Annotated in this window: 806 protein-coding genes, 14 tRNA genes, 9 rRNA genes, 3 other RNA genes, 6 pseudogenes and 6 riboswitches (2 of these 844 only partly in view); of the genes and pseudogenes, 428 read left to right on the top strand and 410 right to left on the bottom strand. The window is 51.7% G+C overall.

Translation table 11 applies throughout. From position 1 onward, the window contains the following. Nucleotides 1-234: the end of a TetR/AcrR family transcriptional regulator gene (locus tag NYE33_RS06340; RefSeq protein WP_042140274.1), read on the top strand. 366 nt of this gene lie to the left of the window's left edge; 234 of the gene's 600 nt are visible here — the last part of the coding sequence; its start codon lies beyond the left edge, outside the window; it ends in the stop codon at nucleotides 232-234. A 192-nt stretch (nucleotides 235-426) separates the two neighbouring features. Here NYE33_RS06340 and tnpB (NYE33_RS06335) read toward each other — a convergent pair whose 3' ends face one another. Continuing rightward, entirely contained in the window at nucleotides 427-1566 is a 1140-nt protein-coding gene (gene tnpB, locus NYE33_RS06335; protein ID WP_042140275.1) for an IS200/IS605 family element RNA-guided endonuclease TnpB, read from the bottom strand. A 273-nt stretch (nucleotides 1567-1839) separates the two neighbouring features. Here tnpB (NYE33_RS06335) and NYE33_RS06330 point away from each other — a divergent pair, with 273 nt between their 5' ends. Further along, entirely contained in the window at nucleotides 1840-2583 is a 744-nt protein-coding gene (locus NYE33_RS06330) for an SDR family oxidoreductase (protein ID WP_076247587.1), read from the top strand. Here the strand turns inward: NYE33_RS06330 and NYE33_RS06325 are convergent. From NYE33_RS06325 to NYE33_RS06315, 3 genes are read right to left on the bottom strand one after another with little or no spacing between them, the layout of a single operon-like run. Further along, nucleotides 2576-3643, bottom strand: a complete 1068-nt coding sequence (locus NYE33_RS06325) for a sensor histidine kinase (RefSeq protein WP_076247589.1) — start codon at nucleotides 3641-3643, stop codon at nucleotides 2576-2578. The genes NYE33_RS06330 and NYE33_RS06325 overlap by 8 nt on opposite strands. A gap of 2 nt (nucleotides 3644-3645) precedes the next feature. Then, nucleotides 3646-4317 carry a response regulator transcription factor gene (locus NYE33_RS06320; RefSeq protein WP_042140278.1) on the bottom strand — a complete coding sequence of 224 codons (672 nt, stop codon included), beginning with the start codon at nucleotides 4315-4317 and terminating at the stop codon, nucleotides 3646-3648. Further along, nucleotides 4247-6112 carry an ABC transporter ATP-binding protein gene (locus NYE33_RS06315; RefSeq protein ID WP_042140279.1) on the bottom strand — a complete coding sequence of 622 codons (1866 nt, stop codon included), beginning with the start codon at nucleotides 6110-6112 and terminating at the stop codon, nucleotides 4247-4249. The genes NYE33_RS06320 and NYE33_RS06315 overlap by 71 nt, the downstream gene beginning before the upstream one ends. A gap of 236 nt (nucleotides 6113-6348) precedes the next feature. On the opposite strand from NYE33_RS06315, the gene NYE33_RS06310 reads away from it, so the two are divergent. Further along, a complete protein-coding gene (locus tag NYE33_RS06310; RefSeq protein WP_042140280.1) occupies nucleotides 6349-7566 on the top strand; it encodes an MFS transporter in 1218 nt (405 codons plus the stop codon). A 102-nt stretch (nucleotides 7567-7668) separates the two neighbouring features. Here the strand turns inward: NYE33_RS06310 and NYE33_RS06305 are convergent, their stop codons facing one another. Continuing rightward, on the bottom strand, nucleotides 7669-9381 hold the full coding sequence (locus NYE33_RS06305) for a glutamine--tRNA ligase/YqeY domain fusion protein (RefSeq protein WP_076247591.1): 1713 nt from the start codon (nucleotides 9379-9381) through the stop codon (nucleotides 7669-7671). A gap of 247 nt (nucleotides 9382-9628) precedes the next feature. On the opposite strand from NYE33_RS06305, the gene NYE33_RS06300 reads away from it, so the two are divergent. Both NYE33_RS06300 and NYE33_RS06295 read left to right on the top strand, forming a co-directional pair. After that, nucleotides 9629-9874 (top strand): DUF2164 domain-containing protein, encoded by a 246-nt coding sequence (locus tag NYE33_RS06300; protein WP_039309139.1) that lies wholly within the window; start codon nucleotides 9629-9631, stop codon nucleotides 9872-9874. 40 nt (nucleotides 9875-9914) lie between these two features. Beyond that, a complete protein-coding gene (locus NYE33_RS06295) occupies nucleotides 9915-10463 on the top strand; it encodes a GNAT family N-acetyltransferase (protein WP_039309141.1) in 549 nt (182 codons plus the stop codon). Between the two features lie 133 nt (nucleotides 10464-10596). On the opposite strand, the gene NYE33_RS06290 is transcribed toward NYE33_RS06295, so the two are convergent. From NYE33_RS06290 to NYE33_RS06195, 20 genes are all read right to left on the bottom strand, one after another. After that, on the bottom strand, nucleotides 10597-11241 hold the full coding sequence (locus NYE33_RS06290; protein ID WP_341065147.1) for an MOSC domain-containing protein: 645 nt from the start codon (nucleotides 11239-11241) through the stop codon (nucleotides 10597-10599). A gap of 11 nt (nucleotides 11242-11252) precedes the next feature. Further along, nucleotides 11253-11756: a GNAT family N-acetyltransferase gene (locus tag NYE33_RS06285; protein WP_039309145.1), complete on the bottom strand. Its 504-nt coding sequence runs from the start codon at nucleotides 11754-11756 to the stop codon at nucleotides 11253-11255. 61 nt (nucleotides 11757-11817) lie between these two features. Continuing rightward, nucleotides 11818-13035 (bottom strand): MFS transporter, encoded by a 1218-nt coding sequence (locus NYE33_RS06280; RefSeq protein WP_076247595.1) that lies wholly within the window; start codon nucleotides 13033-13035, stop codon nucleotides 11818-11820. A 466-nt stretch (nucleotides 13036-13501) separates the two neighbouring features. Further along, nucleotides 13502-14329 (bottom strand): formate/nitrite transporter family protein, encoded by an 828-nt coding sequence (locus NYE33_RS06275; RefSeq protein ID WP_039309150.1) that lies wholly within the window; start codon nucleotides 14327-14329, stop codon nucleotides 13502-13504. Between the two features lie 240 nt (nucleotides 14330-14569). Beyond that, nucleotides 14570-15934: an FAD-dependent oxidoreductase gene (locus tag NYE33_RS06270; protein WP_341065143.1), complete on the bottom strand. Its 1365-nt coding sequence runs from the start codon at nucleotides 15932-15934 to the stop codon at nucleotides 14570-14572. Between the two features lie 364 nt (nucleotides 15935-16298). Next, on the bottom strand, nucleotides 16299-17933 hold the full coding sequence (locus tag NYE33_RS06265) for a formate--tetrahydrofolate ligase (RefSeq protein WP_341065141.1): 1635 nt from the start codon (nucleotides 17931-17933) through the stop codon (nucleotides 16299-16301). Between the two features lie 254 nt (nucleotides 17934-18187). Beyond that, nucleotides 18188-18667, bottom strand: a complete 480-nt coding sequence (locus NYE33_RS06260) for a glutathione peroxidase (RefSeq protein WP_039309160.1) — start codon at nucleotides 18665-18667, stop codon at nucleotides 18188-18190. 580 nt (nucleotides 18668-19247) lie between these two features. Continuing rightward, entirely contained in the window at nucleotides 19248-20273 is a 1026-nt protein-coding gene (locus tag NYE33_RS06255) for an LLM class flavin-dependent oxidoreductase (protein WP_341065139.1), read from the bottom strand. 217 nt (nucleotides 20274-20490) lie between these two features. Continuing rightward, a complete protein-coding gene (locus NYE33_RS06250) occupies nucleotides 20491-20829 on the bottom strand; it encodes a DUF3243 domain-containing protein (RefSeq protein ID WP_042140287.1) in 339 nt (112 codons plus the stop codon). A 936-nt stretch (nucleotides 20830-21765) separates the two neighbouring features. Next, the gene (locus NYE33_RS06245; protein WP_042140288.1) at nucleotides 21766-22725 is read right to left on the bottom strand and encodes a M15 family metallopeptidase; all 960 of its coding nucleotides are present in this window, start codon (nucleotides 22723-22725) and stop codon (nucleotides 21766-21768) included. A 200-nt stretch (nucleotides 22726-22925) separates the two neighbouring features. Beyond that, nucleotides 22926-24842, bottom strand: a complete 1917-nt coding sequence (locus NYE33_RS06240; protein ID WP_445669775.1) for a DEAD/DEAH box helicase — start codon at nucleotides 24840-24842, stop codon at nucleotides 22926-22928. A gap of 425 nt (nucleotides 24843-25267) precedes the next feature. After that, nucleotides 25268-26938 (bottom strand): ABC1 kinase family protein, encoded by a 1671-nt coding sequence (locus NYE33_RS06235; RefSeq protein WP_042140289.1) that lies wholly within the window; start codon nucleotides 26936-26938, stop codon nucleotides 25268-25270. Further along, a complete protein-coding gene (locus NYE33_RS06230; protein WP_039305489.1) occupies nucleotides 26939-27295 on the bottom strand; it encodes a phasin family protein in 357 nt (118 codons plus the stop codon). Nucleotides 27296-27453: 158 nt separating this feature from the next. Then, nucleotides 27454-28086 carry a ThuA domain-containing protein gene (locus NYE33_RS06225; protein ID WP_042140290.1) on the bottom strand — a complete coding sequence of 211 codons (633 nt, stop codon included), beginning with the start codon at nucleotides 28084-28086 and terminating at the stop codon, nucleotides 27454-27456. A 200-nt stretch (nucleotides 28087-28286) separates the two neighbouring features. After that, a complete protein-coding gene (locus tag NYE33_RS06220; RefSeq protein WP_076247604.1) occupies nucleotides 28287-29099 on the bottom strand; it encodes a uroporphyrinogen-III synthase in 813 nt (270 codons plus the stop codon). 91 nt (nucleotides 29100-29190) lie between these two features. Next, a complete protein-coding gene (locus NYE33_RS06215; RefSeq protein ID WP_052422141.1) occupies nucleotides 29191-31245 on the bottom strand; it encodes a methyl-accepting chemotaxis protein in 2055 nt (684 codons plus the stop codon). Nucleotides 31246-31448: 203 nt separating this feature from the next. After that, on the bottom strand, nucleotides 31449-31844 hold the full coding sequence (locus tag NYE33_RS06210; protein ID WP_039305505.1) for a Fur family transcriptional regulator: 396 nt from the start codon (nucleotides 31842-31844) through the stop codon (nucleotides 31449-31451). 73 nt (nucleotides 31845-31917) lie between these two features. Then, nucleotides 31918-33024: a Ger(x)C family spore germination protein gene (locus tag NYE33_RS06205; protein WP_042140292.1), complete on the bottom strand. Its 1107-nt coding sequence runs from the start codon at nucleotides 33022-33024 to the stop codon at nucleotides 31918-31920. Beyond that, entirely contained in the window at nucleotides 33021-34118 is a 1098-nt protein-coding gene (locus tag NYE33_RS06200; RefSeq protein WP_076247606.1) for a GerAB/ArcD/ProY family transporter, read from the bottom strand. Before NYE33_RS06200 ends, NYE33_RS06205 begins: the two co-directional genes overlap by 4 nt. Next, entirely contained in the window at nucleotides 34118-35485 is a 1368-nt protein-coding gene (locus NYE33_RS06195; RefSeq protein ID WP_052422142.1) for a spore germination protein, read from the bottom strand. The genes NYE33_RS06200 and NYE33_RS06195 overlap by 1 nt, the downstream gene beginning before the upstream one ends. Before the next feature lie 156 nt (nucleotides 35486-35641). On the opposite strand from NYE33_RS06195, the gene NYE33_RS06190 reads away from it, so the two are divergent. The 3 genes from NYE33_RS06190 to NYE33_RS06180 all read left to right on the top strand — a co-directional run bounded on the left by NYE33_RS06190 (nucleotide 35642) and on the right by NYE33_RS06180 (nucleotide 38431). Then, nucleotides 35642-37195: an FAD-dependent oxidoreductase gene (locus NYE33_RS06190; protein WP_076247608.1), complete on the top strand. Its 1554-nt coding sequence runs from the start codon at nucleotides 35642-35644 to the stop codon at nucleotides 37193-37195. 163 nt (nucleotides 37196-37358) lie between these two features. Next, nucleotides 37359-38078, top strand: coding sequence for a 3-ketoacyl-ACP reductase (locus tag NYE33_RS06185; RefSeq protein ID WP_039305517.1), 720 nt, complete (start codon nucleotides 37359-37361; stop codon nucleotides 38076-38078). 41 nt (nucleotides 38079-38119) lie between these two features. Beyond that, nucleotides 38120-38431, top strand: a complete 312-nt coding sequence (locus NYE33_RS06180) for an antibiotic biosynthesis monooxygenase (RefSeq protein ID WP_042140295.1) — start codon at nucleotides 38120-38122, stop codon at nucleotides 38429-38431. Nucleotides 38432-38528: 97 nt separating this feature from the next. Here NYE33_RS06180 and NYE33_RS06175 read toward each other — a convergent pair whose 3' ends face one another. The 7 genes from NYE33_RS06175 to cidR form a co-directional block, all read right to left on the bottom strand. After that, a complete protein-coding gene (locus tag NYE33_RS06175; RefSeq protein WP_341065134.1) occupies nucleotides 38529-40754 on the bottom strand; it encodes an MMPL family transporter in 2226 nt (741 codons plus the stop codon). Between the two features lie 663 nt (nucleotides 40755-41417). Next, nucleotides 41418-43322: an ABC transporter ATP-binding protein gene (locus tag NYE33_RS06170; protein WP_076247616.1), complete on the bottom strand. Its 1905-nt coding sequence runs from the start codon at nucleotides 43320-43322 to the stop codon at nucleotides 41418-41420. Continuing rightward, nucleotides 43319-45088: an ABC transporter ATP-binding protein gene (locus NYE33_RS06165; RefSeq protein WP_445669774.1), complete on the bottom strand. Its 1770-nt coding sequence runs from the start codon at nucleotides 45086-45088 to the stop codon at nucleotides 43319-43321. The genes NYE33_RS06170 and NYE33_RS06165 overlap by 4 nt, the downstream gene beginning before the upstream one ends. Further along, entirely contained in the window at nucleotides 45072-45458 is a 387-nt protein-coding gene (locus NYE33_RS06160) for a MarR family winged helix-turn-helix transcriptional regulator (protein ID WP_052422143.1), read from the bottom strand. The genes NYE33_RS06165 and NYE33_RS06160 overlap by 17 nt, the downstream gene beginning before the upstream one ends. A 346-nt stretch (nucleotides 45459-45804) precedes the next feature. Further along, nucleotides 45805-47211: a hypothetical protein gene (locus NYE33_RS06155; RefSeq protein ID WP_052422144.1), complete on the bottom strand. Its 1407-nt coding sequence runs from the start codon at nucleotides 47209-47211 to the stop codon at nucleotides 45805-45807. A 141-nt stretch (nucleotides 47212-47352) separates the two neighbouring features. Beyond that, complete coding sequence (locus NYE33_RS06150) at nucleotides 47353-47637, bottom strand: aspartyl-phosphate phosphatase Spo0E family protein (protein WP_076247620.1); 285 nt, start codon at nucleotides 47635-47637, stop codon at nucleotides 47353-47355. Nucleotides 47638-47726: 89 nt separating this feature from the next. Further along, nucleotides 47727-48614 carry a cidABC operon transcriptional activator CidR gene (gene cidR / locus NYE33_RS06145; protein WP_076247622.1) on the bottom strand — a complete coding sequence of 296 codons (888 nt, stop codon included), beginning with the start codon at nucleotides 48612-48614 and terminating at the stop codon, nucleotides 47727-47729. 111 nt (nucleotides 48615-48725) lie between these two features. On the opposite strand from cidR, the gene NYE33_RS06140 reads away from it, so the two are divergent. Both NYE33_RS06140 and NYE33_RS06135 read left to right on the top strand, forming a co-directional pair. After that, nucleotides 48726-49097, top strand: a complete 372-nt coding sequence (locus NYE33_RS06140) for a CidA/LrgA family protein (protein ID WP_039305543.1) — start codon at nucleotides 48726-48728, stop codon at nucleotides 49095-49097. Next, nucleotides 49094-49777, top strand: coding sequence for a CidB/LrgB family autolysis modulator (locus NYE33_RS06135; protein ID WP_083705701.1), 684 nt, complete (start codon nucleotides 49094-49096; stop codon nucleotides 49775-49777). Before NYE33_RS06140 ends, NYE33_RS06135 begins: the two co-directional genes overlap by 4 nt. A gap of 84 nt (nucleotides 49778-49861) precedes the next feature. On the opposite strand, the gene NYE33_RS06130 is transcribed toward NYE33_RS06135, so the two are convergent. After that, nucleotides 49862-50830: a Gfo/Idh/MocA family protein gene (locus NYE33_RS06130; protein WP_042140302.1), complete on the bottom strand. Its 969-nt coding sequence runs from the start codon at nucleotides 50828-50830 to the stop codon at nucleotides 49862-49864. A gap of 51 nt (nucleotides 50831-50881) precedes the next feature. Further along, a complete protein-coding gene (locus NYE33_RS06125; protein ID WP_341068606.1) occupies nucleotides 50882-53194 on the bottom strand; it encodes an ATP-dependent DNA helicase in 2313 nt (770 codons plus the stop codon). Between the two features lie 252 nt (nucleotides 53195-53446). Here NYE33_RS06125 and NYE33_RS06120 point away from each other — a divergent pair, with 252 nt between their 5' ends. Next, nucleotides 53447-55339 (top strand): LTA synthase family protein, encoded by a 1893-nt coding sequence (locus NYE33_RS06120; RefSeq protein WP_341065132.1) that lies wholly within the window; start codon nucleotides 53447-53449, stop codon nucleotides 55337-55339. Nucleotides 55340-55439: 100 nt separating this feature from the next. Here NYE33_RS06120 and NYE33_RS06115 read toward each other — a convergent pair whose 3' ends face one another. Further along, a complete protein-coding gene (locus NYE33_RS06115) occupies nucleotides 55440-55871 on the bottom strand; it encodes a MarR family winged helix-turn-helix transcriptional regulator (RefSeq protein ID WP_336102008.1) in 432 nt (143 codons plus the stop codon). Nucleotides 55872-56105: 234 nt separating this feature from the next. On the opposite strand from NYE33_RS06115, the gene NYE33_RS06110 reads away from it, so the two are divergent. Then, entirely contained in the window at nucleotides 56106-57779 is a 1674-nt protein-coding gene (locus NYE33_RS06110; RefSeq protein WP_341065129.1) for a methyl-accepting chemotaxis protein, read from the top strand. A 142-nt stretch (nucleotides 57780-57921) separates the two neighbouring features. Here NYE33_RS06110 and NYE33_RS06105 read toward each other — a convergent pair whose 3' ends face one another. The 5 genes from NYE33_RS06105 to NYE33_RS06085 all read right to left on the bottom strand — a co-directional run bounded on the left by NYE33_RS06105 (nucleotide 57922) and on the right by NYE33_RS06085 (nucleotide 67526). Further along, on the bottom strand, nucleotides 57922-59931 hold the full coding sequence (locus NYE33_RS06105; protein ID WP_341065126.1) for a putative bifunctional diguanylate cyclase/phosphodiesterase: 2010 nt from the start codon (nucleotides 59929-59931) through the stop codon (nucleotides 57922-57924). A 226-nt stretch (nucleotides 59932-60157) separates the two neighbouring features. Beyond that, nucleotides 60158-61822 carry a hypothetical protein gene (locus tag NYE33_RS06100; protein ID WP_076247634.1) on the bottom strand — a complete coding sequence of 555 codons (1665 nt, stop codon included), beginning with the start codon at nucleotides 61820-61822 and terminating at the stop codon, nucleotides 60158-60160. Next, entirely contained in the window at nucleotides 61815-62570 is a 756-nt protein-coding gene (locus NYE33_RS06095) for an ABC transporter ATP-binding protein (RefSeq protein ID WP_231575454.1), read from the bottom strand. Before NYE33_RS06095 ends, NYE33_RS06100 begins: the two co-directional genes overlap by 8 nt. Before the next feature lie 307 nt (nucleotides 62571-62877). Then, nucleotides 62878-66606 (bottom strand): S-layer homology domain-containing protein, encoded by a 3729-nt coding sequence (locus NYE33_RS06090; protein WP_341065123.1) that lies wholly within the window; start codon nucleotides 66604-66606, stop codon nucleotides 62878-62880. Between the two features lie 77 nt (nucleotides 66607-66683). Then, complete coding sequence (locus NYE33_RS06085; RefSeq protein WP_076247638.1) at nucleotides 66684-67526, bottom strand: hypothetical protein; 843 nt, start codon at nucleotides 67524-67526, stop codon at nucleotides 66684-66686. Between the two features lie 440 nt (nucleotides 67527-67966). Here NYE33_RS06085 and NYE33_RS06080 point away from each other — a divergent pair, with 440 nt between their 5' ends. Further along, the gene (locus tag NYE33_RS06080) at nucleotides 67967-69334 is read left to right on the top strand and encodes a dicarboxylate/amino acid:cation symporter (protein ID WP_171720733.1); all 1368 of its coding nucleotides are present in this window, start codon (nucleotides 67967-67969) and stop codon (nucleotides 69332-69334) included. Between the two features lie 462 nt (nucleotides 69335-69796). On the opposite strand, the gene NYE33_RS06075 is transcribed toward NYE33_RS06080, so the two are convergent. The 4 genes from NYE33_RS06075 to NYE33_RS06060 all read right to left on the bottom strand — a co-directional run bounded on the left by NYE33_RS06075 (nucleotide 69797) and on the right by NYE33_RS06060 (nucleotide 73595). Further along, complete coding sequence (locus NYE33_RS06075; RefSeq protein WP_341065119.1) at nucleotides 69797-70795, bottom strand: Gfo/Idh/MocA family protein; 999 nt, start codon at nucleotides 70793-70795, stop codon at nucleotides 69797-69799. Nucleotides 70796-70869: 74 nt separating this feature from the next. Continuing rightward, a complete protein-coding gene (locus NYE33_RS06070) occupies nucleotides 70870-71829 on the bottom strand; it encodes a 1,4-dihydroxy-2-naphthoate polyprenyltransferase (protein WP_042140311.1) in 960 nt (319 codons plus the stop codon). Between the two features lie 33 nt (nucleotides 71830-71862). Continuing rightward, entirely contained in the window at nucleotides 71863-72636 is a 774-nt protein-coding gene (locus NYE33_RS06065) for a DUF6081 family protein (protein WP_042140312.1), read from the bottom strand. A gap of 38 nt (nucleotides 72637-72674) precedes the next feature. Next, entirely contained in the window at nucleotides 72675-73595 is a 921-nt protein-coding gene (locus NYE33_RS06060; RefSeq protein ID WP_231575246.1) for a prenyltransferase, read from the bottom strand. 172 nt (nucleotides 73596-73767) lie between these two features. Between NYE33_RS06060 and NYE33_RS06055 the strand changes: the two genes are divergently transcribed. From NYE33_RS06055 to NYE33_RS06035, 5 genes are all read left to right on the top strand, one after another. After that, on the top strand, nucleotides 73768-76134 hold the full coding sequence (locus tag NYE33_RS06055) for a bifunctional diguanylate cyclase/phosphodiesterase (RefSeq protein WP_076247644.1): 2367 nt from the start codon (nucleotides 73768-73770) through the stop codon (nucleotides 76132-76134). Between the two features lie 120 nt (nucleotides 76135-76254). Further along, entirely contained in the window at nucleotides 76255-76878 is a 624-nt protein-coding gene (locus NYE33_RS06050; RefSeq protein ID WP_042140313.1) for an acetate uptake transporter, read from the top strand. A 258-nt stretch (nucleotides 76879-77136) separates the two neighbouring features. Continuing rightward, nucleotides 77137-79281: a putative bifunctional diguanylate cyclase/phosphodiesterase gene (locus tag NYE33_RS06045; protein WP_052422147.1), complete on the top strand. Its 2145-nt coding sequence runs from the start codon at nucleotides 77137-77139 to the stop codon at nucleotides 79279-79281. 62 nt (nucleotides 79282-79343) lie between these two features. Beyond that, nucleotides 79344-79667, top strand: coding sequence for a hypothetical protein (locus tag NYE33_RS06040; protein ID WP_042140314.1), 324 nt, complete (start codon nucleotides 79344-79346; stop codon nucleotides 79665-79667). Nucleotides 79668-79823: 156 nt separating this feature from the next. Further along, nucleotides 79824-80708: a helix-turn-helix domain-containing protein gene (locus NYE33_RS06035; protein WP_042140315.1), complete on the top strand. Its 885-nt coding sequence runs from the start codon at nucleotides 79824-79826 to the stop codon at nucleotides 80706-80708. A 12-nt stretch (nucleotides 80709-80720) separates the two neighbouring features. Here the strand turns inward: NYE33_RS06035 and NYE33_RS06030 are convergent, their stop codons facing one another. The 5 genes from NYE33_RS06030 to NYE33_RS06010 all read right to left on the bottom strand — a co-directional run bounded on the left by NYE33_RS06030 (nucleotide 80721) and on the right by NYE33_RS06010 (nucleotide 85332). Then, entirely contained in the window at nucleotides 80721-80945 is a 225-nt protein-coding gene (locus NYE33_RS06030; RefSeq protein WP_042140316.1) for a hypothetical protein, read from the bottom strand. Between the two features lie 34 nt (nucleotides 80946-80979). Further along, entirely contained in the window at nucleotides 80980-82578 is a 1599-nt protein-coding gene (locus NYE33_RS06025) for a hypothetical protein (RefSeq protein WP_042140317.1), read from the bottom strand. Continuing rightward, nucleotides 82575-83453, bottom strand: a complete 879-nt coding sequence (locus NYE33_RS06020) for an ABC transporter ATP-binding protein (protein ID WP_042140318.1) — start codon at nucleotides 83451-83453, stop codon at nucleotides 82575-82577. Before NYE33_RS06020 ends, NYE33_RS06025 begins: the two co-directional genes overlap by 4 nt. 72 nt (nucleotides 83454-83525) lie before the next feature. Further along, entirely contained in the window at nucleotides 83526-84614 is a 1089-nt protein-coding gene (locus NYE33_RS06015) for a sensor histidine kinase (protein WP_052422148.1), read from the bottom strand. Further along, nucleotides 84604-85332, bottom strand: a complete 729-nt coding sequence (locus tag NYE33_RS06010) for a response regulator transcription factor (protein WP_042140319.1) — start codon at nucleotides 85330-85332, stop codon at nucleotides 84604-84606. The genes NYE33_RS06015 and NYE33_RS06010 overlap by 11 nt, the downstream gene beginning before the upstream one ends. 128 nt (nucleotides 85333-85460) lie before the next feature. On the opposite strand from NYE33_RS06010, the gene NYE33_RS06005 reads away from it, so the two are divergent. Both NYE33_RS06005 and NYE33_RS06000 read left to right on the top strand, forming a co-directional pair. After that, nucleotides 85461-85937: a DsrE/DsrF/DrsH-like family protein gene (locus NYE33_RS06005; RefSeq protein WP_042140320.1), complete on the top strand. Its 477-nt coding sequence runs from the start codon at nucleotides 85461-85463 to the stop codon at nucleotides 85935-85937. Nucleotides 85938-86107: 170 nt separating this feature from the next. Next, nucleotides 86108-87619 carry an aminotransferase class V-fold PLP-dependent enzyme gene (locus NYE33_RS06000; protein ID WP_042140321.1) on the top strand — a complete coding sequence of 504 codons (1512 nt, stop codon included), beginning with the start codon at nucleotides 86108-86110 and terminating at the stop codon, nucleotides 87617-87619. Here the strand turns inward: NYE33_RS06000 and NYE33_RS05995 are convergent. Continuing rightward, complete coding sequence (locus tag NYE33_RS05995; RefSeq protein WP_445669773.1) at nucleotides 87605-88222, bottom strand: TVP38/TMEM64 family protein; 618 nt, start codon at nucleotides 88220-88222, stop codon at nucleotides 87605-87607. The genes NYE33_RS06000 and NYE33_RS05995 overlap by 15 nt on opposite strands. A 238-nt stretch (nucleotides 88223-88460) precedes the next feature. Here NYE33_RS05995 and NYE33_RS05990 point away from each other — a divergent pair, with 238 nt between their 5' ends. The 4 genes from NYE33_RS05990 (at nucleotide 88461) to NYE33_RS05975 (ending at nucleotide 94200) form a co-directional block, all read left to right on the top strand. Continuing rightward, nucleotides 88461-91586 carry an ATP-binding protein gene (locus tag NYE33_RS05990; protein ID WP_042140323.1) on the top strand — a complete coding sequence of 1042 codons (3126 nt, stop codon included), beginning with the start codon at nucleotides 88461-88463 and terminating at the stop codon, nucleotides 91584-91586. Between the two features lie 11 nt (nucleotides 91587-91597). Next, the gene (locus tag NYE33_RS05985; RefSeq protein WP_341065114.1) at nucleotides 91598-92692 is read left to right on the top strand and encodes a response regulator; all 1095 of its coding nucleotides are present in this window, start codon (nucleotides 91598-91600) and stop codon (nucleotides 92690-92692) included. A gap of 231 nt (nucleotides 92693-92923) precedes the next feature. Continuing rightward, nucleotides 92924-93598 carry a hypothetical protein gene (locus NYE33_RS05980; protein ID WP_042140325.1) on the top strand — a complete coding sequence of 225 codons (675 nt, stop codon included), beginning with the start codon at nucleotides 92924-92926 and terminating at the stop codon, nucleotides 93596-93598. Nucleotides 93599-93708: 110 nt separating this feature from the next. Next, complete coding sequence (locus tag NYE33_RS05975; RefSeq protein ID WP_341065107.1) at nucleotides 93709-94200, top strand: GNAT family N-acetyltransferase; 492 nt, start codon at nucleotides 93709-93711, stop codon at nucleotides 94198-94200. Nucleotides 94201-94339: 139 nt separating this feature from the next. Here the strand turns inward: NYE33_RS05975 and NYE33_RS05970 are convergent, their stop codons facing one another. The 4 genes from NYE33_RS05970 to NYE33_RS05955 are packed head-to-tail and all read right to left on the bottom strand — an operon-like array spanning nucleotide 94340 to nucleotide 98715. Continuing rightward, a complete protein-coding gene (locus NYE33_RS05970; RefSeq protein ID WP_042140327.1) occupies nucleotides 94340-94579 on the bottom strand; it encodes a hypothetical protein in 240 nt (79 codons plus the stop codon). A 1-nt stretch (nucleotide 94580) separates the two neighbouring features. After that, on the bottom strand, nucleotides 94581-96008 hold the full coding sequence (gene hydA / locus NYE33_RS05965; RefSeq protein WP_341065105.1) for a dihydropyrimidinase: 1428 nt from the start codon (nucleotides 96006-96008) through the stop codon (nucleotides 94581-94583). Nucleotide 96009: 1 nt separating this feature from the next. Beyond that, nucleotides 96010-97299 (bottom strand): NAD-dependent dihydropyrimidine dehydrogenase subunit PreA, encoded by a 1290-nt coding sequence (gene preA / locus NYE33_RS05960; RefSeq protein WP_042140329.1) that lies wholly within the window; start codon nucleotides 97297-97299, stop codon nucleotides 96010-96012. 27 nt (nucleotides 97300-97326) lie between these two features. Then, complete coding sequence (locus NYE33_RS05955; RefSeq protein WP_341065104.1) at nucleotides 97327-98715, bottom strand: NAD(P)-dependent oxidoreductase; 1389 nt, start codon at nucleotides 98713-98715, stop codon at nucleotides 97327-97329. Between the two features lie 334 nt (nucleotides 98716-99049). Here NYE33_RS05955 and NYE33_RS05950 point away from each other — a divergent pair, with 334 nt between their 5' ends. Then, on the top strand, nucleotides 99050-100738 hold the full coding sequence (locus tag NYE33_RS05950; protein WP_341065101.1) for a PucR family transcriptional regulator: 1689 nt from the start codon (nucleotides 99050-99052) through the stop codon (nucleotides 100736-100738). Here the strand turns inward: NYE33_RS05950 and NYE33_RS05945 are convergent. The 6 genes from NYE33_RS05945 to NYE33_RS05920 form a co-directional block, all read right to left on the bottom strand. After that, a complete protein-coding gene (locus tag NYE33_RS05945; RefSeq protein WP_341065098.1) occupies nucleotides 100704-102071 on the bottom strand; it encodes an aspartate aminotransferase family protein in 1368 nt (455 codons plus the stop codon). The genes NYE33_RS05950 and NYE33_RS05945 overlap by 35 nt on opposite strands. Before the next feature lie 46 nt (nucleotides 102072-102117). Continuing rightward, nucleotides 102118-103584, bottom strand: a complete 1467-nt coding sequence (locus NYE33_RS05940) for a CoA-acylating methylmalonate-semialdehyde dehydrogenase (RefSeq protein ID WP_340948711.1) — start codon at nucleotides 103582-103584, stop codon at nucleotides 102118-102120. 146 nt (nucleotides 103585-103730) lie between these two features. Next, entirely contained in the window at nucleotides 103731-104834 is a 1104-nt protein-coding gene (locus NYE33_RS05935; protein ID WP_042140334.1) for an ABC transporter substrate-binding protein, read from the bottom strand. A gap of 194 nt (nucleotides 104835-105028) precedes the next feature. Next, nucleotides 105029-105928: an ABC transporter permease gene (locus NYE33_RS05930; RefSeq protein ID WP_336102027.1), complete on the bottom strand. Its 900-nt coding sequence runs from the start codon at nucleotides 105926-105928 to the stop codon at nucleotides 105029-105031. After that, nucleotides 105928-106740, bottom strand: coding sequence for an ABC transporter permease (locus NYE33_RS05925; protein ID WP_336102028.1), 813 nt, complete (start codon nucleotides 106738-106740; stop codon nucleotides 105928-105930). Before NYE33_RS05925 ends, NYE33_RS05930 begins: the two co-directional genes overlap by 1 nt. A 2-nt stretch (nucleotides 106741-106742) precedes the next feature. Beyond that, nucleotides 106743-107525, bottom strand: a complete 783-nt coding sequence (locus NYE33_RS05920) for an ABC transporter ATP-binding protein (RefSeq protein ID WP_039305637.1) — start codon at nucleotides 107523-107525, stop codon at nucleotides 106743-106745. 369 nt (nucleotides 107526-107894) lie between these two features. On the opposite strand from NYE33_RS05920, the gene NYE33_RS05915 reads away from it, so the two are divergent. Both NYE33_RS05915 and NYE33_RS05910 read left to right on the top strand, forming a co-directional pair. After that, nucleotides 107895-109487, top strand: a complete 1593-nt coding sequence (locus tag NYE33_RS05915; RefSeq protein WP_341065093.1) for a histidine kinase N-terminal 7TM domain-containing diguanylate cyclase — start codon at nucleotides 107895-107897, stop codon at nucleotides 109485-109487. A 105-nt stretch (nucleotides 109488-109592) separates the two neighbouring features. Beyond that, nucleotides 109593-109802 (top strand): hypothetical protein, encoded by a 210-nt coding sequence (locus NYE33_RS05910; RefSeq protein WP_340948707.1) that lies wholly within the window; start codon nucleotides 109593-109595, stop codon nucleotides 109800-109802. 22 nt (nucleotides 109803-109824) lie between these two features. Here NYE33_RS05910 and NYE33_RS05905 read toward each other — a convergent pair whose 3' ends face one another. Next, a complete protein-coding gene (locus tag NYE33_RS05905; protein WP_340948706.1) occupies nucleotides 109825-110679 on the bottom strand; it encodes an MBL fold metallo-hydrolase in 855 nt (284 codons plus the stop codon). Nucleotides 110680-110950: 271 nt separating this feature from the next. Here NYE33_RS05905 and NYE33_RS05900 point away from each other — a divergent pair, with 271 nt between their 5' ends. The 3 genes from NYE33_RS05900 (at nucleotide 110951) to NYE33_RS05890 (ending at nucleotide 114148) form a co-directional block, all read left to right on the top strand. Next, on the top strand, nucleotides 110951-111796 hold the full coding sequence (locus tag NYE33_RS05900; protein ID WP_042140339.1) for a DUF72 domain-containing protein: 846 nt from the start codon (nucleotides 110951-110953) through the stop codon (nucleotides 111794-111796). Nucleotides 111797-111894: 98 nt separating this feature from the next. Further along, the gene (locus NYE33_RS05895) at nucleotides 111895-113379 is read left to right on the top strand and encodes an alpha-amylase (RefSeq protein WP_042140340.1); all 1485 of its coding nucleotides are present in this window, start codon (nucleotides 111895-111897) and stop codon (nucleotides 113377-113379) included. Nucleotides 113380-113407: 28 nt separating this feature from the next. Beyond that, the gene (locus tag NYE33_RS05890; protein WP_341065091.1) at nucleotides 113408-114148 is read left to right on the top strand and encodes a hypothetical protein; all 741 of its coding nucleotides are present in this window, start codon (nucleotides 113408-113410) and stop codon (nucleotides 114146-114148) included. 259 nt (nucleotides 114149-114407) lie between these two features. Here the strand turns inward: NYE33_RS05890 and NYE33_RS05885 are convergent, their stop codons facing one another. Beyond that, complete coding sequence (locus NYE33_RS05885) at nucleotides 114408-115016, bottom strand: biotin transporter BioY (RefSeq protein ID WP_042140341.1); 609 nt, start codon at nucleotides 115014-115016, stop codon at nucleotides 114408-114410. Nucleotides 115017-115164: 148 nt separating this feature from the next. On the opposite strand from NYE33_RS05885, the gene NYE33_RS05880 reads away from it, so the two are divergent. Continuing rightward, complete coding sequence (locus NYE33_RS05880) at nucleotides 115165-115953, top strand: energy-coupling factor ABC transporter ATP-binding protein (protein WP_341065088.1); 789 nt, start codon at nucleotides 115165-115167, stop codon at nucleotides 115951-115953. Further along, nucleotides 115950-117869: an ATP-binding cassette domain-containing protein gene (locus NYE33_RS05875; RefSeq protein ID WP_341065085.1), complete on the top strand. Its 1920-nt coding sequence runs from the start codon at nucleotides 115950-115952 to the stop codon at nucleotides 117867-117869. The genes NYE33_RS05880 and NYE33_RS05875 overlap by 4 nt, the downstream gene beginning before the upstream one ends. Here NYE33_RS05875 and NYE33_RS05870 read toward each other — a convergent pair. From NYE33_RS05870 to NYE33_RS05830, 9 genes are all read right to left on the bottom strand, one after another. Then, nucleotides 117862-118725: a nitroreductase family protein gene (locus NYE33_RS05870; RefSeq protein ID WP_042140342.1), complete on the bottom strand. Its 864-nt coding sequence runs from the start codon at nucleotides 118723-118725 to the stop codon at nucleotides 117862-117864. The genes NYE33_RS05875 and NYE33_RS05870 overlap by 8 nt on opposite strands. Nucleotides 118726-118961: 236 nt before the next feature. After that, nucleotides 118962-121619 carry a bifunctional lysylphosphatidylglycerol flippase/synthetase MprF gene (gene mprF, locus NYE33_RS05865; protein WP_340948702.1) on the bottom strand — a complete coding sequence of 886 codons (2658 nt, stop codon included), beginning with the start codon at nucleotides 121617-121619 and terminating at the stop codon, nucleotides 118962-118964. Between the two features lie 384 nt (nucleotides 121620-122003). Further along, a complete protein-coding gene (locus NYE33_RS05860; RefSeq protein ID WP_336103411.1) occupies nucleotides 122004-122363 on the bottom strand; it encodes a FlxA-like family protein in 360 nt (119 codons plus the stop codon). Nucleotides 122364-122452: 89 nt separating this feature from the next. Then, nucleotides 122453-123319: a DMT family transporter gene (locus NYE33_RS05855; protein WP_336103412.1), complete on the bottom strand. Its 867-nt coding sequence runs from the start codon at nucleotides 123317-123319 to the stop codon at nucleotides 122453-122455. Beyond that, nucleotides 123316-124545 carry a multidrug effflux MFS transporter gene (locus tag NYE33_RS05850; RefSeq protein ID WP_042140346.1) on the bottom strand — a complete coding sequence of 410 codons (1230 nt, stop codon included), beginning with the start codon at nucleotides 124543-124545 and terminating at the stop codon, nucleotides 123316-123318. Before NYE33_RS05850 ends, NYE33_RS05855 begins: the two co-directional genes overlap by 4 nt. 261 nt (nucleotides 124546-124806) lie before the next feature. Continuing rightward, nucleotides 124807-125424, bottom strand: a complete 618-nt coding sequence (locus NYE33_RS05845) for an alpha/beta hydrolase (RefSeq protein WP_039308221.1) — start codon at nucleotides 125422-125424, stop codon at nucleotides 124807-124809. Between the two features lie 2 nt (nucleotides 125425-125426). Then, nucleotides 125427-126377 carry a ring-cleaving dioxygenase gene (locus NYE33_RS05840; protein WP_341065081.1) on the bottom strand — a complete coding sequence of 317 codons (951 nt, stop codon included), beginning with the start codon at nucleotides 126375-126377 and terminating at the stop codon, nucleotides 125427-125429. A gap of 127 nt (nucleotides 126378-126504) precedes the next feature. Continuing rightward, nucleotides 126505-126906 carry a DoxX family protein gene (locus NYE33_RS05835; protein ID WP_039308226.1) on the bottom strand — a complete coding sequence of 134 codons (402 nt, stop codon included), beginning with the start codon at nucleotides 126904-126906 and terminating at the stop codon, nucleotides 126505-126507. Between the two features lie 208 nt (nucleotides 126907-127114). Next, nucleotides 127115-127588, bottom strand: coding sequence for a MarR family winged helix-turn-helix transcriptional regulator (locus tag NYE33_RS05830; protein WP_042140349.1), 474 nt, complete (start codon nucleotides 127586-127588; stop codon nucleotides 127115-127117). A 1240-nt stretch (nucleotides 127589-128828) separates the two neighbouring features. On the opposite strand from NYE33_RS05830, the gene NYE33_RS05825 reads away from it, so the two are divergent. The 4 genes from NYE33_RS05825 (at nucleotide 128829) to NYE33_RS05810 (ending at nucleotide 132051) form a co-directional block, all read left to right on the top strand. Beyond that, a complete protein-coding gene (locus tag NYE33_RS05825; RefSeq protein WP_340949037.1) occupies nucleotides 128829-129512 on the top strand; it encodes a futalosine hydrolase in 684 nt (227 codons plus the stop codon). After that, nucleotides 129512-130363 carry a 1,4-dihydroxy-6-naphthoate synthase gene (locus tag NYE33_RS05820; RefSeq protein WP_341065080.1) on the top strand — a complete coding sequence of 284 codons (852 nt, stop codon included), beginning with the start codon at nucleotides 129512-129514 and terminating at the stop codon, nucleotides 130361-130363. Before NYE33_RS05825 ends, NYE33_RS05820 begins: the two co-directional genes overlap by 1 nt. Before the next feature lie 53 nt (nucleotides 130364-130416). Continuing rightward, nucleotides 130417-131241, top strand: coding sequence for a class I SAM-dependent methyltransferase (locus NYE33_RS05815; RefSeq protein ID WP_341065077.1), 825 nt, complete (start codon nucleotides 130417-130419; stop codon nucleotides 131239-131241). Nucleotides 131242-131376: 135 nt separating this feature from the next. Continuing rightward, entirely contained in the window at nucleotides 131377-132051 is a 675-nt protein-coding gene (locus NYE33_RS05810; protein ID WP_171720781.1) for a hypothetical protein, read from the top strand. A 766-nt stretch (nucleotides 132052-132817) separates the two neighbouring features. Here NYE33_RS05810 and NYE33_RS05805 read toward each other — a convergent pair. The 5 genes from NYE33_RS05805 to NYE33_RS05785 all read right to left on the bottom strand — a co-directional run bounded on the left by NYE33_RS05805 (nucleotide 132818) and on the right by NYE33_RS05785 (nucleotide 136864). Next, the gene (locus tag NYE33_RS05805) at nucleotides 132818-132949 is read right to left on the bottom strand and encodes a hypothetical protein (protein ID WP_269323201.1); all 132 of its coding nucleotides are present in this window, start codon (nucleotides 132947-132949) and stop codon (nucleotides 132818-132820) included. A 76-nt stretch (nucleotides 132950-133025) separates the two neighbouring features. Further along, nucleotides 133026-134099: an ABC transporter substrate-binding protein gene (locus NYE33_RS05800; RefSeq protein WP_340948693.1), complete on the bottom strand. Its 1074-nt coding sequence runs from the start codon at nucleotides 134097-134099 to the stop codon at nucleotides 133026-133028. Then, a complete protein-coding gene (locus NYE33_RS05795) occupies nucleotides 134096-134923 on the bottom strand; it encodes an ABC transporter permease (protein ID WP_336101085.1) in 828 nt (275 codons plus the stop codon). The genes NYE33_RS05800 and NYE33_RS05795 overlap by 4 nt, the downstream gene beginning before the upstream one ends. A gap of 20 nt (nucleotides 134924-134943) precedes the next feature. Beyond that, nucleotides 134944-135750: an ABC transporter permease gene (locus NYE33_RS05790; RefSeq protein ID WP_042140354.1), complete on the bottom strand. Its 807-nt coding sequence runs from the start codon at nucleotides 135748-135750 to the stop codon at nucleotides 134944-134946. Further along, nucleotides 135740-136864 carry an ABC transporter ATP-binding protein gene (locus NYE33_RS05785; RefSeq protein WP_171720783.1) on the bottom strand — a complete coding sequence of 375 codons (1125 nt, stop codon included), beginning with the start codon at nucleotides 136862-136864 and terminating at the stop codon, nucleotides 135740-135742. Before NYE33_RS05785 ends, NYE33_RS05790 begins: the two co-directional genes overlap by 11 nt. Nucleotides 136865-137149: 285 nt before the next feature. Here NYE33_RS05785 and NYE33_RS05780 point away from each other — a divergent pair, with 285 nt between their 5' ends. Next, on the top strand, nucleotides 137150-138259 hold the full coding sequence (locus NYE33_RS05780; protein WP_081970337.1) for an FUSC family protein: 1110 nt from the start codon (nucleotides 137150-137152) through the stop codon (nucleotides 138257-138259). Between the two features lie 471 nt (nucleotides 138260-138730). On the opposite strand, the gene atzF is transcribed toward NYE33_RS05780, so the two are convergent. The 8 genes from atzF to biuH are packed head-to-tail and all read right to left on the bottom strand — an operon-like array spanning nucleotide 138731 to nucleotide 147038. Continuing rightward, nucleotides 138731-140503 (bottom strand): allophanate hydrolase, encoded by a 1773-nt coding sequence (atzF, locus tag NYE33_RS05775; RefSeq protein ID WP_336101059.1) that lies wholly within the window; start codon nucleotides 140501-140503, stop codon nucleotides 138731-138733. 6 nt (nucleotides 140504-140509) lie between these two features. After that, on the bottom strand, nucleotides 140510-142147 hold the full coding sequence (locus NYE33_RS05770; RefSeq protein WP_042140357.1) for a PucR family transcriptional regulator: 1638 nt from the start codon (nucleotides 142145-142147) through the stop codon (nucleotides 140510-140512). Nucleotides 142148-142160: 13 nt separating this feature from the next. Further along, nucleotides 142161-142592, bottom strand: coding sequence for a cupin domain-containing protein (locus NYE33_RS05765; protein WP_341065069.1), 432 nt, complete (start codon nucleotides 142590-142592; stop codon nucleotides 142161-142163). A 52-nt stretch (nucleotides 142593-142644) separates the two neighbouring features. Further along, nucleotides 142645-143715, bottom strand: coding sequence for a ring-opening amidohydrolase (locus NYE33_RS05760; RefSeq protein ID WP_336101086.1), 1071 nt, complete (start codon nucleotides 143713-143715; stop codon nucleotides 142645-142647). Next, nucleotides 143715-144467: an ABC transporter permease gene (locus NYE33_RS05755; protein WP_042140360.1), complete on the bottom strand. Its 753-nt coding sequence runs from the start codon at nucleotides 144465-144467 to the stop codon at nucleotides 143715-143717. The genes NYE33_RS05760 and NYE33_RS05755 overlap by 1 nt, the downstream gene beginning before the upstream one ends. Next, complete coding sequence (locus NYE33_RS05750) at nucleotides 144464-145273, bottom strand: ABC transporter ATP-binding protein (protein WP_341065065.1); 810 nt, start codon at nucleotides 145271-145273, stop codon at nucleotides 144464-144466. The genes NYE33_RS05755 and NYE33_RS05750 overlap by 4 nt, the downstream gene beginning before the upstream one ends. A gap of 13 nt (nucleotides 145274-145286) precedes the next feature. Beyond that, nucleotides 145287-146300: an ABC transporter substrate-binding protein gene (locus NYE33_RS05745; RefSeq protein WP_340989552.1), complete on the bottom strand. Its 1014-nt coding sequence runs from the start codon at nucleotides 146298-146300 to the stop codon at nucleotides 145287-145289. 54 nt (nucleotides 146301-146354) lie between these two features. Further along, a complete protein-coding gene (gene biuH, locus NYE33_RS05740; protein ID WP_076243593.1) occupies nucleotides 146355-147038 on the bottom strand; it encodes a biuret amidohydrolase in 684 nt (227 codons plus the stop codon). Nucleotides 147039-147557: 519 nt separating this feature from the next. Next, nucleotides 147558-147651, top strand: a riboswitch (cyclic di-GMP riboswitch). A gap of 102 nt (nucleotides 147652-147753) precedes the next feature. Here biuH and NYE33_RS05735 point away from each other — a divergent pair. Continuing rightward, a complete protein-coding gene (locus NYE33_RS05735) occupies nucleotides 147754-149379 on the top strand; it encodes a flagellar assembly protein A (protein ID WP_042140363.1) in 1626 nt (541 codons plus the stop codon). A 67-nt stretch (nucleotides 149380-149446) separates the two neighbouring features. Here NYE33_RS05735 and NYE33_RS05730 read toward each other — a convergent pair whose 3' ends face one another. Further along, a complete protein-coding gene (locus NYE33_RS05730; protein WP_042140364.1) occupies nucleotides 149447-150364 on the bottom strand; it encodes a DMT family transporter in 918 nt (305 codons plus the stop codon). Between the two features lie 96 nt (nucleotides 150365-150460). On the opposite strand from NYE33_RS05730, the gene NYE33_RS05725 reads away from it, so the two are divergent. Continuing rightward, on the top strand, nucleotides 150461-151390 hold the full coding sequence (locus NYE33_RS05725; RefSeq protein WP_336101063.1) for a LysR family transcriptional regulator: 930 nt from the start codon (nucleotides 150461-150463) through the stop codon (nucleotides 151388-151390). 5 nt (nucleotides 151391-151395) lie between these two features. After that, nucleotides 151396-152364: an aldo/keto reductase gene (locus NYE33_RS05720; protein WP_340948685.1), complete on the top strand. Its 969-nt coding sequence runs from the start codon at nucleotides 151396-151398 to the stop codon at nucleotides 152362-152364. Between the two features lie 504 nt (nucleotides 152365-152868). On the opposite strand, the gene hcp is transcribed toward NYE33_RS05720, so the two are convergent. Beyond that, nucleotides 152869-154521 (bottom strand): hydroxylamine reductase, encoded by a 1653-nt coding sequence (gene hcp / locus NYE33_RS05715; RefSeq protein ID WP_340989561.1) that lies wholly within the window; start codon nucleotides 154519-154521, stop codon nucleotides 152869-152871. A gap of 142 nt (nucleotides 154522-154663) precedes the next feature. Between hcp and NYE33_RS05710 the strand changes: the two genes are divergently transcribed. After that, a complete protein-coding gene (locus tag NYE33_RS05710) occupies nucleotides 154664-155368 on the top strand; it encodes a Crp/Fnr family transcriptional regulator (protein ID WP_042140367.1) in 705 nt (234 codons plus the stop codon). 74 nt (nucleotides 155369-155442) lie between these two features. Beyond that, nucleotides 155443-156834, top strand: coding sequence for an aldehyde dehydrogenase (locus tag NYE33_RS05705; RefSeq protein WP_341065062.1), 1392 nt, complete (start codon nucleotides 155443-155445; stop codon nucleotides 156832-156834). Nucleotides 156835-156984: 150 nt separating this feature from the next. Here NYE33_RS05705 and NYE33_RS05700 read toward each other — a convergent pair whose 3' ends face one another. Continuing rightward, nucleotides 156985-159939, bottom strand: a complete 2955-nt coding sequence (locus NYE33_RS05700) for an ABC transporter substrate binding protein (protein WP_340989565.1) — start codon at nucleotides 159937-159939, stop codon at nucleotides 156985-156987. A 345-nt stretch (nucleotides 159940-160284) separates the two neighbouring features. Between NYE33_RS05700 and NYE33_RS05695 the strand changes: the two genes are divergently transcribed. Both NYE33_RS05695 and NYE33_RS05690 read left to right on the top strand, forming a co-directional pair. After that, a complete protein-coding gene (locus NYE33_RS05695) occupies nucleotides 160285-161262 on the top strand; it encodes a LacI family DNA-binding transcriptional regulator (RefSeq protein ID WP_042140369.1) in 978 nt (325 codons plus the stop codon). 699 nt (nucleotides 161263-161961) lie between these two features. After that, the gene (locus NYE33_RS05690; RefSeq protein WP_256703827.1) at nucleotides 161962-162471 is read left to right on the top strand and encodes a DinB family protein; all 510 of its coding nucleotides are present in this window, start codon (nucleotides 161962-161964) and stop codon (nucleotides 162469-162471) included. 255 nt (nucleotides 162472-162726) lie between these two features. Here NYE33_RS05690 and pgmB read toward each other — a convergent pair whose 3' ends face one another. The 5 genes from pgmB to NYE33_RS05665 form a co-directional block, all read right to left on the bottom strand. Continuing rightward, on the bottom strand, nucleotides 162727-165843 hold the full coding sequence (pgmB, locus tag NYE33_RS05685) for a beta-phosphoglucomutase (RefSeq protein WP_231575251.1): 3117 nt from the start codon (nucleotides 165841-165843) through the stop codon (nucleotides 162727-162729). A gap of 31 nt (nucleotides 165844-165874) precedes the next feature. Beyond that, nucleotides 165875-166966, bottom strand: coding sequence for a carbohydrate ABC transporter permease (locus NYE33_RS05680; protein WP_042140371.1), 1092 nt, complete (start codon nucleotides 166964-166966; stop codon nucleotides 165875-165877). Further along, entirely contained in the window at nucleotides 166966-168081 is a 1116-nt protein-coding gene (locus NYE33_RS05675) for a carbohydrate ABC transporter permease (protein ID WP_042140372.1), read from the bottom strand. Before NYE33_RS05675 ends, NYE33_RS05680 begins: the two co-directional genes overlap by 1 nt. Before the next feature lie 239 nt (nucleotides 168082-168320). Further along, complete coding sequence (locus tag NYE33_RS05670) at nucleotides 168321-169751, bottom strand: ABC transporter substrate-binding protein (RefSeq protein WP_445669772.1); 1431 nt, start codon at nucleotides 169749-169751, stop codon at nucleotides 168321-168323. A gap of 434 nt (nucleotides 169752-170185) precedes the next feature. Next, nucleotides 170186-171190 carry a LacI family DNA-binding transcriptional regulator gene (locus tag NYE33_RS05665; protein ID WP_042141790.1) on the bottom strand — a complete coding sequence of 335 codons (1005 nt, stop codon included), beginning with the start codon at nucleotides 171188-171190 and terminating at the stop codon, nucleotides 170186-170188. A gap of 1394 nt (nucleotides 171191-172584) precedes the next feature. Here NYE33_RS05665 and NYE33_RS05660 point away from each other — a divergent pair. The 4 genes from NYE33_RS05660 (at nucleotide 172585) to pepT (ending at nucleotide 177187) form a co-directional block, all read left to right on the top strand. Next, complete coding sequence (locus NYE33_RS05660; protein ID WP_341065055.1) at nucleotides 172585-173601, top strand: LLM class flavin-dependent oxidoreductase; 1017 nt, start codon at nucleotides 172585-172587, stop codon at nucleotides 173599-173601. A gap of 546 nt (nucleotides 173602-174147) precedes the next feature. Then, nucleotides 174148-175170 carry a hypothetical protein gene (locus NYE33_RS05655; RefSeq protein ID WP_341065052.1) on the top strand — a complete coding sequence of 341 codons (1023 nt, stop codon included), beginning with the start codon at nucleotides 174148-174150 and terminating at the stop codon, nucleotides 175168-175170. 28 nt (nucleotides 175171-175198) lie between these two features. Continuing rightward, complete coding sequence (locus NYE33_RS05650; RefSeq protein ID WP_341065050.1) at nucleotides 175199-175858, top strand: sortase; 660 nt, start codon at nucleotides 175199-175201, stop codon at nucleotides 175856-175858. 96 nt (nucleotides 175859-175954) lie between these two features. Next, on the top strand, nucleotides 175955-177187 hold the full coding sequence (pepT, locus tag NYE33_RS05645) for a peptidase T (RefSeq protein ID WP_341065048.1): 1233 nt from the start codon (nucleotides 175955-175957) through the stop codon (nucleotides 177185-177187). A gap of 45 nt (nucleotides 177188-177232) precedes the next feature. On the opposite strand, the gene NYE33_RS05640 is transcribed toward pepT, so the two are convergent. The 8 genes from NYE33_RS05640 to NYE33_RS05605 form a co-directional block, all read right to left on the bottom strand. After that, complete coding sequence (locus NYE33_RS05640) at nucleotides 177233-177640, bottom strand: winged helix-turn-helix transcriptional regulator (protein ID WP_063779850.1); 408 nt, start codon at nucleotides 177638-177640, stop codon at nucleotides 177233-177235. Between the two features lie 211 nt (nucleotides 177641-177851). Further along, the gene (locus NYE33_RS05635; protein ID WP_042141793.1) at nucleotides 177852-178985 is read right to left on the bottom strand and encodes an NADH-dependent flavin oxidoreductase; all 1134 of its coding nucleotides are present in this window, start codon (nucleotides 178983-178985) and stop codon (nucleotides 177852-177854) included. A 46-nt stretch (nucleotides 178986-179031) separates the two neighbouring features. Further along, nucleotides 179032-179415 carry a winged helix-turn-helix transcriptional regulator gene (locus NYE33_RS05630; RefSeq protein ID WP_042140377.1) on the bottom strand — a complete coding sequence of 128 codons (384 nt, stop codon included), beginning with the start codon at nucleotides 179413-179415 and terminating at the stop codon, nucleotides 179032-179034. A gap of 156 nt (nucleotides 179416-179571) precedes the next feature. Next, nucleotides 179572-180966 carry an ABC transporter substrate-binding protein gene (locus NYE33_RS05625; protein ID WP_341065046.1) on the bottom strand — a complete coding sequence of 465 codons (1395 nt, stop codon included), beginning with the start codon at nucleotides 180964-180966 and terminating at the stop codon, nucleotides 179572-179574. A gap of 91 nt (nucleotides 180967-181057) precedes the next feature. After that, entirely contained in the window at nucleotides 181058-182719 is a 1662-nt protein-coding gene (locus NYE33_RS05620) for a response regulator (RefSeq protein ID WP_341065044.1), read from the bottom strand. Next, complete coding sequence (locus tag NYE33_RS05615; protein WP_341065042.1) at nucleotides 182694-184457, bottom strand: sensor histidine kinase; 1764 nt, start codon at nucleotides 184455-184457, stop codon at nucleotides 182694-182696. Before NYE33_RS05615 ends, NYE33_RS05620 begins: the two co-directional genes overlap by 26 nt. 60 nt (nucleotides 184458-184517) lie before the next feature. Next, nucleotides 184518-185381 carry a carbohydrate ABC transporter permease gene (locus NYE33_RS05610; RefSeq protein ID WP_341068601.1) on the bottom strand — a complete coding sequence of 288 codons (864 nt, stop codon included), beginning with the start codon at nucleotides 185379-185381 and terminating at the stop codon, nucleotides 184518-184520. Between the two features lie 45 nt (nucleotides 185382-185426). After that, nucleotides 185427-186323 carry a carbohydrate ABC transporter permease gene (locus tag NYE33_RS05605; protein WP_042140380.1) on the bottom strand — a complete coding sequence of 299 codons (897 nt, stop codon included), beginning with the start codon at nucleotides 186321-186323 and terminating at the stop codon, nucleotides 185427-185429. 297 nt (nucleotides 186324-186620) lie between these two features. Here NYE33_RS05605 and NYE33_RS05600 point away from each other — a divergent pair, with 297 nt between their 5' ends. Further along, complete coding sequence (locus NYE33_RS05600; protein WP_341068598.1) at nucleotides 186621-189182, top strand: heparinase II/III domain-containing protein; 2562 nt, start codon at nucleotides 186621-186623, stop codon at nucleotides 189180-189182. Nucleotides 189183-189447: 265 nt separating this feature from the next. Then, nucleotides 189448-189768 (top strand): cupin domain-containing protein, encoded by a 321-nt coding sequence (locus NYE33_RS05595; protein WP_042140382.1) that lies wholly within the window; start codon nucleotides 189448-189450, stop codon nucleotides 189766-189768. A 167-nt stretch (nucleotides 189769-189935) separates the two neighbouring features. On the opposite strand, the gene hxlB is transcribed toward NYE33_RS05595, so the two are convergent. Together hxlB and hxlA are read right to left on the bottom strand one after the other, a co-directional pair. Beyond that, on the bottom strand, nucleotides 189936-190493 hold the full coding sequence (hxlB, locus tag NYE33_RS05590; protein WP_336101079.1) for a 6-phospho-3-hexuloisomerase: 558 nt from the start codon (nucleotides 190491-190493) through the stop codon (nucleotides 189936-189938). Nucleotides 190494-190499: 6 nt separating this feature from the next. After that, nucleotides 190500-191132, bottom strand: a complete 633-nt coding sequence (hxlA, locus tag NYE33_RS05585) for a 3-hexulose-6-phosphate synthase (protein ID WP_042140384.1) — start codon at nucleotides 191130-191132, stop codon at nucleotides 190500-190502. A gap of 288 nt (nucleotides 191133-191420) precedes the next feature. On the opposite strand from hxlA, the gene NYE33_RS05580 reads away from it, so the two are divergent. Then, complete coding sequence (locus NYE33_RS05580) at nucleotides 191421-192800, top strand: MATE family efflux transporter (protein WP_341065039.1); 1380 nt, start codon at nucleotides 191421-191423, stop codon at nucleotides 192798-192800. 103 nt (nucleotides 192801-192903) lie between these two features. Then, entirely contained in the window at nucleotides 192904-193515 is a 612-nt protein-coding gene (locus tag NYE33_RS05575; RefSeq protein ID WP_336101081.1) for a class I SAM-dependent methyltransferase, read from the top strand. A gap of 82 nt (nucleotides 193516-193597) precedes the next feature. On the opposite strand, the gene NYE33_RS05570 is transcribed toward NYE33_RS05575, so the two are convergent. The 11 genes from NYE33_RS05570 to NYE33_RS05520 form a co-directional block, all read right to left on the bottom strand. After that, the gene (locus tag NYE33_RS05570) at nucleotides 193598-194923 is read right to left on the bottom strand and encodes an extracellular solute-binding protein (protein WP_336101082.1); all 1326 of its coding nucleotides are present in this window, start codon (nucleotides 194921-194923) and stop codon (nucleotides 193598-193600) included. A gap of 112 nt (nucleotides 194924-195035) precedes the next feature. Then, a complete protein-coding gene (locus NYE33_RS05565) occupies nucleotides 195036-195836 on the bottom strand; it encodes a response regulator transcription factor (RefSeq protein WP_042140387.1) in 801 nt (266 codons plus the stop codon). Further along, nucleotides 195820-197595 carry a cache domain-containing sensor histidine kinase gene (locus NYE33_RS05560; protein ID WP_336101083.1) on the bottom strand — a complete coding sequence of 592 codons (1776 nt, stop codon included), beginning with the start codon at nucleotides 197593-197595 and terminating at the stop codon, nucleotides 195820-195822. The genes NYE33_RS05565 and NYE33_RS05560 overlap by 17 nt, the downstream gene beginning before the upstream one ends. 155 nt (nucleotides 197596-197750) lie before the next feature. Beyond that, a complete protein-coding gene (locus NYE33_RS05555) occupies nucleotides 197751-197999 on the bottom strand; it encodes a hypothetical protein (RefSeq protein ID WP_042140388.1) in 249 nt (82 codons plus the stop codon). A 207-nt stretch (nucleotides 198000-198206) separates the two neighbouring features. Further along, nucleotides 198207-198437: a cold-shock protein gene (locus tag NYE33_RS05550; protein WP_039304815.1), complete on the bottom strand. Its 231-nt coding sequence runs from the start codon at nucleotides 198435-198437 to the stop codon at nucleotides 198207-198209. A gap of 196 nt (nucleotides 198438-198633) precedes the next feature. Then, nucleotides 198634-198834, bottom strand: coding sequence for a cold-shock protein (locus tag NYE33_RS05545; RefSeq protein ID WP_019914790.1), 201 nt, complete (start codon nucleotides 198832-198834; stop codon nucleotides 198634-198636). Between the two features lie 280 nt (nucleotides 198835-199114). Continuing rightward, nucleotides 199115-199393 (bottom strand): hypothetical protein, encoded by a 279-nt coding sequence (locus NYE33_RS05540; protein WP_042140389.1) that lies wholly within the window; start codon nucleotides 199391-199393, stop codon nucleotides 199115-199117. Nucleotides 199394-199462: 69 nt separating this feature from the next. Next, on the bottom strand, nucleotides 199463-200575 hold the full coding sequence (locus NYE33_RS05535; RefSeq protein WP_042140390.1) for an MBL fold metallo-hydrolase: 1113 nt from the start codon (nucleotides 200573-200575) through the stop codon (nucleotides 199463-199465). Between the two features lie 30 nt (nucleotides 200576-200605). Continuing rightward, nucleotides 200606-201319 (bottom strand): HAD family hydrolase, encoded by a 714-nt coding sequence (locus NYE33_RS05530; RefSeq protein ID WP_042140391.1) that lies wholly within the window; start codon nucleotides 201317-201319, stop codon nucleotides 200606-200608. Nucleotides 201320-201336: 17 nt separating this feature from the next. After that, complete coding sequence (locus NYE33_RS05525; protein ID WP_341065036.1) at nucleotides 201337-202656, bottom strand: hypothetical protein; 1320 nt, start codon at nucleotides 202654-202656, stop codon at nucleotides 201337-201339. Beyond that, on the bottom strand, nucleotides 202622-205192 hold the full coding sequence (locus tag NYE33_RS05520) for a DUF2339 domain-containing protein (protein ID WP_341065033.1): 2571 nt from the start codon (nucleotides 205190-205192) through the stop codon (nucleotides 202622-202624). The genes NYE33_RS05525 and NYE33_RS05520 overlap by 35 nt, the downstream gene beginning before the upstream one ends. Nucleotides 205193-205339: 147 nt before the next feature. Between NYE33_RS05520 and NYE33_RS05515 the strand changes: the two genes are divergently transcribed. Next, nucleotides 205340-206377 carry a copper amine oxidase N-terminal domain-containing protein gene (locus NYE33_RS05515; protein WP_042140394.1) on the top strand — a complete coding sequence of 346 codons (1038 nt, stop codon included), beginning with the start codon at nucleotides 205340-205342 and terminating at the stop codon, nucleotides 206375-206377. Nucleotides 206378-206707: 330 nt separating this feature from the next. Here NYE33_RS05515 and NYE33_RS05510 read toward each other — a convergent pair whose 3' ends face one another. The 20 genes from NYE33_RS05510 to NYE33_RS05415 form a co-directional block, all read right to left on the bottom strand. Further along, entirely contained in the window at nucleotides 206708-208282 is a 1575-nt protein-coding gene (locus NYE33_RS05510; RefSeq protein WP_042140395.1) for a histidine kinase N-terminal 7TM domain-containing diguanylate cyclase, read from the bottom strand. Between the two features lie 476 nt (nucleotides 208283-208758). Then, entirely contained in the window at nucleotides 208759-209007 is a 249-nt protein-coding gene (locus NYE33_RS05505) for a type B 50S ribosomal protein L31 (RefSeq protein ID WP_039304788.1), read from the bottom strand. A 242-nt stretch (nucleotides 209008-209249) separates the two neighbouring features. Next, nucleotides 209250-210038, bottom strand: a complete 789-nt coding sequence (locus NYE33_RS05500) for an SDR family oxidoreductase (RefSeq protein WP_341065028.1) — start codon at nucleotides 210036-210038, stop codon at nucleotides 209250-209252. A 49-nt stretch (nucleotides 210039-210087) separates the two neighbouring features. Continuing rightward, the gene (locus NYE33_RS05495; RefSeq protein ID WP_042140397.1) at nucleotides 210088-210942 is read right to left on the bottom strand and encodes a diguanylate cyclase domain-containing protein; all 855 of its coding nucleotides are present in this window, start codon (nucleotides 210940-210942) and stop codon (nucleotides 210088-210090) included. After that, entirely contained in the window at nucleotides 210932-213028 is a 2097-nt protein-coding gene (locus NYE33_RS05490; protein ID WP_341065026.1) for a cellulose biosynthesis cyclic di-GMP-binding regulatory protein BcsB, read from the bottom strand. The genes NYE33_RS05495 and NYE33_RS05490 overlap by 11 nt, the downstream gene beginning before the upstream one ends. A 43-nt stretch (nucleotides 213029-213071) precedes the next feature. Next, nucleotides 213072-214322 carry a glycosyltransferase family 2 protein gene (locus NYE33_RS05485; RefSeq protein ID WP_076243612.1) on the bottom strand — a complete coding sequence of 417 codons (1251 nt, stop codon included), beginning with the start codon at nucleotides 214320-214322 and terminating at the stop codon, nucleotides 213072-213074. Between the two features lie 37 nt (nucleotides 214323-214359). Then, nucleotides 214360-215910 carry a hypothetical protein gene (locus tag NYE33_RS05480; protein WP_076243613.1) on the bottom strand — a complete coding sequence of 517 codons (1551 nt, stop codon included), beginning with the start codon at nucleotides 215908-215910 and terminating at the stop codon, nucleotides 214360-214362. Continuing rightward, entirely contained in the window at nucleotides 215907-217439 is a 1533-nt protein-coding gene (gene wsfD / locus NYE33_RS05475; protein WP_341065023.1) for a glycan biosynthesis hexose transferase WsfD, read from the bottom strand. Before wsfD ends, NYE33_RS05480 begins: the two co-directional genes overlap by 4 nt. Nucleotides 217440-217472: 33 nt before the next feature. Next, nucleotides 217473-218636, bottom strand: coding sequence for a glycosyl hydrolase family 8 (locus tag NYE33_RS05470; RefSeq protein ID WP_076243615.1), 1164 nt, complete (start codon nucleotides 218634-218636; stop codon nucleotides 217473-217475). A 184-nt stretch (nucleotides 218637-218820) separates the two neighbouring features. Next, nucleotides 218821-219837 (bottom strand): potassium channel protein, encoded by a 1017-nt coding sequence (locus tag NYE33_RS05465; protein WP_340989614.1) that lies wholly within the window; start codon nucleotides 219835-219837, stop codon nucleotides 218821-218823. 99 nt (nucleotides 219838-219936) lie between these two features. Continuing rightward, the gene (locus NYE33_RS05460; RefSeq protein ID WP_341065021.1) at nucleotides 219937-220329 is read right to left on the bottom strand and encodes a DUF350 domain-containing protein; all 393 of its coding nucleotides are present in this window, start codon (nucleotides 220327-220329) and stop codon (nucleotides 219937-219939) included. Next, nucleotides 220326-220979, bottom strand: coding sequence for a hypothetical protein (locus NYE33_RS05455; protein ID WP_042140403.1), 654 nt, complete (start codon nucleotides 220977-220979; stop codon nucleotides 220326-220328). Before NYE33_RS05455 ends, NYE33_RS05460 begins: the two co-directional genes overlap by 4 nt. Then, nucleotides 220966-222189: a glutathionylspermidine synthase family protein gene (locus NYE33_RS05450; protein WP_341065018.1), complete on the bottom strand. Its 1224-nt coding sequence runs from the start codon at nucleotides 222187-222189 to the stop codon at nucleotides 220966-220968. Before NYE33_RS05450 ends, NYE33_RS05455 begins: the two co-directional genes overlap by 14 nt. Continuing rightward, nucleotides 222186-222878, bottom strand: coding sequence for a hypothetical protein (locus NYE33_RS05445; RefSeq protein WP_341065015.1), 693 nt, complete (start codon nucleotides 222876-222878; stop codon nucleotides 222186-222188). Before NYE33_RS05445 ends, NYE33_RS05450 begins: the two co-directional genes overlap by 4 nt. A 29-nt stretch (nucleotides 222879-222907) precedes the next feature. Continuing rightward, nucleotides 222908-223114 (bottom strand): hypothetical protein, encoded by a 207-nt coding sequence (locus NYE33_RS05440; protein WP_042140406.1) that lies wholly within the window; start codon nucleotides 223112-223114, stop codon nucleotides 222908-222910. A gap of 38 nt (nucleotides 223115-223152) precedes the next feature. Beyond that, complete coding sequence (locus NYE33_RS05435; RefSeq protein ID WP_341065009.1) at nucleotides 223153-224502, bottom strand: MFS transporter; 1350 nt, start codon at nucleotides 224500-224502, stop codon at nucleotides 223153-223155. 99 nt (nucleotides 224503-224601) lie between these two features. Beyond that, the gene (locus NYE33_RS05430) at nucleotides 224602-225738 is read right to left on the bottom strand and encodes a response regulator (RefSeq protein WP_341065008.1); all 1137 of its coding nucleotides are present in this window, start codon (nucleotides 225736-225738) and stop codon (nucleotides 224602-224604) included. A gap of 40 nt (nucleotides 225739-225778) precedes the next feature. Further along, nucleotides 225779-228850: an ATP-binding protein gene (locus NYE33_RS05425; RefSeq protein WP_042140409.1), complete on the bottom strand. Its 3072-nt coding sequence runs from the start codon at nucleotides 228848-228850 to the stop codon at nucleotides 225779-225781. Nucleotides 228851-228990: 140 nt separating this feature from the next. Then, a complete protein-coding gene (locus tag NYE33_RS05420; RefSeq protein ID WP_039304744.1) occupies nucleotides 228991-230289 on the bottom strand; it encodes a nucleobase:cation symporter-2 family protein in 1299 nt (432 codons plus the stop codon). Beyond that, nucleotides 230283-230912 (bottom strand): xanthine phosphoribosyltransferase, encoded by a 630-nt coding sequence (locus tag NYE33_RS05415; protein WP_042140410.1) that lies wholly within the window; start codon nucleotides 230910-230912, stop codon nucleotides 230283-230285. The genes NYE33_RS05420 and NYE33_RS05415 overlap by 7 nt, the downstream gene beginning before the upstream one ends. 166 nt (nucleotides 230913-231078) lie before the next feature. Further along, a riboswitch (purine riboswitch) is annotated at nucleotides 231079-231182 on the bottom strand. Between the two features lie 233 nt (nucleotides 231183-231415). Here NYE33_RS05415 and NYE33_RS05410 point away from each other — a divergent pair. The 3 genes from NYE33_RS05410 (at nucleotide 231416) to NYE33_RS05400 (ending at nucleotide 236952) form a co-directional block, all read left to right on the top strand. Continuing rightward, nucleotides 231416-231991, top strand: a complete 576-nt coding sequence (locus NYE33_RS05410) for a hypothetical protein (protein WP_063779814.1) — start codon at nucleotides 231416-231418, stop codon at nucleotides 231989-231991. Nucleotides 231992-232162: 171 nt separating this feature from the next. Next, on the top strand, nucleotides 232163-235768 hold the full coding sequence (locus NYE33_RS05405; protein ID WP_341065003.1) for a response regulator: 3606 nt from the start codon (nucleotides 232163-232165) through the stop codon (nucleotides 235766-235768). 8 nt (nucleotides 235769-235776) lie between these two features. Continuing rightward, on the top strand, nucleotides 235777-236952 hold the full coding sequence (locus tag NYE33_RS05400) for an ATP-binding response regulator (protein WP_042140411.1): 1176 nt from the start codon (nucleotides 235777-235779) through the stop codon (nucleotides 236950-236952). A gap of 111 nt (nucleotides 236953-237063) precedes the next feature. Here the strand turns inward: NYE33_RS05400 and NYE33_RS05395 are convergent, their stop codons facing one another. After that, on the bottom strand, nucleotides 237064-237456 hold the full coding sequence (locus tag NYE33_RS05395) for a winged helix-turn-helix transcriptional regulator (protein WP_042140412.1): 393 nt from the start codon (nucleotides 237454-237456) through the stop codon (nucleotides 237064-237066). A gap of 170 nt (nucleotides 237457-237626) precedes the next feature. Here NYE33_RS05395 and NYE33_RS05390 point away from each other — a divergent pair, with 170 nt between their 5' ends. Further along, nucleotides 237627-238832, top strand: coding sequence for an MFS transporter (locus tag NYE33_RS05390; RefSeq protein WP_341065000.1), 1206 nt, complete (start codon nucleotides 237627-237629; stop codon nucleotides 238830-238832). 446 nt (nucleotides 238833-239278) lie between these two features. Next, a complete protein-coding gene (locus tag NYE33_RS05385; RefSeq protein WP_341064998.1) occupies nucleotides 239279-240121 on the top strand; it encodes an aldo/keto reductase in 843 nt (280 codons plus the stop codon). A 284-nt stretch (nucleotides 240122-240405) separates the two neighbouring features. Here NYE33_RS05385 and NYE33_RS05380 read toward each other — a convergent pair whose 3' ends face one another. Beyond that, nucleotides 240406-241332 (bottom strand): AEC family transporter, encoded by a 927-nt coding sequence (locus NYE33_RS05380; RefSeq protein WP_039294905.1) that lies wholly within the window; start codon nucleotides 241330-241332, stop codon nucleotides 240406-240408. A 568-nt stretch (nucleotides 241333-241900) separates the two neighbouring features. Next, complete coding sequence (greA, locus tag NYE33_RS05375) at nucleotides 241901-242383, bottom strand: transcription elongation factor GreA (protein WP_042140416.1); 483 nt, start codon at nucleotides 242381-242383, stop codon at nucleotides 241901-241903. Between the two features lie 179 nt (nucleotides 242384-242562). Here greA (NYE33_RS05375) and NYE33_RS05370 point away from each other — a divergent pair, with 179 nt between their 5' ends. Continuing rightward, complete coding sequence (locus NYE33_RS05370; RefSeq protein WP_076243626.1) at nucleotides 242563-244002, top strand: FAD-dependent oxidoreductase; 1440 nt, start codon at nucleotides 242563-242565, stop codon at nucleotides 244000-244002. A gap of 96 nt (nucleotides 244003-244098) precedes the next feature. Here the strand turns inward: NYE33_RS05370 and NYE33_RS05365 are convergent, their stop codons facing one another. Continuing rightward, complete coding sequence (locus NYE33_RS05365; protein WP_341064996.1) at nucleotides 244099-245583, bottom strand: MDR family MFS transporter; 1485 nt, start codon at nucleotides 245581-245583, stop codon at nucleotides 244099-244101. Nucleotides 245584-245841: 258 nt separating this feature from the next. On the opposite strand from NYE33_RS05365, the gene NYE33_RS05360 reads away from it, so the two are divergent. The 3 genes from NYE33_RS05360 (at nucleotide 245842) to NYE33_RS05350 (ending at nucleotide 248301) form a co-directional block, all read left to right on the top strand. Further along, entirely contained in the window at nucleotides 245842-246279 is a 438-nt protein-coding gene (locus NYE33_RS05360) for a MarR family winged helix-turn-helix transcriptional regulator (RefSeq protein ID WP_340989637.1), read from the top strand. Between the two features lie 89 nt (nucleotides 246280-246368). Beyond that, nucleotides 246369-247538, top strand: coding sequence for an ATP-grasp domain-containing protein (locus NYE33_RS05355; protein ID WP_042140420.1), 1170 nt, complete (start codon nucleotides 246369-246371; stop codon nucleotides 247536-247538). Between the two features lie 13 nt (nucleotides 247539-247551). Continuing rightward, nucleotides 247552-248301 (top strand): esterase family protein, encoded by a 750-nt coding sequence (locus NYE33_RS05350; protein WP_042140421.1) that lies wholly within the window; start codon nucleotides 247552-247554, stop codon nucleotides 248299-248301. 151 nt (nucleotides 248302-248452) lie between these two features. Here the strand turns inward: NYE33_RS05350 and NYE33_RS05345 are convergent, their stop codons facing one another. The 8 genes from NYE33_RS05345 to NYE33_RS05310 form a co-directional block, all read right to left on the bottom strand. Then, nucleotides 248453-248740 (bottom strand): DUF6509 family protein, encoded by a 288-nt coding sequence (locus NYE33_RS05345; protein ID WP_042140422.1) that lies wholly within the window; start codon nucleotides 248738-248740, stop codon nucleotides 248453-248455. Nucleotides 248741-248853: 113 nt separating this feature from the next. Further along, the gene (gene rlmN / locus NYE33_RS05340) at nucleotides 248854-249951 is read right to left on the bottom strand and encodes a 23S rRNA (adenine(2503)-C(2))-methyltransferase RlmN (protein WP_039294932.1); all 1098 of its coding nucleotides are present in this window, start codon (nucleotides 249949-249951) and stop codon (nucleotides 248854-248856) included. A gap of 192 nt (nucleotides 249952-250143) precedes the next feature. Further along, entirely contained in the window at nucleotides 250144-251421 is a 1278-nt protein-coding gene (locus NYE33_RS05335; RefSeq protein WP_052422156.1) for a polysaccharide deacetylase family protein, read from the bottom strand. Between the two features lie 35 nt (nucleotides 251422-251456). Beyond that, complete coding sequence (locus tag NYE33_RS05330) at nucleotides 251457-252179, bottom strand: hypothetical protein (RefSeq protein ID WP_042140423.1); 723 nt, start codon at nucleotides 252177-252179, stop codon at nucleotides 251457-251459. Between the two features lie 473 nt (nucleotides 252180-252652). Continuing rightward, nucleotides 252653-253009, bottom strand: coding sequence for a nucleotide excision repair endonuclease (locus NYE33_RS05325; RefSeq protein ID WP_042140424.1), 357 nt, complete (start codon nucleotides 253007-253009; stop codon nucleotides 252653-252655). A gap of 90 nt (nucleotides 253010-253099) precedes the next feature. Further along, the gene (locus NYE33_RS05320; RefSeq protein WP_042140425.1) at nucleotides 253100-254086 is read right to left on the bottom strand and encodes an NAD-dependent epimerase/dehydratase family protein; all 987 of its coding nucleotides are present in this window, start codon (nucleotides 254084-254086) and stop codon (nucleotides 253100-253102) included. Nucleotides 254087-254675: 589 nt separating this feature from the next. Beyond that, nucleotides 254676-255224: a TetR/AcrR family transcriptional regulator gene (locus NYE33_RS05315; protein ID WP_042140426.1), complete on the bottom strand. Its 549-nt coding sequence runs from the start codon at nucleotides 255222-255224 to the stop codon at nucleotides 254676-254678. Between the two features lie 451 nt (nucleotides 255225-255675). Beyond that, nucleotides 255676-256935, bottom strand: coding sequence for a nitric oxide synthase oxygenase (locus NYE33_RS05310; RefSeq protein WP_081970347.1), 1260 nt, complete (start codon nucleotides 256933-256935; stop codon nucleotides 255676-255678). 96 nt (nucleotides 256936-257031) lie between these two features. On the opposite strand from NYE33_RS05310, the gene NYE33_RS05305 reads away from it, so the two are divergent. Beyond that, nucleotides 257032-257340 carry a putative quinol monooxygenase gene (locus NYE33_RS05305; RefSeq protein WP_341064995.1) on the top strand — a complete coding sequence of 103 codons (309 nt, stop codon included), beginning with the start codon at nucleotides 257032-257034 and terminating at the stop codon, nucleotides 257338-257340. 141 nt (nucleotides 257341-257481) lie between these two features. Here NYE33_RS05305 and NYE33_RS05300 read toward each other — a convergent pair whose 3' ends face one another. The 7 genes from NYE33_RS05300 to NYE33_RS05270 form a co-directional block, all read right to left on the bottom strand. After that, complete coding sequence (locus NYE33_RS05300) at nucleotides 257482-258324, bottom strand: EcsC family protein (protein WP_042140427.1); 843 nt, start codon at nucleotides 258322-258324, stop codon at nucleotides 257482-257484. Between the two features lie 571 nt (nucleotides 258325-258895). Further along, nucleotides 258896-259177 (bottom strand): hypothetical protein, encoded by a 282-nt coding sequence (locus tag NYE33_RS05295; protein WP_042140428.1) that lies wholly within the window; start codon nucleotides 259175-259177, stop codon nucleotides 258896-258898. Between the two features lie 78 nt (nucleotides 259178-259255). After that, nucleotides 259256-260680 (bottom strand): hypothetical protein, encoded by a 1425-nt coding sequence (locus tag NYE33_RS05290; RefSeq protein WP_076243632.1) that lies wholly within the window; start codon nucleotides 260678-260680, stop codon nucleotides 259256-259258. A 170-nt stretch (nucleotides 260681-260850) separates the two neighbouring features. Then, entirely contained in the window at nucleotides 260851-261399 is a 549-nt protein-coding gene (locus NYE33_RS05285; RefSeq protein ID WP_336102725.1) for a hypothetical protein, read from the bottom strand. 74 nt (nucleotides 261400-261473) lie between these two features. Continuing rightward, a complete protein-coding gene (locus NYE33_RS05280; protein WP_341064994.1) occupies nucleotides 261474-263465 on the bottom strand; it encodes an FAD-dependent oxidoreductase in 1992 nt (663 codons plus the stop codon). A 123-nt stretch (nucleotides 263466-263588) separates the two neighbouring features. Further along, the gene (locus NYE33_RS05275) at nucleotides 263589-264431 is read right to left on the bottom strand and encodes a MerR family transcriptional regulator (protein WP_341064993.1); all 843 of its coding nucleotides are present in this window, start codon (nucleotides 264429-264431) and stop codon (nucleotides 263589-263591) included. 93 nt (nucleotides 264432-264524) lie between these two features. Further along, entirely contained in the window at nucleotides 264525-264974 is a 450-nt protein-coding gene (locus tag NYE33_RS05270; protein WP_340948645.1) for a YdeI/OmpD-associated family protein, read from the bottom strand. A gap of 140 nt (nucleotides 264975-265114) precedes the next feature. Between NYE33_RS05270 and NYE33_RS05265 the strand changes: the two genes are divergently transcribed. Beyond that, complete coding sequence (locus NYE33_RS05265) at nucleotides 265115-266206, top strand: GIY-YIG nuclease family protein (protein ID WP_042140434.1); 1092 nt, start codon at nucleotides 265115-265117, stop codon at nucleotides 266204-266206. A gap of 188 nt (nucleotides 266207-266394) precedes the next feature. Here the strand turns inward: NYE33_RS05265 and NYE33_RS05260 are convergent, their stop codons facing one another. Continuing rightward, nucleotides 266395-267129 carry an SDR family oxidoreductase gene (locus NYE33_RS05260; RefSeq protein WP_340948644.1) on the bottom strand — a complete coding sequence of 245 codons (735 nt, stop codon included), beginning with the start codon at nucleotides 267127-267129 and terminating at the stop codon, nucleotides 266395-266397. Between the two features lie 156 nt (nucleotides 267130-267285). Between NYE33_RS05260 and NYE33_RS05255 the strand changes: the two genes are divergently transcribed. Further along, complete coding sequence (locus tag NYE33_RS05255; RefSeq protein ID WP_341064991.1) at nucleotides 267286-268212, top strand: AraC family transcriptional regulator; 927 nt, start codon at nucleotides 267286-267288, stop codon at nucleotides 268210-268212. 379 nt (nucleotides 268213-268591) lie between these two features. On the opposite strand, the gene NYE33_RS05250 is transcribed toward NYE33_RS05255, so the two are convergent. Then, complete coding sequence (locus NYE33_RS05250; protein WP_341064989.1) at nucleotides 268592-269461, bottom strand: AraC family transcriptional regulator; 870 nt, start codon at nucleotides 269459-269461, stop codon at nucleotides 268592-268594. 224 nt (nucleotides 269462-269685) lie between these two features. On the opposite strand from NYE33_RS05250, the gene NYE33_RS05245 reads away from it, so the two are divergent. The 4 genes from NYE33_RS05245 to NYE33_RS36440 all read left to right on the top strand — a co-directional run bounded on the left by NYE33_RS05245 (nucleotide 269686) and on the right by NYE33_RS36440 (nucleotide 272061). Beyond that, nucleotides 269686-270288 carry an RNA polymerase sigma factor gene (locus tag NYE33_RS05245; RefSeq protein ID WP_256703832.1) on the top strand — a complete coding sequence of 201 codons (603 nt, stop codon included), beginning with the start codon at nucleotides 269686-269688 and terminating at the stop codon, nucleotides 270286-270288. Next, nucleotides 270245-271183, top strand: a complete 939-nt coding sequence (locus NYE33_RS05240) for a hypothetical protein (RefSeq protein WP_341064986.1) — start codon at nucleotides 270245-270247, stop codon at nucleotides 271181-271183. Before NYE33_RS05245 ends, NYE33_RS05240 begins: the two co-directional genes overlap by 44 nt. Before the next feature lie 151 nt (nucleotides 271184-271334). Beyond that, nucleotides 271335-271856, top strand: a complete 522-nt coding sequence (locus tag NYE33_RS05235; protein ID WP_340948640.1) for a hypothetical protein — start codon at nucleotides 271335-271337, stop codon at nucleotides 271854-271856. Beyond that, nucleotides 271774-272061 (top strand): GNAT family N-acetyltransferase, encoded by a 288-nt coding sequence (locus tag NYE33_RS36440; RefSeq protein ID WP_445669803.1) that lies wholly within the window; start codon nucleotides 271774-271776, stop codon nucleotides 272059-272061. The genes NYE33_RS05235 and NYE33_RS36440 overlap by 83 nt, the downstream gene beginning before the upstream one ends. A gap of 17 nt (nucleotides 272062-272078) precedes the next feature. Here the strand turns inward: NYE33_RS36440 and NYE33_RS05230 are convergent, their stop codons facing one another. From NYE33_RS05230 to NYE33_RS05190, 9 genes are all read right to left on the bottom strand, one after another. Then, on the bottom strand, nucleotides 272079-273314 hold the full coding sequence (locus NYE33_RS05230; protein WP_341064984.1) for an alpha/beta hydrolase family protein: 1236 nt from the start codon (nucleotides 273312-273314) through the stop codon (nucleotides 272079-272081). Nucleotides 273315-273455: 141 nt separating this feature from the next. Then, nucleotides 273456-273890: a DUF3021 family protein gene (locus NYE33_RS05225; RefSeq protein WP_341064981.1), complete on the bottom strand. Its 435-nt coding sequence runs from the start codon at nucleotides 273888-273890 to the stop codon at nucleotides 273456-273458. Nucleotides 273891-273906: 16 nt separating this feature from the next. Then, nucleotides 273907-274221 (bottom strand): LytTR family DNA-binding domain-containing protein, encoded by a 315-nt coding sequence (locus tag NYE33_RS05220; protein WP_340948638.1) that lies wholly within the window; start codon nucleotides 274219-274221, stop codon nucleotides 273907-273909. 299 nt (nucleotides 274222-274520) lie between these two features. Next, the gene (locus NYE33_RS05215; protein ID WP_336102729.1) at nucleotides 274521-275339 is read right to left on the bottom strand and encodes an ABC transporter ATP-binding protein; all 819 of its coding nucleotides are present in this window, start codon (nucleotides 275337-275339) and stop codon (nucleotides 274521-274523) included. Further along, nucleotides 275339-276370, bottom strand: a complete 1032-nt coding sequence (locus NYE33_RS05210; protein ID WP_341064979.1) for a FecCD family ABC transporter permease — start codon at nucleotides 276368-276370, stop codon at nucleotides 275339-275341. Before NYE33_RS05210 ends, NYE33_RS05215 begins: the two co-directional genes overlap by 1 nt. Then, nucleotides 276367-277407 (bottom strand): FecCD family ABC transporter permease, encoded by a 1041-nt coding sequence (locus NYE33_RS05205; RefSeq protein WP_042140445.1) that lies wholly within the window; start codon nucleotides 277405-277407, stop codon nucleotides 276367-276369. Before NYE33_RS05205 ends, NYE33_RS05210 begins: the two co-directional genes overlap by 4 nt. Then, nucleotides 277400-278494: an iron-siderophore ABC transporter substrate-binding protein gene (locus tag NYE33_RS05200; protein ID WP_042140446.1), complete on the bottom strand. Its 1095-nt coding sequence runs from the start codon at nucleotides 278492-278494 to the stop codon at nucleotides 277400-277402. Before NYE33_RS05200 ends, NYE33_RS05205 begins: the two co-directional genes overlap by 8 nt. Nucleotides 278495-278753: 259 nt before the next feature. Next, nucleotides 278754-280367 carry a copper amine oxidase N-terminal domain-containing protein gene (locus NYE33_RS05195; protein WP_341064978.1) on the bottom strand — a complete coding sequence of 538 codons (1614 nt, stop codon included), beginning with the start codon at nucleotides 280365-280367 and terminating at the stop codon, nucleotides 278754-278756. A 154-nt stretch (nucleotides 280368-280521) separates the two neighbouring features. Beyond that, complete coding sequence (locus NYE33_RS05190) at nucleotides 280522-281376, bottom strand: SDR family oxidoreductase (protein WP_042140448.1); 855 nt, start codon at nucleotides 281374-281376, stop codon at nucleotides 280522-280524. Between the two features lie 229 nt (nucleotides 281377-281605). Here NYE33_RS05190 and nudC point away from each other — a divergent pair, with 229 nt between their 5' ends. After that, nucleotides 281606-282508 carry an NAD(+) diphosphatase gene (gene nudC, locus NYE33_RS05185; protein ID WP_340948630.1) on the top strand — a complete coding sequence of 301 codons (903 nt, stop codon included), beginning with the start codon at nucleotides 281606-281608 and terminating at the stop codon, nucleotides 282506-282508. Here the strand turns inward: nudC and NYE33_RS05180 are convergent. Then, entirely contained in the window at nucleotides 282492-283076 is a 585-nt protein-coding gene (locus NYE33_RS05180; RefSeq protein ID WP_076243645.1) for an NAD(P)H-dependent oxidoreductase, read from the bottom strand. The genes nudC and NYE33_RS05180 overlap by 17 nt on opposite strands. Nucleotides 283077-283195: 119 nt before the next feature. Between NYE33_RS05180 and NYE33_RS05175 the strand changes: the two genes are divergently transcribed. Continuing rightward, nucleotides 283196-283624, top strand: coding sequence for a MarR family winged helix-turn-helix transcriptional regulator (locus NYE33_RS05175; RefSeq protein WP_042140450.1), 429 nt, complete (start codon nucleotides 283196-283198; stop codon nucleotides 283622-283624). Nucleotides 283625-283657: 33 nt separating this feature from the next. On the opposite strand, the gene NYE33_RS05170 is transcribed toward NYE33_RS05175, so the two are convergent. The 4 genes from NYE33_RS05170 to NYE33_RS05155 all read right to left on the bottom strand — a co-directional run bounded on the left by NYE33_RS05170 (nucleotide 283658) and on the right by NYE33_RS05155 (nucleotide 287551). After that, entirely contained in the window at nucleotides 283658-285076 is a 1419-nt protein-coding gene (locus NYE33_RS05170) for a DHA2 family efflux MFS transporter permease subunit (protein WP_341064976.1), read from the bottom strand. Nucleotides 285077-285129: 53 nt separating this feature from the next. Further along, a complete protein-coding gene (locus tag NYE33_RS05165) occupies nucleotides 285130-285879 on the bottom strand; it encodes an ABC transporter permease (protein WP_341064974.1) in 750 nt (249 codons plus the stop codon). Then, on the bottom strand, nucleotides 285876-286808 hold the full coding sequence (locus NYE33_RS05160; RefSeq protein WP_341068596.1) for an ABC transporter ATP-binding protein: 933 nt from the start codon (nucleotides 286806-286808) through the stop codon (nucleotides 285876-285878). The genes NYE33_RS05165 and NYE33_RS05160 overlap by 4 nt, the downstream gene beginning before the upstream one ends. Before the next feature lie 62 nt (nucleotides 286809-286870). Continuing rightward, complete coding sequence (locus NYE33_RS05155) at nucleotides 286871-287551, bottom strand: TetR/AcrR family transcriptional regulator (protein WP_341064973.1); 681 nt, start codon at nucleotides 287549-287551, stop codon at nucleotides 286871-286873. 181 nt (nucleotides 287552-287732) lie between these two features. Here NYE33_RS05155 and NYE33_RS05150 point away from each other — a divergent pair, with 181 nt between their 5' ends. Next, nucleotides 287733-288767 (top strand): C40 family peptidase, encoded by a 1035-nt coding sequence (locus NYE33_RS05150; RefSeq protein ID WP_340948624.1) that lies wholly within the window; start codon nucleotides 287733-287735, stop codon nucleotides 288765-288767. Nucleotides 288768-288926: 159 nt separating this feature from the next. On the opposite strand, the gene NYE33_RS05145 is transcribed toward NYE33_RS05150, so the two are convergent. Further along, complete coding sequence (locus NYE33_RS05145; RefSeq protein ID WP_042140457.1) at nucleotides 288927-289268, bottom strand: zinc ribbon domain-containing protein YjdM; 342 nt, start codon at nucleotides 289266-289268, stop codon at nucleotides 288927-288929. A 166-nt stretch (nucleotides 289269-289434) separates the two neighbouring features. Between NYE33_RS05145 and NYE33_RS05140 the strand changes: the two genes are divergently transcribed. The 3 genes from NYE33_RS05140 (at nucleotide 289435) to NYE33_RS05130 (ending at nucleotide 291962) form a co-directional block, all read left to right on the top strand. Continuing rightward, nucleotides 289435-289890 (top strand): GNAT family N-acetyltransferase, encoded by a 456-nt coding sequence (locus NYE33_RS05140; protein WP_341064970.1) that lies wholly within the window; start codon nucleotides 289435-289437, stop codon nucleotides 289888-289890. An 80-nt stretch (nucleotides 289891-289970) separates the two neighbouring features. Next, nucleotides 289971-290930: a catalase family peroxidase gene (locus tag NYE33_RS05135; RefSeq protein ID WP_341064968.1), complete on the top strand. Its 960-nt coding sequence runs from the start codon at nucleotides 289971-289973 to the stop codon at nucleotides 290928-290930. A gap of 144 nt (nucleotides 290931-291074) precedes the next feature. Then, nucleotides 291075-291962, top strand: coding sequence for a diacylglycerol/lipid kinase family protein (locus NYE33_RS05130; RefSeq protein ID WP_341064967.1), 888 nt, complete (start codon nucleotides 291075-291077; stop codon nucleotides 291960-291962). A gap of 12 nt (nucleotides 291963-291974) precedes the next feature. Here the strand turns inward: NYE33_RS05130 and NYE33_RS05125 are convergent, their stop codons facing one another. From NYE33_RS05125 to NYE33_RS05115, 3 genes are all read right to left on the bottom strand, one after another. Beyond that, complete coding sequence (locus NYE33_RS05125) at nucleotides 291975-292856, bottom strand: phosphotransferase family protein (RefSeq protein ID WP_042140461.1); 882 nt, start codon at nucleotides 292854-292856, stop codon at nucleotides 291975-291977. A gap of 244 nt (nucleotides 292857-293100) precedes the next feature. Beyond that, the gene (locus NYE33_RS05120; RefSeq protein ID WP_042140462.1) at nucleotides 293101-293577 is read right to left on the bottom strand and encodes a DinB family protein; all 477 of its coding nucleotides are present in this window, start codon (nucleotides 293575-293577) and stop codon (nucleotides 293101-293103) included. A 110-nt stretch (nucleotides 293578-293687) separates the two neighbouring features. Beyond that, nucleotides 293688-294233 (bottom strand): hypothetical protein, encoded by a 546-nt coding sequence (locus NYE33_RS05115; protein ID WP_039295040.1) that lies wholly within the window; start codon nucleotides 294231-294233, stop codon nucleotides 293688-293690. 391 nt (nucleotides 294234-294624) lie between these two features. On the opposite strand from NYE33_RS05115, the gene NYE33_RS05110 reads away from it, so the two are divergent. Continuing rightward, nucleotides 294625-295539, top strand: coding sequence for a phosphatidate cytidylyltransferase (locus NYE33_RS05110; RefSeq protein WP_042140464.1), 915 nt, complete (start codon nucleotides 294625-294627; stop codon nucleotides 295537-295539). Nucleotides 295540-295620: 81 nt separating this feature from the next. Here the strand turns inward: NYE33_RS05110 and NYE33_RS05105 are convergent, their stop codons facing one another. The 3 genes from NYE33_RS05105 to NYE33_RS05095 are packed head-to-tail and all read right to left on the bottom strand — an operon-like array spanning nucleotide 295621 to nucleotide 299335. Further along, entirely contained in the window at nucleotides 295621-297888 is a 2268-nt protein-coding gene (locus tag NYE33_RS05105) for a carbohydrate-binding domain-containing protein (protein WP_341064964.1), read from the bottom strand. A 27-nt stretch (nucleotides 297889-297915) separates the two neighbouring features. After that, nucleotides 297916-298599, bottom strand: coding sequence for a DUF4956 domain-containing protein (locus tag NYE33_RS05100; protein ID WP_042140465.1), 684 nt, complete (start codon nucleotides 298597-298599; stop codon nucleotides 297916-297918). Beyond that, the gene (locus NYE33_RS05095) at nucleotides 298592-299335 is read right to left on the bottom strand and encodes a polyphosphate polymerase domain-containing protein (RefSeq protein WP_076243652.1); all 744 of its coding nucleotides are present in this window, start codon (nucleotides 299333-299335) and stop codon (nucleotides 298592-298594) included. The genes NYE33_RS05100 and NYE33_RS05095 overlap by 8 nt, the downstream gene beginning before the upstream one ends. A 333-nt stretch (nucleotides 299336-299668) precedes the next feature. Between NYE33_RS05095 and NYE33_RS05090 the strand changes: the two genes are divergently transcribed. Together NYE33_RS05090 and NYE33_RS05085 are read left to right on the top strand one after the other, a co-directional pair. Further along, nucleotides 299669-300346: a response regulator transcription factor gene (locus NYE33_RS05090; protein ID WP_042140467.1), complete on the top strand. Its 678-nt coding sequence runs from the start codon at nucleotides 299669-299671 to the stop codon at nucleotides 300344-300346. Then, the gene (locus tag NYE33_RS05085; protein ID WP_076243653.1) at nucleotides 300346-301611 is read left to right on the top strand and encodes a sensor histidine kinase; all 1266 of its coding nucleotides are present in this window, start codon (nucleotides 300346-300348) and stop codon (nucleotides 301609-301611) included. The genes NYE33_RS05090 and NYE33_RS05085 overlap by 1 nt, the downstream gene beginning before the upstream one ends. A gap of 82 nt (nucleotides 301612-301693) precedes the next feature. Here the strand turns inward: NYE33_RS05085 and NYE33_RS05080 are convergent, their stop codons facing one another. Beyond that, nucleotides 301694-301915 carry a hypothetical protein gene (locus NYE33_RS05080; RefSeq protein ID WP_042140469.1) on the bottom strand — a complete coding sequence of 74 codons (222 nt, stop codon included), beginning with the start codon at nucleotides 301913-301915 and terminating at the stop codon, nucleotides 301694-301696. 33 nt (nucleotides 301916-301948) lie between these two features. Then, a complete protein-coding gene (locus tag NYE33_RS05075) occupies nucleotides 301949-303214 on the bottom strand; it encodes a YncE family protein (RefSeq protein WP_336102749.1) in 1266 nt (421 codons plus the stop codon). A 146-nt stretch (nucleotides 303215-303360) separates the two neighbouring features. Between NYE33_RS05075 and NYE33_RS05070 the strand changes: the two genes are divergently transcribed. After that, nucleotides 303361-304008, top strand: coding sequence for a Vat family streptogramin A O-acetyltransferase (locus NYE33_RS05070; RefSeq protein ID WP_340948617.1), 648 nt, complete (start codon nucleotides 303361-303363; stop codon nucleotides 304006-304008). A 90-nt stretch (nucleotides 304009-304098) separates the two neighbouring features. Here NYE33_RS05070 and NYE33_RS05065 read toward each other — a convergent pair whose 3' ends face one another. Together NYE33_RS05065 and NYE33_RS05060 are read right to left on the bottom strand one after the other, a co-directional pair. Beyond that, on the bottom strand, nucleotides 304099-304857 hold the full coding sequence (locus NYE33_RS05065; protein WP_341064961.1) for a nucleotidyltransferase family protein: 759 nt from the start codon (nucleotides 304855-304857) through the stop codon (nucleotides 304099-304101). After that, nucleotides 304854-305549: a TetR/AcrR family transcriptional regulator gene (locus NYE33_RS05060; RefSeq protein ID WP_340948615.1), complete on the bottom strand. Its 696-nt coding sequence runs from the start codon at nucleotides 305547-305549 to the stop codon at nucleotides 304854-304856. The genes NYE33_RS05065 and NYE33_RS05060 overlap by 4 nt, the downstream gene beginning before the upstream one ends. Nucleotides 305550-305847: 298 nt before the next feature. Here NYE33_RS05060 and NYE33_RS05055 point away from each other — a divergent pair, with 298 nt between their 5' ends. Beyond that, entirely contained in the window at nucleotides 305848-306648 is an 801-nt protein-coding gene (locus tag NYE33_RS05055; RefSeq protein ID WP_336102752.1) for an SDR family NAD(P)-dependent oxidoreductase, read from the top strand. Further along, nucleotides 306648-307781 (top strand): SMP-30/gluconolactonase/LRE family protein, encoded by a 1134-nt coding sequence (locus NYE33_RS05050; protein WP_336102753.1) that lies wholly within the window; start codon nucleotides 306648-306650, stop codon nucleotides 307779-307781. The genes NYE33_RS05055 and NYE33_RS05050 overlap by 1 nt, the downstream gene beginning before the upstream one ends. A 117-nt stretch (nucleotides 307782-307898) precedes the next feature. On the opposite strand, the gene NYE33_RS05045 is transcribed toward NYE33_RS05050, so the two are convergent. After that, nucleotides 307899-308270 carry a RidA family protein gene (locus NYE33_RS05045; protein WP_042140474.1) on the bottom strand — a complete coding sequence of 124 codons (372 nt, stop codon included), beginning with the start codon at nucleotides 308268-308270 and terminating at the stop codon, nucleotides 307899-307901. Nucleotides 308271-308411: 141 nt separating this feature from the next. Between NYE33_RS05045 and NYE33_RS05040 the strand changes: the two genes are divergently transcribed. Beyond that, nucleotides 308412-308615, top strand: a complete 204-nt coding sequence (locus NYE33_RS05040; RefSeq protein ID WP_039295077.1) for a hypothetical protein — start codon at nucleotides 308412-308414, stop codon at nucleotides 308613-308615. 2 nt (nucleotides 308616-308617) lie between these two features. On the opposite strand, the gene NYE33_RS05035 is transcribed toward NYE33_RS05040, so the two are convergent. Beyond that, entirely contained in the window at nucleotides 308618-308872 is a 255-nt protein-coding gene (locus NYE33_RS05035; RefSeq protein ID WP_336102755.1) for a hypothetical protein, read from the bottom strand. 157 nt (nucleotides 308873-309029) lie between these two features. Here NYE33_RS05035 and NYE33_RS05030 point away from each other — a divergent pair, with 157 nt between their 5' ends. Further along, a complete protein-coding gene (locus NYE33_RS05030) occupies nucleotides 309030-309377 on the top strand; it encodes a helix-turn-helix domain-containing protein (protein WP_336102756.1) in 348 nt (115 codons plus the stop codon). A 50-nt stretch (nucleotides 309378-309427) separates the two neighbouring features. Continuing rightward, nucleotides 309428-309532, top strand: a pseudogene (locus NYE33_RS05025) (helix-turn-helix domain-containing protein); the annotation flags it as partial. A gap of 469 nt (nucleotides 309533-310001) precedes the next feature. Here NYE33_RS05025 and NYE33_RS05020 read toward each other — a convergent pair. Further along, entirely contained in the window at nucleotides 310002-310358 is a 357-nt protein-coding gene (locus tag NYE33_RS05020; RefSeq protein WP_341064958.1) for a right-handed parallel beta-helix repeat-containing protein, read from the bottom strand. A gap of 321 nt (nucleotides 310359-310679) precedes the next feature. On the opposite strand from NYE33_RS05020, the gene NYE33_RS05015 reads away from it, so the two are divergent. Beyond that, nucleotides 310680-312125, top strand: coding sequence for an exosporium protein (locus NYE33_RS05015; RefSeq protein ID WP_341064957.1), 1446 nt, complete (start codon nucleotides 310680-310682; stop codon nucleotides 312123-312125). Nucleotides 312126-312212: 87 nt separating this feature from the next. On the opposite strand, the gene NYE33_RS05010 is transcribed toward NYE33_RS05015, so the two are convergent. From NYE33_RS05010 to NYE33_RS04980, 7 genes are all read right to left on the bottom strand, one after another. Next, nucleotides 312213-313943, bottom strand: a complete 1731-nt coding sequence (locus NYE33_RS05010; protein WP_341064955.1) for an Imm51 family immunity protein — start codon at nucleotides 313941-313943, stop codon at nucleotides 312213-312215. A gap of 251 nt (nucleotides 313944-314194) precedes the next feature. After that, nucleotides 314195-314704, bottom strand: a complete 510-nt coding sequence (locus tag NYE33_RS05005; RefSeq protein WP_042140480.1) for an SRPBCC domain-containing protein — start codon at nucleotides 314702-314704, stop codon at nucleotides 314195-314197. Nucleotides 314705-314723: 19 nt separating this feature from the next. Then, nucleotides 314724-315047 carry an ArsR/SmtB family transcription factor gene (locus tag NYE33_RS05000; RefSeq protein ID WP_042140481.1) on the bottom strand — a complete coding sequence of 108 codons (324 nt, stop codon included), beginning with the start codon at nucleotides 315045-315047 and terminating at the stop codon, nucleotides 314724-314726. A gap of 156 nt (nucleotides 315048-315203) precedes the next feature. Continuing rightward, nucleotides 315204-316586 carry a sensor histidine kinase gene (locus NYE33_RS04995; RefSeq protein ID WP_341064954.1) on the bottom strand — a complete coding sequence of 461 codons (1383 nt, stop codon included), beginning with the start codon at nucleotides 316584-316586 and terminating at the stop codon, nucleotides 315204-315206. 9 nt (nucleotides 316587-316595) lie between these two features. After that, the gene (locus NYE33_RS04990; RefSeq protein ID WP_081956746.1) at nucleotides 316596-317273 is read right to left on the bottom strand and encodes a response regulator transcription factor; all 678 of its coding nucleotides are present in this window, start codon (nucleotides 317271-317273) and stop codon (nucleotides 316596-316598) included. 24 nt (nucleotides 317274-317297) lie between these two features. Continuing rightward, nucleotides 317298-318344 (bottom strand): DUF4097 family beta strand repeat-containing protein, encoded by a 1047-nt coding sequence (locus NYE33_RS04985; protein WP_341064953.1) that lies wholly within the window; start codon nucleotides 318342-318344, stop codon nucleotides 317298-317300. A 138-nt stretch (nucleotides 318345-318482) separates the two neighbouring features. After that, on the bottom strand, nucleotides 318483-318941 hold the full coding sequence (locus tag NYE33_RS04980; RefSeq protein WP_340948602.1) for an Lrp/AsnC family transcriptional regulator: 459 nt from the start codon (nucleotides 318939-318941) through the stop codon (nucleotides 318483-318485). Between the two features lie 176 nt (nucleotides 318942-319117). On the opposite strand from NYE33_RS04980, the gene NYE33_RS04975 reads away from it, so the two are divergent. Together NYE33_RS04975 and NYE33_RS04970 are read left to right on the top strand one after the other, a co-directional pair. Next, the gene (locus NYE33_RS04975; RefSeq protein ID WP_341064951.1) at nucleotides 319118-320290 is read left to right on the top strand and encodes a serine hydrolase domain-containing protein; all 1173 of its coding nucleotides are present in this window, start codon (nucleotides 319118-319120) and stop codon (nucleotides 320288-320290) included. After that, nucleotides 320287-321537 (top strand): MFS transporter, encoded by a 1251-nt coding sequence (locus NYE33_RS04970; protein ID WP_341064948.1) that lies wholly within the window; start codon nucleotides 320287-320289, stop codon nucleotides 321535-321537. Before NYE33_RS04975 ends, NYE33_RS04970 begins: the two co-directional genes overlap by 4 nt. Before the next feature lie 198 nt (nucleotides 321538-321735). Here the strand turns inward: NYE33_RS04970 and NYE33_RS04965 are convergent, their stop codons facing one another. Further along, nucleotides 321736-322581: an anti-sigma factor gene (locus NYE33_RS04965; RefSeq protein ID WP_341064945.1), complete on the bottom strand. Its 846-nt coding sequence runs from the start codon at nucleotides 322579-322581 to the stop codon at nucleotides 321736-321738. Next, nucleotides 322574-323155 carry an RNA polymerase sigma factor gene (locus tag NYE33_RS04960; protein WP_039296179.1) on the bottom strand — a complete coding sequence of 194 codons (582 nt, stop codon included), beginning with the start codon at nucleotides 323153-323155 and terminating at the stop codon, nucleotides 322574-322576. The genes NYE33_RS04965 and NYE33_RS04960 overlap by 8 nt, the downstream gene beginning before the upstream one ends. Nucleotides 323156-323347: 192 nt before the next feature. Between NYE33_RS04960 and infC the strand changes: the two genes are divergently transcribed. Beyond that, entirely contained in the window at nucleotides 323348-323860 is a 513-nt protein-coding gene (infC, locus tag NYE33_RS04955) for a translation initiation factor IF-3 (RefSeq protein ID WP_341064943.1), read from the top strand. Between the two features lie 420 nt (nucleotides 323861-324280). On the opposite strand, the gene NYE33_RS04950 is transcribed toward infC, so the two are convergent. The 5 genes from NYE33_RS04950 to NYE33_RS04930 all read right to left on the bottom strand — a co-directional run bounded on the left by NYE33_RS04950 (nucleotide 324281) and on the right by NYE33_RS04930 (nucleotide 329518). Next, nucleotides 324281-324856 (bottom strand): GNAT family N-acetyltransferase, encoded by a 576-nt coding sequence (locus tag NYE33_RS04950; protein WP_341064940.1) that lies wholly within the window; start codon nucleotides 324854-324856, stop codon nucleotides 324281-324283. Between the two features lie 79 nt (nucleotides 324857-324935). Beyond that, complete coding sequence (locus tag NYE33_RS04945) at nucleotides 324936-326642, bottom strand: ABC transporter ATP-binding protein (RefSeq protein WP_341064937.1); 1707 nt, start codon at nucleotides 326640-326642, stop codon at nucleotides 324936-324938. A 289-nt stretch (nucleotides 326643-326931) separates the two neighbouring features. Next, complete coding sequence (locus NYE33_RS04940) at nucleotides 326932-327744, bottom strand: sugar phosphate isomerase/epimerase family protein (protein ID WP_341064935.1); 813 nt, start codon at nucleotides 327742-327744, stop codon at nucleotides 326932-326934. A gap of 20 nt (nucleotides 327745-327764) precedes the next feature. Continuing rightward, nucleotides 327765-328223 carry a tetratricopeptide repeat protein gene (locus NYE33_RS04935; RefSeq protein ID WP_341064932.1) on the bottom strand — a complete coding sequence of 153 codons (459 nt, stop codon included), beginning with the start codon at nucleotides 328221-328223 and terminating at the stop codon, nucleotides 327765-327767. A gap of 89 nt (nucleotides 328224-328312) precedes the next feature. After that, a complete protein-coding gene (locus NYE33_RS04930; protein WP_341064931.1) occupies nucleotides 328313-329518 on the bottom strand; it encodes an ATP-binding protein in 1206 nt (401 codons plus the stop codon). A gap of 249 nt (nucleotides 329519-329767) precedes the next feature. Between NYE33_RS04930 and NYE33_RS04925 the strand changes: the two genes are divergently transcribed. The 3 genes from NYE33_RS04925 to NYE33_RS04915 all read left to right on the top strand — a co-directional run bounded on the left by NYE33_RS04925 (nucleotide 329768) and on the right by NYE33_RS04915 (nucleotide 332732). Then, a complete protein-coding gene (locus NYE33_RS04925) occupies nucleotides 329768-330565 on the top strand; it encodes an AIM24 family protein (RefSeq protein ID WP_336100091.1) in 798 nt (265 codons plus the stop codon). A gap of 64 nt (nucleotides 330566-330629) precedes the next feature. Beyond that, nucleotides 330630-332129, top strand: a complete 1500-nt coding sequence (locus NYE33_RS04920; RefSeq protein WP_076243672.1) for a GNAT family N-acetyltransferase — start codon at nucleotides 330630-330632, stop codon at nucleotides 332127-332129. A 24-nt stretch (nucleotides 332130-332153) separates the two neighbouring features. Further along, nucleotides 332154-332732, top strand: a complete 579-nt coding sequence (locus NYE33_RS04915; protein ID WP_042140491.1) for a class I SAM-dependent methyltransferase — start codon at nucleotides 332154-332156, stop codon at nucleotides 332730-332732. 75 nt (nucleotides 332733-332807) lie between these two features. Here NYE33_RS04915 and NYE33_RS04910 read toward each other — a convergent pair whose 3' ends face one another. Both NYE33_RS04910 and hprK (NYE33_RS04905) read right to left on the bottom strand, forming a co-directional pair. Then, nucleotides 332808-333092, bottom strand: a complete 285-nt coding sequence (locus tag NYE33_RS04910) for an alpha/beta-type small acid-soluble spore protein (protein ID WP_039296148.1) — start codon at nucleotides 333090-333092, stop codon at nucleotides 332808-332810. 64 nt (nucleotides 333093-333156) lie between these two features. Beyond that, nucleotides 333157-334074 (bottom strand): HPr(Ser) kinase/phosphatase, encoded by a 918-nt coding sequence (gene hprK, locus NYE33_RS04905; protein WP_039296145.1) that lies wholly within the window; start codon nucleotides 334072-334074, stop codon nucleotides 333157-333159. Between the two features lie 176 nt (nucleotides 334075-334250). Here hprK (NYE33_RS04905) and NYE33_RS04900 point away from each other — a divergent pair, with 176 nt between their 5' ends. The 3 genes from NYE33_RS04900 (at nucleotide 334251) to NYE33_RS04890 (ending at nucleotide 338512) form a co-directional block, all read left to right on the top strand. After that, nucleotides 334251-335888 (top strand): histidine kinase N-terminal 7TM domain-containing diguanylate cyclase, encoded by a 1638-nt coding sequence (locus tag NYE33_RS04900; protein WP_341068594.1) that lies wholly within the window; start codon nucleotides 334251-334253, stop codon nucleotides 335886-335888. 169 nt (nucleotides 335889-336057) lie between these two features. After that, on the top strand, nucleotides 336058-336984 hold the full coding sequence (locus NYE33_RS04895) for a phosphotransferase enzyme family protein (RefSeq protein ID WP_341064929.1): 927 nt from the start codon (nucleotides 336058-336060) through the stop codon (nucleotides 336982-336984). Between the two features lie 121 nt (nucleotides 336985-337105). Beyond that, nucleotides 337106-338512 carry an S-layer homology domain-containing protein gene (locus NYE33_RS04890; protein WP_341064928.1) on the top strand — a complete coding sequence of 469 codons (1407 nt, stop codon included), beginning with the start codon at nucleotides 337106-337108 and terminating at the stop codon, nucleotides 338510-338512. A 118-nt stretch (nucleotides 338513-338630) separates the two neighbouring features. Here the strand turns inward: NYE33_RS04890 and NYE33_RS04885 are convergent, their stop codons facing one another. Further along, complete coding sequence (locus tag NYE33_RS04885; protein ID WP_076243673.1) at nucleotides 338631-339134, bottom strand: GNAT family N-acetyltransferase; 504 nt, start codon at nucleotides 339132-339134, stop codon at nucleotides 338631-338633. 146 nt (nucleotides 339135-339280) lie between these two features. Here NYE33_RS04885 and NYE33_RS04880 point away from each other — a divergent pair, with 146 nt between their 5' ends. After that, nucleotides 339281-339649, top strand: coding sequence for a DUF1304 domain-containing protein (locus NYE33_RS04880; protein WP_171717687.1), 369 nt, complete (start codon nucleotides 339281-339283; stop codon nucleotides 339647-339649). 23 nt (nucleotides 339650-339672) lie between these two features. On the opposite strand, the gene NYE33_RS04875 is transcribed toward NYE33_RS04880, so the two are convergent. Then, nucleotides 339673-340494, bottom strand: a complete 822-nt coding sequence (locus NYE33_RS04875) for a methyl-accepting chemotaxis protein (RefSeq protein ID WP_042140495.1) — start codon at nucleotides 340492-340494, stop codon at nucleotides 339673-339675. 219 nt (nucleotides 340495-340713) lie between these two features. On the opposite strand from NYE33_RS04875, the gene NYE33_RS04870 reads away from it, so the two are divergent. After that, on the top strand, nucleotides 340714-341421 hold the full coding sequence (locus tag NYE33_RS04870) for a DUF4386 domain-containing protein (RefSeq protein WP_341064925.1): 708 nt from the start codon (nucleotides 340714-340716) through the stop codon (nucleotides 341419-341421). On the opposite strand, the gene NYE33_RS04865 is transcribed toward NYE33_RS04870, so the two are convergent. From NYE33_RS04865 to NYE33_RS04845, 5 genes are all read right to left on the bottom strand, one after another. Beyond that, nucleotides 341378-341974 carry a Crp/Fnr family transcriptional regulator gene (locus NYE33_RS04865; protein WP_341064922.1) on the bottom strand — a complete coding sequence of 199 codons (597 nt, stop codon included), beginning with the start codon at nucleotides 341972-341974 and terminating at the stop codon, nucleotides 341378-341380. The genes NYE33_RS04870 and NYE33_RS04865 overlap by 44 nt on opposite strands. A gap of 63 nt (nucleotides 341975-342037) precedes the next feature. Next, nucleotides 342038-343414, bottom strand: a complete 1377-nt coding sequence (locus NYE33_RS04860; protein ID WP_336100080.1) for an amino acid permease — start codon at nucleotides 343412-343414, stop codon at nucleotides 342038-342040. A gap of 150 nt (nucleotides 343415-343564) precedes the next feature. Then, a riboswitch (glycine riboswitch) is annotated at nucleotides 343565-343644 on the bottom strand. Between the two features lie 413 nt (nucleotides 343645-344057). Beyond that, nucleotides 344058-345482: an L-arabinose isomerase gene (gene araA, locus NYE33_RS04855; RefSeq protein WP_039296120.1), complete on the bottom strand. Its 1425-nt coding sequence runs from the start codon at nucleotides 345480-345482 to the stop codon at nucleotides 344058-344060. A gap of 40 nt (nucleotides 345483-345522) precedes the next feature. Continuing rightward, nucleotides 345523-346218, bottom strand: a complete 696-nt coding sequence (locus NYE33_RS04850) for an L-ribulose-5-phosphate 4-epimerase (protein WP_042140499.1) — start codon at nucleotides 346216-346218, stop codon at nucleotides 345523-345525. Between the two features lie 3 nt (nucleotides 346219-346221). Continuing rightward, complete coding sequence (locus NYE33_RS04845) at nucleotides 346222-347835, bottom strand: xylulokinase (RefSeq protein ID WP_341064919.1); 1614 nt, start codon at nucleotides 347833-347835, stop codon at nucleotides 346222-346224. Nucleotides 347836-348116: 281 nt separating this feature from the next. Here NYE33_RS04845 and NYE33_RS04840 point away from each other — a divergent pair, with 281 nt between their 5' ends. Continuing rightward, nucleotides 348117-349202: a GntR family transcriptional regulator gene (locus tag NYE33_RS04840; protein WP_076243677.1), complete on the top strand. Its 1086-nt coding sequence runs from the start codon at nucleotides 348117-348119 to the stop codon at nucleotides 349200-349202. Between the two features lie 2 nt (nucleotides 349203-349204). On the opposite strand, the gene NYE33_RS04835 is transcribed toward NYE33_RS04840, so the two are convergent. The 3 genes from NYE33_RS04835 to NYE33_RS04825 form a co-directional block, all read right to left on the bottom strand. Next, nucleotides 349205-349927, bottom strand: coding sequence for a hypothetical protein (locus NYE33_RS04835; RefSeq protein ID WP_340948586.1), 723 nt, complete (start codon nucleotides 349925-349927; stop codon nucleotides 349205-349207). 95 nt (nucleotides 349928-350022) lie between these two features. Next, nucleotides 350023-351402: a sensor histidine kinase gene (locus NYE33_RS04830; protein WP_341064916.1), complete on the bottom strand. Its 1380-nt coding sequence runs from the start codon at nucleotides 351400-351402 to the stop codon at nucleotides 350023-350025. A 17-nt stretch (nucleotides 351403-351419) separates the two neighbouring features. Then, on the bottom strand, nucleotides 351420-352118 hold the full coding sequence (locus NYE33_RS04825) for a response regulator transcription factor (RefSeq protein WP_341064914.1): 699 nt from the start codon (nucleotides 352116-352118) through the stop codon (nucleotides 351420-351422). Between the two features lie 220 nt (nucleotides 352119-352338). Between NYE33_RS04825 and NYE33_RS04820 the strand changes: the two genes are divergently transcribed. The 6 genes from NYE33_RS04820 (at nucleotide 352339) to NYE33_RS04795 (ending at nucleotide 357019) form a co-directional block, all read left to right on the top strand. Beyond that, nucleotides 352339-352596, top strand: a complete 258-nt coding sequence (locus NYE33_RS04820) for a GlsB/YeaQ/YmgE family stress response membrane protein (RefSeq protein ID WP_039296107.1) — start codon at nucleotides 352339-352341, stop codon at nucleotides 352594-352596. Nucleotides 352597-352762: 166 nt separating this feature from the next. Next, nucleotides 352763-353479 carry a lantibiotic protection ABC transporter ATP-binding protein gene (locus NYE33_RS04815; RefSeq protein WP_076243680.1) on the top strand — a complete coding sequence of 239 codons (717 nt, stop codon included), beginning with the start codon at nucleotides 352763-352765 and terminating at the stop codon, nucleotides 353477-353479. Then, nucleotides 353472-354200, top strand: coding sequence for a lantibiotic immunity ABC transporter MutE/EpiE family permease subunit (locus NYE33_RS04810; protein WP_076243681.1), 729 nt, complete (start codon nucleotides 353472-353474; stop codon nucleotides 354198-354200). Before NYE33_RS04815 ends, NYE33_RS04810 begins: the two co-directional genes overlap by 8 nt. Nucleotide 354201: 1 nt before the next feature. Continuing rightward, nucleotides 354202-354960, top strand: a complete 759-nt coding sequence (locus NYE33_RS04805) for a lantibiotic immunity ABC transporter MutG family permease subunit (RefSeq protein WP_076243682.1) — start codon at nucleotides 354202-354204, stop codon at nucleotides 354958-354960. A gap of 29 nt (nucleotides 354961-354989) precedes the next feature. Beyond that, nucleotides 354990-355652: a response regulator transcription factor gene (locus NYE33_RS04800; RefSeq protein WP_336100069.1), complete on the top strand. Its 663-nt coding sequence runs from the start codon at nucleotides 354990-354992 to the stop codon at nucleotides 355650-355652. Continuing rightward, nucleotides 355640-357019, top strand: coding sequence for a sensor histidine kinase (locus NYE33_RS04795; RefSeq protein ID WP_341064912.1), 1380 nt, complete (start codon nucleotides 355640-355642; stop codon nucleotides 357017-357019). Before NYE33_RS04800 ends, NYE33_RS04795 begins: the two co-directional genes overlap by 13 nt. A 60-nt stretch (nucleotides 357020-357079) precedes the next feature. Here the strand turns inward: NYE33_RS04795 and NYE33_RS04790 are convergent, their stop codons facing one another. Beyond that, a complete protein-coding gene (locus NYE33_RS04790; RefSeq protein WP_336100067.1) occupies nucleotides 357080-357532 on the bottom strand; it encodes a TetR/AcrR family transcriptional regulator in 453 nt (150 codons plus the stop codon). 267 nt (nucleotides 357533-357799) lie between these two features. Here NYE33_RS04790 and NYE33_RS04785 point away from each other — a divergent pair, with 267 nt between their 5' ends. Then, nucleotides 357800-359275: a DHA2 family efflux MFS transporter permease subunit gene (locus NYE33_RS04785; protein ID WP_042140510.1), complete on the top strand. Its 1476-nt coding sequence runs from the start codon at nucleotides 357800-357802 to the stop codon at nucleotides 359273-359275. A gap of 64 nt (nucleotides 359276-359339) precedes the next feature. Here NYE33_RS04785 and NYE33_RS04780 read toward each other — a convergent pair whose 3' ends face one another. The 5 genes from NYE33_RS04780 to NYE33_RS04760 form a co-directional block, all read right to left on the bottom strand. Next, entirely contained in the window at nucleotides 359340-360230 is an 891-nt protein-coding gene (locus tag NYE33_RS04780) for an NUDIX hydrolase (RefSeq protein ID WP_341064910.1), read from the bottom strand. Nucleotides 360231-360257: 27 nt separating this feature from the next. After that, a complete protein-coding gene (locus NYE33_RS04775; RefSeq protein ID WP_341064909.1) occupies nucleotides 360258-361271 on the bottom strand; it encodes an AAA family ATPase in 1014 nt (337 codons plus the stop codon). Beyond that, nucleotides 361268-361945, bottom strand: a complete 678-nt coding sequence (pnuC, locus tag NYE33_RS04770) for a nicotinamide riboside transporter PnuC (protein WP_341064906.1) — start codon at nucleotides 361943-361945, stop codon at nucleotides 361268-361270. Before pnuC ends, NYE33_RS04775 begins: the two co-directional genes overlap by 4 nt. Nucleotides 361946-362145: 200 nt before the next feature. Then, entirely contained in the window at nucleotides 362146-362559 is a 414-nt protein-coding gene (locus NYE33_RS04765; RefSeq protein ID WP_341064904.1) for a VOC family protein, read from the bottom strand. Between the two features lie 45 nt (nucleotides 362560-362604). Beyond that, nucleotides 362605-363027 (bottom strand): Lrp/AsnC family transcriptional regulator, encoded by a 423-nt coding sequence (locus tag NYE33_RS04760; protein ID WP_042140515.1) that lies wholly within the window; start codon nucleotides 363025-363027, stop codon nucleotides 362605-362607. Between the two features lie 161 nt (nucleotides 363028-363188). On the opposite strand from NYE33_RS04760, the gene NYE33_RS04755 reads away from it, so the two are divergent. Next, entirely contained in the window at nucleotides 363189-363665 is a 477-nt protein-coding gene (locus tag NYE33_RS04755; protein WP_042140516.1) for a VOC family protein, read from the top strand. Here the strand turns inward: NYE33_RS04755 and NYE33_RS04750 are convergent. Next, a complete protein-coding gene (locus tag NYE33_RS04750) occupies nucleotides 363658-364164 on the bottom strand; it encodes a hypothetical protein (protein ID WP_341064902.1) in 507 nt (168 codons plus the stop codon). The two genes, NYE33_RS04755 and NYE33_RS04750, sit on opposite strands and share 8 nt — an antisense overlap. A 151-nt stretch (nucleotides 364165-364315) precedes the next feature. On the opposite strand from NYE33_RS04750, the gene NYE33_RS04745 reads away from it, so the two are divergent. Together NYE33_RS04745 and NYE33_RS04740 are read left to right on the top strand one after the other, a co-directional pair. Further along, nucleotides 364316-364963: a glycosyltransferase gene (locus NYE33_RS04745; protein ID WP_341064900.1), complete on the top strand. Its 648-nt coding sequence runs from the start codon at nucleotides 364316-364318 to the stop codon at nucleotides 364961-364963. A 309-nt stretch (nucleotides 364964-365272) separates the two neighbouring features. Then, entirely contained in the window at nucleotides 365273-365512 is a 240-nt protein-coding gene (locus tag NYE33_RS04740; protein ID WP_341064899.1) for a hypothetical protein, read from the top strand. Between the two features lie 25 nt (nucleotides 365513-365537). Here the strand turns inward: NYE33_RS04740 and NYE33_RS04735 are convergent, their stop codons facing one another. Further along, nucleotides 365538-366545, bottom strand: coding sequence for a phosphotransferase (locus tag NYE33_RS04735; protein ID WP_341064896.1), 1008 nt, complete (start codon nucleotides 366543-366545; stop codon nucleotides 365538-365540). Nucleotides 366546-366586: 41 nt separating this feature from the next. Continuing rightward, nucleotides 366587-367168 carry a TetR/AcrR family transcriptional regulator gene (locus NYE33_RS04730; protein ID WP_341068592.1) on the bottom strand — a complete coding sequence of 194 codons (582 nt, stop codon included), beginning with the start codon at nucleotides 367166-367168 and terminating at the stop codon, nucleotides 366587-366589. 246 nt (nucleotides 367169-367414) lie between these two features. Here NYE33_RS04730 and NYE33_RS04725 point away from each other — a divergent pair, with 246 nt between their 5' ends. Continuing rightward, nucleotides 367415-368569, top strand: coding sequence for an MFS transporter (locus NYE33_RS04725; RefSeq protein WP_081970592.1), 1155 nt, complete (start codon nucleotides 367415-367417; stop codon nucleotides 368567-368569). 63 nt (nucleotides 368570-368632) lie between these two features. On the opposite strand, the gene NYE33_RS04720 is transcribed toward NYE33_RS04725, so the two are convergent. After that, nucleotides 368633-369577 (bottom strand): hypothetical protein, encoded by a 945-nt coding sequence (locus tag NYE33_RS04720; protein WP_076243692.1) that lies wholly within the window; start codon nucleotides 369575-369577, stop codon nucleotides 368633-368635. Continuing rightward, nucleotides 369574-370131, bottom strand: coding sequence for an RNA polymerase sigma factor (locus tag NYE33_RS04715; protein WP_076243693.1), 558 nt, complete (start codon nucleotides 370129-370131; stop codon nucleotides 369574-369576). Before NYE33_RS04715 ends, NYE33_RS04720 begins: the two co-directional genes overlap by 4 nt. Before the next feature lie 461 nt (nucleotides 370132-370592). On the opposite strand from NYE33_RS04715, the gene NYE33_RS04710 reads away from it, so the two are divergent. Continuing rightward, nucleotides 370593-371138, top strand: coding sequence for a MerR family transcriptional regulator (locus NYE33_RS04710; RefSeq protein WP_042140524.1), 546 nt, complete (start codon nucleotides 370593-370595; stop codon nucleotides 371136-371138). Nucleotides 371139-371214: 76 nt separating this feature from the next. Here NYE33_RS04710 and NYE33_RS04705 read toward each other — a convergent pair whose 3' ends face one another. The 13 genes from NYE33_RS04705 to NYE33_RS04645 all read right to left on the bottom strand — a co-directional run bounded on the left by NYE33_RS04705 (nucleotide 371215) and on the right by NYE33_RS04645 (nucleotide 381277). Next, nucleotides 371215-371595, bottom strand: coding sequence for a hypothetical protein (locus NYE33_RS04705; protein ID WP_042140525.1), 381 nt, complete (start codon nucleotides 371593-371595; stop codon nucleotides 371215-371217). A 203-nt stretch (nucleotides 371596-371798) separates the two neighbouring features. After that, nucleotides 371799-372509, bottom strand: a complete 711-nt coding sequence (locus NYE33_RS04700) for an ABC transporter permease (protein WP_042140526.1) — start codon at nucleotides 372507-372509, stop codon at nucleotides 371799-371801. Beyond that, nucleotides 372506-373351: an ABC transporter ATP-binding protein gene (locus NYE33_RS04695; protein ID WP_042141821.1), complete on the bottom strand. Its 846-nt coding sequence runs from the start codon at nucleotides 373349-373351 to the stop codon at nucleotides 372506-372508. The genes NYE33_RS04700 and NYE33_RS04695 overlap by 4 nt, the downstream gene beginning before the upstream one ends. A 104-nt stretch (nucleotides 373352-373455) precedes the next feature. Beyond that, nucleotides 373456-374391 (bottom strand): LytTR family transcriptional regulator DNA-binding domain-containing protein, encoded by a 936-nt coding sequence (locus NYE33_RS04690; RefSeq protein ID WP_042140527.1) that lies wholly within the window; start codon nucleotides 374389-374391, stop codon nucleotides 373456-373458. 103 nt (nucleotides 374392-374494) lie between these two features. Beyond that, a complete protein-coding gene (locus tag NYE33_RS04685; protein WP_042140528.1) occupies nucleotides 374495-374884 on the bottom strand; it encodes a hypothetical protein in 390 nt (129 codons plus the stop codon). A gap of 177 nt (nucleotides 374885-375061) precedes the next feature. Continuing rightward, nucleotides 375062-375484, bottom strand: a complete 423-nt coding sequence (locus NYE33_RS04680) for a VOC family protein (protein WP_042140530.1) — start codon at nucleotides 375482-375484, stop codon at nucleotides 375062-375064. Nucleotides 375485-375560: 76 nt separating this feature from the next. Further along, nucleotides 375561-376613, bottom strand: a complete 1053-nt coding sequence (locus NYE33_RS04675; RefSeq protein ID WP_269323286.1) for a sigma-70 family RNA polymerase sigma factor — start codon at nucleotides 376611-376613, stop codon at nucleotides 375561-375563. Next, nucleotides 376589-377149, bottom strand: a complete 561-nt coding sequence (locus tag NYE33_RS04670; RefSeq protein WP_042140532.1) for a DUF4303 domain-containing protein — start codon at nucleotides 377147-377149, stop codon at nucleotides 376589-376591. The genes NYE33_RS04675 and NYE33_RS04670 overlap by 25 nt, the downstream gene beginning before the upstream one ends. A gap of 42 nt (nucleotides 377150-377191) precedes the next feature. Further along, on the bottom strand, nucleotides 377192-377938 hold the full coding sequence (locus NYE33_RS04665) for a hypothetical protein (RefSeq protein ID WP_042140533.1): 747 nt from the start codon (nucleotides 377936-377938) through the stop codon (nucleotides 377192-377194). A gap of 14 nt (nucleotides 377939-377952) precedes the next feature. Further along, entirely contained in the window at nucleotides 377953-378963 is a 1011-nt protein-coding gene (locus NYE33_RS04660) for a hypothetical protein (protein WP_042140534.1), read from the bottom strand. Between the two features lie 68 nt (nucleotides 378964-379031). Further along, complete coding sequence (locus NYE33_RS04655; protein ID WP_042140535.1) at nucleotides 379032-379604, bottom strand: hypothetical protein; 573 nt, start codon at nucleotides 379602-379604, stop codon at nucleotides 379032-379034. 31 nt (nucleotides 379605-379635) lie between these two features. Continuing rightward, nucleotides 379636-380844, bottom strand: coding sequence for a hypothetical protein (locus NYE33_RS04650; protein WP_341064889.1), 1209 nt, complete (start codon nucleotides 380842-380844; stop codon nucleotides 379636-379638). Next, complete coding sequence (locus tag NYE33_RS04645; RefSeq protein WP_042140537.1) at nucleotides 380834-381277, bottom strand: SMI1/KNR4 family protein; 444 nt, start codon at nucleotides 381275-381277, stop codon at nucleotides 380834-380836. Before NYE33_RS04645 ends, NYE33_RS04650 begins: the two co-directional genes overlap by 11 nt. 151 nt (nucleotides 381278-381428) lie before the next feature. Between NYE33_RS04645 and NYE33_RS04640 the strand changes: the two genes are divergently transcribed. Continuing rightward, nucleotides 381429-382058, top strand: coding sequence for a pentapeptide repeat-containing protein (locus tag NYE33_RS04640; protein WP_231575256.1), 630 nt, complete (start codon nucleotides 381429-381431; stop codon nucleotides 382056-382058). Nucleotides 382059-382239: 181 nt separating this feature from the next. Here NYE33_RS04640 and NYE33_RS04635 read toward each other — a convergent pair whose 3' ends face one another. The 6 genes from NYE33_RS04635 to NYE33_RS04610 form a co-directional block, all read right to left on the bottom strand. Next, nucleotides 382240-382605 (bottom strand): GntR family transcriptional regulator, encoded by a 366-nt coding sequence (locus NYE33_RS04635; RefSeq protein ID WP_042140539.1) that lies wholly within the window; start codon nucleotides 382603-382605, stop codon nucleotides 382240-382242. Beyond that, on the bottom strand, nucleotides 382602-383258 hold the full coding sequence (locus NYE33_RS04630; RefSeq protein ID WP_341064888.1) for an ABC-2 transporter permease: 657 nt from the start codon (nucleotides 383256-383258) through the stop codon (nucleotides 382602-382604). The genes NYE33_RS04635 and NYE33_RS04630 overlap by 4 nt, the downstream gene beginning before the upstream one ends. Then, nucleotides 383251-384105, bottom strand: a complete 855-nt coding sequence (locus tag NYE33_RS04625; protein ID WP_076243702.1) for an ABC transporter ATP-binding protein — start codon at nucleotides 384103-384105, stop codon at nucleotides 383251-383253. The genes NYE33_RS04630 and NYE33_RS04625 overlap by 8 nt, the downstream gene beginning before the upstream one ends. Before the next feature lie 104 nt (nucleotides 384106-384209). Next, entirely contained in the window at nucleotides 384210-385466 is a 1257-nt protein-coding gene (locus NYE33_RS04620) for an acyltransferase family protein (RefSeq protein WP_076243703.1), read from the bottom strand. Between the two features lie 146 nt (nucleotides 385467-385612). Further along, nucleotides 385613-387136, bottom strand: coding sequence for a malate dehydrogenase (quinone) (gene mqo / locus NYE33_RS04615; RefSeq protein WP_340989825.1), 1524 nt, complete (start codon nucleotides 387134-387136; stop codon nucleotides 385613-385615). A 187-nt stretch (nucleotides 387137-387323) separates the two neighbouring features. Continuing rightward, nucleotides 387324-388469, bottom strand: a complete 1146-nt coding sequence (locus NYE33_RS04610) for a hypothetical protein (protein ID WP_341064885.1) — start codon at nucleotides 388467-388469, stop codon at nucleotides 387324-387326. A 210-nt stretch (nucleotides 388470-388679) separates the two neighbouring features. Here NYE33_RS04610 and NYE33_RS04605 point away from each other — a divergent pair, with 210 nt between their 5' ends. After that, on the top strand, nucleotides 388680-389750 hold the full coding sequence (locus tag NYE33_RS04605; protein ID WP_179093502.1) for a bifunctional transcriptional activator/DNA repair enzyme AdaA: 1071 nt from the start codon (nucleotides 388680-388682) through the stop codon (nucleotides 389748-389750). Beyond that, a complete protein-coding gene (locus tag NYE33_RS04600; RefSeq protein ID WP_341064883.1) occupies nucleotides 389734-390510 on the top strand; it encodes an isocitrate lyase/PEP mutase family protein in 777 nt (258 codons plus the stop codon). Before NYE33_RS04605 ends, NYE33_RS04600 begins: the two co-directional genes overlap by 17 nt. 145 nt (nucleotides 390511-390655) lie before the next feature. On the opposite strand, the gene NYE33_RS04595 is transcribed toward NYE33_RS04600, so the two are convergent. Next, complete coding sequence (locus NYE33_RS04595) at nucleotides 390656-391831, bottom strand: discoidin domain-containing protein (RefSeq protein ID WP_341068588.1); 1176 nt, start codon at nucleotides 391829-391831, stop codon at nucleotides 390656-390658. A 287-nt stretch (nucleotides 391832-392118) separates the two neighbouring features. Between NYE33_RS04595 and NYE33_RS04590 the strand changes: the two genes are divergently transcribed. Further along, nucleotides 392119-392469, top strand: a complete 351-nt coding sequence (locus NYE33_RS04590) for an AbrB/MazE/SpoVT family DNA-binding domain-containing protein (protein WP_076243708.1) — start codon at nucleotides 392119-392121, stop codon at nucleotides 392467-392469. A gap of 50 nt (nucleotides 392470-392519) precedes the next feature. Then, on the top strand, nucleotides 392520-394175 hold the full coding sequence (locus tag NYE33_RS04585) for an ABC1 kinase family protein (protein ID WP_341064880.1): 1656 nt from the start codon (nucleotides 392520-392522) through the stop codon (nucleotides 394173-394175). A 108-nt stretch (nucleotides 394176-394283) separates the two neighbouring features. Here the strand turns inward: NYE33_RS04585 and NYE33_RS04580 are convergent, their stop codons facing one another. From NYE33_RS04580 to NYE33_RS04560, 5 genes are all read right to left on the bottom strand, one after another. Continuing rightward, entirely contained in the window at nucleotides 394284-394736 is a 453-nt protein-coding gene (locus NYE33_RS04580; protein WP_042140549.1) for a VOC family protein, read from the bottom strand. Nucleotides 394737-394849: 113 nt separating this feature from the next. Further along, nucleotides 394850-395527, bottom strand: coding sequence for an ABC transporter ATP-binding protein (locus NYE33_RS04575; protein ID WP_341064879.1), 678 nt, complete (start codon nucleotides 395525-395527; stop codon nucleotides 394850-394852). Next, on the bottom strand, nucleotides 395527-396648 hold the full coding sequence (locus NYE33_RS04570) for an ABC transporter permease (protein ID WP_341064877.1): 1122 nt from the start codon (nucleotides 396646-396648) through the stop codon (nucleotides 395527-395529). The genes NYE33_RS04575 and NYE33_RS04570 overlap by 1 nt, the downstream gene beginning before the upstream one ends. 120 nt (nucleotides 396649-396768) lie before the next feature. After that, complete coding sequence (locus tag NYE33_RS04565; RefSeq protein WP_336103696.1) at nucleotides 396769-397335, bottom strand: TetR/AcrR family transcriptional regulator; 567 nt, start codon at nucleotides 397333-397335, stop codon at nucleotides 396769-396771. Between the two features lie 573 nt (nucleotides 397336-397908). After that, nucleotides 397909-399189: an amidohydrolase family protein gene (locus NYE33_RS04560; RefSeq protein WP_042140553.1), complete on the bottom strand. Its 1281-nt coding sequence runs from the start codon at nucleotides 399187-399189 to the stop codon at nucleotides 397909-397911. A 184-nt stretch (nucleotides 399190-399373) separates the two neighbouring features. Between NYE33_RS04560 and NYE33_RS04555 the strand changes: the two genes are divergently transcribed. After that, the gene (locus NYE33_RS04555; protein ID WP_042140554.1) at nucleotides 399374-399805 is read left to right on the top strand and encodes a MarR family winged helix-turn-helix transcriptional regulator; all 432 of its coding nucleotides are present in this window, start codon (nucleotides 399374-399376) and stop codon (nucleotides 399803-399805) included. Between the two features lie 276 nt (nucleotides 399806-400081). Here NYE33_RS04555 and NYE33_RS04550 read toward each other — a convergent pair whose 3' ends face one another. The 3 genes from NYE33_RS04550 to NYE33_RS04540 form a co-directional block, all read right to left on the bottom strand. Further along, nucleotides 400082-400627, bottom strand: coding sequence for a nitroreductase family protein (locus tag NYE33_RS04550; protein ID WP_341064875.1), 546 nt, complete (start codon nucleotides 400625-400627; stop codon nucleotides 400082-400084). A 32-nt stretch (nucleotides 400628-400659) separates the two neighbouring features. Further along, on the bottom strand, nucleotides 400660-401667 hold the full coding sequence (locus NYE33_RS04545) for an ABC transporter substrate-binding protein (protein WP_076243710.1): 1008 nt from the start codon (nucleotides 401665-401667) through the stop codon (nucleotides 400660-400662). 85 nt (nucleotides 401668-401752) lie between these two features. Continuing rightward, nucleotides 401753-402955, bottom strand: a complete 1203-nt coding sequence (locus NYE33_RS04540) for an AraC family transcriptional regulator (RefSeq protein WP_076243711.1) — start codon at nucleotides 402953-402955, stop codon at nucleotides 401753-401755. 56 nt (nucleotides 402956-403011) lie between these two features. Here NYE33_RS04540 and NYE33_RS04535 point away from each other — a divergent pair, with 56 nt between their 5' ends. Further along, nucleotides 403012-403167 carry a hypothetical protein gene (locus NYE33_RS04535; protein WP_341064873.1) on the top strand — a complete coding sequence of 52 codons (156 nt, stop codon included), beginning with the start codon at nucleotides 403012-403014 and terminating at the stop codon, nucleotides 403165-403167. A gap of 98 nt (nucleotides 403168-403265) precedes the next feature. On the opposite strand, the gene NYE33_RS04530 is transcribed toward NYE33_RS04535, so the two are convergent. The 10 genes from NYE33_RS04530 to NYE33_RS04485 all read right to left on the bottom strand — a co-directional run bounded on the left by NYE33_RS04530 (nucleotide 403266) and on the right by NYE33_RS04485 (nucleotide 419086). Then, on the bottom strand, nucleotides 403266-408809 hold the full coding sequence (locus NYE33_RS04530) for an S-layer homology domain-containing protein (protein WP_341064869.1): 5544 nt from the start codon (nucleotides 408807-408809) through the stop codon (nucleotides 403266-403268). A gap of 322 nt (nucleotides 408810-409131) precedes the next feature. Further along, nucleotides 409132-409800, bottom strand: coding sequence for a cyanophycinase (locus tag NYE33_RS04525; RefSeq protein WP_341064867.1), 669 nt, complete (start codon nucleotides 409798-409800; stop codon nucleotides 409132-409134). 39 nt (nucleotides 409801-409839) lie between these two features. Further along, nucleotides 409840-410733, bottom strand: coding sequence for a DUF2785 domain-containing protein (locus tag NYE33_RS04520; RefSeq protein WP_336103698.1), 894 nt, complete (start codon nucleotides 410731-410733; stop codon nucleotides 409840-409842). A 94-nt stretch (nucleotides 410734-410827) separates the two neighbouring features. Further along, nucleotides 410828-411748, bottom strand: coding sequence for a helix-turn-helix transcriptional regulator (locus tag NYE33_RS04515; RefSeq protein ID WP_336103699.1), 921 nt, complete (start codon nucleotides 411746-411748; stop codon nucleotides 410828-410830). A 51-nt stretch (nucleotides 411749-411799) separates the two neighbouring features. Next, a complete protein-coding gene (locus NYE33_RS04510) occupies nucleotides 411800-414391 on the bottom strand; it encodes an FtsX-like permease family protein (RefSeq protein WP_341064866.1) in 2592 nt (863 codons plus the stop codon). After that, the gene (locus NYE33_RS04505; protein ID WP_042140563.1) at nucleotides 414388-415071 is read right to left on the bottom strand and encodes an ABC transporter ATP-binding protein; all 684 of its coding nucleotides are present in this window, start codon (nucleotides 415069-415071) and stop codon (nucleotides 414388-414390) included. The genes NYE33_RS04510 and NYE33_RS04505 overlap by 4 nt, the downstream gene beginning before the upstream one ends. A 23-nt stretch (nucleotides 415072-415094) precedes the next feature. Then, entirely contained in the window at nucleotides 415095-416033 is a 939-nt protein-coding gene (locus NYE33_RS04500) for a VanZ family protein (RefSeq protein ID WP_042140564.1), read from the bottom strand. Nucleotides 416034-416134: 101 nt separating this feature from the next. Further along, a complete protein-coding gene (locus tag NYE33_RS04495; RefSeq protein WP_042140565.1) occupies nucleotides 416135-417136 on the bottom strand; it encodes a sensor histidine kinase in 1002 nt (333 codons plus the stop codon). Continuing rightward, nucleotides 417137-417820: a response regulator transcription factor gene (locus NYE33_RS04490; RefSeq protein WP_042141824.1), complete on the bottom strand. Its 684-nt coding sequence runs from the start codon at nucleotides 417818-417820 to the stop codon at nucleotides 417137-417139. Nucleotides 417821-418096: 276 nt separating this feature from the next. Further along, the gene (locus NYE33_RS04485; protein WP_042140566.1) at nucleotides 418097-419086 is read right to left on the bottom strand and encodes a zinc-binding dehydrogenase; all 990 of its coding nucleotides are present in this window, start codon (nucleotides 419084-419086) and stop codon (nucleotides 418097-418099) included. A gap of 128 nt (nucleotides 419087-419214) precedes the next feature. Here NYE33_RS04485 and NYE33_RS04480 point away from each other — a divergent pair, with 128 nt between their 5' ends. Then, complete coding sequence (locus tag NYE33_RS04480) at nucleotides 419215-420069, top strand: LysR family transcriptional regulator (protein ID WP_042141825.1); 855 nt, start codon at nucleotides 419215-419217, stop codon at nucleotides 420067-420069. Nucleotides 420070-420162: 93 nt separating this feature from the next. Here the strand turns inward: NYE33_RS04480 and NYE33_RS04475 are convergent, their stop codons facing one another. Then, the gene (locus NYE33_RS04475) at nucleotides 420163-421107 is read right to left on the bottom strand and encodes an MBL fold metallo-hydrolase (protein WP_042140567.1); all 945 of its coding nucleotides are present in this window, start codon (nucleotides 421105-421107) and stop codon (nucleotides 420163-420165) included. A 138-nt stretch (nucleotides 421108-421245) separates the two neighbouring features. Here NYE33_RS04475 and NYE33_RS04470 point away from each other — a divergent pair, with 138 nt between their 5' ends. Continuing rightward, nucleotides 421246-421659: a MerR family transcriptional regulator gene (locus NYE33_RS04470; RefSeq protein WP_042140568.1), complete on the top strand. Its 414-nt coding sequence runs from the start codon at nucleotides 421246-421248 to the stop codon at nucleotides 421657-421659. 99 nt (nucleotides 421660-421758) lie between these two features. On the opposite strand, the gene NYE33_RS04465 is transcribed toward NYE33_RS04470, so the two are convergent. The 9 genes and pseudogenes from NYE33_RS04465 to NYE33_RS04430 form a co-directional block, all read right to left on the bottom strand. Then, nucleotides 421759-422163 (bottom strand): VOC family protein, encoded by a 405-nt coding sequence (locus NYE33_RS04465; RefSeq protein WP_341064861.1) that lies wholly within the window; start codon nucleotides 422161-422163, stop codon nucleotides 421759-421761. A 73-nt stretch (nucleotides 422164-422236) separates the two neighbouring features. Further along, entirely contained in the window at nucleotides 422237-422332 is a 96-nt protein-coding gene (locus NYE33_RS36435) for a hypothetical protein (protein WP_445669802.1), read from the bottom strand. A gap of 14 nt (nucleotides 422333-422346) precedes the next feature. Further along, nucleotides 422347-422509 (bottom strand): annotated as a pseudogene (locus tag NYE33_RS04460) (helix-turn-helix transcriptional regulator); the annotation flags it as partial. Between the two features lie 84 nt (nucleotides 422510-422593). Beyond that, entirely contained in the window at nucleotides 422594-423511 is a 918-nt protein-coding gene (locus tag NYE33_RS04455) for an NAD(P)-dependent alcohol dehydrogenase (RefSeq protein WP_341064857.1), read from the bottom strand. A gap of 23 nt (nucleotides 423512-423534) precedes the next feature. Then, entirely contained in the window at nucleotides 423535-423762 is a 228-nt protein-coding gene (locus NYE33_RS04450; protein ID WP_042140571.1) for a helix-turn-helix transcriptional regulator, read from the bottom strand. 1 nt (nucleotide 423763) lies between these two features. Further along, a complete protein-coding gene (locus tag NYE33_RS04445; RefSeq protein WP_042140572.1) occupies nucleotides 423764-424210 on the bottom strand; it encodes a hypothetical protein in 447 nt (148 codons plus the stop codon). A gap of 214 nt (nucleotides 424211-424424) precedes the next feature. Continuing rightward, nucleotides 424425-426668, bottom strand: coding sequence for a U32 family peptidase (locus NYE33_RS04440; protein WP_042140573.1), 2244 nt, complete (start codon nucleotides 426666-426668; stop codon nucleotides 424425-424427). A gap of 162 nt (nucleotides 426669-426830) precedes the next feature. Then, complete coding sequence (locus tag NYE33_RS04435) at nucleotides 426831-427166, bottom strand: helix-turn-helix domain-containing protein (RefSeq protein ID WP_042140574.1); 336 nt, start codon at nucleotides 427164-427166, stop codon at nucleotides 426831-426833. 5 nt (nucleotides 427167-427171) lie between these two features. After that, on the bottom strand, nucleotides 427172-427969 hold the full coding sequence (locus NYE33_RS04430) for a DNA-binding protein (RefSeq protein ID WP_341064854.1): 798 nt from the start codon (nucleotides 427967-427969) through the stop codon (nucleotides 427172-427174). 218 nt (nucleotides 427970-428187) lie between these two features. Here NYE33_RS04430 and NYE33_RS04425 point away from each other — a divergent pair, with 218 nt between their 5' ends. Next, nucleotides 428188-428445, top strand: coding sequence for a helix-turn-helix domain-containing protein (locus NYE33_RS04425; protein WP_081972309.1), 258 nt, complete (start codon nucleotides 428188-428190; stop codon nucleotides 428443-428445). Nucleotides 428446-428652: 207 nt separating this feature from the next. Here NYE33_RS04425 and rlmH read toward each other — a convergent pair whose 3' ends face one another. Continuing rightward, nucleotides 428653-429132: a 23S rRNA (pseudouridine(1915)-N(3))-methyltransferase RlmH gene (rlmH, locus tag NYE33_RS04420; protein WP_039295905.1), complete on the bottom strand. Its 480-nt coding sequence runs from the start codon at nucleotides 429130-429132 to the stop codon at nucleotides 428653-428655. Nucleotides 429133-429412: 280 nt separating this feature from the next. Next, nucleotides 429413-429772, bottom strand: coding sequence for an ArsR/SmtB family transcription factor (locus NYE33_RS04415; RefSeq protein WP_042140576.1), 360 nt, complete (start codon nucleotides 429770-429772; stop codon nucleotides 429413-429415). 197 nt (nucleotides 429773-429969) lie between these two features. Between NYE33_RS04415 and NYE33_RS04410 the strand changes: the two genes are divergently transcribed. Further along, nucleotides 429970-431382: an MFS transporter gene (locus NYE33_RS04410; protein ID WP_341064852.1), complete on the top strand. Its 1413-nt coding sequence runs from the start codon at nucleotides 429970-429972 to the stop codon at nucleotides 431380-431382. Nucleotides 431383-431462: 80 nt separating this feature from the next. Here NYE33_RS04410 and NYE33_RS04405 read toward each other — a convergent pair whose 3' ends face one another. Together NYE33_RS04405 and NYE33_RS04400 are read right to left on the bottom strand one after the other, a co-directional pair. After that, nucleotides 431463-431630: a CxxH/CxxC protein gene (locus tag NYE33_RS04405; RefSeq protein WP_063776434.1), complete on the bottom strand. Its 168-nt coding sequence runs from the start codon at nucleotides 431628-431630 to the stop codon at nucleotides 431463-431465. Nucleotides 431631-431733: 103 nt separating this feature from the next. Next, nucleotides 431734-433518 carry a M3 family oligoendopeptidase gene (locus NYE33_RS04400; protein ID WP_341064850.1) on the bottom strand — a complete coding sequence of 595 codons (1785 nt, stop codon included), beginning with the start codon at nucleotides 433516-433518 and terminating at the stop codon, nucleotides 431734-431736. A gap of 195 nt (nucleotides 433519-433713) precedes the next feature. On the opposite strand from NYE33_RS04400, the gene NYE33_RS04395 reads away from it, so the two are divergent. Then, entirely contained in the window at nucleotides 433714-435051 is a 1338-nt protein-coding gene (locus NYE33_RS04395) for a DUF2252 domain-containing protein (RefSeq protein WP_336101297.1), read from the top strand. A 430-nt stretch (nucleotides 435052-435481) separates the two neighbouring features. On the opposite strand, the gene cydC is transcribed toward NYE33_RS04395, so the two are convergent. The 7 genes from cydC to NYE33_RS04360 form a co-directional block, all read right to left on the bottom strand. Further along, nucleotides 435482-437266, bottom strand: coding sequence for a thiol reductant ABC exporter subunit CydC (gene cydC, locus NYE33_RS04390; protein ID WP_341064847.1), 1785 nt, complete (start codon nucleotides 437264-437266; stop codon nucleotides 435482-435484). Next, nucleotides 437263-439026 carry a thiol reductant ABC exporter subunit CydD gene (gene cydD, locus NYE33_RS04385; RefSeq protein WP_341064845.1) on the bottom strand — a complete coding sequence of 588 codons (1764 nt, stop codon included), beginning with the start codon at nucleotides 439024-439026 and terminating at the stop codon, nucleotides 437263-437265. Before cydD ends, cydC begins: the two co-directional genes overlap by 4 nt. Continuing rightward, nucleotides 439026-440039 carry a cytochrome d ubiquinol oxidase subunit II gene (gene cydB / locus NYE33_RS04380; RefSeq protein ID WP_039295886.1) on the bottom strand — a complete coding sequence of 338 codons (1014 nt, stop codon included), beginning with the start codon at nucleotides 440037-440039 and terminating at the stop codon, nucleotides 439026-439028. The genes cydD and cydB overlap by 1 nt, the downstream gene beginning before the upstream one ends. A 3-nt stretch (nucleotides 440040-440042) precedes the next feature. Beyond that, on the bottom strand, nucleotides 440043-441431 hold the full coding sequence (locus NYE33_RS04375) for a cytochrome ubiquinol oxidase subunit I (RefSeq protein WP_171717756.1): 1389 nt from the start codon (nucleotides 441429-441431) through the stop codon (nucleotides 440043-440045). Nucleotides 441432-441654: 223 nt separating this feature from the next. Further along, nucleotides 441655-441885: a cold-shock protein gene (locus NYE33_RS04370; protein ID WP_039295880.1), complete on the bottom strand. Its 231-nt coding sequence runs from the start codon at nucleotides 441883-441885 to the stop codon at nucleotides 441655-441657. A gap of 92 nt (nucleotides 441886-441977) precedes the next feature. Then, nucleotides 441978-442178 carry a cold-shock protein gene (locus NYE33_RS04365; protein ID WP_019914582.1) on the bottom strand — a complete coding sequence of 67 codons (201 nt, stop codon included), beginning with the start codon at nucleotides 442176-442178 and terminating at the stop codon, nucleotides 441978-441980. A gap of 394 nt (nucleotides 442179-442572) precedes the next feature. Continuing rightward, nucleotides 442573-443820 carry a S1C family serine protease gene (locus NYE33_RS04360; RefSeq protein WP_336101300.1) on the bottom strand — a complete coding sequence of 416 codons (1248 nt, stop codon included), beginning with the start codon at nucleotides 443818-443820 and terminating at the stop codon, nucleotides 442573-442575. Between the two features lie 383 nt (nucleotides 443821-444203). Here NYE33_RS04360 and NYE33_RS04355 point away from each other — a divergent pair, with 383 nt between their 5' ends. Continuing rightward, nucleotides 444204-444410 carry a hypothetical protein gene (locus tag NYE33_RS04355; RefSeq protein WP_039295868.1) on the top strand — a complete coding sequence of 69 codons (207 nt, stop codon included), beginning with the start codon at nucleotides 444204-444206 and terminating at the stop codon, nucleotides 444408-444410. Here NYE33_RS04355 and NYE33_RS04350 read toward each other — a convergent pair. From NYE33_RS04350 to rpsF, 21 genes are all read right to left on the bottom strand, one after another. After that, nucleotides 444379-445185 (bottom strand): MBL fold metallo-hydrolase, encoded by an 807-nt coding sequence (locus NYE33_RS04350; RefSeq protein WP_076243729.1) that lies wholly within the window; start codon nucleotides 445183-445185, stop codon nucleotides 444379-444381. The two genes, NYE33_RS04355 and NYE33_RS04350, sit on opposite strands and share 32 nt — an antisense overlap. 16 nt (nucleotides 445186-445201) lie before the next feature. Further along, nucleotides 445202-445942 carry a two-component system regulatory protein YycI gene (yycI, locus tag NYE33_RS04345; protein ID WP_336101302.1) on the bottom strand — a complete coding sequence of 247 codons (741 nt, stop codon included), beginning with the start codon at nucleotides 445940-445942 and terminating at the stop codon, nucleotides 445202-445204. A gap of 212 nt (nucleotides 445943-446154) precedes the next feature. Next, complete coding sequence (locus tag NYE33_RS04340; RefSeq protein ID WP_336101303.1) at nucleotides 446155-447447, bottom strand: YycH family regulatory protein; 1293 nt, start codon at nucleotides 447445-447447, stop codon at nucleotides 446155-446157. Beyond that, a complete protein-coding gene (walK, locus tag NYE33_RS04335) occupies nucleotides 447444-449276 on the bottom strand; it encodes a cell wall metabolism sensor histidine kinase WalK (RefSeq protein WP_336101304.1) in 1833 nt (610 codons plus the stop codon). Before walK ends, NYE33_RS04340 begins: the two co-directional genes overlap by 4 nt. Continuing rightward, nucleotides 449276-450007, bottom strand: a complete 732-nt coding sequence (gene yycF, locus NYE33_RS04330; protein ID WP_039295853.1) for a response regulator YycF — start codon at nucleotides 450005-450007, stop codon at nucleotides 449276-449278. Before yycF ends, walK begins: the two co-directional genes overlap by 1 nt. Before the next feature lie 149 nt (nucleotides 450008-450156). Continuing rightward, entirely contained in the window at nucleotides 450157-451701 is a 1545-nt protein-coding gene (locus tag NYE33_RS04325) for a M23 family metallopeptidase (protein ID WP_076243732.1), read from the bottom strand. Between the two features lie 297 nt (nucleotides 451702-451998). Continuing rightward, nucleotides 451999-452625, bottom strand: a complete 627-nt coding sequence (locus NYE33_RS04320) for a hypothetical protein (RefSeq protein WP_341064842.1) — start codon at nucleotides 452623-452625, stop codon at nucleotides 451999-452001. 234 nt (nucleotides 452626-452859) lie between these two features. Then, nucleotides 452860-454146 carry an adenylosuccinate synthase gene (locus NYE33_RS04315; protein ID WP_039295846.1) on the bottom strand — a complete coding sequence of 429 codons (1287 nt, stop codon included), beginning with the start codon at nucleotides 454144-454146 and terminating at the stop codon, nucleotides 452860-452862. A 332-nt stretch (nucleotides 454147-454478) separates the two neighbouring features. Continuing rightward, nucleotides 454479-455840, bottom strand: coding sequence for a replicative DNA helicase (dnaB, locus tag NYE33_RS04310; RefSeq protein WP_042140590.1), 1362 nt, complete (start codon nucleotides 455838-455840; stop codon nucleotides 454479-454481). A 1-nt stretch (nucleotide 455841) separates the two neighbouring features. Then, nucleotides 455842-456288, bottom strand: coding sequence for a 50S ribosomal protein L9 (gene rplI / locus NYE33_RS04305; RefSeq protein ID WP_039295840.1), 447 nt, complete (start codon nucleotides 456286-456288; stop codon nucleotides 455842-455844). Further along, nucleotides 456285-458288, bottom strand: a complete 2004-nt coding sequence (locus NYE33_RS04300) for a DHH family phosphoesterase (protein ID WP_171717762.1) — start codon at nucleotides 458286-458288, stop codon at nucleotides 456285-456287. Before NYE33_RS04300 ends, rplI begins: the two co-directional genes overlap by 4 nt. Nucleotides 458289-458299: 11 nt before the next feature. After that, nucleotides 458300-459217: a DUF2232 domain-containing protein gene (locus tag NYE33_RS04295; RefSeq protein ID WP_076243735.1), complete on the bottom strand. Its 918-nt coding sequence runs from the start codon at nucleotides 459215-459217 to the stop codon at nucleotides 458300-458302. 6 nt (nucleotides 459218-459223) lie between these two features. Further along, a complete protein-coding gene (locus NYE33_RS04290; protein WP_171717780.1) occupies nucleotides 459224-459526 on the bottom strand; it encodes a MazG-like family protein in 303 nt (100 codons plus the stop codon). A 248-nt stretch (nucleotides 459527-459774) separates the two neighbouring features. Further along, nucleotides 459775-460200, bottom strand: a complete 426-nt coding sequence (locus NYE33_RS04285) for a CBS domain-containing protein (protein ID WP_039295831.1) — start codon at nucleotides 460198-460200, stop codon at nucleotides 459775-459777. 188 nt (nucleotides 460201-460388) lie between these two features. After that, nucleotides 460389-461435: an LCP family protein gene (locus NYE33_RS04280; RefSeq protein ID WP_076243736.1), complete on the bottom strand. Its 1047-nt coding sequence runs from the start codon at nucleotides 461433-461435 to the stop codon at nucleotides 460389-460391. Nucleotides 461436-461839: 404 nt separating this feature from the next. Next, a complete protein-coding gene (gene opp4A, locus NYE33_RS04275) occupies nucleotides 461840-463561 on the bottom strand; it encodes an oligopeptide ABC transporter substrate-binding protein (RefSeq protein ID WP_076243737.1) in 1722 nt (573 codons plus the stop codon). A 229-nt stretch (nucleotides 463562-463790) separates the two neighbouring features. Then, nucleotides 463791-465764: an endonuclease MutS2 gene (locus tag NYE33_RS04270; protein ID WP_341064837.1), complete on the bottom strand. Its 1974-nt coding sequence runs from the start codon at nucleotides 465762-465764 to the stop codon at nucleotides 463791-463793. Between the two features lie 459 nt (nucleotides 465765-466223). Beyond that, complete coding sequence (locus NYE33_RS04265) at nucleotides 466224-466598, bottom strand: VOC family protein (RefSeq protein WP_042140595.1); 375 nt, start codon at nucleotides 466596-466598, stop codon at nucleotides 466224-466226. A 208-nt stretch (nucleotides 466599-466806) separates the two neighbouring features. After that, on the bottom strand, nucleotides 466807-467079 hold the full coding sequence (gene rpsR / locus NYE33_RS04260; RefSeq protein WP_036699837.1) for a 30S ribosomal protein S18: 273 nt from the start codon (nucleotides 467077-467079) through the stop codon (nucleotides 466807-466809). A gap of 21 nt (nucleotides 467080-467100) precedes the next feature. After that, the gene (gene ssb / locus NYE33_RS04255) at nucleotides 467101-467610 is read right to left on the bottom strand and encodes a single-stranded DNA-binding protein (RefSeq protein WP_039295814.1); all 510 of its coding nucleotides are present in this window, start codon (nucleotides 467608-467610) and stop codon (nucleotides 467101-467103) included. Between the two features lie 48 nt (nucleotides 467611-467658). Next, the gene (gene rpsF, locus NYE33_RS04250) at nucleotides 467659-467943 is read right to left on the bottom strand and encodes a 30S ribosomal protein S6 (RefSeq protein ID WP_038598251.1); all 285 of its coding nucleotides are present in this window, start codon (nucleotides 467941-467943) and stop codon (nucleotides 467659-467661) included. Between the two features lie 220 nt (nucleotides 467944-468163). Between rpsF and NYE33_RS04245 the strand changes: the two genes are divergently transcribed. Beyond that, a complete protein-coding gene (locus tag NYE33_RS04245) occupies nucleotides 468164-468361 on the top strand; it encodes a YjzC family protein (protein WP_039295806.1) in 198 nt (65 codons plus the stop codon). A gap of 346 nt (nucleotides 468362-468707) precedes the next feature. Here the strand turns inward: NYE33_RS04245 and NYE33_RS04240 are convergent. The 4 genes from NYE33_RS04240 to NYE33_RS04225 all read right to left on the bottom strand — a co-directional run bounded on the left by NYE33_RS04240 (nucleotide 468708) and on the right by NYE33_RS04225 (nucleotide 470395). Further along, nucleotides 468708-468798, bottom strand: a tRNA-Ser gene (locus tag NYE33_RS04240). Nucleotides 468799-468874: 76 nt separating this feature from the next. Continuing rightward, nucleotides 468875-469087, bottom strand: a complete 213-nt coding sequence (locus NYE33_RS04235) for a DUF951 domain-containing protein (RefSeq protein ID WP_039295799.1) — start codon at nucleotides 469085-469087, stop codon at nucleotides 468875-468877. Then, nucleotides 469087-470127, bottom strand: coding sequence for a mechanosensitive ion channel family protein (locus NYE33_RS04230; RefSeq protein ID WP_042140597.1), 1041 nt, complete (start codon nucleotides 470125-470127; stop codon nucleotides 469087-469089). Before NYE33_RS04230 ends, NYE33_RS04235 begins: the two co-directional genes overlap by 1 nt. Beyond that, a complete protein-coding gene (locus NYE33_RS04225) occupies nucleotides 470120-470395 on the bottom strand; it encodes a DUF3343 domain-containing protein (RefSeq protein ID WP_076243741.1) in 276 nt (91 codons plus the stop codon). The genes NYE33_RS04230 and NYE33_RS04225 overlap by 8 nt, the downstream gene beginning before the upstream one ends. A gap of 104 nt (nucleotides 470396-470499) precedes the next feature. Between NYE33_RS04225 and yyaC the strand changes: the two genes are divergently transcribed. Continuing rightward, nucleotides 470500-471108: a spore protease YyaC gene (yyaC, locus tag NYE33_RS04220; protein ID WP_039295795.1), complete on the top strand. Its 609-nt coding sequence runs from the start codon at nucleotides 470500-470502 to the stop codon at nucleotides 471106-471108. Here yyaC and NYE33_RS04215 read toward each other — a convergent pair. The 12 genes from NYE33_RS04215 to rpmH all read right to left on the bottom strand — a co-directional run bounded on the left by NYE33_RS04215 (nucleotide 471080) and on the right by rpmH (nucleotide 483039). After that, the gene (locus NYE33_RS04215; protein ID WP_076243742.1) at nucleotides 471080-471580 is read right to left on the bottom strand and encodes a DUF4446 family protein; all 501 of its coding nucleotides are present in this window, start codon (nucleotides 471578-471580) and stop codon (nucleotides 471080-471082) included. The genes yyaC and NYE33_RS04215 overlap by 29 nt on opposite strands. A gap of 119 nt (nucleotides 471581-471699) precedes the next feature. Continuing rightward, nucleotides 471700-472863, bottom strand: coding sequence for an aminotransferase class V-fold PLP-dependent enzyme (locus NYE33_RS04210; RefSeq protein WP_042140600.1), 1164 nt, complete (start codon nucleotides 472861-472863; stop codon nucleotides 471700-471702). A 93-nt stretch (nucleotides 472864-472956) separates the two neighbouring features. Beyond that, complete coding sequence (locus NYE33_RS04205) at nucleotides 472957-473799, bottom strand: ParB/RepB/Spo0J family partition protein (RefSeq protein ID WP_042140601.1); 843 nt, start codon at nucleotides 473797-473799, stop codon at nucleotides 472957-472959. Next, a complete protein-coding gene (locus NYE33_RS04200) occupies nucleotides 473792-474553 on the bottom strand; it encodes a ParA family protein (RefSeq protein ID WP_042140602.1) in 762 nt (253 codons plus the stop codon). Before NYE33_RS04200 ends, NYE33_RS04205 begins: the two co-directional genes overlap by 8 nt. Before the next feature lie 210 nt (nucleotides 474554-474763). Next, nucleotides 474764-475579: a nucleoid occlusion protein gene (noc, locus tag NYE33_RS04195; protein ID WP_039295780.1), complete on the bottom strand. Its 816-nt coding sequence runs from the start codon at nucleotides 475577-475579 to the stop codon at nucleotides 474764-474766. A gap of 505 nt (nucleotides 475580-476084) precedes the next feature. Then, a complete protein-coding gene (gene rsmG, locus NYE33_RS04190; RefSeq protein ID WP_042140603.1) occupies nucleotides 476085-476807 on the bottom strand; it encodes a 16S rRNA (guanine(527)-N(7))-methyltransferase RsmG in 723 nt (240 codons plus the stop codon). 3 nt (nucleotides 476808-476810) lie between these two features. Then, a complete protein-coding gene (gene mnmG, locus NYE33_RS04185) occupies nucleotides 476811-478697 on the bottom strand; it encodes a tRNA uridine-5-carboxymethylaminomethyl(34) synthesis enzyme MnmG (RefSeq protein WP_042140604.1) in 1887 nt (628 codons plus the stop codon). Between the two features lie 15 nt (nucleotides 478698-478712). Further along, nucleotides 478713-480089 (bottom strand): tRNA uridine-5-carboxymethylaminomethyl(34) synthesis GTPase MnmE, encoded by a 1377-nt coding sequence (mnmE, locus tag NYE33_RS04180; RefSeq protein ID WP_042140605.1) that lies wholly within the window; start codon nucleotides 480087-480089, stop codon nucleotides 478713-478715. A gap of 195 nt (nucleotides 480090-480284) precedes the next feature. Continuing rightward, the gene (gene jag / locus NYE33_RS04175; protein WP_039295766.1) at nucleotides 480285-481019 is read right to left on the bottom strand and encodes an RNA-binding cell elongation regulator Jag/EloR; all 735 of its coding nucleotides are present in this window, start codon (nucleotides 481017-481019) and stop codon (nucleotides 480285-480287) included. Then, a complete protein-coding gene (locus NYE33_RS04170; RefSeq protein ID WP_042140606.1) occupies nucleotides 481016-481963 on the bottom strand; it encodes a YidC/Oxa1 family membrane protein insertase in 948 nt (315 codons plus the stop codon). The genes jag and NYE33_RS04170 overlap by 4 nt, the downstream gene beginning before the upstream one ends. Before the next feature lie 86 nt (nucleotides 481964-482049). Continuing rightward, nucleotides 482050-482400 carry a ribonuclease P protein component gene (gene rnpA / locus NYE33_RS04165; protein WP_042140607.1) on the bottom strand — a complete coding sequence of 117 codons (351 nt, stop codon included), beginning with the start codon at nucleotides 482398-482400 and terminating at the stop codon, nucleotides 482050-482052. 504 nt (nucleotides 482401-482904) lie between these two features. Beyond that, nucleotides 482905-483039, bottom strand: coding sequence for a 50S ribosomal protein L34 (gene rpmH, locus NYE33_RS04160; RefSeq protein WP_039295761.1), 135 nt, complete (start codon nucleotides 483037-483039; stop codon nucleotides 482905-482907). A 742-nt stretch (nucleotides 483040-483781) separates the two neighbouring features. On the opposite strand from rpmH, the gene dnaA reads away from it, so the two are divergent. The 6 genes from dnaA to gyrB all read left to right on the top strand — a co-directional run bounded on the left by dnaA (nucleotide 483782) and on the right by gyrB (nucleotide 490105). Continuing rightward, nucleotides 483782-485128 (top strand): chromosomal replication initiator protein DnaA, encoded by a 1347-nt coding sequence (gene dnaA / locus NYE33_RS04155; RefSeq protein WP_042132666.1) that lies wholly within the window; start codon nucleotides 483782-483784, stop codon nucleotides 485126-485128. Nucleotides 485129-485324: 196 nt separating this feature from the next. Beyond that, nucleotides 485325-486467, top strand: coding sequence for a DNA polymerase III subunit beta (dnaN, locus tag NYE33_RS04150; protein ID WP_039295747.1), 1143 nt, complete (start codon nucleotides 485325-485327; stop codon nucleotides 486465-486467). A gap of 46 nt (nucleotides 486468-486513) precedes the next feature. Then, on the top strand, nucleotides 486514-486741 hold the full coding sequence (gene yaaA, locus NYE33_RS04145; protein WP_039295744.1) for a S4 domain-containing protein YaaA: 228 nt from the start codon (nucleotides 486514-486516) through the stop codon (nucleotides 486739-486741). A 23-nt stretch (nucleotides 486742-486764) separates the two neighbouring features. Continuing rightward, nucleotides 486765-487883, top strand: a complete 1119-nt coding sequence (gene recF, locus NYE33_RS04140) for a DNA replication/repair protein RecF (RefSeq protein ID WP_039295741.1) — start codon at nucleotides 486765-486767, stop codon at nucleotides 487881-487883. Between the two features lie 16 nt (nucleotides 487884-487899). Next, on the top strand, nucleotides 487900-488148 hold the full coding sequence (remB, locus tag NYE33_RS04135; protein WP_039295738.1) for an extracellular matrix regulator RemB: 249 nt from the start codon (nucleotides 487900-487902) through the stop codon (nucleotides 488146-488148). Between the two features lie 46 nt (nucleotides 488149-488194). Beyond that, complete coding sequence (gene gyrB / locus NYE33_RS04130; RefSeq protein WP_042132667.1) at nucleotides 488195-490105, top strand: DNA topoisomerase (ATP-hydrolyzing) subunit B; 1911 nt, start codon at nucleotides 488195-488197, stop codon at nucleotides 490103-490105. 90 nt (nucleotides 490106-490195) lie between these two features. Here the strand turns inward: gyrB and NYE33_RS04125 are convergent, their stop codons facing one another. Further along, a complete protein-coding gene (locus tag NYE33_RS04125) occupies nucleotides 490196-491083 on the bottom strand; it encodes a YheC/YheD family protein (RefSeq protein WP_042132668.1) in 888 nt (295 codons plus the stop codon). Between the two features lie 343 nt (nucleotides 491084-491426). Here NYE33_RS04125 and gyrA point away from each other — a divergent pair, with 343 nt between their 5' ends. The 6 genes from gyrA to NYE33_RS04095 all read left to right on the top strand — a co-directional run bounded on the left by gyrA (nucleotide 491427) and on the right by NYE33_RS04095 (nucleotide 501248). After that, on the top strand, nucleotides 491427-493973 hold the full coding sequence (gene gyrA / locus NYE33_RS04120) for a DNA gyrase subunit A (protein ID WP_042132669.1): 2547 nt from the start codon (nucleotides 491427-491429) through the stop codon (nucleotides 493971-493973). A 146-nt stretch (nucleotides 493974-494119) separates the two neighbouring features. Continuing rightward, nucleotides 494120-495220 (top strand): HD-GYP domain-containing protein, encoded by a 1101-nt coding sequence (locus NYE33_RS04115; RefSeq protein WP_042132672.1) that lies wholly within the window; start codon nucleotides 494120-494122, stop codon nucleotides 495218-495220. Between the two features lie 374 nt (nucleotides 495221-495594). Beyond that, nucleotides 495595-497152: ribosomal RNA gene (locus NYE33_RS04110) — 16S ribosomal RNA — on the top strand. 250 nt (nucleotides 497153-497402) lie between these two features. Then, nucleotides 497403-500331: ribosomal RNA gene (locus tag NYE33_RS04105) — 23S ribosomal RNA — on the top strand. Between the two features lie 127 nt (nucleotides 500332-500458). After that, nucleotides 500459-500575: ribosomal RNA gene (gene rrf / locus NYE33_RS04100) — 5S ribosomal RNA — on the top strand. The 16S, 23S and 5S rRNA genes sit together here, the layout of an rRNA operon. 259 nt (nucleotides 500576-500834) lie before the next feature. Further along, nucleotides 500835-501248, top strand: a complete 414-nt coding sequence (locus tag NYE33_RS04095) for a hypothetical protein (RefSeq protein WP_039305704.1) — start codon at nucleotides 500835-500837, stop codon at nucleotides 501246-501248. 84 nt (nucleotides 501249-501332) lie between these two features. Here NYE33_RS04095 and NYE33_RS04090 read toward each other — a convergent pair whose 3' ends face one another. Further along, a complete protein-coding gene (locus NYE33_RS04090; protein ID WP_042132673.1) occupies nucleotides 501333-501857 on the bottom strand; it encodes a hypothetical protein in 525 nt (174 codons plus the stop codon). A 209-nt stretch (nucleotides 501858-502066) separates the two neighbouring features. Here NYE33_RS04090 and NYE33_RS04085 point away from each other — a divergent pair, with 209 nt between their 5' ends. The 10 genes from NYE33_RS04085 to rsmI all read left to right on the top strand — a co-directional run bounded on the left by NYE33_RS04085 (nucleotide 502067) and on the right by rsmI (nucleotide 509866). Next, nucleotides 502067-502252, top strand: a complete 186-nt coding sequence (locus tag NYE33_RS04085) for a sigma factor G inhibitor Gin (protein WP_039305710.1) — start codon at nucleotides 502067-502069, stop codon at nucleotides 502250-502252. Between the two features lie 220 nt (nucleotides 502253-502472). Beyond that, nucleotides 502473-504221: an aminotransferase class I/II-fold pyridoxal phosphate-dependent enzyme gene (locus tag NYE33_RS04080; RefSeq protein WP_341064830.1), complete on the top strand. Its 1749-nt coding sequence runs from the start codon at nucleotides 502473-502475 to the stop codon at nucleotides 504219-504221. Continuing rightward, nucleotides 504222-504863 carry a dTMP kinase gene (gene tmk, locus NYE33_RS04075; RefSeq protein WP_076248539.1) on the top strand — a complete coding sequence of 214 codons (642 nt, stop codon included), beginning with the start codon at nucleotides 504222-504224 and terminating at the stop codon, nucleotides 504861-504863. 114 nt (nucleotides 504864-504977) lie between these two features. Further along, entirely contained in the window at nucleotides 504978-505307 is a 330-nt protein-coding gene (locus NYE33_RS04070; protein WP_036723983.1) for a cyclic-di-AMP receptor, read from the top strand. Between the two features lie 40 nt (nucleotides 505308-505347). After that, nucleotides 505348-505791, top strand: coding sequence for a YaaR family protein (locus tag NYE33_RS04065; RefSeq protein ID WP_039305718.1), 444 nt, complete (start codon nucleotides 505348-505350; stop codon nucleotides 505789-505791). 17 nt (nucleotides 505792-505808) lie between these two features. Continuing rightward, nucleotides 505809-506783, top strand: a complete 975-nt coding sequence (gene holB, locus NYE33_RS04060) for a DNA polymerase III subunit delta' (protein WP_042132675.1) — start codon at nucleotides 505809-505811, stop codon at nucleotides 506781-506783. 149 nt (nucleotides 506784-506932) lie between these two features. Beyond that, nucleotides 506933-507733, top strand: coding sequence for a PSP1 domain-containing protein (locus NYE33_RS04055; RefSeq protein ID WP_039305726.1), 801 nt, complete (start codon nucleotides 506933-506935; stop codon nucleotides 507731-507733). Between the two features lie 31 nt (nucleotides 507734-507764). After that, nucleotides 507765-508127: a DNA replication initiation control protein YabA gene (gene yabA / locus NYE33_RS04050; RefSeq protein WP_039305729.1), complete on the top strand. Its 363-nt coding sequence runs from the start codon at nucleotides 507765-507767 to the stop codon at nucleotides 508125-508127. A 60-nt stretch (nucleotides 508128-508187) separates the two neighbouring features. Next, nucleotides 508188-508964, top strand: a complete 777-nt coding sequence (locus tag NYE33_RS04045) for a tRNA1(Val) (adenine(37)-N6)-methyltransferase (RefSeq protein ID WP_340948494.1) — start codon at nucleotides 508188-508190, stop codon at nucleotides 508962-508964. Then, complete coding sequence (gene rsmI, locus NYE33_RS04040; protein ID WP_341064827.1) at nucleotides 508961-509866, top strand: 16S rRNA (cytidine(1402)-2'-O)-methyltransferase; 906 nt, start codon at nucleotides 508961-508963, stop codon at nucleotides 509864-509866. Before NYE33_RS04045 ends, rsmI begins: the two co-directional genes overlap by 4 nt. Nucleotides 509867-510779: 913 nt before the next feature. Here the strand turns inward: rsmI and NYE33_RS04035 are convergent. Further along, nucleotides 510780-511034, bottom strand: a complete 255-nt coding sequence (locus tag NYE33_RS04035) for an AbrB/MazE/SpoVT family DNA-binding domain-containing protein (RefSeq protein ID WP_019914502.1) — start codon at nucleotides 511032-511034, stop codon at nucleotides 510780-510782. Nucleotides 511035-511338: 304 nt separating this feature from the next. Here NYE33_RS04035 and NYE33_RS04030 point away from each other — a divergent pair, with 304 nt between their 5' ends. The 13 genes from NYE33_RS04030 (at nucleotide 511339) to NYE33_RS03970 (ending at nucleotide 523921) form a co-directional block, all read left to right on the top strand. Beyond that, complete coding sequence (locus NYE33_RS04030) at nucleotides 511339-512622, top strand: HD domain-containing protein (protein WP_341064826.1); 1284 nt, start codon at nucleotides 511339-511341, stop codon at nucleotides 512620-512622. 53 nt (nucleotides 512623-512675) lie between these two features. Next, a complete protein-coding gene (locus NYE33_RS04025) occupies nucleotides 512676-513446 on the top strand; it encodes a TatD family hydrolase (RefSeq protein ID WP_039305744.1) in 771 nt (256 codons plus the stop codon). 198 nt (nucleotides 513447-513644) lie between these two features. Next, nucleotides 513645-513874, top strand: a riboswitch (cyclic di-AMP (ydaO/yuaA leader). A 288-nt stretch (nucleotides 513875-514162) separates the two neighbouring features. Then, on the top strand, nucleotides 514163-515323 hold the full coding sequence (locus tag NYE33_RS04020) for a 3D domain-containing protein (protein WP_042132679.1): 1161 nt from the start codon (nucleotides 514163-514165) through the stop codon (nucleotides 515321-515323). 160 nt (nucleotides 515324-515483) lie between these two features. Beyond that, nucleotides 515484-516035 (top strand): ribonuclease M5, encoded by a 552-nt coding sequence (gene rnmV, locus NYE33_RS04015; protein ID WP_039305750.1) that lies wholly within the window; start codon nucleotides 515484-515486, stop codon nucleotides 516033-516035. Continuing rightward, entirely contained in the window at nucleotides 516032-516916 is an 885-nt protein-coding gene (gene rsmA / locus NYE33_RS04010) for a 16S rRNA (adenine(1518)-N(6)/adenine(1519)-N(6))-dimethyltransferase RsmA (protein ID WP_042132680.1), read from the top strand. The genes rnmV and rsmA overlap by 4 nt, the downstream gene beginning before the upstream one ends. 73 nt (nucleotides 516917-516989) lie before the next feature. Then, nucleotides 516990-517889: a sporulation peptidase YabG gene (gene yabG, locus NYE33_RS04005; RefSeq protein ID WP_042132681.1), complete on the top strand. Its 900-nt coding sequence runs from the start codon at nucleotides 516990-516992 to the stop codon at nucleotides 517887-517889. Nucleotides 517890-518115: 226 nt separating this feature from the next. Further along, nucleotides 518116-518391 carry a biofilm formation stimulator Veg gene (veg, locus tag NYE33_RS04000; protein ID WP_036696386.1) on the top strand — a complete coding sequence of 92 codons (276 nt, stop codon included), beginning with the start codon at nucleotides 518116-518118 and terminating at the stop codon, nucleotides 518389-518391. Between the two features lie 125 nt (nucleotides 518392-518516). Beyond that, nucleotides 518517-518693, top strand: a complete 177-nt coding sequence (locus tag NYE33_RS03995) for a small, acid-soluble spore protein, alpha/beta type (RefSeq protein WP_039305760.1) — start codon at nucleotides 518517-518519, stop codon at nucleotides 518691-518693. A 176-nt stretch (nucleotides 518694-518869) separates the two neighbouring features. Next, on the top strand, nucleotides 518870-519724 hold the full coding sequence (gene ispE / locus NYE33_RS03990) for a 4-(cytidine 5'-diphospho)-2-C-methyl-D-erythritol kinase (RefSeq protein WP_042132682.1): 855 nt from the start codon (nucleotides 518870-518872) through the stop codon (nucleotides 519722-519724). 170 nt (nucleotides 519725-519894) lie between these two features. Continuing rightward, nucleotides 519895-520722: a pur operon repressor gene (gene purR, locus NYE33_RS03985; RefSeq protein WP_042132683.1), complete on the top strand. Its 828-nt coding sequence runs from the start codon at nucleotides 519895-519897 to the stop codon at nucleotides 520720-520722. Between the two features lie 209 nt (nucleotides 520723-520931). Beyond that, on the top strand, nucleotides 520932-521219 hold the full coding sequence (gene spoVG, locus NYE33_RS03980; RefSeq protein ID WP_036696395.1) for a septation regulator SpoVG: 288 nt from the start codon (nucleotides 520932-520934) through the stop codon (nucleotides 521217-521219). Between the two features lie 257 nt (nucleotides 521220-521476). Then, entirely contained in the window at nucleotides 521477-522877 is a 1401-nt protein-coding gene (gene glmU, locus NYE33_RS03975; protein WP_341064824.1) for a bifunctional UDP-N-acetylglucosamine diphosphorylase/glucosamine-1-phosphate N-acetyltransferase GlmU, read from the top strand. 90 nt (nucleotides 522878-522967) lie between these two features. After that, nucleotides 522968-523921 carry a ribose-phosphate diphosphokinase gene (locus NYE33_RS03970; protein WP_019914487.1) on the top strand — a complete coding sequence of 318 codons (954 nt, stop codon included), beginning with the start codon at nucleotides 522968-522970 and terminating at the stop codon, nucleotides 523919-523921. Between the two features lie 92 nt (nucleotides 523922-524013). Here NYE33_RS03970 and NYE33_RS03965 read toward each other — a convergent pair whose 3' ends face one another. Further along, complete coding sequence (locus NYE33_RS03965) at nucleotides 524014-524214, bottom strand: hypothetical protein (RefSeq protein ID WP_341064821.1); 201 nt, start codon at nucleotides 524212-524214, stop codon at nucleotides 524014-524016. A gap of 92 nt (nucleotides 524215-524306) precedes the next feature. On the opposite strand from NYE33_RS03965, the gene pth reads away from it, so the two are divergent. The 48 genes from pth to NYE33_RS03725 all read left to right on the top strand — a co-directional run bounded on the left by pth (nucleotide 524307) and on the right by NYE33_RS03725 (nucleotide 576695). Then, the gene (gene pth, locus NYE33_RS03960; RefSeq protein WP_042132685.1) at nucleotides 524307-524867 is read left to right on the top strand and encodes an aminoacyl-tRNA hydrolase; all 561 of its coding nucleotides are present in this window, start codon (nucleotides 524307-524309) and stop codon (nucleotides 524865-524867) included. A gap of 89 nt (nucleotides 524868-524956) precedes the next feature. Beyond that, entirely contained in the window at nucleotides 524957-525187 is a 231-nt protein-coding gene (locus NYE33_RS03955; RefSeq protein WP_039305780.1) for an anti-sigma-F factor Fin family protein, read from the top strand. Between the two features lie 131 nt (nucleotides 525188-525318). Beyond that, nucleotides 525319-528843: a transcription-repair coupling factor gene (gene mfd / locus NYE33_RS03950; RefSeq protein WP_042140608.1), complete on the top strand. Its 3525-nt coding sequence runs from the start codon at nucleotides 525319-525321 to the stop codon at nucleotides 528841-528843. Further along, nucleotides 528830-529864 (top strand): peptidylprolyl isomerase, encoded by a 1035-nt coding sequence (locus tag NYE33_RS03945; RefSeq protein ID WP_042132686.1) that lies wholly within the window; start codon nucleotides 528830-528832, stop codon nucleotides 529862-529864. The genes mfd and NYE33_RS03945 overlap by 14 nt, the downstream gene beginning before the upstream one ends. A 283-nt stretch (nucleotides 529865-530147) precedes the next feature. Further along, nucleotides 530148-530690: a stage V sporulation protein T gene (spoVT, locus tag NYE33_RS03940; RefSeq protein WP_039305786.1), complete on the top strand. Its 543-nt coding sequence runs from the start codon at nucleotides 530148-530150 to the stop codon at nucleotides 530688-530690. Nucleotides 530691-530910: 220 nt separating this feature from the next. Then, nucleotides 530911-532566, top strand: coding sequence for a putative polysaccharide biosynthesis protein (locus NYE33_RS03935; protein WP_076248547.1), 1656 nt, complete (start codon nucleotides 530911-530913; stop codon nucleotides 532564-532566). 74 nt (nucleotides 532567-532640) lie between these two features. Beyond that, on the top strand, nucleotides 532641-534140 hold the full coding sequence (mazG, locus tag NYE33_RS03930) for a nucleoside triphosphate pyrophosphohydrolase (protein ID WP_076248549.1): 1500 nt from the start codon (nucleotides 532641-532643) through the stop codon (nucleotides 534138-534140). A 264-nt stretch (nucleotides 534141-534404) separates the two neighbouring features. After that, nucleotides 534405-534677 (top strand): HU family DNA-binding protein, encoded by a 273-nt coding sequence (locus tag NYE33_RS03925; protein WP_039309509.1) that lies wholly within the window; start codon nucleotides 534405-534407, stop codon nucleotides 534675-534677. Then, on the top strand, nucleotides 534677-534955 hold the full coding sequence (locus NYE33_RS03920) for an RNA-binding S4 domain-containing protein (RefSeq protein ID WP_036723951.1): 279 nt from the start codon (nucleotides 534677-534679) through the stop codon (nucleotides 534953-534955). Before NYE33_RS03925 ends, NYE33_RS03920 begins: the two co-directional genes overlap by 1 nt. A gap of 141 nt (nucleotides 534956-535096) precedes the next feature. Then, on the top strand, nucleotides 535097-535381 hold the full coding sequence (yabP, locus tag NYE33_RS03915; protein ID WP_039309510.1) for a sporulation protein YabP: 285 nt from the start codon (nucleotides 535097-535099) through the stop codon (nucleotides 535379-535381). Then, entirely contained in the window at nucleotides 535378-535941 is a 564-nt protein-coding gene (yabQ, locus tag NYE33_RS03910) for a spore cortex biosynthesis protein YabQ (protein WP_341064818.1), read from the top strand. Before yabP ends, yabQ begins: the two co-directional genes overlap by 4 nt. A 22-nt stretch (nucleotides 535942-535963) precedes the next feature. Next, nucleotides 535964-536296 (top strand): FtsB family cell division protein, encoded by a 333-nt coding sequence (locus NYE33_RS03905; RefSeq protein ID WP_039309513.1) that lies wholly within the window; start codon nucleotides 535964-535966, stop codon nucleotides 536294-536296. 128 nt (nucleotides 536297-536424) lie between these two features. After that, the gene (locus tag NYE33_RS03900; RefSeq protein ID WP_042132690.1) at nucleotides 536425-536928 is read left to right on the top strand and encodes a S1 domain-containing RNA-binding protein; all 504 of its coding nucleotides are present in this window, start codon (nucleotides 536425-536427) and stop codon (nucleotides 536926-536928) included. Nucleotides 536929-537371: 443 nt separating this feature from the next. Then, complete coding sequence (gene spoIIE, locus NYE33_RS03895; RefSeq protein WP_042132691.1) at nucleotides 537372-539879, top strand: stage II sporulation protein E; 2508 nt, start codon at nucleotides 537372-537374, stop codon at nucleotides 539877-539879. Between the two features lie 966 nt (nucleotides 539880-540845). Further along, complete coding sequence (locus NYE33_RS03890; RefSeq protein ID WP_042132692.1) at nucleotides 540846-541592, top strand: hypothetical protein; 747 nt, start codon at nucleotides 540846-540848, stop codon at nucleotides 541590-541592. Further along, nucleotides 541582-542520, top strand: a complete 939-nt coding sequence (locus tag NYE33_RS03885) for a serine/threonine protein kinase (protein WP_042132693.1) — start codon at nucleotides 541582-541584, stop codon at nucleotides 542518-542520. The genes NYE33_RS03890 and NYE33_RS03885 overlap by 11 nt, the downstream gene beginning before the upstream one ends. Nucleotides 542521-542594: 74 nt before the next feature. After that, a complete protein-coding gene (tilS, locus tag NYE33_RS03880) occupies nucleotides 542595-544037 on the top strand; it encodes a tRNA lysidine(34) synthetase TilS (RefSeq protein WP_341064816.1) in 1443 nt (480 codons plus the stop codon). A 45-nt stretch (nucleotides 544038-544082) separates the two neighbouring features. Beyond that, nucleotides 544083-544622, top strand: a complete 540-nt coding sequence (gene hpt / locus NYE33_RS03875) for a hypoxanthine phosphoribosyltransferase (protein ID WP_039309523.1) — start codon at nucleotides 544083-544085, stop codon at nucleotides 544620-544622. 111 nt (nucleotides 544623-544733) lie between these two features. Beyond that, a complete protein-coding gene (gene ftsH / locus NYE33_RS03870; protein WP_076248555.1) occupies nucleotides 544734-546785 on the top strand; it encodes an ATP-dependent zinc metalloprotease FtsH in 2052 nt (683 codons plus the stop codon). Between the two features lie 211 nt (nucleotides 546786-546996). Further along, nucleotides 546997-547935, top strand: coding sequence for a quinolinate synthase NadA (gene nadA, locus NYE33_RS03865; RefSeq protein WP_039309543.1), 939 nt, complete (start codon nucleotides 546997-546999; stop codon nucleotides 547933-547935). 39 nt (nucleotides 547936-547974) lie between these two features. Next, nucleotides 547975-549591: an L-aspartate oxidase gene (nadB, locus tag NYE33_RS03860; protein ID WP_039309525.1), complete on the top strand. Its 1617-nt coding sequence runs from the start codon at nucleotides 547975-547977 to the stop codon at nucleotides 549589-549591. Further along, on the top strand, nucleotides 549581-550453 hold the full coding sequence (gene nadC, locus NYE33_RS03855; protein ID WP_076248557.1) for a carboxylating nicotinate-nucleotide diphosphorylase: 873 nt from the start codon (nucleotides 549581-549583) through the stop codon (nucleotides 550451-550453). The genes nadB and nadC overlap by 11 nt, the downstream gene beginning before the upstream one ends. Then, nucleotides 550453-551220 (top strand): type III pantothenate kinase, encoded by a 768-nt coding sequence (locus tag NYE33_RS03850; protein ID WP_039309527.1) that lies wholly within the window; start codon nucleotides 550453-550455, stop codon nucleotides 551218-551220. The genes nadC and NYE33_RS03850 overlap by 1 nt, the downstream gene beginning before the upstream one ends. 47 nt (nucleotides 551221-551267) lie before the next feature. Next, nucleotides 551268-552152 (top strand): Hsp33 family molecular chaperone HslO, encoded by an 885-nt coding sequence (gene hslO / locus NYE33_RS03845; RefSeq protein WP_042132697.1) that lies wholly within the window; start codon nucleotides 551268-551270, stop codon nucleotides 552150-552152. A 9-nt stretch (nucleotides 552153-552161) separates the two neighbouring features. Beyond that, entirely contained in the window at nucleotides 552162-553106 is a 945-nt protein-coding gene (locus NYE33_RS03840) for a peptidylprolyl isomerase (protein ID WP_081969781.1), read from the top strand. A 126-nt stretch (nucleotides 553107-553232) separates the two neighbouring features. Next, nucleotides 553233-554171, top strand: a complete 939-nt coding sequence (cysK, locus tag NYE33_RS03835) for a cysteine synthase A (protein WP_042132698.1) — start codon at nucleotides 553233-553235, stop codon at nucleotides 554169-554171. 204 nt (nucleotides 554172-554375) lie between these two features. Continuing rightward, nucleotides 554376-556001 (top strand): anthranilate synthase component I family protein, encoded by a 1626-nt coding sequence (locus NYE33_RS03830; RefSeq protein ID WP_341064812.1) that lies wholly within the window; start codon nucleotides 554376-554378, stop codon nucleotides 555999-556001. After that, on the top strand, nucleotides 555998-556579 hold the full coding sequence (gene pabA, locus NYE33_RS03825) for an aminodeoxychorismate/anthranilate synthase component II (protein WP_039309532.1): 582 nt from the start codon (nucleotides 555998-556000) through the stop codon (nucleotides 556577-556579). The genes NYE33_RS03830 and pabA overlap by 4 nt, the downstream gene beginning before the upstream one ends. Next, on the top strand, nucleotides 556576-557457 hold the full coding sequence (locus tag NYE33_RS03820; RefSeq protein ID WP_341064810.1) for an aminotransferase class IV: 882 nt from the start codon (nucleotides 556576-556578) through the stop codon (nucleotides 557455-557457). The genes pabA and NYE33_RS03820 overlap by 4 nt, the downstream gene beginning before the upstream one ends. Then, nucleotides 557454-558311 (top strand): dihydropteroate synthase, encoded by an 858-nt coding sequence (folP, locus tag NYE33_RS03815; protein ID WP_341064808.1) that lies wholly within the window; start codon nucleotides 557454-557456, stop codon nucleotides 558309-558311. The genes NYE33_RS03820 and folP overlap by 4 nt, the downstream gene beginning before the upstream one ends. Nucleotides 558312-558341: 30 nt before the next feature. Then, a complete protein-coding gene (gene folB / locus NYE33_RS03810; protein ID WP_039309536.1) occupies nucleotides 558342-558704 on the top strand; it encodes a dihydroneopterin aldolase in 363 nt (120 codons plus the stop codon). 9 nt (nucleotides 558705-558713) lie between these two features. Continuing rightward, entirely contained in the window at nucleotides 558714-559265 is a 552-nt protein-coding gene (gene folK / locus NYE33_RS03805; RefSeq protein WP_039309538.1) for a 2-amino-4-hydroxy-6-hydroxymethyldihydropteridine diphosphokinase, read from the top strand. Beyond that, nucleotides 559232-559426 carry a helix-turn-helix domain-containing protein gene (locus tag NYE33_RS03800; RefSeq protein WP_331281725.1) on the top strand — a complete coding sequence of 65 codons (195 nt, stop codon included), beginning with the start codon at nucleotides 559232-559234 and terminating at the stop codon, nucleotides 559424-559426. The genes folK and NYE33_RS03800 overlap by 34 nt, the downstream gene beginning before the upstream one ends. A 39-nt stretch (nucleotides 559427-559465) precedes the next feature. Further along, nucleotides 559466-560482, top strand: a complete 1017-nt coding sequence (gene dusB, locus NYE33_RS03795) for a tRNA dihydrouridine synthase DusB (RefSeq protein WP_042132702.1) — start codon at nucleotides 559466-559468, stop codon at nucleotides 560480-560482. Nucleotides 560483-560706: 224 nt separating this feature from the next. Then, complete coding sequence (gene greA / locus NYE33_RS03790; RefSeq protein WP_039309541.1) at nucleotides 560707-561186, top strand: transcription elongation factor GreA; 480 nt, start codon at nucleotides 560707-560709, stop codon at nucleotides 561184-561186. Nucleotides 561187-561381: 195 nt separating this feature from the next. Then, nucleotides 561382-562896, top strand: a complete 1515-nt coding sequence (lysS, locus tag NYE33_RS03785; protein WP_042132703.1) for a lysine--tRNA ligase — start codon at nucleotides 561382-561384, stop codon at nucleotides 562894-562896. Nucleotides 562897-563262: 366 nt separating this feature from the next. Then, a 16S ribosomal RNA gene (locus NYE33_RS03780) occupies nucleotides 563263-564820 on the top strand. A 335-nt stretch (nucleotides 564821-565155) separates the two neighbouring features. Then, nucleotides 565156-568086 (top strand): 23S ribosomal RNA (locus tag NYE33_RS03775). A 127-nt stretch (nucleotides 568087-568213) separates the two neighbouring features. Continuing rightward, a 5S ribosomal RNA gene (gene rrf, locus NYE33_RS03770) occupies nucleotides 568214-568330 on the top strand. Nucleotides 568331-568719: 389 nt separating this feature from the next. Then, nucleotides 568720-570177 carry an IMP dehydrogenase gene (gene guaB, locus NYE33_RS03765; protein ID WP_039303893.1) on the top strand — a complete coding sequence of 486 codons (1458 nt, stop codon included), beginning with the start codon at nucleotides 568720-568722 and terminating at the stop codon, nucleotides 570175-570177. A 165-nt stretch (nucleotides 570178-570342) separates the two neighbouring features. Beyond that, complete coding sequence (locus NYE33_RS03760) at nucleotides 570343-571701, top strand: D-alanyl-D-alanine carboxypeptidase family protein (protein WP_341064805.1); 1359 nt, start codon at nucleotides 570343-570345, stop codon at nucleotides 571699-571701. A 118-nt stretch (nucleotides 571702-571819) separates the two neighbouring features. Beyond that, nucleotides 571820-572701, top strand: coding sequence for a pyridoxal 5'-phosphate synthase lyase subunit PdxS (gene pdxS / locus NYE33_RS03755; RefSeq protein ID WP_042132704.1), 882 nt, complete (start codon nucleotides 571820-571822; stop codon nucleotides 572699-572701). Nucleotides 572702-572719: 18 nt separating this feature from the next. Then, entirely contained in the window at nucleotides 572720-573304 is a 585-nt protein-coding gene (gene pdxT, locus NYE33_RS03750; RefSeq protein WP_076248773.1) for a pyridoxal 5'-phosphate synthase glutaminase subunit PdxT, read from the top strand. Nucleotides 573305-573393: 89 nt separating this feature from the next. Beyond that, entirely contained in the window at nucleotides 573394-574683 is a 1290-nt protein-coding gene (gene serS / locus NYE33_RS03745) for a serine--tRNA ligase (RefSeq protein ID WP_042132706.1), read from the top strand. A gap of 65 nt (nucleotides 574684-574748) precedes the next feature. Beyond that, nucleotides 574749-574837: transfer RNA gene (locus tag NYE33_RS03740), tRNA-Ser, on the top strand. 159 nt (nucleotides 574838-574996) lie between these two features. Next, a complete protein-coding gene (locus NYE33_RS03735; RefSeq protein WP_042132707.1) occupies nucleotides 574997-575338 on the top strand; it encodes a hypothetical protein in 342 nt (113 codons plus the stop codon). Between the two features lie 12 nt (nucleotides 575339-575350). After that, on the top strand, nucleotides 575351-575503 hold the full coding sequence (locus NYE33_RS03730; protein WP_042132708.1) for a small acid-soluble spore protein P: 153 nt from the start codon (nucleotides 575351-575353) through the stop codon (nucleotides 575501-575503). Between the two features lie 103 nt (nucleotides 575504-575606). Then, complete coding sequence (locus NYE33_RS03725; protein ID WP_042132709.1) at nucleotides 575607-576695, top strand: DUF6612 family protein; 1089 nt, start codon at nucleotides 575607-575609, stop codon at nucleotides 576693-576695. A gap of 92 nt (nucleotides 576696-576787) precedes the next feature. On the opposite strand, the gene NYE33_RS03720 is transcribed toward NYE33_RS03725, so the two are convergent. Both NYE33_RS03720 and tadA read right to left on the bottom strand, forming a co-directional pair. Further along, nucleotides 576788-577354: a GNAT family N-acetyltransferase gene (locus NYE33_RS03720; RefSeq protein WP_076248772.1), complete on the bottom strand. Its 567-nt coding sequence runs from the start codon at nucleotides 577352-577354 to the stop codon at nucleotides 576788-576790. 47 nt (nucleotides 577355-577401) lie between these two features. Then, nucleotides 577402-577905: a tRNA adenosine(34) deaminase TadA gene (tadA, locus tag NYE33_RS03715; RefSeq protein WP_256704065.1), complete on the bottom strand. Its 504-nt coding sequence runs from the start codon at nucleotides 577903-577905 to the stop codon at nucleotides 577402-577404. 308 nt (nucleotides 577906-578213) lie between these two features. Between tadA and NYE33_RS03710 the strand changes: the two genes are divergently transcribed. Both NYE33_RS03710 and rluF read left to right on the top strand, forming a co-directional pair. After that, nucleotides 578214-580526 (top strand): ATP-binding protein, encoded by a 2313-nt coding sequence (locus tag NYE33_RS03710; RefSeq protein WP_340948463.1) that lies wholly within the window; start codon nucleotides 578214-578216, stop codon nucleotides 580524-580526. 5 nt (nucleotides 580527-580531) lie between these two features. Then, nucleotides 580532-581233 (top strand): 23S rRNA pseudouridine(2604) synthase RluF, encoded by a 702-nt coding sequence (rluF, locus tag NYE33_RS03705; protein WP_042132713.1) that lies wholly within the window; start codon nucleotides 580532-580534, stop codon nucleotides 581231-581233. A gap of 99 nt (nucleotides 581234-581332) precedes the next feature. Here rluF and motB read toward each other — a convergent pair whose 3' ends face one another. Both motB and motA read right to left on the bottom strand, forming a co-directional pair. Further along, nucleotides 581333-582151, bottom strand: coding sequence for a flagellar motor protein MotB (motB, locus tag NYE33_RS03700; protein ID WP_042132714.1), 819 nt, complete (start codon nucleotides 582149-582151; stop codon nucleotides 581333-581335). Next, nucleotides 582135-582935 carry a flagellar motor stator protein MotA gene (gene motA / locus NYE33_RS03695; RefSeq protein ID WP_039303855.1) on the bottom strand — a complete coding sequence of 267 codons (801 nt, stop codon included), beginning with the start codon at nucleotides 582933-582935 and terminating at the stop codon, nucleotides 582135-582137. The genes motB and motA overlap by 17 nt, the downstream gene beginning before the upstream one ends. A gap of 205 nt (nucleotides 582936-583140) precedes the next feature. Between motA and NYE33_RS03690 the strand changes: the two genes are divergently transcribed. Beyond that, on the top strand, nucleotides 583141-583434 hold the full coding sequence (locus tag NYE33_RS03690; RefSeq protein ID WP_336101544.1) for a hypothetical protein: 294 nt from the start codon (nucleotides 583141-583143) through the stop codon (nucleotides 583432-583434). A gap of 212 nt (nucleotides 583435-583646) precedes the next feature. Continuing rightward, nucleotides 583647-583922 carry a 4a-hydroxytetrahydrobiopterin dehydratase gene (locus NYE33_RS03685; protein WP_042132716.1) on the top strand — a complete coding sequence of 92 codons (276 nt, stop codon included), beginning with the start codon at nucleotides 583647-583649 and terminating at the stop codon, nucleotides 583920-583922. Between the two features lie 106 nt (nucleotides 583923-584028). Here NYE33_RS03685 and NYE33_RS03680 read toward each other — a convergent pair whose 3' ends face one another. The 6 genes from NYE33_RS03680 to NYE33_RS03655 form a co-directional block, all read right to left on the bottom strand. Next, complete coding sequence (locus tag NYE33_RS03680) at nucleotides 584029-584385, bottom strand: c-type cytochrome (RefSeq protein ID WP_039303895.1); 357 nt, start codon at nucleotides 584383-584385, stop codon at nucleotides 584029-584031. A 126-nt stretch (nucleotides 584386-584511) separates the two neighbouring features. Beyond that, a complete protein-coding gene (locus tag NYE33_RS03675; RefSeq protein ID WP_042132717.1) occupies nucleotides 584512-584997 on the bottom strand; it encodes a GNAT family N-acetyltransferase in 486 nt (161 codons plus the stop codon). Between the two features lie 248 nt (nucleotides 584998-585245). Beyond that, nucleotides 585246-585737, bottom strand: a complete 492-nt coding sequence (locus tag NYE33_RS03670) for a C40 family peptidase (protein ID WP_042132718.1) — start codon at nucleotides 585735-585737, stop codon at nucleotides 585246-585248. A gap of 5 nt (nucleotides 585738-585742) precedes the next feature. Next, a riboswitch (cyclic di-AMP (ydaO/yuaA leader) is annotated at nucleotides 585743-585886 on the bottom strand. A 387-nt stretch (nucleotides 585887-586273) separates the two neighbouring features. Next, on the bottom strand, nucleotides 586274-586702 hold the full coding sequence (locus tag NYE33_RS03665) for a C40 family peptidase (protein WP_341068584.1): 429 nt from the start codon (nucleotides 586700-586702) through the stop codon (nucleotides 586274-586276). A gap of 57 nt (nucleotides 586703-586759) precedes the next feature. Then, a riboswitch (cyclic di-AMP (ydaO/yuaA leader) is annotated at nucleotides 586760-586898 on the bottom strand. Nucleotides 586899-587115: 217 nt separating this feature from the next. Next, nucleotides 587116-587913, bottom strand: a complete 798-nt coding sequence (locus tag NYE33_RS03660; protein ID WP_341064802.1) for a hypothetical protein — start codon at nucleotides 587911-587913, stop codon at nucleotides 587116-587118. A gap of 44 nt (nucleotides 587914-587957) precedes the next feature. Then, nucleotides 587958-589973: a M1 family metallopeptidase gene (locus NYE33_RS03655; protein WP_341064800.1), complete on the bottom strand. Its 2016-nt coding sequence runs from the start codon at nucleotides 589971-589973 to the stop codon at nucleotides 587958-587960. Nucleotides 589974-590077: 104 nt separating this feature from the next. Here NYE33_RS03655 and NYE33_RS03650 point away from each other — a divergent pair, with 104 nt between their 5' ends. Beyond that, a complete protein-coding gene (locus NYE33_RS03650; RefSeq protein ID WP_042132720.1) occupies nucleotides 590078-590584 on the top strand; it encodes a YwhD family protein in 507 nt (168 codons plus the stop codon). 93 nt (nucleotides 590585-590677) lie between these two features. Here NYE33_RS03650 and NYE33_RS03645 read toward each other — a convergent pair whose 3' ends face one another. From NYE33_RS03645 to NYE33_RS03635, 3 genes are all read right to left on the bottom strand, one after another. Next, nucleotides 590678-591157 carry an AbrB/MazE/SpoVT family DNA-binding domain-containing protein gene (locus tag NYE33_RS03645; protein WP_039303876.1) on the bottom strand — a complete coding sequence of 160 codons (480 nt, stop codon included), beginning with the start codon at nucleotides 591155-591157 and terminating at the stop codon, nucleotides 590678-590680. Between the two features lie 270 nt (nucleotides 591158-591427). After that, nucleotides 591428-592108 carry a DNA-3-methyladenine glycosylase gene (locus tag NYE33_RS03640; protein WP_336101548.1) on the bottom strand — a complete coding sequence of 227 codons (681 nt, stop codon included), beginning with the start codon at nucleotides 592106-592108 and terminating at the stop codon, nucleotides 591428-591430. Between the two features lie 99 nt (nucleotides 592109-592207). After that, nucleotides 592208-594280 (bottom strand): transglycosylase domain-containing protein, encoded by a 2073-nt coding sequence (locus NYE33_RS03635; protein WP_076248768.1) that lies wholly within the window; start codon nucleotides 594278-594280, stop codon nucleotides 592208-592210. A 222-nt stretch (nucleotides 594281-594502) separates the two neighbouring features. Here NYE33_RS03635 and NYE33_RS03630 point away from each other — a divergent pair, with 222 nt between their 5' ends. The 5 genes from NYE33_RS03630 (at nucleotide 594503) to argS (ending at nucleotide 599014) form a co-directional block, all read left to right on the top strand. After that, the gene (locus tag NYE33_RS03630) at nucleotides 594503-595360 is read left to right on the top strand and encodes a carbon-nitrogen hydrolase family protein (protein WP_341064797.1); all 858 of its coding nucleotides are present in this window, start codon (nucleotides 594503-594505) and stop codon (nucleotides 595358-595360) included. Between the two features lie 15 nt (nucleotides 595361-595375). After that, complete coding sequence (locus NYE33_RS03625) at nucleotides 595376-596044, top strand: GNAT family N-acetyltransferase (protein WP_076248767.1); 669 nt, start codon at nucleotides 595376-595378, stop codon at nucleotides 596042-596044. A 59-nt stretch (nucleotides 596045-596103) separates the two neighbouring features. Then, complete coding sequence (locus tag NYE33_RS03620) at nucleotides 596104-596772, top strand: GNAT family N-acetyltransferase (RefSeq protein WP_341064794.1); 669 nt, start codon at nucleotides 596104-596106, stop codon at nucleotides 596770-596772. Between the two features lie 116 nt (nucleotides 596773-596888). Beyond that, nucleotides 596889-597332 carry a DUF1934 domain-containing protein gene (locus tag NYE33_RS03615; RefSeq protein WP_042132726.1) on the top strand — a complete coding sequence of 148 codons (444 nt, stop codon included), beginning with the start codon at nucleotides 596889-596891 and terminating at the stop codon, nucleotides 597330-597332. Continuing rightward, nucleotides 597329-599014 carry an arginine--tRNA ligase gene (gene argS / locus NYE33_RS03610; RefSeq protein ID WP_076248762.1) on the top strand — a complete coding sequence of 562 codons (1686 nt, stop codon included), beginning with the start codon at nucleotides 597329-597331 and terminating at the stop codon, nucleotides 599012-599014. Before NYE33_RS03615 ends, argS begins: the two co-directional genes overlap by 4 nt. A 90-nt stretch (nucleotides 599015-599104) precedes the next feature. Here the strand turns inward: argS and NYE33_RS03605 are convergent, their stop codons facing one another. Next, nucleotides 599105-600304, bottom strand: coding sequence for a S8 family peptidase (locus NYE33_RS03605; RefSeq protein ID WP_042132728.1), 1200 nt, complete (start codon nucleotides 600302-600304; stop codon nucleotides 599105-599107). Nucleotides 600305-600724: 420 nt separating this feature from the next. On the opposite strand from NYE33_RS03605, the gene rpoE reads away from it, so the two are divergent. The 36 genes from rpoE to NYE33_RS03425 all read left to right on the top strand — a co-directional run bounded on the left by rpoE (nucleotide 600725) and on the right by NYE33_RS03425 (nucleotide 629833). Continuing rightward, the gene (rpoE, locus tag NYE33_RS03600) at nucleotides 600725-601288 is read left to right on the top strand and encodes a DNA-directed RNA polymerase subunit delta (protein WP_039309628.1); all 564 of its coding nucleotides are present in this window, start codon (nucleotides 600725-600727) and stop codon (nucleotides 601286-601288) included. A gap of 408 nt (nucleotides 601289-601696) precedes the next feature. Beyond that, nucleotides 601697-603304 (top strand): CTP synthase, encoded by a 1608-nt coding sequence (locus NYE33_RS03595; protein ID WP_039309630.1) that lies wholly within the window; start codon nucleotides 601697-601699, stop codon nucleotides 603302-603304. A 343-nt stretch (nucleotides 603305-603647) separates the two neighbouring features. After that, complete coding sequence (locus tag NYE33_RS03590) at nucleotides 603648-604034, top strand: response regulator (RefSeq protein WP_042132729.1); 387 nt, start codon at nucleotides 603648-603650, stop codon at nucleotides 604032-604034. 206 nt (nucleotides 604035-604240) lie between these two features. Beyond that, entirely contained in the window at nucleotides 604241-605095 is an 855-nt protein-coding gene (fba, locus tag NYE33_RS03585) for a class II fructose-1,6-bisphosphate aldolase (RefSeq protein ID WP_039309634.1), read from the top strand. Nucleotides 605096-605341: 246 nt separating this feature from the next. After that, nucleotides 605342-606595, top strand: coding sequence for a UDP-N-acetylglucosamine 1-carboxyvinyltransferase (locus NYE33_RS03580; protein ID WP_039309636.1), 1254 nt, complete (start codon nucleotides 605342-605344; stop codon nucleotides 606593-606595). A 166-nt stretch (nucleotides 606596-606761) separates the two neighbouring features. After that, nucleotides 606762-608120, top strand: coding sequence for a transcription termination factor Rho (gene rho, locus NYE33_RS03575; RefSeq protein WP_042132730.1), 1359 nt, complete (start codon nucleotides 606762-606764; stop codon nucleotides 608118-608120). 25 nt (nucleotides 608121-608145) lie between these two features. Further along, nucleotides 608146-609423 (top strand): radical SAM protein, encoded by a 1278-nt coding sequence (locus NYE33_RS03570; RefSeq protein WP_042132731.1) that lies wholly within the window; start codon nucleotides 608146-608148, stop codon nucleotides 609421-609423. A 123-nt stretch (nucleotides 609424-609546) separates the two neighbouring features. Continuing rightward, on the top strand, nucleotides 609547-609744 hold the full coding sequence (gene rpmE / locus NYE33_RS03565) for a 50S ribosomal protein L31 (protein WP_039309646.1): 198 nt from the start codon (nucleotides 609547-609549) through the stop codon (nucleotides 609742-609744). A gap of 60 nt (nucleotides 609745-609804) precedes the next feature. Beyond that, nucleotides 609805-610073, top strand: an RNA gene (gene ffs, locus NYE33_RS03560) — signal recognition particle sRNA large type. A gap of 269 nt (nucleotides 610074-610342) precedes the next feature. Then, entirely contained in the window at nucleotides 610343-612112 is a 1770-nt protein-coding gene (gene dnaX / locus NYE33_RS03555) for a DNA polymerase III subunit gamma/tau (RefSeq protein WP_042132732.1), read from the top strand. Between the two features lie 52 nt (nucleotides 612113-612164). Next, nucleotides 612165-612476: a YbaB/EbfC family nucleoid-associated protein gene (locus tag NYE33_RS03550; RefSeq protein WP_039309650.1), complete on the top strand. Its 312-nt coding sequence runs from the start codon at nucleotides 612165-612167 to the stop codon at nucleotides 612474-612476. Between the two features lie 36 nt (nucleotides 612477-612512). Continuing rightward, a complete protein-coding gene (recR, locus tag NYE33_RS03545) occupies nucleotides 612513-613112 on the top strand; it encodes a recombination mediator RecR (RefSeq protein ID WP_039309653.1) in 600 nt (199 codons plus the stop codon). Between the two features lie 204 nt (nucleotides 613113-613316). Beyond that, nucleotides 613317-613583 carry a DUF2508 family protein gene (locus NYE33_RS03540; RefSeq protein WP_052421604.1) on the top strand — a complete coding sequence of 89 codons (267 nt, stop codon included), beginning with the start codon at nucleotides 613317-613319 and terminating at the stop codon, nucleotides 613581-613583. 29 nt (nucleotides 613584-613612) lie between these two features. Next, a complete protein-coding gene (locus NYE33_RS03535; RefSeq protein WP_042132733.1) occupies nucleotides 613613-613879 on the top strand; it encodes a pro-sigmaK processing inhibitor BofA family protein in 267 nt (88 codons plus the stop codon). Between the two features lie 302 nt (nucleotides 613880-614181). Continuing rightward, nucleotides 614182-615739 (top strand): 16S ribosomal RNA (locus NYE33_RS03530). 124 nt (nucleotides 615740-615863) lie between these two features. Then, nucleotides 615864-615980 (top strand): 5S ribosomal RNA (rrf, locus tag NYE33_RS03525). Between the two features lie 44 nt (nucleotides 615981-616024). After that, a tRNA-Ile gene (locus NYE33_RS03520) sits at nucleotides 616025-616101 on the top strand. A gap of 29 nt (nucleotides 616102-616130) precedes the next feature. Next, nucleotides 616131-616206, top strand: a tRNA-Ala gene (locus tag NYE33_RS03515). A 155-nt stretch (nucleotides 616207-616361) separates the two neighbouring features. Then, nucleotides 616362-619292: ribosomal RNA gene (locus tag NYE33_RS03510) — 23S ribosomal RNA — on the top strand. A gap of 82 nt (nucleotides 619293-619374) precedes the next feature. Beyond that, nucleotides 619375-619466: transfer RNA gene (locus NYE33_RS03505), tRNA-Ser, on the top strand. Between the two features lie 24 nt (nucleotides 619467-619490). Then, nucleotides 619491-619567 (top strand) — tRNA-Met (locus NYE33_RS03500). Nucleotides 619568-619576: 9 nt separating this feature from the next. Continuing rightward, nucleotides 619577-619652 (top strand) — tRNA-Val (locus tag NYE33_RS03495). Between the two features lie 30 nt (nucleotides 619653-619682). After that, nucleotides 619683-619758: transfer RNA gene (locus NYE33_RS03490), tRNA-Thr, on the top strand. An 18-nt stretch (nucleotides 619759-619776) separates the two neighbouring features. Next, nucleotides 619777-619854: transfer RNA gene (locus NYE33_RS03485), tRNA-Asp, on the top strand. Between the two features lie 28 nt (nucleotides 619855-619882). Then, nucleotides 619883-619958 (top strand) — tRNA-Phe (locus NYE33_RS03480). Nucleotides 619959-619962: 4 nt separating this feature from the next. Next, a tRNA-Tyr gene (locus NYE33_RS03475) sits at nucleotides 619963-620045 on the top strand. 11 nt (nucleotides 620046-620056) lie between these two features. Beyond that, nucleotides 620057-620129, top strand: a tRNA-Lys gene (locus NYE33_RS03470). A gap of 153 nt (nucleotides 620130-620282) precedes the next feature. Continuing rightward, complete coding sequence (locus NYE33_RS03465; protein ID WP_341064790.1) at nucleotides 620283-621227, top strand: NAD(P)/FAD-dependent oxidoreductase; 945 nt, start codon at nucleotides 620283-620285, stop codon at nucleotides 621225-621227. Nucleotides 621228-621358: 131 nt separating this feature from the next. Beyond that, the gene (locus NYE33_RS03460; RefSeq protein WP_341064789.1) at nucleotides 621359-622441 is read left to right on the top strand and encodes a PucR family transcriptional regulator; all 1083 of its coding nucleotides are present in this window, start codon (nucleotides 621359-621361) and stop codon (nucleotides 622439-622441) included. 109 nt (nucleotides 622442-622550) lie between these two features. Then, nucleotides 622551-623672, top strand: coding sequence for an ABC transporter ATP-binding protein (locus NYE33_RS03455; protein WP_042132735.1), 1122 nt, complete (start codon nucleotides 622551-622553; stop codon nucleotides 623670-623672). A 287-nt stretch (nucleotides 623673-623959) separates the two neighbouring features. Beyond that, nucleotides 623960-624898, top strand: a complete 939-nt coding sequence (gene hprK / locus NYE33_RS03450) for an HPr(Ser) kinase/phosphatase (RefSeq protein ID WP_042132736.1) — start codon at nucleotides 623960-623962, stop codon at nucleotides 624896-624898. A gap of 12 nt (nucleotides 624899-624910) precedes the next feature. Beyond that, the gene (gene lgt, locus NYE33_RS03445) at nucleotides 624911-625942 is read left to right on the top strand and encodes a prolipoprotein diacylglyceryl transferase (protein WP_039302342.1); all 1032 of its coding nucleotides are present in this window, start codon (nucleotides 624911-624913) and stop codon (nucleotides 625940-625942) included. A gap of 8 nt (nucleotides 625943-625950) precedes the next feature. After that, on the top strand, nucleotides 625951-626604 hold the full coding sequence (gene ppaX / locus NYE33_RS03440; protein WP_076243412.1) for a pyrophosphatase PpaX: 654 nt from the start codon (nucleotides 625951-625953) through the stop codon (nucleotides 626602-626604). Continuing rightward, complete coding sequence (locus NYE33_RS03435) at nucleotides 626601-627110, top strand: acyltransferase (protein WP_076243413.1); 510 nt, start codon at nucleotides 626601-626603, stop codon at nucleotides 627108-627110. Before ppaX ends, NYE33_RS03435 begins: the two co-directional genes overlap by 4 nt. Before the next feature lie 294 nt (nucleotides 627111-627404). Further along, nucleotides 627405-628616, top strand: coding sequence for an acyltransferase (locus NYE33_RS03430; protein ID WP_042132738.1), 1212 nt, complete (start codon nucleotides 627405-627407; stop codon nucleotides 628614-628616). A 59-nt stretch (nucleotides 628617-628675) separates the two neighbouring features. After that, nucleotides 628676-629833, top strand: coding sequence for an acyltransferase (locus NYE33_RS03425; RefSeq protein WP_042132739.1), 1158 nt, complete (start codon nucleotides 628676-628678; stop codon nucleotides 629831-629833). A gap of 118 nt (nucleotides 629834-629951) precedes the next feature. Here the strand turns inward: NYE33_RS03425 and gntK are convergent, their stop codons facing one another. Then, a complete protein-coding gene (gene gntK / locus NYE33_RS03420) occupies nucleotides 629952-631481 on the bottom strand; it encodes a gluconokinase (protein ID WP_445669801.1) in 1530 nt (509 codons plus the stop codon). Between the two features lie 351 nt (nucleotides 631482-631832). Here gntK and NYE33_RS03415 point away from each other — a divergent pair, with 351 nt between their 5' ends. The 24 genes from NYE33_RS03415 to NYE33_RS03300 all read left to right on the top strand — a co-directional run bounded on the left by NYE33_RS03415 (nucleotide 631833) and on the right by NYE33_RS03300 (nucleotide 654512). Then, entirely contained in the window at nucleotides 631833-633050 is a 1218-nt protein-coding gene (locus NYE33_RS03415; RefSeq protein WP_042132740.1) for an ATP phosphoribosyltransferase regulatory subunit, read from the top strand. Nucleotides 633051-633184: 134 nt separating this feature from the next. Continuing rightward, the gene (hisG, locus tag NYE33_RS03410) at nucleotides 633185-633829 is read left to right on the top strand and encodes an ATP phosphoribosyltransferase (RefSeq protein WP_039302355.1); all 645 of its coding nucleotides are present in this window, start codon (nucleotides 633185-633187) and stop codon (nucleotides 633827-633829) included. Between the two features lie 145 nt (nucleotides 633830-633974). Further along, nucleotides 633975-635285 (top strand): histidinol dehydrogenase, encoded by a 1311-nt coding sequence (hisD, locus tag NYE33_RS03405; protein WP_042132741.1) that lies wholly within the window; start codon nucleotides 633975-633977, stop codon nucleotides 635283-635285. Beyond that, complete coding sequence (hisB, locus tag NYE33_RS03400) at nucleotides 635272-635883, top strand: imidazoleglycerol-phosphate dehydratase HisB (RefSeq protein WP_042132742.1); 612 nt, start codon at nucleotides 635272-635274, stop codon at nucleotides 635881-635883. Before hisD ends, hisB begins: the two co-directional genes overlap by 14 nt. 1 nt (nucleotide 635884) lies before the next feature. Continuing rightward, complete coding sequence (gene hisH, locus NYE33_RS03395) at nucleotides 635885-636508, top strand: imidazole glycerol phosphate synthase subunit HisH (protein WP_076243414.1); 624 nt, start codon at nucleotides 635885-635887, stop codon at nucleotides 636506-636508. A gap of 48 nt (nucleotides 636509-636556) precedes the next feature. Beyond that, nucleotides 636557-637294 carry a 1-(5-phosphoribosyl)-5-[(5-phosphoribosylamino)methylideneamino]imidazole-4-carboxamide isomerase gene (gene hisA, locus NYE33_RS03390; RefSeq protein WP_042132744.1) on the top strand — a complete coding sequence of 246 codons (738 nt, stop codon included), beginning with the start codon at nucleotides 636557-636559 and terminating at the stop codon, nucleotides 637292-637294. A 52-nt stretch (nucleotides 637295-637346) separates the two neighbouring features. Then, on the top strand, nucleotides 637347-638105 hold the full coding sequence (gene hisF, locus NYE33_RS03385) for an imidazole glycerol phosphate synthase subunit HisF (protein ID WP_039302370.1): 759 nt from the start codon (nucleotides 637347-637349) through the stop codon (nucleotides 638103-638105). Then, the gene (hisIE, locus tag NYE33_RS03380) at nucleotides 638102-638818 is read left to right on the top strand and encodes a bifunctional phosphoribosyl-AMP cyclohydrolase/phosphoribosyl-ATP diphosphatase HisIE (protein WP_076243415.1); all 717 of its coding nucleotides are present in this window, start codon (nucleotides 638102-638104) and stop codon (nucleotides 638816-638818) included. The genes hisF and hisIE overlap by 4 nt, the downstream gene beginning before the upstream one ends. Before the next feature lie 14 nt (nucleotides 638819-638832). Then, complete coding sequence (gene hisJ / locus NYE33_RS03375) at nucleotides 638833-639654, top strand: histidinol-phosphatase HisJ (RefSeq protein ID WP_076243416.1); 822 nt, start codon at nucleotides 638833-638835, stop codon at nucleotides 639652-639654. Between the two features lie 126 nt (nucleotides 639655-639780). Further along, a complete protein-coding gene (locus NYE33_RS03370) occupies nucleotides 639781-640728 on the top strand; it encodes a ribose-phosphate diphosphokinase (protein ID WP_039302378.1) in 948 nt (315 codons plus the stop codon). Nucleotides 640729-640972: 244 nt separating this feature from the next. After that, the gene (locus NYE33_RS03365) at nucleotides 640973-642721 is read left to right on the top strand and encodes a tetratricopeptide repeat protein (RefSeq protein WP_076243417.1); all 1749 of its coding nucleotides are present in this window, start codon (nucleotides 640973-640975) and stop codon (nucleotides 642719-642721) included. Nucleotides 642722-642866: 145 nt separating this feature from the next. Next, a complete protein-coding gene (gene trxB / locus NYE33_RS03360) occupies nucleotides 642867-643820 on the top strand; it encodes a thioredoxin-disulfide reductase (RefSeq protein ID WP_039302384.1) in 954 nt (317 codons plus the stop codon). 156 nt (nucleotides 643821-643976) lie between these two features. Next, nucleotides 643977-644774: a class I SAM-dependent methyltransferase gene (locus tag NYE33_RS03355; RefSeq protein WP_341064780.1), complete on the top strand. Its 798-nt coding sequence runs from the start codon at nucleotides 643977-643979 to the stop codon at nucleotides 644772-644774. A gap of 167 nt (nucleotides 644775-644941) precedes the next feature. Further along, nucleotides 644942-645169 (top strand): DUF1858 domain-containing protein, encoded by a 228-nt coding sequence (locus NYE33_RS03350; RefSeq protein ID WP_042231578.1) that lies wholly within the window; start codon nucleotides 644942-644944, stop codon nucleotides 645167-645169. 14 nt (nucleotides 645170-645183) lie between these two features. Then, nucleotides 645184-646443, top strand: coding sequence for a DUF438 domain-containing protein (locus NYE33_RS03345; RefSeq protein WP_171720821.1), 1260 nt, complete (start codon nucleotides 645184-645186; stop codon nucleotides 646441-646443). A 239-nt stretch (nucleotides 646444-646682) separates the two neighbouring features. Beyond that, nucleotides 646683-647633, top strand: coding sequence for an ROK family glucokinase (locus tag NYE33_RS03340; RefSeq protein ID WP_039302392.1), 951 nt, complete (start codon nucleotides 646683-646685; stop codon nucleotides 647631-647633). A gap of 46 nt (nucleotides 647634-647679) precedes the next feature. Then, entirely contained in the window at nucleotides 647680-648579 is a 900-nt protein-coding gene (gene rapZ / locus NYE33_RS03335) for an RNase adapter RapZ (RefSeq protein WP_039302396.1), read from the top strand. A gap of 57 nt (nucleotides 648580-648636) precedes the next feature. Further along, on the top strand, nucleotides 648637-649578 hold the full coding sequence (locus tag NYE33_RS03330; protein WP_042140618.1) for a gluconeogenesis factor YvcK family protein: 942 nt from the start codon (nucleotides 648637-648639) through the stop codon (nucleotides 649576-649578). A gap of 19 nt (nucleotides 649579-649597) precedes the next feature. Further along, the gene (gene whiA / locus NYE33_RS03325) at nucleotides 649598-650527 is read left to right on the top strand and encodes a DNA-binding protein WhiA (protein ID WP_039302402.1); all 930 of its coding nucleotides are present in this window, start codon (nucleotides 649598-649600) and stop codon (nucleotides 650525-650527) included. Nucleotides 650528-650624: 97 nt separating this feature from the next. After that, nucleotides 650625-650894: an HPr family phosphocarrier protein gene (locus tag NYE33_RS03320; RefSeq protein WP_036651317.1), complete on the top strand. Its 270-nt coding sequence runs from the start codon at nucleotides 650625-650627 to the stop codon at nucleotides 650892-650894. A 72-nt stretch (nucleotides 650895-650966) separates the two neighbouring features. Next, a complete protein-coding gene (locus tag NYE33_RS03315) occupies nucleotides 650967-651503 on the top strand; it encodes a GNAT family N-acetyltransferase (protein WP_076243421.1) in 537 nt (178 codons plus the stop codon). Nucleotides 651504-651598: 95 nt separating this feature from the next. Further along, on the top strand, nucleotides 651599-652357 hold the full coding sequence (locus tag NYE33_RS03310; RefSeq protein WP_076243422.1) for an SIMPL domain-containing protein: 759 nt from the start codon (nucleotides 651599-651601) through the stop codon (nucleotides 652355-652357). Nucleotides 652358-652610: 253 nt separating this feature from the next. After that, complete coding sequence (locus NYE33_RS03305) at nucleotides 652611-653717, top strand: PdaC/SigV domain-containing protein (protein ID WP_052421607.1); 1107 nt, start codon at nucleotides 652611-652613, stop codon at nucleotides 653715-653717. Nucleotides 653718-653873: 156 nt separating this feature from the next. After that, on the top strand, nucleotides 653874-654512 hold the full coding sequence (locus tag NYE33_RS03300) for a GDSL-type esterase/lipase family protein (RefSeq protein WP_042132752.1): 639 nt from the start codon (nucleotides 653874-653876) through the stop codon (nucleotides 654510-654512). Between the two features lie 86 nt (nucleotides 654513-654598). On the opposite strand, the gene clpP is transcribed toward NYE33_RS03300, so the two are convergent. Further along, nucleotides 654599-655195: an ATP-dependent Clp endopeptidase proteolytic subunit ClpP gene (gene clpP / locus NYE33_RS03295; RefSeq protein ID WP_042132753.1), complete on the bottom strand. Its 597-nt coding sequence runs from the start codon at nucleotides 655193-655195 to the stop codon at nucleotides 654599-654601. Nucleotides 655196-655388: 193 nt separating this feature from the next. Beyond that, nucleotides 655389-655463: transfer RNA gene (locus NYE33_RS03290), tRNA-Arg, on the bottom strand. Nucleotides 655464-655793: 330 nt separating this feature from the next. On the opposite strand from NYE33_RS03290, the gene NYE33_RS03285 reads away from it, so the two are divergent. The 13 genes and pseudogenes from NYE33_RS03285 (at nucleotide 655794) to ssrA (NYE33_RS36430) (ending at nucleotide 669338) form a co-directional block, all read left to right on the top strand. Continuing rightward, nucleotides 655794-656846, top strand: a complete 1053-nt coding sequence (locus NYE33_RS03285) for a sugar-binding transcriptional regulator (protein ID WP_042132754.1) — start codon at nucleotides 655794-655796, stop codon at nucleotides 656844-656846. Between the two features lie 116 nt (nucleotides 656847-656962). After that, nucleotides 656963-657973, top strand: coding sequence for a type I glyceraldehyde-3-phosphate dehydrogenase (gap, locus tag NYE33_RS03280; protein WP_039302421.1), 1011 nt, complete (start codon nucleotides 656963-656965; stop codon nucleotides 657971-657973). Nucleotides 657974-658090: 117 nt separating this feature from the next. Beyond that, entirely contained in the window at nucleotides 658091-659272 is a 1182-nt protein-coding gene (locus NYE33_RS03275; RefSeq protein ID WP_042132755.1) for a phosphoglycerate kinase, read from the top strand. 33 nt (nucleotides 659273-659305) lie between these two features. Then, complete coding sequence (gene tpiA / locus NYE33_RS03270) at nucleotides 659306-660061, top strand: triose-phosphate isomerase (RefSeq protein ID WP_039302428.1); 756 nt, start codon at nucleotides 659306-659308, stop codon at nucleotides 660059-660061. 2 nt (nucleotides 660062-660063) lie between these two features. Beyond that, the gene (gene gpmI / locus NYE33_RS03265) at nucleotides 660064-661608 is read left to right on the top strand and encodes a 2,3-bisphosphoglycerate-independent phosphoglycerate mutase (protein WP_042132756.1); all 1545 of its coding nucleotides are present in this window, start codon (nucleotides 660064-660066) and stop codon (nucleotides 661606-661608) included. A 59-nt stretch (nucleotides 661609-661667) separates the two neighbouring features. Next, on the top strand, nucleotides 661668-662954 hold the full coding sequence (gene eno / locus NYE33_RS03260; protein WP_039302434.1) for a phosphopyruvate hydratase: 1287 nt from the start codon (nucleotides 661668-661670) through the stop codon (nucleotides 662952-662954). A gap of 153 nt (nucleotides 662955-663107) precedes the next feature. Continuing rightward, the gene (locus NYE33_RS03255; protein ID WP_341064778.1) at nucleotides 663108-663371 is read left to right on the top strand and encodes a YesK family protein; all 264 of its coding nucleotides are present in this window, start codon (nucleotides 663108-663110) and stop codon (nucleotides 663369-663371) included. A gap of 145 nt (nucleotides 663372-663516) precedes the next feature. Further along, nucleotides 663517-663750, top strand: a complete 234-nt coding sequence (gene secG / locus NYE33_RS03250; RefSeq protein ID WP_042132758.1) for a preprotein translocase subunit SecG — start codon at nucleotides 663517-663519, stop codon at nucleotides 663748-663750. Between the two features lie 231 nt (nucleotides 663751-663981). Then, nucleotides 663982-666981, top strand: a complete 3000-nt coding sequence (gene rnr / locus NYE33_RS03245) for a ribonuclease R (RefSeq protein ID WP_341068582.1) — start codon at nucleotides 663982-663984, stop codon at nucleotides 666979-666981. 223 nt (nucleotides 666982-667204) lie between these two features. Then, nucleotides 667205-667684 carry an SsrA-binding protein SmpB gene (gene smpB, locus NYE33_RS03240; RefSeq protein WP_039296783.1) on the top strand — a complete coding sequence of 160 codons (480 nt, stop codon included), beginning with the start codon at nucleotides 667205-667207 and terminating at the stop codon, nucleotides 667682-667684. Nucleotides 667685-667885: 201 nt separating this feature from the next. Next, nucleotides 667886-668250, top strand: a transfer-messenger RNA (tmRNA) gene (ssrA, locus tag NYE33_RS03235). A 163-nt stretch (nucleotides 668251-668413) separates the two neighbouring features. Continuing rightward, a pseudogene (locus NYE33_RS03230) lies at nucleotides 668414-669037 on the top strand (Rpn family recombination-promoting nuclease/putative transposase); the annotation flags it as partial. After that, nucleotides 668995-669338, top strand: a transfer-messenger RNA (tmRNA) gene (gene ssrA / locus NYE33_RS36430). The pseudogene NYE33_RS03230 and the gene ssrA (NYE33_RS36430), both read left to right, overlap by 43 nt. A gap of 35 nt (nucleotides 669339-669373) precedes the next feature. On the opposite strand, the gene NYE33_RS03225 is transcribed toward ssrA (NYE33_RS36430), so the two are convergent. The 3 genes from NYE33_RS03225 to NYE33_RS03215 form a co-directional block, all read right to left on the bottom strand. Beyond that, nucleotides 669374-670261, bottom strand: a complete 888-nt coding sequence (locus NYE33_RS03225; protein WP_341068580.1) for a transposase — start codon at nucleotides 670259-670261, stop codon at nucleotides 669374-669376. Between the two features lie 8 nt (nucleotides 670262-670269). Beyond that, nucleotides 670270-670716, bottom strand: coding sequence for a hypothetical protein (locus NYE33_RS03220; RefSeq protein ID WP_341064776.1), 447 nt, complete (start codon nucleotides 670714-670716; stop codon nucleotides 670270-670272). Nucleotides 670717-671071: 355 nt separating this feature from the next. After that, nucleotides 671072-672409, bottom strand: a complete 1338-nt coding sequence (locus NYE33_RS03215; RefSeq protein WP_341064774.1) for a DEAD/DEAH box helicase family protein — start codon at nucleotides 672407-672409, stop codon at nucleotides 671072-671074. Nucleotides 672410-672413: 4 nt separating this feature from the next. Between NYE33_RS03215 and NYE33_RS03210 the strand changes: the two genes are divergently transcribed. Further along, nucleotides 672414-672839, top strand: a complete 426-nt coding sequence (locus NYE33_RS03210; RefSeq protein WP_341064772.1) for a hypothetical protein — start codon at nucleotides 672414-672416, stop codon at nucleotides 672837-672839. Nucleotides 672840-673160: 321 nt separating this feature from the next. Here NYE33_RS03210 and NYE33_RS03205 read toward each other — a convergent pair whose 3' ends face one another. Continuing rightward, nucleotides 673161-673472 (bottom strand): hypothetical protein, encoded by a 312-nt coding sequence (locus NYE33_RS03205; RefSeq protein WP_042132795.1) that lies wholly within the window; start codon nucleotides 673470-673472, stop codon nucleotides 673161-673163. A gap of 353 nt (nucleotides 673473-673825) precedes the next feature. Between NYE33_RS03205 and NYE33_RS03200 the strand changes: the two genes are divergently transcribed. Both NYE33_RS03200 and NYE33_RS03195 read left to right on the top strand, forming a co-directional pair. Next, entirely contained in the window at nucleotides 673826-674254 is a 429-nt protein-coding gene (locus tag NYE33_RS03200; RefSeq protein ID WP_042132796.1) for a VOC family protein, read from the top strand. Nucleotides 674255-674257: 3 nt separating this feature from the next. Further along, on the top strand, nucleotides 674258-675175 hold the full coding sequence (locus tag NYE33_RS03195; RefSeq protein ID WP_076243428.1) for a VOC family protein: 918 nt from the start codon (nucleotides 674258-674260) through the stop codon (nucleotides 675173-675175). A gap of 110 nt (nucleotides 675176-675285) precedes the next feature. Here the strand turns inward: NYE33_RS03195 and NYE33_RS03190 are convergent, their stop codons facing one another. Then, the gene (locus tag NYE33_RS03190; protein WP_076243429.1) at nucleotides 675286-677613 is read right to left on the bottom strand and encodes a helix-turn-helix transcriptional regulator; all 2328 of its coding nucleotides are present in this window, start codon (nucleotides 677611-677613) and stop codon (nucleotides 675286-675288) included. 325 nt (nucleotides 677614-677938) lie between these two features. Here NYE33_RS03190 and NYE33_RS03185 point away from each other — a divergent pair, with 325 nt between their 5' ends. From NYE33_RS03185 to NYE33_RS03150, 8 genes are all read left to right on the top strand, one after another. Further along, complete coding sequence (locus NYE33_RS03185) at nucleotides 677939-678805, top strand: ABC transporter permease (protein ID WP_341064769.1); 867 nt, start codon at nucleotides 677939-677941, stop codon at nucleotides 678803-678805. 10 nt (nucleotides 678806-678815) lie between these two features. Beyond that, the gene (locus NYE33_RS03180) at nucleotides 678816-679700 is read left to right on the top strand and encodes a carbohydrate ABC transporter permease (RefSeq protein WP_039296857.1); all 885 of its coding nucleotides are present in this window, start codon (nucleotides 678816-678818) and stop codon (nucleotides 679698-679700) included. Nucleotides 679701-679776: 76 nt separating this feature from the next. Then, complete coding sequence (locus NYE33_RS03175; RefSeq protein ID WP_341064766.1) at nucleotides 679777-681309, top strand: extracellular solute-binding protein; 1533 nt, start codon at nucleotides 679777-679779, stop codon at nucleotides 681307-681309. A gap of 31 nt (nucleotides 681310-681340) precedes the next feature. Further along, nucleotides 681341-682387: a glycoside hydrolase family 130 protein gene (locus NYE33_RS03170; protein WP_336102099.1), complete on the top strand. Its 1047-nt coding sequence runs from the start codon at nucleotides 681341-681343 to the stop codon at nucleotides 682385-682387. A gap of 246 nt (nucleotides 682388-682633) precedes the next feature. Then, the gene (locus tag NYE33_RS03165; RefSeq protein WP_341064764.1) at nucleotides 682634-687340 is read left to right on the top strand and encodes a polysaccharide lyase family 8 super-sandwich domain-containing protein; all 4707 of its coding nucleotides are present in this window, start codon (nucleotides 682634-682636) and stop codon (nucleotides 687338-687340) included. Nucleotides 687341-687437: 97 nt separating this feature from the next. Then, nucleotides 687438-687827, top strand: coding sequence for a DUF948 domain-containing protein (locus NYE33_RS03160; protein ID WP_052421618.1), 390 nt, complete (start codon nucleotides 687438-687440; stop codon nucleotides 687825-687827). A 336-nt stretch (nucleotides 687828-688163) separates the two neighbouring features. Then, complete coding sequence (locus NYE33_RS03155) at nucleotides 688164-690344, top strand: pectate lyase family protein (RefSeq protein ID WP_341064761.1); 2181 nt, start codon at nucleotides 688164-688166, stop codon at nucleotides 690342-690344. 182 nt (nucleotides 690345-690526) lie between these two features. Then, entirely contained in the window at nucleotides 690527-690796 is a 270-nt protein-coding gene (locus NYE33_RS03150; protein ID WP_341064759.1) for a DUF6809 family protein, read from the top strand. Between the two features lie 21 nt (nucleotides 690797-690817). Here NYE33_RS03150 and NYE33_RS03145 read toward each other — a convergent pair whose 3' ends face one another. Beyond that, complete coding sequence (locus NYE33_RS03145) at nucleotides 690818-691624, bottom strand: WYL domain-containing protein (protein WP_341064757.1); 807 nt, start codon at nucleotides 691622-691624, stop codon at nucleotides 690818-690820. Then, nucleotides 691611-692924: a helix-turn-helix transcriptional regulator gene (locus tag NYE33_RS03140; RefSeq protein ID WP_341064755.1), complete on the bottom strand. Its 1314-nt coding sequence runs from the start codon at nucleotides 692922-692924 to the stop codon at nucleotides 691611-691613. Before NYE33_RS03140 ends, NYE33_RS03145 begins: the two co-directional genes overlap by 14 nt. A gap of 177 nt (nucleotides 692925-693101) precedes the next feature. Between NYE33_RS03140 and NYE33_RS03135 the strand changes: the two genes are divergently transcribed. The 5 genes from NYE33_RS03135 to NYE33_RS03115 all read left to right on the top strand — a co-directional run bounded on the left by NYE33_RS03135 (nucleotide 693102) and on the right by NYE33_RS03115 (nucleotide 698814). Then, complete coding sequence (locus NYE33_RS03135; RefSeq protein ID WP_039296876.1) at nucleotides 693102-693890, top strand: nucleotidyltransferase domain-containing protein; 789 nt, start codon at nucleotides 693102-693104, stop codon at nucleotides 693888-693890. Nucleotides 693891-693924: 34 nt separating this feature from the next. After that, a complete protein-coding gene (locus NYE33_RS03130; protein WP_341064753.1) occupies nucleotides 693925-695190 on the top strand; it encodes a class I SAM-dependent methyltransferase in 1266 nt (421 codons plus the stop codon). 3 nt (nucleotides 695191-695193) lie between these two features. Further along, complete coding sequence (locus tag NYE33_RS03125) at nucleotides 695194-697791, top strand: metallophosphoesterase (protein WP_341064750.1); 2598 nt, start codon at nucleotides 695194-695196, stop codon at nucleotides 697789-697791. 170 nt (nucleotides 697792-697961) lie between these two features. Beyond that, nucleotides 697962-698411: a LytTR family DNA-binding domain-containing protein gene (locus NYE33_RS03120; RefSeq protein ID WP_076243439.1), complete on the top strand. Its 450-nt coding sequence runs from the start codon at nucleotides 697962-697964 to the stop codon at nucleotides 698409-698411. Next, complete coding sequence (locus NYE33_RS03115; protein WP_336102183.1) at nucleotides 698404-698814, top strand: hypothetical protein; 411 nt, start codon at nucleotides 698404-698406, stop codon at nucleotides 698812-698814. The genes NYE33_RS03120 and NYE33_RS03115 overlap by 8 nt, the downstream gene beginning before the upstream one ends. 115 nt (nucleotides 698815-698929) lie before the next feature. Here NYE33_RS03115 and NYE33_RS03110 read toward each other — a convergent pair whose 3' ends face one another. Then, on the bottom strand, nucleotides 698930-701311 hold the full coding sequence (locus tag NYE33_RS03110; RefSeq protein WP_341064747.1) for a GH36-type glycosyl hydrolase domain-containing protein: 2382 nt from the start codon (nucleotides 701309-701311) through the stop codon (nucleotides 698930-698932). A 280-nt stretch (nucleotides 701312-701591) separates the two neighbouring features. Continuing rightward, the gene (locus NYE33_RS03105) at nucleotides 701592-702530 is read right to left on the bottom strand and encodes a hypothetical protein (RefSeq protein ID WP_341064745.1); all 939 of its coding nucleotides are present in this window, start codon (nucleotides 702528-702530) and stop codon (nucleotides 701592-701594) included. 153 nt (nucleotides 702531-702683) lie between these two features. On the opposite strand from NYE33_RS03105, the gene NYE33_RS03100 reads away from it, so the two are divergent. After that, nucleotides 702684-703406, top strand: a complete 723-nt coding sequence (locus NYE33_RS03100; RefSeq protein ID WP_341064741.1) for a GntR family transcriptional regulator — start codon at nucleotides 702684-702686, stop codon at nucleotides 703404-703406. Between the two features lie 60 nt (nucleotides 703407-703466). Here the strand turns inward: NYE33_RS03100 and NYE33_RS03095 are convergent, their stop codons facing one another. Next, a complete protein-coding gene (locus NYE33_RS03095; protein ID WP_076243443.1) occupies nucleotides 703467-704552 on the bottom strand; it encodes a hypothetical protein in 1086 nt (361 codons plus the stop codon). Between the two features lie 343 nt (nucleotides 704553-704895). Here NYE33_RS03095 and NYE33_RS03090 point away from each other — a divergent pair, with 343 nt between their 5' ends. Continuing rightward, a complete protein-coding gene (locus NYE33_RS03090) occupies nucleotides 704896-707280 on the top strand; it encodes a phosphoketolase family protein (protein WP_341064737.1) in 2385 nt (794 codons plus the stop codon). Between the two features lie 155 nt (nucleotides 707281-707435). Then, on the top strand, nucleotides 707436-707744 hold the full coding sequence (locus NYE33_RS03085) for a hypothetical protein (protein WP_341064735.1): 309 nt from the start codon (nucleotides 707436-707438) through the stop codon (nucleotides 707742-707744). Here NYE33_RS03085 and NYE33_RS03080 read toward each other — a convergent pair. Together NYE33_RS03080 and NYE33_RS03075 are read right to left on the bottom strand one after the other, a co-directional pair. Beyond that, on the bottom strand, nucleotides 707719-708582 hold the full coding sequence (locus tag NYE33_RS03080) for a TIGR03915 family putative DNA repair protein (RefSeq protein ID WP_341064733.1): 864 nt from the start codon (nucleotides 708580-708582) through the stop codon (nucleotides 707719-707721). The two genes, NYE33_RS03085 and NYE33_RS03080, sit on opposite strands and share 26 nt — an antisense overlap. Further along, the gene (locus tag NYE33_RS03075) at nucleotides 708582-709895 is read right to left on the bottom strand and encodes a putative DNA modification/repair radical SAM protein (RefSeq protein WP_336102189.1); all 1314 of its coding nucleotides are present in this window, start codon (nucleotides 709893-709895) and stop codon (nucleotides 708582-708584) included. Before NYE33_RS03075 ends, NYE33_RS03080 begins: the two co-directional genes overlap by 1 nt. Before the next feature lie 194 nt (nucleotides 709896-710089). Here NYE33_RS03075 and NYE33_RS03070 point away from each other — a divergent pair, with 194 nt between their 5' ends. From NYE33_RS03070 to NYE33_RS03060, 3 genes are all read left to right on the top strand, one after another. After that, entirely contained in the window at nucleotides 710090-710281 is a 192-nt protein-coding gene (locus NYE33_RS03070) for a hypothetical protein (protein WP_039296893.1), read from the top strand. A gap of 692 nt (nucleotides 710282-710973) precedes the next feature. Beyond that, nucleotides 710974-713760 (top strand): glycoside hydrolase family 3 C-terminal domain-containing protein, encoded by a 2787-nt coding sequence (locus NYE33_RS03065; protein ID WP_341064731.1) that lies wholly within the window; start codon nucleotides 710974-710976, stop codon nucleotides 713758-713760. A gap of 113 nt (nucleotides 713761-713873) precedes the next feature. Beyond that, on the top strand, nucleotides 713874-715160 hold the full coding sequence (locus NYE33_RS03060; protein ID WP_341064729.1) for a glycoside hydrolase family 18 protein: 1287 nt from the start codon (nucleotides 713874-713876) through the stop codon (nucleotides 715158-715160). Between the two features lie 113 nt (nucleotides 715161-715273). Here the strand turns inward: NYE33_RS03060 and NYE33_RS03055 are convergent, their stop codons facing one another. Then, nucleotides 715274-715657: a hypothetical protein gene (locus tag NYE33_RS03055; RefSeq protein ID WP_042132815.1), complete on the bottom strand. Its 384-nt coding sequence runs from the start codon at nucleotides 715655-715657 to the stop codon at nucleotides 715274-715276. A gap of 188 nt (nucleotides 715658-715845) precedes the next feature. Between NYE33_RS03055 and NYE33_RS03050 the strand changes: the two genes are divergently transcribed. Then, the gene (locus NYE33_RS03050) at nucleotides 715846-716742 is read left to right on the top strand and encodes a GNAT family N-acetyltransferase (protein ID WP_341064728.1); all 897 of its coding nucleotides are present in this window, start codon (nucleotides 715846-715848) and stop codon (nucleotides 716740-716742) included. 73 nt (nucleotides 716743-716815) lie between these two features. Continuing rightward, on the top strand, nucleotides 716816-717721 hold the full coding sequence (locus NYE33_RS03045; RefSeq protein ID WP_171716343.1) for an AraC family transcriptional regulator: 906 nt from the start codon (nucleotides 716816-716818) through the stop codon (nucleotides 717719-717721). A gap of 61 nt (nucleotides 717722-717782) precedes the next feature. Here NYE33_RS03045 and NYE33_RS03040 read toward each other — a convergent pair whose 3' ends face one another. Then, nucleotides 717783-719579, bottom strand: a complete 1797-nt coding sequence (locus tag NYE33_RS03040; protein WP_341064727.1) for a helix-turn-helix domain-containing protein — start codon at nucleotides 719577-719579, stop codon at nucleotides 717783-717785. Nucleotides 719580-719875: 296 nt separating this feature from the next. Between NYE33_RS03040 and NYE33_RS03035 the strand changes: the two genes are divergently transcribed. Both NYE33_RS03035 and NYE33_RS03030 read left to right on the top strand, forming a co-directional pair. Beyond that, nucleotides 719876-719959: transfer RNA gene (locus NYE33_RS03035), tRNA-Leu, on the top strand. Nucleotides 719960-720068: 109 nt separating this feature from the next. Then, nucleotides 720069-721457 (top strand): MATE family efflux transporter, encoded by a 1389-nt coding sequence (locus NYE33_RS03030; protein WP_076243450.1) that lies wholly within the window; start codon nucleotides 720069-720071, stop codon nucleotides 721455-721457. Nucleotides 721458-721570: 113 nt separating this feature from the next. On the opposite strand, the gene NYE33_RS03025 is transcribed toward NYE33_RS03030, so the two are convergent. Further along, nucleotides 721571-722857, bottom strand: coding sequence for a Gfo/Idh/MocA family oxidoreductase (locus NYE33_RS03025; RefSeq protein WP_039296914.1), 1287 nt, complete (start codon nucleotides 722855-722857; stop codon nucleotides 721571-721573). Nucleotides 722858-722984: 127 nt separating this feature from the next. Here NYE33_RS03025 and NYE33_RS03020 point away from each other — a divergent pair, with 127 nt between their 5' ends. Together NYE33_RS03020 and NYE33_RS03015 are read left to right on the top strand one after the other, a co-directional pair. After that, the gene (locus NYE33_RS03020; protein ID WP_341064726.1) at nucleotides 722985-723800 is read left to right on the top strand and encodes an AraC family transcriptional regulator; all 816 of its coding nucleotides are present in this window, start codon (nucleotides 722985-722987) and stop codon (nucleotides 723798-723800) included. Between the two features lie 152 nt (nucleotides 723801-723952). Continuing rightward, on the top strand, nucleotides 723953-724348 hold the full coding sequence (locus NYE33_RS03015) for an HIT family protein (RefSeq protein ID WP_231575262.1): 396 nt from the start codon (nucleotides 723953-723955) through the stop codon (nucleotides 724346-724348). A 117-nt stretch (nucleotides 724349-724465) separates the two neighbouring features. On the opposite strand, the gene NYE33_RS03010 is transcribed toward NYE33_RS03015, so the two are convergent. From NYE33_RS03010 to udk, 8 genes are all read right to left on the bottom strand, one after another. Further along, nucleotides 724466-725281 carry a DUF2935 domain-containing protein gene (locus NYE33_RS03010; protein ID WP_042132818.1) on the bottom strand — a complete coding sequence of 272 codons (816 nt, stop codon included), beginning with the start codon at nucleotides 725279-725281 and terminating at the stop codon, nucleotides 724466-724468. Between the two features lie 103 nt (nucleotides 725282-725384). Beyond that, nucleotides 725385-726734 (bottom strand): 6-phospho-beta-glucosidase, encoded by a 1350-nt coding sequence (locus NYE33_RS03005; RefSeq protein ID WP_341064724.1) that lies wholly within the window; start codon nucleotides 726732-726734, stop codon nucleotides 725385-725387. Nucleotides 726735-726740: 6 nt separating this feature from the next. Next, the gene (locus NYE33_RS03000; protein WP_042132820.1) at nucleotides 726741-727736 is read right to left on the bottom strand and encodes an N-acetylglucosamine kinase; all 996 of its coding nucleotides are present in this window, start codon (nucleotides 727734-727736) and stop codon (nucleotides 726741-726743) included. A 101-nt stretch (nucleotides 727737-727837) separates the two neighbouring features. Beyond that, nucleotides 727838-728827, bottom strand: a complete 990-nt coding sequence (locus NYE33_RS02995; protein ID WP_076243454.1) for a LacI family DNA-binding transcriptional regulator — start codon at nucleotides 728825-728827, stop codon at nucleotides 727838-727840. A 108-nt stretch (nucleotides 728828-728935) separates the two neighbouring features. Beyond that, nucleotides 728936-730324, bottom strand: a complete 1389-nt coding sequence (locus NYE33_RS02990) for an ABC transporter substrate-binding protein (protein WP_081969789.1) — start codon at nucleotides 730322-730324, stop codon at nucleotides 728936-728938. A 40-nt stretch (nucleotides 730325-730364) separates the two neighbouring features. Then, a complete protein-coding gene (locus NYE33_RS02985; protein ID WP_052421623.1) occupies nucleotides 730365-731243 on the bottom strand; it encodes a carbohydrate ABC transporter permease in 879 nt (292 codons plus the stop codon). After that, nucleotides 731240-732097, bottom strand: a complete 858-nt coding sequence (locus tag NYE33_RS02980; RefSeq protein WP_445669800.1) for a carbohydrate ABC transporter permease — start codon at nucleotides 732095-732097, stop codon at nucleotides 731240-731242. Before NYE33_RS02980 ends, NYE33_RS02985 begins: the two co-directional genes overlap by 4 nt. Before the next feature lie 529 nt (nucleotides 732098-732626). Then, nucleotides 732627-733256 (bottom strand): uridine kinase, encoded by a 630-nt coding sequence (udk, locus tag NYE33_RS02975; RefSeq protein WP_039296931.1) that lies wholly within the window; start codon nucleotides 733254-733256, stop codon nucleotides 732627-732629. A 192-nt stretch (nucleotides 733257-733448) separates the two neighbouring features. On the opposite strand from udk, the gene NYE33_RS02970 reads away from it, so the two are divergent. After that, nucleotides 733449-734540, top strand: a complete 1092-nt coding sequence (locus NYE33_RS02970; protein ID WP_341064720.1) for a threonine aldolase family protein — start codon at nucleotides 733449-733451, stop codon at nucleotides 734538-734540. Between the two features lie 89 nt (nucleotides 734541-734629). Here the strand turns inward: NYE33_RS02970 and NYE33_RS02965 are convergent, their stop codons facing one another. The 5 genes from NYE33_RS02965 to NYE33_RS02945 all read right to left on the bottom strand — a co-directional run bounded on the left by NYE33_RS02965 (nucleotide 734630) and on the right by NYE33_RS02945 (nucleotide 740968). After that, a complete protein-coding gene (locus tag NYE33_RS02965) occupies nucleotides 734630-735949 on the bottom strand; it encodes a glycosyltransferase family 2 protein (protein WP_341064718.1) in 1320 nt (439 codons plus the stop codon). Nucleotides 735950-736318: 369 nt separating this feature from the next. Continuing rightward, nucleotides 736319-737857, bottom strand: a complete 1539-nt coding sequence (locus tag NYE33_RS02960; RefSeq protein ID WP_341064716.1) for a lipopolysaccharide biosynthesis protein — start codon at nucleotides 737855-737857, stop codon at nucleotides 736319-736321. Continuing rightward, complete coding sequence (locus NYE33_RS02955) at nucleotides 737847-738980, bottom strand: polysaccharide pyruvyl transferase family protein (RefSeq protein ID WP_076243458.1); 1134 nt, start codon at nucleotides 738978-738980, stop codon at nucleotides 737847-737849. The genes NYE33_RS02960 and NYE33_RS02955 overlap by 11 nt, the downstream gene beginning before the upstream one ends. Continuing rightward, the gene (locus NYE33_RS02950) at nucleotides 738977-740032 is read right to left on the bottom strand and encodes a glycosyltransferase family 2 protein (RefSeq protein ID WP_076243459.1); all 1056 of its coding nucleotides are present in this window, start codon (nucleotides 740030-740032) and stop codon (nucleotides 738977-738979) included. Before NYE33_RS02950 ends, NYE33_RS02955 begins: the two co-directional genes overlap by 4 nt. Nucleotides 740033-740062: 30 nt before the next feature. Then, nucleotides 740063-740968 (bottom strand): glycosyltransferase family A protein, encoded by a 906-nt coding sequence (locus NYE33_RS02945; RefSeq protein WP_039296997.1) that lies wholly within the window; start codon nucleotides 740966-740968, stop codon nucleotides 740063-740065. Nucleotides 740969-741573: 605 nt separating this feature from the next. Here NYE33_RS02945 and ltrA point away from each other — a divergent pair. Beyond that, nucleotides 741574-742965 (top strand): group II intron reverse transcriptase/maturase, encoded by a 1392-nt coding sequence (gene ltrA / locus NYE33_RS02940; protein WP_081969805.1) that lies wholly within the window; start codon nucleotides 741574-741576, stop codon nucleotides 742963-742965. A 109-nt stretch (nucleotides 742966-743074) separates the two neighbouring features. Here ltrA and NYE33_RS02935 read toward each other — a convergent pair whose 3' ends face one another. Then, nucleotides 743075-743950, bottom strand: a complete 876-nt coding sequence (locus tag NYE33_RS02935; RefSeq protein WP_076243460.1) for an aldose 1-epimerase family protein — start codon at nucleotides 743948-743950, stop codon at nucleotides 743075-743077. 191 nt (nucleotides 743951-744141) lie between these two features. Between NYE33_RS02935 and NYE33_RS02930 the strand changes: the two genes are divergently transcribed. From NYE33_RS02930 to NYE33_RS02905, 6 genes are all read left to right on the top strand, one after another. Beyond that, nucleotides 744142-745371 (top strand): Zn-dependent hydrolase, encoded by a 1230-nt coding sequence (locus tag NYE33_RS02930; RefSeq protein WP_341064714.1) that lies wholly within the window; start codon nucleotides 744142-744144, stop codon nucleotides 745369-745371. 671 nt (nucleotides 745372-746042) lie between these two features. Continuing rightward, nucleotides 746043-747632 (top strand): extracellular solute-binding protein, encoded by a 1590-nt coding sequence (locus NYE33_RS02925; protein ID WP_341064711.1) that lies wholly within the window; start codon nucleotides 746043-746045, stop codon nucleotides 747630-747632. Between the two features lie 82 nt (nucleotides 747633-747714). After that, nucleotides 747715-748632 (top strand): ABC transporter permease, encoded by a 918-nt coding sequence (locus NYE33_RS02920; protein WP_042132828.1) that lies wholly within the window; start codon nucleotides 747715-747717, stop codon nucleotides 748630-748632. 36 nt (nucleotides 748633-748668) lie between these two features. Further along, nucleotides 748669-749553 (top strand): carbohydrate ABC transporter permease, encoded by an 885-nt coding sequence (locus NYE33_RS02915; protein ID WP_341064708.1) that lies wholly within the window; start codon nucleotides 748669-748671, stop codon nucleotides 749551-749553. 52 nt (nucleotides 749554-749605) lie between these two features. After that, nucleotides 749606-751939 (top strand): helix-turn-helix domain-containing protein, encoded by a 2334-nt coding sequence (locus NYE33_RS02910; protein WP_336102166.1) that lies wholly within the window; start codon nucleotides 749606-749608, stop codon nucleotides 751937-751939. Nucleotides 751940-751957: 18 nt separating this feature from the next. Then, nucleotides 751958-753088, top strand: a complete 1131-nt coding sequence (locus NYE33_RS02905) for a glycoside hydrolase family 88 protein (protein ID WP_042132831.1) — start codon at nucleotides 751958-751960, stop codon at nucleotides 753086-753088. Between the two features lie 158 nt (nucleotides 753089-753246). Here the strand turns inward: NYE33_RS02905 and sigJ are convergent, their stop codons facing one another. After that, nucleotides 753247-754110: an RNA polymerase sigma factor SigJ gene (gene sigJ, locus NYE33_RS02900; protein ID WP_341064705.1), complete on the bottom strand. Its 864-nt coding sequence runs from the start codon at nucleotides 754108-754110 to the stop codon at nucleotides 753247-753249. Between the two features lie 293 nt (nucleotides 754111-754403). Between sigJ and NYE33_RS02895 the strand changes: the two genes are divergently transcribed. Further along, entirely contained in the window at nucleotides 754404-754883 is a 480-nt protein-coding gene (locus NYE33_RS02895; protein ID WP_042132833.1) for a carboxymuconolactone decarboxylase family protein, read from the top strand. 71 nt (nucleotides 754884-754954) lie between these two features. On the opposite strand, the gene NYE33_RS02890 is transcribed toward NYE33_RS02895, so the two are convergent. The 4 genes from NYE33_RS02890 to NYE33_RS02875 all read right to left on the bottom strand — a co-directional run bounded on the left by NYE33_RS02890 (nucleotide 754955) and on the right by NYE33_RS02875 (nucleotide 759511). Beyond that, a complete protein-coding gene (locus tag NYE33_RS02890) occupies nucleotides 754955-755782 on the bottom strand; it encodes a carbohydrate ABC transporter permease (RefSeq protein ID WP_042132834.1) in 828 nt (275 codons plus the stop codon). 12 nt (nucleotides 755783-755794) lie between these two features. Next, nucleotides 755795-756676: a carbohydrate ABC transporter permease gene (locus tag NYE33_RS02885; protein ID WP_042132835.1), complete on the bottom strand. Its 882-nt coding sequence runs from the start codon at nucleotides 756674-756676 to the stop codon at nucleotides 755795-755797. Nucleotides 756677-756910: 234 nt separating this feature from the next. After that, entirely contained in the window at nucleotides 756911-757711 is an 801-nt protein-coding gene (locus NYE33_RS02880) for a response regulator (protein ID WP_042132836.1), read from the bottom strand. Nucleotides 757712-757738: 27 nt separating this feature from the next. Further along, nucleotides 757739-759511: a sensor histidine kinase gene (locus NYE33_RS02875; RefSeq protein ID WP_156118504.1), complete on the bottom strand. Its 1773-nt coding sequence runs from the start codon at nucleotides 759509-759511 to the stop codon at nucleotides 757739-757741. Nucleotides 759512-760041: 530 nt separating this feature from the next. On the opposite strand from NYE33_RS02875, the gene NYE33_RS02870 reads away from it, so the two are divergent. After that, nucleotides 760042-761046, top strand: coding sequence for a DUF6241 domain-containing protein (locus NYE33_RS02870; RefSeq protein WP_336102162.1), 1005 nt, complete (start codon nucleotides 760042-760044; stop codon nucleotides 761044-761046). A 145-nt stretch (nucleotides 761047-761191) separates the two neighbouring features. On the opposite strand, the pseudogene NYE33_RS02865 reads toward NYE33_RS02870, so the two are convergent. Next, nucleotides 761192-761305, bottom strand: a pseudogene (locus NYE33_RS02865) (IS30 family transposase); the annotation flags it as partial. Nucleotides 761306-761375: 70 nt separating this feature from the next. Here NYE33_RS02865 and NYE33_RS02860 point away from each other — a divergent pair. Continuing rightward, nucleotides 761376-761966, top strand: a complete 591-nt coding sequence (locus tag NYE33_RS02860) for a hypothetical protein (RefSeq protein WP_341068763.1) — start codon at nucleotides 761376-761378, stop codon at nucleotides 761964-761966. A gap of 243 nt (nucleotides 761967-762209) precedes the next feature. Here the strand turns inward: NYE33_RS02860 and NYE33_RS02855 are convergent, their stop codons facing one another. Beyond that, on the bottom strand, nucleotides 762210-763541 hold the full coding sequence (locus NYE33_RS02855) for an ABC transporter substrate-binding protein (RefSeq protein ID WP_256703811.1): 1332 nt from the start codon (nucleotides 763539-763541) through the stop codon (nucleotides 762210-762212). A gap of 289 nt (nucleotides 763542-763830) precedes the next feature. Between NYE33_RS02855 and ald the strand changes: the two genes are divergently transcribed. From ald to NYE33_RS02840, 3 genes are all read left to right on the top strand, one after another. Then, nucleotides 763831-764964: an alanine dehydrogenase gene (ald, locus tag NYE33_RS02850; protein ID WP_076243467.1), complete on the top strand. Its 1134-nt coding sequence runs from the start codon at nucleotides 763831-763833 to the stop codon at nucleotides 764962-764964. Nucleotides 764965-765186: 222 nt separating this feature from the next. Continuing rightward, nucleotides 765187-766455 (top strand): PucR family transcriptional regulator, encoded by a 1269-nt coding sequence (locus NYE33_RS02845; RefSeq protein WP_341064703.1) that lies wholly within the window; start codon nucleotides 765187-765189, stop codon nucleotides 766453-766455. 959 nt (nucleotides 766456-767414) lie between these two features. After that, nucleotides 767415-767597: a hypothetical protein gene (locus tag NYE33_RS02840; RefSeq protein ID WP_042132838.1), complete on the top strand. Its 183-nt coding sequence runs from the start codon at nucleotides 767415-767417 to the stop codon at nucleotides 767595-767597. On the opposite strand, the gene NYE33_RS02835 is transcribed toward NYE33_RS02840, so the two are convergent. Then, nucleotides 767587-767814: a helix-turn-helix domain-containing protein gene (locus NYE33_RS02835; RefSeq protein WP_144026044.1), complete on the bottom strand. Its 228-nt coding sequence runs from the start codon at nucleotides 767812-767814 to the stop codon at nucleotides 767587-767589. The genes NYE33_RS02840 and NYE33_RS02835 overlap by 11 nt on opposite strands. Continuing rightward, nucleotides 767760-768104, bottom strand: a complete 345-nt coding sequence (locus NYE33_RS02830) for a sigma-70 family RNA polymerase sigma factor (protein ID WP_076243469.1) — start codon at nucleotides 768102-768104, stop codon at nucleotides 767760-767762. Before NYE33_RS02830 ends, NYE33_RS02835 begins: the two co-directional genes overlap by 55 nt. A gap of 239 nt (nucleotides 768105-768343) precedes the next feature. Between NYE33_RS02830 and NYE33_RS02825 the strand changes: the two genes are divergently transcribed. Next, on the top strand, nucleotides 768344-770065 hold the full coding sequence (locus NYE33_RS02825) for a DUF4127 family protein (RefSeq protein ID WP_341064700.1): 1722 nt from the start codon (nucleotides 768344-768346) through the stop codon (nucleotides 770063-770065). A 133-nt stretch (nucleotides 770066-770198) separates the two neighbouring features. Next, the gene (locus NYE33_RS02820) at nucleotides 770199-770924 is read left to right on the top strand and encodes a protein-glutamine gamma-glutamyltransferase (protein WP_341064698.1); all 726 of its coding nucleotides are present in this window, start codon (nucleotides 770199-770201) and stop codon (nucleotides 770922-770924) included. A 9-nt stretch (nucleotides 770925-770933) separates the two neighbouring features. Here the strand turns inward: NYE33_RS02820 and NYE33_RS02815 are convergent, their stop codons facing one another. Further along, nucleotides 770934-772553, bottom strand: a complete 1620-nt coding sequence (locus tag NYE33_RS02815; protein ID WP_341068574.1) for a response regulator — start codon at nucleotides 772551-772553, stop codon at nucleotides 770934-770936. Beyond that, entirely contained in the window at nucleotides 772528-774384 is a 1857-nt protein-coding gene (locus NYE33_RS02810; protein WP_341064697.1) for a cache domain-containing sensor histidine kinase, read from the bottom strand. The genes NYE33_RS02815 and NYE33_RS02810 overlap by 26 nt, the downstream gene beginning before the upstream one ends. A 130-nt stretch (nucleotides 774385-774514) precedes the next feature. On the opposite strand from NYE33_RS02810, the gene NYE33_RS02805 reads away from it, so the two are divergent. The 10 genes from NYE33_RS02805 (at nucleotide 774515) to NYE33_RS02760 (ending at nucleotide 791988) form a co-directional block, all read left to right on the top strand. Continuing rightward, a complete protein-coding gene (locus NYE33_RS02805; protein ID WP_341064695.1) occupies nucleotides 774515-775987 on the top strand; it encodes an ABC transporter substrate-binding protein in 1473 nt (490 codons plus the stop codon). Nucleotides 775988-776316: 329 nt separating this feature from the next. Continuing rightward, entirely contained in the window at nucleotides 776317-778410 is a 2094-nt protein-coding gene (locus NYE33_RS02800) for a YadA family autotransporter adhesin (protein WP_341064692.1), read from the top strand. 224 nt (nucleotides 778411-778634) lie between these two features. Beyond that, nucleotides 778635-779621, top strand: coding sequence for an ABC transporter permease (locus NYE33_RS02795; RefSeq protein ID WP_341064689.1), 987 nt, complete (start codon nucleotides 778635-778637; stop codon nucleotides 779619-779621). 16 nt (nucleotides 779622-779637) lie between these two features. Beyond that, the gene (locus tag NYE33_RS02790; protein ID WP_042132846.1) at nucleotides 779638-780531 is read left to right on the top strand and encodes a carbohydrate ABC transporter permease; all 894 of its coding nucleotides are present in this window, start codon (nucleotides 779638-779640) and stop codon (nucleotides 780529-780531) included. A gap of 54 nt (nucleotides 780532-780585) precedes the next feature. Further along, entirely contained in the window at nucleotides 780586-782139 is a 1554-nt protein-coding gene (locus NYE33_RS02785; RefSeq protein ID WP_336100658.1) for an ABC transporter substrate-binding protein, read from the top strand. 134 nt (nucleotides 782140-782273) lie between these two features. Further along, on the top strand, nucleotides 782274-785780 hold the full coding sequence (locus NYE33_RS02780; RefSeq protein WP_341064686.1) for a carbohydrate-binding domain-containing protein: 3507 nt from the start codon (nucleotides 782274-782276) through the stop codon (nucleotides 785778-785780). Nucleotides 785781-785998: 218 nt separating this feature from the next. Then, nucleotides 785999-786766, top strand: coding sequence for a hypothetical protein (locus tag NYE33_RS02775; protein WP_341064683.1), 768 nt, complete (start codon nucleotides 785999-786001; stop codon nucleotides 786764-786766). 667 nt (nucleotides 786767-787433) lie between these two features. Next, entirely contained in the window at nucleotides 787434-789155 is a 1722-nt protein-coding gene (locus NYE33_RS02770) for a glycoside hydrolase family 3 protein (protein WP_042132849.1), read from the top strand. Further along, nucleotides 789152-790246: a glycoside hydrolase family 88 protein gene (locus tag NYE33_RS02765; RefSeq protein ID WP_231575265.1), complete on the top strand. Its 1095-nt coding sequence runs from the start codon at nucleotides 789152-789154 to the stop codon at nucleotides 790244-790246. Before NYE33_RS02770 ends, NYE33_RS02765 begins: the two co-directional genes overlap by 4 nt. A 5-nt stretch (nucleotides 790247-790251) precedes the next feature. Continuing rightward, the gene (locus NYE33_RS02760) at nucleotides 790252-791988 is read left to right on the top strand and encodes a hypothetical protein (RefSeq protein ID WP_042132850.1); all 1737 of its coding nucleotides are present in this window, start codon (nucleotides 790252-790254) and stop codon (nucleotides 791986-791988) included. A gap of 141 nt (nucleotides 791989-792129) precedes the next feature. On the opposite strand, the gene hflX is transcribed toward NYE33_RS02760, so the two are convergent. Continuing rightward, nucleotides 792130-793407, bottom strand: a complete 1278-nt coding sequence (hflX, locus tag NYE33_RS02755) for a GTPase HflX (RefSeq protein ID WP_042132851.1) — start codon at nucleotides 793405-793407, stop codon at nucleotides 792130-792132. A gap of 681 nt (nucleotides 793408-794088) precedes the next feature. Here hflX and NYE33_RS02750 point away from each other — a divergent pair. Next, the gene (locus NYE33_RS02750) at nucleotides 794089-794862 is read left to right on the top strand and encodes a hypothetical protein (protein ID WP_156118507.1); all 774 of its coding nucleotides are present in this window, start codon (nucleotides 794089-794091) and stop codon (nucleotides 794860-794862) included. Nucleotides 794863-794868: 6 nt separating this feature from the next. On the opposite strand, the gene NYE33_RS02745 is transcribed toward NYE33_RS02750, so the two are convergent. After that, the gene (locus NYE33_RS02745) at nucleotides 794869-797901 is read right to left on the bottom strand and encodes a DEAD/DEAH box helicase (protein WP_076243480.1); all 3033 of its coding nucleotides are present in this window, start codon (nucleotides 797899-797901) and stop codon (nucleotides 794869-794871) included. Continuing rightward, nucleotides 797898-799535 (bottom strand): SWIM zinc finger family protein, encoded by a 1638-nt coding sequence (locus tag NYE33_RS02740; protein WP_042132854.1) that lies wholly within the window; start codon nucleotides 799533-799535, stop codon nucleotides 797898-797900. Before NYE33_RS02740 ends, NYE33_RS02745 begins: the two co-directional genes overlap by 4 nt. A 231-nt stretch (nucleotides 799536-799766) precedes the next feature. On the opposite strand from NYE33_RS02740, the gene NYE33_RS02735 reads away from it, so the two are divergent. From NYE33_RS02735 to kdgT, 3 genes are all read left to right on the top strand, one after another. Next, nucleotides 799767-802085: a helix-turn-helix domain-containing protein gene (locus NYE33_RS02735; RefSeq protein ID WP_341064678.1), complete on the top strand. Its 2319-nt coding sequence runs from the start codon at nucleotides 799767-799769 to the stop codon at nucleotides 802083-802085. A 171-nt stretch (nucleotides 802086-802256) separates the two neighbouring features. Then, nucleotides 802257-803270 carry a tripartite tricarboxylate transporter substrate binding protein gene (locus NYE33_RS02730; protein ID WP_042132856.1) on the top strand — a complete coding sequence of 338 codons (1014 nt, stop codon included), beginning with the start codon at nucleotides 802257-802259 and terminating at the stop codon, nucleotides 803268-803270. A gap of 182 nt (nucleotides 803271-803452) precedes the next feature. Then, on the top strand, nucleotides 803453-804457 hold the full coding sequence (gene kdgT / locus NYE33_RS02725; protein WP_042132857.1) for a 2-keto-3-deoxygluconate transporter: 1005 nt from the start codon (nucleotides 803453-803455) through the stop codon (nucleotides 804455-804457). Nucleotides 804458-804839: 382 nt separating this feature from the next. On the opposite strand, the gene NYE33_RS02720 is transcribed toward kdgT, so the two are convergent. From NYE33_RS02720 to NYE33_RS02705, 4 genes are all read right to left on the bottom strand, one after another. Next, nucleotides 804840-805826 carry a phosphotransferase enzyme family protein gene (locus NYE33_RS02720; RefSeq protein WP_042132858.1) on the bottom strand — a complete coding sequence of 329 codons (987 nt, stop codon included), beginning with the start codon at nucleotides 805824-805826 and terminating at the stop codon, nucleotides 804840-804842. A gap of 128 nt (nucleotides 805827-805954) precedes the next feature. Next, complete coding sequence (locus tag NYE33_RS02715) at nucleotides 805955-806833, bottom strand: AraC family transcriptional regulator (RefSeq protein WP_042132859.1); 879 nt, start codon at nucleotides 806831-806833, stop codon at nucleotides 805955-805957. 92 nt (nucleotides 806834-806925) lie between these two features. Beyond that, the gene (locus NYE33_RS02710; RefSeq protein WP_042132861.1) at nucleotides 806926-807321 is read right to left on the bottom strand and encodes a VOC family protein; all 396 of its coding nucleotides are present in this window, start codon (nucleotides 807319-807321) and stop codon (nucleotides 806926-806928) included. Nucleotides 807322-807476: 155 nt separating this feature from the next. Beyond that, nucleotides 807477-808334, bottom strand: a complete 858-nt coding sequence (locus tag NYE33_RS02705) for a GNAT family N-acetyltransferase (protein ID WP_076243487.1) — start codon at nucleotides 808332-808334, stop codon at nucleotides 807477-807479. Between the two features lie 546 nt (nucleotides 808335-808880). On the opposite strand from NYE33_RS02705, the gene NYE33_RS02700 reads away from it, so the two are divergent. Genes NYE33_RS02700 through NYE33_RS02690 form a run of 3 tightly spaced genes read left to right on the top strand, consistent with a single transcriptional unit; the run spans nucleotide 808881 to nucleotide 810910 of the window. Beyond that, on the top strand, nucleotides 808881-809450 hold the full coding sequence (locus tag NYE33_RS02700) for a bifunctional transcriptional activator/DNA repair enzyme AdaA (RefSeq protein WP_042132865.1): 570 nt from the start codon (nucleotides 808881-808883) through the stop codon (nucleotides 809448-809450). 1 nt (nucleotide 809451) lies between these two features. Beyond that, nucleotides 809452-810030, top strand: a complete 579-nt coding sequence (locus tag NYE33_RS02695) for a methylated-DNA--[protein]-cysteine S-methyltransferase (protein WP_256703812.1) — start codon at nucleotides 809452-809454, stop codon at nucleotides 810028-810030. Continuing rightward, on the top strand, nucleotides 810011-810910 hold the full coding sequence (locus tag NYE33_RS02690; RefSeq protein ID WP_042132866.1) for a DNA-3-methyladenine glycosylase family protein: 900 nt from the start codon (nucleotides 810011-810013) through the stop codon (nucleotides 810908-810910). The genes NYE33_RS02695 and NYE33_RS02690 overlap by 20 nt, the downstream gene beginning before the upstream one ends. A gap of 113 nt (nucleotides 810911-811023) precedes the next feature. Here NYE33_RS02690 and NYE33_RS02685 read toward each other — a convergent pair whose 3' ends face one another. Further along, nucleotides 811024-811449, bottom strand: coding sequence for a VOC family protein (locus NYE33_RS02685; protein WP_042132868.1), 426 nt, complete (start codon nucleotides 811447-811449; stop codon nucleotides 811024-811026). A 114-nt stretch (nucleotides 811450-811563) separates the two neighbouring features. Here NYE33_RS02685 and NYE33_RS02680 point away from each other — a divergent pair, with 114 nt between their 5' ends. Further along, nucleotides 811564-812523 (top strand): helix-turn-helix transcriptional regulator, encoded by a 960-nt coding sequence (locus NYE33_RS02680; protein WP_076243489.1) that lies wholly within the window; start codon nucleotides 811564-811566, stop codon nucleotides 812521-812523. Between the two features lie 74 nt (nucleotides 812524-812597). Here NYE33_RS02680 and NYE33_RS02675 read toward each other — a convergent pair whose 3' ends face one another. Next, a complete protein-coding gene (locus NYE33_RS02675) occupies nucleotides 812598-813134 on the bottom strand; it encodes a hypothetical protein (protein WP_341064674.1) in 537 nt (178 codons plus the stop codon). Nucleotides 813135-813177: 43 nt separating this feature from the next. Beyond that, nucleotides 813178-814599: a MocR-like pyridoxine biosynthesis transcription factor PdxR gene (gene pdxR, locus NYE33_RS02670; protein ID WP_341064672.1), complete on the bottom strand. Its 1422-nt coding sequence runs from the start codon at nucleotides 814597-814599 to the stop codon at nucleotides 813178-813180. A gap of 104 nt (nucleotides 814600-814703) precedes the next feature. Here pdxR and NYE33_RS02665 point away from each other — a divergent pair, with 104 nt between their 5' ends. Continuing rightward, entirely contained in the window at nucleotides 814704-815258 is a 555-nt protein-coding gene (locus tag NYE33_RS02665) for a GNAT family N-acetyltransferase (RefSeq protein WP_076243492.1), read from the top strand. 80 nt (nucleotides 815259-815338) lie between these two features. Here NYE33_RS02665 and NYE33_RS02660 read toward each other — a convergent pair whose 3' ends face one another. Next, a complete protein-coding gene (locus NYE33_RS02660; RefSeq protein ID WP_042132875.1) occupies nucleotides 815339-816046 on the bottom strand; it encodes a DUF2569 domain-containing protein in 708 nt (235 codons plus the stop codon). A 364-nt stretch (nucleotides 816047-816410) separates the two neighbouring features. Between NYE33_RS02660 and NYE33_RS02655 the strand changes: the two genes are divergently transcribed. The 4 genes from NYE33_RS02655 (at nucleotide 816411) to clpB (ending at nucleotide 821001) form a co-directional block, all read left to right on the top strand. After that, nucleotides 816411-816881: an Hsp20/alpha crystallin family protein gene (locus tag NYE33_RS02655; protein ID WP_042231820.1), complete on the top strand. Its 471-nt coding sequence runs from the start codon at nucleotides 816411-816413 to the stop codon at nucleotides 816879-816881. Further along, nucleotides 816835-817092 carry a hypothetical protein gene (locus tag NYE33_RS02650; protein ID WP_341064670.1) on the top strand — a complete coding sequence of 86 codons (258 nt, stop codon included), beginning with the start codon at nucleotides 816835-816837 and terminating at the stop codon, nucleotides 817090-817092. The genes NYE33_RS02655 and NYE33_RS02650 overlap by 47 nt, the downstream gene beginning before the upstream one ends. A 162-nt stretch (nucleotides 817093-817254) precedes the next feature. Further along, a complete protein-coding gene (locus NYE33_RS02645) occupies nucleotides 817255-818262 on the top strand; it encodes a DnaJ C-terminal domain-containing protein (RefSeq protein WP_341064668.1) in 1008 nt (335 codons plus the stop codon). 96 nt (nucleotides 818263-818358) lie between these two features. Beyond that, entirely contained in the window at nucleotides 818359-821001 is a 2643-nt protein-coding gene (gene clpB, locus NYE33_RS02640) for an ATP-dependent chaperone ClpB (RefSeq protein ID WP_341064666.1), read from the top strand. Between the two features lie 446 nt (nucleotides 821002-821447). Here the strand turns inward: clpB and NYE33_RS02635 are convergent, their stop codons facing one another. Beyond that, entirely contained in the window at nucleotides 821448-823610 is a 2163-nt protein-coding gene (locus NYE33_RS02635; RefSeq protein ID WP_341064663.1) for a glycosyltransferase family 2 protein, read from the bottom strand. 235 nt (nucleotides 823611-823845) lie between these two features. Here NYE33_RS02635 and NYE33_RS02630 point away from each other — a divergent pair, with 235 nt between their 5' ends. The 9 genes from NYE33_RS02630 to NYE33_RS02590 all read left to right on the top strand — a co-directional run bounded on the left by NYE33_RS02630 (nucleotide 823846) and on the right by NYE33_RS02590 (nucleotide 830847). After that, nucleotides 823846-824064, top strand: coding sequence for a hypothetical protein (locus NYE33_RS02630; RefSeq protein ID WP_042132881.1), 219 nt, complete (start codon nucleotides 823846-823848; stop codon nucleotides 824062-824064). After that, nucleotides 824061-824507, top strand: a complete 447-nt coding sequence (locus NYE33_RS02625; protein WP_042132882.1) for a peptidylprolyl isomerase — start codon at nucleotides 824061-824063, stop codon at nucleotides 824505-824507. Before NYE33_RS02630 ends, NYE33_RS02625 begins: the two co-directional genes overlap by 4 nt. 121 nt (nucleotides 824508-824628) lie before the next feature. Continuing rightward, nucleotides 824629-826248: an ABC transporter substrate-binding protein gene (locus NYE33_RS02620; protein WP_042132884.1), complete on the top strand. Its 1620-nt coding sequence runs from the start codon at nucleotides 824629-824631 to the stop codon at nucleotides 826246-826248. An 87-nt stretch (nucleotides 826249-826335) separates the two neighbouring features. Beyond that, entirely contained in the window at nucleotides 826336-827286 is a 951-nt protein-coding gene (locus tag NYE33_RS02615; protein WP_039300002.1) for an ABC transporter permease, read from the top strand. 4 nt (nucleotides 827287-827290) lie between these two features. After that, the gene (locus NYE33_RS02610; RefSeq protein WP_039300005.1) at nucleotides 827291-828136 is read left to right on the top strand and encodes an ABC transporter permease; all 846 of its coding nucleotides are present in this window, start codon (nucleotides 827291-827293) and stop codon (nucleotides 828134-828136) included. 14 nt (nucleotides 828137-828150) lie between these two features. Beyond that, nucleotides 828151-829164 (top strand): ABC transporter ATP-binding protein, encoded by a 1014-nt coding sequence (locus tag NYE33_RS02605; protein WP_042132887.1) that lies wholly within the window; start codon nucleotides 828151-828153, stop codon nucleotides 829162-829164. Then, nucleotides 829157-830074 carry an ABC transporter ATP-binding protein gene (locus tag NYE33_RS02600; RefSeq protein ID WP_341064661.1) on the top strand — a complete coding sequence of 306 codons (918 nt, stop codon included), beginning with the start codon at nucleotides 829157-829159 and terminating at the stop codon, nucleotides 830072-830074. The genes NYE33_RS02605 and NYE33_RS02600 overlap by 8 nt, the downstream gene beginning before the upstream one ends. A gap of 71 nt (nucleotides 830075-830145) precedes the next feature. Beyond that, the gene (locus tag NYE33_RS02595; protein ID WP_042132890.1) at nucleotides 830146-830595 is read left to right on the top strand and encodes a hypothetical protein; all 450 of its coding nucleotides are present in this window, start codon (nucleotides 830146-830148) and stop codon (nucleotides 830593-830595) included. A gap of 87 nt (nucleotides 830596-830682) precedes the next feature. Next, nucleotides 830683-830847, top strand: a complete 165-nt coding sequence (locus NYE33_RS02590; protein ID WP_156118508.1) for a hypothetical protein — start codon at nucleotides 830683-830685, stop codon at nucleotides 830845-830847. Here the strand turns inward: NYE33_RS02590 and NYE33_RS02585 are convergent. Together NYE33_RS02585 and NYE33_RS02580 are read right to left on the bottom strand one after the other, a co-directional pair. Then, on the bottom strand, nucleotides 830844-831047 hold the full coding sequence (locus NYE33_RS02585; RefSeq protein ID WP_341064658.1) for a hypothetical protein: 204 nt from the start codon (nucleotides 831045-831047) through the stop codon (nucleotides 830844-830846). The genes NYE33_RS02590 and NYE33_RS02585 overlap by 4 nt on opposite strands. A gap of 685 nt (nucleotides 831048-831732) precedes the next feature. Then, a complete protein-coding gene (locus NYE33_RS02580) occupies nucleotides 831733-832263 on the bottom strand; it encodes a hypothetical protein (protein ID WP_341064657.1) in 531 nt (176 codons plus the stop codon). Between the two features lie 435 nt (nucleotides 832264-832698). Between NYE33_RS02580 and NYE33_RS02575 the strand changes: the two genes are divergently transcribed. Next, nucleotides 832699-833532 carry an MBL fold metallo-hydrolase gene (locus NYE33_RS02575; RefSeq protein ID WP_076243498.1) on the top strand — a complete coding sequence of 278 codons (834 nt, stop codon included), beginning with the start codon at nucleotides 832699-832701 and terminating at the stop codon, nucleotides 833530-833532. A gap of 8 nt (nucleotides 833533-833540) precedes the next feature. Here the strand turns inward: NYE33_RS02575 and NYE33_RS02570 are convergent, their stop codons facing one another. Further along, nucleotides 833541-834380: an SDR family oxidoreductase gene (locus NYE33_RS02570; protein WP_336102917.1), complete on the bottom strand. Its 840-nt coding sequence runs from the start codon at nucleotides 834378-834380 to the stop codon at nucleotides 833541-833543. A gap of 217 nt (nucleotides 834381-834597) precedes the next feature. On the opposite strand from NYE33_RS02570, the gene NYE33_RS02565 reads away from it, so the two are divergent. The 3 genes from NYE33_RS02565 to NYE33_RS02555 all read left to right on the top strand — a co-directional run bounded on the left by NYE33_RS02565 (nucleotide 834598) and on the right by NYE33_RS02555 (nucleotide 837569). Next, nucleotides 834598-835626: an AI-2E family transporter gene (locus NYE33_RS02565; protein WP_042132898.1), complete on the top strand. Its 1029-nt coding sequence runs from the start codon at nucleotides 834598-834600 to the stop codon at nucleotides 835624-835626. 153 nt (nucleotides 835627-835779) lie between these two features. After that, nucleotides 835780-836796, top strand: a complete 1017-nt coding sequence (locus tag NYE33_RS02560; RefSeq protein ID WP_042132899.1) for a S66 family peptidase — start codon at nucleotides 835780-835782, stop codon at nucleotides 836794-836796. Between the two features lie 650 nt (nucleotides 836797-837446). Continuing rightward, nucleotides 837447-837569, top strand: a complete 123-nt coding sequence (locus NYE33_RS02555; protein WP_256703813.1) for a hypothetical protein — start codon at nucleotides 837447-837449, stop codon at nucleotides 837567-837569. A gap of 134 nt (nucleotides 837570-837703) precedes the next feature. Here NYE33_RS02555 and NYE33_RS36425 read toward each other — a convergent pair whose 3' ends face one another. Both NYE33_RS36425 and NYE33_RS02550 read right to left on the bottom strand, forming a co-directional pair. After that, nucleotides 837704-837904, bottom strand: coding sequence for an IS3 family transposase (locus NYE33_RS36425; protein ID WP_445669771.1), 201 nt, complete (start codon nucleotides 837902-837904; stop codon nucleotides 837704-837706). Next, the gene (locus NYE33_RS02550; RefSeq protein WP_052421631.1) at nucleotides 837876-838151 is read right to left on the bottom strand and encodes an IS3 family transposase; all 276 of its coding nucleotides are present in this window, start codon (nucleotides 838149-838151) and stop codon (nucleotides 837876-837878) included. The genes NYE33_RS36425 and NYE33_RS02550 overlap by 29 nt, the downstream gene beginning before the upstream one ends. Before the next feature lie 116 nt (nucleotides 838152-838267). Here NYE33_RS02550 and NYE33_RS02545 point away from each other — a divergent pair, with 116 nt between their 5' ends. The 5 genes and pseudogenes from NYE33_RS02545 (at nucleotide 838268) to NYE33_RS02525 (ending at nucleotide 842385) form a co-directional block, all read left to right on the top strand. After that, nucleotides 838268-838936: a hypothetical protein gene (locus NYE33_RS02545; protein ID WP_156118511.1), complete on the top strand. Its 669-nt coding sequence runs from the start codon at nucleotides 838268-838270 to the stop codon at nucleotides 838934-838936. Further along, nucleotides 838879-839822, top strand: a pseudogene (locus NYE33_RS02540) (5-methyltetrahydropteroyltriglutamate--homocysteine methyltransferase). Before NYE33_RS02545 ends, NYE33_RS02540 begins: the two are co-directional and overlap by 58 nt. Before the next feature lie 150 nt (nucleotides 839823-839972). Then, on the top strand, nucleotides 839973-840194 hold the full coding sequence (locus NYE33_RS02535) for a helix-turn-helix transcriptional regulator (RefSeq protein WP_052421632.1): 222 nt from the start codon (nucleotides 839973-839975) through the stop codon (nucleotides 840192-840194). A 329-nt stretch (nucleotides 840195-840523) separates the two neighbouring features. After that, complete coding sequence (locus NYE33_RS02530; RefSeq protein WP_231575267.1) at nucleotides 840524-841441, top strand: ABC transporter ATP-binding protein; 918 nt, start codon at nucleotides 840524-840526, stop codon at nucleotides 841439-841441. Beyond that, the gene (locus NYE33_RS02525) at nucleotides 841441-842385 is read left to right on the top strand and encodes an ABC transporter permease subunit (protein ID WP_042132904.1); all 945 of its coding nucleotides are present in this window, start codon (nucleotides 841441-841443) and stop codon (nucleotides 842383-842385) included. The genes NYE33_RS02530 and NYE33_RS02525 overlap by 1 nt, the downstream gene beginning before the upstream one ends. Nucleotides 842386-842488: 103 nt before the next feature. Here the strand turns inward: NYE33_RS02525 and NYE33_RS02520 are convergent, their stop codons facing one another. Both NYE33_RS02520 and NYE33_RS02515 read right to left on the bottom strand, forming a co-directional pair. After that, nucleotides 842489-845632: a type 2 lanthipeptide synthetase LanM family protein gene (locus NYE33_RS02520; RefSeq protein ID WP_042132906.1), complete on the bottom strand. Its 3144-nt coding sequence runs from the start codon at nucleotides 845630-845632 to the stop codon at nucleotides 842489-842491. 119 nt (nucleotides 845633-845751) lie between these two features. Further along, nucleotides 845752-845997, bottom strand: coding sequence for a plantaricin C family lantibiotic (locus NYE33_RS02515; protein WP_042132907.1), 246 nt, complete (start codon nucleotides 845995-845997; stop codon nucleotides 845752-845754). Nucleotides 845998-846134: 137 nt separating this feature from the next. Between NYE33_RS02515 and NYE33_RS02510 the strand changes: the two genes are divergently transcribed. The 8 genes and pseudogenes from NYE33_RS02510 to NYE33_RS02480 all read left to right on the top strand — a co-directional run bounded on the left by NYE33_RS02510 (nucleotide 846135) and on the right by NYE33_RS02480 (nucleotide 854641). After that, nucleotides 846135-846347, top strand: a complete 213-nt coding sequence (locus tag NYE33_RS02510; RefSeq protein ID WP_076243499.1) for a class II lanthipeptide, LchA2/BrtA2 family — start codon at nucleotides 846135-846137, stop codon at nucleotides 846345-846347. 226 nt (nucleotides 846348-846573) lie between these two features. Then, nucleotides 846574-849687 (top strand): type 2 lanthipeptide synthetase LanM family protein, encoded by a 3114-nt coding sequence (locus tag NYE33_RS02505; protein ID WP_081969793.1) that lies wholly within the window; start codon nucleotides 846574-846576, stop codon nucleotides 849685-849687. Continuing rightward, complete coding sequence (locus NYE33_RS02500; RefSeq protein ID WP_256703814.1) at nucleotides 849684-851849, top strand: peptidase domain-containing ABC transporter; 2166 nt, start codon at nucleotides 849684-849686, stop codon at nucleotides 851847-851849. Before NYE33_RS02505 ends, NYE33_RS02500 begins: the two co-directional genes overlap by 4 nt. After that, nucleotides 851846-853201, top strand: coding sequence for a S8 family peptidase (locus tag NYE33_RS02495; RefSeq protein ID WP_341064653.1), 1356 nt, complete (start codon nucleotides 851846-851848; stop codon nucleotides 853199-853201). The genes NYE33_RS02500 and NYE33_RS02495 overlap by 4 nt, the downstream gene beginning before the upstream one ends. A 3-nt stretch (nucleotides 853202-853204) precedes the next feature. After that, nucleotides 853205-853399 (top strand): DUF4177 domain-containing protein, encoded by a 195-nt coding sequence (locus NYE33_RS02490; protein WP_042132911.1) that lies wholly within the window; start codon nucleotides 853205-853207, stop codon nucleotides 853397-853399. Nucleotides 853400-853663: 264 nt separating this feature from the next. Then, a pseudogene (gene tnpA, locus NYE33_RS36420) lies at nucleotides 853664-853885 on the top strand (IS66 family insertion sequence element accessory protein TnpA); the annotation flags it as partial. Between the two features lie 82 nt (nucleotides 853886-853967). Next, nucleotides 853968-854315 (top strand): IS66 family insertion sequence element accessory protein TnpB, encoded by a 348-nt coding sequence (gene tnpB, locus NYE33_RS02485; protein WP_076243501.1) that lies wholly within the window; start codon nucleotides 853968-853970, stop codon nucleotides 854313-854315. 53 nt (nucleotides 854316-854368) lie between these two features. Beyond that, nucleotides 854369-854641 carry a hypothetical protein gene (locus NYE33_RS02480; protein WP_341064651.1) on the top strand — a complete coding sequence of 91 codons (273 nt, stop codon included), beginning with the start codon at nucleotides 854369-854371 and terminating at the stop codon, nucleotides 854639-854641. 245 nt (nucleotides 854642-854886) lie between these two features. On the opposite strand, the gene NYE33_RS02475 is transcribed toward NYE33_RS02480, so the two are convergent. After that, on the bottom strand, nucleotides 854887-855297 hold the full coding sequence (locus NYE33_RS02475) for a hypothetical protein (RefSeq protein ID WP_231575269.1): 411 nt from the start codon (nucleotides 855295-855297) through the stop codon (nucleotides 854887-854889). A gap of 333 nt (nucleotides 855298-855630) precedes the next feature. On the opposite strand from NYE33_RS02475, the gene NYE33_RS02470 reads away from it, so the two are divergent. From NYE33_RS02470 to NYE33_RS02435, 8 genes are all read left to right on the top strand, one after another. Beyond that, nucleotides 855631-856323, top strand: coding sequence for a response regulator transcription factor (locus NYE33_RS02470; RefSeq protein ID WP_042132918.1), 693 nt, complete (start codon nucleotides 855631-855633; stop codon nucleotides 856321-856323). Further along, a complete protein-coding gene (locus NYE33_RS02465; RefSeq protein ID WP_341064649.1) occupies nucleotides 856320-857786 on the top strand; it encodes a sensor histidine kinase in 1467 nt (488 codons plus the stop codon). The genes NYE33_RS02470 and NYE33_RS02465 overlap by 4 nt, the downstream gene beginning before the upstream one ends. A gap of 93 nt (nucleotides 857787-857879) precedes the next feature. Continuing rightward, a complete protein-coding gene (locus NYE33_RS02460; RefSeq protein WP_341064647.1) occupies nucleotides 857880-859001 on the top strand; it encodes a TolB family protein in 1122 nt (373 codons plus the stop codon). 576 nt (nucleotides 859002-859577) lie between these two features. Next, nucleotides 859578-860120 (top strand): MarR family winged helix-turn-helix transcriptional regulator, encoded by a 543-nt coding sequence (locus NYE33_RS02455; protein WP_039300070.1) that lies wholly within the window; start codon nucleotides 859578-859580, stop codon nucleotides 860118-860120. Nucleotides 860121-860224: 104 nt separating this feature from the next. Then, a complete protein-coding gene (locus NYE33_RS02450) occupies nucleotides 860225-861679 on the top strand; it encodes an aryl-sulfate sulfotransferase (RefSeq protein WP_340948263.1) in 1455 nt (484 codons plus the stop codon). Nucleotides 861680-861726: 47 nt separating this feature from the next. Next, nucleotides 861727-862755 (top strand): ABC transporter substrate-binding protein, encoded by a 1029-nt coding sequence (locus NYE33_RS02445; RefSeq protein WP_336102909.1) that lies wholly within the window; start codon nucleotides 861727-861729, stop codon nucleotides 862753-862755. Nucleotides 862756-862796: 41 nt separating this feature from the next. Then, complete coding sequence (locus NYE33_RS02440; RefSeq protein WP_341064643.1) at nucleotides 862797-863573, top strand: ABC transporter ATP-binding protein; 777 nt, start codon at nucleotides 862797-862799, stop codon at nucleotides 863571-863573. Nucleotides 863574-863590: 17 nt separating this feature from the next. Beyond that, nucleotides 863591-864370 (top strand): ABC transporter permease, encoded by a 780-nt coding sequence (locus NYE33_RS02435; protein ID WP_039300079.1) that lies wholly within the window; start codon nucleotides 863591-863593, stop codon nucleotides 864368-864370. Nucleotides 864371-864471: 101 nt separating this feature from the next. On the opposite strand, the gene NYE33_RS02430 is transcribed toward NYE33_RS02435, so the two are convergent. Beyond that, on the bottom strand, nucleotides 864472-865380 hold the full coding sequence (locus NYE33_RS02430) for a copper amine oxidase N-terminal domain-containing protein (protein ID WP_336102907.1): 909 nt from the start codon (nucleotides 865378-865380) through the stop codon (nucleotides 864472-864474). A gap of 181 nt (nucleotides 865381-865561) precedes the next feature. Here NYE33_RS02430 and NYE33_RS02425 point away from each other — a divergent pair, with 181 nt between their 5' ends. Further along, on the top strand, nucleotides 865562-865798 hold the full coding sequence (locus NYE33_RS02425) for a DUF6953 family protein (protein ID WP_039300082.1): 237 nt from the start codon (nucleotides 865562-865564) through the stop codon (nucleotides 865796-865798). Between the two features lie 193 nt (nucleotides 865799-865991). On the opposite strand, the gene NYE33_RS02420 is transcribed toward NYE33_RS02425, so the two are convergent. Genes NYE33_RS02420 through NYE33_RS02410 form a run of 3 tightly spaced genes read right to left on the bottom strand, consistent with a single transcriptional unit; the run spans nucleotide 865992 to nucleotide 869354 of the window. Further along, a complete protein-coding gene (locus tag NYE33_RS02420) occupies nucleotides 865992-867074 on the bottom strand; it encodes a mannose-1-phosphate guanylyltransferase (RefSeq protein ID WP_042132931.1) in 1083 nt (360 codons plus the stop codon). Further along, the gene (locus NYE33_RS02415) at nucleotides 867067-868173 is read right to left on the bottom strand and encodes a glycosyltransferase (protein WP_076243507.1); all 1107 of its coding nucleotides are present in this window, start codon (nucleotides 868171-868173) and stop codon (nucleotides 867067-867069) included. The genes NYE33_RS02420 and NYE33_RS02415 overlap by 8 nt, the downstream gene beginning before the upstream one ends. Continuing rightward, nucleotides 868173-869354, bottom strand: a complete 1182-nt coding sequence (locus NYE33_RS02410) for a glycosyltransferase family 4 protein (protein WP_341064639.1) — start codon at nucleotides 869352-869354, stop codon at nucleotides 868173-868175. Before NYE33_RS02410 ends, NYE33_RS02415 begins: the two co-directional genes overlap by 1 nt. 199 nt (nucleotides 869355-869553) lie before the next feature. Here NYE33_RS02410 and NYE33_RS02405 point away from each other — a divergent pair, with 199 nt between their 5' ends. From NYE33_RS02405 to NYE33_RS02395, 3 genes are all read left to right on the top strand, one after another. After that, nucleotides 869554-869850, top strand: a complete 297-nt coding sequence (locus tag NYE33_RS02405) for a helix-turn-helix domain-containing protein (RefSeq protein ID WP_042132936.1) — start codon at nucleotides 869554-869556, stop codon at nucleotides 869848-869850. Further along, on the top strand, nucleotides 869816-870763 hold the full coding sequence (locus NYE33_RS02400; RefSeq protein WP_042132938.1) for a DUF1861 family protein: 948 nt from the start codon (nucleotides 869816-869818) through the stop codon (nucleotides 870761-870763). The genes NYE33_RS02405 and NYE33_RS02400 overlap by 35 nt, the downstream gene beginning before the upstream one ends. 84 nt (nucleotides 870764-870847) lie before the next feature. Next, complete coding sequence (locus NYE33_RS02395) at nucleotides 870848-871435, top strand: 50S ribosomal protein L25 (protein WP_042132942.1); 588 nt, start codon at nucleotides 870848-870850, stop codon at nucleotides 871433-871435. 129 nt (nucleotides 871436-871564) lie between these two features. Here the strand turns inward: NYE33_RS02395 and NYE33_RS02390 are convergent, their stop codons facing one another. The 3 genes from NYE33_RS02390 to NYE33_RS02380 all read right to left on the bottom strand — a co-directional run bounded on the left by NYE33_RS02390 (nucleotide 871565) and on the right by NYE33_RS02380 (nucleotide 874823). Further along, entirely contained in the window at nucleotides 871565-872443 is an 879-nt protein-coding gene (locus tag NYE33_RS02390) for a carbohydrate ABC transporter permease (RefSeq protein ID WP_197074320.1), read from the bottom strand. Nucleotides 872444-872549: 106 nt separating this feature from the next. Continuing rightward, the gene (locus NYE33_RS02385; protein WP_042132944.1) at nucleotides 872550-873434 is read right to left on the bottom strand and encodes a carbohydrate ABC transporter permease; all 885 of its coding nucleotides are present in this window, start codon (nucleotides 873432-873434) and stop codon (nucleotides 872550-872552) included. A gap of 93 nt (nucleotides 873435-873527) precedes the next feature. Beyond that, nucleotides 873528-874823 carry an ABC transporter substrate-binding protein gene (locus NYE33_RS02380; RefSeq protein ID WP_042132945.1) on the bottom strand — a complete coding sequence of 432 codons (1296 nt, stop codon included), beginning with the start codon at nucleotides 874821-874823 and terminating at the stop codon, nucleotides 873528-873530. A gap of 730 nt (nucleotides 874824-875553) precedes the next feature. On the opposite strand from NYE33_RS02380, the gene NYE33_RS02375 reads away from it, so the two are divergent. Next, a complete protein-coding gene (locus tag NYE33_RS02375; protein ID WP_042132947.1) occupies nucleotides 875554-877554 on the top strand; it encodes an S-layer homology domain-containing protein in 2001 nt (666 codons plus the stop codon). Nucleotides 877555-877577: 23 nt separating this feature from the next. Beyond that, a complete protein-coding gene (locus NYE33_RS02370) occupies nucleotides 877578-880121 on the top strand; it encodes a hypothetical protein (RefSeq protein WP_341064637.1) in 2544 nt (847 codons plus the stop codon). Between the two features lie 84 nt (nucleotides 880122-880205). On the opposite strand, the gene NYE33_RS02365 is transcribed toward NYE33_RS02370, so the two are convergent. Next, complete coding sequence (locus NYE33_RS02365; RefSeq protein ID WP_042132950.1) at nucleotides 880206-880922, bottom strand: GntR family transcriptional regulator; 717 nt, start codon at nucleotides 880920-880922, stop codon at nucleotides 880206-880208. Nucleotides 880923-881207: 285 nt separating this feature from the next. Here NYE33_RS02365 and NYE33_RS02360 point away from each other — a divergent pair, with 285 nt between their 5' ends. Both NYE33_RS02360 and NYE33_RS02355 read left to right on the top strand, forming a co-directional pair. Next, the gene (locus NYE33_RS02360; protein WP_076243510.1) at nucleotides 881208-882188 is read left to right on the top strand and encodes a BadF/BadG/BcrA/BcrD ATPase family protein; all 981 of its coding nucleotides are present in this window, start codon (nucleotides 881208-881210) and stop codon (nucleotides 882186-882188) included. Next, nucleotides 882185-883513: a 6-phospho-beta-glucosidase gene (locus NYE33_RS02355; protein WP_336102899.1), complete on the top strand. Its 1329-nt coding sequence runs from the start codon at nucleotides 882185-882187 to the stop codon at nucleotides 883511-883513. The genes NYE33_RS02360 and NYE33_RS02355 overlap by 4 nt, the downstream gene beginning before the upstream one ends. Before the next feature lie 87 nt (nucleotides 883514-883600). Here NYE33_RS02355 and NYE33_RS02350 read toward each other — a convergent pair whose 3' ends face one another. Further along, on the bottom strand, nucleotides 883601-885937 hold the full coding sequence (locus NYE33_RS02350) for a UvrD-helicase domain-containing protein (protein WP_341064636.1): 2337 nt from the start codon (nucleotides 885935-885937) through the stop codon (nucleotides 883601-883603). A 483-nt stretch (nucleotides 885938-886420) separates the two neighbouring features. After that, on the bottom strand, nucleotides 886421-886876 hold the full coding sequence (locus NYE33_RS02345) for an Imm30 family immunity protein (RefSeq protein WP_042132955.1): 456 nt from the start codon (nucleotides 886874-886876) through the stop codon (nucleotides 886421-886423). Nucleotides 886877-887037: 161 nt separating this feature from the next. On the opposite strand from NYE33_RS02345, the gene NYE33_RS02340 reads away from it, so the two are divergent. After that, nucleotides 887038-887205, top strand: a complete 168-nt coding sequence (locus NYE33_RS02340; protein WP_076243512.1) for an aspartyl-phosphate phosphatase Spo0E family protein — start codon at nucleotides 887038-887040, stop codon at nucleotides 887203-887205. Between the two features lie 324 nt (nucleotides 887206-887529). On the opposite strand, the gene NYE33_RS02335 is transcribed toward NYE33_RS02340, so the two are convergent. Then, complete coding sequence (locus NYE33_RS02335) at nucleotides 887530-888393, bottom strand: Cof-type HAD-IIB family hydrolase (protein WP_341064633.1); 864 nt, start codon at nucleotides 888391-888393, stop codon at nucleotides 887530-887532. Nucleotides 888394-888705: 312 nt separating this feature from the next. Between NYE33_RS02335 and NYE33_RS02330 the strand changes: the two genes are divergently transcribed. Continuing rightward, the gene (locus NYE33_RS02330) at nucleotides 888706-889947 is read left to right on the top strand and encodes a DUF445 domain-containing protein (protein WP_042132959.1); all 1242 of its coding nucleotides are present in this window, start codon (nucleotides 888706-888708) and stop codon (nucleotides 889945-889947) included. 135 nt (nucleotides 889948-890082) lie between these two features. On the opposite strand, the gene NYE33_RS02325 is transcribed toward NYE33_RS02330, so the two are convergent. From NYE33_RS02325 to NYE33_RS02315, 3 genes are all read right to left on the bottom strand, one after another. Further along, on the bottom strand, nucleotides 890083-890409 hold the full coding sequence (locus NYE33_RS02325; RefSeq protein WP_039300108.1) for a P-II family nitrogen regulator: 327 nt from the start codon (nucleotides 890407-890409) through the stop codon (nucleotides 890083-890085). 240 nt (nucleotides 890410-890649) lie between these two features. After that, nucleotides 890650-891753: a glycosyltransferase family 4 protein gene (locus NYE33_RS02320; RefSeq protein ID WP_341064632.1), complete on the bottom strand. Its 1104-nt coding sequence runs from the start codon at nucleotides 891751-891753 to the stop codon at nucleotides 890650-890652. 89 nt (nucleotides 891754-891842) lie between these two features. After that, complete coding sequence (locus tag NYE33_RS02315; protein WP_341064631.1) at nucleotides 891843-892664, bottom strand: hypothetical protein; 822 nt, start codon at nucleotides 892662-892664, stop codon at nucleotides 891843-891845. 303 nt (nucleotides 892665-892967) lie between these two features. On the opposite strand from NYE33_RS02315, the gene NYE33_RS02310 reads away from it, so the two are divergent. The 27 genes from NYE33_RS02310 to NYE33_RS02180 all read left to right on the top strand — a co-directional run. Further along, on the top strand, nucleotides 892968-896519 hold the full coding sequence (locus NYE33_RS02310) for a PAS domain S-box protein (protein ID WP_341064629.1): 3552 nt from the start codon (nucleotides 892968-892970) through the stop codon (nucleotides 896517-896519). Next, the gene (locus NYE33_RS02305; RefSeq protein WP_042132965.1) at nucleotides 896516-897142 is read left to right on the top strand and encodes a C39 family peptidase; all 627 of its coding nucleotides are present in this window, start codon (nucleotides 896516-896518) and stop codon (nucleotides 897140-897142) included. The genes NYE33_RS02310 and NYE33_RS02305 overlap by 4 nt, the downstream gene beginning before the upstream one ends. Nucleotides 897143-897341: 199 nt before the next feature. Continuing rightward, nucleotides 897342-899297 carry a type I pullulanase gene (gene pulA / locus NYE33_RS02300; RefSeq protein WP_341064627.1) on the top strand — a complete coding sequence of 652 codons (1956 nt, stop codon included), beginning with the start codon at nucleotides 897342-897344 and terminating at the stop codon, nucleotides 899295-899297. A 156-nt stretch (nucleotides 899298-899453) separates the two neighbouring features. Further along, nucleotides 899454-899780 (top strand): PadR family transcriptional regulator, encoded by a 327-nt coding sequence (locus tag NYE33_RS02295; RefSeq protein WP_042132969.1) that lies wholly within the window; start codon nucleotides 899454-899456, stop codon nucleotides 899778-899780. 5 nt (nucleotides 899781-899785) lie between these two features. After that, the gene (locus tag NYE33_RS02290; RefSeq protein ID WP_341064626.1) at nucleotides 899786-900760 is read left to right on the top strand and encodes a permease prefix domain 1-containing protein; all 975 of its coding nucleotides are present in this window, start codon (nucleotides 899786-899788) and stop codon (nucleotides 900758-900760) included. 282 nt (nucleotides 900761-901042) lie between these two features. Further along, on the top strand, nucleotides 901043-902527 hold the full coding sequence (locus tag NYE33_RS02285; protein WP_341064623.1) for a glutamate synthase subunit beta: 1485 nt from the start codon (nucleotides 901043-901045) through the stop codon (nucleotides 902525-902527). Nucleotides 902528-903000: 473 nt separating this feature from the next. Further along, a complete protein-coding gene (gene yfcE / locus NYE33_RS02280; protein WP_042132974.1) occupies nucleotides 903001-903543 on the top strand; it encodes a phosphodiesterase in 543 nt (180 codons plus the stop codon). Nucleotides 903544-903690: 147 nt separating this feature from the next. After that, entirely contained in the window at nucleotides 903691-904722 is a 1032-nt protein-coding gene (locus NYE33_RS02275; RefSeq protein ID WP_341064620.1) for an agmatine deiminase family protein, read from the top strand. A gap of 160 nt (nucleotides 904723-904882) precedes the next feature. Further along, nucleotides 904883-905758 (top strand): N-carbamoylputrescine amidase, encoded by an 876-nt coding sequence (gene aguB, locus NYE33_RS02270; protein WP_042132978.1) that lies wholly within the window; start codon nucleotides 904883-904885, stop codon nucleotides 905756-905758. Between the two features lie 260 nt (nucleotides 905759-906018). Beyond that, nucleotides 906019-906834, top strand: a complete 816-nt coding sequence (locus NYE33_RS02265) for a transporter substrate-binding domain-containing protein (RefSeq protein WP_081969796.1) — start codon at nucleotides 906019-906021, stop codon at nucleotides 906832-906834. Nucleotides 906835-906944: 110 nt separating this feature from the next. Continuing rightward, a complete protein-coding gene (locus tag NYE33_RS02260) occupies nucleotides 906945-907592 on the top strand; it encodes an amino acid ABC transporter permease (RefSeq protein ID WP_039299378.1) in 648 nt (215 codons plus the stop codon). A gap of 15 nt (nucleotides 907593-907607) precedes the next feature. Continuing rightward, nucleotides 907608-908330 carry an amino acid ABC transporter ATP-binding protein gene (locus NYE33_RS02255; protein WP_042140674.1) on the top strand — a complete coding sequence of 241 codons (723 nt, stop codon included), beginning with the start codon at nucleotides 907608-907610 and terminating at the stop codon, nucleotides 908328-908330. A gap of 256 nt (nucleotides 908331-908586) precedes the next feature. Continuing rightward, a complete protein-coding gene (locus NYE33_RS02250; RefSeq protein ID WP_042132981.1) occupies nucleotides 908587-909033 on the top strand; it encodes a tellurite resistance TerB family protein in 447 nt (148 codons plus the stop codon). Nucleotides 909034-909156: 123 nt separating this feature from the next. Next, complete coding sequence (locus tag NYE33_RS02245) at nucleotides 909157-909753, top strand: TerD family protein (protein ID WP_341064618.1); 597 nt, start codon at nucleotides 909157-909159, stop codon at nucleotides 909751-909753. Nucleotides 909754-909782: 29 nt separating this feature from the next. Further along, nucleotides 909783-910358 carry a TerD family protein gene (locus NYE33_RS02240; RefSeq protein WP_042132985.1) on the top strand — a complete coding sequence of 192 codons (576 nt, stop codon included), beginning with the start codon at nucleotides 909783-909785 and terminating at the stop codon, nucleotides 910356-910358. A gap of 51 nt (nucleotides 910359-910409) precedes the next feature. Next, nucleotides 910410-910991, top strand: coding sequence for a TerD family protein (locus tag NYE33_RS02235; RefSeq protein ID WP_042132987.1), 582 nt, complete (start codon nucleotides 910410-910412; stop codon nucleotides 910989-910991). A gap of 93 nt (nucleotides 910992-911084) precedes the next feature. Continuing rightward, a complete protein-coding gene (locus tag NYE33_RS02230) occupies nucleotides 911085-912407 on the top strand; it encodes a TerD family protein (RefSeq protein ID WP_341064616.1) in 1323 nt (440 codons plus the stop codon). A gap of 27 nt (nucleotides 912408-912434) precedes the next feature. Next, nucleotides 912435-913178 (top strand): TerC family protein, encoded by a 744-nt coding sequence (locus tag NYE33_RS02225; protein WP_042132991.1) that lies wholly within the window; start codon nucleotides 912435-912437, stop codon nucleotides 913176-913178. A gap of 232 nt (nucleotides 913179-913410) precedes the next feature. After that, nucleotides 913411-914619, top strand: a complete 1209-nt coding sequence (locus NYE33_RS02220; RefSeq protein WP_341064615.1) for an HpcH/HpaI aldolase/citrate lyase family protein — start codon at nucleotides 913411-913413, stop codon at nucleotides 914617-914619. A 76-nt stretch (nucleotides 914620-914695) separates the two neighbouring features. Then, nucleotides 914696-915988 (top strand): phosphoribosyltransferase family protein, encoded by a 1293-nt coding sequence (locus tag NYE33_RS02215; RefSeq protein WP_341068571.1) that lies wholly within the window; start codon nucleotides 914696-914698, stop codon nucleotides 915986-915988. Further along, nucleotides 915985-917139: a cysteine protease StiP family protein gene (locus NYE33_RS02210; RefSeq protein WP_336102886.1), complete on the top strand. Its 1155-nt coding sequence runs from the start codon at nucleotides 915985-915987 to the stop codon at nucleotides 917137-917139. The genes NYE33_RS02215 and NYE33_RS02210 overlap by 4 nt, the downstream gene beginning before the upstream one ends. Further along, complete coding sequence (locus tag NYE33_RS02205) at nucleotides 917136-917969, top strand: HAD family hydrolase (RefSeq protein WP_341064613.1); 834 nt, start codon at nucleotides 917136-917138, stop codon at nucleotides 917967-917969. Before NYE33_RS02210 ends, NYE33_RS02205 begins: the two co-directional genes overlap by 4 nt. Beyond that, nucleotides 917966-919021 (top strand): ATP-grasp domain-containing protein, encoded by a 1056-nt coding sequence (locus NYE33_RS02200; RefSeq protein WP_341064610.1) that lies wholly within the window; start codon nucleotides 917966-917968, stop codon nucleotides 919019-919021. The genes NYE33_RS02205 and NYE33_RS02200 overlap by 4 nt, the downstream gene beginning before the upstream one ends. A gap of 36 nt (nucleotides 919022-919057) precedes the next feature. Continuing rightward, on the top strand, nucleotides 919058-919786 hold the full coding sequence (locus NYE33_RS02195; RefSeq protein ID WP_341064608.1) for a hypothetical protein: 729 nt from the start codon (nucleotides 919058-919060) through the stop codon (nucleotides 919784-919786). A gap of 13 nt (nucleotides 919787-919799) precedes the next feature. Then, nucleotides 919800-920894: a toxic anion resistance protein gene (locus NYE33_RS02190; RefSeq protein WP_039299403.1), complete on the top strand. Its 1095-nt coding sequence runs from the start codon at nucleotides 919800-919802 to the stop codon at nucleotides 920892-920894. Nucleotides 920895-921302: 408 nt separating this feature from the next. Beyond that, nucleotides 921303-922091, top strand: coding sequence for a formate/nitrite transporter family protein (locus tag NYE33_RS02185; RefSeq protein WP_039299406.1), 789 nt, complete (start codon nucleotides 921303-921305; stop codon nucleotides 922089-922091). 408 nt (nucleotides 922092-922499) lie between these two features. Further along, nucleotides 922500-922746: the 5' portion of a PA14 domain-containing protein gene (locus NYE33_RS02180; protein WP_341064606.1), read on the top strand. It continues 3398 nt past the right edge of the window; the window shows 247 of its 3645 coding nt (coding positions 1-247); the start codon lies at nucleotides 922500-922502; the stop codon falls past the right edge of the window.

The raw sequence follows: 922746 nt of genomic DNA, 5'->3' as shown, positions 1-922746 counted from the left end.
GTTGAAGTCCATATCCGGAAGCTTCTCGATCACATTGACCTTCTCATTGCCCAGGGCATGGAACAAGGTCTTATATCACGGAGTATCCCGGCGGCGGTACAGGCACGTTCAGTCCTCTATGGCACCGCACGCTTTCACCATCCGGCGCACGCCTATGAGTGGCGCAGCCCGGGCATCATGCAGGAATTCGCCCAGCTCTGGACACTGCTGGAAAGAGGATTATCCGTACAGTGAACTACCCCCACCTATAGAGGTGGCGGCTTCTTGGAAACAACCCGGACTTGCTCAAAACGGCGTACATCCGTGAGCAGCGGTCAGATTTATTGCGCGCTTAAGCAAATGGAGGGAGCGGCTTCTCCTCTCCCTTCGCATCTGCTCAGCGCCTTACCCAAGCGATCCCCGCAGTCCCTGCGGTTCGGGGTCCAGTTAACGCACTCCTGTGCCTTGCAGCAGGCGAAGCCCTTCGGTTCGAATGTTCAAGCTCGCATTGACGTCACGGTCATGGTGGACACCGCAGCTGGGGCAGCTCCATTCCCGGATGTGGAGCGCCTTCTTCCCGCCTGGATGCCCACAAGCCGAGCACAGCTGGCTCGAAGGAAACCAGCGGTCCACCTGTACGACTTGTTTGCCGTACCACGCCGCTTTATAGGTCAGTTTGGATAGAAAGCTTGACCACGAGACGTCATGAAGCGACCGGGCAAGTCTGCGATTCCGAACCAACCCTTTGACATTCAGCGACTCCACACTGATCACATCGTGGTTGTTGACGAGATCCGTGCTGAGTTTGTTCAGAAAGTCATTTCGTTGGTTGGCCACTTTTTCATGCAGCTTGGCGACCAGAATTCGCTGCTTCTGGTAGTTGCGGCTCTCGCTGAGCAGATGTCCGTCCTTCTTCGCCTGCTGCGCCCGGCGCGATAGTTTGCGCTGCGCTTTCGCTAGGGTAGCGGCGGTTTGGGCGAGAACTCTCGGATTCGGTACCTTTGTTCCATCCGAGAAAATTGCAAAATGCGCAAGACCGAGATCAATCCCGATCACCGAACCCGTTTGGGGTTTGGGCGGAATGTCCGTTTCGCACAGCAGGGAGACAAAGTACTTGCCGGATGCGGTGCGGGAGATCGTCGCTGACTTGATCACCCCTTCCGGTTGTCGATGTAGTTTGATACGTACCGGCTTCATTTTGGGCAGCTTCAGATAGCGACCCGCCTGAATTGCAATCGTTCCTTTTTGATTATTCGTGGTGTAGGATTGAACGGGATTTTTGCGGGATTTCCACTTGGGGAAACCAGAGGCGGGCTGCTGGAAAAAGTGGCGGTAGGCGGTATTCAGGTGGAGTTGCGCATTAGCCAGAGCCAAACTATCGACTTCTTTAAGAAAGGGAAATTCATTTTTGTATTGCGCGGGTGCCTTGAACTTGATTTTCTCACCAGTTTCTTGATGCTTTTGGTACGATTCGATGCGGTCATGGAGCATGAGATTGTAGACTTTGCGTACGCAGCCGAAGGTTTTGGCGAATAGTTCCGCCTGCTGTGTTGTGGGTTCCAGGCGATATTTGAATGTTTTGAGCACAAGAAGGCCTCCTATGTACGTGGTGCGCCTTCGATTTGCTGTTCAACCCGAAGGCGAGTCCGCAAAATAGAACAAAGTTCCGGCTGGCCAAATCAACCATGGACGCAATCCACGAACAAATCGGACAAGACCATTACAGGAACATACATTCGCTTTCCCTAGCATAACCGAAATCCCTTTAAAATCCAAGTCCAAACCGTTGTCATTCATCCAGCCACTTTAGAAGTGGGGGAATTCTGACAACTTTTTGTTAAATTCAAGGAGGAACTACTAATGACACAACCATTGCAAGGCAAGGTGGCTATTGTTACCGGATCATCAAGAGGAATCGGGCGGAGTGTCGCTGAGCGGCTGGCGGAGCAGGGGGCTTCCGTTATCATCAACTATTCGAGCAGTCCCGCCCAGGCAGATGACGTAGTGACGGCCATTCGGGCGGGCGGCGGAACAGCCGCTGCCCTGCAGGCAGACATCAGCAAGCCTGCCCAGATTGAACAGCTGTTCAAGGAGACCAAGGCTCTCTATGGAAAGATCGATATCGTGGTCAACAATGCGGGGATTATGATGAACTCCCTGATCGGAGAAGCTACTGAGGAGCAATTCGACAAGCAGTTCGCCATCAACGTCAAGGGCACCTACTTCTCCTGCCAGCAGGCCTTCTATCACCTCGAACAGGGCGGGCGGATTATTAATTTCTCCACTTCCGTCAACGGCCAGATGTTCCCGGCCTACAGTATTTATGCCGGCACCAAAGGTGCGGTTGAGCAATTCACCCGCCAGCTTGCCAAGGAATTCGGCAGCAAAGGCATCACCATCAATGCGGTGGCACCAGGACCAGTAGCCACAGAATTGTTCCTGGAGGGCAAATCAGAGGCCGTACTGGAAGGGCTGAAGAAGGGCAATGCCTTCGGACGTCTGGGCCAGCCGGAGGATATTGCCGGCGTGGTCAGCTTCCTGGCCGGAGAAGGCTCCGGGTGGATTACCGGCCAGACCCTCCGCGTCAATGGCGGATTCATCTGACTTGCAGAGGTATACGTACGACTGAAGCCGTCCCCTCACCGGGACGGCTTGTTATCTGTATGCTGCCTTCGTGAAGTTCAACGATTTTCTTCACCAGCGGCAGTCCCAGTCCGCTTCCGCCGCCCCCGCTGACGCTTCTGGATTTGTCCACTTTATAGAAGCGTTCGAAGATCCGCGGCAGCTCCTCTTCGGCAATGCCGATTCCGCTGTCCTTCACCTCCACTTCAATCTGCTCCTCTGAGATGCGCAAGGAGACGGTAATCCGTCCGCCCTGCGGGGTGAACTTGATGCTGTTATGCAGCAGGTTGGTCCACACCTGGCTGAGCAGGTCTTTTACCGCAACCACTGTGGTTTCTGCAAGATCTGCCTCTACCTCAATATCCTTGCCCAGCCACTGCGGCTCTGAGGCCAGGATCATCTCCTGCAGCTGCTTATCCAGCCTGTAGGGCTTCCGCTCGAACGGGAAGCTCTCTGCCTCCAGTGCCGACAGCTTCAGCAGATTGTCGCTCAGGCCGGACAGGCGGCGGCTCTCCGCTTCAATGATGTCCAGGTAATGCTTCCTGCTCTCAGTACTGAGGCTGTCATCCTGCAGGGCTGCGGCGAACCCGCGGATGGAGGTCAGCGGCGACTGGATCTCATGCGATACGTTAGAGATGAAGTCCTGGCGCATCGTCTCCATCCGGCTCAGCTCAGTGGCCATCTCGTTAATCCCCTCCACAATACCGCCAAACTGCCGGTACTGGCCGCTGTTCTCCAGTTCGATTTTGAAATCACCTTTGGAAATCTGCCGCATCGCCGTCAGGATCGGCACATAGAATCTCTGGTCCTGCCCGCGGGTAGCGAAAGCGATGGCGCCAGCCACGCAGAAGAAGATAATCACCTGCATGCCCATAATAAACAGATGATAGCCGTATTCGGAGAAGGACCAGCCGAAATGCCGGACCAGCAGCCTTGAGCCGAAATAGCTTCCGTTCCAGGAGATAAAGAGCATCGTCAATATGCCGGCTATAGGCGCAATCACATTGATTTTCTTCCATACTTTTCTGATTCTGTCCTGCATGCTTATCCCTCCAGCCGGTAGCCAAGGCCCCGGATCGTGCGGATGGCGAACCCGAATTTATCCCGGGGAAACCGCTCGCGCAGACGGCCCACATGCACATCCAGCGTCCGCTCATTCCCTTCAAAATCATAACCCCAGATCTCTTCAATCAGCCGGTCGCGTGTCAGCGTCTGACCCGGATAGCTGGCGAGCTTGAACAGCAGCTCAAATTCCTTAAGCGGCAGCGTAATATCGCCATGCTCGGATACAACCTCATATGTTCTGCGGTTCATCCGCAGGCTCCCTACGGTAACGCTCTGGGCGGCAGAAATTTGGTACCGCTTCAGCAGCGCCTTCACTCTGGCGATCAGTACGGGCGGCTCGAACGGCTTGACCAGATAGTCGTCAGTACCAAGCTCGAAGCCTTTGACAATCTGTGAGGTTTCACCTTTGGCTGTCAGCATCAGGATCGGGAAGTCATATTGCTTGCGCAGCTCCCGGCACAGCTCCCAGCCGTCCATATTCGGCATCATGACATCAATAATCGCCAGATCGGCCGGGGTCTCTTCGAGCAGCCGCAGCGCCTCCAGCCCATCGGAGGCACTCAGCACTTCTTCCATGCCTTCAGCTCTCAGAAAGACTCCCACCAATTCGCGGATGTGCGGATCGTCGTCCACTACCAGTATTTTGGCCATTTCCTGTAGAACCCTCCTCTATCACTCTGCCCTGAAGCTCCGGGGTATTCATCTGCAGCTGCTGCTCGGCAAATTCACGGTACAGCTCATGATCCCGCAGCAGCTCTTCATGTGTTCCCTTGCCGGTTATCCGGCCCTTCTCCATAAATATAATCTGGTCCGCATTGACGACTGTAGCCAGTCTGTGGGCAATGACAATCGTGGTCCTGCCCTGCATCAGATTGCCCAATGCCTTCTGTACAACGGCTTCCGACTGGCTGTCCAGACTGGACGTTGCCTCATCGAGCATGAGAATCTTCGGATCGCGCAGCAGCGCTCTGGCAATGGCGATCCGCTGCCGCTGTCCGCCGGACAGCTTCACTCCGCGTTCGCCGACGTCCGTATTGTACCCGTCCGGAAGCTCTGCAATGAAGCCGTCAGCATATGCCATGGCCGCAGCACGCTGCAGCTCCTCCTTACTGATCTCGCGGTCCAGTCCATATCCCAGATTCTCGGCAATCGTTCCGGCCAGCAGCGGACTTTCCTGCGAGACATAACCGATCCGCTTACGCCAGGATTTCAGGGAGAACATCGATACCGGCTTGCCGCCCATCCGGATAACACCGCTCTGCGGCTCATAGAATCGTTCCAGCAGCGAGAACAGCGTCGTTTTACCGCCGCCGCTTGGACCGACAATCGCTGTCACCTGGCCCGGCAGCATCGTGAAGCTTATCTTGTTCAGCACTTTGTCTCCCGTTTTGTATCCGAAGCTGAGGTCTTCCACATCGATTGGGCCTTCCTCGCTGCCAGCCTCTTCTACACCTTCATACACTTCTTCCTCTGCCGCAAGCGTCTCGATAATCCGCTCCGAGGCACCTTTGGCCTTCTGAAGCTGCGTGAAGAATTGAGTCAGCTGGGTCAGCGGCATAATAATCTGGATCAGATACAGAATGAAGGCCACCAGCTCACCGGCGGTCAGAACCCCCGAGGACACCTGCATTCCGCCATAACCGATAATCACCACAAGCAGCATCATGAAGACGAAGGAGACCAGCGGGCTGATCATCGCGCTGATTTTGCCCTCACGGATGCCGAAGGACAGCAGGTTCATAATTCCGCTGCGTCCGGCTTCATATTCCTTCTGCTCGGCTCCCGAGGATTTAACCAGCCGGATTTCAGACAATACACCGCTAAGTGTGGCGGTGAAGGAGGCTGTCTCATCTTGTGTGCCTTTTGATATTTTGTACATCTGCCGGCCCAGCGGTACCAGAATCAGCGCGGACAGCGGGAGGACGGTGAACAGTACCAGCGTCATTTTCCAGTTCAGGAAGAGCAGGACAGAGATTGAACCGACAATGGAGATCACGCCGGTAAAGAGGCTAGCCAGATGCTCCGAGATCAGTGTCTTGAGAATTCCCGTATCATTGGTCATCCGGCTGACGCTTTCACCTGTCCGGTTCTCATTGTAATAGGACACAGGCAGCACAAGGAATTTGCGCCACAGCCGGTCCCTAAGTCCGGCGACAATCTTCTGCCCGACCGCATTCAGCAGATATATCGAGACGCCGCCGGCAAGGGTCTGTGCGATGAAAGCTCCGGCAATTCCGGCAATCTGCAGCTTGCTGACGGAAGCCAGCGAGAAGCCGTCGACCAGGTTCTTCGTGAACATTGGAATAACAAGACCCACTAGGGTCGAAATCATACTAAGGCCAAGAGCCAGAGCCAGCAGCATGTAGGAGGGTTTAGTTTCGTGCAGCAGCTTCAGGAACGGCTTCATCGCGGCTCCCTGCTTTTGCGGTGCTTGAGTGTTCTTCATGGTTAATCCCCTTTTCCGGCGGATAGATGTCAGGAACAGCTGATGTTCCGCTTCCGCCTTCCAACCTAGAATAACTGTGCTTTGTAAACTGAAATTAAACTGTTAATTTACCATTGATTTGTAATTCCCTATATAAGTTGGTTTGTATCCCTTTTCAACAAATGTTACAGTGATAGAAGCGGCAGCTTCTGCCGTTCTAAGGATTCAAGGCATCTGGCGGGAAAGGAGTGCAAAGTTTGCGGGAGAACCTCGATAAGCAGCTGTCTTTCACCTCTCTTAAATGGTTCAACTTCTTCGTATATGGAACGGTCGTCCTGTTCACCAGCTTCTTTCCGCTATATCTTCAGATCATGGGAATGAATAAGCTGGAGATCGGGAGCCTGATGTCGGTAGGTGCGCTCGTCTCTATTATTGCCAATCCCTTCTGGGGTATCTGGAGTGACCGTTATCAGAATATCCGGCGGATTGTCCTGGTCATGCTGACCGGCACGCTGGTCTTGTCCCAGCTAGTCTTTCAGGCGAATACATACGAGATGATATATATTTCTATTCTGTTCTTCTACTTCTTCCAGGGGCCGCTGTTCGCCCAGAGCAATACCATGATCCTCAGCTATATCGACGGTACCAGCCAGCGGTTCAGCTCATACCGGCTCTGGGGATCGTTAGGCTGGGCGTTTACTGCCATACTGGCCGGACCCGTGATTGAATGGGCCGGTGTTTCCGTGCTGTCTTATCTCTTTGCAGCACTGCTGTGCGCAGCGATGATTGCTCTGATCGCTATGCCGAAGCTTGATCATTCGATCGGAATCGCCCCCTTGCCATTCAGGGGACTGCGTCAGATCTTCTATAACCCGTTCTTCCTCTGCTTCATCCTCTTCGGCATTCTGGTCTCTATCCCGAATACGATGAATAATACCTTTGTGTCACTGTACATCACAGAGCTGGGGGGAAGCAAGACCATGATTGGGCTGGCCGTGTTCCTCTCTTCCATTCTGGAGATGGGAGTGCTGCTCTTGTGCAATTATATTCTTAAACGTAAAATCTCTGTACTGCTGGCCTCTCTCACGTTCGTCAGCGCCCTGTTCTTCCTGCGCTGGTGGATGATGGCCGATGCGACCACTCCACTACAGGTTGCCCTCATTCAGGTGCTGCACTGCATTACCTTCGGCGGATTCTTCTATGTCGGCACCCAGCTTACTATGCTGCTTGTTCCAAGGGCTTACCGGTCCTCGGGACAAGCACTCTACACGCTTACGTGGAGCGGAATATCCGGCATCCTCGGCGGCGTGCTCGGCGGCTGGATGTATCAGAATCTCGGCGTGCAGACGATGTATCAGTCCGGTGCGCTTCTCGCCCTGTTCGGCACCATCGGCTTCGGCCTGATGTGGCTCTTCTTCATCCGCGGCGGCTACCGGCCTCCGGCTGATCCCGAAGACGGAGCGGCAGAGGAGTAGCGATGGGACCAGAGGTGGGCGGGACCGTTCGATTCACAGCACACAGCAAACAGGCTTGGCTTCCCGGACGGGAGGCCAAGCCTGTATTCATTCATGGAGAGTCTAGCCTTGTTTGGGCTGGAAAGAGCTCTTCAGGGAAACCACCAGATTGAATACCAGATGCTCCGGTGATGAATATTTGCTGTCTACATTAAAGTAACCATGGCGGAAGAATTGGAACTTGTCCTGCGGCACGCTGTCCTTCAGGCCCGGTTCGACGAAGCCCTGGATGATCTCGATCGATTTCGGGTTAAGCTGATCCAGGAACGTAGGCTCCGGCTTGCTCTCAGCAACTTCCAGTCCTTCGATTTCGGCTTCGGTCTCAGCCTCTTCGGCGGAGATCAGCGGCTCATAGAGGCGGAATTCTGCCGGTACCGCCTGGCTCGCATCGACCCAGTGCAGCGTTCCCTTGACCTTGCGTCCGGTGAATCCGCTGCCGCTCTTCGTTTCAGGATCATAGGTGCAGTGCAGCTCAATAACTTCTCCGTTCTCATCCTTGATGAACTCGTTGCACTTGATGAAGTAAGCATTCTTGAGCCGCACCTCGTTGCCGGGGAACAGGCGGAAATACTTATTCGGCGGAACTTCCATGAAGTCATCGCGTTCAATATAGATTTCCCGGGAGAACGGAATCTGGCGGTTACCCATTTCTGGGTTCTCCACATTGTTCTCAATCTCGAAATACTCGGTTTCGCCTTCAGGATAATTCGTAATAACTACCTTCAGCGGTCGCAGCACAGCCATGGTCCGGGGTACCGTCAGCTTGAGGTCTTCACGGATGAAATGCTCCAGCATCTGCAGGTCTACGAGGCCCTGGCTCTTGGAAATGCCTGTCTCATGCACGAAGCTGCGGATTGCTTCCGGGGTATACCCGCGGCGGCGCAGTCCTGATATCGTCGGCATGCGGGGATCATCCCAGCCGTCGACATGGCCTTCATCCACCAGCAGCTTCAGCTTGCGCTTACTGGTAACGGTCTGGGCCAGATTAAGGCGCCCGAATTCATATTGATGCGGCGCAGCCGGCATCTCGCATTCTGCTACAACCCAGTCATAGAACGGGCGCTGATCCTCGAACTCCAGCGAACAGAGAGAGTGGGTAACATGCTCGATCGCATCTTCGAGCGGATGCGCGAAGGTATACATCGGATAGATGCACCATTCATCGCCTGTATTGTGGTGATGAGAGTGAGAAATTCGGTAAATGACCGGATCACGCAAATTGATATTCGGAGAGGACATATCGATTTTGGCGCGCAGCACCTTCTCGCCGTCCTTGAATTCGCCTGCCCGCATGCGGTGGAACAAGTCCAGGTTCTCATCGATACCGCGTTCACGGTAAGGACTGTTCTGCCCCGGCTCCGTCAGCGTTCCCCGGAATTCACGGATCTGCTCTGCCGTGAGATCATCGACATAAGCTTTGCCCTTCTTGATCAGCAGTTCGGCCCGCTCATACATCTCCCCGAAATAATCCGAGGCGAAACGCAGCTCTTCCCATTCATATCCGAGCCACTTCACATCTTCCTGAATGGAGTTCACATACTCCGTGTCTTCCTTGACCGGATTGGTGTCATCGAATCTCAGATGGGTCTTGCCGCCGAATTCATCAGCCAGTGTAAAGTTAATCCAGATCGCCTTGGCATGTCCGATATGTAAATAACCGTTCGGCTCCGGCGGAAAGCGGGTGACCACTTCCTTAACCTTGCCCGAGCGGAGATCTTCGGTAATGACGTTCTTAATGAAATTGGAGGGTGTACCCTGGTTCTCCACAATGATCAACCTTTCGTTCTGTATTATTACTACTTCCTTGTATAAACATGTTTCCTATTAATATACCCGTTAGGCAGGGAATGTTCAATAAAAGTTAAACAGAAACGGCATTCCTGTCCCTGATGTACAACGTATCTGTCCCGGTGAAACTAAGGCGCCAATAAGATCCCGCAGCGATAAAACTGCATCTTTGACTTCTCTCCCGGCGATAGAGTAGCATGGATCATATAGGATTACCGAGAAGAGGAGGGTACCCATGAAACCGATCAAACTGCCCAAAGAGCAGCGGGAATTGATCACCGAGAATATCCGCGCATACTTCGAAGCCGAACGCGGGGAAACGATTGGCCATCTGGCAGCAGATAGTCTGCTGGAGTTCTTCCTGAACGAGCTTGGGCCGGCTGTCTACAACGGGGCACTGAGTGACTGCCGGACACTGGCCTCACAGCGCATGCAGGCGCTGGAGGAAGATATCTACGCTCTGGAGTGGAAAAAGCGTTAGGGCAGAAGCTTATACCTTACGCCGCAGAGGGGGAAGCCAAATGTTTAATTATGTCATTGATGAAGAGCTGAAGCTGAAGCTGCTTATGCCTGAGCATGCCCGCCATATGTACGCCCTGGTCGAGCGCTCGCGCCACCGGCTCAGGCAGTGGCTGCCTTGGGTGGACGGCGTAGCCGAGCAGGCCCACCTGACTACTTTCATCAAGAATGCCGTGAAGCAGGGCAGTGACAATGGCGGCTTCACGGCCGGACTGTGGGTCCGGGAGGAATTGGCCGGGATCATCGGGTATCACGAGATTGACTGGCATAACCGGTCTGTCGGTATCGGCTACTGGCTGGGTGAAGGCTATGAAGGCAACGGCTACATGACCAGCGCCTGCCGGGTATTCGTGGATTATGCCCTGCTGGAGCTGGAGCTCAACCGTGTAGAGATCCGCTGCGCCACGGGTAACACGGCAAGCAGGGCCATTCCCGAGCGGCTCGGATTCATCTTCGAAGGCGTGATCCGCGAGGCGGAGAAGCTGCCCGCAGGTTATGTGAACCACGCAGTCTACGGTCTGCTGCGCAGCGAATGGAAGCTGCTGGGCTGACAGCAAGGCAGCATCAGGCATTTGGCAGCATGTTATTATGCACATTTATACACAGCATAAGCCAGAACCCCCGGAGGCATAACATAAGCCCCGGGGGTTCTGGCGTACCGTCTTTCCATGGTATTGCTCCGGTCTAGTTCTCCGCTGCCGCAAGCCAGCCCCGGAATTTCTCCCGGATGCCGGCCGTGAGGCTGTCCAGCCCGGCTAGCTCGGCTAGTCCGGTCTTATCCTTGCGCCCGTGCTCCATCGAGTACAGCACCTGCTTCACAGGGAAATGGCCCGCTCCGCTCTCCCGCTTAATAATCCGGTCACCGGATGCAATCCTGCCTTCACGCAGCACGCGGAAATAGAACCCGCTGTAACCGGTGGACAGCACCCGCGCAGGCATATCCGCCGGTCCATGCTTCTGCGAGAGCTTGAAGCAGGGGAAGCGCGGCTGGCTTACCTGCAGCAGTGCCGTACCAATCTCAAAGACATCCCCGATGCACACCTCGGTCTCCAGAAGTCCGCTCACTGTGATATTCTCACCGAATGCGGAGTAGTCCAGCTTCCGGCCAAGCAGCTCTTCCCAGTAGGCATAATGCTCAACCGGATAGACGCAGACGGCCTTGTCGGGGCCCCCGTGGTTTACCAGATCCGCTTGCCCGTCCCCGTCGAAGCCTTCAGCATGAAGCACCAGCGGGCCGTGGACCGGCAGCTTGTAGATTCCCGTTTCCAGCGGTTTGCCGCGGTAATCCACGGTCTTCGGCTTGCCTACATTTAGTGAGACGACTTCCATCTTGATTCCTCCTAGTCCAGCATGCAGCTCATGAATACCTCATCTACATATCTTCCGCCCAGATAGAACTCCTCCCGCAGCCGTCCCTCCTCCTCGAATCCGCATTTGCGGTAGAACGAGAGTGCCGGTGTATTGCAGGAGAGCACACGCAGGCGCAGCTTACGGATTCCATTCTCTGCAGCATGGCGCTTGATCTCCGCGATCAGCCGGCTGCCTACACCCAGGCGCTGGAAGCGCGGATGTACGGCAATATTAACCTCGCATACATGGCGGTTGCTCTCCATTCCGCTGGGACAGCCGAAGCCGACATACCCGCATAGCTCCCCGTCCTGCAAGGCTACAAGCTGGGAGCCGGGCGGTGCATGCAGCAGATAATCCTCCCGGGAGCGCCACATCAGCGGACCGGGTGTTGTCTCCTCTGTCCAGATCATATTATCGAGAATGATCAGCTCACGGGCATCCCTGATTTCAGAGGGACGGATGGTGAAAGCCGAATCCCTGTTTAGTTGTTGCATAGCTTCTACACCCCTTGCCTTGCTAAGCAGATAATAAAAGGATTAGTTACAGCGCAGCCGTTTATGCAGCATTACCCCGGAGCTTCACGCTCCCGCGGTTAACGTAGGCATGGACCGCGAAGAATCCCACGGACAGAACCGCCATCCCGCAGGCCAGCCAGCCTGTCGGCGCAAGGCCGCCTCTGTCGAATTGAATCCCCATCAGATACGGGCCGATAACCCGGCCGACCGCGCCGATACCGCCGCTAAGCCCGAGATAGAAGGGCGCACTGCGCTGGGCATGCTCCGAGATGAAGGATGGCATGGCCGGAGAGATCAGCATCTCACCCAGTGTAGCCAGCACCATCGCCAGCAGCATGCCCGGGTAGCTCGGCATGAACAGTATAACCGCATACCCGCCCAGATAGAATACGGCGCTTGCTGTCATCTGCGCAGTAGAAGTCCCTGCGAACCAGCGTTTGATCAGACTGACCAGCGGCTGCGCGGCAAAGATAAGTACGCCGTTCAGCGTCCAGAGGAAGCCGTATAACTGCTTCGACCAGCCTTCTGAAATAATAAACGGCGATACTCCGGTATTCCAGATCGAATTGCCGATCAGCAGAAACATCGAACCAATAGCCATGTACAGATAAATCCGCGTATGCCCCAGCAGCTTCCAGCCTGACGCTTCCCCCTGCGGGTGTTTCTTCTGTATTGTCTCATGGGACGGCGACGGTGCTGTCCCCACCCTGCGCAGATAAACAAAGAAGAATCCGGCAAACACCGCCGAAGTCACACCGTTCAGCACAAAGCTCAGCATATAATTGCCCAGGAATCCGCTCAGTGCGGTACCCAGTGCTACCCCGATATTGTTCGAGACATAGACGATATTGAACAGCTCTCCGCGCTGCTCCGCGAACCGGAAGCCGATAAAGGCCTGAATAGCCGGCAGAGACAGAGAGTTGAACAACCCCATCAGGCCCATAACTATAATGAATATACTCCAGCTGCCGCTTGCCCAAGGAAGAGCAAACAGGGTCAGCGCGTTCATAGCCAGTGCTCCGACAATCAGGCGGTTTACCCCTACCTTGTGATACAAAGATCCGCCCAGCAATTGCCCGGCAATCCCCCCGAGGGATTGAACCAGCAGAACAATTCCCGCATCTTTCATACTGCGTCCCAGCTCATCAAATACATACATCGTAACCAGCGGCCACATCAGCGCACTGCCGGTTGCATTAATGAGACTGGCAATCAAGAACACTTTGACTTCCTTCGGATAGGCCTGCAAAAATCTCATAACTTGTCTTTCATCCCCTGTAACATAGGTGTCATTAATCCATCCAGTATCATCTGAAAACAGGATGACGGGCAAGTTCTCGCGTTAACGCTTTATCGCATAGCATCATTGAATTCACTGCTGCGAAATTCCCAATCACTTCCCGCCTGCCGTGCTATTTATATTCTATAACTGCAGCTTCTGCACGTAAAGAAAATAGGTGGAAATGACCTGATTCGTTCCCCGCAGGCCAGGGTAATAGTGCATATGAAACACTCCCTATTTATTCGCCGTGAATCCGATTTCGTTCCCCCGAGTCGGATATGCACGGCGAATTTTGTTTTGCCCTGAAGTTATTCCAGGCAGAGCCGGGCTAACAAAAAACACTCCCTTTCTCTCTGCGATTCCCAAAAACAGGGTGCCGAGAAGCCAGGAAGTGCTGGGGCCAAACTATTGAACATGCCGGTCATTACCGGCGGATTTTGAATTAAGCGTGTTTCTTCACACCTGCAGCGGAGATTCCTTCAACAGCCGTTACAGCTGCCGGCTCCTTACGCAGGTAAGCCATCCAGTAAGCCGCTGCGACGAAGATCGCGCCGCCCGTAAGATTGCCCAGCCATACCGGGGCAAAGTTGGCGAAATACTGCGCCCACGTGAAATGTCCTTCGAAGATGGCAGCAGGGATAAGGAACATGTTAGCTACAACGTGCTGGAAGCCGATGGCTACAAACGCCATTGTCGGGAACCAGATACCGAGGATTTTGCCGCTGAAATTATCTGCTCCATAGGAGAGCCACACTGCCAGCGCCACGAGCCAGTTACAGCCGATCCCGGAGATAAAGGCCTGCAGGAAGGTCGCATCAATCTTGTGCTCAGCCATACTCACCAGCTTCTCCAGATACACCCCGTCCGATGTAAGGCCAACGACATGACCGAAGAAATAAGCAACGAACAAGGCTCCTGCCAGGTTGCTGAGTGTAATCAGCACCAGGTTCTTAATCACTTCCCAGAACGAAATCTTCTTCGCAATAAAAGCAAGCGGCACCGCCATCATGTTGCCTGTCAGCAGCTCGCCTCCGGCAAGCAGCACCAGTATCAGCCCTACCGGGAATACCGCAGCTCCGATGAAGTTAGCGATGGACCCCCACTCGGCAGGCGCACCGGCAATGACACGAATATCCAGCAAAAATCCGAGCGCGATAAACGCTCCTCCCAGGAAACCAAGAATAAGTACAGTGCTGAGCGGATTGTGCGCTTTCTTGACTCCGTTCTCTACCGTTACTTCGGCGATCCCCTGCGGTTTGTTATAAGCCATGATTCCTATCCCCTTCTAATTACTTAAAATTTGTTCCTTTATGCCATTGTAACGTGATCACAATCACATTAACGTGATAAAAATCACTCTCAGAAAACCTAAGTGAAAGTTTTCACTGACATGTCAAATTTACCATAAAAGGTTAGGCGGCGGAATATTTTTCTCATTCGGACCCGGAATTAATAGTTAAAACCATAAAAAAAAGGAGCCCTTAACGGGCCCCGGCGAAATCAGGCGTGATTAGACATGCACTGGTTCTTTAACGGCAACTGCCTTGGGCAGTGCCTGAAGTCCTGCAGTGTTCAGGAAGTTCCAAGGCTTGTTGTAGTGCGGCTGGAAGAAGAAATCAATGAAGGCCAGCTGGTCCACGGTCATTTTATTCTGAATACAAACCGATACGGTATTGATCGACTGCGTCAGATCCATCTTGGACATAATCTGTGCCCCAAGAATGCGGCGGGTCGCACGTTCGAATACGACTTTTACCTGAACCTGCTCGAATGTCGGCATAAACTCCGGACGGTAGTTGTCAATCAGCATAACACTTTCAGCATCCATACCTTCGGCTTTGGCGGCATCCTCGGTAAGTCCGGTTCCGGCAATATTGTCTTCATAAATCTTGATGCCTGATGTTCCCTGCGTACCCATATAAGGAATCGTATTCGAGACCAGATTGCGGGCTACCAGTGTCCCCATGCGTACAGCGTTCGTGGCGAGCGGAATATAGGCATGTTTACCGGTCGGGTTGTAATGAATCGCACAGCTGTCACCAGCGGCATATACATCCGACAGGCTGGTCTGCATGTAATCGTTGACCATAATAGCGCCGTTCGGAAGCATATCGACTTGACCCTTGAGCAGCTCTGTATTCGGACGGAAGCCGATGCAGAGAATGACCAGATCGGTTTCATGCTCTCCCTTGCTTGTAATGACCTTAGTCACTTTGCCGTTCTCTCCGGCGAATGCTGCAACCTTCTCTCCAAGCGCAAGTCTGATGCCGTGCTCTTCAAGAGATTGTTGAATCGGAGCCGTGAATTCTTCATCGAGATATTTACTCAGAATGCGGTCTTCCCCGTCGATCAGGGTAACTTCCTTGCCGTTCATCTGAAAAGCTTCAACCAGCTCAACGCCGATATATCCGGCTCCGACTACTGTAATTCTTTTCACCTTCTGCGCTTGTTCAATAATGGTGTTGGAGTGATTATAATTCTTCGAGAGCAGAATCCCCTCCAGCTCTATACCTTCCAGCTTAGGCACAATCGGCCATGAGCCTGTTGTCATAATCAGCTTGTCGTACGTATCTTCAAATTCTTCACCTGTAGCGAGGTTGCGGGCCTTCAATGTTTTGCGGGCGGTATCCACATTCGTCACTTCATGGCGCATCTTCGTTTGCACACCCAGTGCTGCAAGCTGTTCCGGGGAAGAATAGAACAATCCCTGCGGGTCCTTGACGACTCCCCCTACGTAAAGCGCAATGCCGCAAGACAAGAACGATATGTTATCGTTGCGCTCGTAAACCGTAATCTGGGCATCCGGGTACAGCTGTGCGGTATTAACAATTGCGGCGGTTCCGGCGTGTGTACATCCAATGACTGCTACTTTCATGATTTCTTCCTCCTCCAATTTACAAGCCTGTTTCTCTGTAGTTGTGATTAATTTCACTTTATACACTGATTATATTGTGATATTTATCACATTACAAGCACTTTTGTGAATTTTCTCACATTGTTCACAATTTCAATTTTTAATTATCTGCTGAATTTCTTTTCTTCTTGCATTAGTTTTCCCCGCCAGTAGGACATTATGTCTGTCAGCAGCAGGAAGCAGCAGGAAGCAGCGTTAGGGTGTGAAACTGTATAAATTCTAATCTTTGCAGCAAAAAAAGCCCCACTACACCGCAAACCTTCTGCGGAACAAGTGAGGCTCTATCTAATGGATGGCTGCCGCCTGTATGCGGCCAAAAAACCGTTTATTCCAAACCGGAGATCACACCATCTTCATCGACCAGCAGCCCTTCTGCGGCCGGTTTGGCGGGAAGGCCCGGCATCGTGACAATGTTCCCTGTGATGACTACTGCAAAACCTGCGCCAAGAGACAATGTAATGTCCCTGACACCCATGGTGAAGCCTTCCGGTGCTCCAAGCAGCCTCGGCTGATCCGAGAAGGAATATGGCGTTTTGGCCATACAGACCTGAAGCTGGTGCAGGCCCAGCCTGTCAATAACAGCCAGACTGCGTTTGGCTGCCGGGGAGAAGGCCACTTCTGCGCCATGGTAGATTTCGGTGACGATTTTATTGATTTTGGACGGAATGTCCAGGTTGTCTTCATACAGCGGCGCGAACTTTACGGCCTCTTCCCGGTCCAGCAGCTTCTTCAGCTCCTGCGCCAGTTCCTGCCCGCCTGCGCTTCCTTCAGCCCATACCTTGGATACCGCAGCAGGCACACCCAGCCGGCGGCAGGCCTCCAGCACCTCGTTAATCTCCGCCGGGGCATCCCCTTCAAAGTGATTGAGGGCAACGAGTACAGGCACACCGAATTTACCGAGATTCTCAATATGGCGCTCCATATTGGATAATCCGGAGAGCAGCGCCGCCCGGTTGCCGGCATACAGCTCTTCCTTGCGGACACCTCCGTTATATTTCAGTGATTTCACTGTAACCACCAGTACTGCGGCAGAAGGGGTCAGGCCGGCCTGGCGGCATTTAATATCCATGAACTTCTCAGCACCAAGGTCTGCGCCAAAGCCCGCTTCAGTCACTACCACGTCTCCCAGCTTCAGAGCGTACCGGGTTCCGATTACACTGCTGCAGCCGTGGGCAATATTAGCGAAGGGTCCGCCATGCACAATCACGGGCGTGCCTTCAAGCGTCTGCACCAGATTAGGCTTAACCGCTTCCTTGAGCAGTGCAGTCATTGCTTCAACCGCTCCGATGTTCTTCGCGGTTATTGGCTGTCCCAGTTGGTCATATCCAACCAGCATCCGGCTCAGCCGTTTCTTCAGATCCGCGAGGTCATTGCAGAGGCACAGCACAGCCATAATCTCAGACGCCGTCGTGATCTGGAAGCCGCTCTCCCGCACCGTCCCGTTCCCGTCGCCAAGACCGGTCACTATATTCCGCAGACTGCGGTCATTCATATCCATCACACGTTTCCATACTATCCGCTGCGGGTCCAGGTTCAAGGCGTTGCCCTGAAAAATATGATTATCGATCATCGCGGAGAGCAGGTTATGCGCGGAGGTCACCGCATGGATATCCCCGGTGAAATGCAGATTAATCTCGTCTGCCGGAACAATCTGCGCCTTGCCTCCGCCGGTTGCGCCGCCCTTCATGCCCAGGCAGGGTCCAAGCGAAGGTTCACGCAATGCCGCTACCGTCTTGATCCCCGCCGCATTCAGCGCCTGGGCTAATCCGATGGTTGTCAAGGTTTTGCCTTCACCCGCCGGTGTAGGGTTAACTGCCGTAACCAGGACCAGCTTGCCGTCCGGTTTGTGCTTCAGCTCCGCCCACAGGGACGGCGACAGTTTGCTTTTATATTTACCGTACAACTCCAGATGCTCTTCATTGATCCCTGCTGCCGATGCTACCTCTGTTATTAACCTCATGCCTTTATGAAACCCTCCTGCCGTTATTATCCTGCATCCCATAATTCTTTATGCAATCTCCGTAGATGAGTGAAACATTCCTCTTCAAAGGATACAGTGTCTCTGAAAAGATTCAAGGATAATTTTCATACTGGGGATACTTCCGTCTCTACAGTCAAGCAGAAACCGCTTGCTTAGATATCAAAAAAACTCCCGGACAGGGTGCGGGTGCACCCCAATCCGGGAGCGGACTATTTTGTGACAGCTATCCTTACTTACTTCAGCAGCGATTCAATAAGGTCCTTCATGCTCTCCGGTGATTCCTTCGGCTCCACACGCGCCACCACATTGCCGCTGCGGTCTACCAGAAACTTCGTGAAGTTCCACTGGATATCGCTGCTCTCCCCGTCACCCGGCTGCTGACCCTTCAAATATTGGAACAGCAGGCTTGCCTCTGGCCCATTCACATCTACCTTGGCAAACACCGGGAAAGTAACGCCGTAATTGATCTGGCAGAAGGCTTCCGCTTCCTCACTTGTACCCGGCTCCTGGCCGGCAAACTGGTTGCAGGGGAATCCCAGCACAACAAGCCCTTGATCTCCGTATTGTTCGTACAGCTTCTGTAAATCTCCGTATTGCGGGGTAAGCCCGCACTTGCTGGCCGTATTGGCGATCAGCAGCACCTTGCCCTCATAGTCCTTAAACGGCACTTCTGTACCCGAAGGTGTGACTCCGGCAAAACTATAGATCGACATCCTGCTTCGCTTCCTTTCGGCTGTATATTCGTATTTACCCTGGCGGCTTATAGAGTCCATGCCCTTATGCAGCTTATGCATCACTGCGAGCATTCCTCTTTATTTTATCCTATTGGCAGCGTGATACAAAATTTCAGGCTCCGAATGCGGTGCGGGTGGCAGCTGCAGGGATAATCGTTAAGTGAGCAGCCCATTTGGGGCTACATTGTACTCGGTTTTTCGCATACGTTGGGCTCGTTAGCCTCCGCTGTGACACATTGTACTCGGTTTTTCGCATACATTGGGCTCGTTTGCCCCCGCAGTGACACATTGTACTCGGTTTTTCGCATACGTTGGGCTCGTTAGCCTCCGCAGTGACACATTGTACTCGTTTTTTCGCATACAGTGGGCTCGTCTACCTTCTCAGTGACACATTATAATCGGTTTTTCGCATACGTTGGGCTTGTTAGCCTCCGCAGTGACACATTGTACTCGTTTTTTCGCATACAGTGGGCTCGTTTAGGTTCGCAGCCAGCCCACTTTGGGCGGATTCAGGTACTTTTATGCCCTTCATCTTCATTTCTCAACGGGCCCTGGAAAGCTACCCTCTTCGCGTCAGCCCGCAGGCTTCAGCAATAAGCCGGAGAGATGTCAGCTTATCCTCAAAGCTGTGAATATGTGATGAAATCATCAGCTCCCCGCATCGATATTCTTCCGCCAGCGCCTGCAATTGCTCTCTGACTTCAATCGGCGATCCTACGACCATCCGCTTACGGTTATCCTTAATGGAGAACCTGTCATAAGGTGTATATGTATAATTCATAGCAGTTTCTACAGAAGGAGTGGCGGTGGAGAGATGCTCTTTCTCCAGCAGCACCAGCGACAGATCCATGCTGGCGGCCAGGCGGTCCGCTTCCTCAGAGGTCCCGGCACAGACGGCAAAAACTGCCACCAGCGATTGTGGCGTTGCAGCAGCACGGGATGGGGCGAAGCTATCCGCATACTCCCGCACCGCTTCCGCTCCCCCGTTCCCGTTGATAAACCGCGCGAAGGCATACCCGGTCCCCAGCCGGGCCGAGAGCGCCGCACTGGCACTGCTTGAACCCAGCAGCCAGATTTCCGGCGCTGTACTCACGGCAGGTGTAGCCTGCAGTCCGGCATAGCGGTGCGGAGGTTCCGCAGCCCCAGTCTCATCATTCAGATAAGCAATAAGTTCCTTAAGCTGCTGCTCATAACGGTCTATATCCTCAGGATTCACACGGTTATCCTGCAGCGCCCTGGCGGACAGCGCACCGCCGCCTGCTGCTCTGCCCACACCCAGATCGATCCGCCCGGGATACAAGGCCTCCAGGACGCGGAAGTTCTCAGCGACCTTGTAAGCACTGTAATGCGGGAGCAGCACAGCTCCTGAGCCGATGCGGATCTCCGAAGTTACAGCAGCCAGATGAGCCATCAGCACCTCCGGACTGGAGCCGGCCAGTCCGGGCGCCGCGTGATGCTCTGCAACCCAGAAGCGGTGATACCCGAGTCGCTCAGCTTCGCGGGCCAGCAATACTGTCTGGGCCAGTGCCTCCGCAGGCGTGCTCCCTTCAGACACCGGCGATTGATCCAGAATGCTTAATTTCATATAGGAGCAGCTCCAATGGGTTTGAATTTTCAACTTCGGCGGGAACATCTATATTGGTCCAGTCCATTATATCACCGGATATATCCCCGGAATCAGTCAATCTGAGCATCCGTCTGCATTGCCGACCATAAACAGATACAAGGCAGAAGGAGGGGCAGCAGATACAGAAACAACGGGCACTGGCCTCTTCAAGGCGGCACCCGTTGTCTGCTGCTTCTTAATGCTGTACCATCTTCACCAGCATATGCGCCAGCCGGTGGCGCTCTTCTTTGTTTCCGGCCTTCCACAGTTCCAGCAGCAGCTTCTCCTCACTGTTGCGGGGCTCTTCGTACGCCGCCAGATAATCGGCGATTTTCTCGGCAGCCACAGCCAGCTGCTCATCGCTGAGCCCGATTTTCTGCGCCAGTTGGATGCGCTTTCCCAAGTAGCTTTTGAAATCCTCGAAATTGTTCAGGATCAATTCCTTCTGCCCCGGCTCAATCCGGTCCAGCGCATCGTTCACCCGGTGCATCGTCACACTTCCGTCCTTGCTCACCACATGATTATGTTCAGACATACAGAACACCTCCCATTTATTAGTGTGCGGTTTCCCACTAATTAACCAGAGGTCCCGCGGGTGAACCAAACGAAGCCCGCCGAAGGATATAGGAGGATTGATCGTCATCCCGTGGACACACCGCTTTCCTGCGCAAACAGAAACCTGTCAGCACTCTCATGGCCCGGGCTGTCAGTGACGCGGACTGAGAATCCCTTATTCGGGAAGAACGGCCGTATTTGCAGATCAAGCGGACTCACAATCCCTTATATGTCCACAGATCCTCATTTCAGGCAAAAATACATAAGATAACGGAATCTCAGTCCTCTTCGGCGCCAATATGATGATTAACGGAGAAATAAGCGCTTCTCAGTCCGCTTACGTCAGGCTCAGCCATTCAACTATATAAACCGCAATTTAGCAACAACCCTACAAGAATAAACCGCAATACAGTAACAACCCTACAAACTACCATTCAGCCGCTGTGTGGGACTGGATGAATACATCAATTCCATAAACTTGATTCGTTGCCGGCAGAATGGAGAATCTTAGGAAGCACTGTAGGTGTAAATGTTGTACGTTCTGCAACTTTGATTCCTTGATAGCAGGGTGTTCGAGAGGATTGTTGTAGAAAATACAAGAATAATTCTGCTAAGCCGCTTGAACACAGTGAAATCCTGCCTTTTATACAACATTTCTGGATTTGCGCCGATAGAATGAGGGAAATGTTGTATTTTGGGCAGGATTTTGTATAAAAGTTTGTATAAAGCTACTCTGTTTCTGCCACAAATAGCTGATGAATCGAGGAATTCCAACGATTACCACGGAAAATACTGCAAATACTGCAAATACTCAAATACGTAAATGTGGCAACTACGGCAACAGCAGACGCCCGGAGGTCCAACTATTCACAAAAGACCCCGTGAACCACGGGGCCGGCTGTACATCGATTTCACATTAATTCGACACCGGAACGGCATCATAATATTCTTCGAGGGTAATTCCTCTCTCCGATACGGACGCGGCGATCTCCTTGCCTACATACCGGACATGCCAAGGCTCATAAATATATCCGGTGATCGCCTGCTTGCCTTCGAGGAACCGGATAATATATCCGTACTCAGCGGCATGATCCGCAAGCCATTCTGCTTCCTTCGTACCGGCAAAGCAGCTTTCGGCCGCACATTTGCCGTCACTGCCGGACAGATCAATCGCCAGACCCGTCTGATGCTCGCTGTGTCCGGGCAACGCACTGTAGGTACGGGCTTTCTCTTCGCCGTCCCGGGCTACATAGTTATTGAACAGCCTTCTCTGGGTCGCTTCCGAACGGTAGCCGGATACACCAGCCAGATAAATACCGTCCTTCTTCGCTCCGGCAAACATCTCCTCCAGCGCCGTGGCAGCTTCACGCCGCAGCATCCGCTTCTCGATCTTCTCCGAGAATATAAAAGGCACATCAGGGTAGACCAGATCGGCCGGCTTATATTTATCAGGCAGTCTGTACTGCTTATTAACCATAACCGCGATGCTCTCCGGTTCGGCGGCAACCATCTCTGCATCACCATTACTGCCGGAATCCGTAGCTGCGGGCTTATCCGTAGGGGCAGGCTTGTCCGTTGGTTCCGGAGTCCCGGCCGCATTATTCTCCCCGCTCGTTGAATCCGCAGGCGCCTCTGTTACAGCCGGTGTAGGCTCAGTCCCCGTATTGTTGCCGGAGCCCTGCTCCTGGCCGTCCGGCTCTGCGCTTGGCAGTGCCGAAGTCTCCGGCGCCGTACCCGGCCCGGCCCCGAGATCGGTACCTGTATTTATATTCGTTCCGTCTTCCCGGGAAGCGGACGGGCTAGTATACTTCCCGATTCCCCAGCCGACAGCAATGACAACGATGAACAAGATGACAATCTTGGTGGTTCTGGACATATGCGGTTTCGTTCCTCCTAGAAGTTCTGTATTCTTTCTAAAAGCTTAGTTACATTATTAGACAGGCTGAAGGGCCGAAATGTTTCAGTCCGGGCTGATAAATGTGCACCAGCCCCTAACACAAATATTACCATAGAACAATTAGCCGATACGCTAACTGCCCTATGGTAACAAGTTTCACTTATGAATGTAAAGCGCCTTTATCTGGATGAGCCGCGTCCGCCGCGTGAACCGCCGCCGGAGCCGCCACTGCGTCCGCCGCGCGATGAGGTTCCGCCGCTGCTGCGTCCGCCCGAGCTGAAGCCGCCTTTGCCGCCCTTGGAGCCGCCGCCGGCGCTATAACCGCCGCGTGAGCCGCCGCCTTTGGTAGCGGGCGCGCCTGAGCCGCCGCCTTCATTGCTTCGGGCTACATGCGCCCGGAATTTCGGGCTCGACTTCGCGCCGCCCGGGTTGTACCCGGCACCGGAGCCGGCGCCCTTCGAAGCACCATAGCTGAATCCGCCGGCATCCGCGCCTCTGGACACATTGGTGCTGTAGCCGCTGCTCGGGCCGCCGCTTCTGGCGCCGCCGCCCTTATTGCCGCCGCGTCCGCCTGCGGCATTCGCTCCAGCCACATAACCCGGAGCCGGGCTGCTGTCGCCGCCGCTGGCGAAGGCGCCGTAGCCGCCGCCCGGTCTTGGCTTCGCCGCGCTCTTGCCGGCGGAGTCGCCGCCCCGCGGAGCCGCAGCCGCGCTGTACGCGCTGCGCTTGCCGCCACCGCCTGCCGCGTCCTTACGGCTGCGGCTTCCGCCTTCCGCAGGCGCACCCCAGCCGCCTGCTTCCTTGCCGCCGCGTCCGCGTCCGCCCGGACGCCCTGCGGCTTCCGCGCGCGGAGCACCGCCGCTGCGTCCCTGCCCGCGGCCGCCGCGTCCAGCGCGCGCCGCTTCAGGCGCTGCGTTCTGCCGCCCGCCGCGCGGCGAGCCGCCGCCTTGCACAGAGGTGAATTCGCCAACGCCGAATTCATCCTTCTCGTACCGGCGGCGGTCCAGCCGCTGGGAGATGCCGTGCTCGATCAGTTCGAGCCCGGCGCGTTCACGCGGCGAAGAGAACGTGATCGCAAGGCCTTTGCCTCCGGCGCGGCCCGTGCGGCCGATCCGGTGAATATAGCTGTCCGCATCCAGCGGAAGATCGTAGTTGAAGATGTGGGTAATGCCTTCCACATCAAGCCCGCGGGCTGCCACATCCGTAGCAACCAGCAGCTGCAGCTTGGCATCGCGGAACCGCTTCATAACCGCTTCGCGTTTGCCCTGCGATAAGTCGCCGTGCAATTCGTCGCAGTCATACCCGGCCGCCTGCAGTGCTTCGTTCAGCTTGATGGCCCGGCGTTTGGTCCGGCAGAAGATGATCGCCAGGTACGGGCGGTCCCGCTCGATTAGGGAGATCAGCGCCTCTTCCTTATTGCGGTCAGAGCATTCCACTACCTGCTGGCGGATATTGTCCAGCGGAATTGGAGAGCCACTCTTGATAATGATATCCAGCGGTTCTTTCATATAATTCGCAGCCAGTCGTTTGATCGGGTCCGGCATTGTCGCAGAGAACAGCATCGTCTGGCGGCGGTAAGGCACAGCCGTAATGATCGTCTCTACATCCTCCAGGAAGCCCATGTGCAGCATCTGGTCCGCTTCATCCAGCACCAGCATCTTCACGCCGCCTAAGTCCAGCGTCTCCCGGCGCAGGTGATCCAGCAGCCGTCCCGGCGTTCCGATAATCAGATGTCTGCCGCCTTCCAGCTTGCGGAGCTGTTTCTCCACATCCTGTCCGCCATAGACTGCCAGAATCTTCACTCCCGTATGGCGCGCCAGCTTGCGCGCTTCTTCGGTAATCTGCAGCGCAAGTTCACGCGTCGGCGCGAGAATAAGCGCCTGCGGATAAGCCGCCTCTACCCGGATTTTGTCCATAATCGGCAGCAGGAAAGCCAGTGTCTTCCCTGTTCCCGTCTTGGCACGGGCGATAACATCGAGACCCTCTACCAGCGGCGGAATCGCCTCTTCCTGCACCGGCGTCGGCTTCACGATTCCCTGCCCCTTGAGCAGATCGTTTAGTACTTCTGAAACTCCTAATTCTTTAAAACCCGGCAATTGCTCCACCTCACTATTTTCCCTAAGTTTTCACTTCATAACTTATATTCATCCATTTATCGGAGTAATGTACGCATTCACAAGGCTTGGCCTGCGGCATAAGCCCGTTATCAGGCGGCAACGGCTGCACCGTCCTGCATAGTGTGCTGTGCCAGGACAGCCAGTCCAGATATCGCTCTCAGGTATCCGTATCAAACAAAAGCGGAAGAACCCCGTTGCCGGAGCCCTTCCGTTCCACTGGCCCGCAAGGCTGCAGTCGAAGTTCGGTTTCTGGGGCAGCAGCGATCCACCGGACATTCAGACGGCACTCCATTTGCGTTCCATTACACTTTAATTTTGGGCAAGTTATCTTTATATATTGTACTTGATTTCGCGCCGCTTGTGTGCATCTGCGGAAGAATAATTATTTCCCGGGACTTATCCCGCTAGAATCTTCCTGATTTGAATATCGAGAACAGCAGCCATATAATCATCAGCATAGCGATGACGGAGCCGATCTCCACGATGGGGAAATCCCAGAGCAGCGAAGGCTCACCGCGCAGAGAGGAAGCAACAATCAGACCGGCCATAATAATGCTGAAGGCCAGCAGTACGATACTGAAGGAGAGCCGGTTGCCGACCCGGCTGAACTTGTGCTCCAGATTCTGGAGCTCAGGTACCCCAATCTCCACCTTGAGCTTCCCCTTGCTGAGCAGTGCGGAGAGCTGCCGGGCCTGGGCAGGAAGCTCCACCAGACTCTCGGCAAGATCGGCTACTCCGCCGAGCAGCTTGCGCTGCAGCCGGCTTCCGCTGAAGCGCTGCTTCACCAGCTGCCTGCCGAACGGCTCGGCCATCTGCACTATGCTGAAGGCCGGGTCGAGGCTGGCGACCATGCCCTCCAGCGTCAGCATCGTCTTGCCCAGCATCGCGAGATCCGGCGGAATAACCAGCCGGTGCTTGCGGGCAATGCCGAACAGATCATTCAGCGCCTTGCCGATGCTGACCTGCTTGAACGGGATATCATAATACTGCTCCCGCAGCCGGTCCATATCATCATGCAGCGCCATCCGGTCGGCATCCTCCGGAATCACGCCCAGCCGCAGAATGGCCCGTACCATCGAATCGGTGTTCTTGCGCATCAGTGCGATCACGAGTGCGGACAGCCCGTCCTTCATTTCCTCGCTCAGCCGACCGACCATCCCGAAATCAATCAGAGCCAGCTTGCCGTCCTCCAGCACCATGACATTGCCCGGATGCGGATCGGCATGAAAGAAGCCATGGATGAAAATCTGGTTCAGCATCATCTCTACAAGCTGCTGGGCAATAGTCTTGAGCTTGACGCCCTTGTTCAGCAGCTCATCCCTGCGGTTCAGCGTAATTCCGTCCACGTATTCCATCGTCAGCACCCGTGTCGAGCTGAAATCCCAATAGATGGCCGGTATATATACATTATCCTGGGCAGTCAGATGCCCGGCTATACGTTCGGCATTGCGCCCTTCCTGGGCATAATCAAGCTCGGCCATCAGGGCGCGGGAGAACTCCTCGACCATCCGGGTTAATCCGTATTGCTTGGCCCAGTCCATCTTCCGCTCAGCCAGGACGCTTAGATCCAGCAGAATTTCAAGATCCCGGCTCATGGTCCGCATGACCCCGGGACGCTGAATCTTGACCGCTACACTCTGGCCGCCGTGCAGCACCGCCCGGTGCACCTGACCGATGGAAGCCGCAGCAAGCGGGTTGTTCTCGAAGTACTCAAAGACCGCATCCATATGCTGATCGAGTTCCTGCTCGATAATATTGCGGGCCGTCTCGGCCGAGAACGGCGGCACATTGTCCTGCAGCTTAATAAGCTCCTGTATAATCGAATCCGGCAGCAGATCGGAACGTGTACTGGCGAGCTGGCCCAATTTGACAAACGTTGGCCCCAGATCCTCCAGCACCCGGCGGATCCGCTCCCCGAGTGTTACGCTTTCGTGAACCTCCTGCGTAATAATCCGGCGCGGAAGGGACAGGAGATGATAGAGGCCCAGTTCCTCCACCATATAGCCGAAGCCATGACGCATCAGCGCCATGGCTATTGCCCGGTAACGGCCGGCATGTCTTATGCGGACTGCCATTTATTCCGTATGCGTTTCCGGCACGACATCCTCCTGGGTGCGGGGAGCCGTATTGCCCTCCAGCTCGGCCACGCGGCGTTCAAGCACAGCAATGCGCGATTCCAGTCCGGCAATGTCTCCTTGAACAGGCACCTTGAGCTCCTTCAGCACCTTCTGAACCTGCTCATGTACAGCTGCTTTGAAGGTACCGCGTTCTTCTTCACCGCGCTCCACCAGCCGGTCAACCAGTGCCTTGGATTCCGATGGCGCAAGCTCGCCCCGCTTGACGAGTTCATCTACGACCTTTTCAACCTTTTCCTTGCTGACAATGGTGAGGCCCACTCCTAAAGAGATTGCTTTCTTGAACAAATCACTCATGGTACTTCCCTCCCAAAGATTCCAGTTATGGTTAGAGTATACCCCTTAGCGGGCCAATTCACAAAATAACCCCACAAAGTGGGGCCAAATCTTCGATGATTACTCAGGTACTTTGCGGGGACCCCAAAATATATACTGTCTTTCACAAAAGTCCGGGTCTATCTGGGAATCCGTGCCGCCCAAGTGGCTGCGCCCAGAATCAGCTGGCGGACTGCCGGATGACGGAACGACGGCTCATGATGGCCGGGCATCAGATAGACAACCCGTCCCTGACCGTAGCTGTGGCACCAGGCCGCAGGCAGCATTTCCCCGTCCGCTTCATATTCAAGCAGAATCTTCTTATCGGTGAAGGGGTCGAATTCGAAACGGTACGGCTCTTCATCGAGCTGGAAATCCTCAATGCCTTCGGTAATATCATGTTCCCGCACCTTGAAATTCAGCGGTGCATAGGGAGGATGTCCGGTGAATCTGCCGCCGATCAGATGTGCCAGCTCATACCGCTTCGCCAGCGAAACACCGGTATGCAGGACAATCAGGCCGCCGCCCCCGCTTACATAACTCAGCAAACCCGCCGTCTGCTGGGGAGATACGGTTTCGTTCCATAATTCGTTATATGCAATGCAGAGATCATATCCTGCCAAATGCTCGCTTAACAGCAGCTTTTTATTCTCCGAGCACTGTACGGTCAGAAGATCATTCAGAATCTCGCTGACCTGCTTGTCTACGCCTTGCAGCGGGTGAAACCGCGGGTGGGTATAATCGCCAAGTAACAGGCATTTTCTCTTATCCATGGGTCTCCTCCTCCTTATTTCTTTATCTTTGTGGTGGAACGTTGCCTATTATTCTAAGTAAAACAGCCCCGGATGTCCATCGAATCGGCTGCTTTTATAGTAAGAAAACGCTAATCCGGGTTGTCCAAAAAGAATTCCCGTCCTGTACCGGACGGGAATTCCTGCTATGGGTGCCTGTGCAGCCCGGCTGGTGCTACCGGTTACCGGGAAGCCGCGATATAGCGGCCCAGCTCTACGAACATGCTGCCCATTCGTTCATGCTCCGGCATAATGATCCGTTTCACGCCCTCTTCCTTGAGGGCTTCGGAGGTAAGCCGGCCGACAGATACAGCCAGCACTTTATCCTCCAAAGCCTGAACGAGTTCTTCCAGCCTGCCCTGCTCCCGCGCATACTGCGCCAGGAAACGGAATTGCGGAGCACTTGTGAAGGCTACCGCGTTCACCCGGCCTTCTGTAATATCCGCCAGCAGCAGAGCCAGCGCTCCCGGCTCCGGCTGCGTGTACCGGTACGGCTGCACCCAGCTGACCTCTGCTCCCGCCTGCTCCAGCCACTGGACCAGATGCGGGGCAGACTCTCCGTGCAGCTGCAGTTTGACCCGCTTGCCCTGCAAATCCCAATCCTGCAAACCGCGGATCAGCCCTTTGGTGCTGCCGTCATCGTCGCGCACCACGGGCTCCAGCCCCCGCTTCTTCAAGGCATTGACTGTTTTATAGCCGCGCGCAGCAATAGGTGAAGCGAAGAGAACTTCCAGGAAGCGGTCCGCAAGCTCCAGCTTCGCGGCCATCTCGAATAATGCGTCGAGTCCCATTCCGGTCGTCAGAACTGCCAGGTCCGGCGGCTGGTCTGTCCAGGCCGTCAGCCCGTCACGCAGTGCAGCATCATCCAGAAATGAAGTCCCCTGGGCCGGACGGTGCAGCGCTGTCCCACCCATATTCTGTATCAGCTTGGCCATTTCTTCCGCCTTGCGCGGACCCGCCAGGGCAATGGTAATGCCCTTCAATTGCTCTGCCATGAATGCTTCTCTCCTTCGTCACCCCATATTATTGCTTATCAGTATACTTGCAAAAGGAGGTAAAAGGGAAGACCGCCGCGCACTTTCTGCTTCAGGAATTCCGCTGGTCTCCGGAACTACCGCTACTCTGCCGGACGGTATCCGCTGCACCCGGAGCCTGATTTCCCGGATATAATTTGAATTTGCCGACCAGCCGCTGCAGTTCATCGGCAAGATGGCTCAGATCTGCCGAGGAAGAAGCGATCTCTTCCACCGATGCCAGCTGCTGCTGGGCAGCAGCAGAGATGGTTTCGGTATTGCCTGCCGCCTCCTGGGTAATCCCTCGGATCTCTCCGATGGCCTTCTCCATACTATCCGCTTCTGCCGTCAGCGTATGCACTGCCCCATTCATCGCTTCAATCTTCTCCGCCGCCCCTTTAACCGCCCTGCGGATTCGTGAGAAGGAGCGTCCGGTCGTATCGACCGCCATAATACCTTCGGATACCCGGTTCTTCGCATACTCCATGGTAGCTGTAGCCTGGATCATCTCCGCATTAATGGAAGTAATCTGTTCGGAGATCATTCTTGCCGACTTCTCTGATTCTTCAGCCAGCTTGCGCACCTCTGAGGCGACAACCGCGAAACCGCGGCCCTGCTCGCCTGCTCTGGCCGCTTCAATGGAAGCATTCAGCGCCAGCAGATTGGTCTGCCGCGAGATCCCGGTAATTACACCGACAATCCCCTGGATCTGTCCGGTCCGCTCATTAAGCTTATCAATGACCCCGCCCAGCTCCTCTACCGTTTCATGAATCCCGTTGATCTTATCGACTACGCTGATTACAGATTCATTCCCCTCTGAAGCGGAGAGCGAGGTCTTGTCCATCATCGCCGATACCTGCTCCATGAATCCGGAAATATGCTCTACCTCGCTTGTAGTGGCAGCCGTACTTATCATTCCTTTATTGACACTGTTAACCTGGCGCTCTGTTCCGGCAGCTACCTCCTGGATCGCTATCGTAACATGCTCTATCGCTTTGGTAGTCTGCTCAGCCCCCGCTGTCAGTTCCTCGGCGGATGAGGAGACATTGTCGGTCATCTCCTGTACACCGGTAATCATCTGCCGCAGATTGCCGACCATCAGGCGGAAATTCTCAGCCAGCAGGCCAATCTCATCTCTGCGGAAGTCCCCGATATCCTGTGACAGGTCGCCCCCGGCGATTAGCTCTGTCGCTCTGCGCAGCCGCATCAGCGGCTTCAGGATCGACGAGACATTGAAGTAGATAAGCACCAGCGCCAGCAATACAGAAACAGAGATTACAATTAATACCGTCTCCCGGATATCACTTGTCGCACGGGTAATCTCATTCTTGCTGATGGTCCCCCCGATTCTCCAGCCCGTCAGCTCATTCACCATGAAGGTCATCTTCTTGGAGGAATCCTTATAGTCATAATCGAAGCTGCCGCTCTCACTTTCGAACATTTGCTTCACGAAATCAAGTGAGGACTCCTCGCCAATAGCTTCGGTCGGGTGAACCAGGAATTTCTTGCTGCTGTCGATAATCAGAATATAACCTTCCTCGCCTACCTTGATATCTGTCAGATCGGCCAGCGAAGACAGGTTCAGATCCAGACCCACTACCCCGTTCCCGCCTTCCAGCACTGCTGAAATGGCAATAGCCGACTCATTATTTACCGTCTGGAATACCGGTGAGATCACAATCCCGCTGCCATGCTTAAGCGCATTGATATAAGCGTTCTCCTTGCGCGGGTCATAGCCGTCCGGCAGCTGGATATCAGCCGCACGGATGCCCTTGCCTTTACTGGTTCCGGCATAAATATCAAGCACATCGGAATGCAGTTTGGCATACTCCTTAAGTCTGGCCTCCAGTGCAGGCGCCCCCGCCCCCGCCGCTTCATTGTTAATAGAATCCGCCGTGAGCTGCGCAGCGAAGTAGTTAATATCATCAATTTTGGATTGAATGTTTGCATCGATAATTTCGTTAACCGCCACTACACTTTCCGTGGCATTTTGGGTGAGCTGCTCCCCGACTTTACTGCTGGCCGATTGATAGGTCTGCCAGCCTATAATGATGCTGGGTACAAGCAAAACAAGCAAATATGTAAGAATTAGCTTCGTGCGGATGGTCAGACGCGCCTTTTTATTCATATGATGGGCTCACTCTCTCTTTCTTTATGGGTCTTAAGCACGATAAATCTGCAGCCTCAATATATAATTAAATATCGCCCCTGGAAATCCTCTTTTCTCCGGGAATTCATTATAATTCTCCTATATTGCTTAATAATTTTCATATATACACAGCAAAAAACCGTTTTTATGAAAACGGTCTTTTGTTATATTTATTCTTTTTTCTAGTGCGAATTCTTATTCCGGCAGGCTGGACATACGCCTCCAAATACAACATGTGTATGGGTGATGGAATAACCCGTATCCTCCGCTACCGTATCAATCCACGCCTGCGGAACCTGACTCATCACTTCATCCACTGCGCCGCAGATTTCACAGATAATATGCTGATGGTCGTCCAGACGGGCATCATATCTGCTGGCCGCCTCTCCGAGCTTCAGTTCACGGATCATTTGTTTATCCGAAAGATACCGCAGCGAATTATAGACAGTCCCATAGGCCAGGTTATGCCCCTGCTCTACAAGACGGTTCATTACTTCTGCAGCAGTAGGATGGTCATGGGAATTACGGACGATATCATACACGGCCTGACGTTGAGAGGTTAAGTTCAGCGTTCTCATCTTTATCATCCTCTAACTTGTTTTTAGATCAAGTATAAGTCCTAGTGCCGGAAGCGTCAATCCGGGCAGGACTCTATTTGATCATTCCCGAGTATTTCACATCCACATCCGTCTTAACCTGAAATTTCAGCCGGGGATAGAGCCTCTCCCATACCGCCATTTCTGTGTCATTATTCCAGTGCCGGGCCCCGTAATGCAGCCCCCAGCCCATAGGGTCCATCCCGCTGTCCCGGATTCTGATCAGCAATGCTGTAACTGCCTTGCTGAGTTCCGCTGCTCCTGACTCCCCGATCTCCTTCAGCATGTGGTGAGTTACCATATCCTCAGTACTATTTTCCTCCAGAATTGCCCGGATCTTAATGTTGTACCGGATGTACGGGTTATCCTCCTGCTGCGTCACAATCCGGTAGCTGGAGGAGCTGCTCTCTGTATAGTACTGGTACATCCCGCCGCCTATGTGAGCCGGAAAATTCGTCCGCAGATTGGACCGGGACAGCAGATTGAACAGTCTGGTCTCGTCAGGCGTGAGAACAAGCTTGATTTTATTCTTATCCAGCAAGGCAATCTTATCGATTAGGAACTGCTCTTCCCCCTGCGCTTCAATAATAGGCAGAATTGGATCGATACCATTCTCATAAATACTCCGCATCAGCTGATAGGAGAACACTCTGGAGATAAAGGGCGACTCTGTGCCTTGTCCGTTCATCGCCAGAATCAGCGAGTTGGACGGGATTCGCTCGGACGGCGGCTTCACCTGCAGTACTTCCAGCGCCCCCGGCCTTCCGATGGCAAAATTCAGGATCAGCTGGATATCTCTGCGCCGCACCGCCCAGTCCATCACATGCCTGATGTCTTTGGCAGCGATTTGTTCACCCAGGATCAGCGACTTGCAGTGGACATAGTCCAGCTCCTTCTCCACTTTGGACTTCATTCTGCGCAGTGCCTCGGAGATACTCTCCGATTCTTCGGTAAGGATCTGCATCTTCTCATCGATCTTGGTAACATCCCCTTGCGGGATTGCCAGCTTCAGGCTCACCTTGAATGTTCCTTCCACCTTGCCGGGATCGATCCCGATGGCGACCACAAATATTCTCCGGTCGATATCTTTGAAATTGCAGCCTGTCACTGTCATGCACATCAGCAACAGCAGAAGGCAGACTGCACTCCTTTTTGTTCTCATCCCCTCCGCCTCCTTACAATCCAGTAGCACCAGAACAGCAGGAGAATCAGCAGCAGCTCCCCGTACCAGCGGATATGCAGCAGGAATACCCCAAGCAAATTAAGGTCGTATTGATCCATACGCATAAGGGCGAAGGCTCCGGCAGCAAACAGGACCAGGATAACGATCTCCTGACGCAGTTTTTTCTTAGGCTTCTTAGCCGTGGAGGGCAACAGACTGAGCAGCAGCTCTTTGCCGACATGCCACTGGATAATGGCGCTGACCAGAGATAATGTAATGTAGGCGAAATAGAAGATATACAGCATGCGTTCGATCAAGAAGGCTTCGATGCGGATGCTGTCTGCCGTTGTAAACCACGTATACACATGCCGATCAACGCCAACGGTCCCGTGATATCCGATCGGCACAAAAAAGCATATGGCAAGCACCAGAAAACCTTCCAGACTTAGAATCCATATATGCCTCAGCTTCAGTCCATGAAATACCCGGTTGAATACCGCCAGATTGATATAACCGCTGAAGGTAAATGTTGCGGCCGCAATACTGTTCATATCCGGGGCATGCAGAGAGTGAGTCATCACCTGTAGCACGGCATCCCAGCTGAAATCCGGGTTAATAATCGCCTTGACTGTTGTATACAGAATTAAAGGCAGGGTAATCCCCAGCGTAAGCTCCAGTCCGTAGAGCAATGACAGCGAGTCTATCCGGGAACACAGGCAGACAACGGCCAGGAAGCCGAGTAATATTGCATACGGCCCTGTATCCGGGCTGATAAAACGCAGCGTAATGTCCACAAAGGACAGCAGGATCAGCGCCCCGGCCATATACCAGAGAACCGCATATACAAAAATCAGCGGAGCAGCCAGCTGCTTCGGCAAGGCCGACCCGAAGATTTCCGGCAGTCCCTGTCCGGGGAATTTATTGATGACTTTGGTGAACAGGTAGATAAACAGGGTGCCCGTAACCACCGCAACCAGAATGGAGGACTGCGCCCCGTCAAAGCGGGCATCGATCAGCTCCCGGGGGGCGAAATTAATGATGTTGATCAGGGTATTCATGAGAAAAAGACAATAGAAATAGCGGCTCTTAGCCATCACTCCCCACCGCTTTTCTTCCTCAGGGCCGTTCCCAGCGTATCGAGGAAAAACATCTTGAAATACGGCTGGCCGAAGCTGCGCTGGCTGCATAAATACATGGTGAAGCCCACCAGGCAGATGACAACACCGACAAGACCGAGCACTGCCGCAGCTATGACGAAGAAATATTTCAGCACACGGATGGAGAAGCTCATCATATTCAGCGGAATCAGGAAATTGGATATCGCCACAACGGAAACCAGAATAATCATAATGTTACCGATCAGTCCCGCCGCAGTAGCGGCTTGGCCCAGAATCAGACCGCCAACCGTAGTGGCCGTCGGACCAATAGCCCGGGGCAGCCGCAAGCTCGCTTCGGTCAGAAATTCCATCATGATCATCATAAGAATGACCTCGACAAAAGAAGGATAAGGCACCGTAGCACGGCTTCCCCCAATCAGCAGGGCAATCTGCACGCGCACAATCTCCGGATTATAGGAGGTGAAAGCAATGTACAGGGCAGGCAGCCACAGCGTCATGGCCACACCGAGAATGCGCAGCAGCTTTAAGAAACGTCCAACAAAGGGAAGATGGATTTTATCATCCATAGCTGTGAAGAAATCATTGAAAATAGACGGGAGCACAATCGCGTATCCGGTAGTGTCCAGCATTACAGCGACCTTGCCTTCAGCCAAATTGAACACCACCCGGTCCGGGCGCTCCGTAACAATCGTTTTGGGGAAAATGCGCAGCTTGTCGCTGCTGATATATTTCTCCAGCTCACCGGCAGCCTGCAGAACATCCAGCTTAAGAGAGTCCAGCTTCTCTTTTAATTCGGCCAGGACATTGTGATTCACTCTGCTCTCGTCATAGAGTATAGCCACCTTGGTCTTGGACACGTTGCCGATGATGGTGAACTCCATCTTCAGTGACGAGGACTGATAACGCCGCCGGATCAGGTTCAGATTAACCGCCAGACTCTCGCCCAGCGCATCTGACGGGCCTTGGCTGATACTCTCGGTTATCGTTTCTTTAACGCCGCTAACCTCAGCCTTGAGCGCATCGAAGAAGCAGAACCGGCCAGCCTGGCCTATACAGGCATAACCGCTAAGCAGAAGGTCCAGCGCGCGCTTCCCCTCTGTAACCTCCTCACTTCCGGGGTAATCCGCAATGTAGCTGTAGTAAGCTGCCGGATCGCCCATCTCGTAGAACGGCGCAACCACATTCCGGCTGATGGTCTGTCCATCCGTAACACTCTTGATATACAGCAGGCTGACCTCTCCAGAGGGAACGGCCATGATCTTGTCCTCAAGGTCACCGAAGCCGCTCAGCTGTTCCCTGATCCATTCGAGGGTCACTCCCTGCTTATGCATTTGTCCTGACATGGATCTTTCTCCCTCCAGGCCCGAATTTCCGGGGACTTCCCCTTATTTTGGCACTGTCGCCCTCTTTTCATGCACCTTCAGCCGGGCTAAGGCGTTTCTTTTACCGGAAGTGTGGTAATAAATGAAATGAATAATGACTAATGGAGGGATCAACTCATGAATTCACAGGATCACCGCTCGCAAGGTCTTCCGCAATTTCCGGAATCATTATGGAGGGGCAGCACGGAGCTGCCCTCTTTTCCGGAGCTTGCGGAAGATCATGTCACAGATGTAGCTATTGTCGGAGCAGGCATTACCGGCATTACGACAGCTTATTTACTGTCCAAGGCCGGGTATAAGGTCTCTCTGCTCGAAGCCGGAGAGATCCTCGGCGGCACCACCGGCTTCACCAGCGCCAAGATCACCGCCCAGCACGGAATGATCTACAGTGATCTGCTGAAGCACTTTGGGGAAGAACAGGCCCGGCTCTATTTCCAGTCAAACAGTGAAGCGCTGGAATGGATGATCGCTACGGCTGAAGAACTGGGGCTGTCCTGCGGGTTGACGCGGGAAGCTGCGTATCTGTATGCCGATATGGGAGATGAGAAGACGCTCAAGCAGCTGGCTGCTGAATTCGAGGCCTACCGCAAGCTTGGACTGCCCGGAGAATGGCTGGACCAGGTTTCGCTGCCACTGAGAGCCGGCGGTGCGATCAGGCTGCCCGGACAAGCCCGTTTTCATCCGCTGGAGTACCTGAAAGGGCTGCTGCAGGTCGTGCTGGACAACGGCGGCACGGTATACGAGCATACGATGATCGGCGAAAAGGTCGATACGGACGGGCATCTCACTCTCTATACCGAAGGGGAGAAGTTCAAAATTAAATGCCGCCATGCCGTGTCCGCCTCCCATTTTCCATTCTATGATGGAGGCTCCCTCTATTTCTCGCGGCTGCACGCGGAGCGGTCCTATTGTCTGGCTATTGAGCCGGAAGCAGATTATGAGGGCGGCATGTACCTGAGTGCCAGTGAACCTACCCGCTCGCTGCGCGCGGTGGAATGGGACGGGCGGAAACTGGTTATCGTCGGCGGTAATAACCACAAGACCGGACAGGGCATCTGCACCTTCGGCCACTATGAGAATCTGGAGAAGTTTGCGGGAGAATTGCTCGGCATCCGCAGCATTCCCTTCCGCTGGTCGGCGCAGGATCTGATTACCCTGGACCGGGTCCCCTACATCGGCAAGCGGGCGGAGGATGAAGAAGTCTATATTGCCACAGGCTTCGCCAAGTGGGGCATGACCAGCGGAACGCTGGCTGCACGCATGATTGCAGATGGAATTATGGGAAGCAGCAACCCTTATAAGGAGCTGTACGATCCGACACGCTTCAAGGCTAATCCGGGCATCAAAAATTTCATCGTGCAGAACTTCTCGGTCGCCAAAGAGCTTGTAGCCGGAAAAGTGGAGATTATCCATAAAAAAACAGACGAGCTTGCGCCGGACGAAGGGGCCGTTGTTTTCCATGACGGCAAACGGGTTGGCGGCTACCGCGACCCTGAGGGCAAGCTGCATCTCGTGGACAGAACCTGCACACATATGGGCTGTGAATGCGAGTGGAATGACGGGGAACGCTCCTGGGATTGCCCGTGCCACGGCTCCCGCTTCTCTTATGAGGGCGATGTGCTCGAAGGACCGGCCACAGTGCCGCTTAAGAACCTCACAGCCAAGCAGTGAGCCTGCTTCCTATACAGCAGTGTACAGAGACATTCAATTAGAATGAACTGTCTTGTCCCTCTCCGCCTGTCCCGGCGTGATTGTCTCTGTCCGCTCAGGTATAATAGCCTTATGTTCATCCAATATATAGAATTTCCTATCTTAAGGAGCGTGACGACAGGTTATGGATTTAAGAGGAACCAGTATTGTAATTACAGGTGCAGGTAAAGGCATCGGCAAAGCACTCGCGATGGCACTCGCTAAAGAAGGCGCCAACCTGGGGCTTATCTCCAGAACTTCAGCAGATCTGGAGGCACTGAAATCGGCATTGACTGAGGTATATGACATCAAGGTCAGCATTGCTGTAGCTGATATCGCGGTGCGTGAAGAAGCAGAGCGGGCTGTTGTCGCCCTGCAGAATGACCTTGGCCCGTTCGACGCGCTTATCAACAATGCCGGGATTGCCCAGTTTGGCACTTTCCTGGAGATGGACCCCGCTGACTGGGAGCGCCATATGCAGATCAATCTGTTCGGCACTTATTATGTAACCCGTGCGGCACTGCCTGCTATGATTGAGCGTTCCAGCGGCAACATCATTAATATCTCTTCTACAGCAGGAGAACGCGGCTTCGCTACAGGCTCAGCCTATTGTGCTTCCAAGTTTGCTCTGATGGGTATGACGGAAGCGCTGGCGATGGAGGTCCGCAAGCATAATATCCGTGTCGTGGCACTGACCCCCAGCACCGTCAACACAGGTCTGGCCACCGGTGCCGGCTTGAAGATCGGCGATGAAGACCGGATGATGCAGCCCGAGGATGTGGCCGAGCTGACGCTCGCTGCCCTGAAGCTTCCAGACCGCGTCTTCCTGAAGACCGCTGGCATCTGGACGACCAATCCGCAATAACTAAGGCAGATTTCACCCACACCCTATGAGGAGGACTTGGCATGCTGGTAGTCACCAACACGATTAAGATCAAAGAAGGACATGGGGAAGCACTCGCCTCGCGTTTCGGCGCAGACAATGGAGTGCAGAGCATGCCCGGATTTATCCGCATGGAGGTCTGGCAGGGCGCGCCCAAAGAAGGCGTGGAGGAACTGAAGATCTGTACTGTCTGGGAGAGCGAGGAAGCGCTGAGCGGCTGGACGTCCAGCCCCGCCTTCCGCGATTCGCACCGCGGGGCCGGCCGGAATGAAGCCATTATCGGCGCCTCACTCGACAAGTATGAGCTGGTACTCAGCCGAACTTCCGGTAACTGAATCTAGCCGTTATACGCATATACACAACAGGGATGCCCCGCAGCCTTTAAGGCTTGACGGGGCATCCCTGTTGTTGCTTCTGTAGTTCACAACCCGGTTATTCGCGGCCTGCTGCCGGAGACTCGCTCATGTCCTGATGCTTGCCCGGCCAGAAGGCCCGGCGGCCCAGAAGCACGGTGATGGCCGGAACCAGGAACGGCCGGACCACGAAGGTATCGAGCAGCACACCAATCGCGGTGATGATGCCGAATTGCACCAGCACCTGAATCGGCAGACTCGCCAATACGGCGAAGGTACCAGCCAGAATGAGTCCGGCGGAGGTGATTACCGATCCGGTTTCGTTCACACCTTCGGCGATGGCCTGCTTCAGCGGCATAGTTTTACGCTTTTTCCAGATATTCGAGATCATGAAGATGTTATAATCCTCGCCCAGCGCTACCAGGAAGACGAAGGAGTAGAGCGGAATTGCGCCTTGAATCGCATCTGCACCGAGCAGATAATGAATAATAATCCAGCCCAGGCCGAGTGCCGAGAAGAAGGAGAGAATTACTGTAGCCACCAGATAAATGGTCGCCACTACAGATCGGAGATAGATCAGCAGCAGCACTGTAATCATCCCGATAACCACCGGTATAATCAGATCGGTATCCCGTTCACCGAGCTCCTTGGTATCATGCTGGGTAGCGGTCTGTCCGCTAATCCATACCTTATCCTGCGCGTTCTCTATTCCCGACTCCGCCAGAGCCTGCTCTACAGTAGCCTGAAGTGCCGGAATGTGATTCATCGCCTCGATGGAATACGGATTAGCCTTGAATTCAATATCATATGCAGTGATGTTCTTATTGACGGCCCCCTGCTGCGGATCAGACACTACGTCCACATAGGACAGGCCTCCCAGGATGACCTTCAGATCCTCTCCGCCGCTCAGGCCCTCTGTATCCACCATCAGCTTAGCCGGCGCCAGCTCTCCGGGAGAGAACTGCTTGCCGATCAGGTCGAACCCTTCACGCGATTCCATATCTTTCGGGAAGGAGGACAGGATATCATAGGTGAATTTAATTCCGCTGGAGAACGAGGCCAGAATGCCCAATACCACCACGGTTACTCCCACGATCGCCCATGGCCGGGAAATGACAAGATACCCGATTCCTTTTTGGGACGAACGCTTCGGCTGCGGTACCGGCTTCCCCTTGGCCTTGGCCCGCTCAATCTCCATTTGCGGAGTGCGCGGAACAAACGGGAAGAACGAGGTTCGCCCGAAGATAGCCAATAGTGCCGGAACCAGCGTCAGACTGGCAATCCCCATAATCAGAATGGAGACACTGAACGGAACCGCAAAGCGTTGGTACGCCCCGTATTTGGCCAGCAGCAGCGCGAAGAGCGCAAGGACAACTGTGAATCCGCTCATGGCGATCGCTCCGGAGGAATGGGTGATTGCACTCAGCAGTGCACGTCCCTTGTTCTCCTCAACCTTCAGCATCTGGCGGAACCGGGAAATCATAAACAGGCAGTAGTCTGTCCCCGCCCCGAAGAGCAGCACCGTCATAATAGATACGGCCTGCGAATCCACCGTAATCCAGCCTTCCTCTGCCATCTTGCCAAGCAGCGGACTAGTCACGCCATAAGCAAAGCCGACGCCAATGAGCGGTATCAATGCCAGAATCGGCGATCGGTAGATCAGGAGCAGGAAGACCAGCACCAGAATTACCGTTGCAATCAGCAGTGAAACGTCGGCATTCTTGAACAGGCCTGTGGCATCTACCGATATCCCGACAGGGCCGGTAACCCGCAGGCTTAAGTCGCCGCTGTCTTGCTTCACTACAGAAGGGTCTGTGCCTGTTTCAGTACTCACCAGCTTCTTCATCTCAGTCAGCGATTCCCCGAGCTGGTCACTGTCTGCCTTCTTGTCAAACAGCACCGGTGTGACGAGTGTGCTTCTGTCCTCCGACAGTGAAGCCTGCAGCGCCTGCGGCGGCAGCTGACCAAGCGGCGGAACGAAGTTCTGATGCGCGAGCGGCTGCTGTTCAAGCTTGGAGTATACAGCAGTTATATGTAAGAGATCATCCTCTGATAATCCGCCTTCACGATGCCATACCAGCAAGGCCGGTACACCGCTTCCGGCAGGGAATTCTGCCTCTGCAAGGGCTGCTGCGCGGACAGATTGCGAATCCTCCGGCAGGTTGGGCGCGTTATTGACAACCTGCGAGTTCACCGAAGGCCAGATCATAGTCAAAGCCCCTACAACTGCAATCCACACCAGAAGGGTAATCCATTTTGTTTTGCCTCCTGCTACCCATTTACCGTAGCCTGACATTCCTTTCATCCTCTCTCCCATCCGCAAGCCTAAAATGAGCCGCGGGTCATTTTTACTATCCTTATCATATATACCCTAAAAATTTTAAGCAAACCTTTTTTCTAAAATAATAGATAGTTAGAGTTACAGTGGCCGACATTGCCTCAAGAACCCCCTGATTCATAGTGTCTATGACGGGTGAACTCCGTTGTCTTTATTTCTATTATTATCTGGAAACTAGTATATGATACCAAAGGAAAATAGATGGCTCTACTTAAGCCGCGCGGCATGATTCTGCCCGAAATGTTGCACAGAGTACAACTTTGCTCCTTAGATAAATGCGTACACAGGTGAATTATTGTATGATATACAACAATTACCACGTTATGTTACTTCAAAGACGGGAAATGTTGCCTTTTGTACAACAATTTTGATTTTAGGCTGATTTACCGGGGGGATTGTTGTATTTTATGCAGGATTTTTAAGCGAATAGTCCTTTACCGCCACCTAATTCCAGCTCAACTGACCGTATATAGTAAAAGCCCCGGCGTTCACGCAGACTGCCTGCAGTGAACGCCGGGGCTATGAGCTAAGCTGAGGGATACAGCCGATTGTTAAAATACATCTTCACAGTACATTTTAGAGCAGATGTTTGGAGTAAATCTCTACAGTTTACCCGCGGTCATATACCGTTTAGCCCACGTCCGGCAGATCATCCCCGGAAAACTGGCTGTTGTAGAGGTCGGCGTAGAAGCCGCCTGCTTCAAGCAGCTCCAGATGGGTGCCCTTCTCAATCACGCTGCCCTGATTCATAACCAGAATCAGATCCGCATCACGGATGGTGGACAGGCGGTGAGCGATAACGAAGCTGGTTCTGCCGTTCATCAGCGTATTCATAGCCTTCTGGATCTGCACCTCCGTGCGGGTATCGACGCTGCTGGTGGCTTCATCCAGAATCAGGATTGAAGGATCGGCCAGGATTGCCCGGGCAATAGTAAGCAGCTGCTTTTGCCCTTGGGAGATGTTCGAGGCTTCCTCGTTCAGGATCGTGTTATAGCCCAGCGGCAGCGTACGGATGAAGTGGTCGGCATGTGCAGCCTTGGCTGCCCGGACCACATCAGCCTCCGTAGCACCTTCCCGGCCGTAAGCGATATTGTCACGGATGGTGCCGTTGAACAGCCAGGTATCCTGGAGCACCATACCGAATTTGCTGCGCAGCTCGCTGCGCTTCATATTGGTGATGTTGACACCATCGATCACAATCTCCCCGCCGCTGATCTCATAGAAGCGCATCAGCAGGTTGATCAGGGTCGTTTTGCCGGCTCCGGTCGGACCTACAATGGCAATAGTCTGTCCCGGGCTGACCTCGATATTCATGTCTTCAATGAGGATAGCATCCTCTTTATAGCCGAACTTCACGTGGCGGAATTCCACGGAGCCCTCTTCTGCATCCGCTGGACGCTTCGCAAGTGAAGTCCCCACCTCAGGAACTTCCTCTTCTTCATCCAGCAGTTCAAATACACGTTCCGCCGAAGCGATGGTGGACTGGATGATGTTGGCGATATTGGCTGTCTGCGTAATCGGCATAGTGAATTGGCGCGAATACTGGATGAAGGCCTGGATATCCCCGACATCAATCGCTTTTTTGGTTACGAAGATCCCGCCGACCACACAGACGAGCACATAACCAAGGTTCCCGATAAACATCATCAGCGGCATAATAATCCCGGAGATAAACTGGGATCTCCAGCCGGAATTGTACAGGTCATCATTAATTTTGTTGAAGTCCTTCAAAGAGTTCTTCTCGCGTCCGAACGCTTTGATAATACGGTGTCCGGTATACATTTCCTCAACATGACCGTTCAGCTGTCCCAGCGACTTCTGCTGGCCGATGAAATAGGTCTGTGAGCGTTTGGTGATCAGCATAATGACCACGAAGCTCAGCGGCAGCGTTACTATGGTAATCAACGTCAGCCACGGGCTGATGGTAAGCATCATTACGATGACACCAATAATCGTCACAATGGACGTAATAAGCTGGGTCAAGCTCTGCTGCAGGGTAGTACTGATATTGTCTACATCATTGGTCGCCCGGCTTAATATTTCCCCGTGCGTCCGGGAATCGAAATACTTCAGCGGCAGCCGTTCAAGCTTGCTGTTGATCTGCTCACGCATATCATATACGACCTTCTGCGCCACACCGGCCATTACATACTGCTGTATATAACTGAACAGTGAGCTTAACAGATACAGTCCGGCCAGGAGAATCAGGATATCATTAATATAGCCAAAATCAATCTCCGCTCCAGGTACACCCATCAGCTTGCCATAGGCGCCTTCAAACAATTTGGTGGTAGCTCTACCCATTACTTTAGGGCTGAAAATGCTGAATATGGTACTGGCAATCGCCATCACAAACACAATAATCAGCTGAACCTGGCGCGGGCGCAAATACCGGGTCAGGCGCCGCAGCGTTCCCTTGAAGTCCTTGGCTTTCTCAGCCGGCATCCTCATGCCCGGACCGCCGGGTCCTCCGCCCGGTCCGAAGCCGCCACCTGAACGCCGGGGCGGTTTCATGTCTCTATTCTGCTCACTCATGCTATTTCCTCCTCTGACAACTGCGAGGATACGATCTCGCGGTACACCTCATTGTTATCCAGCAGCTCACGGTGTGTGCCCATTCCGACAATTTCACCGTCATCCAGTACGATAATCCGGTCTGCATCCATAACCGTACTTACACGCTGTGCGACAATAAGGACTGTAGATTCTGTAGTCTCCCCCTTCAGGGCAGCACGCAGCTTGGCATCGGTCTTGAAGTCAAGCGCCGAGAAGCTGTCATCAAACAGATACACTTCCGGTTTCCGTACCAGTGCACGGGCAATGGACAAACGCTGCTTCTGGCCGCCGGAGACATTACCTCCGCCCTGGGAGATTTCCGAATTGAAGCCGTCCTTCATAGCGGTTACGAAATCATAGGCCTGGGCCACCTTGGCGGCATGAAGGATTTCATCCTCCGTAGCGTCTTCCTTCCCGTAACGGATATTCTCGTTAATGGTACCGGTGAACAGCACGGCTTTTTGCGGGATATAGCCAATCTTGCTCCGCAGATCCTCCTGCGTCATCTGGCGTACATCCACTCCATCGACGCGGATCGCACCTTCAATAGCATCATAGAATCTTGGAATCATGCTTAGCAGCGTTGATTTCCCTGACCCGGTTCCGCCGATAATAGCTGTAATCTCGCCGGGGCGTGCACTGAAGGTAATTCCGGACAGCGCAGGCTGTTCAGCCCCCGGGTAAGAGAAGGATACATTGTCGAACTCCACAAAACCGCGCATTCCGTCACGGCCGTCCGCATGGGTAGCTGTAGCCGTAGTCTTCAGGTCTGCGGTTGTCGGATCCGTAATTTCAGGCTGCATATCGAGGACTTCATTGATACGCAGTGCAGAGGCAGAGGCTCTTGGAATCAGGACAAACATCATCGAAACCATGATGAGGGAGAACATAATCTGCATTGCATATTGAATGAAGGCCATTAGTGAACCTACCTGGAGATCGCCGTCGCCAATCCGGATTCCACCATAATAGAGGATAGCGATCATGGAGAAGTTCATCACGATCATCATCAGCGGCATCAGTCCGGCCATAACCTTATTCACTTTGATTGCAGTATCCGTCAGATCTGCATTGGCCAGACTAAACCGCTTATTCTCATGCTCAATCCGGTTGAACGAGCGGATTACGCGGATACCGGTCAGATGCTCACGCAGCACAAGGTTTAATTTATCCAGCTTGATCTGGATGGCTTTAAACAGCGGAAGCCCCTTCATTCCAATGAAGAAGATCGCTCCAACCAGCAGCGGAATGACCACTACAAAGATCAGCGAGAGCTTGGCATCCTCGGACACCGCCATAATGATCCCGCCGATCATCATCATCGGAGCACCAATCATCATGCGAAGCATCATAGTTAATACGGTCTGGACTTGTGTAATATCGTTGGTGGTACGTGTAATTAATGATGCCGTACCCAGCTTGTCGAATTCATGCAGCGTGAAGTTCTCGACATGGTTGAACATCCGTGACCGGGTGTTCTTACCGAAGCCGGCTGCAACCTTAGCCGACAGATAGCTGGCAATAATGGAGCAGACTGCACCGCCGGCCGCTACCAGCAGCATGAAGCCGCCGATTCTCCAGATATAAGGCTGATCGCCATCTACAATCCCCTTATCAATAATGTCACTCATCAGGGTCGGGAGATACAAATCCCCCATGGACTGCAGGAATACGAGAATCAGTACTGCGGCTATTGCCAATCGGAAGGGTCTCAAATGCTTTAGTAATTTAATCAAGTTTCTCATCTCCGTTCATTTGTAACCGGTCTAGATTAGGCGGAGGATTGTCTTTCATGAAGGCATGTACTTTAAGCAGCAGCTCTGCCAGCTGGTCAGACTCTTCCTCACCCAGATACTCCACCATTTTGTTAAGCGTGGTGTCCATGTGCTTCTTGGCCTTGCGGGTAATAATTTTCCCCTGTTCCGTCAACTTGATGCGTACCACTCTCCGGTCGGAGGCGTCGGCTTGCCGTTCCACCATCTGCTTAGCCTCCAGACTGTTGATCAGCTGGGTGACCGTGGGCGGAGTCAGCCCCAGAAAGCGGCTGATTTCAGAAACCTTGAGTCCTACATCAGATGAATGGGACGCCCGTGCAATACATATCAATAAAGTCATCTCACTTGGCTTATGACCCTCCACGGAATGATGCAGGTGGCCTTTGCGCAGCTTCCGGAGTGCGGAGAAAAGCTTGTGTCCGACTGAATTTTCATCTTCTCTATTTATCCCAATGTTCCCACCTCTTTTTTAGTTAGGTATACAAATAATTAAATACTATATTAATTAGGCTACCTAATTATATTTTCCGGGCAAACCTTTGTCAATTCCTGAATACGCTATCAATTATTACAGATTGAAGAACGCAGGTAGATAGATGTTTGTACTTTTTTTCACATAACCACGTACAAAAGCTCCCTCAGCACGGATGGCCGGGGAGTAATCCTTAGATAAAGTAATGATAAAGCTAAATAACGCCAAAACGCTGGCTCTCATGATCAGTAACTTCTTCACGCTGTCTTACCTCCCGCAGCAGCTCCCTGTAAGCGGTCTGCTGGGTGTCGGAGGAAGCATCTCTGTTCAATTCGAACAGCGTCACACAATTAATGAAGTCCTTTCCGCTATTCAGCCTGACGGTTAACCGCAGACATTGAATAATATAGTCAATTCCCTTGGAGTACTGTTTACGGGAGATATAATACATGGCGATTTGGTAATAAAGACGGTACACACGGTCCACATTAATCGGGTCCTGAAATTGTTCAAACCGCAGCATTTCCCTGGAAAAGCGTGACAGCACAGCGTCTGCAGAGAATCCGAAACGGTTGGCCGACTCCAGGATAATGACCATACCGGATAGGATCTCACCGGGATGCTCTGCCAAAAAAGCTATATATGCCGGCAGCACCGAAGTATTGCCCATTAATATCTCAAGAGTAAAGCCATTGGCTACAGCAAACAGCCGGAAGCTATCCACGGCACTGCGCCCTTCATCATCCAGCAGCTCAAACCATCCCAGATCCGCATAACCGGCGGTGTATTTCTTGGCCTGCTCATATTCTCCCCGCTTAGTAAGCGCCGAAGCCTTCAATAGATAACCATGGCCATAATAGACTACCAGCGGGCGTTCCGCCTGGAAAGCCTCCACCCGTTTCCCCTTGCTTCTGCGCAGCTCCTCACGGTAGATCCCATGGGCTAATGCCCTCAGCTCATCGGCATATTTCTCTACATCCTTCCAGCGGTGCAGGGCAAAGCATACCTTCGCCAGCTTAAGCAGCCCGTCGAGCTGCATGTCCTCGGGAAGCAGACCGCGAAACGGCTCGAAGCGGATTACCGCGCGCAGCTTCTGTTCCATATCCACATCAGGAGTAGACTGCAGGGATTTGAAAATACGGTACTGGCTGATGGCCAGCCGTTCTGAGTAGCTATCCGGCTCATTCTCTACAATAAGCCTGTAGAACACGACCGACTCCTGTGTCTTGCCGCTGCAGAACAGCCTCTCCGCAACCGTATAGACGATATCCAGCGGCCTAGGGTATTCCATAATTCTGCTCAACACTTCATCAATACACTGCTGCTTGCCAATTTCTGCACACCGGACCAAAAAAGGCTCCACACGGCGCCGGGAAATTCTGTCCTCACTAAAGCACTCTTCCACATATAGCGGATACAGCCAGCCCTCCGGGAATCCGAATGCCCGGGTCATCGCATCCATTTGTCCCAGAGAAATCGGCTTGGGCGGATTGCCATGAAGGATCGCACTGAGACTACCGCGGTTGAGTCCGGATATTTTGGCAAATGAGGCAAGATTATGGCCCGAGCGGGACAAATTTTTCTCAATTTCCGTTCGTAGCGTTGTCAGTTTCGCCTCCACCCGGCACCTCCTCAAGGATTCACTTGTAACCCTTCTATTTATTGCCATTATAGGTGATGACTATTGAAAGCACAACAAAATGGCCCCACATCGTGAGACCTCAACATCCAGACGCTAACTGGAGTTATTGTATAATTTAGACTACTGCTGCAAGGCTGCTTTATTTCTGATCCGCTGGTTTTTGGTGTTCTTGATGTACCCTGCTGCCCCGTTCTTGCGGCTGCGCAGACTCTCCATCATCAGATTCTGGGCCAGGACAATATATCCGTCCAGCCGCTGGCTGAGTTCCAGAACCGCATGATCACTCAGACTCCGCTCCTGAGCCACTTCCAGCAATTCACTTCTTAAGTTTTCTATAGTAAGAAAAAGCTCATCTTCTCTATAATCCCTGCTCTGGTTATGGGGAGAATTCTGGTAAAGGTTCACGGTTACTCACCTTCTCTCTATCAACTTCTCCCTTATCATAATTCATGATGCCAAAAAACATATTTTGAAAAAAAAGAAAAAAATGTCGTTTACAGTTCCCCGAGCACTTTCATCGCGAAGGCGATCCACTCCCGCGCCGCGAAGGACAGATAACGGTCTCTGCGCCAGATCATCCCCAGCTGCCAGGGAATCACAGGCTCGGTCAGGGGGATGACAGCGATCCGTGAACGGTCCATATCCCGGCATATGGTCTCCGGCAGCAGCGCAATGCCCATTCCGGCAGCTACCATCCGGCTGATCAGATCCCACTGAGAGCTCTCATAGACCACCTTGGGCTGGAAGCCTACTTTGACACATTCCGATATAATCCGGTCATGCAGGGCGAAGTCCTCCCGGAACAGCACGAATTCCTCTTCTGCCAGCTCTTTCAGCGGCACATTCTGCGCCCCGTCCAGACGGTGTCCTGCGGGAACCAGCAATTGCAGCTTCTCCTCCACAAAGGTGAAGCAGTGAAACTTGGCTCTGTTGACAGGCAGGACAATCGCCCCGATATCAAGCAGGCCGGACTCCACATCATCCTCTACCTTTTTGGCACCGTCTTCATGCAGCCTTATCGTCACTTCCGGGTAACGTCGGTGAAATTCCCCGATGACAGCAGGGAAGAAACTGGCTCCTACCATAGGAGGCAGCCCAATGCGGATATGCCCCTGCTTCAAATTGCGCAGACTGTCCAGCTCTGAGGAGAGGCTCGTGAAGGATTCCACAATATTCTGCGCCTTAACCAGCAGAAGCTCGCCGGCATCGGTCAGACGGATGCTTTTGCCCTCCCGGTAAAATAGATCCGCCCCCAGTTCAATCTCCAGATTGCGGATCATCTTGCTGATCGTGGGCTGGGTAATGTACAGCGATTCCGCCGCCCTGGAGAAGCTGTTCAGCCTGGCCGCCTGCACGAAATACTCCAGCTGTCTGATGTCCATAACGATAACCTCCATGTATAGATGAAAGGAATGTGAGATATTCAATCTATTCATTGTACCTATGAAAGAAAAGGTTGTAAACTTTCAGTAAGACGAAAGGAAGTAATCGCTATGAAAAAGATCGCCTTAGGCTTACTGCAGGTTGCCGGACTTACCGTCTTCTCCCTGCTGGTGAATACGTTAACCTCATTTCTGCATATTCCGCTTCCCGGAAGCATTATCGGGATGATTCTCTTATTTCTGCTGCTGGAGTCCGGTGTGATCCGGCTGAACTGGGTAGAGGTTGGCGCCTCGTGGCTGCTTGCCGAGCTGCTGCTCTTCTTCATCCCTTCCGCTATAGGTGTTATGAAATACTCGAAGCTGCTCGAGGCAGACGGTCTGCAGGTGCTGGCGGTTGTACTCGTGGGTACGTTTGCTGTAATGGCCGGCTCCGGGGTACTCACAGGTGCTATTTATAGAATAAAGGAGCGTAGAAGCTCATGATAACCGGATTATTATTTCTTGGACTCACCATCGCTGTCTACCTCCTGGCCAAACGCATCTATGCCTCCAGCGGCAAAATGTACACTTCACCGCTGATTATTACACCGCTGCTGATCATCGCCTTCCTGCTGATGACGGGCAGCTCCTATGAATCTTACAATGCGGGAGGCAAATGGCTATCGGACCTGCTTCAGCCGGCGACTATCGCCTTTGCGATCCCACTCCATAAAAACTTCAGGGTACTCAAAAAGCACGCCGCCGAAATTGCGGCAGGCGTGCTGTCAGGAACGGTTATTGCCGTGATCTCATCCATGCTGCTGGCCAAATGGCTGCATCTTAGCGGTGATCTGGCAACCAGTCTGGTGCCTCGCTCGGTGACCACACCGATCGCCATGAGCATCTCGCAAAGCATCGGCGGCGTTCCCAGCATTACAGCGGTCTTCGTCATTCTGACCGGTGTACTGGGAACGATGATGGGACCGTCCGTGCTCCGCCTTTTCCGCATTGACAATGAAATTGCGCGCGGGGTATCGCTGGGAACCGCAGCGCATGGTACAGGCACGTCCAAAGCCTTCGAGCTGAGTTCGCTGACCGGCACCATCTCCAGTATCGCGATGATTCTGACGGCGCTGTTCTCTATCGGGCTTGCGCCGGCACTAATCGCGGTTTTCCTCCACTAGGCCGTCCCGGCTTGGGCCATAGACCGGCTGCACACGGCGAAAGCCATGCTGCCGGTCTTTTTTCTACATAGTAACCGTACAAGCCTACAGCTTCACCGGCACTCCGCTCTGTGCGGAATCATAAGCTGCGCAGGTCACCTTCAAGGTCTTATATCCGTCCTCATAATCGCTGAGAATGCGGGAACGGTCTCCGGTCCGCACAGCATGCAGGAATGCTTCGCTCTCCACCGCATAGGGGTTACCAGTGTTCTTGAATTCCTTGCTGTCCCCGCTGCGGACTTCCAGCAGACGTTCCGGGTTCCAGTCGAGCATTCCGTTATCATTATAGAAGCTGATGCCCGCTTTACCCACTTCCCCTGGCAGCACACAGGTGTTGGAGATGCTGGCAATGATGCCGCTCTCCAGCTTCAGGGACACTGTACCCACATCGGACACAGTCACCCCTTCATGCTTCTCGTGCATAATCCGGTTGCCGAACATCCCATAGACTTCGGTTACCTCACCAGCCAGGTAACGCAGCAGGTCGACGATATGCGTAGTCTGCTCCGTGAATTGTCCGCCGGACTGCTCCTGGTTGCGCCACCAGGCCACGCCCGGCATCCCGCCCATCCATTCTCCGACGATCATCCCTACCTTGTCCGAACTTAGCGATTGCTTCAGCCGCTGGATGTTCTCCTGATACCGGAAATGATAGCCGACGGAAGTCAGCAGCTGATGCTCCTTAATATCCTGCAGCAGGCTGGCCGGAATGGCCGTGCTTGAGCCCAGCGGCTTCTCGACAAAGAAAGGGATATCTCTTCGGATCAGCGACCGTTCAATCGCCCCGTGTGACTGTGGAGGCACGCAGATATAGACGGCATCCAGCTTGTGCGCATCCAGCATCTCGATGATATCCCCATAGCCCTCGGCTCCGTAAGGACGGGCCATGTCCTCACCCTTTGACTTGCTGCTGCCGCAGACTGCCTTCAGTGATACATCCTCCATCCCTGCCAGCAAATCCGCATGTACCTTGGAGAACCACCCTGTTCCGACTATTCCGATATTTAGCGTCATGTCCTTACCTCCTGTTGTCTGATGAATGCCTTTTCATTCGATTATACCTGCTTATGCCATGACAAAGTAGTCCCGCCACTCCTCGGGGAGCAGCTGCCGGTAAGAATTCTGGAGAAAGCGGTCATCCGCCAGCACAATAATTCCACTGTCGTTCTCGCTGCGGATCAGCCGGCCCCCTGCCTGCTGCACCTTGCACATGCCCGGGTAGACATAGGCGTAATCGAACCCGTTCTTCCCCTGTGCCTGAAAGTAGCTCCGCAGCAGATTGCGCTCCAGCCCCACCTGCGGCAGGCCGACCCCAACCACCATTACACCATTCAGCCGGTCGCCCGGCAAATCCACCCCTTCGGAGAAAATGCCGCCCAGCACGGCAAAGCCGAGCAGGGTATCCGGATTGTCCGGGCGGAACGCCGCGAGGAAGTTCTCCCGCTCGGTCTCGCTCATCCCGCTGCCCTGCAGCAGGGTAGCGACTTCCGGGTATTTCTCAGTGAACACTTCATATACATTCTTCAAATAGAGATAAGAGGGGAAGAAGACCAGGTAATTGCCTTTCCTGGAGACCATCCCTTTCAGTGCATCGCTAAGCGGCTGTAAGGAGGCGTCCCGGTCATGGTAGCGGGTGGATACCGGAAGCACAGATACCTGCCACTGCTCTTTATGAAAAGGCGAGGACAGGCTCAGGCTGTAGTCCTCCTCATCTGCGCCGATCATATCCCTGTAATACGAGAGCGGCGAGAGTGTCGCCGAGAACAGGATCTGGCTGCGGAAGCTCTTAGCCATCTGCTGCAGCAAATGCGACGGATCGAGATTGAACAGCTTCAGGTACACATCACCGCTGCGCACTTCCGCGTAGGTAATGTAGCGCTCATCATAGGTCTTGAACGTACGAAGCATTCCCTGTACCGCATAGAACGTATCCAGCAGGCTGCCGGCTTCCCCCTCCTCCGCCGGCGGAGTAATCAGCGGGGAAGCATGCAGCAGCTCCAGTTCGGCTTCGGAAGCGAAAAGTTCGAGCAGCTCCGGCAGCTCTGCGGGATACTCCTTCCATTCTCCAGCCCCTTTGTCCCCGCAGCTCTTACGCAGCGCAATGAAGAAGGCATTTACGGCTTTCGCGGTGCTGCTTAGCCGCGGATTCACCGTTTTGTATTGCCGCTGAAGTCCCAGGAACGGCGCCTTGGTAAGCGAGGCGGAGTACATCTCCCGCCCCCGGTCCACCAGATTATGCGCTTCATCCACGAGCAGCACCGTTTTTTTCTTCCGCTCCTCGGACATCCGCTTCAGGCTGATCCGGGGGTCATAGATATAATTATAATCGCAGATGACAATGTCGCAGGCGTAGGCGGCATCCAGGGAGAATTCGAACGGGCAGACCTCATGCTTTCGGGCATAAGCGGCAATGGTCTCGCGCGTCATCAGCGTTTCGTGCTCCAGCATATCGAGCATGGCGGCATTGATCCGGTCATAGTAGCCTTCTGCAAAAGGACAGGAATCCGCACCGCAGCTTCCTTCCTCACGGAAACATGCCTTCTCCTTGGCCGTAAGCGTAATCACATGCAGATGCAGCCCCCGGCTGTTCAGCATCATCACCGCCTCCTGTGCCGCAATCCGTGTAACCGTCTTGGCGGTCAGATAGAAGATGCCGGACACCTTGTCCTCACCAAGTGCCTTGACCGCCGGGAACAGGGTGGACATCGTTTTGCCGATGCCTGTGGGGGCCTGCGCGAAGAGATTGGCCCCCTCTGCAATCGAAGTGTAGACTGCAGCAGCGAAATGACGCTGGCCGGGCCGGTAACCCGAGAACGGAAACGACAAGCTTTGGATGCTCTCTCCCCTCTTCGCCCTGTAGCGGACCATCATTTCAGCATACGGCGCATACTTGGCTACCGTCTCTTCAGCAAAGGCTGTCAGCTCTTCGCGGGTCATTTCCCGGTAAAGGCTATACTGCTCCTCACTTCCCCGCTGCACATAGGTTAACTTAACCTGTATTGCCGGGAGATCCAGATCCTGCGTGAGGATATAGGCATACATGAAAGCCTGCGCCCAGTGTACCTCACGTCCTTCCAAGGCAGAATCCGGCGTTCCGGCAATGGATTTGATCTCCTCCACAGTCAGGCTGCCGTCCCCGGCTGCAAGCAGGCCGTCGCAGCGCCCGTCGATGATGAACAGCAGATCCCCATGCGGAATCTCCGTTTTTAAATACACCTCTTTACGGTCCGCTTCCTTATATTGCTTCTGAATCAGCTGATGGCTGCGCGTACCCTCCACCATAGCCGCACCGCTGCGGAATCCCGGCTCCAGACTGCCGCTGCTGAAGGCATACTCGACCAGTGCCCTCACGGATAAAGCGATTTCTGCATAGCTCATCATGCATCACCTCCATTAATTCCCGGATTTTTCTTTTGGCTCAGACGTCATTTTCGTCCTTTATCACGGATATAAACCTGCCTGAGGGCGTTACCGGCCCTTGGATTCATTCAGGATTGATTTTACGCTTTCCCCAAAGGGTATGCGGCGGTTTCTGATTTTTGACATTCCTTGCCTGGCGCTGCATAATAGGCTTTATTGATAATGGTATTCTTTTGTCCTCATGCCGCTGTTTCCTTCCAGCCGGGAAACATGTTTATTCTTAAGAAAGAAGGCGAAGCTGTGTCATCCGTAACGATAAAACGATGGTTGCTCAAGCCATTTGTGTTCTTCTCAATTATTTTCGTCCTTAAAAGCCTTTTAGCCTGGGGTGTCATTTTTGAAGACCTGCAGTTCTGGAAATCGGTACTGACGGAGATCCCTTTTGTCTGGGCACTTTTCTTCCTGATTGAGCGTTTTGCCTCCAAACGGAAACTCGGATATTACATGACGGTTAATCTGCTGGTTACCGCCATCTTTTTTGCCGCTATTATGTACTTCAAATATTACGGGGTTATTGTCACTTACCATGCGGCAGAGCAGGTGAACCAGGTCACTGCGGTGCGCAACAGCGTATTCTCACTCATGGACCCTTATTATCTGCTGATCTTCACCGACATTATCGTCCTTGGCTTCTACTTCTTCATTAACAAGAACGGACGCAACTACAAGAAGGATAAAATTAACCGCCACAACGGAAGAATGCTGCATGTCGTCCTGTTCGCAGTTTCACTCGGACTCTGCCTGTTCAATATTCTTCCCAACAAAGCAAGCATGAATGAAATTAAGAAGGCCCAGGAAATGGGTATCCTTAATTATGAAGCATATACTATCTTTGCTCAAGATAAACCAGAGCTTGTAAATGCCAGCGAGATTACGCAGGATACCATTAATCAGCTTAAGGGAATCGATCCTTCTGCGGTATCCCCGTATGCCGGGGCTGCCAAGGGCAAGAATCTGATTATTATTCAGCTGGAATCCTTCCAGAACTTCCTGCTCGGTCTGAAGGTGGACGGCCAGGAAATCACACCTAACCTGAACCGCCTGATGGAGGACAGCCTGTATTTCAACAACTTCTATCAGATGGTCGGCCAGGGCAACACTTCAGACGCAGAATTCGTAGTTAATTCGTCCTTCTACATTCCACCGCAAGGCGCAGCTACAATGTCTTATGTGGATAAGGAAGTGCCAAGTCTGCCGCGTCTGCTGCAGGCCAGCGGGTACCAGTCAGCCACCTTCCATACCAATGATGTGGAATTCTGGAACCGCGGCGAGCTGTACAGCTCACTGGGCTGGGATCATTATTACGATCACAAATTCTTCGGGGACGAAGATACCTTCTTCTTCGGCGCTTCCGATGAAGTGCTCTACCGCAAAACTTCAGAGAAGCTGAAGGAAATGAGCGATGAAGGACAGCCGTTCTACGCACAGGTAATTTCAATGTCTGCCCACCATCCGTTCACCATCCCTGCAGAAAAGTATAAAATGAAGCTGCCTGAACGTTATGAAGGTACTTTCGTCGGAGATTATATCCGGTCGCAGAACTATGCCGACTATGCCTTCGGACAATTCGTGGATGAACTGAAGGCGGACGGAATATGGGATAACAGCCTGATTATGGTCTACGGAGACCATATGGGACTGCCTATCTACTCGCTTGATCACGACGACAAGGAATTAATGAAGGAAATCTACGGTTATGATTATGCCTATGCGAATATGCTGAATATTCCGCTGCTCGTTCACGGCAAGGGATTGGCGCCGCAGACACTTGAGCAGGTGGGCGGAGAAGTGGATATTATGCCTACTGCTGCCAGCCTGCTGGGCGTATCGATGGATAACAATATTCATTTCGGCCAGGATTTGCTCAGCCAGTCTTACAATCTGCTGCCTCAGCGGTATTACCTGCCTACCGGTTCGTTTATCGCCAGCTCCGGCCTGCTGATTCCCGGCAACAGCTTTGAGGATAATACACAATATCCGCTTGCGAGCGGCGGTCATACTCCGGCCGGCACCGAGGACGAATATACCCGTGCCTTACGGCTGCGCCAGTTGTCGGACAGCTATGTTACACAGCTGCCGGACAAAGAACCGGCTGAAGAATAGTTCTGAGACTGTCGTAGAATATACAGAAATAAGCCAGCCTCCCGAAATTAGGGGGCTGGCTTATTTTATATACTTCATGGCTGCTATCACTGTTCAAGGACTATCGTTCCTGCTTCTCAAGCAGCAAATAATAGTGTGCGAAATTCTCGAGCTCGTCTGGCTCAAGTATGGATAAATGCTCCTCCAGCAGCAGCATCGACCGGTGTTGCGCTTCTTCCAGAACTCCTTGCCCCTTACCCGTTATCGTCACGATTACCGCCCGGCGGTCGTTCTCATCGGGAACGCGCGCAATCAGCTCCAGCAGCTCCAGACGGTCCAGCATTACCGTGACCGCACTGGATTTCACCTCCATTTTATCAGCCAGATGAATAACCCGTGCCTGTTTCTCCTGAGCGATCATATGCAACAGTCCGAATTGCGGAACCGTTAACCCTAATTCCTTATGCAGGGACATCTGCGACATTATTTTGCGCTGCACCTTCCACATGGATATGCCCACACGTTCGATCAACGGATTGATATCTTGCGTCATCCCTTCAGCTCCCAGTCCGTTTGTCTTATTCCAAGCGTACCATTATCTTGGCTATAGATTCAATGTTTTTCGTTTACACAAATCATCATTCTCCGACACAAAAATACTTTATTCTGGCTAATGCCTTGGCAGCAGCGATGCGCTATAATCGTAGCAGTGATAAGAACTCACTTAATATACTTAGAGTCAGGGCTGGTGATCATTTTTATGAAATTGGCAACAAAATTAACTTGGATGATGCTGATTGTACTGCTTCTAGTCGGATCATCCATTGGCTTCTTCGGTTATAATGCTGCTTACAAGCAAATCGATGAAGCCGCAGGAATTGAACTGGTAGGCTGTGCCAATATAACTACCGGCCTTATTGATCCCGCCGATATAGCTGCTCTGGCTGCAGGCGATACGAGCAAGTTAAGCGCCATTGAAGACCGCATAGGCTGGATTAATGAACATAAACCTATTTTTAAAGAAGCGTTCATCCTCTCGCTCGACGGCAAAGTGCTAGCCGCTGACGCCCGGTTCAAAGAACGAGGTTATAAAGCAGGAGACCCCTTCTATTTCTCCGATGAAGATAAAGAAATGATTACCACCATGAAGCATTCCGCATACTCCAAAGTATATACATATCAAGGAACCTCGCTTAAAACCGGCTACGGCCCCATTTATCAGGACCATGACCCTACCAAACCAATCATTGCTTTGATGGCTATTAACTTTGACGGCCCGCTGATTCAGACACGGACAATGGAAATTATTACTCAGCCCTTCATTATCGGGAGCTCGATTCTGATTGTGGCCATAATTGCCGCATATCTGATGATTCGCCGTATGGTGAACCCGCTCACCAAACTGTCCGCTTCCGTAAACACAGTAGCCAAAGGTGATCTTAGCCGGGAACCTCTACTCTTCAAGAGCAGAGATGAGATCGGGAAGCTGTCGAGCGATTTCAATGACATGACCCTGAATCTGCGCAATCTGATTACACAGGTTAATGATACCTCGATGCTGGTCGCCTCCTCCTCCCAGGAGCTCTCCGCCAGTGCGCAGGAGACCAACCGCGCCGGGGAACACAGCGTCAATGTTACCCTCGAATTGGCAGACGGTGCACATACGCAATTACAGAACCTCGAAGGCAGCTACAAAGCCGTACAGGAAATGTCGCATTTCATTACCGAAATCGCCGACAATGCGGATAGCGCGATGAACAATGCCGCCATTAACGCCCAGAAAGCCCGGACAGGCCGGGAGTCTATGGATTTGACTACATCCCAGATGGGGATTGTGAGCGGAAGCATCTCCGATCTTTCCGGCATTATTCAAACGCTTGGCAGCCATTCCAAGGAGATCGAGAATATTGTCGGTACGATTGCCAGTATTGCCGAAGAAACGAATCTGTTATCCCTGAATGCAGCTATTGAAGCGGCGCGTGCCGGGGAAGAGGGCCGGGGATTCGCTGTTGTGGCAGGCTCTGTCCGCAAGCTGGCTGAACGTTCGGCGAGGTCTGCCGGCCAGATCGGTGAACTGGTCAGTCTGATTGTGAATCAGATGGACAAAGCCGGAGAGACTATGAAACGTTCCACAGAAGAGATGCATCAAGGCAAAGAGATGATCATCGCTGCCGGACATTCCTTCTCAGAGATCGAGACCTCCGTCTCCGATATGTCTTCGCAAAGCCAGCAGATCTCGGCAACCGTCCGTGAGCTTGCGCTGATCTCCGACGGCCTTGTAACTGCAATTCAGAAGATTGTAGATGTCTCTAACCAGACTGCTGAAGGTGCAGAGACCTTATCGGCCTCTTCGCAGGAACAGCTTGCCGCCATGGAGGAAGTAGAATCTTCCGCGGCATTCCTCTCTTCCCTCGCCGAGAAGCTGCAGGTATTGGTCGAGAACTTTAAAATCGCCTCATAAAGCGGGGCCTGGCTTCGAGGATTACTCAGGTACTATCCGGTGACCCCGGGCATATAAATCTTCTCTTTCAAAAAAAGGCTGTCCCGAACGTGGAATGATCCACGGCCGGGACAGCCTTTTATTTCGAATGAATCTGCATGCATTATGCCGTATTCTCTATGAACCATTGGCCCAGTTCATTGACCGGCATGGGCCGGCCGTAGTAGAAGCCCTGCATCACTCTGCAGCCCAGGGATTGCAGCAGTTCAATCTGCTCTGTAGTCTCTACGCCTTCGGCAACAACCTCCATATTGAGATTGCTGGCTATGGCAATGATATTACTGATAATTGCTTTCTTGGAGTGCATCTTGCTCTTACGGATGAATACCTGATCAATCTTCAGTGTATTGACCGGAATCTCATCCAGATTGCCCAGGGAAGAGAAGCCTGTCCCGAAATCATCCAGCGAGACTCTTACTCCGAGATTCCGCAGCTTGGAGAGCTGGGCAACCGTTTCTTCCATGTTGTTCATCGCAATGGACTCTGTAATCTCAAGCTCAAGGAAATGCGGCTCCAGGCCAGCACGCGACAGCGCTTCTTCCACCACATCGTACAGACTGCCGTTCTCAAACATCCGGGCTGACATGTTGATCGAAACCGCTACATTCGCCACCTTCGCCTTATGCCAGAGCATATTCTGTCCGCATACATCATGCAGCATCCAGTAGGTAATCGGCACAATCAGGCCTGTCTCCTCGGCAATCGGAATGAATTCAGCCGGAGAAATAATTCCGTGCTCCGGATGTCTCCAGCGCAGCAGCGCTTCAAGACCTACGGTAACATTCATGAGTGAATCCCACTTGGGCTGGTAGACAACCATGAACTCCGAGCGGGCCAGCGCCTTGCGCAGATCCTTCTCCAGCGACATCCGCCGTACCTGATGGCGGTTCATTTCCAGATCGAACACACTGAACTTGTTCTTGCCCGAGTCCTTGGAGGTATACAGCGCTGTATCTGCAGCCTTCATTAGCGCCGAACGGTCCGTTCCATGGGCGGGAGTCATGCTGATCCCTACACTGGCCGTTACATACAGCTCATTGCCTTCGATGCTATAAGACTTCTTAAGCTCCTGCAGAATATGCTGCGCTTCTTCCTCCGCTGCTCCAATCGTACAATCGGGCAGGGCAATCAGGAATTCATCGCCGCCCAGCCGGAAGACCTTGCCCTTCCCGCCCACACAGCGAGTCAGCCGTTCGGATACTTCCCGCAGCAGCAGGTCGCCGATATCATGTCCGAGCGTATCATTAATGGATTTGAAGCGGTCCAGGTCGACGAAGAACACGGCTCCCGAGATACCTCCGAAGAAATCATCCTTGAAATAACGCTCCAGTCCATGCCGGTTCGGTAGTTCAGTAAGCGGATCATGGTAAGCCATACGCTCCAGCACATGCCTGTCCAGAAAAACAGCTCCGCCGGAGAGTGCCAGCATAAACAGGGTAACCAGCGAAATGCCGGTCAGCAGAATGACATCTGCCTCCATGAGTACAGGTTTCGTGCCCAGCCAGTTGTCATACTGCAGATGGCTTGTTGTCAGACTGGTATAATGCATTCCGGTAACCGCAAGGGCGATGAACAGCGCCGAATACAGCCTCCAGCGGCTATAGCCTCTATAATCCTTGAATTTGCGAAACATAAATACTCCGATGTAGGAGGCCAGCAGAGCAATCAGAACGGACAAGGCCTGGTCCTTAATTTCGTAATGAACCTTTGCCTCCATCTCTATGGAGGACATTCCGATATAATGCATAAGTGAGATGCCGCCGCCCAGTATTACACCCCCAATAAGTAACCGCCACATTCTCTGGCGGGAAGCCGTCGCTATCTGGAGTGCCGCATAACAGGACAACATACTGACGAGCAGGGACAGAACGGCTGTACCCGGATGGTAGCTGACCTTGAAAGGGAGATGGCTGGCCATAATGCCTACAAAATGCATGGCCCAGATTCCGCTTCCCAGCACGCAGGCACCAGAGAGCAGCCAGAGACGCCTGACCCGGCCAGTGGAATGGGAAACCTGCGAAATCAGATTAAGCGCAGAGTATGCCGCTGTTGCAGCAAGCGCAAAAGATAGTAAAACAATCCAAATATTATAGTGGATTCCCATTTGATCCATAGTTGACCTCTTCACCGGTTTTATTATCATCGTCATTTGCAGTGTGAATCTCAAGTTAAAAATCAATATACGAATAGTAGATAAATGGAAGAGTGCATAGAGATTATAGGCGATCCCTGAAATATAACTTTAGCTGTATTTTACCTTGTATTTGGCAGACTGTCTAAGTAAATACTGGAACTTAGACCCTTTTTTTAGTGTCGGCAAAAAATGTCCATATTTGGCGTCAGCCCCCCGCGCGGAGGGTTGGAAGCCGGCTGCTGCCTGAATCCTCCGGCAGGAAGGCCCGGTGCCATATCCAGGCATTTGCAGCTGCCAGAATTACCAGATAGATGTATATTCCCGCGGGAATTAAGGTGAACACATAATGTATCCCGGCCAATCCCGCCAGAACAAACAGCTGCACAAAAGCACTGCCGGTGAATTCCTTCCGCCGCGCTGCCTCATACTTCTCCGAGAACGGCAGCGCCCTGGGGAACAGAAGAAAGCACAGCACCGAATACAGCAGCAACGCAAGCAATACGGCGGCCATATCAGCAATAATCCTGGACCCGAACAAGCCGATGAATACGGCTGCCTCCAGAGTAAACAAAGGCACCAGCAGCTTAAGCACCACTGCCTTCAGCATCCCGCGGTATACCATAGCCGTTCCCGGCAAGGGGATTACTTTATAGATCCATGCGCCTTTGTAGCTGGTGGAGTAGCGGAGCATCTGTACCGCCGTCATCATCAGGAGAGCACTGTAATAGATAAACAGAAACGATCTGGAGCCTCTGATGGCTGCCAGGTCCCCGCTCCACACCTGATTGAAGATAAAGATAAAGGGCAGCACGAGGGACAGGCCTACAGTTGGATATACCCTAAGCTTGAATTCGCGCTCATGCTTCATCATCGACCAGGTGAAACGGAAGAACATCGCCTCTACCTTGTTGCGGCATGTTATCTCTGACAGCCTGCGGGATATCCGCCCGGTGCCCTGTCCTGAAGCGCCTTGTTCAGCCAGCTTCTGGAGACTGCGTTCAAACAGCGGCATCAGCCGGATATAGGCTGCAAACAACACGACAGGAGCTGCGAGAGCGAGTACGGCCAGGATAGTTAGATGCCTGCCTTCCGCTCCCCCAACCAGCAGCTCAAACGGAGCCCCGAACCAGACGGGAGGCAGCGCGAAGTGCCACCAGGCAGGAGTGAAATTCAGGCCGAACTCTGTGATATTGAACAGGCGCGATACGAGCTGAGCACCGACAGTTACGCCAACTGACAGAATAATCTGCACATAATTGATGATGTCCTTAAGCTTTTCACCGTCAAAAAACCTTAAAATCAGCAGATAGACCAGCGCAGTAAACACCAGAATGAAGCCGTCCATCAGGATGATCTCCGCAGCATACAGGAAGAAGAACAGCGCTCCGTGCCGGAATAACGAGAACAGAAGCGAGGGGCCGGTGAAGGTCAGGGTCAACGTGAGCAGATAGATCAGAATATGTATGCTTTTGGCCATGTTTAGCGTCCGGCGGTCCACCGGCTTGGAGAAGAGAATGTTTTTGTCCCGCAAATCCAGCATGACTGTCGAGAAATCCGATATCAGCGTCGTTGTGATCATGAACATCACTATGCTGAACATCAGGCTCATGGTCAGAATATAATTGTCTGCAGGTGCAACCAGCGCGATCAGCATCAGCCCGAGCAGCAGATACAGCCACTGTACCCGGAACGGAGAGCCTTCCATATTCAGCTTGGGTTCCTGCGTTCCCGAGAATATCGTTGGTGTCCGCCGGCCGTCCATCGTGAGCTTAACCTGAAGAATGCGGCGCAGTACGGCATAATCGGCTCCGAGCGCCTTAAATATCCATTGCATCCGGTCCAGCAGCTTCAATACAAAGAAATCACGCATGCGGCGCACCCTCTCCAATCACAGCAACGAACTCACTGGCGATATCCCTGTACTTGTCAAATCCGGTCAGCTGATTGAAAATCTCCTCAAGCGAGCCCTCCCGGCTCTGCTCCCGCAGCTGTGCGAAGGTTCCGTCCGCAACGATATCGCCCCCGTCCAGCAGAATAATCCGGCTGCTGATCTTCTCCACCACGTCCATAATATGCGAGGAATAAAAGATTGTTTTGCCCCTGGCCGCAAGTGTTGCAAAAATCTCCTTCACCACCATTACACTGTTGGCATCCAGACCGCTGAGCGGCTCGTCCAGGAACAGAATATCCGGGTCATGCAGCATGCTGGCAATCAGCAGCACCTTCTGCTTCATCCCTTTGGAGTAGGAGGCAATCCGCATATCGTAGGCCTTATTCAGGTTCAGCAGTCCCATCAGCTTCTCCGCCTTGAGCTCAGCATCCGCCTTCTTCATGCCATACAGCTCTCCGATAAACGTAAGATATTCCCGGGCTGACAGGCTGTCATACAGCTCTGCCACCTCCGGCACATAGCCGATTCTTCTTTTGTAGGCCGTGTCCCCGTCTGAGATATCTCTGCCAAAAATACGCACCGACCCGCTATAGCCCTCCACGAGCCCCAGCATGATCTTGACCGTGGTACTTTTGCCGGCGCCATTGGGTCCGATGTATCCGATAATCTGTCCCCGGTATACCTCCAGGTCAATTCCCCGCAGCACCATTCTGTCACTGTAATTCATCCATAGTCCTTCAATTGAAATGACCGGTTCTTCTGTATTACCCACTACCCTCTCTCCCTTCTGCATGCACATCCATCATCTTCATATTACGTTTTAGCTGTTATCCCTATTTTAGCAAATTTTAACACCAGTTACCTATGAGTTATCGCAACAAGTGCAGTGTAGGGGTAAACGTCAAATAACCCCACAAAGTGGGGCTTAAGCTTCGATGATGATACAGATACTTTGCAGAGAAAACATATCAATTCTTATGTTTTCTCTAAGAGCAGCCCTCTGGCCGCCCTTAGAGAAAATGTTATCCTATCATTTACCGGGCAAGCAGGTTGTAGATCACCTGTGCCGCCTCGGCCCGTGTGGAGAATTCCAAAGGATGAATTCTGCCGTTGTCACCTTCTACTACACCGCGCTGCACCAGAGCCTGCAGAGCTTCTTGTGCGTAGCCGGCAACCTGCGGCGCATCGCTGTAGGTGGAGAGCGCCAGATCTGTCGTGGAGTCCGGCAGCTGACCCAGAACATTCAGCGCACGGTACAGCAGGGTGAACAGCTCCTGCCGTGTAATCTGGTTATCCGGCTTGAACTGGTTATCCCCGGAGCCCGTAGCAATTCCCAGACTCTTGGCAGCAGCCAGATAGCCGGAATAATAGACTGTTCCTGCATCTGTAAAGTTTGCTCCGTTGCTGTCCGGTGCTATTCCGTAGGCCTTGAGCAGCAGGACAATGAATTGTCCTCTGGTTACTAAGGCGTTCGGACTGTAGCTGCTATTGTCCGTGCCGGAAGTGATGCCTCTGGCTGCCAGGAAGCTTACAGCATTGTTGTACCAGGCAGTATCAGCAATGTCAGCAAATGCAACCTTATTGTAGGCAATGATATATTGCGAGAAATGAGTGGTCACAAATTCGACTGCTGCGGTAGCTGCCTTGTACTTGCCCTGAACAACATCCAGGCCGCCTTCCTTGTTGATGTTATATACGATAATAGAATGTGCCTGTTCACCCGCCAGCGGTGTATAAGGAAGACTGATGTGCACCTTCCCGCCGCCGAAGACAGACACCTCGCTATCTCCTGCCCGTACAGTCAGATCATATACCGGTCTGTCTCCAAGTACTGATTTGCCTTCCTCAGTTAAAGACACCTTGGCAATTCTAATGAGGATTGCCCCGCTATCCGCAGCAGCACTGATGCCGGCTACAGCAGTAGAATCGAACGTAATCTGCCCGACGTTCAGAATATTAATCTTAAGACTGGCATTCGTGGCAGAGGCTGCTTCATTAAATGCACTTCGTGGAATGCTGAGCTCCGCTGTCTTGGTATTGGCATCTGCGGCAACGCTGATTTCCAGGACAGCCTTCTTGCCTGCGGCTTCTGCAGCCTTGGCACTGTTCACAAGGCCTGCAGCGGCTTCGGCAGAAATAGAAGCTGTTGTTACGCCTGTAGCTGTATCCGTTGTAGCAGTGGCGGCCGCCACTACAGTTACGGTATCCCCGGATGTCGTAGCAGATGGGGATGGGGCCGGACTGGCGCTAGCTACCGGCACAACCGGAGCTGCGCCGCCATTGCCCCCTCCTCCACTATTCGAACCGGTTGCCGGTGCATATGCCGGTACGACAACACTGGTATCCGGGCTTGCCTTGTAGCCGAGCTTAGCCGCTGCTCTGACATTATAGGTTCCGGCGGACAAGCCCGTAATTTCCTTGTCCGGGGCCGGTGTGTACGCAGAGGCCGTGGACAACTTATATTCAAGCGCTGTGGTGGTGCCCGTAATGGCTCCGTTCTTATTCTCGGATGAGGTTGGGGCAACACCTTTAAGGCCGGTTGGGGCTGCCTGTTCCTGAATATTGCCCGGAACCACCACTTTTGCTACCGGACTGGCTGTGTAGCCTTCTTTTGCCGGATATCTCAGATCGTACACTCCCGGGATTAAGTCCGTGGTTTCTCCCTCTCCCGCATAGACATAGGCAGTAACCGTGGACAGCTTGATCTGTAATTGACCGGTAGTGCCTGTGATCTTCCCGTCCTTGTTCTCCCAGGTTGTCGGCTTCACTCCCGTAAGTCCGGCAGGTGCCGCCTGTCTCTCCGTGAAGGCAGGAATTGTAATATTCGCCTCAGGGCTTGCCGGAATCTCTTCCTGGGCAATATATCTTACCTGATAGCTACCAGGTGTAAGATGGATAGGAGGTATATCCTTGGCATACGTATATTCCGTTACCGTTGTCAGCTTGTACTCCAGCAATTGCAGCTCCTCAGTACTCAGCGCCCCTCTTGCACCGCTGATCTGCCCATCCGTATTCGCTGCGGAGGTCGGCGGGAGTCCCTTCAACCCTGCCGGGGCTGCCTGCTCTCCGGGCAGCGGTACAACAACCTCTACTGCTTCTCCCGCAGCATAAGGTATAACAGTGGTTCCTGCAGGTTTAATGATAGGTCCCTGCGAACCCGTAGTCGCTTTATACCGTACCAGGTAAGTCCCCGGAACCAGGCCAGAAATGGTATCACCTGCGGCCGGCTGATATTCATAGACCGAATCCTGTACAGTCTTGTACTTGTATTCCAGCTGGTCATTGGCTCCTCTGATGGTGCCGTCTGCACTTCCATACAGCCCTGCAGGCACAGCCTCTAATCTGGAATACAGCGTGTTTAAAGCCTGGATTGCATTAGTATATCTGGCACCATCGGAATATCCGCTGCTTACATACTCCGGCTGGATATTCGTCCAGGAGTACATCAGCTCCACATGCCCAAGAATAGGGGCGCTTTCTCCGGCAGCATCCTTGTTATCTTTGTTGTAAGTAAAGAGATACGGCACCTGAAGTCTGTCGCCGGTGACCGTTTCGTTCAGATCATTCACATAGCTGATCACAGAGGGCTTAGCTGCCTGATTGTTCTCTGTCTTGATATTGGTAAGGTAGGTATTAACCAGATCAACATACAGATTGGCATACGGATGATTGCTCGTTCTGATCTGCAGCTCATTGTTATTATGAGGGTTGGCCCGCCCGCTTGTTCCGGTGTTATTGCCGGACTCCGCTACCGTCAGACCCGCATCAAGCTTCGTATCAAAGAAATAGATCTTGCTTATGTTATGGGCTATCGCCTGTTCATTAATATATTTGATGATGGCCTGGGTATTCGGGCACCATGAGCCCCCGAACAGCAGTGCATAGTTCCCGTCACTGGCCAAAATCTGCTGCAGCTGATGATAGGTTACATGCTCCAGCACAAGGTCCTTATCCTCCGGAGTAAAAATAATATTCCCGTTGTTCTCTCCGGCATAGTTGCGGTTGAACGCTGTTTTAATATACTCGGACTCATTAATCACACTATAGGCGGAGGCTGCTTCAAACACCTGACGCACAGAGGCCTTATAATCATTAACCTTGGCTGAGTCAAGCTGGCCGTCTGTCAGGAATTGCTCCCAGGACTTTCCGTCCTTCAGGTAAGAAACAACAGGCGCGCTGTTGCCCTGCGCATCCTTATGATCCTTGTTGTACAAGAACAGGAATGGGGAATCAATCTTGTTGGCAGTAACCGTCTCGCCGGCCGCATTCACATAACTGACATTGTGCTGCGGGTCTGCCTTGTCATACAGCGAAAGATTCTTCAAATACTTATTGACCAGATCCACATATTTATAGGCATACGGATTATTGCTGTCTGCAATATCAAGAGTGGCCCCGTCCAGCCTGGTATCAAAATTATAGATCACCGGCACATTAATGCCTGTTTCCTTGGCAACCTCATTGATAAATCCGATGTCCGCCTGTGTGTTCCCGCTCCAAGTACCGCCAACCAGTACGGCATAGGTACCCTCACTCTCAAACAGATTGGCGATATCTTCATATGTAGCCGTCTTATATACATGGTTACGGTCATTCAGCTTTGGATAATTCTCATAAAAATAATTATATGTGCTGACTGCTCCAGCGCCGCCCGCTGGCAGGATTGGCTCTGCAGCCGCCTTGCCGGGGATACCCGGCAAGACAAGGAGAGCAGACGCCAGCAGCGGTGCGAGGATTTTATTAAGTTTTTGCTGTGTTTTCATTAGTTGCACCTCAACTTTATCTTTTTTCTGTACTTTGCAATACCAGCCTGCCCGTCAGTTAGTAAGACGCGAAAATCTTAAGGGCAAACTTCCTCTACAGCAGCCGGGGCAGGGGCAGGAGCAGGATTGCTCACAGCAGGCGCCGGGGCTGAGGTATCAGCAGCTTGAGATGCGGAATTGCCGGAGGCTTGCGATGAGGATGTGCTGGCAGCCGGGGCTGAGGCCGGGGCGCTTGCACTCGCTTTGACCACCTCGGTTGTAGAGAACGTCACCTTCTTCGGAGCGGGCTGTTCGGTGGCCTGTGCCGGCGCTGGAGCGGCCGGAGCCGGGGCGGCCGTTTTAACTGGTGCGGCAGATGGTTGCACAGTCTCAGTCTTCGGCGCGGATGCCGTCTGCGGAGCGGCAGTTGCCTGCGGAGCGGCTGTGGCTTTGGGAGCCGCAGCCGTTTGGGCTTGGGCAGCTACAGCAGCGGCTGCCGTCTTGGCTGTAGCCTGCGGCTGTGTCTCTTTAGCCGCAGGAGCAGCAGTCGCCTTGGCTTCGGCTTGGACAACCTCTGCCGTCCCGGCGGATGCTGCCGCAACCGTCTTGCCGGCCTCAGGTGCGTAATTCACTGAAGCCGGTGCGGCAGAGGCTGCTGCCGTGGCTGCAACAATCGGCGCGGCTGCCGTCTCAGCCGTGTCTGTTGTTGCAGCAGCTGCCGCTTCAGGCTTAACAGGCTCTGCTGCAGGGGCTGCAGCAGTATCAGCTGGCGCCGGGGTTTCCACAACATTTGTGATTGTGCCTGCAGCAGCTGCCACTTCCACAACTAGGGGTTTTGCGGCTGCTTCAGCCTTGTTGTCCTGCTTGGCTGATACTGCCGCATATGTCAGTACTGAGAACACTACGGCTGCAGTAATTACGGATATAGTAAGCTTTTTCATAGAGGTAACCCTTCCTTTCATTTCGCCCTAGGCAGTTTTTGGGGAACTCAATTACTCATCACAAAAAGACTCAACAAGACACACTGTTTGCGTGCTCATTGAATCTCTGGCGGTCCAGTCGATTCTTCTTACGAATTGCTCTCCTTACAGCAGCGGTATCCCATCCCCCCCTATAGAATCAAAAAAGAGACTCAACAAAACGCATGGTTATGCGCTTCTGTTGAATCTCTGGCAGTCCAGTCGATTCCTGAATGACTTGCGGATAAGTTCCATATTATTCATACTGACATCCCTTGTCAATTAAAATTTTATTTATCCTATTTGTTTTATCGGATTAAATAAAATTAACATATTTATACATTGACAATCATAAAATTTGTCTATACATTTGATCTCATTATTCACATCAAAAAACTAGGCTTAGGGGGTCTATAACGGGAATGAACAACATCGACAACAATCTATTATCAGCCATTGAGACAAACTGGTATGGCTTCGTGGTTTCTATTTTTGTGTTTGGCATCCTGTATTTCCTGGCACGCAAACGGGTCGGCTTCGGCACCCGGGTCCTGGTCGGGCTCGGAATCGGGCTGCTGGCCGGAATCTTTTTTCAATATTTCGAATTCGAAACCAATGCCATTACTACCTTCGGCAGTATTTATGTCAGTCTGATCCGCATGCTCGTTGTGCCGCTCGTATTCATTCTGGTGCTCAATAGCATATCCTCACTAACAAATCTTGAATACCTGCGCAAGATCGGAATCAAGACCTTCGCCTGGTTCCTCGGAACAACCGGGATTGCTTCGGTCATCGGATTATCCGTAGCCCTGCTGTTCAATCCCGGAAAGGGCATCCAGCAGGCTGTGCCGGAGGGCTTCACCGCCCGTGAAATCCCCACATTCTCACAGGTTATTCTTGATCTCGTCCCATCCAATCCCGTTAATGAAGCAGCTACCGGCAAGGTTGTGCCACTGCTTATTTTCGCCATCTTCCTGGCGGTGGCCATTATCAAAATCGGCTCCAAAAAACCGGAGGCCGTTAAGCCTGTACGCGATCTTATCGAATCCCTGACCCTGGTGCTGCACCAGGTAGTCAAATTTGTAATCCGGTTAACGCCTTACGGCGTGTTCGCGCTGATTGCCGGAATTACGGCACGATATGGCTGGGAGACCCTTCAGGAGCTGGGCAGTGTCATTGTAACCTCTTATGTCGCATTGATTCTGCACTTTGTGCTGGTCTTTGGCGGACTCGTGCTGCTCGTGGTCAAAGTAAATCCTATCCGCTTCTTCCGCAAGGTCTACCCGACGCTAACCGTTGCATTCACCACCAGAAGCAGCTATGCTACACTTCCGGTGAATCTTGAGGTTATTACGAAACGTCTGCATGTCTCACCGCGGATTGCCAGCTTCGTTGCTCCGCTCGGCGCCTCTGTCAACTTCAATGGATGCGGGGGCGTATGGCCTGCTATTGTGGCTGTGTTTACGGCTCAGGTCTATGGAATTCAGCTTACCGGAACCGACTATGTCACACTGGTGCTGGTCAGTATCATCTCCTCCATCGGGGTAGCAGGAGTACCCGGACCGGCTGTAATCTCAACAACCGTCGTATTAACGGCACTCGGCCTGCCGCTGGAGGGGATAGCCATTGTTGCAGGAGTAGAAGCGCTTATCGATATGGGACGTACCGCTGTCAATGCTACCGGAACTGCCGTTACTGCCCTGCTGGTCGCCAACTCTGAAGGTGAATTCGACCGCGAAGCCTTCAACCGGGGCGATAACGAGGATGAAATTCTTCTTAACACAATATAAGTACTCAAGCAGATATAGGATAGCGTCAGATTTAAACTAGTGAAAAAACACTTGTGTGCAGTGACCCGATTACGATATATGCGGTATGCTTAATTGTACTTTGTACAACTAAATCGTCTGATTTACAAGGTATTATCGGTTTAGTTGTACTTCGTACAATTAAACTGCCGTGTGCACCTTGGTTCTCACCATTCTCGCAGATTTAGTTGTACAGACTACAGTTATTAGATGCACGCCTGCCTTTTCGCTGTTTTTAATTGCACATTATACAACTATCACTGAGTCTCCACTTGGAACTGAATACATACATGGCTGCCTTGTTGAATGAATTCACTTCCTTAGTGCTGATATTGCACTAGAGCATAAAGACATACAGAAACGGATACCGCCCATGGGACGGTATCCGTTTCTCTTTGAAAGAATATTTTATTCATGAAGGGAGCTTATTATCTCCTGTGACGGCTACACCAGGCTGATTCTTTCCCGTTTCCGGGCAGATTCCAGGCAGCTCTCAATCAGCTTCATATTATGCACCGGGTCCTCTTCGGCGATCCAGGGCTTGCCGCTGAAGACCGCAATGGCGAAATGATCCGCCTGCTGCACGTAAGGATTGGCTCCGAAGGCTTCCACCTGCCGGGGCTCTCCGCTGCTGCTATACACGAAGAACTGTGCATCGTCGAACCTGGCGTTGAACGGCATCGGGATTTCGATCCGGCCTTCTGTGCCAAGCACCTCCAGCAGCTGGCGGTTATACGCCCACATGCCGCAATCGAAGATCAGGCTCCGCCCGCCGGGGAACTCCACCAGACCGGAGGCCATCATGTCTACGTTATCATGCTCCGGTGAGAAGAGCGCCTGCACAGTTACGGCTTCCGGCTCTGCACCGAACAGCAGCCGCGCCGCTGTGAGCGGGTAGCAGCCGACATCATAGAGCGATCCGCCTCCCCAGGCAGACTTGAAGCGGATATTGGAAGTATCCTTCGCATCGTTATAGGTAAACGTGCCGCGGATGGAGCGCAGCTCCCCGATCTCGCCGCCCGCTATGATCTCCTGAAGCTCAGTGATCCGCGGATGATGGCGGTACATATAAGCCTCCGCCAAGTGAACTCCCGCCTTCCGGCAAGCCTCCACCATCCCGGCTGCCTCGCGGCTGTCCAGGGCAATCGGCTTCTCGCACAGGACATGTTTGCCTGCCTCTGCCGCGCGGATCACCCATTCATAGTGCAGATGATTCGGAAGCGGAATATAGACCGCATCGACATCCGGATCGGCCAGCAGTTCTTCATAGCTGCCATAAGCCTTCTCAATACCGAACTCTGCCGCAGCAGCGCTGCTCTTCTCAAGCCCCCGGCTGGCAATCGCCGTAATCACTCCGGTCTCTGACTCCTGGATGGCCGGCATTACCGATCCTGTGGCGATCTGCGCGCAGCCCATAATTCCCCAACGAAGCTTCTGTGTCATAGTTATACACCTTCCTTATATAAGTTCTTCCGCGTATACCCTATAAACACAATATCATAGAATCGGGTATATCTCTAAGCAGGCCATATGGAGACCCATATAACAGCTATACCCAGCACTATGATTCTTGCCGCGCTCATGAGCATGAAATTCTTGACGGACAGAATGAAGGTCGTACCTTTATGCTGCTCCTGCTGGAACCTCGCGATATTGCGGCGCAGTGGAATCAGTGTCAGCAGGAGGAGAAGCACCAATACCGGATGAATGCCAAGCAGGACCAGCACGATCAGATCCACAAAAGAAACATAGTAGAGCAGCTTGAACAGCAGCAGCGCATTTTTGCGTCCGATATACACAGGCAGCGTATACCTGCGGTTATCCATATCATCCTCAATATCGCAGATGTTGTTAGCCAGCATGATGCCGGCAATCCCGAGGATGGCCGGTACTGAGAACCAGAACAAATACAGCACCTCAATGAAATTAATGTGCAGACTGATCCAGTTACCCTGAAGCAGGAGGGTCACCACCGCCTGATCTGAGTGAATGTAGGCCGAGATGAAGATAATGACGAAACCCATGAACAGGCCGGAGAACAGCTCCCCCAGCGGCATCCGCGAGATCGGAATCGGCCCGAAGGAATACAGGATGCCGATCAGGAAGGACAATCCGCCGAGCAGAAATACAATCAGTCCCGTCTGGGAGACCAGAGCGATCCCGCCGCCCGCCGCAAGTACAAGAAGAATGACGATCGTCGCCACCACCGTGCTTTCCTTCAGCTTGTAATGGACGACGGGATTATGGGTTTCATACCCGTAGCCGTGGGTTTTTGCCGCTTTTTTGTAATCATAATAGTTATTGATCGCCGTTGTTGCCATATCGAAGCTGAGGAGCGATACAAACATCAGCGCGAAGCGCAGGATATAGAAGTCCTCGAACCGGTATAACGCATAGAGTGTCCCCAGCAGCAGCGGCAGCATACTGGCTACCTTCGTTGGCAGCTCGACAAACTTGAAGAAGGTTTTTATATTCACGGCCATTCATCCTTATCTGTTAGATGCGCACTGTTACTTTGCAGAGGTTGTAACCGTCACCGGTGACCATTCTGCGATTACCGTCTGCCCGTGTGCGGATACGCTGCCCTCCGGCGTCAGATCCTTCTCGGTCATAATGCCCAAAGCGATAGTGAAGCTGTTGAATTTAACCGGCACATTCTGCTCACGGCGCACCTCTTGACCGTTCACAAAGAATACAGCCTCGTTTTTGCCCCGGTGGTAAGTGATTTTGTAAGTATTGAATTCACGCGCCTTGAAGCCGGTATCCTCTGTGAAGATGCAGAAGTATTTGGTTCCCCCGGTCTCGGGTACTGTTACACCCGGAAACGGCAGAATTCCATACACACTGGCATATTTATCGTTACCGGCAAAGAAATCGAGCGCAGCACCTGTTGTGAAATCAAGTAAATTCAGCGAAACATAGCCGTCATACAGATCGCCCGGCGCTGTCCCCTGCGTACGGGCACGGATCTGCAGCTCGAAGCTGATCTCCCCCTCTTCAGGCACTTCTACCGGCTGGGCCGAATAATACATATGCTTGGCATTATCAAGAATCTGCACATGGTCGTTCTGGCGGCTCAGCTGAGCCCGCACATACAGATATCCATTACGTACAATCACTACGGCTTCCGGTTCACGGTAAGCCCAGAACGAGCCGTCAGGCAGCGTGAAGCCGCCGGTTCTCCAGACCTTACCCTCAGTCAGAATGGTATGAAAATCTCCGATTACGGTTTGTTTGACCTCCGCCGGTTGCACTTCTTCACTAATTGGTTTGTTCTTGTCCATGGGTTCTCCCGCTTTCTGTAATGTAGTAAATTCCGGTTTCAGACCAGTCCCTGAATGAGCAGTGCCACCGCCATGATCATCCCGCAGCGCACAGAGGCCCGCTGTGAGGCGCCCATGAGCGGCAGATAAGCGGCGGATGCATTCTGCGGCTGCAGGTTGCGGTAGACATGCACCGGTGCAATGGCCGTCAGCAAGGCGAGCAGCGCATACACCGGCAGTACATCAAGCAGTACACAAACAATAAGGGATGCATATGAGATATAGAGCAGTACATGAGAGAAAATCAATGCTCTGCGTTCGCCCCATACTACAACAAGCGTACGCTTGCCGGCCTGCTGGTCAGCTCTCCAGTGCAGGAAGTGGTGGTTGAACAGCAGCAGCGTTGTCAGAAGCCCGATCGGCAGAGACAGCAGGACAGGCTTCAGGCTGAATTCCCCGGTCTGAACGAAATAGGCGCCCAGAACAGGCATTAATCCGAACGCAAGGAAGATCGCAAGCTCACTGTAGCCCTTGCCGCGGTAGCCGAAGCGCAGCGGCGGGGCGACATAGAAATAAGCGATCAGCGCACCGCCGGCGACAAACCATAGTATCTCCCAGCCGCTGTACAGGCTAAGCAGTAAGCCGCAGGCGACCGCAACGGCCAGCAGGCCCCAGGTCAGAAGCGCAAACAGCGACTCCCGCATCATTCCTCCGGACAGGAAACCGGAATTCGTAGAGATGGCCTCAGGTGTATTATGCGCCTCCGTGTCGGTTCCGTTGCGGAAGTCCCATAAATCATTCACCATATTGGAGAATAGGTGCGCCGCAGCTGCTCCGACAAAGGTTATAACAAACAAAAACGGATGGAATACTCCCTGCCATACATATGCCCCGACCGTTCCCAGGACAACCGGTATGAGCATAACGGGAATAACTCCAAACCGTGAGGCTTTCTTAAAAATCGTCCATTTTTCCATCATGCCAAGGATTATCTCCTTCAATTATTATTTGATAATAATTATCATTAAATTATTATACATCAAATTTCGACACTTTGGGGAGATTTACGCTGCAAAATATTCCCTAATCGTGGTACACTATTATAGATGGTACTTATTTCCTATTAAGTCTAAAATATTAAAGGGGAACACCATGAAACTCCGCAAAAAAATATTTATCTTCATTGGCTTTGTAGCCGTGCTCGGAATAGGCGCTACCTACCTGCTTCTTCACATGATTCTGCTTAACCGTTTCGAGAAGCTGGACGAGGCGCAGCTGCAGCGCAACTTGACCAAAGCTGTGGCTTCCTATAATGAAGAACTGCAGGACATGAAGACCGGACTTCTTAATTACTCCGTGTGGGATGAAACCTACAGGTTCATGGAATCCGTAAGAAATACCGGCCCGGCCTTATCCGGCGGTACTGCCCCCACCCCCAGCAGCTTTGACCAGACCACCTATGAAATCAACCGTTTCGATATGATCGCCCTGCTGGATTTGAACGGCAGTCCAATATATGGCGGCTCCTACGATCTGGCATTAGGAAATGTTACCCCCCTGACACAGGAACAGCTCACTCTTTTCAAGCTGATCCACAGCCGTCTGCCTGCTTTCACCGGAACCGAAGAGAGCAGGAGCGGCGTTGTTATTCTGGATAAGGGGCCTATGCTGATCACACTCACGCCCATTGCCGGCAGCAGCAGTGACAAGCCGGTGATTGGCACGGCCGTTGCCGGAAGAATGCTACACCCGGAAGAGATTTCGCATATCTGGAAGGACACCCTCTCCACTATTCATGTGTCCCGCGCCACCTCTGCGCTGCTTGCGGAGAGCGGAGGCCAGCCGACCTGGACCCATCCGGTCTCGGACGGTATGATGTCGATTCATACGGCGGTGAATGATTTGTTCGGTGATCCGGGCCTGATCATCTCCCTGAAAGAGCCCCGGCAGCTCTACAATAGCGGACTGAAGTCCATAAGCACCTTCCGCATGCTCTATTTCATCTCCATGCTGCTGCTGCTTGCCGCAAGCATGCTCTTCGTCAACCGGTTTATTCTGGACCGGATGTCATCACTGGTAAGAAATATCCGAGCTATTGGCAGCAGCAAGGATCTGTCTATCCGGATTCCCAGCACCGGGCGGGATGAATTCGGCGAAGTGGAGGTTGAATTCAACCGGATGATCGATTCACTGGAACAGGTGCAGGACGAGCTGCGGCAGCAATCCCTGCTGGACCCGTTGACCCAGCTGCCTAACCGCTCACTCTTTTTTGCCAAGCTGAATGAAGCCATCGCCGCGGCCAAAGGACTCAACCGGCAGATTGCCCTGGTATTTATTGATCTGGATCATTTCAAGACGGTGAACGACACTCTGGGCCATGATTTCGGGGATGCCATCTTGAAGGAGACGGCCTTCCGGATCTCACAGGTTGTCGGCAAACACGATGTGGTCTCCCGGCTTGGCGGGGATGAATTCACCATTCTGCTCTCCGATGTCCCCGATGCCGGGAGCATTCATACGCAGCTGTCGCGGATTCAGGAGGCCCTCTCCATGCCGCACCATATTAAGGGGCATCTTCTATATAATACGGCCAGTATCGGCATCAGTATTTATCCGCAGAACGGTGAAGATGCTGATTATCTGGTCAAACAGGCTGATCTGGCCATGTTCCATGTCAAGGAGACAGGCCGCAATAACATCTTTCTGTATTCAGAGGATCTTGAGGCAGGCATCCGGCGCAAGAAGGTCCTGGCCCAGCAGCTGCTCTCTGCCGCAGTGGCGAACGAGTTCGAGGTGCATTATCAGCCTATCCTTGGTGCAGGCACTTTACAGGTATCGAAGGTGGAGGCGCTGCTGCGCTGGACCAGTCCGAGCTACGGAAGTATCTCACCGGCCGAGTTCATCCCGCTCGCCGAGAGCAGCGGCTCGATTGTCGGCATTGGCGGCTGGGTACTGCGGCAGGTCTGCTCCGATATGCGTGAATTCCGCAGCCGGGGGCTGGAGGTTACCGCTGCGGTTAATATCTCTGCCCTGCAGCTGATGCAGCCCGGCCTCCTCGAACTACTGCTCGATCTGCTTCATGAATATGAACTGCCTGCTTCGAGTCTGGAGCTGGAGATCACAGAGAGTGTTCTGGTCTCCGGGGACAGCATCTTCCGGTCACTGCAGCAGCTTAGAGCCCACGGCTTCCGGATCTCGCTTGATGATTTCGGCACAGGCTTCTCTTCCTTAAGCTATCTGCGCCGTTTCCCTGTCGATGTCATTAAGATTGACCGTTCCTTCGTTTCCGAGATGTCTCCGGCCCCGCCGGGTGATGTGCTCGTCAAGGCGATTATTGAGCTAAGCCATAACCTTGGGCTGCGGGTCGTCTCCGAGGGCATAGAGCATCAGGAGCAGTTCGACATGCTGCGCGCGCTGGGCAGTGACGAGCTGCAGGGATACTATATTAGCAGGCCTCTTCAGGTCACGGCACTTTATTCTTTTTTAGCGCAGAAAAATTACTTTCCGGAGTCAAAATAAGCAGTAATTTTATAGGCAAGCTACCGGGTATATGATATGATAGGCAAGCTGATAACAGCACCCGCTCCGGGTGCTGTTATCCTATGCGAACAATTATGAAAATTGGAGGCTTTAATTGTTATGTCAGCGCAACCGCAAACAACTCAATCCGTCAAAATTGTCACCGCCGACCCCAGCGCCATCGGCTTGTTCGGATTGGCTATCGTCACCTTGGTCGCTTCTTCACAAAAGCTCGAAATTACAACAGGTCTAAGCTACGCTATTCCATGGGCTATCTTCCTCGGAGCCTTCGCCCAGCTGTTCGCATCCATTCAGGATGCCAAGCACAACAACACCTTTGGCATGACCGCCTTTGGTGCCTATGCATTCTTCTGGTTCGGCATGGGCGCAAGCTGGCTGATCAAGCTCGGGGTATTCGGTACGGTGCTGGCAGAAGGCGTTGATCCCAAGCAGCTCGGATTTGTTTTTGTAGGATATCTCGTGTTCACCCTGTTCATGACGCTCGGCGCCGTTGAAGCAAACCGCGTCCTGCTGGTCATCTTCATTCTCATCGACTTCCTGTTCCTCGGCCTCTCTATGGATGCCTTCGGAGTCGCTGCGGAATTCTTCCACAAGCTGGCTGCCGTTGCGGAAATGGCTATCGGAATTGTATCGCTCTACGGCTGCGGCGCATCTGTGCTCAATGCTCATTTCGGACGTACTTTCCTGCCGATCGGCGCACCGCTGGGCATCTTCAAGAAATAATTACAGGTTCAGGCTCAAGCTACTTGGGCTCCAATCTTAAGAGCAACGGATAAATACTTGCTGCCTTCGGGGCAGAAGGTGTTTATCCGTTTTGAATTTACACGGCTGTTTGTTAGGTTTTTCCTTGCGCAAAGACGATAAAAATGACATGCTATAGAAACACCTACGACATATCTCGACATTTTTCTGCGGTGCAGGAACCGCTTTTTATGAATAGCAAATCTACTGCTTTAATCTTTCGGGTATCGGAGGCAATCCATGGCTTTCATTAATAAAAAGCCTTTAACGATTATTGTCGGCTTCTTAGTCGTCCTGCAGCTCTCGCTGTTCTATTATTATTCCTTGTCCGTGAACCGGGAATACAGGGCTGAGAAGGCCGATCTGTCCTCACAGGCAGTCATGCTGGCCTCAAATATTGAGGAGAGAGTGGCAATTGTCAAAGGCGTAAGTTCCTTTATTCAAACGGTCGGCTTCGATGCTGATCCCGCACTCATTAATAACTATCTGGTAACGGCACACAACAACAACTCAAGCCATGTCACGAACATTATGATCGCTCCTGACGGTCTTATCCGCTACCTCTACCCTCTTGAAGGCAACACAGCGATTCTGGGCAAAAGCCTGCTGCTGGATGCCTCCCTGGCCTCCCCCGGCATGATCCAAGAAACGATACGCTCCCGCGGCATTACGGTAGACGGGCCCCGTACATTAGCCCAAGGCGGCTATGGAATGGTAATCCGGCAAGCTATTTACAAAGACAACTCTTTCGAGGGCATCGTCTCGGTTACAGTGAAGATTGATAACATTGTGAACCAGCTTGCACTCGAGGACAGCAATATATATGTTACAGCCGAGGACCACACGTTCCTCTTTGGCAATGAATCCCATGCTGATGACCTGCAGCTTACCGTTCCTGTTCAGGCCTATAATCAGCATTGGCTGATGGGAATATCCCTGCCTTCCTATAAGAAGTGGCAATTGTTCCGCAGCGTGCTGTGGATTGATATTGCCTTCCTGCTTGTAATTGCTTTCATTCTCTATGTCTCATGGCATCAGAGCCGGTTCAACCGTGAGCTGGAGCGTGTAGTCAGTCTCCGGACCCGTGATCTGAGCATCTCCAAGCGTTTATACGAGAAGCTCGCGCATTACGACAGTCTGACGGACATTCCGAACCGGCGTTATTTCATGGATGAATTCGAGCGGCTGCTGCAATGCTCTGACCCGACTCAGACTTATACCTTGTTCTTTTTCGACTTGAACCGGTTTAAGGAAATCAATGATACGCTTGGGCACTCTACAGGGGATCAGGTGATTAAGACACTGGCCGGCCGGCTGAAATCCGGTGAGCTGCCCTTCAAGCTGTTCGCGCGTACCGGCGGAGATGAATTCGTCATGATCTTCCCTGACCTGCCGCGTGAGCAAATCCCCGTGATTGCCGAACAGATTAGCTTATTAATCTCGCAGACGCTGCTGATCTCCGGAGCACATCTCAGCTTGTCCACCAGCATCGGCATCTCCCTGTACCCTGAGCATTCGAAGAATAAGGATGATCTGCTCAAATTCGCGGATATGTCCATGTACCAGGCCAAGACACAGGAAGACGCCAACTTCTTCATCTTCGACTGGGAGCTGCGCGAGAAGCTGGAGCAGAAGACGATGATCGCTAAGTATTTGCATTCTGCACTGGAGCGGGAAGAATTCGTGCTGTATTATCAGCCGCAGATCAATGCCGTCACAGGTAAAATGATCGGTATGGAGGCGCTGATCCGCTGGAACCATCCCGAGAAGGGTCTGATCGGGCCCGGCACCTTCATCGCCGCCGTGGAAGAGGCCGGTCTGATGATCCAGCTCACCGACTGGGTGCTGCGCGAGGTATGCCGCCAGCTCTGCGAGTGGCGGAACCTGGGAATGCCGCTGCTGCGGACATCGATTAATATCTCCAACAGCTGGTTCTACAACCGCAATCTGATCGAGAATCTGCTCTCTGTCCTTGACCAGTACGGACTGGATACCGATATGCTGGAATTCGAGATTACAGAGAGTACCGCACTGCTGGAAGAACACTATCCGCTGCTGCAGCAGATGCGCGATCACGGAATCATCGTTTCCATTGACGATTTCGGCACGAAATATTCCTCACTGAATTACCTGAAGCATTTTCCCGTGAACAAAATCAAAATTGACCGCACCTTCATCACCGGCATCGGAGTCAGCTCCATTGACGAGACCATCATCAAATCCATCGTCTTCGTCGCCTCGCAGCTCGGCTATGACCTGATTGCCGAAGGGGTAGAGACGCCGGAGCAGCTCGCCTTCCTGGTGAAGCATGATTGCCCGCATATCCAGGGATTCCTGTTCTTCCCTCCGCTGCCTGCCGACGAAATCCGCAAGCTGGCTTCATAAACGGAGGATCGTTCGTTATAATAAAGGTAAGACTGAAGTTAACCCGAAAGGATTATGAGAACATGAATGGATTAACTACCGGCGAAATTGCCGGAACCGTTATATTTGCGCTGATCCTGGCCATCCTTGCCTACCGCATTATCCGCGGCATGCCGAAGATGGCCGGAGATATTACAGCTTTCCGCAAACGCACACTCGTCTGGACCCAGGTGGCATTGGTACTTACAGTTCTCCAGTTGAACTTCAAAGCAGGAGACTGGCGTTTCGGAATTATTCTTGGACTGATCGTGCTCTTTACCGGAAGCATCTGGCTGTCCGCCCGCCGTTATGATAACGCCCGTCTGGCTGAGTCCGCAGCAGAGCCGCAGGACAGCACCAGAGAATAATACACTAATCTTTCAAGTGGAAACGGATACCGTCCTTTTGAAGGACGGTATCCGTTTCAGCGAGAAATAGAAGGACAATTTATAGCGTGTAACATATAAATTCTTATATTTGAATTTGAAGCTCCCGCATGGGGGCTTTTTTTAGGAGGAGTTGCTGTGGGCAGTACAAAAGCATTGGGCATCTACGGCTTCCGCTTCAGTGAGCCGGACCGGCTGCCGCTGCTGAATCTCTTTGCAGCCGGGCATTCGGTTGAGCTGAGCCCGGATTATCACTGGAACGGCCTGGAGCGCAGTGATGGTCCGCTGCTGCTCTTCCAGTACACCGTTTCGGGAAGCGGGATCTATGAGCTTGACGGGGAGAGCTTCAGCATCGGCCCCGGACAGGCCTTCATGGCTGAGATTCCCGGCAGCCACCGGTATTATCATCCCGGCGGCACGGAGCCGTGGGAGTTCTATTTCCTGCTCTTCCGGCCGGAGCCGCTGCTGCCGCTCTGGAATGATATCAAGTCCAGAATCGGGGCAACCCCGGCCCTGGATTCCGGAAGCCCGCCGGTCCGCATGCTGCGCGATATCGTCCGTGAAGCCCACGCCGGACGGATTACCGATCCCTACTCGGCTTCCTCGCTGCTTCACCAATTCATGATGGAGCTCGGCAGGCATACCTCCGGCGGTCCGCATGACGCGGCCGGCTGGCCGCCGGCCATCCGCGAATGCGTCCGGTTCATCGAAGCGAATTACAGCTCCATGATCGGCCAGGAGCAGCTCGCCGGGAAGCTGGGCCTCTCGAAATTCCATTTGCTGCGGACCTTCAGCAAGGCAGTGGGTGTTACCCCCAATGACTATTTGAACCGGGTCCGCATTGAGCATGCCGTGGAGCTGCTGAGAACAACAGACTGCAGCATCGAAGCCATTGCCGGTCAGGTCGGCTATTCCTCTGGCAGTTACTTCATTAAGGTATTCCATAAGCTTACCGGACAGACACCGGGTGCCTTCCGTTCAGGGAACGGCAGCCTGAATTACAGCCGGCTGTTCTTCAGCTGACACTTGAAAGTGTTACCTTTTCCGCACCCCGTAAAGGATCAGACCGAACAGGAGCAGCAGGACTGGAAAGCCGGTGAGCAGCAGAAGAGAAGAGGCCATTCCCTCGTATGAGGTTGTGCCGACTACAATCGGAATCTCAAACACTCCGGATTGGGTAAGTATGAACATTACCAGACCGATACCTAGTCCGATTAACGCCATTCTGGTCATGTGTCTGGAAAATGATGTTGATTTCATGTGGATTTCCTCCATTTTTCATGATTAATAGTGATTAATCTTGGTCCAGCCGTCTTCTTGACAGGTAAGCAGCCGTTAACAAGCCCATGCTGATTAATAGATAGACCATATTCGTAATGAGCAGATTACCCGCAGAAGTCTCTGAATTCCTTGTGCCCAAAAAGTTAAGATAAGGCATTCTGCTGAACGGACCGAGGTACCAGATGATCAGGTATACCAGCTCAAAGGTACGGCCTGTCCCGGTCAACACCCCGCATGCGAGGGCCAGACTGGGAATCAGAAATACCGCTGCAGTCCAATAGAGGATATGTTTACAATCTCCCTCGAGGAGCATTCGCAGGAGCAGACCTCCTCCCGTGATGCAGGTAAGCATAACTCCTGAAATCCACATCGCGGATAACTGACGGGTAGCGTAACGCGGGCTCGAAGCTACAAGGTATTGCGTCCCGCAGCGTGCGTCCCGGCTCCCCAGTCCGGACCAGAGCCTCAGCGGCCAGATCCAGACGGCAGGCCAGATCTTCCACTCGGCTGAGACGGAAATCGGAACCGCGAGTCCCAGGATGAACAGCACGGAGGCAATGACAAGCCAGCGTAGTGTAGCGGCGTCCTTCATCATTAAGCGCCATTCTGCATGGATTAAGGTCAGGAAGGAATCCCTGATGACTACAGGCGGCAGCATGGATACATACACCCCGGAAACGGGGTGCCCAATTTCCTTTTGCAAATCAAACACTGTGTTATCCGCATCCGCGAGCCCCGTTCCAGCCCTCTTAGGCTTTCTTATAGCGTAACCTGTCTCCCTGAATCCATGAAACAGCATAGACGCTGCAGCAATCAGCACAAAGGCTGCTAGCCCAATCGACAGTTGCTGCGACAGCAGCGGCCACGTCCAGTCCACACCTTGCCATTCGAACAGACGGAGCGGCTTCTCCGGAAAGAGAATTCCCATCCCATAGGAGCCCGAGGATTGCGGACTGATCGCCATCAGGTCCTTCTGCATCGCTGAAATAATGAGATCCGGCCCGAATGGCATAACACCCGATCCAGCAGTAAAGAGCAGATATAAAACGAAGTAGAGAACATTACCCAGCGTCCCCTTAAGGATACGGGTTGTCTCGAACCCTACAGCCAGAGCAGCCACAACAGACATGAATGGCAGCGTCAGGAACAGAAATGGAGATACAAGCGGCCACCATTCGATCACCCGTTCCTCTCCCCGGACCCATTGCATAATTACCGAGGCTGCCATGACAGCTACGGTGATAGCGGACAGAACAGCGAAGTTACTGATCCATTTGCCGAACAAATAATATAGCTTCTTCACGGAGGAGGAAGCTATAATCTGTCCGACTCCGGTGGTCTCATCCCGTTCAATGCTGTTCTTAACCAAATAGAAACCCAGCAGAGACAGCAGCAGTGTGGTGGAGATGGCTACGGAGCCGCCGATCCAGGCTGAATTATAAATCCCCCGGTACCCGTCCAGATCCAGAGTGACATAAGCAGCCTCTGCCGGAGGGACAAAGAAGTAAGCCGCCAGCAGGGTTAGGCCGAGGATGACCAGAAATGCGTATTGTCTGATCCTTTCGAGAAAATCCGCCCGCGCAATATAGGAAATAGTCCGGATGATCCTCACTTTACACCCTCCTCCTGTATGGCTCTGGCATACAGGTAGGCTTCTTCAAGACTTGGAGCTGCTTCCACCGCCTGTGGAAGCGGCCGCGCCTCCGAGACCATGCGCACCAGCATCCCGTTCTCCTGCCGGATCGTACCGCTGATCAGCCAGCCGTTACGTCCTACCTGATATTCTTCATCCGGGATGAGGACGGACCATACCTTCCCTTGCACCTTGCCTAAAAGTACAGCCGGATCAGAATAGGCCATAAGCTGCCCACGGGATAGGATGGCAATCTGACTGGCAACAGCTTCGACATCGGAAATTACATGGGTTGAAAGAATTATAATCCGCCCCCCGGACAAGTCTGTGAGCAGGCTGCGAAACCGCATCCGCTCTTCCGGGTCCAGACCTGTGGTCGGTTCGTCAATAATCAGCAGGCTTGGATCATTCAGCAGCGCCTGGGCAATGCCGATCCGCTGGCGCATCCCTCCGGAGAAGCTGCCTATTGGGCGCTTCAAGGTATGCTGGAGATTCAGCAGCTCCAGAATATCCATAATCCGCCTTCTCATCAGACGGCCGCCCAGACCTTTCAATGCGGCTGCGTATTCCAGGAACTCCAGCGGATTCAGATGGGGATATACGCCAAAGTCTTGGGGCAAATATCCCAAGACCCGGCGAAGTTCATCTGGCTTCTTCTGAATATCTGCCCCGTTCCAGGTGATCTTCCCGGCTGTTGGTTGTGAGACGGTCGCCAGAATCCTCATCAGTGTTGATTTACCCGCCCCATTAGGCCCCAGCAAACCTATAATTCCCGGCCTGAGCTGAAGGCTAATCTCCCGCAGTGCCCAGACCCCCTTCTTGTACTGCTTGCTAACCTGTTCTATCTCCAGCATACTCATTCCCCCTGTTGCTCTTATTGTAGGGTTCCAAAGTAAAATCGGAGTAAACGGCAGACAAATATCAGCCTAACTATGCAGCGGCAGCGTTACGCAGACCGAGGTTCCTTCGTTAAGACGGCTTGTCACGCTGATGTCTCCTGCGTGTGCCAGCACCAGCTGACGCGCAATCGCCATACCTAATCCGGTTCCTTCCGACAGGATATCAGTGGAGGTACCGCGGTAATATTTATCGAACAAACGGCTGACGTTCTCCTCGCTCATCCCTGCTCCATCATCTGCAATAACAATCTCCAGCCGGACATCCTGCCTAATGAGAATCTTAATACGGGTATCCGGAGGATTATGAAGAATGGCATTGAGGATTAAGTTATGCAGCGCCCGCCCAAGAAGCCGCGGGTCCAGCTCCGCTTCAATATGGGACTCTGCGGTTTCGAGGGTCAGGTTATATCGGGCAGCACGGGGATCATTAGTCACATCTGCCACAATCCGCCGCACGAATTCAACCAAATCCGTCCGTTCCCGCTGCAGGGGAGTCTGTTGCTCATCCAGCCTGAAGGATAAATTCAAATCACCGATAAGCTCCTGCATGTGATTGGCCTTTTGTTCAATTTCCGTCAGAAATTTAATGGTTTCTTCCTTCGTCCAATCATATTGGGGAGACAGCATCATCGAAGAATAACCTTTAATATAAGTAAGCGGGGTCTTGAGATCATGGGAGATCCCGGCGACCCACTCCATCCTCATCTCGTCCAGATGTCTCCTCTCTTGCTTGCTGTTCTCCAGTATGCCAGATAATGTCTGCAGCTGGACAATCAGCTCTTTGAACAAGCGGTACGGCCGCTTCAGCTTCTCCGATCTCCGGGTATAGATCTTCCGGTCACCCGCCCGATCGATGTATACTCCACCTGCCAGAAGGTCAATTCTGCGGATAATGTAATACAGCGGCTTCCCTAATGTCCAGCCGGCAACGATCATGAAGCAGAACAGGATGGCAGGCAAACTGATCAATACCGCGAGATCCTGTTCTGGCCCCTCGTGCGGCAGAATCTGCTCCGTTAGAAGGACTAGAACGCCACTTATAACCAGAGCAAGCAGAGGCAGACTCAGCATGAGATATAAGACAAGACGAAGACTCTGGCGCAGATTAATCTTCATGAATAGCCGCCGCCTTCCTGGCGGGAACGAATTTGTAGCCGATGCCGCGTAAATTCACTATGTATTTGGGATCTGCCGGATCTTCTCCAAGTCTTTTTCTAAGTCTGGAAATATGAATCACCACGGTCTTCTCATCTCCTGTCAGCGCCTGTCCCCAGACCTGTTCATATAACTGAAGCGCGGTGAACACCTGATTGGGATGCTCGCACAGAAAAACCAGCAGTTCGTATTCTTTCGCCGGACAAGGGGTATCCACTCCATGTACGGTCAGTACAGCAGCGCTTTTATCCACAGCAAACACACCGAAGTCCATAACCTGCGCTGCCGGCGCCGCCGGAGCACCGTACTGATTCTTCCGGCGCAACTGCGCCCGGATTCTCGCCACAACCTCCATCGGGTTGAACGGCTTTGTAATGTAGTCATCTCCTCCGATGCCAAGGCCCATTAATTTATCATAATCGCCCGAGCGTGCAGTCAGGAATAACACCGGAACCGTTGTATACCTGCGGATCTGCTGACACAGCCCGAATCCGTCTGTATCCGGGAGCATCACATCCAGCACAATGAGGTCGAAGGAAGCGCCTTCGACCAGCGCCATAGCTTCCTGCCCAGAAGCTGCTGTTGAAATATGCCTGAATCCCTCTTTATGGAGCAGCAGCTCAAGCATCGTCAGAATCCCTTTTTCGTCGTCTACCAGCAAAATGTGTTCATCCTGCAACCTTATCCCTGCCTTTATCCAGAATATTGAAAATCCTCACCTGTATGCTGTATTCGCCGGGCAGGCATACTTTACCTCCGTACAACCATACTAATGACATTCTATGGATACTGATGGAGGGTTAACGAATGGGTAAAAAATTAAATCTGCTGATGTTCAGCGGAGAATATGACAAAGCCATGGCGGGGCTGATTCTGGCGAATGCCGCAAGGGATATTGAGGTGGAGGTTACGATGTTCTTCTCATTCTGGGGGCTGTTCCTCATCCGGGACCCGGAGACAATGACGCTGGAGGACAAGAGTATCTACGAGAAGCTGATGGATGTTATCACGCCCAAAGGGCCGGAGCAGCTGCCGCTCTCGCGGATGAACTTCAGCGGCCTAGGCAAGCTGATGCTGGAGGAGATGATTGAGGATCAGGGGGCGCCGAAGCTGATTCATTTCCTGAAGGGGGCGCGCAAAAAGAACATCAAGTTCTATGCCTGCAAGCTCTCGGTGGAAATTATGGGCTTCAAGCCGGAGGAGCTGCTGCCGGAGGTGGAGATTATCGACGCTGCGGCATACCTGAAGGACGCACTGGAGAGCGATATTCAGCTCTTCATCTAAGCAGTATTGTGGTCCGGCATGGGCTTTAACCTAATTCCGGGCGCGGGCATATACTGAGGGCAAGCGGAAACGGATTTGCCGTCCTTCTATCAGGACGGTACCGCCATCCCTCCAAGGACGGTCCCCTTCCGTATCCGCGACAACAGATTCATTGTCTGGAGGGATTATCCGTGCTGAGTATCCGCCACGCCGGTGCAGTAGATGCGCCGTCATCACTGCAGGAGCATTTCGCGGCTTTTCGCGAGCATATCATAGGAAACCGTCATATGATTACTACCCCGTACGGCCGGCAGCCGCTGCTGTATGCCGACTGGACGGCCAGCGGGCGGCTGTACGAGCCGATCGAGCGCAGAATACAGGAGAGCTTCGGCCCCTATGTCAGCAATCCGCATACTGATTCCAATACCACAGGGCTAACGATGACCCTGGCTTATAATGAAGCCCGGCAGATCATCCGGCAGCATGTGAATGCCGGTCCCGGAGATGCGCTGCTCTTCTGCGGCAATGGCACTACCGGAGCGGTGAACAAGCTGCAGCGGATCATGGGCCTTAAGCTGCCGGAATGGCTGCAGCAGAACTACGTCTGCCCGCCGGAGGAACGCCCGGTTATCTTCGTGAGTCATATGGAGCATCATTCCAATCTGCTGCCCTGGCAGGAGGGCATCGGCGATGTGGTCACCGTTCCATCCGGGCCGGGCGGGCAGGTTGACCTTAAGCAGTTAGAGGAGCTCCTGCTGCGCTACCGGAACCGCCGCTTCAAAATCGGCTCCTTCACAGCCTGCTCCAATGTCACCGGCATCCAGACACCCTACCATCAGCTGGCCGCCGTCATGCACCGGCATGGCGGAATTTGCTTTGTCGATTTTGCCGCGAGCGCACCTTACGAACGGATCGACATGCATCCCGTATCTCCGCAGGAGAAGCTGGATGCCATCTTCTTCTCTCCGCACAAATTCCTCGGCGGCCCCGGAACCGGCGGAGTGCTGCTCTTTGACGCCGCACTTAGCACCGGCAGCGTGCCGGATGAACCCGGCGGAGGCACCGTGGTATGGGTCAACCGCTGGGGCGGGCGCCGCTATATTGCTGACGTGGAGGTACGCGAGGACGGAGGCACCCCCGGTTCCCTGCAGGCTATCCGCACAGCGCTGTGCATCAGACTGAAGGATCAGATGAACGGACCCGGACAATATATGGTGGTCCGGGAGCAGGAGCTATGCCGGAAGCTGCTCGCGGAGCTTGCGCAGATTCCAGGCTGCTCCGTACTGGCAGGCGCGCAGACTGAGCGCCACGGGATTATCTCCTTCACACTGAAGGAGATCCACTACAACCTCGCCGTCCGCCTGCTGAATGACCGCTTCGGCATTCAAGCGCGCGGAGGCTGCTCCTGCGCCGGCCCGTACGGCCATCAGCTGCTCGGACTGGACCCTGCGGATTCGCAGGCGTTCATCCAGGCGATCCACGCCGGCGACCAGTCACTGAAGCCGGGCTGGGTCCGCCTGTCCCTGCACCCGGTCATGACGGACCGGGAGGTGGAGCATATGGCCTTCGCCGTCCGTTCCATCGTCAGCCGCATCGGCGAATGGAGCAGCGATTACCGCTATAATTCTGCCACCAACAGCTGGCTTCACACCGGGGATACAGGAGAGCCCGGGGGCGAGATCCGCGAATTATTCTCTCTGTAGCGGTTTGCTGCTTGATTCCCGTTCCCGGGCCAGCCGGGCGAATCTGGACTCAATCGCCTTAACCCCCCAGAGCGACACTCCGATAAACAGCAGCACGTAGACAATCTCTCCCGGATGACGAATGAACCGGTCCACATCATTGCCGATGTAGGAGACCGCGAAGACCATAATGGCTTTGCCGGCGCATAGGGCAATCAGATAGGAACGAAGACGCATGGCGGCAAGCCCGGCAGCCATATTAATGACTACGAATGGCCCTACCGGAAACAGACTGAGCAGAAAAACATAGCTGAACCCGCTCTGGCGGACCCAGGTCATGCTTTTGGCGACCTTGGGCCGCTCCGCCCATTTGCGCAGGTAGCGGTGGCTGCCGATTTTACGGATAATCAGGAAGGTAGTTACACAGCCGGCTACAAGACCGATCCAGGAATACAGGAATCCGAGCCATAACCCGTATACCGCCCCGTTAAGCCCCACAATCGCAATGGTCGGCAGCGGCGGCACGAATGATTTCATGAAGGTAAGTCCAACTCCTGGCAGCGGCCCGAGCGAGCGGTACTGCTCCAGCAGAGTCCGCAGCCGCTCCTCGGTCAGCCATGACATTATATCTAAAAAGAACATTTCCTCAGCTCTCCTCATTACATTCTGGAATAGTTGCCGTTATACATAGCATTGAGTTTCAATTATACAATACTTCTGTCCGCCTGACGCCAAAACGTCAACTGACTAGACAAGCATAAGCTGCCGGAGATATGATGAAATCAACTAGTAACAGAGTCGGCGTTAACTTGGATATACTCTTATCTTGTCGAACCAACAGCCAGCCCGAAGTGAGGTCTTCATGAAACCATTTGATTATAGTCTGCTGGCCAAAAGAGCGCTCGCCCTGCTGTGCATCTGCCTGCTTGCCGCATCCGCACTGGTGCCGCTCCTGGGCACCTCTTCTTCCAAATGCTCCAGCCGGCAGAACGGTTATATAGATTTGTCCGCATGTACCTTTAATGATTCCTCTGTCTTCCCGCTGGACGGTGAATGGGAGTTCTATTGGCAACAGCTGCTGGACCCGCAAGACACACTCTCCGGTACCGCGAAGGCTCCGGCTTATATGGCTGTACCCGGAGCCTGGGGTCCGGGCACTGAGACTACCGGGTTCTCCCGTTACGGATATGCCACCTACCGCCTGCTCCTTCAGCTTCCGCCGGAGGTTCCTGCCTTTGCCCTTAAGGTGAACAATATCCGTAATGCCAGCCAGGTATTCGTGAATGGCGAGCTGCTGGGAGAAAGCGGACTTCCGGGGGTATCCCTTCAGAGCACGGAACCGCGCAACAACCCGTATTCCTTTACTTTCAGTGCCAAGGACAATCAGGCTGAAATCCTTATTCATACCTCCAACTTCACCTATGCGAACGGCGGCATTGCCGAATCCATCCGGATCGGCACACCTTCATCCATAGGGGCCATAGACCAGCGGAACAGTACCTACGATATTTTGCTGGTGGCCGGTTTTGCTTTTATCAGCTTCTACTTTCTGGGACAGGGATTCCAGCGCAAAGAGGACAACTCTTCCCTGCAGCTGGCTATGTATTGCTTCACCATCGCTCTTTATATGCTGACGCACAGCGAGAAGCTGTTGTTCCAATACCTTCCTTCCATTTCCTATGAAGCCTTCAGCAAATTACAGGTCATGTCCGGCGTAATCGGGTTCTACTTCGTATCCAGCTATACTTATTCCCTGTTTCCCGCACTCTATTCCCGGCTCTTCCGGCGGATCACCTTCGTATATTCGCTCGGCTTCTGCATTATTGTACTGATGAGTACGATCCTTATTTACTCACGGATCGCAAGTATACTGCTGGTCTTCAGCTTCATTTCGGTCTGCTATACCTTCTATGTTATGGCCAAGGCAACCTGGCGGCGTGAGATCGGCTCCTATTATTTGCTGATCGGTGTGATTGCGGCGATTATGTTCACCTTCTCCCTGGCGGGCAATCTGTTCCTGGGCACGGGACTTTATGCCATTCCGCCGGTATCCGGCCCGATCTTCATCCTTGCCGAGGGCCTCTTCCTGTCTGCACGCCATGCGTATGCTTATCAGACGATCAAGCAGCTCTCCCTTCAGCTCGAACGCAAGGACCGGGACAAGGATGAGTTCCTGCTCAAGACTTCGATCGAACTGCGTACACCGCTGAATGCTATCATCAATATCTCACTGTCTATGTATGAGGGCGCCGGCGGGCCGCTTACCCCTTCACAGCGTGAGGATATGCGGCTGATCCTCGGAACCGGAAGACGGCTTGCCTTCCTGGTCAGGGATATCCTTGATTATGAACAGATCAAGCGGCAGCGCATCACCCTGCACTGGGGTGCTGTGGATATTCAGGGCGTTGCAGAAATTGTAATTGAAGTCTTCCAGTTTCTGAATAAGAACGGCGAGATCCGCATCAAGAACCGCATTCCGCCGGGTGCGTTTCTGGTCCAGGCCGATGAGCAGCGGCTGATGCAGATCCTCTACAACCTGATGGACAATGCGCTGAAATTCACCGATCGCGGCAGCGTGATTATTGAGGCCGTTCAGCTGGATGATTCCATATCGGTAACGGTCACCGATACCGGCCGGGGCATTCCCCGGGAACAGCTGGAGAGCATCTTCCGTGATTATGAGCAGGTTAACGAAGCCGATTCGCTGGAGACTGGCGGACTGGGGCTGGGGCTGGCCATTACCCGCAAGCTTGTGGAATTGCACGGGGGAAGGATCACCGTGTCCTCCACGCTTGGCCGCGGAAGCAGCTTCACCTTCACACTCCCCGCCAGGCAGGCTGACGCAGCCGTTACGGAGGAGCCGGAAGACCGCCAGCTGCTGCTTACGCCGGTGCAGGCGCCTCCGGAAGCTGTGGATGAGGAATGGAAGTACAGAACCACTCCGGTAACGCACTCCACCGGACAGGCAGGCCCCTATGCTCCCCGCATTCTGATTGTGGATGACGATTATGCCAATCTGAAGGCGCTGGCCAACCTGCTGTCACTGGAGAATTATACGATCTCCAGTATGGGCAGCGGCAAGGACGCACTGGCCCTGCTTGCAGAGGACCGTGATTTCGACCTCTGCATCATCGATGTCATGATGCCGGGAATGTCGGGCCTTGAGCTGTGCAGGAGGATCCGCCAGACTTACACGCCGCTGGATCTGCCGATCCTGATGGCCACAGCCGGGCAGCAGCTTCACTTCAATGAGGCGGCCTTCCGTGCCGGAGCTAACGACTTCATCCATAAGCCTTATGCCTGGAGCGATCTCAAGGGACGCGTCAATACCCTGGTTCAGCTGAGACGATCGGTATCCGACCGGCTAAGTTCGGAGATCGCTATGCTGCGCGCGCAGATCAAACCGCATTTTCTCTACAATGCCATTAATACGATCATCTGGATGAGCACACGCGACAATGAGAAAACCCGGCATTTGCTGTACGATTTGAGCCATTTTCTGCGCGGCAGCTTCGATTTCAGCAATCAGGAAACGGCGATTCCGTTTGAGAAGGAGCTTGAACTGATTGAGGCTTATCTGTCACTGGAGCAGGCCCGTTTCGGGAAGCGGCTTAATGCCCAATATAATATTGAAGTCAGTGAATTTTCATTGCCGCCGCTGATTGTGCAGCCGATCGTGGAGAATGCCGTCCGCCACGGACTGATGGAGAAGATTGATGGAGGGACCGTAATCCTCTCCACAAGACAGGAGGGTAATGCCATCCTAATCACCGTCACCGATAACGGTAAGGGAATGAGCGATGAGCAGCTCTCCTCCTGGATGAACGAGGGCTACCGTTCTCCACATGGAGAAGGCACCGGAATCGGCCTGCGGAATATCAACCGCCGGCTGCTGACACAGTTCGGCTATCCGCTTGTTATTACACGCGGGAGCAACGGGGGCATCGAGGTACTTATAACAATCCCATGGAAGGATGAGGTCTCCTGAGTATATCTGTAATGGTTATTGATGACGAATGGCCGGCGCTGGAGCAGATGCGTGAGCTGCTGCTTCAGTGTGACGGCATTTCCTCTGTTCTTGTGTATGATAATCCGCGCGAAGCTTTTACGGCTGCCGTAGAACATAAGCCCGACATTCTATTTCTGGACATCCAGATGCCTGAGCTGTCCGGCTTGGCTTTTGCCGAGAAGCTGCTGCCCTTCTCACCGGACACGGATATCGTATTCGTGACAGCGTACCGGAATTATGCCGTTGAAGCCTTTGAGCTGTCGGCGGTGGATTATCTGCTGAAGCCCGTAGACCCCCCGCGCCTGCTCAAGACGTGGAACAAGATACTCTCCAAGCGTATGCTGCCCGGCGCCACCGGGACAAGAAGTGCGGAAACGGCCTTCCGGCTTCTTGGCGGTTATGAGCTGACCGGTCCGCAGGGCGCCGTGAAATGGAGCACTCATAAGGCGGAGGAATTATTCGCCTATCTATGGATTCACAGACAGGGCAGCGTAAGTGTAATTCTGAATGATGTGTTTCCGCAATGGAACTATGAGAAGGGCAAGCAATATCTGCACACCACTGTCTATCAGATCCGCAAAACCCTAAAGAAGGCTGCGCTGGGGGACAGTATTGAGCTGACCTTCGACAGGGAAAACTACCGGCTGGAATCCAGGGGAATCGAAGGCGATACCGAAAGGTTCATGGAGGCAGCCACGCTCGCACTGCAGGACAATCAGCCGGAGGAGATGCGTGATGCTGCCGCCCAGTACACAGGGGATCTGCTGCAATCGCTGGACAGCCTCTGGGTGTATTCCTCCCGCGACAAATACCGCCGGATCTATCTTAAGCTGCTGGAGCAGCTTGCCCTGGAGCTGATACAGTCCGGACGTCATTATGAAGCTGAAGATTACGCCGTACGCCTGGCCGAGCTGGAGCCGCTGGATGAGAGTTATGCCCTGCAATTGATCTCCATTTATTATGAAATCGGCAAACCTCTGAGAGCGCAGCGAAAATTCACCCAATTCAGGGACTCCTACAAAGCCGAGACGGGTGATGACCTGCCGGAATGGTTCATGGAGGTCTATCAGCGCCTGGGTAAATAAGTGCTGAAGCATGTTCAAAGATTAAAGCACACTAAAAAAGCAGCTCCGGCTTCCTTCCTCCTGCCCGGGCTGCTTTTTAGCGCAAATATGTATATTTTGTGCTCACCGTTTCGATATTTTATGTCATAGTTCGACGTTTATCAGCGTTTTATCAGTGACAATTGTTACCATTATCCTTACACAGGTTGATTCAGGCACAGGTTGTATGATTAGAGCTACGGAGGTTGAAGAATGAATACATGGACCGGATTCAAAAAAGTTGTCAAAACTACCCGATTGCTGCCGCTTATGATGTCGATGATTCGTGAGGTTACTGCAGATAGTACGGCTCCTGCGATGTCCGTAGAAGTTACCACGGATAAAAGCGCCTATTTACCCGGTGATGAAGTAACCGTGCAAGTCCTTTTGCGGGATTTCGCTCCCAATGACCAAGGCTACAGCTATTTCAACTTCATTGTGCAATATGACAGTCAGGTATTCGACAACGCTGAATACACGCAGCAGTCTGTCTATATGGATGCAGACTATACTCCCGGCGATGAAGTGAATAATATCTTTCAGTTCAACTTCCAGAACCCGGTTGACGGCAGCATCTATCTCGGAATGAACACCACTATGCGCGGAATCGATATTCAGGTCGAAGCGGCCAATAAACTAAGCTGCATTCCGGCTGTAGACCAGACGCTGGTAACCTTCAAGCTGCGGGTCAGAGAACAGACACTTGCATCCTCCTCGACCATCAGTCTTGCTAATGAATTCACCAGAATCCGAACCTCTGAAGCTGGCAACAGCTTTTATCTATACTCGCCCGATGTTACAGAGATCACTCCAGCCCCTGTTGAAATTACCAGTTCCCCGTCCGTATCTGTCTTCTCATCCCCGGAGTCAACCAACCGTCTGGCATAGCGGAGTACCCCTCAAATCCAGATCCAGCTTCATATTACACTGCAGATTGGCAGCCGTCTCTCCTTCCTGTACTATAGCTGTATACATACTCAGGAAGCAGGTGGATTGTTATGCTGCATTCAGAACTTATAAAGTTACGGGCAACAACCCTGGAAGATCTCGACTTTGTCCTGGATGCCGAAGGGGCTGAGCTAAACCGCCGGTTCATCGGCCAGTGGAGCAGGGATCAGCACACAGCAGCTTTGGATGACGGAGATATTATGCACCTGATTGTTCAAGACTCAGCCGGGGAACGGGCCGGTTACGTGATCCTTACAGGAATTCAGGACCGTAATCTCACGGTCTGTATCCAGCGGATTGTCATTCAGACCAAGGGCTGCGGCTATGGAACAATGACACTGAAGTTGCTGACCAACTGGGTCTTCACCCATACAGATACTCACCGGCTGTGGCTGGACGTCAAAGATTATAACGCCAGAGCACAGCATGTCTATGAAGGGGCCGGCTTTAAACTGGAAGGCACCTTACGCGAGTGTGTACGGACTGAGGAAGGCTTCGAATCGCTGCAGATCATGTCTATCCTGCGATACAGATACGAATAGTTACAGCAGAACAGCCGGTCAGCCCATGTTCAGGAGTGATCCGGCTGTCTTTATATTTAGAATGCCGGAACTACCGCCACGATAATATTGGCAAAAAGCCGCGATCCTAAGATCGCAGCTCTCTATCCGTATTGCTGATTTACGTATGGGTTTCAATCGGAGCCGCCGGCTTGCTGCCGCCAAAGATCAGCGTCGTCACATGCTTGCGCGCATCTGCTGTAAGCAGCAGCAGCTCTACCGGTTCTCCGGCCGGCTCCCTGCGGATAAATCGGACCTTCGCGCCGTCCAGATCCTCGAAGATGCCGGTAACCGTATATCCCTGCAGCAGGAGGCTGTCAATCGCCTGCCGCTCTTGGTCGAACTCGTCGAATGCCGACATCTCAGATCACTCCTCCGCTGATTTCCGCCTGGGCCGGACGGGGCGCTTCCGCCTCGAAACGCTTGCGGTGCAAATATTTGCCCGCACCGGCTGTACCGACGAACGCCTTGTCGCGGATAACGAATTCTCCGCGGCTAAGCACAGACACCGGCTCCCCCTTAATCTGCATACCTTCAAAAGCATTATAATCCACATTCATATGATGAGTCTCAGCGGAGAGCGTTCTTTCTACTGCAGGATCGAAGATGACGATATCTGCGTCACTGCCTACAGCGATTGTGCCTTTTTGCGGGAACAGGCCGAACAGCTTGGCACTGGAGGTGGAGATAATATCCACGAACTTGTTAAGTGAAATGCGGCCCTTCTGCACACCTTCAGAGTAGAGTACGCTGAACCGGTCTTCGATGGTTGGTCCGCCGTTCGGAATCTTCGAGAAATCACCCAGCCCCAGATCCTTCTGTCCCTTGAAGTTAAAAGAGCACTGATCAGACCCTATCGTCTGCAGCGTGCCGCTCCACAGCGCATCCCATAATACGTCCTGATTCCACTGCTCGCGCAGCGGAGGAGACCAGACATACTTCGCACCCTCGAAGTCCAGCTTCTCAAGCGCTGACTGGTCCAGCACCAGATACTGCGGGCAGGTCTCACCGTAGACGCGCAGTCCTTTCTTGCGGGCTTCTGCGATCTTCCAGGCGGCTTCGGCACAGGTCACATGCACTACATAGAGCTGCGAATCCGTCAGCCCGGTTAAATATGCAGCCCGGCCGGTGGCCTCGCCCTCAAGCTCAGGAGGACGGGTCAGTGCGTGATAGATCGGATCGGTGTTGCCGGCAGCCAGCGCCTGGTCGACCAGATACTCGATCACATCGCCGTTCTCGGCATGCACCATAACGAGTGCGCCTTCATGCTTGGCCGCCTGCAGCGTCTTGTACAGCACACCGTCATCGGCCTGGAACGTGTTCTTATAAGCCATGAACACCTTCAGCGAAGTGATGCCTTCCTTCTCAATAATCTGCGGCAGCTCGCCAAGCACCTTGTCATTCAGCTCCGACACCATGAGGTGGAAGCTGTAGTCAATCACTGCTTTATCCTGCGACTTGTTATGCCAGGTGTCTACCGCCTGCTGCAGCGGCTGGCCCTTGGTGGTCAGGCAGAAGTCGATAACCGTTGTGGTTCCGCCATAGGCGGCGGCCATCGTGCCGGTCTCGAAATCGTCAGCAGTGACGGTACCGCCAAAAGGCATATCCAGGTGCGTATGCGGGTCAATCCCCCCCGGAAATACGTAACAGCCGGAAGCGTCGACAATCTCGGCTCCCGGCGCTTCAAGGTTCAGGCCAATTCCGGTGATGATCCCATCTTCAATCAGGACATCCCCTGTATAAGTATCCGCTGCTGTGACGATAATGCCGTTCTTGATGATCTTCTTCATCTTAACCCACCTCCACTTCCGAATAAGAACCGTTTAATCCGCTAATGACCTGATTACGCTGATTCCAGGTCATCGGGGCCGCTCCGCTATCCAGTGCAACCATATCAATGGCACCCTCCGCCGGGCAGACAATCGAACACAGATTACAGCCTACACAGTCTTCCTCACGCACCTGCAGAATCGCCTTGCCTTCAGCATTCGTAAGCATGTCGATACATTGATGCGAAGCGTCCTCGCAGGCGATATGGCATTTATTGCAGTTGATGCAGTTATCCTCGTTAATCCGCGCAACCACTTTATAGTTGAGGTCGAGATCGCCCCAGTTGGAATACTTGGGCACCGACTTGCCAATCAGTTCCATGACGGAAGCCAGCCCTTTCTCATCCAGGTAATTATTCAGGCCGTCGATCATCTCCTCCACAATCCGGAAGCCATGATGCATAACCGCCGTACAGACCTGAATGCCGGTGGAGCCCATTAGCATGAACTCTACGACATCCTGCCAGGTGGAGATGCCGCCGATTCCGGAAATCGGAACACCAACCGCACGGTCACGGGCACATTCCGCCACCATGCTGAGGGCAATCGGCTTCACTGCCGGACCGCAGTAGCCGCCATGCGCACCCTGGCCGCCGACATTCGGGATCGTGTTCCAGCTGTGAATATCCACCCCGGCCAGGCTGTTGATCGTATTGATCAGGCTGATCGCATCCGCGCCGCCCTTGACGGCATGCCGGGCTACGACCGTAATGTCGGTGATATTCGGCGTCAGCTTCACAATGACCGGTGTTGTCGCCACTTCCTTGACCCAGGTGGTCTGCGCCTGCACCAGATCGGGCTGCTGGCCGGAGGCTGCGCCCATTCCGCGCTCGGCCATCCCGTGCGGACAGCCGAAGTTGAGCTCAAGGCCGTCTACGCCGACCGCTTCGACGCGCTTGACGATTTCATGCCATTTCTCCTGCTTGGGCTCAACCATCAGCGAAGCGATAATCGTATTGTTCGGGAATCTCTTCTTCGTCTCATAGATTTCCTTGAGGTTAACCTCCAGCGGACGGTCGGTAATGAGCTCGATATTGTTGAAGCCCGCTACACGCTGCCCGTTAAAATGAACGGCGGCAAACCGCGAGGAGGTGTTAATGACCGGCTCGCCCAGCGTTTTCCACACCGCGCCGCCCCAGCCTGCTTCGAATGCGCGCTGCACCTGATAACCTGTATTGGTAGGCGGCGCAGAGGCCAGCCAGAACGGATTCGGTGACTTGATTCCTGCAAAATCAATACTGAGATCTGCCATTGATATTCCCTCCCTGTCTTATGAAATCTATACCGCAGAGCCAACCACACTGTCCTGATGGCCCGACATTTGCTTCACAATTGCATAGGCGGCATCCTTGCCCTGCTGGGCGGCGGAGACGACCATCGCTTCACCTGCACCGGAACCGAAGACGATATCACCGGCAGCATAGATCTGCGGATCAGAGGTACGCCCGGTTGCCCCGTCAATCTTCACTACACCCCGGTGATGCTCCAGGCCCAGCGCTTCAATCAGATCTATCCGCCGCTTCTGCCCGATCGCCACTACGACCGCGTCCACGGGCAGGATGAATTCGGAGCCCTCCACCGGCATCGGAGCAAGGCGGCCGTCCGGACCGGTCTCGCCCGTCAGCTTCATCTGCACACATTCCAGCCCGGTTACATTGCCAAGCTCGTCCCCGACAATCCGCTTCGGCAGGGTCAGCCAGCTGAACTCCACGCCTTCCTGCTTGGCGAATTCATATTCGAAGTCATAGGCCGTCATCTCCGTACGGGTCCGGCGGTAGACCATCTTCACGTTCGCTGCGCCAAGCCGCACGGAACAGGTAGCCGCATCGATCGCCGTGTTGCCTGCGCCAATGACAGCAACGCGCCGGCCCATCAGCTCCAGGGTAGGAATCCCGGTCTTCGTGGTTTCCACCAGCTCTATCGCATCATAGACACCGGACAGCTTCTCGCCCTCGATGCCCAGCGGAGGGACATAGCCCATGCCTGCAGCCAGCACAATAGCGTCATATCCGGCCTTCAGCTCTTCTACAGAGATATCCACTCCGACCTTCATTCCGGTGCGGATCTCTACACCCAGCTTCTCTACCTGCTCTACTTCCCACAGGGAGATAGACTGCGGCAGCCGGAAAGATACGATCCCATGCGTATCGAGGCCTCCTGCCAGCTGCTTCGCTTCATAGATCACCACCTGGAAGCCTTCCCGCGCCAGCTCTCTGGCTGCAGACAGCCCTGCCGGTCCGCCGCCGATCACGGCAACTTTTTTGCCGTTGGGACTGCCAGCCTTGAATAACTGAACTCCGCTGCTGATCGCCCAGTCAGTAGCGTAACGCTGCAGCAGGCCAATCTGAATCGGCGCCGAAGCGTCATTCAGGACACAGGCACCCTCGCACAGCTCTTCGGTAGGGCATACGCGGGCGCAGCTGGCGCCTACCGGATTGGAATCCATAATCGTCTGCGCCGAACCCTTGAGGTTATCGGTGGCGATTCTTTTGATGAAGGAAGGGATATTAATGCTGGTCGGACAGGCCTTGATACAAGGGGCATCATAACAATACAGACAGCGGTTGGATTCCTCGATTGCACCTTTGCGGGTAAGTCCTGGCTCAGCCTCGGCAAAATTGCGCATGAACATATCAGGTGTGAATGTTAACGGTAAAGCCTTCTCCATCGGTTATCCCTCCTTCTGTATGATAGCTTCCGCTTTCGAATCAGGTTTGTGTTATATAATATAACATTATTACGATGATTGCCTTAATATTTTACTTACTTATCAGGATTATTGTAGTAAAATGAACTCTAAGCCAACATAAACACTGATTCATATTCAATATTGAGTCATATTTCCTGACATTCTATATTCAAACTATAGTCAATTCGATTTTTCGTTACATTAGACACATTGTCTAATTTCAAAAGTCTATTTTTTACCTGTGTGAATGTGCTGAGAATGGAGAAGCCGCGTAGGCGGGCTGCAAGGCATACGTTCAACGAGGGGGAAGCTTATGGATTGGGAACTTGTATTTACGATCCGCGATGCGCTGAAGAGACCGCTGTTTGCGGAAGCCGAGCTGATTGGAGGAAGAAACGGCCTGAACCGGGCGGTCCGCTGGGTGCATGTGCTGGAGAGCTCAAGCTTCGACAGCCTGATTCACGGAGAAGAGATGATTCTGACCACCGGGATGAGCGCAAGCACTGATTTGGCCGCTTCTTTATCTTTTATGCAGAATTTGATCGATAAGAACGCCGCCTGTTTGTGCATTGAGCTTGGAGCGTATTTCAGCTCGATTCCGCAGGAAATGATTGATCTGGCCAACCATCACGACTTCCCGCTGATACAGTTTACCCGCACTGTACGTTTTGTCGATATCACACTCGATCTGCATTCCCTCATCATCAACCGCCATCACCGCATGCTGCAGGAGCTGGAGAGCATCTCCCGCGAATTCCACCGTCTGACGCTGACCTCCCAGGGGACCCTTAAGGTATTGCAGTTACTATGCAAAAGCACCCGCACACAGATTGTCTATATGCAGCTTCAGGGTAAACCCCTGTTCTTCCCGGCCCTGCCGCCCGAGGAGCAGCAGCCGCTGCTGAGTTTCTTCGAGGCCTTCAGTGAAGAAATGGAGGGCGTTCAACCGGATGCCGCACCGCATATCCGTGAGTATGGCCATAAGACCATTGCCCTGAAGCCAGTCGGAGCCTTGGACCAGACCTGGGCCTATATCCTGATGGTCTGCAATCACAAGCCGCAGGAATTCGACTGCCTGCTGCTGGATTCCGCCTCCCTGTCGATCGCCCAGGAGCTGCTGCGCACGCGGTATATGGAGGAACGCAAGCTTTTCTCCGAGAATCTGTGGGTGGATGAGCTCGTTAGCGGCCGCGGCCAGGATGATAACCGCCTCAAAGGGCTGGTCGGACCCGACTTCAACGTGGTTAACGAGCTGCCGTACCGCGTATGCCTGATCGAGATTGAGAACCCGCGTGACGTCAAATGGAACAGCTCGGAGAATGACTGGGAATCGATCACCTTCCATCTCTCGCTCATTCTGCGCTCGATCTTCGAGAAGTACTCCCTGCGCCCGCTGATTACGCTGAAGAATAACCGGCTGACTGTCATTGCGCTGGATATCCAGTCCAAGCTGCCCGGCAAGCTGCGTCTGCAGCAGGCGCTCGATTCCCTGCAGCATATCCGCTCGGATGAGAAGCTGAAGGACCTGCAGCTCGTTACCGGAGTCAGCAAGTCCCATAAAGGTCTGAAACATGCCCATGCCGGATACCAGGAAGCCGTACAAGCGCTGTCTCTCTATTCTTGTTACCAGAAGTCCATTCTGTTCTATGAAGAGCTTGGCGTCTTTCAGCTGCTGCTGAGCCTGAACGACGGCAAGACGCTGGAGAATTTCATCCGCAGCTATCTCGGCCCGCTGATCGACCACGATGAGGCCAAGGGCAGCGAGCTGATGCTCACACTGCGCGTCTACCTCGACCATGACGGCTCGAAGCAGATTGCCGCGCGGAATCTGTTCATTGTACGGCAATCTCTCTACTACCGGCTGGACAAAATCACCGAGCTGCTCGGCGAGGACTTCATGCTTCCGGAGAACCGGATCTCCATTCAAGTGGCCCTGCGGGCTTACCAGTTCCTGTACCCGGAGAAGTTCAGTCTGCCCAGCTCCCGTTCAGCACAGCTTTGAAGGTGTCGATAATGAACTGAATGTCCTCATCGGTGGAGGATAAAGGGGGAGCGAACGTGAGGACATTATTGAAGCCCGCCACCGTATCCCCGTTCTTGCCGATGATCAGCCCCTTGGATTTGCATTCCGCGATAATACCCTTGACGATGCTGAGGTCAGCAGGCTGCTTGGTGGCTTTATCCGCTACCAGCTCGATGCCAAGCACCAGCCCGAAGCTGCGGATATCGCCTACCAGCTTATGATCCAGAAGAATAGCGAATTCATCGGCCAGCCGCTTGCCCAGAATGGCGGCGCGCTCCACCAGATTCTCCTGCTCCAGAATCTCCAGGTTGCGCAGCGCGAGCGCACAGGCAGCCGGATTGCCGCCGAAGGTATTCACATGGCGGAAGTGCCCATAGTCGTCGCTGTTATCCTTGAAGGCCTCATAGATCTCCTTGCGTACCGCCGTGGCCGACAAAGGCAGGTAGGCGCTCGTCAGCCCTTTGGCCATCGTGACAATATCCGGCTTGATACCGAAGTTGTGGTGGCCGAACTTGCGGCCGGACCGCCCGAAGCCGCAGATCACCTCATCGATGATCAGCAGCACGCCGTGGGTGTTGCAAATCTCCTGCACCCGGTCCAGGTAGACCTGATGCGGCACAATGACGCCGCCGCCGGTAATGACCGGCTCCATAATCACCGCCGCGACCGACTCCACGCCCTCCCAGATGATCATGTCCTCAATAGCCTGCGCACACTGGAGGTTAAACGCTTCTTCCGTCATGCCTTCAGGACGGCGGTAGCTGTCAGGCGGAGCCACATGCAGGAATCCGCCGCCCAGCGGTTCATATTTGTATTTGCGCTGCGCCTGGCCGGTCGCCGACAGGGAGCCCATCGAGCTTCCGTGATATCCGCGGTAGCGGGCAATGAATTTATGACGGTAAGGCTGGCCGGTCTGCTGCTGGTACTGGCGGGCGATTTTGAAGGCGGCTTCATTGGCTTCCGAACCGCTGTTGGAGAAGAAGATGACATAATCGTCCTCCAGCCATTCGTTCAGCTTCTCCGCCAGGGCGATCGCCGGCATATGACTCTGTGTCAGCGGGAAATACGGCAGGGTCAGCAGCTGATTGTACGCCGCTTCCGCCAGCTCCTTGCGCCCGTATCCAACATTCACACACCATAGCCCGGACATTCCGTCCAGAAATTTGTTGCCATCAATATCGGTAACCCATGAACCGCTTGCGGATGCGGCTATCATCGGCGGGTTCTGCTCGCTGTATGGTGTAATATTATGCCATAAATACTGCTGATCCTTCTTGAGCAACTGCTCGCTTTCTTTGCCCAGGCTCTGCACGACACTCTCTCCTCTCGGAATCCCATTTGATATTTGTATGAATCAACTAATAACGCGCGGTGACCATTTTCTTGCGGGTGTAGAATTCAACGCCGTCGCGGCCATTGGCATGCAGATCGCCATAGAACGACTTCTTGTAGCCTGAGAACGGGAAGAATGCCATCGGGGCCGGTACACCCAGATTAACCCCCAGCATCCCGGCATCGATCTCTTCGCGGAACTCGCGGATCGCCTTGGCGCTGTCCGTATAGATACAGGCCCCATTGGCAAAAGGCGACTCATTCGTGACGGCTATCGCCTCCGCCAGGTCCTTAACCCGCACTACAGACAGCAGGGGCGCGAAGATTTCATCACGCCAGATCGCCATGCCCGTCTGCACATGGTCAAAGATCGTCGGGCCGATGAAATAGCCGCTGCCAGCAGCAGCAGCCGCATCCTTCCTGCCGTCCCGCACCAATTCCGCCTGCTCGGCAAGCCCTGTCTCGATGTAGGCAATCGTCCGGTCCTTGTTCGACTGCCGGATGACCGGCCCCAGGAACACGCCGTCTTCCTTGCCGTCCCCGATCTTCAGTCCGTCGGCCGCCTCCTTCAGACGGTTCACCAGTTCGTCCGCGATTGTCTCATGCACCGCGACCACCGAGCAGGCCATACAGCGCTCACCCGCTGAGCCGAAGGCGGCGGAAATGATATTCTTCACTGCGTTGTCGAGATCCGCATCAGGCAGCACGATCGAATGGTTCTTGGCTCCGGCCAGCGCCTGGACCCGCTTGCCGTGCGCCGTACCCTGCTTATATACATATTCCGCCACCGGCTGTGAGCCGACGAAGGAAATCGCCTTCACCTCTTCATGTTCCAGCAGACCATTCACGACCTCATGTGCTCCATGCACGACATTCAGCACACCCGGAGGGAAGCCCGCCTCTGCGAACAGCTCCGCCAGCCGGTTCACCAGCAGCGGTGTACGCTCGGAAGGCTTCAGCACAAAGGTATTGCCGCAGGCAATCGCCAGCGGAAACATCCAGCAGGGCACCATCATCGGGAAGTTGAACGGGGCGATGCCGCCGATTACCCCCAGCGGGTAGCGGTACATCCCCGACTCCACGCCCGTGGCGATATCCGGCAGCTGGCTGCCCATCATCAGTGTGGGAATGCCGGCGGCAAATTCCACACATTCAATACCGCGCTGTACCTCGCCCAGCGCTTCCTCCAGGCTTTTGCCGTTCTCCAGCGTGATCAGCTCCGCCAGCTCATTCCAGTGCTGCACCAGCAGCTGCTGGTACTGGAAGAAATAGCGCGCCCGGCGCGGTACAGCTACTCTTTTCCACGATGCATAGGCCTCTGAAGCTGCCTGTACGGCAACGTTCAGCTCAGCACGGCTGGAGATCGGCACATAAGCAATCACTTCGCCCGTTGCCGGATTGAACACCTCCTCTTCCTGCCCGGATGAGGATTCCACCCAAGCACCATTCACATAGTTCTTCACTTTACCGGCCTGCCCCACGAGCAGAGACATAGTCTGCACCTCTTTCCATATTCTGGGATGTTTATTATAATAGATGACCGCCGTGCCCGGGCGGCCATCTATTATAGCTATATAAGCTGAACTTAAGAATGATGCCCTGCTGATTCTTAAACTCACTATATATAGAAGGAAATTGGTTATTTTGCCGCCATCTCGACAATTTCGTTCGTATAGGCTGCATTCACATCAGATGCCGTCTTGATTACACCGAATTTGAGCGCAATATCGGCTGTCTGCTGGAATGCCGCTGCATCCGTATAACCCATCTTGGAAGCATCGAAGCCCTCCGGCTGAATCAGCTTGGCAACTTCAGTCATCATCGTCAGCTGATGCTCGCGGGACGTGCTGCCTTCTTCCGCAAGCTTCATTACACTGTCAACAGCCGCTTCAGGATCGGCAATCGCATCTGCCCAGCCCTTGAGGGAAGCACGGACGAATTTGGCTGCCGTTTCTTTATTGGCATCCAGCCACTCCTTGTTGGCGAACAGGTTGTCTTCGAGCATCGCCACACCCTCGTCATTCATGTCGATTACGCTCAAATCCTCTGCCTTGATCCCTGATTCCAGCACCACCTGATATTCGTTGTAGGTCATGGCCGATGCCGCATCGATCTCACCGCCGAGGAACTGGTCCATGGTGAAGCCCTGCTTGGTGAAGTTCAGATCCTTATTAGAATCCAGTTTGTATTTATCAAAGAGGGCCAGAATTTCGAACTCGTTACCGCCCATCCAGTTGCCGACCTTCTTGCCCTTCAGGTCAGCCGGTGTAGCGATACCCGCATCCTTCTTGGATACCAGCACCAGGCCGCTCTTCTGGAAGATCTGGGCGATCTGCACCAGCGGCATTTCCTGCTCCTGGCTGGTCAGCAGACTCGCCACCCAGTCTACGCCGATATCCGCCGAACCGCCCGCCACCTGCTGCTCCGGCACGATATCCGGACCGCCGGGCAGAATCTCAACCTTCAGCCCTTCTTCGGCATAGTAACCTTTGTCCTGGGCTAAGAAGTAGCCGGCGAACTGCGCCTGCGGAACCCACTTGAGCTGCAGCTTCACAGTAACCGGATCAGCCGCCGGTTCTGTGGTTGCCGCCGCTTCCGGCGAAGCCGCAGCCGTATTGCCCGCTGTCGCCTCTGCCGCAGGAGCATTATTGTTGTTGCCGCCGCAGCCTGCCAGTAGTGAAATCATCATAATAACCGCCGCCATCATTAACCCGCCACGAAATTTGCTTTTTTTACCGTTCATCTCAGCAACTCCCCCTACCAAATTGAGTTTTGTAATCCGGCCAAACACAGCATGGTTGCCATCGTGATGCTCTATGCATACGGTCATGCGTTGACAGCTTCTCTATATCCCGTCAGCGCAGAAGCCGGATGTAACAGGTACAGGGTGTTACAGGGTGTTACAGGGTGTTACAGGGGGCTACAGGCATTACAGTGTTACGCACGCTGGGAGGGATGCCATTTGATGAATGCCTTCTCCAGCCGTTCAACGGCCAGGTAAAAGATGACTCCGGCAATGGCTGCCAGCACAATGCAGGACCAGCCCAGCGGCATTTTGGCCACCTTAATGGAGTTGGAGAGCAGATAGCCCAGTCCCCGCGAGGAGAAGAAGAACTCCCCGACAATGGCTCCGATCATACTCGCCGTAGCGTTGATCTTCAGCGCAGTGAATACATAGGGCAGGCTGTTCTGAATCCGCAGATAGCGGAATACTGCCGGTTTGGCCGCTGCATAGGAATGCATCAGGTCAAGGGCCAGCGGATCAACAGCCACCATACCCTTGTAGGCATTGATGGCCATGGCTGCCATCGTGGTTGCGGTAACAATAGCGGCCCGTGACCCGATGCCGTCACCAAACCACAGGTTCATGATCGGGGCAAGCGCCACGATCGGCACGGCATTCAGCGCAGCAACCATGGTCAGGCTGCCCCCGCCCCAGCGGGGCCAGGCCGTTGCGGCCAGCGCAATGAGGAAGCCGCAGGCTGAACCGATCAGCATGCCAAGGACGGCTTCAGTGAGGGTATATCCGGTGTAAGAGAGCAGCAGGCTGAAGTTGTCCCGCATAGCTTCCGCTATGGCCGAGGGCAACGGCAGCTGATATTTCTTCAAATCGAAGATTCGGTGAAATACTTGATATTCCCACAACACCAGGAATATCACCCCGGCCAGGAGGGGAAGGATGATTCCGGGATTCAGCCGCCGCAAGGGACGGCGGGGATTCTTTTGCTTCCCTGGTTCTGATGAAATTCCGTTGTTAGATGCCGGTTTTGGAGCAGAACCCGCCTCCGTGCCGGCAGAAGTAATGAATGGGATATCGCGTACAGAATTGCTTGCCATCAGCGGCTCCCTCCTTTGGGACGGAATTCCGGCTGCCAAGGCGCCACCAGACGTTCGGCCAGGCCCATCAGCCAGTAGCTTGCCATGCCGAGCAGGGCGCCGACCAGTACGGTGGACCAGAACATATACGTATGGGAAGGGCCATAGTAGAGATTGCGGAGCATAATTACACCGATGCCGTGCTGCGCACCCATCAGCTCAACGAGAATAGCGCCCGTTACAGCCAGCGGTGCAGCAATCTTCAGGCCGCTGAACAGACCCGGCAGCGATGCGGGGAAACGCAGCTTCCAATAGACTGCCCAAGGCTTAGCAGCATAGGAATGCATCAGCTCCAGCGCGGATAGATCCACACTGCGCAGTCCGCGCAGCATGTTAAGCGCCACCGGGAAAAAGGTGATATACCCGGATATAATAATCCGCGACACCTGCTCGTCGCGTACAATGCCGTAGATAATCGGCGCCAGGCCAAGGATTGGAATCATCTGCGAAGCAATGGCATAGGGGAAGGCAAGCTGTTCTATTGTCTTCGACAGGCTCATCAGCACTGCCAGAATGACCCCGGCCAGCGCTCCGATCAGAAATCCGACACCGGCGTTGCCGAAGGTGGCCCCGCCCTCCTTCAGGAGTGTCCCGCTATACTTCCAGAGGGTTGCGGCCACTTCATGAACATAAGGCAGCTTGGACTGGGCGAGCGGTGTCTTCGCTACATTCAGCAGCCACCATGAGACAGCCTCCCAGACCACCAGCAAACCAAAGATCCAGACGAACAGCGGCAGCACGCGCTCCCGCATAAACGCACTGTTCTGCTTCATGCCTACACCCCTTCGAAGCTGTCGCGGATGCGGGCGATCAGTTCAAAAAACTCAGGACTGTTTCTCATCTCCGCCGTCCGCGGGCGCGGCAGCGGAATATCAACAATCGCAGACAGTCTTCCCGGATGAGGGGATAACACGAATACTCTGTCTGACAGAAAGATGGATTCAGGGATGCTGTGAGTGACGAATACAATCGTGCTCTGGACCTTGCTCCAGACGGAGAGAAGCTCTTCATTCAGGCGTTCGCGGGTAAATTCGTCCAGCGCAGAGAAGGGTTCATCCATGAGCAGAATTTCCGGCTCCATCGAGAGTGCTCTGGCGATGGCTACGCGCTGCTGCATCCCTCCGCTCAGCTGCCAGGGATATTTATCAGCAAACCCCTGTAATCCCACGAGATCCAGCAGTTCCAGCGCCTTATCCTCACGGACCGATTTCTTAACGCCCATCAGCTCCAGCGGCAGCGTAATATTATGTTTGACCTTCCGCCAGTCATACAGCACCGGACTCTGAAAGACAATCCCATACTTTTGTGCCAGCCGCGCTTCCTTCGCCGTCTTTCCGGCCACCATAATATTTCCGGCTGTTGGTGTTATAAGATCTGCCATCAGTCTCAGCAGTGTGGTTTTACCGCATCCGGAAGGTCCCAGCAGGGACACGAACTCTCCTTTGGCAATATCAAGGCTTACCTGATGCAGCGCAAGCACGTCAGCCGTTTCCGTCTTATAACGCATCTCGACGCTCTCCAGCTGTATTTCAGGAATTTTCGTCGCTACTAATGACATTTCCAGCTCCCCCTTCATCCCTGAATCTATTATATGTTAAATAACATAACACATATGTTGTGAAAAAACGCCTTTTTCTCGTTACATGTTCGATTAACTAACATCTTACACTTTGCTCTGCAGACCCACATTAGACAAATCGTAAAATGGACGCTGAGAAATTCCGTCATTTTGTCCAGGAGCCCGTTTGCATTGTTAATAATCTGGAATTGTGCCGATAAAGTTAGTATGTATTCTCACCCTCTGTTGCCGGATTCCTGCCAACTGTTATCTATGCAGATGTGTGATATCATTTAACTATATCTACTCTTCTATAGGAGACCTTTAGCCAATGTTCAAAGCCTATTCCTACACATGGAGGCGCTACCCATGGAATCCATGATTTCCAACTATATAGTCATCGTCTCTATCTCAGGTGTGCTGAGCGCATTGCTGGCGCTGTTTGCCTATTATAGGAAGACAGATTTTTCCGGTCTAAAAGCTTTCATTGTAAGCTCAGCTGCTTCGGCGATATATACCTTCGGGTTCGCGCTGGAACTCTCCGGCAGCACCATGCAGGAAATCGCGTTGTGGGTTAAGGTGGAGTACCTCGGTATGCCTTATATCGCCCCCTCCAGCATGCTAATGATTATGCACTTCGTAGGTCTGGAGCGGCTGATTTCCAAAAAACTGCTGACCGTCCTGTATTCGGTGCCCGTGATCTCTACCGTGCTCGTATGGACCAACGATTCCCACCACCTGTTCTATCAATCCATGCATTTCCGGGAAGGTGCCCCTACACCGCTGATCGATATCGTCATGGGACCCTGGTATATTGTGCAAGGCAGTCTGACCTTCGGCTGCATGCTGGCCGGCATGTGCCTTATTCTCTGGCGCTGGAACCGGATGAAGCGGGTGTACCTCCGGCAGATGGTGATTATTTTCATCGGGCAGTTCCTGCCTGCGCTGGGCGCATTCCTCTACCTGATGGATGCGACTCCGTATGGAATGGACCCCGTGCCCGTAATCATGAGTGTAACGTCCACCCTGTATATATGGGCTATTCTCTCCCGGGGCATGCTTACCGCCGCACCCATTGCCCGCGAGAATCTGTTCGAGAGCATGCGGGACGGTGTGCTGGTCATGGACCTCTCGGACAAGCTTGTCGATTACAACCGGGCCGCAGCCGAGATGCTGCAGGATCTCGATGCCTCCGCAATCGGCAGGCCGCTGGCCCAACTGTTCCTTCCCGCCGGCAAGGAAGCTGTCGATTATGTGATGAATTCCAATCCCGGGGACAGCGAGGAGCAGGAGCTCGTCTGGAATATGGGGGAGGATGTCCGTTATTACCAGATCCGCTCCTCCCCTGTGCAGAAGCATGACGGGCATCTGGCCGGACGGATGATTATGCTGATCGATGTCACTGAACGGACACTGCTCCAGGAGAAGCTCCTGCAGCTGGCCACCATCGACAGCCTTACCGGTATATATAACCGGACGCATTTCATGGAACTGAGCCGGGGCTTGCTGGAGGAAGCGGCCGAACGCTCCGCCCCCTTTTCGATCATCCTGCTGGATATCGATTTCTTCAAAAGCATCAATGACCGGTACGGACACCAATATGGCGATATGGCATTGCAGCATGTAGTGGGTGTATGCAGCCGGCATGTGCGGGAAGAGGATATCTTCGGACGTTATGGAGGCGAGGAATTCGTCTTATGTCTGCCGGATACTCCCTTGAAGCAGGCGGCGGTCATCTCGGAGCAAATCCGCGGGGATATCGAGCGCAGCGCTTTCTACACGCTGTCAGGGTCCATTAATGTAACGGCAAGCTTCGGCGTGGTGGAAGCCTTCCGCAGTAATATATCGCTGGAGGAGCTGCTCTCCGAAGCCGATCATGCACTCTACACCTCCAAGCGGAACGGCCGCAATGCCGTTCATCTGTCCAGCGGCTCTGCGATCACGCATTTCAAGCCGGTATAATTTCATAACAGTACAACTACCCCCATGCCCGGACAGAATCCTGAGCACGGGGGTAGTGTTGTTTTTGGGAAAATTCTTATCGGGTACCAAAGGGGATGTAATGCCGTGGATAAGTTAACAGAAATATTAGAGGCCCAGCATGTGGGTTTGAAATCCTCCATCATGAACGACAGATTCGTACAGCGCAAGAAGGGGCAGAATTCTTCGGCATGCTATCCGTTTTTTTACGGCGGTACAGGTGTGCCGTCATCCACACTCAAGCTTAATCCGCATGACTTGGAGAAGCTGAACCGGGTGGTTGCTTTTTTGGATTAGTCTCGGCTTCGGCTGCGGAGTATCACCTTGCGCCCTCCAGGAAATATTCCACGCTCCGCAATAAGCCCGGCGGCAGCTCTTCCAGCTGAAGATACGTCTTCAGCTCCAGCAGCACCCGCTCGCGGTTATCCCCGAAGACATCTACAATCCGGGCAAGACGTTCCCAAGGTACCAGGTCTGCACGGAATTCCTGTTCCGTCATTGGTACTCCATGTGATTCTACAAGCAGGGCCGCCTTATAGCCGTAGATACGCTCCAGCAGCTTAAGGAAACCGGTACTGCTGTAGCGGCGCGGCCCGCCATATACGGACGGTCCCAGGGCATCTCCCAGTAAAAGAACTTTATCTTCTATAACATGCAGGACGCAGGAATCGGCTGAATGATCACCGCCCACATGGCTTAGCTCACAAGTGACCCCGCCCAGATCTACAGTAATACTCCCGTTAAATATAATATCAGGCGTATCCACGGTGATTACCCGCGGGGAGCCATATTCCAGGCGGATATGCGCTACACTCTCCTCACTGATTGTCCCCTCCTGCACAAGGCCTTCCAGCTCTTCATCACTTCCGTTCAGCCCTGCGAGCCGGTTAAGTACTAGCGCTGTTTCTTCATGGGCAATCACAGGGACGTTCCATGCTGTCATCCCGAAGGTATGGTCCCAATGCCAGTGCGTCAAGGCCAGCAGATCCGGCTGACGCCAGCCCCTTCTTGCCAACTCTTCCCGGAACAGCTCCGCATGGGCGGGGGAATTCCCCGCATCCATCAGCAGTGTCCGGCGTGAGCCGGAGACGGCCGCCAGGATCGGGCGGTCCGTGTCATGCTCCGCATGCATGATAAGAATATGCGGACTTAGCTCCTGAAACTTATGTTCCATACACAACTTCCTTTCTATTGCTATACCTTAAAGGGTAGGGTAAGCAGAATAAAAGGCATTCTGCCGGAGTATATCCTCTTCCTCTTTTGGTGATAACAGCACCATTGGCAGTTTTTCATTCACGGTATTCTGTTCCAAATCCTATCTTCATGTTGCCTGAGTTTCAGCTTTTAATCAAATGCCCTTGTTTGCCTTGACGGGTTTTCAGTTTAATAAGAGATAGCCAGTGTTGAAACTGGCATAGAGCAGACTGATACAAGGAGGGCGTTCTATGATTAAGATCGGGCTTACCGGCTTCGGAGACCACGAGGAGTTGTATGGCAAAATCAAACCTGCCGACCGGCTTCCTGCGTATAGCGCTTATTTTTCCATTGTGGAGATCGACAGTTCTTTCTATGCCGTGCAGCCGGTCAAGAATTATGTGAAGTGGGTTAACCAGACGCCGGAGCAGTTCAAGTTCATTGTGAAGGCTTACCAGGGGATGACCGGACATCTCCGTGATAAAAAAAATTATTACGATACGCCGGAGGAGATGTACCGCGCCTTCCATACCTCCATTGCCCCTGTGCGTTCGGCAGGCAAGCTGGCCATGACGCTGTTCCAGTTCCCGCCCTGGTTCGACTGCACCAAGGACAATGTGGAATTCCTGCGTGAGGCTAAGGAAAGAATGCTGGATGTGCCCTCCGCCATCGAGTTCCGCAACGATTCCTGGTACAGTCCTGAGCTGCGCAGCAGAACCCTGCAGTTCCTGGAGCAGGAGGGCTGGATTCATACCATAGCCGATGAGCCGCAGGCGGGTTCAGGCTCGATCCCGATTGTACCGGTCGCTACCACGCCGGACATCACCTATGTACGGCTGCACGGCCGCAATACCGGAGGCTGGAATCAGAGCAGTCATCCCGATTGGCGCAAGCTGCGCTATCTGTACCGTTACAGCACCGAAGAACTGGTGGAATGGAAGAACCGTCTGCTTACACTTACGCAGAGCTGCCGTGATATCTATGTAGTCTTTAATAATAATTCCGCCGGTGATGCCACCCCCAATGCGCAGGAGCTGCAGTCCCTGCTTGGGATTGACGGCGGTTTGGCCCCGCGCCAGCTGGACTTATTCACCTGAGGTTCGGAGGTCTACATAAATCTCTTCTACTCCTTGCTGAAGCAACAGACCCAAGAATTGTTCCATTCGTTTCACAACCCTTAAGGAGGCTACCAGGAATGAAGAGAAACCATACTATGATGCAATTTTTTGAATGGCATGTTGCCGCAGACGGAGAACACTGGAAACGCCTTGCCCAAATGGCCCCTGACCTGAAGGCGGCGGGAATTGATTCCGTATGGGTCCCTCCCGTAACCAAGGCGGTCTCTCCGGAGGATACCGGTTATGGAGTCTATGATCTATATGATCTGGGCGAATTTGATCAAAAGGGTGCCGTGCGCACGAAATACGGAACCAAGCAGGAACTGGTCGACGCGATTGCCGAATGTCTGAAGAACGGCATCGCGGTCTACGTAGATCTGGTCATGAACCATAAGGCCGGGGCGGATGAGACAGAGGTGTTTGAGGTCATTGAGGTCGATCCTAACGACCGCAATAAGGATATCTCCCAGCCGTTTGAGATTGAAGGCTGGACCAAGTTTGATTTTCCGGGGCGCGGGGATGAGTACTCCAGCTTCAAATGGAACCACACCCACTTCAACGGCACCGATTTCGATGCCAAGGCAAGCCGGAACGGCGTATTCCGGATCGATGGTACGAATAAAGGCTGGAATCAGAATGTGGATGATGAATTCGGCAATTACGACTATCTGATGTTCGCCAATATTGATTACAGTAATGAAGACGTGAAGAACGAAATGCTGAACTGGGGCAAATGGCTGGTCGACACCCTGCAGTGCAGCGGCTACCGCCTGGATGCCATTAAGCATATCAACCATGAGTTCGTTAAAGAATTTGCGGCGGAGATGAAAAAGAAACGCGGCGAAGACTTCTACATTGTCGGCGAATTCTGGAACTCCAATCTGGAGGCCTGCCGCGAATTCCTGAACACCGTTGACTATCAGATCGATCTGTTCGATGTATCGCTGCATTACAAGCTCTACTCGGCTGCGCTGGCGGGCAGGGACTTCGATCTGACGCATATCTTTGACGATACGCTGGTCCAGACGCATCCGGCCAATGCCGTCACCTTCGTCGACAACCATGACTCCCAGCCGCATGAGGCGCTGGAATCATGGGTCGGCGACTGGTTCAAGCAGAGTGCCTATGCCCTGATTCTACTGCGGAGGGACGGATACCCCGTTGTCTTCTACGGCGATTATTACGGTATCGGCGGCCCGGCGCCGGTGGAGGGCAAGAAGGACGCCATCGATCCTCTGCTCTGTGCCCGTTACAACAAGGCCTACGGCGACCAGGATGATTACTTCGACCATCCCAACACCATCGGCTGGGTGCGGCGCGGTGTTCCGGAGATCGAAGGCTCCGGCTGCGCCGTAGTGATCTCGAACGGGGACAACGGAGAGAAGCGGATGTTCGCCGGCGAAGCGCGCGGCGGGGAAGTATGGGAGGATCTGACCGGCAACCGCCAGGAGACTGTCACCATCGGAGAGGACGGCTGGGCAGTATTCCCGGTGAATGGCGGAAGCGTCTCGGTCTGGGCTCTGCCCGATCCGGAGCCGGAGGACGATTGCGTGAAAGAGTGAGCATTGGACTCCGGGCGGGCGGTGGGCGGTGGACAGCCGGGGCTGGCGGTGGACTGGCGAGGATAGTCGGCGGGCGGGCGACGGGCAGCCGAGGACAGGCGGGGAGCTTGCGGGGGCTGACGAGGACAGGCGGGGCTGGCGGTGGACTAGCGAGGATAGTCGGCGGGCTGGCGACGGGCAGACGAGGACAGGTGATGGACGGACGGGGACAGGCGGTGGACGGGCGAATGACGACGAGGACTGGCGGGGCGGGCGGGGGGCAGACGGACGAGGACAGGCGGTGAAATCAGGAGCACTTTTGCTCTTCACTTCCTCCTTTGGTCAACGTCCAGGTATGATTAGAGGGATTTATCCCTTTAATTTCACCATACAGCCTACTTTCAGCGGAATTAGAGGGATTTATCCCTTTGATTTCACCATACAGCCCACTTTCAACGGAATTAGAGGGATTTATCCCTTTAATTTCACCATACAGCCCACTTTCAGCGGAATTAGAGGGATTTATCCCTTTAATTTCACCATACAGCCCACTTTCAGCGGAATTAGAGGGATTTATCCCTTTGATTTCACCGTGCTGCCGACTTCCGGGGGAATTAGAGGGATTTATCCCTTTGATTTCACCGTGCTGCCGACTTCCGGGGGATTCGGTGGAATTCCTGATACAAGAACAAATTTGTCCTTCAACCGGATTGGCTCCAAGCTCCAAAGAAACGTAACCAGGACATCATGCACGTTCTATACACTACAGACGGATATCATAATTTTCTAAATAACAATAAAAGAGGCGACTCCCTGCCATACGGCAGCGAAATCGCCTCTTTGCTCCGTGCAGCCAGCCATTCGCCATCTCAGCCAGCCATTCGCCACCTCAGCTAGCCATTCGCCACCTCAGCCAGCCGTTCGCCACCTTAGCCAGCCATTAGCCACCTTAGCCAGCCATTCGCCACCTCAGTCAGCCACTAGCCAGCCTCAGCCAACCATTCGCTACCTCAGCCAGCCAACTAGCAGCCTCAACTAACCACAGCCAGCTAACGAATGACGGTTGACTTCTCCCCGTCTGCCCAGACGCCGGAATCACTGTTTAAAATACGGTCGATCGGATACACCTTCCACACAGCTGTCACTACGGCAGAGCACAGCACTGCCTTGGTCAGGTCGCCCGGAATGAACGGCCACATACCTGCAGTTAACGCCTTGGTCAGCGAGTCCATGCCGGTTGAGTGGGCCAGCCACCATACGCCGCCAGGATAGACAAGCAGCGCACCAAAAATAAAGTTAGCCGCAAGCAGCTTCACGAAAGTATATTTATCCTGCTTTATACGCTGGGCGAAGAAGCCGATCAGCCAGGCTACGAACGGCCAGGAGAATATATAGCCTGCGGTCGGGCCAACCAGCACCGCGAGTCCGCCGCTTCCGCCCATCACCGGGAAACCCGCTGCAGCAAGTCCGATCACGATCAGTACGGCGAGCGTGCCATAGCGTGCCCCCAGAATAGAACCGGCCAGCATGACAGCCAGGGTCTGCATTGTAATAGGTACAGTAGAAAAAGGCAGAGAGATCTTTAAATAACTCAGAGCGATCATAACTGCGGCGAATAGTGCACTGAATATCAGGCCGCGGGTCGTCCATTTCTTCATTGCCGGGAGTACCCCCTTTTTTTAGGATCACTATATCATCCCCCTCCGGATACATCAATCCTCAAATCTTTGTTATAATGGGGAGCGATTGTTGACTAGAACTGTAAGGAAAGCGGGCATGAGGATGATCAGGGCGCATAATTTGACCTTGTCTTTACGGGATGGCCAGCACAGGCGCCCGGTTCTGCAAGGGATTAGTATCCATATTGGACGGGGAGAATGGGTTGCACTCACAGGAGCCAACGGCTGCGGCAAAACATCGCTGGTCCGCATCTTCAACGGGCTGATTCCCCCGTCAGGAGGCAGTCTGTCCGTCGCCGGGCTGGATCTGCGCTCGCCTCAGAACCGCGCGGACGTGAAGCAGCAGGTCCAGCTTGTATTTCAGAATCCCGAGGCACAGACGGTGGGCTCTACGCCCTTCGAGGACATCGCTTTCGGGCTGGAGAACCGCGGGCTGGACCGGATTCTGATGGTTACGCGAATCCATGATATTCTGCAGCAGGTAGGACTGGCCCACAAAGCAGAAGCAGATGTCGCCAGTCTGTCCGGCGGAGAACGCCAGCGCCTGGCTGTCGGCTGCTGCCTTGCCCTGGATGCCGGCATGATCATCTTCGATGAGGCCACTTCCATGCTGGACCCGGCGGGAAGGCAGGATATTCTAGAGCTGGCCCGCCAGTTATGGAGGAGCGGCACAACCGTGCTCTGGGTCACGCAGCGGATGGAGGAACTGGCCGAGAGCCCGCGCATTGCCGTTATGGGCGATGGCCGGCTGCTCTATGACGGTGATCCGCGCACCCTGTTCTACGCCTCCGGCCTGCCGGATGCGCTCGGATGGGTTCCATCGCCCGTGGTCCGCATCGGGAGACTGCTGCAGAGACAGAACTGGCCGCTTCATCTGCTCCCGCTGACCGAGCCGCAGCTGGAGGCGATGCTATGAGGATTCAGGCAGAGCATCTCTCCTTCCATTACAACGGCAAGTACGCCGTGCAGGATATCTCCCTGAATATCCCCTCAGGCACACTGACCGTGCTCTGCGGAGTTAACGGAAGCGGCAAGTCCACTCTGCTGCGCCTGCTCGCCCGGCTGGAGCATCCGGCATCCGGCAATATCATTCATGAGGATACGAAGCCTGCGGACCACAAGGCCTGGGAGGCTGTCGCTATGGTATTTCAGCAGCCGGAGACCCAGCTGTTCGCAGACAGCGTCCATAAGGATATCGAATACGGCCTGACGCAGCGCGGTGTGCCTAAGGTGCAGCGGGACGGCATCATCCGCAGCGCCCTCGCGCGGACCGGGCTGCCTTATGATGAGTTCGCCGGACGTTCCCCTTTCCTGCTTAGCGGAGGCGAGAAGCGCCGGGTCTGTATTGCCGGAGCCATAGCCTCCCGGCCCGGGCTTCTCATTCTCGATGAGCCGACCGCAGGACTGGACCCGCAGGCGGCACAGTCGCTGCTGGAAATGGTGCAGGAGTTGCGGCAGAGCGGCCTGACTCTGATCATCGGCACGCATGATCTGGACAGCTTTCTGCCGGTTGCCGACGGGGTGATCGTGATGAAGCAGGGCGCGGTCCATTATGATGGCCCTGCTGCGGCACTGACAGCGGATCCCGGACTGCTGCGAGCCGCCGGACTTACGCCTCCGGCTTATGCCTCGATAGGCCGCAGGCTTGTAGAACGCGGCTGGCTTGAAGCATTGCCGGACAATCTGGAGGAGCTGCTCGCCGGACTGGATAAGCAGCCTCTGCCCGTTCCACAGTCTGTCAGCATTCCTGCGGCCGCCCACAAGGAGCCCAGCGAATGGAGAAGAAGCGTGACGGAATCTCCACCGGCAAGCGGAGACGCACCAGGTCTATCTGCCGCCACAATAGGCCCGGCAAGCGGAGACGCACCAGGTCTATCTGCCGCTACAATAGGCCCGGCAAGCGGAGACGCACCAGGTCTATCTGCCGCCACACCAGGCCCGGCAAGCGGAGACGCACCGGATCTATCTGCCGCCACGCCAGGCCCGGTAAGCGAGGCCCTGGCTTCAACGATTCCTCAGGGACTTTACGGGGAGCCCGCAACATCTGACCACTTATCAATCAAACAAGCCCCTGGCCGGTTACGCTGGCAGGGACTGGATCCCCGGGTCAAATGGCTGGGGATGATTATCGGATCACTAACCGTGCTGGGGATGGATACCTTCCTCCCGCTGCTGCTGGCTGCAAGCCTGCTGGCCGGACTCACGGTTTCGGCCGGAATTTCCTGGCGTAGGGTCTTCCGCTTCTTCCGCCCGTTCCTCCTCATGTTCCTGTTTCTCTGGCTGCTGTCCGGGCTCAGCTGGAACTCGCCCGGCTTCAGCATCGGCCCGCTCAGCTTCAGTTCTGCGGGACTTCAGCGCGGAGGGATCAGCGTGCTGCGGTTTCTGCTGCTGATCGTCCTCGGGTTTCTGTTCACAGAGACCACTACCGGCGCTCCGCTGCGTGAAGGGCTGGAATGGGGAATTGCTCCGCTGAGACATCTTGGAATCCGGACCCGCAACTGGTCGCTGGCTGTGTCCGTGACGCTGCAGTTCGTGCCCTGGATTCTCGGCAAGCTGACACAGCTGCAGCTGGCGCTAAGCTCGCGCGGCAGGCGGGCCCGCGGACTGGCGCGCTGGTCCCCGCGGCAGATTACCCTGATCATCGTACCCCTGCTGATCCTTGTCCTGGGCATGGGCGACGAGCTGGCTACAGCCGTTGAATCGCGCGGGTATGATCCCGCCAAGCAGCGGACTCCTGTCTATCAGCTGGCCTGGAACAAGCGCGATACATGGGTTGCGCTAGGTATCCTGACGGCAGCAGGCCTGCTGTGGTGGGTTGCCCGGATCAGCTAAGTGTATAGCTGAGCATGTATTCTGTATTCGGACTGCCGGCTTCTATTCCCGGATCATTAATGGTCCAGGTGCCTGCAATATCCAGCTCGCGGCAGGCCAGCTCGAAATTGCAGGCGGCAATGCCGATATCAATCCGCTGCATCTGGAACCCGAGCTTATTGCCGCTATAATTAGGCGTATGCTCCAAGTAGAAATGCAACTGCTGCCGGTCTGGAGACAAGACAAGTCTCCATGGCTGCTTGTTGGAGGCTGACGGGCCGATCCGGACCATCTCGATGGGGACGGCCAGCTTCCCGGCGGCTTCCGGTGTCAGCCGTTTGCTGAAATCACCGTCACAGAAGAGCTCCTGCCAAGGCTTCTTATTGTCGGCTCTGACCACATACCGCATCGTGGTATCCAGCAGCCGCTGCTTCTCCCGCGCGTAGCCGAGCGGCGTAATGCAGGGAATAATCTCCCCTTCGGCAAGCTCCAGCTCACGGGTAAAGGATTTGCGGTTAAAGGTTCCGCCAATCCAGCAGGTTCCAAGACCCAGCCCGGTCGCAAAAAGAATCAGCTTCTGGAAGGTATATCCGAACTCCAGCAGTGCCAGCTTCCCGTTACGCACGGAGCCTACCAGATAAGCCTGCGGATTCACAATGATCCCGTAAGCGCCCAGCTTCATGCCCTTGCCTTCCCCCGCCCCGCCTTTGGCCCAGATCCATTCAATCCCTGATATCCCGCCAAAAGGACCGCGCAAATTCTCTTCCTTATCCAGATACTCCATAATGGAGGCATGGGCTGCTGTATCAATTGGTGTGGTCTCATAAGTCCGCACAGACTTGCGTTTCTCCATAATTTCCATTACTGCATTCCCCATAACATCCGCCTCCTCAAATTATCCCGCAACCCTGCCCTGCCTTGCCTTGCCCTGACCTGAACTGCCCAGTCCTTACTGGCTGGCTCAGCCTTCCTGTTACAGCTTCAAGCCCAAAAAAGAGGGCTCCGCTAAGAACAGGAGCCCTCCCAAAATGATCTATACTCAATAGTTGCCTGTTCTGCGGTCCGGTTGCTGGTAAAATTAGTATCCCCTATTTCAGGAGAATCGTCCAGCTCTTATTCCTTATCTTCCGGACCCGGATGGCGGGAAACCAGTCTCACCAGATCGAGGGTTAAAAGGTAGAGGGTAAGCGATGCAGGATAGGCCAGATACCGCGGCTCCCACTGCGGCCCGAATTTCTCCTTATACCGCCGCAGGCCGGAGAATCCGTACCAGTGGCCGCCGCGTTCAAAGACCAGGCGGGCCACCTTCTCCTCGCGCAGCGCTCCGGTATTCCGGCCGGCACCAGGCTGCGGGGCATGACCCAGATTAAAGCTGCGGAACCCCCGCGACTTCGCCCACTCCAGCAGACACAGGAACAAGTAATCCATAGTCCCGTTTGGGGTATCCTTGCGGTGGCGCATGAGATCAATGGACACGGTCTTGTGTCCGTCATAGCCCGGGGCAACGGAGGCAAAAGCCATGAGTTGCCCGTCAGCTCCGCGCAGCAGCGCCAGCGGAGCGAGCTGCAGATACGGCTTGCTGAACCAGCCCAGCGAAAACCCTTTTTCCAGGCGCCCGTCCAGCCATTCCTCCGACAGCGCCCGGAGCTCCTGCAGCAGGTCTGCAGAATGCGCGGGCTCGGCAATCTTAAAGACATAGCCCTCACGTTCAAACCGGCTTGCCACACTGGGCAGATCGGCATTGCGGGGGCCGCTGGCCTTGAAGTTCTCAAGCGGCACCAACGCTTCCTCGCCCAGCTTGAAGAACCGGTAGCCTTGGCTCTGATACACCGGGAGGTAGGCTGGTGTAGCCTGGTAGAACACTACGGCGAGTCCATACAAATCCGCCGCCTGGCGGAACTCGCTGATTGCGTCATTGACCAGGCCCACCGGACCCAGAGGATCACCCAGTACCACCAGCTTGTCCCTTACTCTGGCAAAAGCGAATAACACTCTGCCCTCCCGGGCCCAGTAGAAGCTTTTGTCGCCCAGAAACAGCATATGGCTTAAGGCATTGCCCCAGCCTTCCGCCAGAAACTGCTCCAGCCGCGCCATATCCTTATCCGCGAAGAGCTCATCGGCCTTGCGCTGCGGCCGGAGAGCAACAAGCATAGTCAGCAGCAGCCAGGAGAAGATCAGTCCGCCAATAGCTGTAACCGCCACATTGCTGTGCTGCCGCAGCCATTCCGGCCGGATTCCGGATGGGAGATGCTTCAGGAAACCGTGATGCGAATAACTCCCCAGCCCATAATAACCGAGTGCTACAACTGAAGTCAGAGCCAGCCACCATACGGTGCTCCTTGTACTGAGCGGTACACTGATCCGGTAGAACCGGGTCCGCGAGATCCAGAGGATTAAGCCTACCAGCAGCAGGAACAGCGCCTCTTCATAATCAAACCCCTTCGTAAAAGCAAATACCGCCCCTCCGAGGAGCAGCAGACTCGTCCAGATATACGCTCTACGGACACGCAGGGAAATTCCCCGCGACAGCAGAATTAGCATGAAGCCGATCAGCACGGACAGATGATGGGAAATCTGCATCACCGGCAGGGACAGGAGATCCTCCGTGATCCGCAGCCGGTAGAGCAGCTCAGGTGTAGCTGCGGACAGCAGCAGAATCAGACCGCTGGCCAGCACCAGCTTGCCGAGTGCCCAGACCCCCAGGTCGCTGAGGAAGGTGTACTGGCCGGGCCAGCCCCATATCCTCTGCCATACGGTAACGGGAGTTTCAACTCTGTCTCCGCTGCGTTCAGTCCCCTTCTTACCCGGCAGCCCGATCTCCAGCGCCGCCAGCACCAGTCCGATCAGCCAGGGCACAATGTAATAGAATAATCTGTAGATGACGAGTACGGCCATGGCCTGATCGCTCCGGATTCCCAGCTGGGTAAGTCCAAGCAGGGCAATCAGGTCGAAGGCACCGATGCCTCCGGGAGCCATGCTTAGAATGCCGGCAATGGCGGCAACGACATAGATGCTGAAGACCGTTACAAACGGAGCACCGCCGAGCAGCTGACCGGCAATCATCCAGAAGGTCAGTCCGGCAAAGGTCCACTCCAGAAGGGAAGCTCCGACAGAAGCCGCTACCGTCAGCCAGGATGTCCTGCCCTGCCCCCGGTTAATCCACTTGGCGAATAGTGAGGAACGCTGGAGAATCACAAAAAACGGCAAATAAAGCGCCATTCCCCACACCGCGAATACCAGCCAGCGATGTTCATGCAGAAGGGCATCCGCCGGAAGGATTCCGGTAAGGGTGCACCAGGAGAGCAGCGACAGCCCTGTAATCATCAGCGGTGACAGAAATACGATTGCCGGTGCCAGCACGGACGAGGGCACACCGCTTTTTTTGTAGAGCAGCGTCCGGAGGCCCGCGCCAGCCAGACCGGCAAAGCCGATCAGGTTATTGAACGTATTAGCGATCCAGGCATAGCGGAAGGTGCTTAAGTAGCTGGTCTGCAAGCGGAAATGCCCGCGGATTAAATAATCATAAGTGCTCATGACCGCAACGGAGAGCAGGGAAATGCCCAGCATCTGCAGAATGGCCGGCGCGGGGACTGCTTTTAATTCATGAATGATCATCCCCAAATGAATCTGCTTCAGCTCATTCTGCCCTTCCCAATAGACAAGACCGATGATCAGCAGCGGAACAAGCGCCCTTACCGCCTTAATCCGGTAGATGGACAGAAGCAGCCTCACGAATCTGAAGCGTTCCAATCTTTGTTTCATTGAATGCATGACTTTGAATGCATGACTTCACCTGCCCTTACTGCTGAACTCACCCTTGGCTAAACAATATTCAGCATTTTCCATAGAACCTATTATAGCAATATCAGCAGCAGATGACCCGTATAACGGTTGTATGTTCACCAGAGTTAGACAGCAGGCAAAGTGTAAATCACTGCAGAGTCCGCAGTAACCGGAGAATTGCTTGAGTTTCAGCAGAAAACCGAAGGTTGATTGATCCTGTGATACAAAATACTGGGATACAAAAAATAGGCACCCGGACTGCGATCGGTCCGGACGCCTATTTCTTGCTGCACAAGGGTTACCATACCGCAATAGAGAACCAGTCACCACGGCAATGGCGGTCCTCTTCTCAGGCATGCTGTTTAGCCGGGGTTATACCCGAATGTCAAATCTGCCTTCGCTATCTGTAGTTGCCGTCGCGATTTCCTGTGCAGATGCCGCCATCAGCTTACTGCTGTCAGCAGGTTTCTCTGGAGGTGCAGCTGCACTTCCGGCCGAAGAGGAGCTGCTTGTCCCCTGTGACTTTTGGGCAATTTGCGCTTCGATCTGCTTGATCTGCTGCTCAAGCTGTTTGGTCTTGGTTTCTTTGGTCTTCTCGTCGTCTTTACTTGAACTTACCTTCTCAAGATCAGCTTCCAGCTTTGCCTTCTGCTTCTCAAGCGCGGCTGTGTCCGTTGCACTGGAGGACGTATACGAGGTGGACGTTGATGCGGATACGGATGAAATATTCATGCCTATCCCTCCTTTCACCTCTTCAATATAGCCCCTTCACCCCAGAAGAACGTTAAAATGCGCTGAAAGTTTGCTGAATGTCTGTTGTCCTAAGACTTGCGCAGCTTCCGGTTAACCAGTGTTACGCTCAGCAGGATGATAACCAGTCCGGCAAGGGTATTGGCATAGACCGGCTCATGCAGGAAGATGGCTCCCCACATCAGGCCGAATACAGGCACGAGAAATGTGACGCTGACGGTCTTAACCGGGCCGACGCTGGCGATCAGGCGGAAGTACAGCAGGTAAGCCACCGAGGTACAGATCAGCGACAAACCAAGTACGGAGTATACCGCAGCGGCCGAGGGCAGATGATCCGGGGCAAAAATAACCGCCAGCGGCAGCAGCACCACGCTTGCACCCAGCTGTTGTCCGGCAGCAAGCGCCAGCGGAGTGAGGCCGGAGCCTACACGGGAAGCATATAATCCTCCAAATGCATAGCACAATGCGGCGCAGAGCGAGTACCCTACTGACAAGAGAACTGTACTTGTGAGCGGTACCGGACTCCAGCCGACCAGAACAGCTACGCCAATTAGACCAATGACCAGGCCGGCCGACTTGGCCAGGCCCGGCTTCTCCTGCCGGGTTCCCCAGGCGGCCAGGGCCGCAAACATCGGGGTCGTGGCATTAAGGATTGCCGCCAGCGAAGCACTCAGATGCAGCTCAGCCATGCAGATCAGGGTGAACGGAAGCGCGGCATTAATGGCACCGAGCAGCAGGAACTGCTTCCAGTGCTTCAGGATACCCAGCTTGCGCCGGGTCACAAATGCATAGAGCAGCAGGGCTGCTCCGGCAAGCGTAACACGCAGCTCGGTCGTGAAGACCGGCCCCAATTCAGGAGAGGCGATCCGCATGAACAGGAAGGAGGCTCCCCAGGCGAAGGCAAGCAGCAGCAGGGTGGTGAGATCCTTGCGGCTCATGGCTTGTCCGCCCTTTTACAGAGCAGCAGGTAAGATAAAATGGACAGGATGCCTGCTCCCGCGATGACCAGCGCCATCGGCACAGCAGAGTCACTGCCGCCAAGTCCGACTAACGGAGCCGCACAGCTGCCCAGCAGCAAGGGAAGCAGACCCAGGAGTGCAGAGGCGCTGCCTGCGGTTTCTCCCTGATCCTGCATGGCAAGCGAGAAGCTGGTTGTACTCACCAGACCCACACTGGAGACCACGGCGAACAGGCAGACCAGAATCGGCAGCAGTCCGCCTCCGGCAAGGAGGGTAACCAGCAGCAGGACACCGCCGAAAGTACAGAGCAGAAGTCCGCTAATCAGCAGCTTGCGCTCCCCTACTCTTGCGGACAACCGGCCGGCAATCTGCCCGGAGATAATAATGCCGAGCCCGTTAACAGCGAAGATCAGGCTGTACATTTGCGGGGATACCCCGTAAATAATCTGCAATACGAAGGAAGAACCGGAAATATAAGCGAACATGGCTGCTGTAACGAAACCCTGGGAGAGGGCATAGCCCATAAACTTGGCATTGCCGAGCAGGATACGGAAGGTGAGCAGCGTTCCTTTGAGCCCGCTTTTGATCCGGCGTTCTTTGGGCAATGTCTCCGGCAGACGCAGCAGAATGATGGCCGCAAAGAGCAGTCCGAACACAAACAAAACTACAAACACACCCTGCCAGGTCGTTACTCTCAGCAGCTGTCCCCCGATGACAGGAGCGAAGATTGGCCCCAGCCCGTTGACAATCATCAGCAGCGAGAAGAACTTGGTTAATTCCGAGCCGCTGTACATATCACGGACCGCCGCCCGGGAGATGACCACGCCTACTGATCCGGCCAGGCCCTGGATGAAACGCAGAAACACCAGCAGGCCGATAGAAGGACTGAACGCACAGAGCAGTGAAGAAACCGCATAAATCACCATACCGATAAAGAGCGGAACACGGCGTCCATGCACATCGCTGAGCGGTCCGGCCACCAGCTGGCCCGAGGCCAGCCCCAGCAGGAAGAAGGTCAGGCTGAGCTGCACCATGGCCGGACTGGTGGCGAAATGGGTGCTAAGCGCAGGCAGAGCCGGCAGATACATATCAATCGACAGAGGGCCAATCGTGGCGATGGCTCCCAGAATGACCGCCAGCTGCAGCCGCTGTTTCTTCGAAGGCCCGCCCTCCGCAAGGCTTGAAATATGGTTTTGCTTAATCATAAATAGTGACGCAACCTTTCTTATGGTACCTCTTTAAAAGACGGCAAATCCGTTTTTGCTCAGGTCCGTTTTTTTATTCTTCATACTACCCGATCACAACCTGAATGTTCAATGCTTTTGTGCATTAACGGGGAATAGAACGGGGGAGCAATATATCTTGGACCTATAACCTATATATCGCAAAGAACCGCCTGCAGGAGCCGGCCGGCCGATCATATCACTGATCAGCAGCTACCGCAGGCGGTTGTCTGTATAGTTATATCATTCTCCGGAAGCTGTGAGTCCGGCCAGCCAATCCCTGGCAGCTTCAGCTTCGGCTGTGCTCAGGCGGTGTCCCTGATTGCCCCAGTGCGAGGTGACTTCGGCTCCCGCGCCGCTCAGCAGGGATTCCAGCTCACGTGTCTCTTCGGAGCGAATGATCGGATCATTGGTTCCTGCCCCGATAAAGACCGGAACCCCCTGCAGCGACGGAATCGCAAGGCCGCGCAGCGGCACCATCGGATGCAGCAGCACTGCCGCGCGGAAGATGCCTCCGTAATGGAAGAGCAGGCTGCCGGCGATGTTCGCACCGTTGGAGTAGCCTACTGCAACCAGATTGCCGGCATCAAATCCGTACTTCGCTGCAGCCTCGTCCAGGAACTGCTTCACCTCATGGGTGCGGAAGATCAGATCCTCCTCGTCGAATATTCCTTCAGCCAACCGCCGGAAAAAGCGCGGCATGCCATTCTCGAGTACATTCCCGCGGATGCCCAGTACCGAAGCGCCGGGAGCCAGCAGCCCGGCCAGCGGCAGCAGGTCATGCTCGTTGCCGCCTGTGCCGTGGAATAATACCAGCGTCGGCTGAGTTACATCCGTACCTTGATGGAATACATGCGTCATATTCATTTCTGCTTCACCCCGATTTCGCGGATTTCAAATGGGCTTAAGTTATCTTCTATTGCCGCACGCTGCGGTTCAAACCATGCCGGAAGCATCAGCTTCTCTCCCAGCGCGTCCGGCGCTTCATCACGGGCAAAGCCGGGAGGATCGGTCGCAATCTCGAACAGGATTCCGCCTTCTTCACGGAAGTAGATGGCATTGAAGTACTGGCGGTCCTGCACCGGAGTCGGCTGGTAGCCGTGGCTCTGTACGCGGCGGCCCCATTCCAGCTGCTCGGCATCATCTTTGGCGCGCCAGGCGATGTGGTGGACGGTACCTGTGCCGCCAGCCCCCTGCGGAACCGGAGTAGACTTCAGATCGATAATATTCCCGATATCACCGGCAGATCTGTACCGGATGTAGCCGTCACCTTCAGCAATCCGCTCCATTCCCAGCGTACGGGAGAGAGTGTCTGCTGTTCTGTCCGGGGCAGCGCTGTAGAGAACAGCACCTCCGAAGCCTTTGATCGCATGTTCTACAGGTACTCCGGCGAAGGACCAGGTGCTCAAGGAACCCTCTTCACGTTCCACCAGCTCAATCCGCAAACCGTCGAAGTCTGCGAAGGAGAGATAAGACTCGCCGATCCGGCTTACCTTGGTAACCGGAATCTGATAAGCGGCCAGCCGCTGCTCCCAGAACCCGATGGAGCCTGCCGGCACAGCATAAGTGGTTACGCCAACCTGACCGCCGCCGATTCTGCCCTTGCGTCCGGTAGACCAGGGGAAGAAGGTAATAATGGTGCCCGGTGCACCCTGCTCATTGCCGAAGTAGAGATGATAGACGTCGGGTGCGTCGAAGTTGATGGTTTTTTTGACAAGGCGCAGTCCGAGAATTCCGGCATAGAAATCAGCGTTACGCTGAGCGTCTCCTACAAAAGCGGTGATATGATGAATTCCTGCAGTTTGCATAGTCATGATTATTACCTCCTGAAATTGGGTGTGTTGTACAATCTGTTTTTTCGTAAAATGAGGATGCTATCTTGACGTCCGCCCTGGGCAGCCGCCCGCTGTCTGTGGAGCAGGCCGCCTGGCGTACCGGCTATTATTTAAAGAAAAGTGCATCAAGTGAAATCGAACCCGGACCCGCCAGAGCCACCCCGACCGCTACCACCAGTACCGTTAATGGAAACTCGATCCCGTTAGCCGTAGACCAGAACCCGTTAGGAGCATGGACTTTGACAATTGCGCCAAGCATGGTTGCGGCAATCAGCACAGCAGCTACCGGAGTCAGCAGACCGAGTGTGAACAGCAGTCCTCCGACCAGCTCCATCAGTCCTGCCAGCACCGCCATACGTACGCCGGGCTTAATGCCGATCGACTCCATCCAGCCGCCTGTACCTTTGGGGCCGTAGCCGCCGAACCAGCCGAACAGCTTCTGTGCACCATGCCCGATAAACGCTACACCAATTACCAATCTCATCAACAATAAACCTACACTAACCATTTTAAACACTCTCCATTCTCTCGATTTTAATTATCTTAACGTTAAGATATTAGGTAAAAATTTTTGGTCCTGCTGATCTATATATAATTACCGGTTACATCCGGGGACTTAGCTTGATCATCAATGCCTCATCCCGCTGCTAAAGCTGACTGTCATCTATCGGGCTCCGACCTGCTGTTCAGGTACCTGCTGTGCTATTCCCGGTCTTCTATACACCCTTGCCCAGCTTCTTCAGCAGTTGAGTGGCCTGAGCCTTCTCTTCACTGTCCAGCCCGCCCATTAGGCTGTGTATGGAACTGACATGACGGGGGAAAATATCATCGAACAGCTCGCGCCCCGCTTCCGTAATCTCGGCATAAGTCACACGGCGGTCGTCCTCGCATGGAACGCGCTTCAGTAGTCCGCGCTTCTCCAGCTTATCGATGTTGTAGGTGATACTGCCGCTGGTGACCAGAATCTTCTCGCCAATCTGCTGCAGTGGAATCCGCGTTCTATGATACAGGACTTCCAGCACCATGAACTCCGCCGATGCCAGCCCGTGGCTCTTCATATCCTTCACCGCCTGATCCATCAGGCTCTTGTAAGCCTTGGACAGAACAACGAATAATTTCAGTGATGCCGCCTGCTCCTGATCGATTGTACTGTCAGCTGCTGTACCTGCTGTGTCATTATTGCCGCTCATTATGTGCACCTCCTGTCGTGTTCGCGTTTATCTTTAAGTTAATTATCTTTAAGTTAAGATAAATATACAGCATGACGATTTCATTGTCAACTGATTAGGGGAAGATTTTTTATATACCAGAGTATATGGTGACTATATAGGAAGTTGTGTGAAAATACTCAGGGATTAACGGGGGATTACTGAGGGAAGGGATTGATGGAGTAACTTGGTGAGCGCTGGGGGAGTATTAATTGGAGTGCTGATGGAGTGCTGATGTAAGTATAGAGCGAGGTACTAAGGAAGGCTTAGGGGATTAATTTTCGATTAATAGCTTTCGGTCTCCCACCAGACGTCTTGGTTGAACTCCGAAATGCTGGTTGTATAGAGTGAGGCTATCGCTCAAATTTTAACTGTAGTTTGTACAACTAAAAAGACCTATTTCTGCGCAGGAGCAGTTTTAATTGCACTTTGTACACTTATAAAACGCTACTATGCCGTATAAGAGCAGTTTTCCTAATTATAATTGTACGGAATACAGTTATCCTTGCTGATATGGCTTTTCGCTGTCTTTTAACTGCACAAAATACAATTATCCGCTATGCGCTCCGCATTGCCTTCCCCAGATAACCCTCTGGCGCAATGGTCTGTCCCACATGCCAAGTACATTTAAAAGTTCCATCGGTAAAGTCTGTTGTATTTCATACAATTGATTTCCAGATTCCTGCTCAAAGCCGCCGGTTCCACAGTATTCTGCTGTACAGAGTGCTATAGATTCTAATTTCCGGCGGATTTTAGAGCCATCTGCTGTACATAGTGCAATAGGGAATAGAATCCAATCAGGATTGAGCTTAGGATGATTCAATTACAGTTGGATTAAACATCTGTTTCGGAAATTCCTTCAGATCAATCTAGATACAGCTTGAGTTCACTTGATAATGAAAGATTACAGCAAGGACTCGGTTTGACCTCACTCCCAAAACGGCGTATCCTTTTGGGTGCGAATGTAAGGAAGCAGTTCATTACATATAAAGGAGGCAACACCTGGATGGATTCAACGGAACTACCGGAATGGGATGCCCGGGGCCGCGATATAGCGGAAGGGAATTCTGCTGAACTGGGTACAGCTGAGCAGGATTTAGCAGTGCGGGATTCTGCGGAACGGGGTACAGCAGTGCGGGATTCTGCGGAACGGGGTACAGCAGTGCGGGATGGAGCGGTGCGGGATTTTGTTGAGCGGGATTCAGGCGTGCAGGACGGAACAATGCGGGACGCGTCCGGCAATGCTGCCCGGCTTATTCCGCCGGGCGCTAACGTGCTGATCGTGACCGCTGTCGCAGCCGAGCGGGATGCCGTCCTGCGCGGCCTGCAGGGCAGCCGCAGGTTCCATGTCATCGCAGCGGGCGCCGGCACCGCTGCGGCTGCGGCGGGCACCGCCGCCGCTCTGGCAGCCGGCTCCTACGGCTGTGTCATCAGCGCCGGGATCGGCGGCGGCTTCCCCGGCCGTGCACCCGTAGGCTCGCTGGTCGTCGCCAGCGAGATGCTTGACGCGGCCCTCGGCGCAGAGACGCCGGAGGGCTTCCGCAGCGCTGCCGAGCTTGGCTTCGGCAGCGTGTCCGTGCCTGCGCCGGGCGGCACGGTCCAGGCCCTTGCGGCCGCGCTGGCAGCGGCCGGGCTTGCGGTAAGCACGGGCACCGTGCTTACCGTGTCGACCGCGACCGGCACCGCCGGGACGGCCGCGGAGCTTGCCGCGCGCCATCCGCAGGCGGCGGCGGAAGCGATGGAAGGCCACGGGGTCGCCGTGGCCGCCAAGGCTCTGGGGATCGCAGCGCTGGAGCTGCGCGCGATCTCGAACCCGGTCGGCCCGCGCGACCGGGCCGCGTGGAAGATCAAAGAAGCCCTGGACGCCCTCACAGCGGCAGCGGCTATTCTACTGGAGGTGCTGTAATGACAACCGAACTTCATATTGCTTTTTCTCCATGTCCGAATGATACCTTCGTATTTCATGCCTGGGCGCACGGGCTGGTACCGGATGCACCCAAGCTGGAGGTGACCTTTGCCGATATTGATATCACCAACGGACTCACGGCAGACGGCGCCGGTCCGGAAGTGCTTAAGATCTCCTACGCCGCGCTTCCCTGGGTGCTGGATAAGTACAAGCTTCTGCCTTGCGGCGGTGCGCTTGGACGGGGCTGCGGCCCGCTCGTACTGACTCGTAAAGGTGCAGGTGCCATCAAACATCCGCGTCAGCTATCCGGCCGCAGAATAGCCGTGCCAAGCGAGCGCTCCACCGCCTATCTGCTCTTCCGGCTGTGGGCTGCGCAGCAGGTGCCGGACGGCCCGGCCGAGATCGTCGTCATGCCCTTCGATGAAATCATGCCTGCTGTACAGAGTGGCGCGATTGATGCCGGGCTGGTCATTCATGAAGCCCGCTTCACCTACCCGTCCTATAATCTTAACCTGCTGACTGACCTCGGCAGCTGGTGGGAAAGCGACACCGGCCTGCCTATTCCGCTCGGCGCGATCATCGCCCGCAGGGATCTGGACCACGAGTCCATTACCGGCTGGATCCGCAGCTCTTTGCAGTATGCCTGGGATCATCCCCTGGCCTGCCAGGAATATGTCCTGAGCCACGCCCAGGAGCTCTCCCCGGAAGTAGCCAAATCGCATATCGATCTTTATGTCAACGAGTTCACGATGAACCTGGGCGAGGACGGCTACGCAGCAATCTCTGCCCTGCTGACCCGTGCCGCTGCCGAGGGTCTCGTGCCTGTCATTGATCCGGAGCTGCTGCTCTAGCTTGGATTAATTAGATTAAGGAACAAACAAAACTCCTAAGGAGGCTGATTCCTATGATTCCTGCAGGCAACAGCAAGCCTAATATTGACCGCTTCTTGGGATATCAGGACGAATACGACCGTTACCGGCCCGAAGCGCCGCCGCTGGTTATTGAGCTGTTGAGTAATTACCTGGGCCGCCGTCCGTCCGCGGTGGCTGATATAGGCTGTGGCACCGGTCTGTCCACCTTCCTGTGGAAAGATGCCGCCGACTCCGTAACCGGAGTGGAGCCTAACCCGGATATGCTGGGCAAAGCCCAGGAGAAGCTGGACCGCCTGCACAGCGGGACTGAATCCGTATCTTTTGTCCAAGGCTACTCCAATGAGCTTCCCTTCGCCTCAGAGGGCGTCGACATCATCACCTGCTCGCAGTCATTCCACTGGATGGACCCGGCCAGCACACTTCAGGAAATCTCCCGCTGTCTGCGTCCGGGCGGAGTGTTCGCTGCCTATGACTGCGATTGGCCTCTGGTACTGAACCCTGCTATTGAAGCCCGTTACAATGGGCTGATCGCCACTTCGGATGACCTGCTCGCCGGGCTTCAGCCCGATGCCGAACAGGCCCGTAAATGGGACAAGGAAGGGCATCTCGGCCGGATCAAAGCCAGCGGATGTTTCACTTACGCGCGAGAAATTGTTTTTCACAACACAGAAGCCTGCGATGCAGAGCGCTATATCGGCCTGGCCCTCAGCCAAGGTGGAATGCAATCGGTTCTGAAGCTTAGCCCGGCCTCACTTGAGCAAGATATTGCCGAGTTCTCGGCAGAGGTTAAGAACTACTTCCGAGGCCGGACATTGCAGGTGCTGATTAGCTACCGGATGCGGATCGGCGTGAAATAGAAACTTTTCCTGCTATATTCTAGTTATAATCAAGCTTGTAGACTATACTTAATAACAGCGAGACGAAGAACGTCCCGGTTGCCCTCAGCGAGGGAGCCGGGGCGTTTTCTATTTTCACGGGGAGGTTGGAGCGTAATGATATTCGAAGAAGCACATCTGCAGTTTATCAACGGACATCTGGGCAGCAGGCCTGAGGGAGAACGGCGGGCACGATTGGATCGGGGGCACCGGCATGCAGAGGTTCTGTTCCTGAGGAACATCTGGTGGCCTCTGCGGGGCCACTTTGGCGGACTTCATCCGGAGTATGAAGTCATGGACTGGCGGGGAAGATCTTATTTTGCAGATTTCGCCTGGTTACCGGGATACGTGAAGCTGCTCATCGAGATCAAAGGCTATGCCTCACATGTACGCGATATGGACCGGACTAAATACTGCGGCGAACTTAACCGGGAAACGTTCCTGTACGCCATGGGCTATCATGTGATTTCATTCGCGTACGATGATGTTGAGCAGCGCCCTGAGCTTTGTATGACCCTACTGCGGCTCGTACTGGGCAGATATCAGCCTGCCGAGGCACCTGTGTCACGTGTACAGCTAATGGAGCAGGAGGTAATCCGGCTGATTATCCAGCTGGCCCGGCCCATCCGCCCGCAGGATGTGAAGGAACATTTCTCTGTCGATTACAGAACCGCAGTCCGGACGTTACACAATCTGGCTGACAAAGGCTGGCTCCTTCCCGTCCCCACCAGTAATCAGGAACGGACCGCACGGTATGAGCTGAAACGCAGTGTGCTTGAATATTTTAATTAGTCTCATAAGGAGCAATCTACTTGCGGTTCCGCAGCAGACCAAATTTAATGTAACGACTGCGGGCAGCGGACCAGCATTAATGCGATCCGTTGCGAGGCCGTAGACTGACGTAGATGAACATTGCAACATCAAGTGGATCACCACTATACTTTGTCCGCTCGACGTTTGCCCAGTAACATGTATCCGAAAAGTACGCTGAGCTTAAACCAGAACCGCCAGCAACGTTCAGGCGGATCGTTGAACCCGCTGCTGGCTGTAGGCTATAGTACCGCGAATCAACTGCTGTAACAGTAAGTGGAAAAAGGTATCTTAATTTATCGATTTCGTAGGATCGTGGCCAAGCAAGTGGAAAAACAGCAACTAATTTGGGTGATTTCAGCTACTTGGGGTGAAATGTAATAATTTAAGTGCTGTTTATCCAACTGCTGTATTCGCAGGGTTTATTTGTTCATCAGCAAGTGGAGAAAATCCAACTAACACTGCCTCCTATAGCTTCAGTAGCCAGTGATGGAGCCATGCAATTCTCCAACTAGTCATGTCCCTCACCTGTGCTCTGACCCTAACCTTCAGCTTCGCCCTTCTAGGCAACCCCTCTGACCCTCGCCTTTCAGCTTCATCCTTCTCCCCTTCCTCTAGCCTCAGCCCTCCAGCTAACTCTTTCTCTTCAATCCCTCTAGCCTTAGCCTCCCCCCTTTCTCTCCCTCCAACTTCACCCTTCTAGCCCAATCCCTCTAGCCTTATCCCTCCAGCTTCCCCCTTCTCTCCCTCAAGCCCTAGCCCCCAGCTTCACCCCTCTAGCCTTAGCCTTCCAGCCTCCCCCTTCTAGCCCAATCCCTCTAACCTTATCCCTCCAGCCTCTCCTTCTCTCCCTCCTTCTCACCTCCCCCTCCAGCCCCATCCTTCTAGCCCCTCCCTCCAGCAAAAAAACACCCGCATGCGAAACCTCCGCATGCGGGCACTCAATGACCGGCAACCTACTTCTTATTCATCTTAAACTTCAGGAACAGCTCGTTATAATGGGCAAGCATCCGCTTGCCAAGGTTGTCGTAGACCTCCAGCCGGTCCGTGATCTCGGCGGGCGGGTAGAAGCGCTCGTCGCCGGAGATGTCCTCCGGCAGCAGCTTCAGGGCAGGAACGTTCGGCGTAGAGTAGCCGACGTATTCCGTATTCTGCGCCGCCACATCCGGGCGGAGCATGAAGTTGATGAACTTATGTGCCCCTTCGATATTGGCTGCTCCGCGCGGAATGACCATGTTGTCAAACCATATGTTCGAGCCTTCCTCCGGCACAACGTAATCCAGCTTGTCGTTCTCATCCATAATCTCCGAAGCATCGCCGGACCAGACGATTCCAACAGCCGCCTCTTCGTTCGCCAGCAGCATCTTGATCTCGTCGCCGACGATCGCCTTCACATTCGGCGACAGCCGGTTCAGCTTGGTCAGCGCCTCCTGCAGATGCTCTTCATTCCTGTCATTGACGGAATAGTGCAGACTGTTCAGCGCCATGCCCATCACCTCGCGTGCTCCATCCACCAGAAAGATATTATTGTCCAGGCGCTTGTCCCACAACGAATCCCAACTGCTGAAATCAATGCCCTCCGTCATCTCGGGGTTGTAGATGATACCTACCGTCCCCCAGAAATAAGGCACCGAATACAGGTTGCCGGGATCAAAGGACAGATCCATGAATTTGGACCCGATATTGGCCAGATTCGGAAGCTTGCTGTGATCCAGCGGCAGCAGCAGGTTCTCTTCCCGCATCTTGGCAATGGCATAGTCGGAAGGGACCACGACATCGAAGACCGTACCGCCCTGCTCAACCTTGGTCAGCATCGCCTCATTGGAGTCAAAGGTCTGGTAGATCACCGTAATGCCGGTCTCCTCCTGGAACTGCTCCAGCAGCTCGGGATCGATGTAATCGCCCCAGTTGTAGATCGTCAGCGTATTGCCGCCGGAATAGCCTTCTGCCGAGTTCAGTCTGGAGGCCAGGAACATCAGCCCGAACGCTACGATCAGAATCGCCAGAAATGTATTTACCAGCTGTTTCATCTAGGCACCCCCGCTTCAGCAACCGGTTCTGCAATATGCGTAGCCGGGCGGCTCTTCCGCTGGTTAAGGTAGTAGTAGCCTATTACCAGCAGGATGGTGAAGAGGAAGATCAGGGTCGACAGTGCATTAATCGACAATGAGACCCCTTGGCGCGCCCTCGAATAGATCTCAACCGACAAGGTGGAATATCCGTTGCCTGTTACGAAGAAGGTTACCGCGAAATCATCCAGGGAATAGGTCAGGGCCATGAAGAACCCGCTGAAGATCCCCGGCTTGATGATCGGCAGAATCACCTTCGTGAGCACATCACGGCGCGTGGCCCCAAGATCCCGGGCAGCGTCAGTCAGTGTCGGGCTCATCTCCTGCAGATGCGGCAGGATCATGATAACGGCAATCGGAATACTGAACGCCACATGCGATAGCAGAACGGAGGTGAAGCCCAGCTTGATCCCGACAATCGTGAACAGGATCAGGAAGGAGGCTCCGATAATTACATCCGGGCTGACAATCAGCACATTATTCAGCGAGAGCAGCGTGTTCTTGGCCCGGCGGCTGCGGACATGCTGAATCGCCAGTGCTCCGATGATCGCAATCAGCGTTGCAATCGCCGAAGACAGCAGCGCAATGACCAGCGTATTAATCATAATAATCATCAGCCGGGTATCGGCCACGACTTCGCGGTAATAATCCAGCGTGAAGCCCTCGAATTCATGCATCGTGCCGCCGCTGTTGAACGAGTAGTACATCAGATAGAAAATCGGCGCGTACAGAACCAGGAAGACCAGCACCAGATAGATATTCGCGATTCCGTTTTTATTTTTGATTTTGTTTCTATTCTTGCTCTTCACGCGCGCCCTCCTTTCCGCGAGCTGCCCGTAAGAATCATGAACAGCGCCATAATGGCGATCAGGAATACCGCAACCGTGGAGCCCATGCCCCAATCCTGTGTGACCAGGAAATGCTGCTCAATGGCAGTGCCGAGTGTAATCACCCGGTTGCCGGCAATCAGACGCGTAATCATAAACAGCGACAGCGCGGGAATGAATACCGCCATGCAGCCGGAGCGGACCCCGGAGATCGTGAGCGGGAACACTACCCGCCGGAATGTCGTCCAGCCGGAGGCGCCCAAATCACGCGCAGCATCCACCAGCGACAGATTCATCTCATCCAGTGCACTGAAGATCGGCAGAATCATGAATGGAATGAAAATATAGACCGATACAAACACAAAGCTGAAGCCGGTGAACAGGATCTGCTGCTCCCCGAGCCCCACCAGATCAAAGAAATTATTGACCGGGCCGAAGGTGCCGAAGATACCGATGAAGGCATATGTCTTCAGCAGCAGATTGATCCATGTCGGCAGAATAATCAGCAGCAGCCACAGCTGCTTGTGCTTCGTGCGCGTCAGCAGATAAGCAGCCGGGTACGCCACCAAGAGCGAGAACAGTGTGATCAGAAAAGCATACCAGAAGGAATTCAGCATCATTCTCATATATACCGGCGTGAAGAAATTGACGTAGTTGTCCAACGTCAGCTTCCCGTCCAGATCGAACAGGGAATAATAGACAACCAGCAGCACCGGTGCAATAACAAACAACGCAATCCACAGGTAATACGGAATGAGGTAGTACGACTTGCCCTTACTCTTCATCGCTCTCCACCTCGCCGTAAGCCTCCAGACGTTTGTCGAACTCTTCCTCCGTTTCGCCGAAACGCATAACATGGATCGCTTCCGGATCAAAATACAGCCCGATTTCGCTGCCTACCTCCGCCTTGCGGGTGGAATGAACCAGCCATTCGTGGCCGGAGCCGTCATAGCAGCTGATCTCATAATGCACACCGCGGAACAGCTGGGAATCCACGCGCACCTTCAGTTTGCCCGCTTCTACGGTGGCAATCTCCAGATCCTCAGGGCGGATCACAATTTCCACGGCTTCATTCGGCTTCAGGCCGGCATCGACACACTCGAACCGGTGGCCGTTAAATTCAACCACATAGTCCTCAATCATTACGCCCGGCACGATATTCGACTCGCCGATGAAATCGGCCACGAAGCGGTTGATCGGTTCATCATAGATATCATTAGGCGTACCACTCTGCTCAATCTTTCCGCCGTTCATGACGAAGATCCAGTCGGACATCGCCAGCGCCTCTTCCTGGTCATGGGTAACGAAAATGAAGGTGATGCCCAGCCGCTGCTGCATTTCCCGCAGAATATACTGCATCTCCGTGCGCAGCTTAAGGTCCAGTGCCGATAACGGCTCGTCCAGCAGCAGAACCTGCGGCTCGTTGACAATCGCGCGTGCAATTGCGACCCGCTGTCTTTGTCCTCCGGACATTTCATTAATGGCCCGCTGGTCATACCCGACCAGGTTGACGAAGCGCAGCGCTTCCTGCACCTTTTGATTAATAACATCCTTCTTAAGCTTCTTAATCCGCAGTCCGAAAGCCACATTCTCGAATACGTTCAGGTGCGGAAACAGCGCATAGTCCTGGAATACCGTATTAACCTGCCGCTCGTTGGCGGGAATGTGGTTGATGATTTTACCGTTCAGATAAATAGAACCTTCAGTCGGCTCGGCGAAGCCGGCGATGAGTCGCAGAATGGTCGTTTTCCCGCAGCCCGAGGGGCCCAGCAGAGTATAGAATTTACCGCGTTCAATTTCGAAACTCACGCCTTTGAGTACAGCCTCTTCGTCGTCATATTGCTTAATAACCTGATCAAATGAAATAATAGTGCCTTCCGGGGTAGCTATAGCTAACAACCTCCCTTACCTTATGTAGTACAACCTATTTTACCCGCTTCTTGCGGGAGACAATCCAGAAACAGCATGCTCAGCGCGGATAAGCGACAATTCCTCCCTATGTTCGACAGACTTCAATATATATAGCATATAGGAATAATCCTATATATGCGATAGCTTACATTAATAAATGCATTGCAGAAACTTAACAAGTTCGTAAAAAATGGACCCGGCGGGGCCTGTTTTGAGGTGCTATAATGAAAACGGCTGAAAAACATAAAATTTTTCTTACATTTGCGAAAGAAGATGACTACCATGAACGAGGGGTTACAAGACCGCCTTGAGAAGTTCGGATTATCCCTTTATATGATACGTGTTACCCTTGCTGCATCACTATCCTGGCTCGCGGTACACAGCCTGTATGGCGACCGTTATCTGTACTTTGCGCCGCTGGCGGCGATTCTTATCACCCAGAGCAGTGTCAAAGCCTCCCTCGAAAAAGGGGTGTACCGGCTGCTCGGTATTGTGCTAGGCGGAATCGCCAGCCTGGTTGTGGGCCGCTTCTTCGATGTTGGTGCGCTCTCGATTCTGCTGATGCTGCTGCTCGGCATAGGCGTAGCCACCGCCTGCCGGATTAATATCCAGGCCGTTTCACAGGTTGGTGTCACTTCCGTCCTGGCGCTCACCTTCTATCATGACCAATATATCGTCTGGAGAGTCGCTGAGACCTTAATCGGTGTACTGATTGCCTTAATCATAAATATGATTATCGTTCCGCCCAAGGGGTTCGTCAAGGTCAAAGACTTGGCACTGAGGGGCAGCCTGACACTGTCCGATGCCTTAACCGGTCTAACTTCCGGGGGACGGGATGCCGCACAGGCGCTGACCGCACTTAAGCTTTCCGGTGAACTGCTGGGCAAGAGCAAGCAGCTGCAGAAGGAGCTGCACTTCACGCTCTCCCATTACCAGTGCCGCAAAGAGCTCGGTACGCTGTCACAGGCAACCTCCCATCTCAGCAGGGTGCATTCCTACGTCAAAGGAATTTCCGAAGAGCTCTCGCTGCTCCCTGCCCACTATGCCGCAGCCGACTGGATGACAGAGGTGGTAACGGCAACGGCAGACTGCATTGCCTTATATGGCACCCGGACACTGTCGGATGCGGAATGCGGGCGTTCGCTCCCCGAGAGCCTGCGCCGCGCCCGTGATGTACAGCTGGCCTGGTTCTCTGAGCTGCAGGGCCAATGCCCGCTCGCCGCATTCCGTGATCTTGGCGCGGTGTTCTCGCATCTGAACCGGATTCTTGAAGAGATTGAACGTGCCGATTATGCGGCAATCTCAGCCGCAGCACAACCAGCCAAGGCTGTACCGGCGCGCGCTATACGTTTCATACAAAAAGGACTCTCCCATAAGCTATAAGCTGGGGAGCGTCCTTTTTTTTGGGGTGGGGGCTAGTACAAGTGATTCATTCAACAATTCAACAATTCATCAATTATGTGAAGTTCAGATCGAAGTGAGCATTCCATGATAGTTGTATTCTGTACAATTAAAAACAGCAAAAAGGATGGCTTTCCTCTGATAACTGTATTCTGTACAACTAAATTTGCCCGAATGAGTGAAACCCAATCTATATAGAGCAGTTTAATTGTATGAAATACAACTAAACAGATGATCGGTTATAAATCAGAGGATTTAGTTGTACAAAGTGCAATTAAGTATACCGCATGTACCATAATCGGGGCACTGCGTAATTATTATCTTGCCTTCTTCCGGAATATCAAAAAAAACCATGAGCAGCCTGGAATCTACACCGCTTGTCAGGAATATCAAATCGCCCCGCAAGCCATACTTCTGCTTGCGGGGCGTTCGCGCGCTCCAACAGGACGTTATTCAATTCACAGGCAGATATCTCCAGCCCCCGTAGGCCGTAATGTTCTCGGCTCCGGCGGCAGCATAGCCTTCGCATATGAAGCCTGTCACTTCCCGGCCGTCTTCGAGCACCACCCGCCCCAGGCCCAGCGGAGCGGGTATGAGCGATGCGAACGCGCCCAGCGATGCCGCCGGCATCCGCCACAGCTCCAGCCCGACAGAGCCTCCGCCTGCCGATTGTCTGAGCAAGCCTGGCTTCGGCGGCACCGTCTGGAGCTTGACCAGCTCATAGCACGGGGCCGTCCGCGCCTCCTGCCAGAACCGGGCACCATGCTCCAGCATCTGCTTCTCCAGCGGGAAGCCGCGCATATGAAGACCGCAGACAGCCAGTGTCATCATACCCGGAGATGCCGTCTCATCAGCAGCACCTTCCGGCGGACCGCTCTCTCCGAGAAGCTGTGCGCCCGCTCCGGCCAGCAGATGCTCGCTGTCCGCCAGAGCGAACATCGTGATGCCGAACGGCAGGCCCTCCGCCGCATCCCCGGCAGGAACCGCCACGGCTGACAGATCAAGCAGGTTGCAGTGGTTGGTATAGCGCCCCATATCGGAGTTGGCCCCTACCGGATTACCGGCAACCTGCTCCCGGGTCCAGGTTCCGCCGCAGGTCGGGAGCACCAGCACGGCATCCTTCAGCAGCAGCTCCGCTTCCCGCTTATAGCGCTGCAGCCGGTGCATGGCCTGGAACAGGCTTGCGGCCGTATGGCGCCCGGCCGACCCGGAAGACAAGATGGACTCCGTCACCGGCAGCACAGCTTCACGGTGATTCTCCACGAACTCACCCAGACCGGCCCAGCGCTCGGCTACCCATGGACCTTCGTACAAGATAGCTGCCGCTTCGGAGAACAGCGTACAGTCCACCCGTTCAACCGGCAGCCCCAATGCCTGCACGGCTGCTTCGGCCCGTCCCCAGGCCTCCCGGTATTCTTCGGCATGGGGGCCATAGAACTCCGGCGGAGCCTCCGGAAGCAGCAGCTTCGCCGGAAGAGCGGCGGGCCCCAGCTTCACGGAACGCGACCAGGGGTCGGCTTCATCGAAGCCGCGCGCTGCGCGGTCCACCGCGAGGGCATCCTCCAGATTGTGCGCAAACACGGTGACGCAGTCCAGGCTGGCACAAGCGGGCACTACCCCGCGCACCGGCCAGGCGCCGAGGCTGGGCTTATAGCCGACCAGCCCGTTCAGCGAGGCAGGCACGCGGCCCGAGCCGGCGGTATCGGTGCCCAGGCTGAACACGGCCTGGCCACGGGCAACAGCCACGGCGGATCCGGCGCTGGAGCCTCCGCTGATATATTCCGGGCGCAGGGCGTTATGCGTCTCGCCGTAAGGGCTGCGTACACCGACGAGACCGGTGGCGAACTGGTCCAGATTGCTTTTGCCGAGAGGAATGGCTCCCGCAGCAACCAATCTTGCGACAACCGAAGAGTCATGATCCGGCTGATAAGCATATTCAGGACAAGCTGCCGTTGTGGGCAGTCCCTTAACATCGATGTTATCCTTAACGGCGAACGGAATGCCCCACAGCGGATGGCTCTGCGGGTCCAGCTCCCTGAGTCTCTCAAGAAAGGGACGGATATGCGCCTCGGCAGGCGGCTCAATCCAGATGTTCATTTCCTTGTCGCGTGCAGCGCGGCGGATGATCTCCCGGACCACCTCCTCCGGGTCCAGCACACCGCTTAAATATTGCCCGCGCAGCCAGCCTGCGGTCAGCTTGGCGGGAAATTCAGTTATTGCCGTCATGATGCTTCATCTCCTTCTCTGCGGATCCGTACGTACCCTGCGGCCGCTGCTCATCTCGTGCAGCTTAAGCGCAAGCTGCAGCTCCAGCATATCGTCACCGTCATTCTGGCTGAGTCCCAGCAGCTCGCAGGCCCGTTCTATCCGGTAAGTCACCGTATTATAATGGGTGAACAGCTCGGCTGAGGTCCGTTTGATGTTGCGGTTGCATTTGAAATACAGCTGGAGTGTCTGCACGAGAGACACGCCATGCTTGCTGTCATACTCCAGCAGCGGAACGATGTACTGGTCCCTGTACGCGCTGATCTCCGCAAGCTCCGGCAAATGGTACAGCAGCCTGAAGACACCCAGCTTCCGGTAATCCACATAAGCCCCGCTGTAACCGCTGACCTCGCAGATACGGGCGATTTTGCGGGCGGACTCATAGCTGAAGCGCACCTGGTCGGGACCTTCCGCAAGATCTCCGATGCAGAAGGCGCAGCTCTCCTTGGCAAACACCCGGTTCATCTCAGCCAGCAGTCGTCCCAGCGTTTCCTCCAATGGAATATCCGGCTGCTCCGGAACCGTCAGAACCAATTCTCCTTCAAGGATCGTAAGCTTCACATGCTGAAGATCTCCCCGGGCCCGCACCCGCTTCACCGCTTGCTGCAGCTGCTTAAGCTCCGGCTTCTCCTCCAGCCAGCCGACGGTTACGGCGCGCAGCGGACGCTCAGGAAGCGGGCAGCCGCAGGCCTCGGCCCGCAGCTTCAAATCCTCGGCTGCGGCAATCCGGCCGCTGATCCAGTCCTGCAGGAACTGGTCGACATACTTCAGTTCAACCTCCCGGCGGGCACCGGCGTTGATCATCTCCAGCCCGACCAGTACCCCCACCCGGTCAATGGTTAACTGATCTACAACCGCCAGCTCGCGGTTCCACTCCAGCAGCACCAGCAGGCATTGATCCACTCCCTTGTCATGGACGGACGATACATAGGCGCGGATCCGCCGCTCTCCGACCGTCAGGAAGGTTATCCCGAGACTGCCCTCCTGGCGCAGCTGCATCCATAACGGAAGCTGCTCTGCCAGCTCCAGCGCCTCTGCCTGCGGGGAACAGAGGACCTGATCGGTATCATCCAGCAGCACGACCGGATTATGCAGCATACCATCCAGCGTCAGCAGGAAATCCTCGATGCCGTCGCCATGCAGAAGCTGCTTGGACAGCTTCTGGAAGCGGCTCTGCAGCTGGGAGAGCTCCCTGGCCTCCTGCACGAGCACCCGTTCCATAATGTCACGTACAACGTCGGAGAAGGAGATAGCCGCCGGCAGCTCGAAGATCGGGAAATTAAGCTGATCCGCCAGCTCCAGCGCCCGTGCCGGAATTTCGTCAATATAACGTTTTGTCTTGATCCCAAGCGCGGATACGCCCTTCTGGTTCAGCTGGGGAATAATCTCGGTGATGAGCTCCGGCTGACCGTGGAAGGGGAAACCGCTGGTAATCAGAAATTCTCCCGGACGGACCCAGTCAATCACATCGGGAACCTCCATCACATTGACACGGTTAATGTAACGCCCAAGACCTCCGGCTCCCGCCAGGACCACCGCTTCCTTCAGATCGGGAATCAGCAGGATATCGCTGCAGTTCAATCCGGTGATTACATTGCTGCCCATAGCTCCGCCGCCTTTACTTTAGCTTGGAAGAATACACATCCTCGATCAGAGTGGTGCCAAAAAAATGGTTCGCAGGTACATTCGTCTCGGCCGGTACAAAAATACTGATCTGCTCAGACGGCGAATCCCCCGCATTCGCAACGGAGTGGACTACACCCGCAGGTACATGGAAGGTATCCCCGGCCCGGTAGCTGTACCATTCACCCTCGCACAGCAGCTTGACCTCCCCCACAGTGATATGAATAATCTCCACCACATCATGATAGTGTGGTAATACCTGACCGCCAACACCCAGCTTCTCCCACAGAATCGAGCTCATCCGGATGCCCAGACGGTCCGCCTGCGCTGCCGAGACGATCTCCCGGTGGTACAGCTCAATATGATTCGGCATTAACTCCCATGTCATGTCCGCCGCTGTCAGCACTTCCGTTTCCTGTGTATGCATAATCCATTCCTCCATGATGTATAAGTTATAGGTATAGGTTGAAAAAAGCCCGCTATCTGCGGCGGAATACAGCCGCTACCGGCCCTCCGCCCTTCGGGCCCTGGTGCTCGCCTCCGCCGGATACGTAGATCATCGGATCGCCGCCGACATAGGCCAGTACACCGCCGACCACAGCCCGCGCATGCCGGGTATGATTGATATCCGAATCATCCAGCATGATATGGCGCCGTCCGCGGATGACTCCGTCCGGATCAGCTTCAGCTTTGGCCAGCACCTGCACCAGCTCCTCACCGGGATACCGGTCCAGCAGGCCCTGCAGCGCTGCGCCGTCAATAGCATCCTTCATGACTGCATGGTCGATGTGATACGGGCCTTCCGCAGACAGCGAATTGCCGAACACAATCACTTCGCAGTAGGCAAGCTCACTTCCGGCTGAAGTAGACGCCACAGCGCTGAATTTATCCCAGTTCACGCATATATCTTCTTCACTTAATGTCGAGCGCTCCACTTCACCCAGGGCAACGGCAGTCCCCAGTGCGGATGCACCTCTGGAATATCCCATGGATTTATAGGTATCCTCTGTAACGAGCGATACCTGACGGCTGTGCGCGTCATACATCTGCTCTGCAGTGAGCAGCGGGCATTTAATCTGCACATAATGCACATCCGCTTCCGAGGTGATTCCGGCATCCAGGACCGCCCGGGCCACGGCATCCGCCACAGCGTCCACCTGGCTGAGCCGGCCCAGCTCCTCCGGCCGGAAGGTCCGTGTTCTGGCAGTACCGACTGCAAGTGACTTTAGACCATCAGCATTTACGCCCGTCTCTGCCTGGCCGCTGCGGCTAATGACCGTGAAATGCGGGCTGAGCACACCTTCCGTCCCTCCGGACATCACATAGGATATTTCTGCAGGCCGCTGTTCCTGGGATACCCCGGCGAAGAACGCCTTCAGCGCCATAACGGCATAGCCCCGCGTGAAATCATTGACACAGCCGTTCCCCTCGGTCTTTCCCAGTACAGCTGCAACCTCTTCGGGCCGGAACAGCCCCTCTTCTATCGCCGCCTGCAGGCCGGACATGTCATTCGGCGCACCAGCAGGGATTTTGATCACCGAGCATTTCATCACAGATCATCGCTCCTTGTCCAGAAAATAACCTTCTTCTCCAGCAGCCCGATACACCAGAACAGCAGCAGACCGCACAGCGCCGAAGCAATAATGGCCGAGAACATCACCGGAGTATCCATATGATAGGAAGAGACGAGCACCACATAACCCAGCCCCTTATTGGCCCCGACAAATTCGCCGACAATCGCTCCAACAATGGCAAGCGAGGTCGAGATTTTCAGTGCGGAGAAGATATAAGGCAGACTGGTCGGCAGCCGCAGCTTCCAGAAGATTTCGCTTTTGGTTCCTTTATAGGTGGAGAACAGCTCCCAGGCCTCGTATTCAATCGCCTTAAGACCTTTGACACTGTTCACCAGAATCGGGAAAAAGCAGATCAGCATCGAAGCGATGACCTTCGAGGTATATCCGGTCCCCAGCCACACGACAAGCAGCGGCGCCAGCGCAACCAGCGGTGTAGTCTTAAGGGCAATAGCGAGCGGGAACATCCCCTTCTCAATCGGCTTGGAATGAACAAAAATAACTGCAGTAATCAGGCCGAGTATGTTAGCGAGCATGAATCCGGTCAGGGATTCACCCAGGGTAACCAGCGTATGGGACCACAGCGAACCGTCGATGGCCGAGACCACCTGGGTTGGAGAAGGCAGCAAATACATCGGAACCGACAGGAGCCGTACGGCCAGCTCCCACAAGATCAGGAAGCCGAGTGCAAAGGTGACCGGGTACAGGCTGTCCTTGAGTTTGGCTGTCATAGATGCTTCACCCGCTTTCTCAATTCCTTGACGGTCCGGTGGAATTCCGGCAGCTCTTCCATTCCTGCTTGACGCGGTGAAGGCAGCGGTACCGGAATAATATCTGTCACCCCGGCCGGCCGGGGTGACATCATCACCACCCGGTCCGACAGAAGCACGGATTCCTGAATAGAATGGGTAACCATTACAATGCTGCTTAGACTTGTCTCCGGACTCTCCCACAGACGCAGCAGCTCAAAGTTCAGCTTCTCACGGGTCAGTTCATCCAGCGCACCGAACGGCTCATCCATCAGCAGCACGGTCGGATCGGCGGCCAAGGCTCTGGCAATCGCCGCCCTCTGCTGCATTCCGCCGCTCAGCTGATGCGGGAAGTGGTTCTGGAAATCCTGCAGGCCGACCAGCCGCAGGGCACTTTCCGCCTTTTCACGCGCTTCCTTTTTGCTGAATTTCTTCTTCGGGCCCAGCTCAAGGGGCAGCATGACATTCTGCAGGGCACTGAGCCATGGCATCAGTACAGGCTTTTGAAAGACCATGCCCAGCGACAGGTCCGGGGAGGAATAGGCAACCTCCCCGCCTCCTTCCGGGCTTAGCAGCCGCAGCATCAGCCGCAGTGTCGTTGATTTCCCGCAGCCGCTCGGTCCGAGAATGGAGATGAATTCATTGCGGTATACGTCAAGACTGACATTATCAAGCACAGGCACATTGCCGAAGGAAAGAGAGCAATTGCGCAAGGAGAGCATCGTGTCCCGGGTACCGGGATTCTTCACAGGGGCGGAATTCATCTGTTCTTTCATCGCTGTTGTCATACCGGTTCCCTCCTTAATTCAAGTACTCATTGGTGAACAATGAGCCGATGTCCTGCTGCTTTTTCACAAAGTCCAGATCGATAAGATTCTGCTGCAGCGTCTCCCACGCCGCCTCATCCATCGAGCCGAGCGGAAGCTTCTCCGGCTCCAGCAGCGGAATGCTGGCCTTCATCATGCTGACTTCATGCGCAAGATCAAGCTTTTCTCCGTATTTCAGGCCGAATTCTGCCGCTTCCTCAGGATGCTCCATCGCATAATCCCAGCCCTTCATGGAGGCCTGTACGAAACTCCGGACCATTTCCGGATCCTTCTCAATCACGGACTCCGTGGTAAACAGGGTGTCGGCATAGAAATTGATGCCATAGTCGTTCGGGTCGATAATATTGACTTCCTTGCCCTGCTCCTGCACAGCCAGCACCTCATTAATTACATATCCGGGCCATGCCTTGACCTGGCCGGTCAATAAGGGGCTGAGATCATATTTGATCGGCATCTCTTCGATTTGCGAGGTTTCGATGCCCGCGCTTTTCTCCATAGCACGGAAGGTCAGCTCTTCATTGCCGCCGAGCTTGATGCCCACCTTTTGGCCGACAAGATCTTCCATTGTGGTGATACCGGATTCTTTAAGCGTGAACATTACGAACGGGGTTTTGCGGTATATCGCAGATAACGCCTTAACCGGTACGCCTTTTTCTCTGGCAATAATGATCTGGTCAGCACCGGTTACCCCGAACTCCTCACTGCCCGAAGCGACCATCTGTACCGCCGGAAAATCCGAGCCTCCCGGCCGAATCTCCACATCCAGCCCCGCTTCCTTATAGAAGCCCTTTTCAACTGCGGTATAGAACCCGGCAAACTGCGCCTGATGAATCCACTTCAACCTCAGAACAACCTTCTTAAGCTCACCGGAGCCTTCCGCCCCCTGTCCCTCAGCCTTGCCGGTATCCGAATTGTTGCCGCAGGCTGTAATGAGCAGCATTAGTGAAGTGAGCAGGATAAGCGCTTTGGTTCTGGACTTGTTCCACATGGTGATTCCCCCGTTATGATGTTATTTGGAATACTGGTCATTCGTAATTCGTATTTAGAATTGCTCCAGCGCCTTCAGCACCGCTTGCGAATCACTCACACTGCCGAAGACACCGCCCTGCATTTTGACCATATTGAGCGCTGCCAGGTGATTGGCATAATCCGTAGCACCCGTGCAATCCTCCAGGATCAGACATTCATAACCGCGGTCATTGGCTTCGCGCATCGTCGTGTGTACACAGACATCCGTCGTGATTCCGGTCAGAATCAGATGGGTAATCCCTTTATTCTTCAATATTAAATCCAGGTCCGTAGCATAAAAGCTGCCTTTACCCGGCTTGTCAATAATGTGCTCTCCCGGTATAGGTGCCAGTTCATCAATGATCTGCCAGCCGCGCTCGCCCCGTACGAGAATCCGTCCCGCCGGTCCTTCCGAGCCGATCTCAGCACCGATCTGTCTGCTCCGCCACCGTTTATTCGCCGGCAGATCGGACAGATCCGGCTTATGGCCTTCCCGGGTATGGATAACGGTGAATCCGTTAATTTCCCGGATGCGTGCCAGTAGCCGCCCAATCGGCTGAATCGCTCTGGATGTTAATGAGAGGTCGTAGCCCATTCGCTCCACGTAACCGCCTTTGCCGCAAAAATCCGTCTGCATATCGATAATCATCAGTGCCGTCTTCGCCGGATCAAGGACGCCGTCATAGGGCCAGGTGTAAGGTGCTGCTGTAATCTGCATGGTTCATGCTCCCCTTCCAGAATTCAATGCATGTATTTAATGTTATGTTTATTAACATTAATTTTATATTTCCTGCTGTTTGTTAGATTATATTACAACAAATTTGCAATGTCTTCGTTTTTATTACGAAATAATGAGATAATTGTTTGTGTTATTCTACATATATAACATAAACATTACATATAAACCCCGGATTAACCCTATTCATATATTAAAAAAAGCCGCCCAACGCAGGCAGCCTCAGCAGCAGTCCGTTCTCCAGCTCAAAGATCCGGCTGTTCTTGCAGAGCAGACTCCTCCCATAAGCTGTAAGCGCTGGGAAACCAGTTTTTCAAGCAATATAGAGCTGCACATTTCAAGATTATTAATAAATTGGCAGAATACAGTTGAAAAATAGCTCCTTAAGTACTAGAATTAAGCTTGTTTGCAGAAGTTCCTGCAGCGCAGGAACCAGTTATGACCTTTTTTGTCGATTACAGTCGATTGAAATCGCCTCATGCTGAGTGTATATCATTGATCTATTTCTAAAGGCAAACTTCCTGAAAGGGTAGGACGCAAAGCAATGGGCCTAAGAATGCTGAGAATCCGCGTTTATGGTCGCCAGGCTGCCAATAGAGACCACGTAAGCCATCAGTCACCGGGAGATCCCCCAGGCTTTATGATGCTCTTTTCTGTACGAATGCCATTGATTATACGAAAAAGCGAGGTTAAGATAATGCCGCAGCAATTCATCGAACCAACCCGATATGATTTCGTGGAATCCTTGATGCTTGAACGGACCGGATTCCTGGATTCTTTCTCTGTGGAGGGCCGGACTTCCGGCGGGATGAATGGAGATAAGGATGGAATTATCCTTGTGCAGAATAATCAGATCTTCATTACTCCCCCGCTCTCTGGCGGCAAGCCCGCCCGGATCTCCGCTGTTCATCCTGTAGTGCTGAAGATCAACTGGAAGACCGTTACAGAGCCTACTGAGGTAACCTCAGCGGATCATATTACCTGGGAAATTTGCGAGAAGCCACAGTATCAGATTACGGTTTCACCTGACAAGCTCAAAGTGCATTTCACCTTGTACCGTGCAGAGAAGTACGCCTGGAATCTGGTCAATTGCCCGGCTTCCTTCGAAGCCGCAGTCCGGGCTGAGCCTAACCGGGCGATGCTGCTGTCCACGCTCACCATAGAACAGATTCTTTCTTCGCTGGATAACCGCTCCATTCTGCGGAATCTGAATATCCCGGCCCTATACGCCGAACTGAACAACCCTACATATCTCCCTGTCTGTATCGCAGAAGGGAGAGCCCCGCTGCCCGGCAAGAAATCAAGGCTGCAGCTATCCCTCCCGGAGCATACGCTCACAGGCAATGGAATGCTCCGGGAGGGACGAACTGCGGAAGCTGCAGATTCCTTAGATTATCTGCGGTTTCCGGGAGCCCCCTTCGCCAGAGAGGGAGAGGTATTCGCCCGCAAGCTGCCGCCCGAAGAGGGAATTCCCGGATTCGACGTAGAAGGAGGCATCTTGCCTCCACCTCCACCGCAGGATATTTATTTCGCAGCCGGAGACAATGCACGGCTGCTTCCAAACGGGGAGATCGCGGCTCTGCGTACGGGCAGACCCCGCATCTGCGGAGACTCCGGCAGCGTCACAACCTGCGATTTCCCGGACCTATGCCTCATCACCAAGGAAATGGCGGCAACAGCCCGTGAGATTATGTTTGCAGGTGACATCGTCGTACCCTCAGATATTGAAGGCCCTATGTGTATTGAGGCGTTAGGGAATGTGTATATCTACGGCAACGTCTGCCAATCTACAATTACGGCTACAGGCAGTATCTATATAAGCGGTCAAGTAACCGGCTGCAGCCTGCACACCGGACTTGCCGGGGTACACCAGCACCGCCTGCACCGCTTCTCCAGTCTTCTGCTGACTGAAGTTGGCGGACTGCGGGAAGCCGCCCGGCTGCTGGCCAAGAATGTAGAATCCCGCCAGCAATCCGTGAAATACGGTCTGGTGGTTATGCTGCTGCTGGAGGATAAGTACAGCCATATAGAGTGCCTGATCAGCGATCTTAAATCCGCACTGCTGTGCATGGAAGGGGCCCCCCAGCCCGGTACGGATCAGCTCAAGCAGATGCTGGAGGTTTTTACCCATCCGGGGCAGTTCACCGAGTTTATCACTGACAGTGTTCTGAACAGCTTCTCCCGGCTGCTGCGTAATCTGTGTGAAGACATTGAACTGCTCCAGGAGGAGCATGTCTTCATTAATATCGCCCGTTCCCATAACAGTATCCTGGAGTCCGGCGGAGAACTGATCCTGCGGGACGCGGACGCAGAAACGGTCTAAGCCTGCTGTAATGTAACCCCTGACAAACATAAACGGCTGCCCCTCTTCTGAGGGAGCAGCCGTTTGTTTATTCCTTACCCAGACCGGGTACCGGGGTCTGCAGGACACTCCCAGCATTCCGGCCCAGCCTGACATTCACCAGAATAATGCTGCTCACAATCAGCAGCATACCGATGACCAGATTCAACGTAATCTGTTCATGCAATAAGACTACACTGGAGCCGATGGAAATCAGCGGAATCAGAAAGGTGAACGAGCCTACCTTGCCGGCCTCTCCTTCATTGATCAGCTTGAAGTATACCAACCAGCCCAGCGCAATCACGAAGACCGCGATGAACAATGTATTTATTATAAAAGTACTACTCCAGCTAATATCCGCCCAGCTCTCCGAAGCTGAGCCTGCCGCCAGCAGGATTACCCCGCCGATCATGATCTGCATCGCGGTCATCCACAGCATATCTACTCTGGCTGCATTGCGTTTGGTATAGACCGTAGCCAGCGCCCAGCTGAGTGCACTGGCCAAGGCCAGCAGTACGCCTATAGGCGAGATACTTCCGGTTAATCCCCCAAGGCTTAACGAGGCTACCCCGAGGAAGCCGATTACGAGGCCGGCGATCTTAAGCCCGTACATCCGCTCGCCCAGCCAGATCCAGGCAAAGATTCCGAGCAGCACCGGCTGCAGGAATACAATGGCCGAGAATAATCCGGACGGCACATACTGCAGGCCAATCGTCTGGAAGCCATAGTAGAAGACGATACTGAGGAATGCTGACACCAGATAGACGGGCCAGAGCTGGCGCAAATGCAGCTGCTTCCGCTTCGGCAGCGCCGCGATGATTAGTATAATACCGGCAATGACCGTTCGGATTCCGGCGAACAGCAAGGGCGGGGCATACGTTAAGGCAATTTTGGAGAGCGGCCAGTTGATGCCCCAGACAATAACCAGGAACACTAATAAGCCAATGGTTTGCTTCCGCTTCTGCATGAGTTCACCTCTTGTTCTGATTTCTTCCCAAATGATACAATAGATTCAGTCATAATTGAAATGAATTATAATCATGAGGGGCATACCAGATTAGATATGAATAACACTCAAATTCGCCTATTTGTCTTAATCGCTGAGAGCCGCAGCTTCACCAAGGCAGGTCTTGAGCTGAATATGACCCAGCCCGCAGTCAGCCGCGCCATCTCCGCACTCGAAGCCGAGCTGGACGTGAAGCTGCTGCTGCGCGACCGGCGCAGCGGATTGATGCTGACGGATATCGGCAAGCGGATTCTGGTTATCTGCCGCGGAATTCTCAGCGGCCTCGATAAGATAGATCAGGAGATTGCCGCCGAGAAAGGCCTGGAGAAGGGCCTCATCCGCATCGGCGCCTTTCCGGTTGCCGCTGCCTATTTTGTCCCGAAGATTATCAGTGCCATCACTGCCAAATACCCCGGAATTGAGATCAGATTATATGAAGGTTCGGTCGCCGAGGTGAAGGACTGGCTGGCATCACGGTTCATTGACGCAGGCCTGATGATTCCGCCGGTCGAAGATTTCGCCTCCCTGCCGCTGTTCCGGGAGAAGCTCTACGCCGTATTGCCCGGGGATCACGAGCTTCGGCACAAGCAGATCATCTGCGTGAAGGATCTGGAAGCTCAGCCTATGCTGCTCTGCCGGTCGGGCTACGAGCCTCCGGTAGTGGACTTATTCAACCGGGCCGGAAGCAGGCTGAATGTGAAATACGAGGTCAACAGCTACATTACCGCACTGAATATGATTAAGGAGGGGCTCGCCGTCGGTGTGATGTCACAGCTCTCCCTCTTGTCGCTGCCGCCGAATGTCGTGGTCCGGGAGCTGGCGCCTGATGCTTACCGCGACATTCATATCGCCGTCCATTCCCTGGAGGAGACCTCTATTGCCGTTCAATTATTTATTGATACTGCACTGCAGCTGTTCTCCGGCAATGAAGCCGCTCCGCCGTCTCCGGCCGCAGCCGGCCTGATTAACGATACCGATAAGGAGTGATTAACATGGAATATAATCGTCTCGGAAATAGCGGCCTGCAGGTATCTGCGCTGGGCCTTGGAACTAACTCATTTGGCAAAAGGGCGGATCAGGAGACCTCGATCCGTATCATTCATGCCGCAATGGATCAGGGAATCAACTTCATCGATACCGCCAACATCTATGCCGGCTCCGAGTCGGAGAGGATTATCGGCCTCGCGCTTGAGGGCAGACGCCATGAGGCCGTCCTGGCTACCAAAGCGGGCCTTCCGAAGCATGACGGGCCTGACGGAAGCGGCTCTTCCCGCCGCCATCTGATGCAGGAGCTGGAAGGCAGCCTGCGGCGGCTGAAGACGGATCATGTAGATCTGTATCAGATTCACACCTTCGACCCCTACACCCCGCTGGAGGAGACGTTGCGCACCCTCGATGATATGATCTCTGCGGGCAAAGTACGTTATGTCGGGGCCTCCAATTATGCTGCCTGGGAGCTGATGAAGGCGCTGGGCATCAGCGAAGCGCGCAGCTGGGCCAAATACGTCTCGATCCAGTGCAGCTATTCGCTTGCCGACCGCACACCTGAAGCAGAGCTGCTTCCGCTGTGTCTGGATCAGGGACTGGGCATCATCCCGTACTTCCCGCTGGCCGGCGGCATTCTCACCGGCAAATATACCGGCAGTGCCCCTGCCGGTTCCAGAGCGGAAACCGACCCGAATTTCCGCCGCTTCCTTACCCCGGAACGCATCTCGCTCGGGGAGCAGGTTAGCAGTATAGCGGAAGAGCTGGACACTTCACCGGCGGCGCTGTCTCTGGCCTGGCTGATGAGCAGGCCGGCCGTCTCCACGGTGATTGTCGGCGCCACCCGGGTGGAGCAGGTGGAGCATAACCTGCAGAGTCTCTCCGTCCGGCCGGATGCGGCAACGCTTGAGCAGCTGGATCAGGCCAGCGCCGCCTTCCGCAGCGGGGAGCCGTTCGCCGTCTACCGGCTGCCGTAACCGCAGCCGGCTCATACCAAAAAAGCGGGTCCCCGGTATACCGTGGGCCCGCTTTTTTGTGCGTTACATAGACAAACCCCGCTTAAGTCACCACCAGACAAGTTACCGGCCCGCGGTGGGACTTGCAGAATACGGCATACATCAGATCCTCACACTTGTCTTGTTGCCGGCAGAATGAAGACTATGAAGTAAGCATTGCAGACATAAGTGTTGTACGTTCTACAACTTTGATTCATAGATAGCCGGTTGTGGCGGAGGATTGTTGTAGGAAATACAAGAATTGATCCTGCTAAGCGCCTGAAGCAGGAGAATTCATGCCTTTTATACAACAATTTTAGTTTTGGGCCGGTTTAACGGGCAAAATGTTGCATTCCGTGCAATATCTTAGAATATTACCGGATCTCTGTCACGGATAATGGATGAATCAGGAAATTCCCGGCAAAAGCGGCCATCCGATAGTCTTGTGAGACATAGTGCCGCAGGTTAGACGGTCAGCATTCTGTATTACACCGCTGCAATAAACCGCTCCATGTCTTCCTGTACGGTGGTGATACCGCCGATGCCAAAGCTGTCTACCAGCACCTTAGCTACATTAGGTGACAGGAATGCCGGAAGTGTAGGGCCGAGGTGAATGTTCTTCACGCCCAGATGCAGCAGCGCCAGCAGCACAATTACCGCCTTTTGTTCATACCAGGCAATATTGTAGGAGATCGGAAGATCGTTGATGTCGTCCAGGCCGAAGACTTCCTTCAGCTTCAGCGCTATGACCACAAGGGAGTAGGAATCATTGCACTGGCCGGCATCCAGCACGCGGGGAATTCCGCCGATATCGCCAAGCGCCAGCTTATTATATTTGTATTTGGCACAGCCTGCGGTGAGAATCACTGTATCCTCAGGCAGCTCCGCCGCGAAGTCTGTATAATAGCTTCGGCTCTTCATCCGTCCGTCGCAGCCCGCCATCACGAAGAATTGTTTGATTGCGCCGCTCTGGACGGCCCCGACTACCTGATCTGCCAGATTCATGACCGCCGCATGGGCAAAGCCGCCGATAATCTCACCCGTCTCGATTTCTACTGGAGCGCTGCAGCCTTTGGCCTGCTCAATCAGAGCGGAGAAATCCTTCACCCCGTCTGCTCCTGCTGCAATATGCTGAACTCCCGGATAACCTGTGTTGCCTGTGGTGTACAGCCGGTTCTTATAGCTTTCTTTTGGCGGTACGATACAGTTCGTAGTCATCAGAACCGGGCCGCCAAAGCTGTCAAATTCTTCAGTCTGCTTCCACCAGGCGTTACCGTAGTTGCCCACGAAGTGGCTGTATTTCTTGAAGGCCGGGTAATAGTGGGCGGGCAGCATCTCACTATGCGTGTACACATCGACTCCTGTACCCTCCGTCTGCTTCAGCAGCTCCTCCATATCCTTGAGGTCATGTCCGCTGATTAGAATGCCGGGGTTCGTGCCCACACCTATATTCACTTTGGTAATCTCCGGACTGCCGTAAGCCGCCGTGTTCGCACGGTCAAGCAGTGCCATCACATCCACACCGAATTTGCCGCATTCCAGGACCAGGGCAGTCAGCTCGCCCCCGCTTAGGGTATCATCCAGCACGGCCGTCAGGCCTTTTTCCATAAAAGCATGTGCACCCGCTTCATAGAATCCCAGTACCGCTGCATGCTCCATATAAGCTGCCATTCCCTTCAGACCATAGGTGAGCAGCTCACGCAGAGAGCGAATATCCTCATGCTCTGTAGCAAGCACACCCACGGTTGCCGCCTTGTCCGTCAGTTCCCCGTCCGTACTGGCGCTCCATAGCGCTGCGTCATGTTCTGACAGATACGCGATCACTCCGGCATCCGCAATTCTGCTGCGCCAGTTATCCCTCAGGGCAAGCCCCTCCCGGATCTTCGCAGTGAAGTATTCCGGAACAAAGTTAGCATTGGTAATTGTAGCGAACAGGCTCTCTATAATAAATTTCTCTGTCACCGGATCGGTAATGCCCAGCTCACGGCCGCTGCGTGCGAACACCGCAATACCTTTGAGCGTATACACCAGAAGATCCTGCAGATTGGCTACATCACTGGTCTTGCCGCATACTCCCTGAATCGTACAACCCGTCCCCTTGGCCGCCTCCTGGCACTGAAAACAAAACATGTCGCTCATTACACATTCACTCCTTATTATGAATTGGATAGCTGGACAGGACAGCTGCGTCCCGCCTTTACAGTTACCAGTAATTGTAGTAGACTTTCGTCTATCAATCGGTAACGGATGTTACCGATAATTATGAATTCGGAGGAAATGTATGAAACCGGAGCCTGCCGCGCTGCAAGCCTGCCTGTTATTCCGCGGGAAATCCGCAGAAGAGATCGAACTGCTGCTGCATACGCTGGCCTATACCGTCAGCACTTACCGCAGGAATGCCATCATCCTCGCCGAAGGCGATCCGGCTGACCGGCTGGGAATTCTGCTCTCCGGCCGGGTCGAGGTGCAGAAGACGCATTCCACCGGCAGCAGCGTTACCATCGCCCACCTCAAGGAAGGACAGACCATCGGGGAGGCCGTGTTATTCCGCAGGGATAATGTAGCCCCCGCCACGGTAACAGCAACGGGACCCTGCAAGGTGATGTTCATCGGCAAGCAGGAGCTGCTGCGAATATTCGCTGCGGACACAGATATCCTTACCCGCTTCATTGAGAATCTGTCCGAACGGCTGGTGCTTGTTAACCGGAAAATCGAGAACCTGTCCGCCGGGCCGCTGCGGCGCCGGATCATAGACTTCCTGCTGGAGCAGGGCACGCAGCAGGCCTCCGATACGCTGAAGCTTCCCTTCAGCCGCAAAGAATGGGCCGGGCATTTGAATACCGCCCGTCCTTCATTGTCCCGGGAGCTTGGATTCCTGCGCGATCAGGGCTGGATTGACTTCAAGGGCAGTGAAATCACACTGCTGGACCGCAGCCGGATGAATGATTACCTCCTGAGCCTGCCCTCTTCAGCAGGCAACCTGTGAAGAACGTCCCCGGTGCAGAGCAGACCGGGCTAGACTAGACGAACCCTATAGATTCACCCGAGGAGGATGCAAGCATGTTGCAGTTAACCGCCCCCCATATCGACCAGCTGCTGGCAGAGCATAGACAATGGTTCAGCAGCGGAATCACGAGAACCCCCGGCTTCCGGCTGGAGCAGCTGCAGAAGCTGAAGGACGCTATCAAGCGCAGCGAGCCCCGGATTATTGCCGCCTTGAATAAGGATCTGCGTAAGAGTGAATTCGAGGCGTACGCCACCGAGATTGGTTTTACGCTGGACAGCATCGGCTATATGATGAAGCATCTCCGGCGATGGATGAAGCCGGTTAAGGTAAGATCACCGCTGCACATGTTCCCGGCGAAGAGCAGCATTCTAGCAGAGCCTTATGGGACTGCACTCATCATCGGACCCTTCAATTATCCGTTCCAGCTCCTGATTGAGCCGCTGATCGGGGCCATTGCCGCCGGCAATTGCGCGGTATTGAAGCCTTCCGAGAGTACCCCGGCTACTTCGGCAGTCATTGAAGACATGATCCGGGAGACCTTTGACCCCGCATATATCCGGGTGGTGCAGGGTGAGAAAGAAACGACAAATCTGCTTATTCACGCGAAATTCGATTATATATTCTTCACCGGCAGCGTGCCTGTAGGCAGAATTGTCATGGAGGCGGCAGCGAAGAATCTGGTGCCTGTAACCCTTGAGCTGGGCGGTAAAAGTCCGGTCATTGTCGACAAGACCGCCAATCTGGAGGCCGCGGCCAAACGGATCGTATGGGGCAAGCTGATTAATGTCGGGCAGACCTGTATCGCCCCGGATTACCTGCTGGTCCATAGCGAAGTTGCAGCTGAGCTGATCGGGCGGATTAAACACAACATCACCGCATTCTACGGAACGGATATCCGGCATAACACAGACTACGGACGGATTGTGAATGAACGCCAGCTGCGGCGGATTGAAAAGATGCTTGAGCAGGACCGCGATAAGCTGATCCTGGGCGGCAGCGTTGTGCCGGAGGATCTCTACATCGAGCCGTCCCTGATCTACCCGGCTTCCTGGAGCGATGCCTCGATGGAGGATGAAATCTTCGGACCTGTGCTGCCGATTATGGAATACAGCCAGATTAGCGAAGCTATCCGGAGTATCAACGATCACCCCAAGCCGCTCGCCCTCTATCTGTTCACTGAGGATAAGCAGGTCGAGGAACAGGTGATGGGCAGCGTTTCCTTCGGGGGAGGTTGTGTGAATGATACAATCTCCCATGTAGCCAGCACTCATCTGCCGTTCGGCGGTGTGGGGAATTCCGGGATAGGCGGCTATCACGGCAAGCATAGCTTTGAGCTTTTATCCCACCGCAAGAGCATTGTTAAGCGAAGCACGAGACTGGATTTCGGGATTGTCTATCCGCCATACGGCAATAAGGTCAAGCTGGCCCGGAAGCTGCTGAAGTAGAGGATTAAGGAGACCGGATAGCCCTCTACCCCACTTTTGCGCAAAAGAAAAAACAAAAAGGAAGCCTCCCCTGCTAAAAGGAGCTTCCCTTTTTGTTGTTATATTACATACCCAGACTATCAACGGAGTACATTCCGTATACTTATTGCTTCAGCCCGCACGCCGTCCGGCAACCCAGCCCGCAACCTCTTTCTCCGGGATAGGCCTGCTGATATAATAGCCCTGAATCTTGTCACAGCTCGTCCGCTCCAGAAAAGCCAGCTGCTCCGGGGTCTCCACCCCTTCTGCGGTAACATTCAGGCCCATATCGTGGCCGATGGTCACAATGGAGCTGGCCAGCGACATGTTGTTCGGGGTATCGATACTGTCAATGAAGGACTTATCAATCTTCAGTGTGGTAATCGGCAGCTGCTTCAGATAGCTCAGTGAAGAATAACCCGTACCGAAGTCGTCCAGCGCGATGCCGATCCCCTTTTCCTTGAGCGCTTCCAGCTTGGAGCTGATGGCCTCGAAGGATTCCATGAAGATCGACTCTGTAATCTCCAGCTCCAGATATTCCGGGGCAAGTCCGGTATCCCGCAGCACCGTAAGCACCATGTTCGTGAAATCATCCAGCATCAGCTGAATGACCGAGATGTTAACCGAGATATGGTAGCCCGCATACCCCTGGCTCTGCAGATCCTTGATGAACTGACAGGCGGTGCGCAGCACCCATTCACCGATAGGCACAATCAGCCGGCAATCCTCAGCAATCTTAATGAAGGACAACGGCGATACGAAGCCCAGTACGGGATTGTTCCAGCGGATCAAGGCCTCGAAGCCCCAAATCTCGTTCGAACCGATATCCACCAGCGGCTGATAATGCAGCGAGAGCTCATTATTGGAGATGGCGTTTCTTAGATGCATCTCAATAATCATCCGCTCATCAAAATGCTGCTGCATCTCACGCCCGTAGATCACATAAATGCCTTTGCCCGCTTCCTTCGCTTTATACATGGCAATGTCGGCATTCTTCAGCAGTTCCTCCGCGTTCACGCCATTCTCCGGATATTGGGCAATCCCGATACTGGCCGAGATATGCACGACACTGGCACTCAGCTGAAACGGCTCCTTGAAGCCCTGAACCAACGAGTCCGCATAGCGGATCACTTCACTATACCCGTCTACATCCTTGAAAAGAATCACAAACTCATCACCGCCGAAGCGGAAATGCTTACTGCGCCCGTCGGACAGCTCCAGCAGCCGTTCGCCGACCTTCACCAGCAGCTCATCGCCGAAGGTATGGCCCATCGAATCATTGATATACTTGAAATTATCAATGTCCAGGAAGAACAGTGCCGCATGGCCGCCGGAGTGCTCCTGAATAAATTTCTTCAGCTCTTCGGACAGCGACAGCCGGTTCGGCAGGCCGCTCAGTACATCATTATAGGCAAGCAGGCGGTACTTCTCTTCACTGGTCTGCAGCAGCGCCTGGTTCTCCACCACCTTGTTATACTGCTCCAGCAGCTCATCCTGCAGTGCTGTCAGCTCCTCATAAGTAGACTCCAGCTCCTGATAGCTCATCTGCAGCTTGCTCTCATACCCTTTGCGGTCGGTGACATCGACCATCGACCCGGCAAACCGGATATATCCGCCGCCTGCATTACGCAGCACCTTGCCCCGGGCCTGGAACCACTTGTATTCCCCCGACTTGCTGCGCATCCGGTATTCAGCGTAGTAATACGAAGAACGACCCTCCAGATGCTGGGTCCGCAGCCGGTCCTCCTGCTCGGCATCCTCAGGATGCAGGAGGTCTCTCCAGCCGCCGCGGGTCTCATTGACCTCATCCCGTTCATACCCCAGCAGCTCGTACCAGCTGTCCGAGAAGTAATAGATCATCGTGGACATGTCCACGTCCCAGATGACCGCGTCCGCGCCATAGGTGGCCAGGCTGAAGCGTTCATTGCTTTTTTCCAGATTGCTTCTGATCCGTTTCACCAGCTGCACATAGAATAATAATACAAAGATAAAGGTCAGCAGCACGGCAAAAGCGGCAATAATGCTCAGTACCAGCACTTTGTAGGTCTGGTAGAAGGAGAACGGCTTGTTAATGATTTCGCTGCCCTCCGGCAACTTGTCCAGGGGTACGCTGAAATGCTGAAGCTCGTTGTAGTCAAATACATTGCGGACATTGCTGTCAGTCACAACAGGGATATTATCCGCACTCTCCCCCTGCAGGATGCGCAGCGCCAGCTCCGCTGAGGTCTGGCCCTGAATTCTGCCGCTGATCAGACTGCCGCCGAAGGCACCGTGGTTTAGTCCAAAATCATAAATATGGTACACCGGAACACTGCTGCTCTTGCCCAGTTCACTTGAGAACCTGTCAAACTCAACAATCCTTCCGGTCGAGTCACTATAGTATGTAGTCATCAGCACAATACTGTCCGGAGACAGGGCGGATGCCGTTGCTTTAATTTGTTCTATAGAAAAGCGGTTCATAGGGAGGATCTCCAGCCCCAGGTTCAGCGCGTCAATCTGATCCATGACCATTTTGCCGGTCGACAATCCGCTCTCCGAATTATCAAAAACAACATAAACCTTCTTCACGGAAGGGTTGATCTCCAGCGCCATTTGGATCGTACGCGTAGGATCAATTTTCTCGATAACGCCTGTGATGTTGTGAGTGTCCGGGATGCCGGCCACGCCCAGCTCATTGACACCGCTGAAGATGATCGGAGCATCATCCAGGATCTCCCGGCGGTACTTCATGGCAAAGCTCAGGGCTGCATCATCTGTGGTGAGAACCGCATCAATACGGATATTCTGATACTTGAATTTGATCGTTTCGTAGAAGTGTTCGAGGTTCTCCTGATTGGGATACCGTTTCCAATCCATATACTCGGTATAGATTACGGGCAGAGCGGCTGCGCTTTTGAGGCGTTCTTCAATTCCGGCACTCTGTTCATCGCTCCAGGCAAAGCCTTTCTGATAGGAATGCAGCACCAGCACATTCTGAGCGGGAAGTTCTTCGGCGTAGGCGTGTGTGCCTTCTGTCGTACACAGTAAGATAAACAGCGGCAAGAGCAAGCTTTTTAACAACCTGAGATGAATTTTATCTACACCCATTCGCACACTCCCGTTCATCTATCTCAAAGTCAGATTTCGATTATAAAACGAGGAATTTCGACATTATACTAAATACTAATTCGTTATACCCATTTCCCATCCCTCTTTTGAGTGAAAAAAGCACCCCATTCTGCACCGGCCGGTATCAGCGTAAAAGATAAGGATAATTTATTGCATAAAGCAAATGAATTCTTATCTTTTAAATTTGCCGCTTTCTTATAATTATAGGGGGAAACGATATTTTAATAAACAACAAATAGAGCGGAGCGGCGGCCTTTGTGGACAGAGAACAGCGCTCACGTTAGAATGAATTTGCAGTTGACTGCTTAGACAGGAGGCCAGGCCATGCCGACCATCAAGGACGTTGCGCTGAAGGCTGGCGTATCGGCAACTACCGTATCCCGGGTATTGAACAACAGGGGTTACTTAAGTGAAGAATTGAAGCAGAAGGTGCACCAGGCGATGGACGAGCTCAATTACCGCCCGAATGAACTGGCCCGCTCGCTCAGCCGCTCAAAATCAAACATTATCGGACTGATTATTCCGCATGTTTCCCTGCCCTTTTTCGGGGAATTGACCAGTCATATTGAAGAACATGCCTACCGGAAAGGCTACAAGCTGCTGCTGTGCAACTCGTGGCAGGACAAGCAGAAGGAACAGGAGTATATCAACATGCTGCGCGCAAGCCGGGTGGACGGCATTATTATGGGCAGCCACACGCTTGAAGTAGAGGATTACCGGCAGATGAACCTGCCTCTGGTTACCTTTGACCGGCAGATTTCGCCGGATATTCCGTATGTATGCTCGGATAATTACGCGGGAGGACGGCTGGCCACGACCCTGCTGATTCAAAAAGGCTGCCGCCGCCTGGCCCATATCGGCGGGCATCCCAAGCTGAATATCTTATCGCATCTGCGCTGCGTCGCCTTCGAAGAAACTGCGAAGCAGCACGGCGCCCAGTACGTTTCGCTGCATACGGACAACAACAGCTTCGACTTCGAAGCCTATGAGCTGCTGCTGGCCCAGCTGTTCCGCGAGCATCCTGAGGTGGACGGCATCTTCGCCGGCAGTGACATCATTGCCGCCTATGCCCTGAAGGCCTGCCAGATCAGAGGGCGGCGCGTTCCCGAAGATGTGCGGATTATCGGCTATGACGGCATCTCCCTCCGCAGCCTGCTGTATCCGGCCATCAGCTCTATCCGCCAGCCGATGGAGGCGATGGGCAAGCTGGCCGTCGATCTAATCCTGCGGCAGGTGCAGGGTGAGCATGTCGAATCAGCATACATCCTGCCCGTGGAGCTGGAGGAGGGCGCTACGACTTAGGGATAGATATAGATATAGGCAGAGGCATAGATATAGGCATTTCCTCCTTGGGCGCGTAACTGGCGAAATCAAGGGCACTTTTGCCCCTCATTTCCTCCTTGGGTGCACATCTGGGAAAATCAAGGGCACTTTTGCCCCTCATTTCCTCCTTGGGCCCACTTCTAGCGGGGATTAGAGGGATTTATCCCTTTCATTTTCCCATTCCACCCGCTTCCGGCGGGATTAGTGGGATTTATCCCTTTCATCCCCCCTTTCCGCCCACTTCCGGCGAGATTAGTGGGATTAATCCCTTTCTTTTCCCCATTTCGGCCACTTCCGGCGGGATTAGAGGGATTTATCCCTTTCTTTTACTCCTTCCGCCGACATCCGGCGAGATTAGTGGGATTAATCCCTTTCTTTTCCCCATTCCCCCCACTTTCGGCGGGGATTAGAGGGATTTATCCCTTTCTTTTCCCCATTCCGCCCACTTCCGGCGGGATTAGTGGGATTTTTCCCTTTCATTTACTCCTTCCGCCCACTTCCGGCGGAATTAGTGGGATTTTTCCCTTTCTTTTCCCCATTCCGCCCACTTCCGGCGGAATCAGAAATACAGCAATAGTTTCTCAATAGTTTCTATATAGTTTTTATATAGTTTTTATATAGTTTCTATATTTGAATTCAGGGATAAACTCCTTATCCAATCCTATTCACACTTTATAGTTGAAAGGCAGGGATGGTTCGATGCTAACGCCTACGATTGCTGAGCTGCAGCAGCTGCTGGCAGCAGTACCCGCTGCGTATAACCGTTTCACTCCAGAGGAAGCAGCCGCACCGCGTCCGGGAGGCAAATGGTCCTGTTTGCAACTACTTGGACATTTATGCGATTCGGCGATCAACAATCTCACCCGGTTTATCAAGGTCCAGTACGAACCGCAGCCTCTTCAGCTGGCTTATTACGACCAGAATGAATGGATGTCTGCCCAGCAGTATGCCTCGGCTCCGCATGATGAAATACTGACCCTGTGGATCAGCCTGAATCAGTCGGTCCTACGCGCAGTTTCACGCATGTCTGCTGAGCAGCTGGCACTCCTCTTCCTGCGGAATGATGGCACTACGGTCACCCTGCAATGGCTGGTTGAGGACTACGTGGATCACATGAAGCATCACTTGCGGCAAATGCTCCCGGACCAGGACTGGGATAGCCCAGCGAAAAATAACCCTGACCAGTAAGAAATAGCTTTGCCGTCCTTTAATAAAGACGGTCCATTCCAGCGGGAAATAGAAGGAGAAGCAACCGTGTGTACCTTATACATTCCTGAATTTCAACAAAGACGCCCGTGTTCCCCCACCTACTGAGGAGAACACGGGCGTCTAATATCTCACTTAAATGAAAAGCGGAGCACTACAGCATACTACGCCTCCCTTTTCTTGCCGTACTTCCGTACTTCCATCCTTTCCACCACCGCAGCCAAGCCTATCTGCCACTTATCTCGCACACAGCTCCAGCAGCTTCCCGGCATCCAGCGCCGAGGTAGACGGCAGCAGCAGGTCAGCCGCACCCAGCTGCGCCGCGTTGCCAATGCCTACGGCCTTCATGCCCGCCGCTTTGATCGCGGCGACCCCTGCGGCCGCATCCTCCACGCCGATGCAGTTGCCCGGCGCGGCCCCAAGCAGCTCCGCCGCCTTGAGGAAGATCTCCGGGTCGGGCTTGCCCTTCCGGAGCTCAGCCGGGTCGGCGACCGCCTGGAACCAATGGGCTGCGCCGAGGCGCTCCAGAATCAGCGGCGCATTCAGGCTGGCCGAGGCCAGCCCCGCAGAGATTCCCCGCTCGCGCAGGGAATCCAGCAGCTCAGGAATCCCCGGCAGCAGGTCAGCCGGGGTGATACGGCCGATCATCTGCTTGTAATGATCGTTCTTCTTCTCCGCCAGCCGGAGCTTCTCGGCTTCTGGCAGCAGCGCAAGTCCGCTGCCCTCCAGCACTATCTCCAGCGATTCCATCCGGCTGACCCCTTTCAGCCGTTCATTCTTCTCGCGGCTGAAGGGAATGCCCAGCTCATCGGCGAGTGCCTGCCAGGCCAGATAATGATATTCAGCCGAATCGGTAATGACGCCGTCCAGATCGAAGATTACCGCCTGAAGCCGGCCCGCAAGCGAAATCTTCACCGGCTCCTGCGGAAGCAGCCTCAGCGGCTGGTCCTTATGCAAGATCTCGAGACCTGTGCCGGCCAGTAGCGTATATACGGCATCCTCACGATCAATGAATATATCCAGAAGCTGCCCGCGCACGGTGATCTTGAAGCGGTAGCTCTCCCACTGCTCCGGCAGGGCCGGATCAAAGCTCAGCTTCCCTTCATACAGCCGCAACCCTCCAAAACCGTTCACGATCGACATCCACGAGCCGGCCATCGCCGCCATATGCAGCCCGTCCTTGGCGTTGCGGTTAATGTCATCAAGATCCATCCGCACGGTGCGGTCGAAATAGGCATATGCCCCGGTTAAATCGCCGATCTCAGCAGACATGATGCTGTGAATACAAGGCGACAAGGAGGAGTCGTGGGTGGTTAGCGGCTCATAATAATGATAGTTGCGGATTTTATCCGCCAGGCTGAACTTGTTCCCGAGCAGGAACATAGCCATCACGAGGTCCGCCTGTTTCAGCACCTGGTGGCGGTAGATCACCAGCGGATGATAATTCAGCAGCAGCGGATATTTATCCGGCGGAGTGTGCTCGAAATCCCATTTCTGCTTCGCCAGGAACGTATCATCCTGGGCATAGATGCCGAGATCATTGTCAAAAGGAATAAACATCCTCTCGGCGGCTTCCCTCCAGCCCTCTGCCTCTTCCATGGACAGTCCTATAGCCAGCTGCAGGCGTTCATAGTCAGCAGGATATTCCTCCTGCAGAAGCAGGGCGGTCTCATAGGCATACATGAATTGGTCCTGAACCATGAGATTGGTATAGGCATTGTTATTCACAATCGCCGTATATTCGTCCGGTCCAGTCACAGCATCAATGCAGAAGGCGCCTCTGCGCGCCGGGTTGTAGTGACCGAGATCGGCCCAGAAGCGCGAGGTCTCAAACAGAATCTCCGCCCCTTGGGCAACCAGAAATTCCGTGTCGCCCGTTGCCAGCACGTATTGCTTCAGCCCGTAGGCAATATCGGCATTGATATGGGCCTGGGCGGTCCCGGCAGGGAAGTAGGCGGAGTTCTCCTCGCCGTCTATCGTCCGCCATGGATACAGCGCCCCCTTCTGGGACATGACCGCCGCACGCTCCCGCGCCTTGCCGAGCGTAGCATAGCGGAATTCCAGCAGCGCCCGGCTGACTTCAGGCTGGGTGAAGGTGAAGAACGGCAGCATGTACATTTCCGTATCCCAGAAATAATGGCCTTCATAGCCTTCTCCGGTTAAGCCTTTGGCTCCGATATTGGTCGCGCCGTCCCGGCCTGCCGATTGCAGCAGCTGAAAAGCATTGAAGCGTATACCCTGCTGCAGCGCCGGGTCGCCCTTGATTTCGACATCCGTATGCGCCCAGAAGGTATCCAGATATTCCTGCTGCTCCCCGGCCAGACCGGTGAATCCAAGTTCTCCGGCCATCTCCAGCACCCTGTCACTCCGGCCCTGCAGCTCCTCCTCCACGTAATCCTTGGAGGTGTGATAGGTTATATATTTGGTGAGTCTTACGGTCTCACCGCTGCGCACTGCAGCAGCATAACACACCGATATCCGCTGTCCGATCAGCTGGTTGCTCATCTCGCGGCCGGACTTTGCCTGCAGCGCATGGCTGACTGCGGTCAGCAGCGCAAACCGCGTATGCCGTGTCCGCTGCTTCATCCACAGCTTTCGGGTGGCAGCATCGTAGCCGGTATCTTCCAGCAGCAGGCTGGGCTCGGCACTGCCTGCGCCCAGCCGCGGATCATCCGTGGCCTCCGGCCGCCGGATCTCGCCGTCCACGGCAGACTCAAACTTCAGCGTGCCGGAGAAGTTCAGCGCGGTCACTGCATAGTCGATTGCGGCCAGATGCTTGTGCGCAAGCGACACCATCCGGCGGATCTCCAGCAGCACCCGGTGGCCGGCAGGAGATTCCCACTCCACCTCCCGGTGCAGAATACCACTCTGCATATCCAGACGGCGTTCATACCGGTGAACCTTCCCTTGGTCCAGCCGGAAATCATGTCCTTCAATACTGAGTTCGATCATACGCGCATCAGTCACATTCAGCATCGCCTGATTCCGGGAAGGGAACCCGAAGGCCCCTTCGGGATAGACAATCGGCTCAGAATCATAGAATCCGTTCAGATAGTTCCCGGCTACGGAAGTGCCCGCCTTGCCGTGGTAGCCTTCCTCGAAATTACCGCGCATACCTATATATCCGTTGCCGAGCGCGAATACGCTCTCGCTCCGCTGATTATACTCATCCTCGTAGTGTTCCTCACCGAGACTCCACTCGCGGTAAGGATATAATGCCGGCGGATGTTCATAGGGCTTCATCTTCATCTCTATATTCTCCTCCTGATTGCGAATTTCTCCTGACCGCCGCATCGGATCTCCGGGGGACAGACCTCCGCTCTTTACATTGCCGCCGGAAATGGCGGTACTCATGCACACCCGGTACCTGCTCTGAGCCACAGGCTCAGCCTTTCACCGAGCCGCCCATCAGACCTCTGACGAAATACTTTTGCAGCAGGAAGAAGATTGCCAGCGGCATCAGCATTGAGATAAACGCAGCCGAAGTCAGCAGATGCCAGTCATTACCGCGTGAGCCGACCAGATCGGCGATCTTCATGGACATTACCTGCACCGACGGCTGGTTGCCGATGAAGATCAGCGACACCAGATAATCATTCCACACCCAGAGGAACTGGAAGATTCCGATGGAGGCGAGCGCAGGTACAGAGAGCGGCAGAATCAGCCTGCTGAAAATGGTAAAGTGGCTGGCCCCGTCAATGAAGGCTGATTCAAACAGATCCTTCGGCAGCTGGCTGATGAAGTTATACATAAAGTACGTAACCAGCGGCAGGCCGAAGGCCGTGTGCGCCAGCCAGATTCCGAGATAACTGCCGTTGAGTCCCAGCGACGTGTAATCCTTCAGTACCGGAATCAGCGCAACCTGTATCGGAATGACCAGCATCGCGATAATGATGACGAACAGTGTTTTGCGTCCAGGGAAGCGTAGCCAGGCGAAGGCGTATGCGGCAAAAGAGGCGATCAGCACCGGAATCACCGTAGCCGGTACAGCAATCGTCAGCGTATTCCAGAACGCCTGCGATAATCCGCTGCCCTTCTGCACCGTCTCACTGCCATCGGCTTCCTTAAGCTTGTATTCCTTGCCGGACAGTACATTCTTATAATTATCAAGCGTCAGGTCAGGCGTAGTCTTCCAGCCCTGTTCCTGCATATTGACCGTGCGCGCTCTGCGGTTCTCCCACATCAGGCGGCTGTCATCCGCCTTTACACCTGCTTTGAGCTGATCATCACTGTAGGTTTTACCGTTCACCTCAATCGGCTGCCGCAGATCCACATCCTTGGACAGCTGCAGCGTTTCGCCGGCCTTCCACTCCTGATGGGGGAAGACCTTCCACCAGCCGGTGTGCAGAATATCCGCAGCCGGACGGAAGGAGGAGGCAAAGAGCCCGAACGTCGGCAGAATCCAGATGAAGCAGATGACGCCCAGTATCAGGTTAACAACGGTTTTGCTGCTTTTTCTCTTCTTTTTGCCGACCATTAGAATCCCCCCTGCTTGCGGAACTGACGCAGATTAATAAGAATAACAGGCAATACCGCGATCAGGAGTACGATAGCCAGTGTCGAGCCGTAACCGAAGTTGCGGTACATGAAGAATTGCCGGTAGAACTGTGTCGCTACTACTTCTGTATCGTATTGACCTCCCGTCATCACCATGACGACGTCAAATATTTTCAATGTAAAGACAATAATGGTTGTGGTTACCGTCAGAATGGTCGAGGAGATAAACGGAATCATGATACCGAAAAAAATCTTCACCTCACCGGCGCCATCCACCCGTGCGGCTTCCAGAATATCGTCAGGAACACCTTTGATCGCTGCAGAGAAGATGACCATGGCAAACCCCGTCTGCATCCAGATCAGGATAATAATGAGGAAGAAATTATTCCAGGGCTGCAGCATACTCGTCCAGGCCTGCGGTTCGCCGCCGAAATAGGTTACGATCGCATTCAGCAGTCCGATCTGCTCATCGCCCGGCTGATAATAATAGACAAACTTCCAGATCACGCCTGCGGCAACAAAGGATATGGCCATCGGCATGAAAATAATCGATTTGGCGATACGTTCATAACTGCTGCGGTCGGCAAGGATGGCAATGAGCAGCCCGAAGCATACACAGGCCAGCGTCCCCACAAACACCCAGAGCAGATTGTTGCGCAGTGCGGTTGCCATCAGATGGTCGCTGAAGATTGCAGCATAGTTGCTGAGTCCGACGAACTTCTCCGAAGAAGCATTGAAGAAGCTTAAGTACAGGGTCCGCAGCGCAGGCAGGATTAGCAGCCAGCCGAGGATAATAACCGCGGGTCCGACGAATACGTAGGGCAGCACTTTCCTGCGGATACGGTCGGGATATTGCTCAACCGCCCAGGTCAGAGTGTAATAGATCAGATATACACCCAGTACACCCCATAGCACGGCAAGCACCGCAGTTAGCAGCGGATTAAGCGTAGAATCGCGGAAAAACAAGAAGATCAGCCCGTTGATCACAATGTTAGCGAGCAGCACCCCCAGCGATAAAAGCACCGCCCGGCCGCTGATTCTCTGCTTGACCTGCGTACCTGGGGCACCGGCCTCCGGCTTTATTTGTGCATCCATATCAGTTCCTCCTAATAAGTTTTGCGCAGCAAAACTCTCTACATAAGCATTCTTTAACAAGTGGAAACGGCTTTGCCGTCCTTATAAGGACGGTATCGTTTCAGCGAGAAATAGAAGGATAAATTATGGTGTGAAACATATAAATTCTTATATTTCAAGAAAAAGAGGGGCAGGATTCATCACTGCTGCCCTGCCCCTCTTCATCATTTGCGTCCCCCTAAGTCCCGCTTACACGCTCCTTAGTTGTTCCAGCCGGACTGGATCTGCTCCAGTGCCTGATCCAGAGTAGCCGTTCCGCTCACATAGTCGGTCATGCCTTTCCAGAACGTGCCTGCACCCACCTTGCCCGGCATCAGGTCAGAGCCGTCAAACCGCAGGGTTGAAGCATCCTGCACCAGCTGCGCCATCCGGCGGTCGGATTCGGACTGGTACCAGTCCAGCGGGGCATCATTCATTGGCGCCACTACACCGCCGGATTGTACCCAGCTCTTGATCGATTCACCGGTGGTGAAAAATTCCATGACTGCACGTACTTCAGGACGGTCATTGAACATCGCGTAGATATCGCCTGCTACAAGAACCGGCTTGCCGTATTGCTCATCAATCGGCGGGAGGTAGAACCAGTCATAATCTACATCAACCTTGGCGGTTTCCGGGAAGAAGCTCGTAATGAAGTTCCCCATCAGGTTGAACCAGGCTTTGGGAGGATTCTCGAACATTGGTTTCGGAGCATCCCCGAAAGCCGTGGTTACGATGGATTTAGCGCCGCCGTATACATAATCCTTGTTCAGCCAGATTTTGGACATCACATCTACTGCATTCTTCACTTCAGGAGAAGTGAACGGCAGTTCTCCGGCTACCCACTTGTCATAGTTCTCAGGAGTTGTGGTACGCAGCATAATGTTCTCTACCCAGTCGGTGGCTGCCCAGCCGGTAGCCGCGCCGCTCTCAATACCGATAGCCCAGGCAGGATCACCGTCTTTGGCAATTTGCTCTGTCAGCGCCATCATCTCATCCCAAGTCTGCGGAACCGTGTATCCGGCATCATCGAATTGCTTCTTCGGATACCAGACCAGACTCTTCACATTGCTGCGGTTCCAGATCCCGGCCATAATCTTGCCGTCTTTACCGTCCATGGTGGACATATCCAGCCAGCTCTTATTGTAATTGGCTGTCAGCTTCTCCTGATCCAGCACACCGGTCAGATCGACTACCTTGCCGGTCTTCGCAATGGAAGCCAGGAGACCCGGCTGCGGGAAGTCAGCGATATCCGGAGCATTGCCGCCGTCAACACGGATATTAATCGTAGCTTCGAATTCCTTGGAGCCTTCATATTGAATATCAATGCCGGTTTTTTCTTCAAACTCTTTGATGCTGCTCTCAAATTTCACCTGGTCGGCGTCCACAAACGGGCCGAACATCGTTACCTTAGTCCCTTTATATTCACCTTTCATCGCTAAGTCCAGCGGGCTGCCGTCAGCTGTAGCCTCTGCATTATTTGTCGATTCCTGGTTGTTATCAGCTGCCGTTGCTGCCGGAGCTTCTGTTGCCGCCGGTGCATCCGTCGGTGCCGCATTATTGTTATTCCCGCCGCATCCGCTGAGCATCATGGTGAAGGATAAACACAGCACCATAGCGAGTGACAGTTTACGTCCTGGAGCTTTCATCATTGTTTCATACATCCCCTTTAATTGTTTTTAGAGACTGCATTAGGTCAGCTTAATTCCCGGAATGGCTACCGGCTGAGCACTGGACCACCTCCTTGCAAAGCTTTTCAGAATATGATAATTGTACAGTTTAATGTCAGGGATTCTTGAGTCAGGAACATCGATATAGCGCTTACATTTCCATAATATCACATGCTGAATGCGTTTCCAATACTGCAAATTCATCTTTTCCTATGTTTTATTTTTAATTTGTGATATCCCTGCACCTTTCTACCTCTGGCAACCGTATTTATAGCGGATTCCCGTGTAAACTAACCATAATAACTTGCATTAATCTGCTGAACCCCTGTGAAAAGCTTTTCAAATTTAGAAAAAGAGACCGCTCTGCCCCTCCACAATCCAGGCAGCAGCGCTTCAACCCTGCCCGCAAGCAGATTTCATTTCTCACGTGAGGATTCTCTTACAACCAGCTTATGCTCCATCTTTTCTTTCATGACAGCCACAGAGCCGGTCGTTAATAACTCATGCAGCTTCTCTGCAGCCCGGTAACCCAGCTGATAAATCGGCTGGGCGATCGTCGTCAGCTTCGGAATGAACATGCCGGACATCCGCAGATTGTCGAAACCGATTACCGACACCTGACCCGGCACCAGAATATTGCGGTCCTTCAGATAAGAGATCGTTCCCATGGCGAACTCATCGGCTACGCAGAATACAGCAGTCAGCTCCGGATACTCACTGAACAGCTCATGCGATGCCTGATACGCCTGTTCAAAGCGGTGATTGGCGTATTTGACCTTCTCCACATTGCGCTCCAGACCGAATTCCTTGAGCGCTCTGACGAATCCGGCAACACGCGGCGGCCCGGACACCGAGTTATCATGATTGAAGCCGATCATTCCGATCTCCTGGTGACCCAGCTCAATCAGGAATTTCACCGCATCATACGCTGCCTTCTCATCATCGACCTCCACCGAAGCCACCTCATACTCATCGGAATGGGAGGAGACCAGCACGAAGGGAATTCTGCAGCCTACCAGCTTCTCATAATACTCCGGGTACAGCACATCACTGGCGAACACGACTCCGTCCACCTGCTTCTCATGGAACGTATCGATATAAGACAGCGTCCGCTCCTTGTCACGGTCTGTATTGCAGATCATCAGACTGTAGCCGAGCTTAATGCAGGCATCCTGCATCCCCCGGATCACCCCTGCGAAATACAGGTTCTCAATATCGGGAATAAGCAGGCCCAGTGTAAAAGACTTCTTGTAAATCAAACCGCGCGCAAACGCATTAGGCTGATACTTCAGCGCTTCTATGGCTTCTATCACCCGGCTGCGTTTACTCTCAACTACTGTGTCCGGCGCATTCATTACACGGGAAACCGTGCTGATGGATACACCGGCCATTCTGGCTACATCTCTGATTGTTGGCTTCATAGCTCTGACTTCCTTTTTATAAAGATAAGAGTTTATATGCTTACGCAATAAATGTTCCTTATCTTCCTCGCTGAAACGGATACCTGCGCCGATATGTAATAGCGCTGCTCCGGAAGCATCGGCTTCCTGAAGCACAGCGTAGCCGTTTTTATTTAGAAAAGCTTTTCAAAGCGATTATAGCAAGGCTCCCGTAAATTGGCAAGACCTTTGTTATGCGCTTACATTACGCTTTCCCCGGAAGGAATTTCTGATAATTAATCCCCATCATGCTATTCACCGGCTGCGGATTTTTCCTGTTTGGCTATTGGACAACGCCTCTTTTTTAATCACCTCCGTCCATCTGAAAAGCTTCTCAATACACTTTTGCACCTTACTCCTAACTCTGCAGAACATATGTAGCTATAACACATTAATCGCTGTACCTATATGGAGTGAACTTATGTATATGGATCTAACTTGCTGAACAACGCCTGCATATCTGTTGAGAGTAGCGAGTGTGGAATGCAGCACCGCAATGAGTGTTCGCTTTAGTTGCACAAAATACAGTTAGATAAACCGCACTTGATACAAGAACCATTCAAATTACCGGTCAGTCACTGCGGGACTGGCGGAGTACGTCAATGCCTTACACTTGATTCTCCAGCGGCAGAGTGGAGACTTCTGCGGTAGAGTGGAGACCTCTTAGGAAGCACTTTAGATACTGTAGACACTGCAGACACTGCAGAACTGCAGACAGAAATGTTGTACGTTTTACAACTTTGATTGATGGATAGCCGGGTGATCGGGCGGATTGTTGTAGGAAATACAACAATAATCCTGCTGAGCCGCTTGAACAAGGTGAAATGTTGCCTTTTGTACAACAATTTTGGATTAGGACCGATAGGAGAGGAGAAATGTTGTATTTGGTGCAGGATTTTGCAGGATTTTATAAAAAGTTACTGGATCTCTGCCCCAGAAAGCGGATAAAATCGGGAGATTCCTGCGTCATCAGTTGCCGCCTAGAAGTTCAATTCACAGAATAACGGATTAGCCAGGATTGGTTTTATGTTGGAGTTTTATGTTGGAGTTTTATGGTGAAATCTTGAGTTCAATCTAGACAATGCTTAGGATAAGGGGCCATCGCAGCCAGCCTGCAGATCAAGCAATGAGCCCGGTGCTAATCCTGTGCTGATCCTGTACTGATCCGGAAGAATACCGGATCAAGCGATATAGATTCTTCATCCGTAATATCCCTCTATCCGCAATATCCCTCCATCCGTAATATCCTCTCTTCATCCACACCGCTTACTTAAAGTGTGTAAATAATATTATTTCATGTTATAATTGGCGGGTAGATCAATCTATAGCTGCAAATACTGCTTACTGATGCTGAAGCATCCATTATAGGAGGGATTATGGTGAAGCAATTGCACGACATTCCGTTCTCCGTGCTGGATTTAGCCCCTATTCACGAGGGCGGAACAGCGGCGGATTCATTTCATAACACACTTGATTTAGCACGTCATGCCGAAGAATGGGGATACCACCGTTACTGGCTGGCGGAGCATCATAATATGCCCGGCATTGCCAGCTCTGCCACGTCCCTTGTGATTGGACATGTAGCTGGAGGAACCAAGCGTATCCGCGTCGGCTCGGGAGGCATCATGCTCTCCAACCATGCACCGCTTGTTATCGCCGAGCAGTTCGGCACGCTGGAGTCCTTATATCCCGGACGCATCGATCTTGGCCTCGGCCGGGCCCCCGGCTCCGACCAGGCGGCTGCCAGAGCGCTGCGCCGTGGTCTTGGCAGCGACGGCAGCGAATTCCCCGAGCAGCTCAGCGAGCTCCGGGCTTATTTCGACGCTAACGGGGCAGGCGGCCGCCCGCTCGGTGTACGCGCCGTTCCCGGCGAAGGACTGAAAATTCCGATCTGGCTGCTGGGCTCCAGCGGCTTCAGTGCCCAGCTTGCGGGCCAGCTCGGTCTTCCGTTTGCTTTTGCCAGCCACTTTGCACCGGATTACCTGCTGCCGGCACTGCATTTGTACCGCAGCAGCTTCAAGCCTTCCGCAGTGCTCGATAAGCCCCATGTCATGATCGGACTGGGAATAACCGCCGCAGATACGGTGGAGGAAGCGCGCAGACTGGCTACCTCACAGCAGCAGCAATTCCTGAATATCATCCGCGGCCGTACCGGCAAGCTCCAGCCTCCGGTGGACAGCCTGGATGGAATCTGGACACCGCAGGAGAAAGCCATGCTGCTAAGCAAACAACAATATTCCATTGCCGGCGATCCTTCGCTAATCAAAGAACGGCTGCTGGAGATTCTCGAGGAGACGGCTGCCGACGAGTGGATTATTGCATCACAGATTTATGATCACTCCGCACGCCTGCACTCTTATAAGCTGGTATCCGAGCTGCTGCAGGAGCAATAAACCGATACCGCCCATCAAATACCCGGCCCATTTAACTACACACGGAGAGATCCGTGCCTGTAGCTTAAATGGGCTATTTGTATGCAAGAAATACCGCTAGTCTCTTCATTTACATATTAACAATGAACCGTTCTCTATAAAATACTACGTATTTATTAATATACGGAGAAATAATGAGTGAACAGCAGTAAACTGTAGAAAACAAATTATAATGTGAATCAAACCTCCATTTATACCTCATTTAGACCGATTTGAATGTTTTTATTTATCTTTAAATTTGATTATACTGTAGTTATTCGTTATAACGAACAAATGCGCAATTGCATTCTTCAGGTTCGTTCTTTCGGGTACTATCGCCCTGTTTCGTAGTGGTTCTATTAAAAACCACTTTATTCGACATGACATGCGTAATAAGCATGAATTGCGGCGAATCGCGGCTGGAAACTGCAGAATTAGGCGGTTATAGGCTAGGAAATACGGGTTGTAGGCGGGCGAGTGAACTAGAAATAGAGTAAAGATGACTTCCCAGAAGAGAGGGGCGGGAATGTGAAAAAGAGCTATCGCGCGTCCTTGCTAGGCGCTTATATTCTAGTTGTTCTGGCTGGTGTCGTATGGCATGCCGGTGGGGCCAGCGCCGAGGACACGATTAAGCTGACCGTGAATTCGCATACGACCAGCACTGCGACCATGAACAACATGCAGCCGGGAGATACTATGGCTTCAGACTATACGGTGATCAACGACGGAAATGACCCGTTTGATTATTCTGTAGACTTCAAATTCCTCTCCGGGGACGCAGAATTGTACAAAATCCTGCAAATGACCCTGCAAAAAGAGGGAGTAATCATCTATACAGGGGTAATGAGCGAGGCAGAAGGCCGGGTGACTATCGGCTCGCTTGAGGGCGCTGCGCAAGAGGACATCCAGATGGATGTGTTATTCCCGCCTGAAGCCGGCAATGAATTTCAGGGGAAGACGGTGAGCGTAGCCTTTGAATTCACCGCCACGGCAGATCCTGCGCCGACAGCTGAGCCAACAGCAACGCCGATACCAACCGCTACACCAGACCCTACAGCTGAGCCAACAGCAACGCCGATACCGACTGCTACACCAGACCCTACAGCTGAGCCTACGGCAGCACCGACTGCAACGGCAACACCAGAGGGACCAGGCAGCACACCAACAGCAACACCGGCTCCGACGGATCTGCCATCCAGCAGCACGGCACCTGCCCTAACGCCATCTCCTTCACCAACCGCTACGGCAACACCGGCAGTTGATGAAGTGACTGTAAGTGAAGCACCGGTACCGCTGGGCGGCGGGGATAACAATGTAGGCAGCAGCCCGACTGCTACGCCAGACGCCGGAGCTGTCACCGCCGGCAGTACACCAGCGCCTTCACCGGATAACGGGGTAACCCTTACCGATGACGAGCTTCCGCTCGCCGGACCGGATGAGGACGGCAAGCTGCCGGATACCGCTGAACCTTGGTACAATCTGATTCTGGCCAGCATGGCCGTAGCCATCATTAGCTTGATCGCTATCCGCAAGCTCGGATCGAAGAAATAATATTTCACACAAGGCTGGAGGAGAGAGTATGAAGAAGCGTTCCGGTATGTCCTTAGCCGTGAAGCTGATCTTCATACTCTCTTTATGCGTCATGCTGTATTCGGCCGTCCAGATCTTCAAAGCGCCTGCAGAAGCCCGGAAAGCCCTGCAAACCTGGGAGAAAAAGAGGGAGGAAGCCCAGCCCTCCCCCGCAACAGAGGAAGAGACTCCGCTGCCTGACGGCATGATCAGCCCCCCAGCAGAACAAGGCGGCGTCAACCCCGCATATACGGAGGGGGAGGTTATTGGCGAGATCTATTTTCCCAAGCTGGACAAACGGGTGGCTATTCTGGAGGGGACGGGACGGGCCGCTCTAAAAAAAGGGGCAGGACATGACGAAGGAAGCGCAGCCATAGGCTCCCCCGGCAACAGCGTACTGGCAGGACATCGCGATACAGTGTTCCGGAGCCTCGGGAATCTGGAGGAGTCCGATATCATTGAGCTCGAGACGGCGGACGGGAAGTTCACCTATGAGATCACAGGGAGCAGGATTGTAGACGCAGAAGTGCGGGGAGCGATTAAGCCAAGCGCAGAGCCTGTCCTTACCCTGATCACCTGTTATCCCTTCTCCTACGTTGGTTCAGCTCCTGACCGCTATTTGCTCTCAGCCAAACTGATTGCAAGCAAGCCGCTGGTACGGCAGCCGTAAGCAGACATTTCTCTCTTCGGAAGTCCGCACGGGGATGAGACCTCTGGCGGATCGTGATAATATAGACATACGAAGATGAAGAGGAGATGACCTGAATTGAAACAAGAGCTGATCAAGCGTTTTATTTCTTATGCTGAAATGGATACCCAATCGAATGAGGACAGCGAGACCTGCCCTTCCACCCCCGGCCAAATGGTGCTTGCCCATAAGCTGGTAGAGGAGCTGCAGGAGATCGGGCTGACGGAAGTCACAGTGGACGAGCATGGGTATGTAATGGCTTCACTGCCGGCGAACACGGACAAGGATGTTCCGGTAATCGGCTTCCTGGCCCATTTGGATACGGCGACTGATTTCACCGGCACGGATGTGAAGCCGCAGATTATTGAGAACTATGACGGGAACGATATTGTGCTGAATGAGGCGCTGAACGTCGTCCTTACCACACAGAGCTTCCCGGAGCTGAGCGGCTACAAGGGGCATACCCTGATTACCACCGACGGCACTACCCTGCTGGGGGCAGATAACAAGGCTGGTATTGCGGAGATCGTTACGGCGATGGTGTATTTGCTCGCGCATCCGGAGATCAAACACGGCAAGATCAGAGTTGCTTTTACCCCGGATGAAGAAATCGGACGCGGCCCGCATAAGTTCGACGTTGCAGCATTCGGCGCTTCCTATGCCTATACCGTTGATGGCGGCCCGCTCGGAGAGCTGGAGTATGAGAGCTTCAATGCCGCTGCCGCCAAAATCAGCTTCCATGGGGTCAACGTACATCCCGGTACAGCCAAGGGCAAGATGATTCACTCTTCCAAAATCGCCATGGCCTTCCATCTCCGGCTTCCTGCCGGTGAAGCGCCTGAATTCACGGATGGGTACGAGGGCTTTTACCACCTGATCTCCATGCAGGGCAATGCCGAGCACAGCAAGCTGCAGTATATTATCCGTGACTTTGACCGCGAGAATTTCGAGAACCGCAAAGCCCATATCGCTGCCATTGTGGATGAATTCAAGTCTACTTACGGAGCAGACAATGTAGTGCTGGAGATGAATGACCAGTACTATAATATGCGTGAAAAAATCGAGCCGGTGCGCCACATCGTTGACATCGCCCGGGAAGCGATGGAGGGTCTGGGAATAGCTCCGGTGATCCGCCCGATCCGCGGAGGGACTGACGGCTCACAGCTGTCCTATATGGGCCTGCCGACACCGAATATCTTCACCGGCGGCGAGAATTTCCACGGCAAATTCGAATACGCCTCTGTAGACGTAATGCTGAAGGCTGTTCAGGTTATCGTAGAGATTGCCCGTCTGGCTGAGCAAAAAGCTTAACGCCTCCTGCATAGCACAAATACCCCCGGATAAAGCGCATCCCGCTTATCCGGGGGTATTTGTGCTGCGCGGAGCTGCTTCCACGGAGTCTTCTCCGGCCCGGCCGCCGGCAGCCTGCAGCTCAGGTTCACTCTGGGCCAGCACCTCCCTGTATCCTTCTCCCCAGTGTTTAATACTAAGCAGGCCGGATTCCAGGCCCCGGGCCCACTCGGTCAGAGAATACTCTACCTTCTGGGGCACCTGCGGGTACACCTCACGATGAACCAGACCGTCACGCTCCAGCTCCCGCAGCTGCATGGCCAGCATCCGCTGGGTAATTCCCGGACATAATCTGCGCAGTTCATTGAACCGCTTTGTACCGCTGATTAGATGGTAGAGCAGGACTCCTTTCCATTTACCGCCGATGACCTCGAGCGTCCGCTGAAAAGAATCCATTTCTTCATCACGCCTCATCTCTTCCGCATCGCCGCAACTATCGTTTCTCCCCTGTACATTCATATCTGCAAACTCCTCATTGTAGGATGTTCCGTTAATTAATACGATTGTATCATATATACATTTCCACGTTTATGCCAATATGGCAAAAAACCTCTGGAAGCCTTAAATATAGGCACCCAGAGGTCATGAATAGGTTACAGGCGCAGGACAGACGCCCTCCTGCTATTTACTGCTTCACCGGCAGCCAGCCCGGCGTATGAATCAGTGCATTCCAGAGCGGGTCCGGGATTACAAGCTCAGCTTGGGCGGAAGGGTCCAGCTCAGTCTTAATCTCAGCTGCACGCCCTTCGGCAACCTTCTGAACCCAGTCCGGTTCAATCAGGAGCGGACGGCCCAGAGCGACCAGGCTGATCCCGCTGTCCAGACCCTTCAGGGCATCAGCGGCGGTATAGAGCGAGCCTACTCCAATTACCGGAGCCTTGCCTCCCACGCGGTCTACAATCTGCTCGATCCGCGGACGGCTGTCCTCGGTACCCCGGCGCGGCTGCGACCACAGCTCCATCAGGGAAGCATGCAGATAATCAAGCCCTTCCCCTGTCAGTGCATCGATTAGCGCAAAGGTATCAGCCATCGTAATTCCCGGTGTTTCCGGCTCTTCAGGCGAGAAGCGGTACCCTACAAGGAATTCCCCCTGTGCATGCTGCTTCACCGCATCCTTGACACTGCGCAGAACAGCCAGCGGGAAGGTCAGACGCTTCTGCAGATCGCCGCCCCAGCGGTCTTCGCGCCGGTTCGAATGCGGGGAGAAGAACTGCTGCAGCAGATAGCCGTTGGCACCGTGAATTTCCACACCATCGAATCCGGCTTCGATCGCCCGGCGTGTAGCTTCTCCGAAATCAGCGATAATTCCGGTAATTTCTTCATCAGTCAGTGCGCGCGGAACCGGTCCTTGCCCGCCGCCCGGAAGCTCGGACGGCACATCACTTGCGCTGACCGTCTGTCCGTCAGGCAGCTGTGCCGGGGGGCATTGGCGCCCGCCATGGAAGATCTGCAGAACCGCCTTCGCCCCTTCACCCTTAATGGCCTCGGCCAGCCCGCGCAGGCTCGGAATCAGCCCGTCATGGTCAGCACCGAATTCACCCGGGAAGCCTTTCCCGCCGCGTGATACATATACACAGGCGGTAATAACCATTCCTGCCCCTTTGGATCGGCGGATGTAGTAATCAAGCTCCGGCTCTGAGACAGTTCCATCCTCATTCGAGGAGAAATTAGTCATCGGCGCCATCACCACACGGTTCTTCAGTTCAATGCCGTTCGCGAACTTAAACGTCTCCAGCAGCGGGCTATATTCTGTCTTCAGCAGCATAATTATCAATCTCCTCCATTTGTCTAAATCTATATGAATTTCATTTCATCGATCTGTCGCGGTCAGGGTCATCTTTCCAAATGACGTTCTCCCCGTAATTCTTGCCCCAGTCATACATCATGCGCAGCACAGGCATCAGCGTATGCCCATACTCCGTCATAGAGTATTCTACTCTCGGCGGGACTTCAGCATACACCCGCCTGAATACCAGCTGATCTTCCTCCAGCTCACGCAGCTGATTGGTCAGCATTTTCTGCGTAATATGCGGAATCAGCTTCTTCAGCTCGCTGAAGCGTTTGGTCCCTTCCAGACCCAGGTGCCACAATATGATAAGCTTCCATTTGCCGCCGATGACAGCAAGCGTAAGCTCCTTCTCGCAGTTGATTTCCTTCAGATTGATACGGTCTTTAATCTCAGTCGCCAATATAAGTCCCTCCTTTCGTTCTTTAATATCATACTACAATACACCCGGGGGCTGCACATCGCCAGCAGACGCCCTGGGGCAGACCCATATAACGTAACAGACCGCAGGGCTATGGCCTGCGGTCTGTATGCTGCATGTGGTATTATTCTTCCCTTGTTATTCCTTGACCAGGCTTCCCTGCAGGCTGACTGCACTGAAGTCCGGCTGGGCTTCAATCGTAGTGTCGCCTGCAGCTTTGGCTTTGTCCAGGGCGGCGTTATAACGCGTGTTCAGATCCTGAAGATCCTTGTCCAAATCTCCGCCGGTAAAGATATATCTGTTGAACACATCCATCTTCTTCGTTCCTTCCAGACGTCCTTCTGTAGCAGTGAACGGAGTTGCCGGATAGATTCCGTCATACTTGGTCGGCAGGAAGTCCTCGATTCCCGGGATATCCGGAGCTTTCGCTGCGGCAGCAACAGAAGGAATAACAGAAACCCCGTATCCGCCTTCCTGGTAAGCGATCTGCACCTCATCGCTGTACATCCACTCGATAAACTTCCAGGCGGCCTCTTTCTGCCCGGAGTCTTTGCTCATCGCCAGATAGCTGCCGGAGATGACCTGGCTGGCGCCGTTCTGCTGGCCGTCCACGGTTGGTGGCAGTGCTGCCGCCCAGCGGATTTCCGTCGGGAATTGAGTTTTGTACACACTAGGCTCAACAGAATGGTTGAAATACATCCCGATTTTACCTTGAGCGAACTGTGCCCGCAGCGGATCAATATCAAGCGACTCCGAACCCGGCATCATGCTGCCGTCCACTACGATCTGCCGCAGGGCTTCAAGCGATTCCTTGTACATGCCGAAGTCGAACTTAGCGGTCTGGAAGTTAAAACCTTCCGTTCCTTCTGTCTTACTGAGGGTTGTGATCGGATGGGCAATGCGTTCAAACCCGCTGCCGCTCTTGAAATTACCGGCGAAGCCGTAAGCACCGCTGTCTTTACCCGCCTCCGTAATCTTCTTGGCATCCTCCACCATTTCGGCAAGTGTAGCTGGGGGCTCTGTAATCCCGGCCTTCTCGAACAGATCCACGTTATAGATCAGGCGCCAGAACTGGCCAATATTCGGCAGGGTGTAGATTTTGCCGTCAACCATATTCTTCTCATTAATGAGCACGCTCTCGAACCGGCTCTTCATTTCCGGCGTGATATAGCTGTCGAACGATTCCAGATACCCTTTCTTGACCCAGGCCGGTACATTGCCTGTATCCACGCGCAGAATATCCGGCGCCTGTTTACTGGAGAAGGCGATATCCACCGACTGGGCGTAGTTGTCAGCCATCACTTTGAATTCAATATCCACATTAGGGTTAAGCCCCTCATACTCACTGATCTTCTGCTCAATGAAATCAGAATCATGACGGTCGATGGACCAGTAGACCAGCTTGGTTTGCTCAGCGGAGGTATCCCCGCCCTCTGCCTTTGTATTATTTGAAGCGGTTGACGAGGAGCATGCAGCCAGCGATCCCGCCAGCAGCAGCGAAGCTCCAGCCAGCATCCATTGATTTCTTTTCATCTTGAAACCCTCCCTTTTCTTTGTGTAATCGCATTCATTTCATATAAAAATTATAGAATGACTGCGCGTTTGTAAGTGAAGGAGAAAACAACTATTCAGGGGAGACGAAATCACTGTTTCCGCGCTGCACCTCCGAAGTGTATTTGGAGCGGAAGTCGGTCGGCGTCATGCCGGTATATTTCTTGAACAGTTCAGTGAAATAAGGACGGTCCTCGTAGCCCAGCGAGATGGCGATATCCTGAACCTGCATGCCCTCAAGCACCCGTTCCTTGGCCTTCTCCATTCTGCGGCTGATAATGTACTGGGCGAGTGTCATCCCCATTTCCTTCTTGAACAGATTGGAGAAATAGCTGGGGCTGAGATGAACCTCCCTCGCACAATCGGCAACCGCAAGGTTGCGGTGCAGATTCTCATTGATGTAGGCGATGGCACGCTCCACCAGCACACGCGCTTCACTGAACTGGCGGATTTGCACATAAGAGCAGCCCTGGCGGCAGAATTCCCGGATCTGACCCCGCAGCTCCTCGAATGAGGCGGAGGTATTCATATCGGCCAGCTTTTTCTCCAGCAGCTTGACCTCTGCGTCTGAAGCTTTGTCGGAGAAGACACGGTGGACCGAATGGGCCAGCTCCAGACACATCGTCTTGACGATCGCCGGATCGGGCAGCACGGGGGCACTTAGCCACTCATTCCAAATATTGTCCAGCTGCTCTTCCGCCTTAGCCAGATTAGCCGAACGCAGGCAATAGAGCAGCTCCTTCTCCTTGTCAAAAGAGTATCTGGGCAGCGCAGCATCCCTCTCCGGCGATTCCACATAGCGGTATACACTGTTCCCGCCGGTCAGGAACGTATTGGTCAGCGCAGACAAGGCCTGGGCGTAGGATACCGATAGCTGACCGGCCTCCTCCACTTCCCCGCCGAGTCCGATAGACACGGTCTGGTACGTATGCCGGCAGACATTCTCCCGGCATTGCTCGGCCAGCTGCTCCGCATCAAGCTCCGCCGGGGGATTCATCACGATAATGAACTGATTAACATGCTCGCGGAACACGAGACCCTGCGTGTACCCGCCAATCGTCTCCTCCAGAATGTTCTGCACCGCGAATCGGATCAGCTCAACCTCAGAGACCGCCAGCGCGGCCGTACGCTCGGCAAAAAAGTCGATCTCCGCCACCATTACACAGAAATCGCGGCTGTTCATTGTAATCGCATAGAAATCCCACTGCTGGCTGCGGTGCTGCTGCCTGCTGCCGTAACGGATCAGGAGACGCATATACTCCTGACGCAGATAAGGCATACTCTCCCGCAGCTTCTGCTCCATTCCCCGCATCTGTTCAGCCTGCGAGCGTTCACGCTCCAGCACCTCTTTGGCCTTCAGGACAGATTCAAGCACCTGCGGCTTGGTAAAGGGCTTGACGATCAGGTCAAAGGCCCCGAGCTTCACCGCCTCCTGGGCATAAGAGAAATCCGAATAACCCGTCAGGAAGATCAGCTTGATCCCCGGCTGCTCCGCCAGAATCAGCCTCATCATCTCCAGCCCGTCGGTGAATGGCATCCGGATATCGGTCAGAACAATATCCGGACGGTGTTTGCGGATCTGCAGCAGCCCTTCTTCTCCGTTGGCCGCCGTTGCAGCGACGACGATCCCGTGCTCCTCCCAGGGAATCCGCTGGGACAAGCCGCGGACCACAGCCGGAATATCATCTACAATGCATATTTTTACAGGTTCAGCGTGGCTCAGGATAAACTCCACCTTCCATTGGAATTGAGAGGACCGCTTCAGTCTCTATGTGCGGACGGCTGCGGAAGGTTAACGAGGCTTCCTTGCCGTAATATAACTGCAGACGGCTGCAGATATTGGTCAGGGCATAGCCCCCGCTGCCGGCCGGCTCTTTCAGCCGGGCATTCAGCTGCTCCGCATCCATGCCCGAGCCGTTATCAGCCGCCCGGATTACGAGATGCTGCGCCTCTATGGCCACAGAGATCGTAATCATGCCTTCGCCCCGAAGCTCCTTCAGCCCGTGCAGAATGGAATTCTCCACAAGAGGCTGAATGATAATTTTCAGGACAGGCAGCTCCAGCAGCTCCGCTCCTGCGGTTATCGTATATTCGAACAGTCCCTCATAACATTGCTGCTGGAGGTTCAGGTACTGGCGGACATGCTCCAGCTCCTTGCCCAGCGTTGTAATCTCCTGCCCGTTGTTCAGGCCCAGCTGGAACAGCGCGGACAGGGAAATCACCATCTGCTTCACATCTTCATATTCGTCCATTTCGCATTTCCATAAGATTGTATTGAGCGTGTTATATAAAAAATGGGGTTCAATCTGCGCCTGCAGCGCTTTGATCTCCGCTTTGCGTTTTTCCTTCTCCGTATCCCTGACCTCAAGAATCAGCCCGCCGATCCGGTCCAGCATCTGGTTGAATTTGCGGCCCGCTTCCCCGATCTCATCCTGGAACGGACTCTCGAAGCGGGCATCCAGATCCTCATGCTCCACCCGCGACATCGTCTTCTGCAGCTTCAGCAGCGGTCCGAGCAGCAGTGCCGAGAGGTATCTCGCCAGCAGCAGCGCGATGACAATGCACACGGCCATAATCATCAGCACCAGCCACTGAATGCTGCGTACAGGCTGAAGAAGCTCCTCCTTCGACTGGTAGCTGACCAGCAGCCAGTCCCCCGCATACCGCGAGTCTGCATAGCTGACCAGCATCGTCCCGCCGCCGGCAGCATATTCGAAATTGCCGCTGTCCGCCTGAAGCAGCTTGTTCATAAATAGCGCCGAGCGGGACCAATCCGGCCGTTCCTTATCTCCGAAGACACTGGCTCCGCCCTTGTTGATCAGCAGAAACTTCGCACTGCCGAGACTCGCGCCTCCGCTGACGGTATCCTCCAGAATGTCCTCCTTCACATTAACGGTCAGGAAGACATCGGGCACATAGCTCTCCGTCAGCGGCTGCAGCAGCAGAGAAATTACATCATGCTTGCCCGCGAACAGCTCGTCCTCATGGCTCTCCACCCAGTTCGATTCCGGATTATCCTTGATCCGCTGATACAGCAAAGACTCCATAAATGGAGTCGCTGTTCTGCGCAGATTGCCGGCGGAGTAGAAATCCCCGTCCGGTGTACTGACCAGGATCGATTCAATGGAGTTCTCTGTCAGCTCCGCCTGGGTGAAGGGGCCCTGCAATAAGGAGAAGTTCGCAAAGAACCGGTCGGTATTATCCGCTTGTATATCCCGCATCGTCTGCTTATACGCTTCACTCAGCATCATGGTGGAGGACGCCACAATGATCTGCTTCAGCTTCTGATCCAGCACGTTAACGGACTGGTTCAGCACATTGCGGTTCAGGTCGATGGAGTTGCGTTCCATGGCCCGCGAAGCAATCGAATAGGCCCACAGGCCGGTGACCGAGATACAAAAGACGGTCAGCCCGGTGAATGTCAGCCATATTCTTTTCTTCAGCGAGGTCCGGTACAGCCAGGCCTTCAGCATGATTCCACATCCTTCGTTAAGACTGGCTGCCGGTGGACCGCCGCGTTAGCCTTAGCCCGTTTAGCCCTTCACGGAGCCCGCTGTCATCTGCATGAATGATTTGTTGGCAAAAATATAGACAATGATCATCGGCAGCATCGACAGGCATGCGCCGGCAAGCATTAATTGGGGCTGTGCCGCATCACCAACACCATATTTCAATCCGGCCAGGCCTACGGTGAGCGTCTGTAATCCAGGCTGCGTCATCGTAAATACCAGCGGCAGAATGTATTCATTCCAGGCGCCGCGGAAGGTCCAGAGCGCTGTGACCCCAAGGGCCGGTGTCAGGAGCGGCAAGATAACACGAAAGTATACGCTATAGAAGTTGCAGCCGTCAATAAACGCTGCCTCGTCCAGTTCCTTCGGGATTGCCCGCACAAACCCGATCAGCATGAAGAATGCTGTAGCATGACCGCTGATCAGGATGATGATGACGCCCCAGAGCGATTTTTGCAGATTCAGTGAGACCATGAGATCAAACTGGGGACGCAGCACGACAGCACCGATCGAGATGAACAGGGTGCAGGACTGAATGACCACATACAGGCGTTTCCCGTAGAAATCCACCCTTGCTACCGCATAGGCAGCCATCGTTCCTATCAATAAAGTCCCTAACGTCGTAAAGGTGCTTATAAATACGCTGTTCCAGGTAAACCTTGCGAAATTAGCGGATGTCCAGGCCTGCGCATAGTTATCGAAGATCCATTCCTTCGGCAGCAGAGTAGTTCCTGTAGTCAGCTCCAGGTTAGATTTAAGCGATCCGAAGAACGCCAATATGATGGGGAATAACGCAAACGCTGCTACGATCAGCAGGAAAATCCACAACAGTACCCGGGACAGCAGCGTCTTGTTCTTTAAGGAACGGCTGGTCTGCGCCGAAGCCATTTTCGTTTCCGCATGCATTGTGCTCACTGTTCATTCTCCTCTCTTTTAGTAGATATCATTCAGTTTCTTGGAGACATAGAAGTAAATCAGGGTAATGATGCCGACGATAACCGCCGTAGCAAATCCGACCGCGCTGCCGTAACCGAACTGCTGGATGCTTGATCCTCCGCTGGATACCGGGAAGAACAATTTATAGAGATAGAGATACATAACTTCCGTCTTGCCGTAAGGACCGCCCTCGGTAAGTACCATGATGCTCTCGTAGCCCTTAAGCGATACAGTAATCGCCAGCATGATGATCATCTGCAGCACAGGTCCCAGCATCGGGACGGTAATACTCCACATTTTGCGCAGCGGCCCGGCACCGTCCAGGGAAGCGGCTTCATACAGATCCTCCGGAATATTCTGCAGCCCCGCGATAAAGAGCAGCATATAGTTGCCGACTGCGCCCCAGATCGCGATAATAATTGCCGTGACCAGGGCATGCTTGGCGCCCAGCCAGTCTATGGGAGCGGATACAATTCCGGCGCCCATCAGCAGCTGATTCACCATTCCGTTGTAGGAGTTGAAAATAACGTAGAACACAATCGCCATTACCGAAGCACTGATTACGGTAGGCAGGAAATAAATGGCCCGCAGCAGCTGGCGTCCCTTCAGGGCGCGGTTGAGCACTACAGCCAGTACAAAGGACAGCGGGATCGTAATGATCAGCTTGCCGCCTGCGTAAACGAAGGTGTTCACCACTGACTGCCAGAAATCCTTATCCCGGAACAACCGTTCGAAGTTATCGAGGCCGATGAAGAGCGGTGTACCGAAACCCTGATAATCATAGAACATGTACTTCAATGCCCAAAAGACGGGATACACTCCAAAAATCAGCGTCAGAATCAAACTGGGTGCTACAAAGGTCCAGGCGTTTATTTGCCGTTTCGTTCCATTCATTGATTGTTCCTCCTGTCTATTCGGCTCGCGTTTCTTTCCTTAATCATAAATCCCGCTGTGCAGACACAGTTAGGGAGAAAGCAACTGCTCTAAGGGGGAGAAATTCACTTTTTCATGAAATCCGGCTTCAAAGCCGGGGGCCCTGCCTTGAAGGGTGATTTCAGTTGCTTTGTCCCCTCTCCTCCCTCCGTTTACCCATCCCGGGTCCCGTCCCCGGGCAGCTATACTTATGGTAGAAAGAAATTAAGTTAGTTTAATTAATGAACTCGCATTCACAGGGAGGCCGCAAATTTGCCTATGCATTCATCTAATCATGGCACCGCCGGTACCGGCCCCTTCGGCGGCAAGGACCAGGAGCAGCAGAAGGGGCTCCGCGCCAGAATAGAGCAGTATCCGGCGATCTCGCAGGAATATGTAAGACAGCAGCAGCTGTCCGCACAATTCGCCGCACGCGAAGAAGCGGTTCCGCTTAGCCGTCTCGGTGTATTCCGGGTGGAGCCGTTCGTCTTCAAGGTGCCCGCCCAGGCCGCTTGTCTGCAGCTGTCCGTACAGGTCCGGGGGCAGGGCGTTGCCCGGATCGGCGGTGTACAGCTGACGCATTCCCAGCTCGGCTTGCCGGTGACGCTGATTAATGGAAGCTTCCGCCAGTCGCTGAAAGGCTGGACGCAGGAGCCGGGAAGCGGCAGCAGAGTGGCGCTTGAACGGCTGGCCGGAGGAGGAAGCGGACTGCAGCCTTCCGGTGTCACTCCGGCTGGAGGTGCGCAGGAGGAGGATGTGCTCTGTGTACGCATCAGCAATGAAGCGGAGGAAGGCATTACCGTGCTGCGTTACGAAGAACGCCTGCCGGTAACCGCAGGCGATTATTACGGCATCCAGATGGAGCTCAGCCTGGAAGCTCCGCTTGGCAGCGGCGGCGTATGCACTGGAGTTACGTTCCTGGACGAAGACGGACAGCCGCTCGGGCCGGAGCAGTCCGGAGCGCTTTTCAACCGGCCCACGCTGACCAACTGGGCTTATCTGCTGGAGGCTGCCGGTGCGGACGCCAATCTGTATAAGGTAAGCGGTGAAGATCATTATGCCGCCCGGGCGGGGCGCAAGCTGCAGTACATGCTGTCCGATATGCGGCAGGGCATGGATATCTTCCGCCGGGACGGCTGGCATGATGATGACACCTACGGCGCTGTGCATATCGGGCGCGGACTGGCTGCCGTCTCGGTCATCTATGACCAGATTGCCGGGAGCGGAGTGTTAACTGCCGGGGAAATAGAGGCATTGCTCTCCGATCTCCGCTATATTGCAGCGATGATGATGGACACCGCCTACTACCGGTTCGATCTGGAGACCTTCCCTGATGAGAAGGGCGGCAAACGCAGCAACTGGAATGCGGACCGGGCGACCGGGCTTGGTGTCTATGCGCTGCTCTTCCCGCAGGAGCCTGAGAGTGCTGGCTATCTGAAGCATGCCTGCTCCGTAGTAGACTGGCAGCTGGCGGAAGTAGTGGATCAGGAGGGGGCCTGGCCGGAGAATGTGCGTTATCACGGCGCCGTGCTGCACCGGTATTTCCTGTTCTTCGTGCTGCTGAAGCGGCTGCAGGGAATGGATTACTTCAGGCACCCCAAGGTAAAAGCGATGTACCGCTTCCTGATCGGCATCGTCACCGCAGAGGACATCATCCAGGACGGTCACGATGCCGGAACTGTTCTGCTGACTCCTGCCGTCGGCGATGCCAATGTACAGGAGAAATGGTTCCGCCTGCTCGGCTACGCGGCTCCATTCTATGCAGAGGAAGATCCGCAGCTGTCGGCGGAAATGGTCTGGACCTGGAAGCACGGCGGCGCACCGGTCCAGGATACCGGGGCTTTCCCGCTGCCGCTGGTCGCCCTGCTGTATCCGCGGCCGGATCTGCCTGAGCAACAGCCCGCCCTCCGCTCCGTCCATTATCCCGGCATCGGCTACGTCATCTTCCGTAGCGGGGAGCAGAACCTGCGGAACTATGCCATCTACGAGGCTTCGCCGCTGACCTATCACGCCCATCATGACGAAGGCCATTTCTCCATCTGGGCAGACGGGGTTCCGCTGACGCTTGATGCCGGAACCGGCGGTTATTACAACGGGGACCGGCACTGGTATGTATCAGGCGCGGCGCATAATATCGTTCAATTCGCTGATGGTTCAGGCGGCTATGCTGACGGTCCGCTGCAAAGCGTCTGCCGGGAGGTCATCTTCACAGACGAGCTGGATTATGCCAGAAGCCTGATCCCGGATACACGTGCCGGTGAGTATGAGCGGAATTTCCTGTATATCAAGGCAGGCTTTGACGCTTATCTGGTATGGGACCGGATTGAGGGCGGAGCAGACAGCGTATGGAATCTGCATACACTGAGTACAGAGGCTGAGATCACGGGGCAGAATATTGAGGTAGCAGCCTTAGGCGGCATGAGGCTGAGTGCGCATATTGCAGAGCCGTCCAGTCCGGTCATCACTGCCGGAGAAGGTGCCGTAGGCGGAGCCTACCCGCTGGCGGCGCAGCAGCATTTCCGTGCGCACGGCAAGGCGGGCGAAGACTATGTGGTGCTGCTGCATCCGCGCACAGCAGCAGCTCCCCCGCTGCGGCTGGAGCCGCTGCTGTGCGATGACGGAGGCAGAGGTGTGCGGGTATATAAGATTTCCCGCGCAGACGGTATATGGTGCGTTGCCGCCATCAACGGCTCAGGGCAAAGCCGCCGCGTCCGTATTCCCGGCGGCGTCCCGCTCCGGGTACTCGGCACGGAGGGTGCGGAAGCAGAGGGCGGCGGCCACGCGGCGGACGATACCCTGATTCTTAAGCCGGGAATGATTCAGATTGCCGTTCCGCAATAAGGAATTTCCCGATTCATCTGCTATTCACGGCAGAGCTCCAGTACCTTTTATAAAATCCTGCACGGAATACAACATTTTCCTGATAATATCTGCCCAAATCCAAAATTGTTGTATGAAAGGCAGTATTTCGTCCCGTTCACGCGGCTTGGCAGAATTATTCTTGCAGTTTCTACAACAATTGTCCCGAACACCCAGCTATCAAGGAAGCATTATTGCAAAACGTACAACATTTATGCCTATAACACTTACAAGGAGGAAATAAAGTATGAGTAATCTAGGAGTATGGGAACCGGCTGAGCCGGGCGTCAAACGCTGCATTCTGAATGCGGCAGCCAGTCTGATGATGATGGAGGTTCATTTCGAGGAAGGCGCCGAGGGCTACGAGCACAGCCATGTGCATGAGCAGATGAGCTACTGTCTGCGCGGCAGCTTCGTCTTCCGCATCGACGGCAAGGAATACGCCTTGTCCGCAGGCCAGAGCATAGCTATTCCGTCTAACGCCAAGCATGGGGTAACCGCACTTGAAGCCAATTCGGCGCTGCTGGATGTGTTCACACCGATCCGTGAGGATCTGCTTAAGCGTTAAGCTGAGTGCAAGGGCAAGGACAGGCACATCCCGCCTGCACCTGCCATAATAGACAGTGCTGCTGCCAATTCCGGCTGCAGCATTAGCATCAGCAGCGCCATCGCCTGGTACCCTTAGAATGCAGACAGCCTGCCCGGAAGTTCCGGACAGGCTGTCTTTACGTTACATTATTCCAGATTCGCATGTTTGCCGAACATCCTGCCCGTGGTCTGCCCCGTCTGCTCCATCATCCGCAGGATAACGGCATCGTAGAATACCAGCAGCGTCTGCTCAAACAAGGAGGCCATCGGCTGGATCGTAGCATAGCTCCCGTCTGTCTGATCCTTGGGCGAACCCGGCAGCTTGACGATATAATCAGCGAGACGCCCCAGTGACGAATCAGGGCTGATGGTCACGAGCACCACAGCTGCCCCGATCGCCTTGGCTTTCTCCGCCATGGATACCAGCCCCTTGGTCTCGCCGGAGCCGGAGCCCAGCACAAGCACATCACCGGGGCCGATCCCCGGGGTGACCGTCTCTCCGACGACAAACGCAGCCTGCCCGGCTTGCATCAGCCGCATTGCGAACGCCCGGCCCATCAGGCCGGAGCGGCCGGCACCGGCTACAAAGATCTGCCCGGAGCGCAGCAGCAGCTCCGCCATGGCTTCACCTTCTGCGGCGTTCAGCCCGGTGACTGAGCCCTGCAGCTCCTTCACAATTTCACGTGCGTAATCCAGCGTATCCATAGCTGCTTAGGCCTGGCTTACAAGGCGCTTCATTTCCGCCGCAGCCGCTCTCTGATCCGCTTCGCCGGTAATGCCGCCGCCCACGATTACCAGATCAGGATTCGCAGCAATCACTTCAGGCAGCGTGCCCAGTTTAATCCCGCCGGCAATCGCTGTTTTTGCTTTTGTAACCACACTCTTAATCGCTCTCAGATCCTCGAAGGAATTCTTGCCTTCTGCCTGATGATCATATCCCGAATGTACACAGACATAATCAACGCCAAGTGCGTCCACTTCCGCGGCTCTGGCCTTCAGATCCTTCACGTTGATCAGATCAACCAGGATTTCTGCACCGGTCTTCTTGGCCTCTTCCACCGCACCGCGGATCGTTGAATCATCGGACACGCCAAGCACGGTAACGATTCCCGCTCCCGCTTCTACAGCTTTCATCACTTCATAGCCGCCGGCATCCATGATTTTGAGATCGGCCAGGACCGTAAGTGCCGGAAAAGCGTCCTTGATCGCTTTTACCGCATGCAAACCTTCATTAATAACAACCGGTGTTCCAATCTCCACAATATCTATAAATTCGGCCACTTCCGCAACAATGGCCTTGGCTCCCGCAATATCCACCAGATCGAGTGCTAGCTGTAATTTCATAGGTTTAGAATCTCCTCGTCATTAATATATTTTAGTAAGTGATGTACTAAGTTTAGGGATATACTGCCGATAAGGGAAGTAGGCACTTTATTGTGATGTAGTTACCTGAAGGATACTATTGGGCGGGGGCCGGGCTGTCTGGTGCGTCTTTTTGAAAAGGAAGGTTGAATTTATTCAGGATTTTCTTAAATTTACTGCATTTTCACAAAAGCTGTGCTACCATACATTAGATTTACAAATTCTCCGGCGGCAATCCTATTTCAACAACAAGAAGGTGTACAGTTTATTATGGAAGCAAGCAAACCCAAAGAGTTCAATTTAATTAAGCTGACCTGGCCGATTTTCCTCGAGCTGTTCCTGTTTATGCTCATGGGGAGTGTAGATACATTCATGATCAGCTCCGTATCGGATGATGCAGTCTCCGGTGTCGGGGGGGCCAATCAGATTATTGCCATAGCCATTCTCGTGCTCAGTGTTATCGGGAACGGCGCGGCCATTGTCGTGTCGCAGTATCTCGGTTCCAGGCAGCCCAAAGAAGCAGCTAAGGTAACGGGCAATGCCATAACGCTCAATCTTGCGGTCGGAATTATTCTGAGTACAATTCTGCTGCTGTTCGGAGGCAGTCTGCTGAGCGCGCTGAACGTGACGGGCGAAATTCTCGTCTACGCCAAATCGTATATGCATATTGTCGGGGGCGGAATCTTCCTCCAGGCACTGCTGAACGCCCTGGCCACCACCATCCGGACGCACGGGTTCACGAAACAGACGATGGTAGTCTCTCTGCTGATGAACGTGATCCACGTCGGGGGCAATTATCTGCTGATCTTCGGACATTTCGGACTGCCGGCACTCGGTGTCGAAGGCGCAGCCATTTCAACGGTTGCCAGCCGCCTGATCTGTCTGGTCCTGTTCTTCCTGCTGCTCTACCGGATTATGGAGGTGCGGGTTAAATGGACCTATTACACTCATCTCTCCAAAAAATATGTGCTGCAGATTCTCAAAATCGGCATCCCGTCCGCTTTTGAATCGGTGATCTATCAGTGCTGCCAGCTGGTCTTCACTTTATACATCACTTATCTGGGTGCTGAAGCCATGGCTACCCGCCAATACGCGCTGAATATCTCCAGCTACATCTTCCTCTTCAGCGTAGCCGTATCCATGGGCACCTCAATCATTGTCGGCCATCTCGTGGGCGCAAGGCGGCCGAAGGAAGCTTACACGCGGGTATTCTCCAGTGTGAAATGGGCGCTGCTGGTCACAGTAATTATGGACGCGGTTGTTATTCTGTTCCGCGCACCGCTAATGGGCCTGTTCACGGATAATCAAACGATTATAACTATGGGCGCACAAGTGATCCTGCTCAGCTTCTTCCTTGAGACCGGACGCACCTGCAACCTGGTCATTATCAACTCGCTGCGCGCTTCCGGCGATGCCAAGTTCCCGGTCTACATGGGCCTGATCTCCATGGTCTGCATGAGTCTGCCGCTGGGCTATTTCCTTGTGTTCACGCTTGATCTCGGTCTGGCCGGAGTCTGGCTGGCCACTGCATTCGATGAATGGGTGCGGGCGGTCATTATGTACTTCCGCTGGAAGAGCAGAGCCTGGGAGAAGCACGGCCTGATCCAGCATGAACCTGCAGAACCGCTGAGCGCTGCGCCGGCGCATTAATCTGCGGCAACAAACAGGCGGTTCACCCTGATCTCTGCGACTCAGGCGGACCGCCTTTTGAATACATAATCCTATTCATTTGGCAGGAAGGATGAGGAAGACAATGACAACGAATCCGCACAAACAGGAAGACCTGGCACATTTCAGCGCAATGGCCCCAATATGGAGCAACAGCGAAGAGGATATGGCCATGGCCGGGAAGGCCCTGCAGATGCTTGGCATCCGCAGTGGCCAGAGCCTGCTGGATGTGGCCTCCGGCACAGGCGTTATCCCCGCAGCACTCCATAAGCTGGAGATAGACCCCAGCCGCTACCTTGCGCTCGATATCTCAGCGGCCATGCTGCAAGAACTGCACAAGAGCTTCCCGGATGCCGGGACCGCATGCGCGGATTTCGAGGAGCCATTCTCCGGCGGAACACCCTTCGATTATGTGCTGATCTACAACAGCATCCCCCATTTCTCCAATCTGGATATGCTGTTCGCCAATGCAGGGAAGAATCTGCAAGCCGGAGGAATCTTCATGATTGCCCACTCCAGAACCCGCCAGGGTCTGCGGGAGCATCATGCGCGGATCGGCCATACAAGTGAGCGTGAGCCGATCCCTGCGGATGCAGCGCTGGCCGCGCTTGCGGCTAAATATAATTTCGGACAGGCTGAATACAGCGATGAGGTATTCTTCTGCTTCTCCTGCCGCAGGAACGTCTGCCCCCCTTAATCATCCGCCTCCGCAAATAAGGGATGCCCCGGCCGTGTAATCCGGCTAATTGGCATCCCTTTGTGATAAGGCTGTACGCTTATCAAGTTCCTTTGGCTACTGCTTCTTTATGCTTGGCGGCGAACTGCTCTGGTGTAATCGCTTTGCCGAACAGCGCCTGAATCATATCCAGATGGACCTGGGCGGCGTTCGGCTTCATCTGGATATCAGCAAACAGGGTGATGCTGCTCGCATGGTTTAATTCATTCAGCAGTTCGACATACAGCTGCGGCAGCTCTTCATTCGTGGTATCCACTTTGGTCGCCGGAATTACACCTGCACTGGTTACAGAGGCCTCTCCCCATTTGTATACGAAATATTCGACAAATGCTTTTGCTTCTTCCTTAACCTCGGAAGCTTCGGCTACGAACAGTCCGACACCGGGACCGCCAACCCAGCTGTTGATATTGCCCTTTCCGCCTTCCACAGTCGGGAACTTGAAGAACCCTACCTTATCCTTGAAGTCTTGCGGAATCTCCGGATTCGTTGTGAAGTTGGGAAGCTCCCAGGTACCCGTCAGATACATTGCCGCCTTCTCATTCAAGAATTCCGATTTGCCCTCATCATTGGATAGCCCGTTGAAACCGCTGTTGAAGGTGTTCATATCCACCAGCGTCTGCACTTCAGCCGCAGCCCGGACCAGGCCGGGATTATCGAAGTAGCTTGTCCCCTTCGTTGCGCGCTTCAGTGTATCACTGCCGGCGATACGGTCAGCAAGGTACATATACCATAACGAGCCGGTCCAGCGGTCCTTGTTGCCAAGGGCAACCGGAGCCACGCCATGATGGGATAACGTTCTTACCACTTGCTTGAACTCCTCGTATGTAGCAGGCACCTGGAGATTATATTTCGCAAAAATATCCTTATTATAGTATATCGGTGAAATGTTCAGCTCAATCGGCAGTGCGTAGGTCTTATTATCGACCACATAGGCTTCGGTAGTGCCTGTTACGAATTTACCCTTTAACCGCGTACCATTCAGGATGTCATCCAGCGGAGCGAATAATCCGCCCTTTACATAAGGCTCCATGAAGCCCGCTGCCCAGGTGATTCCTACATCCGGCAGGTCATTCGAGGCAGAGAGCACCTTCAGCTTATTCTTGTACTGTTCATTCTCCAGCACGCCCTGCTGGATTATAATATTAGGATTCTCTTTCTCGTATTCCCCGATGATCTGGCTAACCAGCTTATTCTGCTGGGCGGAGAGGCCGGCCGGCCATAAGTGCATCATATGAATCGTTATTTTTGGGGCCGAAGCATTGGTGGCTGCCGCCGCACTACTATTATCCTGTGTGAAGCTGCAGCCTGTCAGAACAAGGGCCAATGTAAGTGTCAGGAACAGTCCCTTGATTATGTTATTCCTCAACATTGCTATAGCCTCCCATTTCACATTACGCGGCCTGATGTAATCGCTACCAATCAAATTTTAGCATCGTACCCGGAGGGATATAAGACTACACTTATTGGCTAAAATTCCACATTTAATGGATTTCCTGCGATCCGCCCTTCATCTTATGCCTATAGCGGCTTGGGCTTAACTGTTCCAGCGATTTAAACACCTTAATGAAGTACTTATCCGTCCTATAGCCTACACGCTCCCCGATCTCCCCTATAGACAGTGTGGTCTGCAGCAGTAATTCCTTAGCCCGCTGAATTCGCAGACGTGCCAAATATTCGCTGAAGGATACTCCGGCCTGCTCCTTGAACAATACGCTGAAGTAGCTGGCATTCAGATGGATGAGGCCCGCTACCTCTGCCATTGTCAGCTGTTCATGCAGGTGCTGCTCCACATAGGCGATCGCTTCTTTGACCGGCTGCCCCATTCGCGCCTGATCCGGGTCAATCTCCATCAGCTTATGATCCACCAGCTTCTCCAGCTTCACGTGGCGCTGCTGCTCTTCCTCCCGCTTCAGCGCATCCTCAACCACGGACAGCAGCTCGGACTTGTCCAGCGGCTTAAGCAGGTAGTTGACCGCCCCCAGCCGCATAGCCTGCTGCACATAATCAAATTCGGCATAGCCGGATATGACAATAATAACGGGCTTCCAGGCTGACTCCTGCAGGGAACGGATCAGATCCAGTCCGCTTACTTCTGGCATGCGCACATCTGTAATCAGCAGATGGACCCGCTCCTGCCGCAGCCGCTCGCGCGCCTCAACCCCGTTGTCACAGGTCTCCACGGCATACCGGCCGGCTGCCCATACTTCCAGCGTCTGCTTGATGCCCTGTCGTGTTCTCGGTTCATCATCCACGATTAGAATCGTCCTATTGCTCAGACTCATAGGTATATCCTCCATTGCTTGGAATTTCAAAAGTAATAACGGTCCCTTCGGATAATCTGCTCTCAATGATCAGACCCTCCGACTTGATGCCCTCTTGCCCGTAATACAGCTGGAGCCGCCGCTGCACATTCACCAGGCCGACCCCGTTGCCTTTGGCGGAGATCGGCGGGCCGCCCTCCAGTGTATTGCGCAGCGCCCGCAGAGTATCCTCATCCATGCCGGGACCATTGTCGGATACCTTCACCGAGGTCCAGCCGTCGCGTGGCGATGGGGTGATCGTAACCTCCACACTGCCGCTGCCGACACGGCTCTCCACTCCATGAAGAATGGCATTCTCCACAATCGGCTGAATCAGCAGCTTGGGTACCGGAACAGCCGCCTCGCGCGGGTCCAGCACAATATCCCAGGACAGGCGCTCGCCCATCCGCATCTCCATGATCTTCAGATAACGCCTGATCTGTTCAACCTCTTCACTAAGCGCAACCCACTCGTCTTTATTATTGGGACGGCCAATAATATAGCGGAACAGCCTGGACATTACTACGACCAATCCGGCCAATTCCTCCTCCCCCTTCTCCTCAAGCGACCAGTTAAAGGCTTCCAGGGTGTTGAACAGAAAATGAGGGTTGATCTGCGCCTGCAACGCCTTGAGCTCGGTCCGGCTCTGTAATACTTCCTTCTCGTAGACGACCCGGATCAAATCATTCATATTGGCCACCATGCCGTTATAGGTATAATTCAGCTCCCGCAGCTCCATCGTAGATACCTTCTGCGAGTTGGGCGTCAGCACGCCTAAGCGCGATTTGCGCATAGCCCGGATCAGATGAATAATCGGCCTCGTGATCATCGTTGACAATAGAAACGACATGATCAGGAAAAGCAGGGCTCCCAGCCCCCCTGACAGCAGCAGAACCGTCCGCAGCACAGATAACCCCTTGGTGACATAGCTGACAGGGGTCAGCACAAGCAGTGTCCAGCCGGTCTTGTCCGAGCGCAGCTTAACCTGTACATACTCCTTGCCGTGAAAGCTGACCGTCTGGTCCACACTTTCCAGCAGCGGCAGCAGGTCCGCCTCCGGTGTTCCGCTGCTGCCCAGGAGCCGGCCTTCATCATTCACCAGCAGCACAGACTCGCCTCCGTCACTGCCGGAGATCGGATCATCCAGCTGGAAGTAGCTGCGCTGGATGCGCGCCATCAGATACCCTCCCCGCGAGAACCAGCGGTCCATGAGGCTAACCTGGCGGATGGCCAGCAGGCTCTGGCTGTCATGCGGATCGACGCCGATCCAGACCAGCCGCCCTTTCTGGATATTAGCCTCGCTGATATATGGCTCGTTGATTCTCGTCCCCAGACTGCCGTCCTTAATCGGGAAGAGCAGCCGGTAATCGGCGGTATACAGCTCAAGAGACCCTACGCTCGGCATATACGCCTGATAGCTGGAGATAATCTGCAGCAGCGACTGCCGCTGATTGAATGACACTTCATTGCCGTTCAGCTCCTCCAGCAGCAGCTGCTGCACCGTAGGATGATTAGCCACCTGCTCCATCAGGCTGTCAATCTGGCCAATCAGCGCATTCAGCCGTCCGTTCGCCTGAACCGCCGTCTGCTGGATATGCCGCTCGGCATTATTTTTGAGCAGAATAGATACCCGGTCATATACAAACGCCCCTGAAACCAGAAGAATGATTAGCATAACCAGCACAAAGCCGATAAATATTTGATTGCGCAGCGTGTTGAGTTCTTTGAATCTCTGGAACATCGGAATTCCTTCTTTCCTTGGCAGCGTTTCCAACTCTATTCTCCAAAAGTCCCGGGGTTTGTCAAGAGAAATTAGTTGCCCGGCACAGGGCAGCAAAGAGCCCTTAAGCAGTGCTCCTTGTTCCAGGAGCTGTTTAAGGGCTGCAGCAGAAGGGACTAGATGAACATTAGCGGAGTGATCCACTCCCGGTCCAGGGCTATCCACAGTAAGGCCAGCAGGACGGCGCCGATGCTGTACATCAGTACCTTCCGGCGGGTGGGCTCCAGGTAAATATCCAGAATAAAGATTATAATTGCTATAGCAGGTACGGCAACAAGCAAAACCGGATTGCGATATTTAATATTTACTGTATTCAAGATAACCATAATCAGAAGAAGAAGCCTAAGATATTTGTTCATAGCCATACCACAACCTCCTTGCCGTTGAGACCATTTTCCAATTATGTATTCTTCATCCTCATCTCTAATATCCCTTGATTCCCCGCTATTGTCAACCCCGGACACCCATCCGCTGCCAAGACAAAAAAAATAGCCCGTTCCCCACAGGGAACTGACTGCTATGGTGTTACTGCTATAATCTGATTCTGTACAGAGCGTTCAGGAATTGGCAGATTACCGGATGGTAATGCCCTTCTTGATCGCCTTCATGTCAAAATTCGTATTCACAAGCATAGGCAGTATCTTCATGCTTCTGGTCATCGGCGAGTTGCATTGCCAGCAGGTAGGGACATATTGGAAAGCGAAGTTGTCGCGCATCCACCCGGAGCAATCTTCCTTAGTGCAGGACCAAATGGCTGTGTCTTCTTGGGGAAGATCCTCCAGCGCTTTTTTACGAAAATACATAAGTACCCCTCCTAATAGCTTTGTTAGCATATACTTCCTGAATCGGTTCGTACAAAGCCCGCTTCGGAAGCATACCCTTCGAATAAAGACATATTTCCAGCCCAACCGGACTGTTATGGCAGGATGGTAGCTTGTTCTGGCCTGTTCAAAAAAAAAGCTGCCCTCAACTTGTGTTAAGGGCAGTCTATTTTTAATACTACAGTTTTACAACGTTTTCGGCTTGTGGTCCACGAGCGCCTTGAGTTACGTTGAACTCAACGCGTTGGCCTTCGTCCAAAGATTTGAAGCCGTCGCCAGTGATTGCGGAGAAGTGTACGAATACGTCGCTTCCGCCTTCAACCTCGATAAAACCGAAACCTTTGTCTGCGTTGAACCATTTTACTGTACCTGTTTGCATGATATTACCTCCAAGTTTTATTTAACACATGTCCTTTTATTCCTACGTATTGTACGAACAAATAAAAATTCACACATTGGAAAAGGATTCATACGCACAAATGATAACCTTTTACAATATGTGAATTAAGGGTTAAATTTATGATTGACTTCATTGTAGCACACTATTTATCTAAAAGCAAAGGATTACTTAAAATTACTTAAAAACAAGTGGAATTATATCGTACCCGGCGCACGGTGCTCCATGAACAACCGCACCGCGCACCCGGCAGCTGCAGGGTTTAGTCGATATATCCGGCCAGTCCCTTGTCCATCAGATAGTCCATTTCCGCATCGAGAATAGTCTCTACAGTCAGCTCATCCAGCTTAACATCGCGCTGCGCAGTAACATAATCGACCAGATCATCATTATCAATATCAATCTCGCCCTTGGCATTGGCCTTGGCTTTGTTGATGAAGGCCTGCTCATGCTTCAGCACCAGCCGGATCACGGCTGCATCCACCTTCGTCTGTGCAGACAATACTTCCACCAGTTCCTGCTCGTTCACTTCGTTACTCATATTCGTTAGTCAGCTCCTTGGCATTTATGCACAATGATTGTACCACAAGTCCCTTCCGGCCGCGCAGCCTCATCTCCACCAGGGAAGAGCAGGATACTCCGCAGCTCCGGCCACTACAGTCTCCCCTATTCTTGGTGTAGCCAGCCGTACCCCTTTAGCTGCAGCCGCAGCTGCAATGCGCTCCACCGGATCGGTCCAGTCATGCATCGACAGGGTGAACGCCCCCCAATGAACCGGAATAAGCAGACCTCCCCGCACATCTATATGTGCTTCAACCGTCTGTTCCGGCAGCATATGGATATCGGCCCAGCGCGGATCGTATTGGCCGCATTCCATCAGCGTGAGATCGAATGGGCCATACTTGCGTCCAATCTCGGCAAAATGCGGCCCGTAGCCGCTGTCCCCGCTGAAGAAGAGCTTCGTATCCGCTCCTTGGATTATCCATGAACACCACAGTGTGGTGTTGCGGTCCAGCAGACTCCGGCCGGAGAAATGCCGGGCCGGCGCGCTGGTAAAGGTCAGGCCTGCATACGCAAGCTCGTCTCCCCAGTCATGCTCGCGGATCTTCTCTCCGCTTACCCCCCAGCGGCGCAGATGGGCGCCGACACCGAGCGGCACAATGAACAGGCCTACCTTATCCTTAAGCTTGCGGATGGTGCCGTAGTCCAGATGATCATAATGATCATGGGAGAGCACAACCGCATCAATCTGCGGAAGCTGGGAAATCTCCAGCGGCAGCTGCTTGCTGTAACGGCGGCCGCCGATGAACGGAAACGGAGACGGGGCGTTACCCAGCATAGGGTCCAGGAACAGTGTAACCCCGTCCATCTCCAGCAATACCGCAGAGTGGCCGAACCAGGTAACGCGGGTGCCCGGGCCTTGGCCGATGGATGCAGGCGGCAGCGGCAGCGGCTGCAGGGGCTCGGCCGGTCTGGACCGGGGATTGCCTTTAATGAAATCCTTCAGAATGGACAGGCCGCTACCGCCAGCTCTCTCGCCGATGAGTTCAGCCGTCTGCGGATAAGCGAATTTGCCCTTGCTATAATTAAGCGAGCGGCTGTTCAGCGCCTTTTCCTGCTTCCCCGCCCTCCGTCCAAACGCCGGATAGAGGGTCATAAGCAGATACGCCGCTGCAACAAGTATCACCAGTGAAGCTGCAATATCTAAAATAATCAGAGTCATGCGGTAAACCTTCTTTCTGCCAGTTCATTTCTACAGGCTCCAGCCCGGAATTTTGCGCAGATCCCCATCCCAGATCTGCACCGTGCTCTTCACCGGAACGTTATCCGGAGAGGAAGCTGTATGAATATAACACGAATCCATGCCGATCGTGTCCGCTCCGGCCATATCCGTACGCGGATCGTTACCGATCATAATTGCCGAACTTAGCTCGGCACCATAGTTATCTGCTAAATACCGGTAAAATAGCGGGTCCGGCTTGCTTACGCCGGCTTCGGAGGAAATGGCTATCCCATGGAATAAATGCAGAATGTTCAGCATGGTTAATTCTGCCTCAATGAAGGTCTTCTGGCCATTCGAGAGCAGATAGACCTTCTTGCCGTGCGACCGCAAGGTCCGGAGAATCTCCGGGACTCCGTCATAGAGCGCGATATGGTTCATGGATAAGGTCCGCAGCCAGCGGACAGTCTCATGCAGCCAGGCCTGCCCGGGATTCCCGCCTAAGTCACGGGCCACGGCACGGAAGACCTCTTCCATGACGAAATCGGGAAACTGGCATTTCTGTGCAGCAGCTTGAAGCTGACGGTCACGCTCGGCAAGGAAACGGGACTGCAGCTCCGCCCCTGCCGTGCGCAGCCCGTGATAGCTGAAATGAAGCGCCAGCCGCTCCCATACCTCCGGATGCTCTTCATCTGTCTCAATATCAATTAAGGTTCCGTATAGGTCAAAAATATAAGTCTGGTACATAGATCCGGCATCCCTTCCTATTTAGTCCGGCCCAGCTTACGGGCCACGATGAGAATAAGCAGCAGGGAGACCGCGATAATAATAAGGTTGAATCCCCATTCACTCTGAAACCATCCGCCTTGTGCCGGAGACTCTGACGGTGCTTCGGGTATCATATTCTCTGCACCAAGCGTAGCTGTAACCCGCTTGTCCCCGGCAATCTGGTCTTTGAAATTAATAATATCATACTGCGGAGCAAGTGCCAGGGCATTGCCGTAGATCAGCGAATACGTTCCCTGCTCCTGCTCTCCTCCTGCAAAGACAAGGCGGTCCACCAGATATTCTATTTTCAGGCCGGTAATTGATATCGGGGTATCATCCAGATTATAGATTATAATCCGCAGGGCAGCCGAAGAGGAGGCCTGAAGCGGCTGGATGTCCGTCCGCGAAATCCGGGTATCCTTGAAATCGAGCCGGTACAGCTCCCCGCTGCCCGCCACCGGCAGCCTTATACCGTCACTGTCATACAGCTCATACCGCCGCGAGAAATTCCCGGTGCTGCCGAGTGTCAGCCTGGCAATCTTCAGCCGGTCCTTGTTGCTGATGACGATCTCGGTGCGGTTCTCCACCTGGCGGATCTCATACTCCGGCGTCTTCTGCCTCATGAATCCGGCCATCTTCACCTCCCGGCTGCTGTCCACCAGGGTCAGGCCGGGAAAATCCAGCCTCTCCGGATTACTCTTTACCACGAGCCGGTAAAAGCTGAACTTGTAGCTGCCTTCCAGCTCAATGCTGTCCGCACTTAACCCGTTCGTAGCGTACAAATCCCCTGTGGCCAGCGGCTCCCAGGCATTCCCGTCATAACCTCCCCACACCTCCACATGCTTCAGGAAGGACTCATCCGGAAGCTCAAACACCAGCTTGTTTCCCTGAATATCCACATGCTCGGCAAGCGGTGTAATCCGGTAATCCAGCAGGGTGTCCGGCCCTTGATCTGCCCGGCGGATCAGAATTGATGAATAGGCGGTGCTGCGCTCCTCTACCGTTCCCTCTCCGCTCTCCAGATAATAAGGAACCGGCTTGCCGGCGCTGCCGGTAATACGCAGATCGCGCAAATCCTCTGCTGCCGAGCCATACACGCCTTCATCCAGATATACCTCATAATAAGGGGCCGGCTCCGGAATTCCGATGGCCCGCGAGAACTTCCACTGCCCGCTGTCAGCCTTCTCCGCCAAGCCACCTGCTGCCGCTGCCGTGCCCTCCGCCGGATAAGCGGAGGTGAACAGCAGAAATCCTCCCAGCCCCGCGAGCAGCACTGCCGCCCTAGCTCTCCGGCTGGTCTTTCTCTGCGAGCGCATAGGCTTCCTCCATTCTGGCCGATATCCGCTGATAGAGATACGAAATCCCCAGCAGGCAGAGTCCGAAGCTGAAATAAGCGATGATCTTGCTGCCCGTGTTCAGCAGGGTCAGATCATAGAGCAGCAGCTTGCCGGTTGCCAGCAGTGACAGACCCAGTCCGAAACGGCGGATGTACAGGTACCGCTTGCGGAAGCCGTATATAATGAACAGCACCGAGAGCAGCAGGTAGACCAGACTGAAAGCCAGCCCGCCATCATGCAGCCGGATCTGCACACCCAGGAATGCAGTAATCATCACCAGCAGATAGATGCCCATAGCGACCGGGACCAGCTCCATATTCTTGTAGTCGCGCAGGAGCGTTGTCCGCAGCAGTCTTCCGCCGCTGAACCACACGAACAGATTGAAGAGGATAAGCAGACCCAGCACCAGAAGATCTGCCCCGGAGCTTCCGGACAATCCGCCTTGCAGGCTGGGCAGACCCAGCGTGATGCCGATGCATATAGCATAAGTGATCCCGTACATCAGCATAACCATGTAGCCGACCACCGCATCATAGAGCACCTTAACCTTCGGCAGCACATAGGCAAGGCCGGCCGTGAGCAAGGCTGCCAGCAGCAGCTTGTAGAATGTACTGTGTGCCATATCTTCCGGGACTGCACGGTCGTACAGACGTAAGGCTTCATACACCAGATATACATAGAAATTCAGGATCGCCGCATATTTGAACCAGACTACACCCTGCACCTCAGCAGGTGAGCTGCGGAGCAGAATCTCCTCCCGGGAATGGCGGACTGCATAGAACAAGGCTACAGTAGCCATCCCCGCAGTAATAAAGGTATATTTCAGCTCAAAATACGGATTGCTGTAGTTGACCACAGGATTAAGCTCGGACACGCGCAGCAGCCCGTCGATGCCGAAGAACGTCCCCAGGCAGAGCAGGAGAATCCCCCAGCCCGAGCGTTCCACTGCCTTGAAGCGGTACAGCTGGCCGCAGACCGTCAGAAGCACTCCCTCAATCAGCCAGCCGATGGACCACCAGGCCGCTCCTAACTGGAACGGGATCATCAGTACGGCAAAGGTCAGAGAGGTGGCGTAGAAGAGCACTCTGCTCTCCCGTTCCTGCGGCATCCGCTTCTCGAGCAGAACGCCAAGCCCCAGGTACATCAGACAGAAGAACAAGGCAAGCGCGCCTTTGAACTCGCCCAGACCTGCATCCAGGAAAAGAATATACAAGGTTGCGCAGCTGATGGCCGTATTGCAGCCCAGCAGGCAGAAATCCAGCCAGGCGAGCTTCGACTTGTATTTGAACGGGTACCAGAGTGTGATGCCCAGATACATGACAAAGGTTAATATAGCGCAGAGCATGCCCGCTGCACTGCTGTCCGACAGATTAATCAGCAGCAGCATGGAGGGTATATTAAACAGGAAGCTGATGTAATTGACAATCACCCAGCGCTTGCGCAAGGAGACCAGCAGAATGAGCAGGTTCAGCACGAACAGATACCCCATAGCCGCGTACACTGCGCTGCCTTCCAGCCCGAACGCCCCTATATAAGAGAACAGCGGCAGATAACCGCCGACAAGCCCCATGGAACAGATCGTCCGCGACTCATAGCGCAGCGATAACAGCACAGCGGATAGAGTGACCAGTACGGATAGACCGATCCCGGCCCATAAACCGATAATCTCCAATAAAAAATAGCTGTAAAAGACCGAGCCGTAGAGTACGGATACCCCGCCTCCGATCAGACCCAGGGCAAAGGCTCCCCTGCCTTTGCGGAACAGCCACTCGCCGCCGCCCAGCATGATAGCGCCAAGCAGAAAGAAGGCGCTGCCCTTCATATAGTCATTGAACCAGGTGGAATAACTGTATCTGAACCCGGCCCCCACTGCCAGAATCAGCAGCAGAATCCCCAGGCGGTTGATCCAGTTCAGACCGATCTTCATTTCAATCCGGTTCTGCTTGCGGCGGCGCAGCAGCGTTTCCTCGCTGACCCCCTCAGCGGCAAAGACATCCATACGGCTGTCAAGCGCCCCTGTCAGTGACTGCTCCACCTCACGCTGCCGCTTTCTGCGCAGGAGAATACTCTCATTCAGCCTCCCTTGCACTTCTCCCAGCATGGCGGCTATCTGCGCCTGGTCTTGCCCCAGCTCAGCTTTGGCACGTCTGAACGTGACATCAATACGCTGCCTGGTCTCCAGCTCGAAGGAAGTCAGCCTGTCGAGGTAGGCATTATTCTGCGAGCCAAAGTAGGTCTGCAGCTTCTGCCGCGATACCCGCAGAATGCCCAGCTTCTCATCCAGAATCTGCTCCGTCAGTGCCGTCCGCAGCTCGGAGTTATCCTGCCGCAATATTGAAGCCTGAATTTTCAGTTCCCTGAGGATCAGCTTGTTCTCTTCATTCTCCTTCTTCAGCGCTTCATTCTCATGAACCAGATCGCTGCTCTCATATTCCTCAATCAAAGCCTGGTATTCTTTCAAAAGCCCGTCCTGCTGCTGCTGTACAGCCCTCAGCCGATCTCTGAAATCCTCCATAGCGCCCCCCAGTGCCTGCTATCAGCAATTGTTAATATTTTCATTTTACTATATCTGCCCAGGTATTCCAGTGCAACATAATGGGTCCAACCGGCGTTAGAGAAATAACACATACTTACCTACTAACATAACCAAAGGAGCTGTCCCATGAAAACTTCTCTCAGAACAAGCGCAGCGCTCCTGACGCTGTCGCTGGCCCTCACTACCGGAGTGGTCTCCGCTGCCCCTGCAGCAACCAGTTCAAACCAGACCAAGGCTGCCCAGAAAAAAGCCGGCGCCTCACTAAGCACGTACGCCATTGCCATTAACGGTACAGCCATCACAGAGACCGGCTTTCTGCCTTCCGGCACCAAGGAGCCGCTGATTCCGCTGCGTACCGTCGCTGAGTCACTGGGCTTCAAGATAACCTGGAACACGGCAACCAAAGCTGTCGACTTGAATAAAGGAAATATATACACAGCTGTGAAGAGCGGCGAAGACCGCTATGTGATCAATAAAATGTACACCTCACTCGGAACGGCTCCGCTGACTAAGGCAGACAAAATGTATGTCCCCGCATCCTTCGTAAGTGAGGTACTGCATCAGACCGTTAGTGTGGAGGGGAAGAATATCGTGATCACTTCAGCCGCAGAGCATGTCCTTGAGACCGGCGTCATCACCGCCATCCGGAATTCCGGCGGCACTTCCTCCATTCAGATCAAGGGTACCGGAACCGCAGGGCTCGTACTGAATGTCAGCGGAGATACGGTATATGAGAAGACCGACGGCACCAGGCTGGCCTTAGCCGATCTTCAGATCGGTATGACGGTAGAGGCCGAGCACGCAGTGTTCTCCACCCGCAGCCTGCCGCCGCAGACGCCCGCTTACCGGATAACGGTCCAGGATACCAAGGCTCAGGCTGATATGCTGGGTACGGAAGGCACTCTTGAAGAGATCATCAAGGCCGAAGACGGCTCACTCAGCCTCCGTATCAAGGGCAGCGCCCTCAGCGATCTGTCGCAAAGCGAGATCGTGCTTCGCCTGACGGAGGATACTCTGCTGGTGAACGCGAGCGGAGAAGCTGTAGAACAGTCTGCTCTGGTGCAGGGCGCTACGGTTATGGGCTTCTACTCCCCTGTAATGACCCGGAGTCTGCCGCCAATCGGAACCGCGCTCAAAGTTGTTGTGGAGACCGTTCAGCCTTAACTCAGCCACCGCACCTGTAAAACTAAGTGGATTTATGACATCTATTGCTCTCGCCGCAGCATCTTTTTGGATAACAAGTGGATTTATGGCACCTAATTCACCCCAAATGTCCACCTTAAGCTGATTAGGGCAGAATTAAATGTTCTTTTTCCAACTAAACCACCCAAATCAGACATTTCACATGAAATAGATGTCATTTATCCATCTGCTGCTTAACTGTATGGCAGAGGAACAGGCCTCTCGGGAGTGCGATCCATCGCAGTGACTAATCACAACAACAGAGCATCCCTCCAGCCTACGGAGAGATGCTCTGTTTGTATTTATCCCGAACTAACCCTTGGCCGCCTGCCGCACGACAGGCTGCCGGCCGAGGGTTACTCTGTTCTTGCCCTTAGCCTTGGACTGATACAGGGCTTCGTCCGCCTCGCGGTATAGATCCTCGAAGGTCACATCGCTGCGCTCAGTGAAGGCGATGCCAATGCTGACGGTCAGCTGGATGCTGTGCCCCCCGTCCAGCAGGACGATGTGCTCGCCCAGGGAAGCGCGGAAACTCTCCGCTTCTCTCAAGGCCTCGGCCTCGCTGCCGGCAAAGAAGCAGACCGCGAACTCCTCGCCCCCCACCCGGCCGGAAATCCCGTTATGTTCGTACACCTTCATAATCTTCCGGGACAAATCTACCAGCGCCTGATCACCGGCCAGATGTCCGTATGTATCATTAATTAACTTGAAATCATCGATATCGAACAGCAGCAGCGCCATTCCCGCCCCGTGCTGCGCAGAATAATTCTGCACCAGCCGCATGAAATGCCTGCGGTTGTACAGGCCGGTCAGATCATCAACGGTAGCCTGATGCAGCAGCTCGCGTTCATACCTCTTCTTCTCACTAAGATCACTGAAGACCATCAGCATGCCTGTGTTCTCTGTGCGGGTCCGCTCCGTGGCAATAAGTGCGACGCCGAAACAGGCACCGTCCTTGCCGGAAGGCTCGATCTCGAACTGGCCTTCCAACCGCTTGGCATAATGGTCCGAAATCTGCCCGTACTGCTTCAGCAGCAGATGTATGCTTCGGCCCCTCCAGGTGTCCGCCTTCTCTTCCAGCAGCCCGGAGAGCATCGCATCCGCAGCTTCATTGACATCAATGATATGGTCATAGCGGTCCGTCAGTACAATGCCGTCTTTCATATTCTCGAAGATTTTATTCTTGGCAAGCGGATACAAGGAGAGCCGTGGATCACGGAACAAGGAGAGGTACGCCACGATGATGGGCGGAAGATAGGTAAACGCTGTGAACCCGGTAATCGTAATTTTGAGCAGCGGAAGCAGAAGGACCGTCAGTACCGGAATTACCAGCCCGAGCAGCAGCATCAGATTACGGCGGAAATAATATGCAGGAGCATTCAGGAGGGAGATCGCCAGTAAATAGACTGCATACAACCCGAACAGCTGGTCATATGCAATAAGGATCATGCTTAACACTGTAGGCTTCACTGCAATTCCGGTAACATCTGCCACTGTTGCGAGCCCAACCTCACTGCGCATCAGATGATGATAGGAATCGGTGAAGATCAGCACAACATCGAGCACGACCGGAATACAAAAGAAAATAAGCCTCTTGGCCAAACCCTCAGAGGAACGGGAAACATACTCTTTAATAACGGCATAGGTAAAGATAGCACTCAAAAAAAGCGGGCCCTGCTGCAAGTTCTTCCACCATAGCTTGGCTTGAAAGGAATCCGACAGAATCTCTCCGGCCGTAGCCGCGAATATCAGGCTGACCAGCAGCATCAATATCCATAAATAGCATCTTCCCGGTGTGTGGCGGTGCTTGAAAGAACCGATGCCCATGTAGAGACTTAGAACGCTGCCCATTACTAAATAATAAGGATAACCCTGCATCCACGGCATGTCATATTTCTCCTATTTTTGAGATAACTTTGCCTTATTATATCCTACTCTTTCGTACAAATGAATCTTTCTTCCAAAAATACTATCTGTACCCAAGGTATAGGCGTCCGCCCGCCGTTCCATGGAGATGCCTGAACATACACGAAGACCCTACGGGCAGCCCGTAGAGTCTTCAAAAGGTGAGAAGCGAATTTATAGTTATGCAGGATTCCAGTTGCTAGGGTGCTAAACCGGAGTAGAATCGGCGTAATCTCGATCTTCTCCGTCTTTTCAAGTAGTACATGGGTTAATCAACTACCTTTCGGAAAACACGCAGGCATGCCCTTCCAAACGTCTAATTGATACCTTCCACTTCCCACCTAAGCATTAATACCCCCTGCGCAGGCCGCTTAAACAGGCGTGCATAAACAAAACAAAGAGGATACTCCTTCACCATCTGCATGGATGCGGGAATATCCTCTATAGTAGGAATACCATTATTTCTTCTGTGCCAACCGTTGTTTGAACTTGTCAACACGGCCGCCAGTTTCGGTATCTCTTTGTTTACCTGTGTAGAACGGGTGGGATGCGGAGCTGGAGTCTACACGGATCACTGGATAAGTGTTGCCGTCTTCCCATTCCATCGTTTCACCGGAAGACTTGGTGGACGAGCTCAGGAATTTGTAGCCTACGCTTGCATCGAAGAAGATAACCTGGTTGAACTTAGGGTGTATGCCTTCTTTCATTGTAATAACCTCCTTTCCGTACTAATACAACTTCTATGGTATTATGAAGCCATCTCTTGGTCTATTTAATAATTCCGGTTAGACGAAGGGAGATGCGTAAATCTTCCGATTTTTACACGCCATACTATCATACGTGAAAGCGGGCCTGGAGTCAACCTTTTGAGCCGGAAAAAAGGGGGTTTGTCACCCTGCATTCAGGCACCGCGGACCGGGTTGTCCTGCAATCGGCTTAGGGATGAACGTTAGAGCGATTTCACCATTCCGCCGTCGATAAGCAGGGATTGGCCGGTAATATAAGTATTGGCAAAAGAACCGAGAAATACTGCCGCTTTACCGAACTCCTCCGGGGTTCCCGTTCTGCCGAGCGGAATCCCCTTCAGCGCCTCCGCCTGGACCTGCTCAAGCGAAGTCCCCACCGCTTCCGCCCGTTTGCCGTCGAGCTGTAGAATCCGGTCTGTACCGATGCGTCCGGGCGCCAGACTGTTGATCAGAATGCCTTCGGGCGCAAGCTCCGTGGCCAGGCTCTTGTTCAGCGCGTTCACCCCTGCGCGGAACACATTCGAGAGAATCAGCCCCTGGATCGGCTGCTTGATCGAGACCGAGCTGATGCTGACAATCCGCCCTCCGCCAGCGCTGCGCATATGCGGCAGCGCTTCGCGGATCAGGCGGACCGTGCTCATCAGCGTAAGCTCGAAGCCGCCGCTCCAGTCCGCGTCGGCCATATCCCCGAAGCTGCCGCCCGGAGGCCCGCCGGCGTTCGTGACAAGCACATCGAGGCCGCCTCCATATTCGGCGGCCGTCCGGACCGCCCGTTCAATATCCTCCGGGCGGGTCACATCCATCTCCGCCACGGCAACCTCTTGCCCCGTGGCCTCCAGAATCGCCTGCCGCGCCGCCTCCAGCTGCGGCAGGCTCCGGCTCGCGATCGTCACGCGCGCGCCTTCACGCGCATATTCCAGTGCGGTTGCCAGCCCCAGCCCTTTGCTGGCGGCGGCTACGAGCACTGACTTTCCTCCAAGACCCATATCCATGATAATGTCCTCCTGTCAGATTGGATTGAAGCAAGAACCCTAATCTGCATTATACATCGTATTCAAGCTGATTTTTGGCTTGAACAATGAAATCGAGCGGATTCTCAATCTTGTCCGCCTCATACTCCACTGCCCCAATCTTCAGCCCCAGGTTCACTTTATACTTGCCGGAGAACTCGGTATCATTCAATTCCTGCAGCCGGAGCTTGATCCGCTCAATGACAATTTTGGCCCCTTCACGGTCCGTGAAGAGCAGGAGCCCCCAGGTGGCGTCCTCCTTGTCCAGCAGATACAGCGCGTCATTGGTGCGGATACTGGACTGGCTGAGCTGGGAGACATCATAGATCGCTTCGGACAGCTGCTCTTCCGGAATCAGACGGCGGATCTCATTCCAGTACTTCACCTTGACGACAAGCAGCGTCAGCGGAATATGATACCGTGTCGATATCCCGGTGAACAGGCTGGCATCCTTCTGAAAAGAAATACTGTTGCGCAGATCCGTATTCTCATCCACCGTGGCGAGATTGGCCGTCCGCTTCTGCAGGCGCTCATTCTCGGCCTGCAGCTCACGGCTGCTGGACGTGAACACCCAGAGGACGACTGTAATCAGCGGAGTCATAATCAGCCAGAAGTACGTATTAACGCCAATCGATGCCCCTTCGGACACCGTTTGATAGACCACGAAGAAGCCGTAGCCGAAGATAAACGCCAGATTCAGCGTCAGTCCCGCAGTTACCGTGGTGAAATACGTGACCAGCGCCAGCAGGAAGGCCACATTCAGAATAATGATGTTCTGGATATAGTGATCCGGAGAGCCGGCAATGAATACGGTGCAGGCAAACATCAGGACCAGGAAGGCCAGAAACCCGAGATCAGAGATTAGGCTGCTGCGGTTACGTCTCACGCTTATCACCACGTTTCTTCATATGTTTGCGGAGCAGGAGCAGCAGCGATACAATGACCAGCGTGATCATAAGAACAGCCGCAACCACAAAGCCCAGCACATCTGAACGCTCAATAATCTGCGCCACTGTTGATTCTTTCGCCGCGCCTGAGAGGGTTTTGAAGCGGTACGCGTTAACCTGGCCGTCTTTGTCTGCAACCACACCGTCCCCATAGACCTTCCAGCGGTCTTTCTCGCTGGCAATCAGCTTCGAGACCAGGTAGTAGCTCTCCGAGCTGACCGCTGTAACCGCAAGCAGGCCCCGTCCGCTCTCGTAGGGTGAGTCCAGCAGCTGCAGCGTACCGATGCCGGCACCGTACTGCTCCTCAATCGCTATTTTCTCATTGGACAGCAGGGTCGAGCCGTCTTTGTTGTATTTGAAGAAAAGCTTGTCGTTGTTGTCGCGGATCACCTTGTTGTTCTTATAAGTACCGATGGCAATGATATTGTTGTCCTTCAGATTATCCGAAGCTACATCATCGCTGTAATAATGGACATCCCCGGTGTTGCCTCCGGCATATTGGCCAAGCATGTTGAAGATATTGCCCAGACTCTGATAGGCATAGTCATCCATCTCCTGCGGGAGAACGACCGCCACACGGTTGAATATGCCGTCGCGCAGGAACGGGTACGGATAGTTGCTCAGCAGCAGCTCTGTGCGGTCCTTCGTGTTCAGGCGCATCATCGATTCCTTGCTGATATAAGCCCAGGGCATCTGCTCCGTATTAGGGGTACAGATGGCATTCGCCATCTCCAGGTCAAACGCCACCGTGACCGAGAAGTTGCCGGAGATGTTCAGGCTCTGCGGCACATCCAGAGTCAGCACATCACCGTTAGCCAGCTCCTTCGTCAGCTTCTTGCTGCCGACCGGCGTATTATTGATGCTCACCGTCACCAGTGAACGCTCAAAATCCAGATTCCCCGCATAGCGGAAATCGAGGCTGATTTTGCCGTCATCCGCAATCGAGCGGTTGGACGGCAGCGAAACGAAATAAGTCTGCTCCTGATGATTCGGTCCGGTCAGCTTATCCCCGGTCTCCGTGAACGTAACATTGGAGCTGATGGGCGGCGCCGGGTCTGCTACATCGGTAGCATCATCCACAAGCTTCAGGTCTTCGCGGATCTGGCTCAGCAGCTCCCCGCTGGCCATGAAGCGTCCGGCCTTGATCAGCAGGCTCTCATCCCTGGAGGTAACCACCAGCACCGGTGAGGAATCCTTGTTCACCAGCTGGATCACGGCATGGGTGCTGAGATCAGCTGTAGTGCTTACCAGATTCTTCAAGGTGGCCGGAAGATGGTCATACATCGCTACAAGCACCACTGCACGCTTGTCCTTCAGGGTATCCTCACGGTAGGGCAGCAGCGGAATCGTCTTATCGTTCAGCGTATTGCCTTTGGCGAAGCCCGACAGGGCGTAGGTCGCGCTCTCCAGTTCAGAGCCGGTGGCATTCTCCGGCACGGCCAGCAGGCTTTGTCCTCTTTTCACCGTATCCATTCCCGAGAATCTGGCACTGAAATCCGCAATCCCGCCCGTAATCGCCTTAGGCGCGTACTTCACGGATATATTGGAGGTATTGAACAGATGCAGCCAGCTGTCCTGCGTATTGTCTACACTGCAGAGCTGATAACCCTCCGTATCGGTCTTCAGATTCCCCTGGATACTCAGCGTGTTGCTGCCTTCCTTAAGGAAGCCCTTAGGCGCCGGAACGCTCAGGCTCTGCTCCCCGTTATTCTCAGCGGACGGTCTGAAGGAGTAGAACGGAATGCCGTTAAGCGACAGTGTCACACTTGACTGCTGTTCCGCATTAATCTGTGACACCTGAAAATGCAGCCTGATGTTCACCGCATCGACGTTCCAGTAATCCATGACTGTGAAATACTGCTGCTGGGAGCTTGTCCCCGTTAGAGAGATCTCGCTGCCCGTAAATGAAGTCTCGTAAGTCATCGTGGCGTCACCGGGAAGCACTGCTGCTGCCAGTGCCGCAGGAATTTGAACCAGGAAAAGGGAGAGGCAAATCAGCCCTATCATTATCTGTTTTTTCATCATGTTCCGTATCTCCTGTATCGCTTATTTCTTCTCCTCCGGCGCATCAGTAGCGCTCGGTTTTGTACCATTTGGCTTCCCGTTTGAAAATGACGTCTTTGAGATAGTTATACAGTCCGTAAGCGGCGACCACCATCCACAGCTGGCAGTACGAAACATACATCAGCAGAATGATCCACAGGTTCGACAGGCTCATCTCGCCTTTCTCCGTAGTCAGCGTAACGAAGATTCCGACCACGAACAGAACAATGGCGAGCAGCCACAGGAAGCTGCTGAGTCCGGCAATGGTCGTATGGACATACCCCATCGCATGGAGGACAAGCAGAACATCAGAGGTGACCAGCGAGATCAGGAGCAGGAAATAGATCGAGACATAATACAGGATATCGAAGCGGATCTTCGCCGCCTTCCGGTCGAAGAGGAGCGGAAGATTCTTCACAATGACATAGATATTCCCCTTCGCCCAGCGTGTCCGCTGCTTGAACCAGACCTTCACCGTCTGCGGCTCCTGCTCCCAGGTGACCGATTTCGGCTGGAACTTGATCCGGTACCCCATCATATAAATGCGGAAGCTAATCTCCGTATCCTCGGCAATTGCCTTGACATCCCAGCCGCCGATACTCTCTACAATCGACCTGCGCATAATGAAATTCGTTCCCGGAATCGTACATAGCTTAAACAGCTTCCAGCGGCCGGCCTGCGCCATCCATTGAAACGACAGGGTCTCAATATTAATAAACCGGGTCAGCAGGCTTGCATCGCGGTTGCGGGTTCTGAACTTGCCGATCACTGCTCCCAGGGTGGAGTCATTCATGATCTCAGCCACAAGATAGCGCAAAGCGGTGCGTTCCGGTGTATTGTCGGCATCGTAGATAGCAATGAGTTCCCCCCTGCTGCGGGTGAAGCCGATATTCAGCGCATTGGATTTGCCTTTGCCGCCGGTAACTGCATCCGTATTAATGATGATCAGATTGCGCTGCGGGTTCCTCCGCTGGATATCGCCCAGCAGCTCCGCGCTGTTATCCGAGGAATTATCGTTGATGACGATGATCTCATACCGGTCATGCGGGTAATCCAGCGCCAGCAGGGATTCCACCGTTTTGCTGATGACCACGCCCTCGTTATGCGCAGGAACCATAATCGTCACCATCGGATACTCACCCCTGATCTCCGGCACTGCCTTATTTTCAGTTTCAATATAGTACAGGTAGCCCGCTATAATCAGCGCTACATTCACCAGCAGCAGTGACCAGATGCAGATCACCGCAATGACCATCAGCACGTCTGAGACCGTCATATTTTTCTCCTAATGTTGTTTGATTTTTCCGGATTCCTTATTTCAAATATTTCCTCCGGTACAGCCGGTAACCGATGGTAAGCAGACCCCCGAACAGAAGCAGGGCAATCAGGATCACAATAATAAAAAACTGGTTCTGCACGCTGAACAGCCTGTTGAAGCTTGTAGCCTGCTTCTCCTGGTACTGGTAATCGGCTGCGACTGTCTGCGGGGTATAATCGACATTCAGATTGTTGCCGTTAATGTAAATTACCCCATCCGCTGATTCGATAGTGTTGATATCTGTAACAACGTTATGGGCCTCCCGTTTATAGTCGGCGAACGTATACCACTCTTCCTCCAGATTCTGCATCAGACTGTCCAGTGCAGCCTCATCCTCAGGCAAGTCGACAGTAACTGCCGCATTCAGCGGAAGCTCCGGCATCGCCTTGCCGGTCCTGCTGATCCCTTGCAGGAATTCCAGCGGCAGACTGTACAGGGTGGACGGGAAGGTCACCGAGGTGTCCGTCTGTTCCATATATCTGGTTTCTTCATCCGCGTAGAGTACCGCCGAGTCGAAGAAGCCCATACCCGCCGTAGAATACTCCTTGTCATACGTCCAGTAGCCTTCTGCAGCCATCCCCAGCGGGGCTACACCGGCCTCTGCCAGCACATTGATGAAGCTGTTCATCTTGACATGCAGCGACCGGTCACTAAGACTGATCGGCGGTCTGACCGCCGGAGCATTGACAACAATGCTCCCATTGCGGGCCTGCACCGTTCTCAGGGCTTCCAGATACCGCTTCATCGCCGGAAAATCGGTATTTCCGAACACCGGCCGGACACTGGCGATGAATGGAATTCCGCTCTGGTACAGCCTGTCTGCCGTTTGCTCAAGCAGCTCGAGATCGGAGAAGGGATAAATCTCCTTGAGCACCAGATACGTACGGGGCCGGGCGGAGGATTTCAGCCAATCCTTCAATACATAAGCCGCGGCCATGCTGCTTAAATCCCCCTGCTTCAGATAAGGCATATAAGTAAATTCGCCGAGGCTTACCGCGTAGGGCATTTGCACCCCGCCATCCTCAAAAGACCACCCGCCGTACGTACGGCCGCCCTGTGAAGCAGTAATATAAGGCATTTCTTCCACTTCCAGCGGAATGCCGGTGAACCCGCCGATGGAGAGGCTTGCGCTGGCTCCATGCCAGATGTCTGTCTTCAGCTGCAAGGCTTGCTGCACGCGGTCCAGCGGCCGGTATCCGACATACATCACAGATCCTTTATAGCCCGCTGCGTCCTGCAGATAAGCGCTATTCGTAATCTTCAGCTCCGCACTGTTAATGACGGTGATCATTCCGGAGTAGGCAGTCAGGCTGCCTTGCTCATAATCGGATATATTCTTAAGCGTAACCTGTGCACTGTAGGCGGCAAGCAGCCGCTGCAGCTCTGCCACATTCCCTTCCTTCCCCGTGCCTTTCGCCAGGCTGTCATAGAGCAGCAGAATATGCTGCGCAGCGGCAGGTGACGCGGCGGCGGAAGCCGCCGGGGCGGGCAGCAGGAGGTTCCCTGCCAGGAGCAGCAGCAGAACGATAATTCCTCCGCGTTTCAAATACTCACCCCATTATTCAGGGCAGCGTATTCTGGGGCCGGCACGGAAGGCGGTGCAGCCGGCATGGATTTCCGGGAGGAGATTCCGCGGCCAATGACGCTCGATATAACCTGGAAAGTGATCAGGTCAAAGGCTAAGGTAAACAGGAATTCATGCTTCGCAATATCGGCATCGCCTGCTCCGATAATGGAGACTACAATGCCGGACAATCCGACTAGCATTGTAGCCAGAATCACGAACAACCGCTGCATTCCCCGGTAGTCCCGCGCCCGGACCGCGCTCACGAAGGAAGGCATATAGACACCTGTAATCACAGCCATCCAGAGGAGGATGAAGGCAAAGGTGCGGGGAGCCAGCTTCTCCTTCAGCGTACTGTACACGTTGAAGAAATGACTCTGCGCCCGAAACTCCTTGCCAGCAGATTTCTCATAATTCCCCATCGCCGCCGGCTTGATCGTATAGGCGCTTTCGGCAGCCGTATCGAGAATCGAGCCCAGCTGGTCCGGATGCGTAACATAATATTTCAGAATCGAGACAAAACCGTATTGGCTGTAGAAATCCTTTTCCAGCAGATCCGATTTCACATCCACGGTCCCGTATTGGTCATAATAGGTATTCTCTTTGAGGATTGCGTACTGTTCATTAATCCCGAAGGATTGAAGCGCGGTCTCCGGATTCTCTGATTCCATCAGCACTCCGCGGGTCATGGCATGATACTGGTTAATATTCACGAATTCTTTGGAGATATTAAGATAGGTGGCAATACCGGCGAACATCATCAGGGCGGCGGACAGGAGAGTGACCCAGCGGAACAATTTATCCCGGCGGATCCAGACAAGTGAGATAGAGAGCAGGGAAATCACCATGCCCACAGGAGCATTTTGCTGCTTGGAGGTCGTTAGGATCAGCGTGCTGACCAGAAGTACCGCCAGCATGGCGTAATCGTTGTATCGTTTGCGGTACAGCAGCAGCCATGAAGCGAACACCAGAATCATCGTGACCATTACCAGGCTTTCGCCGAAGAACGAATTGAAGTAGGCGGTATACCCCGTGTCCCCGAAGATAAAAACTGCCAGAACCGCAACAATCATCCCCCGCTTCCGGGACATCTTGAACGTAACGGCTTCAATGAGCAGGTAGACAGCAGCCACATACAGGAGCGTATAGATCGCGGCCTGAAACCGGATATCGAACACTTCCCTGCTGAATACCAGCTTATTGACGAACAGCGCCAGCTTGATAAACAGGGACTGGGAGGAGACCAGCATCGAGCTGTTCTCGTTATAGTATTGGTAGATTCCAAACTGCTTGATGAAATACCCGAAATACTGGCTGTCATAATCCAGGAGGTTGAAGTACAGTCCATTGCTATATATAATCCGGAAAAAGTCACCGTTATCTGCCATTCCCACATAGGGAGCGGTAAAGAGCGCGATGACTGTTACGAGCAAGACGCCAAAAGCCGCGGCAAACGCCGGGGTAATCCGAAGGCTGGCAAGGGTTATGCCGGGCCGGGTTGATGTTTTCACTGGGTTGTCTATCATACCGATTCACCTTCGTTACTATAGTTGTTGGTTGGAATAGGAATAAGCGAGGAGCGCCATCAGATTGTCAAAAGAATATGCCTGCCCGGCAGCCTCATCACCGAATCCGCCATACAGCGGACTTGCAGCATTCACGGCTCTGAATTCATTCATCCGTTCAATACTGGCCGTATAGAGAGACTGATCGCCCAGCACAGCACCGATCATGGCCGTGAGCGCATAAATCGCCGTAGAACGGATATCATTCGTCCGCTGGCCGTCACGTGTATACTGCCCGTACAGTGTGCCCGCCGTAACCTGCTCTTTGATATAACGGATGCTCGCCGGCTTCTGCCGGTTGCTCTCGGCCAAATGAAGAATGGTCAGCAGCGACTCTACGGTGTTGATGTGTTCGGAGCTGTACTGGCCAGTCTTGTAATCGAACCTTGTCTCATAGAACGGGAAGGAGTCAGACAAATATCCGTCTTCCAGAATCCCGCCCATATTATTCAACAATATCCCGCTTAATTCGCTAGATATCGACAATTTTCGCAACACACTCAGATCAATATAACACAAAGTTACGAACCCGTTGGTGGTTTTGAAAATATTGTCATAAAAATCATACATGTATCCATCTTTTACATTATTATCATAGAATCTCCGGCTATATTTATCGGCTGCTTCCGTGTACTCCGGCTGATGAAATGCCTGTCCTGCTTCATACAGCGCGCCGATCAGCCGCAGGTCGTCTACCGCTGCGTTCACAGTGTATTGCTTCTGCTGCTTGGGACTGAACCGGTAGCTGAAACCGCCCTCCATATCGAAGGTATCGCGGGCCAGCGTCCACTGCTGGTCAAATCTCTCCTGATCGCCGTTAAGCACGGCCGCCCTCATCAGAAGCGAGGCCGATTCGCTCAGAACCTCATGGCCTGTAGCCATCTCCGCCGCTTCACCGGTTTCCTGCAAATTCGTATATACCCCATAGGGTCCCGTGAGCTGCGTATCTATGAATTTCAGTAATTGCTGTTCTTCGTCCGCTGTGTCAAGCAGCGGCTCCTCCGGCACGTTCGTTCCCGCAGGAGTAACTGCCGGAGAAGAAGTAGCCGCGGAAGGTACGGGCCGGGCCTGATTACTGCTGCATGAGGTGATTAGAAGCAGCGATATACCCACTGCAGCCGCCTTGCTGAGTGTACTCCCCAATTCATCACATCCTTAAAAGACAAGTCCTTATATTGGCCATAATAATATAACGGTAATTTATGTCACATTGTTTACTGTTTCTGCGAACATTATGTGTCTAATTCATAAATTATGCCATTTCTTCAAAAAAAGCAGAGCTGCCCGGATCATTCCGATCCGGGCAGCTCTGCTTATGGTATATAGTTCAGCCTCTTGTGATCCTGCGGTAAGTCTCCTCATCGGCGACGATATAAAGCCTGGCATCATCCGGGATCGGCTGCCCCAGCTTACGGTTAATGCCAAGGTCACCGCGGTCGGACAGCAGGGTAGCCCCCTGCCGCAGCAGATCCTGAAAGGCATCTCCATAGGTATTCCACGCACGGCTGCGCGGAATCTCATAGATATCATCACCATGCTGGCGGCTGAGCAGCTGGGTAATCACTTCAGAATTGCCTTCCTGCAGGGCAGATCTTACCGCGAGTCTGGAGATGGCATCATGGGAGAGCACGAACTCGTTCACCTGAACATGCTTGAAGTTCTGAATGTTCTTCTCCTGCATGATTTCTACGGTGGTATGTACTTGCGGGGCGATCCGCTCAATACTGGAGGCGATCAGCAGCGTCTTGCCGTCGCTCAGTGAGGCCTCGTCTATACGGGTATCGCCGAATACAATTGCCGCTCTGGCGCTCCCGATGTTCGCCTTCAGCAGGATATCATCACTGGAGGCATCACCGTTAATAAAGTGGACCTGCTCCAGCTGTTCCAGCGGATGACGGCCGTTCTCATCGATAATTACGATCTTGCAGTTCGCGTCATAACACAGAATTTCATCCACAGCCGCCTGTGTTTTGCGGTTCCAGTTAATCAGTACGACATGATTATGCCCGTGAAAGCTCAAGGTTCCGGCTCCTCTCCTGCGCTGCATCTCTCCCATGGCATCGATAATCTTACCGATAACCAAACTGAGCAGACCGATGCCAAAGATATATAAGAATATCGTAAATACCTTGCCGGTGACTGTTGTAGCGAAATAATCACCGTAGCCTACGGTAGCCATGGTGGTCATCACCCAATAAAAGGCGTTGAACCAGCTATGAAAAGTGTCCGGCTCCAGCAGGAAGGCAGTGGATGCACTCAGAATGACAAAGGCCAGGATGATCAGACCTATAGACTTCTTTTTTAGATGAAGCAGCTTACCGGAAATTCGGATTAGAAAGTGCAACGCTCATCCCTGCTTTCGGGTAGTTAGCTTAAACCGGCCGGGCAGCTGCTGCCAGAACATCCGAGGCACGGCAGCTGCCCTGCTGTCTGGCCGGTCCTTTTAAATAATCAGGCTGCTGACCGCAAACGCTGTTCCAATGAATAGCATGCAGAGTGTTACGCCTACTGCAACATTCCCCTTCTGCAGCTGTTCCGAAATCCGGAAGCCCGGAGTGAACAGCTCAAAAATCCAGTAAGAGGCAACCAGACAGACATAGCCTACCGCAAACCAGAGCATCATGAACCAGATGGAGGTATTGGTATATGCCGCTACGCCGAGAATGATCGCCGTGGCCAGGAACTTGCCGCCAAAGGCCAGCGATACAGCGACATTCCCCTTCTTCAGCTCTTCCATATCCTTAAAAGGAGTCATCAGGGTGAATATAACCATACCCAGCACCTGAAGCAGAACAATGGTCAGAATACTAACCACCAGATTAATAACGATCGTCAATTAGCCCACCCCCGGAATTTCGCATAGGCCGAATCATAGTCGGCGAAATCATGTACTTCCTCCAGCACCACGGAGGCTGTTTTTTGTTTCTCCAGCGCGGTATAGCGCTTGTCATCAATCGGCTGCTTAATCCGGTTGCCGGAAGGCAGCTCGAGTACGGCAAAGTTTCTGGTTTTGTCCTGATACTGGGTTTTGTACACCCCGACAAGATCCACATCCGTTGTGATGGACACCTTCAGATTCGCCAGATCCTCCGTTGCCGTCTTCTGGTCACCGTATGATTTCAGCGTGGTCCAGGAGGACAGCCGGATCTCATTCTTCTGATCAGCATCTGTTACCAGCTCCGCATCCATGAACTGCAGTGTCCATACGGTGTCGCCTGTAGCATAATTGCCGTCGTTCGGCAGCAGCTCGTTATCCGGCAGTACGGTCATGTCGCTGCCGATCAGATCACCCACCTTGCCTTCGACTACCCGGTAATCCCACGGCACCCGCGACACGCTGTCCGTTGTTTCGGTATCGGTGTGGAACACACTGTTACTGTTTCCCGAGCATGCGCTTAGCAGCATGACTGCCAGAAGCAGCATTGCAGTCAGCGCCCCGGCCCGGAATCTGCGTCCGGCGGCACGTCCCTCTCTACCCTTGTTCATCTTCAAGCCCCCTCACTCCTAGCGCGATAAAATGACTGGCATTGCCTGTAATCGGTCCGCCAGCCCGGCCGAGCAGCCCGCAGGGCTTCCCGTTAATCACGAACATACCGGTCAGCAGGTGAAGCTCCCCTTCGCTGGTCTGAATCCGGGCCATTTCGGCTCTTTTTTGATAGACCACCGGGAACAGCTGACTGCTGTCATACCCTTCCTCATCCTCTATTTCAAGCGTTCCGCTATCATCAAAAATCCGCACGGACCCGCCTTCCCGGCCGAAGACAGACTTGGACACAAAGCTTTCGGAGAATACCGCCTTATTGTACGTAGGCAGTATGTAACGGGAGATGACCTGGCGTTCCTCTTCGTTGAACAGCAGACCCAGCTCATACATCCCCCATACCGCAGCAATCAGCCCCTTGGATTGCAGGATAATACTATGCGGCCCGTTGAACAGCTGTAGCTTCCCGGTCTCGATGGCGTAAGCCAGGGCGTCGCCGCCTTCATCCACTGCCATCCACTCCTTCGGATAGAGCGCGAACATCCGCTCAATGATCCGGTCCTCTGCGTCCTTCACTACACCCTCATCAATCCACAGGTCCAGACAATCGACGCAGCGGATATCCAGTCCGCTATGCGCTGCCAGGGCATCTATCGTTCCGGTATCCTCCTGATGGCTGCCATAGGCAACACAGGCTGCCGTATCCGGACGTTCAGCGCCCCAGGCTGCTGCAAGCTGCTGCTTCATTGCGGCATTCGGATTCCCGATACCCGCCTCTGCGCAGATCCACGGCGTGGCGATAGAGGCCTCCACATAGCCGGTCGGTGTATCCGCATTCAGCTCCAGCAGCTTAATGGTTCCGTCGCCGGCTACAGCAAAGTCGAACCGGGCATACCGGCTGATCAGCCCCGGCTCAGGCACAGGGCAGTCGTCGAGCATCTGCCACAGCACCGGGGGAATTCCCAGCAGATCATACAGGTCATGCTTAAGATGGACGTAGCGGACCGCCTTATCCAGAATCATCCACAGTCCTGAAGAGGCTTCCTTCAGTTCCCGGTAGGTCTCGCCGCGCATCACAGCTATTGCATCCAGCCAATATTCCTCTTCCTCCAGGTCAGCCCAGGTGAAGCCCAGCTCATGCAGCTGCTGTACCCGGGGTGCCCGCTCCAGAGCGGACTGGTCCAGATATTCGAAGACGCTCTCTGCCGGGATCATCCGCCGAATCCGCTCTTGCTTGAGCTTTTGCCGGAGCTGGATTTGGACGTGGATGAGCTTGATTTGCCCGAGCCCAGCCCGCTGGAGGTGCCGCCGATTCCGCCTGATTTCGAAGAGGTTTTCCTTCTGGTGATGGAGCCGGTCGATGAAGTCGAGGTCTTCGGTTTCACTACCGATCCGGCTACAGGCTTGTTCTGGAAGCTGCCGCTGCTGTAGGTTGGCGGCTTATAGGCAGTGCGTGTGCCTCCGTAATAAGTCGGCCGGTCATTGTACCACCCTCTTGAAGAGTAGAACGAGCCGCTGTTGAACAGCATGTGGTACAGAAGCACATCATCCCAGCCGAATCCCGAGTTATAACCGCCATAGTTGTTGATAACCGTTGTCCCGCCTGAGGTTACCGCTCCCTGTCCTTCCTGGACAGTCTCTTCCTGATTCTCATCCGGATAGGGAATATTCCAGTCAACATTCTTGTCGAAATAATTCTTAACTTCCTCGGTAGACCAGGACACCAGCTTCGGTTCATCCCCTGTACCGCTGGTACTCCCGCTGGCACCAGCGCCTCCGGGAATAAATAACGCATTGGCCAGCAGGGCAATGCCGAGCGAGGTCGACAATACGCGGATCGGCTTGCCGTCAGGGGTGAACAGCCTGCTTACAGCAGGCTCTTTAACATTTTCGTCTTTTGCCAACTTGGGCCCTCCTTTCCTGATAATGTTCTTTAACCTTCGGTACGCATCGGAACCAGCAGAAGCTCAAGCTTCCCTTCGTCCACATTCAGCCGGCCCTCTACCGCCTCGAACTCACGGCCGCCTACGACTATATAATTCACATGCTCCAGGGCCGTAATCATGTTCATGCTCCAGACGCGCTCCTCAATAATCTGCAGCTCGCCTTCGGGCATCTTCTCAAACAGGATGACATTCATTCCATTATCCACTCCATACCAATCCCTTCTGAACAATCTTATGCTTCTGATACGCTGCCGCTATTATTTCGTTTCAACTCGCGCAGCCTGGAATACCTATACCACAGCACCAGGCTTAATGAACATAAACTCACCACAAACAGCAGAATGTAAACATGCTTGTAGGCGGCGGCAGGCGCCAGATTCCGCTTAGCATGCAGCAGCAAGCCTAGGGCGGCGACAGAAACGGAGCCGCCGAAGAACTGGATCAGCTGCAGCAGCCCCATTCCGGAGCCGATCCAGCTGCGGGGAAGAATGCCCGACGCCTCATTGTTCAGGGAAGCCATGGTCGCCGAGAATGACGGCGAGAAGCACAGATAACCCGCGAGCAGAATGAACGGGGAAACGGACAGCTTCATGGCAAAGACGGCCAGGACAGCGGCAAGCACCCCGTGGCCGATAATCAGGAACCGGAGGTTGCCGTAGCGGTCTATCCAGTGGCCGACGTAGCGGGTCAGAATCGCGGACAGAATCGCTCCGGGCGCAATGAACAAGCCGATGCTCAGCGCCGATTCATGGAATAGGCCCGCCAGGGCAAGCGGCATGAGGAACAGATTGCCGAGGTTCAGCACCAGAATGCAGAACCCGATCGCAGTCAGCTTCAGATACCCGGGCATGCGCAGCAGCTGAGGGTTAATGAAGGAGTTCTCCGCTTGGGCCAGATGGCGGGCATGAATAAGCAGCGACACTACACTGGCCGCAAGCCACAGGTAGGACTGGCTGGTGACCGCCAGCAGCAGGCTGCCTGCGTTAAGAACCGTCAGGGCCGCCCCCGTCACGTCAAAAGCGGCAGGCTGGGGCTGTTCCTTCGGCAGCAGATGCAGCAGCACAGGCAGAACGATCAGCACGAGGCAGGTGATGCCGAACAGGCCGTTCCAGCCGAAATACTGGCTGATCAGACCGCCGATAATCGGCCCGAGCCCGAATGCCATCGCGCTGCCTGCGGAGATCATGGCGATAGCTGCGCCGCGTCTCCCGACAGGAACATAGCGGCTGGCCAGCACAAGTCCGAGGCCTGCCATAACTCCTGCTCCTGCAGACTGCAGGATACGGGTCAACAGCAGGATGCTGAAGCTGTGCGCGAATAATCCGCAGACGGAGGCCAGACCCAGCGTAGTCAGGCCGATGGTCAGCAGTCTGCGGATCGGCACCAGGTCAGATAGCCTGCTGTAGATTACAGTTGACAGGGCATAACCGATGGAATAGCTCGATATGATCCACGAGCCCAGGTCCGCTGATATCTGCAGATCCTGAATAATTGTGGGCAGCGATACATTAAACATAGTGGTGTTCATAACAACGATAAACAGGCAAAAGGTCCATAGGGGCATTACAACTTTGTCGTTCATTACTCCATCCCTATCTATATTATCTGTTCAGGCTCAACTAAATTCTATGCCTAACAAATATTAATGGCAATGTCCTTAGGATGAATGCCCCCGGCTGATTTATAGCACCTTCTGGACCCAGCTGTCTATGACATGATCCGGCTGGATGCCTAAATCCCGCTGCAGCAGTTCCTTATATTTATCATAGTGTTTCCTAAACCCGATGAAATCTCCCAGGTCGGCGTAACTTCTCAGCACCAGCCGGCAGATTTGATCGGAATACGGGTCCAGTGCCTGCAGAACCAGCAGCCTGTCCAGTGCCTGCCGGGGAAGTACAGAGGATAATTCATATTCGGCCGAATGCAGCGACATGCGGATGAAGCGGACCTGCAATTCCTTGCGCCGCGTTTCTGCCCAGTCATAATGATGTTCTTCCAGATAATCTCCGCGGTACAGACTCAGCACCGCTTCTCTGCGCGCCCATTCCTCTTCCGATTCCACAGAGGTACTGCAGTATCCCTGCTCGAATTCTTCCAGATCAAGCAGCACATTCTCCTTGGTCAGCCTGTACCGCTCCTGCGAGAACTCAACCTGCACGTCCATATCCCAGGCCTTAAGCAGTTTACGGATATGGTACACCGTTGTATGCAGGTTGGTTACTGCCTTCTCCGGTTGGAAGTCCGGCCAGACCCAATCCACAATGGTATCCTTAAGAATCCATTGGCCGCGGTTATGGAGCAGCAGGGCGAACACTTCCTGCGCTTTGCTGGTTCTCCACTGCATCTTGCGCCCGGGCTCCGTGCTGTCCATGAACTCGAGACGTTTGAAGCAGAGAATCGAGAGCTGCTTGACGGCAGCTGCAGGCTCCGGGATCGTCTCCACACGCGCTTCATTCTGCTCTATGCGAATCTCCAGGCGTTCGAGCGTCTTGCTAAGGCGCTGGGAGGTTACCGGCTTCAGCAGATAGTCGGCGGCGTTCAGTTCAAAAGCCTCAATAGCATACTCACTGTATGCTGTGATATAGACAATCCGCGTGCTCCGGTCCAGACCGGCAATATATTCGCCGGCTTCCAGCCCGTTCATCTCCGGCATGCCTATATCCAGGAAGACGATATCCGCCTTCTCCTGCTCCAGATGCTCCAGTCCCCGTCTAGCCGACGTATACTTGCCGGTAATCTCCAGACGTCCGTCTTTCAGGAGCAGGCGCTCCAGATGCTGCAATGCAGGCTTTTCATCATCGATTAGTATCGCTTTCATTGAAAGGACTCACCTCATGTCATCGTTCTCGAGTTGTCAATTACCTGGGAATTGTATAAGATATCGCTGTCCCCTGGCCGGGCACACTGTGAATACTAAGGCCTGTTCCGTACATTTTGAGCAGCCGGCGCTGAATATTCCGCAATCCGATGCCGCCCTCTGTCCGCTCTTCTGACAGAACCTCCGCTATCCGCTGCGGAGACATCCCGACACCATCATCTTTGACGGCAACTACAAGCTGGCCGGGCAGCAGCTGAATCGACAGCCGCACTGTCCCTCCAGCCTCCTTCTGCATCAGCCCGTGGTTGACGGCATTCTCTACAATCGGCTGAATGCTGAGCGGCGGAACCAGCCCCATAATATCGTCCGGGACATCGAACTCGATATTCAGCCGCTCGTCAAACCGCGCCTGCTCGAGGGCAAGATAGGACTGAACCAGCCCCAGCTCCTTCTCAACAGGAACGGTCTGTCCCCGGTTCTGGAAGTCAAAGCTGCTCCGCAGGTACTGGCTGAGATCCAGCAGCAGATCAGTGGCCTTATCCGGGTCTACCGGACATACGGAGATGATCGCATTGAGCGCATTATACAAGAAATGCGGTTTGATCTGGGCCTGCAGGAAGGCAATCTCCGCCTGAACGGATATCCGGACAGACTTGCGCATATCGAGCAGTGTCTGCACACGCGCCCTGAACTCGCGCAGCTCCACCGGCTTACTCAGATAATCATTGGCTCCGGCCTCGAACGCAGCCTGGATATCCTCGGGACGGCTGCTCGCCATCAGCACCAGAATCGGCAGCTCCGACAGAACAAACCGTTCACGGATCGTTTTGCATAATAACAATCCGGGTATTTCCGGCATCACCCAGTCTGCAATGACAAGATCGAGTTCAGGGTACTGCTGTATTTTACTTATAGCTTCGGCCCCGCTGCTGGCCGTAATCACCGAATGATTCTCCAGCTGCAGCACATTAACCAGCACCTGAAGATTGACAGGATCATCATCCACAACCAGAATGAAGCAGCATTCCGCAGGCGGCGGAAGGACCGGCTCTTCTCCCGGCAGCTGGACTGCCGCTGCCGTCTCCCAGCCGGTAATTTCCAGATACTCCTGCTCCAGCAGAGCTTGGCTTCTCCGCAGGATGGGTTGCGTGAAGCGGAAGACAGAGCCTTGCCCCAGCTCCGAATGCACCTCTATCTCTCCTCCGGCCAGCTCAACCAGCCTCTGGGTAATGCTGAGACCGAGGCCGTTTTCCCGGTAGGCCTTCTGGGCTGCGGGTCCGCTTGGATCATAGGCATCAAAGATGGAATGCAAACGCTCAGGAGCAATCCCCTGCCCCGTATCCGTGATAAGAATGGCAACATACTCTTCTTTAACCTCTGCAGACAGCGTTATCACGCCCTGAGGCGTATAATTGACGGCATTTGCCAATAAATTATGCAGAATTTGAGCAAGGCGCTGTTCATCCGTCTCCAGCAGGGGAAGATTGCCGGGCAGGTCCAGGCGGAATTCAAGATTGTCCTTTCCGTATACCTGGCGCGTCACCTCCATAATGGAGACAGCCGCGGTGCGGAGATCCACCGCCTGCCGGCGCAGAAACAGCGAACCGTGATTCAGCTTCGCGAAGTCAGACATATCATTGATTAAGGCAGACAGCCGCTTGCCCGTCGAGACAATCATGAGCAACTGCTCACTCTGGGCACTGCTCACGGAACCTGCCGCACCCTGCGCCAGTGTCTGGGCCATGTTGACCATTCCCTGCAGCGGCTTGCGGAGCTCATGGGAAGTATCGGAGATGAAGTCGTCCTTCAAGCCATCCAGTGTCTGCAGCCTGCGTGACAGCTGCCCCACCTCAAGGAAAGACGACGCATATTGCCGGGTCATAACAATCGCCTGAACGAATCCGAACAGGACAATTTCATAAGAGATTATAAAATAGCTGAATGACAGGTTCATAAAACTGACCAGATAGCAGATAATAACGACGCTGAGACTCTCAATGCTGACCATCATCAGGAACATATTTTTCGGATTCCGTCTTGTCCCCTGAACCATAGAGTAGAGCACAAAGCCGATACTTACCGAGCCCCAGGTCAGCAGCAGGCCCTCCAGATAGCTGAACAGATAGGCCGGCATGAATATAGAGATCAGCAGCAGCACGCTCGTAATCATTTTAGAGGCCTTAATGACTGCAATAGACATCGGGTAATTCACGGAATTGGCGACATAGCGCAGCAGATAATAGTAGACCAGCGTGGAAGAAGCCAGCTGCAGCTTGAGCACAACTTCATACGGAAGCCCGGGAAGCCCAGCCGCGATCAGCTTCTCGCCGTGGGTCAGAATGTAGACAAAGGCCGCCATGCAGAATAGACCCAGATAGAGGGTGACCCCCCGGCTCTCTCTTACCTTGGAGAACATCAGCAGGAATAAAGAAAGAATAATAAATCCGAACAGCGCTCCGCCGTCTACAAACAGCGCAAATTCGCGGTGCTTCAGAATAGAGGCCTGATCACCGATGACAATCGGCAGAACGATACCGCCGGAGGAGTAACTGTAATTCGCCACCTGTACAATAATCTCCATGGTATCTCCGGTCACCGAAGCAAACCCCGTATAGGGTATATTATTCTGCCTCCCCTCAGAAGCCATGGGGGCGGGGCTGCCGCTGCTGCCAATCTCCTGCCCGTTCACGAAGACCCGGCTTGCCGTACGGATGTTGCTGGTGCGCAGACCGTATATTACGGCTTCCCCATAGGCAATCCTGGCCTGCAGACGGTAAGTGCCGTACCCTTTGGCTGCGGGTTCACCGGTGACGGATATATAAGGATTCCATTTCCCGGGAACATGAACCATTCCGGACACGGCAGGCATGACCGGGTTCCTCCGCTCCGGGGAGAACGCCTCAGGCATAAGCAGCGCACCGCGGTACAGCTCCCATTCCCCGTTCAGCTTCACAACACCGTCTTTGCGGAAGTCCCAGCTGCGCAGATCGATCATCCCTTGCCGGGCTTGCGGCATTCCGCGGTTTATATGGAGAGTCTGGAGGATAGAGAGCAATGGAATGATCAACACCAGCACCAGACTGCCTAGAATACTAAGCCAATATTTTTTCATGCCCCATGCCATTCCCTTCTAGCTGTCATTGTATAAATTATACATTAAATTCTGTTTATTTAAGTGCAATAAAAAAAGCCGATTCCCATTTATTTCGGAATCGGCTGCTTATCTTATTAGGTTAAAATTTTAGGAATATTTTACTTTACCTCCGGAGCGGCGACTGCGGAAGCTGTGCTCTCCTGGGTTTTGGACAGAAAGATATTAAGAATAATTGCTGTCAGAGATCCGGAGACGATCCCGTTCTGCAGCAGCATTCTGGCGAACTCCGGCAGCTGGTCGAACATAGACGGCAGCACAGCAGAGCCGAGACCGACAGCAATACTGCAGGCGGCAATCAGCAGATTGCCGTCCTTACGCAGGTCAACATCCGAGAGAATCGACATGCCGGATGCAGCAACCGATCCGAACATGACAATCATCGCCCCGCCAAGCACCGCGTTTGGCACGACTGTAGTCAGCGCTGCCAGCTTCGGCAGCAGCCCGAGCACGATCATAATTCCGCCGGCGGCAAAAATAACATTGCGCGTCTTCACCCGGGTCAGCGACAGCAAGCCGACATTCTGGGAGAACGCCGTATAAGGGAACGCATTAAACAATCCGCCGAGCATGATGGCAAGCCCTTCAGAACGCAGGCCGTTCACGATCTGCTTCTGTTCTACCTGCTGATCCGTTGCCTTGCCCACGGCAAAGTACACACCCGTCGATTCCACCATGGACACAATATTAACGATAATCATCGTGAAGATCGCCGTAATACTGAACTGCGGCCAGCCGAAGTAGAATGGCTGGGCCACACTCACCCAAGAGGCCGTAGTCACTGTAGAGAAATGTACGATGCCCATGGCATAGCCGATTACGGTTCCGACAACCAGACCTACCAGTACAGATACGGAACGCAGGAAACCTGTAGTCAGGCGGTTCACCGCCAGAATTACGAGCAGTGTAATCAGGGCCAGCAGCAGATTGCGGGGCTGGCCGAAATCAGCGCTGCCCTGTCCTCCGGCCACATTATTCATCGCTACCGGGATCAGCGAGAGCCCGATGATAGTTACTACGGAGCCGGTTACTACTGTAGGGAAGAATTTCAGCAGCTTCCCGTATATCGGGGCTGCCAGTACAACGAACAGACCGGAGATAATAATAGCCCCGTACGCTGTCGGGAGATTGGAGCCTGAAGCGATAGCGATAATCGGGCTGACTGCGGTAAAGGTACAGCCGAGTACAACGGGAAGGCCGCTTCCGAAATACTTGCTGCCCATAATCTGCAGCAGCGTTGCCAGTCCGCAGGTGAACAGATCCGCTGCGATCAGATACGCCATCTGCGTTCCGTTCAAATTCAGTGCCCCGCCGACCACCAGCGGCACAATCACAGCTCCGGCATACATAGCCAGCACATGCTGAAGCCCGAGGGCGAATATCTTCTGTTTGCTTAGCATCCTGCACTCTCCTTAATTAATTCTTCCGCACGGGCAGTGCCGGTGCAGGGATTATCTATAAAGTGAATTTCCCCCGGAGACATCGAAGCAATCCGCGCCAGGGCATGTACCGGAATTCCGCGCTGCTCCAGCAGGCTGCGTCCTTCCTGGAAGCTCTTCTCAATGACACAGCCGACTCCCATCAGCTGCGCCCCGGACTCCTCCACGATATCGCAAAGTCCTACAAGCGCTGCGCCGGTAGCCAGAAAGTCATCGACAATCAGCACGTTGTCGCCAGGTCCGAGATACTTCTGCGAGATGCTGATCAGGTAGTCTTCCTGACGGGTGAAGGAATGCACCGGTGCGGAATAGACTGCCTCGGAGAGGGTAACAGCCTTCTTTTTCTTGGCATAAATAAACGGCACACCCAGCGCAATGCCTGCAGCCATGGCGAACTGGATGCCGCTGGCCTCTACAGTCAGCACCTTGGTGATGGGCTGGTCTCCGAAGATAGCTTTGAATTCCTGCCCGATTTGCAGCGCAAGCTCCGTGTCCACCTGATGGTTCAGAAACGAATCTACCTTCAGCACAGTCTCCGATAGAATTAAGCCTTCTTGTCTAATGCGTTCCTCCAGTACTTTCATTACAGCGATTCTTCCTCCTTTAAAATAAAAAAGACAGATCCCCTTGAGTGTTTCTCTCAAGTGAATCTGTCCTTCTGGGTTTTTGTCCCTTAGTGGTGTAACACATAAGCGTGTCCGCATCGCTTGGACCAGTCCTTCCCCTGCCGCAGCACAAGAAACGGAACCCTAGATGCGCTATTTCACTCATAGTCGGATAATTACAGTGGTCATCCGGTAGAAACTTATGGGCCATATTCCCAAGATTATATGAGGTATTATGATAAGTCTGTTTTTAAAAACCTTCGTATATCTTACACGCTCTGTATGATCCTTACAAGCAAAATTTTAAGTATATTTGCTGTGAATTTCAAAGTGTTTCATGAAATACACGCGTATTTCATCATCGATTCTCCCTGCTCACTAGGCAACCGTTTGTTTATGGGGGGACAGCGCCTGTATTCCTCACCCTTCCTTCCTCTGCGCATTAATGATAAGGAAAACCTGTGCAGGGAGGCATGATACGGATGGCTAAGCAAAAAGACCGGATAACTGTCATTATTCAAAAAGGGAAGCAGCGGATTGTTACCCGCACCCCGCTGGCCGGCATCAGCCGGCTGGTGTTTGTTATCAATAACCAATATACCAACGCAGCCAATACCACACAGATTGCCAGCGGCGCCGGCCGGAGCAGCGCAGCGGGCAGCAATGCTGCCATTGCTTCGCCCTATACCCGCCAGCAGGAGAGTGTCGGAGCCGGGGGGACGGCGGCGAACATAGGCAGCAGGGGCAGTAAGGGCAATAAAGGCTGTAAGGGACAGCGTGGCAGACGACATCACGCCCCCCTGATTCATCCGCACGGCTGGGGGAAGGAGATTGTCATCGTCGTGAACAACCAGACCGTGAAGCTTCCGGGGGGCAGCAGAAGCTCCTCGGCCACACAGGTCGGCAGCGGCAGCGGAACCTACAGCTCGGGCGGAACCAATGCCGCCATCGAGAGTCCCGGATCCAAGCAGCAGCAGGCGGTCGGCGGCGGTGCAGGCGGCCTTGCTTCGAACCGGGCTGCTGCCCGGCGGCGTCAGGGCGGCAGGCGGCGGCGCTGACGCCGCCGCCTGCCGGGAAATGCAATCACGCTTAAACTGGCAAATAACACCGGAAACCTTGTAAAAACCAGGTTTTCCGGTGTTTTCTCTGTGTCCTCTATATCGCCGGGCGTCTATTAAAAGTATACTTATATATATTTAGTAGTATTAACTGAACAAAGGCGGCGAACTATGAGGATTAAACAACAGGTTTGGTTAGCAACATCGGTTACTATACTGCTGCTGGGCAGTATGATTATTATATCTTCACTCTATTTGGAAGGCATTCCGCGTATCTTCATTAATGGATTAAGCGGGGGCGGGATTCTGATTGGAATAGGCCTCATCTTCAGCATTCACCGGAATATTGACCACGGGCTGGACCGGATTACGAACATCTCCCGGGATATCGCCGACGGGACAATTAATCCTGCAGCCGCGGCAACCGTACGCAAGGATGAATTCGGACTGCTCGCAGCTTCTTACTACAAGCTGGCAGCCGATCTTCACCACAGGTCCGCTGAAGAACGCGAACTGCGCATGAAAGCGGAGGAGCAGGCCTGGATTAATACGCAAGTGTCAGAGATGGCAATGCAGCTTCAGGGATCGGTGCATCTGCAGACGGCAGCGCGTGTATTTATCGGCAGGCTGGCTGCCGCTGTCGGCGGAAGCTATGGAGCCGTATATTTGAAGCAGGGCGGTCAGCTAAACTTCGCAGCCGGCTATGCCTTTGACGAATCGGCAGGCCGCCGCGAACCCATTCAGCTGGGCAGCGGACTGGTCGGACAATGCGCGGCGGATCAGCAGACCCTCGTGCTGGAGGATCTTCCGGAGCATTATATCAAAGTCCATTCCGCGCTGGGTGAAGCTTCCCCATCTTCGCTTATCGTAGTTCCGATCATGCATGAGCGGGAAGTGGTCGCCGTAATGGAGCTGGCCGCTTTGCACCCGTTCGGTTATAAGGAGCATCAGCTGATCGAGCGGGCGGGTCAAAACATGGGGGTGCTGATCAATACTTTGGCCGGCGTGGCCAGAATTGAAGAGCTGCTGAGCGAAACCCGGCTGCAGAAGGACGAGCTGGAAGCGCAGACCGAGGAACTGACGGCACAGACCCAAGAGCTGGAGGCACAGACCGAAGAGCTTATGGCCCAAACCGAGGAGCTGCGGCTGCAGACGGATCAGCTGCAGGATCAGGGAGAAGAGCTGAAGATGCAGGCCGAGAGCCTGCTGTCCTCCAATGAAGAGCTTCAGGCGCAAATGGAGCTGACAGAGGAACAAAAAGCCGAGATTGAAGCCCAGGCCGATGAGCTGAGGCAGCAGACGGAAGAACTGTACGCCTCCAATCTGGAGCTCCAGCAGCAAATGGAGATTACCAGCCGGCAATCGACAGAGATCAAGGCACAAGCCGATGAATTATCGGCCGCGAACCGCGATATGCAGAAGCAGCTCCAGCTTACAGAACGCCAAAAAGCCGAGATTGCCGATCAGGCTGAAGAGCTTCAGGCCCAAACGAATGAACTTCTGGATCAGAAGGAAGAACTCCAGGCACAGACTGAGGAGCTTCAAGCTCAAACGGAAGAACTCCAGGCCCAGACCGACGAGCTCCAGGCTCAGGCCGACGAGCTTCTGACCCAGAAAGAAGAGCTAGCGGCCTCCAATGATCAGCTGCTGCTCCAAGTCCGGCTTACCGAGCAGCAGAAGGAGGAGATTCAGGCGCAGGCCCAGGAAATCTTCATGGCTGCCCAGTATAAATCGGAATTCCTCGCCAACGTATCGCATGAACTTCGCACACCGCTGAACAGCCTGCTGATTCTCTCGCAGATCCTCGCCGAGAACAAGGAAGGCAATCTTGAGAAGAAACAGCTGGAATATGTGCATACCATCTTCTCAGCAGGCAAGGATCTGCTGCAGCTAATCGACGAGATTCTCGATCTGGCCAAGCTGGAGGTCGGCAAAATGACTCCTGTTCTTGAACCGGTCTCTTTACAGGACCTCAGCAACCATATTTTCCGCCATTTTGAACAGCAGGCCAAGAAAAAGAATCTCCGGTTCGATGTCCATTCAGACAACAGGCTGCCTGACCATCTGATGACCGACGGCCACAGACTGCAGCAGATTATGAATAATCTGTTGTCCAATGCTATTAAGTTCACCCCGGAGCAAGGCTCCGTTTCCCTGTCCATCCGCACCAGCGGCGAAGAAGTAGTCTTCGCTGTCAGCGATACCGGCATCGGCATTGCCGCCTCCAAGCTGGGGAGCATCTTCGAAGCGTTCCAGCAGGCGGACGGCACCACCAGCCGCAAATACGGCGGCACCGGTCTTGGACTTACGATCTGCCGCGAGCTGGCTACCCTGCTGGGGGGAAGAATTGAAGTGGATTCCGTTGAAGGCAAAGGCAGTACCTTCTCGCTGATCATTCCTGCAGTTGAGCCGGGAGAGGACGCACAGGCGCTGGCTGCCGCTACCTTTGCAGCCGCAGCCACTGCGGATATGCCGGGTTCCGAGACCGGCAGCCGGGAGAATCCGGCTTTCCGGGAATCGTTCGTTCCCGATATTTCCATCACCAATCCGAAGCTGCTGCAATATGCCGAGATGGAGGATGACCGCGGCAATCTGCTCCCCGGCGACACTCTCCTGCTGATCATAGAGGAGGATGCGGAATTCGCCACTATGCTGCTTGAACTGGCGCGCAGCCGGGGCTTCAAGGCGATCGTTGCCTTCCAGGGCGATCAGGGTCTGGCGCTGGCACATGCCTACAAGCCCGATGCCATCCTGCTGGATCTGCATCTTCCCGTTCTGGACGGCTGGTCGATTATCAGCCGGCTGAAGAGCCGGCCGGAGCTGCGCCATATTCCGGTGCATGTCATCTCGACAGCCGAGGAGAATCAGCAGAGCCTGGCGATGGGCGCCTTGTCCTTCTGGAAGAAGCCAAGTGATTATGCCGAACTGGAGGCAGCCTTCCTGCAGATTGAGACGTATATCCGCCGTCCGGTGAAGAGCCTGCTGATTGTTGAAGACAACAAGATTCTGCGCAGCAGCCTTGTCGAATTCATCGCGCATCCCGATGTGAACATTATTGCGGTCGGCACAGGCAGGGAAGCTATGGAGCATCTGGCCAGTCATCATTTTGACTGCATGGTGCTGGACTTAGGCCTGTCGGATATTTCCGGCTTCGATCTGCTGGAGCAGGTCAAAACCAACCGTAAGCTGCAAACCCTGCCGGTCATTATCTATACAGGCAAGGATCTCAGCAAGACCGATGAGCAGCGCCTCAAGCACTACGCCGAGAGCATTGTTATCAAGAATGTACGGTCTATGGAACGGCTCTACGATGACACAGCCTTATACCTCCACCGCAAGCATGCTGACCTGCCGCTGGATAAGCAGCAGCTGATCGAGAATCTGCACAATCCGGAGTCGGCCTTTGCCGGAAAAAGCATTCTGCTTGTGGATGATGATATGCGTAATATTTTTGCGTTATCCAGTGTGCTCGAAGGTTATAATATGGAGATCAGCTTTGCCCAGAACGGTAAAGAAGCCCTGGAGCATCTGGAGACACACCCGGGCGTTGAGCTCGTATTCATGGATATTATGATGCCTGAGATGGATGGTTACGAGACCATGAAGCATATCCGGCTCAGACCGGAGTATGACCAGCTGGTAATTATCGCGCTGACCGCCCGCGCCCTGGAGGAAGACCGGGTCAAATGCCTGCAGGCCGGAGCGAACGATTATATATCCAAACCGATCAATACGACACAGCTGGTGAGTGTGCTGAAATTATGGTTGATTCAGTAGGAGGAATTATGGAGTACCCTATTAATATTTTACTTGTCGATGACCGGCCGGATGAGCTCCTGTCTATGCAGGCTTTGCTGGCCGACACACCTTATCAGCTGATTGGTGCAACCTCCGGCATGGAGGCCCTGAAATGTCTGCTGGAGCAGGAGTTCGCCCTGATTATTATGGATGTGCTCATGCCGGACATGGATGGATTCGAAACGGCGAAGCGGATCAAAGCGCGTCAAAAGTCACGTGACATCCCGATTATATTCCTCACCGCGCTGACTTCAGAGCTGGAGAACTATATGATGGCCTATTCAGCCGGAGCTATAGATTTCCTGACCAAGCCTTTCCATCCGATCGTGCTTAAGAGCAAAATTGACGGCTTCGTCCGCCTCTATCGGACCCGCAAAGAGCTGCAGCTTAAATCCCAGGAGCTGGAGGCGGCGAATAGTGTTCTGACCGAGCTGAAGGACACTGCCGAAGTCGCTCTAAGGATCAAAAGCGGCTTCCTCGCCATGATGAGCCATGAAATCCGCACACCGCTGAACGGAATTATTGCCATGTCGGATGTGCTGCGGACCTCTGAGCTGGCGGCGGATGATCTGGAAATGGCCGAAATCATTCATACAAGCGGCCACGCACTGGTGTCTGTCATTAATCATATCCTGGACTTCACCAAGATCGAATCCGGCAAAATGGAGCTGGACTATGAGCTGTTCAACCTCCACTCCTGCATCAAGGAAACCGTTGATCTCTTCCGGGCACTCGCCAAGGAACGCAATCTGGTCCTGGAGACCTTCATTGATCCAGCCATTCCCGCACTGCTCATAGGCGATCCCAACCGTCTGCGCCAGGTACTGAACAACCTGATCGGCAATGCAATCAAATTCACCTACTCGGGCGGCGTTAAGGTAGGGGTTCATCTCCGGCAAGCGATGGATAGGGTAATGGAGCTTGAGTTCATTATTGAAGATACCGGCATCGGCATTCCTGCGGACAAAATGAAATACCTGTTCCAGCCGTTCACCCAGATCGGCGCTACGATCAACCGTAAGTTCGGGGGTACCGGACTCGGGCTGTCCATCTGCAAAATGCTGGTCGATCTGATGGGCGGAACAATCTACGCTAAGCCGGATGTTGAGCAAGGGGCCGTCTTTATCTTCACGATTCAGGTCAGTGAAGGACAACCGGATTAGCGCCTTGTCCAGCTGTTTATCTCGGCAGCTGGCCGGACACCAGGCATATCAAAGAACCGCAAGCCTTCGGGGCTTGCGGTTCTTTGTGTACGGTCATAGGTCTGCTGCGCCTTATTCCACGCCGCCGGGCAGCAGCTCCACCTTCTTGTTATTCAGCACATTGTCCTCAAGCACGGCGAATTTATCGCCATACTCTTTAATAATATGCTGCTCTCCCCATGCGCACAGGGAGTCCAGAATGGAGCCGAGTGTCTGTCCGTATTCACTCAGCTCATATTCCACTTTGGGCGGAACCTGATTATAGCTGATCCGGTTGACAATGCCGTCCTGCTCCAGCTCGCGGAGCTGCTGGGTCAGCATTTTCTGCGTAATATTCGGCATATGGCGCTTCAGATCACTCGTCCGCAGCTTGCCATGCGTCAGATGGCAGAGAATAACGCATTTCCACTTCCCCCCGATGACCTCAAGCGTAGCCTCGACTGAAATATTATATTTTTTAGCCATTATAATGCCTCCTGTATGCTCACTTTACATCCCTGTATGTGTCTCCCAGCGGGTAGTTATGGGTACTTTTTGGTACCTATAGTACTTTAAAGTACGTACTATCCATTTGCGTATCTGTACTCCATAATAGCACTTACCGGCCGATGATTACCATAGTAGGAGTGAAGAACATGTCTCTGGACACAAAAAGAAGTACCCTCGCGCTGCTGGCTCTGGCGATCAGCGCCTTTGCGATAGGAACAACCGAGTTTATCAGTGTCGGGCTGCTGCCGCTCATAGCTGATGACCTGAATATATCCGTGACCACCGCCGGATTAACCGTAACTCTGTATGCGCTCGGCGTAACCTTCGGTGCGCCTGTGCTAACCTCGCTGACCACAAGAGTCTCCCGCAAAACACTGCTGCTCCTGCTGATGCTCGTATTCATCGCCGGTAACAGTCTTGCGGCCGCTGCTGGCGGAATCGGCACCCTGCTGGCCGCCCGGGTAATATCCGCCCTCTCGCATGGCTTGTTCATGTCGATCGCCTCCACCATCGCCGCCGACCTGGTGCCTAAGAACCGCAGGGCCAGCGCCATCTCCATTATGTTCACCGGCCTTACCGTAGCCACGGTCACCGGCGTGCCGCTCGGCACCTTCCTCGGACAGCAGCTGGGCTGGCGGGCTGCCTTCACCGCCATTGTGGTGATCGGCATCCTCGCGCTGATCGCCAATCTGATTCTAGTGCCCGCCGGACTCCGCAAGGGGACCCGCACGCCGCTGCGCGAGCAGGTCAAGCTGGTGACGAACGGCCGGCTGCTGCTGGCTTTTGCCATTACAGCCCTGGGCTACGGCGGAACGTTCGTCGTCTTCACTTATCTCTCCCCGCTGCTGCATGAGATCAGCGGCTTCCAGGAGAAGACGGTCGCTGTGATCCTGCTCGTCTATGGCATCGCCATTGCCATCGGCAATGTGATCGGCGGCAGAGCAGCGAACCGCAAGCCGATGAACGCCTTATTCTATATGTTCGCCCTGCAGGCCGCCGTGCTGCTGATCCTCACCTTCACGGCTCCGTTCAAAACCGCCGCCCTGATCACCATCTTCTTCATGGGGCTGCTCGCCTTCATGAACGTCCCCGGGCTGCAGGTCTATGTAGTAATGCTGGCTGACCGGTTCGCGCCCGGCGCCAGAGATGTCGCCTCTGCTGTCAACATTGCCGCGTTCAACGCAGGCATTGCCATCGGAGCCTACCTCGGCGGCCTGGTCACCGATCATATGGGACTGATTCACACCGCCTGGTTAGGCGCTGTCATGGTGTTCGGGGCCGTTCTGCTCACGGCTTGGAGCCGGGCGCTGGAGAACAGAGACGAACGTATGCAGCGGGCGGAAGCTGCTTAAGCCTAAGTGCTGTGTATACCGCAAAAGGCAGTGTGCGCAGTCAAGCGGTATGCATGGTCTGATTATAGGCTATAGCTGCCGCAATCCCTTTCTCGTAATACCTCGCTGGCTGTGACGGGGAGAGCATCTTGCTTCTAAAATTCCTGCCCATAATACAACATTTCCCTCTTTATTCCGGGCAAATTTTAAGATTGTTGTATGAAATGCAGCATTTCTTGTCTTCTAAGCGGCTTATCGAAGAAATTATTGTATTTAATACAACAATCCTTTAGTAAATCCGGATATCAAGGAATCAAAGCTGCACTACGTACAACATTTTGCCCTTACAGTGTGAAATTAAAGTCTTTATTCTGTCAACAGCGAATCAAATCTGCGGATTGAATGTTCCGCTTGTCTAATTATTATCTTAACTTTAACTACACTATTCCTTCAGGAGGTCATTCGATATGGCAGAGCATTTACAAGATAGAACAATACTTCAGGGCGGCGTGAGTATGCCGTGGGTTGGACTCGGAGTTTTTCAGGTAGAGGACGGCGACGGGCTGGTGCAGGCGGTGAAGTCCGCAATTGCCCACGGCTACCGCAGTATTGATACAGCCGCAGTCTATGCCAACGAGCGCGGGGTCGGGCAAGCAGTCAGGGAAGCTATGGCCGGAAACAAGCTGGCCCGCGAAGAGCTGTTCATAACCTCCAAGGTCTGGAATGCAGACCTTGGTTATGAAGAGACCCTTGCTGCTTACGAGGCCAGTCTTGAGAAGCTGGGTTTAGAATATTTGGATCTGTATCTCATTCACTGGCCGGTGAAGGGCAAATACAAGGAGTCCTGGAGAGCGCTCGAAGCCCTCTATAAAGCAGGCCGCGTCAAAGCCATCGGCGTCAGCAATTTCCAGATTCATCATCTGGAGGATATCCTGCAGGATGCGGAGATCAAGCCGATGGTCAATCAGGTTGAGCTGCATCCTTATCTATCCCAGCAGCCGCTGCGGAGCTTCGCTAAGACGCATGGCATCCAGATCGAAGCATGGGCTCCGCTGATGCAGGGCCAGTTGCTGGATCAGCCGGTGCTAACGGAAATCGCCGCCAGCCACGGCAAGTCCGTTGCCCAGATCATCCTGCGCTGGGATCTGCAGCATGGGATCGTCACCATTCCGAAATCAACCAGAGAGCAGCGGATCATCGAGAATGCCTCCCTATTCAATTTCGAGTTGAGTGACGCCGAAATGGACCGCATTGACAGCCTCAATCGTGATCAGCGGACCGGTCCCGATCCGGACAATTTCGATTTCTAAGCGGTTGGCGTTCCGCCTGGTGTCCAGCCTGGTGTCCAGCCTGATGTGCAGCATGCTGCATATCTGCTAATAGAAGAAGCTCCCGCCTTCACAGTTTGAAGGCGGGAGCTTCTTTTGCTCTTTACTCCTACTCTTTACTCCCACTCTTACTCCCACTCTTACTCCTACTCTTACTCCTACTCTTACTCCTACTCCTTACTGTCACTCTTTACTCTCAATCTTTACTCTTACTCCTTACTCTCACTCCTTGCCCCGTTTTCCCCTTCGTTGCCGTCTCTGCAACCCTAACCGCCCACCATAGCAATAAGCACAGGTAGAGCCAGGAAGGACGCCAGCGTAGTCCAGACAATACAGCGCGAGACCAGTGATGGCGAGCTGCCGAAGCGTTCGGCCAGCACCACGGAATTGACCGCTACCGGCATCGAGGCCAGAATCAGCAGCACCGAGAATAAGGTGCCCGTAATGTTCAGCGCGAGCAGCACCAGTGCAGCCAGCAGCGGAGCCAGCAGCAGCCGGACGGTAAGCCCCGTCCAGAATGCAAGCTGCACGTTGCGCTCCGTATGCGCAGCCCGGACCTTCACCATCTGCGCGCCGAGGATCGCCAGCACTACCGGCGAGTAGGCTCCTGCAGCCATCGATACGCCCGAAGCCAGCTCATGCGGCATATGCAGGCCGAGCGCCCGCAGCAGCAGGGCCAGAATGGCCGCATAGATTGCCGGCAGCGAGAAGACTGACTTCACGGCGCTGCGCACCGAGAACTGTGATCTGGCGGCAAAATACACGCCGATCGTATTCACAATCACCATCTGGGCGATGACATAGACCGATGCCTTGTCCAGGCCCAGCTGGCCGAAGGCCAGCAGCACCAGCGGCAGACCGTAATTGACGCTGTTCGTGAAGGTGGAGATGAGCGTCAGGCCGGCGGCTTCCGGCGGAGCCAGCTTCAGGATTTTACCGATCAGGGTAGCCAGCCCCCATAAGAGAAACAGATTCAGCAGCGAGAATGCGAGCGTCTTATAGACATCATCGAAGGAGATTTCAGCCGTAGCAAGCGTATCCAGGATAATTGCCGGACTGAGAAAATACAGGTACAGCGTCAGCAGGGGCTTCGTGTCAAGATTCTTATAACGTCCGAGCAGCGCCCCGGCGGCCACCGGAATGGACAGCGGCACAATAACCTCTACAAGTGTCGATAGTACAGTCTGAATCACAAGCCAGGACCCCTCTGTTCCTTAGTTACTCCCTACTATAACCTTTGGGGCAAAGAGCGTCTAAGACCGGGAATCAATATCCTTAATAGAAACTGCCTATGGCAGCCCGCCGCTTGCAGTCTTTGCAACAATTTCCGCCCGAAGGGCAGAATCGGCACCTTACCAAGGGATAGATTAGACCTCACTACCCTGCTCTGCCAAGGCGCATGACATTCACCTGGAATTGACGGCATAGGCATCCCACTCTGAGATAATAGTTGGAAAAACGTATCTTAATTCGGCTTTTTATGATCCTTTGCCGCAATTAAGTGGATTAACGTCATTTAATTTCCTGCCTTTTCTCTATTCTGATTTATATGCAGCCTATTAAGTGCTGATTTTACAACTATTGTCCGGCAGGTAATCTTCCGCTCATAAGCAAGTGGAGAAATTCCATCTATTTCGATCCACTGGCTCTACCTCCACCACCGGTTATCAGGCGCAGCGTATAAATTCTTATCTTTAGACAAAAAATCCTGTACCCTTATCAAAACAGGGTACAGGATTTAAGAATTACAGGATTTAAGATTTATAGCATTTTAATCTCAAGCAGCTCATATTTGATGACGCCCATTGGGGCATTAACGCTGATAATGTCGCCCACTTTTTTGCCGATCAGCTCTTTGCCGAGCGGACTTTCGTAAGAAATCTTGTTGTCCAGCACATCAGCCTCTGCGGGACCAACCACTCTATATTCAATCTTTTCGGAGTATTCCACATCATTCAGAATGACGATGCAGCCTACGCTGACTGTGCTCAGATCCATATTGCTTGAATCCACAATCTGCGCCTTGATCAGCATCTTCTCCAGAATCATGATCCGTGTCTCCATGAAGGATTGATCCTCCTTCGCGGAGTGGTATTCGCTGTTCTCCTTCAAATCGCCGTAGCTGATCGCCAGCTTAAGCCGGGCTGCAAGCTCCTTGCGCCCTGCTCCCTTAAGTTCTCTCAGCTCATCCTCGAGCTTGGCCAAGCCTTCTTTCGTCAAAAACACTTCGTCATTGTTGGACATGTATACAACTCCTATTATTTGCTCGCTTTATTGTATTCTAACTCATATTCGCCCAACATGCGAAGAGAAAGCGCTACAGCGGCAAATCGCCACAATTCCAGCACAGCAAAAATAACCCATTATCATTTACAATAGGGACAGATTCCAAATCCAACCACAGTCAGGAGCACTTAGAATTGATGTTTATGCAATCCTCTAAAGTATACCGCTTTACAATCTGCTTGGCCGCCGCACTGATTCTGCTCTCGGGTTCGAGCCTGTCCATTGCAGCTGCAGCAAAGCCATCGTCATCTTCACCAGCGGTTTCAAGCTATGATGTCGTTGTTATCGGAAGTGAAATTCAAGGCGTACTGCTCGCCAAGGAAGCCGTTAAGGCGGGCCTTAAGGTGCTGATGCTTGATCCCCGCAGCAAACCGGGCGGTGAATTGATCCAAGGACAAATGTTCTTCCTCGATGACGTGAATGACAATAAGCAGCGAAGTCTCGTACAAGGCGAAATCAAGAACCTGTTCAACGGATACAAAGCCGGAACCATCCGCAAGGCTGCGGATTTCCAGACGTATTTTGACAAGGTCATTCAAGGAATTCCGCTGAAAAGCGGGGTCGTTCTGGATCATGTAGACACTAAGACAGCAGGCAGCGGCAAAACACTTAGCTCGCTTACATACCACGGCAAGGACGGCAACAAAGTTACAATTCAGTCCCGTTACTGGGTGGAGAATACGGATTACAACGCCCTAAGCAGTCAGCTGAAGGAAGCCCGGATTCCGGGAATGGAAACTATATATAACGGTAAGAAACCGGATTATATGGCCGCTACCTATATGCTCAATTTCAAAAATGTAGATTGGAATCTGCTGCACCAGCGTATTCTGGAGGATTATCCGCTTACGAATGTGCGCAAGAAATATGGCCCCAATACCTATGTGGACTGGCATTTCGCTACCGGGTTCAGCAATATTACCAATACCTACATCACTAAGGACAAGCAGCTGAGGCTACGAGGATTGAATGCCACCTACCAAAAAAACGGCCAGGTAATCATCAACGGGCTGCTCATTTACGATGTAAACCCCTCAGACCCCAAATCCGTAGCGTCCGCAGTTCAGAGGGGGCAAGCTGAAGCACCTTTCATTCTAAGCTTCTTGCGCAAGAATATTCCCGGCTTCGCCAAAGCAGAGCTGAATGGCTTTCCGGAGTACCTCTATATTCGTGACTATAACCGGTATGAGACTAAATATGTCCTGGATTACCCGGATCTGATGAATAGCCGGATGTTCTGGGATAATGTAAGTATCGGCGGCTACTCCATAGATTTGCAGGGGACCCGGGCGATTCCGACCGGTATTGGCTACGGCAAGCCGGACCGTTATGGACTGCCGCTGCGCTCCTTCGAGTTGAAGTCTTATGACAATGTGCTGGTGACCGGAAAAAATGTCGGCGCCAGCATCAAGGCCTACGGCAGTGCACGAATCATGCCGACCACCGCACTGGCAGCACAGACCATCGGCATCATTCTTGGGCGGGAACGCAACAAGCCGCTGGCTAACCTTACGGAGGCGGATTTCAAGCGGATTCGAGCCTATCTGAAACAAGATTATCAGATTGTCCTACAGTAGAAACGTTCTATCTATATTATGTATACACAGCAAACCGCCACTCTGATCCGCGAGAATCTGGAGTGACGGTTGTTTGTATATCCAGCGGCAGCCCTTTTACCTGTTCGCCCTCTGCTTCCCGGCCCCGGCCTGCAGCACAGGAGCTGCTGCAGCCTTGCCGATTCCGCTTCTCAGCAGAAAGGTCAGCGGAATCGCCAGCAGGCCAACCAACGTAGCGATCAGGAAAATATCCTGTACGCCCAGGGTCATTCCCTGCGCCTTGATCAGCGCACCTGCCGCAGAAGCTCCGCCGCTGAGTTCCTGCTGATGGGCAAGCGACCTGGAGGCGAGCAAGGAGCTGAACACCGCAATGGACAACGCGCCTGTAGCCTGGCGGACCCAGTTCGTCACAGAAGAAGCATGCCCTGTGATCTGCTTGGGTACGGCTGACATCCCGGCATTCGTCACCGGCATGAAGGCCAGGGCAATGCCAACATTGCGCAGGGCCATCAGCATCGCCACACGGGTATGCGTAACGGCCAGCGTAATATGGCTAAGCTCCCAGGTTGAAGCGCTCAGCAGCAGAATACCGCTGAGTATGAGCCAGAACGGGCCGATCCGGGAATACAGCTTGCCGACGACCGGCGACATGACCGCCATCACGATTGAGCCCGGCAGCAGCACCAGCGCCGTCTTCAGCGGAGTGGACTGCTGAATATCCTGCAGGAAGACCGGAATTAAGAAGGTCCCCGAGTATAACGCAACGGTAATAATACAGTTGATGATCAGACTGTAGGTGAACCGGTTCTGCTTGAATACCCTAAGGTTCAGCAGCGGCTCCTGCAGAGACAGCTCCCGGCGGATGAAGTAGGTTAAGGCTACTGCGCCAATCAGCAGCAGGGATAAGGTCTTCCATGAGGTCCAGCCCCAGGCATTCCCCTTATTGAAGGCGAGAATAATAAAAGCGCTGCTCAGAATCACGGTCACGAATCCCGGCAGATCGAAGCTTCTGCTGCTGGCGGTTTGACGCTGGTACGGCAGGCATTTCAGCGCTACCACGATCGCGATGATGCCGATCGGCAGATTGATTATGAACAGCGATTTCCAGCCGAAGTAGCCGGTGAGCCAGCCGCCGAGCGTTGGCCCGAAGGCTGGAGCCAGCATGGAGGACAGGCTCCAGAGGCTCATGGCGAATGCCTGCTTCTCTTTCTCGATAAACTGATAAATCATCGTCATCGTCGTCGGGATAATCAGCCCGCCGAATATTCCCTGCAGGGTCCGGAAGATAATCAGGGAATGAATACTCCAGGCCACGGTACACAGCCCGGAGAACAAGGTGAAGCCCGACAGGGCAAACACATAGAGATATTTATAGCTCCACTTGTCGCCGAAATACCCTACGACCGGAGCAATTACGCCGGTAGCCAGCAGATAACCCGTAATCATCCATTGCACCGTGCTGATCTCGGCATGGAAGTCTTTCAGAAACACCGGGAACGCAACGTTAATCGTTGTTGTACTGAGAATGGCCATGAAATTACCGAAAAAGATGGCCAGAATAATAAGCCAGAATGATGAATTTTTTGCCGTCTGATTACCCAAGTATGCTCTCTCCTCTGCACTGCCACCACTATAAACATTAGCTTCACACTAATATAGGTGTATGATACAATCATTTCAATATACGTGTATTATACAACTATCATCCTGGAAGTCAATATGACTTATTTCATTAGAGTTTCATTATGCTTTCATAAATAACCGGCAGCTTTCGCTTAGGGCTGTATTATCACTTATAATATGGAGACATATAAGGCTGGACCTTAAGAATTACTCAATCATAAAGGACGGATACTAACTATGGCTGATGAACAGACTGATAAAAACCTCGAAACCCTGAACCATGAGCTCATTACGCTAATCCGCCTCGGCTCGCTGGATAAAAAACATGGCGGCCTGGACCGCTCCTCCTACACCCTGCTCCACCATCTGTCGAACCACGATAAGGTAGGCGTTAAAGCGCTCGCCGAAGAATTCGGCCTCGATACCTCTACCATCAGCAGGCAGACGAGCGTCCTTGAGGCGAAGGATTATGTGGTAAAGGTGCCTGATCCGCAGGATGGAAGATCGAGCTATTTTCAGATTACGGCGCTGGGTGCGCAGACGTTTGCCGAGGCCCGGGACATCCGGCTGCAGCGCTATGAGCAGATTTTTGAAGACTGGTCTCCCGTGGACTGCCAGACCTTCAGCGGGCTGCTGGCCAGGCTCAACCGGAAACTGCAGCAAAAGCCAGACTAAGGATTGACGAATAATGACGAAACTGGTAGATTGAATTAATCATACAGTTTAACTCGGAATTATATTTTAGCCAAAGGGGCTGGTTCTGCATGAATTTTATCTTCTTTTCCCCGCATTTCCCCAAGAACAGCGCTGATTTCTGTACCCAGCTGCAGCAGCAGGGGGCGACGGTGCTCGGGATTGGCGATGCCGAATATGACCAGCTGGAGGACAAGCTGAAGTCGGCACTGACGGAGTATTATAAAGTAAGCAATCTGGAGAGCTACGAGGAGATCCTGCGGGCCGTTGCTTTTTTCACCTATAAATACGGTAAGATTGACCGCTTCGAGTCGCTGAACGAATACTGGCTGGAGCAGGATGCCGCTATCCGCACGGATTTCAACATTTACGGCACCAAGTCCGATTTCGTCTCCAACCTGAAGCAGAAATCCAAGATGAAAGAATTCTTCCATAAAAGCGGTGTAAGCACCGTTCAGTTCTCCACCGGGACTACGCGTGAAAGCGTGGAGAGCTTCATCCAAAGCGCCGGCTTCCCGCTGGTGGTTAAGCCCGATCTCGGCTCCGGTGCCAGCAATACGTACAAGATTAATAACGAAGAGGAGCTGCAGCACTTTTTTGACACCAAGCCGGAGGATGTAGCCTTTATTATTGAGGAATTCATCGATGGCGTTATCCTCACCTATGACGGGCTGGTGGATATTGACGGTAATGTGCGGTTCGCGGTCAGCCACCTGTTCGAGAATAGTGTCATGGAGGTCGTCAACACGGATAACCACCTCTACTATTTCTGTCTGAGAGATATCAGCCCCGAGGTAGAAGAGGCCGGGAAGAATATTCTGAAGGCTTTTGACATCCGGGAACGGTTCTTCCATATCGAGCTGTTCAAATCACACAAGGATGGCCGGATCATTGCCCTGGAAGTGAATATGCGTCCCCCGGGCGCCTGGATGACCGATGCCATTAACTTCGCATACGATGTGGATGTCTATAAAGAATGGGCCAGCATGATCGTACACAATGAGGTCGGCGGTCCTTACGAAGGCAAATATTACACCGGCTATGCCAGCCGCAAGAATCATAAGCATTACGCTCACAGCCACGAGGACATCTACCGCACATTCGGCGGGCAGATTGTGAATTATGCCGAGATCGAAGAGGTCTTCAGCAGAGCGATGGGTAACAGCGCTTATCAGTTCCGTTCTCCCGAGCTTTCGGAGGTCAGGGACATCAGAGGTTATATTCACCAAGAAGAGGGATAGGATGTGTTAACGGATGAGGATAAGCTACCATAAGGAGTACAGCCACAACCTGGGCAGAGACATGGAATATAAAATATACGGCCACGCCGGCAAACCGATGCTCGTCTTCCCCACGTCGCTTGGACGCTTTTATCAATATGAGGATTCGGGCATGATTGACACGCTCTCCTCCTTCATTGAAGCGGGCAAGCTGCAGATATGGGCCTGCGACAGTATTGATGAAGAGACCTTCTTCTCCACTCACTGGAATAACGAGGACCGGGTGCACCGCCATGAGCAGTATGATAAATATATCGCGCATGAGCTGATTCCCGGCATCCTCCACCAGAGCAAGCAGAACAACGGCGGGACCGATCAGCGCATTCTGATCTCAGGCTGCTCTATGGGCGCTTATTACAGTGCCAGCTTCTTTTTCCGTTATCCGCAATATTTCGATACCTTAATCGCCCTGAGCGGCGTCTATTCCACCTATTATTTCTTCGGCGACTATATGAGTGAGCAGATCTACCTGAATTCACCGCTGCATTATCTGCCGGGACTGACGGATGATTATTATCTGAACCAGTACCGCAGCAGCAACATCATCGTCTGCGTCGGACAAGGCGCGTATGAGGATGAAATGCTGCATGAGACCCGGCTGCTTCAGGATGTGCTCGGACGCAAAGGCATTCCCGCACGGATCGACTACTGGGGGCATGATGCCGGTCATGACTGGCCGTGGTGGAACAAGCAGATTCATTATTATGTGGAAGGCTGCTTATAGCACGTTTATAGATAAAAAGAACGGGACTATCCAGCCATCATTGCAGATGACTGCGGCAGTCCCGTTTTTGGCATGCGTTCACCCGGTTCACGGCAATAAAAAAGGAAACCGCCAGGTTCAGCAGTTTCCTTCCAGCACTTACAGCCGAGTCTTATTCAGGCAAATGCTCTGAACAGAACAGAACCAGTGCTGCTTCCTCGTCCTCTTCCATATCGAAATCGAGCAGCTGGCCTGACGAGGTTTCCTGCAGATCGTAGCTGACAATGCTTGTCTGCTCTTCTTCCACTTTCACAATTACGCGGGCCGAAACACCGTTCTCTACGTATAGCTCATCATCTTCCGGCACATCCAGGTTAATGACGAACTCATATCGCTTGCCGCTTAGTATTCCAAAAGGATCTCTTACGTTCTCCACGGTGTAGCTTGTAAATGTCAACACGTCGCATTCCTCATTTCTCAAATCACTGCCAGATTATTGTAACACAAGTAGAAACGCCTTTGCTTCCTTTTACAAGACAGCATCGTACTTATGATGACAAACTGCTGCCTAATTTATCCGGGAAACTGCGCTGCCGGCACCTCTGCCTTGCCTTTGGTCTTCTTGATCTGCTTGCTGCGAAGCTGTCCGCAGGCCGCATCAATATCGACTCCGTGCTCCAGCCGGGTGCTGACGCTGACGCCCTGCTTCTTCAGCGTGTCGAAGAACGCACGTACGGATTCCCGCTCGCTCCGCTGATACTGGCTATGCTCATCTACCGGATTATAAGGGATCAGATTCACATTCGCCAGCTGACGCCGGTCTCCGATTAACTCGGCCAGCTCCAGGGCATGCTCCTCACGGTCATTGATATCCTTCAGCAGGATATACTCCAGGGTAATTCTCCGGTTGGTCTTCTCCAGGTAGTAATCAATCGCCGGCATTAGCTTCTCTATAGGAATGGCACGGTTGATCTTCATGATCTGTGTCCGCAGCTCATTATTCGGCGCATGCAGGGAGATCGCCAGATTGACCTGCATATTGGCGTCGGCGAATTCTCTGATTTTGTCAGCCAGACCGCTGGTGGATACGGTAATGCCTTTGCCGGCAATGGCCAGACCCTTGTGATCCTTGATCGTAATCAGGAAATTCAGCAGATGCCGGAAATTATCGAACGGCTCACCGATGCCCATTACGACTACATGGCTGACCTTTTGCCCAAGACCGGCCTGATCCAGATCAAGCTGAACCTTCATAATCTGCTCGACAATCTCGCCGCTGGTGAGATCGCGGCTCTTCGCCAGCAGCCCGCTTGCGCAGAAGCTGCAGCCGATATTGCAGCCGACCTGAGTGGTGACGCAGACGGACAGACCGTACTTTTGCCGCATAAGCACCGTTTCAATCAGGTTGCCGTCTTGTAAGCGGAACAGGAATTTGACAGTGCCGTCAGCCGATTCCTGCTTCACATGCTCTTCCATCGTCTGAAAGACATAATGCTCTTCCAGCAGCTGTACACAGTCCGGGTTCATCCCCGTCATTTCTGCAAAGCTGGTAACCCGCTTGCGGTATAGCCATTCCCAGACAGCGGATGCACGGGATTTCTTGTGCCCATGCTCCAGCAGCCAGGCGGTCAGTTGTTCCAAAGTCAATCCATAAATGGATTCTTTATTCATTTCATATCCTCTTTTCAAAACTTTAAAGTTCAATCAATCTATTCTACCTTGCGGGGGACATTAGCAACAACAATAACTTATTGTCTCAAATTTTGTTTATTAAAACAAGGGGAAACGCTGCCGATTCCGGGTCATTTCCGTGCACATACGCAGAAAAGCGCACCCCGCGATCCGGGATACGCTTCCTGCTTTTTATTTGAAGACGGCGAACTTCAGTCCCTGTGCCTGAAGATACTCAATGATCTCAGGAAGCGCCTGGACCGTAACTGCTTTTTCGTGCAGCAGATAGATGCCGCCGGACGGGTCCGTTGTATGGAAATAACGGAGAACCTGCGGGGCATTATCGGCTTTCCAATCCTCGGGGTCCCGGTTCCAGAGCAGCAGCTTCATATGCTGCCGCTTCGCCTCAGCGGCCAGCTCATCATTAACTGCACCATAAGGCGGACGGAAGATAGTTACCGCCGAGTTCATGTTCGACTCCAATTCCCGGCTGGCCCGCTCCAGATTCTTGCGGTTCTCCTCAGGGCTGTTCCGTGTCATATCACTGTGATCCCAGGAGTGGCTGCCTACTGGCATGCCATGCTCATTAGCATAGCTGACCTCTGCCGGGCGGCTGCTGGCGTTCTGTCCAATAAACAGGAAGTTCGCCGCCACACCATACTCGTCCAGAATATCTACAATCTGCCTTGTGTACTGCGAGGGCCCATCATCGAAGGATAAGGCCACATACCCCTGAGGCAGGCTGTATTCATAGCTGTTCCCGTCCAGTTCAATCTCTTCAACCGAAGTCTCCGGAGCCGCTGCAGACGTATCTTCCGGGGTATCTTCCAGGGGATCTTCCGGAGCCTCTTCCGGGACTGCCTGGACTTCGCTGCTCTGGTAGGCCGCCGTCTGGATCACCGGTATAACATTAATAAGGGGACTACTGCTGACGTCCGCAGCTACGGCCGCCTGCAACGGGTCCTCATGGGCTTCTGCGCTGTTGCTGAACAGCTTGCCGTCCATGCGCAGCAGGAACAATGCGATGAGGCAGCTGAACAGAATACCGCGCAGCAGTATGGCCCGGACAGGCCGCAGGCTGCGGCTGCGCTTCAGATGTCCAGGTCTGTGCTGCGGCAATTCAAGTGACGGTACCTGAGCAGCAGGCCCGGGCCCGGCTGGACGTTCTTCCTCCTGCCGCGCCTTTACAAGCTGCGAGGCATACTCCTCAGAGCAGGCATAATACAGCGTTTCGCTAAACGTCTGGTTCATTTTGATCAGGGAGCTGAAAAAGCTGCGGCGGAAGGGGTCCCATTTGGGATAGAGAGACAGACGCACACGCTGACCCGCGAAGGGGCCAAGCATACTCAATTGCACATATGTATATTCATCGATGATTAGTATATGGCGGGCGGAACCGCTGCTGTGGGTTAAACCTACCTCCATCTGATAGACGCCCTGCCTCTGCTCAAGGGACAGCAGCTCTACCATCCGAGCAGTGTTCGCCGGGTGTACTGGCATAAGTCCTATGTATCTCCGTTGCTGTCGTTACGCTCTGCCGGCGGAGTGCTTCCGCCAAAGGGTACGGTCATGCGGTTGGTGAAATCGCTGATCATGCTGGAGAGGTAGGTTTTCTCCTGCCGGACCGTATCGTATTTCTGTTTCAGGTGACTGTTCTCTGTCTCCAGGCGCCCGATCTTCTCTTCGAGCTCATTCATCCGCTTCAGCTTCTCCGAGATGGCATCATTATGTTTTTGTACAAGATTGGCATATTTCTGCTGCTCCAGATCAATGGTGCTCTTGAGCTCATCCATTTCTCCTGACAGGGTCGTGTGCAGCTCACGGTAATCCTCCAGTACCTGGTCCACCTTCAGATTCTTCTCCACCAGCTTATGCTCTAGCTCCAGGATGCTCTTCTCCCGCTCTTCAATTACCTTGTTCAGGTTCCTCAGATCCCGTCCCAGCCTCTCCACATGACTGCTGGAATGATTCAGCCGGTCCTGCAGCTCATGGTTGTTCGTTTCAGCATGCGCTCTGGCCTGAATCATCTGCTCTACTGCGAAGACCAGATCCAGCGACTTTTTATCCAGCTGCGCTTTGCCGACGGACACGAGGCCGGGGGCACTTTCAGCCTTCTCATAATTATCGCTATCTTCGGGCGGAGGTTCGGCCAGTTGAACCTTTTGAACCATACCCGGTTTGGCCGTTTTGTCCACAGCTTCTTTCTTCTTAAAAAACGGAGCCGCCATCTATATAATCACCTCATTATAAATGTCAAAATATGTCGAGCATGTACGAGTTTATTATAGTTGATTTAGCGGATGCGTTAGTGAGCCTTAGTATCTAACTTTACTAAATGTATCCAAAGGCCCAAGTTGCGCCAGCAAGCTGCTGCCTGGCCCATTTCAGGATGAATTACCCCTGCCATTTGTACTGGGCGTTCCCGAAAAACAAGGACCACAACGCGCCTGAAAATCCCGGATTACTCCTGCGTGTTGTCATAGCATCCTAAGGCCAGAGTAATACATCTCCCGGTTCAAATCCGGGATTTAACGCTTAACTGTACAGCAAACAGGCACCATCCTGACCGGACGGCACCTTCATGCATCATTATCCAAGTTACATCGGGAACCCCGCCTGCAAAAGGTCAAACAGCATAATTTCCTGAACAACAAAAAAACGCAGTCCGCAGAAGCAGGGACCACGCTTTTCATCCAAACCATTATTTATACAGTACTTTCTCCACATTGTATTTCGCCTTAAGCTTGTTCACAATGTAAGTCTCATAAATTTCTCTGTCGACCGGGTCTTCCACGAGGCAGACTTCAATCTTGGTAACTTCATCACGGTGAGGCTTCATGACCGATACGTTATCTTCGAAGTGCTTCTTGATCCGCGGTCTAAGCTTGCGTGCCTTGCCTACAAACAGCAGCTCATCCTTGTCATTGTAGAACATGAAGATGCCGCCGGCTTCGCGGGTAATCAGGTGAAAATCCGTAAATCCGTAAATATGGCTGAGCACAGGGTTCTCCTGCTTAAAAATAGTAACTTCCGGTGCCGGAATGGTAATGCTGATCATTAAGCTTCACTTCCTCATTGTATATAGAAATAAATAGTATCACAGATTGGGAAACCTGACTATTTCTATCTTCTGCAGATTACTCCTGTTTTATGAGGGGATTTGCACATTTTCAGCTGCACGGTTCTGGAGGGAATGGATCGTCGCTGTTATCCCCTGTTCAAAAGGCGTGGCCGGAACCGGCCCGGCTACCCGTTCGTACTTCGCACCGCTGAGCCGCAGCGGCTCCTTCGTCAGATACAGCATCTCGACAATCTCTTTCATTACCGGTACAAACAGGCCGAGCAGTGACAAGCCTGCTGCGCCTAAGGGGATAACCAGTTTCGAGCTTCCGGCGGCTTCGCGGGCAATCCGGACGATCTCTTTGCCGGAGATCACGCCGGCTCCAGGAATATTCCAGTTCTGCCCGTAGGCCTCCTCGCGGAGGGCAAGCTCCACCATCATCACTGCCGCATCCGGCAGATAGACGTATTCGCGCGGAACGTTCATATTGCCGATGAACACCGCAGGTCTACCGGCAGCTATGGCTTCCAGCGTCGATCCGAGGTAAGAGGCTTCATTGGCCGTGGGGCCGTAATAATCCGGCAGGCGGACAATCATTCCCTTCATGCCGCTCCAGCGCGGGCTGAAGAACATCCGCTCGAATTCCAGCTTTATTTTCCCCTTGCGGGTATGCGGATTCTTCGGATAGTTCTCGGCAATCGGCTGCTCATTCACTCTTCTGCCATACGGATAAATCCCGTCCACAGCCACTACCTTCGCCCCCAGCCGGTTCGCGGCCTCCATCACAGCTTCACCCATCGGCAGCAGCTTCGCGTCCATTTCGTGATAAGGCACCGATGCACTGTGAAAAATAACATCAGCCCCGCGCGCGGCCTTGAATACATCATCCGCACGGAACACATCTCCGGTCTGCAGGCTCAGCCCTGCCGGATTCCCGAGCTTGGCCGCGAGCTGTTCCAGCTTCGGCATGGAGCGCCCAAAGGCTACAGTCCCGATCCCTCTTCGAAGCAGCTCGGCAATAATCACCGTTCCTGTCCCTCCGGTTGCTCCCAGTACCATCGCTTTGTTTATCATTTGAAATTCCTCCTGGTATAATGAATTTTTATTTATTGTTAATTTTTATTAGTGATTGATCACTAACTAAATAATAAAAATAAAAATAAATGGTATATAGCCAAACTAAATTTAAGCTGTTAACTGAAATCCTGTACGAAATACAACATTCTACCCATGAAATCGGGCTAAATTGAAAATTGTTGCACAAAAGGCAGCATTTCCATCTGATTCAAGCCGCTAAGCGGAACAATTCATGTATTTCGTACAACAATAATTACGAATCCCACCATATTCATGAGCTCAAGTTGTAATACGTACAACATTATCTATTCATGGCCGATTACCTGCGTTCATAATGAAAATGATGGACACGTACCACTATTTCGTTTCGTTCAAGCTTTGCTTGTTCTTTGCTTAATTCTTTGCTAGTTATCCATTGCATTACTAAGTTATTGATCAGTCACTACTCGAAAACTGAAAAAATGATGATCCGGCTGGATCGGGAATTATGCAGCTGACTCTTGCCTGTGGCTGTAAATTTTGCTTAATCCTCCTCCCGCGCTTGTTGCACCGTTACTCCCGATCATCCTCCTGCCCGCACCGGTGCTTACAGATGCTTCGGTTTCAGCTCCGGCATTCCCAGCGTGAGGGCGATATTGCAGAGCATACCGTTAGCCATGAAGGTGCTCACCTCCACCTCCGGGTGCGCAAACCCTGCTGCCGAGAACTTGCTCTCCATCAGACGGGTTACCTCCAGAATACCAGCCTGCATCGACTGGCGGATAGCTTCATCCCGGATGCCGATGGCCTGCACCTGCAGAATAATCTCATTCGGATGGGTCTCCATCAGTTGCTCGTATAGCTGAATGGCCTCTGCAAGCAGCTGGTCTGCGGGAGCCTGAAGCCCTGAGAAGGTGCGGAGAATCCGTTCAAAAGCCCGCTCCAGCGCAGCAATGAACAGCTCTTCCTTATTCTTAAACAGCTTGAAGATATACGGCTGGGATATCCCCACCTTCTCGGCCACCTGCGCGGTTGTAGCCCGGTAATAGCCATGTTCTGCAAACACAACCACAGCCGACTCCAGAATCTGCTCCCTGCGGTTTACCGGAATGGTCTCCTCTCCTTTGGAACGGATAGTGCCCGATTGCTTGTTCATATAGGTCTCCCTTTCTGCCGGAATGTTAGGTGATCGTCTGGCTGTCTTTAGGTTATTGATCAATCACTCTCTTGTTTAGCAGTATATACTTCTATCTTTAAATAATCAACCACAGCCTGAAAAATAATAATTACTGAACAAAATCTCCCGGAAGGCGAATCAGCACGAATCAGCACCAATCAGCACCTCCCTAAGGTTAATTTAGACCTCACTCACCATTCCGGCTAAATTTCACTTTGGATTAGCAGCTGCAAAAATGAAAACAAAAGCAACTATTGCCGGCCGCCATACTGCCAAGCCCTTTCGCCTAGACAGCCGTGCCGCCTGAATCAAATCGCGCATCGCCGCACCAGCCCCCCTTTCAACCGCGTGCAGAGAGATTGCACGCGGCGCTAAGCCAATTATTTCCCATATAATTATTTATTTTGCCGGACCGGACGCCGGACCGGAGTTAGTGGAGGTGATGGAAAGGACATGTCATCGCTTCGGCAGCGCCCTGTTGCTCAGACTCTGCTGCCGGATCATCCGTCCCCGCATGCAACGAGGCAGAGCCGCCAGCTTCACTGGATGGACCGGCTGCTGCATCTAACCTGTCCGCGTACGCCTTCTGCTGGTACATGAAGCGCGGACTTAGATGCAAATCTCTCAAGGTGTTATCGTTCCAGATCGGCGTGGACGAAGGCGACATCGGGGGGATCAGCCAGCCCCATTTGCCTGATACTTCACGCCCCTGCCGCTTCTCCTGTTCCTGGAAGCGGACGAACTGATCTGCCGCTGTATGGTGATCGACAATACTGACCCCGGCCTGCTTGAAGGAATGCAGTACCGCGCGGTTCAGCTCCAGCAGCGCACGGTCCTTCCACAGCGAGGTATTAGTCGAACGGTCCAGGCCCAGCAGATCGGCCACTGCCGGCAGGCGGTTATAACGTTCTGTATCCCCCAGATTCCGGGAGCCGATCTCCGTTTCCATATACCAGCCGTTGAAGGGCGCCGCCGGGTAACGGATGCCGCCGATCTCCAGGCACATATCCGAGACAACCGGAACGGGGTACCAGCGCAGGCCCAGCTCTGGGAACCGTCCGATCTCCGGATGAGTGAGCGGAATCTCCTGCACAAGTCCCGGCGGGACGGGGAACCAGCGGGGTTCCTCCCCGCCGATGCTGATGACAAGCGGCAGAATATCGAAATCCCCGCCTGTCCCCTGCCAGCCCAGCTCCCGGCAGACCGCAGTGAACTCATCTGAAGCCGGATCACCGGCACGCGGCTGCTCCCCGTCCCCGGGATAGCCGGCATAACGGATCAGTTGGTGATTCCAGATCCGGATAGCTCTATCCGGCTGCTCTCCGCTGCGGAATACGGTTATGACCGGCCGGATCCTGCCGCCGTTATTCGCATGCTCCACATGCCGGAATAGCGCCTCGGCCACCTCCTCCGCAGTCTCTGCCCCGCGCGCGTCAAGCACTGTAAGCGAATGCCAGAACAGCCTTCCGATACAGCGGCTGTTATGACGCCAGGCCATCCTCGCCCCATGGGTTAGTTCTTCCTCCGTATGTATATAGGTGCCCGTAAGAATCACTTCTTCGCGTATATTTGCAAGACGCCGCTCCCGCTCACTCTCTGACTTGTCCAGCTCCTGGTAACATGCAGTGATGAAGGCTTCCGCCTGCCCGATTAATTCATCAATGTTAGGCTGCTGATCTATTCGATTCATTCTTTCCCTCCTTGTTTCTGGTAAAATAATGTTGATCAACTCCGCTATTGGAGCGGATAACTACATGCTGGGGTGATGAGGTTGAGCAAATTCGGAATGTACGCGAAATTCACCGCTAAACCGGGTGAACGGGAGGCATTGGCTGCCATTCTGCTGGAAGCCGCAGCGGCGGCTGAGCCTGTCCAAGAATGCGAGCTGTATATCGTGAACCTCTCGGAATCCGAGGCGGATATCCTCTGGGTCACAGAAGTATGGAGCAGTGCGGAAGCCCATGCTGCTTCCCTTGCCCTGGAGGCCACCCGTGCCACGATCCAGCGGGCCATGCCGCTGATTGCCGGAGTCGAGCCGGTCAAGCTAATACCTGTGGGCGGAAAAGGGCTGGCGTTCGGTTCAACTGCCCCATAGGCGGCTGAACCCTTATACCTTTCCTGAAATAGAGGCAAGGAATGCAGCCCCAGGGCAGTAATCCTTGCCTCTATCTCATGATGCCCGCCTTGCCGGCAGCCCCGCTGCCATCCATGCGCAGTTCCGCTTCAATCAGAGCACTTATTTCAGCTCCAGCTCAGCCAGCCTGGCGATAATCCGTCTTTTGCGGTATAGCATACGGGCAGCCTCCGTCACATCCTCCAGCGTCTTCCGGTTGAGATACGCGCCAAAGAACATGCCTGCAACCGGAACAGTCTGGAGCAGCTTTTTCCAGCCCCAATTGTCACGGTATACCATAACAACCTCTTTCCAGCCCTGAATCTTCGAGACTGCCGCGTTCGTTCCGGCAATGATGTTGCCATCCCCGCCGGCCTGCAAATTCAGCTCCCGCAGAATCGTCCGCTTGCCGACAATATCGGAGGATGCGAATTGCATCACCTTCACAGTGAATATCCGTTCCGCCTTATCTGTCGGATCGTAGCCATAGCATAGGCCAATCTCCTGGATGGCCTTCAATGAAAGGCCGAGCACAGCCGGAATATCGGCAGCAAGGGTGAAGATTCCGCCGAAGCCGGTAGTTGCCCCTTGGGCAGTTGCCGTATTCCGGCTCCTCTCTGAGAGCCGGAGCGCTGCCGCATCCATTACAGCCAGCGGATACGGCCCGTTGCCCGTCCCCCCGGCTGCCACGCTTGCCTCCCCGATCAGCGTGCCTACCTTGCGCCCGGCAACCAGATAGTTGCCGCCATTCTGGATGTAGCTGCCCAGCTCATCCAGCAGCTTGCCTACCTTCTCATGAATAATCTTCGGTGTGATTTTATCAAGCAGCTTGAACGGCAGACGGGTAATCCGGTCCCAGATCATCAGCTTATTCTGCTCTTTCTCCCACTTGGCAATCCGGGCAAGCTCGGCATGCAGTATCTCCGGTGTCTCCAGCGGTACCCGTGAATCATTAGCTTCCGGCATATTTATGCCTCCCTTGAATGATGGTCTTGTCATGTTTGTTGCGTCTGCGTCTTAGTGGTATTACTACGTAGCCTTCCCCTGATCCGGTTCACGTAAATTATAGATGTGCCTGATACCTTATAACCTTATTCACTCCGAATGATTGCACAAGTTTGTATATGCTGGCCCCGAATTAGATAAATATATAAGACGCACTTAAGATTTGAACGTGAAGCTTAGTCGTCACTGCGTGAACATTTGGACTTCCGGCCGCTGTTGTCCCCAGATTTCTTGATTATTACCGCTGTTCGCAGTGGAAATCCGGTGACTGGGTATGCTTCCGTAGCGAGCTTTCCTGCGGAAAGCTTTCAGGCGGGCGCTATCGCTCCTACAGTTCCAAATTTCCCCTCCGCTTCTTTCGCTTTTTGTTATTTTTTTAGTGCTTCTTATATAGCAAACAGGCATTCCCGGAGTAAATCCGGAAATGCCTGTTGCAGCAGTAACGCAGGTGCTTAATAGCCTGCCGAATTCAGGCCGGCTTCAGACTCGGTGCAGATCACGCTGGGCTATTGCTCAGGCTTTAGCTCTGGCTTTAGCTGCGGGCCTTGGCGCCAGGTTCGTCCAGTGAAGCGAGTCTGCGTTTCTCTTCGGCCAGCCTGTCTTCAGTCAAGTCTACACCGTGTCCGCCGACCGATCCTTCGGGAGCATGGCGAACGGCTTCCTCGGCATGCTCCAGGCTATTCTCCGCCTGGTCAATCATCTGCTCCGTTGGATGGCTTAACGCCTGAGTTACAGCGTTGTGCAGCTTGGTCACAGAATCCTGTGCCTGATCCACCGTGCTGTTCGTCCGCAGACTGGATTCGTAATGCTTCATAAGAATACTTCCCCCTCAATCACGGTTTCTGTTCTTCTCTAGGATGGATTGGGGGCGTGGATCTTATGCAGACATCTCCTACACCAGAAACATGGCGGTGAGAGTCATCGCCGCCAGACCCAGCAGGACCGGCTTCAGATTGCGCCGGGCCAGCTCGAAGGGGCTGACGCCGCAGATCGCCGCGGCGGGAATGAGCGCCCACGGGATCAGGGTGCCGCCGCCGACCCAGATGGCGGCTACCTGCCCAAGGGCAGTGAGGGTCGCCGCGCCGGAATGGATCGCGGCGGCGAACAGCCCGGCAATCGAGCCGGCCAGCGAGATGCCGGAGAAGCCGGAGCCGTCGAGACCGGTGATCGCGCCGATCACCGTCAGCGTCACGGCTCCCACGGCGCCATTAAGCGGCACGTGATCCGCCAGGGCAACGCCCAGGTCGTTCACGATGCCATGCGAGCCGTCCGGCAACACCTGGCCGAACAGTTCGGTGAAGGCCGAGTCGCCAAGATAGAAGAAGGCTGCGATCGGGATGACCGGTCCAAAGACCTTGAAGCCGAATATGAATCCTTCAATGAGATAGGCCGTGATTTTCTCCAGCCCCTGTCCCTGGCTGCGGTGGGCCAGCAGGGTAACGACAATCAGGATCAGCACGGCGGTTCCGCCGACCAGAGCTGTAGCATCACCACCCTGCAGGTGCAGCATGAACATGGCTATCACATCCAGAAGGAAGAGCAGCGGGATGGCGATGGCCAGCGCTTTTCGAAGCCCGGCGCTCATGAGTACCGTCCCGTCATCGCCCGTCCCGGCTGCAGACAACGGCCCTGCTGTGCCTTGGGCAGTGACCACCAGGCCGTCTCTCCACGTTCCATTCTTCTGGTCTCTGCGCATCATCCAGAAGGCAGTGACAGTAGTTACAACCCCCATCACGATAACCAGCGGAATACTAGCCTGCATGACGCTGGATACCGGAAGACCCGCTGCATCCGCAGTCAGCTTCGGCGCTCCCTGGATAATATAGTCGCCGGAGAGGGCGATCCCGTGCCCGAACAGATTCATTGCCACCGCTGCACCAAGTGCAGGCAGGCCGACCCGGACAGCGACAGGCAGCAGGACTGCACCGACCAGTGCCACCGCAGGGGAAGGCCAGAAGAAGAAAGAGGTCACCATCATGATCAGCCCGATCCCCCAATAGGCCATCGCTGGTGTGCGCAGAAACCGGGTGAGCGGGGATACCATCGTCTCGTTGATGCCTGTAATAATCAGAATCCGGCTCATCGCCACAATAATGGAGATAATCATAATGGTGCCGAGCAGCTCTTTGGTAGCATATACGAAGGAGTTGAAGATTCCCGATACCGACCCGCTGAGCGTAGCCGTTGCCAGCAGACCCAGCGCCAAAATCCCGGTCACGCAGATCATTGTCGTATCACGCCGCCGGATCAGCAGCGCCAGAATGAACACAATAAACACTAAGTACACCCAATGAATCGCCGTAAGCTGGATACCCATTATCCTGTGCGCCCCTTTCCACTTCCTTATAGCAAGCTCAGTGCTATATGCTATGCAGGGGCATAGGCTGGTGTTCGTACAACCGGGCACGGCTGCGCCATCTTATAAAAAAAAGATCCCGGAATCCACGCAAACCACGGATTCCGAGATCAATATACAGGTGTTTCCTATTAAGGCTGCCGGTTTGCCCTCCGCGCCCGGATGAAGGCCAGCTGCTGCAGCCGGTCCTGGGTGGAGATTCCGCTCCACAGGCCAGGTTGCCCGGCAGGGCCCCCGCTGCTCTTCCCTGCTTCTTCCGGTGAAGGGGCAGAAAGGGACAGGGTACAAGTACCATCCCTGTAGATGATCAGGCTATGATCAGCAGAGAGGTGATCTTTGGCGACATACTCATCGATGTAGCCGTATATTTTTCTTAAGGCCACAGGATCTTTGCTCATCTGCTGCAGGATATTCGGGGCAATCACAATCTCCCGCACATCATCCCTGGCTCCCTTGCCGGCACTGTCCGCACCCTTGCTCCCGTCCTTGGACACCGCTGTGATCCGGACAGGCAGGCCGTATTTCTTCCTGATTCTGCGTGCCTGATCTTCAATGGCCGCAGCAACAGCTGCCAAAGTCTCCGAGAAACTAAGCACAGACGACTCTGCCGGAGCATGGGCCTCCTGATGCGGTGAACGGGTCAGTGAAGCGGCTTGAATCCGGGAAATGGGAATATACATCGAACATTCCTCTTCTCGATAAAAGTTCAGGACAACTCTTTATCGGTGAAAAGAAGAAGATTGCTTAAACCGTTCTATTTTGTGCCCAGTGCCCCGGCTGCTGCATCCTCGCCGCCAAGCCGCCCGGAGGTGAAGGAATACCCCAGTCCGACGCCATTTCCTACATAAGTATCGTTAAAGAGTACACCTTCGGACTCCACGCCCACGGCATATAATCCCTTGATGGGCACACGCTTGTCATTCAGCACCTGAAACTTGGTATTTACAAGCAGGCCGCCCACCGAGCAGAGATTATTGATCTCGGAAATAATTGCATAATACGGGCCGCTCTCACCCATCGGAAGCAGATATTCCTTCGCTTTGCCGAACTCGGTATCGATGCCGGTCTTCGCCGCTTCCTGATACAGCTTAAAGTCGGCAGCGAATACCGCAGCATCCATACCCGCATTTTTTGCCAATTCCTCAATGGTATTACCCTTGAAGCCGTCACCGTTGGCAACCATGGACTCGAAGACTTTATCCGCATCCTTCCAAGGCTGGTCCAGCGTGAATTTATCAGCAAAAGAAGCATAGAATTCCGGCGGCATTCCCGGCAGTCCGGGTGCTTTCAAGCCATGCATTCCCTTGGTCTTGAGGGCATCAATCTGCGCCTGCGAGAGAATGACCAGATGATAGGCTCCGTTAAAAGCACTCGTGTTCGCCGCTGCTACTGCGGTTAGTGTTGCCGCTTCATCCCGGAATCTCGCCCCGGAAGGGCCGACATTCATCAGCGTTGGCAGGTAGGAGAGCATCAGCGGATAGCTGGCTTCGAACGGCTCATACTCCGCCTTCAGCTTGTCCGTTGCTCTGGCCAGGGTCTGGTGAAGCATTTGTCCCCCGAAGTTATCGGGAACCTTCGCCCCAATATCCCAGGACATTTGCAGCCCTTCGCCGATATTCTGTCCAAGTCCGCCATTGACGCCTTCGAAGCCGAAGGCTTCCTTGACCATCTCTTTATTGCCGGCATAACCGCCGGTAGCCATGACAATGCTTTTGCCGGTGATCTCAAGCACAGTTCCATCCGCCTTCCCGGCAACCACTCCGGTAACCTCACCATTGCTGCCTGTAATCAGCTTCTGGGCTGTTGTTTCGGTGATTACCTGTCCGCCGCCCTTTTCCACGGATTCTGCAAGCATCGCCTTCAGCAGATCCTGGCGGGTGTCATAGGCCGGTAACATATGCAGCTGTTCTCCGCCAAAGTTAAGGAAGGTAGTGGTGTAGCCCTTGCCTGTCAGCCAGTCATAGGTTTCACCCGACTTGGTCACGTACTGGCGGATTGCCGCTGCGTCTACTCTCCAGTGATTATTAACGATCCAGTCGGCAATCTCCTTCTCTACTTCCACTTTAAGTCCGCTGCTGACAGCGGCTGAAGAGTTGTAGAACTTACCTGCCCAGGACAGATTGCTTGCTCCGCCAATCGTAGCTGTTTTCTCAATAAGAATGACCTTTGCGCCTTTATCGGCTGCAGAGACTGCTGCAGAGACGCCGGATGCGCCTGCACCCACGACAACGACATCCGCAGACAGCTGCTCCGTCTTGCCTTCTCCCGATTTCACTACAGCTCTCGATTTAAAAGCCTCCACGTTGCCGCCCGCCTGCTTCACCGCATCTTCAACGGCTGTCAGGATCGCCGTGCTCGACTCCGAAGCACCGCTGACTGCATCTATGGCCAGGGTCTGGCCGGCAATAATCTCTTCCTTAATCTTATTAATGGCCTCCACGCCAATGCCGGCCGTTTCGTTCTGGCTGACCACCTGGATATCCGTGATTACGGATTCGGCGTCGAGTGTAACCTCAACCTGAATCTTGCCGTCTTTGCCGTCAGCTTCCGCTTTATAGGTTCCCGCTTTAAAAGCATCCGGTACCGCACTTGTATCCGCCGGCTGCGTAGCCTCCGGTGATGCTGAAGGCTGCTCCGATGCTGCCGGTCCGGCTGAATTATTGCCGCTGCAGCCGCTGATGAGCGACAGAACCAGGATCAGACATACGCTTACTTTTAACAACGGCCGTACTGCTTGCTTATGCATTATTTCTCCCCCTGTGTGGTTAGTGCAGCCCCGCTTCTCTCTCTCTCTAAGAACTGCTGACTACGCACAGAGTGTAAACCTTGGTACAGCACCAAGGTCAATGAAATATATGTGAAATATTTCTCAAAGTATAAAAGCGGGCGGTTCCGTTTCTGCTTGTTTTGCCGGAATATTGATCTCCAGATAGGTTTTGTTGCAGCTGTTCGTGCGCTCTGTAAACAGGATTTTACCGCTGATATCCCCGCTGACCGTATACTTCTGCGCCTTCGCATAATCCAGCATGAATCCGAAGGACTCCCGTTCGAGGTATTCCTCATAGGTGCTGACAATCACTGCAGAGATGCAGGTTGCCGGCTCCAGATACTCCACACTGTCATTCAGGCAGACCTCAAGCTTCTGCTGATCCTCTTCCAGCAGGGCAAGCCCCCAGCTGTAATCCAGCTCTTCGGTTCCATAGATGCATTCTGTATTCTCAATACGGAAGGAATAGAAGGTGAACGGCAGCAGCTCCATCCAGGCCTGGACGGTTCTTTTGAGACCATCCTTCTGCAGCAAATGGTTCTTGTTCGTCTGCTGAATCCGGTACATACCCGGCACTTGCTTGATTCTGCAGGTATAAAAGGATTCGCTGATCCCCCCAAGCTCGGCATGAATCTCCTGAATCTTATTCAGCAGCAGCGTGCTGCGGCGTATCTCTTCTTCCAGCTGCATTCCGGCAGCCGCTATCGACTCTACCACTTGCTCGGAAGGTGCGTCTTTAATCAGTCCGGCCACATCCTGAAGCGGAATCTGCATGCTCCGGTACCATCTGCTCGACAGTAAATTGCGCGCGTCCAGATCATTGAAATACCGGTAATTGTTATGCTGATCCTTCATCGGCCGGACAATATCATGTTTCTCATATAAGCGCAGTGTATCTGCCGTCACCCCTAGAATTGACGCGAATTCACCGATAGAATATTTCATCAGCAGCCCCCCAGCTTACTTGATCCCATTCTTTCATCAGTTCAATGATAGAGGGTTTGGCCGGGAGACTTTGTGGATTATGTCACACGGGTGCTACTGCGCCTTGCCTTCGCTCAGGCTTGCCATCGTCTTATTGAGCCGCCGCTGCCGCGTTTCTGCCGTCTTGGCATCCTCAATCGAGAGGACAAACCGCCGTTTATTCGTGTAGGATAATCCGTCCCAGAACTGCTTCGCTCCGGCATGCTGCTCCAGCTCCGCAGCCAGGTCAGCCGGCACTTCCACTTCCCTTGGCTGGGTATCGAGCTTGAGTTCTACCTCGATCTCCTCTCCGGCACTGACACCGGCACCCTTGCGGTGCTCCGCGCTGAGCGGAATCATGAACTGTCCGCCCATCGTCGCCACCGTGCTGGAGTAGCTATATTCCCCGATCGTTACCTTCACCGCCGGCTTCTTGCTTGTCCCTAGCTCTGCCACCGCCTCGGCAGGAACCGGTATTCCCGTTGCCGTCTTGCCGCCAAGTATAACGGTTGTCCGGAATTTCATATTTATTACCTCCTGGATAGGCGCTTAGCCATTTTTATACCCATTGTAGTGCAGGGAATGGGGCTTTTCCAGTCGCCGGTGAGGGCGGCATGGTTTATACTTAAAGGTACTGAAGAATGTGACGAACGGAGGCGGCCGCCATGCCCGCGAATTTAACTGAAAAGGTAGCAGACCTTCCCTTATCGCCTGGCGTGTATCTGATGAAGGACAGTCTGGGCCATATCATCTATGTCGGCAAAGCGAAGCAGCTGAAGAAGCGGGTCCAATCCTATTTCTACAATAACAAAGGACACTCGCCCAAGGTGAAGCAGCTTGTCAAGCATATCCGCGATCTCGAATACAGGCTGACCGATACGGAATTCGAAGCCTTCATGCTGGAATGCCAGCTGATCAAAGAGATCAAGCCGATGTACAACCGCAAAATGAAAAATCCGCTCGCCTACAGCTATATTTCCATCGTGGGCACTGCGCCGTACCGGCAGATCGAAATCGGCTATGAGCCCAGCACACAGGCAAATAGTCTCTCCTATGGTCCTTACACCAGCCGCAGCACTGTGGAGCGGGCTGTACAGGGCATTAAGGAATCGCAGAGAATTCTCTGCAGCAGCCCCCATTCCCGGACCACCCGCTGTCTCAACCATTCGCTGGGCTTATGCATCGGCATGTGCGGGGGCGGTGAGGCTCTGAAGCGGTATGAGGAGATTATCGGGCAGATCATTGCACTGCTGAACGGGAGCGGCAATTCAATCGTAAGCGGACTGGAAGCCCGGATGGAGGAGGCTGCGCTGCGGTTTGACTTCGAAGCAGCTGCCAAGTACCGTGATTACCTCGGGGCGGTCCACTCGCTGCTGCACAAGGAGCAGGTGATCGGCTTCACCGGGGAGAACAAGAATATTATCGTGCTGGAGCCGGTGGACGGGCAGTCCCACAAGCTGATTCTCATCAAGGGCAGCGTGATTCTCTACCGCACCCGGCTGGCGACTGAAGCGCTGGACAGCGGACAGCTTACCAAGATGATTACCACTGCCGCATTGGAGCATTTCCGCAGCAGCAGCCTGATTGCGGCTACAGAAGAAATGAGCCGTCATAAGATCGATGAGGCCCAGATCATCTACAGCTATCTTAAGAGCAGCTCCGGCAATTATCTGCTGGTTCCGCAGGAATGGCTGGAGGATAAGGATACCGCCGGGCTGGAGGAAGGGATTAACGGGCTGATCGGGAGCGCATTATAATCAGCGCTGATACCGGCTCTCCAGGTGATTCAGGAATGGACCGTTAACCTACTCGCGGTAACAATAAATCGCTGCAACAATAAACCAGGACCTCTGCATGCAAGCAGCGGTCCTGGTTTCTAATATAGAGGAGCATTCGGCTGCAGCCTTCCTCTGCTCGAGGGCCGCAGGCAGTCCTGACTAATAGGTTACACTTGCGCAGTAGGACGGATCACGATCTCGTTCACATCGATATTATCCGGCTGTTCAATCGCGTAGGCAATGGCACGCGCTACTGCATCCGGTGTCATCGCCAGCTTATCGCGGACGGCGGCAAGCTGATCTCTCACTGCCGGGTCTGTCACACTGTCCGTGAAGCCGGTCTTGACGATACCGGGCGAAATGATGGTGACGCGCAGCTTGTCGCCCGCCTCCTGGCGCAGCCCCTCCGAGATGGCGCGCACGGCGAACTTCGTTCCGGAGTAGACGGACTGGTTGGGAACAGTCTTGTGTCCCGCTGTAGACGCAGTGTTCACGAAATGTCCGAAGCCCTGCTCGCGGAAGACCGGCAGCGCTGCGGCAATACCATACAGAACACCTTTGATATTAACGTCAATCATGTCCTCCCAATCCTCGACGCGCAGGTCGTCGAGCGGGGAAATAGGCATCACTCCGGCATTGCTGACGAACACATCTATCTTCCCGTACCGCTCACAGGCAAGTGCAACGAGTCTGCTTAGATCCTCCCGCTGTCTCACGTCCGTGCTTGCATAAACGGCTTCGCCGCCATTGTTCACAATGCGTGCCGCCAGCGCCGCCAGGCGGTCTGCTCCGCGCGCTCCAAGCACTACCTTTGCCCCGCGCTCCGCAAGGAGCAGCGCTGCCGCTTCCCCGATCCCGCTGCTCGCACCCGTAATGACGACAACTTTATTCTCAATGCTCATACTGCATCCTTCTCTCTACGGTCTAATGGCCTTGCCTGTTCATTGTAAGTAAACAGCGGCCCAATCAGGTAGACAGATCGCCTCCGATCCTTGCCTAATCCTCTCCGGTGTATATATAATTAGCCATTAGACCTACGCGTAAAGGAGCAGTGAAGCATGAACGACATCTCCTCCCTCTCTACTCTCCCTGCTCATTTACAAGAACTGATTCTGCTTATTCAGCGTCATGCGCCTTCAGAAGGAACACATGCTTCAGACGTGCCGGAGCTATGCTTCAGACGCGCAAGCCAGGTGTCCGAGCCGAGACATTCGGTCAATACGCCTTCGTTATACGTGATTGTACAAGGCTCCAAGACAGCTTCGCTGGCGGGAGATACTTACAGATGCAGTCCGGGCAGCTACATGGTCAGCCCGGTGCATCTGCCTGTAGTCGGGATGATTACGGAAGCCACGCCGGAGCTTCCCTATCTGAGCCTGCAGTTATCTATTCGTCCGGAGGTCATACTGGACATCATCCACAGCAGTGGTCCGCAGCGGGAAGCAAAGACGGAACGCGGGATCCTGCTGGGCCAATCCGATACACCGCTGCTGGAGGGGCTGGTCCGCCTGGTCCGTCTTCTGGATACCCCTGAGGATATTGAGTTCCTCGCACCGATGATGATCCGCGAGATTCTGTACCGTGTGATGAAGGGTGATCAGGGGGCAATCCTCAGCCAATTCTCCATTGCCGGCAGCTATTCGTATAACATTTCCAAAGCTATACATCTGATTAACCGCGATTACTCCAAGCCCCTTGTGATTGAAGAATTGGCGAAGGAAGCCAATATGAGCCCTTCCTCCTTGCATAAGCATTTCAAAAAGGTCACAGCAATCAGCCCCCTGCAGTATCAGAAGGCGATCCGGCTGCAGAACGCACGCCGTTTGCTGCTGTCAGAGGGATTAGAAGCCGCTGACGCGGGCTTTCGCGTGGGCTATGAGAGCCCTTCCCAGTTTAGCCGGGAGTATGTCCGCATGTTCGGGCGTCCGCCCATGAACGATGTTAAGCATCTGCGCAATACCTTAAGTGTTCACGCGGATGAATAGATGAACTGCCGCAGGACAGAAGCCGCTGAATTCATTATGAGTTTTGGAAGCAAGAATCAGAGATTCTGCAGGACAGCCGTTACGAGAAGACGAGCTATCTGGCGCCGGTTCTTCAGATACACATTATTTCAGCAGATTGTTTAAGAAATATGAGGGCTTGAGTAACCTTATTACGGTATATGCGGTAGGCTTAATTGCACTTTGTACAACTAAATCGGCTGATTTATAAGCGATTATCCGTTTAGTTGTATTTCGTACAATTAAACTGCCATTTTAACCTTGATTCTCCCCTTTAGGGCAGATTTAGTTGTACAGACTGCAGTTATATGAGGCAAGCAACCCTTTTCGCTGTTTATAATTGTACAAAATACAACTATCATTAAGCGGACTTTTTAACAACGGGAATCCAGACTTCCATTTCATACATGTTATTGCCCCGGTCATACTTCATTTCAAACTCAGGACCCTCTGTGGCTTCATAATTCGAGCCCGGGAACCATTCCCCCCAAATACGCTTCCATAAATCATGAATATTGCTTTCTCCATCAGGATAAACGCCGGTCGTGAAAATTGCGTAGGTTTGCGGAGGGATATGCAGCTGTTCAAAGCCTTCCGGCAAGCCGCTTTCGGGTATAATATATCCGATCATGTATGAAGATTTCTCACCCTGCTTGTTATACATTACCGCATGAATTTGGCCGTTCTCCCCCAGTCCCGCGGCAGCCCGAATCCGGCCCACATCTCCGCCAGCAATACACCGGGTCCAAAAGGCAGGGATTTCAATAAACGGATTCTCGCCATCGGCATTAATTACAGTAGATACGCCAAACATTTCAACAGCTTGTTTTTCTTCGATTTTATAGTTCACTTCTACATCTCCCCGAATTGAAAGTTGAAAGGATAACCGGGGATAAGCCTTAAGTGAGACGCCCTTGTCGCGCGCTGACATTGGCATTACACCATGCATTTTTTTGAACGCTCTGGAGAAGGCTTCGGGCGATTCGTAACCATACTTCATAGCGATGTCGATAATCCGGGTTCCGCCTTGCTGCAGCTCAAAGGCTGCAAGGGTCATCCTTCTGCGCCTGATATACTCCGAGAGCGGCACATCAGTTATGAACGAGAACATCCGCTGAAAATGGTACGTTGAGCAGCAGGCAATCCTGGCCGCCTGATTGAAATCAATCACATCCGCCAGATGTTTTTCTACATATTCCATTGCGTTATTCATGCGGTCCAGCCAATCCATACCGGTCCCTCCTTTCAAGTCTGATTATAGGGGAGGATGAGACAGGAAACCTTGCAATCCATGCACCGAAATATCATGTTCGATATTGCTTCTATAGAATCCTCTAACCGGGACGTTTATTCCAGCCGCAAGGCTAGGGCGTTATTTTGTCGTATCTTTTTCAAAAATTTAGCCGGCAATGTCACAATATGAACAGATGGTTCGTTGTACAGAGCATAAAGGGGGTGAGAAGCTTGGAGAACGCCGATCTGCAGGAACGGATTGCAGCCGTGCTGGCAGGGGATATCCAGAAATTCGAGGCCATTATGCAGGCTTATCAGCGGCCGATTTTCTTCTATTGCTATCATATGCTGGGCCAATATAACGAGGCTGAGGACTGCGGACAGGAAGTATTCCTGAAGGCATACCGCTCTTTGGGACAATATGATCCTAATCTCCCCTTCGGCGCCTGGCTGTACACCATTGCCTATAACCAGTGTATTGATGTGATCCGCAAGCGCAAGCTGACGAAATACTTGAGTCTGTTCTACCGTGATGACCAGGAGAACCGGCCGGTCGATCAGCATATGGAGGCTAATTACCCGGACGCTGCGGTGCAGCAGGCGATGGCTATGTTAACGGCCGAGGAGCGTAACTTACTGCTGCTGCGCACCGTGGAGGAGCTGAGCTATCAGGAAATCAGCCGGATGCTTCACCAGAATACCGCGCGGCTGCGCAAACGGTATGAACGTTCCGCTAGGAAATTCAGGAAGTTTTACGCTCAGGCGAAAGGAGTGAAGCATTATGGATACGGACAAGGATCAGGAGCTGAAGGAACTTCTTCATAATCCGCGCTTTTCCCATCCGGATATATCCGGGGAAGTGATGAAGAGGTTAGAGACAGGACATCAAGTGAAGGGGGTCTTCTGGATGAAACATAAAATTAGCTTATTGGTGGTTGCGGGCATGCTGCTCACAGCTTCCACCGGATTTGCAGCCGTTCAATATCAGTCGCTGAAGAACAAGCAGGGTGAGGTTGTATATCAGGTCAAGCCCGCGAAGGCGTTCCCTGCCTATGAGGAGGAGGAGCTGCAGCGCTTGAACCTCAGCCATGAATTAGGCGAAGCTATGCTTGAGAATGGTACCGCTGCTATCTTCTACGTCTTGGACCATAATCCGGACGGGAAGCTGGATACGGAGTACAAACCGTTAGTCTATACCGACCTGTCTTCGCTCCGCAATAAGTTATCGGCTCAATCTTTGACCGTAGCCGACAAGCTTCCGGGAGGTTATGAATTCCAGACAGCCACCGCTTACTTCAAACCGGTCACCCTGCTCCACCCGCCTACCCCGGACGAAGAAAAGGCTATCGCTGATCAGCTGCGCAAGCAGGCCGAGGCAGCGGGCAGAAACTACGGGATAATGCCGGTAGAGCTGTCGGACCAAATCCTCAATTTAACTGCGGTCTATAGGCAGGGAGAACAGGAAATTACGGTGACAACAACAAGAAGCGAAGGCGAATTCACGGCTTATGTAGATGAACAAGTAGATTTCACCGCAGAAAAAGCCGTTGTCAACGGCACTGAAATGATCTACACCAAGTATAAAGGCGGCAATAGCCTAACGTGGTCAGCCGCGGTTCCGGGAAGTAGGGACACCTACCAGTACCAGATTGACGAGATGAGCGGACAATTCTTAAGCAAAGAAGCACTGATCGCCATCGCGAAGCCGCTTCTGCATTGAAAGAATACGAATTCTTTTCCCGGATGAACCTCCAGGTTTCCGCAAACTATTTAAGAAATACTCTACCTCCAGCCTCCGGCCGAATCATGTCATAATACGTATAGGGGCTGCCTCTTGGGGTAGCTCCACACGATATATAGGAGGGCGCTAGATGAATATTGAAATAATCAATCCGGAAGAAGACCAGTACGGCAACTGCAGAGAGAATATATTTATTGCATTCGGTGAACATGGGGACTACTTAGGGAGCGCCTTTACGTATCCGGCAATCAATCATCATCAGACACCCGATACCCCTTATCTGATTTATATAAGTGTGAATCCCGCTGATCATTTAGCCGAATCACAGAATAATGAGGTTAGCCAGCGGCTATTTGACGGAGTGCTTACAAGGGCTAAAGAGCTGCGGAGGCTGCGGCCGGATCTAACCGCCAGAATATACGCCGGATTTGAACCGGATCAGGAGAAACTGCGCTTCTATATGGGCAACGGGTTGGAGGCCAATTACAGCGTTGTTATGGAGGCTTCCATTCAAGATGGCTTCACCTATACCTTGCCGGAAGATATAGAGGTTACACCGGTGAACCTTAATTCTGACCAAGAGCTTACGGAGAGAAGGCAAACTGCTGGGAGGCTGCACCTTTTTCGCGAAGGATGGCTGCGGTCATATTGAAACGGTATATGTGTCGCCCGACGTCCGCGGAACCGGGATCGCCAAAGTGATTTTGAATTACATATTCAGATATTTTTTAGCTTACGATTTGAACATAGCCCGGCTTGAGGTCTGGGAATTAAATACCCGCGCAGCCGGGCTATACAGATCCTTGGGATTCACCGAGGTGGAGCAACGGACAATGTTCCCGGGGTTCACCTTATAGCCGCCGCTGCATTGCCATCAATACACCGCCTGCGGCTCAAAGCGGCCGGTATCTTTTAACGTATAATCAAAAAACTTCAAAATCAGCGCATTCATCGTCTCAATGCAGTAATACTTATCAATATCTGCTTGCCCGCGTTGCAGCTTATTCGCAAGGATCGGCGAGAATAGCGGAAGATCGGTCAGGCTTAAGTGCTTGGCGCCTTGAAAATGAACGGCATACGCATCCATAAAGTTTGGATTATCGGTCTTGTTCGCCGCGTAAGCCGAGTTCTTCCCGAGCTGTCTCCATACATCGTCCGTGTAAATGTTCAGCAGCGGTACGTGATACGGTTCATTTTTTGCCGCCAGATCCTTAATCTCAGGGTCATACACAAGCTCGCTGAAGAATGGGGCATCGAGATTCACGACAGCATCCACATCGCCGCGCTCCCGGCCGAGCGCCACGCTTGCCGCACCGCCCATGGAGTGGCCGAATACGCCAATTTGCTCAGTGTCGATCAGCCGGTACACGGGGTCCTGGTCACTTACGGCCTTCTCAAGAATTGTATCGATCACGAGATTCATATCCCCGGTCCGCAGTTTCATCCATTTTTGCGTAAAGCCGTACAGCTCTTCCATGGTGTAAATCCCGTCTTTGTTGGAGTCGTTAAACTCCCGCAGATAATCTGCATTAATCATAGTGATCTTCCCGTCCACGCTCTGTGTATAAAAGGAATGGTAAGGATGATCAATGGAAACCACTACATAGCCGTGACTGGCCAGCTCCGTAAAGGTTGAATTGTTGCTCTCCCTGATTCCGAAGGCCCCATGGGAAAAGACCACCAGCGGATAGGTTCCCCCGGCATTGCCCGGATACCAGAATTCCACATTCACAAACCGGTTGTCCCCGGTATCCGTGAATTCTTCAATCCGGTTAGGGTCCGTATACGTGTAAACAGCCGTTCTGACCTCATATTCCCCGGTCACTTCAGGTGCCCGGTACTGCGGGAATAGAATGGGCGGTATAAGTGCGATTAGCAGTGCCACAGTGGTTATAATGATTTTCAATACCCTGAATGAACGTTTGGGCGTACTTGCATTCGCCTTCCTTCGGATAAGATCAATCGTACCCTTCAGCGCAAACATGAACAGCAGTGCTGCCAGCAGTACCCAGCTGAAGCTCCAATCGATAACGGGAGACAGTGTCAGTATAACGAATACGATAAAAAGGGTGATTCTAATCCAGCTTTTGAGCTTGTCGCGGCTGTGCATAGGGGGATTCTCCTCTTCCAGTTAAGATATGAACTCATCATAAAAAACTGCGAAAAGGGTGTATATAGATTTACGGTAAGCTGTAGCTACAGGGCAATAAGATGCAGAATAACCCCACAAAGTGGGGCACTGGCTTCGGGATTAATGGTGAATTTCTTGCTTAACAGCCTTAAGTCTTTCGTTAATTTGCTCTGCTTCCTTCTTATCCTTCCCATAGGACAGCACCCGGACTACGGCATATACCACGGCAATTTGGAGGGCAAGAAGGAGTGCGCCGGATACACCAGTCACAACTCCGATCAGGCTGGCAAGGGCAATCAACAGAATCTCCAGGGTGAGAAAATGAACAACGATTCTAACACGCATGGCCCGCTCGCTTATCTCATGTGGAGTGTACCAGATGATTCCCGTTAATGCCCCAAGCAGGGAGAAGCTCATGATCGTATAGATCGATATCAGGTCAAATGCGAGCTCCGGGATATAAATCTGCCGCAGCACTGTAATGATAATCATGATGGATGCGAAGATGATCAGAAAATCGCGGATGATGTCTTTGACAAATTCAGATAACTTCATGCTGTGATCCCTCCCCCTATAATCCAAGTCTTTGTTTGAGTGCCGGCACATACTGTCTTGATATCACTACACGTTCCCCGTTATCAAGCAAAGCAGTGAACCGGCCGCTGAGGGACGGATGCACACTGGCAATCTTGGCGATGTTCAGAATCGTGGATTTGGAGGCGCGGAAGCAGTTCTTGTCTCTGCATAGCTCCTCCAGTTCATACAGCTTCTGCTTCACTTCATGGACCTGGTTCTCGCTGTAGACAAATACTTTGCCGTCCACGGCTTCAAAATAATAGACATCACTGAGCTTGATGCGGCTGAGATGGTCCTCCTGATACCCCATTATGATGAGGGTCTCTGTCTTGAGCTTATTTACGATTTCAGAGATCTCTTCATCGACTTCATGGCACCGGATGCGGATCTCCTCTTCTTGCTCCCTGCTGATTTGCTCGATGGAAATTTTGATAGGATCACCTGCAATAGTTCAGATTCAATTCCCGTTGCCTGTTTCATTCTCATGATAAGGGAACGGTCTTACGGCTACAAGGGGAAGGATACACAAAAAGCTGTCCTCCGGTTTGACCGGTCGGACAGCTTGGTATGAAACGGGGACCTGCCAGGGATGTGAGGCCTGCCAGTTCCTTACTTTAGAGCATTCGCCTGCCTATCATGATACCGTCCTCTGGGTACGACCAGCGGAGAGCCCGAGACAGGGTCTGCGATTACCGTGCAATCCAGCCCGAAGATCTCTTTGACCCGCGTGCCTGTAATCACCTCTGCAGGCGTACCGGCAGCGACAAGCTTACCCGTGTGAAGCGCAAAAATATGGTCGGCATACCGCGCGGACAGGTTGATATCATGCAGCACCATTACAATTGTCGTTCCGTGCTTGCGGTTCAGGTCGGTGAGCAGATCGAGAATCTCAACCTGATAGGTAATATCCAGGAAGGTCGTCGGTTCATCGAGAAACAGGATGTCTGTCTGCTGGGCCAGCGCCATGGCGATCCAGACGCGCTGCTGCTGTCCGCCGGAGAGCTCATCAATATTATGATTGGCGAACTCGGTGATATTCATAATCTCCATCGCTTCGGCAACGGCCTCATAATCCTTCCTGGACCATCCGCCAAGCAGGGACTGATGCGGAAATCTGCCCCGTCCCACCAAGTCGGCGACAGAGATTCCTTCCGGAACAATCGGAGACTGCGGCAGGAGCCCAATTACGCGGGCCAATGGTTTGGCGGGCATTTTAGAGATCGGCTTGCCGTCGAGGGTAACCTTACCCGAGGCAGGCTTGATAAGTCTGGCCATTGTTTTGAGCAGCGTGGACTTGCCGCAGCCGTTCGAGCCGATAATCACACTTATTTTATGATCAGGAATCACCAGGTCTATACCGTGGATAACCGTCTTATTCTCATAGCCCGCTACGAGCTGCTCGGCCCCGAAATGATGTGCCTTGTTCATTATAACTCTCCCTTTCGATTCATCCGGATTAACAGGAAGATCAGATATGGCGCTCCGAGTAATCCGGTAATGATGCCTACAGGGAATCTATACTCAAAAGCAAATTGTCCGATCAGATCGGACGCCAGAACCAAATTAACTCCGACAAGACCCGCCGGAAGGATATTCGAGGAGCCTGTTCCAACCAGTCTCTTCGCGATCGGCCCCGACAGGAAGGAGACAAAGGCAATCGGTCCTGTTGTAGCCGTAGCAATCGCAACCATACAGACAGAACTGACAATCAGCGCAATTCTTGTCTTATCTGTGCTTATGCCGAGCGAGGTGGCCGATTGTTCTCCAAGCTCCAGTATACTCAGATGCTTGCCCAGCAGGATGATGATTGGCGTACAGACGATTACGATGATCACCAGCGGCGGAAGCTCGCGCATTTGCGAGCCGTTGAGACTGCCGGTCAGCCATCTGATGGCTGAGGGAACGTCTTTCTCGGAGCTAATCAGCAGCAGATAGGAGATTACAGCATCCAGCATAGCCTGCAAGCCGATCCCGATCAGGATCAGCCGCCCGATGGAGAAGGTCTTCCCTCTGGATAGTACATAAATCAGCAGCACCGTAGCCAGACCGGCAATTACCGAAGCAAGGGAGATAACCGCTCCGCTTGCCTGAACTATGACGATGCAGTACACCGCCGCCGCGCTTGAGCCGGACGTAATGCCAATCACATTCGGGTTCGCAAGCGGGTTACGCAGCATGGTCTGGAAGGTGTACCCGGCAATGCCAAAGGCAAATCCGGCGAACAGTCCCGCCAGCATCCGCGGCAGCCGGATAATATTCACCGCGAAAGAGACTCCCTTGAGCTCCTCTCCGGAGAGCGCCCGGATGACATCTGTCACCGGATAGATCGTGTTCCCGAGCAGAAGCATCGCGCAGCACAGAATAAGTGCAAGTACTGCGAGGAGGCTGGTCACCAGTATGCCCCGGCGGTGTCTGCGGCGTCTGCCTGCAATAATATATTCAATCGCCTGATTTGTCATAATGACCGCACTTTCGATTTCATCGCTAATAGAATTAGGATCGGTGCCCCTACAAACGCTGTAACTACACCGACTTCAAGCTCCCCGGGGCTTCCAATAAGCCTGCCGCCTACATCCGATATCGTCAGAATAATGGCTCCGGTAACCGCAGACATAGGGATAACGAAACGCAGGTCTGATCCAAGGATAAGACGTATGACGTGAGTTGATAACAAGCCGATGAAGCCGATCGGCCCGGCCAGTGCCGTAACGGCACCGCATAACAGAACACCTGCAAGCGCCGCAATGAGCCGCAGTGTGCCTGTCCGCACACCCAGACCCGTCGCCACATCATCGCCCAGTGCCAGCGCATTCAGGGCCGGGGCCGTAATGAACGCGATCAGCATACCTGCGAGCAGGAACGGGATAAATGTCGTAATGCTGCTCCAGGTTCCCGAGCCGACGCTCCCCACCTGCCAGAACCGGAACTGGTCCATAACATAAGAACGCGGAATCATGATGGCTGTGACCAGAGAAGATAAGGCAGCGCTTATGGCAGCACCCGCCAGAACGAGCTTAATGGGCGTGGCTCCGCCACGTCCCATTGAGCCGATTCCGAATACGAATACAGCAGTAATCGCAGCTCCGGCCAGAGCTAACCATATATATTGGTTCGCGGAGCTTATGTTCAAGAATGCAATTCCGCAAACCACAAACAAGGATGCCCCCGTGTTCACTCCCAGTATGCTCGGGTCGGCAATCGGATTGCGGGTAACCGCCTGCATCAGCGCTCCCGATACTCCGAGTGCCCCGCCGCACATTAAACTGAATACCGTCCGGGAAATCCGCTTGCGGACTACGTTTGCCCCATAGCTGTCCACCTCCGGATGAAATAAACCATCGATCAGTTCATTCCACCCCACGTGACGCGCTCCCAGTACAAGGGAGGCTATCACGCACAAGACAAGCAATACCAGGCAACTCATCAGGACCGGGGTAAAGTTCTTCGGGATATGCAATTTTAGCTGTTTATCGTCCGAAAGCGGTGAACTATTCATTTATTTTATCAATAGCTCCTCCAATTAAGGCAAGGTATTCATCAATCGTGTATGCAATGGACAGCGGGTTAGGCGTTCCGGCAGCTACCAGCGGTGTATCACTGTCGATGAAGGCAACCGAACCTCTTTCAATGGCAGGGATTTTGCCCAGCAGCGAATCTGCCTGAAGTGTCTTGAGCAATTCGTCATTCCCATATCCGACGATAAGATCAGCATCGTACAGGGCTTCCACATTCTCTGCGCTTAAGCTCAAAGAGTAGCTGGTAGGGTCCGTAATCTGGGAGGTAATGCTTTCCGGATAAACCATTCCCAGCTCATACAGGAACGAGACACGGGAATCCACAGGCGTATAAATATGCAGTTTGGACAGGTCCTCAGCGGAGAAGTTAACCCAAACCACTTTTTTACCGTTAATCTGCGGATATTTGCCCGCCTTTTCGTTAACCAGGGCTTCGGTGTCCTTGATCAGCTGCTCCCCTTCTGCCTTCATGCCCATCCCTTCTGCATTTAACAGGACCTGCTCGCGCCAGGTGGTTGCCCAAGGAGCCGTCGGATAAGCGACTACCGGAGCGATCTGGCTAAGCGTATCATAGTCTTCCTGTGTAATTCCGGAGTATGCGGCCAGAATGACATCCGGGTCTGCATCCGAGATGGCCTCGAAATCAAGACCGTCGGTATCCTGGAACACATTCGGATCGGTTACATTAAGCTCCTTCAGCTTATCTGCTGTCCAGGGCAACAGTCCGCTGTCATCCTGAACGCCGAAGTTCGCTGCCGAGAAGCCTACAGGTACAACGCCAAGCGCGAGAGCCACGTCATGGTTCGCCCATTGAATGGTCACTACGCGTTCAGGCTTGCTCTCAAGTACAGCTTCACCAAGCGCATGCTTGATGGTAATCGGATACTGCGTAGCATCCTGGGAGGCTGGTGCTTCTGTAGCAGCCGCTTCAGCAGATGCCGCAGCAGTTGCAGCCGGAGATGGTGAAGCGGCTGAATTAGACTCCTGATTCGAGCATCCAACCAGCGCTATAGTAAGTGCAAATGGAATTAATAATGTTTTCAAAGAGAACCTTCTTGTTGTGTTCATGCGTGTGGACCCTTCCTTATCTTATAATGTATTTTTGTTGTTCTGCTGCTGACTAAACGGCGGAGTGACCCCTCATCCCAAATAACATTGTGCAACTTTATACGATAATGAGAATCATTATCGATAAATATATAGTTGCCTGGACAGGTTGTCAATGTAAAAAATGGATTTCGCACGAAAAAAAACCGCAAGCGGGCACTGTTCAAGTGCTCCGTTTGCGGGGATTCTACGGTTAGGCTGAAGGGTTTATGGCCTCACCCTACATGCTTTTAGTTAGCGTGATGGATTTATCTCCACCCCATTGTACATCCCAGCCAAGCAGCTCCGTAATAAAGCGGAGAGGTACGACTGTTCTGTTGTCGTCGTTCACAAATACTTTGGCGCCAACAGATTGTCTCATCCCGTTGACCTCCATGAAGTCCTTGTTCATCCAGAATACCAGTGTGTCGCTGCCTGCCTTAATCGTGACCTGCTGCGCCCCTTTATCCCATTTCACTTCAGCCCCGATGCCTTCGCTCAGGTAACGAAGCGGAATGTAGGTCATGCCGCTCCAGATGAAGGGCTCTGTATCCATTTGCGTTACAGTGCCGTTAATGTTCAGCACGCCGCTGCCTACCTTCATCCAGACCTTGGTCATTGCTGCAGGATCTGTTGTAGCGGGTGTAGCTGCTTCCTGAAACTTGTCGTTAAACTGCGTTACAATCGCATTGCCCAGCGCTTGTCCGACACTGAACATGGTCTTGTAGCCCTCGCGGTTCGTCTGGTAAGAAGCGGTGTAGTCGCCCGCCGCATACTGCGTAAGCACCTGCTGTACCTGATTCTCATGGGTTGTCAGCGCGGCTTGGCCTGCAGCCTTAGGCAGGTTGCCTGCGGTTGCCGAATCAAGGAACGCGGCGAATTCAGTTGCGAATCCGGCGATACGCGTCTCTACCGCGGCTTTGGCTGCTGCATCCTTATTTTTGACTGCCGATACAAAATCAGCTTGGGCGTTGACATGGTTCGTTACCCAGATTTGCTCGAATGCCGCTGCACCCTCTGCCCCATAGATGGAGGCAATGGCTGCTTTGAAGTCAGTCGTGTTCATGGCTTCCGCGCGGATCAGCGCATCTGAAGCGGCCCTTCCCTCGTATTGCTCCTGCATTTGCAGAACTGACAGGGCGAAATGCTCGCCAGCCAATTGATTGAGTGCGGATCTCAGATCAGCTGCTTTGGTATCGGCTTTGGTGCTTTCGAATTTGGCAGGCATCTGGGTAACGATTGCGCTCGACAATGCCTTACTGATGCCGAACATTTCAGCGTAGCCTTTACGGTAGGCCTCATAGGCGCCCTGGTAATCGCCCGCTGCATAATCCTCGAATACCTCCTGGACATGATCCTCGTGACTGCGGATGACCTGCTTCGCTGCGGCTGCCGGAAGCTTGCCCTCTGTCGCCGTGCCGAGGAAATTGCCGAATTCGTCTACAAAGCCGCTTACTTTATCTTCTGCCGTTTGAATTGCGGCTGTATCCTTGTTCTTCGTTGCCTTCACAAGATCCTCTGTGTACTGATTATGGGCGCGGAAGATTCTTTCGAATTCAGCTGCGCCTGCATCGCCATACAGCGAAGCAATAGCCGGCTGCATATCGAGTGCGTTCTGATCAAGCGCCTTGTAGGCGGCCGCCGCATCCGGTGTTCCGTCATAGGCTTTGGTCATGGCCGTTACCGCCAGGGTGAAATGCTCGGAGAGCAAATAATCCAGTCCGGCTCTCAGTTCAGCTGCCGGTGTGTTGACCGATGCCTTCACTGCTGTAGCAGCCGGCGACGCTGCACCCGCCATTGTCGGCATCAGCAAGGTCATGCTTAACATGGGAACGATCCATTTCTTCATTGTCATCTCGCTTCACTCCTTAGGTTAGTGTTATGAGTGTTACGCGGACAGTTCAGGTATGGATCACCCATAGATCAAAAAAAATCCCCACACGCTAAATTTAGCAAGTGGGGAATTTTTTGAAAATAGGCATCATAGGCTGCTATGCCGGGATAGGAGATTAGGCCAAAAGCTGGCGTACACCTTCACTAAGCGGTGTAAGCGGACGGTTCAGCAGCTTCTCCAGGTCACCGCTCTCGATATTCAGTGCACCGTCGCGGATCGCGCCTTGGATGGCAACTACAATCGGCAGCGCAGCTTCCGGTACGCCTGCACCGGCCATGATCTTCGCATAAGTAGCGTCATCTACTTGCTGTACGTTAACCTCTTGCCCGAGCACCTCACCAATCACGGCTGCCAGTTCAGCCTGGGTGAGCGGCTTGCCGGACAATTCGTAAATGACATTCTCACGGCCTTCACCGGCCAGAACCGCAGCAGCCGCCTGGGCATAATCGCTGCGTGTGGCCCAGCCCACCTTGCCGTCTTCCGCGGAGGTCAACCAAGGTGCGCCGGCTTTCACGGCCTGAATGGAGCTGGCTTCATTCTCCAGATACCAGTTATTGCGCAGGAAGGCATAAGGAATGCCGGATTCACGGATGAACTCTTCGGTAGCACGGTGTACCGGTGCCAGGAACAGGGAGCTGTTATCGGCATCGCCTACGCTGGTATAGACGATGAAGCCTACACCCGCACGGACAGCGGCATCCACAGCGGCCTTATGCTGGCGGATACGTGTATCATTGTCACCGTCTGCCGAGACAATCAGCAGACGCTCTACTCCGGCAAAGGCTGCATCCAGCGTCTCCGGCTGATCAAAATCGCCATGACGGACATCGACTCCGCGTGCTTGCAGCTCAGCTGCCTTCTCCGGGTTTCTGACACTGGCTACAATATTCTCAGCCGGTACGGTCTTGAGTAAGGTCTCTGCTGCGATGGAACCAAATTGACCCGTTGCTCCTGTTAATGCGATTTTCATTTCAATTCCTCCATTATGAGTATCTTTTATTTGAATAGCAGTTGTTATTTCCCGTAAACATAGGTGATTCGCTCTCCTGTAACCATTGTAGTTACATGTTGACGGAATGTCAAATGGATTGTTTCATCAGCTGATGACAGGTATGGGATGCGCATAACGCTGAATGGTTAGCATTCCCTTATCATGCTATTCTTAATAGACAAATTCCCTTTCAGAAAGGTTCTGCATAATGGAGAAACAGAGAGAAAGCATCTATACACGTTATGTTCCGGGATTGACTCCGGAATCTGAATTCACCGGCGAGGCCTGCCAGCTCATCTTCCAATCCGGCAAGCTGCTTGTTACGGAGCCTTCCTCCCCTCCTGGCATCCCTATGGCCCGCTCCCTTGAAGAGCTGGCGGTTACGCCGCTGCGCATACTCTACCTAGGCACCTTCGCGGGTCTCCCCTGCTACGCCTCAGAGGTAAGCGCGGAAGCTCCCGAGCCGCCGGGCCTCGCTTTCCGTCCGCTGCGCTCCTTATATGAGGTGCTGGAGGAAGACCTGTTCCATCTTGCCGGGAAAGCGCTCCAGCTGCTGGTCTGGGACGGCAATCACCGGTTCTGCGGCCGTTGCGGAACCGAGACCGCCCACTCTCTGACGGAACGGTCCCGGATCTGCCCGCAGTGCGGGCTGGTTAGTTACCCGCAGCTTGCGCCTGCCGTCATTACAGCAATTCTGAAAGATAATCAGCTTCTGCTCGCCCATGCTCCGCATTTCCAGAACGGGATGTACGGGCTGATTGCCGGCTTTGTCGAGCCGGGTGAGACCCTGGAGGATTGTGTGCGGCGTGAGACTATGGAAGAGGTCGGCCTGAAGGTCAAGAATATAACCTATTTCGGCAGCCAGCAGTGGCCTTTTCCCAATTCCCTGATGGTCGGCTTCCTTGCAGAGTATGAGAGCGGGGAAATAACGGTCGACGGCGAAGAGCTTGATCATGCCGCATGGTTCCCTACAGATCAATTACCCGTTATTCCGCCGCCGGTCAGCATCGCCCGCAAAATCATCGACTGGGTCGTAGAGCAGCAATCTGAGTCAGGTGCAGCTGCGGACAAGGAAATTATAGACGGGACCCCATTCAGCCTACCGTCTTGAAATAGCGGTAAATCTGCTCCAGCTTACGGCTCTGCTTGCCCTTCGGACTCTCCATGCTGCCGAACTCGAAGAACTTCACCTTGCGGATGCCCACAAAATTAAATAGGGCTTTGCGCATCAGCGCCTTGTGGGAGTTATTCAGCCACAGCAGCGGATAGTGGGCCGGCCCCTTCATGCTGGAGATGCAGATAACGCGCTTCCCCTTGAGCAGCCCTTCCGGCAATAGTCCTCCCTTATCGCGGTACGCGAAGCCTGAAGCGAACATGCGGTCAATGTACCCCATCAGCATCGCCGGCGGTCTTCCCCACCAGATCGGATAGACCAGCACAATCTGATCGGCCCACAGCAGCTGTTCCCTGTATTCCTCAAGCTCCGGATCACGGTACATATCGCGTCTGCGCTTATTCTCATTAAACACCAGCACCGGATCAAATCCGGCCTCATACAAATCAAGCACTTTGACTTCGTTAATCTTCGTATTCTCCTTGCTGCCGCGCAGCACTTCCTGCAGAAAGGCATAGCTGAGACTGCGGTGGTTCGGATGTGTATAAATAACGAGTGTGTTCATCAGTGTATCCCCTTTAGTTATCATTTGATAACAAAAACATAGCATAGTTTTAATTTAGTTGTCAAATGATAATTGTTTTTTGATAATTAATTTGGTATGTTTTCCTCTGAGGTGATCTTATGGACAACAACCAGCTGTTCCAGAAATTCGTAGCCTTCAGTGCTGCCGTCCATCAAATAACAAACGATATTACCAAAGATGTGAAATCAGAGGCCTTAACGCCGCTGCAATATAAAATTCTCGAATACATCGCCGTCAGCCAGCCGGTAACACTCAGCGAGGTCAGTGACTGTATGCAGATGTCGATGCCCAATACGAGCCGTGAAGTGAAAAAGCTCAGCCAAAAGGGCGTCTGTACCCGGATCACCGACCCGGATGACCGCCGCAAGCAGGGTATTATGCTCTCTGCCGCAGGCGAAGCGCTGATGAACGAAGCCTTTCAGCAGATCGCCGTCCGGTTCGAGCAGCGTATTGCGGGTATAACGGCTGCAGAACGCAAAGAGATCGAGCAGGCGCTCGATCTCTTGCAGCAGAAAGTATTTTATTAAGCCTAGACTATCCTATCCCTATTACACCATTGGTTATTTCACAGCAACGCCCTTCGCCGGAATCTCGGCAGGGGCTTCCTTGCGTTTGATGAAGAAAGCCAGGATCAGCGCAGCTACTGCGGCTCCTGTCGTTACCATAGAAGCCACATTCATCCCGTGAATTAAGCTGTGGACATCTCCCGTTTGTTTCTGGCCGCCACCGCTATGGGTCATTATGGTGACAAGCAGCGCTGTTCCGATGGAACCGGCGACGGTCCGCAGCGTGGTATTCACGGGAATCCCATGCCGGATCAGGGCAGGCGGGAGGGAATTCATCCCGCTGGTGATGACCGGCAGCAAGGTCAGGCTGACGCCGACCATCCGCAGAGAGTAGCCGACCATCAGGAACGTATAGGTCGTATGCTCTGTCAGATTCGAGAACAGCAAGGCAGAGAGGACCGTCAAGCCGAGTCCGGTGATGACCATCGTCCGGGCACCTATTTTATCGAAAAGCCTGCCCGCTATGGGCGACATTATACAGATGAGAATCGCACCGGGGAGCAGCATGAGACCTGATTTGAGCGCGGTATAACCAAGCATGGTCTGCATGTAGATAGGCAGCAGCAATTGGGCGCTCAGCATGATAATCATCAGAATCATACTGATCACTGTAGCCATAGTAAAAGCAGGACTAGTAAATACCCGCAGCTCCAGCAGAGGATTCTCCATGGTCAATTGCCGCCAGACGAACAGGCCCAGCGCAATGAACCCGATCGCCAGGGAGATCAGCACCTCCGTGCTTCCCCAACCTCTGCTGCCGGAGACGCTGAATCCGTATAATACGCCGCCGAAGCCAAGCGAGGATAACGTCATGGATAACGCATCCACCTTGCTTTTCACCTGCGGGGTAACATTCTTAACGAGAAAGACTCCAATGACGGTGATTAGCAGCGAGTATGGAGCCAGAATATAGAACAGCAAACGCCAGGAATGATCCTCTACCAGCCACCCGTTCAATACAGGTCCGATGGCCGGGGCGAAATTAACTGCAAGCCCGATCATCCCCATCGTGAACCCCCGCTTGGCAACCGGGATCAGGATGAACGTTAACGTCTGCACCAGGGGAAGCATGATGCCCACTCCGACGGCCTGCACGATTCTTCCGGTGAGCAGCAGTCCGAAATTCGGCGAGACCGCACACAGGAGCGTTCCCGCAGTCAGCATACCCATGGCAAAGACGAAGACCTGCTTGGTTGTAAACCTCTGAATCAGAAAAGCCGTAATTGGAACCACAATGCCTGTAACCAGTGCAAAAGCCGTTGTCAGCCATTGGGCAGTACTCGTGGACACCTGGAAATCGCCCATAATGTTCGGCAGTGCTGTATTCAGTGAAGATTGATTCAGCAGCCCGAGCATAGTCCCGATAATTAGAATAGCCATGATTAGTACGGTTCCCTTTGGTATTTTCTCCATATTAATTCCCCTCCATTGATACGTATTGATAACCTTCTAAAAGTCCGCCTGATCTATGTCTGGTCGGCATAACGCCACCAGGCAAGAGTACCTATTACGCCAATGCCGCCGGTGAGATACGGAAGTATACGGCTAATCGCCTCCAGATGGGAGCTCTCCTCCCCCGAAGCGCCGCTGAACAATCCGGGAATGGCCCATGGAATATATTCCACAATGCCGAGCGCCCCGCCGAACTGGGCAACTACAATGGTCAGCAGAACCACACCTAGCGGAGTCATATAACCACGGCCGATACAAGCCATCCACGCCACAGGTATGCTCAGGCAGATCACCATGAGACTGACCTCCGCGTAATGTCCGAAGCCATGAAGAATGACCTCCAGGCTCCATCCATCCAAGCCGACAATCCTTGCTGTTAGGCAGCCGACGATGAACACCATTAGCGCCAGCCCCATGCTGAGGACAGCGGCAACAAGCAGCTTGGCGGCGGCCACCCCGTATCTGGACAGCGGCAGGGCCAGCAGATCCTTGAGCGTGCGGTCGGAATATTCCCGGCCGAAGATCCAGCTGAACACAAATCCGAATCCGATGAGGCCCCCCATAGAGATCACAATACCCAGCTCCTTCAGGAGTCCCGCCATATTGATCTCACCCTCGAAGCTGCTCTGGGAGCCAATCGTTCCCGAGAAGACCAGCCCGATCATGACCGGCACCATCATACTGGCGGCAAGCGAGATCCAGAACAGCCTGGAACGGCGAAGCTTCAGCACCTCTACCCCCAAGGCTGATATCCATTGATTCATCCTTTCTTTCCTCCTTCAGCCTCAATCATTCTTAGAAAATAAGCCTCCAAATCCTCTTCCTCCACCTGAATCAGCGTGGGCGGCATATCCGCATACACAAGCAGCTTGGAGATATGGTCCGGGTTCGCGATAGCACGTTCATCGGCAAGCAGCAGCGTTCCCTCTCCGGCTTCCTGCACAGCATATCCGGCCTGAATCAGCCTCTTCCGGGCACTGGCCGTGTCCCGGGTCTGCACAAGCAGGCGCTTGCGGAGCAGATGCTGCAGCTCCTTCACATCCGCCTCCTGCAGCAGCCGGCCCTGATGCACGATGCCAATCCGCGTCGTCAGCCTGGAGACCTCACCGAGAATATGGCTGGAGATAAAAATCGTTACGCCGTGCTGAAGTGCAAGCTCCCGGAGCAGCTCCCGCACCTCTACAATCCCGGCCGGATCAAGCCCGTTCGTTGGCTCATCCAGAATCAGCACCTGCGGATGATGCAGCATGGCCTTGGCGAGTCCCAGCCGCTGCCCGTTGCCGAGGGAGAGCGTCCCTGCCTTGCGGTCCCGGTAAGCGGTAAGCTGAAGCTTATCGATGATGCTGTCAATGGCCTTGCGGTCAGGAATACTCCGCAGCCTGCGGATAATCTCCAGATTCTCGCGGACGGTCAGCTCAGGGTAGGAGTAGGGCGTCTCGACCATGTACCCTACATTCGCCCACAGCTTATGGCTGCCCGCATCCACCCGCTGTCCGAATACATAGGAGGACCCCGAATCAGGGCGGATCATGCCCAGCAGCATGCGGATGGTTGTTGTTTTGCCTGCTCCGTTCAGTCCGAGGAATCCGTAGATTTCCCCCGGGTTCACCTCAATAGACAGCTGATTCACAGCATGATGGCTGCCGAAATGCTTGGTTAATCCTTCTGTCTGAATGATCGCGGTCATCATCATCACTCTCTTTCATTTTAAAACTAACTAGTTGTTTATAATTTGTCCAAAAAAACAGCCGCCTCTTACAGCAAAGACGGCTCCATAACGCCATGGATAATAAATTGCACGATCTGCCGGGTGGTCTCTTCTCTCATCTGCGGGGAATCGAGTGTCCCTAGCAAATGTTCAAACCGTGAAGACGACTGCAGGGTAGCTGTAGTCACATTCATAATCAGAATAGGAAACAACGCCGGGTCCAGATCCTGGCGAAGGATTCCGTTCTTCTGTGCGGCTAAGGCTAATTCATGCATTTGCGTAGCATCGTCCGGACGATAGGTGATCTGATTCCAGGTCTTCCAGTCTTCAGCGGCCTCCCAGAATAGAATTCTCAGGTAACTCCGGTGTTCCAGGAGGAATGATACCGTCTCCCGGGTCATAGATTCCAGGAAGCTCCTGAACGCCTCAGGGTCCGATGCAAGCTTCTCATTCTTCAATAATCCGCTAACGAACGTGCCTGTAATCTGTTCGCCAATCTGGTCCGCGCGTTTGACCACTTCTGTATATAGACCCAGTTTGTCGCCAAAATACTGATAAATCAGACTTTTATTGTACCCGGACGCCTTCGCAATGACATCAATCCTTGCCGCTGAATAGCCAAGTTCTGCAAAGATATTCTCGGCAGCATCAAGAATAATCCCTCTGGTTCGGGCAGCATCGTAGATTTTGGGGCTGCGTTTACTTTCTGCGGATGATATACTTGCCACCTCCGTTTATAACTAACTGGTTAGATTTTATGATGAATTCCTGCAGAAGTCAAGTGCAGCTCAATTAGGCCTGGCCCATTCCTCTTGGGTCGGCCTCCCCTTCCAACAATTGGCACAGAACCATTTCTTCCCGGCAACGTCCAATGTATAGAGTTAAATCTATCCATAAGGTGATGAATCCATGACAACAAGAAGAACTGCGCTGCTCTCCCTGCTCGGGCTGACCCTGTTAGCTCCAGCCTCTGTCCATGCAGAAGCAGCCACTACGATTAAGCCTATCTCCATCTATCTGGACGGGCAGCAGCTTCAGCCCGAAGCCCGGCCGCTGAATATCAGCGGTACTGTGCTCGTACCCATGCGTAACCTGTTTGAAGCCCAGGGCGCCGGGCTCTCCTGGAATAATACCAGCAAGACCGTGACGGCCACCAAAGGCGGCACTACCCTGACCTACACCCTTGGCTCAGCCACTGCCCGGCTGAACGGGCAACCGTTCACCCTGAGCGTACCGGGGCAGCTGTCGCAGGGCTACAGCATGATTCCTCTGCGCTTCGTCAGTGAGGCCCTGGGCAGCACCGTCACCTGGGAAGCATCCACAGGTTCCGTCTTAATCTCCTCAGCCGCAGCCTATAACACCTCGATTACATGGGGGGTTAATCTGCGCAGCTCCCCGGACTCGGACAGTGAAGCCAACACGCTTGCCCTGCTACCCGCAGGCAGCAAAATCAAGGTCATCCGCGAAGTGAATGCCCTCTGGCTGGAGGTGCGGACGGAAGATCATGTGACCGGATATCTGTCCTCCAAGCCGAAATATACGGATTACAGAAGTGCCTCTCTGCTGCAGAAGCAAGGGGACGCACTGATTGCCTACGGGAAGAAATATTTGAATGCGCCTTATGTATTCGGGGCTTCGCCGGATCAGACCGATACGTTCGACTGCTCGTCTTTTGTGAAACGGGTATTTGCGGACACGCTGTCGGTCGAGCTTCCCCGTGTGTCTTATGACCAGGCGCTGGAAGGCACTGAGGTGGGAGTGGACGAGCTGCGCACGGGAGATCTGCTGTTCTTCAGCGCCCGCGGGCTTGATATTGGACATGTGGCTATCTATGCCGGAAATAATCAGATGCTGCATACCTATTCCAAAGACCTCGGTGTACATATCGAGGCGTTCGGCAGCCAGTGGAAGAAACGTTTCGTTACCGCACGCAGAATTTTATAACATCAAGTACATTCTTACTCCTCTACCAAGGCAGGGCGCTGGAATCCATGCAATGCGTGACACGGTTCCGGCCCTGCTCTTTGGATAATCCATTATCAGCAAGAAATAAAAGGACCGGAATCTGCTGCCCGCTGGGGTTCAGATACCGGTTCTTCTGTTTTATGCTTTGCGGACAAACTCCGACTTCAGCTTCATCGCACCAAACCCGTCGATTTTGCAGTCGATATCATGGTCGCCTTCCACCAGCCGGATGTTCTTCACCTTAGTGCCTATCTTCAGAACGGATGAGCTGCCTTTTACCTTGAGGTCCTTAATCACCGTTACGGTGTCCCCGTCAGCCAGAACATTGCCGTTCGAATCCTTAACCACCTTCTGGTCCACGTTGCTTGCATTCTCTGTGTTCAAAGACCACTCATGTCCGCATTCCGGGCATACCAGAAGCGCTCCGTCCTCATAGGTGTACACGGAACTGCACTGCGGGCAGTTTGGTAATTCATTCATTATTTCTTTTCTCCATTTCTGCTTAAGCACTTTTTTTGGGATAATCCTGCTTAATTTTAGCATATAGCTTGCTAGCCAGCGACAATTATATTATCATCTAATTAGATATTCATCTAATAGAAAGCTGGTGGTTATCATCATCCAATTAGAAGAAGTTTCCGACCCCTTGTCTCCGGAAAGCCTTCAGATTCAAGCCTCAATCCTTAATTCCCAGCCTGCCTTCAACCTTATGGTGGAGCATAAAGCGTACCTCCATCCGCTGGAGATCCGCGAAGACAACAGGAAGAACCTCGAAATGGGAGAAAAGATGCTGTACATCAAGGCCCATAGCGGTTACGCCGGGCTAATTACCTACCTTCCCGATTACGGACAGGATCATCATCCATGGATCGGGCTTCTGGTTATTCACCAGCAGTATAGCCGGCAGGGTATCGGGAAGACTGCCGTCCATGAGCTGGAGCAGATGTTTAAGCAGCAAGGCTTGCACGCGGTCAGGCTGGCGGTTCAGCTGGAGAATAAGGCCGGGGAAGCATTCTGGACTGCGAACGGCTATGTCCGGATCAGAAGTGCCATGGATAACCACAATAATGAAGTGGATGTCTACGAGAAGCAGTTTAAGTAAAAAGCCGGTGTGGTAATAACTATGATCCAACTGATGCAGCTTGTCCGGGTACAAATGATCTTACGAGGAGTGAGTAGGGCATGAATACATCTGATCGGATCAGCCATCTTCCCGCAAGCGGGGACGAATATTCCAGCCTGGCCGCTGAGGCCGTAGACGCGATCGAGGATCTGTCCGGGGTTCATCCCGGATACCGCCGCGCGCATGCCAAGGGAATCTGCTGCCGTGCTTTCTTCCGGCCAAGCGGCCTGGGCATGGAATTCACCACCGCTGCACACCTACAGGAGCAGCAGGTGGACGCAGTGGTCCGTTTCTCGGGCAGCTCCACCGATCCGGCGCTGGCGGACCTTCTCTCGCCCGCCAAAGGAATGGCGGTCCAGTTTAGCCTGCCGGATGGAGGGATTACCAATCTGGTCGGAGTGACGATACCTGTCTTTTTTGCCCGCACCCCTGAGTCATTCATAGATATTGTCCGTACGGCCCACCGCGCACAGGCTGGCACACTCGGGACGCTGGAGCTGATCAAGGAGATCACGGTCCACTTCAGCGAGAGCAAGACGAGTCTGCTGGCCGTGAAACGGCTGAAGCCGCCTGCCAGCTACGCAGAGAGCCATTATTACTGCATTCATGCTTATTATTTGGTGAATGCAGAGGGAAGGCAGCAGCCCGTGCGGTTCGAGTGGATTCCCGAGACGGGAGTGCGTACATTATCAGCTGAGGATGCGGCGCAGCAGCCGGAGCATTATCTGGAGGATGAACTTGAGCTTCGCTTCAAGGATGAGTCGGCCATCTTCCAGCTTGTAGCTGTTCTCGGTGAAGAAGGGGACCCGACGGATGACCCTACCCGTGCCTGGCCTGAGGACCGCCGGAGAATCGATCTCGGCCGGCTGCATATCTCGGAGATCATTCCGGAACCGGAGGGGCTGGTAATGGACCCCACCGCCATCACGTCCGGGATACAGCTGTCGGACGATCCGATACTTAACTTCCGCAGCGCAGCCTATGCCGATTCTCATCATAGACGAAGTGAAGGAAGGTAATCCCGGCCGGAGCTGCGGCGGAGGATGCCCGGATACAAATTAAGCGCCAAAGGGACTTTTTGCTGCCCTTTGGCGCTTTTGATTCAATCGCTAGGCCTGGTTGGGTAATGGATAATAATCCAGACACACAGAGAGGAGTGCAGTATGCAGCAGGCTATGATTATCATCAACCCCGCGTCCGGCAAAGCAGACGCGCGGGACTATATCCGCAGTGCGGAAGAGATTCTGCAAAGCACAGGATATCAGGTTACCATCCATGAAACCGCCGGGGAGGGGGATGCCACTGCGTTCTGCGTGCAGGCATGCAGCGGGGGCTATGATCTGGTGGTGGCCATCGGCGGAGACGGCACCCTTCACGAGACCATGAACGGGCTTGCCGATCAGGAGCACCGCCCTACGCTGGGGATTGTGCCCATGGGAACGGTGAATGACTTCGCCCGTGCCCTGCAGATTCCGCTAAGTCCTGCGGATGCCATCCGGACGCTCTCTTCCTCCCGTACGCAAAGAGTCGACATGGGCCGGCTGAACAACCGGCTGTTCGTAAATGTGGTTGCTGCGGGCTCACTGGCCGGCTCACTCTCTTCTGTTACCACCGAAGACAAAACCCGGCTGGGTTTCCTGGCTTATCTGAAAGAAGGCATTAAGGAGCTGGCCAGCAACAGCGCACACGCTCTGACCATTACGCATGACGGGGAGATCTGGGAAGGCTCTTCGCCGCTGTTTATCGCGGCGCTTACGAATTCAGTAGGCGGCTTCGAGAAGCTTGCGCCCGGTGCTGCTGTAGATGACGGGCTGCTTCACTGCTTCATCGTCAAGGATCTTAATCTGCTGAACACCGTTACAGTCAGCATCTCTTTGCTGCTCGGCAACCTGAGAAATCATAAAGATGTTATCTACTTCACGGCCAGAGAAGTCGCGGTGCACTCTCCCGAGCCGGTGAAGACCAATGTCGATGGTGAAGAAGGCCCGCCGCTCCCAATCCGGCTAAGCACGATTCCGCGTCACATCCGGGTTATTGTTCCGGAGCAGTGACTGTCCAGCCGGTTATGAATGGCTACTCCCGTGCAGATCGCTGAAATCCTCATTCAGCGTCCACTCCAGACGCCGAACCCACTCACGCTGCACCTCTTTGGGAGCAATCCGCAGCCGGTGCAGCACATTCCATACTTTATATAGGCTGGATGCCTTCAACTGCTGCGGTGTGAACGACAGCGGATTCCCGGACAGGTAGCCCCGGATGAAGGCTGCATTCAGCTTCTGGGCTTGCCCGGGGTAATGCAGCTTCGTGAACCAGCAGACCCAGGCCACGTCATTAAGCGGACCGCCCCATTCTGCCCATTCCCAGTCCAGCACATGAAGTGTACCTTCCGGTTCACAAAGTATATTATGTACCCCGTAATCCCCATGCGTCAGAACCCAAGGCTGGTCCTGGGCATCGGCAGCCGACAGGAGCTGGAGCGAATCCCTGCTCAGGGGACTCGGTACGAATTCTAACCTCTTAATCATCTGACTAAGTGCGGACCTGTTGCTGAGGCGCAGACCTTGCTCCAGCAGTTGATACGGCTGCGAATGAATCTGGGAAGCCAGCAGCTGGCCCATTCTGCTGTATATTTGTTCCGCTCTTGCCCAGTCTCCTGCATCGAGGACGGATTGTGCACTTACGCCCGGCATGCAGTCCATCACGAGTATCCGCATCCCGTCCATCTCTGACACCTCATGTATGGCGGGTGTATCACAGCTTCCCTGCACCAGCTTCATTGCCTGGATCTCATTGAGCGTGTCTTCGTTGGACAGATTCGTTACTTTGGCTACAAGCGGAGGCTCCGCCCCCGCCATCAGATAGGCGAAATTTGTATACCCTCCTGTAAGCCGCTCCAACCGGCAGGCATATCTTATTTCCAGCGCTCTGATGATATTAGCATTCATGATATGAAATCCCTCTCTTTTTCCTTCAGTAGACAATAATCCAAGAATATCACATGCTCCAGTTTATTACAGATTAAGGCTTTCTGCACAAGCAGCCCGGCGGTCAACTTCAGGTATCAAGCTTCAGGGGAAATTGTGTGCAACATATACATTCTTATATTTGCAGCATAAACAGACCCGCAAGTAACTTTACGGGTCTGTTCGGGATGCTTCTTATCGTTCCGGCAGTATTTACGCAGATAGGTTACTGCCGAAGCGTGATGTATAGCTTGTGTAACACAACCATTTGGCCGATATGGTAGGCATTATGCGTAGCCGCATTGCTGATGATTTCCCACCAGGCAGCCGGTTCAGGGAATCCTTCCACCTGCCCCTCCAGTCCCTCTTCGGACAACAGGGTCTGCCATTGCAGCAAGACCTGCAGCAGGCTTCCCCGCAGCTCGCTGAATGCAGTACCCTCCGGAACCACAAAGCTGCGGTTGTTATCACCAACCGGAGGGACAGCATCCACCCGCCCCGCCCGGTACCTGCTCTGCCAGGTCTCATTCCAGTACAGCAAATGCCCGGTGAGTTCAGCAATACTGTTCAAGCCCGCTCCGGGCTTCCAGAAAGCTTCTTCCTCTGTAACCGCCTCTACCGCCTGAATGAACGGAAGATGCCAGCTGGGGTCATTGGCATTCGCCAATAATTGATTGGCAAGCACATCCTTGGCATGAACCATACTTCCACTCTCCTTTTCTTACTGAAAATACCACAATCCGGACATCCTAAGCCAGGCAGGGTTCAACTATAATTAAAGTCCTCTTCCCTTAACGGGAACGAGGACTTTCTCTACATCCCAGAAGGATGATAATCGCTTAACTTACCGTAATAAACCAGCTCCAGCCGGTCGCTCTGCCGGAAATCATCCGGGGTCACGAGTGCAGGCAGCTTATTCCACAGCTTAATCCCTGAGCGCTCCAGAATCTCGGCAACAAACTGCGAGCAGAAGTAGGAGTTGCTGAATTCAACCGGCTCCTTCAGCGCTATGCCGATGACGCCGAGAATATTATAGAGATACTTCTGGCGGCTGCGGATGAAGACATGCAGAACCCGCTTCATTTTCTCCACCTCACGGTCTGTAACCTGAAGCCTGTAGATGACGCATGTTGTACCCGGATACTTGCTGTATGTACCTGTACGGATATCCTCCTTCACGAACCCGCCGTTCAGCGGATTGGCCGGATGCTTCCGCCCGAAGCTGTACAGCTCTGACAGCTCCCGGTTAAACGAGATGGAGGCATGATTATACGGAGCCTTGGTGTAGCCCTGGATCAGCTTCGTAAAAAGCGTACCTGTATTGGTGAGCAGAATATAGACCGAAGAATCAGCTGACATTACAATTTTCCCCTTATAGTCTGGTATATAGGCCTTATGTGGCAGTGATCCGGTAACTCGCCAGAATCCTGCACATAATACAACATTTCCCTCATTAAATCGGCTCAAATTCAAAATTGTTGTACAAAAGGCAGCATTTCGCCTCTTCCAAGCGGCTTAGCGGGACTTATTCTTGTATTTCATACAACAATTCTCCCGTACACCCGGCTATTAATGATTCTGAGTTGTAGAACGTACAACATTCATGCCTGCAGTGCCTACTAAGAAGGCTACAGACTGCCGGAAACGAATCAGATCAAGTGTAAGCTTCAAAATAAGCTGGACACTCTGTTTATTCTAACATAAAATTCCTTTATTGAAATTCCACCCATAGATAAGTTGGTGATTGCTGATGAACCGCTCGTTATTTACGCTCGTACTTATTTTCGCAGCTTTATCGGTTATACACTTATTGTATCTTGCTGTCAGCAGACTGCAGAAGGACAAGGATTATACCGGAATCGGCTTCCGGATCAAAACCTGGTGGGGCATGCTGTTCATCTTCTGCCTGGCTACCCTGTCCAATTCCGTCGTTTCCCTGCTGTCCCTGATGGTACTGGCCTTCTTCGCGCTCAAAGAATATTTCTCCATGATCCGGACAAGAAAAGCGGACCGCAGGCTGTTCCTCTGGGCGTACCTGTCCATTCCGCTGCAATTCTACTGGGTCTATATCGAGTGGTACGGGATGTTCATTGTCTTCATTCCGGTCTATGTGTTCCTGCTGCTGCCGCTGCCCAGGCTGATTAACAAAGGAACGCTGGGCTTCCTGCGCAGTGTCAGCGCCACCCAGTGGGGGCTGATGCTGATGGTCTTCGGGCTGAGCCACCTGGCCTACTTCCAGTTTGCGTCGCCGGAATATGGGGCCGGTCTTGTCCTGTTTCTGGTCGTGCTGACCCAGCTTAATGATGCCGTTCACTATCTGGCCTCGATCTATTTCGGCAAACACAAAATCGTTCCTACCTCCAACCCCTACCTGACCTGGGAAGGATTCGCCTGCGCGTTCGTTGTGACTACAGCGGTCTCCTATCTGATCTATCCGCACCTCACACCGCTGAACCCGGCCTTCGGGTATCTCTCCGGTATGCTGATCAGCCTCAGCGGCTTCTTCGGCAGCCTGACCGTATCTGTGCTCAAGCGCGATCTGCTGATCGGCGATGATGATAAATTCGCTGCGCTGAAGAAAAGCTACCTCAGCCGCATCGACAGCCTTACCTATACAGCACCCGTGTTCTTCCATGTGATCCGTTACTTCTTCGACTTCATGTAGCCGCCCTGAAACACAGAAACAGAGACTATCCGCTAATGGATAGTCTCTGTTGTGCTGTCAGGCTACAAATGCTCAGCCTGCTTATTTAGTGCTGGCCGCTGCATCCGCTGGCTTGGTGGTGCCCGCATCGGCAGGCTTGGTAGTTCCTGCGTCTACTGGCTTCGTGGTGCCTGCATCCGCTGGCTTGGTAGTCCCTGCGTCTGCTGGCTTCGTGGTGCCCGCATCGGCTGGCTTGGTGGTGCCGGCGTCAGCTGGCGGTGTGCCGCCTTGGCCGCCTTGACCGTTGCCTCTGCCGCCTCCACCACCGAATCCGCCTCCGCCGCCAGGGCCGCCCATGCCGCTTGGGGCAGTGGTTATACCGGATTCATTGACCCAGGTTACACTGCCGGTGGTATCAAAGGTCACGAATTCGTTGCCTCCGCTGTACTCGCCATCCGTATACAATCCGTCTACGGCTGTTCCGGTAGAGCTGCCTCCGGTATAGACAGTGTATGAGCCTTCTTTCAGCTCAGGGGAGCTCACAACTACCGTCTGGAAGCTCTTCGATGGAGTAAAGGTCAGGATGGTAGTTCCGTCAGCGTCTTCCAGGTGAACCATTGTACCCGCTTGCTGGGTTTCCGAGAAGGTCATGCCTAACGAATACTGGCTGGATTCTTCACCAGGAGCCTGTGCCATACCGGAAGCGCCTGCTGCCACCAGATATCCGCCCGTCATGTTGAAGGTTCCGTCATAATCCAGTGCGCCGTTGCCCGAGTTCTCAGGTCCATTCACAATTGCGGTTCCGCCGGTCATCGTGATTGACCCGTTGGAATCCAGGCCGTCGCCTGCTGCATCCACGGTCAGGGTTCCGCCGCTGATGGTCAGCAGGTTGCTTCCGGTTCCGGCAGTGAATTGATCTTGTGCCTGCGTTCCCCCAGCAGCCGCATTATCATCGTTGCCGCCGGCCACATTCACGCCGTCATCCGTCGCGACTACATGAATCTCACCGCCGGATACGGTAATGTTCCCTCCTTCAATCCCTTCATAGCTCTTCGTAATGTTGATCGTTCCGCCGGACAGGGAGGTCAGGGAATCCGCATGGATTCCGTCATCGCCTGCGGCAATTTCGAATTGTCCGTCCGTGATGGAGACATTGCTGTTGCTGTGCACTGCATCATCTGCGGAATCAATCTTGAAGCTTCCTCCGTTCACGGTGAGGTCTCCGCCTGCTTTCAGCCCCTTGGCGCTGGTCGATTCAGTCTCCGTGGTGGTAGCGGCATCGGTGCTGGCAGCTGCAGCCTGGTCTGTTGTTGCCGCTGCATCCATCGCAGGCGGAGTTCCTCCTGCTGCTGCCTGATCCCCGGAAGTCTCTGCTCCCGGACGTTGGCCGCCGAAGCCACCGCCGCCCATGCCCATTCCGCCTTCACCAGCCTTCACTTCCGCATTTACACTGCCGCCGCCGGTTACCAGGGTGTAGGTTCCGCCGTCAATTACAGCCGCCGTCTCGGCCTGAATGCCGTCATTGCCTGCGGTAATATCAAAGGTTCCTGATGCAATCGCGATGAAGCCTTTGTCCGCTTCTTCGTCGTTGGTCGATTTAATGCCATCGCCCTCTGCGTTGATCGTAATCGTACCGTCTTGTACGGCGATCAGGTCTTTGCCGACGATGCCATCATCTGCTGCCTTCACTTCAATCGTGCCGGACATGATCTTCAGATCGTCTTTGCTTGAAATACCATCGTTGTAATTACCGGTTACCGTCAGCTTGCCGGTACCGTTAATGGTCAGATCAGCTTTACTGAAGATGGCCGCGCCTGGTTCATCGGTAGCCGCATCTGCGAACACATAAGCCGCTCCGTCAGTCACGCTATTCTCTGTGCCTTCCTGCAGGGTAATCACTACTTTACCCGCTTCCTTAATATAGATGGGTGCACTGTCGCTCTCCGTCAGCTGTGCACCGTTCATTATCAGCCGTACGGTTCCCTTCGCCTGCTCGTCTACAATAATCTGTCCGTCACTGAGCGTGCCGCTGAGTACATAAGTCCCTGCTTCCGTAATCGTTACTGTTCCGCCTGCAGCTGTGGCACCGGCGCCGTCGACAGCAGCGCTCGTTCCGGCCAGTGTAACCGCGGTCGAATCCGCCTCCGTCCAGGCCGTCTCAGCATCGTCTTCATCAAAAGCTACCAGATCCGTCAGCTTCACACTTGCCAGCTGCACTGCGGCAGACGTACTGCTCTGCTCAGCCGTTACTGCAGTACCTGCGTTGTTACTTGCAGTATTTTGCGTAGCGGCGTTTGTGCTGCAAGCCGACATGACTGCGGCGCATAACAGTACCAGTCCTATTTTACTGCCTAAGATTAAGTTCTTCATCTGTCATCGTTCCCTTCTAGTCCAGCATTAATAGTCATTCATGACAGGAGCCATGGTCAGTGAGAGGTCAAGGTTACCGTTGCGTGTGCGGATAGCATCTAGCAGTTCCTTCTGGCTGGTGTGCTCATCAATCGTTACGGCATAGACCAGTTCATACAGGCTGCCTAGTTCGGTGGTTCTGATTTTCTTAAGCTCGTAAGCCACACCAAACTTGTTGAAGACTTCCGCGAAAGCTTCCTCATACCCCAGATTCTCGGGAATGGTCACTTTCAGTGTCTTTTGCATCGACTTTCTGAGGCCAAAGCCTGTGCGGTTCAGCACGACCATCAGGATACAGAGAATAATGGTGAAGAGTACCGCATATCCGAATGATCCAACCCCGCAGGCCAGGCCGGAGGCCATAGTGAACAGGACGAAGGTGATATCCTTCGGATCGCCGGGTGCGCTTCTGAACCGGATGATAGAGAAGGCGCCGGCAAGGCTGAAGGCCCGGGCCACGTTGCTGCCGATGAGCAGAATGATGATGGCCACAATGACCGGCAGCAGGACCATCGTAAGCGTGAAGCTCTGCGAATATCCGGCAGGGTTCGTCTTCATGTAGGTGAAGCTGATAAGTCCGCCAAGTACAATCGAGATCAATATGGTTAGAATTGCATTAGTGAAGGTTAGCTCCGTAGTGGTCAGGGCTGCGGAAAAAATCGAATCAAGCATATAGGGCACTCTCTCTTTCTGCTTTGCTGTTCTTCAGCATTTTTTTATATTCGTTGCCGTATTTGGAGAAGCTGGTGCGGTACATCTGGTGCTCCGAGAGCATTTTGGCCAGCCAGACCGGAATCGTCTTCTCGGCCTTCACTTCCATCAGCCATTGGCCCGGCTCCAGCAGCTCTTCGCCGTATACGCCGTGCTCCATCTTCAGATCGTACCGCCGGCAGCGGATGTTCGTATCGAAGGTGATGCGCAGGTCGCGGTTGTTTTTGCAGAACATCGCCTTGCGGTCATAGGACAGGTACAGCTTCGGCTGCAGGTCATAGCGGGTCAGCATGTACTTGATTTCTTCAATCACCTGCTTGTTCATGTAGCTCTTGAATTCAGGCTCGATCCCGCTGGCGACAAACTCATAGGCTTCATTCAGCTTGAGCGGGGTTCTTCTCTTGTTCACCAGGCCGAACACCTTTTTCTTAATTTCCAGATAGACCTTGGTCTCGCCGTTAGGAATGCCATATGCTCTGATGCGAAGCTTCTCCTTATATTTCGGCTTGGCCAGGCTGCTGCGGATCAGGGAATCATGGGGTGTGTCATAATATAGATTGGTGATGGAGTAGTACTCATGCTGTTTGTTGTACTCATCGGGTTCCATGTATTCGAGCAGTTCGTTATAGAGCTTCATGTAGGATTCAGTGCCAAGCAGATATTTGTTCTCGTAACGGTTGAACACTTCGATCGCCATATGGGTTCAGATCCTTTCGGGTTGTGTAATGGAGACTGCCTTTATCTGCACTTTCGTGTGTGCCTCGCTTGCTTATGAATGTATCTTAGCCCCCGAACCTTTAATGAATCTTAAATGGTTTTACACTGCGCTGACTTTTTAACACAGGGATAACACTTCCGGATGTATCTTCTATATAAGTGCCCTGGAACGATTGGAATTTCATCCGATGATTTCGCCCTGAATACCTCCGGAAGCACCTGAACAGCAGTACAGTTAAGGTTGATTAAAGGTAATCTTGCTATAATGGCTTCAGCAGCAAGTACATTACTTATGAAGAGGATGATTCATCCCATGAGAATATTAATTGTAGAAGACGAGATTCATCTGGCGGAAGCCTTGACCCAAATATTGAAGAAGCACAATTACTCGGTGGACGCCGTCCATGACGGCAGATCAGGTCTCGATTATGCGCAGAGCGGGATCTATGACCTGCTGCTGCTCGATATTATGATGCCGGAGATGGATGGAATCAGCGTGCTGAAGGCCCTGCGGAAGGACGGCATCTCCACGCCGGTGATCATGCTGACAGCCAAAGGGGAGATCACCGATATGGTCACCGGACTCGATCACGGAGCAGACGACTATATCGCCAAGCCGTTCTCTTCGGAGGAGCTGCTGGCCAGAATCCGGGCCGCCCTGCGGCGCAAAGGGGAAGTGATTCCTGAGGATGGCCTGAAGTTCGGAGATATTGAGCTGAATACGGCGAATCCGAAGCTGACCGTGAAGGGCAAGGAAATCAAGCTGAACCTTAAGGAAACCGAGCTGCTGGAGCTGCTGATCTTAAGGAAGCAGGCCGTAACCTCGAAGGAGCAGATCATTGAGAAGCTGTGGGGCTTCGATTCCGAAGCGGAGCATAATAACGTGGAGGTCTACATCTCTTTTTTGCGCAAAAAGCTTACCTTCCTGAATTCAGAGGTACGCATCAGCACGATTAGAGGCGTGGGTTATGTATTAGAGGTGAATACTTAATGTTCAATAAACTCAGAAACCGGTTCCTGATTGTCAATCTCGCTACCATCTCCATCATGATGCTGCTCGCCTTTGCCACGATCTATATCATCATGTACGTCAATGTGCAGAGCGATATTAATATGGCGCTGCACCGGATTGCGGACAATGAGCAGAAGGGACCCGGCGGCGCACAAGGAGGGCCCCGCGGTGCAGCAGACGGCGGCATGCCCATGGATAAAGGGCCCATTGATGCTTACCAGCCTGACCGTTCCGTCTCGTTCACCATACAGACCGATGCAAGCGGCACGCTGATCAGCAAGGACTCCAAATTCACGATGGATGATGACTTCTATACCGCTGCACTTAAGGAAGCCCTAAGCTCAGGCAAGGACATCGGCCGCTTCACGCTGGACGGCAGCCGCTGGATCTTCATGGTTAAGCATACGGGGGATAAGGAGCAGATCGTCTTCATGGACATCTCTTCCCAGCAGAAGATCCTGACCAACCTGATTTACACCTTCACAGCTGTCGGCCTGCTGATGCTGATCATTCTCTATTTCACCAGCCGGTTCTTCGCGAACCGCTCGATCGCGCCGGTCCGGGAGGCCTTCGACAAGCAAAAGCAGTTCATCGCCGATGCCTCGCATGAGCTGAAGACGCCGCTGACGATCATCAACACCAACGCGGATGTGCTGCTCTCGAACAGCGACGATACGATCCGCAATCAGGCGAAGTGGCTGCAGTATATCAAGTCGGAGACGGAGCGCATGACCCGGCTGACCAACGACCTGCTGTACCTGACAGAGATGGATGATTCCCGGACAGGCATGATCCACAGCAAGTTCAATATGAGCGATGCGGTAGAGAATATTATTCTGACCATGGAGGCTGTGATCTTCGAGAAGAATATCTCCTTCGACTACAACATCGAACCGGAGCTTACCGTACTGGGGAACAGCGAACAGATTAAGCAAGTGGTGATGATTCTGCTGGACAACGCAGTGAAATATACGAATCCTAAGGGCGCTGTAACCATCTTACTCAAAAAGCAAAATAACGATGTCCTCCTCTCCGTCTCGAATACCGGGGAAGGCATCGCTGCCGAGCATCTGACGCGGATCTTTGACCGCTTTTACCGGACGGACACTTCCAGAGCCCGCAAGCAGGGCGGCTACGGCCTGGGTCTGGCTATCGCGAGGTCGATCGTCGATCAGCACAAAGGGAAGATTTACGCGAAGAGTGTGATAGGAGAGTCAACGACGTTCTATGTGCAGCTGCCTTGAGGGTTGCGACAAGCATACCCATCTTATATTCCCAGTAAATGAGCCTCTCCCTTACCGGAAGAGGCTCATTTACTGATTATCTCTAAAGATAAGGGTTCCTTGTTAATCCCGCTGCCGGCATTATACGTTCATCTGCTTCAGCCCCGCTGCTGCGGCCCGGATCTTCAGCCATGCGTTCCTCTTTCTTCTGCAATACAATCGTGAATTCACCTAATCCGGGAACGTAGATCCGGGCTTCAGAATTCACTTGGTCCATGCCAGACAGCTGGATCATAATGTCTTCTGCCGAGTTTATTTCTATCATATCCTTCACCCCCTGCGGTAAGATGATGAACGCCTACGGATTGACACCGACGGAGAACGGACGCGCACCAACCGGAATAACGCTTATTACAGCCTGGGTGACCCCATCAATAACCGATACCGTGTTATCATCCTGATTAGTAATATAGATACGGTTCGTCAATGGATTAGCGCCTGCACCATTAGGGTTATTCCCCACCGGAATGGTAGTAATCACCGTATTGGTTAATCCGCCAATCACCGATACATTGTCGTCATCCCGGTTCGGTACATAGATGGCATTGGTAGAGATGTTCACTCCCAATTCACCCGGAGTCGTACCGACGGGTACGTTAGTTATCACCGTATTGGTTGCTCCATCAATCACGGAAACGGTGTTGCTGGTTAGGTTCGAGACATAAATCCGGTTCGTCAAGGGATCAACACCCACCCGGAACGGGTTCACCTGCACGGGAATCTGTGTAATAACCGTATTCGTAGCCCCGTCAATGACGGTAACAATATCCGAGTTGAATTCAGCTACATAAATAGTATTGGTTAATGAATTCACGCCGATTCCCGTTGGAAAAGGAGAACCGCCAGCGGGAATAATGGTAGTCACCACAGTGTTGGTTAATCCGTCAATGACAGTGACCGTATTATCATTAAAATTCGCAACATAGATGGCATTGGTAGCCGTATTGACCGCAACTCCGCCTGCTCCGTCCCCCGCAGGAACGGTGGCCAGCACCATATTGGTTACTCCGTCGATAACGGATACGTTATCGCTGTTCAAATTAGCAACATAGATGCGGTTGGTTAACGGGTTCACCGCGACTCCTGCAGGATTCACACCTACAGGGATGACTGCGATCACCGCATTTGTTGCGCCGTTGATCACAGAAACATCATTGCTGTTGAAATTGGCAACATAGATACGGTTGACGGAGCCTGTGACTCCCCCCTCTTCAGCACCCAGCAGCTCGGCTGAGACAAGACGGTGGGCGGTAACCAGCTGCCCGGCTGAATTTTTACCCCACACTGAGGTTTCCGTCTGCAATTCGGCAAGACCTTCCGTTGTAAAGACAAATTCATAGGCATCCAGATTGGCAAAATAATTTCTTGTAATCACCTCGTCCGGGGAAACCGTAATAAGCTCGCTCACATATAGCGTCCTTGTGAGGGTTAGATTGTACCCTTGGATCAGAATAGCGGACGGATTCACCGCGTTCCGGTTATCGATCTTAACCGTCACCTGCACAGTAGGCCTGACACCGCTCACTTCATTATTTTCAATAGGTCCTGTTGACAGAATAGCCATTCTAGCGAATCCTCCCTTGTAATCAGAGATTAAAAACTACCAGTCTCTCATAAGGTATGTAAGAACTGGAGTCCGGATTGGACTATACTATAGCTAGAATTAAATTATGGCTCGACTGCCCATTTATCCAAGAAAGGTGTGACTCTATGCATTCTATTGGCCCTAACCCGAACGAGGTCCATCCCAATCCCCATATCAGGCAAGTCCGTTTCATCAAAAATACAATCACACGTCCCAACATTATTGCGGGAGACTTCTCCTACTATGATGACCCTGACGAATCGGTATCCTTCGAGAGCCGGGTTACCCATCATTATGAGTTCATCGGGGACAAGCTGATCATCGGCAAATTCTGCGCCATCGCCCGCGGCACCGAATTCATTATGAATGGGGCCAACCACCGGATGGGCTCGGTGACCACCTACCCGTTCAATATTATGGGCGGCGGCTGGGAGCAGGCGGCGCCTGAGCTGGCGGATCTGCCCTACAAAGGCGATACCGTCATCGGAAGCGATGTTTGGATCGGCCAGAATGCTACGATCATGCCGGGCGTGACGATTGGCGACGGGGCGATCATCGCCGCTAATGCTACTGTCACCAAGGATGTTCCCGCGTACCATATCGCCGGGGGCAATCCGGCCCGGATTCTGCGGCAGCGCTTCAGCGATGAACTGATCCGGCTGCTGCTGGAGCTGAAATGGTGGGACTGGAGCCCGGAGAAGATTACGGCGAATCTTGAGGTGCTGTGCAGCAGTGATCTGGAGCGGATCAGAAGTCTTGCGGCTGGTAGCTAAACTCGCAGCACCGGACTACAGTTAAATACAAAAACGGCTGTCCAAGGGTATTACTACCTTCCCGGACAGCCTTTTTTTCTGCTATTAAGTTCAGTAAGATGCCTTATCCTCGCCCGCGCCCAGTCTGGCCCGCATCTCCGCATACGCCTCCGGGGTGCCGACATCATCGATCGTCCCCTCCGTATAATAGGCCCGCATCTCCTGGCGGGAATGCAGCCACTCCGGGAAATAACTCGGCGCATCCGGGTTGCCTCCCTCGGCAAGATAGCGGGAGATCAGCGGCAGCGTAGTCCGCTTGTAGATATAGAGGGCAAACACGCCGATGTTGGAACGAGGCTCCTGCGGCTTCTCCTCCAGCGACAGGACCCGCATCTGCGCATCCAGCTCCGCCACGCCGATACTGCGAAGCTCTGCCAGATCATCTACCTTACGGACAAGAATACAGTCGGTACCCACCTTGTGAAAATACTCCAAGTACCCCTCAAGGCCGAATCCCAGCACATTGTCTCCTGCCAGTACCAGCAGATCCTCCTGCAGCTGCTCCCGCTCCAGCACATATTGGATATCGCCAATTGCACCTAAACGTCCTTCCGGGGAGGAAGTACCGTCATTCAGAATACGGATCGGCTTCTCTCCCTGATACTGCTGATGCCACTGCCCAAAAGCATGAAAGAAACGGGCATTCGTCACAATGAGAATCTCCGTGATGTCCTCCAGCACCTCCAGGCGGCCGATCAGCAGATCCAGAATCGTCCGGTTCCCTTGAACAGGGAGCAGCGGCTTGGGTGTGTCCCGGGTTAACGGATAGAGGCGGGTGGCATATCCCGCAGCCAAGATTAGTGCAATCATCCCTTGTTCGCTCCTCTACCCTGGCTTGATGACGCAAACAAGGACTTAGACAGCAAACCCATTGTTTGTCTGTATATGGTATGGGCTGCCGCTACATCACCAAGGAACCCGCCCATATACAGGTGGATTACACCGTGCAGCGATGCCCATATCGTACTGACCAGGGTCCCCGTCTCTTCCTGATCCGAAATCTGTCCTTGTTCCTGGGCAGTGCTGATTAGTACCAGCAGACGGTGTATAGCTGTCATCGTTCCCTGCATACTCTCCGCATCCGGCTTGAACTCTGCAAAAGCCCCCCCAAACATCAGCTTATAGTAGCTGGCGTAGTCCTGTCCGAACTGCCAGAAGGCTTCGCCCAGATCCAGCAAATGCTGCAGCAGATCCGATGATGGCGGCACTTCTTCAAAACGCTGGGCCAGCAGTTTGCAGCCCTCCAGATACAATTGCTGGGCCAGTCCCTCTTTATTGACAAACAAACTGTAAATGATCTTGGTTGAGCAGCCCATCTTCTGCGATACTCTACGCACAGTGACGGCCTCCGGCCCCTCTTCCTGCAGAATGGCAGCGGCGGCATCCACCACAAGCTTACGGAGATTCTCCGTATTTTGCAGACGGGCTTCCTGATATGTTTTTAATACCCGCCCCGTGGAGGGTGTGGGTTTGTCTTCGGTACTGATAAGAATCACCTTCATCCGGTTATCATGTTATTGACCAGCAACAAAGTTGCCGGGTTCTAACAGGAATTCTAAACATTTGAACATAGGTTGTCAATTGAACCTTCACGCTGAAAAAAATGAGTTGACACAGGGGTGTTATGTTGGTTACTATGATTCACATAGGAAACACTGTTACCAATTGTATTCATACCGCTGAGAACGGACTTATGCCATTGAGAACGGACATTATGGCCGTTAAGATCGGTCATATTTTTTTCGAAATCCGGTAACATTGTTTCCGTTAAAAAACATTGTAACAGAAGGAGTGGAAACTATGAATATTAAAGGGAAATGGTCGCTAATCACCGGAGCCTCTTCGGGAATTGGCGAACAGTTCGCAAGACAATTAGCCAAGGAAGGCAGTCATCTGGTGCTTGTAGCCAGAACCAAAAGCAAACTCGATGCGCTCGCAGCCGAATTGACGCGCAGCCATGGAGTTCAGTGCCGGGCCATTCCCCTGGATCTATCGCTCGAAGGCGCTGCCGGAGATCTGTACCAGCAATGCCAACAGCTTGGCCTGAGTATCGATCTGCTGGTTAACAATGCGGGTTTTGCCACCCATGGCCTGTTTGAGGAGGTCTCCGGCGAACGCCAGCATGAAGAAGTGATGCTCAACGTCACCGCTGTAGTCGATATGACTCATTTATTCCTTCCCGGAATGCTCCACAGAGGGGCAGGCGCTGTGATCAATGTATCGTCTACCGCAGGCTTTCAGCCGCTGCCTTATATGGCCGTCTACGGGGCGACCAAAGCTTTTGTCTTGTCCTTTACCGACGCCCTGTGGTGGGAGAATCGTAATCGCGGCGTACAATTCTTCGCCCTGTGTCCAGGCTCGACGGAGACCAATTTCTTCAACGTGGTGGGTACGGAGGATGCTTCTGTCGGCGGCGCGAAGGACTCGCCGGCGCGGGTAGTGGCCCTTACACTGCGCGCTATGGCCAGAGGGAAACAGTACATTGTTCCGGGACTCCGCAATTACCTGAGTGCCCAGATTACCCGGTTCATGACCCGCAGACAAAGTCTGCGGCTGGTCGGTGGTATGCTTCGCCCCACACACCCTAAGGAGGATCTATAATGTCTACAGAAACCAATCCACGTAAACGTTCCACCGGTCAACACATTCGCAGATGGGGCTTGGTCCTGCTCGGCGTAATTGTGCTGGGAATAGCCGGATTCCTGCTGATGCCTGCCCCGGTAGAGCCTGCTGTATGGTCTGCACCTGCCGCCCCTTCTTTTGAGAAGGAGGGTCCCTGGAAAGAGAACAGCAAGCTTAGCTCCGCAGAGCTTGTGACAGACCGCGCGAAGTTCCCGGAATTTATCACTTTTGATTCTACGGGGCGGCTGTATACAGGCGACTCTGACGGCAAAATCTACAGAGTGGCCTTCGATGCGGAAGGCAAGGCGCAGCCAGCCGAAGTGTTCGCCGATACCCAGGGAACACCTAACGGGCTGAAATTCGATGCTGACGGAAATTTGATTGTGGCGGATATTCAGAAGGGGCTGCTGTCGATTGACCCGAATGGAAAGATTGAAGTATTGGCCACTGAAGTAGATGGAGGACCGATCTACCTGGCGAACGAGCTGGACATCGCACAAGACGGATCGGTCTATTTCTCCGATACCTCTAACTATGGTAAGGTCATGTTCAAAGAAATTGCCGAGAACAAACCGCATGGACGGTTGTTGAAATATGATCCGCAGACCAAACAGACAACCGTTCTGTTGAAGGATTTATATTTCGCCAACGGAGTCGTATTGTCTGCTGAGGAAGATTTCGTGCTTGTTGCTGAATCGTACCATTACCAGCTGACAAGGTATTGGCTAAAGGGGCCCAAACAAGGCACCTCTGATATTTTTGCGGAGAACCTGGCGGGGTTTCCAGACAATATCACCCGCGATGCTCAGGGACATTTCTGGGTGGGGGTATTCACAACCCGTCTGGCTTTTGCCGATTACATGCATAGTCATCCCTGGGTAGCAGCGACGATGTCCAAAGTTCCGCAGGCCTTGTTAAATGGAGCAAGTGCGCCGGTGAAGCACGGACTTGTCGCAGAATATGGACCCGAAGGAGAGCTTGTGAACAGCTGGCATGATCCTGAAGGAACCTTGTATGGCATCACCACTGCCGTAAGCCAGGGAGGATATTTATATCTCGGAACCGCACCGGGAGGAAGCCAGGGTGTTCATCGGGTGCTTCTGAAACCATAGGGATTGGATTGCTGCATTCATCTATCCACTGCCGCTTGTAGTATCCCAAACAGCAGCTCACTCTGACAGGAGGGGCTGCTGTTTGGCTTGAGGCATCTTCTTCTTAACCTCCAAGCACTACGCGCGTGAACGATACGCCACACCGTCGATCTGAACCTTAAGTCCATCCGGGCCGCCAATATGCGCGAACTCGGTGGATATGGTTTTGCGTGCCGGATAATTGCCTTGGAATCTGCGCTTGAACACCTCTTCCATGACCGGAATATCCCATACATCCCGCAGCAGAATATCCATCTTCACCACATCTGTTAGCGTAAGACCCACCTGCCCCAGACGGTCCCTCATATCATTCAGCGCACCTTCTACCTGCTCTTCCACCGTTCCGCCTACATTGCCCACACAAAAGCTGAGGAAGATGAAATCCCCCGCTTCAACAAAACCTGAATACGCATAGTCCTTGTTCACATCATGTCTGATGATTTCGCTCATATTCGCTTGTTCGCCCCTTGTCATCTGAGATATGCCCAGTATAACGTTGGAAACCGGACAGCTGTGTGTCGTGGTTTTGTAGGATAATTATGGTAATATTAAACTGATTGAAAAGGATTGCACCTGAAACGGAGGAGAACCATGAAACGATTTCTTACCTCAAAATCTTTCCTGATTACATCTGTTCTGTTTAGCCTGCTGTTTATTGTGAATCTGACGGCAACTCCTGACAGCACGGCTACAGATATTGTAATCAGTATCCTTAAATCCATATTAGCCGGGGTAATCAGCGGGTTTTTGGTTGGCGGGCTGATCTTTCTTGTGCAGAAGAAGAAGACGGTCTGATTCTAGACTCCCGCATGCGGAAGTTCTGGAAGCTCCATAACAACCTGTCCCAGACACGCTGCCAGTACCTCATGATACCGCCGCTCCTCTTCTATCGTCACTTCCTCACGCAGTGATTCGAACAACGCCAGACAGCGTTTGAAGTTGCCGTCATGCCTGGACTGGTGGGCCAGCCTTAAAGATTGCAGCGTCCAGTCCAGCGCCTCCGGCGCTCTGTTCCGCGAATCTATACAGCAGATCATCGACATCAAGCCCATACTGAACCGCAGCCTGTAAAATTACACCGAGACCTGGCAACAGCTCCTCTGGATTAAAAATGCTACAAAGATTATAACTCCCCGCTTAATATCGATAATGGGTTTCTTCTCCGCTAGTAGTATTTTGCTCTCTTAACCTTTGGAAAAGGTGATTACTATGACAGACTTACGGAATACTGTCGGAGATCGAATTCGTGCTATAAGAAAAGCAAAAGGACTAACACAACAACAGTTAGCAGAACTCTCCAACTTGGATGATGCATACATAGGGGCCGTAGAACGCGGCGAACGGAATTTTTCTATAGATACACTGGAGAAAATCGTGACAGCACTAAAAATCCAACCCGCAGAATTATTTCAGAATAAGGATGACTTGAGCGAGCCGGAAGCTGCGCAGCGGAGAGCCATTGATGAGTATGCTGTTACTGTTGGTGAGTTAAGTGTTAAGCAAATAAGTACTTTGAATAGGATTGTTAGAGAGGTACGGAGAGCTTTTGTGGATTGAGCATACCCTGAGGTGAGCCCGTTAATTTACCAGAAAGTGTAGGAAATCAGATACGTGAGCTTCGAAAAGCAAAAGAATGGACCCAGGAACAACTGGCGGAAGCAGCATCACTTCATTACAGTTATATCGGCGGGGTTGAACGAGGGGACCGCAACTATCGTTAGAGGAATCATTCCGCTACATCGGTCCCCTGAAACACAGAGAAACACTCCGGTATGCTTGTTTATAATTGCTTTCTAGAAAAGAGGAAAACTATGGGCTCACCTGATGGAATGATTATTTTCTTAGCAATATCCACTATATTTCTGGCATTATGGGTTATTGGCACTCTATTTATAACCATATTTCCCAAGAGGTCGTGGAAGTTCTTACAGGGGTGGAAGTCGGACCGGGAACCTTCGGGCTCGTATTTTATAATGGTAAGAGTCCTTGCCGCCATTCTGTTCATAATTGGAGTTACTCTGCTCTTGATAAGCAAGTTTAATCATTGACCCTTCAGCCCTGATTATTCCGCGCTGCGTGTAAATCAAACACATCAAACATCCCCAAATAATCTCCCGATTATCTGGGGGCAGTACTCTCAATCTCTATCTCAATTATCATTTGCTGTAATCTTTCCCTCTTCTATCTTGGAGGCCTTTTCCTTTTCCCACCTACCCCAGTTATTCCCGCCCCCGACACTGTGAAGCCCGTTGAAGTATTCAGGAACTTCCCGGAAGGCGCGCCGTTCACGGTATTGCTGTTGAACAGCGAAGTACCGGTAGCGGAGCCTTGGATGTACACGCCATAAGTCCCGGCGTTAATGATGTTGTTCGAAGCATAGGTCACCGAGATATTCAGTGCCGGTTCTTCGATGAAGATTCCGGAGTAGGTGCTGTCCTGGATGGTGTTGCCGGTTGCTGGCTGGAGGAATTCAAAGCGATTGTACCATTGTAAAAAGAAACCGGAATCACCGAGGCATACGTCTAGTCCATTCCACACTAGCCCTCATACGTTATACAGAAACCCGAGTGGTTATGTATAAACCTGACCGGCAGAAGGTGGGATAACGTGAATAAGTCGGATGCAAATAAGCACAGAAAGCTGAAGATGCAGCAATTCAAACGAAAACGGATAAAGCTTCCGCTCTACAGCACTACAACCTACAAATACAAAAGGTATCTGAAAAAAAGCAGGATGCTAAAAGGGAAACGAAGTGCTAAAGGAGATTCTGCCTCCCAAAACGCTAAGTGCCCGCCAAGCGTGACAGCCGCTTCACCGGGCGTAATGAGTATGGTGGAACTCATGCAAAACATGGCTGCAATGGGGATGCAGGGAGCCACTGGCGCTGTAGGACTCATGGGCAGTATAGGAGTTATGGGCGCGACAGGCGCGACGGGTGCGATGGGCAGCATCGGGCTCATGGGCAACATTGGCGCCATGGGCGTGACCGGGGCCACGGGCGCGATGGGCAGCATCGGGCTCATGGGCAGTATTGGACTCACGGGGGCGACCGGAGCGACCGGCTCGATGGGCAGCATCGGGCTTATGGGCTCGATTGGACTCATGGGGGCGACCGGAGCGACCGGCCCGATGGGCAGCATCGGGCTTATGGGCAACATTGGCGCTATGGGTGCGACCGGGGCGACCGGAGCGATGGGCAGCATCGGGCTCATGGGCTCGATTGGCCTCATGAGGGCGACCGGAGCGACCGGTCCGATGGGCAGCATCGGGCTTATGGGCTCGATTGGCCTCATGGGGGCGACCGGAGCGACCGGTCCGATGGGCAGCATCGGGCTTATGGGCTCGATTGGCCTCATGGGCGTAACCGGAGCAACCGGGGCGATGGGACTCATGGGGGCGACTGGAGCGACCGGGGCGATGGGCAGCATCGGGCTTATGGGCGCGATGGGACTCATGGGCGTAACCGGAGCTACCGGGGCGACCGGAGCTACAGGGACGATGGGATTGATGGGTTCGATGGGACTCATGGGCTCGATGGGGGCTATGGGTGAGATGGGACTCATGGGGGCTATGGGCTTAATGGGCTTGATGGGTGTAACCGGAGCTACTGGCGCTACTGGGGCGATGGGTCTTATGGGTTTACCGGGAGCTGCCGGGCCTCCCGGGGCTACCGGTGCGACCGGGGCGATGGGCCTTATGGGCTTGCCGGGAAATGCCGGACCGCCCGGAGCTACTGGCGCTACCGGGGCTACCGGGGCCACTGGTGCGACCGGACCGGCAGGCGCAACGGGTTCAACGGGTATAACGGGTGCAGGCTCAGGATTCATCGAGACGCTGAAAATCGGGGATCTCAACACCCAGATCCCATTTAATGCCGGGGGCGGAAATAATGAGGCTATCGGGTCGCTCGCATTCAGCGGATCGCAAATAACGATCAACAGGCTTGCTGCTTACGTTACTCAACTAGGCTCTACGGGTATTTTTCAGATGGCTGTACTGCAGCCGACCAGTACTAACCAGTCTACAGTTATTGGAGTAACCACTGTAGCAACCACTTTACAAGCTGGAATATTCATTCTGCCGCTGACGGCACCTCTGACGTTATCGAGGGATATTACGTATCATCTTGCTGTCTACAACCAGGTTAACGGCTCCAACCTCGGAGGCCGGAGCACAGGCACCTCCGGGCTGGCAGCACCGCCGATTAATTTCAGATCACAGAACCTCACGGGATTTACAACAGGCCAATCTATCAATACGAGCGATTCTATCCTACTGTCGCCTTGGCTGGCGGGACTCGCTTAACCCTTCCTTGGCGCATGGTACAAATAAAACGGGAACTGTCCTATAAAACGGCAGTCCCCGTTTCTATATGCCGGTCAAGCGCCCCGCTTAATCCAGCTCCGCACGCGAGAATAGATCCCGGATCAATACGTCGTCCTCACAAGCCCGCTTGAATGCGGAGGCGAAGGCTACGACCGCAGCTCCATCGGAGGCATACGCGCAGAACATACCGGCCTCCGGGTCAAACCGGATGATTCCGGCCAGTTCAGGCATCTGTTCTTCCAGGAATACCGCAGCCAGAGAGCCCCAGTCATATCCATTGCCTTCGAATCCCTCTTCTTCCCGCGCAGCAAACACTTCGGCCTTGTAGCTGCCCACGTTCAGAATCACAGATTTCCCGCCATTCTCCTGCTCTACTATAATAAAAGGCTCAACATCCACCGCTTCCGTGGCTTCCGCCTCCTTCAGCTTTTCAAGCAATTGTTCCTCTGCTATATCCGTGAACCGCAGTGCTCCCTCACTCTCCACGATCATTCCCTGCCGCACCCGTTCATCCAGCCAGTCGGAGATGAAGCCCGGAGCGTATCCGCCTGTGCTGAATTCTCCGCCGAATGCGATTATTTTCGAATAGACCTCAAGATATTGGTCACGGTTCGTCTGCGGATAGGCGCTGGTGTACAGCCAGAACTGCAGATCATACATCAAGGTCGAGCGTTCGTCTGCATGAAGAGAGAAATGCCCCTTCTCTTCAACGATGGCGGTGCAGATGCTGCGGATGATCCCCTCTATGTTGTCCACTCCGGTGACTTTATCGCATAGCTCCTGAAGCAGAGGAGAGAATTGCCCGGCCGCTACCTTCCGCAGATCGTCCTGCTTATCTTCCTCCGATGTGTCATAGACCTCCTCGCTCACCAGCCCGCGGATGAAGGTCTCATAATCCTTGGCCAGGAACGTAATTTCATAGTTGTTCTCCTGGTCCACATGAATGACCTCGGGTTCTCCCTCCGGCCCGCAGTAGCGGTAATCCAGCATCACCACATCGTGGCCTGCAGACGGACAGTCCCCAATAACCACTCCAATATCGGGGTATCCCCACTCCTCGATCATGAACTGGCTGCCGAGATCGCCGCAGAGCGCGTAGCTTTTGTCCCGGCCGATACCGGCAATTCCCGATATTGCGATATGATCTTCAGCCCAGGAGGTGGATTCCTCCACCGGGAAGCAGGTGTTGCGGGGAATCCCGCCGTTCTGCTGCTTCATCATCGCGATGTAAGAAGACGGCAGCTTATAGCCCAGCTCCTGCTCCACAGAAGCAATCAGTTCGTCACTAGGCGGCGCCGACACATACTCCTTCCGGGCATAGTCGCTGTCCTCCCAGAAATCCGCGCAGTATTCGATGAAAGAGTTCAGCTCTCTTCCGTCCGCATCCCCCTGTGCATTAGAGGCACGCAGCGCTGCGGCACGCCTTGCCTGCTCCCGCTTCTCCCGCTGCGCGCCGCTCCGGCTCCACTTCAGCAGCATGTGGGTATCCCCATCCCCGGGAGCCAGTTGGTCCGCCTGTTCAAATGCGCTTATAGCCTGTTCATACTGCTTCAGATAATAATAGGAATACCCTATGCGAAAATGCCACAGCGGATCATTCCCGCCCTCCCCCGCAATACTGAGCAGCTGCTCCAATGCCTCCCCGTAATATTCCAGGTTGTTGTAGGCTCTGGCTAACTGGCTGATAGTCTCATAATCTCTTGCATCCGGCGGAATCTCCTGAATGCGGTCCACAATCTGCTGATACTCATTATCTTCATGCCAGCGTTTCAGCTGTGCCAGCAACTCCTCATCCATGCCTTCGGCCTCCCCATTGTGACACTGCAAATAAGCCCGTACCCGATCGCTGCCGGACTGCTTGCAGTCAGTTAAATCGCTATTACCCATTCACCCTGAATGGACAGGTCTAAACATAGGTTTGGGATATACCCCCAATATATAAATCTGTATTTTCAAAAAAGAGACCATCCCCCGCCGACATCCGGCAAGGAAACAGCCTCTTCGTATTATCGCTCTTACTACACTTATCTGCTCCGCTGCCCGTCCGGTTACTGAATCGCTTGCAGATGCTCCTCGAGGCGGTCCCAGGTTTCGGTAATCCCCTGCTCCATCCCCATATCCATCACCGTCTTGAGCGCTTCCGCGGAATCGTATTTCGACCGGCTCACCAGCTTCGTCTTCCCATCGTATTCTTCAAAGAACATGCTGACCAGCGTGGAAGGCATGCCTTCGGTTTCGTTGCCTTCGGCATCCGAGAAGTAATCGGTATAGACAAAACTTTCGCCGTCGGTGATCTCATGGTAGACCCCTTTGCCCCAGGATTCCATGCCGAAGAAGTCACCCTGCTTCTCATCCACACATTTCATACAGTAGTGCCAGACGCCGCCCGGACGAAAATCAACGCTGCAGAAGGGAACGATCCAGCCGCGCGGGCCCCACCACTGCTTCAGATGCTCAGCCTCGGAGAATACTTTGAATACAAGCTCACGCGGTGCATCGAATACACGTTCAAGAACCAGTTCAAGACCTTCTACTCTCGAAATCATTTTGCTGGACATTGCTAATCCCTCCTGATAATCATGAATTGTCTTTGGATTGCAGCTTCCGGAGATACTCATCCAGATTGTCGAAGCGTTCACTCCACAGCTTACGGTAGGCCTCCAGCCAAGCATCCATAGCCTCCAGCGGCTCTGTACGCAGCCTGTAATTCCGGCGGTTCGCTGCCGCCTCTACCTCAACCAGCCCGGCTTCCAGCAGTACGCGCAAATGCTTCGAAGCCTGAGGCTGCCGCAGCTCCAGCCGCTCAGCGATATCGCCTACGCTCAGCGGCCCCTCCTTCAGAATCTCTACCATCCGCAGGCGGGTCGGTTCGGCAAGTGCGCTAAATGTCGTTGTGTCCATTTCAGATGTTCCTTTAGTAAAGCTTGTATTATTTATTGGTGGTGTACAATTACAATATACCCGAACAGGAATATTCCCGTCAAGGAATATTATAATTTATTCTGCTAAACCAGGTTATTGATTCGTTGAATAGACCTTACTCATACCGCCACCCGCTTACACTCCTGCAAACGTCAGCGTTACAGTTGTACCTTGTCCCGGCGTGCTGTCGATGGCGATGGAGCCGCCATACCGCTCCATGATTGCTTTGGCAATGGCCAGACCCAGGCCCGAGCCGCCCTGCGAGCGGTTGCGTGAAGCCTCCGTACGGTAGAAGCGCTCGAAGATATGCGGCAGCTGCTCAGCGGATATTCCGATGCCTGTATCGGCTATGGTCAGGATCACCTTCCCGTCGTCTGAACGGGAATGCCCGATCATTACCGCCCCGCCTTCAGGCGTATATTTCAGCGCATTCTCCACGATGTTCCGGAGCACCTGATAGCAGGCGCTGCCAGGCATCCGGATGGGCAGCGCCTGTTCACCAGAGCCGCCGTCATAATCAAGCCGCACCCCCGGATTAACATGAACAGTCTGAGGCAGCAGTTCGTTCAGCACGGACTTCAGATTGCAGGCTTCTTCTCCGCCCTCCGGGGCCAGCGCCTCCGCCTCTGCTTCCGCAAGCAGAAGCAGCTGGGAGATCAGCTGCTTCATCCTCCGCGTCTCATCCATCATGAACGCCAGCGACTCATCCAGCACCTCCGGCGATTGCTTGCCCCAGCGCTGGATCATATGCGTGTGGCCTTCAATAATGGCCAGCGGTGTCTTAAGCTCATGGGAGGCATCGGCAATGAAGCGGCGCTGCTGGTCGAAGGAGACCTCCAGCTTATGCAAGAACCCGTTGAAGGTCTCGCCCAACTGCTGGAGCTCATCCTGGGCAGCAGGGACACGCAGCCGCCGGGATAAGCTGTTCGTTCCGATGCTGCGCACCTCGCCAATCATGCTGCGAATCGGCTTCAGCGCTGAACGGGAGACGATTCCCCCTGCAAGCACAGCCATTCCGGCAGCCAGCAGCAGACCCAACAGCAGCAGTCTCCCCACCTCCTTCTCAGCGGTGGCGCTGCGTGATTGCCCGCTGTCCGTAAGCTGCAGCCGGACAAGGCCATACACGGGCAAGGAGAGCTCCTTCTCTGCGCTGTAAACATCTGAGCCGGGCGCCGGTTCACCCTCGCCCGCTTCTGCGAGCACACGCCCGCGTGCATCCAGCATTTGCAGAACCTGGCCTTTATCCAGCTCAGGGGCAAAGACATAGAAATCCGGCTTCAAAAAAGCCGCTGCACCGCTACCCTTGCCCAATCCGGGCTGAAGCAGGGACGGCAAGAACTCCACCTCTCCGACCCGCAGCTCAAACTGTCTAAGCTTGGCATCCAGCAGCCGGGTCTCCTGGCTGTCTGTCCAATGTTTGAAGGTAATATAGACAAATCCGCTGACCACCGCCGTAACAGCCAGTGCAGTGAGCGCAATTGAAGCACTGACTTTACGGGAGAACGTCCATGGCTTCATTCACTCACCTCAGTCTCTCAGAATATATCCGCTGCCCCGGACCGTATGAATCAGCTTCTCGCTGAAGCCTTCATCCACCTTCATGCGCACATACCGGATATAGACATCCACTACATTCGTCTCGCCTTCATATGAGTAACCCCAGACCAGGTTCAGCAGTGCCTCACGGTTCATCAGCCGGTTCTTATGGACCAGCAGGCAGTGCAGCAGCTCGAATTCGCGCTGTGAGCATTCAATCTCGCGCCCGGCGCGGCTGACCCGGTGCGCAGCCCTGTCCAGTATCAGATCCTTGGCATGCAGGACCTCATCTCCGGCTTCTGCGGCGTGCAGCCTGCGCTGCAGGGAACGCATGCGGGCCAGCAGCTCTTCGATAGCGAAGGGCTTCGGCACATAATCATCCGCCCCGGTATCCAGTCCCCGGACCCGGTCACTGACCGTGTCCCTGGCAGTCAGCATAATGATTGGAGTCTGCTTCACCGCGCGTACCCGCTTGCATACTTCTATTCCGCTGATGCCCGGCAGATTCAAATCGAGCAGAATGATGTCAAAATGCTCCCCCAGCGCTTTCCCGGCACCCGTAAGACCATCGCACGCAACCGTAATGTCATAACCTTCATAGGACAGCTCCAGCTCCAGCAGGCGGATCATGGCAGGCTCATCCTCAATAACCAATACGCGTTCCTTCAACCTCTCGTCCACCTCTTCACAAGATCAGTTCTGCATTAGCGACAACCCGGCCATAGATTTGGCACGGATCTGATACGTACCTGCGCCCAGCTTCCCGCTGGCCCGGTGATTCTTCACTGTCAGCGGGAAGTCCGTTTCAATCTCTTCAAAAGCGGATTCGGCATCGACCACGACTCCCGCATTCCCCGGCCAGGCCAGCTCTACGTCCCCTACCGCTGTAGTTACCTTCCAGTCTCCGCCGACCTTCCGGCTCTTCATATGAATGTTCCCGGCTACGGTAACCGCTTCTACAGCAGCCAATGCGTCCTTCACCGACAAATTGCCGTTTGTGGCCTTCAGGGTCAAGGCTCCGGCAATTTGCTCCGCCTTCACGTTGCCGTTGGTAACTGTGACTTCTACGCGGTCCTTCGCTTCAGAGACCTGCACATTGCCATTCACCGTATGTAATTTGAGCGCATTGCCTATGCCGGAAGCAGATATATTTCCGTTCACAGCCGCTAACTCAATTCTACCTGTACTAGAAACTTTTGACAAAGAAAGATTGCCGTTCTCCGTCTCTGCCTGAAGCTCGGCCTTCATGCCTTGCGGCAGTGTAACCGTCAGATCAAGGCTTGGATATCGCCAATTGCCATAAGACTCGCTGTAGGTTCTAATCTCCAGATCAGCCCCTTTGCTAACCTTCATCCCCGCCTTGTCCGCTACGGCCTTTGCCTCATCCGCGGTTGCCTGATGGACGGTCACGGTCATATGGACCTCCATCTCCTTGACATTGCCCTGCTTAATTTCGATGGTTCCGTTCGTATTGGCAATAGAGACACTTTCCGTGCCGGCCGGCAGGCTGACGCGGGTAATGCCTTTGTCAAAAGAGTAGCCCGTCCCCGTCTTCTTCCCTGCTGTCTGCAGAGAGACTGGAGCCGCCGGAGCTGACACCGAGGCCTGTGCTGGCGCGGATTCGAAGTCCGCCTCGGACAGCGGCCGCGCACCGGCGCTCCCTCCATCCGCTATGCCCATGTACATTAATACCGCTGCCAGCGAGGCGCTTGTGATTAGCCGTTTCCACATCTTTCTCATATTCTCTCTCCTCCAGTTCATGTGATTACCCTTAGGGTATACCATCCTTGATGAGAAAGACTTTGCAGAGAGATTAGAGTTTGATGAGAATATCTGGGGACTCCGCCCCAAGTTCTAAAGAGCCCTATTGTTTATTTTCTATTTAAGCAGGTTTACGCTTGCTTCCTCCAGCGAAGGAATGAGATTTTTAGGCTCAATAGGGGATGACATGACGATTAGAATCGTATAATTCCCGTATTTATCACACTGATTTCCAAACTCCTCAAGACCCCGAGTGGAGTCTGACATGACTTTTAACAGATAATTGTGTTCTCCGCTGATGCGATAGCATTCGACGACATCGGGATGGGTACGGCAGAAGTCCAGAAAGGCATGACACTCTCTGGAGTGGAAAAGTATATAGGCAGCTGCCTGTTTCCCGATTTTCTCCGGAGAAATGATCGTCCGGTACTCCTTGATCACCCCATTTTCCTCCATCCGCTTCACTCTTTCCGTTACTGCGGGCTGAGACAAACCTACGCTTTTCCCCAGCTCTGTCATGGAAATTCTCGCCTGACTTTGCAGATGAAACAGAATTTGCTTATCAATAGAGTCCATTTTTGACCCCTCCTTTAATTTTAAGATTATCGGTTTAAAATGCCTTTATTTTAAATGTTATATGTGGGTTTTACCTTTATCGGCTCATGTATTCAAGTTAATTTATTTTATATACTTTACTTACAATAGTAAAGCGAAGACAGTTGCTGCTTTAACTATGCGAAAGGATGTTGAGTATGCCCTATTCGAACACAATCAACCCTAACCGTATTCCGGAGCGGATCGACAAGGTCATTGATGAGACACTAACCGACAAACGCCTGGCAGGTGTTGTCATAAAGGTAGCGTTAGATGGACAACTCATCTATAGCCGTGCTGCTGGCTATGCTAGCCGTGAGCTAAACCACCCTATGCGGGAGGACGCGTTGTTCCGGCTTGCCTCGGTTTCCAAACCGATTACCTCTACGGCAGCCCTGATTCTGGTGGCGCAAGATCGCCTGAAGCTGGATGACCGTGTAGACCGGTGGCTGCCGGACTTTAAGCCACGGCTGGAGAATGGAGAGACTGCAGCAATGACTGTCCGTCACTTAATGACGCACACTGCTGGTCTGACCTACCGCTTCTTTCAGGAAGAGGGCGGTTCCTATGAGCAGGCTGGTGTATCTGATGGCATGGATCAGTCTGGTATCACGCTTGAAGAGAACCTGAAGCGCCTCGCGTCTGTCCCACTTCTCTATAAACCAGGCACCCAGTGGAGGTATTCTATTGCCACAGATGTGCTGGGGGCAGTAATTGCTAACGTTAGCGGGAACACACTCAGTGAAACGATCCGCTCACTTATTACTCAACCCCTCGATATGACGGATACCAGTTTCATAGCCGTGGACCCGAAGCGCCTGACCACAGCTTATGCCGATGACATTCCGGGACTGCGGCCTATGAAGAATCCCGATAGGCTGGCCTTTGTAGAAGGAACTGCGGGATTCCGGCTCGCCCCGGGCAGGGCGTTAGACAGTACTGCCTACGCTTCCGGGGGAGCCGGTATGGTAGGCAGCGCCGGAGATTTTCTGCAGCTGCTGGAAACGTTGCGGAAAGGAGGAGCGCCCCTGCTGCCGGAATCCCTGGTCCGCGAAATGACCGCCAACCAGATTGGTGACCTGCCCATGCCCTTCTGGCCGGGACGGGGTTTCGGCCTGGGGATCACAGTCCTTAAAGATCCTGCTGCCGCAGACACAGCGGAGTCCCTTGGTACATGGCGCATGGGCGGCACCTATGGCCATTCGTGGTTCGTCGATACCAGGCAGCGTCTAAGCGTGGTAGCCTTCACCAATACCGCACTGGAGGGCATGTCAGGTCCGTTCACGGTTGATCTTTGCAATGCTATCTATGGCAGATTGGACCCGTCATGAACAACATAAAAGAGAACGCCGGGAGGAGCAGCACAATTGCTTCCCCGCAGCAAAGCTCCAGTGCCCCTGCTTCCGTACGCCTTCCCTGGACCGGATTACTTGCTCTGGCAATGACCGGGTTTATCTGTATTCTGACTGAAACGATTCCCGCCGGACTCCTGCTTCAGATCAGTAAGGGGATTGGAGTAACAGAGGCCATGGCGGGTCAGCTTGTTACCCTCTATGCCCTGGGTTCTTTACTCGCCGCCATTCCATTGACCACGGTAACACGCGGCTGGAGGCGGAGACCCTTGCTACTCATTTGCATCCTTGGTTTTCTCATATTCAATACCGTTACTGCCTTATCTTCGAGCTATCCCCTGACGCTTGCGGCCCGTTTCTTCGCGGGTGTGTCCGCTGGTGTCCTGTGGGGAATGATCGCAGGCTATGCACGGCGCATGGTACCGGAGCAGCTTAAGGGACGGGCTATGGCTATTGCAATGGCGGGAACGCCGCTTGCTCTGGCTCTCGGTGTCCCTGCCGGAACGTTTTTGGGTGATCTTGCAGGCTGGCGTAATATCTTTGGAGTCTTGTCGCTGTTCGCTCTGCTGCTGACCAGTTGGATACTCTGGAAGCTGCCGGACTATCCGGGAGAAGCTGCAGATAAGCGGCTCCCTCTAAATAAGGTCTTCACAAGCCCCGGAGTGCGGCCGATCCTGTTTGTCGTGCTGGCCTGGGTACTGGCCCACAATATCCTGTATACCTATATAGCACCGTACCTTACTCAGGCCGGGCTAACCGGACGCGTGGACCTGGTGCTTCTTATTTTCGGTATTACAGCACTTCTTGGCATCTGGTTAACAGGTATCTGGATAGATCGTCACCTGAGGCTGCTGGTTCTGATTAGCCTCACTGCATTTGCATTGGCATCTGTTCTGCTCAGCATAGGCAGCGGCAAGCCTGTTGTAATCTATCTAGTAGCTGCTGTATGGGGCTTAACGTTCGGGGGAGCAGCCACGCTGCTGCAAACAGCAATGGCTGCAGCAGGTGGAGAGAGTGCAGATGTAGCGCAATCCATGCTTGTAACCGCATGGAATCTGGCCATTGGCGGAGGCGGTATAATCGGTGGAATTCTTCTTGAAACAACGGGTGTCATGTCATTCCCATGGGCGTTGTTTGTCTTGCTGGCCCTCTCTGTATGGATAGTCCGGCGCAGCAGAACGCATGGATTCCCTCCAGGAACCATGGACATCCATCGCGATAAATAACTTCACGACCTCGTTATTCCTCATTTGCAGGTGCTGTATAATCTTTCTGTCCACAAGTGGAAACGAGAAAATAGAAGGATAAGTTATCATGTGAAACCTATAAATTCTTATATTTGTGCAAAAACAGCCGGGAACCCTCCCGGCTGTTCTTCAATATACATTAGGTTCCCGCCAATATCGGCATTGCGAATTCAGCTGCTACCCCTGCTTAATCGGCGCTGCCAGAATGATCTGTCCCCGCGGGGCGTCTCCCCCGTCATCCGGCTCCAGCGTAATTGCCACGGTATCGTAGGCCTTCGGATCAAACGAATAATAGAGTGCCCCGTTTCCGTTCTGTGAGATGAAGGTGCCCGCATTCTGCGGCGTATCCCCTTTGATCAGCCATACCTGATAGACCTCTGTGCCTGTAAGCTCCGGCAGATCCTCCGCCTGGATTACGAGGTGGGTCCCGGATGTATCAGTGACAATGGTCGCTACACCCTTGGCCGAAACAGCCTCTCCCGCCGGGCTAAGCGCCACCGTCTCATTCACCTTAAGCCCCTGCAAGGGCCCGGTGCCGGAGGCAATCTGCCGCTGCAGCTGGTCTACATCGCCGCGCAGCTGGCCGGTATAGACAATCAGCAGCAGCACGGCCACAGCCAGTCCGAGGCTTAAGTACCCCCAGAAGCGGGTCTTTCTAGGCTCCGGGATTCTCGCCTTGGGCATGCCCTGTTCTATAAGTGCCACCTTAACGGACTCACGCTCAATGGTGCGTTCTGCCGCAGGCTGAATATTAGGGCTGGCTTTCGGCGGAGCAGCCGGTGTACTCAACTTTTCCGACTCTAATACCCGTGATAATATCCGATCCTTCATTCCGGAAGGCGGCTCTGCGGGCTCGGAAGCAAGGGGAAGATGGTCCAGTACCTGCCGGTATTCACTTACCAGCTCCTTGCATTCACTGCAGGCTTCTGCATGGGCAGCGAACTGCGCTGTCTCTTCTGGCGTCAGTGCGCCCAGAACATATAATTCGGCCAGTTCACAGAGATCATCCTTATGTTCACTCATGCGCATGATCCCTCCTTCCCCAGTGCCGTAATGATTTGTGCAGCTGCTTCATTGCCAATCGGACCCTTCCTTTGACCGTCCCCAGCGGAATTGCCGCAAGGTTCGCTACTTCCTGCTGGGTATAGCCCTGATAATAAATCATATCCATCACCTGCTGCTGATCCCGGCTGAGCCCCAGCAGCGCGTCCCTGATCTGTTCCCCGGCCATCTGCAGCTCAACGAGATCCTCGGTCAGCTTTGTATGGTCCTGAATCATATCCAGATTCCCGGAGTCTGCAGATTGCTGCGGCAGCCGGGAGCTGCGCTTGCGGAGATGATCAATCGCCAGATTGCGGGTAACTGCGAACATCCAGGTAAGCAGCTTGCCCCTGCCGAAATCAATCTGCTCCGCATTCTTCCATACCCGCAGGAACAGTTCCTGCATTACTTCTTCAGCGGCCATCGAATCCTTCACGATCTGGTAAGCGAAACTATAGATTACCCGTTCATATCGGTCATAGAGCAGTTCGAGGGCATTCGAGTCTTTCTGTGCAATAAGCAGAATTAACTGCTTATCGTCAGCTGTGTCATTCAATTGCCATCCCCCATTCAACAAAAATTTAGTACCCCGGCACTCCAGCGCTGAACTTCCTGCGTTTCACTGAGTATAACCGCTTTGCACAAGCGGCTCAACTTTGAATCAAAGATCATGCCCTCCGGAATTGAAGCCAGGCCGGCTTCCATATATGATAGCTATATCATATCCGCAAAGGGAGGATTCATTTCCGTGGCCGTACTTATTAATGAACAGATTAGAGCAGCTGAGGTCGAGCTTACCGGGCTGAAGGGCCAGAAGCTCGGCACCGTATCCAGAGACGAGGCGCTGGCTATGGCCAGATCCGCAGGAGCCGATCTGGTCTGCACCTCGCTGATGAGCAGTCCGCCGCCCTGCAGCCTGGTCGCCAAGGGCAAAGGCAAAGCCGCTGCGCAAGCGGCCCGCAAGGGCGATACCAGCCGTCCGCAAGGCGGCGGAGGCAGCCATGAGAAGGTGAAGGAGCTGCGCTTCACCGCCCATATTGAAGAGCATGACTACGACACGAAGCTGCGTCAGGCGGACAAGCATCTGCGCTCCGGCAAGCCGGTGCAGCTGGTTGTGAAGTCTTCCGGTGCGAAGGAAGCGGCTGCCGCTAAGACAGTCCTGGAGCGTCTGCTTGCAGATCTGAAAGAGGCCGGAAGCAAAACCACCGGAATTCAGACCAGCGGCAAAGGTGCACAGGTACGGGTAAATCCGCGTACGTAATATTGCTGTGAGAGCAACAAGTGGAAAAAGGTATCTTAATTCACCTGTTTCTGAGGGATGGACCGAAGCAAGTGGAAAAACAACATCTAATATTGTTAGGTTTAGCTACTGTGAGTGAAAAGGGAGGATTTAAGTGCTGTTTGTCCAACTATTATTGGAGCAGGGTTCTATCGTTCATCAGCAAGTGGACAATATCCATAACTGCTTCCGGCCCTCATAGCATCCGAGCTTGTCCGTTCGTTCTCTCTAGTTCGGAGCATATACATTCTTATCCATGAAGTGGAAACGGCTTTGCCGTCCTATTACAGGAAGGCAAAGCCGTTATTCTTGAACCCCATCTTCTTCCACTCATCTTGCCCCGCCTGGCCGCTCATCTTCTACTCGTCTTTCATACATCTCCCGCTCATCCTAGGGTTATCTTCAACTGCCAAGCCGCCCAGCAAACCGCAACCTTTCCAGCACATGCAGCAGCTCACCGTTGCAGTCCTCATAATCGCCGGTTAGTCCGGCCAGCTCCCGTTCAAACCGGAAGCCCAGCTTCTGGAATACTCCGAGCGACGCTGTGTTCCGCGGATCTGCCTTGGCATATAACCGGTCCAGCCCGATTACATTGAAGGCATAAGCCGTGAGCGCCCGGGCGGCCTCGGTGGCATACCCCCGGCCCCAATGCTCACGCCCGATCAGATAATACAGCTCGGTATCCGGTGCGCTGAAATCCAGTACGCCGAGGCCGCACCAGCCGATCAGCTGTCCGGTTGCCTTGCTGCAAACCGCGAACGAATATTTGAACGGCAGCTCAAACGGCGTATGATAGCTGAACATCAGCCAGCGGAACAATCCTTCATATTCATGCCGCTGCATGACCTCCATATGCATGAAGGTTAGCACCTCCGGATTCTGCATCAGCGCGAAGGAGGCGCCAAGATCACTTTCAATATAAGGACGGATGATCAGACGCTCTGTTTCGAGCCTCATCGCAGCTAACGTTATATTCATTTAGGTGGCCCCGCTTTCAAGTCCTGTCTGTAACCCAGCATAGTACAAGCGAAAGAAGGTCCACAAGGTAAAAGATGATTTAATCCGTTTGCCCCCTGCCGTTATTCCACAGCGTTCTGAAGGCATCACAGCTGCGGATCAGGGAATCGAAATCCCCCTCCCCTACCAGCCTTCCCTGCTCCATCACCAGAATCCGGTCTACTCCGCTGATGAAATTCAGCCGGTGCGCAATAATAATAACCGTCTTGTTCCTGAACTCTGCAAACACCGTTTCCATCAGGCTTTTCTCCGTAATATTATCCAGCGCCGAGACCGGTTCATCGAGGATGATCAGATTCCGCTTCTGCAGGAGCGCCCGGGCAAAAGCCAGCCGCTGCCGCTCACCCCCCGACAACTTCAGGCCCCGCTCACCCACCATCGTCTCCAGCCTCTCCGGCAGCTCCAGCACCTTCTCCTTCAGATGGACCTTATCCAGAACCGCATACAGCTCCTCATCCGGCACATCCTGGTCAAACACCATATTGCCCCTGATCGTAGTATCGAATACCGGACTGTCCTGCGACAGATAAGAGATATGATCATAGTAGCTGTTCAGGCTCAGCTCATCGATATCCGTGCCGTCCACCAGCAGCTTGCCGCCGCTTTTCTTCAGCAGGCCCGTAATCAGCTTAATGACCGTCGACTTTCCGCTTCCGCTTAAGCCAACCAGTGCAACCGAGGTTCCGTGCGTGATGGAGAAGGACAACCGGTCCAGCACCTGAACCTCCCCGTAGCCGAAGGACACGTCCCTGAATTCAAGATCGCCCTGCAGCCCGGCCACCGCCTTCCCCTTCTCCAGATTGGCGTCCTCCGGAGCGTTCAGAAATTCACCGAACCGCTGATAGGTCACCCTGTTCAGCTTGTAGCCGACGAATAACACGTTGAAGATGGCAATCGGTGTATATATTTTCTCAATGAACATGAACAAGGCCACCATCACCCCGACCGAGGCCTGCCCGGACACCACATTCTTCACTCCATAGAGCAGGACAATCACTTTAATGACCGTAATGAACAACTCGAATAAGGCAAAAAAAGACTCATGGATCATCTGCAGCTGAGCGCTTTTGCTGATAATCTGCCGTGCGGTCTCGTTCAATCTGCCGATCTCCTGCGCATACTTCTTATTGGTCCGGAACACAACCAGCTCCATGAATCCGCGGATTGAATAGCGGGACATGGACTCCTGCTCCTTAAGCACAGCCGCTTTAATCCGGTAAAGGTATTTCAGCAGCACATTCGTGATCACGAAGATCACCACATACCCGCCCGCAATCACCAGCATGATTCTGAGGTCATAATAGCTGATGAAGAACAAGCTGAAGAGGATGGTAGGCAGCAGCTCATGCAGTGTCCCCAGAATAAAAGTAAACAGAATGCTGTTCCCGGCCGACGCGCCGTTCTCAATTACCTTGATCATCTGGCCTGTGCCCATATTCTGATAGGCGGTATAATCCATTCTGGAGATTTTGGACAAGGCCAGGATCTTCAGCCTTTCCGTGATGCTGTTTGACAGATGGGCGCCCGGATATTCATCCGCATAATTCAGAAGTACATTCGCGCCCAGCAGCACCCCGTAGACGACAATCCAATGTGTGATTTCACTGAAGCCCGTTCCATCCACCGCCTGATCGAGAATCTTCTGAAAGACCACTATGCCCAGACTGCTTATGAACTGAATGATGAAACCAAGAAGGATATACAGAGCAATCCACCCTTTGAGGTGGACAAGACATTTCCGCAGCATAATTACAATCTCCAATCTTGAAATGAGTATAAAAAAGCCGGGACCACGCTTCGCCACCCCACGCTAATGAACCCCCTGCATATGCAGTATGGTCCTTACGTTGGATAACTCAGTGTCCCGGCTCTAAAAATGAATGCCTGGCACCGTCCAAGGTTATAGTTATCATGTGATCAAAAAGGCAGACTGCCCCCTTGATGGCTGGTACGCGTTCAACCCAGCCCGATAACTAGTTCCTTACGACGGTACGGTATGGCATCCATTTCACCCCGATTGTAAGATTGTCTTGTTCCTAATCCAGCATGGAGCGCAGCCAAGCCGCCGATTGCTCCATATAACCCAGCTGGTCTACAGCATCGAAATGCTCGATGGCCAGCGTATCTGCGTATCCCTCTGCCTTCAGCAGCCGGAGCACCTCGGCGATCCGGATGCAGCCTGAGCCTGCAGGGGACGGATACAGCGGAATCCCGCTTGCGCTGATTCTGGGCTCCCCGCCGCTGTCTTCCAGCGACCGGTCCTTGCAGTGGACATGGATTATCCGGTCCTTCAGCTTCGTGAACGCTTCCAGTTCATCCTCGCCGCGGTAGATGAAGTTCCCGGTATCGAACGTGATCGCCAGCTTAGGCACCTGCTCCAGGAACCAGAGCAGCTCGTCCGCCGACGAGAACGGCGCCCGGATATCGTCGAAGTCCTCCATCGTTACACGGATGCCCTTACGCTCCGCGTAATCACAAATGGCATTCAGCGCAGCAGCCATGCTCTGAAGAGCCTGGCCCCGCGCCTCCGGGGTGGCCGTCTCTTCCATGAAGCCCGGAATGACAAGTACCTTACCGGCCCCGAGGTAGGCTGCCGTATCAATAAATGCATACCCCGGCTCCGGTGCAGGCTGATTGCCGAAGTCAAAAAAAGCATACATCGACGCCACGGAGATCGACGCTGCATCCAGCCTTTTTTTCATCGCCTCTGTACCGGTCAGCGCCTCTTCCAGATCAAGCTCTACCGCCTCAATGCCATAGGCATACACTTTGTCCAGTACATCCGTAAGCGGCAGGCCGCTCTGCTCGCTTGCCTTCACAATATGATTGTAAAATACCGACAGCTTCAAGCTCTCCAGCCCCTCTCAGCCTAACGCTTAGTATCCTCTGTATCCTTAGAATCCGAGTTACCGTCCGCTTCTTCGGCCGAATCCTCAGCATCCCCAGAATCCTCAGAATCGTCAGGACTCTCCTGCACGCCCGCTTCATTCCGGCTCCATTCCAGGAACTCAATAATGTCCTGATCCTCAGGGTCCAGCTTATGAGCCTTTTCAAAAGCCTTGATCGCCTCATCATACTGGTCCAGATAATAATGCGCGTAACCGACGCGGAAATGCCACAGCGGATCTTTTTTGCCTTTGTCGGCAGTCTTGTTGAACCATTTAAGCGCTTCCTTATAACGTCCCAGATTATTGAGCGCCCGGCCCAGATGAACCGCCAGCTCATCATCGATCAGCGGGGTAGGAACCTCTTTGATGCGGGATACGATTTGTTCGAATTCATCTTCCTCATGCCAAGCATTCAATTGTGCAATTAACTCTTGTCTCATTACAAACAGCCTCCCGGTTAATATATCCATTCCTCTAAGAGTTACTTTATCATTTTCACGGAGAGTTTCCCACTGTTGCCCTGTCCGTCCTAAGCCGGGATGGCGATCTCGAAGGTGGTTCCCTTTCCTTTTTCGCTTCTAACCTCGATAACTCCCTTAACTTTGTTGATCGCACTGTAAGCCATGAGCATTCCCAGACCCGTACCTTCTTCTTTGGTGGAATAGTAGGGTTTGCCCAGACGTGAGATTTCATCCTTCGTCATCCCGATACCGGTGTCGCGGATGCTAATAATAATATTCTGTTTTCTTTCGGAGATATCAATGGTCAGAACGCCGTCATCCATTCCCTTCATCGCTTCGATTCCGTTTTTGTACAGATTAATCAGACATTGCTGCATCAGATTCCGGTCATAATGGGCGCAGAGTGAGTTGTTGAAGCTGAACTCGACCGCTACTTTGTGGATTGTGGCATACGGCATGATGACATTCTTGGTGTACTCACACTCAGCCTGGAGGTTGGAGTAGACCATATTCTCCGACTGCGGCTTGGCAAAAGAGAGATAATCGCTGATGATCTTCTCCGCCCGGTTCAGCTCCAGCAGCGACAGTTCAATATATCCCTTCTCTTCGGGCGTAAGCGTCTTCGATTTGTTCAGCAGCTGAAGGAACCCGCTCGTCACGGTTAACGGATTCCGCATCTCATGGGAGACGCTGGCCGCCAGCTCACTAACCACATTAAGCCGCTCCGACTGCATAATCCGGTCACGATTCTTAAGATTGGTAATGATCTGCTCCAGCAGAATCATTAAGACCGCCATCACTGCTGCATGAGTGGTCAAAGCATAGAAGGTGAGCATCCAGAACTGCATATCCAGCGACTCCATAACCATGCTCAGCACAATCAGATAACAGCCCATCGTAAGCACGGCAATGACGGTTGCCCAGCTGATCCGTGTCCTTGGCTTCGAACGGATAAATCTTGAACTTAATAACGGCACAACGATCAGAACTGCTGTTGAAAAAAGAAACGAGTGAATCGTTCCCTCTCCGCCTATATAGAAACGGTATACGTTTAGTATCAGATAGAGCGGAAGAACATTTTTGTACCCTCCATACAAAGCTGCGATAAGAAACGGAACATACCGCAGGTCAAAGATAAACCCCGTCTCCAGCCGGATCGGCTTGGCGATACACAGGATCATGGTTATAGCTGTGAGCAGCACAAGAATCTTCCGGTTATAGGCGTGCGGCCTATTCTCAAAGAAGATCAGAAAGATAAGTACCGGAAACAGCATAAACAAGAAATTAAGAAGCAACGTCTCAAACAAGGTTAACTTCCTTTCGGCTCCAATACTGGTATGGTATCTGCATTTGTGTTCTGTGCACTATACTTAGAACATTACGCTAATCTATTATTATAAGTAAAGCTAAACCGGATTACTATTATAATCTTCTATGATTTTCCATTATTTTACCACATGTTATGGACTCTGCTATAATCAATGGACATGCCTAAATAACTGCATCTCAGGGGAGGAAGCATTATGGCTTTTACCATTAATAATCTGAAGGATAACCCTAATGTTGTGATTAAAGAACAGCTTGGCGGATTCTCGGTCATTGAATACAAGGAGGATCTGAGCAGCACCTCCATGCTGGAAGCCCAGGCCAACTTCTTCATGAGCAAGAGCAATATGCGCAACAAGCAGCTGATGATTGAGCTTACGAATAGCGAGGTTATGCTGAGCGCAGGCGCTATGCAGTATATGATCGGCAATATCGAGATGACGTCGGGTGTCAAAGGTGTCGGCGGCCTGATGCGCAATATAATATCCAGTGCAGCAACCGGCACGAGTGCCATCAAACCGCTCTATAAAGGGACGGGGACGATTATGCTCGAAACCACCTACAAATATCTCTGGCTGATTGATGTCGACAACGACCATATCGTGATTGATGACGGCATGTTCCTGGCCTGCGAGACTACGCTGGATGTTGCTGTCGCTGCACGCAAGAATGTATCCTCAGCCGTCCTCGGCGGAGAAGGGCTGTTCAACCTGAGCGCACGGGGTAAAGGGATTATCGCTCTTGAGGCTCCTATTCCATCCGAGGAAGCCGTGGTGGTCGAGCTGCAGAATGACGTGCTGAAGGTAGATGGCAATTTCGCGTTGATGTGGTCGAACTCGCTTGACTTTACCGTAGAGAAATCAGGGAAGACCCGCATGGGCTCTGCCGTTTCCGGCGAAGGCCTGGTCAATGTCTACCGGGGAACCGGTATGGTCTGGCTGGCACCGCTCATGAATTACAAGAACAGCCTGTTTCAGGCTGCACCTACCTCCTGATTCTGAGGCCACTTGAGGCAATGCTCCATCCAACCTAAATTCATCTAAAGGACGGGCCATCCGTATGTCTATTCAAGCTGTACTATTTGATTTCGACGGAACACTCGCAGATACGCTGCCGTTATCCTTCCATGCGTTCCAGGCCGTATTTCAGCAATATGATCATAGAGAAGTCACCCGCGATGAACTTGTCGCCATGTTTGGCCCCACCGAGGAGGACATCATTGGCGGCAATTTCGCTGACCCGTCTTCCGTTCCGCAAGCTATAGAGGATTATTATTCGTTATATGAGCAGGGGCATTTCGGAGAATTTCAGAACGACGGGCATATTGTAGAATTACTTCAGGCCCTGAAGGCGCAAGGGATGAAGCTTGGCGTCATTACCGGTAAAAGCAGACGGGCCTATCAGATATCGGCCGGGGCGCTGGATCTGGATCGCTTCTTCGATATCTCCATCACCGGAGATGATGTCGTTAAGCCTAAGCCTGATCCCGAAGGCATTCTCTCCGCGCTGCGTACACTTGGCATTGATTCATCCAATGCTGTATTCGTAGGGGACAGTAATGCGGATATTCTCGCGGGCAAGGCTGCCGGACTGCCGACCTACGGTGTCCGCTGGCTGTCCACCTTCCAGAGCCAGGCTTACGATGTCCCGCCGGATGGTGTGTTTGACAGTGTTGATGAGTTCCGGAAGCTTCTCAAGTTAAATAACATCATTGCAATGACGTACCATTCCAAGCAGCAAGCGGCGGACATTACTGTACTGGAGCAGCAGTGCAGCCACGCGGACTCGCTCCAATTAAGCTCAGATCTTGAGCATCTCGTCAAAGAGGATGGCGACCATGCCCTGCTCTGCTATCGCGGAAACCAGCTCATAGGTTTGCTGAGCTGGTTTGCTACCGAAGGCGATTATGCGCAGATTAATGCCATGGTCCATCCGGAATACCGCCGTGAGGGCGTATTCCGCAGTCTTGTGCAGCGGGCCAAGGAAGATATTGCGCCTCTCGCCGTACACAGGCTCAGCTACAGGGTTCCGAGCCGCTCACAGGCAGGACTCCGCGCGGCCCAGGCTATCGGTGCTGATTATGACCGCTCTGAATACTCGATGTCATATGCCCATACAGAGTCCGGCAGAGAACAGGCTCCGGCAGATTTGCGTCTGCTGCCTTCCTTGCCGGAGGACCTCGAATTCATGGTCTCCTGCTCGTCCCGGGCCTTCGGAGACTCCGAAGACGCCACCCGGGAGTATTTCCTGCAGACGAATGAACCGGAGCGTATCACCTATATTGCCTGGGCGGGCAACCAGCGGATCGGCCTGATCCGGGTGAATTACGTGAATGAGGCAACAGCGTTTATCCATAATTTCTGCATATTGCCCGCTTGCCAGGGCCAAGGGTATGGCGGGAAGGTGCTCCGGCAGACTGTTGATCTCCTGCTGCAGAAGAACTATTCTTCGATCCGTCTAGGTGTTGTGACCGAGAATGAGCGGGCTTTGACCCTCTACCTCAATGCCGGCTTCAAGATCAATTTCGAGTATAAATATTACAGCGGCAGCCTGGAGTAAGCACAGATTAAGAAGGAGCGATATATGCCCGTTACCGAGAGTATTCCCTGGATTGCCGCATTTCTCATTCTGCTATCCGTAGTCTGGATTGTGCTCGTAAGCTGGAAGAACGGAATATCGCCGATGCCCGCGTCCAGGGCTGCAAGAGCGGCAGTAGCCGGGGAGGTGAACCGTATCCCGGGATATGCCAATGTTCTGGAGGCAGGGTCGGGCTGGGGAACGCTGGGCCTGGAAGTGATCCGCCGCTGCCCCGGCAAACGGCTGACCGGCATAGAGAACTCAAGGCTTCCCCTATGGTTCTCACAGCTGTTTGCGGTAGTATGCACACGATTCCTGCCAGTGAAGGGCGAACGGGAGCGGCTGCGGGGCAAGGTCATTTTTAGGCGGGGCGATATATATAGAAGCTCTTATAGCGATGCCGATATTGTGCTCTGTTATCTGTTCCCCGGTGCCATGGAACGGCTTGCTCCCAAGTTCAGGCAGGAGCTGCCGCCGGGCGCAGCCGTGATCAGTGTCTGTTTCGCTCTGCCGGACAAGCAGCCGGTCCGCATCATCACCTGCCCGGACCGGCTCCGGACGAAGGTGTATGTCTACATTTTCTGAATATCAGCTGCGTAGAAACTGCAAATAGCCCAAAAGCATGCCGCTGCCTTGGGCCAATGGAGGGACCGCGTATTTCTAGGATTTGCCCTTATCCGCTAACTGCTCCTGTGCCAGGCGGACCATCTCCCGGACCATGGAGCCTCCGATTCTGCCGCCAATCTGCCCCGCAGATTCCGTGGTCAAATTGCCGTTATTGCCCGCCTGCAGCGGGATACCGAGCTCCTTAGCCACCTCGTATTTCACATCGTCCGGATGATTCGGATCCACATGGTATCCTTCCTGCTTCATGACCTCTGCTTTGAAGGTCTGCATGCCCTGGGCTGACCCGGGCACCGCATATTTCCTGTTTCTTCTCGCCATTTCGGATACACTCCTCTGCTGTCTTTTATCTAAGTTGCCCTGGAGTGTATGGGATTATCCCGCCTTAAGACTGCATCCCGTCTTCAATCCGCTTCATGAAGTCTTCTACCGCGCTGTATCCAAGCTGCTTGAGATACCAATTATTCGCAGCAGCTTCGATCAGGCCGGCCACATCGCGCCCCGGCTGAAGCTGAACCTCGATATGCGGGATTTGAACGCCGAGATATTCCGTGAACTGGGGAACCAGCTCCAGGTCATTGTTGAGTGAATTCTCCTGCCACGGTGCCAGCTCGATATCTAATACAATCCGCGTCTCATCCTGGAAGGCCCTGCGCCCGTACTGGCGTACGACATTGATCAGGCCGATGCTGCGCAGCGCCAGAAATTCGCGGGTCGTCTCATTATGCGTCCCGAGCAGCGTCGCCGGCCCCAGCTTCTTGAGCACTACAATATCATCGGCCACGAACCGGTGGCCCCGCCGGATGAGCGTATGCGCCGTTTCGCTTTTACCGATCCCGGACTTGCCCCGAAGCAGAATCCCGATGCCCGACACATTGACACATACCCCGTGAATCGACAGCTCCGGCGCCAGCGTTTTTACCAGATAGCTGTCCAGCTTGGCAATAAACTCCGTGGTCACCTCTGGTGTCCGCAGCAGTGGAATGCCCTCCTGATTACAGTATAAGGTGAGGTAAGGGATCTCTTGCTGGCCGCTCGTTACAATGAAACAAGGCGGATGATATTTGACGATATTGCCGATGTGCAGCATGCGTTCCTCTACACTCAGCGTCAATAAATAGTTGATCTCCTTGCGGCCGAGTACCTGCACCCGCGCCATCGGAAAGAAATCGAAATAACCGACGAACTCAAGCCCGGGTCTGTGCGTCCGTGGACGGGTAATGACGCGGTCCATGCGTTCTGCCCCTGCCAGCACTTCCAAATGAAACTTGTCCGTAAGATTCTGAACGGTGATAGATTTCATATTGTTCTCCTCCCAACCATATTCTTCCGATAGAATCACTTAAAAATCTTGTAATCTGCACACGCTAATTATATATTAAAATCAATATATAAGACCTTTGACCCAGAAAAATCAATAAAACACTAAATATATCAAGAAGGTGTAGTATATTGGCCTTGGAGTCTTGGATTGATCTGATGATGTGCTTTGTCTTGTTCCTTTTGTTTATATACATATTTGCTTCTGTAGGTACGATAACCAATTTGCACAAAGTCTACCTTGGTTTTCATTTCTCCATGATGATCTGGCCTTACTGCCAGTTTGCCATCCGGACCGTTGATGATCCAATCTATCAGCTATTCTATGTGAAGCTTGCCTTTATCGATGCCTCCCTGCTGACTACGGGCTGGATCTTCTTCACCATTCTGCTCTCTGGCCAATCGCAATTTCTTAACCGCAAAATATTAATCGCCCTGCTCGTTCCGGCATTCCTGTCGTCGCTGGGTGTGGTGCTGAATCCGAACGGCTGGTTTGTTCTTCCGGTAAACGGCGGATATGTTGAGCGGATCTACGGACCTATTTTCTGGATCAACATGTCTATTGTTATTCTACACGCCATCGTATCGCTGTATATCATTTATGTAGCTCTGGTCTCCGATCAGGCGCCGCGAATCAAGAATCAGATCATGTATATGCTAAAAGGGATTCTTGCCGTCTGTGTCTTCCTGATGATCGATGTGTTCCTGAACGTAGTGCTGGACGATTATCTGCCGGTCATTCCGGGCTTTACTTCGCTAGGCATTGTCGTGTCAGCTACCTTCTTCGTGATTACCATTCACCAGGACAAAGTGTTTGATATTGTAACTATCGCCCACCAGGATATTATCAATACGATGGAATACGGAATTCTTGTCCTCGACGATCAAGAACAGGTGGTCGAGATCAACCAGGCTCTGCTTCCCCAGATCCGGCTGAATCCCGGGCAGAGGTTCGATATGGCCCGCCACCTGCCCGGCGGCAATATCGTGAAGACTGAACAGTTCCTGCAAACCTACCGTGACCATCCGCTTGAGGTAGCCGAGACAGAACTAATGTATCCCGCACTCCAAATGTACATCAGCATTCATGCCGCACCGATTATGGTGAGCGGTGTGAGGGTGGGCCGGATTGTCACCTTCCAGAATATAACCGAGCTTCGGCGCCTCATTGATGAGACGAACCAGCAGAACACCATTCTGCAGGAGCGCAATTCCGCCTTAATCAAAGTCCAGGAAGAGCTATTCCAGACGAACGCCAAGCTCCGGAAGATGGCCATCACCGACAGCCTGACCGGCTGCTACAACCGCCATTATCTCATGCAGCAGCTGGAGAATGAATTAATGAAGGACCGGGATCCCAGGGTCCCTTCGACCATTATACTGATCGACATCGATTATTTCAAAATGGTCAATGACCGCTACGGCCACCTGGCCGGAGATGAGGTCATTTGCAGTACGGTAGAGGTCCTGCAGCGTAATCTGCGCCACTCCGATATTCTGTCCCGTTATGGCGGGGAGGAGTTCCTTATCTACCTGCCCGATACGGAAGAGGATGAGGCGTATGTGCTGGCAGAGCAGCTTAAATCAAGCATTGAGTCCAACCAGATCAGAATTGATCATATAGACGAGCCTATATCCATCACCATCAGCATAGGAATGCTCAGCATCGGGGAATTCAAGGTCACACCGCCCATGAGCACAACAACTTACTTGAACGATTTGTTCAGATCGGCAGACAAAGCCTTGTACGCAGCCAAGCATCAGGGCCGCAATCAGATTGTTTCCGTGAAAAGATAGCGAATGCACATAAGCCACCCGGCTCAGGAAACGGGTGGCTTAACTTTTGTCCGCGGGGCTGTTCCCTACTGTAACTTTAATTATAGCTAAGCTTTCTCTATACATCCGGTTTCGCCAAGCAGGATAATGAATAACAGTTAGAACAATTCGTTAAAAGGGGATACAGCCGATGGATTATGATCATCTTATCCGCGAGATTAACCGCTCCTACCCGCTCCATATTGAGCAGATCCGGCTTCACCGGGAGATGATCGGCGGGGTGTATTTCGCAGAGGGCGAAGGTAAGCGTTATGTACTCAAAATATACCGCAGCTTCAAGACAGCCGATGCCCTGCAGTCCGTTCGTATTCTTGATTATTTAGAGGCTCATTCTTATCCTGCCGTTACTGTTCTGCGGACGGCGGGGCAGGAGAGTCATATCCTTCTTGAAGCTCAGGATGGCTTGCAGGCAGCGGTGCTCTTCCGCTATGCCGAGGGGGCTACGCCCGATGGGATAGCCGAAGCAGAGGTTATCGGTCAACAAACCGGAGAATTGCATCAGCTCATGCAGGGCTACCCGGATGAACTGATCCACCGGACAAAAACCGACTACATCGGTGACTATCTCTCCATTATGCGCGAACTGGACTGTGCTTCCGAGTCCGTTGCTGCGCTCGAACACTATGGCAATGAACTATGGAGCCGTATGTCAGATTTGCCTAGACACTTTTGTCATGGCGATCTGCATACAGGCAACATGCTCAGGGACAGCCGCGGGCAATACGTGCTTATGGACTTCGATGACGCTTCAGGTGATTATCCGGCCATGGATGTTGCCTATATGTCTGATAACACTCACTTTAATCTATTTCACGAGTCCATGTATGATGATACCCGGCGTCTGTTTGAGCAGTTCTATTCCGGATATAGTAAGGTACGGACCTTGAGTGACAAGGAGTACTCAGCCGTATTCGATTTCATTGCGGTCAGGCATTATCAGATCATCTCCAGAATTGTCCGCTGCCAGGGTTTGCAGTCGGTATCCAAGGCGTTCTGCGATGAGCAGTATGGCTGGCTTATGAAATGGCGGGAGCTTTGTCTGAGCAAACAATACTAGCATTAAGACAGGGCTCGGGTTTATTAAGGTTTGATAAATTAAATCCTGCTGTAACCTTTTTGCAGGACGGCACGTCTAAGATCACAAATAAACCACAAACTACTCTATGAGGTGACTGACAATGAAGAATACATTCAAGATCATTACTATATCGGCAGCGGCTGCTCTGGCGCTCAGCTTCGCGGGACAACAGTTCGCTTCCGCGGCAGCCTTCAAGGATATTAACAATGTGCAAGACAAAGACAAGATCATCGCTCTGCAGAATAGCGGCCTGATCAAAGGGATCAGCCAAGACCTGTTCGGTCCGAATATCAGTATCTCGGAGGCTGAAGGAGTACAGATGATCGTAAATGCACTAGACCTGAACCTTGACCTGATCCGGTTTGTGAAGGAGCCGCATGCTACCGACTATTTCAAGAATGCCAATGATTCCGCCTGGTATGCAGAGGCGCTCATTATTGCCGGTGTCCACGGGCTGGATCTGCCCGCCGACCTGAAGCCCAACCAGAAGCTGACGCGTGAAGAATTCACGCACCAGCTCATTGATGCGATTGAAGCCAGCGGCCAGCTGCCGATGATCAAGCCGGTTGTTATTGATTATAAGGACCAGGATCAAGTTAAGGCAGAGTATTCCGGTTCGATCCAGCGCGCCCTGAACTACGGTGTCCTGAAGCTGGATGAAAGTGGCAAGCTTAATCCTAAGCAGGAAATCACCCGGGCTGAAGCAGCCGTAGCGATCAGCAATGCGCTGGCGTATCTGAAGTCACATCCGGCACCGGCCGCGCAGAGTGAGACGCTTACTGCCGAAGAGGCCGTTCAATTGATTAAGGAGGCTGTAGGTCCGGAAGCAGACCTGCAGATCAAGATCGACCCGGCTGCCAGCATGTCCCGCGAATCATTCACCTACCTGCTGGTGCATACCCTCCAGACCAGCGGCCAGCTGCCGATGTTCAAGCTTATTCCAGTTGAAGTTGCAGATGAGAGTCAGATGGATATCTCCAATTCAGGCGCTATTCAAACCGCACTGGCGCTTGGCTTCGTTACACTGGATGAGTCCGGCAATTTCAATCCGAAGGGTGATATTACACGTACCGCCGGTACGGATATCGTGAATAAAGCGCTGGAATACTTGAAGGCTCATCAAGCACCCGCAGCAGAGAGCGAAGTTCTTACGGCTGAGCAAGCTGTTCAGTTGATCAAGGAAGCCGCAGGACCGAAGGCTGATCTGCAGATCAAGATTGATCCGGCAGCCAGCATGACCCGCGAATCGTTCACCTACCTGCTGGTGCATACCCTCCAGACCAGCGGCCAGCTGCCGCTGCTTAATCTGATTCCGGTAGAGATCAAGGATAATGACAAGATCAATATCCTGAACTCGGGAGCCATTCAGACGGCCATCGCCTTGAAGATCGTGAAGCTGGATGCTGACGGCAAGTTCAATCCGCAGGCTGGAATCACCCGTACAGACGCGGCCGCTATGGTTAGCCAGGTTCAGGAGATCCTGAAGCGGGCTGCTGCGAATCAATAATACCCGGAACATTCCAATTTTCCGCAAGCAATTATCAGCTCAAAAAGCACATGTCAGCGGCTTGTGCTTTTTGGCATGTTCTATGATCGCCGCCGGGAAGCTTGTCAACACGATAGAGCTACAGCATCAGAATCATCAGAGCCTCATCCAGATATTCATCCCCAAGCTTCATCGCCTTCGGCTCTGTGCCATAGCAGATGAATCCAAGAGATTCGTATAGTCTTTTGGCAGCTACATTATTCGAGGTTACCGTTAAATTTAGAATTTCGAGCCCCGGCAACAGCCTCGCCCGGGCAATCAGCTCCACCATCAAGCGGCGGCCCACTCCTTGTTTACGGACATCTGAATCCACATATACTGAATATATATTAGCTTTATGATCAATTTTGGGCCGGCTCTCCCGGAAAAAAGTGACGATGCCCACCAGCCTCTCCTCACCATCAAAAGCTCCCAGCGTGAAATTATTCTCCGAGGGCTCCAGCCTGATGCGGGTGGTGACTATAGACAGCTTCTTTTCCGATTCATAGGAGCTGAGATAGGCTTCCGGATGCAGCCGCAGCGACTGTAGCCGAAGCTCGCGGTAAACCTCCGCATCCACGGATGTCAGCATTCTTAGGTACAACGGGTTTGCCTCCTCAAGGAACTTAGGGATTCCAAATTGACAAAATTGCAGAATTTGGCTATATTTAGACAGTGTAAAATTATATTTTAAACAATTTAATTTTTCCGTTAATCAATCTTACATAATTATGAAAAGAGGGATTTACTATGATGATCGTGAGTTTAATACTCGTGGCCTTGGTTGCACTGGAGCATGTGTATATTCTAGTGCTGGAAATGTTCCTGTGGACTACCCCGCGGGCGCAAAAATCGTTCGGCACCACTCCGCAGTTCGCCCGGGAAACGAAATCGCTGGCTGCAAACCAGGGATTGTATAACGGCTTTCTGGCGGCCGGTCTAGTCTGGAGCCTGCTGCATCCGAATGATACCTTCAGTGTTCAGCTTCAATTGTTCTTCCTGATCTGTGTTGCGGTTGCAGCCGTCTATGGCGGCATCACGGCCAAGAAATCCATTCTATTGGTTCAGGGCCTCCCGGCCTTCATTGCTCTGCTTGCCGTTATTCTGGCGAATCTGTAATTATGAGAATGGCCGCTCTTCCCTCACAGCTTCTGCGCGAACTGGTTCAGCTGCTCGGACATCGTCCGGATCTCCTCGATGAAGCTGGAGATTTCATTCGTTGAAGCAGCCTGCTCCTGCCCGACTGACGCAATCTGATGGATGGATTGGCTGATCTGCTTCATCGCGGCTTGGATCTCCCCCAGGGTATCCCGGATCCGCTGCGCAGACTGCTCGGTTTCCTTCGAGAATTTGCGGATTTCTTTCGCTACAACATCGAATCCCCGCCCCTTCTCTCCTGCGTGGGCAGCCTCAATGGCTGCATTAATCCCGAGCAGATTCGTCTGGTCGGCGACCTTTCTGAGGACAGCCAGCACTTCATCGCTTTTTTTGACACTTTCGGCGGTCGTTTCTGACTGGAGCAGCAGCTTCTGCGAGAAATCGGCAAGCAGCCCCGAGCCCTCTGCCACATGCCCAATCCGGGCGTTAGCCTGATTTAGGGAGACCGAGATCTGATCAGCGATTTCGCGCAGCTCGGTCTGTCTGCGGACCTGGATGCAGACCGCCCCGCAGACGCTTCCATCCTCTCCGTGTACCGGAAGAACCGTACCGACGAATTCATACCCATAGTAGTCCTTAGGGACATTAGCTTTCGAGAATTCATCATTTCTCAGCGCATGATACAGAGGTTCGTCCGCAAGAATTATCTGTCCTGCCCGAATTCCCAGATCAATGGACGTTCCAGGGAAATAAGCGATGAACTTCTCCACATCACAGACAGCAATAGATACATCATAGGGAAAAGCAGCTTTCAGGACCGGTGCCAGGTTCACTATATCTTCAAGGGAGCGGATAATGTTCTTCATGGATGTGGGTTCTCCTTCATTAAATCACTTCATTAAATCGCTTCATTGCACAGTACAGAAATATCTAGATTAAGGTTCGACATTTTTCAATGACTATCCTTTATTCAAAAACTTAATATTTAAAATTTAATCATGTCCTCTTAACTTAAGTCAATGAAGCCCTGCAGGCGCCTTAGTACAATATAACCACAATCAATAATCAATCAGGGGGTTATGCTAATGTCTGCTGCAGTGGCTCGAACCGGGGGAATATCGCTCATTGTAATGGCGGTTGCCGCCGCGCTCTCGTACGGATATGTCCAAGGGAGTCTGGTAGTGGATGGAGATGCCGCTGGTACCTTCGCCAATCTTCAGGCCTCTCCGTCGCTGTTCAGGGCCGGGATTCTGGGCTGGGTACTGATTATGGCCTGTGATGCGGCAGCTGCCTGGGCCTTATATCTGGTGCTGAAGCCTGTGCATCCGGGCCTGTCCCTGCTGGGAGCATGGCTGCGCCTGGCTTATACGGCAGTGTTGGGGGGTGCTGTCTCCAGTCTGATCGTGGTATCACTTCTTACCGGTAACAGGGAGGTTGCGCTTTCCGGCTTCACACGAGGGGAGCTGCAGGCGGAGGTCATGCTTCATCTTCATGCTTTTGAAGCGGTATGGTCGGCTGGTTTGATTCTGTTCGGGGGGCATCTGCTGATTATAGGTGTGCTGGCGTTATGGTCGGAGAATATTCCGAAGCCCGTCAGTGTGCTGCTGCTGCTGGCAGGCTTCGGCTATATTGTGGTTCATCTGTGCGGCACACTTGTGCCCGGGTATGGAGAATTCCTCCAAATCATCAAATGGGTGTTCATGCTGCCGATGACCGCAGGGGAGCTGGGGCTTGGCATCTGGCTGCTGTTCAAAGTCCCGGCTGCGCGTGTTCGCGCTCAAGCCGCTTCTTAATCCGGCTGAGCGACTCCGGTGTCATCCCGAGATAGCTGGCCAGCTGATGCTGGGGGACGCGGCTGATCAGGCCGGGCCTCCGATGCAGCAGTGCCTTGAGGCGGTCTTCGGGGGATGCCGCAATGAAGGCGGCGAATTCCGCCTGCACCTGTCCGAAATTCTCCTCGATCATCCGGCGTGTCATCAGCTCCAGCTGCGTGTGTCTGGCGTACATTTCCCTCTCGGTATTCAGCGAACCGACAACCAGTACGCAGTCCTCCAGACAAGTCAGGCTGTATTCCGACGAGGCATCCTCTTTATGCGCATTGAAGATAGCGATCGCCTGCTCCTCTGTGTAGAAATTCGAGGTGATGTCGCGGCCTGTGACGTCAACACTATGCTGCCGTACGCATCCTTTTAACACGAAATAGCAATGACCGGGAACCTCCCCCTGCCTAAGCAGCGTGGCTCCCTTGCTGTATTCCTCAACAAGAATCTCCTCCAGAATGGCCTGCTGCTGCTCTTCACTGAAGGAGGTCAGCCGGGTCATATATTGGAGTAATCTATGCTTCATGTTTCGGATTCCTCCTTATAATGCTACTGACAACATGTCAGTAGCGTTTGAACATTCTTGCACTCATGTATTGATTATACTGACATCCGCATCACTTTTCTCCTTCTTGCTCCGCATGGAGTACAGGACGAACAACAGAATGAACCATAGGGGCGTAAACAGCAGCGCCGGACGGGTATCATCTGCGAACAGCATAATGATCAGAATGGCGGCAAACAACGTTAATACCGCATAATTGATAACCGGTGTGAACGGTGCTTTGAATTTGGACGAGGCATGTAAGTCCGGACGGTTCTTCTTATACTTGATATGACATACGAGCACAACCCCCCACACCCAGATGAAGCAAATGGCGCTGATCGTTGTAACGATGCCGAAAGCCTGACCCGGAATAAGCTTGCTGAGCAGCGCCCCGGCCGATATAACTATTGTAGAAATAAATAAAGAGTTAGCAGGCACATGATTTCGGTTCAGCTTGCCGAGCTGCGGGGAGGCCTGATCCCTTCTGCTCAGATTATACAGAATCCGGCTGGTTGAGAACATCCCGCTGTTGCAGGCGGAAGCCGCTGAGGTTAAGACGACGAAATTGATAATACCTGCAGCAACCGGAATCCCGACCAGACTGAAGGTCCGCACAAAAGGACTTTCAGCCGCACTGAGCTGGGTCCACGGGTTAATGCACAGCAGGACGAAGAGCGCGCCTACATAGAAGAAGAGAATCCGCAGAGGAATTTTGTTAATCGCCGAGGGGATATTTTTCTCCGGATCTGCTGTTTCTGCGGCTGATACACCCACAAGCTCCACACCGACATAAGCGAACACAACCATCTGGAAGGAAAATAAGAAGCCCTTGACACCGTTCGGGAACACGCCCCCGTGCTCCCAGAGATTGCGGACCGTCACCGATCCCGCATCCGTCTTGAACCCGATGACCAGCAGAATGATTCCCAGGCCAATTAAGGCAAGAATCGTGACGACTTTGATTAGGGCAAACCAGAATTCGAGTTCGCCGAAGCTTTTGACCGTCAGCAGATTGAGTCCTAACAGAATAATCAGGCAGATGACGGCCGGTACCCACTGCGGGATATCGAACCAGTACTGCACATAAACGCCCACTGCAATCACATCCGCCATCGCCGTCATAATCCAGCAGAACCAGTAGGTCCAGCCTGTAATGAACGCAGCCCGCGGCCCCAGATAGTCTTCAGCAATGTCCGTAAAAGATTGATATCCCGCTTTGGAGAGCAGCAGCTCACCCAGCGCCCTCATCACAAAAAACACGGCAATTCCCACGAGTAAATACGTGATCATAATGGACGGCCCGGCCTGCTGAATCGCTCTGCCTGATCCCAGGAATAACCCCGTACCAATCGTGCCGCCGATAGCGATCAGCTGTACATGACGGTTCGCCAAATCTCTCTTTAATTCTGTCTGTGCCATTGCCTTTTTCCCCCTTAATGTGTACAACGCTATGCTGCCAAATAACATAAAAAAGAGATTGGATATCATCCAATCTCCCGGTTCATAAGAATATCAAAATAAGCTACCTGCGCCGCTGACCGTAATTAATCAGCATAACAAATACAAATTCCGTACTCTTCTGTCCTTTTGCCTGAGATTGTGAACCCTTCGGCGCTGCGGTCTCCCGCAGTCTCTCCAGAAGCTGCTCCTGCTATAGTGTGATCCATAGCAATCATAGCCCGTGTGATGTATTAAATTGGTGAAGCGTTAATGCATTCTGATATTCTAACATATTACTCGGCATGTGAGTATTGAACAGTGATAAAAGTCTCCTACCTATGGCTAGATGTCTAGGGTGCGCTCCTGCACTACAGCGGCATAAATGTTGTACGTTTTGCAACTTGGATGCGCAGATACCCGGTTGTTTAGATAGATTGTTGTATGAAATACAACAATTTTCGATTTAGTCCAATTTAATGAAGCGAATGTTGTATTTTGTACAGGATTTTAGAAAATCACGGGCACGGAGGATGAGTTTGCCGGTAATACCTTGGCTCCGCATTAAAAAAAAGCAGACAGGCAACAGCCCATCCGCTCATTTGATCCAACATTATTCCGCTATTTATTTAATGATTACATAATCCAGGCCAACCAGCTTGGCGTAGGTAACGATCTGATCTGTAGTCAAGTTGAGCGACACCACGGTATGGTGGCCGCCGCCATTCTCGATCCATGCCTTAATTCCATCCTGGAAGTTAGGCTTCACCTGCCAGAGCACACGGGCCACTGGAAGATTCGGAGCCGGAACCGTCGGCTCGAAGGCAGTAACTTCATTGATCAGCAGCTTGTAATGCGTGCCGAAGTCAGCCATCGATACCACGACGCCTTCGCCAGCCTTGCCGTCGAATACGAGACGGGCCGGATCTTCGCGGTCGCCGATTCCCAGCGGAGACACAAGCACCTTCGGCTTGTTGCTGGCCAGGCTCGGGTCAACCTCAAGCATGTGGGACTGCAGAATCGCTTCCTGTCCGGCAGCCATTTCATAGGTGTAATCTTCCATGAATCCGGTGTTCAGGTTGTGGCTCATCACCTTCATCAGGCGGTCCAGGGCCGCTGTCTTCCAGTCCCCTTCGCCGGCGAAGCCGTAGCCTTGTGCCATCAGACGCTGAACGGCAAGACCCGGAAGCTGCTTCATGCCGTGCAGGTCTTCGAAGTTCGAAGTGAACGCATTGTAGTTGCCGGCATCCAGGAAGCGTTTGAGGGCAATTTCATAGCTGGCCTGTACCTTCACGCTGGCTTCCCATGCTTCTTTGCTGTATGAACCGTAATCGAAATCATACTGCTCTGCATATTCAGCGAACAGCGCATCAATTTCTTCTTCCTTCACTTCGTTTACATACGCAACCAGGTCGCCGATCCCGAAGTAATCCACGGTCCAGCCGAACTGAATCTGGGCTTCTACCTTGTCGCCTTCGGTAACGCCCACGTTACGCATGTTGTCGCCGAAGCGGGCCACTTTGATGTTGAAGCTTTCGTTATATGCAACGGCAACGTCCATCCATTCGGCAATTTGCTTCTGGACTTCGGCGCGTTCCCAGTACCCTACCACCACTTTGTTCTGTTTCTTCAGGCGGGCATTGATGAACCCGTATTCACGGTCGCCATGGGCAGCCTGGTTCAGGTTCATGAAGTCCATATCCAGAGTAGCCCAAGGAATGCTCTCATTGTATTGGGTAGCCAGGTGTAGAAGCGGCTTCTGCAGCAGCTTCGTGCCGCGGATCCACATTTTGGCCGGGGAGAAGGTATGCATCCAGGTGATGACACCCGCAACCTCGTCACGGTAGTTGACTTCTTTCATGATCGAAGTGATTTTGTCTGCGCTGACCGCCAGATCCTGCAGCACCAGCGGATAAGGCAGCACACCGCTGTTATTGAGGGCATCCGTCATCTCCTGTGCATGAGCTTTGACTTCACCGAGGGCTTCTTCTCCGTACAGATGCTGTGATCCTACAACAAACCAGAATTGCTTAGCGCTTACTGTTGACATATTATTTCATCCTCTTCTCTTGGATAATATATAAATCAGATTATTTCTGACCGTAATAAGCGCCTTTACCATGCTTGCGCAGATAGTGTTTATCCAGAATCCGCTGCGGCAATTCTTCAGCGAAATGGTTCAGCTCGCGGGCAAAATGGTTCAGCTTGGACACTTCCTCCAGCACCACGCTGTTCATCACTGCATCATGGGCATTCTTCCCCCAGGTGAACGGGCCATGGCCTTTCAGCAAGACGCCGGGAACTGCCATAATATCAAGGCCCCGCTGTTCAAAAGTCTCAATGATCACGCGTCCGGTCTCCGCTTCATAGCCGCGGTCAACCTCCTCCTGCGTCAGGAAGCGCGCGCAGGGTACCGCGCCATAGAAGGTGTCGGCATGTGTCGTGCCCATTACAGCAACATCCAACCCGGCCTGCGCCCAGATGGTCGCCCAGGTCGAATGCGTGTGCACGATGCCGCCGATTTCTGCATAATGCTTGTAGAGTACGGCATGGGTCGGTGTATCCGAGGATGGTCTCATCTCCCCTTCAACCACGTTACCGTCGAAATCCACTACGACCATATCGCTAGGCTTCATTTTGTCATAGCTGACGCCGCTTGGTTTGATGACGAATACGCCTTTCTCACGGTCAACTGCGCTCACATTGCCCCAGGTGTATTTGACGAGTCCATGCTTAGGCAGGTCCAGATTGGCCTCGAATACCTCTTCTTTCAGTTGCTCCAACATAGGTTAACCCCTCCCGTTTTCTACCAGATGATCTACAGCAGCCTGCTCGATCGCGATCCCTGCAGTATAACGTTCCATGAACAGCTCGAAGCCCTTCACATCAGCCGCATCCGGATGGATGATTTGTCCTTCCACATCCTTAAATACCTTGTGGTCAAGGAAGTCATCAAGACGCTCCTGCTGTGCTTTGTTCTGCATGTAAGAGGCCAGAATCGCCATCCCCCATGCGCCGCCTTCTCCGGCTGTTGCCATGACCGAGACAGGGACGTTCATTGCAGCGGCCACGATTTTTTGCCCGACAACAGGAGTTTTGAATAATCCGCCGTGAGCCAGAATGCTGTCGATCGACACTTGCTCCTGCTTGGTCAGAATATCCATTCCGATCTTCAGCGCGCCAAAAGCGGAGAATAAATGCGTCCGCATGAAGTTGGCCAGATTGAAGCGGCTCTCCGGTGAGCGTACAAACAACGGCCGGCCTTTCTCAATCCCGGTAATATTCTCCCCGGAGAAATACCCGTAGCTCAGCAGACCGCCGCCATCGGCATCCGCCTCCAGTGCCTTATTGAACAGGACACTGAACAGCTGGCCGGGATCAGACTTAAAGCCCATTGCCTCCGAGAATTCACGGAACAACCCGATCCAGGCGTTGAGATCACTGGAACAGTTGTTGGCATGAACCATGCCGACCGGACTGCCGTCTGGAGTAGTAACCATATCAATCTCCGGATATACGGCTGTAAGATCCTTCTCCAGCACGATCATTGCAAACACGGAAGTGCCTACGGAGATGTTACCGGTCCGTTTGCGGACACTGTTCGTAGCAACCATACCTGTTCCGGCGTCGCCTTCCGGAGGACACAGCGGAATACCCGGCTGCAGCTCCCCGGACGTATCCAGAATTAACGCACCCGCTTCTGTTAATAGCCCCGCCTGCTCGCCCGCAGTATACACTTTAGGGAGAATATCTTTCAGCTTCCAAGGGTAGCCCTTATCTGCAATAAGTTCATCGAACTGTGCAACCATCGCTGCATTGTAATCCTGCGTGGCCTCATCTATCGGGAAAACCCCCGAAGCATCGCCGATCCCGATCGCATTGCTGCCGGTCAGCAGCCAGTGAATATACCCGCCCAGCGTTGTTACGAACTCCGCCTGAGGCACATGCTCTTCCCCGTTCAGTATCGCCTGATACAGGTGCGCTATGGTCCAGCGTTCAGGGATGTTGAACTGGAAGACCTCCGTTAATTCTTTGGCCGCAGCACCGGTTGTTGCATTACGCCAGGTCCGGAACGGAACCAGCAGCTCACCTGCGCTGTCAAAAGCCATATATCCGTGCATCATTGCCGAGAACCCGATAGAACCGACGGTCTTAAGCGTAATACCGTATTTCTGCTGGACTACCTGCTTCAGTTCACGGTAAGCCTCCTGCAGGCCCTTGATAATGTCTGTCAAATGATACGTCCAGTACCCGCCCTCAAGCAGATTCTCCCACTCGAAGCTTCCGGATGCGATGGTCTCGAAACGCTGATCAATCAGTACTGCCTTGATACGTGTGGATCCAAATTCGATACCCAGTGAAGTTTCTCCCTTAAGTATCGCTTGCCCGATGTTCTGATCCATGCCCACGTTACTCCTCTCTGAACCAAACTGTTATAATAGAAATGGAAAGAAGGCGCTTCCTTTATTAACAGACTTAGTATATTTTTTGTTCGTACATTTGTCAACACAACACACAAGATATACATACAAATTTTACAGTGAGAAATCCATATTTCCCTTGAAACGCTTATACATAGTAGACATTGGATTATAATAACGATATATTCATACTATAATGTGTACGTACAACTATCGCAGATATACCGATTCGTATATGAACAACCATGAAAGAAGTGAGCCGGGTGAAAACCAAATACCAGATTATTTTTGATGATATAAAAAGCAATATACTGTCAGGAACCTATAGTGTGGGCGAGCAGATTCCTACAGAATTAGCCTTGCAGGACACCTATGGTGTGAGCCGGCAAACCGTCCGGAAGGCTATCCTGGAGCTATCCAATGAGGGCTTTCTAAGAAGCGAGAAGGGATCAGGCACCTATGTAAGCAACCAGTTCCGGTCCAAATCGGGGGGCAATCAGAGCACTAAAACCATAGGTGTCATCACGACCTACCTCTCAGATTACATCTTCCCTTCCATCATCCGCGGGATCGAGAGCAGACTGAATGAGGATAATTATTCGCTGCTGCTCGCCAGTACCAATAATGATGTCGCCCAGGAGAAGAAGGCGCTGGAGATGATGCTGTCCTTTGGCGTCGAAGGTCTCATTATTGAGCCTACGAAGAGCAATCTGTACAACCCCAATATCGCCTACTATCTGTCGTTCAAAGAACAGGATGTCCCGTTTATCATGATTAATGCTTATTATGAAGAACTGGAGGTGCCTTTCTTCTGCCTTGATGATGTGCAGTCCAGTTACCTGGCGACCAGAGAGCTGATCTCCAAGGGCCATACCCAGATCGGTATTATTGCCAAAATGGATGACCTGCAAGGCAAATACCGCATGAAGGGTTATATCAAAGCGCTTGGAGAAGCCAAATTACGCTTTCACCCCGAGCAGGTGCTGTCCTTCGATACCGAGTCCAAGCAAGCCCTGTCCGAGAACCTGAAGCAGTTCCTGACCGATAACAAAGAGGTATTAACAGCTATTGTCTGCTATAACGATGAGGTTGGCCTGGAAGTCGTAAATGTGTGCAGACAGCTGGAGATTTCGATTCCGGGGGATTTATCAATTATTGGCCAGGATAATTCTTATATCGCCAAGAATGCGGGCATCAAGCTCACGACCTTAACCCATCCGCAGGAGCAGATGGGCCGTGATGCCGCTGAGTGGGTTATTAAAAAGCTGCAGGGGAAGAAGGATTTGCGGAACAGCACCTATTATCAGCCTGTGCTGATTGAGGGGGAGACGGTAAGGGCGCTGGAGTGAGTTCAGTCCAGAAGTGTGGAGATGAGGATACTCTCAATCTTTGCGTCCTTGATGTGAAATGACATGAAATCCACATAGTTAGCCGGTGCAAACCGGTAGTCATCCTCTTCATTGGGTGCTCCATCTCCGACCAGCTTGCCCTCGGGATAAGCTTTTTTAAGAGTCTCTACAGTGTCGCCAACCTTGATATTGCGGACCGTGGCATATTTGGGATCGGTAATTTTAATACTGAAGATATAGAACCGCTTGCCTTCAGCCGCTTCATCAATCGTTTTGATCTCAAGCCCCGGGAATTTGTACTGCTTCTCCGTGAAGCCGAGCAGTGTATCCATATTCAACCCGTCATCTGCGGAATAGGTATGGGATTTCTTCTCCGCCGCCTTCCCCAGCATGCTTTCCAGCTTGGTATCGTCCACGAAGTCGGAAATGGCAATGGTATGGTCTTTATGGACAAAAGCCAGCTCTTTTAATATCACATTCCCGTCCTTTTGAATGGTGCCCTCCTTGATTACCCCGGAACCGGAGTTGTTACCGGCTGAAGCAGCGGGTGAAGGTTCAACCGGAGCCGGAGTTGCAGCTTCTTCAGTAGCCTTGGTACTTGCAGCAGGCGCCGTTGCAGGTGCTGCCGATGGTGAATCCGCCTCATTTGCCTGGCATCCTGCCAGAAGTGTCATAAGCAATATTGCGGACAGCATTAGGGCTGCCGGTTTTTTTAATGCGTTCATTATTAACCCTCCATAATTAAGTTATTTATCTTATGAGGTTAGTATAGGGAAACAATTTATTAGTGTAATAACAGACTTGTATCATTCATGTAACATCACATTAGCGGCAAAACGATGGACACTTGGGTTCCCGCGTCAATTTCGCTCTCAATGCTCAAATACCCGCCAAATTTCTCGGCGATTTCTTTACATATGGATAACCCCAGTCCGGATCCTTTGGCAGCATTTGAATTACTGGCCCGGTAGAATCTTTCCTGAACCCGTACAATCTCATCCTCGCCGATCCCGATCCCCTGATCCCTTATTTGCACGACTGCTTCATTCTGTCTGATATAGGCTTCAATGCTTATCTTCGTACGGGGATTGGAATACTTGATGGCGTTGTCCAGAATATTGGCGATGGCGTGTGACATCAGGATTTGATTTACATATACGAAGGCCGGTTTCCCCTGCCTGATGTCCAGCTCTATTTCTTTATTATCGGCTTTGGCTCTCATCCCTGCTGCCACTTGAACGGCTAATTGCGTTAAATCGGTCTTCTCAGTACCCATATCCTCCGGACCCGCCTTGTCAAACCGGGATAACATCAATAACTCATTGATCAGCAGGGTCAGGCGGTCTGATTCATTTACAAGATGAAAATATATCTTTTGCAAATCCTCATCCTCATTCTCACCCTCATATAAATATTGGGAGAATCCCCGGATAGCAGCGAGCGGTGTTTTCAGTTCATGGGATACGTTGGAGACAAACTGCTTCTGATACTGTATATAGTCGCTGAGCTGGATACCCATCCGGTTCAATCCTTCAGCCAGCATCCCCAGCTCATCCTTCCTGTTCAAGTGCACCTGCTGGAACTGCTGTTTGGAGAAGCTCTCCGTGGCACCAAGCAGATATTTGATCGGCTTGGTTGTATTACGGGCAATGAATAGACTGGAGAGCGTGATCAGTACAATAAATCCTCCTGCACCGGCAAACAGAATATACCTAATTTTTTCCATAATATCATAGAAATATGAAATGTCCTCCACGAACTCGAACACATAACTATTCTGATAATACTTATCCTGAATGGGTATGGCGAAATACAGCAGATGATTATCAGTAATCGTGTAAGAATAATTCCCCTTTAGCGCGTTCTGGATATTCCCCGCGAAGATCAGGGGCGTCTTGTTATTTATTATGATCCCATCCACAGCTAGTCCCAGCAGCTTCTGATTGCTGTCATAGATCCGCACTTCCTTACCTGAAGCCTTTAACGTTTCCAGAGCACTTCTCGGCACATCCGTGGGCTGGCCTTCCTCCGCTGCTTTATCATGCTTCGTGAGAATTTCCCTGAAGGACAGCTCACATAAATCCGCCTTTTCCATCATTTTCTTCTCTATGGTTACGAAGCTGAAGTATTCGATCGCTTTGTTGACTGAAATAATAATAACGGCAAAGGACAACACCGAGAACAATAAATAATTCAACAAAAGCCGGGTTGCATATTTCAGGCGGAGCCACCTCCAAGCTGATAACCAAATCCGTAAATCGTTCTAACGTATTTCGGATTCTCGGCATCATCCTCCAGCTTCTTCCTTAACCGCATAATGGTCATATCTACGCTGCGGCTGTCCCCCAAGAAATCATATCCCCACACGAGCTCCAGCAGTTCATCCCTTGTATAAATTTTCTCCGGCCTTTTCAGCAGCATTTCGAGAATTTTAAATTCTTTTGCCGTCAGCGAAATTGGCACACCGTTTTTCTGCACCACTCGGGTCTCCAGATCAAACGCCAGTTCTTCATGCTTCATCCGGGTATTCTCATCACTTTGCTTCGGATCACTATTGTCATATCTTCTAAGCACAACTTTGATCCGGGCAAGGAGTTCCCGGTTATCAAAAGGCTTGGTGATGTAGTCCTCTGCCCCCAGCTCAAGTCCTAATACCTTATCTATAATCTCATTCTTGGCCGATAACATAATCACAGGCATCGCCTGCTTCTTAGTGATTTCCTTGCATAGGTCATAGCCCGAGCAATCCGGCAGCATCAAATCCAGCAACACCAGGTCCGGCTGAAAAGAATCCAGGATCTGTAGTCCCGTGCTTCCGTTCTCTGCCGTCTTCACCTGGTAGTTTTCTCTCCTGAGTACAAGCTCAATCAAGTCTCTAAGGGCCGCCTCATCATCAATCACGAGAATTTTTTTCAATCGATCCTTCCTCCTCCAGTAGAAGCATTCACAGGTAGCTTCCCGCCAATAGTCAGGTTGGTGGCTTTCCCTTCTAATATTAACACTACATTATAGGGTTAACCGCACAAGCTATGAAGTTCATAGTCAGGGCGAAAACCAAAAAAATTATTCAATAAGCAGTTCACCTATTCCCTTTCCTAACATACCTTGAATAAACCACTGGAAAGGGGACAAATCAATGTATCTGCTCTGGGTGTTGATTATCGGCGGAATTATCGGCTGGCTAAGCGGCAATCTGATTGGACGCGATGTTCCAGGAGGCGTGCTGGGAAATATCATTGCCGGCTTTGTCGGCTCCTGGCTGGGTACCGAGCTGCTGGGGCCGAGGGGGCCCGTTGTTGGTGGATTCCATATCATTCCAGCCATTGTTGGTTCAATTATCGCCTTACTGATATTCTTTGCACTGGCCCGCGGGGGCGCATTCCGGAAACGTTAGAATCCCGCCGGCTCTAGCTTCAGCTTCATAACAGAGACCCTCCTGCAGTACCGGGGAGGGTCTCTGTCATGCATAACCCTTCATTCTTGCGGGGGAACCCTCCGTTATCCTTATAGAATCCTTAGAATCTCCTCTTAGACTGTGGAGATAGAAAGGATGATATACTATGCAAGACATTATTCTGGAAACCGAGAATCTGTGCAAAAGCTTCAAGCATCAAACCGTTGTGAGCAATGTATCACTTGCGGTACCGCGCAACTCGATCTATGGACTGCTTGGTCCGAATGGCGCCGGCAAATCAACAACACTCAAAATGTTCGCAGGCATGCTGCGCCCCGATTCCGGCAGCATCCGCATTCAAGGGCATGATTGGACCCGGAAGGACTTACGCAGAATTGGTGTACTGATTGAGGCGCCGCCGTTATATGAGAACCTGACCGCCCGTGAGAATCTCAAGGTACGTACACTTGCCCTCGGATTGCCGCAGTCCCGGATCGAAGAGGTGCTCACCACCGTGGATTTGGCCCGGACGGGGAAGAAGCGTGCCGGACAGTTCTCCATGGGGATGAAGCAGCGGCTCGGCATCGCGATTGCACTCCTGAACCAGCCGGAGCTGCTCATTCTGGACGAACCGACCAACGGGCTTGACCCTATCGGGATTCAGGAGCTGCGGGAGCTGATCCGTTCCTTCCCCGGGCAGGGAATCACTGTCATTCTCTCAAGTCATATGCTCTCCGAGGTCGAACAGGTAGCGGATCAGATCGGGATTATCGCCGGCGGAGTGCTGGGATATCAGGGTGCCATTCCCCACGGCCAAGAGCTGGAAGCCTTGTTCATGCAGGTGGCAGCAGCAGGCCGGAGGGAGGTTGCGCCTCATGCTTAATCATATTAGGGCTGAACGTTTAAAATGGCGGCGCACCTTCATCCCCAGTCTGGTCTGGATCGCCCCTGTATTCACGATGCTGCTGTGTGCCATTCTAATGGGAGGAAGCTATTTTCAGACCGGGGCTTATAACTGGTGGTACACCATGCTCTTGCCGGGGGCGTTGACACTCACTTGTTCACTGGCTCTGCATAAGGATGCCAAGATGAAATACCGCGGACTGCTGGCACTTCCCGTCGATCCGAAGATCCTCTGGGCCGGGAAAATCATCGCCTGTGCGCAGTGGCTGTCCGCTGCTCTCCTCCTGTTCCTGATTGGCATTACAGCAGGGGGAATGCTGTTTGGCCAGACCATTCCATTGCTGAACAGCCTGGCCGGCAGCGCGCTGATCTTCATTACGTTTCTGTGGCAGATTCCACTGTGTCTGTTCCTGGCCGCACGGCTCGGATTATTCGCCGCTGTTCTGCTTAATATGTTCGGTACTGTCGTGGGCGTGGTTACCTTCGATGCCGGAGGACTGTGGGATTACATCCCCTATACGATTACTTTCAGACTCATGTGCCCGGTGCTGTCCATTCTGCCGAATGGCCTCCCGGTACCGGCGGACAGTCCGCTGAGAAGCACAGACATGATTCTGGCTGATGTGCTGGTCTCCCTGGTCTGGTTCGGATTACTGTTCCTGCTTACTGCACTATGGTTCCATAAGCAGGAGGCGAAGTAACATGGCCACACTACTGGGATTGCTGCGGGCGGATCTGCTCAAAACCCGGCACACACCGTTTCTGCTGATTCATCTGCTGGCCCCCTTAACCGGAGCTGCCGTGTTCCTGGCCTACTATTCTTACTCCCCATGGAGCGCCTCAGACAAGGCATTGGCATTCATGCAGTCTCTGGGCTGTGCCCTTCCTGCCCTGATCGGGCTCGTCTGCTCCATGGCGGCGGAACAGGAAGCGAATGCAGGACAGTATCAAGGAATGCTTGCTATGCCTGCGGCCAGAATCACAACCTATATAAGTAAGCTGCTGCTCCTGTTGTGTTTTGGCTTCGGAGCCGTCCTGTTCGCTTACAGCCTCTTTGGCCTGGGCTTTAGCAAGATTCTGCAGCAGGACAGACTGGGATTACCCTTTTACCTCACCGGGGCAGTTATTCTGTTCGGGAGCAATATATTTCTATACCTGCTTCATCTGACAGCCAGCCTGCAATTTGGCCGGGGGGCTTCTATTGGAACGGGGCTGGCGGGAAGTCTGGTGTCCGCCTTAATGCTCACAGGACTGGGCGATTCGATCTGGCCCTATATCCCCTTCGCCTGGGGTGTCCGCTTCATCTCTTTATGGACAATCCACGCTTCCGGTATCACGTTATCCCCTGCCGTATCCGGCCTGAATACCGGAATTGCGGTCTGCATACCGGGAACAATCACCGCTTCCCTGCTATGCCTCTTATGGTTCAGGCGCTGGGAAGGACGATCAACGGAGAATTAGACCTACAACTTATAATTGAGGGAATGAATATGGCCAAAATACTCGTAGTAGACGATGAGCCCGCCATCCTGTCGCTGATTCGCAATGCACTCCGTACGGATCAGCATCTGGTGACGGTGATCTCTGATTCCACCCAGGTACGCCAGTCCGACCTTGGCGCGTATGATCTTATTATGCTGGATGTCATGATGCCGGGGGTGGACGGCTTTACCCTTTGCCGGGAGATCCGCGCGGCAGTGGACTGCCCCATTCTTTTTTTAACGGCCAAAACACAGGAAAGCGATCTGATGTACGGCCTGGGCCTCGGGGCAGATGACTATATTGTGAAGCCCTTTGGTATAGGGGCGCTGCGGGCACGGATTGATGCCCACCTCAGGCGGGAGGGCAGGGAGAAGCGGAAGGTGCTGTATCTGGAGAACATACATTTCAATCTCTCCGGCAAAGAGCTGTTTGTCCAGGCGGACAAGGTGCCTCTGACCAAAAGCGAATATGAAATCTGCGAATTCCTGGCCCGCAGCCGCGGACAGGTCTTCTCCAAGGAACATATCTATGAAGCGGTCTTCGGGTATGACGGGGAAAGCGACAGCAGCGCTATTACGGAGCATATTAAGAATATCCGGGCCAAGCTGAGCAAATATGGAATGGATGTCATTGAGACCATCTGGGGGATCGGATATAAGTGGAAGCTGTAAAATTAACCAAAACTGTACGCCTTCGCACCTTTTTCCTGCAATACCTTCTGTTCTTAAGCCTGGGAACGATCTTGCTGCTGGGCGTGCTGCTCGGCCTGTTCACACTGGCTTTTGCCTGGGATGCCGTGCTGCCTGCAAACTATGCCGAGAAGGAGATTGCAGCGTTCAAGGAACGGCTGGCCTCAAGCGAAGCAGTAACGCCGCAGATGGTTCCGGACCGGGTGGATTATACCGTATTCACCGGAGATGGAGAGCTGCTCGCCGGTAACCTGAAACGCCAGGAAGCAATACATACCTGGGAGATCGTGCAGCATGGGGATAGCCAGGGCTCTCATTTCTATACAACCGCCCGGCACGGGCAGGAAATCTGGATATTCCGGTATAGCTTAACGCCGCAGTACGCCTCTTCCCTGCTGCGCAGCTATCTGCCGAATCCCCAGCTGCTGGCCATCCTCCTCTTCATCTTCGGTGTTTTGCTCCAGGCCGCCCTGCTCGCCGCTCTGTTCGGCAGCAGACTGTCGAAGAAAATGGCCGGGCTGCAGGAAGCGACCGGGCACATCCAGCGTGAGAATCTGGAGTTCACCATTAAGCCCTCCGGAATCCGCGAGATCGATGAGGTGCTGGCCTCCCTGGACCGGATGAAGGAAGCCCTGAATACCTCGCTTATGCGGCAGTGGGAGCTGGAACGTTCCCGCAGAGAACAGATTTCCGCGCTGGCCCACGACATTAAGACACCGCTCACCATCATCCGGGGAAACGCAGAGCTGCTGCAGGAGACCTCACAGGATGATGCCCAGCAGGAGTATAACAGCTATATTCTCCGCAGCGCCGGGGACATCGAAGCCTTCGTACAGGAGGTTATTGATCTGTCCAGCCTGCAGGCTGGGGCGGAGCGCCGGGAATCTCTTGTGCCAACAGGGGAAATTATTGAAGAATTGGAGCTGCAGCTGAAGGCCCTCTCCTCCGGGAAGAATCTGCATACCTCTGTCCAGAAGAAGAACCTGCCCGAGTTCCTCTTCATTAATAAAGAGCTGCTGCTGCGGGGGATTGTTAACGTGCTCGCGAATGCGGCAGAGCATACACCTCCGCAGGGAAGCATCGGTCTGCTCGTGCAGGGCGGTGCTGATGCTGTTCATTTCATGATTACTGATACCGGCCGCGGCTTCTCGCAGGCCGATCTGAAAGAAGCAACCCATCAGTTCTACAGGGGCGACGGGAGCCGAAGCTCCGGCAACCATCACGGGATGGGGCTCTACATCGCCCGGTCTGTGGCCGAGCAGCACGGGGGCAGCCTTAGTCTGGATAATGTATCTCCCGCCGGCGGAGGGAAGGTGACCCTGAGCATTTCACAAACCAAGCGGCCCTGATTCTCCTTGAGAGAATTAGGGTTGCTTGGTTTAATCCCCTTTTTAGCCGCCAGCCGCCCGTCAAATATACCTTCTCTTATACACCAGAGTAATCTGCCCCGCTATGTACTCCGCGCTATACTCTGTACCCTCCTTAATCCACCACATGATAATCCCCAGCAAAGAAGCTGTAATAATATCAACGGAAGCCACTTCCCTGGCGGCGCTTATATTTCTGGCGTTCCGCCGTTTCTCGATCGTATTCTTGAGCAGGCTGCTCAAGTGGTTGGCGAAGCCCTTATGCTCCACCAATACAGCAAGAACCTTCCGGTACTCATAGAAATAATTCAAAAAGATAACCAGCTGCTGCTGTTCGTTGCTGCCTTTCACCTGTAATAACGGCTCCACCTTCTTGGACAGCTCATCAAAGATCTCATGAACCAGCTGGCGCAGCAGATCATTAATATCCTCATAATGCAAATAAAACGTTGCCCGGTTCAATTCGGCGCGGCTGGCGATTCTTTTGACAGTCAATTGAGATATCTCCACATTATCGGCCAACAATGAAAAAACAGCATCCTTCAGCATCTTTTTCGAACGGATGGTTCTTGGATCAACCCTTTTGTGTTCTGGCATTTCATCCCTCTAACTCGTTTATTTGGCACTTCATCAACGCATTCGCCCAGACTGTCGATTAGTCGACACTTCTATGGAAACTGCAAATAGGATTAACGCCTAAATCCTGATATGATTCATTTTATTGACACTGTGTTGAAAAAGCAATGAAGAGAGGCCTACGCTATGCAAGAAGAATCCAAGACCATAAATAAAGGGATTTTACTGACCATCTTAATCTTTGGCTGTTTCTTATCTACCCTTAATCAGACGTTATTGAATGTCGCTTTAAGCAGTCTGATGGATGTATTCGATGTCACGGCAACCACCGTACAATGGATTTCAACAGGCTTCATGCTGGTCAACGGGATATTGATTCCGGCCACAGCCTATTTAATGAAACGTTTCACAACACGGCAATTATTTCTGAGTGCCATGTTGTTTCTGCTGATGGGCTCTATAACTTGTGCAGCAGCACCAAGCTTCAGTGTGCTCTTGATCGGCCGGATGATTCAGGCAGCCGGTGCTGGGATTATCATGCCGCTCCTGATGAGTGTTGTGCTCGCCATCTTCCCGGTTGAGAAGCGCGGCAGTGCGATGGGACTGCTCGGGCTGGCGATGATCTTCGCTCCTGCGATTGGTCCGACGCTCTCGGGATTTGTTGTAGAATATCACTCCTGGCGCTGGTTATTTATCGGTCTCATCCCGCTTGTCCTCATTGTTATCGTGCTGGCCTTCAAGTATCTGGTGAATGTATCCGATACGGCCAAGTCGAAGCTTGACGTAGTAAGTGTTCTTTTATCGACGATCGGGTTCGGTCTTATTCTATACGGCTTCAGCAGTGCAGGCAGTAAAGGCTGGGGCGATGCGGTGGTGATCCTGACTTTGGCGGTTGGAGTCGCTGTAACGGCCCTATTCTGTGTCCGGCAAATCAAGTCGGATGATCCGCTGCTGAACCTGTCGGTCTTCAAGAATAAAGTCTTTACCTTAACTTCCCTCATTAACGTATTAATTACCATGATGATGTACGCGGATATGATCCTGCTGCCTATTTATCTGCAGAAGGGACGCGGCTTCACCCCCTTTGATGCAGGACTGTTATTATTGCCGGGCGCGCTTGTCAATGCGTTCATGTCCCCCGTTACCGGCAAATTATATGACCGGTTCGGCGCGAAGCCGCTGTTCATCATTGGTTTACTGTTTATTATTCCGGCAATGTGGGCGGTAACCGATTTATCGGAATCTACAACATATACGTATCTGATGATTCGTACCATTGGACTGCGGATTGGCCTAAGCTTCATTACCATGCCGCTCAATACAGCCGGACTCAACGCACTGCCGAGGCAGCTGGGTACGCATGGCACCGCCGTGAATAATACCGTGCGCCAGATCGCCGGGGCCATTGGTACGGCTGTCGTCATTACGATCTATACCGCGCAGACTACAAGTCATGCAGCAACAGTCCTGCGCAGCAACCCTTCTACTACAGCTGAGCACCTTAAATCCCTGGCCTCGATGCTGGGGGCAAGTGACGCCTATTACTTCATGATGATTCTAGCTGCCGCCGCGTTTGTAATCACCTTATTCATGCCGGTGAAAAGCAAGCTGCTGCCCGATAAAAAAGCGAATGCAGCCAGCAAGGAAGATCCTCTGCTGTAACCGGGCTTGTGATCACAACGAATAGAGAAGCACCTCTTCAGTACGTTGAAGAAGTGCTTCTCTATCAGTCCTCTTCCCAATTCCTGTGGTACAAGCGGGAAGCATGCTGCAGTGTATTGTCCGTATAGTGGTCAGTCTCAGCCACCAGACCCGCCAGCTTGTCCCGGAGGACAGCCTCCGGCAGTTCTTTGTCCAGAATCACCTCATAAACCTGCTGCAGCTCCGTTAAGGTAAACAGCTTAGGCATTAAGTGCAGCGCGATGCCGGTCTGCTCCGTTTCTTGGCGCAGCCGTTCGATGGCGCGGGCAATAATTTTCCCGTGATCAAAAGCGAGCCCCTCATTGGACTGGATAGAGTAAGTGACTGATCTGGAGGCCGGCTTGGCTGTCACCCTCCGGTCTATAACCGCTGTCAGCTCTCCTTCTCCGGCACCCAGCTTAAGCTCGTAAGTAAAGGTTCTGACGTATCCTTCTTCCAGCAACTCTTTGTGTTCTCCTAGAAGCCGGTAGCTTACCGTGAACCAGGCCGCGTCTTCGGCATCATCTCCCGCCTGCAGCTGGAACCGGCTGCTGTCAATCAAGGCCATATAGCTGCTGCTCATCACCCAGGTACGGGGGTCGCGGCCGGGATCGGTAACGGTATAGAGCTGCTCCAGGTATACATCAGCAACGCCGGTCTCCTCATACAGTTCACGCGCAGCCGCCTGCTCCCCGGTCTCATCCGGCTGGATGAAGCCGCCCGGCAGCGCCCAACATCCCAGGCAGGGATGCCCTCCCCGGCGGATGAGCAGAATGCGCAGCTCTTTGTCCGGGAGCTTGAGAGAGTCGTCTGCCTCCTTGTCCATGACCGTAAAAACCACCATATCCGCCGCTACCGAAGGCCGCTCATAATCCCCCGCCCGGTATTGCTCCAGAAATTCACGTTCTGTAAGTCCATTACGATCTAACAATTCCAAGCGTCTCCGCCTCCCCGATTCTTTGTTCTAGTGCTGCAGCTCTCCGAAGTAGTTCCCATAAGGCTTGAACTTCGCAAGTACATCGTCTACCTTACGCATGCGTTCTTCCAGCGTCCCCCTAAGCGTAATGTAGGGAATCCGCCGCTCCTTCAAATCTGCTATGATCTGCTTGTGAAAAACATGCCGTTTCTGGTCCCCGCTGCGGTCCCAAGTATCGTCATAAGGAATATCGTCGTCACACAGGAAAAACAGATCGTACCGCTGTGCATTCTCCAGCGCCAGCCGGGTTAGCAGCTCCGGAGCCCGGCCGTGGTAATCCAGGGCGTACATATAAGTAGTAATCGCATTCGTATCGGCAAACAGATACCGGTCAGCGTCCAGTAACGCCTGTTCCTCCCGCTTGATATGGCCCACGGCAATGTCGTCAAAAGCCTCTATGCCGATCCGGCGGTCCACCTGATGCTCCGTCCAATAATCCCGCCCGAACTCGCTGGCAAAAGCCGTCCTATACTGTTCCGCCAGCGCTTCAGTAATCGTCGATTTGCCGGTAGACATCGCTCCTACAAACACAACCTTCGTAATTAGATCCCGGTATACAATGCCGCTTACATATTGCCGGTATTTAAAAGGATCAGAGCGGATCATGGTGGCCGATACCGGCACCTGCTGACGTGCTTCATCCACCCGCCGGTCTATGGCGCCCAGGGCAATGCTCATATGCCTGCCATAGAACTCGCTGGAGTAAAAGTGAGTCACCTGCTCGCCCTTCAGCAGCCCGAGAATATACTGTTCTTCCCGGATCTCATGCTCACGGTCATCGGAGTACCCGTCCGGACCATCCCACGCTTCAATTACCCGCACCGATGAGGGATACAGCCTGCGTATCCAGTTCGCCCGGATATGCAGCGGGACCGGAGAGACGGACGTTTCATAGATCACCACGATCAATTCATCGACCTCCTGCAGCGCCGTTTCGATCATGAGCTGGTGCCCTTTATGCAGCGGAGCGAACTTCCCCAGGGTTAATCCAAGTGTCTTCATGCCAGCGCCTCCTTAACCCCTTTGTTCCAGTTATAGTAGCCGTATACCGCGTTAACCAGATAGGCACTCCACATGACGATCATCAGCAGACCTTCACCACTGCCCTCCACCGTCCGGATCACCCAGAGCAGCACCGTGAACAGATTCAGCACAATATAGACCAGCCACTGCTCCTTGAATCTCCGCACCATCAGAATCGTGGCCACTACGGATAACACGGTCGTGATGGCATCAATATAAGGCGAGTTCTGCGCCGGGATCAACGACAGGCTATACCCCAGCAGCAGCGCCCCGGAAATACAGACTGCCATCGTGAGGAGCATGCCTTTGGCCTCCATCTGACGCATGGACAGCTTGCCGCTCTGCATATTCTTCTTCCACATATAGAAGCCTACGACATTCATCGGCACGAAGAATAGCAGATTCAGCATAACCTCTCCGAATAATCCGTTAATATAAGCCAGGTAGGCGTAGCCGAAGGTGTTATACATCCCAAAGGCATAGCTCATTAGCTTTCCCTTCGCCGTAAGCACCACGCACAGCACCCCGGTAATAAAGACCGTGAACCCAAGAAACGAATCCTTGGAAACAATTGTAAAACCGATTGCAATCAAAGTAAATATAACCAGCCAGACGATTTCGAACCCATTCCAATTCCCCGTAATCCTCTTCACGCTGCATCCCTCCGCTTTCTGCACCTATTCTTGATGGGATTAACTTATTAACATTTTGATAATTACATTTTGTTAATATCAAGATAACAGAAACTGCGGCAGGATGCAAGCCCGATTCTCCTCTCGCCAAAAAATAGAAATAGACCGCCCTCCTGTTTGGATAGCGGTCTGCTGTGCTATGGTTCTCCAAGCCGGGTCTCTCAGGTATTCTCTGCTCTAACGGGGTTAACCGCAAAGAGGGAATGAATATTGCCTTCCGGATCTGCAAAGAATCCCGTAGTGTGCCCCCAGGACATCACCTTCGGTGCAGTTATCCCTGTAGCCCCTTTTGCAACAAATTCATTATACTTTACGCGGACCGTCTCGGGAGAATCACATTCGAAATTGAGCTCGAAGGCTTGTCCCTTTCGCTCTTCCAAGAAAGAATGATGGCCATTCGTGTTGTCTGCCATTAGGGGTGCCGAGAAGACCGCCAGACGAACTCCCTCATTCTCAAATTCAGCATAATGCTCCTCTTCCACAACAATCTTAAACCCCAGCACATCCCGATAAAAGCCGGTTAATACGGCAACATCCAGCGCCAATACAGTAATCCCCTCTAATTTCATCCTCATGCCATAATCCCACCTTTTCGTTTTATCCGGGAATATTAATAACTCTTACAGCAAAACCCTGTTCTCCAGTATATTCTTCAGACTGATATGCGACTTGGAAGGACCGAACTTAATCAGCGAATCCTGAAATTCTGCAAGCTCTTCAATCGATGCAGTCTGCACCTTCATGAGATAATTATATTCTCCGCTGATACGGAATAAGTCCGTTACTTCAATAGCCTCCCGGCAAAAGTCAGTGAGCTCGTGGCAATGCTCCGTCTTTAATAGGATAAAGGTTGTCGTCCCCCGGTGCAGCTCCCGCAGACTAAACGTAGTGACATAGCCGGAAATGATATTCTTTTCCTCCAGCTTCATCATTCTTTCTTTCACCGAAGGTTGCGACATGGCCACCTCTTTACTGATTTGAGCTACTGACATTCGTGCGTTGTACTGCAGTAAGGTCATGATTTTTGTATCAATGTCATCCATAAGATTATCTATCCTGAACACCCCCTTAGTTAATAAACCAAATTATCTGAAATACCTCATAATATAAGCCCATATTACTATAAATCCCTTGTTATTTACATGTATTTCAAGCTTTGTTTTACCTATAATTAACCTATATCAGATAAGGGGGCGGTAATGAGATGGGCGTAAAAGGTCTGGCACATGTAGCGATCCAAGCTAGAGATTATACAGCGACTATTGCATTTTATACCGGAGTTCTGGGGTTTAAGCGGGGCCATCACTGGAGTCTGCCCTCATTTCACATCCAGGAAGCTTCGATGCTGATTTCACCGGACGGCAGAACCTGCCTTGAAATTTTTGATAACGATGCCGTGATTCCTGCTCAGGGAAAGAAAGCTTCATCCGAAGAAGAGATAGCTCACGGAGCGTTATTGCATTTTGCCTTTTATGTAGATAATGTGGAGGAAATATATCAAAAAGCCCTTGCTCACGGAGCAAGGACTTTCGTAGAACCGGATACCCTGTCACTTGGCGAACCGCCGTTGCTGGTGAAGAACGCGCTCGTTCACAGCCCTAACGGGGAAATTATCGAATTTATTGAAGAGGTTGATTTTGACAGGTCCGGATTTAACCCTACCCAGAGCAAGATCACTTGATCTCTATCCCGTACCAGCCATCCGCCAGTTGATCCAGCTTGTAGTTAGCAGGCTCCTCATTGTAAGCCTTCTCGACCAGATCCTGACTGTCACAATACACGATATGATAGGTGTTGCCGTTCTCGCCTTCCCAGTCAAACACGAACCTTATAAAGCTCTTCCCGTTCTGTCTGCTGTATCTAAGAAAGTTCAGCTTGTCCTCTGATACCGCAATAATCTGTCCTACCTTGTCCTGCAGATCCGCATTCGCACCATCCAGGAACTGATGGCCCACAGCATTTCCGTTATTCGAATAGATAAAGGTATTTCCTATATCACTCCGGTTATCGCGGCTGGTCATAAGAAGCCCGGTCTCATCCTTCACAGCCTCAAACAGCTCACGATGATCCCTGTAAACATTATATTTCGTGCTGGAATGGTTATAGTTAATGATCACCCCTAACGCCACAATTATCACTGCAGCTGCAATACCTATAAAGACGATTCTAGTGCGGCCCATAGCTCCACCTGCCTGACCCTTTCAGAATGAGATCATGAATCTATAATATTTGTAAAAAGAGGAGTGGACAAGTCTTCTCTGCATATAACCATCCGCTTCAGCCATAATAATACAAGCCATTTCATTCGCACACATAAAGGAGCAGATGAATTTGAAAAACAAATGGCTGCTGGCGTTAACATTGGTGCTCATGCTCACCTTGACGCAAGCAGCAGGACCCGTACAGGCACAGGCTGACGACAAGAAAGAAGCGGTTTGCTTCAGCCCCAAGATGGTTCAGCTGAAAAGCGATATGCAGAAGGTATGGATTGACCATACCATATGGACGCGAAGCTATATTGTCAGTGCCATCTCTAATAACCCGGACCAGAAGGACGTACTGAACCGGCTGCTGAGAAACCAGCAGGACATTGGCGATGTATTCAAACCGTATTACGGGGAGGCTGCAGGCAATAAGCTGGCGGAGCTGTTGAAAGAGCATATTGGGATTGCAGGCAAGATTGTAGCAGCCGCCAAAGCGGGCAATCAGGCTGATGTGAAGAAGCTGCAGGACGATTGGCATAAGAATGCCGATGAGATTGCAACTTTTTTAAGCGCATTGAATCCAAACTGGCCGTTTAAAGCGGTGCAAGAGATGCTGTATACACACCTTCAGTTAGTTACAGACATTGTGCTGAGCTGCCTCAAGGGAGACTGGCAAGCAGATATTGCCGCAACCGACAAGAATGAGGTCCATATGATTCATTTAGCGGATGTTCTGTCATCAGGCATTATCAAGCAGTTCCCGGAGAAATTCTAGGGAGCGTAATAAACAATGTTTGCACAATGCTTTTCATGATCGCCCGGAAGGGGATTGTGGAAAGCTTTTTTCTGTGTTTAGCCATAGCAGAGGAACAGAGTGAACTGGCACGATATATTAATCCCCTAATCCCATCCCGTCAAGAAATAATTTGTGTGGGAGCGGCATTGCGGGGTATGCCCCCCTAAATTTACCAAGTATGAATGGATTTGCGGGTATGGGGACCGTGACTGCTTTTTCCAATTCGTCCGGCTTCACGTAAAATTTGCTACAAGCCTAATTATGTACCATAGAAAGGAAGTGCTGTGCATGAACAGCGTGGATATAATCAGATTTGTGGTCCTTTACGGTCAAAAGCCTGAGCATGAATGTTACGGATACATGGAGCTGAATCAGGAGGGCCATATGATTGCGCTCTACAATAATTTTGGTGAGGAAATAGATTTGTATGGGGGTCACGAGCTTGTCCGGGTACGTACGCTTGGCCAATTTGATGACGAGGACCGCGATAATTTCTATTCCTTGTTGGAAAGTGACGGTGTAGGTTAATCCCTCCGGATTAACCTGCACCCAGCTAAATATCCCCAAGAAGTGTATCAAGCTGATCCCAATGCTCCGCAGTATGAATCATTTCTTCGGCAAAGCGGGCAGGGACCCTGCTCGACGAATCGAGCGGCGGCTTGATCCACCAGAGCGACTCGATGCACCAGACATACTTGACTGCCCGCAAAAGAGCGCCCGGCGGCAGCGGGTGTACACTACGGTAGCCTTCAGCGAAAGCAGCAACCGCATCCCTGCGGAATCCGCTCCCGCCGAGTGTGCCGGAGAGGACCGCCCGCCCGAGGTCCAGCGCCGGAAACGAGTAGCGTGCCCGGTCGAAGTCAACGATGGCTGTCAGCGCATCCCCTTCGAACAGCAGGTTGTCCGCCCACAGATCAAGGTGGGCCCAGCCCGCTGTCAGAGGCATAAAGTCATGATCTCCAAGTGAATCAGTAACCGCCTTCTGTAATTGCAGCGCGTCCCGGACACGCCCGGACGAGCTGCGGGCTGCCTCCCAGCTTACCTCCCAGGCGAGCTCCATCTCCTCGCGCGACAACTGCCAGGCCGGTTCACCCGCCGGCACTGCTGCCCCGACCCCCGATGCCGCCGCGGTACCCCAGACGGTATGCATATCCGCAGCAGCCCGTCCGAGTGAATGCATTCCCTGCTCACCGATTCTGCCGGCGGGTACCATAGCACCCGGACAGCATGTCATGACGGTCATGTATCTTCCGCAGGGCAGGATGTGCATGCAGCGCCCTTCCAGCGTTAACGGCTCGGGACACGGTCCTCCCGACTGATACCACAGGAGCTGCAGCTGCAGCGCATTCTCAATCTTGCCGCGAAACTCCGGATCCTCCATCTTGAACCGCCCGGGGTGATAGCTTTTGGCGAATAGCCGTCCCTTATTCGTCCCGATGATCCACTTCTCGTTCATTAGTCCGCGATTCACACGCCCGGCAGACAGCAGCTCAGCCTCAAAATGCTTCCTCAGCCAGCCTGCGATCTCGCCAATTAATTGGTCCTCAGTCATCAGCAGCATTCTAAGCCAACCCCTCTAATCAGATTCCCCTATTCATGATTCTATCTCAACAATGTCAATATTTCTCTGACAGAACTATCAACAAAGGCCCGCTCAGGCCGGGATTTCATGAACACAGTCAGTCCGATTAATGATATGACCAGTGTCTGCGCCAGACTCTTTGCGTTAATGCCGGGATCAAGCTCACCTGAACGCAACCCCCGTTCAACCGTTTCCTGGAAGATTACCGAGAGATACATCTGATGTTCTCTGGTCAGGATCGCAAATTTCTCATCATGAGGCGCAAGCTCCACCATCGAGTTGAGGCAAAAGCATCCCCAGTTCGGATCTTTCCCATATTCCTTTGCCACCAGATTCTCAAAAAAACTGCGGAATGCCTCTTTAACAGAAGAATTAGTCTGGAGTTTACCCCGGATAGAGGCAGCGTGAGCACTCGTATATTTGCGCAGCGCAGCTTCGAATAGTCCTTTTTTATCTCCAAAGGCGGAGTATAGGCTGGGGCGCTGAATGCCCATTCTTGAAGTCAAATCGCTCAAAGAGGTAGCTTCGAATCCTTTCTCCCAGAATAGCTGCATCGCTGCATCCAACACCTTGTCTTCATCAAATTCACGTTGCCGGGCCAATATAACCCCTCTTTTCATATCGTTCAGTATATTATAATTCTATTGTTCACAGATTGCATTGTCAATCTAATTGAGATTATGCAATAGATCTTGACAGTTATCATTTATCAGAGTTACATTTATCAGGGATTATTTTATACCGTTCAGTATGAAATCTCTTGCCCACATAGAATTTAAGGAGGTGTCTCTTTGGAAAAGGTAGTCGAACAACCGCATGCAGCATCCGAATCTGCTCCAGTATCTCCAATGTCCCGGAGTGTTGCGCTCTTATTTGCCATCGCCTGCGGACTGGCAGTCGCCAATATTTATTATGCGCAGCCCCTGCTGGACGCTATCTCACAAGAATTCGGGATTACTCCTTCCTCCGTTGGCCTTGTTATTACCATTACTCAAGTCTGTTACGCGCTTGGACTGCTATTGCTGGTGCCCCTCGGTGATTTGTTGAACCGGCGCTGGCTGATCGCCGGACAGATGCTAATATCCGTCCTGGCTCTGATTGTGGTTGGCACCGCCCCTACCAGCAGGGTGTTATTCATAAGCATAGCTGCGGTTGGATTGCTTGCCGTAGTCACACAGACACTGGTTGCCTTCGCGGCAACTTTGGCAGACCCGGCTGAGCGCGGACGTACCGTGGGCGTGGTAACCAGCGGAATCGTTATTGGAATTCTGCTTGCACGGACGTTCGCCGGTGTATTGACGGATGTAGCCGGTTGGCGCTCTGTCTACCTGGTCTCTGCGGGATTAACACTAATCATGGCTGGCGTATTGTTTCGGGTGCTGCCCAAGGATGAGCCCTCAAGAGAAGCCTTGTCCTATCTGCAGCTGCTGCGTTCGCTGTTCACGTTATTCGCACAGGAGCGAATTCTGCGCATCCGCGCTGTACTGGCTCTGCTGATTTTTACCGCGTTCAGCATATTATGGACTTCCCTGGTGCTGCCGCTCAGCGCTCCGCCGCTGTCTCTATCCCACACTGCAATTGGCGCGTTTGGACTCGCCGGAGTGGCTGGAGCATTGGCAGCAGCGCGGGCAGGCCGTCTTGCCGATCGGGGTTTAGGGCAGAGGACTACTGGCGCTGCATTGATTCTGCTGCTTCTGTCATGGCTGCCCATAAGTTATACGGAGCATTCGCTTCCCTCATTAGTCGCAGGTATTATCCTTCTTGATCTGGCAGTACAAGCTGTGCATGTCACCAACCAGAGCATGATTCTTAATTTGCACCCGGAGGCACGCAGCAGGCTTACTGCCGGTTACATGATTTTCTATTCCATTGGCAGCGCCACCGGGTCCATCGCATCTACCAGCATCTATGCTTACTCAGGCTGGAACGGAGTATGCTTGTTAGGTGCAATGGTCAGTGCCCTGGCTTTGCTGTTCTGGGCATTAACCCGCCGCCTTAAATAGATAAATATAAGGCCGCCCTTACAGGCGGCTCACGGCTCTCTTATATTCAGTGCATTGCGCAGACTAGTTAAGTTTGGTCACTTCCATTACCTTGCTGCTAAACTGGTACGTTACACTGACATTCTCTATAATCTCCGTATCCTGATAGGCCAGGGAACCCTTGAACTCCAAGGTATCATTGTCCTTCCAGACGATGTTACTGGCATCACTATAATTTTCATAATCCGGGCGGATCCATGTGTCTATTTCTTGCTCCGCCCCATATTTGACTCTTGCGGATTCTATTAATTCCGGACTGGTTCTTCCTGCTTCCACATTAATAATCTGCACAAATTCACTTTTATTAGAGCAGGTGACGACCGCAACTAACCTCTTATCGGGGGAAGGAATCATCTCTGTGATATACATAGAGGGTGCAGAGAAGCTTGAATATTCCTCCAGCTTATTGTCTTTGATCCTCCATAGGACATTCTGGCTTCCATAATCCGAATAATGATTAAATAACGTAAATAACATACTGCCGTCTGCCAGTTTAACAATATACGGACTCCGGTAACTTTGTGAGAGAATATCTATGGCAAAAGCAGCCGCACCGGCGATTTTGGGATTCTCATTTCGTGCAAACGGCTGAAGTTTATTCAACGCCTTTGCTCTTAAGCTTGGATCATTGAAGCCTTCCACCAGCCGGTTGATAGCAATATATACATGTTCTTCATTATCACTTTTGAGGGCCTGCAGAAATTTCATCCCATCATACTTGGGAGCGGGCAGTAACTCCATGTCTTCAGCTCTCAGATAACGGATATACGGCTCTTCGTTCTGCTTCTTATAATATTCGGTTGCTAATAACGCAGAAGCGGTTGAACTATAGAGTACAAGACAGGCAACCAGAGCCACCCATTTTTTAGAAAAGCCCTTCTTCCTTTTCTCCGCTCCGCCCGATCCGGCTGCTTCGATTAAATCTTCATCAATGAGTCCGATTTCGCGGTATAACTCTTCTCTTTTCACAGGTGAACTCCCCCCTTGGCTAAATGAACTCTAAGCCTATTTCTTGTTCTGAAAAGAATGGACTTCACCTTACTGCTGCTCATCTGAAATCTCATAGCAAGTTCCTCTATGGAATCTGAATACCAGTACCGCCTAATAAATATATTTCTGGCTTGCTCCTCTATGCCATATAGAAATTCATTGATCAGGCTTGCGGTTTCACCCGCTTCATATTCACCTTCAACCGTATCCGGGGAAGCTATGCATCCTTCCAGTTCGGTTAGAATGGCATCAAACTGACGGTTGCGTTTCTTGGCTGTATTATAACTATATCTATCAAGCGCTATATTACGGGTGATTCTTCCTAGAAATACAGATAGCTTCCCGGGCATCGTTGGCGGAATTGCATTCCACGCAGCCAAATATGTATCATTCTCACATTCATCAATATCTGAGAGATTCGAAAGGATGTTTCGGGCAATTACTCTGCAGTAAGCCCCGTATTTATTCTTGGTCTCTACAATGGCCTGCTGTGAACGCTGTAAGTATAGGTGGACTATTGCCTGATCTTCCATCTGCTATTCTCCTTATAAAAGCTCTTATCTATATAGTAGACAGTTCGTAAAATGGGTTGCACGAATACTATAATTCTCTCATAAAAAACCCTGGCATATAAGAAGTGATAAGCTTCTTACTGTCCAGGATTGTGAAGTTATCTATAGGTTGCAGCCTCTTTAGAGCAATTTAAAAGGTGATCATTCGGCGTCCAGCGCCTGCCACAGAGGGAAGGTACTCGGCCTCATATCCCACATCAGTAATGGTAAACGTTCCCGGCTTGCCCGCCTCCGTGGAGCTCCACGCTAACGGTTGATACCGCTCGTCGCTGATGATTGGCGGGATGTTGCTCTCTGGAGAGCAGGAAAAGTCGTAATAACACTTTGCTTAGCGAATCAGCACTTCCTTTGTCACCTGTGCAGGGGGCCGCCAAAGAACAACGAATTACTCATAGAAGGACTACTAAACTGGAGGGATTGAAATGGAAATTCTGAAAACAAAGGAAGCTGCGGAGCTGCTGTCCGTTAGCCAGACTACGATCAAACGCTGGGCGGCCATGTTCCCCGATTTCTTTCCAAAGGACCGTCTTGGACACTATACCTTCTCGAAGCGGGAGATCAGCCAGCTCAATCATATTAAAGACCGTATTAATCAGGGGGAAGCGCTGGAAGGCATCCATCTGGATCTCACGAAGGACAACCTGCCAAGGGGTCCGCTGCAAGAGAAGCTAAGCCCGGATACAGACGATGACCCTATGAATAAAATATGGTCCCGGATCGGGTATATTGAACACGCACTGGATCAGAAAGCAAACGAGGTGGTTTCGATTCAGTTGCTCCAGCAGCGTGCTGAACTTGAAGATATGCGTGTAATGATTAAGCAATTATCCGCAACGCTGGAAACGATGCAGAAGCCCGGCAGTAAATCCCTCTCCACGTATGAAGAGCTTCATCCGGTTGCCGCCGGCAGGCTGACGTCTCCGCCAAGGAAGCGCGGTCTATTGCGCTCTTTTTTCCCATTCCTATAGGCCCGCCTCTTCACACAAAAAAGGTGCGACAAGCCCGGTTCATCACCAGACGCTCGCCGCACCTTCACTCTCTAGCTTAAATTAAGGCGTTGAAATGGCCATCCGCATCCACCGTCGCTGTCCGGGGATCGGTGAGACCGATACCCTTGAAGCCTCCCGTTCCTTCATTGCGCCAGAGGGGGAGGTGATCCTGAAGCGGAGATGCCGGTACGAAATTGGCAGGGGTGCTGCTTCCGCTCTTCAGTACGAGCTGGGACTCCAGCAGCCGGATTTGCCGCTGCAGCTGCTCCCGCCGGTACGGAGTCTGCATCTGACTTCCCTGTGCCGCATTCACTTTATCCAGTTCCATCATCAGCTGGTTGCGCTGTTTCTCCAGGGAACTGACATCACTCTGTGTACCGCCATAGGCCGCTATGGGCTGTACGGAGCTAATGCCTGATACTGTCTGTGCCGCCATGATCTTTCCCTCCGTTTCCTTGGCTCTTGCTCCAAATTCAGCCAAATTCGTAAGTTCTAATCATCTTTATTACCCAGCGTGCCCCGTTATGACAACATCAGAACTGCAACTGGACAATAATCGTCGTATAGTCTCAGCCGGCCGCTTGTTTCGGCCCTACCAAAGACCCACCGGAGGCTGGCTAAAGTCCCTTCAGAGCTCCCTTACTCGTCCTTCAACCGCCGCACATACAGAACAACCGACACAACCGTTAATACAACCGTCCATGCCAAAATAATGAGAAGGGGTTTCAAGACATCTCCCGTTGTATATCCTGTATCGCTTAGACCCAGCAAATGCACAAGCTGGCTGCTTGGCATGTAATCCAGCACCTTGAAGACCGGGTAATCCTTGGCCAGTACTGCTCCCCAGGGTGCACCGGTGAATATGAACGCCACCGGGAGTACAGATAATGAGGCTTCAAGCACCGTCTTGGAGAATAAACCGCAGATTGTACCGGCTGCTGTGTATAGAATAATCGAAAGAATGATTGCTGCCGTAAACGTTCCTATATTAGCTGGCTCATAGCCCAATATATACGTTGAAATAGCCAGAACAACAGCGGACATGACAAAAACCAGGCTGCTTTTTCCGATCAGAACATCCATGGTCGTGGCCGGAGTCAGCATTAATGACCTTAAAGTGTTACGCTCCTTCTCCTCTGCGATCAGGCAGGCTTGTGCCAGACTCGTCAGGATCACTAACGATGTATTCAGAAGAAAACCGATCGCTCCAGGTAAGGCTGAGCCTGCACTTCGAAAAAGAAATGCGAAGACTATGGGAAATACCAGAATAATGGAGATCGCATAATTGCGCGAGAACTCTTTGTAATCCTTCACAAATATCGCCCGGGCCCGTTTCAATGAGATACTCATAGCAGCTCACTTCCTGTCATTTTAATGAAAATATCACCCAGACTGGGCTCTTTCGTCTCGATCCGGTCAATGAGCCCCCGCTTCATCCAATCCGCGATCCGATCAGCTGTTTCCCCACCGATTGGAAGCTCATAAGCTTCCCCGTTGGTTAAGTCAACACTAACTGCATGCTTCCGGTGCTGCCGTTTAAGCTCCTTCGGTGAGCCGATAACCTGAATTTGTCCCTGATACAGAATGGCTACACGGTTGCACATCAATTCTGCTTCCGCCATATCATGCGTAGTCAGAAAAATCGTTGTCCCTTTCTCATTCAGGTAGCGCAAGCCTTTATAAATATGCGCGGAGTTCACCGGGTCCAACGCCGAGGTAGGTTCATCTAAGAATAATAATTCCGGCTCATGGATAATCGCGCAGGCCAGCATAACACGCTGACGCATCCCCTTCGATAGGAGATTAACTTTCTTTTTGCGCTCCCCGCTTAAGTTCACAAACTGCAGTACCTTATCGACCGCAGCTTTGGGAAGATCGTATAACTTACGGTACAGCTCCAGATTCTCCTCAACCGATAACCGCTCATAGAGGCCGCTGTTATCCGTCAGAATGCCGAAGCGCATCTTCTGGGCAGACTGCCGCATCTTCTCCGCCGGCTGGTTAAATACACTTGCCTGTCCGCTTGTCGGATTTAGCTGTGCCGTGAGAATCTTGATTAATGTTGTTTTGCCTGCGCCACTCGGACCGAGAAACCCAAAAATTTCTCCCTTAGGAATAGAAAAGGATACATCTGCTAACGCATCCTTTGGTCCAAAGCTCTTGCGGACACGTTCTACCTGGATAACCTCCATGAACTCCACATCCTTAGCGTTGATGGCATAAATATATAAAGAATGCACGCTTCCTGCCATCAAAACCCGCCGAAATGTAGCTGTAACCGGCTGAATGGTACCATTTAAATGTTCAGCAGTGCCTTTAATTCCTGCAATTTCGAGCGGGATAACGGAACTACGGCATCCTGGCTTGTGTTTAACCGCAGGCTGTAGCTATTCTTCGTCCAGGTAATAATCTCTCTTACCTTTTGCAGATTAACGATGTAGGAGCGGTGACACCTGAAGAACCCGAAATTCAATAACCTCTGCTCCAGCTCGGTCAGCGTCAGCGCACAATCGTAATTCTCCCCGCCCACATGAACAAGAATCGAACCCTCTACACTTTCTATAAAATCAATTTCAGGCGGATTAAATAAAATCACCTTGTCATTGCGTTTGGTAGAGATCTTCTGCAAGGTGATATTAGGCTCGTCCTGTTTATGTACATCCTGCTTGTCCTCTTCGGAGTCCCGGATATCGAGCGGATGGAATCCGGACTCATTCAACCGGTAAATGACATCACAGGAAATCAGAGCATCCTCTAAATTCGAAGTTAGGATTATAATCTGCTTGTCTGCCGATAGGTCATCCAGAACCCGTTTGAATTGACGGCGGTCCTGCTCTTCCAGATAAAAGTACGGTTCCTCCAGGACAAGTGCAGGCTGATGTGCAAAAAAGACGCGCAGCAAGGTCACATACATCCTTTTGGATGAGCTTAGATCCTTGATCTTTACCTTCCGTTCTTCTTTTAATGCAAAATACTCCATGAGCGAAGCGGCATGCTCCTGCCTCTCCGACACATGAATTAAAAATGTGATTAGCTCCTCTACCGTTAAACGCATGTACTCGCCTTGCTGCACCCGAAATAAATAAAACCCGGCATGCTCCGCTAATTGATTCATTACAAGCTGCTTCCGCTTCAAGTCCGTTATAATGCCAACCGGCTGGCCCGGTGTCATATTGAATTCGATCTCCGGCAGGAATAATTCCCCGCCTTCATACATGGGTTGAAATTGCATACCGTCCTCCTGGTCAGTGCTGCTATAGATATATATGCCAATTATATAAGTACCGCAACAAAGAGAACAGCCCTTATGCTGTTCTCTTCCGCTGTCTGCCTTATTAGAAGCAGGTGAACGAGCTGACCCGGTTCAGATCAATGCCGAAGTACGTCCAGAAGAAACCGGTCCATCGGAACCCTGCAATTGAACTGCGCCCGACGAATATCGGGAAGAACCAGAATTGCTCGCCATTGTTCAGCCAAATGTATGTGTTGCGGAACAGGCATCGTCTGATTCCTCCGGGGTCGATGGCGAATGTGGTAACCGGCATTTGCGGCACGAATTGCGGCGGAGGGGACGTCGGCGCCTGAACGCCTCCCGGTCCGCCTCCCGGAGGTCCCGGAGTGCCCGGAAATCCGCCGGGACCTCCACCTGGAAACCCAGGTCCTCCTGGTCCTCCCGGAATCCCCGGAAATCCGCCGCCGGTTCCCGGTGTTGGAAAAAATCCCATATGTGATCGCTCCTTTCAAGTGAGTAGGCATAATCATCATATGCATTCGCGGAGAAGGCGCTTGGGCGGATGCCCAGTGTACATGCGCCTGACGTAAATTCAGACTTCACAAAGAATAACCCCACAACTATCAAAAAAGAGCCGCACCCTCATCGGGTGCAGCTCATTATCCGTAATTTAATCTTCAAGCTCCGTATATATTTGAAAGGTCACGCCGAATTTATCCGTTACATCACCAAACCCCGGGCTGAAGGGTTCTTCTTTAAACGGCATATTGACCTCGCCCTCCTGCCGTAAGGCTTCATAGATCCGCTTGGATTCTTCTACATCATTCGTTGTAATGCAGATGGTAACCCGTTTTCCGTTTCCAGCAGGCGAACCGCCTGGAGCATCGGATAACATAAGCTCCGTACCTCCAACCTTGAGCTTGGCGTGTGCTACAAGACTCCTCAGATCGTCTGTGAACGTGCCGGGTATGTCCGGCATGTCACCGTAAGTCATCATAGAGAGGACTTGTGCGCCGATGGCTTGTTCATAGAACTGAATGGCTTCCTTTACCCGGCCCTCCAAAGTAATGTAAGGGGTAAGTTTTACCGTCATAAGATTATTCCTCCTTGAGTTTGGATTGAACCCGCATTTGTGATTCATTAGTATAGACGATCCGGCCGCCGCAAACTCATCGGCCGATTGAAAAATTCTGCCTCGCGTCCAAATCTGCCGGTAATCCAAATCGCACAAATAACTCAGGATCAATGAAATGATGGATATGAGCGATCTTCCCCTGTTTCAGCTCCGGAATATGAATGCTCCACGGAACCAGCCGTCCATCCGGACCGGCGGGTACATACTGGGCAAAAGCAGGGCAATCCCCGTTAGCCCGGACCGGCAGCAATCTGGAGCCCAAACAATGGCTGCGTGTAATAGTGTAGAATGACGACAAATTAGAGGTGCCGCGAACCCACATCGTAAATGGCGGCATCGACAAGCTGCCGTTCTCGTGGAATAAAACCAACAATGCATCAATATCATACTGTTCGAAGGCTTCCATATAACTTGCAAGCACTTGTTGATCTGCCTGGGCATCTCCCCCTTGTAACTCCTCGGACCGGAGATTGGACCGGGCGATACCCGACCGGGCCCGTTGCACAGCACTGTTGACGGCTGCCGTGGTCATTCCCATCGCATGTGCTGCCTCGTTAGCCGACCACCGGAAGACATCAAGCAGGATCAGTACAGCGCGTTGCCGGGGCGGAAGTATTTGCAGGATCGCAATAAAAGATAACCGGACGGTTTCCCTGCTGACCACGATGTTGGCCGGGTCGGTAGCGTTATCGGGGGCCGGCCATATCCAGGAATTCCGGGGCAAGCTGTCACTGGGCTCCCTAATAATAGCCGCGGGTTCAGAGAGATCCATCGGAAGTGCCCGCCGCTTGGCATTCCTCAGCCTGTCCAAGCAAACATTAGTGGCAATCCGGTACACCCAGGACTTACGCGAAGAATCCTGCCGGATCTGGTCCCAGCTCTGCCAGGCGCGGAGCAAGGTATCCTGCACTGCATCCTCCGCTTCAAAGATGGACCCCATCATCCGGTAACAATATCCGGTTAGTTCGGAGCGCAGCTCCTCAAGCATGTCTATTCCATGCTTTTGGCTCATATCATGTTTCCTCCTTTGGGATCGGCTAGAGTTGCCGGAAGCGGATGCTGCTACTCGGCGGCTTCCGCCAGCCAGGCTTGTATAGCCGGAGAATCCGCATGGTTCAAGCGCAGGGCGATTTCAGTATTGATCTTATCCGGCGGCATGACCTCGACAAGGACGCATATGGACTCCCGCGGTTGATTCAAGGTAAAAACACCTTGATCATCGAGCATTTTCATAGCCAGCTCCATCGCCTTCAGCCTCATATCAAACTCGCGGTTACCTTCGTCCTCTTCAAGCTCCCAGATGGAAGGGCGCTCCATAAACAATTGTTTGACGCCGACAAAGTTCTCATCCCCGTAGCTGCAATAGGGTGAATCGGCGTAGGACCATTTGATGAGCTCCGCAATCGTTGCTTCCGGCGCGCCGCTTTCTTCTCCTTGTCTGGCTGCTTCCCGCTCCAAAGCCTCCCATGACCAGGCGGAGAGGCTTGGCGCATGTCCCTCGCCGGTAGTATATAGCGTACAGTAATAGTAACGTTCACCATTTTCAAAAAGAGTCCGAAAAGACGTTCTGGCAGCATCGGCAATCGCTAACGCCAGCGACTCCATTTCTTGCATCGGCTTCATGACATGACTCTCCTTTCCGTTAGCCGGGCAGCACCCGGATGATCAGTTATTGTCTGAAACCGCTTCGCATCCATTCGACAAGAGCCACTGCTCCATAACGGCAAACGCCTGCTCTGCATCCTGTTCATAGAAGACGGCCACCTCTTGCTGGTAGGCATAATTTAATCGTACATAGCCGCCCAGCTGCCGGTAGAACAGGAAGCAGGCATAGGCATTCTCAATGGACAGATCCGGCGGAAATTCCTTTTGGCATAATCCGGCCAGTCCGGGCAGCGTAAGCAGTCCCTGCCCTTGCGGTAAACGCAGAAAGTGATGGCTCCGGGTACCCGTCCACGGTTCATAATAGACGGGCTCCTCCTGGCTTCTCCCATACACCTGACGATATATTTCGTCCAGCACCAAGACGTACATCGCTTCATCTTCCGGCCCCCGTGCCTGCAGGGAAATCGCCTCTACGCGCTCCGCATGCCGGGGCAGCCAGAGCAGACCGGCCATCCGGGGATGCACGGCCAGAAAATCACCATCCACCGTTGTGCCTATAACAATACACTCGCCAATCTGCTCTTCAGTAATAGGACTGTCATCGTCATGCTCCCATAACCCGTACTCCGCAAAAGGCTTAAGCACCTCCGCATCCGGAAACTGGACATTCATCCACCCTCTATAAGTCCCTTCACCGAATCGCTGCAAGAACCGAAGGTAGGCTGGTGGATACACATTAGCAGCTTCCTTTGCAAGCACCTGGTTCTGGCCCTCAGACAGCGGTTTAGGCCGGGATACGATGTACATAAATACTTCCCCCTTTATTGATAACCCAGTGCCGCTAGGGATTGCTGTATTTCCCGGTCTGCTTTACTTTTGAACGTTGCAAACTCCACTGAAGATAAAGAATTCGGAAGTTTCTGTTGGATAAAGGAATCATAATTGATCGCTGTTCCGAGAATGCGAAGGGTGTGCAGCGAAGGTAGCTGGTCCATTCCCGTCAGACGGGTTAAGCCTTTACAATTCCTGATCGACAGCTCCTCCAGTTCATTCATTTGCCGGTCAAAGCTGATTGTCTGCAGCTGAATTTGATCCTCAATCACAAGTCTCTCCAGCCCCTGAAAGGCTGCAATATTAGTCAGATCATGAAATCCCCGGACCCGGGTGATCTCCAGGTTCCCGATGGTATTCTCTTCGATTTCCTGAATATTCTCCCGGCCTCCAAGCAGAATGCGCAGATGCTCCAGCTTCCTCAGCCGGTTAACGAAATGCAAGGGCTGCTTGCTGACTGAATGCAGCGCGAGATAATTCAAGTCCTCCAGATCACCTATAGCCTCAAGGTTTTTAACCTTGCCCCCTACATGAAGCTCCTCCAGATCGGAGTACTCTTTGAAATGCTGGAGGTTGAGCGTTTTTTTATCTGACATAATGGTTAATTTATTCAGAGTGCGCAACGTATCAAGCCCCAGAATTTCCGGGTTCTCCAGCTCGTATATGCCTATACTTAGACTGCGCAGGTGCTCCAAGTGGTCCAAGGCATCGGTGTGATGGGCCTGAGTGAGGCTATCGAGGTGCAGCATTTTGACATTAGGGACCCGCAAGAGCGTATGACAATCAAAAGACAGCGAATAGTGGGCATAGAAGCGAACTCCGAAATTCTCATCCCAGCGCGCACAAAGCTCATCCACTTCTTCCAATATAGTGCCATAGAACTCGGGGTGTGAGAACTGTACAATGACCTGATTGCCACTGCGCAAATCCTGCTCCATCTGTATCCGGTCCAGCGTAGCCGGATTATTGATCAGAATCCGTTTTTTCCATATTTTCCGCACACGTGATCCTCCTATTTATATAATCCGCTATGCTTTCATTTGTCCATATCTGATTCACCGGCACTCCTTCAAAATTCATATTTCTTGAAGCGTTCTCCGAGCGTTTCTTCGTACGGGACCCACTCCCAATCGCACCACAAAGACATGCCTACAAGCTCTGACAGCTTATCTACGGCTTGTTCCGGGCTGGTAATCCCAATAAAGCCGTCAAAATCCTCATGGCGGATATCCAGCGCCCGCTGCAAGTAGTCATCATCGATGCGCTCTTCCTGAAGTTGTTCATATTCATCCCTCGTCCACTGCTCACAAAAGATTCTTTCAGCCTGAATGTCTCCATTCTCGAACAACGACAACTCGAATATCTCCTCATTTATATATCCGGCAGTCATTACTGGCTCTCGGGTAAGCCGGGACAGCGTTCTGCCGATCTCCTTGACCGTACCCCATACAAAATAGTCATGGAGCACGCTGATCCAGTTCTCATTACTTTTGCTTACATACATGACAACTTTGCTCTCTGGAGCCTCGTCCTTTGACTTGCCTAACACTGAAGCATGCCCTTCGCTTAGCTCCCTTAAAGCCTCGACAGTCTTCTCAAGATTGTTCGACTTGATATGCAAATTTGCAAATGATCTCCCCACGGGGTGAACCCCTCCTTCATTTCCTCATTCTTCAGTAATCGCGCGCTGCATCGAACCAGCGCTGGGCCATCTCCTCTGTTACAGGCTGGCCAATTAGATGTTCAGACTGGCTGAGTTGCCATACCGCTTCGCTAAGGTCTTCGCGTTCTGTAGTTTCGATGCCCTTGAGGGTATTGAAGCGTACGGTAAAAGCAGTAATGGCAGCCTCTGCATCGTGGAAGCTGCGGGCCTTCGCCAACGCTGCCTGGGCAGTGCTGTAAGCTTCGTTAGCCAGCTTGGCCAGACGTTTAGGCCAGGACGAGAACGGGCGGCCATACTCGGCCGTCCACCACTCCGGCTTTCGCAATTGGCTCACCGAAGCATGCTCGGTCCACGGGCGGGTGTTAGCGCGTGCTTTCATTTGCTGCTTGAGGCGCTTGCCCGTAATCTCTTCCACATTGTAGGCGATAAACCTGCTAAGCTGCGGCCAGGCACTCAAGGGCGGCAAATCCCCCAAATCCGGCATGAAACGCAGCTCCAGATTTCTTAACCGGACATGACGGGCCAACAGGTCCAGGCCGCAGAAGTTCCCCCACAAACTCAGTGAGTCAAGGCCCGGGAACCGGTCCAGACACTCCAGCGAGATGGGCTGTCCCAGCGGCGCATTCTGTAGCTTCAGGCTTGTCACTTGGTGCAATTCACCCAGGCCGGGCAGCAAGAATGGAGCATCATTCTTGCGCCTGCTAGTGCGTGGCGCCAGTGTCAGAGAAGATGGCACACCGCCCGTAGCCGACAAGTGTGATAGATTACCGGACACACTCAGGCGGAAATCACGCTCCGGAAGCCGCAGGGTCAGGTGCCCCCCGGACGGTTTCAGCACGATATGCAAGCCGTGAATAGAGGATTTGCTGGCGTCTGCTGCCATGTCTGCAGACAGGATGGGTGTCCATGTCAGCTCTTCAACGGGACGTTCCTGCGCCCAGTCAAAGAAGCCCGTATTATCTCCTGTATAGTGTAGAAATCGCGGCCAGGGCGAGCCGGCCGGTGTGGCGAAGGCATCGAATACGGTCCAATCGATCTGCGCGTCAGGCTCAACATGAAGCTCGGCCTTCTTCCCCAATTCCGCAGGTCCGATGGAAAGACTGCCCACCCCAGGCTGAATGGCGAGAGTGTGACTGCGGGGGCCTGTCAGGTCGATGGGATAACTGCCAGCTTCTCTAACCGAACCGGCAGGAGGACGAGCTTGGTTATCACCATTCATAGAAATTATCCTCGATCAATTCCTCGAAAGAGTCTGCTAATAGCTTGCTCTCCCCGCTATCGTGATAACAGATAGTAACCTGTCCTGCCGGGTCAATGAGTATCGGATCGCCGGAGCCATCCATGGAAATAACATAACAGGTTGCTAGAAGCTCTGCAAAAGGATGGTTCTTAAATTGCTCCCGGAACCCCAGCGTCAAATCAACAACTGTTTCGTTCCCGAGGCTAGAGCCATTCGAAAATGCATGTATTGCAAGACCTGCATATGCTCCCCCAAACATTTTGATAAAGTCTATGTAGTCCTCATGAAAGCTTACATTCAGCTGCTGCTGTGCTTTAACGATTTCCTCTGGGCTCGCCGGAATACCTAGTAATGATCTGTTATCCTCCCGGTGGAGAAAAACTTCCAATCGCTTCATTAACGCATCCTTCATAGATAATCTCCTTCCAGCCACAGGTAATCCTGCGCCTCTGGCTACAGTCATACTAATTATATAAACTATATGGAGCTCTTTTTACCTTTTTTGGCAAAGTCAGCATTATTACGTATAATCGCCATAAGAGCTATGCATCAGAGGAGGATCTATGTTGAACAAGAAGTCACTCATTGCAAGATGGAACGATGACCAGCTTAATGAAGTGAACCGGTTGCTCTCCGCTGTTACAGGCAAACCTAATCTGCATCAAAAAGACCGCTCTTTTCCATCCTCCCCCTATGGACAAAATGAGGCTGGGCTTGATGATTACCGGGGAGTTACCCTGACTGAGACCATACAATACCTTACAGTACAGGATGCCGATCTGTCTTATGCACGTTTCGATGATTCTGCAAGCTTGAACACCTCAACCTTTACAAATTGTTGCTTTGACGGGGTTAAACTGGATAGCAGATATGTGACTCATACCTTCAGCCACTGTTCTTTCCGGGGAGCCAAGCTGAATAATGCCAGGATCAGCAAGGAGTTTAACAATTGCGATTTTACAGGCTGCAACTTAAGTAAAGTGATAGCGAACGATGTATCCTTTACACGCTGCCGTTTTGCCAACGCTAATTTTCGCGGTGCCTTATTGTTGTATTGCCGGTTCGAGGAATGCAGCTTTGATGGAGCTTTCTTTCAGGACGGCTCGGTAGCCGGAAGCCGCTTTACGGGAGAGGCAGGCCTGCTCCCTGTTTGGGGAAATACGATACTGGACAATGTCAAAATCCATGAATGATGTCTGCTTGAAGCAATGAGCAGCCTGCTATTTCAGCGTCATCCCATACCAGTTACCCTTCAGCTTATCCAGCACGTAATCAGTAGAATAACTGTGAATTCACCTCCGTTACAATAGCTCCAGCCTACAGCAAAACGCACAAGCGAATGGCCTGTGCGTTTGCTTATACCGGCTTTAGCTGTCAATAAATCTTCTTCAGCAGCCCCATCACTTCATCCAGGGTGAGGCCAAAGGACTTGTAGTAGGAGGTGTCGCTCTCCATTTGCTTCAGGATCATTTCGTTGCGTATCCGCAGCATCTCCTCCTGCGAGAATTCGGCTACAAAACATCCTTTACCTGTTACCGTATTGATCAGACTGCTTCGCTCAAGCTCTTCCCAGGCTTTCTTAACGGTGATCACACTAACATGCAGCTCCAGGGCTGCCTGCCGGATGGGCGGCAGACAATATCCGCTTTCCAGCTCTCCCTTCAGAATTTGTGCACTGATCTGTTCGTACAGCTGTTGATAAATCGGTTTCTCCGATGTATTCGAAATTGTTACATTCATAATATCTCCACTTTCAGAAATCTCTTTACCGCTATCTTATAGGCAATCAGCGTGAATGCAATGAAAATGATAATACCCGCGATCAGAATGGATAATTGCAGCGCCGTATTATCAGTCCCTGAGCCATAGAAAATGTCATTTACCCAAGGACTTTGGATTCCGGCCCATTGGGCTAATCCGGCAAATAGTATGGCAGCCGTGGTGGATGCGGTCGTTGCCGCGCCATACTTATACGCCGTCTTGTAATACATGGATATAAATAGGATGTTGAAGATCGCCAGCATGATGAAACATAAGCCCCAAAAACCCATATGCGGCGGATAGAAAATGTAAGTCAGATTAGGGTACAAGCGAAACGTAAATATACTGAAGACCATGGCAGCGAGAAGATGCATGAGTTCAAGAATGACGACAACGATTATCCGGGAACTCACGATGTCTGTTTTGGTCACGGGCATCATCGTGCTGAACATCAGATCATTCTGGCTTTTGAATCCGCCAAACATGTTCGGTATCGTTATGAAGCAGAAATACAGCGGGACGATAAAGTAGACCCAACCGGGAATAAGCATCAATCCCCCCATAATTAAGGGTAATACGAAGAACCACGGGTTTACGCCTAATTTCAAATCCTTCATTACCAAATTATACATATACATTCTCCTTTTTCGCAAAGTAGATCATGATTTCATCAAGACTCGGCGTGGTTGCCCTCAGGCTGGAGGATGGATCAATGTCTTTGGTATGAATCAGTCCGGTAAAGCCGAACGAGTTGATTTTGTAGGAAATCAGCTGCTCCTTCACTTCGCTTAATTGGGCTTCGCTGCCGCTAAGCAAACGGTAAGACTCCTTTAATTCATTTTTCTCGGAGCTGGCAATAATTTGTCCTTGTTCAATGAAGGTTATATAATCCGCACATCGTTCTAAGTCAGAGGTTATATGAGTAGAGAAAAGAATGCTGATCTCGCCGCCGATGATGAGCTCCTGAAAGATATCGAGCAGATCGTCTCTGGAGACCGGATCGAGTCCGCTGGTCGGTTCATCCAGGATGAGCAGCTTTGCGCCATGCGATAAAGCAAGGGCCAAGCTGTACTTTACCTTCATTCCCCGGGACAGCTCCGCTATTTTTTTGTTCTCATCCAGCTTGAACCGTTTGAGATAATTGTAGTACGTTTCATCATTCCAATTCTTATAGAACTTCCTGGTAATATCGGTCAGCGTCTTGATCTTGCTGCGTGTATAGAAATCGATATCACCGAATGCGCATCCGATTTCCTGCTTCAATTCAATCTCGTGATCAGCGATGTTCTTGCCAAGAATGTATATCTCGCCGCTATCCACATGAACCATGTTCAAGATCGATTTGATCGTGGTCGTTTTACCGGCGCCATTGGCCCCGATGAACCCCATAATGTAGCCCTTCTCCAATTGAAAAGATACATCCTTGATTTGAAATTGCGGATATTTTTTATTTAAATTTCGAACATCTAATGCCAGCATACCCTACCTCCTTAATAAATTGTGTATTCCGTATATGCACAATGTATCACGAGGCTTTGGCAAAAGTCAACGGGTACAACAAGCAGTACAGCATATGAGCTGACTTATGCGGCACTAACCGATGATGCATCCTTGCGCTTGCGCCGGAAGAAAGGCTTGCCTTTCGACCATTGGATGAACGGCTGCTCTATGACATAATAAGAGACTGCCGCCGCCGCATACGAGATGACAAGGACAGTTACACTGATACCGAGCCAGCGCCACACATCCCTGATCCCGGAATAGTGATAATCCGCTATCCCGTACTTCTCGATTAGTGTGATGAACAAGTAATGCCAAATATACAGGCCGAACGAAATCTTCGCGGTAAACCGGAAAAAGCGGTTATCCAGCAAACGCCCTACGATCACGCTGAACGGTGCTGACAGCAGTACGATTCCGAACAAAATGGCATAAGCCGGGAAGTAATAGGGCTGGTGCTGGAGGCTGAAGTCAAATTCGCCCTGGTGGCGCATACGCCAGATCAACAGACCGGCAAGACCCAAAGCGGCGGCTCCGGCTGCGTCGAATACTCCAAGCTTGCGTAGCCGCTCCACCTTAGCACCAAGCTGCATGAACGCGGTCGTTATACCAGCAGCCAGGATGCCGATAGCGAAGTGGCCGAAGAATCCGACCGGATTGTAATTCGGCATCCAGTATTTTGCACCGCCAATCTGGCCATAATCCCAGCCCCGGCCCTGCCCGCTTGGCGTAAACCACTGATGGACGAGGGAGTTTATGGCAAGCACCAACCCAAACGCGGCTACCCAGAACAAGATCGCTTTTCCGAACGAACGCCGCTTGCCGAGCACAAACAATACAGCCATAAACACAGGCATAAGCAAGTAGCTAAACACCTCGAAGCTGATCGACCAGAACGGCCCATTCAAGTCAGACGGGAAAAAGGTTGTATAGTGGAAGCCTGACGTAAATGTGAACCCCGTTATGATTCTCCGCCACAGGTACTCCGTAGGAATGTCCAGCCTCCATACGAGCAACAGACAAACCAGGAATGATACATAGAAGCCGGGCATAATTCTTGCAGCGCGGCGTACGGCATACGTCCGGATAGACGGATACGGCTTATTTTCCAGGTAAGCGCTCCAAAAGGGGAACGACAGCAAAAATCCGCTTAACAGGAAAAACAAGCTGACCCCGCTGTTCCCAAGCAAGAGAACCGACTGCACTTCTTGAAGCCAGGGCTTTTGTGCGGGCATCACCAGCTTTTGTGACAGATGATGCAGGATGACGGACAGGCAGGCGATCGCACGAATGCCATCCGCTCCTGCTAACCGGGTACGGCCTAACTGAATCTTGGACATCAGCTACATTCCCTCTTTCCCTCAATAACTTGATTCCAGGCACTCACATATTTCCATAAATAATAGAAAAACCCTGCAACGCTTCGAGGGAATAATTCCGCGCACAAAAAAAGAACCTTCCGCACCGGGAAAGTTCTCACCTGCTCCTATGAATGCTTTACCTTAATCTGCTGCACAGGCTCCCCTGGTCCATTCGTCAGCCCTAGCGACTCTGCTGCTAAAGTATTGATTTTGTTCAAGAGCTCTGTGTTGCCCTGCAGAGACAGGCCGTAGGAAGGGATCATTCGTTTGATCTTCGGCTCCCAGGCTTCAATATGCTGCGGGAAGCATTTGCTGATGACCTCCAGCATGACAGAAACGGCGGTAGAGGCCCCAGGAGAAGCACCAAGCAATGCGGCTATCGAGCCATCGGCGCTGCTGATCACCTCTGTACCGAATTGAAGTGTACCTTTGCCGGCAGCTGTATCTTTAATAATCTGCACACGCTGGCCCGCCACCACCAGATCCCAATCCCCGCTTTTGGCGTTCGGGACAAATTCCCGCAAGGCTTCCATCCGCTGCTCTTTCGACAGCATGACTTGCCCGATTAAATATTTGGTCAATTGCATATTCTTGGCGCCTGCCGCCAGCATCGTGACGAGATTACCCGGCTTAACGGAGGTGACCAGATCAAACATCGAGCCGTACTTCAGAAACTTGGGCGAGAAGCCGGCAAACGGTCCGAAAAACAACGATTCTTGCTTGTCGATCACCCTTGTATCCAGATGCGGAACAGACATTGGGGGCGCACCAACCGCTGCTTTACCATATACCTTGGCATGATGCTGCGCCACAACTTCCGGCTTCCGGCACACCATAAACAGTCCGCTTACCGGGAATCCGCCAATCCCTCTGCCTTCCGGGATACCGGATTTCTGCAGCAGATGCAGGCTTCCTCCCCCGCCCCCGATGAAGACGAATTTCGCCGTATGCCGCTCAGCAGCGCCGTTGCCGGCATTCCGCACCTTAAGCTCCCAAGAGCCGTCCTTCGTGCGCTTAAGGTCCTCAACCTGATGGTTGAACCGGATATCGACGTTGTTGCTCTGCAAGTGGCCGAACAGGATGCGTGTCAGCGCGCCGAAGTTAACATCCGTTCCCGACTCCATCCGGGTTGCCGCCACCGGCTGGCCGAGTGTCCGGTTCTTCATCATCAGCGGAATCCATTTCATCAGCTGCGCCGGATCAGCGGAGAATTCCATGCCTTGAAACAGCGGATGTCCTGAAAGCGCTTCAAATCTTTTTTGTAAAAAGGTTACGTCTGTCTGTCCTTCGACAAAGCTCATATGTGGTACGGGTACGATAAATTCCTGCGGATCTTGTATGCGTCTGCTGTTCACCAGATAAGACCAGAATTGCTTCGAGAACTGAAACTCCTCATTCACCTTGATAGCCTTGCTAATGTCGATAGATCCATCCGGCTGCTCCGTGGTGTAGTTAAGCTCGCACAATGAAGAATGCCCTGTTCCCGCATTGTTCCATTCATTGGAGCTTTCCTCCCCGGCACCTGCACGCCGCTCAAATACAGTGATTCTCCAATCAGGCACTAATTCCTTAAGCAGTGAACCCAGTGTTGCACTCATGATTCCGGCACCAATTAAAATCACGTCTGTTTTGGTCTGTTGGTTGCTCATATTCTACCGTCCTTCTACCCTACGATTTGCAGGAAGGATGCAGGCACTCCTGCTCTGGCACGCATAACTTGGCCACACACCTGCTTGGGATCAATCCTGATCTTAGTGTATCACTATTGAATATAAATTTTAAGATTTATCTAATATTTTATGAAAACAATGTTTATGGAAAAGCTATAAAAACCGCTCAGTCTGCAATGAATTGTTGTGTTGAATGCATGCCTTCCCAAATCTTTCCGTTAGACAGATGGTATTCAGTCTCCACTGAACCGTCTGTTCTGGTGTAGCTGATCACAAAGACCTGGCCTGTCTCAATCAGCATTGGGTATTGATCGTAAGGAAGGACATTTTCCTCCAGTGGCAGGTCTTTGACATCTCCATACGCATCCTCCAACCGCCAAAACTCCCGATAGGCGTAATCCTTGAACCCGCTCAAGTCCTCCTTTCCAAAATACGATGCCGTATACTTCTTGCCCTGTAAGATGATGGATTCTACTCTGGTAGGTTCAATATCTTTAGCAATCCAGCTGAGGTCCTCGGAATGAAGGTTGCCGCCATAGTGCTTCTGTAGCTGATTGGCCATACAAGGGATGGATTGGGTACTATAGTCCATTCCATCAAGATTGGTATGTGCTGATCCGTAAATGCCCATGACGCTCTCACTGCCCAGCTTTTCAAATTCACGGATAAAGTTTGCCGTCATCATGTTTTCCCGGTATATGCCGTCCTCCTTGCTGTAGAATAACTGCCCTTGCTGGATCGCTTCTTTTGTTAAAGTATAGCTCTCCGATCCTGTCAGATCGTTTGCCTCAAGATAAGATAAGAACCGACTGCCGGTCGAATCATACTGATGCCCGATATCTGTGCCGTGGAAAATCGTCTCAGGACACTCGCTTTTTATTTTCTGAAAGAACGTCTTAGTATATGGAGTGTGACCCGCTGTCCCCTCCCAATCGTCATAGATTTCCTCCAGAAGTTCGTCATTATCAGATTGCATCCATAGGTTCAAGTATTCAGCGGTGAAATAGGACTGCTCGACAAACAAGTGTCTCATGCCCTCGTTATGATAATGTTCAGACCACAATTCATACTCCTTGTCCATAATCTTGGCATTACCATGTGCTTCACCGTACAGATAGATGCTGCCGGAGGCTTGCGTCACCACAGGCGTTTCCTGAGTCGGCTGCGCAGACACGCTCGCTGTCTCACCTACGGTGGAATTGTTACAGGCTGCAAGGCTGCTGGCCACCATTGCAACGATCAAGGCAACCAGCAAAGAGCGTACAAGCCTTATTGTCGTTTGGGCTAAGCGGGTGATGTTGTTGTCATTCATAAGTAGGATCAACCTTTCATGTTTAAGAATTTCATAAATATCAATTTCAAATCATTACCATTAATCATAAAATAAGAGAGACATTAATGCTGCAGCAAAACGCACAAGCCAGTGTCCTCATTCGAATACAAAATAAGTGCCTGATTTTCGGCTACGGCTATCGTTAGCAAGGGGTATACTAATCTCATCCTTAAATATGTAGGTGTGATCATGATCCATAATGAGGAACGTAAAGCCGAATATTATCAAGCTCTGCTCGAGAAAAAATCTGACTACGAAGGTGTCTTCTATGTGGGCGTCACTTCCACCGGGGTATTTTGCCGTCCGACTTGTCCAGCCAGGAAACCAAAGTATGATAACTGTGAGTTCTACGAGACCGCGCAGCAGGCACTGCTGGCCTCCTTCCGCCCCTGTCAGCGCTGCCGTCCCTTGTCGCATCCGAATCATGTCTCTGATATCGTCCGGCTGCTTGTCGAGGCCGTTGAGCAGAACCCGGAGAAGCGCTGGAAGGGACAAGACTTCAAAGAGCTATCCATTGATGAATCCACTGCCCGCCGTCAATTTAAAAAGCGCTTTGGTATGACCTTCGTTGAGTACGCCAGGTCCCGTCGAATGGGACTCGCTTTGAAGAGCATCCGGTCGGGAGGGAAGATTATCGATACACAATTAGCCTCCGGCTATGATTCCAGCAGCGGATTCCGGGATGCCTTCTCCCGCATTATGGGCGCAGCGCCTACTCGGTTAGAGGATAGCCTTATTCTTAGAGCATCGTGGCTGGACACGCCGCTCGGCCCCATGATGGCAGTAGCGGACGACAGTGGGCTGTATCTCCTGGAGTTCGTAGACCGCCGGGGTCTGGAACGCGAGGTTGAACGGTTAAGGACAAGATTGAAGGCGGCGATTATACCCGGACAGACACCCCATATTCAGTCGATGGAGAGAGAACTGAGTCAATTTTTTGAGGGAACGTTAACCGAATTTAAGACGCCTCTCCATCTGGTGGGATCGCCTTTTCAGAAGAGCGTGTGGGAACAGCTAAAGAAAATCCCACCGGGCGATACCCGTTCTTACGCAGATATCGCACTGGCGCTTGGCAAGCCCGCCGCCTATCGTGCGGTAGCACAAGCGAATGGAGCCAATCAAATAGCCATCGTCATTCCCTGTCATCGCGTAATTAACACCAGCGGCGAACTCGGCGGGTATGGCGGCGGAGTCGCACGCAAAGAATGGCTGCTAAATCATGAGAAAATCGGAGGTCAATACAATGAAAAGTCAACTTGAACAGGCACGGAAGCTTCACGAATTGCACAGAAGCGGCAGCCCGCTAGTCCTCGTCAATGCCTGGGATGCCGGAAGCGCACAAATTATTCAAGGAGCGGGGGGCCAGGTTATTGCTACCGGCAGTTGGTCTGTAGCTGCAGCGCATGGATACGATGATGGGGAGAAGCTTCCTTTCGAGCTCGTTCTATCCAATCTTCAGCGGATTAGCAATAGTGTAGATCTGCCCATTACCATTGATATAGAAGGCGGTTATGGACCTTCTCCGGAGATTATCAAGAACAATGTGTTGAAAATCATCGGGTGCGGAGCCGTAGGCGTCAATCTTGAAGATCAGAAGATCCATGAACCGGGACTACACTCCATAGAGGAGCAAGTCTTGCGTATCGCAGCTGTGCGGGAAGCCGCTGAGGAGGCATCGATTCCTCTTTTTATTAATGCTCGTACCGATATCTTCTTACAGACCGCCGCCCACGAGCATGATGAGACTCACCTGGAAGCTACCCTTCAAAGGGCACACGCCTATGCCGAAGCCGGCGCTCACGGAATCTTCGTGCCGGGCTTGTGTAATGAAATGCTGATCAAGAAATTATGCCAGGAGTCTTCACTACCTGTTAACGTTATGATCTCCCCGGATTCACCCCCTCTCCAGAAATTGGCATCTTTAGGCGTTACCCGCATCAGCTACGGTCCGCGTCCCTATTTGATTTTGATGGATGCCTTAAAACAAGCTACTGTGAGAGCCCTGGATTTACAGGAATAGTCATCATCTTAACCTAGGAGATTCCAAAAAAACGGCTGGTCAGGTTTCCCTGAGCCAGCCGTTTTTTGATTATTTTAATAAATATTCTACAGATCAACAAGCGAACTATATTACTATCCTTCGCACGACTTCTCGAAAAAATCCCTTACGGTAAAATAGAACCTGGTCCGTATACCTCAAACTCAAAGATTCTGGCCGCAGGGTTCGTGGTTTGTGTAGGCGCCGTTACGTTCAGCTTAATATACCGGGCCGATACTACTGTTATATTGTCTACCGTAATACCAAGCGTATTATTGGTTACGTTGACCACCGTACTCCAGTTCGTACCATCGGTGCTGACCTGAATATTGTAGGCCTTCGTATTATAGGAGGCGGTCTCTCCGCCTTCCGATGCATGCTTGATGACAAATTGATTGACTTGCTTCACGGAGCCGAGATCGATCTGCAGCCAGCGGTTGCCGGACTTGGAGCACCATTTGCTGTCATTGATGACGCTGCCTTCCACAGCTTTGTCCGCAGTTTGCGAGGCATTGCACGTACTGTCAACCGTCGCGGGTTTATTTAATGCCATATTTGGAGGCCCGTATACCTCAAACTCATAGATTCTTGCCGCAGGGTTCGTGGTTTGCGTAGGCGTTGTAACGTTTAACTTGATATATCTTGCTGATACTGAAGCGATATTATCTACTGTCACGCTTTTCATATTATTGGTCACTTTGACTACTGTACTCCAGTTCGTACCATCGGTGCTGACCTGAATATTGTAAGCTTTCGTGTTATAGGAGGGGGTCTCCCCGCCTTCTGCTGCATGCTTGATGACGAATTGGTTCACTTGCTTCACGGAGCCAAGATCGATCTGCAGCCAGCGGTTGCCGGACTTGGAGCACCATTTGCTATCATTGATGACGCTGCCTTCCACGGCTTTGGCCGCAGTCTGCGAGGCGTTGCACGTACTGTCAACCGTCGCGGGTCTGTTCAATGCCAAATTCGGAGTCAATGTAGCCGCACTGCACAGCATATTTTCTCCCGTAGCCGCCCATTTTGCATACAGCGTTAGATTTCTGGTGATTAGATCTGATCCACTATAGGCTTGCGTCAGCGCACTGTCGTAGTACCAGCCTGCGAAGCTGTAGCACTCCTTCACCGGAGTATACTGAAACACCAATTTACCTCCGGACGCCGATACAAGTTGCGGGGCAATCGTGGAGCCTCCGTTCGTCTCATAAGTTACGACTAGTTGCGTGGGAGTCCCCCCTTGATCGCCTCCGGCAATTACAGGAGTCCCTAACGTCATTAACGAAACGATGATAGCTACCACCATCAAGTAACCTCTTATTTTCGCCCTAATCCTTTTCTTTCCCTCACTAATTCCTGAGCCTTCCATCATTCGAGCCCCTTTCTCCTAATGATTACGGATTTTTGCACCATTCATAAGGGTATTCACAGTAACGCGGAAGAATGCTTGTTTATCGCCGAGCTAGAACAGTATTTTTAGACAAATTTCAGACAAATAACGGATTGCAGACTTTAGCAAACAACATTCATTGATGATATGATTAGTATGAAACATCATACTGGTGCAGATTCATCATCTAAGGAGAGATTAGAATGCAGCAAAAAAAAGAAAATAGTCACGGATTCGGGCATGGCAAAGTGCTGGGAACAACCTCAATGGGCGAGCGGGGACAAGTAGTTATTCCTAGAGAAGCAAGGGAAGAGCTTGATATCAAGCCAGGTGAGAAATTCATCGTTTTCGGAAATAAGCGCAAGGGGGCTGTCATTCTGGTCAAAGCCGAAATGTTCAATAAATTTGCGGATTTCTTCATGAGCGCTTCGAAAAAGTTTGAAAGCATGGCCCAAGCGATTTTTGATAAAAGCACTACGATTCCAGAAGATGAAGATGATGATCAGGAGCCGGCAGCCGCTGAAAAAAAACCTGAGGTAGATGAAAAAGAATGAGCGAATTCTTTAAATTGATGAAGGATGTCCGGTTCAGAAGAACCATGCGGATGATTTTTAAGTTCGCCTGGGATTTCTGGTGGCTGGGCAAGCAAAAGTATTTTATTCCGGGACGGCGCTTAGAGGCGAAAACAAAAGCCTTATATCGAAAACAGGCAGCGTATTTTACGAAGACCGCGATGGATATGGGTGGCTTAATTATCAAGCTTGGGCAGCATGTTAGTGCACAGGTGGATATTTTGCCGAAGGAAGTTATTGATGAACTGTCCAAGCTGCAGGATTCCGTAGAATTCGTAGATTATTCCGAGATTAAGCACAAGGTAGAGAGCGAACTCGGAGTATCTATTAGTGAGATTTTTGCTGAGTTTAATACAATTCCTATCGCAGCGGCTTCCTTAGGACAGGTACATCGGGCGACCTTACGAACAGGTGAAGAAGTCGCAGTGAAAGTGATGCGTCCCGGGGTCGAGGACATTATCGCCATTGATTGGAGATCCATACAGGTTGCTATTTCGTTATTGAAACGCCAGACGAAGATTGCAGACTTCATGGACCTGGATGCGGTGTATGATGAGTTTCACGACACCGTTATGGACGAGCTCGATTATGAGCAAGAGGGGCGAAATGCAGAAGAATTCCAGATGCAGTTTATCCATCGGGATGATATCGTGGTTCCAGGCATTCATTGGTCCTATACCACTTCGAAAGTTCTAACCATGGAGTTTTTGGAGGGTGTAAAAATCAATGATTTTGCCCAGCTGGATGCCTGGGGTGTGGACCGGACCCAATTAGCGACATCGCTGATAGAAATTTTCGTAGAGCAGATTCTATTAGAAGGCTTCTTTCACGCAGACCCGCACCCGGGCAATGTTCTCGTCCAGCCTGACGGCACCATAGCCTTAATTGATTATGGAATGGTCGGACGAATTGCCGAGGATATGAAGACGCAAATGGTAGCACTTCTGATGGCGGTGTATTTAAAAGATGCTCACGGCGCAATCGACGCCCTCACCCGTTTGAGATTTTTAAGACGGAATGTAGATTTAGAGGTATTCGCAAGGAACCTTACGTTACTATTTGAACAAATCAACGGGGATACGTTTGACCTTAGCTTCGTGACATCAGGCGATAATGCTGAAGAGTTACGTGATTTCCTCTATTCTCAGCCTTTTCAGTTACCGGCAAACACAACATTTTTGGGAAAAGCCATAGGCACGGTGTATGGACTTTGTACCGGACTGGACCCCGGACTTGATTTGATTGGGACCGTTAAGCCTTATGTCGAAGAGGTTGTGCGCAGGGATCTGCGGGGAAATGTCTTCTCTAACGTTGTAGATGAAGGCAAGAGCATTCTCAAAGGAATCCTTCCTACGACCAAGAAGTTCATATCTGCGGTAGATAAAATGGATAGCGGAAATTTACGGGTAAAGCTATCGAGCTCCTTCGAGCAAAAATTGATCGATACGCAAAATAAAAATACACAGCGGATTATTGCAACAATCATCGGGGCGGTATCCCTTCTGACTGCGGCAAACCTGTGGAATGAAGTGAGTCATCTTGTTTCTTATGGGTTGGGGGTTTTGGGGCTACTCATTATGCTTAGCCAACTCAAAACAAGAGGACGCCGCCGTGCCGAAAGACACGCCAGGCAGATGAACGCCATGCGTGAGCGTAGCAGATTGGAAACGCCGAAGTCTAAGCACTAGCAAAACGGGGGTTATTTTTCTTGAGCGAAGAGGATCTGGCGCATGAAAACGAGTGAACGTAAATAAGAGCGGGGCATAAAGCTGTTAGCTTATGCTCCGCTCTTATCTTTATTTATTACTTAGTTGTTCCGCCAAACCGACCAGAATTCCTTCGGTTCCACGAATGTAGCAGAGCTTATACGAGTCCTCGTACTGAACCACCTCGCCAACGAGCTGAGCACCATACTTAGTGAGTCTGGATACCATTTCGTCAATGTCTTCAACGGTGAACATGACACGTAGATAACCGAGAGCATTTACAGGAGCAGTCCGGTGATCTGATATAGCAGGCGGGTTGATAAATCGCGAAAGTTCAATTCGGCTGTGGCCATCCGGGGTAACCATCATAGCAATCTCTACGTATTGAGAACCCAGTCCGGTTACGCGGCCTGCCCATTCACCTTCGACGGTGGCTCGCCCCTCGAGCTTCAGGCCAATCTCCTCGAAAAAAGAAATTGCGTCGTCCAAAGACTCGACAACGATACCGACGTTGTCCATTCTTAGTAATTTATTTTCTGCCATAGTTTCATCTCCTTATGTGTACAAATTTATTAGCCGATCCTCTTAATAATTTATTCTATTTAATAATTACTGATTTCTCAACAAATAGTAGTAGCAGGATTGCCGGATATGCATTACTGCAAAGACAATTTTCCATCCTCCATCCGGTAGACCTTGTCGCAATATTCAAGCATACGCTCATCATGAGTAACCATAATCGCCGCTTTCTGTCCCGAATTCACTTCTTGCGCGATTAGACTGACCACTTCATGTGCACGTTTGGTATCCAGACTTGCTGTCGGCTCATCCGCCAAGATGATGCTGGGATTATTAATTAGGGCACGGGCAATCGCTGTCCGCTGCTTCTCCCCACCTGAGAGCTCTTCCGGAAAGCTATTTAATTTCGAGCCCAGACCCAGCTCTGCCAGCAGTTTAGTGGCGAACTCCTTGTCCTCTCTTTTAACCTTTCCCGACATCTTTTTTATGATCAGCAATTGATCAAGAACATTTAGATAAGGAACCAAATTCGATGATTGCATAATGAATCCGATTTCTTGTAGTCTTATATTCGCCAGTTCTTGTGCAGTAAGCCTAAAAATAGGATGTCCATTCAGCTTTGCTTCTCCTTCTGAAGCTTTGAGCAGTGCTCCAGCAATAGACAAAAAGGTACTTTTACCTGAACCCGACGGTCCAACTACAGCAACAAACTCCCCCGGGTCCACTGAAATGGACACATGGTCGAGTGCCGCGATCCGATTGCTTCCTTCGGCATAATACTTGGTAACTTCACTCATTTGTAATCCCTTATTCATTATTCAACCCTCCCGAGCGCCTTGAGCGGATCAATCTTTGTAATCTTTCGTACTGATACCAGCGAACTTAACATAGCGATAATCAGCAAGATAACAGAATACGAGACGACAAGACCAGGCTCCAGCTTAAATGGCATACCCTTCGGCATTATGGCAGCTGTTCCATAAGTCAGTAAGACTCCAACTACAATACTAGTCACCGACAGCACAAACACTTGCGATACAATGGCTTTGCTCAAAAACCTGTTACTGGCACCTATAGCCTTCATAATGCCGAACTGGTTAGTTTTCTGCATCGTCATTACATAAAAGAATACCCCAAGCACGAATGCGGCGATTGCGAGCAGAAATGCCAGCATCATTAAGATAGTACCGTTCTCTTCCTTGTACCCTGGCATTCCTTGAACTGCGGCCGCCCGGGTAACCGTGTCCGTATTGGTCAGCTTGCTATTCATTACATCAGGATCGATATCTTTGCCTTGTAACATAATCGCATTAACGGGCCCTGCAACTCCTTTATCCGAACCCGGAGCCGCGAAGGTAATCTTCCGCCATTCCGCCATCGGAGTGAATACGGATGCAACGTGGTTATAGGTCTGGTTCTCGGCAAAGCCTATAATCGTCAGTGATTCCATCGTGCCATCTAATTGAAAAGTGTCACCAATGTTATAGCCCTCATCCTTCATGGTCGAATTCACTACAACACCGGTAGGGTTATCAGAAGATAGGCCTTCCCCTTCCACGACAGCCGGTTCCAAGAAGCTTCCCGGGTTGATTCCTATAATTGCGATATCCAGCTTATCTTCACTCTTGGTGCTTGGTTCCTTCAACGCCGTTGCCATCGTACTTCCCATAGGTGCGGCAGCACTAACATTGGGTAGTAGCTCCACCTCCGCCAGTAATTGATCAGACAGTAGTGACTTGCTCATGGAGGACTGCGATCCTTCTTCAAAAATGACATAATCCGCCTTCATCGTCTTAAAGGTTGACGCAGCTAACGTAGACAGGCCATTCCCTAACCCGGATAAGATAAATACCAGCCAGGCTAGCAGTACAAAAGTAATGATGATCATCAAAAATCTCATTTTGCTGTGCATCAATTCTTTCATAGCTAAAAACATTCCTTTTCCAACTCCTCGACCTTTTTTCGACACAAGTGTCAATTTAGACTCGCCATCACGCCACAACATTAATTAAACAGTATAAATGACACCTGTGTCAAATTAAATCCAAGACTGAGGTTAGCTCTTGGCTCCTCCGGTCCACATCTGAAACAACAGCTTTCCCCAAGCGGGTACTGGGATTTCCAGCATATTAGGTGTATCAATTAAGTTAAAGAATACGCCAATAAGTACAGGAAGTGGGATATCCTTCCTCAGGTCATTATTCTGTTGTGCGCGTTCAAATAAGCGTGATAATTGAACTTTCAGGGTCATATGTGCTTCCTCAATAAATTCAAGATCTCTGGCGGCTGCAGATGAATTAGCAGTATTAATTTTACTGGCATTTCCTAAAAGCTGATGTAGTGCAGACTCTTCTACATAAACGAGAAGCAGCTGTTCGAGGGCGTCCATAGGATCAGCCTCATCAATGGCTAATGCATTTTCTAATACCGTTGCCATTACGCGCTTCATACAAGCAGCCACGATCTCTTCCTTATTGGAGTAATATTGATAAATCGTGCTTCGGGCTCCTGACAGATGCTGGGAGAGCAGCTTGAGGTGAAAACCGTCATACCCATGCTCAAGCACTAATTTTTTTGTCATATCCAGCAGCTCTGTCTCCGTGAAAGACTGTTTTCTTCCCATTGAATCTCTTCCTGTCCTATCTCTGATTTTATTTATTATCAGTTTAGCATATGTTTATAAGCATTTCCCAAAAACAAGACCACTGCTCTCCACAAGGTGGAGATGATCCGAGTGAACTACATACCACCTATGAGGCGGGTGCTTCTTGTCCAATAGAGTTAACACTCCAAGTTTACCAAAGCTTACTGGCTATTCCTTTATCCAAAAGACAAAACCAAGGCGACTAGCGCGAAGGAGAACGTAATCCAGAAGGAATGACCAAATGCCCGCCCCACATCCTCTATGGTGTGCTGTACAGGTAAATTCCGGATCTGCCTAGTGAGGTAAGCAGTCGTTATCGTGATTCCGAATGATGACATAATTTGCTGCGCGGAGGCTGTAATCGGCGTTACACGACTGACAAGCTCCTTGGGCGACGACTTGAGAACATGGGTGTTAATCTGCATCATTGTCGTTCATCACCGTACTATCCAGGATAACCAGGAACATGCCTGCGGCGACAGTCAATAATATGGTAATATCTTTCGCAATGAACAATCTGCCTGTGCATTCTCAGATTGCGCCTTCATGATTTTAGGCCTTCGCCAATTTTTGAATACCGCGCTGCCATACTTCGCGGATCGATAACGTATCCGAAATATGGGTCGTCGGATCGCCGTCAACCCACACCAGGTCAGCTCTTGCCCCTTCCACAATACGACCGCGGTCATCCAAGCCGAAGCGGCGGGCCGTCTTCGAAGTTGCTGACTGAAGGGCTTCTACAGGTGTGAATCCCGCTTCCACCAATAGCTGCATTTCATGGTGTACGCTTACTCCATGGGCAAGTCCGCCAAGCGTTGGTACCGGTACAGAGACATCCGTACCCACCAGAATGTCAACACCTGCATGGTGAAGGTCCATTACGTTCCGATAGTTGTCTTCCATACTGCCTTGCGGGTAGGTATTGAAGCTGGCATTCAGAGTATCGATCCATTCCGGACTAAGCTTGGAACTCACACGCGGATCTTCCGCCATTTCCGAAGCGGGTTTACCGATAATTGAGGAGTTCAAGACGAGACATGGCGTAACAAAAGCACCTGCCTCCGCAATCATTCTCACCAGTTCCGGAGTCGTTTCAGGGCGGTCGATGAATAAGTGAGCGAGTCCCTCGACACCAACCTCTATCGCTTGCCGGGAGGATTCCGCAGTCAATACATGGGCAATCGCAATCTTGTGTTGCCGATGCGCTTCCTCTACAGCCGCTCTCAGAATATCCTGGCTTAAGACCGGCAGTCCAGGCGCTGCTAATACGGTTCCTTCTTCGATCATAATCTTGATATAGTCAGCTCCATCTCTAACTTGATCACCCACGAATGTTATAGCCTCGTCCGGGGTTGATAACGAAGGAGCCTCTCCATGATCATGTGCATGAGCAGCCAGCAGGGCATTCCGATCTTCTTCGCTCATCTTCTCCAATTCCTTCAGTACAAAATCTGGAATTTCTCCGTCTCCAGGCATGAGTTCATCCGGATGACCACCGGGAGGTGTGACCCCCATCCCTGCAGATCGTACATCGGCAATATCCTCGATCCCTTTCAATTGTGTTTCACGGCCATTTTTCGTGAATCCGCCCATCATTTCCAGTTCTGTCGTTACTCCGAATTGCAGAGCGTCCCTCAGACCTTCCACGGAAGTATGAACATGCGCATCGATCAGACCGGGAAGCAAAGTCCCTCCTTCAGCATCGATAATGGTCGCATCTTCGGGAATTTCACCGCCCACCGATATAATCTTCTCGCCTTCGATCAGGACCGTTTCAGCTCCAATCACTTTCTCGCCGTCAAAAATCCTTGCATTGGTAATTGCAGTAATCATTGCGTTTCCCTCCAGTAATGATATGAATGTACTGTTTATAGATAGAACTATAATAGTTAGAGTTCTAATTGTCAACGTGTTATCTGTTAGAGTGGAAACATTGTGTAATTGACAGTTAGATGAAAGGACATTATGATTTTCTTAAAGTTAGAATTCTAAGTATAGAAGGGGAACTGTGTGTATTATGACAGAACATGTTTCACTTACCCCGTATTCGGATTTAATCCGATCCATTGGAATGAAGATTAGAAGCATGGCGAACGCCCGATTGTCGGAGCTGGGCCTGAACGCCCAGCAGGGGCAAATGATGGGCTATATTTTTGAACATCAAGACAAAGGGGTAATCCAGAAGGATTTGGCTGAACATTTCAACCGGAAGGGTGCCACCATCACTAGTATGCTTCAAGGGCTGGAGAAAAAGGGATACATCAAGCGGGTGATTCCGGAAGATAATGAGCGCCAGAAAAAAATATATTTATTGAAAAAAGGGAGCGACCTCGTTGAAGAATTCAATACAATATTCATGGAAGTCGAGAAGAGCATTATCCAAGGCCTTACCGAAGCAGAAAGTGAGTCCCTCAGGAAATTACTAATTAAAGTAAAGGTCACCATGTAGTAGCGGTCATGGATGGTAACGTTTGCCTCCATTCGCAACCTACCCTTTTGTAAGATGGCTCTACCGCGATATTAACTCTGTAGTACAATTAAACTCACAAACGCCCGTATACACAGCATTCCAATCGGAGCGTAACATACCCTGCTCCTATCGTTGGAATGCTGCAAATACAGGCTCCTGCGAGCTTTTCTCCAAAAAACTTGCCCTACTTATAATACGGTTCTCCGTGCTGTCTGTAATGGCAAGTTTTTATATTATGAAATTGGTTGGGACAACTTAGGAATCAATCAGCGTTAAGCATTGTTCAATTGCCTTACGCTTGCGGGGCTTAGGTGTCCGGTCAAAATAGCCGAGATGTAGAATACCAGCAATCCGTTCGTCCGGCTTAACTCCGACAGCACGGTGAAAGGCCGGGTTCCAATTGCATTCGTTGGTTTTCCACACAACCCCTATTTCCCGTTCCCAAGCGAGCAGCTGAATATTCTGAATGAGAGCAGCCGCAGCAGACAGCGCGTCCTCCCAATATTTCTGGCGGGGATCTGCATCGTAGGTAACGATAAGGTGGTCTGGTATGAGATTGCAATACTGGTTGCGCGCCCATTCTCCCCAGCGGTCCCTTACTTCATCTGAATAGGTAAGGCCCACCGCTTCAGCGAATTTCAGCCTGCCTTCTCCCATAAAGAGAATAAATCGCCACGGTTCTTTACGGGAATGATAGGGAGCCCATTGTGCATCGCGCAGAATGTCCATGAGGACATCTTTATCCAGCGGTTGACCGTTAAAATCACGTATCGTCCTTCGTTCCCTTATAACTCTAACCAATTCGCTAGATTTAGGGGTATTCCCATCTGTCATCATTTTGCATTCCCGCTAACGAGCATCGTTACTGCTTCCTTCATTGTCTCGCGAATAGTAACGATATCGGATCCGTAATACTTTTCCGTCTCTAGCTTGTGAACGCGTCCATGTTTGACTGCGGGGAGACCCTTCCATAGGCCCAGCTTTTCAATTTCCTCCATTGCCTGTTTGTCGTCTTCCTCATTACGAACGATAAGCAGCATATGATCCGCGGCATATTCATGAAGCTGCTCAAGCGATATTTCGATTGCTGAGCTAAACGGGTTTTTCGCTATTTCCGCCGTCACCGCCTCAGGGGCGTTCGCCTGCAATCCGCTGTGAAGCATATAGCCGCCGAAGTTTCGGTTCAGATATATGCGCAATCTTCCCTTTTCCACACGAACAATCGAGACAGTCTCCTTCCCCAGCGATTGTTTTAATTGCGTTCTTGCTGCATCGGCTTCCTCTTCATAGCCCTTAATCCATGCATCGGCTTCCGGCTCCTTGTTTACGAGGCTGGCTATTTTGGTGAAAATGTCGTAAATCGGGTCCTGATCAAAAGAAAGATAATAGACCGGCGCAATTTTACTGATTTGTTCCATTTGCTCTTTATAGATCTCATTAAAAACGGTTGGCGCCAAGATGAGGTCAGGCTCAAGCTCCAATATCTTTTCTACGTTCGGCGGGTCTCCAATCCGCTCTACACCCTTCATCTGATCGAGCGTATATACAATTTTATAACTATTGTCACCTGCACCAACGGGTATTACGCCAAGCTCCAGCAGTTCACTTGCAAATTCACCCGCAATGATTCGCTGCGGAGCAACAGGTATTTCTACTTCCCGTCCCAAATCATCCGTTACAACCTTTGTCGCTACTGAGCCTGTCTGTTGCGGCGTATCCGGCGCTGCATGGTTACTCATGTTTTCTTTCCCGGCATTGCCGCATGCCGAAATCATCAATAGCATGAACAATGCAACACCCGCAACTAGTATTGTCTTAGAGCCTCTAACTAACTGGACCATGGTTATCCTCCTGCTAAGTCTTTGATAGTGATAATGATTATCACTACAGATTTTACCCTAGTCCTTTTGCCGCCTCCATAGACCCTTATTGCATCCGGGATGGATAATTATGATGCCGGTGCCTCCTCATTAACTTCTCTGCAGCTTCATGCATTTGCATCGTGATCGAGACCGGATCATTGCTGAGCCATTTGCCCACATCCAGATGATGTATGTTCCCCCTGCGAACTGCGGGAAAATTACGCCAAGCTTCTGTCTGAGTAATCCCCTGCCACTGTTTATTCGCTCCGTCATCTGGCTGAACAACAACAAAGAGATGCTCCGCCTCAAAGAACGGCAATTCCTCGATCGTGATGACACTAGAATGAAAATGAACGTTGCATATGCATTGCATTGATATTTTTTCCGGTGGTGTTAATTGCAAAGAATGATATAGAGGATAACCCATATTAAGCATACCGTATACTTGCAGAAGCTGCTCTCTCACACGCAAAATCGCAACCCGCTCACCGCCCATGAATCCAAATAAGCGTGATCGCAGCACTGTACATTGCGTTTCATAACTCTCTACCCAAGCGAGAGCCTCCAGCTCCCGGTCAAGACCTTCAGCTACTGCAAACAATTGCTTATAAATGGGGTCTTCGAGAACATCAATCTTAATCACAGGAGCTACCTTAACCAACTGCTGCTCCAATAGGGGATTCGAGGTCACGATTGCATAAGGGGATAAGGCTAGAAGCTGGTTGATATCCAATTTCGGGGTTATATCAGGGCTAATGTTCAGGATCTGACTGGATTCAGGCACACGCAGATACCCATTTGTATGTTCCAGATTAACAGCAACCGGATCAACACCGAGTGCTTGGCAATGACCTAACCCTTCCAGTGCGATTACTCTGGGCCAAGCCTGCTTCTTAAAATGAGTGGGTGCGGCACCATACAATTGTTTGAAGCGGCGGCTAAAGTGATACGGATCCGAGTAACCCACCCTTCGGGCAATCTCGGCAATTGAATACTGCGAATGCTTTATAAGCTCCATGGCTTTCTCCATTCGTAATCCTGTTAAATAGCTAATGGGGCTTACTCCTTTGTATTTGCTAAACATTCTGGAATAGTGCTCTGGATTAAGCCCGGCAATGACCGCAAGCTGTTCACGTGAAATGGCCTCTTCAAAATGTTCTTCCATATGAACCACTGTTCTATTTATTTTATTCCTGGAATCCTGCACATGATGCGGATGAATACGTGGTTGCCCATGGGGCTTATCTGTAGATTCTTGTCCCGGCATGTTGGACCCCTCTCATATTAACTGAGAATTATTATCACCAATAAATTATAGCATATTTGCTTGCAAGCATTATTACGGCCGATGGTATCGGTGAAAACCTGGGCTGGGTATGTGACGAGAAAAACGCCGAGATGATGACAAAGAGCCTGTGGAATGACGCTCATAAAGGGATCAGAAATGAGATTGACTTCATCAATAAGACGGCAAATTAAGTGATCTATGTGATAGAACAGTCAGCAAAAAAGGTTCATCGCAGCAGTCAGCCGCGATGAACCTTTTCATAAGAACCAACTAAATGATAACAACTACATTAGAACTTTATAAAACCCGTAAGGCCTGGGAATTGACTTCCCGGAAATCCCGGAAAACCTGGAAATCCCGGATTTTCACCCTCTCCACCTTCTCCGCTTCCTTCGTCAGGCAAGATAAGCTCATAAGTCACATTTTGTGCCGGTACTAAGTTCATAGCATACTCATCAATTTCCGGTGCCCCGTCTAACACCTTCCATCCAATTCCAGTCACTCCTAATCCCCAGACAGATTTACTTGGAATCGTGAATTGTACGCCGAAACGATAGGTTTCCTCATTGATTAGCTTTTCTTCTTGTGTAAATGGATCAATGTAGATAAATTTCACTTTATATACATTTCTATCATAATATAGCTGGAGCGTCGTACTGCCATCTTCATCAACCACTCCACTGCTTATGGTTGCATAATCGGTACCCGTTCCTTCTAGAGAATAGAATCCAGAGTAGGTTTTATGGGTTGCAGTTACCGTGTCCCCTACTATTCCTTCTAGCTCTTCTGTATCCATTAATTCAAATGGAGCATCAATACCCGTACCTCTTTGATAATGCTCCACCGTATACTTTTGACGTTCTGCAGCCTCCGTCCACTGTGCAGTGTAGGTCAGATTTTCCGCTGGCATTTCACGATTCTCTGACGGAATTGCTGGTGACCAGCCTGTAAATGTATAACCTTCACGCGTTGGGTCAGATGGTATTTGATAAGGCATTCCTGCACTTAAATAGCTTTTTCCAGAAACACCATCAGCAAAAGTTCCTTCATTCGAATCAAACGTTAGCTCATATTTACGCTGTAGATATTGCCTCACTACAAGCTCATTTTTAGGACGTTCCGGATCTACTACAAATGTATAATCTGTTGGAAGACCCCAATCATCTGCTAACTCGTACTCATTGGGACTGTTATAATAGCCTGCCGCTTGGGTACGTGCATTGAACACTTTGTATGCAGTTGCCAGATAAATTTCACTGCCCACTTTCGAGAATTCTCCTTCGTAGCTGTCTCTTGAATAATATTCTACAAGTACCCTCATATCCTTCTTCAAATCGAAATAGGCCGTGTAGGTTTTCGGTGTAGCCGGAACAATATTATCCATTAATTCCCATCCAAGGAAAGTAAGACCTTTAATATTCGTCACATAGCTCGGAACATCCAAACTGGCCCCATACTTCATATATTCAATATATTGCGTTGCGGCAATTGGTACATCATCTGTTGCCTTCGAATAGTCAAGCTGGAAGGTTAGCTCGATCATTTCGCGTTTATATGAGTACTTGATTACAGTTGATCCGTCTGCCTTAATAACCACTTGAGTCTTTTGAGGCGTAATGAATCCTGGGATGTCTTTCGGACCTACTGAAGGTACAGCATTCGTTTTTCCTCTTAATTTTTCTGTATCAACTAATGTGTAGCCATCATCATATGAATTTTCAGTATAGGTTTCTACCAGATACGGCGTATCCGTAGCAGGTTGAAATGCAGCATAGAAATTAAGATCTTTGGCATCCATTACAGTTGGAAGCGGAACCTTCCAACCTATCGTTCCCAGGCTCTCATTATACCAGCCTATGAATGTATACCCTAGCTTGGTAGGATCCGGGATCTGTGGAATCGCCGACAAATATTTACCACTAATTTGCCGCATAATTCTCATATCAGAAATTGGTAATTTTTCATCAAGTTCCTTTAATGTCATCGTATAGCTGTCTTTAAGATTATCATATGAGACTGTATAGGTACGAGTCAGAGGATCAGAACCTAATGATGCGCTTGGCCCGTCATAAGTGATATATAATTCTGTATCATATCCGGTTTCATCATCACGATCAGGTGTGATAGTACGGTTGCGGGGATCATACCTGAAGTTGTCCCTATTCGAGAAACTGATTCTAAAGTAAGAAACATCTTGTGGAGAAGAAGTCAGTTCACCATCGTGTAAATCCATCTTATCCATCATAAAGTATTCAAGTGGTAATTGATAAGACGTCTTCCCAAACTCACCATGCATCTCTATCGGCTCAACATCATCCTGTTCGTAAGAGAAATCCATGATCGCGCTACGTGTACCCATTTCAAATAGAGGCTTCTCATAGGTCGTCGAGTAAGGTACGACCGAGAAGGTTCCCTTAAACGCCTGCGCAATAATTTTTATTTCTAAATACAGCCCGATCTCTGCATGATAAGCCCCTTTCATACTAGAAATCGCAGGTTTCCCTTCAGTCCTCTCATAATGATAATAGAAGAAGCCCCATAATTTTATATACCCTCCTAGCTCTGCTTGCACCCCTATACTATTAAGCTCCGTGGATAAGGCACCAACCTCTACCGTAAGACGAATCCCGGCTCTTAACCCTAATTCACCCATCGCATAGAAGGTAAAGTTATACTTTTCAGGTACAAGCGTAGTTTGAGAGTTACTAACCTCAGCTGCAATGATGCGCATATTGAAGCCATAGCGTTGACCATTTTCATACGTATATATAATTCCAACCGAGATATTAACCTTTGCACTAACTACGAACTCTGCCTTAAATACAATCTCAAAAATACCATTAACGACTCGCACTTGGGTCCTAAATATTTCTTGTGTAACGATATCAACCCAATCAATATCTTCATTGTCCAGGAAATCTGCATATAGATCCGGCAAGCTGTCTGAGATCTCATCAATTTCATTATCTGTGTACTTTTCAGACTCTTCCATAACCTTCTTAATTTGTCTGGCGACGTTAATAACATCATCACTATTCCAATCAATATCTTCCTCTTTCTCGAATAGACCGAGATTGGCATCGAATCTTACGGCCGTATACGTATATACATCAAGATTGGCATATACTGAATAATCGACGGGTATTGAGAAAAACCAGAATTCTTCCCAGTAAATATTCCCACCAGCACTAAGGTTAACTGAAAATTCTTGCTCAAATGTCCCTGTTAATTTAATTTTAATTTCGTGATTTGCACTAACCTCGATGGTTACCTCTGCTTCAATTTGTAAAGCGGCGCGGATACCTGTTTTTCCTTCGAAGTGGTTTAGGTTCGGTGAAATATCTACCTTTACTTGTTCAACAGATACTTCCACCTTTGAGCCGGCTATCTTCATCAAGCTAGTACCTGCAGCTGCATTTTCACTGAGATACTGAATATCGCTGTCGCTGAACTGGTTATCTACATTAAGCTCCTTAAAGCTGTCTGTTTGCAGTGCCATCGACGCAAGATAGCCTGAAGCGCGCTGTGCAAATCCGCTATCCATTGCTTCACTAGTCATCTCTGCTTGCAGTTGGGCAATGCTATCATCACTAAGCAGCTTTTCATTCTCTACTTTTTGATCTTTTTTATAATAATCGAATGAGCTGCGCATTGCTTCTTCACTAATAGCCTCATAAGTAATCGTATACGTATTATTAGCATGATTAACTGCTCTGATCTGTGCATAGTTGAGAAGCTGAGAGGCCTCACTCAATTCCCCTGTATAGAATGCGATGAAATCTCCTGGCTCGACGGTAAGATCTTCTTTGAAATTAAAGCCCGCATACTTTGCATCCGAGAAATCCATCGTTGATTCAGATATCGTGATTGAATTATTGTTCGGATCACCATCCGTATCCTCAGCAGCATTTACGGGTAAAACATCTGGTACAAAAATAATATCCGCTACATCTGGCGCGCCGTAGTGATACTCATTGCCATTTTTGATCGAAAAAATTTGGACGTAAGAAATGTTTCCTTCATCCTCTAACGGCGTGCTTCCATTATGCTCACTTGGATTAGCACCGTCATAAATGGCAACGGTATCTCCTACTTCGATCCCGCCACCCTCATGAATGAAGTAGCCATCCTGAAAGTCGTTTACGGTTGTTTCCGTAGTTCCCTTATTGATCTCATACGTATATAACGGGTTCGCAATAAACTTAGCCTGCTGACCATCTTGACTCATCAAAGACACTTCAGCTGCACTTATAAACTTCAGGTTTGAATTGAATTTAAGATTGTTAACTTCAGCCTTAGCTGTCGTAAAATCAACTTCCCTTGTGGATGAATCATATTCCGTATCGCCTTCTTTGAATACTAAAGCATCTTCAGTCAATACGAGCTTGAATGTACCTCCCTCAGGAAATTGCTTACTCTTGTTATTGGCAGTAATAATGTATTCATTATCCACCTTAGTTATGGAAATACCTGAATACTTCACAAAATCAAGATGCGTAGATGCACTAAACCTAATCGCATTCTTAATCATAGATTCTGTTAATTCTCCAGAGCTATCAACGACTTTAATTGAAAATGTGCTTGGTTGATCCAGCTTACTAATCACAGGTATACTTTGAACTTCGAGTGCTTGATCCGATAATCTTTCGAATTTGGCATATAGTGTCATGTCGCTGGTTACAATTGCATCTGAAGAAACCTCCGTAGTAAACTCACTATCCGTATACCAGCCTAGGAACGTGTAATTTTCTTTTTGCGTAGTTGGTAATTCGCCTAGTGAATGACCTGCAACAACGTACCTATTCGCTATAGCGGTTCCGCCATTTGTATTAAATGTAATGGTGAAGGTTCCGCTAGTTGATGTTGGAGATGGAGTTGGTGTTGGTGTAGATACCGGTGTGGATGTTGATGTAGATGCAGATGTTGATGTTAATGTCGGTGTTGATGTCGGTGTTGGTGTCGATGTGGATGTTGGGATCGCTGTGGATGCCGGTGAAGTGTTTTTCTTAATCACCTCATTACTGCGCATGACAAACGAAGCCGCTTCAGCACGAGTTGCATTGGAGGCTGGATTGAAATTACCGCTCCGGTCTCCATTGATTAGACCAGCTCTCCATAATGCCATTACAGCATCTCTTGCCCAGCTTGATACATTACGAATATCGCTTGGCTCTGTAATAATAGGATTCCCTGTTTGATAGTCGATGTTGAATTCCTCGAAATATCTAACCATAATAGTAGCCATTTGCTCTTTGGTCACCGTATTGTTTGGTGCAAACTTTCGATTGCCTATCCCTGTTACAATACCGTTCTCATTGGCCCATTCTACGTAAGGTGCATAATAAGAACCCGCGGACACATCCGTGAATGAAGAGGCTGAGGTGTATTTGGAAGAATCAATTCCTGCTGCACGTCCAAGAACAGTAACGAACATTGCACGTGTCATCGTGCCTTGTGGTGAGAAAGTGTGCTCCCCTGTACCTTGGAACAGGCCATTCTGATACACATAATTTGCTGCTTCGAAGAACCAATTGCCTTGCTTCACATCATTGAAAGAACTTGCTGTATTCCCATTCGTCAAATTCGGTGCGTCGGCAACCGGATTGATATTTTGCGCGATATTACTCCAGCCACTTGATAGCTCATTGGATGGAGGTAATTCCAACGATTCTATTCTAGATTTACTAGGATTGCTGGAATCACTAAAACTACTTGACCCGCTGAAACCATTCAGATCACTAGAGCTGCTCGTTTGCGCCGATGTCAAGCCTGGCGATACTAGGGAGACCAACAATAACACTGCAAACATTAAACTAATAATCCGTTTGTACAAAGACTATTCCCCCTAATAAATGAATTACATGAAAAAAAACGACTGACACCCTATGCAATGTCCAGCCTCTTGTGCATCCAATTGTTATATTCATTTATGTTAGCATAGCAATTTAACCCTCATCTGAAACTTAAAGAAAACTTTAACTTTAGCTTAAATAATGGAAGTAGAAATAGAGCGGAAATGATGTTCATCTAAAAAAAATAGCGGCAGAAGAGAGTTTATCTCTTCGCCGCTTACCGGGATACTCTGGATACAGGTCCATATTGAGAGGTGACTAATTATTATTTGAGCATTTCATTTCGGTAGCCCCTCTCCCTAATTAGAGCGTCTCAACCAATTTCTGAATCTTTGAGCGGGAAATTAAATATAAAGGACCCATTGTTTCTATTTTGCCGTCCTTTACACGTATAGCGCTCTCCTGTTCTGCCGCATAAACATCAATCTCTTCAGACAAGGGGAACAGGTAGCCTTGAACAAACGTGGCGTAGCCACGCTTAGAATGGGATTCATAGGCAAAATGATCAAAGCCAATCCCCTCATAAATCGTACTCGTTTCAACTTCATGACCAGTGTCATTCAAGCTTAACCATTGAGCAGACATGTTTAGCGCACCGGCGCTGGCACCCAGTATAACGGCATTGCTGTTCTTAATAACACCCGATAATTCATAATCCGCCAAAAAATCCTTCTGCAAAACAGGATACCCGCCGCATAATAAAATGACAGAAGCGTTGTGAATGAACCTCTGGGCATCCTCCTTCTGCATACGGTAATCAATGAAATGATATTCATCAAAAATAATGTTAGCCTGATTCAGCCATGTCCATTCAGAAAGTTCATCAAAGTTAATTGGCTCATCTGTGTAACCAGACGGGTCAGCGCTAATCATAACAAGCGATTGTCTGTCTTGTATATCCTCCTGCAAACAATGGACCAGCTTCTCTGGAAAAAAATGATTAAACCAACTGAAATAGTAGTGAGTACTCAAACTTAATTACCTCCATATGTATCATTTCTAGCGCACTTCTTAATTAGCCTCTTTAAAGCAGTTTAATTTAGCTTCAGCCGTCAGCATGGCACCGGTAAGAATAAGATTATTTCCGTCACTCCGGACCCTTGATCTGAAATACAGGCTGCGCACAAAATTTTTCCCGTTTACTCTGGCGACTCTCTGTGCGCGCGTATCCGGCCATTCCGTACATTGCGACAAGCTATGAATCCAGTCGGCAATCTCCTGCTGCGGAAGCAGCGCTTCGCTAATCATCGTGTCCACAATGCTGGCCATGCGCTCGTCTTCCTCCTCGTCAAAAATCCGGACACCGTTATGCAGCATCCCTGTAATCGCCCCCAGCACCTCGCGTTGCACTGCATTATCGCTTTCCGGACAGCGGATCAGCTCCTCCAGGGCATCCGCCCCGTGGGCCGCGGAATGAGCCCAGCCTTCAACTGCCAGATAACCGCGCAGGTCCTTCTCCTCCTGGTAGTAGCGAAGCAGCGAATGCTTTAGATGCCGGAACTCATCCGGAGTCAAGAATGAATTATTCCTGTGCCGCTGTACAATAAGAACGACAGGCAGAACCGCAAACGCCCTGGTGAGTACGCTATTGTCATCTTCGGTTCCAATCCGATAGAACAAATGCCGGTCATCCATCAGGACAGCCAAAAGATGCCGCATTTCCGCACAGGAGAACTTATTATCGCGCTTCAGCCATATGTGAAAAGTGGAATAGATATGCTCACGCAGCTCCGATTCCGGATCGCCAATATGGCGCAGCATCAGATTGGTAAAGTCTTGTAACCTTTCTCCCTCACGCAGGATATAGCGTTCCTCCTCCAAAGTTTGCAGCTTCCGTATCAGTTCTATTCGTGTGTTCTCCGTATCCCATTCATTGCAATCATTGTACACAATGCCGGCTTTCATTTAATCGTTTCACTCCTAGCCTAGTTATAGCGGACGTTATGTATTTCTCCCGCCGATATCCCTACTATAGAACACAATGACTGACACCAGGGCGTCAGTCATTGTAGGATAGAAGCATATTCTGCATATATTGCTGCAGCTCCGCCCGTAATTCACGAGGCTCCAGCAGCTCGCACTCCTTGCCGAAGCTTAGAATGAATTTCAGCAGACCCTCCTCATAAGGATAAGTATCCCTCACGAGATAGAAGCCGTCTTCACCCCGGCTAATCTTCTCTTTCTCAAAATACTCGGGAAGCTGCGCGCCAATTCGCGGAGTGAATCTGAGCACAACCTGTATGTCCCGCTGCGAATAGCTTTGCTTAATAACCTCGGCTATTTGGTCTTCCGGCAGCTCTCTTTTTGCAAAAGGCGGCCCCTGTCTGAGTTGCTTAATCCGCACGAGCTTGAATCTGCGGTAGTCCTCTCTGACCCGGCAAAAACCTATCACATACCAATCTCCGTGGCGAAAGTCAATCCAGCTTGGCTCTACCGTTCGCTCCAGATATTCCATATCCCTGTTGATATAGTCGAACACCAGCAGTCTGTTATCCGTGATGGCCTTGCTTATGATCCCAATGTATTCTTTAATTTCCTGCTCCATGCTGAAATGGGACATATCCAGAGTCAGCTTGTGCTTCTCGGGCTCCCGCTTATAGGTATGCTCAACCTTTAGCATGATGTCATTAAAAGCTTCGTTCCTGCCAAACAAGCCGTGTAAATTCTTCATTACAGCTACAAACGTATGAGCTTCATCCCGGTTTAAAAAGAGGCCGCTTATATTATAGCTGTCCATAATATAGTATCCTCCGCCCTTGCCGCTGGAGGAGGCAATTGGTATGCCGGCTTCGCTTATTTTTTCGATATCCCGGTAGATCGTCCGCAAGGATACCTCGAAATGCTCGGCAAGCTCCTTGCCCGTTACCGTACCTTTACCGGAGATAATCAGCAGCATGGAGAGCAATCGGTCGACTCGCATGATTGTGTGTGACGTCGGGTGACGTCTCCTCCTCTGGGTGAAGTAAGTGAATCATATATTCTCTTGCTTTAATGCATCAATAATATTCTCCTTTTTTACTTTAGCTCCGGAATAAACAACCGCAGAGCTGACAATGACAAATACACACACAATGACAGACAGAATGCTCATCCAGGGCAGGGTGAACCCATAGCTGAATTTGTTCGCAAATGCTTTATAGATCAGAACCATCACGGCGAAACTGACAGGAAGCCCATACAAGAGCGACTTGACCCCATAAAAAACACTCTCATAGTTCAGCATTTTTGCAAACCCCTTTGGCGTCGCGCCTACGGATTTCAGCATCGCAAATTCCCGTTTGCGAAGAGCCAGCCCTGTTGAGATCGTATTAAAGATGTTCGCAACGGAAATCGCAGAGATTAATACGATAAAACCGTAAGAAAAGACGTTCATCAGCAGAATCTGTTGTTCTTCTCTTATTCTGGATTGATATACATTGTAGACATTCAGATTGGTCTCATTCATCGCTTCAATTTCCTGCTGCGTTTTCACCGGTTCCGTGCTTTTCAAATGGAGGTACATCGAAGCGTTAGCCAGCTCCTCGCCGTCTGCCAGCCGATTCATGACGCGTTCCGACACGATCATATTTAACCCGCCTACGCCTACCGGGCTCATCCCCATCGGTGCCTTATCCGTCAATGCGGCAAATATCACTTTATTTGCCTTCGTTTCTTCCCCGCTCTCATTAAAAAAACTCGTTAGCTCGATATGTTGACCGATATTCGCATATATGGACTTCGTCTGAATATATTTACCCGTATCTATATCTTTGTAATGAATCGTATCCATCACGATTGCGGCGGGATGATCCAGATCCGTAAGCTGTTCGTAATCTGCGTGAGCCGCTCTGGCATAGGCTTGCAGGCTCGAATCATTCAGTGCATAGAGCTTAATTTCGTAAGGGTATTTCCCGTCTTGCAGCATACTCTTATCCTGCTTAACCTTCTCTTGCAACTCGTCGGCGATGCTTGCTGCATCGACCCAAGCGTTCCTGACTAACTCATGACTGACGCTGTATTCCGTGACACCATCCAGAGATACAAGCGATTGCATCAACCGGTCATCTAGTCTTTCGCCATTACTGGACGACACTTCAATATCGTAATTGATGCCTTCCAGCGACAATGCCAGAGATTGTGTCAGGCCAGTCGTGAAAAACGATATCGTCAAAAACAAAACGATGCTGATGACCAGCGAAAAAAGAATAACATGATATCTTCGTTTGTTCCTTTTTAAGTTTTTCAGCCCGATTTCTGCTTCGATTCCAAAGAGCTTACGAATGATCTTCGACGTCTTCACTGCTTTGGCCGTAAGCTTTACGTCGGTGGTTTGGCGAATCGCGTCCATGGGAGATACCCTGGATGCTTTAATCGCCGGGAGATACGCCGAAACGAAAATCGTCAGCATCGAAACAAGACAAGTAATCAAGAGCAATAACGGCGTGACGATAAGCCTCAGCTTTTCACTAGTCCATAATGCTCCTTCAATCATTGTGTTCATGAACGAAAAGGTGATTCCGATTCCGGCAAGACCGCATAAGATGCCAATGGGAATGCTGATCAAACCAATGACGATACCTTCAAAAAATACGGAATTTCGCTTCTGCCTTTTCGTCGCCCCCACGCTCGCGAGCATCCCTAAATGGCGGGAACGTTCCGAGACGGATATCGCAAAAGCGTTATAGATGAGCCCAACCGAGCCAATTATAATGGCCCCCATAATGATTGCCGATAATGAGAACATCATGCTGGATGAGGCTCCGCTGCTGGACAAGCCATAATAACGAAGCAAATCGTTATTATATTGGACAGTGTCAATTTGGTTTTTCTCAGCCAGCTTCTCTGCATGTGCGAACAAGAACGGATTGACCTGCTGCAAGACCACCGACGCATCGACCCGATCGTCCCCCCCGATGATATGATCATCGACATAGCTAATGATCGTATAACCCGGGGCTCGAGCCGGTTCCGACACCGGAGGTTTAATGAAGCCTACCACCGTATAATCCTTAATTATGCTATGCTGTAATGTCTCGGTCAATGTGCCGTCTTCCCTGCGCAGCGGTTCCGTCTGATCCAGGGGATGATCGCCCCCTTGTTCGAATCGGTCGCCGACGCGAAGCGTTAGACGGTCGCCGATTTCGTACTTCACTTTGCCATTTGTTGCAACAGACTCGGAGATCACAACCTCCTTGTCCGTGTGCGGAAGACGCCCCTTGCTTATTTCAATCTGAAATTGTGTGAACCCTTGCACATCATATTCCTTAATGAACAAGTACGGCTTATTGGAATTTTGTCCCCCTTCTAATGGGGCATATCCAAGGTCTCTTGTGATTGCAACCGTTTTGGTTGCATCATCGCCCTGTATCGCCGCAAGCTGTTCCTTGGTTATATCTTGATACTGAATATGCCACTCCCCTGTATCTGTGATCGTTTGTCTGATCATTAAATCCGCAAAGGAAAAAATTAGCGTAATGACAGCGGTCATCATGGATACCGAAATAATTACGCCAAGAATAGTCACAAGTGTTCGTCTCTTGTTCTGCTTCAGATGCCGGATGGTTAATGTATTGACAATATTCATCGCCTTATCACCTCGTCTTTGGCAATCCTCCCATCTTCAATTGAAATGATTCTGTCGGCTTGCAGGGCGATCCGTTCGTCATGAGTGATTACGAGCAGGGTCTGATGATAGGTCTTATTCAGCATTTTCAATAAATCGACGATCTCGTTGCTATTCCTGCTGTCCAGATTCCCGGTGGGTTCGTCGGCCAGCATGATCGCAGGATTGCCGATGATCGCCCTGCCAATCGAGACACGCTGCTGCTGTCCGCCGGATAGCTGATTCGGCAGATGGTTTAATCGATGCTGCAAATTCAACGTATTCACAAGATCAGCCAATTGCTTTTGATCTACCTTTTGTTGATCCAGCAAGAGCGGCAGCGTAATATTCTCTTCCACCGTCAGGACGGGAAGCAGATTGAAAAACTGGTAGATCAGCCCGATTTGCCTGCGTCTGAAGATGGCCAGCTGCGTTTCGTCCAAGGTATACATATCCGTATCCTGAACATACACTTTCCCGCCAGTCGGTCGATCCACACCGCCCAGCATATGAAGGAGTGTCGATTTCCCCGATCCGGAAGGTCCGATAATTGCGACGAATTCACCTTTATGGACCGAAAAGGAAACATCATCAAGCGCCTTCACCGCCGATTCGCCTGTGCCGTATATTTTGGACAAATTTTCAATTGTTAAAATCTCCATTGTCATCCCACTTCCCTAGATGCTCAATTCCAGGTATATACCATCTCTTTATATCCAACATCCCAAAGGGTTTCATTCCCCTCAATGGTTATCTTAAGCTCATTAGCCCCGGTGAGATGAAGGATCCTATTATCCGGCTCATGGAGCTGATCTTCTGCAGATACAGACAGGAGCTCATGCCCGTCAACGGTAACCTTAATGCTGCCCTGGAAATCCTTATGATCAGGAATTCCATAATTCAAGCTAAGATACAGCTCTCCCTTATTGCCTAGCGAATACGTATATGTTTCCTTCTTTTTACCTTCAATGCCATACACATTATATTGGGGTGTCACGTCTTGACCGCCAATCTTAAGACTGTCCTGTTTGGTTCCCGTTACTCGATTTCCGTTACTATCTTTCCATTCGTTTATCGCTACAAAAGGGCCCACCTCTTTGGTGAACACTTGATCAACTACTCCGAAGACCCCCCACACGCCGATCATTAAGACAGCACTGGCAATTCCCGTAGCAGCGATATTTCTCCAGTAGTTTTTTGTACGGAAGCCAATCTTGTACGCCCCGAATCCAATAGCAGCGCCCAATGAGTTCTGTATGACGTCGTTCATGTCAAAGCTGCCGAGGAATGTTAGTGCCTGGATGGTCTCCACCACAAGAATGGACAGGATAAACCCTGTCATGAAGCGAACAAAGCTGGTGCGGTATAACAACGGAAACAGTATGCCAAAAGGTATGAAGGCTGCAAAGTTTCCAATACCCACCAAGTCCATCAGTGTCGGATGTAGAAGATCGGAAAGACCCGGCACCCTAAAAAAACCGTCCGGCAAAAAAATAAAGGTGTACTGACTGATTTGATCTACCTTATCCGCTCTGCCGAAAGCAAAAAGCATAAAATAAAGAATAATCAGGGCGTAGCCTATCGTGATAATAAAAGTAATCTTGCGCTGCTGCTTCATTTGCATGGTTGTACCTCCATTGTTCATCTGATGAATATCATTTTATCTGTCCAAAATGACTTTACAGTGACGTTGGAGGTGACAGTTCAGTCACTTACGGAGTGCTGTTAAATCACATGCTTATAAAATTTGATCCGAAACTCTGTACCCCTCCCGCTGTCGCTCGTTACATCAATCACGCCGTTCTGGCTTGCAATGATGCTGTGAGCCATCGCAAGCCCTATACCGATGCTTCCTTCATTAGCATTTTTTCCTTTATAAAAACGTTTGAAAATATAAGGCAAATCCTCTTTCGGAATGCCCTCTCCGTTGTCAGCAATAACGATTTCCGTAAATAGCACGTTGTCGGAAAATGTGATGGTAATCGCACCGCCCTCAGGTGTATGCTCCACTCCATTTTTCAAAATATTGATAACCGCTTCAGCAGTCCAACGGAAATCGCCGGCAAAAGAGACGTTGTCATCCCCTGTGATGGAAACGGTCTGTCCCTTAATATCCATCGGAATCATAACCGGCTCCAGTGCCTTTTCGATTAGGGTTCCCATGTGTATTCGATCTTTTTTGAACGGGATAGTTCCCGCTTCCATTTTCGCTAGCTTTAATAAGGATGAAACAAGCCAATCGATCCGTTCAAGCTGAATGCGAATATGATGGGTGAACTCCGTTCTTTTGAGTGAAGGCAGATCAGGGGCACTTAACAGATCTGCCATGACTGTCATAGAGGTGATCGGTGTTTTGAGCTGATGTGAAATATCGGAGATGGCATCGGTCAGTTGAAGCTTATCCCGCTGCAATAGCGAACGATGCTCGGAGAGCATGCGTGTCACCTTGTAAATATCATTCTTTAAGATGCTAAGCTCACCTTCTTGATTATCGCGAGGGTCAAGGGAGGCCTGGCCGCTGCTAATTTCCCGCAAATAGACGGACAGCTTCTCTAGCTCGTAATATCTCCGTTTTGTGAATAATAAAGCTGTGCCGGTAAGCAGCACGGATACAATAATAACCAGGGCTGCGGTGACAGACGAAATGAAAGCAGCAATGACGATCGCCGATAAGCTGATCGAACCCATGACGAGTAATAATATTTGATTTTCCCGATTGCGCAGCATCTAATCACCAACCTTATAGCCTAAACCGCGTACCGTTTTGATCAGAGCCGGCTGCTCTGGATTATCCTCCAGCTTTTCCCTTAGCCTTTTGATATAGACCGTTAACGTGTTGTCATTCACGAAGTCCCCGGCCACGTCCCAGATTTGCTCCAAGAGCTGATTCCTGGTGAGGACCTGTCCAACGTGGTTGCCAAAGATCAGCAATAAGCGGTATTCCAAGGCGGTTAGCGAAATTTCGGCACCGTTTTTATATACTTTGCCTTCCAGCGTATGGATGCGCACATTGTCAATGTCAATGACCGCTCCGGCATGGGACAGCTTCTGGTATCTCCGCAAGACGGACTTGATCCGGGAGAGAAGCTCGCGAACCCGAAAAGGTTTGGTAATGTAATCATCGGCTCCCATATCGAGTCCCATCACGACATTGACCTCATCATCAATCACTGTTAAGAAAATGACCGGGATATCGCGTCGTTCCTTCACCATCTTGCATAATTCATAGCCAGTTCCGTCTGGAAGCTGTAAATCGAACAGGCACAAAGTGAACTGATCGATGTCTTCGGCGAGCACCTTTCGGGCTGAAGCGGCATCATGGCAGAGAACGGTCCAATAACCCTCTTGCTGCAGCGAATATTCCAGTCCCGACGCGATCGTCTTATCATCTTCAACTAATAATATTTTCATCTGAAGGTCATCCTTATGATTGATTTTAGAACATTTAATGAATTCCACGACTACACAATCTCTTTGAGTCATTTAATTTACCTGATGCCATATTAATGACTTTCACAACTCTGAAGGGGCAAGATAGGGACAAAAAACACCCCACAACGCTAAAGATATTCTTTGCTCAGATTTATATCGCTTTTGTCGCGGACAGTCATAACCTGAACTTTATTATGGTCAGCATAACATTTAGCCTGAACCGCTTCTTACGACCTCATTTGCCCTGTTGTCTGTTCAATCTATTCTTATTCCAATATTACCGAACTGCTCCCCCTTCTGCATTCTGTGAAATGCCTGAACTGTATCTTGTAAAGGATATACTCGATCAATGATAGGACGAAGCAAGTGGCGTTCCATAAATTGAAGCATAGCAGCAAATTCTTCACTACTTCCCATGGAGGTACCAATGATACTAATTTGGGGAAAAAATATGGACCGCATCGGGATCTCCATTCGATCTCCCGAGCTTGCCCCAAACGTGACAATACGGCCACCCGGTTTAATAATGTCAAAGTAATGTGGGAACGTCGCAGGTCCGATGCTGTCGAGGATGAGATCGACGGTGTCTCCATCCATACTTTCCCTCCAATCGCTATGACTGTCAAATGCATGGTCGGCCCCATTAATGAGTGCAGCTTGTCTTTTCGTTTCACTACGTGATGTCACACTAACACGCGCACCCACCGCTGAAGCCATCTTCATGGCATAAGTCGCAACACCACCACCAATGCCAGGAATAAGGACGTGTTCACCTTGCTGTAAGCGGCCTCTCGTGAACAGAGCTCGATAGGCCGTCAAGGCGGACAGGGGTAGCACACCCGCTTCTTCCCAGGACAGGTAAGCTGGCTTGCTGATGACATTTTGCGCAGGAATGATGATAGACTCGGCGAATGTACCATCTGAAGGACCTCCTACAATGGCTGGAACATACGGAACATTATCGGCGGATTCCCATCCGATACATGGATTAATGATGACATCGGCACCTAATGGATGGCTGAATACGCCTTCACCTACTGCTTCTATCCTGCCCGCGCCATCAGAACCAATAACCAGAGGGACATCCTGTTCTGTTCGATCTGCCATGATGAACAAGTCCCTATGGTTCAGCCCTGCAGCCTCTATCCTTACTTTTACTTCGCCAACCCCCGGCTTTTGGTCCCTAATATCTTTATATTTCAAGCCCTTCAGGCCACTTTGTCCAGCATGTACAATTGCTTTCATCTTGATTACTCCCTTAAGTCGTTATTAATGAATCTATATTGAATTGTACATAAAGGATATAATCCAGTAAAATGATCAAAACTGAAGGCGACTATCATAAAGAATTATACCAGGCAGGTGACATGGAAATGGAAAGTGGAGATTTAAAAATATTTCAAGCTGTTGCTCGCGAGGGCACCATAACGAAGGCCGCGCAAGTCTTGAACTATGTGCAGTCCAATGTGACGAACCGGATTCAGTACCTTGAGGCTGAGTTGAAGCTCCCTCTTTTTCGTCGATCCAATCGGGGGATGACGTTAACGCCGGCAGGTGAGAACTTGCTGGAGTATACGGATAAAATACTGACTCTGATGGACGAGGCTGTGAAATCCACACAATACTCGGAGCATCCTGCGGGCCTTCTCCGCTTAGGTTCCATTGAAACGACAGCAGTTATTCATCTGACTCCTCTTCTGACCAAGTATCACTTACGATATCCCGATGTCAAACTATCGCTCATCACTGGCGAAACGCATGGTCTCTTACAAAAGGTGCTTGATTACGAACTAGATGGAGCCTTTGTCTATGGACCCATTGACCAGCTTGATATAGAACATGTTGTGGCTTTCAACGAGGAGTTGGTGCTGATCTCGGAACCGGGTAAGAGTGACATGCGCGAATTGCTTACGAAGCCGATGTTGTTCTTCGACGTTGGATGTACACATCGCGCAAAAGCTGAGAAATTCCTAGGAGAAAGCGGGATGAGCTCTTATCAGATTATGGAGTTTGGAACGTTAGAAGTAATTCTAAGTGGTGTAGCCGCTGGATTCGGCGTGTCTATGCTGCCACAATCGTCAATTACCAAGGCGGAAGAGGCGGGTCAAATATCTTCCCATCGTCTTCCTGAAGGGTACCGGGACTTGCATGTATGGTTTGTACATCGCCGGAATTCCATTTTCTCCAGTGCGTTGTCAAGATTATTCCAAATGATTCAACAGCCATAGACATGCCTAACCTACTGAATAAGAAGTGGTGGTAGACCAACATCAGCAACTTCCATTACTTCGTTTTTTTCAAGATCTCTATTTCATGTTGTCTCATCTGTTGTTTTGAACAAGCATACTGTTAAAGAGCCAGCGAAAGTTCCAGCTGAAATACTGGGGCAGATGCCAATCCTCATAGCCTTTTAATACCCCTTGTTCCAGCCAGTAAGACTCTGATTTCCCGCTTTTTACAGCTCCAGAAACATAAGTGATCGTTTTCTCCAAAAATTGTATGACATCCGTGATTCGATCTGAATTAGATACATCTCCATGTCCCGGAACGACAGTATTGACCTTGAGGTCTTTTTGAATGCGTTTAAGGATGCGTATCCAAGCGTATGGATTACCGTAGGGTATGACCGGAATGGTCTTAGTCGATATTAAATCACCAGCGATCAAGGTTTGCTCTTCTGGAACGTACACAACACCATCACTTAAAGAATGACCGCCTCCGTAAGATAAAACTTCGATTGATCGCTTTGTTCCTTGAATAACGAGTTTATCGTCAAAAGTTATCGTGGGGATCACCCTGCATAGGGAAGGGATGGCATCATAAAGGGCCCGCTGTACCGAAAGATCATAGTCGATTTCAGTTAGCATGTGGGGATCTCTTTGCTTTGAACGTACATGATTTAGGCTAGTCATTAACTTTTGAATGTTTTGCTGCATGAAATCAACATTCACTTCACCCATATCTGATAGCAAATCTCTTGTCCATACAGTAGATATAAATTCGCTTTTCATAAATTCCTGATTGCCGTTGACATGATCTCCATGAAAATGTGTATTCACTACATATTTAACCGGTTTGTTTGTTAGTTGTTCAGCAGCATGACGTAACAAAGCACCAGAATGCGGCAGGTTGGTTGTATCCACTACAACGGTTAAATCCCCAAGATCAATAATTGCTGCATTCCCCAGAGAACCGCTGCCTGGAACCGAAATAGCACCCCAGATCCCTTCCGCTGCTTGTTGAATCGTGAAATATTCGTTGTTCATTGTTACACCCCTTAGTGTTTGTTCCTGTATTTCAATTCGTAAAGTTAACTTACAAGTTAGAGTCAACTAGAAGTCAAGAGAGTTTTCAGGGTATAATATTTTTCAATACCAGCATTAAAAAGGAGGGAAAGAAATCGGATGCTTACGATAAGTCAGGTGTCAGTACAAACGGGATTAACTCCTTATACGATTCGTTATTATGAAAAAATCGGGGTACTACATGAACCCAAGCGTAGTAGTGGAGGGGCACGTGTCTACAAAGAAAGCGAGGTATCCTACATTCAATGTCTAAATAAACTAAAAAAATTGGGCTTATCGCTTGAGGAGATTACGGAGTTTACTCGTGAGGGCTGTGTAATGGATAAAATTCAACAAGGGGAGAATCCCTCTAATTATAATCCTACCTTAAAAAAGCGGATTGAAATCCTTGAGAAACATCTGATGGGACTGGAATCCAGGCGGCAAGAAATTGATTACATGATTTCTCTCGCCGAAGAGAAACTTACCCTATACCAGGAACTTACGAAAGAAGACATAGTAAATACTAGATAATAGCGGCGTAATCCTGCGTGAACACTGCAGGGTGTCTGATGTAGAAAATCAGACACCCTGTGCCAGTTACTCGACATGACCCTCATGAGGATCAGTTAATCAATGCCTGCCACTAAACCGTTTAATCGCTTCCTCGGTCACCGGCTCGAAGAGGTTTACCAGGTTGCCGTCGGGATCACGGAACAGCATAGAACGGTTTCCCCATGGCATCGTGGTCGGTTCTTTTACCCAATCATGGACAATTGGCTTCAAGCGTGCGTATTCGGCTTCGACATCGTCGACGCGGAACTCGATGATGACAGTGTGATTGCTCGCTGCCACTACCGAACCAGCGCCGAATAGCTGCGCCGTTTGGGAGTGGCCGATTGCCAGGGTACATGCCGGCATAACGAGTTCGGCAAAAACAGGCGCGGGGTGCACCGCCGAAACACCTAGGACTTTTTCATAGAACTCGGCGAGACGATTCACATCGTCGGTAATGATGCGTACAGAAGCAAAATTCACAAAATACCATCCTTTCTATACTCCTTTATGTTTACATACCTGATAATAAAACAACGCTACTGACAGCGTTATGTCAGTAGCGTTCTGAAATTTTCAGGGCTTCCTCACGAATCTTATTCCGGAATAATTCAGGCTCCAATACGATTACACCCGCTCCCCAGCCGAGCACCCATTGCAGCGAAGCTCGATAAAATCCGTCCCTATGAGTAAGGTCACGGCTTCCTCTATAGTGAAGCTGATCGGCGGCAGTAAATATCCCTCCAATAAGGAATAGGCTGGTACCTGTAGTGCCTATAATCGGTACACCTGCTTCGCTGATCGCCTGAATATCCCGATAAACGGTCTGTTTTATTCATTGCTGCCCCCTCGAAACAGTATGCTGTGCAACAGAATCTTGCCCCTACTTATGATAAGCGTAACCGCACTTTCACTAACGGAAAGTTTCACTTACAGTAATAACGACATTCCCCTTCTTATGTTTTTGTTCGACATAACGATGGGCATCCGGAATTTGTTCCAGCGAATAGCATCTATCGATAACTGGCTTAAGGGTACCGGCCTCAAGCTGCTCTTGGAGGAAGATAAGATCTTCAACGCGAGGCTTGTGTGACATATCCACACTCACATATTTCCCGTTCGTTCGCAGTGCTTTTTTGAATGTCGATTTTTTGATTTTCGATATCGTTCTCCCAACGGCATCAAAGATTAAATCATAGCTTTCTTCAAGCGCCATGAAATCCTGTTTCGTATAATCTATGACCCGGTCGGCTCCTATAGATCTTACCATCTCAAGATTAGCAGTACTGCATACCCCTGTTACATCTGCCCCGTAATATTTGGCAAGCTGCACCGCATAAGTCCCCACACTTCCAGAGGCTCCATAAATAAGAACCTTCATTCCGCTCGCGATATTCCCCTTCCTTAGAAAGTTCAACGCGGTTATCCCCCCGATGGGAACAGCGGCAGCCTCCTCATAGCTCACATTGACCGGTTTCATGACCACCAATCCATCTTCAGGCAGACATTTGTACTCGGCATATGCACCGAAGCCAAAACCACAAGACGCAAATATTTGATCACCGTTCTTAAATCGTGTTACATCTTTGCCTGCGGCTTCAACTTCCCCAGCTAACTCAAACCCCAATATCGTTATTTTTTTAGGCCTTAAGAGACCATTGTACAATCTTGCAAGGAATGGGTCGGCCTTTCGCATACGCCAGTCCCCCGCTGTTACCGTTGCCGCATATATTCTGACAAGGACTTCATTATCCTTCGGTGTAGGTTTCTCTAGCTCCTTCAGATGAAGCACATCAGGCGTTCCGTATTTGGCATATACCATTGCTCTCATCCTTTACCCCCTATCTATTTCCCTCATGGCTCCTGTGAGTTTTCCCCGTAAAAGAATACCTCTTCAAGCGGCAGGTTAAAGGCGTGAGCAATACGAAAGGCCAATTCCAGTGAAGGAGAGTAATTTCCTTTTTCAAGAGCTACGATCGTTTGTCTGGTTACACCTACCTTGTCGGCCAGCTGCTGCTGGGTCATTTCATTAAGATTGAATCGTAATTTTCTGATGTAATTGCCAACAGGAACTTTACCCATCTTAGACTCCTCTCCTGTAGTAATACAGTCTCGATATTGAACCGGTTACGTCTGAAAGAAATCCAGCGACGATTAGGACGATGAACATCACCCTCAAAGGCTGGTCTGTAACCAATGAGCCCATAGCCAGAAGGAAGCCACTGACAAACATAGCAAATGAATTTCGAAAGGCCAACAAGTCGATGCGCTTATCCAGTTCGTCCGCGAATGTAGGTTCCTTTTCACCCGTAGTCATACGGAAGATGATGTTAAAAACAATGCTGATCACGATATGTGCCGCGATGGAAACCAAGGTCAATACAAGAATGAAGGATCCCCAGTAATGGAAGGTTACTTTTGAATCCAACACCTCATTGGGATACTGTGGGTATCTGTACAGCAAATACACTGTAAAAATGAGTATGGTGCTGATTAGCGATACGATGCTCTTCTTTTCTTGATAAGTCATGTATGACACCGCCTTTAGTAAAGTGTACTAAACACAATGTATACCAAACTATACATCAAGTCAACTCTGTTATACAAAATTAAATTAAACCAACCTTCTCCACACCTATATAGAACGAAATTGAAGGCCTCACTATTCCTTCATACCTTAACCCATTCGCTATTCACTCTGCACTCGTCCCGCCATCATATAGCCAGAACCATCCCTTGGCTACCTACACAATCTCTTTATTAAAATGTCCTCTTGTGTCTGTTTCCTGATTAAAGACAGCATTATTCATTGAGCCATTTAATTTGCCTGACGCCATATTAATGACTTTCACAACCTGCTCTTTGGATTCAACTGTGAAGTTTAATCTGAGCGCCTCGATTCCTTTGATGTTTGGTAGCTCATCCAACAGATTAAGCGTCTTCCCATTAAGGAGAGTCGTTGTACAATCATTATGGGAAATGATAGGGAACGTTCCGTGCTCATCTTTTAACTCATAGCTCTTCGTTTTGCAAATTCTGCATTGATTCATTTTTTTCATCGGACAATATTTCGTAAACATCAAAGGAGCCCTGCCATATACAATCATTTCCAGTGCAGGATAGCCGTCATTTTCTTTAACATAGGCATTCATTAAATCTTCAATTTGGCTCTTATTCAATTCATAAGATAAAGTGACTCGTTTTGCACCTAATTTATATAATTCATAGCAGCTAGTCGCATTAATAACATTTAGAGAATAGTCCGTAACAAACGGGTTTGTTTCTCTATAGTGATTAATCCCCCCATATCCTCCAATTAGTAGCTGTCCTTCTTGTTCCTTATAATCATTCTGATTTCTTCTAACCACATTTTCGTAATAGATTTCCTTAATTCCACAGCTCACGCAAGCATCGTACTGCTCCTTAGTCGTTACAGAGGCCGTAAGGTATGGTTTTCCAGGGGCAAAGCTTATTTTTTCTTTTGCCTCCAAAGCCTTGGTTCTTTTCTGCTGGCTGTTAAGCTTTAAGTCATACAAGCCCAGTACAATATCTCTTCTTGCTGCATTTAACAGTTTAGCTGGAATAAATGCATTGCATTCCTCATAATCGACATGATGAAGTTCGAATATCGTATCATTTAATCTTGAGAATTGCTTGGTTACCTGGTCTTTTGTTGTTGGATTATTAATGGCTTCGCCCAGTATTTCCTCGCTTTCATAGGAATAATTAAAGCCTAAGCCTTCCGCATCTATGACAAGCTTTGAATCTGGACATGCATATACTCTAATATTGAGGTTAAACCGCTTAAATTCTTTTTCCAGTGATGCTTCTAATTCTTTGTTATAGAAATAATCCTTCGTTTTATATACTAAATCTCCCTTAGACATCTTTTCTTTGATTCTGATATAGCAGACATCCTCTGCTTTGTTGATTAATTCGCCCTCTTTATCGTACAGTTTGGCAACCGTTAGATTAATATCTTCATTGTTGTGACTGATTCGAATGGTATCGTTCTGATTTAAAGGACGTGTAAGTGTTATTTCATACATGTCTTTAACAATCCCGCTGATTGTTCCAATTTCATAACCAAAGTTATTAGGTTTTAAGATGTTTGTAATATTTCTCCTGTCTTCGTGAAACAAATACCCTTTAGTAAATGTTCTATTGAATGTTTTTTTCAGATTTTCTTTGTCTTCTTCGGTTATTTTATGATCTAAGGCCTTGCGATATTTGGATACAACATTAGCAACATACGTAGGCGCCTTCATTCGGCCTTCTATTTTTAAAGAATCGATTTCTTTTAAATCATGGATATAATCGATGGTGTTCAAGTCCTTAGTAGATAGAATATAGCTTTTCCCTAAAGATGTATCTGTTGTCTTATCGATTAGTTCATACTCCTTACGGCATGAACCCACACATCTTCCGCGATTTGCGCACCGATTGCCGAGCAATCCTGACATTAGACAATTCCCCGAATAAGATACACATAAAGCACCGTGAACGAAAATTTCTAAAGGGATTTCAGCTATTCTTTTGATCTCTTTTACTTTTTCAACCTTGACCTCACGGGACAGAACAACTCTTTTCGCACCAAGTTCTTTAAATAATAAAGTTCCGTCTAGATCGTCGATTCCCATTTGAGTTGAACAATGTGCTTCCATATCAACAAAGTTTTTAACGATATAATCGAAAGCAGTCAGGTCCTGGACGATAATGCCATCAACACCGATTTCATTTAATTCGTGTATCTGCTCTTTCATCTCTTCCACTTCGTTTTCAAAAACGATGGTATTCATGGCAACATAGATTTTAACGTTCCTCAGGTGCGCATACGTAACAGCCTCTTTTAACGATTCTAGATCAAAATTAGATGAGTATGCGCGTGCACCAAATTTTTGCATTCCTAAGTATATGGCATCACAACCATTAGATATTGCAGCTTTTAAAGCCTCCATATTGCCTGCTGGAGCTAGTAATTCAGTCATAAATTATCCTTACCTCCTACTTCTTTAACCGCTGAAACTCAGCACCATTAATCATAAAATAAGAACTACTCTTAAGCTACGGCAAAAAGCACAAACCAATGGCTTGCGCTTTGTTTTTAATCAACCTCATTCCCTCTGATAAGCTTGCTTCATAATTATTTTTTATAATAATTCCTTGAGTACATTTTTAGCCACACGTACCTTCTCATCATTAGCGTCACGAAGCATACCTACAATATCCTGAATATCGCTCTCAGCTGAGGTAACCATAAACTCTTCATTCTGATACGCAAACAGCTGAACTAAATTAACTTCAAGCGATTCCGCTATCTTATGTAAATTCAATAAAGAAACGTTCTTCTCACCACGCTCAATCTGCCCTATATATGAAAAATGAAATCCGCCTTTCTCCCCCAGCGCCTCCTGAGACAAGCCCCGCTCTTTCCGAAGAGCACGAATCCGGGTTCCGACGAGCTTCAGTATTTCCTTATCCATCACGGTATTCACCCCTTAATTAACGCCTGAACCTCGTTCACCTGCTCCACCGTTGCCCAATCGCGTAACGATTCAAAGAGCGCCAGACTTCTAGTAGAATGACTGTCGTTCCCCGACCGATAGGCCAGCCTCACTGCTTGCAGTATCTGCTCCAGTGCTTCCACCATTCTTCCCGCCCGCTTATAGTACAGCGCCAATTGATAACTGAAGCGATAAAAGTGTACTAGATTGCCCTCATCCTCATATGTGCTGAATTCTGCTGTATGCTCCGCGAACATCATCAGCAACTCGTCCAAATCCAGCCCATACCGCAGCGCAGCCTGCAGAATCACATCCAATCCGGGCAGTACTTCTTCTGGATTCTCTCGCAGAAAGGCAGTATAAGAAGTCAGAACGCCCACCCGCCCAGACATAAGTTCAAGTGCATATCCGTTTGCTTGTGCCAGAAATCGGAATTCCTCTACAACTTCCAGCCCGTCCTCACCTAGATCCTCCAACCATCCCAACTCGGCATACTTATCTATGTATGCCCGTGCTTCCTCATAGTTCTCTTTCGTTTGATAAGCCATCCCCCGAGTCAGATAACTGAATCCGTAATAATAGACCAGTGGATGCTCTAGCCCGATTGTCAAAAGTGGTGAAGCTTTAGCCTTCCGATACTGCTGTTCCTGATACAAGTACTGCACACATTCATACAAAATCTCCGATGTCTCAATGACTTTGTCCCACTTCTCCAAGCGGCAAGCCATCTCTATCATCTCCACAATAACATCAAGGTTGAGTGATTTTAGAAAGGAAGGGCGCACGGGTAGGGCCTCCTTTAGACTGTAAGAATATTTTTAATTAGATGAAGGTACGTTATCTGTAAGGCATGTTTTGGGCTGAGCAACTTTGAATCATAGAGAAACTACAGGGAAGTGCAGAAGAGGCTCGAAATATGTATATTTTTTACTTTTTGTTGAATACTTTATCTGTCACGACCATTATATCAGATTGATAATGGACTTAAAAGGGGTTATTTTCCTTGAGCGATCCGTCCAACATCATTAAGCAGATAATCGGAAAAACCGTTAAAGCTATACGTATCAAACAAGGTTTAAGCCAAGAAGATCTGGCCCATGAATGCAATGTCGACCGATCCTACATTTCCATGATTGAGGTTGGCAGAAATGAGCCTTCCGTCACGAAAATATTTGATCTCTGCAAGGGACTGAAAATCAAACCATCTGATTTTTTCAAGCTGATTGAGATAGAGTATGAGAAAGTGCAAGAGAACGAGTGAACAAAAATAAGAGCGGTGCATGAAGCTGTTTAGCTTATGTTCCGCTCTTACTGTTATTAAGGGAATTAAAGAGGCTTCATAGATATTGGCGTCCTACTTGTTTTAACGGTAAATACACATCGTTCCTGCCAGAGTGTGACATACCCTGCCCCTTGTAGTGATGATGTAGATAGAGGCTCCTGCAGGTTTTTCTTCAAAAACTTCCCCCTACTTATGATACGGTTCCCCCCGATTGATCTTCACCGCCCGGTAAACCTGCTCCACCAGCACAAGCCGCATGAGCTGATGGGGCAGCGTCATGCGGCCGAAGCTCATGCGCTGCTGGGCGCGGCGCATTACCTCATCGGAGAGCCCGTGGCTGCCTCCGATGACGAAGACGACATGGCTCGTCCCGTAGGTGCCGAGCCGGTCGATCTCGGCGGCAAGCTCTTCCGAGCTCCAGAGCTTGCCGTCGATCGCGAGCGCAATGACATGCGCCTCGCTCTTGATATGCGCGAGGATACGCTCGCCCTCGCGCACCTTCACCTGAACAACCTCCGCATCGCTGAGGTTGTCAGGTGCTTTCTCATCCGCCACCTCAATCATCTGGAACTTGAGGTATGGCGTCAGCCGCTTAGCATATTCTGCGATGCCGCTGACCAAATACTTTTCCTTCAATTTGCCTACGCCGATAATCTGAATGAACATGTCTTCCTCCTGTGGGTTATGCTTCTATATACACCTGACCATTCGCTGAGGTTCCAGAAGCCCCCTGAGTTTGCCTTCGCCGATCAAGAGGGCTCCATAATAGTGTCCCACGGCTCAATCACCGTTATCTCATTATATAAACAGCAAAAGGACGTATCCGCTACGTCCTTTCTGCTTAAGGTTATCCTCTATGTTCTACCACATTTCCGGGTAAAAATAAACCGGAATCCGCCTTTACTATTCCTGTCTCCTAGCTCTTTCAGCTATCTTACTGCTCGCGCTACCCCTGCTCTTCCGTCACTTGCTCCTGCTCCCCGAATCCCTCACCGGGCTCCGTCTTTTCATACGCCAGCAATATTGAATCCAGAAGCCCAGGGAACCGCTCCTCCAGATCCTCTGTCCGCAGTGACAGAATACGCTGCGTGCCCTGCACCCGCGTATTCACTATGCCGGCTTCGCGCAGTGTCCGGGAATGATGGGTCAGGGTGGACTTGGCAATCGGCACCTTGAAGCTGTTGCAGGCCTGTGCGCCATGTTTGCGGATTTCCGACACGACATATAAACGGACCGGATCGCTAAGCGCATACAGCACAGAGGCGAGCTGAATATCCTTGCGTTCCGGATGATGAAGCTGCTTCATAAGAAAGACTCCTTTGAAATACAAATAGTTGTCATTCATTTATATATTTTAAATTCCAGATGATTTGTTTATTTCCTAATTGCATTTTACATCAGCCCATGCTATATTTCAATTGTTCGTAAGTAATCGAACTATAAAATAAAAATGTCTAGTTTTTTTATTTTAAATAAGTCCAATAACAAAGGAGTGGCCCTTAAATGACCTCATTACATACATCTGAGGACAGTACAAACGATTCAACCGCTGCTCCGCAGGCAACTCTTCCACGCGAAGGACTGCTGACTCTGCTATTCAGCGTTGCTGTTGTTCTCGTCATTATGAATACAGCGATGTTCAATCTGGCGCTGCCTGACGTGACCGAGACTTTCGGCATCACAGCAGCATCCGCCTCCTGGATTGTTACCGGGTATTCCATCATGTTCTCTATTGCCTCTATCACATACAGCCGGCTCTCTGATTTCCTGCCGATCCGCCGGCTGCTGGTTATCGGGCTGCTTACGCTAGGGCTTGCTGCCGTGGCCGGTTTCTTCAGCACTAACTTTATTTTTCTGCTTATAGTGCGCATTCTGCAAGCTTCGGGAGCAGGCGCAGTCATGTCCTTATCGCTCGTCCTGTTCACCCGTTATGTCCCGCAGGCCCGCCGCGGCAAAGCAATGGCGACGATCATGTCCGCTGTTTCGCTGGGTCTGGGACTCGGGCCGGTAGCCGGAGGTTCCATTGTCGAGTATCTCGGCTGGACCTGGCTGTTCGCGGTCACCGCAGCTATTCTGCTCCTGGTACCGCTATTCCTGATCCTGCTGCCTAAGGAAGTTCCCACCCGGGGCTCCTTCGACATCCTGGGCGGTGTGTTCCTCGGTGTCGGCACCACCGGTCTGCTGCTGTTCCTGACCAGCGGACTGTGGGTTGCCCTGATCGCCGGAATAGTAGCAATTATCTTGTTTGTCGGCCGCATCCGTACCACTCCTGATCCATTCGTGATGCCGGCGCTGTTCCGTAACCGGTCCTATCTCGTGCTGGCCCTGGTGGGTGTCGCCTCCTACCTGTGCAGCTTCGCCACCTTGTTCCTGCTGCCGCAGATTCTGGTTCACCGCTTCGGCTTCAGCGCCAGCCATGCCGGACTTGTAATCTTCCCCGGCTCGCTGCTGGCGATCTTCGTCTCCCGCACCGTGGGGCGGATCATTGACCGCTACGGCAATGCCGGAATTCTGCGCCTGGCACCGTTCCTGGTACTGGCCGCGACCGTACTGTTCGCCTTGTTCGCCGGGCGGTCGTGGGTTGCTGTCATGCTCGTCTATATGATTATGAGTCTCTCGTTCACCGTACTGTCCAGCAGCGTATCGAACGAAATCTCGCGCATCCTGCCTGCTTCGCAGATTGGCTCCGGAATGGGGCTGTTCCAGCTGCTGCAGTTCTTCAGCGGAGCCTTCAGCGTGGCGATGGCCGCAAGTGCTCTGGAATGGCAACGTGGTCTACCGCTCCAGACAGCTTACTCCAACATCTACTGGGGATTATCCATTGCGGCAATCGTGGCGATTGTATCAGCCTTTATATATGGGCGCAGCAGCCAGAGCAGCACGCTGGCCGAAATGGCGGAAGCAGCAGACGCCTAACATTAAGTAATGTTTATGCCGGAAAGCCCAAACACCCCGCAGCCTTCACGGCTACAGGGTGTTTTTAATTACAGCAGTCCTCAGACCACCAGATATTCCGCATTCTGCTCGCATTCCGCACATTTCGCCGGCGGGTCCCAGTCCGAGAACTCCGTCTCCTTCAGATCCACTACATCGGGTGCATCCTCGTATTCGTCCACAAATTTGTCGATGGCCAGCTCTACGTGTTCCTTACACACTACATACATTCAATCAAGCATCCCTTTCTGTGCCGCTTCGGTGTATACTTCTACTACTGTTCTACCACATTTCCCGGCAAAAAGGAACCTTCCGCAGCGCAAAATCCCCGCCTTATTCCCGCCCTGTAAACTTATCAATATCTCCGGCAATCAGCCCGAGCGCATCCTGCCAGAATGCCAGTGAATGTACATCGATATCCATCAGCTTTGCGGCATCCGCAATACTCCGGGTACTGCTGGCTGAGAGGAACTGCTCATAGCGCTCTACGAAGGCTCCGCCCCGCTTCTTGTACTGCGCATACAGGCCTTTGGAAAATAATAATCCGAAGGAATACGGGAAGTTCAAGAACTCATTACCCGCCATATAATACCCGGCTTTGCTGATCCACTGGTAAGGATGAATTGAGTCCGGCAGCACACTTTCACCGTAAGCCGCATGCATGGATTCCAGCATCAGCGCATTCAGCTCCTCCACAGACAGAGCACCGGATTTCCTGCGGGCATATAACCCGCTCTCGAAGCCATACCGGGCATAGAAATCAACGATATAATACCCTGCATCCGAGAGACTCCGCTCCAGTATGGCAGCCGCTTCACCCGCAGGCAGAGACTGAAGCAGCTCCACATGAATCAGACTCTCACAAAAAATCGACGCCGTCTCGGCAATCGGAACCGGATATTCCGTGTTAACCATCGTTTCTCCAGCTAAGCGGCTGCTGTGGTACGCATGACCGATCTCGTGGGCCAGCACACTCACATCTATATAATTGCCATTGAAGCTGGTAATGATCCGGCTCTCCCCAACCGGGAAAATATCAACGCACATCCCGAAGCTGCCTTTACCGCTCCGCGGTTCGGCATCGATCCAGCGCTGCTCAAACACCTTACGGGCGAATGCGCCAAGCTCCGGGCTGAACCTGCTGAAGCCGGCAATAATCATCGCCTGGGCCTCAGCATAAGTGATGCGCTCCGCAGCAGCTTCCGCCGTCCCGACAGGCGCAAAAACATCACAAAAAGGCAGCCCTCCCGCATGCCCCAGCAACGCCGCCTTTTTGGCATAATAACGCCGAAAGTCCGGCAGGCTCTCTTCGATGGCCTGAAGCATCACCTGAAGTGTCTCCTGATCCATCCGCGATGCTTCCAGCACTTTATGCAGAGGTGAAGCATATCCTCTCAGCTCATAGACGGCTGCAGCCTCCCCGGTTACGGCATTAATGCAGGCTGCACTCTGCTCCGCTACACTGCGGCAGGCCTCATGCTCCGCTTCTGCCGCCGCCCGGCGTACCGCAGGATCGGGATCATAGGCGAGATTGCGCAGCTCGGCAAGCGACACACTCCGGCTCAGCCCGTCCAGCTCCGCCTCGACCCGCAAGGTAGACAGCGTCTGCATGTACAGCCGCTCCCAAGCCTTGGACCCCGTCGCCTGCATCCGGGCAATCACCGCTTCGCCTTCCTCGCTGAGCAAATGCTCTGATTTACTCTTAAGCTCGCGCAAGTAGAAGCCGTGCTGCTCCAGATAAACGCTGGACCCGATACTCCGCTCCAGTTCATCTGCGCTTACCTTCGCCAGCCATTTACTGAAGCTGACTAAAGCTTCACCCGCACCGTAAGTAACCTCCTCCAGCTCATCCATCAGATTAACGGCTTCCGTATTACTGCTGTCTGCGCTGAATCTTAATTCCGCGTAGCTGAACAAGCGAAGATATATATGTTGATAAGCATTATATTGTCTAAGGAACTCTCCCATCACACTAGCAGCATCCTGAGCGCTATTCATCTGCGAGGCTGACCATGTATTCAGCTCCCCGGCAAGTGTCTCCACCAGCCTGCGGTCCTGCTGAAATTGCTCCGACTGGAAGGAGGGATAGATTCGGTCCAGATCCCATGTTAATTGCATCTTCTAACATCCCCTTATCTATAGTCGCAGGAACAATTCATCCTCACATGCTTCCACCCCGTCCCGCCATAATCCTTGCTGCAAAATCCATTTCAGTATATCACGCCTGCCAAATTAGAAGTCCATGGAAATATTAGATATAATCAACTATACCAATATACCAAGCCATAACCGATTTCCGGAAAGGAGCACCGCATGGTTAACCAGTCTATTACCGAAGGAGTCATACGTACACGTTCAAAGCTGCGCAAGGATTTGCTGATTTCTATTTTTGACGAGTTCGACGGCAGCATCATGGCCCTATCTCCTGACCGGAGAACGGAGAAATACAGCAAAATGGCGCAAAATGCCTTTTCCTTCTACCGGGGCAGCGCCTATCTGTTTTATTTTGACACGACAAGGCAGTACTTCCCTTACCACAGCTCACCCGGGCGCCCTACATGGATTCAAGGGGACCTGCATTTCGAGAACTTCGGCGCTTTCCGTAGTGAAGACGGAGAGATTGTTTATGATGTGAATGATTTTGACGAGGGGTATGTCGGCTCTTATCTGTACGATCTGCTGCGGATGGCGGTCAGTATTGCGCTTGCCGGCAGGCAACTCGGGCTGGGTCAGACAGAGCAACTTAAGCTGAGCCGGAGTTATGCGGAGGCGTATTACCGGCAAATTCACCGCTTTTGTGATGGTAAAGACAATCCCGGAAATTTCGTCCTGGATGAGGATACAGCCAAAGGCCCCGTCAAGAAGCTGCTCCGCAAGCTGGAGAAACGCCGGCAGAGTCATTTCCTGGAGAAGGTCACTGCCCAGATGCAGACCAGCCGGGTATTCCTCGAGACTTCGGAGCTGCTGATTCCCGGAGCTGCCGAGCAGGCACAGCTGGAGCTGGCCTGGAGCTTCTATACACAGACAGTGGTTACACGCAGCCTGAACGAGGAGCATTTCCGGATCAAGGACATCGCGGTCAAGCGCGGCTCGGGAACGGCTTCCATCGGACTGGACCGCTATTATATTCTCATTGAAGGCGGCATGGAGCAGGCCGGGACCGACGATACGGTACTTGAGGTCAAAGAAGTCCGTGTTCCCGTTCCCGCCTATTTTCTGCCCTACTCGGATTCGTTCTGGCAATCCTTTGCCCATCAGGGCAAACGTGTATCCGCGACCCAGCAGGCGATGCACCACAAGGCGGATCCCTACCTCGGCTTCTTAACGATGGACGGCCGGGAGTTCTATGTCAGAGAGCGTTCCCCGTACAAAAAAAGTCTGAAGCTGGAGAATATCGCTGACATGGACGAGCTGACCGCAGTTATCCAGCAGATGGGCAGCCTGACCGCCAAAATGCATGCCCGCGCCGATGCCGATGTCGACAAGGGTATTCTCGACTATCACAGTGAGCAGGAGATCGCCAAGGCCATGGGTCCCGATTCTGATGCATTTGCCCGTTATATCGCAGAATGGGCTTACGGCTATGCCGGGCAGGTAGAGAAAGACTATGCCATGTTCGCGGATTGGGTGTCGGAGCGGTACGGTATATAACGGGCAGGTACTACCTCAGATTAATCGCAGTGAATTCTACTTTTGACAATCGCTTGTTGAAGCGCAGCAGAGATACAGCTATCCCGCTTTCTTTACATCTGTTGCGCTTTAACTGCACTTCGTACAACTAAAAAGTCTGTTTTCCGCCCCGGCATCCGTTTAATTGTATTCTGTACACTTAAGCGGCCTTATAATGACCGCATTAACGAATTCGGGCTAATTTAGTTGTATGAACTACAGTTATAGTCTGCAAGTAGACCTTATCGCTGTTTTTAATTGCATATTGTACAGCTATCCCGGAGATTCCGTTTGAATACCCTTCCTCCCAATGGAGGATTTACTTTAAAAAGATCAAAAAAGCTCTCTCTACCCGGCAACCGGGCGGAAAGAGCTTCTTGATCTATCCATATTTATTTGCCGTCCGCAACATTTATGAATTGAGTTGACTCGGCCGGTCCAGCTCATACAGCTTGCGGTAACGCGGTTCCCGCTCCATCAGCTCCGCATGGGTGCCGCGCATCTCCACCAGGCCATTCTCCATGAAAATAACCTCATCCATCTGCTCCGCACCCACCAGATGATGGGTAACCCAGATCAGCGTCTTGCCCGCCATCGCCTCGAACATGGTGGCCAGCAGCTCGCGCTCCGTGCGCGGGTCAAGGCCTACCGTTGGCTCATCGAGCACAACAACCGGCGTATTCTGCAGCAGAATACGGGCCAGTGCGATCCGCTGGCGCTCTCCGCCGGAGAAGCGCTGCCCTGCTTCGCGTACCGGAGTGTTATAGCCCTCCGGCAGCGAAGAGATCAATGGATCCAGCTTCGCCAGGGCTGCCGCCTGCTTAACCGCTGCCTCCGAAGCCCCCGGGTCCCCGAGCCGGATATTGTTCGCCACCGTAGTGTCGAACAGATGCGGGCTCTGGTTCAGCACGGCGATGAGCTGCGGAATCTGCTCACCGTAAGCCGCAGCGTCAATCCCGTTAATCGTGGCTGATCCGATATTTGGCGTGATCACGCCTTGTACCATCTTAAGCAGCGTCGATTTACCGGCTCCGCTGCGGCCAATCACGGCAACCTTCCGGCCCTGCGGCAGGTTCAGCACCATATTCTGCACTGACCAGTCGTCTCCCGCCGCATAGCGGTAGCCCGCCGACTTCAGTTCAATATGGGCCTGACCGCTGGCCTGAATCGCCTGCACAGCGGCAGCCGCCTTCGCTTTGGCTTCTGCACTCTTGGCTACTTCGGCCGCAAGCGGTACAGCTCCCTCCGCTGCTTCTACCCCGTTCAGACGCTCCAGTGAATTCCGGTATTGCGGAATTTTCTCCATGGCCTCCGATACGGGCAGGAAGGCATCCGCTACCGGAAAGACGACGAGCACGAACGCGGCAATCAGCGTTCCGGCAATCGCTCCATCGGCATACTGTCCGCCTGCCCAGTAGAGCAGGGACAGCACGCCAAGCCCGACAACGGCTTGGCCGATGAACATGCGCAGCCGCGCCCAGCGCCGCAGCGCACCGTCCGTCCGGGCGACGGTCTGTTCGTCGGCCTCATAGGTGTCGACGAACTGGCTCTGCCGTCCGCTGATGACCCAGTCGCCCAGACCCAGCACGGCATCGGTCAGCTTCTGATACAGCCGGTTGCGCTCCTGCTTCACCTGACGCTGGCGCTTCTGGGTGAACAGCAGGGAGATCAGCGGCAATACGGCCACCAGGATCAGCATGTACAGGCCCATAAGCAGGGCGAACGCCAGATCAAACGTGCCGAGCGAAATAACGGCTACCGCATAGATCAGGAGTGCGATGATGCTCGGGAAGACCGTACGGAGATACACATTCTGCAGATATTCGATATCGTCGGCCAGCATGCCGAGAATATCCCCGGTCCGGAAGCGCGAGGACAGGAACAACGCCTGAGGCTCCAGAATGTTGTAGAGCCGGATGCGCATCTTCGAGAGAATGCGCAGAATGGTATCATGCCCTACGAGCCGCTCCACATAGTGGATGACGGCCCGGCTGGTTCCGAACGTGCGCACGCCGACAATTGGTACATAGATCATCAGTATATTTTCCGGCGGAATCGATGCCTTCGAGATCAGGAAGCCTGAGGTATACATCAGGGAAGACGCCGAGAAGATCGTCAGTGCGCCTAATGCAATGATCAGCACGAACCGCCAGAAGTAGGCAGAGTAATAGGGAGCAAACCATCCTTCACGTTTCAATGGATTCCCTCCAATTGACTTTGAATAAGCTCATAGTAAGCACCCTTACGGGCTGTCAGCTCGCTGTGTGTGCCTACTTCAGCTACCCGTCCCTGCTGCATGACGACAATCAGATCCATGTCGGTCATCCAGTGCAGGCGGTGCGTAGCCAGGAATACCAGCTTGCCTTCGAACAGCGGCAGCATCGTTTCCTTCAGCTCATATTCTGTCTCAATGTCTAAGTGAGCCGTCGGCTCATCCAGCAGCATAACCGGGCGGCTGCTCAAGAGAGCGCGGGCCAGTGCCACACGCTGCTCTTGTCCGCCGCTTAGCGAACGTCCGCCGCCCCCGATCATTTCATCCAAGCCGCCCGGCAGCGAAGATACCAGCTTTGATAATCCGGCAGACTCCAGTGCTGCCGCAACAGCTTCCTGCGTAGCCTCCGGATAATAGAACCGCACATTGTCAGCCAGTGTGCCGCTGAAGATGTAAGGACGCTGCGGGATATAAGCGGTCTGCTTGCGCCATTCCTCATCCGTAAGCGCAGTGACCCCATTTCCGTTAATCGTGATATTGCCGGAGGTCGGATGAAGGAAGCCTCCCAGGATATCCACGAGTGTAGACTTACCTGCCCCGCTCTCCCCGATAATGCCGATCTTCGCATATCCGTTGAATTCAAGCTTCACCTCTTCGAGCGAGGATGCGCCTTCTTCTTCATATTTGACGCTAACTTCGTTAAGCCGTAAAGAGCTGTTATTGTTCCACGTGAAAAACGCTCCCGGAGCCTTGCCACCTTGTATAGCTTCCTGTTCCCCCGGCTCCAGCAGCTTCGCCTGCACGGTCTCACGGTCAATAATACTCTTCATCGCTTCTCCGGCTTCCTTGCCGTCGAGTGTGGCATGGAAGTCCGCGCCCACCAGCCGTACCGGCAGGAAATATTCCGGGGCCAGAATCAGGATCGTTAACCCCGTAACCAGTGTCATCTGCTCATTGACCAGACGCAGCCCGAGGCTTACCGCTACCGATGCCACCGACAGCATGGTGAAGAAGTCCATTGCGAATGAAGACAGGAACGCCACGCGCAGCGTACGCATCGTGGCCGAGCGGTAGCGGTCGCTGACCGCTGCAATACTCTCGCTATGGCTGCGGCTGCGTCCAAGGAATTTCAGGGTTTCCAGCCCGCGCAGCGAATCCACGAAATGATTGGAAAGCGTACGATAGGACTTCAGCTGACGGTCCATCTGCTTGCGGGCCGTCATACCGATCAGAATCATGAAGACAATGATGATCGGCATCGTTAAGGTAAGAATGACACCGCTGGACGTATCCTGGGTATATACATAGACAAGCAGCAGAGCCGGTGTTACCGCCATACCGACCATCCGCGGAATAATCAGTTCCAGGTAAGTGCGGAACTTGGTTACTCCTTCAAGCACAAGTGTGACCACGTTCCCGGTTCCCCGGTCACCTGCCAGCCTCGGTCCCAGCTGGAACAGCTTGTCCATCATTTGTCTCCGCATGCTGCTGCCGGTAGCTTCCGCGAAGCGGTAAGATGTGCGGCTCATCAGCATGGCACAGGCATGGCGCACGAGAAACGCAAGAAGGAACAAGAGCGATTTAGCCCCTTGTTCCTTCAGCGGTTCTCCCGCAAACAGCGCAGAGACAACTTCGGCCAGCGATTTCGCCAGCAGAAGAATGGACAGGCTTTGCACCAGGGTAAGGAAGCCGACAATCAGAAAGACAGGCTTTACTCCTTTGTACCCAAGCAAATTTTTATCCATTAGTATTCAAGATGCTCCTTCTCGTGAACCCGTTTATGGAAGATGAAATAACTCCAGATCTGATAACCAAGCACGAATGGCAGCAAGGTCAGCGCCACGATCGTCATTACCTTCAGTGAATAGTGGCCGGAAGCCGCATTCGTAATCGTCAGGTTGAACGCCTGATCCAGCGAGCTGATCATCACCCGCGGGAACAGTCCGATGAAGATCGAAGCTACCGACAGCGCCATTACTGCCCCGGTCATTCCGAAGGCATAACCATCCTTCTTCTTGGTCATAAAGTATCCGGAGAGCAGATAAGCGACTACGCCCAGAGCAACTACAATCCATAGCAGGGTTCCGCGTTTATCGAAGATATCTGTCATATTGTACGTCATTATAACGAAGGCCACCAGCAGCACTGCCAGAGGAATCAGCAGTTTCTGGGCCAGCTTACGGGCCCGCTCCTGCAAGTCTCCCAGGGTGCGGAGCGTAGTGAACATCAGTCCATGTACCAGACACAGCAGGACTACTGTAATTCCCGCTACAACTGTATAGGCATTTACGATATCGAAGAAACCGGCATACATCTGCATATCCCCGTCAATCGGCAAGCCTTTGATGAAGCTGGCGAACACCACAGCCAGCAGGAACGGCGGCAGGAAGCTGCCGAAGAAGATGCAGACATCCCAGGTTTTCTGCCACGTCTTCGAATCGCGTTTACCTCTGAATTCAAAGGCAACACCGCGGGCAATCAGCGCCAGCAGGGCGAACACGAACGGGATATAGAATCCGCTGAACAGCGTCGCATACCAATGCGGGAAGGCGGCAAACATCGCGCCTGCTCCCGTAATCAGCCATACCTCATTCGCATCCCAGAACGGACCGATGGAATTAATCAGTACCCGGCGCTCTGTATCATTCTTGGCCAGAATCTGCGTCTCCATCCCTACACCGAAGTCAAAGCCTTCAAGGAAGAAGAACCCGACAAACAGCACTGCAATCAGCAGAAACCATAATTCATTAAGTGACATGGGTTAATCCTCCTTGTTATACGGATCGTGGGATTCGCCGTGTTCGTTATCCATAGCATAAGGGCCTTTTTTGATAACCTTGATGAACAGGCCGATCATTACCGCACCCAGTATGGCATAGATTGCGGTAAACGAAATCACCGAGAACAGCACCTGTCCGCTTGTAATATTAGGTGATACACTGTCTTCCGTAGTCATAAGTCCGAATACTGTCCATGGCTGACGCCCGATCTCCGTCATAATCCAGCCTGACGTGTTGGCAATCGGCGGAAGCAGCAGCCCCCAGAACATGAACCGCATGAACCAGGTATTTGGTTTGTCCATCTTCTTGCGCCACATGAGGTAGATGGCATACACGCCAAGTGCAATCATTAGCGAGCCTGCCGCAACCATGATCCGGAAGCTCCAGAAGGTTGTTTTGACAGGCGGGATATAATCTCCAGGTCCATACGCTAATTCGTACTCCTTCTGGAGCTCCAGCATACCCTTAACTTCACCGGAGAATTTACTGTAAGACAGGAAGCTGAGCAGATACGGAATCTGCACCTCTCCGCTGCTGGTCTGATTCTCTGTATCGATATTAGCAAAGACTGTCCAAGGTGCCGGGTCGCCGCTCTCACCCCATAGCCCTTCAGAAGCAGCCATCTTCATTGGCTGTGTTTCAACCAGATACTGCGCTTGGGCATGTCCGGCAACAGCTACGCCAAATGAAGAGATAATACCGACAATGGCCGCGATCTCGAACGATTTACGGAAAAAGGCCACGTCCTGCTTCTTAAGCAATTTATAAGCACTGATCCCCGTTACGAGGAATGCGCCTGTAGCGTATGCGGCAAGCACTGTATGCGGGAACTCCACCAGCAGCTGACCGTTTGTAATCAGTGCGAAGATATCATTCATTTCAGCCCGTCCGTTGTTGATCTGGAAACCTACCGGATGCTGCATGAACGAGTTGGCGGCCAGAATCCAGAATGCCGAGAGCATCGTTCCGAAGGCTACCAGCCAGATCGATAATAGATGAATACGCTTGGATACCTTGTCCCAGCCGAAGATCCAGATTCCGATGAACGTGGACTCAAGGAAGAATGCCAACAAGGCTTCAATAGCTAGCGGGGCTCCAAAAACATCACCGACGAAGCGCGAATAGTCAGACCAGTTCATTCCGAACTGGAACTCCTGCAATATCCCTGTCACTACGCCTACTGCGAAGTTAATGAGGAACAGCTTCCCCCAGAATTGCGCCATTCTTTTGTACTCTTCATTGCCTTTTCTAACGTACATGGTCTCCATAATAGCAATTAAGAGCGCTAGTCCGATTGATACCGGCACAAAGAAATAATGAAAAATCGTCGTCGACGCAAATTGTATACGCGACAGCATTACTGTATCCATATTTCTCCCCTTCCTTCTCCCCATTCGATATGTCTATTCTGTCAAATTTTCAGGGCCTAAAGTGTGATAATTATCACATTATACACCCTGTTTGAGCATGAAATTCAATAAATTTGTGACAAATATCACAATATTACATAAAGAAAGCAAAAAAAATAAGACGGTTTCACCGTCTTGGATTTGTCCATCATTTATAGTTGTCTTGGTTCATAAAGGCATTGGTTTAGGTAATGGAAATACCTTTCTTAAGCGATTTGAGATCGCCATTCGAATTAAGCAATTGCGGCAGCATCTTCATGCTACGAACCATCGGGGAATGACAGAGACGGCAAGAAGGCGCATGCTCAAATGCGAAATTATCCCTCATCCATCCGTTACATCCATCGTTGGTACAGGCCCATATTGCGGTATTTTCTTCCGGTACTTCCTCCAAAGGCTTCTTCCGGTAGTTCATTGCCGTTCCTCCCTTCCTTTATGTTACAAGCTGAGTAACGATAAAAAAAGACCGTCCCAACTTTCACAAGCGGGGACGGCACCTTCTATTAATTACAGTTTTACAACGTTTTCGGCTTGTGGTCCGCGGTTGCCTTGAACAACGTTGAATTCAACGCGTTGGCCTTCGTCCAAAGTTTTGAAGCCGTCGCCAGTGATTGCGCTGAAGTGAACGAATACGTCGCTTCCGCCTTCAACTTCGATGAAACCGAATCCTTTTTCTGCGTTGAACCATTTAACTGTACCTGTTTGCATGTGTGTTACCTCCACAAATTTAAATTAATATGTTCTTTTTATCTTCAGACAAAGAAAAAATTCACACATTGAGAAAGGTTGTGATTCATTTGACAGCCCTTTTCAATGCGAGAATTAGGTATCAATTGTATGAATAATTTCATGTTACCACACCTTATTAACAAAGGCAAGCTGTCCCATCCGAATTTCTCCGTTTTTTCCCTTATAAGGTCTTCTTCCCAATGTAAGGGTTACCAGTTGGTCTAAATAGTAATATTTATAGCAGATATCATTGTTTACCCCATTAATTTGGACTTGAAACGGGCCCCGTCCTCTTAAATTTTGCATAAAAGGACGGCATGAACCGTTTCCGTTATCCTGACTGCCTTATTATTATATACGGCGGCTTCCGGTTTTATTCCTCGGGTTTCTCAAGAAGTTGTACCGTCACCTGCTTCACTTCACCATTGCGGTAAAATGTAATTTGCAGATCATCGCCGATCTTGGTATGGTCGTACAGATATTTGCGCAGGGACAAGGTGGATGTAATCGACTTGTCATCAAACTTGGTAATTACATCATTGAATTGCAGGCCTGCATCCTTTGCCGGACCCACTGCATCCAATACTACAACCCCGTCGGTTACCGTAGTTGGAAGGTTAAGCTCTTTGCGCTGGTCTTCAGCAAGCGGTACATACGGATTATTCAAATCTACAGAGTACACGCCCAGGTAGGAACGGGCAATTTTCCCGTTAGCCGCAAGCTCATCCGCTGTCTCCATTACATGGTTGGCAGGAATCGCGAATCCCAGCCCCTCCACACCTGTATCCGAAATCTTCATCGTGTTGATGCCGATCACTTTGCCGTCCAGGTCAACCAGTGCGCCCCCGCTGTTGCCTTCATTGATGGCAGCATCGGTCTGGATAACCTCCTGCTCCCAGTCGTATACCCCATCCTGGTTCAGAGATACCGGGATCGTCCGCTCTGTATTGCTCACAATGCCAGAGGTCAGCGTATCGCCGAGGCCCAGCGGGTTGCCGATCGCAATGACCGTCTCACCCAGACGCAGTTTGGAGGAATCCCCGATCTGCGCAACCGTGTTGATACCTTTGGAATCAATGGAGAGCACTGCGATATCACTCACCTTGTCGGCGCCGACCAGCTCTGCCTTGCGGGTCACACCATCCACGGTAACAACCTCCAGCTTGCTGGAGCCTTCAATCACATGATTATTGGTAATGATATATGCCTTATCTTCATCTTTTTTATAGATAACTCCCGATCCTAATGCAGACTCATCGAGAATATTAAGTTCCTTGTTGTCTTCCTTATGATTAATGATGCTTACTGCCGCCGGGCGGACAAGCGCAGCAGCCTGAATAATCCGGTCAAACGGATCTGCACTGCTCACAGCCACCTTGTCAATGACTGCCGGGGCCTGTGCTTTCTCCTCGGTGAGCTGTCCCGTAACCAGACTGAACAGCAATACAGCCACAACCGCACTGCATACGGAGCTGATCAGCGATACCTGCCATGTTGCCAGCGAACGCCGTGACCTGCGGACAGACCATTTCCCTTCGGCGTATCCATTGGAGGTACCCTGTTTGCCGGCTCTGCGCCGCGACACCTTGGTTGAATAGAAATCATCATCAAACAATCCCACGTTAAATCCTCTCCCCTCTATTGCCACCGCATTCAAGACCTGAACGCCAAGCAACCACGCCCGAGCTTAACCGCTATATCTCTTAGACTTCACAAAGTGCTAAAAGGTTTCACTTGATTCATTCACCACATTCCTGTGGGTTCTAAGCGCAAGGGGACTCTCCTATTCTTGCAACCTACTAAAAAGTTTATAAGCTTGTATCCGGAATATTTTGCAACCTAAAAGACTACACTAGAATTAGAAGCGGCAACAGCTCATAACTTAAAGGAACGTTCTATATGATTGTATCACAGGCAGCAGCACCGCCCACATTTTTTCTGTGTTAAAAAGATGCGAATTTTTTACATTCCCGCTACAATCCATTTCAAAAGGAGGGTCGGACTATGGAGTCATTCTCAACAAGTATGGATCTGGTACAGTTTATCGGCAAGCTGGGTGATCTTAAGGATGAACACTACCACCTGATTCTTGTCCAAAGTGCGATGATCGAGCTGCTGATTGACAAAGGGCTGTTCTCCCGCCAGGAGCTGGAGCACAAAATCACTGAAGTGGACCGCCTTATGACTGGCTCACCTTATCCCATGGCGTAGGCCGGTCATAATAGGTGTCACAGAGCCTGAACTCGCTGTCTTTGAAGAAGCAGCCCCGGTCCTCCATTGCCCCGCGTACGGACATTTTTGCCAGATCCATCATGTTGTGGTCCCTGCTCAAATGAGCCAGATAGGTGCGTTTGGTCCGCCCCGTCAGAATCTCGCTGAGCGCTGCTCCCGCTGCCTCATTGGACAGATGCCCCAGATCGCCAAGAATCCGCCGCTTCGTATTCCACGGGTAACGTCCCATCCGCAGCATCTCAATATCATGATTCGATTCCAGCACGAGCACATCGGCATCCGATATTGCCGTCCTTACCTTGTCGCTGACATACCCGAGGTCTGTGGCTACGCATAGCTTCTCTTTGCCGTCATAGAAATTGTAGGCTACCGGTTCCGCCGCATCATGGGAAATCGCGAACGACTCTACCCGCATACTGCCGAAATCCCGGTGCTGCCCGGTTTCCATAATGACCCGGTTATGCTCGGCAATCTTGCCGATCCCCTTCTCTATCGCTCCCCAGGTATTGGTATTCGCATAGATCGGAAGATCATATTTGCGCGCCATCGCCCCAAGCCCTTTAATATGATCGGAATGCTCATGGGTCACAAGAATTCCGTCTAACTCTGCTCCGGTCAGCTCACGCATCGCCAGCAGCTCATCTATCCGTTTGGCGCTAAGGCCCGCATCGATCATAAGCGTGGTCTCGCCGTTACGCACCACCGTCACATTCCCGGTAGAACCGCTGGACAGTACTGTAAATGAAATCCCCATATCTCTCCTGCTCCTTCTACTCTGTTGTCTTGGGACTGATAATATCCGCACTTATCGCATCCACGTAATAGGCACTGCCGTTCTCCAGCATAAACCGCCACATCGGCGAAGCCACCTGACTCTCGGAATTGAACAATTCGCCGTAATAGCCAAGCTCAATCTCCTTCACCGCAGAATCGGCCGGAAAATACTTCTCGATCAGGCTGCTGAGCGCCTGTGAGGCCGGAAGCACCTTTTGCAGATTATCACTCCGGCTTGCACCGATCTCAATCTGCGGCCAGCGGTACGCCACAATCTTCTGATCGCTGTTGATCAGCTCCAGCCGCACTCTGAACAGCGACCACTTGTTGTCTACAAGCGGATGAAGCACGAACTTGCCCACTTCACTCTCCTGATCATCAAAACGATAATTGGAAATATCCGGAATCCGGCTCTCCAGCAGACTGCTCAGCTCGGAGAACGAGGAATACATCAGCTTGCTGTCGATCGGCTCATTAAGCTTCACCGGCACTTCATTCTGCTCTTCTCCGGAGTAGCGGTACGTGATATCCGGCAGCTGCGGAGTGGCAGCCGGAATCGGACACAGCAGCCGGATGCCCTTCTCCTCCATCACCGCCTGCGTTTCTGCGGACAGGGAAGTGAAATCAAGCCCCGCGCTGACCTGATCACGCACGTCTATCCATAGCTGATAGCATAGCAGCAGATTCAGCACCAGAAAGGCGTAGATTAATACACTTTTGGCTCTTCCCCAGTCCATACTCTTTCCTCCTCAGATAACAACGTAAGGCTAAGACGTCACTACGGTGAATATTTGGACTTCCGGCCGCTGTTGTCTACAGATTTCTTTAATTCAACCGCTTTTCGCGGTGGAAATCCGCAGACAAAGGCGGTCGCTACCGCTCCTACAGTTCCAAAATCCCCCTTCGATCCTCCACGCCTTTTGTTAAATCAGCTTTGCTTTCCTCTAATCTAATTCAACGTCAGTACACTGCCGTCGCTGAGCGTCACGCGCCAGACCGGACGAAGCTGCAGCTTCTCCTCAGTCAGCGTAGGCATATAGGCGGGCGTCAGATCGGTAACCCGCAAGGAGCTGCCGATCTGGGTCAGCCGCTGCTTCAGCACTTCACCCCCGGACAGCTCAACAATGGTTTTCTCGGACTTCTCTTCATCCATATACATCAGGGAGCGCTCATAAGAGGATACAGTCCCCTGCTGCAGCTCCAGATGGATCACACCGTACTGGAGCTGAGGATTACTCATAATCGGATAGGAACCAGATGGATAGGCACCGTAATATTGCTGAAAGGACACCTTGCGGTCCTGCCGGCCTTCTTCAGTCGCAGCCAGCCTATAGGTTCCGTTCCAGCCGCCATGGTTATTGACGAATTCCACCGCCTCCAGCGCATCCTTCGCCGGTGTGCTGTCCCCGTCCGGAAGTGCTGCAGGATCACTAAAGCTCATCCAGTTCTGCTCCTGGTCCACCTGCAGGCTGCGTTTGCTGTCAGTGTAAATTTTGGAGCCATCCTTCTCAGGGATATATCTTGTGCTGCCTGCATCAAAGAACAGATTGCTCTGCATTTGCTCAATGGTATACATACCCGCAGGCATTACTACCTCAACCAGCGGAATGGCTGCCTCAGGCACATAATAATCCCCGTTCAACGTGGTGTACAGTGTCAGGTTCTTGCCAAAGTCCACATGCTGCTGCACATCCTGCACCGTAAGGTCGGCCTTGGCCGCCTCATACACAATATCACCGCGGGTGCTGAAGAAGATGGCATGCGCTTTGGAATCATTCTTGATATTGTAAATCCAGATCCGGTCGATGCTCTCTCCTTCAAACAGCGAATCCGGCGAGATCTGCATCACCCGCTGCAGCAGCGTTACCGGAATGCCTGCCCCGAAGGACAGCTCAATGCCAGAATTCTCACTGCGGATCTTATTCCAGTCGAAATCCTGCACAGAGCGGCGCTGGAAGCTCTCGAAGCTGCGCCCCTTCAGCCGGTTCAGAATCAGATTATAGAAGGTTGAGCTGGGATAGAAAAGCGTGTGCTTGTCCTCACCCATATGAATGATCATTTTATCCGGGTAGAGCAGGTTCTCCACCTTCTCTTTAGGTCCCATAATATCGGTCTTTACATAGAGGCTCTCCGACAATACCGCCGAATCACTGCCCGGCAGCCTGTAAATTAAGTAATAGCTCTCCACAAGGCTTCCGAGTATAAGCAGGAACAGCATCCATGACTTGATTTTCTCCTTCACGCCTCACTCCCCCTATGCTTCATCAAAGGCAGCGTGAACGTTACCAAAGAGCCTTCATTCAGCTCAGACTGCAGGGAAATGGAGCCGCCGTGCGCCTTGACAATTTCCCGGGCAATGGACAGCCCGAGACCCGTTCCGCCCATGTTCCGGGAGCGGGCTTTATCGACCCGGTAAAAGCGTTCGAAGATGCGTTCAATATCTTTCTTCGGAATCCCGATCCCGGAATCGCGTACAGAAACGGCCAGCATTCCGTCCTCAGTCTTACGGGCTTCAAGCCGGATCGTCCCGCCTTCAGGCGTATATTTCAAGGCATTGGAGACCAGGTTGCCCAGCACCTGATCAATCTGATCGCGGTCCAGCCAGGCAGCGGCTACCTCCTTATGCACTCTCGTGCTGATATGAATCCGCTTCTGGCGGATCTGGAAGGAGAAGCGGTCCGCCACATCTTCCAGCATCTCGGAGATGTCTGTCTGCTGAATGCGCAGACTGGACTCCTTCGAATCCAGGCGTGACAGATGCAGCAGATCGGTGACCAGGCGGATCATCCGCTCCGTTTCGTTGCGGATAACCCCGACAAACCGCACGGCAAGCTGCGGATCATCCAGCGCACCGTCATCCAGCGCCTCCGCATAGCTCTTAATGGTCGTGAGCGGCGTCCGCAGCTCATGAGATACATTCGCTACGAACTCACGGCGGGACTCCTCGAGATTCTCTTGCTCGGTGACATCCTGCAGCACCGCAATCGTCCCGGCGATTCGGCCGCCATCGCGCCGGTGGATCGGGGTGAAGGTGACCCTCACGATATTCGGGTCCTCTCCGCCCATCGGAGACAGATGCAGCATTGCCGACTGCGCATTGCCCTGGGCCAGCGATCCGGACTGCTCATGGTCAAGGCCGAGCAGCTCATCGAGCGGCGCTCCCTCCGGAAGCGGCCCTTCCGCTCCAAGCATCAGGGCGGCGCGGGTGTTCATCAGAATGACTGCGCCGCTCTCATCTGTCGCTACCACGCCATCACTCATATTCGCGAGGATGGAGGACAGCTTCTCCTTCTCCTCTTCATTCTGCGACAGCGCTTCGCGCAGTCTGTCCGTCATATAGTTGAATGCCTGGCTTAGCTGGCCAATCTCATCGTTGCCGAATACGGGAACCTTCCGGTTGAAGCGTCCTTCTGCCACCGCAGTGGCATGCTTGGTCATTTCTTTTATCGGATGGGTAATCGTATGCGCGAGTATAACCCCCAGCACTGCTGTCAGCGCGAGCGCCAGCAGCAGCCCCGAGAGGAATACGCTGTTAATCCGGCTCATGGTGGCATATAAATCCTTCATATCTGCGGCGATATAGATCGCCCCTACGACCTTATCACCGGAAATCACCGGCTTGGCCACAACCTTCTTGCGCACGTTGTCATCCGCAATGATATATTCCTCGTTGTCACTGATTCCCTGTAAGGCACGGCTGACAACCGTCTGTGTATTGCGCCGGCCCACATAATCATTCTGTGAAGGAACAGAGGTGGTAATAATCTTGCCGCTCGCATCCAGCACCTGGATTTCTGCGCCGTTAATATACAGATTGTTCACCATGCCCCGCAGGCTTTCCACAGCAGATTCTTCATCTGCCGTGCCCGTCTCACTCCCGAACTTGTCGGCGGTAAGGATCGAGAGCATCTCTGCACGCGCCTTCAGGTCCTTGGTGAAATTATCAGTCAGGGAATTCTTCATGGAGCTGACAAAGTATACGCCGATCAGCTGCATCGCAATCAGAATCAGCAGCACATAAATTACGATAAGCCTGGCCTGAATCGTCCGGAAAAAGGACAGTGCTTTCATCACAGCCCTCCGCTTTTGGGGCTATGCATCAAATAACCGAGTCCGCGCCGTGTGAATATATATTCCGGCTTGCTGGGATTCTCCTCAATTTTTTCTCTGAGCCGGCGGATCGTTACATCCACAGTCCGCACATCACCGAAATATTCGAAGCCCCAAACGGCCTGCAGCAGATGCTCCCGGGTCATTACTTTACCGGCATGGCGAATCATATAATACAGCAGTTCGTATTCACGGTGCGTCAGATCCAGCGGCTCGCCGTCTTTGTAGACCAAATACATATCCGTATCGATGAATAAGCCGAAATGATATACACCCTGCTTGCTCTCCACGCTTTCGTTCGGCGTTTCGGATAAGGCCGGCTTATGCTGGCGGCGCATCTGGGCTTTGACTCTGGCCAGCAGCTCACGCGTACTGAACGGCTTAGTTACATAGTCATCGGCGCCCAGCTCCAGGCCCAGCACTTTATCAATTTCTCCGTCCTTGGCGGTCAGCATGATGATCGGAATATCCAGATGTGCAGAGCGCACCTCACGGCACACGTCCATCCCGTCCTTGCCGGGCAGCATCAGGTCTAGCAGCATCAGGTCGGGGCGTCTGGACAGGGCCAGCTCAACCGCACTGTTGCCGTCAAACGCACAGATAACCTCATAGCCCTCTTTTTCCAGATTGAATTTCAATATATCAGCAATAGGTTGTTCATCATCCACTACCAGAATCGTGCCCATTTGCATATGCTCAGCTTCACCTTTCTAACGATACTCAGGTCCTTGATTCCTTTATTTTAACATACCTGTACGGGCGTCACATCTAACTAAATAAAAACCGCCCGAAATTATCCGGACGGCTGGTCATTCTATAAGCGGAGCTTAAAATATATATATTATTTCAGATATTTCATAGGGTTGACCGCTGTTCCATTCTTGCGGATTTCGAAGTGCAGATGTGTTCCGGTTGAGCGGCCGGTGTTGCCCATAATGCCTATTTGGCTGCCCTGTCCAAGCTTCTGGCCGACGGAGACGGAGATTCTGCTTAAATGTCCGTAGTAAGTAACGTATCCATTGTTGTGATTGACGATAACCACATTACCGTATCCGCTCTGCACACCGGCAAAGCTTACCGTACCGGCATCAGCGGCTTTGATTGTACGGTTGCCGGATACAATATCCAGTCCCTTATGTGCACGTCCCCAACGCTCGCCGTAACTGCTGGATATCGTAGCTCCGGTAACCGGCCAGGCGAACATTCCCGTTCCTTCACCTACAACCTTTGTACCAGAATAGACCACTTCAGGCAGCGAAGCCTTCACAACCGTCTGTCCGAGCCATTCTTCTTTGACAACCAGTCCATTTTCTTTGGTCAGCCTGTATTGCATCGTCTTGAGTCCCGTCTGACCGGCACGGACCACCTTTCTCTTGCCTGCCGCCAGCTGATCGCTTTTGCGTACAATGACTTCAGGCTCTGTAACTACTTGTTCAGTTACCTGCTCCACAGTCACGACCGTAAGATCAGGCTGGGGAACCGTCAGTTGCAACTGATCCCCGATCTGCAGGCTAAGTTCCTTGACGGCAGGATTGTTGCGGAAGATATCGGCCTGGGTAATCTGGAATCTGGAAGCGATGGCAGAGACCGTGTCTCCTTCCTGAACCGAGTAGACCAGCGGCTCTTCCTTGCCTTCGGTCAGCACCTTCACGGCTTCCTCTACACTAAGCACCTTGTTGGGGTCTGCCTTGACCGGAACAATGCTGACTTCCTCGCGGATGGCCGCCGATTCCACTTGGTCTGCCTTAGCTGATGCTGCTGCTGTCGTCTTGGCCGCCGTCTTCATCAGCTTCGCGCCAGTGGCTGCAGCCTGCGGAATATAATGCGCCTTCACGGCCTCGAGTACCGCGGCTGCCGTCTCCTGATCCTTCACGATCCCGAGCGGTTTGCCATCAACCGTCAATTCCACGCCTACCGCATAGGCTTTGAGCATGCCATCCAGCTTGTCCAGTGTAGCTTCGCTGTCGATCTCCGGTTTGTACGCCTCGGCTGCCTCTGTCGTGATACCGCTGGTTTGCAGCACCATGACGGAATCCGGATACTTAAGCTGATATTCCCGTCTCTTCGCTTCAAACAGCTTGTTAAGATCCGAATCCTGACTTAAAGTTCCGATCTCTTCGCCTTTCACCAGCACCTTGTAGTAGGTTACTGTATTCGCCGCAACATGTTTCTTCTCCGCTCCGATTAAGAAGGTAGTCAGAAGAACCAGACCGGCAGTAGCCACTATCCATGAACGCCGGAGTCTGCGTGGTTTGGTTTCCGGCTGAAAGACCCGGAGTTCGCTGGCAGTGCTATTGCCCTGTTGACCTGCTGCACCGGACCCTGCGGATGTTTCTTCGCTGTTCCGCAGTTTCCCCATCCGGCGCATAAACTTAAAACCTTTCATGAAACTCTCCCTTTCAGTCCGCCCATACGGTCCGCCTTAGCGGATAAACTTATTTTTAGAGCCCCTTTTATATGTTGTACGTCATCTATTTATCTGTTTGCATGAGTATGAATATTGCTGCTTTTTTGGGCCCGGAAAAGGTTACAAAATATTAACCCCTCATAGTCCTTTTTTACTGTACCATAGCCTGAAGAAAAATTTCAACTTTCTTCACACAACAAAACCCGCGAAAATCGCGGGTTTAATCCCAAAATATGCGTTTTAAACAGATATACCGTGTCCAAAAAGTGACATTTATTAATTTTGCGTGGAGGGTACAGAATCAGGTGTAAGCATTTTCATTAAGGACTCATATTCCTCCTCATCCACATACCTCGCAATGATCTCCTGCAGTTCCTTTACCTCACTCTCTGTCAACCCGTCTTCCATAGCCGAGGAAATCTTTAGCATTTCCTCCTGCGGGAGCTTATTCATCAGAATATTGAAAATATTGGATTTCTCATCGGCGGGAATATTCTCCTTCAAGTCGTTTAGTGCACCCGGCGTCATCACCAGCTCCTGATCCAGTGCACGGTCACTCTGTTCTTCTCCGGCCGCCGCTTGTCCCATTACAGGCAGCGCATCCTCAGGCACCGTTTCGTCCACCGTATCCCCGGTTTCACTCGCGGGAGAATCTCCGCCAGTTCCTTTTTCTCCGTCCACCTTGCTTGAGTCTGCCTCTTTAATTGTATCCTTAGTATCCTTAGTATCCGTAGACGAGGAACTGCTGCTTCCCATCCCCGTCAGACTCTTCACGAAGCCAAGCATACCCGGCTCAGGCCCGTCTACCTTAATATCAAAGCCTGCCAGCACTGACTGGATATACGTATTGACCACATACGCAGTCGTCAGCATGGACAACCCGCTGGCCAGTACAACAATCATACATATGCCAAGCGTCCGTTTCATTAGTTTCATCATCATCGCTCCCTTATGCCCTGCTCTATTCAACTCCGGAGAATCAGTCCTTGGTGATCCTATTCTCCCAGTATTGACTAGAACCCGGCCCGGGAAACCTCTGTTATCCCTAGAAAAGCCGCTTAGCAGCTGCCAAAATACAAAAACAGGAGCCTCCTCCGAGGCCCCTGCTCCTGTAATTCATATTCATTCTGCTTCAATCTAGATATAGATTGGCAGTACCTGATTTGTCTGTTCCCGGTTACGGCCTACGGAGAAGATAGAGATTGGAATACCTGTCAGCTCTGATACACGTTCCACATATTTGCGAGTGTTAGCAGGCAGATCGTCTAGAGTCTTCGCACTTGTAATATCCTCGCTCCAGCCTGGAAGCTCTTCATAGACAGCTTCGCATTCCGCGAGCATCTTGAGGCTGGCCGGGTAATGCGTAATGATCTCTCCGCGGAACTTGTAGCCTGTGCAGATCTTGACGGTTTCGAGGCCGCTCAGCACGTCCAGCGAGTTCAGGGACAGACCCGTGATTCCGCTTACGCGGCGGGCATGACGTACAACTACACTGTCGAACCAGCCCACACGGCGTGCGCGGCCGGTTACAGTACCGTACTCGTGGCCTGTTTCACGGATATAATCACCAGTGGCATCGTTCAGTTCTGTAGGGAACGGACCGTCGCCAACGCGGGTAGTGTAGGCTTTAGCCACACCAATAACCTGTTTGATCTTGGACGGGCCAACGCCCGAACCGATGCAGACACCGCCTGCGGAAGGATTGGATGAAGTAACGAACGGATAGGTACCCTGGTCAATATCAAGCATTACACCCTGTGCACCCTCGAACAATACTCTGGAATCTGCATCAATAGCATCATTCAGCACAACCGAAGTATCCGTCACGTAACCGCGCAGCACTTCTGCATACTCCAGATATTTGGTCAGAATTTCTTCTACATCCAGCGGCTGGGCACCGTATACCTGAGTGATAACCTGATTCTTCTCTTCCATCAACGGACGAAGTCTCAATTCGAATTCCTCGGCGTCCATCAGATCGGCAATCCGGATACCGTTGCGGGCTGCTTTATCCATGTAGCACGGTCCAATCCCCTTGCGTGTTGTTCCGATTTTGTTCGGACCTTTGCGGTCTTCTTCAAGCGCATCCAGCAGCATATGATAAGGCATAATGACATGGGCGCGGTCGCTGATCACCAGGTTCTTCGTATCAAAGCCATTCTCATGAATATAATTAATTTCTTGAATCAGGGCCTCTGGATTGATAACCATTCCGTTGCCGATAACACAAGTTTTTTCTTTATAAAATACACCTGATGGAATCAAGCTGAGCTTGAACTTCTTCCCGTCAATCAGAATCGTGTGACCGGCATTGTTACCCCCTTGATACCGAGCGACCACATCTGCACTCTCTGCCAGAAAATCCGTGATCTTTCCTTTGCCTTCGTCTCCCCATTGTGTTCCCACGACGACTACCGTTGACATGTTCATTCCTCCGTAGGTGCTAGCAAGCACCATTATTTTTCACAATAGAAGAATTTATATGCTTACGCTATAAATTATCATGATTAAGCTATAAATTATCCTTCTATTTCCACGCTGAAACCCGCCGTCCCTTTATACGGACAGCGAAGCTGTTTCCACTTGTAATATGGGCTCTGTACGGATTTCTTATGTACGCAGCCCTCCGGACACTAGAGCGGGCTAGCCCGCCAAAGCACAATAACCAGTGTAACAGCGGCACTTTTTAAAGTCAAATAAAAACGAACGATCACAGTTGAAGATGTGCGATCGTTCGTGTATTGTGCGAAATTCGCCTAACCTGCGAACGGTTCCGCATGTGCCCGCTCGTAGTTGACGAACTTGTTAAAGTTCTTGAGGAACACCAGCTCTACCGTGCCTACCGGACCGTTACGCTGTTTGGCAATGATGATTTCAATAATATTCTTCTTCTCGGTATCCTGATTGTAGTAATCGTCACGGTACAGGAACGCTACGATATCGGCATCCTGCTCGATCGAACCCGATTCACGAAGGTCACTCATCATCGGCCGTTTGTCCTGACGCTGCTCCACACCACGGCTGAGCTGGGACAGGGCAATAACCGGAACATCCAGCTCACGGGCAATCTGCTTCAGGGTACGGGAGATTTCGGATACTTCCTGCTGGCGGTTCTCTCCGGCCTTGCCGCGGCCCTGGATCAGCTGCAGGTAGTCGATGACGATCATGCCGAGACCTTTTTCCTTCTTCAGCCGGCGGCATTTCGCGCGGATATCTGTAACGGTAACCCCGGGTGTATCATCGATATAAATTTCAGCCTCGGACAACGACTGGATACCCATGGTCAGCTTGGACCAGTCATCATCGCTTTTGAAATCACCGGTACGCATAATATTGGCGTCCAGATTGGCTTCTGCGCAGATCATACGCTGTACCAGCTGGGGCGCCGACATTTCCAGACTGAAGATCGCTACGGTCTCTTTGGCACGGACCGCAACATTCTGGGCGATATTGAGGGCGAATGCCGTCTTCCCTACGGATGGACGGGCAGCCACAATGATTAAGTCGTTACGCTGGAAACCGTTCGTCATATGGTCAAGATCGGCAAACCCGGAGGGAATCCCCGAAGTGCCGCCCTTGTTCTGATGGAGCAGCTCCACCCGGTCGAATACCTGCATCAGCACATCACGGATGGCAATGAACCCGCTGCCGCTGCGGCGGTTAGAGATCTCCAGGATCCGCCGCTCGGCATCACTCAGCATGATGCCTACATCTTCGCCGCCAGTATAACCTTCGCTGACAATCTGCGTTGCTGTACGGATCAGCCGCCGCAGCATCGCCTTCTCTTCTATAATCTGTGCATAATAGTCGACGTTGGCCGCAGTCGGTACTGCATGCGCCAGCTTAGCCAAATAGCTGACACCGCCGACATCCTCAAGCTCCCCCTTGTCCTGGAGCCGGGATGTCAATGTAATCAGATCAATCGGCTGGCTCTCTTCTCCGAGCTGCACCATCGCCTCAAATATCATCTGATGCGGTTTGTCGTAGAAGTCTTCGGTATTCACCCGCTCCATCGCGGTAATAAGCGCTTCATCCGACAGCAGAACCGCACCTAGTACGGCCTGTTCTGCCTCTAGATTCTGCGGGGGAACCCGATCGAAAAAGAGATCTCCACCCATTCTACTCCTCCGTTACCTGCACCGTGAGGTTAGCCTTTACTTCAGTGTGCAGCTTCACTGTTACCTGGAACGTGCCTACATGGCGGATCGGATCGCTCAGTTCAATTTTGCGCTTGTCGATCACGATTCCCTGCGTAGCTGCCAGCGTTTCGCCGATCTGTTTGCTGGTGATTGCTCCAAACAGACGCCCGCCTTCGCCCGCTTTGGCCTTCAGCGTCAAGGTCAGCTCATCAATCTTCTTGCCGAGCTGAACAGCTTCCTCTTTCTCCTGGTCCTTACGGCGCTGTTCCGCTGCCGCCTGGTTCTCCAGCGTCTTCACATTGCCGTCGGTAGCCGGACGAACCAGTCCGCGCGGCAGCAGGAAGTTGGCTGCATAACCTTCGGATACCTCTTTAACCTGCCCCTTCTTGCCTTGACCCTTAACATCCTTGATGAAAATGACCTTCATTCGAATAGCCCCTCTTTCGATTCAATTTCGGCCAGTACTGCAAGCAGTCTGGCTTCTGCTTCCTTAGTGGTTCCTTCAAGCTGTACAGCCGCATTGGACAGATGTCCGCCGCCCCCCAGCTTCTCCATAACCACTTGTACGTTCATCCGCCCCAGTGACCGGGCACTGATGCCGATCAGGCCGTCAGGCCGCTCACTGATCACGAATGAGGCAACCACATTCGTCATCCCCAGCAGCGTATCCGCCGTCTGGGCAATCAGCAGCTGTGGGATTTTCATTCCCGGCGCAGTAACCACCAGCGCGATATGATCATATACCATCCGCGCATGCTTGATAATCTCCGCCTTGGAGATGTACTCCTGCAGATCCTCCTTCAGCATGCGCTGAATCAGAATCGTATCTGCCCCGACACGCCTCAGGAATCCGGCTGCCTCGAAGGTCCGCGACCCGGTATGCAGCGCGAAATGCTTCGTATCCACCGTGATACCCGCCAGCAGCATTGTAGCCTCCAGCGGACTGAGCTTGATCTTGTCGTGAATATACTGCAGCAGCTCGGTCACCAGCTCACAGGTTGAAGATGCGTAAGGCTCCAGATACACGAGCACCGCATCATTGATGAACTCTTCTCCCCGGCGGTGATGGTCTACTACTACGATCCGGCTGGCGTATTGCACCAGCCGCGGCTCCATTGTCATGGAAGCCTTATGTGTATCTACAACAATTAGCAGCGTATGCTCCGTCATAACCTGCAGTGCCTGCTCTGTCGTGATGAAGGTCTTGTATAGCGCTTCATCCTTACGGATCTGCTCCATCATGCGGGTAATGGACGGATTCGGCGTCTCCATTACAATACTGGCTTCCACATTGTACATCTGCGCGGCCTTGAGCAGGCCGATTGCCGCACCTACAGCATCGATATCAGGCACCCTGTGCCCCATAATCAGCACCCGGTCGCTCTCCTGCATCAAATCGCGCAGGGCGTGGGCGATCACCCGCGCCCGTACCCTCGTCCGTTTCTCTGCGGCATTGCTCTTGCCGCCGTAGAAGGAGAGCCGCTGGCCCGCCTTCACAGCCGCCTGGTCTCCACCCCGGCCCAGTGCCATATCCAGACTCGACTGGGCAAGAGCTCCGAGCTCGCTGGCCGATTCCGAGCCATAGGCAAGGCCTATGCTGAGCGTCATCGGCACCTTGAGATCAGCCGTCATCTCGCGGACCTCATCGAGTACAACGAACCGGCTCTCCTCCAGCGCCTGGAGACTGCGGTGGTTCAGCAGCATCAGATACCGCTCTGAAGACAGGCGGCGCAGATAGACTTCAAACTGCTTGCTCCACTCCGTAATCTCGCTGGCTACCTTCGCGATCAGCGATGTGCGCTGCTGATCGTCCATTCCCTGGGCCGCTTCATCCAGATTGTCCATCATTACAATACCGATCGCCAGCTTTTCTTCCTCATACCGCTCACGCAGGACCACCAGCTCAGTGATATCGTAGAGATAGAGCAGACGTTCACTTGGAATCACCACCACCTGATAATAACGGTCATCGACCGTGATCTCCTGGCGGTGATCCTTCAGCGCACCGTCTTTGGCGGGTTCGCGCTTCTGCGGTATATTCTTCAGAGAAGCAATGACATCGGGCATCAGCTCCTGCATATCTTCACCCACAAGAGTCTTGCGGGAGAAGATCTGGCTGGCATTGCGGTTATTCCACTCCACTGTACGGTCTTCACTGTACAGGATAATCCCTAAGGGAAGCATACTTACAGCCTCTCCTTCCACCCGTTTAATGCGGAAGGAGAGGCCGTTAATATAATCTACAAGGTTGCGGCGGAACGACAGCTCGGCCTGCAGCATGGTGAAACACAATGTGCCGGCCAGGAAGAGGCTGGCAACACCGAGGACCCAGTTATAGATACTGACCACTATAATCAGGACCAGCAGCAGCAAGAACGCCCACACGGTATGATACCCGTGCCAGCGTCTTTGCAGAAATTTTGGCATGAGCTCTCACCCTATCGTTTCGATTTCTTCACAAGCTCCCGCAGCGGAAACGCCAGATCGACAACACCGATAATCCAGAATCCCGGCAGGACGATAACAGGTATCGCCAGCAGCAGCGCTACTATCTTGCTCCACTTCCGTTCATGTATGAGGAAGAAGAGGAAACCGATGGTTTGAATCTTGAATGCGATTTGCAGCAGCGGCAGCAGATTGGCCGAGACCATCAGCATGAAGCCGCTGTCCGAACCGCCGAAGAGCAGGCTGAGCACTACGCCAAGCAGATAATACCAGATGAAGGCTCTGGACAGTCTCCACTCCCGTGCAGGCTTCAGTCTTGGCACCGCGTATTCCATGCTGTTCAGAATCGGACGGACAATGGAATGCGTAATGACAGCTATGATGAATGCGCTAAGGATGAGCGTCATCGGAATAGCCTGGATGGTCAACCAGCTCATCATGCCAATCTGATCCGATGAAATGGTGATCTCGGAGAGCAGAGGATTGCTTGCCCCCATAGTGGCCAGCCAGTCCGTATAAGTCTGCAGAACATCGTATACATAATCGTACAAATTAAACTGCAGGAATGTAGTACTGATTAACAGAATCAGCAGGAATTCACCTAATACTGCGACCATACCGGCAATTAGCGTAGACATCGCTGATGCGCGTTTCTTATACCGGCGTCCCATTACAAGGGCCGGTATCAGAAAATAAATTGCTATCAATACGTAAAACGGTGTAATCAGGCCCACAATCAGCAGGACCGGCACTATATGCAGAATAAACTGCTTCGTGCTAAGCGTCGTAAAGAGCACAATGGCCGGGATAATCATAAACAGCGTCGTGATAAGCAGTAATGGGGTGGACAGGGATAACAGCAGCAGCAGATAAGCTATGCTCCAAGCCACAGATGTCCAGCGAAATTTCAACAGTATTCACCTCTTACGCATATGTTCTTCTAGTGCAGATATATCCTGGTACCATTCTTCCAGCTGATGGCCTTCCTGCCTGTGCTTTCTCAGCTTCTCCATCAGCAAGTCATCCAGTTCACGATAAGGGATACCAAGTCTGCGCCCCAATATATATGAGCTCATAATCAGGCTGGCCAGGCTGTCGCCTACACGGGCGGTACTGCCTTCCCACAACGCTTTGAATAACCGTGAGACTTGATCGATTACTTCGGTCTTTAACCACTCAATTACCTTGGCGCGTTTGGCCACGTCCAGGTCCTTCGGCACATTGGGCACGTCTCTCTACCTCCGGCAAAAAGCATTATTCTCCATTATAGCATAAATATTTCCGAGCCACACGGACGCCAGCCTCCCGGATCATCCGCATAGCGGAGCCTTAAATCCGGGCTTGATTCATGGACTTTACAGGCATACCGGAAGGTATCTACAGCCCGCCTTTCAAAAAAGGCCCGCATTCCGTTACGCCGGAAATACAGGCCTTGGTTCCTTAAGCATTTGTCGCCATATGGATGAGGTTATAACGATTCCTGGGATTGCCGCGAGACAACCTTTTCGCAATATTCGATGATCTGACTCCGGCGTACAATACCAATGAACCGTTTCATGTCGTCAACTACAGGTACAAAGTTCTGTACTTTGGCCAGGTTAATCAAGTCCTCCATATCCGCATCAATGGATACTGGCAGATTATTCATCCGCAGCGGTACATCCTTAAGCAGATATTTGGAAGCATTCTCAAAAGTAACGGCGCCGCCCGACTCCTTCATGTACCAGAGCAAATCACCTTCTGTGACTGTTCCGGCATATTCCCCGTTCCGGTTCAGAATCGGCACTGCGGTATAGCGGTGAAACTCCATCCGTTCCAAGGTCTGGCGCAGCGTCGAATCCAGTGTAACGCAAGCTACCTCCTGTTTCGGAAGTAAAAAAAACGCAATATTCATCTCTTGATCCTCCTCAAAGAGTTCCGAAGGAATGATGCTCTACCTTCCGTGCTGCAAGGCCCACCGTAGTTATACGCCTGAGACAGCAATTCGTTCCACTTCATTATACCATGAAGACAATAAACAGCAGCCATTAACCTTGCGAATGGCTGCTGTTTTTATGGGGGACAGAAGGTACACGTCCGCCCTTACTGGGCTGTAGCTGTAGCCGCAGGCTCCAGGGCATTCTCTGCTTTGCCTGGTTCAATTAGCTGGTCCACTGGTGTGCTGGCATTCATCCAGTTATCGATCATGGCCTTAGCTTCACTCAGATCCTCTTCATCAACAATATCGTAATACACGCCATTGATACGTTCGCCTTCGCCCATCACCGTGAAGCTGGAGATATCCATATCCTTGCCGCCCATGAATTTCTTAGCCAGACTGATAATCGTGGAAGGCTGTATGTCTGTTTTGAAATTATCGCCCATAATATCCAGCAGCTCCGGGATGTTGCCGATTTGGCTGATTGATAACATTTTATTCGCTACTACATCGATAAATACCTGCTGGCGTTTAGTCCGGTTGAAATCGCTATCCTCGCGGTAACGGGTGTAGTTAAGCGCCTCTTCACCACTATAATTCGACTTATTGGCCTTAATGGTGAATTTCTCATGATCCGCACCTTTGTTGACAATATCCTTCTTGATCGGCAGCGGAACACCGCCAATAGCGTCAACCGCATCCTTCAGGCCCTGAAAATTAATTGTGGCATAATATTGAATATCATGGCCCAGCAGTGCTTCCAGGGTATCTTTAGCCATTTGCTGGCCGCCAAAAGCATAAGCATGCGTGATTTTGTCCTTCTTATTGTCACCATGCCCGATAATTTCCGTGTACGTGTCACGGGGGATTGAGATCAGCAGAATCTTATAATCCTCCGGACGGATGACGGCATAGATCATCGTATCGGACCGGGCCACTTCATTGCCCCGCTGGTCTGTACCCAGGAGCATTAAAGAGAACGGGTCGCTTTTGTATACTACCGGGGCAGGTTTAACCGTTGTGGTAGTTGTACCGTTATTGTCCAAAGGCTGGTAGGATTCTTCCGCCAGCTTGGTTTCCACCTGATCCGACAAAAAGAGGTCAAAGGCCAGCACCGCGAGCGGCTTCTGGAACAAAAATCCTCCGGCTACAATGACCAGGGCTACAATGAGTGCAATGTATCTTTTCTTCAGTTTTTTTATTTTTTTCATAATTATAATTCCTTCTTTATGGTGGATTGTACATATGATTGCCGTGATTGCCGTGCTCTATTTATAATGCCTGCCTGGACTTTCAGACAGTCATGACTGGGCTCTTCTTGCTGCTATGCGCTGCCCTGCTTAAGGATATGGTTCCCCCTTTCCGGGATTTCGGGTCGTTCTAATTGTAGAATAAACCTGGAAAACTGCTTTGACACATAAACAATATTTCTATTGTAATCACTTCACACCTAAAAAGAAACAACAAATAACGACAGCATCGGCGCGATAGCCGCCTGTATTCCTTAAAGTATATGACGCAGGAAAGTCCGTTTTGATGCCCATTTCCAAAAAATAATTAAAAATGACGGCCCGCACTGCCTGCATAGGCAACAGATCGGACCGTCATTATTTATCTATTCGATTTCCTTTATCCACCAGTTCTGCGGATCACGTATGTTGCTGAGCGCGTTCGTAGATACACCCTGGAGGCGTTTATTAACCGCGGTAATATTAGAGCGTTCGGAGAAAAAGATCATCGGAACCTCGTCATTAATCAGCTTCTGCCATTCATAATAAACCTCTTTGCGGAAATCCTGGTCGTAAGCTTTCAGGCTTACCCCGTCACGGATGAGTTCCTCGCTGCGCTTGGACGTCCACCGCGGATAATTCCACGAATCGGTTGCCCGCCATAAGCCCGAAGGATCGGGGTCGCTGGCCAGCCCCCATACACCGTTAAACAGCTCTACGGACGGATCATCGGACTCTACCGCTTCATAAAAGCTGTTCAGCTCCTTCAGGCTGCCGCCGTTTAACTGAACATTCAGGCCGACATCATGCCAGTTCTGCAGAATCGCTGCAGTACGCGCCTCTGCTGTTTTGCTCCCGGACATCGCGTCGTAATGAATCGTGAATTTCTTACCGCTTGGATCCTCGCGGAGCCCGTCTCCGTCCGTATCGAGATATCCTGCCTCATCCAGCAGGGTCTCTGCCTTCTCCGGAAGATAGGCATAGGTATCTATTTCCTGGTCATCGATCTTAGCCCAGCTTGAGCTGGGAATAGGAGTCTCGATCAGTGTTCCCAGGCCATAGGAATATTTATCAATAATACCTTGCCGGTCAAGCGCATAATACATCGCTTTGCGGAGCCGCTTATCCTGGAATTTGGGATTATCCATCACCACCTGGCCGCTCTCATCATCCCAGTGTCCAAACTTGAACCCTATATATTCATAAGACAGCCCCGGTGTCACTTTGATCTCCACATTGTTCAGCTGCCCTGCAGCCTGGTAAGCATCCCGCGGAAGGGTACCGATATCGATGTCTCCGGCTTCAAGCAGGGCCGTCATGTCCTTGCTGTCAATGACCTTGTAGGTTACTCCGTCCAGCAGAGCTTCCCCTTTATAATAGTCATCGAACCGTATCATCTCGACACTCTCACCCGGCACAATAGCCTTAATCATGAAAGGACCGGTGCCAATAGGCTGCTTACGGACCTGATCACTGTCCAACATATCCTTCACTGCGACGCCCTCGAAATACCTCTTGTTCATCGGATAGGCCCACAGATTATCGATCATGTTCGCCCGCGCTGAATTCATCGTAATACGCAGCGTATACGGGTCCATCACCTTGAGTCCGGTGATTTCCTTGGCCTCCCCCAGGTGGTAAGCTTCGGCTCCCTTAATCATTTCCACGCTATAATACCTGGAGCCCGGATAATCCGGGCTGGCGATGGTCTCCAGGGCAAACTTCCAGTCCTCCACGGTCAGCTCATCGCCGTTATGCCAGCGGACACCGGGTTTAATGGTGAACGTAAATACCGTATGATCCTCAGATTCCTGCCAAGTGGCAATGTTAGGAGCGGTAGACAGGTCATCGTTGACTTTGAACATGGCTTCCGTAGTGAATTCAAGCACATTTGCATCGTCTTCCCCTTCAATAAAGGCCGGTTCGAAATTGCCCTGAAACGCAGATGAATATCCATATGTTACTGTCCCGCCTGCTATAGGTTCATCGGCTGTTTTGCTTAAGCGCGTCATATAAGACTCGGCGCCCGGGCTTGGCCCGCTGCATGCAGACAACGCCACCGCAAGCATAAGCAGGAGCATTAGCCGGCCGATGATATGTTTTGACATATATTTCTTCCCTCCCGGGTTCCATCGCGCTTTAATGTAAGCGGTTTCTACACTGAATTTTACTATAACTCTCATTGTTCAGCTCATGGACATTTGACTACGCCACATAATAGAGGATAACCAATATTGGCTCTAAAGTGAAGCCTTTAATTTCTATTCGGTCTGCAGAGGCCCCCGTGAAATGTGAAAAAAGCCTGCCCTGACGGGCAGACTTCTGGAGTAATCACACTTATTTTTCCTCCTCGGGATGTATGATGCTAAGGCCCTCAACATGCTTCTTCTGCATCAGTTTGCGCTTCTTGCGGGTATCCTTGCTCTCGAAAATAATATCAAAATCATAATCCTCCGGGTATAGCTCCTCTTTGGACAGATATGGCTTCAAGCGCTTATGGTTTACGGTTATTTTCTGTTTCTGGATCATCACTCCGACCATCCCCCGGCTGTCCTTCTTCATATATACAATTCCCGTGCGCCCCAGGGTAGTGACGTAAACAGCATCTCCCACTTCAAAATCGGGCTTCGCCGCCGGAACGCTGTGCCCCGCATCAGCTGCATCATCCCGGTTTTGATCCGGATTGCCGCTCTGGGACGCAGCATTCCTCTTCTCTGCATCAGCAGCTCTTGAACTCTGTTCCTGTCTGTAGGGGCTATTCCACGGCCTCTGGCTGCCTCTATGCTCCTGCTGCTCGGCTACAAGCTGTTTGGCACGCTCAATAACCGGTTTGTTTATGCCGAGCTGCTCGGCAATCTGCAAGGCATAGCTCTCGCCCGCTTCGCCAATCGTCAGCCGGTACAGCGGCTGCAGAGTCTCTTTATCGAACTCCATCCGTGCATTATGAAATCCCGGTGTAGCTGCAGCAAATACCTTAAGTTCGTTGAAGTGGGTGGTTACCACAATATTAGCACCCTTACGGTTCAGCTCCTCCAGAATAGCAATCGAAAGTGCGAACCCTTCCCCGGGGTCCGTACCTGCCGCCAGCTCATCAATCAGCAGAAGTACGCCTCTGCCGGCATCACTAAGCATTCCTTCTATGCTCTTCATTTGTGCAGAGAAGGTACTGAGCGACTGCGTCAGACTCTGACCATCGCCAATTACGCTAATTACATTGCTGAACACAGTAAAATCACTGCCCGGCGCAACCGGCACCAGCAGACCGGATTGCGCCATCAACGACAGCAGGCCCAGCGTTTTGAGTACTACTGTTTTGCCGCCTGTATTGGGGCCGGTTACGATCAGAGATTTGTAGCCCTGACCAAACTCCAGACTGACCGGCACCATATCCTTGAGCAGAGGATGCCTGCCCCCATTCATCCGCAGGAAGCCGCGTTCATTCAGTGAGACCGTCCGGGCATTAAGAACCCTGGCATACTTTCCCTTGGCGAAGATGAAATCATAAGTACCGGTTACTTCAATATTCAGCCGCAGAGCAGCCTGTTCCTGCTCTAGCAGCCCTGTCAGCATACTTAGGATGATTCCTTCCTCCCGGGCTTCATCAGCTGACAATAGCTCAATCTCCCCCTGAAGGGAGGCCACCTCGTCCGGCTCTACGAAGACGGTCTGCCCGCTGGTCGACTGATCCAGCACGGAACCTTTAATTTGCTTATGATACTCCCGTTTCACCGGAATCACATACCGGCCGCCGCGCATGCTGATCAGACTCTCCTGAAGGATGGACTTATGGCGCGCCATAATACTCTCCAGCTTTCGGTGCAGACGATCCTTGGCCACAGCCAGCCGTTTGCGCACCCGCTCCAGTCCTTTGCTGGCCTGATCATCAATAACACCCAGCCGGATACAACGTTCGATCTCATCCCTGACAGAACTCAGCTCCTGCAGAGAAGCTCCGTAAGCAGCAATACGCGGCGCACTCTGCTCCTTGGATGCCATGTACTTACGCAGCTGTCCGCAGCTGTGCAGGAACACGGATACTGCGGTGAAATCCTGCTCATTGTACAGATAACCGGTTCCAAGCAGTGACAGAACCCACTCAATGCCTTCCAGTGACGGAATGGGCACACTCGCCCCCCGCTCCAGCAGCTCTTTGGCTTCGTCCGCTTCATCCAGTGCACGGTGTATGGCCGGCAGATAGGTCATCGGCGCAAGCTCGCTCACATATCTTCTCCCTTCATAGGATACGGCATGGCGCATTAACTCCTGTTTGATTGTCTCGTATTCCAAGGTGTTCATACTCTGTAGATTCACTCTGATTCCTCCTTATATAGATGCCTGTATTTCAGGTTTGCTCCCTAACGCAAAAAGGGCGAAGACCCGCCACTGCGGCAGTCTTCGCCCTCTTTTGAATGCTATTCTCCTCTTTGGCTTCAGGTACTGGCCCCACCCGCTGGATGAAAAGCTCCTGAAAACAGAAAAAACCGTGCTGCAAAGAGCACGGTTAATCACAAAGAGAATAATAGCCGTAAAGAGGCCATCATGACGCTTCGCGTGTGTTCTTAACTAAATCATTCATTCTTACAGCCCGCGGCTAATCAGACATGTCACCTGGACATAGTCTAACAAGACATGCTCCTGGCAATGATTGGAGCACGCTGCGGCTTACTGCCGGAATGATATGAAGTTGCTTAGTTAAGAACGCTCACCAACATCAAAATTTCCCCTTTAGTTATAGGATACCTGTAATTTACTACATCTGGAATCCGGTTGTCAATTGCCGGCAAAGCAATTCATTACCCATGTAATTCCGTTTTTACCGTCGGTAACCTGTCCATGAAGTGCGCCGAAGAAGGTTTTTTGCAGCTCCACCTTGACCTGCCCGCCCTCTGAGCTCAGTTTCTCATAAATCGCCCGCATCTCATCTTCGTTGTCCAGCCCCAGAATAACACTTACATTCTCTGTCTTGGCACCTTTGCCGTAATCATCGGAGAAATGAATCAGTGTCTGCCCCAAATGCAGCTCAGCATGCAGCAGCTTGCCATTATGTTCATTCAGAACCTTGATCTCTCCGCCAAAAACGCTCTTGTAGTACTCCACAGACTCCTGCACGTGCTCAATAATGATGTAAGGACTTGCGCTGATCATTGTTCATTCCTCCAAGTTTTATTTAAATGGCCTATATAGATTGAACTTGTATTTTTTCTATTATGGGATTGCCGTGACTCCAGAGAATATTTTCAAGTTCAATCTATATAGCTAGTATTCTGCCCCTATTATACAGTTTTTGCCCGCGTATTTCTTTTGTATGCATGCAAAAAAGCAGCCGGCTAAGCCGGCTGCTTCATAAAACGTCCTATTCCGTTGTGTAAGGCAGCAGCGCGATTTGACGCGAGCGTTTTACAGCAATGGTCAGAGCGCGTTGGTATTTTGCACTTGTACCAGTTACACGACGCGGCAAAATCTTTCCGCGTTCGCTGATGAACTTCTTAAGAAGCTCAGTGTCTTTATAGTCAATGTGAGTAATCTTGTTCACAGTGAAGTAGCACACTTTTTTACGCTTGTTGCGTCCACCACGACGTGCCGGTCTTTTGTCGTTGTCCGCGCCTTCTCTTGGTTTAAAAGCCATGTTCAGTTCAGTCCTTCCTTATTAAAATGGCAAATCATCGTCCGATATATCGATCGGTTTTCCATCGCCTGAAAAAGGATCTTGAGTATTGTTGTTACGCGAGAAATTGTTGTTATTTCCGCGTGCACTGTTACCGCCGTTACCGCCGCCACCAAAGGCAGGCTCTTCGGGAGTACTTCCACCACTTGGTGCATTTCCGCCTTCACGGTTCTGCGAGGATTCCAGGAATCGGACATTATCAGCAATAACTTCAGTGACGTATACACGTTTACCTTCATTATTCTCGTAATTCCGTACTTGGATGCGTCCTTCTACGGCTGCCAGTCGTCCTTTGCGCAAGTAATTGGCACAGGTCTCAGCCAGCTGTCTCCAGGTTACTACCGGGATAAAGTCCGCTTCGCGTTCACCATTCTGGCCCGTAAAGTTGCGGTCTACGGCAAGCGTAAACTGCGTTACGGCAACACCAGCGGGAGTATAACGAAGTTCCGGGTCACGGGTCAACCGACCGATCAGAATGATACGGTTCAACAATTCAATCCCCTCCTTATAGCGCGATTCGTTACAAAGCTTGTCAATATCTTAGGCAACGTCATTCGTAATGAGATAACGAATTACTTCGTCGGAAATCTTCATGAGACGTTCCAATTCGGTAACTACTGCAGGTTCTGCATTGAAGTTAACCAAAACATAAACGCCATCACGGAATTTCTTGATCTCATACGCAAGACGGCGTTTACCTTGCACATCGTGCTTTGTAATTTCTCCGCCGTTGGAGATGATGCCTTGGAATTTTTCGACTGCTGCTTGAACGGCTTCTTGTTCAATGTCAGGACGAATAATGTACATGACTTCATATTTGCGCATAATTTTCACCTCCTTATGGTCTGAGGCCCCTGATCACGTCAGGAGCAAGGAACGAGCACAAACATAGACTCGCACCAAATCAATATACCAAATCCCACTGATGAATGCAAGCTTTATTCATACGCACCAGATCATGGACCGATATTAATTACATGAAGATGTCTCTGCAAGGCCACAATATAACCGCTCCACCACTTTACAGAAGGAGGCTTATCATACTATGGGCGAGAAAACAGAGTACGAAAAGGGCGATAAAGCCCCCAATCCGGGGGTTTATACAGAAGTAGGCGAAGCGCGCAGCTTCCATACCGAGATCCAGAATCCCAAGCGGATTGAAATGGAGAAGGGCGACACGTTTCCTGAGACCTCCAACCAGAACCGCAAGTGGAAAAAAGTCGAGAAAGCACGCGTGCATTAATTAATCAATCGCATGTATAAAACCTGTCCGGCTGCACATACTATACTCAGGCAGTACAAAAGAGAGGTGTGGTTCCGTTGAACGTCGTAGACGAACACAATCACAGGGATTCTGAATCAGCAACTATTGTAACCCGGGGAGAGTAAAGGCCGCTCCTAAAAAAAGCAGCCTGGCACAACCTGTTTCACTTTAGCGGCTACAAACAGAGATTTCCAAACATCATTGATGTACTGCCTCTGGAGAGAGACCTGCAAAGGTCTCTCTTTTTTGTATGTCTTCATGCAGAAATAAAAAAACCTTCGTCACCTGAACGAAGGGATAGTAGTTATTGTATATAATGCTGAAGTGGCGGAGAGGGTGGGATTCGAACCCACGCACGCTGTGACACGCCTAACTGATTTCGAGTCAGCCCCCTTGGGCCTCTTGGGTACCTCTCCGCAGCAAGAGTTATTATATCATGCCAAAGTTACAATTGCAAGCTTTTTGCACTAGCGCTTTACCTCTGCTGCAAGCTTAATTGTTTTCGGCTCCGCTCTCAGCAGAATGAAGAACCTTCTTCATATTTTTTTCGAATTTAGCACGGGGGATTAGGACGCTATGCTGACAGCCGGTACATTTAATCCGGATATCCATTCCCATACGGATAATCTCCATCTCGTTCGTTCCGCAGGGATGCGGCTTCTTCATCTGTACAATATCACCCAGCCCGAATACTTTGCGTTCCATTATTCTTCTTCCCCTTCCTCTCCCTCTTGCGCAGCAGCTATCTGTCTTCTCGGACTTGCCTGCTGCTCCTCACGGGCTCTACGGGCGCTCTCAGAGAGTTCCTCCTCTTGAGCCGCTTCAGCCTCCCTTGCCTCCCTGTCTGCCTGCACACGAGCCTCCTGCTCTGCCTTGGCTGCTTCCAAAGCGCTCTGCTGCTCCAGGGCCTGCTTAATATCACTCTGAATCTGCCGCTCTGCGGAATCTCTGGCGTTAGGCATGCAATTAGCCGCCACCCGGATTACATACTCCGAAGTACTCATCGACTGAATACCCAGTACATTGGGATAGTCAATTACACTGGGGTTCCGTTCCTCTATCCCCTTAAGCGCTTCTCCAATCAGTGCAAGTGTTGCTTCTAAACCCCGCTCTATTTTGACAGGCACATCCACTACCGCCAGGGCATTAGCCAGCGAATAATTCGTAACGTTTACAATCGTGCCATTCGGTATAATATGCACTTCCCCTGTCGCACTCAGCAGCCGGGTCGTTCTCAGGCCAATCATTTCTACCGTACCTTTATAGGTTCCACTCTGGATGACATCGCCTACTGCAAATTGATCCTCGAAGATGATGAAGAAACCGGTAATTACATCTTTGACCAAACTTTGTGCGCCGAACCCTATCGCCAGCCCCACAACTCCGGCCCCGGCCAGCAGCGGTTTCAGATCGAATTGGAATACAGACAGAATCATCATAATCATGACAAAATTACAGATGAAGGCAACCACATTTTTCATAAGTCCGCCTACTGTTGAGAATCGGCGGTTATTCGCTAAGCGCCTTCCCCGCGTCTCCCTCTCCAGGGAACGGTCGATAACACCCGAGACTACTTTAATAATCACCCGGGTCACAAGAAAAAGCAGCAGAATCTGTACCCCGGAAAACAGCACGGTTGCCCACATATCTGCATTGGTTATCCATTCCCATATTCTATCCTTAAAGCGGACCGCTTCTTCGACTGCCTCGCTCGGTGTTGTCACTTCCAGCATCCAGTTATTCATCCTGCCCCTCCTTCTCCACAACCTCCACATATCCAATACCATCACTTGATTTGGCAAAGATCCCGCGTATCTCTACATTCTGCTCCGCCACAATGACCCGCACCTCTTCCAATGCATTCCGGTAGAATTGGATCGACATGGCGCAACCGGCTGTAATCTCCTTGGGTGTAGGAAATATATCAATTTCAATCTCCGCATATTCCAGCAGCATCTCAGCGCGCAGCGCCTGCTGGGTCGAATCAAAGGCTATTAGCAGTTCATCCTCCACACTCCGCGCCTCCTCTGGGCTATTCGTCCTATCTATTGCCGCCATAGTATAAAAAGCCACTTTCATCCATATACTAGGATCATCAGAACAGAAAGGAAGATCATATGAATTTCTCTTCTAAAGCTTCATCCCTGCAAGAACCATCCTGTTTAAAAATATCACATGCTGATCCTGATATCTATTCTGCGATTACTCATCGGCTTCTTTTTCACTTTTCACGCACACGTACAGATACACCAATTGTTATTGTCTGTGTAGGCACAGACCGCTCTACCGGTGATTCACTTGGACCGCTGGTCGGCACTGCGCTTGCCCGCTTCCATAGCCCCTTATTCCATCTCTACGGAACGCTGGACGAGCCAGTTCATGCTGTTAACCTGGAGGAGACTCTCTCCCTCATTTATCAGAAGCACCCTAACCCGTTCATCATCGGAATTGATGCCTGTCTGGGCCAGTCAACAAGCGTTGGCTGCATCCAGGTCGTAGACGGCCCCCTCCGGCCGGGAGCAGGGGTCAACAAGCAACTCCCGCCAGTAGGTGATATCCATTTGACAGGCATTGTGAATGTCGGCGGCTTCATGGAGTATTTTGTACTGCAGAATACGAGATTAAGCCTTGTAATGAGATTATCCGATATCATTGCTTCCAGCCTATACTCCGCACTTAAGCAATGGAACCTTCATGCTAGATCTGCTGCAGCGCGAGAGCAATAACTTCCTTCTCCTCTGGAGACAGGGGATACTGCGACTCTCCCTTTTCAAGCGGCTTGGAGTATATATATGAGTTCTCGCGGTTGTGCAGGCTGCTCAGCACAATTCCGCTATGGTTGTCATCCAGAATGGCAAGCGAGAAGCTCAGATCATTGCCGCGCTCTCCAAAGGCATTATAGCGTTTCATGGCTACCTTGGACTTCATCCCCCGCATTTTGGCTTGTGCGGCTTCAATCATTGCCTTATGCTCACGCTGACCATCCTCCAGCATATCTCCCTGGTTCTTCAGGTTTACCAGCAGGCTCTCCAGATCCTCAATGCCGTTCCCGGTCATCATCGCTTCATATCTGCGCCGCATCTTGCGGATCTTGGCACCTTGAATAATTAGAACAATTGCCAGCAGAATAATTATCACTGCAAAACCCATAATGAACACCGACAGCTGTTCACTTATTACTTCATTTAATTCCGACATATATGGACCATCCTTTGTCTAAATATAAAAATTCATCAGGTTTCACATGATAGCTATCCTTCTATTTCCCGCCGAACGGTACCGTCCTTTAAAAAGGACGCCAACACCATGTCCACTTGTTATCTTGTTCGTGAAGCACCATACATTTCGGCCATGGCATCCAGCAATCTGTTAACATCCTCTTCTGTCGAGCTTACACCAACACTCGCCCTCACCGCACCACTCTCCAAAGTGTCTGCGGCTTTATGGGCCAGCGGCGTACAATGCATGCCTGCACGCACTGCAATGTTATATTCACGGTCCAGGCGATGGGCAATATCCGCTGACTCTTGTCCCTCCACTACAAACGCGACAATTCCGCTGCGCTGAATGCCCAGGCCAGGGCCGAGAATCCTAATCCCCGGGATGAAGGCCAAGCCTTCCATCAGCCTCTGCGTCAGCTCCCACTCCTGCATATGAATCCGTTCCGTTCCCATGGCCAGTATCTCCTTCACACCCGCCAGTAGCCCGGCTACACCAACAGCGTTCTGAGTGCCAGCTTCATAGCGGTCAGGCCGCACCATGGGCTGATCACTATTTTCCGACTGGCTGCCTGTTCCGCCGTGCATCAGAGGTTCCAGATCTAAGTGTGGCGATATATACAGTCCCCCGGTGCCTTGAGGTCCTAACAACCCTTTGTGCCCCGGAAAAGCCAGCAGATCGATATTCATTTCCGGCACATTTATATCTAGTGAGCCCGCACTCTGAGCAGCATCTACCAGAAACACAGCTCCGTGTGATTTGGCCATATCGCCAATAATTCCAAGAGGAAGTATACTCCCGAGCAGATTGGAGCTGTGATTACAAACCACCATTCTGGTATTGTGGCGGAACGATTTTTGAAGTTCTAGCAGATCAACCTGCCCCTCACCATCCACCTGTAAATAATCTACTTCAATACCTATTGTCCGGCGCAAATACTCTAAGGGTCTGCGTACAGAGTTATGTTCTGTCATCGTTGAAATTACATGATCCCCTGGTTGAAGTGTACCCTTAATAGCCATATTTAGCCCCATGGTTGTGTTATGGGTAAAGGCAATATTCTGAGCATTGGAGACAGCGAACAGTTGAGCCAGCAAAGCCCGTGCCCGCACCAGCACGCGCCCTGTACCTATCGCCAGCGAGTGGTTACCGCGTCCGGCATTTGCCCCTGAATGCTCCAGAGCATCCACCATTGCAGCAGCCACTGCAGGCGGCTTAGGCCACGAGGTTGCTGCATGATCCAGATAAACCAGTCTCTCCATCTCTTCACCTCACTATTTTCCGTTTAAAAAACATATCCCTCCATATCCGTTTTAGGGATATCTCAGGATATGTTTTCGGCACAAATATCCAAATCAGTTCCCGAGCAACTCCAGCAGTCTTTCCAGGTCTTGGGCACTGTAATAATTTAATTCTATTTTTCCTTTTTCCTTACCTTGCTTAATCTTAACGGTTGTTTTGAAGCGTTCCCGCAATACTTCCTCAACGTTATCAATATAAGGATCGCGTTTGACCACCTTAGCTTTGATCCCATTCGCAGGTTTGCGGTCGAGGTTTTTCACTACCTCTTCCAACTCTCTCACACTCCACTGCTGTTCCACACACTGTTCAGCTAATTGCTTTATCGTCTCCGGATCTTTCAGCGCTACAATTGCCCGGGCATGGCCCATAGAAATTGTTCCACGTGAAACATAATCCTTCACTTCCTCCGGCAGACTAAGCAGCCGCAGGAAGTTGGCAATATGGGATCTGGACTTCCCCACCTTCAGTGATAGCTCTTCTTGGGTAAGAGCAAATTGATCCATTAGCCCTTGATATGCAACCGCAATTTCCATTGCGTTTAGATTCTCACGCTGCAGGTTTTCAATCAGGGCAATCTCCATAACCTGCTGGTCGCTTAAGCTGCGGACTACCGCAGGGATCGTTGCTTTGCCGCAATACTGGGATGCACGGAACCGGCGTTCACCGGCAATGATCTCATAACCCTTCAATACACTGCGGACAATGATTGGTTGAATGACCCCGTGCTGTCTGATAGATTCAGCCAGCTCCTGAATAGCTTCTTCGTTGAAATCTTTACGCGGCTGATACGGATTGGCTCTTAACTGCGACAAGGGTATTTCTACAACCTTGTCATCCTCGTTAATGGATAAAGAAGGTATTAAAGCATCCAAGCCTTTGCCTAGGCGCTTACTCATAAGAAATCACTTCCTTTGCCAACTCTAAATACACTTCCGCTCCTTTGGAACGGGAATCATAAGTAATAATGGATTGTCCGTGTGAAGGAGCTTCACTCAGGCGGACATTACGCGGAATAATGGTTCTATATACCTTCTCCTGGAAGTACTTTTTCACTTCTTCAATCACCTGAATCCCCAGATTGGTCCGGGCATCAAGCATAGTGAGCAGTACCCCCTCTATCTTAAGGTGAGGGTTAAGATTCTTCTGCACCAGTCTTACCGTGTTAAGCAGTTGGCTTAGCCCTTCAAGCGCGTAGTATTCACATTGAATCGGTATAATGACTGAATCCGCTGCTGTCAGAGAATTAATGGTAAGAATGCCCAATGATGGAGGGCAATCGATGATGATGTAATCATAATTCGCCTTGACCGCATTTAGAGCCTTCTTCAGCTTTAGTTCTCTGGATATGGTAGAGACTAATTCAATTTCCGCACCTGCCAATTGAATAGTAGCCGGTATGATATGAAGGCCTTCGATTTGGGTCTCCAATATCGTTTCCTGCGGGTTTGCTTCATTAATAAGAATATCATAAATGCAATTTGCTACATCCGCTTTGTTGACGCCAACGCCGCTCGTAGTGTTGCCTTGCGGATCAATATCAACAAGCAGCACTCTTTTCCCTAAAGTAGCCATGCCGGCACCCAGGTTTACAGAGGTTGTTGTTTTACCGACCCCGCCTTTTTGATTTGCTATGGCAATAATCTTGGACACTTATTTCACCTCGAATTGTTAGAAAGAATCATCTTGTAAGGTCATGAGTTGTATTGGCATAATGATTTGTATACTACGGCATCACATGTGCGGGAAGTGTAGACAAATATACATTAACTTATCCATAAAGTGTATGTGTGATAACGTCTGGAGCTAGTCATAGAAAAGGCGGCCAATCACCTCAGGGCCGCCTTCAGCTTTTGAAACCATTTATCTTTTTGGGATTTGAATAACAATCTCATAATGATCGCCACGGTCATTCTCGGAGGTCTTGATTTCCATCCCCGAACCGGACACCATGTCTATGGATTGGCGAATGGTATTAAGAGCGAGACGAACATCTTTTGTATAGGATACCCGTTTTGATTTCTTAGTCTGTGTAACGGCTTTATAGAATGCAATACGTGCTTCTGTTTGCTTCACATTGAGCTCTTTGGAGATAATCTCAGCCAGCACCTTCATCTGCATCTCTTCACTGTCCAGAGACAAAAGCGAACGCGCATGACGCTCAGTGATCTTTCTTTCCATTAGTGCAACTTTGACTGCTTCCGGTAAATTCAGCAAGCGAATTTTGTTGGCAATCGTTGACTGACTTTTGCCAAGCCGTTGGGCCAGACTCTCTTGCGTCAATTGATGCAGATCAATCAGCTTCTGATAGGCGATTGCCTCTTCAATAGAAGTCAGACCCTCACGCTGCAAATTCTCTATCAGTGCAATTGAAGCTGCTTGTGAATCATTGAATTCGCGTACAAGAGCTGGAATAGTCTCCATGCCCAGCTTTTTGACCGCCCGCCAACGTCTTTCACCGGCAATGATTTCATACTGGGAATCACGCATACGCACAACGATCGGCTGGATAACTCCATGAGTTTTGATAGTCTGGCATAGCTCATCTATCTTGTCATCATCAAATATCGTCCGTGGTTGATATGGACTGCTGATAACCTCATGAACCGGGATTTGTTTGATCTCTTCTCCGCTGCTCCGCTCGGTAAATCCAAAAAGCTTGGTGAATTGTTCTTTCATTCCGTTCATAACCACCTAATTTCGTTATAGTACGATCCTTCTAACCTTTCTTGCGAAAAGCCTATCGTACAGCGTGAGAAAAGCATCTATCCTATTCATAGTCACTTTCCCTACAATTAAAGAATGAATCAGATCGCTGATCAGCTCTTTAATTCAAGAACAGCCTAGCCATATTTCTGACCTTCATTTCTCTGTAACCAGGGTAGTAACAGAGTAGCAGAAGAGTCTTCTCTATAAAAAGTCTTACTATAGTATTCTATCACTTTTCTGCTCATAATCCTATTCTCCATATAGACCTATTTTTCCTGCCTAAAGGTCCCCCTGGGTCCCCTTATTCACAAATAAACTCTATATGGTCCAGTCTTGAGGTTATATGTTATGGCACAGGTGAAAATGCCGTTGATGGGGGCATATACCACAAATCTCATAAAAAAAGATCAAGCCCATTCTGCATGAGCTTGATCTGGTTTCGTAAATATGATTTTGATTGTTTCACGTGAAACAATTATACAAGGGGCGACTTCGCTGGTACTCCTGGCTTACGCGGATACTTCGCTGGTGTTGCCCCGGTCTTACGTACGAGAATAATATGCCGGGCGGATTCTTCAATAGGCAAGCTGAAGGATTCCACCTTCTGCAGTTCAGCGCGAAGTTCCTTGAAACTGCGTCTGGCTTCTGCCAATTCCTCAGCCGGGTCGCTTCCCTTCATTGCGGCGAAGATTCCATCCTTACGTGTGAACGGAAGACAAAATTCATTCAAAAGAGATAGGCGGGCAACTGCACGGGCAGTCACCACATCATAAGCATCACGGTGGACAAACTGTCTGGCGACATCCTCGGCACGTCCGTGGATCAGTTGTACTCCCGTCAGGCCCAGGGTGTCACATACATGCTGCAAAAAAGAGATCCGTTTGCTGAGTGAGTCTACAATCGTCAGCTTCAGATGCGGGAAACAAATCTTCAGCGGGATTCCAGGAAACCCTGCACCCGATCCGATATCAGCAAGACTCTTGGTTTCATCCATATCCAGATAGAAAGCCAGAGATAGGGAGTCGTAGAAATGCTTCGTATACACCTGGCTTCTTTCCGTAATACCAGTAAGGTTCATCTTCTCATTCCAGGAAATCAACTCCTGGAAGTATAGTTCGAATTGTTCTAATTGCTTCGTTGAGAGCTGTAGTCCGCGCTCCTTGAGCAGAGCGGTGAACTGGGCTGCCGTATTATCCATAGATTATCCTTTCGCCGCTGTCACACGGTTATAATGCTCCAAGTGTACCAGCAAAATCGAGATATCCGCCGGTGTTACTCCTCCGATGCGTGAAGCCTGGCCAATGGAGATGGGGGCGATTTTGGTCAGCTTTTGCCGGGCTTCCATCGCAAGTCCATGAATCTCATTGTAGTTGATATCTTCAGGGATCTTCTTCTTCTCCATCTTCTGCAGCTTCTCAACATGCTGGAGCTGTTTCTCAATATATCCGGCATACTTTATCTGAATCTCAACCTGCTCCTTCATCTCTTCGTCCAGTTCTTCCGGGGCAGGCGATATCATATCTACGAAGCTGTAGGCAAGCTCCGGACGGCGCATTAAGGTCAGCAGATTGCTTCCGTCAACAATCGGTGCAGAGTCATATCCGGCAAGAGCTTCATTTACTTGAACAGGTTTAACCTTCGTTTCCTGCAGGCGGATGATTTCACGATCCACCCGTCCTTTTTTATCAAGGAATGCCTCATACCGTTGCTCTGGAATAAGTCCAATTTCATAACCGATTGGAGTCAGGCGCAGGTCCGCATTATCATGACGGAGCAGCAGGCGGTATTCCGCACGCGAAGTCAGCAGACGATAAGGTTCATTGGTTCCCTTGGTGACGAGATCATCAATCAGCACACCGATATAACCTTGGGACCGGTCAAGCACCACCGGCTCCTTCTCCTGTACTTTACGCGCTGCGTTAATGCCTGCAATTACACCCTGCCCTGCAGCTTCCTCATAACCGGAGGTACCGTTGATTTGCCCTGCTGTGAACAGTCCCGGCAACCGTTTGGTTTCAAGGGAAGGCCAGAGCTGTGTTGGAACCATCGCATCATATTCAATGGCATAGCCGTTACGCATCATTTCAACCTTTTCCATGCCGGGAATGGAACGCAGCACTGCCAGTTGTACATCCTCAGGGAGGCTTGTAGACAGACCTTGTACATAGTATTCCGATGTGTTTTTACCTTCAGGCTCAAGGAAGATTTGATGCTGTGATTTATCGCTGAACCGCACGACCTTATCTTCGATCGATGGACAATAGCGAGGACCTGTTCCTTCAATAATTCCGGTAAACATCGGTGCCCGGTGCAGGTTGTCATTAATAATCTGATGTGTGACCGGTGATGTGTAAGTCAGCCAGCAAGGCAGCTGTTCATTATCTGATGACTTGGTTTCAAAAGAGAAGAATTTCGGTTTATCATCGCCCGGCTGGATTTCTGTCTTGGAGAAATCAATCGTGTCCTTATGCACACGCGGTGGTGTTCCTGTCTTAAAGCGGACAAGATCGAATCCAAGCTCACGCAAATTCTCCGACAACCGTACGGACGGCTGCTGATTGTTCGGTCCGCTCTCATAAGTCAGTTCACCCATAATCACTTTGCCGCGCAGATAGGTTCCGGTCGTCAGGATAACAGTTTTGCTGTGATATATGGTTCCGGTCTTCGTAACAACCCCGGCACAGCGGCCGTCCTCAACAATCAGTTCTTCCACCATGCCCTGGCGCAGTGTCAGGTTTGGCGTCTTTTCCATCGTTTCCTTCATCGCATGCTGATAGAGGAACTTGTCTGCCTGTGCACGAAGTGCATGGACAGCAGGTCCTTTCCCGGTATTAAGCATCCGCAGCTGAATGAAAGTCTTATCTATATTGCGGCCCATTTCCCCGCCCAGCGCATCAATTTCACGCACTACATGGCCCTTGGCGGGTCCGCCAATGGATGGATTACATGGCATGAAGGCCACCATATCCAGGTTAATCGTGATCATCAGTGTGCGGCAGCCCATCCGTGCAGCAGCCAGAGCCGCTTCACAGCCGGCATGTCCGGCGCCAATGACGACAACATCATAGCTGCCTCCATCATAATTCATAACTGTTCCCTCCTTTTATTTGCCTAAGCAGAACTGCGAGAAAATCTGATCCAGCAGAGAATCCGCAGCCGTATCTCCAACGATCTCACCGAGCTGCTCCCAGGCCAGACGCACATCAATCTGTATCATATCTATAGGAATAAGCATCTCCGCAGCTTCGTAGGCATCCTGAAGTGATTTATGCGCCTTCTTCAGCAGGGCAATATGTCTTACATTACTTACGTAAGTCAAGTCACCCGACTCCAGCTTGCCTCCGAAAAAGAGTGCCGAGATCGCCTCTTCCAGTTTATCCAGTCCTTCCTCTTCCAGCACAGACATCGGTACAATGCTCGATTCGTCAAAAAAAGAGCGCAGCTTATCCGTATCCAGACGGGACGGTAAGTCCATTTTATTCATGATGACCAAGGCTTGTCTACCGTGGATTTGTTCCATAAGTGCCAGTTCATCCTCATGCAGCTCATCATTGGCATTCAGCACCAGCAGAATCAGATCCGCATCGCTAAAAGCCGCCTTCGAACGTTCCACACCGATTCTTTCTACCACATCCATCGTTTCACGGATACCGGCAGTGTCCAGCAGCTTCAGGGGAATATTATTAATCGTAACATACTCTTCTATTACATCACGCGTTGTTCCCGGAATATCGGTTACAATCGCCTTGTTGTCGCGGGCAAGCGCGTTAAGCAGGGAGGATTTGCCGACATTAGGCCGGCCTACAATTGCTGTTGTAATCCCTTCGCGCAGAATCTTTCCTTCATTAGCTGTACGAAGCAGCTTGTTAATGCCTTCCATAACCTCTTGGCTCTTGTCCTTGATGAAATCGGCAGTTAAGGATTCCACATCATGTTCCGGATAATCAATGTTCACTTCAATATGAGCCAGCATCTCAATAAGAGTGTGCCGAAGCTCATGAATCCGTGCGGATAGAGAACCGCTAACCTGCTTAAGCGCAACCGAGAAGGCACGGTCTGATTTGGAACGAATCAGGTCGATAACAGCCTCCGCCTGCGAAAGATCAATCCGTCCGCCCAGAAAAGCACGTTTGGTGAATTCCCCCGGCTCAGCCAGCCGGATATCCTGCTGCAGCAGCAGGTCCATCACTCTTCTTACAGAGATTACGCCGCCATGGGCACTGATCTCCACTACATCTTCCGTTGTAAAAGAACGCGGTCCCTTCATAACCGTAACCAGCACTTCTTCCATCCGCTCCCCATCCAGCGGACTTACAATATGTCCATAATGCACAGTATGGGATTCAGCTTCCGTAAGGGGGATACGGCTTTGGAACAATGGAGCAACCTGGCTGATAGCCTGCGGTCCGCTAACCCGGATGATGGCAATTCCGCCCTCGCCCAGAGCCGTCGATACAGCAGCAATAGTGTCACTAAGCATGTTGTTATTCACCTCTGACTTGATCTTTTCTTATTTGTATCTTCAAGTGGAAACGGTTAAGCCGTCCTCCAAAGGACGGCATACGTTTCAGCGGGAAATATAAGGGTAATATATTTCGCGAACCATATAAATTGTTATATTTCAAAAAAACAATGACTCCTCGCATAGGTCAAGGAGTCATTGCGGCATATAGATCTACTTCAATGTTATAACGACGCGGCGGTTCGGTTCTTCACCCTTGCTAAGCGTGTTAACCTGCCGGTGATCTTGTAATCTGGAATGAATAATCTTGCGTTCCTGCGGGGACATGGGTTCCAGGACGACCTCTTTACGGGTCCGGACTACACGTCCCGCGAGCCGGTCCGCCAATTCCTCAAGCGTCTTCTTGCGGCGTTCACGGAAGTTCTCCGCATCCAGCACAAGGCGGATGAAGCTGTCGGAATAGCGGTTGGCAACAATATTAGCCAAATACTGCAGAGCATCGAGAGTTTGTCCTCTTCTGCCGATCAGCAGCCCGAGATCCGGACCGGATATTTGCAGAACAGTTGATTCCTTGGTATGAACGATTTCAACTTCCACCTCGAGCCCCATGCTCTTGGCGACATCCACAATGAAATGAACGGCCTGTTGGTAAGCTTCCTCCACCGGTTGTCCGGAATCCTGGCGCGGTACGCCGCTGATCGCCTCTGGTTTGCTCTCTCTTGTTGACTGCTGAGACAGTAGCGGAGCACTCGCCGCTGATGCCGGTGCGGCTTCAGAGATCAAGGTCAATTCTACCTTGGCTCCCTTCGCACCGATCAATCCAAGGAATCCTTTTGACGGCTGTTCAAGTACGTTGACCGTTACCCGGTCCTTCTGAACTCCAAGCTGGTTAAGTCCCCGTTCTACAGCTTCTTCAATGGTTTTCCCTGTCGCGACGACTTTGCTCATTTTGACTTTTTGACCCCCTTCTTCCCTTTGCTGCTATTACCTTTTGCAGCAGGAGTAACATCTTTGCGGGCGTTATTGTTGCTGTTCTTGCTCTTCGTCAAATTCACTTCTTTGGCTTTGCCGTTACCCGCAGTAGCGTTAGCGGTGGCACTTGCAGCGGCAATAGCCGCTTTATGTTTATCGTTGTTGCGGTACAAGAAGTAGTTCTGAATAATGGTGTACAGATTGCTATAGAACCAGTACAGCGGAAGCGCAGACGGGAAGTTGTAGGACATGATGAAAATCAGAACCGGGTATACCATCATCATGAACTGCATTGGACCCTGCTGTTGTACCGGGTTCATTTTGGTCATCATACGGGTCTGAATGAATGTCGTAGCAGCGGCAAGAAGCGGCAGAATGAACAGGTGATCGGGCTTGCCGAGCTGCAGCCACAGGAAGTCATGCAATCTAAGATCCGGGTTGTAATAGATCGAGTTGTACAGGGCGATGAAGATCGGCATCTGCACGATCAGCGGCAGACAGCCTGCCATCGGATTTACCTTGTTCTCCTGGAACAGGCGCATCGTTTCCTGCTGTACCTTTTCGGGCTCATCTTTATATTTTTTCTTAATCTTCTCAAGTTCCGGTTGGATGGCCTGCATCGCACGTGAACTCTTAACCTGTTTCATGGTAAGCGGCAAAATTAACGTACGCACAATGATAACCATTACAAGTACGGCTAATCCGTACTGGCCATTAAACCACTTCGCGAAAGTATCCAGTGCAATGGCGAAATAATAGACGACATTACTCTGCCAGAAGCCTCCATTTTTCAAATCTTCCGTAGTGTGCGTCACTGATGCCGCCCCAGACGGAGAACACCCCGACAGAACAGCAATCATTAGAACCATTAACCCGAGGAGAAGAAACATTTTTCCTCGCTTAGTCTTCATTAGAGACACTTCAAAACCCCTCTCATAAACATTCCATTGCACCGTAAATCATAACATAATTATGGATACAAATAAACAAGCCCCCTGTGCCCCTCTTACTTGTGCAAAGCCTTGAGCAGCTTGGCTTTGCGAAGCACATGCAGCACGCTTTTCTCGAGCTCGCCGTAATCCTTGGAGAGAGCTCCTTTTCTTACGATGAACACGATGTCCAGACCCCCGATAATTTCCGGCTCATGGTGACGGACAATTTCCTTTACCAGCCGCCTCATACGGTTGCGTACCACGGCGTTTCCAACCTTCTTGCTGACAGATATACCTACGCGGAAACGCTCCACCTCTTTTCTGGGAAACCAGTACACCACATATTGATGATTCGCAAATGACTTCCCATGGCGGTATACGCGGCTGAAGTCGGCACGGTTTCGTAATCGTAGACTTTTGTGCACGGGACTCTCCTATTCAAATACCGGATTTCGCGTAAGCTCCGGAATTTCATCTTCTAATTAGTATAGTCATTCAGGTGATGCCATAAACGGCATCTGTTTCAGCGGAAAGATAAGGCTCCTTCATAATGCAAAGCGTATACATTTTCATCTTTCAAAAAAACCCCGCAGTAGCGCTATCATCCTCTGCAGAGCCAAACTTTTATTGTTGCAGCTGCAGAATAACAGTGGTCCTCCCGCTCTGAGGAGATGCATCCAATTCTGCGCTATATATAGAAGGGAAAAATGCCGGGCATCCTCTTCCTTCCTTATATAACAATCAAAAAAAGCCCCGCAAAGTGCGGCTCTGTAGTGAAGCGTGATCCGTAACTTTTGCGGGGATCCCATGTAAAATAACCCCACAAAGTGGGGCTTTGCTTCGATGATTACTCAGGTACTTTATGGGGACCCCATTGAATTCTCATCTTGTAAAAAAGGACCACCGCAGTGGTCCCTAAGTGGCCTAACTTACGCACTCAAAACTTTTCTGCCTTTCAAGCGGCGGGCTGCCAGCACTTTGCGGCCGTTTTTCGTGCTCATTCTTTTGCGGAAACCATGCACCTTTTTGCGTTTGCTCACATTCGGTCTGAACGTCGGTCTCATGTATTGCACCTCCCTTACAGGAACTTAATTACTGTCATATAAGCAGAAACGGACTAAGCCGTCCTTAGAGTAGGGACAGTATCTACAAGTATTATCAATTAAATTTGGAGACATATCCTCACAGAAAACACCTTTATATATTTAAACACATAATCAAGGCAAAAGTCAACCTTGTCCCCTTCCTCCCTCTTTTTTATTTCTCCACAGGTCTCTTCAACTGCTGCTGTCTATCTATCCCCAGATTGCTTCCGTCCCTCCAAAATTCGGCCTCCGCGTCTTATCCACAGCCCTTTTGTCTCAAAAAGTAATCCACAGGACATTATAGTTATCCACCTGTGATCAAAAAAAATAGTCGACTGCTCACAACTGAGCACAACCTGTGTATAAAAATATCGAAGCCATGACGGAAACTGTCGAACGGTAAACAATTTATCAACAATATGTAGTGGTGTTCCTAAAAATTATACACAAGTGATTGAATTTGTGGATAAAATAGCGTGGCTCATTGAAAAACAAGGGGGGTTTTGCTATGATGGTATTACTTTTGAATGTGAATAGATTTGTTTGTTCTCTATATTATCAACAAGCTGTGGATAAAGTTGTGAACAATTCAAATTTATCCATATTTTTTTGTCTCTTGATATTGCATATTGGGGATAAGATTCAGCAACAACCCATTTTCTTCGACATTTCCACTTCATGGCTGATGCCACATTTGGAAGATTTAAAGGAGTGACAGTCTGTGGACAGCCATACTTCCGAATTATGGCAGCAAATTTTATCGATTATTCAAACCAAACTAAGCAAGCCGAGCTTTGATACCTGGTTTAAGGCTACCAAGGCCTTAACGTTTAGCCCCCAGGCTCTTATTATCTCGGCGCCTACAACTTTTGCCGTAGAATGGCTGGAAAGTCGCTACACCAAATTGGTAGGAGCAACGGTTTATGAGGTCACCGGACAACAGGTTGACGTCAAATTTGTAATTGAAGAGAACAAACCCTCTGAGCCAATAGTTCAACAAATGGCGCCCACTCCCGCAGTTTCACGCGAAGAAGCACAGACGCATTTGCTCAATCCCAAATACACTTTTGATACGTTCGTGATCGGTTCGGGCAACCGTTTTGCGCATGCAGCCTCGCTGGCTGTAGCCGAAGCGCCTGCCAAAGCTTACAATCCTTTGTTTTTGTACGGAGGCGTGGGTCTCGGGAAAACCCACTTGATGCATGCCATCGGGCACTACGTGCTGGAGCATAACCCCAACAATAAGGTTATCTACATCTCGTCCGAGAAATTTACGAATGAATTCATCAACTCCATCCGTGACAACCGCGGCGAAAGCTTCCGTAACAAATACCGCAACGTTGACATTTTGCTGATTGACGATATTCAATTCCTGGCCGGCAAAGAGTCTACGCAGGAGGAATTTTTCCATACGTTCAATGCTCTTCATGAAGAACGCAAGCAAATTATCATCTCAAGCGACCGGCCGCCCAAGGAGATTCCCACACTGGAAGAACGGCTGCGTTCCCGGTTTGAATGGGGACTAATCACCGATATTCAGCCTCCGGATCTGGAGACACGTATCGCGATTCTCCGTAAGAAAGCCAAGGCGGAGAACCTGGATATCCCGAATGAAGCGATGATGTACATTGCCAATCAGATCGACACGAATATCCGCGAGCTTGAAGGTGCGCTGATCCGCGTTGTGGCCTATTCATCATTGACTAACCAGGATGTGACAACGCATCTGGCAGCTGAAGCGCTGAAGGATATCATCCCCTCCAGCCGGCCGAAGATGATTACCATCAACGATATTCAGCAAAAAGTCGGCGAATACTACAATTTGCGCATGGAGGATTTCAAAGCACGGAAACGTACGAAGGCTGTTGCTTTTCCAAGGCAGATTGCTATGTATCTCTCCCGCGAATTAACGGATTATTCGCTTCCCAAGATCGGTGAAGCCTTCGGAGGGCGCGATCATACGACAGTTATCCATGCCCATGAGAAGATTACGCAGCAATTAAAGGTAGACCAGGAGTTGTACAAAGTGGTAAATAATCTTGCGGAGAAAATTAAAAATCCTTCCTAAGAGGAACAAAGAGCCTATACACAATCTATACACATGTGGGTAGGCTTAATTTTATGCTGTTTAGCGACTTATCCACATAAACGGAGCCCCTACTACTAATACTATTAAATAACTATAATAATTCATCTTCTAAGAGCAGGTTTCAAAGAGGTCAAACGTACACCCATTTCCCAATTTTTCAGCTAGGAGTGAAATCATGAAAATCAGCATTCTCAAAAATGAACTCAACGAATCTATAGGCCATGTCTCCAAGGCGATCTCGAGCAGAACAACCATCCCTATTTTGACCGGAATAAAGCTTGAGGTTAGCCACCAGGGAGTAACATTGACGGCAAGCGACACGGATATCTCAATCCAATCCTTCATCCCTGCCGAGAATGACAGCCATACGATCGTAAAAGTGGAACAGCCCGGCAGCGTAGTGCTTCCAGCCAAGTTCTTTGTCGAGATCATCAAGAAGCTTCCCTCCAAAGAAATTCACATGGAAGTCAAAGAGGGCTTTCAAACCTATATCTCTTCCGGATCTACGGAGATTCAGATTGTTGGCCTGGACCCTGAAGAATTCCCTGTTCTGCCAAGCATTGAGGAGAATGAAACCATCTCAATGCCAGGCGATTTGCTGAAGAATATGATTAAACAAACCGCGTTCTCCATCTCTACCCAAGAGACAACACCAATTCTGACAGGTATTCTCTGGAATCTTGCCGATAACGAGTTCAAGTTCACGGCTACCGACCGCCACCGTCTGGCAACAAGAGCAGCACATCTGGAAGGTACAGAGAATGTTCAGTTTGCGAATATTGTTATTGCCGGCAAAACGCTGAACGAGCTCAGCAAAATTATCCCGGATCAGAATATGCTGGTGGATATTGTCGTTGCGGATAACCAGGTCCTCTTCAAAATCGACAAAGTGCTGTTCTATTCGCGGATCCTGGACGGAATTTATCCGGATACTTCTAGAATTATTCCAACCACCTACAAAACAGAACTAACTCTTGATACAAAAAAACTCAGCGAATCGATTGACCGCGCTTATTTGCTGTCCCGTGAAGAAAAAACGAACATCGTCCGGATGCAGACTCTTGAGAATGGCGACGTAGAGATTTCTTCCAGCTCATCAGAGCTGGGGAAAGTCCGGGAAGAACTTGAAGTAATTGATTTCAAAGGTGAGCCTTTGCGGATCTCCTTCAACTCCAAATATATGCTCGATGTGCTGAAGGTTGTGGAGAGTGAGCAGCTCGTGATTGCCTTTACCGGCATGATGAGTCCGATTATCCTCAGACCGCTCGACGAGAGTCGCAGCCTGTACGTCATTCTGCCTTACCGCACAACCAATTAATGCCCTGTCCATGGCCTGTGGATAAGTGGTGGAAAGGACAAAAAAGATGAAAAAAATAGTTATCCACAGTGGATATATCAAGCTGGACCAGTTTTTGAAACTGGCGGATTGTGTATCCACAGGCGGCATGGCCAAAGCGCTGCTGCAGGAAGGGCACGTACAAGTGAATGGGGAGAAAGAAGAACGGCGTGGCAGAAAGCTCTACCCGGGTGATAAGATAGAGGTACAGGATAACGGCGTATTCGAGGTTGAAGGCGGCGGAGTCAAAGAGTAGTACACCCAAGGAGGCACAGGGTCTTGTTTGTCAAAAATATCGGTCTGCAGTATTACCGCAACTATGGGCTGCTGCGTCTGGAGAGCCTGGGTGATGTGAACCTCATTCTCGGTCAGAACGCCCAAGGCAAAACAAATCTCATGGAGGCTTTGTTCGTCCTGGCGATGACCAAAAGCCACCGTACCTCCAAGGACAAGGAACTCATATCCTTCGATGCTCCTGCAGGTTCCGCACAGATTGTGGCCGAAGTGGAGCGCAAATACGGTGATCTTAAGCTGGAGCTTACCCTGTCACCCCAAGGCAAAAAAGCCAGAATTAACGGACTGGAGCAGCGCCGGCTTAGTGAATTCGTAGGTTCACTGAATGTGGTGATGTTTGCTCCGGAGGATCTCGAGATTGTCAAAGGCACCCCGGGCATCAGGCGCCGGTTCCTTGACATGGAGATTGGCCAGGTCCAGCCCAGCTACCTGTTTCACCTGCAGCAATACCAGAAGGTGCTGCTCCAAAGAGGGAATCTGCTGAAGCAGCTATGGGGAAAAGAAGCTGCCGGCAAGGAACTTCTGGAGATATGGGATGCGCAACTTATAGAGCATGGTGTTAAAATCGTCAAAAAAAGGAAACAATTCATAAAGAAGCTGCAGATATGGGCAGAAAGCATCCATCGCGGCATTACAAACGGCGGAGAAGAGCTCAAACTGCTCTATGTCCCCTCTTTCGGTGAGCGCGAAGAGGAAGATGAAGCTGTCTTATTGGACAAATTTATGTTAAAGTTATCACAAACAAGAGATCAGGAAATCAGGCGCGGCATGACGCTGACGGGTCCCCATAGGGATGACCTGTCCTTTTTTATCAACGGAAGAGAAGCTCAGGTCTACGGTTCCCAGGGACAGCAACGTACGGCAGCTTTATCGCTCAAGCTGGCGGAAATTGAACTGATCCATGAGGAGATCGGAGAGTATCCTGTGCTGCTTCTTGATGATGTTTTGTCCGAACTTGATCCCTATCGTCAGACCCAGCTTATCGAAACATTTCAAAGCAAGGTACAGACCTTCATCACCGCCACCGGTGTAGAGGGACTGAATGCCGATAAATTAAAAGGCGCAAGCCTGTATCATGTGCACGGCGGCACAGTGGAGCTATAAAGAGCGGAGGAAGACCATGTATATTCATTTGGGCGGAGAGAAAATTATTCGATCCTCAGAGTTGATTGCTATATTTGATATATCGATTGAGAAGTCCTCCAAGGTGTCGAAGCAATTTATGACTCATTCCCAGCAGGATAAGAAGCTGGAGCGCATTGGTGAAGAGGAAGCGAAGTCTATTGTCGTCACCAAGAATACTGTCTACTACTCCCCTATCTCCTCCTCCACTCTCAAAAAAAGAGCCAAAATCTTGTTAGAAATATAATGTTTCGGTAGTTACAGGAGATAATCTGAAAGAAGTAGGTGAAGGCATGTCAATGAATCAACCGACATATGATGAGAGCCAGATTCAGGTACTGGAAGGGCTGGAAGCGGTTCGGAAACGTCCCGGCATGTACATTGGCTCCACTAGCGCCAAAGGTCTGCATCATTTGGTCTGGGAGGTTGTCGATAATAGTATCGATGAGGCGCTGGCAGGTTTTTGCGACCGGATTCAAGTGAAAATTCATGAAGATAACAGTGTGACTGTTATTGATAACGGTCGGGGAATACCTGTCGGCGAGAACGTAAAGCTGAAGAAATCCACGCTTGAAGTCGTAATGACTGTCCTGCATGCAGGCGGTAAATTTGGCGGCGGGGGTTACAAGGTTTCCGGCGGTCTTCACGGTGTGGGGATCTCGGTAGTTAACGCACTGTCCGAGAAAGTAGTTGTAACGGTCAAACGTGACGGACATGTCTACCAGCAGGAATACAGACGCGGTGCGCCGCAATATGATATCAAGGTAATTGGCGATACCGAGGAGACAGGGACGACAACAACATTCCATCCGGATCCGGAGATCTTTACCGAGACTACTGTGTTTGAATATTCCACTCTGCTTACCCGCATCCGCGAGCTTGCCTTCCTGAACAAGGGCATTGAGCTGTCTCTGCTGGATGAACGGACCGGAGTGTCCAATACGTTCAAGTATGACGGCGGTATTGTGGAGTATGTGAAGTATCTCAACGAGAAAAAAGAAGCCCTGCATGATGATCCGATCTACGTGGAAGGCTCGCGGGATATGATCGCCGTTGAAGTGGCTCTCCAATATAACGATTCTTATACAGAGAACATCTATTCCTTCGCCAACAATATCAACACCCATGAGGGCGGAACGCATGAATCCGGCTTCAAGAGTGCTTTGACGCGGATTATCAATGATTATGCCCGCAAGGCAGGCGTAATCAAGGATAGCAGCCAGAATCTTACCGGAGATGATGTCCGTGAAGGTCTGACGGCGATTATTTCGGTCAAAATTCCTGAGCCGCAGTTCGAAGGCCAAACCAAGACCAAGCTGGGGAACAGTGAAGTCCGCGGGATCGTCGAATCTCTGTTCGGCGAGAAGCTGCAGGAGTTCCTGGAAGAGAATCCTGCTGTCTCACGCAAGGTGCTGGAGAAGTCGCTGCAGGCTTCCCGTGCCCGTGAAGCGGCCCGCAAGGCCCGTGAGCTGACCCGCCGTAAGAGTGCGCTTGAAGTCAGCGCCCTTCCGGGTAAGCTGGCTGACTGCTCCTCCAAGGATGCGTCGATCAGTGAGCTGTACATCGTCGAAGGTGACTCTGCGGGCGGATCGGCCAAGCAAGGCCGTGACCGTCATTTCCAGGCGATCCTGCCGCTGCGCGGTAAGATCCTGAACGTAGAGAAAGCCCGGCTCGACCGGATCTTGTCCAATGCGGAAATCCGGGCGATTATTACCGCTCTCGGGACTAGCATCAGCGATGATTTTGATCTGTCGAAGGCACGCTACCACAAGGTTGTAATTATGACCGATGCGGACGTCGACGGTGCCCACATCAGAACCTTGCTGCTGACGTTCTTCTACCGCTACATGCGGAAGATTGTCGATGCCGGATATATCTATATCGCCCAGCCGCCGCTGTTCAAGATCGAACGCAACAAAGTCATCCGCTATGCGCAGACCGAGAAGGAACGCGATGAGATCATTGCCGGCTTTGGTGAGAACGTCAAAGTAAACGTTCAGCGCTACAAAGGTCTGGGTGAGATGAATGCCGCGCAGCTTTGGGATACTACAATGGATCCTGAGAGCCGCACGATGCTGCAGGTAACGATTGAGGATGCGATGCTGGCCGACAGCATTTTCGATACACTGATGGGTGATAACGTAGAGCCGCGCCGTGAATTCATTCAGGAGCATGCCCAATCCGTCAAAAATCTCGATATTTAAGCGCAAGCTGTATAACGAACCTCCGGTTTCCTCCCTTATAGGGGGGACCGGAGGTTTTTTAATGCAGGCAGAGAGTTTTTTGGCGTGATTTTAATGCTTGACTGTTCGTCTGCGGCGGTAGGTTGGCGACGGGCGGGTGCGCTTCAAACGTCCATAGGCAACAGCATAGCGGTGGATTCTGCGGTAAATGGCTTTGTTCGGAAACATTTTGAAAACAATGATCGAAGGCAGTGTGTTCACTTCAAGCAGCCATAAATCATGATGCTGATCCATCGCCACATCCAGTCCAATTTCTTTGAGACCCGGATAGGCAGTTTCCAGCTGGGACCCGATTCTGACTCCCAGCGATTTCAGCTGCTGGATGGTTGCCGTCCTTTCTTCGGGCGTCATATGTTCTTTGAACAGAGCATCCACCGAAAAAATGCTGCCTCCGTTGTGATAGTTGGTGACCACCTTTTGCGGCGCAGCCACCCGCCCGAGCATGCCTGTAGTCTCCCAGGACCCCTGAAGATTCTTCTGGGTCAGTACCCGCAGGTCAAACGGCCGGTCCTGATGCTGAAGCAAATCAATGCCTTGCTGAACGAGATAGGAACGCCCCTTAATCCGCGGCAATAGGGCAGCATGAAGCTCTTCCGGTGTATTGAAAATTTCTGCATCCTTGGCGTATCTCAGAATATACATCAGCTTGGGTTCTGCCGGAGCTTCTGTTTCACATGTCAAAGGTTCTGTTTCCGGTTGGCTGAAGTCCGGCTGCTGCTCGCTTGGGCTTAAATGTACCACCCGCTGTTCAGCTCTCATGACTCCGCTGCCGTAGGTGCCGCGGTCAGGTTTGATATATACCGTTCCGTACAGACCCAGCAGCTCTTTCAAATCTTCCAGGGCGTATTTACGTGTTTCCGGAATGAAGACCGAGAGCAGGCGGTTCTGAAGAATGACTTTCGTTTTTGCCCACTTGCTGGACACGCGCTGAATCCTCATTTTCTGCCTCCTTGGGTAGTTGTGCGGTTGCCGGTTTTGCCACAGATGAACGTATATCCGTTTGTTCATGTGTGGCGAATTTTCAGGACAATCTAACTAAACAATGTTATAATATAAGGATATGGGGTTATGCTTTTTTGGACGAAATCAGGGTCATAAAGCCATTCTTCTTGTCTTTACAGTCTATGTACTGAAGACACCAGCGGAAAGGGCGTATATCCTTATCCGTACTAAAAGAAAATCAATATAGAAGATAAAAGGCTATCATGTTTAATTGTGCTGCTTTTGTGAAAGTAATATAATAAAGGGTAGCGGTTTTTAACTGAAGGAGGTCCACCAACTCATGGCTGAACAAAATAACCCGCAAATCAGGGATCGGGACATTGGCGTGGAAATGCGCGAATCCTTTATGGATTACGCAATGAGCATCATTGTAAGCCGGGCTTTGCCGGATGTGCGGGACGGACTTAAGCCTGTTCACCGACGCATTTTGTTTGCGATGTCGGAACTTGGAATGTCCTCGGATAAACCTCACAAGAAATCAGCGAGAATCGTCGGTGAGGTTATCGGTAAGTATCACCCTCACGGTGACTCGGCGGTTTATGAAACAATGGTACGTATGGCACAGGATTTCTCCATGCGCTATATGCTCGTAGACGGCCACGGAAACTTCGGCTCTATTGACGGAGATATGGCAGCTGCGATGCGTTATACCGAAGCGAGGCTGTCCAAAATTGCCGGAGAAATGCTCCGCGATCTGAACAAAGAAACGGTTGACTTCGCTCCCAACTATGACGGTGAAGAGAATGAGCCTGTAGTATTGCCGGCGCGTTACCCTAACCTGCTTGTGAACGGGGTTTCGGGGATTGCGGTCGGTATGGCTACCAATATTCCTCCGCACAATCTGGGCGAGGTCATTGATGGTGTACAGGCAATGATCAAGAATCCTGACATTACGCCTATGGAGCTTATGGAATATATTCAGGGCCCGGATTTCCCGACGGCCGGTTATATTTTGGGCCGTGAAGGTATCCGTCAGGCTTACCGCACTGGACGCGGATCGGTTACTATGCGTGCCAAAGCGACGATTGAAGAGAATAACGGTAAAGCGCGGATTATTGTGCATGAGCTTCCTTACCAGGTCAACAAAGCCAGACTGGTTGAGAAGATTGCTGAATTGGTGCGTGAGAAACGTATCGAGGGCATTACGGATCTGCGTGATGAATCTGACCGTAACGGAATGCGTGTAGTCGTTGAAATGAGACGTGATGTGAATCCTAGCGTCGTGCTCAACAACCTCTACAAACATACCTCAATGCAGTCTACTTTCGGGATTAACATGCTGGCTATCGTCAATAATGAACCGAAGATTCTGAACCTGCGTGATGTGCTGTATCATTATTTGCAGCATCAGATCGAAGTTATCCGCCGCCGGACCGTATTTGACCTGAAGAAGGCGGAGGCCCGGGCGCATATTCTGGAAGGCCTGCGTGTTGCCCTCGATCATCTGGATGAGGTTATTGCTCTTATTCGTGCTTCACGGACAACAGATATTGCCCGTGAAGGCTTGATGGAGACCTTCAGTCTAAGCCTGGAGCAGGCTCAGGCGATCCTCGATATGCGGATGCAGCGCCTGACCGGTCTGGAACGTGAGAAGATCGAGAATGAATATAACGAATTGCTCGCCAAAATCACTGAATACAAGGAGATTCTGGCTAACGAGCATCTCGTACTGGAGATTATCAGCAATGAGCTGCAGGAGATTCGTGATAAGTACTCTGATGACCGCCGTACGGAAATTACGGTTGGGGAAGAGAGTATTCTCGATGAGGATCTGATTCCGCGTGAAGAGGTTGTAATCACGATTACACATACCGGTTACATCAAACGTCTTCCGGTCAGCACTTACCGCAGTCAGAAGCGCGGCGGCCGCGGGGTAATCGGGATGGACACCAAGGACCAGGACTTTGTGGAGCATCTCTTCGTGAGTAACTCCCACAACTACCTGATGTTCTTCACCGACAAGGGTAAGGTGTACCGGATTAAGGCTTATGAGATTCCGGAGCTTGGCCGCACCGCCCGGGGAACGCCGATCATCAACCTGATTCAAATTGAGCAGGGCGAGAAGATTAGTGCGGTAATCCAGGTGGAGGAAGCGGACAGCGACAAATACCTGTTCTTCGCTACCCGTGAGGGAATCGTGAAGAAGACACCTCTGGAAGACTACAACAACATCCGCAAGGGCGGTCTGATAGCGATCAATCTTCGCGAGGAAGATTCACTGATCGAAGTGAAGCTGACAGATGGAGAGCAGAATCTGATTATCGGTACGGCACGCGGAATGTCGATTACTTTCTCGGAGAGCGATGTCCGTTCCATGGGCCGCAGTGCTACAGGGGTTAAGGGTATCACGCTTGACGACAATGACCATGTCATTGGTATGGACTGTGTGGACAAGGGGCTTGAAGTGCTGATCGTAACAACCAAGGGTTATGGTAAACGGACGCCTGCCGGCGATTATCGTTCCCAGACCCGTGGCGGTAAAGGCATCAAGACCATTAACCTTACAGATAAGAACGGACCGGTTGTGGGGCTGAAGGTTGTCAAGAATGACGAGGACCTGATGATTATTACAACGAGTGGAACACTGATCCGGACCAGCATGGATGGAATTTCTACCATGGGCCGTTATGCGCAGGGTGTTAAGCTGATTAATATCCGTGAGGATGACGCAGTTGCAACGCTGAGCAGAGTAGATAAAGAGGAAGATGACCAGTCCGAGCAAGAGGATGGCGAAGAAATTCAAGGTACAGTAGTGGAAGGCAATGGCGAAGTCAGCGAGCCTGAAGCGGAAACTGATACCGGGAACGAAGACGATAGCGTCGAATAATCCTTTGCAGCAAAAGCATGAGTTTCTGATTATAGAAGCTCATGCTTTTTTATTTATGGAATGGAAGTCCTCTCTCTAGCCGCTTGCCGGGTTACATACTATAATTAGAGAATTACAGGTGTCACAGAAATAAAGGGGCTGAATTTATGCCAAACATATCCGTTGGAGAGATCAAGGCGGGATCAAAGATTATTAAGGATGTAATTACTCCTTTGGGAGGAGTGTTATTCGGTAAAGGCAAGATCATACTTCCGCGGGATATTGAGATTCTCCAAGCTTTTTTGATAGGACAAGTTGAAATTGAGGGAGTTCAGGGAGAGGACAAAGCCCCAGAGGTGTCCAAACCGCCAGCGAAGCAGCAGACCGCCAAAGCAGGTGCGCTGATCAATGAGTCCGTACTAGCCAAAAGTAATTCTCCGCTTCATGATGAGTATGAGAAAATGCTGGTGCTTATCAAGCAGAGCTATCGTGCAGCAACCGCAGCGGTACTTCCGATTTTTGAATTGCGGAGCCAACTGGAGCTGCTGATCAGCCATTTGAAGGATTATCATGTCCTGAAGTTTGCACCGCGTGTTCTGTTTGACCAGGATTATAATTATCATAACGCTGTATTATCTGCCCTAACTTCATATAAAATTGCCCAGTGGTGCGGATATCCGCAAAAGGATTGGATGCAGGCTGCCTTTGCCGGCTTGCTTCATGATATAGGTAACATTAAGGTAGATGAGACTTTGCTGCACAAACCGACTCCCCTGACGGGCGCGGAGATAGAAGAAGTACGCAGGCACACCACTTATGGATACCAGCTGCTGCGTAATGTTACAGCAATCAACGAAGGCGTCAGACTAGCCGCCCTGCAGCATCATGAGAAGGTCGACGGTTCCGGTTATCCGCTTAAGCTGGAAGGCACCCAGATTCACTTCTACGCCAAGATTGTTGCAGTAGCCGATATCTTTCATGCCATGACGCTTGAAAAAGCCTACAGAAAGGCTCAGTCGCCTTATCTGGTACTGGAGCAGCTTCAGAAGGAGAGCTTCGGGAAGCTTGACCCGGTTATTGTACAAACCTTCATTCAAAAAACAACGGATCTGTATAATGGCACACGGATACGGCTCAGCGACGGGCGTCACGGAGAAATCATCTTCACGGATCGCACTAATCCCACAAGACCAATGGTGCAGGTAGAGGGCAGGATTGTGAATCTGGTCAATGAACGCGAGCTGCATATTCAGGAGATTATTGCTTAAGGGTAAGCGGGTATGATGAACAGAAGCTATGTCATCTGAGGCTGGCCATGTCGGGGCGGTTATTAGGGGCATAGCTTTTATAATTGATTTCAAAATAATGCTTGCAATCAGAATCCATACATGATATATTCTATTTCTGGCCGCGAAACATCAACGCCGAGCTCGAAAAGAAGTTAAAAAAAGAGCTTGCATTGAACGGTTGGATGTGATATATTATAAGAGTTGCTGGTGACGCGGTAAGCGGCGCTGACAACGAGCTTGATCTTTGAAAACTGAACAACGAGTGAGTGGGAAATCACGAAAGTGACTTCCAAAATAGAGAATGAAAATTCTCGTCAGATGTTTCAAAATGAGCAATCGCTCTTTCTAAATACAATTTGGAGAGTTTGATCCTGGCTCAGGACGAACGCTGGCGGCATGCCTAATACATGCAAGTCGAGCGGAGTTTGAATGGAAGCTTGCTTCCATTCATGCTTAGCGGCGGACGGGTGAGTAACACGTAGGCAACCTGCCCTCAAGACTGGGATAACTACCGGAAACGGTAGCTAATACCGGATAATTTCTTTCCTCTCCTGAAGAGAGAATGAAAGGCGGAGCAATCTGCCACTTGGGGATGGGCCTGCGGCGCATTAGCTAGTTGGTGGGGTAACGGCTCACCAAGGCGACGATGCGTAGCCGACCTGAGAGGGTGAACGGCCACACTGGGACTGAGACACGGCCCAGACTCCTACGGGAGGCAGCAGTAGGGAATCTTCCGCAATGGGCGAAAGCCTGACGGAGCAATGCCGCGTGAGTGATGAAGGTTTTCGGATCGTAAAGCTCTGTTGCCAGGGAAGAACGTCCGGTAGAGTAACTGCTACCGGAGTGACGGTACCTGAGAAGAAAGCCCCGGCTAACTACGTGCCAGCAGCCGCGGTAATACGTAGGGGGCAAGCGTTGTCCGGAATTATTGGGCGTAAAGCGCGCGCAGGCGGTCATTTAAGTCTGGTGTTTAAACCTTGGGCTCAACCTGGGGTCGCACTGGAAACTGGGTGACTTGAGTACAGAAGAGGAAAGTGGAATTCCACGTGTAGCGGTGAAATGCGTAGATATGTGGAGGAACACCAGTGGCGAAGGCGACTTTCTGGGCTGTAACTGACGCTGAGGCGCGAAAGCGTGGGGAGCAAACAGGATTAGATACCCTGGTAGTCCACGCCGTAAACGATGAGTGCTAGGTGTTAGGGGTTTCGATACCCTTGGTGCCGAAGTTAACACAGTAAGCACTCCGCCTGGGGAGTACGGTCGCAAGACTGAAACTCAAAGGAATTGACGGGGACCCGCACAAGCAGTGGAGTATGTGGTTTAATTCGAAGCAACGCGAAGAACCTTACCAGGTCTTGACATCCCGATGAAAGCATTAGAGATAGTGCCCCTCTTCGGAGCATCGGAGACAGGTGGTGCATGGTTGTCGTCAGCTCGTGTCGTGAGATGTTGGGTTAAGTCCCGCAACGAGCGCAACCCTTGACTTTAGTTGCCAGCAGGTAAGGCTGGGCACTCTAGAGTGACTGCCGGTGACAAACCGGAGGAAGGTGGGGATGACGTCAAATCATCATGCCCCTTATGACCTGGGCTACACACGTACTACAATGGCCGGTACAACGGGAAGCGAAACCGCGAGGTGGAGCCAATCCCAGCAAAGCCGGTCTCAGTTCGGATTGCAGGCTGCAACTCGCCTGCATGAAGTCGGAATTGCTAGTAATCGCGGATCAGCATGCCGCGGTGAATACGTTCCCGGGTCTTGTACACACCGCCCGTCACACCACGAGAGTTTACAACACCCGAAGTCGGTGGGGTAACCCGCAAGGGAGCCAGCCGCCGAAGGTGGGGTAGATGATTGGGGTGAAGTCGTAACAAGGTAGCCGTATCGGAAGGTGCGGCTGGATCACCTCCTTTCTATGGAGAATCGTCACCTGCAACGGTGACATTCAAATCGGAAGCTAAAGCTTCCACAACGAACCTTAGGGTTCAAACACTCACTCGTTGGTCAGTTTTGAGAGCTCAAACTCTCATCTTTAAACTTGATCCTTGAAAACTGGATACCGAAACGAATTTGCGTTTTAGAACATCTTTTAGCTGGAACTTGTGTAAGCAAGTTGAAATAGTTATTAGTTGCTACAGCGATTTTCCTAACGGAAAACGCATTGGTTAAGCTAATAAGAGCACACGGAGGATGCCTAGGCGCCAGGAGCCGACGAAGGACGTGGCGAACAACGAAACTGCCTCGGGGAGCTGTAAGCAAGCTTTGATCCGGGGGTGTCCGAATGGGGAAACCCAGCTGTGGTAATTCGCAGTTACTCGTATCTGAATACATAGGATACGCAGAGGCAGACCAGGGGAACTGAAACATCTAAGTACCCTGAGGAAGAGAAAACAATAGTGATTCCGTCAGTAGCGGCGAGCGAACGCGGAACAGCCTAAACCAAGGGGCTTGCCTCTTGGGGTTGTGGGACGTCTCACATGGAGTTACAAAGGAATATGGTAGGCGAAGAGGTCTGGAAAGGCCCGCGATAGAGGTAAAAGCCCTGTAGCCTAAACTGTGTTCTCTCCGAGACGGATCCCGAGTAGTGCGGGGCACGTGAAACCCCGTATGAATCCAGCAGGACCATCTGCTAAGGCTAAATACTACCTGGCGACCGATAGTGAAACAGTACCGTGAGGGAAAGGTGAAAAGCACCCCGGAAGGGGAGTGAAATAGAACCTGAAACCGTGTGCTTACAAAAAGTCAGAGCCCGATCTATGGGTGATGGCGTGCCTTTTGTAGAATGAACCGGCGAGTTACGTTTAACATGCAAGGTTAAGGTGAGAAGCCGGAGCCGCAGCGAAAGCGAGTCTGAATAGGGCGAATGAGTATGTGGACGTAGACCCGAAACCGTGTGATCTACCCCTGTCCAGGGTGAAGGTGCGGTAACACGCACTGGAGGCCCGAACCCACGCATGTTGAAAAATGCGGGGATGAGGTGGGGGTAGCGGAGAAATTCCAATCGAACTCGGAGATAGCTGGTTCTCCCCGAAATAGCTTTAGGGCTAGCCTCGGTGAATGGAGTGGTGGAGGTAGAGCACTGATTGGGTGCGGGGCCCGCAAGGGTTACCAAGCTCAGTCAAACTCCGAATGCCATTAACTTCTTGCCGGGAGTCAGACAGTGAGTGCTAAGATCCATTGTCAAAAGGGAAACAGCCCAGACCATCAGCTAAGGTCCCCAAGTGTGTGTTAAGTGGGAAAGGATGTGGAGTTGCACAGACAACCAGGATGTTGGCTTAGAAGCAGCCACCATTGAAAGAGTGCGTAATAGCTCACTGGTCGAGTGACTCTGCGCCGAAAATGTAACGGGGCTAAACACACCACCGAAGCTATGGCTAGATGCTCTGCATCTGGGGTAGGGGAGCGTTGTATGTAGGTTGAAGGTGTACCGTAAGGAGCGCTGGACAGCATACAAGTGAGAATGCCGGTATGAGTAACGAAAAGATCAGTGAGAATCTGATCCGCCGAAAGCCCAAGGTTTCCTGAGGAAGGCTCGTCCGCTCAGGGTAAGTCGGGACCTAAGGCGAGGCCGAAAGGCGTAGTCGAAGGACAACAGTTTGAAATTACTGTACCACCGTAATCCGCTATGAGCGATGGGGTGACGCAGGAGGGTAGTGACGCGGACTGATGGATATGTCCGTCTAAGCAGTGAGGCTGATGTGTAGGCAAATCCGCACATCACTAAGGCTGGGCTGTGATGGGGAGCGAAAATTGTAGTAGCGAAGGTCATGATCTCACACTGCCAAGAAAAGCCTCTAGCCAGGAGAAGGTGCCCGTACCGCAAACCGACACAGGTAGGCGAGAAGAGAATTCTAAGGCGCGCGGAAGAACTCTCGTTAAGGAACTCGGCAAAATGACCTCGTAACTTCGGGAGAAGAGGTGCCTCGGTAGGGTGAATAGCCCGAGGGGGCCGCAGTGAAAAGGCCCAAGCGACTGTTTAGCAAAAACACAGGTCTGTGCGAAGCCGCAAGGCGAAGTATACGGGCTGACGCCTGCCCGGTGCTGGAAGGTTAAGGGGAGTGGTTAGGAGCAATCCGAAGCTGTGAACCGAAGCCCCAGTAAACGGCGGCCGTAACTATAACGGTCCTAAGGTAGCGAAATTCCTTGTCAGGTAAATTCTGACCCGCACGAATGGCGTAACGACTTGGGCGCTGTCTCAACGAGAGATCCGGTGAAATTTTAATACCTGTGAAGATGCAGGTTACCCGCGACAAGACGGAAAGACCCCATGGAGCTTTACTGCAGCTTGATATTGAATTTGGGTACGATCTGTACAGGATAGGTGGGAGCCGGTGAGGCAGGAGCGCAAGCTTCTGCGGAGGCGCCGTTGGGATACCACCCTGATCGTATCTAGGTTCTAACCTAGTGCCCTAATCGGGTACGGGGACCGTGTCAGGCGGGCAGTTTGACTGGGGCGGTCGCCTCCTAAAGAGTAACGGAGGCGTTCAAAGGTTCCCTCAGAATGGTTGGAAATCATTCGCAGAGTGCAAAGGCATAAGGGAGCTTGACTGCGAGACCTACAAGTCGAGCAGGGACGAAAGTCGGACTTAGTGATCCGGTGGTACCGCATGGAAGGGCCATCGCTCAACGGATAAAAGCTACCCTGGGGATAACAGGCTTATCTCCCCCAAGAGTCCACATCGACGGGGAGGTTTGGCACCTCGATGTCGGCTCATCGCATCCTGGGGCTGAAGTAGGTCCCAAGGGTTGGGCTGTTCGCCCATTAAAGCGGTACGCGAGCTGGGTTCAGAACGTCGTGAGACAGTTCGGTCCCTATCTGTCGTGGGCGCAGGAAATTTGAGAGGAGCTGTCCTTAGTACGAGAGGACCGGGATGGACGTACCGCTGGTGCATCAGTTGTTCCGCCAGGAGCATGGCTGAGTAGCTACGTACGGACGGGATAAGCGCTGAAAGCATCTAAGCGTGAAGCCCCCCTCAAGATGAGATTTCCCAATTAGTAAGACCCCTTGAAGACGACGAGGTAGATAGGTTGGAGGTGGAAGTGCAGCAATGCATGGAGCTGACCAATACTAATCGGTCGAGGGCTTATCCAAATTTTTAATACGCAGATTCGTTTCGGATTCAGTTTTCAGGAATCAAATTCCTGAACGCAACGAAATTCATTCACACATCCGTGATGAACCGAATTTCAAGCGGCAGCGTCTGTTTCACAGACGCATGTTTGGTGGCGATAGCGGAGGGGTTCCACGCGTACCCATCCCGAACACGACCGTTAAGCCCTCCAGCGCCGATGGTACTTGGACCGAAGGGTCCTGGGAGAGTAGGACGCCGCCAAGCACATGAAGCCATTGTTGAGCAATCGACAATGGCTTTTTTGTTTATATAGTGAGAAATAGAGGGCAAATAAGCAGAAACAATAAATGAAACGCTTACAAACGAGTGACATTTTTGTTACCGACGTGTCGATAGTTCCAAGTATAATAGAAAAGTGCAAATATTAAGCAGAGGCCTTAATACGAATGAACTACAGATAAATTCTAACTTTGAATTTTCTTGCGTCTTTAGATGCATGGTAGAGGTAAGGAGGATTTAAGGTATGAAGCGAACCCAACCTTTATGGATATTAGTTATTCTTTGTATAGTTGGAGTTATGCTGGCCGGCTGCGGAACGAAGGAGCCGGCCTGGGAGACTTTTGACGGTGCGCTCAATGAGAAAAGCTTTCCCGTTCCTAAAGAAGCCAGTTCCCCCGACAGGACCACTACGAACGTGGCCATGGATTATGTAAGGTACTCTTTGCCAGGGCTGAAAGAGAAGAAGGGTGTACCTGAGCCTTATCTGGAGGAGATCAAGGCATGGGGATGGGAAGAGCAGAGTAATGAGGATTCAGGAAGCTCACGCGTTTTTCAGAAGGAAGGACTTATTGTACACTTAACCGTGCATGATGGCTACTTCATTGTAATGATCCCGAAGGAAAAGAAAGTCACCACCAAAGGATTAAAAAGCAAATAAAAAAATCGCCGTCCGTGTAGGGATGGCGATTTTTTTATGTGGGATGCAAGTTGAATATGCGCCCGTATGTATGATCGCTTAAGATTATTGGGCGTAATAGGAGGCATCCGCCGGATTAAATTTCAGCATGCCGTCTTTCCCTTCGCTGCGCAGCCGCAGAAGAGTATACAGGCGGGGCAGCAGCAGCCAAAGATGGCATATTACTAAAGATGCGGTAAATGCAGGCGGTGCCCAGACGATAAAGAGCGCTGTAATACAGAGACCGATCCACAGGTTATGCATCTGTACTTTGCGGAAGATGCCATAGTTGATATATTGATCAGGCATATAACCGGGCCAGGGCAGGTGCAGGGACATTTTCCACCGTTTTACGATAGGGTGACCGGAGATCAGCAGAACTGAACGTGAAATAACATATTGAATCCACAGCATTACGGGTCCGGCAATAATCATGAACAGAATGCTTAGCCAGGACAGGAAAACTGTCTCCAGCACAAGGAACACAAAAGGAAGCGCAATATAGACCCGCAGCAGGGATGCGGAAATATTAATTTTTTTGATAAGCTTGTATTGATAGAATGTAGCAGCGCCTTTGGTGTTTGGTTCCATAAAGAAAATTCAGACCTCCTCACAAGTTCTCTTGTTATTAATATCGGCCTAACCGTGTGTTTTATTAAACCCGGGATCCGATACACCGAATGGGCATTAGGCGAATATATATATTTCAGGCTATGAAGGATTAGGAAAAAACTATGAAAAGGTTTAAAATGATAGAAGGTGTACCATACTGATCTTAAAAGAGTCAAGGTGGGATGAATATGGAACAGCAAACCGCACAGGCCTGCATCATCTGCGGGCAAGAAAAGGAAGAGGGCATTGTGATTGTCTCGCATTTCATCTGTGAAGATTGTGAGAGTGAGATGGTGCGCACAGAGGCTGAAGATGCCAAGTACCGTTTTTTCATTGGCCGGATGAAGAAAATCAATCTGCAGAAGAATGCTTAACCCGAGAACAGCAGCAACGATTTACAAGTAAGTATATAAAGAGCGGGCGGTGGATGTGTGTCGCGTTGGCTGCAAATAAAAGAGTTCCTCTAACGGTTTCTCCGCCAGGGTCTGGTGTGGGAAGCCGTTTTGTTGTTTCGGGAAGACTTTGCGCATAATAATAGGCGTTTGGGTATATTTGCGTTAAAATAGAAGGTAACCCCCAGGGAAGGAAGAACAAATGAACAATTTACAGCCTGGCAGGGCACCTGTATACGAAATGCTGGAACAATATAGACTTAAGGGTAATATATCTTATCATGTGCCGGGGCACAAGAATGGCGAAGCTTACCTGAATACCGGCGGTGCAGGGTATCTGGCTGACGTGATGCGCTATGATGCGACCGAGATTACTGGAACGGATGATCTTCATCATCCTGAAGGGGTAATTCAGGAGGCACAGGAGCTGGCGGCGGATTGTTTCGGCGCAGAGGAGAGCTTCTTTCTGGTTGGCGGCAGCACAGCGGGGAACCTTGCACTTATCCTGACCGTTTGCTATGAGCCGGGAATGCTGCTTATTCTGCAGCGTAATGTCCACAAATCTGTGATCCACGGACTGATGCTGGCCGGGGCACACGCCGTGTTCCTGGAGCCGCAGATGGATCCTGGCAGCGGGCTTGCGGTGGCACCGGCGGCAGAAACGGTGCAGGCTGCACTGGCGGCTTATCCTGAGGCTGCCGCAGTACTGGTTACTATGCCGAATTATTACGGCATGGGCAGCGACCTTGCGCCCCTCGCGCAGGCCTGTCATGACAGCGGGATTCCGCTGCTGGTGGATGAGGCGCACGGGGCGCATTACGGCCAGCACCCTGCGCTTCCAGCCGGGGCGCTTGCCAGTGGCGCGGACGGCGTGGTGCAGTCCACGCACAAGATGCTGACGGCGCTGACGATGGGCGCTATGCTGCATGTGCAAGGGCCATGGCTCGACCGCGCGCTGCTTCGCCAGCGCCTCGCCATGGTGCAGAGCTCCAGCCCATCATACCCCGTGATGGCTTCGCTCGATCTGGCCCGGCGGCTGCTGCACAGCCAGCGCGCCGGTGCTTTCACCGCGGGACTCACCGCCGTGGACGTCCTGCGGCGCGGCCTGGCTTCGCTGCCGCGCTTCCAGCTGCTGCAGCCCGCCGGGCCGCTGCAGCGCACCTGCGGCGATGCTGACGCCGCAGAGACAGATACGCCGCCGCCGTGCGGGGCGGCGTACGGGACACAGGACCCCTTTAAGGCCGTCATTTATGACGCCGCCGGGGTCCTGGGGGGCTTCGAGCTGCAGCGCAGGCTCGAAGAAAGAGGGATCGTGCCGGAGATGAGCGACGACCGGCACGTAGTACTGGCCTTCAGCCTCGGCTCGAAGGCAGAGGATGCAGCGGTGCTGCTGGAGGCGCTGCGGGATATCGCGGCGCAGACAGCCTGCGGGGTGCCGCAGACGGAAGGCACAGAAGCAGCCTGTGACTCCGGGGCCAAGTATGCTGCTGGTTCCGGCTCTGCTCTTGATGAGGCAGCAGGCGCTGGCCTTGTCGCTGCCTCTAGCCCTATCGCAGAATCTCAATCGGATCCCACCTCCATGACCATACTGGCGTCTGCATCATACAATAATGGGGAAGAGGCTATGTCAGCCTTTTCCAGCCCAAATTCCACGTGGAACAATTTCAGCGCATCGCTGATCTCAGCTCCGGTCCGGTTCTCCACGAAGCCGGTTGCCGCTGAGGAGACAGAGAGTATATCGCTTGAAGCAAGTGCGGGCAGGGTGGCGGCCGAAATGGTTATCCCCTATCCGCCCGGAATACCGCTGCTTTATCCCGGAGAGATCATAACAGAGTCCATATGCGGCAGGCTGGGCAGCCTCCGCGATGGCGGGGCTAAATTTCAGGCCTGTGCCGATCCCGCCTTACAGCATATTAAGGTATACAACATTCAGAAGGGCGGAGAAGTATAAGTGAAGCGAGATGGTTTCTTCATTACTCTGGAGGGAGGCGACGGCTCCGGTAAAACAACCGTACTCGGCAGAGTAGCGGCTTATCTGCAGAATCATTCCATGCCCTACTTAATCACCCGCGAACCGGGCGGAATTGAAATCGCCGAGAAGATCCGCTCCATTATTCTTGACCCGGCCCATACGGCTATGGATGCCCGGACAGAAGCCCTGTTATACGCGGCAGCAAGAAGCCAGCATCTGGCGGAAGTAGTCGAGCCTGCACTGCAGGAGGGGATTACTGTGCTCTGCGACCGTTTTGTTGACAGCAGCCTGGTCTATCAAGGCTATGCAAGAGGACTTGGTATCGAGGAAGTGTGGGGAATTAACCGGTTCGCGACCGGCGGCAGGATGCCTGACCTTACCTTCTATCTTGATGTTGATCCTGAGGTGGGATTGTCTCGGATAGCAGCCAATCAGAACCGGGAAGTCAATCGTCTGGATCTGGAAAGCCTTGAATTTCACCAGAAGGTTAAGGCCGGTTATCAGCTCGTGGTGGATTCCGATCCGCAGCGGATTGTTGTACTAGATGCCAACCGCCCGATCCATATGGTGGAGCAGGACATTGTACAGACACTGAAAGACCGGATATTAAAGGATTTCTAAGAGGTTTTGTCAAATAAACAATAGAGGTATAATGATTACACACAGACCTGCAGCGGGCTGGCTGCTGCTGCGAGAAATTCTGTGATTACACAACATGCAGGAGGGGAAACGAAGATGAATTTGATCATTGCAATTATCCAGGACAAGGACAGCAACCGGCTATCCAGTGAACTAGTCAAAGCGAATTTCCGTGCAACCAAGCTGGCCAGTACAGGCGGATTTCTGCGGGCGGGCAACACCACTTTTCTGATTGGGGTAGATGATATTCAGGTTGATGCAGTACTGAGTGTAATCCGCAACAGCTGTAAAGTACGTGAACAATTGGTCACACCTGTAACACCGATGAGTGGTACGACAGATTCATATTTGCCTCTTCCCGTGGAAGTTCAGGTAGGTGGAGCTACAGTATTCGTCCTTCCGGTTGATCGTTTCGAGCATTACTAACGCATAATATAGCAATAAACCATAAGGGCGGTAGATACCTTTGAAGATCAACCCGGGCTACAGGCCCTTAAAAAGTGAATTGTCGACCACGGAAGCTGACCGGCGGCCTGTTCAGCAAAAGAACTTTACCGATGTATTTCAACAGCAAAGTGAGCAAAAAACAATAGATGAACTGAACCGCCAGATTAAAGATATCCAGCAGCAAGGCGACCGGCTATCCAAATCCATGACCGTCCGTGAACTGGCTATCTACCGGAACATGATCAAACGGTTCCTGGAGGAGACCGCCCGCCGCGGAGTGATCCTGAAGGAGACCAAGGGCTGGGACCGGCGCGGCCGGGGCAAACGCTACAAGCTGCTGGATGAAATTGATGCCGCTCTGCTGAATATGGCAGATGATCTGCTGGACAGCGAGCAGGGCCGGATTGATCTGCTCGGACGGGTCGGAGAGATCCGCGGGCTGCTGATTAACCTTTCGTTCTGACAAACTTGGAGGAATATATGTCTTTTCATGATCTATTAGGCCAGGAGGATGCCAAGCGGCTGCTTCAAAATGCCTTACGCAAGGACGCTGTAAGTCATGCTTATCTGTTCACCGGCCCACCAGGAAGCGGTCAGGTCAGAATGGCTATGACGTTCGCCCAAGCGATATTCTGCACGAAGTGCAAGGATGATGCCTGCGGAGAATGTCTGGAGTGCCGTAAGGTGGAGCATGGCAACCATCCCGATTTATCATTGCTGCGGCCCGACGGGGCGAGTATTAAGATTGACCAGATCCGTGAACTTCAGCGTGTTTTTTCCTACCGCTCGGAAGGAATTAACCCGAAGGTTTATATTATAGAAGGAGCGGACAAAATGACGGTGCAAGCCGCCAACAGTCTGCTGAAATTTCTGGAGGAGCCTCCTGCTCCTGCGGTAGGAATTCTTATCTCCGATAACAGCAGTTCCCTGCTGCCGACGATCCAGTCCAGAACCCAGCGCATTCCCTTTAGCCCGCTGCATCCGGATATTATGCTTCAGGCGCTGTCCAGTGAAGGGGTTCCGGTGCCGCTGGCACGGTGCGCGGTATCACTGACTGCAGGTCTTGACGGCTGCAGGGAACTTTTGGCACAGAATTGGTTTGCAGAAATGAGAAATCTAGTGTTACAATTAGCAAAGGAGTCTTTGGGCAAAGGCAGCTCCGCAGTAGCAACTGCAGGGCAGAAGGTGTTCAAGACCGGGCTTGGTGAACATTTGGATATTCTATTCAGCATGTTTCACTTATGGTTCAAAGATATGCTCTACTTCCTGTACCGAAAGCACGAAAGTATCGTTTTCATAGATCAGTTAGACTTCATTTCCAAGGCTGCCCGTCAGCGGAGTACGGAACAATGGGTGGCTTACATGGAATTTGCGGTGGAGAGCAAGCGCAGGCTCCGCTCCAATACCAATACCCAGTTGTGTTTGGAGCAGTTCTTAATCCGGTTAGAAAGTTAACAGGCCGGGTTATTTATGATAAATCCTCCGGATAAACGCTTCAGCACCTGGAAGTACGGGTTTAACGGATGAGGAAGGACAAGCATGAATCATCTGGGAAGCAGGCTTGCTTAAGGATTCCTTTTACCGGCAAACAAGGGGGTTAATTTTTGTACAGCGTAGTAGGTGTCCGCTTCAAAAAAGCGGGTAAAATATATTATTTTGATCCACTTGATTTCCCGATTGAGCGCGATCAATGCGTCATTGTTGAGACAGCAAGAGGGGTCGAATACGGTAAGGTTGTCGTTGGCAAAAAAGAGGTGCAGGAAGCAGACGTTGTACTGCCGCTCAAGAAGGTCATGCGTATTGCCGGTGAAACCGACGCCCGTGTGGTCGAAGAGAACAAAGGTGCTGCAAAGGACGCTTTTACCACCTGTTTAAATAAAATCCGCGATCATGGCCTCAAAATGAAGCTCGTGGATGTGGAATTTACGTTTGACCGTAATAAGATCATTTTTTATTTCACTGCCGAGGGCCGCGTGGATTTCCGAGAACTGGTTAAGGACCTGGCAAGTATTTTCCGAACCCGCATCGAGCTCCGGCAAATTGGTGTGCGTGATGAAGCCAAGATGCTTGGCGGACTTGGACCTTGCGGACGGGTGCTCTGCTGCTCCTCCTGGCTGGGTGATTTCGAGCCGGTGTCCATCAAGATGGCCAAGGACCAGAATCTCTCGCTGAACCCGACCAAGATCTCGGGATTATGCGGACGGCTGATGTGTTGTCTGAAGTTTGAGCATGATAATTATGAGAGCACGAAGGAAGAAATGCCGGCGGTAGGCAAAATCGTCGTAACCTCACTGGGTGATGGCAAAGTAGTAGGTATCAATGCCGGAAGCCGCACGGTTCATGTGCAGTTGTTTGAAGTGGGCAAAGTTAAAGAACTTCCAATGGATGATGTTGTCGTCAAGTAAACCATTATAAGGTTACTTTCGGGGTGGAAACTTGGAGAAGAAAAATATATTTGCACACATGCAGGAGATGGAAGCGCAGATGGATGAAATGCGCGCCACTCTAGGAGATTGGAAACAGACGGTTAAAGAGCTGATGGAAGCAAATCAGAAGCTTAGTCTGGAGAATGAGCAGCTACGTATCATATTGAAAAGGGAAGCCCCTCTGGATAAGGCCGCGCTTTCTGCTGAGGCGGAGGCTATACTGGCTGCCGAAGGCAAAGAAGAGGTTGTCGGAGAAGGTTACGATAACCTGGCCAGACTGTACCATGAAGGTTTCCACATCTGCAATGTCTATTTCGGGCATTTGCGGACGGAAGGCGATTGTCTGTTCTGCCTTTCTTTTCTTAATAAATGAGGATATCCAGCCGTAGGAGATTTTCGCCTACGGTTTTTTTTGAATTTGGAGGAATGTACAATGACCCATTCGTTTAACGATACCCCGGTGCCCTTGCATAGTGCAGAGCGGATCGATGACTTGCTAACCCATGATCTGCGGATTATCCAGAGTGATGAAGTATTCAGCTTCTCGATGGATGCTGTGCTGCTGGCCCGGTTCGCCAGTATACCGCCGCGCGGAAGAGTACTTGATCTATGCACCGGCAACGGAGTTATCCCTATGCTGCTGACCACGCGTACCAAAGCTTCTATTGAAGGGATAGAAATTCAGCCCCGTCTTGCCGACATGGCCCGGCGCAGTGTAGCCTTGAACAGGCTGGAGGAGCGGGTGCTGATCCATGAAGGTGATTTGCGGGAGCTGCATAATACCGCAGGGTATGGTGTATATGATGCAATAACGGTTAATCCCCCTTATATGCCGCTTAACGGGAGCGACCTGAAGCTGAATTCACATCAGGCCATGGCCCGTCATGAAATTGGCTGTACGCTGGAGGAGGTCATTCAGGCCTGTGTCCGGCTGGTCCGCACTGGAGGCAAAGTCAGTATGGTACATAAGCCGCAGCGTCTGGTGGATATCATCAGTCTAATGCGTAAGCACCGGCTGGAGCCGAAGCTGATCCGCTTTGTACATCCCCGTGCGCATCTGGAGGCGAATATGGTACTGATTGAAGCGGCGCGCGACGGGAAGCCGGAGGTGCGTTTACAACCGCCTTTAATCGTATATAATGAGGACAATCAATACTGCCCTGAGATAATGGATATTTATTATGGGAACAAAGAGGATAACAGCCAATGACGATAACCTGCCAAAGCAGCTTTCAAAATAATAATGATGGAGCAAAGCCCGAAGGATGCGGCTGTCTGTATCTGGTGGCTACTCCGATCGGCAATCTGGAAGATATGACGTACCGCGCGGTGCGCACGCTGAAGGAATGCGATATTATCGCCGCAGAGGATACAAGACAGACGCGTAAATTACTGAGCCATTTTGAAATTACACCCTCGATGCTTTTCAGTTACCATGAGCACAATAAGGCGGCAAGCGGACCTGAATTGATACGCTATATAATAGAAGGTAAAAATTTAGCCCTTGTCAGCGATGCCGGCCTGCCGGCGATTTCAGACCCTGGAGCGGACCTGGTAGCACTGGCTGTAAGTCATCAAATTCCGGTCATTCCGATTCCCGGAGCTAACGCGGCGCTGTCAGCTTTGATTGCTTCAGGATTGCCTACCGCCAGCTTCACATTTATCGGTTTTCTGCCCAGAGAGCGCAAGGATATCCGGGCCGTTCTGGCACCTCTCCGTGCTGCTCAAGGCACACTGCTCTTCTATGAATCACCACATCGTGTCGCTAAGACGCTGGTCCATTTGAAGGAAGCCTTCGGCAACCGCCGGGTTACACTGGCCCGTGAACTGACCAAACGGTATGAGGAGTTTCTGCGCGGTACGATTAAAGAGTGTTGTGCCTGGCTGGAGGAGCATCCTCCGCTTGGTGAGTACGTAATTGTGCTTGAGGGAGAGAGCAAAGAAGAGGCGGAGCTCGCCGAGTCCTCCTGGTGGCGGGAGCTGAGCATCGAAGCTCATGTTGCCCATTATGAAACATCAGGCTTGACGCGCAAAGACGCGATGAAAAAAGCTGCCTCTGACCGTGGCTTGGCCAAGCGCGATATTTATAATGCGCTGCTGGAGCGGGAATAAGGGGATAGCGTAACTGATCACATTATTGCGAGTTAAGCATCTGTTAGATAAACTCCGAAATAGCTCAGATGATTAGAATGCTTGATGAAATAATTGTATTCTGTACACTTATTTGGATATAATTATTCCTTATATTAGATATAAGTGTAGTTTGTACATTTATATTTATGGAAAAAGGATGATTTAGAGGATATGTATGGATATAATTGTATGAAATGCAACTAAATTAATCATCCGCTCACTTTGGCATTAAATAACTGTACAGAATGCAGCTATCCATTTTTTCCAAGACCGATTATCCAATATTGCACCTAAACATTTGCCCGTATCAACTGGCTACACCAGTGTTAACTGCCACTCTGACAGATAGCAATTCCCGCAGGGAGAGCGTGCCGCAGCACGAAGGTAACATGAAGGCAAATAACCAGCACGCACCAAAGTTGCTAATCGGCTCCGACTTAAAGCGATTCGTGCAGGGAGAGCGGTTCCACACTCCAACGTCACTCAAGAGCGTAACCGCACATCCGCCGCAAGAGCGAAGCGTGCGGCGAAACACTGCGCATGGCAAGGCCCTGAGGATGCACCTTCAGGGAGTCCGAAAAGGGCCGGTCCACCGCCGAACATGACTTCCTTCCGCCCCATCTGCACAGTTAACCAAGCTTCCGGGTGTCCAGAGGGCCGGGGCCCTTGGGGGCCTCCCTATAGGGAGGGTTTGGGAGGGTAAGAAGAAGTTAAGGATTATGATCTAAGGGTTATGAATTTAATAGTTAATGTTTAAATAGGGTAAAGGGGTATCCGGGGAAAGTCCCCGAAAAAAGTGCAAAAAAATACCTCCCGCGCTAACGGGAGGCCAAGGAGATATAAAAAGGTTAGAATTAACAATTTGATTAGTTCCTATTATAACCTATTTGGTTTAGTTTGTCACAGGGGTAGGGATAGCAGAAATACATTCATGACAAACAATTTTACCTTTGAAATAGGTTACATTCTCAGCATTACCGCAGAAAATGCAGGCAGGCTCATATTTCTTAAGCATGATCCGCTCACCGTCCACGTAAATTTCGAGCGCATCTTTTTCTCCAATACCCAGTGTGCGGCGCAATTCAATTGGAATAACGACCCGTCCAAGCTCATCTACCTTACGTACAATTCCTGTTGATTTCATCATTACAATCGTTGCTCCTCTCAATTATCAAAAGCGTCAATATTCGACATTGTTCACTGTTTTATGATATTTATAATACCAACCATTCCCAAAACAGTCAACCTTTTTTGAGGCGAATTTTAAGGAAACTTTGAAGGAAACATTCATACCGCCATTGGTTAGGCATATATCCCAAAAAGAACCTCGAAAATATTTGTCGATTTGTAAATTGCTAAATTGTCATAATTCGACAAAGTACGACAATATTTATTATTATAACTGTAATTCCCCCCTATTTCTATGGATATTATTCAAAGGAGTTGATCTCATGAAGCAACCGCTGACAGAAGAGAAGGTATTTAAAGATCCGGTTCATAACTACATTCACGTCCAGGACACCATTATCTGGCGTCTGATTAACACCAAGGAGTTCCAGCGTCTGCGGCGCATCCGCCAGCTCGGTACCTCTTATCTGACTTTCCATGGCGCAGAACACAGCCGGTTTTCCCATTCGCTTGGTGTTTATGAAATTACCCGGCGGATTATATCGCAGTTTGAACGGAGCGGATATAAGGATTGGATGCCTGAGGAGAGTCTGCTTACCCTGTGTGCGGCGCTGCTGCATGATTTGGGACATGGCCCGTTTTCCCATTCTATAGAAGAAGCTTTTGAAATGGATCATGAGGACTGGACCTGCCGGATCATTCTGGAGGATACGGAAATCACCGCTATTCTGCGTGATGTAGCTGATGATTTCCCCAATAAAGTAGCCTCTGTGATCTCCAAAACGTATGAGCATGAAATTGTTGTCAATTTGGTGTCGGGGCCGCTGGATGCGGACCGGATGGATTATCTTTTGCGTGATGCCTATTATACAGGGGTAAATTACGGAACCATTGATATTGACCGGATTCTGCGGATGCTGCGCCCCTATGACGGCCGGGTAGTTGTTAAAGAATCCGGGATGCATGCGATTGAGGATTACCTGATGTCACGTTATCAGATGTACTGGCAGGTCTATTTCCATCCGGTAACACGCAGCTCGGAAATTATTCTGCGCCAGATTCTCCGCAGAGCCAAGGAGCTGGTGCAGGAGGAGTATGGTTTCCGGTTCATGATTGAGCCGCTAAGTGATTTGTTCCGCGGGGATGTAACGGTGGAGCAGTACCTGCTGCTGGACGAGGCTTTGATGCAGACAGCCTTCATGCAGTGGACGCTGGAGAAAGATGAAATTTTAAGCGACTTGTGCAGCCGGTTTATTCATCGTAAACTGTATAAATATGTGGAGATGGAGCATCTGGATACAGAGACAATTGACGAAATCCGCCGCAGCTTTGCCGGTGCCGGACTGCGTGCTGATTATGATCTGGAAATCGATTTTCCGACAGATCTTCCTTATGATGTATTCCGTCCGGGGGATGCTTTTGACAGCAAACAGATTCTGCTTCTGGACCGTCATGATAAGCTGCGGGAGATCTCAGAGGTATCGGATATTGTACGCTCAATCAGCGGGATTCACCGAGGCAGATACCATCTCTATTTCCCGCAGGACAGGCTGCAGAAAGCCCTTCCACAGCTGCCGCCCTCCATCGCAGATATTTTTGCAAAATAACCTAAAATACTTGTAATTCATCATAGAAATCAAGGCGGAAAGGATGAAATATAATGCAGTTATTCGACACACATACCCATCTGGATGCTCCGCAATTCGACGAGGACCGCGAGGAGGTAATCGCCCGGGCGCTGGAGTCCGGAGTCAGTAAAATGATCAATATCGGCTTCAACCGGGAGACGATTCCGACAACGATGGAGCTCGCAGAGAAATATGATTATATTTATGCAGCGGTGGGCTGGCATCCACAGGATGCATTCAGTATGAAGGAGGGCGACCTCGAATGGATCGCTTCGCTTTGCAGTCATCCCAAGGTAGTGGCCATCGGTGAGATCGGACTTGACTATTATTGGGACACCTCTCCTAAGGATGTGCAGCATGAGGTATTCCGCAAGCAAATTGGCCTGGCTCGTGAACTGAAGATGCCAATCTGTATCCATAACCGCGATGCCCACGAGGATGTAATCCGGATTCTGCGGGAGGAAAAAGCGGGTGAGGTTGGAGGGGTGATGCATTCGTTCTCCGGCAGCTGGGAAAGCGCCAAAATGTGTCTGGATCTCGGCTTCCATTTGTCCTTCGGCGGACCGATTACGTTTAAGAATGCAAGGGTGCCCAAAGAGGTGCTCGCCCAGACTCCGCTGGACCGGCTGCTGATCGAAACGGACTCCCCATATTTGACTCCGCACCCCTTCCGCGGCAAGCGGAATGAGACCGCACATGTAAGACTGGTAGCGGAGGCAGCTGCGGCAATAAAAGGGATTGATTTACAGGAATTGGCTGAAATTACGTATGCGAACGCACTGGAACGATTTGGGATTGTCTGAAAACGGGAGAAAAAGCGGTGAAAAATGAAGTATAGCCGATATATTAAACTTTTATAGTCTAAAAACGGCTGAATATTACAATATTTTAATCATTTTTTTACGTAAACGTGGTTGAATCGTCCTTTACAACATGCATCAAAACAGGATATCATCTTTTCAGTGCAGTGAGCTGTTGTTACTGTGACAGTCACTATTTCATGGATCGTCTCGCTGAGTCTCCGTATGGAGAACGGGGGAACCAATAAATGCCCTGCCGCATGCCCGTACATAGAGTACAACACAGAATTGCCGCAGAATTTATTTGATTTCTTCACGTGGTCTTTGGGGTGAATTTGAGGGCAACCGCCGTGAGCGGGTGACCTGAGATAGGGCGTCTCTCTTATGCCCGAACCCGACAGCTAACCCCGTAAGCGCAAGTAAGAGAGGAAACCTCGTGCATAAACATTCCCGCGTATTCGACACCGGAGAAGCCACGAAAGAGTCCTCTGTGAACTCTTTTTTGGGCTTTTTTTTGTTTTGAATAATGCGGATGTTCCCGGCATACTGTTATATAACAGATATCCGGAGTAGCTATGCCGAGCAGGCGATCCATGAGCAGGAAACGCTGGAGCAATGCGGGCGTATCCTGTTGCAATCTCAAACCTAGTTTCGTCAGAAATGATGCAGTCACCTTGATATAACTTGGACGACGGGGCTATGTAAGGAGGATGGAGAGAGTGGGCGTATTCCAACCAGAGGTATCCCATGATTCGCAATCATCCAGCAGGTCTTTCGCATTACGGTTGAAGCAAGTGAATCCTCGCGTACTTTCACTTGCAGGTGTGATATCGATTGTTATCGCACTGTTAATTCTGCTGTACGTACACGGTCAGAGTAATAAAGAAATTATTTTAGTTATAGACGGACAGGTACAGACACTGGAGACGCGGGAAGCGCTGCTCAGTGATGTGCTGGCAAAGGAACAAATTTCGCTGCAGCCGTATGATGAGCTATCTATTGGCCTTAGTGATGAAATACAAGACGGCGACCGTGTCGTAATCACCCGTGCGCAGAAGCTTGTGCTTACTGCAGACGGTGCAACCAAGACCATATACACCACCGAGGATTCGCTCGGAGATGCCATTACCAAGCTGGGTTACAGCCTGGAGGGCAATGACAAGATTTTCCCTTCGCTTGATACCGCAGTCACACCCGACATGGAAGTCAAGATTGTCCGTATTACCAAGCAGACCGTACAGCGGACAGTAAACTTGCCTTTTAAGGTCATCAAAACCGCAGACCCCTCTCTGTATAAGGGAGACGTAAGAGTTGCACAGGCAGGCAAGCCGGGCGCGATCATCCAGCATATCGAGAAGATATATCAGGATGGGGAGCTAGTCTCCATGAATATGGTCGGCAAGGAAGTTCAGACGGTAACCAAAGATAAGGTTATTGCTGTCGGTACCAAAGCGGTTCCGAAGCCTGTTGTAGCTGCTGCAACTACATCCAAAGCAACAACAACCTCCAAATCATCCAAAGTCAGTGCGAAGAGCAACAACGTCACGAGCAAGGCAGGCGTAGATTTTGAATACAAAAAAATGATCAAAAACGTATCCATGACGGCTTATTCCTCGGAAGAACCGGGAATTGGAACACGCACCGCCTCCGGCACACGCGTAACGGAAGGCCGCACTATTGCAGTGGATCCGAATGTAATACCAATTGGCTGGTGGGTGTACATTGAGGGATTAGGGTTTCGCCGAGCAGAGGATACCGGCGGTGCCATTAAAGGCAACAAGGTGGATGTTTACTACGATTCACTGAGCCATGCCCGTAATTTCGGCCGGAAGTCGCGGACCATCTATGTGATTGGACCTGTGAAGCCGGAGCTTAACTAAGCGGCAAGTCTTTTGCAAATTAGCGGTTTATAAGATATAGTGGGGGTAGCACTTACGGAATTTAGAGAGCTGCCGCTCATCACTTATACATTCTTTAGCCAAAAAGAAGGGGAGCGAATCCTCTTCTTTTTGCGTTTTAGAGTAAGGGAGTAAATTATTTATGATTAAAGAATTAATTGTCGTCGAAGGTAAAAGCGATACCGTGGCCGTTAAGCGGGCCGTAGAAGCGGATACGATTGAAACAGGCGGTTCCGCAGTGGACCGCAAGGTCATTGCGAAGATTACATTAGCCATGGAACGCAGAGGGGTTATCATCCTCACGGATCCCGATCATGCCGGAGAGCGAATTCGCAAAATTGTCTCCTCCAAGGTACCCGGATGCAAGCACGCATTCATTCCGGAGAAGGATGCTACCCGCAAAGGGGATATAGGTGTGGAGAATGCCTCGCCTGAGGCCATCCGCCATGCGCTGGAGCATGTCCACACTTCTTTTGAAGGGGCACCGGCTGTAATCGGGCTGGATGATCTTATGGCCGCAGGCATGATGGTACACGCACAGGCAGCAGAGAGAAGAATGCAGCTTGGCAATCTGCTGGGTATCGGTTATTGCAACGGCAAGCAGCTGTACAAGCGTCTGGCGATGTTCGGTATTACACGCGAAGAGTTCGCGCGCGCTCTCGCCCAAATTGATCAGGGAGGCATTACTTCATGAGCGACACTCTGAATATCTCATCCCCAACTAGAACCAAAGCAATCATACAGCGGTACGGGTTTTCGTTCAAAAAAAGCCTGGGCCAGAACTTTTTGATCGACCAGAATATTCTGGACAAAATTGTCGATGCCGCAGGTCTGGATTCTGCAGCAGGCGCACTGGAGATTGGCCCGGGTATCGGAGCCCTGACGGAAAGGCTGGCGATGACAGCAGGAGCGGTCACAGCGGTGGAGATTGACCGCAGACTGATCCCGATCCTCAGGGATGTCCTGTCACCCTATCCCCATGTAAAGATCCGCAATGATGATGTACTGAAGGTCAACATGCAGGAGCTGTTTGCCGAAGATTTTGCCGGTGTGGACCGGGTTAGCGTAGTAGCCAACCTCCCGTATTATGTGACGACCCCGATTCTCATGAAGCTGCTGGAAGAGAAGCTGCCGCTTGATAACATCGTCGTTATGATCCAGAAGGAAGTTGCCGAACGTATGGCTGCTTCTCCTGGGGGCAAAGAGTACGGAAGTCTTAGTATTGCCGTCCAGTATTACAGCGAGCCCGAGCTGGTCTGCATGGTACCCCGGACAGTGTTCATTCCGCAGCCGAATGTAGAATCAGCCGTCATCCGTCTGAAGGTCAGAGAGCGTCCTCCGGTTGAAGTTGCCGACGAGAAGCATTTCTTCGATGTTGTCCAGGCATCCTTCACCCAGCGGCGCAAGACGATCGCCAATAACCTGAAGGCCCGCTACTTCGCTGAAGAGGGGCGTGAGCGTCTGGAGGCCCTGCTGGCTGAAGCAGGGATAGAGCCGTCCCGCCGCGGAGAGACACTTAGCCTGGAGGAATATGCGCGGCTAAGCGCTGTCCTGCTGGCTGCAGGAATCGTATAATCAGCAGAAAACACTCCGGGTGATGAACCAACCGGGACCTTTGCCCATAACATGGGGTAGAGGTGGTGTTGTAATGAATTTAGGAGACTTGGTCATACGTAAATCTTATGGCGGCGATGTGACTTTCCGGGTAGAGAATATAGTGCAGAATAAAGCCGTCATCAAGGGGACGGAATTCCGGTTGCTGGCGGACTCTCCGCTGGATGATCTGGTGCAGGTGCCTCCTACCCGGATTACAGAGCGGGGGCAGCAGGCGCAGATCAAAGCCATAGAATCCCTGAGCTGGCTGCGCAAAGACCGTCAGGAGCAGAGCCAGCGCAGCGGAGAGAGTGTATCCGGGACCTGGACCCAATCTCCCAAGGAAGCTGCTTACTTTGAAGTGCCGGGTAAGGTGCTGCATTTGGATGGCGATGCGCTTTACCTGAAGAAAAGCCTGAGTCTGTATGAGCAGTTGCGCATACCCGCCGAAGGGCATCATATTCATGAGTCCAAAATGGCGGAGACCTTATACCGGCTGCTGCCCCGTGTGCGTCCGGATATCGTGGTGATTACCGGTCATGACGGAGTACTTAAGCAACAGCAGGGTTATGATCTCTACAGCTTGAGCAGCTACAAAAATTCACAGAATTTTGTTGCGGCTATCCAGGTTGCCCGGGAGTATGAGCGGAATTTCGACGCCCTGACGATTGTTGCAGGGGCCTGCCAGTCGCATTTCGAGGCGCTGCTGGGCACAGGGGCGAATTTCGCCAGCTCACCGGGAAGAATACTCATTCATGCCCTGGACCCCGTCTATATTGCGGCCAAGGCTTCATTCACATCGATCCGCGATACGGTCAATTTGAGCGATGTATTGAACCATACCATCAGCGGCAACCAGGGAATGGGTGGAATTGAGACCCGCGGGAGCTTCCGTATCGGGATGCCCCGGCTGCAGAATCTTGCTACCCTGAAGGTGGCGCCTTCGGTGCTGTAGCGGCGGATATAGAGAAGGAAGGATAAGCGATCCGGCTTATCCTTCCTTTTTTCATGGGCAGATTTGCGTTCAGCATTACCGATAACAAGGCGCTTAAGCCGGGACTACTTGCTTCTAAAAAAATTCCGTTGACAACTATTTTAGCATCATCTATAATTATTTATTTGCTTTGACAATGATTGTGAAAAGTTGTATAATGGACAAGGAAAGAGGTGGTCGTCAGGCAATGGCTAATAACGCGCTGTTGGAAATCAAACGCAGTCTCGAAGCTCACGTCGGTCATAAGATCACGTTGCGGGCTAACGGTGGTCGTCGCAAGACCGTTGAACGTACCGGTGTCCTGGAAGAAACGTACCCTTCTGTATTTATTGTCAAACTGGATCAGGAGCAGCAAACCTTCAAGCGAGTCTCCTATAGCTATGCCGATATCCTTACTGAATCTGTGGAAATCACAGTTACCGAAGACGATGGGCAGATGCGGATTATGTATATTAAAGCTTAGCGTCACGGACAGTCTCCCTGCAGGGGGGCTGTTTTTTGTTTTTCCGCTGCATGACCTGTGCCCCTTGGCCGCATACTACATAAGCAGTAGCTCATCATCCAATAGCATACAGGGAGGAATCCGTAATGAGCCGCAGAAGACGGGGCATGATGTCGGAGGAACTGAAGACAGAGCTGGCCAAGGAGCTTGGATTTTATGAAACGGTAGAGCAGGAAGGCTGGGGCGGAATCCGGGCAGTTGACGCCGGGAACATGGTCAAGAGAGCGATTCAGCTGGCTGAACAGGCTGCACGGAAATCGTAACGCCGTAAAGCTGGGGTCTGCAGTTGTAACCTGGGTATCGCCTGCTGGCGGTACCTTTTTCCAAATACGGGGGTCCGGAGAAGCTTACTCAACTTTTGTTAATGGACTTCACTGCCAGTTTCTCATATAATATGTTAAGTTGTTTTTACGGGAAAAGCTGAGGGTGGGTGAACGCCTTGAAAATGTATGAGAAAGCGCCGGCCAAGATTAATTTGATGCTGGATGTGCTGCATAAGCGCGCTGACGGATTTCATGAAGTGGAAATGATTATGACTATGGTCGATCTGGCCGACCGTCTGGAGCTCTCCGAGCTGAAGCGTGATTCCATTATTATCTCTAGCCAGGCCGGGTATATTCCGCTGGACGAGAAGAATCTGGCCTTCCAGGCCGCAAGACTGATTAAAGACCGCTATAACGTGAGAAGCGGTGTACATATTCACTTGGACAAAAGAATTCCGGTCGCTGCCGGCCTTGCCGGCGGCAGCAGTGACGCCGCGGCTACGCTGCGCGGCCTGAACCGGCTCTGGCGCCTCGGGATCCCGGCGCAGGAGCTGCAGGAACTGGGCGCCGAGCTGGGCTCGGACGTCCCGTTCTGCGTCACAGGAGGCACTGCCCTGGCTACGGGCAGGGGAGAACGGCTGACGCAAATAGCGAGTCCGCCGCAATGCTGGGTCGTCCTGGCCAAGCCGCCGATTAATGTATCGACGGCTGAGGTGTACGGACGCGTACGCGCGAATAACATCGCGGTTCATCCGTCCGCACTCCGGATGCAGCAGGCGATTGAAGCCGGCGATTTCTCGGCGGTCTGCGCGGGCCTGGGCAATGTGCTGGAGGATGTGACCTTGAAGCTGCACCCGGAGGTACAGCAGCTCAAGGAAGCGATGATGAAGCTGGGGGCAGACGGGGTGCTGATGTCCGGCAGCGGACCGACAGTATTCGGCCTGGTATCGAAGCAGTCCAAGGTAGCAAGAATCTATAACGGGCTCCGCGGATTCTGCAAGGAAGTCTATGCCGTGCGTTCGCTGAGCTGAGCCGGAAGGCACACAGAAACGGTTAGCGCTGCTCCAGTCAGCTTAACCGTTTCTTCTTGAGCGAAGCACAAGTCAACTCCAAAAGGACGGTATAACCGTTTTCGCTTGTGTAAATCCGTACAAAAATGATATTATTCATAATAATATTCGGTTTTGGCGAGGAGCATTCCGTGAAGAAACTTAAACGAAGCCAGCGATTGGTTGATATGACCCAATTTTTACTTGAGAAGCCGCATGATCTGCTGCCGCTCTCGACCTTCGCAGAGCGGTACGGTGCAGCGAAGTCATCGGTCAGTGAAGATCTGGCTATTATAAAAGAGGTATTTGAAGGTGAGGGCATGGGCGAACTGCAAACCCTGGCGGGTGCTGCAGGCGGAGTCAGGTATATTCCGCGGATGCCGATGGACATGGCCCTTGCTTTCGTGAACCGTCTGTGCGGGCAGCTGGAGCAGAGTGACCGGATTCTGCCCGGCGGGTATTTGTACATGTCCGATCTGCTGGGACTGCCGTCCCTGATGGAGCAGGCCGGTAAGATTATTGCTACGGCTTTTTACGGAGTAGAGATTGATGTTGTGATGACGGTGGAGACCAAGGGGATTCCGCTGGCTTATGCGACGGCTGCGCAGCTTGGGCTGCCTGTAGTACTGGTGCGCCGCGACCATCAGGTGACCGAGGGTTCGGCGGTAAGCATTAACTATGTCTCGGGTTCGCACAAGAGCATACATACGATGTCGCTGTCCAGACGGGCACTGCGTGAGAAATCCCGGGTGCTGATCGTGGATGACTTCATGAAGGCGGGCGGTACCGTACGCGGGATGGTTGATCTGCTGGGTGAGTTCAATGCTGAGGTCGCCGGTGTAGGCGTACTTGTAGAATCTGGAGCGGTGGAGAAGGAAGAACGCCTGCTGCATGATTACGTATCGCTCGTAAAGCTTACTGAGGTAGATTCCAAGGTGCGGCGCATTTCCGCGTATCCCGGCAACTATTTCCCCTCCTGAGGGAGCTGGATTTCCAAGATTAAAAACCCGTGCATAATGTCGAAACCGTGAGGAATCTTAAGATAACAGCACGAAATGTGTCGAAATCAATGGTTCTGCAAAAATAATCTTCTTTATCAGGTATTTTATGGAATGAAAAAGAAGGAATTCGCTTTGCTGTGTGGAATTATACACCAAGTCTCTGATGGAAAAAGGTGGTGAACACACACATGCAAATTACGGATGTCAGACTCCGCCGCGTCAACTCTGAGGGGAGAATGAAAGCAATCGCATCCATTACAATCGATAACGAGTTTGTTGTTCATGACATACGCGTCATCGATGGTAATAACGGGATGTTCGTTGCAATGCCCAGCAAGCGTACACCTGACGGTGAATTCCGCGATATCGCTCACCCGATTTCTTCGGGAACGCGCGAAAAGATTCAATCTGCGGTTCTGGCCGAGTACGAACGCGCCGCTACGGAAGAAGAAGAAGTCATTGAAGAGGGAGCTTAAGCTGTGAAGCGCTGACTCTCAAGGATTGCTGCCCTCCCGGGCGGCGTAAAGCCATGCCGTTTTTTTAAGATAAGACTTTTTATGTTTTGGGGCCCCCGCAAAGTACCTGGGTCAGCCTCGAAGCCAAAGCCCCACTTTGTGGGGGGATTTTATTGGGGTTCGAAGAAAAGGGAACCATGCCTTCATGGTTCTCTTTTCTTTTTGCCCGGAATGAGATATATTCAGTAGTGAGTTCAAGAAGTAGGAGGTTGGCATTCTTGAAAAGAATGGCTGTTGTACTTGCTGCAGGCCAAGGCAAGCGCATGAAATCTAAATTATACAAAGTGCTGCACCCCGTCTGCGGCAAACCGATGGTAGGGCACGTGCTTGATACAGTAAAGGCGACCGGATGCGAGCGTACAGTCGTCGTCGTAGGTCACGGCGCTGAGAAAGTTAAAGCTAATGTAGGCGACAGTGCCGAATATGTGCTGCAGGATATCCAGCTTGGAACCGGGCATGCCGTCAAACAAGCCAAAGATCTGCTTGGCGGCGAAGAAGGAACTACGATCGTAATCTGCGGGGATACTCCGCTGGTAATGACCGAGACGCTGGAAGGGCTGATGGCGCTGCATGAAGCGCAGAAAGCTGCCGCAACCGTCCTCACCGCTGTTATGGAGCAGCCTGCCGGATATGGACGGATTATCCGTGGCGAAGACGGCGGAGTGCAGAGGATTGTAGAACAGAAGGACTGCACAGAGAGCGAAGCCGCTGTCAGCGAAATCAATACAGGAACTTATTGTTTTGATAACGTTAAGCTATTTGCCGCTCTGGAGAAGGTAACCAATACCAATAACCAGCAGGAATATTATTTGACTGATGTTATCGGTATACTCCGGGCACAGGGAGATATCGTTCTTGGATATCAGGCCCATGATGCTGCAGAGTCTATTGGTGTGAATGACCGCCTGGCATTGTCCGAAGCGGAAGGCTATATGCGTGAGCGTATCAACCGCGGGCATATGCTGAACGGCGTAACTTTAATCGATCCTGCCTCTACCTATATTGGAGCGGATGTTGTCATTGGAGCAGACACTGTGCTGTATCCGGGCACTGTGCTCAAAGGCAAGACGGTAATCGGCGAAGATTGTGTGATCGGACCTGCGAGCGAAATTGAAGACTGCGTGATTATGGACGGTGCTGTAGTGAAGCACTCCGTACTGAGTCAGGCTGAGGTCGGCGCACGGGCTTCCGTTGGGCCTTTTGCGTATTTGCGTCCGGGTGCCGTGCTTGGCGAAGAGGTCAAGATCGGCGATTTCGTGGAGATCAAGAATGCTACAATCGGTGACGGCTCCAAAGTGTCCCATTTAAGCTATGTCGGTGATGCCGAGGTCGGTAAGAATGTGAATATCGGCTGTGGTGCCATCACTGTTAACTATGATGGCTACAATAAGTCGAGAACAGAAATCGGGGATGATGCCTTTATCGGCAGCAATGTGAACCTTGTAGCTCCGGTAACTGTGGGCAAAGGCGCATTCGTTGTAGCGGGGTCAACCATCACTCGTTCTGTTCCGGAGAATGATCTGGCTGTTGCCAGAGTAAGGCAGGAGAATAAGCCGGGTTATGCGGATAAGATCCGCTCCCGTGCCAAAGCGAAGAAAGACCAGTCGAGTCCATCGTAAAGCGCCCAAGGCCAAAGCGCCGGACGGACTCTGCAAATCCGCGCCGGTGCTACTTGGAAGTTAAATTCCGTCACGGAGGGTTTATATTTTATGACTTATTGCGATTCCAAACTAAAGATTTTCACCTGCAACTCCAATCCTAAGCTGGCCAGTCAGATTGCCGATTATATCGGTATTCCGATGGGCGAGTCCCACACTACCAGCTTCAGCGACGGAGAGATTCAGGTTAAGCTGTCGGAAAGCGTCCGGGGCTGTCATGTATATATTGTGCAGTCCACCTGTGGACCGGTTAACGACAATCTGATGGAGCTTCTGGTTATGGTAGATGCGCTTAAGCGTGCGTCTGCGAAGAGCATCAATGTCGTCATTCCTTACTACGGTTATGCGCGCCAAGACCGTAAGGCCCGTTCACGCGATCCGATTACGGCCAAGCTGGTAGCGAACCTGATTGAAAAAGCGGGTGCACATCGCGTCATTACCATGGACCTTCATGCGATGCAAATTCAAGGCTTCTTCGATATTCCTGTGGATCATCTGCTGGGTGTTCCGATTCTGGCCCAATACTTCCGTTCCAAGCAAATTCAGAACCCGGTTGTCGTATCTCCGGACCATGGCGGTGTTGTGCGGGCAAGAAAGCTTGCTGATTTCCTCAACGCTCCACTGGCGATCATCGACAAGCGCCGTCCTGAGCCGAATGTTAGTGAGGTTATGAACATTATCGGTAACATTGAAGGTAAAACAGCGATTCTGATCGATGATATCATCGATACGGCAGGAACGATCGTGCTGGGGGCCAATGCTCTGATGGAAGGCGGCGTGAAGGAAGTCTACGCCTGCTGTACACATCCTGTATTGTCCGGGCCTGCGCATGAACGTCTGGAAAACTCTCCAATCAAAGAAATTATCGTGACGGATACCATTCCAATTCGCAGTAGTAATCCGACAAGCAAGCTCAAAGTACTGTCCGTAGCTCCGCTTATGGGCGAAGCTATTATTCGTGTGCATGAAGAGCTGTCGATCAGTAAACTGTTCGAGATCGAATAAGCTGCTTATATTAGAAAAAGGGTTACACCTCCGTGAAGCGGAAGATGTAACCCTTGTCGGCGTGATGCGGGAAACGGAGCGGCTGGTACGTTTCAGTATCCCGGGCGGGAGATGAAGGTGAACAGGCTGCGGTTGTATAGCGTCCCCTGGAGCTCCACAAAGCCTTCATCCACCGCTGTAATCACACCGATGTCTACATGAGCGCTACCCCTAAATACTTCAACAGGCACAACATATTGAATATGGTACTGGAAATGGCGCGGTAATGTTAAAATATCGCCCTGATGTGGCATTGTTCATCACCTGTCTTCGGAGTATAAACTTATTGTACCAAAAACGGAACTCTTCTGCTGGGAGTACCGGGCGGAAAGGATAGACCTTAGTTATGAAATGGATTGTTGGACTTGGAAATCCCGGAACGCAATACGCGAAGACCAAGCATAATGTTGGCTTCATGGCGCTGGATGAGCTTGCGTCCAGACACGGAATTGCCTTTAACCAGAATAAATGCAAAGCGGTGATCGGCGAAGGTGTCATTGGCGGAGTTAAGACCGTACTGATTAAACCGATGACTTTCATGAACCTGTCCGGTGAGGCGGTCCGCGCTTATATGGATTATTACAAGGTCCAGCTGGAAGATATGATTGTTGTCTATGATGATCTGGATACGGAGCTGGGCAAAATCCGGCTGCGCTATCAAGGCAGTGCCGGCGGACATAACGGAATCAAGTCGATCATCCAGCACACAGGCACCCAGAGCTTCAACCGGGTGCGGATGGGGATCTCACGTCCTGAGCCGGGATTTGCAATTGTCGATTATGTGCTGTCTACGTTCTCCAAGAAAGATGGACCCAAGCTGGAAACGATGATTATGGATACTTGTGATGCAGTGGAATTTGGCCTGCAGCATACATTTGAGCAGACCATGGCCAAGTTCAATGGCTGATTACAAGGTATAGGGTGCAGTAATTTAAGGCTAAAGCTATCCGGGGCGGGGCATACTGGAGGTATATACTACCTTCAGGAGGCATATAGATGGCAATAAACTATGTATGCAGGCACTGCCGGACATTCTTAGGAAGCATCGGCAGAAGTGATATCACAGAGATGCAGCTGGGCCTACATTCCTTGACCCCTGCGGAACGCAGAGATATAATAGCGTATGATTCAGAAGGTGAGATTACGGTGAAGGTTACCTGCGGTTACTGCAAGCAGGCCCTGGATAACAATCCGGAACTCAGCCTGCTGGCCAGTCCGCTTCAGTAGGTGGAAGCGCCTGTCTCTATCGTCATCCGCAAGCCTTGGCCTTATCCGCTGAGGCTTGTTTTCGATTCTAATTATAATAGGTGGCAGCGGCAATGCTGCTGTCAGCCTGTTTAGTAAGAGAGGTGCACCTGTTGTTACAAGGTCTTATAGAAGCTTTTTCGAAGGATCCCGATTTTCAGTCCGTCACCAGCGGTATCGCTGCAGGTATGAAGGAGCAGCTTATCTCCGGCTTATCCGGCTCGGCCAGACAAATTATGCTGGCTGCGCTGCATGAAGAGACGGAGCGTCCGCTGCTGGTAGTCACTCATAATATGTTCTCGGCCCAGAAGATGGCCGAGGATTTGCAGGAAGCGCTTTCTCCGGACCGTGTGCTGCTGTATCCGGCTAATGAGCTGGTAGCTGCTGAAGCTGCAGTCTCGAGCCCCGAGACACTCGCTCAGCGTATTGATGTGCTTACGAAATGTGCCAAGGGCTTCCGTGGAGTTGTAGTTGTTCCGTACTCCGGCGTCCGGCGGCTGCTCCCCGCCCCTCATGTGATGGCCGGAGCCCAGCTGACCGTTTCGCAGGACGGTACCCTTTCGCTGGATGAATTCCTCATGTCCATGATTGAAATGGGCTATGAGCGTGTCGAGCGGGTGGAGAACCGCGGTGAACTCAGCGTGCGCGGCGGTATTATTGATTTCTATCCTATGACTTCTCCACTGGCTTACCGGGTGGAGCTGTTTGATGATGAAGTAGATTCCATTCGTACTTTTGATCCCATAGACCAGCGGTCTATTGATAAGGTCCGCAGTGTGAAGATTACTCCGGCCAAGGAGATTATCGCCGATCAGCTGCGCCAGGATGCGGCCTCTACAGCTGCGTCAGCGCTGCTGGAGCGGCAGCTCGAGAAAATGAGCGACCGTCAGGCCAAGCTGCGTCTGCGTGAGGAAATGGGCCGGGAGCTGGAAATGCTGCGCGAAGGCACTTATTTTCCGGAAATCTATAAATATATCAGTCTCTTATATCCTGAACGCTCTCATCTGTATGATTACATGGCACAGGATACGTTGCTTGTGCTGGATGAACCGGCCCGATTGCTGGAAACTGCCAAGCAGCTGGAGCGCGATGAGTCAGAATGGAACCTGCATCTGCTGCAGAACGGCAAAACGCTGCCTGACCTGCATCTTTCTGTCGAGAGCGATGTGATTATGTATCACCGCCCGTTCCAGAGCTTGTTCATGTCGATTTTCCTGCGTCAGGTTCCGCATATTCAGCCGCAGAATATCCTCGGCTTCATCAGCCGGGGAATGCAGGATTTCCATGGGCAGATGAATGTGCTGAAATCCGAGATGGAACGCTGGCATAAGTCCGGCGTGAAGGTTATTATGCTGGCCAATGGCGAGGAGCGGATGGAGCGTGTCCGCCGGGTGCTGGACGACTACGGGATTGAAGCGCCGACCATCCTTCAGGGCAACCTGGGCTCCGGTTTTGAGCTGCCTTCCATTCATTTGGCTGTCATCACTGAAGGTGAGATGTTCTCGCAGAAGCAGCGCAAGGCGCGGAAGGTCTCCAAGGGTATTGACAATGCCGAACGGATCAAGAGTTATACGGAGCTGAAGATTGGCGATTATGTGGTTCACCAGAACCACGGGATCGGCAAGTACATGGGCATCGGCACGCTCGAGGTCAGCGGGATTCACCGCGACTATATGCATATTCTCTATGCGGGCGGCGACAAGCTCTCGGTTCCGATTGAACAGATCGATCTCATTCAGAAGTATGTCGGTTCAGAAGACAAGGAGCCGAAGGTATATAAGCTTGGCGGCAACGAGTGGACGAGGGTTACCAGCAAAGTACGGAGCTCGGTCCAGGATATCGCCGATGATCTGATCAAGCTCTACGCCGAACGCCAGAGCGCGCTCGGTTATGGCTTCGAGAAGGATACGCAGGAACAGCGTGAATTCGAAGAGATGTTCCCGTATGAGGAGACCCGTGACCAGCTTCGCGCGATCGAAGAGATCAAGAAGGATATGGAGCAGAACCGTCCGATGGACCGCCTGCTCTGCGGAGATGTGGGCTACGGCAAGACTGAAGTGGCGATCCGGGCTGCTTTTAAATCAGCGATTGAGGGCAAGCAGGTGGCAGTACTCGTGCCAACGACGATTCTGGCGCAGCAGCACTATGAAACCTTCCGTGAGCGCTTCGCCAACTATCCGCTGAACATTCAGGTGCTGAGCCGTTTCCGCAGCCGCAAGGAGCAGAATGACACCATTAAGGGAGTAAGACAGGGTACCGTGGATGTGGTTATAGGCACACACCGTCTGCTGTCGCAGGATCTGGTGTTCAAAGATCTGGGTCTTCTGATTGTCGATGAAGAGCAGCGTTTCGGCGTGACCCACAAAGAGAAGCTGAAGAAGCTGAAGACCAATGTCGATGTGCTGACCCTGACGGCAACGCCGATTCCCCGCACTCTGCATATGTCGATGCTGGGTGTCCGGGACTTGTCAGTTATTGAGACGCCACCAGAGAACCGCTTTCCCGTACAGACGTATGTTGTGGAACATAGCCAGACCCTGACCCGTGAAGCGGTAGAGCGGGAGCTTGCCCGTGGCGGCCAGGTCTATTACCTCTATAACCGCGTCCAGGGGATTCAGGAAATGGCTGCACAAATCTCCATGCTGGTGCCGGAGGCAAGAGTAGGCATCGGCCATGGGCAGATGTCGGAGTCGGAGCTGGAGAAGACCATTCTCGACTTCCTCGATGGAGAATACGATGTGCTCGTCAGCACAAGTATTATAGAGACTGGCGTGGATATTCCAAACGTCAATACGCTGATTGTGCATGATGCCGACAAAATGGGACTTTCCCAGCTCTATCAGCTGCGCGGCCGTGTGGGCCGTTCTAACCGGATAGCTTATGCTTACTTCACGTACCAGCGGGATAAAGTACTGACAGAAGTGGCTGAGAAACGCCTGCAGTCGATCAAGGAATTCACGGAGCTTGGTTCAGGCTTCAAAATTGCCATGCGCGATCTCTCCATCCGCGGAGCAGGTAATCTGCTCGGTGCGGAGCAGCACGGATTCATCGCTTCTGTTGGTTTCGATCTGTATTCGCAGATGCTGGCGGAGGAAATCCGCAAGCGTAAAGTCAGCGTGCTTGGTGAAGAGGATACTTCGCTGAAACAGGGCAATACCGTGATTGATTTGTCGATTGACGCGTACCTTCCATCCGAGTATATTTACGACAGTATCCAAAAAATTGAAATCTATAAAAAAGTCGCTGCGGTGGCTACTTTTGAGGATGCTTCGGAGCTTGAGGATGAGCTGCTTGACCGGTTCGGCGAATTGCCGGAGGCCGTCATCAATCTGCTCTCTGTGGCCCGGCTGAAGGTATACGGCAAGCTGTACGGTATGGAATCCATGGTCCGGCGGGGCGATGAGGTCTCACTCAATTTCCATGAAGGAAGTATCGGCGCGTTTGATACGGCGAAGCTCGCCAAAGTTGGAAATAGCTTCGAAAGACGTGTACAATTTGATAAGGATGCGAAAGCAACGATCCGCATCAAGTCCAAAGACTTGGGCGACAAAGAGCTGCTTGATCTGCTGGAGCAATTCCTCGCGGCAGCCAAACAGTCTTTAAAATCGAAGGGAGAATTACACAATGTCGTTAAATAAAAAACCATGGAAAGTGCTGCTGGTCTCACTGGTTGCAGCAGTTTCCTTCTCAATGCTTGCTGCCTGCAGCAACGACAGCAGCGATGATACAGCCGTGGCAACTTATAATGGCGGAACGATTACTGCGAAGGAATTTGATCTGGATACCCGCGTAATGAAATTCCTGTCTCCGCAGCAGGCGCAGTATCTGGAGATTGATATGTTCAAGGAGTCTATCCTGAAGCAGGAGGTCGCGTTTGAGTATCTGGCCGGCCAGGCAACGGATGAGGCGAAGAAGGCAGCAGAGAAAGAAGTCGATACACAGATTGAGACGATCAAGAGTAGTCTGGGCGACTCCTATAAAAGCTCTCTGAAGGAGCAGGATCTTAGCGAATCGGACCTGCGTTCTTATATGCAGCGGGTGCTTACCGTTTATCAGGACATGCTGCTCAAAGTAACGGACGAGCAGGTGAAGACAGAGTACGAAGCGATTAAAGCTGACTTCACCGTAGCTACACTGCGTCATGTGCTGGTTGGCTTGACGGATGGTGACGGCAAGGAGCGTACGGATGCAGATGCGCTGAAGCGTGCCAATGAAGCCAAAGCGAAGCTGGACGGCGGTGCAGACTTTGCGGCCGTTGCCAAGGAATATTCGGACGATACCAGTACGAAGGATACCGGGGGCTTATATAAGGATACGCTTCTGTCCAAATACGTAGAAGAGTTCAAAGCCGCAGCCCAGACGCTGCCGCTTAATACAATTAGTGATCCGGTGAAGAGCAGCTACGGATATCACGTCATTAAAGTTGAAGCCCGCAAGGAGACAACCTTCGACAAGCTGACGGCAGAGCAGCTGGAGACCGTTAAGAGCTCAGCAGCTTCCGCCAGCCTGGAGTCGTTCCTCGAAAAGGATCTGGATAGCCTGAAGATTGAGATCAACCTGCCGAAAAGCACCGCCGCAGCCGATGAACCGGGAACAGCAGCTACTCCAGCCCCGGCTGATGCCACAGCAGCTCCGGCCGCTACAGAAGCAGCCAAATAATTTTAAAGGTGGACAAGCCGTCTGATGCGCCAAGCATCAGGCGGCTTTTTTGAACAGACTGGAGCAGGTATAGAATGGTGAATTTAAGAACATAACTGGAATGATGCGCCTGTTGTGTTTGTGATTTTGCATGAACTATTTTAAACAGGCGGCTTGAATGTATAAGGAACTGGGAAGAGATGAATACTATGGTCAGATATTACGATAAATCACTGGGATTAACCATTCCCATAATGGACAGTAGTTGGACCATACTTCTTAAGAAAGCGGGGCAACATGTGAAATGAAAGCTACTGGAATTGTACGCCGTATTGATGACCTCGGACGAGTTGTTATCCCTAAAGAGATTAGACGCACCTTGCGGATTCGGGAAGGAGACCCTCTGGAAATCTTCGTCGACCGTGATGGTGAAGTTATATTGAAAAAATATTCTCCGATTGGCGAGCTGGGTGATTTCGCTAAAGAATACGCGGAGTCACTGTTTGAGGGAACAGGGCATATTACCATGATTACGGACCGGGACACCTTCATCGCACTCGCCGGCGGCTCCAAGAAGGATTATTTGGAGAAGCAGGTTGGCGTGCTGCTGGAGAAGGTAATGGAAAGCCGTAAAACGGTGCTTGAGACTAATGGGGGCAGCTACGACATCAGCAAAGACCACACGGAGTTGCTATCCAGCTATGTGGCAGCACCCATTATCTCCGGCGGAGATCCAATCGGCTGTGTAGTACTGCTGAATAAGGATGACACGGTAAAAATGGCGCAGATGGAAGTGAAGATGGCTGAAACAGCCGCAGCCTTCCTGGGCAAGCAAATGGAGCAGTAAGAGATTGGCCTATAGAACCCCGCTTATCCTCTGGGTATGAATCCACAGGAAATGGCGGGGTTTTGTTGTATCAGTGAAGCCATTTCCACTTACAGGCATACTTAAGCTATAATATAGAAATTCATTCTAATATGATGAACTTAAGAATGGGGACTTTCTTGTAACATGCTTAAGTTCACGTTCAATAATATGGCAGTCACGCTGTAGAAGCAGGTATATCATGAAATCAGACACACAGGGCTCTAAGCTGCTGCAAGGTGCATTTATTCTTAGCGCGGCAGCTATTTTCTCGAAACTGATCGGCACCCTGCAGAAGATTCCGCTGCAGAACCTGGGTGGTGACGCAGCATTCGGTATCTACAATACGGTCTATCCGCTATATACGATTCTGGTCACGGTGGCCATGCTGGGGTTGCCTGCAGCTATCTCACGGTTCGTAGCAGAGACATCTGCTGCGCAGGATGATCAGGAAGGACGGCGGGTGCTGCGCCTGTCAGCGGGCATTACAGCAGTCTCCGGGCTGATTCTCGGGGTTCTGGTCTATACCGGAGCTCCGGTTATTGCTGTGTGGGTCGGCAACTCCCATATTACCCCTGCTCTGCGCAGCAGCGCCTGGGGACTGGCAGTAGTACCGCTGATGGCTGCTCTGCGCGGTTACTTCCAGGGGCTGCATAATATGATGCCGACCGCTGTGTCACAGGTCGTAGAGCAGTCGGTGCGTGTGGCAGTCATGATCGCACTGCTGCTCTATCTGACAGCGGCCGGTGCCGATGCGGCGGGTATTGCCGCCGGCGCATTGCTCGGTCCTGCTGGCGGGGGATTGGCAGGTTTGGCCGTTATGCTCCTCTATTGGCGCACTTACCGCCGCCGCGGGCTGCAGGCCGCTATGCTTCAGGTTCCGTCCAGAGGGAAGCTAGCCGCAGCTGAAGTCCGCCCGGAACGCGGCGCGAATGCCCGTAAGCTGCTGGCTTACGGACTGCCGGTGATGCTGGGCGCTCTGGCTATGCCGCTGATCGGCCTGGTGGATGTGTTCACGGTTCCCCGTCTGCTGACGGGAAGCGGCAGCAGTGAGACGGCCGCTATGGCCCAGTTCGGCATCTATAACCGCGGACTGCCGCTCGTCCAGATCGTAACCATGCTGGCCACCTCATTGTCGGTAGTATTCATTCCGGCTCTGGCAGAAGCGAAATTCCAGCGGAACGAGGACCTTATCCGCACGCGCATCACGTTGTCGCTGCGCTGGTTCTGGCTCCTGGGGCTGGCCGCATCCGTAGGCCTGGCCGTCCTTGCAGAGCCGGTTAACACGGCTCTGTATGGGGACGCTGCCGGCAGCAGTGCGATGACCTGGCTGGCCTTCACCGCCGCCGGCGGCACGGTCAGCATCATCTCCGCCGCGCTGCTGCAGGGCCTTGGCGCCGTGCGTGCGCCGGCGCTGCACCTTCTGGCCGCCGCTGCGCTTAAGGCGGCCCTGAACCTGCTGCTGGTCCCGCAGCAGGGCATTACCGGTGCGGCCATCGCCGGCGTGGCCGCACATCTCTTCGCAGCAGCGCTGAACGTGCTGCTGCTGCACCGCCAGGGCTATCTGCGGCTGCGCTTCGCAGATGCCCTGCTGAAGCCCGCCGCGCTGCTCGCGGGCCTGGGGCTGGTTGCCGCGGCCGTGAGCCTCGCCGCGGGCAGAGCGGCGGACGCGGCCGGCTTCGGCGGCGGGCGGACCGCTGCGCTGGCGCAGAGCCTGCTCGGCGTGCTCGCAGGCTGCGCCGTCTTCGGACTCGGCGCAGTGGCGCTGCGGCTGCTCAGCGAGAACGAACTGCGCCAGCTTCCGGGCTTCGGCCCCCGGCTGGCGGACAAGCTGAAGAAGCTGCGCCTGTTCCCTTAAGGCTTACTAATAATTTACATAGGGCCACCGGCTGCACGAGCAGCAGGCAGATGCCCTGAAAGGAGTAGACAGGCATGAGCGCAATACTAACGGTAGTCGGTCTTGGCTCCGGCAATCCGGACCGGCTGACACTGGGCATTATCAAGAAGCTCAAGGCGGCATCCGCCATTTACGTGCGGACCGCAGAGCATCCCGCTATGGCTGCACTGGCTGAGCTTGAGATTTCTTCGGAGTCTTTCGACGGGCTGTATGAATCGTTATCCTCCTTCCCTGAGGTCTACGAAGCCATTACGGCCACCCTGATTGAGAAGGCAGCGGCGGCTCCGCAAGGCACAGAAATCGTCTATGCCGTGCCGGGACATCCCATGGTTGCTGAATCCGCTGTATCCCTGCTGCGCCAGCGCTGCCCGGAGGCCGGCATTGAGCTGAATATCCTTGGCGGCGAGAGCTTCCTCGATGAGGCGTTCGTCCGTCTGGGCTTTGATCCGATTGAAGGATTCCAGCTGCTGGATGCTTCGGGCATCCGCAGCTCCCAGCTCCATCCGGAGCTGCACACGCTGATCGGACAGGTCTATGACAGCTTCACTGCATCAGAAACCAAGCTCTGCCTGATGGAGCTGTATCCGCCGGAGTATGAAGTAATTGTCGGACATGCTCTCGGTGTAGAGGGCGAGGAGCAGATTCTGCGTGTGCCGCTGTATGAGCTGGACCGGCTGGACGGATACGGCAACCTCTCGCTGGTGTACGTTCCGATCAACCGTGCAGAGGATGCGCGAAAGCGTACGTTTGCCCGGCTGCATGAAATTGTCGATATTTTGCGGAGTCCCGAAGGCTGCCCCTGGGACCGTGAGCAGACGCATGAGTCTCTGCGCAAGAACCTGATCGAAGAGACTTATGAGGTGCTGGAAACGATTGACGAGGATGACCCGGACCATATGAAGGAAGAGCTGGGCGACCTGCTGCTCCAGATTATGCTTCATGCTCAGATGGAAGAGGAGCTCGGCACATTTAGCGTCTATGATGTAATAGAGGGGCTGAATGATAAGCTGATCTTCCGCCATCCGCATGTATTCGGTGACCAGGTTGCCGGCAATGCCGAGGAGGCGCTGCAGAACTGGGATGGCATGAAGGCCGAAGAGAAGCGGCGCAAAGGCGTGAAGCCTGAAGCGTTATCCGCGCTCAGCGGGGTTCCCCGTGACCTGCCTGCACTGATGAAGGCTTACAAGCTGCAGAAGAAGGCCTCCAAGGTGGGATTCGATTGGGATAATACCGGGGATGTCCTGGCCAAAATCCGTGAAGAGGTCGACGAACTGCAGGAAGCGATTGAAACGGGGCTGTCTGCCGAGGAGCAAATGCTGGAGCTTGGTGATCTGCTGTTCGCGGCAACCAATGTAGCCCGCTTCATCGATGCCGATCCGGAAGAAGCGCTGACCCGCACAAACCGCAAGTTTATCTCCCGGTTCCAGTACATTGAGCAGCGACTGCTTGATAGAGGTACTAGTGTTCAAGACAGTAGTCTCGAAGAGATGGAAGCCCTCTGGCAGGAAGCCAAGACGGAAGAGCGGAGCCAGTAGGGTATACAGTGCCGGAGAAACGGTAATGCTGTGAACAGGACCTTAAATCTCTGATTTGAAATGCAAAGAGAGGTTTATAATGTTATAGTGCTATAAGCCCCGGTTCTCCCGCCAGATGTTACATTTTTAAAAAAAACGGCGGATCATGGCAGGAATTGAGGGTAGAATCAAGAATATCATAAAGACGAAATGACGTTTTGCGGCAACTTCTGCCAGCAAACTGATTTTCATTTATTTTTTGTATCCTAGGAGGAACTTCAAATTATGAACAAGACAGATCTGGTAAACAACATTTCCGAAAAAAGCGGATTGGCCAAAAAAGATGTAGAAGCAGTACTCAACGGGGTTCTGGGCGAAATTACAGAAGCTCTGGCAAGCGGAGATAAAGTGCAGCTGATCGGATTCGGTACTTTTGAAACCCGCAAACGTTCCGGCCGTACGGGCCGTAACCCGCAATCGGGCACACCTATTGAAATCCCTGAATCGACTGTACCGGCCTTCAAGGCAGGTAACAAGCTTAAAGAAGCCGTTAACTAATGCGTCTGGACAAGTTCCTGAAAGTTTCCCGTCTGATCAAGCGCCGCACCGTGGCCAAGGATGTGTCCGAACAGGGCCGGGTACTGATCAATGGACGGGAATCCAAACCGAGCAGCACTGTGAAGATCGGTGACGAGATTACCGTGCAGTTCGGCCAAAAGCTTGTGACGGTCAAAGTCGAAAAGCTGGTGGAGACCACCCGCAAGGACGAGGCCGCCGGAATGTATACCCTGCTCCGTGAAGAGCCTGTGGCCAAAAGCACCGGACTCGACTGGTAAGGCAGATATTCAAAGGCAGTAACCGAAAGCGTAACTTTACTCTATGTGAAGTTGCGCTTTTTTACGATGCATGGCACGCCTTCATGTTCTATACCCTGTCCTTCCGTCATAGATTAGAACCAAGAAGGAGGGGTACATGCTATGATCGAGCCAGCCAAAGTCAATAAACAACATGATCTGCACATGCACAGCCGTAAACAGGTCGAACTTACGGGCGTGCAGAATGTAGAGAGCTTTGACAGCGAGGAGTTTCTGCTGCGTACGGAACTCGGCCATCTCACCATTCGGGGAAGTCATTTACATATCAAAAATTTAAGTCTGGAGAATGGATTGTTGTCACTTGAAGGCAATGTTCATTCCCTGATTTATCTGGATCCCGGTACGCAGGGCAAAAATAAAGGGATTCTCCGTAAGCTGTTCAAATGAATCCCGCGGTCCAATGGATCACCCTGTTCTACATGGTACTGGCCGGCACAGCCATGGGACTGGCCTATGACAGCTACCGGGTGCTGTCGCTGAAGCTGAGCTTTCCCAAATGGCTGAATGCGCTGCTGGATCTGCTGTACTGGATAGCGGCTGCCCTGTTCGTCTTTCGCATGCTTTATGCCGGAAATCAGGGACAATTGAGGTTTTATGTCTTTCTCGGACTCTTTCTAGGTGTATGGATCTATTTTTTGATCTTCAGTGTTACGGTACGGCGTTTTGTGTTAATGTTAATTCAGTCGGTTCAGTATACGTGCAGGATGCTATGGAAATGTATTGAGATCGTGATCGGATGGCCGCTTCTCTGGCTGTGGCGCCTTGTGAAGGGAACGCTGCTGCTGCTCGGCCGGATCCTGCTCTATATTTTGAAGCTGCTGCTGCGTCTAACCAAGCCAATCTGGGTACTTCCTGTAAGGTGGGTCTCTCCGTATCTTGCCCGGTTCTATCACAGTGCCAGGATGGCGAGGATCACTAAATGGATATCGGAATGGCGGAAACGCTGATCTTGAACTGGGGGTACGCTGTATGAACAGATTCTCTGCGGAAGAGAAGAATAATAACAATAAGGCTTCGGCCGCAGGCGCGAAGAGAAGAAAGTTTATATGGATTTTTGTAGTAGCGGTATTCTTCGGCTGGGCCGGGTTTACTTTCTTTGCCCAGAGTTCAGCTATTGCCGACAAGACTGAACAGCTTGCGAAGAAGCAGCAGAGCAATGAAAGTGTCACAGCTTCGCTTAACCAACTGAAATATGAAGTCTCGCGGCTGAATGATGATGAGTATATCGGACAATTAGCGCGTAAATGGTATAATATGTATCCAGAAGGTGAATCACCTATCCGCACAGAGCAATCTGAGTAATAAAAGCAGGCTAAAAGGGGCTTTCGCTCTGTTGCCTTGCTTTGTTCTTTACTGTATAATCAAATCACCGCAGACAGGATGAACTTAATATTCGTCTGTATATTTTTAAGGGAGGATCATTTTATTCTATGGCAATTGAAGTGGGCACCAAGTTAGAGGGCAAGGTGACAGGCATCACGCATTTCGGAGCATTTGTGGATCTGTCAGGAGGTGTCACAGGTCTCGTTCACATCTCGGAGATCGCCGATAACTACGTCAAGGATGTTAACGATCATTTGAAGATTGCGGATGTAGTAACCGTCAAGGTGATCAATGTTGACAAGGACGGCAAGATCGGACTTTCCATTAAGCAGGCCGTTGATAAGCCGGCGTCAGAAGTACGTCCCCCCAGAGCTCCAAGACCAGAACGTCCAAGCGGTGGAGACCGTTTCGGCGGTGGTGGCGGCAGTGGCGGAGGCGGCGGTGGTGGATTCAATCGTGAACGGGGTGGGCGTCCATTCAAGCCTGCAGCCGGTAAACCTTCATTCGAGGATAAAATGTCACGCTTCCTGAAAGACAGCGAAGAACGGATATCTTCGATCAAGAAGAACACAGAAGGAAAGCGCGGCGGCCGTGGAGCCAAGCGCGTATAATCTGAGTCTTGCACATCATAAATAACCGCTGGGGCTTCATGCCCTTCGCGGTTTTTTTGTTTGTCCTGGTAATTGTTCAATTCCTGGCATTTGCCCGCTGGTCGCAGTAAGCTCTGCATTAACTTCAGTGTAGGATTCGCAGCCGGGCTGTTTTTTGTCGGCCACAAACAAATTGCCGACAGCATCCAAGCCATTCTCACATAACTCTAGGGCAATCGCTGACGAATGTATGCGCGGGCACCGGCAACGTCCGCCGTCATGGTCAGCCCCGGCAAGGGCTAACCTTTTGCTCCGTAAGGGTTAGAAAGGTTTTTCCATAAAATGTCGGCAGAGGCTTTTTTGTCGGAATATTTTTACAGCCTGCTCTCTGTTTCTGACAAACTTTCATAAGACCCCCGCTATATAATGAGAACCATAAATTCTTATACGGGTGGTGCAGGGGAATGAGTAAAAGCAATGTGGTGAATTTGCCGGAGTGGACAAGAGCAGGAAGCAAAGACAAGATTCAGAAGGAAGCTTGGAGTACACGTCTGAAGGCGTGGAGTATGAAACAGCCGGTCCTCCAGTTCATCGCGGTCAAGAAGTGGGCAATGCTGCTGAGTCTGATGGGCTTTTTACTGGGCCGTGCCATGATTTTGGACGAGCTGACTCCCTTTGCTGCCGCTTATTTCGCCGTCATTGTATTTATGCGCAGGGACTCTACGCTGCCTGTGGCTGCGGCTATTCTGCTCGGAAGTCTCTTTACCCCGTTTCCCGGTGCTATAGTGGTTGCCGCAGAGCTGATTATCTTTTATCTAATTTATAAAGGAATGGAGAACTTCCAGCGGGTGGATCTGTCCTATGCGCCGCTGATGGTATTCGTGGCTTCTTTTATGGTGGGACTGTTCCGGGTGGTGATCGGGCCGACGCTGGCCTGGTATCCGCTGATGATGGCAACGATTGATGCCTTGCTTGGGTTTGTGCTGACGCTCGTATTCCTGCAGGCGCTTCCGGTGTTCACTTATAAGCAAAAAAGCAGGGCGCTTCGCAATGAAGAGGTCCTCTGCCTGATTATTCTGCTGGCCTCCGTGATGACAGGCCTGGTCGGGTGGACGGTAAACGGCCTTTCTCTGGAGCATATTTTATCGCGCTTCCTCATTCTGCTCTTTGCCCTTGCCGGTGGAGCCCCGCTCGGGGCAGCCGTCGGTGTCGTCACCGGACTGATTCTCAGTCTGGCTGATGTAAGTGCCATTTATCAGATGAGTCTGCTGGCCTTCTCCGGCATGCTGGCGGGAATGATGCAGTCCGGACGCAAAGGGGCCGTCTCAATCGGGATGCTGCTGGGTTCAACCATATTGTCGGTATATTTCATGGGACCGGGCGATGTGATGAATTCCACCTGGGAGACCTGCGCGGCCGTAGTGTTGTTTCTTCTGACACCTAAAGGCATTATTTCTGCCATTGCCAAATATGTACCGGGGACTGCTGATCATAGCCGCTCTCAACATGAATATGCCCGCAGAGTGCGGGATATTACAGCAGACCGGGTTACCCAGTTCTCTCAGGTATTCCGTCAGCTCTCCAGCAGCTTTGGTCAAATTCCCCGGGCCACGGAAGCCGGTAAAAGCGACCGTGAAATGGAGGATTTTATGAAAACGGTAACGGAAGGGGCCTGCGCCGGCTGCATCCGGCGTACCCACTGCTGGGATGCCAAGTTCTATCAGACATACAGATATATGACCGATATGATGACTACTGTGGAGGAATGCCCCGACATTACAGCGGCCCAGCTGCCTCCGGAATGGAACCGGATCTGCGGCAAGACGGGCGAAGTACTGGAAGTAATGAAGGGCCAATATGAACTCTATCAGCATGATATGCGCTGGAAGCGGCAAATATACGACAGCCGCCAATTTGTTGCCGAGCAATTATCAGGGGTCTCTCAGGTTATGGAGGATCTGGCGAAGGAGATCAAGCGGGAGGGCCAGGCGATGTACCGCCAGGAGGGACAGATTCGTGAGGCACTGGAGAAGCTGGGCCTGTCAATTCACACTATAGAAATTCTAAGCCTTGATCCCGGCCGGGTAGAGATTGAAGTAGTGCATGCTTATACCCGGGGCTTTGACGAATGCCGCAAAATGATTGCCCCGCTGCTCTCCGATATCCTGGAGGAGAATATTGCGGTGGTAAGTGAAACAGCTGTGCACCCGCGCGAAGGCTTATCCATGGTGACTTTTGGTTCGGCCAAAGCTTATGAAATCAATACCGGCGTAGCCGGGGCTGCCAAAGGAGGCGACATAATGTCCGGCGACAGCTTCAGTACGGTGGAGCTCGGAAATGGCACCTTTGCTGTGTCGATCAGCGATGGAATGGGCAACGGCGAGCGGGCCCGGATGGAGAGCAGCGCTGCGCTATCCATGCTGGAGAAGCTGCTGCAATCCGGGATGGATGAGAAGCTGGCGGTCAAGTCCGTCAATTCGATTCTGCTGCTGCGTTCCCCGGATGAATTTTATGCGACCGTGGATATGGCGCTGATCGATCAATATTCGGCGCAGACCATCTTCATGAAGATAGCGTCAGCACCAAGCTTTATCCGGCGGGGCAGCGAGGTTATTCCGGTGACAGCCAGCAATCTGCCGATTGGAATTATTAAAGATATCGAAGTGGACCTGGTCACCATGCAGCTGCGTCCCGGGGATATTCTCATTATGATGACCGATGGTATTTATGATGCGCCCGGATATGCCGTTAATAAAGAGATATGGATGAAACGCCTGATCCAGGAGCTGGAAGGCGATGATCCTCAGGATATGGCCGACAGCCTGCTGGATAAGGTAATCCGTTACCAGGGCAATGAAATCCATGATGATATGACGATTGTCGTCAGCCGTGTCGATCATTTCCATCCGGAGTGGTCCAGCCTGCATATGCCGGGCGTGGGCCGGATGGAGAGACCGCGTACAGTTAGTTAGGTAACCTATCATTCAGCTGACATTGTTCTTTCATTATTATCTATAGAGGCAGAACTTAAAATTGTGGCCAGCCGATAAAACGCCCCCCTGCAGAGTAAGGGTTTCGTTCATGCAGTAAGTGGGATTCTTAAGTTCCCTCTATTTTCTGTCCGTCACGCTGCCATGGGATTCAAGAACCACTGGCAGTCCTGGTCCGTCTCGGTTCAGGCATGAAGTTTTTGTACGTAGTACAGCTTTGATTCGGCGTTACCCGGTTGTTTGGGAGGATTGTTGTATGAATTACAACAATTGCTCCGCTAAATGGCTTGGAAGCTGAGAAATCCTGCATTTCGTACAACAATATCCGCTTAGGGATGATTTTGTGAGGGAAATGTTGTATTTGGTGCAGGATTTTAAGACACAGACTGGAAGAGCGATAGTGGGGCGCTTAATAGTTATCTGCAGGAAACTTATCAATTCAGCTGCAGCAATCACCATATTTCACCACCAGCTAAGTGGTTAGCCAAGTTAAGCACCACCGGAGCTTCCATATATTCCGCTGGCCGAGGCCTGTGGTCTCAATCTTGTGTTAACGGGCGGGTGCATTCCATCCACTCGCCCGTTTCTGCCCCGCCCCGTTTCAACCGCCGCTGACTCAGCGGCGATTGCTTCAGATTGTTGGTCTTATCGTGAGGTTAAGGAACGGAGAGGAATTTTGGAGCCGCAGAAGCGGCAGCATTCGCCTGAAAGCTTTCCGCAGGAAAGATCGCTTCGGAAGCATATGCAGTCCTCTGATTTCAACCGCAAACTGCGGTACTCAAATCAGGAAATCAGAGGACAACAGCGATCGGAGGCCCAAAACTTTCTCGCAGTGACCCTTATTTCATGAAGCTATTCGATTCAAGTTTTTCCCGCTAAGCGGCGTTTGAAATCTCTCTACCTTGGATATGCTAGAACTAGATACAAGGCAAAGGGGAGTGAACGGTCATGAAGCAGATTCTGCTCATTACTGACGGTTGTTCAAATGTAGGGGAAAGTCCGGTACTTGCGGCAGCGCATGCCCGGCAGGAAGGCATTACGGTCAATGTCGTAGGTGTCGTGGACTATGGAACGATCGGTGAACTCGGAAGCCGGGAGATCGCTGATATTGCCAAAGCGGGAGGCGGACTCAGCCGGATTGCCTCAACGTCGCAGCTGGCGCAGACCATTCAGATGATGACCCGCAAGACCGTGGTTCAGACAATCCAGCAGGCGGTTAATAAAGAGGTAAAAAAAATTCTCGGCGAGGGTTCCCTTGAAGAACTGCCTCCACAGCAGCGGTCGCAGGTGGTTACGGTTGTCGATGAGCTGACTGAGACTTCTCCGTTGCGTATTGCCCTATTAATTGATGCAAGTGCGAGCATGAAGCCCAAGCTGGGTGCCGTGGAGGATGCCATCCGTGATTTGGCTCTCAGTCTGGAGGCACGGGAAGGGCGGAGCGAGCTTGCCGTGTTCCATTTCCCCGGACACTCCAGCAGTGAAGATGCCGTGCTGGATATGGACTGGACGCGGAATGTATCGGAAGTCCGCTCACTGTTCTCCAGGCTGAAGATGCGGGGGGCTACTCCGACAGGACCGGCTATTTTCAAGGTGCTCGAACATTACCGTTATGATAAACTGGATGAACCTCGTGACTATCTTGTGAATGGGGATGACGAGGCAAGAGAAGGGATGATTGGTGGGTATGTCGTCTAATCCACCCTTTCCGGCAGGCACTGTAATTACCGGCAAATGGCGGGGGAACCGTTATGTTGTGGAGCGGATGCTGGGGAAAGGGGCAAACGGAACCGTATATCTTGTGCAGCGGGAAGGCCGGCGGGAGCGGTATGCGCTCAAAATCGGATACGATACGCTGGAGCTGCAGTCAGAGATCAATGTACTGACCTCTCTGCAATCCTGCCGTAAACGCAGCGAGCACCGGGCGCGCAAGGAGTCACCGTTGTCCTCTTACCTGCTGGAATCGGATGATTTCAAGGATAGGGACCATACTCCTTTCTACGTGATGCGTTATGTGGAGGGCAGACCGCTGCATCATTTTTTGTCCAGGAACGGGGCGTCCTGGCTGGGGCTTGTCGGCATGAAGCTTCTGGAGAAGCTGCAGACCCTGCATGAGTGCGGCTTTGTGTTCGGAGACCTTAAGCCGGAGAATGTCATGGTATCCAGTTACGGGGAAGCCGAGCTGATTGACTACGGTGGCGCGAGTCCCCTGGGACGCAGCGTGAAGCAGTTTACCGAATGGCATGACCGCGGATTCTGGAACGCCGGCAGCCGGACGGGAGACGAGAACTATGATCTGTTTGCTTTTGCCGTACTGTGCCTGCGCCTGCTTAATGAAGAAGGTCTGAAGTCGGCAGCCCAGCAGCTGCCGCAGACCCGGAGTGTGGATGAACTGCTGAAGCTGGCCAGAAATCTGCCTGACAAGAAGCTGGCCTCCTGGCTGTGTCTGGCGCTCAAAGGCGGTTTTCCCGGATCCGCACAAGCTGCGGAGATTTGGAGAAGTCAGATATACAGAGCGCGGAAGACGGGAAAGGATACGATGGCAACTCCCCGCTGGCTCAAAAATGCGTTTGCGCTGTCTTTATTTCTGCTGGCCTTTACGATCTACTGGGTATTCCGTTTTTGAAATTATACATAATACCAGGGTTCTGGAATTCCGGAGCAAGACAGGCAAGTGATCTGCAAGAAAGGATGCCGCATATGGAACAAATGAAAGAACTGGTGGAATCCGTACTGGAAGCTGCGGCTGAGCATGAACTGTGGCAGCCCCATGACACCATTGTAGTCGCAGTTTCCGGAGGGCCGGACTCTGTGGCTCTTTTGCGTATTTTGCACGAGATAGCCGTAAACCGGATGCCATTAACTCTGGTCTGTGCCCATGTGAATCATGGCTTCAGAACCGAATCAGCGGAAGAGGCGGAGTTTGTCAGGAAGTTGGCTGCTGAGCTGGGAATCCCTTTTGAGCTCGCGGAGTTTGATATTCCATCCATGGTCAAGGAAATAGGACTGGGTCCCGAAGGAGCGGCAAGGGAGAAACGCTATCAATTTCTGATTGAAACCGCGCACCGTTACCATGCACGTTCTGTCGCACTGGCCCATCATGCCGATGATCAGGCCGAGACCGTGCTGATGCGGCTGCTGCGGGGGAGTGGTCCTTCGGGGCTTGCAGGCATGCGCTGGAAACGGACTGAAAAAAAGGTGGAACTCATCCGCCCCTTCCTGCGTATTAACAAAACAGCTCTTGTCGGCTTATGCCGGGAAGAGGGGTTTGCTTACGCGGAGGATGCCAGCAATCTGCTTATGAAGTATAAGCGGAACGCGGTAAGGCTGGAAGTATTGCCCCTGCTTGAACAGCATAATCCGAGAGTGAGACAATCACTGCTGCAGCTGTCTGAAATTGCCGGTGCGGAAGATGAATATATGGAGGCGAATGCGGCAAAATGCTTCGAAGAGCTTGTTTTTATCGAGCATGGAAAATACACCTTGAAGAGAGCTTCATTTGCGGCCCTACCCTCCGCTTTACAACGGCGTTTGATTAAACTAATATTAAATTATCTGTCAGCGGATTCATCTGCGATGGATTTCCCCAAGATTGAAGCTGTGCGCCGGGGAACGCTGCAGGAGTACCCCACCGTATGGACTTTGGATTTGGGCGGGGGTTTCGTCTGTATGCGGCAATATGACACCCTTTTGTTCTCGTCCAAGCCCTTGCTTCGGCAGGTGAGCTATACATACCCTCTGTCTTTGCCTCATCCCCGGATCAACCTGAAGGAGATAGGAAAAGTTATGACGATGAAGGTGCTGGAGAGAGAAGATTTTTTTGCACAGGAGGAGGACTCTGGGAAGATGTCGGCTTGGTTTGACGGCGATGAGCTCGTCTTACCACTCACCATCCGTTCCCGATTGCCTGGAGATACCATAAGGGTTATGGGATTAAACGGAAGCAAAAAGGTAAAAGATATTTACATTGATGATAAAATACCTTCTTCCGAACGCTCTGCGATTCCCCTCGTTTGTGATGGTTTGGGCAATATCGTCTGGATTCCGGGCGTAAGACGCTCGATGCATGCCGCAGTAGGGCGGCACACGGCCTCGGTGCTTCTCCTGTCCATGGAAGACATGGAACAGGGCGAAGAAACGTAATGGTCGAAGTAAGTCTTTCATAGTATAACTTAGGAGGTTCGCAAGTTGCAGAATGATATTCAAGAAATCTTGATCAGCGAAGAAGAAATCCAACAAAGAATCAGGGAGCTTGGCGCCCAGCTGAGCAAGGAATATGCAGGCCGCACACCTTTAGTCATCTGTGTACTCAAAGGTGCGTTTATCTTTATGGCGGATCTGGTTAAAGTGATTACAGTACCCGTTGAGATGGACTTCATGGCAGTATCCAGCTACGGCGGTACGACCAAATCATCCGGTGTAGTCAAAATCATCAAGGATCTGGACACATCGGTTGAAGGCCGTGATGTTCTGATTGTCGAGGACATTATCGACAGTGGTCTTACCCTCAGCTATCTGATTGAGATGCTGCAGGGCCGGAATGCTGCTTCCGTCAACGTAGTCACCCTGTTCGATAAACCTTCAGGCCGTGCAGTTAATCTTGAGGCCGAATATACCGGCTTTGTGATTCCTGATGCTTTCCTGGTAGGCTATGGACTCGACTATGCCGAACTGTATCGGAACCTCCCATACGTAGGTGTACTGAAGCCTGAAATTTATTCCAAATGAACCAATCGACAGCCTTAGATTCAAGGATCACTTTTCTGGATTTCCTGACAATTTGAGGAGTCTGGTCAGGCTATGGTACAATAACTTGAGCGTTGTGAGAGGAGGTAGGGGATGAATCGGTTCATCCGGAATTCTGGTTTTTATTTGATTTTATTTTTAGTCGTGGTGGGCATTGTCCAGTTTGTAAGCAATGGAAATGAATCCGCCGATTTCCCTAGATATGATGAGTTAAGACAGGAGATCAAGGACAACAATGTGAAGAGCCTGACGGTTCAGTTTGAGGGTAACGCATTTTTGGTTACAGGCGAATACAAAGAATTGCCACCTGAGACTAAATCGAAGAATTTCTCCACTTATGTTCCTCCTACAGATCGTGCCCTTGATGAACTTATAGCTGCCAGCGAAGTTAATGGCGTGGAGCTGACTCAGAAGAAAATGGAAGGCGACAGCATCTGGCTGACATTCCTTTCTTCCATCATTCCATTAGTTATCATGTTCATCCTGTTCTTCTTCCTGTTTAACAATGCACAGGGCGGCGGCGGCAAGGTCATGAATTTCGGCAAGAGCAAAGCCCGGTTATATAATGAAGAGAAGAAGAAAATCAGCTTTGAGGATGTTGCAGGAGCTGATGAAGAGAAGCAAGAGCTTGTGGAGGTCGTGGAATTCCTCAAGGATCCGCGTAAATTCGCAGCTGTAGGTGCACGTATTCCTAAAGGGGTACTCCTTGTGGGACCTCCGGGAACAGGTAAAACCTTGCTGGCCCGTGCGGTAGCAGGTGAAGCCGGTGTTCCATTCTTCAGCATCTCCGGTTCCGACTTTGTGGAAATGTTCGTCGGTGTCGGCGCATCCCGGGTACGTGATTTGTTCGAGAATGCGAAGAAGAATGCTCCTTGTATCATCTTTATCGACGAAATCGATGCTGTGGGACGTCAGCGCGGCGCAGGACTTGGCGGCGGACATGACGAACGCGAACAGACCCTTAACCAATTGCTCGTTGAAATGGACGGCTTTGGCGGCAACGAAGGCATTATCATTGTCGCGGCTACCAACCGCGCCGACATACTGGATCCGGCATTGCTCCGTCCAGGCCGGTTTGACCGTCAGATTACGGTTGACCGTCCAGACGTGAAGGGCCGTGAAGCTGTACTGAAGGTTCACTCCCGCAACAAACCGCTTACCAAGGATGTTCGGCTTGACGTAATTGCCAAGCGTACAACCGGATTTACCGGTGCGGATCTGGAGAACCTGCTTAACGAAGCGGCACTGCTTGCTGCACGCCGCAACCGTAAGGACATTACCATGCGTGAAGTGGATGAAGCGATTGACCGTGTAATTGTCGGCACAGAGAAACGCAGCCGCGTAATCAGTGACCGCGAGAAACGGATTGTAGCTTACCACGAAGCAGGCCATACCATTGCCGGCTACTTCCTCGAGCATGCCGATGTGGTGCATAAGGTTACCATTATCCCGCGCGGCCGCGCAGGCGGATATGTCATTATGCTTCCTAAGGAAGACCGGATGATCGTTACCAAGCAGGAACTCTTGGATAAGGTTACCGGATTGCTTGGCGGACGTGTTGCTGAAGAATTATTCATTGGCGAAATTGGCACAGGCGCTTATAGTGACTTCCAGCAGGCTACGCGCATTGTGCGTGCGATGATTATGGAATATGGAATGAGCGATAAGCTTGGGCCATTGCAGTTCGGCACATCCCAAGGCCAAGTCTTCCTTGGCCGTGATATCGGACATGAGCAGAACTACAGTGACTCCATTGCTTACGAGATTGACCAGGAAATGCAGAACCTTATCCGCAGCAGCTATGAGCGCTGCAGAGAGCTGCTGACCAAGCATTCCAAAGAAATGCACCTGATTGCGAACACCCTTCTGGAGAAGGAAACGCTGGAACTTGATCAGATCACAGAATTGATTGAGCAAGGCTACCTGACGGAGGATGGCAAACCGGAAGAAACAGAGGCAGTAACGCATGAAGCGGGCGAGCCAGTAATTGATTCTATCGGTGACGTACGTGTACGCATTCAAGGCAAATCCGACGAAGAACCGCCATTCCTTGGCGATCTGTCTAAGGATATTCCGAATAAACCGGATCCTGAAGAAGGAAACGGTTCGGATGATGGCAACAAAGGCGGCGGAAGTCTGGTTTAATCGCTGAATAAAACATCGATTTTTTATCCGGAGAACCTGAGGTTCTCCGGATTTTTCTGTCTATAGGTACATCAGGACATAGAGCTACACCCGGCTTGCCCGCATTGACAGGGGGTGGAACGTTGTGTACATTAGTGATTAAATATTAAATAAATTAACTTAATAGAATGCACTGGCTATATGCCATGAAGACATAAGGGGGAGAATGACCGTGGAAGCTCTGGCGCTTGAGCGCAAGCAGGAACAGAATCGTGAACTTCGTGTGCGCCTCGAACAGCTTAAGAAAGAACGGAATGCAATAATTCTGGCTCATTATTATCAGCGTGATGAAATTCAGGAAGTAGCGGATTTCCGTGGAGACTCTTTTTTACTGGCTCAGAAGGCTGCGGAGACAGAGGCAGATGTGATTGTATTCTGCGGGGTTCACTTTATGGGGGAAAGCGCCAAGATTCTTGCGCCGAACAAAACTGTTATAATTCCTGACGAACGCGCCGGCTGTCCTATGGCGGATATGGTCAACGTGGACGGACTCCGGAAGCTGAAGGCGCAGCATCCTAATGCCAAAGTAGTAACCTATATCAACTCCTCCGCTGAGATCAAAGCGGAAACTGATATTTGCTGTACCTCTGCCAATGCGGTGAAGGTGATTGAATCGCTTGATGCGGAAGAAATTATCTGGGTACCCGATAAGAACCTGGGCCAATATGTTCAGGATAAGACCGGCAAGAAGCTGATTATATGGGAAGGCTACTGTAATACTCATGATATGCTTACCGTCAAGGATGTAGTGGAGATGAGAGCCAAATATCCTGAAGCGGAATTTGTGGTACATCCGGAATGCCGTCCTGAAGTGGTGGCCATGGGTGATTATGTGGGCAGCACAACCTCGATTATAGAGTATTGCCGGAAATCGGACCGCCGGCAGTTTATCGTGGGAACTGAGGATGGAACCGGATATCAGCTGCGTTTGGACAGTCCGGATAAAGAATTCCATTTTGCCACCAAATTCCTGGTTTGTCCCAATATGAAGGTTAACAATTTAAAGAAACTGGTAAAATGCCTGGAGACGATGAAGCCGCAGATTTATGTACCGCCCGCTGTCGCCGACAAAGCCAGAACTTCCCTAGAGCGCATGCTACAAGTCCGGTAGCATGCGCTACTCTTTCGTTGAAACAGGTGAAAAGCGGTCATGATTCCACAATATTTGGTTGATTTCGATCTTCAGGGGCTTCCTGTAATTAAGACAGATTGTATTGTGATTGGTTCAGGCATTGCCGGTTTGTTCACAGCGATCAAAGCCAGTGAAGACCGGAAGGTCATTATGATTACGAAGAAGACAGTCATGGAGAGCAATACACGGTATGCCCAAGGGGGGATTGCCGCTGTGTTCTCAGACGACGATTCTCCGGTATATCATCGTCAGGATACCCTGATGGCCGGTGCAGGGCTAAACTCCTCTGCGGCTGTTGATGTACTGGTGAATGAAGGTCCGGAAGGCGTCCGCGAACTCATCCGGCTCGGGACGAAGTTCGACAAGGAGAATGGCGAGCTTGCGTTAACGCAAGAGGCGGCACATAGCCACCGCCGTATTCTGCATGCGAATGGGGATGCTACAGGCTATGAAATTGTCCGCGCCTTGGCTGAGCAGGCAGAGCAGCATAAGAATATCGAGGTATGGGATGACCATTATGTCATTGATCTGATTACCGTAGACGGGGAATGCGTGGGGGCATTGGTACAGCGTCCGGGAGGCGGACGTTTGTTCCTGCAGGCCGATGCAACCATTCTATGCTCAGGCGGAGCAGGGCAATTATACCGGTATACGACCAATCCCGAAGTGGCAACCGGTGACGGTGTAGCCATTGCTTACCGGGCTGGAGCCCATGTACGGGATATGGAATTCATCCAGTTCCACCCGACAGCGCTCAGTTATCCGGGAGCCCCGCGCTTCCTGATCTCGGAAGCAGTGCGCGGTGAAGGCGCTGTGCTGCGCAATATCAACGGAGACCGGTTTATGGAAAGGTACCATGAGCTGCTGGAACTGGCCCCGCGCGATATTGTGGCCCGGGCGATTGTGAGCGAGATGGAGCTGACCAAATCCACCTTTGTCTACCTTGATATTACACATGAATCAGCGGATATGGTCAAACACCGCTTCCCGACGATCTATGAGACCTGTATGAGTTATGGACTGGATATTACAAGTGACTGGATTCCAGTGGCTCCTGCTGCGCATTATATGATGGGGGGCGTCAAGACCGATCTGAACGGGGAGAGCACCGTTTCCCGCCTGTTTGCCTGTGGCGAGGTTTCGTCTACAGGGGTACAGGGAGCCAACCGGCTGGCCAGTAATTCTCTGTCGGAAGCGATTGTCTTTGGCCGCCGGATCGTAGAGCGCATCCGTCAGCTCCCGCCGCTTGGGCGGGATACAGTATCGGCAGGCTGTGACCAAGGCCGGGTGGAGTCGCCTACCCAGGCTATTGTGGAGCGGCGTCTGAAGCTGCAAAAGGTTATGGTACGCTACGCCGGACTGCGGCGGAACCAGGAAATGCTGATTAAAGGACTGGATGAATTAAAGCGTCAGCTGCCGATTTTTAATGCGGCACTTACCAAACGTGAAGAATACGAGTTCGCTAATATGCTTACGTGCTGCCTGCTGATTACCGAATCAGCGCTGGCACGGGAGGAGAGCCGCGGCGCTCATTATCGCGAGGATTATCCGCTGCGGAATGATGCAGAGTGGCAGAAGCATCTGCTCCAGATTCGCGAACTGGGAATAGTGGAGGAATTAAGTGATGATGTTTAATGGCTATAATGAAGAACTGCTCCAGTCTATTAAGGGGTGGCTGCAGGAGGATGTCGGATCAGGGGATATCACAACACGTACCACTATACCCCAGGGACATGAATCCAAGGGGATTATCCATGCCAAAGAGGACGGAGTAATCTGCGGAATTCCCGTGGCTGAACTGGTTTTTGAGGTAGTAGACCCGACACTCGTATTTACGGCATTGGTACAAGAAGGCCAGCCGGTGTCCAAGGGCACGGTCATCGCTGAAGTCGAGGGCAGCACGCATGCCATTCTTACAGGCGAACGGCTCGCCCTTAATCTGATGCAACGGCTCTCCGGTGTGGCCTCGCGGACGGCGTCATTCGTGCAAGAGCTTCAAGGTCTGCCAACCCGGCTGGTGGATACCCGCAAGACAACACCAGGTCACCGGATGCTGGAGAAGTATGCTGTCCGCATAGGCGGAGGAGCCAATCACCGCTTCGGCTTGTATGACGCGGTAATGATTAAGGATAATCATATCAAGGGCGCTGGAGGCATTCGTCAGGCGGTAGGGCGCGCCCGGGCCAATATCCCCCACACCATGACGATCGAAGTGGAAACGGAAAGCCTGGAGCAGGTAGAGGAAGCGCTCGCTGCGGGGGCGGACATTATCATGCTTGATAATATGTCACCTGAGCTGATGGCGGAAGCAGTAAGAAGAATCAGAACCAAAGCGCGGCATGTCAAAATCGAGGCTTCAGGCAATGTATCTCTGGAAACGGTACGCGGGATTGCAGAATCGGGTGTAGATGTTATTTCTGTAGGCCGGCTTACCTATTCCTTCGCCAGTCTTGATATCAGTCTGGATCTGAATGGCAAGAAAGGCGGAAATCTCTAATGATACTTGTCGTTGATATCGGGAATACGAACATCGTGCTTGGAGTCTACCGGGGGCCTGAGCTGCTTCATCATTTCCGGCTTAGCACAGCGCGTCAATCGACTGTGGATGAATATGGTGTCCTGATTCATAATCTGTTCCACATGTCGAATATATCGTTTAAAGATGTAGAGGGTGTCATCATCTCCTCGGTTGTTCCGCCGCTGGTTCAGGTTATCGTGGAAATGTGCGTGAAATATATCGGCAAAGACCCGCTGCTCGTAGGCCCCGGAATCAAAACCGGGCTTAATCTGCGTTATGAGAATCCGCGCGAAGTGGGCGCAGACCGGATTGTAAATGCCGTTGCGGCGATTGAGCAGTATAAATGCCCGCTCGTGGTCGTTGACTTTGGTACGGCAACTACGTTTGACTGTATTGATGCCGGAGCGAACTATCTTGGCGGGGCAATCGTGCCGGGTCTGGGGATCTCTACAGAGGCCTTATATCAGCGGGCATCCAAGCTGCCGCGGATTGAGCTGGAGAAGCCCAAGAAGGTTATCGGGCGCAATACTGTCCACGCGATGCAGGCAGGAATTATTTTTGGCTATGCCGGCCAGGTAGAGGGAATTGTAAGACGCATTAAGCTGGAGATGAATGCGCCCGTTCTCAAGGTTATTGCTACAGGGGGGCTTGCTCCGCTGATTGCCGGCGAGACAGATTGCATTGATGAGGTTAACCCGATGCTGACGCTGGAAGGATTACGTATTATTTACAACCGTAACAAATAATCATGAAATGAAACCTTATACAGACAGATAGGAGGAGTATGCACCCAATGGAAAAAAAGAAGGATCGGCTTATCCGGGGAACTGCCATGAACGGGAAGGTCAGAGCGTTCGCAGTCCGGACAACAGAACTTGTCGACGAATTGCGGCGCAGACATGATACCTATCCGACAGCTACAGCTGCGCTTGGTCGTACTGTAACCGCCGCAGCCATCATGGGCGCTATGCTCAAGGGTCAGGAGAAGCTGGCGATTATGGTCAAAGGGAATGGACCGCTCGGACAGATTACGGCCGAATCCAATGCCCTGGGCGAGGTTCGCGGTTATGTGAGTAATCCGCATGTTCATCTGCCGAGCAATAGCCTTGGCAAGCTGGATGTCGCAGGTGCTGTGGGTACGGAAGGATTCATTGATATCAGCAAGGATCTGGGGATGAAAGAGCCGTATCGCGGCAGTGTGCCCATTGTCTCAGGAGAACTGGGCGAGGATTTCACTTATTATTTTGCCATTTCGGAACAAACGCCTGCTGCTGTAGGGCTGGGTGTATTGGTGGAGACAGATAATTCGGTAAGAGTTGCCGGAGGATTCATCATTCAACTGCTGCCCGGACTGACAGATGAAGAGATCACCGAGATTGAGCATGCCGTCGGAGCGATGCCTTCAGTGACGGCGATCCTGGACCAGGGCCTTGAGCCTGAAGAGATGCTTCGCCTGCTGCTGCCGGATGCTGTAGTCCTTGATGAACTCGAGATCTCTTTTGTCTGTCAATGCTCGCGTGAGCGGATAGAAGAGACACTGGTCAGTCTAGGCCAGCACGAACTGGAGCAGCTGATCGAAGAAGATGATCAGGTTGAAGTTATATGTCATTACTGTAATGAAGCTTATGTGTTTAACAAGGATGAACTGCAGGTAATCCTCGATCAAGCGAAATCGTAGGGCTATAAGATGATGACAAGACAGGAGCGCGCGCTGCGCAATACCGTTATATTACTCGCCGTCGCGACCTTAATGCTTGGAGGTCTTTTATTCTGGAGCCTGCGTGCAATGGCCCTGCTTAAGGGAGAGGCTGCAGACGGGGAGGCTTCGGATATTGCTGCCGCCGGAGGCCAGCCGGTCACGGACCGGGAATGGATAGATGAACTCAAAAAAAAGCATGGAGATGAAGTGCTGCTGGGCATGCTTAATCATATCGTTGTTGGCAAGGAAGCCAAAGCTCTCGGTATTACGGTGACCGATGAGGAGATTGAGCAGGAATTGAAGCGCGGCATGTCCGGCTACGGCTCGGAGGAGCAGTATTATGACCAGATGCAGTCTGAGCTTGGTCTTTCCCGCCAGGAGCTGCACGAGGAAACCGCGTACCGGCTGACGCTTCAGGCGGTAGCCACCACCGGTATTACGGTCAGTGAAACTGAAATTGATGATTATTTGGCCCAAAACGCCGAGAGATTCACTCCCAGGAAGCAAATGCAGCTCTCTATGATTAAGCAGGCAACCTATAACGGGGCTAATCAGGTTATGGACCGCCTGGAGCAGGGAGAGGATTTCGCCGGCCTGGCCAGAGAGGTATCCACAGATGAGGAGAGCCGCCAGCATGGCGGTAATATCGGAACAGTGGAGGAGAATGATCCGTTCTGGCCGGAGGAGCTGCTGAAGACAGCAGCGGGCCTTGAGACTGGAGACATCGCAGGGCCGCTTCAGGTCGAAGGCGGTTATGCTGTGATCCGGCTGGAGAAGCTTATTGATCCCGGGAAGCCGGATCAGGATGAGCTCCGAGGGCTGATCCGCCAGGAGCTGGCGCTGGAACAGGCGGCGCCCCTGCAGCAGGTGGAAAGCGATTTGCGTGCCAAATACGCTACAGCAATATATATTGACAACAGCCTGCAAGATTGATAATATGAGATTAAATGTAAAACCTACTGATTTAGTCGGAAATAATAGGCGGCACAACATATGCTGATCATAACTGTCACAGGTTCCGCACCCAATTCATCTATCATCCCAAGGAGGTTTTTGCTCATGGCTAAAGTCGTCAACAGTGTAACAGATTTGATCGGTGGTACACCGCTCGTTCGTCTGGGTCGGATTGTTCCGGAAGGTTCCGCAGAAATTTACTTGAAGCTGGAATATCAAAATCCGGGTTCGAGTGTGAAAGACCGCATCGCTATCAGCATTGTGGAAGAAGCTGAGAAAGACGGTTCCCTGAAACCTGGAGGCACCATTGTAGAAGCGACCAGCGGTAATACAGGGATTGGCCTGGCGCTTGTTGCTGCTGCCAAAGGCTACAAGGCGATTATTGTTATGCCTGAAACGATGAGCCTTGAGCGCCGCAACCTGCTGCGTGCTTATGGTGCTGAGCTGGTATTGACTCCAGGATCTGAAGGGATGAACGGGGCAGTTAAGAAAGCTGAGCAAATCCTCAGTGAGAATCCGGATTACTTCCTTGCAGAGCAGTTTAAGAACAAAGCCAACGTGAAGATTCACCGCGAGACCACTGGACCGGAGATCGTGGAAGCAATCGAATCCATTGGCGGCCCCCTGGATGCATTCATCGCAGGTGTCGGTACAGGCGGAACGATTAGTGGTGCAGGTGAAGTGTTGAAGAGCCAGTATCCTGATGTGAAGATCTATGCTGTAGAACCTGCAGCTTCTCCAATTCTGGCCGGAGGCAAACCGGGTCCCCACAAAATCCAGGGGATCGGTGCCAACTTCGTTCCTGAAATCCTGAACCAGGATATCTATGATGAAATCATACATGTAGAGAATGACGAAGCTTTCGAAACGGCCCGCCGTGTAGCCAAAGAGGAAGGCGTTCTGTCCGGTATTTCTTCCGGCGCTGCTGTATTCGCTGCCCTCAAAGTAGCTAAGGAACTGGGCGCAGGTAAAAAGATCGTTGTTATTATCCCAAGTAACGGCGAACGTTATCTGAGCACACCGCTGTATAACTTTGAAGTATAATTGCTGAGAACCAGCAATTCAGAAGAGCCTGCGATCCGCTTCCATAGGGATATCGCAGGCTCTTTTTCTGAATAATAAGCATTTATCAGGTTTACGGGCTTTTCAAAGTAACCGGATGTACAGTATACTGACAGGCAATAAACTATCGTAGAAGCCAGCGTATGCTTTCGAGGCTATGCTTCACAAAACTTTAGGGGGATAAATGTGGAGATCTTAACGGCTTGGCAGGAGTGGGAACAATGGGCGGACGAAGCCTGGAGCGTTCTTCCGCTGGTCCTTCATTCACGGCAGGAGAAAGGGGGATTGCCGGGCAGCTGGCAGAGAGCCTGGGAGATGGCTTCACCATATTCCGTGGTCCTGGAGAGCGGTAAGGGCGGACGTTATACATATCTGGGCTTGCGTCCGGTTTCAGTCATAAAGGGTATTGGAGATACCGCAGAGCTCTACAGTCTGTCTGATGCGGCTGTGGGACAGGCACAAGCTGAACCTGAAGCTACGGAGCTGCTTCAAGGGCAACCGCTGAAAGTGCTGCAGGAGTGGATGAAGGATTATGTCTCACCCCGCGTACCGTTCGACGGGCAGCCGCCCTTCACCGGAGGTTGTATCGGATTTCTCGGCTATGATGTAGTCCGCTCTCTGGAGAAGCTGCCGTCCTGTGCCAAGAGGGATCCCGATTTCCCGGATTATCTGTTCATGAGGCTGGAAGAGCTGTGGATCTATGACCATCACGAGGATATTGTGTATTGTGCAGTACATGTACCTGTTCCGGCTGTGATATCCGCTAACAGGGCTGAGCTGCATGCCATGTATCTTGATGCTGTGAGCCGTGCGGAGCGAATGCTGGAGGAGTGGCAGCGTATCATGGTACCTGCTTCTTCTGAAGCAGCTGCTGCCGCCCAGTATGCTGACATTGCCTGCCTGATTGATACTGAAGCTAGTGTCACCGGAGAATGGCCAGGCATGAGCTCGGATTTCTCGCCGGAGCAATTCCAGCAGGCCGTGCTGGATGTTCAGGAATACATCCGTGCCGGTGATGTCTTCCAGGTGAACCTGTCGCTGCGCCAGCAGGCGCAGCTGCAGTCCTCGCCGGAGGATGTCTACGAGTGGCTGCGCAGACTCAACCCGTCCCCGTACATGGGGCTGCTCCGCACGCCCGGCTTCGCCCTCTCCAGCGCTTCGCCGGAGCTGCTCGTGAAGCTGCACGGGGACAAGGTCAGCGCCCGCCCCATAGCCGGTACCCGGCGCCGGGGCCACACTCCCGCGGAGGACGCCGCCATGGAGGCGGAGCTGCGCGGGAGCGAGAAGGAGATCGCCGAGCATGTTATGCTTGTCGATCTCGAGCGCAACGACATCGGCCGTGTCGCTGCATACGGGACGGTCAGCGTGCCGGAGCTGCTGACCGTGGAGCGATACTCACATGTGATGCATCTCGTCTCGCAGGTGGAGGGCATCGCCGCACCCGGCAAGGATGCTTACGATGTCATTGCCGCCTTATTCCCCGGCGGCACGATCACCGGCGCGCCCAAGGTGCGCACCATGGAAATTATTGAAGAGCTGGAGCCGGTCCGCCGGGGGCCATATACTGGATCCATGGGCTGGATTGACTATAATGGCAATATGGAATTAAATATAATTATACGTACACTGGCCGTGAAGGACGGAATCGGCTACATTCAGACAGGAGCGGGTATTGTGATCGATTCGGATCCGTACCGGGAGTACCGGGAATGCCACAACAAAGCCAAAGCGGTAGTGAAGGCGATTCTCTGCAGTGAACGCGGGCAGGAATTGCGGACTACCTCCGGCACCGAAGGAGGAAGCGCAGTATGATCTTGGTCATCGATAATTATGATTCCTTTACGTATAACCTGGTGCAATATCTGGGTGAGCTGGGGGAGGACGTTAAGGTATCCCGTAACGATGAGATCAGTATTCAGGAGATTGAGGCCCTGGCACCGGATCATATTTTGATCTCTCCGGGACCATGTACACCGAATGAGGCAGGCATCAGCCTTGAGCTGCTGCAGCATTTCAAAGGAGTCATCCCGATCTTTGGCGTATGCCTCGGTCATCAGGCCATCGGACAAGCCTTCGGCGGTAATGTGATCCGGGCAGAACGCCTGATGCACGGCAAAACCTCGCCGATTCACCATAATGGCACCTCTGTCTTCGAAGGACTGGAGTCCCCGTTTACGGCAACACGGTATCATTCCTTGATTGTAGAACGTGAGAGTCTGCCGGATTGCCTGGAGATTACAGCAGAAACGGCCGAAGGCGAGATTATGGCCTTGCGCCATAAGGAATACCCGATCGAAGGCGTGCAGTTCCATCCCGAGTCGATCATTACCGATCATGGACATACGATGCTGCGCAACTTCCTGAAACGGAGAGCCGGAGAACCGGCATGAAATATATAGGACTTAACAACAAAGCAGTCGACGCCAAAGACGCCGTGGTCTCCGCCCTGGATCACGGCTTTTTGTACGGAATGGGTCTGTTTGAGACCTTCCGCACCTACGGGGGTGAGCCCTTTCTGCTGCAGAGGCATCTTGACCGGATGGCAGAGGGCTGCAGGCAGCTGGGTATTCCCTTTGCGCCGGATGTGCAGCAGCTTCGGGAATGGATTCAGCTTGTAATGGACAAGAATGAGCTTAACGAGGCTTATGTCCGCTATACAGTCACAGCCGGTGAGGATATCCTTGGGCTGCCGGCAGGAGATTACAAGCAGCCTAATCAGCTGCTGTATATCAAAGCGCTGCCGGCACTGCCGGACAGCCTGTATAGCGAAGGCAAAGAACTGCAGCTGCTGTATCACCGGCGGAATACCCCGGAAGGGCCTGTGCGGCTGAAGTCGCTGCATTATATGAACAACATTCTGGCCAAGCGTGAGCTGGCCGGACACCCGTCTGCGTCTAGAGGAGCAGAGGGGTTGATGCTGACGGCAGCGGGTGACATATCCGAGGGAATTGTGAGCAACATCTTTTTCGTCGCAGATAACCGGCTCTATACCCCCGATATAGCTACAGGCATTCTCCCGGGAATTACCCGGGAAATGGTGCTGGAGCTGGCAGCATCCGCAGGCCTCTATCCAGAACAAGGCTTTTACCGCTGGGAGCAGCTTGAGGCGGCTGACGAAATTTTCCTCACCAATTCGGTGCAGGAGATTGTGCCGGTAACGGCGCTCTGGAACGGGGACCGGCGGATAACGATAGGCGGCGGGCGCTGCGGAGAACGGACAGATGCAATCCTGAAGCTTTACAGAGAAAGGGCGGGGAGGCTGGAATGAAGCCGGTAATATATAAGCGGAACTACCGCTGCGGAAGCGGCAGGCTGATTCTAGGCGAACGGACCCTGATCATGGGTATCCTCAATGTGACGCCGGACTCTTTTTCCGATGGGGGATTATGGACAGATCCGGAAAGAGCGGTAGAGCATGCACTGCGAATGGCAGCCGAGGGTGCCGATATTATTGATATAGGCGGAGAGTCAACGCGTCCGGGTCATCAGCCGGTAGGAGTAGAGGATGAGTTGGAACGCGTACTGCCCGTTATCGAGAGCATCCACCGTGCCGCGCCTCATCTGCCGCTATCTATAGACACCTACAAAGCGGAAGTAGCGCGCCGTGCGGTTCAGGCCGGTGCCCATATTATCAACGATGTCTGGGGGGCCAAAGCAGATCCGCAGATGGCGGCAGTTGCCGCGCAGGCGGGTTGTCCGATTATCCTGATGCATAACCGCCATAACCGCAATTATCAGGATTTGATCAGCGATATGACAGAGGATTTAACCGCGAGCATTAACCTTGCCCTGACAGCCGGAGTAGAGCCGCAGAATATCATTCTCGATCCCGGGATCGGTTTTGCCAAGGATTATACGGAGAATCTTCAAGCGATGATGGGCTTGGATGTACTGGGGGAGCTTGGGTATCCGCTGCTGCTGGCCACTTCGCGCAAAAAGTTCATCCGTACCGCACTCGATCTGCCGGCGGATGATGTTGTGGAAGGGACTGCTGCTACAGTCGCTTTCGGAATTGCCCAGGGCTGCCAGATCGTGCGGGTGCATGATGTCTCTTTAATCAAACGTACAGTAGATATGTGCGATGCCATGTTATATGCTGCAGCACCTGCGGTGCGTGAATAGACTATTTTCAAGAGAAGGCAGGTACCCTTAATGGATAAAATGAAGCTGCACCGCATGGAATACTACGGATATCACGGTGTGTTTGAAGAGGAGCGCAAGCTGGGCCAGCGCTATTATGTGGATTTGGAGCTGGAGCTTGATTTGCAGGGAGCGGGTCTCTCTGATGATCTGGAGCAAACCGTGAACTATGCCGAAGTACATTTCCTGGTCAAAAAAATTGTCGAAACAAAGTCCTTCAAGCTGATCGAGGCTTTGGCAGAATATATTGCATCCGCAGTACTGGACACTTATACTGTTATCAATGCAGTAACCGTCAAGGTGACGAAACCGCATCCGCCATTCGATATTCATTTTCAGGGAGTAACCGTAGAACTGCGCCGGACGAGAAAGTGAGACAGAGTCATGAATATACATTCTACCTCTGAGGCATCAGAGGCTTATATTGCTTTAGGGGCTAATTTGGGCGACCGTGAAGGAACGCTGAGAGAAGCTTTGAACCAGCTGGACCGGCATGAAGAGATTGAAGTTCTACGCACCTCATCGGTATACGAGACCGAGCCGGTGGGTTATCTGGATCAGCCCCAGTTTCTTAATATGGCTGCGGCTCTGCGTACTACGCTTGCTCCGGAGGCTCTGCTTCATGTCATGCTGGAGACAGAAACCCGGTTAGGCCGTGTACGTGATATCCGCTATGGGCCGAGAACGGTGGATTTGGATTTGCTTTGGGTAGAGGGGTTGAGCCTGGATACACCAGACTTAACGCTGCCGCATCCCCGGATGCTGGAGCGTGCGTTTGTGCTCTTACCGCTTAGTGATATCGTTTCGCAGAATGAAGAGTCTTCCGGATTCCGCGGCTTAATTACAACAGCGCTTCAAGACATAGACGGAAAGGAAGGAATTCGCTTGTGGACAACAAACGTATGGGACGGCGGGTTAGAGCGTTCCGAAAGCTGAAGGGTTACACTCAGCAGGAGTTGGCGGATTCTGTCGGAATATCCTTGGCCGTGCTTGGTACGGTCGAGCGGGGTAATAGACGTTTAGAAGATCAAATTTTAAATAAAATTGCGGATGTCCTGGGAGTTACGGTCGATGAATTAGCCAACCCGGCTACATGAGCTCCTCAAGCTGATCCGCAATATAAGGAAGTGATTCGAATGTTGAAGATTGGCGATATTGAGATGAAGAACCAGGTGGTGTTGGCCCCTATGGCCGGCGTGTGTAATCCTGCATTTCGTCTGATTGCCAAGGAATTCGGGACGGGTCTAGTCTGTGCCGAAATGGTGAGCGGCAAAGCTATTGTGCATGGCAATGCGCGTACCCGCGAGATGCTGTTTGTGGATGAGCGTGAGAAACCGCTGAGTCTGCAGATTTTTGGCGGAGACCGCGAGTCGCTGGTTGATGCAGCCAAAATAGTGGATAAAGAAACGAACGCCGATATCATTGACATTAATATGGGCTGTCCGGTGCCGAAGGTGACGAAATGTGATGCCGGAGCGCGCTGGCTGCTGAATCCGGACAAGATTTATGAGATGGTATCTGCCGTTGTGGATGCCGTGGATAAACCTGTGACGGTGAAGATGCGGATCGGCTGGGACAGCGAGCATATCTTTATCGAAGAGAATGCGCGTGCAGTTGAGCGTGCCGGAGGCAAGGCAGTCAGTGTTCATGGCCGTACCCGCGAGCAGCTCTATACAGGGCATGCCGACTGGAAGTATATCCGGATGGCCAAAGAAGCTGTATCCATTCCGGTCATCGGCAATGGTGATGTGAATACACCTGAAGATGCGCGGGCGATGCTGGATCAGACCGGCTGTGACGGCGTAATGATCGGGCGGGGGGCGCTGGGCAACCCTTGGATGCTGTACCGGACCATTCAGTATCTGAGTACCGGAGAGCTGATGCCTGAACCGGACGCTGAAGAGAAGATCAAGGTGGCCATTCTTCACATGGACCGTCTGATCGCCCTTAAGGGTGAAGCGGTGGCGGTCCGCGAAATGCGCAAGCATCTGGCCTGGTATTTGAAGGGGCTTAAGTCAGCCGCCCGGGTGAAGGACGTTATTATGGAAGAAACGAAACGTGACGAGATGGTGCGGATTTTGAGTGATTTTGTCGTTCAGCTTAAGGATGAAGAAGCGCAGGAAGGCGCGGATAGCGCTCTTTCGGCCGTTTAATTCCCTGATTTGCCGCATTGTCAGACCCGTCCCTGCCTGCATCATTGAATATCGCTAAACATTATATGGGGCGTCATTGACATTTTGTAGCGGTTCCAATATAATTTCACAGTATAAAATCGCCGTTACAGCAGGAGCAATGGAGAAGGAGGGTTCTGTTCCCTCCGGATTCGCATATAGTATGGTGTTTTCAATAAATGTATACGACAGGAGAATCGGTTGAGATGAGCGATAAAGAAGTCATCCTTACACCGGACGGACTTAAGCGTCTGGAAGAAGAACTGGAGACCCTCAAATCCGTAAAACGCCGCGAGGTAGCGGAACGTATTAAAGTGGCCATCGGCTACGGAGATATCAGTGAAAACTCGGAATATGAAGACGCAAAGAATGAGCAGGCCTTTATCGAAGGACGTGTTCTGACTTTGGAGAAGATGCTGCGCAACGCGCGTATCATTAATAGTGATGAGATCGTGACAGATGTGGTAAGCATCGGAGTAACAGTGAACGTTGAGGATATGGAGTACGGAGACGTTATGGAGTATACAATCGTCGGAACCGCCGAATCCGATCCGCTGAATAATAAAATCTCCAATGAGAGCCCGGTAGGCAGAGCCATCATCGGTAAGAAGATTGGTACCATTGTGGATGTAAGTGTCCCTGCAGGCGTCATTCAATATAAAATTCTTGATATCAAAATGAAGTAAGATGGATCCGAAAGCTTCCTTAGGGGAGCTTTTTTCAAAAGAAAAGAATTTATAGGCTTCGCGCAACGTATAACAACCGAAAAATATGGGTGAACACATACAGCTTATATTTTGTACTGGAACGGACTGTCCCCTTGGTATGAGGGCGGAGCCGTTTCTTCTTTTGTATACCGTGAGTAAGAGAGGATGAAGAACATGTCGGAAGAAATCAACAACGTGGAAACTACAGAGAGTGAACTAAGTGAGCTGCTGCAGATCCGCCGGGGTAAGCTGGACGAGCTCCGCGCGCTGGGAATCGACCCGTTCGGCAAGAAATATGAGCGTACCGCAGCAGCTGGCGATCTTCTGGCCAAGTATGACGGACTAACCCATGAGGAACTGGACGAGCTGGCGCTTGAGGTTAGTGTGGCAGGACGTATTATGGCTAAACGGGTAATGGGTAAAGCGAGCTTCTCGCACATCCAGGATCTCAGCGGCAAAATTCAGATTTATGTCCGCCAGGACAGCATTTCTGAATCCCAGTACGCAGCTTTCACCATTCTGGACCTGGGCGATATTATCGGAATCCGCGGTACCCTGTTCAAGACCAAGACCGGCGAAACCTCTATTAAAGTGCATAACCTTGAGGTGCTGTCCAAATCCCTGCTTCCGCTTCCAGAGAAATATCACGGACTGAAGGATGTAGAGCTCCGTTACCGCCAGCGTTATGTTGACCTGATTATTAATCCGGAAGTACAGCAGACATTTATTGCGCGTTCACGGATTATCCAATCGATGCGCCGTTATCTGGACTCGCTGGGCTATCTGGAAGTAGAGACTCCAACACTGCATACCATTGCCGGTGGAGCCGCCGCCCGTCCGTTTATTACACACCACAACACGCTGGACATGCAGCTGTATATGCGTATCGCAATCGAGCTTCACCTGAAACGTCTGATCGTAGGCGGTTTGGAAAAAGTATATGAAATCGGCCGTGTATACCGTAACGAAGGGATCTCCACACGCCATAATCCGGAATTCACGATGATTGAGCTGTACGAAGCATATGCGGACTACAAGGATATCATGCAGCTTACAGAGAATATGATTGCTCATATCGCCCAGGAGGTTCTTGGCAACCAGGTGATTAACTACCAGGGGCAAGAAGTTGACCTGTCTCCAGGCTGGCGCCGTGTGACCATGGTGGACGCTGTCAAAGAAGTAACCGGCGTAGACTTCGGGGTCCATATGACGAATGAAGAAGCACAGGCTCTGGCTAAGGAGCATCGTGTGCCGGTTGAGAAGCATATGACCTTCGGACATATTCTTAACGCATTCTTTGAGCAGTTTGTAGAGGAAACGCTGATTCAGCCGACGTTCGTAATGGGACATCCAGTAGAAATATCACCGCTGGCCAAAAAGAATGATCAGGATCCGCGCTTTACCGACCGCTTCGAGCTGTTTATTGTAGCCCGTGAGCATGCGAATGCGTTCAGTGAGCTGAACGACCCGATTGACCAGCGTCAGCGCTTCGAGGCGCAGATTCACGAGAAAGAGCAGGGGAATGACGAAGCGCATGAGATGGATGATGATTTCATCCGTGCACTGGAATACGGAATGCCGCCTACAGGCGGACTGGGAATCGGCGTAGACCGTCTTATCATGCTGCTTACGAATGCCGCGTCTATCCGCGATGTACTGCTGTTCCCTCATATGCGCAACAAAGACTGAATAATTATCTGATCTGTAACCATAATATCCAAGGGAGCTGCACAAGCGGTTTCCTTGGAACAATGGTTAGCGGTTAGTTGAAAATAATGCTTGCAATAAGACTTTATACATGATATATTCTATTTCTGGCCGCGAAACATCAACGCCGAGCTCGAAAAAGAAGTTGAAAAAAGAGCTTGCATTGATCGGCTGGATGTGATATATTATAAGAGTTGCTGGTGACGCGATGAGCGGCACTGACAACGAGCTTGATCTTTGAAAACTGAACAACGAGTGAGTATCGGAAATCACGAAAGTGACTTCCAAAAAAGAGAATAAAAATTCTCGTCAGATGTTTCAAAATGAGCAATCGCTCTTTCTAAATACAATTTGGAGAGTTTGATCCTGGCTCAGGACGAACGCTGGCGGCATGCCTAATACATGCAAGTCGAGCGGAGTTTGAATGGAAGCTTGCTTCCATTCATGCTTAGCGGCGGACGGGTGAGTAACACGTAGGCAACCTGCCCTCAAGACTGGGATAACTACCGGAAACGGTAGCTAATACCGGATAATTTCTTTCCTCTCCTGAAGAGAGAATGAAAGGCGGAGCAATCTGCCACTTGGGGATGGGCCTGCGGCGCATTAGCTAGTTGGTGGGGTAACGGCTCACCAAGGCGACGATGCGTAGCCGACCTGAGAGGGTGAACGGCCACACTGGGACTGAGACACGGCCCAGACTCCTACGGGAGGCAGCAGTAGGGAATCTTCCGCAATGGGCGAAAGCCTGACGGAGCAATGCCGCGTGAGTGATGAAGGTTTTCGGATCGTAAAGCTCTGTTGCCAGGGAAGAACGTCCGGTAGAGTAACTGCTACCGGAGTGACGGTACCTGAGAAGAAAGCCCCGGCTAACTACGTGCCAGCAGCCGCGGTAATACGTAGGGGGCAAGCGTTGTCCGGAATTATTGGGCGTAAAGCGCGCGCAGGCGGTCATTTAAGTCTGGTGTTTAAACCTTGGGCTCAACCTGGGGTCGCACTGGAAACTGGGTGACTTGAGTACAGAAGAGGAAAGTGGAATTCCACGTGTAGCGGTGAAATGCGTAGATATGTGGAGGAACACCAGTGGCGAAGGCGACTTTCTGGGCTGTAACTGACGCTGAGGCGCGAAAGCGTGGGGAGCAAACAGGATTAGATACCCTGGTAGTCCACGCCGTAAACGATGAGTGCTAGGTGTTAGGGGTTTCGATACCCTTGGTGCCGAAGTTAACACAGTAAGCACTCCGCCTGGGGAGTACGGTCGCAAGACTGAAACTCAAAGGAATTGACGGGGACCCGCACAAGCAGTGGAGTATGTGGTTTAATTCGAAGCAACGCGAAGAACCTTACCAGGTCTTGACATCCCGATGAAAGCATTAGAGATAGTGCCCCTCTTCGGAGCATTGGAGACAGGTGGTGCATGGTTGTCGTCAGCTCGTGTCGTGAGATGTTGGGTTAAGTCCCGCAACGAGCGCAACCCTTGACTTTAGTTGCCAGCAGGTGAAGCTGGGCACTCTAGAGTGACTGCCGGTGACAAACCGGAGGAAGGTGGGGATGACGTCAAATCATCATGCCCCTTATGACCTGGGCTACACACGTACTACAATGGCCGGTACAACGGGAAGCGAAACCGCGAGGTGGAGCCAATCCCAGCAAAGCCGGTCTCAGTTCGGATTGCAGGCTGCAACTCGCCTGCATGAAGTCGGAATTGCTAGTAATCGCGGATCAGCATGCCGCGGTGAATACGTTCCCGGGTCTTGTACACACCGCCCGTCACACCACGAGAGTTTACAACACCCGAAGTCGGTGGGGTAACCCGCAAGGGAGCCAGCCGCCGAAGGTGGGGTAGATGATTGGGGTGAAGTCGTAACAAGGTAGCCGTATCGGAAGGTGCGGCTGGATCACCTCCTTTCTATGGAGAATCGTCACCTGCAACGGTGACATTCAAATCGGAAGCGTAAGCTTCCACAACTCAGGTTTAGGCCTGTTACTCACTCGTTGGTCAGTTTTGAGAGTTCAAACTCTCAAGTAAGACACTTGATCCTTGAAAACTGGATACCGAAACGAATTTGCGTTTTAGAACATCTTTTAGCTGAAACTTGTGTAAGCAAGTTGAAATAGTTATTAGTGCAGAACGAAGGTTTTCGATTGTGCAGCGACCTTTGGCTTTGAATGTGTTGGTGAATGGAGCAATCCATGAGCGGCATTCAAAACAAGATGAGCAAGCAAGCGAAACACCGGAGTGACGGTTAAGCTAATAAGAGCACACGGAGGATGCCTAGGCGCCAGGAGCCGACGAAGGACGTGGCGAACAACGAAACTGCCTCGGGGAGCTGTAAGCAAGCTTTGATCCGGGGGTGTCCGAATGGGGAAACCCAGCTGTGGTAATTCGCAGTTACTCGTATCTGAATACATAGGATACGCAGAGGCAGACCAGGGGAACTGAAACATCTAAGTACCCTGAGGAAGAGAAAACAATAGTGATTCCGTCAGTAGCGGCGAGCGAACGCGGAACAGCCTAAACCAAGGGGCTTGCCTCTTGGGGTTGTGGGACGTCTCACATGGAGTTACAAAGGAATATGGTAGGCGAAGAGGTCTGGAAAGGCCCGCGATAGAGGTAAAAGCCCTGTAGCCTAAACTGTGTTCTCTCCGAGACGGATCCCGAGTAGTGCGGGGCACGTGAAACCCCGTATGAATCCAGCAGGACCATCTGCTAAGGCTAAATACTACCTGGCGACCGATAGTGAAACAGTACCGTGAGGGAAAGGTGAAAAGCACCCCGGAAGGGGAGTGAAATAGAACCTGAAACCGTGTGCTTACAAAAAGTCAGAGCCCGATCTATGGGTGATGGCGTGCCTTTTGTAGAATGAACCGGCGAGTTACGTTTAACATGCAAGGTTAAGGTGAGAAGCCGGAGCCGCAGCGAAAGCGAGTCTGAATAGGGCGATTGAGTATGTGGACGTAGACCCGAAACCGTGTGATCTACCCCTGTCCAGGGTGAAGGTGCGGTAACACGCACTGGAGGCCCGAACCCACGCATGTTGAAAAATGCGGGGATGAGGTGGGGGTAGCGGAGAAATTCCAATCGAACTCGGAGATAGCTGGTTCTCCCCGAAATAGCTTTAGGGCTAGCCTCGGTGAATGGAGTGGTGGAGGTAGAGCACTGATTGGGTGCGGGGCCCGCAAGGGTTACCAAGCTCAGTCAAACTCCGAATGCCATTAACTTCTTGCCGGGAGTCAGACAGTGAGTGCTAAGATCCATTGTCAAAAGGGAAACAGCCCAGACCATCAGCTAAGGTCCCCAAGTGTGTGTTAAGTGGGAAAGGATGTGGAGTTGCACAGACAACCAGGATGTTGGCTTAGAAGCAGCCACCATTGAAAGAGTGCGTAATAGCTCACTGGTCGAGTGACTCTGCGCCGAAAATGTAACGGGGCTAAACACACCACCGAAGCTATGGCTAGATGCTTTGCATCTGGGGTAGGGGAGCGTTGTATGTAGGTTGAAGGTGTACCGTAAGGAGCGCTGGACAGCATACAAGTGAGAATGCCGGTATGAGTAACGAAAAGATCAGTGAGAATCTGATCCGCCGAAAGCCCAAGGTTTCCTGAGGAAGGCTCGTCCGCTCAGGGTAAGTCGGGACCTAAGGCGAGGCCGAAAGGCGTAGTCGAAGGACAACAGTTTGAAATTACTGTACCACCGTAATCCGCTATGAGCGATGGGGTGACGCAGGAGGGTAGTGACGCGGACTGATGGATATGTCCGTCTAAGCAGTGAGGCTGATGTGTAGGCAAATCCGCACATCACTAAGGCTGGGCTGTGATGGGGAGCGAAAATTGTAGTAGCGAAGGTCATGATCTCACACTGCCAAGAAAAGCCTCTAGCCAGGAGAAGGTGCCCGTACCGCAAACCGACACAGGTAGGCGAGAAGAGAATTCTAAGGCGCGCGGAAGAACTCTCGTTAAGGAACTCGGCAAAATGACCTCGTAACTTCGGGAGAAGAGGTGCCTCGGTAGGGTGAATAGCCCGAGGGGGCCGCAGTGAAAAGGCCCAAGCGACTGTTTAGCAAAAACACAGGTCTGTGCGAAGCCGCAAGGCGAAGTATACGGGCTGACGCCTGCCCGGTGCTGGAAGGTTAAGGGGAGTGGTTAGGGGTTAAACCCGAAGCTGTGAACCGAAGCCCCAGTAAACGGCGGCCGTAACTATAACGGTCCTAAGGTAGCGAAATTCCTTGTCAGGTAAATTCTGACCCGCACGAATGGCGTAACGACTTGGGCGCTGTCTCAACGAGAGATCCGGTGAAATTTTAATACCTGTGAAGATGCAGGTTACCCGCGACAAGACGGAAAGACCCCATGGAGCTTTACTGCAGCTTGATATTGAATTTGGGTACGATCTGTACAGGATAGGTGGGAGCCGGTGAGGCAGGAGCGCAAGCTTCTGCGGAGGCGCCGTTGGGATACCACCCTGATCGTATCTAGGTTCTAACCTAGTGCCCTAATCGGGTACGGGGACCGTGTCAGGCGGGCAGTTTGACTGGGGCGGTCGCCTCCTAAAGAGTAACGGAGGCGTTCAAAGGTTCCCTCAGAATGGTTGGAAATCATTCGCAGAGTGCAAAGGCATAAGGGAGCTTGACTGCGAGACCTACAAGTCGAGCAGGGACGAAAGTCGGACTTAGTGATCCGGTGGTACCGCATGGAAGGGCCATCGCTCAACGGATAAAAGCTACCCTGGGGATAACAGGCTTATCTCCCCCAAGAGTCCACATCGACGGGGAGGTTTGGCACCTCGATGTCGGCTCATCGCATCCTGGGGCTGAAGTAGGTCCCAAGGGTTGGGCTGTTCGCCCATTAAAGCGGTACGCGAGCTGGGTTCAGAACGTCGTGAGACAGTTCGGTCCCTATCTGTCGTGGGCGCAGGAAATTTGAGAGGAGCTGTCCTTAGTACGAGAGGACCGGGATGGACGTACCGCTGGTGCATCAGTTGTTCCGCCAGGAGCATGGCTGAGTAGCTACGTACGGACGGGATAAGCGCTGAAAGCATCTAAGCGTGAAGCCCCCCTCAAGATGAGATTTCCCAATTAGTAAGACCCCTTGAAGACGACGAGGTAGATAGGTTGGAGGTGGAAGTGCAGCAATGCATGGAGCTGACCAATACTAATCGGTCGAGGGCTTATCCAAATTTCTTAGAGCGCAGATTCGTTTCGGATTCAGTTTTCAGGAATCAATTCCTGAACGCAACGAAATTCATTCACACATCCGTGATGAACCGAATTTCAAGCGGCAGCGTCTGTTTCACAGACGCATGTTTGGTGGCGATAGCGGAGGGGTTCCACGCGTACCCATCCCGAACACGACCGTTAAGCCCTCCAGCGCCGATGGTACTTGGACCGAAGGGTCCTGGGAGAGTAGGACGCCGCCAAGCACATGAAGCCATTGTTGAGCAATCGACAATGGCTTTTTTGTATACTTTTATACATGGACAATGCATAGACGTTAAAGTGTTAAATTATGGATTATTATATAATCTGTCCACTGCACACGGACTTTAGTCCAAGAATTCGCTTACCCGGAGCAAGATTTCTTAATACCTTATCAGAAGATGTAATATTCTTGACAGGCCAAAAGCCCTTTGCTAAGATAGCTCTAATATATTTTTGGACAAGCATCTCAAACCTTAACTGAAGACACTATTATGTATAACTCCCAAGCCTTTACCGCTGTCTATCAGGTATGGACTTGAAGCAGGAGTTTTTTTATTCATAAGTTGGCAGGCAGGTGGAGAAAAGAATATTTCGAGGAGGAATGACCCAGGTGTGGGAAGATAAGTTTGGTAAAGAAGGATTCACTTTTGATGATGTGCTGCTGGTTCCGCGTAAATCCGAGGTACTGCCTAAGGAAGTGGATTTAACCACTGTACTTAGCAAGAATGTGAAGCTGAACATCCCTTTGATGAGTGCAGGTATGGATACAGTCACGGAAGCAGCTATGGCGATTGCTATTGCCCGCGAGGGCGGGATCGGCATCATTCATAAGAATATGTCCGTGGAGCAGCAGGCGGAAGAGGTGGACCGTGTGAAGCGCTCCGAGAGCGGCGTTATTACCAATCCATTCTCACTTACGCCAGACCACTGGGTATCCGATGCTGAAGTTCTGATGGGTAAATACCGCATTTCAGGTGTACCTATCGTAGATGAAGGCGGTAAGCTTGTTGGTATTCTGACTAACCGTGATTTGCGTTTTATCCACGATTTCAATATTCAGATCAAAGAAGTTATGACTCATGAGAATCTGGTTACCGCTGCTGTAGGTACAACCCTTCAGGAAGCGAAAGGCATCCTTCAACGTCACAAGATCGAGAAGCTGCCGCTGGTGGATGAGCACAATATTCTTAAAGGTCTCATTACTATTAAAGATATAGAGAAAGCTATCCAGTTCCCTAACGGGGCCAAGGATGCTCAAGGCCGTCTGCTTGTTGGAGCTGCAATCGGTATTTCTAAGGATACATTTGAACGTACAGAGGCATTGGTAAAAGCCGGTGTTGACCTTATTACAGTGGATTCGGCACACGGACACCATATTAATATTATCGACGCGGTCCGCCAGCTGCGCGAATTGTATCCTGATCTTACTATTGTGGCCGGTAATGTAGCTACAGGTGAAGCTACCCGTGAATTGATTGAAGCCGGAGCATCCGTGGTCAAGGTCGGTATTGGACCCGGATCGATTTGTACAACCCGCGTAATTGCAGGTATCGGCGTTCCGCAGGTTACAGCAATCTATGATTGTGCAACGGTTGCCCGCGAATACGGAATTCCAGTTATTGCTGACGGGGGAATTAAGTACTCCGGAGAGATCACCAAGGCAATTGCTGCCGGAGCCGCTGCAGTGATGATGGGCAGCTTGTTCGCCGGTACGGAAGAGAGTCCTGGGGAGTCGGAAATTTATCAGGGACGTAAATACAAGGTATACCGCGGAATGGGCAGCATGAGTGCCATGAAGCAGGGCAGTAAAGACCGTTACTTCCAGGATGATGATAAGAAGCTCGTTCCTGAAGGGATTGAGGGCCGGGTTGCATTTAAAGGGCCGTTGTCCGATACTGTTCATCAACTGATCGGCGGATTGCGTTCTGGTATGGGTTACTGCGGTACGAAAACATTAGAGGAACTGCGCAACGACACCTCATTTATCCGGATCACAGGTGCGGGACTTCGTGAAAGTCACCCGCATGATGTGCAGATTACCAAAGAAGCGCCGAACTATTCCCTGTAAACCGGGAAGAATCGCATATTTTTGCGGACAGGCAGGACTAAATTCGTCCTGCCTGTCTTTTTTTGCAGATACCCCTGTGTTAGAATAGAACAAGCACTGATCTGAGGATTAAAGGAGAGTTAATCATTGAAGTACAAGCGGAAACTAAGTAGTAAGCAACTTGTGATGAAGACAGCGACAGTAGGTCTGCTTTTAAATATGCTAGCATTCCCGGCAGCGTCTGCGATGGCAGAGGCGGTAAGCACACCGGCTGCAACAGAGGCTACGGCTCCATCGACAGCGGCAACACCTGCCAAAACGGCAGTAACCAAGATTCCAAGCGTGGAGTCACTGGGACTGAATGTAAAATCTGCAGTATTGATTGAGCCTACTACAGGCGAGGTCCTGATGTCGCTCAATGCCGATCAGCCTATGCCTCCAGCGAGTATGACCAAGATGATGACAGAATATCTGGTTACCGAAGCCGTAAATAGCGGCCAGCTATCCTGGGACGAGAAGGTTATTGTACAGGAGAATGCATCTAAGCAGACCGGATCGCGGATTTATCTGGCTGCAGGTGATGAACATACGGTTAAAGAACTGTACATAGCGATGGCGGTAGGTTCTGCTAATGATGCCACAGTAGCTTTGGCGGAGCTGGTCTCGGGTTCGGAGCAGCAATTCGTAACACTTATGAACGAGACTGCCCAGAAGATGGGCATGAAGACCGCTTTCTTCATTAACTCCACCGGACTTGACCGAGCGGACATGCCGGAGAAATTCCGTCCGCAGGCAGAAGGCGAAACGGTCATGTCTGCAATGGATGCAGCCATTCTTGCCAAAAATATTGTAACGGATCATCCGGACTTCACTGAATTTACAACGATCCAATCCTATAAATTCCGTGAGCGTGACACCAAACCGATGATTAACTATAACTGGATGCTGGAAGCCAACAAGGATATTGCTAACTTCAAAGCCTATGCTTATCCGGGTCTCGACGGATTGAAGACTGGACACACCTCCAAAGCCGGTAACTGCTTCACAGGTACTGCTGTGCGTGACGGCATGCGTCTAATCAGCGTAGTTATGGGAGCGGACTCTGAAGCACACCGTTTCACGGAAACGAAGAAGGTGCTTGATTTCGGCTTCAACAATTTCGAGATTAAGCAGGTGGTAGCGCCTAAGGCTGTCATCGCCGGTACTGAAACGGTGCCTGTACTCAAAGGCAAGAATAAGGATGTACCTGTTGTGACGGATGCGGGAGTTACGTTCATGGTACCAAAGGGTACGGTTTCTCCACAGATCAAAACTACAGTGGTGACGAACGACCCGGCAACCTTGATCGCGCCGATTGCCGGAGCCAGCAAAGTAGGTAAGGTCACATATACCTACCAGATCGAAGGAATGTCTCAGGTTCAGGAGAAGACGGTTAACCTGATTACTGCCGAGGAAGCAGAGAAGGCTGGCTGGTTCAAACTGCTAATGAGAGCAATCGGAGAATTTTTTGGCGACCTGTTTACAGGAATTAAGAACTTGTTCTAACCGCACGGCAGTCTAATGCCAGCATTACGACAAAATCCCAGTAAATAGGTTGTATATATCACCGCCTTGCGGTAGAATTACAAGTTAGATTAGGTTAGATCATTCGGGAGGCTTAGACATGGAAACAGGAACATCGCGAGTTAAAAGAGGCATGGCAGAAATGCAAAAAGGTGGCGTCATTATGGACGTCATGAATGCAGAGCAGGCAAAAATTGCCGAGGCAGCGGGCGCAGTAGCCGTTATGGCTCTGGAACGTGTACCTTCCGATATCCGCGCAGCGGGTGGTGTAGCACGTATGGCCGATCCTACTATTGTAGAAGAGGTTATCAAGGTAGTGAGCATTCCTGTTATGGCTAAAGCCCGTATTGGCCATTATGTAGAAGCCAAGGTTCTTGAATCCCTCGGTGTTGACTATCTGGATGAGAGCGAAGTGCTCACGCCGGCAGATGAAGTGTTCCATATCAATAAACGTGAATTCACCGTTCCTTTTGTATGCGGAGCCAAGGACCTTGGGGAAGCCCTGCGCCGGATTAACGAAGGAGCTTCGATGATCCGTACCAAGGGTGAGCCGGGAACCGGCAACATCGTTGAAGCCGTCCGCCACATGCGCTACATAAACAGTCAAATTCGCAAAGTGACTAACCTCTCGCTTGATGAGCTCTATAATGAAGCTAAGATACTTGGCGTTTCTTATGAGCTGCTGCTGGAAGTTCATCAGCTTGGCAAATTACCTGTCGTTAACTTCGCTGCCGGCGGTGTAGCTACGCCTGCGGATGCCGCACTCATGATGCATCTTGGTGCTGACGGCGTGTTCGTTGGCTCGGGGATCTTCAAGTCCGACAACCCTGAGAAATTCGCCCGTGCCATTGTAGAAGCGACCACCCACTTTACAGACTACAAGCTGATTGCGGAAGTGTCGAAGAACCTTGGCGCCCCGATGAAGGGGATTGATATTGCCACTTTGACTCCGGCTGAACGTATGTCGGAACGCGGCCGTTAATAGAGAGAAGGCTTCCGGATGAGAATAGGAGTGTTGGCGCTGCAGGGCGCTGTAACAGAGCATATTGTCAGTATTGAGAAGACAGGTGCGCAGGGTCTGCCTATCAAGCGTGTAGAGCAGCTGGAAGAGGTAGAGGGACTGATTATTCCCGGCGGCGAGAGCACGACCATCGGCAAACTGATGCGCAAATATGGCTTTATAGAAGCTATACGTGAGTTTGCGGGTCAAGGCAAGCCGATTTTTGGTACCTGCGCCGGCATGATTGTCCTGGCCAAGCACATTGCCGGAGGCGAACCCGGTCATCTGGAGCTGATGGATATTACCGTTGCCCGGAATGCCTTTGGCCGCCAGCGGGAAAGCTTTGAATGTGATCTGGAGGTTAAAGGGATTGCTGAGCCGGTACGTGCGGTGTTTATCCGTGCTCCGCTCATTAACGAGGTGGGTCCGGATGTCGATGTGCTTACCATCTATAAGGATGAGATTGTAACTGCACGTCAGGGCAACCTGCTGGTATCCTCTTTTCACCCGGAACTGACTGATGATTACAGGCTGCATCAATATTTTGCCGACATGGTAGAGGACAGTAGCGCAGCCAATCAATAGAACTGCATATAAAACATCCTGACTCTTTCAAAGCTGTAAACAAATCAGCATTTTGAAAGAGTTTGGGCTGTTTTCAGGAGGGAAACTTTGTGTTAGATGTTAAAGTGTTGCGTAGTGATTATGCAAGAGTAGAAGAGGCCCTTACCAAAAGAGGAAAGTCGCTCGATTTGATTGCCGGCTTCCCGCAGCTTGATCTGCGCCGCCGTGAGCTGCTTCAGGAAACAGAGGGACTTAAGAACCGCCGGAACACCGTATCCGGAGATGTAGCGAAGAAGAAGAAAAATGGAGAACCGGCCGATGATTTGATCGCAGAAATGCGTACGGTTTCCGACCGGATCAAAGAGCTGGACGATGAAGTACGCGAGCTCGAAGTTAAGATTGATGAATTGACCATGAGCATTCCGAACATTCCGCATGAATCGGTGCCGGTTGGCAAGTCCGAGGAGGACAATGTTGAAGTACGCCGCTGGTCGGAGCCCAGAGAGTTCGGATTCACTCCGAAATCACACTGGGAGCTGGCGCAGCAGCTGGATATCATTGATTTTGAAGCGGCAGCCAAGGTTACGGGTTCCCGGTTCGCCTTCTACAAAGGGCTGGGAGCAAGACTGGAGCGCGCTCTAATCAACTTCATGATGGATCTGCACAGCGGAGAGCATAACTATGAAGAGATGCTGCCGCCGTACATTGTCAACAAGGATAGCCTGTATGGAACAGGACAGCTGCCGAAGTTCGAAGAGGATCTGTTCAAGCTGCGTGATACAGAATATTATCTGATCCCTACAGCAGAAGTGCCTGTAACGAACTACTACCGTGAAGAGATTCTGACAGCTGGTGATCTGCCGAAGTACCATGTAGCCTACAGCTCTTGCTTCCGTTCGGAGGCCGGATCTGCGGGGCGTGATACCCGCGGTCTGATCCGCCAGCATCAGTTCAATAAGGTGGAGCTTGTGAAGCTTGCCAGTCCGGAGACCTCCTATGAGGAGCTGGAGAAGATGACAGCCGATGCTGAACGCGTCCTACAGCTCCTTGGACTGCCTTACCGCGTCCTGCTGCTGTGTACGGCAGATATGGGCTTCACATCGGCGAAGACGTATGACCTGGAGGTGTGGCTGCCGGAGAGCGGAATGTACCGCGAAATTTCCTCCTGCTCCAACACCGAGGATTTCCAGGCCCGCCGGGCCAATATCCGCTTCCGCAAAGAGCCCAAGTCCAAGCCGGAATTCGTGCATACGCTGAATGGTTCTGCGCTGGCCGTAGGCCGTACAGTAGCGGCTATTCTGGAGAATTACCAGCAGGAAGACGGCAGTGTTCTGATTCCGGAATGCCTGCAGCCGTATATGCGTAATGTGAAATCCATAAGCGCACAAACTGCTCAATAATTATAGTTGCATATTATTTGGTGGGTGTGATATAATTCCTAATGCATGTGAAATTTAGATGCATTGGAGAGGTACCGAAGCGGTCATAACGGGGCGGTCTTGAAAACCGTTAGGGTGCAAGCCCACATGGGTTCGAATCCCATCCTCTCCGCCATTCCTTTACACTCAAAGATTTGCAGATAGAAGCCGTTCTCCTTATGGGGGACGGTTTTTTTGTTGTACTCGGAGGATTCTTTTGGATGGAACATGTTCCAAAGAGAATAAAAAGCTCTCTTTCTCGGCAATGTATTAGAGAAGGAGGATGATCATAAAGATGGACCGACAATTACAAGTAGATCAGCAGAGTCTGGTGTCTGCCTGGCAGGAACGCCTGCCTGCACTGATGGAGGATGGGGACAGCTTCAGCGTGCAGGGGGATGCGGCGGACCAGAACAGTCTGCTCATTCATTTCAATGCAGCCGGGCGCCAAGGGTATTCCCTCGACTTCCGCTGCACTTATGTGGATAGCCGTGAGGTTGCTGTGAACCTGCTCGACGCGGAGCAGGACGGGCGCGTTGCGGATGAGCGTAGGGATGCCGTACAGCTTTTGGCGCAGCAGTATACAAGGCAGATTCATGAATGCGCGCAGGCGCTTCAGGGCTTAACCAATCCATAGGAGGCGAACAAGATGAGCAAACCAAAAAGCATGCCGGTACCCGGTGTACAGCAGGATAATCAGGGGCCGCGCAAGGAACATCATTCATCAGGTCCTGAGCCGTTGTCCGGTTCAAAAAAGGTAAAACAGGCTAACCACGTTGACCATAATAATCCTCAGGGCTGACCCTAGCCGGAGATGAAAATGGAGAGAAATGTTTCTCATATTTGCCAAATGGTTTATCATTAGGGAGGGGAAAGAATTTTTCACATGGGAGAGGAGAACAATAATGAATAAAAAATGGGGGTTATCCGCTGCTGCATTGCTGCTCACCGCCGCAGTAATTCTGCCGGGGTGTGCAAAAAAAGAGGCACCGAAAGAGGCACTGTCCGCTGCTGCAAATAAAGTTGCGGCGATGACATCGTATGAAATGAAGACGAAGCTTACCGTTAATGACCTGACGATCGACACAGGTACAAGCGAAGCTGATGCTACAACGGGTCAAATTCTCAGCATGCTCAAGAATGCTGAGCTTACAGTTGATGGAGTCTACCAGGCAGAGCCGATGCAGACAGAGCTTACAATGGTTCTGAATCTGAAGGGGGATATGGCGATGTCCTTCACGGTTCCGATGGTAATGACAGCAGAGAAGCTGTATGTCAAAGTGCCGTCCATTCCGTTCCTACCGCTTCCCGAGACAATCGTAGGTAAATTTGTTGAAGTGGATCTGAAGGAACTGGCCGAGCAGGAGGGGGCTGAATTCAACCCGTCGGCTATGGACACGCAGAAAGTGCAGAAGCTGTCTAATGAAGTGATGAACACATTACTGGGTGAGTACGACGAAGAGAAGTATTTTAACGAAATCAAACCTAAGGAAGCCGGCCTGCCTGAAGGGGTTGAAGCCAAACAGGTTGTCCAGTTCCAGGTAACGAATGATAATGTCAAAGAGGCGCTCACCATCCTGGTGAACAATGCGCTGCCTAAGATCATCGATATTCTCGGCAAGGATGAATACAAGGAATTGCTGAAGATCGATGCTGCCGACTTGGCTAAAGCGAAGGAAGAGCTGCAGTCCAGTGAAGCACGCGCTGAATTCGATAAGGATCTGGCTGAGCTGAACACGCATCTGACGATTAACCAGTTCCATCTTAACACGGCGATCAATGACGATAACTTCCCGGTGTATCAGGATATGCTTATGGATATCAAAGTGAATGATCCTGAACAAGGTGAGAATGTTGCTCTGTCTATGACCGCTAGCAATCAATACAGCAAGATCAATGAGAAACAAACCTTCCAGATCGGAATTCCGCAAGGCGAAGATGTGATTACCCTGGAAGAGCTGCAGCAGCAGTTCGGAGCCACAGGTACTTATTAATAAATACTGCAGTAACACAGAAATCCCGTATAAGCGAACCTCCGCTCATACGGGATTTTTGTGCTGCTTGCCGGCGGCTCCGGCAGATCAGGCTATTGCTCCTGTGGAAGAAAATCTTCAGCCAGAATGGCGTAAGTGCGGTGGTCCTGCCATTCTCCGTTGATTTTGATGAAGCGGCGGGCAAGTCCTTCAGCCTGAAAGCCGTTCTTCTCCAGTACTCTGCGGGAGCCGTCATTATGAGGCAGGATGGCCGCCTGCAGCCTGTGAAGGCCGAGGGAACGGAAGGCATAGCCCAGGATCAGATGCACCGCTGCGCTGGTATACCCTCTACCCTGCATTTCATAATCAATAAAATATCCGATATCGGCAAATTGTCCGACACCCCGTACCACGTTAGAAATGGTAATCTGGCCAATCAGCTCGCCGCTGAGCAGATAGATGCCGAACATATAAGCACTATCCTGCCGGGCGTCCAGGATGCGCTGGTTAATCAGCTGCCGCTGGCTCTCCAGAGTGAAGTAGTCATTGTCACGGAGGGGTTCGAACTGCTGATGCTCCTTGCGGTTACGGTGACGGAGGTTAAGCAGCGCTTCGGCATCCGTGAGCTTCAATAAAGAGATATAGATTCCCTTCGGGGTATTGTACAGCTTAAAAGACATGGATCGTCCTCCTGGTCACAATAGAATGATATATCTGATCCGTTTCATTAGAGCTTGGCGGGTCTTTGCCGCAGCCGGCGGAAGAACGAAGTCAGCAGCTCTGCGCATTCTTCCTGCAGCACACCCTGGATGACCTCTGTACGGTGGTTAAAACGCGATTCCTCCAGCAGGTTCATCAGAGTCCCTGCACAGCCGGCTTTGGGATCAGGAGTACCATAAACAGTAAGCGGGACTCTGGCCTGCACCATGGCTCCTGCACACATGGGACAGGGCTCCAGGGTCACGTAGAGCTGGCAGTCGAGCAGACGCCAGGAATTAAGGGCCGTACTCGCTTCACGGATGGCAACCATCTCCGCATGGGCAGTGGAATCGAGCGTGGTCTCACGCAGATTGTAGCCGCGCCCGATAATTGTACCTTCACGGACAACCACTGCCCCGATCGGCACTTCACCCAGTGCTTCTGCTTTGCGGGCTTCGCCTATTGCCTCGTTCATCCAATATTCATGAATTGCCCGCTCGTCTGGCGGCAACTCTTCAAGTTGTGTATTCAAGTTCATCTTCCCTTCTAAAATAGCTCCTTGTACAACGAACAAATATTCGTTCTTAACAAATTGTGGACAACTCTGTGGATAAAGCCCGACTTATGCACAAAATTGTACACATCGCGATTTAGCAAAATGTTTATATGTGCATAACCTGTGGATGGTTTCCTACTTATTGTAGAGAATGTGTCTGAAGAATTCAATATGTTCCCCAGGTTATCCCTGTTTGAAATGTCTTTTCAAATGGAGAGGCAAAAGGTATGATAATTATGAATGCTCCGCTAGGATTTACCAGCGGTAAGAGGTGAACAATACGCTTGTCTATAAAAACGAAATTATCGGCTATTATTTTCGGCTCGGTACTCTTAATCCTGACGCTGAATCTTACACTTAATCTATATGCCGTCCGGAATAATCTGCGTAATGAAAGTCTGAGTAATATGAAGATAACTGCCATGCAGATCGCTGTTTCGGTTGAGCAGAGCAGTTATAGTTCCAACTATGTGCAGCATAAAATTGCCCAGAACCTGAGGATGACCTCTATTCTGGCTTCGCTTGAGCTTGACCCGGATATCAAGAATGTGGACAATAGGGAGCTGCAGGCCTTGGCCATCAAGCTGGGCGTGTCTAATATCTCGCTTCTGGTCAAGACTGACAATGATATTGTTGTAGCCAAGTCATCAGATCCCACAGAGATCGGACTCTCGACCAAAGGCATGGGGTACTGGTATGTGGCTTTTTTGGAGTTGTTTGCAGGCCAGCGGGTATCCGTTGACCAGGGGCAGACAATGGATAATTTCTGGTCCGGCCCTTTCGAATATTCAACCTCAAATCCGGAGTACATTGATAAATGGGGTTACTATTATGATGGTACCAGCAACTATATCATAGATCCTTATATCCGCAGTACTGCCGTAAGCGATTACGTCAAGATTATGGGACCTGACGAAATTATTCAGGACTCCAAAGCCGTGAACCCCGGCATCCTGGAGATTACAGGCTTTAATCCCAAAACGTTCGGATCGCCCAGCATGCTGCCCGATGGCAGTGACCCGATTAATGTGAAGCTGCGCAACCGCCCTATTCATTACGGTACGTATACGTACGGCAACGTTGCACAGGATAAGGCGGCAATACGGGAAGCGATCAACGGGGGTGAGCCGGTAACGCTGGATACAGAGGTTCTGGGCAAAAGAGTGCTCAAGAGCTTCATTCCAATCAAACAGCCGGGAGCCGACGATTATGTAATTACTGTGGTTATGGATTACTCGCTGATCTCATCCGTAATTAAAGAGCAGCTGTTCAATAATATCACCACGTCCGTGCTGCTGCTTATTATCTTTTTCCTGGCCAGTTATATTATGGCCGGCTTCGTCACGCGGCCGATTCAGGATATACTGGCTAAGGTGAATGATGTGGCCAAGGGCAAATTCGAGCCTCCATTAAATGTAGAGAGCCGGGATGAGCTCGGACAGCTGGCCCACCGGATCAACGCAATGACCTCCCACCTGCTGCAGCACACGAACCGGCTGGGTCAGACGCTGGAAGAGAACCGGGCGGTTAAAGAGCATCTGGAGTCTGTAATTAACGGCACCTCGGATGCGATCCACACTGTGGATATGGATGGCAGGATTATAAGTACGAACAGAGCCTTTGAAGAGCTCTATGGATGGAGTGCAGCGGAAGCGCTGGTCAAGACGCCTTATCTGGTGCCGGCTACAGTACAGGAGCAGGAAGATGTCCGTTTGCGGCAGCTCAAGAACGGAATGTCTCTGCCGCCCGTAGAGACCGTACGACTGAAACGTGACGGCTCTATCGTAGAAGTCAGTGTGAGCACCTCGGTGATCCGGGATGAGGAAGGGCAGCCGCAGTCTTTTGTACATGTATCCCGTGATATGACTGAGCGCAACCGGATTGAAGAGCTGCTCAGACGCTCTGAGAAGCTGACTACGGTCGGCCAGCTGGCAGCCGGAGTTGCCCATGAGATACGCAATCCCCTGACCACCTTGAGAGGGTTCCTGCAGCTGCAGCAGGAGAAGAAGGTTCTGGTCCCGCTGCATATTGATCTTATGCTCTCGGAGCTGGACCGGATCAATCTGATTGTAAGTGAGTTTCTGATCCTGGCCAAGCCGCAGGCCGTTCATTTTCAGTTGAGGGATCTGCGGCATATTGTCGGCGACGTGATCTCTCTGCTGGATAGCCAAGCCCATCTTTTTGGCATAGAGTTTGTAACGTATTTCTCGGATATGCCGGCTATGGTGCACTGTGAGGAGAACCAGCTGAAGCAGGTATTCATTAATGTAATCAAAAATGCGATTGAGGCTATGCCTGACGGAGGGACGATTACCCTGGAGGAGCAGCAGCAGAATAATTCTGTGGTTATTGTTGTTTCTGATGAGGGCGGAGGGGTTCCGGAGGATATGCTTCCTAAGCTGGGCGAGCCGTTCTTCACGAATAAAGAGTCAGGGACCGGGCTTGGACTCATGGTCAGCCAGCGTATTATACAAGCCCATAAGGGCAGTCTCGAGATCCGCAGTGAGTACGGACGGGGTGCGCAGGTGACCATTAAGCTGCCTGAAGCCGGGGAGAATAACCTTCCGTCAGGCATGTATATAGAACGGAGTGAATGACAGACATGAGAATTAATAAGTTCATCAGTGAGACAGGGTACTGTTCGCGCCGTGAAGCAGACAAGCTGGTGGAAGGGGGAAGAGTCACCATCAACGGTGAGACCGCTCTGCTGGGCAGTCAGGCAGAAGCTGGAGATACGGTGCTGATCGACGGCAAACGCCTGGAAACAGGCAGCAGGATCGTTTACATCGCACTTAATAAGCCGGTAGGCATCACATCTACTACAGAAGGCCATATTCAGGGGAATATAGTTGATTTCATCGGACATGAAGAACGTATTTTCCCTATCGGACGGCTCGACAAGGATTCTGAGGGATTAATTCTGCTGACGAATGACGGGGACATTGTGAACAAAATATTGCGTGCTGAAGGCAGACATGAGAAGGAGTATGTAGTTACCGTGGACAGGCCAGTCACGCAATCTTTCCTTACGGGCATGGCCACCGGGGTGAAGATTCTGGGCAGCAGAACGCTCCCTTGTGAGGTAACACGGATCAGTGAGCGGGTATTCCGGATTATTCTTACCGAGGGCAAGAACCGGCAGATCCGCCGCATGTGCAGCGCGTTTGGCTATGAAGTGCGGCGTCTGCAGCGCATCCGGGTAATGAATATCCGGCTGGGCGCCCTGCAGACCGGGGAATGGCGTGATCTGTCACCGCAGGAGAAGCAGGAGCTTGGAGCTATGCTGAACTATGAGCTGCAATAAGCTTTAAATAATAAGCAATCAAACAAAGAGCTGTTCCTGAAGGCCGAATAATGGCCCGGGAACAGCTCTTATTACTTAATAAGCTATAATATATTCGCATTATTTACCGGGAGCGGCAACATCAGTAGTTTCTGTTGTTGCATCTTTGTATTTGCGGAGAACGGAGACTTCTACACGACGGTTCTTGGCGCGTCCGGCGGCAGTCGTATTCTCAGCGATGGGATGATATTCCCCGTATCCGATCGGGCTGAACTTGACCGGGTCCAGATTGGGGTTAAGCAGCAGGATTTTCATGAATTGAAGGGCACGGGCCACGCTAAGATCCCAGTTGGAGGAGTAGCTGCTATTGGAGATAGGAATATTATCCGTATGTCCCTGCACTAATATATCATAATCGGGAAACTGCTGCAGCATCGTCGAGATTGACTTGGCCAGCTGACGGGAGTCATCCTTGACCATAGCCTGTCCCGAAGCAAATAAGGCGTTGTCGCTGATCGTAATCATTAACTGGGACTGATTCAGCTTCGTACTGAGCAGATCAGTCATTCCGTTATTCTTGATGTACTGATCGAATTGCTCCTTAAGCTTCTCCAGATCCTCCTGTTCTTTGGCACGAAGTTTGGAGATCTCGGCGGTGCCTGTATTTTTATCTATAACACTATTCATTTTATCCTTATTGCCTTGGTCAAGTTGAGTACTCGTAGGTGAATCCGAGCGGAATTCCAGTACGCCGCCACCGCCGCTGAGCGCTGAATTGAACGCCTGGGCCATTTGCTCAAACTTCTGGGCGTCCGTAGCACTCATGGCATACATAACCAGGAATAGAGCAACCAGCAGGGTCATCAGATCGGAATAGGGCAGTAGCCAGGATTCATCGGCATGCTCTTCGTGCTCCTCATGCCTAGTCTTTTTGCTCATTCGAGGCGCCCTCCTTCTCACTCAGCTTGGCCCGTTCGGACGGAGTAAGGAAGACGGAAAGCTTCTGATTGATAGCAATGGTGGAGACCCCCGACTGGATAGACAACAGACCTTCTACCATCATCAGGCGGACTTCAATCTCGCGTTTGGAAATTCGTTTTAACTTGTTGGCCATAGGGTGCCACATTACATAACCGGTGAATATCCCCAGCAGAGTAGCGATGAAGGCTCCGGCAATCGCGTGGGCCAGGACATCCATATTGCTCATATCCCCCAAGGCGGCAATCAGCCCGATAACAGCCCCGAGTACCCCCAGTGTAGGTGCGTACATCCCGGCCTGGGAGAAGATTAAGGCGCCGGCTTTATGTCTATCTTCTGTAGCGTGAATATCTTCCATTAATACATCGCGGACAAATTCCTGGTCATTGCCGTCGATAATCATCCGCATACCGTTTCTAAGGAAATTATCTTCGATTTCATCGACATTCGATTCCAATGCAAGCAGTCCTTCACGGCGGGTGATGGATGCCCATTCCATGAACATTGTAATCAGTTCGGGCTTGCCGACCATCTTTTTCTTCACAAATAGGATCTTCAGCAGCTTAGGGAAATTCTTGACTTCCGACATGGGAAAGGCCATGAAGATTGAGGCGGCCGTACCAAGAAAGATAATTACATAGGCGGCGGGATTGTTTAAGCTTTCAAGCGGAGCATGCTTGAGTACCATCCCCCAGACTACTGCGATCAGACCAAAAACCAGTCCTAGTATTGTTGAAATTTCCATTTATGCACCTCGTCCATGAGAATTAAGAAGTGATCCGACTATACCGCGTTTATCATCCTTGAACCGCGGGAGGACACTCTGCACGTAACCAAATCACGTATATTCTTATTTATCGACAGCATTCCCTTTTTTGTGAAGTGATTTTTTCGGCTATAATGGATAAGGTAAGTTATTATTCATCAGCGAAGAAAACGGAGTGATTGACGTGGGAGTTAAGCATGGCAGAGATTACAGTGAAATTCTGGTTGAACTGACAGGCGCAGTCGGACGGATTTCCGACGGGTATATTTTTTTCGAAATGGAGCCTGAGGAGTGGGAGAACCTGCCGGAGGAGTCGAAGCTGGAGGTCTGGGAGGCGCTTGCGGAGGATCTGTTCTACGCACTGGGCAATGAGCCGGTGATTCAGGTCGGAAGCGGGGTTGTAATGTACGATAAAGAAACGCACCGCATCAATATTCTGCTCGGCGACGAGGATTTGGCATCGGTCGTTCTGGTGTAGACCGGAAGCAGCTGCGGAGCCGGAATTTGTCCCAGGCATCAGCCCATGTTAAAATTGGGATGAGAAGTACTATTCGCCGGGATTTAAGAATACATTAAATCGAAAAAAATCTTTGGCCCGGCACATCCCTTGGACTTTAAGAAGCTGAGGGATGTTTTATTTGAAAGACAGGACTGCTGTGATATAGCTAATTAAGCAAGGGAGGAAACAAATTGCCATTTACAGAGGAAGAACTGCGGGAGCAGATCGGCAAGCTGGAAGGCTGGAAACTGGAAGAGGATATTATGGTGCGCAAATATATGTTCAATGAATATATGAAGGGAATTGCTTTTGTGGATGAGGTTGCTGCGATTTCGGAAGCGTTCGACCATCACCCGCATATCACCATTGACTACAAGACCGTTATCCTGCGTCTGCCTGCAGATGTGGAGAAGCTGGATATACGCCAGGCTAATGAAATTAACGAGGCTTTTGAGAAAAACCGTTAGAGGACAGGATCCTTATGGAAATGACAGTACCGCCTGATCCATAAAAATGCCCGTGCAGGGATACCAGGGTATCCTTTGCAGCGGGCATTTTGCTTTGGGCATGTTATTATTTCTTCTCGGCCAGCCATAACGCGACATTCGCAATTTCCTCAGGGGCTAGTTTGTCTTTGAAGGAAGGCATCTGCCCGCGGCCTTTGGTCACAATGCTGTAAATCTGCGCCGCGTCATGCTGTGCGCCCTCCTGCTGCAGGTTCGGCCCTACACCGCCCTGAAGCTGATCCCCGTGGCAGGTGATGCAGTTGGCTTTCACCAGGGCCTCCGCGCTGGTTGCGTCCAGCACAACCTCAGGCATTGTAGGTTTGTTCTCTTCAGCCACCTCGGCTTTGCCGGGCAGGGTAAACATTAAGACCACGGCAAAGGCACAGGCGGCAAAAAACAAACCGCTCATGATCCATTTCTGCATCTGCATCCGTCCCTCCATGTAAGCTGCTTCCTTCATTATACCGGATGGTGAAGCGTTATCATAGTATTTGTGTCAAAAAAATGAACGAAACTCCTGGGAAAATTGCAAACATACAGAAGTGGAATGCTATTTCTCATAGACCATACAATAAAATGGCTTATCGCCAGTTGGGGTTCTGCGTTCATAAGTATCCGTTATGGTAAATCCGCATTTCTGGTAAGCACGGATGGCCCGCTGATTCCAGGTCAGTACCTCCAAATCGATCTCCCGTTCCGGATAACGCTGCAAAGCCGCCTGAACGATGGCCTTCATGAACAGATGTCCCATGCCATGACCGCACAGATCGGGCCGCATGCCGATTCCAAGCCGGACTACACCCTCCATAGGGAACAGCTGGGCGAAGCCGCACAGGATTCCCTGTCCATTCACAACGGAAACGTATTGCTCGCTGCGCAGCTGCGGATCACCGAATTCAACACCGAGCGCCTGCATCTGCTCCCAGGGCATCCAGCCGTAAATATTATACGGGGGCCTGTAGTTCCACTCACAGATCTCAGCAGCATGCCGCGACTCCATAGGAACAACATAAAAAGTTACCGGGGAACTTATCATAAGCGGAGGCCTCCTTTCAATGGAACATTACTTCATTCTATAAATATTATATACAAAACGAGCCGGATTCGACGCAAAAACCTTGCAGAAAGACCGGAACTTGACAAACGCCAATAAATATTTTATGAAAGAGCGAAATTGGTGTTTTACAAATATAGAGCGGGGTAAGTAATTTTATAGACAAAAAAATAAGCCCTCCTCCAAGATTTCGGCAAAAATCCTGGAAAAGCGCTTATATTTAGGACAAATTATTGCACATCGTCATTCTCTTCGGAATCCGCAGCCACAGTCTTGTAAGCATCTGTACTCATAATCCGTTTGGCGCCAACGTAGCGGTTGACGTAGTAGCTGTCACTCAGCGAACTGATGGTTACACCACGCGAGGAAGAAGCATGTGCGAACTCACCGTCACCAACATAAATACCGACATGAGAAATGCCTTTGCCGCTTGTATTGAAAAATACAAGATCGCCCGGTCTCATTTCATCGCGGGATACAGCAGTGCCCATCTCATATTGGGAGCCGGATTGGTGGGGCAGGTTAATTCCGATCTTATCAAAAACATACATTGTAAATCCGGAGCAATCAAAACCGTTCGTGGATACACCGCCGGATACGTATTTGGTCCCGATGGCTTTGTCGATAACTTTATCCATTTTGGAATCCGCGAAAGCGCTTCCTGCTCCAATGGTGAAGATGATGGAAAAGCTTAGTACTGCGGCTGCTAGCTTCTTCTTCAAAAGTAAATACCCCTTCCAAATGCCTACGAGGTTAGCTTAAGGGTTCGGTTGAAGGTCCCCTATGACCCCTCTTAGAATAGGAGGTCAATTCACCCAAAGTTGGTTCCCCCGTTTCCCTAAATCTTTAGGGAACTCGGCACGACTGTTGATTAGGATTAGCTGTTATTCAATACATGACAAAACCTTTGTTAAAAGCGATTCAATAATTACAAAAATGTTACTAAAAGCTCACTGCGATAATTGTAGCAAAGACTAGGGCGCTTGGCAATCACTTATAACATATTAATGCATTTTTTTTGCGTTTTTTAGAGTTATAGCTGCATAGAAAGACTCATATTTACGCAGCAGGTGAGCTATTGATGAATTTTTCTTTGGATTTGGGATAAAAAGGTGTTTCAGGGCCTGCAGATGAGTGTAAAAGGTAGAATAAGGAAAAGGAAAAACCCGGGAATGATTACGGCAATAATCAAAACCGGGCTCGTATAAGTTACATTTAGTTGTTAGAGGTACGAATATTCGAGGAAATGTTCAAGGGTTCAATCGTAAGCGACAGCTTGGTAGGCTGTTGTGCTCATCACTCTTTTAGCGCCAACGTAGCGGTTGGCCCAGTATGCCTGACTCAGCGAACTGATGGTTACACCACGCGAAGAGGAGGATTGTGCGAATTTTCCATTGCCGACATAAATACCGACATGGGAAACTCCGTTGCCCAGGGTATTGAAGAATACCAAATCACCGGAACGCAAATTACTCTTGGATACGGCTGTTCCAACGCTGAACTGTGCCTTAGAGGTGCGCGGCAGGGTAAGGCCGATACTCTTGAATACATATTTGGTGAATCCGGAACAATCAAAGCCGCTGGTGCTGGTGCCCCCGGTTTTATATGACGTTCCAATGGTTTTTGAGATCACAGTATCCATTTTGGAATCTGCGAAAGCGCTGCCCGCTCCAAGTGTGAATACCATCACAAGACCCAGCGCTGCTGCGGTGCATTTCTTCTTAAAATTCTGACTTCTCAAAAGATGTACTCCTTCCAAGGCCTGCGAGGTTAGCTTAAGGATTCGGTAGAAGGTTCCCCTATGACCCCTCTAAAGCGAGATCAATTCACCCAAAATATGGTTCCCCCACTCCCCGGTGCAGGGAATTCGGCGTTTTGTGCACCAGAATAGTGACATATCGACATAAGGTTAAAGGCTTCGGTTACATAGCTGCTTAATTCCATTTGAAAGATTACAAATTTGTTACTAGTAGTACAGGCATCATTGTACCAGAGGATTTACAGTTTTGCAAATCAACTTGTCGCAGCTGTAAACAAAAAAGAGTCATGCACCTCACCAGAGGGGCGATGACTCTTTTAGTATGCCGTTTTGGCGGCCGATTATTGTGGGAATGATTTACTGGACCAGAGATGATACTGCGCGGCTATGCCCCACATTTTGAATAGGGTGGACGGCAGTGGAGCTGCCTGGCGCAGGAGCAGGGCCGGGAGGCCGGGGCAGAAGAGCGCTGCAGCGCTGCAGAGGATCAGCGTCAGCAGACTTCCTGCGCCTATAATGACGGATATCCCGATGGAGTGGAGAAGCACCTTCAGACAGACCAGCAGCGAAGTGAACATGCCCGTGCCGGCGGTATAACCGAACTGCATATACAGCAGCAGCTTGCGGATAAGGAAGAGGTAGACGAGCCAGCCCAGCACATAAGGCACGAGCGTCAGCAGCAGCGGATAATCGAGAATGCCGTTCAGAAGCAGACGGTACATCTTCGGCAGCAGCCAATAGAGCGGCAGAAGGGCCAGCGCCCATTCAACGAGACTGAACAGCAGTACAGGCAGACCATAACGCTTCATCCCGGGAAAAAAGAACAGTCCGCGCTCCCCGGCACGTTCCTGGTGAAGCTCGTGCAGCAGGCCCGCCCGGATAAAGGGGGAGAGCAGCAGCCGCAACAGAGTCAGTGCCAGGAGCAGCCATAGCCATTGCCGGACGTCCGGGTCCGTGTGCAGCGCAGCCTGCCCTTCAATATAATACAGCAGCCTGCCTATGCTACTGCCGCCGGCATTCGCATCCGGATAGCGCAGCAGTACCGGAACGACGGCGCTTTTAATGAATTTGTACATGAAGTAGCCCCAGAACAGCCGGTAGATAAATAGCAGAATCAGGATATAAAATTGCTCTTTCATGCTGTGCCAACCGCGGGTTATCGAAATTTTCACAATCCTTCACCTCACCAGACAAGAGTTCCGAGCAGGGTTTCAAGCAGTGTCGTCGCACTGAGCGTCCAGCGGGAAAGAGTATTGTGCTCAAGCTCCGCCATTCTGAAATTATTGAGATGCTTGCTCTCCAGCAGTATGGAATGTCCCGGATCAATCTCGGCGGAGACCAGAGGTGCTTTATACGATAATTCAAACGATGTTGTCTTCCCTTCGCCGTTCCAGTATTGCTGAACCGAGTACCCGTCCGAGAAAATAAATTTTACAGGAACATCCCCATAATGGCTGCCCTTGTTGCTTACCTCAACTACAGCATCATATTGAATCCCCGCTCCGTTGCCGCCGTCCCGTTTAGCCGTGAGCCTGATGTCGTCTACTGCAAAATCAGGGGCTCCGCCGCTGTAGACATACTGGTCAAAATAAGTCTGCCAGGATTGCTTGGTTACTTTCTCCACAATCTTCTGGAAGTCAGCGGTTGAGGGATGCTTGAAGCGGTATTTACGGGCATAAGCAGCGAGAATGGCATCCATGTTCTTGGCTCCTGCTAACCGTTCGATGTCACGGAGCACCAGCTTGCCCCGGATATAGACATTGCGTGTGTAGGCATCATCTCCGGTGTATTTCCACGTCTCCAGATTGAGCGGCTGCGAGGAGGAGACCAGACTGGACTGCAGCGGGAGGCTTGAGGCAACGCCATATTCCTGCTCCATCAGCCGGTCTTCGGCATATGAGGTGAAGCTCTCGTCCAGCCACGCCTCCTCGAATTCATTGCTGGCGACCATGCCATAGAAATACTGGTGACCGATCTCATGGATCACGGTCCGTTCAAGCGAAGTGCCGGGCGATGCCTCGGCAGCACCGAAGGCAGTGATCAGCGTCGGATATTCCATCCCCCCGGCCCCATTGCCAGATTCAGGCGGGACTACAATGGATAAGGTGGAGTAAGGATACGGGCCATACCACTTGCTGAAGGCGGTCAGGGCAGCCTCTGCGGCCTGGAAGTAGCGCTCCTGAAGATTCTTATGCAGCGGGTCCAGATAGAGCTTGATCTTTACTCCGGGCACCTGCGGCGCGGAGAAGGCCTTCTCGGCAACCACAAAATCCGGCGATGCCGCCCAGGCGAAGTCATGAACATCATCTGCGTAGAACTGATAGATTTTGCGGTCCTGTACCAGCCGCGCGTTCTTCACCGGAAATCCGGTGGCGGCAACCTTGTAATCGGACGGGACGGAGATGGTTACATTGTAAATACCGAAGTCACTGTAGAACTCAGATGTGCCATGGTACTGATGCAGATTCCAGCCTTCCTCCTGTACTCCCCTTGTGCCAGCAGGCTCGTAGACGCTGAGCTTGGGAAACCACTGGCCGGCCATGACGAAGTTGCCGGCGGTTCCCATACGGGCGAATATTTTCGGCAGCTTGACCTCAAACTGGAGTTTGAGTGTTACGCTCTCACCACCGTTTACCGGCTGGGGCAGGTGGACCTTAAGCAGGGTCTTGTCATTCACATTGCCGTCGTCAGGCTGCACATACTGGGTGCGCTGCATTAGCGAAATCCCCTCGGAGGTCCGCAGATCCGTCAGCGTCAGGCTGCCGTATCCGCCCGCAGGCATGGAGTCGCCCCGGAGCGTTCCTCCGGATTCCTTCATAAAGGTTGTATTGCCGGAAGCGAATGCATTGGGGTAAAGGTGAAAATAGAGCTCTTGGACCGGTTTTTTGCCCGGATGGATCCAGGTCACCGTTTCGGAAGCTGCTAAGGTTCCCGTATCGGCCAGCAGCTGAACATCCATGTGGTATTCCACCACACGCTGGCTTAAAACCTCCGACACCGGAGGCGGAGTAATCTCCGGAAGAGTGGACTGCACAATTTGCTGCTGCGGCAGGACGGCGGGGGACTTGGCCTCTTTTGGGGCAGAGGCAGTCCATACGGCAGGGCTGTGCCCTGAAAGAAACCATATTCCGCCTCCAAGCAAGGTGAGAACAGCCAGAGCTGCGAAGATGAGGGTATACCTTAATGAATGTGGCTTCATACTGTGATTCCTCCCGTGACAAGCATCTACGGGATGTATATGTTTGCAATCGGCGCATTATTAGCTAAAATTAAATAATTAGTGAATGGAAAGGATGTGCACTTGTGGATAACGTACAACCAGAGGGCAAAAAGCAGATTGCCTTGAATATTGTGAATGCCAAGAGTAAGCATAAAGGCTTCGGGGCAGGCTCCATTGATCTGGGTAATGTATCGCCTGTTATTATTGATCAAGGTATCGCCGTTATCGATATCGGTGCCATGCATGCCAAGAGCAAAGTGGAGAAGGGGATTAAGTTCTCCGTGAACCGTGAGGATGTACCGGAAGGAAGACAGGTCTGGGTGGTCTGGGTTGCTGTGGACCGTACACCGGAGGGCCAGTTCTACGGCGGAATTACCGCCTGTGAGATGTGGATTGATTCCGAAGCCCGCCGGGGCTGGAAGATTCTTGCCGATCATGTCAATAAGCTGGATGCAGCCCTGAAACGGAAGATTATTGTGGAGGGACTTGGGTCTACGGAGCGGAATGCGCTGAAATCATTGCTGATCGCCCATAATGAAGAGTGGTGGGCCGCTTCGCCTGACGAGCTGAAAGCGGCATTGTCGGAGTAGTAAGCTGAACGAACATGCATATCAAAAAACAAGGCTTGGCTCTCTGTTAGCAGAGGGCCAAGCCTTATGTATAAGATGATGGGATATGCGCTGCTACGGAGTCACTCTGCCGGCAGTATTTAGCTTGCGCTTCAACTGGCTTACTCTGGCCTGGCTGATTCCGAGCACCTCGGCAAGCTCCTTCTGGTTGGCATAGGGGTGGTCCTCCATCGCTTTCTCCAGACGCTGGCTCATTTCCTCCGTCTTCGTTCTCCGTCCACTGCGGACAGGTTCGGCGTTCTCCTCTGCAGGGCCCGGAGAGATTGTGATCTCTTCAGATCCGCGCCCGGGGTCGCTCAGCTCTTTGAGGCAGGTATTGCAAATGAATTGATCTTTATAGTAGGTTACATGATCAAGGCTTCTGCAAAATGTGCATTCTGTGGAGGTGTACTTTCTGAGGACGATAATTTCCTCATTCAGAATAAAAAACTCGATGGGATCCCCAATGTCAATATTTCGTGTCATGCGGATTTCTACGGGAACCACAATTCTACCAAGACTGTCTAAACTCCGGATCATGCCTGTATCTTTCATCCCATGTCCCTCATTTACATCTTTATATTTTTTGTGGATATCTCTGATTATAGCAGTAATTGTAAGTTTAGAGAACGGGGAAAGCGCATACAAATTATGTTGTTTCTTGTCGCTTATACGGGAAATAGCCCGTTTTACGGCGCAGGAGAGGGTACGGGGCCGAAAAAATATAAAACCTCTCCCTTCGGGTAATCCCAAGGGAGAGGTTTATTAGGGTTCTCTATTTTTTACCCAAATTAGCACAGCCGAAACAGCGGAATGAAACTATCTTCAGGTGAGGATAACCGGCTGCGCATCCGTGCTGCTGACCGAGACATAGGGATTGCCCCGGAGATAGAAACGCCAAGGCTTCAGCGCGTATTCTTCTGCATAGGGAATATTGATGCGCGGAGCCTGGACAATATCCAGAGATTCCGGGGCTTCACCTTGCTCCAGCCATATTGGCCCCCCGCGGAGATCAAGCCTGGCCATGTTGAGGCTTTTGTCTATCCTCAGTGCCCGGCACAGCTTGCCCGGGCCGCCGGACAGATCCGAAGGCTTCCGGACAGCAATTCCCCGGTATGCAGCCATAAGCTCCGCGTCCCTGGCGGTAAGCGGCTCCACTGCACGGATCAGGACCGCATGCGGTTCGTCTTCAGCAGCGGTAACCACATTGAAGCAATAGTGCATCCCGTAGATCAGGTATACATACGTAGCGCCTCCGGCACTGAACATTACTTCTGTACGGGTTGTCCGCCGCCCTCCGTAGGCATGACTCCCTTTGTCTTCAGCGCCGCCGTAGCCTTCAGTCTCAACAATACGGCAGCGGATATCACCGTCTTCGGTGCGCCGGACGAGATGCTGGCCCAGGAGGCGCGGAGCTGCCTCTACTGCCGCAAGCGCATAGAGTTCAGGCGGAAGCAGCCGCTGCGGGGCGCAATGGTCCGGTTCGCCTGAAGAATTCAGCTTCATGAATGGTTGACACCTTCCTGCGGCGGACTAACGCTTAAGAGAGCGCCTTGCCGGGCTCATCCCATCGTAACGCAAGTCTCCGGCGGCAGCAATGCCGGATCAGTTCATCCACCAGCGTTTGATGTCATTCCATAGCGAATGGTCCTCCTTGACAGGCTCGGCAATCTCAGGGTTGCTCCCATCCGGGGGAGCATCGGTGCCGGAGGCGGCATGCTGGTCGCAGTACTCAGTAGGCTCAGTGCCGCTGATGAAGGTCGTAAGCTCCTTCTCCGGACAGGCTGCTGTAGCCAGCTTGCCGGACTGTGGATTGATATATACGCTGACCACGCCATCGGGAATCGGGAAAATCTTCGGCGGTACATTCTCCAGCGCTTTTTCCGTAAACTGCGCAAAGATAGGCGCTGCACGTCTTCCATCAGCGGTGGCAATATCCCGGCCCTTGTCGTAACCTACCCAGACCGCAGTAGAGAGCTCAGGAGTGAAGCCCACCATCCAGCCGTCTGTGTCGGTAGTGCCTGTTTTGCCGGCGACCGGGCGTTTGATCATCGAGGCTACGCGGTTACCCGTTCCTCCGCTCTCAAATACGCCTTCCATCAGCCGGGTCAGCACATAAGCGGCGGCCGGTTCTACCACAGACTGCCCTTGAGGCTGCGGAGCTTCATATAGAAGGTGTCCGCCCGCATCTGTAATTTTCAGAATTGCGGTAACAGGCTGCTTAACTCCGCCATTGCCGATAACTGCGAAGGCGGAAGCCATCTCCAGCGGACTGACAGGGGAAGTGCCGAGCGCCAGAGACGGGACACTTTGCAGCGGACTGTTGATTCCCATAGCAGCAGCCATAGCGGCCACCTTGTCCGCGCCAATCTTCATAATTGTATTTACGGCATAAATATTGTCGGAAGCGGCAATCGCCTGCTTCATGTTGATCTCACCGAGATACTTATCGCCGAAGTTGCGGGGCTGATAGGTTTTGCGGTTGTTGTCATAGTGGAACAGTGTCGGCTGGCTGTTGAAGACAGACAACCCTGTCATCTCCTTGGAAGACAGCGCGGATAAATACATAATCGGTTTAAAAGAAGAACCGGGCTGGCGTGTGGTAGCCAGGGCATGATTATACGCGCTCGAACGGTAATTGGTCCCTCCAACCATGGCCTTCACATAGCCGGTACGGGGGTCAATGGACACCAGGGCAGTTTCCAGCTCGCTACTATGGTCCATTCCCTGATCCACGGCCTCTTCCGCAGCCCGCTGCATATCCGGATCAAGTGTCGTGTAGACATTCAGCCCGCCCTGATCCAGTTCGTCACTGCTGATATGAAGACTGTCTATAACGAGGCTGCGCACGTAATCGCGGAAATAAGGAGCGGCTACAGTGGTATCCTTCTGCCCCTGCGGCTTGAAGGTCAGCTTCTCCCTGGCGGCGGCCTCCGCCTGCGATTCCGTGATATCCCCTACATCGACCATGGCTGCCAGAATGATACCCTGCCGCTTAACAGCACTATCCAGGTGCGTGTAGGGCGAGTAATAGGTGGGGCCTTTGGGAACTCCGGCCAGCAGTGCGCTCTCCGCCAGATCCAGGTCAGCGGCTGGTTTGCCGAAGTACATTTGGGCAGCGGCTTCAATACCATAGGCGCCGTGACCATAATAGATTTCATTTAGATACATGTTCAGAATCTCGTCTTTGCTGTATTTCATCTCCAGCTGGAGGGTGTAGAGAGCCTCCTTGCTCTTGCGGGTCCAAGTTTTCTCATGGGTCAGGTACAAATTACGCGCAAGCTGCTGGGTTAGTGTACTGGCCCCTTGCGTACGCCCTCCTGCCTGCAGGTTGGCGAGCACCGCTCTGCCCATTCCTTTGAGGTCAAAGCCGGCATGACTATAGAACTTACGGTCCTCTACAGCCAGAGTGGCCTTGATGAGCAGCGGAGAGATTTGTTTAAGTTCCACAGGATCACGGCTGCGTCCGTCAGTAGTGAAGGTAGTCAGTACATTGCCCCTGGAGTCAAGCAGTCTGGAGCGGATATCATCCCCTAGAGGAGGTAGCGGTTTCTGATATAGGAACCCAAGCAGGACTCCGGCGCCCGCCAGGAACAGCAGGACAGAGAAGAGCATCAGCCGGAAGAGCCGGCGGAGGCGGCGTTTCGGGACTTTGGGTGCAGTAGAATCGCGCGGCATAACATCAGGCTCCTTCTATTTCATGCAGAAACGGCCGGGTTACCACTTAATAAGTGGGCGGAGGCGTCTCTGCTGGTATTCTCCATTATGGGGAAGGAATAGAGGAGATATTCATGCGGCGGCACGCAGCATCTCCATTCTGTGTGATTTTGTGATCTGTTATGGTAAAATTTTAGTTACTTTATGAATGCACGCCATATCACGTATAGGAGGATTGCCGCCATGGCTATTCGCGTATCCGCTGTACAATATCATTTGCATACCATTTCCTCCTTCGCGGAGTTTGCCGCCCGGTGCGAGCACTATATAAGGACTGCCGGGGAGTACGGAGCTGAATTCATCCTGTTCCCTGAATTTCTGACGACACAGCTGATGTCCATAGGCAATGAACAGGGAGAAGCGCTCGGTATAGAGGATCTGCCGCAGTTCACAGAACGTTACCGGGAGATGTTCTCCGGCTATGCCAGGAAATATGCTGTACATATTATCGGGGGCACCCATGTGCTGCGCCGGAACGATAAGCTCTATAATGTAGTTCACCTGTTTTACCCGGACGGAAGAATTGCCGAGCAGGCCAAGCTTCATATCACACCAGCTGAAGTTGAGGGCTGGAATATGGGCGCTGGTGAAGGACTGGAGGTATTCCAGACAGACAAAGGGACCATTGCCATGCTAACCTGCTATGATATCGAATTTCCGGAGATTGTACGCATGGCCCGGGCCAAGGGTGCGGATGTGATCTTCTGCCCTTCCTGTACAGATGACCGTCATGGCTTCCACCGGGTGAGGTATACGAGCCATGCCCGTGCCATTGAGAATCAGGTATACGTTGTACTGACAGGCACTGTGGGCTCGCTGCCTACCGTGGATCTGATGCGCGCCAATTTTGGGCAAGCGGCAGTCATTACGCCTAATGATATTCCCTTCCCTCCGCAGGGCCTGCTGGCCGAGGGGGAAATAGGCGGGGATATGATCATCACTGCCGATCTGGATCTGGAGCTGCTGTACCGCGTCCGTGAGCACGGATCTGTAACTACGTGGCGCGACCGCCGGACAGATCTGTACACGGACTGGACCTAAGGGGGAAGAAAGGGAATGTATTACAAGAGCTTCTACGCTTTTGAAGGTAAAACCCCGGTGCCTGCGGTAATCCGCAGCTATACGGAGGCCGATTTCGCGGAACTGGTCACGATTCAGTCCGAAGCCTTTCCGCCGCCCTATCCTGCAGAGCTGTGGTGGAACCGGGAACAGCTGCTGAATCATGTAACGCTTTTCCCGGAAGGGGCACTGTGTGCAGAGGTGAACGGAGAACTGGCCGGCTCGGTAACGGGACTCAAAATCCATTATGATCCGGAGACACCGGCCCTTCATCATACCTGGTCGGAAGTTACGGATGACGGGTATCTCACTACACATCAGCAAAATGGGAATACGCTGTATATTGCCGATCTGTGTGTCCGCCCCAAATACCGCAAGCTTGGACTGGGCAAGGAGCTGGTACAGGCGTTGTATCATGCTGTAGTGGAGCAGAAGCTGGAACGGCTGCTGGGAGCCGGGCGGATGCCGGGCTATCATCTAATGGCCGCCCGGATGCCGGCGGAAGCGTATCTGGCCGGAGTAGTGGCCGGTAGCTGGTCTGATCCGGTCATTACTTTTCTGCTGCGCTGCGGGCGTGTACCGGTCGGCGTTGTAGCGGATTATCTGGAAGATGAGGAATCGGGAAATTACGCAGCGCTTATGGAATGGCGGAATCCTTTTCTATAAGTTTCTCTAAAAGTTTCTATAATAGTAACTACAACCGGTATTGGAGGAGAGCCCTTACTATGGAATATAGAAGGATTACAAATGTAGCCGATCCTTTGTTCAGACAAGTACATCAGCTGCTGTCCGAAGTATTTCCACCCGAGGAAGTGCTGGAATACAGCTTATGGAAGGAACCCTTGGAGGATCCCGGCATTCGTGTGTTCACCGCAGTGCATGAAGGTACAGTTGTCGGCACCACGGAATACCGTTACTATGCGGACTGGAATGTGGCGATGACCGATTTCACTATAATTGGCCGGGAGGGGCTGGGCGTAGGCCGCTTTCTGGCACAGCACCGGCTGAAGGATCTGCAGAAGCTGGCGGCTGACAATGGCAGGGAGCTGTTCGGAATGTTCGCCGAGATTTATGATCCTTACCGGGTAGAGCATGACTTCGGGGGGATTAAGCCGATGGACCCGTTTGTGCGCCGCGAAGTGCTGTCGCATCTGGGGTATAAGCGGATCGATTTTCCGTATGTCCATCCTTCCTGGCAGGGTGACGGGGAGGCGGTATCCGGTCTGGATCTATGCTTTATGCCCGGAAATGAAGAGCTGGAGGAGATCGGGGCGCCGCTCGTTGCTGATTTTCTGACCCGTTATTACGCAGTGCTGGAAGATAAGCCGGAGTCGTGGACCTCCATGGTGGAGCAGCTTAGAAGCAGAGAGCACTTGGCGCTGCTGCCGCTGTAATTATTTTTGCCGGAGAAATAGCCATTGAACTACTCTTCCGGATCAGGATATAGTGTACAATGGGAAAGCGAATATGACCTTAATGAATATTAGTATGAATAAGTGAGGAACGTGCAATGACTGAAGGACAGCAAGGCAAATATGCCGTTAGCGTAACGCTGGAAAGCGTGCAGGGCGGTGAGCGGAGTGTGGTGCAAAGCGCAGGGGAAGCCATTATGAAAGGGCAATTCCTGTATATCCGCTATGAAGAAACGCAGCCAGGCCCTCAGGGCGGTGAAGTTTCTGTGCGCAACACCCTGAAGATTTCGGACAGTGGAATCAAGCTAATCCGCCATGGCGGTGTCCAGTCGGAGCAATCCTTTGAGCCGGGCCAGCGTCTGCCGGGGTTCTACCGCTCGCCTTATACACAGTTTAATCTCATCACCGATACCCGGAAGCTCAACATCATACGCGCCGGAAGGAAGCTTGCGGTTACATGGGAGTACGACTTGTACGTTTATGATGAGTTATCAGGACAGTTCGCTATAAGTTTGAATATACAGGAGGAACCACAATCATGACACAAAGTTTAAATCCGCTTCAGCTAGCCAATGAACGGGTGAAAGAGGCTATTGCCGAGGCTATCGTAGCTGCCGGCCTGGTGTCCCGGGAAGAGCTTCCGGCTATCGTGCTGGAAGTACCCAAAGACAAGGCGCATGGAGATATGGCTACGAATGCCGCTATGCAGCTTACCAAAATTGCCAAACGCAATCCGCGGCAAATCGCTGAGGCCATTATCGAGCACCTGGATACCGGCAGCGCTTCTATTGAGAAGGCGGAAATTGCCGGTCCGGGGTTTATCAACTTCACGTTATCCAAAAGCTATCTGTATCCTGTTATTGCCCTCGTTGCCGAGCAGGGTGACGATTATGGCCGCGTAGAGATCGGTAAAGGGCAGAAGGTGGAAGTGGAATTCGTCAGCGCGAATCCTACAGGCAGCCTGCACTTGGGCCATGCCCGCGGAGCAGCTGTCGGGGATGCGCTCTGCAACGTGCTGGATTACGCCGGTTACAAGGTAACGCGCGAGTACTATATTAACGACGCCGGTAACCAGGTCGCCAATCTGTGCAAATCGATCGAGACCCGTTACCTGCAGGAGCTGGGCCAGCCGGCTGAGATGCCGGAGGACGGCTATCACGGGGAAGATATCAAAGGCTTCGCCAAAGAGCTGGTTGCTGAGAAGGGTGACTCCCTGCTTGCAATGACCCCGGGCGACCGCGCTGCGTTCTTCCGCACCTATGGTCTTGCCAAGGAACTGGACAAAATCAAACGCGACCTCAGCCGTTTCCGGGTCAACTTCGATATCTGGTTCAGCGAAACCTCCCTGTACGAGAACGGTGAAGTGCTGCGTTCGCTTGACGAGCTCCGGGAACGCGGTGAAGTATATGAAGAAGAAGGCGCCACCTGGCTGCAGACCACCAAATACGGCGACGACAAAGACCGCGTGCTGATCAAGAATGACGGTACATACACGTACCTCACACCGGATATTGCCTACCATAGCGACAAATACGGCCGCGGCTACGACAAAATGATTAACATCTGGGGAGCTGATCACCACGGCTACATTCCGCGGATGAAGGCCGCCATGTCGGCGCTGGGCAATGATCCCGAGAAGCTGGTCGTGCTGATTGCCCAAATGGTCAGCCTGTTCCAGAATGGCGAGAAGGTCAAAATGTCCAAGCGTACCGGCAAGGCCGTAACGATGGAAGACCTGATGGAAGAAGTTGGCCTTGACGCCATCCGTTACTTCTTCACGATGCGCAGTATGGATTCTCATCTGGACTTTGACATGGATCTGGCGATTTCGACATCTAATGAGAACCCCGTATTTTATGTCCAGTATGCACATGCGCGCATTTGCAGCATTTTCCGCCAGGCGGAAGAGCAGGGCATTGTGCTGCCGGATACTGGCGACATTGACTACAGCAAGCTGACCGCTGTTCATGAATACGACCTGCTTCGCAAAATCGGTGAGCTGCCGGCGGAAATTACGATTGCTGCCGAAGGTTATGCACCGCACCGCCTGGTCCGTTACGTGTATGATCTGGCTTCGCTGTTCCACAGCTACTACAAGGCAGAGCGCGTAATCACCGAGGACGCCGCTCAGACTGTAGCCCGTCTTGCCCTGCTGGGCGCGGCGCGGACGACGATTGCCAACGTCCTGCGTCTGGTTGGCGTTACCGCACCGGACCGGATGTAACCATAGCATGATGCAAAGCGCCGCCCCCGGTAACAGGGGCGGCGCTTTTTAGCATGGGCTTGCTGGCTGAGGCGGCATCACCGCCGCATGCTAAGCCTTCGCCGCTGCTGCGGCTTTGGCGGTGCTGCTGCTGCCGCTGCTGCGCCGTGCCCGGGCGCCTGCGCGCAGCAGGCGCAGCGCATCGGCCGCGCCGCCGCCCAGGGAGGCGCGGCGCTGGCCCTTGCGCAGCCGCACCGGCGAGGCTGTGCGGCGCAGGAGCAGCTTCAGCTCGCGGGGCGACAGCCCCGGCCGCAGCGCGAGCAGAAGGGCCGCGGCACCGGTGACATGCGATGTCGCCATAGAGGTGCCGCTCATTTCTTTATACCCCTCCCGCAGCCAGCAGGAGGGGATGCCCTCGCCCGGACCGTATACGTCGATATACGGTCCGCGGTTGCTGAAGGCGGCGACGCGCTGCCTTCTGTCAAGGGCCCCTACGGCAATAGTCTCCGGATAGCGCGCGGGGTAATCCCCGCCGCGCTTGCCGTCGTTGCCGCTGGAGGCGATGATGGCAATCCCGGCCCGGTAGGCCTTGATCACCACATCATGCAGGGCTTTGCTTCTGTTTTTCATCCCGAAGCTCATGTTAATGATATCGATCTTGTTCTGCACGCACCAATCGATGCCCAGGACAATATCAGAAACATAGGCAGAGCCGCTGTGGTCAAAAGCCTTGACCGGATAGATCAGCGCCCTGGGGGCTACGCCCATCATGCCGCGCGTCCCTCCGGCTGCAGCCAGGGTGCCGGCAATATGTGTGCCGTGGCCATTGTCATCGAGCGGCATCATACCGCGGTTCAGCAGATTGACCCCGGAAGCGAGGGAATGCTTCAGATCGGGATGGCGGAAGTCCACGCCCGTATCGATGACGCCGATCTTCACATGAACTCCCGTAGATTTGGACCAGGCCTGCGGGGCGTGAATCGACTTGACCCCCCAGGGCATCATGGCAGAACCGCTTTTATCCGGTGCCACGGAGTGAACCTGAATCCGGTGATCTTCTTCTATACATAGGGAATCAGCATAACGGTCCATCAGCTTTCCTGCTCCGGCGGCGGGCACGAAGAAGGCCCGGATCAGCGTAGATACCTGAACCTGCCGCAGCCCCGGCGTTTTGGTCTTAAGTGATTTCCACTGGGATAGCGCTCCGGCATACATGCGGGGATCGTTGAAGGTCACAATACGCCGCTGGGCATTTGTGGGGGCAGCCTTAATCTCTTCAAGCAGCATCTGCCAAAATCCGTAATAATCCATAAGTTACGCCGTCCCCTCCTCGGTGCCGTGCTGCCATATAGTATGAAAAGAGGCAGACGTCCGAATGGGAACTTGCCCTTTTTTAGCGAAATGGGCTGCCCATCGTGTCAAAAGGCGGAGGATTACATAAAATGAACAGAAGGGAACCGCAAGGCCCCTTTGCAACATCCCGTAAGGAGCCGATCCTTGGCGTGGATACAGTCATGTGCGGAGGGTTTCCCTCCGCCTTTTTGAATTTAGGGGAATCATTTGGGTTACATAGAGGTTACGGATAATCAGCCCTCCTGCGTTTTCCCGCAGAAGCGGGTGTATTAGACTTGCAATTTGCACGCAAATAGGTTTTACTTAGGTTTGTTAATGGATATCATGAATTAAGCATGATTTGTAATGTGAACAATGCGTGAGAGGAAGTGTCCTTTAGTGAGTACGCCACTCAATTTAAAGCTGGACCCTGAGAAAGTTAAAGAAATACCGATGGTCGACCTGGCTTTCCTGGTGCTTAAGGCAGCCAATACGCCTTACTACTACCGTGATCTGATGGTCGAGGTAGCCAAGCTGCGCGGGATGACCGATCAAGAGAGCCAAGATACTATTGCACAGTTATATACCGAGATTAACATTGACGGGCGTTTTGCCTGTGTCGGAACCAACCTTTGGGGCCTGAAACGCTGGTACCCGCTGGAACGCTCCGATGATCCTGTCGGCAACACCAAACGCGTACGTATCATCAACGATGAGGACGACGATTTGGAAGATGACGACTTTGCCGAAGAAGAAGAGAATTACGCTGCGGAGGAAGAGGATTTCGATGCGATTGATGAAGATCGCGACGACCTCTATTCTGACGACGACAGCGAAGAGGAAGTTGACGAAGATGTTGTCATTGATGAAGATGACATTGACGAAGACGAAGCGGATGAGGAAGATTCCGAAGACGGCGAAGAAGACGAAGCCGATGATGAGGAAGAGGACGAGAAATTTTAGAATAGTCTTTCCGGCGGTGTAATTCGTCCCTTGACAGGGGCAGGACCGTCAGAGTAAACTATTGCATGGGCTTATAATGAAAGTTAATATGTTTTCTAAAATAAAAAGTGCCCCGGGTCTACGGGTGTCACTTTTTTGTTTTTTTAAAAGATAAGAATTAATATGCTTCGCGCAATCAATGTTCCTTATCTTTCTCGCTGAAACGGTGCCGTCCTTTAAAGGACGGCAAAGCCGTTTCTACTTGAATGCCAAAAAACTGCGGTTTTCCGTAATTCTGGGGACTCTGGTCTTAAGTTTTGGCGGTTCTGAAGCAACTTTTGGGTTCCCCGGTTTGATGATGGAAAAAAGGGTTACGATAAACAACAAGCGTCCCCTGAATTTCTGGACTTTATTTAGGAGGGTTTTACAGTGACAAAGTATATTTTTGTAACGGGTGGCGTTGTGTCGTCCCTTGGCAAAGGCATCACCGCCGCTTCGCTGGGCAGGCTGCTCAAGAACAGAGGTCTGAAAGTAACGATCCAGAAATTCGATCCTTACATCAACGTAGACCCTGGAACTATGAGTCCTTATCAGCACGGGGAAGTGTTTGTAACCGATGATGGTGCGGAGACTGACCTGGACCTTGGGCATTATGAACGGTTTATTGATATCAATTTGTCGAAGAACAGCAACGTAACCACAGGTAAAATTTATTCCTCCGTTATCAGCAAAGAGCGCCGCGGGGAATATTTGGGCGGCACCGTTCAGGTTATCCCGCATATTACGAATGAAATCAAGGAACGGGTATTCCGCGCAGGCCGTGAGACCGGTTCGGATGTGGTCATTACGGAGATTGGCGGTACTGTAGGGGACATCGAGAGCTTGCCGTTCATGGAAGCGATCCGTCAGATCAAGAGTGACATCGGCCGTGAGAATGTCATGTACATTCATGTTACGCTGATTCCTTACATCAAGGCTGCAGGCGAAGTGAAGACGAAGCCGACACAGCACAGTGTAAAAGAGCTGCGCAGCATCGGAATTCAGCCGAATGTGATCGTGTGCCGTACGGAGTATCCTTTGACCGACGATATGAAGGCCAAGCTTGCTTTGTTCTGCGATATTGATAAGAATGCCGTTGTGGAATGCCGCGACGCTTCAACCCTGTATGAAGTTCCGCTTAACCTGCGCGACGAAGGCTTGGACGAGATTGTAGTCAACCACCTGAAGCTGACTACTCCTGCGCCGGATATGCGTGAATGGGAGAGCATGCTGGAACGGATTCAGAAGCTGGAACGTACCGTTGAGATCGCTATTGTCGGTAAATATGTAGCGCTTCATGATGCTTATTTAAGCGTTGTAGAGTCACTGTCGCATGCCGGATTTGCCTCCAATGCCGAAGTGAAACTCCGGTGGGTGGATGCAGAGCTGGTTACGGATGAGAATGTGGACGAGCTGCTGGGCGGCATCGGCGGCATTCTGGTTCCGGGCGGCTTCGGCGACCGCGGGATCGAAGGCAAGATTTCGGCTATCCGCTATGCGCGTGAGCAGTCCATTCCGTTCTTCGGGATTTGCCTGGGTATGCAGGTGTCTGTGATTGAGTACGGCCGTTCCGTGCTCGGAATGACCGGTGCGAACAGCTCCGAGATCGATCCGGCTACCGCGTATCCGCTGATTGACCTCTTGCCTGAACAGAAGGATATTGAGGATATGGGCGGCACCATGCGCCTCGGACTGTATCCTTGCAAGCTTTCCCCTGGTTCATTGGCGATGTCCTGCTATGATGATGAACTGGTCTATGAACGCCACCGTCACCGGTATGAGTTCAATAACGCTTACCGCGATGAGATGGAGAAGGCAGGTCTGGTCTTCTCCGGAACCTCCCCTGACGGCCGTCTGGTTGAGATTGTTGAGCTGCCGGGTCACCCTTGGTTCCTGTCCGTGCAATTCCATCCGGAATTCACTTCACGTCCGAACCGTCCGCAGCCGCTGTTCCGTGAATTTGTCAAAGCATCGCTTACCCATTCCGAACAGCTGTAATAATTATCTTCAGGGCCTTCCGGTCCTGCGGGAGCCTCCTTACGGGGGCTTTCTTTTTTGGAGATGAAGGAAATATACATTTTACACTAAACTTTATTCTTCTATTTTCTCTTGTTATAGGTCTCATTTATGATATCTCCCAAATTACAAGGGGACTGTACTACCGCTTTTTAACTGGAAATACACCTTTATATGGCATAGATTTACGCATTTTAACCAATTAGCAGGATTTTGGCTACAAAGCACGAATAATAGGTTTCGTATAGACTAAGTTGAAGCGGGGCCGTTAGCTGTGAGAGGGCGCGGTATAGACAATCTGCCTTAAATTCTGGGAGGGTATCGTATGGAAAAAAAGAAAGTATTAATTGTCGATGATCAGAATGGAATCCGGATTCTCCTCATGGAAGTGTTTAATAGTGAAGGTTATGCCACCTTTCAGGCAGCTAACGGAAAATTGGCACTCGAGATCGTCAAGAACGAATCGCCGGATATGGTTCTGCTCGATATGAAAATCCCGGGGATGGACGGACTGGAGATCCTCAAGCATTTGAAGGAGCTGAACCCGGCGATCAAAGTGATTATGATGACGGCTTACGGAGAACTGGACATGATCAAAGAAGCGACCAAGCTGGGAGCCCTGATGCATTTCACCAAGCCGTTTGATATCGATGAGATGCGGGTTGCCGTTAATATGCATCTGCACAATAAGTCGGTTGATCAATGCAGCTAGCTTAGAAATGAACAGTTTGGGTAAGTCCTGTTATGGATACGCTGAAGAGGGAAAGTCCCGCAGGAATATGGGCTGGCTGAATATCGTCCCACCGGGACATTTTTTTGTGTATCCTATTTAGTATTTGACACAGGATGTGCTATAATAGGCCTGTATGTGATGTCGGCTTATATAAGCAACTCAAACATTTTAGGAGGATTGAAACCATGCCATTAGTATCTATGACAGACATGTTAACCAAAGCACTTGAAGGAAAATATGCAGTTGGCCAGTTCAACATCAATAACCTGGAGTGGACTCAAGCGATTCTTGGTGCAGCAGAAGAAGAGAAATCACCAGTAATCCTTGGCGTATCCGAAGGTGCAGCTCGTCACATGGGCGGCTTCTACACTGTAGTTAAGATGGTTGAAGGTCTTATTCATGACATGAAAATTACCGTTCCTGTAGCAATCCACTTGGACCACGGTTCAAGCTTTGACAAATGTAAGGATGCAATCGATGCCGGATTTACTTCCGTAATGATCGACGGCTCCCACCACCCAATCGACGAGAACATTGAAATGACCAAGAAGGTCGTTGAATATGCTCATGCTAAAGGTGTTTCTGTAGAAGCTGAAGTTGGTACTGTAGGCGGACAGGAAGATGACGTTATCGGCGGCATCCAATACGCTGACCTTAACGAATGCGTACGCATCGTTAAAGAAACCGGCATCGACACATTGGCTCCGGCACTGGGTTCCGTACATGGTCCTTACCTGGGCGAACCGAACCTTGGATTCAAGGAAATGGAAGAAATTCGTGATGCAGTTAACCTTCCGCTCGTACTTCACGGTGGTACTGGTATTCCTGTACATGACATTCAGAAGTCCATCTCCCTGGGTACTTCCAAGATCAACGTAAACACAGAGAACCAAATCGCGTTTGCCAAAGTAGTCCGCGAAGTTCTGGCTGCTAAACCGGATGCTTACGATCCGCGTACATTCATCGCACCAGGCCGCGAAGCCATCAAACAAACCGTTATTGGCAAAATCCGTGAATTCGGATCCAGCAACAAAGCGTAATTTTAACTCTGCCGCGTAACGGGACAGGTTATTTCCTGTTGTCCCGCCTGCATATCTTTATCAGAAGAGTGCACCGCATAGCCGGTGTCCTTCCGGTAAAGTCATTTCAGATTTCCTCAGAAACGGGTGCCGTCCTTAAGTTAGGGCGGCGCAGCCGTTTCTTCTTCTAATCACCATGTCACCACAAGCCACAGCTGGTATTGCCAGAACAAGCCGCAATACACGTAGGGGGAACCAGATAAATTTATGGAAAAATTAATGATTGGCGGCGGACGTCCGCTAGAGGGCGTTGTAACCATCAGCGGAGCAAAGAATAGCGCAATTGCGCTTATTCCAGCGGCGATTTTGGCGGAATCTGAAGTTGTGCTGGATAACCTGCCTGCTCTTAGTGATGTGGCCGTTTACTCCGAAATTCTGGAGGAGCTTGGCGCGAGTGTATCGTGGACCGGCAGCCAGATGAGAATTAATCCCTCCCGTATCGTATCCATTCCCATGCCTAACGGACCGGTCAAGAAACTCCGGGCTTCTTATTATATGATGGGTGCGCTTCTCGGCAGATTCAAAGAGGCGACGATTGGTCTTCCCGGCGGCTGTAATTTTGAGCCGCGTCCGATTGACCAGCATATCAAAGGCTTTGAAGCGCTTGGTGCGACTGTAACCAACGATCATGGCTCTATTCACTTGTATGCCAAAGAACTGCGTGGTGCCAAGATTTATCTGGATGTATCCAGCGTTGGAGCCACAATAAATATTATGCTGGCGGCCTCACGTGCCAAAGGCTCTACAATTATTGAAAATGCGGCTAAAGAGCCTGAGATTATAGATGTAGCTACCCTATTAAACTCTATGGGCGCTGTTATTAAAGGCGCCGGTACAGAAACGATCCGGATTGAAGGCGTAACTGAAATGCATGGTTGCCGCCATTCCATCATTCCTGACCGAATTCAAGCGGGAACATATATGATTGCCGCTGCGGCAACGCGTGGCAATGTGCTGATAGATAACGTGATTCCCAAGCATCTGGAGGCGCTGACTGCCAAGCTGCTGGAAATGGGAGTAGATATAGAAGAGCTGGATGAGAGTATCCGGGTCATCGGCAGAGCCAAGTACCAGCATGCTGATGTCAAAGCATTGATATACCCCGGCTTCGCCACCGATTTGCAATCTCCGATGACAAGTATGCTAACTCAAGCGGAAGGCGTTAGCGTCTTGAGCGATTTCGTATACAGCAACCGGTTCAAGCATGTCCCTGAATTAGTCCGTATGGGCGCCAAGATTCGCGTCGAAGGGCGTTCTGCAATTATTGAGGGCGGCAAGCTCAATGCCGCGAAGGTGAAGGCTGCCGATTTACGGGCAGGTGCGGCTCTGGTCATTGCCGGACTCACCGTTGAGGAAGGGATTACCGAAGTGACAGGCGTGGAGTATATAGACCGCGGTTATGATAACCTCGTAAGCAACCTGCGCAATTTAGGTGCCGAAGTCTGGCGCGAGAACGAATAAGTATGTACCCGGAACGATTGGAAGGAGCATAATTTGCCTTTAAACTGCATATCTCCTTCCAATTCGGGTAATCCTATCCTAATAAGCATTTTCATAGACTCATATTTTGCCCGGCAAAGAACGCCGGAAGAACTCATTATAAAAATTGAATAGGTGGTTATCACACATGGATCTTCAAATTTCCGATCTGGAAGAAATGAAGCTGACCGATCTGTATAAGCTGGCTAAGAAATACCAGATCCCTTATTACGGAACGCTCAAGAAGCGGGAGCTGATCTTCGCGATTCTCCGGGCGCAGGCTGAGCAGAGCGGTCTTATGTTTATGGAAGGCGTGCTTGAGATCCTGCCGGAAGGCTACGGTTTCCTTAGACCGATTAACTACTTGCCGAGTGCGGAGGATATTTATATCTCGGCTTCGCAGATCCGCAAGTTTGATCTTAGAAGCGGCGACCTTGTATCCGGGAAATGCCGTACACCCAAAGAGAATGAACGTTATTTCGGATTGCTTCAAGTCAATGCCGTCAATGGTGAGAATCCGGCCAGTGCAGCTGAACGATTACATTTCCCGGCTCTTACACCTCTTTATCCGCAAGACAAGCTGCCGCTTGAAACTTCCTCTGCCCATTTATCTACCCGTATAATGGATTTGCTTGCTCCTGTAGGTTTAGGACAGCGCGGTTTGATTGTAGCACCTCCCAAAGCAGGAAAGACGCTCCTCCTAAAAGAAATTGCCAACAGTATCTCCACTAACAATCCTGAGATCGCATTGTTTGTACTGCTGATTGATGAACGTCCCGAGGAAGTAACGGATATGCAGCGTTCTGTTAAGGGCGAGGTAGTAGCTTCAACGTTCGACGAGCTTCCGGAGAACCATATCAAAGTGGCTGAGCTTGTGCTTCAACGGGCACTGCGTCTGGTCGAGCACAAGAAAGATGTCGTTATTCTGCTGGACAGTATTACCCGGCTGGCCCGTGCTTACAATCTCGTAGTTCCGCCATCCGGCCGGACACTGAGCGGAGGGATTGATCCTGCGGCCTTCCATCGCCCCAAGCGTTTCTTCGGTTCCGCGCGGAACGTAGAAGAAGGCGGAAGCCTGACCATACTTGCAACAGCGCTGATTGATACCGGATCACGCATGGACGATATTATTTACGAAGAATTCAAAGGCACAGGGAACATGGAGCTTCACCTGGACCGCAAGCTGGCAGAACGCCGTATCTTCCCGGCCATCGATATCCGCCGTTCGGGTACACGCCGCGAGGAAGTATTGCTTAGCAAGGAAGAGCTGGATACCATCTGGTCAATCCGTAAAAATATGAATGAATCCTACGACTTTGTAGAAGGATTCCTGAAGAAACTGCGTGACACCAAGACGAATGCTGAGTTCCTGGCCTCTTTTGATGTGGCGGGCAACAAGGATTCTTCGTCAGCAAACAGTACCGCCAGCAAAGGCGGGACATCGAACAGCGGCTCATCGGCCCGCCGTACCACGCGGCCCAAGACACCTTCTGTACCTACAACCTGAGAATTGATAACAAGAGGAGACTAACATGTATTTGGTATATGCCGACGGGCAAGGAAACGTATATGATCATCCCGAGCTGTACGGGCTGGCCCGCAGCGGGGATATGATTGTTGAGATACTGGAGGAAGAATTGATCCCGCTGCCTGAAGGCGCTACTCTGGTGGGGTTGCCTAATACGCGGGCAATCGGGATGGATCCCGGGACAGGTGAAATGCTGCCGTTGCCTTTAGGCTCACAGGCTGTTGGAGCGCTGTTGCCGCAGGGCTTTACCCGTCTGTGCCTTCCCGGCTATGTCAAGACAGACAAGACGTATAAGCTTCCGCTCTTCGGTTATTCCGCTGTAGTATGGAAGGATGGCGGATTCTACGTAGCGGCGGATCCTACAGATGATACGGAGCAGTGGAATCCTTTGAATTGTGACCGCGGGGATGTAGAGATTGGCGTCAGTGATTTGACCGCCAAGTACCCGGAGAACCGTCTCTATAATCATCTGTCCAACTGCGCACTGGAATACGAATGCCTGACCTCGTCCAATACCTTCTTGGGCCGCTGGGAAGGTGCTGTTCCGGTCTCCTACTCGTGCAATGCCGGCTGCTTCGGCTGTATCTCGGAACAGCCCGATGACAGCGGGTTTGTGTCGCCGCAGACGCGGATGAACTTCCGTCCTACAGTGAGCGAAGTTTCACAAGTCATGCTGGAGCACCTGAAGACGCCGGAGTCGATTGTAAGCTTTGGACAGGGCTGTGAAGGCGAACCTTCTACCCAGGCGAAGATAATCATTGAGTCCATCCGTGAAGTACGCTCTATTACAGATATGGGTTATATCAATATCAATACGAACGCAGGATTAAGCGATCATATCCGCGGCATTGTGGATGCTGGTCTTGACCTTATGCGGGTCAGTACAATCAGTGCGCTGGATGATCACTATAATGCATACTACAAGCCGCGCGGCTATACTTTGGCTAATGTAGAGAAGTCCCTGAAATATGCAGCTTCACAGGGTGTATATACTTCCATTAACTATTTGATCTTCCCGGGTGTCACGGACCGCGAGGAAGAGATTGAGGCGATGGTTGAGTTCGTCAGACGTACAGATATCAAGCTGATTCAGATGCGGAATCTTAATATTGACCCGGAGAGCTATCTGGAGCTGATTCCTCCCGCTCAAGGTGAGATTCTCGGAATGAAGACGATGCTGGAGATCTTCCGCGAGGAGCTTCCGGATGTTGTGATCGGTTCCTTCACTCATGTTCCGCCTGCAGAACTAGCCCGTGCCAAGCAGCGCAGAGTGCACCAGTAACCGCTGAGTTGAGTCTTGCCAAACCTATTGCAGCCCCCTCAGCTTCCATGCTAAAATGTAGCTTGCGTAATCATATAACTCTAAGCCCGCATGAGGCTTAGGGCGTGAGAGGTGAATATTCAAATGCAAACAGCAATTCAACCCAAGTACAATGTAACTAAGGTGACCTGCGCCTGCGGCAACTCCTTTGAAGCTGGCTCTGCCAAGGAAGAGCTGCGCGTCGAAATTTGCTCCAGCTGCCATCCGTTCTTCACCGGCAAGCAGAAGTTCCTGGATGCCGGCGGCCGAGTTGATAAGTTCAAGAAGAAATACGGCATTTAATTGTTCTTCCATTTTATTGTTAGTTGATTTTTGTCCGGCCGTAGGCTATACTTATCTTCGCCGTGCTAGACGGGGAGGTAGCGGTGCCCTGTAACTCGCAATCCGCTGTAGCGAGGTTGAATTCCTGTTAGAGGTGCTGTCGATGTGAGGCCTTGGTTCCTATGGGCTGTGTTGACGGTTGGGTCCTCCGCAATGAGTGCTTGTGAACCTGGTCAGGTCCGGAAGGAAGCAGCCATAAGTGAGTTTACTCTTGTGCCGGAGGGTGGCCTAGCCCGAGCAGTTTTGTAGGGTTGCCGCTTGGATCGCAGTCATCAATAACGGGTGCACGGTTTAAATACTATTATGATAGCGTCTTTGCCACAAGCGAAGATGCTTTTTGTTTTTGAAAGATAAGAAAGTATATGCTTCATCCTACTTTATCCTAATACTCCCGCTGATACGGATGCCTGAAAGTGATATGAGGTATCGCTGCATCGGAAGCATAGGCCTCGTTAGAGGACGGCGAAAGCGCTTCTGCTTGGTCAAAGACTGGGGAATATAGTATAATAAATTAGCGACAAATGCCGGAAAGCGGCAGCCTGAGAGAGGGTAATGCATAGTGGAACATATCGCGCTGTACCGTGCTTGGCGGCCGCAGTCGTTTCAGGATATGGTAGGGCAGCAGCATATTATCCAGACGCTGCAGAATGCGATCCGTGAACAGCGGGTTTCGCATGCGTATCTGTTCAGCGGCCCGCGGGGGACCGGTAAGACGAGTGCGGCCAAGGTACTGGCCAAAGCGGTCAATTGCGAGCGGGGTCCGGGTCCGGAGCCGTGCAATGAATGTCCGTCTTGTCTGCGGATCACAGCGGGCAACGTAATGGATGTCCAGGAGATTGACGCGGCCTCCAACCGGGGTGTTGAAGAGATTCGCGATCTGCGGGATAAGGTGAAATATGCACCTACCGAAGTACGCCGTAAAGTGTATATTATTGATGAAGTGCATATGCTGACAACAGAAGCATTCAATGCCCTGCTTAAGACGCTGGAAGAACCGCCGCCGCATGTCATGTTTATTCTGGCTACGACAGAGCCGCATAAACTGCCGGCTACGATCATCTCACGCTGCCAGCGGTTTGACTTCCGCCGGGTTTCCCTGGAGGAGCAGACCGGACGGCTGAGAGAGATATGCCAGAAGGAAGGCATTACGGCAGATGCGGACGCACTGCAGTACATCGCCCGTCTGTCCGACGGAGGGATGCGGGATGCGCTGAGCATACTTGATCAGATCTCGTCTTTCACAGACGGGAATGTGACGTATCAGCAGGTGCTGGGCATGACTGGAGGAATTCCATCCGAACAGTTCGCCCGTCTGGCTACAGCCATTTTGGAGAGTGATATGGGGCTGCTGCTGGAGCTTGTCGAGCAGTTGATGCACGAGGGCAAGAGTGCCGACAAATGTCTGGAGAATCTTTTGTATTATTTCCGTGATTTACTTATGATCAAGATGGTACCGGGGGCAGACCAGTTAACCGACCGTGTACTGAATCCGGCGGAATTCCGTGATATGGCAGCAGCCTTTACCCGTGACCGGCTGTTCCTGATTGTGGAGACGCTGAGCCGCTATCTGGGTGAGATGAAATATGCCACTCACCCGCAGACTTTATTTGAAGTAGCGCTGATGAAGCTGTGCAGTACCCAGCAGGATGCGGCTCCTTCAGCGGGTGCTCCGTCTTTGAGTGCTGTAGCACCGGAAGCGGGAAGAAGTTCTTCCCCGGCGGATTCGGGGGAACTGGATGCACTCAAACGGCAGATTGCTGCGCTGGAGAAGAAGCTTGAGCAGGCAATCCAATCCGGAGGTGTGGCCGGCGGGCGAGAGCAGGCTGCGCCGCAGAGAGCGGCCGCCCCGCCAAGCGCTCCAAGAGTATCATCTGCAGGCAAGCTTCCGCCGCAGCTCGATAAGTTCATTGCGGGTAAAGACAGCGCTGACTTTGGCAATGTGTATAAGCAGTGGAGCCAGGTTCTGCAGGGCGTGAAGGAAGAGAAAGTAACTGTGCATGCGTGGTTTGTAGATGGAGAACCGGTTGCAGTCATGGAAGATGCAGTGCTGGTCGCCTTCAAGAATACAATTCACCGGGATACGACTGAGAAGCCGGCCAACCGGCAGGTCATCGAGAACGTGATGTCTGCTAAGCTGGGTAAGCCATACCGGCTGGTGACGATGATGCTGCGTGACTGGAATGAGGCTGCGACCAAGTCAGCTTCCAAGGCCAGCACAGAAGAACTGCATCTGGAGCATGAGCACGAGACTATAGAAGCTAAACCCGAACCATGGATTGACGAGGCGATCCAGCTCTTTGGAGAAGACCTTGTTGTCATAAAGGAATAGAGCCTCAAGCATACTAGCGCAGATAACGCGCATCCCAAAGGAGAGACGATGTATGAATAATATGAACCAAATGATGAAGCAGGTTAAAAAAATGCAGGAGCAGATGCTCAAAGCCCAGGAAGAACTAGGCGGTAAGACCATTGAAGGCTCATCCGGCGGCGGCGTGGTTACCGTTCAGGTGAACGGCCACAAAAAATTGCTCTCCATTCAGATTAAACCGGAGGTTGTTGATCCGGAAGATATCGAAATGCTGCAGGATCTGGTGATCACTGCTGTTAATGATGCTCTTACCCAGGCTGAAGAGTTGGCTAACAACGATATGGGTAAATTCACCGGCGGAATGAAGATCCCTGGCTTATTCTAGGCGTACTCCACTCCCGACCAAAGGAGAACCATTACTTTGTATTATCCAGAACCGCTAGCCAAGCTGATAGAAGCTTTTACACGTTTACCAGGGATTGGTCCGAAGACAGCAGCCCGGCTGGCCTTTCATGTGCTTAACATGAAGGAGGATGAGGTGATTGATTTCGCCAAAGCCCTGGTCAGTGTTAAACGGAATCTTCATTATTGCTCGGTCTGCTGTAATATTACCGATACTGACCCGTGCCGGATCTGTCAGGACAAAACCCGCGATGCTTCGATAATCTGTGTGGTTCAGGACTCCAAGGATCTGGTAGCCATAGAGAGAACCAAAGAGTTTGACGGCTACTATCATGTGCTGCAGGGGGCCATCTCCCCGATGGAGGGCATCGGACCTGATGATATACGGCTGAAGGAGCTGCTGACCAGACTCAGTGATGAGCGGGTCAAGGAGCTGATTATGGCGACCAATCCCAACATTGAGGGCGAGGCCACGGCCATGTATATCTCCCGTCTAGTCCGTCCGTTCGAGATCAAGATCACGAGAATCGCCCATGGCTTGCCTGTAGGCGGCGATCTTGAGTATGCGGATGAGGTAACCCTGTCGAAGGCGCTGGAAGGCCGTCGTGAGCTGTTCTGAGTGTTCTGACAATGAATTGTACTTGAAGAGGCCCTTGGGGCCTCTTTTTTTATTAGATATAGACTCCAGGGGTAGCCAGCATTCAACAAAAGAGCAGACGAGCACTGACTCATGGTTCTAAGTTTGTCCCTATTCCGATATGTATGAGATTAACGGGTGTGCGGCACCGGCTGCGCCAGTAGTCATTCATAGGAGGGGATTGCAATGGGATGGTGGAACACGAAATGGCTGGGCAGAGATGCAGAAGGAGCGAATAATGCCCATACGGAAGAAGAGTGGGGTACAGTGTACCATGAGGTCCGCAAAGCGCAGTCGGAGTGGGAACGGGCATATCTGATGTTTGATGAGGCGATGGGGCAGGACCAGATTGATTATGCCATCTATATACTCGAGGCGGCCGAGCGTAAATACCAGATCCATCTTAAGCATGCCAAGAGACTGGGGCTGAACCGGAGCCGGCTGCCGATGTAACCGGAATAAATATTGAAGGGGGGATCGCAATGCTAAGAACTGTTGCAATGGGTGTACTGATTCTGTCGGGGCTCCTGTTAATTCTAATTGTATTCAGAAAAAAACTGGGGTGGGCATGGATAAGTGTATTTGGAACTCATCTTATTCTGGCTGCAATCGGAATTTATATCGTTAACTTCTCCGGTATTCTAACGGATGTACACATCCCGCTGAATCCCACAACCATAGGCGCAGTAACGATTCTTGGGCTGCCCGGGGTACTAATGCTGCTGGGTTTAAAATTAACTTTGTTTTAATGGTTGACGAGGGTTGTAGATTTATGATACATTAAGTCTCGGCCCTTTGAGCAAGATGTTCTCGGATAACTTGCTGAAAGCTAAAGCGAAAAAAGAAATTAAAAAAAAGCTTGACTGAAACAAAGGTGCTGTGATATATTATAAAGGTCGCTGCTGAAACAAATAACGGCGATAAACGATGAGACTTTGATCTTTGAAAACTGAACAACGAGTGAGTGGGAAATCACGAAAGTGACTTCCAAAATAGAGAATGAAAATTCTCGTCAGATGTTTCAAAATGAGCAATCGCTCTTTCTAAATACAATTTGGAGAGTTTGATCCTGGCTCAGGACGAACGCTGGCGGCATGCCTAATACATGCAAGTCGAGCGGAGTTTGAATGGAAGCTTGCTTCCATTCATGCTTAGCGGCGGACGGGTGAGTAACACGTAGGCAACCTGCCCTCAAGACTGGGATAACTACCGGAAACGGTAGCTAATACCGGATAATTTCTTTCCTCTCCTGAAGAGAGAATGAAAGGCGGAGCAATCTGCCACTTGGGGATGGGCCTGCGGCGCATTAGCTAGTTGGTGGGGTAACGGCTCACCAAGGCGACGATGCGTAGCCGACCTGAGAGGGTGAACGGCCACACTGGGACTGAGACACGGCCCAGACTCCTACGGGAGGCAGCAGTAGGGAATCTTCCGCAATGGGCGAAAGCCTGACGGAGCAATGCCGCGTGAGTGATGAAGGTTTTCGGATCGTAAAGCTCTGTTGCCAGGGAAGAACGTCCGGTAGAGTAACTGCTACCGGAGTGACGGTACCTGAGAAGAAAGCCCCGGCTAACTACGTGCCAGCAGCCGCGGTAATACGTAGGGGGCAAGCGTTGTCCGGAATTATTGGGCGTAAAGCGCGCGCAGGCGGTCATTTAAGTCTGGTGTTTAAACCTTGGGCTCAACCTGGGGTCGCACTGGAAACTGGGTGACTTGAGTACAGAAGAGGAAAGTGGAATTCCACGTGTAGCGGTGAAATGCGTAGATATGTGGAGGAACACCAGTGGCGAAGGCGACTTTCTGGGCTGTAACTGACGCTGAGGCGCGAAAGCGTGGGGAGCAAACAGGATTAGATACCCTGGTAGTCCACGCCGTAAACGATGAGTGCTAGGTGTTAGGGGTTTCGATACCCTTGGTGCCGAAGTTAACACAGTAAGCACTCCGCCTGGGGAGTACGGTCGCAAGACTGAAACTCAAAGGAATTGACGGGGACCCGCACAAGCAGTGGAGTATGTGGTTTAATTCGAAGCAACGCGAAGAACCTTACCAGGTCTTGACATCCCGATGAAAGCATTAGAGATAGTGCCCCTCTTCGGAGCATCGGAGACAGGTGGTGCATGGTTGTCGTCAGCTCGTGTCGTGAGATGTTGGGTTAAGTCCCGCAACGAGCGCAACCCTTGACTTTAGTTGCCAGCAGGTCGAGCTGGGCACTCTAGAGTGACTGCCGGTGACAAACCGGAGGAAGGTGGGGATGACGTCAAATCATCATGCCCCTTATGACCTGGGCTACACACGTACTACAATGGCCGGTACAACGGGAAGCGAAACCGCGAGGTGGAGCCAATCCCAGCAAAGCCGGTCTCAGTTCGGATTGCAGGCTGCAACTCGCCTGCATGAAGTCGGAATTGCTAGTAATCGCGGATCAGCATGCCGCGGTGAATACGTTCCCGGGTCTTGTACACACCGCCCGTCACACCACGAGAGTTTACAACACCCGAAGTCGGTGGGGTAACCCGCAAGGGAGCCAGCCGCCGAAGGTGGGGTAGATGATTGGGGTGAAGTCGTAACAAGGTAGCCGTATCGGAAGGTGCGGCTGGATCACCTCCTTTCTATGGAGAATCGTCACCTGCAACGGTGACATTCAAATCGGAAGTTAAGCTTCCATAATAGAACCTTCGGGTTCGGACACTCACTCGTGTTCAGTTTTGAAAGAGCAAGTCTCTTTCGTATGCGTTTGGTGGCGATAGCGGAGGGGTTCCACACGTACCCATCCCGAACACGACCGTTAAGCCCTCCAGCGCCGATGGTACTTGGACCGAAGGGTCCTGGGAGAGTAGGACGCCGCCAAGCGAACAATCAATTTATTGGTTGATTCACAATGTTATCTGTTATATGGGCTTTTAGCTCAGTTGGTTAGAGCGCACCTCTGATAAGGGTGAGGTCGGTGGTTCGAGTCCACCAAGGCCCACCATATAACATTTTAGAATTGAATACCTCTATGGGGCCATAGCTCAGCTGGGAGAGCGCCTGCCTTGCAAGCAGGAGGTCAGCGGTTCGATCCCGCTTGGCTCCACCAATACTTCTTTACAAGATTATATGCAAGAACTTGATCCTTGAAAACTGGATACCGAAACGAATTTGCGTTTTAGAACATCTTTTAGCTGAAACTTGTGTAAGCAAGTTGAAATAGTTATTAGTTGCTACAGCGATTTTCCTAACGGAAAACGCATTGGTTAAGCTAATAAGAGCACACGGAGGATGCCTAGGCGCCAGGAGCCGACGAAGGACGTGGCGAACAACGAAACTGCCTCGGGGAGCTGTAAGCAAGCTTTGATCCGGGGGTGTCCGAATGGGGAAACCCAGCTGTGGTAATTCGCAGTTACTCGTATCTGAATACATAGGATACGCAGAGGCAGACCAGGGGAACTGAAACATCTAAGTACCCTGAGGAAGAGAAAACAATAGTGATTCCGTCAGTAGCGGCGAGCGAACGCGGAACAGCCTAAACCAAGGGGCTTGCCTCTTGGGGTTGTGGGACGTCTCACATGGAGTTACAAAGGAATATGGTAGGCGAAGAGGTCTGGAAAGGCCCGCGATAGAGGTAAAAGCCCTGTAGCCTAAACTGTGTTCTCTCCGAGACGGATCCCGAGTAGTGCGGGGCACGTGAAACCCCGTATGAATCCAGCAGGACCATCTGCTAAGGCTAAATACTACCTGGCGACCGATAGTGAAACAGTACCGTGAGGGAAAGGTGAAAAGCACCCCGGAAGGGGAGTGAAATAGAACCTGAAACCGTGTGCTTACAAAAAGTCAGAGCCCGATCTATGGGTGATGGCGTGCCTTTTGTAGAATGAACCGGCGAGTTACGTTTAACATGCAAGGTTAAGGTGAGAAGCCGGAGCCGCAGCGAAAGCGAGTCTGAATAGGGCGACTAAGTATGTGGACGTAGACCCGAAACCGTGTGATCTACCCCTGTCCAGGGTGAAGGTGCGGTAACACGCACTGGAGGCCCGAACCCACGCATGTTGAAAAATGCGGGGATGAGGTGGGGGTAGCGGAGAAATTCCAATCGAACTCGGAGATAGCTGGTTCTCCCCGAAATAGCTTTAGGGCTAGCCTCGGTGAATGGAGTGGTGGAGGTAGAGCACTGATTGGGTGCGGGGCCCGCAAGGGTTACCAAGCTCAGTCAAACTCCGAATGCCATTAACTTCTTGCCGGGAGTCAGACAGTGAGTGCTAAGATCCATTGTCAAAAGGGAAACAGCCCAGACCATCAGCTAAGGTCCCCAAGTGTGTGTTAAGTGGGAAAGGATGTGGAGTTGCACAGACAACCAGGATGTTGGCTTAGAAGCAGCCACCATTGAAAGAGTGCGTAATAGCTCACTGGTCGAGTGACTCTGCGCCGAAAATGTAACGGGGCTAAACACACCACCGAAGCTATGGCTAGATGCTTTGCATCTGGGGTAGGGGAGCGTTGTATGCAGGTTGAAGGTGTACCGTAAGGAGCGCTGGACAGCATACAAGTGAGAATGCCGGTATGAGTAACGAAAAGATCAGTGAGAATCTGATCCGCCGAAAGCCCAAGGTTTCCTGAGGAAGGCTCGTCCGCTCAGGGTAAGTCGGGACCTAAGGCGAGGCCGAAAGGCGTAGTCGAAGGACAACAGTTTGAAATTACTGTACCACCGTAATCCGCTATGAGCGATGGGGTGACGCAGGAGGGTAGTGACGCGGACTGATGGATATGTCCGTCTAAGCAGTGAGGCTGATGTGTAGGCAAATCCGCACATCACTAAGGCTGGGCTGTGATGGGGAGCGAAAATTGTAGTAGCGAAGGTCATGATCTCACACTGCCAAGAAAAGCCTCTAGCCAGGAGAAGGTGCCCGTACCGCAAACCGACACAGGTAGGCGAGAAGAGAATTCTAAGGCGCGCGGAAGAACTCTCGTTAAGGAACTCGGCAAAATGACCTCGTAACTTCGGGAGAAGAGGTGCCTCGGTAGGGTGAATAGCCCGAGGGGGCCGCAGTGAAAAGGCCCAAGCGACTGTTTAGCAAAAACACAGGTCTGTGCGAAGCCGCAAGGCGAAGTATACGGGCTGACGCCTGCCCGGTGCTGGAAGGTTAAGGGGAGTGGTTAGGGGTTAAACCCGAAGCTGTGAACCGAAGCCCCAGTAAACGGCGGCCGTAACTATAACGGTCCTAAGGTAGCGAAATTCCTTGTCAGGTAAATTCTGACCCGCACGAATGGCGTAACGACTTGGGCGCTGTCTCAACGAGAGATCCGGTGAAATTTTAATACCTGTGAAGATGCAGGTTACCCGCGACAAGACGGAAAGACCCCATGGAGCTTTACTGCAGCTTGATATTGAATTTGGGTACGATCTGTACAGGATAGGTGGGAGCCGTTGAGGCAGGAGCGCAAGCTTCTGCGGAGGCGCCGTTGGGATACCACCCTGATCGTATCTAGGTTCTAACCTAGTGCCCTAATCGGGTACGGGGACCGTGTCAGGCGGGCAGTTTGACTGGGGCGGTCGCCTCCTAAAGAGTAACGGAGGCGTTCAAAGGTTCCCTCAGAATGGTTGGAAATCATTCGCAGAGTGCAAAGGCATAAGGGAGCTTGACTGCGAGACCTACAAGTCGAGCAGGGACGAAAGTCGGACTTAGTGATCCGGTGGTACCGCATGGAAGGGCCATCGCTCAACGGATAAAAGCTACCCTGGGGATAACAGGCTTATCTCCCCCAAGAGTCCACATCGACGGGGAGGTTTGGCACCTCGATGTCGGCTCATCGCATCCTGGGGCTGAAGTAGGTCCCAAGGGTTGGGCTGTTCGCCCATTAAAGCGGTACGCGAGCTGGGTTCAGAACGTCGTGAGACAGTTCGGTCCCTATCTGTCGTGGGCGCAGGAAATTTGAGAGGAGCTGTCCTTAGTACGAGAGGACCGGGATGGACGTACCGCTGGTGCATCAGTTGTTCCGCCAGGAGCATGGCTGAGTAGCTACGTACGGACGGGATAAGCGCTGAAAGCATCTAAGCGTGAAGCCCCCCTCAAGATGAGATTTCCCAACTAGTAAGACCCCTTGAAGACGACGAGGTAGATAGGTTGGAGGTGGAAGTGCAGCAATGCATGGAGCTGACCAATACTAATCGGTCGAGGGCTTATCCAAATTTCTTAGAGCGCAGATTCGTTTCGGATTCAGTTTTCAGGAATTAATTTCCTGTGCGGATTTACATGGCTACCATTTATTTGGAGAGATACCCAAGTGGCTATAAGGGGACCCTCTGCTAAGGGGTTAGACTGCGTAAGCGGTGCGAGGGTTCGAATCCCTCTCTCTCCGCCATTATAAATCCAATACTTGTAGTGTGGCGGCGTAGCTCAGCTGGCTAGAGCGTACGGTTCATACCCGTGAGGTCGGGGGTTCGATCCCCTCTGCCGCTACCATACATACCCGGAGGCTTAGCTCAGCTGGGAGAGCATCTGCCTTACAAGCAGAGGGTCGGGGGTTCGAACCCCTCAGCCTCCACCATTTTTAAATCTAAGATCCACCTTACACCGTGCCGGTGTAGCTCAACTGGTAGAGCAACTGACTTGTAATCAGTAGGTTGGGGGTTCAAGTCCTCTCGCCGGCACCATTTTTTACATTAAATTGTGGAACCGTGGTGTAGTTGGCCTAACATGCCTGCCTGTCACGCAGGAGATCGCGGGTTCGAATCCCGTCGGTTCCGCCATTTTTTTTGTTTTAAGGCTTGTTTTTATGGCTCGGTAGCTCAGTCGGTAGAGCAAAGGACTGAAAATCCTTGTGTCGGGGGTTCGATTCCCTCCCGCGCCACCATTATGGAGGCTTAGCGAAGTGGCCAAACGCATCAGACTGTAAATCTGCTCACGTACGTGTTCGGTGGTTCGAATCCATCAGCCTCCATCCCTTTTTATGAGCCATTAGCTCAGTTGGTAGAGCACCTGACTTTTAATCAGGGTGTCGAAGGTTCGAGTCCTTCATGGCTCATCCCAATCAAGTCATCACGTTCATGTGATGGCTTTTTTATGTTTTCTGGAGGTCTGAATATTAAAAAGTATATAAATTACCCGGATTTCGTTTAAAATAGTTCCCCTCGTTTAATTATAAGTCTATAATGCTGTAGAAATGAGGGAATGACAATTGATCTATGATGCGATTATAGTGGGCGGCGGTTTTGCGGGGCTTCAGGCGGCTATTCAATTGGGACGTTACTCGGTCCATCAGGTGCTTGTAATTGATGCAGGAGGCGGAAGATCAAGCATATGCCGGAATTATCATAATATATTGGGCTGGCCTGACGGTGTGCCGGGTGAGGAACTGCGGGCCAGGGGGAGACTTCAGGCCGAAAGGGCAGGTGTAGCGTTTCAGAAGGATAGAATAGTTAAGGCTGAGAAGCCGGACGAATTATTCATACTTCACGGAACCGGGGGGCGGCAATATGCAGGCCGGACTCTGCTGCTTGCTACAGGAGTAATGGACCGGTTTCCTGAGCTGCCGGGCTTACGGCCTGCTCTTGGCATGACGATCTATGTTTGCCCGGACTGTGATGGCTTTGAAATTCAGAACAGGCAGACCGTATTGATGGGCTCCGGTGATGTGGGTGCTAATATGGCTTTTGTTTTAAGGGAACGCACAGGTGACTTGACCTACATTAATCATGAATGTACACCCGTCTCGGCGGAAAATCGTAACCGGCTGCGGGATGAGGATATACAGTATATCGAAGAACCGGTTGCCCGCATTGAGGAAGAGAACGGAAGAATTAAGGCGGTAGCCTTGGAGAACGGTGAGGTTCTGCTGGCAGAGCGCGGATTTATTGCTTTTGGCCGGAATCCGGTACATTCTGAGCTAGCTGCACAGCTGGGAGTAACGCTTCATAAGAACAAGCATGTGGAGGCGAATAAACGTTCATTAATGACTAATATTGAGCATGTATGGGTGGCAGGAGATGTTGCAGTGCATGCGGAGCAGGCGACGGTCGCTATGGGCGAAGGAGCCATTGCCGGGATCTGGATGCATAAGACTTTGAAAAAGATGAATCCGGTAAGTCTGCCTCCAGCCAAGAAGCATTATGCAGCAAAATAGACTTTTGATTCACAACTGATCAAATGTCACTCAGGGTTCAGGAGAGCTATTCCGCAATTTGCAGCAAAATATGATAAAATAGGCGAAAAGAGCAAAAGTGGTGGAGAATGGTGACGATGGATAGTGAGGTTTTGCGTCAAAAATTGGAGCAACTCACCGGAAAGAGAACCGGAATCAAGCAGCTCGGGAGGCAGCATTCAGCTTCTCTTTTTGGCATGGGCACGGAGAAGGATCAAGAGCAGGCGGTCTTTCATGAGGGATATTTGTGGATTCCCCTATATGAGAATGACGGGCGTATAACCGCGGTGTGGGTGGAGACAGAAGGGCTGTCGCCTCTGGAACTGCAGCTGGTCAATTATGCGGGCCGTAATTTCGCGGTAGCCCTCAAGGCTACCGGGCTTAAGGAAGAAGGAGAGATGGAGGCCCGTCAGCTTAGCGGCTGGTTGAACTCGCAGCTTGAGCAAGAAAAGGATGATGCAGAGATTCCGGATGATATTACGCTGAAAGGCCGGCTGTTCGGGGATATGATTCCTTTTTTGCTGGTTAGTGAGAATGTCCATAATCCGCAGATGACATACCGTTCGTTAATGAAGCTGCTGCGCAGTTATTTCGAGAACGAAGTTCTGCTAATTCCCCTGTTGGATAAGGAATGGTTAATTTTAGCCCGTAAGGAACTGCTCACCGGCGGAGATGATAAGGAAGATGAGGAAGAAAGTGCTGAGGATCTGCTGTCTCAGACCTCTATGGGACTGCATGAACTGATCGCCAGTGAATGGGTTGGCGTCTTCCATCTGGCGGTTTCTCCGGCCATCATTCCGGTTAAAGGCCTGACAGGCTCCGTTGCTCTGCTGCGCGAGACGATTATTCTGGGCCGGATTTTCCAGGTAGGCGATTATATCCATCTGCCGTGGGAGCTTCATATGGAGCGTCTGGTGAACAGTATCCCCGATGACCGCCGCAGACAGCTGCTGGGTCAGATCGGTGATTATACGGCTGTGCTGGCGGATAAGGAAATGCTGTTGACGCTGGAGACTTTTTTTGAAATGGACTGCAATGTCAGCGAAACCGCGAAGAAGCTGTATATCCACCGGAATACACTCCTGTACAGACTCGACAAGATCAAACAGGAAACGGGAGCCGATGTCCGCAGTTTCGGGGATGCGGCGATTGTGAAGTTAGCCATGTTATTGTATAAAGTGACGAAAAGAAAATAGGATTTTTGTGAACCTTACAAATAGCCAGGAGGCCTGGTCTGGGGTAAGATAAGTGTACAAGAAAGCGTTTGATTTTCTAATCCAATAATTGACTCGAGGGGGAAATACAATGGCAGGCGTACGTTTAGAGCATATTTTCAAAAAATACCCGGGTTCTGATAAAGCAACAGTAATCGATATCAATCTTGATATTAAAGATAAGGAATTTCTCGTACTGGTTGGTCCTTCCGGTTGCGGTAAATCCACAACACTGCGTATGATCGCAGGTCTTGAAGAAATCTCTGAAGGTAAAATGTACATTGGTGACCGTGTAGTGAATGACGTGGCTCCTAAAGACCGCGATATCGCGATGGTATTCCAATCCTACGCCCTGTACCCGCATATGAGCGTGTATCAGAACATGGCTTTCGGTCTGAAACTGCGTAAAGTGAAGAAAGAAGAAATCGACAAGAAAGTGCGCGAAGCAGCAAGAATCCTCGATATCGAGCATTTGCTGGAACGCAAACCTAAGGCACTGTCCGGTGGTCAACGCCAACGTGTCGCTCTGGGCCGCGCTATTGTCCGTGATCCGCAAGTCTTCCTGATGGATGAGCCTCTTTCCAACTTGGATGCTAAACTTCGTGGTCAAATGCGTGCTGAAATCACTAAGCTGGTTAAACGTCTTGAAACCACTTGTATCTATGTAACGCATGACCAGACAGAAGCTATGACAATGGGTGACCGTATCGTAGTTATGTACGATGGTATCATTCAACAAGCAGCTTCCCCTGAAGAATTGTACAATGAGCCTACAAACCTGTTCGTTGCAGGATTCATCGGATCCCCAACAATGAACTTTATCAATGGTACACTCTCCGATGTTGGCGGCGCTGTCCGCTTCCGCGCAGATAACCTTGATGTTGAAGTTCCAGGCGGCAAAGCTACAATCCTGCGCAACAAAGGTTATATCGGCAAAGATGTAATCATGGGCGTTCGTCCAGAAGATATTCATGAAGAGCCAGTGTTCCTGGAAGCTTCCCCTAACACAATCTTCACTTCGCTGGTTGATGTTACTGAAAACCTTGGTCATGAAATGCTCCTCTACTTGAGCGGCCTTGGCGCTAACACTGTAATTGCCCGTGTAGATGGACGTTCCACTACCCGTGAAGGCAGCAAGCCTAGATTGGCAATCGACATGAACAAAATTCACCTCTTCGATAAAGAGTCCGAACTGAACATTCTGCTGGGATAAGACAAAGCACAGCGGGATATAGGTTATAATAGAAGAAAGCCGCCCTCACAGGCGGCTTTTTCTTGTATTGGGCATGTAGAGCCGGAGATAAAACGTAATGGTCCAAGGACCCGGAAAGCAGGGGATTCCGTCAGGACTGGCTTAGCAATACCGTAGGTAATAAGATTGCATTCATAGGCGTTATCAATTAAGATAGCAGGAGAATTACCTGTAGCTGGAATGGGAAAAGTTGTGAACCCGGGTGCAGGAAACGGGCACAACCGCAGGTGACGAAAGGACGGACATACATGGCTAAGAAGGTAAAGGTATCAGAACTGGTACAGCATTTTCAATTAGAGGTTGTTTCCGGACAAGAGGGTCTGAAAAGACCGATTACAGTGGATGATTTGAATCGTCCGGGACTGGAAATGGCCGGTTATTTCGAATATTATCCGGAAGAACGTGTTCAGCTGCTGGGCAAAACAGAGCTGGCCTTTTTCTCAATGCTTCCTGAGGAAGAACGCAAAAGCCGGATTCGCGGGATTTGTAACGATAATACCCCTTGTATTGTAATTACCCGTGCGCTGGACGTTCCGCAGGAGCTTATTGAGATCAGTAATGAAAAGGGATTACCTGTGCTGCGCAGCTCAATGGCGACCACTATTTTCTCGAGCAGACTGACAAGCTTCCTGGAAGGCAGACTGGCACCTACGGCAACAATCCACGGTGTTCTCTGTGATGTATATGGTGTAGGTATGCTGATTACAGGCAGCAGCGGTATCGGTAAAAGTGAAACGGCGCTCGAACTGGTTAAACGCGGGCACCGCCTGATCGCCGATGATGCCGTAGAGATCCGTCAGACCTCGGATAACCAGCTGCATGGTACAGCTCCGGAGCTCATTCGTCATTTGCTCGAAATCCGTGGGGTAGGGATTATTAATGTAATGACTCTCTTCGGTGCCGGGGCCATCCGTAATCATAAGCGGATCACACTGGTCGTTAGACTCGAGGCCTGGCAGCAGGATAAACAATATGACCGGCTCGGACTGGACGAGGAGACTACACGGATCATTGACACTGATGTGCCGCTTGTTACGATCCCCGTACGTCCGGGACGTAACCTTGCGGTAATTATCGAGGTTGCAGCGATGAACTACCGGTTGAAACAAATGGGCTTTAACGCGGCTCTACAATTTACGAATAAACTTACAGCCACCATCTCAGAAGACATGGATGATCTGGACTAGGAGTGTGAGAGCATGTTTTTTTCATTAGCGATTAATCCGATTGTCTTCTCCATCGGTTCGCTGCCTGTTCACTGGTATGGTTTGATACTGGGTCTTGGTGCATTAGCCGGATTATTCCTTGCTATTCAAGAAGGCAAACGCTACAACATTCCGCAGGAGTTCTTCATGGACATGCTGCTGCTCGGAGTTCCTTCAGCGATCATTGGCGCGCGGATTTATTTTGTAGCGTTCAAGTGGGAAGATTATAAGGACAACTTGTTGGATATATTCAAAGTCTGGAATGGCGGTATTGCTATTTATGGCGCGCTGATCGGGGCGATCATCTGCGGAATTATTTATTTCCGTTACAAGGGATATCCGTTCTGGCGTATCGTGGACATATGTGCACCTGGACTGCTCGCCGGTCAGATGATTGGCCGTTGGGGTAATTTCATCAATCAGGAAGCCTACGGCGGCGTTGTAGAGGAATCTTTCCTGCGTGACAAGCTGCATCTGCCGGACTTTATTGTGAATCAAATGTACATAGGGGATGCGTTTCACCATCCGACCTTCCTGTATGAATCGCTCTGGAGCCTGCTGGGCATTCTGCTCCTCATGGTGCTGCGCCGCCAGAAATTTGTCCGTGCCGGCGAAATCTTCATGTCCTATTTCATCTGGTATTCGATCGGCCGCTTCTTTATTGAAGCTTTACGTACGGACAGCCTAGGATTTAACGGCAGCAGCGGTTTGGCATCGTTCATTAACGGTCTATGGAGTCCGATGAAATGGCTGGGATTTGAGCAGGGGTATTTCGATCCGGCATACGGGAATGTCCGTATCTCACAGCTGCTGGCACTACTGATCATTCTCGTTGCAGTTGTATTGATCATTGTACGGCGTGTCAGCGGTCAGCCGAAGGATCATTATTCTGATCCGATTGTCAGCACTAAACCGGCAGCGGCAGATGCTGTAGTTCCCGAGAGTGCAGTGAATACACCGCAGAAGGCTCCTCAGCCTATCCAGCCGGTGAAGGACTCATCTGAAGATAAGGAAACAAAGGAGTAGTAGAACTAATGATAGAATGCGTGTTATTTGACTTGGACGGAACGATTGTGAATACTAATGAGCTGATCATCAGCTCGTTCATGCATGCGCTGAAGGAGAATAACCTCCCGGCTCTAACCCGGGAAGAGATTATTCCCCATATGGGAACTACGCTCCAGCAGCAGATGAGCGTGTTCTCCGGTCTGCAGGACACAAGCGTGCTGGAGCTTTCTTACCGTTCATATAATTATGCGCATCATGATGAGCTAATCCGTTCTTTTCCTCATGTGAATGAGACTATGGAAGGGCTGTTAAGCCGGGGAATAAAGCTCGGGATTGTGACAACGAAGATTCGTCCAACTACACTCAAAGCGCTGGAAATGTTCGATCTGCTGAAGTATATGGAGACGATTGTGACGGTCAATGATGTCAGTCAGGCGAAGCCGCATCCGGAGCCTGTCCTAACTGCGGTTGCTAATCTGGGTGTTGATCCGGCCAGAACCCTGATGGTAGGTGACAGTGCGGTCGATATTCAGTCTGCCAAGGCAGCGGGTGTGCGTGTAGCTGCGGTCGCCTGGTCACTCAAAGGTGAGGAAATGCTGCGGAAGTACAACCCCGATTACATCATCCACGACATGAAGGACTTATATACTATAGTGGAGCAGGAGACGAAGCAGCCGTGAGAAAGTTAACCCGCTATCCGGTGGAGGGCCATAATTCACTCTGGTATATTTACCGTACGGTGAGCCCGTGGAAGGGCGTGCGCAATTTTATTTTTATCCAGATTGCCCGCTACTGTCCGGTCTTGCCGCTTAAGAACTGGATTTACCGCAGGGTACTCGGCATGAAGGTGGGCAAGCATACTGCGTTTGGGCTAATGGCGATGGTGGATGTGTTTTTTCCGGAGAAAATTTCGGTCGGTGAGAACTCGGTCATCGGCTATAATACGACCATTCTTGCCCATGAATACCTCATCAAAGAGTACAGGCTGGGTGAAGTCATTATCGGGGAGAACGTCCTGATTGGAGCCAACACAACGATATTGCCCGGCGTTACGATTGGAGATTGGGCGGTTGTCGCCGCGGGTTCTGTCGTGCACAAGAATGTAGCTGCGGGCTCGTTCGTCGGGGGCAATCCGCTGCGTGAGCTGCGTCCGCCGGGATCAGCAGAGAAGGCTGTAGAAGAATAGTCACCAGGTAACCTCTTACCCTGCAGTTTCATATTGCGTGTATCTGCGCAGGAGCTGCAGGGTTTCTTGTGTAAACTTCGCAGCCTGAGGCAATTAAGCAATCTTAAACAACCTTTAAGTGTTCGGCGGGTATATATTGGCGATATACTTGTAAGTGCAGGAGCGGATCTTTCCGCATACGGACGCGCAGCACATATCAGAATGAAATAATCAGCAGGGGCAGACTTCCTGATAGGTATCACTTCCGCTTGGCGTCTATGAACAGCCATCATAGCAGAGAAGAGGAATCTTAAAGTGAATGCAGCAAAACAGGAACGTCTGCCCCAGCTGGATATTTACCGTGCTCTGGCGATATTGGGCGTATTGCATGTCCATTCATCATCTTTTGCGGCCGGAGAATTGGCACTCCAGTCACCCTATTATTATTGGTTAAACTGGATCAACATCTTCTTTAAATTCGGTACACCGTCGTTTATTTTTCTAAGCAGCTTTGTGCTGTTCTATAATTATTACGGGCGGCCCGTGACGGGGAGCCTGATCGGAAGCTTTTACCGCCGCAGGCTGAAGTACATTCTGCTTCCCTATATGCTGGTATCCATCGGCTATTACGGATTGACCCTGTACGTGAATGGGAAGCTGACACAGCCTCTGGCAGAGAGCATCTCCGGCTTCCTGGGTGCCTTATTTACGGGTTCGGCGTATGCGCATTTGTATTTCGTATTCATCAGCATCCAGTTCTACCTGCTGTTTCCGTTGCTGCTTAAGCTGCTGCAGAGCTCACGGCTGTGGGTGCGCTGGGCTTTTCCGATTGGACTTGCGCTGCAGTGGGTATTCATTATCTGGAACAAGTATCAGCTGCATATTGTGGAAAAAGGAAGCTTGTCGATCTCGTATCTGGCATATTATATGCTGGGCGCCTATATCGCCATTAATTTCGAAGCGATCAAGCTGTGGCTGATGAAGCCTTGGCGTGAACTGGCTGCCAGGTATAAAGTGCTTATCCTGCTGCTTGTTACATTGTGGCTCGGAGCAGCCTTCACGCATGTACAATTATGGTATAGAGCCCGCCACTTCGGGATATGGACGGACTCGCTCTGGTACGAGCTGCTCTGGAATGTACATACGATGCTGTCAGCGCTGGTGCTGCTGTATGCCACCTTTCTTATCTACCGCAGGGCACCGAAGGTGATCGTTGCTATTTTGACCCGGCTGGGTGAGGTTTCATTTGCGGTGTATCTGATCCATCCTCTGCTGCTTGCAGTGTATAGAAGATTCGGAACGGGAATTCCTACAGATTCATTAACCTATGTATTCTATATTTACGGGGGACTGGCTGCGGCGCTGGCAGGAAGCTGGATGCTTGTGCAGTTTGCGTTCCGCCGCATCCGCCTGTCCTGGGTGGCATTCGGGAGTGTACCGCGTTCACTTGCCCCTACGGTGAAGGACAAGCCTGTGCACGGGAGCACCAATAGAGTGCTCGAAGGTAAAGATATCAGTAAATCATGAGAGTTCAACAGACCCCAACCCAGGCATCAGGGATGAGGGTCTAGGCAGGAGGGAAGATAATGGCTCAAAAGGAAAGAATACCGCAGCTTGATGTATTCCGGGCGATAGCGATTATTGCGGTCATAGCAATTCACGCCACTTCGCGGACACTGGCGGAAACACTGGATACCTCTTTGTTTCATCCGTTTCTGTTCATAAACAAGTTCAGCCAGTTCGCTGTACCTTCGTTTGTATTCCTAAGCGGGTTCGTGCTGTTCTACAATTATATTGACCGTCCGCTTGGCGGGAAGACTCTCGCGAAATTCTATAGCCGAAGGCTGATTTATATTATTGTGCCTTATCTTGTTTTCTCGGTGCTGTACTTTATATTGAAAATGACTGCCGGGCATACATGGGGCATGCCTCTTAATGAGCAGGCGGCCAAATTCGGCAAATATCTGTGGACCGGTACGGCGTATACCCATCTGTACTATATTATTATCATAATTCAGTTCTATGTACTGTTCCCGCTCATGCTCTGGTGTCTGCAGAAGGTCCGCCGTCTGGCGGTGTGGGCACCGCTCATCGGACTGGCCTTACAGTGGGGATTTGTGCTGCTGAACAAATATATGGCTAATCACGGATACTGGCAGCTGTCCAAGGGCAGTCTTGCAATTACGTACTTCTCTTATTTCCTGCTCGGTGCAGCGATTGCGGTATATTACAGCTCTTTGAAAAAGTGGCTGATTCCTACACGCGAAGGGTGGCGCTCCGGTAAGGGGGCAAGCTGGATTGTGCTGTGGTTCATATGGGCCACTGCAGGAATCGTTCATGTGGAGCTGTGGTTCAACAATTATACGAAGAAGACGGTCATCAACAGTCTATGGTATGAAGGCTTCTCCAATCTTCATGCGCTGCTCTCTTGTCTTGTGCTGTTCCAGCTGTCCTTCCTGCTGTACGGAGCGGGGCGAAGCCTGCTGGCAAGATTGCTGATCTCTGCCGGCGCCTGTTCCTTCGGGATATATCTGCTGCATCCGGCGCTGCTCTTCTTCTATAGAAAGCTGCCGCTGCACGGCGGATCACTTGCCTACACGGCTGCCATTGCCGGGGGCTGGCTGGTAGCCTTCGCCGGCTCCTGGCTGGTCGTCGCCCTCGTCTTCCGTTATGTGAAGCCGGCATGGGTACTCTTTGGCTCTGGGCCGCAGAAGGTTAAGCGGGCGCCTAAAGCAACAGTGTAGCTGGGTGCCTTGAAATGCAGTAATGAAGGGGACTTCAAATCCAGAATGATAAAAGCGCCGACTGGCCGCAGATGCGGGCCAGTTGGCGCTTTTATTCATATATTGGCAGGATTGCAGACTACTCTCCGGCCTGTTCGCGCTGGAAATCGGCAATCGCCTGATATTGGCCTTCGAGGCTGCGGTATACGGAGATATAGATGGGCAGCAGCTGCTTATAGACTTTGGCATGTGCCTGGTCGGGTTCATGGCGGTGGGTCGAGCCAATCATGCCGAATACGGAATCGAAGGAATCGATCCGGCCGATGGCGTACAGCCCGAGGACAACGGCGCCAAGACAGGAGCTCTCGAAGCTCTCAGGGACTACCACCTCCTGATCAAATATGTCCGCCATCATCTGCCGCCATAGAGCGGAGCGGGCGAAGCCGCCGGTAGCCAGGATTCTGCCCGGCTGGCCGATAATTTCCTCCATAGCGAGCAGGACGGTATACATATTGAAGATGACACCCTCCAGCACAGAGCGGATCATATGCTCTTTGCGGTGATTCATGCTCAGTCCGAAGAAGGAGCCGCGCGCATCGGGGTTCCACAGCGGGGCACGCTCACCGGTCAGATAGGGATGAAAGAGCAGGCCATTGCTGCCTGGCGGTACCTGCTCGGCGATCCGGGTTAGAACCTCATAAGGATCAATACCGAGGCGCTTCGCGGTCTCTACCTCAGAGGCGGCGAACTCATCACGCACCCAGCGGAACAGCATGCCGCCATTATTCACGGGTCCGCCAATAACCCAGTGCTTGTCCGTTAGTGCATAGCAGAAGGTCCGCCCTTTCGGGTCGGTCAGCGGCCGGTCGACCACGGTGCGGATGGCACCGCTGGTTCCTATAGTCGCGGCAATAACCCCCGGCTCTATGGCACCGACCCCCAGATTGGACAGGACACCGTCACTGGCGCCTACGACAAACGGTGTGGCGGCCAGAAGTCCAAGCTCTTCCGGAAGCCCCGGAAGCAGCCCCTGCAGGATCTGCGTGGTGGGCACCGGTCTTGATAGACGTTCTGGAGTAATTCCGGCGATACGGAGCGCCTCAGCGTCCCAGTCAAGCTTCTCCAGATTGAACATACCTGTAGAAGAGGCAATGGAATGATCAATTACATATTTGCCGAACAGCTTGAAGAAGATATATTCTTTAATGGAGATGAATTTATGGGTCTGGCTGAACAGCTCCGGATGCTCCTCACCGAGCCACATCAGCTTGGTAATTGGAGACATCGGATGGACAGGTGTTCCTGTCCGCATATACAGCTCATGCCCGTTCAGTTCATTCTTCAGCCGCCGGGCAGCTGCACTGCTCCGGTTATCGGCCCAGGTGATGCAGGCGGTAAGCGGTTTGCCGGAAGAATCTACAGCAATCACGCTGTGCATGGCCGAGCTGAAGGAGACAAGCAGAACCTGTCCAGGAGGGACGTGGCTGTTCTGCATGACTGAAGAGATAGTGTGCTGGACAGCCTGCAGAATCTGATCAGGGTCCTGTTCTGCGACAGAAGGGGAAGGCTGATGCAGCGGATAGCCCTGGTTGCTCTGTGTGATGATTGTTCCGTTCTCCTCGAAGAGGACAGCCTTGGTGCTGGTGGTTCCAATATCAACGCCGATCATATAGGATGTACTCAAGCCGTCAGTCCTTCTTTCTGCTCTGAAATAGATACCGGGAATACTTAATGCAGGAAATAAAGTACAATTATATTATATATTTCGCATGAAACATTCTGAAGTTCATGTTCTACAGCTTATTATATTCGCAGGTAATCACGGTGGCAAAGAGAGGATGGATAGGCGCTGCTTAACATATAGTCCAAGCTTCCGAAACTGGCGGGTATAGAAGGAGATTGTTGACGCAAAAGGATAGTCCGTGATACGATATTACCACTGCTTTAGTTTACTACCACTTTACCATATTAAAGCACTTGAAGATACTTCTTATGATATCTGATGAGGTGAAAAGTGAAGATGTCCAAACCAAAGGGATTCGAAAAGCCTGCCGGCGTACGGGATTATCTCCCGCGTGCGGTAACGAAGCTGCGCAAGATTGAGAACGATGTGCTGCACTGCATGAGCCGCTGGGGCTACCGCCAGATGATTACTCCCACCCTTGAATATTACGATACGGTCGGTGTGGCCAGTTCCACGTCAGACCAGAAGTTGTATAAATTACTGAATAACCGCGGTCAGGCACTCGTGCTGCGTTCAGAAATGACAGCGCCCGTTGCCCGCGTAGTCTCCTCCTTATTGAAGGACGAACCGCTGCCGCTGCGCCTGTCCTATCATGCCAATGTCTTCCGTGCTATCGAAGAGGAGGCCGGCCGGGAAGCAGAATTCTTCCAGACCGGAGTGGAGCTTGTCGGAGATGATTCACCAGAGGCGGATGCTGAGGTCGTTGCACTGGCAATTGCCTCGCTGGAGGCCGCGGGAGTGAAATCTTTTAAAATTGCGATAGGGCATGTAGGCTTCCTCGACGGTCTGTTCCAGGAAGCGGTATCCGGCCTCCCGCAGGCCCAGGAAGAGCTGAAGAGTCATCTGCTGGGCCGTGATTATGTCGCTTTCCGGGAGACGCTGCGCCGCCTGGAACTGCCGGAAGCCCAGAAGAAGGAACTGGACGGACTGCTGCGGCTGCGGGGAGGCAAGGAAATCTGCGGACAGGCGCTGGAGCTCAGCAGCCATCCGCTGGCACGCGCTTCCATTGAGCATTTATGCAAGGTATGGGAGGTACTTGTCGCATACGGTGTCTCTCAGCATGTGCTGATTGATCTGACGATGATCGGTGATTTCTCCTATTATACGGGCATGACATTTGAAGGTTATGCTTCTGAGCTGGGCTTCCCGGTATGCAGCGGCGGAAGGTACGACAATCTGCTTCAGCAGTTTGGACGCCCGATTCCGTCGACAGGCTTCTCGCTGAAGACCAACCGTATTCTGGATGGTGTATCCGGAGTAACCGAAGAGGAAGAACTGCCGGTACTGGTCCAGTACGATGCCCTGCGGCGTCAGGAAGGTCTTGCTGAGGCGGCCCGGCTGCGGAATGAGGGCCACGCTGTGGTAACCCGGCTGGCGGCAGGCCCGGAAGAGCTGAAGGTTGTGAAGCGCCTGGATACGGATACCGTAGAGGCAGAGGGTGAACGTTACGGAGAGATTTATACGTTTGTGTCTTTTATCAGCGAGCATGGCTGAGCGGAGCAGGTTGATTGGCTGATCTCATAAATGTGGTATGAAGCAATAGGTGACAATACGTGAAGTGAAGGAATATGTGAACCCAAGTAATCCCTGCAAGTATGTAGCGGAAATAGAAACGGAGGCGGGTATGAATGGCACAGATTCTTAAGGTAGCCATGCCGAAAGGCCGGATTTACAACAAAGCGGCAGAGCTGTTCCGCAAGGCGGGACTGCCGATTCCTCCGGACGGGGAAGAATCACGTAAGCTGGTGATTTCACTGCCGGAAGCCGGAATGGAGTTTATTCTCGCCAAGCCGGTAGATGTGCCTACATATGTAGAGTATGGTGTAGCGGATATCGGTATTGTCGGCAAAGATGTACTGCTTGAAGAAAACCGTGATGTGTACGAGCTGCTTGATCTGGGGATTGCCCGCTGCCGGATGTCGATTATCGGACTCCCGAACTGGCAGCCGGGCATCCAGCAGCGGGTAGCGACCAAATATCCGAATGTGGCCTCACGGTACTTCCGTGAGCAGGGTCAGCAGGTCGAGGTGGTGAAGCTGAACGGCTCGATCGAGCTGGCACCGCTGATCGGCTTGGCTGACCGGATCGTGGATATGGTGGAGACCGGCCAGACCCTGAAGGATAACGGGCTGGTGGAAATGACCAGTATCTTCGAAATTACCAGCCGCCTGGTGGCCAACCGGGTAAGCTACCGGATGAAGAATGAGGAAATCCAGCAGCTGTGTGACCGCCTGCAGGCCGTGATTGCAGGCCCGGAGCTGCAGATTAAATAAGCTATACAGATTAAACTTTAAGAGATGAAAAAAGGATAGAAGTGACGAAGGGGAAGTTTGGAACTGTAGGAGCGGAAGTCCAAACATTATCCGTAGTTACGGCTGAGCCTAGCTAGTAAATAGAAAGTTCAGGGGGGAAGCAGCGGTGAAGGTCCAGTCCAGTAAGGAGTTTAAGCTGCAGCGTGAAGTGGAATACGGCACGCCGGAGCAGAACAAGGCGGTACGTGAAATCGTGGCCGGTATCAAACAGGAAGGTGATGCGGCATTGCTCCGGTATACGGAGCGCTTCGACGGCGCAGTGCTGACGCCTGCGCAGCTGCGGGTAACGCAGGAGGAGCTAGAGGCCGCCTATGGCCGGGTAGAGGAGTCCTTCGTGACGGCAATCCGGGCGGCAGCTGTCAATATCCGTGCGTTCCATGCGCGGCAGAAGCGCAATTCCTGGATGGATTTGCAGCCGGACGGCACGATCCTCGGACAGATCATCCGCCCGCTGAAGCGGGTGGGCGTCTATGTTCCCGGGGGCAAGGCAGCGTATCCGTCCTCGGTGCTGATGAACGTTATTCCGGCACAGATCGCCGGCGTGCCGGAGATCGTGATGGTTACACCGCCTTCGACGGGCGGCTTCGAAGGCATCGATCCCTATATTCTCGTTGCCGCCGCTGAGGCGGGCGTAAACGAGATATACCGCGTAGGCGGCGCGCAGGCGATCGCTGCCCTGGCCTTCGGCACGGAATCGATCGTGCCGGTCGATAAGATCTGCGGGCCAGGGAACATCTACGTGGCCCTGGCCAAACGCGAGGTCTACGGCGCTGTCGATATCGACAGCATCGCCGGACCGAGCGAGATCGTCGTGCTCGCCGACGATACCGCTGAGGCCGCCTACGTCGCGGCCGACCTGCTCTCGCAGGCCGAGCACGACGAGATGGCCTCGGCGATCCTCGTGACGCCGTCGCAGCGTCTCGCGGAGGCTGTTGCTGCCGAAGTAGAACGACAGCTGCAGACGTTGCCGCGCGAAGCTATCGCGCGGGCCTCGGTGGAGAACTACGGCGCGATTATCGTCGTGGAATCGCTCGAAGAGGGCATCTCCATTGTAAACCGGCTGGCGCCGGAGCATCTGGAGATTGTCGTGGCGGACCCGATGGCACTGACCGGCGCGATTGAGAACGCCGGGGCAATCTTCCTGGGTCCGTACAGCTCGGAGCCGGTCGGCGATTACTTCGCCGGACCGAACCATATTATACCGACCAACGGCACAGCAAGGTTCTCCTCGCCTGTGGACGTGGATGATTTCATTAAGAAATCCAGCCTGATCTATTACAGCAAGGAAGCACTGCTGCGGGACGGGGCGGCGATTATGGAGCTCGCCCGGCGCGAGGGCCTGGAGGGCCATGCCCGCGCAATAGAGATCCGGCTGGAGAACGAAGCGAAAGGTGGAGACGGAAATGGAGAACAATAATAATGAAGTGGCGCTGCGCAAGGCCGGACTTAGCCGTACAACCAACGAAACGGACATCGCGTTGACCTTTGCTGTGGACGGCAGCGGAGTTTCCGAACTGGAGACCGATGTGCCTTTTCTGAATCATATGCTGGATCTATTCACCAAGCATGGACAGTTTGATCTGAGCGTACAGGCGCGGGGCGACATCGATATCGATGACCACCACACGGTTGAGGATATCGGTATCTGTCTGGGACAGGCGCTGCGGGAAGCGCTTGGCGACAAAAAAGGCATCAAGCGTTATGCGAGTGTCTTCATCCCCATGGATGAGGCACTGGCTCAGGTAGTGATTGATATCAGCAACCGGCCGCATTTTGAATACCGGGCAACGTATCCTTCGCAGCAGGTAGGCAGCTTCTCTACGGAGCTGGTTCACGAATTCCTCTGGAAATTTGCGCTGGAAGCGAGAATTACACTGCATGTCATTGTACATTACGGCTCCAATACCCATCACATGATTGAAGCGGTCTTCAAGGCACTGGGACGGGCGCTGGATGAAGCGACACAAGTGGACCCCCGGGTGAAGGGTGTGCCTTCGACGAAGGGAGTGCTGTAGCATGACCGTTGCAATCGTCGATTACGGCATGGGCAACCTGCACAGTGTCAGCAAGGCGGTGGAACGCCTGGGGTATACGAGTCTGGTGACGGCAGATGCCGGTGAGATTCTGGCGGCAGACAGCGTAATCCTGCCGGGTGTCGGTGCATTCGGCGATGCGATGGAGCATCTGCGGGCGAGCGGAATGGATGTTGTAGTTAAGGCTGCAGCTGAAGCGGGACTGCCGCTGCTGGGCATATGCCTCGGTATGCAGCTGCTGTTCAGCAGCAGCGAGGAGCATGGCGAGCATAAGGGGCTGGATCTTCTGCCGGGCTCGGTGGTACGCTTCGCACCCCGTGACGGCTACAAGGTGCCGCATATGGGCTGGAACAGGCTGGGCTTCCTCCAGCCGGCGAGTCCGCTTCTGACCGGCCTTGAGGAAGGGCATGTCTACTTCGTCCATTCCTATCATGTACTTGCGGGTAGCGACAGCGACCTGCTGGCGGTCACGGATTATGGACATCCGGTAACGGCTGTAGTCGGGCGGAACAATGTGTACGGCATGCAGTTTCACCCTGAGAAAAGCGGCGAGCTTGGCATCAAGCTGCTGGGGAATTTCCTGCGGCTTCGAAGAGAGCAGGCGTGAAGCCTGAATAACTATATTGCAAATTGTAATGAAAGCGGGGAGCGCTACATGTCTTCTTTTATCGTATATCCGGCAATTGATATCCGGGACGGCAAATGTGTCCGGTTGCAGCAGGGGGATTACAGCCAGGAAACTATTTATAACGACAGCCCGGTTCAGGTGGCCAAGTCTTGGGAAGAGCAGGGCGGACAGTTTATCCATCTGGTCGATCTGGACGGCGCCAAGGCCGGGCATCCCGTTAATGATGCCATCATCGGAGCCATTGCCAGGAATGCCAATGTTCCGGTTCAGGTCGGCGGCGGTCTCCGCACGCTTGCGGATGTGGAGAAGCTGCTGGGTCTTGGCATCAGCCGGGTCATTATTGGAACGGCGGCGATCAATGATTATGCTTTTACAGAGGCGGTTCTCGCGAAGTATGGCGATAAGGTAGCGATCGGTATTGACGCCCGTAACGGCTATGTGGCTACGCATGGGTGGCTTAATACCTCCGAGGTGCGCGCAGAGGATCTGGCCAAGGAGCTGGCAGCCAAGGGTGCAGAGACCTTCATCTACACAGATATCTCCCGTGACGGGATGATGCAGGGTCCGAACGTGGAGGGTATTCTGTCCATGGCCGGGGCGAGCGGCAAAACCGTAATCGCCTCCGGCGGTGTTACCAGCCTGGACGATCTGCTGCGTCTGAGCGTACATAGCGGCAGCGGGATCGGTGGAGCGATTGTCGGCAAGGCGCTCTACACCGGCAATATTGATCTGGCTGAAGCCCTGCAGGCGCTGGGTAAGGCGTAGGGGTTACGGGCTTAGTAATTACTTTTGTTAGCCTGTGAAGGAGGGGTCTTGGATGTTAGCCAAACGGATTATCCCCTGTCTGGATGTGAAGGACGGGCGGGTGGTAAAAGGCGTTAATTTCGTAAATCTGCGCGATGCCGGAGATCCGGTGGAGCTGGCGGCTTTATATGATAGCGAAGGTGCAGATGAGCTGGTATTTCTGGATATCTCCGCATCGGTGGAAGGCCGGGCGACCATGGTCGAGGTCGTGCGGCAGACTGCCGGGGAGATTGCTATTCCATTCACGGTGGGCGGCGGGATTTCGACACCTGAGGACATGAAGCGGATCCTGCGTGCCGGTGCAGACAAGATCGGCATTAATACGGCAGCTGTCAATAATCCGCAGCTGATTCTTGAAGGCGCCCGCCACTTCGGCTCCCAGTGCATTGTGGTGGCGATGGATGCCAAATATAATGAGGCTTGGGGCGAGTGGGAAGTGTACACTCACGGCGGCCGTACGCCTACCGGTATCCGGGCGCTTACCTGGGCCAAGGAAGCTGAGCGGCTGGGAGCCGGCGAGATCCTGCTTACAAGCATGGATGCCGACGGCACCAAGGACGGCTTCGATCTGAAGCTGACGGCAGCAGTCTGCGATCTGCTGAGCATTCCTGTAATTGCTTCCGGCGGTGCGGGAAGAATTGATCATTTCTATGATGTATTTACCGCAGGCAAGGCAGATGCCGGACTTGCGGCAACTATTTTTCACTATAAAGAGATTGCCATTCATGATTTGAAGGCTGATCTGAAGCAAAGAGGGGTAGAGATCCGATGAGCGAGGACAAGAAAGATATAGCGCAGAGCCAGCAGGAGGCATTGTCAGGCATCCGCTGGAATGAAGCTGGCCTGCTGCCGGCAGTGGTGCAGGATGCCCGTACCCTGGAAGTATTAATGTTCGCCTATATGAATCCGGAGTCACTACGGCTGTCTCTTGAGAGCGGCCAGACCTGGTTCTGGAGCCGTTCGCGTAGTGAGCTCTGGCATAAGGGCGGAACCTCCGGCAATACCCAGGCCATCACCTCCATCCATTACGATTGTGACAGCGATACGCTACTGGTGAAAGTTGTGCCGGAAGGACCGGCCTGCCATACGGGTGAGAACAGCTGCTTCTTCCGCGAGATTCCCCTCGATGCACCGGCAACAGCTGAAGCAGCTGGGGGTACAGTTAACTCGGCAGCAGCAGGCCATGACCGCTTTGCTGTACTGGGTGAGCTGGAGCGCGTAATTGCCGAGCGGGAAGTGAACCGTCCGGAAGGGGCGTACACTACTTATCTGTTTGATAAGGGCGTCGACAAGATTCTCAAGAAGGTCGGCGAAGAAGCCTCCGAAACCATTATCGCCGCCAAAAATAAAGATAATGCCGAGCTTCGCCTTGAAGTCAGCGATCTGATCTATCATTTACTGGTCCTGCTGCAGGAGCGGAAGCTTCCGCTGGATGAGATTCTGGAAGAGCTGAGTGCCCGCCATGAACGGCCTCGCCGGGACTAGGAGGAAGGTTCAGCATGCGTATTGATTACCATACCCACCATGAGCGCTGCGGCCATGCCGTAGGGAAGCTTGAAGAGTATGTGCAGCGCGGCATAGCGCTCGGGCTGCAGCAGCTTGGACTGTCCGATCATCTGCCGCTTATCCATGTAGATCCGGAGCACTATTATCCCGAGATGGCTATGCCGCTTGCGGAGCTTCCGCGTTATGTGGAGGAATGTCTTACGCTGAAGGAGCGCTACCGCGGAACGATTGAGCTGCGGGTGGGGCTTGAAGCGGATTATATCGAGGGATATGAAGAGCAGATCCGCGAGCTTTTAGCACCCTATCCGTGGGACTATCTGATCGGGTCGGTGCATTTTCTCGGAGAATGGGATATTACGGACCACCGGCAGACCCATGGCTGGGAAGGCCAGGACGTGATGAGCGTCTACCGCCGATATTATGATGCAGTGCAGAAGTCGGCGTTATCGGGATTATATGATATTATAGGACATATGGATGTCATCAAAAGGTTCGGTTACGGGCCGCAGACTCCGGAAGGAAGAGCCGAGGCCAGAGCACTGGAGCTGGAGACGCTCAAGGTTATATCCGGCAGCGGAATCGCGATGGAGCTGAATGCTTCGGGACTCACTAAGCCTTGCGCCGAAATGTTCCCGGCTGAGCATGTGCTTCAGCAGGCGTATGCCCTGGGCATTCCGCTCACCGTGGGCTCAGACGCCCATGACCCTCTGAAGCTGGGAGACGGCTTACAGGAGGCGCGGGAAATGCTGTGGCGCACGGGCTTCCGTGAACTGGCTGTGTTCGAAGGACGCCGCCGCACATCCGTCCAAATATAAGAATGTATAGGCTTCGCGCTATATATTATCCTTCTATTTCTCGCTGAAACGGTACCGTCCATACAAGGACGGCAAAGCCGTTTCCACTTGCGTTCGAAGTTTAAATTATAATCCCAGGAGGGTACTATGCATCATCAATTACGTATTTTTTCCGGTTCGTCGAATCCGAAGCTGGCCGCTGATATTGCGGAGCGCCTTGGCGCACCGCTGGGCCTGATTAAGCTGACACGTTTCAAGAGCGGCGAGATATATGTGCATTATGAAGAGAGCATCCGGAACTGCGACGTATTTTTGGTGCAATCCCTGGCTCATCCGATTAACGAGCTGTTTGTAGAATTGCTGGTCATGATCGACGCTGCCAAACGCGCATCGGCAAGAACAGTGAATATTATCGTTCCTTATTACGGGTATGCCCGGCAGGAGCGCAAATCTGCGCCGCGTGAGCCGATCTCAGCCAAAATGGTTGCCGATGTGCTGACCACTGCAGGAGCTACCCGCGTGATAACTATTGACCTGCATGCAGCGGCTATCCAGGGTTTCTTCAACATTCCCGTGGATCATCTGACTGCGCTTGATCTGATCAGCGGCTATTTGAAGATCAAAGGCCTCTCCGATCTGGTAGTCGTATCACCCGATGCAGGCCGCGCCTCCATGGCTGAGAAGCTGGCCAGCCGGCTGGACTCTCCGTTTGCCATCATGATCAAGAAACGTCCGGCTCATAACGAATCGGTGATTACCCATGTCATCGGAGACGTTGAGGGAAGAACGCCGATTATTATTGAGGATCTTATTGATACGGGGACCACGATCGTCAATGTGGTAGAAGGGCTGAAGGAGCGCGGGGCCCGGAACAGCATCGTCTGTGCCACGCACGGGCTGTTCTCCGGAGATGCGCTGGAGCGGATGGATCATCCCAATATCGACGAAATTGTCGTCACGGATTCTATTGCGCTGCCGGATGAGCACTCCAGCAGATTCTCGGTGCTCTCTGTTGCACCTATGCTGGCAGAAGCCACACGTATTATCATCGAAGGCGGTTCCATAGACAAGCTATTTAGAGACGCGGGGATATAGTCCCTGCGTTTCTTTTTACAGTTATGCTGCAGCAGCAACTTTTCAAGCTTTTTCCTCCCCTTAACTCTCCTCCCCGGTTGAGAATCTCACTACCACATGTGGTATACTGTGTGAAGAAGACAGCCAAGTCCATAAATGGAAACGAAAAGAACACTTAAGACAGGGAGTATGGGTATATATTTGATGCCGCTCTCCTATTTTTCGTTAGGCTAGGGAAGCTTACAAAGGGAGGTGCCTTGCTTCCATGATTGAGAAAACTTCAGAGAATGATACGGACAGCGGTAATGTGATTCCGGTCACTCTGGATGCCAATTTTTTCTTTGAAAGAGCCGTACGGTCGCTTGACCGCTTTCAATATGATAAGGCATTAAAGAATTTTCGCAAAGCTGTTGAATATGAGCCGGATAATCCGGTGAATCATTGCAACATGGCGGGTATATTATCTGAGATGGGTAATTACACAGCATCTAATGAGATTCTGACCCATGTACTGGAGAAGATTGATCCCGCAATGACCGAATGTCATTTCTATATGGCTAATAATTACGCCAATATGGAAAGCTTTGAAGAGGCGGAGCGTTCGCTGGTCACGTATCTGGAGGAGGATGCCAGCGGCGAGTTCATGGCCGAATCCGAAGAGCTGATGGAGCTGCTGCAATATGAGCTGAACCGTCCTGCTCCGCTTGTGCGGATCCGCAGCCGTGAGGGTGTGGTCGAGCATGACCGGGCCCGCAGTCTGCTGGAGGAGGGCAAGTTTCCCCAGGCCGTAGAGCTGCTGGAAGAGATCATTGCGATCTCGCCGGACTTTCTGGCTGCGCATAATAACCTGGCCCTCGCTTATTTCTATATGGGCCGGTTTGCCAAAGCGAAGGAATGCCTGAACGAGGTGCTGAAGCAGGACCCCGGCAATCTGCATGCGCTCTGCAATATGGCGATCTTCCTGCAGTATGCAGGTGACAAGGAGCAGCTGGATTCTCTGCTGGGCATGCTTGAAGCCACTGTGCCTTTTCATCAGGAGCATGTATTCAAAATGGCCACGACGATGGGCATCCTGGGCAGACATACTGCAGCATACAGCCACTTCCGGCGTCTGCTGAAGGATGAAGAGGTCGCCGGAGACGCCGGCCTGTATCATTACTGCGCAGCAGCGGCCAGCAACAGCGGCCTCTACACTGAAGCGCTACGCTGCTGGAGACAGGCTGCGAAGCTGGACCCTGAGTCTGCCGTGCCGGCATTCTTCCTGTCCCAGCTCCAGCAAGCCCGGGGAGAAGACAGACCCATGCCTGCTGTCAGCTATAATTACCAATTGCCTTTCCAGGAGCAGCTTAAGCAGTGGAAGGGGAATACAGGCAAGTTCACCGAAGAAGTACGGAACAATCCGCTGCTGCGAGCCTCGTTCTTCTGGGCGCTGCGCTACGGCGATTCCTCCACGAAGCTGCAGGTGACCGAAGCCCTGCGCTGGATTGAGGATGAGGAGATGTCCGAGGTACTGCGCGGAGTTCTGGAGCATCAGCCGCTCCAGGAGGACCGGCTGCAGGAGGCGGCGCTGTTCAGCCTGCAGCGGCTGATTGGAGAGAATCTGGAAGAAGCTGCAGCTCCTGAGGAAGAGCCGTTGCAAGCGGCTTCCAGCCCCAAGGGCCCGGCTGAATGGAAGGAAGACTGGCAGCGGATTATCGATCATACGGTGGCCATGATGGACCGGAGATATGATGCTGTGCAGAAGAAGGATGCAGAGTTTATCTGGAAGCAGTTCATCGGCAGCCTGTATCCGGATGTACCGTTATTCCGCAATGACGGCGGCTGGTGTGCGGCACTGGAGTATCTGACTGCCAGGCTGCACGGGCGTCCGGTCACCTTCCGCGAGGCGGCACAGCGTTACGGCGTCTCGGTCTCCATGGTAAGCCGCTATGCACGGCGGATCGACAGTGAATGCGATACCCAGGGCATGCTGCCGGGAACGGACGGCTTGTCGCCGTCCACCAACAATATTTGAACCCTTTTTTCAAATATAAGAATCTATACGTTTCTCACGATAACTTATCCTTATATTTCTCGCTGAAACGGTACCGTCTTAATAAAAGGACGATAAAGCCGTTTCCACTTGTAAATACAAACCTACTTGTAAGGAGGCCAATGTAATGTACAAAACGATTGTAATCGGAACAGGCCCGGCCGGGCTGACTGCCGCGATTTATCTGGCGCGCGCGAACCTGAGCCCGCTCGTAATTGAAGGCTTGCAGCCGGGAGGACAGCTGACAACGACGACAGAAGTGGAGAACTTTCCAGGCTTCCCTGAAGGAATTCTGGGTCCTGATCTGATGGACAACATGCGTAAGCAGGCCGAACGCTTCGGCGCTGAATTCAAGAATGGCTGGGTGGAGTCGGTTGACTTCTCTCAGCGTCCGTTCAAGGTGACTGTAGACGGAATGGGTGTACTGGAAGCGGAGTCGGTCATTATTTCGACCGGCGCCTCCGCCAGATACCTGGGTATCCCGGGCGAGCAGGAGAATGTAGGACGCGGGGTCAGCACCTGTGCGACCTGTGACGGATTCTTTTTCCGTAACAAAAAGATTGTCGTGGTCGGCGGCGGCGATTCCGCGATGGAGGAAGCCAGCTTCCTGACCCGCTTTGCTTCCAGCGTAACGCTGGTGCACCGCCGTCCGGAGCTGCGTGCTTCGAAGATCATGCAGGACCGCGCACGCGACAACAGCAAGGTGTCATGGGCACTGAACCGCACGCCGCTTGAAGTAACCGTCGGCGATACCGGAGTTAAGGGCATCACCGTCCTTAACAATGAGACGGGACTTACCGAGCTGGTGGAAGCGGATGGTGTATTTGTCGCTATCGGACATACACCGAATACCGCTTTCTTGGGCGGTCAGATTAACACGGATGCCAATGGTTATATCGTGGTTAATCCGGGCACCACAGAGACGAATATTCCCGGCGTATTCGCTTGCGGCGACGTGCAGGATACGCGTTACCGTCAAGCGATATCGGCAGCCGGAACCGGCTGTATGGCCGCCATGGATGCCGAGAAGTTCCTGGAAGGCACCATGGTGCATGACTGGAGCGAATCGCTCGATAAATAATACGGCGCTTGCCGTAAGCTTCTAAAGTTTTTGCGTACGGGCCGGCAGCTCCAGAAATGGGACTGCCGGCTTTTTGGCGTACCCTTATTCGGTTATGTGAAACTATGCACATGAACCAGCGTAAACCACATTATCCAATACAAGGGAGTGTGTGAAATGGGGACTAAGGATTGGTTCAAAGAAAGTGAACGGTTTAATGAGGCAGCGGCATTCTATGATATGTACCGGCCGAGCTATCCCTCCGCGCTTATTGAGCGGGTAATAGGAGAAGCCTCTCTGACTAAGGAGTCCAGAATTCTTGAGATCGGTGCCGGGAGCGGTAAAGCCTCCGAATTATTCCTGGACCGCGGGTATGAGCTGCTATGTATTGAACCGGGCCCACAACTGGCGGAATTGGGAAGACAGAAGCATAGGGATAAAAACGTGCGATTTGTAACCTCCAGATTCGAGCACTGGTCTGGGCCGGAGAAGGATTTCGACCTGATCTTCTCCGCTCAAGCCTTTCATTGGGTGCCGCAGCCGGAAGGTTACAAGAAATGTGGGCGGCTGCTGAAGCCGGGAGGGCGGCTCGCGCTCTTTTGGAATTTTTATCTGCAGGGAGACAGTGAGATGGAGCAAGAGATTGCCGAGGTCTGTGCGGAGTATGAGGTATTCTGGTTTAATAAGCGGGATGTAATTGAACAGAGAGTGGAGCGAACTGTAGCAGAGCTGTCCGGCAGCGGAAATTTCAGAGCCCCGGAGGTCTACCGGTATCCTTGGGACAGCAGGGATGACGCGGATAGCTTCATTAACTTCCTGCGGACCTGCAACGGGTTCATCGGGCTGAAGGAAGCGGAGCAGATTGAATTAAGCGCCAGGTTACATAAGCTGATCGGCCGGAATGGCGGCACCCTGCAAAGGAATTTTATATGTACGCTTTTCATAGCCGAAGCCTTGAATTCTGTGAATTCTTAACATACATAGCTGTCCCTATGCTGTAACAGGCGTACGGGCAGCTTTTTCCTTAAAAGCTAATATGTTGTGGGGTAATTTTATACTTAGTGACTGCAATCACAATTTACCCCCCTGCCCTATGCTAAGCTGTTGCTGAGAAGAATTCTCAATTGTGAGGTGTGCAGATCTTGAGCAAAGTGTTGAAGCTAGATGAGTCTATATTGGAGCTGGTAACCAGGCACCCGGAAGCCGTAGATATTATGGCCGGTCTGGGTTTCCATGATATAACGAAGCCTGGAATGCTGCAGACGGCAGGCAGGTTCATGACATTATCCAAGGGCATGAAATTAAAGAGAATAGAGCTGGAAACCGTTCGGCTGGCCTTTGAGCAGCACGGCTTCGAGATTATTGAATAGAAGGAGAGAATATAATGAGCGAACTGATTAATAACCGTGAAGTGGATGTACCGGAGCAGACACGCCGCCAGGCTATGCTGAAGGAGATCATCAAGGAGCTGCATGCGGGTAAAAGTGTAGAGGAAGTGAAGGCGCGTTTTGCCGAAGCGGTAGGCGATGTGACTGTAGCTGAGATATCTGCCATGGAGCATTCCCTGATGACCGAAGAGGGTATTCCGGTAGAGGAAGTGCAGCGCCTATGCTCCGTGCATACGGCCATCTTCAAAGGCTCGATCGAGCAGATTCACCGCTCCTCGAAGGCTGAAGAGCAGCCGGGGCATCCTGTGCATACCTTCAAGCTGGAGAACCGTGAGATTGAACGGCTGGTTAACTTCCGGCTGGAGCTGCACACAGACAAGTTCAAGAAGAACGCCAGCGAAGAGATCATCTTCAAGCTGCTGGAGGATCTGAGCCTATTGCTCGACCTCGACAAGCATTACAGCCGCAAGGAGAATCTGCTGTTTCCTTACTTAGAGAAGTACGGCATTTATGGTCCAACCAAGGTAATGTGGGGCGTGGATGACGGGATCCGCAATATGATTAAGGAAGCCAAGAAAGCACTCAGCGCGTATAGCGGGGAGTCTGAGCAGATTGCAGCTTCACTGGAGGAGATCATTAAAGAAGTCAACGAGATGATCTTCAAAGAAGAGAATATTCTGCTGCCGATGGCGCTCGATAAGCTGACTGAAGATGAATGGGTCAAAATCGCCCGCGAAAGTGACGAAATCGGCTTCTGCCTGACCGCGCCGGAGCAGGAATGGATTCCGGAGCGTGCCGCTGAACCGGAGGGTGCCCAGAGTCAGGAAGAAGGAGAAGCTGCATCACCGCAGGGCTTCATCCGCTTTGAGACCGGCCTGTTGTCGCTTCATCAGCTCGAGACGATGATGAATCATCTGCCGGTGGATTTGACCTTTATCGATGAGAACGATGTGGTCCGCTACTTCTCACATGGCAAGGAACGGATCTTCGCCCGGACCAAGGCGGTTATCGGCCGTACGGTGCAGAACTGTCATCCGCCGCAAAGCGTGCATGTGGTGGAGAAGCTGCTGGCAGATTTCAAGGCAGGCATTAAGGATGCTGAGGATTTCTGGATTGCCATCAAAGATAAATTCATCTATATCCGCTACTTCGCAGTACGTGATGAGACCGGCCGCTATATGGGGACGCTGGAGTTCACACAGAATATTGCTCCGATCCGTGCCTTAGAGGGGCAAAAGCGTATTTTGTCGGAATAATGGCAGATTTACAGGGACCAGGGCAATAGAAGATTACTTTCAGACTTTCTTGCCTGCCGGGTGAGAAGGTCTTTTTGTTAGGCGGGTTGTCCGCAGACGGAGCATGTCAAAACATCCCATACCGCTTCCTGAAGAACATTGCCCCGGGTGTATCGCCTTTCCTTGACCGCAGGGGAGGCTTCTATTATAGTGGGTACGTAGGATTAACTATTTTAGCATAGAAAAAGGTGGCTTGTAACATGTCTGAAAATATCTACGTTGGCGTGGATTTAGGTGGAACCACGATTAAGGTTGGAATCTGCAATGCCGAGGGAAGCCTGCTGCACACTTACGAAGGTCCAACGGGGACCGCAGACGGCGTCGATGCCGTTATCGATAATATCGAGAAGTATGTGCGCCTGATTGTGGAGGACTCTCCGTATTCCTGGGAACAGCTTGCCGGTGTGGGAGCCGGGCTTGCCGGGTTTACGAATATTCGTGAAGGAATCATCATCCTTGCGCCTAACATAGGATTTAGAGATGTGCCGATCCGTTCCATTCTGGAAGGTCGTTTGAACAAGCCTGTCAAAATAGACAATGACGCCAATGTGGCTGCGCTGGGCGAGGCTTGGAGCGGTGCAGGACGCGGCATTGAGAATTGCGTCTGCTATACGCTGGGTACAGGGGTAGGCGGCGGAATTATTATCAATGGCAAGGTGTATCAGGGCTTTGCCGGTCTGGCCGGAGAGCTTGGCCATATCACAGTAGTTCCCGATCTGGAAGCTATCCAGTGCGGCTGCGGGAACATGGGTTGTTTGGAAACCGTTTCCTCTGCGACTGGCATTATCCGCATGGCGAATGATGCAGTGGCCCGCGGGGACCGCACCACTCTGTCCACGGTGGAGAAGATTGCGGCCAAGGAAGTCTTTGACGCTGCCAAGGCAGGCGATGAAGTCGCTCTGCGTATTGTGAACCGTGCAGCATTCTACCTGGGCAAATCGATGGCTGCGGTGGCTGCGGTACTGAATCCGGAAGTGTTTATCGTAGGCGGCGGCGTATCCAAAGCCGGCGATATCCTGTTTGATGAAGTCCGCCGTGTATTCGCCAAGCTAACACCTGCACCTCTGCAGACTGGTGTTACCATCGTGCCTGCGGAGCTTGGCAATGATGCCGGTATTATTGGTGCGGCAGGTCTTTTGCTGCGTTCTTAAGGAGCAGGAATTATTCATATACTAACCTTAGGGAGGGGACGCTCTAATGACCGAATTCGAGCAAATATCGCCCGGTCGTGCCACCCTGATCATCATTACCGGCATGTCGGGAGCAGGCAAGACGATTGCAGTGCAGAGCCTGGAGGATCTCGGCTTCTTCTGCGTCGATAATCTTCCGCCAGTGCTGATCCCGAAGTTCGCCGAATTGATTGAGCAGTCCAAAGGCAAAATCGCCAAAGTGGCGCTCGTGATCGACCTCAGGGGACGGGAATTCTTCACCGCTCTGTCGGAGTCTCTGGCCTATATCAAGGACGAGTCGACCATAGGCTTTGAGATTCTTTTCCTGGATGCAACAGATTCAGTGCTTGTGCAACGCTACAAAGAGAGCCGGCGTCACCACCCGCTTGCTCCCAAGGGCATGCCGCTTGACGGTATCCGGATGGAGCGCCAAATGCTGGAGGAGCTCAAGAATTCAGCTACCCTGTGTCTGGATACCAGCAGCATGAAGCCGGCACAGCTAAAAGAAAAAATTGTGTCACGGTTCTCCCATCTCGGGAAAAGCACCCTCTCCGTTAACATTACTTCGTTTGGGTTCAAGTATGGTATTCCGATTGATGCTGACCTGGTGTTCGATGTCCGCTTCCTGCCTAATCCGCATTATGTGGATCAGCTGCGGCCCAAGACAGGCCAAGACAACGATGTGTATGACTATGTGATGAAATGGCCTGAAACGCAGACGTTCCTGACCAAGCTGCTTGACATGCTTCAATTTCTTATTCCGCAATACCGCAAGGAAGGCAAATCCCAGATTATTATCGGCATCGGCTGTACAGGCGGCAAACACCGTTCCGTAGCCATTGCAGAGTATCTGGGCAAAATGCTGGGGGTAAGCGAGACGGAATCGGTAGCAATCAGCCATCGGGATTCCGAACGTGATCGGCATTGACGAGAGAAGGGATGAGTAGTGACTGAAGAACAAGGGCAGCGTCCGAAGATCGTCGTCATGGGCGGCGGTACCGGGCTGTCTGTTATGCTTCGGGGATTGAAGGAGAAGCCGCTGGATATTACGGCTATCGTAACCGTGGCAGATGACGGGGGGAGCTCCGGGATTCTGCGCAGTGAGCTGCAAATGCCGCCTCCGGGGGATATCCGTAACGTACTGACGGCTATGGCCGATGTGGAGCCTCTGATGGCGCAGATCATGCGCTACCGTTTCAGTACCGGAGAGGGCCTCGCCGGACACAGCCTGGGCAATCTCATTCTGGCAGCGCTGACAGACATCTCCGGGGATTTCGTTACGGCAGTCAGAGAGCTTAGCCGCCTTTTCGCCGTCCGCGGCCGGGTGCTGCCCGCTGCAGGCGAAGCGGTGGTACTGCACGCCGAGATGTCGGATGGTACCCTGATTACCGGCGAATCCAAAATACCGGAGGCCGGCGGTATAATCAAACGTGTGTTCCTGGAGCCTGCCGATGTGGAGCCTCTGCCGGAGGCGCTGGAGGCGATCCGGAATGCGGATGCCATTCTGCTCGGTCCGGGCAGTCTGTATACAAGCATTCTGCCGAATCTGCTGGTGCCGAAGCTGGCTGAAGCTGTCGTGGCCTCGGATGCGATCAAAATATTTGTATGCAATGTAATGACCCAGCCCGGTGAAACGGATAATTATACGGTCAGTGATCATCTTCAGGCGGTATACGACCATATCGGACTGCATCTGTTCGATTATGTAATTGTGAACGACGGAGAGATCCCGGAGCAGGTACAGATCAAATATGCCGAGAAAGGCGCACGTCCGGTGCAGCTTGACCGCGATGTCGTTGACGGCAACGGATATAAGGTGATTGCCGACAAACTGGTATTATTTAAAACCTATTTGCGGCATGATACAGATAAGCTTAGCCACCATATTTTCCAGCTGGTTCAGGATTGGATTGACAGAAAGAGTTAACATGAAAGAGGTGAGCCCCTTGTCTTTTGCGGCCCTTACCAAAAAAGAGCTGACGATGGTCGAGAGCCAGCCCTGCTGTGAGAAAGCGGAAATGTCAGCGCTGATCCGGATGAATGGTTCGGTGCAGCTTTCGAGCAAAAAGGTTGTTCTCGACATTTCGACGGAGAACGCCGCGATTGCAAGGCGGGTATATTCTTTACTTAAGAAATATTACCAGGTCCATATCGAGCTGCTCGTGCGTAAAAAAATGCGTTTGAAGAAGAATAACGTCTATATCGTAAGAATCCCAAACCGGGTTCAGGAGATCCTGAAGGATCTGCGGATTGTCTCGGAAGGCTTCATCTTCACCGATGGGATCGATGATGAAATCGTCGGCAAGAACTGCTGCAAGCGTGCTTACCTGCGCGGGGCCTTCATGGCTGGCGGCTCGGTGAATAATCCGGAGGGTTCCTCGTATCACCTGGAAATCGCTTCGATGTATGAGGAGCACTGCAAGGCGCTCGTGGAGCTGGCTGGTGAATTTCACCTGAATGCCCGCTGCATAGAACGCAAGAAAGGCTTCATCCTATACATCAAGGAAGGCGAGAAGATTATTGAATTCTTAAGTTTGATCGGAGCCCATCAGGCACTGTTCAAATTCGAGGATGTACGGATCATGCGCGATATGCGTAATTCCGTTAACCGGATCGTCAACTGCGAAACGGCCAATCTTAACAAAACGATCAGCGCCGCGGTACGCCAGATTGAGAATATCAAGCTGCTGCAGCGTGAGGTGGGACTGGAAAGCTTGCCGGATAAGCTGCGCGAGGTTGCGGAAATCAGACTTGCACACCCGGATATCAACCTGAAGGAAGTTGGCGATATGCTGGGCGGCACCGTCAGTAAATCAGGCGTAAACCACCGTTTGCGCAAAATTGATGAGCTGGCTGACAAGGTGCGGGGCAGTTGATTATTTTTTTTCTAGTGCGGTAGAGGTTATAATGATATAATATTATAAAATTAATGTGAAATTTTTGGGCAGATCTCAAATAGGGGGTAAGCGTTTCATGACAAAGCACCCGGTAGTTGTTCGGTTGAAGACGGGGCTCCATGCTCGGCCGGCAGCATTGTTTGTGCAAGAAGCTAATAAGTTTTCGTCGGAGATTTTCGTGGAAAAAGACGATAAAAAAGTTAACGCCAAAAGTATCATGGGCATTATGAGCCTTGCGATCAGTTCCGGTACGGAGATTTATATCAGCGCAGATGGCGCAGATGCGGAACAAGCTGTAACCGCTTTGACAAGTCTTGTAAGTAAGGAAGAACTCGAGAATCAATAAATGGTACACGTCTTACCGAAAGCCCTTAGGGGCTTTTTTTCATATTATTTATGTATAAGGGGAGATACACAGATGCAGATCCAAGGCAGTGAGGTAACATTAGTGGAGCCTACAGAAGCTCTCAGAGAGCCCTATCTGGCATTTTATGAAGAGTGGAAGGCCAGCGGAGAATCATTCGTTCCCTGGGTAGTCGAGATCGATCCTGCTGACTTTGCCGGGATGCTTCAGTCTCTGCGTGAGCATGCCGGCGGTGTGAATATCAAAGACGGATGGGTGAGCAGTTCAACCTTCTGGCTGGTGACAACGGATCAGCGGGTGGTGGCTGCCGTGAACATCAGACACCGGTTGACGGAAGCGTTACTCCGTACAGGCGGGCATATCGGCTATGGCGTGGTCCCTTCGGAGCGCAAACAGGGGTATGCCAGTGAACTTCTGAAGCAGGCCCTCGTGAAAGCTGCTGAACTGGGTATAGAGAAGGCACTCGTGGTCTGCGACGCCGTCAATACAGCATCGGAACGGACGATCCGCAAGAATGGCGGAGTAGAGGATAGCGAATATATTGAGGAGGACGGAAATGTCATCCGGCGTTTCTGGATAGAGACGGAATAAATTATTAAATAACGTACATAGGATATGCAACTTTTGCCATGCTGGTCCGTCTAGAGGGTACCAACAACTTAAAGAAACGAAAGGGGATGGCAAGCATGATGAAATTTGGCAAATCAATCGGAGCAGTGCTGCTGGCAGGAAGCTTGATTATAGGAGGAATGGGGCTGAGCGGGGTGCTAAAAGGTCCTGAAAAGGCTTACGCTGCCGATGAGGTGCAGAAGAATATTGTGAACGTAGTCGGTAAAGGCGAACTTGCGATCAAACCGGATATCGTCTATCTCTCCATCGGGGTAACTACCACGGCTGATACTGCACAAGAGGCGCAGAAGGGTACCGCGGCAAAGATTGCGAAGCTGACTGCATTATTCAAAACAACCTGGGGAATTGCGGACAAGGATATTCAGAGCACGCAGTTCTATGTACAGCCTAATTACATCTATAGCGAAAAGGAAGGCCAGCAGGTTAAAGGCTATAATGCCCAGCATACGCTGAAGATTTCCTACCGTGATCTGACTAAGGTCGGACAATTGCTGGATGCAGCATCGACGGCAGGAGCGAACAATATCGGCAATGCAAGCTTTGCGATCGAAGATCCATCAGCCTTTGAAGCACAGGTTATCGAAAAAGCAATGCAGAATGCAGATGTAAAAGCGGCAGCGATTGCTAAAGCGGCGAAACGCGGACTCGGGCAGGTGGTAACGGTCATTCAGAACGACGACGGGAATAACCCGGTTGTCTTCGTTGAACAGGCCGCCATGTCCAAAGCAGCGAATGATTCAGCTGCCGGAAGCTCTGTTGAACCCGGAGAAGTTAAAGTAACCACTCAGCTGAGCGTAACCTATGAATTGAAATAAAGTGACCGCGAAGAGGCGCTTGCTCTGCTGTTTATGGCAGGGCGGCGCCTTTTTTAGGAGAAATTTTCGTTGAAATCTCTCAAATTGTTTAAATAAATGTAATAAGGTTGTTAGAAAGACTCTTCAATCCTTAAGAAACTGTAAAGCGCATTGTAACATCCGCCGACCTTCTTATCCCTATAATAGGAAGAGTGAAGCTGAGGGAACACATCACGTCATAATACATCGCACCAGCGGAAGGGGAAGAACAACAATGAAAATGAATGATACTTCGAAGAAATACGCCCGTAAATGGGGCGCAGGAATGATTGCAGCGGGAATGCTGCTCGGTGGAGCCGCAATACCGGCAGGTATAACTCAGGCAGCTCCAGCAGCTGCTCAGGTGAAGGCTGCATCCTCCCCGGTAGTACTGAAGGTAAACGGCAAGATTGCAGCGCAGAAGGGGCTTTTCCAGGACGGAAAGGTATGGATTCCGGTAACGTTTATGCGCGATGCGCTGGGGATGCCGCTATCTTATGATAAAGCAGAGAAGACGTATACCATCGGTACAGGTACTACACAAACTAAACTGACGGTTACTGAATACTATACTACGATTAAAGTGAACAATTATTTTATCGGCGAATATGAAGTGAAGAATATGGATAACCGCTTCTATGTTTCGTTTGACCTGCTCAGCGATTACTTAGGCTACAAGGGTGACTGGAGTGCCGCAACGGGACGGCTCAATGTGATGAAGAGAACGCAAAATGCGGTAACTATAAAGACTGAGAGCTATGTTAAGGACCATAAAGATGCACCAATCAAGCTGGATTATCCACAGGTCAGCGGTCTTGCAAGTAGCGAGGCTGAGAAGGCAATCAATGATACAATCAAACAGACGATTCAGAAATACGCGGCTTACGCCGAAGATCAAATCTCCCTTAAATCCGAGGACGACCGTCCGTATGAATTCGAAGGCGGTTATGTGGTCACTTATAATCAGGACGGCGTGCTCAGTCTGATCACGAATCAATACGGATATACCGGCGGTGCACATGGATCGACTATCCGCAATGCCTTTACCTTCTCACTTAAAGACGGTAAACGCCTGCTGCTGGGGGATTTGTTCAAGGCTAATCCTAACTACAAGAAACAGCTGAATGCCAAGGTATCTACTGAAATCAAAGCAAACGGAGGTTATCTGGGAGGATTCACAGGCCTGAATACAGAGAAATACTTCTATCTGAAAGAGGGCAAAGCCGTGCTCTTCTTCCAGCAATATGAGTATACTGCATACGCTACAGGCTTCCCGGAGGTAATCTTCAGCTTCAAAGAGCTGCTGCCGGACGGAAGCAGTCCGTTCGCTGCACTGAAATAATATAGTAGTTTCATATATCCTGCCCATGCGTTTCCTCCGGAGACATAAGGGCAGGATTTCTTTTGCGGGCCTATTAAGGCTGCCCTGCCGTTACCACATCCCCGAGGCAGTCATAAGCTAAAGAAAGCAAGCAGCTTATAGCGGGGAGGGAAGGATATGGTCTATCAATATACGGCCATTGGAGATTCATTAACGACCGGATTCGGGGCTCTGCCCGGGAACGGATTTGTCCCCGTCTACCGCCGGATGGCGGAAGGGCGGCTGCAGACTCCGGTGGCTTCAGCGAATCTTGGAGTGAACGGTCTGACAACAGCAGGGCTGGAGCAGCGTCTCAAGACAGATGGCGGCTTTCGTTCTGCGGTTAAGGATGCGGAGATCATCACCGTCTCTATTGGCGGCAATGATCTGATTAAGGCCGCCAAAGCCGCAGCGGGGAGGCCAGGTGAGCTGAATGGATATCTGCAAAAAGCGCTCCGGGAATGCAAACGGAATTTCAGTGATATTATGAATACTCTGGCACAGCTGAAGGCGGGTACGCGAAGTCCTTACATTATCCGGATTGTAGGTCTCTATAATCCGTATCCTCAGGTGGATGCGGCTACAGATTGGGTGCGGCAGTTCAACCGCTATGCTGCCGGCTACAGCAGTTATGTTGTGGGGTTTGCTTCCATTTATCATGAATTTGCCGGAAATGAGCGGGGGCTGCTGTTCCTGGATCATATCCATCCGAACGGCAGGGGCTACCGGGTGATTGCCGGCAAGCTGGATGCCCTGGGATATGGAACCTTGAGGTGAAACATCAGTATATATGCCAAATAAAGAGGCTGCCGCAGACCTGTAGGTCCGTGGCAGCCTCTTTATGTGTTGGTGAAGTATAGAAATTAAACGCCAGTCGGCAAGGTCTTCTCAATGACTTTATCGACAATGCCATATTCAGCTGCATCGGCAGCACTCATGAAGTAGTCGCGGTCGGTATCCTTCTCGATCTTCTCGATCGGCTGGCCCGTACGTTCGGACAGGATACGGTTCAGCTTCTCGCGCAGCTTGATGATGCGGCGGGCGCGGATTTCGATATCCGAAGCCTGACCCTGGGCACCGCCGAGCGGCTGGTGAATCATAATTTCGCTGTTCGGCAAGGCGAAGCGTTTGCCCTTGGCGCCGGCGTTCAGCAGGAAGGCACCCATGGAAGCGGCCATCCCTACACAGATGGTGGATACATCCGGTTTAATGTACTGCATTGTATCAAATATAGCCATACCCGCTGTAATGGAACCGCCAGGGCTGTTTACATACAGGTGAATATCCTTATCCGGATCCTCGGCAGCCAGGAAGAGCATTTGTGCGATGATGGAATTGGCTACCACGTCATTAACCTCCGTTCCAAGGAAAATGATGCGGTCCTTCAGCAGGCGGGAATAGATGTCATAAGCGCGCTCACCGCGGTTGCTCTGTTCTACTACCATAGGAATATAACTCACGTGGAAAACCTCCTTGAAATTGGTGCTTCGAATGTGTTCATTTTTTACTGTTACCGTATTAACCACATGATAAACAAATTCAAACAAAAAGTCAAAGAAAGTCAAACTTAGATTCAAAAAAAAGAGCCATCAAGCGGCTCTTTGGTTAAATATAATATAAGCATTGCTAAATTATGTACAAAAGTGAAAATAATGGCGCGCCCGCCAAGAATCGAACTTGGATCTCAGGCTTCGGAGGCCTACGTCATATCCATTGGACCACGGGCGCAACAGAAATTATTATAATACACTTATTGCATAAAAGCAACGTGTAAAACCCGTCGTGCAAAAAAATAGTTTTCCGGCTCCCAGGCAGATGATAGCTTCCCACTTGACAGTCAGGTGATGGAGGTTTTCAGTCATGTGCTTAAGGGCGTGGTTACCTCTCACAGACCGGCAGATGTATAAGATGAAACGGGTCTGAGAATTATAGTCTCGGAACACTTGCACTCGGCGTCAGTTTTGGGTAGAATATGGGTGGGACTTAAAAAGTTAACCCGGGACATTTTGAGACCACGAACAAGGGAAAAGAGAAAGACGAAGTTGCAGGAGTGAAAGCATGCGTAATTTATTGGAAATCCAAAAGCAGCTTCTGCCTGATCTCATGGAAACCCTTAAGAGACGGTATACGATTCTACATCAGATCATGCTGTCCGATATTATTGGGCGCAGAACGCTTGCCGCCTCGCTTGATATGACCGAGCGGGTGCTGCGCGCCGAGACGGATCTTCTGAAATCGCAAGGGCTCATTGAGATCGAGAGCGTCGGCATGCGCATTAGCGAAGCCGGTCGCAGACTGCTTGACCTGCTGGAGCCGATCGCCAAGAGCCTCTTCGGCCTGGATGATCTGGAAGAGAAAATTCGTACTACGTACGGTCTCAGTAAAGTAGTTGTTGTACCTGGCGACTGCGAGACCTCGCTGTTCACCAAACGTGAACTGGGGCGTGCAGGTTCGAAGGCACTGCTCAGTGTACTGCGCAGTGACGATACGATTGCCGTCACAGGCGGATCGACCCTGGCCGAAATGGCCGATCAGTTGACCCCGCCGCTATCCCTTTCCTATAAGAACGCCTGGGTAGTTCCGGCGCGCGGAGGACTGGGAGAGAGCATGGAGATCCAAGCCAACACCATTGCTTCGACCATGGCCAAACGGATTGGTGCCAATTACCGTCTGCTGCATGTGCCTGATCTGCTCAGCGGCGATGCCTATCAGTCGCTCGCACTGGACTCCAATATTGGAGAGATTGTGCAGATTATCCGCAGATCGCGTATTATTGTGCATGGAATTGGCGATGCCATTGAAATGACTCACCGCCGCAAGCTGGACCCCGGTACTATCTCAGAGATTCAGGACGAGGGTGCGGTAGCCGAATCGTTCGGATATTATTTCAATGAGAATGGCGAGGTGGTTCATACCATGCTGACCATGGGGCTGCGCCTGGAAGACATTATCCGTACAGAAGTTGTCATCGGTATTGCCGGCGGCAAACGCAAGGCTAAGGCCATTCATGCGATGCTGCGGTTCGGCCAAGAGGATATTCTCGTAACAGACGAGGCGGCTGCTATCGAAATCGGCAAAGAAATCGACAAACAATTGCAAGAGGTCCTATAGATTCCATTTTATGGGACGCGCGCAAAGGTATTATGCATTATACTTAACCTTGTTGTCTTGACGAGCCTCACGGCTTGTCTTGAATAAATAAAACGAAATCTAGGAGGAACTATTCAATGAGTGTAAAAGTTGGTATTAACGGTTTTGGACGTATTGGACGCCTTGCATTCCGCCGTATTCAAAATGTAGAAGGTATCGAAGTGGTAGCAATCAATGACTTGACTGACGCTAAGATGCTTGCTCATTTGCTTAAATATGATACAACTCAAGGTAAATTCCAAGGCGATGTTGAAGTTCACGACGGCTTCTTCAAAGTTAACGGTAAAGATGTTAAGGTTCTGGCGAACCGCAACCCTGAAGAACTTCCTTGGGGAGAGCTTGGCGTTGATATCGTTCTGGAATGCACAGGTTTCTTCACAACTAAAGAAGCAGCTGAAAAGCACCTTAAAGGCGGAGCTAAGAAAGTAGTTATTTCCGCTCCAGCTACAGGCGACATGAAGACTGTTGTTTACAACGTTAACGATGACATCCTTGACGGTAGCGAAACAGTAATCTCCGGCGCATCTTGCACAACGAACTGTCTGGCTCCTATGGCCAAAGTTCTGAACGACAAATTCGGTATCATCGAAGGCTTGATGACTACTATCCACGCTTACACAGGTGACCAGAATACACTTGATGCTCCACACGCTAAAGGCGACTTCAGACGTGCCCGCGCTGCTGCTGAGAACATCATCCCTAACACTACCGGTGCTGCAAAAGCAATCGGCCTGGTAATTCCAGAACTTAAAGGCAAACTTGACGGTGCAGCACAACGTGTGCCTGTAGCTACGGGTTCCCTGACTGAGCTGGTTACTGTTCTGGATAAGAGCGTAACTGTTGAAGAAATCAACGCAGCCATGAAAGAAGCTTCCGATCCGGAAACTTACGGCTACACTGAAGATGAAATCGTATCTTCCGACATCAAGGGTATGACTTTCGGTTCCCTGTTCGATGCTACACAAACTAAAGTTCTGACTGTTGGCGACAAACAACTGGTTAAGACCGTTGCTTGGTATGACAATGAAATGTCCTACACTGCACAGCTCGTTCGTACTCTAGAAAAATTCGCTAAACTTGCTCAATAATACCGATTTTATATAGGCAGTACAATAGAGCGGAAACAATGAAAGTCTGTTTCCGCTCTTTCTAAATGAAATGGATTCGTGAATGAACCAATTTTGGGTGTGGAGGAAATGTTAATCATGAACAAAAAAAGTGTCCGTGATGTAGAAGTAAAAGGCAAACGCGTATTCGTGCGTGTGGATTTCAACGTGCCAGTGGAAGACGGTAAGATCACTGATGATACCCGTATCCGCGAAACCCTTCCAACAATTAAATACCTGATTGAGAACGGTGCAAAGGTCATTCTGGCCAGCCATATGGGCCGTCCTAAAGGTGAATTCGTCGATTCCATGCGGTTGACTTCCGCAGCTGTACGTCTGTCCGAATTGCTCGGCAAACCGGTAGCCAAAGCTGATGAAGCGATTGGCGAAGCGGTAAAAGCACAAATCGCTGAACTGAACGAAGGCGACGTGCTTGTGCTTGAGAATGTCCGTTTCTATAAAGGTGAAGAAAAGAACGATCCTGAACTGGCTAAGCAGTTCGCTGAACTGGCTGACCTGTTCGTCAATGACGCATTCGGTGCGGCTCACCGTGCCCATGCTTCGACAGAGGGTATCGCTCACTTCCTGCCTGCAGTATCCGGCCTTCTGATGGAGAAGGAATTGTCCGTTCTGGGCAAAGCCCTGTCCAATCCTGAACGTCCTTTCACTGCGATCATCGGCGGATCCAAAGTTAAAGACAAAATTGACGTGATCGACAACCTGCTGACTCTGGCTGACAACGTATTGATTGGCGGCGGCCTTTCTTACACCTTCACCAAAGCACAAGGTTACGAAATCGGAAATTCTTTGGTAGACAACGACAAGATCGATGCTGCGCTTGGATTTATCGAAAAAGCCAAAGCACTCGGCAAAAACTTTGTGCTTCCGGTTGACGTAGTTATCGCTGACAAGTTCGGCGCAGATGCCAACACCAAAATTGTAGATGTGACTGAAATTCCTGCTGGCTGGGAAGGTCTGGACATCGGTCCTAAAACCCGTGAAATTTATGCCGATATCATCAAAAACTCCAAGCTGGTTGTTTGGAACGGACCTATGGGCGTATTCGAAATTGATATCTTCGCTGAAGGTACAATTGCTGTAGCCCAGGCTTGCGCAACTACCGAAGGCTACACAGTAATCGGCGGTGGTGATTCCGCGGCAGCTGCTGAGAAATTCCACCTCGCAGACCAAATGGATCATATCTCCACTGGCGGGGGCGCATCACTCGAGTTCATGGAAGGTAAGGCACTTCCAGGCGTAGAAGCACTGAACGACAAGTAAGACGTAGAAGGTAGAAGGAGGCATTCCATTACTATGAGTAGAACACCTATCATTGCCGGCAACTGGAAAATGTTCAAAACCGTTCCGGAAGCCGAAGGCTTCATCGCTGAAATCAAAGGCCAGGCGGAAGTTGAAGGCGTAGAGACTGTAATCTGCGCACCATTCACTAACCTGCCTGCACTTGTTGCAGCGGTACAAGGCACCAGCATCAAAATTGGTGCTCAGAACCTTCACTTCGAAGATAACGGTGCTTACACAGGCGAGATCAGCGGTGTAATGCTGAAAGATCTCGGCGTGGAATACGTTATTATCGGCCACTCCGAACGCCGTGCATACTTCGGCGAGACGGACGAAATCGTCAACAAAAAAATGCATGCGGCATTCCGCCATGGTATTACTCCAATTGTCTGTGTAGGCGAAAAGCTCGAAGAGCGCGAAGCGGACCAGACTAAAGATGTATGCAAAGTGCAGACTGAAGCGGCATTTGCCGGACTTAGCGCGGAACAGGCAGCAAGCGTAGTTATCGCTTATGAGCCTATCTGGGCTATTGGTACAGGTAAATCCTCTACTTCCCAGGATGCTAATGAAGTTATTGCTTACATCCGTACCCTTGTAAAAGGCCTGTACGATGAAGCAACTGCTGAAGCTGTCCGTATCCAATACGGCGGTAGCGTGAAGCCTGAGAATGTAACGGAGTACATGAGTCAAAGCGACATCGACGGCGCTCTAGTCGGCGGTGCCAGCCTGCAGCCTGCTTCCTTCGTTTCACTCGTTGAGGGGGCGAAATAAGAATGTCAGCACCAAAACCTGTAGCTCTAATCATCATGGACGGTTTCGGTTTGCGTAATACGGATGAAGGCAACGCAGTTGCCCAAGCCAACAAACCGAACTACGACCGTTACCTGAAACAATATCCGAACACTACACTTACCGCTTGCGGTGAAGCTGTAGGTCTGCCGGAAGGACAAATGGGTAACTCTGAAGTAGGGCACCTTAACATCGGCGCAGGCCGGATCGTATACCAGGATCTGACCCGCATCGATAAGTCTATCCGTGATGGGGAATTCTTCGAGAACGAAACGCTGGTTGCTGCGGTGAGAAGCGCCAAAACAACCGGCAAAAAGCTTCACCTCTATGCACTTGTATCCGATGGCGGCGTGCACAGTCACATTAACCACCTGTTCGCGATGCTCGATCTGGCCAAAAAAGAAGATTTGCATGAAGTTTATATTCATGCCTTCATGGATGGCCGCGACGTACCACCCGACAGTGGACAGAAGTTCATTCAGGAACTGGTAGCCAAGATCGAAGAGGTTGGCGTAGGTACGATTGCTACGGTATCCGGACGTTATTATGCCATGGACCGTGACAAACGCTGGGAACGTGTAGAGAAGGCTTATCGTGCAATGGTGTATGGCGAAGGTCCTAAATATACCGATGCACTTCAGGCAATCACTGGATCTTACCAGAATTCTGTGTATGATGAATTTGTAGAGCCAAGTGTGATTGTAGATAGCCTGGGCAACCCGGTTGCGACAGTGGAAAGCGGCGATTCTGTCATTTTCCTTAACTTCCGTCCTGACCGTGCCATTCAGCTGTCGCAAGTATTCACGAACTCTGACTTCCGCGGTTTCGACCGTGGCCCTAAGTTCCCTGAAGGTCTGCACTTCGTATGTCTGACAACCTTCAGCGAGACGGTTCAAGGCTTCGTGGCTTACTCCCCGAAGAACCTGGACAACACGCTCGGTGAAGTGCTGGTTCAGCAGAACAAGAAGCAGCTGCGTATCGCGGAAACTGAGAAGTATCCGCATGTTACCTTCTTCTTCAGCGGCGGACGTGATGAGGAGCTTCCCGGCGAAACACGCATCCTGATTAACTCACCGAAAGTGGCAACCTATGATCTGCAGCCTGAGATGAGCGCATACGAAGTGGCGGCGGCCTGCGTAGCGGAGATCGAAGCAGACAGACAAGATGCCATTATCCTGAACTTTGCTAACCCTGATATGGTTGGACACTCCGGCATGCTGGAGCCTACTATTAAGGCAGTTGAAGTGACGGACGAATGCGTAGGTAAAGTTGTGGATGCAGTGGTTGCCAAAGGCGGCGTTGCAATCATCATTGCCGATCACGGCAATGCGGATATGGTATTCGATGAGAACGGCCGTCCGTTCACAGCCCATACTACCAACCCTGTTCCTTTCATTGTTACGACTGAAGATGTAGTACTGCGCGAATCCGGTATTCTCGCAGACGTAGCACCGACAATCTTAGATCTGATGGGACTTCCGCAGCCTGCGGAAATGACCGGACAATCCATGATTGCCAGCCGCAAATAGGTAATACCCTAAGTTACATTGTTACACTAAAACCAAAGTTAAAAGGAGATTAAACTTACATGACTATTATTTCTGATGTGTATGCTCGCGAAGTCCTTGACTCCCGCGGTAACCCGACAGTAGAGGTTGACGTTTATCTTGAATCCGGTGCTAAAGGCCGCGCTATCGTTCCTTCCGGCGCTTCCACTGGTGCTCATGAAGCTGTAGAGCTTCGTGACGGCGACAAATCCCGTTACATGGGCAAAGGCGTTCTGAAAGCTGTTGAGAACGTAAATGAAATTATCGCTCCAGAAGTAATCGGTATGGACGCTCTTGACCAAGTGGGCATCGACAAATTGATGATCACTTTGGACGGAACTCCTAACAAAGGCAAGCTGGGCGCTAACGCAATCCTGGCAGTATCCATGGCCGTAGCTCGTGCAGCTGCAGCAGCTCTGGATATTCCTTTGTACGTATACCTGGGAGGATTCAACGCTAAAACTCTTCCAGTACCAATGATGAACATCATCAACGGTGGTGAGCATGCCGATAACAACATCGACGTTCAAGAGTTCATGGTTCTTCCTGTAGGCGCTACAAGCTTCAAAGAAGCTCTTCGTACAGGTGCAGAAATCTTCCACAACCTGAAATCCGTACTGCAATCCAAAGGCCTGAACACAGCTGTAGGTGACGAAGGCGGTTTCGCTCCGAACCTTGGTTCGAATGAAGAAGCAATCACTACCATCATTGAAGCGATCGAAAAAGCCGGTTACAAACCAGGCGTTGACGTATTCCTCGGTATGGACGTTGCTTCCACTGAGTTCTACAAAGACGGTAAATACACACTTGCAGGCGAAGGTAAATCTTACACTTCCGCTGAGTATGTTGACCTTCTTGCTTCATGGGTTGAGAAGTATCCAATCATCACCATCGAAGACGGTATGTCCGAAGACGACTGGGATGGCTGGAAATTGCTTACTGAAAAATTGGGCGACAAAGTCCAATTGGTTGGTGACGACTTGTTCGTTACTAACACTGAGCGCCTTGCTACAGGTATTGAAAAAGGTATCGGTAACTCCATCCTGGTTAAGGTTAACCAGATTGGTACACTGACAGAAACTTTCGATGCTATCGAAATGGCTAAACGTGCTGGTTACACAGCAGTTATCTCCCACCGTTCCGGTGAATCCGAAGACAGCACAATCGCAGACATCGCTGTTGCGACTAACGCTGGCCAGATCAAAACGGGTGCTCCTTCCCGTACAGACCGCGTTGCTAAATACAACCAGTTGCTTCGCATCGAAGATGAACTGGGCGAATTGGCTCAATACAACGGCCTGAAATCCTTCTACAACCTCAAAAGATAATTTCTTTTGACCCTATATTTAAAGGGCCTGCCGAGCTTCGGCAGGTCTTTTTTTTGGATTCTAGATCCGAAAGTGCAATGCGATCAGCGAGGTTGCCTCGGATGCTTCTAGTGGGTTATTCTATAATTGTAGATAACTGGAAGGAGAGTGGGCATGAACGCTATTGTTGCAGGTATAGGTGTGGGGATATTTCTAATCATTCTCAGCTGGGTGCTGTCGCGGACCGGGCGCATGCGGAGCAGAACTGTTTTTTATCCGGGGATCACTGGTTTACTGGGCAGTATGATATTGCTGGTTCTAAGTTTCACTGTAATTGGAGGCTGGGAGGGGATCGGGTATGCCTTCTTCTCTGTGCCTATATTATTTATCTCTGGTCTGTTGCTGCTCGTTCTTGTCTCCTATAGAAAACAAACCTGAGAACATTAGTAGTAGCATATTGATAGAATGCGGTTTGTAAGGTTGTATTCAATCTATGGCTATGATAAAATAAGAATGCTGTTTATGAAACGGAAATTCCAATTTAGCATAGATAGTGATGCTTGGACGTAGGAGGTGGAAGTGAATGGATATCTTTTTGAAAGTGGTGCTTCTGATTTTTGCCGTAGGTCTGATTGCGGTCGTTCTTCTGCAAAAAGGGAAAAGCGCGGGTCTTTCCGGTGCCATCTCCGGCGGTGCTGAGCATCTCTTCGGTAAAACAAAAGCACGCGGTATGGAGCTTGTGTTGCAGCGTGTAACAGTTGGATTGGCTGCAGGATTCTTCATCATGTCAATCGTTGTGGCCATTGTTATTGATTAGTTTGCCTACAGTAAGCCTTCGCTCTGTTCTGAATGGAATAGGCGGGGGCTTTTTTGTATGCAGATTTGAGTGTTTGCACATCATAACAGGGATGCCCGGGATTGATTTCGTGTATACTAGGGTATGAAGTATATAAAGGTAAATTTTACTTGGATTTATTTGATGTGGGATAGGACAAGACATACATATATGCCAGCGGCATGAATGCTGCGGAGGGCCGAGGTGACGAAGATGATAACACAAGAAATTCTACTTGATTTCATGCGGGAAACCGCTTATAAACCGCTGACTTATGAAGAACTGGTGAGCCATTTCGCAATAGAGGACAGCGAGGCGTTCAAAGCCTTTGAGAGCCTGCTGATTGAGCTGGAGAAGGACGGCCGGATTATTCTTACCCGGAATAGCCGTTATGGCGTGCCGGAACGGATGGATTTGCTGCGCGGACGGCTGCAGGCCCATGCGAAGGGTTTTGCTTTTCTGATACCCGATGACCGTGATCATCCCGATGTATACATCCATGCCAATGATCTGAAGGGTGCAATGAACGGTGACATCGTACTGATCCGGATTACCTCGAAGAGTCCGTCCGGCGGGCGTATGGAAGGCGAAGTAGAGCGGATTCTGATCAGAGGCGTGTCGCAGACGGTTGGTGTATTCCAGAGCCTGGAGACGTATGGCTTCGTGCTGCCTGATGATAAGCGGATTAACCGGGATATCTTCATTCCAAAGCAGTCCTTCATGGGAGCGGTTGACGGGGAAAAGGTTGTTGTCCGCATTGTGAACTATCCGGAAGGCCGTGCTGCGGCTGAAGGTGAAATTATCGAGATCCTCGGTCATAAGGATGACCCGGGCGTGGATATTCTGTCGGTTATCCGCAAGCATCAGCTGCCGGAGGCTTTCCCGGCTGAGGTGATGACGGAAGCGGAGCAGGCACCGGATTCCATTACCGACGAGGAGATTATCCAGCAAGGCCGCCGCGATCTGCGCGGACTGAACATTGTGACCATTGACGGCGCGGATGCCAAGGACCTGGATGATGCGGTGAACGTTGAGCGTCTGGAGAACGGGCATTATAAGCTGGGCGTTCATATCGCCGATGTAGGCTATTATGTGCGCGAAGGCTCCGAGCTGGATAAAGAAGCTTATGACCGCGGCTGCAGCGTGTATCTGGTTGACCGGGTCATTCCCATGCTGCCGCACCGGCTGTCGAACGGGATCTGCAGCTTGAACCCGCAGGTAGACCGGCTGACGATGTCCTGTGAAATGGAATTCGACGAGCACATGAAGGTTGTGAAGCATGATGTGTTCACGAGTGTGATCCGTACCAAGGAGAGAATGACTTACTCCGATGTACGCAAAATTGTTGAAGATGAAGATCCTGAGCTGCTGGAGCGCTACGCTCCGCTGATCGGTGATTTCCGCCTGATGAAGGAAATTGCGATGAAGCTGCGCGATGCCCGGATGCGGCGCGGAGCTGTTGACTTCGACTTTGAAGAAAGCAAAATCATCGTGGATGAAGCAGGTAAGGCTATCGATATTGTGAAGCGTGAGCGTTCCGTGGCGGAGCAGATTATTGAGGAATTCATGCTCGCGGCTAATGAGACTGTAGCGGAGCATTTCCACTGGCTGAAGGTGCCGTTCCTGTACCGGATTCATGAAGATCCGGACCCGGAGAAGCTGCAGAATTTCATGGCCTTCGCCGCTAACTTCGGCTACCACGTCAAGGGTCGCGGCAATTCCGTCCATCCGCGTGCGCTGCAGGATCTGCTGGAGCAGATTCAAGGCACCAAAGAGCAGACGGTGATCAGCACGATGATGCTGCGCTCCATGAAGCAGGCGAAATATGATGCCGAGAGTACAGGCCACTTCGGACTGGCGGCAGAATTCTATTCCCACTTCACCTCACCGATCCGCCGTTATCCCGACCTTGTCATTCACCGCGTCATGCGTGAGGTGCTTGAGAATGGCGGAGCTCTGACTGAGAAACGTCATGAGTATCTGGCATCGCGGATGCCGGATATCGCCCAGCAATCCTCCGAACGCGAGCGTGTAGCGGTAGAGGCTGAACGTGACACTGAGCAGCTGAAGAAAGCGGAGTTCATGCAGGATAAGGTAGGCGAAGAATTCGATGCAATGATCAGCAGCGTGACCAGCTTCGGAATGTTCATCGAGCTGGATAACACCGTAGAAGGTCTGATCCGCCTCAGCGCGCTGAGCGATGATTATTACCACTTCGATGAAGCGCACATGGCCCTTATCGGTGAGCGTACCTCCAAAGTGTTCCGCATCGGTGACGAGGTGAAGATCCGTGTGGCCAAGGTCAACATGGACGATCATACGATCGACTTCGAACTGGTTGATATGAAGCCACGCGCGGCTGGCGACCACCGGAACTACGGCGGACGCGGCGGCAAGGGCGGGCGCCCTGGTGTCGGCGGCGCCAGCAAGCCGTTCGCAGGTAAGGCCGGCGGTGGTGCGGGCAAGGGCCGTAAAGGCAAACCAGGCAGCGCGGCTGTCGGTGCGGGTAAAGGCGGCGCTGGGAAGGGCAAGAACGGCGGTGCGGCTGGATTCGGCGCCAAAGGTAAAGGCAAGAGCGGCAGCGCTGGCGCCGGTGTCTTTGGCGGGGCAGTTAAGGGCGGCGCCGCTGAGGCTGGCGCTGGTGAAGAGCCGCGCGCAGGCGTAGCGCCGGCTGAAGACGGCGGCGCAGCAGGCGGCCGTAAGCGCGGCCGCGGGCCGGAAGCGGCAGCGCGGCGTGCACTTGCCGCCGCCTCCGCAGCGGGCGGCGCTGCGAAGGCGGACCGCCGGGGCGAAGCCGGCGGTTCGGGTGCTCCGCGCGAGCGTGAGCGCGGCAGAGGCCGCGGCGGAGACGGCGGAGGCAGTGCCGGGGGACGCGGCATTGCCTTCGGCTTCGGCTCCGGCAAGGGCGGCTACGGCGGCGCGCCAAGCGGGGGCGGAGCCGAGCAGGCGGGCGGTGAGCTGCGCGGCGTGGACGCGAGCACACGGTTCCGCAGCCGCGAGGACCTCGGCAGCGGCTTCGGAAGCGAAGGCAACGGCGCGGCGCCGGAGGGCAAGAGCCGCCGCAAGAAGAAGAAAGGCGGCGTCTTCATCGGCACTTCTGTGACTCCAGGCAACGTGGAGACCACCAATCCGGCACCGGCAGGCGCTGGCGACAAGAGCGGCAATCCGGAAGGCGGCGGCCGAAGAAAGCGGAAGAAGAAACCTCAGGCCTAGGCTGAATTAATAGAGGGCACTGTTCCTTTAGGGGGACAGTGCTTTTTTAGAATATAAGTGCTTCTATTCAACTGAAACGTAGCACTTCCTGACACCCGTATGTCAAAATGATTGCTGCGGAACAGGGTGATCCTTCCTTGCGCAGCCTGCTTGGCTTTTGATACAATATAGACCTGGTGTCCGTTCATAGGAGGCCGGGAATTCGATTCAAGGAGTGACTTTCATGGGTAAAAAAGCAGACGGGAAAGTGCTTGCCCAGAACAAAAAAGCTTCCCATGATTATTTTATTGAGGATACGTATGAAGCGGGTTTGGTTCTGACGGGTACAGAGATCAAATCGCTGCGTAACGGCCGTGCTAACATCGGGGACGCTTTTGCTACCATCCGTAATGGTGAGATTCATATTCACAATATGCATATTAGCCCTTTTGAACAAGGGAACCGTGCCAATCCTACCGATCCGACGCGTACACGTAAGCTGCTCATGCATAAGGAACAGATTCACAAGCTGCTTGGTTCCTCGAAGCGGGATGGCTTCACGATTGTGCCGCTGAAGATTTATGTGCGCAATGGCTATGCCAAGCTGCTGATCGGTCTTGGTAAAGGTAAGAAGGAATACGACAAGCGCGATTCCGCCGCGAAGCGTGATGCTCAGCGTGATATCCAGCGTGTGCTGCGCGACAAGCAGAAGATCGCCCGCTAGACTGGTAACCACCTGGCGCCCAATTGTTCCAGATTCGACCTTCAATTCCTTTAACCTACGTGTTAAAGTGTTGATAAATGTGCTATACTGTGTAAGTAAACTTATTGCTTCTGAACAGCCATCTTGATCAAGATAGCTGTGAACCGGATCAGCATTTATGCTTATCATTGATCCGTTAATCCGAAGCGCCCTTTCTAATGAGGGGCCGTTCTTGGATTCGACGGGGATAGTTCGAGCATGAGTAGCGAGTAGTGGGGACGCGTCCGCTTCATCAACGCTAAAGCCTATTAAACGGCAAACAACAAAACAACTACGCTTTCGCAGCCTAAGAAACTGTGCGCGTGCTTCTACCCTGCATCGCCCATGTGACAGGGATAGGGGCTAACAAGTAGTGGGATACGCTGTCTCATCTCCGCCTGCGGTGAGCTGAAGAAGACAATCAGGCTGACCCAACGTATAGCCGGTTACGGGGCGATACTCGGGTGACATCAAAACTGTAACTACACTCGTAGAAGCTTATGTGCCGTTATCTTCGGACAGGGGTTCGACTCCCCTCGGCTCCATATGGAGTAAATTGAAAGACACCTGGAAAGGTGTCTTTTTCGTTATAATGATTGTTTTACGCTGATAATAGTTAGTTTAATCTGAGGGGCTTATACCTCCTTAAAAGGTTCAAAACCATTGATAAATGCTATAATAATAATGAATGGAGCTGATGCCGATGGATTTCTGATGAATCCTTATACGGATAAAGACGATCCGCTCGACAAACAATCCATCTTTGATGTTTACGCCAAGACCTCTGAAGGTAAACTGCTTGATATAGAGATGCAGCTGTCGAGAAGTATCCAGAGCTTAAGAAATGCGTAACGATTAACATTCTAAACTATGCGTTCTTGAAGAATGAGCAATATCATAACGTATTTCATCTGCGGGAAGACCGGACAGGGATATCCTTGATTGACGACATCGAGGTTCATTTCTTGGAATTGCCGAAGCTGGATGAACGTAGTATTCCGTCTGAAGGCGGACTGATCAATTGGTTACTGTTTCTGAAAGGTGCCGATACATCACAATGGGAGGTGCTGAAGATGAATGAGCCAGGGTTGGAGAAGGCAATGGATACCTTGCAATATTTGAGTCAGGATTCGGATGCTAGACGATTGTATGAGGCTAGACAGAAGTATTTGCATGATGAAGCGTCCATGGTTGAAGGGGCAAAGTAAGTCTGCTGGGATTATCGAGGGTAAGCTTCAAGTGGCTCGCAACTTGCTGGCAATGGGGATGGATTATGCAGCTGTAGCGAAGGCGACAGGGCTTAGAGAAGATGAAATCAAGTCTATCAAGCTTTAATATGTTGCCTGTTTAGTGATAGAAGTTTCATCAACGCTAAAGCCTATTAAACGGCAAACAACAAACAAACTACGCTTTCGCAGCCTAAGAAACTGTGCGCGTGCTTCTACTCTGCATTGCCCATGTGACAGGGATAGGGGCTAACAAGTAGTGGGATACGCTGTCTCATCTCCGCCTGGGGTGAACTGAAGAAGACAATCAGGCTGACCCAACGTATAGCCGGTTACGGGGCGATACTCGGGTGACATCAAAACTGTAACTACACTCGTAGAAGCTTATGTGCCGTTATCTTCGGACAGGGGGGCGGGCTCCCCTCAATGTTGTCAGGTTAAGCATTTATAGCCCCCGCCTTTTGGTTTTTGTGAATTTATTAGCTCTTGTCTGCTTATCTCGCATGAAAGAGCGGCCTTTGACGACTGGAACGATATAGCGCTGAAGCTCTTCCAGAAAGTGATCCTGCAGAGACTCCCTCTTTCCATCATCCTCTTCTAATGCCATTTCAATGAGCCGGTTACGCAGTTTGCCGACCAAGATATTTCGGTTAATTCGGTATTCAGTGTACTTCAGTTCCTTCGTTCGTTGGCTTACATTCATTTGTTCCTCAGCCTCATTTTCCAATACGGAAGCTATGTTACTTAGTAGTACTGTAGCGTAAAAGTCTTGCTCTATAAGTTGGGGTTTTTGTCCTGAAAAGTTCTCAATCTCAAACTTCTGTTTCAAATCATCGAAACGTGTTTCAATCCCCCATCTTTTGAAATAAAGCGGTTTGCACGCTTCGTAATTCAGTTCATCTGCGCTGACATTCGTCAGCAGAATTTCCGTCTCGCCGGTGGAAAGTTCTACTTTTAAGACTCGAATGTGAATCACTGTTCCTGGCAAAATTATTGTTCCTTGCCTCTTGAGTTCGTAGGCTCTGGATTTCGTAATTTTAATCGTCACGTTTTCATCCGGCTGAGTGGTATTCATGATCTCTTTGTAGAATGAACCTTGAGCTCGCATCAAATAAGCGATTCCCTTCTCTTGCAAGTACAACAAAAAGTCTGCAGACGGATAGCCACGATCAAACAGGATCAAATTCCGAATGGATGAGGTTTTCAGTTGTAGAAAATGTTCAATATTGCGCTTCGCTAGATCGCGTTCATTATCGTCATAGCGGCTCAGACAGGTACTTACAACCAACTTGTTCTCTACATCGTATAGGTGGGAGGAAAGGGCTCTGGCGATCCGAAACCCTATTTGTATGTTGTCGTGAATCCATATACACTCCGGGTTTCCGATGTATTGGGTAGTTCCATTACACTGCCGTCCATCGCCAGTAGGCGAAAGCCGTGGTACGTTTTGAATTCTTCCTCTTCGTAAAAAGCTTGAACCAGTTCGTCATTAAGCATCGTAAACGCGGTAGGGGAAAGTTTTTGTCTGGCTTCGGAGAAGGATTGTTTCGTGTATGTGGTTCTTGCTGCCTCTTCAGGCATAAATCTCTCTCGGAACTCATCCAATTCTAATTGTGTCGTTTTTCGAACCATACGAAGGATGAGCAGCAGCAGGGGGATGAACCCAATCTTTCGATTTCTCTTGAAATTGTTCTCACATTGCTTCGCACTTTCTTTAAATTCATCACTTTTCATCTTGTTAAACACACGGAATATTGTAGTGGATTTGTTTTTTTCATTTGGACTCATCCATTTCTATCGTTTCCCTCTACTATACCAATTTCTACTAACCTGACAACATTGGGGCTCCCCTCGGCTCCATATGGAGTATCAGTGAAAGACACCCCCTAAGGTGTCTTTTTTCATTTATAATGATTGTTTTATGCTGATAATAGAAGGCTGCTAGGTTAACGGAGCAGGGGATCAATGCTTTGAGAAAGAAAAAACGCAGGAGCATCCTATGAGCGGATGCTCCCGTTTGATCTTTTGTAGATGTCTTGTGATTCGGTTATTAATTTTCCTATTGGCAGGAGCTTAAACTGACGTTCTTTGTTGGGATATAAACAACTAGTTAAGCATGCCCACTCTATTTTGAAGCACTTTCCTACAACTCCGCCCCCCGGTACCCCATCTTACGATATCCCTTCACTCGTTTCTTGAACATCGCCATTAACATTGGAACCTGAAGATCGATGTAATCATATATTTTCACTTCTTCTTTATTCGCATGACTCCGGTGCAGGCGGCCAGCATATTGCTGTAAGGTGCCTGTCCAGGAGATGGGATGGACCAGGAACAAGGTGTCCAGTCTGGCGTCATCGAAGCCTTCACAGATTAGCTTACCCGTAGCGATGACTACACGCTCCTGATCGTCTGGAATAGAAGCAATTTGGGCGCGTAGAGCTTCTCTTTGCTTTTTCCCCTTTCCGCCCCTAAGCACAATTACGTTTTTAGCAAAGGCGTGTAATCTCTCTGCAAAATATTCAGCATGAGCGGTCCGTTCAACCAGAAGCAGTGGAGAACGTCCTTCATCTAAGCAGGTTAACAAATCGTCAAAAATAAGCGTGTTACGCTCCTCATTGTCTACAAGCTGCTGATAGATGTCCTGAATTCCGGCAACCTGTTCCCCTGACTTGATCTGAAAGTGAGTATAGCGGGGGACCACCCTTAATGAAAATCCTCTAGAGCTGCTTAGGCTTTTGGCATCCACCTTTAATAGCACAGGTCCAAGCTGGAACCGTACAATGGCTTCCTGTCCGTCCTGCCGTTTAGGGGTGGCTGTTAAGCCAAATACATACTTTGCTTTGACTTCCCGCAGAACCTGTTCGAAGCTGTAGGCTGATACGTGGTGACATTCATCCACAATCACCTGGCCGTATTCACTTATGAAGGGTTTAACGTTTCCTTTATAGTTGAGGCTCTGAATGACAGCAATGTCGATGATGCCGGTTCGCTTATTTTTACCGCCGCCAATCGTACCGATTGCTTGTTTAGGAACTTCAAGAAAGGTTTGCAAACGTTCCTGCCATTGCTCCATAAGCTCCCGTCGGTGAACCAGAATGAGGGTATTTGTCTTTCTTGAAGCGATAATGCTGGCTGCTACGACAGTTTTGCCAAATGCGGTTGCCGCTGAGAGAACGCCTATATCCCGGCTTAGAATAGCTCTGGCTTCTGTGTCCTGAAGAGTACTCAGCGTACCGGTGAACTCTGCCTCGATAGAAGTTCCAGACGAACGTTGATCCTTAAGCGATACCTTAACCTGATTTTGCTCGAAAAAAGATAACAAATCCGGCAAGCATCCCCTTGGCAGTACTACGTAATTCTCCAGATCCTTGGCGCATGAGATGACCCGGGGTTTACCATAGGTGGAGAGCCGCATCGCTTGTGCTTTATAAAAATCAGGATTGGAGAAGGAAGCTATTTTGATCAGAGCATGAACCATAGTAATGCTGAAACTAAGTAACTCAACCATTAAAAAGCATTTAAAGAATCTAACGAGGGAAGAGCTTGAGGCTGAAATCTTGAATATGACCAAGATATATCCGATCATTCAGGAGCACTATTTTTCAATACTATTTCCTGATAGTGAGGAAGTCTTAGACAAGTACAAGAAAATTATTGAGAAGGAATTGGTCCACAAGGGAGAGATTCTGCGATACCAGATTATGAAGCAAGCAATAAAAGACTTTAGTAATGTCTCAACAAATAAAGGGCAAATTGCAGAGCTAATGATTTTTACAGTGGAATGTGGAGTAGACTTTACGCTTTCATATGGAGACATAGATGATGAAAAATCTGGGGGGTTCGGAGATGGGATGATGGAGTTGTATAGCGATTATTTAGGAAACCTGGAAGAAGAAGACCCTAAGTAGCGTATACGGACGCATTATTTAACCAGTTAGGATTGTGTGATTGCCATGGAGTATGGCTTTGGACATAGGGAGTGCTTTTAGCATTCCTATTCTTTCAATCGATCATATAAAAAACAAGGACTTTGGAGGGCTCATCCATGTCCTTGTTCTCGTTTATAGCAGCTTTTCGAAGGCGGTGGGCTTGAGGACTGTTGCAGATTATATTACTGCTTAATACGCAATATTACAGATTGGGCCGCCTGATTTCCGCTCAAGGGAGCAGGGTTTGTGACTGACTTTTATATGAAGGATTAAAGGTGGGTTATTTCGGACTGTTTTTGTTTAGGTCAGGTTTGGACCAATATATTCTAGCCCGACAAGATCAGAACGATGTATTTTTCTGAAGCCTAAAAATTTCACCGGGGTAGCTGTGGTATCAAAAATATTCATTGAAACCATGCCATTACGCGAAATTCCTAAAAATTGAAATGTGAATTCTCCCATCGTAGAGGTCCCGGATTTATAAAAATGACCCACTCTACCTAGATCAAATTCTTCCGTTAAAGTTTCTTGTGGTAAATAGTATTGCGAATCTCCAGGCTGATCCGGTCTTGAGGGATAGTGAAAATGATAGTGGTTATGATATTGATTCATTAACGTAGCTCCTTTTCGTTCTTTTGTAATTTTATTCACAAGATAGGTATATGCCAAATTTAATAAATGGTTCTTTCGCTAAGTCTTGTTTTGGATATATTTTACAATTTATGTTTAGAATACGGGAATAGAAAAGAATGAACCTGAAGTCCGCATTGAGATTTTAGATGATAATGGGCTAGGCGGCTTTGGAATTGTATTTGTAATAAGCTGCTCCTGATTAGGCCAGAAGTTGGGTCGCCTACAGCAAAAATAAAAATAAGACCATACGTTCGCAAAAACCGTATATTTTCTTCAAATTTGGTGTATAATAAGGCTGACTGTTAAGCTTATTCCAAAGGGGATGAAGAATGATGTCAATCCGTTTGAACCCGTATTTTGTATTTAACGGAAACACAAGAGAAGCGCTTTATTTCTATGAAAAAGCGCTGCATGGCAGCGTAGTCGCAATCACGACGTTCGGAGACCTGCCGGAAGATCCGGAGCATCCGCTGACCGATGAGATGAAAACGCTTGTGATGCATGCGCATCTGAAGGTCGGTAATGCAGATCTCATGTTCTCCGATACTTTTCCGGGCACGTCACATCAGGCGGACGGGGATACGGTTCAGATTGCCATTCATCCTGCAGAAGAGGCAGACGCACGGGAGATTTTTGCTGCACTGGAAGACGGCGGTCAAGTGATCATGCCTCTGCAGAAGACGGATTGGAGCCCTTTGTATGGAATTGTGAAGGACAAGTTCGGCGTTACTTTTCAAGTGAATGTCCCCGGGGAGGAATAACTTGTGGCAAACATCAATCAGAGAATCGTTCCGCATATATGGTATGACAAGGAGGCGGTAGAAGCTGCCCATTTTTACGCTTCTGTGTTCCCGGACTCCAAAGTTACGAGTGTTACAACACTTCATGACACTCCGTCAGGCGACTGCGATCAGGTTTCTTTTGAAATTTGGGGGCAGAAGTTTATGGCGATCAGTGCAGGGCCGTATTTTAAGCTGAATCCGTCCGTGTCTTTTTTCGTTAATTTTGATCCCTCACGCGATAAGAACGCAGCAGAGAAATTAGATGAGGTGTGGAACAAATTATCCGATGGCGGCATGGCTTTGATGCCGCTCGATAAATATCCGTTCAGTGAGCGGTATGGCTGGATTCAGGACAAGTATGGCGTCTCATGGCAGTTGATTCTTACCAATCCGGAAGGTGAAGAGCGGCCTGCTATAATACCGTCATTTATGTTCATCGGTAATAACTGCGGCAAGGCAGAAGAGGCGATGTCCTTCTATTTGTCCATATTCAAAGATTCTCGGCAAGGACTTATAGCCCGTTACCCGACTGGAATGCAACCTGATCAAGAGGGAACGATTATGTTCGCTGACTTCATGCTGGAGAATCAGTGGTTCACCGCAATGGATAGTGCACATGATCATAAATTCAGCTTCAACGAAGCCATTTCCTTCATGGTGAAATGCGACTCGCAAGAGGAGATTGATTCCTATTGGGAGCAGCTTTCAGCGGTTCCTGAAGCCGAGCAATGCGGCTGGCTGACAGATAAGTATGGCGTGTCCTGGCAGATTGTTCCGGCCGAAATGGACGAGATGATGGAGAAGGGTACGCCGGAGCAGCTTGCGCGTGTTACAGAGGCGTTTCTTAAGATGAAGAAATTTGAGCTTGCGGAATTGCATAAGGCTTATAAGGGCGAATGAGTGCATAACCCTTATTCTGCCAGGGGATTTGCTGTTAACGTGTTGCTTCAGTAATGTGAAAAAAGCGATGAGGGATGTTTCCCCATCGCTTTTTTGTCGCAGCTGCATTCTTATTTCTCGATGCTATTGCCACCTCTATACTTCTTCCGGTATTGGGCCGGTGTCATTGCGTACACCTTTTTGAAGCTGGAATAAAACGTGTTAAGCGATGAAAATCCGAAATTTTGGACGATGGGCTCAATCGGCGAGTCGGAGGCAATGAGCTCCTGACAGATGAAGCTTAGGCGCTTCTCCGAGATTTTGTCCGTAATGGACTGGTTTGTCTCCGCTTTATATAAACTGCGGAAATAATTAACGGATAACCCCAAATGATCAGCAAGCATTTTTGCGGACAAGTTCGGATCGGTTAATTGTTCTTCAATGAACCGGTCCGCCTGCTCGATCAGAGTCACATTCTTGGACAGCCCGCGGGCAGCTACAATGTCTTCGAGTGTCTTGGTGACCAAGGCTTCCATCCATGGCACCACCTTGTCCATCGTCTCCTGCTGAATAATCTGTTTCTCAATAGAAGTCAGCCCCCATGAACTGGGCAGAGGCTGAGCGGAATGCTCCTGCATGAGCCTGCGTATATCCATAAACAGGGTAATCAATGACATTTTACATTCAAAATAGGGCATTTCCCGCAGCTTGACTACGGCTGAGCGTATGACTTCCAGAACCGTATCTGCATTCCCCTTGGGAAGAGCCTGAGCGATCTGCCGCTCTTTGTTCGCAGGCAGATGGTACAGTTCTCCTGGCGCATCGGGTAGCCATTCCTTCACGATGAGCGATCTGTGTCCGAACCTGAACCGTTCCTGCGTCAGTTCATACGTCTCCATATATATCTCATGCATGTCGGTCAGGCCGGGCAGCGTCCTGCCCCAGGCGACAGTCGTTCCAACTGACAAATACTGCTCTATTAACTGTTGGGAGCCTTGCAGCTTCCTCGCATATTCTTCGGACAAGGGGGCGGATAGGACAACGGCCACGTGATCGTCACCCATATCCACCGTTTGCAGCTTGTGCTTGGACGATTGCAGCGACTCTTGAATAATATTGGACATTGCGAACCGGAGCAGACGCCGGTCCTTCTCCGGGTAGGTCTCCGAGAATTCCGAGAAGTGGTCAATCCGCAAGATGGCCACCGACAGCTGATCTACCGGCAGGTCAATGCCCCACTCCAGAAATTGAGAACCTATCTCCTCTGCTGAATGGTAAGTCTCCCCCAGAAAATCCCGTAAAAACCTCTCTCTGCCTAAAAATTTATTAAGCCGCCATTGCTCGGTCAGTTCGTTAATCTGATTATGCTGGGCTATAAACACATTGGATAAGTAGTCAAGTTCATATGTGCTGTATCCCAGACCGGGCTTTTCCGCTTGATGCTGCCGCATTACTCTGGTAATCAGTTCTTGAATGGGCGAGTATACCCGTTTGGAGATCAGCACGATAACGGTCCAGGAGGCTGCGAACAGGGCAATGAACAAGCTCAGGCTAGTGTTGCGAAGAACCGTAATTTTATCCAAAATGACAGACTTCGGTATCGTTTCGATAAAGGTCCAATCCTGGATTCCTTTGATGGAGATGCCTGCGTAAACCATTAGCTGTTCTCCCTGATCACGGGGATGAAAGAGCTTCCATCCGCTCTCGCCCTTAATCACGTGGCTTCTGAGCTCCGCAGTTTGTTCCTGATTCAAAGAAGTGCTGCTAAAAACCGTCTCCTCCCGGTCATTCAGAACCGCAACTGACCTGTCGCCATCATTCGAATTGTCCTGAAGCAGGGTCATGAGATTATCTGTATCTACATTCATAACGAAAGCGGAAATAGAACTGCCTCTTTCGTAAAATCTTATGATGGTCATCACCTCTTTGGGCGTATTCCCGGTAAGTGGCAGGGACAAGGTTCTGGGAATGAGCACGCTATGGTTCGCCGTAACCGGATCCTGTAAACGCTTAATAATATCCTGATCGTAGAAAGTTTCCGCATCATTCAATCCAAGTCTGGAATCAACAACCGTATTCGTGTAATCGTTAATGAGGTATACCGAATCGATAGACGGATTGGCGTTCTTGATGTCCATAAGCCGGCTCCATACCTCAAAAGTCTCAAAATCGCTGTACTGATCTGAAAGGGCATATACCTTGAGGGCGCTGTCATCACTGGAGGAGAAGCTAAATTCCAGGGCCCATTCCATCAGCCGTGCGGTGTTCTGGGCGCTGTTTACCAGCAAGGATTCGGAATGATCGCCGATCTCTTCCAGAAGCGTCTTGGAGGACTGCCAATAGAGCAGCGCAAATGATATACCCAGCACCAGTACGTTTGCACTGACGAAATAAAAAATAAGCTTCATATAAGTAGGATGCTGCTTCAGCGATGCGAGGAGTGGACGTCTGAATTTCATTGCTGGAACCTCCGTAATCATAACTGCCGAGCTCATAAATTGTAGATTTATTATAGCATACCGATTATTTTCGTCTTCAGAATCGTTTGTTTTCGCAATAGTGTTGTTTTTGGGAAGTTTGTAAATCTGCGCTTGCAGGAAGGATTAGAGCTTTTCGGAATTGCCGTAGCAGTGAGGGCTTGATAAGGTGACGGCATAGATAACGGCGTGCTAATGCAATTGCCGGTCTTGATGAAAGGGGGGATATAAAAAGATGCAATACCCAATTAACACCAGTAAAAGGTCTAAACTGAAGCATATTGTCCGAAATCCTTTTCTTTATGTTATGGCCGTGCCGGGGTTGTTGTTTTTTCTAGTGTTCAGTTATTTTCCCATATACGGGATTATGATTGCCTTCAAAGACTATAATTTCGCCAAGGGTATCACAGGAAGTGATTGGGTCGGTTTTAAAAATTTCGATTACTTTTTTACTTCAGGTGATTTCTGGACCATTCTGCGCAATACGCTGGTGTTGAACATACTGTTCATTTTCTTTACTACAGCCGCAGCCGTTTTAATTGCGCTTATGTTCAACGAAATCCGCAATAAGTATTTCAAACGAATATCGCAGTCTCTCATTTTTCTTCCTTATTTTATGTCTTGGATTGTGATAGGAATGATTGTCCAATCCTTATTCGGCGGGGAAGAGCCGATGGTCAATAACTGGCTGCAAAATATCGGTATGGAGCCGGTCAACTGGATGTTTGAGTCGAAGCTTTGGCCGTATATTCTGACCGTTATCCGCGTGTGGCAAGGTGCGGGTTATCTTTCGATTATTTTTCTGGCCGCGATTACAGGCATATCGGAGGATTTGTACGAGGCTGCCCGGATTGACGGGGCATCCAAGCTGCAGATTGTAATGCGTATTACGCTGCCGCTGCTCGTTCCTACCATCATGATCATGACCTTATTGGCCGTAGGCAAGATTTTCAATGGCGATTTTGCTATGATCTATGCCATCATTGGAGACAACTCATCGCTCTATCCGACTACCGATGTCATTGACACCTTCGTCTTCCGCTCCATGAGACAGCTGCATGACTTCGGCATGTCTTCGGCAGTCGGCCTGTTCCAATCGGTGATGGGTCTGATATTCGTCATTGCTGCCAACTGGGTAACCCGAAGGGTGTCTAAAGAATCTGCTTTATTCTAGGAGAATAACTATGAGACAGAAACAGAGCGCTGCGGATCGAACGTTTACGATATTTGCCCATACGTTCATTTTGTTGTTCACCCTATTTTGTGTGTTTCCTTTTCTGCTGATGATTATCGGCTCTATTACGGATGAACAGGAACTGATTGCGCACGGCTATACTTTGATTCCGCAAAAATTATCGCTGAACGCTTATAAGGCGGTTTTGCAATCGGATGTGTTATTCAACGGTTATGCGGTCACGATTTTTATCACCGTCGTAGGTGCATTAAGCGCGTTGTGCATTTCCGCAATGCTTGGCTATTCGCTGGCTAACAAACGGAATGTTCTGCAAACACCTTTTCTGTTCTTTTGCTACCTGCCTATGCTTTTTTCCGGGGGTATCATTCCATTTTATATTGTGGTCAGTCAGTGGCTGCATTTGCAGAATACCATCTGGGTACTCATTTTAACTATGTTATGCCAGCCGTTCCTCGTATTTTTACTCGTGAGCTTCTTCCGCACCATTCCTGAGGAACTGGAGGAAGCCGCAAGAATAGACGGAGCGAATGAAATGAGAATTTTCTATCAAATTATGATCCCGATCTCCAAGCCGATTCTGGCTTCCGTCGGTCTCTTCTATGCTCTGAGCTACTGGAATGACTGGTTTATGGGATTGATGTTCGTGGATAATGAGAAGTTATACCCGCTGCAGTTAATTCTTCGCCGGATGGTATCCAATATGGAAGCTGCCAAAAATCTCATTCCCTCCGGAGCGGCAATTGCAGTGACTCCACCGACCTATGGTGTGCGGATGGCGACAACTGTGCTGACGATCGGCCCGATTGTCCTGCTGTATCCCATGCTTCAGAAGTATTTCGTCAAAGGTCTAACGGTAGGAGCCGTAAAAGGATAAACGGGGATGTCCGGGATTAACCGGACTAACCCAGTTAATTTCAGAATTTTGTTCATAGATATGGGAGGGTAACGGAATGAGATTAAAAAAATGGGTTGGCACGACAACAGCAACGGTATTGGTATCTTCACTGATCCTGGCAGGCTGCGGAGGCAATACGAAGACTGGCGGCAATGAAGGGAGTTCTCCGAAGAATACGGAAAGTGCTGCACCCGCATCTAAGGAAACGGTGACATTGAAAGCTTATTTTCCGGGGGATAAACCGGTGGGCTTTGACGATGTGCTACAGGCGGTCAATGATAAATTGAAAGCGGATAACGTCGGAGCGGCCTTGAACATCAATTTCTTGCCGTGGACCGATTACGGGAATGCGGTATCCGTGAAGATGTCTGCCGGGGAAGATTTCGATATGTACTTGGATGCCCCATGGATATCCATGAATCAGATGATCGAGGGCAATTCTTTAATGGAACTGGATGCCGCGGTGGCCGAACGTCCGGAGCTCAAAGCATCTATTCCCGAGGAAATGTGGGAGTATAACAAATTCGGCGGAAAAATTATGGGGATTCCGCTCGGTACCACCCAGGGCCAGCTATATGGTCTTCTGATCCGTAAAGATTTGCGCGAGAAGTATGGACTTCCCGAGTTGAAAACCTTGGGTGATTTGGAGAAATTCTTGTATATGGTCAAGGAACAAGAGAAGGATGTCAAACCCTTCGTCATTAACGGCATCAAAGCGGATAAACTTCCGTTTATCCTGAGCGAATCTGCTAATCTGGCGCTGGATGAAGTGCTCGAAATCGGTGTCAACATGTTTGCCTATTCCATCAAGGACAAGAAAGTAATCGGCCAATGGACCAGCCCGGTGATTGCTGATGGTTATGAACGCGTCACCCAATACTACAAGGACGGCATCATTTCCAAAAATATCGCACAGGAGCAGAATGCAGAGACACTGTTCAAGCAGGGGAAATATGCGGCCACTTATTATGCGGCGGATGGTGTGGAGGGATTGAAATATTCGGAAATGCTGCAAGACGGCAGCGACAAGCTTGAGATTTTCATTCCGAACGGGGATAAAGCCAAGCCGTATACTGCTTTCCAGCAATGGAATTTCCTGTGTATTCCAGCTGCTTCCAAGCACGCTGATTTGGCAATGGATGTAGCCAATTGGTTGTCCATTAAGGAAAACCACGATCTGATGGAATACGGCATTCAAGGGAAGGACTGGGAACCGGTCGGGGATTCGAGCTATAAGGTGCTGTCCAGCTATTCATTCCCGGGGTTCGTGCTAACCTGGCGGCCAACGCTGAACCGCACGCCGGACACGATGATGAAGGATGACAAGAAGTGGTTCGACTTCTCTACCAACCCGGCCAATTTCACACTTAGTCCAACGGCGGGCTTCAACTTTAACGCTGAAAAGGTGAAGACGGAATATGCCAAAATCACTCCACTTCACGATTCGACCTTCCTGCCGTTTAGCCAGGGCCTGGTGCCTGCTGCTGAAGGCAAGGAGATGATGGAGAAAAAAATGGCGAGCCTCGGCGGACAAAAAGTAATCGAGGAAATTCAGGCGCAAATCGACGCTGTCACATCCGGTAAATAACGGCCTAAAAATACTGAAAGAGGTACTTCACATGAACATACAACGCAGCGCGCACAATCCTGTTATACGAGTCCGGGACGTTGTCCCTTCCCGCCCCGATTTTCGGGTGCTGGGGGCGTTTAATGCAGGGGTGGCGCAGTTAGGGGATGAAACGATCCTTTTACTGCGCATTGCGGAGGCGCCGATATCGGACCGGGCGGATGAAGTGCTTGTCCCCCGGCTGAATGAAGCGGGTACTGATGTCCTTGTAGAACGTTACGACAAGACCGATCCGGGCTATGATTTCTCCGACTCGCGCTTCGTTGCGAAGGATGGACGAACGGTCATGCTCACCTCCTTATCTCATCTGCGGGTGGCGCGAAGCAAGGATGGCATTCATTTCGATGTGGAGCCGCATCCGGCCTTATTTCCGGAAAATGCCCTGGAAGCGTGGGGAATTGAAGATCCGCGTGTGACCCAAATCGGGGATATCTATTATATTACTTACAGCTCTGCTTCTGCCCGCGGCGTTGGCGCCGGCCTGGCAGAGACCCGGGATTTCCGGACATTCAAACGCCGCGGACTTATGCTGGCTCCCGAGAATAAGGATGTCATGATCTTCCCGGATAAAATTAACGGCAAATATTACGCTTTGCACCGTCCGGTGCCCAAGTCATTCGGCTCTCCCGAGATGTGGATCGCCGAATCGCCCGATCTCGACCATTGGGGGAATCACCGCTTCCTGATGGGGCTAAGCGAACAAGGCTGGGATTCGGCTCGTATGGGCGGCGGGGCGGTTCCGATTCGAACCGAACGCGGCTGGCTGGCGCTGTACCACGGAGCGGACAGCAAGCACCGCTATTGTATGGGCGCGGTGCTGCTTGATCTGGAGAACCCGGCCAAGGTCATCGCCAGATCCCGTGTACCGATTTTGGAGCCGGAAGCTGTCTATGAGGTGAATGGATTCTTCGGCAAGGTCGTGTTCTCATGCGGAGCCTTGCTTCTGGATCAGACGGTCCGCATGTATTACGGTGCCGCAGACGAAGTGATGGCAGTAGCGGACATACCGCTGGAGGATATATATAATACGCTAGTGTAGAAGGCTGAAGGCAGTGCAAGCTGCCTTCTTCAATCCATATATAGGAAAGCGCTGTCATAAACGATTGAATTTAGATAGACAAAGGAGCGCATGTACATGACTGACAAAAGGCAAAGGTTTGTAAAGAGGTGGACATGTCTTGGTATTGTTTGTTTGTTGATATCCTCCATAGGGTTATATTCGCCCGTATCGGCGAGCACGCCCGGGGCGGCCAACGTTTCTCCAGAGATCGCTGAAATAAAATTGATGAAAAACCGGACGGCGGCATTTTATGTCTCCAAAGATATCATCAACGACGGAACGAACGGCCGGGTCGAATGGACCTACAAATCTCAGGCCGGCACGTACTTAACCAATCAAAATTCCAATGGAAGCTGGGGAGATGTAGATTATGCGAGTACAGCCTCCAGTGCCAATGGGAGGGCCTGGTCGCCTTATCTCGCATTAGACCGGCTGCAGTCGATGGCTCAGGCGTTTGCTGACCCGAAGGGTCCATACTATCATAATGAAACCCTGTTAGGAGGCATTCAAAAGGGGCTGGACTATTGGTTTACGGTGAAGCCCACTTCCACCAACTGGTGGGAGACCGGAATCGGCAAGCAATTAAGGCTGGGGAAAATCGCGCTTTTATGTGAAGGCTATTTAACAGAAGCGCAAGCTTCCAATATAATCGGCACGCTGGACAGCAGCCCGCACACTGTCGATGGAGCCAACTCATCCTGGTACAATCAGAATTATATGATCCGCGGCTTATTGCTGGAGGATGCCCAGATCGTCCGGAACGCTGTGGAAGCGTTTAATGTGCTGTCCAATGTGACGGCGACTGTGACGGGAATCCAGTCAGACATGTCATTCTTCATGCATGGCAAAACGAATTATACGACGGGCTATGGAAGAAGCTTTGCCAGAGATATGTCATTCTGGGCATATGTAACCTCGGGCACCTCATTCTCGTACAGCAAGGCGGCGATTGATTCGTTATCGTCCTACCTGCTGGATGGCACCAGGTACCTCGTGAGAGGCAATGTGGCCGATCTGGGTATGGGGATGAATGGACCGGAGTGGCCGGATTATGCTAGCGCGGCTTTGACCTTCTATGAAGATCCGCTGCAGTGGATGCAGGCGGCCAATCCGAAGCGCGCAGCCGAGTTTGCGGGTTTTCTTGAGAACATCCGCAGTATTGGTACGAGCACGAGCAACGGACTGGATGCTAGCAATATGACGCAATGGCAGACGCTAGTCTCCTCGCATATGCGGGATGATTATGGAATTACGGTCAAGATGTCTTCCAGCACGGTCAAAGGCGGCGAGTGGAGAACCATTAATCCTAGCGGATATAACCTGCTCTACTGGACGCCGCAAGGAGCCACTGCCATTCAGAGAACCGGGGATGAATACAGGACGGTTTATCCGCTGATGGACTGGGCTCATGTTCCAGGTACGACGGCACCGTATGTACTCACGAAGGATGCGAATTTCAACAATCCCAAAACATTTGTAGGCGGCGTGACCAACGAGCGTTATGGAGCCACGGCGTTTGATTTCAACAAGCTGAGTACAAGCGGCAAAAAAGGCTACTTCTTTTTCGATGATGAAATGGTGGCGCTGGGCACAGGTATCGCTTCAACTAACGCTGCACCGGTCCATACAACATTGAACCAAAGTCTGGCGGCAGGGGATGTGCTCGTAGACGGAAAAGTAATAGCGGACGGAACGGTGCAGGCTAACGGGCGCTGGGCATATAACGATAAAATCGGCTATGTTTTCCCGAATCCTACCGGCTTTCAAGTGAAGCGGGAGACGAAGACGGGAAAATGGGGCGACGTTATCACGGGAAGCTCGGCGGAGCCGATCACCAAGCCGGTTTTTTCAATATGGCTCGATCATGGCGTGAAACCGGCTAACGCTTCCTATGAATATATCGTATTGCCGAATAAAACCCCTGAAGAGGTCAGCAGCTACGCAAGTGTGAGCCCGAGCCCGGTCAGTATTCTTGCGAATACACCGTCGGTTCAGGCAGTCCGGCACAATTCCCTTGGCATTGCGGAATTGCTGTTCTATCAACCCGGGACGGTGACGCTAAGAGACGGCTTGACGGTCACCGTGGATAATCCGTCCACGGTAATCATTGACGAATCCGCTTCACCTGTACGCATCTCGGTCGCTAATCCCGAAACGCCGGGGATTACAGTGAACGTAACGCTGAACCGTAACGGAGAAAAAACCACGACTACCTTCAGACTCGGCAAGGATACGTTTACCGGCCGGAGTATGACCCTAAACGAGGGAACCTCTCTCGACGACAGAGGGTTCGATCTCGCTTACAGTAAAGGGGCGACCGCTTCCTCCAGCCAAGGCAAGCAATTTGCCTCGAATGCAACCGATCTATACAGAAGTTCCTATTGGAGTTCAAGTGCTTCGGACAACGAGTGGATTTATGTCGATCTGCAAGATCAATATATGATCCATAAAGTTAGGCTAAATTGGGAAAAGGCGTATGGAAAAAGCTATAAAATTCAAGTGTCGGAGGATGCTGTCACCTGGAAGGACGTTTATACAACTTCTATGGGGGATGGCGGAATCGACGAGCTTTCCTTTGGTAAGGTCAATGCCAGGTTCGTCCGGATGCTGGGCGTTCAGCAGGGCACCGGGGACGGCTATTCGCTTGCTGAATTTAATGTATTTGAAGCGGTGCCGCCCAATCTCGCCGAAGGCATGCAGGTAACGGCAAGCTCGGCCAGAGCCGCCGACGTGTCTCCCGGAAATGCGGTGGATGGGTCATTGACGACCCGCTGGGGATCTAACTATGCTGATCCGCAGTGGATTTACGCCGATCTTGGCTCCAGCCAGCCCATTGCGAAGGTTATGCTGCATTGGGAAAGTGCGTACGGGAAGGAGTATCAAATCCAGGTTTCCGACAACACGGCGGACTGGACGACAGTATACAGTACCACCACCGGAGACGGAGAAATCGATGAGATCTCCTTCGAACCGGTGAATGCAAGATACGTCCGGATGTATGGTACGAAAAGAGCGACCACGTACGGATACTCGCTCTGGGAATTTAAAGTGTATGGTCCAGAGAACGTACAAAAGGTTCCGGCCCGGGTTGAACTAGAAGCGACGCCATCTTCCGTGGCGGCTGGAGGCAAAGTGTCCGTTACAGGTGTCGTCTACGATGGCGCCGATCTTCTGGTCCCCGGCGTGGAGGTCGAAATCGCGTCTGCATCGGGCAGCATCGAAACGGCTAAAGCAGTAACGGACGTTAACGGCCGGTTCAACACGGTTTATACCGCGCCTTCCGCAGCCGGAGAAGTGACGATCGCGGTTGTCCTGCCTGCAAGTCCGACCGTGACGGATACGGTTACCGTATCCGTGAACCAGGACGTACAAGTGCCCGCCCGAATCGAACTTCAGGCAGCGCCGTCTTCCGTGACATCCGGAGGCATCGTGTCCGTTACGGGAGCCGTCTACGACAGTGACGATCTTCCGGTATCCGGCGTAGAGGTCGAGATCGCGGCTGCATCGGGCAGTGTCAATGACGCCAGTGTGGTAACGGATGCGAACGGCCGGTTCAGCACAGTCTTTACAGCGTCGTCTGCTGCCGGAGAAGTGACGATTACAGCAGCCTTGACCGCGAATCCGTCTGTGAGCGGGACGACTACCGTTTACGTAGAAGGGGTCGTACAAGTGCCCGCCCGGATCGAACTCCAGGAGGCACCGTCTTCCGTGATGGTTGGAGGCAAGGTGTCCGTTACGGGAGTCGTCTACGACGGCGGCGATCTTCCGGTCCCGGGCGTAGAGGTCGAAATTGCGGCCTCGTCAGGGAGCATTGAGAGTGCCAAAGCAGTAACAGACGCGAACGGCCGGTTCAGCACGATCTTTACGGCGCCTTCCGCAGCCGGAGAAGTGACGATTACAGCCGTCTTGACGGCGAGTCCGGCCGTGACGGATAAGATTACCGTCTCCGTAATTAAGGCTGCACAAGTACCCGTTCTAATCGAACTCCAGGCGACGCCGTCTGCCGTGACGGTGGGAGACGATGTATCCGTTGCGGGAATCGTCTACGACAGTGACAATCTTCCGGTCTCTGGCGTGGAGGCCGAAGTCGCGGCTTCGTCGGGTAGCTTCCAAAGCTCAAAGACAATCACGGATGCGAACGGCCGGTTCAGCATGGTCTTTACGGCGCCTTCCGTAGCAGGAGAAGTGACAATTACAGCCGTCTTGACCGCAAATCCGTCCGTTACGGGGAAAATAAACGTTTCCGTAAACGAGCGTTCAAACGGCGAAACCGGAGGCCATTCGGGAGGAGGAGCTCCCGTGAGTCCGCCGGTAACTCCCAATAATCCGAACGTTAATCCAAGCGATGATCCAAACGGCGGTTCGGACACGCTGGACGTTCCGGTACCCGGTCATGTCTTCGCGGATGTTGGCGGTCATTGGGCCGAAGCCAATATCCTGGAAGCAGAGAAGAGGGGAATGATCACAGGTTATCCGGACGGCTCGTTCCGGCCCGGTCGCACGGTAACGCGCGCTGAATTCGCGGTGATGCTGGCGAATTCGCTGAAGCTTCAGAACGAAGAAGCAATCCTGTCCTTCAAGGACACTGACCGGATCGGGCAATGGGCCAAGGCAGCTGTTGCACGGGCTGTAGGCTTGGGGCTTATCCAGGGAGATAACAATAGTAACTTCCGTCCCGATGCGCCTATGACGAGATCGGAAATGGCCGTAATGCTGGCGAGAGCATTAGACCTTGTACCCAAAGCTCATTCCGCTGGATTCGCGGATGACCGCGACATCCCGGTCTGGGCGGTTGGAGCGGCAGCCGAGATGAAGAATCTGGGGATTATGCAGGGTAAGGGTAATAACTGCTTCTTCCCGAAAGATGCCGCGACGAGGGCGGAAACGGTCACGGTTCTGCTCAGAACGCTTGCAGTGAAGGATCAGGAATAGGAAGTAGAACAAATTCGGCCGGGAAAACCTGCTTGAGGGCAATTGAAGGAATGAACCCAACAAGTTGGACATACAGTGGAACTACAGGAGGTGTTGCATGGTTATCCAACTTAGTATTGCTTTGGCTGCAGTTGCTTTTATCTGTCTGGTTGGTTTCTTGATTCTTACGCTGCGCAAAGGAATGACTACACTCTCAGAGACCAATAAGACGCTGGTTGACGTAAGAAATGCGATTCATGGCTTAACAGGAGAGGCTACCCAACTCATTCATACGGCTAATCAGGTTACCAGGGATGTGAAAGGTAAAATTAAAACGATAGATCCGATCTTTGAATCTGCGCACAATGTGGGTGAAGTGATTCAGACTGTGACAGAGACATTCAAAAAAAACGCTTCGGAAATAGGGCAAAATTTAAATCAAGAACCCGAAAAACCTCCAGTCAAGCAACAAAGCATCCCCATTCGCGTCAATACAAAATTTCAATAAATTTCAGAAAAAGACACCTTAAGGGGTGTCTTTTTTGTTTATGCGAATCTGGCTCTAACGGCCCCTTGTAAGCTCAACAAAGCTTATGCCGGGTATCATCTCACTGCGAAATAATCATTAACTCATAATACCGCAGAATTACTGCCAATATGAGCAAATGATTGTTTAAGCACCCTTTTCACATTTGATATGCTCGGGTTGTCCGAGAGGGTTCATCTCATCCTGCTTCAATGGTTCGGATTAGCCGGTACAAGAGGAGGTGCAAGAGGAGCATCACAGATTATTGCAAGCGGTTACAGAAGGATCTGCAACAAATTATAATTAGGAGGCAATGAAATGAAAAGGACAGTTGCAAAGGTAACCAGTATAGTTTTGTTATTTTCTCTTGCACTATCTCTGATCGCCGGCGGATGGGGAACTACGGTAGCACACGCTGCGGGTCTTACGATAACGGGCAGTGGAGGCGGAAATGAAGCTGCTTATGTGGAGTGGTCACCAGTAAGCAATGCATCGGGATATAATGTATATGTTAAAGCAGCGGGCGCAGCGGACTCCCAGTATCAGCAGATTAATAACGAGTTGATCCGCAAGTATTCTTCCTATTGGAGAGCTGATGCGGTAGGGCTTGCAGCCGGAAGTTATGTAATGAAGGTTGAGGCTGTATCGTCAGGCGCAGTGACGGCAAATGCCGTCTCAGGAACGCTGGCGGTAGCGCCGTATGACCGGTCCGGATTTGCTTTTTCAGCCAATTCGCAATTTGGTACAGGCTCAGGTGCTTATAATGATAATGGGACGCTCAAAAGCGGGGCACAGGTGCTGTATATCACCTCCCAGAATGCGCAAACCGTAACGCTCGGTGTGAAGACCAGCAGCTCGGGTACCGTACAGACCGGGGTTGGTCTTGGCGGAATTCTGACACTGAGACAAAAAGGCTACGACACAACACCGCTGGCCATCCGGATTATCGGAAAAGTTACAGCGGCTGACCTAAGCGGACAGCTCAACAGCAGCGGTTATCTTGAAGTCAAAGGTAAAAACAATTATACGGAAATGAATATTACCATCGAGGGTATCGGGAAAGATGCGTATGCCTACGGCTGGGGAATGCTGCTTAGATATACCGGGAATGTCGAAGTCAGAAATCTGGGCGTGATGTTATTCCCTGACGACGGTATCTCCATGGATACAGGCAATGCGAATGTATGGGTGCATAATAACGATATTTTCTACGGCTCTGCAGGAGGTGACGCGGACCAGGCTAAGGGTGACGGTTCTACGGACCTCAAGAAAGGCTCAACGTATATCACTATCTCGTACAACCACTATTTTGATTCCGGAAAAGCCGCTTTGGTTGGACTTAGTGAATCTGCTGAGTTCTTTGTTACCTTCCACCATAACTGGTTCGATCATTCGGATTCCCGTCATCCGCGGATTAGAGTGGCTTCTGTTCATGTCTATAATAACTTCTATGATGGAGTCTCCAAATATGGTGTCGGCGTTACAACCGGAGCCTCGGCTTTTGTAGAATCGAATGTGTTCAGAAATACTAAAGATCCAATGCTTAGTTCCTTGCAAGGTACGGATGCTATAGGGGAAGAAGGAACGTTCTCCGGCGAAAACGGGGGTGTAATTAAAGCCTACAACAACAGTATTACTGGTGCGGCAAGTCTGATCTATGCCAACTCCAGTACCGGAACGGCTCCGGCGAATGCTACCTCGTTTGATGCCTACTTAGCTTCTTCGAGAAATGAGACCGTCCCAAGCTCATACAAAGCTCTAGTGGGTGGGACAGCGTATAACAACTTCGATACGAGCGTTGATACGGGAGTTAGTGCCTCAGATGTTGATAGCGTAAGCACTGTGGAACAGGTCGTTACGGCAGAAGCCGGACGCCAGGGCGGTGGAGACTTCACATGGGCTTTCAATGACGCTGTGGATGACGCATCGTATGCGCTGAATGCCGCACTGATGTCCGCAATCAGAAATTATATTACGGGTCTTGTATCAGTAGGAGGTAATTCCAGTCCGGTAGGACCGACTCCAACTCCAACAGCAACACCTGCACCAACAGCAACACCAGCACCAACGGCAACGCCTGCACCAACGGCAACTCCGTTGCCAACAGTAACACCTGCGCCAACGGCAACTCCGGTGCCGACTGCAACACCAACGCCAACGCCCACTACTGGGGCAATTGTTCATAACTTCACTACATCCGGAACAACGAGCAGCTTCTTCTTTATTTCGGGGAATCTCTCCACGAGCAAAGGAACTGTAGTATATGGCGGCCTGACCTTAACCCAATGTTTGAAAATCGAGAGCGCAACCAGCATTGGGTTCACAGCTGCCAAAGCCTCGACTTTAACATTAGTATTCAACTCGGAAGGAACCAAGGTCAAAGTGGATGGAACCAGCTATCCGATCACGAATGGTATTGCTACAGTCTCTATTGCAGCGGGTGCGCATACGATTACGAAGGATAGTACTGCGAATTTGTATTATATGAAGGTGGAGTAGATAGTTTTAAAATCATAAATAAAAGACACCCTTAGAGGTGTCTTTTTAAATTTATCCTAAGAATCACGAAGATTGATCCTTGTTTATTTTTGTGATATTACGCCTAAGCGTACCACGTACACTCTGCAAATGCTACGCTGATTTTATCGAATATAATTATGTAGCCGATAAAGGAGGCTCTTATGCCAAACATACTCGAATCACTATATTATGGCAGTCTATTCCCTAACGAGGATATTATCTCTAAGGATTCCAATTACCGACCGCTCAACAGGCAAATTACCGAATCTCTAGAGACTTGGAAGCAGAAGCTGTCCGCAGGCGAGTTTGAGGAGCTGGAGTCTTTATTAGAACTGTATTCGCAAGTACAGGGGCTGGAGATGACAGCTGCATTTGTGTCCGGGTTTAAGGCCGGGACGGCGATGATGATCGAAGTCCTTGTAGATGCTTAGCAATGCGTGACTAGTCAACATTCACTTCACATCCTCCCCATACCGCTCAATCGCCATATCAGCCGTTTTCAGCATACGACGCTTAAGCTGCTCGCCCTGGGTAATTTTCACACGTAACCCAAGGAACCGGATTCGGGATAACAGGAACTCGCTGTCGTCTCTCATGTAGTTGACATGGATCCGGTAGATGCCGGAGGCTTCATCAAAAGACACGGACTTATCAAAACAGGAAAAGGCGGACAGGATACGTGACAGCTCCGCATTAAAGGTGGGAATGACTTGAATGCAGGCGGATTCCTTCAGGCCGTCTAATAAGCGCGCTATCCGTGCCTTCAGGTCATCAATCCGTTTGGCAGGAATAGGGAATACTTCGACCGAAACAATATTTCTCAGTTTGGTGGACATGAGCGAACGCTGCCGGGTGCTGTACCATTGCAGATACCACTCCCGCTTATACATGTTGTATTCCAGCTTGTGCGGGAATCCGGCCTGGTCCGTTCGATCGCCTCCATGCTTAATCTGATATGCAATCAGGATGCCTTGATTCTGCATAATCATGCGGCGGAGCGTGCGAAGCAATGGATGATAGACCTGGCGCTCTTTACTGCGGGCCTTCTCCATAATAATCTCCCGCACTTCTATGGATGCTTCAGCCTCCAGTAGAGAGTTTAATTTATTTAAGGTTTCCGGTGTAAAAGCCGCCTCTGAAGCAGGGTGTATTAACATCGTTTTCAGCCAGGAACGTTCCTGAGAGGTCAGCGCAAGCGACCCCGCTTCATCAAGGCGTGAGATGATCTGGAAATTGAATATTTTCTCAAATGGATTCATAGTAGCTCCGGAGCTCCTTCCATTCTGCAATAAATTGCTTACGAAGCCAGCGGGGTTCTAAGATCTCACAGCTCGAACCGAAGCTCCGTAACCAGGGCTTGATTTCATAAATTTCGTTCACTTCGATCTCGTACAGGAACGTTGAATCGGACTCCTCTGTAATCACGCCCCATTGTCCCTGCGCCTCAACCCGCTCCCGGATGAAATTAGCGCCGGACCCGCTGGGGTTATAGAATCTGACAGCTACCTTAACCGCACGGTTGGTATCTGTAACCCAGCTGTTCTTCATCTGCGCTTCCAGAGCTTTAAGCTTCTCCGTATATTCGTCTTCTTCCACGGGTTCGCCCTCTTCAATCTGCGTAAGGCCTTCCATCCGGAATTTCTTGATCCCCATCCGGGCATGATGTCCGATTAAATACCACCGCCCATACTGATGGTCGTAGACGACGCGTAGCGGAAGGATACTATCTGTAATACCCGCAGACTCCCGCTCAAAGAGAGGGTTCGTGTTCTGGGAGGTGTAGTTCATTCCTTTTTTCGGGGACAGATAGAGAAACTGGATTCTCCGGCGCTGCTGAATAGCACCGAATATCGTGTAGAGATGAGCCTCATCAAGAATACGTGAATGGTAATTGTATTTATATCTATGGGTCTCTGTAGCTTCGGGGTTAAAGCCCCGCTTCCGCAGAACCTTCTTCAGGGTGTCGCGCAGCAGGTAGCCTTGTACAGACGGAATCTGCGTATTGGCGATGACATCCACGTAGTCATAGAGGTCCAAAAGCTGGTCATCTGTTAGCTGGTCAATCAGGTCGTTGGCAGCCTTGTACCGGTAAGGACGCCGCTCATTGACACGGAGAATGACGCCGACTTCCTCCAGATATTTCAGATCGCCCCGGATGGTTTTCTCATCAGGCAGCGGCGAATCGGCGGGCATTTGCTCACTGCACAGATCCTGCAGATCCTTGGCAGTCCGCTCCTGGGTCTGGAGTGCTGTTAAGAGTAGAGTAAGCCGGATGCTCTCCGTTTCCTTAAGCGACTTGGCCCGGAACAGGAAGAGCAGCAGCGGATCGGCAGATTCATAGTAGTTGTAACGGAGCCACTCGGAGAGCTCGGTTCCCTGTTCAGCAGGCAGATCCTGCTGCAGGACAGTAACCATTTCCTTCAGGTTGCGCAGCGTTTTGTCGTAGGTATGTACGGAAATGCCGAGCCGGTCGGCGGATTGTTGTCTGCTGTAGGCTCCCCCGGCTAAAGACAGCATGCGAAGAAACTGAATTTCTTTATCGAAACTTTCCTTGGCCATTTGTATTCCTCCAGCCTGTAGCGCATCCATTAGAAGTGATAGTACCTACTTATATTAAGCACCAGAGTTGAATAAAATGGAAGGTTTTTTGCCTGCCGCCATACTTCCGCCCTGTTCGTGAATGGGAAAATGAGGGAAGATAGGTTCATGAAGCCGAGTTGAACTGGAGTGATAACAATGACCCCTATAAACAAACTTATCCGCGGCCAGCTGGAACAGATTGAACAGGAGGAGCAGGTTGCCATATTGTATGCCTGTGAATCAGGCAGCCGGGCGTGGGGTTTCCCCTCGCAGGATAGTGATTATGATGTGCGGTTCATATACCTGCATAAGCCGGAATGGTATTTATCTATCTACGATAAACGGGATGTCATAGAGCGTCCGATTAACAATATGCTGGATATCAACGGCTGGGATTTACGTAAGGCGCTTAATTTATTCCGTAAGTCCAATCCGCCGCTGCTGGAGTGGCTGCAATCGCCGATTCAGTATGCAGAGAAATTCAGTGTAGCCGGACAGCTTAGAGGGATATCGCCGTATACCTTTTCACCGAAATCCTGTATGTACCATTACTTGAATATGGCTAAAGGCAATTACCGCGATTACTTGCAGGGCGGGCAGGTCAAGATCAAGAAATACTTTTATGTGCTGCGCCCGGTTCTGGCCTGTGAATGGATTAACCGTTATGAAGAGATGCCGCCGATGGAGTTCGATGTGCTGGTAGACCGGCTGATTCCGCAGGATGGAGAGCTGTGGCAGGTAGTGCAGCAATTGCTGGCACGGAAGAAATCCGGTGAAGAACTGGATGTTGAGCCGCGGTTAAGCGCCATTAACGATTATTTGGAAGAGCAGCTTCAAGTGCTGGAGAAGGTGGCAGCGGCGGCCTTGAGTATCAAAGAGGATAACCGGGACCAGCAGCTGGATGCCCTATTCCGGGAGGCGCTGCAGGAAGTATGGGGAAAGTGACTGAGACAGAACGACTGACAGGAGGAAGATCGTAGTGGCTATTGTACAACTGAAATCTACAAATCCGAAGTTCACCTTTTTGATCAAAAAGAATCCGCAGAGCGGCATGCAGCTTCGCCCGGTCCGCAAAGGAATAGCCTATGGCTGGTATTCGGATGATATGACCTATAACGTTTTTTTCAAGGATGCAGATAATGAACTCTCCTATAAGCAGAACGACAGTGACAGCTTTGAGTATCTCAATGTCTCCCGGTATAACACCCCGCTGTTTCCGCTGAATGCGGTTAATGAGTTCTTCTCCACGCCTGTTAAGGCGCAGGACGAGCGGGACATTGAAGGCTACGAGCATACCTTTTATATCCATATGGTTCAGGTGGAGCGGCTGCACTATATTGAATTTTTCAACAAGCATCTGAAGGATTATACCTTCTCCCTGCAGCATCAGGCGCATAAGAGCTATTCACTGACCATTACCACGCATAAAAGCCTGTATCACCTCCTGCATGTGACTCAGGTGCTGTCCCTGTTCTTATCCATATTTTGGGATGAGTATATCGATATTTCGGACCGCATTCTGGATAAATATATCCGCAGCCTGAATGTGATTGATGCCCCTTTTTATATCCGCAGTCTGTTTGCACGGAGCTTCCTTACTACCCGGGAGCTGTTCAAGCGCTACAAAGCCTCTATTGAGCAAACGGAGCAGGCTTCCATCGGGCTGGAGTATGGCGGTACGGCGATGCAGCGGCGGACGTTTATCTCAGGTGTGCTTCCATTCAATAAGCCGGTTCTGGATATCGGTTGCGGGGAGGGCTTCTATGCCATTCCGTTTGCCGGGAAGATCGAGAGTACCTACTACGCCGTGGATATCAATGCAGAGCTGCTGGAGGTTGTGAACCGGAAGGCAAAGGCCAAGCAAATCGATAACATCGCTACCTTCGGCTCGCTGGATCATTTTCTGGAGTCGTATAACGGGGAGCAGGTCGATGTGATTCTGACCGAAGTGGTAGAGCATATGAGCGAGGATGAAGCGGCTGCGCTGATCCGGCAAATTATCGGAAGTGTGGATTTCGGACAGCTGATTGTGACCACGCCGAATGCCGACTTCAACCGCTATTATGAGCTGGAGGGATTCCGTCATGAGGATCATAAGTGGGAAATGGGTATTGATGCGTTCCGTGATTGGTTTACAGATACAATTCAAGGCCTGGCCGTTGAGGCGGAGTACGGGATGGTCGGAGACCGGGTAGATGAGATCCGGACGACGCAAAGCGCGATTGTGCGCAGAAAGGAGGAATAGACAGTGGACATTCAAACCAGGGTACACACGGTATTCATGCTGGTGGGGGCAACGGAATGCGGAAAAACGACATTTGCCAAGGAAGTCCTGATCCCGCAGCTGAAGCTTGCGGATAACTCCACAGGGCTGCGCACGAATGTGCAGTACCTGTCCTCGGATAGCATCCGGCAGGACATCTTAGGTTACGATTACGACAAATATGATCAGGTGATGCTGGAGGCGAGCTCGCATACGTTTCAATTGCTGTTTGAGCGGCTGAAGCTGGTGACCTCCTGGCCGATTAATGCGGAGTTTGTGATTATGGATACGATAGGACTGGCTGAAGATTACCGCAGTAAAGTCCGCGCCATTGCCCAGGAGAACAATTACAATCTCGAGGTTATACTGTTCGATTACCGCAAGCGGGAGGATTATTATGCCTCGGAGCGGTCGAAGAAGCTGATCTCAGGTCATCTGAACCGGCTGAGAAAAGAAGTGCTGCCCGTATTGTCCCGCGAAGGCTACAACAAGATCCATAAGGTACGCGCCAAAGATTTCCTCGTGGAAGGGGAGGCTGAAGGTCAAGGGCTGCCAAACCCGGATTACCGGGTGAATATTGAGGATTGGGAGACTTACGCAGCCTCGGTACTTCCGCAGGATCAAGAGTATATTGTGGCCGGCGATGTCCATGAGTGTGTTCAAGAGCTTCAGGGGCTGCTGCGCAGCTATGGATATAAGCTAGAAGAAGGTAAGTTAAGCGCTACAGATAAGCTGGGTAACACAAAGATTATTCTTGTAGGGGACTGGATAGATAAGGGCAAGCAGACCCGGGAGACGATAGAGTTCCTGTACGGGAATCGTGAGCTTTTCCTATTGGTGATGGGCAACCATGAGAACTTTGTCTATAAATACCTGCGGGGTGAGATTCAAGGGACCGATCCGGAGCTGCTAAGAACGTATTTCGATTCGACCCAGGCTTTAAAAGAGGACGCTGAGCTCTTCCGTAAATTCTCGGTACTGGTGGAGGATTCCAAGCCCTTTTACCGCTATATCGGCATGCAGGGTCCTTCCTTCTATGTTACGCACGCGCCTTGCCGCAATAAGTACATCGGGAAGCTGGATACGAATTCGCTGCGCCATCAGCGTAACTTCCGGCTGGACCGTGAGGCTGCGTATGAGCAGCAGCTTGAATTCCTGAAGCAGGAGGCGGTGAGTAATCACCCGTTCCATCTCTTTGGTCACATTGCCGCCAAGCAGACGTTCCGAATCAAGAACAAGCTCCACCTCGACACAGGAGCCGTACAGGGAAATGGGCTGACGTCTGTCCGCATGTCGTTCAAGCCTTTCTACAAAAGCCATAAATCCCATCAGATTGTTCTGCAGGAAGAGCTGCCGACGTTGTTCCATGAAGAGCAGCCCGTATCGCTGCAGGAGCTGGATTACGAAGCTGTGCGCAGACTGCAATATTCCTCGAGGAACCGGGTGAACTTTATCTCCGGGACGATGTCACCTGCGGACAAGGATGTGGCTGCCGGTGAGCTGGAGTCGCTGCGTAAGGGTCTGGATTATTTCGCTGACCGGCGCGCTTCTGAAGTTGTCCTGCAGCCCAAGTACATGGGATCACGCTGTAGTGTGTACCTCTACCGGGATATAGAGCAGTGTTATGCAGTCAGCCGTAACGGCTATAAGGTCAAGGCGGTTGACTTGGCTCCAATCTACGAAGGTCTGCTGCAGAAATTCGGACCGTATATGGCTGAGCAAGGCATTCGTGTGCTTCTGCTGGATGGGGAGCTGCTGCCGTGGAAGGCGCTTGGCGACGGGCTGATTGAACGCCAGTTCAAGCCGATCGGCAAGGCGCTGGAGACAGAGCTGGAATTCTTAAGACAACACGGGTTCGAAGAGTCGCTGGGTAAGCTGATTCAGGATTATGAGGCGAGCGGCTTTGAGCAGGATCAGCATCATCTGACCAAAGAGGCGCTTAATAGCAGCTATGGAGCTCATGTGTACCAGACGTATAAGCATACCCGTGACATACGAGATTCCTACGTGGACCTGGACCAGCGGGACGAAGCTTACCGGGTATACCAGCAGCAGCTGGAGCTGTATGCGGGTGATGCGGAGCTGGAGTATAAACCTTTTGCCATCCTGAAGGAAGTGCTGGAAAGTGGAGATGAACGGATACCTGACGGCCTGACTTCGGAACAATACCGTTTCCTAAATGACGACGAAATTCTGGTGCTCGACTTGAATGAGCCGGATGCCTACAGTAAGGCAGAGGAGTATTTTGCAAAAGTAACGGTGGAAAAGGGTATGGAGGGTATTGTGATTAAGCCTGAGCAGGAGCAGCAAGGGGTAGTCCCTTACCTGAAGGTCCGTAATCCCGGCTACCTGTCGATCATCTACGGGTATGACTACAAGTTCCCGCATAAATATGCCAAGCTGATGAAGCAGAAGAATATCGTTCCCAAGCTGCGCACGTCCTTAGCCGAGCACCGGCTGGGCAGACAACTGCTGGAAGTGAAGCTGGATGAGATTTCGGCTGAGAACGAGGTCTACAAGCAGATTGCGGCCAACCTCTTGTTTGAGGTAACGAAGGAGAAGGAGATCGATCCGCGGTTGTAGCGGGAGGTTACACAGACTGCCGGGAAGATCCCGGCGGTCTTATTTGTGTCTGGGGAGCAGGGGGAATATCTCTCCTGAAACAAACCGACGAATATATGCAAGAAAACGTAGAATGGTGGTCATTGCTCCTTTTTGATACTAATATGAAATCTGAGAGGAGGCAGTGCAGCTTGGATATTATTTTTGAAGCGGAATCAGGTATGGGGCAAGGAATTGCGAAAATAGTCACCCACCCGGCTGAACAGGGGCAATGGGGAAATATCGAAGCAGCCATTCAGGCGGCGGAGAGACGGATCGTGGTAATCAACGCCAAGAATGACCGGAATGTTTCGATTGTGACCAACACTATTGCAGTTATAGAGCCGGAAGGCCGGATGTGCAGTGTACGTGTCATTACCGGTGAAATGTTTCTGCTGAATACACGGTTGAAATTCGCATTGGAAGTGCTGGATTCACCCCGGTTCATGAAAATCAATAATCAGACCATCATTAACACCAGCTACATTAAAGAATTCTCAGCCACAGATAATGCCCGGATAAAAGTGAATTTGACAGATGGTTCATATTATTATGTCAGCCGTTACTATATGAATAATTTCAGGAGGAGTTATCATGGCTAATCAATTAAAACAGTCGTTTTTTCAGGTGTTCACCTTAACTTCGTTATGGATCACGCTGCTGCTTACGGTCTTCTTCCGGGAGCAAGCGCTGGATATGCTGTATCTCTGGCGGCTTGCGGGTATCGCTGTTATTGCTGCGGGGATCTTCGGAGTTATGTACAATGTGCTGTGGAATCATTTCACGCTACGGCCGCTGTGGAACATTCTTATTTCTTCGACCCTCAGTATAGCAGGCGGAATGGGGATGGTGTGGCTGTTCTCTGTAGATATGTTCAACCATATCAGACCATGGCTGCCTGCAATGCTGCTGTTATCCGTTGTCCTGCATACAATTGCGTTCTACTTCTATGCCAGATTGAACAGTAAGAAACAAGCTGCGGAGTTGAATAAGATATTGAAGTAGACCGGAGTCTGCGGGGGCCACAGAGGAAATGTCTGCTATACCGCAAAAAGAAAGAGAGCGTCCGTAACCGGTCCGCTCTCCTTGTCTATCCCTAAACGTTATTCCATAACAAACGTTATCCCATAACAACCAGCACATCGTTCTCTGCTGCCAATTGGGTAACAGGAATCAGGTCGCCTTGAATTTCTTCGCCGTTAATGACGATATGCGATACTCCTTTTTGCACGCCGTTCTTGTTCTCAACCTGGATATTCAGCTTCTTGCCGCGGAATTCCCGTACCATAGAGAATTCTGTCCAGTCGGAAGGTACGCACGGATTCAGGCGGAGGCCATCCTTCTGCGGCTGAACCCCCATAATGCCCTCTACCAGAGAGACCATAACGGTCGAGGCGGTGCCGGTGAGCCAGTGGACATGTGCCCGGCCTTGGTACGGGCTGTCCTTGGATTCAACAAACTGGCCATGTACGTATGGCTCCAGCTTGCGGACCTCGGCTTGATCGTTCATGCTGGCCGGACTGCAGTTCAGGAAATACTCGAACGCGCGGTCGCCGTTGCCGATCATCGTCTCGGCCAGAATCAGCCAACCCTGCGGCTGGCTGAAGATCCCGCCGTTCTCCTTGGTGGAGGCGTTGAAGAGGGCCATTAGCGCTACAGGCAGACCGTATTTACGGAACGGCGGATAGAAAATCATGGAGCCGTAATCGGTCCGCAGATTCTCGTACACTTTATCCATAGAGAGCTTGGCCTGTTCCGGACGGGCAGCGCCGCTGAGTACCGCCCAGCTTTGCGGATTCAGCCAGATTTTGCCCTCATCGTTCTCCCAGGAGCCGATGGTATAGTTGTCCTCGGTGAACCCGCGGACGAACTGGTCATTCTCCCAGGCATGCTTTTGGATATTACCGTCCAGCTCTTCGAGCAGCGCCTGTGCCCACTCTACATCTTCCGGCTTGTTTTTATTCTGGGCAATTTCCATGAATACTTTGAAGCCCATGTAGAGCTGGAAGGCAACGAACAAAGACTCCCCTTTAGCTCCAAGCCGCAGACAGTCGTTCCAGTCGGCATGCAGCCCAACCGGCATCCCGTGTGCACCCATGCGGTCCAGGCTGAACTGCAGGGCCTGGCGCAGATGTCCATATACGGTATCCTCGCCTTTATCCGAATAAGGAACTACTTCATCCGTAAAGCCCCAGTTACCGCTTTCATTTAAGTATTTGATAACCGTCGGGAACAGCCACAGGGCGTCATCCGCACGATAATGGGGATGTCCGGTTTCCCGCACGTATTCCGGGTCGTCCGGTGTGCCTTCATGGCCTGGATTATGATCAAATTTGACGAGTGGCAGTCCGCCGCCATTGGAGACCTGGGCCGAAATCATCAGTCGTAGGCGCTCGAGGGCCATCTCATGATCCAGATGGATAATGCCTTGAATATCCTGCACAGTATCCCGGTAGCCGAGCCCGTTACGCAGGCCCGAGTACTGGAAGGAGGCAGCACGCGACCAGATGAAGGTAATGAAGCACTGGTAAGCATTCCAGGTGTTGATCATATTGTTCAGATTGTCGCTCGGGGTGTGAACCTGGAAGCGGTTAAGCTTGCTGTGCCAGAACGCCTTCAGTTCTTCGAGCTCCTTCTCTACAACAGACAAATCTTTGTAGTGACTCAGAATCTCAGACGCACCCTGCTCATCATACTGTCCCAGCAGGAAGGCGACTTCTTTCTCTTCTCCCGGCTGCAGCTCCACATTGATCTGCAGGGCGCCGCAGGCATTGGTATTGTAGTTAAGTGAATTGGAACATTCGCCGTTCGCAACGGAAGCCGGGTTCCCGTAGCTGCGGTAATCGCCCAGGAAGGTATCCCGGTCGCCGTCGTAACCGGTAACTTCCGCGCCGGCTGCGCCGAAGAATCTCCAGCTCTGCTCTTCGGGGATATTTTCGTTGATGACCTGAAGGATCATATTATTCTTATAGTAAGTCCGTGAGATAAACAGGGTGTACTGCAGGTTGACGGTATCCTGCTCGTAGTTGTTATTGTTGGTCAGTTCGGCAAAACCGAAGAGAGCCAGCTTCCGGGGTTTGGTGCCGTCATTACGCACCTTCATCCGCCATACCTCGTAGGTTTTGTTCAGCGGCACATAGTATAACGATTCCGTATGGATGTTATCGTAATCCGAGACGATGTTCGTGTATCCGGTTCCATGATGGCATACCGATTGGTATTGTTCCAGATCTTTACCCACTGGCTGCCAGGAGCCGGACCAATAATCCCCGTTCTCCAGGTCTCTTACATAAATGTAGCGTCCCGGCTCGTCCTTAGAGTTGAAGTGGTAGCGGAGATGCCGTCCATTGGCCCCAGACTTCACGAAGCTGTAGCCGCCGGCATTTCCTGAGATAATCGCGCCGTATTCCGGCGAGCCAAGATAGTTGGCCCAAGGGGCAGGTGTATTAGGCTTCGTGATGAGGTACTCTTTGTTCTTTTCGTCAAAATGACCGTATTGCATAACCATTCCTCCTACAAAGTGGATGACAGGCAGGAGTGTAAACACGCGTTCACAAACGGTTGGAATTTCCCGCCCAATCTCATTATAAGACAGTTCCGGCCTACTAAGAAACCCTAATTTTTAGTGTAAAAAGCAAACAATATAATATTTTTATGGGTGTTTGTTATATTAGAACCGGGTAATCTCATGGATATGATTATGGGGAGCATTGATCAATAAGCATCTATAGATAAATGCAGTCCTTTCCCCCAAGGAGATGAACTGCATTTTTAATTAGCAATTATTTGATTGCGGCGTCTACTTCCTTCTCAAAGGCCTCCAAATACTGATTGAAGATTCCGGTATCAAAATTCGCGGTGGTATCGTTGGCTTTGGGCGGATTCTGTTGAACCAGGCTGTATAGACGATCAGTTTCGGAGGAAAGCTTCATCCAGACCTGTTTAAGAGAATCATACTTGGAATCAAGACCGGTGATATAGCTGTCGTATTCCTTTTTCTTATTCATAGTCTTGGCCAGCTGCTCAACGGTGAAATTGATATCCAGACTCTGTCCTGTACTGCCGGTCCCGCTAATCATATAGGAATGGATATCAACAAATCCCTCGTTCCACACATCGGAAATGACGAAATTCCGGATCTCTCTTAACATTTCACTTGGAGCAGGTACGGTTGATAACGAAGCTTCCGGGAGGGGCTCTTTGAAGACCTTTCTTGCTTCGCCGAATGTTTCCTGGTCTGATGAATCTGTTGCCCAGATAATTTTCAGGTCACTGATAAGAACGATCAATTCGCTTTTGAGGTTAGAGGCTTTTTGGCCTTGGATTAACACGGCCTCAACTTTCATACCGCCTTCATCAGAATAATGTGTAGACTCGAGAACCTGGGGATTCTTAAGTTTCTGGTCATCAGGTGTTTCTACGGATTGAATCATTTGAAACAGCGGCTGGGCATCCGGATAGACGTTGTCTGTAATGAAGGTTTTTTTTGCTTCACTATCCGATCCGTTTAAGAAAATGTTAACGTAGTCAAGCGCCACAGCTTCTGTATCAGACAATTTTTTTGGTGCAGGTGTTGGCGCCTCGGTAGGAATTGAGGATGCCTGTGTTTCTGCCGGAGCAGCTGCTGTAGTCGCCGATGGCTCTGCCGTGTTTTTATTTGAGCTACAGCCCGTTAGTGCCATAAAAGCAATAATAAGTCCGATAACAAATTTTCTCTTCATTTTGTATTTCCCCCTGGTAATATATTTATTTCCAGTTCTATGTACGCGGTTTGACAGGCGGGGTTTCAGGTTTGAAATTTGAGCGCTATCATTCATCCTAATATGATATATTTAATATTGAAGTTTAGGCTCGACCCGACGAAGGAGTACTACATGACACAATTTGTCTATAAGCAAATTATTGATGACCTCAAAATGAAGATTTTTGCGGGACGGTTTGCTGATATGAGATTGCCGGATGAGCGTAGTCTCAGTGAAACGTATCAGGTTAGCCGCAGTACCATTAAGCGTGCGCTGACCAAGATGGAGAGCTACGGCATTATTTTCAAGAAACGCGGATCGGGAACCTTTATTAATCCGCTGTACATAAAAAACGATTCGATTTTTAATTACGAGGGCTCTAATCTGGGGGTCTCCGACAACTTTCAAATGCATGGCAAGAAGCCGGAGATCAAAGTACTGAACTTCGAGGTTATCCGGCCTACGGAAGAGCTTCAGCGTGATTTATTCTTGCAGCCTCATGATTTCGTATATAAAATTGTCCGCCTGCGCCTGTTTGATGAGGAACCCTTTATGATTGAGACCGGATATATTCCGATTAAAATCGTACAGGATCTCGATATGGCGATTATCGAAGGATCGATCTTTCATTATCTGGAGGAGTCGCGCAATCTGGCGGTTACCAAATCCTTTTTATCTATTTTTGCCGAGCCTTCGCTGCCTAGTGATCAGGAATTGCTCCACTTGAAGGAGAATGAGCCTGTTGGAGTCATGGAAGGGATCTTCTTCCTGGATAACGGGACGCCATTTGAATTCTCGCATATGCGCTTCCATTACCAGTATCTGAAATTCAACACGTTCGTGTCTGTTCATTAACGAAAAAAAGGCCGGGAATTTCCCGGTCTTTTTGGGGTCTGCATATAATTTAGCCTCGGTTTAGCGAGGGTTTACGGTTTGTTGGGAATGCTTGAACAGCTCTTTCAGGGCAGCCAGGCTGCTGACTTTACTTATCTCTTCTTTCTTGAGGGTTACTGACTCTGTCTCTGTGTTGGTTTCGTACTTCAGGTGAAGAGCGGTCATGTTAAGAGGCAGCTTAGGGATAAACATAATCACCCTGGTGTAGGCCTCATAAATTTCAGCAAGAGCATCTTCCCTTTTCTCTGCTGTTATTGTGTGGGCGGACACATAGGCTTCAAAGCTGTTCAGATCATTCCCTGTAAACTTTATTGCGAAATTCCCGCTGAAGTCCGGATATTCTGTATCAAAAGTATAGGCCACCCGATCGGCAATCCCCCGTCCAGCCTGACTTACGATTTTCTGTTTAAGCTCCTCTTCACTCAAAAGCCGGAATCCTTTTTTCCAGTGCTCTCCTACTTTAAAATCAAAGCCCGGCAATTCAAGCCGCTGAATAGCTATGCCTGCATCTTCGGAGGAAACGCCCAAGTCATCTTCAAAGCGGAGAAAAAGTTGTTTTAGACGGTGGCTTTCTGCTTCACTGAAGAATGCTTTGGCTTTGGAGGCGATCTCGTCCAGATTCGCCCGGTTCACCGCTACGTAATTTTCATCAGATATCTCCCGGGACGAACGGGTTCCCCGATAAATAGACATAGGAATATCCTGCAGCTCAATGCCAAAATATTTCTTAACCAGAAGAGGATAATACTTCTTTTGAGCGGTTTCCTCATAATTGTTGCTGAGCTGTCTCCTAAGCGGAAGACCGCCATCCACATGGCCGTTGGTGCGGCTTACCGTAAATACCAAGCTGCGGTCATTCGCCGGCGATGCCTTAAACACCTGATACCCGTCCTCATTTAATCCTTCTTTAGACACGATAACAAATTCAGATTGATAGGTTGCATTTAAGGCCCGGACGATTCCTTTTTGATAAAGGTACCCGCTTTTGGCTAAAAATAAACCGAACCCTGTCCAAAGGCACAGGCCGATTGCGGCAAGAAGGATAAGTCCTGTAAGGGTCACTTTTACCGTAATACGGGATCGGGAGGGGGTGGATGAAGTTCTCACGAATATCTGTTCTCCTTCCTGATAGCAGCTGGGTGATATGCTTATGATTTAAACTTGTAAGTAATTCCCACAAAATGATACCGTATTTGGAATGGTGATGTCCAGAAGGGAGATGCTTTAGAAGTTTTTTCATCGAAAATTTGATTAGAATTTATTTACATAAATCATAAAATAAAGGTTATATATAAATTTATTGCTCCCGATTTCATACTATGTTCAAAATTTCACAATATTGGACCGTATCAATTGCTAAAAAGATTGAATTTATTAAAGTCAGGAGTATGATGTAACTGTAGAAGTGATACATTCAAAATACAAAGATAAAAATTAGGGAGTGGAAGAAATGGGATTATCAATCGCACAGGTGGATTATTCTTCTAAAACTTATTTGGCAAAGCTTGACGCCTACTGGCGCGCAACGAACTACATCTCCGTGGGTCAGCTCTATTTGAAGGATAACCCGTTGTTAAGAGAACCTTTGAAGGACGCAGACGTAAAAGTGAAGCCGATCGGACACTGGGGCACCATCCCTGGGCAGAACTTTATCTACGCGCATCTGAACCGCGTAATTACTAAATATGATTTGGATATGTTCTATATTGAAGGTCCGGGGCATGGCGGCCAGGTTATGGTATCGAACTCCTATCTGGACGGAAGCTACACCGAAATCTACCCGCAGATCACTCAGGATATCCCTGGACTGAAGAAATTGTTCAAACAGTTCTCCTTCCCGGGCGGAGTGGCTTCCCATGCTGCCCCAGAAACACCAGGATCGATTCATGAAGGCGGCGAGCTGGGTTACTCCTTGTCTCACAGTGTGGGCGCAGTTCTGGATAATCCGAACCTGATCTCGGCAGTTGTTGTAGGTGACGGCGAAGCAGAGACCGGACCTCTGGCGGCTTCCTGGTTCTCCAACCGGTTCATTAACCCGATTACAGATGGCGCGGTGCTGCCGATTCTGCATTTGAACGGCTTCAAGATCAGCAACCCGACCATTCTGTCCCGGATGTCCAGAGAAGAGTTAACGGCTTATTTTGCAGGAAGCGGCTGGGAACCGTTCTTCGTGGAAGGCGAGAATCCTGATCTGATGCACCCGGAAATGGCTAAGGTTCTGGACACCATTATTGAGAAGATCGAAGCGATTCAGAAGAATGCCCGTGAAAATAACGATACCACACGCCCTGCTTGGCCGATGCTGGTCTTCCGTACACCTAAAGGCTGGACCGGTCCGAAAGCGTGGGACGGTGTGCCGAATGAAGGCTCCTTCCGGGCCCATCAGGTGCCGATTCCGGTAGATCAGAAGAACATGAAGCATGCGCCTGCATTGCTCGAATGGCTGAACAGCTACAGACCTGAAGAACTATTTGATGAGAATGGCCGTTTGAACGCTGATCTGGCTGAGATTCTGCCTACTGGTAACAGACGTATGGGGATGAACCCTGTAACGAACGCCGGTAACCTGATTAAAGATCTGCACAAGCCGAATTTCCGCAACTATGCACTGGATAATTCCGTACCGGGTCAAGTGATCGCGCAGGATATGGCTGTACTGGGCAAATACCTGAAGGAGGTTGTAACGCTCAACGAAGAGAACCGCAACTTCAGAATTTTCGGACCGGATGAAACGATGTCGAACCGTCTGGGACCTGTGTTTGAAGTAACCAAACGCCAGTGGATGGATTCCATCCAGGAACCGCAGGATGAATTCCTGGCTCCTTACGGCCGTGTTATTGATTCCCAATTATCCGAGCATCAGGCGGAAGGCTTCCTCGAAGGTTATGTATTGACCGGACGTCACGGATTCTTCGCCAGCTATGAAGCGTTCCTGCGCGTTGTTGATTCGATGATTACCCAGCACTTCAAATGGCTGCGCAAGGCTACAGATCAAACTTGGCGCGCAGATATCCCGTCCTTGAACGTCATTGCCACATCAACTGTGTTCCAGCAGGATCATAACGGTTATACTCACCAGGATCCGGGTCTGCTGGGTCATCTGGCTGACAAGAAGCCGGAATTTATCCGTGAGTATCTGCCGGCGGATGCCAACTCCTTGCTGGCTGTCTTCGACACCATTCTGAATGACCGTCAGAAGATCAACCTGATTGTATCGTCCAAGCACCCGCGTCCGCAGTGGTTCTCGGCAGATGAAGCTCAGGAACTGGTGGACAAAGGCCTCAAAATCATTGACTGGGCAAGCACCGACAAGGGCGGAGAGCCGGATGTGGTTATTGCTTCGTCGGGTACAGAACCTACTATGGAGAGCTTGGCTGCAATCTCGATTCTACATGAGAAGCTGCCTGAGCTGAAAATCCGCTATATCAACGTGGTAGATCTGCTGAAGCTGAGAAGCCAAAAGCTCGATCCGCGCGGCTTATCTGACGAGGAGTTTGATCAATTTTTCACAAAGGATAAACCGGTCATCTTTGCCTTCCACGGCTATGAAGGCCTGATCAAAGACCTGTTCTTCGACCGCCACAACCATAACCTGCATGTACATGGCTACCGCGAGAATGGCGACATCACTACACCGTTCGATATGCGCGTACTCAACCAGATGGACCGCTTCGACCTCACGAAGGAAGCTGTGCTGAGCTTGCCGGAGGCCGGCAAATATCAGGCGATTGCTGATGAAATGGATGCCATGGTGAAGAAACATAACCAATACATCCGTGAAGAAGGCATCGATCTTCCAGAGGTTGAGAACTGGGTATGGAAGGCTTTGAACTAATTAACGTTCACACGTGTAAATTGAATTAAATAGTAAGTTCTCAAGAAGGGAGTGCTCCGGGTGGTCATGATAATGACTGCGGGGCACTCTTTTTGTGCTGGATAATATTATAACCAATGCATTTTGAGAGAAAATGATAGTGTTGATTATCCGACTTGAACAATATCGCCTTTATTCACGGGAATTCAGGATATCAGCTTTGTCCCTATTTCGATCATGGATTAAGTCTATTATCAGACACGGCAGATTATTCTTTAAGTATGCCAATAGATGTTGCTTTGCGAAGCGTCAAAGCCAAACCGTTCAGCAAAGATTTCTCCAAACAGGCCCGTGCACTTGATACAACCCTCCGGTTTAATCGCTACTCTGTACTGCAATTCATAGAGCAAAATGATAAGGAACTGGGCAGAGTGTCCAAGGTGCTCAGGTCACAAATACTTAAGTATGAGTATTTGTTTGTCTGAGTGAAGCAGGGAGCGGGCCGATGGTCTTCGGCGGCTCCGGCTGTAGCGCCTTCTTCCGCTGCGCAGCAGCGAGTGCAGGGACGCCATTGCTGCCGTTCATCTCAACCATATGCTTCCAGTACCGCTTGGGCATCAGTGAGGTGCGCAGGCGGTCGTTTCGGCGTTCTTTAATCCCGATCGCATGATAGAAGCCTGTCCATAAGCGGCGATAGGCTTCTTCTGCTTCATCCGGCTCAGGTGCTATCCAACCGCTTAGCGGTATGATAGCCTCCCGTCCGGGTTCATGAATCAGCGCTACTTCATGAGTCTGGTCGTAGATCATGAAGCTCTCGCCCTGAAACCGGTCGCAGAAATGCTCCTGAATCACAGGAAGGATGTATCCCTGCGGCTCAATAACCGCAGCCATGACCGGACCGTATACGGAGAAACGGACAAAACCCAGATACAGATGACCTTCCCGCCGAAGCTGCTGAACCGCCTTCTGTAAGGCGTGCACCGTATCATCGGCCAGCATATTCATCACCTTGCGGCCATGCTTGAAGCCGAGATACAGAAAATTCAGCAGCAGCAGTTCCTTCCCCGGTGTGTTTGACCAGAACCCCAGACGGACCAGTTCCTCCGCTTCCTGGCTGATCCGGATCGGGATAGACTTCAGGACTCTCTCTGCTTTGGCGTGGTCAGTTTCGATCCACTTCGATTCCAGCAGCAGGCCCTGCTCCTCGCCCTCTGAATGAACGGCCAGCGGAATCTCCTTCCAGGTATAACTCTCAAATACACAGCACAGCAGGCCCTGGAAGCTGCCATCATAGGTATAAGCCAGAACGGACGGCTTGAACATCAGGCTTCCGCTCCTTTCTTGAACCCTGCCCATCCTTCTGCTGCCGGCAAGGCCGATGCGTAGTGGTCGTCGAACAAGGTCAGCTGCTCAACTTGGTGCGGCTGATAGGGGGCCAGCTGTTGGCCGGACATTAGCGAACGAAGCAGGGTATGTTCACTGACTTTCAGCCCTTCCAGCGGTTTGCCCTTGCAGGTGATGAAGAATTGGGCCCGCTTGAGCACGACGCCAAGCTTCTTCAGCGCTTGGAAATCCAGCGTTCCCGCCCGTCTTGCCTTCACTATCCGCTGTGCGCTCCTTACGCCGATACCGGGTACACGCAGCAGCATTTCATACGGAGCGCGGTTGATCTCAACCGGGAACTGCTCCCGGTGGTTAACGGCCCAGCTGCATTTCGGATCAAGCAGCGGATTGAAGTTGGGTACGGCTTCGTCCAATAATTCGCTTGCCTGAAAGCCGTAGAAGCGCAGCAGCCAATCAGCCTGATAGAGCCGGTGCTCCCGCAGCAGCGGAGGTTCGGTGTCCAAAGAGGGCAGCAGCGAATCCTCGATCACCGGGGTATAGGCAGAGAAAAACACGCGCTTCAATGCGTACTTCTTGTACAGGCCCTCCGTTAGATTCAGAATTTGATAATCCGTATCGGGCGAGGCGCCCACAATCATCTGTGTGCTCTGGCCGGCGGGAGCGAAGCGGGGAGCGTGATTATATTTTACGATATCGGAGCTGTTCTCCGTAATCCGGTCTTTAATCAGCCCCATCGGCTTCAGAATGGATACTTTGCTCTTGTCGGGAGCGAGAACCCCGAGACTCTCCTGCGAGGGCAGCTCGATATTGACGCTCATGCGGTCAGCAAGCAGTCCGAGTCTGGACAGCAGGGCGTCGTCAGATCCGGGAATCGCTTTTACATGAATATAGCCGTTGAAATGGTACACATTCCGCAGCAGCTCCAGTGCTGCTATCAGTTGCTCGGTTGTATAATCCGGATTGCGCATAATCCCTGAGCTGAGGAACAGCCCTTCTATGTAATTGCGGCGGTAGAACTGCATGGTAAGATCCGCGATCTCTTCGGGGGTAAAAGCCGCCCGGCGGACGGGATTGGATTTGCGGTTAATGCAATAGGCACAATCATATACACAGGCGTTGGTCATAAGCACCTTCAGCAGCGAAATACAGCGGCCGTCCGCCGCAAAGCTGTGGCAGATGCCCATTGCAGCAGTACTGCCCAAGCTTCCGGCCTGGCCTTTGCGGTCTGAACCGCTTGAAGTGCAGGCTACATCATATTTGGCCGAAGCGGTCAGAATCTCAAGTTTCTCCATAACATCCACGATCACAAGCCCCCTCATAGAGGAAAGTATATAACGAACGTATGTTCTTGTCAAAGGCATCTCTATGTGCCGGTTACCCGTGCAGAATGTATGCGCATTCCTTATTATGCTATAATAGTTTCTAATGGTTCATAGCATTTAGAACTGTACTGTTTCTGAAAATTGGGTTAGGAGTGTTGCTGGGAATGAGAGGATACAACATTTGGCGGCCAATCATGCTGATTGCGGTTGCGTTGCTTACGAGAACCTTGGTTTCAAGTATTTGTCTGATGTTTGGGATGTCGCAGGAATCGGCAAGCAGCGTCGCCATGCTTGGCATGGTTGTTGCCGCTCTTGTAATGTATAACCGTATGATGAAGAGCCGCCGCCGCAAATAAATAGAAGTCCGTAAGTTCCCCGGGTGAAACGAATTGTATGCGAGAACATTTGAAGACACCCGCACAGGTGTCTTTTTTCATGGTTTGGGGAATTACACCATTCCCCAAACCTTAGATGGAAACAGCATTGGAGGGGAGGGCTGCGGCGGCGGCCAGAAATAGATGGATTTTGTCCACTTGCTAATGAACGTAAGAGCCTTTGCCAAGCAACAGTTGGAAAAACAGCACTTAATAGGCTACAAATAGATCAGAGTCGAGATAATGCAACAGAATAAATGACGTTTATCCATTTAATTACGTCTACCTCTCGAATAAACCTAAATTAGGATACGTTTTTCCAATTAATTATGCGGAATGCATGATACCCCTATGACCACCATTGTATGTCACTACTAATTTTAATGGGAATTTAGCCGGCAACGGTGATCAAGGAACTAATCTAATGTAGTAAGGTGCTGATTCGCCCTCCGGGCGATTTTGTTCTTAAGAGGGGTTCCGGGCGAAGAGAATGCGGTTGCCCGGTTTTGCTTTTTAAGCTGCAGAGCTTGTATATTAGGGCTGTAGCTTTTATTCTTAGAAGGATATGCTATATAAATAACAACAAAGGTTCAAGATATCGTGAATCCCGTAAGGGAGGGTGTTATCTATAGAATCAATACACGTTGGGAAACGAACAAACAGGAGGAAACCAATTGAGTACACAGAATATCGGAGTGCCGTTAGAGGGTTTTGCAGAATTTAGCCGGGTAGTAGCCGCAGAGGGCACGGTGTTGCTTAAGAATGAGGGGCAGGTGCTTCCGCTTGGAAACGGCGAGAGCGTTGCCATTTTTGGCAGAATACAAGTGAATTACTACCGCAGCGGTACAGGATCAGGCGGAAGTGTTCATGTTGCATATACGACTAACCTGCTCGACGGTCTGCGCAGCAAGAAGAACATCAGTGTTAATGAAGAACTGGCAGCAGCTTACGAGGATTGGATCGGACTTAACCCGTTTGACGACGGCGGAAAAGTATGGGCGGCTGAGCCGTGGAACCAGAAGGAAATGCCGCTTACGGATGAGCTGGTGAAGAAAGCAAGAAGCCAGTCGGCCAAGGCTGTTGTAGTGATTGGACGTACCGCCGGTGAGGATCAGGACAATGCCGATGCACCGGGAAGCTACCGGTTGACGGAAGATGAGAAGGCTATGCTTACGCAGGTTACGGCTCATTTTGAACAGATTGTTGTTGTGCTCAATGTCTCGAATATTATGGATATGAGCTGGGTTAACGATGCCGGATATGTACATCCCATCTCTGCTGTGATCTATTCCTGGCATGGCGGTATGGAAGGCGGCAATGCGATTGCCGATGTACTGGCCGGAGAGGTGACGCCAAGCGGCAAGCTGACGGATACGATCGCGTATTCCATTGAGGATTACCCGTCCACAAGCAACTACGGCAATGAGTTCAAGAACCTGTATGAGGAAGATATCTATGTAGGATACCGTTATTTCGAGACCTTCTGTCCGGATAAGGTTCAGTATGAATTCGGCTATGGCATCTCCTACACCGCCTTTGAGCTTGCGCCGGAGGAAGCGAAGCTGGTGGACCAGGCGGGTGAACCACAGATTCAGATCGGTGTAACTGTAACCAATACAGGAGATACCTACTCCGGTAAAGAAGTGGTGCAGGTATATTATGAAGCGCCGCAGGGACAACTGGGCAAACCAGCCAAAGCGCTGGCGGCATTCGGGAAGACCAAGCTGCTTGAGCCGGGAGAGTCCCAGCACCTTACGGTAAGCTTCCCGCTCCATTCTCTGGCTTCGTATGATGACGCCGGAGTGACAGGGCATCCTTCCGCTTATGTACTGGAAGCTGGAACCTACCGCTTCTACGTGGGAACCAGTGTTAAAGCCGTGACGGAAGTTAACGTAGATGGACAAGCAGGTTATGTTCTGGATGAGCTTAAGGTTGTAGAGCAGCTGCAAGAGGCGATGGCACCGACTGAGAGCTTCAAGAGAATGAAACCGGGGGCCCGGAAGGAAGACGGTTCTTATGAACTGATCTCTGCTGAGGTGCCGGTACGCAAGGTAGATATGGCAGCGCGGATTGAAAGCAATCTTCCGGAGACATTGGTACAGACCGGCAATCAGGGCCATACCTTGCGAGATGTTCATGAAGGCAAAGTCAGCATGAATACGTTCATTGCCCAGCTCAGCGACCATGATCTGGCGGCCATTGTCAGAGGCGAAGGAATGAGCAGTCCGCTGGTTACGCCGGGGACGGCTTCGGCTTTCGGCGGAGTCAGCGACAGCCTGTTCAGTTACGGTATTCCGGTTGCCGCTACAGCAGACGGCCCGTCCGGTATCCGGATGGACAGCGGACAGAAGGCAACCCAGGTATCGATTGGCACCCTGCTTGCTGCTACATGGAATGCAGAACTGGTTGAAGAGCTGTATGTTATGGAAGGCCAGGAATTATTGCGCAACCAGGTGGATGCATTGCTGGGACCGGGTCTTAATATCCGCCGCAGTCCGCTGAACGGGCGTAACTTCGAATATTTCTCTGAAGACCCGCTGATCTCAGGGATCTTCGCTGCCGCATGCACGCGCGGTATTATGAAGGGCGGCTCCAATGCCACGCTGAAGCACTTCGCCTGCAACAACCAGGAGAAGCACCGCAGCAAAGTGGATGCTGTCGTATCCGAACGCGCGCTGCGCGAGATTTACCTGAAGGGCTTCGAAATTGCTGTGAAGCAGGGCGGTGCGAATTCGATCATGACCTCCTATAATCCGGTCAACGGACACTGGGCAGCTTCTAACTATGATCTGAATACCACGCTGCTGCGCGGTGAATGGGGCTTCCGGGGGATTGTAATGACCGACTGGTGGGCAATCATGAATGATGTCGTGAATGGAGGCGCTGCGGACCGCAAGAACACGAACTGGATGGTCCGGGCACAGAACGATCTATACATGGTAGTATCCAATTATGGTGCGGAAGTCAACGCCTATGATGACAATACGCTCGAATCATTGGAGAATGGAACACTTACCCGTGGCGAGCTTCAGCGCTCGGCCATCAACATTTGCGAATTCATCATGCAGGCACCGGTCTTCTCCAGAAAGCATGAGATTGTAGAAGCTGTCGAGACCTTTAAGGCAGACTCTTCCCTGGTGGTTGAGCAGGTTCAGGTGTTGAGCCAGAACGCACAGGTTGCACCTAGTGTGTCTGGACCAACCTATATCCAGGCGGATGAAGCCGGTGAGTACCGGATCTTCGTCAGCATCATGTCCCCGGAACCCGAGCTTGCCCAAAGCGCCTGCAACGTGACCCTGAACGGACAGCCAGTGACCACCATTCAGACGAACGGGACAGAAGGCAAATGGATCAGACAGAAGCTGGTCAAGATCGGACTTGAGGCCGGTCTGTATGAAATGAAGCTGGACTTCGTCAAACCGGGTCTGGAAATTGAGTGGATTGAATTCAAGCAGGTGTAACAGCTTTTAATTTCAGGACACCCTCCGGGGTGTCTTTTTGCGTCCGCATACCTGCAGCACTGCCGAATAAAATAGGGGTATAACTGCTACTATGAAGGGGTGAGCATGGAAAGATGCAAATACATGTTGTGCAGCCGGGACAGACGCTGTATGGGATCGCTGATGCTTATGGCGTGAACATGGATACGATAACTGAGGCGAATCAGTTGTCTGCGCCAGAGAGACTGGTCATTAGACAAACGCTGGTGATTCCTATCGTAGGCCAGTATTATTGGGTTCAACAGGGGGATAGCTTCTATAGTATCGCGAAGAGATTCGGCCTGAAGGCCAGCGATCTGGCAGAAGTGAACGGGCTGACGCTGAACCTGCCGCTGCAGGCCGGGTTCCGCCTGTACATACCTCCTGTGCCAAGGCGGCAGGCAGAAGTGAATGCCTATATTGAGCCGAGAGGGGAAGCGGTCTCCCAGGCGCTGCAGAATGCTGCCGCAGAAGCTGCCCCTGAGCTTACGTATCTGGCTCCGTTTAGTTTCCGGATTAAGCGGGACGGCTCGCTGCAGGCGCCGCCGCTGGATAATCTGGCTTCAATCGCGGCGCAGAACCGGGTCACGCTGATGCTGGTCGTCACGAATCTGGAGGATGCCCAGTTCAGCTCGGAGCTGGGACGGATTATACTGAATGATGTAGCGGTGCAGGACCGGCTGCTGGAGAACATTGTGACAGAGGCGAAGCGGCTGAATTTCAGAGATATCCACTTTGACCTGGAATTCCTCCGGCCGGAGGACCGCGAAGCGTATAATGCCTTTTTGCGCAAGGCAGCGGACATCATTCACAAGGAGGGCTTCCTGCTGTCGACTGCACTTGCTCCCAAAACCAGTGCCTCCCAAACCGGGGCCTGGTATACGGCGCATGACTATAAAGTGCATGGCCAGGTTGCTGATTTTGTCATTATTATGACCTACGAATGGGGATACAGCGGAGGCCCGCCGATGGCCGTTTCGCCTATAGGACCGGTGCGTCAGGTGCTGACGTATGCGGCCAGTGAAATTCCCCCCGGCAAAATTATGATGGGCCAGAATCTGTACGGCTACGATTGGACTTTGCCTTATGTGGCTGGCGGAGAGTATGCCAAAGCACTTAGCCCGCAGGCGGCAATTGATCTGGCGAGGAACAGGAATGCCGCCATTCAGTACGACTATAAAGCCCAGGCTCCGCATTTCGATTACACCGATGACGCAGGCCGGCAGCATAAGGTATGGTTCGAAGATGCCCGCTCGATTCAGGCCAAGTTCGATTTGATCAAGGAGCTGGGTCTCCGGGGCATCAGCTATTGGAAGCTTGGTCTGCCTTTTCCGCAGAATTGGCTGTTAATAGAAGATAACTTCATTGTGGTCAAAAAATAAACCGGCAACGTCCCCCTTTTTGGCAGAAAAGCAGCTGAAAAAGAAACGGCTGGCGCCCTCAATAGGAGTGCACAGCCGTTTCTGCTTATGCCGCTGCTTATACCGTTACAGCGTTAGCCCATTAAGCCCTTGAGACCGCCCAGGAAGGGCCGGATCGACTTAATCATATTGTAGCCCATCTTCATGACAGGCATCGCCTTCTGCACCATTCCGAACATTCCCATGAATTTCCCCAGACCTCCGATACCGGCAGCTCCGCCTGCCCCGCCCATGAACGATCCGAGTAAAGGCATGAAGCCGGAGACATCTGCTTTCCGGGCACCTGAAGACGATTTCCGTTTAGACTTATGATGTGTGCTTGTTCTGGAGAGGATTACTGCTTCTTTATTAAGGTCTGTTATCCATCCTACATATGAACGTCCATCATGCAAAGTAATGCAGACCGGCCGGCCCTTCAACTGCTGCGCCCGCTTGCGGATTTTTGTTGAATTTGCCATTCGTCACTCACCTCATTGTTCTATTTACTATATTTTACTCAGAACCTGGAAGGCGGCTTGTGCGGGTATGGAGTTTTCCGGAATAAATTGAACAACCATGTGCTGTATTTTCCATAAAAATATCGTAATATCAATATGCAGTGGTATAATCTGCCATTTCTATATTCTAATCCAAGGGGGAGAGGCATTTGACCGACATCCGGAATCTGGCGGTATTTATCTGTGCCCGTAATACTGAAAGCCAGCAATGCGGGTACGTGGGCAGCGCACTTGATGATATTCTTCATGACCTGAGTGACGGTATGGCAGAAGCAAGCCTCGTGTTGTATGAGGGAGAAGAAATCACGGGTGCAATTATATTGGACACCTATGACGTAGGCGGTGGACAAGAGGATATAGAAGTGTGGGGACCCTTTTATTCCGCCCGCCCTGAGGATGAACTCCAGCTGTTATTCAGGTATCTGAGCGAAGCCGCGGACTCAGCGGCGATCCGGTATATCCACTTGTTCACCCGTGCGGATAATGTTCCGCTGATTGAATATGCCGCCCGCTATCGTACCGAGAAGGTGAGAACCCACTATCATTATTCGATGGATACTGATTTACCGCTTAATAGCAGCAGTTACGGGGACCTGTCCATTGTGCCCGTCACAGAGCCTGAGTCGGAGTGGCTGGATCAGATTATTGAACTGCATAATCAAGGCTTCCAGGGAGCGACTTTGACACAAGAGCATATCACAGCGGAAATAGAGGATAGCGGCAACAGTAATTATGATATCTACGCTGTCCTTAACGAGGGTTCTTTCATAGGATACATAATTGTTAGAAGAAATGCTCTGACCGGCATCCTCCATCTGGAGTACATCTGTATCCGCCCTGATGAGAGAAGCCGGGGAACGGGCAGGAAGTTGATTGCCTATCTGGCGGAGACCTATAGAGGTCTGGGTTATACACGCATCGGGCTGGATGTCAACGAGGAGAATGAAGCAGCGGTCCGCTTCTATGACAAGAACGGGTTCAGCAGGGATAGTGTATTGAAGCATATCATTATCGGCGGGAAGATGGAGCCGGCGGTGCTGGCGTAAGGACAGTGCAATTCAGATCAAATATGGGGAAATGCTCTTTGTTATGATTCTTGATGAAAGGAGGGGAACATCATTGTACGAATGGAACGAGATGGTTCAGCTCATGATTGACTGGATCGAAGAAGACCTTGCGGCTTCGCCCACGCTGCTGAAGATGTCTGAACAGCTGGGATATTCGCCGTATTATTGCACCAAGCAGTTTCATGCTCTGACCGGGATGACGCTGCGGGATTACATCTGGCAGCGCAGAATCGGCCGGGCGGCCCTGGAGCTGAGGGATACGGATACGCGGATACTCGATATTGCCGTGAAGTTCGGCTTTTCTTCACAGGAGGCATTCTCGCGGGCGTTTCTTAGAGCCTTCAAGATTACTCCCCATGCCTACCGCAAAGCCCCGCGGCCGATTCCGCTCGCCATTCGGGCCGAGGTGTTCTCCCCTTATCATTATCTGATCAGGGAGCGGGATAGAATGAGACAAGTGCATTTGCAGGAAGCAGAGATCAAGCTTGAGTTCATACCGGCGCATAAATTCATCGGCATCCGGGATATCGACTCGAAGAATTACGGAGGGTTCTGGGAGAACGGGCATGACTGCGATGAGGTCTCCGGAACGCTGGAGAGCATGTCTCATCATACGCTTCCAGGGCAGTTGGGCCAGACGGCAGGCTGGTTCTATCAGGATGGGCGCAAGGGTTACCTGTACGGCATTCCTGTTGCAGCAGACTATGATGGTGAAATACCGGAGGGCATGGAGTGCCGTGATGTGCCGGAATCGGAGTATCTGGTCTTTTTTCACCCGCCGTTTGATTATTTGCAGGACAATGGGCAGGTGATGCGCATCGTAGAGGAAGTGGCCTGGAATTATGATCCGGCGGCCATGGGCTATGCATGGGACGAAGAGGTCAAGCAGGACTATCAGCGCCATTTCCCCGAAGGGTACGGGTATGCGGTGCTGCGGCCGGTCCGTAAATTGGCTTAATCCGCGGGCTGCCGCCCAAACAAGGAGAAGCGCTAAGCGCTTCTCCTTGAGCCATTTCAGGTCAATCCTCTGTTATGCCAAGCACTGTCTCTGCAAGTGTATCTCCCCGGCGCTCCAATGACGCTACCAGCGTCAGTAGCTCTGCCTGCTTTTCCCGTTGCCGGGCCGTCCAGCTAAACCGGGGTGAGGCTCCTGTCTTCCGGACTACAGCAGGATCGGCAAGATTCTTATAAAAGTCTTCGAGCAGAGCAGCCATTTCAGCATATACCCCGGCCATTTCCGACAAGGCTGTCAGCTCACGCGGATCCTGCACCAGAGGCAGAGATTCCTGCAAATAGGCGGCGGCACTTCTTCTGGCATCGGCCAGCGCCATCATGCAGAAGTGGTTGACTGAGAGCCTGCGGCTGTACGCTTCATCCTCCGCTGTAGCATACCACTGATGGTCCAGCAGTCCCTCGCTCCATACTTCCAGAGCCTTGTAGCCGGCTGTATAACAGCTATTGCCTTCGGACTCCATATGCATAGAATCGAGCTTAATCCGAAGGGAAGCATACAGATTATCCAATGCAGAAGGGAGCATGGTCTGTTCGCCAAGACGGATAATCTTATAGGGCCAATGATCGACATGAAGGTAACCCTTGCTTACCTCCATATACATCTGGAATTCGGAGTCTGCTTCAAGCGCTTCAAAGGTCTCATCGTCAAAATAACTCCGGCACAGCAGGGTTAGGCCATCCTCCAAATATCCGGTAATCACTCCCCATTCAGGTGCCACCCTGAGATTAATGGCTATAGGCAGCCTGCCTGCACGAATATCCTCGAGAATTGCCAGCTTCTCGGCTGCGCGCTGCTGCGGTTCCAGCCGGTTGGCCTGGATGGCGTGTATTCCATAAGCTGTGCAGGCTGGCACGGAGTAGTCATAGACGACTAGCGCATCCGCAGAGCTGTAATCCCACACTGGTTCAAAGGCGACCCTCCAGCATGCTCCTGAATAGCCCATAACCCGCTCATAGGTTGTCTCTATCCCTCTGGCGGCAAGTGAGAGCGTCATTGCTCCTGCCCAGGAGCAGTCCATACCCCGGCCGAATCCCAGCCGGCTGACTCCCTCTACAATGCACTGCTGATCGGCAGGATCACTTTGGCAGAGAGAGGCCCGGTCCGGACTGTAATGAATCTGTTCGCCTTCTGCACAGCTAATAGCATGAATGCCATGACCATTCAGGTACACCAGCAGCAGGTAGTCATTGCCTTCATTGTCAATCAGACTCGGAAACAGCTCATGTGAGGCGGTGAATGAATTCCACCGGAAATGCTCATAATGCTTCATTTTCTGTAAGACGCTGCGGTTCGCCTGTTCATTACCGTATTTGGCTTCAAGAATCTGCAGCTCATTGCCGCCGGAGACATAGCCGGTAGAATGAACATCTATCACCAAAAGCTGGTCCTTCAGCACATAAGTTGAATAGATTCCCGCTGGGGTCTCATAGGTAACGAGCAGCAGCTTTAGACGGTCACCCTCTAAAGATTGGGGAAAAATCTGATCCCCGGCAATTAAGCTTAGGCGGTTCGAGGTAACAAATTGATTCACGAAATGAGTAACATCCAGCTCCTGCCGGCCATCCGTGTAGATAGCTGAGAGCACTACAAGCTCTTGAGGCAGCAGAATGCTGTCGATCGAGTGGCTTAATGCAGCGGATAGCAGGGGGAGGGTCGCCGTCTCCGGCAGGGATTTGCCGGTTTCCCATTTGGACACCGCCTGGGCGCTGACATGCAGCAGTTCCGCTAATTGTTCCTGTGACAAGCCTTTTGTTCTCCGGAGCGTGGCAATCCTTTGTCCAACCTTTTCGCTACTAACCATACAAAGTACAACTCCTATAATGGATTTCGACGTCGTAACTCTATTATAATCTGAACTCCTGATATGACCATTTATTGGAGTATAGGCCCGGAGATGAAAAAATCAACTGCAGGTTGATGCACAGGATTTTTCCGGACGCCTGCCGGATGCTGCTGTTAAAGTACTCTGTCCTGATTTCCGCTTTATTCAGCGAATCTTCCTATGATAATTATCTTGAACAAAAAAATAAAAAAACTCTTGTTCTTCCGGCAAAATCATGATATATTAATTCTTGCATTGCATTGAATCTTTTCTTTGCGGTCATGGCGGAATTGGCAGACGCGCTGGCTTCAGGTGCCAGTGATAGCAATATCGTGGAGGTTCGAGTCCTCTTGACCGCATACAGCTTTATACGTAGTGCAAGCGAAAGCTCTTCTTCCTGAAGAGCCTTTTTTTATTTTTGCGGAAGTTTGCCGCAACAAGTCTAAACATAAGAGAAGTGAATTTGTAATGGAGCCCAGCAGCAATATGAAGCCCAGCCAGCGATTCCTTGAGAAGCATTTCTCCGGAGAATCCATTGACTATCGCCAGATCATAGCATTATTCCTCCCTGTACTGGTGGACCAGGCCTTCGTGGTCGGGCTGAATCTCGTCAATACAGCGATGATCAGTTCCTCCGGGGTAGCAGCAATCAGTGCGGTGAATATGATAGATTCGCTGAATATTTTTCTGATCAGTGTGTTCATCGCCGTATCTACAGGGGGTACTGTCGTTGTAGCCCAGTACAAAGGGAGCGGCAATGAGCTAATGGTCTCCAAGGCGACCGCCGGAGCGGTGTCTTCCGTTTCTTTGATGGCTTTTTGCATCGGCTTATTCGGAATTGTGTTCCATGGTCCGTTGCTGCATTTATTGTTCGGTGCGGCTTCGCCTGAGGTGATGGCCAATGCCCGGACGTATCTGATCGGCAGCAGCTTGTCCTATCTGGGGATTGCTGTGATGGAGGCGGTATGCGGCGCGCTGCGCGGCATCGGGCGGACGAGGGCATCGCTCGTACTGTCACTGATCATGAATTTCTCCTATGTGCTGCTGAACTTTGTCTTCATTAACGGGCTGCATATGGGTGTGTTCGGAATGACCATTGCCATTAATATATCGCGGTATCTTGCGGCCGCCTGCTCGCTGATCTATCTCTTCCGGCTGGACAGCAGTCTGCATGTAAAGATCCGTGACCTGCTGGTGCTGAACTGGACGATGCTCCGGAGAATCATGTCGATCGGCCTGCCGTTTGCGGCGGAGCAGATGTTCTTCAACGGCGGGAAAATTCTCACGCAGATCTTCATCGTCAGCCTGGGTACCTATGCGATTGCTACCAATGCGATCAGTTCTACGCTGGCGGGAGTAATGCAGATTCCGGCGAATGCACTGTCCCTGACGCTGATTACGGTGGTCGGTCAATGCATAGGAAGCCGCAATGTCAAAGATGCACGCAAATTTGTGAAGTCCTTCCTGTGGCTGTCTTCGGCCTCTTTTATACTGATGGGACTGCTGATCTTCCCGTTATTTAATCCGCTGGTATCGATGTTCCATCCGCCGCAGGAGATTGTCCGGGATATCTTCATCGTCTTCCTGATCAACTCGCTGGCCCAGATTCCGTTATGGTCGATCAGCTTCATTACCCCTTCGGCGCTCAGAGCAGCGGGTGATTCCAAGTTCACCTCGATTGTTTCCATGCTCTCAATGTGGCTGTTCCGTGTAGTACTCGGATATATTCTGGGGATTGTGCTGAACATGGGCATTATCGGGGTATGGCTGGCCATGAACTGTGAATGGGGGATACGCGGCTTCATCTTCATACGGCGTTTCCTCGGCGAGAAGTGGCTGCAGCACAAGGTCATTTAAGCCAAACCTGTCCCGAGCATCCGCTGAAAATAAACAAGAACCCATTCTCCGCGTTCAGGCGGAGGATGGGTTCTTTGGTCTGCTGCATAATTTAACGGATGCCGACCGGTGAACTACGCCTTCCAGATATCATCAACCTTCACCGGCTGGCCGGTCTTGATGGAGCGGTTGGCGGCAATGCCGGTCATGATCGACATTGCGCCGTCCTTGTGCGAGGCTGCACGGTTGAAGCGGTCTTCCTGCTTCTTGTCAAAAATATCGCGCAACAGCACCGGATCGCCGCCGCCGTGTCCGCCTGCGCTGCTCTCGAACTCCACGCGGTAAGGCTCTTTGAAGTGCGGATAGATCATGATATTCACGCCTTCCAGGGCGCCTTCGTTCTCTTTTTTGCCGCCAGAATTGACGTAGGACTGCTCCGTAATGCGGACCTCCATCCGTCCCTGCGTGCCGTTGAAGACGATGATGAAGCCTTCCCACGGCATATACGCGTTAAGCGAATAGTTCATGACTGTCTTGTTCTTATATTTGACCATAACATTCATTGTATCCTCGATGCTGATATTGTCTCCGAAGACGCTCTGGTCGCGCTGGTAGCCGTCTTCATGCTCGGCATCCAGATACATGCTCTTCAGGTGCTCGTTGCGGTCCAGATGAAGCGCGAACGGGTCGTTCTCGGCAGCTTTGCTGCCGTAGGCGCGCTGGTAGAACTCGGTGATGCCGCGTTTCTCGGCATTCTCCTTGCCGTAGAAGCGCAGATCGCCCATGGCGAACACTGTATCCGGCTGTGAAGCGAGCCAGAAGTTCATCAGGTCGAAGTGATGCGTCGATTTGTGCACCAGCAGGCCGCCGCTGTTCCGCTTATCGCGGTGCCATCTGCGGAAATAGTCCGCTCCATGCTGGGTGTTCAGCAGCCATTCAAAATTGACGGACAGAATCTCGCCCAGCACGCCGTCCATAATGACCTCGCGGATCTTCGTGTTATGCGGCGCATAGCGGTAGTTGAAGGTGACACGCAGATTCTTGCCGGTGCGCCGGATGGCATCGAAGATCTCCTGGCATTTCTCTTCGTCAATCGTCATCGGCTTCTCGGAAATGACGTCACAGCCAAGCTCCATTGCGCGGATAATATACTTGTGATGCGTGCGGTCAATGGTGGTTACCAGTACATAGTCAGGCTTGGTTTCGGCAATCATCCGGTCGAAATCTTCGGCTTTGTAGGTAGGCACCTCATGGTAGCCGTATTTATCAGTCAGCATATGGTTAGCGAAATTCATCCGCGTCTGATTGACATCACAGATGGCGACCAGCTCGGACGTCTCGTTGTAAACGGTAACAAGAGCGCCGTAGAAAAATTCGGCCCGGCCACCGGTACCGACGATTACATATTTCTTTTTGGACAAGGGGATCACTCCATTTACTTGGATTTGATTCTATTTTATAGTATAGGAAATGCAGAAAGTGTACGGTATTTAGTCTATTTAACCGGAAAGTATGCATATCTTATCCTCACAGGAGGCCTGGTGCAGAGTGGAGCCCATCTTTCAGATCGAGCAGCTCAAGCGGAGCGGATACTTCAATATGGACATTGACCATTTCCATGATTTCTATGAGATTTACTATCTGCTGTCCGGGGAACGGCATTACTATATCCGCAACCGTATTTACGCGCTGGAGGCCGGAGACCTGGTGTTTATTAACAAAAATCATCTGCACCGCACAACGGGCGGAAACCACCAGCCGCATGAACGGGTCCTGGTCAGCTTCGATGATTCGTATCTGGAACCGGCTGCTCCCGGGCCGAACTGGATGAATGTCTTTGCGGGGGAGAGCTTCCTGCTGCGGCCTACTGCGCATGAACAGGGAGTGATTGCTGATTTGCTCTACGCCATGCTGGGTGAACAGAAGGAGGCTAAGCTGTGGGGCAGTGAATATACCAGGACGCTGCTGCTGCAGCTGCTGATCCAGCTGGAGCGGATACGCAAGGCGAAGCCCGCCCTGGTCTCTCCCGAACAAAGCGAGGGGCAGCGCCGGGTGTACGGTATTATTGAATATCTGGATGCCCACTACGGCGAGAAGCTTACCCTTGGCGGGATTGCCGAGCAGTTCTTCGTTAGCTCCACGTATTTGTGCCGGACGTTCAAGCGGACGACAGGGTTCACGGTTATCGAGTACCTGAATTATGTCCGCATCCGCGAGACGAAGGCGCTGCTGACGGATACAGATTGGCCGATCACCCGGGTCGCAGAAGCGACGGGCTTCGACAGCATCGCTCATTTCGGGCGGGTGTTCAAGGGAATTACGGGGCGCTCTCCGCTGCAGTACCGCAAGCAGCACCGGGCGTAACCAGGAGCATCGGAATTTGATAGAGTGTAACCGTTTTAATAGTCGGCAGCAGATTTGTGGAGCAGTATAGAGCGTGTACTAAGATATCGCAGTGTAATCCAGAGGGGAAAGGATCTGAAGATATGGAAAAGAATCAGGAGTGTATGTATTGTATGGAGGATGAACGGCGGGACAACCTGATGATTGAAATCTGCGAGCTGGGGGTTTCGACAGTCTTTCTGTTCAAAGAGCAGACGTATAAGGGCAGATGCAATGTGGTCTACCGCGATCATGTAAAAGAGCTGTTCCAGCTTACCGCAGGCGAGTTGTCCGCGTTCATGAATGATGTTGCGCAGGTAGCCGCAGCGGTGGACCAGGCCTTCGGGCCGGATAAAATAAACTATGGCGCTTACGGCGACAAGCTGCATCATCTACATATGCACATCGTTCCGAAGTACGACGGGCAGGCGGATTATGGTTCCACCTTCCAGATGAATCCGGGCCAAACCTATTTGACGGATGAAGAGGTTCAGGAGATGATCGGGAAGATTAGAGCTTATTTGCAATGATAATAACCCTGGGCCTATAACTGTGGCCATCGAATAAGAAATACATGAACCAAAGGCGAATTCTTACCCGGGAGGGAGTGGGAATTCGCCTTTATCCATTTAGGTGCGATTCTTCGTTTAAAACAGGATTTCCCGCTTGTTCACCTTAACACCCGACAAGGATTTATCAAACATATCGAGTATAAAAAGGAAACGTTCAGCTTCACGAAATACATGGTCTGCCAGTAACGGATGAATGATGCTTTTAATTCGGCATTCCTCAATTAAATCACGTGCAGTTTTTTTGAAATCACGGAGTGATTTCACAGATACCCTGTTTTCATCAACAAATTGGCTTAATAAAGGGACGGTTTGAGATTGTGGCCGCATATGACTTAAATCCATGGCTTGAAACAAAAGCGTATCAAATTCATTACTGAATTCTCGTGCCTGGTCAACCAATTTTCTTTCAGAGGGGTCCAGCAAATGGCCGATAAATTTCGCGTGGTCAGCCATAATCTTAAGAAAGAAGACATTCTCGTCAATAATCGCATCAGGCAAGGGCTCTAGTTGCCCTGAATTGAGTTCATTCAAGCGGTTTCGGAAATAATTAGCTTCTCTGCTTACATGATCAACCAATAAGGGGAAGTTATTTCCGCCCGGCAGCTTGCATTGCAGTATTAATCCAAGCACCTTTCTTTTAAATGCCCAGATATGGGACACAGCAGTATGAACCTCAGAATTAAACCGCTGAATGTTCTGGGGATCTGTCCCAACGTCAAAAGTATTCGCTTTGTTTTCTATGGCTTCAAATGTGGCATAAAATTGCTCTGCTTCCCTAATTAACTGAGTATCTTCACATCTGAAACCAAGTTTTAAAAACAACGAATGCTCCTTCATGATTCTGGACCAGAAACGTATTTCATCTAAAGAGCGGGCAACGAATGCATTCAAACCTATTCCCCCCTTTTATCAAACTCATGCTTTAGATATATGAAATCGTCCGGTCCCGTATAACAACTTTTTCCAATTTGTACACCTGATGATTTGACGTCACCTAAGACCGGGGGAAGTACAAGGCAGGTACAGACGTGGGCTCTTGCCCGAAGAATGCCGGCAGATACTCCTTATTCGCTTCCAGCATCTCATCCAGCATAGCGATAGCCACTTCGACAGAAGGGACAAGCGGATGGTGTGCCAAAGCTTGAATAGCCAGGCTCCGGTCTCCGGTAACGGCAGCGTCGATGGCGAGCTGCTCGTAGGTCTTGACCGCATGGATCAGCCCTTTGGCCATCGGCGGAATCTTGGTCAGCGGCAGCGGCAGTGGGCCAGTCTTGGTGACAACGCAGTTGACCTCGATGCTGGCATCATCCGGCAGGAAGTCCAGGATGCCGCGGTTCGCAACATTCAGCGTCTGAATGTCATTGGTGCCGTTATACAGCGAGCGCATCAGGTTGACGGCAGCCTCCGAATAGAAAGCCCAGCCGCGCTGCTCCAGCTGCTTCGGCTTCTCGCTAAGCTCCAGGTTTCCGTAGATTTCAAACAGCTCTTCCTCCACGCGCTTGACGACTTCTGCACGGTTCTCGCCTTTTGAGGCCGAGGCCTGCTGTTCTTCAAGCATCGCATCCGTCATATAGAAATATTTCAAATAATAAGAGGGGAGGGCATGCAGCGATTGCAGGAACTCGGGATTCCACTCGCGCGCCGGAACATTCTTCGCGCTGTAGCCGGCGGTATCGGCCAGCATGTCATCCAGCTTGTCTTCACCTTCGACATCAATGCGGGTGATCCAGTGCAGGTGATTGAGACCGACGAACTCGGCATAGATCCGGTCTGGGGCCGCATTATATTTGGCGGATACCTGCTTAATCAGACCAATCGGGGCATTGCAGAGGCCGATGCTCTTTACCTTCGAATACCTCAGTACCGCTTCGGTCACCATACCTGCCGGATTGGTGAAGTTGAGCAGCCAGGCGTCCGGAGCCAGCTCCTCGATATCACGGCAGATGCCGAGGATGACGGGGATCGTGCGCAGCGCTTTCAACATTCCGCCGGGGCCGGTCGTTTCCTGGCCGATCACGCCGTATTTCAGCGGAATGGACTCATCGCGGGCGCGGGCATCCAGCATCCCGACGCGGATCTGGGTGCTGACGAAGTCGGCACCTGCAATGGCTTCGCGGCGGTCGGTGGTGAGGTAGACCTCTATAGGAAGGCCGGATTTCTCGACCATCCGCTTGGCCAGAGCGCCTACGATGTTCAGTTTATGCAAGCCGGCTTCAATATCCACAAGCCATAGCTCCCGCACCGGAAGCTCCTTGTAATGCAGAATGAAGCCTTCTACCAGTTCCGGGGTATAGGAAGAACCCCCGCCGATAACGGCGATCTTAAGACCTTGGTTAACTGCCAAGATGAATCACTCCTGTCTTGTTGTTGTGGGGATATGTTCAAATTCCTGAAAGGGACGCATTTGCTCATACATTTCATGGCTTATCGTGATGCCGTCACTCTCCAGCGCCGACCATAGGGCGCCGACGACTGGCTCCGTAGTTAAAGTCACTATAGACGCACCCGGGGCCGCTTCACGCACGGCCTGTTCAATCGGATCGCGGATCCAGCCGCGGTCGCCCCGGGTCAGCAGGCTTCCGGCCAGCACTACATCAAAACCATCGTTCTCCATGCCTAATCTATGGATAACGGCGGCTGCCGCCTTGCCCAGTTCCACGCCCTGACGGTGCAGGATGGCGAGCGCCGCAGCATCGCCTTCGGCAGCCGCCGGGAAGAGCAGGCGGGCGGCATCCAGCGGCACCTGCTTGCTGTGATCGAGGAAATCATTGTACATATCCTCCACCCGTTCATAGCCGAGTAGCTTCAGTAGCGGCTCCGTGAGCAGGGTGGCAGACTCCCGGCCGTCCCAGGCGCGGATGACCGTGCGGAATACCTCGATATTCAGTGCGCCGCCGCCGCCGAAATCGCCGTACATATAATCGAAGCCGCCGCACTGGAAGTGCTGGCCCTGCGGGTTGCGGCCGGCTGCGTTAGTGCCGGTGCCGCAGATCAGGGCAACCCCGTAGGGGCGGTCTGTGCCCGCCCTCAGGCCGATCATCGGGTCGCCGCTGATCGTATATGCAGTAAATCCGATGCCGCGGATCATCGGATGAAGGATCTCATAATCGGTCTTGCGGTCGGCCCCGGCAAGGCCCAGGTACGTATGCCTGATATCCTCCAGCCGGAGTCCGGCTTCAGCCAGAGCGGCCAAGGCTGCTTCGCGGATACTTGCCGCCGCCTGCTGCGCTCCGGTCTGGTGATTACCGTTGCCGCTCCTGCCTTTGCCGAGGATATGGCCGTGTTCATCGCTTAGGAGGGCGTAGGTTTTGCTGCCTCCCCCATCGATCCCCAAGTAGTAAGCCAATGGTCGTCACTCCTAAAGTTTTGATAGCCTAACCTTCTTCGATGCCCACTTCGCAAAACTCGCTTCGGAAGCATATGCTTAGTTTTGATAGCATCCCATCATCAGGATTTCAGCGTAGATTCCCGTACGATCAGCTCCGGATCGATCCGGATGTTCGAGCCGCGCTTCATCTCGCCGCTTAGTCTGCGCAGCAGCATATCGGCTGCCGCCACTCCGATCTTGTCCGCCGGCTGGCGCAGGGTGGTCAGATGCGGCCGGAGCTGGGAAGCAATATAGTGGTCGTCATAGCCGACCACTGCGACTTCGTCAGGCACCCGCACCCCCGCTTCCATCAGGGCGTTGATGACGCCGAGAGCGATATTGTCATCCCCGGCGAACACGGCTGCCGGAAGCTTGCCCGCTTGCAGCCAGCGTCTCGCCGTGCTGTAACCCATCTCGATCTCGAATTCGCCGGAGACGATTTCGAACGGGGTAATCCCCCGGTCCTGCAGTGCCTGCTGGAAGCCGGCGCGCCGTTCCCGCGTGCTGCGGAACATTTCCTGCCCGCAGATATGGGCGATGGAGGTATGCCCCAGCTCCAGCAGGTGGCTGGCCGCGGCATATCCGCCTTTGAAGTTATCAATGGTAATCGAGTAGGTGTCGTTCTCCGGCAGCTGATTGTCAATCAGTACATAGGGGATACCCCGCCGTTTCAGCTCCATGATATAATTGTCTTCTTTCATCGGCGAGAGCAGGATAAGCCCGTCTACACGGTCTTCCTGAATCAGATAGTGGTTCTCGTCCGAGCCGATGCCCGTAGAGATGGAGATGGCCAGGAAATAACCATGCAGGGCCAGCGTCTCATTCAGCTCTTTGACCACCGCATCGAAGAAGGAATCCTGAAGCGTCGTTACAATCAGGCCGATGATGCCGGTCTTGCCGCTGGCCAGACTGCGTGCAGCTGCATTAGGGCGGTAATCCAGCTCTTTGATTGCATCGAGCACCTTCTGGCGGTTGTTCTCCCGCACTGACCCGGCACCATTTAATACCCGCGATACGGTGACCACGGACAGCCCTGATTTTTTGGCTACATCAAAAATACTTACTTTCATCTCAAACGCTCCTTGCGGCGGATTTTCCGGTGCTAGTATCTGTCTCCAGTATACAGGGAGCGCCGGTGTTCCGCTAAACGTATAATTGCCGCAGCGGCTGAAGCCGCCTTATCTTTTGATAATCTCCGTTACTTTCTTCTGAATCACCGGCATCACCTCTTCCAGCGTCTTGTGTCCGGTCTCGACAGGCTGCAGCTCATTAATGAACATGTCGTTGATCTGCGAGTAGTTGGTAATCAGATGGTTGTAGGATTCATAACCGTATTTGACTGCGCCCTCGTAGACCTTCTTCACATCCTCCGGATCAATCCCGTCGAAATGCTTGTAATAGACTTCAGCGGCTTCGGTGTTGACCGGCGGATTGCCGCCGCTCAGCTCAATGGACTTCTCCTGGACCTCGGTGGTCATCAGGTATTTGATCCATTCAAAAGCTTCCTTCGGATGCTTCGAATCCTTCAGAATCAGCAGCGGATCGACGAACAGTGTGCTGCGCACCTGCTCATTGCCGCCCCACGGCACTGCGGCTACGCCGATTTTGAACGGAAAATCGTTAGCCCCTGCGAGGTTCCAGGAACCGCCGATCGACATCCCGATCTTGCCTGCAACGAACGGATCGCCGTTCTGTCCGGCTACGCTTTTACTCCACTCGGAAGTGGGGGACACCTTATCCTTGAAGACAAGGTCGAACAGCTTCTGGTAAGCGGCAATGACCTCAGGGGAGTCGAAGTGTGTCTCGGAAGGAACACCGCCGTTGGTCCAGGTATCCTCGGAGTAAGGCTCTGCCCCGAAGTACAGCGGCCGCATATCCCGTTCCGCCCAGGTGAAGTCTACGCCGTATTGCGTTTTGGCGATATCGTCAGAGACGATCGTCATCTTCTTGGCATCCTCAACCATCCGCTCAAAAGTCCAGCTCTTATCTTCATAGTCGCTTGGCGGATAGGAGACACCTGCCGTATCGAACATATCCTTGTTGTAGAGCATCAGGGTGACATACATATTGACCGGTATGCCGTAGGTATGGCCGTTCACCGTGTAGATCTTCATCAGATTCTCCGGGATGTTATAGTCCTCGGCCTTGAACCCGTCTTCCTTAATGAGGTCGGTCAGGTCGAGCAGCATGTCTTTGTTATAATACTCGGCGAAGCCGCCGTATCCGTAGTGGCTCGTAACATCCGGGGAATTGCCGCCGGCAATCAGCGTCTGCAGCTTGCTGTCGAACTGCTCGTATGGTGCCTTCTCCACCTTAACCTTGATATTCGGATGTTCTTTCTCGAAGTCAGGAATCAGCTTCTCAATGAATGTGCGGTCCTCCGAGTCAATCGTATAGTGGGATATTGTCACCTGTTCACCGGACCCGCCGGAATTCCCTGCTCCGCTGTCCCCTGCTGCGACATTCCCTGCTGATTTGCCGCCGCCGCAGCCCGATATTGCTACCATTGCTGTCAGAACTGTTGTAAGCAGGACGGCCGGCCTCTTGCTCTTCATGATCTTGTTCATTGTCCAATCCCTCCATGATTTCAAGTATTGTGGACCCGGATTACTTAATGCCTGTCAGCACAATGCCCTCCACAAACTGCTTCTGGGCGATAGCGAACAGAGTGACGATCGGAACCATAGCCAGGACCGAGGCGACCATCAGCAGATGCCACGGCGGAATGCGGAAACGTGATGAGGTGAGCGAGGCCATGCCGACCGGAAGCGTGAATTTGTCCGACGAGCTTAAGTAGAGCACAGGGGTCAGCAGATCATTCCAGCTGTAGATAAAAGCAAAGATCGCAACGGTCGCCAGCGCCGGTGCAGACAGCGGAAGCGCGATGGTCCGCCACATCCGCAGCTCGCCGCAGCCGTCAATCCGTCCGGCGTCGAACAATTCCTCGGGCAGTGTAGAGAAGAACTGCCGCAGTAGGAAGATGTTATACGCCGAGCCGAAGAAGGCGGGCACGATCAGCGGCAGGAAGGTATCGATCCACTGCATTTTGGAGAACAGCACGAACTGCGGAATCATAATCGCCGGATAAGGCAGCATCATCGTGCTCAGCAGCAGGATGAACCAGAAGTTGTTGCCGCGCCCCCGGTATCTGGCGAACCCGTAAGCGACCAGCGCCGAAGAGAGCAGGGTACCGAAGACGGAGAGGCCGGCGATAATCAGGCTGTTCTTGTACAGTGTGCCGAACTGGAGAGTCTCAAAAATATCGGTATAATTGCTCCAGGCCCAGCTCTCCGGCAGAAAGGTCGGCGGAAACTTCAGCATTTCCCGTTTCGACTTCAGCGAGGTGGAGACCATGAAGAACAGCGGCAGCAGCATGAGGAATGTAGTGATTATCAGTGTGATGAAGCTGGCGATTTTAACAGGATCAGCTCTCCGGCGCAGCCGGGAAGGCGGGCTAAGCGGGCTCGCGGCCTTAACGGTACTCATCGGCGGCTGCCTCCTTCATAGTGGACATAGCGATTAGACAGCTTCATAATGACGGCCGTGAACAGCATGACGACAATCAGCAGTATCCAGGCAAGGGCTGAAGAGTAGCCAGCACGGTATTCCTTGAAGGCACTGGTATACAGATTGTAGACGTAGAACCAGGTGGAGTAGTTAGGTCCCCCTTGGGTCATGACGAAGGCTTGCGTGAACACCTGGAAAGAGTCGATCAGACCCATAATCAGCTGGAACAGCAGGACTGGTGAGATCATCGGCAGTGTAATATTCATGAAAATGCGGAAGCGTCCTGCCCCGTCCAGGTTAGCGGCTTCAATCAGGCTGGCCGGGACCCCCTGCAAACCGGCGAGGAAAAGGATCATGCCGGAGCCCGCTGTCCAGAAGGACATGATAATCAGGGCGTACAGCGCCGTATCGGGATTCATCAGCCAGGCCGGGCCGTGGAGGCCGAACCAGGAGAGCATGTAGTTGAAGAGACCGATCTGCGGGTTGAAAATCCAGTACCAGAGGAGCGACATCGCAACGCCGGAGACCATGCTCGGGAAATACATCGCTGTCCGGAAGAAACCGCGCCACGGAATGGTCTGATGAAGGAGCAGGGCGAAGCCGAGACCGAGCAGTAATTGCACCGGCACGCTGATGAAGGTATATCTTAGCGTGACTTTTACGGACCGCCAGAACAGCTCGTTATGGAACATCTCCGTGTAGTTGGCGAGACCGATGAACTTCGGCGGATGAATAATGTCATAATCGGTGAAGCTGTAGTACAGCGACGACAAGATAGGATAGAGGGCGAAGATAAGGAAGCCAACCAGCCATGGGGAAATGAACAGATACATGTAGAACGTCTGCCGCCGGCTCTCACTCTTAATCACGAACACACCAGCCTTTCTTTCTTGAAAGTATAAGCGCTTTAACTTTTAGGATAAATAAAAGTCGAAAATTGCCTTTTTAATAGAAATAAAAAATTAATAAGTTTAACCGCTTTAACTTTAAGGTCGCCCTCTTGCACTAATCATAGTGGATGGAACGGGAATAATCAACAGTTATTTCTTTAATAAAGCGCTACCAGTCAATAAATATAACAAGTTAAAGAGATTTGTTGCTGAAAATGCAGAAAATTTCATTGCGATCATGGATATTGTGTTAGATAAAGTTACACATATAAGGGTTTGAAGATTAAAACCGAGACTGTTAGCTCTATATTTCATAAGTCTGCCGGAAGTGATGTGATGTATTCTTCGCATGGAAGAATCGATGGTGATTCCGGGAAAATAAGTGCGCCGGCCGCCCGGCTACAGCAAAAAGCCGCCCGGCATGGCCGGGCGGCTCTCATTCAACTAAGGTATGGGCAGGCGGCTGCTCTGCTTAAGTCCACTGATGATCGCCGGACAGATATTTCTCGGTCAATACGGACAGCAGCTGAATCCCTACTTCATTCTGTCCGCCTTCCGGAATAATCAGGTCAGCATATTTCTTGGACGGCTCGATAAAAGCTTCATGCATCGGCTTAACCGTGGTCAGGTATTGGGTGTGGATCGAACGGATCGTCCGGCCGCGTTCCTCGATATCGCGCAGTACCCGGCGAAGGATACGTACATCGGGGTCGGTATCCACGAATACCTTAATGTTCAGCTGCTCGCGCAGCTTCTCGTCGGAGAGGACATGAAGCCCTTCAAGAATGACGATATTGTTCGGAGCAAGCCGAACGGTCTTCTCGGTAGAGCGGGCATGCACGGTGAAATCATACACTGGGGCAAATGCGGCTTGTCCGGCTTTCAGACAATCTAAATGCTCTATCAGCAGTTCCGTATCAAAGGCCAGCGGGTGATCGTAATTGATCGCACCGCGTTCAGCCATGCTGAGGTAAGAATGGTCTTTATAGTAGTTATCCTGAGATATGAACGTCACTTTGTCAGATCCAAGACGGTCAATAACGGAGCGCGCTACCGTCGTTTTGCCGGAACCGGTCCCGCCGGCGATACCAATAATAAGCATGGTGTTTTTATAAACCTCCCTAAGCGATTGCCTTTGCAATTCCAATATTGTAGCACAGCGGTCAACTTATTTCACCTTGGATCAGGGGAATATCATGTGAACTTTCAAATAAATCGGGTATTTTAGCGAAAAATGATATAATTTCAAGTATTCGTACAGATCGAGCATATTTAAAGGGAGCGGATTAGCGGAATGAATGAGCAGAATGCTTTACTGGAAGCTTATAACGGGACAGAAGTGCAGCTGGCAGGCCATGGGAAAAGAGGGATATCCGTGCTGAAGGAAGCGCTGGCCGGAGTGGAGGATCATCTCGCTGCCGACTTGTATGGGTCAGGCGCAGTAATAGAGGATTTCCAGGCGGAGATGGCCGGGGTGCTCGGCAAGGAAAGCAGTGTATTCTTCCCCAGCGGCACGATGGCCCAGCAGATCGCCCTGCGGATCTGGAGTGACCGCAAAGGCAGCAGAAGAGTGGCTTATCACCCGCTATGCCACCTGGAGATTCATGAGCAGGACGGGCTGAAGGAGCTGCATCATCTGGAGCCGCTGCTGCTGGCAGATAAAGACCGCCTGATCACACTGGATGATGTGAAGAATATGGGGGCGGGTATTGCTTGTCTGCTGCTTGAGCTTCCCCAGCGGGAAATCGGCGGGCAGCTGCCGGAGTATGCCGAGCTGGAAGTTATTTCGGCCTATTGCCGGGAGCAGGGAATCATTCTTCATCTGGACGGGGCACGGCTGTTCGAAGTGCTGCCATACTACGGCAAGACAGCTGCCGAGGTCTGCGGGTTGTTCGACAGTGTATATATATCCTTCTACAAAGGCATCGGCGGAATTGCCGGAGCGATCCTGGCCGGAAGCCGGGAATTCACGGAGGAGTCGAAGATCTGGAAACGGCGCCATGGCGGTGACCTGATCAGTCTCTATCCGTATATCCTGACCGCTAAATATTATTACGGGCAGCGGATCGGCCGGATGGCCGGGTATTATGAGCAGGCCAAGGAGCTGGCTGCCTTATTCAACAGCTGCCATAAGGTGTCTACGCTGCCGGAGGTGCCGGTCTCGAACATGTTCCATGTACATTTCGCGTTATCCAGGGAGCAGCTTGCTCCGGTATTGATTCAGGTGTACAAGGAATCGGGAATCGGGCTGACACCGCGGTTGAAAGAAACAGGAGAAGCTTCATGCTCGTATGAGCTGAACATCGGGGATCTTTACAGCGGAGTGTCCAAGCCTGCGCTGGAAGAAGCCCTCCGGCTGCTGGATAAGCTGCTGCAGGAAATCTAAGGCGGGCAAGAAGAAAAAGCAGCTTCCCCTAATAAGGAAGCTGCTTTTTATGTGGAGAGTTATACCTTCCATCTAGCCGGTCTGTCCCGTTACCGGTTCATCAGCGCCCGTACGAAGGAAACGCGGAGCAGCTGTTTTTTCATCAGCTTGGTGCGGAACTGGCGCTTCAGTTGATTGTAGGCCTGAGGAGAGTGGTTGCTCGCCCAGCTGTACATGAACTTGAAGTCGCTGTGGCTTTTGGCGGAGTTCATCAGGTAGTAAGAGATCGTATCATAGACGTTATGGTTGAACCACTCATTCATTTCCGCCTTGCTGTAGCCGAAGCGCTCGATGGCCATATTGCGGATGTTGCGCTTCTCCTCCAGATTCTCGATCAGGAACGACTGGCTGAGATTGAAGGTGATATTGTTGCCGTGAATCCGGTACACGCCCGCCAGCGTATCAATAAACCCGGCATCGCCGATCAGCAGCGCACGCAGGTATATGGAAGCATCGTTGACCATACTCATATTCAGAATATCCATGCTCATCAGTGCCTCGCGCTTGAATATGGCGGTTAAGGTTGATGCCGGCTTGGGATAGTTCTTCCGCTCGAAGTTCATGAAATAGTCGTGTTTGTCCGTGACGGGACTCAGCCCCAGACTGGAGATGGTGAGTTTCTGCGACTGGGAATACTCCAGGAATACGTTTGCGGCGACAAAAGACAGCTCCGGATGCAGCCGGTGAACCTTCACGGCTTTGGTGAAATAGCTGCGGTCAATGAGATAGTCATCATCGTCCAGGAACAGGATGAATTCCCCGTCGCCATGTGCGGCCAGCGCTCTGCGGCGGTTGTTGCCGGGGCCGCTGTTGGTCTCATTCTGCATGAAGATGACGCGCGGCTCTGCTCCGAAGGTGGCATTCATCATCTCCTGCGTACCGTCGCTGGAGCAATCGTCAATGACGATAATTTCGGTATGCGGATAATCCTGCCGCAGAATGCTGTTCACTGCCTGCTGCAGGAAATCTTTTCTATTATAAGTAGTGATAATTACGCTAACCTTCGGATGGCTTGCGGGACCGGCGCCAAGGTTGAGTGTAGACTCCTGCGTATCAGGCCCGCTGCTGCTGAGTGCGGCAAGCCCCTGCATGAACCCGATTATCTCATCGATTTGAATATTGAATTGAGTGCTGACATAATACTGGAGCGCGTCATCCGAAGCCCGGCCTGCCAGAAAGGCATCCAGGACACCGATGAGCGTCTCCAGATGTTCTTTGATTCCGGCATCACTCTCGCTGCTGCTGATATTCCTGGCCTGGCGGATAAGCTCCTCACGCGTCAGACCCCCGGCGGGCGGATGATGAATATCGTCACTCAGCTGATGCAGCAGATGCAGTCCTGCTTCATGTAAGTCCCCGCGGTGATCCATAATCAGTCCTCCTAAAAGTTTTATGGAGCAATACTTCCAGGCTCACTTCGCAATAAAACTCGCTTCGGAAGCATGGGCTAAGTTTGGTGAAAATCACCAGCTTAATTTAAATAGTAGTTAGATTTTCTCCATTTATGTTCCCGATTGTGAAGATCATTCTAAAATTAGTTGGAAAAACTCCACTTAAAAATGCACATTTCGCGGGAAGCGGGCTGGAGGGCAGCAAGTAAATGCCTTTTTTCCAACTATTCACGTACAGAGTGCGAACAACGGTAAATTAAGCTACGTTTATCCACTTAAAAACTGGGGAGGTGTGCCGGCAGGTTGTATGCGGCTGGAATGGGAATCTGCGCTACCCCATTTCCAGCATTACAGCGTCTGCCCGGCCGCAACCTTCCGCTTAAGCTTAAGCTTCGTTCTGAATTTCTTGGCGTAGCTCCAGGTATAGAGGAAGACCTCGCGTTCCATCAGAGAACCCACCAGGAAATAGATCGGCAGGATAATCACACCCAGCAGCGCGCCCCAGAGGATTACGCCGGTGTAGGAGGTGATGCTCAGATTCAGCTTGGTCGTAATGAACACGATTGCCGCGAAGACGGCGACGTTCGTAAGCCATCTGCGGAAGGTGATCCATGGGCTGCGCTCCAGCAGCACCCGGCTGGCGTAGACCACAATATCGATCGAACGGTAGAGCAGAGCAACAATAGTTCCCATTAGCACACCGTAGATTCCGAAGAAGATTACGAACACAATCGAAGCTCCGAGGTTGATCGCCGACTCCAGAATCGAACGGAATTGTGTGTTGCGGAAATGTCCGGCAATGGTAATCAGGTTGTTCGACGACGTGCGGGCATTGGTCAGCAGCTTGATCACCACGAACAGAATCGGCAGCCAGAAGTTGATATAATTCACATCGTTGACCCCGGCGGTGTACAGCCGCATGAACGGTAGAATCAGAATATAGACCACGGTCAGAATGGAGAAGATCAGGCCCATGAAATAGACCTCATACGCATCATAGAATTTGACAAAAGCCTCTTTGCCCTCATGATAGCTCTGCCCCAGCGCCGATTTGACGCTGCCGTTGACGGTCTGGACGATGTTGTCGACGATGGTGAAGATCATATTGTACATCACGTAGATACTGACAATCTTCAGGTTGGTGAAGATCGTCAGGATCAGCACATCCGTGTTACGGAAGATGAGATAGGAGATCTCATGCACCATGACGGAATTCTTTTGTCCAATGGCGGCAAAATCAGGCGTCATACTGAGATCCATCCATTTGTAATGCCGCTTCGCATAGATATAGAACGCGACAATCTGCAGCAGAGTCAGCACGAAGAACGAGGCCTGGACGGCGATGATGTTCACGCCCTGCAGCAGCAGGATGATACGAACCACGTTGTTCAGAATGTTCGCTACAGTGACGATAGAGGTCTCAATATAGCTTTTACCCTCGGCAATCAGGAGGACCCTGAACTTGCCCTGAAAGTAATAATTGATCGCTCCGCCGAGGCCGGAGAACAGGATAATGACCACTACGCTGATACTGCTGATCTCTGAATGAATGACCAGCGGATAGATAACCGCCAGCAGCACGACTGAGATGAAATAGTAGATCCCGGTTTTTTTGTAGTAGCTGGAGGTAGCGGCCAGAATGGAGTTGATGTGGCTCCGGTCGTTGCCGGCCACCGGCTTATAGAGTGCCTGCAGCGATGCCGCGCCAACCCCTGCCTCAAGCAGGGCGAAATAACTGATAATCTGCACAATCGAGGCAATCAGTCCGTTCGCTTCCGAGCCGTAGTTAACCATGATCAGGCGGGGGATGAAGAAACCGAGGATAATGGTAATCACCTGGCTGGTAAGCCCGAAGCCCAGGTTCAGCATGCTCCGTTTAGCTTTCATAGCTTCTTCTCCCTTCCAGCAGCGGTTCGGGTGTCAGATAAGCATCCAATTGCTCGAAATGCTTCTCCGCCTGGTTCGCCTGCAGCGTTACATCGAGCGTACCCCCAGCCATACTCTCATAGACCTGCTCGGGCGTCAGCTCAGCCAGATGGGCAAAGTCCGTATACGCCCCCCCGAAATAAGCATCCTGCATCACGTTGATCATCTTGTTGCTGTAAGCCACGGGAAACACCGGTTTGCCGAACACCCAGCCGAGGATCATCGCATGGAATCTGGAGGCGACAATGCAGCTTGCACCGGACAGCACGGCGAGAATCTCATCCATATCTGTTTTGTAGAGATGGGCGTGGGTGTGGGCCTGAAGCTCCGCAGGAATCAGATTCAGGATCAGACTGATCGCTTCCTGGTCCCCTTCATGCTGACAGAAGGACATGAAATGCACGTCATACCCCTGCTGAATGAAATAGATTGCAACATCTTTCATTTTTTCATAATAGAGGTTGTCAAAACCGTCTAAAGCTTTGGACGAGGGCTTGATCACGGAAATGGCAAGGGTCTTACCCTCCACAGCCGGAGCTCTACCGCCGCTGTATTTCAGCTGAAAAATAATATCCGGCGCAAGCCGCACATTGTCCAGATCCTTAAACAGGTCATAGGAATATTGCTCCCGGAAAGAGACATCGGCATAATTCTGGAAGATTTCCCTATATTGCTGGTAGTAGGCCTCATCCTTGTACGGGCCGAAGTTCGCACCCATCAGGTAGTAGGGCTTGCTTTTATTGCGAAGGGCTTCAGCACCAGCCACATATTCTTCCCACTGTTCACCTTGCATAAAAATAGACCCGCCGATATGCACGGTTCCGTCGCCCTGATCCGTCAGCAGCTTCTGCACGAAGTTCGGATGAAGCTTTAATTTGCGGAAAATATAGTTGATCCCCCGCAGCAGCACGGAGTCCGAGGCATACACCTTGAGATTACGGAGGTCTTTGAAGACGAGCTTATATTGCTGCGGGGCAATCAGCATAAACCGGGTACCGGGGTATCGCTCACATAACACTTTAATGAACAAATCATCGCCCAAATTGAACTCTGTATATGCGTTGATCATCATCGTCTTCTTCATACTTTGATTTCCTTTCTGCCCATCACGGTTTTGAGCTTCTGTTTGAATTGGACCCAGTTTCTGTCGATAACAATCAGCGCTCCGTACAAGGACGGGGAGATTAAGAAGGCTCTGATCTGCAGCGCGAGCTGGCGGTCGTCCCCCTGGTACTCTCGTATGATCGGCCGCATCTCCTGGGGAAGTCCGGGATAACGGGTGTCCATATCCTGAAGCAGGCGCCTGACATCCATTCCCGCAGTGCCGTTCAGACAGGTCTTCAGGTTGTAAAAGTAGTTCTCGGTCAGCTCCCGGTTCAGCAGTAATTCGGATATCTCAGATGTCCCGTCAAAGGGATGGGCTCTGAAATAATCAGCTACCCGCTTGAAAGCATCGACCATGTCGAATTTGTTCACGTTATACGTATTGGAGATGGAGGATGTTCTCTGCAGATAGAAGGACAGCACATCCGGAATGGATATGGCCCGCGAGGCACGTGATAGCGCTTTGTAGATGAATTCCTGATCTTCCCCGTTCACGCAGCGCTCGGTGTAGCGGATGCCGTTCTCCAGCAGAAAGGTCCGTTTGAAGGCGATGCTGCCGGTCCAGATTCTGAGGCTTTTATGCACAAAAATATTCTTCAGCGCTTCGCTCCCCGTAGTGTCGCTTGCCGCTGAAGTGAAGTTTACAATCGTGGACTTGTCTTCGCGGACCAGACTGTAACCCCAGCAGAGAATATCCGGAGCAGCGCTCCAGGTATGTGCTTCAATGCTCTGCACCAGTCCGCTGGCAATATAATCATCCCCGTCCAGGAACAGCACATAGTCGCCGCTGGCTGCTGCAAGCCCGGTGTTTCTGGCGGCGCTCACTCCGGCATTGGCCGTGCGGATCAGCTTGGCTCTCAGGATGGGATGCCGCGCCAGAATCGCTTCGGCCACCTCGTACGTACGGTCCGTAGAGCCGTCGTCGACCATAATCACTTCGAACCGCTTCTCGCTCTGGTCCAGGAGTGAATCCAGCAATGGAGCCACATAACGCTCTAAATTGTACATGGGAACTACAATGCTTACACTCATAACTCCACTCCCTTCCTGAGTTTTGACGGATTACCCGGCGGTCTGGCTGTTGAAGATCTCCTTCAGCCCCTTCTTATAGCCCTTGATAGCGGCGACATTCTTCTTGGGCTGCTCGCGGAGAATGAGGTAGAGCGTCGTCCACATCAGGGCGAGATAGCCGATGGGGCCCGACCGTTTATCCTTGAGCAAATGCACATGATTCAGCACCCGGGTATAGGCGACATCTTCGAGATTGTCCCGGGAGGCCGGAGATTCATGATGCAGCAGCTTGAGCTCAGGATTGATATACAAAGGGCCGGAGCTCCGGGCGATGCGGGACATGAGAATATCTTCACCGACGCTGTAGCTGGTAAGCCAGGGAACGGGCTTCAGGTCCTGAATTGCCGCTTTTTTGAAGGACATGTTGCAGCCATGCTGGAATTCAGTCTTGAAGATCTTCCGGGCTTTATGCCAGTTGTACATGGACCCGGCTTGACCGCTTAAGGAGAGCTTGCCGCTCGACAGGGATTGCTGGAAGGACAGCAGGCAGCGGATGGTTCCGAGGAAGCTGTTCCGCATCCCGATGGCGATACCGCCGACTCCTGCGCAGTTAGGATAATCATCGTAGGTTTGAATCAAGGTAGACAGGTAGTGAGCGGGGATTTCGACGTCATCATCCAGGAAGAGAATTTTGTCCATGGTGGACAGTTCCACTGCCTTGATCCGGGACAGCCATAATCCCCGGTCCGTCTTGCTGAAATAAGTCAAAGGATAACCGCATCCGGTAAGTAAAGCTTCAAATTCAGTAAGTACACGGGCTGGTATTTCGCCGTCATCTATAAGTATGACCTCAATGGGGTATGTCCTGCCTATGTCTTGTTTAGTTATAGAATGAATGCACCGTGTCAGGTCCTGTACCCGGTTCCTCGTGCAGATAGCCACTGACAATCCTTGCATATACTCCACTCCCTTATCCATTTCTCCCATTCTATGTGTAGTGAATTAACTACCTTAAGCTTACTATTGGCAGTAAAAGGTTGTATATACTACTTTAGTTTACTTATTGGACGGCCTGCCGCCGCAAGCGTAGGATATGGATTATAATTTGACACAAAAAGCCGCATCCACCGTTAGGCGGCTGCGGCCTTCTTGGTACGCCCAGCATGGGCGTCATCTTTAGGGTGAAAGTCCCGAACGGGGGCTGGCGAGCGCCTACCGTTAGCCAAGGGCAAGGGTGTCCACCGTGAGGTGGAATCTGAAGGAAGCCGGAGGCAAAAGCACGGGCCAAGGTACACGAACTGGATTTGAGGCTGTGTCAGTCGGATGAGTCACCTAAACATGACGAAATCCAAAGCCGCCAAGGGCTGGCGCGGTATACTCCAGTGGTCGCGGGCAGACAGATGACGTTCTTATCTGGGGAGACCTGTCAGATAAGCAAGAAAAAAAACTTGTAACCGTAGCTGAGAGGCTGCGCTGAACTGGCAGGAGTCAGCAGAAGCCATAGTACGTAAGCTGTTGCAACAATTTACGGAAGGGCTGAACCGAAAGGAGAGAGGAAAGCGATGCGTTCGCATGAAGAGCAACGACAGCAGAATATCTCGCAAGGGAGCTTGCGGCAAAGAGAAGCGGTGAAGCCGTCAGGGTATGCCGGAGCGCCGAGTTCTTCGTCGGCACAAGTCGTCCCTTCCTCTCGCGAAGACCAGAACAACTTGCTGGAGCAAATGCTCAAAGGAGATAACCTTCGACTCGCTTACAAACGAGTGGTGCAAAATGGAGGAGCGCCCGGTGTGGACGGTGTAACGGTAGCGAATCTACAAGTTTACCTGAATACGCACTGGACATCGGTGAAAACTGAACTTCTGACGGGAACTTACAGACCTGCGCCAGTCAAACGGGTGGAAATCCCCAAACCTGGAGGCGGTGTACGGCAGCTAGGCATCCCGACTGTGATGGACCGTTTCCTCCAGCAAGCACTTTTACAAGTCATGAACCCGATCTTTGACGCACAATTCTCGTGGTACAGCTACGGCTTTCGGCCGGGGAAGAGCGCGCATGACGCCGTTAAACAAGCCCAAAGATATATCCAAGGCGGCCTCAGATGGGTCGTGGATTTGGATCTGGAGAAATTCTTTGACAAGGTAAACCACGACATGCTAATGGCAAGAGTGGCGCGGAAAGTGGAGGACAAAAGAGTGCTGACGCTAATCCGTGCTTACTTAAACGCCGGAGTTATGGTGGATGGAAAATGGGAGCGTAGCCGGGAGGGAACGCCACAAGGCGGTCCGCTTAGTCCGCTTCTAGCAAACATTCTATTGGATGATCTGGACAAGGAACTGACCGGGCGAGGTTTGCGATTCGTACGCTACGCGGACGACTGTAATATCTTTGTGGCGAGTAAACGAGCAGGCGAGCGTGTCATGGAATCGGTAAGTCGGTTTGTAGAAGGAAAGCTAAAACTGAAAGTAAACGGGGAGAAAAGTGCGGTAGCGAGACCTTGGCACCGAAAGTTCTTAGGATTCAGTTTCCTGAGCCAGAAACAGGCAACGATTCGGATTGCTCCGAAGAGTCTCGCAGCTTTTAAAGGGAGAATTCGAGAGCTAACGAAACGTACCTGGTCCATTTCCATGGAAGAAAGGATTTACCGACTGAACCGCTATCTGATGGGTTGGCTCGGTTATTTCCGTCTAGCCTCGGCGAAGACACACTTCCAAACACTGGACCAGTGGATTCGGAGGAGACTTCGAATGTGTCTGTGGAAACAGTGGAAACGAGTACGTACACGAATCCGCGAGCTTCGAGCACTCGGGGTTCCAAAGTGGGCTTGTTTTAAGATGGCCAACTCGCGGCGAGGCGCGTGGGAAATGTCCCGGAACACGAATAACGCCCTTTCGACTTCCTATTGGGAAGCAAAAGGGCTGAAGAGTTTACTTTCACGCTATCTGGAACTTTGTTAACCTTTTGGAACCGCCGTATGCGGACCCGCATGTACGGTGGTGTGAGAGGACGGGGGCTTGCCGCCCCCTCCTACTCGATTTCTTCAGGAATCGGTGGAGCAACAACCGGTTAGTTGAACGTAATCGTAAGCGAGCTTGTAGACTGGCCGCCCGGCGGCAGGGAGATGGCTCCCGCTTTATCACGGATGTCCCCGGTGAAGTCTTCACTGTCTGCTACACCATGCCAGGGCTCAATGCACAGGAACGGTGCGTTCTTCGGCTGCCAGATCCCGAGATCAGGGAAGTTATGGTAAGCTACGCTTACGCTTTTGGCAGACAGCTTGCTCTTCAGCGCTACAGACTGCGAGCTTACATTCTTGAAGACGAGTGCGTCATGCTCAAACATCTCATGGTTTAGCGGCAGAATGTTCTCTTCTTGCAAGAGCGGATCGGTCTGGCCGTTAATCAACTGGCCGGTGGAATTCAGGAACAGGCGGTCTAACGTTTCCTTTTGCTCAAATTCAAGATAATAATCCGCGAAGCTGCCCTCTCCGGCAATCGGGCAATTGAATGCAGGGTGGGTGCCGAGCTGGAAGAAAATTTCCTGTTCATCTGAATTCTCCACACGGTAGCTGATCTCAAGGGTGCTTCCGCTCAGGATATAGGTGAGGAACAGGTTGAATTTGTACGGGTAGACCGCCAACGTGCTCTCACTATGCGAGAGCCGGAAGATCGCCTGGGTATCACTTGCCTCCTGCAGCGTGAATTCACTGCGTCTGGCGAAGCCGTGATTGGCAATCTTATAAGCTTGCCCGTCCGCTTTGATCTCGCCTTGGATGGCTGCGCCGATAATCGGGAACAGCACTGGTGAACGGCCTGTCCAATAGGCGGCATCCCCGCTCCACATATATTCGGTCTCCGTATCTGTTCTTCTGAAGCTGATCAGCTCGGCTCCGAGTGAACTGATCACAGCTTCGGCTGTGCCGCTGCGCAAAAGGGTATTCATATGCTTAGCTCCTCTCAAATTATGCTTCCTACCAGCTCATATTCTATCAGACTTCCCCAATCGCGTTATAACATAACGTGAACAAAACCAAAAAATATTATTACAGTCTGTAAAATGAAAATAATACGGAATGGTATAACATATATAGAAAGCAATAATTCCAAGAGCGTTCGAAACGGAGGAATAGGGCCATGCAGCTGCAGCAGATATTCGTGAACGGTGAGAGATTGAAGAATACGATCGAGTCATTCGCCGATTTCGGGCGGACGGACAACAACGGGGTCACCCGGTTATCGCTGTCGGAGCAGGATGTGCGGGTGCGAGGCTATTTCACTTCCTGCGCAGAAGAGCTGGGAATGGCCGTGAAAGTCGATGATATGGGAAATATGTACGCTACGCTTGCGGGCAGTGAAGAAGGTCCGCCCATAGTGATCGGATCGCATCTGGATACTGTCAAGAAAGGCGGCAGATTCGATGGGGTGCTCGGTGTAATCGCGGGTTTGGAAGTGGTAAGAACCCTGGTTGACCACGGCATTAAGCCTCGCTTGCCAATAACAGTGATGAACTTCACCAATGAAGAGGGAGCCCGCTTCGAGCCGTCGATGATGGCTTCAGGTGTTTTGGCCGGCAAGTTCAACAAGGCAGAGATGCTGAAGAAGAAGGACCCGGAGGGTACGACCTTCGGTGAAGCGCTGCAGGCCAGCGGCTATGCGGGCGATGCGGAGAACCGGATCAAGGAAGCGACGGCTTATCTGGAGCTGCATATCGAGCAGGGACCTGTGCTGGAGAGAGAGAATCTCAAGATCGGCCTGGTCGACTGTGTTGTCGGGATGGCCTGTTATGAGATTGAAGTGACAGGCGAATCGGACCATGCGGGCACCACGCCGATGGATATGCGTAGGGATTCGCTTTTTGCCGCTACAGATATAATTACGGAGCTGCGGCGGAAGCTGGCTGTACTGGACTCCGAGCTGGTCTATACCATGGGGAGAATGAACGTGCTGCCTAATATTCATACCGTTATTCCGAACAAGGTGATCTTCACCGTGGAAGCCCGACATAAGGATATGGATATTGTCCGTGAAGTAGAGGCGATTATTAACGGTCTGCCTGAGGAACTGCTGGAGTGTAGTGTGTCGAAGACGAAGCTGTGGGGACGCGATACCGTATGGTTCGATACGGAGGTCTGTGCCCTGGTTGAGCAAGCTACCCGGAAACTGGGCTATAGCAGCCGGAAGATGGCCAGCGGAGCAGGGCATGATGCCCAGTTCGTGGCCGGATTCCTGCCGTCGGCGATGATTTTTGTACCCAGTGTGAAGGGGAAAAGCCACTGCGAGGAAGAGCTCACTTCTTATGATGAGTGCGAGATGGGCGTGAATGTGGTGCTGGAAACGGTGCTGGCGGTGTTGGCGAGTTCCTGACGGATGGCTTGCAGGCTGGGCGAATTGCATAGATTGATGTCAAAGACTTTAAGACACTTAACCGGTGTCTTTTTTCTTTATATAGGAAATTATTGGTACCCGCTGAAACCCTCTAATTCCGCTGAAAGTGGGCGGTACGGGGATGAGCCGAATGTACACGAAAAACCGAGTACATTGTGCCAACGATAGGGTAGACGGGCCGAATGTATGCGAAAAACCGAGTACAATGTGCCAATGATAGGGTAGACGAGCCTGATGTATGCGAAAAACCGAGTACAATGTGCCAACGATAGGCTAGACGAACCAAATGTACATGAAAAACCGAGTACATTTGCCACTCCGGTGCAGGGAGAGAGTATGTGCAATGCCGCGACAACGCTGCAGTTTGATATAATATGAAAGCGTAATCACCACTCGCGATAACCCGGATTGGAATATCAGGCGAAATCAATCTCGATTTCTTAGCATCCGTATGCAATTCCTGTGATGGACAGGCGTTAATCAATATATCGATATCGCAGCAAGAATGGGAGATAGTCAAGGCTGGCGTACGGCGTTAAGTTGGAGGAGCAGGAGGCAGCTTCGGCAGGACCGCAAAACCGCAAGACTGCAGGACAGGTGCCTCCGGCGATGGCCTTTCTATTAAGAACACATGGGGGAGATGTGAAGGGATGAAGAGATCTTGGAGACAACGGATGATGCTCGGCACCAGCTTGCTGCTGGCTATAGGCGGACTGGCAGGCTGCTCGGGCGGGAACGGGAACGGGAACGGGAATGCCGGAGGAGCGGCAGCGGATGAGCCTACCCCAATTTCGATCTGGGCGTCACTGAATACGAATGTGTCAATTACGCTGAAGAACATGAGTGAGATTACGGCGATTCAGGAGTGGGAGAAGAAGACCAACATTAAGACGGAATTCCAGCATCCCGCCGTCGGTGCGGAGACGGAGCAGTTCAATGTCATGCTGGCTTCGAATGAGCTGCCGGATGTGATGTTCGTCTACGGGGATTATTCCAAGCTGTACACGGACGGCACGATCATTAAGCTGAACGACCTGATTGACCAGTACGCGCCCAACCTGAAGAAGATTCTGGACGAGAATCCCGAGGTCGCGAAACAATTGAAAGCGGATAACGGAGACATCTACGCGATTCCCCATCTGCGGCTGGGCAAATATAAGACGTTCGGAGGCACATTCATCCGCCAGGACTGGCTGGACGAATTGAATCTCCAGCAGCCGGAGACGCTCGCTGAATGGGAGACGGTATTGAAGGCGTTCAAGGAAAAGAAAGGGGTCACCGCTCCGCTCCTGTTCGGTGCACCGCCTAAGCTGACTACGATGGGCCCGGCGGCCCCAACCTTCCTCGAAGCCTACGGGATCACGAATACGATCTTCCTGAAGGACGGTAAGGTAGCCTACGGGCCGACAGAGCCGGAATTCAAAGAATTCCTGACCACGTTCCACCGCTGGTATCAGGAGGGCCTGATTGATCCTGACTTCGCCACGAATGATCAGAAAACCTATGATGCCAAGATTCTGGGCGGTCAGGCCGGCGCCTTCTTTGCCTTCATTGGCGGCGGCATTGGACGTTATCTGCCTGCACTGCAGGAGAAGGAGCCGGAGGCCAACCTTACCGCGGTGCAGTACCCTGTAGTGAACAAGGGGGATGAGCCGATGTTCACCGGCCGGTCCTGGGAGTGGAGCGGTGCCGGCGCGACGATTACCAAGAGCAACAAGAACCCGGAGGAAACCGTGAAGGCGCTGGACTACTTCTTCAGTGAAGAAGGCCATATGCTGAAGAACTTCGGCGTAGAGGGTGTAACGTACACGATGAAGGACGGATATCCGACCTACACGGATGAGATTCTGAAGAATCCGGACGGGCTGTCGGTGGTTCAGGCGATGGCGAAGCATTTCATTGCCAATTATCCGTTTGTCGGTGAGGATGATGACCGGTACAACGAGCAGTATTACCAGTATCAGCAGCAGAAGGACGCGGTTGCGCTCTTTTCCAAATACAGCGATAACACACTCAAGGTCGGTCTTCCCCCGGTCAGCCTGACTACAGAGGAGTCCACGGAGTACAGCAAAATCATGAGCGATATTACTACTTACCGTGATGAGATGTTCATCAAATTCGTCATCGGTGCGGAACCGATAGAGAACTTCGGCAAGTTCACCGCCCAGATTGACAAGTTCAATGTGAAGCGGGCGATTGAAATTCAGCAGGCAGCCTTAGACCGCTATAACGCCAGATAAGACAGAGGAGCTGTCCGCGGGGCGGTGAATGAGAATTTTACCCCCGCGGACCTGCAATGAAGAAGAGGAAAGGAGGGAGACTATGCCGCAGAAGTTATCTCTGGTATGGATGAATTATAAAAAGAACAAAGCGATCTACTGGATGGCACTCCCGGTTGTATTGTATTTTCTGGTATTTAAGTATTTGCCGATGTATGGTGCGGTGATCGCTTTTAAGGAATATACCGTCGGCAAAGGAATTTGGGGCAGTGATTGGGTGGGGCTGCAGCATTTCCGCGATTTTTTCCAGAGTTATTATTTCTGGCGGATTCTCAAAAACACGCTGGTCTTAAGCTTCTATCAGCTGCTGTTCGGATTCCCGGCTCCGATCCTGCTTGCGCTGCTGCTCAATGAGCTCAGGCATGAAATGTTCAAGCGCACGGTGCAGACCGTCTCTTATATTCCCCACTTTATCTCGATTGTGGTCATTTGCGGAATGGTGGTCGATTTCTCGTCCCGCGACGGGCTGTTTAATTCCATAATTGTTTTCTTTGGCGGGCAGAGCAGCGCACTGCTGAGTGATCCGGGTAATTTCCGTACGATCTATACTGCATCTTCGGTCTGGCAGGAGCTGGGGTTCTCGACGATTATCTATCTGGCTGCGCTAAGCGGTATTAATCCTGAACTCTATGACGCCTCTAAGGTAGACGGGGCCAGCCGGATGCGCCAGGTATGGCATATCACCCTGCCGGGTATTATTCCGATGATTGTTATTCTCCTGATTCTGCGTGTGGGCGGACTGATGGAGATCGGCTTCGAGAAGGTCATTCTGCTCTATAATCCGAATATCTACGATACGGCAGATGTCATATCTACCTTTGTCTACCGCAAAGGGATCAGTGAGAGTGCCGAGTTCAGCTATACTACTGCCGTCGGACTGTTCCAGTCGGTGGTCAACTTCATTCTGCTCATTGGCGCCAACCGGCTGTCCAAAGCGGTATCTGACAACAAGCTGTTCTAGTGCCGCTTCACCAGGAAGACAAAGTGAGGGATTCCCATGAAAATCAAAAGAACCTTAGGAGAACGGCTGTTTGACAGTGCCAATACGCTGATCATGCTCCTTCTCATCATTATCACCCTGTATCCGCTGTGGCATGTGCTGAATGCATCGTTAAGCGACTCTAACCGGCTGATGGCCCATAGCGGGCTGCTGCTTCTTCCGGACGGGTTCAATCTGGACAGCTACAAGCTGGTGCTGAGCAATCCGAGCATTCTCTCCGGCTACAGGAATACGGTTGTGATCGTGGTGCTGGGTACGGCGCTCAATCTGCTGTTCACCATTCTGGGTGCATATACCCTGTCCCGCAAAAGCTTCATGCTCCGCAATCCGATCATGCTGGCCATTGTGTTCACCATGTTCTTCAACGGCGGGATTATTCCCACCTATCTGCTGATTAACAATACGCTGCACATGGGGAACAACCTGATGGCGCTGATTGTACCGGGACTGGTCAGCAGCTATAATCTGATCATTATGCGTACGGCCTTCCAGGAGATTTCCGAGAGTCTGCTGGAATCAGCGAGAATTGATGGTGCGGGAGAGGTACGAATTCTCTGGCGGATTGTGGTACCCTTATCCATGCCGGTAATTGCAGTTATGATTCTATTCTACGGAGTGTCCCACTGGAACTCCTGGTTCAGCGCTATTCTGTATATCCGCGACCGTAATCTGTACCCGCTTCAGCTGATATTGCGGGAAATTCTAATCCAGAACAGCACGGATTCAATGACTACCGCAGCGGCGATGGGGGATAAGGAAGCGATCGGAGAAAGTGTGAAATACGCAACGGTAATGGTGGCTACGCTGCCGATTCTCTTTATCTATCCATTTTTACAGAAGTATTTTGTGAAAGGCGTCATGATTGGCGCGATCAAGGAATAACCCGGGGCCCTATCCGGATTACACCATCATCATGAACAAGAGGAGGAGAGCCATGAAGAAGAAAAGCATCCTGCTGTCCTGGAGCCTCTCTTATCTGGTCATCCTGCTCATTCCGGTCACCATCGGTGCGGCCGTATTTGCGGAGTCCCGCAGTCTGCTGGAGGAGGAGGTCAGCCGCTCCAACAGGGTCCTGCTGTCCCAGGTACAGGAGACGATCGACAGCCAGATTGGAGATATCAGCAGCATCAGCAGCCAGCTGATGGCCGATTCCCAGCTGAGCAGCTTCATTAATCACGCGTCCGAACAGGATGCCAGGTGGCGGCTGATGGGACTGGAGCTGATTAAGAACCTCAAATCGATCCGGATCGGGAATGGATTGATTCGTGAATTGTACATCTACGTGAAATCAGCAGATGTGGCACTGTCCTCCTCATCGCTTGTCTCCAAGAACCTGTTGTATGAGATTTATTATGAGGGAACCGGGGTGAGCGAGCAGGAGTGGACCCGGCTGATGCAGGATTCGGACGAGAGCCTATTCCGCAAAATGAAGGTCTTCAGCGAGGACCGCCGCATTGAGGAGACGCTGGTCTACCTGCAGCCTTTTCCGATCCAGCTGTCAGGTAACAGTCCGGCCACCTTCGTGGTTACCCTGGACCCGGAACGGTTTCAGCAGGCGATCAACAATGTGCGTCTGGAACAAGAGAGCATCGTGTTCATACTCGACCGGGACGGGCGTACGTTATTCTCTACCGGGACTGTTGAAACCCCTTACACGATACACAGCTATTTGCTGCAGAATAAGAATAGCGGAAGACGGACGGGAACAGCAGACTGGAACGGGGAATCGGTGACGGTCTCCCAGATCTCCTCTAACGTGCAGGACTGGCAATATGTCTCTATCGTTCCCACGCGCATTTATGCCAAGAAGCTGATGGTGATCCGCAACATCACATTCACCGGCGTGGCAGCTGTCCTGCTGCTGGGCGGTGTGGCTGCCTGGTGGTTCACCCGGCGTAATTACCGCCCGCTTGGCCGGATTATGAGTATTATTTCCGATAAAGTCAAAGGGAAGCTGGAGCAGCCGGATGATGAATTCGGTATTCTGCAAACGGTGTTGACCCGGGCCTGGGAAGAACAGGATCAGTTCGCCAGCAGGCTGAAGGAGCAGCAAATGACGGTGCGCAGCAGCTTCCTGGCAAGGCTGCTGAAAGGGCGGGTGCAGCCGGGAGCAGGGTTTACTGCGGAGCTGGACCGCCTTGGCATCTGTTTTGAAAGCGACTCCTTTGCTGTATTGCTGGTGCACATCGAGAATTATGAAGGGCTTTTCCGTACCCGGGCACCTGAGGACAAGGAGAAGAAGCGCCAGTTCGTCCACCTGATTCTGTCCAATGTGCTGGAGGAACTGATGGGCTCGGCCGGTCCCGTCTATTCCGCTGAAATGGACGGGCGGATCGCCTTCCTGGTCAATATCCGGGGGGATGCAGGGGAGGCCGTCCCGCAGCTGATCCACGCCGCCGGGGAGGCGCAGCATTTCATCCATTCACGCTTCCTCATCTATTTCTCGGTCGGAGTCAGCAGCGTCCACAAGTCCATTGCTGAGATTTCGGCCTGCTTCCAGGAGTCAGAGGAGGCACTGGAGTACCGGCTGATTCTTGGCATCGGCCAGATTATTGACCAGCACAGGATCCGGCAGCCCAAGGAAGAGCTCTATTATCCGCTTGATCTGGAGCGTCAGCTTGTCAATTATATCGCTACAGGTAATTATGCCCGCTCTACTGAGGTCATGAACGAAATTCTGATGACCAATTTTGCCGGGGAGCCCTTGTCTGTAGAGCTGGCCCGCTGCCTGATGTTCGAACTGATCGGCACCATGCTGAAGGCAACGGAGCAGCTCAAAACCGATGACCTGAAGGAGCCGGCCGGGCGCAATGAACTGGTCCGCCAGCTGTTTGCCTGTGAGACCTTTGAGGAGATTGAAGCCGGACTGCTGCAGATTCTGGAGACGGTCTGCCAAATGGTGCATGAACGCAAGCGTTCCCATAATACCGAGCTGAAGGATCAGCTCCTGGAATTCATTCATGAGAATTACGCTGATGTTAATTTGGGGCTGACCCATATATCCGAACGGTTCCGGTTCCATCCTACGTATGTCTCCAAGTATTTCAAGGAGCAGACCGGCACCAATGTTATAGACTATATCAACCAGTACCGGATAGAAGAAGCCAAGAAAATCCTGCAGCAGGATGAATTGACCGTGCAGGAGGTATCCGAGCTGGTCGGCTTCCTGAACAGCAATTCCTTCATCCGTGTATTCAAGAAATACGAAGGGATCACTCCCGGCCAGTACAAGCAGAACAGCCGGCTGATCCAGCAGGGCAATCTATGAAGAGGAGCAATGTCTGATATGTGGCAAAAAGCGATTGAAGACGCACTTGGCGTAACCAAACGGAATATCCTGAGATTCGGGGACCGGTTCCCCCATGTGAGTACCGATGGAGAGCATTACACGCTGAATGACAATACGGAGTGGACAGCGGGCTTCTGGTCCGGCATTCTCTGGCTGTGCTCTGAATACAGTGAGGACCCGGTCTACCGCGAACAGGCGCTAAGAACCGTCCGTAGCTTCCGGCACCGCATGGACCATAAGATCATTTTTGATCATCATGATATAGGCTTCCTCTATTCCCTGTCCTCCAAAGCCCAGTGGATCATTGAGCAGGATACCGGGGCGGCGCAGCTGACGCTGGAGGCGGCGGATATGCTGATGAAGCGCTGGCGCGAAGCGGCCGGCTTAATTCAGGCCTGGGGGCCGGAGGGCGATTCCGTTAATGGCGGCCGGATTATTATCGATTGTCTGCTCAATCTGCCGCTGCTGCTCTGGGCGCATGAGCATACAGGCGTGGCCTCTTACCGGCGGGTGGCTGAGCTGCATGCCCGCAAAGCCCGCCGCTTCCTGGTGCGCGGCGATGGCTCAAGCTATCACACCTTCTACTTCGACCCGGCTACCGGAGACGCGATCCGCGGTGGAACGCATCAGGGCTATGGTGACGGCTCGACCTGGACGCGCGGGCAGGCGTGGGGCATCTACGGCTTCGCCTTAATCAGCCGTTATCTGCAGAGCGCGGAAATGCTGGAAACGGCGAAGCAGCTGGGCCGTTATTTCGTGTCACAGCTGCCGGAGGATGGGGTGGCGTATTGGGATTTCGATGCTCCTGTGGGACCGGACACGAAGCGGGACAGCTCGGCATCGGCGATTGCCGCCTGCGGACTGCTGGAGATTGCCGCTCAGCTGGGCGAAGCAGACCCGGAATACCGCTTCTTCCGGGAAGCGGCGGAGGCAGCAGTGAGAGCACTGGCGGAGCACTATTCCACCCATGGCAGCGGGGAAGCGGAAGGCCTGCTGAAGCATGGCTCGTATTCAGTCAGGGCCGGAGATTCGCCGGATGATTACACGATCTGGGGCGATTATTATTATCTGGAGGCGCTAATGCGGCTGGAGCGGGACATTCCGGGGTACTGGTATGAGCGGTCCTGACAACTCCCGTCTATGCGGGATGGCGGTTCCGGTCATAGAGCCGATTACCACACCGGAGGGATGTAATGAGAGACCGCATAGGATTGACGGCTGGGTGGCTGTGAAGGCACCGTACAGTCCGTGACATGAACAACACTTCCGGAAACCCGTTACCCGCCCTAACTCCCGGCATACTGCAGCTTGTCCGGATTGCGGACAATATATAAATTCCGGATCAGATTGTCCCGGGTATGCAGAAGTCCTATCGTATGAACACCTTCGTCCGAGCGGAGGATCAGGCCGGGCTGTCCGTTAATCCGGCCGGTTTCAATAGCCACCTCGCCGTTAATTGTAGCTGCCCCGCGCAAGGGTCCCAGCAGGAAGCGGGCTACAAGCTCGCGGGTGACTACCGGTTCGGCAGCAGCGCGTACTTTGCCTCCGCCGTCGGAGATCAGTTCGACTGCCGGATCAAGCATCGTCAGAATCTGGTTCATGTTGCCCTGCTTCAGGGCGGCCAGGAACCCGTGCACCCATTCCTCTGTAGCCGCCTCCGGCTGGACAGGCTCCCCGGGGATAAGGCCCATCTTGGCACTGGCCCGGCTGAAGAGCTTGCGGCAGTTCGGTTCACTTTTGTCGACCAGTCCGGCAATCTCCTGATATTCAAAGCCCAGCGCTTCACGAAGTACAAATACGGCCCGCTCGGCAGGGGTCAGCCGCTCCAGCAGGACAAGCATGGCATAGGATAAGAGATCATCCTGAACTACGGAGTCCATGGAATCCCCGTCTGTACCGGCAAGAGGCTCGGGCAGCCATTCGCCGAAATATTCCTCCCGCTGTCTGCGCGCAGATTTGTGCAGATCCCGGCAGCGGTTCGTGACCATTTTACACAGATAGGCTTTCGGTTCGGCCAGCCGCTCCGGCGGCACATCATACACCTTCAGGAATACGTCCTGAACCGCATCCTCGGCATCGGCGGCTGATCCGGTTAACTGGTAGGCAAGTTTAAACAATAGGTTCTTATACTGGGCATACAGCTCCTGCATAACGCCACTTCCAATCCTTATATATAGTCAATCTAACTCCGCTATAATGTAGACAAAATAAAGAGGAGATGTGTGACAGGAGAGAGCGGGGATGCGTGAAGGTGCCTATTATTCATGGCAGGTACGTCTGAAAACTGGACCGGACAAAAAATCTGCTGCTGCATTGTCACAGAACGAATAGCTGTCTCGTTATATGTCCGAAGGGCGGAACAAGGCCGGAAAACGCCAGGCGGAAGACAATGTCTGGACCGGACCTTAACTACAACAACCAGCCCAATAGGAGGAGTATAGTTATGGCACAACGTGTGAATTATATGCAGCAGTCCCCGGAGCTTTTCAAGAAGTTTCTCGATTTCAGCATGGCCTTGAAGAACAGCTCTATTGAGGAGAAAATTGAAGATCTGGTGTCCATCCGGGCTTCACAGATGAACGGCTGCGGCTTCTGCCTGGACATGCATGTGAAGCAGGCCAAGATTAACGGCGAGAGTGAACTGCGTCTCTATCACATCTCTATCTGGCGGGAATCAACACTGTTCTCTCCGCGTGAACGGGCTGCACTCGCCTGGACGGAGGTACTGACCAAGCTGCCGGAGCACGGCGTGCCTGATGAGCTGTATGACCGTGTCCGTGGACAGCTGTCCGAGCAGGAAATCTCCGATCTGTCCTTCTCCATCATGGCGATCAACGCCTGGAACCGGGTGAACGTAGGCTTTACCACCGTACCGGGTTCATCTGATGCGGCATATGGCTTGACCAAAGCAGGGTTGTCGTAACTGAAGAAAAACTTAAAAGGAGCTAGGCCACCGTACGATCTGTGGCATAGCTCCTTTATTTATAGGCGGGGTCAGCCCTTGACCGCTGAGCTGGCCACACCTTCAATAATGTATTTCTGGCCGAGCAGGAAGACGAGGATCATGGGAATGATTCCGGCTGTTGCAGCGGCCATCATGCCGTTGTAGTCGACATTGTTCTCCAGGATGAAATTCTGCAGCCCGAGCGGGACGGTGAACAGATCATGGTCAATCAGGAAGACGAGCGCATTCTCATAGTCATTCCAGTGCCAGGAGAAGTCGATGATGGCCAGCGTGGCCAGCGACGGCTTAGCCATCGGCAGGATAATGCGCGAGAAGATACGGAAGTGGCCTGCGCCGTCGATGAAGGCGGCCTCTGAAATTTCATGAGGCACGGAGAGGAAGAACTGCCGCATCATGAATACGCCGAAGATGGTGAACATTCCGGGCAGGATCAGCGCCCAGTGGGTGTTGTAGATGCCGGCCCAGTCGAACATGATGAATTTGGGCACGAACAGCACCTGCGGGGGAACCATCATCATGGACAGATAAACCATGAACATGGTGTTACGCCCTTTGAACTCAATTCTGGCAAACCCATAAGCGGCTAAGGCGGACAGGGATACGGCACCTATAGTGCTCAGAATAGCCACCTTAAGGGAATTCAGATAGTAAGGCACGAAGCTGCCCTGACCGGTCCAGACCTTAACATGATGGCTCCAGTTGAAATGGCTGGGAATCCACTGGACCGGATATTGAAAGACCTCGGCAGGTGTCTTGAATGAAGTGCTGATCATCCAGATGAAGGGTACAATCATGACGATGCTGAAGAACAGCATGATGAGTGTGGCAATGCTTTTGGTAACTACGGCTTTATTCATGTTCTCAGCTCCTTAGTAGTGAACCCAGCGTTTCTGGCCCAGCCATTGAATCACGGTGAAAATCAGAATGATCAGGAACAGGGCCCAGGAGACCGCTGAAGCATAGCCCATTTCGTAATAGCGGAAGGCATTCTGATAGATGAACAAAGATAACACGGTGGTGCTGTTCCCCGGTCCGCCCTGCGTGATCGCCTGAATGATCCCGAACTGCTTGATCGACATGATCAGTCCGGTAATCAGCAGCAGGAAGGTGGTCGGGCTGACCAGCGGCCACAGGATACTGCGGACTGTCTGCCAGGTGCGGGCACCGTCGATTTTGGCGGCTTCCAGCAGCTCGCCGGACACTTCCTGCAGGGCGGCGAGGTAGATGATCATGTTATAGCCGAGCATGAACCAGATCCAGATGATGTCGATCGCATACATGGAGGTTTCCATGGTGGACAGCCAGCCGGGAGGATTCGCGATGCCGACCGAGCGGAGAATACCGTTAATCGGCCCGTTGTTCGGATGGAACAGCAGCATCCAGACAAAGGCTACAGCGACTCCGCTTGTAATATAAGGCATGAAGTACAGGGCGCGGAGCAGCTTTTTCAAATACACGGACCGGTTCAGCACAACGGCAACGATGAACGCCAGCCCGATCGAGACCGGGACAGAGACCAGGAACAGCAGTGTGTTCTTGATAGCGATATAGAATACCTCATCCCCAAGCATCCGCCGGATGTTGGCCAGCCCAATAAACTTGGTATGGGGACTCATAAACTTATAGTCTGTAAACATGAGATAGAAAGAATAGACGGCAGGTATGATGAAAAATAAAATCACGCCAATCATATTTGGCCCGATAAACAGATAGCCCAGGTACTGCTGCCGCTTCATCCAGGATGCCTTCACATAGCCCCACTCCTTTAGGTCTTTTGATTACTTTGATTACACTACAAGCATAACAAGCGATCTAAGAGGGGTTAAGGAACAAAACCAACGACTTCATGCTACAGAAATATACATTTGCCCCGTATCGGCGGGCGGCCCGATCGTAGTTTTGTTCTATCCCGGTTCACAGCAAACAGCGGCATTCCCGGAAGGAAGGCCGCTGTTTAGTAGAGCTAAGCGTTTATTGAAGCCAGGCTATATGCTTACAGATTCTGTATTATGCCGCTGAGTATGCCGGTACTGGCTCGGCGTCTGCGCAGTGAGGCGTTTGAAAATTTTGATGAAATAGTTATCGTTTACGAAGCCAACCCGGTTGCCAATCTCGTATACCGGCAGATCGGAGTGGATCAGGAGCCGGATGGCCTGGTCCACTCTTATCTGATGCAGATAATGGATCAGGGTCTGGCCGGTTTTCTTTTTGAACAGGGTGCTGACATAATTCTCGGCCATCATGACATACTGGGACATCGACTTGACGGTAATATCCTCATCATAGTGGGCGTGCAGATACTGGAGGATCTTCTGGATCTCGGGATGGCTGGTGATCTCCTCATGAGGCAGCGGCAGGGGAACAGCAGAACCGGGCGGGCCCGCGTTTGCCTTGCGGTTCTCCTGGCTCTTCACCAGTTCATTATTGATCTTGCGCAGTGTGTCGCGCAGTGAATTCACACTCATGGACAGCTTCAGGATATAGTTGGAGGCCCCGTATTCCATCGCCTGACGTACATTCTCGAAATCGCTCATACAGGTAAGCATGACGAAGCGGGAATCGTAGCCCTCTTCACGGGTTCTGCGCAGCAGCTCGACGCCATCCATCTCCGGCATGACAATATCCGAAATCACCAGATCGGGAGCATCCTGCCGGATCATCTCCAGCGCTTCTGCACCATTGCCCGCTTCTCCGCTGACAGTGAACCCGAGCTCTTCCCAGGCAATAATCTCGCGGACGCTCTCCCGTACAAAAACCTCATCCTCGACCAGCAGTACTTTCCACATATGTGATTCCCTCCCGTATAAATGCGCTTAAGCCGGATGTTCGTTGCCGTAAGGTGCAGACAATAGAAGCGGTATAGTGAAGCGGACGGTGACACCTTCACCGGTGGAGAGAACCTCCAAAGTCCCCTCTTCGCGATAGAGCAGCCGCAGGCGCTCCTGAATATTGCTCAGCCCGATACCCGGACGCTTGCGCGGGACCTTGTTCAAACCTGCCTGCTCCATGCCTACGCCGTTGTCCCTGATCTCTACAATCAGCCGGTTCTCTTCGCGGTGCACGATCAGCTCAATCAGGCCGTTGCCGGGCAGTCTGCTGATCCCGTGAATAATGGCGTTCTCGACCAGCGGCTGGAGGCTGAGCTTGGGAACCAGCGCATACAGAACATCCTCGTCGTAGCGGCAGGTTAATTCGAATTTGTGGGCGTAGCGGACCTGCTGGATATGGACATAGGCCTCTACAAGCTCTATCTCATCCTTCAGGTGGATCAGGTCCTTATCGGTATTCAGACTGGCCTCCAGCAGCTTGCCGAGCGACAGGGTCATGTTTGTAATATCCTCATTGTGCTCACGGATGGCAATCCATTTAATTGTATTCAGCGTGTTCAGCAGGAAGTGGGGATTCGTCTGGGCCAGCAGCATTTGAAAATGAACAGCCTCTTTCTGGCGCTCCTCGGCCTTCAGCTTCTGGATCAGCAGGTGAGTATCGTCAAGCATGGTATTGAAGGTCCGGGTCAGATCCAGGATCTCCCCGCTGAATTTATGCTCCGGCAGGCGGATCTTGAGGCTCTTCTGCACGGCGGCCTTCATCTTGTTCTGCAAATGGGACAACGGGCGTGTGATGGTCGTAGCAATCACGAAGGTCATCATCAGGAAGATGCTTGTCAGGACAAAGAACGTAATAAAGTACTGCTGCTTCAGCCCTTCGATCTCCACGAACAGCACAGACAGCGGAATCCGGTTGACGATATACCAGTCCAGCGATTCCACATAAATGTAATTAATCAGCGAATTCGAATCCTTGTCGATAAAATACTGCTGTCCGGGCTGCCCGGCGAACCCTGCCTTCACCTTCGCAGATAAAAGACTGCCCGGAACGGACTGGGAGATATCTTCTCCCGAGCGGGTAATCAGGAAATACTGCTGCTCCAGATCCGACTGCTTATGAATGGAGCGCAGCCAGTACGTATAATCGATGCTGATCCGGGCCATTCCGTAAGGCTTGTTCCGGGCATCCTCCAGGTATGCGTACAAGGATAGAAGGTAGGCGCTGGTGGAGACATCGCGCAGCACGTAGTTGGTATCATTGGGCACCCAGTGATAAGAGCCGGTATTCATCTGGCCCCGGTCAAACCCGGGATTGGCCTTTAGATCCGAGTAGATCAGCGAATCCTTGGGCGGATAAGAGGTGTATGCGCTTTCAGTTAAGTCCAGAATCATGAAATAGACCGAAGGATTGTACAGGAAGAAGCTGTTGTTCAGGTTCTTGAAAATATTCTCCATCAGCCGTTTATTCTCCAGCTCATTACGCTGTCCGGGATGGAGCAGCACGGACTTGACGGTGTCATCCTGCTTCAGGAACAGCAGCGTCTTGAAGGCAATGCTGATCTGGTCCTCCAGCGTGCGGTACATCTGCTCCAGCTGGTAGTGGCTTTGCTGGCTGATTTTCTTCTGGACCAGTGTCTCAATGCGCTGGTAATTATACATATTCAATGCGCCGAAGGGCAGCAGAATCAGACATACAAAGGCGGTAAACAGGCGGTATTTCAATTTCTGGGGAATCAGAATTCGCATGAGCTTTGACACACGGCTGCACCTCCAAACACGATTGCACCTGCCCGGTCCGGGAGGATAAGGGTCTCTATGGTTTAGATTATAGCATAATAAAAAAGCAGCACAGCCAATACCTTAAATTGCATGGTTTTGTTCCAGCGGGCACGGATTGCCTGCTATAAATACATAGTTTTGTTCTACTCGGGCTGCTTGACAGCGGAAAAAGACGGTGCGAGTGCTAATGAGGCCGCCTGCCCGCCTGAGTTTACAACAGCATGAACCGATAACCCTGTTCGGACCATATACATTGGTGGAACGACGAACATTCCAAATACCAAATGTAGAGTATCCACCAGTACTATAGTCATAAAAACTATTAGTAGATACAGGATTGAAATCGGAAAGTAGTGCCGGAAATCCATCTACGAACAAGTATCCGCATATAACGTATCATTACGCAGTATATAATTTTGTTTTTTCCAAATATATTTAATCTCTTAAGGATTTGTAAAACTTTTTGCAAAAAAACACGTTAATATATACATCCCATTATAAGGAGACTAATGATGACCGCTAAGAAAATAATTGCTGTCGCTTCCGGTATTTTAATCACCAGTACGCTTGTCGGTACTTTTTATATTAATAATATAAATCAAGCCAATGCTCAGCCAAAAGGTGTAGAGCAAGTGAACATCAAGCAAGGAAATACTTCTTTAGCTGTTTCGCCTGTACTAGTAGCTGATATGCCTAAGATTCCTGTAATAAGCGACTCGCCCGAGAAAGACATATCTGATTTATTGTTGAAAAATGAATTACCTGACGAGATTTACATTGTACAGGTGATGAAATTATTAGCTACCACTGAGCAAAACCTTACTGTTACAGCTCAATCAAAAGAACAGTCCATAGAGATGACCTCTGAACGATTAAATACTTTAAGTGAAGTTCTAAAAAAAGCTGAGGAAACGCATAGTTACAACAACACACAACTACTTACCGATATGCTGGAGAACTGGATAGCAGAGAAATACTCGTCCCTCTCAGAAGATCTTGAGGTACTACAGAGAATTGAAACGTTAAATGAAGAAGCATTTAAGGCTGACCGAGCTAAAAAAGAAGCGGAGACAGCCAAAGCTAAAGTTGCATTTATCCAAAAAATTCAAAAGGCTGTAGGCGAACAAAAGGAATTATCACAAGAACATTTTAAATCTGCTCTGGAAAACTGGTTTAGCACCCCACACAGTACGAAAGAGCCCTACCAGCTTACAGTTTTAGAAAGAAAGAACATTGCCGAAAAGGTTTATCCTGAGGGAACACTGATAAGTCTAGATGATGTACTGGCGGAATATGAGAAGATGTTCTCGGATCCAGAAATGTTTACTTATGACCGCTATGTGGCTTTAGCGTATTATTTAACATCTGGTCAAAATAAGGCTGATAGTTATCATTTTCAAACATTTTATTCACTGCCTTATTTCCCAACTGAGGCAACAGATAAAGCAACGGCAGCTTATTTGATGTCCGAATCCTATGTCACTCTGCATAATTTTGCGGACCAACTGAAATAAAAGCGAACATTGAAACAATAAAAGTCTATACTTTGTTGAACATAATCGCCGATCTAGAGAAGGCAGATATTCTTTTCTTCTCACGGTGTACAGAAAGGCTAGCCCAAGGTGATCTTCATTACGAGGCCGTCCTATCGGGCATTTAAATTGCGGTATACGGACGTGTTTTCCGTTCAATTAAAATTGGCACACAACCCTTACTTTTTCCGCGATCGGAAACTATCTTATTCAGTTCCAAATGCCCAAACGTTTCTTCAGAGCAAATGGGCGTGTGATGCCGGCCCAGTTCCTCCAGAGATATCTCGTTATGTATATTGTTACAATCAGAAATGGCCTTATTAGGTGTTTCAGCGAAAGGAATGGGTATAAATATGAACAATTCTATCGTTAAATTTCGAAATATTTTTATTTTAATGATAGTATTTATAGATATAATTTGGTTATTTTCTTCTATCATCAATTATGATATTACTATATTTAAAAAAAGTAACTTTATAATTCCTATCGTACTACACATGATTCTATTTTTTTGGCTAGGCTACAAAAGTAAAGGAAGAAAGCTAATTCCGTTTGTTATTTTAATTATTCTTTCTTTTCTTCTTCTGATTAAGAATTCATTTGCTCCAGTGTTTTATCCATACAGCTACGAACATCTAAATGCCCCTGGAAATTATAGTGAAGTTATAGTTGAACATCGAGCTAATATAATAGACCAAGGCATTACACAGTATCGTGTCTACCAAACGAAATTTCTGGGTTTATTCTTAACTGAGTTAACGACTAAGGAATTTATTATAGAAGAACCACACGACTTATATCTTTCCCAAGAAGATATTTTTAATTACTCTGCTCCAGAATGGACGAGAGAGACAGTTAGTTTTGATACCTATAAAGGAAAACTTACGCTCAACCTCAAATAACACAGTATAAAGCCCCAAACATTTATATTTTCTTATGTTTGGGGCTTTATATTTCTAAATATAGTAAAAGAAATACGACGTAGCTGTATGCACAGCGTTGAGTTAATTCATCAAACGAGCAATCACGTCTCTGAAACCTCTTAAATCCCTTTCCCTCCGCATCCGTATATGAAATGGAGTCTCCATACGTATTTTTTAAATTAGAGTATTTCTCTATTTCCATTTTTGTCTGTATCGCAGCTTCTACTTATTCTGCTTCAGGTACTCGTTATGCCGGGTTACCATGGCCTGCACCGTCTGATCCAGTGACTGCGAATCGAGGAAGTATTTCTCGTATTCCTGTGAGCGCAGATCCATAACCTCCTGAGGCAGACTGCGTACATAGGTCGGAGTCTGATTGTCAAACATGACATACATCAGGGAATCCAGATCGTAGGAATCGCTTTTGTCGCCAATGAGACTTTTCACCGCATCATCCTGATTGGCATCCTTCGAAGCCGGCAATCTTCCGCCTGCTGCCATCGGTGACATGCCGCCATCGGAATACCATTTCAGGAATTCCCAGGCCGCTTCCTGCTTCTTGGACTTGGCATTAATGGAGATATAATCACCTAATCCCCCGCGGGACACATAATCATCCGCAGCTTCGGCAAGCCGGGGTACCGGCGCGAAGGCAATGGTGAAATCACGCGGGAAATCCGTGAAGTTATTCGAGCTGCGCAGCAGCCACGCCCCGATATTGAGCATCGGTACCTCTCCACTGAGGAAGACCTGCTCGACCGGCATTTTGGATGTCAATTGCTCGCCAAGCGGCGGTGTGGTCTTATCGTCCTTCATCATTCCGTTCAGCGTTTCCAGCCATTGCTTGACGAGCGGATGATCCAGATTGGAGGTGCCGTCAGCCTTAGTGTAGCCCTCCTGGGAGAGCACGGAGTCGATAGGGTCCACGAACGGCTCCATATTCTGAATGAATCCGTACTGGTCGCCGGTCTTCAGCTTCTTCGCATATTCACGCAGCTCATTCCAGGTCCATTCCTTCGGAACCGGCAGGTTCGCCGCGTCAAGAGCCTCCTTGTTCAAAGCGATGAAGAACGGGCTTTTGGTAGTGGGAACGCCGTAATACTTGCCATCAATCTTCCAGCTCTCGGCGTCAATGCCCATTTTCTCGTCGATGTTGTAATCGGTAAAGGTACTTAGATCCAGCGCCAGACCCGATTCTACCCGCTTGGAGGCATGGGAAATCGTGTAGTTCACGAATAAATCTACATCCTGCCCGGTGATCATGGCCGTATCCAGCTTGAGGTTCCCGTCGTCGTCATTAACAAAGCGTACATATTCCACCTGAATTTCGGGATGCTCCTTGTTCCAGTTATCAATGACCTCCTGCGGTCCGGATTCCGGCGGAACGCCGCCCCACATTTTGAGGGTTACCGGGCTTGCAGATGTTGCCCCATTGCCTTTGGCAGGGCTTTCATTATTGGCTGCAGATGAATTGCTGCTGTTACCACAGCCTGTAGCCAGGCCCATTATAAGAACGAGTGATGTAATTCCGGCGATCCAGCGTGTTTTTTTCAAAAGCGACAACCTCCCTGTATAACTGTATAGGCTTGCAAATCAAGAATAGCAGATCGCAAAAAGCCTCAGAAGTAACAAAAAACCTGAGAATATGGAACATAACTTTACATTTCACCGGCTGGATACTGCTCTTGTGCAAGGAAACGTTCTATCTCACGGTTATATCATCCCATTGTGTAAAAACACAATCATGGCAGATAATGTTTTTCTTTTTACCCAAAATGCCGCAGGAAATCGTATGTTATGATTCTTTACATAAGAGATCCACACAAGACGGGAGCGAATAACAATGATTATTGGTGTACCTAAAGAAATTAAGAATAATGAAAACCGTGTAGCGATTACCCCTGCTGGAGTGGTAAGTCTGGTAGCCGATGGACATAAAGTACTGGTTGAAGCCGGAGCCGGCGCGGGCAGCGGATTCCTGAATGAGGAATATGCCACAGCCGGAGCAGAACTGATTGCAGAAGCCGCAGCGGTCTGGGCTGCCGCTGAAATGGTTATGAAAGTTAAAGAGCCGCTCGAAAGCGAATATGGTTACTTCCGTCCGGGTCTCATTCTCTTCACTTACCTGCACCTTGCTCCAGAGCCTGCCCTTGCAGCTGCCCTGAAAGACAAAGGCGTATTCGCCATCGGCTATGAAACTGTAGTGGATGGACGTACACTGCCGCTGCTCACACCGATGAGCGAAGTAGCCGGACGCATGTCCGTGCAGCTCGGCGCACAGTTCCTGCAGAAGAACTACGGCGGACAAGGCATTCTGCTCTCCGGTGTTCCCGGCGTAAGCCGCGGTAAGGTTAGCATAATCGGCGGCGGCGTGGTAGGTACTAATGCAGCTAAAATGGCGATCGGCCTTGGCGCAGAGGTTACCATTGTCGACCTTAGCGCGGACAGACTGCGTCAGCTGGATGATATCTTCGGTTCTCAGATCAGCACCCTGATCTCTAACCCATATAACATTGCCAAAGCTGTTGCTGAAGCAGACCTGCTGGTAGGCGCAGTGCTGATTCCGGGGGCTAAAGCTCCTAAGCTGGTTACTGAAGAAATGGTCAAAACCATGAAGCCTGGCTCCGTCATTGTAGACGTGGCCATTGACCAGGGCGGTATCGTTGAAACGATTGACCGTGTCACCACACATGATCATCCTGTATTCGAGAAACACGGCGTTCTGCACTACTCGGTAGCAAATATGCCGGGTGCCGTGGCCAAAACCTCGACCATTGCTTTAACCAACGTAACGGTTCCATATGCGCTGCAAATTGCAAATAAAGGCGTGTTCCAGGCGATCGAAGACAATGCCGGCCTGAAGAGCGGTGTCAACGTAGCCAACGGAAAGATCACCTGCCAAGCCGTGGCAGAAGCTCTTGGGGAAGAGTACTTCACGGTAGAGAAAGCAGTAGAACAAGAGTTCACTCTGATCTAGCATATAGAGCTTACAGATCACACAAGAGTAGAGGGGTACCACCTTACAGTCCGGCGGGCAATCGCCGGGCTATTTTTATGCAGACTGAATGTCCATGTTAGGTTTCCTCCGTGTTTCTTGGATGTTCCTATAGGCAACTGCCAAGCGGTGTAATATAATGTAATCAATTCTACAGAGAAATTGATTAAAGCTTCTGTTATTCTTCAGGTTGGGGTGGGCACATTGACAGAATCAGAGCATACATTTGACCGTTTTTTTGACAGCATGGAATCCCTCGCGGATACCATCAGCGAATCGCTTCAGTCGCAGGTGACGATTGAGGACAGCAACCATCATGTGATCGGGTACAGCTCCCATCAGTTTGAGAGCGATCCGGCCCGTATCTCGACCATTATCGGCAAAAGAGTTCCGAATACGGTGATTATAGGCCTCCGCAAAAAAGGGGTCATGCATGATCTGGAGAATACCAGCCACCCCATCCGCATTCCTGCAGTCATGGAGGTAGGTCTGGGCCCCCGCTTGGCTATGTGCATCAAACACCAGCAGGAGATTCTCGGCTACATCTGGGTGGTGGACCGCGGGAATCTCGCCGAAGGCCATGCCGAACGGATTGTCGAAAAAGCCGCAGGCATTGCCGGGCGTTATCTGCTGAAGCAGCGGGGCTGGAAGACGAAGCAGGAGAAGACATTCGAGGATTTCTTCTGGAAGCTGCTGACCTCGCATTATGAGAGCGAGCTGCGCATCCGCCAGGAGGCGGAGGCCGGGTCCATTCTGCTGCCGGGGAGCTATTATATCGGGGTACTGGAGAGCGATAAGCCGGTGGATGAGCATTTCCTGCAGAATTTCCGCCGGATTATGGATGCCTATGCCGGACAGCGGCTGCTGTTCCAGACTGCCGAGCAGAACCGGCTGATTATTCTGTTCTCGTTTGTGTTCCCGGTGGAAGGGACGGAGCGGCTGTCCTCGTTCGTGCAGAAGCTGATCCGGGATATGGGCGCAAGCGAAGGCTGCAGGCTTAAGGCCGGCTGCAGTCCGGGCTACCGCGAATATACTTCTGCGGCCGCCGCTTACCGCGAAGCGCTGCAGATTCTGGAGATTAAGAAGCTGCTGCCTTATCACGCCCGTGAGCTGCTGCTCTATGAAGAGATTGGCTTCTGGGCCTACCTTCCGGCCATTCTGGAGCAGAAGCGCAGCCGCACACGGCGCAGCGCTCTGCTCTACCCGCTGAAGGAGCATGACCGCGAGCATAAGAGTGATTTCCTCAAGACCATTGCCGTCTACCTGACGATGAACGGGAATCTGAAGGAATCGGCCGCCTTTCTGCATATCCATACCAATACATTAATGTACCGGCTGAACCGGATCGCCGAGATTACAGGCAGGAGCCTGAAGGAAACGGATTACCGTACATCCATTTATCTCGATATTCTGACCGAGGAGACCGCGCAGGTGAATGGCTGGTTCCAGGAGACGCCCGGGTTCAAGGAGTAACTGCCTCTGCTTCCCATTTTCACAAATATAGATTGAACAATAGAACATATTATCTATGAAAATATAAAAAAACCAATCCATTCCGCCTGTTTTCTGTCAGTTGCTTCTGTGATGTCAAGGTTCTCGAATGCACGAATGGTATGAGCGGCTGGGCTGCCTTCGCAGTCAGAGCTTATTTCATCGCTGCTCAAGTAGCCGGTGCCTGCTCATAATAGCTCCATATAACTAGAGAAGCAAGGACCAGGATGTCTTATCATCCTATCCTTGCTTCTTTGTGTTACAGTCAGGGGCCGAGCAATAGAGTACCGATAAACATGAAGGCGAAATAGATAAACAGGGCAGATATGTTGGCAAATATAAGTAAACCGTCAATTCTTGATTCAGTTTTCCGGTAAGCTAGCACACCAGACAATATCCCCACAGGAGGTAGTACAAAAGTGGATATTATACCAGTTCCGTTGAACCAGGAATCATCAAAAACAAAAACCGTATCGATGATAAACAGGAGAACGGCCACACAAAATGTAATTACCGCTATATTTCGGAATAATCTGGCGTTCATCAAGCTTCAACCCTCTCTTTAAATGCCTAATTATGTAAAATAATAACATTAATCACTCCAACGGTCTATTCTGAGTAGGGATTCAAGCAATACAAAGCAGCCTGATCATTGAAGTCCGATATCGAACATCATGGAACAGGCTGGCTCTTTATTGAATGACGACTATGCTTAATCCTTAATCTTCTTGATTGTTTCATTAAGTTCACTGACAGATCTAGCTTATCAAGCTTTTCACCTAGGGTCTGCAGAATATATCATTGAGGGCAATGGTCTGCTGAATTTATCCAAAAGCTTTGGATAATGCTTTAAGTGTTCCCAAGCATATATGCACAAAAAGATCCTATAACTCGAAAACGTCTTTACTCATGCGGCATTCCTCATATCCACCAAACAGCGCATGATCAGCCCGCTCCCTCAGCTTAATGGTAAAAGTCTTGACCAAAGCTCTGCATATCCATACCAACACATTAATGTACCGGCTGAACCGGATTACCGTACATCCATTTATCTCGATATTCTGACCGAGGAGACTGCGCAGGTGAATGGCTGGTTCCAGGAGGCGCCCGGGTTCAAGGAGTAGTCTCTTCATGTGCAGATATAAATTCAAGAAACTCCACGATAATTTCTGAGGCGGCCTCTTCATCGGGTAACCGGGCATACTGGCTCAACTTCTGTATATCTGGCTGGAATAATTCAAGGAGCTGCAGCATCGCTGCGGCTTCTTTATTTTTGGCCGCTTGGATCAGTCTTGTAATTTCGTTGTCTGAGATAGCTGGTGGATGATCTTCTTTTTCCATTTGCTCACCGCCTGTTGGCTCATATTGAATTGCTTGGCGACCTCCGCTTCGCTGTACCCTTCCAGATAGAGGTTATATAAGATGGATTTTTCAAAAGCAGGCAGGCCTTCCGTGAGCTGCTCAATCATTATTTTGTTCTCGGAAGCTTGAGTAAAGTTTGTTCCAGCCTGTATATTGTCAAAAAGCGGAGATTCCAGCCGTCCGGCCTTTTTAGCCCTATATTGTACTCTCCAACCTATCCGGCAGAGTTCATTCCGGTAGCGTTCATATACCGTTTGTGCTCTATCCAAAGCGGATTACCCCTTTCTGGAAATAAAAATAATAATATGTATATATGGGCGTGTATGATGATTATCGATGAATAAATAGGAACATATGTTCTGTTTTATTGTATCATAGTTGAATAGATGGATGCCAATATTGGGAAATTTAATATTTTTTTATTTTCAGGTTGTATTTTAGCTGCCTAATTTACCTTATAAGTGAAGGCATCCGGGCCTATCTGCTACTCAGAGGGAGCTTGATACAAATGAAGAAGGTGCTATACGTACCATTGGATGACAGACCCGTCAATCTGGACGATGTTATGACTCAAGGGAAATCGGCAGGAATCCATGTAATCACCCCGCATGTAAATGATCTTAGAAACCGTCTGGATTCGCACAAGACATCATCGGGGACCACCTTACTAACGACATCTTCACCGGCATATGGAGACACCGCCCGCATCCGGAAATTTATTCTTCATCATGCAGCGTCTGCAGACGGCTTTATAATCTCTACGGATATGCTCGCCTACGGGGGCCTGATCGGAAGCCGCCGTCTCCGGGCGGACGCGGGGGGAGCTTATCCGGCCTATGATCCTGAGATCACGAACCTGCTGGATGTGATCCGTTTAGTGAAGCAGTCTTATCCGGACAAGCCGGTGTATGTGCTGGATACGATTATGAGGCTGGCTACAACGTCTTTTGCAGAAGGTCTGGACTTGGCAGCCTATACAGAATCACGCAATTTCATGCTTCAGCCGCGAAGAAGCTTTACGCAGTTTGCCGATATTCTCAGCGGATATAACCTGTCTCCAGAGGGTTCCTATGGCAGCACAGCCACTTTCGATAAAGAACAGTATTACAACACGAGACAGCATAAGTTCAAAACGAATCATTACATTCTGGAGAAGCTGGCGCAGGAGGGATATATTGATTTTCTCGCGGTAGGTGTGGATGATGCCAATACTCAAGGGGTGCAGATTAACGAGATTCACTTTGTAGAACAGTGCATTAATGGCTGGCTCGGCGGCATGAATGGTCAAAATCCGGAGCGTGCAATCATTCTGCCGGATGCAGACGGACTGGGACAGGCGTTATTGGCACGTATGGCGAATCAGCTCTATCGTAACGGGGCGAAGACGGGGTGTGCCGTTCAATACTTCGGACCCCATGGCTCTACCATTACGAGTCCGTATGAATATATGGATGTACATCAGAACATTCTGCGTCATGTGGACATTGTGGGTGCAGCGTCTGAGTCTGTGAGCGGTTCACCTGCCTTGGAGATTATCGCGGTTACTGCTGCGGATCAGACGCCGGCTGCGGTTAACCGCCTTGCAGCTAACCACGCCAATGGTGTTCTGTCTGTAGTGATTGATTTTGTCGGCAGCGGTGCAGCGGATGCTGCGGTAACTGAAAGCCTGCTGGGCAGCCGGCATACCGGAAGCATTTTAGGATATAGCGGCTGGAATACGCCGGGTAACAAAATCGGGATAGCGCTAGGCATGGGCCAGGCCCGGTATGCATTTTTGGTTACGGAGACAGATGCGGGGGCGCTCAGCTCTGCTGTTAACGCTCACGGATCGCTTTTATTCAAACGCTTCTTGAAAGATTACTATTACAAAAGGCTGGCTATTGGTGAAATCCGGGAATATTCAAGAGCCCATTCGTTATATGTGAATGTCGCTGCGATTGCAGATCAAAATATGCTTTTGTTTAATAGTCCGGAAGACTATTCTCATTTACAAGCCCTGCTGAGAGAGCGGATGCAGACACATACAGCCACCCTTGCCGGGGCAAACGCATTCCTTATCGGGAGTCCTGAACCAGCCTGCAGCATCCGTCAGATTAGCGGAGCTGCCTGGTCAATTGCGGAATATTCCAGTGCGGCACTTCATTACCATAATCCCGCTTATATTTGGGGCCGTGCTTTTGAAATTACTTTGAAGCCTAACGTAACCTTACACAAGAAGCGCAAAAATTAATATAATCATTGAAGATAAGGCCCCACTCTGTGGGGTTATTTTGTGCTGAGCGCAAAGTCCCACGCACCAATATGAGGCCCGACACGTACAATAACCTATATTTCATGACAAGAAGATGAAGGGGGGAAGCAGGATGGGGTATGGATACACGGCTCCTGCGAATCCGGCATTCGAGAAAAAAATGCGGGGGGAGATTATCGCGGCAGCCAGAGCGATGAACGCCGGGGGGACGGATTTCTCGACGTTCAAGAATTCCCGCTGCAATCCAAGGTATTGGAATCGTACGGCGGGTGGCGGTTTTGAATTGAAGGCAGGGGTTAGCCCTTCTGCAGCAATCAATGATATTTTTGTAAATGGACAGCTGTATGCCTTCGAATGCGCAATGGCGATGGTAATGATTCTATATAGAGCGACCATCAGTATGATCGGGGAGAGTGCCTTCGACCGCTATTTCACCGATCTGTACCTGTGGGACTGGAACTATGACAGCAATCTGAAGATGATCACCACCTTCAATCGGGCAGAATTACAGCCGGGGGATGTAGTCTATTTCAAGAATCCCGATCATGATCCGGATAAGCCGGAATGGCAGGGGGAGAACGCAATTATGCTGTCGAACGACAGCTTCTACGGACACGGGCTGGGCATTAAGAGCGCATCCGAGATGATCACTTCACTCAACAGGGAAAGAGTACCAGGCAGCCGGACTTCGGCCTACCTGGCGGATGAGGGACTTCACCCGGACTTTGCCTATATAGCTACATTAACAACACGTTCCGGCCTGCCGCTATCCGGTAAACGTGGAGCCAGCACGGCCATCTATTCTAGAATAGGCGTCAAATCCTATATCATCAGATAGAGATCAGCATCACTGATTTTGTTCAGAGCGGTATTTAAGCGGGTGCAGGCCAACGGTTTTTTTGAAAACTGTACTGAAGTAATGGGGATTCTCATATCCCACGAGTTCGGAAATCTCCATTACTTTCAGGTCTGTGCTTGTCAGCAGCTCCTTCGCTTTGCCTATACGGATCCGGGTGATATAGTCGGTAATCGTCTCACCGGTCTCCTTCTTGAAGATCAGACTGATATAGTTAGGCGTCAGGAATACCTCCTCGGCAATTCTCGAAATGGAGAGCTCAGAAGCGTAGCCTTCCTGGATAATAGAATGGATTTTGCTGATGATCCGGCTGTTCTTGGAGGTGTTCTTGCCTGCTACATACGCACTTAAGTCATGAAAAAGCGACAGCATATACGCCTTCAGGCCGGTAATATTCTTCTGAAGGTACAGCTTATCCATAATTGTAATCCGGTCACTCAGTACCAGCCGGGTATCCTCGTCAATCTCATACAGGGCCCTGGCGGAGGTGAAAATCATCTCGGCACAAATACTCTGCACATATCCGATCTGCAGCTTGGGTCCGGCCAGTCTGGTGAACAGCTGCTCCATCAGCTCCATGACGGTGCCCGTATGGCCTGCCTTCAGTTCATTCATGAGCCGGGCCTGGAATTTATAGAAGTAAGTGCTCTCCAGTGTCTCCGTTTCCGGCTGGATATCCTTAATGTAGAGGACAGAGCCGTGCCCGGTATAGAATGTGTACACCAGCGCGGCCAGCGCATCCTTGTATGAGTCCTCCAGCTGGCCGGCCAGGGGACAAGCTCTGCCAATGCCTGCCGAGGCATCCAGCCGCAGATACTTGCGGATATTACTGATGATCTGCCCGCATACTTCGGAGATGGAAGAGGGCGAGGGATCGTCTGCCGGGCAGAAAAGCATAATGAACTCATTCTCGCTGGCGACGAAGCTGATGGAGCACGGGTGGCTGGCCAGACACTCATTGATAATATTTTGAATGGAAAAATAGAGCAGCTGCTTGTATTCCTCCGAGAATTTGTCCACTGCGCTCTGGTATTCATCCAGCTGCAGTACACAGGCTGTCAAAGCTGTCCCCCGCTTGAAGGGAAGGGCAAAATAATTGATTTTCTGCCAAATTTCATCCTCGTTCCGGTATAGGCCGGCAATCAGATTCTGCAGGAACTTGTCGCGGATCACCGGCATGCTGTCCTGCAGCTGCTTCCTCAGCTGCTCTACATCCATCTGATGCTCACGTTCTCCCCTAAGCTTAGCGACAACCTGATGGAAGACCTCCCGGACCTCGGGTAATTTCACCGGCTTCAGAATATATCCCTCGGCACTCACCTTCAGCGCGTCCCGGGCATAGGAGAAGTCCTGGGCGCCGCTGATAATAATGATTTTGGTACGACTGCCTGCTTCCCGCAGCTTCTCCGCCACCTGCAGACCGCCCATCAGCGGCATCATAATATCGGTGAACAGAATATCCGGCGCAAGCTTCAGGCATAATTCATAGGCCTCCAGCCCGTCAGACGCCTCCCCTATAATCTCAATTCCGAATTCCTCCTGCCATTTGAACACGTGGATCAGGCTGCTGCGGATAAACGGCTCATCATCCGCTACGATCATCGTTAACATCTTCACTCACCTCATCCCATGTAGTCACCACCGGAAACCGGATCACCGCAAGCAGGCCGCAGCCATCCTCGGTATTAGCGTAATAGCGGATTCCGTAAGACTCTCCAAAAAACTGCTGAATTCTCATATGCACATTGCGGATACCATAGGACTGGTTGCCCGGCTGCGGATGGGTTAGCAGCAGGTTCAGCCGCTCCGGGTCTGCCCCTACGCCGTCGTCAAACACCGAAACGCTGAGTATCCCCTGTGAAGTCTCGACCCTGATGCGGATTCTGCCTTGACCCCGGCGCTGCTGAATGCCATGAATCAGGGCATTCTCAACCAGCGGCTGCAGGCTGAGCTTGACCACCAGGCATTCCTCCAGCAGCTTGGGGTCCGTCTCCTCCAGTTCATATTCCAGCCTATCCCGGAAACGGAACTGCTGAATCTCCAAATAGCTCTCCACCTGCCGCAGCTCATCGCGGAGCGGGATGATATTCCGTCCCTTGCTCAGGCTGTACCTGAAGAAATCTGAGAGGGCGGTAACCATACTGCTGATCTCGGGAATATCGTGATTGATGGCGATCCAGTTGATCGAATCCAGGGTGTTGTAGAGAAAATGCGGGTTGATCTGGGCCTGCAGGGATTGTAGCTCGGCTTCTTTCTTGCGCAGCTCGGTCACATAGAGCTTGTCAATCAGCGCCTTAATCTGCTGGAGCAGCTTGTTATAGCGGTTGAACAAGTAGGCGAATTCATCCTTGCGCCTGTAGCGGATGGTAATGTTGAAATTTCCGCTTTCGGCATGCGACATCGACTGGATGAACTTGCGGATCGGCGCTGAGATATTCTCTGACAGCAGCAGGGCCATCATGAGCGAGACCAGCATACAGATGCCGATCACGATATACATCACCCGGCGGAAGGCGGCTAATTCTCCGTTAAGCTCACGGACAGGAGAGAACGAGAGAATGGTCCAGCCGGTGTTGTCAATGGTCCGGTAGGAGACAAGCATATTCTCGCCGCCGATCATATGGTGAAAAGAATGCAGACCCGCTGAACCGTCAGGCGGAGCGTTCATCTTGCTGTAGTAGTCCTGTGTGTTGATGTTCTGCCCGATCAGGGCCGGCTCCGGACTGATGGCGATCGTGCCGGTTCCGTCTGCGATATAGACCTTGCTGCCGGGCGTAGGCTTGTAATGCTCCAGCAGTGTGCCGAATTCAGCTACAGGAATGTCGATGGTCAGCAGCCCGACAAAGGGCAGCTGTGCATGCCGGATGCCGAACAGGCGCCTTGCGAATTTGAGGGTGTACTTGGAATCCAGAGAGCTGAGTCCGACGACAGTGAAATCGGATTGGGCCGGAATGCCGAGATACCAGGGCTTCAGGGAGATGAGATCGATATTGAATACACGTCTGGAGAAGTTATATTGGGTATATTCCGGGCGGTTCAGCATATAGAGCATAGGTACAAAGCTGCTTCCCGATGTTCCGTTCGCGGGGAAATTCTCGAGAATCTTGTCGAGGGCGGCCAGTTCATTGATGATTCCGGTGCTGTCCGTAGGCCGGTTAGAGGAGATGAGGTCAGCGAATTCCGAATTAAGGTATAGCGCAATCATGGAGTTATTGGCGGCCTCGAACCGCTGGGCCAGATTGTCCTGAACGAGATTGAAGTTGTTCTCAATGGATGTATTAACATTGCGGGTGATAATATCGGCTGATTTGTTATATACCGTCACCGATATAATGGTTGTCGGAAGCAGGACGAGGAACAGGAAGTACAGAATCAGCCGGCTGCGGATGCTGAAATTATACAAGAAGAGGGTCCGTGACAACGTATCAAACAGCTTCCTCATTGGAGCCCTCCCCCCGGCATCCCGATATTTGCGGCTTGCCATTTATCGGGTATTGTTGGAAAATACCAATCAATAGCTGGTATACATTGTAAAACGCAATAAGTCTTGATGTCAACGCAGGAGGTGCAAGATGAAACGGTTCCTGTTCTATATCCTTGCCTTACTATTATGCGGGACTGCAGCGTATGCCATTGCTTATGACCGTCCGCTGCTGGTGGGCTTCAGTCCGGGTCCCGCGGAGGTACCGGTGCAGCCCATCCGGGTAAAGATCGCCCTGTATGACTGGACGGAGAACCTGGAAGTGAAGAATGCCATCAGTCAATATAACAAAACCAACCCGGAGCATATCGAGATTAACGTTATGGATATCGCTGCAGATGTCTACGATGACACCTTAAATATGCTGATGACCTCGGGACAGGGTCCGGATGTGTTCAGTGTCGACAATACCTGGCTGGCTACCTATGTGAACAAGGGGTATCTGGCTAATCTGTCTGCTGAATTGAACACTGCTGACTTAAGCAGATTCCCGGCATGGGCCAGGAATTATGCACACAGCTCTTTGTTCAGAGGGGGGATCTACTTCATGCCCTCCAGTGTTGATACCGTGCGTCTTCTCTACAACAAGCAGCTGTTCCGCGATGCCGGACTTGACCCGGAGCACCCGCCCCTTACCTTCAGAGCGGTGAAAGAGGCTGCTGCCAGGATTAGCCAGGCAGGAGAGGGCGTGAATAAATACGGCTTCGCGCTTCCTGCCGGAGACAGCCAGGATAGCCTGCAGACCGGTCTTGAAATCTCCAATACCTCCAGCGGTTATTATCTCTATAATTACCAGACCGGGCGTTATGAGCTGAGTGTATACAGATTCTGGCTGCAAATGGTGCTGGACATGAAGCGTGAGGGGAGTCTGTATCCGGGTGAGGGACTGCTTAAGCGTGACAGTGCCCTGCGGCAGTTCGCGGACGGCAATATCGGCATGATGTACGCCACCAGCAAAGATTATGTAAAGCTGCAGGAATATATGCCGAAGGACGATTGGGGAGTTGCAATGCCTCCCGTGGCGGATTCCTCCAAGCGGGGCGGCGGAGCGCTCATGATGATCCCGCACTCTCCGCTGGTAGTGAATAGTTCAGCTCCAAGCCGGGAGGCGGCAGTTAAAGTATGGAAATTCCTGCAGTCCGGGGAATTCCTGACCATTCTGTTCCAGCAGGCGCTGGCCCTGCCGGTGGTGGACGGTATTCTCGATGTTCCGGGTCTTGCACCGGGGCTGGGGCACTTCAAGGAATTTATTCCGGCTGCCGCTGAGTCTATATATCCGCTCTCGCCGCAGATTATGGATCAATATGATCCGAGCACGGTATCCATGGAACCGCGTGACTCCGGTGACCGTCCGAGGATGCAGCTGTATCTGCAGATTCTCTCGGGAGAGAGGCCGCTTGACGAGGGGCTGCGCAGCGAAACGGAGCGGCTGAATCAGATGCTCGACATTGCGGATACGGGGTACTCTTTTCAGCGCGAGGAGTATATCTATCCTGATTTTGATCCCCAGAATCCCTTGAAGGCAGAGAGTCTGGAGAGCCGGCTGAGTAAGGGACAGGAATAGAATAGCCATTGTGAATCAGGGACTTAACCGGGCCGTGGCGGCTTCGGGAAAGTCCCTTTTTGTCTGCTTATTCATTTGTGCTGGATGTGTACCGGATTGGAGCGTTAACGTCCACACCGTAAGGGGAGTGCCGGAATAATACTATATAAATCAATCTTTGTACTGCTAGTTTCAGTACTATATAGCTTGAGCCAAGGAGGACAACAACATCCCCATTGGAATCATTTCAAGTTCAATCTATATAGCTTCTATGAGGGAAAAGATAGATTCAGCAGGAGTAGGAAGTAGAGTATGGGACAATTAAATCTGCAATTAAAGGAGACTGGGAAATGAGCTTCTTATCAACGGGACCGCTGGAAAATAATATGGTTGGAGGTGTTAGACCGACCACGCAGGTTACGGTCAGAATCGATAACCGCAGCAGTACTTCAGCTTCTACGGTATTGGTACAGGGTTATTACATGCTCGGGGGAATAAGAAACGTGTATGTCAGCGAGTCGCTGAATGTGGCTGCAAACGAAGTGATAACAAACACTTATTATGCGGATCTGGATGCTTTTGAATTTCTGTTTGTCACCCAGGATATGACGGACGACCCTATCCAGATTTCACTGTGGGGCAAGAGCAGCACCGGACAGCTGGTAACAGCCCACCGGCTGGTATCTGCTGAGTTGTTAGGTGAAACCACGGGGATTACCGGGGCGACAGGCGAAGCTGGCGTGGCTGGAGCAACCGGGGTTACGGGTGCAACGGGAGCTGGAGTGACTGGAGCGACTGGGGTTACGGGAGCAACAGGTAACGCAGGAGTGACCGGAGCCACTGGCGTGACTGGAGCGACGGGCGAATCTGGAGTGACTGGTGCAACGGGCGAAGCGGGCGTGACTGGTGCGACGGGCGAATCTGGAGTGACTGGTGCAACGGGCGAAGCGGGCGTGACTGGTGCGACGGGCGAAGCGGGCGTGACTGGGGCAACGGGCGAAGCTGGAGTGACTGGTGCGACGGGCGAAGCAGGCGTGACTGGAGCGACGGGCGAAGCAGGCGTGACTGGAGCGACGGGCGAAGCGGGCGTGACCGGAGCGACGGGCGAAGCGGGCGTGACTGGTGCGACGGGCGAAGCTGGAGTGACCGGGGCAACGGGCGAAGCGGGCGTGACCGGAGCGACGGGCGAAGCGGGCGTGACTGGTGCGACGGGCGAAGCTGGGGTGACTGGTGCAACGGGCGAAGCGGGAGTGACTGGGGCGACGGGCGAAGCAGGCGTGACTGGGGCGACGGGCGAAGCGGGCGTGACCGGAGCGACGGGCGAAGCTGGAGTGACTGGTGCAACGGGCGAAGCAGGCGTGACTGGAGCGACGGGCGAAGCGGGCGTGACTGGAGCGACGGGCGAAGCTGGCGTGACTGGAGCGACGGGCGAAGCTGGCGTGACTGGAGCGACGGGCGAAGCGGGCGTGACTGGAGCGACAGGGGAAGCTGGAGTGACTGGTGCAACGGGCGAAGCGGGCGTGACTGGTGCGACGGGCGAAGCTGGAGTGACCGGGGCGACGGGCGAAGCTGGAGTGACTGGTGCAACGGGCGAAGCGGGCGTGACTGGGGCGACGGGCGAAGCGGGCGTGACTGGTGCAACGGGCGAAGCGGGCGTGACCGGAGCGACGGGCGAAGCGGGCGTGACTGGTGCGACGGGCGAAGCTGGAGTGACCGGGGCGACCGGGGTTACAGGAGCTACGGGAGCTGGCGTGACTGGAGCGACTGGAGTAACGGGAGCAACAGGAGACGCAGGCGTGACGGGTGCAACCGGGGTTACCGGAGCGACAGGAGTAGGTGTGACTGGAGCGACTGGGGTAACGGGAGCAACAGGCGTAACAGGTGCAACCGGTGTGACCGGCGTGACTGGAGTCACCGGAACCACGGGCTTAACCGGAACCACCGGTGCGACAGGCCCCAATATCTCAACGGAAGGCTTCTCGGCATTCCTGCCTTCGTTCTCGGCGGCAGCCAGCACACAGCTTACAGGGTGGACGGTGACGACGCCTTATTACGACAGCGCGACTTTTAACGAAACAACGGGTAACTACACGATCCCGGCCACAGGCAGATATTCGTTTGAGGCGACTATTAACTACAGTACTACGGCTGCGATTTCAGTTGCGTTGGGTGCGGGAGTGAACCCGGCTTTTGTAGTGCGGAGAACATCCCCTACGGTAACAGATTTGGTAACCGGACTCTTCCCTCTGCTGAATGTTAACATCGCACTGCTGTTGTCACTCCGGACGATATTAGGGAACGGTACAGTGACATTAACGGGTGAGTTTGAACTGACGGCAGGCGACGTAATCGGACTGTTCTACGCAGCAGATGGATTAACAATTCCGCTGGACCTTGGCGGTTCCTCCTCGGGCGTTGTGTGGTCTGTGCATAGACTGACGTAAGCAATGAGACGATACTGAACTACGAGTCAGCTTAACTAAAAAGGGGCGCCCCACAGCTATCATTGTGGAGCGCCTTTTTTGTATGACTACAAATCCACAATTCTAAACTCCGTAGGATTTTGAACTTTTATTATAGATGGCCTTATTTAGCATCAGCCGTTCTCCGGCTACACTTAAGTCATGGAAGAGAGAGAGACTGCTGAAGGAATCAGGAGGCGGAAGGAATGATTACTCAAGAGAAGAAAAGCGTAGCCGAAGCAGGAGCCAGCCTGCCGGTACACAGGAGCACGAAGCGTGGAGCCATGCTGAGACATCTGCTGAAGCACAAAGTTCTGCTGCTGATGCTGCTGCCGGGTGTGCTTTTTTTGCTGGTCAATAATTATCTGCCGATGTTCGGGATCATTATTGCCTTCAAGAATATTAACTATGTCGACGGTATTCTCGGCAGTCCGTGGGTGGGGCTGGATAACTTCAGATTCCTGTTCGCAACCTCGGATGCCTGGATTATTACCCGCAATACGGTGCTCTACAACTTTGTGTTTATTATTTTCAACCTGGTGATTGCCGTATCGATCGCGATTGCCCTGAATGAGCTGAAGAATAAGCTGGCCGCCAAATTTTATCAGAGCATCATGTTCTTCCCGTACTTCCTGTCGATGGTTGTGGTGAGTTATCTGGTGTTCGCCTTTCTGAATGTTGAATACGGTTTCATCAATAAAGGGATCTTCGCCCTGTTCGGGCTGGATGAGCTGAACTGGTATTCCGAGCCGAAATATTGGCCGTTCATTCTTCCGCTGATCAACCTCTGGAAAGGAGTGGGCTATGGCTGTGTCATCTATCTGGCGGCCATCATCGGCATTGACAATGAGTATTATGAAGCTGCCCTGATCGACGGTGCCAGCAAGTGGAAGCAGATCCTGCATATCACGATTCCGCTGATCCGTCCGGTCATTATTATCACAACGATTCTGGCCATCGGCGGGATCTTCCGCTCCGACTTCGGGCTGTTCTACCAGACCACACTGAATTCCGGAGCACTGTACCCGACAACGCTGGTCATCGACACCTACGTCTATAACGCACTGATTAATATGGGGAACCTGGGCATGTCCGCAGCAGCGGGATTGTATCAATCGGTGGTCGGCTTCTTCCTGGTCCTCGGCTCGAACTGGATCGTGCGCAAGGTCGACAAGGACCAGGCGGTATTCTAAAAAGGAGTGGAAATCCGTGGCTAATAACGAAATATCCAGATTTACCAACATCATTCTCCATGTTATTTTTATCATCCTGTCCATTACCTGCCTGCTGCCGATTGTACTCGTCTTCATGATTTCCATTACCGACTATGATTACATCGTGCTGAACGGCTATCAATTTATCCCGGAGAAGCTCAGCCTGGAAGCCTATGCGTATATCTTCAAGGATTACAGCGTGGTATTAAAAGCGTACGGCGTGTCGTTCTTCGTCACCATCACCGGAACGCTGGTCAGCGTGTTCATCTCTTCACTGTATGCTTATCCGATCTCACGGACCGATTTCAGATACCGCGGCTTTTTCGCCTTCCTGATCTTCTTCACCATGCTGTTCGGCGGCGGGCTGGTGCCCTGGTATATGGTCTATACGCAGGTGCTTGATCTCAAGAACTCCATCTGGGCGCTCATCGTGCCGATGCTGCTGTCGCCGTTCAATGTGCTGATCATGAAAACGTATTTCCAGATGAGTGTACCGCCTGCGCTGATCGAAGCCTCTACAATCGACGGGGCCGGGGAGCTGCGGACGTTCTTCCAGATTGTTTTTCCGCTGTCCCTGCCGGTATTCGCCACGATTGGGCTGTTCAATACACTGCATTACTGGAATGACTGGTTCAACAGCATGATCTTCATCACCGATACCGACCTCTATTCCCTGCAATATCTGATGTACAAAATGATCTCCCAGGCGGATTACCTGAGCCGCAACGGGGCGCTCATTCAGGGCTCGGCCACCGAGCTGGCCAAATTACCGGGGGAAACGATCCGCATGGCGATGGCGCTGATTGGCATTGGCCCGATCGTGCTGGCCTACCCGTTCTTTCAGCGGTATTTCATCAAAGGCTTGACGCTTGGCTCGATTAAAGGCTAACCTCGGAATCAACCGATTAGCATATATTGTTCAATCAAGGGGAGGAAACAAAGTATGGCAGGTAAAAAAGTCACGGGTCTACTGCTGTCGCTTGTACTTATGGTTGGGTTTACCCTAGCCGGATGCTCCGGAAATAACAACAATACCGCTGCTCCTACGGAGAAGGCAGGGGAGAGCACCACGGCTCCGGCAGCTACTAAGGAAGCTGCTGCAACGGAGGCGGCCGGGACGGAAGCGCCGGATGCGCTGGAACCGGTGGAGCTGTCGCTCTATCTGCCCGGCGGGCCGGATAAGGATGTGGCTTCTGTAGAGCAGGAGATCAATGCGTATCTGAAGGATAAAATAAATGCCACGATCAAGATTAACCAGCTGAGCTGGGATAAACCGGCCGATAAGGTCAACCTGATGATCCAGTCCGGCGAAGTGTTCGACATGGTCTACACCTGGAACTTCATGACCAATGCCGCCAAGGGGGCGTATCTGCCGCTGGAAGAGCTGATCGAGACCTATGCCAAGGAAACGAAGGCACAGATCAATCCTGCTTACCTGCAGGCGGCTACTGTTAACGGACATTTGTATGCGATTCCCACTGAGAAGGAGCTGGGCCAGTCCGTCGGGTTTGCTTTTGACAAAGCGATTGTCGATAAATACGGCTTCGATGTGAACAGCATCAAGAAGCTGGAGGATATTGAACCGATGCTGAAGACGATTAAGGAGAAAGAACCCGCCCTTTCCCCGCTTTTCATGAACCATACGGACAGTCTGAACTGGTTCACCGCATATCCGGAAAGTGAAGACCTCGACGGCAGTAATGAAATCCCGACGCTGCTCGATTATAAAACGATGAAGGTATTCAACGAATATGATACGCCGGAAATTGTGGAACGGCTGAAGCTGATCCGCAGCTGGTATGAAGCGGGCTATATTAACAAGAACGGTGCCACAGACAAGACTGAGCTGAAGGATGCGGTCAAAAGCGGCAAAGCCTGGTTCGTCTACGGCAATATGAATCCGACCTCCACCAATGACTGGACCCGGCTCGCCGAGAAGCCGATGATCATCAAGACGCTGCTGCCGGTTGGCGTCAGCACCAAGAGCCTGCAGGGCTCCATGCTCGCCATCTCCAGAACCTCCAAAAACCCTGAACGGGCCATGATGTTCATGAACCTGATCCATACCGATCCGGTGCTCTACAACCTGCTGACCTTCGGCATTGAGGGCAAGCATTACAAGAAGCTGGAGAACAACACGGTGGAGTTCATCCCGGACAGCGGCTACAACTCCGTGTCTTCCTGGATGATCGGCAATGTGCTGCTGAACTACCTGAACAAAGACGAAGATCCTAACCGCGTACAGCTGTACACTGACTGGAACAAGAACTCTGCCGTTTCGCCGGTCATCGGCTTTGTCTTTGATTCGACCAAGGTGCAGTCGCAGATCGGCGCACTGATCAATATTACGAAGCAATATAAGAACACCCTGTACTCCGGGGAAAAGGACCCTGAACCGGTCCTGAAGGAAATGAACAGCAAGCTGAAGGCCGCAGGCCTGGATGCTGTGATTACAGAAATTCAAACGCAACTGGATGCTTTCCTGGCCGCCAAATAAGCAGCTAAGGCCATAGCACGCCCGGTATTCATAGCAGGCAGTCCCAGCGGCCGCTTGCCGGATACCGGGTATTCTCATTCGCTGAACCAGCATTTGGGGAGCCCTTATCTTATTCTCAAGAAGAGGGTGTTAATGTGCGAAAACAGAAGATAACAGGCAAGTTGCTCATTACGGTTCTGGTGCTGATGTCCGTTCTGGCGCCTGGCGGGCGAATTCTGTCCGCCGGACCGCCAGCGGCACTGACTGCTGTGCAAGAAATGAAGTCACCTGCGGTGCCGCCGCTGCCTGCCGCTGAATCCCCTTATGGCAGGACGGTCACAGAGGATACCTATCAGCCGCCTACGCTGCTCTGGCAGGTAGGGGAGCAGGATAACAGCTCGGCAGAATTTACGGTATTTCAAGATGTGTACAGTGAGAATATTACCCTCCCCGCAAATCCCATGAGCTGGAATACCCTCTCCAAGGGCATGAAAGCAGACCACAACGGTACCATGAATCTCACCTTTAATTTAACCGGAGTCCCTCTCTACGGCGTGGAGTTCAGCTTCAAAGTTATAGATGCAAGCACCGCAATTCCGCAGCTGGCCGTCTTCGCAAACGGCAGCTTCAGCGGGCTTATTCAGATTACCGGCCTGAATGATGGAGAGACCCCGCTTACGCGCACATGGAAGCAGACCTATAAGCTCTACATTCCCAAAGAACAGCTGAAGATAGGACAGAATGAGCTTAAGCTCACCGTTGACCGGGGTTTATACGCAGATCCGCAGTCTCCCGGTTATGACGGGGACAGGTATCTGTGGTTTGAGTGGGATTATTTCAGGCTGGATGCGCTGGAGGAGCAGGCCGCCGAGCCCATACACGGGCGGTATATTCATCTTGGAAGCACAATTGCCGCATCCACCTTCAGGTATGACGAGAATGCAATCCGTCATCTGGCGCCAATGACCAAGTGGCTGGGCATTGCTTACAGCGGCAACTGGATGCGCACCTCCTTCTGGTCCGATACCAGCGCAGGCTGGGACCCGCTGGGGCGGACTTATCTGGAGACGCTGCGCGACCTGAATCTGGAGCCGATGGTCAATATCATCGGCGGGAACTGGAAGAGCAATAGTGAGCTGGCCGCCGGAACCATCAGCTCAGCGCTGCGGAGCTATTATGCCGGGTTCGTCAGCAAATTCGGTGATCTGTACCAGTATGCGGAAACGGGCAATGAGCCGGGATTATTCGGCTGGGCACAGAAGGCGGTGCTTGCGCTTCATGAGCTGATGGATGAGGAGCGGCAGACCAATAGCCAGCCGTACCTGAAGATTGTGGCCCCCGGCTGGGCGTACTGGCCGTATAACGGAACGCCTGACGGCTGGGAGCGGGATGCCAGCCAGCGGGAGGCGATTGAAGCGCTGTCGGATGTGACCAACGGGCACAGCTATGGCGGCACCGGGGTTCAGCCATTGCCGGGCGGAAGCCTGTATGAGAATTTGCGTGTCTATAGCGAAGCGGATGAAGGCTTCGGCAAAGAAATGGCGATGAGTGAGACCGGCAGCAATGACAATCATTCCGACAATACGAAATATGGCACGTATGCATACAGGTTCGCCTCTGCTTTTGACCGGGAGCTGCGGGGGGATATCGGCTATGTAGATCATATTATGCAGCACGCCGCCTTCTTTAATGACGGGACGGAGTTTGGGCTGTTCGATTCCGCGATTAACTGGAATACGCACCGCTATGAGGATACGGCAGCAGTGCCGGCCAATATCAACGAGTCCGGGGAGACCCGGCTGAAGACGTTCCGCAGACTGGCCGCCGCCTATGCGACCCATGGAAGCCCGCTCAGCTACGAAGTTCTCAATGCGTCTGCATTAACCGGGCAAAAGGCATATTTCCGCGCAGTGGATACCTCGGCGCTGGGGGTTACGGCCATAGGCGCTTCGTCCGATAAAATTCTGCTCAACTTCGTCAACTTTGAGAAATCGCCGGTAACGATGCAGGTGCGGGTTGCGATGCCGTCCAGCGGAACGTATACGGGGGAACGCTTCGGTGCAGGAGATACCTATGCTGCGGCCTACTCCCGGGTTCAGCTGACAGCAACACCGTATATTACCCTTACGGTTTCGCTGGGTGCCGGGGAGACTGTCCAGTATATTCTGGATGAGCAGGAGAGTACTCTGCCATCCGCTCCGGCCAGTCCGGCAGCACTGGCCGTAAGCCATGAGCAAATCAGGCTGACCTGGAATGCCTCCACAGATAATGATGCGGTCGTCAGCTACAACGTGTACCGTGACAACGGGACGGCTCCGGTAATTAATGTTCCTGGACGCCTTACCTTCTGGAGTGACTATACCGTAGCGCCACAGACTACCTACAGCTACAAGGTGCAGGCTGTGGATGACTCCGGCAATGTATCACCTTTGACTGCAGCCGTATCCGCAACCACACCGGTCATGCCGGTTACGCCGCATGTGACGGGAGATCCGGCTAAATTCGAGGCGGAGGCCACCTCGTTTGCCCTGCCGCTGAAGGTGAGTAATAACAGCAGCGCCTCGGGAGGGAAGGTGGTCGAGCAGACACATGGCGGGGGTCTGGCCATTCAGGGCTTCTATTCCACGAACGGCGGCAGCTACACCTTAACTATTGCATACGCTTCCAATCAGGAATCGAAGAAAAATATCCTCGTTAACGGAGTGAAACAGTCCACGGTTACGCTGCCCTCTACGGGAAGCTGGACTGCCAATATAACCGCGCGGCAGTATGGGGTCACGCTCCAGGCGGGCTATAACACAATCAGCTTCACCTCGGCAGGAAACGGGGCGAATATCGATTATTTCAGGCTGGAAGAGGGGCTATATGTTCCGGTCTCCGCGTGGTACCCGGTTGCGCATAACCATGCTTACATCGACTATACCGGGTTCGAGACCGCGCCGAATGGGGTCTCCCATGTGACCTATGGACCGGATGCTTTGGCAGGGTTTAGCTTTAACGGCACTGGCGTCCGCTGGAGATCGGATATCAAAAGCGATATGGGCAGTGCTGACATCTACGTCGACGGCGAATATATGGAGACGATAGTGATTCCGCAGGCCGGACTTGAGGGGGATCATAAAATCGTCTACGAGCTGACGGGCCTGGAGTACGGGCTGCACCGGATTGAAATTACAGGCACCGAGGGAAAAGTCATGGTGAGCGGACTGGAGTTCCAGAGCTATGAATCGGTATTGCCGGCGCCGGGGCCGGATCTGACCGTGACGGATATCGGCTGGAATATCGTGAACAGCGACGGCAGCCCTTCGGCGCACAGCACTCCGCAGCTGGGGGATTCGCTGATTTTCTGGGCCAAAGTGAAGAACATCGGCGTCCGCCCTACACCGCTGAACACATCTACCGGACTCGGACAGATCACCGGCGGCGCCTTTTCGGTAAATGGCGGGGTTGTATCCTGGTCGGACACGAACACCAGCGTGATCCAGCCGGGTGAAGAGATCACATTAACAGCAAACAGCAGCGCCCAGGGAACACCCCGCTGGACAGTGCCAACCATTGGCAGCTTCACCATCAGCTTCTTTGTGAATGATATCTGGCGGTATGCCGAGATGAACAAGGAGAATAACAAATTAAGTGAGACCCTGCTCATCAGTCTGCCCTGACGGGCGGAATACACAGGCTTGGGCTCACGAATGAAGACTTATGCTCCCCGCGTGCTTTGAAGTGTGAAGCCGCGGGGAGTTTCTATTTCCGGGGAATGACTATATTTCGTCTACAGAGGATAGGCTTCTTTGGAATTGGAGCAGATTCGTCTGAAGGACGAATGTGTCCTGTGTCAGGGGTCTCTCTGAATCCGCCTGAAGTGGGCGACAGGAGGGGAATGGGGAACAAAAGTGCCTCTAATTCCGCCAAAAGTGGGCGACATGAGGAAATTAAAGGGATAAATCCCTCTAATTCCGCCAAAAGTGGGCGACATGGGGAAATTAAAGGGATAAATCCCTCTAATTCCGTCAAAAGTGAGCGACATGGGGAAATTAAAGGGATAAATCCCTCTAATTCCGCCCAAAGTGGGCGACATGGGGAAATTAAAGGGATAAATCCCTCTAATTCCGCCAAAAGTGGGCGACATGGGGAAATTAAAGGGATAAATCCCTCTAATTCCGCCAAAAGTGGGCGACATGGGGAAATTAAAGGGATAAATCCCTCTGAACCCGCCAAAAGTGGGCGACATGGGGAAATTAAAGGGATAAATCCCTCTGAATCCGCCGAAAGTGGGCGGCATGGGGAAATTAAAGGGATAAATCCCTCTGAACCCGCCCAAAGTGGGCGGCATGGGGAAATTAAAGGGATAAATCCCTCTGAACCCGCCCAAAGTGGGCGGCATGAGGAAGTTAAAGGGATAAATCCCTCTGAACCCGCCCAAGGTGGGCGGCATGGGGAAATTAAAGGGATAAATCCCTCTGAACCCGCCAAAAGTGGGCGGTACGGGGAAATTAAAGGGATAAATCCCTCTGAATCCGCCGAAAGTGAGCGGCATGGGGAAATTAAAGGGATAAATCCCTCTAATTCCGCCAAAAGTGTGCGACATGGGAAAATTAAAGGGATAAATCCCTCTGAATCCGCGGAAGTGGGCAGTAGGAGTAAATGAGGGGCACTTGTGCCCCTGAACCCGCCCAAAGTGGGCAGTAGGAGTAAATGAGGGGCACTAGTGCCCCTGAACCCGCCCAAAGTGGGCAGTAGGAGTAAATGAGGAGCACTAGTGCCCCTGAATGCGCCGAAAGTGGGTAGTAGGAGTAAATGAGGGGCACTAGTGCCCCTGAATGCGCCGAAAGTGGGTAGTAGGAGTAAATGAGGGGCACTAGTGCCCCTGAATCCGCTAAAAGTGGGCAGCAGGCGTGAATGAGGGGTATTAGTACCCCTGAATCCGCTAGAAGTGGGCAGCAGGAGGGAATAAGGAGCATTAGTACTATTGATTACAACGGAGGCTGCTTCGGAAATAGTGTGAGTGGAGCATTGTGTGGTGGCCCTAATATCTACATTAGCTGTACAGGTCACATACCCCGCATACCCCGCATACCCCGCATACCCCGCATACCCCGCATACCCTCCGGCTTGATTCACCGTTAGGGTGATTTTATTTTTGCATAAGAATTTATTTAAGAGTCCCGGCCAAATGTCTGAGTAATCACCGAAGCTAAGACCCCGCTTTGTGGGAGGATTATAGAATTTTGAACTTATATTATAGTTGACTTTATTTAGAGCGGTCCGGCTTTTCGTTACACTTGGAATAGAAATTACCGGGAGGAATCGGGACTATGCAGAGGCCGCTAAGCAAGGAAGAGCAGGACTGGGTAGAGGGCACGCTGGAGGCTATGAGCTTGCGGGAGCTTATCGGGCAGACGATGCAGGATCATGCAGGCAGACTGCCGTTCAGGGGGGACGACGAGGACGCTCTTCGCGGGTATCTGGCACAATATCCGGTGGGCAGCTTCTTTATCGGCGGAGAGGTCATTCAGAAGGCTGCGGGCAGAGCGGAGGATTACCGGGACTGGACCGTGATGCTGCAGAGAATCAGCAAGTTCCCGCTGCTGTTCTCCGGTGATCTGGAATTCGGGGCCGGCTCTGCAGTCAAAAGCCTCACAGCCTTCCCGCCCCTTCTCGCCCTTGCTGCAGCCGATGATGAAGCGCTGGCTTATGAATACGGTAAATATACAGCGATGGAAGGCCGGGCAGCCGGATTCACCTGGGCGCTGGCACCGGGGGTTGATCTTCTGCTGAACTGGATGAATCCCGTCATTACCACTCGCTGTCTCGGGGATGATGCCGGGCGGGCGGCACGCCTGTCTACGGCCGTCATGCGCGGGATGCAGGATTATGGCATCGCGGCTTGCGCCAAGCATTTTCCCGGCGACGGGGTGGATTACAGGGATCAGCATATCATTACTACGATTAACAGCTTATCTGAAGAGGAATGGTTCTCCACATATGGACATGTGGCTCAGAGAATCATCGATCAGGGCGTGATGTCCTATATGACCGGCCATATTGCCCTTCCCTGGATCGAAGACGGGGATACTGCCGTGAAGCCGGTGCCTGCAACCGTATCGGAGCGCATCACTACGGAGCTGCTGCGGGAACGAATGGGCTTCGATGGGGTGGTGCTGTCGGATGCGCTGGATATGGGCGGGTTTCTGGCCTGGGGAGATTATGAGAAGCGCATGATCGATTGTTTCAATTGCGGCACGGATGTGCTGCTCTGGCCGGGTGTGAGATACTTCGCGGTGATGGAGCAGGCGGTGGCGGACGGGCGGGTAAGCAGGGAACGGCTGAAGGCCAGCGTCCGGCGGATTCTGGAGATGAAAGCCCGGCTTGGAATGCAGTTTACCGGCGCTGCGGGAGAAGACGGGCTGGCATTACCGCTGCTGGAGGATAAGCTGCCGCCCGAGCTGGACTGGCAGGTTAGACAATTAAGCCGGGCGCTTGCCGGGCGCTGCATTACGCTGGTCCGCAACCGGACCGGCCAGCTGCCCCTGAGTCCGCAGACGGTCCGCCGGGTGCTGGTGATCATGCTGAACAAGGTGACGGAGGGACGCAAATACGAGCGGATGAATCTCTTCGTTGAGCAGCTTAAGGGCAGAGGGCTGCAGGTCGATATCCTCGATGAATTCGAACCGCTGACTACACTGCAGCAATGGGAGCAGACAGGGATATCTTGGGATGCTGCTTTTGCACCGTATTTCCTACCGCTGCATGGCATGATGAATACGGCCCGTCCGGTAGGCGAAGCGGCCAAGGCCATCTGGGCTATGCAGCATGCGGAGACGATCAAGCCGGTCGGCATTTCTTTTGCATCGCCGTATTTGCTGCAGGATATTCCATTCCTCGATACGCTGGTGAATGCTTATTCGCTGCATGAGGATACGGTAGAGCTTACGGTCAAAGCGCTGTTTGGCGAAATTCCGTTTCAGGGCAACTCTCCGGTCAAAGCAGATTTCGAGGGGGATTATCACGGTTCAAGGAGGCTTCGGACGTTTTGAGTACAAAACAGGAGTTAGAAGAGAAGCTGGATCTTATCTTCGAATATATGATTTCCGTCGGGCATCAGGGCAATTGGGGGATGGATATTCATCACTGGGACTGGGTGCCCGGTGTCGGTGTAATCTCCTTGATGGAATACGGAACTGCCACCGGCGCAGACAAGGTAATTGATTATCTGCTGCTCTGGGTGAACCGGAATAAGCGTAAGGCAGAGGGGGTTCGGGTCATCAACTCCCTGGCTCCATATGCGCTGTTTCCTGGACTGTACCGGCTGACCGGGGACACCTGGTTTCTGAGCAGGTCTCAGGAAATTGCCGCTTGGATGCTGGAGACTGCGCCGCGAACCCGGGAAGGGGCGCTGGAGCATACCGTGACGGAGGCTGTAGACTTCCCGGAGCAGGTGTGGGCGGATACGGTGTATATGGCCGTGCTGTTCCTGGCACGGCTTGCCGGGCTGACCGGCGACCGAGGGCTTGCAGAGGCCGCCCTGCAGCAGACCCTGCTGCATCTGCGACTGCTGCAGGACCAGGCGACGGGGCTGCTGTTCCACGGCTGGAACTGCCGGGACGGCAGCCATATGTCGGCTGCCCGCTGGGCCCGGGCCAACGCCTGGATTACGCTGGCCGTTCCCGAGATTGTGGCAGAGACCGGGCGCGTAGTTGCCGTCCCGGAAGAGCTCAGTAGCCGCTACCGTACGCTCGCTTCCGCCCTGCGGCAGGTTCAGGGAGATAATGGACTTTGGCATACTGTGCTCGACCGGCCGGATTATTACCAGGAGACGTCAGCCAGCGCCGGCATCGCCTGCGGTTTCCTCAAGGCGGTTAAGGGCGGCCTGCTGGATGACTCTTTTCTGGAGAGTGCCGGAAAGGCGCTTGAAGGAATCCTGCCGCTTATCCGTGAAGACGGTGAGGTGCAGGGAGTCTCGGGAGGCACCCCGGTAATGACTTCAATAGAAGCTTACAACGCCATTGAGAGGTATCCGGCGCTGTACGGTCAGGGACTGGTGATGCAGCTGTTGACAGAGGCGCTGGATCACCAGCACCCGCAGCACCCGCAGCAGACGGTTCCGCTGAACTCTGAAGGAAAGTGAGGAAGATGACCGTGAAGGAAACCGCAGAGCCTGTAAATAAAGAGATGAACCATCTGCAGCTGCTGATTCAAAGAATGGCCGGACTGGAGTCCCGTTATGATCCGGGCATCTGCATGCTGCGTTCCCCGTTCAGCAGCCCGGGTTATCATACGACCCTGAAGCAGGCGGAGTTCATCCATTCCACCAGAGATTCACTCTCCTATGCACTCGGACTGCTTGATACGGAGCTGGCCCGTTATGAACAGCGGGCATTCGATATCATCCGGCAGGTGATCTCCCTGCAGGATACCGACCGGAGCCATGCTACCTTCGGGATCTGGTCCTGGTTCTATGAGGAGCCGCTGCACCAGATGGCGCCTCCGGACTGGAACTGGGCCGATTTCTGCGGCAGCCGGCTGGTTCAGGCGATCGCACGCCACGGCCACCGCTTTCCGGAAGGCCTGCGGGAAGATATGATTCATTCCATTGATTATGCCTGCGAGGCGATTATCAGGCGGAATGTGGGTCCGGACTATACCAATATTGCGATTATCGGAGCTTTTGTTACGAGAATTGCCGGGGAGCAATTAGGACGCGAGGATTATGCGGCATACGGTCTGGAGCGGCTTCGGAAGCTGCATGCCCATACCATGGAGCATGGGGCTTTTCAGGAATACAACAGTCCGGTCTATACCTACATTGCCATTCTGGAGCTGTCGAAGCTTCAGTCCGAGACCACGGACAGCACGGTCAAAGCACTGACCGGAGAACTGCTTGAACTGACCTGGAAGACCGTCGCGGGCTATTATCACCCGGCCACGGCCCAGTGGTCCGGGCCGCATTCCCGCAGTTACGGGGCGCTGCTGAATGAGCAGAGCAAGGCTTTTCTGCAAATGGCGACGGGAGGAGCGGTGAAGTTCTTCCCCTGGAAGGAGCTGCCCTACGAGGAAGAATGGTATAGGAGCGGCATCCACTGCCCGCCTGCTTATCTGGCTGGCTTCACGTCTCCTGAGACGAAGGAAGTAAGGCAGCTCTTGGAAGGCGAAGGGGAGGGGCAAATGGACGGCGGCAAATGGGCGGTCACCTATATGACCCCGCAGTTTAGTATCGGTTCCTTCACACATAGTGATCTGTGGAATCAAAGACGGCCGCTGGTGGTCTATGCGGACAATCATGGCCAGCCGGCCTATATCCGGCTCCGCTGCCTGCATGACGGCTATGACTACTGCTCTGCACGCTTCAAATCACTGCAGGAAGCAGAACATTTGCTGTTCGGTGTAGATTTCATTACGGACGGCGGCGATACTCATCCGAATCTCGACCGGACCGGCGGCATCATTGAGGCCGCAGATCTGCGGCTGCGGCTGGAGATTGGCGGGTGCCTGGATGGGATCATCGCCGGGCCTACGGAAGAAGGGGCGAGCATCATCATTGGGGGAACTGCGTTTAACCTGACGACCTGGTTCGCGGCATTCAGCGGGCATGCAGGTGCGGTGCGCAGCTGGGCGTGGGAAATTCATAACGCGGAAGACAGCATAAATATCGATATGATTCTCTATACAGGCCCGCGCAGAAGCATTGATTTCATCTCTTTACAGCAGGCAGCGCTGGTATTCTCACTGGAGGTACAGCCGGAGCATGAAGAGGCGGTTTACGCTGAACCGCTTCTGGAGATGACAGATGACGGCGGGTTACGTGTGAACCGCAGCAGCGGAAGGGACGGAGGGTTCTTGCTTCAATTAAATCCCGGTCCGGCAAAATAAGGCGGACAGATCGGCTGTCCGCGGGTCTTTAAGGAGTTTACTGCCGGAAGTATTCACTGCTTCCAGTGCTTCCATATACAACAGAAGGAGCAGGCCCCGGTAAGAGTTACCGGGGCCTGCTCCTGTTACATAGAGAGGATTCTATTGCGAAAGCTCAACAAAATCACCCCGGAACCGCTCATAATCGGCGGCCCGGCACTCCAGCTTAAGACGTGTGCCCTGCTCTTCATAGCTGACGGACTGCACATCGGCATGCTCATTGAAGTAAGAAACAATGCTGCCCCGGTCGAACGGAACCAGAATCTCACACTGAATATAATCGGTAAAGATCCGGCTGCGGATCAGCGCCGTAAGCTCGGTAATTCCGCGGTTCTTCAGCGCAGAGAGCGTTACAGAATTCTCCTGGACCTGCGGATAAGGCTGGTCCGTCAGATCAGCTTTGTTGTAGGCATACAGGGTGGGAATGCCGTCAGCGCCCAGCGCCTTCAGGGTCTCATCCGTTACAGCCATATGCTGCTCATGCTGCGGATCGGAAATGTCGACCACATGGATCAGCAGATCCGCTTCCGTGACCTCTTCCAGTGTAGAGCGGAAGGCCTTGACCAGATGATGGGGCAGCTGGCTGACGAACCCGACGGTATCTGTGAGCAGGAAGGTTTTGTGATCGGGCAGATCGATACTGCGCACTGATGTTTCGAGAGTGGCGAACAGCATATCCTTGGCGAAGACCCCTTTGCCCGAGCCGGGATGATAGGTCTCCACCAGCGTATTCATTAAGCTCGACTTGCCGGTATTGGTGTAGCCTACGAGACAAACGACAGGCACCTCATTCTTGTGGCGCTGCTTACGCTGAATCTGGCGCCTTGAGACCTGTGCCTGCAGCTCTGTCTGGAGGACGGAGATACGCTCCTCGATTCTTCTGCGGTCCAGCTCCAGCTTCGTCTCCCCGGCCCCTCTGTTCTTCAGGCCGGTTCCGCCTCCGCCGCCTTGTCTGCCCAGAGATTCGCGCAAGCCCGTCAGGCGGGGAAGCATGTACTGCAGCTGCGCTACTTCCACCTGCAGCTGGGCTTCCTTGGTTTTGGCACGCTGCGCGAAGATGTTCAGAATCAGAATCGTCCGGTCAATGACCTGATGGTCAAGCGTTGATTCCAGATTACGGATCTGGGACGGCGACAGCTCATCATTAAAGATAACGATGGGCGCATCATGCTGCTCCATCAGCAGCGCCAGCTCCTGGATTTTGCCGGTTCCGATATAATGCGAGGGGTTCACCCGGCTGGACTTCTGGCTGAGCTCAGCCACGACCTCAATCTCGCAGGCGGCTGCCAGATTGCGCAGCTCCTCCATGGCGTAATCGAAGTTATTGTCATTCTGCAGCTGTACACCGACGATGACTGCTTTTTGTTGTACGGATTCCATATATAGTTCAACCTCCATTGTTAAATTTGGACATAAAAAAGCACAGGCAGTCTGCCTGTGCTAAAAGGATTGTGAGGATCAACAGAATAGGGTCCTGTAGAGCCGTTACACCAATAACAGTTCTACAGCTATGGCACTCCCGTAGATAATATGAAGCCAAGAACCGGCAGCGTCAGGGAGGAATAGTTCTCTATTCCAGCCAGGCATGGGCTGCGGTTCAGTATATTCACTATGGGGATGCAATTCCTAAAGGCATACGCCGGGCCGGGCGGAGCAACCTCGGTTCTCCGTTCAGATACAAGGGAAATTATAGACTTCACGCTATAAATTATCCTGTTGTCCCGCGTATAAGTTCAAGCTATGGGCTGCCTCTAAAAATGGATAGACCTATCCTGAGTCCTCTGCACAAGGCAGAGCTTTCGCGCTATGAAGCTGTAATTAGCCGCGTAAGTTACGAATCCGGATATAGTCTATCACACTGAGCCCTCCGTTCTAAAAAAGTTAAGTTGATTTTAGCACAGCGGATATAAAATGGCAACTGCGCCCAGTTACGGAAGCGTCTGAGGGCTGTGGAGTGTCTCCCGCTGTCAATTAACCAGAAACTTCTAATCTGCTCGGCATATGATATATGAAATAGCTTTAATAGGAGGGTGATGAGCTGTGCCTGTATTGACAACCAACATGTTAACAAAGAACCCTACCTTGGGAGCAGGACCTATCAGTCAAGCTGTCGTGAAGGTAGTGAACAATGGAACCCCCAGAGGAGTGGTCTATTTAACCGGGCTGAATAATGATGTAAGTCCGGCGACGCTGTTCGCCCAGGAGCTGTTCGAATTGAATTACAGGGAAGTCGTAACCAAAACCTATAATGTGACACAGACGTTTTTCCAATTCAATGTAGTGTACTCACAGGAGCAGGTCCGTGTCCGTGTGTTCCTGATTGACAGCAGCGGGGTCTGGATTCCCGTTCCTATGCTGCCGATTGCCGTAGGCCGGATCACTTCGGAATTCCGTGACAATATCACCGTTACTGATAGCGATTTCGCGGCCATCAGCTTCCGGAGAAGTGCCTTAGTGACCATTCCTGAAGCGGTGACTGCCGAGATCAAAACGGATGGACTGGAGATTCTGGCCTCTACCCCCATCCGCTATAAAGTGATCGCCGGCGGAAGCGTAAACGGAGCCTTTGTGAACTATCCTACGCCGACTACAGCTATTCCCGTAACTGAAACGGCGCTGCAAGTGAACTATACATGTACTGCAGTTACTGGCGGAAGGGTCATCACTCAAGGAATCGGCTCCGGCATATCGGGTGCGTACCAGAATGTTGCCGTGAATCTGGTAAATCAGCAGCTGCTCTACGACATGCAGCAGGAGCCAATCACGCTGGTGGTCAGCTCACTGGCCGGGGAGGACAATCTGGCTGCAACCTTTAGAATGTCAGAGCAGTGGTGAACTCCGTTAACCGACCCATTCCCTCCGCAGCGTGAACAGATCCTTCAGCGCGTCCGTAGACAGCTCGGTGATCCAGCCCTCGGAGCCGGAGATCACATCGTCGCTGAGCTGCTGCTTGCTCTCCAGCATCTCGTCAATCTTCTCCTCCAGCGTGCCGAGCGAGATGAACTTATGCACCTGCACGTCCCGGGTCTGGCCCATGCGGTAGGCACGGTCAGTGGCCTGGTTCTCCACCGCCGGATTCCACCAGCGGTCGAAGTGGAAGACATGATTGGCGGCGGTCAGATTGAGGCCGACACCGCCCGCTTTGAGCGAGAGGATAAATACATTCGGCTGATCGGACGGCTGGTACCCGGAGGCGGCATCGGCTTCACCGGCAGGCAGTGCGGGGGCCTGGAACCGTTCAATCATGCGGTCACGGGTGCTCTTCGGGGTGCTGCCATTCAGATACAGCACCGGTTCCTGCAGCTCCTGCTGAAGCACAGCCTGCAGCATCTTGCCCATGCCGACATACTGGGTGAAGATCAGGCAGCGCTCATTCTCTTCGCGCAGCTCGCGGACCATCGCCAGCAGCCGTTCCAGCTTCGCAGACCGTTCAATCAAGGCGCTGGTGTTCAGAACGCCTCCGGCCTCCGGCTCGGGCAGCGCCTCTTTGGTCAGCAGCATTGGATGGTCGCACAGCTGCTTAAGGCTGGTTAAGGCGGCCAGAATGGCACCCTTGCGTTCAATGCCCTCCAGCTTCTGCATCCGTTCGAGCAGGCTGTTCACGTTCTGGTCGTAGAGCGCCGCTTGCTCTGCTGTCAGATTAATGTAGGTTTTCATTTCATTCTTATCCGGTAGATCGAGCTGAATGGCCGGGTCCTTCTTCTTGCGGCGCAGCATGAACGGCTTGACCAGCCGCTGCAAGTCTGCGGTTTTTTCGGCATTCCGCTCTTTCTCAATGGCGTTAGCGAACCGGTCCTGGAATCCTTTCGGAGTGCCGAGATAACCCGGTGTGATGAAATCGTAGATCGACCACAGCTCGGACAGCCTGTTCTCAATCGGTGTCCCCGTCAGGGCGATCCGGTGCAGGGCCGGGAAGCTGCGCACTGCGGCCGATTGCTTCGTTCCGGCGTTCTTGATATTTTGCGCTTCATCGAGGCATACAGCCGCCCAGGTGAACTGCTTCAGCAACTCCTGGTCCAGCGCGGCGGTAGCATAGGAAGTGAGGACCACATCGGCCTGCGAAGCAGCGCCGTAGAAATATCCGGCATCCAGCCGTCTGCTTCCATAATGAAGCATCACGTTCAGGGAAGGGGCGAAACGCTGCAGCTCCTTCTGCCAGTTGCCGAGCACGGAGGTCGGGCAGATGATCAGCGAGGGCCAGCCGGCCGGCTCTGTCTGCCGCCGGGCCACCGGTGCGCCGGAAGCTTCCGCTTCCGCCTCCTGCTCCTTCATGTGGAGCAGGTAGGAGATCAGTTGCACCGTCTTGCCGAGCCCCATATCATCGGCCAGACAAGCGCCGAGGCCGAAGCGGCGCAGGAATACCAGCCAGGCATAGCCTTCATGCTGGTAGCTGCGAAGCTCGGCATGGAGGCCGGCCGGAACCTCCGGCTTCGGCCACTGGCTGCGCTGTCCGAGCTGGCCGATGATTCCGACCAGATGCTCGTTCAGCTCGACCTCCAGCCGGACGCGGGCTGCTTCCTCCTCGGCGCGCTGCGCTTCGGCCTCCTCCGCGTCTGCGTCTGCACCGCTATTCAGCAGGTGCAGCTGCAGCACATCCTGGAAGGACAAGCCCTGCGACTTGTCCATCCCGGCCATGGCCCGCTGAATCTGCGCCAGCAGCGCAGGGTCCAGCGGAATCCACTTGCCGCGGAACTGGACGAGGCGTTCCCCGCGCGCAACGAGGTCGGCGAACTCCGCCTCGGAGAGATCGGCGTCGCCGATGGAGATGCGCCAGTCGAAGTCGACGAGCGCATCGAGGCCGAACAGCGACTGCCCGCGGCCCTCGGCGGTGCCGGAGCTGATCTTCGCGCGCAGGCGCGGCTTCCTGCGGCTGGCGGCTTCCCACCACGCCGGCAGCAGCACCTGCCAGCCGGCCTCCAGCAGGAGCCGGCTGTCGGCCGTGAGGAACCGCCACGCGACCGCGTCGCTAAGCGGTTCAGCCAGCACATCGGCGCCGCGCCCGATGTGCTCGGGAAGGCTGTCACGCAGCCGTGACAGCCACCCGGCCGCGCGCTCGTGGACATGCTCTGTCCACGATGCGGGCCACAGGCCATGCGGCTCGCCGTCCCCGGTGAGCCGCAGCGGCACAAGCGCGGACTCGTCGCGCTTGTCCTGCAGGAGCAGCTGGAGCCGCCAGTGCGGCAGCTCTTCGTCCGGTTCAAGCAGCTGCAGCACCGGCCGGAACGGCGCGGTGTCTGCCTTCCAGCCGATGGACATCAGCCAGCTGTCTTCGTCCATCCCGGCCGCACTGCCCGGGCTCGCGCTGAACAGCAGCGGGAACTCACTGCGCAGGTCACCGGCTTCCGCATCGGTGCCGTAATAGCGCTGGAAGACCGCCGCAGAGAAGGCGGCCCGCAGACCTTCGGCGAACCCGCTGCGTCCCTCAAGACTATGCAGCGCCGCCGCATCGTCCCAGTTGCCTTCGGCGGCTTCCGCCAGCGCCTTCTCCTCCCAGGCCCAGCGGAGCTGGCCTTCCCGGAAGGCGGAGAAGCTGGGTGCATACTGCTTGTTATCCAGCATTCCTGCCAGCAGCGGGGCCAGCCGCTTCAAGAGCTGGGCATCGCCCTGCCAGCTCCAGCCGACATGCCGGAGCAGCCGCAGGCTGGCGAAGAACGGAATCACCTGCTCGGCAGGAAGCACCACGAGCTCGACCTCATCCGCCTTCGAAGTAGTAAGCTCCGTTCCATAGAAGGATTCTTCATGCCAGGCGAACAGCATCTGCTTCAACTGGACGCCGGGTACATAATCATCCCGGTCATCAACACCGTAGATCAGCGCGTCGCCATACTGGCTTAAGGCGAGCTGGACCGTAATATTGCGCATCATTGTGTTCATGGAATCAGTTTTCCTTTCCGCAGTTCCTCCTGAAGAGCGCGCAGCCGGCTGTGCCGGTCCGTGAAGGCTTCGAGGAATTCCTCCCAGCGTGCTTCGCGTTTCAGCTTCTTGTACAGCTTGGACAGACGTTTCAGCAGCTTCACCGCTGCTTTGTAGCTGTGCCGGTTTTTGTCCAGCACGAATCGTTCCACAGCCTGATGATAGAACGGCAGGAGCAGCTCCGGTGCATTCTTCTCCACCGGCTGCAGGTCGCTGACCCGGAAGTCGGCAGGCTGCCGCCCGGCCGATAACTGCATATCCATCCATTCCTGCCATTTGCCGTAGGTCAGCAGCTGCTCTTCATAGATCTCGCGCGACAGCGGCAGCATACCGGCCAGCGTATCCCACATCCGGGGCTCGGCTTCGGGCAGATGACGGACCGCTTCATCCCAGTACCCGGCGTACTCCTGCAGATTGTACAGCCGGCTGCTGAGCAGCGGGCCAATCTCTGCCAGCCATGCCGTGAGGCGTGTCCACTGCCGGGCTTCGGCCAGCGGGGCCAGGAAGCTTATCAGCTCCTCCGGGTGCAGTCCGGGCCGCTCGGCTGCTGCGCGCAGCTGTTCCATAGCGGCGGCATCATCATGCAGAGAATAATACATCCGGCTCTCAGCCAGCAGCAGGGCATGGCGTGAGGCTGAAGCCCCCAGAGCTTGTCCGGCCGTCCGCAGATGCTCCAGCTCTTCGGCATACAGCTCCGGTCCGCTTAGATTCGGCGTAATCCAATTGGTCCACAGCAGGGTATAGCAGTAAGAGAAGTAGGGCTGATCCCGCGAACGGTCGCGGGCTTCCGTCAGCATCTCGCCCCGCAGATAGGCGATTGTATCGTATACTCTGGGCCATTCTTCAGGGGCCTCCGCCAGCGGCAGGCCTTTCTTCATCATGTCCGTGATATGCTTTTGCAGCTCGGAAATCGCAATTGAAGTATAGTAGCCGACAGAATAACCAAGTGAGGAGAGGTTCGCCGCCAGCGGCTGTCCTCCAGGCTTAACTAAGCTTTCCAGCACACAGAGATGAGTATGAAGCTTGAACAGCTGGGCGGCAGCGGGAGACAGCTTGGGGCGGACCCCGGAGATGGCGGCCAGCGCCCGGTCGGCATACTGCGGATTTCGCACGGTATGGGCCAGGGGCTCTATGAGGAGTGCCATATATTCACGCCACTGCTGCACAGTGGCCTCTGGAATAAGCGCCTCCAGCTTCTTCAGCTGTTCCCCGCGCCGTCCCGGAACTCCTTGAGCAGGGGCAGAAGGGATCTTGGGAATGTCCACAAGTGCCTTGGCATTGGCAATCGAATGTACAGGTTTGCCCTGAAGCTCCGCGTAGTACATCAGCACAGCGGCCATATGCTTGCACGGGCCGGATACCGGACAGTCGCAGCGGCTCTCCAGCAGATGCTCCAGCTCAACGGCAACCATATAATCCTCCCGGCCTTCAACGATGGACATGATTTTCCTGTCCGTCCTCATCTGGAAGGCATGCACGCGTTTTTGTTTATAATATTGAAACCCCCGTTTAAGGGTCAGATCATCAAAAATCCGGGCCACATCCGAGATAAGGTTGTCCCATCCGGCATCATCCATGGCATAATTTGGCTGCATCGCTATCGTTCTCCTGTAGCAGATTGGTGTTGAAACAGTACTGCCCCTGCAAACAGGACGGCAGCGCCGTTTCGGATTGAATCATTCCTTTCATTATATCATTTCTGTGTATTTTATCCGTAAATGCTTAAAATCTTAAAGGGTATGACATGCTCCATATTGAAGTATAGGTGAACATGCTACTCTAAGGTCTGGACCAAGAGAGAACGCCGGAAGGATGAAGCTAAGGCAATGCTGCGATTTAAATTGAAATATCTGCTGAACAACAAACAAAACCGGCTCATTCTGATGCTGACGGCAGGAGTATCACTTCTGATCACTTTGATCGGGTTATTCTCCTATAGAGAGTACCGCAACGCACTGGATACCGAGCTTAATACACCGAATGTCGAATTGCTGCAGATTAACGTAGATGTGACGAACCGGGCCTTCCGCGAATCCGATAACAAAGCGGTCGATTTATCCTTTCACCCGGCTGTACTGAAATATATAGAAGCCGCTACCGGGGACAATGCCGGCATTGCCGCAGAGCCGCAGGAATATCTCAAGACGCTGGCGACAGAGCCGGATGTGCATGCCATCAGCGTGATCAAGTTCAAGGATCATTCCGTCCTCTCGAGCGGCTACGGCTACGTATCCTCCTGGGAGCATGCGCCGGAGCATGCCTGGGAGTCCTGGATCGGGGAGATTAAGGAGAAGCCGCTTCTGATCAAAAGAAGGCTGTACACCGGCACCGACTCCCGTCTCCGAGAAACAGAGCTGCTGTCTTTGGCCCGGCCGGTTGTAGAGAACGGGGAAGTGACCGGCGCGGTGCTGATCGATCTCGATTACGATATGCTTTTCTCCAAAATGTATACCCATCTCTCGAACTATCAGCTGGTGTACAACCTGGAGGGGGAGCTGATCTATCCCAAGCTGAACCTTCCGTTCCCGCTGGCGGACATGCAGAATGTACTGGAGGATATTGATGTCAGCCCGTTTGCCCATGTCCGGATCGGCGGACAGGCCTATATGGCCAACCAGACCTTCTCGAATGTGACCGGCTGGCGGCTGATTTCGCTGGTACCGATGGAGCAACTGCTGAAGAATGTGAAGATCGCGCGCAATATGATGCTGATGCTGTCCCTGATCTCGATCGCCGTAGGTCTATCCGCTATTTATTATTATAATTTTGCGGCCTTCCGGCCGCTCAAGCGGATTAACAAGCTGCTGCTTCCCGAACAGAAGGCGGCCGGGCAAGGCGGTCTGTATGATCTGGAGCCGGTTATCGGCAAGCTGGTCGGTGACTTCCAGAGCAAATCGCTGGTTGCGGACTGGAGCCTGCCGGAGCTGCGTTCCAAGTTCGTGCAGGATCTGATTACGCGAAGTATCGGCACCCAGGAGACGCAGACGAAATTTGAACATTATTTTGGCGGCTGGACGGAAGGTCCGTTCGAGACGCTCGCCTTGTCTATTGACCGTCATACCCAATGGGCGGCGGGGTTCATAGAAGAAGATCAGCTGCTGCTCAAGTACGCAATGATCAACATTGTGCACGAATACTTCGAAGCTTCGTGGCGGTCCGTCATCGCGGCACCGCAGAAGGACAGTCTGGTCATCCTGCTGCAGGCCAAAGGCCGCGAAGAGAAGCCGTTATATACAGAGGCGCGTAAGCTGGCCGACCTTATTCTTGAAGTGCTTAATATATCGGTGTCCATTGGCATCGGCGAGCAGGCCGGGGCAATTGCCCAGGTGCCGCGTTCCTATTCAGAGGCGCAGCTGGCTCTATCCTACCGGTTATATGAAGGTTATGCCCATGTCCGTGTGTATTCACATGCGGAGAACAAATATGAAGAGAGCAGCGGGGCGGCTGATGATGCCTGGAAGCAGGAAATGCTGAGTGCCCTGAAGTCTTCAGACGCCCAGGCTGCGCAGGAGTGGATCCGCAGATGGTCGGCTGAGACCCGCAAGAAAGGAATTCAGCCGCAAAAAGTATTCCGCACCGTCGATGACCTTCTGGAGGAGATTCTGCATATAACGGCGGCCGGGGGATACCCGCTGCCTGCCGAGCTGGCTGACTACACCTGGCATCAGGTGTCGACGATGGAGCTTCACGGGATTGAGGACATGCTATGCAGCATTGCTGTTCATATGGCCGGTGCGTTCGGAGCACACCGGCAATCGAAGGAATTCCTGCTTGTACAGAATCTCATCAAGTATATGGAAGAGAATCTGCAGTTCAATATCGGACTTCAGGATATCGCCTCCCATGTGAATATGGGGGTGTCCTCGGTGAGTACGATCTTCAAGGAAGAGACCGGAACAACCGTGTATGACTATCTGACCAACCTCAGAATTGATAAAGCCTGTGAATTGCTGCAGGACAGCACCCTGCGGATCGCCGATATTGCGCTGCAGGTCGGTTACCAGAATGAGAACAGCTTCATCCGTGTATTCCGTAAGATTAAATCAACGACTCCGGGCAAGTTCCGGGAGAACAGCAAATCTTCCAAAGAGTATGCAGATCGGCCAAAACCGCGCCATTCCGGCGTTTCTGAGGATTCAGAATAAGATTATGCGATTGAAGGAACACCCCCGAATGCGATAAAGTTCTATTTGAGAAAACTTTCACAGCTCCCCGGAAGGGCGGCTGATGCTCAGAGAATTCGGGGGTGAAGCAGCGGGCGCAGGGCCAGCATAAGATTCAGCAGGCTGCCCGATTACTGTTAATAGAGAAGAGGGATGGTTTTGAAGCGGACAACCAAACTAGGAATCTGGGCAGCATCAGTACTCGCAGTTCTGCTAATCCTTAGAACCTTCATTCAACTGACGGGCGATGCGGAGCAGAAGAATGCCAGCACCGGTTTTCCCGGGCGGCCGATTACACTGATCGTGCCCTATGCGGCAGGCGGAGGAACTGATACCACGGCAAGAGCACTCGCCAAAGCGACAGAGAAGGTGCTGGGCCAGCCGATTATTGTGGTCAACCGGACGGGCGGCGGAGGCTCAGTAGGACTTATGGAAGGCGCGGGCGCCAAGGGCGATGGCTATACCGTCACTTTTTTGCCGGCCGAGCTGACGATTCTTCCCCATCTGGGACTATTGCCGATTACCTATGAGAAGTTCAAACCCATCGCACAGACGAATTTTGATCCTTCCGCCATTACCGTAAGACAGGACGCGCCATGGCAAGACGTAAATGAATTTCTCGACTTTGCGAAAGCGCATCCAGAGGAACTCAAAATGGGAAACGCAGGAACGGGGAGCATTTGGCATTTGGCCGCCGTAACCTTGGAACGGGAGACAGGTGTGAAGTTTGCACATATTCCTTTTGAAGGCGCAGGGCCAGCCGTTTCCGCTTTGATGGACGGATTCGTGGACGCGGTGCCGGTCAGTCCCGCCGAGGTGAAGAAGTATGTAGATGAAGGCAAGCTGCGGACACTGGCGGTTAACGCCGATAAACGCTCAGAGGCGCTGCCGGATGTGCCGACTCTGGAAGAGCAGACCGGAATACATGTGAACTTCACCAGTACATGGAGAGGACTTGCTGTGCCGAAGGATACGCCGGATGCCATTGCGGAAGTGTTGGCCGGGGCATTTATCAAAGGGACCGAGGACAGGGCTTTCCGCGAATATATGAAGTCGAACGGACTTGGACTGCTGGTGAAGGACGGCAAAGCCTTCTCGAAACAGCTTAAGGAAAGCGATGATTTATTCGCCAAAATGATTCCGGAGCTCGGACTAAGCCGCAGGTAACCTGTACGAAATGTGAAAGCGCCATCAGGCAAAGTGATCTCAGGAAACCCGCTTGCTGACTAGCAGGATTGTAGTGAACGGGGATTTGCTGGGGCTGGTTTGCTGCGCCTTCATAAGGAACAATAAGCATGATATTCAATATTATATAAACTCATTATGAGTAAGAGAGGTATGGTAATCATATGAAAATCAAAAAGACATTAGATCGGATTCCCGGCGGAATGATGCTGGTTCCACTGTTCCTGGGAGCGATCATTCACACCGCTTTTCCTGATGCAGGCGAATATTTCGGAGGCTTCACCAAAGGCCTGATGACAGGAACTGTGCCGATTCTGGCCGTATGGTTCTTCTGTATGGGCGCAGCGATTGATGTAAGAGCAACCGGAACGGTACTCCGCAAATCGGGTACGCTTGTATTAACCAAGATTGCTGTAGCATGGGTTGTAGCTATGATCGCGATCCAGTTCCTGCCTGAGGGCGGTGTGCAAACCGGCTTCTTCGCCGGATTATCAGTCCTCGCCATCATCTCCGCCATGGATATGACCAACGGCGGCCTGTACGCTTCCATCATGCAGCAGTATGGTACCAAAGAAGAATCAGGAGCATTCGTGCTGATGTCACTTGAATCCGGCCCGCTTGTAACGATGCTTATTCTGGGCAGCACCGGTGTTGCCGTATTCGAACCGCATCTCTTCATCGGCGCTGTGCTTCCGTTCCTGATCGGCTTCATCCTGGGTAACCTGGATCATGACCTGCGTGCTTATTTCGGCAAAGCCACCCAGACCCTTATTCCGTTCTTCGGTTTCGCACTGGGGAGCTCGATTGACCTCGGCGTTATCGTTGACACTGGGCTGCTTGGTATTCTGCTTGGCGTAGTGGTTATCATTATTACAGGCGTTCCGCTGATCCTGGCCGACAAATTCATCGGCCGCGGTAACGGCACCGCCGGACTTGCTGCCTCCAGTACTGCCGGAGCTGCTGTCGCCAACCCTATGCTGGTGGCGAATATGAAGCCGGAGTTCCTGCCCGCAGCCCAGACAGCCACGGCGCTGGTAGCCGCCTCGGTTATCGTAACGTCCATTCTGGTTCCAATCATAACCGCCTACTATTCCGACTATATGAAGAAAAAGAACCCGCCGGCAGCAGAGGGTCCTATAGATGCTAAGATTCAGGAAGCAGTGGTATAATAACATCGGATAACAACGATAATTAGATATATTGGAGTTTCTGCATGCGTAAGCCGCAGCAATCACATTGGCAAGACCCTCCGAAAACCGCCGCTATGGCTGTTTCCGGAGGGTCTTTTTAAAGTATAGACGGGAACGGGCGAACATTGAATCGTCCGGAAACATAGCAGTTGGATTTTCTCCACTTGCTGATTATCGAAGAGCGCCTATTAAAACAACAGTTGGAAAAACAGCACTTAAATTTCTTCATATAAGCCAAAGCCGAGGAAAGCTCGAAATTAAATGCCGTTTATCCATTTATTTGCCGCGGACCCGCTAAAACAACTAAATTAAGATACGTTTTTCCACTTAATCACAACTCAGTGAACAGGCTTCTGCCAAGCTATAATTTGATATCGCAGCCACCGAACGATTGGCCACTCTGAATAAGATGAACGGCATGGGCAATTGCAGCTTGCTGAGCTTCAGACAGCCGAATCTCATCCCCGTCCCAGCTGCTCAGCCACCAGAAATAAGAGCATATATTCCGGTAGTCCATGAACATGGGGATCTGCTGAATCCAGTAACTGGCGAGAACATTATACCTGGAGTATCCCGACAGGAATTCAATTAAGAATCGTTCAGCAAACTCATGCTTGGAATGCCGGTCATCCGCCGGGGAGCCCCACCATACGGCATGAGTTGCTGCAATGGCAATATCAAGCGCATACCAGCCATAGATGCTGTCATCGAAATCAAATACCGTAATCTCACCATTATCGATGTGGAAATTATATGGATGGAAATCATTGTGGATCAATCCATACGATGCAGCATCTTTGGGCAAATTGGAGATTGAATCCTCCAGGGCTTTCAACTTATCCAGCAGGATCAGGTAACGACCCTGGTTCAGATTGGGATTATTAATATGCCACTTTCCCCAGTCAGCTCTTCTTTCGGCAACGTCTGCAGCAGGATAGGACTTGGTAAGCAGATGCATTTGCCCCATGGCTTCTCCCCATTTTCTGAATATCGGGGGGCCCCACAGCTGCGGATTGCTTTTATCAAAAAAACGTCCGGGTGCCATATGAAAGGCTGTAGCAATAAAACGCTGTTCCTGATGTCTGCAAACAGCAGTGAGCTGCCCATCCGAGGTGTGAACAGGAAGGGAGGCGCGCACACCGTTCTGTGCCAGATAACAGACCCAGTCTACTTCAGCTTTTATTTGTGCATTATATGCATGGGGTTTCGCAGATAATCGTAAGATGTAAGGCTGATTGTGTAGGGTAAACCGGTATACCTCATTGCAAGAGTCGCTGATGAAGACCAAAGTCTTCACATCAAAACCAAAGGAGTCTGCAGCTTGGACCAGCAGTTCTTGACTGACCATACGTAACCTAACCTCATCTCGTGCTTTAGCGTCTCCCGGCCGGGTGCACCCTCAGGTTAACAGCATTTCCCGCTGAAATATAGACTTATAGTTTTCTGTCAAATATATATAATCAGGTCCAAAGCATTTTATTTCTTAGCCACCGGAATCCAAACCTCGCAGATCGATTCTTCATGGCTGTCATCGGTCCAGTAGTATCTCTCCATGCACGGTCCTTCCACTTGCTCAAAGCCTGCCGAAGGGAACCATTCGGAATAAATTCTCCGCCACACATTCAGAATCTCCAGTCCTATCTCCGCGTCATCCGGAAAAGTATCACGGCTATCGAATACGGCATAAGTCTGATCAGGTACAGTCAGGGTGTCAAGCTCCTGTGGGACCTCTTGTCCTTCCGGCAGTTCGATTCCCATCAGATAACGTTTGGTTCCGTCCTCGCTGAAGTCGTAATAATAGCCGAACAGCAGCGAACCTGCGGGTCTTCCGGCTAATTCGTTAATCCGGTCATGCGTCCCGTCCTTCCAGATTTTCTCCGTGAATGCAGGTATTTCTGTGTAAGCATCCTTATGAACGATCACCTCTTTTCCAATGACGCGGCAACCCTTCTCTTCCACCATCCGGTAATTCATTTCGGTTTCTCCTTTGATCTGAATTTGAAAGGAGATTCGGGGGAACGACTTGAGCTTCACGTTCTTTTTTCTCGCCATTTGCGGGGTTACCCCATGCATTCTCTGGAACGCTTTGGCGAAGGACTCCGGTGTCTCATAACCATATTTAAGCGCGATATCGATCACCTTGCTGTCCGTTCCGGCCAGCTCTTCCGCCGCTAAGGTAAGCCGCCTGTTGCGTACATATTCAGTAACGGTGAAGCCCGTCAAGGCATGGAACATGCGCTGAAAATGGTATTTCGAAGTCATCGCTGCTCCGGCGATATCCTCAACTCCTATGGCGGAGCTCAAGTTCTGCTCCACATAATCAATCGCCTGCTGAAGCAATCGGATCGTTTCCAAATCCTCACCTCTCCTTTCAATTTCATTGTAGAGAAACCGGCAGAGCTTTTCCTGACCGGGAATGCTTTGATTTGTCCATCCGTAGCCTCAGCTTATACCAGCTCCTGAGCAACCTCCCAAATATGTCCTGCCGGGTCTGCGAAGCTGGCTGTGCGGATGCCCCAAGGCCGGTTCATGGGTCCGTTCAGCAGGCTTACGCCGCGTGCAGTTAATTCTGTGCATACCGCATCTACATCCTCCACGCGGATTGTGAACTGAAACCGTGATCCGGAGGCGGGGCCGGCAACGGCAGCGGGCTCAATCAGCCCGGGAGCTTCAGAGATGTGCAGCAGATTGATGCTCATATTGCCGAAATCGTAGACGGCCGAATTCTCGTCCGCGTACACCTCTTCAAGACCAAAAACCTCCTGATAGAATCCCATGGTGCCAGGCAGATCCTCAACGAACAACGTTACCACACTGATATTCCGTGATCCCAGGTTACTCATACTGTTTACCGCTCCGTTCTCTATTGGATTGTGGATTACAACTTGTGGTCATTCATTTAGCCAAGCGACCAGACCTCCAGAGGGTTTAGTCCGCAACTGGTCTCTAGAACTTCGTTGCAGAACGCTTTTGTAGACTCTTAATTGGTGCAGACCTTTTACACGCTTCCCAGCGGTTTTCTCATATACTCCGTAATATGCGTCTCCTGAAACCCGAGGCTGTCATAGAGCTGCCGGGCTTCATTCCCAACGACACAGCACAGAACGACGGTTGCATGGCCGCGCTGATAGATCTCATTGCATAGGTACTTCACAAACTCTCGTCCGATCCCGCGTCCCTGAAGGTCTGAACGTACGCTGACACTGCTGATTTCATTCCCGTGAAGGTGGCTGTAAGCGGCGATTTCCCCATTGAACTCATAGACAAACCGGTCTTCCGCGTCCGCTCTCCAGGCGTTTCGTCTGCCCTTATTAGGCTGGGCAACTACAGAATCCGGGAAGCAGCCGACACGGACGCGCATTTCATGAAATGCAGTGGCATAGAGCGAGTGGGCTGGAAGAAAGTCCTCATCTGTATACAGCCTTACGGGAGCCTCCTCCTGAGCAAAGAAACCGCCGGTCCGCTGCATATAAACAAGTGAGTAATATGGAGCGTAACCGAGCTTACGGGCAAACCCGGGAGATGCTGGAGCCACGGAACGAAAGGAGGTGCTGACCGCGCGGGTTCCGCCTGCCTGCAACTGTGTCTCGGCAGCCTGCACCATCGCCGTGCCGATTCTTTGTCTGCGATACCGGGGAGCGACGAACACTTGTAAATGTGACTGATGTGCAGGCGCTTCCATTTGAGCCAGTGCAACAAGTGTATCCTTAATAAAAGCGCAAATAAACGTTTCCGGTTCTTCATCAAGCAACCGGAGGAGGTCTGCGCCAGTCTCCGCATCCTGGGTTAATAATTCTCTGGCGGTAGAGTAGTCCTTGTTACTGAAGCGTTCGTAGCGGATATCTGACAGGTGCATTAGCCTCTGAGTCCTCCTATTAAATTGAGACGTAGCTTATACATTTCAATGGAATTTAATTCTATTTACCGCCAGTGATTATTGCATAGAATAAGGGGTATTTCAACCGAATTGTACATTGAGGGCTGCAGATTGGACACGCCGCGAACAAAAGCCCGGGTAGTTCTCCGCTTGCGGACTACAGTTCCGTTATTTTACTGAAATCATCAGTCTGGCAGCTGTCGCGGACTACAGATCCTTTATTTTCCGTATTCCCCCTCAAATTACCCCTTACAGCAGGGAATAAGGTCTTTACAGTCCGCGTGGCGCGGAAAAAGCCCGGATTGTGAGAATTAGCGGAATCTCAGTCCGCAGGGAGAGATACGCTAATCACTATCTAATCGAAGTGTTTAACACTGTAACTTCAGCAGGCCAGCAAACGTGCATCTACAGGCACATCTGCATCTCCAGCTGCCCCTTCACGCTGTCGTAATCTTGCTCTCCTATTCCAATATGCTGCATAAGCCAAAACGAATCGTTTATACTGGCGGTAAGAGGTGATTCAGGATGGAGCCGCAATTATTTGAGCGTATTTACGATTCGGTGGTGCGGCGTGAGCCGACCTATGACGGTGTTTACTATACAGCAGTGCTGACGACACGTATTGTCTGCAGGCCTTCCTGCCGGGCAAGAACGCCGAAGGCAGCCAATGTGGTATTCTACGGCTCCCTGCAGGAGGCTGTCCGCGAGGGATTCCGGCCCTGTAAAAGATGCCGCCCCGAAGAAGGCGGCACCCTCCGGCCGGATGCCGTGCTGGCGTCGCAGGCGGATGCCATTATGGACGGGCAGTTCGGGAGCAAGCTGACACTGCAGTCGATGGCGGAGCAGCTGAAGGTCAGCCCGTTCCATCTGCAGCGGACCTACAAGCGGGTAACCGGCCAGTCGCCTGCTGCCAGACTGGATGAACTGCGCACGGGCGAAGCCCGCAGGCTGCTGGCGGAGACGGATACAGGCATTGCCGATGTAGGCAAGGCAGTTGGATTCCGCAGCGCGTCCCACTTCGCAGCCTGGTTCGTCAAGAAATCCGGTCTGTCCCCTACGGAATATCGCAGTAAGCATAATGAGGGAGGAAATTAGGATGAATATGAATATAAACCAGAGTCCGAACCGGCACACGATATATCACCATACCCTGAATCTCGGGAATCGGGAGTGGACCCTATGGGCCAGCAGCAAGGGACTTATCCGCGTGTCCTATCCGCAGGATGGAGGGCAGCTGCCGGCCGCCTGGCTGAAGATGTATGCTCCGGACTATGAATTCCTGGAGGGTGCCGGGCGGTTTGAGCAGCTTGGGGTTATAGAGCTGCTGCGCCGTTATTTTGATGGAGAAACGGTCGATTTCAATAGTCTTGCGCTTGATTTATGGGGCACTCCGTTTCAGCAGGAGGTATGGCGGGGGCTGCTTACGATCCCGCATGGTGAGGTTGCAACCTACAAGGAGTTGGCCGCACGGATTGGCAGACCGCTGGCAGTCCGGGCTGTCGGCACGGCTAACGGGCAGAATCCGCTGCCGGTCATTGTGCCCTGCCACCGGGTGATCGGTGCGAACGGCACCTTAACCGGTTACCGGGGCGGATTGCAGCTGAAGCAGGAGCTGCTTCAACTGGAAGGGATTCTAAATGTGAAGGCGGCGGGCCATGAACGATTTGCTTTTTGAGCTGCCGCTGCCGGAAGATTTCAACCTGGACGCCTGTCTGGAGTACATGAACCGTTCGCCGCTGGAATGCCTGTTCCAGACGGATGACTCGGGAGTGACCCGGATGTTCAAGCTGGAGGATGGCCCGGTCCTAATCCGGTTAAGTGTGCCTGAAGGGAACAGGCTGAGCGTAACCCGGCTGCACGGCGCTGTCCCCGGCGTCCTGGAGCAGGAATGGCTGGCCCGTTATATTGTAGAGTGGTTCGATCTGGACCGCGATCTTACCCCGTTCTACCGGGTTGCAGAAGCGGACCCGCTGCTCCGGCCGCTGGCAATTCAGCACCGGGGGCTGCGGATTATCGGCATCCCGGATCTGTTCGAGGCGTTATGCTGGGCGATTCTGGGCCAGCAGGTGAACCTGGCTTTTGCCTACAGGCTGAAGCAGCGCCTGACCGAAGTGTATGGAGAATCTCTGGAGTGGGGAGGCCGGACCTACTACCGGTTCCCCGGACCGGAGGTCTTCTCGGAGGTGCAGATCGAAGAACTATGCGCCCTGCAGCTGACCCGCAGCAAAGCACAGACAATCCTCACAGTAGCCTCGCTGATTGCAAGCGGAGAGCTGAGCCGTGAAGAGCTGCTGGCGCTTCCGTCTCCGGCCGCCGCCGAGCAGCGGCTGCTGCAGATCCGCGGGATCGGGCCGTGGACCTCCCAGTATGTACGCATGCGCTGCTTGCGGGATAGCTCCTCATATCCCGTCGGCGATGTCGGCCTGCAGAACGTGATCAAGTTCCTCACCGGTATGGACCGCAAGCCGACGCCTGCGGAGCTGCTCGTCCTGGCCCAGCCCTGGCAGGGCTGGGAGGCATACGCCACCTTCTATTTGTGGCGGGCATTATATTAGCGCGCGGCTGGTGCGGAGCCGTGACGGCCAAAAGCACTGTCTCACCGGAGATTCCGGGAGACAGTGCTTTTTGTATCCTGCGCCTGAGGGGTTCACCCCAGCCCGCTTGAGCTTTAATGCGCCCGCTTCGTGAAGATCTGGAAGCATACACCGTACTTATCGGTAACCATGCCAAAGGCGGGGCTGAAATAAGCCGGAGCCAGCTCAATATCAACCGTTCCGCCTGCCTTGAGCGAGTCATACAGCTGCTGCGCTTCCTCCGCAGTATCCGCTGTGATACAGATGGTGATGCCATTGCCATGGCTCAGCGGCTGGCCAATTTCCTGATCTGCGACGAAAAACTTGGTTTCACCCACCAGCAGGACGGAATGGGCTATACGCGCTTTTTCCAGTTCGGTCATCGGGGAGTCAGGGTTCTGCGGGCCTTCGCCCACAGTTTGCTTGAAGAGCAGCGTTGCACCCAGCGCCTCCTGATAAAAGGCAATCGCCTCACTTGCTGTACCGTCCACCAGAATAAAAGGATTTACTTGCAGGGTCATGTCTAAATCGCTCCTTAGAATTTGATTTGCCTGTACTAACCGGCTTTAATTATAGTGTAGTCTATAATAGTGACAGGTATTGTCATGAATATAATAATAAATGGAGTGAAGCTGATGTCTAAATCCAAAAGGCTGCTGGACCTGATGATGACCGTCAACCGCAAGCGGAAATTCACCGTCAAAGAGCTGGCCGACGAATTCAATGTATCCTCCCGGACCATCCTCAGGGATTTGCAGGAGCTGGGGGAGTTAGGCGTTCCGCTCTATTCCGAAGTGGGGCCGCATGGAGGCTATCAGGTGCTGAACGAAAGAATTCTGCCGCCGATCGCGTTCACGGAGGAGGAGGCGGTGGCGATTTTTTTCGCCAGCCATGCCCTGCGCCACTACAAGTATCTCCCCTTCAAGGAGGAATCATTAGCTGCCCTGCATAAATTCTATAACTATATGTCCGGCGATGTCCGTGACCGGATTGACGAGATGAAGAACCGGATTGATTTCCTCACCCCGGCGAGACAGGCGGAGTTCCCCTATCTGTCTCTGTTGCTGGAAGCGGCCACCGGTCAAAAGGTGCTGCTGATCGATTATGAAACGAAGGGGCAGCGTAAGGAGAGATGGATTCAGCCAGTGGGCATCTACGCCCATAATGGCTTGTGGTATTGCCCGGCCTATTGCTTCCTGCGCGGCGATATCCGTGTATTCCGCTGCGACCGGATTCAGTTTGCCGGATACGGCGAATCGGGGCCGGAAGCGCTTGATCTGAAGCATGTCCATTTGGGAAATAAGGATGATTACAGCAGTCAAACTCAGCAGGGTGATAAAAGCATTGTCCGGCTGTTCGTTGAACTGGGGAATGGAGGCGTACAAGCCTGCGAAGCCGAGGTATGGTCCTCACCCCTGCTGCATATCCGCGGGGATGGCACGGGCTGGCTGGAAGGGGATATCCCGCAGAGCGATCTGGGCTTCTTCGCGCGTTTCGTAATCGGCCTCTGCAATGAGGCCACAGTACAGGAGCCGCCGGAGCTGGTGGCGGAGGTGAAGCGGACGCTGGCGGGAATGCTGGCGCAATATAAGTAGAGGGACAGGCTGATGATTAAGTATTTATGTATCCAGATGGACCCCGGGCGGACAAGATAGATAGAGTCTACACTTTATTTGGTAATAGTTATAAGCTGTTTATCTACAAATTCTATAGACTCTGTCAGCGGATCGAAGGATGGCAGATGAAGAGCCCGATCAAGCAATGCATTGCGTTCCATCCACGTCTCACTATCCCAGCAGGAGTATATCTCTATACTTTCTCCTTCAGACAGACGTTCGTCCATGAGGGAGAGCAGCAGGTTTAGGCACTTTAAGTTTTGTTGGTAGAGTTCAGGATAACCCGCGCGGATTTCCTCAGTGATATTGCAAGCCTCGCCATTGAAGCCGTAGACATAGGGCTTAGTGATGATCTTGTTCTCTCTGAAGGGCGGGTAGAGGAACTCTCCAATCTCTAGCCCTACAGCATCCAGTTCGGTTTCATACACCTGTACCTTGGTGTCATTCAGATGAGATAAGTCTATAATATTATGAAGTGCGTTCTTGTCATCCGTCAGGTGAATTTCTGAGTACTTTTGGTACGAATAATTATAGCCGAAATATCCGGTCGGCAGCGGCCAATCCGCTCCTAGGAAATGTGCCAGTGTCATTGTAATTCCACCTCATCATAGGTAATTATGCATCGTTAAAATGCTATCCCAGCCACACTTCCGCCAGCCTGCGGATTCCCTCATCAATCAGATCCTCGGCAATCCCGCCGAAGCCCAGAATGAATTCCGGTTCATCGCAGTCCGGCGTATCACACCACGTATACGACATAGGCGTAACACGGATACCTTCGGCTTCCGCTGCTGCAGCAAGCTCCCGTGCACTGCCCGCTGCGGGCGGTTTCAGGGTCAGGAGAAGATGAAATCCGGCATCCCGTCCGCTGACGGCTGCTGCATCGCCGAAATAGCGCTGGACCGAGCGCAGAAGCAGGTCATGCTTGCGCTGATAGAGCAGCCGCATCCTGCGCAGATGTTTCTCGAAGTGCCCTCTTTCCATAAAATAATGCAGCGCAATCTGATGCAGCCGCGAAGCCGAGTGCTCCAGATACAGCTCGCTTCTCAGGCTGTGATAGAGCGGCAGCAGCTCCTCCGGCAGAACCATATAGTGAATGCACAGGGCAGGAGTTACCGATTGCGCGAAGCTGCACATATAGATTACCGGACTGTCCGCTTCAAGTCCCTGAAGCGCAGGAATGGGCCGTCCATGATAGCGGAACTCCCCGTCATAATCATCTTCAATGATATAGCCGCCCGCTGACCGGGCCCAATCCAGCAAGGCGAAGCGTTTGGCTACCGGCATCGCCATGCCTCTGGGAAACTGATGGGAAGGGGAGATGTATACGGCGTTAGCCCCGCTTCGGTACAGCTTCTCTATCACCAGCCCGTCTTCCTCCAGCGGAATGGGCATAATCTCATAACCACCGCGTTTGAATGCTGCGGGCAGCAGGTGATACCCCGGGTCTTCTATTCCGAGCCGCGTCACCCGTTCTTTAAGCATTAGGCATAACAAAGAGCACAGCGTATACTGGTCGCCGCCGACCACAATTTGCTTCTCTGTACAGCGCAGCCCACGGAACTGCCGCAAATGGGCGGCAATGCTCCCGCGGAGCGCAGGCTCCCCCTGCGGATCACCATACTGGAGCAGGTGCGGATTCGCGAGCTGTTCCTGGTAGAGGCTGCGCCATATTTTATGCGGAAATAAAGAGAAATCATTCCGTGACATGTGGAAATCATATGCGTATTGCCGCGAATCGCGCGGAGTAATGGAACGGACAGCCGGACGTGGCCGCTCTTCGGCTTCTGCAGGGCTGCCATTCCTATGGACTGGCAGGATAGTGTAACCGCTGCGCGGTTTGCTGGCGATGAAGCCCTCGGCAAGCAGCTGCTGGTAGGCAAGCTCGACAGGAGTGGCGCTGATACCGCATAATGCCGCCAGGCGGCGGATGGAAGGCAGGCGTGTACCACTGGGGAGAGCGCCGCCGATAATCTCTTTTGCAAAATAATCATAGAGCTGTATATAGTAAGGAATTTCGCTGTGCTCATTCAGAGTAGGGACAAGCAGCATCATACACCTTCGAATCTGTCCTTTGAAATTAGACGTTTTTGTATATTTTATAGTATGCAGATCTGCATTACCATAAGAGCTATAACAACAGTCGGGAGATGACGGGAATGACCAGACATTCAGCGCTTGTAACAGGCAAAAAGGTATATCTGCGCCCGCTTAACGGGGAAGACGCCGAATTGTATTACCATATGTTCTACGGCACGGAAGTCCGCAGACTTACAGGTACGAAAAAGCATATCACCAAAGAGCAGATAGAGAATTATATCGCGCGCAAATCAGGGGACGACAGTACGGTGCTGCTGCTTATCGCCCTTAGGGAGACTGATGAGGTGATCGGCGATATCGCCATTCAGGATATAGACCCTGACAACCGCAGTGCAAATCTGCGGATCGCCATCGGTGAGGAGCGGCATCAAGGACAAGGGTATGGACGGGAAGCACTGCTGCTGATGCTGGACTACGGCTTCGGCATTCTGAATCTGCACCGGATTGAGCTGGAGGTATATAGCTATAATGCCCGCGCTGCGCATGTGTATGAATCAATCGGTTTTGTCCGTGAGGGTGTACGGCGCCAGACGCTCTATTATAACCATGAGTACCATGATGTGATTATGATGGGCATGCTGGATAGCGAATACCGTGAGCGGTATGTGAAATAGGGAGGGTAAAGCGGACCTGCGAAAGCTGATTCAACAATAACGCAGGTCCGGAAGAATTGAAGAGACTATGTACAAAAATGTTAATAAATAAACGTATTCTTGACTCTCTTTGACCGCAGGAAATAGGGGATCCAGATCACAGCATAAATGAAGGACCGGAAGATATCCGTATAAGAGGTATCATCCGGTATGATACCGGAAAGAGTAGTCTGTACATGGCTGAACATGAAGGTATCTATGGTATTAAGTAAGATGTTATATACAATGAAAGATATAGATATGTATTTGAATAATTTTTTATGTTTGAGACCCAGGTACAGAATGAACAGGATCATTACGACCTGAATACATACTAATACCGTTTCTATCACAAGACTAGGAAGCATTGAAGCGACGTAGTAGCTACTGTCAGGGTCGGTAAGAAGCTTAAGGCCTTCAGAGCCGAATAATGAGAAATTACCATAAAGCATTCGCACACCCGCGAAGAGTGAGAGAACAATACCTATTGCGAAAAGTCCTAACCAGCCTCCGGAGCCGGAAGGCTCTGATTCATCTGCGGGCTGGTCTGAGGATTCCAGGACCCCTTCGGAAGCAGCGGCGGCCTCATCATCAGCTGGTCTAGCTTTCTTGACGCGCAATGGCCTAATTAATCCGCCGGTCGCCCACCCGATAATTCCTCCAAGCCCTCCAATCACAATAGAAATAATAACGTTAGGATCTGCTGCATAAGTTCTATGTAGAATAAAACCTATGACGAAGAAGATAATGCCCAGTCCTGCTTTTGCCACTTCATCACCTCATCATATCCGCATTGGCTGCGGGATTTTTACTATGACGTTTATATCGACAATTCCCACTAGTTCCTTTAATTTACTTGTTATATTTTAGGCGCTAGTTCTTTATTTTTACTGTGGCGGTGAGGGTGTGGATAGTAATCATGTGAAATAAAGTATCAAGGTCAAATAAGGTCAAATAATTAATAATGTTAAAATTTATACTAAAAAACGAGCCGAAACGCCGGGATTTACGGGATTTTCGGCTTATATGAGTTTTGTCATCCGTGTAGCCGGCGACTATAATAAAGCCATAGGTCAAATAAAGTCAAAGTCAAACCAACAACAAATTCAAAGTCAAATGAGAGGAGAATGGATAATGTTTGATTTGGTTCCTTTTGGTAAACGCAGAGATGATGCTTTTGGTGTGCTGGCTAAGTCGCTTAACGAAGTGTTTAATGATGATTTCTTTGCACCGCTGACAAGCTCCACGCTGTCCTTCCGGACAGACATCCGCGAGAGTGAAGGGGCGTATCTGATTGAGGCCGAGCTTCCGGGCTTCAAAAAAGAAGAAATCGACATCGATTATACCAGCCCTTACTTGACGATCAAGGCAGTACGCAAAGAAGAGAACAGCGAGGAGAACAAGGAACATCAGACTGTGCGCCGGGAACGGCGGTATGGTGAGTATGTGCGCCGCTTCTACGTTCAGGATATTGCGGAGGAAGGTATCCGCGCTTCACTCAAAGACGGGATGCTGAGCCTGGAAGTGCCGAAACGGCAGAAGTCGCAGGGCAAACGGATTGAAATTCAGGATGGCGGACATTCTTCAGACGCGCAGCTTCAGTAAGCGGCAGGTGCAGCTTACTGGTGAACGGTCTCCGGGGGAAGCGGAGAGCCGGAGCGCCGGGGAAGGATGTAGGAAGGCGAAGGAAGCAGGACTTCCAAGTCTGGCTGAAGCAGCCGGGTTCAGCGGGGTTCCCGGGCTAAGCGGCTTCTGCCGCCGGCCTATCCGGTCCCCTGCGGCAGAGTGGTTTCGCCGGGCTTTTCATATAGCATGATCATACAGGGCGCATTGTAGTGGGGATACCGGCTATGATGCGTCTTTTCCCGGAGAAAGGGACTTGGTGAATAATCATCGGCACCGGGAATAGGCTTGTTACAGGGCGGAATGCTATAACCTATAGAATAAGCTTCCCAATATTCGAAAGGAGGAGGTACCAGTGGCGGCAAATTATTACGAGACTCTGGGCGTCGGCAGGCAGGCCTCGAAGCAGGAGATCAAAAAAGCTTATCAGAAGCTGGCTAAGAAGTGGCATCCCGATGTCAACAAAGCCCCGGAGGCAGAAGCCAGATTCAAGGAAGCAGCCGAAGCGTACGAAGTGCTGGGTGATGAAGAGAAGCGGAAAATCTATGATGAGGAGCTGCGCTACGGGGCCGGCTACGCTGGGGCAAGGGGTCCGCGGAGCGGCGGGACAGCCTCCTCCGCGTCCTGGGAATCGCCTTTTGGCGCGGGCTGGAGCAGCGGCGCTGCTTCCGGCAGCAGTATTCCCGAAGAGGATCTGTTCGGGATGTTCTTCGGCAGCCGGGGGGCAGCGGACCGCGCCGGCTTCGATTTCTTCTCCGGCAGTGGCGGTGTCCGCCAAGGGGGAAGCCCTTGGGCGGATGAGTTCAGTACGATGCAGGCCCAGCTTGAGATTACGCTGGAGCAGGCATACAAAGGCGGAAATATCAGCGTTCAGGCTGCAGGCAAAGACCTGAGTGTGCAGATTCCGGCACGCTCGTCCGAAGGGACGGTGATCCGGGTTCCCGGCGGCGGAAGCGGGGCGGGACAGGGAGGCGACCTGCTGGTCTCGCTGCATCTCCTGCCCCATGACATCTATGAACCGGACGGCGGCGGGGATTTACTCGGCACGGTAGAGATTGCCCCCTGGCAGGCTGTGCTTGGCGGAGAAGCCAAGGTGGCCCTGCCGGACGGCAGCCAGGTGAAATTGAAGATCCCCGCAGGTATGGCAGGCGGCCGAACGCTGCGCCTCTCCGGCAAGGGGCTTAAGCGTCCTAATGGAACGAATGGTGACATCCTGTTCCGGATCGAGATCGTTATTCCGGCGGATACCTCGGAAGCGGAGAAGAAGCTGTACCGCCAGCTGGCCGATTCCGGCAGCTTCCAGGCCGGAGCCAAACGGCAGCCTCCCGGCGGGGCACAGCGGCGCAGAGCGACAACGGGGTAATGATGAATATATAACGCCGGTTATCCGGCTGACTGACATATGGAATGCTGCAGCTGGGGCTGCAGCGGCATAATTTTACGGAAAGGCGATGATCTTATGGATTTCAACAAGCTTACACAGAAGCTGCAGGAAGCCGTCGCAGAGGCCCAGTCCCTGGCTGTGGCCAGCGGACATCAGGAGATTGATAACCTTCATCTGCTGAAGGCACTGCTTCAGCAGCATGAGGGCCTGCTGCCGCGGCTGCTGCAGAAGATGAATATTCCTGCAGCCGAGCTGCTGCAGGGTACGGAGGTGCTGCTTCAGCGGAAGCCCAGCGTAAGCGGAAGCGGAGCGGGCACGATGCGGCGGTATGCCTCGCCTGCGCTGATCGCCATGCTGGAGCAGGCCGAGAAGGAAGCGGCCAAGATGCAGGACGAATTCGTGGCCGTAGAGCATGCTGTGCTGGCGATGGTCTCGGACTCCGGCAGCGGGAACCGCGAGCTGCGCGGGCTGTTCACGGGCCGGGGCGTTACCCGGGAGAAGCTGCTTGGGGTGCTGGCCGAGATCCGCGGACACCAGCGGGTGACGAGCCGGGAGCCGGAGGCCACCTATGAGGTGCTGGAGAAATACGGCCGTGATCTGGTGGCCGAGGTGCGGGCGGGCAAGGTTGATCCCGTGATCGGACGGGATGCGGAGATCCGCCGGGTCATCCGTATCCTCTCCCGCAAAACCAAAAACAACCCCGTACTGATCGGCGAACCCGGTGTAGGGAAAACAGCGATTGTGGAAGGGCTGGCCCACCGGATTGTCCGCCGGGATGTGCCGGAGGGGCTGAAGGACAAGACGATTTTCTCGCTGGATATGAGCGCACTGATTGCCGGAGCCAAATACCGCGGGGAATTCGAGGAGCGGCTGCAGGCCGTACTGAAGGAAATCCGCGAAAGTGACGGCCGGATCATCCTGTTCATTGATGAGCTGCATACGATTGTCGGTGCCGGTAAGACCGAAGGGGCCATGGACGCGGGCAACATGCTGAAGCCGATGCTGGCCCGGGGTGAGCTGCATTGTATCGGGGCGACGACGCTGGATGAGTACCGCAAATATATCGAGAAGGACCCGGCGCTGGAACGCCGCTTCCAGCAGGTGCTGGTCAGCGAGCCGGATGTCGAGGATACCATCTCCATTCTGCGCGGTCTCAAGGAACGCTTCGAGGTGCATCACGGAGTCAAGATCCATGACAGCGCGCTCGTCGCGGCCGGTGTCCTGTCGAACCGCTATATTACGGACCGGTTCCTGCCGGATAAGGCGATTGACCTGGTGGATGAAGCCTGCGCGATGATCCGCACGGAGATTGATTCCATGCCCGGTGAGATGGATGAGGTGACCCGCCGCCTGATGCAGATGGAGATTGAAGAAGCCGCGCTCAAAAAGGAAACCGACGATGCCAGCGCGCGCCGTCTGGAAATCCTGCAGCGGGAGCTGGCCGACCTCAAGGAGAAGCATCTGGGCATGACCGTCCGCTGGGAGAAGGAAAAGTCGGCGATCCAGGGCATCCGCGAGCTGAAGAAGCGGTTAGAGCAGGCACGCAAGGATCTGGTCGATGCACAGGAGATCTATGATCTGAACAAGTCCGCCGAGCTGAGCTACGGCATAATTCCTGATCTGGAGCGGCAGCTGAAGGCCGCAGAGGAAGCCGCGCAGCAGGATCAGGAGACCCGGCTGCTGCGTGAGGCCGTGACGGAAGAGGAGATCGCCGACATCGTCTCGCGCTGGACCGGCGTCCCGGTCAGCCGCCTCGTGGAAGGCGAGCGGGATAAGCTGCTGCGGCTCGAGGATACGCTGCATGAACGGGTAGTCGGCCAGGATGAGGCCGTCCGGCTGGTGGCGGATGCTGTGCTCCGGGCAAGAGCAGGCATCAAGGACCCGAACCGCCCCATCGGTTCGTTCCTGTTCCTGGGGCCGACCGGTGTCGGTAAGACCGAGCTGGCCAAAGCGCTGGCCGTATCGCTGTTTGACCGCGAGGACGGCATGATCCGTATTGACATGTCGGAGTACATGGAGAAGCACAGTGTCTCCCGCCTTGTGGGTGCTCCCCCGGGATATGTCGGCTATGAAGAAGGCGGCCAGCTGACCGAAGCGGTGCGCCGCCAGCCATACACTGTTGTGCTGCTGGACGAGGTGGAGAAGGCCCATCCGGATGTGTTCAACATTCTCCTGCAGCTGCTGGATGACGGGCGGCTGACCGACTCGCAGGGCCGGGTGGTCGATTTCAAGAACACCATCATCATTATGACCTCCAATATCGGCTCGCCGCATCTGATTCAGGGCACCGATGACAACGGTGAGCTGACCGAAGCGGTTAAGGACCGGGTGATGAAGGAGCTGAGCGGCCATTTCCGCCCAGAGTTTCTTAACCGGGTGGACGATATCGTGATGTTCAAACCGCTGACGTTGGTCGAAACCCAGCAGATCGTGGTTAAGCTGGTGAACGGTCTCCGCCTGCGCCTGGCAGAGCGGGGCATCGGCCTTACGCTGAGCGACAAGGCCGTCCGCTTCATTGCCGAGGAAGGCTTTGATTCCGTGTACGGCGCAAGACCGCTCAAGCGGTTCATCCAGCGCAGCCTGGAGACCCGGGTGGCGCGTGCGCTGATCGCCGGAGAAGCAGAGGAAGGCTCAGTGATGACGGTTGACGAAGCCGAGGGTGAGCTGACTGTTACTATAGTGAAACCGGAATCTGCGAAGACGGTTGGCTCGCTGTAAAATGTAAACTGACCCGGCCGATGCCTCCGTAAGGCACCAACTGCAATCCGCAAAGAAAAAAGCGTTCCGCCTTAAGGCTGGACGCTTTTCTTGTGACGTTTGACTTAAATCCTGCAGAAAATACAACATTTTCTTCAATAAATCAGCCGAAATCGAGAATTGTTGCAGGAAATGCAGCATTTCATCTTCTGCAAGCGGCTAACTGAAAGGATTATTGTATTTCATACAACAATCTTCCCGCATAAACAGTTATTTATGAATCCGGGTTGTAATATTTACAACATTTATACCTGTTACCTGTATACCTGCCACATACAGAATGAACTTCAAAGTCCAATTAGCCGCTTGGCGGGAGCACTGCCTCAGCAGCGATATTTGGTTACTTGTTTGTCCGAAATCCTAAGTGTGGTTTATATAGAAGCTCTAAGCTCTACTATCCCCGCCGCCTACTCGCTCCAGGGCATCAGATGGGGATGCTGGTCGAGGATAGACAGGTATTGTTCCTTCCAGCCGTATTGGCCGTCCGGGTCCAGCAGCATATAGCGCAGATATTTCTCCAGCCGGTATTCCGGTTTCGACCAGCCGAGATGCTTCAGCCGCAGATTGCTTAACTGATGGGACAGCTCGAAAATATTCTCCGGCAGCCGCCCGCAATGCTGCGGCAGATCGTTCCAGAGATAAGTGAAGTCCTCCCGGTAGCGGAGCAGGAACGGCCGGTAGCTCTGATGGGACCGCCAGTACATATCCTCTCGGTAATGAGTATCGTCCCAGAAATCGTAGAGCCGGAAGCAGAACAAGTCGCAATTGTCCGTACGCAGCAAGGCATCCACCTCTTCCGGGAATCCGGCCTCGAAAATCTCATCCGCATCCAGACTCAGAATCCACTCCGGATTCGTCTGAAGGACCGCCTCCCACTGCTGCTGGCGCAGCTCGGATTCATTGCTGAATCTGGAGACGTTGTTGCGTATCAGATGCAGCGGAATGCCCTGAAGCACCTCCCGGCAGATATCCGCTGTGTTATCCGTGCTGCCGTCGTCGATAACGACAGCTTCATCGATATATTTGCGGTGCTCCTGCAGAACCTGCCGCAGAAACCGCGAGCCCTCATTCTTGACGATCATCGTAAGCGTCAGCTTGGGCCGCCGGACAGCTGCTGAATTAGCCGCCGCTCCGGAGAAGCCGGTCGCCGCTTCATGCTCAGCGCCCCGCCCTGCTGCAACTGCACCGTCTGCCGCGTCAGCGCCTCCGTCCGCCGCCGCATCAGCGCCCGCCGCCAGTCCGGCGCCCGGCAGCGGGATCTCGCCGCCGCCCTCTGGCAGCGGCTCCTTGGACAAGCGCCGCCGGGCCTCCGCCTCGGTCCACAGCGCATCCCACTCCGCGCTCGCATCCAGCGCTCTTTTATCCACGGGCGCTGCATCGGCAGCGCTCTGCATGTCTGAACCGTCCGCCGCGCCGCCGCTGTCCGAAGGCGCAACCTCGCGCGCAGCGGTTTCCTCGCCGCCGGCCTGAGCCCCCGCCGCGAGCTGTCGATCCCGCTCAAGCTCCGCGTCACTCCGCCATTCCCGCGCAGTCTCCGCATCGCCCCGCCCCGCCCCCGGCGCATTCCGCGCCTCGGGCCCTAGCTCTGCCTCATTTAACTCGGCATCGCTCCGCTTCGCCTCGTGCCACCCATCCGGCCTTGTGTTCGCTTCGCCCTTCCCTTCCCGCTCAAGCTCCGCCCTATACCGCGCATCCCGCTCCGATTCCCCGTCACATCGCCCCGTCTCCGGCGACTCCAGCCCAGCTCCAGCCTCCTCGCCCGAAGTCTGCCGGATGAACTCCGGCACCTTGAGCAGGTCGCTGTCCCTGTAGAGATGCAGCGCCGGGTAGTGGGTGTCGACATACAGCGGAATGCCAAGCGCCGCTGCACGGATGCAGAAATGGCGGTCTTCTCCCCAGTAGGAGATGTTGTGAATCCGGTCATAGCTGGCACCGGAAGCGATGGCCCGGCTGCTGATCAGGGTGCAGGCGCCGAGCCCGCCGACCTCATAGATTCCCGGCTGCTGCATCTTCATCAGGAAAGCGTGGAAGCGGCGGTTGATCTCTTCGTGTGAGAGCTGCTCTCCCGGGAGCACCTCCCACTGGTTGTATTCGTCATGCATCCAGACCTGCGGCTGCAGCAGAGTGCCAGGCTGCCACTGGGTCCAGAACACCTCGGAGATAATGTCCTTGCCCGTACTGATCAGATGCAGCAGCGTATCCGGATGAAGAATCAGATCGGAGTCGATCAGGAACAGATAATCATAACCGAAGGCTTCGGCACGCCGGATCATGAGGTTCTTGAACCCGGCCACCTTCCAGACCAGATTGGAATTCCAGAAATGGGTCGTATCATCGCGGATATAAGCATCATGAAACCCTGAGGATTGCAGGAAGACCGTTCTGCCGCTCTGGGTGAACTGCTGCAGCAGCTGACTCGAAGCTTCGTCCGGGTTGTCATCAATCAGATAGAAATGCAGCTCAATATTGGTTAGGTTCAGACGCAGCAGAGAGTTCAGAAACTGCTCGAGAATAGCCGGTTTTTGATGGATCGGGCTGCCCAGCAGAACCCGGGTTCGGGTCTCATTCATAGCAGGCCACTCCAGGATAAGATCAACATTAATAGAACATCCCCTTGGATTCGCAAATAGATGATATGAATTATATGTATTCAATATATTTAGAGAAGTACGGGACTAATCCCGGTTTTTCAAAAAATAGAGACCTGAGAGGAAATATATGGATTGGTGTCTGCCTGAGAGCTGTTGTACAATACCGCATAGACAGGTATAGACATTCTGCAGACTGCAGGACAGGAGTGAGAGGATGGACAAGTCACCGTTAAAAGTACAGCAATTAATCAACCTGCTCCTGGCGATGAATCCGCGCGCCGGGGTTTTTCTGCATACTGCGGATGGAGAACTCCGGCCGCTGCTGGACGAGGATGTACAGGAGATCTATGCGCCTGAGCAAGCGGCCAAGACCGTGGCTCATATCGGCGTTCCCGCAGGCACTGCAGCCGGAGAGGCGGAGGAGACCTTATGAAGCTGGCTCTAATAAGACTGGAGCAAGGACAAGAGATCCGGCTCGAATTATTTGACCAGGAGGCCCCCGGAACCGTAGCCAATTTTGAAAAGCTCGCGAACAGCGGCTTCTACAACGGTCTGACTTTTCAGCGCGTTGTCCGCGGCTTTGTCGCCCAGGGAGGCTGTCCGGAGGGTACCGGCCGGGGCGGCACGGACAAAATCGCCTGTGAAACGCAAGGCAATCCGCATAAACATGTGCGCGGGGCGTTATCCATGGCCCATTTCGGGCCGGGCACGGGCTCCTGCCAGTTTTTTATCTGCTACGATGCGTTCGATTATCTTGACGGCTGGCATACGGTGTTCGGCAGAGTAATAGAGGGGATGGAGCATGCGGATGCCTTGCGGCGCGGGGATATCATACAGGAGATCAGCGTATGGGATGCCGGTATTCCTCAGCTGTAACAGCAGGCGGTTGTTCAATCTTTCACAGGTGGTAAATTAATACATTGTAATCCCGACTATTCCGATATATAATAACTTTCACAACGAGTGAGATTGCTCATAGACATGGAGGAGAGAGATAATGCGTAAAGGGATATCAGGGGTTGTCATTCTAGTTCTACTAACACTAATGATTAGTGCATGCTCTAATGGAAATAACGCGGCATCGACAAATGCGGGTGCAAGCCAGACACCGGCGGAAACGCAGCAGCCTGCTGCCAGCGAACCGAAGGATGGCGGAAGCTTGATTATAGGGGTCGCTTCTGATCCGGTTGTACTTAATCCGAACTATGCGGGTGACCGTGTCAGTCTGACGATTGACCAGGCACTGTATGCTCCGCTGTTCCAGGTGAATAACGGGGAGAAGACCTTCTACCTGGCAGAGAGCCTGACACCTTCGGAGGATAATCTTACTTACACACTGAAGCTTAAGGATGGACTTACCTGGCATGACGGAGAGAAGCTTACGGCGGATGATATCGTGTTCACCATTGACAGCATTCTCGACGAGAAGCAGAACAGCTTCCTGAGAGCCAACTTCCTGATCGGCGACCAAGCCATCAAAGCGGTTAAAGTGGATGATCTGACTGTTGACTTCCAGCTTCCGCAGGTCAGCCCGGCTTTTGAAGCGACACTGGTACAGGTATTCCCGATTCCAAAGCATATTTTTGAGAATGAAACCGACATTGAGAAGAGCACCAAGAACGCTTCTCCAGTAGGTTCCGGTCCCTTCAAATTCAAAGAATACAAAGCCGGTGAGTACCTGACACTGGAACGCTTCGATAACTACTTCGGCGGCAAACCGCATCTGGATTCTGTAACTTACCGGATTGCCAAGGATACCAATGCTGCGAACCTTGCCCTGCAGAACGGCGAGATCAACGTGCAGTATCTTGATCCTAAGGATGTAGCTACCATTCAGGCAACGAACAATTTCGAAATTCTGCCTTATAGCGAAGGCCGTCTGGCTTATCTGATGTTCAATGCGAACAGTGATACCGGCGCCCTCGCCAAAAAAGAAGTCCGTCAAGCCCTGTCCCTGGCCCTCAGCCGCGATGAGCTGATCCAGACAGCGTACACTTCCAGTGAATATGCTGACCCGGCGAAGTCATTCCTGACTCCGGACGCGCTGTATTTCACAAATGAAGTAACTAGTTTTGACAATGATGCCGCTAAGGCTAAGGAACTTCTGGCGTCTGCCGGAGAGAGCAACCTGAAGCTTCGTTACATTGTACAGAGCGGTAACAAGGCACAGGAAGCAATCTCGCTGTATGTGCAGCAGAAGCTGAAGGCTGTCGGCGTGGAAGTGGAACTGCAGAACATGGACTCCTCGGCCTGGGTGCAGAAGTTCATTGATCTGAAATCTACCGACTACGAACTGGCATTGACCGGTTATATCATGGGATATGATCCCGATGCTTACCGTATTCTGTTCACAACAGACAGCTCTTCCAACTACTCGCATTACTCGAACAGTGAAGTTGATAAGCTGATGAATGACGGTGCAGGCGAAGCTGATCCGGCAAAACGCGCAGAGATCTACAAGAAAGCGCAGGAGCTTGTCGCTGAAGATGCACCGATCTACCCGATCGCGTATACTAAAACAGTTGTAGCTGTATCGAAGAACTACGGCGGCATTGATGAAGCTGTATTGAAGCCGGTCGTTATCTTCGAAGACCTGTCCAAGATCTACCAGAAATAATCTGCCCCAAAAAATAAGCAAGGCAAAAAAATAAGCTGGGTTCTTCCAGCTTATTTTTTGCCTGTCAAGAGCTGGGAGAAGCTGCGTATGAGACAACTCATCGTCCGAAGGTTGCTGCAAACACTGCCGATGCTGTTTTTTGTATCCGTAGTGTGTTTTACAATGATTAAGCTGGCTCCGGGAGATCCGGTGCTGTCTTTCGTTACGCCCAATATGCATGCCGATGATATTGAGCGTATCCGCCATAATCTGGGGCTTGATAAGCCTGCCTATATTCAATATTTCATCTGGATCAAGGAAATGGTGCAGGGCAACTTCGGATATTCCCTGATCAATCACCAGCCGGTGCTGGGACAGATTCTGGAACGTCTGCCGGCAACAGCCGGGCTGATGGGCAGCGCCATTGCGCTGGCGGTTATTCTGGCGATTCCGCTAGGCCTCGTGGCCGGTGCGAACCGCAACCGCTGGGTAGACAAGCTGATTAACTTTATTTCCTATGTAGGGATCTCCATTCCGTTATTCTGGCTGGCGATCCTGCTGATGTATCTGTTCGCCATTAAGCTGCATCTGCTGCCGAGTATGGGGATGCGCACGATTGGCGTGGAATCGCCGCTGGATGTACTGAAGCACGGGATCTTGCCTTGCTCGGTGCTGGCCTTCGGCTTCCTGGCCGGATATGTGCGTTATATCCGCTCCAGCACCATTGGTCAGCTGAAAGAGGAATATGTGCAGATCCAGTACGCTTTTGGCTCGAAGAAATCGACAATCCTGTTCCGTCATGTCCTGAAGCATGTGCTGCTGCCGGTCATTACCCTGCTGGGGATGTCGATGGGGGATCTGGTGGCCGGGGCCATCGTCACCGAAACGGTATTCTCCTGGCCGGGCATCGGGTCGCTGGGGATGACGGCGGTTAAGGGAATGGATTATCCCGTCATTATGGGGATCACCTTATTTTCTTCCTTAATGCTGATCCTCGGTAATATGGTGGCAGATATTCTCTACAGCTTTGTCGATCCGCGAATTAAATTAAAGGGGTGACCTCATGAATCGCAGTAAATGGAAAAATCTACAATCAGAGCTGTTTACGAACGGTCTGGGTGTCGCTGCTCTTGCTGTATTGGCTATCTTTACGCTGGGGGCCATCTTTGCCTTCCTGTCCGGATATGATCCGAATGCCATGGATGCCATGGCCCGCCTCACCAAGCCCGGCGCCGGACATCTGTTCGGAACGGATGACTATGGACGCGATTATCTGTCCAGAGCGCTATATGGCGGCCGTGTCTCGCTGCTGGTCGGGTTTGCTTCCATGATCGTGGCTACCTTCGTGGGTGTGATGGTTGGTGTGATCAGCGGATACTTCGGCGGCTGGCTGGATAATCTGCTGATGCGGATGCTGGATATCATCATGTCCATTCCGTCCTTCCTGATCCTGCTGCTGCTCAGCGTCTACCTGAAGCCGAGCATCGGCAACCTGATTATTATTATTGCCTTATTAATGTGGATGAACGTAGCCCGTGTCGTCCGCGCGGAGACCCTTACGATCAAGGAACGCGAATATGTGCTGTACGCCAAGGCTTCCGGCCAAAGCTCCTTCGGTATGATCTGGCGGCATATCCTTCCGGGACTGGTGCCGGTGATTATCGTCGGCGCGACGAATAATATTGCGTCGGCCATTATGATGGAATCGTCGCTGAGCTTCCTCGGTTTCGGGGTACAGCCGCCGAACGCTACCTGGGGCAGCATGCTGAACAGCGCGCAGGGGTATATTGCAGAGGCGCCTTATCTGGCACTGTTCCCGGGGCTGATGATCCTGCTGACCGTTCTGAGCTTCAATGTGCTGGGTGACATTTTGCGGGTCGGCTTTGAACCAAAGCTGATCCGGAGATAGGAGAGTGGAACATCATGACTGAACGGCTGCTGACTGTTGAGAATTTGCAGGTTTCATTTGCTACCCGGGACGGCGAGAATCAGGCCGTCCGCGGCGTTAGCTTCCATATAGATGCCGGTGAAACGGTGGGGATTGTCGGAGAATCCGGCAGCGGCAAAAGTGTTACCGCCAAGGCGGTCATGTCCCTGATCACGCCGCCGGGCCGCATGACTGCCGGGAAACTGGAGTTTCGCGGCGAGAGTCTGAAGGGACTCACGGAGAAGCAGTGGCGGACCCTGCGCGGGAACCGGATCGCGATGGTCTTTCAGGACCCGATGACCTCGCTGAATCCGGTCAAAAGAATAGGCCAGCAATTAACCGAAGTTATCCGCAGACACCGCGGACTCAATAAAGCGGAGGCGTATGCCGAGGCGGCGGAAATCCTCCGCCAGGTTGGCATACGTGATCCGGAGCAGCGCCTGAAGCAGTATCCGCATGAATTCAGCGGAGGCATGCGCCAGCGGGTCATGATCGCGATGGCGCTCTCCTGCCAGCCGGAGCTGCTGATTGCCGATGAGCCGACCACAGCGCTGGATGCAACCATCCAGGCGCAGATTCTGGATCTGTTCAAGGAGCTGAAAGAACGGTCGGATACAGCGGTAGCGCTGATTACCCATGACCTCGGTGTCGTGGCCCAGGTCTGCACGCGGGTCATTGTGATGTATGGCGGACTTGTGATGGAGGAGGGCACGGTGGAGGATATCTTCTATCGTCCCCAGCATCCTTATACACAAGGGCTGCTGCGTTCGATTCCGAAGCGCGGCGGCGGATCGCGGGAGCGGCTGATTCCGATTGAAGGCACACCGCCCGATCTGCTGAATCCGCCGCCCGGCTGTCCGTTTATGGACCGCTGCCCGCATGCTTTTGCCCGCTGCAGTGAACGTCCGCCGGTAGTAGAGCTTGCACCTGGCCACCGCTCGATGTGCTGGCTGGCTGAAGGTGCAGAGCAGCAGGCGGCAGTTACAGTGGGGAGGGATTCCGGTGAGTGAGAGCAAGGTGCTCGTAGATGTGAACAATCTCAAGAAGCATTTCTCCAAAGGCAAGGATATGCGGGGACGTGATACGGCTGTGCTTAAGGCCGTGGACGGCGTCAGCTTCCAGATCCGCCAGGGCGAGACCTTCGGACTGGTGGGTGAATCCGGGAGCGGCAAGTCAACGGTTGGCCGCTGTCTGCTCCGCCTGTACGATTATACGGACGGCGAGGTATTCTATGACGGGCAGCCGCTGGGCAAGCTGGGCGAGAAAGGGCTGAAGCCGTTCCGCAGACGGATTCAGTCGATTTTTCAGGACCCGTACTCTTCACTGAACCCCAGCCTGAATGTGCTGGAATTGATCAGTGAGCCGATGCGTATCCATGGACTCTACCCAGGTGAAGAACGCAAGGAAGCCGTGGCGGAGCTGCTGGAGAAGGTTGGTCTGAAGAGAGAGCATCTCTTCCGCTTCCCGCATGAGTTCAGCGGCGGGCAACGCCAGCGGATCTCCATCGCCCGGGCGCTGTCGGTCCGGCCCGAGTTCGTCGTCTGCGACGAGCCAATCTCGGCGCTGGATGTCTCCGTGCAGGCCCAGGTCGTCAATATGCTGGAGGATCTGCAGTCCGAATTCGGACTGACCTATCTGTTCATTGCCCATGACCTGTCGATGGTCCGGCATATCTCCGACCGGATTGGCGTGATGTACGGCGGCCGCCTCGTTGAGGTTGCGGAGAGCGATGAGCTGTATGACAATCCGCAGCATCCGTATACCAAGGCGCTGCTGTCTTCCATCCTGGAGACCGACCCGCTGAAGGCCGGCCAGCGAATTCGGCTGGATGCCTACTCGGTAACGCGCGGGGATGAAGCAGCCGCCATACTGCGGGAAGTGAGCCCGGGGCATTATGTGGCTGGTGACTTTACGGATTGAATTCAGGTAATGTCTGAGCAATGATCAAATGATCAGGATATGAGCACTTATGTGGATAAGGAGGATCTATAATGACAGAAACGAAGAACAAGGTAAAGTTATCGCAATGGGACGCCCTGCTGGTGGAATCGCTGCGTTCTCTGGGCTGGTCCGATGAAGAACTGCTGCGGCGGGTTGCCGAAGGGGATCTGCCTGCCGACGAGAGTGAATACGAGTTCGATTACGGGCAGCTGTCTACGCTGGCTGGTGAACAGCCGAAGCTGTTCCGTCAGGCCGTGACCGAAGGCTACCAGATCAAATACAATACGATCCGCGGCATCCGCAGCTGGATTGCCGTTGCACTCCGCACCCAGCCGAAGCTGGAGCTGGAGGAAGGCCGCGAAGCAGTCGAAGCGGTGTTATCGGAATCACAGAAGCAACGGCTGGAGGATGTATTATCCTTCGGCTGGCAGATTACCGGCGGCGGATCAGCCGCAGATGGCGGCAACGCTACTTACCGGATCGAGCCGATCCAGCGGTAACAGCGGAGCTGAGCAGCAGAGACAAGCTGCATAATTATGTGTATGTTAAGAATTAGCCCTTCGGCTTTGTGCCGGAGGGCTTTTTGCATGATGAATACAGAAACTGTGGGGCATTTCATAAAAGATACTGGTCTGTCGCTGTTGATCGGGAAACCGGGAAATTTGATTTCAAAGAATATAAACAGAAGTTTTGATAAAACCGTTTGTGATGGATGGTTGACGCAAACTGTGAAGGAAGAGGAAAGCAGTTAAAGCCGGCTGATTTCAGGGACTTTCATTTTTTGAGCAGAGGCCAGAATAAGCAAAGCTCGACGGACCTGAACCGGATCGGCTCCTTTGCGGGCAATCCGCAGAAGGCGGTTGCCTTCTTCCTGAGTTAAATCACGAACAAAAATAGTCATGCCGCTCACCTCGAGAGAGTTGGATTTACGTATAATTACCCGTTTTCCCAACTATGATCACGGAAGGGGCACTAGTTAAGTTTTCATTTCTTCGTACAAAACTGAATCGAAATATCGATTATGAAAGTACTGGTTAAATCGCGAAGTGAATTCACGCAGTTCCTTCACGACTGTTTTTTTGAATGAGGCTATCTATTTTTTATACAAAATGAAAAGCTCAAGTCGTTTACGGTGAAATTTCACCGTAACGACTTGAGCAACAATAAAGTGCTTTTTTATTCTAATTTTTGTTTATCTTGAGATTTATTAAGAAAAAGGAAAAATTTAAAAATATAAACAGGAGCAAAAGATTCATATTTACGTCTTCAAGTTTTACTACCCATGGAATCATTGGAGTGAAAAAATTCAATAAAAAAAGCATAAACGAGTTTATATCTTTCTTTTTGGTAAATCTATATTTAATCCAATTATAAATAACATAAATCAAACCAACAGAATTAACACATAAAATAGTCACATAGTAAACCGTTTGTTCCACCGAAAATTCCCTTCTGCTTTGTAATTATACTAGCTAGTTTATCACCAAGCTTGTATAGTTCCGGCGCATACCATTCAGGAACTGTTAGAGCAATTGGAGAATCCAATGAAGGTGGAACCTAATTTGGCGAACCCCCTTCATTGTCACTTCGCTGGTTCTAGGTCAATTACATAGCCGATAATGTTTGATAAGCATTATTTATAGCGGAGTCACAATCCTTGTTTGAATTATACCCCCCCAAATTGTAGCAGCAAAAGCTGGAGCCGATGCAATAAGTCCTGGAATTGCAGCTAAAGAAATAATTACAGCAGTTCCAGCCGCTTTAGCTGCATACTGAAAAGCTTTCAACGAGCTTAGAGATCCAGAAAAAGAATTAACATACATTTTATAGTCCGATGCTTGTGAATTAGATTGCGAAAAGTACTTACTTACGTTACTTCCAGTTGGACCATAGTCATAATGTTGGTAAGTTGCTGCATAAAAAGTACCACCAGCGGTAGAAGAATAGTTATCGTAATAACAAGACCCCTTATCGCCCCCTGCTTCAAGTATTTGAATTCCGCCTGAACTTGGACTTGTTTTAATTTGCGTGTCTTCAATTTTAACATTATTTAGATATACAGTTCCATCGGTTTTCGTTGTGATGACATCGGTTTTTGTATTATCTGTGTATATTTTACCATAGGATTCCATCCCTGGCTGCAGTACATAAGTTTTGGTGTCCGTCACCTGACCCGATACGCCGTCTTTAACTCAGTGGTGGTTGTGGATACATATGGAGCATTTTTCGCTGCGACACTTCCTTCTGAATTGTTACCAGGTGCGGCCATTGAAGCCGTAGCGCTAGTTAGGAAAAACACTCCACACAGTAATGGTAAAAAAATCGATTTCACTTTAAATTAATTGACTCCTAAAAAATGGTATTTTAAGTACAGGTGTATACTACTCCAGTTTCTGGAAAATGTAAATAAATATATTGTAAAGAAATATAAGGATTTCATAATATTGATATGCGAAGCGTACTAAAGAAGGTGGATACATCTACTTTTCTTTCGTTTGTTGAGTAACAACGCCCTTTTTCAACCGAAACACTAGATGTAGAATAGTCGTAGGATAAGAATCGTAAACTATAATGCGGGGGTAATGTCCCTTGGGAGGTATTTGATGTTTAGATGGAAGCGTGGCCCTGTCACTCTGTTCCAAAGTGATCTGTACATGACGAATTCACTTGTTATGGAGACGGACGATTGTGTGCTGGTAACCGATCCCTGCTGGCTGCCCCGTGAGGTGGAGGAAATCCGGCGATATGTAGACAACATCCTTGGCGCGAGAAGGCTGTTCCTGTTATTCACTCATTCTGATTTCGATCATATTATCGGATATGGGGCCTTCAGGGAAGCTGAAGTCATCGCAAGCAGGGCATTCGCGGACAAAAGCGCCGGGGAACGCGAAGATATTCTTGAACAGATCCGGGCATTCGAAGATAGTTATTATCTCAGGAGAGACTATGAAATCACGTATCCGCTGGTGGATCATGTGATGGAGCAGGATGGGCAGACGCTGGTATTCGGGGATTTGAAGCTGACGGGATATGCTGCGCCGGGCCATACGGATGATGGGCTATTTACTATAGTGGAGTCTGCCGGGCTGTTCATTGCCGGAGACTACTTGTCTGACGTGGAGTTCCCCTATATCTACGACAGCAGTCTGGCTTACGAAGCAACGCTCGGCAAGCTGGAGCAGATATTGGCCCGGCACCCGTTCACGCTGCTGGTCCCCGGACACGGGGAGGCAACGGACAGCAGCGTAGAACTGGAGCGGCGCAGGGAAGAGAGCCTGAAGTATATCCACAACATGCGTACGGCTGTAGCTTCAGGCATCCAGGAAACGGTTGATGCTCTGATCGAAGGCTGTGCGTTCCCGCGCAATATGTCCAACTTCCACCGCAGCAATCAGGAGCTGATCGCGAAGGAGCTGGCCGGAGAAGCGGAAGACTGACGCTGCAGTTACATATCCAGCTGGATTTTTCGAATATGAAGTACACCGTCAAGTCCGGTAGGGTCTGTACTGACCTTGCGGGAGACGAATTCTTCGGCCCGTTCGGAGGTGCGCAGGCGCAGCGGCTTGGTCTCCAGCTGGACCAGATCCCACATAACGTCTGCTACGGACTCTGCAGTCTGCGGTTCTACATTCCTTTTCAGGAAGGTCCCTGTGTAGGCATCAAGAATCGGCTTGTATTCATCTTCGAGGATGCCGCCGGTGTCTGCTACATGCCCAAGGACGGTCTTATTGAATTCTGTAGCGATGGCGCCAGGCTCAAGCAGGGTAATGTCGATATTGAATTGCGGCTTGTAATAGGTAGCCAGACTCTCCAGCAGTCCCTCCACCGCGAATTTACTGGCGCAGTAGATCTCGTTCATCGGTTGTCCAATGAGCCCGCCGACACTGGACGTAGCCACAATATGGCCGTAGCCGGTCTTGCGCAGCAGGGGCAGTGCAGCCCGGATCGTATGCATAACCCCGTACACATTAGTATCGAATATGCGCTCGATATCAGTGAATGGAGCTTGTCCAAGCGCCCGGAGATAGCCGAACCCGGCATTGCAGAACAGTACATCCAGCGTACCGTGCTCCTGGTCAATCTGGTCGATAACCCGCTGAATGCTGTCCGGCTGCGTAACCTCCAGTTCTACGAACTGCAGATTGTCCACATTGCGGTACAATTCCTGATCGCGCTCCAGATGGCGGGTGCCGGCGTAGACCGTCCAGCCTTCCTGTGCAAACTTCAGCGCGGACGCCAGGCCGATGCCGGATGATGCTCCGGTGATGCAGATGATTTTGCCCATAAGGGATACAGCCTCCATTGATTTGGAATTAAATTGCTTCTACCTTCATGATTTCGCACACATTATAGCATAAAGCAGCCGATGTTCTGGCAAGATGACATAAAGTTTGTTTTTTCGCGTATTTTTGACTCTGCCGAAGTTGCTATAATTGTTTTCGTTACGGTACACTATAACTAAAGGTCCTAATCGCCTGCGAATGGAGAGGAACAAGGAAACAATGGATGTATTCAAGCGTTACTTTGCAAATTTAACAGTCCGCCGCTTTTTAATTCTGGCACTGATTGGACTGCTGCTGTACAGTATTAGAGACATGCTGAATCTGGTGCTGCTTACGTTCCTGATTGCTTATGTAATGAACAGCTTTCAGGTGCTTTTGAGCAAAAGAATCGGCAAATATGTCAAGGTGAACAGCAAGGTAATCATTATTATTTTATACTTAGCGCTCATCACTATGATCGTACTGGCCCTTGTCAAATATCTGCCCAAGGTCTTCTCGCAGATTAAGCAATTAACCGCGTTTCTCGGAACACTAACCTCTGACGACATCCCACAGAACGAGATTATGCAGTATTTATTCAGCATGGTTAAGGAATTGAACTACCAGAGCTATTTGAATCAAGGCATTGAATACGTGTTCAAAATCAGTGACTGGGGAACTACGTTCGTCCTGTCAACGATTCTGAGCCTTGTCTTCATCCTGGAGAAGAACAGAATTGTCAGCTTCACCTCCCGCCTGAGAGACAGCAAGATCTCCTGGTTCTATGTAGAGCTTGAGTATTTCGGCAGGAAATTCATAGCCTCCTTCGGTAAAGTCATTGAAGCCCAGATCCTGATTGCGCTGTTCAATACTTTGTTCACGGTTGTCGGGTTATGGATCATGGGTTTCTTTTTCGAACCCTTCCCGTATCTCTTTGCGCTCGCCATTATGATCTTCATGCTCAGCCTGATTCCAGTGGTCGGCTTTGTCATTTCGCTTATTCCGCTATGCATCATCGGCTACAATACCGGCGGACTGGTGATGACGATCTACATACTGGCTATGATTGCCGTGCTGCATGTCATGGAAGGCTACTTCCTCAACCCTAAGCTGATGTCCTCCAAAATGAACCTTCCAATGTTCTACACCTTCATCGTGCTGCTGTTCTCCGAGCATTATATCGGCGTATGGGGACTGATTCTCGGCATTCCGATCTTCGTCTTTTTCCTGGATATTCTGGAGATTAGCCGTGATAAGCCGGGAACCTGAGGGATAAGGATATAAGGTGGAACAACGATAAATACACGATCCAATAGATAAATGACATACACAAACATATAAGAGATATTCATAATAGGTGATATTCAAACTGCTTATGGTTTGGGTATCACTTTTTATTAGGATTAAGGAGGATACGCAAAAATGATCAGATATCCGTCATTAGAAGCAGAAGCAGTTATAGGTGTGACAGCTCCTTCATCGGGAGTAGGGGAGGAACTGCGTGAACTGCTCGAGCTAGCCTGCAGCCGGCTGCAGGAGCAGGGTTATGGCGTGGTATGCGGAGCAACGGCGTGGACGCAGGATAAGGCCAAGTCTGCACCGGCAAGCGTGCGTGCGGCTGAATTCAATGCCATGATGGCCGATGACAGCATCGGGCTCATCATCCCGCCTTGGGGCGGGGAGCTGCTGATCGAGATTCTGGAGCAGGTAGATTTCGATCACATGAAGGTCAAATGGATTCTCGGTTACTCTGATATCAGTGTGCTGCTGCTGGCCGTTACTCTCCGGACAGGCATTGCCACTGCTCACGGCACCAATTTTATTGATTTACGTGGAAAAGAGACAGACCCGGTGACAGCTATGTGGGAATCCGTGCTGTCTACAGCAAGCGGGGAACCGGTACTTCAGCATTCCTCACAGCAGTACCAGCTGGAATGGGGAGGCGGTGAGCCTTCACCCCATGTGTTCAATCTTACCGAAATCACCAACTGGAAGACTGTAGGTAATCAGAACGTAACTATGCAGGGCCGGCTGCTCGGCGGCTGTATTGATGTAATCCGGCATCTCATCGGCACGCCGTATGGGGATGTGCGGCATTTCCGGCAGCATTACATCCAGAATGAGCCCATCCTGTGGTACCTGGAGAACTGTGAGCTGTCGGTAACGGATCTGCGCAGATCCCTGCTGCAGATGAAGCTGGCCGGCTGGTTCGACCATTGCAGCGGCCTGATGTTCGGCCGGAGCGCAGCTAACCGTCCTATGGAGAATTACACCGTGGAAGATGTCTATGAGGAGCTGGCCGGGGAGCTGGAGCTGCCGGTCATTTACGATATCGACTGCGGCCATCTGCCGCCGCAGCTTACGCTGGTGAACGGGGCTTTTGCGGAGGTGTTGGCTGGAGCAGGTAAAGGGACTGTGAAGCAGTATTTCCGGGCGTAATTGTAGAGGAGTTCCTTTTTGGCAAATCGTAATGAAATACATTATCGCCAAGGAGAGAATGAACCTGTCCAATACTTCAAATTAAAGAATAATTATAGCTAGCGTTAAGTACTTTTACACAGCTACCGCGGTGAACCGTACCATAAGTAGGGGCAAGTTTTTTGGAGAAAAACTCGCAGGAGCCTGTGTTTACAGCATGAGGGCCATAGGAGCAGGGGAGGTCACGTTCCGGTTGAAACGGTGCATAAACGCTCTTTTGCGAGTTTATTTGTACTACAGAGTATGTGATAAGATATTATTTCCTCATAACTATGGAATTTAGTATTTTATCTTTATTTTTATGCGGCAGATATAATAGAATGAAAAAGGAATAGAAATACGTTGAACATATGGGATATATAGGATAAAATAAAGCGGGGCGGTGAAAACTGTTCCCTACTACGGGCATTGTACTCGTAGCTTAGCAGTTCGGAGGAATTTTAAATTGCCGCGTTATGTGCGGAGGAGAAGATCGCCCCATTGGACCGATCTAAAAAGAAGAGTTAAAAAGGCGATAATTCGCAAGAGAAAGTAGAACCTGTTAAAGCAGGGAATACAAAAACGTGTTCTGCCTAGTTTCGGTACGTGCCTTCATTATCTGGAGGTAGCGGATGAAAAAAGGTAAGAAGAACAAAAACAAAAAGAATAGCTTATTGGAGCAACTAATAACGGGCGTAGTGATCAGCGTAACTGCTGAATTAATCATTGCTCTCATTCATAAGCTGTTTCAATAAGGTTGAAGGGAAGAGGGAGCTGTAACCCCTCTTCTTTTCTTTATATTCTCAAAAAAATGTTGATTTTTAACTAATAGTGCTCTGAAACTATAGAACACTGTCTGGACCTCTGTCAAGATAGTAGACACAGATCATTAAGCAGCCTGGTATAGATGAAGCTGTTCATACTCCGTGGGAGTATGGTAATCAATGGAGAAATGAATACGCCGAGTATTGTAGAAAAACTCAATGTACTCGAAAATACTCTGCTTCGACTGTTCCCTAGTTTCATAGCGATTTAGGTAGATCAATTCCTTTTTGAATACACTATGCAGGGTCTGGACGTCCTCGGCCATAGGCCTGCTGTAGAGCGCTTATTACGAGCTCTTTCGTCATCCGCTCACCCATTTGCCATCCCACAATCTTACGGGAGTACAGATCCATGACGCTAGCCAGATACAACCAGCCTTCTCTCGTCCAGATGTAGGTAATGTCAGTTACCCATTTCTCTTCTGGCTTCGTAGCTTGAAACTCGCGGTTAAGAACGTTGTCCTGAGCAGGTAACGTATGTTTGGAATAGGTTGTTGCCTTATGCCTTTTCATATGACACAATCTCCTTTTCTAAGGCCGCTCCTTTCAATATATTCTGTGTCTACTACTCAGTCTAATTTCAGTATACGTAATGATACGCAAATGAAAATTATGTAAGGGGGATCAAAATGAATGAAAGTTTTTTAGTATCTGCGATAAAGGCATTCTTTCAAAACTCGCCGTTAGCAATGTTTTATATTGTACTATCCCTTGTAGCCATTTGGATGTACAAACAGTTCCGGGCATATTTAATTGAGAATCAAAAAAGTACAATAGGAAAAACAGAGAAAGCAATAGAAGTATATTCTGAGCTTGAAGTAACGATTCGGAAAATATTACAGGGAAATATAATATCGACATCACTTGATGAATGTATTACCAAATCAAGTTCATATTTACCTTATGAATTATTAAAAAAATACTACAATAGGGTGGAGACTGAAGAGAAGGTAGAAGGGGATAGAAATAGAAAGCTAAAAGAATTGCATCAGAAAGTAAAATACATCATTCCAGGTTGCTGCACCGCCATTGAATATTGGCATAACAAACCCGTAGCTGGCTTGTCCTACACCTTATTTGGAGATGACCGGCCCGTCTGCCGCCGAGAAATAAGCCATGGACGATACAGTAGTCGCTGCTGCCTGAACCTAACCCTATGCCCGATAACATTACGAGCGCGAGAAACAGACTCCAAACCTACGCGAGAACCGGAGCTCAGCCTTATACAATCGTTTCATACTTGCCCTCCTTTAAATTTCAAATTGTGGGCAGCCTGTTACGGCCGTCGGAACTGTTAAAATATAAAATGCAGATCGAGCACCGGGATGGTATCAGCTATCCGTTTTATGAGGATTTTGCGGGTTATGAGACTTGCGAGGCTGAGTCAATTAAGGATGTAGTGAACAAGGAAATTGAGCACGGTCTGTCGGTAATAACGGACGGTGAGTATTCGAAATCGATGTGGCATCTGGATTTTGTATGGGGCTTTGAAGGAGCTGAGCGGGAAGAACCATCATTTTATCAAAAAATTCAAGGAGTTCCACGAGCATGCCGGTGACCGTGAAACGAAGCTGTGTGTTCCATCACCGTCGCATATTTTTGGAGAGCTCTCCTGGTCTGACAACATTGGCGGCAAGGATGCCATTTACAAGAACAGACAGGAGCTGAAAGCCGGCCTCGTTAAGGCCTATAAGGAATTTGTGGGGGAATTCGCTGATCTTGGCGGCAAAATCATTCAGTTCGACGACTGCCTATGGGGGCTTTTGCAGACGATAACCCGAACTCCCCCGGGAATTATGATTCCCGTAACATGGGCGGGGGCTCGTACGTTAAGATTGCCAACCTGTTTCTGAGGCAGCTGAAGTATGACCGCTTTTTCCTGGAGTGGGATGATGAGCGTGCGGGTTCGCTTGAGCCTCTCGCTGTCTTCAAGGATCGCCGGATACCGAGATTGTACTCAGCCTGCTGTCCTCCAAGACCAATACGCTGGATGATGAAGAGCGCGTAGTCAGACTGCTGAATGAAGCAGCGACGATTATTGATAAAGGCCTGCTGTTTCTCTCTCATCAATGCGGATTTGCCTCCTGCGACGGTGGTAATGAGCTGGCAGAAGATGAGCAATGGGCGAAAATCAATCAAGGACAGCGGATTGCCAAGCAATATTGGCAGACCCAGTCTGTATAGGTAATGAAAAGGCCTATTCCATCCATAAGGAGGAATAGGCTTTTTTATTTTGGAAAAAGGGTATTTATAAAAAAAAAGTAAAGGACTCTTTACATTTGAATAAAATGGAACTATGATATTAAAAAGAATATATAACAAGGAATGGTAAATATGGGAGTTGGTGATTCTTATCTAAAAAATCATATTATTGAGTTGCGTAATGAGAGGAGCTGGACGCAGCAGCAATTGGCAGATGCCCTGCAGGTTAGCCGGCAGACGGTAATTTCTATTGAGAAAAACAAATATATGCCATCCCTAAAGCTGGCTTTCCGCATTGCTGAAGTTTTTCAGAAAAGCATCTATGATGTGTTTGATTATGAAGGGGGGGATTAAAATGAGCTCTCTTTCTCTTATGAACTCCATCCTTGCAGTAGCAGGGTTTATGGCATTTATAGGAATCGTAATTTGTGTTTCCAAGATCCGAGATGAGCGGGGAATCTACATTTTAAACAAATTTTTTAAAGTTATGTTTCTTGTCTTATGCAGCAGCTTTTCACTGATCATATTCATTAGTTCTTGGGTAGACCTGAGTTATGATCAGTATAGAAATATGGTCACAATACTGTTTTCATTGTCCATCATAACTGGTTTTTTTATCTGGATTGGTTTATGGAAACAGAATTAAATGACGGATACAGCATCCGTCTTGGGAGGATTACAAATTGGACTTTTTAATTATTGATCAAATCTCTAAAAAAATGGGGAGCAAGGATATACTAAAGAATGTTAGTTTGTCAGTTCCGAAAGGGAAAATATTCGGACTGCTTGGACCGAACGGAGCCGGAAAGACAACCTTAATCAAGATCATGGTGGGTATGATGAAGATGAGTTCGGGTGATGTCCGCATCGGGGGCAGTTCCATTCAATCTGATTATAAAAATGCTATAGAAAGAACGGGTGCTGTGATAGAGAACCCGTCATTTTACGAAGAAATGACAGGATTCCAGAACTTGCGCTATATATCAGCCTTTCGTAAAAAGCTGGGCAAGGAAGACATCGTACGCCAGCTTAAGGCATTTGGATTGAATGAGAGTGCGAACAAACGGGTCAAGAAGTATTCGTTAGGTATGAAACAGCGCCTGGGTCTGGCGGTTTCGCTGCTGCATAATCCTGATCTGGTCATTTTGGATGAGCCGACTAACGGATTGGACCCTCAAGGTATTATTGATCTACGTAAAATACTCAGAGAGCTTGCTGAGAAGCGAGGGAAAACAGTCTTTCTCTCCAGTCATTTATTATCCGAGGTGGAGATGTTGTGTGACTACTATGGTGTTATGAATAACGGAGAAATAGTGGAAATTAAAGAGAATCTCAGAATGATTAATGAGTTCCGCTATACTCTTTCATTCGAGCGGTTACATGTAGAACAAGCTAAACAGCTGTTAATAAAAGCCGGCCATAAAGTGGAGAATAACAACGGAGCGAATGATCTGGCATTTTTGTTACCTGAAGAACAAATTATGAGTGTAATCCACATGTTGAGGCAGCATGATATTGACGTGCTGAATATGAAACAGGGCAGAAAGACACTGGAAGAAGATTTTATTGAATTATTGAAAAGTGATAAGGGGGTAAGCTGATGCGGTTACTTAGAAATGAACTATATCGATTTTATAATAACCGTAACACATGGTTGATCACCATAATGCTATTCATCATTACTGTAGGATATGCAGTTTTAATTGGTTTCAGCAGCTCAGACATTACAAATGGGAATACAAACTGGAGATCCGGGATCGAGAATCAAATCAAGGAAGATCAGAAACAGATCGCTATTCTTCAGCCAAGCATGCCTATGCACCGTTTCCTCTCCGAACAAATCATAGTGAATCAATACAGGCTTGATCAGGATCTTGCCCCTTCGACCAAATATGACGTATTGACACTGATCAACGAACTAAGACCATTGACCACACTGATTACCTTGGTGGCTATTGTCTTTGCTGCTAATGCCATTTCCGCTGAATATTCAAAAGGAACTATTAAATTTGTAATAACCTCACCGATTCGCAGAGGAAGTTTCCTTCTGCTGAAATATATATCTACAGTAATAAATATTATCCTGTTGTTTGTGACATTCCTGATATTTGCATCATTATTGGGGTATGTGGGGCTGGGAACAGGTGGAAACAATTATTATCTTGCTTATCAGAATGGCGAGGTCATAAAGATGTCGATGACAGTCTATCTGTGTCTAAAGTATTTGGCAACGCTTTTGACTATTATAATGATGGCAACCTTAGCCTTTGCTATATCCGTGTTGTTCAGAAATGCGTTACTTTCAGTGAGTGTCTCCTTGCTGCTATATTTCACTGGAACTACGCTGACGCAATTTTTTGCAACGAAATATGATTGGACCAAATATTTGATTTTTACCAATTACGACTTATCTACATATTTAGATGGCACGCCAGTGATAGAGGGAATGAACCTTTCTTTTTCAGTGATTATCATGATAGTCTACTTTGTTGCGTTTATGGGAATCTCCTATCTCACTTTTACCAAAAGGGATATCACCGTTTAATAGTATTCCTTATCAGCCGTTGCCGGTATGCAGAAAAAAGCGCGTGAGGTTATCAGAGAAGTGATTCTGAGTACCTCGACGCGCTTAGATTGACTGATCAGAACTAGTTAAAATCATTGGGTGGGGCTAGATGAAGAATCTGCGGCAGTTTACCAGGAAAAGCTTCTTTGAGCAGTCCAAAGCCTACCCCGCTCCATCCAAGCATTAGGCCGACAGCCTCCACTCCGCGTGACACACCTCCATTCATTCTATACTTACTGTAATACTCCAGGAGCCTTCCGGAAAGGTCAGATACTGCTGTCTTTACAGCAGGATATTGGTCTGAGAAATTTCTTAGGATCTCAAGCTGCCCAAAATCTCCGTGGCAGAAGGATCTATTATTATCCAGACCTAATCTGAGCGTAGTCTCAATCCCGGCTTCAATTTCTGATTCCAGCATAGCATCGTGATAACCGCTTTCGCGTAAAATGTGACGGGAGAGCAGGATGCCGGGGGCTCCGTGGCACCAGGCAACGGAAAGCTGATCTCTTCCAATAGATCTCCAATTCTTTTCATCAGTTACGTACATACTTCTCTCAAATAACAAGCCTTCCTCAATCGTACGCCGGACCGTAGGATCTTCCATCAGTTTATTGTATTTTGCGAGTGCGGCCAAAATTCCTGAGGAGCCATGTGCAAAGCCGGTATAGAACTTCTGGTGATAAGGATCGCGCCAGGCGATGCCAACGGGCATTGCTGTTGCACTAGACTGTAAATGACGCACACATCGCTTCGCAAGCACAAGGATTTCCTGTTCTTTTTGCTGCTCATAAAGGGATAGAAGCACCATTAAGGCACCCGCAGCTCCTCCGGTAATATCAAATTGAGTATCCTTCTCAATCGATTCTCCAATCAGCGGTAGAAATTGCAGTGCAGCCTGGAACCATTCGGGACGCCGTTGGTTAACCGATGCGTGCTGCAGGAAGTATAGATAGCTTGTAATTCCAGTGAATCCGCCCAATTCTACATAAGGTGTCCAATCTATATCTTGTTTCTGCAGCTCGTGCAGTGAATCAATAACAGTATTTACGCATCGCACTGTAGCATCCTCAAACTGTCTATCCTCAGGAATTAGCTTGCCGAGATAGCTAAGGTAGAAGCCAATACCGGCTACACCGTTATATAAATCCAGGTTGACAGGAGATATCGTCCAGGAAATTTCATCAATACCTTTAATCATTGTGCTAATCCAGCTAATATCCTCACTGCCTTCGGCAGTAATGGATTGTTCCACAACATATCGACCAACTCTCTTTGAGCTATCTAGAATGTTGATTCCGTTCGCTTCTTCAACTGCAATGTGCCCGGTTTCTTTGCTTAAAGCCAGTGAATCTTTATGATGCTTTGCATTGAAGGAGGCCAGGATGGACATACGTATAACATGAATTTGCTCACTAAGGTCAGTTTCTGACAGGGAATGAATTTTATCTCTTACTCGGTCTAACGCCGACTTCTCAAAATAATCCATGACCAGTGTTTGATTCGTCAATTCCAAGTGTGTGCTGGAAGGAGAGGATAAGAAATAGGGAATATCCCCGTCCAAAAGATCAAGCAGTTCACTTTTTACGACATCGGCATTCGTGTTTTCATTCACAGGCTTCTCTAGTCTACTCATGAATACTTCCCGGTCAACCGCATCCCGCAGGAAGTCAGGATGGTAGCTTCGTTTAAGTAACAGGGCATAGACGGCTGTCGGCCGGATAATGGTTCTCACAGGACAAGCCTCAAATATTGTTAAAAGTGCAATGTAGGAGGATCTGTCTTGATAAATAAGTCGGTACACCTGCCGGAAGCCGTCCATAATGGAAGCTAGATAATCAACAATTTCAACAGGCTTACCCTCCAGCTTTGGCACATTCAGCGCCTCTTGAATTTCAAAAGAATCCTTGGCCAAATGCATGTCATCACGAAAAGACTGCTTAAGCTGATATGCCTCAAACGGTGCTTTTTGGGCTTCTTTCCCGCTAAGTCCGCTTAAGTCGAGCACCTTATTGCTATCTTTCTTCTCATAATAGGCGTTAAAAGGAAGAATTCCGGTTGAATTAACCGAACGGGTCAGTATGTATCGTGCTTTGGCAATAGCAGTATCCATAGAGATTTCAATGTATTTGCTCTGATGAAACAGAGATTCCAAGTCAATTAGCACCGGGTGATCCCCGCAGGCAATAATATTCTCATGATGAAAGTCAACAGCATCAATACTATACAGAATGGCCAGCAGTTGACCCAGCCGAATATAGTAGTCATTCAACTGCTCCAATGAGTCACATTCCCGGTACATAACAAAATTAGACCAACCATAGGTCCCACAATTAAGTATAGCGTTAGTGGCTAATTGCTTTAGCGGCTGTCTATGATTTATCCAACTTAGGATTTGCTGGAACTTGAGATCAACTTCATGGCTTCGGGGTTTGTATACAACCTTTTTGTTTCCAAAAGTAAGGATTGCCACCATTTTCCCTTTGTCATGGGAGTCTCCAAGACCAAGATCCAAATCGGTAAGTTCTCCGCTTACGCCAAAATAGTCTTTGATTTGTTCGGCGTCTGTTCCGAGGCGCTGTAACAATTCCGCGACGTTGTTTATCCAATAAGCCGTTTTAGTACATAGGATTCGGAGCAGCACCGGATATTCTTCAAAAAAGGATAGGATATAAGAGCGATCATTAAGGAAAGAGTCATTGAAGTTTAAATACCTTTCTTCAGACGTTTCGCCAGCCAGTTGCTCATGCACCCGTAATACGTTCAGTTCAAGAATTAGGGTTTGATAGGATATTTCCAACAGGGTTTCTTTTAAATGATACAGAGTCTTTTCTTTAACGGAGGCAGGAAGCAACACATTATAAGAAGCAAACTGGGAATCGGCTACATAAGCGAAGCGTGTTAGCAGAGCATCAAAAATAAGTGAGCTGTGATGCATTACATTCGTGGATTGAGGCTGGTTATAAGTGGCGAAAAAAAGGTCTTTTACATTCATCCAGTGATCATAGTGATATGCTTTGCCGGTATTCCATTCAATAAAGGGGGTTAAAGAGGACTTAGCGAGTAATTCCACACTGTCGCCGGTGAAGATTGAAATGGATTTGTTAAGCCAGTCCTGATCGTCATTAAACAATGTCCGCCAATAAGCAGACTTTTCCTGAATCTCCGCATTACTGATAGTTTCTGCAACAGGCTTTCTTTCATTATAGACAAAATATTTATTAGTCATGAGTTGGCACACACCTATTAAGTATTTGTTATAAAGAATAGCAAATGAGTTGTTTAAAAGTGTAAGAAAAGAAAGCGGATGGGCAATTAGGCGCCCATCCGCAGCTTCAGAAGATCTGATTAATTACAGCTTGGCATACACTCTTTGCTCCATGTGCATACCCAGCCATCGTTGCCGAGTCCACGGCTGATAAAGATACTTGTACTTGTGGTCAAGGTGTTTGTATCCCACCCGCCGGCGAAGTTCTGAAGGTCTTCATCTTTCAGTTCTGCCATTACATCACCGGAAGGGTGAGGTACATCACCGAGGTTTCTTCTTGCCACCGGGTTTTTCCATGCGGATACCATCTCTTTGCTAAAAAACATAATAAATCTCTCCTTTTTGAATAATGGTAAAATAATGGTAGACTTGGAATTCCAAATATAGTATATTATTTTTTGGAAAGGATAGTCAACCCCAATTCTTACATATTGTTAAATAATTGGAAAGAGGAGATTATATTATGAAAAATTCCCAAATCCGCAATGAGTTTTTGAGAACCAGCAATGCAGTTGGTGTAGTTAGTGAGGAAGAACTGAGAATGCTCACCGGGGGAGCAGGTGACGTGAATCCAGAAACGACTCCGCTTACAACATCATCATGGCCTTGCGTCATTGGGGCAGTAGATATTTCTGCTAATCTTTGCCCAACTACTAAATGTACCAGCAAGTGCTAATAGTAATTATCAATACAAATTAAATTAAAAAGCTAAGATAAATGGCTACCCTTTCATGTAAGAATCTAGGGGATTACAACATGGTAAGAAACTGCAGGTGAGAGTTGGAGTAATCGTCAATCTGTCAACTTGTGGACATAATGAACTCAATTGAATGTGCAACGCGGCTGCTGTAAAGCTAGTCTTTATGGCAGCCTTCTTATTAATTCATGAGTAAGGGGTAATTATGATGATTGAGCTTCAAACCGCGTTTAAGCAAAGTGCATACCTGCATGAACTAACTCCATTTCATAAAGGACAACTTGACAATGGGGGAGAAGAAATTGATTACACCATCTCTGACAAGGCCTTGAACAATAAATTATGTGCTCTCCAAATGACCAAACAAGACTATGAATATGGAATTTATCATTATGAGGAACTGCTGGAGAACCATTCACCGGATTGGGTCCGGATTATTCAAGAAGTTACAGCCTTTGATCCAAAAGCTGTCTCGGATATAAAATATGAGCTTCCCCATAAATCCTTTATTACGTATTTCACTCCATTTATTTTGTACGTTCAGCATGAGTTTGAAGTGTTTTTTGAAGCCTTATCCCAATTAACTCCTCTAATGGAGAATAAGATCGATACCCATCAATACATGAGCAGTGTTATTGCCATCATCCATGGCGAGATTGATAAGCTGTCAACTAAGATGTTGATTGCGGAGCTGAATATAGCAAGACTTGAAGGAAGGTTGGAGGGTAACACCGGAGAGGACAGGTATATTTATTTTGTAGAACAGTATTTCGGCGATCCTAGAAACTTTGCTGAAATTTTTGAGGTCTATCCGGTACTGGGCAGAATTCTTTGTGAGCGTATTGTTCAATTAATAGATATACATAAATTGCTTGTAAACCGTTTTATACAAGACTATGCAATCATTGAAGCTATATTTGGTTTTCATACGCCTTGCCTGATTGGAGTCGAAGGGGATCTGGGGGATTCTCACAAGAAAGGAAGCAGTGTTGAGATCATTGAGACATCTGCGGGTAAATTGGTCTATAAGCCGCGTTCACTCATGGTTGATGCTCATTTCACTGAGGTTGTGAACTGGCTGAATAACAGCGGTGTGAAATACCCTTTACGTACAGCCAAGGTGCTGGATCGCAAGAAATATGGATGGCAGGAGTTTATTCCCTACAACGATTGTACTGACGAAGCACAGGTTCAGCGGTTTTTTTACAGACAAGGGATGAATGTAGCATTGCTTTATGCTTTTCGTTCGGTCGACTTTCATAATGAGAATTTAATCGCTTCTGGCGAGTATCCCATTCTAATTGATTTGGAAACGTTGTTTGACAATCACCTTGATTTATTTAAAAGCCAGAATGAACTTCATGTTACCGTGCTGGAGCTGAAGAATTCTGTGCTGTCCTCATTGATGCTGCCTATCAAATTTAAGCATGATCAGATGCTCGACTATGATTTAAGTGGCATTGCAGGGAGGGGAGGGCAGAAATCCAAGAAGAATAAGGGCTATGGTATAACTAACTTTGGCACAGATGCGATGTTTTTTGCTGAAAAGGAATTGTTAACACAGAATAAGCTTAATGTTCCAGCCATTAATGGCCATGAAATTGATATTTTTAGCTATAAACAATATTTGCTTGAAGGGTTCCGTGATACCTATCATTCTATTGAAATGCACAAGAATGAATTTGAGTCTTTGATGGATATCTTTAGTAATGATGAAATACGGCATGTCTTCAGACCGACCAATGTGTACGGTAAATTTCTGGATGCCAGCATACATCCCAAATATTTGCAAAGAGGGATTGACCGAGAGGGTTTATTTGACTACATGTGGTCTCTTACTGAATGGTCCGATCGTGCTCATTTATTTGTAAGTTCTGAGATTAATGATTTAGTGAATCATGATGTTCCTTATTTTACTTTCCGCGCAGGCAACAGGAACCTTTATAATGCAGCAGGTGAAGAGTTTGAAAATTTCTACAATGAAAGCAGTATAGCCTTAGTCAAGGCCCGTATCCGTTCCTTCTCTAAAGCCGATTGTCTAAAGCAAGAGAGGTACATCTCTCTTTCAATGGCAACGCTGATCGACAATGTATGGAAGGGGAATCTGGAGCAACCGGCCCAAAAGCTCATGTCTGTTTCGCTGGAAGAAGAGGTCCAAGCTATAGCCGACGGAATATTGTCTACTGCATTGTATGATGAAAAAGGCAGAGGGCCGGTTTGGATTAGCACCAATGTTGGTGATGAAGATGCTATCTATCTGTCACCGCTTCCGCCGGGTGTGTATGACGGATTAGGAGGCTTGGCAATTTTTTACGCGCAGTTGGGGGTTACCTTGGGCTCGGCGGAGTATGAGAAAGCAGCAAGATCTATTTTGAACGAGTTGATAAATGACGAACCATACTGGCTTGCCAATATGGATTCAACTTCTGCCTTTTTTGGTATTGGCACTTTTGTATATCTGTATTCATACCTAGGCTGTTTGTGGGGGGATGCCACACTGCTTGAGCGGGCTGTCAATACATTACCCGCCATCGAAAAGCTTCTTCCGTTAGAAAAAGATATTGATATTATCAGAGGACATGCCGGCTTGCTTAAGGTGTTAACTAACCTTTATCAAGCCTATCCAAATGATGAAGTTAAGAGAGTGCTTCAGAGTCTGACAGATCAGTTCCTGTCGGAACTGGGAAATACAGTCCTTCAAGAGGATAGCATGCGTTCTGCCGGGTTTGCCCATGGTCTTAGCGGGATTGTCTTTTCCTTGGCGCATGTCCAGAGTGTGCTTTCGTCACATGCAATTGAGCAGACAGTTATAGAATTACTACGCATAGAGAACGAATTTTATGTAGAAGCCAGCCGGAAATGGTTGGATTTGCGGGAGAATAAGCACGCATTAGCATCCAATTACTGGTGTCATGGTTCTTATGGCATCTTGTTGGCTCGGGCTCATATTGGATCTTTGCTGCCCGATGTACCGACTGAGCTTCTGCTTATTGATCGTTTAATGGAAGATGTACTAGAAGAACAAAGCGGACCTATCGGACACTCTATGTGTCATGGTGAAGTAGGTAACCGCAACATAATTATGGATGTTCGAAGTCTGGTTTCAGGGCGGGAACCTGTCGATACAGAGAACGTGGCACAGTTCAACCGGATACCCGGACAGCTTTGGCAAACGGGAATGCACCCTGATATTGAGTCGCTTGGTTTATTTACCGGGCTCAGCGGAATTGGCTTAGGCTTGCTCAGATTTCTTGATCCCAAGATCCCATCGATTCTCTCATTAGATATTCCGAAATATGAGGAAGTTATATGTTCATGATGAAGACACCGTTTGTGGAGCAAATGCTACAGACGGAGTGTGGCGTATGCTGTATTTCTATGGTGGCCGGAAAATACAAGGTACACAAGACTCTGAGGGAATTGCGTAACATGGCAGGTATAGGCCGCGATGGTGTCACAATGTATACAATGCGAAGTATGGCCACGCGGTTAGGCTTTGAAGCCAAGGTATTCCGGGCTGAATTGCACCAGCTCGTTGGGCTGCAATTACCAGTAATTGTCCACTGGGAAGAAAATCATTATGTAGTTGTCGATAAAATAGGCAAGAACAGTGTGAAAATTATTGACCCGGCCGTGGGCAGATGTACGATGTCCTTTGAACAATTTCAGAAGAGCTATAACTCCGTCGTATTGGAAATGATACCAACAGAGCAGGTAGTTCCGCAGAAAAAAGCATCGGTATGGGGTAAGTTTCTTAATTATTTAATGGAGATACCCAAAAATGTGGCTCTTGTCCTCGTGATGGCTATTATCTATCAGCTAGGAACTCTGGGCATGCCCATCTTGGTCCAGTATCTGATTGACAATATTATTACGGCTAATAAAGTTCAATTGTTGTCCGTATTTATGCTGAGCGTCATTCTATTGACAATTGTACAGGGGAGTGTTCAATTTTTCCGGGGGAAATTCATTATAGTCCTCAATAATATGCTCGATAAAAGGATGATGCAGCACTTCTTTTCCCACATCCTGCAGCTTCCGTATCAGTTCTTTCAGTTAAGATCGTTCGGTGATTTATTATTTCGCTCCAGTAGTCTCCGAGTTATCAGAGAAATGCTTTCTTCGCGGCTCGTACTTGGTCTCCTTGATATCAGTGCAATTACGTTTATTACAATTTATATGCTCAACAAGTCTCTAATTCTTACATTAACAGTGATAGGCCTATCACTGTTAAATTTACTGGTATTGATTCTTACAAAGCGCCGGCTGAAAGAGGTCAATCAGAACGAAATTCAAAAGACATCCCAGCTCCAGAGCTATCAGACAGAGTTTTTATACGGCATTTTTGGAATCAAAACAGCGGGCATCGAGAAGGAAACGTATAGCCGTTGGTCCTCGTTCCTTGATCAACTGATTCATGCCTACAGGAATAAGGAAGGATTCATGAATTTGATTGCTTCTATTTCAGGGACTCTTCAAATGATCTCGCCGCTGCTGGTGTTATGGATTGGAGCTACACAGGTTTTCAACAAGCAGCTTTCGTTAGGTGAATTAATCGCGTTTTACTCGCTTTCAAATAATTTCTTCGGGATGAGCAGCTCTATTGTGCAAACGATCAATGCATTTTTACTTACTGGAGCGTATCTTGAGCGTGTGCAGGATGTATTGGATGAGCCGCTCGAGCATACAGACGATGATAAAGAGATTATTGAAGATTTTCAGGGGAATATTCTCTTGCAGAATGTATCATTCCGCTACAGTGAGCACAGTGAGCTGGTGGTAAAAGATATCAATCTGGATATTTCTTCGGGACAGAAAATAGCAATTGTCGGGCAATCCGGGGCTGGTAAGAGTACACTAGCTAAACTGATTCTTGGCTTGTATATGCCTTCGGAGGGATCTATTCTCTTTGATAGAAAAGATATCCGTGAACTGAATTTAAGCGCTCTACGCAAGCAGATTGGTGTTGTACCGCAGGATGCTTCGCTGTTTAATAGGAGCATTAAAGATAATATTGCCGTATACAATGAGAATGTCAGCATGGAAAATATTGAAGATGTTACCAAAATGTCGGAAATATATGAGGATATTGTCCGGATGCCCATGGGTTTTAATACAATGATTTCAGAACTCGGAATGAATATTTCTGGAGGACAACGGCAGCGGATTGCCTTGGCAAGGGCGTTGCTTAATAAACCGTCTCTCATGTTGTTGGATGAAGCCACTAGTTCATTGGATCATCAGAATGAAAAACGTATTGATCTTTTTCTCAGGAAGCTACAATGTACCCGGATCGTCATCGCACACAAGCTCACCACTATAATGGACTCAGACCTTATTATAGTGATGGAGGACGGGGGAATTGTGGCCCGTGGTACGCATCAGGAACTGCTTAAAACAAGTGAATTTTACAAAGAATTTTATGATAAATTTCAAGAAAGTGCATATCTTCCATTTGAAGAAAGGGGAAGTGCAATTTGAGAACATGTAAGAACCAAGCAGCCCTTATATTATGCTTACTGCTTATATGCTCTTTGCTAAATCCTATAAAATTGGCATACGCCGCCGATGAGCAAGAGGGCCTGACAGAGACTTTATATGTACTACTGGATAAACCAAAGCAAATAAAGAAGATTGACTCTATACTTATTAAAAACCAGATAAATGTCAAAAAAATTCAGGAGATTGGTTTCTTGCAATTAAAGGGAAATATCGGCCAACTGAATAGCTGTTTACAGGATATCTCGGCTGCTGTAGATGCTTCCTGGTATAAAGAGCCTATAGAATCATCAGAAGCCAAGCTGTTCCATAACAAAATTTCCTGGGATTTACACGGGATAGAAGAACTGAATGAATATCTGTGGTATGCGGAATCGCAGACTAACAATTATGAAACATATAAAATCCAGGAGGGTAACCCCGAGGTTAAGATAGCTCTTCTGGATAGCGGTGTGGATCTGTCAAATGAGAATTTTGGACAAACAATTGTTACAGCAAATAGCTGGAATTATGTAGACGGCAACAATAACGTTCAGGATCAAAACGGGCATGGTACTCAAGTTGCAGGGATAATGAATCTGCTGGCTCCGGAGATCAGTATTGTTCCATATAAAATTATGAATAACAATGGAGGAAACAGCTTTGATCTTCTCAGTGCTGTAGTACAGGCAACCAATGACAAAAATCAAGTAATTAATATCAGTGCCGGAAGTTACATTCAGTTGGACGAAGCAGGATATATCCTGCAAGAAGCTTATCAACGTGCGATTGATTATGCAGATAAAAATCAGGTGATTGTTGTTGCATCGGCCGGAAACCGCGGTTCCAATGCAGATTATGACAATGCTTCTAATGAGATACATGTTCCCAGTATGCTTGAGAATGTGATTAGTGTGGGGGCGGTAACAAAGAGCAACAGATTGGCTCCCTATTCTAATTATGGACCGTATATTGATTATGTTGCATATGGCGGTTATTTTGGGGATAACTTCGATACGGCCGGAGAGATTAATGTAACGGATCTGATGTTAACCGCATTTCCCGGCCAATTGCCGAATACACCACTGGACAGCATATTAAATATTCCACAAGGTTACTCTCTTTCATATGGAACAAGTTTGGCCGCTCCGCAGGTATCAGCTACAGCAGCATTGCTAATTTCTAACTATTATGACAAGCATCATAAATTTCCAAAATCAGATAAAATTCTTAATCTTCTGGAGAAAAGTGTTGTCGACCTTGGTGATCCGGGCCGGGATGATCAATATGGTTATGGACAGATTCTTGTAAACAAGGCTCTTGTAAAGAAAAATACTAAGACGGAGGGGGAATAAAGGATGGACAAGTACGAATATAATTATGTGTCAATTTCTGTAGGAATAATGAGCGGTAAAGTAAAGGAGGACTTCAAGGTAGTGATTGACCGTTATGCAGCGGATGGGTGGAAACTGCATAGTATTGTTCCTATGCCTTTACTGGCTGGTGGACAAGCATCTACGCTGGAGCTCATATTTGAACGCATAAAAGAATAATCTGTTATTGATCCCTATCATGATGTCAAGGTGAGGGCTCTTCAATACTTCCTGCTATTCCGGCACCATGAAAAGAACGGTCTTAACCCAGCGTTTCGTTGGAGTAAGGCCGTCTTTTTTATATGCCCCGGTAAAAACATCCGCTAACCCTGCTTGCGCCGCAACATCTGCCGGAATTCTGGTAAGCGTCGAACCTAGCCCACCTGTGAAACCTATGCCAGTCATGAGATCATAGGCATATCTTAAATCAAGGAGATCTGCCAGATGACCAATGCCGAACAACGCCAGTATGAGTGGACAGCACGCATCAGGGACTATCGAGCCAGTGGCCTCACCATGTCTGCCTGGTGCGAAGCACAGGGCTTGACCCTACATCAATTGAAATATTGGCTTCGCAAAATCGATTCCAGCCAGCCTCGCTCTTCCTCCCCTTCCTTTATTCCGGTGACCGTTTCTCCGCGATCCTCGCCTTCCGCCTTGACTCTTCATATCGGTCCGGCCTCTCTTGACGTGCAGGCAGGTTTTTCTCCTGAACTGCTTCGTCAAGTGGTTCAGGCTTTGAGCACTTATGTTGACGCTACCCGAAAGGGTTTATTTAGCCGGCGGCAGCACGGATCTACGCAAATCCATCGACGGCCTGGCCGCCCTGGCTCAGGAGCGATTTCAGCTCGATCCGTTCGCGCCCTGTCTGTTTGTATTTTGTAACCATCAGCGCGACAAACTCAAAATGCTCTATTGGGAACATAATGGCTTCTGGCTGCTGTACCGCCGCCTGGAACGCGGAAGCTTCCAGTGGCCGGGCCCTGACGACTCGCCGGTTGCACTTTCCTTTCGCGAACTTCGCTGGCTCTTGGATGGGCTTTCCCTTCACCGGCGGCAGGATCACAAGCAGGTTAAGGCTCAGATCGTCGTTTAACGTTTTTTTGTTTTATTAGAATTGGGGAGAAGGGAAATCATCATCGCAGATTGATGGCCGCAGGCACTGCGCTATTCAACCTGTCTATTGTTGGTATTACAATTCAGATGAATCCAAGCACATTACTGCTCTTCGGAATTATGGATGCAGTTAGCAGGCCGGTTTTTGATACACCTTTCGGCAGAATTAGCACAGAGCTTGTAGTATGGCGGGAATGCGCACTCAGTGTGGGGCGGATATCCAGTGTGGGAATCCTGGTTATGCTGTACAAATGGACGGACCCTGCTTCGACGTTAGGCTGGTTCATGTTAGGTATATTTCTTTAGGATGCCTGCCGCTGCTGCTTGCTGGACAGCTCGCGCTGCCTGGCAAACCTGCGGTAGAGGGCCCGGCTATCGGTCAGCCTTAATACAATCATCCGTCTAGTAATGAAAGGCCTCGGGACCGGAAGGTTCCGTGCTATGCTATATTAACCATCATTTATCGCAGAAACGGTACCGCCCTGAGGGCGGTACCGTTTCTGTTATGCTAAGTATTAGAGGACAGTTCCCGTCAGCCAGGTGATTCTTACTCAGCCAAACGAAGTCAGCACACTCTGCGTCACGATCTCTCTCAGTTCAGCCTTCTGTGCGGTGTATTGCTGCTGATTGATGCTTCCGCCCGCCAGTCTTGCTTCCAGCTGCTGGGTCAGCTGTTTGACCTGCAGGTTGATAACATTATTGATATTCCCGCCGTTCTCTTCTGCAATGGTGCGCAGGGATTTGCCGTCATATAGGGCGTCGTACAGCTCTTCATCGGAGGACTGGCTCAGGTTCAGGGCGTCCAGCAGCTCATCGGTATCGGCCACATCAGATGTGGACCATTTGGCAACGGGAAGGGTATGTAATGCTGGCTTGCCCCAGGCAGTTCCTCCAAAGGACATGGCTACAATCATCGTTCCGACAATCATTACCCGCTTAATATTCATTCGTTTTATGTTCATATCTGTTATCCTCTTTTCATAATTGGTTATATCGTTCAGGGTTAGTGGTTTGCGGCGGCTAGTGAACTTCAGCTAAGTACAGTTTACCCGTCAATACTGAAATGAAGCTTAAGTCTTCTTAAAGATAACCTAAATGTTAGGAAGCCCTGGTTCGTTCTAAAAGCATTTGCCTAACCGGTGTTTGCCAGCAGGCCCGGACGGTGATTCTAGTAGTAAATACCGGCGAAGCCTGCATTTCCTTGATCCGGCTTCTCCATTTGCGTTATTCTTGTAGGCACACAGCAATATATTTACCCTTAACCAAGCAAGTGCAAACGGAAGGATGAACCTCCTATGAAAAAAATACTGGTCGTCGATGATGAACCGGCCATTGTGAGTGCGATTGCCTATGCGCTGCGGCGTGAAGGCTATGAGGTAGATACCGCCGGTGACGGGGAGGAAGCGCTGAGCAAGACGAACACCTTCCACCCGAACGTGCTGGTGCTGGATGTAATGATGCCGAAGCTGAGCGGGTATGATGTGTGCCGCAAGCTTGAGAACCGTGATGATATCGGAATTATTCTGCTGACCGTCAAAAATGATATTGTCGATAAAATTGTCGGCCTGGAGCTAGGTGCAGACGATTATATGACCAAGCCGTTCGAGATCCGTGAGCTGCTGGCCCGGGTCAAGGCACTGCTGCGCAGGCTGGAGAAGAATACGGCCGAGGTTAAAAGCGAGCTGATCGAATACGGCATTCTGCGGGTGCATCCCGACCGGCGCAGCGCCGAGCTTGGGGAGGAGAGCCTTGAGCTGACTCCGAAGGAATTCGATCTGCTGCTGCTGCTGCTCTCCCACCCGCAGCGGGTGTATATGCGCGAAGAGCTGCTGGAGCAGGTGTGGGATATGGACTACGCCGGGGGAACGCGTACGGTGGATATCCATATTCAGCGGCTTCGCAAAAAACTGGGCGAGCCCTACCAGAACATCCTGCAGACCGTCTATGGCGTCGGCTATAAGGCTGTGCCTGCGGGGAGCTACCCATGAGAGTCAGCATCAAGCTGAAGTTCAGCCTGTTCCTGGCTCTGCTGCTTATTCTTGCGCTCAGCGTGCTGAGCTATTTCGTGCTGCGCGGTGTGGAGCGCAATCAGCAGGGGCAGACGGAGAGCTATCTGGCCCAGCATGTAACAACCGTCAATCTGCGCGTGAAGCAGACTTACTATACCGGCGTGCGCCTCGCGCCGCAGGCCTTCATGCAGCAGCGGGGCCGGGCGCTGGCCGCCGAGCTGGCCGGGTACACCGGCCTGGAGGTGACCCTGTACGACAGCCAGGGTCAGCAGGTGGGAACCTCGGCGCAGGGTGAGCCGGGGCCGGGCAGGCCGGATGTCAGCACGGCGCTGGACTACGCGCTGAATAATAAAGTCGCCTATCAGAGTGAAGGCGACAAGCTGCTGTATCTGGCTCCGCTGCAGGGGCCGGAGGAGCAGATGGGTGTGGTGCAGCTGCAGTACTCGCTGCAGGACGCCCGGAGCTTCCAGCAGACGCTGCTGAATCTGTTCCTGACGACAGGAGGCGCGGTGCTGGTGCTCAGCTTCATCATCGGGTACCTGTACTTCAACCGCGCTGCGGCAGCGATCGGCCGCTTGAAGAAATCGGCGGAGGACATCCGCCGTGCCGATTACATCTCGGCTCCGCCTGTGAAGCGCAAGGATGAGCTTGGCGAGCTGGCGGAAGGCATCTACTTCATGAGCCGGGAGATCGAGAGCAGCATTGCCGCGAAGGACGAGGAGCGGCGCAAGCTGCAGCTCGCTGTGGAGAAGCTGCAGGCGCTGGAGCAGCAGCAGAAGCAGTACATCGGGAATATCAGCCATGAGTTCAAGACACCGCTGACTTCAATCAAGGCGTATGTTGATCTGCTGAACATGTATGACGATGACCCCGAGCTGCTGCATGATGCCAAGCTCAGCATTGCCAAGGAGACAGACCGGCTGTATGAGATGGTGGAGAAGGTGCTGCAGCTGACCGCGCTGGAGAAATATGATTTCGAATCCCAGGCAGAGCTGCTGGAGGTCGAGGGCATGCTGCGGGATATATGCGGCCGGATGAAAGGCAAAGCCGAGCGTTATGGCCTTACGGTATCGCTTGACGTTAAGCCGGCGCATATCTGGATCGATAAAGAGAGCTTCATGCATATCTTCATCAATCTGCTCGACAATGCGATCAAATATAATGTTCCGCAGGGAAGCATTCATATACGGAGCGAGGTCAGGGACGGGCGGGTATGGATTACAATCCGCGATTCCGGTATCGGCATTCCTGAAGAGTCGCGGGACAAGATCTTCGAGCCGTTCTATACGGTTAACCGTGACCGCTCGAGAGCCTCGGGAGGCACGGGGCTTGGACTCTCGCTGGTCCGTAACCTGGTGGAGAAGCAGAACGGAACCATTGTGCTGCTGGAAAGCTCAGGCGAGGGGGCAGCGTTTGAGCTGTCTTTTCCCTTAGTGTCCTGAGGGGACTTAGTTTACAACTTGGAAACATTCTATATGCGGTTTGGAAATAAGCATCCGGTATGCTTGGAGTAACACAAGCTGGAGGGAAGCCTAATGAATGCTGAGAACAATAGAAGACGGGGCAAGGTGCGGGCAATTCTGCTATGTGGTGCGCTTCTGCTGTCCGTGACAGGCTGCGCTGCGGAGAATACTGAAACAAGGCAGGTGGTGGAGAAATCCGGCCACAAAATTACGGTCCTCGATAACATTAGCGAATCCGTCTATACCCAGTTGAAGCTGGAAGGGATCGATAAGGTGGAGGGTGTGCGGGGCACGGATTTCGTCAGCGAGGACGTCATGATTGTGACCAAAGAAAACCGTAATCTCCCTGCGCAGGTGATCGAAGGCCAGGAAAGATATCCGCTGAATCTCTATCTGCGTACACTCTCTACGGGTGATGAAACTCCGCTGCAGGAGGGGGAGCTGAATTATGGTTCACCGCAAATGTCTCCGGACAAGACGCATGTATTCTACAAAGAGCTGTATGAAGCTACTGGACTTGGCTATATTATGGAACTGGCCACGGGCGTTTCGGTGAAAATGAGTGATGCGGAGTTCAGAAGCGAAGAAGGAAGATGGGCGGATAACGATCATGTGATTTATCCGGATATGGAAGGCAATATCCTGAGCGCGGATGTGACCGGCAAGCAGGAGACAGTGCTGAAGACCGGCATCCCTTATGTACATGAGGTCATGCAGAGCGGCAGCCGGATTCTATATGTCACGGGTGAAGACAGCCAGCTTAGCGCTTATGATACGGATACGAAACAGACCAAGGTACTGAGCAAGAATGTGATGTGGGTTATTCCGTCACCGGACGGGAGCACGCTCGCAATTGTTGAACGGAAGGGTCCGGGCGAGATGGTGCTGAAGCTCTGTGACAGTGAAGGCAATGAACAGTCCCAGCTTGCTGCAGGCCAGCAGATCTTCGGTACCAGCTGGTCGCCGGACGGCAGCAAGCTGGCCTATGCAGTCACTGCAGCAGGTTCTGCTGATGACCAGGAAGACCTGTTCATTGCCGAGGTGGAGACCGGAGAACAGACGCCGGTGCTGAATGATATCCGCGTGTCTGACCAGCTGCACTGGAGCCCCTCGGGCAAGAAGCTTCTGGCCACAGCAACTGTGCTGAAGGACAACGTCTATCAGTTCCTCACCTATGTGGTCAGTTTGTCTTAATGCTCCGGATCAGCAGCTTGGCGCCAGCACTTGGAATCTTCGCACAAGAAGGTCAGCCGGAGGTTTTCCGGCTGACAACACCGATCATTTTCGCTTTTTGCCGGGTAAGCTAAGCCACTTAAAATCCTGCATCAAATACAACATTCCCCTCCTAAAATCGGCCAAAATCCAAAATTGTTGCAGGAAATGCAACTTCTCCTTCGCTTCCAAGCAGATGATCAAGATAATTCTTGTATTTCATACAACAATCCTCCCGAACAGGCAGCTATCCATGAACCAAAGTTGCAAATAATGCAACAATAATACGCCTACAGTACTATGAGCTCTCCACTGCCGTAAGAGCACCCCGCAGTTCTTTTAACATTTATCGAATATATTCATACTTGACAGGTGGGTTTAAGGGGTATATGATTACAGCAATCCTTCACTACTAATTAAATGAACAGTGAAATAATAAATACGACCATCATATTTGAGCTGATTGGACCACCAAAGGCTCCCGCAAATATTCCCGTACAGGGGATTTTCCGGGGGCCTTTTTGGGTTCCTTTGGATAGACAGCAGAGGAGAGATAGCGTGGAAGATAACCCGTGGGAGCGGCTGGAGGAGGCAGACCACCTGTTCCGCAAAATGGTACGCAGATTCGTCAAGGAACGTGACCGCGTAAGCGTGGAGGGGATTTCCTTGCCCGGCATGCTGATTCTGCAAAAGATTATCCGTGATGGTGAGCAGCGGCTGGGCGATCTGGCAGAGCAGCTCGATTTCACTTCGGGCGCTATAACGGCGCTGAGTGACAAGCTGGAGGCAGGCGGATATACGGTGCGCAGACGCAAGGAAGATGACCGCAGAACCGTCCTGCTTGATATTACGGCCAAGGGCCGGGAGATGGTGGAGCGCAACGGCAACATCGGTGCCCGATGTATTACGCTTCTGTTCGAGGGCTTTACGGATGAGGAGCTTGAGCAGCAGAGCCGCTTCTATGAACGGATCATCGGCAATCTGGAAGGGTTCTCGGATACGCTGCTGAAGCTGGCACAGCAAAATGCTGAAATTCCCGTACCTCAAGAGCCTGAACAGAAGCCGCGTGCAGAGGTGAAGAAGAACTATCTCAGCTATTGAAAATGAAGTTTCCGCTAACACAATTTAAGCGTGTGCTTCCGAAGTGAGTTTTGCGAAGTGAGTCAACAAAGTCTACGCTAACACAACTTTAAGGAGAGATGATCATGGGACATTCAACAATTTATCCGACAGGGGCGACGGTATATAACCCGTCCAAGGCATGGAGCGGCTACACTGTATTTCAGGCGGGCGATGAGGGAGTCGTGCTGATCGATATGAGCGGCAAGGAAGTGCATCTGTGGCAAGGGCTGATCGGCTTCCCTGCCAAAATCCTCCCGGGCGGCTACGTCCTGGGCAGCACGGGCAGAAGAGATCCCAAATTCGGCATTCAGGATAATGTCGATCTGGTTCAGGTAGATTGGGACGGCAATGTGGTCTGGAGATACAACAGCTACGAGCATATCGAGGACCCTGGGTATGAGCCGCTGTGGTACGCCCGCCAGCATCACGACTATCAGCGGGAGGGAAATCCGGTCGGATACTACGCTCCCGGGCTTGAACCTTCAGCTAACAGCGGGACAACGCTGATCTTAGCGCATAAGAATCTGCACAATCCTGAGATTTCCGATAAGCAGCTGCTGGATGACACGATCATTGAGGTGGACTGGGAAGGCAATGTGATCTGGGAGTGGGCGGCCAGCGATCATTTCGCGGAGCTTGGATTTGATCAGGCGGCGCGAAATGTTCTCTTCCGCGATCCCAACACCCGCTCCTTCGGAGATCTGGGCGGCGGCGTAGGCGACTGGCTGCATATCAACTCCGCTTCCTACGTAGGGCCGAACAAATTCTATGATAACGGAGATGAGCGTTTCCACCCGGACAATATTATCTGGGATGCGCGCGAGGCGAATATCATCGCCATCACTGACAAGCGCAGCGGGGCTATCGTCTGGCGGCTGGGACCGGACTACTCTCTGCCTGAAGTGAAGCATATCGACTGGATTATCGGCCAGCATCACGCCCACATCATTCCGAAGGGACTGCCGGGCGAAGGCAATCTGCTCGTATTCGATAACGGCGGCTGGGGCGGATATGGGCTGCCGAATCCCTCTTCACCTTTTGGACAGAAGAATGCGTTGCGTGACCATTCCCGTGTGCTGGAGATTAATCCGGTGACACTGGATATTGAGTGGCAGTATACCTCGGCGGAGGCCGGGTTCTCCGTTCCGACCGATTCCTATAAGTTCTACAGTCCGTATATCAGCTCGGCGCAGCGGCTCCCGAACGGCAACACGCTGATTACCGAGGGTTCGAACGGGCGCCTGTTCGAGGTGACGGCGGAGCATGAGCTGGTCTGGGAGTATATCTCCCCTTACACCGACCGCCGCAATACGAATATGGTCTACCGTTCCTACCGTGTACCCTATGCCTGGGTGCCGCAGCTGGCGAAGCCGCAGGAGATTGCCATCGAGGCCATCGATGTGACCAGCTTCAGAGTGCCGGGAGCTGCGCCGAAGGGATCGGCTTCGGTAGTGAGTGTAGCGACCACACTTCCGTTTACAGAGGGGGCCGCTTGCGTGGCTACTGCGGAAGAAGGCAGCGTCCGGAGAACCAGTTAGATAATAAGATAAGCTATAGAAATTTATAGACGAAGAGGTGCGTAGTTTTGAAAAAATCATGGTACGGCTCAGCCTTCCTGCTCTTATCCTTATCTCTGGTACTGGTTCTGTCCGGCTGCAGCTCCAAGGGAGACGCGGCGGCTTCCACAGGAACGGCCGGCGGCCAGCAGAAGACTCTGAAGATTAGAATTGCCGACATCAATACGAATCCTACCTTCCGGGTAGCAGTCGATAAAGGCATCTTCGCCAACCACGGCATCGATGCAGAAATTATCAACTTCGGTACTCCGGCTGAGGGAGTGAATGCGCTATTCATCAAGCAGGTAGACGTGGCCTTCGGTGCTGATTTCCCGGTGCTCAATGCCGTCTCTAAGGGCGACTATTCCATTATTGCTTCCGCCGGCCAGGCCACGGATCAGGCAGCGGCAGTATGGAAGCTTTACGTAAGGGACGAGATCAAGTCTGCTGCGGATCTGAAAGGCAAGAACCTAAGCTTCATGCGCGGTACGTTTCTGCCGTATCTGTGGGATGAATACCTGAAGGAGCAGGGCATTGCGCTAAGCGACGTGAAGCTGACAGGACAGGGTGCGTTCGACGAAGCCTTCATTGCACTGAAGCAGGGCGATGTGGATGCTGCCTGGTTCAGCGGTTCAGCGCTGACGGATAAGCTGGCTGCGCTTGAGGGTGTACATGAGCTGACGGATATGTCGAAGACCCCAGTGCGCCTGGGGATGGGGATTGTCGCAGGGAATGCTTTTGTGCAGGCGAATCCTGAGGGGATTGGCGAATTCCTGGCGGCGGTGGACGAGGCTGCGGCTTATGCCCAGGAGCATCCCGAGGAGGTGGCCGATCTGATGTTCAAGGAACTGAAGCAGCCGAAGGAAGCAACGCTGAAGGACTTGCCGACGAATCCGTGGAAGGTGGGCTTTACCCAGGCTGCCTATGACAGTCTTGCCGGACAGAAAAAGTATATGGTCGATACAGGAATCATTGAACAGGATTTTGATCTGGACAGCAAGCTCAGTCTGGACCCGCTGAAGCAGGCTTTGCCGGATAAAGTGACTTTTGCCAAGTAGCTTAGCTTACACGAAATAACTTAACTTTCTGGAGGTGCCTCATGTCTTTACCTGCCAAACAGCATGCCATCCATATCGAGCAGCTGCGCAAGAGCTACAGCGAGCCTGCGGCCGGGGACGTTCATTACATTATCAAGGATGTGAACCTGGTGATCAAAGGCGGTGAGTTCTTCGTATTGCTCGGTCCGAGCGGCTGCGGCAAATCAACGCTGCTCAACATGATCGCCGGGTTTGTCTCCAAATCGGGCGGCAATCTGCGGGTGGACAACGTCGAGGTGGATAAGCCGGGCCGGGACCGGGCGGTTGTATTTCAGCAGGCAGACTCTTCCCTGTTCCCCTGGCTCACGGTGCGGGAGAATGTAGAGTTCGGACTGCGGATGAAGAAGACGGCCAAGGCAGAGCGCCGGACGATATCAGACCGGTATATCACGCTAGTCGGGCTGAACGGGCATGAGGATAAATTCCCGAAGGAATTGTCGGGAGGGATGAAGCAGCGGGTACAGCTGGCCAGGGTACTGGCGAATGATCCGGCGATTCTGCTGATGGATGAGCCCTTTGGTGCGCTGGATGCCATGACCCGGCGGACGATGCAGAAGGAACTGGTGCAAATATGGCGTGAGACGCATAAGACCGTTATTTTCGTAACGCACGATATTCAGGAAGCACTGCTGCTGGGTGAGCACATCGGCATCATGTCCGTGGGGCCTTCCTCCAATATCACCGATATATACGACAATGCGCTGCCGTTTCCGCGGGATGTGGCCTCGCCGGAGTTCTACTCGCTGTACAATCAAATTCAGAGCCATTTTGAAGAATAGGATCGGGGGGGCAGTACATGTTGAAATGGGTGGAGAAAAAATGGGTCTCGGTCTCCCTGCTGTGGATTGCCGCACTCTGCATCTGGCAGCTGGGCGCCTGGGTGTATGGCCCGGATGTTATCCCCGGGCCTTGGGCCACGCTGAAGGGAGGGCGGGAACTGGTCCAAGACGGCACCTTGATGCAGTATATCGGCATCAGCTTTTACCGCGTGCTTGTCGGCTGGGTACTCGGCAGTCTGCTGGCTATTCCGGCAGGGCTGATCATCGGAAAAGTAAACGTCATCCGCATATTTGCCGAGCCTTTCTTGAATTTCATCCGCTTTATCCCGCCGATTGCCTTCATCACCCTTTTTCTGGTCTGGTTCGGCATCGGGGAGCAGTCAAAGATTGCGCTGATTATGTACGCCACCTTCTTCATCGTTGTGCTGAACACCTTGACCGGAGTAATGTCGGTAGAGGAGGATAAGGTCCGCTCGGCCCGCAGCATGGGGGCAAATGAATGGCAGATTCTGCTGCACGTGATTGTGCCGGCTACGATTCCATATATCTTCACCGGTGTACGGCTGGCAATGGGAACCTCCTACATGGCTATTATCGGGGCAGAAATGATTGCTTCCAACGAAGGTGTCGGTTATCTGATTTGGAATTCGCGGCTGTTCTTCCGTACGGACTGGATATTCGTCGGGCTGTTCTGTCTGGGCTTCATGGGCTTCTTCACCGACAGGCTGTTCGGCTGGTTCGGGAAGAAGGTGCTCTACCGCTATGGTGTGGTCAATGTGGCTGCGCGGAGAAGGTAGAGGCTGGACTTACCCGGCTTGGCAATAACACTAAGGCGACTTACAGTACACAAACCACTGCCCATCAATCATGGGCAGTGGTTTGGTCTGGTTCTACTCAGTTATTCAGGGATAGGCTGGATGATCTCACCGTAGTTCCGGGTAAAATAAGGAAAGGACTGATAGGAGCCATCCGCTGCTGTCTGGTAGGAAGCCCGGTAGCCCCCGCCAAAATAGCGGAAATGATCATGAGACATCTCAGCCATATATCCGGGCTGCTGTCCTCCCAGTGTAGTGTACAGATCATAGCCGGGAATACCATTCGTGCCGTATTGCCAGACGGCATGGGCGGCTCCGTCCTTAATCTCAACGACGGTTGAGACAAGCGTGTTCTCATAGACATAGCGCGTAGCGTCATTTGCGGCAAATCTGTACGTATAATTCCGTGATTGCCCGCTCTCCGCTGCGGGAACAGGCGTGAAGTTGTACTGGATAGGCAGGGAGATGGCTGCGAGACGGGCTGCTGCCAAGTCACTGGAGAGCAGGGCAGCGGTATCCGGGACATAATCCTTGCTGGTAATGAAGAGTATGCTGCGCGTTCGCTCATAGTACACACTATATCCGAAGGCTTCACTGACGAAGCGGGCCGGAACCATCATCCGGCCGTTATAATTACCTGCCTCACTATCCAACTGGACAGGCTGGCCGTTTTTGTAGGCTGTCAGCTGTCCCTGGATCAAACGGAATGTATCCTTGGCCGGATTAGTGATTGTAGCGGTGCGGGTTGCTGTATCCCAGGAATAAGTCAGTCCGAGTGAGGCGAGCGTCCGGACAGATATTTTGATTCTGCCAGACTCAATAAAGGGGCTGCTGTCCGTGGCAATAAAGGCTCCGTTGATATTGACGGTAATCGGACGGACTGGCGCAGCTGCCGGGGCAAGGGAAGCGGCTGAGGCGGCTGAGGTGAAGCTTTGCAGCAGTAGAAGGAGCAGCAGACAAGCTGGCCATATTCTTTTATACAGATTCATCATTAATCTCCTTTCTGTTTTGTTGGAATTAAATAGAATAAGTTTCCATATATAGACGCAGCTCTCTCTATTATGTTTCTAATAAACTCCGGATTGTTTCAGGAACTGATTCATTGGAAGCCGTTGTATTCATGCTATAATGGGGAAATCTACAAGCAGGATAAGCAGGAAGGAGCACTACCCCATGGAAGTAACCGCACAGGAAGTGGCGGAATGGATGGTCAAGGAAATCAAATTTACAGGAACCCTGCACCAGACCGCAGCGATTGAATATGTGAAGGCGAATTTCGGCGAACAATTTGTCTTTGTGAATGAGAATGGAAATGCATCGCTGTCCAAAGAAGTGAAGAAGGCGTTCCGCAAGCTGCACGGCGGCCGGATTGCCTGGGACCGCGACGGGTTCCTGTGGGCCTGGACCTGAGGACTGACTCGGCATAGGAGAACCATAAGAACACAAGCAGAAACGGCTACGCCGTCCTTGATAGGACGGCATTCGTTTCAGCGAGAAATAGAAGGATAAATTATCATGTGAAACATAGAAATTCTTATATTTTAACAAAGGGAGCATTGCTGTAATAGCAGTGCTCCCTTTGTTATTACATAATCGTCATAGCCTATACATATTCCAGCATGCCTTTCTCCTTGAGCAGATCGACAATGTCTTTGACTGACTGGGCTTTATCCTTGGGGCAGATCATGACCGCATCCCCGGTGTCAGCGATGATGAAGCCGTCTACGCCGATGGTGGTAATCAGCCGCCCGTTGCCATAGATAATGGAGTTGCGGGTATCGATGCCGACATGATTGGCCTTGATAATGTTGCCTTCATCATCAGGCGGGAAGATGGCACCAAGCGCATCCCAGCTGCCGATGTCATTCCAGCCGAACTGGCCGGACAGTACCACTACCTCATCAGAACGTTCGAGGATGCCGTAGTCAATCGAGATATTCTGCAGCAGCGGATAGATCCGGTTAATCGTCTCCTGCTCCTGATCTGTACCGAGCGCTTCACTGATCGGCAGCATCGTATTATATAGCCGCGGCAGATACCGCTTGAAGTTATCGATAATGACCGAGGTCTTCCAGATGAAAATCCCGCTGTTCCAGAGATAATTGCCTGAGGCCAGATATCCCTGTGCCTTTTTGAAATCCGGCTTCTCCACGAATTCAGCTACATCGTATACGGCAACCGGATTGACTGCGATCGGCTCTTTGTCATAAGCGATGTAGCCGTAGCCGGTGGAAGGGAAGGTAGGTTTGATCCCGATCGTGACAATGGCATCACTCTCCATCGCCACGGTGCAGGCTTCGTCCAGCGTAAGCCGGAACTGCGGCTCATCGGTAATATAGTGATCGGAAGGCAGGACAACCATTAAGGAATCCCCTTCACTCATCTGCTGGATGGAGAAGGCGGCGAACAGGATGCTTGCTGAGGTATTCCGGGCCACAGGCTCGATCAGAATATTGCTCTTCTGCACACTGCTGTGCATAATACTCTCCAGCAGTACCGCCTGGGTACGGTTCGTTACAATGACGGTATTCTCCTGCGGGATGATGCCCTTGAAGCGTTCAATCGTATCGTTCAGCATAATATCGTTGCCGCTGATGTTCAGCAGCTGCTTGGGGATTTCCTGTCTGGACAGCGGCCAGAAGCGGGTGCCGCCTCCGCCTGCGAGTATGGTTGCGAATTTATCCATGATGAGTCACCAGATGGGCAATCGAGAAGGAGATGATGCTCTCCGATCCCTGATTGAGGTTCAGCCCCGAGCTGTGAATCCCGTCGTAGCAAGCCCCGGTCTGGGGATCGATCAGGGAGAGCTGCAGGGAGTTGTTCCCTGTATACCAGGCATAGCATAGTTCAGCCTGCTGCAGATAAGACGGGTCCTGCAGCACTACGGCAGCCTCCCGGCAGGCGAGCAGCATTTCACAGGCTTCAATCGGCTGTTCGTCATAGAGTGCAGGCGTACCGCCGCGCAGCAGCCAGCCGTGGCTGCCGACAGGTCTGTAATAGCCTTCCGGTGCGAAGGTCCGGGAGATCAGGAAATCGAGACTTTCTTTGGCTGTTACACGAAGCGCCGGATTGCCGGTAATCGTGAAAGCCTTAAGCAGTGCCCAAGGCAGCATGGAGTTCCCGTACGTCAGGCTGTCTTCATACCAGTACCAGTCTTCCCCTTTGGTAAGGTTATACTGGTTATGCAGCCGGATAGTGACGGATTCGATAAGCTCTTTAATGAAGGCTTCCGGCAGGAAGGCCAGCTCCTCTTCTGTACTTGGTATATGCGGATAAGGGAAGGAGTAGGTGAGCGCTCCGGGAGTCTCAAGTAAATAGCTGAGGCCGATGACGGCATAGCCCAAGGCCCGGGGAGAGCGCAGGCCTCCGATATGCGGCAGCGCCTGGTTGATCAGATACCGGCAGGTATTCAGCAGATTATCCGGCAGAATGGAAGAGTAGGAGAGCACGAAGCCCAGCGCCCAGAGTGTGCGTCCCTGGCAATCCTCGGAGCCGCGCTCCTCCAGGAAGGAACGGTTGTAGTCCATGAAATTCCGGAAGTTCCCCTCTTCATTCTGTGCATGGTGGACGAACGAGAGGTACGTATGGATCAGATCGAGTGCAGCTGTATCCCTGCTGTTGTTATACATTAACACGGCTGCGATCAAAGCCCGCGCATTATCATCAGTGGTGTAGCCTTTGGCACGATCGGGCACGCCGAACTTCGTATGCTGGAAAATCCCCGTATCATCAGTGATCTGGCGCATATAACCGGTTTTGAACTGCAATACCGCAGATGTCTGCATCAAATCACACTCCGGCCAGCCGGTTTGGAGAGGGCTATTTTGTCCTGAAAGATGGCGGCATAGGTTTTTGCAACCTCACTCCACATCATCGTACTGCCAAGCGCCTGGGTACGCTGCTCCATGTCCTCAACTTTGGCCGGATCATCCAGCAGCTCCAGGATGCAGGCTTCCAGCGAAGCCGAGTCACGGAATTCCGCCAGCAGGCCACGGCCATCGGCCAGCATCTCTTGAGCGTAGCGGTAAGGCGTAGAGATGATTACTCTGCCATAGCCTACTCCATAAGCGAGTGTGCCGCTGACTGCCTGATCCTTGCCCAGATAAGGGGTCATATAGATATCCGACATCACCAGGGACTCAATGACCTCTTCCTGGGTCAGGAGCTTGTCGACGAACAGCACATTATTGACCAGGCCTAATTCATGCACAAGACTGGTCAGCTTTTGACGGTATACTTCACCTGTCTCCTGTTTGACGACCGGATGGGTCTTGCCCCAAATGATGTAGAGCGCATCCGGATGCTGCTTCACTACTCCGCTCATAGCTTCAATAGCATACTCAATACCTTTGCCGGGACTCAGGAAGCCGAAGGTGGAGAGGATTTTGCGTTCTCCGAACTTATACTGGGTCTTCAGCTCCGCGCGGGTAGAAGTTTTGACAAAAGGCACACCGTGGTGAATAAAAGCAATTTTGGCGGCGTTAATATGATAGACAGAGATGAGATCATCTACTGTGGATTGGGCCATCGTGACAACCTTTACGCTTCCTGCAGCTATGCGGGTGATAATCTCATGCTGTTTCGGCGAGGGGGTGGTTAATACAGTATGGAAAATCGCCACATAAGGCACATGAAGCCGCTCAGTGAACTGCAGCAGATATTCGCCGCTTTCTCCGCCGTAGATACCGAATTCATGCTGAATGACGAGCAGATCGGTGTTTGACTGGTTGATTTCTTCGGCGGCATCTATATAATCAGATAGCTGATGCTGGTTAATTTCCCGCATGACCTGGTCTGTGTACCGGTAATTTCCGTTGTTGTTCATAGCGATGATCCGCGGTTTGTTGAAGCCCTGGAGCTTGGTGAACTCATCCAGCAGATCCTGGGTGAAGGTAGCAATTCCGCATTCTCTAGGCAGGCTGGTGGACAGGAAAACAATGTTTTTATTGCGGTTGCTGTGGTTCATAATAAGAGCCTCCTATTGATTATCGTACTTTTGGGGACAAAAAAAGAAAATAAAGAGGACTTTATTTTCCGGGGATAAGTGGTATAAAATTTGTGATCTGCAAATTATTTCCTGCTCCGACTATAACATGACCATTTAATCTTGTCAATTTATTGACTCCCCTGAAATCTCCAGATATAGTGATGTAGGAGGTGTATGGATGCCAGTCATACGCAGCAAATTGAGTGAGGTTATGGAGAAGCATGACCCGAAATTATCGATCCGCAAGTTAGCGAAAGACATTAATTACCATTTCGATTCCGTCCGGCGGATGTACAAAGACGAGATGGTGCAGTACCCCCGGGATCTGCTGCTGAAGCTGTGTACTTACTTCAATATTCAGCCCGGAGAATTGATCCGGATGGAATCAGATGAGAACGATTGGGCAATAGATAAGGCACATGAATATGAGGAGGAAGGCAATGACAAGGAGCCCGGCCAAGATTGCAACCTGTAACGAACTGCTGGATACCTTTTATGCCAATCTCCGTACCGTACACGTGGAGAAGCTGGTCTTCTCCGGTGTGGGCGGACGTGATGTATACAATATAACGGCTCCGTTTCAGCATGACGGGGAGGAAGTCATCTTGGGAAGAGTTGAGGAACGGGATAGTGAGTTCTCTCAAGTCTTCTTTTTTACATTCCGGGAGGATGGCGTCTGGATTCCCCGGGAGCACACCCATACCTATAATCTGCAGGACCCTTGCGTGACCCGCATTAAGGGTGAGCTGATTGTCGGCGGAGTTGAAGTGATCACGGCCGGGGATAACCCGCAGAGAATCGTTTCGTGGGTCACTCAGTTCTACCGGGGGTACCGGATTGATTCCATGCGCCATTTCTCCTCGGGGCCGGGCACGATGAAGGATATCCGGCTGATCGAGCTTCAGGACGGAAGAATCGGCGTATTGACCAGACCGCAGGGAGACCGGGGCGGCAGAGGACAGATTGGCTTCACCATTATTGATTCACTGGATGAGCTGAATGAACAGACCTTCCTGGAAGCGGAGATTCTGCATAACCAGTTCGTGCAGGAGGAGTGGGGTGGAGCCAATGAGGCCACTCTGCTGAGCAACGGCCATATCGGTGTGCTCGGGCATATCGCCTGCTTCGACCGTATGGGGCAGAAGCATTATTACGCTATGGTCTTCTCGCTTAATCCGGGCACCTTCGAAACTACCCCGATCAAAATCATTGCCGCCAGAAGCGATTTCCCCATCGGTCCGGGCAAACGCCCCGAGCTGCAGGATGTTATCTTCAGCGGCGGGCTGGTGCGCGGTAAGGACGGCCGGGCGGTACTGTCTGTAGGCGTCAGCGATGCGGAAGCCTACAGAATTGAGATCCCCGATCCTTTTATTGAATATGAAGTCTGATATCTGCAGGTTTGACTAGATTCTATGGTCATGTTAAACTTAAGGTGACAAGAATTTATGGTCGAAGAGAGCGGGAATTAAGCAATGAGTAAATTTATTCAACTAAGCAATCGTACGTCTGACACAAAGTCCAACCTGAATGTGGCAAGAAAGCAAGGCCGCATCCCGGCAGTACTGTACGGAATTGGTAAAGATACTCTTAGTCTTGAAGTGAGTGAGAAGGAACTGCTGGAAATGCTGAGAACCAATCCGCGTGCAATCCTGCAAGCGAAATTGTCTGATGGTACAACCGTTCCGGTGGTAGTTCAGAGCATTCAGAAGCAGTCTATGTCCGGTAAAGTGCTGCATATTGATTTTCAGCATGTGAACATGAGCATCAGCATGGACAGTAAAGTTACGATTCATTTTGCAGGCGAAGCTGCAGGGGTCAAAGAAGGCGGCGTTCTGCAGGTAGAAATCTATGAAGTAGAAGTCCGCTGTATGCCGGGCGATCTGCCGACGTCCATGGAAGTGGATATCAGCGGCCTTGCTATCGGTGACCAATTACTTGTATCTGATCTGATTTTCCAGGATGGTATTGAAGTGCTGACCGATCCAAGTACAGTAATGATTCAGATTAAGACTGTGCATGAAGAAGCTGAAGAACCGGCAGTAGCAGCTACTCCGGCTTAAATAGAGGATTGACGAATATAGCCCCTTCGGGCAGAGCGTACTTGGAAACTCATGATGATGTCATGATTCCGGCTACGTCTGCTGGAAGGGGCTATTTGCTGTTCTAACAGGCATATTGCCGGGAAGCAGCTACTTCAGTGCTCCCTCTGTCAGGCCGGCAACGATATAGCGGTGGAAGAAGAGGTATACGACAATCATCGGGAGCGTAATAATCGCCAGTGCGGAGAAAAGCAGCTTATAGTCGGTCATATATCGGCTGGAGAAGGCCAGCAGGCCGACCGGGATGGTCTTCAGTGCATCATTCTGGATGTACAGCATGGCCAGCAGCAGCTCATTCCATGCATTCAGCGCCGAGAAGATCCCCACGGTAGCCATGTTTGGAACAAGCAGCGGAAGGATAATTCTGCTGTACATCACCCAGTCATTACAGCCGTCCATGCGGGCAGCTTCCAGCAGTTCTTTTGGTACGGAGTCCAAGTACGCCTTGAGCAGAAAGATAGCCAGCGGAAGTCCTGTTCCTATATAAGGAAGAATTAACCCCATATAGGAATCCTTCAAATTCAGCTGCTCGAAAATATAGCTCTGGGCAATGAAAAAGGATTGCAGCGGCATGAACAGTCCGAATACGAACATCAGCATCAGGAAGCCGCTGCCGCGGAAGCGCAGCTTACTGAAGGCAAAGGCTGCAAGGCTGGCGAAGAGCAGAATGCCTGCTACGGTAGCCGAGGTGACGATTACGCTGTTGCCGGCATAAGTGCTCATATTGCCGACAGTCCAAGCTTTGGACCAGTTCTGCAGATTAACCTGTTCCGGCAGCGCGAACGGGGCGGAGAATATTTCCCGGTTCTCACGGAATGAGGAGAGAATAAGCCAGAGGATCGGATAGAAATAGAAGCAGGAAATGAAGATCATGAACAGATAATACAGAATATGTGAGAACGGTCTGCGGTTTGCCGCCTCCCCTCCGCTGTAAGCGTCTTTCTTGATATCTAGGACTGTGGTCGTCAAGGAGAACACCTCGCTTTCTCATACTATCAGAGTTTACATGTTTCGGGGTCCCCGCAAAGTACCTGAGTCATCTATCTACGCCAAAGCCCCACTTTGTGGGGTTATTTTAATACTCCAGCACACCGGAGTCTTTCTTATTCAGTCTGCCGGCAACAAGCCCGATGACCGCGATCACGATTGTCATGATGACGGCAAGCGCAGACCCGTAGCCGATGCTCATGTGGGTAAAGACTACTTTTACAAGATAGGTCGTAACGATTTCAGTCGAATTATACGGCCCGCCGTTGGTCATTACATAGAACAGATCGAAGGACTGGAAGCCGGTAAGCACACACAGCATGACACCGGTCTCTACCAGATTGCGGATCATCGGCACTTTGATCTTGAAGAATATTTGTCCTTCTCCGGCGCCGTCCAGATAGGCGGATTCATAGACTTCTTTGGAAATGCGCTGGATTCCGGAATAAAAGATGGTCATATAGAACCCTGCGTAGACCCAGCCGGATACGATACAGATGGCATAAAGTGCGGTATCAGGGTTGCCTAGCCAGACGCGGGTCCAGCTCTCCAGGCCGATCTTCTCCAGCAGGATATTGATGAGACCAAAATCAGAATTGTAGACGAATTTCCATAAGTAGGATACGACAATCATCGGCAGCATAACGGGCACGAAGAATGCCAGCCGGAATATTCCGCTGCCCTTGCGGCCCATCGTGATTAAGCCTGCGAGTCCCAGTCCGACAAGGACTTCAACAACGACCGTGGCTACAATATAAATCAGTGTGTGTCCATAGGAATTAATATAGATGCGGTCTTGAAAAGCCCGGATGTAATTGTCAAAGCCGGTGAATTTCATCTGGCCGATCCCGTTCCAGTCGTAGAAGCTGAATACGAATGTCATGAGGACCGGAATAAGCACAACAAAGGCAAACAGCAGAAGGGCTGGCGAGATGAACAGGTAGGGAGAGAGTTTATTGCTTTTGCCGGACAATGGGTCCACCTCCACTTCAGGATATCAATCTAAGCACAGGGTCCGCAGATAGCTTCAACTTATGAAAGGGCTGCTGTGCGCGTGATCTCTTCGTTACTTCAGAGGGGCGATGGTGGTTTCCAGTTCGGCCAGAGCGTCTTCAGGTGATTTGGCGCCTCCGATGACCTCGGAGGTGGCCATGTTAAGCGCATTGGCTACCTCGATGGAATAGCCCGTATCAGGCGGGGACACCAGCACTGGCGCATTCTCCATCAGATCATTCAAATCAAGTGAGAGCGGAAGCATAGTCTCCTTATCGATTCCGTCCTTGGTAATCGGCACGGCGCCGGCGTCAGTGAGCTTCTTGGAGGATTCGGCAGAGCTGTAGAGCTTCATGAATTCAATGGCCTCATCGATTAGCCTGGAATTTTTATTGACGACCATTCCATTCAGCACGCCGACCACACTGTCCTGATTGCCCTTCCCGTCCGGTATGGCAGGAGTATTGAAGTAGCCAAGCTCAAGATCCGGTGTTTCTTCCACTGCGGTCGGGGCCAGCCAGCTGCCGATCGGATGCATGGCACCGCTGCCGTTCAGGAACAGCATATCCGCTTCACTGTCACTGGAGGCAGTTACATTCTCGTTAATATATCCTTTGTCCCATAGCTCCTGTACATAACCGTAGGCTTTGACAAAATCCGGGGTATTGAACGGCTGCTTCAGCTGCATAGCCTCGCTGTAGGCGTCCTCCCCCACGACACGGGAAATGATATGGGCCACCCAGTTGCCTGCCGTCCACAGATCGGAGTTGCCGATCACGAGTGGAGTGATGCCTGCCTGCTTAATCGTATCGCATACCTGAAGGAACTCCTCCCAGGTGGTTGGAGGCTGCAGCCCCAGATCATTGAACACCGCTTTATTGTAAAAGATAACGTTCGTCACATCGCCCGCAGTGGGAATCATATAGGTCTTTCCGTCAATTACCATGCCATTGAAGGTGCCTTCGGCGAACATATCCTTCAGCCCCGAGCTTTGAAGCTGCTCTGTAATATCCGCGGCATAACCGTCTGTTACTCTGGTCTGCAGGCGCTGCCCGGCCCATTCGAAGTATAGATCGGGAGCGTTTTTACCGTTAAGCAGATTCGGCAGTCCGATCGTTTGATAGGTGTCATCGTCCTGATAGCTGAATTCAACTTTGATGCCCTGATGCTGTTCCTCGAACTCTTTGCCGATGGTTTCCCAGACCTTAATCAGCCCTTCTCCCGGTGAACCCATGGCAATTCGGAGTGTTTCCGGTTTGGCATCAGAGCTGTCGTTATTTGCTGAGCTGTTATTTGGATCTGCAGAAGAGCAGCCCGTTATGGCGGTAACCAGCATCGTTGAGATCAGTGCAATCATCCACTTTTTCATTAGTTAATCGCTCCCTTAATATGGAATGGGGTTATATTGGTTGACCGTAGGGATTGCCCGCAGGCAGAGTGGTTAGCGGCAGTTCCTCCCTTTCAAATTGGAATGGTAAATAATGTGACGTTAAAAGAATCTTTTTAACCTTGGCTTTTGCCTTTTCCTCGAACTTTCGTCTCGTTATGTAACTTTACATGACGTGTTTGAGTGAGATAATGCTGGACGGCAAATGAAATTGATACGTTAAAGGGAATTTGTAGTAACAATATAGTTTTCATTATTAATTATACCAAGGCCCCTGTCAATTGTTTTTCATGCAAAAAAACTTATAAAATTCATTTTGTTCCGGAAAGGACGAATAATTATTTTCAGTCACCGATTTTATGTAAGCGCAAACAACGTTGAATTTATATGGAATTTTACGATGTTATGGGAGTATGTGGAAAAGAAAGGAGAAATATATGCCTGTTAAAGAAATGTGTTGACAATTTGTTATGATTAAAAATAGAATGTGGGTAAATGTTACTACAATAACATTAATGATATGACATGGAGGTGACATAACAGAAACGGATTAATCAATAAGATAACCTGAAAAGGATGTAACCCCTGAAGATTTGTTTCGGGTAAGAGGGTTCGAAAGTCAGGAGCGCCATTAGAAGTAAGATCCAAACCGGGGTGTGTAAGAGGGTTTTCGGGTGAAGCAGACGCAATCTAAACTTTAGGAGGAACGCATATGAAGTTCAAATGGAAGCAGACGCTTGGAGTATTCGCCGTGGTGTCATCCGTGGCGTTTACCGGCGTGTCCGCAGCATCTGCAGAAACAACAGAGAAGATTCCTGTATGGGCCGCAGAGGAAATTGCCTCGTGGAAGGAAATGGGATTGCTCAAAGGCAACGAGGATGGCCTTGTTCTGCCGAATGACGGAATCAGAAAAACAGAATTCGCAGCCCTGATTAACCGGATCTTTAATTTCAGTGAAGAAAGTGCCCAGAGCTTTACCGATGTCCCCCGGACGGCATGGTATGCCACTGAAATCAGCAAAGCAGTTGCAGCTGGTGCCCTTATTGGCAGCGGAGAAGGCGAGATCGGCCCGCTTGAGGTTCTGACCCGTGAGCAGGCGGCCCTTATTCTCAGCAGAGTATTCAATGTTGCAGCTTCCGGGAATGCCATCTCCCCATTTACAGATGATGCTGTGATTGCCGGCTGGTCCAAGGAAGCCGTATATGCTATGAAGGAAGCCGGTTATGTGGAGGGCACACCGCAAGGCTTGTTCCAGCCCAAAAAAGCACTGACGCGGGCCGAGGCTGTGAAGATGATTAATAACGCCATGGGCCTCCTGATTGCCGACGGCGGGGATCATTCAGGAATATCCGGCAGAAATCTGATTGTTAATACGGCTGGAGGCACCCTGTCCGATCTGAACTTCTCGGGGAATTTATATATTACGCCTGGTGTTGGCGAAGGTAATCTGAGTCTGGTCAACACGACTATTGGAGGCGTCGTTTACATAAACGGCGGCGGTATACACAGCATCACCCTAACGGACAGTAAAGTGAACCGGATTGTAGTCAGCAAGCCCGCCGCTCCTGTAAGGGTTCTGCTGAAGGGAAAGACAACAGCTACGGAGATTGATGTGACCTCCGGTGCCCGGATTGTTAATGAATCGGGGCAGGCAGTAAATATCGTTAATGTGTTTACGGGAGCTTCAGATGCTGTTTCCCTGGCAGGGGATGTAAATGAGCTGAATGTGGTTGCAAAGACAGGGTTCACGCTGGAAAGCGGCCAGGTTGGCAGCTTTAATGTCTCATCCAAAGCAGGCGGCTCAGCTATTAAATTGAACAAGGGCGGAACCGTCAGGAAAATGACTTTAGGCAGTGCAGCTGCCGTAACTGGCGAAGGGGCAATCATAGAAGCGGTAGTTAATGTAGAAGGCGTGTCGTTCTCTGTCAAGCCGGACAAGCTGACGATTAATGCTTCAAAGGTAAGCATAGGCGGACAAGATTATGATGCTTCAGGCAATCTGATCGCTTCAACAACCGGCAACTTGGGAGGAACGGGTTCAAGCGGCGGCACGGGAAGCTCAACATCCACTCCTGCTCCAAGCCCTAGCCCGGATACGGGAAGTCCGACACCAACCCCGACTTCAACACCAACACCAACACCGACACCGACACCAACACCAACACCAACGCCGACACCAACGCCAACACCAACACCGACACCAACGCCAACACCAACACCAACACCAACGCCAAAGCCGACACCAACGCCGACACCAACGCCAACACCAACACCAACGACCAAAACTCCCGAGCGGTATTCCTATGCCGAAGCCTTAAGCTCGTTCAGCTCGACGGGAGCAGAAGGCTTGGCCAAGCAATACCTGACCTTCCTCCAGGACCCTTCATACACTCCTTCGATAGCCAATCCGGATGTGACCATGCCGAACCTTGTGAATGCAATAACCTTTGTTAACTATGAATTTAATGTCAAACCATCTCTATTCGCTTCCCTGCGGGGGGTTAACACATCCATTCTGGACAAAACCCGTACTTATTTGTGGATCGGAACAAACAGCGGAGTAACAAAAATCAATCTCAAAACGAATGAAATGACCAGTTATTCTGCACAAGGCAAGGAATTGTACGATGATAAAGTACTTCTGCTGCTATCGGATGGAAGTACGGGCGTACTGGTTATAACACAAACCGGCGTATCGCATATCTACCAATAAGGAAAGGGGAGTTTACCATGTACATGATGAAGAAGAATGGCCTGAAGATTACGGGTGCCCTGCTTGCCTTGACGTTGTCTGTCCTGCCGGCGGCACCTGTATTCGCAGACAAGCTGCCTGGTGCGAGCTACTCTCCTGTTCAGCTGGAAGCCGTGCAGACCAAAGAAATGACCTATTACAAAACCGGATCGGTGTCCATCCCGGGTGGCATCGAATGGGTTACCGATACTGCTGCACTCAAATTTCTGCCGCTGTCGGTGATCGGCGATGTAACCAGTGTTGTTCTGGACGGGGGCGTCTACTGGATTGGAACGGAGACCGGCCTGCAGCGGGTTGACTTCACCGCAAGCGACACTAAGGATATCGTTCAGTATATGGCTGGACCAAGGTATCTGTATGGCGGCGACGATCATGTGACAGGTCTTGCCAGTGACGGGGAGAGCGGCATCTGGGTCCGGACGGCAAGCGGTGTCACTCACATCGCGATGCCGGAGAAGACGCTGCATGACAAATCATTTATCTATGAGGATCTCGTGGAATCAATTCTTGACCGGCGCGGCATGGTTCATGGCGCAGGATTTAACTTTACGGAGACAGACGGCACGCTGGACGCGGTCAATTACAACTCTGCGACCGGACTGTTCACATCAACGCCTACCACCAGCGATAATGATGGCTTATGGACCGCGATGTATGCAATGGGTGAGGTATTCCGCTATAAAGCGCTACAGGAGCAGTACGGGACCAGTCCGGCCTCTGGAGAGCAGGCGGAAATCGCCGATGCCAGAGCGGCAGCGCTTAGAGCAACCAAGGCTGTGCTGCTGCTCGATTATGTATCCGGACGCGGAAACGGGTTCCCGGCACGTTCCTATATGCTGACCAGCGAAGCCACTGCGGCTACAGTGGGCAACTCAGTGTATGGCTACCAGTCTACGAACGGGTTCTGGTTCCAGAACTTCGTCGGGCCGGACATGATTAACCCCAATGGGATTATTCCAAGCATGCAGCGTAACGACGGGACAGAGCCGATTGGCTATTCCATGGTTAGGGTAACCAAGGACGCAGAGAACAAAAAAGGCTCCACGCTGTTCCCGAGCGGAGGCACGGATGTGCTCAACTACAACGGACTTGGGCTTAGTCAAGCTGCGATTGACGAGCTCAACCTGACACGTCCTGAAGGACAGAAGCTGGGAATTGATATTAAGACACGGGTAGGAACTACCGCAACAGGTGCGGTATATCAGGTGCTGCCTGTCATTACGGCCGCCACTAACAATATTGATGCGAAGGAAGACAAAACAACGGGTGAGAATAATAAGCCGCTGTTTCAGCTGACGGCTCCCGTCTATGAGCAGATTCCGGATTTCTTCAATGATTTGTTCCCGGATAGCGCCATTGTGGACGGCCATATCGACATGAATCAGATTGTGTATAAGGCAGATACCTCCGCTGATGAAGTGGATGGGCACTACGCCATGTTCTACACAGCTTATAAATATCTGGTCGGTGACAGCACCGATCCTGAACTTCTTGAGCTGAAATCCCTCATTGAAGAAACAACGCACCGCATGACAGAGCTGATCTTGAAGGATGACCATTATTACATTGAGGATGCTACCGGCAAATCAACACAGTGGTCCAGATGGTTCGCCAAATATTTCAACGACAGCCTTGGCGTTATGGAGCAGCAGGTACAGTGGCAGTCCAAGATTGGCGTTGACGAGAACGGAGACGACGCGCTGTCCTACGGCTACGAAGACGGTCCGCTCAACGCACTGCAGGTCATGGCTGCGCTGAAGTCGGCGAGCTATATTGTCGCAGAGAGCTATCCGGCCGATTCGGCGAAATATGAGCTGGCCTATGAGCAGGCCTTTGCCGGCAGCTACAGCAAGGAGGAACCGTATATCAACGGTCAGGGCTATATGGATATGGCACTTGATTATATTGAGCGGAGACTTGTGCGTCAGGCTACCAACGCTTACAGCGAGAACGATAACCAGGCCGTAACCATGGAGAATGCAGGGGATGGCACGAATACCAATGCGACGATTCATAATGACTGGACCCAGTATATCAATTACTCGGATGAAGAGCTGGGCTGGTTCCCGGTATTCGTGCTTGTCACCCTTGAGCAGGATGCAGGCAGACATGCACAGATTGTAGCAGCCTATGATCAGTGGTATTCCAATGAGGTTCGGGAGGAGAATCCGTTCTACACCTTCCTCTACCAGCTTGCGCATCCGGATAAAACCGATGTCGATCTGCAATCTGCTGTCCGGTTCCTGTACCGTTTCCCTGAATTCCAGATTGAATTCCCGGTGCAATGGGACCGTCAGGATGTGCTCTATATTGAACCGGGTGACCGCGACGATTACAAGCAGACGAACTACGCACTTGCACCGGATGAGCGGCGCATCATTAAGCATAATTCGAATCCGTTTGAGAATGACAGCCAGACAACAGGCGCCAATCCCGGGTATAACTACCGTTCAGGCAGCATTGAAGCGGGGTCGGTTTTTACATTGCCATACTGGCTGGGGCGTTATTTTGAAATCATCAAAGAGTAGCGGAGCTTAATGAATTAAAAGCAATGGAGCACCCATGAGGGGTGCTCCGCATGCTCTCTGCTCTAATTTTGTTCTAACCTTCTGTTATCCAAACTGCCTCTCGATAGTATAGCTGGGGAAATCACCCCGGAATACGCCGAAGCTGTATTCCAGCGGGGAGCCGTCGGCCAGATACGTAAAAGTTCTTACTTGCAGACAAGGGGAGCCTTCTTTGACGCCAAGCAATCTGCTGGCCAGCTTGTCCGCCAGTACAGGCTTCAACTGCTCCACAGAGCGGTAAGCCTTCAGGCTGTACTCTGACTCCAGGAAGGAGAAGAGTGATCCGTCTTTATACTCATTGATGAGCCCCGGGGCAAGATCCCAGGCAATATAAGTAGTTTCATATAGAAGGGGTTCATTATCCGCGTAGCGGATCCGCAAAAGCTGGTTCACGGGAGCTTTCACCGAGATATTAAGGAATTCATTAAGCGGTATTTCCGCAGGCATCACTTTGGCTTCGATGATTTTACTGGTCGGCTCTTTGCCGCTCATCAGCACATCTTCTGTGAAGCTGCGTTTCTGGTTAAGCTGGAGCTCCTTGCGTTTGACGAAGGTGCCCTTACCCTGATGCCGCTCAAGAATATCCTGAACCTCAAGCTCGCTGAGCGCGAGGCGGATTGTAGTCCGGCTGGCGGAGAACATCTCGCATAATGCGGCTTCGGTAGGAAGTTTCTCTCCGACGGCATAGAACCCGGATTGAATCTGTTTGAGCAGTTGTTCTTTAATATTGAAATATAAAGTATTATTTGTTCTCTTTGTCATTACAAGTTTCCTCCGATGCCAATTTGTTATATTATATCACGGAAAAAGAGCAGGAGAAACCTAATAGAAAAGAGAAGAATCCGGGGTTCCGGGATTATGTAATTCCTAAAATTGGAATTACAACTTTGTTCACTCTATGCCTGGTAAAGAGATTTATCTATTGTATTTTTCTGTAAGGGAGTTTTCTGACTATAAGGACGCATGAAAAAGGAAATATATTTGTAGGAACAATATTTAAAAATGTTACTATAAATAAACTCAATATACCAATCAGGAGTGAAAGCTATGTACTTCGCGGGTGTAGACGGCGGCGGAAGCAAAACCATTGCCATTATAGCTGATCATTACGGCAACGTGCTGGGATCCGCAGTGACAGGCTGCGGCAACCATCAAATCATTGGAGTCCAGGCGGCTGTGCTCAATATTCGCGGAGCGCTGTTTGGCGCGCTTGCGCAGGCAGGAATTGCCATGGATCAGCTGGATTTTGTACAGTTCGGTCTTGCGGGTGCTGATCGCAGTATTGATATGGACAGGCTTTCTCCGGAAATCAGCAGGCAATTGGACTTGCGGAGCTGGAATATGGTCTGCGATACGCTGGAGGGACTCCGTGTCGGGAGCCGGGATAACACGGGAGTGGTGCTTGTCTGTGGAAGCAATACGAACGCGGCGGGCCGCAACCGGCTCGGGCAAACGGTGCAGGTAGGCGGATTTGATACTTTGTTCGGTGACCGGGCCGGCGGCTTTTATCTCGCTGCACAGGCACTCGGCAGGGCGGTGCGTTGCTGGGAAGGCAGGGAACCCTACAGTGATCTGGTCGAGCGGATACCTCTGAGGCTTGGGTTTACAAGCTTCGGGGAGATGCTGAACCGGTATCTCGATGACGAGATCACTGCGGCGCCGCTGGAGCTGTCGCTGATTGTTCACGAATCGGCAGACTCGGGCGACTGGCTCTCCCGCCAGCTGCTTGCAGATATGGGCAGAGAGCTGGGGATTTCTGCGTCGGCTGTAATCCGCAAACTGGGCGGCTTTGAAGAGGAGGCGGTGCCGGTCATCCTTACCGGGAGCATCCTTCAATCCGGCAGAAACCCGTTGCTGCTGGATGCGCTGCTTCAAGAGGTGAAGGCGGAGCATCCCCTTTGCACGCTTGTAATCCCAGAGCTGCCGCCTGTATTCGGTGCAGTGATGCTTGCCATGGATCGGCTTGGCCTGCCCGTAACCCCAGCAATAATAGAGAATTTCAAGAGAGACGGAGGGAATCGCAAATGAAGAAGAGCCACTTGAAAATCGCTGTAATCGGAGGAGGTTCCTCCTATACGCCGGAGCTTGTAGAGGGCCTGATCCGGTATTATGATGAATTCCCGGTTGCTGAGCTGTATCTGGCAGATATCGAGGCCGGAGCGGACAAGCTGAGAATCATAGGCGAACTGGCGCAGCGTATGATTGATGCAAGCGGCAAACCTATCAAGCTTCATACGACGCTGGACCGGCGCGAAGCGATTCGCGGTGCGGATTTTGTCGCTACGCAGATCCGTGTGGGCATGCTGGATGCCCGCTCAAGAGATGAGAAGATACCGCTGGCCCATCATTTAATCGGCCAGGAGACAACGGGCGCGGGCGGATTCGCCAAAGCGCTTCGCACCATTCCGGTAATTCTGGACATTTGCCGGGATATTGAGGAACTGGCCCCGGGCGCGTTCATGATCAACTTCACCAACCCGGCCGGTATTATTACGGAAGCTGTCTCGAAGCATTCCACTGTCAAATCTGTCGGGCTGTGCAATCTCCCGATAAGCACGAAGATGCAGATCGCTGAGCTCTACGGGGTTCCGCAATCGGATATGTTCATTGAGATTGTCGGGATCAATCACCTCAACTGGACGACCCGGGTGCTGATTGAAGGAGAGGACGTGACGGAGGATTTCCTGAACAAGCTGTCCGGAGCCAAAGGGCCTTCGATGGCCAATATACCCGATCTGGAGTGGGATTCCGAATTCATTCAGTCCGTGGGAGCACTTCCTTGCCCCTACCACCGTTATTATTATATGAAGGAAGAGATGTACCGGGAGATCTCCGGGCATTATCAAGAGACCGGAAAGACCCGTGCCGATGAGGTAAAAGAAGTAGAAGCCGAGCTGTTCGAGATTTATAAGCAGCCAGAAGTGAACAGTAAGCCGGCTCAATTGGAGAAACGCGGCGGTGCCTACTATTCGGAAGCGGCTGTTCAATTGATGAAGTCCATCTATAATGATACCGGCGACATTCAGACGGTCAATGTGCGTAATCAGGGGATCATCCCTGATCTTCCGGGCGATGTCTCCATTGAGATCAACTGTGTTATCAAATCCGACGGACCGCATGCGCTTGCCCCGAGCAAGCCGCTCCCTCCCCAGATCAGAGGTCTGCTGCAGGTGGTGAAGGCTTATGAAGAGCTGACGATTGAAGCGGCGGTGAAAGGGGATTATGCCTCTGCGCTGCAGGCGCTGACGATCCACCCGCTGGTAGGAGACGAGCGGATCGCCAAGGAGGTTCTGGCCGATATTCTTGAGCAGAATGCCGATTATCTGCCCCAATTCCAGGTGCGGGCAAGATAAACCCGGGAATAACACCATCAGCCCCATTCAGCGCCGGTTAGCTGCTGAATGGGGCTGATGGTTGTGTACCGGCGGCCGTGCGTCCCGTTATACAGGGACTTCCCGGGTGCTTTTTTGCATGGCGGATTTGCAGAGCGGACAGGGCTTCGAGGCAAGGTGATCCTCGGCTCCGCCCGCCTTCATCCGGGTCCAGCCCGGGCAGGACTTGCCGGAACAGCTCCAGACGGGAACTGTATGCATTCTGGCTGCGGAGGACCCGGACGAATAGCTGCTGCGCACTATAGTGCTTCTGTTTCCGGCGGCCGGTGCAGTTGCCTGAGGAGGTGCCGCAGTGCGGAAGGCGGAGAGCATGAAGCGCGAGACCTCTGCCTTCTTGCCCCGGTGCCTTGCGGGCGAGCTGATGAACAGCTCCTCGCGGGCCCGGGTAACGGCTACATAGGCGAGTCTGCGTTCCTCTTCGAGTGCAGCTATTCCTGCCTCGGCTGCGGCTCTGGCGGCAGCACTGCCGACCACAGTAACGCTTGCCCTCGCCGGCTTGCGGTCCTTCAGCCGACCCTCCTCCAGTGCGGAGCTATGCGGCAGAATGCCCTCGGAAGCCCCGATAAGGAAGACAACGGGGAACTCCAGTCCTTTGGATTTATGGATAGTCATCAGGGCAATCCGGTTGCCTTGCTCTTTAAGCCCCGGCTGGCGGCTCTGCTCGTTGCGCTCGGTTACATTATCTATGAATTCGAGGAACAGCGGAATCGTGCCGAACCGCTCTGCGGATGCCTCCAGCTCATCGAGCATTTCCTTAAGCGTCTCCCGGTGCAGGGTAGCCTGATGCCGCTCATTGGCTTCGATGAAATAGTCATAGAAAACAGTGCGGATCTGGCGGATGGCCTGAACCGGTGTCAGCCCGCTCAGCCCGCGGATCAGATCCAACCGCTCGCGCAGCTTGGTACCTTTGAAATCCTCCATGCCCGGCATGGACAGGAGGTGAATCAGCGGGCCCTGCTTCGCCTGCACGGCCTCCATGCGGCGGATATGCTCCATCCCTTTTTCCCGGCTCATGTAGAGGGTCGGCAGAATATTCTCCATCGCGGCGAAGTTCCGGCGGTTAACAGACAGGCGCAGATGATCCAGCACAGGGGAGATCAGCCAATGCTCGTAGAGCAGCTGGCCTTCGCCGTAGTCTACATAAGGGATATCGCGCATCAGCAGCAGCTCCAGGATTGCCCGGTTACTGCTGTTGGCGCGGTATAACAGCGCATAATCGCGGTATTCTCTTGCTCCGCTGCCGATCTCACGCTCGATATGCTCTACAATCTGCTCGGCTTCTTCATCCGCCGTTTGCGGACGCAGATAGCGGGGCGGATTGCCGCTGCTTTTGGCAGCTTGCAGCGTCTTGGCCCGGCGCCGTGAATTGTGGCGGATAATCCCGTTCCCGAGCCCGATAATGGCCGGTCCGGAGCGGTAATTGATATCAAGGGTGATCACCTTGGCATTGGGATACAGCTTCTCGAACTCCAGGATGAACTCGCTGCGCGCCCCGTTGAAGGAATAGATGGTCTGATCATCGTCTCCGACCACCATCAGGTTGTCCTGCGGATGGGCGATCATTTTGACCAGCTCATATTGCAGCGCATTTGTATCCTGGAATTCGTCGACCATTACATATTGGTATTTCTGCTGCAGCTCCAGCAGAAGTGCCGGCTGCTCCCGGAGCATCCGGTAAGCGATCAGCAGCACGTCGTCGAAATCAATTTTGAAATTATCGGTCTTCCACTGCTCGTACAAGGCGAGAATGGCCTTCATTTCCTTCTCCGCTTCCGTCGTTTCCGGCATATCCTCGGGCAAGCCCATATTCATCTTGCAGGAGGAGAGCAGGGTGAGCAGATTCTCTGGAGGATAGGCATCCTTCGGCAGCCCGAGCTGACGCATGATCTGCTTCAGCAGAATGTGCTGGCGCCGGGTTTCATGGAATATATCCTGCCGCAGTCCCTGCCGGCGCAGGAAATAAAGGAAGAACGAGTGGAACGTGCGGGCCTGCAGGCGGGCGGCATCGCCCGCATCCACACCCGGCAGCAGTGCAATCCGCTCGCGCATCTCTGCCGCTGCCTTGCTGGAGAACGTGAGCAGCAGCAGCCGGCCCGGGGCGATGCCGCGCACAGACAGCAAATACCCGGTTCTGCAGATCAGCACCGAGGTTTTGCCGGAGCCTGCTCCCGCCAGCGTCAGCAGCGGCCCGAGATGATGCCGCACCGCTGAGATTTGCGGAGGATTGAGCAGAATGCCGCCTTCCTCCAGCCTGCGGAAGTAAGCCGCGTCGCTGTCTCCGGGCTTCACGGTCTCCCTGCTCGTCCGGGCGGAGGCAACCTTCGCCTGGGGGATTTTCTCGCCGGTAGCGCCCAGCGGTATATTATGAAATAAAAGCTTGTTCATTAGATTCACCTTCGTTTGTTCTATATAAGCTTATGTGCAAGTTATGCTGCGGGTTTACCGGTGGGGGACTTTCAGGCGTAGATTATCACTGCACCAGCTCTAAATCCTGCACGAAATACAACATTTCCCTCTTTAAATCCCGCCTAATCCCAAAATTGTTGTATAAAATGCAGCGTTCCACCTCATTTAAGCGGATAATCCAGACAATTGCTGTATTTCATGCAACAATTCTTTGAATTTCCTGGTATCTATGAATCCAAGTTGCAATATGTACAACATTTTGACCAGTATACAATATACCATTTTGCCCGTTCCCCTGCATGGAAGTCTAGTGAATAAGAGGAGCGGGATAATAGGCAGAACCAGCCCATCAAGGGTTTAAGGGACTGGAACCAAGACATGTGATTCTGGATATTCTTCAGGAGGGTCCGGCAATACCTTTGGGCATTCTGCTAGCGGGGCTGTGAAGTATGGATAGATTAGTTACTTCAGTTTAGCGAGAATGTAATTAGCCTTGCGCTCGAACAGCCGGGGATTGTCTTCCTTAATTTCCTCCAGCAGAAAAGCCAGGCATCTCTTGACCTTCACCGGCATGAGAGCGGCGATCTCTGCGTAATCTTTGCGGTAATTATCGTCATTCAGGATTCTTGTATTCAGCACAATGGCCCAGTTGCGTGCATGCTCCATCATGTCCGGCAGTGACTCGAGCAGCTGGGTCAGGTACATCTCCATTTGAACGCTCTCCACGAAATGGACGAGGCTGAACATGACCTCCTCCTGTTCCGTATCATCATCGAATACCTTGAAGATCTGATGAATCACGGCATCCTCCGTATCACCAGCCAGGCCTTCCAGCGCAAGATCAAATTGCTCACATTCCAGCTCGGTACGCAGCAGCCGGTTCTCATATAGCCGGGCAATCCCCGGGTACAGGTTCATCTGAGATTCCTCCTAATTCACCTTGCAGCTGAAGCTGCCGGGTGTTCATGCCGGGCAGAGTACAGCTTGCGGCGGGTTATGTAAGAATAGTTCACGCCATTTATCTTAAGGTCCAATTTTTGACAGCTGAGATTAATATATTGAACAAAGGAGGAAGTGTCATGCAGACCAATGATCGTACATTTTTGCTGCAGGTAGAGAAAGCCAGACAGAAGTTGTATCAGACGCAGCAGAGATACGGCATTTTGACACATCCCAAAGTAGTTGAACAATCGGTTGCCCTGGATCATTTGCTTAATCAGTATAGCTATCCGCAAAGGATTAGCTGATTGGATAGATTCACAAATAAAAGGTGAGATTTGGAGGGATGTCGTGTTTATTCCCGTTCTGTTGGCTTTGACTACCGCCCAGCGGTTAACTGTCATCATATTTCTCGCATTAAACCTGGGTGCAATATCTGTCTGCTGTCTTCACCGCTCTGGAGCCGGCCGCCGCTGAAGAAGAACAGCCTTCCTGTGAGGGCTGTTTTTTCTTTGAAATATAAGAATTTATATGTTTCACACGATAATTTATCCTTCTATTTCTCGCTGAAACGGTACCGTCCTTACATAAGGAGTGGCAAAGCTGTTTCCACTTGTGCTATGAAGACGGAGTTACTGCTTATCCAAAAGATGCCGCAGACCCGCCGCAACACCATGCTCCGAGTTGCTTAGCGTAATGAAATCGGCGGTTTCTTTGAGGATGGGTGCGGCATTCTCCATTGCAATCCGGTAGCCGGCGATCTCGAACATCGGCAGATCATTATAGCTGTCACCCATAACTGCGATTTGCGCTGCCGGGATGCCGTAATGCTCCGCCATCAGCTTCACACCGTTGCCCTTATTAGCATCTTTATGATTAATTTCAATATTGTTGACATGTGATGCCGTAATAATCAGCCCGGGAATCGCGGCGAACCGTGTAGAGGCTTCCTTCAGCAGTTCACGGTTCAGCGAGAAGGCGAGTGTCTTGTAGATCAGATTCTCCTCTTTGCTCCAGATGTCCTCCATGCTCTCCACATAGGTTACAGCCGCCTGCTGAAACTGCTGGTCGATCATCGCCTTAAGCAGCCAGCCTACCTCTTCGGGAACCTCATCTTCCTTCAGTGCCGACAGCTTCTCCAGCCGTACCCGCTTATCAAGCTCTACATATACGTTATCCTCTGTGTATACCTCATAGTACAATTCAGGAATCTCGTTCATCCAGCGCAGCGCGGGGATGATATCCTCCTTGTTCAGCGGTGTACTCGCGGCCAGCGTTCCGTCAGGCAGTGTGACAACAGCGCCGTTCAGACTCACTACAGGACACTCCAGATCTGCCAGCCGCAGCTGACGCTCCGCATCCATGTAAGAACGTCCGGTGGCTATGATCACGGTATGCCCCAGGCGTTGTGCTTGGAGTATGGCTTCCTTGTTCTCCCTGCTTATCTCACCATCCTCGTTCAGCAGTGTTCCGTCCATATCCAGTGCAATTAGCATGTTGCAGTTCTCCTATTCCATCTATAGTTGTAGGTGCCCCTTCAAGGGCTCTGTATTTCACGCGATAACTTATCTTTCTGTATCTTATCATTATTTCCCTGAAATTTAAAAATCACATTTTCATCCATATATAGTCCGGGGTACGTATATTTAAGCTGCGTTTCTTGCCGGATTTTCAGAAAAGAGTCTTCTCGTGGTACAATTGAATGTAGACCTGCAATCTTGTAACGGGAATGTCTGCTGTTGTCTGCAAAGCAATTTTTTCGGGCAAAAGATGGCTTGGGGTCGTTATGTAAGGGGGATAATAAACACATGAAATCCAGAAATTTAGCTACCATATCTCTTGCCATCATGGCATGCGGTTTCCTGTTCACCTTATTTCTGCCGGAGAACCTGGCTGTTATTCTGCTGAGAGGGGGCTTCGAGGCCGGTCTTGTCGGAGGGATTGCCGACTGGTTTGCAGTGACCGCGTTGTTCCGCCATCCTCTGGGGCTTAGAATTCCGCATACTTCGCTGCTGCTGAAGAACCGGGATAAGCTTATACAGTCTCTAATCTCCGCGATGGAGAATGAATTGCTGAACAAGGAGAGCATTGAGAACAAGCTGCGCAAAATCAACATCATCTCTCTGGGCGCCGGCATGCTGACACGGTTCTTCTCCAGAAAGAAAGCAAGAACGGAAATGCTGGAGCAGATTAAAGAATTCGTACTGCGGCTTCCGGTAGAGCAGGCGGTTCCGTATCTTCAATCTGCAGCAGCAGGCTATCTGCGTGAAGCTGAGCTTGGCGTTGCCGCCGATAAAATCGCTACCAGCCTGATGAATGACGGCAAGGATATTGCCGCTCTTGATTATGCGCTGGAAGGGATCTCCTCCTGGAGCGGGCGTCCGGAAACCCGTGCGATGCTGGGCAAGATCGCCAGCGAGAAGCTGGCTGAGGTGAAGCTTGGGGGGCTGAAGGGGATGGCTTTTCAGGCTTTTGTCGGATTCGTTGATGCCGATATGCTGGGTGAAATGCTGCAGGGCATGGTGCAGTCCACTATCCGTGATTTCAAGGAAGAGGACAGCCCGTACCGTGAGGAGGTCATCCGGGAGATCCGTGTCGCTCTGTTCCAGCTGTTGAGCAATGAGGAGCGGATCTCCTCGCTGAAGGATTGGGCGCTGAATGAGCTGCAAGGGGAGGCTGCTACGGCTTTCGTGCAGCAGCAGCTGGAAGGACTGCGCGTTAAGGCGGTTGCGCTGCTTGAGGAAGACCGGGTACGCGGCGGCCGCAAGCTGTTCTGGCTGTATGCTATGCTGGTCCGGCGGATCGGCAAGGAGCAGGAATGGATTCAGGCTTCCGAGGAGCGGATCCGCGGCACGCTGATCGCCTTCGTGGAATCGAATCATTACCGGATCGGCCAGCTGGTCAAGGAGAACCTTGATCAAATGGATGACGCCTCGCTCGTGAACATGCTGGAGGAGAAGGTGGGCAAGGATCTGCAGTGGATTCGCGTTAATGGAGCTGTGTGCGGTTTTGTTGTAGGGCTGGTGCTTACAGTTATCCAGATGATCTGACAGTAGCATGAGCAAGAACAGGCAGAGGCAGCAAGGCGTTCCCGGACCGTCCGTGAAGACGGAGACTGGCGGAACGTTTGGCTGCCTCTTTCATATGCGCTACAGGAAAGCGGGTCATAAGGAAGACCGGGAAGTTTAGAGCTGGTTTTTACCGTTGCTGATGGTGAAGACCTCCTGTACGGGCAGGACAAAAATTTTGCCGTCGCCGAATGAGCCATGCTCACCGGTTCTTGCTGTGCGCATAATAATGCTGATGACGTCATCCTTCTCATCATCCTGAATTACGATCATCAGAAGCTTCTTGGAAATTTGATTGTAATGGTTGGTTCCGACCTGGATTCCCTTTTGCTTACCGCGTCCGAGCAGGTCCATTTTGCTGATGGAGGGGAAGCCGGCAAGCAGTAATTCAGCCATGACCTCATCCGCTTTCTCCGGCCGTACTATAGCTTTGATCATTAACATAACGATGCACCCTTTCTACAGCGAATATTGTGTTGTAGGGGGTTGCCAATGTCTTGTTGGCTTACTGTGCAGTGCATTTGCTTAATGGCAACGCTTACAATATGAGTATAATATTAACTGCAGCCGTATCCTGCGAGAAGGATCACAAAATTCGTATGACACAATGTCGCATTGCCGGGGAGCGTCAAAGGGGCTGCTGTATCGCATTCCGGAGGAGGTGCACGGACCCGTCTCCTCCGGTTATTGCGGTACCAGCTTCAGGTAGAGATTCTCCAGCAGCTCTACAGTATGCTGCCATTCGAACATCTGCAGCGCATCGCTCCGCCCCTGCATTCCGATCCTTGCCGCGAGCACAGGATTGCGGCCGATCATCAGCATTCGCTTGGCGAAAGGAGCAGGGTCCCGGTATCTCCCCACTAGATATCCGTTATGGCCGGAATCAATAATCTCCCGGATTCCGCCGTTTCGCGAGGCGATCACCGGAAGTCCCGTGGCCATGGCCTCTACATTCACGAGGCCGAAGGATTCATGCCGCTGGGAAGGACAGATGAAGCAGTCTGCGGCCTGATACAGGCTGTGAATATCCTCATGCGGGATATTCCCCAGGAAAGACACGCGCACACCCAGCCGGCGCGCGAGTACCTTAAGCTGCCGGAGATAAGCCGGCTTGCCGTCTCCGGCGATCACTAGCCGGGCGGGCATATTCCTGTTCAGCCGGTGCATGGCCCGGATCAGCACAGGCACTCCCTTGCGCGGGATTACCCGGCCCACGAACAAGACGGTGAAGCCGGGGGCCAGGCCGTACAGCGCGCGCAGTCGTGCCTTCTCCTGCGCCGGCACGGGGACGAAGCGGGACAGGTCCGCTCCCAGCGGAACAACGCGGAGCTTGCCCGGGATACCGGGGAACCGCCGCACGAGCCGCTGCTGCAGGGAGCGGCTGTTAGCCGCGACAGCGTCCGCCAGGGCGAGGCTGCGGGCGATTCTGGATTCCAGCGGCACGAAGGTCAGGGAATGCAGGAACAGCAGCACCGGAGTGCCGGGGTGCCGCCGTTTGACAGCGGCCAGCAGCAGCGGCCGGTTATCGATCTGAATCAGTTCAAAGGCTTCTGCCGCCTCCAGATATCCGAGAACCGAACTGCGGTACCGGGCAGGGGTGCCGGAAGGAAGGCGGATGAACCTGACCTGCTCTATTTCGTCCGTGTCCGGGAGTCCAGGCGATCTCCGGCTCACTATAGTTACCTTGTGCCTTCGGGCAAGCCGCCGGGCAATATTCCAGATGCAGATCTCTACAGAGCCATCCCCTGGAACCGGGAACTGTTCGGGTGCAATGATGCAGATACGCATAGTGAATGCCTCCTCCCGCCGCATGATGATGGTCTTCTTTAACTACCATATGCGCCCTTACGGTTGGAAGATACAGGACAGATAGAGGTTCAAGTGCCGATTTGCTTATGGGTAGCGGTAATAATGGCTGCGATCTTCTGCTCCAGCTCAATAATCTTCAGCTTGCTGGCTGCAATTTGCCGGTAGCCGGAGACCATTGAGGATAAGGATTGGCCGGCCAGGACGGAGTTCTGCTTGCGGACCGCAGCTTTGAAATCGCTCCAGTCTGCGGTAAGCCGTTTGTTCAATGCGGAGGCTGCACTCTTCTGGGATTTCATTGGAATTTGCGCGTTATCCATTCCGGCCAGAATCTTGCGGGCAGCGGCAACCCGCTTGGTGCGTGTATCCTTGGCAGCCTTGAGCAGGGCTTCCTTGTCGCGTATCTCCTGTCGGGCCAACTGTACAAGGAGCTTCATAGCCTCGGACTGGGCCTTCAGTACGGAATTCAGCGTCTTGTCCTTCAGCCCTTTGAGCAGGGAAATCCGTTTGTTGAGCGCACTGTATTGATCGAACAGCGGCTGGTAGCGTTCCTTGGCGCTGCTGACAGCTGCGGTAAGCCGGGCTACGGAAGCCTGGTCTATATTCTTGATAGCCTCGCGGACAACAATCAGCGACTCTGCATTCTGATCATGAAGCGCTCTAATCTGTATCTCCCGGCTGTCATATTGGGCTGACAGGAGGGTTAATTCACTGTACTGGCTCTTCAGCCGGACGCGGATAGTACTATCTGCCGCTGCCGCAGTAAGATCAAAAGACGCCTGAATCGATGCGGTTATTACCGTCGGAGATGCAGAAGCAGACCCGGCCAGGGTGGCCAGGGCAATCAGCAGGGAGAGCAGCGTTATGGCAGCGTTCCTGCACAAATTCCTCATTAATATTCCTCCTCTTGTTTCCGTGTCCCGATAATACACGCAAAAAAGCACCCGCAGTAAAGGCCAATAGGCCTCTATTACGGGTGCTTCCAGCGTAATGAGTCACGGTTATATAATTACCTTTTAATATAGGGCGCATTTCTGGAATAGTCAATATTTACAATTTAAATTTTCCTGATCCAATGGGGGCTGTACGTTTCATTCCCTGCTGCTCTTATCGTATACTGTGAGATATAGAAGGACAAGCGAAGACAACAGAGAGTCTGCAGAAGCGCCGGCTCGAGATGAAGGAGGCCTTGTTTAATGGATAACTTGGCAGAGAATAGAACCATTCTGGATCAAGCATTCCTGATGTCTCCAGTGGGGATGGCTGTGCTGTCTTCTGAAGGGGACCGCTGGGTCATGGTTAACCCTGCTTTTTGCACGATGCTTGGCTGCAGTGAACCGGAATTTCTCGCGGGCGCTTTATCCGGGACAGGCCGGGTCCGGCTGGAAGAGCAGGGGGGATTCTCTTTACCCGAAATCATGAAGGAGCTGTCGCAGACCAACGGGCAGCCCCTTGTGAAAGAGCTGCGTTTCCCTGGCAGCGGCGGGAGGAAGCTCTGGCTCTCCCTTACGTTTGTTCCGGCAGAAGCAGGCCGGATGGACCGGAATATTATTGTATATGCACAGGATGTTACGGACCGCAAGATTGCTGACCAGCTGACAGTAGACAGCCGCGATCTGTACAACTTATTTATAAAAGATGATCAGAGCATGATTTCCTTCTCGCTGCCGGACGGGACGTTAAGCTTTATTTCCCCCTCCTCCTTCCCGCAAATTGGATATCTGCCGGAGGAGATGGTTGGAAGAAACCGGGCAGAATTCTATCATCCGGATGATTTTGACGGGATCAGCAGCTCCAACGGCCTGTTGAAGAATGATACTTACAGCCGCCGGCTGCGTCACAAGGAAGGGCATTATTTATGGTTTGAGATGTCTTTTCATGAAATCCGGGACGAGAACGGCGAAATTACGCGAATTATGGGAATCGGGCGTAATGTGACCCGGCGTAAGCAGAGCGAGGAAGCGCTCGCCATCGCCCAGAGGGTAGCCAGAATTGGCTCGTGGGGCTGGGATTTGACCAAGGGAAAGCTGTCATTCTCGGAAGAGGTGCGGCGTATTCTGCAGAATGCTGTCGGGAATGACAATGTGGATTACGAAGCTTTCATGGCTCTGGTTCATCCGGAGGATTTCTCTCTCCTGCAGGCTGCTGTAGAGCGTGCTGTAATCAAGGGCGAGTCCGGGGACACGTCTTACCGGCTGATTCTGCCGAATGGAGATATCCTGGCTGTACACATCCAGTGGGATGTAACCTTCGGACCGGGCGGCCAGCCGGTTCAGCTGATCGGCATGATGCAGGATATTACCGAGCGGATGCAGATGGAGCGGCTGCTGCGGGAGAGCGAACGCAATTACCGCCTGATGTCGGAGAATTCACTCGATCTGATTTCCCGCCACGCCATCAAGGACAGCATCTTCCTGTACTGCTCACCGGCCAGCCAATCACTGCTGGGTTATGAGCCTGAAGAGATGATCGGTACCAGCGCTTATCATTATTTGCATCCGGATGATCTGGAGATGATGAGAGCGATTATGGCTGAAAGCGAAATCTCCGGGTTTATCCGGCCGGTTTCCTACCGCTATCGTCATAAGAACGGCAGCTACATCTGGTTTGAGACGAACAGCCGTTATATTTTTGATGAGCAGGGTCAAGCGGTGGAGATTATTGCCGTCGGCCGGAATATTACAGAACGCAAAGAGTTCGACTCGAAGCTGCAGGAGAGCGAGCAGCGCTACAAATCGTTGTTCGAGTATAATCCTTCCGCGGTATATTCCATGAATCTGCAGGGTGAATATCTCACGGCTAATCCCTATTTGGAGGAGCTTAGCGGGTACTCGCTGGATGAATTGCTGGGTAATTATTTCGGACCGCTCGTGGCGGACAAGGATATCGGGAAGACGATGCATCATTTCACTCTGGCTACCCAAGGCATTCCCCAGAGCTATGACCTTACGCTGATTCATAAGGATGGCCGTCTGGTGGAGATTAACACGATCAATATTCCTATTATTGTGGACAAGCAGGTTGTGGGTGTATATGGAATATCGCGCGACATTACGGACCGTATCCGTTACACCGAGCAGATTGAGAAGCTGGGCAATGACTACACTCTGATCCTGAATGCGGTCTCCGAAGGAATATTCGGTCTGGATACCGAGGGGAAAGTAACCTTTATTAATCCCGCCGGGGCACAGATGCTGGGCTTTGAATATGGAGAGATCACGGGCCATCCTTACCTGGATCACCTTCAACAGACGGCGCTGTACGGCATTCATTACCGGCCGGAGGAATCTCCGCTGATGCGGGCGGTGCGGGCAGGGGAATCTCATCAGAGCAAAGATGCGGTGCTGTGGCGCAAGGACGGCTCCAGCTTTCTGGCCGAATATCAGGTTACCCCTCTGTTTGACAAGGGCGAGCGCAAGGGAGCGGTCGTTGTTTTCCGTGACATTACCGATGAGAAGGAGATTATTAGAGCGAAGGAGCTGGCAGAGAAAGCAGACCAGGCCAAATCGGAATTCCTCGCCATCATGAGCCATGAACTGCGTACGCCGATGAACGGAATTATGGGGATGACAGATCTGCTCATGGAGACGGAGCTTAATGAGGAGCAGCGCGGATATGCTGAGATCATTAGCGACAGCAGCGCGTCCCTGTTATATATTCTTAATGAAATTCTGGATTTCAGCAAAATAGAAGCCGGTAAAATGACGCTTACTCATGAGCCGGTCAGCCTGGAAGGACTGCTTGAAAACGTAACGGAGTTGTTCGCGCCCAAAGCCCGGGAGAAGGGCATTGAACTCTCCTGTCATAAGGCTCCTGATGTGCCGGAGCTGATTATGGGCGATGCCGCCCGCCTGCGCCAGGTGCTGGTGAACCTCGTCAGCAATGCGGTCAAATTCACGGAGGAGGGCCAAGTCTCTATCCGTCTTGGTACGGAATACTGCCGGGACCGCAGGAAGCTGATATTGAAATTCAGTGTGCTGGATACAGGAATCGGAATCCCGCCGGAGAAACAGCCGCTGTTGTTCCAGTCCTTCTCCCAGCTTCATCCGTCAATTAACCGCAAATACGGGGGGACCGGACTGGGCCTCGCGATCTGCAAACGGCTGGTTGAGCTGATGGGCGGAGCGATCACCGTGGAGAGCGTTGAAGGAGAAGGCTCGGATTTCTACTTCACACTGCCTATAGATATTGATATCGATCCCGATGGAGGGTGGGCGGAATCCGCCGATTCTGCTGACTCCGATCAGCATGTATCTGTACCGGTTCCCCCGGCGGATCAAGGGGGATCAGCCGGAAGCAGCCTTGAGCATGAGGCTGACGGCAGGGAACTGCTTCCTGCGCAAGGGGGGCTAACTGCTGCCAAATTCGGACCTATGCGCATTCTGATCGCGGAGGATCATCCGGTCAATCAGAAGCTGCTGCTGACCATGCTCCGCACAAGAGGATATACTGCTGACCTCGTAGACAACGGCAGCGGGGCACTGCAGGCTGTGCTCCGCAAGCCGTATGATCTTGTATTTATGGATGTGCAAATGCCGGTGATGAGCGGCCTGACGGCAACGGCCAGAATCCGTCAGCAGGCTCCTCCGGATCATCAGCCTTATATCACGGCAGTGACAGCCTATGCCAGGGATGAGGACAGGGAACGCTGCTTCTCGGTCGGTATGGATGACTTTGTCAGCAAGCCGTACCTGACCACAGATATTGAACGCGTATTGCAGCATTGCCGGAATAGGGTATCCCTATGAGCGGACAGCCGTCCAGCCGGCAGTTGAAGGCGGAACCGTATACGCAGTGGGAAACGGGAGTAGCCTCTCCCGCCTCAGCCTGCGGTCCGGCAACTATGGCCGCGCTTATGGAATATTGGCACACGCGTATGGGCAGGCTGTTTATTCCGGGGGCCGGTCATTTTGATTCCAAGGCAGCACATATCAATTACATATACACTCATCATGGCGGAACACCTTGGGGAATGAGTGTGCGCAGCTTCGCCAAAGGTCTCCGGGCCTACATCAGCCATGCTGCTCCGCGCGGGAAGGATAGCTCCAGACTGCTTACGGTTTCCGTATTTAATGATATCGCAAGATACAAAGCCGAGATCGATGCCTCGCGGCCTGTAGCCCTTAAATTTGATAAATGGTTCAGCCTCCGCTGGCGGGGAAGTTATGTCTATGATTATCATTGGGTGCTTGGAATCGGTTATGAGGATAATGCTGATGGCACATGTACGCTGGTTGTCCATGACAATGGGGTGCGGCATCCGGGCCGCGGGTATATTCCCGGCCGCGAGCGGCGCATTTCATATCCAGCGAATCAGGCAATTCTTACAATGGTGGCACTTAACATAGCGGAATCCTCAGAGGCGCCTTAACCGCATAAGGAAGGGCTAACCTGCCGGCTGGATTGCATGACGGGACAGCAGAGAGGTCCGGCCTTCCGGTACTGCATAATACAAACGTTTGCACAAAACGTAAGACTAGGATAAAATTCCATTTATGAAGAATGGATTTAGTGTAACTCCCAGTATAAGCAGACGTATATTTTTATAAAGGGTAAAGGAGGCGGGGGCCTTGTCCGTGCAAAAGGAAATGAAGGAGCCGATCTATTATGGTGATCCGGCGGCTACCAGCGGTATATCCGTGTTTGACCGGGAATTTGATGAACTGTTCAGCTACGACGGAAGCGATCTTGGCTTGAGCTATTCAGTGACCGGCTCGGCGTTCTGTTTATGGGCGCCTACCGCCCAGGAGGCAGAGCTTGTGCTCTATGAATCATGGCAGGAGGCAGCCGGACAGCATATTCCTATGATCCGGGATGTCCGGGGAACCTGGAGAATTACCATTCCCGGTGATCTGAACGGGAAATTCTACACCTACCGTGTGCGGCTGGGCGATTTGTGGAATGAAGCAGCAGATCCCTACGCCCGTGCTGTCGGTGTGAATGGTGACAGAGGTGCAATTCTTGATATGCGTAAGACAGATCCTGAGCATTGGACGCAGGAGCAGCCGCCGCTGGAGGATTCGGTTGATGCGGTGATCTATGAGCTTCATCTGCGCGACCTGTCAATGCATCCCGCCAGCGGGATTACGCATAAAGGACAATATTTAGGCCTGGCAGAAGCCGGTACTCGCGGCCCTGAAGGGATTCCGACCGGCCTTGACCATATTGCCGCCCTTGGGGTGACTCATGTGCAGCTGCTCCCTGTCTACGATTATGCTACGGAGAGCGTGGATGAGACCCGGCTGGATCAGCCGCATTATAACTGGGGATATGATCCCAAGAACTATAATGTGCCTGAAGGCTCCTATGCTACAGACCCGTATGTGCCGGGCCTGCGCATCAAGGAGCTGAAGACTATGATACAGGCGCTGCATGACCGCGGCCTGCGTGTCATTATGGATGTTGTCTACAATCATGTCTATGACGGGTTCCGCGTGAATTTTACCAAGCTGGTTCCCGGCTATTATCTGCGCTATAAAGAGGACGGCCGGCTGTCCAACGGCTCCGGCTGCGGTAACGACACCGCTTCAGAGCGGAAGATGATGTCACGTTTCATCGTGGAGTCGGTAGTCTACTGGGCGGAGGAATATCATATCGACGGCTTCCGCTTCGATCTGATGGGCTTGCTTGATATTGGCACCATGACAGAAATCCGCCGCCGGCTCGATGAGCTTGATCCTTCCCTGATGACTATAGGGGAGGGCTGGGTGATGGATACGGAGCTGGCAGAGGATCTCCGCGCCAACCAGCGCCATGCCAATGAGCTGCCGGGCATCGGACATTTCAACGACGGTTACCGCGATGCGGTCAAAGGCAATATTTTTCTGCATGACCAGAAAGGCTTCATTAGCGGCGGTAGCGGCTTTGAACGGAATGTGAAGGCCGGGATTGCCGGAGGGATCTACTACGGGCCGGGCCTCGGGCAATACGCCCAGGAGCCGCAGCAAAGTGTTAACTATGTGGAGTGCCATGACAACCACACGTTATGGGATAAGCTTCTGCTGTCCACCGGAGGGATAACGGATGAACAGCGCCGCGCCATGCACCACTTGGCCTCAGCGATGATCCTGACCAGCCAGGGGATTCCCTTCATCCATGCCGGACAGGAGTTCATGCGGACCAAGGACGGGATCGAGAACAGCTATAAATCGCCAGTGGAATACAACTGGCTGGACTGGGAACGCTGCGCCGCCCATGCGGAATCTGTAGATTACATGAAGCGGCTGATTGCGCTGCGCGCGGCACGTCCCGCCTTCCGGCTGCGGACCGCCGATGAAATCCGTGACCATCTGGTCTTCGAGGAGTCTCCGGCGCATTCGGTTGCCTTCTCGCTAAGAGATCATGCCGGGGGAGATTCCGCACAGCATCTCTACGTCCTGTACAATGCCAATCCGGATGGAGCCGTTCTTGAGCTGCCTATGCTGGGGGAATGGACGGTTCTGTTCGGCGGGGAGCATGCGGGACAGCTGGACAACGGAATTTTAGCGGCCAGAGGCATTGGAATGGTTGTACTGGCTGTGCTGTAATATACCTGAAAGACAGAACAGGCTGCCCGGGCAGCCTGTTTTTTTTGCCTGTTATAAATAAACCTTTTCCCGGGATAAAAACTACTTCATCTGTCGTAGTAATTATGCTACAATGAACCTAATTACTACGACAGATGAAGTATAGGAGGCAGGCAATTGATCAGCAGTGACGTTATCCGGGGATACAACGATACGATGATCCTCTACATGCTTCTGGACGGGGAGTCTTATGGCTATGAGATTTCCAAGAATATACGGAAGCTTTCGGAAGAGAAATACATTATGAAGGAAACTACGCTCTATTCCGCATTCACCCGGCTGGAGAAGAACGGATATATCGATTCATTTTATCTGGATGAGACTTTTGGGAAAAGACGTACTTATTACCGTATCACCCCGCAGGGCCTGGCCTATTACCGCGCCAAATGCGAGGAATGGCAAGTCACGCAAGAAGTCATCAACAAATTCATAAAGGAGCTGTGATGAACTTGGATACAATCGTAGGTTATCTGAACAATATGTTCGCTTCTCTGCCCAGAACGGAACAGATGTATAAGCTGAAGCAGGAGCTGCTTGGCAACATGGAGGAGAAGTATCACGAACTGAAGGATGACGGGAAGTCGGAGAACGAGGCGGTAGGTATCGTCATTTCCGAATTCGGCAATATTGATGAGCTGATCAGCGAGCTGGGCATCGGGGAGGTCCGTAAGGAAGAGCTGGTTCCGATGCTTACTGAAATGGAGACGGAGGAATTCATTGCTGCCAAAAGGAGATCAGGGCTGCTTATAGGTCTGGGCACAGGGCTGATTATGGTGGGCGCCGGTCTGCTCATTCTGATTGCGGGTCTTGGGGAGAACGGGTTCATGAGCTCTGTCTTTTCGGAGGATGCGATGAGCATGATCGGGGTAGGCTTTCTGTTAGTTCTGCTGGTTCCGGCCATTGCGATGTTTATTTACAGCGGCATGCGAATGGAAAAGTATAAATATTTGGAGTCCGGGTTTCATCTGCCTTACCATCTGGAAGCGGATATTCAGCAGAGGCAGTCCGGTTTTGCCGCAACGTATACTCTATCGCTCATTACGGGAGTCTGCTTGATCGTCTTGTCGCCAATCGCTATTTTTGTAGCCTCGGCTTTCGGTGAAGATAGCGCATCGTATGGGGTAGTAGTGCTTCTGGCTATTGTGGCTGTAGCTGTATTCCTCTTTGTCTATTACGGGAATATCCGGGGAGCGTATCAGATGCTGCTGAAGACCGGGGATTTCAGTAAAGAAAAGAAGGAAGAGGACCGGGTCATCGGTGCAGTAGCCTCCATCGTCTGGCCGCTCGTTACCTGCGTCTTTCTGGTCAGCGGGTTTGTGTACGATCAGTGGCACATCAACTGGATCGTGTTTCCTGTAACAGGGATTCTGTTCGGGGTATTCAGCTCCGCCTACAATATTCTTAAGAAGAAAGACGCAGCCTGAGTTCCGGTGCCGAACCGTTTGCTGTAAAAGGTGACATTGCTCATGTTCGCGCTTAGCGGATAGATGTTAATATGAAGGCATTTATTCCCCTTATTACAACCGTGCAAGAGCCTGTGCCGGGGTGATTCCATACCCCTGTGCAGCCTCTTGCTTCGCTGCTTTACAGTGACAGAATGACGGCTGGCGACAGAAGAGTAGGTTTCTTTTTGGAGCCAAATGTGGGCATGAATGCCGCTTTTTATAGTTTCGGCGGCCAATCAGAGAGACTCGGAGGAGACAGGAATGGGTAAAGCAACCGGATTTTTAGAATATCAGCGGCGTACGCCTGCGGAGTGCGAGCCTTTGGAACGGATTAAGAATTGGAATGAGTTTTCGGTGCCGCTGGAGGAAGACCAGCTGCGGGAGCAAGGTGCCCGCTGCATGGATTGCGGAACACCGTTCTGTCATGTAGGACGTCTGCTGAGCGGAATGGCCAGCGGCTGCCCGCTGCACAACCTCATTCCGGAATGGAATGACATGGTATACCGCGGTAACTGGGAGGTAGCGCTGAAACGGCTGCATAAGACGAATAACTTCCCTGAATTTACAGGACGCGTCTGTCCTGCGCCTTGTGAAGGCGCTTGTACCGTTGGTAAGAATGGCGATCCGGTAACGATTAAATCCATTGAGAAGTCGATTGTAGATAAAGGTTTTGCCGAAGGCTGGATTGTACCTGAGCCGCCGCTTACCCGTACGGGTAAAAAGGTTGCGGTCGTCGGTTCCGGACCTGCGGGGCTTGCCTGTGCAGCGCAGCTTAACAAGGCGGGACACACGGTGACGGTATATGAGCGGGCTGACCGGATTGGCGGTCTGTTGACCTACGGCATTCCGAACATGAAGCTGGATAAGAAGAAGGTTCAGCGCCGGGTGGATCTGCTGACAGCGGAAGGGATTACCTTCGTAACCCGGACCGAGATCGGCCGGGATATCCCCTCAGCTCAGCTGCAGGAGGAGTATGATGCCGTAGTTCTCTGCGGCGGATCTACCAAGGCGCGGGAGCTTCCGCTGGAAGGCCGGGAGCTGCGGGGCATCCATCAGGCGATGGAGTTCCTGACCCTGAATACGAAGAGCCTGCTGGATTCCGGGCTGGCTGACGGTGAATATCTGTCGGCGGCGGGCAAGGATGTTGTTGTTATCGGCGGAGGCGATACAGGTACAGACTGTGTAGCTACCTCTATCCGCCATGGTTGTCGAAGCGTTATCCAGCTCGAGATTATGCCGCAGTCACCGCTAACCCGCCAGCCGGGCAATCCTTGGCCGGAGTGGCCGAAGGTGCTGAAGGTGGACTACGGGCAGCAGGAGGCCGCTTCCCTATATGAAGAAGATCCGCGCCGCTATCTTGTGAACACTAAGCGCTTCGCCGGCGATGAGAACGGACATGTGCAGGAGCTGCACACCGTGCGCATTGAATGGAAGCGTACGGAGGACGGCCGGATGGTACCGGTTGAAGTTCCGGGCAGTGAAGAGGTTATCCAGGCGCAGCTGGTGCTGCTGGCGCTGGGCTTCACCGGACCGGAGGAAACGGTACTTGGACAGCTTGGTGTAGAACGCGATGAGCGTTCCAATGTTAAGGCTGAATTTGGCGCGCAGGCCACGAGTGTGGCGGGTGTCTTCACGGCCGGCGACATGCGGCGCGGCCAGAGTCTTGTGGTCTGGGCAATTAACGAGGGCCGTCAGGCCGCCCGTGAAGTGGACCGCTTCCTGATGGGCTCGTCCAACCTGCCATGAGGAGCTTTTAGATATACGAGTAAGCGGAGTTAACAGCAGGGCGCCCCGCCGGGGCGTCTTGCTTTGCGTTGACCGGGCGGGGGCGTTTACAATGGATGCATGGAGTTACCCCATTCCTCCTGTTTGATTCGTTGCTGGCAGAACCAGAACCGGAGACTCTTAAGTTCATATTGCACAGGCATAATTGTTGTACGTATTGCAACTTTAATTGGGCGATACCGGGGTGTTTGGGAGGATTGTTGTATGAAATACAGCAATTGTCCCGCAAAGCCGCCTGGTGGAGAGCAATTGCTGCCTTTCGTACAACAATTTCCGATTACGCCCGATATTGTGAGGAGAATGTTGTATTTCGTGCAGGATTCCACCACTAACAGTGGGTAGTCCAAAATTCCTGTGGCAGCAGAGGCTGGGATTTCAAAAAATTACCCGGACATCATTAAGCTAAAGCTATATAACGGAGAGGAAGAACAAAGATGAAACTAATGTTTATTTCCGATATTCACGGGTCGCTGCACTGGCTGGAGCAGGCATTGGCCAAGGCGGAGGAGGAGCAGCCGCACACGCTGGTTATTCTGGGAGACTTCCTGTATCACGGGCCGAGAAATCCGCTGCCGGAGGGTTATAATCCCCAGGGCGTTGCTGACAGGCTGAATGCTTATGGTAAATCGCTGGTTGCCGTGAGAGGTAACTGTGATGCTGAAGTAGACCAGATGCTCCTGCAGTTCCCAATGATGGGCGACTACGTAATGATTCTCCATGAGGGCCGGAAGATTTACGCTACGCACGGGCATGGATTCAGCATCGATAACTTGCCGGCGCTGTCCCCGCAGGATGTGTTCATCCAGGGACATACGCATCTGCCGGTGGCGGATGTGAAGGAGGGTATTGTTGTGCTTAACCCCGGATCGATCTCCCTGCCCAAAGAGAACAATCCCAATTCTTACGGAATCCTGGACAATGGTGAATTCAGCATCAAGGATTTTGCGGGCAATGTCATTAAGCATATTACACTGTAAAATAGCAGCATAACGCTAATCCCTCTGGATATTTCCAGGGGGATTATTGCGGTCCGGCAATTGAGCACACAGGCATATTATTGTATGATGGGTGAGGAGCTTGCGGCTAACAGGGCAGCTTCAAATATAAACGGCAGAGGTAACTAAATGACGTATCCCAAAGATTTAAACTATACAATGCCGGCGGAATGGGCCGAGCATGAACGGACCTTCATCTCCTGGCCGGTGCAGGACTCTATGGTATATCCGGACAACCATGCGGCGGTAAGTGCGGGTTATGCCGAGATTATCAGAGCCATTGCCGAGTTCGAGCCGGTAACGGTGATTGTGAACCCTGATGATATGGAGACAGTAGAACAGCTCGGACTTGGGGCTAATGTGACGCTGCTGCCTATCAAGCACAATGATGCCTGGCTGCGCGATAACGGACCGACCTTTGTAGTGAATGCTGAAGGCAAGCTTGCCGGTGTGAACTGGAAGTTCAATGCCTGGGGCGGCAAATATTCGCCATGGGATCTTGACGATAAGGTAGCTCCGCAAATTCTGGAGCAGCTTGAGATCAGCAGCTTCGATGCACCGCTTGTCATGGAGGGCGGATCGATTCATACCGACGGCGAAGGTACACTGCTGACTACCGAAGAATGCCTGCTGAACACGAACCGCAATCCTGAGCTGAACCGGGAAGAGATTGCCGGCTTAGTGAAGCAATATACGGGAACTGAGTCGATCATCTGGCTGAAGCGCGGCCTCAGCGGGGACGAGACGGACGGTCATGTCGATAACATCGCCTGCTTTGCCGCGCCGGGCAAGGTGATCATCCAGGTCTGCGGGGACCCGCAGGATGAGAACTATGCCATTTCGGAGGAGAACCTGCGTATTCTGGAGCAGGCTGCCGATGCCAAGGGACGGAAGCTGGAGATTATCCGCATTCAGCAGCCGCCCCGTGTAGATTATGAAGGCAGCCGGTTGACCCTGAGCTATCTGAATTTCTATTTTGTAAACGGCGGGATTATCCTGCCGGTATTCTGCGGTACGGCGGCAGAGACAGACAGGCTTGCCGAAGAGACGCTTGCCGGACTGTTCCCGGAACGCAGAATCCGCACAGTGAACGGAATGGCCGTAATTGGTGAAGGCGGGAACGTGCACTGCACCACCCAACAGATGCCTGCTGTGAACTAAGCTGTAACTTGAAGTTGAACTCACTAACAACATAAAGGGCAAAAGTAACGGAGGGGAATTTTGGAACCGGAAGGAGCGAAAGCGGCCGGAAGTCCAAACATTCACCGCAGTTACACTTCGCCCAGATGGGAATTTAAAGTTCATAATGGGAGGAACAACTGTGAGAAAAGTAAAAGTAGCCGCAACACAAATGAGCTGTTCCGGCGACATTGATGAGAATATCCGCAAGGCCGAGACGCTGGTCAGAAAAGCGGCAGCCCAGGGCGCGCAGATTATTCTGCTGCAGGAGCTGTTTGAGACACCGTATTTCTGCCAGAAGGAGAAATCCGATTATTACGCCTATGCCACCGAGCTAGAGCACAACAAGGCTGTGAACCATTTCAAGGCGATAGCCAAAGAACTCGAAGTGGTGCTGCCGATCAGCTTTTATGAGAAAAAGAACTACGCGCGTTATAACTCGCTGGCCGTGATTGATGCCGACGGAACGGTGATGGGCAAATACCGCAAGAGCCATATTCCTGACGGCCCCGGCTATGAAGAGAAGTTCTACTTCAACCCGGGCGATACCGGCTTCAAGGTGTGGAATACCCGTTATGCCAAAATCGGTGTCGGCGTCTGCTGGGATCAATGGTATCCGGAAGCAGCGCGGGTAATGAGTCTGATGGGGGCGGAGATTCTGTTCTACCCTACAGCTATCGGCTCGGAGCCGCAGGACGGCTCGATCGATTCCAAGGATCACTGGCAGACCTGCATGCTGGGTCATGCAGCCGCTAACCTGATTCCTGTCGTCGCCTCCAACCGGATCGGTGAGGAGATTGACGAGGATTCCAGCATTAACTTCTACGGCTCTTCGTTCATTGCCGGCCCGCAGGGCAACAAGATTGCCGAAGCCGGGCGCGATGAGCAGGGTGTACTGGTCAGTGAATTTGATCTTGATGCGCTTGAGGTTGGCCGGATCGAATGGGGAATCTTCCGCGACCGCCGTCCGGAGCTGTACCGGCTGATTGCTTCATATGACGGGGACCTGACGTTCTGATTGGAAATGAATGAATCGAATAACAATTATGATAGCATGCAGCCAGGACGCTGCCGGGGATATCGCTCTCCGGACAGCCTCCTGGCTGCTTTTTATATGAAGATAGACCTGAATTCTAAGATTAGGCAGCTGTAAATGTTACAATACATCGATATTATGTCATGTTATATAACATACACAGGAAAAGTTAATTGTCACCATCGCTTTAATCTGATAAAATCTCTTTAAGTTATTTTATAAATAAGTAGGGGGATTGGAGCATGGGAATCAGAAAAAAATGGGCAATGTCAGGTATGGTGGCATTCCTGGTCCTGGCAATGGTCGGCTGTGGTTCGGATAATAACGCAGGCAGCGGCAATGCGGCCGGAGAGAGCATCAAGTTCGCCAGCGATGCCAGTTATGCACCTATGGAGTATATGGATACAGACACTATCAAGGGTTTTGACATTGATTTCATTAAAGCGGTTATGGAGGAAGCGGGTATCGATTACACCGTGACTAACACAGGCTGGGATACGATGCTGACCAGTGTTCAGCAAGGCACTGAATATCAGGCGGGGCTATCTTCGGTATCCATTACAGATGAGCGCAAGGAAACCTATGACTACTCCATTCCTTATTTCGAATCCACGAACATGATCATGGTTAAGGAAGGCAGCGATATCAAGTCTGCTCTTGATTTGAAGGATAAGAAGGTTGCCGTTCAGGCAGCAACAACTGCGGATGATCTCATGAGCGGCATTATGGGGATCGACAACGGCAATCTGAAGCGTTATGACAGCAATGCCGTAGCCCTGATGGAGCTGAACGGCGGCGGAGCGGATGCGGTGGTTGCGGATATCGCCATCGTGAACGAATACATCAAGAACAATCCGAATGAGAAGCTGACCGGTATCATCGACAAGGAGAACTTCGGTTCCGAATATTACGGTATCCTCTATCCTAAGGGCAGTGAATGGAAAGCCAAGCTGGACCCGGCGATCAAGAAGATCATCGAGAACGGCAAATATGCGGAAATCTACAAAGAATGGTTCGGCGATGAGCCGGATACGGCCACACTTTTGAGCGCAGAGTAAGCGGAGTAACAATTAAGCATGCGTAATGATTGCTATTGCGCATGCTTCTTTTTTTGAAACACAAGAGAAACATAGAGAAAGCTATAAGCAGAAGAGAAGGGAAGAGTTCTATGGATTTCAGATTCGACATCATCGTTCATTATTTACCGGTTTTACTTAAGGGGACCCTGTTCACCATAGGCGTATCGCTGGTTTCGATCCTGTGCGGGTCCATCCTGGGACTGGTTATCGGGTTCGGCAAAATGGCACCCAGATGGTATTTCCGCTGGCCGTTTCATGCGTATATCAACATCTTCCGCGGAACACCGCTGTACGTCCAGATTCTGATCGTCCATTTCGGGCTGATTCCCTTGTTCTATGGTAAAACCTATGCGCTGATGAGCGCATTTGTAGCGCTCTCGCTCAATTCCGCGGCGTATTCCGCTGAAATTTTCCGTGCCGGCATCCAGTCAATTGACCCCGGACAACGGGAAGCCGCCCTGTCACTCGGGATGACCAAACTCCAGGCGATGCGCTTCATTATTCTGCCTCAGGCCATCAAACGGATGGTTCCGGCGTTCGGGAATGAATTCATCGTCCTCGTTAAGGATTCCTCGCTGCTGGCGCTGATTGCTGCACCGGAGATTATGTACTGGAGCAACACTATGAAGGGCCAATATCTGCGGATCTGGGAGCCTTATCTGACCGCTGCACTGATCTATTTCATTCTGACCTACTCCCTCAGCAAGCTGCTTAATTATATCGAACGGAAGGTGTAACCCTATATGGAGCCTATTATCTCAGTCAAGCATCTGCATAAATCCTTCGGTGCCCATAAGGTACTGACCGATATCAGCGTCGACATTCACAGCCGGGAGGTTGTGGTGGTGATCGGACCTTCGGGTTCGGGCAAATCGACCTTTCTGCGCTGCCTCAATCTGCTGGAGCAGCCGCAGGAAGGCGATATTATAATTGAAGGCACTTCCTTGATGGCCAAAAGCACAAGGATTAACGATATCCGTACCGAAGTAGGCATGGTCTTTCAGCAGTTCAATCTGTTCCCGCACAAAAAAGTGATCGAGAACATTATGCTGGCCCCGATGCAGGTCCGCAAATGGCCGGCTGACAAAGCCCGTCAAAAAGCGCTGGAGCTGCTGCAAAAGGTGGGACTGAGCGAGAAGGCGGAGATGTATCCATCCTCGCTCTCGGGCGGTCAAGCCCAGCGTGTGGCGATTGCGCGCGCGCTGGCGATGGAGCCGAAGATCATGCTGTTTGATGAACCGACTTCTGCACTGGACCCCGAGATGGTGGGCGAGGTGCTGGCGGTCATGAAGGATTTGGCCAGTGAAGGAATGACTATGGTTGTAGTAACGCATGAGATGGGCTTTGCCCGTGAAGTGGGAGACCGTGTCCTCTTTATGGAACAGGGAATTGTAGTGGAGCAGGGGGTACCCGAGCAGTTGTTCGGAAATCCGTCACATGAGCGCACCCGGGAATTCCTGTCCAAGGTACTGTGAGAATCTGTCAAAGTAGAATATTGTTATTTAATCGGTTATATTAGAAGAGTAAGAATTAGGCAATGGGACCATCGGTTGAATATCTGCCCGGAATGGCGGGGAGGAGGCTCGGGGATATCTTTTTTTAAAGTATAAGGATTTATGGGCTACGCATAATAATTTATCCTTATATTTCCGGCAGAAGCGGATATGGTGCTTATAGTACGGCACAGCCCGTTCTACTGGTCATAATTCAGAATGATAGAAGGAGAATACGATGAGCACATTTAAAAATTGGCTAAATACGACAAAAACCGGACTGACAGAACAAGTTAAGAAGTTTAAAAATAAAGACTTTATGAACGCGGTAGTTGCAGGCTGCGCACTGGTTGCTGCGGCTGACGGCAAGATTGAGGAATCCGAGAAGAACAAAATGGCCGGATATATGAACCTCAGCAATGAATTGAAGGTATTTGACATGAGAGATGTCATCAACCAGTTCAACTTCTATGTAAGCAACTTCGAGTTCTCGCCGGAAATCGGCAAGCAGGAAGCGCTCAAATCGATCGCGAAATTCAGCGGCAAACCGGAGATCGGACGTGTCATTGTGGGCGTATGCTCCGCGATCGGTGCGGCTGACGGCGACTTCGATGAGCATGAGAAAGCGGTTGTCCGGAATATCTGCAGTGTGCTGGGACTGAGCCCAAGCGAATTCAGCCTGTAATACAGGCCGGGGGGCATCCGCAATTGGATGAAACTTAGGCGTTTCTCCATCGTATCACTGATATAACACCCGCAAGAAGGACTTACAGGCAGTGATTACTACTGGAAACGGAGGTACGTAAAGTTGGCTGGAATCAATCTGGTAAAAGGTCAGAAGATCGATTTAACTAAAGGGAATGCCGGACTGTCTAACGTAATCGTAGGACTGGGCTGGGACCCTGCCGAACCGGCAAGAGGCTTCTTTGGTGTCAAGAAACAGGCGAATGTGGACTGCGATGCTTCCGCTCTGCTGCTGAATGAGAATGGCAAGCTGACCAATAAGCTGAACCTCGTCTGCTTTCACAACAAACAGAATACGAACAACTCTGTAGTTCACTCGGGAGATAACCTGACGGGTGAAGGAGAAGGCGACGACGAGCAGATCATGGTGAATCTGAAGTCGATTCCTGCCGATGTCCATAAGGTTCTGGTTGTGGTTAACATCTACGATGCGGTGAACCGCAAGCAGGATTTCGGGATGATCAAATCGGCATATATCCGGATTATCAACGCGGCCGGGAACGGCGAGCTGATCAAGTTTAATCTGACGGACAATTACACAGGCTTCACGGCACTGATCTGCGGCGAGCTGTACCGCCATGGCGAAGAGTGGAAATTCGCAGCTATCGGTGAAGGCGCGCACGCAGCACATATCAATCAACTGGCTGAACGTTATATCTAATTCCAATTTGAGAAAAGAGGGTTCTATTCATGGCTATTAACTTATCCAAGGGACAAAAAATCGATTTGACCAAAACTAATCCGGGCTTGTCCAAAATTACAGTCGGCCTCGGATGGGATACGAATAAATACGATGGCGGTAAGGACTTCGACCTGGACGTGTCTGTGTTCCTGACCAATGCTAACGGCAAAGTGGATAAAGAAACAAACTTCATCTTCTTCAACAACAAGCAGAACGAGAACGCTTCCGTTGTTCACACCGGCGACAACCGCACAGGTGAAGGCGACGGAGACGATGAGCAGGTTCAGGTTGATTTGCTCAATGTTCCTGCGGATGTTGATAAAATTGCGTTCACCATTACAATCTACGAAGCGGAAGCCAGAAGCCAGAACTTTGGACAAGTCTCCCGTTCTTATGTGCGTATCGTGAATGATGCGAACAGTGAAGAATTGATCCGTTTTGACCTGGGCGAAGATTTCTCCGTTGAGACCGGCGTTGTTGTCGGCGAATTGTACCGCAATGGTGCAGAGTGGAAATTCAATGCCATCGGCAGCGGCTACAAAGACGGCCTCTCCGGACTGACCCGTGATTACGGTCTGCAATAAGACCCTGATGACTCCGGGAATTAAATCTTTGAGGAAAGAAGGTTTTTGCCAGTGACGATCAGTCTTTCCAAAGGACAGCGGATTGATCTTACCAAGACCAATCCGGGCCTGACGAAGGTAGTTGTAGGACTTGGCTGGGATACAAACAAGTATAGCGGCGGCAAGGATTTCGACCTGGATGCTTCAGCATTTCTGCTGCATGAGGACGGCAAAGCCAAAGGCGAAGACGACTTTGTATTCTATAACAACCCAAGCGGCGGGACAGGCTCTGTAACCCATACAGGCGATAACCGTACAGGTGAAGGCGACGGGGACGATGAGCAGATTCTTGTAGATTTCAGCCTGGTGCCGGCGAATATTCAGCGCATTGGGATTACAGTGACGATCTATGATTATGAGACGCGGGTGCAGAACTTTGGACAGGTATCGAACGCATTTGTTCGTGTTGTAGATGCTTCCAGCGACCGCGAGATTCTGCGGTTTGACCTGGGTGAGGATTTCTCCACCGAGACAGCTGTTGTCTTCTGTGAATTCTACCGCCATGGGGCGGACTGGAAGTTCCAGGCGATCGGCAGCGGGTTTGCCGGCGGGCTCAGCGCTCTATGCAAGAATTATGGACTGGATGCACAATAAAGCTTCAAAGGCGGGATCATCATCGATCCTGCCCTTTTTATAGACAAAAGTGTATAAGTTGCACTCTTATCCATTTATAAAGGTGGCGTAAGAATGAGTACTGAAGTAGTTAAAGGGCAGAAAGCAGACCTGACCAAAGGAAACCCGGGAATCCGCAATATCATTGTAGAGATCGGGTGGAAAGCTCCATCTTCCATGGATATTGACGCCTCTGCGTTCCTGCTCGGGGCGCAAGGCAAAGTAAATAGTGACGATGATCTGATCTTTTATAATAACCCGTCTACGCCTTATATCAGATATAAGGATGTGCCGGGTGCAGCTTCGGGGGGACTTAAGCAATTCGAGGTGGGACTGGACAAGATTCCTGCAGGTATCGCGAAGATAGCCTTTACCCTTACCCTGTATGATGGCGAGAACCGCAAGCAAATGTTCGGACAGATGAGCGAGGCCCAGTGCCGGATCCTGGATCAGGCGACAGGGGCGGAAATTCTGCGGTGTAACCTGGGAAATCATTTCTCTGTGGAAACAGCTGTTGTGGTAGGAGAATTATATAGATACGGCGAAGAATGGAAATTCAGTGCGATCGTTGCAGGCTTCTCCGGCGGACTCAAAGCGCTGTGCGGCAACTATGGCATAGAAGTGGAGGATGAGCCTGCTCCGGCGGCTGCACCGCAGCCTGAGAAGAAGGCGGCACCGCCGGAACGCACGCCGCTTCAGGTGCCGCCACCGAAGGTGGAGCAAGCCAGACCTGCTATAGTAATTCCTCCTCCGCCTGCGCCGAAGCAGACGGAAGCTCCCGCACCGCCGCTGAATCTCAATCTGAAGAAGATTGAGCTGAAGAAGAAGGGCGATTCCATCAACCTGAAGAAATCAGCCTCCGGTCTCGGTGAGCTCGTCATCAACCTGAACTGGAATCAGAAGCAGGGCGGTGGACTGTTCAGCCGTAACAAGGGCGGCGTGGATCTCGATCTTGCCTGCCTGTATGAACTGAAGAACGGCAGCAAGGGAGTTGTGCAGGCACTGGGTAATGCGTTCGGCAACCTGCAGCAGCCGCCGTACATCATGCTGGATGGGGATGACCGGACAGGCTCCGTAACATCCGGCGAGAATCTGCGTATAAACGGAAGTAAGGTTGCACAAATCGAAAGAATTTTAGTGTTTTCTTTTATTTACAAGGGAGTTACCAATTGGTCTGAGGCGGATGGGGTAGTTACCCTGAAGCAGGATGGAGGACCGGATATTGTCGTTAATCTGGACGAGCATAACAACCGTAAGGGCATGTGCGCCATCGCGCTGATCCGGAATGTAGGCAACGAGACCTTCAGTATTGAACGGCTTGTGCAATATTTCAGCGGTCATAAGGAGATGGATGAGGCCTATGGCTGGGGGCTTCGCTGGGTAGCAGGCAGCAAATAATTTTATTTTACCGGAGGCGCAAGTGGAATGGACTGGTTCAGTGATTTTTTTAGGAGTATCAGTGAGAATTATGGGCATTTCTTCTCCTGGAGTGATGTTGTAGCGACGCTCTCCGATCCTGTCAGCTGGGGGATTATAGGGAGTCTGGTTCTGCTGGAGGGCCTGCTCTCCGCAGATAACGCGCTCGTGCTGGCGGTAATGGTTAAGCATTTACCGAAAGAGCAGCAGCGTAAGGCACTGTTTTACGGGATACTCGGCGCTTATTTATTCAGATTCCTGGCGATTGGTCTGGGTACCTTCCTGATTGGATTCTGGGAGGTTAAGGCTCTAGGTGCTCTGTATCTCTTCTACATTGCCTATAAAGGTCTGTTTAAGAGTGGCGGAGAAGAAGGGGAGACGAAGAACAAAGGCACCTCTTTCTGGAGGACGGTGCTCCTGGTTGAATTAATGGATATTGCCTTCAGTATTGACAGTGTAGTTGCTGCATTCGGTCTTAGTAATCAAGTCTGGGTGCTATTCCTGGGGGGTATCCTCGGCGTGCTGATGATGCGCGGCGTGGCACAGGTATTCCTCAAGCTGATTGCTAAATACCCTGAACTGGAACAGTCAGCCTTCCTGCTCATTGCACTTATTGCCGGTAAAATGCTTGCTGGTGCGTTCGGGTATGAGATGCCGCATGTGATCTTCTTCACGGTTCTGATTGCAGTGTTTGTGGGTACCATTGTGTACAGCGCCAGTAAACGCAAAAAAGAGGCGAACCGCAAAGCCTGATTCCCCTGATGGATAGCTTTAGATTCATAGCTGTACAGGAAGCCGGGGAGTTCACGGGAAGGGTGGACTCCGGCGTGCTTCCGGGTAATCGTTATATGTTATAGCATGGCCTTTGCTTGTATTTGAGAAAGCCGGATGCCGTCCCCGAGAGGACGGCATAGCCGGTTCTGCTTGTCTCTATATGGAGAGGCTATTCGTTTTGTGCTTGGCACAACATTAAGGGGGAAAGGCCTTGAGATATTTCGATTACCTTACGCAAGAACAGAAAACTTCATTATTTCATGTTCCGCCGGTTTCATTTGATCATACAACCAGCAAGGATTTACTGGCTTATGCCGTCGGAGCTGCCCTTTATATGCCTGCTACAAGGTCCAGTGTTGCCGAAGATATTATTAAGCTGAGAGCCTCGGGGCTCGTTACGGTAATCATAGATCTGGAGGATGCCATAGGGGATGGCGAGGTGGATTATGCTGAAGAATCCGTTGTGCGGCATCTCGCCTTCCTGTCCGCTTACGCCGAGAATGATCCGGAGCCCAGAGGCAGTCTGCCGCTGCTGTTCATCCGTGTACGCAATCCGGAGCAGCTGCAGGATCTGATTTTCCGGCTGGGTTCTTTAATAACGATGCTGACCGGTTTTGTGTTTCCCAAGTTTTCTGTCCTGAACGGTGTGGAATTTTTTGAGGCCATTGCCGACTACAATAACACGCGTACTTATTCAGCCCCTGTGCTGTACGGAATGCCGATTCTGGAGAATGCTCCGATCATCTACCGGGAGAGCCGGCTGGACAGCCTGCTGGCCATCCGTGATCTGCTGGGGCAATACCGCGAATATGTGCTCAATGTCAGAATTGGAGCAACGGATTTCTCCAGCCTGTTCGGACTGCGGCGCAGTCCCGATATCAGCATCTATGACCTGACGCCGATCCGCGACTGCATGTCGGATATTATTAATATATTTGGCCGTGTGGAAGAAGGGTATGTCATCTCGGGACCTGTGTGGGAATACTTCGCCAGCAAAGGACACCGGGTTCTGCGTCCTCAGCTTCGCGAGACTCCTTTTGAAGATACCTATGGCAAACATGGCCGTGAGATGCGGAATAAATACATTTCCAGCTCGATGGATGGCCTGATCCGTGAAGTGATTTTGGACAAGGAAAACGGTATTGTGGGCAAAACGATCATTCATCCTTCCCATCTCAGACCCGTGCAGGCGATGTATACAGTAATGCATGAAGAATATGTGGACGCCTTAAGTATTGTGGAGAGCAATGATGGCAGCCGCGGAGTGTTCAAGAGCGAATATTACAACAAGATGAATGAAATTAAGCCGCATTTGAACTGGGCTAGACGTATTTTACTACGATCTCAAATATACGGGGTGTTACATGAACAACAGCATTTTGTCGGATTACTACCCGAGAACGAATATACACACGTTTAATATCGTCGAGAATCTGCAGGTTACGGTAACGGAAACCTCCAACCCCTTTCATATGCCCGTGGAAGCCTTATTCTCCATGGCCGCCCGTATCAACAAGAAACGCTCTTTTCTATTCGTCAGCAAAGTGCTTGGCAAACATATTCCTGTAGGTCCCTATACCCCTCTGCTTAGCGGAGCGGCACTTGCCCTTCTCCTGTACTTAGAGATGAGTGCGGATAGCGCTGAACGGGAGATCATGGACAAGCTGATGAGCCAGGCGGTTCATGGCCTGATTTATCCTGAATTCGCGGAAGAGGCCTATCATGATCTGCTTGCTGCACGTCTGGTTCTGCCTCAGCCTGCCTTATTTATCGGCTTTGCCGAAACCGCTACCGCCCTGGGTCACAGCATGTACAACATGTTTGCCGGCGGAGCCTCATATATTCATACGACCCGTGAGAATATTCCTGAACTGGAGTCGGTAGTTACCTTCGAAGAGGAGCATTCCCATGCTGTAGATCATCTCTGTTACGCCCTGAATCCCAAGCTGTTATCGGGAACAGAGCCGATTGTGCTGGTAGATGATGAGATTACGACCGGCAATACGGCGATCAATACCATTCGTGATATCCAGTCCAAATTCCCGCGCCGCGAGTATGTAGTGGCTTCACTTCTGGATTGGCGGAGCACCGCGAATATTCAGGCTTACCGTGATCTGGAGCAGGAGCTGGGAATTAGAATCACCGCCTTATCTTTGCTGCAGGGCAGCATTGAGGTGACTGGAACCCCTCTGCTGAAGCCGCAAGCCGGAAGCGCAGAACCATCCGCAGCAGTTGCAGAGCTAGTGACCACGTATATACAGGACGGGTTAGAGCGGCTGCGGGTGTCCTCTGCGGATGCGCAGGGTGTTGTGAATCTCTCCCCCTATTTGAAATACAGCGGCCGTTTTGGTCTAGAATCTGCAGATAACCGGCGGATTGACGAAGGCGTCAGCAGGGTGGCCGGGAAGCTCCGTGACTTACGGGAAGGCTCCCGCACTTTGGTGATGGGCGTAGGCGAGTTCATGTATCTGCCGATGCGGATTGCCGCGGAGATGGGTGAGGGCGTGTCCTATCAATCCTCTACCCGCAGTCCGATCCATCCGCAGCGCCGTGCCGATTACGGTGTGCACAGTGCAGCAGCGTATCCGTCCGCAGGCGACACAGAGATCACCAATTTCATCTATAATGTGGATCCCGGCCAGTATGATGATATCTTTGTGCTGCTTGAGCGGGATGTGCCGCGGCAGCGGATTGAACCGATGACGGATATTTTGCAGAGGCTGGCAGGCAATAAGGTGCATCTTATTATACTGGCCTCTGAACCTGAAACTGGAGGCTCGCGGATATGAAGGGAATCGAAATGGAAGAGATAATGAACAGAAGAATATCCCCTCCGGTTCCGCTGGGCAGCTACCCTGCCTCCGATGTTACGTTTCTGCTCAAGGACCTCAGCGATGTATCCCTGGAGCGGGGAACAGCCGAACGGGAGGAAGCAATCCAGTCGGGCGTGCATTACTCAGAGATGCTCCCTGTAGAATACCAGCCGACGGAGCAGTATATTGAATTGTTCCATGAGACATTGCAGCATACCGCGAGGAAGGTGGCGCTTGCTGTAGCTGCCGTATCTGAGATGATTGTGGCTCAGCGGGGAACGGCGAATACGGTTCTGGTCTCACTGGCAAGAGCAGGTACCCCGATAGGCGTGCTGATCAAAAGGTATATTCTGGAGCGCTATGAAGCGGATCTGCCGCATTACAGTATTTCGATTATCCGGGGTAAAGGTATCGATGAGAACGCTGTGCTATATATGCTGCAGCAGCACGGAAGCGATGCGGAGCTGCAGTTCATTGACGGCTGGACCGGCAAAGGGGCTATCCGCCAGGTGCTGATCGAGGCCTGCGGGAGCATGTACAGCAAATATGGGATTACCCTGAATGATGACCTGGCGGTGCTCGCCGATCCCGGATACTGTTCGGGAACCTTCGGCACAAGGGAAGATTATCTGATCCCAAGCGCTTGCCTGAACTCTACGGTATCCGGTCTGATGAGCCGTACCGTGCTCCGCGACGATCTGATCGGACCGGAGGAGTTCCATGGTGCCAAGTTCTATAAGGAATGGCTGGATAGTGATCTGTCTAATGTATTCGTGGAAGCTGTGACTCCTTATTTCCGTGAGGTGGCTGCGGAGGGGCTGAAGCTTGCTGAAGAGATGCAGGCGGATCCTCCGGAGATTACCTGGCAGGGGCTGGCTGATATCCGCAGTATCCAGGAGACCTTCGGCATTGATAATATCAATCTGGTGAAGCCGGGGGTTGGCGAGACCACGCGTGTGCTGCTGCGCAGAGTGCCCTGGAGAATCCTTGTTGATCGGCTGGACAATCCCAACCTGCGGCATATTCTGCTGCTGGCCGAAGACCGTGGTGTACCTGTGGAGGTATTCCCCGGACTGACGTATTCCTGCTGCGGGATCATTAAGCCGCTGAAAGGGGAGAGTGAATGATCTACGCCAGTGATCTGGACCGTACGCTGATCTACTCTCTGAATGCCATCGGAGTTCCCGGGGATGCCCCCGGTCTGGTGCCGGCCGAAGTGATTGACGGCAGAACGGTCTCGTATATATCGCAGCAGGCTCTGGATATGCTGAAAGAGCTTGCGGCGAAGATCGTCTTCATGCCGGTCACTACGCGCACTATCGCACAGTACCGGCGGATCAACCTGTTCCAGGAGACCGTTATTCCGGATTATGCCGTTACCAGTAATGGAGGCAACATTCTCGTGAACGGGGTAGTGGACCCGGAATGGCGGGCGGCTGTCGGGCTGCTGGTGGAACGCGGGTCCGTGCCGGCTGAGGAAGCCGGCAGGATTGTCCGCTCTGTAGTACGGGCAGAATGGATTACCAGCGAGCGGTATTGTGACGAGCTGTTCTACACCTTCGTAGTACACCGTGATTCTCTGCCGCTGGATGAGATTACCCGTATGGCTGAGCGGCTGGATGGACTGGGCTGGAAGGTATCGCTGCAGGGGCGCAAGCTCTATATTGTGCCGGAGGCCGTGAACAAAAGTGACGCGATCCTTCATGTCCGCCGTACCGTCCGCTCAGAGCCGATGGTCGCTTCAGGCGATTCCCTGCTGGACAAGAGCCTGCTGGCGGCTGCGGACTATGCCATTGCCCCCTGTCACGGAGAAATATTTGCCGAGCAGCAGGCGGGTCTAGTAAACTTAGAGTATCCTTTCACGAAGCAATCGGGTGTATTTGCCGGGGATGAGATTATGCAGTATGTTCAAACGATTTATAATAATTTGACAGCATTGGGAGTTGGGCCACAATGAAAAAGGTAAATATTTATTTCAATCGCTGGTTTTCCGTGGCTTTTCATTACATGAATCTCATCCGGAACAATGAAGACGGCATCCCGGTTCAAATATTCGTCACCCACCCGGATATCCGCCATATGTCGCTGCAGGGTGCTGATGTTGCAGGGGCTGAGCCTGAGCTTACGGGAATCGAATACGTGCAGTTCTGCGTTGATTTCTGCCGCCGCAATGAGATTGATATTTTCATTCCGCGGCTGCATATGCTGGATATCGCCCGGCATGTGTCCTTGTTCGATACCATCGGGACTAAGGTGCTGGTCTGCCGCGATCAGGATCTGCTGGAAATGATTATGGATAAAGGCAAGTTCTACGAAAGTGTGAAGTCTAACGGAATCATGACGATTCCAGATTATCATGTCGTAAGTAATGCAGAGCAGTTCAAGGAAGCCTATGAAGAACTCGTCTCCAAGGGACATAAGGTCTGCTTCAAGCCGACCGAAACAGAGGGCGGTCTCGGATTCCGGATTATAGATAATAACCGCAGCCCGCTGGAAGAGCTGTTTGGACATGTAACGCCGTTGATTTCCTTCGAGGATGCTTACCGTATTCTTTCCGGAGCGGAGAGTTTTCCTAATCTGATGGTTATGGAGCTGCTGGAGGGATATGAATATAGTATTGATTGTCTGGCAGATGCGCATGGCAATCTGCTTGCCGCTGTCCCGCGCCGTAAGGCGGGCGGACGGCTGCGGCTGATGGAGCATATTCCGGAGCTGGAAGAGGTTGCCCGCAGGGTGGCCGAGACCTACCGGATTCCTTATAATTTCAATGTCCAGATGAAATATAGCGGCGATGTACCCAAGCTGCTTGAGATTAATCCGCGGATGTCCGGGGGCCTGCATATCTCGTGTCTGTCCGGAATTAACTTCCCTTATCTGGCAGTCAAAAGCGCTCTGGGCGGCGAAGTTCAGCCTGTAGAATTCGCGCACAATGTCTTGGCAAGCCATGTTGAGCAGCCGCTGATCATGAAAATAAACGGAGAATCCGTGGTTACGGATTCCGTGAATTGAGTGTGGAGCATTCACGCTCATAAGAGGTGAGAAGGAATGCAAGCTAAATTCAAAGTACTGGTATACGCCGGGGCCGGCTATGTTGTGGCTGTATTGACCAGCGGGTTCCTGCCCGAGCTGATCTCGCTGCTGCTTCCGGTTGCCGGGGCCGCACTTGCGGTGCCGGGCTTCAGGCGCACAAGAGTGAATCTCCCGGTGGAGGTTATTCCCGCCGGCCAAGAGCCGGCAGCGGCTCCTGCAGCTTCAGCCGGGGCGCTTCAGTCCCCACCGGCTGGCAGCGCCCCGGCCGCAGGCCCACTCCCGGCTGCGGGACAGGCTTCTGCGGTCAAAGCGGGAGCTGAGACCAGAGGGGAGATTACCATCGGAGCGGAATTCGCTCCGGTAGTGGAGTATCTTAGCATTCTGGAGGATATGATTATATCTGAAGGGCAGAAGGATACGCTGGACAATGAGATCGTCGAGAAGTCACTGGCGCTGTTCGCCAGACTGCAGCGTGTGATTCCTCTGCTGCAGGAACTTGGCAATGGCGAGATCAACCACACCGTCCGCAGACTGGTGCTGAAGGATCTCAACGGTGTGATCAATCCGTTCCTGAGGCTGGGCGGCGAAGCCAAGACGAGAAACCGGAGAATGCTGCTGAACGGTCTGCGTGATGTCGATACCAAAATATCCGATATTGCGTCTACGATCGAACATAAAGACCTGATGGAACTTCAGACCAAGGCGGAACTGATTCATCAGCGTTACAGCAGTTCCGAACTATAGGAGGAGGAAAACCATGTCCACGCAGTTGATCGAGCTGAGAAAAGAAGATGAACAGAAGGTAGTGGAGGAAGCTTCCCAGTTAATTGAGAAGGTGTCCAAGACCGATACTGTAGCCCTGGATTCCCTGATGGATGATATCGGCAAGCTTGGCGTGAAGACGCAGGAAAAAGCGGGACAAACCCTTAAGCTGCTGGATCGTCCGGTCAATGACCTGATGAGCGGCAAGCGGGTGGAAGTGCCGAATATGATTATGAAGCTGCGTAATGAGTGCGAGACGCTGCAGCAGAGCAAGAATGTCAGCTTTTTCGGCAAAATGCTGCGCAAGAGTCCGCTCAAAAATTATGTCTACAAATATCAGTCCGTCCGCACCAATATTGATGCCATCATTACCGGTCTGCGCGACGGCCGCGATACGCTGGAAGAGAGCATCGTCAACATGCGCCAGCTGAAGCGCACCTCGATGGAGGAGATTTATAACCTGCAGACCAAAATTGCCTTCGGCAACAAGCTGAAGGAGCTGTTCGAGGTAGAAATCGCCAAGCCGGAGAACGAGTTCCGCAAGGCGTATCTGGAACGGGGACTGCGCAAGGTAATGGTACGGATTCAGTCCATGACCGAAATGATTCTGCTCTACAATCAGGCGATTGCGGCAACGGATATCATCAATGACAACAATGATAAGCTGATCGATTCCGTAAACAACGCGATTGATAAGACTTCTAACCTGATCACCGTGTCGGCGATGATTGCCATGTCCCTGGCTGATCAGGAGAATGTCATTAACGCTGTGGAAGCCACCAACAAGACGATCGAGGATCAGTTCAAGGAGAACGCACGGTTGCTGCGTACAACTACCGAGAAGACCACGGAGCTGCTCTCCAAGCCGTCCATGTCACTCGAAGCTGTGAATCAGGCAATAGGCGATCTGCTAAGTGCTCTGGATACCTCGGAGCAGTCCAACCGGCGGATTATCGAGAGCTGCCAGGATTATACGTCCAAAATGACGACCATCAACACCCAGCTGAACAACCGGCTCGGGCTTAATGAGGGCTCGCAGCCGCAGGCTCTGAAGCAGGCGGAGAATGGGCTGAGCAGCTTTTTGAACTGATGATTTGATCTGCGGCCCGTAAGCACATACGAAGGATTGCAATAAGCCTGCTGATGGGGATCAGCGGGCTTTTTTTGTCATGATAATCAGCATTCATAATGCTCCGCTCTCCCACATAAGTTGTCACTAAGGCGACCTGTGGAGAAAGAGGGGATAAGCGGATGATTCTGGGATGTTTGATAGTTGTGCTTATCGTCGTAGCCAGCAGTGAGAAAGCGGAAGCTATTGCCAGGCTGAATGACCCGGATGATAGAGGCCTGTAAGGCAGGTTCGGATAGTGTGCAGGCTCCATAAATATTGACGCTCTGTGGTTCAAGCAATTTCCAGCGGTTTATTGGGTATAATAACCCGGAGGCTGTACAGCAGCCTCTACAATCACTGAAAATACGAAGCTAAGACGGAGGTCAAATGGAGAACGAGGCACTGCTACAGGTGGAGAAGCTGGCACTGAAGAAACAGAAGATCTTCCGGCAAAGCATATTGCGGTATATTGCCAGAGCCATGCTCGCCAGCATGTTTATTGGATTCGGCGTTATCGTAGCGTTTAAGACCGGCAACTTCTTCTATATGGAACAATCGCCGATGACCTATCCGATGGCTGCGATTACGTTCGGCGCAGCCATCATCCTCATTTCCTACGGCGGGGGAGATTTATTTACCGGAGATACCTTCTATTACACCTACGCGGCCTTGAGACGCAAGATGGCATGGACTGAGGTAGTGCGGATGTGGGTAGTGAGCTACATCGGTAATATCCTTGGGGCTACGGCGTTTGCCCTGCTGATTTTTCTGACCGGATTATTCTATGATTCCTCTGTGAACGGGTTTTTGCTGAATGTGGTGGCTCACAAGATGGAAGCCCCGGCGCTGCAGCTGTTCTTCCGGGCTATTCTCTGTAACTGGCTCGTCTGTCTGGCCTTCTTCGTCCCGATGTCGATGAAAAGCGACGGAGCCAAAATGTTCGCCATGGTTCTATTCGTGTTCTGTTTCTTCATCTCCGGGTATGAGCACAGTATTGCCAACATGTGTACCTTCGCAATTGCGCTCGTGCTGGATCACCCCGGCACCATATCATGGGGAGGCGTTGTGCATAATCTTGTACCGGTCACGCTGGGGAATCTCATCGGCGGCGGGGTGCTGATGGGCGTGATGTATTACTATGTGAATAAGCCGTTCCTGGATGAGGAGTCACATTAAAGCGGCTGCCAAATAAACCAAAAAGCGTTTCTCCGGTTATGGAGGAACGCTTTTCTGCTTTTTGTTGAGATAAATATACACAAAAGCTGTTTGTTCCTGCTGGAATTCATAGTAAATTTTATAGCTGTTTTAACCTCCCGATTACATTTCCTTTTAGAATGCCGGAATTACAACTAGCCCTGCTTCGTCGGCTACTTATAAGGGACACAGATTATTTGGCAGTAGCGGGTAAGGGAGGCGATTTGGAAGATCGTGAATAATTATAGATTATAATGAATTAATTCCCAGATATATTTCTTCAAATTTTACATAAAACTCATCCCGGTTTTACCAAGCATGCATTGAACAGTTCGCCCGGTAAACGTATCATTTCCAAATGATCATAACTTTCATTTGGGGGGAAAAGAAGTGAAGAAGAGGTTTAAGCTGCTAAGCCGAATGCTTGCAGCTGCATTGCTGACGGCTTCATTGTTCACCGCTGGTTATGTGCCGTTACTACCGGCCAGTGCAGAGCCTGCAGACACAGGTGCTAATCCGGCTGAGGGAACGGATAACTCAGGATCAGCATCTGCTGCAGAGCCTGCCGCCAGCGGTGCAGACGGAGAAATATCTCTTGTTGCCGGTGAGGATGCTCCCATGTCAGCTGCTGCTGCAG

The sequence above is a fragment of the Paenibacillus sp. FSL R10-2199 genome (genome assembly GCF_038000235.1).
Lineage (GTDB): Bacteria > Bacillota > Bacilli > Paenibacillales > Paenibacillaceae > Paenibacillus_AQ > Paenibacillus_AQ phytohabitans.
The sequence above is the reverse complement of the archived record's forward strand: the minus strand, read 5'-3'. Positions and strand labels throughout refer to the sequence as shown.

Coding starts and splice junctions, on each gene's coding strand:
- NYE33_RS05095 (WP_076243652.1), bottom strand. CDS start 299,335: ATGGCGATCGAAGTGTTCAACCGTTACGAGAACAAATATCTGCTTGGC.
- NYE33_RS04850 (WP_042140499.1), bottom strand. CDS start 346,218: ATGTTGGAGCAACTGAAAGAAGAGGTATTCGAGGCCAATCTGGACCTG.
- NYE33_RS02770 (WP_042132849.1), top strand. CDS start 787,434: ATGCAGAGGCCGCTAAGCAAGGAAGAGCAGGACTGGGTAGAGGGCACG.
- NYE33_RS02405 (WP_042132936.1), top strand. CDS start 869,554: ATGCCAGTCATACGCAGCAAATTGAGTGAGGTTATGGAGAAGCATGAC.
- NYE33_RS02980 (WP_445669800.1), bottom strand. CDS start 732,097: ATGTATCTGTTCATTTCCCCATGGCTGGTTGGCTTCCTTATCTTCGCC.
- NYE33_RS03625 (WP_076248767.1), top strand. CDS start 595,376: ATGTATTACAAGAGCTTCTACGCTTTTGAAGGTAAAACCCCGGTGCCT.
- NYE33_RS05510 (WP_042140395.1), bottom strand. CDS start 208,282: ATGCCGTGGATGCAGGGTTATCCTTATTATTTAGTAATGGGCAGCGTT.
- NYE33_RS05840 (WP_341065081.1), bottom strand. CDS start 126,377: ATGACTATGCAAACTGCAGGAATTCATCATATCACCGCTTTTGTAGGA.
- NYE33_RS02880 (WP_042132836.1), bottom strand. CDS start 757,711: ATGTGGAAAGTACTGCTGGTCGAGGATGAGGTTTTTGTACGGGAGAGC.
- pgmB (WP_231575251.1), bottom strand. CDS start 165,843: ATGAGTACCGCCATTTCCGGCGGCAATGTAAAGAGCGGAGGTCTGTCC.
- NYE33_RS03540 (WP_052421604.1), top strand. CDS start 613,317: ATGGGATGGTGGAACACGAAATGGCTGGGCAGAGATGCAGAAGGAGCG.
- remB (WP_039295738.1), top strand. CDS start 487,900: ATGTATATTCATTTGGGCGGAGAGAAAATTATTCGATCCTCAGAGTTG.
- NYE33_RS04650 (WP_341064889.1), bottom strand. CDS start 380,844: ATGAATGGTGATAACCAAGCTCGTCCTCCTGCCGGTTCGGTTAGAGAA.
- NYE33_RS04590 (WP_076243708.1), top strand. CDS start 392,119: ATGCAGCAAAAAAAAGAAAATAGTCACGGATTCGGGCATGGCAAAGTG.
- NYE33_RS02915 (WP_341064708.1), top strand. CDS start 748,669: ATGAAAATCAAAAGAACCTTAGGAGAACGGCTGTTTGACAGTGCCAAT.
- NYE33_RS03255 (WP_341064778.1), top strand. CDS start 663,108: ATGAACGCTATTGTTGCAGGTATAGGTGTGGGGATATTTCTAATCATT.
- NYE33_RS05490 (WP_341065026.1), bottom strand. CDS start 213,028: ATGATGAAAAAACAGATAATGATAGGGCTGATTTGCCTCTCCCTTTTC.
- NYE33_RS05810 (WP_171720781.1), top strand. CDS start 131,377: ATGATATTCGAAGAAGCACATCTGCAGTTTATCAACGGACATCTGGGC.
- NYE33_RS05455 (WP_042140403.1), bottom strand. CDS start 220,979: ATGAACAAGGGTAGAGAGGGACGTGCCGCCGGACGCAGATTCCGGGCC.
- NYE33_RS02590 (WP_156118508.1), top strand. CDS start 830,683: ATGATGAATACAGAAACTGTGGGGCATTTCATAAAAGATACTGGTCTG.
- NYE33_RS05260 (WP_340948644.1), bottom strand. CDS start 267,129: ATGAGCATTGAGAATAAAGTTGTCGTCATTACGGGTGCGAGCAGCGGG.
- NYE33_RS05255 (WP_341064991.1), top strand. CDS start 267,286: ATGAACGACATCTCCTCCCTCTCTACTCTCCCTGCTCATTTACAAGAA.
- NYE33_RS05395 (WP_042140412.1), bottom strand. CDS start 237,456: ATGGCTAAAAAATATAATATTTCAGTCGAGGCTACGCTTGAGGTCATC.
- NYE33_RS05535 (WP_042140390.1), bottom strand. CDS start 200,575: ATGACTCTGATTATTTTAGATATTGCAGCTTCACTGGTGATACTTGTT.
- NYE33_RS05725 (WP_336101063.1), top strand. CDS start 150,461: ATGAATAACACTCAAATTCGCCTATTTGTCTTAATCGCTGAGAGCCGC.
- NYE33_RS06270 (WP_341065143.1), bottom strand. CDS start 15,934: ATGAAAGTAGCAGTCATTGGATGTACACACGCCGGAACCGCCGCAATT.
- NYE33_RS04555 (WP_042140554.1), top strand. CDS start 399,374: ATGACAGAACATGTTTCACTTACCCCGTATTCGGATTTAATCCGATCC.
- NYE33_RS02470 (WP_042132918.1), top strand. CDS start 855,631: ATGAAAAAAATACTGGTCGTCGATGATGAACCGGCCATTGTGAGTGCG.
- noc (WP_039295780.1), bottom strand. CDS start 475,579: ATGAAAGAACAATTCACCAAGCTTTTTGGATTTACCGAGCGGAGCAGC.
- fba (WP_039309634.1), top strand. CDS start 604,241: ATGCCATTAGTATCTATGACAGACATGTTAACCAAAGCACTTGAAGGA.
- NYE33_RS02410 (WP_341064639.1), bottom strand. CDS start 869,354: ATGAACCACAGCAACCGCAATAAAAACATTGTTTTCCTGTCCACCAGC.
- NYE33_RS05700 (WP_340989565.1), bottom strand. CDS start 159,939: ATGGGTGTAGATAAAATTCATCTCAGGTTGTTAAAAAGCTTGCTCTTG.
- NYE33_RS03760 (WP_341064805.1), top strand. CDS start 570,343: ATGAAGACAGCGACAGTAGGTCTGCTTTTAAATATGCTAGCATTCCCG.
- NYE33_RS05235 (WP_340948640.1), top strand. CDS start 271,335: ATGAATATTGAAATAATCAATCCGGAAGAAGACCAGTACGGCAACTGC.
- NYE33_RS03200 (WP_042132796.1), top strand. CDS start 673,826: ATGTCAATCCGTTTGAACCCGTATTTTGTATTTAACGGAAACACAAGA.
- NYE33_RS02960 (WP_341064716.1), bottom strand. CDS start 737,857: ATGAAAGCTAAACGGAGCATGCTGAACCTGGGCTTCGGGCTTACCAGC.
- NYE33_RS04210 (WP_042140600.1), bottom strand. CDS start 472,863: ATGGAGAGACTGGTTTATCTGGATCATGCAGCAACCTCGTGGCCTAAG.
- NYE33_RS05205 (WP_042140445.1), bottom strand. CDS start 277,407: ATGAATAGTTCACCGCTTTCGGACGATAAACAGCTAAAATTGCATATC.
- gyrA (WP_042132669.1), top strand. CDS start 491,427: ATGGCTGAACAAAATAACCCGCAAATCAGGGATCGGGACATTGGCGTG.
- NYE33_RS06200 (WP_076247606.1), bottom strand. CDS start 34,118: ATGGCTAAGAGCCGCTATTTCTATTGTCTTTTTCTCATGAATACCCTG.
- NYE33_RS02835 (WP_144026044.1), bottom strand. CDS start 767,814: ATGGAAAAAGAAGATCATCCACCAGCTATCTCAGACAACGAAATTACA.
- NYE33_RS02310 (WP_341064629.1), top strand. CDS start 892,968: ATGGATAACTTGGCAGAGAATAGAACCATTCTGGATCAAGCATTCCTG.
- NYE33_RS06325 (WP_076247589.1), bottom strand. CDS start 3,643: ATGCAGGACAGAATCAGAAAAGTATGGAAGAAAATCAATGTGATTGCG.
- NYE33_RS04215 (WP_076243742.1), bottom strand. CDS start 471,580: ATGTCGGAATTAAATGAAGTAATAAGTGAACAGCTGTCGGTGTTCATT.
- tnpB (WP_076243501.1), top strand. CDS start 853,968: ATGTTGACGCTACCCGAAAGGGTTTATTTAGCCGGCGGCAGCACGGAT.
- NYE33_RS02700 (WP_042132865.1), top strand. CDS start 808,881: ATGGAGCCGCAATTATTTGAGCGTATTTACGATTCGGTGGTGCGGCGT.
- NYE33_RS04230 (WP_042140597.1), bottom strand. CDS start 470,127: ATGAATAACTGGATGCTGGAAGTGACAACACCGAGCGAGGCAGTCGAA.
- NYE33_RS02805 (WP_341064695.1), top strand. CDS start 774,515: ATGAAACGGTTCCTGTTCTATATCCTTGCCTTACTATTATGCGGGACT.
- pdxT (WP_076248773.1), top strand. CDS start 572,720: ATGAGAATAGGAGTGTTGGCGCTGCAGGGCGCTGTAACAGAGCATATT.
- smpB (WP_039296783.1), top strand. CDS start 667,205: ATGGGTAAAAAAGCAGACGGGAAAGTGCTTGCCCAGAACAAAAAAGCT.
- NYE33_RS36425 (WP_445669771.1), bottom strand. CDS start 837,904: ATGGCCGAGGACGTCCAGACCCTGCATAGTGTATTCAAAAAGGAATTG.
- NYE33_RS02575 (WP_076243498.1), top strand. CDS start 832,699: ATGTTTAGATGGAAGCGTGGCCCTGTCACTCTGTTCCAAAGTGATCTG.
- NYE33_RS03890 (WP_042132692.1), top strand. CDS start 540,846: ATGAAGCAGATTCTGCTCATTACTGACGGTTGTTCAAATGTAGGGGAA.
- NYE33_RS02515 (WP_042132907.1), bottom strand. CDS start 845,997: ATGTTTTTTAGCAAAGAGATGGTATCCGCATGGAAAAACCCGGTGGCA.
- NYE33_RS02955 (WP_076243458.1), bottom strand. CDS start 738,980: ATGAAGAAGACGATGATGATCAACGCATATACAGAGTTCAATTTGGGC.
- NYE33_RS06125 (WP_341068606.1), bottom strand. CDS start 53,194: ATGAGCTATGCAGAAATCGCTTTATCCGTGAGGGCACTGGTCGAGTAT.
- NYE33_RS05280 (WP_341064994.1), bottom strand. CDS start 263,465: ATGCATAAGCAAGCAGTACGGCCGTTGTTAAAAGTAAGCGTATGTCTG.
- NYE33_RS06235 (WP_042140289.1), bottom strand. CDS start 26,938: ATGGCAGTCCGCATAAGACATGCCGGCCGTTACCGGGCAATAGCCATG.
- NYE33_RS05415 (WP_042140410.1), bottom strand. CDS start 230,912: ATGAAAGTACTGGAGGAACGCATTAGACAAGAAGGCTTAATTCTATCG.
- NYE33_RS03180 (WP_039296857.1), top strand. CDS start 678,816: ATGAGACAGAAACAGAGCGCTGCGGATCGAACGTTTACGATATTTGCC.
- NYE33_RS05920 (WP_039305637.1), bottom strand. CDS start 107,525: ATGTCATTAGTAGCGACGAAAATTCCTGAAATACAGCTGGAGAGCGTC.
- NYE33_RS05295 (WP_042140428.1), bottom strand. CDS start 259,177: ATGAAGCATTACGAATCCAGTCTGCGGACGAACAGCACGGTGGATCAG.
- NYE33_RS03415 (WP_042132740.1), top strand. CDS start 631,833: ATGTCCAAACCAAAGGGATTCGAAAAGCCTGCCGGCGTACGGGATTAT.
- NYE33_RS05820 (WP_341065080.1), top strand. CDS start 129,512: ATGACAACCGAACTTCATATTGCTTTTTCTCCATGTCCGAATGATACC.
- tilS (WP_341064816.1), top strand. CDS start 542,595: ATGGAACAAATGAAAGAACTGGTGGAATCCGTACTGGAAGCTGCGGCT.
- NYE33_RS05780 (WP_081970337.1), top strand. CDS start 137,150: ATGACTACCATGAACGAGGGGTTACAAGACCGCCTTGAGAAGTTCGGA.
- NYE33_RS04925 (WP_336100091.1), top strand. CDS start 329,768: ATGGCTTTTACCATTAATAATCTGAAGGATAACCCTAATGTTGTGATT.
- NYE33_RS06230 (WP_039305489.1), bottom strand. CDS start 27,295: ATGAGTGATTTGTTCAAGAAAGCAATCTCTTTAGGAGTGGGCCTCACC.
- NYE33_RS02400 (WP_042132938.1), top strand. CDS start 869,816: ATGACAAGGAGCCCGGCCAAGATTGCAACCTGTAACGAACTGCTGGAT.
- NYE33_RS02730 (WP_042132856.1), top strand. CDS start 802,257: ATGGTTTTGAAGCGGACAACCAAACTAGGAATCTGGGCAGCATCAGTA.
- yabP (WP_039309510.1), top strand. CDS start 535,097: ATGATCGAGCCAGCCAAAGTCAATAAACAACATGATCTGCACATGCAC.
- NYE33_RS04440 (WP_042140573.1), bottom strand. CDS start 426,668: ATGACTGAATTACTAGCTCCAGCAGGCAATATGGAGGCTTTAAAAGCT.
- NYE33_RS04735 (WP_341064896.1), bottom strand. CDS start 366,545: ATGCTGCTGATGACTGAGGACCAATTAATTGGCGAGATCGCAGGCTGG.
- NYE33_RS02605 (WP_042132887.1), top strand. CDS start 828,151: ATGACTGAACGGCTGCTGACTGTTGAGAATTTGCAGGTTTCATTTGCT.
- NYE33_RS03995 (WP_039305760.1), top strand. CDS start 518,517: ATGAGCCGCAGAAGACGGGGCATGATGTCGGAGGAACTGAAGACAGAG.
- secG (WP_042132758.1), top strand. CDS start 663,517: ATGGATATCTTTTTGAAAGTGGTGCTTCTGATTTTTGCCGTAGGTCTG.
- NYE33_RS03110 (WP_341064747.1), bottom strand. CDS start 701,311: ATGCAATACGGTCATTTTGACGAAAAGAACAAAGAGTACCTCATCACG.
- NYE33_RS05420 (WP_039304744.1), bottom strand. CDS start 230,289: ATGCTAAGCAAACAGAAGATATTCGCCCTCGGGCTTCAGCATGTGCTG.
- NYE33_RS03455 (WP_042132735.1), top strand. CDS start 622,551: ATGGCAGGCGTACGTTTAGAGCATATTTTCAAAAAATACCCGGGTTCT.
- NYE33_RS06015 (WP_052422148.1), bottom strand. CDS start 84,614: ATGAAGATTAATCTGCGCCAGAGTCTTCGTCTTGTCTTATATCTCATG.
- NYE33_RS04090 (WP_042132673.1), bottom strand. CDS start 501,857: ATGGAACCAAACACCAAAGGCGCTGCTACATTCTATCAATACAAGCTT.
- NYE33_RS04410 (WP_341064852.1), top strand. CDS start 429,970: ATGACCTCATTACATACATCTGAGGACAGTACAAACGATTCAACCGCT.
- NYE33_RS06190 (WP_076247608.1), top strand. CDS start 35,642: ATGAATTCACAGGATCACCGCTCGCAAGGTCTTCCGCAATTTCCGGAA.
- mnmE (WP_042140605.1), bottom strand. CDS start 480,089: ATGCTTAGTGACACTATTGCTGCTGTATCGACGGCTCTGGGCGAGGGC.
- NYE33_RS06315 (WP_042140279.1), bottom strand. CDS start 6,112: ATGAAGAACACTCAAGCACCGCAAAAGCAGGGAGCCGCGATGAAGCCG.
- NYE33_RS02785 (WP_336100658.1), top strand. CDS start 780,586: ATGGCAGGTAAAAAAGTCACGGGTCTACTGCTGTCGCTTGTACTTATG.
- NYE33_RS06020 (WP_042140318.1), bottom strand. CDS start 83,453: ATGCTGGAGATAGAACAGGTTAGCAAGCAGTACAAGAAGGGGGTCTGG.
- NYE33_RS05230 (WP_341064984.1), bottom strand. CDS start 273,314: ATGCACAGCCGCGACAAGCTCAAAAGCTGGATTAGAATCACCCTTTTT.
- yabQ (WP_341064818.1), top strand. CDS start 535,378: ATGAATCCCGCGGTCCAATGGATCACCCTGTTCTACATGGTACTGGCC.
- NYE33_RS04785 (WP_042140510.1), top strand. CDS start 357,800: ATGCAAGAAGAATCCAAGACCATAAATAAAGGGATTTTACTGACCATC.
- NYE33_RS03285 (WP_042132754.1), top strand. CDS start 655,794: ATGCGTAATTTATTGGAAATCCAAAAGCAGCTTCTGCCTGATCTCATG.
- rsmA (WP_042132680.1), top strand. CDS start 516,032: ATGAGCGACACTCTGAATATCTCATCCCCAACTAGAACCAAAGCAATC.
- NYE33_RS03075 (WP_336102189.1), bottom strand. CDS start 709,895: ATGGAGAAACTTGAGATTCTGACCGCTTCGGCCAAATATGATGTAGCC.
- NYE33_RS02535 (WP_052421632.1), top strand. CDS start 839,973: ATGGGAGTTGGTGATTCTTATCTAAAAAATCATATTATTGAGTTGCGT.
- yaaA (WP_039295744.1), top strand. CDS start 486,514: ATGAAAAAAATAGTTATCCACAGTGGATATATCAAGCTGGACCAGTTT.
- NYE33_RS05870 (WP_042140342.1), bottom strand. CDS start 118,725: ATGGGGAATGCAGTAATGGAAATTATGGAGAAACGCAAGTCTGTGCGG.
- NYE33_RS04640 (WP_231575256.1), top strand. CDS start 381,429: ATGTTGAACAAGAAGTCACTCATTGCAAGATGGAACGATGACCAGCTT.
- NYE33_RS04895 (WP_341064929.1), top strand. CDS start 336,058: ATGGATTATGATCATCTTATCCGCGAGATTAACCGCTCCTACCCGCTC.
- NYE33_RS06075 (WP_341065119.1), bottom strand. CDS start 70,795: ATGACACAGAAGCTTCGTTGGGGAATTATGGGCTGCGCGCAGATCGCC.
- NYE33_RS03640 (WP_336101548.1), bottom strand. CDS start 592,108: ATGAAGCTGAATTCTTCAGGCGAACCGGACCATTGCGCCCCGCAGCGG.
- NYE33_RS05265 (WP_042140434.1), top strand. CDS start 265,115: ATGCCCGCGAATTTAACTGAAAAGGTAGCAGACCTTCCCTTATCGCCT.
- NYE33_RS05760 (WP_336101086.1), bottom strand. CDS start 143,715: ATGAAATGCTCGGTGATCAAAATCCCTGCTGGTGCGCCGAATGACATG.
- NYE33_RS02210 (WP_336102886.1), top strand. CDS start 915,985: ATGAAGGGAATCGAAATGGAAGAGATAATGAACAGAAGAATATCCCCT.
- NYE33_RS03155 (WP_341064761.1), top strand. CDS start 688,164: ATGAAAAGGACAGTTGCAAAGGTAACCAGTATAGTTTTGTTATTTTCT.
- NYE33_RS05115 (WP_039295040.1), bottom strand. CDS start 294,233: ATGTCAGCTGATTCTTCGGTCTATATTCTGCTCACCAATACAGGTACG.
- NYE33_RS06060 (WP_231575246.1), bottom strand. CDS start 73,595: ATGATGGAAAAATGGACGATTTTTAAGAAAGCCTCACGGTTTGGAGTT.
- NYE33_RS05310 (WP_081970347.1), bottom strand. CDS start 256,935: ATGAATCGAATAGATCAGCAGCCTAACATTGATGAATTAATCGGGCAG.
- NYE33_RS04700 (WP_042140526.1), bottom strand. CDS start 372,509: ATGAGTATCTCATTGAAACGGGCCCGGGCGATATTTGTGAAGGATTAC.
- NYE33_RS05250 (WP_341064989.1), bottom strand. CDS start 269,461: ATGGATTGGCTGGACCGCATGAATAACGCAATGGAATATGTAGAAAAA.
- NYE33_RS05765 (WP_341065069.1), bottom strand. CDS start 142,592: ATGCATACACAGGAAACGGAAGTGCTGACAGCGGCGGACATGACATGG.
- NYE33_RS02305 (WP_042132965.1), top strand. CDS start 896,516: ATGAGCGGACAGCCGTCCAGCCGGCAGTTGAAGGCGGAACCGTATACG.
- NYE33_RS05995 (WP_445669773.1), bottom strand. CDS start 88,222: ATGTCATGGCTGACCGAGGAGCGGCTGCGGACTCTGCTGGAGCAGTAC.
- NYE33_RS03135 (WP_039296876.1), top strand. CDS start 693,102: ATGACCCCTATAAACAAACTTATCCGCGGCCAGCTGGAACAGATTGAA.
- NYE33_RS05080 (WP_042140469.1), bottom strand. CDS start 301,915: ATGATAGAAATAAACTCGGCAGAAGACATTATGATCCAGCTGTCTGGC.
- NYE33_RS05120 (WP_042140462.1), bottom strand. CDS start 293,577: ATGGTTCATGCCAAGGATGTGCTTGCCAATCAATTATTGGCGAATGCC.
- NYE33_RS03550 (WP_039309650.1), top strand. CDS start 612,165: ATGAATAATATGAACCAAATGATGAAGCAGGTTAAAAAAATGCAGGAG.
- NYE33_RS04665 (WP_042140533.1), bottom strand. CDS start 377,938: ATGTACATCGTATCCCGGCCTAAACCGCTGTCTGAGGGCCAGAACCAG.
- hydA (WP_341065105.1), bottom strand. CDS start 96,008: ATGAAGAAGATCATCAAGAACGGCATTATCGTCACAGCAGCGGATACT.
- NYE33_RS05610 (WP_341068601.1), bottom strand. CDS start 185,381: ATGGCTTCGGCGCAGACCAGCCGTTCCTTAAAGAACAAGACGCTGCTG.
- NYE33_RS04860 (WP_336100080.1), bottom strand. CDS start 343,414: ATGGCACAGACAGAATTAAAGAGAGATTTGGCGAACCGTCATGTACAG.
- NYE33_RS06100 (WP_076247634.1), bottom strand. CDS start 61,822: ATGCGTGATTTCTTTGTATTGAAGCTGCTGGACCGGATGCAATGGATA.
- NYE33_RS02480 (WP_341064651.1), top strand. CDS start 854,369: ATGGCCGCAGGCACTGCGCTATTCAACCTGTCTATTGTTGGTATTACA.
- NYE33_RS03055 (WP_042132815.1), bottom strand. CDS start 715,657: ATGGCAAATTCAACAAAAATCCGCAAGCGGGCGCAGCAGTTGAAGGGC.
- NYE33_RS03015 (WP_231575262.1), top strand. CDS start 723,953: ATGGAGGATGAACGGCGGGACAACCTGATGATTGAAATCTGCGAGCTG.
- greA (WP_039309541.1), top strand. CDS start 560,707: ATGAGCGATAAAGAAGTCATCCTTACACCGGACGGACTTAAGCGTCTG.
- NYE33_RS04400 (WP_341064850.1), bottom strand. CDS start 433,518: ATGCAATTAACATGGGATCTGGACCGAATCTATCCCTCCTTCCAGTCG.
- NYE33_RS02595 (WP_042132890.1), top strand. CDS start 830,146: ATGACAGAAACGAAGAACAAGGTAAAGTTATCGCAATGGGACGCCCTG.
- udk (WP_039296931.1), bottom strand. CDS start 733,256: ATGCTTATTATTGGTATCGCCGGCGGGACCGGTTCCGGCAAAACGACG.
- NYE33_RS02985 (WP_052421623.1), bottom strand. CDS start 731,243: ATGAGTACCGTTAAGGCCGCGAGCCCGCTTAGCCCGCCTTCCCGGCTG.
- NYE33_RS05650 (WP_341065050.1), top strand. CDS start 175,199: ATGAAGAAGCGTTCCGGTATGTCCTTAGCCGTGAAGCTGATCTTCATA.
- NYE33_RS04765 (WP_341064904.1), bottom strand. CDS start 362,559: ATGAGGATGAAATTAGAGGGGATTACTGTATTGGCGCTGGATGTTGCC.
- hprK (WP_039296145.1), bottom strand. CDS start 334,074: ATGAAATCTATCACCGTTCAGAATCTTACGGACAAGTTTCATTTGGAA.
- NYE33_RS04820 (WP_039296107.1), top strand. CDS start 352,339: ATGTATCTGCTCTGGGTGTTGATTATCGGCGGAATTATCGGCTGGCTA.
- NYE33_RS05660 (WP_341065055.1), top strand. CDS start 172,585: ATGGTGAAGCAATTGCACGACATTCCGTTCTCCGTGCTGGATTTAGCC.
- NYE33_RS04450 (WP_042140571.1), bottom strand. CDS start 423,762: ATGGGTAAAGTTCCTGTTGGCAATTACATCAGAAAATTACGATTCAAT.
- NYE33_RS04280 (WP_076243736.1), bottom strand. CDS start 461,435: ATGAAAAAAATAAAAAAACTGAAGAAAAGATACATTGCACTCATTGTA.
- NYE33_RS02285 (WP_341064623.1), top strand. CDS start 901,043: ATGGGTAAAGCAACCGGATTTTTAGAATATCAGCGGCGTACGCCTGCG.
- NYE33_RS06195 (WP_052422142.1), bottom strand. CDS start 35,485: ATGTCAGGACAAATGCATAAGCAGGGAGTGACCCTCGAATGGATCAGG.
- NYE33_RS06080 (WP_171720733.1), top strand. CDS start 67,967: ATGAACAACATCGACAACAATCTATTATCAGCCATTGAGACAAACTGG.
- NYE33_RS03885 (WP_042132693.1), top strand. CDS start 541,582: ATGTCGTCTAATCCACCCTTTCCGGCAGGCACTGTAATTACCGGCAAA.
- NYE33_RS02945 (WP_039296997.1), bottom strand. CDS start 740,968: ATGCAAGGATTGTCAGTGGCTATCTGCACGAGGAACCGGGTACAGGAC.
- NYE33_RS04085 (WP_039305710.1), top strand. CDS start 502,067: ATGGAACAGCAAACCGCACAGGCCTGCATCATCTGCGGGCAAGAAAAG.
- NYE33_RS02935 (WP_076243460.1), bottom strand. CDS start 743,950: ATGAATACCCTTTTGCGCAGCGGCACAGCCGAAGCTGTGATCAGTTCA.
- NYE33_RS03955 (WP_039305780.1), top strand. CDS start 524,957: ATGGCAATAAACTATGTATGCAGGCACTGCCGGACATTCTTAGGAAGC.
- NYE33_RS05975 (WP_341065107.1), top strand. CDS start 93,709: ATGCTGCATTCAGAACTTATAAAGTTACGGGCAACAACCCTGGAAGAT.
- hprK (WP_042132736.1), top strand. CDS start 623,960: ATGGCTAAGAAGGTAAAGGTATCAGAACTGGTACAGCATTTTCAATTA.
- NYE33_RS04265 (WP_042140595.1), bottom strand. CDS start 466,598: ATGATCAGCGCAAGTCCTTACATCATTATTGAGCACGTGCAGGAGTCT.
- NYE33_RS03100 (WP_341064741.1), top strand. CDS start 702,684: ATGACACAATTTGTCTATAAGCAAATTATTGATGACCTCAAAATGAAG.
- NYE33_RS02430 (WP_336102907.1), bottom strand. CDS start 865,380: ATGATGAATCTGTATAAAAGAATATGGCCAGCTTGTCTGCTGCTCCTT.
- NYE33_RS04355 (WP_039295868.1), top strand. CDS start 444,204: ATGGAGTCATTCTCAACAAGTATGGATCTGGTACAGTTTATCGGCAAG.
- NYE33_RS04395 (WP_336101297.1), top strand. CDS start 433,714: ATGGTTAACCAGTCTATTACCGAAGGAGTCATACGTACACGTTCAAAG.
- gpmI (WP_042132756.1), top strand. CDS start 660,064: ATGTCAGCACCAAAACCTGTAGCTCTAATCATCATGGACGGTTTCGGT.
- NYE33_RS05425 (WP_042140409.1), bottom strand. CDS start 228,850: ATGAAAAAATATTGGCTTAGTATTCTAGGCAGTCTGGTGCTGGTGTTG.
- NYE33_RS02620 (WP_042132884.1), top strand. CDS start 824,629: ATGCGTAAAGGGATATCAGGGGTTGTCATTCTAGTTCTACTAACACTA.
- NYE33_RS04585 (WP_341064880.1), top strand. CDS start 392,520: ATGATTTTTAAGTTCGCCTGGGATTTCTGGTGGCTGGGCAAGCAAAAG.
- NYE33_RS03425 (WP_042132739.1), top strand. CDS start 628,676: ATGGCTCAAAAGGAAAGAATACCGCAGCTTGATGTATTCCGGGCGATA.
- hisG (WP_039302355.1), top strand. CDS start 633,185: ATGGCACAGATTCTTAAGGTAGCCATGCCGAAAGGCCGGATTTACAAC.
- NYE33_RS02630 (WP_042132881.1), top strand. CDS start 823,846: ATGGACAAGTCACCGTTAAAAGTACAGCAATTAATCAACCTGCTCCTG.
- NYE33_RS05400 (WP_042140411.1), top strand. CDS start 235,777: ATGGAGTACCCTATTAATATTTTACTTGTCGATGACCGGCCGGATGAG.
- NYE33_RS05110 (WP_042140464.1), top strand. CDS start 294,625: ATGAACCGCTCGTTATTTACGCTCGTACTTATTTTCGCAGCTTTATCG.
- NYE33_RS03160 (WP_052421618.1), top strand. CDS start 687,438: ATGGTTATCCAACTTAGTATTGCTTTGGCTGCAGTTGCTTTTATCTGT.
- rlmN (WP_039294932.1), bottom strand. CDS start 249,951: ATGAATAAAGAATCCATTTATGGATTGACTTTGGAACAACTGACCGCC.
- NYE33_RS05390 (WP_341065000.1), top strand. CDS start 237,627: ATGTCTCTGGACACAAAAAGAAGTACCCTCGCGCTGCTGGCTCTGGCG.
- NYE33_RS04685 (WP_042140528.1), bottom strand. CDS start 374,884: ATGGGATTTTTTCCAACACCGGGAACCGGCGGCGGATTTCCGGGGATT.
- NYE33_RS03275 (WP_042132755.1), top strand. CDS start 658,091: ATGAACAAAAAAAGTGTCCGTGATGTAGAAGTAAAAGGCAAACGCGTA.
- NYE33_RS02345 (WP_042132955.1), bottom strand. CDS start 886,876: ATGAACCTGTACCCGGGGATTGCCCGGCTATATGAGAACCGGCTGCTG.
- NYE33_RS03925 (WP_039309509.1), top strand. CDS start 534,405: ATGAACAAGACAGATCTGGTAAACAACATTTCCGAAAAAAGCGGATTG.
- NYE33_RS05275 (WP_341064993.1), bottom strand. CDS start 264,431: ATGAAATATTCTATCGGTGAATTCGCGTCAATTCTAGGGGTGACGGCA.
- NYE33_RS02820 (WP_341064698.1), top strand. CDS start 770,199: ATGGGGTATGGATACACGGCTCCTGCGAATCCGGCATTCGAGAAAAAA.
- spoVT (WP_039305786.1), top strand. CDS start 530,148: ATGAAAGCTACTGGAATTGTACGCCGTATTGATGACCTCGGACGAGTT.
- NYE33_RS05615 (WP_341065042.1), bottom strand. CDS start 184,457: ATGCTGAAGGCCTGGCTGTACCGGACCTCGCTGAAGAAAAGAATATGG.
- NYE33_RS02970 (WP_341064720.1), top strand. CDS start 733,449: ATGAATGAGCAGAATGCTTTACTGGAAGCTTATAACGGGACAGAAGTG.
- NYE33_RS06115 (WP_336102008.1), bottom strand. CDS start 55,871: ATGACGCAAGATATCAATCCGTTGATCGAACGTGTGGGCATATCCATG.
- NYE33_RS03170 (WP_336102099.1), top strand. CDS start 681,341: ATGAACATACAACGCAGCGCGCACAATCCTGTTATACGAGTCCGGGAC.
- clpB (WP_341064666.1), top strand. CDS start 818,359: ATGGATTTCAACAAGCTTACACAGAAGCTGCAGGAAGCCGTCGCAGAG.
- NYE33_RS02490 (WP_042132911.1), top strand. CDS start 853,205: ATGGACAAGTACGAATATAATTATGTGTCAATTTCTGTAGGAATAATG.
- NYE33_RS02215 (WP_341068571.1), top strand. CDS start 914,696: ATGGCCGCCCGTATCAACAAGAAACGCTCTTTTCTATTCGTCAGCAAA.
- NYE33_RS02825 (WP_341064700.1), top strand. CDS start 768,344: ATGAAGAAGGTGCTATACGTACCATTGGATGACAGACCCGTCAATCTG.
- hcp (WP_340989561.1), bottom strand. CDS start 154,521: ATGAGCGACATGTTTTGTTTTCAGTGCCAGGAGGCGGCCAAGGGGACG.
- NYE33_RS02435 (WP_039300079.1), top strand. CDS start 863,591: ATGTTGAAATGGGTGGAGAAAAAATGGGTCTCGGTCTCCCTGCTGTGG.
- NYE33_RS05600 (WP_341068598.1), top strand. CDS start 186,621: ATGCATTCATCTAATCATGGCACCGCCGGTACCGGCCCCTTCGGCGGC.
- NYE33_RS02775 (WP_341064683.1), top strand. CDS start 785,999: ATGGGGAACAAAAGTGCCTCTAATTCCGCCAAAAGTGGGCGACATGAG.
- NYE33_RS06005 (WP_042140320.1), top strand. CDS start 85,461: ATGGGTAAAAAATTAAATCTGCTGATGTTCAGCGGAGAATATGACAAA.
- NYE33_RS02950 (WP_076243459.1), bottom strand. CDS start 740,032: ATGAGTGTAAGCATTGTAGTTCCCATGTACAATTTAGAGCGTTATGTG.
- yycI (WP_336101302.1), bottom strand. CDS start 445,942: ATGGACTGGGGAAGAGCCAAAAGTGTATTAATCTACGCCTTTCTGGTG.
- NYE33_RS03945 (WP_042132686.1), top strand. CDS start 528,830: ATGTCGTTAAATAAAAAACCATGGAAAGTGCTGCTGGTCTCACTGGTT.
- NYE33_RS02930 (WP_341064714.1), top strand. CDS start 744,142: ATGCAGCTGCAGCAGATATTCGTGAACGGTGAGAGATTGAAGAATACG.
- NYE33_RS04875 (WP_042140495.1), bottom strand. CDS start 340,494: ATGAAGAACATTATCCGCTCCCTTGAAGATATAGTGAACCTGGCACCG.
- NYE33_RS04030 (WP_341064826.1), top strand. CDS start 511,339: ATGAAGCAACCGCTGACAGAAGAGAAGGTATTTAAAGATCCGGTTCAT.
- NYE33_RS05045 (WP_042140474.1), bottom strand. CDS start 308,270: ATGAGCGAAATCATCAGACATGATGTGAACAAGGACTATGCGTATTCA.
- NYE33_RS05040 (WP_039295077.1), top strand. CDS start 308,412: ATGAAACGATTTCTTACCTCAAAATCTTTCCTGATTACATCTGTTCTG.
- NYE33_RS02370 (WP_341064637.1), top strand. CDS start 877,578: ATGATGAAGAAGAATGGCCTGAAGATTACGGGTGCCCTGCTTGCCTTG.
- NYE33_RS04505 (WP_042140563.1), bottom strand. CDS start 415,071: ATGGAGATTTTAACAATTGAAAATTTGTCCAAAATATACGGCACAGGC.
- NYE33_RS02205 (WP_341064613.1), top strand. CDS start 917,136: ATGATCTACGCCAGTGATCTGGACCGTACGCTGATCTACTCTCTGAAT.
- NYE33_RS05105 (WP_341064964.1), bottom strand. CDS start 297,888: ATGAAGAACTTAATCTTAGGCAGTAAAATAGGACTGGTACTGTTATGC.
- NYE33_RS05330 (WP_042140423.1), bottom strand. CDS start 252,179: ATGGCGGCTCCGTTTTTTAAGAAGAAAGAAGCTGTGGACAAAACGGCC.
- mprF (WP_340948702.1), bottom strand. CDS start 121,619: ATGCATTCAATGAAACAAAGATTGGAACGCTTCAGATTCGTGAGGCTG.
- NYE33_RS03935 (WP_076248547.1), top strand. CDS start 530,911: ATGAAATCAGACACACAGGGCTCTAAGCTGCTGCAAGGTGCATTTATT.
- eno (WP_039302434.1), top strand. CDS start 661,668: ATGACTATTATTTCTGATGTGTATGCTCGCGAAGTCCTTGACTCCCGC.
- yfcE (WP_042132974.1), top strand. CDS start 903,001: ATGAAACTAATGTTTATTTCCGATATTCACGGGTCGCTGCACTGGCTG.
- NYE33_RS03140 (WP_341064755.1), bottom strand. CDS start 692,924: ATGGCCAAGGAAAGTTTCGATAAAGAAATTCAGTTTCTTCGCATGCTG.
- NYE33_RS06275 (WP_039309150.1), bottom strand. CDS start 14,329: ATGGCTTATAACAAACCGCAGGGGATCGCCGAAGTAACGGTAGAGAAC.
- NYE33_RS03965 (WP_341064821.1), bottom strand. CDS start 524,214: ATGCCACATCAGGGCGATATTTTAACATTACCGCGCCATTTCCAGTAC.
- NYE33_RS05180 (WP_076243645.1), bottom strand. CDS start 283,076: ATGAACACACTCGTTATTTATACACATCCGAACCACCGCAGTCTCAGC.
- NYE33_RS04725 (WP_081970592.1), top strand. CDS start 367,415: ATGTCCCGGAGTGTTGCGCTCTTATTTGCCATCGCCTGCGGACTGGCA.
- NYE33_RS02230 (WP_341064616.1), top strand. CDS start 911,085: ATGAGTACTGAAGTAGTTAAAGGGCAGAAAGCAGACCTGACCAAAGGA.
- rluF (WP_042132713.1), top strand. CDS start 580,532: ATGAGAATTAATAAGTTCATCAGTGAGACAGGGTACTGTTCGCGCCGT.
- NYE33_RS04915 (WP_042140491.1), top strand. CDS start 332,154: ATGCCCGTTACCGAGAGTATTCCCTGGATTGCCGCATTTCTCATTCTG.
- NYE33_RS05055 (WP_336102752.1), top strand. CDS start 305,848: ATGAATATTAAAGGGAAATGGTCGCTAATCACCGGAGCCTCTTCGGGA.
- NYE33_RS02190 (WP_039299403.1), top strand. CDS start 919,800: ATGTCCACGCAGTTGATCGAGCTGAGAAAAGAAGATGAACAGAAGGTA.
- ppaX (WP_076243412.1), top strand. CDS start 625,951: ATGATAGAATGCGTGTTATTTGACTTGGACGGAACGATTGTGAATACT.
- NYE33_RS04810 (WP_076243681.1), top strand. CDS start 353,472: ATGCTTAATCATATTAGGGCTGAACGTTTAAAATGGCGGCGCACCTTC.
- hxlB (WP_336101079.1), bottom strand. CDS start 190,493: ATGGATACGCTGGATTACGCACGTGAAATTGTGAAGGAGCTGCAGGGC.
- NYE33_RS04760 (WP_042140515.1), bottom strand. CDS start 363,027: ATGGATGACATTGATACAAAAATCATGACCTTACTGCAGTACAACGCA.
- rho (WP_042132730.1), top strand. CDS start 606,762: ATGGATCTTCAAATTTCCGATCTGGAAGAAATGAAGCTGACCGATCTG.
- dusB (WP_042132702.1), top strand. CDS start 559,466: ATGTTGAAGATTGGCGATATTGAGATGAAGAACCAGGTGGTGTTGGCC.
- NYE33_RS02665 (WP_076243492.1), top strand. CDS start 814,704: ATGACCAGACATTCAGCGCTTGTAACAGGCAAAAAGGTATATCTGCGC.
- NYE33_RS03345 (WP_171720821.1), top strand. CDS start 645,184: ATGAGCGAACTGATTAATAACCGTGAAGTGGATGTACCGGAGCAGACA.
- NYE33_RS06165 (WP_445669774.1), bottom strand. CDS start 45,088: ATGAGAAACTTGATTAAATTACTAAAGCATTTGAGACCCTTCCGATTG.
- NYE33_RS03175 (WP_341064766.1), top strand. CDS start 679,777: ATGAGATTAAAAAAATGGGTTGGCACGACAACAGCAACGGTATTGGTA.
- NYE33_RS02690 (WP_042132866.1), top strand. CDS start 810,011: ATGAACGATTTGCTTTTTGAGCTGCCGCTGCCGGAAGATTTCAACCTG.
- NYE33_RS05750 (WP_341065065.1), bottom strand. CDS start 145,273: ATGACAACAGCGATGAAAGAACAGATGAATTCCGCCCCTGTGAAGAAT.
- NYE33_RS05035 (WP_336102755.1), bottom strand. CDS start 308,872: ATGGGCTTGATGTCGATGATCTGCTGTATAGATTCGCGGAACAGAGCG.
- folB (WP_039309536.1), top strand. CDS start 558,342: ATGGATAAAATGAAGCTGCACCGCATGGAATACTACGGATATCACGGT.
- NYE33_RS05175 (WP_042140450.1), top strand. CDS start 283,196: ATGGACAACAACCAGCTGTTCCAGAAATTCGTAGCCTTCAGTGCTGCC.
- NYE33_RS05985 (WP_341065114.1), top strand. CDS start 91,598: ATGGTTATTGATGACGAATGGCCGGCGCTGGAGCAGATGCGTGAGCTG.
- nudC (WP_340948630.1), top strand. CDS start 281,606: ATGGAGAAACAGAGAGAAAGCATCTATACACGTTATGTTCCGGGATTG.
- NYE33_RS05805 (WP_269323201.1), bottom strand. CDS start 132,949: ATGGGGCTGGAGGGGGAGGTGAGAAGGAGGGAGAGAAGGAGAGGCTGG.
- NYE33_RS05550 (WP_039304815.1), bottom strand. CDS start 198,437: ATGTATTTTCGTAAAAAAGCGCTGGAGGATCTTCCCCAAGAAGACACA.
- NYE33_RS04445 (WP_042140572.1), bottom strand. CDS start 424,210: ATGACTTATCAAGAAAAGAAGAGCATCGTATCGCTAATCAGCACCATA.
- NYE33_RS03305 (WP_052421607.1), top strand. CDS start 652,611: ATGAAAATGAATGATACTTCGAAGAAATACGCCCGTAAATGGGGCGCA.
- NYE33_RS05170 (WP_341064976.1), bottom strand. CDS start 285,076: ATGGAGAAAATACCAAAGGGAACCGTACTAATCATGGCTATTCTAATT.
- hslO (WP_042132697.1), top strand. CDS start 551,268: ATGGAAAAAAAGAAGGATCGGCTTATCCGGGGAACTGCCATGAACGGG.
- NYE33_RS05060 (WP_340948615.1), bottom strand. CDS start 305,549: ATGAAGGTGATTCTTATCAGTACCGAAGACAAACCCACACCCTCCACG.
- NYE33_RS02795 (WP_341064689.1), top strand. CDS start 778,635: ATGATTACTCAAGAGAAGAAAAGCGTAGCCGAAGCAGGAGCCAGCCTG.
- NYE33_RS04775 (WP_341064909.1), bottom strand. CDS start 361,271: ATGAAGACACTTGGATTAACCCTGGGGAAGTTCGCTCCGCTGCATAAA.
- NYE33_RS05580 (WP_341065039.1), top strand. CDS start 191,421: ATGGAAGCAAGCAAACCCAAAGAGTTCAATTTAATTAAGCTGACCTGG.
- NYE33_RS04880 (WP_171717687.1), top strand. CDS start 339,281: ATGATGATCGTGAGTTTAATACTCGTGGCCTTGGTTGCACTGGAGCAT.
- NYE33_RS04985 (WP_341064953.1), bottom strand. CDS start 318,344: ATGAGAAAGATGTGGAAACGGCTAATCACAAGCGCCTCGCTGGCAGCG.
- NYE33_RS06330 (WP_076247587.1), top strand. CDS start 1,840: ATGACACAACCATTGCAAGGCAAGGTGGCTATTGTTACCGGATCATCA.
- NYE33_RS02440 (WP_341064643.1), top strand. CDS start 862,797: ATGTCTTTACCTGCCAAACAGCATGCCATCCATATCGAGCAGCTGCGC.
- NYE33_RS05010 (WP_341064955.1), bottom strand. CDS start 313,943: ATGGATGAGGAGTTGCTGGCACAGCTGAAACGCTGGCATGAAGATAAT.
- NYE33_RS05290 (WP_076243632.1), bottom strand. CDS start 260,680: ATGGGTATCCAGCTTACGGCGATTCATTGGGTGTACTTAGTGTTTATT.
- NYE33_RS05065 (WP_341064961.1), bottom strand. CDS start 304,857: ATGATTGCACTAATCTTGGCTGCGGGATATGCCACCCGCCTCTATCCG.
- NYE33_RS05850 (WP_042140346.1), bottom strand. CDS start 124,545: ATGATTAAGCAAAACCATATTTCAAGCCTTGCGGAGGGCGGGCCTTCG.
- rnmV (WP_039305750.1), top strand. CDS start 515,484: ATGATTAAAGAATTAATTGTCGTCGAAGGTAAAAGCGATACCGTGGCC.
- NYE33_RS05935 (WP_042140334.1), bottom strand. CDS start 104,834: ATGAACGGTAAAAAAAGCAAATTTCGTGGCGGGTTAATGATGGCGGCG.
- preA (WP_042140329.1), bottom strand. CDS start 97,299: ATGGCAGATCTCAGTATTGATTTTGCAGGAATCAAGTCACCGAATCCG.
- NYE33_RS05200 (WP_042140446.1), bottom strand. CDS start 278,494: ATGAACACAACAAGAAGGTTCTCTTTGAAAACATTATTAATTCCATTT.
- NYE33_RS02200 (WP_341064610.1), top strand. CDS start 917,966: ATGAAAAAGGTAAATATTTATTTCAATCGCTGGTTTTCCGTGGCTTTT.
- ltrA (WP_081969805.1), top strand. CDS start 741,574: ATGCGTTCGCATGAAGAGCAACGACAGCAGAATATCTCGCAAGGGAGC.
- NYE33_RS04480 (WP_042141825.1), top strand. CDS start 419,215: ATGGAAAGTGGAGATTTAAAAATATTTCAAGCTGTTGCTCGCGAGGGC.
- nadC (WP_076248557.1), top strand. CDS start 549,581: ATGATGTTTAATGGCTATAATGAAGAACTGCTCCAGTCTATTAAGGGG.
- NYE33_RS02990 (WP_081969789.1), bottom strand. CDS start 730,324: ATGAACAAGATCATGAAGAGCAAGAGGCCGGCCGTCCTGCTTACAACA.
- NYE33_RS06030 (WP_042140316.1), bottom strand. CDS start 80,945: ATGAAATCAACATCATTTTCCAGACACATGACCAGAATGGCGTTAATC.
- NYE33_RS05145 (WP_042140457.1), bottom strand. CDS start 289,268: ATGAATGAATTACCAAACTGCCCGCAGTGCAGTTCCGTGTACACCTAT.
- NYE33_RS04890 (WP_341064928.1), top strand. CDS start 337,106: ATGAAGAATACATTCAAGATCATTACTATATCGGCAGCGGCTGCTCTG.
- NYE33_RS04595 (WP_341068588.1), bottom strand. CDS start 391,831: ATGGTGGTAGCTATCATCGTTTCGTTAATGACGTTAGGGACTCCTGTA.
- NYE33_RS02475 (WP_231575269.1), bottom strand. CDS start 855,297: ATGAACATAAAACGAATGAATATTAAGCGGGTAATGATTGTCGGAACG.
- NYE33_RS03220 (WP_341064776.1), bottom strand. CDS start 670,716: ATGAGTCCAAATGAAAAAAACAAATCCACTACAATATTCCGTGTGTTT.
- NYE33_RS03040 (WP_341064727.1), bottom strand. CDS start 719,579: ATGGTTAGTAGCGAAAAGGTTGGACAAAGGATTGCCACGCTCCGGAGA.
- NYE33_RS05895 (WP_042140340.1), top strand. CDS start 111,895: ATGAAGAGAAACCATACTATGATGCAATTTTTTGAATGGCATGTTGCC.
- spoIIE (WP_042132691.1), top strand. CDS start 537,372: ATGAGTAAAAGCAATGTGGTGAATTTGCCGGAGTGGACAAGAGCAGGA.
- NYE33_RS04800 (WP_336100069.1), top strand. CDS start 354,990: ATGGCCAAAATACTCGTAGTAGACGATGAGCCCGCCATCCTGTCGCTG.
- NYE33_RS02635 (WP_341064663.1), bottom strand. CDS start 823,610: ATGAATGAGACCCGAACCCGGGTTCTGCTGGGCAGCCCGATCCATCAA.
- NYE33_RS02810 (WP_341064697.1), bottom strand. CDS start 774,384: ATGAGGAAGCTGTTTGATACGTTGTCACGGACCCTCTTCTTGTATAAT.
- NYE33_RS03605 (WP_042132728.1), bottom strand. CDS start 600,304: ATGGATTATTACGGATTTTGGCAGATGCTGCTTGAAGAGATTAAGGCT.
- NYE33_RS02275 (WP_341064620.1), top strand. CDS start 903,691: ATGACGTATCCCAAAGATTTAAACTATACAATGCCGGCGGAATGGGCC.
- NYE33_RS02995 (WP_076243454.1), bottom strand. CDS start 728,827: ATGAAAGTAAGTATTTTTGATGTAGCCAAAAAATCAGGGCTGTCCGTG.
- NYE33_RS06295 (WP_039309141.1), top strand. CDS start 9,915: ATGTTTAATTATGTCATTGATGAAGAGCTGAAGCTGAAGCTGCTTATG.
- NYE33_RS03820 (WP_341064810.1), top strand. CDS start 556,576: ATGAAATATATAGGACTTAACAACAAAGCAGTCGACGCCAAAGACGCC.
- NYE33_RS05070 (WP_340948617.1), top strand. CDS start 303,361: ATGCATTCTATTGGCCCTAACCCGAACGAGGTCCATCCCAATCCCCAT.
- yyaC (WP_039295795.1), top strand. CDS start 470,500: ATGAATTTCTCTTCTAAAGCTTCATCCCTGCAAGAACCATCCTGTTTA.
- NYE33_RS05195 (WP_341064978.1), bottom strand. CDS start 280,367: ATGACAATGAAGAAATGGATCGTTCCCATGTTAAGCATGACCTTGCTG.
- NYE33_RS06085 (WP_076247638.1), bottom strand. CDS start 67,526: ATGAAAAAGCTTACTATATCCGTAATTACTGCAGCCGTAGTGTTCTCA.
- NYE33_RS04510 (WP_341064866.1), bottom strand. CDS start 414,391: ATGAATATTGTCAATACATTAACCATCCGGCATCTGAAGCAGAACAAG.
- araA (WP_039296120.1), bottom strand. CDS start 345,482: ATGTCAACAGTAAGCGCTAAGCAATTCTGGTTTGTTGTAGGATCACAG.
- NYE33_RS03660 (WP_341064802.1), bottom strand. CDS start 587,913: ATGAAAGAGCAATTTTATATCCTGATTCTGCTATTTATCTACCGGCTG.
- NYE33_RS04695 (WP_042141821.1), bottom strand. CDS start 373,351: ATGGAGGTTATCCAGGTAGAACGTGTCCGCAAGAGCTTTGGACCAAAG.
- NYE33_RS05410 (WP_063779814.1), top strand. CDS start 231,416: ATGGCTAAGCAAAAAGACCGGATAACTGTCATTATTCAAAAAGGGAAG.
- NYE33_RS06260 (WP_039309160.1), bottom strand. CDS start 18,667: ATGTCGATCTATAGTTTTGCCGGAGTCACACCTTCGGGTACAGAAGTG.
- NYE33_RS05695 (WP_042140369.1), top strand. CDS start 160,285: ATGCCGACCATCAAGGACGTTGCGCTGAAGGCTGGCGTATCGGCAACT.
- NYE33_RS06205 (WP_042140292.1), bottom strand. CDS start 33,024: ATGAGAACAAAAAGGAGTGCAGTCTGCCTTCTGCTGTTGCTGATGTGC.
- NYE33_RS04865 (WP_341064922.1), bottom strand. CDS start 341,974: ATGAAGCATAGATTACTCCAATATATGACCCGGCTGACCTCCTTCAGT.
- NYE33_RS03680 (WP_039303895.1), bottom strand. CDS start 584,385: ATGCAGAAATGGATCATGAGCGGTTTGTTTTTTGCCGCCTGTGCCTTT.
- NYE33_RS02680 (WP_076243489.1), top strand. CDS start 811,564: ATGTCTAAATCCAAAAGGCTGCTGGACCTGATGATGACCGTCAACCGC.
- NYE33_RS05000 (WP_042140481.1), bottom strand. CDS start 315,047: ATGGACACAACGACATTTAGCGCACTTGCCGAACCGACCCGCCTGCGG.
- NYE33_RS05790 (WP_042140354.1), bottom strand. CDS start 135,750: ATGAAGAGTAAGGGCAAGTCGTACTACCTCATTCCGTATTACCTGTGG.
- NYE33_RS05215 (WP_336102729.1), bottom strand. CDS start 275,339: ATGAACAAGGCACATCATTTCGGGGCCGAGCAGCTCGTAGCGGGCTAT.
- NYE33_RS04475 (WP_042140567.1), bottom strand. CDS start 421,107: ATGAACAACGAATATTTCACGATTCAACAAGCAGCGGAAGGGATCTGG.
- NYE33_RS05730 (WP_042140364.1), bottom strand. CDS start 150,364: ATGCAGAAGCGGAAGCAAACCATTGGCTTATTAGTGTTCCTGGTTATT.
- NYE33_RS04945 (WP_341064937.1), bottom strand. CDS start 326,642: ATGCTGCGGAAATGTCTTGTCCACCTCAAAGGGTGGATTGCTCTGTAT.
- NYE33_RS04035 (WP_019914502.1), bottom strand. CDS start 511,034: ATGATGAAATCAACAGGAATTGTACGTAAGGTAGATGAGCTTGGACGG.
- NYE33_RS05085 (WP_076243653.1), top strand. CDS start 300,346: ATGTTCAATAAACTCAGAAACCGGTTCCTGATTGTCAATCTCGCTACC.
- NYE33_RS04930 (WP_341064931.1), bottom strand. CDS start 329,518: ATGCTGTTTCCGGTACTTATCTTTCTGATCTTCTTTGAGAATAGGCCG.
- NYE33_RS05925 (WP_336102028.1), bottom strand. CDS start 106,740: ATGAAGCAGAACAGTGCGTTTATGCGGGAGCGCGTGCTGCCGCTGTTC.
- NYE33_RS05860 (WP_336103411.1), bottom strand. CDS start 122,363: ATGAATATTTCATCCGTATCCGCATCAACGTCCACCTCGTATACGTCC.
- hisF (WP_039302370.1), top strand. CDS start 637,347: ATGTTAGCCAAACGGATTATCCCCTGTCTGGATGTGAAGGACGGGCGG.
- NYE33_RS03735 (WP_042132707.1), top strand. CDS start 574,997: ATGGACCGACAATTACAAGTAGATCAGCAGAGTCTGGTGTCTGCCTGG.
- NYE33_RS04205 (WP_042140601.1), bottom strand. CDS start 473,799: ATGAGTAAGCGCCTAGGCAAAGGCTTGGATGCTTTAATACCTTCTTTA.
- NYE33_RS04920 (WP_076243672.1), top strand. CDS start 330,630: ATGTCTATTCAAGCTGTACTATTTGATTTCGACGGAACACTCGCAGAT.
- NYE33_RS05930 (WP_336102027.1), bottom strand. CDS start 105,928: ATGGCAAGCAATTCTGTACGCGATATCCCATTCATTACTTCTGCCGGC.
- ftsH (WP_076248555.1), top strand. CDS start 544,734: ATGAATCGGTTCATCCGGAATTCTGGTTTTTATTTGATTTTATTTTTA.
- NYE33_RS02325 (WP_039300108.1), bottom strand. CDS start 890,409: ATGTTAATGATCAAAGCTATAGTACGGCCGGAGAAAGCGGATGAGGTC.
- NYE33_RS04740 (WP_341064899.1), top strand. CDS start 365,273: ATGAACAGCGTGGATATAATCAGATTTGTGGTCCTTTACGGTCAAAAG.
- NYE33_RS05515 (WP_042140394.1), top strand. CDS start 205,340: ATGAAAACTTCTCTCAGAACAAGCGCAGCGCTCCTGACGCTGTCGCTG.
- NYE33_RS03300 (WP_042132752.1), top strand. CDS start 653,874: ATGGTCTATCAATATACGGCCATTGGAGATTCATTAACGACCGGATTC.
- NYE33_RS02380 (WP_042132945.1), bottom strand. CDS start 874,823: ATGAAAAAGTGGATGATTGCACTGATCTCAACGATGCTGGTTACCGCC.
- tpiA (WP_039302428.1), top strand. CDS start 659,306: ATGAGTAGAACACCTATCATTGCCGGCAACTGGAAAATGTTCAAAACC.
- NYE33_RS03215 (WP_341064774.1), bottom strand. CDS start 672,409: ATGGTTCATGCTCTGATCAAAATAGCTTCCTTCTCCAATCCTGATTTT.
- NYE33_RS02335 (WP_341064633.1), bottom strand. CDS start 888,393: ATGCTAATTGCACTGGATATGGACGGAACACTGCTGAACGAGGATGGT.
- NYE33_RS04980 (WP_340948602.1), bottom strand. CDS start 318,941: ATGGACTCTATTGATAAGCAAATTCTGTTTCATCTGCAAAGTCAGGCG.
- NYE33_RS04325 (WP_076243732.1), bottom strand. CDS start 451,701: ATGAAAGGTTTTAAGTTTATGCGCCGGATGGGGAAACTGCGGAACAGC.
- kdgT (WP_042132857.1), top strand. CDS start 803,453: ATGAAAATCAAAAAGACATTAGATCGGATTCCCGGCGGAATGATGCTG.
- NYE33_RS03970 (WP_019914487.1), top strand. CDS start 522,968: ATGACTTATTGCGATTCCAAACTAAAGATTTTCACCTGCAACTCCAAT.
- NYE33_RS02745 (WP_076243480.1), bottom strand. CDS start 797,901: ATGAACACAATGATGCGCAATATTACGGTCCAGCTCGCCTTAAGCCAG.
- lysS (WP_042132703.1), top strand. CDS start 561,382: ATGTCGGAAGAAATCAACAACGTGGAAACTACAGAGAGTGAACTAAGT.
- NYE33_RS05905 (WP_340948706.1), bottom strand. CDS start 110,679: ATGGAACATAAGTTTCAGGAGCTAAGTCCGCATATTCTTATCATGCAT.
- NYE33_RS03615 (WP_042132726.1), top strand. CDS start 596,889: ATGACTGAAGGACAGCAAGGCAAATATGCCGTTAGCGTAACGCTGGAA.
- NYE33_RS02615 (WP_039300002.1), top strand. CDS start 826,336: ATGAGACAACTCATCGTCCGAAGGTTGCTGCAAACACTGCCGATGCTG.
- NYE33_RS02460 (WP_341064647.1), top strand. CDS start 857,880: ATGAATGCTGAGAACAATAGAAGACGGGGCAAGGTGCGGGCAATTCTG.
- NYE33_RS06175 (WP_341065134.1), bottom strand. CDS start 40,754: ATGAAAGGAATGTCAGGCTACGGTAAATGGGTAGCAGGAGGCAAAACA.
- NYE33_RS05835 (WP_039308226.1), bottom strand. CDS start 126,906: ATGGTTAGTGTAGGTTTATTGTTGATGAGATTGGTAATTGGTGTAGCG.
- NYE33_RS04835 (WP_340948586.1), bottom strand. CDS start 349,927: ATGAACGCATTAAAAAAACCGGCAGCCCTAATGCTGTCCGCAATATTG.
- NYE33_RS03070 (WP_039296893.1), top strand. CDS start 710,090: ATGAGAGGATACAACATTTGGCGGCCAATCATGCTGATTGCGGTTGCG.
- NYE33_RS06140 (WP_039305543.1), top strand. CDS start 48,726: ATGAAAAAGATCGCCTTAGGCTTACTGCAGGTTGCCGGACTTACCGTC.
- NYE33_RS05520 (WP_341065033.1), bottom strand. CDS start 205,192: ATGGAGGATTTCAGAGATCGGCTGAGGGCTGTACAGCAGCAGCAGGAC.
- NYE33_RS05485 (WP_076243612.1), bottom strand. CDS start 214,322: ATGACGGTCTCAGACGTGCTGATGGTCATTGCGGTGATCTGCATCTGG.
- NYE33_RS06105 (WP_341065126.1), bottom strand. CDS start 59,931: ATGGATCAAATGGGAATCCACTATAATATTTGGATTGTTTTACTATCT.
- NYE33_RS05450 (WP_341065018.1), bottom strand. CDS start 222,189: ATGATCCCGGCAGAGAGCGTCTTCGAATATCTGGACCAGTCCGCTCTG.
- NYE33_RS06135 (WP_083705701.1), top strand. CDS start 49,094: ATGATAACCGGATTATTATTTCTTGGACTCACCATCGCTGTCTACCTC.
- NYE33_RS04540 (WP_076243711.1), bottom strand. CDS start 402,955: ATGCCGGGACAAGAATCTACAGATAAGCCCCATGGGCAACCACGTATT.
- NYE33_RS02420 (WP_042132931.1), bottom strand. CDS start 867,074: ATGGATAAATTCGCAACCATACTCGCAGGCGGAGGCGGCACCCGCTTC.
- NYE33_RS02800 (WP_341064692.1), top strand. CDS start 776,317: ATGAGCTTCTTATCAACGGGACCGCTGGAAAATAATATGGTTGGAGGT.
- biuH (WP_076243593.1), bottom strand. CDS start 147,038: ATGCAGATTACAGCAGCACCTTACACCTGGCCCTATGACGGCGTCCTT.
- NYE33_RS03720 (WP_076248772.1), bottom strand. CDS start 577,354: ATGTCTTTTAAGCTGTACAATACCCCGAAGGGAATCTATATCTCTTTA.
- yabG (WP_042132681.1), top strand. CDS start 516,990: ATGAATTTAGGAGACTTGGTCATACGTAAATCTTATGGCGGCGATGTG.
- NYE33_RS02240 (WP_042132985.1), top strand. CDS start 909,783: ATGGCTATTAACTTATCCAAGGGACAAAAAATCGATTTGACCAAAACT.
- NYE33_RS02225 (WP_042132991.1), top strand. CDS start 912,435: ATGGACTGGTTCAGTGATTTTTTTAGGAGTATCAGTGAGAATTATGGG.
- NYE33_RS04560 (WP_042140553.1), bottom strand. CDS start 399,189: ATGATTACTGCAATTACCAATGCAAGGATTTTTGACGGCGAGAAAGTG.
- NYE33_RS05955 (WP_341065104.1), bottom strand. CDS start 98,715: ATGGAGAAGGCTTTACCGTTAACATTCACACCTGATATGTTCATGCGC.
- NYE33_RS05300 (WP_042140427.1), bottom strand. CDS start 258,324: ATGCCGGAAGCTAATGATTCACGGGTACCGCTGGAGACACCGGAGATA.
- NYE33_RS06170 (WP_076247616.1), bottom strand. CDS start 43,322: ATGAGTGAGCAGAATAGAGACATGAAACCGCCCCGGCGTTCAGGTGGC.
- cydB (WP_039295886.1), bottom strand. CDS start 440,039: ATGTCACTTAATGAATTATGGTTTCTGCTGATTGCAGTGCTGTTTGTC.
- NYE33_RS03570 (WP_042132731.1), top strand. CDS start 608,146: ATGTATTTGGTATATGCCGACGGGCAAGGAAACGTATATGATCATCCC.
- NYE33_RS05705 (WP_341065062.1), top strand. CDS start 155,443: ATGTTGCAGTTAACCGCCCCCCATATCGACCAGCTGCTGGCAGAGCAT.
- NYE33_RS03370 (WP_039302378.1), top strand. CDS start 639,781: ATGCATCATCAATTACGTATTTTTTCCGGTTCGTCGAATCCGAAGCTG.
- NYE33_RS06210 (WP_039305505.1), bottom strand. CDS start 31,844: ATGAGAACGCTGAACTTAACCTCTCAACGTCAGGCCGTGTATGATATC.
- NYE33_RS04320 (WP_341064842.1), bottom strand. CDS start 452,625: ATGATTGTTGTACTGGCCAGCGGGTTGTCCATGCTGACGACTGCGTAT.
- NYE33_RS02185 (WP_039299406.1), top strand. CDS start 921,303: ATGGAGAACGAGGCACTGCTACAGGTGGAGAAGCTGGCACTGAAGAAA.
- NYE33_RS05845 (WP_039308221.1), bottom strand. CDS start 125,424: ATGACGCATGTATTCCATCAAGGTACGGATGTAACTCAGCCGACGCTG.
- NYE33_RS02965 (WP_341064718.1), bottom strand. CDS start 735,949: ATGGATCACCGCGGGGACTTACATGAAGCAGGACTGCATCTGCTGCAT.
- NYE33_RS04950 (WP_341064940.1), bottom strand. CDS start 324,856: ATGAATATAACGTTAGCTGCGATGAGGCTCGAAACAGAGCGTCTGATC.
- NYE33_RS05830 (WP_042140349.1), bottom strand. CDS start 127,588: ATGAGCGGCAATAATGACACAGCAGGTACAGCAGCTGACAGTACAATC.
- NYE33_RS05530 (WP_042140391.1), bottom strand. CDS start 201,319: ATGTACCAGACTTATATTTTTGACCTATACGGAACCTTAATTGATATT.
- NYE33_RS04245 (WP_039295806.1), top strand. CDS start 468,164: ATGGGCGAGAAAACAGAGTACGAAAAGGGCGATAAAGCCCCCAATCCG.
- yycF (WP_039295853.1), bottom strand. CDS start 450,007: ATGCAAATGGGCACGATTCTGGTAGTGGATGATGAACAACCTATTGCT.
- NYE33_RS04365 (WP_019914582.1), bottom strand. CDS start 442,178: ATGCAAACAGGTACAGTTAAATGGTTCAACGCAGAAAAAGGATTCGGT.
- rpmE (WP_039309646.1), top strand. CDS start 609,547: ATGCAAACAGCAATTCAACCCAAGTACAATGTAACTAAGGTGACCTGC.
- NYE33_RS03920 (WP_036723951.1), top strand. CDS start 534,677: ATGCGTCTGGACAAGTTCCTGAAAGTTTCCCGTCTGATCAAGCGCCGC.
- NYE33_RS04500 (WP_042140564.1), bottom strand. CDS start 416,033: ATGCAAATGAAGCAGCAGCGCAAGATTACTTTTATTATCACGATAGGC.
- NYE33_RS02320 (WP_341064632.1), bottom strand. CDS start 891,753: ATGCGTATCTGCATCATTGCACCCGAACAGTTCCCGGTTCCAGGGGAT.
- NYE33_RS04470 (WP_042140568.1), top strand. CDS start 421,246: ATGCTTACGATAAGTCAGGTGTCAGTACAAACGGGATTAACTCCTTAT.
- NYE33_RS06130 (WP_042140302.1), bottom strand. CDS start 50,830: ATGACGCTAAATATCGGAATAGTCGGAACAGGGTGGTTCTCCAAGGTA.
- NYE33_RS04680 (WP_042140530.1), bottom strand. CDS start 375,484: ATGACGGTAAAACTTACCCCTTACATTACTTTGGAGGGCCGGGTAAAG.
- NYE33_RS05980 (WP_042140325.1), top strand. CDS start 92,924: ATGAATACATGGACCGGATTCAAAAAAGTTGTCAAAACTACCCGATTG.
- NYE33_RS04845 (WP_341064919.1), bottom strand. CDS start 347,835: ATGGATCAGAACATCGGGCAAGCGATACTTAAGGGAGAAACTTCACTG.
- NYE33_RS06300 (WP_039309139.1), top strand. CDS start 9,629: ATGAAACCGATCAAACTGCCCAAAGAGCAGCGGGAATTGATCACCGAG.
- NYE33_RS03635 (WP_076248768.1), bottom strand. CDS start 594,280: ATGCCGCGCGATTCTACTGCACCCAAAGTCCCGAAACGCCGCCTCCGC.
- NYE33_RS05555 (WP_042140388.1), bottom strand. CDS start 197,999: ATGGCTATGAACAAATATCTTAGGCTTCTTCTTCTGATTATGGTTATC.
- NYE33_RS05325 (WP_042140424.1), bottom strand. CDS start 253,009: ATGATCAGCATTACCATTCCGGCACCGGAAGTTACTATTTTTAAGCAG.
- NYE33_RS05370 (WP_076243626.1), top strand. CDS start 242,563: ATGTTTATGCAATCCTCTAAAGTATACCGCTTTACAATCTGCTTGGCC.
- NYE33_RS05090 (WP_042140467.1), top strand. CDS start 299,669: ATGAGAATATTAATTGTAGAAGACGAGATTCATCTGGCGGAAGCCTTG.
- NYE33_RS03850 (WP_039309527.1), top strand. CDS start 550,453: ATGATACTTGTCGTTGATATCGGGAATACGAACATCGTGCTTGGAGTC.
- NYE33_RS02360 (WP_076243510.1), top strand. CDS start 881,208: ATGTACTTCGCGGGTGTAGACGGCGGCGGAAGCAAAACCATTGCCATT.
- NYE33_RS03580 (WP_039309636.1), top strand. CDS start 605,342: ATGGAAAAATTAATGATTGGCGGCGGACGTCCGCTAGAGGGCGTTGTA.
- NYE33_RS05815 (WP_341065077.1), top strand. CDS start 130,417: ATGATTCCTGCAGGCAACAGCAAGCCTAATATTGACCGCTTCTTGGGA.
- NYE33_RS05770 (WP_042140357.1), bottom strand. CDS start 142,147: ATGGGCAGCAATGTAATCACCGGATTGAACTGCAGCGATATCCTGCTG.
- NYE33_RS05405 (WP_341065003.1), top strand. CDS start 232,163: ATGAGGATTAAACAACAGGTTTGGTTAGCAACATCGGTTACTATACTG.
- NYE33_RS04935 (WP_341064932.1), bottom strand. CDS start 328,223: ATGAGACAAGAGTTAATTGCACAATTGAATGCTTGGCATGAGGAAGAT.
- NYE33_RS04670 (WP_042140532.1), bottom strand. CDS start 377,149: ATGAAGCCGATGCAAGAAATGGAGTCGCTGGCGTTAGCGATTGCCGAT.
- NYE33_RS04970 (WP_341064948.1), top strand. CDS start 320,287: ATGAACAACATAAAAGAGAACGCCGGGAGGAGCAGCACAATTGCTTCC.
- NYE33_RS04545 (WP_076243710.1), bottom strand. CDS start 401,667: ATGGTCCAGTTAGTTAGAGGCTCTAAGACAATACTAGTTGCGGGTGTT.
- NYE33_RS03205 (WP_042132795.1), bottom strand. CDS start 673,472: ATGAATCAATATCATAACCACTATCATTTTCACTATCCCTCAAGACCG.
- NYE33_RS05335 (WP_052422156.1), bottom strand. CDS start 251,421: ATGGTAGAGCTGCTGTCCCTTGAGCAGAGGCAGGGCGTCTATCAGATG.
- NYE33_RS02860 (WP_341068763.1), top strand. CDS start 761,376: ATGGCCTTATTAGGTGTTTCAGCGAAAGGAATGGGTATAAATATGAAC.
- NYE33_RS02890 (WP_042132834.1), bottom strand. CDS start 755,782: ATGAATAAAGCCGTAGTTACCAAAAGCATTGCCACACTCATCATGCTG.
- hisIE (WP_076243415.1), top strand. CDS start 638,102: ATGAGCGAGGACAAGAAAGATATAGCGCAGAGCCAGCAGGAGGCATTG.
- NYE33_RS05220 (WP_340948638.1), bottom strand. CDS start 274,221: ATGGGGTATCAGGAGGACCATCTCAGCCGCATCAAGCTCAGTGATGTC.
- NYE33_RS06225 (WP_042140290.1), bottom strand. CDS start 28,086: ATGGATAAGAGAAAATGCCTGTTACTTGGCGATTATACCCACCCGCGG.
- NYE33_RS02450 (WP_340948263.1), top strand. CDS start 860,225: ATGGGACATTCAACAATTTATCCGACAGGGGCGACGGTATATAACCCG.
- NYE33_RS02895 (WP_042132833.1), top strand. CDS start 754,404: ATGGCACAACGTGTGAATTATATGCAGCAGTCCCCGGAGCTTTTCAAG.
- rlmH (WP_039295905.1), bottom strand. CDS start 429,132: ATGTTCATTCAGATTATCGGCGTAGGCAAATTGAAGGAAAAGTATTTG.
- NYE33_RS04125 (WP_042132668.1), bottom strand. CDS start 491,083: ATGAGGATTCAGCGCGTGTCCAGCAAGTGGGCAAAAACGAAAGTCATT.
- NYE33_RS05640 (WP_063779850.1), bottom strand. CDS start 177,640: ATGAGGCGTGATGAAGAAATGGATTCTTTTCAGCGGACGCTCGAGGTC.
- NYE33_RS04375 (WP_171717756.1), bottom strand. CDS start 441,431: ATGGATACAGTAATGCTGTCGCGTATACAATTTGCGTCGACGACGATT.
- NYE33_RS02750 (WP_156118507.1), top strand. CDS start 794,089: ATGTTAACAAAGAACCCTACCTTGGGAGCAGGACCTATCAGTCAAGCT.
- NYE33_RS03840 (WP_081969781.1), top strand. CDS start 552,162: ATGATGACAAGACAGGAGCGCGCGCTGCGCAATACCGTTATATTACTC.
- NYE33_RS05855 (WP_336103412.1), bottom strand. CDS start 123,319: ATGAGCCGCAAGGATCTCACCACCCTGCTGCTGCTTGCCTTCGCCTGG.
- gap (WP_039302421.1), top strand. CDS start 656,963: ATGAGTGTAAAAGTTGGTATTAACGGTTTTGGACGTATTGGACGCCTT.
- NYE33_RS02760 (WP_042132850.1), top strand. CDS start 790,252: ATGACCGTGAAGGAAACCGCAGAGCCTGTAAATAAAGAGATGAACCAT.
- NYE33_RS03535 (WP_042132733.1), top strand. CDS start 613,613: ATGCTAAGAACTGTTGCAATGGGTGTACTGATTCTGTCGGGGCTCCTG.
- NYE33_RS06255 (WP_341065139.1), bottom strand. CDS start 20,273: ATGAAATTAAGCATTCTGGATCAATCGCCGGTGTCTGAAGGGAGCACG.
- NYE33_RS05100 (WP_042140465.1), bottom strand. CDS start 298,599: ATGCTTGATTCGATTTTTTCCGCAGCCCTGACCACTACGGAGCTAACC.
- NYE33_RS03675 (WP_042132717.1), bottom strand. CDS start 584,997: ATGATAAGTTCCCCGGTAACTTTTTATGTTGTTCCTATGGAGTCGCGG.
- rplI (WP_039295840.1), bottom strand. CDS start 456,288: ATGAAGGTCATTTTCATCAAGGATGTTAAGGGTCAAGGCAAGAAGGGG.
- NYE33_RS04995 (WP_341064954.1), bottom strand. CDS start 316,586: ATGAAGCCATGGACGTTCTCCCGTAAAGTCAGTGCTTCAATTGCGCTC.
- NYE33_RS02365 (WP_042132950.1), bottom strand. CDS start 880,922: ATGACAAAGAGAACAAATAATACTTTATATTTCAATATTAAAGAACAA.
- NYE33_RS02505 (WP_081969793.1), top strand. CDS start 846,574: ATGATGATTGAGCTTCAAACCGCGTTTAAGCAAAGTGCATACCTGCAT.
- NYE33_RS05435 (WP_341065009.1), bottom strand. CDS start 224,502: ATGAACGACAAAGTTGTAATGCCCCTATGGACCTTTTGCCTGTTTATC.
- NYE33_RS02330 (WP_042132959.1), top strand. CDS start 888,706: ATGAAATCCAGAAATTTAGCTACCATATCTCTTGCCATCATGGCATGC.
- NYE33_RS04495 (WP_042140565.1), bottom strand. CDS start 417,136: ATGCTGCGCAATCGGGAAAATCAAATATTATTACTCGTCATGGGTTCG.
- NYE33_RS04405 (WP_063776434.1), bottom strand. CDS start 431,630: ATGTATGTAGTGTGTAAGGAACACGTAGAGCTGGCCATCGACAAATTT.
- hflX (WP_042132851.1), bottom strand. CDS start 793,407: ATGGAATCCGTACAACAAAAAGCAGTCATCGTCGGTGTACAGCTGCAG.
- motA (WP_039303855.1), bottom strand. CDS start 582,935: ATGGAAATTTCAACAATACTAGGACTGGTTTTTGGTCTGATCGCAGTA.
- NYE33_RS02815 (WP_341068574.1), bottom strand. CDS start 772,553: ATGTTAACGATGATCGTAGCGGATGATGAGCCGTTTATCCGCAGCAGC.
- NYE33_RS04070 (WP_036723983.1), top strand. CDS start 504,978: ATGAATTTGATCATTGCAATTATCCAGGACAAGGACAGCAACCGGCTA.
- NYE33_RS03620 (WP_341064794.1), top strand. CDS start 596,104: ATGGAATATAGAAGGATTACAAATGTAGCCGATCCTTTGTTCAGACAA.
- NYE33_RS05385 (WP_341064998.1), top strand. CDS start 239,279: ATGGCAGAGCATTTACAAGATAGAACAATACTTCAGGGCGGCGTGAGT.
- NYE33_RS04300 (WP_171717762.1), bottom strand. CDS start 458,288: ATGCCAAAATTTCTGCAAAGACGCTGGCACGGGTATCATACCGTGTGG.
- walK (WP_336101304.1), bottom strand. CDS start 449,276: ATGAAAGCACTGTCCTTTTTCCGGACGATTCAGGCCAGGCTTATCGTA.
- hisB (WP_042132742.1), top strand. CDS start 635,272: ATGGAGAACAATAATAATGAAGTGGCGCTGCGCAAGGCCGGACTTAGC.
- mqo (WP_340989825.1), bottom strand. CDS start 387,136: ATGAGCAACCAACAGACCAAAACAGACGTGATTTTAATTGGTGCCGGA.
- NYE33_RS06050 (WP_042140313.1), top strand. CDS start 76,255: ATGTCAGCGCAACCGCAAACAACTCAATCCGTCAAAATTGTCACCGCC.
- NYE33_RS04315 (WP_039295846.1), bottom strand. CDS start 454,146: ATGTCAACGGTAGTCGTCGTGGGAACACAATGGGGAGACGAAGGCAAA.
- NYE33_RS05800 (WP_340948693.1), bottom strand. CDS start 134,099: ATGAAACAGCTGGTAAATACATTTCTGGCGATTCTGATCGTAGCGTTC.
- NYE33_RS06090 (WP_341065123.1), bottom strand. CDS start 66,606: ATGAAAACACAGCAAAAACTTAATAAAATCCTCGCACCGCTGCTGGCG.
- NYE33_RS04515 (WP_336103699.1), bottom strand. CDS start 411,748: ATGCGAGTCGACCGATTGCTCTCCATGCTGCTGATTATCTCCGGTAAA.
- NYE33_RS05675 (WP_042140372.1), bottom strand. CDS start 168,081: ATGGATGCACAAATAAAGCCGGAGGCCGGTGCCCCAGGTACGCAGGTC.
- motB (WP_042132714.1), bottom strand. CDS start 582,151: ATGAGCAAAAAGACTAGGCATGAGGAGCACGAAGAGCATGCCGATGAA.
- NYE33_RS04715 (WP_076243693.1), bottom strand. CDS start 370,131: ATGGAAGATCAGGCAATAGTCCACCTATACTTACAGCGTTCACAGCAG.
- pdxR (WP_341064672.1), bottom strand. CDS start 814,599: ATGATGCTGCTTGTCCCTACTCTGAATGAGCACAGCGAAATTCCTTAC.
- NYE33_RS04870 (WP_341064925.1), top strand. CDS start 340,714: ATGTCTGCTGCAGTGGCTCGAACCGGGGGAATATCGCTCATTGTAATG.
- NYE33_RS04600 (WP_341064883.1), top strand. CDS start 389,734: ATGAAAAGTCAACTTGAACAGGCACGGAAGCTTCACGAATTGCACAGA.
- NYE33_RS03210 (WP_341064772.1), top strand. CDS start 672,414: ATGCTGAAACTAAGTAACTCAACCATTAAAAAGCATTTAAAGAATCTA.
- NYE33_RS04025 (WP_039305744.1), top strand. CDS start 512,676: ATGCAGTTATTCGACACACATACCCATCTGGATGCTCCGCAATTCGAC.
- NYE33_RS04705 (WP_042140525.1), bottom strand. CDS start 371,595: ATGGCGGCACAGACAGTATCAGGCATTAGCTCCGTACAGCCCATAGCG.
- NYE33_RS02655 (WP_042231820.1), top strand. CDS start 816,411: ATGTTTGATTTGGTTCCTTTTGGTAAACGCAGAGATGATGCTTTTGGT.
- NYE33_RS06045 (WP_052422147.1), top strand. CDS start 77,137: ATGGCTTTCATTAATAAAAAGCCTTTAACGATTATTGTCGGCTTCTTA.
- NYE33_RS05125 (WP_042140461.1), bottom strand. CDS start 292,856: ATGAATGCTAATATCATCAGAGCGCTGGAAATAAGATATGCCTGCCGG.
- NYE33_RS05720 (WP_340948685.1), top strand. CDS start 151,396: ATGGAATATAATCGTCTCGGAAATAGCGGCCTGCAGGTATCTGCGCTG.
- NYE33_RS03030 (WP_076243450.1), top strand. CDS start 720,069: ATGGAGCCCAGCAGCAATATGAAGCCCAGCCAGCGATTCCTTGAGAAG.
- NYE33_RS04605 (WP_179093502.1), top strand. CDS start 388,680: ATGATCCATAATGAGGAACGTAAAGCCGAATATTATCAAGCTCTGCTC.
- folP (WP_341064808.1), top strand. CDS start 557,454: ATGAAGCCGGTAATATATAAGCGGAACTACCGCTGCGGAAGCGGCAGG.
- NYE33_RS04805 (WP_076243682.1), top strand. CDS start 354,202: ATGGCCACACTACTGGGATTGCTGCGGGCGGATCTGCTCAAAACCCGG.
- holB (WP_042132675.1), top strand. CDS start 505,809: ATGTCTTTTCATGATCTATTAGGCCAGGAGGATGCCAAGCGGCTGCTT.
- NYE33_RS02705 (WP_076243487.1), bottom strand. CDS start 808,334: ATGCACCTGTCAGATATCCGCTACGAACGCTTCAGTAACAAGGACTAC.
- cysK (WP_042132698.1), top strand. CDS start 553,233: ATGGCTAAAGTCGTCAACAGTGTAACAGATTTGATCGGTGGTACACCG.
- NYE33_RS03900 (WP_042132690.1), top strand. CDS start 536,425: ATGGCAATTGAAGTGGGCACCAAGTTAGAGGGCAAGGTGACAGGCATC.
- NYE33_RS03090 (WP_341064737.1), top strand. CDS start 704,896: ATGGGATTATCAATCGCACAGGTGGATTATTCTTCTAAAACTTATTTG.
- NYE33_RS02265 (WP_081969796.1), top strand. CDS start 906,019: ATGGGAATCAGAAAAAAATGGGCAATGTCAGGTATGGTGGCATTCCTG.
- NYE33_RS04815 (WP_076243680.1), top strand. CDS start 352,763: ATGCAAGACATTATTCTGGAAACCGAGAATCTGTGCAAAAGCTTCAAG.
- NYE33_RS02465 (WP_341064649.1), top strand. CDS start 856,320: ATGAGAGTCAGCATCAAGCTGAAGTTCAGCCTGTTCCTGGCTCTGCTG.
- NYE33_RS03145 (WP_341064757.1), bottom strand. CDS start 691,624: ATGAATCCATTTGAGAAAATATTCAATTTCCAGATCATCTCACGCCTT.
- NYE33_RS06040 (WP_042140314.1), top strand. CDS start 79,344: ATGAATGGATTAACTACCGGCGAAATTGCCGGAACCGTTATATTTGCG.
- NYE33_RS06185 (WP_039305517.1), top strand. CDS start 37,359: ATGGATTTAAGAGGAACCAGTATTGTAATTACAGGTGCAGGTAAAGGC.
- NYE33_RS04520 (WP_336103698.1), bottom strand. CDS start 410,733: ATGAAAGCCGGCATTGTGTACAATGATTGCAATGAATGGGATACGGAG.
- NYE33_RS06320 (WP_042140278.1), bottom strand. CDS start 4,317: ATGGCCAAAATACTGGTAGTGGACGACGATCCGCACATCCGCGAATTG.
- NYE33_RS02520 (WP_042132906.1), bottom strand. CDS start 845,632: ATGACTAATAAATATTTTGTCTATAATGAAAGAAAGCCTGTTGCAGAA.
- NYE33_RS04095 (WP_039305704.1), top strand. CDS start 500,835: ATGAAGCGAACCCAACCTTTATGGATATTAGTTATTCTTTGTATAGTT.
- cydD (WP_341064845.1), bottom strand. CDS start 439,026: ATGGATAAAAATTTGCTTGGGTACAAAGGAGTAAAGCCTGTCTTTCTG.
- NYE33_RS05165 (WP_341064974.1), bottom strand. CDS start 285,879: ATGAATCAATGGATATCAGCCTTGGGGGTAGAGGTGCTGAAGCTTCGC.
- NYE33_RS05825 (WP_340949037.1), top strand. CDS start 128,829: ATGCGGGACGCGTCCGGCAATGCTGCCCGGCTTATTCCGCCGGGCGCT.
- NYE33_RS02625 (WP_042132882.1), top strand. CDS start 824,061: ATGAAGCTGGCTCTAATAAGACTGGAGCAAGGACAAGAGATCCGGCTC.
- NYE33_RS02375 (WP_042132947.1), top strand. CDS start 875,554: ATGAAGTTCAAATGGAAGCAGACGCTTGGAGTATTCGCCGTGGTGTCA.
- rnr (WP_341068582.1), top strand. CDS start 663,982: ATGATAACACAAGAAATTCTACTTGATTTCATGCGGGAAACCGCTTAT.
- NYE33_RS05160 (WP_341068596.1), bottom strand. CDS start 286,808: ATGATGATGACCGCGATCATTCAGACAGAAGGATTAACCAAGCATTTC.
- NYE33_RS02315 (WP_341064631.1), bottom strand. CDS start 892,664: ATGAGGAATTTGTGCAGGAACGCTGCCATAACGCTGCTCTCCCTGCTG.
- NYE33_RS03080 (WP_341064733.1), bottom strand. CDS start 708,582: ATGTTCAAGCCGTCCGTTCTGGCTTATACCTATGATGGCAGCTTCCAG.
- rpmH (WP_039295761.1), bottom strand. CDS start 483,039: ATGAGACCGACGTTCAGACCGAATGTGAGCAAACGCAAAAAGGTGCAT.
- NYE33_RS06065 (WP_042140312.1), bottom strand. CDS start 72,636: ATGGACAAGAACAAACCAATTAGTGAAGAAGTGCAACCGGCGGAGGTC.
- hisJ (WP_076243416.1), top strand. CDS start 638,833: ATGCGTATTGATTACCATACCCACCATGAGCGCTGCGGCCATGCCGTA.
- NYE33_RS04965 (WP_341064945.1), bottom strand. CDS start 322,581: ATGAGTGAACATAAGGATGATCTCTGTGAACTGGCCGAATTATATGTT.
- NYE33_RS02250 (WP_042132981.1), top strand. CDS start 908,587: ATGAGCACATTTAAAAATTGGCTAAATACGACAAAAACCGGACTGACA.
- NYE33_RS05240 (WP_341064986.1), top strand. CDS start 270,245: ATGGATACGGACAAGGATCAGGAGCTGAAGGAACTTCTTCATAATCCG.
- NYE33_RS05605 (WP_042140380.1), bottom strand. CDS start 186,323: ATGAATGGAACGAAACGGCAAATAAACGCCTGGACCTTTGTAGCACCC.
- NYE33_RS02350 (WP_341064636.1), bottom strand. CDS start 885,937: ATGAACAAGCTTTTATTTCATAATATACCGCTGGGCGCTACCGGCGAG.
- NYE33_RS05305 (WP_341064995.1), top strand. CDS start 257,032: ATGTACGCGAAATTCACCGCTAAACCGGGTGAACGGGAGGCATTGGCT.
- NYE33_RS05625 (WP_341065046.1), bottom strand. CDS start 180,966: ATGAAAAGAAATCAATGGATGCTGGCTGGAGCTTCGCTGCTGCTGGCG.
- opp4A (WP_076243737.1), bottom strand. CDS start 463,561: ATGTCAAAACATATCATCGGCCGGCTAATGCTCCTGCTTATGCTTGCG.
- lgt (WP_039302342.1), top strand. CDS start 624,911: ATGTTTTTTTCATTAGCGATTAATCCGATTGTCTTCTCCATCGGTTCG.
- NYE33_RS05990 (WP_042140323.1), top strand. CDS start 88,461: ATGAAACCATTTGATTATAGTCTGCTGGCCAAAAGAGCGCTCGCCCTG.
- NYE33_RS03645 (WP_039303876.1), bottom strand. CDS start 591,157: ATGAAAGATACAGGCATGATCCGGAGTTTAGACAGTCTTGGTAGAATT.
- NYE33_RS05575 (WP_336101081.1), top strand. CDS start 192,904: ATGACAACGAATCCGCACAAACAGGAAGACCTGGCACATTTCAGCGCA.
- NYE33_RS03590 (WP_042132729.1), top strand. CDS start 603,648: ATGGAAAAAAAGAAAGTATTAATTGTCGATGATCAGAATGGAATCCGG.
- atzF (WP_336101059.1), bottom strand. CDS start 140,503: ATGACGGCAATAACTGAATTTCCCGCCAAGCTGACCGCAGGCTGGCTG.
- NYE33_RS05665 (WP_042141790.1), bottom strand. CDS start 171,190: ATGAAGCCAACAATCAGAGATGTAGCCAGAATGGCCGGTGTATCCATC.
- NYE33_RS03655 (WP_341064800.1), bottom strand. CDS start 589,973: ATGAAGCCACATTCATTAAGGTATACCCTCATCTTCGCAGCTCTGGCT.
- NYE33_RS02870 (WP_336102162.1), top strand. CDS start 760,042: ATGATGACCGCTAAGAAAATAATTGCTGTCGCTTCCGGTATTTTAATC.
- hisH (WP_076243414.1), top strand. CDS start 635,885: ATGACCGTTGCAATCGTCGATTACGGCATGGGCAACCTGCACAGTGTC.
- NYE33_RS06280 (WP_076247595.1), bottom strand. CDS start 13,035: ATGAGATTTTTGCAGGCCTATCCGAAGGAAGTCAAAGTGTTCTTGATT.
- NYE33_RS05710 (WP_042140367.1), top strand. CDS start 154,664: ATGAAACCGGAGCCTGCCGCGCTGCAAGCCTGCCTGTTATTCCGCGGG.
- NYE33_RS04635 (WP_042140539.1), bottom strand. CDS start 382,605: ATGAATGTAACAATTTCGAATACATCGGAGAAACCGATTTATCAACAG.
- nadB (WP_039309525.1), top strand. CDS start 547,975: ATGATTCCACAATATTTGGTTGATTTCGATCTTCAGGGGCTTCCTGTA.
- NYE33_RS04415 (WP_042140576.1), bottom strand. CDS start 429,772: ATGAAGCAGCTTCATCATCCGGAACGCAAGGATATTCAGCTCGCCTCT.
- NYE33_RS02555 (WP_256703813.1), top strand. CDS start 837,447: ATGAAAAAAGGTAAGAAGAACAAAAACAAAAAGAATAGCTTATTGGAG.
- NYE33_RS05970 (WP_042140327.1), bottom strand. CDS start 94,579: ATGTCGGCATTCGACGAGTTCGACCAAGAGCGGCAGGCGATTGACAGC.
- pabA (WP_039309532.1), top strand. CDS start 555,998: ATGATCTTGGTCATCGATAATTATGATTCCTTTACGTATAACCTGGTG.
- NYE33_RS02340 (WP_076243512.1), top strand. CDS start 887,038: ATGCAGACCAATGATCGTACATTTTTGCTGCAGGTAGAGAAAGCCAGA.
- NYE33_RS05225 (WP_341064981.1), bottom strand. CDS start 273,890: ATGAAGTTATCTGAATTTGTCAAAGACATCATCCGCGATTTTCTGATC.
- NYE33_RS05560 (WP_336101083.1), bottom strand. CDS start 197,595: ATGTTCCAGAGATTCAAAGAACTCAACACGCTGCGCAATCAAATATTT.
- NYE33_RS04975 (WP_341064951.1), top strand. CDS start 319,118: ATGCCCTATTCGAACACAATCAACCCTAACCGTATTCCGGAGCGGATC.
- NYE33_RS04350 (WP_076243729.1), bottom strand. CDS start 445,185: ATGGGGATTTCATTTACAGTACTGTCCAGCGGTTCTACCGGGAATGTG.
- NYE33_RS03185 (WP_341064769.1), top strand. CDS start 677,939: ATGGCCGTGCCGGGGTTGTTGTTTTTTCTAGTGTTCAGTTATTTTCCC.
- NYE33_RS02500 (WP_256703814.1), top strand. CDS start 849,684: ATGATGAAGACACCGTTTGTGGAGCAAATGCTACAGACGGAGTGTGGC.
- NYE33_RS05940 (WP_340948711.1), bottom strand. CDS start 103,584: ATGTCTCTGCTCGTGGGGCAGGCCGGTAAAGTGAAGAACTATGTGAAT.
- NYE33_RS05360 (WP_340989637.1), top strand. CDS start 245,842: ATGGCTGATGAACAGACTGATAAAAACCTCGAAACCCTGAACCATGAG.
- NYE33_RS02685 (WP_042132868.1), bottom strand. CDS start 811,449: ATGACCCTGCAAGTAAATCCTTTTATTCTGGTGGACGGTACAGCAAGT.
- NYE33_RS05030 (WP_336102756.1), top strand. CDS start 309,030: ATGACAGACTTACGGAATACTGTCGGAGATCGAATTCGTGCTATAAGA.
- NYE33_RS05270 (WP_340948645.1), bottom strand. CDS start 264,974: ATGAAATTCCGGACAACCGTTATACTTGGCGGCAAGACGGCAACGGGA.
- NYE33_RS02260 (WP_039299378.1), top strand. CDS start 906,945: ATGGATTTCAGATTCGACATCATCGTTCATTATTTACCGGTTTTACTT.
- NYE33_RS06250 (WP_042140287.1), bottom strand. CDS start 20,829: ATGTCTGAACATAATCATGTGGTGAGCAAGGACGGAAGTGTGACGATG.
- NYE33_RS02525 (WP_042132904.1), top strand. CDS start 841,441: ATGCGGTTACTTAGAAATGAACTATATCGATTTTATAATAACCGTAAC.
- NYE33_RS04755 (WP_042140516.1), top strand. CDS start 363,189: ATGGGCGTAAAAGGTCTGGCACATGTAGCGATCCAAGCTAGAGATTAT.
- NYE33_RS06160 (WP_052422143.1), bottom strand. CDS start 45,458: ATGACTTTATTGATATGTATTGCACGGGCGTCCCATTCATCTGATGTA.
- gyrB (WP_042132667.1), top strand. CDS start 488,195: ATGTCAATGAATCAACCGACATATGATGAGAGCCAGATTCAGGTACTG.
- NYE33_RS04580 (WP_042140549.1), bottom strand. CDS start 394,736: ATGGCAGAAAATAAATTACTAAGAATGGACAACGTCGGTATCGTTGTC.
- NYE33_RS03320 (WP_036651317.1), top strand. CDS start 650,625: ATGACAAAGCACCCGGTAGTTGTTCGGTTGAAGACGGGGCTCCATGCT.
- veg (WP_036696386.1), top strand. CDS start 518,116: ATGGCTAATAACGCGCTGTTGGAAATCAAACGCAGTCTCGAAGCTCAC.
- NYE33_RS02570 (WP_336102917.1), bottom strand. CDS start 834,380: ATGGGCAAAATCATCTGCATCACCGGAGCATCATCCGGCATCGGCCTG.
- hisA (WP_042132744.1), top strand. CDS start 636,557: ATGTCTTCTTTTATCGTATATCCGGCAATTGATATCCGGGACGGCAAA.
- NYE33_RS03165 (WP_341064764.1), top strand. CDS start 682,634: ATGAAAAACCGGACGGCGGCATTTTATGTCTCCAAAGATATCATCAAC.
- dnaB (WP_042140590.1), bottom strand. CDS start 455,840: ATGGGTGGAGATCTCTTTTTCGATCGGGTTCCCCCGCAGAATCTAGAG.
- NYE33_RS05595 (WP_042140382.1), top strand. CDS start 189,448: ATGAGTAATCTAGGAGTATGGGAACCGGCTGAGCCGGGCGTCAAACGC.
- hxlA (WP_042140384.1), bottom strand. CDS start 191,132: ATGAAATTACAGCTAGCACTCGATCTGGTGGATATTGCGGGAGCCAAG.
- NYE33_RS04235 (WP_039295799.1), bottom strand. CDS start 469,087: ATGGAACGCAAAGTATTCGGGCTGGGTGATATTGTACAGATGAAGAAG.
- NYE33_RS03800 (WP_331281725.1), top strand. CDS start 559,232: ATGGGACGGCGGGTTAGAGCGTTCCGAAAGCTGAAGGGTTACACTCAG.
- NYE33_RS05755 (WP_042140360.1), bottom strand. CDS start 144,467: ATGACAGCCAAACTCAAGGACAGCCTGTACCCGGTCACCTTTGCACTC.
- NYE33_RS05875 (WP_341065085.1), top strand. CDS start 115,950: ATGAGGATTCAGGCAGAGCATCTCTCCTTCCATTACAACGGCAAGTAC.
- jag (WP_039295766.1), bottom strand. CDS start 481,019: ATGAGCAAAGTCGTCGCGACAGGGAAAACCATTGAAGAAGCTGTAGAA.
- NYE33_RS05950 (WP_341065101.1), top strand. CDS start 99,050: ATGGATTGGGAACTTGTATTTACGATCCGCGATGCGCTGAAGAGACCG.
- NYE33_RS02510 (WP_076243499.1), top strand. CDS start 846,135: ATGAAAAATTCCCAAATCCGCAATGAGTTTTTGAGAACCAGCAATGCA.
- NYE33_RS05135 (WP_341064968.1), top strand. CDS start 289,971: ATGAATACATCTGATCGGATCAGCCATCTTCCCGCAAGCGGGGACGAA.
- NYE33_RS03190 (WP_076243429.1), bottom strand. CDS start 677,613: ATGAAATTCAGACGTCCACTCCTCGCATCGCTGAAGCAGCATCCTACT.
- argS (WP_076248762.1), top strand. CDS start 597,329: ATGACACAAAGTTTAAATCCGCTTCAGCTAGCCAATGAACGGGTGAAA.
- dnaN (WP_039295747.1), top strand. CDS start 485,325: ATGAAAATCAGCATTCTCAAAAATGAACTCAACGAATCTATAGGCCAT.
- NYE33_RS02545 (WP_156118511.1), top strand. CDS start 838,268: ATGAATGAAAGTTTTTTAGTATCTGCGATAAAGGCATTCTTTCAAAAC.
- mnmG (WP_042140604.1), bottom strand. CDS start 478,697: ATGAATTATGATGGAGGCAGCTATGATGTTGTCGTCATTGGCGCCGGA.
- NYE33_RS03630 (WP_341064797.1), top strand. CDS start 594,503: ATGGCTATTCGCGTATCCGCTGTACAATATCATTTGCATACCATTTCC.
- NYE33_RS04485 (WP_042140566.1), bottom strand. CDS start 419,086: ATGAAAGCAATTGTACATGCTGGACAAAGTGGCCTGAAGGGCTTGAAA.
- NYE33_RS05285 (WP_336102725.1), bottom strand. CDS start 261,399: ATGTATATTCCCATTTCCCGGATTCAAGCCGCTTCACTGACCCGTTCA.
- NYE33_RS05540 (WP_042140389.1), bottom strand. CDS start 199,393: ATGAGTAACGAAGTGAACGAGCAGGAACTGGTGGAAGTATTGTCTGCA.
- NYE33_RS02415 (WP_076243507.1), bottom strand. CDS start 868,173: ATGCAGACATCTGCGGTATTGCAGTTCAAAACCGGTTATATGCGCCAG.
- NYE33_RS05525 (WP_341065036.1), bottom strand. CDS start 202,656: ATGCGCTCGCAGAGAAAGACCAGCCGGAGAGCTAGGGCGGCAGTGCTG.
- NYE33_RS05885 (WP_042140341.1), bottom strand. CDS start 115,016: ATGAAGAAATGGACGACCCGCGGCCTGATATTCAGTGCACTATTCGCC.
- NYE33_RS02560 (WP_042132899.1), top strand. CDS start 835,780: ATGATCAGATATCCGTCATTAGAAGCAGAAGCAGTTATAGGTGTGACA.
- NYE33_RS04570 (WP_341064877.1), bottom strand. CDS start 396,648: ATGTTTTTAGCTATGAAAGAATTGATGCACAGCAAAATGAGATTTTTG.
- NYE33_RS03730 (WP_042132708.1), top strand. CDS start 575,351: ATGAGCAAACCAAAAAGCATGCCGGTACCCGGTGTACAGCAGGATAAT.
- NYE33_RS03330 (WP_042140618.1), top strand. CDS start 648,637: ATGGGCGGCGGTACCGGGCTGTCTGTTATGCTTCGGGGATTGAAGGAG.
- NYE33_RS03665 (WP_341068584.1), bottom strand. CDS start 586,702: ATGGTATTCACACTTGGAGCGGGCAGCGCTTTCGCAGATTCCAAAATG.
- ald (WP_076243467.1), top strand. CDS start 763,831: ATGATTATTGGTGTACCTAAAGAAATTAAGAATAATGAAAACCGTGTA.
- NYE33_RS05505 (WP_039304788.1), bottom strand. CDS start 209,007: ATGAAAGAAGGCATACACCCTAAGTTCAACCAGGTTATCTTCTTCGAT.
- NYE33_RS02610 (WP_039300005.1), top strand. CDS start 827,291: ATGAATCGCAGTAAATGGAAAAATCTACAATCAGAGCTGTTTACGAAC.
- NYE33_RS02920 (WP_042132828.1), top strand. CDS start 747,715: ATGCCGCAGAAGTTATCTCTGGTATGGATGAATTATAAAAAGAACAAA.
- NYE33_RS06055 (WP_076247644.1), top strand. CDS start 73,768: ATGAAACTCCGCAAAAAAATATTTATCTTCATTGGCTTTGTAGCCGTG.
- NYE33_RS03105 (WP_341064745.1), bottom strand. CDS start 702,530: ATGAAGAGAAAATTTGTTATCGGACTTATTATTGCTTTTATGGCACTA.
- NYE33_RS05565 (WP_042140387.1), bottom strand. CDS start 195,836: ATGAGTCTGAGCAATAGGACGATTCTAATCGTGGATGATGAACCGAGA.
- NYE33_RS05900 (WP_042140339.1), top strand. CDS start 110,951: ATGATTAAGATCGGGCTTACCGGCTTCGGAGACCACGAGGAGTTGTAT.
- NYE33_RS03315 (WP_076243421.1), top strand. CDS start 650,967: ATGCAGATCCAAGGCAGTGAGGTAACATTAGTGGAGCCTACAGAAGCT.
- NYE33_RS03725 (WP_042132709.1), top strand. CDS start 575,607: ATGAATAAAAAATGGGGGTTATCCGCTGCTGCATTGCTGCTCACCGCC.
- NYE33_RS04690 (WP_042140527.1), bottom strand. CDS start 374,391: ATGCAATTTCAACCCATGTATGAAGGCGGGGAATTATTCCTGCCGGAG.
- NYE33_RS05210 (WP_341064979.1), bottom strand. CDS start 276,370: ATGACAAATCAGGCGATTGAATATATTATTGCAGGCAGACGCCGCAGA.
- NYE33_RS05130 (WP_341064967.1), top strand. CDS start 291,075: ATGCAGCAGGCTATGATTATCATCAACCCCGCGTCCGGCAAAGCAGAC.
- NYE33_RS02710 (WP_042132861.1), bottom strand. CDS start 807,321: ATGAGTAACCTGGGATCACGGAATATCAGTGTGGTAACGTTGTTCGTT.
- NYE33_RS02905 (WP_042132831.1), top strand. CDS start 751,958: ATGTGGCAAAAAGCGATTGAAGACGCACTTGGCGTAACCAAACGGAAT.
- NYE33_RS02425 (WP_039300082.1), top strand. CDS start 865,562: ATGGAAGTAACCGCACAGGAAGTGGCGGAATGGATGGTCAAGGAAATC.
- NYE33_RS04455 (WP_341064857.1), bottom strand. CDS start 423,511: ATGAGAGCAATGGTATATGCCAAATACGGAACGCCTGATGTGCTTCAT.
- NYE33_RS02565 (WP_042132898.1), top strand. CDS start 834,598: ATGGATGTATTCAAGCGTTACTTTGCAAATTTAACAGTCCGCCGCTTT.
- NYE33_RS03355 (WP_341064780.1), top strand. CDS start 643,977: ATGGGGACTAAGGATTGGTTCAAAGAAAGTGAACGGTTTAATGAGGCA.
- NYE33_RS06285 (WP_039309145.1), bottom strand. CDS start 11,756: ATGCAACAACTAAACAGGGATTCGGCTTTCACCATCCGTCCCTCTGAA.
- NYE33_RS04080 (WP_341064830.1), top strand. CDS start 502,473: ATGAACAATTTACAGCCTGGCAGGGCACCTGTATACGAAATGCTGGAA.
- NYE33_RS05005 (WP_042140480.1), bottom strand. CDS start 314,704: ATGTCCAGCAAAATGATTTCGAGAGTAGAAGGTCTTGAACTGGTTCTT.
- NYE33_RS03115 (WP_336102183.1), top strand. CDS start 698,404: ATGGCTAATCAATTAAAACAGTCGTTTTTTCAGGTGTTCACCTTAACT.
- NYE33_RS03150 (WP_341064759.1), top strand. CDS start 690,527: ATGCCAAACATACTCGAATCACTATATTATGGCAGTCTATTCCCTAAC.
- NYE33_RS05315 (WP_042140426.1), bottom strand. CDS start 255,224: ATGAACAAGCAATCGGGCACTATCCGTTCCAAAGGAGAGGAGACCATT.
- NYE33_RS02695 (WP_256703812.1), top strand. CDS start 809,452: ATGAATATGAATATAAACCAGAGTCCGAACCGGCACACGATATATCAC.
- NYE33_RS02355 (WP_336102899.1), top strand. CDS start 882,185: ATGAAGAAGAGCCACTTGAAAATCGCTGTAATCGGAGGAGGTTCCTCC.
- NYE33_RS04490 (WP_042141824.1), bottom strand. CDS start 417,820: ATGAAAATATTATTAGTTGAAGATGATAAGACGATCGCGTCGGGACTG.
- rpsR (WP_036699837.1), bottom strand. CDS start 467,079: ATGGCTTTTAAACCAAGAGAAGGCGCGGACAACGACAAAAGACCGGCA.
- NYE33_RS04625 (WP_076243702.1), bottom strand. CDS start 384,105: ATGCTGGCATTAGATGTTCGAAATTTAAATAAAAAATATCCGCAATTT.
- rpsF (WP_038598251.1), bottom strand. CDS start 467,943: ATGCGCAAATATGAAGTCATGTACATTATTCGTCCTGACATTGAACAA.
- NYE33_RS06265 (WP_341065141.1), bottom strand. CDS start 17,933: ATGAGGTTAATAACAGAGGTAGCATCGGCAGCAGGGATCAATGAAGAG.
- NYE33_RS05320 (WP_042140425.1), bottom strand. CDS start 254,086: ATGATAAACAAAGCGATGGTACTGGGAGCAACCGGAGGGACAGGAACG.
- NYE33_RS02925 (WP_341064711.1), top strand. CDS start 746,043: ATGAAGAGATCTTGGAGACAACGGATGATGCTCGGCACCAGCTTGCTG.
- NYE33_RS05680 (WP_042140371.1), bottom strand. CDS start 166,966: ATGGTCGGCAAAAAGAAGAGAAAAAGCAGCAAAACCGTTGTTAACCTG.
- NYE33_RS02840 (WP_042132838.1), top strand. CDS start 767,415: ATGATCAGCCCGCTCCCTCAGCTTAATGGTAAAAGTCTTGACCAAAGC.
- folK (WP_039309538.1), top strand. CDS start 558,714: ATGAATATACATTCTACCTCTGAGGCATCAGAGGCTTATATTGCTTTA.
- NYE33_RS05430 (WP_341065008.1), bottom strand. CDS start 225,738: ATGAAAGCGATACTAATCGATGATGAAAAGCCTGCATTGCAGCATCTG.
- NYE33_RS04620 (WP_076243703.1), bottom strand. CDS start 385,466: ATGTCCAAGATTCAGTTAGGCCGTACCCGGTTAGCAGGAGCGGATGGC.
- NYE33_RS05735 (WP_042140363.1), top strand. CDS start 147,754: ATGCCGCAGCAATTCATCGAACCAACCCGATATGATTTCGTGGAATCC.
- rapZ (WP_039302396.1), top strand. CDS start 647,680: ATGACCGAATTCGAGCAAATATCGCCCGGTCGTGCCACCCTGATCATC.
- NYE33_RS05570 (WP_336101082.1), bottom strand. CDS start 194,923: ATGTTGAGGAATAACATAATCAAGGGACTGTTCCTGACACTTACATTG.
- NYE33_RS05075 (WP_336102749.1), bottom strand. CDS start 303,214: ATGGCTATTCTGTCAACAGGACCTATTGAAAATAATGAAGTGAGCGGT.
- NYE33_RS06220 (WP_076247604.1), bottom strand. CDS start 29,099: ATGGCAGAGCAATTGAAGGGCATTACCATTGCCCTGGCGGGTCCGCGC.
- NYE33_RS03060 (WP_341064729.1), top strand. CDS start 713,874: ATGCAAATACATGTTGTGCAGCCGGGACAGACGCTGTATGGGATCGCT.
- NYE33_RS05015 (WP_341064957.1), top strand. CDS start 310,680: ATGGGGATGCAGGGAGCCACTGGCGCTGTAGGACTCATGGGCAGTATA.
- NYE33_RS06095 (WP_231575454.1), bottom strand. CDS start 62,570: ATGAATTACAGTGACAGAATGGTGCTGCGGGGAATTGACCTGGAGGTA.
- NYE33_RS05915 (WP_341065093.1), top strand. CDS start 107,895: ATGGAATCCATGATTTCCAACTATATAGTCATCGTCTCTATCTCAGGT.
- greA (WP_042140416.1), bottom strand. CDS start 242,383: ATGTCCAACAATGACGAAGTGTTTTTGACGAAAGAAGGCTTGGCCAAG.
- NYE33_RS06110 (WP_341065129.1), top strand. CDS start 56,106: ATGATGCTGATTGTACTGCTTCTAGTCGGATCATCCATTGGCTTCTTC.
- NYE33_RS04610 (WP_341064885.1), bottom strand. CDS start 388,469: ATGAATGACAACAACATCACCCGCTTAGCCCAAACGACAATAAGGCTT.
- NYE33_RS05350 (WP_042140421.1), top strand. CDS start 247,552: ATGAGGATAAGCTACCATAAGGAGTACAGCCACAACCTGGGCAGAGAC.
- NYE33_RS04900 (WP_341068594.1), top strand. CDS start 334,251: ATGATGTGCTTTGTCTTGTTCCTTTTGTTTATATACATATTTGCTTCT.
- NYE33_RS04115 (WP_042132672.1), top strand. CDS start 494,120: ATGCCAAACATATCCGTTGGAGAGATCAAGGCGGGATCAAAGATTATT.
- rsmI (WP_341064827.1), top strand. CDS start 508,961: ATGACGATAACCTGCCAAAGCAGCTTTCAAAATAATAATGATGGAGCA.
- spoVG (WP_036696395.1), top strand. CDS start 520,932: ATGCAAATTACGGATGTCAGACTCCGCCGCGTCAACTCTGAGGGGAGA.
- NYE33_RS04645 (WP_042140537.1), bottom strand. CDS start 381,277: ATGAAGGATGCGTTAATGAAGCGATTGGAAGTTTTTCTCCACCGGGAG.
- NYE33_RS04575 (WP_341064879.1), bottom strand. CDS start 395,527: ATGAATAAGGGATTACAAATGAGTGAAGTTACCAAGTATTATGCCGAA.
- NYE33_RS02195 (WP_341064608.1), top strand. CDS start 919,058: ATGCAAGCTAAATTCAAAGTACTGGTATACGCCGGGGCCGGCTATGTT.
- NYE33_RS02550 (WP_052421631.1), bottom strand. CDS start 838,151: ATGAAAAGGCATAAGGCAACAACCTATTCCAAACATACGTTACCTGCT.
- NYE33_RS04370 (WP_039295880.1), bottom strand. CDS start 441,885: ATGAACTACCGGAAGAAGCCTTTGGAGGAAGTACCGGAAGAAAATACC.
- NYE33_RS04285 (WP_039295831.1), bottom strand. CDS start 460,200: ATGAATATTGCGTTTTTTTTACTTCCGAAACAGGAGGTAGCTTGCGTT.
- NYE33_RS06120 (WP_341065132.1), top strand. CDS start 53,447: ATGTTTATTCTTAAGAAAGAAGGCGAAGCTGTGTCATCCGTAACGATA.
- NYE33_RS05500 (WP_341065028.1), bottom strand. CDS start 210,038: ATGGATATGGGTCTTGGAGGAAAGTCAGTGCTCGTAGCCGCCGCCAGC.
- NYE33_RS04750 (WP_341064902.1), bottom strand. CDS start 364,164: ATGGGCCGCACTAGAATCGTCTTTATAGGTATTGCAGCTGCAGTGATA.
- NYE33_RS05190 (WP_042140448.1), bottom strand. CDS start 281,376: ATGAAAATCGCATTAACAGGAGCAACGGGTCAATTTGGTTCCATCGCA.
- pth (WP_042132685.1), top strand. CDS start 524,307: ATGAAATGGATTGTTGGACTTGGAAATCCCGGAACGCAATACGCGAAG.
- NYE33_RS02735 (WP_341064678.1), top strand. CDS start 799,767: ATGCTGCGATTTAAATTGAAATATCTGCTGAACAACAAACAAAACCGG.
- NYE33_RS05545 (WP_019914790.1), bottom strand. CDS start 198,834: ATGCAAACAGGTACAGTAAAATGGTTCAACGCAGACAAAGGTTTCGGT.
- NYE33_RS05150 (WP_340948624.1), top strand. CDS start 287,733: ATGACAACAAGAAGAACTGCGCTGCTCTCCCTGCTCGGGCTGACCCTG.
- NYE33_RS06290 (WP_341065147.1), bottom strand. CDS start 11,241: ATGGAAGTCGTCTCACTAAATGTAGGCAAGCCGAAGACCGTGGATTAC.
- trxB (WP_039302384.1), top strand. CDS start 642,867: ATGTACAAAACGATTGTAATCGGAACAGGCCCGGCCGGGCTGACTGCC.
- NYE33_RS03340 (WP_039302392.1), top strand. CDS start 646,683: ATGTCTGAAAATATCTACGTTGGCGTGGATTTAGGTGGAACCACGATT.
- gntK (WP_445669801.1), bottom strand. CDS start 631,481: ATGATCGGCGTTGATATTGGAACCACCAGCACCAAGGCTGTCCTCTTC.
- NYE33_RS06215 (WP_052422141.1), bottom strand. CDS start 31,245: ATGAATAAAAAGGCGCGTCTGACCATCCGCACGAAGCTAATTCTTACA.
- NYE33_RS05745 (WP_340989552.1), bottom strand. CDS start 146,300: ATGTGGAACAAGTCCAGAACCAAAGCGCTTATCCTGCTCACTTCACTA.
- NYE33_RS05440 (WP_042140406.1), bottom strand. CDS start 223,114: ATGAATGTCATCCTGTTTGAGAAGATGCCCGAAGGCGAGCTGCAGATT.
- NYE33_RS04565 (WP_336103696.1), bottom strand. CDS start 397,335: ATGGGAAGAAAACAGTCTTTCACGGAGACAGAGCTGCTGGATATGACA.
- NYE33_RS03310 (WP_076243422.1), top strand. CDS start 651,599: ATGATGAAATTTGGCAAATCAATCGGAGCAGTGCTGCTGGCAGGAAGC.
- rsmG (WP_042140603.1), bottom strand. CDS start 476,807: ATGGATAATACGGCAGCCCAGTTCACCGCTCTGCTCAAGGAGCGCGGA.
- cidR (WP_076247622.1), bottom strand. CDS start 48,614: ATGGACATCAGACAGCTGGAGTATTTCGTGCAGGCGGCCAGGCTGAAC.
- NYE33_RS03365 (WP_076243417.1), top strand. CDS start 640,973: ATGATTGAGAAAACTTCAGAGAATGATACGGACAGCGGTAATGTGATT.
- NYE33_RS05355 (WP_042140420.1), top strand. CDS start 246,369: ATGAATTTTATCTTCTTTTCCCCGCATTTCCCCAAGAACAGCGCTGAT.
- sigJ (WP_341064705.1), bottom strand. CDS start 754,110: ATGCAGGAGCTGTATGCCCAGTATAAGAACCTATTGTTTAAACTTGCC.
- NYE33_RS04045 (WP_340948494.1), top strand. CDS start 508,188: ATGACCCATTCGTTTAACGATACCCCGGTGCCCTTGCATAGTGCAGAG.
- NYE33_RS06180 (WP_042140295.1), top strand. CDS start 38,120: ATGCTGGTAGTCACCAACACGATTAAGATCAAAGAAGGACATGGGGAA.
- NYE33_RS05050 (WP_336102753.1), top strand. CDS start 306,648: ATGTCTACAGAAACCAATCCACGTAAACGTTCCACCGGTCAACACATT.
- mazG (WP_076248549.1), top strand. CDS start 532,641: ATGAGCGCAATACTAACGGTAGTCGGTCTTGGCTCCGGCAATCCGGAC.
- NYE33_RS05670 (WP_445669772.1), bottom strand. CDS start 169,751: ATGATGAAAGCTCCAGGACGTAAACTGTCACTCGCTATGGTGCTGTGT.
- NYE33_RS04910 (WP_039296148.1), bottom strand. CDS start 333,092: ATGGCGAGAAGAAACAGGAAATATGCGGTGCCCGGGTCAGCCCAGGGC.
- NYE33_RS02740 (WP_042132854.1), bottom strand. CDS start 799,535: ATGCAGCCAAATTATGCCATGGATGATGCCGGATGGGACAACCTTATC.
- NYE33_RS02675 (WP_341064674.1), bottom strand. CDS start 813,134: ATGACACTGGCACATTTCCTAGGAGCGGATTGGCCGCTGCCGACCGGA.
- NYE33_RS04630 (WP_341064888.1), bottom strand. CDS start 383,258: ATGTATAATTTGGTAATGAAGGATTTGAAATTAGGCGTAAACCCGTGG.
- NYE33_RS04710 (WP_042140524.1), top strand. CDS start 370,593: ATGGAAATTCTGAAAACAAAGGAAGCTGCGGAGCTGCTGTCCGTTAGC.
- NYE33_RS02910 (WP_336102166.1), top strand. CDS start 749,606: ATGAAGAAGAAAAGCATCCTGCTGTCCTGGAGCCTCTCTTATCTGGTC.
- NYE33_RS03905 (WP_039309513.1), top strand. CDS start 535,964: ATGAACAGATTCTCTGCGGAAGAGAAGAATAATAACAATAAGGCTTCG.
- pdxS (WP_042132704.1), top strand. CDS start 571,820: ATGGAAACAGGAACATCGCGAGTTAAAAGAGGCATGGCAGAAATGCAA.
- NYE33_RS02395 (WP_042132942.1), top strand. CDS start 870,848: ATGAGTAAATTTATTCAACTAAGCAATCGTACGTCTGACACAAAGTCC.
- NYE33_RS06245 (WP_042140288.1), bottom strand. CDS start 22,725: ATGTCCAGAACCACCAAGATTGTCATCTTGTTCATCGTTGTCATTGCT.
- NYE33_RS02720 (WP_042132858.1), bottom strand. CDS start 805,826: ATGGTCAGTCAAGAACTGCTGGTCCAAGCTGCAGACTCCTTTGGTTTT.